Raw genomic sequence first — 724,325 nt, 5'->3', positions numbered from 1 at the left:
GTAACTCCAGTTGCCGCTCTCGTCGATGCCGAAGGTGCCATAACTGCCGGCCGTGTCAGTCTGCGGCTGGAAGCCGGCCTGGCCACTGTCGGTATCGGTGGCGGTCAGGGTGCCGGAGGTGGTCAGCGCCGTATCTTCGGTGACCGTGCCACTGTCGCTGCCGGTAACGACGGCGGCGTCATCCGTGCCGTTGATCGTGACGGTGACGGTCTCGCGGTCCCCGCCGGCGGTGATGACAGTAAAGGTCTCGGTCAGTGTGTCGCCGTCGCCCAGGGCCTGGACAGCGCCGTTGGTGTTGTCGAGCTGATAGGACCAGTTGCCGGCCTCGTCGATGGCGAAGCTGCCGTAGCTGCCCGCAGTAGCGGTCTGCGGCTGGAAGCCGGCCTGGCCACTGTCGGTATCGGCGGCGGTCAGGGTGCCACTGGTCGAGAGCACGGTGTCTTCGGTGACCGTGCCACTGTCGCTGCCGGTAACGACGGCGGCGTCATTGGTGCCGTTGATCGTGACGGTGACGGTCTCGCGGTCCCCGCCGGCGGTGATGACGGTAAAGGTCTCGGTCAGTGTGTTGCCGTCGCCCAGCGCCTGGACGTCACCGTTGGCGTTGTCGAGCGTGTAGGCCCAGTTGCCAGCGGCGTCGATGGCGAAGCTGCCGTAGCTGCCCGCGGTAGCGGTCTGCGGCTGGAAGCCGGCCTGGCCACTGTCGGTATCGGTGGCGGTCAGGGTGCCACTGGTGGTGAGCACCGTATCTTCCGTCACGCTGCCGGTCTGCACGCCGGTAATCTCGGCGGCGTCATTGGTGCCGTTGACGGTAATGGTGACGGTCTCGCGGTCCCCGCCGGCGGTAGTGACGGTGAAGGTCTCGGTCAGTGTGTTGCCGTCGCCCAGCGCCTGAACGTCGCCGTTGGTGTTGTCGAGCTGATAGGACCAGTTGCCAGCGGCGTCGATGGCAAAGCTGCCGTAGGCGCCGGTGGTGTTCGGTTGCGCCACGAACGTGGACTCACCCGCATCGGTATCGATGGCGGTCAGGGTGCCGGAGGTGGTGAGCACGGTGTCTTCCGTCACGCTGCCGGTCTGTACGCCGGTAATCTCGGCGGCGTCATCCGTGCCGTTGACGGTAATGGTGACCGTCTCGCGGTCCCCGCCCGCGGTGATGACGGTGAAGGTCTCGGTCAGTGTGTTGCCGTCGCCCAGCGCCTGGACGTCGCCGTTGGCGTTGTCGAGCGTGTAGGCCCAGTTGCCGGCCTCGTCGATCGCGAAGCTGCCGTAGGCGCCGGTGGTGTTCGGTTGCGCCACGAAGCCGGACTGGCCACTGTCGGTATCGGTGGCGGTCAGGGTGCCGGAAATGGTCAGCGCCGTATCTTCCGTCACGCTGCCGGTCTGCACGCCGGTGATCTCGGCGGCGTCATTGGTGCCGTTGACGGTAATGGTGACGGTCTCGGTATCACCACCGGCGGTAGTGACGGTGAAGGTCTCGGTCAGTGTGTTGCCGTCGCCCAGCGCCTGAACGTCGCCGTTGGCGTTGTCGAGCTGATAGGACCAGTTTCCAGAAGCGTCGATGGCAAAGCTGCCGTACGTTCCAGCCGTGCCCGGCTGGGCGACGAACGCGGACTCACCCGCATCGGTATCGGTGGCGGTCAGGCTGCCACTGGTCGAGAGCACGGTGTCTTCGGTGACCGTGCCACTGTCGCTGCCGGTAACGACGGCGGCATCATCCGTGCCGTTGATCGTGACGGTGACGGTCTCGCGATCGCCGCCGGCAGTGATGACGGTGAAAGCCTCGGTCAGTGTCTTGCCGTCGCCCAGGGCCTGAACGTCGCCGTTGGTGTTGTCGAGCTGATAGGACCAGTTGCCAGCGGCGTCGATGGCGAAGCTGCCGTAGCTGCCCGCGGTAGCGGTCTGCGGCTGGAAGCCGGCCTGGCCACTGTCGGTATCGGTGGCGGTCAGGGTGCCACTGGTCGAGAGCACGGTGTCTTCGGTGACCGTGCCACTGTCGCTGCCGGTAATGACGGCGGCATCATCCGTGCCGTTGATCGTGACGGTGACGGTCTCGCGATCGCCGCCGGCAGTGATGACGGTGAAGGTCTCGGTCAGTGTCTTGCCGTCGCCCAGGGCCTGAACGTCGCCGTTGGCGTTGTCGAGCTGATAGGACCAGCTTCCAGAGGCGTCGATGGCGAAGCTGCCGTACGTTCCAGCCGTGCCCGGCTGGGCGACGAACGCGGACTCACCCGCATCGGTATCGGTGGCGGTCAGCACACCACTGGTAGTAAGCACGGTGTCTTCGGTGACCGTGCCACTGCCGCTGCCGGTAACGACGGCGGCGTCATTGGTGCCGTTGACGGTAATGGTGACGGTCTCGCGATCGCCGCCGGCGGTGATGACGGTGAAGGTCTCGGTCAGTGTCTTGCCGTCGCCCAGGGCCTGAACGGCGCCGTTGGCGTTGTCGAGCTGATAAGACCAGTTGCCGGCCTCGTCGATGGCGAAGCTGCCGTAGGCGCCGGTGGTGTTCGGTTGCGCCACGAACGTGGACTCACCCGCATCGGTATCGGTGGCGGTCAGCACACCACTGGTGGTGAGCACGGTGTCTTCGGTGACCGTGCCACTGCCGCTGCCGGTAACGACGGCGGCATCATCCGTGCCATCGATCGTGACGGTGACGGTCTCGCTGTCCCCGCCGGCGGTGGTGACGGTAAAGGTCTCGGTCAGCTGATCGTTCTCGCCCAGCGCCTGGACGTCACTGTTGGCGTTGTCGAGCGTGTAGGCCCAGTTGCCGGCCTCGTCGATCGCGAAGTTGCCGTAGGCGCCGGTGGTGTTCGGTTGGGCGACGAACGTGGACTCACCCGCATCGGTATCGGTGGCGGTCAGGGTGCCGGAGGTGGTCAGCGCCGTATCTTCGGTGACCGTGCCACTGTCGCTGCCGGTAACGACGGCGGCGTCATTGGTGCCGTTGACGGTAATCGTCACGGTCTCGCTGTCGCCGCCGGCGGTGATGACGGTGAAGGTCTCGGTCAGTGTGTTGCCGTCGCCCAGGGCCTGGACAGCGCCGTTGGCGTTGTCGAGCTGATAGGACCAGTTGCCAGCGGCGTCGATGGCAAAGCTGCCGTAACTGCCCGCGGTAGCGGTCTGCGGCTGGAAGCCGGACTGGCCACTGTCGGTATCGGTGGCGGTCAGGGTGCCGGAGGTGGTGAGCACGGTGTCTTCGGTGACCGTGCCACTGTCGCTGCCGGTAATCTCGGCGGCGTCATCCGTGCCGTTGATCGTGACGGTGACGGTCTCGCGATCGCCGCCGGCGGTAGTGACGGTGAAGGTCTCGGTCAGTGTGTTGCCGTCGCCCAGCGCCTGGACGTCACCGTTGGCGTTGTCGAGCGTGTAGGCCCAGTTGCCAGCGGCGTCGATGGCGAAGCTGCCGTAGCTGCCCGCGGTAGCGGTCTGCGGCTGGAAGCCGGCCTGGCCACTGTCGGTATCGGTGGCGGTCAGGGTGCCACTGGTGGTGAGCACCGTATCTTCCGTCACGCTGCCGGTCTGCACGCCGGTAATCTCGGCGGCGTCATTGGTGCCGTTGACGGTAATGGTGACGGTCTCGCGGTCCCCGCCGGCGGTAGTGACGGTGAAGGTCTCGGTCAGTGTGTTGCCGTCGCCCAGCGCCTGGACGTCACCGTTGGCGTTGTCGAGCGTGTAGGCCCAGTTGCCAGCGGCGTCGATCGCGAAGCTGCCGTAGCTGCCCGAGGTAGCGGTCTGCGGCTGGAAGCCGGCCTGGCCACTGTCGGTATCGGTGGCGGTCAGGGTGCCGGAGGTGGTGAGCACCGTATCTTCGGTCACGCTGCCGGTCTGCACGCCGGTAATCTCGGCGGCGTCATCCGTGCCGTTGATCGTGACGGTGACGGTCTCGGTATCCCCGCCGGCGGTAGTGACGGTGAAGGTCTCGGTCAGTGTGTCGCCGTCGCCCAGCGCCTGAACGTCGCCGTTGGCGTTGTCGAGCGTGTAGGCCCAGTTGCCAGCGGCGTCGATGGCGAAGCTGCCGTAGCTGCCCGCGGTAGCGGTCTGCGGCTGGAAGCCGGCCTGGCCACTGTCGGTATCGGTGGCGGTCAGGGTGCCGGAGGTGGTCAGCACGGTGTCTTCGGTCACGCTGCCGGTCTGTACGCCGGTAATGACGGCGGCGTCATTGGTGCCGTTGATCGTGACAGTGACGGTCTCGGTATCCCCGCCGGCGGTGGTGACGGTAAAGGTCTCGGTCAGTGTGTTGCCGTCGCCCAGGGCCTGAACGTCGCCGTTGGTGTTGTCGAGCGTGTAGGCCCAGTTGCCAGCGGCGTCGATGGCGAAGCTGCCGTAGCTGCCCGCGGTAGCGGTCTGCGGCTGGAAGCCGGCCTGGCCACTGTCGGTATCGGTGGCGGTCAGGGTGCCGGAGGTGGTCAGCACGGTGTCTTCGGTCACCGACCCACTGTCGCTGCCGGTAACGACGGCGGCGTCATCCGTGCCGTTGACGGTGATGGTGACGGTCTCGGTGTCGCCGCCGGCGGTGGTGACGGTAAAGGTCTCGGTCAGTGTGTTGCCGTCGCCCAGGGCCTGAACGTCGCCGTTGGTGTTGTCGAGCGTGTAGGCCCAGTTGCCAGCGGCGTCGATCGCGAAGCTGCCGTACGTTCCAGCCGTGCCCGGCTGGGCGACGAACGCGGACTCACCCGCATCGGTATCGGTGGCGGTCAGGGTGCCGGAGGTGGTGAGCACGGTGTCTTCGGTCACGCTGCCGGTCTGCACGCCGGTGATCTCAGCGGCATCATTGGTGCCGTTGACAGTAATGGTGACGGTCTCGCTGTCCCCGCCGGCGGTGATGACGGTAAAGGTCTCGGTCAGCTGCTCGCCGTTGCCGAGGGCCTGAACCGCAGCACTGTCGTTATCGAGGCTGTAACTCCAGTTGCCGCTCTCGTCGATGCCGAAGGTGCCATAACTGCCGGCCGTGTCAGTCTGCGGCTGGAAGCCGGCCTGGCCACTGTCGGTATCGGTGGCGGTCAGGGTGCCGGAGGTGGTGAGCGCCGTATCTTCCGTCACGCTGCCGGTCTGCACGCCGGTAATCTCGGCGGCGTCATCCGTGCCGTTGATCGTGACGGTGACGGTCTCGCTGTCGCCGCCGGCGGTGATGACGGTGAAGGTCTCGGTCAGTGTGTTGCCGTCGCCCAGGGCCTGAACGTCACTGTTGGCGTTGTCGAGCATGTAGGCCCAGTTGCCGGCCTCGTCGATCGCGAAGTTGCCGTAGGCGCCGGTGGTGTTCGGTTGGGCGACGAACGTGGACTCACCCGCATCGGGGTCACTCACGGAAAGCGTACCGCTGGTCGTCAGCGCCGTATCTTCGGCAACATCGCCGGTCTGTACGCCGCTGATGGTAGCTGGATCATCGGTGCGAACCACCGTGATGTTGTCGTTGGCCGAACTTGTATTGGCATTGACGTCAGTAGCCGTCACCGTAATCGACAGGTTATCCAGATTCAGGTCATCATTATTGATGGCGTCAACACCCGCCTGAGTCAGCGTGATGTCTCCCGTTACCGAATCAATGGCAAGATATCCCGCCCCATTATCGGACAATGCATAAGCAACCGGGCCACCATTGGCTGCCGTTGAAGAAGCAGTACCGATGCGCTGACCAGCCACCACACTGTCTTCCACAAGAGGATCGAGAGATAAAACGGGGATGGAGGGACCGGTGTTTTCTGTATTGTCCGCACCAATCTCCACGACTGTATCGTCGGTATTTTCAGTATCGTCTGCACCAGTATCCGCGACTGCATCGTCTGCGTTTTCAACCGGAGCATTACCGGCATCGCGCTCGGTAATGGTAGCTGACGAGCCACTATCCGCTGCATAGGTATACGTTGCCGCTTCTTCGCGACCTTCCCTGGATATTCCAAATGGCTGTGAAAAACCACCCTCTTCACCACCACCGGTATCACCGCCCGCCTCGGCACCCGCTGCGGGGCCTTCCTGTACGAGCGTGGGGTCATCCCCTCGAGCAATGGCAGCCAGCAGCTCTGCTACATCACTGTCTCCTCCGGGGATGGAAGGATTGATGATGTCCTGAGCTTCCAGCACCGTGGTACCGTCCACCAGTGATAGCAGCACTTTCTGTCCTGCGGCAACATCCAGCACCGTGCCATCTGCAAGCACCATACGGGCGCCATTAGGGGCGAAAAGCAGCGATCCGGTTTCCACCGATGCGCCGGAAATAATTACCTGGCGAGGATCAACGGTGAACAGGGCGCCATCAATGCGTTCAATGGTGATGTTAGCCATAAGGAATCCTCTCGAGGCAGGGATGGAATGACATGCAAGCAATCCGGTTCAGGAAGCGATGCCTCCCAGCACCCATTTGAAACATTTTGTTACTTTTTTTCATTAAAAAAATTAACACTATTAGTCTAATGCTTCACTACTTCAAAAAACCAGATACTGACATTCTTTATGCCGTTCAATCTGTAAAAAAACAGTACTTTAACGCCACATGAAGAGAGCGTAATGCAGGCGATTACGTTTTATATCGACAAAAAAACGCCGACCTGTCGGTCGGCGTTTGAAAAAGAGCGAGCCTGGAGGACTAAAGTGTTACAACATCGAAATCGATGTCGGGGTTAACATCCGCGTCATAGTCAACATCATTGCGCTCAAATCCGAAGAGCTTCAAGAACTCGCGCTTGTAATTGGCATAATCGGTCACCTCAAACAGGTTGTCATCGGTCACCCTGGGCCACAGCGCCTTGCACTCATTCTGTACGTCGTCACGAAGCTCCCAGTCATCCAGACGGAGGCGGTTCTGATCATCCGTTTCGATGGGGCCCTCGGCGTACAACCGTTCACGGTACAAACGATTCAGTTGATCGATGGTGCCTTCATGGAGCCCTTTCTCCTTCATGGTCTGATACACCATGGAGATATAAAGTGGCATGACAGGAATAGCCGCGCTGGCCTGGGTAACGACGGACTTCAGTACGGCAACGCGTGCACTGCCGCCGATTTTTTCATCAATGGCCGCCGCGGCCCGATCGAGGTCTTCCTTCGCCTTGCCCAGCGCCCCATGCCAGTAGATCGGCCAGGTAATCTCGGTACCGATATAGCTGAACGCGACAGACTGCGCGTTATCGGCCAGAACACCCGCCTCATCCAGCGCCTTGATCCAGAGCTCCCAGTCTTCGCCACCCATCACGGTGACAGTGTCATCAATCTCTTTTTGTGTGGCAGGCTCGACAGACGCCTCAATGATACGATCCTTGTTGGTATCGATCGCAGTTGAGGTATACGTCTCACCAATCGGCTTGAGCGCAGAACGAACCACTTCACCGCTGTCAGGAAGCTTTCTGACCGGTGAGGCCAGGGAATATACCACCAGGTCTATGGGCCCCATATCCTGCTTGATCAGCTCGATGGCTTTCTCACGGGCTTCGTGGGAAAAGGCATCACCATTGATCGATTTACTATAGAGCCCTTCTTCCTTGGCAAATCGGTCAAAGGCAGCCGAGTTGTACCAGCCGGCAGTCCCGGGGCGAGTCGGCGTACCGGCCTTTTCAAAAAAGACGCCCAGCGTGTTGGCACCATATCCGAAGGCAGCGGTAATACGCGCAGCCAGGCCATATCCGCTTGATGCCCCGATAACCAGCACATTTTTGGGACCATCGTTGCGTACGCCCTGCTTTCGGGTGGCCTCGATCTGTTCCTGAACATTCTTTTCGCAGCCAACAGGGTGCGTCGTTGTGCAAATGAAACCGCGAACTTTGGGTTGGATGATCACGCTGAACCTCGTTATCTGATCATTGAACGGAAGCCCTCATTGAGGATCCCGGTTAATGGCCGGTATTTTAGCGGCAAAGGGCGTATTGTGTCCGGAACCGGCCTACGCTTCAATTTTTCATGCTGGATGGATGTTGCTCATGATCGACCGTGCCACGCTACTGGCTTCCCGACAAACACTCTGGCTATCGCTCACTCGCCTGTGGCTGGACAGTGAACCAGGTATCAGGGACTACGAACAGATGGCTGAGGAAATCCTTCGCCATGACTATACGCATAAACAGCTTGAATGGATTTATCGCATCGAAATGGCTCCTGTCATGGTGAAGTATCAGGTATCCATAACCCAGGGCTGGAAACAGTTTGAAGCACAGCGCATTCTTCCGCCGCTGGTTCGGCACACGGAACGACTTACCCCGATGAAACGCCGCTTCTGGCTCCTGTTTTCAGGGCTGACCACCTCACTGTCCCGCCACCGATGGGTAACACTGATGCAGGAAGTTCAGCACCAGCAAGCGATGGCCACCAGGGATATCGACACATGAAAAAGCCCGCTCAAGGCGGGCTTTTTCATGTCACAGCCATCACTATCTAGAATGTTTCCCAGTCATCATCACCGGCAGCCACCGGCTGAGGCGCGGATTTTGAAGATGTTTTGGCTGGAGCGGCAGCCCGCACGGGCGCTGACTTTCTGGTACCAGTAGATACAGAGGGGCGAGGCGAAGCACTTTCCGAAACAGGTACAGGAGCCACCCTTCCCTGCGGCACATCGTGCTGATGCGTTCGGAATACAGCGACCTGCCGGATCAGCTGATCGGCCTGCTCCCTGAGGCTATGACCGGCAGCAGCAGACTGCTCAACAAGTGCCGCATTCTGCTGTGTTACGCCGTCCATCTGGGAAATGGCCAGATTGACCTGTTCAATGCCTGATGCCTGCTCTCGCGTGGCATGATTGATTTCGCCAACGAGGCTATTGACCTGGTGAGCACTGGCCAGAAGCTCTTCGAGGGTTTTTTCGGACTGCCCGACAAGCACCACGCCGCTTTTGGCCTTCTCGACATTCTGCGCTACCAGACCACGGATATCCTGCGCAGCCGTGGCTGAACGAGTTGCCAGATTCCGCACTTCAGACGCTACTACGGCAAAGCCTCGACCCTGCTCACCGGCACGGGCTGCTTCAACCGAGGCATTCAATGCCAGCAGGTTGGTTTGAAAGGCAATGCTGTCGATCAGCCCGATAATATCCTCGATACGCGCGCTGGAATCATTGATTTCGTTCATTGCCTTGCGGGTACGACCGATGGCCTCACCACCTTCACGGGCCTGATTGTTCATCTGCTCGACCAGAGTTGACATGCTGTCCATGCTGTCACTGTTCTGGCGCACGGTTGACGTCATCTCCTCCATGGAGGCCGCCGTTTCCTCAAGGCTGGCAGCCTGCTCCTGAGTCCGGCTGCTCAGGTCATCGTTACCGTTGGAGATTTCGCTCACTGCACTATGCACGGATTGTGTACTTTCACGTACACCGTTGACTATCGAGACCAGTCGCGCCTGCATGCCCTTCATGACGTTGAGCAGCTGGCCGAACTCATCTTCACGCTTGATGGTAATACTGCGCGTCAAATCGCCCTGTTCAATGGCAGCGGCAATGTCCTGGGCCTGCGCAAGCGGCTTCAGAATGCTGCGTACCAGCCAGACACCCATTACAGCCGAAAGCACAAGCGCCAGCGCAATTGCGCCAAAGATCAGCCTGGACAGGAAAACATAATCTTCCTGGCCGGCCTCGTAATCCGCCTTGATGGAAATATCATCCTGGGCAGCCATGGCATCCGACGCTTCAACAAAGCCTCGATAGGCGGGTGAGACCACGTTGTTGCCAATATCGGTGGCCTGATCAAAGTCACCAGCCCTCATCAACCCGATGACCTTTCCATAGGCGCCCCAGAATTGATCAAGATTGGACTGCATGTCCTGCTTCAAGGGCACAGGCCTATCAGAAGCCTCGGCCAGTGCCAGGTAACGCTGCCAGGCGGCCCGGGTGTTCGTTTCCATCTCCTGAATCACCTGTTCAGCACGGTCAAATCTGGCTTCATCGCGATACCCATATGCCGCAAGCACTGCAATACGTGCCTGAAACAGATCAGTGGTAATGGCACCCATCGTTTGCTGCTTTTTCATTTCAAATTCGTAAAGGTCCTTCCTGCTTTCATTGCTGGCTTCAAGACATAACTCGGCCAGCACAGCCACTGCCGTAAGAAGAATGGTACTCACGGCCAGCGTTAGTACGAGCCTGATTTTCACACTTTTGTTGAGTCCCAGCATATCGTGCACCGCCGTTATCGTTTAAGTATCGTTGACCAGTTGATTCAAGGAAATGTCATCCCGCTGATGAGTTATCGGACCATCCGAAACAGTCTTTACATCGAAAATGGAAAATGTTAGCCAACTACTTTGAACGAGACGCCTCGATAAGAAAAAATGCTATAAAAACCAAAAAAATAGCCGCCCGTGGGCGGCCATGAATAGTTTCGATTACGGGTTTAAAAGGTTTCCCAGTCATCCTGACTGGCCGGTACGCTACGTTCAGGTGCCTTGCGCGGCGCATCGGGAGCGGGTCGACCTGGCGTATCATGCGTGCTTGTGGAAACAACACGTTCGGAGCTTGCCCTTTCAGGCGCCACCCTGTTCGGAGATGGCGTTAACTGCTCATCATCAATCCTGAAGAAATCGATCAATTCACGCAGGGCCTGCGCCTGCTCGGACAATACCTGGCTGGACGCCGCGGCCTCTTCCACCAGTGCCGCATTTTGCTGGGTAATACCATCCATTTCGCTGACAGCGATATTGATTTGATCGACCCCCTGAGACTGCTCCCGACCGGCAGCAGCCATTTCACTCATAAGATCATTAACGCGCTCGACATTCTGGACGATCAGCTTCAAGGAACCTGAGGTCATTTCCACCTGCTCCGCGCCCTCCTGCACACGCCCCACGCTTTCAGTGATAAGCGAGCGTATCTCCTGGGCGGCCGTGGCCGAGCGATTCGCCAGGATACGCACCTCGGAGGCAACCACGGCAAACCCACGCCCCTGCTCACCTGCTCGCGCAGCCTCTACCGAGGCATTGAGGGCCAGCAGATTGGTTTGAAACGCAATATCGTCCATGACACTGACAATCGATACGATCTGATCACTGGATTCACGGATGGAGCCCATCGCCGACATCGCACGTCCCACGACCTTGTCACTCTCGCGTGTCTGACTGGTCACGTCCTGCACCAGTCGCTCTGCCTGGCGTGTATTTTCACTGTTATGACGGATTGTTGACGTGATCTCCTCCATCGAGGCAGCTGTCTCCTCCAGGCTGGAAGCCTGCTCCTGAGTCCGGGTACTCAATTCGCTGCTGCTGGAGGCCACTTCATCGGAGATGGCGGCGACGGTGTGGCTGCTCGTTCTCGCTGAACGAATGATATCTTTCAACCTTGCCTGCATATCGACGAGCGAATGCAGTACACGGCCGAATTCATCCTGGCCCCGTGCGGCGATCCGGTAGGTCAGATCACCCTCGGCGGTTGTACGAGCGGCCTGCTCTGCGTGCATCAGAGGTCGTACAATGCTTCGAATCAACCACCCTCCCGCCGATGCACACAGCAGCAATGCCAGCAGGCAAACCACCAGAATCACATTGCGCTCGGTGCGAAAGCTCTGTTCGGCATGCTGATAGGACGCCTCTATATCCAGATTGTTGAACGCAATCATGTTTGTTGCCACTTCCTGTAACGCGATATAGAGACCGGTCTGGTCGGCGAGCCGTGCAGCATCCTGTTCGACAGCACTCTCATCACCGGCCAGAACATGCTGCGTTACCGTTGCAAAGTTATCCCAGTAACGCTCCTGAAGAGCCTGGAGCTGCTGCACATCCTTCGATTGGCGGCGCGCCGGCGAGAGCGATGCAAGGTACTTGTCCAAAAGATCACTGAAGGCTCGCTGGTCCTGTTGTCCGCGCGTCTCAAGCTGCTTGATGGCACTGTCATTATCGGCATTGATGGCGCCCAGCAGCATGATGTGTGCATCCTGCATTTTGCTCTGAAGGCTGGATACAAATTCGATGCGTTTTACATCCGTGTGATAGACATGATCCAGATCCTTCATGACATTGCTCATTCCCCACACACCGGCCCCACCCACAATGACCATGATGGCAAGCGTGACACCAATCACGGTGTAAAGACGTACCTTGACGCTGCGGTTCAAAAAATTCATGTGTTGTCTCCAGGGCCCGGGAAGGTAGTCCAGCGCCTTCATGATCCGTTGCTCATATTATCGAGACTATGGGTATCGGCAGACCGGACCTGCAGTGTATGGCTGTCGGGTACTGCTCATAAAAAAAGCCTCGACCCGGAGGTCGAGGCTTTTAGCGCCACGCTCTGACGAAGCGACTCAACGGTCGCCGGCGTCTCCAGCGTCATCATTATCTACATCCGGCATGCTGTTGCGGCCGGTAGTTGCCATGGGTTCCGTAGAGGCGCTCTCTTCATCTGAGGAGGCCTTTCTCTCGGAGGCATTTATCACCTTTTCACGCTGCAGCACGCGAATATTGGCGGGTGGCGCCTTGCCGTCATGATCCTCGCCAAAGTACATGGTGAGATGCGGGAACGGAATCTCGATACCCGCAGCGTCGAAATGCTTTTTCACCAGGCGATTGAAGGCACGGCCCAGTGCCCACTGCGTTCCGGGAGTGGTCTTGATCATGATCCGGATATTGACGGAACTGTCCGCCAGCGCAATGACACCCGGCACCGTCATGTCTTCCATGATGTTGCCGCTCTGCGTTTCGTCTTCCTTAAGCTCCTTGAAGGCGTCCTGCAGCTTCTCTATGGCAAAGTCCACATCCTCGCGATAGGCAATACCGTATTCACCAACGTGATAGGCAAAGTCACGCATGTAGTTGGATACGACATCCACCGAGGAAAACGGCACGACATGATAAGTTCCGGACAGGTCACGGATGCCGACAGACCGTATGGTCAGACGTTCGGCTGTACCGGTAATCCCGCCGGCGGAAACCACATCACCGGTATTCATCGCATTTTCAAGCTGAATGAAGACCCCGGTAATGACGTCCTGTACCAGCTTCTGCGCCCCGAAACCTACCGCAAGCCCGACCACACCGGCACCGGCAATCAAGGGCCCGATATTGATGCCGATCTGCGAGAGCACAATCATGATGGTCATGACGGCCAGCGCAATGGCAATGGCATTTCTGAACAGTGACAACAGGGTCTTTTCGCGTGCACTGGGCATGCGACCGTTATCACCAGGGTTCAGACGATGCTCGATAAAGCTGGCAAGGCCCGTCCATACCAGTGCTGCGATGAGCAGAATGATAGCCACATGAATGATCATGCCGATTGTATGCTGGCCTGCATCCGATGCCATCCAGCCTGGCAGGTCAAAGGCCTTCCACGCATCCATGACAACCAGCAGAACCGCGATCAGCAGCAGGGCACGTACAGCCTTGAGCGCATTGGGCACATAGGCGTTGAGGCGCTGCTCCAGCTGCGGCAGGCGCTGCCCCAGATTATTGGGAAGCTCAAGACGACGGCTCAATACACGCGTAATCATGCTTGAAATCAGCATGCCAAGGCCTACGGCAACCAGCGTCTGAAGTGTCGCTCTGGCCATGAAGGGCAGGGCCTGCTCCGGATAGACCTGACTTATGATCAAAAGTACCGTGAAGTACCCGATGGCAAACAGGTGCCATACCTTGCCCAGAATCCGCATAAGAATACCGAAGGCCCCCATGGAGGCGGCGCGGGCGCGGGTTTCAAGGCGTTGCTGCAGGTCTCGTCGATTGCCCAGAATGACTGTCAGAGCGTAAACGTACGCTACAACCATGATCAGCATATCAACCAGACGAGCCAGCGAGGGCGATACCATCCCTTCAACAAATGGAACGGCAACCATCATGCCGTAACCTACCAGGCCGGCAAGAATAGCCAGAAACCGGTTCCAGTAGCGCGCTACGCCCGAATCCATGTCGAACAGGCGAAGGCCATCATAGCGAGAGGCAAAGACCATGCGAATCAGGGCCTTGATCACCTCAACCATGGCAAAGGCATTGATGAACAGGGACTGATAGGTACCAATGCTGGCCTTGTCACCCGCCGCAAACAGCCCCAACGCATACCCGACCACAAAGGCCAGTGCAATAGCCACCAGATCAAGCACCAGACACAGGAGTACGGCGCCCAGCCGCTTAAGGACACTGGAGGCGCCCTGCTCGGAACATACCCAGGCATCAGCCCGTCGAAACAGCGGACTGATGGCCCGACGTAACAGGAAAAAGGCCACGATAGTGCCGCCGATGACGATTGCCAGACCAACCATCTGACCAGCCAGCCTGCCCCAGTCGGCCCCCTTTCCATCGGCACCGTCACCAATCGAGGTGATAGCGTCCCAGGACCCGGTCACATTGGCCGCGAGCGACTCGGCAAAGGCTTGCGTCGTATCAGCCACCTGGCGGGGCAGACCACCCAGCCCTCCATCCTCGCCTTCAGCGGCGGCCTTGTCCTGAGCCACCTCGCCGGACTTGTCACTGCCATCAGCGACCTGACGAAGCTGCTTGATCAGCTGCTGGCGTGTTTGATCATTTTCAAGCATGTCCGCCAGAGCAGCAGCATCCGGGCTGGCCGAATCCTGTTCTGCACCGGCGGGGGCAGCATGAGCGATGGGGACGGATAAGCACAGAACTGCCATCATCATGGCGAGCCAGCGCAGAATACGTGGGTAAAAGCCGTTCAGGACCACGCAACCACTCCTTTAATCATGTGGACGAAACCTCCTTGTCAAGCCGCCTGGCACATATGCCGCCAGAGGCCACCCAAGCAAAACAGGGTACCTTATCCTGACGAAAAATCCCCCCCTGTTAAACACCTTGATCTCTTCCGGGCATTCCTGTTGATGACTTGCTGCGCTCTTCCTATGGTTAAACCCGAATACGGGCTCAGGGAAATGGCCCGCCTCACTCTCGATACGACTCAAGGAGCGAGCATGAAAGACACATGCGATTATCTCATCATCGGCGGCGGCATGGTCGCAGCCACTACCGTCAAGGCGATCAGGGAAAGGGACACGCACGGCTCGATTGTCATGCTTACAGAAGAGCCCCAGGGGCCGATTGCCCGCCCGGCACTCTCCAAGAAACTCTGGACCGATCCGGACTTTACTCAGGAAGATATCTGGCTGCTGTCAGATGACGATAACGTCGCGCTCCATACGCGCACCGTGGCGACAGCCCTTGACCGGCAATCACGGACAGTCACTACGCAGGAGGGCGAAACCTTTGCATACCGCACGCTGCTGCTGGCGACAGGAGGCATGCCCAATACCCTACCCGGCCTGTCAGCCAGCCCGGAAGTTCTTTATTTTCGAAGCCTGAACGATTACCAAACGCTGAGAGAGCATGCTGCCGCTAAAAAAAGCATGGTGGTGGTCGGTGGCGGATACATTGGTTTCGAGCTGGCCGCCGCGCTGGTTCAGCAAGAGTGCAAGGTTACCCTGATCACGCCGGACGACACCCTGGGTGCCGCCTTGTTTCCGTCTGAATTTGCCAGTCATTTTGAAGGCACCTTCACCCGGCACGGCGTTACGGTCATGACCGGGTGTGAAGTAACCGAGGGCACACAGGATGACGGCGGCGTCACGGTCACTCTGGATAATGGCGAGACCGTCCATGCCGAAGTACTGGCCGCCGGACTCGGCATTTCGCCCAACACACAGCTTGCAGAGCAGGCCGGGCTTGAAGTGGAGGATGGCATAGTCGTCGATGAGCACCTGACCACCAGCGACCCGCATATCCTTGCTGCGGGCGACGTTGCCAGCTATCCGGACAAGCGAATGGGCCGACAGCGAGTAGAGCATGTGGATAATGCCAACATGATGGGGCCGGTAGCCGGTCATAATATGACAGGGAGCACCGAGCGCTATACCCATACGCCCTACTTCTATTCCAATGTATTTGATATCAAGTTTCAGGCGGTCGGCCTGGCAGACAGCCGCCTTGACGTAATCGAGGACTGGAAAACACCGATGCAGGAGGGCGCGCTTTACTATCTGGAGGGCGATCAGCTGAAAGGTGTCATGCTGATCAATCTAGAAGACCGTCTGGACCAGGCACGTGCGTTGCTCGAGTCGCCGACAATCACGGACAGCAAGACACTATCTGGAGCGCTGCATTAAGGGGCCACAGGCATCAGAGGCCTACCCATCAAAGAGCCTGCCTGCCCTTCAGCGGGCAGCTCTCCTGACGCAACCACAGCATCAATGCTTCACGACTATCCGGAGTGACATGTTCACGAGTGAGCACCGTTTGGATATCGAGCCATTCAACGTGCGTTACCTCTTCCGGCTGAGGGGTAATCTCCCTTTCCCAGCGCAGCCAGTACACGGCACCATGCACGTTCAAGGGCGGATAACAGAACTGTCCGACCGGGTTCAACTGCCCGGAAACTCCAAGCTCTTCACTGGCCTCCCGCGCTGCGCCCACATGGCAGGTCTCCCCTGCTGCAACAACGCCACCGGCACATAGATCCAGCATGCCGGGAAAGACGTCCTTGTCATCGGTTCGATGCTGAACACACAGTTCATCCCGTCGATTGATCACAAATACGTAGCTGGCAAAATGCCAAAGCCTCAAACGACGAAGCATCGCTCTGGACGTCGAACCGCAACATGCGCCCAACGAGGTAGCCAACTGTACACGCTCCCCTGCAGCACGCCTTGAATACACTGACACGTAATAGATATCCTTTTCTGACCTGCCTTACAGTGGCCCGACCATCATGAATGTATCCAGAAACACGCCGGCCGCCAGAGCAAGCAACACCCAGCCTGTCAGCCGTTCTATCATGGACTCCCGCTGACGCAGCCAGCCAAGCGGCCGAGGGCGCGACAGAACCAGCGCCACCATGACGTACCAGAGGCCATCAATAATCAGGGCGGTGAGGACAATCGTCGCGCGATCGCTCGTAGTTGAAGTCGGATCGACAAACTGGCTCAACAACGCCAGAAAAAACACGATCAACTTGGGGTTGGCCAGTGCAATGCATATCCCATCCTTCCAGGGGGATGGGTCAACCGTGGCTGGCACGGCCGTGGCATCAGTAGCTGATGGTTGCCGAGCGGCGCTCAATGCCTGCACCCCAACCCATGCCAGATAGCACGCGCCCAGCAGTGACACCCCCTGATACAACATGGGCCACTGCTCAAACAGCCAGCCGATGCCAGCCACGGTCAGCAGAGCATATGCTCCCACACCCAGTGCATGTGATACTGCTGCCATCATACCGCGGGATGCCCCACCCTTGAGGGTGTGTCGCAAGACCATGGCCAGGCTGGGTCCTGGCGATACCGCCCCCAGGCTACATACCACGGCCAGAGGCAGCCACTGCGTCAGTGTCATTGTTCACCGAAAGAAATTTGAAAATAAACATCGTGGGGATGGATACCCCCTGCCTTCTTCACAGGAACTACTAGACAAAAAAAAGCGGTTTGAAAGCAAGCTTTCAAAACCGCCAAAGGGCCATTCTGCCGACAGGCAGGTGATCAACACCTGCCTGTTCAGATTCGTCATATCCAGACACGAAAATGATTAACAACTACTAGTACAAAAATATTAATACATTAGAAAAATTACAGCAGTCCACCTGCATATGCACTTTTCTTTTCATGTCTTTTTGAAACAATATGTAAATACCTCTGAAGACTGGGCAAAGGCCCCTGTTCAGGACTACGCTATGAGCCAGTCATGACATCATGACCGGATTTTTTTATCCCCCATCCGTCAGGAGGACACTCAATGGGTATATTTCGCTCTAGCCGCGATCGTCGTAGAGCCATGGAACGCTGGCATGATGAACTGGCCTCAGGCACGGAACGGTCACGTCATCGCCTGGAAGAACTGGGCAGCGATGCCAGTGAGCACCTTGGCCGCGCGCGCGCAAGGCTCGGAACTGATGGCCGCCGTGCCTACGAATACGGGCAGCGCCGGGCATATGATCTTGACCGTCATGTCCATGACAACAGCTGGTCCTACATCGCTGCAGGAACTGCTGCAGGCTTGATTGCCGGTATTCTTTTGGGCCGCCGCCGCTGATTGACCGGATTTACTACGTATAAAACCCGCCCTGCGGCGGGTTTTATCCTTATGCTACTGCGTAATGTCAGAAAGGCTTTCGAGCCCTTCAATCAATGCCATACATTCTTCCCGCTGCTGATCTCCCCATGCCGGCCCACTCGCAATGAACCTGAGCCGACGGGCGCACAGTGCCAGCACCACCCTTGAAGGCTCTTCTGAATGCCAGGCTTGCCTGAGATGGGCACCAATCCAGCCATCGGCACGCATCCCCAACGCATCCTGTAGTAACCGAAGCGCATTATCAGCACCGATCGCCAGCGCGGTATCAAGATAAAATACTGCAAGCTCAACCGGCATTCCCTCCATATCCAGAGGCACCCAATACCGGGAATAATAAGCATGAAAGATATCCGGCCGGCTTAACTGCGCCAGACTCAGATGCGGATGAAAACAGGCATAAAGGCCGGATTGGCATCCCTTCAGTTCCCCCTGCCCGAGTTGAGCGCCCGTCCAGTGCATGGCATTGCGATAATCTGCACGAAACCCTTTCCTGAACCCAAACAAACGTTCCGCCGTCTCTTGAAAGGACATTGACGTCTCCTGCATCTCAGCGTGTTAAAGGTATGACAGGGCGCCATACCAAAGCTGTAACGCTAAAAGACGAAAAAATTAATTATAATTAGAGTACACCATTATTTAGTACCACAAATCGGGCAATCAACTGCACCTTCCGATATCAAGGGAAATTCACAAAATCAGTTAAAACTCATGTGCAGGAAAAATCACGGAGCCGCTGTATTCAGTCATGGCAGTGAAGTCGTGCGGTTACCGCATACTGACAGGGAACGTTAAATTCACATGAACCGACAGAACCGGATAACCCATGTTAATTAAAAGCGAGAGCGAGACAGTGTGTACTACCACATCAAAAAGGCCCGAAAACACGTCAGGATCCGATGGAAAAGAAAGCATATAAAGCAACGAAGAAATGCGAAATGAAAAAGATGGATCAACGCTGGTGCATAAATACTGAATAATAAAAAGCGCCAGTGTGAAAACACTGGCGCCGGGACATGAAACACAAAATGTCTTACAAAAGAGGAACTACATAGTTTTTGGCAACAAACCGGGAAGCTTCAACAGTCAGATGTCCATAATCAAAGGTTATAAGACTATCGCCCACCCTCGCCCGACAGCTTAAATGACCTCTGTCATTGGTAAAACACAGGTGATCCAGCATATCGACGAATACAAAATCATCATTTTTGGCATGCAGCGCTTTCAGATAGTTATTACTGTCGATCAACGATCGAGTAAATGTAAAGTCTGAAATATATTTCTCACCCATATGCCTTGTAACATACGCTTGAGGCAAGGACGGTTCCCATTGTGGGAAGGGGCCCATTATAATTACACGAGGCACACCCATATCATGCAGTCTGGAAACCGTTTCACTCCAGTCAACACTCTCATGATGAGAAGCAGCACCCAGTATGACAACTTCAGGCCTGGCTTTCATGATGGCCCTGTAGGCCATTCCATTTGAATAATCACACCCCTGATCAAACCGGTCCGATCCGTTTCTTTTCATGGTAAAGGATGGCGGACAACCGGATGAGGTCAATTGACTGAAAGGCATGCCCTTTGGCATTTCGTAACGCAATCCCGTCGACAGGGACCCCATATGTGAATCGCCCCACAGGAACACACCGCCTGTAGTTGAACTGATACAGATATCATCCACCTGCGGCTTGCCGGTATCACGCATCTGCAATGAGGCATTACATTTATTGAATAATCCGGTCGGATCCATCTTGTAATTATTATAAGAGGTTATGAACTGGTTTCCCGCATCATTGGACCTGTCCCTGATATCAAAATGGCCATTATTCATATATACAATACCCGCAGCGCCCAACGCTGCCAGCCACAATGCCAGCATCGCTTTTCCTGACGCCTTTCGCTCGACAAGCATGTTGGACAACATGCCCAATATGATTGATAAACCTATCAGCAAAAGGCTGTTAACGGCAGTGATGGCCATATAGCTATACATGTATACAACCAGCGGCCAGTGCCACAGGTAAATCGAGTAGGACCAGGCACCCAGCTTCTGAAACAGGACATTTCCCGTTATCAAACTGTCATTGCGCTGTGCCTGAAGAACAAAAAAGGCACCCAGCACAGGCAGAGCCGCCAGATAGCCCGGCCATGGGTTTTCTTCGGATACCAGAAAGCAGGAAATAATGATCAACGCCAGACCGACCCACTCCAGCGGCTTTTTCCACTTCTCTCCTGAGCTGAAGGGATAAAGGCAGGCCACCCCCCCGACCATCATTTCCCAGGCTCTGGTAGACAGCAGGAAATAAGCCGCATCAGGTGCTCTTGACGTAGCAACGGCACAAAAGACAAATCCTGCCACAGCCCCCAGCAGGATGATTATTCTTGTTGCCCCTGCCGACATCAGCTTTCGCAGGACAACAAGTACCAGGGGATAAATTATATAAAACTGCCACTCAACGGATAACGACCAGGTATGTAATAACCACTTCTCATGGGAAGAGGCATCAAAGTAACCTGACTCACGCCAGTAAATGATATTTGAAATAAATCCGAGGGAGGCAATAATGTGTTTTGATATGGTCTTGTAGACCACATCGTACTCAAAAAACCAGCCGAATAATGCAAGAGCCAAACAAAGCACGGCCAGAGCGGGTATTATCCTGTCTGCACGTGCCTTGTAAAATTTCCAGAGGGAAAAGGTCTGGCGATCGATCCCCCTGAATATTATTCCGGTCATCAGAAATCCGGAAATAACAAAAAACACATCAACACCAGCAAAGCCGCCCGGCACCCAGAACGAATTAAAATGGAATAAAACAACAGCCATTACTGCAATGGCCCTTAGACCATTTATGTCCTTCCTGAATTTCACGGTATTTTCCCTGAACCTGAAGCATAACTTATTCTAAAGAAATGACGCATTGGAGCAATACAATAAAAGACTGAGTTCAAAGTATTAGAAAATAAACACCCGATACCGCCAGGATTTTTTTTTGAAAATATGTTATGGAAAAAAGCCTTTCAAAAAAGATCGATTGACCCTTGCTGCATATTTATCTTTTTATTCAACATCTTGGGCATGAAAAAGGTATCAGCGCACTCATTAATATAAGAAAAACCCATATACACATCGATATAAGCCCGCATCCCTGTCGACTGAGGTGCTCGCCAGGATAAATGTAGAAATTGATCGCATCTGAAGAGGCATATCCAAAAATCACATAAAAGGACATTAGATAAGCAGGATTAATAGTTGCGTGCGAAGTATATGGAAAGCCCGTTGATATATCGAGGCTAATACGCACAGAGGCATGACATTATCGCACTCTCGTGCCAACGATCAGCGCATCAAATACAGTCAGTGACCCGGCGCGAGGGACGCAATAATCCTGCGACACCGAGCGGTCTGCAGGGCAGCGGATCGAGAATATTCAAACAAGGGGAGCGTTATCGCTTGAGAGACAAGGCCAACAAGCTGGCAGGGAATCTGCACTGGCAGCCTGAAACAAAAAAATCGCCTTGATGGCGATTTTTCAGATTCATATCTGGTACCGGAGGTCGGACTCGAACCGACACGGGGGTTAGCCCGGGGGATTTTGAATCCCCTGCGTCTACCAATTTCGCCACTCCGGCATATGAGGACGGAACGTATTATACGGGCATTGAGCCCCGCGTCAATGACTTGCGCGCGCGAGGCAGGTATCATGGCCCTCCTTTTTAATGCCGGATGATGCACAGGCCTTTCATGCAGCGCGCCGATTTCCAGTTTGACCTCCCTGATGAATTGATTGCCCGTTACCCCAGCGAGCAGCGAACCGATTGCCGCCTGCTTTGCCTGGACGGTGCCAGTGGCGATATTGATCATCGCCACTTTGAAGAAATCCTCGACCTGGTCGAGCCGGGCGACCTGCTGGTATTCAACGATACGCGTGTTATCCCTGCCCGCCTGTTTGGCCGAAAAGCCAGTGGTGGCAAGGTTGAAATGTTGCTGGAGCGCCCCCTGGACGCTCACACCGGGCTGGCGCACCTTCGCTCCAGCAAGTCACCTCGCCCAGGCACGCACCTTCTTTTTGAAGGGGGAATAGAGGCTGTTGTAGAGGGCCGGCGTGACGCACTTTTCGAGCTGCGCTTTCTGGGTGATCCCCCCCTGGTGGAACTGCTTAACCAGCACGGCCACATGCCACTGCCGCCCTATATCGAGCGAGAGGACGAGCTCGGCGATCGCAGCCGGTATCAGACCGTCTATGCTCGCCATGACGGAGCCGTTGCCGCACCAACTGCCGGCCTGCATTTTGATGAGGCCCTGATGGCGCGCCTGGCACATCAGGGGGTAAATACCGCCTATGTCACCCTGCACGTCGGCGCCGGCACCTTTCAGCCGGTACGGGTCGACAACATTCAGGACCACCAGATGCACAGCGAGTGGCTCAATGTCAGCCAGGCAACCTGTGACGCCGTGGCCGCCACGCGCGCCAATGGTGGCCGCGTCATTGCAGTGGGTACAACCAGTGTTCGATGCCTTGAAAGCGCCAGCAGGGAAGATGGCACCCTTGAACCATTTCAGGGAGATACCGCCATTTTCATTTATCCCGGGTATCAGTGGCACTGCGTTGATGCGCTGATCACCAATTTTCACCTCCCTGAATCCACACTGCTGATGCTGGTCAGTGCCTTTTCCGGTACGGCAGCCGTCAAACAGGCCTATCAGGCGGCGGTTGAACAGGGCTACCGTTTCTTCAGTTACGGTGATGCCATGTTCCTGACCCGAGCCCCCAAGGAGTCTCCTTCTCATGCGTGACCATTGCGACATGACGTTTGAAACATCGGCCACGGATGGCCGCGCCCGGCGCGGCCGTCTGAGTTTTTCCCGTGGCACGGTTGAAACACCGGCCTTCATGCCGGTAGGTACCTATGGCACCGTCAAGGGGATGTCCCCTGAGCGAATCAAGGCCATCGGTGCTGAAATCATACTCGGCAATACCTTTCACCTGTGGCTTCGCCCAGGTACGGAGGTCATCGAAGCACACGGTGATCTTCACGACTTTGCCCAGTGGGACAAGCCGATCCTGACCGATTCCGGTGGCTTCCAGGTATTCTCGCTGGGCGAAATGCGCAAGATCACCGAACAGGGCGTCCATTTCAGATCACCAGTTGATGGCTCAAAGGTTTTCATGGGCCCCGAAGAATCCATGGCCATCCAACGCTCACTGGGCTCGGATATCGTCATGATCTTTGACGAGTGCACGCCCTACCCGGCCACGCATGACGAGGCAGAACGCTCGATGGAGCTGTCACTTCGCTGGGCAGAGCGTTCGAAGAAAGCCCATGGCGATTCTCGTGCGGCGCTGTTCGGTATCGTACAGGGCAGCATGCACCGTGATCTGCGCGAACGCTCGCTCAAGGCCCTTGAAGCCATGGACTTCGACGGCCTGGCCATCGGAGGCCTGTCGGTAGGTGAGCCGAAGGAAGAGATGATCAAGGTGCTCGACTACCTGCCCGACATGATGCCGGCCGATAAACCGCGCTACCTGATGGGCGTCGGCAAGCCCGAGGATCTGGTTGAGGGCGTACGCCGGGGTGTGGACATGTTCGACTGTGTCATGCCGACCCGCAATGCACGTAACGGCCATCTGTTCACGGCGGATGGCACTGTCAAAATTCGCAATGCACGCCATCGCCATGACACGTCACCGCTGGAAGAAGGCTGCGACTGCTATACCTGCCAGCACTTTTCAAGAAGCTACCTTCACCACCTGGATCGTTGCGGTGAAATGCTGGGCGCGGAGCTCAATACCATCCATAACCTGCGCTACTATCAGCGGCTGATGGCCGGTTTGCGCGGGGCTATTGAAGCGGGTACATTGTCGGACTTCGTAAACGAGTTTTACACGCGACGCGACCTGCCGGTACCGGCACTGGCTTCGACCTGAAGCCGGCGCGACGTTCCAACTGCGGGCCCGACACTGGTCGGCCCCTGTTTCACCATGCTCTTGAAGAGGACTTTCCATGCTGGACTACCTGATCTCCACAGCTCAGGCGGCCGACGGCGGCGCGGGCGCCGGCGGCGCGGGCGCCATCGGCCAGATCGTTATGCTGGTCGGTTTCGTGCTGATTTTCTATTTCCTGCTGTGGCGCCCCCAGTCAAAGCGGGCCAAGCAGCACAAGAAACTCATTACCGAACTTTCCAAGGGTGATGAGATCGTAATCGGCGGAGGCATGGTAGGTCGTGTCAACAAGGTAGGCGAAGAGTTTCTGACTCTGGAAGTTTCCGAAGGCGTTGAAGTCAACGTTCAGAAGAACGCCGTCGCTGCGGTCCTGCCCAAGGGCACCCTCAAGTCTCTGTAAGCCTGAAGGGCCGGTCATCCCGGCCCTCCTCGATCCGTCAGCAACCAGGACAGAGCCCCGATGCTCAACCGTTATCCCATCTGGAAGTACCTGATTGTACTTCTTGTGCTTGCCGTAGGCTTTATCTATGCCCTGCCCAACCTGTACCCGGAAGACCCGGCCATCCAGATCAGCGGCGAACGCGGCGTCAAGGCCATCAGTCAGCAGAATATAAGTCAGGCCACCAGTGCGCTTGAGCAGGCCGGTATCGACGTCAAGGCCACCGAGATCAACCAGGGTAGCGCCCTGATTCGCCTTGAACATGCAAACCAGCAGCTTTCGGCCAGAAGCGTTGTCACCGATGCGCTTGGTGAAGGCTATGTGGTTGCCCTGAACCTGGCAGACTCCACGCCGGACTGGCTTCGCGCCATTGGTGCCAAGCCCATGAAGCTCGGACTGGACCTGCGTGGCGGTGTTCACTTTCTGCTGGAAGTCGACATGGATGCCGCTGTCACTCAGCGCATGAATGTTGATGCCAGTGCCATGCGTGAAACCCTGCGTGATGAACGCATTCGCTACCGCGACAACAGCGTTCGCGACCGGGCCATCACCTTCTCGTTCCTCAATGAAGGCGAGCTGGAAAAAGCCGAAGGCGAACTGCGCTCCCAGTACAATCAGTTCGAATTCACGACACGGCAACAGGGGCGTGAGCACCAGCTGGTCATGACGCTGACGGACAAGGCCGTGACCGATATTCAGGATTACGCGGTCAAGCAGAACCTGACCACCATCCGAAACCGTGTCAACGAGCTGGGCGTATCCGAGCCTCTGGTACAACGTCAGGGACCAAGCCGCATCGTGGTTGAGTTGCCCGGCGTTCAGGACACGGCAGCCGCCAAGCGCGTGGTGGGTGCAACAGCCAACCTGGAGTTTCGCCTTGAAGCCCCGGCGGATGCTCAGGCCAGTGAAGTGGAAACGTTCGGCTTCCGGAACGACCCCTCGCGCAAGGCCAACCTGTCCAATGATGTCATCATCACGGGTGACAGCGTGTCCAGCGCCAGCCAGGGCTTTGATCAGAATGGCCAGCCTCAGGTCAACATCAATCTGGATGGCCCGGGCGGCTCAAAGATGAATCGCGCCACTCGCTCGAACATCGGCAAGAACATGGCCGTGCTCTATATCGAGCACAAGAGCCGTACTCGCACGGTGATGGAAAACGGCAAGCAGGTCGAAAAGCGCACGCCGTATACCGAAAAGGGCATCATCAGTCTGGCAACCATCCAGAGTGCGCTGGGCAACCGCTTCCGCATTACCGGACTTGACTCTCCAACGGAAGCCTCTGAACTGTCGCTGCTGTTGCGTTCCGGCTCGCTGGCTGCACCTATCTACTTTGCGCAGGAACGTACCATCGGGCCAAGCCTTGGGCAGGAAAACATCAACCGGGGTGTTCTGTCGGTCGAGGTAGGCCTGGTACTGGTCGTCCTGTTCATGCTCCTGCGCTACAAGGCCTTTGGCCTGATTGCCAATACATCCCTGGCCATCAACCTGAGCCTGCTGATTGCTGCCATGTCCCTGCTGGGAGCAACACTGACGCTGCCGGGTATTGCCGGTATCGTGCTGACCCTCGGGATGGCGGTGGATGCCAACGTACTGATTTACGAGCGCATCAGAGAGGAACTGCGAAACGGCATGAGCCCTCAACAGGCCATTCACGCCGGCTATGAGCGCGCCTTCACTTCGATTCTTGACGCCAACATCACCACCCTGCTGGTAGCGCTGATTTTGTTCTCGATCGGCACCGGGCCCGTAAAAGGGTTTGCGGTCACGTTGTCACTGGGCATTCTGACCTCGATGTTTACCGGCATCATGGTGAGTCGTGCCATTACCAACCTCACGATCGGCGGAAAGTCGCTGAAAAAACTCTGGATTTGAGGAGACGGTAATGACAAGTTTCGATTTCATGGGCAAACGGGTGGCGGCCTTTGTCGTCTCCATCCTGCTCACGCTGGTCGCCATTGGCACTTTGGCAGTTCAGCACCTTAATCTGGGGCTGGATTTTACCGGTGGCACACTGGTGGAAGTCAGCTACGACAAGGCACCTGAACTCGATGTGGTTCGGCAGTCACTGTCTACGGCGGGCTATCAGGATTTTTCGGTGCAGACCTTCGGGGAGGCCAACGACATCCTGGTGCGCCTTCAGCAGAAGTATGACCAGAGCGTCGGAGACAGTGTAACCAGTGCCCTGAACAATGCTGACAACCCGGTCAGTCTGGTACGCGCCGAATTTGTCGGTGCGCAGGTCGGTGACCAGCTCCGCGACCAGAGCGGCCTCGGCATGCTGGTCGCCCTGGGTGTCGTCGCCCTGTATGTTGCCTTTCGGTTTCAGTACAAGTTTGCCCTTGGCGCACTGCTGTCACTGGGGCATGACGTCATCATCCTGCTCGGCGTGTTCTCTCTGTTCAAGATCGAGTTTGACCTGACAGTGCTGGCAGCCGTGCTGGCGGTCATTGGTTACTCGCTCAATGACACCATTATCGTTTACGACAGGATTCGCGAGAACATCCGCAAATCCCAGACCAGCGATATGCCAAGGATCTTCAACAACGCCATCAATCAGACCCTGGCACGTACCCTTTCGACCTCGGGCACAACCCTTCTGGTACTGCTGGCGCTGTATTTCCTTGGCGGGGACATGATCCACAACTTCTCGCTGGCGCTGATCATTGGTGTCGTACTGGGTACCTTCTCGTCAGTATATGTGGCATCTGCCCTGCTTCTGGTTTTCAAGCTGCAGCGCGAAGACCTGATTCCTGCCAAGAAGGAAGCCGTCGACGACGAGCTGCCCTGACTGAAAAGCCACTGACAGGCTCATGGTCCTGCCGACATGTCTTTCCATGTCGGCAGGGCGTACGCCGCTCTCCCCCTCCAGCGTCCTGCGAGACCAGGAAACAGACACAAAAAAAGCCCGGCCAATTGGCCGGGCTTTTTTGTGTCATATCCGCTCAGGTGCGAATCAGGTGCGGCTGAATCTGTCTAACCAGCTGCTTGTAGAGCCGCGCACCGGAAGCCATCAGGGCACCATCCACTTCAACCTGTGGAGCACCGTTCGGAGCACCAATCAGTGCACCGGACTCCTTGAGCATCAGCTGACCGATGGCCAGTTCCTGCTCGTCGATTCCCTGCACGATGGCAGCATCCACGCGACCGGAAGAGACTTCGGCAATATCAAGGATCGGACAACCAAGGGTACGAATAACCGATGCCTGCGCACCAAGGCGCTGAGTCATGACCATGTAATCCGGGAAATAGCGCTGACGCACACGCATTTCCGGCAGACCCAGCGCAATTCGCGCATTATCGGTGGAGACGGCGTTGCTTACTCGCATCCGCTTGCCGTTGTAGTGAGCACCACGACCACGACTGGTGATGTATTCGTCATCGGTAAACGGGCTGATAATGACGGCATGTTCCGGGCGCCCCTTGAACAGGCACACCATGGAAATGGCACAACCGGTCGCGTTGATCGACAGGTTTTCATACCCGTGGAAAAGATCAATCTTCCAATGGTAGTCAGCGCCTTCGCCTTCACCATCCTTCCAGGGAATATAGCGACCACTGATACCGTGCAACGGATAGCCCTTGGCAAACTGCCGGGCAATCTGTTCTTCGATGAAACGGGCCGTGTCGGCGAGGAGCGTATCCTCGGACTGGGTTTCACGAGCAATGTCCAGGCGGTCCCGGACACGATTAAGCTGTTCAGATGCGCCGCGCAGTGCGCGCAACGCGAATTGGACCATAGGGTGCATGATCAGGCCTTGAGCGGTGAAAACAGGATGTTAAAGAACCCGGCGATTCTATCAAAAAAAGCGCTCTACGGCGAGCATGTCTCGGTGCAATAGATACGCGATGCGCGATCAGGCGGCGTTGACCATGCTAGAATGCCTCCTTTTTACAGCACGCCAATGGTAGCCTGACACCATGCTTGATCGTATTCGCATAATTCTGCTGGGAACCAGCCATCCCGGCAACGCCGGTGGTGCCGCCCGCGCCATGAAGACCATGGGGCTGAGTGACCTGGTTTTCGTCAATCCCCGCTGTGAACCCGTTGAAGGTGAAGCCATCGCTCGCTCATCGGGGGCTGAAGATATCCTGCACCAGAGCCGCACGCTGGATAATCTTGATGATGCCATCGGCGACTGCACCCTGGTGGTGGGCTGCAGCGCCCGTTCGCGAACGCTCCCCTGGCCCATGATTTCCCCTCGCGAGCTGTCAACACGGCTTCCGCGTGAAATCATGCGTGACGAAGGCGAGCCACAGGGTCGAGTGGCCATCCTGTTCGGTCGCGAGGACTCCGGGCTGACCAATGACGAGCTGCAGCGCTGCCACCTGCATGTGCATATCCAGGCCAACCCGGAATACAGCTCACTCAACCTGGCCGCCGCCATTCAGGTCATAAGTTATGAATGCCGTCAGGGCATGCTGGCCGCCGAAACGTCCGCGGACAGTGACAGTGAATACTTCGGCGTCGCCTGGGACCGCCCCCCGGCCGCTCAGGAAGATGTGGAGCGACTGTTCGTGCATCTCGAACAGAGCATGATTCGTTCGGGATTTCATGACCCCGCCATGCCCCGTCAGCTGATGGCAAGAATGCGCCGCATGCTGATGCGTACTCGGCTTGATGACATGGAGGTCAACATCCTTCGCGGCATGCTGAGCTCCTTTGACAAGTTTACCCCACCTCGCTGAGGTGCCATTGCGCAGGAACATCGACATGCTGTCACAGCTCAAGGAAGACATTCAAAGCGTGTTCTCGCGCGATCCGGCAGCCCGCACCACCTTTGAGGTGCTGACCACGTATCCGGGACTTCATGCGGTCATGGCACATCGCGTTTCTCATGTAATGTGGACACGCAACTTCAAGTGGCCCGCCCGCGTTCTCTCGACGCTGGCACGCTGGATTACCGGCATAGAGATCCATCCGGGAGCGACAATCGGAAGGCGTTTTTTCATCGACCATGGCATGGGTGTCGTGATCGGCGAGACAGCCTGCGTCGGTGATGATGTCACGCTCTATCACGGCGTAACGCTCGGAGGGACAACCTGGAACAAGGGCAAGCGTCACCCGACACTGGGCAATGGCGTTATCGTCGGTGCCGGCGCCAAGATTCTGGGCCCCATCGAACTGGGTCACAACAGCCGGGTAGGCTCCAATGCGGTAGTGACCAAGGATGTACCCGAGGGCGCTACGGTGGTCGGCATCCCAGGCCGCATCGTCAAGACGCGCCAGGAAACCGATCCACCCCCAAGTGAAGATGAAGTGCGTCGCAAGGCCATACAGGACAAATTCGGCTTTGATGCCTATGGCATCGGCGAATCCATGCCGGACCCGGTAGCACGCTCCATGCATGCCATGCTCGATCATATGCATGCCATGGATCAGCGCATGGATCAGATGTGCAGTGCCCTGCGTCATATTGATGACAGCTTTCGTTCCGGCGACATGCCACACCTTGACCGTGCAGACTTCATCGCGGTGCTGGATGAACTTGATTATCCCTGCGCTCCTCGACACGACGCCCCACCGGATGGGGAAGCGCCCACGACATCACCCCCCGAAAAATAGTTGACTAATCCACTCGGGATTAACACAATAACCTGACTTTTTCAGGGTTATTACAGGGAATGCCATGCGTCTCACGACCAAAGGGCGGTACGCCGTTACGGCCATGCTGGATCTTGCGATTCGCCAGAACCAGGGCCCCTTGAGTCTCGCCGACATTTCAAAACGCCAGGAAATTTCCCTATCCTACCTGGAGCAGCTGTTCTCCAGGCTGCGCCGACAGGGACTGGTCAAAAGCGTCCGCGGCCCGGGCGGTGGCTATCTACTCAACCACGCCCCCGCCGATATTACCGTGTCAGCCATTATTGATGCCGTTAACGAATCAATCGATGCGACCCGCTGTCAGGGGCTTGGCGACTGCCATCATGGCGACACCTGTCTGACACACCACCTGTGGTGCGACTTGTCCGAGGCAATCCATGACTTTCTCGATGGCATCACGCTGGGAGAACTGCTGGATCGCCGCGAGGTGCAGCAGGTAGCACAGCGTCAGATTGATGACACGCCCCAACCACTGACCATCACGTCAGCCTGACAGGCTTATCACACAGGGTTCCTTTCATGACAGCGCCGTTGATTTATCTGGACAACGCCGCGACCACCCCGGTTGACCCCAGGGTAGCGCGCCTGATGATGGACTTTCTGACGGAGGATGGCACCTTTGCCAACCCCGCCTCCCGAAGTCATATGGCCGGCTGGCTGGCCGAGCAGGCCGTTGAAGGCGGGCGACGCCAGGTCGCGGATACCATCGGTGCCGATCCACGTGAAATTGTATGGACGTCCGGGGCGACAGAAGCCGATAACCTGGCACTGACCGGATACATGCGAGCCCACCGTGACAAGGGTCACCATCTGGTGACCTCATCCATCGAGCACAAGGCCGTGATTGATACAGCCATGGCACTCGAAGCTGAAGGATTCGAAGTGACCTGGCTTGCTCCGGATCACGAAGGGCGCATCGCTCCTGAATCGGTACAAAATGCCCTGCGCAGCGATACCACGCTGGTATCATTGATGTCAGTCAACAATGAACTGGGCACCGAAAACGACCTGATGGCCATCGGCCGGATCGTCCATGCCCACGGCGCAGTATTCCACGTGGACGCGGCTCAGGCGGTCGGCAAGACTCCCATTGATGTTCAGCATCTGCCAGTGGACATGATGTCGCTGTCAGCCCACAAGGCCTACGGACCCAAGGGCATCGGTGCCCTGTTTGTACGCAGGGGACTTCAGATCGAGCCGCTGATTCACGGCGGTGGCCATGAGCGTGGCATGCGCTCGGGCACGCTGCCTACCCATCAGATTGTCGGCATGGGTGAAGCGTTCAGACTGGCCGGTGAAGACTATGCGCGGGATCATGATCACCTGCACATTCTGAATGCCCGGTTCCGTGAGGGGCTGGCGGCACTGACCGGCACTCACGTTCATTCACCGCTGATGGGCAGTGTGCCCAACATCATCAATGTCGGTTTCAAGGGGGTCGAGGGCGAGTCACTCATCATGGCGCTCCGCAAGCTGGCCATCTCCACCGGTTCGGCCTGCAATTCAGCAAGCGTGGACCCGTCCTATGTGCTGACCGGCATCGGCGTTCCTCGCGAAGATGCACTGGCCTCGATCCGCTTCAGCTTCGGCCGCTTTACCCGAGAGCAGGATATCGATGATGCGCTTGCTGAACTGTCGCATGCACTGACTACACTACGGGCATGAACAATGCCCCACTTTCTCACTCACAGGCTCACCGGGAGGTGAAAATGGCCCGGATCGGAATTACCACTGCCGCTGCCAGGCAGATCAATACTGTCCTTGATGAACGCGGAAAAGGCCTCGGCCTACGTGTCAACGTCAAGCCCAGCGGTTGCTCAGGCTACAGCTACGTGCTCGATTTTGCCGATGACACCCAGCCCGACGAACACATGTTCGAAGAACATGGTGCCAGGGTATTCATCGGCGATGAAGCACTCACTATCCTCGACGGAACGGAAGTTGACTACGTCAACGAGGGACTGAACCGGTTTTTCAAGTTCAATAATCCCAACGTCAAGGACGAGTGTGGCTGCGGCGAAAGCTTCAGCGTATAGCACCGCTCCCCGCAGGCAGTGCAAGGCGTCGGGCAAGTCGCTATAATGCCGCGTCGCGCGCAGACACTGTCTGCTGTTATCTGACATGGTGCGCCGTCATCGAACGACGCACATGCTCGTATTGTCCCAGGACATCCATTTTATAAAACAGGAGCCTTATCATGGCTGTTGAACGTACACTTTCCATCATCAAGCCTGACGCCGTTGCCAAGAATGCCATCGGTGAAATCTACGCGCGCTTCGAAAAGAACGGCCTGCGCATTGTTGCAGCCAAAATGATGCAGCTGAGCCAGGCTCAGGCCGAAGGCTTCTACGCCGAGCACAAGGAACGTCCGTTCTTCAACGACCTCGTTGGCTTCATGACGTCCGGCCCGGTCATGGTTCAGGCGCTTGAAGGCGAAAACGCCATCGCTACAAACCGTGAACTGATGGGTGCCACCGATCCGCAGAAGGCTGACGCCGGCACCATCCGCGCCGACTTCGCCCAGTCCGTTGAAGCCAACGCCGTTCATGGTTCCGACTCTTCCGAGTCAGCTGCACGTGAAGTAGCCTTTTTCTTCGAAGACGGCGAGATCTGCTCGCGCGGTTAATCTGTCGAAGAATGCACTTCTTCCCAAGTGGCGACGCAAGTCGCCACTTTTCTTCCTGTGATGACCCGATGCCCATGACAACTTCAGCTACCGCTCCTTCACGCACCAACCTGCTGGGCCTGACCAGGCGGCAGATGGAACAATTCTTCATTGATATGGGGGAAAAGAAATTTCGCGCCACCCAGGTCATGAAGTGGATCCATGCCGAAGGCTGTGACGACTTCTCTCTCATGACGAACCTGTCCCGGGGATTGCGTGAAAAGCTTGAGGCCGTTGCTGAAATTCGTGCGCCCGGCATTGTATATGAAGGCCAGTCAAAGGACGGTACCCGCAAGTGGGTACTGGAAGTCGGGGATGGAAGCTTCGTTGAGACGGTTCTGATTCCTTCGGAGAACGGGCAGCGCCGTACGTTGTGCGTATCCTCCCAGGTTGGTTGCTCACTGGACTGCAGCTTCTGCTCAACCGGCAAGCAGGGTTTCCAGCGCAACCTGACCAGCGCAGAAATCATCGGTCAGGTCTGGGTCGCGACCAAAAGTGGTGGCGGACTCAAGGACTCGACACACCGCCCGGTCACCAATGTGGTCATGATGGGCATGGGTGAGCCACTGCTCAACTATGAACCGGTAGTCGCATCCATGCACCTGATGCTGGACGACAATGCCTATGGTCTGTCGAAGCGTCGAGTTACCCTGTCAACGTCCGGCGTCGTCCCGATGATTGACCGGCTTGGCGATGACATCGAAGTCAGCCTGGCCATTTCGCTTCATGCCCCGTTCGATGAACTGCGTAACACGCTGGTCCCCCTCAACAAAAAGTACGATATCCGCACACTGCTGGATGCCTGCAAGCGCTACCTCGACAAGTGCCCCGGCATTCACATGATCACGGTCGAGTACACCATGATCAAGGATATCAATGATCAACAGGAGCACGCCGAAGCACTGGCGACATTGCTCGACGAACTGCCCTGCAAGATCAATCTGATCCCCTTCAACCCGTTTCCCGGATCAGGCTATGAAAAGCCGTCGCGCAATCAGATCATGCGGTTCCAGAAATGGCTCTTCGAACGAGGTTATGCGGCGCCCGTCCGCATGACACGTGGCGATGACATTGATGCCGCCTGCGGCCAGCTGGTAGGACGCGTCAAGGATCGTACGCGCCGCCAGGAGCGTTATATAAAGACATTGTCCATTGATGCAGGCTAGCACCGCTTGACTTGCAGACCCGTCAGCGCTTTTATGAACATGTATTCATACCAACGACTGACTTAACCTGGTGGTATTTTAATGATTCGGCACCGACGCCTGCTTACCCGGCTGATGATTACTGCCGTCAGCGCGGTACTGTTGATCGGCTGTGCACACCAGGGGGCCCTTACGCAGGAAAGTACGTCGGAGGCCGCCGCCGGGGCCTATACGGATCTGGGGCTTGCCTATCTGAAGCGCGGAGATGTCAGCCGAGCCCGTCAGGCTCTGACTCATGCCATCGCGCTGTCACCAACCGATGCCAACGCCCTCCAGGGGATGGCCCTTCTGTCACAGCGTCAGGGCGATTCGGCCCTGGCCGAGCAGTATTACCGGCAGACGCTCGCCGAAGCGCCGTCCATGACTCAGGCGCGGAACAATTACGCCACCTTTCTGTTCAGACAGCAGCGTTATTCCGAAGCCTGTGATCAACTCGAGCGTGCCTCCGCAGATACGGAGTATGCGCGGCGCGCCCAGCTCTATGCCAACCTGGGCCAGTGCCGACTGGCCACGGGACAGCTGGACCAGGCCGCAACCAGCCTTGACCGGGCCAGAACCCTCGACCCACGCTATGCTCGTACCTACCTGCTTGAAGCACGCCTCGCGCAGCGCCTGGATAACAGGGCCGCTGCACAGCAGGCCGTGCGCCAGTATCAACGGCTCGCCGGTGTGGACCAGGAAAGTCAGTCGCTGCTTGATGAACTTCAAGGTAAACGGCTCCAGACCGTATCGCCCCAGACACCCGTACCGGCCCCCCATAAATAACAAGGACACTGCTGAATGACTGAGCGCCACGACACCCCGATCCAGGACACCCTTCACATGCCGGGCACACTGCTGAAAGCAGAGCGCGAACGTCAGGGGTTAAGCGTCGACACCGTGGCGCGAAAGCTGAACCTGAAACCGTCACTCGTGGACGATTTTGAACGTAATCAGTTCGACAAGGTTCAGATAGCAGCCTATCGCCGCGGCTACCTGCGCTCTTACGCCCGTCTGCTCCATATGGACGAAGCCATCATTGTGGATGCGCATGACCGTCAGTTTGGACGTGAGGATGCCAGCACCCCTCGCGCTGCCCCCATCCAGACCATCAAGCCGCGAAGTGGCCGGCCGGGGCGGCTGGGCCGCATTGTCTTCCGCCTGTTCACCCTGCTCGTCATTGCAGTACTGGCAGGGCTGACCCTGGTATGGTGGCAAAGCCGCGACAATACCCCGGACGTTACGGACGATGGCGTCGACACAACGGCCCTGCCTGCCTCTGAATCGATCACTCAGATACCCACGCCAATCGAGATACCGGATACGACGGCACAGGTGTCCCCTACCCCGGAACAGCAGGACACCGCGCCAACCACTGAACCGGCGACCCCGGCGATCGAGGAGACTGCTCCATCCACGCCGGAAGTGGCTGACAGCGCAACGCCTGATACCTCATCAGCCCCAGTCGCGACCGACGCTGACACGGCCGTACCGACCCTGGCCATGTCCTTTGCTCAGGATTCCTGGGTTCGCATTACAGACAGCAGTGGTAAAAACGTCATCAGTGGCCTTCAGACTGCCGGGACGACAGCACAGGCCGAAGGTACACCTCCATTCAGGTTAACCATTGGCAACGCCAGTCATGTTACTCTGCGTCTAAACGGCGAGCAGGTTAACCTTGCCCCCCATACACGCAGCAACAATGTCGCCAAATTCACTCTGAATCAGTAGAAGACCATGAATAACCAAACACCGATCATTCGCCGGGTATCGCGGAAAATTCATGTCGGTTCCGTTCCGGTCGGCGGCGACGCCCCGATTTCGGTTCAGAGCATGACCAATACCAATACCCTCGACGTGGATGCCACCGTCGATCAGATCGAACGCATCGCCGCCGCCGGCGCCGATATCGTTCGGGTCAGCGTCCCCGACATGGACTGCGCCGAAGCGTTCGGCAGGATCAAGAAGCGGGTCAGCGTACCGCTGGTGACCGATATCCACTTCGATTACCGTATTGCCCTGCGCGTCGCCGAGCTGGGTGCAGACTGCCTGCGAATCAACCCGGGCAACATCGGGCGCGAGGATCGTGTCAAGGCAGTAGTGGAAGCAGCCCGAGCCAATGGCATTTCCATCCGGATCGGCGTGAATGCAGGCTCTCTGGAAAAGGACCTGCAGAAAAAATATGGCGAACCAACTCCGGCCGCCCTGGTCGAATCCGCGATGCGCCACATCGACTACCTTGATCGCCTGGATTTTCAGGACTTCAAGGTGTCACTGAAAGCCAGCGATGTCTTCATGGCAGTAGAGGCCTATCGCCTGATCGCCGACCAGATCGAGCAGCCCCTGCACCTGGGTATCACCGAAGCCGGTGGCCTGCGTTCGGGCACCGTCAAATCCTCGGTAGGCCTTGGCATGCTGCTGATGGACGGCATCGGCGACACCCTCCGCGTTTCACTGGCGGCTGACCCGGTAGAGGAAATCAAGGTAGGCTTCGATATTCTGAAAAGCCTCAAGCTCAGAAGTCGGGGAATCAACTTTATTGCATGCCCCAGCTGCTCGCGGCAGAATTTCGATGTCATCAGCACCATGAATGCCCTTGAAGAGCGTCTGGAAGATGTCATGACCCCCATTAATGTGGCCGTGATTGGCTGCGTGGTGAATGGCCCGGGCGAAGCCAAGGAAGTAGACCTGGGCCTGACCGGTGGCAGCCCGAACAACCTGGTCTATATCGATGGCAAGCCAGCCAGTAAACTGCGCAACGACCATCTGGTCGATGACCTGGAAAAGCTGATTCGTGACAAGGCCGCTGCCAAGGAAGCCGACATGGCCCGGCTGATCACCAGCGACGGACAATAATCTTCAACCGGCCCGCCACCGGCCGGATCTGGTTCAGGAGTAGATTTTGAGCAAGGTACAAGCCATTCGTGGCATGAATGACCTTCTGCCGGAGCAGTCCCCGCTCTGGCAGTATTTTGAAGGACATATCCAGGCATTGATGAGCCGCTACGGCTATCAGGAAATACGCACCCCTGTTCTTGAACAGACGTCGCTGTTCAAACGCTCCATCGGCGAAGTGACCGACATCGTCGAAAAGGAAATGTATACCTTCGATGATCGCAGCGGAGACAGCCTGACGCTGCGCCCGGAAGGCACCGCTGCCGTAGTGCGAGCAGCCATTGAAAACGGGATGCTGCACAACCAGACCCAGCGCCTGTGGTACACCGGTCCGATGTTTCGCTATGAACGTCCCCAAAAGGGCCGGTATCGCCAGTTCCATCAGGTCGGTGTCGAAATCTTCGGTCTGGATGGTCCCGATATCGATGCTGAAGCCATTCTTCTGACAGCACGGCTATGGAAACAGCTGGGGCTGAATGAGCACGTAACGCTTGAACTGAACTCGCTGGGCTCCAACGAAGCGCGCAGTGCCTATCGTTCACTGCTGGTGGATTATTTTACCGCTCATGAAGACCAGCTCGACGAAGATTCCCGGCGGCGCCTGACCTCCAATCCACTGAGGATTCTGGACAGCAAGAACCCGGCCATGCAGGACCTGATCGAAGGCGCTCCTCAGCTGCTGGAGCACCTTGACCGTGAATCGCAGGACCATTTTGAATCACTGAAACGCCTGCTTGATGCCGCTGGTATTGCCTACGTCATCAACCCGCGCCTGGTGCGTGGGCTGGATTACTACAATCGCACCGTATTCGAGTGGACCACGACAGCGCTGGGCAGTCAGGGTACCGTCTGTGCCGGCGGGCGGTATGACGGCCTTGTCGAACAGCTTGGTGGAAAGCCCACCAGGGCCGTGGGCTTTGCCATGGGCATCGAACGTCTGGTGCTTCTGCTTGATACACTGGGACTCGTACCACCTGAGTTGCATCACAACGTGGATGTCTATTTGATGGCCATGAGCGATCACGGCCAGTCGCAGGCACTGCTGCTGGGTGAGACATTGCGTGATGCCCTGCCCGGCCTGAGGGTACAGGTGCATTGCGGAGGCGGCAGTTTCAAGAGCCGAATGAAGAAGGCCGACCGCAGCGGTGCATCGCTGGCCCTCATTCTTGGCGAAGACGAGCTGTCCGAACATACCGTAAGCGTTAAATACCTGCGCGACGACACCGATCAGACCACGCTGGATCAACCGTCACTGGTGGCATTGCTCACCGAACGGTTCCCGGCCGCTACCGAGCACTGACAGCCCGGACAAGGAGCCCCCTGTGGTTGATGAAGTACGAGATGACAGTGAACAAATCGACGCGTTCAAGCGCTGGTGGAAATCCTCCGGCAGCTCGATCGTGGTGGGCGCACTGCTGGCCGGCATTGCCGTATTCGGCTGGAAATACTGGCAGAGCCATCAGGAAAGCCAGGCTGCGGCCGCTTCAGCCCGTTATCAGCAACTGATTCAGGTGGTCGGTCAGTCCACTAACGAACAGGCGCGCGGTGAAGCCAACACGCTGATTGACCAGATCCTGCAAAAGGATGACGGATCACTCTATGCCGAGCTGGCGCGACTGATTCAGGCCCGGCTGGCCGTGGATGATGGCGAACTTGACAGTGCCCGCAGCATTCTCGCCGATGTAGTCTCAAACAGTGATGACAACTACGTCACACAGGTAGCACGGCTGAATCTGGCACGCCTGCAGTTGGCTGCACAGACACCCGACAAGGCCATGTCAACGCTTGAGAACGTCACTATAGACAGTCTGAACGCACAGGTGCTGGCACTTCGCGGCGACATCTGGAAGGCTCAAGGGGACGCCGACAAGGCGCTTTCTGCCTATCAGCAGGCCCAGAAGGCCGCCACCGACAGTGACCAGCCCATCTTCGGACTCCAACTGAAAATCGATGACCTTGCGCCCAAGGAGGCCCCATGAGCCTGACTCGCCTGATTGCGCCGGCGGCGCTGGTTGCCCTGCTCGCCGGCTGTGCCGGTAACCCGCCCGAAAACCCGCCGACACCGCTTAAGGACATCAGCACCAGCGTGTCATTGAACACGGTATGGGCAGAAGGGGTCGGTAGCCTGGGCCGCGCGCGCTACCCGATCTCACCGGCCCTGGGCGGCGGCATGATTTATGCCGGCAGCGCCGAAGGCCACCTTGAAGCCATCGACACGGCCTCTGGTGAAGTGCGGTGGGAAACGGACCTGGATTATCACATTTCCAGTGGCCTGACTCTGGATTCGGGCAGGCTGTACTTCGGTACCCGGGACGGCCATATCCTCTCGGTGGACGCCACCAATGGTGATATTGCATGGAAGAGCAACGTTGCCAGTGAAGTGCTTGCCCCTCCGCAGCTCAACAGCGGCCTTGTCGTCACACAGGGCATCGATGGCACACTGACGGCTCTGGATCGGTTTTCCGGTGAACAGAAATGGCTGTATACCGCCTCGCAGCCGGCACTGACGCTTCGCGGCACGGGTACGCCCCGTACGATCGAGCCGGTGACCTTCGCCGGGTTTTCGAATGGTCGCCTGACCGCCTTTGACAACCGCAGCGGCGCGCCACTCTGGAGCCAGCAGATTGCCGTTCCCAGGGGCCGTACCGATGTCGATCAGCTGGTGGATATCAACGGCCAGCCGCTTCTCACCAAGGATGGTCGTCTGTTTGTAACCAGCTACAACGGCAGGATCGTCGCCCTGAATGCCCGGAACGGGCAACCGATCTGGCAACGTGACGAGTCCAGCTACACGACGCCCTTGCTGGCCGGTGACTACCTCTTCACGATCAATGACAAGAGCGACATCCTCGCGCTGGACGCCAAGTCCGGGCAGGTCATCTGGCAGACGGACGATCTGCAGGGCCGCAAGCTCAGCGCACCGGCCCTGATCGATGGCAAGCTCGCAGTAGGTGATTACAAGGGATATGTTCATGTGCTGGACGCCCGCAGCGGCGAACTGATCGGCCGTGACAACATCGGCGGAGACGGTATCAGCGTCGGCCTTCTCAGTGACGGGCAGCATCTCTATGCCCTGAACAATGATGGCACCCTGGTCGCCTACACGCTCAAGGCGCGCCAGTAATCAGGCAACTTCGGCCATTCTGACATCAGGATGGCCGGAGCCTTTCCCTCTTGGCCCGGATTTGCGGTATCATGCCGCCTTATTATCCAGTTGTGCCATATCCTTCATGCTTTCAAGTCAGTCACGCCAGCGTCCCGTCGAGGCCCCATGAATCCTGTCATCGCTCTAGTTGGCCGCCCCAACGTCGGCAAATCTACCCTGTTCAACCGCCTGACCCGTTCGCGGGATGCCATTGTGGCCGATTATGCCGGGCTGACCCGCGACCGACACTATGGTAACGGCAAGCTGGGCAACAAGCCGTTTACCGTCATTGATACCGGCGGAATCAGCGGCAACGAGCAGGGTATAGATGCTGCCATGGCCGAACAGTCCCTGCTGGCCATTGATGAGGCTGATATCGTCTTTTTCATGGTGGATGCCCGGGCCGGCCTTACACCGGCAGATGAGGCCATTGCCAACCACCTGCGCATGAACCAGAAAAAAACATGGCTTGTCGTCAACAAGAGTGATGGCACGCAGGAAGAAATTGCCACGGCCGAATTCTGGACCATGGGTCTGGGCGACCCGGTAGCCATTGCCGCCGAACATGGCCGTAACGTCACTCAGCTGATCGAGCATGTGCTTGAGCCCTACCCAGAGCTTGATGACGAAAGCCTGCACCCGGAGCTCAATGTCGATCAGGGAATTCGTATCGGCATTGTCGGCCGGCCTAATGTTGGCAAGTCGACCCTGGTCAATCGGATGCTGGGCGAGGAACGGGTGGTAGTCTATGACCAGGCAGGCACAACGCGCGATGCCATCGAAATCCCCTTCGAGCGTCGCGGCAAGCCTTATGTCCTGGTGGATACGGCCGGTATCCGCAGGCGCAAGAATGTCAGCGAAGCCGCCGAAAAGTTTTCCATCATCAAAACGCTTGATGCCATCAAGCAGTGCCACGTGGCAATAGTGGTACTGGATGCGCGTACCGGGCTGGTCGAGCAGGACATGCACCTGCTGGATTATGTTCTCGAGTCAGGCCGCGCCCTTGTGCTGGCCGTCAACAAGTGGGATGGACTGGAAAGTGACGTGAAGGAAAAGATGCGCGCCGAGCTGAAGCGCCGTCTGGGCTTTACGGACTACGCCGACATGCACTTCATTTCGGCGCTCCATGGCACAGGTGTGGGCGACCTGTATACCTCGGTCAATAGTGCCTTCAAAAGCGCCACATCGCGATGGTCAACCAATCGTCTGACCACCCTGCTGCAGGATGCGATTACCGAGCATCAGCCGCCACTGGTTCGTGGTCGGCGAATCAAGCCACGCATGGCGCACCAGGGCGGTACGAACCCGCCGATCATCGTGGTACACGGCAACCAGGTTGATGCTCTGCCCGATGCCTACAAACGGTTTTTGATCAATACCTTCCGTAAGGTCCTCAAGGTTCGCGGCACACCGATCCGGTTTGAATTTCGCACGAATGACAACCCGTACGATCACCAGAAGAATGACAGTGATCGAGAAAAGGCCAAGTCACGTGAACTGGCCAAGACTCGTGAAGCACGCCGCAACCGCCGTTAATCCGTCGGTTCACTGACGCACACCTTGTTACGTCCGCCGGTCTTGGCCTGATACATGGCCTGATCGGCGATCTCAAGCAGCACACTGCCCTCTCCGCTACTGGCGGTTGTGGCAATGCCGGCACTGAACGATACGCGAAAGCTTTGCTCCCCCGAAACACAGTCAAGCTGACTGAAATTCATCCGTATCTCATTGAAGATACGCGCAGCATTTTCCGCATCACAGTTCGGCAGAATCGCCACAAACTCCTCACCGCCATAACGGCCGACCGTATCGACCTTGCGCAGCCGCCGCCGCAGCAAATTGGCCAGCAGCCGAATGACATAATCCCCGGTGGCATGCCCATAAGTGTCATTGACCGACTTGAAGTGATCGATGTCGATCATGACCACACTGGCAGGCTCACCACTGCGCTGTGCACGTGACACCTCAATATCCAGCTGTTCCTTGAGCGCCGCATGCTTCATGAGTCCGGTCAGCCCGTCACGCTCCAGCGCCTCGCTGAGCTGTCGGGAACGCTGAGAGCGCACCTTGACCGCATTGATCAGATCCAGATCGCTGATGGGCTTGGCCAGGAAGTCATCACCGGCCTGCCGCAGCGCCACCGTTCGCCGATCCTGATCGGTTTCTGCCGAAAGATAGATGATCGGTACCTTCAGCCAGTCGTCATCCAGCCTCAGCACCTGCGCCAGCTCCGGTCCACTGCAGCCTGGCATGTTGATATCGACGATGAGAATATCCGGCATATGATCATGCAGGGCAGCCACGACCATGGAGGGCGTGTTCACGACCCGACTGTCGATACCCGCGGCCTGCAGCACCAGCCGAAAATGCTCGGACAGCTCGACGTCATCATCAACAATGACCACACGATACGGGTCCTGGGTATGGCGCGTGGCCAGACGGCGCAGGCGCGCCTCCAGCCGCGGGATATCGATCGGATAGGTAAAGTACCCCTGAGCACCACAACGCACTGCATGCAAACGTCGCTCGAAGGTATCGAGCCGGTTGAGCTGAATCAGCGCCGTGGGAACATCATCGCGGCTGATATAAGCGCGGAGCGACATGGTCAGCACATTCTGATCGGCCACCAGTACATCCGGAGCAGGAGACATCGACAGAATGTCCCCCGCCTCTGCAGCAAATCGGATGGCATAGCCGAATCCCTTCAGCGCATCTGCCATGTGCTCGCCTTCATGGGTGGAGAGCCCCAGCAGTACCACGGTCACTGCGGCGTCGGTATATTCAGAGCCGGCATCAAAGTCGATACGCGGCGGCGTGTCGCCGTCGGATGCAGCCTTGTGCATATGCCCTATCAGCGCCCGAAGCCGCGCCCGGATCATCTCCAGCGCTTCCGGCGCCACATCATCAGCACGCTTCAGCCAGATCTGCGTCTGCTGCTCCATCTCTCGACAGGCCGCACCCACCTCTGTCCAGCCGAATGTTCCGGCAGAACCTGCGATACGGTGCAGCGACTGACACAGTGAGGCCATCATCTCCCGGTTGCCCTGCTCCGCCAGCATCGCTGTCGTACAGCGCTCCAGATCGACAAGATCCTCGGCCAGTCGATGCTTGTAGCTTTCCTTGAGGTTGGCAAGCTGCTGCTGAACCAGCGATGCGTCAGGTGTCGCCATGAACGTTCTCCCATACTGCCCGCAGCCGCTCTGCCAGCGTCATGGGGTCAAAGGGCTTTTCGAGCACATCCACGGCACCCAGTGACCGGTACTGCTCCACTTCTGCCGGCTGAATCCTGGCCGTCATGAAAACCACCGGGATGGATGCCAGCACCTCATCCTGCTGCAGGTGCTTCAGGGTCGTTGGACCATCCATGTTGGGCATCATGACGTCCATCAGAATCAAGTCCGGCCTGAAGGTTGCAAGAACGTTCAGCGCATGCTGACCGTCGTCACAGCCTGTCACATTGAATCCCCCTACCGTCTCAAGGGCCACACGTGCAACAGCCTGGATGGAGGGATCATCTTCGACGTGTAAAATAGTATCCAGAGGTTTCACTGTAGGCTTCCTTTTTGAATGGACCGACCATCAAGGATCTGTTGTAGCGTCTGCACAAAGGCTTTATTGGAGATACGCGACTTCGCCAGCGCCCCCTGCACTATCGAACGCTGCTCCGCGGTTATTTCATTGCCGGAAAGCACCACCACCGGCGGTGGTTTTTCCAGGGAATTGATCATCGACATCAACTCCCAGCCGGAACCATCCGGCAACCCCAGATCCAGAAGAACAAGATCATATGTAATGCTGCCAAGCCTTTGACGTGCCTCCTGCAGGGTCTGCGCCACATCCAGTACTGCGATGTCGCGGCACATGGCTGAAATGACCTGGTGCAGGTCACTGTCATCCTCGACATGCAGAATGCGGCCCATGGCCTGACCTGGCGTGATTACGCCTCGCAGCACGTCCAACAGCATGTCCTGGTCGATGGGCTTGCTTAACCAGCCCCGCGCTTCAACGCCACTGGCAAGCTTCAATTCACCGTTGGACTGATGCGCCGAAATCACGATGACCGGCATATCACACTCAGGATCCATCTCACGCAACTGGCGCATGACTTCCTTGCCACTGAAATCCGGCAGGATCATATCCAGCGTCATGGCATCAAAGCGCTGCTGGCGCAGGCGGTCCAGCGCCGACTGACCACTGTAGGCCGTTTCTGCGTGGAACCCCCACTTCTCGACCAGCTGCTTGATAAGCCAGGCGGTATCCGGGTCATCCTCCACGATCAGGACCAGTGGCCTGTCGCCTTCCCGCGCCCCGTCAGCCGATGACAGCTCCGCCAGCCCTGCAGGCATCGCATCCTGATAGATCGGCAGCTCAAAATAGAAGGTGGAACCCTGCCCCTCGATGGAATCAAATCCGACACGGCCTTTCATCCGCATGATCAATTCACGCGTGATGGCAAGTCCCAGCCCGGTGCCACCTTTCTTTTTGGTATTGGAGCTATCTGCCTGGGTGAATTTTTCAAACAGACTCGACTGAAAGGCTTCCGGTATACCCGGCCCCTTGTCACGGACTTCAACCCGGACACCCAGTGCACAGGGCACAACCCCCACCGTCACCTGACCTGACTCGGGAGAGAACTTGATGGCATTGGACAGGAAGTTGGACATGATCTGCTGGAACCGGCTCGCGTCCACGGCCACCTCACAGTCAAGGGTTTCACCGACACACAACGTGATGCCGAACTTGTCGGCATAGCCACCATTATCCTTCAGGGACTGCTCGACCAGAGGCATCAGAGGCTGCTGTACGACGTCAAAGCGCATCTTGCCAGCGACCAGCTTGTCCATGTCCAGCAGATCGTTGATCAACAGGTTCAACCGATTGGAATTGCTGTAGGCAATGTCCAGCATGCTCTTGAGCTGGACCGGCAACTCACCGAAGGCTCCGCCGGTAACAAGACCCAGCGAACCGGAAATGGAAGTCAATGGCGTACGAAGCTCATGACTGATGGTCGATACGAATTCGTTCTTCATTCGTTCGATACGCTTTTGCTCACTGATGTCCTGGGCCAGTGACAAATAACCGGTAGGGACGCCTTCCTTGTCACAAATCGGTGAGATGGAGAGGCTGACCATGATTTCATCGCCCTTTGCCGTGATGCAGGTCCACTCGGTGACATCGACATGACCGCGGCGCGGTTTTTCCAGCAGCACCGAGGACAGGGACACGCTCTCGCCCAGCTCCTCTTCCAGTGCGGCGCGATAATGCTCCAGCTCATCGGGTACATGAAACACATCCTGAGGTTGCTGCCCCAGTATTTCCTGTGAGGAGTAGCCCAGAATGCGCTCGGCACCGGTATTGAACAGGTTGATACGCCCATCCAGATCCATCGCCATGATGGCGACGCTGGTCGAGGCATCGATCAACGCCTCGAGACGCTGTCGATCCTGCTGTACCTGCTCTTCGGTCTGCTTCTGTTCAGTCACATCATGCATGAAACCATGCCAGGTGGTACCGCCATCCATGTCCCGCTGTGGTGACGAGCTGCCGCGTACCCAGTGAACATTGCCATCGGCATGAGTGACACGAAACTCGGTATTCCAGCGTGACAGATTCAGGCGGGACTCCGTAATGGACTCGATAATGGCCTCCAGATCGTCCGGGTGAACGATCTCAAAGACCTTACCGGCATCAAAGCGGACCTCCTCGGGCGTCACCTGGTAGATATCCTGAATGCCTTCACTGCTGTACGGGAAGGAAACGTGCCCATCGGGATCTTCCCGGTACTGATAAAGCGTGCCCGGCACGTGCTGGCTGATACGCGCCAGTCGCGTCATTAATTCATTACGCTCGCTTTCTTCATTCATCGCATTGATCGTGGCACCAACCCAGCGCGACAGGGCCAGCATGAACTCTTCCTCTACCTGATCAAAGGGCGTGCTGCGCGCCTCGCCACTGGAAAAATTGAGCGTGCCATAACGGAGCCCCCCTACCCACAGCGGCACCCCTATATAGGCCGTGACAAGCATTTTCCGGTGACAGGGGTGATCGGCGTACGGGGTGTTGTTTGCATCATTGAAAGCCAGCATCGTGTCCTGTTCGAGCGTCAGGCAACAGAAGGTATCGGCCGTACTGAAGCGCATGCCGTTTTCGAGGGCACCATCCCGGGATTGCTGAAAACGCACCAGGTATTCATCGCCGTTGATACGGCTGACAATGGCGTTGGGCATCTGCAGGAAATTACAGCCAATGGCCAGGGCATGTGCTACGCGCTTTTCTGTATCCAGGCGACGGTTGGCAGATATTTCATTGAGCGCTCGCAGTGCCTGTGCCTGGCGCTCCAGCTGTTGCTGGACGTGCATCATCTGACGCCGCGTCGCCTTGCCATAAGAGAAGATCAGCAGTAAAAGGCCAAATTCCGTCAGCAATAGCCCAATGATCCAGCGACCCGCTGTCTGCCACTGATGTCGCTCATGCTGTCGGGCCTCATCGGTAATATCTTCCCACAACAGCAATCGAACACCCGGCGTATCGGCAAGCTGGAGACTACCGGCCAGCAACGTGCGTTCATCAAGGTCAATCACGCGTTCATTAATGCCTGGACGTTGAGATGCACGGTCCTCGAACTGCGTCAGAATCCGCGAGCCCGTTGCAGCCGGATTCAGCAGCGTTCCCTGGGGTCCGATCAAGACAGCACCCAGCCCCAGCTCACGGGCCCTGTCCTTCAAAAGAGCAGAGACTGAATGGGTCAGTGCCACATAACCGTGGGCGGGTGTATCAGCCGAGGTGGCTGACGATGATCGAAGCCGGTCTACTGCCGTCATCAGAAGAGCCTGCTGCCCCAGCCGCATATCGATCACTGGCGCCTTGTCAGGCATGTTGGAGCGTATGTACGTCCTGGAGGTGAGCGCCATGTCCGTCGCACCGCGCTCGATAAGAAGGGTCTTGCCATCACTGCCAATCAGTGCCAGATGGCCGATGTCACCCAACGACTGGTAGTGCGTCATTACCTGAGCCAGTTGGGCCTGTATTTCCGGCAGCGTGCTGCTGGTGGAGGATAGCGGCAGGAGTCGTTCGAGCAGCGTGTCAAGGATCGGGTCAGCCGTCACCACGGCGACCTGATGTTCCAGATCAGCCTTCATGGTAATCAGCGCCTGCTCCATGGCACGGCGCTGGAACTGGCCTTCCTTGTTTAGCGCATTGAACCACTCCTCATCGCCGTGCTTCAACGAGGCCATGAGCATATAGCCAAAGAAGGCCGCCAGAATAAGTGCGCCGGCACCAGCCAGAATGCCAGGCGAACGAAGGTCCCGAATTCCTTTCATCTGCATCATCCACAGTCCAATTGGAGTAGCTATCGGCTGTGGATGACCTTAATACACCTTTCGCACATGCAAATGGACAAATAAAGGCTAATAGCAGTGCATCATTGGCCATCGCCCTGTAGACAGAATACCTTTCATTCGCTGAGCCACTGCGCCGCAAACTGCCATGCAGCCCGACCGCTGCGAACGCCACGTTGAGTGGCAAAACGCAGTGCCGCCCTTTCTGCTTCATCCCCCCATTCGCTGCCCAGCTCGGTAACCCAGTACCGGCAGGCCTCGAGAAAGGTGGCCTGATCAAAGGGATAGAAACTCAGCCAGAGGCCGAACCGATCGGACAGGGATATCTTCTCTTCAACGGCGTCACCGTGGTGAAGCTCCTGACCCACCACTTTGGTCGCCTGGTTATCCTCCATTGACTCCGGCAGCAAATGGCGACGATTGGACGTCGCGTACAGCAGCACGTTCTCCGGAGGGCCGGTCAGCGTCCCATCAAGTACGCTCTTGAGCGCCTTGTAGGCATCATCACTGCCTTCAAAGGAAAGATCGTCACAGTACACGATGAAGCGCCAGGGCTGATCACGCAGCTCATTGACCAGTGCCGGCAGACTGACCAGATCATGGCGGTCCACTTGAATCAATCGAAGCCCGTCCGCCCCCAGGTCATTGATCAGAGCACGCACCAGTGACGACTTGCCGCAACCTCGAGCGCCCCACAAGAGGGCATGATTGGACGGACGTCCGGCCATGAAGGCTCGTGTATTACGCAGGAGTGCCTCGCGCTGACGCTCGATGCCCACCAGAGACGCCATGCTCAGGCTGTCACGTGGTGAAACCGGCACCAGATAGCCCCCCAGAGGATGACGCACCCACAATGCCGCGGTATCGGATGACCAGTCGATCGGAGGGCGTTTGGGGGGCAGAAACGGCTCAACACGATCAAGCAGCTGCACTAACCGAGTAACCAGGGCGTCGTTCATGATGTATTTCCTGACAAGAAGTTTGACCCTGCGTTACAGGGCCGTAAGGTATGATACTTCTGCGATCTTATTCTGCCACTCAAGGAATCAGAGGGTATGCGTCATACTACATGGAAGCATGCAGCGCTTGGCTGCCTTGTCGTAATGGGTCTTGCAGGCTGCACTACGTCGCCACTGGGACGCTCACAGCTATCCCTTTTTTCTGCAGACAAGCTGGATCAGATGGGCCAGCAGAGCTTTGAAACCTACCAAAAGAAACTGCCCGAGGTACAGGGCCGGACGCGCCAGTACGTGGAGTGCGTTGCCGATGCCATTACCGAGCAGGTCAACAGCAAGGACGCACCGAAAAAATGGAACCTGGCGGTATTCAAAAGTGACCAGGCCAATGCGTTCGCCCTGCCCGGAGGCTATATCGGTGTCTACAGCGGCCTGCTGAATGTGGCTGAAAATCAGGATCAGCTGGCAGCGGTTCTGGGCCATGAGGTATCTCACGTGCTGGCCCATCACGCCAATGAACGGGTTTCAACCCAGTCCATTACCCAGTCAGGGCTGAGTGTGGTTCAGGCGGTGGCCGGTCAGGGCGGCGAACAGCTGGCCACACTGCTGGGTGCTGGCGCCCAGTACGGGGTACTGCTTCCCTTTTCACGAAAGCAGGAGTCCGAGGCCGATCTGCTGGGACTGGACCTGATGGCCAAGGCCGGCTTCAATCCACAGGCCAGTATTGCCCTGTGGAATAACATGAAGGCCAGCGGCGGGCAGCAACCGCCGGAGTGGATGTCGACTCACCCCGGCAATGATCACCGTATTCAGGACCTTCAGGGCCGCATGGCCAGTGCTCAAGCGCTTTACCAACAGGCGAAGAAGGCCGGGCGCACACCGAACTGCAACCGCTTCAGGCCCTAGGCGCCTCGGCATCAAGTGACGCGGTCAGGGCCTGCCGAATGGCTTCCCTGACCGGGCCGGTGTCCGGATGCACACCGCGCCAGGTCATGAAGGATTCCGCAGCCTGCTCCACCAGCATGCCCAGCCCGTCCTCACATCTGGCCCCCTCTCTGGCTGCCCAGTCCATGAATACGGTTGGGGCAGCTCCGTACATCATGTCATAGGCCAGGGTGTCAGGGGTCAGGCGGACGCCGGGCAGGGCCGGCAGTGCTCCGGCAAGGCTGGCACTGGTACCGTTGATGATGACGTCAAAATTACCGGTTACCTCATCGAAATGTCCGCCAGTGACTGCCGAGGCGTCCGACCGCCCGAAGGCCTCACTCAACAAGCGCGCCTTGTCCGGCGTACGGTTGGCTATCACCACTTCCCGTGGCATTTCATCCAGCAGTGGGCCAAGCACACCACGCACGGCACCGCCCGCCCCCAGAATCAATACCCGCCCACCGTCAAGGCGTGCGCCGAGCCGAATCAAATCACGTACCAGCCCGACACCATCGGTGTTATCCCCCAGGACAGTACCATCGGGCATCAGCTTGAGCGTGTTGGCGGCGCCGGCACGGGCGGCACGGTCCGACAACTGATCCGCCAGCCGCCATGCCGCTTCCTTGAACGGCACCGTGACATTGGCGCCCTGCCCGCCGGCCTCGACAAAGGCCTGCCAACCGGTCAGGAAGCCATCGGGGCCAGGGTCGCGGGCCTCATAATGCACCGCCTCACCGGTCTGTGCTGCAAAGGCGGCATGCAATGCCGGCGACCGGGAATGATGAATGGGATGGCCAAAAACGCAGTACAGATCACTCATGGCATAACTCTTGATGGTGGCAGCATAAAGCCGTCACATTAGCATGTCTCACGGCAGCAAGAAGGAGGGCCGGCATTGCCGCCCCCTTTTTCATTGCCACAGGTGCTTCCTGCTACCGGACTCAGCCGTCTGCTTCACCTAGCCAGTCCCGGGCATGCAGATAGTCCCGATACAGGTGATGCTCTGCGGATGCTTCATCCGGCGCCCAGTGATAGCGCCATTCCGCCATGGGGGGCATGGACATCAGGATGGATTCGGTACGTCCGCCACTTTGCAGCCCGAACAGGGTGCCCCGGTCGTATACCAGATTGAATTCCACATAACGCCCTCGCCGATATGCCTGAAACGCTCGCTCGTTCTCACCGTAGGGTTCATTGCGGCGCGCCTCGACAATGGGCAGGAACGCATCAAGAAAGCAATGGCCCACGCTTTGCTGAAAGGCAAAACAGGTCTCGAAGCCCCATTCGTTAAGGTCATCGAAAAACAGGCCGCCCACCCCGCGCGTTTCATCCCGATGCTTGAGATAAAAATACTCGTCACACCAGGCCTTGAACCGGGGATAGACCTCTTCACCGAACGGATCGCAGGCAGCCTTGCAGGTACGGTGCCAATGCAACACATCTTCATGCACCGGATAATACGGCGTCAGGTCCACGCCTCCGCCAAACCACCATACCGGGTCTTCGCCTTCCTTTTCGGCAATGAAAAAGCGGATATTGCCGTGGCATGTCGGCACATGGGGATTGTGGGGGTGCAGTACCCAGGATACTCCGGTCGCGTGAAAGCTGCGTCCGGCAAGCTCGGGCCGCGCCGCAGTGGCTGATGCAGGCAGCTGATCGCCACTGACATGAGAAAAATTGACGCCGCCCTTCTCGAACAGGGCACCGTTTTCAATAACACGAGTGCGCCCACCGCCACCGGCCTCGCGGGCCCAGGCATCTTCGCGAAACTCGGCGCCACCGTCGGCGTCAGACAGCTGCTTGCACATGCGATCCTGAAAGCCCAGCAAAAATTCCTTTACGTGATCGAGATAGGCGTGGGACATGAGGCGGTCCTTGATTCAGTGGCCGGATAACAGAGTCGGGGCGCTCGGCCCCTGTGTCGAGCCATTGTCCGTGATCCTGTAGGCAACGTCAGCCCGCTCACCTGTTTTTTAACGTGAAAGATTGCCGCACTCAGCGAAGGACCCGGCCTGTCAGCAGGTCCTGAATGCGGCTGGGCTCGTGTCGACCACCCAGCGCGCCATCAAGAATGGCCAGTGCCGGTGCATGCCCCAGCTGTGTCTGCACATCATCACGCGTCATGCAGGGGGGGCGTCCGGCCAGATTTGCCGAGGTGGATACCAGTGGCCCGCCAAAGGCATGACACAGGGCCTGTACCTGAGGATGATCCGTCACCCGCAGTGCCACCGTGGCATGATGGCCACGAACCAGGGGGTGGGCACGACCGTTGTCCGGCACCAGAAACGTGACCGGGCCCGGCCAGTGAGCCATCAGCGTATCGTGCAGCGCCGGATCCAGCCCATCAAGCCAGGGCGCACACTGCTCTACGCTGGCAGCAATCTGGATCACGCCCTTGGCAGGGTCACGCGCCTTGAGCGCCAGCAGGGCTTCAAGGGCAGCCGGGTTATCCGGATCACACCCCACGCCCCAGACGGCTTCCGTCGGGTACGCCAGCACACCACCCTGGAGTAACCACTGTACCGCCTCATCAAGATTGACCACATTGGCCATCAGTTTTCTCCTTCACTATCCCGGGATATGCCCGTCTGCGAGCGGCCTCATGATACGCCGCACTCAGAGGGTACGCACCCAGCCACCGGCGGCCTGCCCAGCACGACCTTCTATTTCAAGCATCAACAGCTCACTGGATACCTCGCCAATCGCGCGACCGGTCTGCTCGATCAGGGTATCGATGGGCACGGGCACCTCGCCCAGCAGCGCCAGCAGGCCTACAGCTTCCTCCGGCGCCGATACAGCGCGGGTTGACTCTACCGAGTCCACCAGCGTCAGCGGCAATTCATCGAATATTTCTTCCGGTGTGCAGGTCAGGCGGGCCCCCTGCTGAATCAGCCACAGGCACCCGGCCGCCTGCGGGTTCGACAGGCTGCCTGGCAGGGCAAATACATCACGGTTCTGCTCAACAGCCATCCGGGCACTGACCAATGACCCGCTTTTAAGCGCCGCCTCGACCACCAGCACGCCCATGGCCAATCCGGTAATGATTCGATTACGGCGCGGAAAGAATTGCGGGCGCGCCATCACCCCCGGCGGATGTTCGCTGATCAGTAACCCGCGCTCGGCAAGCAGGCGGTCACGCAGGACCTGGTGCTGCCGGGGGTACAGCGTGTCGATACCGCACCCGAGCACCGCAATGGTTTCACCTCCGGCGTCCAGCGCCGCCTGATGCGCCAGTCCGTCGATTCCCAGCGCCAGACCGCTGACAATACACAGCCCTCGTCCGGCCAGAGCATGACTGAAATGACGAGCATTACGGCTGCCTTCACTGGTCGGCTTGCGCGTCCCGACCACTGCCAGTGCAGGGGCTGACAGTAGCCCGACATCTCCCCACACCCACAGCAGGGGGGGCGGGTCGGCAATTTCGTCCAGCAGGGCTGGCCAGTCGGGATGACCGGGATGAATGACACCCCGGTGGGGGCCCTGATCGCACCAGGCCAGCAGTCTGGCGGCCTGAGCCCCTGCCCGACTTTGTTCACCATGTGCCAGATACTCACGCAATGCCGGTTGAGCCGCGACCGGCAGCGCTGCAAGCCAGCCCTGAGGCCAGGCAGGCTGTTGTTCTCGCAGTCGATATAGTCGCCGCGCTCCTACCTCCGGCAGCAACGTGAGCACCAGCCAGTCCAATGCAGTGGCCGGTTGCACAGGCAAGCTGTCCCGCTCCCACAGATCCAGCATCATGGCAGGGAACCTCCTGTCGGTGAGGCGACCGGGGCCCCGTCGCTGATCGGGCGATTGCTTGACACCACCAGCCCCAGCGCAACAGCCGGGAATACCTGAAACACCACCAGTCGACCGGCCAGCTCTCCCGGCAGCACTACGGGTGTATCACTGCCTGGCAGCGTAACGGCCTCGGGGCGCGAATAAAGACTCAATACCTGGCCTGGCGCCAACCCTTCCTGACTGCCGCCATCGACCAGCACAATATCGCGACTACCGGCGAGCGTACTGGCCTGCGGCAATAAAGACAGCCGGCTTCTGAAGCCCTCCGGAGCCGGCTGCAAGCGAAGTTCGGCGGCGGCATCAAGCGCCGGCAGGCGGGCTTCCTGTGCAACCAGGGTGGTACGGTCAACCGGCCGGGAAGCTTCAAGTATCTTCAACACGGCCAGCCCCTGATGCATGCGCTCGACCCGGGCGCGGCCGGTGCGCTCGATCAACTGTTCACCACGTCCAGCCAGCAGGCCGGGATAGCCGCCGGGCTGATACAGGGAAACCTCTTCGCCAACGGCCCAGTGGCCGCGAGCATAGACCCGGCTACCGGCACCGCTGATCAAATGCTCTCCTTCATCAGCCAGCACCGACGGCAACCGACGGCGCTGGGCCTCATCCATCAGACGAAAGGTACCCAGAAATGCATCGATCTGTCGGCGCGGCACCACCGTCACGACATCACGCTGAGGGATGCGGCGCATCGACGGTGACAGGGTAATTACTCGCTGACCGCGCACCAGAGTCAGGGTCGGCACACCATCCTTTTGTTCCAGCCGAAGCTGGTCACCGGGATAAAGCCTGGGAGGATCACTGAACTCGGGATTACGGGCCCACAGGGCACGCCACGCACCGGGGTCGTCAAGGTAACGTGCCGCCAGCGAATACTGGCTGGCCCCGTCCGGTACGATCAAATGGGTCGGGGCATCCGGCTTCAGGGTCACGGCATGCACCGGTGCAATCATCACACCGGCCAGCGCAAGGCCGACGCCCCAGATCCGGACGCGCTTCAAACGATGTAAACAGTTCAGGGTCATGAGAGTGCCATCACAAGGCGCGCACGCCGGTTCCGTTCGACGCACGCCCACATTACAATAGGCACAACGCCAACGCTCAAGGTCTGCCGAATCACCCCGGCAACTCCTGCCTATTTACGGCGGGGAACTTCCCGACCTTGAAGCCACTACTTTCTTGAACGGTACCTGCCCATGGCTCTGTTAGACATTCTGGAATACCCCGACCCGCGCCTTCGCACCAGGGCCGCGCCGGTGGAACAGTTTGATGATGAACTTCAAAAGCTGATCGATGACATGTTCGAAACCATGTACGACGCTCCAGGCATCGGCCTGGCCGCCACCCAGGTCGACCAGCACCGTCGCCTGGTCATCATGGATGTCAGCGAAGACAAGACCGACCCGCGCGTATTGATCAACCCGCGTTTTACCCCGATCGGCGATGACATGGAGCCGCTACAGGAAGGCTGCCTGTCCATCCCGGACTCCTATGTCGAAGTGCCGCGCTACCTGAAGGTCAACCTGGAAGCGCTGGACCGCCACGGCAACCCTTACGAACTGCAGGCCGAAGGGCTGCTGGCCCACTGCATTCAACACGAGCTGGATCATCTGGAAGGCGTATTGTTCGTGGATTATCTCTCGCCGCTCAAGCGCGAGCGCATCAAGAAGAAGATGATCAAACGTCAGAAGCAGTCAAGCTGATGCCTGATACCCTGCGAATTGCCTTTGCCGGCACACCGGACTTTGCTGCAGAGAGCCTGAAGGCCCTGCTCGCCAGCCGCCACGATGTGGTCGGCGTATGGACCCAGCCGGATCGCCCTGCCGGACGGGGACGAAAACTGATGCCTGGCCCGGTCAAGGCACTTGCCCTTGAACACGGCCTCCCGGTATACCAGCCCCTGTCACTCAAACATCCCGAGGACAGGGCAGCCCTGAGCGAACTGGCGCCGGATATACTGGTTGTCGTGGCCTATGGACTGATTCTGCCGCAGGCCGTGCTGGACCTGCCTCGCCTGGGCGCCATCAACGTTCACGCCTCCCTGCTGCCGCGCTGGCGCGGGGCTGCGCCGATTCAGCGTGCCATCGAAGCTGGCGATACCCACAGTGGCGTCACCATCATGCAGATGGATGCCGGGCTTGATACCGGAGCCATGCTGATCAAGACCACCACGGCACTTGATGAGCACACCACCGGTGGCGCATTGCATGACAGGCTGGCTGCCGACGGTGCAGGCGCCCTGCTCGAGACCCTGGAGCAACTGGTTGCCGGCACGGCACGGCCGACCCCTCAGCCCGAAGATGGCGTCACCTATGCCCACAAGCTGTCCAAGGCTGACGCACGGCTGGATTTCAGTCAGCCTGCGGCCCACCTTGCCCGCACCATCAACGCCTTCAATCCGTGGCCGGTAGCCTGGACCACATTGGGTGATGACACCCTTCGGCTCTGGCAGGCCCGCGCCGAGGCCCATGATTCCGGTCTCACGCCAGGCACCCTGCTGGAAGGCGATCGGCAGGGCCTGCGCATTGCCTGTGGTGAAGGAACCCTTGTGGTCACCCGCGCCCAGCTGCCCGGCGGTAAACCACTGCCGGTACAGGACCTACTCAACAGCAAGGGCGAGCGCTTCACGCCCGGCACTCGACTTCAAGGATGTACTTCATGAGCCAGGCACGTGTTCAGGCTGCCCGTACGCTTGCCCAGGTCCTCAGGGGCCAGGCCTCCCTGGCCGCCATGACCACGGTGGATCTGCCACCGCGTGATCACGGGTTCTACAAGGCGCTGTGCTTCGGCGTATGCCGAGAACTGCCACGGCTCGAGCATCTGGCCGGCCAGCTCCTGAAGCAACCGTTCAAGGTCAAGGATCAGGACATTCAGGCGCTATTGTTGCTGGGCCTTTATCAGCTTTACTACATGCGAGTGCCTCCCCATGCGGCAGTAGGCGAGACCGCCGGGGCCGCACGTACCCTCAAAAAGCCCTGGGCAACCCGCGTGCTCAATGGATGCCTGCGCCGGGCGGACCGGGAACGAGACGCGCTGCTCGCCGCTGCCGATCAGGACATGGAAGCCTCGCTGCGCCATCCGGCCTGGCTTGTCGACACCCTGAAGCAGGCCTGGCCTGCTCACTGGGAAACCATCGTGGCAGCCAATAACGAAGCGCCTCCGATGACGCTTCGGATCAACGCTCGCAGCGATCAGACCCGCGACGCCTACCTTGCCAGACTGTCCGAGCAGAGCATTGATGCCACGGCAACGCCTTTTTCCAGAGACGGCATCACCCTTGCCGTGCCCTGCGATGTGGACAGCCTGCCCGGCTTCGAGGACGGTGATGTCAGCGTTCAGGATGAGGCAGCCCAGCTGGCCGAATCCCTGCTGGCCCCCCACCTGAGCGAGAGCTGTCATTTTCTGGATGCCTGCTGCGCCCCGGGCGGCAAGACTGCCCACCTGCTCGAGCGACACGCCGGCCTTAACATGATCGCTCTGGACAATGATGGGGCTCGTCTGACCCGGGTCAGCGATACCCTGACCCGGCTTGGGCTCGAGGCCGAGTTGTGTGAAGGCGATGCCACCACTACCGACTGGTGGAATGGCACTGCCTTTGACGCCATCCTGTGTGACGCACCCTGCTCGGGCACCGGCGTCATTCGCCGCCACCCCGACATCAAGCACCTGCGTCAACCGGAAGATCTTACCGGACTGGCGACCCTCCAGGGCGAGATGCTCGATAGCCTCTGGAGCACCCTCGCGCCGGGTGGCGTCCTGCTGTATGCCACCTGTTCGGTGATTCCGGCCGAGAATGCAACTCAGATCGACCGGTTCCTCGCACGCACAGCCTCGGCCTCGGCCCTGCCACTACCTCTTGAATGCGGCGAACCCGCTGGTGCAGGCCGCCAGCTATTTCCACAGACCGGTGGTCACGACGGCTTTTTCTATGCGCTGCTGCACAAGGCAGCCAACTAGGCCATTGCCATACAGGAGGCCCTCATGAGCCATGAACGTGCGTTGATTCTTGTTGATGTTCAACCGGACTTCATGGCGGGAGGGCCATTGGCCTGCCATGACGGCGAGGCAGTCGTGGCAGGCATCAATGCCGCCATGAACAGCGGCCGGTATGGCCATATCGTGGCAACCCAGGACTGGCATCCGGCAGGTCATCTGTCGTTTGCCGAGCGCCACCCTGGAAAGGCGCCCTTCGACACGATGATGCTTCACGGCGAATGCCATACCCTCTGGCCGGCTCATTGCGTTCAAGGCACCCCGGGGGCCGCCATACATCCCGGCATCGATCAACGCGCCATCGATGTGATCATCCGCAAGGGAACACACCCCGAGATCGACTCCTACAGCGCCTTTCGCAACAACACGGGCCCCGATGGTCAACGCCGGAGCACCGGCCTGGCGGGATGGCTTGAAGCTCGCGGCGTTCGCGAGGTCTACCTCTGCGGGCTGGCTCGGGATGTATGCGTACTATGGAGCGCCGAAGACAGTCGCTACTTGGGTTTTCAAACACATGTGCTATGGTCATTGACACGCCCCGTGACGCCGGAAAGCGATCAGGCAACCAAAACACGGTTGCAGGCCGGCGGCATCACGGTGACGGACAGGGATTAATACTGACGCAAGGAGCGCCACATGAGTGACCACGTTTACAAATCCGTAGAATTGACCGGTTCATCCACGACCAGCATCGAAGACGCGGTTGAGCGTGCGCTTGAAAAGGCACGCCAGAGCATTGATAACATGCAGTGGTTTCAAGTGACCTCCACTCGCGGCCATATCGAAGATGGCAAGGTCGGTCACTGGCAGGTCAGCATCAAGGTCGGGTTCACTCTCGAATGATCTGAAAGGGGCGCCACACGGCGCCCTTTTTAACGCCTGATTTTTCTCATCTGCTTTCGCATTGCTCGCCTCGCAACACCCCGTTACCATGAGCGCCTTGTCACGGGATACAACGCTCCATGAAAATCATTATTCTCGGTGCCGGTCAGGTCGGCGGTACGCTGGCTGAACACCTGGCCCATGAAGACAACGACATTACGGTTGTCGATACCGATAATGACCGCCTGCGGGATCTGCATAACCGGCTGGATATCCGTACCATTCTCGGCCCCTGCTCCTACCCGATGATCCTGCGTCAGGCTGGCGGCGAAGACGCCGACATGCTGATTGCCGTTACCAGCTCCGATGAAGTCAATATGGTTGCCTGCCAGGTGGCCTACAGCCTGTTCCGCACACCCACCAAGATCGCGCGTGTGCGCTCCACAGCCTACCTGACCCGCAAGGGCCTGTTTTCAAACGACGCCATCCCGATTGACGTACTGATCAGCCCGGAACAGGTGGTCACCAACCATATTCGTCGCCTGATCGAGTATCCCGGTGCACTGCAGGTGCTGGATTTCGCCAACGGGCTGGCGCAGCTTGTTGCCGTCAAGGCCTTTTATGGCGGTCCGCTGGTGGGACAGGAGCTGCGCTTTCTGCGGCGCCACATGCCGAATGTGGATACGCGGGTCGCCGCCATTTACCGGCGCAATCGACCAATCATCCCCCGGGGCGACACCGTTATAGAAGCCGATGATGAAGTCTTCTTCATTGCGGCACGCAAGGACATCCGTGCTGTCATGGGCGAGCTTCGAAAGCTTGAACGCCAGTTTCGTCGGGTAATCATCGCCGGGGGTGGGCATATCGGCGAGCGGTTGGCCGAAACGCTTGAGCATACCTATCAGGTCAAGATCATCGAACAGAGCCTCTCCCGATGTACAGCCCTGTCGGAGGAGCTTGATCGCACCGTGGTCCTGCATGGCAGCGCCACCAGCAAGCAGCTGATGGTCGAGGAAAATATCGAGGACTGCGATATCTTCTGCGCACTGACCAACGATGATGAAGTCAACATCATGTCATCAATGCTGGCCAAGCGACTCGGCGCCAAGAAGGTGATGACACTGATCAACAATGCCGCCTATGTCGATCTGGTTCAGGGCGGTGAAATCGATATCGCCATCTCCCCGGAACAGACCACCATCGGCAGCCTGCTGACCCACGTTCGGCGCGGCGACATCGTCAATGTGCACTCCCTCCGGCGCGGCGCAGCAGAAGCCATCGAAGCCATTGCGCACGGCGATCATCGCTCATCGCGGGTAGTGGGCCGAGCTGTCGAGGACATCGAGCTGCCTGATGGCGTCACCATGGGAGCGATCGTACGAGGCAAGGAAGTGCTGGTTGCACACCACGACCTGGTGGTTGAAACCGATGATCACGTCATTCTCTTTGTGGTCGACAAGCGTCGCATGAAGGAGGTCGAGCGCCTGTTCCAGGTCGGGCTGTCCTTTTTCTGACCCGACGCCCGCCACGACGAACCCGGTCTTCACCCATGAAAAAAGGGCCCTTTCGGGGCCCTTTTTCCAGCGTTTTCTGCCGACTAGATCAATACATCCAGCACCTGGATATCTACACTCACCAGCTTGCCCTTGAGGGTACTCATCAGTGTCTTGTAATGGGGAGTCTGCTCGTGCGCCTTGAGCGCGGAGCGGTCCTTCCAGCGCTCAAGCATCACGAACAGGGAGGAATTATCCTCATCCCGGCTCAGCACGTACATCTCGCAGCCGGCGTCATCACGTGATGGCGACACCACATCGCGGAGCGCCTTTTCAACCGTTTTCTCGTGGGCTTCTTCGGCCTCAATGGTGGCAATCACCGTTATACTCATGTCCACCTCCCTGAAAACACGTTTTTGAAACATTATGTCAAAAGGGGATCGTCCCACACTTCATACCCCAGGCGCCATGCCAGCCACCACATAATCACCGCGATCATCGCATCAATTACCCGCCAGGCAGCCGGCCGCGCCAGCACCGGCGCCAGATAACGAGCGCCCTGACCCAGTGCAAGAAACCAGACCAGCGAGGCCAGCATGGCCCCGCCCGAAAACCACGGTTGAAGCCGCAGGGGCAATCCTGCCGTCATGCCCCCCAGCAATACCCAGGTATCAAGATAGACATGCGGGTTGAGTAGCGTGACGCCGGCCAGCTGCATGACCAGTGCCATTCGGGAGGATATTCCGGACCTCGAGGCTTCCAGAGCCGCAGGAAAAAATACCCGTCGCCAGGCCAGCAGACCATATAGAAACAGCACCATGGCAGCGACGAGATTCATGCCCAGCAGCCATGATGCATGACGCGACAGCCAGGGGCCCAGACTTAGGGCTCCGCTGGCAATCAGCAGGATATCCGCACCGGCACAGCATCCGATCGCCAACCCTACGTGACGCCGCAATAGTCCCTGCTTCAGCACCAGCGCGTTTTGCGGACCAATGGCCACGATCAGACCGAGTCCGGTCAGGAACCCGTGCAGTAACGTCGTCAGCATCCGTTCTCCCTGTTGTCGGCGTTTAGTGCAGCTACTCCTGCAATGCCGTCAAACGGCGCATGGCCGGCGTAGGTCGCTCGATCAATTCGTAACGTCGGCTCGCGGCGTAACTGTCGTTGAAAACATCGAAATAGTCATCCAGACGCACCGAAGCCACCGTATCACCGCTTTTTTTCAGTAATTCGATGGCCACCTCCACCGTACACAGATGAGCGCTCGAAGCGGCCTTTCTAAGCCGATAGCGTGTCAGCCGCGCCGTATTGAGTGGTAATACAGGAAGGCCGCTGAGGTAGGTACTTCGACGAAACATGCGCCGCGCCTGACGCCAGGTACCATCCAGCAGAATGAACAGGGGTGTTTTACCGCCGTCGAAGGCAGCATCAATGGCGGTATCATCAATCACGCGGTCGGCATAATCCGGCTGATCATCGGGAAAGATGATCATGGGCGCCATGGCCGGGTCTTCCAGCAGGGCCATCAGGTCCGGGTCATGCTCGGTACGCGACCAGGTGAACACCTGAGTGTCCGGCAGGCAGTCCTGAATCAGGCGTCCGGTATTGGTGGGTTTGAGATGCTCAAGCCGATGCATCAGCACCACAAAGCGCGCTCGACTGTGGGTCAGTACCCGAAACGGGCAAAGGCAGTTGAGCGACGGCAGTCGACAGCCCTCACACCGAACCACAAAGCTGCCTCTGGCCTTGAACACGCCCGCACCGGGCATATCCGGTTCAAGGGATGCAGAACCATCGACAGGCGAACCATCACTCATCGCTCGCCCCCCGGCACGGCACGGCGTTTCCAGTAGCCCGCCAGCAACGAGCCTGAAATATTGTGCCACACCGAAAACAGTGCTCCGGGCAGGGCTGCTCCCGCCGAAAAGAACTGGCTGGCCAGCGCCACGGCCAGCCCCGAATTCTGCATTCCGACCTCGATGGCAATCGTACGACACGTTCGCTCATCCTGCTTCATCAAACGCGCCGCACCATACCCGCCCAGCAGACCGGTAAGGTTGTGCAGGACCACCGCCAGCGCCACCAGCGGGCCCAGCGAAAGAAGTCGGCCGGCATTCAGCGCCACGACAATGGCGATGATGGCCACAATGGCAATCATGGCAATCGTGGCGAGCGCTGGCTCCGCACGCCTGATATGTCGCGCGGCGATATGATGCACCACCAGACCGGCCACGATCGGCAGGATGACCAGCTTGCCGATCGACAACAGCATCGATACCACTGGCACGGCAATGCTTTCCCCCATATAAGCCCAGACCAGCAGCGGCGTCATGCCGATCGACAGCAGCGTCGACACCATGGTCATGCTGACCGACAGGGCCACATTGCCTCCGGCAAGCCAGGTCATGACATTGGAAGCCGTTCCACCGGAAGTAGCACCTACCAGCACCATGCCGATGGTCAGTGCCGGTGACAGCCCCAGCACATGAGAAATGCCCCAGGCTGCCAGCGGCATCAGGGTGAACTGCAGACACAGTCCGATACCGATCGGTAGCGGTGATTTAAGCACCCTGGCAAAGTCATCCTTTGAAAGCGTTAGCCCCATCACGAACATGATCAGCGCCAGCAGTGGCTGAATCGCCGGTTTGGCGGACACGAACAGGGCAGGAAAAAAGGCAGCAATAACGGCGAGCAGAATGGCCCACACGGGGAACAGGCGGTTCAGGGCTTCAAACATGAGGTTTTCCGGCAACAGAAGCAAACAGGGAAAGGCGTCACTGATCCGACGCCACAGGACACACTACTGACCGCGGGCGGGCTGCTCGAAAACACGGTGCGCGATGAAATGCTCGACCAGCTCCGGCACGATCTCCGAGGCCTTGCCGGCCATCGGTATCGCATCCGTTCCCCGGGCAAGCGCGACGGCATCAGGGTCAATCACCATGCGTGTTACATGGGCAGGAGCCTCATCCAGAAGCGCCGCCGCCGGCATGACCGACAGCGATGTACCAATGACCAGCACCCAATCCGCATCGGCCATGATATGGCAGGCCGTATCATAAAGCAGAACCTGCTCACCGAACCAGACAACGTGCGGCCGCAGCTGATAATTGTGATCGCACATATGGCCGATTTCGATGGTCTCCTCCCCCCGCAACCGGTACAGCAGGCGAGGGTCCACTGAAGAGCGGGCCTTGCCGATGTCACCATGCAGGTGCAACACATCCCGTGAACCGGCACGCTCATGAAGGTCATCAATGTTCTGAGTCACGATACTGACGCGGCAGTTATGCTGCTCAAGACGGGCCAGCGCCTCATGCGCCGCATTGGGTTGCGCCCTGCGGACCTCGCGGCGACGTTCGTTGTAAAAGGCCAGCACCCCTTCAGGATCGCGTTCCCAGGCTTCGGGGGTAGCCACGTCTTCAAGGCGATGTGACGCCCAGAGCCCGTTATTGTCACGAAACGTACTGATGCCACTTTCGGCACTGATACCGGCACCGGTAAGCACAACAACATGGGGCATGATTGGCGGACCCTCTGGCATGGCGTAGACTCGCGCGATCTTCTCATCGGCGTAATGTAAGGTGCATAAAGAGTGCCATTAAACCCGGACAAGGTAAAATGCCGGTCAATACCTGCTGCCCGCCACTGTGCCCCTGGACCCTGTTGCCCATGATATCCCTGCCGGTCCTTTACCAGGACGATCACCTGGTCGTCATACACAAGCCTTCCGGCGCGTTTGTCCATCGCAGCGCGCTTGATCCCCACGTCACCGAGGTAGTGCTTCAGACCCTGCGAGACCAGCTGGGGTGCTGGGTCTATCCCGTTCATCGTCTTGATCGCCCCACCTCTGGCGTCATGGTATTTGCGCTGTCTTCCGGAATCGCACGCCATCTGGCAACGCAATTCGAGCAGCGCACCGTCGACAAGCGCTACCTGGCCGTGGTCCGCGGCTTCGGCCCGATGCATTCCCGCATCGAGCGCCCTCTGAAGGAGGAGGATGGCAGGCGACCCAAGGCAGACCTGCCGGCACTGGAGGCAGTCACCACAGTGCGTCGGCTGGCTGAAGTGGAATGGCCGGTCAAAATCGAGCGATTCAACACCACACGCTACAGCCTGATGCAAGCCTGCCCGCACACGGGGCGACGCCACCAGATTCGCCGCCATCTAAGCCATGCAGGCTACCCCATCATTGGCGATGCCAAGCACGGCAAGGGGGTTCATAACCGCTATTTCAAAGACCACCTCGGAGCCGGACGACTGCTGCTGGCCGCCACGCACCTGGCCTTTGACCACCCTGTCAGGCCGGTTCGGCTGAGCATTCAGGCTCCCGTGGCAGAGGACATGGCCGCGCTGATGACCCGCTTTGGCTGGTCATCCCACACCGGTCGCCATGATGTGCGAGAATGCTCGCCTTCTTTCGAACCGCTATCATTTCAGGATTGATGTCGCTTTTTCATGGATACCGATTACGATTTTCGCTTTGGCGGCATTCGCCGCCTCTACGGTCAGCGTGCCGTTGAGCAGTTCAGGCAGGCCCATGTGGTTATCATCGGCATTGGCGGGGTGGGCAGCTGGAGCGTCGAAGCACTGGCCCGCTCCGGCATCGGACGGTTGACGCTGATCGACCTTGACGATGTCTGCACCTCCAACATCAACCGACAGCTGCATGCCCTGGATGGCACGGTGGGCAAGCCCAAGGTAGAAGTAATGGCAGAACGTGCCCGGGCCATTTTTCCGGGTATCGAGGTCATCACCCAGCATGCCTTTGTCACTGCGGCCAACCTGGATGACAAACTGCCCGAAGAGGCGGACGTTATCATCGATGCCATCGATAACGTCGATGCCAAAAGCGCGCTGATCAATTTCTGCCAGAGGCGCCGCCAGCCGCTGGTGGTTACCGGAGGCGCAGGTGGCCTGATTGACCCCACGCGCATCAAGGTAGCGGATCTGACGCGCACCGAGCACGACCCCCTGCTGGCCAAGGTGCGCTATCAACTGCGACGTCAGTACGGTTTCAGCCGTAATCCCAAACGCCGTTTCGGCGTGCGCTGCGTTTACTCCGACGAACAACGGCGCTACCCCGATGGCGCTGGAGAGATCTGCGCCAGCAAGGCCGGTCTTGGAGACAGCACTCGCCTCGACTGCGCCTCGGGATTTGGCGCCGCCACCTTCGTTACCGGCAGCTTCGGTTTTACCGCCGCTGCCCAGGCACTGGAAATGCTGGTTCATGCCGCCCACAGGGAGATAACCCCATGAGTTTACCGATACGGCCGGTTCCCGGCATTTACCAGCATTACAAGGGCCCTCAATACGAAGTTATCGGTCTGTCCCGGCATAGCGAAACCGAGGAGGAACTGGTGGTCTACCGAGCACTTTATGGAGACTACGGATTGTGGGTGCGCCCGCTGTGCATGTTCACCGAGACGGTGGAGGTGCAGGGTGAGCCTCTGCCCCGCTTCCAACTCGTCAAGGCCTTCACTGATGGCTGAAGCCGTGTCAGCCCCGTCGACCGGACACAAAAAAGCCGCCCTTCAAAGGCGGCTTTTCGACCGGCAGTAGCAGCTTAGCTGCCGCCTTCTTCACGGTCGTTGGCAGGATTCATCTGCTTGGCATGATAGTTTTCGATGCCAACCTTCTTGATCAGTTCAAGTTCGGTCTCGATGATATCGATATGCTCTTCTTCATCAGCCAGAATCTGCTTGAGCAGGTCATGGCTGACCCAGTCTTCAACAGATGCACAATACTTGATTGCCGCAAGCAGGTCCTTGTGACCGGTATATTCGGCAGCCAGATCGCACTTGAGCATTTCCACGGTATCTTCACCGATGCTCAGCTTGCCCAGATCCTGAAGGTTGGGCAGGCCGTCCAGAAAGAGAATGCGTTCGATCAGCAGATCGGCATGCTTCATTTCTTCGATGGATTCTTCATATTCCCATTTTGCCAGACCCTGCAGACCCCAGTTGCGATACATGCGGGCATGCAGAAAATACTGGTTAATGGCGACAAGCTCGTTGCCAAGGATGGTATTCAGATGATCAATAACCTTGGGATCGCTTTTCATGAATCTATCTCCTCACTGTTCTGCTTTAGTTATATAACGGCTGGCCACAGGGCCGTCCATCCGTTCAATGAGGGTAGTATCAAAGATCCAGAACCAAAATTCGAGCGTTTTTTAAACTTTTTTAACCGCGGTTTAAAACTGAAAATACGAACAATTCGTAGTGCTTCATATTGACGCAGTCAACACTGCTCGCAATACACCGTCATCAGCCGGATCGTCAGGTTACACCGCATACCCCAGCCCAAGATCCGCATATTTTTGTGCAAGTGCATCATCGACAATACCCTTGGCTGTACAGGCACACTTGCCGCACTGCGTCGCGCATTCAGTCTTGAGCCGTACGGCCCGCCAGCTATCGGCCCCGTCTTCGACAGCCTGTTTCAGCTGACGGTCACTCACATTCTTGCACAGGCATACGAACATGGTCTTCCTCCAAAACCGGAAAGCCAAATGTAAATAATTCGCATAACTGATTGCAAATAGAAAAAGGACTGATTCAGTCCTATTTTCCATTGATAAAAACTATTCGGCGGATCAAATGGCTCAACTGCCTGTGTTGCTGACGGGTCGGCTGCATGCCGATACTGTCGAAAATGCCCGGTCACTGGCCGGTCACTGGCCGGTCACTGGCCGGTCCATGTCTGTGGCCCTGCCCTTTCAGATAACCACCTTCATGTGAAACAGGGCCTGTAGAGGCGAACAAGGGGAGCCGGGCTCCCCTTGAAATTCCACATGTGAAAGAACTAGTAAAGACCGGCAGGGCTACGGTCATAGGAGATCAACTGACACTTGACCTGCTGATAGTGCTCAAGCATCTGCTTATGGGTTTCACGTCCGATGCCGGATTTCTTGTAGCCGCCAAAGGCAGCATGCGCCGGGTACTGATGGTAGCAGTTGGTCCAGACACGACCGGCCTTGATCGCGCGCCCCATGCGGTAGGCTCGATTGAGATCGGTTGTCCAGACCCCGGCACCAAGCCCGAACTCGGTGTCGTTGGCGATCGCCAGCGCCTCGGCCTCATCCTTGAACGTGGTCACCGACAGGACCGGTCCGAAAATCTCTTCCTGGAAGACACGCATGTCGTTTTTGCCCTTCATCATGGTGGGCTGTACGTAAAAGCCGCCGGCCAGATCACCTTCCAGAGTGGTCTTGTCGCCGCCAATCAGGAATTCGGCCTTGTCTTCCTGGCCGACCTTCATGTAGGACATGATGCGGTCAAACTGCTCCTTCGAGACCTGAGCCCCCAGCTCCGTGTCCGTATCCAGCGGGTCTCCCTGTTTGAGGGTTCTGGCGCGTTCCAGCGCACGCTCCATCAGGGCGTCGTAGATGTCTTCCTGAATCAGGGCCCTGGAAGGACAGGTACAGACTTCCCCCTGATTGAGAAACGTCATCATCAGTCCTTCCACGCACTTGTTGATGAACTCTTCACCATGGTCCATTACGTCGGAGAAATAGACATTGGGTGACTTGCCCCCCAGCTCAAGGGTAACCGGCACGATCCGCTCGGCAGCCTTGCTCATGATGATACTGCCGACCGGCGTCGAACCGGTGAACGCCAGCTTGGCAATACCCGGGTGCGAAGCCAGTGCGTCACCAGCTTCTTCACCCAAACCATGTACCACATTCAGCACGCCGGCAGGCAGCAGGTCCTGAATCAGCTCAAGCATGACGCAGATCGAGGCCGGCGTTTGCTCCGCAGGCTTCAGCACCACACAGTTACCCGCAGCCAGCGCAGGCGCAATTTTCCACGCTCCCATCAGCAGCGGAAAATTCCAGGGAATGATCTGCCCCACCACACCAAAGGGTTCATGGTAGTGATAGGCCACCGTATGCTCGTCAATTTCGCTGATGCCGCCTTCCTGTGCACGAATACAGCCGGCAAAGTACCGGTAGTGGTCGATCATCAGCGGAATATCAGCCGCCAGACATTCACGAATTGGCTTGCCATTATCCCAGGTTTCCGCCACGGCCAGCATTTCAAGGTTCTGCTCGAGCCGGTCTGCTATGCGCAACAGGATATTGCCACGCTCAGCCGGCGCCGTTTTGCCCCAGGCCTCGGCAGCACGTTCGCCGGCCTTCACGGCGCGATCAATATCGTCACTGTTCGAGCGTGGCACTTCACAGAAGACCTTGCCCGTCACCGGCGACACGTTATCAAGATACTGGCCGGATGCCGGTGCTACCCACTCCCCACCGATAAAGTTCTCGTAGCGCTTTTTAAAGCTGATCATGGCGTCAGCGTTGCCTGGGTGTGCGTATTTCATGCTGTTCTCCAAAGGTCAGGGTAAACGGGTCGGTCTACCTGAAATATAACGTCCCCTTTTACTTTAGAAACAAGCAGCCACCTTGTGCAAAACGCGTTTGGTCGTATGGTGTATCGGCATAAAAAAGAGCACGATTCGCCGCGCGAATTCGTGCTCCTTCATCACCTGCACCCGGTACTACCCTGTTCGTCTCAGCATCAGCAGCCCAATGATGAAACACAGTGCCGTAGGCAGCAGTACCGCCCAGATGGGAGAAAAGCCAAAAATGGTGGACGCTGGCGCCAGCAAATCCTGCAGGTACTTGAAGACCAGCCCGGTAATGATGCCGTAGAACACCCGTGTTCCGGCAGCCACGGTACGCAGTGGCCCGAAGATGAACGAGGCAGCCACCAGCACCAGTCCGGCGAGCATGGCCGGCTGCAGCAGCTTCTGCCAGAAATAAAGCCATGTCGTGCTGGCCTGCAGTCCCTGGTCGTTCAAATAACGGCCGTAGCGCCACAGGTCCACCATCGACTGACTTTCCTTCTTGTTGATGATCAGCTTCAACAGAGCAGGCTTCAGCTCGGTATCCCAGTCGGCCTGTGCTTCATGGTTGACCACCGTGCCCTTGTCGGAAAAGCGGGTACGACTTACATCCTGAAGCTGCCAGCTGCCTGAGTGGTAGGTTGCTCGGTCGGCATGGGTGGCCTCGACCAGCCGGTTACCGTCGAACCGATAGCGATTGACGTTGATGAGGGTGCTGTCACCCTGGATGGAACCGAAATTGTAATAACTGTTCCCTTCACGCTGCCAGCCACCGTCTTCGGTGACCACATGGCCACGCCCCTGTTGCAACTGATCACGCCATGATGCTGCAAACTGCTCGGTATGTGGTGCCACCAGCTCACCGGTGGCCATGGTCACGAGTATCACCAGGCCCAGCGGTTTCATGACACCCCAGATAATACGCACCAACGACCAGCCGGCGGCTCGCATGATGGTCAGCTCATTGCTTGACGCCATGGCGCCAAGCCCCAGCAATGCGCCCAGCAGCACACCGACCGGTGCGTACTCGTAAAATCGGTATGGCAGACGAATCAACAGGTAAATCAATACCTGAAAGGCACCGTAATCGCCTTCCACATCACTCAGGTCATTGATGTAGGTGATAATGAAATCCAGTCCCAGAATCAGCAACTGCACCACCAGCATGGCGGACAGCACATTCCGGGCAATATAGCGATCAAGCTGCTTGAACACGACGACGCCCTCCTGGCCGGCCACGCATGAACAGCCATAATCCGATCAGAAAATAAACCAGGTGAATGGGCCACATGCCGATCCAAGCCGGCAACTGACCAGCCCCTATCGCATTCTGGGCAGCCAGCAACAGGCTCAGATAGCTCATGTGCAGGATGATGGCCGGCACCAGCTTGGCAAATCGGCCATGACGCGGATTGACTTTCGACAGCGGCAGGGCAATCAGGATCAGAACCGGAATCATCACGACCAGGCTGATACGCCACTGCAGCGCTGCCATGCTCTTGTCCGTTCGGTCAGCCATCAGCGCCGACGTGGACTGAAGCTCCACATCGTCGAGTTCGGCACGCAGGCTTGACCGTTCCTGCCGCACACCGTAGGTATCGAACGTGAGACGATCACCTGCCGGCTGACCGGGTGTCACCGCGTAACGCTCGCCCGTTGAAAGCACCAGAAAGCGTGAATCCGTCGTGTCATCGTTCACCTGAAAACCATGGTCGGCGTGAGTGACTATCTGCTCGGGTGCCATGCCGGGACGCTTTCTGGTTTCTGCAATGAAGACATTATTGAGCACCGAGCCGTGATCGGTAATCGAGGAAGTATATACGGTGCGATCTCCGATCTCCTGAAACCGGCCCGGTGACAAGGCGCTGAAATCTGCCTGTTGCTGCTGGTTCTTGAGCAGCTGCTCATTCTGGGACAGCCCGGCCGGCGTCAGCCACAGGGAACACAGGGCCACGATGACAGCGACCAGCGCACCAGGCAGCAGCGTCACAGACAACAGCTTCTTGTTGCTGACGCCGCAGGCCGTCAGCACCGTCATCTCGCTGTTGAGATACAGCTGTCCATACGCCAGCAGAACGCCCAGAAACAGCGCCAGCGGCAGTACCAGCTCGATAAAGCTCGGCAGGTGGTATGCCATCAATGTACCCAGCAGCCGGGCGGGAATATCACCATTGGCTGCGTCGGTAAAATAGCGAATAAACCGGCTACCCATGATCACCAGCAACAATACGCCGGCGACGGCAGCCATCGTTGCCAGGATCTCGCGGATCAAATAACGAAAAACGATCAAGCGCTGACTCCCTTCATGACTCTCGAGCACCACCGGTACCCGGGTTGTACGACGTCGCAGACGGCGTTACGTTCACCCATGCAAAGCCGCCGGCCTTTGCGTACACTTATATACATCCAGCCAGGCGACAAACGATCGTACGTTATAGCCTATCGTCGATCCGCATTATCGCGAATCCCTCTTTCCTTGTCTTGTGGAGACACCATGGATTTTCCTGTTCTCACCGTAAATCCGGCCAAAACCGAAACTGACTGTATCATCGTCCCGGTCTTCAAGGACGGCCCGTTACTCTCGGCCACCGACAAACTTGACGATGCCAGCGAACGTCTGATCGGTCAGTTGATCGAGCGCGGTGATTTCGAGGCAGACCCCGGTCACACCCAGTTGCTGCCGTTTGCACCGGGCCTCAATACCGACCGGCTGCTGCTGGTCGGTTGCGGTACCACCGACAGGATGACTCCGGCCGTATTTCGCAAGGCCCTCGATGCGGCACTGGCTCACGCCCTGACCCTGCGCATCGATAATGCTGCCATTGCATTTACCGATATCGAACTGGCAGACCATGACATCACCTGGAAGGCGCACGCGATTGCCGAAGCAACGCTTTACGCCCTTTACCATTTCGATGACTACAAGATCACCAAAAAGACCCGGCCCACGCTTGAGCAGATGCAGGTACTGTTGAGCGATTCCAACCAGAAGGCAAAGGCAGAAGCCGGGCTGGCCCGCGGCAAGGCCGTCGGTCAGGGCATCAATCTGGCACGCCAGCTGGGTAACCTGCCAGCCAATATCTGCACACCACGCTATCTGGCAGAGCAGGCAGAAGCGCTGGGGCGCGACAGCGCCCTGAACGTTACCATTCTGGATGAACAGGAACTGGAAAACCTCGGCGCCGGTGCCCTTCTGGCCGTAGGGCGCGGCAGCGAAGAACCCTCTCGTCTGATCATCATGGAATACCGGGGCGCCGGCAATGAGGAAGCCCCGCATGTTCTGGTCGGCAAGGGCATTACCTTTGATTCGGGTGGCATCTCGATCAAGCCGGGTGCCGACATGGATGAAATGAAATTCGACATGTGTGGCGCAGCCAGCGTCTTCGGCACCATGAAAACCCTGCTGGAAACCCGACCGGCCATCAACGTGGTCGGTATCGTGGCCGCAGCGGAAAACATGCCGGATGGCCGAGCCTTCAAGCCAGGCGACATCATCAAGACCCTGAAGGGGCTGAGCGTTGAAATCCTCAATACCGATGCAGAAGGCCGCCTGGTCCTGTGCGATGCATTGACCTATGCAGAACGCTTCAATCCGGCCAGCGTGATCGATATCGCCACACTGACCGGCGCCTGTATTGTGGCACTGGGCGACCACGCCGCCGGCTTGCTGTCCAACGATGATGACATTGCACTGGACCTGCTGGAAGCCGGCGAGCAGGCGTGGGACCGCGCCTGGCACCTGCCCTTGTGGGATGAATACCAGAGTCAGCTCGACTCCCACTACGCAGATCTTGCCAATATCGGCGGCAAGAAGGCAGGCACCATAACCGCGGCCTGCTTCCTCTCTCGCTTCACGGACAACTACCCCTGGGCGCATCTGGATATTGCCGGCGTCGCATGGAACGGCAAGAAAGGAGCCACCGGTCGGCCGGTCGGGCTTTTGAGCCAGTACCTTTTCAACCGGGCCGAGGAAATTGCCCAGTTCAACGAAGAATGATTGATCTCGCCGCGCCCCTTTCCGGGCGCGGCGTGCCTGTGTCATTCTCATTTTGTTGGCTAGCAGCCTAATCTCTTCACCACCTGTACATTCGGATATCAGGGAGAATCGTTCAGTGAGCACTCAAGGGTTTTACGTCCGTCCCACCACCTGCGCCACCGAGGCCGGTATTCGGGACAAGATTCTGGCCAACCCCGGATTCGGCAGTTATTTTACCGACCACATGGCACACGTCCGCTGGACAAAAAACGGTGGCTGGGAGCCGGGTGAAATCGTGCCCTATGGCCCGATCATGCTGGACCCGGCAGCTTCGGTCCTGCACTACGCCCAGGAAATATTTGAAGGTATCAAGGCCTACCGCCATGCCGATGGCAGTGTCTGGACCTTCCGTCCCGAAAAGAACGCCGAGCGCTTTCGTCGCTCCGCGCGCCGCCTCGCGCTGCCCGAGCTCGATGACGACACCTTCCTTGGCTCGGTCAAGGCCCTGGTCGGACAGGACAAGGCCTGGGTCCCCACGCCCAAGGACGACACCGAGGAATGCAGCCTCTACATTCGCCCATTCATGATCGCCAGCGAGAAGTTTCTCGGCGTCAAACCGGCCAAACTGGTGGACTACTACGTCATCGCCTCGCCGGCCGGCTCCTACTTCAAGGGCGACCTTGACGCCGTCTCCATCTGGCTGTCCCAGAACTACAACCGAGCGGCGCCAGGCGGCACCGGCGCGGCCAAGTGTGGCGGCAACTACGCCTCCTCGCTGGTCGCTCAGCAGGAAGCCGAAGCCAATGGCTGCGCCCAGGTCGCGTTCCTCGATGCCGTCGAAAACAAGTGGATCGAAGAGCTTGGCGGCATGAACCTGTTCTTCGTCTACAAGGACGGTCGCATTGTCACTCCGGAACTGACCGGCACCATTCTGGAAGGCGTGACCCGTGACAGCATTCTGCAGCTTGCCCGGGAAGAAGGGCTGACGCCCGAAGAACGGCGCATCAGCATCGATGAGTGGCGCGATGGCGTGAAAAGCGGAGAAATCTCTGAAGTCTTCGCCTGCGGCACCGCTGCCGTCATTACCCCGATTGCCGAACTGGTCACGCCGGAAGAGCGCATCGCCGGTGGCAGGCAGACCGACATCGCCTCCACGCTTCGCAGGAAGCTGCTCGACATTCAGTACGGTCGTGCCGAAGACCGGCACGGCTGGCTCACTCAACTGGCATAAGCGAGATCCTCATGGACAAGGTCATGCTGATTACCGGCGGAAGCCGCGGTATCGGCGCCGCCACCTCCTCCCTGGCCGCGCGCCAGGGATATCGCGTAGTGATCAATTACCGCAGTGACAGAACCAGCGCCGAGGCGCTGGTTGATACCATCACGCGCGAAGGTGGCGCTGCCATTGCCATTCAGGCCGACATGGCGCACGAAGCCGATATCGTGGCCCTGTTCGATACGGTCGACCGTGAGTTCGGACGCCTGGACGTGCTGGTCAACAATGCCGGTATTGTCGATCAAAAAAGCCGTGTCGAAGACATGAGCATCGAGCGGATCGACCGAATGATGCGAATCAACGTCACCGGGCCCTTCATATGTGCCCGTGAAGCCATCCGTCGCATGTCCACGCGTCATGGCGGCCAGGGCGGCGCCATCATCAATGTCTCATCGGCAGCGGCCCATCGTGGCAGCGCCAATGAGTATGTGGACTACGCAGCCTCCAAGGGGGCCATTGATACCTTCACTGAAGGCCTGGCGAAGGAACTGGCCGGTGATGGCATCCGGGTCAATGGGGTGCGCCCCGGCGTGATCGATACCGATATTCATGCCAGCGGCGGCAATCCGGACAAGCCCACGACATCAGCGGCCAACATCCCCATGGGGCGTGCAGGCAGGGCCGAGGAAGTGGCACACGGCATTCTCTGGCTGGCCAGCGATGAAGCCTCGTTTACCACCGGGGCCCGTATCGATATTGACGGAGGCGTTTAAGCCCCCCTCATGACGCACATCGACTTTTATATCCTGTCACAGACAACGCTCGATGGTCGGCTGGCCTTTGCCTGTCGGCTGGCCGAGACCATCTTTGCCAAGGGATACCGGCTGCATGTTCACTGCGAGGATGAAGCCATGGCCCGTGACATGGATGAGCGTCTCTGGTCATTTCGGCCCGACAGCTATGTCCCCCATGCGCTGGTGGTCGAACCGCTGACGCCCGAGGCACCGGTCACCCTGGGCTGGAACCATGAACCACCGCCAGGCGTGGATGCCCTGCTGAACCTCCACCCTGACATCCCGGACTGGTTTTCCCACGTTGAGCGGGTGGCTGAAATCATCAACCAGCATCAGGAGGTACTGGTGGCCAAACGGGCCTGCTGGCAGACCTATAAATCACGCGGCTACCCGGTCAAGGCACACCAGATCAAGGGCTGAGCATGATCAGCCCCGCTCCAGGGCGACCGGCGGCGCCAGGGGCTGTGTCAGGAAGCGATCTCGCAGCCAGCTTCCTGCCACACCCAGCCCTCGGCCGGCATGCCAGCCAAGCTCCAGCGCCACCCAGCGTTCAAGTGCCGGGGCAGTCAGGGTGACCAGCGACGGACGCGCCGGTGACGCCGCAATCACATGATCGGACATCAGCGTCCAGCCTACCCCGTGCTTGACCAGCTCAAGCATCACGAAGTGGCTTTCAACCCACCACACATCCGCGCCAATGCGCTCGGCCAGACGTGAGCCCGGCTGACCACGCGTGGCCACGATCAACTGGCGGTGCTGCTTCAGACAGTCAGGCGTCACGCTTTTCTCTTCGGCCAGCGGGTGTGTCTGACCACACACCAGCCGTAGCGGCACGCGGCCGATCGGACGGGTCTCAAGTGCCGGAAACAGAGGCTGCGGGCGGCAGATCACCCCCAGATCCGCCTGACCGGAATTCAGCATGCGCCCCACATCCTCCAGCAGTGGAAAATGCATTTCAATTTCGACGCTGGGAAACTGACGAGCAAAACCCTGCATCAACCCACCAATCAGATGTTCGGGATAAAACTCGTCAATGGCCAGGCTCAAGCGTGGCTCGATATGCGCTTCAAGGTGGCGCGCCACCCCCAGGAAACGCTCTCGCTGGGCCAGCACGCTTCGTGCCTCGGCCACCATACGTGTCCCACCAGGCGTCAGTACCGGCAGGCGAGCGCTGCGATCAAAGAGTGTCAGCCCCAGATCGAGTTCCAGGTTGGCCACGTGTGTACTGATCAACGACTGTGCCTTGCCCAGACGTCGCGCGGCCGCCGAAAACGAGCCGGTATCCGCCGTGGCGACAAGGGCACTGAGCTGTTCAAGCGTTGGGGTCATGGCGCGCTTCCGGGACAGGGAGTGGCTGACGATACATGGCATGAACCATCACTGAAACAGATGGTATCCAACTTGGTTTTGGCACTTTCATGGATGATAGTACGCCGTATCACTTACCGGAAGCTCGACACCATGCGCACTACCCTTGACCGTATTCGCCACGCATTGATGTTTGAAATCATCGGCCTGTTGATCGTCATGCCGCTGGGACACCTGCTTTTTTCATTGAGCGTCGGCCATATGGGCATGGTCGGAGTGATCAGCGTCGTGGTGGCCACCGTCTGGAACTACTTCTACAACCTGGGCGTGGATCATGCACTCAAGCGCTTGCGCGGCCATGTTCACAAGACCGTACTGATGCGGGTGGCTCATTCCATCTGCTTTGAACTGGGGCTGATCTGCGTCCTGCTGCCATTGATTGCGCTTTATCTGGGTCAGACGCTGACCGAGGCCGCACCACTGGTTACCTCGCTGGCCGTCTTCTATGTGGCCTACGCCTTGATCTTCAACTGGGTTTACGACGTAATCTTTCCCATCCCGGACAGCTCGACACACGGGGCACCAGCCACTCAGGCCTGAGGGCGTTCGATACCGGGGCCAAAACGGGCGCGTTGACGATGAGTATCCGCGCCCGTTGCCCCCCTGCCGGCCAGATGACCTCGCCACTCAGCCTGTTGTTGTCGCTGCTCGCCCCTTGCCGATGACGCCTCCCCCCTCCAGGCGCTATACTCCCCGCCATCCCTCATTTTGCCACTCACAACAGAGCAGCTCTGCACCCTGCACCCTGCTCTATGCTATCGAGTCAGTACATGGACAAGACCTACCAACCCGAATCAATCGAACGCCGCTGGTATGACCAATGGGAAGTTGATCAGCGCTTTGCTCCGTCAGGCCAGGGCGCGCCGTTTTCCGTCATGATTCCACCACCCAATGTGACCGGTAATCTGCACATGGGCCATGCGTTTCAGGACACCCTGATGGATACCCTGATTCGGTTCAAGCGGATGCAGGGCAACAATACGCTGTGGCAGGTAGGTACTGACCACGCCGGTATCGCTACCCAGATGCTGGTAGAACGCAAGCTGCAACACGAAACCGGCCAGAGCCGCCATGACCTGGGACGCGAGGCCTTCACCGACAAGATCTGGGAATGGAAGAACGAATCCGGCGGCCACATTACCCGTCAGCTTCGTCGCATGGGGGCCAGCGTCGACTGGAGCCGTGAGCGCTTCACCATGGACGATGGCTTTTACAAGGCGGTGCAGGAAGTCTTCATTCGCCTTTACAACGACGACCTGATCTACCGTGGCAAGCGGCTGGTCAACTGGGACCCGACGCTGCATACCGCCATTTCCGATCTTGAAGTGGAAAATCGCGAACAGCAGGGCCAATTCTGGCACTTCCGCTACCCCCTGGCCGATGGCGTGACGACTGATGCCGGTGACGATCATCTGATCGTGGCCACCACACGTCCGGAAACGCTACTGGGCGATACCTGTGTCGCAGTCAATCCGGCGGATGAGCGCTATGCCTCGCTGGTCGGCAAGTACATTGATCTGCCGCTTGTCGGCCGACGCATTCCGGTGGTCGCGGACGAACACGCCGAAATGGACAAGGGCTCGGGCTGTGTCAAGATCACCCCGGCGCACGACTTCAACGACTACGCCGTCGGCAAGCGCCATGACATGCCGCTGATCAACGTGTTCAGCAAGGATGCAGCGATTCTGCCGCAGGCCGACATCTTCACGATGGACGGCAAGCCGTTGTCCGACATCGATGCCACGTTGCCCGAGGCTTATCACGGCCTGAACCGTTTCGCGGCCCGCGAGAAGCTGGTGTCCGACATGGATGCGCTTGGCCTGCTGGCTCAGGTCGAGACCATTACCAACACCCTGCCCTATGGCGACCGCTCCGGTGACGTCATCGAGCCGCTGCTGACCGATCAGTGGTTCGTGGCCGTCGAAGAACTCGCCAAACCAGCCATCGCCGCTGTCGAGAATGGTGATATCCAGTTCGTGCCGAAAAGCTACGAGAACATGTATTTTGCCTGGATGCGCGACCTGCAGGACTGGTGTATTTCCCGCCAGCTATGGTGGGGCCACCGTATTCCAGCCTGGTATGACGCCGATGGGCACTTCTATGTAGGGCGCAGTGAAGCGGAGATTCGCGACCAGCATGGTCTGGGCGATGACGTGGTCCTGACCCAGGACGACGACGTCCTTGATACCTGGTTCAGCTCCGGACTCTGGACCTTCGGCACCCTCGGCTGGCCGGAGAAGACGCCGGAACTTGAAACGTTCCACCCGACCGGCACACTGGTAACCGGCTTTGACATCATTTTCTTCTGGGTCGCCCGAATGATCATGATGACCCTGAAGTTCACGGACCAGGTCCCCTTCAGGACCGTCTACGTTCACGGCCTGGTACGGGACAGCCAGGGCCAGAAGATGTCGAAGTCCAAGGGCAACGTGCTCGACCCGATCGATCTGATCGATGGCATCGAACTCGATACCCTGCTCGACAAGCGTACCGGTAACATGATGCAGCCACAGAAGGCCAGGGCGGTCGCCAAAGCCACCAAGGCCGAGTTCCCGGACGGCATCGAGCCTCACGGCACGGATGCCCTGCGTTACACCTTCCTGTCACTGGCATCGACCGGACGCGACATCAAGTTCGACATGGGCCGGCTCGATGGCTACCGCAACTTCTGCAACAAACTGTGGAATGCAGCGCGTTATGTCCTGATGAATACCGAAGATCAGGACACCGGCGCTGACGGTGGCGAGGTTGAGCTGTCACTGCCCGACCGCTGGATCATTTCCCGGTTACAGCAGGTTGAAGCCCAGTTGACGCGCGCGCTGGATGAGTACCGCTTCGATCATGCCTCCCAGGCCCTTTATGACTTTGTCTGGAACGAATACTGCGACTGGTATCTGGAACTCTCCAAGCCGGTACTGTGGGATGAGGAAGCCGAGCCGGCAGCCAAGCGCGGCACGCGCCGCACGCTGGTACGGGTGCTGGAAGCCATTCTGCGACTGGCCCATCCGATGATGCCGTTCATTACCGAAGAGATCTGGCAGCGTGTCGCCCCGCTGGCCGGTGTCGAGGGCGACTCCATCATGATCCAGCCCTGGCCGACAGCCGATACGAACCGGGTCGACGATGAAGCCACCGCCAGCGTCGAATGGCTCAAGGGCGTCATTGTGGCAGTACGAAACATTCGTGCCGAGAAGAACATCGCCCCTGGCAAGCCGCTGGACGTGTTGCTCGACAAGGGCAGCGATGCCGACCGCCAACAGCTTGACGCCAATCGGGTCTTTTTGACCAAACTGGCCAAGCTGAGTGATGTGCAGTGGCTCGACAGCGCACAGGAGCCGCCCGTATCAGCGACCCAACTGGTGGGGCATATGGAAGTGCTGGTGCCCATGGCCGATCTGATCGACAAGGATTCCGAGCTGGCTCGGCTGGACAAGGAGATCAAAAAGCAGGAGGGCCTGATCGGCGGTACCGAACGCAAGCTTGGCAATGAGGGCTTCCTTGCCAAGGCTCCAGCAGTCGTGGTCGAAAAGGAACAGGCCAAGCTGGCCGATTTCCGTGATGCCCTGGCGGCACTGGTCAGCCAGCGTGAAAAGATTGTCCGCCTTTAAAACAGCCATCCCTTGATCAGCAAACGGCCGCCTTGTGCGGCCGTTTTTTGTGACCATCCACGCAGAAACTGCATACCTAACTTAACACAATGTTAAAAAACACTGTTCTGTTTCGGTATATTGCCTTATAGTAGTCTTACCTCAGACTTAACAGATACGTGCGTCATGAACATATCCCGCATTTTCTGCCTCAACGCATCAGGGCTACTGCTCGTCACCAGCTGGTGGATACCTCAGGTCACGCTCTGGACGACGCTGGATGACAGCGTGTTCTGGTTCTTCAACCACTTTATTACGCTGGATAACCCTCACTGGGATACGGTGCTGGCGGCACTTAACAGCCGTCGCTTCGATCTGGCGATCATCGCCGGCATGCTGGCCATCATGCTATGGGCCTGTCTTCGCGATCAGCAGCGTGGATGGCAGCGCTGGGTGGGCATCGGGATGACAATGCTGATTACCGCCGGACTGATGAATGAAATCGTACGTCACCTGCCGATTCATCATCCAAGCCCTACCCGGTTCTTTCCGGAGGCGTCACTGGTGTCGGATTTCGTACATTTTGCGACCAAGGACAGCGCCGGCAACAGCTTTCCCGGTGATCACGGCATCATGGCCATGATCTTTGCCGGCTTCATGCTGAGTTTTGGCGACCGAGTAACACGATTGGCCAGCATCGGGCTGGTAACCTGCGCCATCGCTCCTCGCATCATGGTCGGAGCACACTGGCTGAGCGATGTGATGGTCGGATCCCTGTCACTGGCGCTGTTGCTGCTGCCCTGGGTACTGTGCACACCACTGGCGAGCCGAACAAGCCGTTGGATCAGCGCCGGTTTGACACGATGGATGTCGCCAGAAAAGGGAGATGTCTCATGACCCTTGCCCGAATCCTGTTGTGTAACGTGCTTGGCGCCCTGCTGGTATTCAGCTGGTATCTGCCCCAGTTGACCCTCTGGACCACCGTGGACGACAGCATCTTCTGGTTTTTCAACCAGTTCATCACCCTGCGTCACCCGGACTGGACCATGATACTGGCGCTGCTGAACACGCGTTTCTTTGATGCCGCCGCCTTTGGGGTCATGGGGATACTGTTTGTCCTGGCCATGAAGCATGACCCCTCACCGAAACGAGGGGTCAAGTGGACAGGCATCGGGGTTGTGATGCTGCTGACCGCCGGATTGCTGGCGCTGTTCACCAATGATGGCATTCAGTATGGTCACGCGAGCCCGACGCTCTTTTTCGCCGAGGCACATCACCTGACCGATATCGTATCGATTCCGGCCAAGGACAGCGCGCACAACAGCTTTCCCGGTGATCACGGACTGATGCTGATGGTGTTTGCCGGCTTCATGCTCAAGTTTGCGTCACGCCGGCTGGCTACATTGAGCGTCGCGCTGGTCGTATTGCTGAGCGCGCCACGCATCATGGTCGGCGCGCACTGGTTCAGTGACGTCTATATGGGATCACTGGCCATCGCCCTGATCGTGCTTCCCTGGTGGCTGGGTACGCCTCTGGCGTCCACCTTGACGCAGGCATTCGCCAACCGATTACAGCATATTATTCGACGCCTGCACCTGCACCGCTGAGTCAGGTGCCATCAGGTTGCTACTGGCGTCGTCGAAACAACCCGATTGCGCCCCTGATGCTTGGCAGCATACAGCCGCTGATCTGCCTGCTCGATAACCGCCGCCAGCCCCTGAGGGTGGTGTTCCGAGCAGGCAACACCAATGCTTACCGTGACATTGACCGGCTCTCCCTGAGCCAGCATACAGGGGCTGCGCTCGATCTTCTGTCTCAAGCGCTCTGCGATGAATACCGCGCCTTCAATCGACAAGTCCTGCAGTAAAATAAGAAACTCTTCCCCACCGACCCGGCCCAGGGCATCGCCATCACGCGTACTATGCTTCATGCAGCGGGCAAGATGGCGCAACACCTCATCGCCACTGGCATGGCCACGCGTATCATTGATGGATTTGAAGTAGTCAACATCGAGCAACAGCACCGCATATTGCCCTCCCATGCGATGATAGCGTTCGCCTTCTGCCAGCACTCCGCGCCGATTCAATATATCCGTCAGGGAATCACGGGTAGCACTGTGTCGATACTGTTTTTCCAGCCGATTGGCCACACGCCCCACGTGGTACATGACCAGCCCGACCAGCGCACATACGGCGATCAGATTCAGCAACTGCAGTGTCTGGCGAAGCTCGTAAGGCAGGGGCGACAACGGCAATGAAGACTGCACCGAAAAGATCGTTCCTACCGTAACCAGCAGAAATCCCGTCGAACAGACACACTTGAGCGCCAGCGGAAAATCGGCAATGAAGACCAGAACCACCGCCAGTACCGCCACGATGCTGAACCCGCTTGCAATGCCGAAATAAAGGGTAGCCGCCAGCGCCTGCCCCAGCAGGGCCGCCGGAAGAAGCACCACGGATATATCAATGAAGCCCCGACGCAGCGCGAACAGGGATATCAGAAGCAGAAGCACACTACCCAGCCCGATCCCGATCATGACCGGTTGTCCCAGCACACCATAGACCGGTACATAAAACAGCAGGCAGGCACCCAGTACGACCAGATGCAGCCGCGCAAAGATCTCGAAATAGCGGCCATTTTGCGTCGAGGCGTTATCCGGCACCTCCAACAGCCACTGGTGAAACCGGTCCAGTATGTTCATACCGATCATCCTTGATCGCTCTCGCATCGAAAGCAGTGTCCGTAATAGTGCGCAGGCATCACATGGACCCTGCAGGCATGACGCCCCGTTAAACGTAGTCAAATACGGCCGGACAGGCGCCAGCTGAAGGGAGAGCATGCCGCCCTGTGGTGGCAACCGGTGTGTGAAGTGGAGTGGCGGGGCACATCGGCGCGACGAACACGCCGCACCGATGACAGGTTTCGGGCCAGGGATCAGCCCTGGCAGCTTACCAGCTGCCGGTATTTTCCATGCTGTCCCAGGGTGCGGCCGGCGCCTTTGCATCGCCCTTTTGCAGCAGCTCGATGGAGATGCCATCCGGTGATTTGACAAAGGCCATGTTTCCGTCGCGCGGAGGCCGATTGATGGTCACGCCGTTATCCATCAAATGCTGGCAGGTGGCGTAGATATCATCCACTCGGAAGGCCAGGTGACCGAAGTTGCGTGCACCGGTGGTCAGCTCCTCCGGATCCCAGTTCCAGGTCAGCTCCAGTTCCGGTGCGCTGTCCTGCTCGGAACGGGCGACATCTTCATCAGCCGCCAGAAAAATCAGTGTAAAACGCCCTTGCTCGCTTTCCTTGCGACGCACTTCCTTCATGCCGAGCAGGTCGCAGTAAAAGTGCAGCGACTGATCGATATCGGTAATCCGGACCATGGTGTGCAAATATTGCATACAATTTCATCCTTAATGTGGTAGGCAGGGCCAGTGTATTGCACTGGCCTGCAGTATGGAACAATGGCACAGTATCTGCCGCCACCTGTGCGGCTTTTCAAGGAGCACCCCGTGTCTCTCTTCGCTTTTGCCAATGACCACACCGGCCGGTTGCTGTTGCGACTCGGGATCGGCTTCACCCTGCTGCTGCATGGCGTGGCCAAGGTGGGGGAACATGCCGTGCTGTCGGATATCGCCACCCACCTGCAGCAGATACACCTGCCCGGCTGGCTGAGCCATGGCGTGTTCGTGGGCGAAATCATTGCCCCCATCATGCTGCTGCTGGGTTTTCAGACCCGTCTGGCGGCAGCGCTGGTCATCATCAACATGCTGGCCGCACTGGGCCTTTATCATCTTCCTCACATCCTTACGCTGACGCCTCATGGCGGCTGGCGAATAGAGCTTGAAGTCATGTGGCTATTCGGCGCCTTTGCCCTGCTGCTCATGGGCAGCGGGCGCTACGCGATTCGCCCCGACTGAAACGCTGTCTATCACACGTGTAAAGTCTCGCCAGCCGGTGTAAGATTGCCCACCAAATGATATTGACTATCAATAAGATTCGCATTAGCGAACTTCTCCTTATACGGCATTCCTGCAAGGAACGAGACAACCATGTCATCATTGCCCTACATCCATGCATCGACCGGCAACTCTCTATTACTGAGCGCCCTGCTCGGCACGTTGTCGTCATCGACACTGGCCGACGAGAACATCACTGCGATAAAGGCTGATCCAGCTGCACAGACCGGCGCTCAGCGCCTGACCGTGACCTCGAGCCGGCTGTACGATGCACTCGGCCCGACCGAGGGCTACACCGCCAACACCAGCCTCAGTGCAACAAAGACCGATACACCGCTTATTGAAACTCCACGCTCGGTCTCGGTGGTGACCCGACAGCAGATCGAGGATCAGGGCGCCGAGTCGGTTCAGCAGGCGCTTCGCTACACGCCCGGCGTTTTTGCAGGCGGTAGAGGGGCTGGCGCAAGCCGATACGATTTTGTGACCCTGCGCGGCTTCGGGGGCACAAGCAGTCTCGACACGACCTACCTCGACGGCCTGAAACTGCTCGGCGATGCAGGCGCCTACAACACACCGCAAATCGATCCTTATTTTCTGGAGCGTGTTGATGTCTTCAAAGGGCCGAGTTCGGTGCTCTATGGTCAGAATCAGCCCGGTGGACTGGTCGCCCTGACCAGTAAACGACCACACTTCACGCCCTACCGCGAACTACAGGTCACTGCCGGCACCAACGGCAAACGCGCCGTTCGCTTCGATATTGGTGGTCCGGTCGATCATCAGCGAACCGTGGCCTACCGGCTGGTCGGGCAGGCAGATGCCTCGGATACCATGTATCACCACAGCGCGCGTGAGCGTTATACCCTTGCGCCGTCGGTGACATTTGAACCTGACGCCGATACTACGCTGACCCTGATGGCCTACCTTCAGCACGACCCCGCCAGCGGGTTCTATGGCTTCGTTCCGGCAGATGGCACTCTTCACGATCGCAACGGCCGCACCATCAGTCGTCACTTCTTCGATGGCGAGCCGAACACCAATCGGTTTGACCGCTATCAGCGGATGGTGGGCTATCACCTTGAACACCGCCTCAATGAAGCGCTCACGGCGCGCCAGAACTTTCGCTATCTCTCGATGGATATCGATTACGACCAGATCTATGCCCGCACCTTTATTGATGACAACAGCGATCGGCTTGAACGCGGTGCAGCCCGCTCCAATGAATCACTGAACGCCTATGCCCTCGATAACCAGTTGCAGTTCGACATCACCACCGGCCCGGTCGAGCACACCCTTCTGGCCGGGCTGGACTATCAGCACCGTCGGAATACGGGCACCTGGCAATTTGGCTCTGCCAGTACGCTTGACGCCTTTGCGCCGCGCTATGGCACGCCAAACATCGAATACGGCACCGCGACAAGATGGCGCCACAAGGTGGAGCAGACCGGTGTCTACCTGCAGGATCAGCTGGCCATTGGTGGATGGCGCCTTAGTCTGGGCGGGCGCCAGGACTGGACCCGAGCGACCAGTGACACGCGCAACACAGACACCAGCTCCCGCGATAATCAAAGCCAGTTCAGCGGCAGCGCAGGCCTGCTCTACGCTTTCGATAATGGCCTGTCGCCCTACCTGAGCTATTCGGAATCCTTTAACCCGAATACACGCTCAGACGCTAACGGCGATATTCTGGGGCCAACCGAAGGTCAGCAGTATGAAGCAGGCATCAAATATCAGCCGCCTGGCACTCAGGACCAGTACACCGCCTCGCTCTACCGACTGACGCAAACCAATGTCGCGGAGGCCGCCGACGTGCCGGCGGGAACAGCGACCTATTACGAGCCCATCGGCAAGGTGCGCACTCACGGCGTGGAGCTATCGGCAACAACTCACCTCACCAGCCAGCTCTCTCTGCTGACTGCTTATACCTACACCGACATGGAGTATGTCAAAACCAACGACAACACCGAGGGCAACACACCCTATGAAGCACCGCGACACATGGCCTCGGTCTGGGGAAGATATGATATCGAGAAAGGGCTGTTGAACGGGCTGGAGGTGGGGGCCGGCATACGCTATGTCGGCAGCAGCTGGGCAGACAACGAAAATACCACCCAGGTAAGCGCCCACACGCTGGTCGATGCCATGCTCGCCTACGACCTTGGGAGGTTGACCCCTGACCTGTCCGGAGTCCACGCCCGCATCAATGCGACCAATCTGCTGGATGAGACCTACGTTTCTTCCTGCACCAGCCTTCGTAACTGCTACTACGGTCAGGAGCGTAGCGTTATCGCCACCATCAGCTACCAGTTCTGACCACCGTCTGACATTCGCGGCGTTTTCACGAAAAACGCCGCGTTCTGCTGCGCATCATGTCTTCAAGGAGCCGGCAGCCGCTATAGCGTCATATCATCCAGGCTCAATTCCACCTGATCGAGGCGCTGTTTCAAAAGCGCCGGAAAACGGCGGTACCAGACCTGATTGAGCGGCGAGGGATGCGGCAGCGGATAAAGCGTGAAGGATCGCCGGTTGCCCTGAGCATCATCCAGCACTACCTCACAGTGGGCCTCGAATCGGTCATCCCGCTTCCAGAACGCCGCCAACCGATCCCGCACCTCTTTCGATTGATCGATACCGAACCAGAAAAACGCCTCTCGCCCCAGCGTAACAAGCGTGGTGCCCTTCCACTGCTGGAGCAGAAGTTCACGGACCAACGGGTGAAATCGACGTTTGACCGCCATCGACCAGGCCTTGTTGCCGACAGGCTTATACGGGACCGTGTTAGCCCAGAAGACATGTTTCCCCACATCTTTTGAGGCGTCAAAATCAGGCATGGCTTCATGATAAAGGTGCTCATGAAGCGCCCGGCGTATCAGCTGGCCGCCGGCCCCAATGAACGCCTCACCGTATCTCACCTCATCGCGGCCCGGGTCCCGTCCGAAAAACCCCACACGCAGATCACATCGGCCCATGCCGATAATCGGTACCAGTGGATCCTTGTCATGGCGATGATAAACCGCCTCGTCGATGCCGTTCGTCTCAGCGGCGGCGTGTCGAAAACGCACGGTGAGTCCTTCTGAAAGCGCCATGGGGGATATGCCATCAAGTCGTTGAAAATAACGAGTCTAGTCCAACATGACCCTGCTAGGCTGTCACCATTCCCCGACACGATGGTGAAGACCAGCTTATGGATTCGATCACACAGGCGGCGCTGGGCGCCACCCTAGGCGGCGCCGTGCTCGGCCGCCCGCTGGGCAGAAAGGCCCTCATCGGAGGTGCCCTGCTCGGGACGCTTCCGGATATGGATGTTCTGATAAGCCATGGCAGCGCCATTGCCGACTTCACCGGTCATCGCGGGTTCAGTCACTCTCTGCTGGTTCTGACCGTGCTGGCCGCACTGATGACCCTGGGGCTGTCACGCTGGCGACGAACGCGCCATATCCCGGCCCACCTGTGGTGGTGGTTCTGTTTTCTACCCTTGATCACCCATCCATTGCTGGATGCCCTGACCGCCTACGGCACACGCCTGTTCTGGCCATTGAATTCACCGCCCATTGCCCTTGATACGCTTTTCATTATCGATCCGCTGTATACACTACCGTTGCTGCTGGGGGTATTGATCACGCTCGTTCGTCCCTCCCTTCACCGAAGCGTGGTCATCGGTCTGGCACTGTCCACCCTGTATATGGGATGGGCCATTACTGCCAAACAGATCATCAGGGCCAGCATCTCACCCGTTTTGATCGACCACCGCTGGCAACAGGCCGACCGCTTTATTCAACCCATGCCGATGACGACATTCCTGTGGCGCGTCGTCGTGCTGGAGGGCGATCGGCGCCATGAAAGCTATGTCAGTATTTTTGATGACGCGCCGCCTCGGTTTGATACGTTCAGACGTTTTCCGGAGAACGCCGTGGCGGCCACACACTGGCCGGAAGCGCGCCGGTTGCTCTGGTTTACTCAGGGGAGACTGATGTTTCGTGCACAGGGAGACCAGCTGATAGCCACTGACCTGCGCATGGGGCTGCCGGGGCGCGAAGCGTTCCGCTTTGCCATTGCCCGCCGGGATAACACCCATTGGACACCAGTGGACTCTACGCAGGCTCAGGGGCCTGGCTACAGTGCAGACCAGTTGTCACGGGTCTGGCAACGCCTGTTTACGCCCGGTGCTCTCTGCCCGGCCACCTATGCTCCCCCCGCGCTGGTGATCGAGCGACAGTGCCAGCCGCCTGCCGACCGATGACGATCTCTGACAACACCCTGTTCATGAGTAATAATCAGCAGTGATCACTCCCGAATGAAAAAGGTTCACTAATATGCTGGAGCTTCGCCATCTACGCACTCTGGTGGCACTGAGAAATGCCGGTTCGCTGGTCGATGCAGCCGAGCGGGTACATCTGACTCAATCAGCACTGTCTCATCAGATCAAGGATCTTGAGGACCGTCTGGGCAGCCCTCTTTTTTTTCGCAAGACCCGTCCGGTCAGGTTTACACCGGCGGGGCAGCGCCTACTGACGCTGGCCGATCAGGTAATGCCGCAGTTTCGGATGGCCGAGCGCGATATAGCGCGAATGGCAGGCGGAGAAGAGCGTGGCCGGCTGCACATGGCCATTGAATGCCACAGCTGCTTTCAGTGGTTGATGCCGACCATCGATCAATTCCGGGATCACTGGCCGGATATCGAAGTCGATATCCCAAGCGGCAATGCGTTCGACCCGTTGCCAGCCCTCGCCCGTGGTCAGCTGGATCTGGTAATCACCGCCGATCCACAGCCACTGCCGGATGTGCATTACGAGCCGCTTTTTCGCTACGAGGGCCTGCTGGCTGTTGCCAAGCAGCATCCCCTGGCAAAGCATGCGTTCATTCAACCGAAGGATCTTGCCAGCCAGACGCTGATCATTTATCCGGTGGAGCACACTCGGCTGGATGTGTTCACGAAATTTCTTACCCCTGCCGACGTGCATCCCAGGGAAATACGCACCGCCGAGCTGACCATCATGATGATGCAACTGGTCGCAAGCGAACGTGGAGTCTGTGCCCTGCCCAACTGGGCCATGACCGAATATCTGGAACGGGATTACATCAAGGCACGTCCAATGGGAGAAACAGGCCTGTGGGGGACGCTGTACGCCGCCGTACGACGGGAACTGATGGAACATCCCTGGATGACTGACTTTTTAAGCACGGCCCGAGACACCTCATTTTCGGTGCTTTCGGGCATTCGCCCGACCTGACGGTCGGGCTGTTCGGCTTCAGCTCTTGCGAGGCCGCGTCGATGACATGTCAGGCAGGTCACCGGTATAGGTGGGAATTTCAATGGTAAAGCGCGCGCCGCTCAAGGTGGGCGCATCCCCTACATACACATCACCCTGGTGCCAGAATACAATCTTCGACACGATGGCAAGCCCCAGCCCATAACCGCCGGAGCGTCGCGCCCGGCTATCGTCAAGCCGCGCAAACGGCTTGAAAATGCGCTTGCGATCACGTTCGGGAACCCCCGGGCCATCATCATCGACATGAAACTGAACCCGGCCATCCTTCTGCTCAAGGGATACTTCAATGCGCTCCCGACCGTGGGCACAGGCATTACCTACCAGGTTCTGCAGGGCACGTTGCAGATAGCGCTCATCAGCCGCGACCAGCGGCGCCTCGAAGCAGTTATTGACCAGCGTCAGCTCGGCATGCAGCGGTTGAAGCGTATCGATTACTCGCTTGACCACGGCCTCGCTGTCCACGTCGGAAATGGTCAGCGGCACCCTGCCATCGCCAGCGCTGTCGAGGCGGGCATAGGTCAGGATTTCATCAATCAGATTATCCAGCGCTTCGATATCTGCATCAATTTCGGCAATCTGACGCTTGATCGACGGCGACTCACTCATGTCATCGACCATCTGGATCGCAAAGCGAATCCGAGCCACCGGCGTTCTGAACTCATGTGACACCGCCCGCATCAGATCCTGCTGCGCAGACAGGACTACCTGCACCTGAGAGGCCATGTCGTTGAAGGCATGGCCCAGCTGCCCCAGATAATCGTTGGAATTGACGTTGACTCGAGTATCCAGATGACCAGCGGCCAGACGTGACGCTGCCTTTTCAAGCCGCTTCACCCGCACCTCGACCCGGCCGACAATCAGGTAAATGGTACCTGCCAGCACCAGCAGCATACCGATCATCAAGATGGCAATGGTGGCCGTCGGAATGGGCTCAAAGGGATGAATGGGGCCGGCAGTAATCCATCGACCGTCGGAAAGCTGGGCAAACAGGCTGATAAAGGGGCGGTCCGGCGCAATGCTGATCACGACGTTACCCGCATTGAGCTGCTCGCCCTGCGCCACGCTCAACCCGACCGGGGTGCCGCTGCCCATGCCCATGGGCAGTGCACTGGCATCACGCAACTGCTTGAAGCGGTTTTCGCGCTGTTCGGTGGGCACTTCCTCAAGCCAGCTTCGCAACAGGGACATCAGCTGTTGGGGCTGCTGCTCACTCAGCCCGCTGAAGTGGGCTACCAGCACCTGGTCGGACCCCTTCATTGATCGATAAAGGCGCCAGCCCGACTCACCTTCCACACGGGAGGCCAGTACATGCTGACGACGCAGGCGCCGTCGATCCCAGTAATCCAGCATCAGGGTTTCGGAATCGGACAGCGCCAGCCCCATGCCGAGAGAGGCCTCGTATTCGCGCAACCACTGATCGCGGTCGTCCTCCGGCTGCTCGCGTACCATGAAGGCCAGAAGTGCCATCGGGGCACTGGCCAGGTTTTCACGATACTGCTGGGCACGCATATCGTTGACGAGCGACACCCCCACCAGGCCGAGGATGAAAATCACCAGCAGGGCGGCAAAGATCGCCAGGTAGACATGGAGGAATACACCTCCCCGAGAGGACTGCCTCATCAATCAGAAATCCTTGACGAACAGATAGCCCTTGCTGCGGACGGTCTTGATCCGCTGCGGATGGTGCGGGTCATCACCGATCTTGGGCCGGATGCGCGATACACGGACATCAATGGAGCGGTCCTGTCCGTCATACTTGATGCCTCGCAGGGCAGAAAAGATTTCCTCGCGGGTCAGTACGCGGCCGGCATTGGAAGCCAGCAGCCACAGCAGATCGAACTCGGCACTGGTCAGATCGATGCGCTCGCTGTTGAGCCATGCTTCGCGCGTGCCGGAATCGATCACCAGATCGCGGAACTCGATACGCGCATCGGAGCCGCTGGCTTCCGGAATGTCGGACCGGCGCAGCAATGCACGCATGCGGGCAAGCAGAACCCGCGGAGGAACCGGCTTGGGCACATAATCATCGGCCCCCATCTCCAGACCCAGCACCTGATCCATGTCGTCGGTGCGAGCCGTCAGCATCAGGATAGGGCCTGAATACTGATCGCGTACGCGGCGGCAGATGGACAGACCATCTTCGTTCGGCAACATCAAATCCAGAATGACCAGATCCGGGCGAAGCGCCAGAATGCGCTCTACCCCGTTGGCTCCATCATGCTCGACACTGACCTTGAAGCCGTTGCCTTCAAGGTATTCACAGGTCAGGGAGGCCAGACGTTCATCATCTTCGATGATCAGAATATGATCCTGGGCGGTGTTCGTGGTATCCAAGGAGCAATCCGTCCAATGGTTAACTAATAGAAAAAACCGGCGACAGCCATCTTGCCTTTCGTCAGCTGTCACCGAGCATATTCATGCCGGATAACAACATCCATGACTGCACTTATAGCGCCATCATAGCTGATTCCGTTCTTGTAACGTGAGTCCCACGTTATCAAATACACGTTCAATAAACCATTTGAGGCACTTCTGCATACACGGTGGATGCGAAAGCCCTCAAAAAGACCTGGCGTTACTCAGACCACTCCTTAAGAAAAAGTTCTTTTTTCAGTGTACTCAAGCCATCAAAAATCTGGCGTCGGCAGGCCCTCCCACAATGCGGATTATCCCCTTGCCGCAACCCCCGGCCACGCCTCGCCCCCTGCCTTTTTACACACAGGTTTACCCACAGGAAGACACCATCCAGCACCCCGAACACGCTCTTGATAGGATCACGTTAATGGCTTATACGCGCTCTTGATAGGATCACGTTAATGGCTTATCTTGTGCCCACAGATTCAAAAACCCCTACATATGGGGTTTGAACCATTTTTTGCTTTCTCCGTCAAGCCCCTGTTTCCCCGTACCTTCAAGCGTTTTGTCGCACAGACAGCGCAGGCGCGGCGTGGCGAGAAATAACCGGTACATCTTGTACATATAAAGGTGAGTCCATGAGTTCGACGCTGTCAGAACAGATCAACGATATCGGCATCGAGGATGTCCAGGCACCGAAGCATTTCCGCGTCATCAAACGCGGCGGTGATGTGGCCGAGTTTGATACGGCCAAGATTTCGGTAGCCGTCACCAAGGCCTTTCTGGCCGTTGAAGGTGACAATGCGGCAACCTCTTCCCGCCTGCGCGAACAGGTGCGCGAACTGACTCAACAGATCGTCAGCGCCTTTTCACGCCGCATGCCCGATGGTGGCACGCTGCATATCGAGGATATTCAGGATCAGGTTGAACTGGCCCTGATGCGCTCGGGGGAGCACAAGGTCGCCCGTGCCTACGTTCTGTACCGTGAAGAGCATGCCCGTCAGCGCGCCTCACGCGCCCAGGGAATTGACAAGCCGCATCCCACCATCAATGTGACTCAGCCGGACGGCAGCCGTCAGCCGCTGGATCTGGGACGTATCGAAGTACTGGTCACCGAAGCCTGCCGCGGACTCGAGAATGTCGAGATCAAGCGCGTGGTCGATGAATCCCTCAAGAACCTGTACGACGGCGTGACCGCCGAAGGTGTGGCAACGGCGCTGATGATGACCGCGCGGATGCTGGTCGAGAAGGAGCCGAACTATACCTTCGTGACCGCTCGCCTGCTGCAGGACAACCTGCGCCGTGAAGCCCTGTCCTTTCTCGAAGTGGCGGATGAAGCCACCTACGGCGAAATGGAAGCCCTCTACAAGCCGGCCTTCCAGGCGTATATCGCCCGCGGTATCGAGTTTGAACAACTTGACCCCAAACTGGCCGAGTTTGACCTCGAGCGCCTCGGCGACGCGCTGAACCATGAGCGTGACAGCCAGTTCACCTATCTGGGCCTGCAAACCCTCTATGATCGGTACTTCCTGCACCGTGAAGGCGTTCGCTATGAACTGCCGCAGGTCATGTTCATGCGTGTGGCCATGGGGCTGTCGCTGAATGAAGCGAACAGGAATGACAGCGCCATCGAGTTCTACGAGCTGCTTTCAAGCTTTGACTACATGGCCTCCACGCCGACGCTGTTCAACGCCGGCACGGTCCGCAGCCAGCTGTCGAGCTGCTACCTGACTACCGTACCCGACGCGCTTGACGGCATTTATGGCGCCATCCGTGATAACGCCATGCTCTCCAAGTGGGCCGGCGGCCTGGGTAACGACTGGACGCCGGTACGTGCACTGGGTTCCTACATCAAGGGCACCAACGGCAAGTCCCAGGGCGTCGTACCGTTTTTGAAAGTGGTCAACGATACCGCCGTCGCCGTCAACCAGGGTGGCAAGCGCAAGGGCGCCGTCTGTGCCTACCTTGAAAGCTGGCACCTGGACATCGAGGAATTCCTCGAACTGCGCAAGAACACCGGTGATGACCGTCGCCGTACCCATGACATGAATACCGCGAACTGGATTCCGGACCTGTTCATGAAGCGGGTCATTGAAGATCAGGAGTGGACCCTGTTCTCTCCGGCCGACACCCCGGACCTTCATGACCTGTATGGCGCGGCGTTTGAAAAGCGGTTTGCCGAATACGAGGAAATGACCCGGACCGGCCAGCTCAAGCTCTTCAAGCGGGTCAAGGCCAAGGATCTCTGGCGCAAGATGCTGACGATGCTGTTTGAAACAGGCCATCCGTGGATTACCTTCAAGGATCCGTGCAACCTGCGCAGCCCGCAGCGCCACACCGGAGTCGTGCACTCGTCCAACCTGTGTACCGAGATCACCCTGAATACTTCCGTGGACGAGATCGCCGTCTGTAACCTGGGGTCTGTCAACCTGGCCGTTCACATCGTTGACGGCAAGCTTGATTCCGAAAAACTGGGTCGTACGGTCAGAACCGCTGTTCGCATGCTCGATAACGTTATCGACATCAACTACTACGCCGTGCCGCAGGCCAAACGCTCCAACTTCCGTCATCGTCCGGTAGGTCTGGGCCTGATGGGCTTCCAGGACGCCCTTTACAAGCAGGGCATCGCCTACGCTTCCGAGCAGGCCGTCACCTTTGCCGACCGCTCAATGGAAGAGATCAGCTACCACGCCATCAAGGCGTCAAGCGACCTGGCCGCCGAACGCGGATGCTATGAAAGCTACGAGGGCTCTCTCTGGAGCCAGGGCGTACTGCCGATCGATTCACTCGAGATGCTGGTTGAAGAACGTGGCGAGCAGTACATCCAGGTCAACCGTGATCAGACCATGGACTGGACCAGCCTGCGCGAGACCGTCAAGACACAGGGCATGCGTAACTCCAACGTCATGGCCATCGCGCCGACGGCCACCATTTCCAACATCTGTGGCGTATCCCAGTCCATCGAGCCGACGTATCAGAACCTGTACGTCAAATCGAACCTGTCCGGCGAATTCACGGTCATCAACCAGCACATGGTCAATGACTTCAAGGAAGCGGGCCTGTGGGACGAAGTCATGGTCAATGACATGAAATACTTCGACGGCAGCGTTCAGGGCATCGACCGGGTTCCCGACGAGCTGAAGGCTCGCTACGCCACCGCGTTTGAAGTCGAGCCGAAATGGATCGTGGAAGCAGCGTCCCGTCGCCAGAAATGGATCGATCAGGCTCAGTCCCTGAACCTCTACATTGCAGGCGTATCCGGCAAGAAGCTGGATACCACCTACAAGATGGCATGGGCCCTCGGCCTCAAGACCACCTACTACCTGCGCGCCCAGGCAAGCTCACGGGTCGAGAAATCCACCCTCAAGGGCACTGATGGCAAGCTGACCGGCGTCAAGGTACCGCAGGCAGAGGCAGCGCCCAGTGCGCCGTCCCCGCAGGCAGAAGCCCCGCTGGGCTCTGCACCGCCGCTGGCCTGTTCCATTGATGATCCGGACTGTGAGGCCTGCCAGTAAGGCAGCCCTCTCCCGGCAGGTCTCCCCTGCCGGGTTTACCTCATTAAAAGCTGCCGGCCACGCCCGGCAGGGCAAGCAAGGAGCGTTTCATGCAAGCGACCACGACCGACGATCAGATCGATACCACCGGGCTTGGCAATATCGTTGCCGGCGCCCAGCGCATTGATGCCAGCGAAAAGGCCATGATCAATGGCCGCAGCGACGTCAATCAGCTGCTGCCCCTGAAGTACACCTGGGCCTGGGAAAAGTACCTTAACGCGTGCAACAACCACTGGATGCCTACCGAGGTATCCATGCAGGCCGACATCGCGACCTGGCGTGCGCCGATCAACAGCCAGCACGGGTTGACCGAAGACGAAGTACTGATGCTCAAGCGCAACCTTGGCTTTTTCGCCACGGCGGAATCGCTGGTCGCCAATAACATCGTACTGGCCATCTATCGCAACATCACCAACCCCGAGTGCCGCCAGTACCTGCTGCGCCAGGCGTTCGAGGAAGCGATTCACACGCATACGTTCCAGTACATCTGCACCTCGCTCGGCCTTGATGAAGGCGAGCTGTTCAACATGTACCGTGAAGTACCGGCCATCACTGAAAAGGATGCCTGGGCACTGCAGTACACCCAGAACCTGGAAAGCAATGAATTCCAGACCGGCACGCCGGAACGGGATCAGGCATTTCTGCGCGACCTGATCGCCTTCTACGTCATTTTTGAAGGCATGTGGTTCTACACCGGTTTTGCCCAGATCCTGTCACTGGGTCGGCGCAACAAGATGGTGGGCATCGCCGAACAGTACCAGTACATCCTGCGCGATGAATCCATCCACCTGAATTTCGGTATCGACTGCATAAACCAGATCAAGGTCGAGAACCCGCACCTGTGGGATGAGGCATTCCAGGAAGAAGTACGTGGCATGCTCAGAAAGGCCTGCGAACTGGAAGTCGCCTACGGTCGTGAAACCATGCCTCGCGGCATCCTCGGCATCAACGCCGAGCTGTGCGAGGAATACATGCACTTCATTACCAACCGTCGTGCCGAACAGATCGGCCTTGCCCCGCTGTATCCGGAAGTGGACAACCCCTTCCCATGGATGTCTGAAATCATCGACCTGCCGAAAGAGAAGAACTTCTTTGAAACACGGGTCACCGAATATCAGACCGGCGGCGCACTGAGCTGGGACTGATCGGGCATTCTTGAGCTCGTTCTTCCGTCCAATCGACAACGCCCGGTACGCCGGGCGTTGTCGTGAGACGGCAATGCCTTGTTCATCCTGTGAAAGTGCTGGCTGCCTGACATACAGCACACGGAAAAACGCCCCGCAGTGCGGGGCGTTTTTATAAGTCGAACATGTGAACCAGCATCAGCCGCAGGAAAACCGGCTGATGAGCTCGTTATCGATCGTGATATTGAGCCGATCAGGATCATACTCCTGCGTTACTACCGTATCAGGACGCAGCATTCGATAAGAAGTCGCGCCGCTGTCATCCACAATCATCTGACGTGCATCAGGCGTCAGAGGCTTGCCGACCAGCGCATCCAGCCGGTCGGTTGAACACCTGCCCTCGGGGACAGTATGACTGGTGGCCGTGTCCGTCGCTGATTCATTATCGGACACCGGTGAATTGCCGAATAATGAGCAGCCTGACAGGGCCATCCCCAGCGCGGCCACATAAAGCCCCTTTTGAAACACTCTCATGGCAGACTCATCTCCCTGATCGTCAAATGTCCGGCTTATCCGGTGTGGCGGGCACCACGTACGCCTTCAGCCAACTCGGCCGTCAGCGCATGTACAGCCCTGATCGCGTCTTCAGGCGTAGCGGCCTGCTCAATGCAATTGACCAGTGCCGAACCCACGACCACACCATCGGCTGCGCGCGCGACATCGGCCGCCTGCTCGGAGGTCTTGATGCCAAACCCTACCGCTACCGGCAAGCGGGAATGCAGTTGAAGACGTGCGACCGCACGCTCCACCGCTTCGCTCGAGGCCGAACCGGCCCCCGTCACACCAGCCACTGACACGTAATATAAAAAGCCGGATGTGTTTTCCAATACCTTCGGCAGCCGTGCATCGTTGGTGGTCGGCGTGGCCAGGCGAATGAAATTCAGCCCATATTCGGCCGCCGGCAGACACAGCTCGCTGTCGTGCTCGGGAGGCAGATCCACCACGATCAGCCCATCAACACCCACGTCCCTGGCCTCGCGCAGAAATGCATCCACGCCAAAGCGATAAATCGGGTTGTAATAGCCCATCAGCACGATCGGGGTATCCTGATCGTGTTCACGGAACCTGCGTACCATATCCAGCGTTTTATGCTGGTCCTGACCGGCCTTCAAGGCACGCTGCGCCGCCTTCTGGATGGATGGGCCATCAGCCATCGGATCCGTGAACGGCATGCCCAGCTCGATGATGTCGGCCCCGGCTGCGGGCAGTCCGTCAAGAATGGCCTGAGAAGTGGCCGTATCCGGGTCGCCCGCGGTCACAAAGGTGACCAGCGCAGCGCGATTCTGCTGTTTCAGCGCCTCGAAACGACGCGTAATGCGAGACGTTACTTCAGCGTGTGTCACGGTGGCCTGCTGGCTCATGCGTTATCTCCTTTTTCCATCGTCTCACCCAGATAATGCGCCACGCTCATCATGTCCTTGTCACCACGCCCGCTCATGTTGAGCACCATCAGGTGGTCCGACGGCAGTGACGGCGCCCGCTTGACGATCTCGGCCAGGGCGTGAGCGGTTTCAAGCGCCGGAATGATACCTTCCTTGCGGCAGCACAGCTGGAAGGCTTCAAGTGCTTCGCTGTCGGTAATCGATACGTACTCGACCCGGCCATTGTCCTTCAGGTAGGCATGCTCCGGCCCGATGCCCGGATAGTCCAGCCCGGCCGAGATGGAATGAGCGTCCTTGATCTGACCATCATCATTCTGCAGCAGGTAGGTACGGTTGCCGTGCAGCACGCCCGGCACCCCACCATTCAGACTGGCTGCATGCTCGCCGGTCTCGATACCGTGCCCGGCCGCTTCAACACCGATCATGGCAACGCTGTCGTCATTCAGAAACGGATGGAAGATCCCCATGGCATTGGAGCCACCGCCGATACAGGCCACGATCGAATCGGGCAGACGCTGTTCCTTCTCAAGCATCTGATCACGGGTTTCACGCCCGATCACCGCCTGGAAGTCACGCACCATGGCCGGATACGGATGCGGGCCTGCTACCGTCCCGATGATATAGAACGTGCTGTCAACGTTGGTCACCCAGTCGCGCAACGCTTCGTTCATCGCATCCTTCAGGGTACCGGTACCGGAGGTCACCGGAATGACCTCGGCACCCAGCAGACGCATGCGAAACACGTTCTGCTGCTGACGCTCGATATCCGTCGAGCCCATGTAGATCACACAGTCCATGCCAAACCGTGCCGCTACGGTGGCCGTTGCCACGCCGTGCATGCCGGCGCCGGTTTCGGCAATGATGCGGTTCTTGCCCATCCGCCGTGCCAGCAGGATCTGGCCGATACAGTTATTGATCTTGTGCGCGCCGGTGTGGTTGAGCTCTTCACGCTTGAAATAGATTTTTGCTCCGCCCAGATGCTCGCTCAGCCGCTCTGCGTAATACAACGGGTTGGGCCGACCAACATAGTCGCGCTGAAAGTAGGCCAGCTCTTCATGAAAGGCCGGATCCTGTTTGGCAGCGTCGTAGCAGCCCTGAAGCTCGAGAATGAGCGGCATCAGGGTTTCTGCCACAAACTGGCCGCCAAAATCGCCGAAAAAGCCGTTGTGGTCCGGCAGGGATGCCAATGCGGTCATGAAATACACTCCAGTATTCATAAATATGGGTACAGCATGGCACAGTGGCCTTGAAATAAAAGCGAAGTTTTATCACTGACAGGTTAAAAAAAATCACCTATTTTACGAAGCAATGCGTGGCCTGGAGCCACACTCTTCAAAAAAACTGACGGACATGCCATGCCTTCACTGCCTCCTCTCAATGCACTGCGCGCCTTCGAAGCCACGGTGCGGCTTGGCAGCGTCAAGGCCGCGTCCGACGCCCTGCATGTCACTCACGGGGCGGTCAGCCGCCATCTGAAAACACTGGAAGCCCATTTTGGCTGTGCCCTGCTGGTGCGTGCCGGGCGTGGCCTGCGACCGAGCGCCGAAGGTATCCGCCTTTACGAAGGAGTCCATCGCGGGCTGACACAGCTTCAGGAAAGCTGTGACCAGCTATCGCTTGAACAGACCACACGCCCGCTCGTACTGCGCTGCCCGGGCAGCTTTCTGGCCCGATGGCTGATCCCTCGCTGGGAAGCGCTGAAGGCAGACGTGCCGGATATCGATGTTCAGGTCGCACATCAGGAGGACGCCGCGTCACCGGCCCACCGCCCACAGGAAACCTCTCTGCTGTTTATTGATACCCTGCCGGAGGATGCCCGCATCAGCCCCTTGCAGGCAGAATGCATCGGGCCGGTCACCACTCCGGCGCTGGGCGAACAATGGCAGAAAGTGCCGGCCTCTGCGCTTTCCGGCACGCCCCTCCTTTATACTGCGTCACGCCCGTCGGCCTGGCCCCAGTGGGCCTCGGCCTGTGGTGTCGATCCTGACAGCCTTGTCTATGGCCAGGGGTTTGAACATCTCTACTACCTGCTGGAAGCGGCAACCTCCGGGATCGGCATGGCCATCGCCCCCAGGCTTCTGGTCGAAGATGATCTACGGGCGGGTCGGCTGGTGGCCCCCTGGGGCTTCGTTGAAACGCCAGGACAACTGGTACTGTGGTCGGGCGATCAGGTGCCTGCCGCTCGCCATGATGCCCTGACCCACTGGTTCAGGGCGGCGCTGTCGTCGCAATGACCTGTGAGCGCCAGCCGGTGGAAAGGGGAAGGTCCGGTGTCCAGCGCGGCGCAGGAATCGCCTGCTCAAGCGGTGTCGCCAGCTGAAACAGCGTCGTTTCCTGAAACGGTCGCGCCAGCAGGGATACGCCCATGGGCAGCCCGGCCGTGGTCATCCCCATGGGGAAGGTGATTTCCGGAAAACCACTGACCGTCGCCAGATAGGCCATCGGCTCATGGGCGACCGTGCGACATTCAAAGCCTTTTTTACCTGCCGGCGTACGGGGATATGCCGGACAGTCTCGCGTGGGAAAGGCCAGAGCGGTGACATCAGCAGTATCCATCAGCTGGTGCAGCTGTCTGCGAAGAGCCGGCAGTCGCCAGGAAACATCGTCCAGATAGTTGGGCGACGCCGTGGCATGTCGATTCAAAGTGGCCTCCATGCCACGAATACGCTCCGGATTGACCTGGCGATGGGGATGAACACGGTTGTTTTCCTCGCATCGCTTGATGATATTGCTCATGTCCGGCGGCCCCCCGGTCACCTCCTCACTGAGAAACCGTTCCACGCCGGGACGAAATTCAGCGTTTTGCACCGGCGCGATAACGCTGGCCCACAGATCGCCGAATGCGGCCGGCAGGCTAATCGGGACGACGGTAGCGCCCTGCCGTTCAAGCCGCGCCACAAACGTCTTCATCGCCTGGTCTACCTGCTGGTTGGCACCGCCAATGCCGCTGATGACACCAATACGCTGGCCGGCCAGTGCGGTCCCGGCCACCGGATAATAACGGGTCGACGTGTTGTCGGGAGCCAACTGGGTTACCTGATCCCCAGGATCCCGCCCGGCCATGACCTGCGTGATCATGGCACTGCCGCTCACGGTACGAGTAATCGGCCCCGGGGTATCAAAGGACGGCGACAACGGCAGAATACCGCTGCGGCTTATCAGCCCGATCGTGGGCCTGAGCCCGACCAGCCCGGTCACGCTCGCCGGGCCGCGCACCGATCCTTCGGTATCCGTGCCGATGCCGAAGGCTGCCAGATCAGCGGCCACACCGGCGGCCGGGCCACTGCTGGAGCCTGATGCGTAGCGGTCCGGGTTATAGGGGTTGCGCGTGGTACCTCCCAGCGAACTGTACCCTGGCTTGCCGAACGAGGAAGCAAATTCGGTCATGTTGCCCTTGGCCAGCACGATGGCCCCGGCCTTTTTCAGGCGCGCCACCAGCGTGGCATCCTGCCGTGGCATGGCATTACGCAGCGCCACCGAGCCCCCGGTGGTCGGCAACCCCTTGACGTTGATATTGTCCTTGACGATGAATGGCAGCCCGGCCAGTGGCCCTACCGGCCGCCCCTCACTGCGCGCCCTGTCGATCCGGCGCGCCCGGGCAATGGCATCCGGGTTGACCCGCAGCAATGCATTGATGGCCGGGCCGTTGTTTTCAAAGCGATCAATGCGCCGCATGTAAAAACGGACCAGTGCTTCGGCGCTGATCCGTTGGTCATCCAGGGCCTGTTTGAGTTCCGGCAGGCTTTTTGAGGCAGGAGAAAATGTGGACGCGGCATGCGCTGCCGGCAGGGCCACAGACAATAAAAACGCCAGTGCGCTGCTCGCAAGGGCGAACCGTTTCGTGACATGCGCAACTCCTCGGCTGCGTCCTGAAACCATGGCCATGGATGCCCCCGATAATGGATGTCTCTCGGGCGCTGTTATGGTTGAAGTTGACGCCCGCTATCGAAGCTTAACCACGCAGGCGGGCGCGTTGACCATAAACCATATGCTAATAAGACACGATTTACCGGAAGCAGGCCCGCCATGGCGGGCTGTTTTAAATTGTTTGCAAATGAAACGCCCGGTTATCAGGGGCTTTCAAGGAGGGTAAGTCGCATGCCCGGGCTGCGGCCGGATGAAGGCTCGCAAGCTATCCATCCAGCCTCTTCCAGCCGAGATGCAGACCGCCGAACCAGTGCATGCTCCAGCGCCATCCTACGGGCCAGGGTACCAGTGGCCTGGGGCGAACGTTCGGCCAGCAGTGCAAGAACCAGCCCTTCGAGCGCGTCCACGCCGTGGGCTGCCACGATGCGGCCGGCCTGATCGATCAAGTCATCCATCAGGCCAGACGCCGGCTGCGCTCAAGTCGAATCGCTACCGATTTCGAATTCGGGGTATTACTGCGCACACCGACGCTATCAAGCGGAATCAACGGGTTGGTTTCCGGGTAGTACGCCGCGGCACAGCCTGCCGGGGTGTCATAGCGCACCACCTTGAAGTGGTTGGCGCGGCGAACCTGGCCATCACTGTCATCCCCGATCAGATCCACAAATTCGCCCGCCTCGACGCCCAGTCGTGTCATATCCTGCTCATTGAGAAAGATCACCTGGCGTTGCCCTTCCACACCCCGATAACGGTCGTTATAGCCGTACACCGTGGTGTTGTACTGGTCATGACTTCTCAATGTCTGAAGGGTCAGCCAGCCGGTGCGCTCGCGCATCTTCTGATGAAGCACTTGTTTCGGCAGGGCGGCCGCACTGAATCGGGCCAGACCGGTGCCCGTCGGAAACATGCGCTCCGCACCGGGATTGCCCAGCCAGAATCCACGCGGCTCACGAACGCGCTGATTGAAGTCGTTAAATCCTGGCACCACGCCGGCAATATGCTCACGAATCACATCATAGTCTGCCCGCAGTGATGCCCAGTCGACCACCTCGTTCCCCAGCAGCCGCTCGGCAACCTGAGTCAGTATCTCGACTTCACTTCTAAGCGCCTTCGACGCCGGCTTATGGATACCGCTGGACCCGTGCACCATGCTCATCGAGTCTTCTACCGTAATGAGCTGTGCCTGGCCATCGGCCTTGCGGTCCACTTCAACCCGGCCGATACAGGGAAGAATCAACGCATCCCGGCCAGTGACCAGATGACTCCGATTGAGCTTGGTACTGATGTGAACGGTCAGGTTACAGCCGGACAGCGCCTGTTCACAGACCTCGGAATCCGAGGTAGCACGAGCAAAGTTGCCGGCCAGCCCAATAAAGACCCTTGCCTTGCCATCGCGCATGGCACGAATCGAATCCACCGTATCCACGCCGTGCTCACGCGGCATGGGGACGCCGTAATACGCCTCCAGTGCATCCAGAAAGCCCGGGGAGGGTTTTTCATAGATACCCATGGTGCGATCACCCTGCACATTGGAGTGCCCCCGCACCGGGCAGGTGCCCGCCCCAGGCTTGCCGATATTGCCTTTCAGTAGCAGAAGATTCACCAGTTCACGAATCGTGATGACCGAGTGCTCATGCTGGGTCAGCCCCATGGCCCAGCAGAAGATGGTCGCGCTGGAGCGCATGTAGACCTCGGCGGCACTGGTGATCTCATCGCGACTCAAGCCGGACTGGTCTTCAATGTCCGCCCAGGACGTGGCTTCGACCACCTGCTGCCAGTCTGCCAGCCCATCGGTATGGCGAGCGACAAAGTCATGATCGATGACATTACCCTGCTGAGCGTCCCGCTCGAACAGCACCTTGGCCATGCCGCGTGCAGCAGCCATGTCGCCGCCAAGTGCCGGGCACAAATACAGCGAACTGATCTGACCACTGCCGGCCCGCGCCATTTCCAGCATGCGCTGCGGGTCAGCGAAGCGTTCAAGCCCACGTTCCTTCAGGGTATTGAATGCCACGATCTCGCAGCCACGGTCGGCCGCCTCACGCAGCGTTCCCAGCATGCGGGGGTGGTTGGTTCCCGGGTTCTGCCCGAAGGTAAAGATAGCCTCGGCCTGTTCGAAATCCTCCAGCAGCACGCTGCCCTTGCCGGAGCCCAGCGCATCTTCAAGCGCCGCACCGCTGGCCTCATGGCACATGTTGGAGCAGTCCGGCATGTTGTTGGTGCCATAAAGCCGAGCCAGTAACTGGAAGACCCAGGCTGATTCATTGCAGGCCTTGCCGGAGGTGTAAAACAATGCCTCGTTGGGGTCATCCAGTGCCCGGAGGTGATCGGCCATCAGGTCATAGGCAGCTTCCCAGCTGATCGGCTCATAGTGATTCGTGTCAGCGTTATAGCGCATGGGCGAGGTCAAACGCCCCTGATCCTCAAGGCGGAAGTCGTCCCAGCCCTTCATCTCACTGACGCTGTAACGGGCGAAGAAACGTGGCGTCACTCGCTTCGCCGTGGTTTCCCAGGTCACGGCCTTGACGCCGTTTTCGCAGAACTCGAACGATGAGCCGTGTTCCGGGTCGCCCCAGGCGCAGCCGGGGCAGTCAAATCCATCGGGTTGATTCAGCTTCAACATTGCCCGCACATTGGTCACCGGGACTCTGCTCTGAAGCAGGAAGCGGCTGACGGATTTCAGCGCTCCCCAGCCGGCGGCCGGGTGGTGATACTCGAACGTGCGTTCCTTGCTCATGAAGGCTCCTGAAGCAGATCTCCGCATTATCTGCGGAATAGTGAAGACGGTGTACGCCCTCGACTCAGCAACTGAAGGCGCTGGCCGCGGTGGCAGCACACCAGATTGAGGCCACACAGGCGGGCGGTATCCACCGCCAGAGTCGAGGGGTGTGAAAGTGTTCCAAGTGTTGTCATGCCGGCACGCACGCTTTTCTGAATCAGTTCAAGGCTGCAGCGGCTCGACACCAGCCCGGCAGCCGGCATGACACCGGCCTGCAATCCCTTGCCGATCAGCTTGTCCAGCGCGTTGTGCCGACCAATGTCCACGCCGGTCACGATACTGCCCCCAGGGTCCAGGCCCAGCGCCACATGAAGCCCTGGGCGGCTGGCCTGATCCAGCGCCTCGAACAGGCGATGCCAATCGGCCATGGACGGCAACTCCGACGGAGGGAGCTGACGCAGCCCCTCGAACATCAGGCCTTCATCAGCCGACCCGCAGCGGCCGCAGCTGCTGGTTGAGGCGCCAACCCGACGACGCTCCATGGCCTGCTCCGCCAGATGAGGCGCCATGGTGAGCTGCACCCGAAGGCCATGACGCAGCGGCGATTGATCGACACGCTCTATCTGTGAGATGCGACTTATCAAGCCTTCACTAAAGGCAAACCCCACCGCCCAGGCCTCAAGGTCGACCGGCGTTGCCAGCACCGAGGCAAAGGCCATGTCATTCAGGGCAAGCGTAATGGCCTGCTCCTCCGGGCCCTTGAGGTCGGTAGCGGGCATATCGGTTGCCCATTCATAGTCGGTAAATTCGGTGCGGGACGTCATGACGGAACCTCACTCGGCCAAACCACCGTGCCGGCAGGCACACGTGGTAATTGAGTCACAGTGTATGGAGAGAATGATATGCAGGCTAATGGAAACCGACGATACTATGATAGACACCGTCTATCATTGAAGTCCGCCAGGGCATCGAGAACGGCCTGCAACCGCCTCGACTGCCGATGGGCACGCTTCCAGAGCAGCCCGAGCCGGGCAGGATGCGTCAGAGCGGGCAAGGGCCAGGTCACAAGCCCCTCAAGCGGCAGGGCACTCACAAGTCGCGCTGGCATGACCGCGATGGCCTGGTCCGTGCGCAGCAGGGCCGCCAGAAGCGCCAGTGACCCCGCTTCGACAACCGCTTCTACCGCCATGCCCTCCTCTTCGAGCCGGCGACGCACCAGAGAATGGTGCTGCATGTCACCGGTCAGCATGTAGAGCGGATGATGGGCCAGCGTGGTCCAGTCCGGCGGGGTCTTGAAGGACAGGCCGGCGGCAGCCATCAGCACGTAGTGCTCCTCGAACAGCGGTCGGGCCACAAAGGGCTCGGCCGCCGGCACGTCCAGATACCCGAGCGCCAGTGCTATCTCGTCATCGGCCAGCGCCTGCATGAGCGATACGGTAGTGTATTCCCGCACGCGAAAACGCAGGGCGGGAAATCGGCGACGAAGCTCCGGCAGCAGCGTGGCCATGTCTCCCAGAGCCGATGGCACCAGCCCGAGGGATAACCAGCCACTTGGCCCCTGGGCAGGGTCAAGCTCGGCATGCAGTTCGTCGAATTCCGCCAGAATGCGTCGTGCATGGAGCAGAACGCGCTGCCCTTCCGGTGTAAATCCTTCAAAACGGCGGCCGCGGCGAATCAGTGGGGTTCCCAGTTCCGTCTCAAGCTGCTTGAGACGGGCTGAAAGGGTCGGCTGGGTCACATGGGCACGCTGTGCTGCGCGCCCGAAATGCCGCTCCTGAGCAAGAGCGACCAGAAACCTGAGCTGGCGATGATCCATGGTCAGCTCACACGATTGGCCTGAATCCAGGCGATGGCCGCCTCAAGATCATCCACCACGGCCACCGCGCCATCGAAATCGTGCTCACGGGAATAGGCGTTGGGAATGGCGATGACCTCGACGCCGGCGGCAACTGCCGAGCGCACGCCGTGGGACGTATCCTCAAGGGCAATGGCCTGCTCCGGAGCAATATCCAGCAACGCCAGGGCCCGCAGGTAGCTGGCCGGATGGGGCTTGCTGTGCTCAACGTCCTGACGTGCCACCAGGCATTCAAAATGACGGTGCAGATCGTGCTGCGACAGGATCGGGGCAATTTCGTCATGGCCACTGCCGGTCACCAGTGCACACCGAAGCTGCTGCTCACCGGCCCATGCAAATGCCTGATGGACACCAGCCATCAAGGGCACCGGCTCGCGGGCAAATCGGGCCGTGGTCTCCGCGGTCTTGCGCCTGATCAGCGCCTCGGCACGCTCATCGATATGGGGATGGCACTCCAGCAGGTATTCCACGCTGGTATTCACCGGGTTACCGGAATAATGCCGACGATATTCCTCTTCGCTGATCACCACATCAAACGGCGCCAGCACCTCATTCCATACCACGCGGTGCACGCTTTCCGAATCCACCAGCGTACCGTCACAATCAAACAGAAGTGCCTTGAGCGCCATTTCCAATCCTTTCGCGGGGAAAATAAACCTGTGTCCCTACCTTAGCATGCCCCTGGCATGGATGGCGGCCGGACCGTCTGCTGGCGCCACATGGTAAACTCAATACAAATGATTTTGATAACTCTTATCATTTAGAATAAGCTGTGGTCACCCAATGCCCGGTCGAGGCGCATGTACTGAAGGGAGAAGACCGCATGAGTTCCGCACTTGTAGACGATGGCGCGACCGAAACGTGTGATGCCATTGACCCTGTCACGGCCTATCGCGCCAGGGATTTCCTGTTTTGCTCATCGCACCATACGCTGCACGCCCGAGGGTGTCTGATCAATGCCCAGAGTAATCGCCCGGCGTCACCGGACGTGCTTGATGCGCAGGCGACCACCCTGTTTGAAAAGGCGCGCCGGCGCGGTCAGTCCAACCCGATCATCGTGGGCGCCCTGCCCTTTGATGTCAGCCAGCCCGCCCATCTGTACGTGCCGGAATACTGGAGGCGGAGCGCCGCACCCGACGCGGCCGAGCGCCAGGCTCTGGTGCGCACCCCGGTCGCATTGACGGTCAGCGAGAGTGCGCTGTATCCGCGCCCTCAGGGCTACCGGGAGGGGGTGAAACGTGCACTTCAGGCCATGGCTGAAGGCCGGGTCGACAAGATTGTTCTCTCGCGCACCCTTGAAATCAATGCCAGCACCCGGGTCGATCTGCCGCCGCTGATGAAACGGTTGATTGGCGTCAATCCGCACGGCTACAGCTTTGCCCTGCCACTGACGCCGGACCAGCCCGATGGCGCACCACCCCATGCCTTTATAGGCGCCAGCCCGGAACTGCTGGTAAAAAAGGAAGGCACACGGGTTGTCGTCAACCCACTGGCAGGCTCCATCCCTCGCCACCGGGACACGGCGGAAGACCAGCAACGGGCCGAAGAGCTGGCCGTCTCGGAAAAGGATCTGCACGAACACAAGGTCGTGATCGACGCCATCCTTGAGGCGCTGACCCCCTATTGCAGCAGCATGACAGTGCCGGAGGGACCCAGCGTCATCAGCACCGACACCCTGTGGCACCTCTCGACCACCATTACCGGCGAGCTCAGGGACCCCGCCGTCAGCTCACTGGCCCTGGCGGCGGCCATGCATCCCACTCCCGCGGTATGTGGCCACCCCCGCCGCGAAGCCTATCGCGACATCAATGCCATTGAATCCTTCCATCGTGGCCACTTCGGCGGCGCAGTGGGGTGGTGCGACAGCGACGGCAATGGTGAATGGTCGGTTGCGATTCGCTGCGCCGATGTACATGACACCCATGTCCGACTGTATGCCGGCGCCGGTCTGGTGCCAGGCTCTGACCCGCAGAAGGAACTGATCGAAACCGGCACCAAGCTGCGCACCATGCTCAATGCCATGGGGCTGGAACATCTGGATACCGTATGAACACCTCATCGCCACTGATTGCCGCGGACCTGGACACGATTTACCAGAAGTCACCGGATTATCCCGAAGACGCCAAGGCCCGTTACCGCGACGCTGGCCTCTGGACCGACATGACCCTGGGCAATTTCCTGCGTGAGGGTGCAAGGAGATTTGCGACCCGCCCGGCCATTGTCGAAGGAGGCACACGCTGGAGTTACAAGGCGCTGGATCATGAAGTGGACCGGCTGAGCTTTGGCCTGCAATCCCTGGGGCTCCTGAAGGGTGATCGCGTGGTTTTGCAGCTGGCCAATCGGGCCTCGATGATCATGACCACACTGGCCTGCTTTCGACTGGGCCTGCTGCCGGTATTTGCCCTGCCCGCCCACCGAAGCCATGAACTCATTCATTTCTGCACGGCCTCCGGGGCACGGGCACTGATCACCATGGCCGACCAGGTGGCCGGCCAGCCCGATGTAGACTTCCGGGCCCTCGCCCGGCGGGTCATACGCGCATGCCCCGGGCTTGAGCATGTGCTGATTGATGGCACCCCGGAAGAATTCACGTCACTGGACAGCCTTTATCAGGATACGCCCGCCGTGGCTGACTGGCCGGCGGTCACGGCAGATGAGCTGGCCTTTTTCCAGCTGTCCGGCGGTACCACCGGGCTGTCGAAGCTCATTCCGCGTCGCCATCAGGATTATCTCTACAGCATCCGCGGCAGCATTGAACCCTGCGGTATCAACGAGCACACCGTGTATCTGGGCGCCCTGCCGCTGGCGCACAACTTCCCCATGAGTTCACCGGGATTTCTGGGCGTACTGTACGCCGGCGGCTGTGTGGTCATGGCTCCAGCTCCGACACCTGACCACTGTTTTCCGTTGATCGAGGCTGAAGGGGTCACCCATGCCAGTCTGGTACCGCCGCTGGCACTGCTGTGGCTGAACAGCCTGCCCCAGTACGCCCACCTTGACCTGTCATCCCTGCAGGTGCTTCAGGTCGGTGGCGCACGGTTCAGCGCCGAAGCAGCACGACGTGTGAGACCTGAACTGGGCTGCACCCTGCAGCAGGTCTTCGGCATGGCCGAAGGGCTGGTCAACTACACCCGGCTGGACGATGACCCGGAAACGATTGTTCGCACTCAGGGCCGCCCCATTTCCCGCCTGGATGAAGTCCGTATTGTCGACGCAGCCGGCCGGCCCGTGCCGGATGGCACCCCGGGGCTGCTTGAAACCCGTGGGCCCTACACCATTCGTGGCTACTTTGATGCCCCGGCCCATAACGAGGCAAGCTTTACCGACGAGGGGTTTTATCGTACCGGCGATGTGGTCTCGCGCACCTCCACTGGTTATCTGATCGTGGAAGGCCGCGACAAGGACCAGATCAACCGGGGCGGCGAAAAGATCTCCCCGGAAGAAGTCGAGAATCTGTTGCTGGCCCATCCCGAGGTACATGACGTCGCTGTGGTCGGCATGACCGATGCATACCTCGGTGAGCGTCCCTGCGCCTTTATTGTGCCCCGCGGTGACGCAACGCCCAAGGCAGGCGAACTGGCGCAGTACCTGAAGGACACGGGTCTGGCCACCTACAAGGTGCCGGATCGTTTTCGCATCGTTGAGGCCTTCCCCGAAACCCGCGTTGGCAAGGTCAGCAGAAAAGTGCTGCGCGAGCAGTTGAAGGACACCTACGCCACCCCTCACGCCTCGGCATGACCCGAGACCGGAACAAGGACGCATCATGACTATTCCCGCGCTGCCCTCCTACGCCATGCCGACTGCCGATGAGGTGGCCGCCAATCGCGTGGACTGGTGCATTGACCCGAACCGAGCCGTACTGCTGATTCACGACATGCAGGACTACTTCATCGACAAGTATGACCGCACCCAGGCACCGATCCCGGCACTGATTCAGGCCATCGGGGAATTGCGCCGCGCCGCGGACCTGGCCGGCATCCCGGTGGTCTATACCGCCCAGCCGACCGACCAGCCCGACAGCGACCGCGCCCTGTTGAACGACTTCTGGGGCCCCGGCCTTCCCGGCGCGCCAGAGCAGGTGAATGTTGTCGACGGCCTCACCCCGGCCGACCACGACACGGTATTGACCAAATGGCGCTATAGCGCCTTTCAGCGCTCACCGCTGCGCCAGATGATGAGCGATCAGGGACGCGATCAGCTGATCATCACCGGCGTCTATGCCCACATCGGCTGCATGGCCTCGGCCCTCGAGGCCTTCATGCAGGACGTTCAGCCCTTTTTCATCGTGGACGCACTGGCTGACTTCTCTCGGGAAGAGCATCTGATGGCCATCAACTACGTGGCCAGGCGCTGCGGTGTCAGCCTTGACCGACATACCGCCCTGGCCGCCATCGGCCAGCCTGCATCACATTCGGCCCCTGACACACTGGGCTGGTTGCGTCAGGAAGTGGCACCGCTTATCGAGCAATCTCCCGAGGACATCGACCCGGACGACAACCTGCTGTTCATGGGACTTGACTCCATGCGCATGATGACTCTGGCCGAACAGCTCACCCGCCAGGGTCGCCCGGTGTCCTTCATGGCCCTTGCAGAAAACCCGACGCTCAATGACTGGGTCGCCCTGCTGGACGCGGCCTGATCCTGTATTTCTGGAGCATTCATGACAACGATCACATCTCCGTCTCCGGCACCTGGTGTCCGAGGCCCCAGGGGAAAAAAGAAACCGCCACGCCTGCTTGATGTACTCAGCGTGACCCGGCTGACGCCCAGAATGATGCGAGTGGTGCTGGGAGGCGAAGCTTTGGCTGGATTTCCGGACGACGCACCGGGTGGCCACATCAAGGCCTTCTTTCCCCGGGACCATCAGCACGAACCCAGTCTGCCGACCCTGACCGCCGATGGCCCGGTCTGGCCGGCGGCCGAAGAACGTCCGATTACCCGAACCTACTCGGTACGCCACATGGACTGCGAGCGCCAGGAACTGGCGATCGACTTTGTACTGCATGGTGATGACGGCCCGGCCTCGCGCTGGGCGCTGTCCGCCACGCCGGGAGACCGGCTGGGGATCGCAGGGCCCGGCGGCCCTCTGCCCCTGCTGAAACCGGCCAGCCGCTATGTGCTGGCCGGCGACCTCACCGCCGTGCCGGCCATTGCTGCCCTGCTCGAAGCCCTGCCGGAAGATGCCACGGGCGATGTCTTCATCGAAGCCGTGGACCCGGCCGATACGCTCCCTCTGGCCCACCCGGAAAGCATTCAGGTGCACTGGCTGTATCGGGAAACACTGAGCGCGGGCGAGTCCCCCCTGCTGATCAACGCCGTAAAGGCGCTGGGCATCACTGATCCGGAGGGCCTCTTTGGGTGGGCCGGCGGTGAAAACAGCGCCGTGCTGGCCATCAGGGAGTATATGCGCCACCAGCTGGGCATGAGCAAAAAGCAGGTCTATGCCGTGCCTTACTGGAAGGATCAGTTCACCGAAGAGCGCTACCACGAGGAGCGCCACCGCATCATGGATGACGCCTTATGACACCGTCGCCTGACACTGGATTTGCCGAACGTACAATCGTGGTCAGTGGCGCAGCACAGGGAATCGGCCGCAGGCTGACCGAACGCCTGCTCGCTGCCGGCGCCCGGGTAGCCGCCCTGGACCACGATGACGCGGCACTGGCTCACATGGTAACCGCCCTTGAGGCCGGCGACAGGCTGAGCACCCATCACGTCGATGTCGGCCGGTCAGCGGACGTCGAGGCCGCTGTCGAAGCGGCCGCACAGCAGCATGGACAGCTGGATTATCTGGCCTGCGTGGCCGGCATACTGCAGATGGGCCGGTTGAGCGACCTGAGCGACGAGCAGTGGCTGTCGACCTTTCGTGTCAACACCGATGGCGTGTTTTACCTGTCTCGCGCCGTTGCCCGGCGCATGATAGCGCAGCAGGCCGGCGCCATTGTCGTGGTCAGTTCCAACGCGGCGTCCACTCCCCGCATGGGCATGGGCGCGTATTGCGCTTCCAAGGCAGCCACGACGCAGATGATGCGCTGCATGGGGCTTGAACTGGCCGAGCACGGCATTCGCTGCAACATCGTCTCACCGGGTTCGACCGATACCGACATGCTCAAGGGCATGTTTTCCCACCCGGAAGACCGCGAGCGGGTTATCAAAGGCTCACTGGCTACCTTCAAGGCAGGCATACCACTGAACCGGATCGCGACGTGCGATGATATCGTTGATGCCATCCTGTATCTGCTGTCGGATCAGGCCCGGCACATCACCCTGCATGACCTGCGGGTCGATGGCGGTGCCACTCTCGGCCAGATCTAGCGCGGCCAGATCCAGCCCGTGCTGTCAGAAGGGTCGGTGCAGGTGCGCAAGTACCCAGTACGTACCAGCACCCGCCACCAGCAGCACACCGATCCCGCCGGCAAGCCGGCCATGGCGGTGACAGAACGTCACCGCCGCCTCCCCACCAAAATAGATCAGCAGGGCCAGGCCAAAGAACCGTGCTCCACGCCCAAGGGCACAGGCCAGTAGAAACCAGACCAGCGGATAATGCGCAGCGCCTGCACCCAGCAATGCGATCTGAAACGGAATAGGCGTAAAGGCGACCATGGCAATCGCCCAGAAGCCATGATCACTCATTTCCTGAACGAAATGCGCGTAGCCACCGCTGGCACCGGTCATCGTCAGCAGTGAGTGCCCGAACCCGTCCATCGCCCAGGCTCCGATGCCGTAGCCTGCCAGTGCTGCCAGCAGGTTACCCGCCAGCGCTATACCGGCCAGCATAAAGCCTCGCCGGGGCCGGGCCAGCATCCACGGAATCAACAGTGCATCAATCGGCAGGGGCAGAATCAAAATCTCGAAGGCCGCTGCCATGAACAGCAGCCAGTGCGCCCTGGGCGAATCAGCGCTGTCTCGCAAGCGCTGCAAGCCGGCCTGTGCCCACGCCTTGATCGTCATCGTACAAGAGATCTCTGTTGCGTGTACGCACCGGTATGGCGCATACAAAAACGCCCCGGCAGTGGCCGGGGCGTTTGTGATACCACGCAGACTCATGGGCAGCAAGCAGGCTGCCCCGACGACCGGTTAAAAGTCGTAGCGCAGGGACGCCATCACGTTCGACGGGGCACCATACATGTTGAAGGTGCCTGTTGATCCGACACGCTCGTAATAGGACTTGTCGAGAATGTTGTTGAAGTTCAACTGCCCCTTGAACCTGGGCGTGAAATCGTAACCCACCATGGCATCAACAACAGCGTAACCCGGTGCATCAACATCCTGACTGGAACTGAAGTCACTCATGACCGTAACGCCACCGCCGATGTGAAAACCGTCAAGCGTGCCACTGGTAAAGCCATACTGGGTCCACAGATTGGCCATGTTCTTCGGCATCAGCAGGAAGGTTGCATCGGTGTCGCCACGCTCCACATCGGTGTCCATATAGGTGTAGCCGGCAATGATGTCCCAGTTGGGCAGCGGCGAGCCGGTGACCTCGAACTCGGCGCCCTGAATCCTGCGCTTGCCGATGGGGGCCGAATAGGTCTCACCCGGCACACTGGCAGCGTAGTTATCATCATAGAGACGGAAGGCGCTGATACGGGCGTTCAGATCGCCGTCAAAGTAACTGCCCTTGACGCCGACCTCGTACTGGGTACCCTCACGCGGCTTGATCAATTCACCGCTTGAGCCGGTTGCGCTCTGAGGCTTGAAAACCTCGGAATAGCTGGCGTAGAGCGAATGATGGCTGTCGACGTCATACACCAGCCCCGCGTAGGGCGTGAATCGTGCATCGTTGCTACGACGACCTACCGAGCCATCATCATTATTGGTGACCCGCTGGTCGTAGGAACTGACCCGCCCGCCTGCAATCAATGCCAGCGGTTCAAACGGTCGGAAGGTCAGCTTGGAGTACAGGCCATATTCTTCGAGTGTCGTGCGCTGATCAGTAACGCGAATGCCGGGCCGCTGTGAGCTCAGGAAGTCGATTTCGCTGATGTTTCGAATCTCATCGAACGACGTGGTGCCCCCCAGGGCAGCCCCGGAGACACGAGCACGGGCGGTATCGGTTTCATAGCGTTTATAGTCAGTCCCGACCACGAATTCACTGACATTGCCGAAGGTCATGAAGGGCTGACTATAGCTCGCGTCCATTGTCAGCGATTGCTGATCGATGTCACCTGCCGTACCACGCGGTTCAAAGGTGCCGTTCTGGTCAACGCCATTGCCACCGAAAATGTAGTTATAGTCTGCGGAGCGATCAGAATAACGTGCGGCAAACCGTCCGTACCCGCCATTGTCAAAGCGGTGAGTCAGCTCGGCAATGTAGTCATTGCTCTGCATGGTAAAGCTGTTCCAGTCCGCTCCGGCAAAAGTCGAGCGAGTGACATCAAGCAGGTTGCCGTCTGCATCCGTCGGCAATCCATTGTTGACCACGATGTCCTTGTGCTGACGTAAAAATGCCAGCCCCAGCGTGGTGGCGTCATCGAGGTCAATGTCGAGCGCGCCGTAGAATGTCTGGCGCTTGTTGTCGTTGTCGTCAACGAAGCCATCGGAACCATTATTGCTGACAACCATACGCCCGCGCACACGACCGGCCTGATCGATCGGGCCGGACAGGTCAACCTCCTCATAGTGCTGATTCCAGCTGCCATAGCGGCCGGTCACATGCCCCTGAAAGGTATCGGTGCCGCGCTTTCTGACCAGATTGACGATGCCACCCATCTCGCTGGTGCTGTTGAACAGGCCGGAAGGCCCCCGCATGATCTCGACCCGATCGAACGCCGACAGGTTCGGCACCGTACCATTGATGCTTGCCATCGGCGCAGGCAGGCCATCAATGTTGTATTCGTCATACTCATAACCACGCGCGTAGATCGACGAACGTCCTTCATCGTTGGACAGCACACGCATGCCTGGCGTCCGCTTTGCCAGCCCGTCAAGAGAGTCGAAATTCTGATCATCCATTGCCTCGCGCGTCACGACGCTGACCGACTGGGGAATGTCGCGAAGTGCCGCCGGCGTCTTGGTGCCGACCGTGGCAGCATCTGCGGTATATCCCCCGTTTTGCTCGGTGGACACCATGTCGTACAGGCGATTGCCCTGAACCGTGATCGTATCCTGACGATCAGCGGATGCCGTGGCCGTCGTCGTGGTGACTTCGGCAGCAGAGACCTGAAGCGCGATGGATGAGGCAGCAAGCCCAACGGCAACCGCCAGAGGCGTGCGGGCCGGATGAAACGGACGACGGGAAGATAGTGAACGCATGAGTAATCCTGAATAGACCCTTGACTGGCCACTGTGATCCCTTGCCGGACGTGTCCTGGCAAGTGTGGGCCATGTTTATCGTTGGTACCGGAAATGTGTCGTCGAAAGGCAACAGGCCGACAACGCGAACAACATTAAAAAGAATGATAAACATTATCAAGTGAAAATAATGAACAAATGCCTGTTTTTATTGTCGGGGCAAAAAAAGGAGGGAGCGTCAGGTATGTCCACGGATATCAAAGAGGCAGGTACAGGCAGATGAGCAAGCAAACCGACGCTGCTCAGGCAGCGCCGGGAACTGACAGGTCAGTTATTCAGAAGCGTTCTGAATGGCCTCGCCACCGTCTTCAATATCCTGACCGGCACCATTCATGGTGTTACAGCCGCTCAGTGCAACGGTAGACAGCGAGGAAACCACCAGCAGCATCAACAGTTTTTTCATCGAATACACTCCTTTGACAACGAATGGAAAACAAGGCCACATGCATCCTGTGCCTTGCATGAGCCTGGCAGATTACGCTGAAAATACCATCACATCCCTTGTCTTCCGGAGCATGCCATGGCCCTGTTCACCCTTGACCCCCGACTTGCCGCCGACACTCACCTGCTTGGGCGGATCTCCCTGACGGATGACCTCCCCTGCCAGGTGAGATTACTGGATGATGTTCGCTACTCCTGGCTGGTACTGGTGCCCGAGCAGCCGGAGTGCACCGAGGCCTTCGATCTGCCGGCAGCGGGATGGCTCTCGCTGATGGAATACACGGCCCGGTGGTCAAGAATACTCAAGCAGCATCATGGTGCCGACAAGATCAACATCGGCGCACTCGGCAATGTCGTCAGCCAACTGCACCTGCATCTGGTCGTACGGCACCGCACCGACCCTGCCTGGCCGGGCCCGGTATGGGGCCACAGCACTGCCGTGCCCTATACGCCGACACAGCTTGCCGAGCAGAAGAACATCATGTGTCGCTTGCTGATTCCTGATAACCAGACCACATGACATCGCATGGCGGCTGCAAAAGGCTAGGGCGCATCAAGCCGAGCGCCGGTGTCATCAAGCAGCCGTGCCAGCGAGGGGGCGGCAATGGGCTGATGACCATGCTGCCCCTCAAGCATCAGACGGGTGGCCCCGGCCTGCCTGGTGCAGTGCGCCGATACCTGCCAGGGCGGCCTTGCAGCAAGCTCGGCACGCAGTTCACATAGATCGACATTGGCATGCGGCACCGTAAACCCTCGCATGACAAGGGCTGTACCCAGGGCGCTCAGTACGGCATCCGGCGATGCATTGTAGCTACGTTCGGCGCTCACTGGCTGAATGCGAGTCGTGGCGCAGCCAGCCAGCAGTGACAGGCCCAGCAGAACCGACATGATTCCGAGGCAGGTTTTCATGGTGCTCCCCCGCTGGTGGTGCTGGCGGTAACAGACAAGTCGGCCTTCAGCTGATTGAAAAACGGTACACAAAACGATGGCCTCGCCAGCGCACGGGCATCAATCGGGTAGTTTTGATCCGACATGACCGTACTGCTCCGCGCCAGCAATACTTCGCCGTTGCTTTCCCAGAGCGTGACCGCCTCGATTCGCCGGGGGTCTCCCCGGAACACCTGCCATGGGTCCCCCGAAAGGCTGCCATGCAGGAATGGACCGCCCACAACGCCTGCATTGACGGCACCCAGCCCAGGCATATCGATCACCCGCGAGGCACTGACCAGCCCCAGGGCCACGTCGGTTTCACCCACATCATAGTGATGTCGCTCGAACAGCCGGACCGCGGCCTTCATCCAGTCAGTAGTCGTGCGGTCAGGAGGCAGCGCCATGCGGCATTGCGGTGCCATGCTGCCTGTCGTTGCTGCCAGCGGGTCGGTTTGAGTCACGGCGCACCCGCCTGTCAGTAATACCAGCCCCGGCATGAAAAGTGCCGCCAGCCATCTGGCCCTGTACATGAGGCATTCCCTCGTGTGATCACACCGCGGATAGACAGGTACATCCTGGCACAGGGTGCTAAGGTAAACCGTACACATTTTGTTCTCTCCTGCCCTTAACAGGTGACCTGCCAATGATCATTCTTGCCCCGGACAGCTTCAAGGACGCCCTGAGTGCGCGCGACGCCGCTCAGGCCATGGCCAGCGGTATACGCCGTGTTCAACCCGAGGCAACCCTGCTGTGCTGTCCGATGGGAGACGGTGGCGAGGGCACCCTGGATGCCATCATCGCAGCCACCGGCATCGAACGCCGCATAACCACCGTGGTCGATGCGCTGGGCCGACCGATCGATGCGGCCTGGGGCTGGAATGAGGCCGAACAGACAGCCATCGTTGAACTTGCCGAAGCCGCGGGCCTGCAACAGATCGCACCCGATGAGCGTGACGCCCGGCACACCACCACCGAGGGGGTAGGCCTGTTGATCAAGGCGGCACTGGATGCCGGAGCACGCCATCTGGTGCTGACCCTGGGAGGAAGCGCTACCAATGATGCCGGCAGCGGCATGATGCGCGCCCTGGGGCTTGAGCTTCTGGATGATGCCGGCACTCCCCTGCCCCCCGGCGGCTCAGCGCTGGCACGGCTGGCACGGGTCAATACCGACCATCTGGACCCACGCCTTGAAAAGCTCACCGTTCAGGCCGCCGTCGACGTCAACAACCCATTATGCGGCCCGCAGGGGGCCAGCGCGGTCTTCGGCCCCCAGAAAGGGGCGGATGCCGATACCGTCGCCGAACTGGACAAGGCACTGGCCCACTTTGCCGAACAGCTAGGCCCCTTCAACGGCCCTGACCACGCCAGTACTGAAGGGGCCGGCGCGGCAGGAGGCATGGGCTTTGCGGCACTGGCGTTCCTGAATGCCACCCTGGTGCCCGGCATTGAACTGGTCATGGCTCAGGTCAACTTCGATGAGGCGCTGTCGGATGCTTCACTGGTGATTACCGGGGAAGGACGAGTGGATGGCCAGAGCCTTTCCGGCAAGACCCCTATCGGCATCGCTCGCCGCGCACGTGATGCAGGCGTCCCGGTCGTGGTACTGGCGGGAAGCCTCGGCGAGGGCTGGACTGCCATCCATGACGAAGGCGTCACCGCCACCTGGGCCCTGTCAGACCGTCCCATGGCACTTGAAGAAGCTCTGGCGCGCTGTGCAGAGTTGCTTGCTGATCGAAGCGAGGCAGTCTGGCGATTGTGGCAACAGGCTGCCCGTGGCCAGAACAGGCAGTAAACGCCGGCCAGGCACGTCCGCGGTTGAAAAACGCGCGCATGACAACCATGTTGGATGTATTACCGACGCAAGGAGGACATCATGTCTGATACCAACGCCATTGGACTCCAGTCAGCCAATGCCAATCGACTGGCTGAAAAACTCAACGAGCTGCTGGCCAACTATCAGGTCTTTTACATGAACGCTCGCGGGTGTCACTGGAACGTCAAGGGTCCCCAGTTTTTCGAGCTGCATAATCAGTTCGAGCTGATGTATACCGATCTGCTGACCAAGGTTGATGAGATCGCCGAACGCATCCTGACCCTGGGCTACACTCCGCTTCATGCCTACAGCGATTACGCCCGCCTCAGTACGGTAAGGGAAGTGACTAACGTGCACGATGCCGCCCAGTGTGTTCAGACCATGCTCGATGGGCTTTCCACACTGCTGCAGATCCAGCGGGACGTCCTGGATACCGCCAATGACGCCGATGACGAAGGTACGGCGTCACAGGTCAGCGACTATATCCGCGAGCAGGAAAAAACCGTCTGGATGCTGTCGGCCTATCTGGGCAAGTAAGTGATGTACGGCGCCCTGGATGCATAAAAAAAGCCCCGCTGTTGCGGGGCTTTTTACGCTTGCCATCTGCCGTTACAGCAGTTTGGCAATCTGCTCTTCCAGCGTGTCCTGGTCTGCCGCGAACTTGCGAATGCCCTCGGCCAGCTTGTCATTGGCCATGGCATCTTCGTTATGGGCAAATCGGAATTCGCTTTCGGTAATGCGTGGCAGGGTTTCAGCGCCCTTGCCTTCGTCAGAAACCTTGCGTTCAACCTTGCCTTCCGTCGCGCTCAGCTCTTCAAGCAGTTGCGGCGAGATGGTCAGCCGGTTGCAACCGGCCAGGGCCAGAATCTGTCCGGTATTACGGAAGCTGGCGCCCATGACCACGGTCTCGTAGCCGTAGTCGCTGGCATACTGACAGACGTTACGCACGAACTTCACACCTGGGTCTTCCTCGGCGGTATAGTCCTTTCCGGTTTCCTTCTTGTACCAGTCGGTGACGCGGCCGACAAACGGCGAGATCAGGAACACACCCGCTTCAAAGCAGGCTCGTGCCTGAGCATCGGAGAACAACAGGGTCAGGTTGCAGTTGATGCCTTCCTTCTCCAGAGATTCCGCAGCACGAATGCCTTCCCACGTGGATGCCAGCTTGATCAGTACGCGATCCTTTGACACACCCCGTTCTTCGTACAGCTTGATCAGGTGATGCGCTTTTTCGATGCTTGCTTCAGTATCAAAGGAGAGTTTGGCCGACACCTCGGTCGAAACGCGCCCCGGTACAATCCCGGCAATTTCACTGCCGATGGCAACCGCAAGATGATCTACCGCAGAGGCGATCTGCGCATCACGGTCGCTCTCTTCCTTCTTGACTCGCTCAATGACGTCCTTGATCAGTGGCTGATAGCTTTCCAGATCAAACGCCTTGAGAATCAGGGAAGGATTGGTCGTGGCATCCATGGGCTGATATTTACGAATCGCATCAAGATCGCCGGTATCGGCTACCACATGGGAAAGTTCCTTCAACGCGTCCAGTTGCGTTGCCATATCAAGCCTCCAAAAGATCAATATCCGGGGGTTTTCCCGGCAAAACATTCCGACACGCGAAACCACCGTGTCAGACGACTCGTTCCAGCATAGCGTTTTTGCAGGCAAAATCGATAACTGAACACAATGGATCGGAACAAATTGTATTCGGGGCAGCTGCGTCAAACGCTCGCAGCCGCACACATCACATTAACTAGACACATCTAATTAAATACTATCTAATACTTTTGCCTGCAAGGCATTATAAATGATCAGGACAGCGAGCCAGAGAGGCCTTTGCTTCAGGAATGGAAGCCGTTGTTCAGGGAGCGGCACTGCCAGGGAAGGCACCTTTCAATGCTATCCACCCGGATAGTTTCATGTTCCGCCTTCACTCCTTCGACCTGCCTGCTCATGGATCATCCCTTGCCGGTGACCGAGGCCTGGCTTCATTTTCTCCGGCCTCATCAGACAGTGCACTTCGATTATCCAGCGATGCTCGCAAACCGGCAATTTCATGTCGCATTTCCTCCATTTGCCGATTGAGATGACGCATCATTTCGCGCTGGGCTCGCTGCTGCCGGTCAGCATCATCGTTTTCGTCCGCAACAAAAAGCGACCCGATATAGGCCGCAAAGCTGCCGAACAGCCCTACCCCGCCAATCATTACAATTACAGCCACGATACGCCCTCCCAGCGTCACCGGGTAGTAATCGCCATAGCCTACCGTGGTGATGGTCACAAAGGCCCACCACAGGGCATCTTCCGCAGTATTGATACGACTTTCAGGCACCGGCCCCTCGATCAGCAGCATCGCAATGGCACCGAAGGCCACCAGCAGCACTGTCGCCGTGGCTGCCGTGGCAAATACACCTTCGGCCCGGTTGCGAAACACCACATCAATAACGGTCTGAATGGATCGCAGCGCCCTGATCAATCTGAAAATCAGAATAACCCTGAAGACACGGGCCGCCTGGAACTGACCCATGACCGGCACACTGGCCAGGAGATCAATCCAGCCCCACTTCATGTAATGAAGCTTGCTTTCCGCACGATAGAAGCGCTGGCAAAAATCGATGAAAAAGAAAAAACACACCAGATAATCGAGATAACGCAACAGTCGCTGCATTTCCGACGAAAGGTGGAAAAATGTTTGTGCGCCCAGTGCCAGCAGCACATAGAGCGACAAAAACAGCAGGAATATCTGAAATGGGGTAATACGCTCCCGTTGATCCACGTGTACCTCGCTGTTGTCATGTTCAGACTTGATCGAGCCTGAAACCCCGAGTGGCAAAGGAACGGATCAAGCGTAGGGTAGTCAAAGTATCTGACACATCCGTATTGGAGTGGTAAATCAATGATCGATCCGCGTAATAATCATGCCTGGCAACGGGCCGAAGCGCTCAAGTCACGCATGAATCAGCATGCCGGTCAACGCAGCCATAACCCGCTCAAGGGCGTGCTTGTCTGGTTAAGCGTCGCCGCATTGATGGTGACAGGACTGTTCATGGCGTCCATTCTTCTGCTGGTCGGGCTGGTGACCCTGCCGTTCCTGCGTCACCGGATCAAAAGACAGACGAACACCTTTTCCGGCACATTTTACGAACATCACACCGGCACGTCCCGCGATTCCCACCGAATCATTGAAGGCGACTATCAGGCCCGGCCCTGACATGACCTGAATCATGAGCATCCTGCGGGATGCTTTTTTATTATCTGACCGGCTGCCGACCGCTTGCGATAAGGGCCTTTCACCCCCACATTGTAAGCAAGCTAACATTTAAAGCAGGCACACGAGGCAGTCATGACGACACTCTCCGAGGTTACACTTTCAGTACTGGACCTTGCTCCCATTCGAAAGGATGGCTCGATTCGGGAAACCCTTGATAATACGGTCACGCTTGCTCAAACCGTCGAAGCGCTTGGTTACCACCGGTTCTGGATGGCTGAGCATCATAATATTTCAGGCATTGCCAGTGCAGCGACCTCGGTACTGATCGGTCATGTGGCAGGCCAGACCAGCACCATGCGTATCGGCTCGGGGGGCATCATGCTGCCCAATCACCCTCCGCTGGTCATCGCCGAGCAGTTCGGCACGCTGGCCACACTGTATCCGGACCGCATTGACCTGGGCCTGGGTCGGGCACCCGGCAGTGATGGTGCGACCATGCAGGCGATGCGTCGCCACCCCCGTGCCGGCGTGGATGACTTTCCGGAACAACTGGCGGAGCTACAACGCTATCTTGGGGATGCCTCGCCCGGCCAGCGCGTCCAGGCCGTGCCCGGCCAGGGAACGCATGTACCGATATGGCTTCTCGGATCCAGTGGCTACAGTGCCCAGCTTGCTGCACGGCTGGGGCTGCCCTTCGCCTTTGCCGGCCAGTTTGCGCCGGGATACATGCACGAGGCACTGCGTCTTTATCGGGAACAGTTCCAGCCCTCCGAGACCCTCAAGGCCCCGTGGGCGATGCTGGGAATTCCGGTACTACTGGCCGATACCGATGAGCGCGCCCACTGGCTTGCGACTACGCAACAGCAGAAGTTTCTGAACCTGATGAGGGGCCAGTCCACGCATCTGCTGCCGCCAGTGGATAACATGGACTGGATGCCCCACGAACGCATGGCGGTGCAGCAGAACCTGGGCGCTACCATCGTGGGCTCCCCGGATACCGCACGGCAGCAGCTGGACAGGCTTCTGGAGGAGACCGGCGTCAACGAGCTGATGATTAACACCGATGCCTACTCACTGGAAGACCGTCTGACCAGCTATCGCCTGCTCGCCGAACTGCAGCAATGACGCCATGGATACAAGAGTGCAGGCCCCGCTACCGGGGCCTTTTTTCATTCTTTACAGCACACTTTCTCATTCCCTTGAGGTGCTACTTTTTTACAGCTTTTTGATTAAACTATTCTAATTAAATAGACGCCTGCCGATAACACCGTAACGGCAGCCGTCTGCTCGATATCAGCTTCGGTCACCGTGCTTCATCACGGCGCGGCCTGCCTGATGGATAAACAGGATAGAGGCTTCGTCATGACTTCTTGGCTTACTGAACTTCCCATGAGCAAGGACCCTCTCATGCGACTCGACAATGGCGCCGTTCCGGCCGTACCACATGAACATGAGGCGGCACGACTCAGCGAGCTGAAGGCTCTGTTCGTGCTTGATACGCCGCCTGAGCAGCGATTTGATCGGTTGACCCGTCTGGTAAGCCGTACCTTTGATGTCCCTATTGTTCTGATCTCCCTGATTGACGAAGACCGACAGTGGTTCAAATCCTGCGTAGGGCTTACCATCACCGAGACCCACCGTGACCTGGCGTTCTGCAGTCATGCGCTCCATGAAAAGGACGTCATGGTCATTGAGGATGCCCTGCAGGACCCTCGCTTCGTCGCCAACCCACTGGTTACCGGGCCACCCAATATCCGCTTTTATGCAGGCGCCCTGATCCGTTCCACCAGCGGCCTGCCGATGGGTACCCTGTGCCTGATTGACGATATTCCAAGACGCTTGAGTCCTCACAAGCGTGATTTGCTTATCGAGTTTGCCCACTTCGTCAGTAGTGAGCTGAACCACGATGTGACCCTGGCCAATGAGCAGACCGAGTCCAAGCTGCGCAACTCGCTGGACCCGCTGACTCATTACCTGCAACCCGGTAACTTTGAAAAGCGCATCAATGACTATTTCAGGCTGGCCGAAACCCAAAGCGCCCACTATTCGCTTGCCATGGTGCAACTACCCACACTGAAACAGGTCAGCGCTCGTTACGGCATTGCAGAATCCACATTGGCTCTGGTGGAAGTATCACGCCGATTACGGCACGCCTTCAGGGGCCACGGTTTATTGTTTGGCCGTATCAAGGACGACACGCTGTGTGTGTTTTTTGAAGCACCGACTCAAAAGCACCGGGAAAAACTCATGAATCGGGCCGCTGACGAGCTGCATGCACGCCATGAAGGCACAGCCGACGCCTTTGACTGCCCACCGCATATCAGCTGGCTGGATGACTGCCGCCTGTTCGATGATGCCAGCGCCATGATGGTTACCATTGAGCGCGCCATGAAGGAAGACGCTGCCGATACCCCCTCACTGCATCTGCTGGACACCGATGAGTATCGTCAGCCGCTGATACGCTCGGTAGCCATTGCCCGGCGCTTGCCAACGGCGCTCAGCAACAGCGAACTCTACCTGCACTATCAACCCATTCATGACCTCACCAGCGACACCGTGATCGGGCACGAAGCCCTTTTGCGCTGGTACGATACCGACCTTGGGCAAATTACCCCGATAGAAATACTTCGGGCAGCACAGGAGCGCCGACTCGAAGAGCAACTGGATCGGTGGGTGCTGAGCCAGGCTGCTACCCTGCTGCTGAAGGCTCGTCAGGCCGACCCACCCACACTGCCCATTACCGTTAATCTGGGCAGCGCCTGGTGCATCCAGCCGGATTTCAGCGATGCCGTTGTCAATCTGCTCAATCGCCACGGCGTCCCGCCGCACTTGCTGGTCTTCGATATTCCGGAAGATGTCATGGCTGGTCGTGACGCGATCCTCTATCGCAATATCCGCGCACTATCCACCATTGGCATCCGCTTCATGCTGGACAACTACGGGCGGAACTACTGTGACCTGCTGGGATTGATGGACCTGCCCATGGCCGGTATCAAACTGCATCAGGACTGGAAAACAGCCATCGGCCCCAGCACTGACGTGCAGCGGCACAAGCTGGAAGCGGCGGTTGATATCGCTCGTCGCGCAGGCTGGCGCATTTGTGCCAAGGGCATTGAAACCGTTGAGGAATACAACGACTTCAAGGCCCTTGGATGCCACGAGGGTCAGGGCTTCTGGCTGGGCCGACCGGCCGCTTACGATACCCTGCAAGACCTGTCAGGGTAGTGCGAAAGGCAGCCTAGCCAGGCTGCCTTTTACCCATCAAAAACAATCCACCCAGTACAGCAATACCCAGCATATCGGTCGGCCAGCCGGGATACATCAATGCCAGGGCGCCGATTGCGGCCAGTACCCGGCCTCCCCATCCCAGTGCGCGCCTGAAATACCCTTCCACGGCGATGGCCAGCATCAACACACCCAGCAGACCACTCAGCGCTACCCAGATCACGGAGACCACACTGGCATCTATCATCAGCATGCTGTGGGCGAACACAAACATGTATGGAACAACGAAGCCGGCTACCGCCAGTTTCATGGCCTGTACACCAGTAGCATTTGGTGACCCGCCGCTGATCCCGGCACCGGCATAGGCAGCCAGGGCTACGGGAGGCGTCAGATTGGCAAAAATACCGAAATAGAACACGAACATGTGCGCCACGAACATGGCGGTATCACTGCTGCCCGCCAGTTCACGGAACAGCGGCAGATTAAGCAGGATCGGTGCCGCCATGGTGCTGGTAATGATGTAGGTAGGAATACTGGGCAGCCCCATCCCGAGCACGATGGATGCCACCATGGTCAGCATCAACGTCACCATCAATTGAAGCATCGGCCAGGCAATATGGCTGCCCAGCTGAACCACTGCATCCGCCGCCTCAAGCGCAATCCCGGTCAGGGTAGCCACCCCTACGATAATCCCGACAGCCCCACAGGCAATCGCCACCGGGATGGCGTTTCTGACCCCCTCGGTCATGGCATCACGACATTCGTGAACATCCATCACCTCAGCCACCAGCCCGAGCCGGGCACGTACCAGGTTGATGACCACCGGCACCACGATAAAGGCAAAGAGCCACCACCGGTCTGTCGAAAACGATGGCAAGGGCTGACCCGCCAGCACCGCCTGCCACAGGGGCTCAAGGATGAGCAGAGTCAGGATGGCCGACAATCCGATCAATACACGTGGAGTCGCGCAGATCAGAATGGTCGCGGCAATGGACCAGAAGGCGGCAAAGAAAGGCGCGCGCCCCTGAAACAGCAATAGCATCAGGACGGCCATGGGCACCAGAAGATGCCCTCGGGCCACCAGCACTTCACGTACAGGCGTCAGTTCACTGCGAGGAATACCTTCCAGGCCGTTGCGAGAAGCACGTAGATGCACCTGGAACAATACGCCCGCGTAATAAAGCAGGGCCGGAATAATGCCGGCCAGTATGACCTGGGTGTAGGGTACAGAGAGAACTTCCGCCATGATGAATGCTGCCGCGCCCATGATGGGTGGCAGAATCTGCCCCCCCACGCTGGCCGATGCCTCGACGGCACCGGCAAAATTGGCCTTGTAGCCGGTTTTTTTCATCAATGGGATCGTAAAGGCCCCGGTGGTCACCACGTTGGCGATGGCCGACCCGTTGATGGACCCAAGAAAGCCGCTGGCGAGTACTGCCACCTTGGCCGGCCCACCGCGAGTATGCCCTGCCACCGCCAGAGCCAGATCATTGAACAGCTGGCCCAGGCCGGACTTGCCGAGAAAGGCCCCGAACAGAATGAACAGCATGATATAGCTGGCTGACACGGCAATGGCCGTCCCGAGCAACCCCTCGGTAATAAACACCAGATGCGATACGATTTGACGCCCCACCGCCATCACGATGTTCTCATTGAGGGCCGGATAGAACGACAGTTTGGCGTAGATACCATAGCCCAGAAAAAAGACAGCCAGCAGGGTCAGCCCCCAGCCGGTAACGCGACGCGCAGCATCGATCACCAGCAGAATGGCCACTATCCCGACAACCATATCCAGACTGGTAATGCGTCCAGCCGAGGCAATGACACGGTCAGAAACGACCAGCATGTAGACACCAACCCCCAGTGCCAGTACCGCCAGCAAGGCATCGCTCCAGGGCAGGCGGGTACGGTCACCGCGACGCGTGGCGGGATAAAGCACAAAGGCCAGCCCCAGCAGCGTATACAGGTGAATACTGCGCTGCGCTACATCCACCAGCGGGCCGGAAAAGGAGGTGTATAGGTGAAAGAGCGCCAGCAGGACGCTCAATATCATGACTATATTCGAAATCGTACGGGGCAGGTCGTGGCGAATCGCGCTCTCGCGATCAAGCTGCTCCAGGGTTTTCTTTGCCAGCTCTTCATCAACGGCTGGTGGTGAAGGAGATGTCATGCAGCGGCTCCTTGCCGAAATGAAACATCAGGAAGATTCAAGTGACCACAGCGGCCGAAGCAGTGCTGCCAGATAATGCCCGGGCGGGGCATTGACTGTTTGAATATGGATTACCGCATCACGCCCGGATACGTCGAGCGACCAGGTGTCACCTGCCTGTTGAAACAGGTAATGCTCCCGGGGGGCGGCCTGGATATACAGGGGGTCGACACGACGATGCAGGCCTCGCATCACCACCCAGCCATCTTCAAGTGTCGTGTGATCCCCCGCTTGAGCCGGAACCCCGGCGCCGAAGGTCTTGAACCGCGTCGAAATCACATACAGGCTCCGACCTTCTACCCTGAACGTTTCCTCCCAGGGTTCCTTTTCGACCGAATGAGTCCAGCGAACCTGGAAGGTCGAGCCCTCCCCGGCATGAAAGGCAAGCCAGGGCGTGCCCTGATGCGAAACGACCACCATCTGTACCGGCACCAGCATTATTGCCAGCACCAGCACGCTCATGGCCGTAGCCAGTACCCAGAAACTCAGGCGGCGCATGATGGATTACTGCGCTGCGTCGTCCTGATCGGGTGACTCCTTCAGCGTATCGTAATAGGCCTGAGCGCCTGGATGAACCGGCAGCACCAGATTCGCATCAAGCTCAGCAGGATCAACCTGTTTCAGCGCACCGACGGACACCTTGTCACTGCCCAGGTAATCATGGAAACGGTGGGCAAGCTCTCCGGCGACCTTGTCGTTCATGTCAGCCGGCACAATCAGCATGTTCCGGATGGCAACCGTATCGACCTGCTCACCCAGGTTGTAGCGCTCAGGAGCATTGGCAGGAATCGTGTACTGCTGATAGTAAGGGTACTTCTCAAGCAGGCGGTCAGCGACATCACCGGTCACCGGCACGAAAACAATATCACTGGACTGCATCAGGCCGGTAATGCTGCTGTTGGGCACGCCTGAAGTGAAAAAGGCCGCGTCCAGGTTACCGTTACTCATTTCCGTCACGCTGTCGGCATACCCGGTGTGACTGACCCTGGCAAGGTCACTTTCCTTGATGCTCGCTGCTTCAAGCACCTTCTGGGCACTCTGCTCCACACCGGACCCCACCTTGCCGACCCCGACCCGCTTGCCTGTCAGATCTGCAATGGTTTCAATACCACTGTCACGCGTGGCCACCAGCTGAACCACGTTGGGATAAAGGCCGGCCAGTGCCTTGATATCGGCAGGCTGTCCATCGAACTGTCCCGTGCCCTTCATGGCATCGTAGGCCACGTCACTCATGACGATCGCAATCTGGTTCAGCCCATCGGTAATGTTATTGATGTTTTGAACGGATGCTCCGGTCGATACCACCTGTACGTTATCAACCAGGTCGCTGGCCTCGAAAACCGTCTTGAGCGCCCCGCCGATGGGGTAATAACTTCCGGAGGTGCCACCAGTACCAAAGATCAGATTGACCGGTTTAACCTGTTGATCGGCGGAAGCAGTATCGGCCGTACCTTCGGTGCTGCTTCCACCAGCGGCACTCTTGTCGTCATCGCCGTTTCCGCAGCCGGCAAGCGCCACCGCCAATACACCTGCTACCGCCCAGCCTGTCAGGCCTGTCTTGTTCGCCATTGTGCAACCCCTGATGTTTTATTGTCGTGATGGTAAATCAGCCTACCCCGCACCCTGGGGAGAGGCCATGACTATAACAAGCTACTTTAGTCGAATATAAGAATTAACATAGCGCAACTTCACGACGGCATCCTGAAACCAATTGCCACAATTGGGCTGCCTTGTTATCCCTTCTCGGGCATAGAGGGGGCTGGTGTCGTTATCGTCCCGGCTTTAAAATGAACCTCTACTCCAGATGAGTATCCATGAAGTAATCGTCCTGACTGCTTCGTGACGATCCTCACCGGACCTATCAAGATGTCCGTCCATTTCCCGACATGACACTGGATTTTCTCCATGGCAAAGCATTTCATCCGCGTGATGCCGATTCTTGGCCTGCTTCTGATGACGGCCGGCCTTACCGGCTGCGCTTCCGGTCTGAGCGAGCAGCAGCAGCGTGAGTACGCCATTTACAAGGAACGAGGTCAGGCCCGTGTCGTCAAGGACCCGGACTCCGGCGCCATTCTGGGCATGCTGCCCGGAGGCGGTTCCTGGTATACGGGCAATTACGGGGCAGCAGCGCTCAATACCGCGCTGTGGCCGCTATCGATGCTCTGGGACCCGGCCAACGGCTATAACGCAGCCACCTCGGCCAATTATCTGGCCACAAAATCCTGGCTGCAGGAGCAACAGAGCAAGGAAACGGCCAGGCTCAAGGACCGGCGCAAAAAGGGTATGGTCAATGAAAGCCAGTACCAGCAGGAACTTCAGAAGATCAAGGCCAAGTACATTGTCAGCCCGATGAATCAGATTTCAACCGGCGTTGTGGCCACCCCTGAAAGCACATCACGCAACCTGGTCAGCAACTCAACCAGACAATGAGCCCGAGGGGTGGCCCCCTTTGGTTATTCTGCCTGCCTCAGGCTTTCCTCGATGTAAAGGGTCCGCAGCCGTGCAGCAACGGCGCCGGGCCTTCCATCGCCCAGCGCCTGTCCATCAATGGACACCACTGCCGTCACCATGGAAGTGGCCGAGGTCATGAAGGCTTCCTGCGCCATGCAGGCTTCTTCCGGCGTAAAGGCACGCTCCTCGATGACCAGCCCGACGTCTCTGGCCAGCCGGAGCACCGCAGCGCGGGTAATGCCATGCAGAATATCGCTGGATAGCTCACGGGTGACAAGCCGTCCATCCCGGGTCACGATAAAGGCGTTACTGGAAGAGCCCTCCGTGACCAGACCATTTTCGACCAGCCAGGCATCATCGGCCCCGGCAGCCCTGGCCGCCATCTTGGCCATTGATGGATACAGCAGTTGTACGGTCTTGATGTCCCGACGCCCCCAGCGCAGATCAGGCTGAGTAATGACGTGCGCGCCTCGATGAGCCAGCGGGCTGTCGATTACGGCCTTCGCCTGGGTAAACAGAACCAGGGTGGGCGGCGTTTCCGAACCGGGATAGGCAAAGTCCCGGTCAGCCACACCCCGGCTGAGCTGAAGATACACAAGCCCTTCCCTGAGTGCGTTGCGCCGGACCAGTTCCTGATGAACATGCAGCAGTTCATCATTATCCAGCGTCTCCGGCATCGACAGGGCCGTCATCGAGCGACGTAACCTGGCAAAGTGGCCTGGCGTATCCACCAGTCGCCCTTCAAGCACCGCACATACCTCATAAACGGCGTCGCCCATCAAAAACCCACGGTCAAAAATCGATACCGTGGCCTGATCCTCGGCAAGGTACTCGCCGTTGACATAAACAGTGCGTGTCATGGTTTCAAGCCTTGTAGTTCCGTCATCAATCACTAGCCCCACAGCGCACGAGCGGCGGGATGAATGCCCTGCGCATCAAAATGCATGCCATGTGCCCGGTCCTCGGCCAAAAGCAGCGGACCATCAAGGTCCACCACACGGGCCCCCTGAGCGACCAGCAACGCCGGCGCCATCGACAGCGATGACCCAACCATGCACCCGACCATGACCTCGAAGCCCGCCGCCAGAGCCGCGTCTCGCAGGCCCAGCGCTTCGGTCAGTCCACCGGTCTTGTCCAGCTTGATATTGACAATGTCATAACGCCCTGCAAGCGCAGCCAGCGAGTCGCGGTCATGACAGGATTCATCGGCGCATACCGGCAACCACCGCTCAAGCCGTTCAAGCGATTCGTCATCGCCTGCCGGTAGAGGCTGCTCGACCATCTCGACACCCAGCGCCACCATCTCCGGCGCCAGACGCTGATAATCCTCAAGCTGCCATCCCTCATTGGCATCGATGATGATGCGCGCATGAGGGGCGCCTTCCCGAACTGCTCTCAGGCGCTCAAGATCCCCTTCGCCCCCCAGCTTCAGCTTCAACAGGGGCCGGTGAGCATGGCGACGCGCCTTGTCATACATTACCTCCGGAGGCTCGAGGGACAGGGTATAGGCGGTGATTTCGGGTCCGGGTGCAGACAGCCCCGCCAGCTGCCAGACCGGCCGGTCCTGCTGTTTGGCTTCCAGATCCCAGAAGGCACAGTCCACGGCATTTCGAGCGGCTCCGGGCGGCAGACGCTGCTGAAGGCCATGGCGGTCCAGCCCGGCCCTCAAGGCATCGGCCAGCCCGTTGATGTCGTGGATGACGCTTTCGACCGTCTCGTCATACCGAGCGTAGGGAACACACTCACCGCGTCCGGTATGGGTGCCGTCACTCAAGGTCACGGTCACCACTCGCGCATGGGTGCGCGAACCACGGGAGATGGTAAATGCTTCAGCCAGCGGGAAGATCGTTTCCTCGGCCGTTACTGTCAGCATGCCAGCAGGGCCTCCGCCAATCGCGCGGCACCATGCCGGAATGGATCGACACAGGGCATCTTCATTCGCGCCTCAAGTTCCTCGAGATAGGCCGTCGCCTCTTCATCGCTGAAGGCCGCAGTATTGACGGACACACCAATCACCTGACACGCCGGATTGACGATCCGTGCCAGGGGCAGCGCCACCGCCATGAGCTGCTCAAGGGTCGGTAATTCATAGTGAGGCAATCCGCGCATATGGGTGCGGGTCGGCTCATGGCACAGCACAAGAGCATCCGGCTGGCCGCCGTGGATCAGGGCCATGGTCACGCCGGAAAAGGACGGATGATACAGGCTGCCCTGACCTTCGATGATATCCCAGTGCTCCGGCGTATTGTCCGGTGACAGCCATTCTACGGCGCCGGCCATGAAATCCGCCACGACGGCATCCAGAGGCACCCCCTGCCCGGTGACCAGAATCCCGGTCTGACCGGTAGCCCTGAAGTCAGAAGGTACATTGCGGGCCTTGAGTGCCTTGTCGATGGCAAGCGCAGTGTACATCTTGCCGACCGAGCAATCGGTACCGACCGGCAGGCAACGCTTGCCTGTCCGCTTTTTACCATCACCGATCGGATAGCTGACCTGAGGCACCCGCACATCAAAAAGCGCCACCTGATGCCTTGCAGCGGCATCGACAAGGCGGGGTTCATCGGTCAGCAGGTTGTGCAGGCCGGAAGCGATATCCATACCGGCGGCCATGGCCTGTTCCAGCACATCCAGCCACCGCTCGGAGATCACGCCACCGCGATTGGCCACCCCGATGACCAGCGTGCGCGCCCCCTGTTCGACGGCCTCCGCAATGGTCATGTCCGGCAGACGCATATCTGCCTGACATCCCTCGAGTCGAAGCTGACCGAGAGCATGCTCGGGTCGCCAGTCCTTGATCCCCTGCGCCACCTTCGCAGCCAGCGGATCAGGCGCATCACCCAGAAACAACAGGTACGGGGTCTTCAGCATATTCAGTGCTCCTGAAACAATGTCATTGTCGTTCTTGTTCGGTGAAGGGCCTTTCCCGAGCCAGACCCGAAGGGCATCTCATGAAGATAGCCCGATCGAAGCAGCACGGGAAAGGGCTGTTCCGAAAAAGCATTTCCCCTCCAAGCAGGGAACCTGCGCCCGGGGGTGCCAGTACTAGCGCCGCCGAGAAAGCCCCGCTCCCATTCGACGCACCAGGGCGGTAACGCGAGCCGGCGAGGGCATGGAAACCAGTGCCATGAAAATACCAAGTATCGAGAACACCCCCATGATGGCGAGGATGACAACCCCCATGGATTCAAAAAATGACATGACTTAACCTTCTGAATTAAATGTTATTTTATATATTGATAATACTAGGCTCATCCATAAGTTCAATACACGCCCATCTGCCCACATGTCTGCGACATGCCGCCGCTTGCCATACCGCCCATGGCCGATAAACTAGGCCCTCCGGCGAGCTGGCCGGTCATATCGATCACTGTTCTGGTCCGTCCTTTACGCGGATGACCACTGGAGACATTTCATGAGTTCACCTGTCATCGTGGCGGCGATGTATAAATTCGTCACCCTTCCGGATTTCAACGCGCTGCGCGCCCCTCTTCTGGAGGAAATGAAGTTACATGACGTCAAGGGAACGCTGCTGCTTGCCGAAGAAGGCATCAATGGCACCATTGCCGGCACGCGAAACGGCATCGATGCCGTACTGGCCTGGCTCAGAAGCGACCCGCGCCTGGCGGATCTGGAGCACAAGGAATCCACGTGCGACGAGCAGCCCTTTTATCGCACCAAGGTGAAGCTCAAGCAGGAAATCGTCACCATGGGCGTGCCACAGATTGACCCCAACCGTCGGGTGGGCACCTATGTCGATGCCCATGAATGGAATGACATCATTGCCGATCCCGAGGTACTGGTGATCGATACGCGCAATGACTACGAAGTATCCATCGGGTCATTTGAAGGTGCCGTGAACCCGCAGACCAAAACCTTTCGCGAGTTCCCCGACTACGTGAAGGCGCATTACGACCCGGAAAAGCACAAGAAGGTCGCCATGTTCTGTACCGGCGGCATTCGCTGCGAAAAGGCCTCGAGCTATATGCTGGGCGAAGGGTTTGATGAGGTTTACCACCTCAAGGGGGGCATCCTTAAATACCTCGAAGAGGTGCCCCAGGAAGAGTCACGCTGGAACGGCGACTGCTTTGTGTTTGATAACCGAGTGACGGTCAAGCATGACCTGAGTGAGGGAGAATTCGAGCAGTGCCACGCCTGCCGAATGCCGATTTCAGTAGAGGACCAGCAAAGCGAGCACTATCTTCCGGGCATCAGCTGCCCCCACTGCTGGGACAGCCTGCCGGAAAGCAGCCGTGAACGCGCCCGCGAACGCCAGAAGCAGATTGATCTTGCACGCCAGCGCAATGAGCCGCACCCGATCGGCCGCACTCAGGGCTGATACCTGCCCGCATCAGAAAAAGGGCCCCTGCCGGGGCCCTTTTCAATACAAATCATACGTCGTCCGGCTCCATCCAGCGCTGCCACAGCCGGGCGACGGCTCGACGGTGCTCATCAAAGCCTTCACTGGATGTCATTTCACCGGCCTTTGACAGCGCCTGGCGATGCGTTTCTGCCCGGTAAGCCAGATAGGCATCGCGCAATATCGCCGCTTCCTCCTGCGAAATCTGACCACAGGACTCCAGCGTTTCGATCAGCCGGATATTGTCGGTGTAGGTCAGCAGCGCTTCACTCTCATGGCTCAGGGCCAGCACGGCATACTGATTCAGGAACTCGATATCGACCAGCCCCCCCGGGTCCTGCTTGAGGTGAAAACGCCCTTCTGCCTGGTCCTTGCTGCTGCCCGCCAGATGCGTCCGCATCTTGTGACGCATTTCAACCACTGAGCGACGCAGCGCAGGAAGATCACGCGACGTCGACAGTATTTCCCGCCGCAGGCCATCAAAACGCTCAAAGAGCTCTCGATGTCCGGCCACCGGACGTGCTCGCACCAGCGCCTGGTGCTCCCAGGTCCAGGCCTGCTGACGCTGATATTCGGCAAAGGCATCGAAGGTAGATACCAGCAGCCCGGAATTGCCCGATGGCCGCAACCGCATATCCACTTCATAAAGCGCCCCGGCCGGCGTAATGGCCGTCAGCAGATGAATGATCCGCTGTCCGAGACGCGTAAAGAACACGGGGGAGTCGATGACTCGCGGCCCGGGTGTTTCCGGTCGAAGCGACGGCTCGAACAGAAACACCAGATCCAGATCCGAGCCATACCCCAGCTCGATTCCCCCCAGCTTGCCATAACCGATCACGGCAAAGCGTGGCCCACCCTCGTGGCCGGTCGGCACACCATGCTTTTGAATCAGGCTGCGCCAGGCCATCTGAATGACCGCCTCAAGCACCACTTCGGCGATATCGGTCAGGCTGTCGCTGACATTCATGATGCCGTGTACCCCGGCCACGTCTCCGGCAGCGACGTGCAATACCCGGGCATGTCGGAAATGGCGCAGCGCTTCCAGCAGCGCCTCTTCATCCTCGGCAGGGATACGCGCCAGACTCTGGCGCAACTCATGCTCCAGCGAGGTTCGGCTCGGCCGACTGGTCAATAGCGCCGGTGACAACATCTCATCAAGCAGCATCGGATGACGCGCAATCTGCTCCGCAATCCAGGGGCTCGCAGCACACAGCCGAACAAAGTGATTGAGGGCATCCGGGTTTTCACGCAGCAGCGACAGGTAAGCCGTGCGTCGAAGTACCGATTCCACCAGGGGCAGCACACGCTCCAGCGTGCTGGAAGGCGCATCGGTCGCCGCCACCTGAGCCAGCAGGGCCGGCATCATGGCATCCAGTCGCTCAAAGGCCACGCGCTGCATATTGATCACGGCACGGGAACGACGCAGGCGATTCAGACGGTGCACACCATTGGCCGGATCCTCGAAGCCACTGCGCAACAACAGTGACCGGGCCTCCTCCTCCTCCAGACTTTCTTCCCACAGCGCGCGCCACTGGTCGAGCGGAATATCACTGTCCTCGTGCTCGTGCTCCTCGTCATCAGGCGCAGCGACGACGGCATCAAAGTGATGGCGCACTCGAGTACGGACCTCATCCAGTGCCGCCAGAAAGGCGCGCCAGTCAGGACACTTCATCGCGCGGGCCAGACGCAAGCGGGCCAGATCATCCTCCGGCAGGGTCTGGGTCTGCTTGTCCTGCTGGGCCTGCAGGGCATGCTCGGCATTACGCAGAAACACATAATCCCGTGTCAGTTCGGTCATCACGGCCTCGGGCAGCAGCTCAAGCGCGGCCAGCTGGCTCAGGGCATCATGAAGAGAGGGGGTCTGCAGGCGGGTATCCCGTCCGCCACGAATCAGCTGGAAGGCCTGAACGATAAACTCGACTTCCCGAATTCCGCCACGCCCCAGCTTGATGTTATCGCCGATATTGCGCCGCCGTACCTCACGGTTGATCAATGCCTTCATTTCCCGGAGCGAGGCGATGGCGCCGAAATCGATGTACCTGCGGTATACAAAGGGTTTCAGCATCATCAAAAGACGCTCGCCGGCGGCCAGATCGCCGGCGACCGGGCGGGCCTTGAGCAGGGCATAGCGCTCCCACTCTCGCCCCTGATCCTGGTAGTAACTGGCCGTGGTGCTGAAAGGATTGACCAACGGGCCACCCTCGCCCAGCGGGCGCAGACGCATGTCCACCCGAAACACAAAGCCATCGGCGGTCACCTGGTCCAGTGCGGCGATCAGCTTTTGCCCCATGCGAGTAAAGTATTCCTGATGATCCAGCTGACGGCGACCACCTTCGGTAGTGCCGCGGTGCTCAAAGGCAAAGATCAGGTCAATGTCGGAGGAGAGGTTGAGTTCGCCGGCGCCAAACTTGCCCATGCCCAGCACCACCAGCCGAGGCCGTTCCCCCGACTCATTGGCCTGGGGTCGCCCCCAGCGAGGTACACAGAGCTGCTCAAGCCATGTCAGCGCCTGCTCGAGACAGACTTCGGCCAGCGTCGTCATGGCCTCGCCGGTAGCCCAGGCACCGGCCTCACCGGCCAGATCCCGCCAGATGATGCCGATCTGGCGCTCACGGCGAAACCGGCGCAGCACGCGATGAAGTCCGGGCTCGTCGCTTGCCTGCTCGAGCGCATCAGACAGTCGGGCAGTCATGGCATCACGGGAAAGAGGAGCTTCCCACTCACCGGTCTCCCCCAGCACGCGAAGCAGATCCGGTTCACGCCGTATATGATCGGCCACCCAGGGGGACAGGACAGCGACCTGCTTCAATGCCGTTCGCTGAGTGCGAGGCAGCCAGGCATCTATCTCGGAAGGCAAGGCATCCATGACCGCATCAACGTCCTGTTCCAGACGTGCCTGCAACTCGGCATCCGACATTCTGTCCTCCTGATATGAAATCCAAGCGCGTCCATCTATCCGGGCTGGACAGACATACCCTTTTGTATGTTCCTTTTACCACGCTACCTGATGATCCGGCATAAAAAAACGCCCCGACAAGGTGGGGCGTTTTTGAAATGCCTTGTGATGATCACGACACCAGACGCGCGTCCAGAGTGATATCGGCATTGAACAGTTTCGATACAGGGCACCCGGCCTTGGCCTTGTCAGCCGCGGCCTTGAAGTCATCTTCACTGGCGCCGGGCACGCTGGCCTCGGTGTCAAGATGCACTGCCGTGATGGTAAAGCCATCATCCTGCTGTTCGAGCGTCACCGTCGCCTTGGTCTTGATGCTTTCCGGCTCGAGCGAGGATTCACCCAGAATCATCGACAGGGCCATGGAGTAACAGCTGGCGTGGGCCGCACCGATCAGCTCTTCCGGGTTGGTACCGGGCTGGCCTTCAAAGCGGGTATTGAAGCCGTAGGGATTGTCCTTCATCGCACCGCTTTCGGTGGAGACGGTTCCCTTGCCCTTCTTGAGACTGCCCTGCCAGTGTGCAGATCCTGATTTCTTGATGCTCATGCTTCCTCCGTGAAGTATCCGGTATCAAGTAACCTGTAAAGCGTAGCCAAATGCGCCGCGTTCGCCAGTCCGACTAGCCGTTGAGAGCCGCCAGGGCATCTTCATAGCCGGGCTCGGCCTTGATCTGCGGGCATAATTCGCTATAGAGCACGGTATTTTTTTCATCGAGAACGATCACACCACGCGCACACAGCCCCGTCATCGGGCCATCGGCAATGAGCACACCATGGTGTTCAGCAAATTCGGGATGGCGAAACGTCGATAACGTCTTCACGTTCTCAAGCCCTTCGGCACCGCAAAAGCGGGCTGCCGCAAAGGGAAGATCGGCAGATACCACCAGCACGACGGTATCAGCAAGCGAGGAAGCCTTCTGATTGAAGGTCCGCGTCGAGGTAGCACACACCCCGGTATCCACGCTCGGGATAATGGAAATGACCTTGCGCTGCCCCTCGAAGTCAGCCAGCGATACTTCGGCAAGGTCCTGACCGGTCAGGGTGAAATCCGAGACCTGCTCGCCCTTTTCCGGGAAATGACCTTTTACACTGACATCTGTATCGCCCAGTTTTACCTGACTCATTTCATGCTCCCCTGAGGGCAAGGTGCCCCGTTGGTAATGGATCGACCGATAGGTCGGACATCAAGCGTGGCACAGGCAGACGGCACCTCGCCAGTACCGATCGCAACAGGTTCGCACTACAGGGCCTAGACCCAGCCCAGACGCACCAGCAGCAACCCGCCCCAGACCAGTCCTGCCAGCAGGGAAGAGGTCAGTACCGCCGCCGACCCCAGATCCTTGGCCCGGCCGGACAGTTCATGCTTTTCAAGCCCGATACGGTCCACCACGGTTTCGATGGCAGAGTTCAAAAGCTCGACGGAAATCACAAACAGGGCACTGGCCATCAGCAGCATCCACTCCGTAGGTGTGCGACCGATCCAGAAGGACAGCGGAAACAGCACCGCCAGCAGCACAAGCTCGAGACGAAGCGCCGCTTCGTGGCGCCAGCCCGCGGCCAGCCCCTGCAGGGAGTAACGCGTAGAGTGCAATAAACGGCCAAAACCGGTGTGTTGGGGTTTCATTGAAGGCATGGCATGAATCACGGCAATAGGAATGAATACAGCGCAGTCCATCCCTGTAACAACAGAAAATGGCATACGCAGCTTGAACCATCCTAGCAGAGGCCCGCCTCAATAGACTATTGTCGTGTCGTTGAGCAGTTACACAGGCTACCGATGGAGAACCCCATGTCTCGCGCCATGATGATCCACGAAGATGAACCCCGCCTTCGGCTGACCCACCCGGATACGCCCTCTCCTGCCCAGGGTGAGGTCGTGGTGGATATCGAATACTCCGGACTGAATTACAAGGATGCACTGGCCCTGACCGGCGAAGGACGCATCATTCGCCAGTACCCGCTGATTGGCGGCGTCGATGCCACGGGTATTGTCAGGGAAAGCCGGGATGAGCGCTTCGCGCCCGGTGATCGCATCATCGCGACAGGCTGGGGGATTGGCGAGCAGCACAGCGGTGGATTTACCACCTGCCAGTGCTTCAAGGGCGACTGGCTGGTGCATTGCCCCGATACACTGTCACCCGAAAATGCCATGCTGGCCGGCACTGCCGGCTTTACTGCCATGCAGGCGCTGACAGCGCTTGAGCACGCCGGAGTAACGCCGGCTGACGGCCCGATGATAGTCACCGGTGCCACCGGCGGCGTCGGGCAGTGGGCCGTTCTGTTACTGGCTCAGGCAGGTTTTGACGTACATGCCGTGACCGGCAAGGCCTCGCAGCACGAATTACTGAAGGCACTGGGCGCTACCGAGGTGATCGACCGGCACGGCTTCACCGAGAAATGCCGGCCACTGGACAAGGCCCGCTGGGCAGGCGGCGTGGATACCGTGGGCGGCGTAACCCTGTCGGCCCTGCTGTCCAGAATAAAGGACAATGGCGCGGTGGCGGCCGTGGGCCTGGCCGGCGGCATGGAACTCAACATGACTGTGGCCCCCTTCATTCTTCGCGGTGTATCCCTGCTGGGCATCAACAGCGTGTCGGTCCCCTTCGAACAGCGTCAGGGCATCTGGCAGCGTCTGGCAGGCGTTGACGCCTCACTTTATCAGCCGCTGCATGCCGGCACGCTATCGCTTGAGGAACTCGCTCCCACGGCCCGCCGCATGATCGACGGTGAAACCCTGGGCCGCTACCTGGTCAACCCGGGACAGGCGTAGCCGCGTCAGCATCTTCTACCAGGAAAGATGCAGCATGGGGGCGAGCAGCAGTGCGCCCCCGAACAGGATGCGGTACCAGCCGAAGACCGACAGCGAGCGGGACTCAACAAACCTTACCAGCAGGCGCACTACCACCAGCGCACTGATGAAGGCAGAAATCAGCCCGACCACAATGGCAGCCATGTCATTGGTGGTCAGGCCGCTGTGATACTTGATCAGATCCAGCGTAGTGGCACCAAGCATCGTCGGGATAGCCAGAAAGAACGAATATTCGGTGGCTGCCTTGCGGGACATTTTCGACAGTATCCCCCCGACAATGGTCGACCCGGAGCGAGACGTCCCCGGAATGACTGCAAAACACTGCGCGACCCCGACCGCCAGCGCCTGTCGCCAGTGCATGTCGGCCGCATCTTCCGTCGTTCTCCGCGTGGCAAAGCGTTCGGTCAGAATGATCACGACACCGCCAATCACCAGCATGGTGGCGACCACCGTCGGCCTGAACAGCACGGCCTGAATCTGGTCGATGAACAAGAACCCGATCACGGCCGAAGGCACAAAGCCGATAATGACATTGCGAATGAACCTGAGAGAGACCGGATCACGCTGGATAGCGCCGCGGCACGTGGTAATCAGCCGCTGATGATACACCCAGAGAATGGCCAGAATGGAACCCAGCTGAATCACCACATCGAAGACCTTGTTACTGCCGGCATCAAAGTTCAGCAACTGCCCGGCCAGAATCAAATGGCCAGTACTGGATACCGGCAGAAATTCGGTTACGCCCTCGACAATGCCCAGAATAAGCGCCTTGACGAGGTGCAGGGTATCCAGTGTCATGCGTTGTGCTCCGTTGGTCATATATGTTCAGGAGCAGGATATGACTACAGCCTTAAGATTTTATTCAGTTCAAAAATAAAAAAAGCGCTCACGGCACAGGACCGGAGCGCTTTTACTCATTACTACAGGTCTAACGCAGCACAAGCAGCGGAATCTTGGTCCGCTGAATCATGGTGGTTGTGGTGCTGCCCACCAGGAGGTGACGGATCCTGGAATGTCCGTAGGCCCCCATGACCGTCATGTCGATGGCATTGTCCTCGACGTAGCGGGTCAGCACCGACTCGATGTCATCGCCTTCCCGCACGGCACAGGTAGTATGGATGTCGGCGGCGCTCAACACCTGTTCAACCCAGGGCAGCCCCTTCCGCGCAGCCTCCGAATCCACACCCACGGTTACCACATGTACCCGGGCATTGCGAAACAGCGGGCTCGCGGCCAGTTTCTGAATTCCCTTGCGGGTCGATGCGCTGTTATCAAAGGCAAACATGATTTCCTTCGGGGCCTTGAACGCATCCCCCGTGGCAATCAGCACCGGGCGATGCACGGCACGCAGCACCCGCTCCAGATTGGAACCCAGATGGCCACTGGCCGATGTGGGATGGGCATCTTCACCACGCTTGCCCACCACCATCAGGCGAACGTTCTGCTCAAGCTCACTGAGCGTTTCTACCAGCTCCCCGTGACGCTGCAGCGAGCTCACCGTCTCGACACCATCGGCACGTGCCAGGTCCACGGCAGCGGCCAGCATCAGCTTGCCCTGTTCACGTGCCACCTTCGCCCGCTGCTCATCCAGCGACACCAGATGGCTCAGCAGCTGCTCACGGGCACCCAGCCCGATATTGCCGCTGTGATCGGAGCCATCAACGGCCTGACGTTCACGATCAAGTACATGCAGGAAGGTCAGCGGCGCTGACAGTTCGTTGCCGGCCCAGCAGGCGTAATGGCATACCAGTTCAGCAAAACGGGACCCGTCAATGCAGGCCATGATCTGTTCAGACATGAAAGACGCCTTCTTCAGTGTTCCATGGGTTTGTCGAGTGCATCGGGTTTATCGTGAGTGCCCAGTCGATCAACCAGGGTCTGGCTGGCCTTGTTGAGCCCAACGACCGTGACATCATTGCCTTCCCGGCGGAATTTAAGCACGACGTTATCCAGAGCATCCACGGCAGAAATATCCCAGAAATGGGCCTGACTGACATCGATATTGACCCGTGACAGCGACTCCTTGAAATCAAACTCGGCGGTAAATGCTTCGGTCGAGGCAAAAAATACCTGGCCGCGTACCTGATAATGCCGCGTCTCGCCATCGTCATCCAGCGTGGATGTCACACTGAGGTAACGTGCAATCTTGTTGGCAAAGAACATCGCAGCCAGCAGCGTCCCGACGATGACGCCGATGGCCAGGTTATGCGTGGCGACCACCACCGCTACCGTGGTGAGCATGACCACGTTGGTCGTCCATGGTTTTTTGGGAATATCCCGAATGGAGCCCCAGTCGAAGGTACCGATGGATACCATGATCATGACCGCCACCAGCGCTGCCATCGGAATCATCGACACCCAGGGGCCCAGAAACACCACCAGAATCAGCAGACCGACACCAGCCACCATCGTGGAAAGGCGGGTGCGCCCCCCGGATTTCACATTGATCACGGTCTGACCGATCATCCCGCAGCCTGCCATGCCGCCGATGAATCCGGTGGCGATATTGGCAATGCCCTGCCCGCGGCATTCACGGTTCTTGTCACTGCCGGTATCTGTCAGGTCGTCCACGATAGTAGCCGTCATCATGGATTCCAGAAGGCCTACCATCGCCATGGTCAGCGAATACGGCAGAATGATGAGCAGCGTTTCAAGATTGAACGGAACGTCAGGAATCAGGAAGGTCGGCAGGCTGTCCGGCAGCTCACCCATATCGCCCACCTGGCGAATATCCATGCCCATCACCGCCGCCAGAACCGTCAGCACCACAATGCACACCATGGGAGACGGAATGACCTTGCCGATTTTGGGCAGGTAGGGAAACAGATAGATAATCCCGAGTCCGGCCGCGGTCATCCAATATACCGTGACCGGCACATCAGTCAGCTCCGGCAGCTGCGCCATGAAAATCAGAATCGCCAGCGCATTGACAAACCCCGTCACCACCGAGCGGGACACAAACCGCATCAGCCGTCCGAGCTTAAGGTATCCGGCCAGAATCTGAATGACCCCGGTCAGAAGGGTTGCCGCAAACAGGTACTGAAGGCCATGGTCGCGCACCAGAGTGACCATCAGCAGCGCCATTGCGCCTGTCGCCGCGGAAATCATGGCGGGCCGACCGCCGGTAATGGCGATCACGACCGCCATGGAGAAGGACGCGTACAGGCCCACCTTGGGATCAACGCCTGCAATAATGGAAAATGCGATCGCTTCAGGGATCAAGGCCAGTGCGACGACAAGACCCGAAAGCACGTCATTACGCACATTGGAAAACCAATGTTGTTTTAATGAGCCAATCATTGTTTCTATCCGGATTATTTGATTTATAGCCGTGTAGTCCGACCGCTCGCACCATGAAGGAGCCAGGTCACGAGTATTGCAGCGTTGCGTTGGACGTTACTACACAAGGAGACGTCGTGCCCGCATTACAGGACGACAAAAAGCACCGGGAGGCGCTCGCTTCCCAGAGGGGGGGAAAGCGCTAGGGCGGCACGGGCCGGCCGGATGTCACTGTGACGCGAAAGGGCATAGAAGCAGATCCGTTCTGGAAGGTTGCCGAGGCCTGAAAGACAGTCGTTTCAAACCGGCGCACAGTCTATCAGCCCTGCCGGCCGAGTGCATTCCGGATTTCCTCCCCCGGGATACCGGTTGCAGGCGGTTTCTGCCTTTGGTACCTGTCAATCAGTGCCCCGCCCCTGCCATCTCACCCATGAAAAAGCCCCGGTACACCGAGGCTTTCATGACCCACCCCATGCTCAGGAAATCATCGCGGCCCCATACCCCCAAAGGACGACGGTCAGCGCCAGCAGCGCTTCCAGCACCAGTACGCCCACTGCCATGGTCGTGCTGAATACCAGCATGCTTTCCTTGCGGGTGATGTTGAAAAAGGCCGGCAGGCCGACATACAGCAGATAGGCGGAATAACAAAGCCCGACGACGACGGCCAGAGAACACAGCCATACGATCGGATACAGCGCCACGACACCGGCGACAAACATCGGGGTCGCGACATAACCGGCAAAGACAATACACCGGTTGCGGGTTGGACGGGTTGGAAAATGACGGGCGCTCCAGTGAAGCACTGTACCCATGAATGCGACGGCCAGCAGTATGGCCAGGTAAAAGGTGACGGCCAGGGCAATGGCACTGCCCATGCTTAACGCCACTGCGCCCCCCTCGCCGAAATTCCATCCGACCGTAGTCGTACCGATCAGTGAACAGACGACAGGAATCAGCGCCATGATCAGCACATGGCTGACATACAGCTGAGTGACGGAATCGCCTTCATGCTCTATCTGACGCCACTCCTGATTTGGATGGGCCAGCAAACCCCAGACATGATGAATCATGAGACACCCCCTGCAGGTTGTTACGACCGCCCCGCACGGCAAACGCCCTCTGACCGCACCGCGACCGTGCCGAAAAGTATAGAACGTCCTGACGGAAAGTCAGGCGCCCGGCCAGTCGTCTCGTGCCGCATGCTCACCCCTTTATTCCATCACCTTCCAGGGTTCTGCCGACAAATCAATCAGTAACGATTCATATAATGCGCCAGCAGGCGCCGGCATATTTCTCGGAAAAATCCGGCGACCTGTCAGTCGGACGTATCAGGTGCGATGACGATCAAACAGTGCATCACGCACTGCATGCCAGGTCGCTTCATCCGGCGCGCACAACAGCCCGCCACTCAGTTGCGTTGGCCGATACGGGGTGCCGTCCAGATGCGCGCTGTAACCTCCAGCCTCCTTGTGCAGCAGCCACCCGGCGGCATGGTCCCAGGGCATCAACTTGTTGTAGAACAGAACCTGACTGAACCCCTGAGCAGCCTGACGATAATCGTGTGCCGCGCAGCGCAGCAGTTGAATCATCCCCAGCGCCGACAACCGGCCGTTCACTTCGCTGCGCTCGGGCTCGGTCAGCGAGCCGGTCGAAATCATGCCGACCAGCGTATTCACCTCGCCGCCCTCACCCACCGACAGGGGCACGGAAGTACCCTCCTCGTCTTCAAGCCAGGCGCCTTCACCCTCGAGTGCATAGGCGATATCACCGCATACCGGGTCCATGATGACACTGCCAATCACCTGCCCCTCGGAGGTAATGGCCGCCATGACCCCAAACACCGGCAGGTTGGTGGCAAAGTTTCGCGTGCCGTCGATCGGGTCGACAATGAACGCCAGCGGCGCATCGGCTATACGCTCAAGCAGGGACGGGTCGCGCGTTGCCTCTTCCTCGCCAATCACGATACCTTCCGGAAAGGCCGCCAGCAGCTCCCGGGTGATCAATCGCTCGGCAGCCTCATCTCCTTCGGTGACCAGATCAAAGATCGAGCTTTTTTCCTGAACCTGCTGCCGGCTTAAATGTCGAAATCGCGGCATGATTTCCTCGACGGCCGCCTGGCGCAGAATGGCGCCTACCTGGTGAAGCTGGTCGCTGGTTATCTTCATCGTGTACTCCCTGTGACGGGCTTGATTGGTCAAACCCGGTATGTATCTTCACAATAGTGCCCCGTCGGCCGCGTGCCGGCACCCTCATTTACGCAGTGTCGCCGTTACCGCGCTGCCTCCCGGGAGAATGTCATGTCCACGCTTTCACGCATCGCGCTTACCGCCGCCCTTACCGTGGCTATCCTGCCTGCAGCCCAGGCCAACAGCCTGACAGAAATGGGTAACAAGGCCTCCAGCATGCTTTCCGGCCAGTCTGCCGGCGCGGAAACATCCAGCGGTCAGGGCAGTGCGGCCAGCCTGCTGAGCAGCCTTGGCAGCGGCAACTTCAACTTTGCCAGCCCACAGAATGTGGCCGGTGTGCTGGGGTATTGCCAATCCCAGGGCTATTCCAAAAGTGCCACCGATACCGTCAAGGACAAGCTGATGAACAGGTTCGGCCTTCAGTCCACGGAAAACACCGACACCAGTGAAAGCTACCAGCAGGGGCTTGCGGGATTGTTGAAAGGCGAAAACGGCCAGGCCTTCAGCCTGTCGAGCATCAAGGGCAAGCTGGGTAAAAAGGCCTGTGGCATGGTGACAGATCAGGCCGCGTCTCGTCTGCTGGGCATGTAAGCCCGATGACATGAACAACGCGCATGAAAAAGCCCGCTCAGGCGGGCTTTTTCATTATCAAACAGTGCGGGAGCGCGGGCCTCACTCTTTGGACGCGCGCTTCTTGTTTTTACGAATGAAATAAAGCGTGCCGAAAATCGCCGAGAAAAAAAGCACATAAGCAAATACCAGCCCGCCCTGTAATACCCAGCGATAGGCATCATAATTGGCTACAGCGTCGCCGTTCATTGCGCTCTCCTTACTGATCCGATAAGCATTCCCGACCGGGAACAAGAAATAGCTTCATCTTCCTTTAGCCTACCGACTATACCCGCCGACGTCACCTCTTCGAAGTGACAATTGGCCGCCCCCTGACAGGGCACGCCCATGCTTCTGATTGACCTTCCCTGAGTGAGCCAGCCGGCCGGTAATGCCTCCCGGCCCGTCATTTAGGCTACGCTGTCAGCACTCCACCCCTGACGATGTGCACATGGGCGCCAGGGCCTGACCGACATTTCGGATGCACCAATGCCTCATTCCTCCCCCTCCAGACCACTGGCCGGGCTGACCGCCGGCTTCAGCTGCTTTTTACTGTGGGGCGCCCTGCCGCTTTATTTTCACCTGATCGGCAGTGGCGTCTCCGCGTGGGAAATCCTGCTGCAGCGCATGATCTGGGCCGCCGCCCTGCTGACCCTGTTCATTGTCGTGACCGGACGGATGGGGCCGGTGCGCGAGGCCCTCGGTCAACGGCAACTGGTCCTGACACTGGCGGTCACTGCCCTGCTGATCAGCTGCAACTGGGGCACCTTCATCTGGGGCGTCACCCATCAACATATCGTGCAAACCAGCCTTGGGTATTACATCAACCCACTGCTGAACGTGATACTCGGGCTGGTGTTTTTCAAGGAACGCCTGAGGCCGATGCAGATCGTTGCCATTTTGCTGGCAGCCGTGGGGGTCATGATCATGATCATCGGCTTCGGGAAGGTGCCGTGGATTTCGCTGATGCTTGCAGCCAGCTTTGGCCTTTATGGCATGCTGCGCAAGAAACTCGACGTGGGCAGTATCACCGGGCTTTATATCGAAACCATGCTGCTTCTGCCCTTTGCCCTTATGTGGCTGGGCTACCTGTACCAGCAGGGAGATGCCGCCTTTCTGCTGCAGGACCGCCTGACCGACACCCTGCTGATCGGCTGCGGCCTGGTAACCATCATCCCGCTGGTTCTGTTTACCATGGCCGCGCATCGGCTGAAACTCAGCACTCTGGGGTTGATTCAGTACATCACGCCGACCCTTCAACTGCTTACCGGCGTACTGATTTTCGGTGAAGCCTTTACTCACGACAATGCCATCACCTTTGCCTTCATCTGGGCCGGGCTGATGCTTTATACCCTTGATATGCTCTATGCCAGCCGTCCTTCAGGACGAAAGGCCCCCGCCCAATAGGTGATGCCTCTATCACACTCACGGACTCGATAGCCCTGGGTTATCGAGTTCGCTCTGTCATTCCTTTTTATGCAATAACACGCGCCAAAAGTGCGGCTCGGCACAATGCAGACTTACAACCTCTCGTAAAGAAGTGTAATTTAAGGTGTCCTGAAGTCACTATTTAACGTGCATTATTTACACACACCGCAGCACGTTGAGGACACGCGGTATTACCCTTTCGGGAAGGCAGGCTGGATGGACAAGGTACGTGGGTTGAACGATGGAATTCATCAAAGACACGTCATTCAGGGATTGCTGGTGATCACCATTCTGATCGATGTCGTTGCCATATTTTTTCATGCAGACAGGCAGCTATGGCAGATGGTCATCATCAATCTGGTGATGCTGGGTTACTGTCTGGCCTTTCTGGCCTGTCTCAGGCAAACCGCTCACCTGCATCGGTGGGCGCTGGGCTATGTCCTGTTATTCGTGACCGTGACACTGGACGCCTTTTACCTTACCCGCTTTCAGACCGGGGGCGGTGTCTGGATCATCCTGTTTCCGCTCACGTCCTATCTCCTGCTGGGCAAGCGCACCGGCGCCCTGGTCACGGCGCTGTCCGTCACTGCCGGGCTGGGCCTTTTCCTGTGGATCGACAACAGTGATTACCACTACGGCAGCCTTGCCAACCTGACGGGCTCCGCGGCTGTGAGCTGGGCACTGAGCCATCTGTACGAAACCCGCCGTGTCAGAACCATCGATCAGCTTCAGCATGACGCCTGGCACGACCCGTTGACAGGCCTCTACAATCGTCGTCATCTGGCACAGGCCTTTGACCGCGCATGCGATATTCATGATGCCTCGGGCTCCGGGTTTGCCCTGCTGGTCATGGATATCGATCATTTCAAGCGCATCAATGACCGCCATGGCCACGACGTGGGAGACCAGGTACTGGTCACCACCGCCTCGCGCATCCAGGAACACCTGTTTGATAATGACCGGGCCTTTCGTATCGGCGGCGAAGAATTCTGCCTGCTGCTGTTTGATACGCATGCCCTGAATGCCCGACAGATCGCCGAAGCCATACGTGCGCACCAGGCATCGCCCTGCATCATGACAGGCAAGGGCCCGCTGGAATCCACCCTGAGCATTGGCATTGCCATGTGGCCCGATGACGGACGTGCCCTGGATGACATTCTGCGTACGGCGGACATGCGCATGTACGACGCCAAGCAGGCCGGCCGTAACCGGGTTGTGGATGCCAGTGGCCCCGCCCTCACCTCCACGTACCCTTCCCCGGTGGCTCGCGGCGCATCCCGAGGCGGCGCCGCCACGTAATCCGGCTTATCCCGCTACCCGTATCAGGGATTCAAACCGGCCTGACGGATTGAAGGTCAGCCGGTAGATGCCATGTACCCCCTGCGGCCCCACCACCCGATGCAGCGCCCGCGCGGGAAACTGTACCCGTCGCCCATCCATGCTGCGGGCATGCACCACCTGCGCTTCACCGGCGTAATACTCCCGGCATTGCTCCACTGACAGGGACAGCGAGATATCGATGCTGGGCATTGCGCTCCCCTTTCTGAAAAATAATCGACGACTTGAGCAGGCTGCTGCCAGGCCATGTCCGGCACATGCCCGCAGGCCAGTGTACCCGGCCTCGATTATTTCCTGATACGTGAAAAAGGACGGTGTTCAACACAATACGCGTCGTTTCCACACATCATGGGGTGCGCTTACGCACCCGGCCGCCCCCAACGCGCGGCAGGATCGTTCAAGACGCCTTCCCTCTTGCCGCCTTACCCTGCCTGCTGATGACAACTACCGGATGAGGTCGGGCATGGAGATCGTACTGTACGCATTGACGGTGATGTACACCCCCGGGCCGGTTAACCTGCTGGGTCTGAATGCAGGGCTGACCTCACGCTTCAAGGAGGTATGGGGATTTTTCGCAGGGGTGGCGCTGGCCATATTCTGCTGGTTTGCCGTCATCGGCTACGCCGGGCAGCAGCTCATCGTTCAGGGGCTGATGCCCTGGATTGCCCTGGCCGGAAGTGCATATATTCTTTACCTGGCATGGACGGTATTCAGGGCCACACCGCCCGATACCGTGAAAGAGCATCCGGCCCCACGAGCGCTCGGGTTCCGAGACGGGCTCCTCATGCAACTGTTGAACCCCAAGAACACCCTGCTGGTTGTCCCGATCACCACGGTCATGTTTCCGGGACGAGGCATTACCGATACCTCGCTGGTACTCTGGTCACTGGCCATCTCACTGGGCGGTGGGGGTGCCCCCGCCCTTTACCTTGCGGCAGGCAAGGGAATCGGCGCTCGCATCACCGAGACCAGGTACATTCGGCGCTGCAATAGCGTCATGGCCGGGCTACTGGTCGTCGTGGCCCTGTTGATGCTGTGCGATTACGTCATTCTTCCTGTGCTATAGGCCCGAGCCATGACCACAACACGATCTGACTGGTGCGTTCAATCGCCGCTGGCGCATATCGAACGAATCGAAGCCCGCTTTCAGGGCCATGCCTACAGCATGCATCGGCACGACACCTACGCCATCGGCATCACCCTGCAGGGAATTCAAAGCTTTCACTACCGCTCGACCCACCTGAGCAGCGTGCCGGGCACGGTGATTGTGGTACATCCGGATGAGCTTCACGACGGCCATGCCGGCGATGAGCAAGGATTCCAGTACCGCATGCTGTATGTGCGCCCGGCGCTGATTCAATCCATTCTGGGCGGGCGCTCCCTGCCTTACCTGGAAGGTGGGTTATCCCGCGATCCGCGGCTGGTTCGCGCCGTGCAGGCCCTGTTGAGTGACATGACGCACGCCACCTGTGCGCTGGAAGAAACGGATGGCCTGTTCGATCTGGCCATGGCGCTGGACGCCACCGGTGATACAAAAGCGCCCAGGACGCGCCAGTCGATCAACCACACCGCTGCCGAGCGGGTTCGCCAGTATCTGGATGCCCACTGGCAGGACAACGTCAGCCTTGAACTGCTGGAAACCCTGGCCGACCGGGAGCGCTGGTCATTATCAAAGGATTTTCGCGCCCTGTTTGGCACCAGCCCCTACCGCTACCTCACCCTGCGACGGCTGGACCATACCCGGCAGTTCATCGCCGAGCAGGCGTCGCTGTCCGAAGCCGCCTTTCGTGCAGGCTTTGCCGATCAAGCCACATGAGCCGCGCCTTCAAACGCGCCTTCGGCATCACCCCCGCCCGATGGCAGAAGCTGATCACGCCACGTCAGCAGGGCACCATCCACGAAAAGGCCCGCCCCTCATGACAATGGGCGGGCCGTTCAGTGCAAAACCGTGGGCGATTACGGAATCACCTTCTCCGCCCGCAGCCGGGTGAAGAGGTCGAAAAAGGCCGCCCGCGTCTCACGAAACGCATCAAAGCCGAAGTCACGGCATTTGACGATATCGTTCACGCACTCCTGCTCGCGGCCAAGGTCAGCATCGGTGTGCCACCAGGAGGCGAGCTTCGTCACGTCCGATTCGGCCAGACCGTGCTGCTCGGCAATCCTTTCCCATTCGGGCTCAAGACCGGCCATCTGCTCTTCCAGCGGCTGCGGCGTTTCGGGGCAATCTGCCACCTCGAGGCCGAAGAACTCACCGAGTTCCTGCCACATGCGACGCCAGCGGAAGGTATCCCCATTGACCGTATTGAATGCCTGATTGTGCGCGCCCGGTGTCAGCGCGGCCCACTCCATCTGACGAGCCAGCAGCAGCGCATCGGTCATGTCGGTCAGCGCGTTCCACTGCAGCTGCGAACCGGGGAAGACAAACGGCTTGCCGGTGGCCTTGCAGATCGAGGCGTACACCGCCAGGGTGGTGCCCATGTTCATCGCATTGCCGCGGGCATGGCCGATCACGGTATGCGGGCGGTGCACGTTCCAGGCAAAGCCGTATCTGCCAGCGGCTTCGATCATGATGTCTTCCAGGGTGTAGTAGAAGTTCTCCCCCGAGACCCGCGGAGCCGATTCACGAAACGGCGTTTCAACCCGGCCGCTGCCGTAGCTTTCAAAGGACCCCAGATACTGCTTGGTGCCGGTGACCAGCGCCGCATGCACGAGCCTTTCCGGGTCCAGCGCGGAGAACAGGTTATTCATCATCGCGCCATTGGCCTCGACGTTTTCCTGCTCGGTATCGCGCCGCGTCCAGGTGCAATAGAACACATGGCTGACCGGCAGCCCCTTGAGGGCCCTGGCCGTGGCATCGGCATCAAGCAGATTCGCCGATACCGGAATCACCCCCGCCTGCTGTGACGGCGTGCGCGACAGCCCGTATACCGTCCAGCCACTGGCGACCAGATACGTGGCCAGATTACCGCCGGTAATGCCGGTGGCACCTACGACCAGTGCGACTCCTGTCTGCATGTTCAAGCTCCCGTGCTCATTCATTGATGAGGGGAAGTATGGCCCTTGCATCCTGTTGCCGAAATCGCACATGCTGCAAATTATTATTGCACCAGGCGCAACATGATGGATCTCAACGCATTACGTACCTTCGAGCGGGTCGCGGCCACCGGCAGCTTTACAGCGGCAGCGCGCCATTTTCACCGTGCCGTCTCCTCCGTATCGCGCCAGATCAGCGCGCTGGAGCAAAGCCTTGGCGTTCGGCTGCTGTACCGGCATACCCGGGCAGTGACGCTGACCGAGGCCGGCCGGCAGTACTACGAGCAGATTCGCGGCACCCTCGAACAGCTCGACCAGGCCACCGAGGCGCTGAAAAGCCCAACGCTCGAACCTTCCGGCACACTGCACATCAATAGCCCGGTGGCCTTCGGCCGCCATCAGGTCGTGGGGCTGGTGCGCGGGTTTCACGCCCGCTACCCCGCCATACGCACCGAACTGCTGCTGACCGACACCATGACCGACCCGGTGCGCGAAGGCAGCGACATCACCTTTCGGGTCGGGCGGCTGGCCGACTCCTCACTGATCGCCCGGCCACTGGCACCCATGCACTATGTGGTCGCCGCTGCCCCTGCCTACCTGGCCGAGCACGGCACACCGGATACCCCTGACGCGCTGCAACACCATGACTGCCTGCTCTATCAGGGGCAGATGGGCCGGCAGCGCTGGTACTTTGAATCCCCGCAGACACACACCCCCCAGGCTCATGAGCTGACCGGCAGCCTTTACAGCAATGACGCCGACAGCCTGCTGCAGGCCGCCCTGCTCGGCCAGGGCATCGTGGCCTTTCCCACCTGGCTGATCGGCCACGCCCTGGCCACCGGGCAACTGGTGCCCCTGCTACGCGCGTGGCGCTGCGAAGTGGTGCCGGAGCGCCGCATGATTCATGTACTGACCACCGACGGACGGCTGCGCACCCCCAAGGTACAGGCCTTTTTGAACTACCTTCAGGACACCATCGGCGACACGCCGCCCTGGGATCAATGGCACGCCCCCGCCACCTGAGCCCTGCTTCACACCGGCCTCATCACACGGCCCTGGCCCGCCCTCCAGCGAAACAGACACCACCAGGGCCATGCATGCCTGGCGCCTGGCCCTCGCGTTAACAATCCCTGCCCGGAACACACCAAACCGAACAGAAGCTTATCCATTTCAGACAATACCGAAGCGCATTCCTGCAAGACTGAAAGGGCGCAACCAAAGCGCCCACGGGCAGCCATTTCCCAGGGCATGTTCTGATGACCGGCACGCAGCGGAGGCTTCATGAAATTCACATCGCTTCTTTTTTCAACACTCCTGGTGGCCTCAGCGCCACTCATCAACATGACCGTCATGAATCACGCTCAGGCCCAGGGGGCGGGCACCGAGGCCGGTACGGCCCTCCCTCACGGGGACAGCCACGGGGCACAGGGTCACGATGGCAGTGACGGCGGACATGGCGGTGCCGGTGGCCGTGGTGGAGATGGGGGCAATGGCGGTGCCGGTGGCCGTGGCGGGGATGGCGGTGACGGGGGCAATGGCGGTGCCGGTGGCCATGGAGGAGATGGCGGCGACGGCGGACATGGCGGTGCCGGTGGCCGTGGAGGAGACGGCGGCGCCGGATGGGCGGGAGCCGACGGCACGCCAGGTCAGAATGGTGCGAATGGTGCCCCGGGGCAGGATGGCCGCGATGGCACCAATGGGCATGACGGATAAGGCCCCGCACGTACCACCTGCATGGGCGGGCTACACGGCTGGAATACTGGCCCCCGGCGCACTCCATTCCTCGGCGGTGATCGCGTAGCGCTCGTGATCCCGCCACTGCCCGTCAATATAGAGGTAGCGCGGTGAATAGCCTTCCAGCCGAAACCCCAACGCGGTGACCAGCCCCACCGAGCGCGCATTGGCCGGCTGAATATTGGCCTCCAGCCGATGAAGCCGGTGCGTCTCAAAGGCGCGCGATATCACCGCCCCCAGCGCCGCCTTCATCAACCCCCGGCCCTGGTTCGGGGAAAAGGCGTAGTAACCAAGGTACGCCGACTGAAGCGCCCCGTGCACCATGTGGTTCACATTGATGCAGCCCACCAGAGAGCCATCCCCGGCCCGGGCCAGGTAACTGCAGTGCGCATCCGAGCCATAGCGGCGCAGGTACTCGACGTACTGCTCCCGCGTGCTCGGCGGGCTGACCCAGCCCGCCAGCAGGGCCTCACTGCGGCGCACTGCCGCCAGAAACGCGGAGGCATGCGCCGGCCCGGGATGAAATATTTCCACGGTCATCATCACAGCCTGTGTGTGAACATGCCGGTATACCCGGCCGATAAACGAAACAGGGCAGCCCGGTTCATTGCCCGCCCTTTCCCTGCGAGGGGCTGACGCCTCGTTCAGAAGACTGCCACTGCCGCTGCGTCAGCCGATAGACCCGCACGGTACGGTCATGAAATGGCTGAAGCTCGAAACTGCCAAACCCGACCTTCCCGACCACCTTCTGCGAGGCCACGTGATCAGGTGCAATGATAGCCACGACCGAAGCACACTGCTTACGGCCGAAGGCATGATCAAGTACCGCAGCGGCCGCCTCGGACGCCAGGCCCTGCCCCCAGTAGCGCCGGGCAAGCCGATACCCCAGGCTGATTTCCTCCACGCCGGCCACGCGCTCGGGCCCGATGCCACAAAACCCCACCAGCGCCCCATCGCGCCTGTCCTCCAGCGCCCAGGGGCCGAAGCCGTGGGCGATATAACCGGCCAGGCACTCCTCGACGAAGTGTCGGGTGGCGGCTTCATCGCACACGCCCCTGACCGAGAACGTCATCACGCCAGGGTCACTCAGGATGTTCGTCAACGCCGGCACATCCTCCAGCACCAGAGGCCGTATCACCAGCCGTGGTGTCTCGCATATCGGCATCATCTCCTCCGAGCCTGTCTGATTCCCTGCGTTGCCTCATGTAACGCGCTACCCAGTCGATAAGGAACAGGTAGTGATCGCACGATGGTACCAGCGCCGGCCCGACAGGTTTGCGCGCGTAGACGCCACGGCCAGCCGCCAGTCATGAGCATGGAAGGCACGAGCCCCTTTCGTGCGTTATACAGGGTAAACCGATGATAAAGGTGATCAGAAAATGCTGGTCTCCGGGAGTGGCAGGCAACCCGGGAAAGCTGCGCCGCCAGATAGAACTGTGCAACCAGCTGGGGCTTTTCTGCGCAACGGCCACCCTTCCGTACCAGCTTTTCTATTACTTCCATGATTACGCCATGTACCGCGGCGTGTTTCTATCCAATAGTGTATTCATCGTGTTTTATCTATCGGTGCTGCTGCTCAATCACCTGCGCTGGCATACCACCGCCAGTAACCTGCTGCTGCTGAACAGCGTGACCCAGTTGTTTGTCGTTACGTCCTTTGTGGGCACGAATACCGGCGTCAGCCTGTTTTATTTCAGTTTTGCCTCCGTTGTCATCTTTCTTTACCAGAACCTTCGCAAATGGGCCTATACCGCCATCATGGCGTCCATCGGCCTGCTGTATCTGCTGTTGCAGTTTCTCTACCCCGGCGAGGAGGCCTTGACCCCGGTTCCCCCACCCTGGCGGGAAATAATGTACGGCGGCAGTGTGACCGGCGTTCTACTGCTTTCCGGCACGATTCTCTACCTGCTTCACCGGGAAGTGAGCCGGGGCGAGGAAGAGCTGACCCTGAACAACCAGTACCTGGAAGCCCTGAGCCATACCGACGCCCTTACCGGGTTGGCCAACCGCCGCGCGCTGGACAAGGCCCTTGAGCGGGAATGGTCCCGGCTTTCACGGTATTCCGGGGTGCTGACCGCCATCATGTGCGATGTAGACCACTTCAAGCGCTTCAATGACTACCACGGCCACGACGGCGGCGACCGCTGCCTGCAGCAGATAGCCACCGTGCTCAAGGGGGTGCTTTCCAGGCCATCGGATCTGGCGGTGCGCTACGGCGGGGAAGAATTCGCGCTGGTACTGCCAGGCACGGATGAACAGGGCGCCCGCCTGCTGGGGGAAAGGCTTCGCCGCGCGGTGGAACAACTGCACATTGCCAACGAAGGCATCAGCGAACACGCCAGTGTGACCATCAGCGTGGGGGCATCCAGCATCGCGCACGTTGATGCCCGCATCGGCGCTCACGGTGCCGACCGGCTGTTCAAGCGCGCCGACCAGGCCCTTTATCAGGCCAAGGCCAACGGGCGGAATCAGGTGGTGTATCTGCCGTATTGACGCCATGGTTGATTGGGTGGGCAGGTGTTTAGGGAAGAATCGATTGGCGTGTCTCAGTGGTAATAAGAACGTGCCGTGATAGGTTTGAAGTGCCATGGCATTTAATATAAAAGCCCGAGGCAGGACTATAAAAGCAGTCTAACTTATTGTTTACAAGCGAATAAAAAATAAAGCCCCCGGCCAGTATACCTATCGATATACCATATCTTCTTTAAAGACAGATCAATTCTTGGGGGCTTTAAGGTTATGTTTAAGAAGGCGGTACACCTGCATTACTTAATGTAACCGGTGAGATCTTGCATCGTTGCCGGACAGAATCAGCTCTGAAAATATCTTGCACGAGAACATTTGCACAGATTTTATGCTTATGAAAGCTCTTATTATTTATAATAAACCTTATTAATTTTGCGCTATACCTATTTCATCTGATTCAAGCGGTAGCAAACCATGCAAATCTGTTGACATAGTTTCAATATACTCTTGGTTCAACCTGCACCATATAGATAAAAATGCTTCTTTTACTCTTGCTTCAGAAACGAACCCTATTCTTCTTCCTAGCTGTGAATAAAGCAAATGGGGATCTCTATTAGTATTCCTAACGCTTTTAACTTCTTCTTTCAATTTAGCTTCAAACTCATATGGTTTGAGCAAAGAAACTGCAAGCTCTCCTGAAATATTATCGATGCGTTCAACAATAAAATCATAGACCGCCGATTCAGGACATTGCCCGGGGAGTCTAAAAATATGCTCTAATGAATTATCGTCTTGATCAGAATCCCCATCAATTATGCATACAGACTTTTGCGCGACACTTGGATCTAAATTATGATTTTTATGAACTTTGACAGCAGTACCATCACCTTTCATAGGATGTATAGAAACAGCGTCTCGAGCTATTTTGTCTACTGAGTTAATAATTGCATCAACCCACAACTCAGCAAAATCATCCTCAACAAAGATTACTAACTTTGAGCCAATTTGACCACTTATTGCTCTAAGAGACCTAATATCTAGTTTACCCTGATAAAGCTCTCCATTAACCGAGGCCCAAATAGCTTTGCTGGGTAATGGAAGCAACGCATCATTAGAATGGGTGGTAAAAATTGCTTGAATTTTTTTGCGCTCAGCAAGTTCAATAAGATATTCAACCATCCTGATTGTGGCTATAGGATGTAAGCCATTTTCTATTTCTTCAATTATTACAAGAGAGTTATCACCAACGGCCTCTAATCCAAGAACCATTCTTATAATACTTGATTCCCCCGCACCAAAGTGGAACTCTGAAAAAAGATCGCCCTCATCGTTAGCCCCCGACAATAACGTAACATTTCCTTTTTCATCAACTTGTATATTTTTATAATCGGATACATCTTTGTCTAAAATTGAAGATACTGATCTAGCAACATTTTCTGACAAAGAGCTTATTTTATCATCTGCGACTTCAAAATTGTTTGAAATACATTTTCTTAATTCTTTCCTTTCCCCTGCGGGTACTGTCCTTGAGACTCCGAAAACGAGCACTTCTCTATCCAGAGTATTTCTTGCCCATTTTAAATTATGGTATCTTGCAGATCGCCTAAGGGTATCAGTTGGTTTAACATCCTTATCTATGGCTTCATACTCTATTTTCCAATTCAACATGCTAGTATCATACGTCCCGCTTTTTGCGAAGAATAAAGCTGGAGCAATTTCTTTATATAATATCGCTGCGGCACCAGCTATAGTAGTTTTACCCCCACCATTTGGGCCAACTATAGCTGTCACAGGAAATTCAAAATAAATTGATTTATCATTGATCGACCTAGCTTTGTCAATCATGACTCTTAAAAGATATTTTCCATATTTGCGGCTTCTAACTTTTTCCAAAAGATCGTTTATTTGACTTTCTCTTATTTCACTTTGAAACATATTCACTTTACCTATTTTATAATCGTTGGAAATATTGACTCAATAAGAAGCGATAATTTTACTGCTTTAACATTGACACCCTCGGCGCGCTGTCGACTCCCCGCCCCGCCTGCGCGCTAAATAGGTCGGTTTTATTGCACCCTTGCAGATAGCTCCAAGCCGCCCCAGCACTGGGCCGGATGAGGGGTTGAGGGGGTCATATTCGCTTGCGATTCCTTGCAAATATGGCCTGCCGTTACACGTGCCCTTGCACCCTGTCGGCCTGAGCCCGCCTGTACTAAAGGTATCACTAAATTAAAGACGTCCTCACTTATCCAAAGGAAGCCCACCTGTTCCACAACACGTACCTCCCTGCCCAACGCCGGAGGGTTTGCCAATACCGGATACTGGTGCGCCAGGTAACTGCTGTATGTTCATTGATTAGCCGGGGCGCACAGACTGGCGACGGCATCATCTCCAACAATAAAACAGCAAAGGCTATCCCCTAATGAAGAAACTGACGTGCCTTTTACTCAGTGTGTTTTCGATGGCGAGCCTGAATGCGTTCAGCGCCGAGAAGGATCCGAACAGGGATAACCGGCTGGAGACCAGGTTCGTGTACGAGTCTCGCGTGACCATTGACCCGGACCGCGCCACCGTCGGCCAGAGCAAGTACGGCGAGCGGGGCATTGTCTGGATCACCGGCGGCGACGTGAAAGGCCCGAAAATAAAGGCAAGCGTGATGCCCGGTGGAGGCGACTGGCAGTTGGGCCGCCCGGATGGCGTACTTGATCTGGAGGCGCGCTACGCGATCAAAACCGACGATGGGTACATTATTGTGGTAACCAACAAGGCCATCATTGATCACCGCCCAACGAAGGAAAACCCGGATAACGATTACGTACGCAGCGTATTGAGCTTTGAAGCGCCGATTGATAGCCCGTATGAATGGATGAATAAATCGATCTTTCTGGGCACGGTCGAGCGTGGCCCCAACTTCAAGGAAGACCCGGCCGTGATCATTCGTGTGTGGGAAGTGCTTTAGGCCTGGAGTGCTACTTGGCCTGAATCAGATTCAAACGTCTGGATGCTGGCCTCTACCGCTCTGCTTCTATATCCCCCGGATTCCTCAAGGGGCAAAGCTCCAGCGACAGGCACCCACAGCCGATGCAGTCGTTCATCTGATCTTTCAGGAGGGTCAGGTCGGCAATTTTTTCTTCCAGAACCGACTGCCACTGTCGGGACAGTGCCTCCCAGTCCTGCCGATCAGGGGCTCGATGGTGAGGTAGCACGCTCAATGCCTGGCGGATATCGTCAAGCGGTATACCGGCACTCTGGGCAATTTTTATCAGTGCGATGCGCCGCAAAACGTCACGTGAAAAGCGGCGCTGATTCCCCTGGTTACGCCAACTGGAAATCAGCCGCTGGGTATCATAGTAATGTACCGTCGACACCCTTATACCGCTGCGACGAGCCACCTCCCCAACGCTTAGCGCCCTTTTGTCAGGGTTAATACGCTTTTCCGACATGCTCTCTTGACCTCAAGTCAACGTGAGGTTTTACAGTACTTTCCGTTCAAAACGTTAAGCAAGCACTGCTGTAAAAAAGAGAGCCTTCCATTGAAAAACATGCACTTCCCAGCGTCTCATAACCTTATGAGCATTTGTCTGCTGACAATGTTGATCGGGATTAATCTTCGACCGTCGATGGCAGCCATCGGGCCTGTCGTGGAATCCATTCAAAATGATGTGCCCTTGAGCTTCATTCAAGTCTCACTGCTCACAACTCTGCCAGTCATTGCGATGGGGCTGGGATGCTTTGCCAACGGCGTCATTGTAAGACGCATGGGTATGAGCGGTGTTATTACTCTGGCTCTGATCACCATCGCGGCTTCGGATGCCCTGCACTGGGCCGGACTGGGGTTTGTCGGTTTATGGGTAGCAGCACTGGGCGCGGGCATGGGCATTGCCTTTATTCAGGCCACCCTGCCCGGCTTTATAAAACACGTGGCCGGAGACAAAACCGCGCTGGTGATGGGCGTCTATGTTGCCTCGATCATGGCAGGTGCAGCACTGGCAGCCTCTCTGACGCCTGTTATCAATCACTTTCTGAGCTGGCAAACAGGGCTTGCTGCCTGGTGCCTGGTAGCTTTAGTGGCACTGTATTTCTGGCTTCGGCGCGATCAAACGCTTTCAACGCCATCTCAAGCCGAAAACAAACAGCTCTCGTTTGATGAAATAGTAAGGATCCCTCGATTCTGGACACTGGCTATCTTTTTCGGCCTGGGAACAGCCGGTTATACCTGTCTACTTGCATGGCTCCCACCTACTTTCTCGGGTCTGGGATGGCCACCGGCCCGGGCGGGTTTCATGCTGAGCTGGCTAAGTGCCGTTGAGGTGGTGGCAGCGCTAACGTTTCCTGCTCTATCTCATCGTATGGGTGATCGACGCCCTGTTCTGATTCTCGTTTTGATGCTCTCGATTGTGGGGTTCGTCCTATTAAGTCAATGGCCTATTCAAACGGCATGGCTATCAACGACATTACTGGGGCTGGGAATCGGAGGACTGTTCCCAATGAGCCTGATTATCACCATGGATCATATTGATAACCCGGTCGCAGCAGGTCAATTGACGGCCTGGGTTCAGGGCATAGGGTACCTCATTGCATCAATATCTCCTTTTGTAGCGGGTGCCATGAAAGATGTATTGGGCGGGTTTGATCAAGCCTGGCTATTGCTGGGCGTGATTTTCACCGGACTGGTATTTATGAGCCTACAGTTCAATCGCGCCGGCATGACTAGACATATGAACGCGGTAACGGTTTGACGCACAGTCATTTCTGGCAGGTCAGGTTAAAATGGATCGCGCACGGGCTACCTTTTTCGGCCCGTGACTCGCTGAAAAGATCATCTCAGAGCTTGCCATCAGCCTTCTAAACCCCGCTCGCCATGGAAGAACGGACAGGCCCGCGTTGGAGCCCTCCCTCCTGTTCCGGTATACGTGTACGTGTCTGTGAAAAAACACCGGCAACAGTGGCAACACTGGCCACGGCCCACAACCATGCGGGTTACAGCCCGGCAACCTGTTGCCGATGCCCGAACCACTGGCAACAGGCAACGACACGAGGGCAGACATCGGGAAGAAAGCCCTATAGTAAGAAGTAGCCAGTTGTTGCCACTCATCCCTGTATTAATGGCAACGCCTCAGCCCCTCAACCATGCGGGTTACAGCACGCTGTTGCCTTGTTGCCAGTGTTGCCACTCAATTCAGGTTCCTGTAGCGATTCTCCCTCACCGTTCCAGCGCCCGATGAGTGTCATTGCCAGTGTTGGCGATCCTTTCCTCTGGCGAGCGAATGGGTTTGTGGCCGTGGCCACCTACAAAGAAAAAGATGGCCACCTCCAGTACGCCCACATGAAATTGTCAGGTCTTGAATACACAGGGAAAACAGAAAGCTTCATAAGCTTCCTTGCAGGCTCTAACAATTTCGTCTCTTCTCTGCTGTTCGGACCAGCCGTTGATACACTCGCAATACCATTCATCATCAAGAGATGAAAACTCATGAAGCGGATCCGGGTAATTCAGCGGAGCATAAAGGGCATACATCCTGGATGCACCGGATTCTGGAGAGATCTGTCCTTCAATAACCTCCAGGCTTATTACTTTTGCATAACCTTCTATTGCTGCTTCATCTCCTGGCCATAAAATACCGAGCTCGGTTAGCACTCGGTTAAAATAGTCGTCCGCTTCAAACTCATTCACTGGCTTCGACAAAGTGGCCAAAATATCAAGATTCGGCGACGCCACTCCTTGCTCAAGCAAGCTCATTGCCCACGCGATCTTATACTCACTTCCTCCTGAGCACATCGCCACCTGCCCAAGCATTTTGTAGGTTTCAATCTTCTGCGATTCAGTGAACATCCTTTTTAAACCTCTGATGTTTTGCCAATAATCACACGATACCTGGATAAATTATTGATAAGCCGTGGTCCACGCACAAAAAAGCCCCGCACATGGCGGGGCCTTCTGCTGTCCTCCGGCGGTCAGTGTTTCGTCTTGCCCGGTACGTATTCCATAGTCGCTTCCAGCTCTACCAGTCGCCGATGGCGTGCCAGTGTGGTGCCCAGCTCATTGGGGTTGGCTTCACACGCCAGAGGGGCAATGCCCTTGAGCGTTGCCGGCTGCTGGGTCTCCGTTTTCGGCAGCAGGTGCCACATCAGCTCGCCCAGCGCCGCGTACTGACGTTGACGAATATCACAACGCACCTCCCGGGCCTCCTGATCGTTGAGGCTGGTAAAGATACGTTCGCCCGGCTCGCTGGACACGTCCAGATTGTACCGGGTCATGTACCCGACGTTGTTGCACAGATCGTCGGTAATGCGTTGGAACAGCCCCTTGAGCGATGCCCGGAAAGCATCGCTTTCGAGCCCTTCAAACAGCTTTTCCGCCTCGGCCAGCAGCGTGTGATGGGTAATGACTTCCTGCGCTGCCGAAAGTCGGCGCTGAAATTCTTCCTGCGCAACTTGTGTCTGAATCTTGAACCATTCTACCTGCGGGGTCAGTAGCTCAATCATCTCGCGCTTCTGTTCGGCCTCGATGCGCCACTGGCCGGCCTGCTTTTGCTGGTAACGCACTTCCTTGCCCTGCTGGCCGGCGCCTTCCAGAAACGCCTTGCGCCAGCTTTTAGCGGCCTGCTGCTCCTGCGTCTCGGCGGCGGTGACAGTTTTCTCAAGCCGGGTCAGTTCGTCACTGGCCTGTCTCAGCCGTTCGCGCTTGTCCAGGTAGTCGATGCGGGCGGTGGCCAGACGCTCCTGCGCCTTTTCCGGCGTCATGGCCTTAATGGCCACCGTGGTAGGTTGATAGTCAAAGGTGACGTTCAGCAGACGCTGTGACGGCTGCGAGATAGATGCAGTGGCGGTCTCGGTGATCATGGTGGAATTGTCCATGGTGGTGGTTTGAGCGTTGGCAGCGGTCATGGGGTGGCTCCATGCTGTGGATGAGGGGACGGCCATCAGGCCGCCCCAGGTTGCGGGGATGAAGGTGAGCGCAGCAAAGGGCGCGACGGTTGAGCGTGTCATCGGGCACCGCCTTCTGTTTCCAGCTTTTCAGGGTCGATGACGAAGAACCGGGCACTGCCACCGCCTGGCAGGCGGTAGTTTTTCTGCTTGCGGCCTTCGTCCATTTTTACCAGGGCGTCGCGCTGGCCGAGCGCCCTGAGAATGCGCTCCCGGCTGTAGCCGGGAACGGCTTCGCCCAGTGCGGCGCGGTTAAAGAGATAGAGGCGCTTGCCCTGGTCAACTTCATAAAACCCGGCCCGATGATTGACCGTGGCGGCAAACTGCGCCGTCACGTCCGAGAACCGGCTGTCGCCGTGCAGGGCGATGAAGTCGGCCAGCGCCGTGATGATCTGACGATCTTCGGCATTGCCATCCCCCATGGTGGCCAGCCATTCATGGAACAGGTGGCGGCAGGCCTTCATGGCCGTCCCGGCAGGCCAGGGCAGGATGCCCCACTCGCTGGCCAGTTCTCCGGCCAGCGCCATGACGGCGAAGCGATCCGCGACCCGTCCGGCCTGAGAGCCTTGCACCGCGAAGTAGCGCCGCTGAGCCTTGAACCGCTCGCCCAGTGCGGCCAGCCGGTCGGGAGCCAGCAGGTACTCGACCAGGGCGGGCCCGGCATGGCCGTAATGACGGGTCACGTTCTCGGTCAGCAACCGGTGGAAGCCCTCGCCATCCAGCCCATGCACATCATCAAAGGCCCGGTACGTGCGCGTGCCTGCATTGACGTCCACCATGCGAAGCTCCGCCCCGGCGTGGGCGGTATTGCCCGCAATGGCCGCATGGTCACCCAGCGAGCGCTCGCCGCTGGAAAGCGCCAGCAGTCGCCAGTAGTTCTTGGGGCGGCCTTCCCGTTCCCGGGTCATGGTGCCGCGCCCGGTGCCATTGGCGATGGCGTAGGCATGGCTCTGGATCTGTTTGGGGCTGGCCCGGCTGAGTTCGTCAATCACCATCACGGTGTCATTGCGTGATGAAGCCTCGATCTCGACGCCGCCGCCGGACATGTCCCAGGACATCTTGAACCGATCCAGCGGCCCCCAGACGGTGGCAGCAATGTCCTGAGCCAGCGATTTACCGCTCGAGGAGTCACCGACCAGATGCACGCCGCCGCCGTTGACGCCGACCTTCTTGAGCAGCGGTCCGGCCAGTGCGCAGCAGACTGAGAGGATCAGCACCGGGTTGCCCAGGCAGTAGGCCGCCACATCACCTTGCCACTCGGCAAGCGTTCCCCGGGTATCAAAGATCCGCGCCTCCCGGCCGGAACTCTGGAACCGTACCCGATCACTGCCGATGATCCGGTGCGGCAGCACGAAGGCCCCGCTGGGGTCGTGCCAGCCCGGCCGGGTGATGGTATCGAGCACCCGGTCGGGGTGGTGGTGGCTGGCGATATAGGCCGGGACATGCTTGCGCTGGCTGTACTCGATCACCAGGCCCTGACGCATCAGGCTCTTGAGCACGTCCTCCCCCTTCCCGGCGAGCGCTTCCATCGGGATCACGCATTCACGCACCTGTCCTCGATGGGTAAACCGCAACAGGCGCCCGATGCTGCCGTCATCGGTATCGACGGTCTCGGCATCGACATGCAGCGGCGAACAGATCCAGAGATCAAACGGCAGGCCCGCGTCATCGGGGCTGGTCTGCTTGATGCCGTGATACCAGACTCCGGCGTTGAACCGCCTGCCTTCCACGGTAGTAGTGCCGGTATAGACCGCGTAGCCCGGACGCTGGAGCCGCTGGTGTTCCGGCGCAGACGGGTCGCCCACCAGAGCCAGGTTGGGTTTCTGCCCGTCGTTCTTCGGCGGCGTATGGGGCGTTTTATCCGTCATGGCGGGGCCCTCCTTGTTCGGCGGCGCGTTCTTCGGCGTCCATGCGGGCGTTGTGCCAGCGGTACAGGTCGTTGAAGTCGGTCAGGTGCTCGGGGCAGCCGTCGCGCCAGGAAGGGAACAGCACCAGCGCCCCCACGTCGATGGCAGCCTCGTTGGCCAGCCGCCGCCCCGGATTGCCCTCGGTCTGTCGGTCGTCATCTCCGGCAATCACCAGATCCAGCGAGCCATTGAGGTGGCTGCGGAAGTAACGCGCCACCGGCAGCAGGTTGCCCGCGTGCAGGGCACAGGCGACGGTATCGCCTGTCAGGTAATGAAGGGTCGCGCCGGTTGCCCAGCCCTCACACACATACAGCCGTTTGCCGGGCTCAAGCGTTCCCAGCAGGCAGTAGGCACCCTGCACCTGGCCACCCTTTAAAAAGCGCTTGGTGCCGTTGGGCTGTATCCATTGCAGGTTGACCAGCTCACCGCCTGCATAGAGGGGCACCATCAGCCAGCCCTTGTGAGACTGGCGCACACCGGTCGGTGGGATCTGCTTTTGCCGGACGTAGCGGTTGGTACGGGCATGACGCCCGGTTGCCCAGTACTTGCGCGCCCGCCTGGCTGCGGCGGCGCGGCTGGCATCGCGCTGGGCCTGGCCGGTCTCGACGCTGTCCGCCGGGGCACGGGTGTCGATCTCGGCGATCAGTGGATACAGCTCGCTGGCCCGGTAGATGCCGAGGCCCAGCCGGGCATCGATGGCACGGGCGGCGTCACCCTGACGGCAGCCGTGCAGGTAGCTGTAGAGGGAAACCAGATCACCGCCATGGGCTTCACTGTCGGCAAAGTCGTTCCACTTGCCGGTAGTCAGGGATACCCCGAACGATCCGGCGCGTCGGTCGCCGCGCAGCGCGTTGCGGGCGACCCACTCGGTACCCTGGCGCTGGCCATCGGGCAGCCACTCGGCCAACAGGGTCTCGGCATCACTCAAGGCAGCCCGACTCACCAGACGCAGGCGTTGAAGTGCATCAGCCATGGCTCACCTCCTTGTGATGCAGGGCGACGCTATACAGGTCATCGGCGTCGGCCAGCAGCAGGTAAGCGGCGTGGGTCAGGCTCTGAAGGTCGCGCCCCTCGGCAATGGTGCGGTCGAGCTCGATGCTGGACAGGGTGAACAGCATCTCGCGGGCGGCGAGCATGCGCCGTTCGGCGCACTCGATGATCTCCTTGCGCTCGGCGGTGTTGTCGATCATCAGCACCGGGGCGGTGCGGCTGGTGTTGGTCGAGAGTGGCGTGTGGGTCGGACGCTCAGCCATGAGACACCCCCGCGTCGAGCAAGATGTTCAAGTCCTCGAGCAGCTCGGTGTAGTCGGTGCGGGAGATAGCGCCGAGGGTCAGGGCCATGCGGGCCATGCCGAGCACTTCGGCGAACTGTTCGGAGCGACGATTGACGCGCAACTCGATCAGTCGGGTGCCGATCAGCGCCACGGCTTTTTGGGAATCGGGGATCGTGTTCTGAGTCGTGCGCGGTTGCGCGGGATGCAACTGGGGCGTGCGTGCAGACGCACGGGGGGCGTGCTGTGCCATGGGACAGGTTCCTTGAGTTGGTTCGGAACCGTCACCGCTGTCGCCAAACAGGTGGGTGACGGACTGTGCAGGGTTGGCGAACCGGAACTCAAGGAAACCGGCAGATCCGAAGATCTCCCCACACAGCCCGCCATAACGACATACAACGGGCACAAAAAAAGCGCCCATCCGCATGTTTATGGCGCTACTGCGCCTTGAGTGTTCCGAGTCGCCAAACCCGGTCGCAGATTTTGCTGCGACAGGCTCATCATAATCAGATCGGTGCGGAAGGAGCAAGCCCTCCTCCACGTCATTTTTTCCGGCAAGCGCTGGAAAAGACCTTCGGGGCGCGACAACTGTGCGCATAACGCGGTACTCCATCAAATTCAGGGCAAAGCTTCCCCAACCCATCCGGCGTGAGGCCGGATGGCCGGTATTACGGGTGGTTGTGGGTAATCAGCAGTCGGTCTGGAGGGAGGCCAAGTTCGATGAGAAGGTAGTACTCAACATGACCCGCACCTGGCTATGGCCTGAGGTCGATACGAAGTGGCCGGGGCGCTCAATGGCTTTGGCAAGGGCCTGTTCAATGGCCGGGATGTCGGCTTCGGTAAAACGCAGGTGCTGGCCGTCAATCTCAAGGGTGAACTGGTTCATGGGCGGGCCTCCTGTGCGGTCATTTTCAAAGTGGCGTTGCGCTGGGCGAGGCGTTCGGCAATCCAGCCATCGATCTCTTCTTCAAGCCAGGCGACGCTGTTGTCGCCAATCGGGACTGGGGCCGGGAAGGTGCCATCACTCACACCCTTATAGATCGATGAGCGGCTTTTGCCTGTCTTGAGCTCCACCTCTCGGCGGCGCAGCAGACGGTTGCCAAGCTGGATCCGCTCGACGTGCTGGTAAGCGCCGGTGTTGGAGTGTGTTGATGCCGTCATGGGCGTTTCCTGTCATGGTTGATTCAGGCAGCGCAGGTGCCGCCGGGGACAGGATCAGCTTGCCAAGGGATGGTAGGGACTTCGAGCGGCGCGCGTTGTAAAGGCGTGCTTCACAACGAAATACAACATTGAGTGTTCGACAGGCTCAAAAAAGCCGCTGCGGTCTATTGAAGGCAGTGGCTCAAGGCTGATTAAGAACGCCAAATCGACTGAAGCTTTCAACGTAGTTGGAACGGTTGAATATTCACCATTTTTGTTAAAGGGAAGACCTGATCCGGTCTAGGAAGAAAGCGCCAAAATCCTTGAATAACACCTCATTCTTGTCGAGGTTTTCTTCTTCTGAGGCACTCGGCCACCAGATAATGACAGGGCATTCCTTGTCATCTGAAACGCGTCCACAATCGAGTGAGTAATATGAGCCATCACCTCCAGCGCTCACAACAACCAGGCGAGAAGGCAAGTTGGAATCTACTCGCTCACGAAGTGTTAACCATATGGCGTCAGGGATACCAGCATTGGAAAAATCAGGTCCAATAACGCCATAAAACTCGTGCCCTGCAATATCTCCACAGCCAAATGACAGTAAAAAATCTCTGTAGCTTGGCGGAAAGACGATGCCTAAGGCCTGCTCCGCAGCTTCAATGAGGCTGGCTGGCTTTTTTCCTTCGAGATCAATCTCGAAACCATGTTTAACAGCTAAGTCGATCCCTTTAAAAACATCGATCAAGGCCATGTAGTGTCCTATAAAAAGCGCCTTGGATAGCCGGCTCTCATCGGCTTGTATAACCACAAAACGTCAGTCGGTATGAGAGTGCAGGCAAATCCGCCATCCGGACATCAGTACTGAACCGCTTATCGCAGTCAGGATGCACGCAATCAAGATAAACCGTTTTGCGGTTTCTGGAGATACGCCGGCTGGAGCGAATCCGTAGATTGCTGCCACACCCAAGGCAGGTAAAACCTAACCCCGGTGGGTTTCTGTCTGGTCTATGCCCGTAAATATTGGATAGATTCTTGCGCCAGAAAGGCCATTGATCGTAAGTGTTTCTCGATAACCTGGAGCGGGATGTCTGTTCACTCTGATAAGCACGCACAGGCTTTATGACCAGTTCAGCCTTGAGACGTGAGCTACACCCATGCCCGCCGCATCGTAATAAGACCAGGTCGTGGTTCTTTCCGAGCCTGCCTCTGTATGTAATCAACATCAGGGAGCCACAATCGCGGCATTTTTCACCTAGCCCATGCATTTTCAGGATGCCTAACCGGTTGAAAAAAGCTTGTCTGCCCAGGCCTGCATCATGGCGGGGCGTTGTTCGGGAGCCATATGCTCGGCATGGGTATAAACGCCCTGAATGCCCGGTAGCTTGTGCGAGAGCTGCATCTCGATCCACTCACCGGGATAGCCCATTTCCTTCAAACCGGTGGCCACGGTGTGACGTGTACCATGCGGTACATGGCGGCCCTCGAATCCCATACGCTTCAAAGCCATGCCAAAAGTCATATCCGAGATGATTTTTGATGCGTTGTTTCGACTTGGAAACAGATGAGGGTAATGGCCAGAGATTCGCTTGATGCGATGAAGATCTGCGATAGCCTGTCGAGGAAGGGGCACCTTGTGGGGCCGTCCCATCTTCATTCTTTCAGCAGGAATAACCCATATTCGCGTTTCGAGATTGAACTCATCCCAATGGGCCTGTCTCAGCTCACCGGGACGCACAGCCGTCATCAACAAAAGTTTGAGCCCCAGCCCTATTAGTTCATAGCCACTGTAATTCTCAATGGACCTGACAAGGTCGGGTAATTCATCCTGGCTGACGTGTGCCATATGGCGTTTCTTTCCACGCTGCAACGCCACACTCAAATCATTAAGAGGGTTGTTTGCCGCTCTGCCAGTCACGACGGCCAGCCTGTAAATATCCCGGCAGAAAAAATGCACTTTCCGCTTTTGTTCATGCTTGCCCTGGCGCTCCAGCTTGCGCAACACCTCAAGCCATTCCATTGGCGTTATATCATCCAGCCCGCGATCACCCACATAGGGCAATACGTGAAGTTCGAGAGCAGACCAGCTCATTCTGGCCCGATTGGAAGTGGCCTTCCATTGGGCTGTCTTGCCCTCATGCCACTCCTTGGCGAGTGCGTAAAAAGTGTAGCCATTGGGATAGAGCTGCTCATGCTTCTCAACTTTTCGCTGTTCCGCCGGGTCAACGCCGTCAGCAAGCAAGCGGCGTAGATCCAGTGACAACTCACGCGCTTTAGCCAGTGTAATGACCGGGTATGACCCGAGGCTGATCATATTGCGCCGTTTCGAACCATCGGGGCGGGTGTATCGAAAACGCCATCCACGCTTTCCAGAGGGAGAGATCCTCAGTTCGAGTCCCATTCCATCGGAGAGGGTTTTTACCTTATCACCTGGCTTGGTTTTCTCTATCTGGCGGGCAGTTAGGGGCATGAGTGGTATACCGAGCTTTTTCTAACAGGACAATAGGCCAGAAAGTATACCGGGAGTATGCCAGATTCGGTAGGAATTGCTCGGAACGCTCAGGACATAATCCAATGAAATTCTCTTCATTTTCATCGTCTTACTGGAACGCTTGGGATTGGTTTGGAAGGGTCAGTGGCGCCCGAGGCAGGATTCGAACCTGCAACCCACGGCTTCGAAGGCCGTTGCTCTATCCAGTTGAGCCACTCGGGCGAGGCGAACAGTGTACCGGGGATAACGCCCCGACACAAAGTGCCGGGGCGTTGAATATTACTTGATGGCCGCAAGCAGCTTTTCCGCCACGGCTTCAGAGCTTGCCGGGTTCTGGCCGGTAATCACCAGACCATCCTGCACGGCGTAGGGGCTGAAGTCGTCCACCTTGTTGTACTCGGCGCCGCGCTGTTTAAGCTCGTCCTCGAGCAGAAACGGCACCACGTCGGTCAGGCCTACCGCGGCTTCCTCGCCGTTGGTAAAGCCGGTGGCCTTTTTACCTTTCAGCACGAACTCGCCCTGCGCGTCCTTGATGTTCAGGAATGCCGCCGGGGCGTGGCATACCGCGGAAATCGGCTTGTTCTGAGCCAGAAAATCCTGCAGCAGGGCTATGGATTCGCTGTTGTCGGTCAGATCCCACAGCGGGCCATGGCCGCCGGGGTAGAAGACGGCGTCGAATTCTTCGGCCGATACGCCGCTGAGCGGTTCGGTCACCTTGATCAGCTGCTGGGTTTCCTGATCGGCATAGAAGCGGCGGGTAGCCGTGGTCTGTGCATCCTCGCTTTCGCTGTTCGGATCGATCGGCGCCACACCGCCTTTCGGCGTAGCCAGCGTGATGGCGCAGCCTGCATCCAGAAACGCGTAGTACGGAGCGGCAAATTCCTCGGCCCAGAAGCCGGTCTTGTGGCCGGTATCGCCCATCTGATCGTGTGAGGTCAGAACCATCAAAATACGTGGTGCACTCATGAAAAGTACTCCTTAAGGGGTGAACTGTTCGTAGAGATGGTAGCTCAGCGCGGCAATATCAACCCCCCGCGTCTGAAACCCGGGAGTAACACCAGGCTTGCGCTGCGGGCCAGGGGCTTCTAAACCATGATCTGACTTTCACCCGGACTCGTCATGACAGATACGACAAGGAGCGTCATATCATGCCCCCCGTTATCGCCTGGAGCTTTATTATCGCAGGCCTTGTAACCGCCGTAGCCATCGCGCTGGATATCGCCAGACGCCCCCAGCACATGAAGGTCATGAACGTGACCTGGCCGGTCACGGGCCTTTATATGCCAGTGATCGGCTGGTGGGCCTATACCGCCATGGGCCGTGCTCCCACCCGCAGTCAGCAGCAGGAAGCGCATCACGGCGACCATGCGCACCACCACCACAGCAGCAAGCCAAAGTGGCAGGGCGTGTTCGTTTCCGCCACGCACTGCGGCGGCGGCTGCACGCTGGGCGATGTCATTGCCTCCCCCATCGCTACGCTAACGGCCTTCACTCTGTTCGGCTCGGCCATGGCCGGCCATTTTCTGCTGGCGTTCCTGTTTGCCTATGCCTTCGGCGTGCTGTTTCAGTACCTGCCGATTCGGGCCATGAGCGATCAGCCTCCCGGTGCGGCATTACGCGATGCCATCAAGGCCGATACCCTGTCGCTGATCGCCTTTCAGGCGGGCATGTACCTGTGGATGCTGATTGCTACCCCCCTGTGGCTGGGCGAGATGAACGCCTTTACCCCCGAATTCTGGGCGATGATGCAGATCGCCATGCTGGTGGGTTTTTTGACGTCCTACCCGGCCAACTGGGTGCTGATCAACAAGGGCATCAAGCACGCCATGTAAGCCCGTGCGGCAGGGTTGCCCACCCTGCCGATGGCGCTGACCGCAGCACGGGTGGCCTGATGACAGGTCACCCTCCTTTTTTTCTAAACCAATAGTCTAATTGGCATGGTGGTCACGGCGACAATTCATTAGGCTGGCGTGGTTTATAAGAGAAGACCGTTCCAGCGCTTTGCTGAAACGATTCAGCACAAGGAGTAAGCATGTCTACGTCAGCCAGCGCGCGCCCTGCACGGGGACCGCGGGGAAAATTTCTGGTCATCCTGGTGTCGGTGGTGGCCGCGCTCGGGGGCCTGCTGTTCGGCTATGACACCGGCATTATCGGTGTGGCACTGCTGGGGCTGTCCAAGCAGTTTGTGATGGACGATACCACCAAGCAGCTGGTAACCGGCGCGATTATCTTTGGTGCCATTTTCGGGTGTCTGGGCACAGGCCCGCTGTCCGACAAGCTGGGGCGTCGGCGCTCCATCATGCTGCTCGGGCTCATGTTCATTGTCGGCTCCCTGCTCTCGGCGCTGGCGGAAAGCGTTGAAATGCTGATTCTGGCGCGCTTCATTCTGGGCCTGTCGGCCGGTAGCGCCACCCAGATCATTCCGGTGTATATCGCCGAGGTCACCCCGCCCAAGCACCGCGGCAAACTGGTGGTGATGTTTCAGATGATGGTGGTGTTCGGCATTCTGGTGGCCTATTTGACAGGCTTTGCCCTGGGCGATGACTGGCGCTGGATGTTCGGCCTGGGCACGGTGCCGGCCATTGTGCTGATACTGGGCATGCTGGTACTGCCGGAAAGCCCGCGCTGGCTGCTGGGCAAGGGCCGCGAAGAGGAAGCCTTCAGCGTGCTGGAACGTGTGCGTGAAAGCCACGAGGGCGCCCGGAATGAAATCAACGAGATCAAGGAAATTTCGGCCCGCCCGGAAGGTACCTGGCGTGACCTGTTCAGTGACTGGGTGCGTCCGGCACTGATCGCCGGGTTCGGGATCGCGATGTTCTCCCAGATTACCGGCAACAACGCCATCATCTATTACGCTCCGACCATTCTCAGTAACGCGGGCCTTGATGAAAACGCCTCGGTACTGGCCTCCATTGGCGGTGCAGTGCTGATCAACATTTCAACCATCTTCGGCATTCTGATGGTCGATCGCATCGGCCGTAAGCGCTTTTTGCTGTGGATGGTGCCCGGGTCCATCGTGGCGCTGATCGTGATGGGCTTCCTGTTCATGGATGGCGCCCCGACCTCGACCACATCCCAGTGGATTCTGGTGGTGTGCCTGGCCCTTTACATGGCGTTCAACTGCAGCTTCGGGGTCTGCCTGTGGCTGATCAATGCCGAAGTCTATCCGCTGTTTGTGCGCGGCAAGGGCGCAAGCGTGGGGGCGTTCAGCCACTGGGTGTTCAACCTGCTGGTAACCCTGACGACGCTGACCCTGATCAATGCGCTGGGAACGTCCGGCACGTTCTGGCTGTACGCGGCCATCTCCACACTGGCGCTGGTCTTCGTGGTGCGGTATATCCCGGAAACCAACGGCCGCTCGCTGGAGCAGATCGAAGCCGATCTCAAGGCCGGCACCTTCTTCCCGAAGGATCGCCGCCACAAGGCCTCACCGGCCACTTCGCACAGCTGACAGCGATGATGTTCCGGTACGAAAACAGCGCCTTCGGGCGCTGTTTTCGTTTCCGGCGTTCATCCCGTGCAAGTCAGGCTGCAGGGCCATGAGGGCCCTGCGCAACACGGGCCTCGGCCCGCGCCCGGGCACCATCCTGCACGGCCCAGCGCAGTACCGGGGCCACGCCACGAATACCGCCACGCACCATCGCCTGCTTCCACGGCCCGGGGGCAATTCCCAGTGTCTGCTGCGCCCACACCGGCAGCAGGTCCACGCCGGCCCACAGAAAGAGGTTGTACCCCAGCCCCACTGCGCCGAACTGTGCCCGGCTTTCAAACAGCAGCCTCACCACGTCATGGGTGCGCTCATCCACGACCAGCGCCGGGCGCATCCGTTCCAGATACGCGTCGATGGCCTCGGCCGTTTCCGGCACATCAACGGCACCAAGGCGGTAGGCGGTCAGTGCGCTTTCACGGTAGTAGCGGTCCTGCTCTTCCCGGGTCAGGTGCTTTCGGTAGTAGCGCAGGCAGGCAGTCAGAAAGCTGCGCGCCTCGGCCACGTGCACCCAGGTCAGGAGGGCCGGATCATCTGCCCGGTAGAAGCGTCCATCGGTGTAGTGGCCCTGCACCTGACGATGAATGACAATCACCCGATCTATCAGGCGATCCGCGGCCGCGGTGGGGCCAAAGGAGGTCACCGCAATGAACTGGCTGGTGCGGCGCAGCCGGCCGAGCATGTCTTCGCGAAAACTCGAGTGATCCCACACGCCGGCAAGCGCCAGCGGGTGCATCATCTGAAGGAGAAGCGCTGAAATGCCGCCGCACAGCATCGCGGTAAAGTCACCGTGCACGCGCCAGACCATGGAATCCGGCCCGAACAGGCCAGGATCGCCTGGCGGTGTGGCGTAATCCACCCCGCCCAGCGACAGCCCGGTCAGGCCGTGAATGCGCTGTTCAATCAGCCGGCGCACCATGTCAGCGGGTCTGATAGGCGCTGTAGGTGCGTGTGGCCCGCTCCAGATGCTGGTTCATGGCATTGCGGGCGCCCTGCTCGTCCCGGGCCAGAATGGCCTGCAGGATACGGCCATGTTCCTCGCCCACCTGGGCCAGATACTGCCGGGCGGCCACCGGGTCTACATCGGAATCCAGCAGTTGCGCCCGGGGAATGGCGCCGGTGTGCAGTGGCTCGTAAAACGCGAGCAGAAACGGGTTATGGGCCGCTTCAATGATGGCGTGGTGAAAGAGATAATCCTCGCTGCGGGCCAGAGAGGCCTCCCCTTCTGCGGCAATGAAGGCGCGGTGGGCTTCTTCAAGCGTCATGGCATCGGCCGACGTGTGGCGCCGGGCCGCCAGCGCCGCGGCCTGGGGCTCGATGGTCAGCCGCAGTTCCAGCACATGCAGGATGTCTTCCACCGTGGTGGCATTGATCCGGCGCGCCGGGAAGGCCTGCTCCGGCGCCTTTCTGAGCACCCGCGTGCCCACGCCACGACGGGTTTCGATCAACCCCATCGAGCGCAGGTGGGCAATGGCTTCACGCACCGCGGTGCGGCTGACGCCGAACAGGTCACACAGCTCGCTTTCCGTTGGCAGCTTGTCCCCCACCGCAATTTGGCCCTCGCAAATCAGGGCCTGTAGCTGTTGTGCAATCTGCCCCGACAGCGATTGCTGATTGGCCACCGGTTTGACCTGCCAGGCTGAAATATCGGCCATTGCTTCCTCCTGAGACATGCTCGGCGTGCCCGCTGTATGGTTGTCATACAAACTGTAAATCACCATACCCTGCCCGCCGTGAAAGCGCATCCCCCACCATAGTCCGGCGTATCTGCTGCCCTTCCGGCCGGCTCATGCTGTCGTCTGGACGATAGATACCCAACAAAAACGGCATGAACCGAAGAACGGTTCATGCCGAGATCCTTCCCGCTGGCAGCGGGGGTTACCGGGCTGACGGCATGGCCCTTACACCAGGGCACGCACCGCCAGAAACAGCACGGTCGGGGCCAGCAGAATCCCCAGCCCGGTATAGAAGGTGGCGGTCATTGCCCCGTAGGGCACCAGACGGGCATCGGTGGCGGCAAGCCCGGCCGCCACGCCACTGGTGGTGCCGATCAGGCCGCCGAAGATCATCGCCGAGCGCGGATTATCCAGCCCGATCCATTTGGCGGTCAGCGGGGTAAAGATCATGGTGAGGATGGACTTGACCAGCCCGGCCGCGATGGACAGGGCAATCACCTCGGAACTCGCGCCCAGGGTGGCGCCGGTTACCGGGCCGACGATATAGGTCACGGCACCGGCAGCAATGGTGGTGATATCCACGGCGCTGGTGTAGCCAAAGCTCACCGCCACCACGGCCCCGGCCACAAAGGAAATCAGCACCCCGGCAAACAGGGCAATGACGCCACGCACACCGGCCTGCTTGATCTCCTGAAACCGTACCCCGTAGGCGGTGGCAATGATGGCCAGATCACGCAGCATGCCGCCGCCCATCAGCCCCAGCCCGGAAAACAGGGTGACATCCGCCAGGCCGTGCTTGCCGCCGGTCATCACGCCGCCCACCCAGGCCAGCGCCAGACCGACAAGAATGGCAATGGCTGACCCGTGCAGCCGCCCTCGGGTAAACCGCTTGCTGACCCAGTGCGCCAGAAACATGGTCAGACCGATCACGGCGAAAGCCGCAATCAGGTGATACTTGTCAAACACCGTCATGATGGAATCGTTCATGGCAGGATATCCTCAGTGTGTGCGGCCGGGCGCTGGAGAGGTCGTGCTGGCGTCACCCGACGGCAGCGGCTCACGACGATGACCGGTCAATACCGGCACCAGCAACAGCCCGAGCGCCATGGCCAGCGCGCCGGCAAGCAGCGCCACCAGCCCGCCACTGAACGCTGCCGCCACGTTCTGGCTGGCCGCCATGGCGACCACGATCGGGATGTACATGGCGTTCCAGAAGGTAATGCCCTGCTCGGTACTTTCCGGCAGGTGGCCGCGCTGCTTGAGAATGCCGGTCACCAGAATCAGCAGCAGCATCGCGATCCCGACGCCACCGAGGTTGGCATCGATGCCCAGCAGGGTGCCGAGAACGTCCCCGGTTACCAGTCCGACCAGCATGCAGCCGGCCAGCAGTCCTACACCGTAAATCACCATGAGTATGTCCCCATCATCATTGTTGTTGTGCCGGGCCGGCCACGAGTGCAGCCGGCAGGGCCATTGTGGTGTGGTGAATCAGGTACTACTTGTCATGTACCGCAGTGCCGGTCTGATACAGATCGGCATGCGCCTCGCGCAGCAGGTTCTTCTGCACCTTGCCCATGACATTGCGCGGCAGTGCGTCCACAAACACCACACGCCGCGGCTGCTTGTAGCGCGCAAGATGCGGTGCCAGTGCGGAGGTGATGTCCTCCTGAGTGACCTCGGCCCCCTCGTTCAGGACCACGGCAGCGGCCACGCCCTCGCCCAGGTCCGGGTGAGGCACGCCGATGACCGCAGATTCCCTGACGCCTGGCAGCTCATCGATGAACTGCTCGATCTCCTTCGGGTACACGTTGTAGCCGCCGGAAATCACCAGATCCTTGTCCCGGCCGACAATGTGCAGGTAGCCATCGTCGTCGAGCATGCCCAGATCACCGGTAATGAAAAAGCCATCCGCACGAAACTCTTCCCGGGTCTTTTCCGGCATCCGCCAGTAGCCCTGAAAGACATTGGGGCCGCGAACTTCCACCAGCCCGTTCTGCCCGGCAGGCAGCTCGGCGCCACTGTCACGGTCAACCACACGCACTTCGCTGCCCGGTAGCGCGAACCCGACCGTGCCCGGCCGCCGCTCGCCCTCATAGGGATTGGACGTATTCATGTTGGTTTCCGTCATGCCGTAACGTTCCAGAATCATGTGACCGGTACGGGCATGAAATTCCCGGTGGGTTTCAGCCAGCAGCGGCGCCGAACCGGAAATGAACAGCCGCATGGCAGCGGTGCTGGTACGGTCAAGGCCGGGCTGGTCCAGCAGGCGGGTATAAAAGGTCGGTACGCCCATCAGCACCGTGGCCTGCGGCATCAGCGACAGCAGCGCCTGGGCATCAAAGCCCGGCAGCAGGGTCATGGAGGCCCCCGCCGTCAGAATGATATTGCAGGCCACGAACAGGCCATGGGTATGAAAGATGGGCAGCGCATGCAGCAGATGATCATCACGGGTGAACTGCCAGGTATCCACCAGAGCCTGGCTGTTGGCAGCCAGATTGCGGTGGCTCAGCATGGCGCCCTTTGAGCGGCCCGTGGTGCCGGAGGTATACAGGATCGCCGCCAGATCATCAGCGCCCATCTCCGCGATGGTTCGATCCGGTGCTTCGTCGGCAACCTGTGCCATCAAACTGCCACTGCAGTCATTGCCGAGGGTTTCCACATGGGCAACGCCGTGTGCCTCGGCCAGCGCGCGATGGCTGTCGCGCCTCGCCGGGTCACACACTACCAGGCGGGGCTCGGCATCCTGCAGAAAGTACGCCACCTCGTTATCGGTATAGGCGGTATTGAGCGGCAGATAGACCGCTCCGGCCCGCAGGCAGGCCAGATACAGCATCAGTGCCTGGGCACTTTTCTCAACCTGCACCACGACCCGATCCCCCTGGGCCACTCCCAGCCGGCGCAGCACACCGACCATTTTCATGGCCGTGTTCTGCACCTCCCCGTAGGTATGGGTATCACCTTCGAGGGTGGCCATCAGCACCTTGTCCGGTTGCTGATCAAAATGCGTCTGAAACTGTAGATAAAGATTATGATTCACAATTCATCTCCTGAGATAAGCGGTATCAGGCCTTGTCCCTGCTGCGGGTAAAGCGTTGCTGGCCCTGTTTGGCCGCACGCCGAACCTCGGAGGAGCAGGCAATGGTGCCTTCGCGACTGAACGCTTCGTGATTCTGTTCAATGCGGCCAGGTTCATAGAGGTAATTCACCATGACGCCATGGGACTGCTGGCGCCCCTTGGCAGAGGTATCCCCCGGCCAGTTGATGCGGTGAAGACGTGCCCCGTTCCCCAGATGAAATCGCGCGACCGGATCAGCCGGCGCGCCGCGGCGCCTGGCATCCAGCAGGTAATGGGCGGCCAGGGCCGTCACGTCGGAGGCCATCTTGCTGCGGGAGGCCTTGTCATCAAGCCAGTCCTCGGCTTCCAGCCGCTCCAGCACATCGCTGCTGCCGGGCAGGCCACCCTCGCTGCGGGTCTGGTCCAGCCATTTGCGAAGCCCGGGCACCGGAGACAGGGTCACGAAGTTCTCAAGCTGCGGCAGTTCACGCTGCAGTTCCTCGACCACCTGCTTGATGAGGAAGTTACCGAAGGAAATACCTTTAAGGCCCGCCTGACAGTTGCTGATGCTGTAGAACACCGCCGTGTCGGCATCCTCCGGCGCCACGTGTTCATCACTTTCCAGAATCGACTGGATGTTGTCGGGGATGCCACGACACAGGGCCACTTCGACAAAGATCAGCGGTTCATCCCCGGTGGCAGGATGGAAAAATGCGTAACAGCGCCGATCGCCCGGGTCCAGCCGCTGGCGCAGGTCGTTCCAGTCATGAATGGCGTGCACCGCCTCATACCGGATGACCTTTTCAAGCACAGCGGCCGAGGTATTCCAGTCGATGGCCTCCAGCATCAGAAACCCCCGGTTGAACCAGGAGGCAAACAGGTGGGCAAAGTCTGCATCAAGGGGGGCAAGCTCCGGGTGGTCCTTCAGCATGGCCAGCAGGTCCGAACGCATCTGGACCAGTTCATAGGTGCCCCCAGGGCACTGGTTCAACCGCCGAAACAGGGACTGCCGACGCGGCTCGCAGGCACTGCCAAGCGCCTGAAGGGCCGTGTTGTCTTCCGTCTCGCGGTAGCGTGCGTAGGCGGCATGAATCGCGGCCGGATCCGCGGCATACTGATCCGCCAGCAGGTGAAAGAAGGCGCGTTGCTGCTCGGTATCCAGGGTGCGATAGGCGGAGAGGGCCTGCCGCGCAATCAGAATACGGGAGGCTTCACCGCCATGGTGCATCAGGGTGTCACAGGCGGATTCCAGCCGGGCCAGACCGCTCTCTTCCCGTCCACTCTGTCTACTGACGAAGACCCCGTTCTGGCGCGCCTTGGCTTCAAGGCTCGACAGCAGTTCCTGCAGAAAACTCATGTTAACGTTCATGCTCTATCTCACCCCCGGTAAGCGCGATCGATACGGCACGCCAATGCCACTATTTAACCCTCAGAATCAGCCTTTTTATATTCTTCAAAATGATATGTTGTATACAACAATCAGCCTGCACCGTCGGGGTGTCAACATGGGAGAAAGTCTAATATGTCTCGGATACCTCAATCGCAGCGCCTGCGCGACCAGCTCGAAGACGCCATTGTGGAGGGGCTTTATGCGCCGGGAGACCGACTGGATCCCGAGGCGCTGGCCAGTGAATACCAGTGTTCGCGCACGCCTGTCCGTGAAGCGCTACAGCAACTGGCCACGACCGGCATGGTGGAGGTCAAGCCGAAAAGGGGGACCTTCGTCGCACGACTAAATGTCATGGAGGTGGTCGAGCGATTCGAGGTGATGGCCGAGCTGGAAGGCATGTGCGGGCGTCTGGCGGCGCGACGCATCACCTCTGATGAGCTGACGGCACTGGAAACCGCGCACGAGGCCTGTCGGCAGGCCCGCGATGCCGGTGACAGCGACGAGTATTACTACCGTAACGGGGTTTTCCACGAATGCATTTATACCGCCAGCCATAATGACTTTCTGGCTAAAGAGGCACTGCGACTGCATGCCATGCTCAAGCCGTATCGGCGGCTTCAGCTGCACGTGCGCAACCGGGTGAAGGATTCATTTGATGAGCACGAGCGCATCGTTCATGCGCTGCGCAGCGGCGATGCCGAGACGGCCCGCCGTGAACTGATGGATCATGTCCGCCTTCAGGGCGACCGCTTCAATGACATGGCAGCCTCCATACAGCGGCTGCCCCCGCCCCGGGCCTGATGCCCGGGACGAAGACCATGCCGCGTTGACTAGCGTTCGCGACGGCCGTCCACCAGGCGGTCAAGCCCCAGCGGGTTAACGTCCCTGAGCGCTTCCGGGCGCAGGGCGTCCGGCAGGTTCTGGTAGCACACCGGGCGCAGGAAACGGTCGATGGCGGCCGTGCCCACGGACGTGGTACGCGCATCGGACGTGGCCGGGAACGGGCCGCCATGCACCATGGCATCACAGACTTCGACTCCGGTCGGCCAGCCGTTGACCAGAATACGGCCGGCCTTGCGTTCAAGCACCGGCAGCAGGGCCTTGACGTCCTGGGTGTCAGCCTCGTTCATGTGCACCGTAATGGTGAGCTGCCCTTCAACCTGCTCGGCCACCTGTCGGGCTTCATCGAGGCTGTCGCATTCAACGATCAGCGAGGTGGAACCGAACACTTCCCGAGACAGCGCCTCATCGTTGATGAAGTGCTGCGCACTCGTCGCGAATAGCCCCGCCCGACAGGCGTTTTTACCCTCGCCTGCCGGGCCCTGGCCCAGTCGTTCGGCCTTATCGGAGGCGTCCAGCGCCTTGACCGCCTCGACGTAGGCATCATGTATGCCCGGCGTCAGCATCGTCTGCGCCGTGGCGCCATCAAGCGCTGCCACGGCAGCGCGCTTGAAGGTATCAAGGCCGTCACCCTTCACGGCAATGACCAGCCCCGGATTGGTACAGAACTGACCGGCATTCATGTTCAGTGAGCCGATGAACGCCTCACCAAGGGCCTGCGCCTCGCTTTCAAGCTTGTCGGCCATCAAAAACACCGGATTGATGCTGCTCATTTCCGCATAAAACGGAATCGGCTCGGCGCGCTGTTGCGCGGCCTTCCACAGCGCCAGCCCGCCGCTGCGCGAGCCGGTAAAGCCGGCCGCCTTGATACGCGGATCACTCACCAGCGCATGACCAATGTCGCGACCAGCGCCGTAAAGCAGCGAGAACACACCCTCCGGCAGGTTGCAGCTGGCCACCGCCCGCTGGATCGCACGACCAACCAGCTCGGACGTACCGGGGTGCGCGCCGTGCGCCTTGACCACCACCGGACACCCGGCCGCCAGTGCCGAAGCGGTATCACCGCCGGCCACCGAGAAGGCCAGTGGAAAGTTGCTGGCACCGAAGACCGCCACCGGGCCAAGGCCGATATGGCGCTGGCGCAGATCGACACGTGGCATTGGCTCGCGGTCGGGCCTGGCCGGGTCCACGCGCACATCGAGCCACTCGCCATCACGCACGACACGGGCAAACAGACGCAGCTGGTTGCAGGTACGGCCGCGCTCACCGTTCAACCGCGCTTCCGGCAACCCGGTTTCAAGAGTGCCACGCTCGGTCAGTTCATCACCGACGGCCTCGATCTCATCCGCGATGGCTTCCAGAAAGCGCGCCCGATCCTCGAGCGAGGTCTCCCGGTAGGCATCGAAGGCAGCCCAGGCCAGTTCACAGGCCCGGTCAACCTCATCACGGGTGCCGCCGGGATAGCCGGGCTCAAGAGCCTCGCCCGTGGCTGGATTGATCGCATGGACAACCTTCTGACTGCCCTTGACCGCCGTCTGGCCGATGAGTAGTTCCCCAGTCAATTGCATACTACCTCCGCTAGTGTGCATGGATCCTTTCCATGAAAGGTGTGCATGGACGTCTCTCCATGAAGTCTCAATCCCGAACAAGCGTCGGACGCCTGGGATCGAACTGCCAGCCATCAATCAGATATTGCATGGCCATGGCGTCATCGCGCTGGCGAACCTCCAGCGAATGATAAAGTCGGTTCGCAGCCTCAAGCTGCGCCTTGTCGATCGTGATGCCAAGCCCGGGGGTCGTGGGTACCGAGATCCTGCCGCCCTTGATCCGGAATGGCTCGGTGGTCAGACGCTGACCGTCCTGCCAGATCCAGTGAGTATCGATTGCGGTGATCTCCCCCGGGCACGCGGCGGCCACATGGGTCATCATGGCCAGTGAGATGTCGAAGTGGTTGTTGGAGTGCGAGCCCCAGGTCATGCCCCATTCGTTGCAAAGCTCGCCCACCATGACCGCGCCCTGCATGGTCCAGAAATGGCAGTCAGCCAGCGGGATGTCCACCGCATTGAGCGCGACAGCGAACTGAAGCTGCTTGAAGTCGGTCGCAATCATGTTGGTGGCGGTGGGAAGCCCCGTACGGCGCTTGAACTCCGCCATGGTTTCACGACCGGAATAGCCCCTTTCCTGACCACAGGGGTCTTCAGCATAGCTCAACATGTGTTTGATGGGATTCAGCGCCTTCACCGCCTGATCAAGCGTCCAGGCGCCGTTGGGGTCAAGCGTGAGCCGCGCGTCGGGAAAGGCCTCGTACAGCGCGCGGATGCAATCGGCCTCGGCCTCCGGGCTCAGTACGCCGCCCTTGAGCTTGAAGTCCTTGAAGCCGTACCGGGCATGCGCCGCCTTCGCCAGCCGCACCACCGCCTCCGGCGTCAGCGCTTCCTGACAACGCACCACGTCCCAGTCATCACGCGGTGATTCGGGCGGCTTTGGATAGGGCAGATCCGTCTTGTCCGGGTCGCCGAGAAGGAACAAGTACCCAAGCGCCTCGACTTCGTCGCGCTGGCGCCCGAGCCGGCCGAGCAGATCCGCCACCGGCAGCTCGACGTGCTGACCGTAGAGATCGAACAGCGCTGATTCGATGGCGGTCAATACATGCACCGCCACACGCAGATCGAACGTCTGCCGGCCACGCTCTTCCGGGCCGTTGCCCTCGAGCCGGGCCTTGCACTGCGTCAGCACCTGGCGGAAATCACGCAGGCTCTGGCCCTCGATCAGGTCTCGGCACTGCTCCAGTCCGGCCAGAATGCCCTCACTCGAGGGAATCTCCCCCACGCCGGTGTTGCCGGCGCTGTCTTCCAGCATCACGACACAGCGAATGAACCAGGGGGCGTGGCCGCCGCTCAGGTTCAAAAGAAAACTGTCGTAGCCGGCCACCGGCGTAATGGTCATGCGGGTCAGCGTGGGAAACATGAATAACTCTCCAGAACAGGTCGATCAACGTTGGCATGCAAGGCAGCTCGGCGATTTCAGACTCCATGCGCCCTGAACGTACACACGAGTGGATGGTGTCGTTTCATGATGTACGCCTGTACACATTGCAGGTTCGAGATGGAGCTTACCGGGCCACGTGGTCGATCAGCGCCTGAAGGCGTTTCGTCTCGTCCGCGGATGGCATCGTCAACGGCGAGCGCACATCACCGCCTGAATGACCGACCAGCGCGGCACCGGCCTTGACCAGGCTGACCGCATAGCCCGGGCAGGTATCGCGCAGCTGCACGAACGGAATGAAGAACTCGCGCGTCAGCCGCGCCACCGTGGCTGAATCTCCGGCACGCAGCGCCTTGTAGAACGACACCGCCATCTCCGGCACGAAATTGAACACTGCCGAGGAATAGGTGTTCACCCCGATGGAAAGATAGGCCTCTGCAAAGATTTCAGCAGTCGGCACGCCACCGACATAGACCAGGCGGTCCCCTACGGTCTTGATGATCGTGTTGAGCGCCTGAATATCGCCCCTGCCGTCCTTGACGCCGATCAGGTTCGGGCAGGCATCGGCCAGCGCCTTGACCGTCTCGGCGTTCATCAGGCCGTTGGCCCGGTTGTAATAAATGACGTTGAGGTCGGTCGAGCCACACACCGACCGGGCGTAGTCGAAAAGACCCGACTGCGGGCACTCGGTCAGATACGGCGGCATCAAGAGAATGCCGTCGGCGCCGGCCTCTTCAGCGATGCGCGCGTACTGGCGCGCCAGATGCGCGTTCATGCCGGCGCTTGCAATGACCGGCACCCTGCCGTTGGTGGCCTCGACCGCGATCGTCACGATTTCGCGGAACTCATCAAGCGACAGATTGAAGAACTCGCCGGTGCCGCCAGCCACGAACAGGGTGGAAATTTCATACTTGAGCAGCCACTCGATACGGGCGCGATAGGACGCCGCGTCGAAGTTGCCGTTTGCGTCGAAGTCGGTGACCGGGAAAGAGAGCAGTCCGTCGCCAACCGCGTCGGTAACCGCCTGTCTGGAAAACGCCATGGCTCGCCTCATTGATTATTCATGGAACATACGATGATGGTGAAGGCAATTTGTCATACATCATACATTCAAACCCATTAGACCATGGCTTATGAGACCAAGGTGACAACCTTCCCTTATTGCTCCTGCCCTTGCGTGCAACCGCCTGAAATAAAACCTGTTTAGACGCGCCTCGGCACCGATGCACCTTGAAACACGCGCACAAGAAAGGCGGCCCGAAGGCCGCCTTTTTCATACGTGGCGCGCAAGACACGCGCCGTGAGCGCTCATCGCATCATTACTTCGCGCGCGGCTCGGACATCAGCCCCTTGATCACGCCAAAGCAGCCCACCAGCAGCACGATGGCAAACGGCAGCCCGGTCGTGATGACCATGGCCTGCAGAGCCCCCAGACCACCGCCCAGCAGCAGGGCGATGGCAATGACGCCACTGATCAACGCCCAGAACACGCGCTGCGAGGTCGGTGCATCGATCTTGCCACCGGCGGTGATGGTATCGATGACCAGCGAGCCGGAGTCGGCAGAGGTAATGAAGAACACCATGATCAGCAACACTCCGACCAGAGAGGTCACCGTCTGCCACGGCAGATGACCAAGCATGGTAAAGAGCTTGAGCTCCAGCGCTGCATCAGCCACATCCGCAAGGCCTGCATCCACCTGGAAGATGGCCGTGCCGCCAAAGATCGTCATCCACAACGCGCAGACAATCGTGGGCACCAGCAGTACGGCGATCAGGAACTCGCGCACGGTACGGCCACGGCTGACACGTGCGATGAACATGCCCACGAACGGGGACCAGCTGATCCACCAGGCCCAGTAAAACGCCGACCAGGACTGGCTGTAATCAACATCCTCGCGGCCGAACGGCATCGACAGCGCCGGCAGATAGGTGGCATAGGCATAGAGGTTATTGAAAAACCCGGTAACCAGTTCCATCGTCGGCCCGGTAAACAGGATGAACAGCAACAGGGCAAATGCCAGTGCCATGTTGAGTTCCGACAGGTGCTTGAGGCCCGCGTTGACACCCGCGGCAACCGAGCACAGGGTCACTGCCGTGATCCCGACAATCAGCAGCACACGTGTGAGATCAGTATCCGGCACACCGAACAGGAAGTGCAGTCCGGCCGCGGCCTGCTGCGCCCCCAGCCCCAGCGAGGTGGCCAGGCCGAACAGGGTGGAAAAGACCGCCAGGATATCCACGATATGGCCCGGCCACCCCCAGATGCGCTCACCCAGTACCGGGTAGAAGATCGAGCGCATGGTCAGCGGCAGCCCCTTGTTGAAGGAGAACAGCGCCAGTGCCAGCGCAACCATCGCGTAGATCGCCCAGGGGTGAAGCCCCCAGTGCAGCATGGTGGAAGCCATGCCGAGCTGACGCGCTGCGGCCTCATCGCCCATGGCACCACCCAGCGGAGCGCTGTCGACGCGGACGCCATTTTCAAACGAGGTACCGCCCATGGCCGCCGTATAATGCGAGATCGGCTCGGACACGCCGTAGAACATCAGCCCGATGCCCATACCGGCAGCAAACAGCATGGCGAACCAGCTGATATAGGTGTGGTCGGGTTTGGCCTCGACACCACCCAGCCGTACCCTGCCCAGCGGGCTGAAGATCAGCCCGACGGCAAGCACCACGAAAATCGCGGTCGAGAGCATGAAAAACCAGGAAAGATTGGCCGTCAGCCAGTCCCGCATGCCGTTGAACAGCGGCTCCATCTGCGACTGCATGGTCAGTGTGAGCACTACAAATAACAGCACCAGCAGCGATGAGATGCCGAATACCTTGCCGTGCAGATCCACGTTGAACAGCACGCGGCCCTGAAAATTGTCCTGTCCGATGACATAATCGGTATCGATCATGTTGGAATCGCCCGTGGGTGCCGGTATCCCTTCGCCGGCGTCGGCCTCATCCTTTTTTTCGTTATCCGATGTACGCGTCAAAGTCCTTCTCCATCGTTGTCTTTCATCATGAGTAACGTTTTCGTTCCTGCAGCCATCTCTCATCAACGACATGAGTGGTCAAACGCGTGTAATCCGGAGTGGATCCGGCGTATTCCGGGGGGCAGGTCAGAAGGGGCGACGGGTGAAATGGCTGGTGCGGTAGCGTCCACGGCATACGACGCGATGGCATGCCTCTGCGAATACCTCGCCGCACCGATGCATTTCTCCAGTGGCCGAGCGAGTCGGCTGGCGTCCTCATCCATGACCTGACCAGCGTTGCCCGGGCGCGCCATGATAAAGGCATACACCGCGATAGCAACCGACAATGACCACCCGGTCCATCAGGCCAGACCGATGTAAACAGGCCTTCCACCAAAGAACACGTTGTAAACGCGCATCCATGCCGGTTTGCGCGCTACCCTGTAACGACACTCATCAATGCAGGAAGACCGATGAAGCGCTTTTACAATGACGCCGATGCTGTTGTCGATGAACTGCTGGCAGCAGAGGCGCACCTTCGCTCTGTTCGACTATCGACCCATGCCAGTGGCATGCGCATCATGGTGCGCGCCGACTGGTGTCGTAACGAACAGGGAGCAGACAAGGTGGCTGTGCTCTCCGGAGGGGGCGCAGGTCATGAACCCGCGCATGCCGGATTTGTCGGTGAAGGCATGCTGACAGGGGCGGTATCCGGCAGCATTTTTGCCTCGCCCAGTGTCGAGGCCGTACTGGCGGGGATTCGGGAAGTCTGTGGCACGGCCGGCTGCCTGTTGATCGTCAAGAACTACACCGGAGATCGCCTGAACTTCGGCCTGGCTGCCGAACGCGCCAGACTCGAAGGACTGAAGGTGGAAATGGTGATCGTGTCCGATGATATCGCGCTGGACGATGTGACCCAGCCCCGCGGCATTGCCGGCACCGTTGCCGTGCACAAGGTGGCGGGCTATTACGCCACCCAGGGGCACTCCCTCTCGGAGGTGGCACGCCTGGCAGAAGACGCTGCCGGCCGACTGATGTCGATGGGCATGGCGCTGGAAGGCGCCGCCCTGCCCGGTCAGACACGTGAGGAACGACGCCCCGAACTGGGGCTGGGCATTCATAACGAAACCGGCGCCCGGGAGGTCAGCCCCGACAATGCCCGCGATGCCCTCAATCTGGTGCTCTCACCGCTGCTGGAGGCGATGGATGCCCGGCACGGCAAGCGTGTTCCGCTCATCGCCCTGCTCAACAACCTGGGCTGCTGTTCCAGTCAGGAGATGAGCACGCTGACCTTTGACCTGCTCGATCAGCTGGGACCGGAGCGGCTACCCATGCTGATCGGCCCTGCGCCGATGATGACCTCGCTGGACATGCACGGCTTTTCCATCACCCTGCTGCCGTTCGAGGATGATCTGGCCACCGCGCTGAGCGCCCCTTCCACGGCTCCCGGCTGGCCCGGCATTCGTCATGTGACGGCACCGGCCTGGTTCGAGCCGGACACACGCGATGAACAGCGCGCCCTTTACGATAATGCGCCACAAAATGATGCCATGACGGCCTGCCTGAACAAGGTGCTGGTGGCCATCGGCGAGTCACGGGAGGCCCTGGATGAGCTGGATGCCAGAACGGGGGATGGCGATGCCGGCAGCAGCCTGAAGGAAGGCGTGGATGCCATTCAGAAGGCTCTCCGGCATCAGCGCCTGCCGGCTGACAACTGGCCGGCACTGCTGGCCGGCATCGGCGAACTGCTGGCGCGTGACATGGGCGGGTCCAGCGGCGTGCTGCTGTCCATCCTGTTCACGGCCAGTGCCGCCGAACTGGCCAATAACGACGACTGGGCGCATGCCCTCACCCAGGGTGCCAACCGCATGCAGACCTATGGCGGCGCACAACCGGGGGATCGCACCATGATGGATGCGCTATGGCCGGCCATCAGGGCGCTTGAACAGGGCAAGGGGCTGGAAGGCGCCGCACGTGCAGCCCGCGAGGGGGCCGAATACACCGCCACGTTGGCAAACGCCGGTGCAGGCCGGTCGTCCTATGTGCCGGCCGACCGGCTGGAAGGCGTTATCGATCCCGGCGCGGAGGCCATCGCCAGAGCGTTTGAAGCGCTGGTTTAAGCCGTGTCGTGGCGGCCCTCACGCGAGGGCCGCCCGGCCATCCCTGCGACCGCCGCCGCCAGCGCCAGTCCGAGCCCCAGCAGGGCAACGCCATTCCATTCAAGGTGCTGGTACGCCCACGCAGATGCCAGAGAGCCTGCGGCGCCCCCCAGAAAATAACAGGTCATGTAGCCGGCATTCAGGCGATTGCGGGCAGCCTGATCCAGCGAATAAATCAGATTCAGATTGGTAATGTGGACCGCCTGAACGGCCAGATCCAGCAGGATGATGGCCAGCACCAGAATGGCCAGTTCATGGGGCGCCCACCACAGCAGGCCCCAGGCCAGTACCAGCAGAACCAGCCCGCCCAGAGTGGTCTGATGCCCGCGCCCCTGGTCCACCAGATGACCGGCCTGACGTGCGGCCAGCGCACCGGCAGCGCCTGCCAGCCCGAAAAGCCCAATGGCGGCATCGCTGTAATGATAGGGTGCGCTCGACAGCAGGAAGGCTACCGAGGTCCAGAGCGCACTGAACATGGCAAAGCTTAAAAACCCCAGCAGGGCACGCTGGCGCAGCAGGCCATGTTTCACGAACAGATGGCCGATAGAGGCCAGAAGTGCCGCATAGGACATGCGGGTCTCGCTTTTATACGACGGCAGGGCGCGATACAGCACGGCAGCATTGATCAGCATCAGGATGCCCGCGACCCAGTAGACCGTTCGCCAGCTCCCCAGACTGGACAGGGTGCCGGACACGGTCCGGGCCAGCAGGATACCCAGTAACAGGCCGCTCATGACGGTACCCACTACCCTGCCCCGCCGCTCCGGTTCCGCCAGGGTAGCGGCAAAGGGCACCAGCACCTGCGCCACCACCGAAAAAATACCGGTGAGTGCCGTGCCCGCCAGCAGTACCGGCAGGCTGTCGGCATTGGCACTGATGAACAGGCCGGTCGCGGCCAGAAGCATCATGACGCCGATCATGTTCCTGCGATCCAGCAGATCGCCCAGAGGCACCAGAAGCAGCAGGCCGGCCGCATACCCCAGCTGCGCCACGGTCACGATGATACCGGCACTGGCAAAGGACAGCCCCAGCTGATCTGCAATCGTATGAAGCAGCGGCTGGGCATAGTAGTTGCTGGCGACCGCTACACCGGTGGTAATGGCCATCAGCAACACCAGCGGTGCACCGAGCCGATAGGACGGGGGCGGATTCATGAGGGGGTCTCTGTCGGTCGTAGGAGGGGGCCATGTTAGCTAAACTCCCACCAGCCGCAACCGGCTCTCATGAAAAACTGCGCAAGCCCGACACTCCCGGGCGTAGTAACATCATGCATCAAGCGCGCCGCAAGAAGCGTCCATGCGCATCATATACAGGGAATTGTAATGAACCATACAAGCGGCAACACGCAGCGAGGCGTCTCGCTGGCAGCACGAGCCGGATACACGGCCAAGGGCATCGTCTACGTATTGATCGGCGGGCTCTCCGCCATGGCTGCCTTCGGTCTGGGTGGGCAACGAGGCGGCGCCTCCGAAGCAGTGACACACATGGCCTCGAAAACACTGGGAACGACTCTGATGGTGGTTCTGTCCATAGGCCTGCTCAGCTATACCGCCTGGCGCATCATTCAGGCGGTACTGGATTCCGAAGACAAGGGCAACGGCCTGAAAGGCATTCTGGTACGCACGGGCTTTGTCATCAGCGGGCTCACCTACGCTACCGTCGCATGGCGCTGCATCAACCTGTTGATGCAAAGTGCCAGCTCCTCCTCAAGCACCTCCCAGCGCACGGCCATGGTCATGCAGCACCCCGGCGGGCTGATTGCCATCGGTGTTCTGGGCATTATCGTGGCGCTTGTCGGCCTGCGTCAGTTTCAGCGCGCCATCAAACGCAGTTACCGCAAAAGCTGGCATACCGAAAAGATGCCGGAACATCAGCTCAGGATCGCTGATGCCATTGCCCGCTGGGGGCTGTCGGCCCGCGGCGTGGTCTTTCTGATCATTGGCGGATTCCTGTGCCTTTCAGCACTTCATACGGACCCAAGCCAGGCCAAGGGGCTGGGCGGTGCGCTGACAACCGTGGCCCAACAGCCCTTCGGCCCATGGCTGCTGCTGGCCGTCGCGCTGGGGCTTATCGCCTATGGCGGGTACTGCTTTGTGAATGCCCGATACCGCACGACCAGCGCCTGACACCAGGACAGGACTCATCCGTGCTAAAGCTACCGGTATAACCTGCGATAACATTGCTATCGGGTAATTCCTTCTCCACATCGGGCCACGCCATCATGGAACGCTTCACTTACTCGCCCTTCCGTCTGGCCATTGCGGCCGGGCTTGCAGGGTCCGGAGCACTCCTGGTGGCCTTCCTCTTGTTCAGTGCCCTTCAGCAATGGCGCATTACACATCAGGCAGGCCATGAGCTTCAGCTCGCCAGGCTGACCATGGCCGGCAGTGAACTCGTGCATCAACTGCAGCGCGAGCGTGGATTATCTGCAGCCGTACTGGGTGATGACAGCGCCACACTGACCCGGCAATTGACGCGCCAGCGTACAGCGACCGACGAAGCCCTCTCCCGCTGGCAGGCAACCTACACTTCCCTGCGTGATGCACTGCCCGAATCGCTTGAACATACCAGCAACGACATGATGCACCAGCGCCTGGATGCGCTTGGCAGCACGCGTGAACTTGTCGATGCCCACCACTACGAGCTGGATGGGCTGCTTCGTTACTACACCGAGATAAACCGCCATCTGATAACTGATCTGAAGGACGCCTCCACCCATACCGATGACATCATGATCAGGCGCCAGTGGCTCAGCTGGTACAGCCTGGCCCTGCTCAAGGACGATGCCGGCCTTGAGCGCGCCCTGGGGGCCTGGGCCTATGCCAACGATGCCATGCCGACGGCACAGTTCCGCCGTTTCATGTCGCTGATCCGGCAGCAGAGCAATTACCTCTATGCCTTTCGCATTCAGGCCTCTCCCGCCATGGTGCACAGTGGCGAGGCTGTGATGGAGGCCGTCAATGAACAGGACATCGAGGCCGAACGAGACTGGATTGTGCGCCAGGCGGGCCATGGCGGATTCGATCGCGATCCCTCCCGGTGGTTCAGCCTTCAGACCACCCGCATTGATCACCTGCACACCCTGGAAGGCCGGGTATTTCATGCGCTGAAAGACACCCTTGATCGCCGCGATGCTGATGCCGAACACGCCCTGTGGTCTATGGCTGCTGCCAGTATTGCCCTGACCGCCGGCCTGATGGCTGCCGGTATCTACCTGTGGCGGCGTCGGCACCAGCTGCTGTGCCGACAGGCCCCTGACGACTGATCCATCGAGCGGTCCTGCCCGATCACCACCGCACCGCGACGCGCTGTTCATTCAGGGTCGTGACGTCCCAGCTCCCACCATGTCGGCAACAGCGCCTGCACCTCGGCCCGGTCAAAGCGGTCATCCATCAGATGAATGACGCCGGTATCCTCGGGCGTTCGAATCACTCGCCCGGCGGCCTGCACCACGCGCGTCAATCCAGGGTACAGGTACACGTAATCGTAGCCATGACCCAGGTACTGATCGAGCCGTCGGCGCATCGCTTCATTGACCGGGTTGACCTGAGCAAGTCCCAGCGTGGCGATAAACGCTCCAATCAATCGCGTGCCGGGCAAATCAATGGCCTCGCCGAAAATGCCGCCCAGCACCACAAACCCGATCCCCTGCCCGCCTTCCTCGAAACGAGCCAGAAAGGCACTGCGGGCGGACTCGTCCATACGGGCGTCCTGCGCCCACACCGGGATGGATGGAAAGGCCTGCATGAAGGCCGCCCGCGCGTCACGCAAATAGGCATAACTACTGAAAAAGGCCAGATAATTGCCGGGCTGCTGCATGAACCGATCAGCCATCACCCTGGCCATCGGTGCCAGTGAGGCTGCCCTGTCGCGGTAGCGCGTTGATACATGTCGCTCCACATGCACCTGCAGTTGTCCGGCGGTAAAGGGGGACGCTACCGAGTGGTATGTCGCCGTTTCAAGCCCCAGCAGACGTCGATAATAGACCGCCGGGCTCAGGGTGGCAGAAAACAGCACCACAGACCGGGCCGCCTGCCAGCGAGGGGCCAGCAGAGCGGCCGGCAGCACACAGCGAAGGCTCAACCGGGTATCACGATATCGGCCACGCGCCGGAGTGATAACCTCAAGGTCCGCCATGAAGTGGTCTTCGTCAACGCGCTCGGCCAGGCGAATCAGGTGCAGTACATCGAAGTAAAGGTTCAACAGGTCACTGTCCAGCGGCAATGGCGAGGTCGCCATCATCTCGGTCAGCGTCGCCGAGATTCCTTTAAGGGCCCGAATCATCCCGGTGGGCAGTGCCTTTAGCTCACCATACTCGGCAGGCGCTGCCTCCGTACGCTCATCTCCCAGTACCGTTCGGTTCAGGGCCAGCCACTGCCGCTGCAGGCGGTCCATGTCCTGACGCAGAGGGGGCGTGGTCTGACGGCGCACCGCACGAAATCGATGTTGATCCAGATGGGCGGAATACATGCCCCGCACGCGATCGACCAGGTTATGCGCCTCATCCACCAGCACGCCCACCTGCCAGCGTTGTTGCCGCGTCAATGCATGAAGCATGGCACTGAGATCAAAGTAATGATTGACGTCGCCAATGATGACATCCGACCAGCGCGCCATCTCCTGCCCCAGATAATACGGGCAGATACCGTGCGTCAGGGCCTGAGTACGCAGGGCCGGACCATCCAACAGCCCGGTCTGCGTTGCACAGGCCTGGCGCGCGGCCGGCAGGCGATCATAGAACCCTTGCGCCAGTGGACAGGAATCACCGTGACAGGCCAGATCAGGATGCTCGCAGGCCTTGTCTCGGGCGCGCAGTTCCAGCACTCGCACCGGCACCCGGTCGGCGGCCCCCAGCGCAGCAAGGCCATCCAGCGCCAGCTGCCGACCGGTCGTTCGCGCCGTCAGAAAAAAAACCCGATCCAGCCGGTCCGGCATGGCCTTCAGCATGGGAAACAGTGTGCCCAGGGTCTTGCCCAGCCCGGTCGGGGCTTCCAGCAGGGCATGACGCCCCAGATGGGCTGCCTTGTATACGTTCTCGGCCAGCGGGCGCTGGCCGGGGCGAAAATCTGCAAAGGGAAAGGCAAGTGTTGTCAGTGCCTGATCACGTACGGCGCGATGCGCCAGCTCCTGATCGGCAAAGGCCTGAAAGCGTGTCACCTGATCGATGAAGAAATCATCGAGGGCATCGGCACTCCACCACTGCTCCAGCCGGGTTTCCTGCTCGGTGGCAATATCAAAGTAAATCAGTACCACCTGCATGCCATGAAGCGCTCGCGCCCGACAGATCAGAGCGGCATAGACACATGCCTGGGCCCAGTGCAGTGCCCGCTGATTGGCCGGCATGGCATCCAGTGCCCCACGGTGGGTCTTGATTTCCTGCACTTCCGGCCCGTGCGGGCCCTGCATGTCAATGCCGTCACAACGCCCACTGACCTCTACCCGACCCGACCGCGCCGACAGGGTAACTTCGGCTTCGAACGTCTCGCCTCGTCCGGCCGCCACCCGCTGATGCCCCTCTACCCCCTCCTGCGCGGTCGGCGAGGGGGTAAAGCGCAGATCCAGATCGCCGGTACGTGCAGTAAAGTCACACAGGCTTCGCACCGCGACCCGGTAGGGTGATGCCTCGATACCAGGCTCGCTCATGGATCTCCCTTGTCGCTGTCATCCCAGCGTACATGGCACACCTCTGCCGGTAGATCGTGCCGGGCAAATACCGCCAGCCAGCGTTTCTGGTTGTCCTGCAACCGATCCCCGGGCCCCTTGACCTCGATCATTCGATAGCGCTGCTTCGCCGGCTCGAACTGAATCAGATCCGGGAAGCCGGCCCGGTTGGCCTTGATGTCGTGCAAGAGTCGCGTGAATATCAGTTTCAGATGCGCTGCCGGAATGCAGGCAAGGGCAAGGTCCAGCACCTGGTCAGATAGCCCCCATACGACAAAGGGCGACTGCAGTCCGGCCTTTTCTGACCGCATTCGGGCAATCCAGTCCATATACCGGCCATCCTCCAGACGCGCCAGCGCCTGATCAAACAGCGCCTTTCGCCGATGTACAAAATCCGGGCGGAACAGATCGGCCGGCCCATGATGAAAGGGGTGAAAGAACGCCCCCGGCATCGGCGCAAACAGGGCGTCCCAGCAAAGCAGGCCAAACAGGGTGTTGAACAGGGCATTTTCAACATACACCACCGGCGCATCCGGTGTGGTAAAGGCCTCGGCCACCGCACGTTCCACCGAGGCACTGCGAGGCAGTGTCACCGTGCAGGAAGGCGTCGCCGGTGGTGGCGCATCCGGTACCAGCACATGCCCCAGCCGTTTGGCCAGCCGGGGGCGAAGGCGCGCCAGTTGCTGTGCCTCCGCTTCACTGATGGGGGCTGCCCACGCTGTATCCGCCAGAACCCAGGCGGCCTGGGGGTCCTGTTTTTCAAGCAGGCGCAACCGGCGCATTCGCGCCTCACCGTCACCACTTTGCTCAAAGGCGGCCAGTGCGGTCTCCGTTTGCTGCTGTCGCTGCGCGGCAAGACCCAGCTGATACAGCAGCCGGTCCCGCCGCCCGGTCAACCAGGCGTTATCTGCGGCCACCTCGGGCACACTGGGCAATAATGCATTGGGGGATTCACCGGCATCCAGCGCCTCACGCTGGGTACTCAGGGCCAGATAAAGATCGATATCGGCCCGGCAGTGAAAGGCGCGCGCCGCCTCTGGAAAGGCGACTGTTTCAAAGCGGTAAACGCCCAGCTCGGCCAGCACGAATTCTGACCAGTGCTGCCGCAGGTTACCGAAGAACATCAGGCGTAGACGCAGCAGGATCTCACTGCAGGTCAGGGTGTAAAGCGGCTCGGTCGTGGCCGACGCGCACCAGTGATCAAAGGGAGCCGGGGCCATGCCGCACCGTGCGATCAATGCCTCAACCCGGTCGCCCTTGCTGCGGCCAGTCACTCCCTCCCGGTGCGCCAGCGTACTGACATCGGCACTGCTCATCAGCGGAGCAGCCTCGGGCAGTGACAGGGCAACGTTACGGACCACCAGTCCCTCCTCAATCAAGGGTGCCACCGCGGCGGCGGTCGATCCGATTTCCGGGTAGTTCAATCGATGGTGACGAAAGTGATCACCCTTGCGCATCGCCATGCGGACCAGCAGCGCCCGGGCTGGTTCCGGCAGGTCATGAAAGGCGGTAATGAACGCGGCTTCAGCGCCTTCCAGCAGCGGTGCATAGCGCGCCGTCAGCCAGTCGAGCACAAAACAGAAATTACGCAGGTAATAATGGGGGTCGTCCAGTACCGGGCGAGACATCGAGACCTCATGGCGGCGGCAAAAGCACTGAGCAGATATACAGCAGTCTACCCTGCCTTGCCGTCGCGGCCAAACGTCGCTCCCCTCACCGGGCCGGGATTTGCTACATTGGCACCCTCTGACGGTTTATCCTTTCTACTGCGCTTCAACCACCCAGGATGTTTACGTGAACGAGCCAACTTCCCCTCCTCGCCAGAAACGTGGCTGCCTGATGCTGATGCTCGGCGCCGTGATTTTCGTGGCGATTGTCTACACCATTCTGATTTATCTGATTCGCGCCAATCAGACCCCGGAACAGCAGGCCAATGAACGTCAAACCGTAACGCGCTGCTTTGATCGGCTGGAAACGGCGGATAACGACGCGCAAAGAGCCTCGATTCGTACCAGTTGCGAGGAAATGGCCGAGCAGTATCAGGACAAGTACAAGGAAGCCCCGTAATACGGGGCTTCCAGACGAGCGTGACAGACAGTTGCTGACCAGGCTCAGTTGGGCAGGCGGTCTTCGTCGTCCTCGGCATCCGAGGGCGTCACCGCGCTCATGTCGTCGTCATCATTGAAATCAAGTGACTTGATATTACCTTCGATACCCTCGGCATCGGCATCGGTAACTTCCAGCTCGTTTTCAAGCTGGCGTTCCTTCTCTTCCAGCAGCGCCTCGTCCCGATCACGACCGCCGGTAACGGCCATACTGGCCTCGTCCTCGAATTCCTGAGGAAGCTGCTCGGCATCCATGGTATCTGCCGTGCCGCTCATGGCGTCTCCCTGAACGTCGTCATCGGACGCGGTGACAGGCGGCTCATAATCGATATCGGTTTCTGAAAGCGGGGGTTGTGGCGTTGAACGTTGCTGTGCCATGAAGTCCTCCTTGTCGCGTTGGCAAATGCACCGCGTAAAGTGTAGGCCATGAAACTTGATTCTGGACGAGAATCCGGTTTCGACCCATCTTTCAGGTATTTCCTGTTCGCGGAGACCCGACATGACCGCTTCCCTCCCGTGCCTTGTCGCACTTGTCCTGGCATCATTGATCGTCGGCGTATCCCCTGCCCTGGCCGAGGTAACGCCGTCTTCCATGCAGCAAGGCGATACACGGGCCCAGGCGCAACAGCGGTTGAAGGCACGACAGATCGATAGCCAGCGCACCCGGGTTGAACGTCAGGCACGTGATCTGCACCGTGCTGAACGACAGGGACGGGAAAAGGCCACCGGGGAAAGAATGAGGCTGCGGCGGGAACAGCAGACCCTGCGCACCGAGAAAAACAAGGCCGACAACGTCGCCGGTACCCGATAGCAGGCATAAAAAAACCCGTGGCAACAACCACGGGTAACGCACATTAAAACATGACCTTCATTTTATCGACCGCTTCCGGCCGGACTTTAGAAAAGCGTTTGCTGCAGCAGGAAAACATTCAGGGCAATGATGACAGTGGCAATGGTCCAGGCCGCGAGAGTAGTCAGGCGATGATTGACCAGCGAGCCCATCAGTGCCCGATTGGAGCAGAAAAGCAGCAATGGGATCAGTGCGAAGGGAATCCCGAAGGACAGGACGACCTGGCTCATTACCAATGCCGTGGTCGGGTCTACACCGGCAGCCAGAATGCCCAGAGCCGGCACCATGGTAATCAGTCGACGCAGGTACAACGGAATACTGATCTTCAAAAAGCCCTGCATGACCACCTGCCCGCTCATGGTCCCGACCGATGAGCTTGAAAAGCCACTGGCCAGTAGACCTACTCCAAACAGAATGGCTGCCAGCGAGCCGACATGACTATCAAGCCGGGCAAAGGCTCCTTCAAGTGTCGTGATCGTGACATCACTGCCGAAGAACAGGCCGGCAGCCATGACCAGCATCGCGCCATTGATGAACCCGGCCACCCCCATCGCAATCAGGATATCGATGAATTCGAAGCGAAAGATGCGCTTGCGCTCCTCTTCCGAGCGGCCGACGACCCTACGCTGAGTCAGGGCTGAATGCAGGTAGATCACATGCGGCATCACGGTAGCCCCCAGAATACCGGCCGCCAGCATGACGCTGTCGATGCCCTCGAACCGGGGTACGGTCAGCCCGGTCAGCAGGGCGGCGCCATCTGGTTTGGCTACAAAGACTTCATAACTGAACGCGACGACCACAATGCCCAGAAGCGCTGTAATACCGGCTTCAAGCGGCCGAAACCCCCGCCGCTGCAATTCAAGCAGCGCGAAGGAAAATACCCCGGTAATGACTGCGGCGGGAAACAGGTCGATCCCGAACAGCAGATGCAGTCCCAGCGCACCACCGATGAACTCGGCCAGGTCGGTGGCAATGGCAATGATTTCAGCCTGCACCCACAGCCCCCAGGTCACCAGACGCGGAAAGCGCGCCCGACATACCTCGGGCACGTTCATGCCGGTAGCAATTCCCAGCTTGGCCGACATGGACTGAATCAGAATGGCCATCAGGTTCGACACCAGCACGACCCATAACAGCAGATAGCCGTAGGTCGAACCAGCCTGAATATTGGTCGCGAAGTTGCCTGGATCAATGTAGGCCACGGAAGCGATAAAGGCCGGGCCCAGAAAGGGCAGTAATCCCTTGATGCCGCGCTTGTTGCCATCCAGCGCCGACTGGGCAGCGCGCATGGCACTCAATTCGCCGGGGAGGTAATCGGAGGAGGAATCATTACTCATGAACATGCATGCCTTGCTGGAGAGTCTTTCGCGGGAAATACCCCGGTGCACAAATTAAACCATGGTTAAAAACTGTGGCACAAGTGAAGATTCCGGCACGCGAAGCGGGCTGCCCCGTTGCAGAAACACTTATCAGGCACTTACGCGTTAAAGCTCAAATTTTACTTAAAATAACAAGGACTTTGAAACGCTTGTGTTACGCTCGAATACGATGAGTTGTGAAGCCTCATCGTATTCTTTGCACAACCGATTGGCCGTCTCGAAACTGGGGCGGCTTTTTTTTGTCTGTTACTCGGGCTGCGTCCCCGTCTGATTGACGTAAATCAGATCCCACACGCCATGCCCCAGACGCTCCCCACGCTGTTCAAACTTGGTCAGGGGCCGAAACTCGGGTCGAGGCACATAGACGCTACCTTCCGGTGCCGTGTTGGCAAAAAGAGGAGAGGCTTCCATTACCTCGGCCATGTGCTCGGCATAGGCCTCCCAGTCGGTCGCCATGTGAAAGCGGCCCTCAGGCTTCAATACCCGCGCTACCCGCGCCAGAAACTCCGGCTGCACGATACGGCGCTTGTGGTGCTTTTTCTTCGGCCAGGGGTCAGGGAAGAAGAGCTGCAGCGTATCGATGCTGTCTGCCGGCAGTGCTTCATCCAGCACCCTCAGTGCATCCTCGCGAAAGACCCGCAGATTGGTCAGGCCGGCCTTGTCAGCTTCATCAAGCAGCTTGCCCACACCGGCCACGTGAACCTCGATGCCGATAAAGTCGGTATCAGGATGCGCCATCGCCTGATCGAGCAGGGACCCCCCCATGCCAAACCCGATCTCCACCACGCAGGGGGCTTCACGGCCGAACAGGGCCTTCAGGTCAAGCCGCCCCTGGGCCAGCTCGAGGCCCAGACGGGGAAAGACCTCTTCCACACCACGAGCCTGGGCGACCGTCATCCGGCCGCCGCGCAGAACGTAACTCTTGATTTCACGGCGCGGCGCGCCAGTGTCCGGGATATCGGTCCCGGTGCCGTTCGAATCATTCATGCCTGCTACTCAAAACGATATATTCAGGCGTTGATACGCCCTTCAGTGGGAGAAGATGCCCGGGCCAGGGTGCGGCGCGGCATACGCTCGGCAAGCCAGGCATTACGACCGGCCTCTACCGCCTGGCGCATGGCACGCGCCATGACCACCGGCTGCCGGGCGTGAGCAATGGCGGAGTTCAGCAGCACGCCGTCGCAGCCCAGCTCCATGGCCAGCGCCGCATCCGAAGCGGTCCCGATCCCGGCATCCACCAGCACCGGCACGCGCGCATGATCAATGATCAAGGACAGGCTATGCGGGTTCAACAGCCCCTGCCCGGACCCGATCAGCGAGCCTAGCGGCATGATGGCGCAGCAGCCCATGGACTCGAGTTCCCGCGCCACGATCGGGTCATCGCTGGTGTAGACCATGACGTCAAAGCCATCATCAATCAGGGTGCGTGCCGCGCTCAGGGTTTCCATGACGTTGGGGTACAGCGTGTGCTCATCACCCAGCACCTCAAGCTTGACCAGGTTATGGCCATCCAGCAGTTCACGGGCGAGCTGACAGGTACGCACGGCGTCACGGGCGTTAAAGCAGCCGGCCGTATTGGGCAGGATGGTATAACGCGTCGGCGGAATAATATCCAGAAGGTTCGGCTCATCGGGATTCTGGCCCAGATTGGAGCGACGCACCGCCACGGTCACGATTTCAGCACCACTTTCGGTAATCGCATCACGCGCCTGGTCGAAGTCGCGGTATTTGCCGGTGCCTACCAGCAATCGGGAGTTAAAGGTCCGACCTGCGATGGTCAGCGGCGCATCCAGCCGAGTTGACTCGGTCATGAGACTCTCCAGTAATAGCGTTGATGTCCGGCAATAAAGAGTGGCGTTCAGCCGCCACCGATGGCGTGTACGATTTCAACCTGGTCGCCGTCGGCAAGCGTAACGTCGGCGTGGGTAGAGCGTGGAACAATGGATTCATTGAGTTCAACGGCAACCCGTTTGCCGGCAAGTCCCAGGGTGTCAAGCAGTTCGGACACGGTTCGCGTGTCCTCGAGGTGCTGCCATTCACCGTTAATAAGCAACTGCATGATGGGTTTCCTGTTCCTGAGCCTGAAGCAGGCCGCGCCAGTATAGCGAAAAGAGAAAGGGCGAGCACATGGCCCGCCCTCTCACCGTCCGGCCATCAGGACTTACCAGACGTCCTTGTTGTAGTCACCGGCACCCCGGGACAACTGATCAAGCACCTTGCCCTCGAACTCGGGCTCACGAACACCCGACTTGCGCTGGCGCTCGTAATCCTTCAGCACAAGGAACGCCACCGGTGCCAGCAGGATGATGGCAATCAGGTTGGTGGTGGCCATCAGCCCCATCGCGAAGTCGGCAAAGGCCCAGACAAAATCAAGCTGTGCCACGGAACCGATCATCACCATGGCCAGCACGGCAATGCGCAGGGCATTGATGGCGAACGCGGGCTTGCGCTTGAACAGATACCCGATGTTGATTTCGCCGTAGGCATAGTTGCCGATAATCGAGGTAAAGGCGAACAGGAAAATCGCAACAGCAATGAACCAGGTACCAAACACGCCCAGGTGATCACCCATGGCCTGCTGGGTCAGGGTAATACCTTCGATTTTCTGGCCCGGGTTGCTGGTCATCAGCTGATCGTAGACACCGGACAGCAGAATCACGACCGCCGTGCAGCTGCAGATCACCAGCGTATCAACAAACACACCAAAGGACTGCACAAGCCCCTGTGCAGCCGGATGCTTGACGCTGGCCGTTGCTGCCACGTTGGGCGCCGAACCCATGCCGGATTCGTTGGAGAACAGGCCGCGCTTGATGCCGTTTTCCATTGCAATCTTGATGGTATATCCCACTGCGCCACCGACGGCCGGGCCGTAACCGAAGGCACTCTTCACAATCAGCGCCAGCATGTCGGGCACCTGACTGATATTAGCAAACAGAATGAACAGCGCCACCAGCAGGTAGGCAATGGCCATGACCGGTACGATCTTTTCTGCCGTACGTGCCACGGATTTGACCCCACCGAAGATGATCAGCGCCGTCATGGCAACCAGAATGACGCCGGTCAGCCAGGTCGGAATACTGAACGCCTGCTCCATGCTCTGGGCAATGGTATTGGCCTGGGCGCCATTGAAGGCCAGTCCGTAGGCAATCAGCAGGAATACGGCGAAAATAACGCTCATCCAGCGCTTGCCGAGGCCTCGTTCCATATAATAGGCCGGGCCACCGCGGAAGGAACCATCGGCATGAGGCTCCTTGTACACCTGTGCCAGCGTGGACTCGATAAAGGCCGTGGCCAGCCCCACCAGCGCCGTCATCCACATCCAGAAGATAGCGCCCGGACCACCGACCCACAGGGCAATGGCCACACCTGCCAGGTTACCGGTGCCTACGCGGGAAGCAAGCGAGGTGGCAAAGGCCTGAAAGGCACTGATGCCTTCGCCGCTGCTACGCCCGGAAAAGGTGATTCGCCCCATATGACCTAGCAGTCTGAACTGCATGAAGCGCGTGAAAACAGTAAACCACAAGCCTGCGCCCAGCAGCAGATAGATCAGGACGTAGCTCCAGATGAAGTTACTGACCGGATCCATTACCACATGGATGGCACTCTCGATCTGTTGGATGAATTCCATTATTGGCGTGCTCCAGAGTTACCCGTTTTCATTGCAAAAACGATCACTTGCAGTGACGGGTCTTATTAATGTTATGTGGCGTTTATCAATTTACGCGGGGGGAGTGTACACGATGAAGGAAAAAATCGAATGGATGGCCGCCTGTTTTAGCGGATTCATTGGTGTCATGGCAGGGGCATTCGGCGCGCATGGCCTTCAGGGCACCGTCTCAGAGGCCCTGTTTCATGCCTGGGAAACCGCAGTGCGCTATCAGATGTGGCACACCCTCGCCATCATGCTGGTACTGGTCTGGCGACAGCAGCATGCCTTTACCGCACAACGTGCCGCCGTGCGGCTGTGGATGGCGGGCACCGTGATGTTTTCAGGCTCCCTTTATGCACTGACACTCGGCGCCCCGTCCTGGCTGGGGCCGGTAACCCCCGTCGGAGGCACACTTCTGATGGCCGGCTGGCTGACACTGGCCTGGGGCATTTTTCGCCACCAGCGTTGTTAAACCGGGGCCCGGCAGGCCTGATTCGACAGGGCGCACTGACAGGCCCTCATGAAACACCTAGGCTGTGACCTCGGCACTACTGCCCTTTCCATGCGGAAAACGTATTCATGAACCCGATTGTTCACACCATTGTCATTGGCATATGCAGCTACCTGACCCTGATCGTCATACTGAGGCTTTCAGGCAAGCGCACCCTGTCCAAATGGAATGCCTTTGACTTCGTGGTCACGATCGCACTGGGCTCGACGCTGTCTACCGCGCTGACCTCAAGCCAAGTGCCCTTTACGCAGAGCGTTACCGCGTTCGTGATCATCATTTTGCTGCAGTTTATTATAACCTTCACGTCCGTTCGCTCGAAACGCGTCAAGAACCTGGTCAAGTCCAGACCGTCACTTCTGCTGTTCAACGGCAGGTACTGTGAAGACACCCTGCAGCGTGAACGAGTGGTCCGGGCCGAAATCTGCGCCGCCATTCGTGAAAAGGGCATCACTGACGTAGAGAGCGTATATGCCGTAGTGCTTGAAACCGACGGCAGCTTCAGCGTATTACCTCAGGCTGGCAGCAGTAATTCAGCGCTGGAAGGCATCGCCGGCATCCCCGGGCCCACGTAAGCCGTCAGGCAGGGCATGAAGCACGACCTGCTGACAGGGCGTTTCGGGCCGAAATACGGCCCGGTCATGGCCGAGACATCATGGCAGAGCCCCCTTGACGCCCACCATCGGCCCGGTACCGCTACACTACAGGATTCCAGCCAGGTGCTATCCCGGGTACCATTGCCCGTTATGGCCCGCTTCACGTCAGGTACCCATGACCGATCCACTGCCCGATTTCTGCACGCTGTCCCAGACAGGCCCGCTGGCGCCCGTAACCTCATTGGATGGCGTCCTGGGCGACTACATGGCTCATTACGGGCTGGACCACTGCCTGCCGCATGCCAGAACAGTGCACTGCGGCATGATTGATGCCACGGCCTGGCAGTTGTGGGCGCAGGTCTGGTGTCCTCCCGGCCCACGTGGCACCGTGTTCATCGTCCATGGCTATTTCGATCATCTGGGCCTTTATGCCCATATTCTGGAAGCCCTGCTCAAGGCGCACTGGCAGGTCGTACTGTGGGACCTCCCCGGGCATGGCCTTTCAAGCGGAGAGCGTGCCTCGATTACCGCCTTTGACGACTATGTAGAGTGCCTGCACCAGGTGCGCAGCCATGTTGATCGGCAGCGACTGGCACCGACGCCATGGGTTGGTCTCGGGCAGAGTACCGGCAGCGCAATACTCGCCACCGATGCCCTGGCGGATACGCCCACCCCCTGGCAGAGCCTGTGTCTGCTGGCACCGCTGGTACGTCCCAGAGGCTGGCAGCAGACCCGCTGGATACACTGGGCACTCAGCCCCTTTGTCAGCAGCCTCAAGCGCACGTTTCGCCCCAACAGCACCGATGCAGCCTTTGCCAGATTCCTGCGTCAGGATGATCCACTGCAGGCCACGGCCCTGTCGGTGGCCTGGGTCAGTGCCATGAAGGTCTGGATCCGGGATATCCGCCAGCGACCATCCATCTGTCTGCCTGCGCTGATCCTGCAGGGCGAGCAGGACCTTACCGTCGACTGGCGATGGAACCTGCCGCTGCTCAGGGAGAAATTTCCCGAAGCACGGGTAGTTCGCCATACCCGCGCCAGGCATCACCTGGTCAATGAATCACCCGAGATCCGGGAACCTTTGTTCAACGCCCTGCTGGACTTCATTGACGCCCCCCTCACCCCGGCTGAGAGGGACATCACCCTATGACACGCCTCGCTGCCCTGTTACTGATGACGCTGTGGCTGGGAGGCTGCTCCCTGTTTTCCTCCAGTGAAACGCCCAGAGAACGTGATCCCCTGCATGACCTCGGGCGTCAGGTCGCGCATACACTGGCAGAAAAGGCCCCATGGGCCGAGGCTTCCACGCCGGATATCCTGCTGTTGCCACCCACCACCATCGACCAGTTCTTCCCCGCGCCGGTGGGTCACTTCAGGGAAGCCCTGCTGCGTGCAATGCTGACCTCCTCCAGCACACTGCAGGTACTGGCCTGGCCGGACGCCACCCCCCCGGGAGAACTGCAGGCGGATCAGTGGCAACTGCTTACCCGCCTCGACGCCGGCAAGGCGCTGCATCTCACGGACCGCACCCTCTACCCTTATACGCTGGCACTGACCCTTTACCATGGTCATCAGCCTGCCCCGGTGTGGCAACACACCCTTCGCGGCGCGCTGGATGCCAGTGCCCTGAACGAAACCCGACGTTACTGACAGGGTTTGAATCTGCTGTACTGCCTGAAAGGATCTTCCATGCCTCGCTACGCCTCACACCTGACGCCCGATAGTCCGCGCAACCCGTTCCCGGGGCTCAAGGCCCTCGAGCGTCGGCTTGACCGCCGCCTGCCCCATCAATTGGGGTCCAATGAAGGGCTGGACATGCCACACAATGCGCTGGCCACGTTGCTGGGTGAGGAAACCGCCCGTCATGCCCGCGCCTACGGCGATGCCGACGCCTTTGGCGTGCGGACCCGGCTTGGTAAACACCTGGGGCGAGCCATGGATGAACTGATTGTCGATGCCGGCGCAGACAGCCTGATCGCACTGGCACTGCGCGCCTGTTGCGACACAGGAAGCACCGTGGTAACCAGTGCCGGTACCTACCCCACCTTCCGTTACTTTGCTGAAGGTCAGGGGCTTGTAGTGCATGAAGTGGCCTATCGGGATCGCCCCGGCGTGCTCGCGCCGGACCTGATTGCCCTGGATCAGGCGGTGAGGGAGACCGGCGCCGTGATGGTCTACCTGGCCAATCCAGACAACCCCAGCGGCGCGGTTTATACCCAGGAAGAGATCAACACCTTTGCACAGGGGTTGCCCGAGCACTGCTGGCTGCTGCTCGACGAGGCCTATTACGAATTCGGTGCCGAGGTGATCGACAGCCGCCCGCTTCCCAATGCCCTGCGGCTACGCACCTTTTCCAAGGCCCATGGGCTGGCCGGGCTGCGGATCGGCTACGCCATCGCCTCGCCCGAGGTGATTCAGGCGCTGCATACGGTGCGCATTCATTACGCGGTCTCCTCCGTCGCCCTGGCAGCAGCGGAAACCGTACTGGATCATGACACTGAAGTGCAGCAGCACGTGCAGGATGTCATCGACAGACGTACGCGCCTGGCCACACGACTGGCCGATGCCGGCGCTGATGTCATGACAAGCCACACCAACTTTGTCGCCCTGCGCCTGCCCAACAGCGACATGGCCGAAAATATCCAGCGCGACCTGCTTGATGGAGGTGTGGTGGTGCATCGCCCGCCCCATCCGGCGCTGGGACACGTATTACGCATCAGCGCCGTGGAAGATGCCCTGATGCCGGGCCGGCTTGCCCCTCTGATGGAACGCCTGGCCGCTTACGCTTGAAGCGGGCACATTGCCGGGCGATACTGTGCATACATACATGACTCGGGAGCCCGTCGGTCGAATGAACCGGCGGGATCAATCACGAATGGTGCCATCACCCTGTATAAAGCATTGCACGCTGGATGAGCACAGAGTATGCCAGGGCTGTCTGCGTCATATTGATGAAATCGTGGCCTGGGGCGGTCTGAGCGAGACCGATCAGCGCGACATCCTGGCGCGATGTGCGGCTCGTCGCGCCGAACGTGAAAGCCCTCTCACGCCTGCCGGCCTGCATGAAAAAGATTCTTCACGCTGATTGCGACTGCTTCTACGCCGCCGTCGAAATGCGCGACAACCCGGCGCTGGCTGATCGCCCGATCGCCGTAGGCGGTCGCGCCGATCACCGCGGCGTCATCGCCACCTGTAACTATCCGGCCCGCGCCTTCGGCGTACGCTCCGCCATGCCCAGTGCCCAGGCACTGAAGCTTTGCCCGGAACTTGAAATCATTCGGCCGGACTTCGAGAGGTACCGCGCCGTTTCCGCCGATATTCAGGCGCTTTTTTTCGAGCTGACGCCAAAGGTGGAGCCGCTATCACTGGATGAGGCTTATCTCGACGTCAGCGATGTCACCCGGTTTCAGGGCAGCGCCACCTGGATGGCGCGCTGGCTGAAGGAACAGGCGTTGTCGAGGACCGGCATCACGCTTTCAGTCGGGGCAGCGCCCAACAAGTTTCTGGCGAAGATTGCCAGTGACTGGGACAAGCCCGATGGCCTGCGCGTTATTACCCCTGACGAGGCAGACGCCTTTATTGATCAGCTGACCGTGAACAAGCTGCATGGGGTCGGGCCGGCCACTGCCGCCAAACTCGAACGGCTGGGCATCCGCACCTGCCCGGAACTTCGAGACGTGTCACTGGCCCGTTTGCTCGAGAACTTCGGCAAGTTCGGCCAGCGCCTTTATGAACTGTCGCGTGGCATCGATCACCGGGAAGTCAACATTACCCGCGAGCGCAAGTCCGTCAGTGTGGAAACCACCTTCGATCAGGACCTGCCCGACCTTCCGGCCTGTCAACAGGCCGTGACAGCGCTGGTCGTCAAACTCGACGAGCGGCTGGCCCGTCACGAGCATCCCCCGCTGAACAAGCTGTTCGTCAAGGTGCGTTTCAACGACTTCAGCATCACGACCCTTGAAACCAGCGGCGTCACGCCCGGCCTTGAGATCTATCAGCACCTTTTGGATGAAGCCTGGCACCGCCGGGCCAGACCGGTACGCCTGCTCGGTGTCGGCGTACGCCTGACCCCGCCCGATGACTTGAAGCAACTGGGGCTCTTCTAATCAGGCCTCAGCGCAGCCCCAGACGCTTGCCCAGGGAAGGCAGGCGGGTCGAAATGGCCGGTAGCCGCAGACTCATCAGTGCCACCGCGGCCAGCGCGTACCCGGCCCAGTCGGTCATGTCAGCGCGTACGACCCAGAAAAAATGCAGCAGCACCAGCGCCAGCACGAGATAGACCACCTTATGCAGGGGCTTCCAGCGCTTGCCCAGTCGGCGCATGGCCCAGCGATTGGAGGTCAGCGCCATGACCAGCAGCCCCACCAGCGCCAGCATGCCAACAATCACATAAGGGCGGCGCGCGATATCCTGCAACAGCACACTGAAATCCAGCCCCAGAATGAATACCAGATAGCTGCTCAGGTGCAGCAGCGCATAGAAAAATGCCCATAGTCCCAGCTGACGGCGAATGAGGGTAAAGCCCTTCCAGCGGGTCAGTTTCGATAGCGGCGTCAGGCTCAGGGTCAGCAACAGAATCACCAGGGCGCACAGGCCAAACCCCAGCAGCAGATACTTGCCAGGCTCCGGACCGGCCTGCTGAAGCGCAACCTGAGTGCTCCAGTACACCAGTGGAGACAGCGCTGCCATGAAAACAAGCACTCGCCAGAGCAGCAGTACACGCGGCGACGACAGGGTCATCAAAAGTGTTTCCTCAGGTCCATGCCGCTGTACAGCGAGGCTACTTCCTCGTACCCGTTGAACATCCGAGTATCCATGCGGTTGGGGTTGAACAGGGAGTTCGGCAACCGGCGCTCGGTGGCCTGGCTCCAGCGGGGGTGATCCACATTCGGATTGACGTTGGCGTAAAAGCCATACTCGCTGGAGGCAATCTTCTGCCACGAATTCAGTGGCTGGTCACGGACCAGCGATATCCTGACAATCGACTTGATGCTTTTGAAGCCGTACTTCCAGGGAACGACCAGCCTGAGCGGTGCCCCGTTCTGATTCGGCAGCACCCGGCCATAATTGCCTACGGCCAGAAAGGCCAGCGGATGCATGGCTTCATCGAGCCGCAGACCTTCCACATAAGGCCAGTCGATCAGGTTGAAGCGCGATTGCTGCCCGGGCATTTCCTCGGGACGCACCAGCGTCTCGAACCGCACATAACGGGCTTCGCCGGTCGGGTCGGCGCGGCGAATCACGTCCGCCAGCGGAATCCCCAGCCATGGAATCACCATCGACCACGCCTCGACACAGCGCAGACGGTAGATCCGCTCCTCGAGGCGGGAAGGCGTCATCAGCGCTTCAAGCGACAGCTTGCCCGGGTTATTGACCTCACCATCGATCATCACCGTCCAGGGCTCGGTCGTCAGCTGGCCGGCCCGATTGGCGGGATCACTCTTGTCGGTCCCGAATTCAAAGAAATTATTGTAGCTGGTCGCGTCCTTGAACGGTGTGGTCTTGTCGACCGATTGATCCTCGGGCACTACCGCGTCCCATGCCGCGTTTTCCTTCATGGCCGCAAACCAGGCCGGCGCCTCGGCCGGGGTGACATCCTTCCAGGGCGGTTTGGCCCAGGCCGTGCCCGGCAGGGCCGCCGCCAGACCAAGTCCGCCCATCGCCCCCATGAACCAGCGCCGATTGCGGTACATGGCCTCCGGCGTCACATCATTTTCTGTCGGGTCCTGCGGACGTCGTGAACGAATCAGCATGGCGGGGTCCTCCCGTTAAAATACAGCCAGTAAGGTTACTGACCGTTACAAATGCATCAAGTTCCGCACGATGCTTCCTGCGGCGCCGAAGGAAAGGCCGCAGGCCATGCCTTCAGAAAGGCGTGGCAGGCCCGCAGAAGTCTGGCGTCATCAAAACGCGCCCCGGCGAGCTGAATTCCTATCGGCAACCCGTCATCGGTAAAACCGCACGGCAATGAGGCAGCCGGCTGCTGGGTCAGGTTGAAGGGGTAGGAGTACGGCGTCCACTCCATCCAGTCCCGCATGCCGCTGCCCGGCGGTACATCATGACCAGCCTCGAAGGGCGGAATGGCTACACTGGGTGTCAGCATCAGATCATGGCTGTCAAAGAAGCGATCAAGATGGCCATTGAGTCGCGTGCGGGCAGTCTGGGCATCAAGCAGGTCCACGGCACTGAACTGCTCGCCGAAGCGGGCAATTTCCCGAAGCCCCGGATCCATCACCCCGTGATGCTGCGCCGGGATATGACTGAGCTGATTGGCAGAGGCCGACGCCCACAGCACCCGATACGTTTCAAGCGAGCTCTCTATTTCGGGCTCGATGCGCGTGACCGTCGCGCCCAGAGCCTCCAGGCGCTCGGCGGCCTCGCCCAGATGCTCCAGAATCCGGCGGTCCGGTGCGGCACATCCCAGTGTCGGACACATCGCGATACGCAGGCCATCCAGGCGGCCATCGGCCCTGCACTGCTCTCCCCAGTCCGTCGGCTGACCCGGCACGCTGAAGTAGTCATGTGGATCGAACCGCCCGATGACGTTGAGCATCAGCAGAGCATCGTCCACCGTCCGGGTCAGGGGACCAATGTGAGACAGGCTCGCCATGGTACTCGGGGGCCATTGTGGCACCCACCCGAACGTGGACTTGAATCCGAACACGCCACAGAAGGCGGCCGGAATACGAATCGAGCCGCCGGAATCACCTCCCTGGTGCAGCACCCCCATGTTGAGGGCACAGGCCGCTGCGGCCCCACCGGATGATCCACCCGGCGTCCTCGACAGATCCCAGGGATTTCGCGTAATACCGTAAACCCGGCTGTCGGTCACGCCCTTGCACCCGAATTCAGGCGTGGTGGTCTTGCCAAGCAATACCGCACCAGCCTCGCGCATGGCTCGCGCCGGTGGCGCATCCCGAGTACAGGCCGCTGTCGAGGTCGTCAGTGAGCCTTCACGTGCCGGCATGCCCCTGACCTCGGTCAAGTCCTTCATCGAGGTGGGCACTCCATCCACCGCGCTCAGGGGGGATCCGCGCTTCCAGCGTGCTGCCGAGGCACGCGCCGCCTCCCGCGCGCCCTCGTAATCCACATGACAGTATGCATTGACGGCATCGTTGAAACGCTGAATACGCTCAAGGGAGGCGTCGACAGCCTCAACCGGTGTCCAGTCACCGCGCTGAAACCCGGCCACCAGTTCGGTGGCGCTCAGATCGCCCAGTTCATGCTCTACGCTCACATCCAGATCCTGTTATCGTCCATGAATCCAGAGTGTGGTTCAGGCCGGCTTACAACACCAAACGATACATGGCAGGGAAAAGATCCGACCGCCATACTGCGACATCACCTGCTAAAAGCGAGATACCATGGCCCGAAACGTCTGCCTGTTGTTTGATTGCGATGGCACGCTGGTTGACAGCGAACCCCTGCTGGCCGAGGTGCTGACCGAGATTTTTAACGAACTGGGGCTGCCCTTCGTCCCGGCGGATTACATGACCCGATTTCGAGGCACGGCCTTTCCCACCATTCTGGCCACCCTCGAACGCGAACACGGTGACATCACCCCGGATGCCCGGGAAGCAGCCATGCCGGCCATGCGCCGTCGCCTGTATGCCAGAATGGATCAGGGCGTCCCTCGCATTGCAGGAATCGAATCCGCTCTCGAACGTCTGCCCCACCCCAAGGCCGTCGCCTCCAATGGCCCCATCGAGAAGATTCGACGAGCCATGGCCGCTTCGGCGCTGGCGCATCATTTTGGTGATCACCTTTATTCGGCGTATGAAGTGGGTAGCCATAAGCCTGACCCCGGGCTTTATCTGCATGCCACCCGAGCGCTGGCCTTTGCACCGGAAAACGCCATCGTGATCGATGATGCGGCCGTAGGCGTCGAGGCAGGTCTGGCTGCCGGCATGCAGGTCATTCACATCAATCATTTCCCGGATCAGGAAGCGACCCCGGCAGGCGCCCACGCCCTTTACCACATGGAAGAGCTGCCGGCACTGGTCGATCATCTGACCCGGTAGGTAATGAACCTCTTCCGGCAAATGCATTCAAAGCCTGAAAGCCCCTTTTACGTGAGGACACATTAATGAGTAATGATGCCAACCGTTTTATCGATGGCCTGTTCGACCGGCTGAAAACAGCCGAAGAGAAAAGCGGCGAGCGCGATACCGATGCCGAGCAACGTATCCAGCAACATGTCGAGGCACAGCCTGCGGCGCCCTACTACATGGCGCAGACCATCATCATGCAGGAAGCAGCCCTCAAGCGACTACAGCAAAAGGTGGAAGCACTGGAGAAGAAACAGGCTGAACAACCCGCCGGTGGCGGCGGTTTTCTGGCCGGCCTGTTTGGCGGCGGCAGTAACGCCGATGCCGCGCCGGCCTCTCGCAGTGGCAGCGGCCGCGACCGGGTCCCGGGCACCGGTGGCGGCAACGCCGGCATGGCCCCTGGGTTTGGTGCTCGAAACTCCCAGCCAAGTGGTTACGGCGGTTCTCCCATGGGAGGCAGCCGGGGGGGCGGTTTCATGAGCGGGGCATTACAGACCGCCGCCGGTGTCGCCGGCGGGCTGATGCTCGGCAATCTGATGATGGACATGTTCCACGATGACAAGCCCGAGGATGTCGCCAATACGCTCGATGACAATGATACCGGCAGCGACATGAGTGACCCCGGCGCCGAGGACATGGGCGGTGACATGAACAATGACATGGGCCAGCCTGATTTCGCCGATAACGGGGGCATGGATGACCCCTCCCGGTATGACGATGGCGGCTTTGACGATGGTGGCGGCTTTGATGATTTCGGTGGCGGATTCGACGACGTCTGAATACCCGATAAACAAAAGGGGCGGCCAGAAGGCCGCCGCTTTTTTAACCATGAGCCTGCGCGCGACCTACTTGCGCACCGCTTCCTTCTCTGGCCAGACAGTGCCGTCCACCTGTTCGGGGTGCTTCAGCACCCTGCGAGGATCAAAGCGAGGCTCGCGCACGCCATCGCGGCGCTGCTGCTCATAATCCCTGAGCACCTTGAGGGCCACCGGTGCCAGCAGCACGATAGCCACCAGATTCACGGTTGCCATCATCCCCATGGCCAGATCCGCGAAATGCCAGATGAAATCCAGCGACGCAACGGCCCCCACCATGACCATCAGCAAAACGACGATACGCAGCACCTGATCCGCCTGTTTCGCGTGGCGCGGAAACAGATACTCGATATTGACCGATGAATAGGCGTAGTCCGCCAGAATCGAGGTAAAGGCAAACATGAAAATGGCCACGGCAATAAACCAGGTGCCGAATACACCAAGATGGTCGGTCATGGCATCCTGGGTCAGTTGAATGCCCTGAACATCGGCGCCGGGTGAGCCGGCCATCAGCGTTTGATACACACCTGACAGCAGGATCACCACCGCCGTGCAACTGCAGATGATCAGCGTGTCACACACGACCCCGAAGGACTGAACCAGCCCCTGGGCCGCCGGATGACGCACCGTGGCGGTGGCTGCAGCATTGGGTGCCGACCCCATACCGGCCTCATTGGAAAAAAGGCCCCGCTTGACGCCGTTTTCCATCGCTGCCTTGATGGCAAACCCGGCCGCCCCGCCGACGGCAGGACCGAACCCGAAGGCACTTTTGACAATCAGCGCCAGCATCGCCGGCACCTCACTGGCATTGGCGAACAGGATATAAAGCGCCACCAGCAGATAGGCAATCGCCATGAACGGCACGATCTTCTCGGCGGCCTGCGCCACGGACTTGATGCCGCCATAAATGATCATCGCCGTCATGATCACCAGAACAACGCCTGTCAGCCAGGACGGTACCTCAAACGCCGCATCCAGCGCCCGGGAAATGGTATTGGCCTGTGCCCCGCAAAAGGCCAGACCGAAGGCGATAATCAAAAAGACGGCAAACACGCATCCAAGCCAACGCTGTCCCAGGCCGCGCTCGATGTAATAGGCCGGACCACCGCGAAATACGCCGTCTTCATGACGAACCTTGTATACCTGCCCGAGCGTCGACTCGATGAAAGCCGTCGCCAGCCCGACCAGGGCTGTAATCCACATCCAGAAGATGGCCCCCGGCCCGCCGACCCACAGCGCCAGCGCCACGCCTGCCAGGTTCCCCGTACCGACTCGCCCGGCAAGCGATGTAGCAAAGGCCTGAAAGGCACTGACACCATCACCACTGCCGCGACTGGTGAAGGTAACCCGAGCCATGTGACCGATCAGCCGAAACTGCATGAATCGGGTGATAACGGTAAACAAGACACCGACCCCCAGCAGCAGATACACCAGAATATAGGTCCAGATAAAATTGCTGACAGGATCCGTCACCGCATTGACGGCCTGCTCGATACTCGTCAGCCACTCCATGGGCCAGCTCCTTGCAACGTTGTTGTGATTGTTCTGGATACAACAGGACAGCAGCATGCATGACGCACTGCCACTGCCTTAAGCGTTCAAGTATAGATAAGCCCATCTGCAGCGCCACGCCCCGGATCAGGGCACATCAGCCTGTTCTTCAGCGGTCGCGGCAGTTACCGCCACCAGACAGCTGTTGGCGGCGCACCCGCGGGCAAGTTCGGAGGTCGGCCGGTCGGCCGTCAGCACATTCGGATTACCGGCGCGTTCAAGCGGGGTACCGTTGGGAGCCAGCAGGGTATCAGACGGGCTGAACCAGGCACCGGTCGGCAACACAATGACACCCGGCATCAGGGTATCCGACAACGCAAGCCCGGCCAGACACGCTCCGCGGTCATTGAACAGCTTGATACACTGCCCATCGATCAGCCCCAGGGCGATTCCGTCGGCGCGGGCCATGACAGCGACTTCCCGCCCGTGCTGCTTGTGACGGGCACTGGCACCTACCTTGTCGAGCTGACTGTGCAGGCGATGCAGGGGCTGAGGTGACAGGAGATGGAAAGGATAGCGCGCGGCCAGAGGGCTTCCAAGCCACTCCTCGGGAGGCTGCCATGCAGGATGCCCGCCACACTCTTCAAGCCCCATGGCCGCGATAGTGGCGCTGTAAAGCTCGATTCGTCCGGAAGGTGTAGACAACGGGCAGGCAACAGGATCGTCCACGAACGCCGCCAGAGGCGTCTGCACAACCGGCGCCGACGCTGCTTCATCCAGCGTTACCGCGCCCTTTGCAGTAAAGCCCTCAAAGGAAGGCAGCTCCGGAAAACGGGCCTGGTACCCGGCATAGAGATACGCGAGCCAGTCACCCTCGCTGCGCCCGTCTCGAAAGACCTCTTCCTGCCCGATGGCAGCCGTGATACGGGCACAGATGGCATGATCGGTAAGCGCCTGCCCCTGAGGTTCCCGCCCGGCCGGGCTATAGACCAGAGTACGATCATTGGACGAGCCACTGATATCACTGCGCTCCTGAGGCAGGGTAACCGGCAGTACGATGTCGGCCTGCTGCGCCGTCGCGCTCCAGACCGGCTCATGCACGATGACCGTGTCAGGGCGTTTCCAGAGATCGCGCAGGCGGTTCAAGTCCTGATGGTGATGAAACGGGTTACCGCCGGCCCAATAGATCAACCGCACCCTGGGCCAGCGGCGCAGATCGCCATTGACGCGATAGGGCTGCCCGGCGCTCGCCAGCATATCGCCCAGTCCGGCCACGGGAATACATGATGAGACAGGGTTAATCCCCTGGGAAACGCCCGGTGCCTTGAGTGGACGCACCGGCTGACCGACCGAGTTGACCGATCCCAGCCCGAAGGCCACCCCTCCACCCGGGGCCCCTATATGACCAAGCCAGGCTGCCAGCGATACCGCTGCCCAGCAGGGCTGCTCGCCGAACCGTGCACGCTGCAGGGACCAGCTCATGGCAATCAGGGGCCGTCGAGCTTCCGCCAGCTGGCGTGCCAATGCCTCGATACGGGCTGGTGACATACCGGTAATTTCCGCGGCCCATGCCGCATTGCGTACCGTTCCGTCGTCTTCACCCAGCACATGCCGAGCCAGTGCCTCATGGCCGGTACAGTAGCGGGACAAAAAGTCATGCTGCCCCTGCCCAAGGGCTTCCAGCTCTCCGATCAGACCAAGCATCAGCGCCGTGTCAGTGGTTGGACGAAGGGGGATATGCGTTACGTTCGGCCAGGCCGGTGCATCAGCGGCATCCGGCGACACCACAATCAGCGTCATCCCCCGCCGACACGCCTTCTCAAGCCAGGATCGCGCCGTATGGGCAAAGACACCGCCTGCATCACATCGGGTATTACCCGGCCGGAACCCCCCAAGCGCCAGCATCACATCCGTATGGGCAGCAACCTGATCCCAGCCAGGGGCACAGGCATTGGTATCTCCGAATGGGGCGCCCAGCACGTGAGGCAGCATGACGGCACCGGCACCATAGCTATAGGAATGTTCCGAGCAGGAGAAGCCGCCAAACAGGTTAAGCATCCGCTTGATCTGGCTCTGGGCATGATGAAATCGTCCGGCACTTCCCCAGCCGTAGCTGCCGGCGTAGATGGCGTCATTGCCATGTTCACCAGCCACACGCTGAAGTTCATCAGCAACAAGACGGGTCGCTTCCGCCCAGCTGATCGGCTCGAAGCTGTCCGCTCCCCGCCCGGCCCCGTTATCTCCCGATCGCCAGCCACGCCGCACCATGGGGGCCTGTACACGGACCGAATGAGAGGCCAGTTCGAGAAATTCCTCGCCGGACAGGCCCGGCGCCGGATCATGAGGATTGATTGAGGTGCCTTGCGGGCCGAGCGGCCAGGTTCCCAGGTGAGTCGAAAACCAGGACGCCTCCGATGAGTGAGCCATTCAGCCAGTACCCCGTGCGCACAAAAGAGCCGTCAGACTGCCAGTCCCTGCCCGGTGGTTCAACACAGGCCACCCGGGAAGGAACCGGCATGGACTCTGCTGCTCAGCGCGCAGGCTGAGCCATTGCATGAAGCCACTGGGCAGCATCATCGAGCATATAGCGCCCCTGATCGATGGCTCCGGCCATGACAGCGCAGCTGTGAACGGTGCCCAGATAACGACGCCAGGTCACGGCAATTCCCTGCTGTGCCAGACGCATGGCAAACACTTCGGCTTCATCGCACAACGGATCATGCTCGATGGAGGCCACAAAGGCGGGCGGAAGCCCCCACAGCTCGCCCAGATAAAACGGTGAGGCCGTCGGCGCGTCCCAGTCAAGGCGCGGGTCGTAAAGCAGTGCGAACTGGTTCAGGTCGCTCAGCTCCACCCCATACCCCTGCCCCCAGTGACGTTTGGAAGGCGAATCCGGCGCCGGCGAGAGTCTAAGCCAGGGATACAGCAACATCTGCCCGGCCAGCATGATGTCATCACGCCCGATGCAGGCATGAGCCAGCACAACTGCAATATTCCCGCCCGCGCTGTCACCGCCCACCACGACACGGGACAGGTCTATTTCGTATTCCTCGGGCGCCATGGCAATGGCATCCAGCACGGCCAGTGCATCTTCATGCGCCGCCGGGAACGTGGCCTCGGGTGCCCGTCGATAATCCACGGCCAGTACCTGTACGCCGCTTTCTGAACACAGGTAACGGCACAGGGCATCATGCGTCTCGAGGTCCCCGATAACAAAACCGCCGCCATGAAAATAAAGCAGGGTCGGCCACCCATTCTGTGGCACTGGTCGGTCCGGCTGGTAGGCACGTACAGGAATATCCTGTGCCGGACCGGCCACGGCATAGTCGGTCACCTTGTCGAGCGGTGTTCGTGCCAGCCCGTAGCGGTCACTGCGGGCCTGAGCCTGCAGCCGCATCTGCGATGGGGCCAGCGGGAGCTCCAGCGTCGCCAGTTGCTGCTCGATTTCTGCCATTACCTGACGTGTCTGCTTATCCAATCCCATGCCATTCCCCTTGTACTGTTATCATGAGCCAGCAGCCTGCTCGCCCCTTCCCTGGTATGACACCACACTAGCCTGTTTTAATTAAAATTAGCTAGCTTTAAAGTACTAGATACAAGTATTAGGCCTGCTTACACACAGCCTGTCATGTCAGCCGGGACAAGGCAAAATCGGCAATGGCAGTATCCTGCCCCCCGGTACCAGTCAGATCACACACCGTAATGGCCTGATCACTCCTGCGCCCTGGCGCGCCCTCGGCCAGCAGTACGCCCAGCTCGGTCACCTCAACAGGCACGGGCTCACCCGACCAGGCCTTTAATTCACCGTTATGCTCGCTCTGGGTCCGCGTATCGACAACCATGTGATCGGCACGACTCATCACCGAGCGGTCCAGTTCCTGCTTGTCCGGGCTGTCCGACCCCATTGCCGTCACATGCACACCTGATGGCAGCATATCGCCAAACAGCAGCGGCATGCGAGAGGAAGTAGTGGTCACTATAATATCCGCCTGGCGGCATGCCGCGCCCAGACACCCACCTGACGAATATCACGCACCAGAGTAAGCACCTCGACCTGAAGCCTGGCCTGCATGCCAGCACCGATCACCGTCACACGCTGGCTGTCAGTGCGAGACAGCGCATTGGCGGCCACCGCACCGGCCAGAGCTTCCGACAATACGCCGACGGGCGGCGTAGACATTCTTGAGCAGGACAGACGTTGAATCCATGAACCGACCCGTTGAAAGGCAGCAGGCCCGGTCTCCCGGGCCTGCGTCATTGATGGCATGGCATCGTCAGCTGCCCGATACGCTCGGCATGTTACCCAGGCAGAAGTACTTGGTGTCCAGATATTCTTCGATCCCGGCGTGACCACCTTCCCGGCCCAGCCCCGACTGCTTGATGCCACCAAAGGGCACGGGGGCGCCGGTCATCTTGATGGTATTGACACTGACCATGCCATAATCAAGCCCGCGCATGAACCTGTAGATTCGGCGCACATCATGGGTATACACGTAGGCCGCCAGGCCATATTCCGTATCGTTGGCCGCAGCAATGACAGCCTCTTCATCCTCCCAGGCACACACTGCCGCCACTGGAGTAAAGGTTTCCTCCCGGAAGACCCGCATCTCCGGCGTAATGTCAGCCACCAGCGTCGGCATGAAGAAGTTGGCACCCGGCGCCATGGACTGTTCACCGGCGATCAACCGGGCGCCCCTGTGAACGGCATCGTCGACCAGGGCGCAGGCCATGTCCACGGCACGTGAGTGAATGAGCGGCCCAATGTCGACATCCATCAGACCATTGCCAACACGAAGCTGCTTCATGTGCACCGCAAACCGCTCAATGAACTGCTCATAAATGCTGGCGTGTACAAAAATGCGGTTGGCGGCAAGACAGTCCTGCCCCGCCGTCTGAAACCGAGCGGCCAGTGCCTCCCTGGCAGCCTCGTCCGGGTCCATGTCCGGTCCGACGATAAAGGGTGCATTGCCCCCCAGTTCCAGTGCCATGCGCTTGACGCTTGATGCACTCTGCTTCATCAACAACTTGCCGACCCGCGTAGAGCCCGTAAAGGATACCGACCGAACGCGCGTATCGTTGCACAGCACCTCCGAGACCATTTCGGCATCACCGGTGACCACATTGAAAACGCCAGCCGGAATGCCGGCCCGCTCCGCCAGCTCCGCCAGCGCCAATGCCGAATACGGCGTTTCCCCCGCCGGTTTGACAATGACCGGGCAACCAGCTGCCAGCGCAGCCGCCGCCTTGCGCGTAATCATGGCCAATGGAAAATTCCACGGCGTAAACATGACCGAAATTCCCACCGGCTCACGAAGGGTGCCCAGCATGGCATTGGGCAGGTGGCTGGGAATGGTCTCACCTCCGGCTCGCTTGCCTTCTTCGGCAAACCACTGAATGAAGCTGGCGCCGTAATCCACCTCGCCCCGTGCATCAGCCAAAGGCTTACCCTGCTCCCGGGTCATGATGACCGCCAGGTCCTCCCTGTGCGCCTGCAACAGGTCATGCCAGGCATGCAGCCTGGCGGCACGTTCATTGACACTCAGCGAGCGCCAGTGGGCAAAGGCCTGTTCAGCGGCCGTCACCGAGGCAGTGATCTGATCGCGTTCAAGCAATGCCACATGGCCCAATACTTCATTGGTGGCCGGGTCATCGACGGCCAGATCACGACCCTGGTCACCGGCAGTCCACATACCGTTGACATAGGCCAGCTGGCGAAACAGGCGGGGATCATTGAGTTGCATGAGGTCTCTCCTTCATCAGCGATCCCTCAAGCGTGCGGCAAAACAGCACACAAAACTTTTTGTTACCGGCTTCTACACCTGGGATTTTTTTTATAAACCCTCATGCAGGGTGCGGTTTTTTTGCCACACCTCAGTACATGCAACACGCGCTGGTACGCCGGGCACCTGGTGGTGACATAGAAACGGCATGAAGGGGAAGGGCCGGGTTCGAGAACATGCGAACCCGGCAGAACGTCAGTGTGGCCGCTGACGCCAGCGCAGCAGAGCGTGCAATATAATGCCGCCAAAGGTCGCAGTACCGATGCCATCCAGAGTGAACTGGCCGAAGTGCAGTGAAAAGTTGCCGGCGCCCAGCACCAGAATGACGGCAATACTGATCAAATTGGCGTTATTGGACAGATCTACCTGGTTCTGTACCCAGATACGGGCACCCGCCACGGCAATCAGACCGAAGACCACAATGGATGCTCCGCCCATGACCGGGCCCGGGATGGTCTGAATCACGGCCCCGAACCGGGGCGAGAAGCCCATGACCATGGCCATGACCGCCGCGGCAACGAAAATCAGGGTGGAGTAGACCCGCGTAACCGCCATCACGCCGATGTTTTCGGCGTAGGTAGTGACGCCCGTACCACCCGCCGCACCGGACAGCATGGTAGCCAGCCCATCCCCCAGAAAGGCGCGCCCGGTCCAGGGAGTCAGGTTGCGTTCCGTCATCGCGCCCACGGCCTTGATATGCCCCAGGTTTTCGGCCACCAGAATAACAGCCACCGGGGCAATCAGCCCCATGGCATGCAGGTTGAACGTGGGTGCCGTAAAGGTCGGCATCCCCCACCAGGGCGCCTGGGCAACAGCGGAAAAATCGATGGGGGTTCCCAGCCCGAAGCCATTGGTGAGCAAGGCATACACCCCATACGCGGCAAGCAGCCCCACCAGAATCAACAGTCGCTGAAGCACCCCGCGTGTCAGCACCGCCGCCCCGCCAATGCAAATGACGGTCGCCAGAGCCATCCAGCTTGAAAACGGTGACCCGGAGACACTCTCGACCGCCACGGGGGCCAGATTGAGCCCGATCATCATGACGATCGCCCCGGTAACGGCAGGCGGCATCAAGGCCTCGATCCAGCCGGTGCCGGTGCTCATCACTACCAGGCCGATCAGGGCATATACAGCACCGCAGGCAATAATGCCTCCCAGTGCCATGGCCAGATTGGGATTGGCTCCCTGGCCGGCATACCCCGTGGCGGCCATGACCACACCGATAAAGGCAAAACTCGACCCCAGATAGCTCGGCACCCGACCGCCCACCAGCAAAAAGAACAGTAGAGTGCCAACCCCGGACATGAAGATGGCCACGTTGGGATCAAATCCCATCAGCAGCGGCGCCAGCACCGTCGAGCCAAACATGGCAACCGTATGCTGAATGCCCATTACCAGTGTCTGCGCGCTCGACAATCGCTCATCGGGGGCCACCAGCGCCTGCTCCGAAATACCTACCTTCTTCCAGTGGGGAAACCACGACCCGGCCATAACCCGCTACTCCGCCAATACGTTGTGATAAAAGAGATGCCACCCTGCGCAACGACAGCATCATACCTCAACTCGGCCGAGGTCGGTTTACCGCGGTGCGACCGACAGATGCGGGTAGTGTGCAGCCAGCGTTGTCAGGTAACGCTCGTAATGTCCCTGATAGGCCTGTGACCTGGCCGGATCAGGCCGAGTCCGTGTTGATTCATCCACCTGTACTGCCTGATCACACAGCGTCTGCAGACTCGTGGTGTCTCCCCGGCCTGTCAGATCACACCACCAGGCTTGCAAGGCTGCGCCCAGCGCTGCCGCCTCCCCCGCCACACACACCAGCGGCACATTCATGACGTCAGCGACCATCTGACGCCAGACCGCACTGTTGGCCCCACCACCGACCAGTCGAATGTCGCGGGGTGTGATGCCCTGTGCACGCAGCAGATCCAGCCCGTATCGCAGTCCGAAGGTGGTGCCTTCCATGACGGCACGACACAGGTTGGCAGGCGTGGTGTTATGCGCCGAGAGGCCGATGAAACTGGCCGTGGCCTCGGGCAGCATCGGCACCCGCTCGCCATCGAAAAACGGCAGCACCTGAACACCCTCCGCGCCTGGCGGCGCGGCAGCCACGGCTGACGTAAAGCCGGGCAGGTCCAGGCTCAGCAATGTCTGTACCTGCCGGGTAGCCGAGGTAACGTTCATGGTGCAGATCAGCGGTAACCATCCCCCATGACTGGCACAGAAGTTGGCAATAAGCCCTGGCTCGGCTACCACCGGCGCATCAGCACAGCCATACACCGTACCGGAGGTACCCAGACTCATGGTGATGGCACCAGGCGACAGATTCCCCGTGCCAATGGCCCCCATCATGTTATCGCCCCCGCCGGAAGACACCGGAATTCCCGCAGCAAGGCCCAGTCGAGCAGCCATCTGTGGCGTCAGCATGCCGGCAGGTTCATCCGATGCGATCAGTCGAGGCAGGACCCGTTCAGGGTCAAGCTCCGGCGCCACATGGTGAAAGGCCTTTGTATCCCAGCACCGCGTACGGGTATCAAAGTAGGCCGTGCCTGACGCGTCACCACATTCTGCAACCCGCTCACCGGTCAGGTAGAAGTTAAGGTAGTCATGCGGTAACAGCACGGTGGCAATCCGATCATAGGCAGCACGATGGTGCGCGCGTAGCCACGCCAGCTTGGGCGCGGTATAGCCTGGCTGTGGAACCACTCCCAACCGTGCCAGACAGCCGGCCTCTCCGCCCATGGCCTCGATCAGGGCCGCACACTCGCGAAAGGCCTGAGTATCATTCCAGAGCTTGGCGGGATACACCGGACAGCCGTCAGCATCCAGAGCCACCAGACCATGCTGCTGGCCGGAAATGCCTATGCCACGTACCTGCCGGCCATCAATGCCGGCACGTCGAAGTGCGGTAGCCAGTGCCTGCTCCAGCGCATCGATCCAGACCTGCGGGTCCTGCTCTCGCTGCCCATCAGCACCACTGATCAGCTCATGCGGGGCCTGCCCCTCGCCGACCAGTATCTGTCGGTCAGGGTCGAGCACCACCACCTTGGTGCTCTGAGTGCCACAATCCACACCGATATACATGCCGTCTCCCTGAGTTGTCCTCAGCGCAGCGCCTCGAGCGTGGCCCGGGCTCCCGTTGTATGTAGAAGTGAAAGCGCCGACAGGTATGCCTCGACAAACCGTGGCTCACTGGCCAGGTCACCGAACAGATCCTGATTTTCGATAAAGGCTGTCGGATGTCGTCGGTTATCTGCTGCCATCGCCATCAGGTCATCCTTCAGACGATCCACTATCTCGATGGGCTCGCCCTGCTCATCCTGCCCCTCGGCGTAACGGGCCCAGCTGGCGACCACCGCAGCAGAGCGCTTGATATCACCGCCGCGTGCCAGCTGCTCCCGAATCACCGGCAACAGCCACTTCGGAATACGGTCCGAGCTTTCGGCACACAGCCGAGCCAGGGTGTCGCGAATTTCCGGGTTGGCAAAACGCTCGATCAGCGTATGACGATAGGCCTCGAGATCAACGCCTGGCACCGGACTGAGCGTAGGTGTGGCCTCAAGCGTCATGTAATCCAGCAGAAAATCATTGAATAGCTGATCACTGCAGACTTCGTGGGCATACCGATAACCGGCAAGGTAACCGAAATAGGTCAGCGCCTGGTGACTGGCATTCAGTAAACGCAGCTTCATCAGCTCGTAGGGCATGACGTCATCCACGACCTGAACACCAACGTCTTCGAAGGCAGGTCGCCCCTGGGAAAAATGATCTTCCAGTACCCACTGGGTGAAGGGCTCGCACACGACCGGCCAGCCATCTTCGATGCCAAAGCGCGACGCCACATCGGCGCGATCCTGGTCCGTGGTGACCGGGGTGATGCGGTCGACCATCGAATTCGGGAACGGTACCGACGCCTTCATCCAGGCAGCGACGTCCGGTGCCTTGTGCTCGGCGTAAGCCGTAAACATGGCGCGCGCAACATCACCGTTCCCCTGAATATTGTCGCAGGACATGACCGTAAAGGGCGGCAAACCACGGGACAGGCGGCGGGACAGGGCCTCGACCACCAGCCCGAATACCGTTACAGGCACGGCTCCCTCGGCAAGATCATGCATTACATCCGGATGAGCCAGATTGAATTCGCCGGTCACATGATGAAAGTTGTAGCCTCCTTCGGTAACGGTCAGCGACACGATGCGGGTGCTCTCGGCTGCCATGGTTTCGATGACCATCTCCGGGTCATCCGGAGCGTACAGATAACGTACCATCGAGCCGATTACCCGCGCTTCGTACTGCCCATCGGCATGCTTTTGCACCAGCGTATACAGCCCATCCTGGGCGGCCAGCACATCCCGCATTCGAGTATCGGAAGGCATTACACCGACGCCGCATATGCCCCAGTCCAGCGCCTTGCCTTCATTCATCAGCCTATCGAGATACATGGCCTGATGCGCGCGATGAAAGCCGCCCACACCAAAATGCACGATGCCGACGGATACCTGGCTGCGATCAAAACGAGGAACATCAACTCCTTCAAGGGCATTCAGGGTCGTTGCTGAAAGTGCCTGCATGGGTATCTCCCTGGTGGCTTTTAATCAAGTGGTCAGACTGTCGTGGTCGACATTGCGTGAGTACGGGGCAGAGCCAGTTCGGTCTCGGTGTCAAACAGGTGCAGCTGGTCGCTGTCACAGGTCAGCGTCAGCGTATCGCCAATGCTGACGCGAGTATCACCATCAAGCTGGGCGGTAATGCGATGACCATCAACCGTCATCTGGACCATGGTGACCGCCCCCAGAGGTTCGACCACATCCACCTCACCGGTCAGCAGAGCGGCACAGTCATCGGCATCGGTGGGCCGCAGATGTTCCGGTCGAATACCGGCCCACAGGGTCTGGCCCCGGTGACTCGACAGATCCTGACGCTCGGGGCTGGCCAACAGTCGAGCCGTCGGCCCGGTGAGCATCATGCCGTGCTGACCAAGCGTCATCTTCAGAAAGTTCATGGAAGGGGTGCCGATGAACCCGGCCACGAACAGGTTGGCAGGACAGTGATACAGCGTATTGGGCGTATCAATCTGCTGGATTCGACCATCTTTCATGACCACGATCCGCTCGCCCATGGTCATCGCTTCGGTCTGATCATGAGTTACATAGAAGGTCGTGACCTTGAGCTTGCGGTGCAGTTTGATGATCTCGGCCCGCATGTCCACTCGCAGCATGGCGTCCAGATTGGACAGTGGCTCATCCATCAGGAAAACCTGCGGACTACGGACTATGGCACGCCCCAGGGCGACCCGCTGCCGCTGCCCACCGGACAGGGCCCGTGGCTTGCGGTCCAGCAGCGCGGTAATACCAAGAACCTCTGCGGCCTCTTTAACGCGCTTCTGGATATCTTCCCCTGGGTACTTCTTGAGCTTGAGCGCAAACGCCATGTTGTCAAAGACCGTCATGTGCGGATAAAGCGCATAGCTTTGAAACACCATGGCGATATCACGATCCCGGGCAGCGACCTGACTGACATCCCGGCCATTGATGCGTATCTCACCGCCGGTATTGGCCTCAAGGCCTGCAATCATTCGCATGGTGGTGGACTTGCCACAGCCCGAGGGCCCCACCAGCACGATGAACTCCCCATCGCGGGTTGTCAGATTGAAGTCATCAACGGCATTGGCGGCAGCACCCTTGCTGCCACTGCCGGGATAGCGCTTGGCAACGTTATTGAGTTCGACAACGGCCATGTCCTGCTCCTGTGCGTAATCCGGCGAGCTCCAGGCTCGCCTCATGTAAAGAGAAGAGCCCGGGTTACTTCACCGCGCCGAACGTGAGCCCGCGCACCATCTGTCGCTGGGCAAACCAGCCGAGGACGATAATCGGGGTAACGGTTAATACTGACGCGGCCGACATCTTGGCCCAGAAAAGCCCCTCGGCACTTTTGAACGAAGCGATGAACGGTGCCAGCGTCGCAGCGTTGTGATCCACCATGGTCAGACTCCAGAAGGCTTCGTTCCAGGCAAGAATCAGTGCCAGCAGCCCCGTGGAGGCAAGCCCCGGCAGCGCCAGCGGCAGGATGACCTGCACCATGGTCTGAAGGGTACCAGCGCCATCAATGTCTGCAGCCTCGACGATATCCCTGGGGATATCCTTGAAGTAGGAGTACACCATCCAGACCATGATCGGCAGGTTCATGGCAGCAAACAGCATGATCAGCCCTGCATCCGTGTCCAATAGCCCAAGTGACTTGTAGACCAGAAAGATCGGAATCAGGACCCCGACCGCCGGGATGAACTTGGTGGATACCATCCAGACCAGCGTGAAATCCGTGCGTTTGGAGGGAAAGAATGCCATGGCATAGGCGGCCGGAATGGCCAGCGCCAGCCCGATCAATGTCGATATCACCGAGGTGATCGCTGAGTTCAGAGCGTAGTGCCAGTACCCTGCCCCCTGGTCCAGCGCCGTTCTGAAGCTGTCGAGAGTAGGGCTGAAGATGAACTGCGGTGTCATCGAGAACGCCGTCTGCTCGGTCTTGAACGCGGTCAGTATCATCCAGAGGATGGGAAAGAACATGATCAGAGCCACCAGCCAGCCTACGACTGCCAGCCCGATTGAACGTTTTGGTTCCATCAGCGCTGCCCTCCCGCATTGAGGTTGCCGGCCACAAACCGGATCAGGAAAAAGGCAAAGATATTGGCCAGAACCACCGCCCCGATCGCGGCAGCAGAAGACAGACCGATGTCATACTGGAAAAAGGCCGACAGATAGATGTAGTACGGCAGATTGGTTGTCGCCGTTCCCGGACCACCACTGGTTGTTGCGTAGATTTCGGCAAAGGAGGTCAGGAAGAAGATACTTTCAAGCATGACCACCACATAAAGCACCTGCCCCAGATGGGGAATCACGATATGGCGAAACTCCTGCCAGCGATTGGCCCCATCCAGCCGTACCGCCTCGATCTGGTCTTCCGGCAACGACTGCAGACCGGTCAGCAGAATCAACAATGCAAACGGGGTCCATTCCCAGGAAATCATCATGATGATGGAAAGCATCGGGTAATGGGCCAGCCAGTCTATCGGCTCAAGGCCCAGCGTACGCATGGCCCATGAAAAGATGCCGTAGACCGGATGAAACAGCATGTTCTTGAAAATCAGCCCGGTCACCACAGGCATGACAAAAAACGGCGAGATGGCAAGCGTGCGCGCAATGCCGCGCCCGATGAAGGTACGGTTGAACAACAGTGCCAGTACAAGGCCGAGCCCGACGGTCACGATCAGGCAGGCTCCCACCAGTACCAGGGTATTGACCAGAGCCGACCAGAAGGTCGGATCGTTCAGCAGAATCGAGAAGTTTTCCCACCCGGCAAAGCCTCGCATGGTGGGCATCATCAGGTTGTAATTCTGGAAGGCGTAATAAATTGTCATGGCCAGCGGGACGATCATCCACACCAGCAGGAAGATGACCGCCGGCGCCATCAGACGCTTAACCGGTGGGCCGTGCCGTCGGTGCAGTTTTCTGCCGCGATCAGGGCTATCGGACAGGGCTGTTGCCTCTGTATTCATGGGATTATCCTGGTATTCAAGGCCAAGGATCGCCCCGGCACGCGATGATATGACCGCATGCCGGGGCAGACGGCTACTTCTTGCCGTAACCGGCGCGATCGATCAGACGCTGGGTAAACTGCTGACCCTGCTCAAGCCCCTGCTCGATCGTACTCTGGCCGGACACGATGCCCGCCATCAGCTGGCCAACCCGGGTTCCGATGGCCTGGAACTGAGGAATACTGATGAACTGAATGCCGGTATAAGGCACCGGCTCGGCGGTGGGGTGGTTCGGATCAGCGGATGTAATGGCCTTGAACACCAATGAAGCAAAGGGGGCCACCTTCCTGTAGCCATCGCTTTCATAGGTTGATGTGCGAGTTCCTGGCGGCACACCCAGCCAGCCCTTGTCGGCTGCTACCGAGGAGATGTACTGGCTGGAGGTAGCCCAGTCCACAAAGGTCTGTGCGGCCTCGGCGTGCGGAGCAGACTTCGGCACGGCCAGTGCCCAGACATACAGCCAGTTGGCACCATTTTGTGTGGTCTGATAGGGCGATTGAGCAAAACCGACCTGATCTGCAACTTTTGACGTGGCCGGATCAGAGAGGTACCCGGCAGCGACCGTGGAATCGACCCACATGCCACACTGACCATTGGCGAACAGTGTCTCGGATTCGGTAAAGCCATTGGAGGTGGCACCGGGAGGCCCGTATTCGGTCAACAGGCTTTTATACATGGCAGCGGCCTTTTTCCAGGGCTCACTGGTCAGCTGCGCCTGCCAGTCCATGTCAAACCAGCGCCCGCCGTAACCGTTGACCATGGTGCCGAACAACGCCATGTTCTGCCCCCAACCCGGCAATCCGCGAAGGCAGATGCCGTATACACCGTTCGCCGGGTCATTGAGCGTCCTTGCAAACGTCTGCACCTGATCCCAGGTAGGTCGTTCCGGCATGGTGAGCCCGGCCTTGCTGAACAAGTCCTTCCGGTAATAGGTCATGGAGGACTCAGCATAAAATGGCAGCGCATACAGCGTACCGTCAGCAGACAACCCCTGGCGTACCGAATCGATCAAATCATTGGAGGCATAGCTTTCCGGTAGATTATCCATCGGCTTCAGCCAGCCGTTTTTTGCCCAGATCGGCGTTTCATAGTTGCTGACCGTAATAACGTCGTACTGTCCCCCGCCACTGGCAATATCGGTCGTGATCTTCTGCCGCAATTCATTCTCCGGCAGGGTGACATAGTTCACGTTAATGTCCGGATGCGCCTTCTTGAACGCCGCCGTCATTTTTTGCATGGTCACCATATCCGGGTTATTGACCGTTGCTACCGTAATGGTGGTGTCCGCATGGGCTGGCATGACACAGCCAACAACCCCTGCGATGCCGATACCCTTGACAAGTACTCGCCATGTGCTCATTTGCCGATCCCCTTTATTGTGATGTGCCTGGCCAGTCAACTGCCAGGGGGTGGAAGACAATGATGCACCAATGATACGCAAGCCCTCTCCTATCATTTAGTATCAGTTAATACCAAAAGGCACATGACGTCAGGCACGCCGGAATGTTTTAACCCTTATTCCGATGAAATCGAGGTTAGTGTCACTGCTTTCAATGATACAAAATGATACTATCAATCGACCGTCAAACAGCCGCCCCACCTACTATCTGGATATTGATGATGCCTTCATCCCAGCGTACCCGACTTGAAGATGTAGCCAGAGAAGCGGGCGTCAGCAGAATTACTGTATCGCGTGCCTTTTCGAACCCGGACAGCGTGCACCCCGAGACACTTGTCAGGGTTCATGAGGTCGCTGAACGAATCGGATACCGACCGCATCGACGGACGCGCACCCAGGCATCGCCACAGGTACCGGCGCGCCATCAGCGCATCGGCGTGGTCATGCCCAACCTGAACAACCCCTTTTTTGGTCATATCGGGCAGTCACTGAGCAAGGCGGGGCTCGATCATGATGTGGATATTCTGGTACTGGATTCCTATGAATCCGAAACGCAGGAACAGGTAGCTGTAAAGCGCCTTCTGGCACTGGGGATTGATGCACTGATCATCGCAGTGATTTCTTCAGATGCAGATTATCATCCTGGATGGGCGTCACGGCTGGAGCAAAGTGGTATTCCGGTAATTCTTCTGGATCGCGAAATTGATATCGCGCATGCCGGCGGGGTGTATATCGATAATACTGACTGCGGATACCAGGCAGGCGCATGGATGGTGAGACAGAAGGCAGGCAATGTACTGGTCATCTCAGGCCCTGGTGATTCACGCGTCTCCATTGGGAGAACCTCCGGCATCCGCGAAGCCCTGGGCGATACGCCCATCAGAGTGCATTACGCAGACTTCACCATGGACCCCGCCTATCACTTCATGAAGGAGGTGCTGAGTCAGGGTGATGTCCCCGAAGGAGTGATTGCCGTCAATAACCAGATCGCCCTGGGCATCATCAAGGCCTGCCTTGAAGCAGGACTCGTTCCAGGCAAGGATCTCCTACTGTTCAGCATTGATGCCGTGCCTTACGCGGAAGTATTCGGTTATCGCATTTCGTGCATGAAAATGAATACAGAAGAAGTAGCAACTCGCGCCCTGGCACTGGCACTTCAGGCCATCAACAAAAGTTCACCTGATGGGGGAAAGGTTATAGTCAGGGCAATACTGAATGAACGAATAGCATGATGGATACACTTTCATGCGGGTGCTCCATGAAAGGAATCTCTCCATGATTTTTTTTTTGAAAAGGATTTCACGATCGAACTGACCTCGCCACGAATATCATTCCTTATGGATTCAAACATGGAAAGGTAATCCGGGGGAAAGGAAGCGACCAGGCTTGAGCATTTCACATAATATGGTGCCCTTTTTCCATATAAATCCTGAAAATCACCAACACGTTTGAAAAAAACATTAGAGCCTTTTATCAGCCTTACAAATCTTGGCTCTACCAGGGCAAAAGCATGATCACGGCCTGCAGCACTGACCACAGATGCAATTGATGTAGCCAGAGCATGCCGTGATAGCCCCAGGAGTAATAACTCCTCATCATCAAGAAAGTTGAAATTCTCTTTCTCGTAAGATACCCGGGTTAACAGCGAGAATCTTGATAGTTCACATATACCATCACGATTCATGGCATCAGGATTAATATCGCTAAAAAAACAGTCCTGGTAGTAGGACTCTATCGGTAACAAGGTAGATTCTATCGAACATACCACTCTGAAATAACCAACCATCGTGTCAGAGTCTTTATGTTTTAAAGCAAGGTGCACGGAGCGATCATCAAACTCATCCCACTCATCAATCAAGTCATCGCCAGACAGATACCCAAACTTGTTATAATAAACACCCCGACGAAACTCACAGCACGCAACATAGTCCTCGAAAGAATTTATTACCGAAAAACCAAAAGCGTCGCAATAACGCTCAAACTCACTTACGTTCATCATCACACCTTATAATTTTATTTATATGCTCAGGTTTCCCAACAAGATATCCCTGAGCGTAATCAACACCTATTTCACTCAATATATCAAGCACCTCGTCACTATCAACAAATTCAGCTATAACCTGCTTACCAAAGGATCTCGACACTTCAAATATAGAGTTAACAATAACTCGGTTACTGGGGGACCTTTCAAGCCCGGAAATAAATTCACCATCGATTTTTACAAAATCAGAAGGCAGACGGTCAAGGTATCTAAAGCTACTAAACCCTGATCCAAAATCATCCAGTGCAACCTTACAGCCAAGCTCCTTTATATCCAAAAGAGTTTTGCTGGCCAATCCAAAATCAGTAACTGCTTCAGTTTCCGTGATTTCGACTATCAACCTTTCTGCCTGAGCGCCAGACTCTTCAAGCTTCTTGCTCAAGAATTCGGCAAGAGACTCGTCTCTTAATGATTTACCTGAAATATTGATCGAAAAGCTGACACCATTCATGCAAGAGAGATAATGAACACCCTTCGCAATCACATATCTATCAATATCTATAATCAACCCACTACGCTCAGCCACAGGTATAAATTGACCTGGGGAGAAAAATCCACCTACTGAATCCGGAAGCCTTATAAGTAGCTCATAGTGCTTTATCGTATTATCACTTACATTCATGATTGGCTGGGCAAAGAATTCAAAACTATCATCTTGCAGAGACTGTTTCAAAACTTCATCCCAGTAAATACGGTGTTGAATATTTTCCTTACTCAAATCCTTTTCAGTAATTAGATGCCAGTCGACCATAGGGTTATCCTTGGCCAAATACATTGCTATGTCGGCATTTGCCATTATTGATTCAGTATTATCACCGTGCATGGGATAAGATGCGATACCGATGCTGGCAACAGCACGATGACGCTGTTTATCTACTATGAAATTTATTTCATCCAAGGCATCATTTATTTTAGATGCAATGTCAATGGCTAGACTATCTGCATAAAATGGCAGCAAGACAGAAAATTCATCACCGCCCAATCTGGCTATAAAACATTCGTCTGGTAGAAAATCCTTCAGCTTATCTGCCACCATGCAAAGCAGTTTATCACCGGAGCCATGCCCACTTAACTCGTTGACTTCCTTGAATCTGTCAAGGTCAAGGTAAAATACGGCACCATATTCTTGATTAGAAAGTGATTCCTCAAGCCTTTCCTTGAAAAACCTTCGATTATAAAGCCCTGTTAGAGAATCCTGATTTGCCAACCAGACCAATCTGCTCTCGGCCTTTTTCTTCTCAGTAACATCGACTCCTACAGAGACCCAATAAGCATCCTCGCTCGATAGGCTCGAAAGGGGAGAATGATACCATTCGATGATAATTTCATTATTGCCAGCCAGAGTATGCTCTTGCTGAAATTCCGACCTGAAATAATTGAATCTATCATTGTCATTCAGGAAGGTGTTCTGAAACCCTTTTCCAATAATATTATCCAGGCGCAACCCTGTTTTTTTAAGAGCAAGTTGATTGGCAATAACCACGCCTGACTTTTCGCCATGGGTTATTATTAGCGCACTGGCAGTAGATAAAAGACTATTCGTAAAGTCCCTTTCCTTCGCAAGATCTTCTACTCGATATTGCAACTGTGAATTCATGTCATGCAACTCGATCTGAAGTTGCTGAAGCTTTCCTGATACTGCAAGAGCTGTTCTTTGCAGCACACCGATCTCGTCGTGAGAGTAGCGCCCTGGAATCTTCATTACTTTAGCAAAATCATCAAACTTTCCTTCAGCCAGCATCGGAAGATATTCTATAATCTTCTTCAAACTGGACATTGGCTTCCACAAAAGTCCAAAAATAGCTGCCTCTGCAAAAAGCCACCCCAAAAGAATAATCAAAAAGGCTCTTTCCGACTCTTTATTTACACTTTCATATTCATCAGTAATATTGGAAAAAACAACAACATGTCCGCCATCCTCAATGGCATGACCATTATCTCCGACAGGAAACATCATTACATAATAGTACTCATCGTTCAGCTTGATCCTGACTGGAGAATCGACTATTTCTTTCTTTGAAAATCCCTGAGACAGATAATCTATTTTCTTTATCGTCTCTTCCTTATTAGTAGCAGCGACCACATCGCCACCCCAGGACTTCAAGTAGGAACTTCGTTGTCTTTCCTTGATATCAGCAAGAATTGCTATATCACTTTTTCCATCTATATTTATATATCGTGCCACATCAGCTATGGACAAAGATGCCACAACCACACCAATGCTTTCTCCGTTGCTAAGTATAGGTGAAAAAGCATACTGCCTACATTCCTTGCTGCATATTAATCTCGAAACCGGCCTTTCGAGATCAAGAGACTCTTTAGCCCATCTTCTGTAAAAAACGTTATCTATATTTTCATTTTTATTTCTTGAAAAAATATAGGCACCCTTCTCCAGAACAACCTTCCCCTCCTTATCCAGAATCTTTAACTCATCTATCCCTATATCAAGTTGAAGGGATGGCCATATCTCGTTTATTTTCGCTGAAACTTTTTTATTATCATTAATACCAAACAGGGAGTCCGTCGCCGCGACAGCAGAAATCATGCTTGTATAACCCTGCAGGGTATTTCGCGACATTTTTATAGCATTTATTATATCCAGCTTCTGTTTCTTGTAATTTATAAATTGTCGCTGTTCCAGCTGACTCTCAAGCTCTGACTGACTTACAAAAAAGAAGGTAAATGCGAGAAAGACAAGAACAAGCGTAGTAACAAGAAAAACCTTGAGCCTCAGACTTATAAAAAATATTGAGCTGGTAGAAAAGCAACTCATGACGAGCCTCCCTTGGCTTTAAAAGCGATACGAGGCCTGAAAGAGGAAAAGATCCCAATATTTCTTGTTGTCATTTTCGTTTGGCTTGTACAACCATCCCGTCCCTTCAATATTATGATACTCAGCCGCTAACATGAACTTTGGTGTAACCAACCACTTCAACCCCAAAGTATTATCAAATGCATATCTTGAATAATCATCGCCATTACCTTGGGATGCAAACTCTTTGCCGTGCATGTCGCTCAGGTCAGAAATCAAGGCATCATATCTTAAAAAACCCTGCCACTTATTATTGAATCGATAAGCATACTGTAAATACCAGCTGCCAGATGTTGAAGAATCATTGAACCTTGAATCCGGGATTCCGCTGAACTCGCGCTTCCTAACTGCAATTTCTGAAGTAAGGCTCCATAGCATGGAATTATATTGAGCCGAAAGAATAACGGGCTCATAGGAAAACTCACCATTTCCTGGACCATTTGATGAAGAATCGTACTCAGCGGTAATCTTCCCATAGGTGATTGCGGTAATAAATCGTCCACCGCCATACTCATAGGAAAGCTGACTTATCAAGGAATTTTTAGCCTTGATAGAGCCTGGCAAGGCATCAGGGAGAATTGTATTTTTTACGTTATCATCAACCTGTGGCAACCCCCAGCCAACCTGAAATCGAATACTGCTATCTGTAAATCTTTTTTCAAAATATTCAGCGACACCATCGCCTGATATTGATTGGGTCCGGGTTCTATCAAAATAGATAGACTGTGGAAGCAATATGCCAGTACGGGTAAAGGGCACATCTCGCGTTTCATTATAGAATCCGAACGGATTCTTGACACGGCCAATCTTTATTCCAAGGGTCGTTGAGTTTCCCGAGTAGACTTGGTAATCAATTACGCCATAATCCAGTTCAGGTTTTGCACTATCATCGCCCGCCCGCCGGCTGAGCACCTGAGCAGAAATCAGCAGGTTATCGCTTGGGCGTAACGAGGCATTGAGCCCCAGCTCATAAAACTGCAGGCTACCCCCCTTGCTGCTGCTGGGACCAAAGAAATCGTTGTGATCCGAAATCACCAGCGCCTGACTCATGAAGCCATGAAATTGCAGTGTATCCAGAGTATCGGCAACAGACTGAGCAAATACGGGAGAACTGCCCACAAAAGCCATCATCCCGAGAGGCCATTTAATCCAGCGGCAAAATACGCACGCGCTCATCCGCTTGTCCTTTTTGTACATAACCAATACTGCCGGGCAGTGCAGCGACCTTTTCCATCATTTCTTCTACAGACTCCACTACGTTTGGCGCCTGTCCCGTGCCGGAAAATACCGCGCGGTCCCATGCCAGCCGAAGCTGATGGGGGTAAACACCCAGCACCTGCTTGCAAAAGTCATCATGCAGGGGATTATCATCCGGCAATACAAATACATGCGCAGCGCTTCCATCCGGAAGGCTGCGCAATCTCATGGCAAAAACGGCTCGGGCGGTTTCAGTTGTGATGCTGTCTAGCGCTGTATCTTTATTGGTGATCAGCACGATCGAGGAGTCAGCGCGGGCAAGGCTGCTCTCTGCTCCGGCCAGCCAGAGCGTTATTACCACCAGTATGCCAGTGGCGTACTTTACGAGACCTGGGGCTGACACGTTGAATTTATACCCCATTAGCATGAGTGGCGCTCTGACCATGCAGCAGCAGACGTCTCACTGATTTGGCTTAAAGGAGTACACAACACTCTCCACGTACCTGTCACTCACTGAGAGCGAAAAGGTTACCTATATTCTCCATGCTACGACTATCGGCAATGCGCTAATAAGGTTGATATTTTGAGGCCAGCCATTCCTTTTTACCAGGCTGATCCGAGCATAAAAAAGCCGCCCCGATGAGAAGGGCGGCTTTTTCGACCATTACTTCCTCATACGTTCAGGTAATCAAGGATGCCCTGAGCCGCCTGGCGCCCCTCATAAACGGCCGTCACCACCAGATCTGAACCACGCACCATGTCTCCTCCGGCAAATACCTTTTTATTGGAGGTCTGGAAAAAGAACTCTCCATGCTCAGGAGCCGTCACGCGGCCGCGCTCATCCACGGAGATACTGGAAGGATCAAACCAGTCAGCCGGACTGGCCTGAAATCCGAAGGCAATGACAACTGCATCGCAGGCGATTACCTCTTCAGACCCCGGTACCACCTCAGCACGCCGTCGCCCATGCTCATCAGGCTCCCCCATGCGAGTGCGTACGAGCTTGACCCCCTCAACCCGGTCATCGCCAACGATGGCTATCGGCTGACGGTTGAACAAAAATTCAACGCCCTCTTCCCGCGCATTGGCTACTTCTCGGCGGGAACCAGGCATATTGGCTTCATCTCGCCGATAGGCACAGGTAACGTTTTTGGCATGCTGACGAATCGATGTACGATTGCAGTCCATGGCTGTATCACCGCCACCAAGCACAACGACACGCTGCCCTTCCATGGAGACATAATCTGCCGGGTCAGCTTCAAATCCCAGAGTATGATTGACGTTGGCAATCAGAAAATCGAGAGCCTTGTGCACCCCGGGTAGCTGCTCCCCCGGGAACCCGCCTTCCATGTACTTGTACGTCCCCATTCCCATGAAAACGGCATCGTACTCTTCGAGCAGGTCATCAAACTGGATATCACGGCCGATTTCCGTATTCAGCCTGAACTCGACCCCCATCTCCTCAAGCACGCTACGACGCCGTTTCATGACATGCTTTTCAAGCTTGAACTCGGGAATGCCGAAGGTAAGCAGCCCACCGATTTCAGGGTAACGGTCATAGACAACCGGGCTGACGCCGTTGCGCACGAGGATATCGGCACACCCGATACCTGACGGTCCGGCACCGATGATCGCCACCCGCTTGCCGGTTGGCTCTACGCCGCTCATGTCAGGGCGCCACCCCATCGCAAAGGCTGTATCAGTGATGTACTTTTCCACTGAGCCTATCGTGACGGCACCAAACCCGTCATTGAGGGTACAATCCCCCTCGCACAGGCGATCCTGAGGACAAACACGCCCACAGACTTCCGGCAGGGAGTTGGTACGGTGCGACAACTCTGCCGCTTCCAGGATATTGCCTTCCGATACCAGCTGAAGCCAGTTGGGAATGTAGTTGTGAACCGGACACTTCCACTCGCAGTATGGGTTACCACAGTGCAGGCATCGGTGAGCCTGGCTGGCAGCTTCCTGCGGGCGGAAGGGCTCATAGATCTCGGCAAATTCCTGAACACGCCGCTGAGCATTCTTCTTGGCAGGGTCCTGCCGGCCGACGTCGATGAACTGGAAATCATTTGAAAGCTGTTGTGTCATGTCAATACCTCCTTATTCCGGACGACGCCGTGATTCAGCCAGCAGGTTATTAAGGCTGGCGGCCTTGGGTTTCACCAGCCAGAAATGGCGAATGAAGTCCGAAAAGTCATCCAGAATCTCAGCGCCCCATGCCGACTTCGTTTCACTGACATAGTCAGTAATCACTTCGCGCAAGTGCCGGCGGTAGGCTTCCATGGCTTCTGTATTGATGCGATGAATCTCGACCAGCTCGTGGTTATAGCGATCCACGAAGTTACGCCCCATATCAAGAACATAGGCAAAGCCACCGGTCATTCCGGCGCCGAAGTTGAGTCCGGTCTCGCCCAATACACAGACCAGACCGCCGGTCATGTATTCACAGCAGTGATCCCCTGCACCCTCGATGACGGCATGAGCTCCCGAGTTACGCACACCGAAACGCTCACCTGCAGTCCCCGCAGCATACAGGGTGCCCCCGGTGGCGCCATAAAGGCACGTATTGCCAATGATGGCCGTGTCCTGGCTCTTGAATCGGCTACCCGCTGGCGGCGTCACCACGAGCTTGCCACCGTTCATGCCCTTTCCGACGTAATCGTTGGAATCGCCTTCCAGGTACATATTGAGGCCACGCGCATTCCAGACCCCGAAACTCTGCCCGCACACACCAGACAGCTTCAACGTGATCGGTGCCTCTTCAAGGCCTGATTCACCGTATTTCTTGGCAATGTATCCGGAAACGAGCGCCCCGACGGACCGATCACAGTTGGTCACGCGGAAGCTGAACTCACCACCGGACCTGGCATCAATGGATGCCTGCAAGGCATTTAAAAGCTCCTTGTTCTTGGCCCCCGGGTCATTCGGCTCGTTACGCTCATGCGTACAGTACTGTGGCGCATCCTTCGGCACCCAGTCATTCTCAAGCAGGGAGGACAGCTCCAGTCGCGCGTGAGACTGCGTAGTGCCTTCAATCTTTTCGAGAAGATCGGTACGACCAATCAGGTCCGTCAACTGCCTGACGCCCAGCATGGCCATGATTTCACGCACTTCTTCAGCAATGAAACGGAAGTAATGCTTGACCATATCCACGGTACCGCGGAAGTGCTCGTCACGCAGTGTCTTGTGCTGAGTGGCCACACCGGTCGCACAGTTGTTCAGGTGACAGATACGCAGGTACTTGCAGCCCAGGGCTACCATGGGAGCCGTGCCGAAGCCGAAACTTTCCGCGCCGAGGATCGCTGCCTTGACCACATCCAGCCCTGTCTTGAGACCGCCGTCTGTCTGTAGACGAATCTTGTCGCGCAATCCGTTGATACGCAGCGCCTGATGAACTTCGGGCAGGCCAAGCTCCCAGGGAGATCCTGCATGCTTGATCGAGGTCAATGGGCTGGCTGCTGTACCACCGTCATAACCGGAGACGGTAATCAGGTCTGCGTAGGCCTTGGCCACCCCGGTCGCGATAGTGCCGATACCAGGCTCCGAGACCAGCTTGACCGAAACCTGCGCCTGAGGATTGACCTGCTTGAGGTCAAAGATGAGCTGTGCCAGATCCTCGATGGAATAAATATCATGATGCGGCGGCGGTGAAATCAGGGTGACACCCGGCACGGCGTAACGCAGCCTGGCGATCAACTCGTTAACCTTCCCGCCCGGCAGCTGACCGCCCTCACCCGGCTTGGCCCCCTGCGCCACCTTGATCTGCAGAACCTCGGCATTGACCAGGTAAGCCGGAGTAACCCCAAAACGTCCTGATGCAATCTGTTTGATCTTGGAGCTTTTGATGGTGCCATAGCGGGCCGGATCTTCACCGCCTTCGCCCGAGTTGGAGCGGCCACCCGCTTCATTCATGGCTTGTGCCAGAGCCTCATGTGCCTCGGGAGACAAGGCGCCGAGCGACATGCCGGCGCTGTCAAAGCGCGGCAGCAGGGACTCGATTGATTCAACCTCGTCCAGCTCGACAGCCGTCTGTCCCGGCTTCAGCGCCAGCAGATCACGAATGGTAGCGATCGGCCGCTCATTGACCAGTTTCGCAAACGCCTTCCACTTTTGATAATCCCCCTGCTGTACGGCCTGCTGAAGGGTCATGACAATGTCCGGGTTATAGGCGTGATACTCATGGCCATGGACATATTTCAACAAACCGCCGTGACGAGGTGGCTTACGCTTGAGCCAGGCATCACGCCCCAGCAGTTCCTGCTGAAGCTGTAGTTCGGCAAATCCGGTCCCCTCGATGCGCGATGCCATGCCAGGGAAGCACATCGCCATGATGTCGGAGTCCAGCCCCACGGCCTCGAACAACATTGACCCACGGTAAGAGGCAATATGGGAAATACCCATCTTCGACAGAATCTTGAAGATGCCCTTTTGCATCGCGCGGCGATAGTTCTCGCGGCCGTCAGCCGGATCACCCTGGATATCACCGGTACGATGCATATCTGCCATGACCTGATAGGCCAGGTAGGGATAAACCGCCGTTGCGCCTACGCCGAACAGGACCGCCATCTGGTGAGCGTCCCGCGAGAAACCGGTCTCGACAATCAGGTTGACGCGCGGACGCAGCGCTTTTTTGGCCAGGTAGTGATGCACGGCTCCTACCGCCAGGGCCGGATGAATGGGCAATAGCCCCTTCTCAAGTCCAGCGTCACTCAGAACCAGCAGCACCTTGCCATTGCGTGCCGCATGCTCCGCCTTTTCACACAACGCCACCAGCGCCTGCTTCAACCCGTACTGTTGCGGGTCATAAAGTGTAGAGAAGGATACACACGCGAAAGTCGGGTCAGTCTGGGTTGTCACGGCGTTGAACTTGCGCGGCGACAGGATAGGCGTAGTCAGGATCAGGCGGTGAGCGTGTTCGGGGGACGCCTCGAACACATTCATCTCCGCACCAAGACACGTTTCCATCGACATGACGATGGCTTCGCGCAAGGGGTCGATGGGCGGGTTGGTAACCTGAGCAAAACGCTGCCTGAAGTAGTCGCTCAGCAACCGCGGCTGGCCCGACAGTACAGCCATGGGCGTATCATCCCCCATGGATCCCACGGCTTCCTGTCCGGACTCGGCCAGGGGGCGAAGAATCTGGTCCCGCTCCTCGAAGCTGACCTGGAACATCTTTTCGTGAACCCGCAGCTCTTCCTCGCCCATGGGCTGAAAGCGAGCCAGCTCGGTCAGGGCAGACTCAAGGTACTGCGCCTGCTCCTTGAGCCAGGTCTTGTAGGGGAAGGTTACCTTGAGGCGCTCGTCGATATCACGCGTATGCAGCACTTCGCCGGTATGGGTATCCACCGATAGAATCTGCCCCGGACCGACGCGCCCCTTGGCCACCACGCTTTCAGCCGGGTAATTCCACACCCCGATCTCGGAAGACAGTGTGATATAGCCATTATCGGTAATTACCCAGCGCGCCGGGCGCAATCCATTACGGTCGAGCATGCATACCGCATGGCGACCATCGGTCAGCACGATGCCTGCCGGGCCATCCCATGCCTCCATGTGCATGGAGTTGTATTCATAGAATGCCCGCAACTGGCCATCCATGGTTTCAACATTCTGCCAGGCCGGCGGCACCATCATGCGCACGGCCTTGTAAAGCTCCATCCCCCCGGTCAGGAGCACTTCCAGCATGTTGTCCATGCTGGACGAGTCGGATCCGGTGGTGTTGACGATTTCATCAAGCTCTTCGATATCGGTCAGGATATCGTTGACAAAGTTTTCCTTCCGCGCATTCGCCCAGCTGCGGTTGGCTTCGATGGTGTTGATTTCGCCATTATGAGCCAAAAACCGGAACGGCTGTGCCAGCGGCCAGCGAGGCGCTGTATTGGTAGAAAACCGCTGGTGGAAGACACAGATGGAGGTCTCGAGGCGCTCGTCGCTCAAGTCGCTGTAGAAGGTGGGCAGGTCCACCGGCATCATCAGGCCCTTGTAGGAAATGACCTTGGATGACAGCGAGCAGACATAGAACTCATCGTCATGGCTCAATGCCTGCTCGGCCAGGCGGCGAGCCATGAACAGATCCACATTGAAGGACATGTCATCTGTCCGCCCTTCCTTCGGCGCAACGAATACCTGACGTATACGCGGCAGGCAGGACAGCGCAATCGGGCCGCATACCGAAGTATCGACCGGCACGTCGCGCCAGCCATGAAGCGTCAGACCACGTGCCGTGATGGCGTCCTCAAGCACACCACGAGCATGCGCTTCGCGCTCATCATCGTTGGCAAAAAACACACACCCTACGGCGTACTGGTCACCCAGGGCTTCACCCAGCGCCTCTTCTGCCTTGGCACGCATGAACGTATCAGGCATCCGAATCAACAGACCACAGCCGTCACCGGTTTTGCCATCCGAGTTGATGCCACCACGGTGTGTCATGCACGTCAGGGATTCGATTGCTGTTTGCAGCAAGTGATGACTGACCTGACCTTCCATGTGGGCAATCAGGCCAAAGCCACAGTTGTCACGGAATTCGTCGGGCCGATGGAGACCTCTCATCATGGGCGTGCCTCATTCGGGATTTATTGTATGCTTGTCAATATGGTGATATAATTTAAGGTTTTTTATTATTTTTAAAAGGCGATAACCCGCTATAACACGGCAGACAAAGGAAACCGAGCTTACCCGCACAAGCGCCAGCCACGCAAACCCCTGCCTCACGTCTATACCAAAAATCCCCTTCAAATCGGCAGGTTACCGAAAAAGATCGGCAAAAAACCTTCCTATTCAACATGTTATGTTCAAACTGAAAAAGATCACGCTCATTTAGACTTTAGTCGCAAATGACGTCTCGACCCCATGCCGATAATGCATGACGCATACCAATATTCGCAACAACCCCCATTACCATTAAAAAAGCCGCCCCTGAAGGCGGCTTTAATATCGGACATCATGGCTCAGCAGGCAGTAAAATCATCGATGGTGCGGGTCAACAAGGACTCGGGCACTTCTTCTGTAACGCAGGCCTGACCAGGACGGGACAGCAGGACCAGCCGCATGCGTGCGTTGACATTTTTCTTGTCCAGCCGCATCAATTCAAGAAACCGTGCCGTGGACACACCGGAAGGAGGCCTCAGAGGCAAACCTGCCGCCTGAAGAATGCGGCCTGTCCGCTCAACATCGGCATCCGTCAACCAGTCCAGATTTCTGGATAGCGTTACCGCCATGTTCATTCCTGCACTAACGGCCTCACCATGCAGCCACGTGCCATACCCCATCGCATTTTCTATGGCATGCCCAAACGTGTGCCCCAGATTGAGAATCGCACGTATGCCCTGTTCGGTTTCATCCTGATTGACAATGTCAGCCTTGATCTCGCAACTTCTGACAATGGCATGCGTCAGGGCCACTGACTCCCTTGCCAACAACGCGGGCATGCTGCCTTCAAGAAAATCAAGAAAATCGCTGTCATGAATAAGGCCGTACTTGATGACTTCCGCCATGCCCGCTGAAAACTCACGATCAGACAACGTTGCCAGTACCGAAGTGTCCGCAAGCACAACACGCGGCTGCCAGAAGGCACCGATCATGTTCTTGCCCCGCGGGTGATTGATACCGGTCTTTCCACCCACGGAGGAGTCCACCTGAGAAAGCAGCGTGGTGGGAATCTGAATGAAGTCAACGCCCCGCTGATAGCTGGCCGCCGCAAATCCTGTCATGTCGCCAATGACACCGCCACCGAGGGCAATCAGCGTGCAGCGCCTATTGAAACCAGCCGTCAGCAGCGCATCCCAGATGGTTTCGAGACATTCAAGCGTCTTGAATTGCTCACCATCCGGCAACACCACCTCTGCCACGTCCAGGTCCGGCAGCATGGACCTGACAACATCAAGGTACAGGTCGGCCACCGTATCGTTGGTCACGATCATGACCTGACTACCGGTGATATAGGGCGCCAGAAGCTCCTTGCGTCCCAGAAGGCCCGGGCCCACATGGATAGGGTAACTGCGCTCGGCAAGATCGACTGTCAGCGTCTGCATCAACATTATCCTGGTTGAGAAATCATTCACGCCGGTTACGGCTCGTGATTAAGCGGGTCCATCAACTGACGCACATCTCGCTTGATGGTGTTGATTACACTGCGAGGGCTGCGGCGCTCGGTAGATACGATCAGATCAGCCGTCTCCAGATACAGCGATTCACGCTGCGCCATCAACTCACGCAGACGGGCGGCAGGATCCTCACATTGCAGGAGGGGGCGATTACGATCACGGGAAGTCCGCTTGACCAGCTGCTCGAGCGAGGCATGCAGATAAATGACCGTCCCACGCTCCTGCAGCATGCGCCGGTTGGCCTCTCGAATGATCGCCCCGCCGCCGGTTGCCATGACGACGCCGCGATGTCGAGTCAAACGATCGATGGTCCGGGTTTCACGATCGCGAAATCCGGACTCGCCTTCCACATCAAAGATCCAGGGAATATTACAGCCACATCGTCGCTCGATTTCATGATCACTGTCATAGAAAACGCGACGCAACTCGGCCGCCAGAAGGCGGCCGATCGTGCTCTTCCCGGTCCCCATGGGGCCGATCAAAAAGATATTCGGTAGCTCTTGCATCAGCGAATCAGGCTGTCATCTATAATTTTGGGTGTAATGAATACCAGCAATTCTACCTTGGAATTCGATTCCTCGGTATAGCGAAATAGATGACCCAGCAAAGGAATGTCGCCAAGCAGGGGGGTCTTGTACAGATTGCGCAACTGTTCAGTCGATAGAATACCGCCCAGCACAACCGTTTCACCGTCGTTGACCAGCACCTGGGTCTGGATCTCATTGGTGTCGATGGCCGGCGCGCCCTCGTACTGAGTGCTTGATACATCATCATTCTTGATCAACAGATCCATGATGATGCGATTATCCGGCGTGACCTGGGGAGTGACTTCCAGTGACAGCACTGCCTCCTTGAAGGCGACATTGGTCGCACCACTGGAGGTCGATTCCTGATAAGGGATTTCCTGCCCCTGCTTAATGACCGCCTTGCGCTGATTGGCCGTGATGACCCTTGGCTGGGAAATCGTCTGACTCTTGCCTTCGGTTTCGAGCGCGTTGAGCTCAAGATCAAGCAGCACATCACCTGACAGATAGCCGAAACTGAAGGAGGTCGTCGGATTATTGTCACTTCCCAGATCCACCGCCAGCCCCCCGTTACCGGCGATCCCGCTGGAAGCGCCGGATACATTGATACCACTGCCAGGCACTCGGCTTTTTGAAGCCCCCCAGCGCACGCCCAGCTCATTGGTAACACTCTCGCGAGCAATGACAATACGCGCTTCGATCTGTACCTGACGTACCGGAATATCAAGCCGGGAAATCGACTGACGCATTTGTGCCAGCTGCTCTCGCGTATCACGAACAAGCAATGTGTTTGTGCGGGGGTCCACCATGACGCGCCCTCTTGGCGACAGGAGCCCCATGCCCTCCTCCCCCTTCAATAAAAGCGCCAGATCCTCCGCCCGCGCATACCGCACCTGAATATAATCCATTGCCAGCTCTGCCAACTGCATCGCATTCTGATCCGCCGCCATTCGACGCTGAGACAGGGATACCAGCTCGTCCGCTGGCGCCACCATCAGCACACTGCCTTCCTGGCGACTGGCCAGCCCCTTGCTTTTCAGCACGATATCCAGCGCCTGATCCCATGGCACATTCTGCAGATCGAGGGTCACACTGCCCTGCACACTGTCGCTGACCACCAGGTTCAACCCTCCCTCCTCGGCCAGCAGGGACAGCACCGCACGAATATCGATGGCCTGAAAATCAAGCGTAATCAACTGCCCGGCATAATCGCGCTGGGCCGCCGGCGCAGAGCTTGCGGTGCGCGACGGGCGAGGAGGAATATCGACGGTCAAAAGGCGCCCCTGCTGCGCCACCAGTGGGGTTCCGCCGTCATGTGCGATGATAAAGCGGGTATCACCCTGTTCAACAGCCGGCGTAACACGTGATACCGGCGTGCCGAAATCGGTCACGTCCAGCACCTGATCCCAGGCTCGTGGCAATCGTGTCTCGGGCAAAACAAGTATCGCGCCCCGAGGCGTGGATTCCAGCCGGGCATCGACACCCGGGCGCGCGAGTTCGATCAATAGCCGTCCACGGCCGTCATCCCCACGCTTGAAGTCAATCGAAGTTACCTGCTGAATGGCCGACGCAGGCGATGAAGCCACTGGCGCAGGCGAACCAACGCCGCTTCCGGTAGAAGATGACGCATTCCCCGCCGCATCTTCCGGCATCAGGGTGATCCGCAGCACATTACCTGTTGCCGTATTGCTGACCTGATAAGGCCGACTGGCATTGATCACCAGTCGGAGCTTGCTGCGATTGCCCGACACCACTACATCATCCACCCCGTAACGCTTGACCGGCACCCGCGCCGAGGCCAGCCCATTGTCCACCCCGGCCAGATCCAGGACATAGCGCCAGGGGGAGGCGAGACTGTAACTTTGCGGCGCTGGCGGCATCTGATCAAAATGCAGATCAAGAAATACACGCTCGCGGGAATCTGCCGACACATTGATGGCATCAAGCGTTGCGCCCCACGCCGAGCCGGCCAGCAGGCACCATACTCCTGCCAGCATCACCCACTGCAGCACGGCCCGCATTGTTGTCATGAAAAAGCGCATCACCTTCTCTCTTTTTCAGGGCTGACCGGCCTCATTACCGCCCAGCGTCAAGACTGTCATTACGGCTTTCCAGCCACCCGAGGGTGACGACACAAGCTCTCGAATCACTACCTGCCGTGGTGATATCGCCACCACCTGCCCACTGTTCTCGCCCAGATACCCGCCCCTTTTAAGGCGTGACAACTTGCCATCCGGCCGCATGATCAATGCCACGGCCTCGGAGCGGGTAACCAGCGAGCCCGCCAGACGCAAGGAGGAGAGCGCAAAAAACTCCAGCGGCTCCTTTACACGGTCCGGCTGAGGCCGCAACCCTGCCACCGCCATGTCATTATCATCGCCGCCATCACCGGGCTGATACTTCATGAACGGGTCGCGCTGGCCACTGCCGGTATATGCCGGGACATCAAAGACCGGCACGACCGGCAGTGGCGCCACATTACCGCGCGGCTTGTCCCTCAGAACGTCAAGCTCGCTTCCCAGCCGGTCAAGCTCCGGCCTGTCACACCCCACCAGCACCGTGGTCAGAAGAACAATGACCGCGCCATATCGCCTCATGTCCCCTCCTTCGTACCGGCCAAAGCCTTGTCATGCCGATAGGTTCGGGCCTGAACATTAAGGATCAGCAAGGGGTCGATCGTTGAGGCAACACCCTGCTGCGCATCCGCCGTAACAGACACGGGGCTCAGAGTGAAATCATGCAGTGTCACGATCCGGGACAAGCTTGAAACACCTGCCACAAAGGCCGCCAAATGATGGTATTGACCCTGAACCTGGATCATGAAGGGCTGTTCGATATAAAAATCATGCTGTTGAGGGTCCTGAAGCCGAATGAAATCGATCGTCAGGGCATGCTCATGCGCCAGATCACTGACATCATCAATCAGTGCCGGGAGTTCGGCGCCGGAGGGCAGCATGCTGACCAGAGAGGCCATCTGCTGGTCAAGCTGCCTCATCTGCAGCGACAGCAGGGGCAGATTGGCAGCCTGAAAGGCCCGCAGCTCATAGGAGGACATCAACTGCTCTTCACGTGCACGATTGCTCTGAATCAGCCGGTCCACGTCATGAACCAGATACTGGTGCGCCGCCCACCAGGACAGCAGGGCAATCACCATACAGACCAGCGCCTTCAGCAGCCGTGGCCAGCTGCCGGCATTTGAGAGATCAAGATCGGATGCCTCCATGGCACGAATGGCACGCCACTGCTCATGCCAGAACTGACGCCTCATGGCTTGCCCTCCATGGCACCCTGTTTGCTGGAAGCCACCACCGCCATGTCGTGCGCTGTCACATCCATGGTGAAGCGCCGGGCACTCTGTCCTGCCGTGCCTGCCTGCACCTCTTCCAGACGTGGCTGTTCAAACACTGGCGAGCGCGACATGGCACGCAGCTGATCTGATACCTGACGGTTATTCTCGGCCATCCCCTGAAGCACAAGCCGGTCCCCCGTACGACTAATACGCTCGAAGTAGACTCCCGTGGCCAGCGTGGCGGTCAATTGATCAAATATCATGGGCGTCAGTGGCCGACGATGCTGTAACTCATTGATCAGCAGCATCTGCTGCTTCATGACTTCACGACGCTCCTCGAGGCTCTTTACCGCCTCGATGTTCTTTTCAAGCGCCTGTGTCCGCGCCTCGATGAATTCCAGACGAGCGCTGATCACCCCTTCAACATGTTTGGCATAAAGAAGCTCGCCCCCCGCCACCAGCCCCCCCAGGCAGACGGCCATGACCAGCACACGCTGGAACCGACGGGTATGACGCTCCCGCAGCCGCTCACGCCAGGGCATCAGGTTGATATCCACTCGCCGCCCCAGCGTATTCATGACGCAATCTCCTTCAAAGCCAGCCCACAGGCCGTCATCATGGCCGGCGCATCTCGGGACAGCGCGGTCACATCAATGCGCTTGCTGAGCGTCATGTCGGCAAAGGGGTCTGCCAGCACCACATCCAGCCCGCTTTCTCTGGCCAGTTGCTGAACAAAGCCGTCAAGCATGCTGGTGCCACCACACAGAATCAGGCGACGAATTTCACGTGCACCGGCAGCCGAGTAATAAAGCTGAAGCGAGCGCAACGCCTGCTGCACCAGTGATGTGCGAAACGGGGCCAGCAACCGCTCCTCGTAACGCTCCCGATCGCCCCGTTTTTTGGCAATGCCCGCCTCCTCCAGTGTCAATCGGTAGGTCTGACGAATTTCATCAGTCAGCTGGCGCCCTCCCATGACGCTATCCCGGGTATGCACGATGCGGCCGCCAGTGACTGCATGAAAACTGGTCATCGAGGCGCCGCAGTCCAGCAGGGCATCCGTGGTCTTTTCGAGCTGTTCAAGCGTGAGCGAAGCCGGCAGGAGTGCGCGGTAGGCCCGCTCCATCGCGAAGCCTTCAACATCCACTGCCACAGGTGTAAGGCCGGCCTCCGTGACCGCCGTAGTCAGCAGTTCAACATCCTGAAGGCGACAGGCAACCAGCATGATATCCTGCTGGTCCGGATAGCGATGATGTGGACCAAGACGCTGAAAATCGAGTGCGACTTCACTGAACGGATAAGGAATATGCTTGTCTGAGTCGAGCGCGATGCGTGCTTCGATATCATCATCGGAAAAGGACATCGGCAGCTGGATGACCTTGGTAATCGCCGCGGACGTCGGCAATGCCACAACGGCTCGGGTTGTTCTGGGTGACGCGTGATCAATGGCACGCTTGAGCGTCATGACGACCTCATCCATGTCACGGATGCGTCGTTCGACCACGGCGCCTTCAGGCACCGGACGCACGGCATAGCTTTCCACGCCAAAGCGTGAACCCTGACGGTTCAACTCGATCAACTTGACAGTCGCCGAGGTAATGTCGATGCCCAGCAACCCCTGGCCCTTAGCCTTGAAACCGAACACGGACGGTTCTCCCCATGAATGCAAGACACCCCGGTCTTGATGTTTTCAACGTCACGCCGATAGTGCTTCATGAACGGGACTGATTCCGGCAGGATGTGGCCGCAGTGCGCATACCCGCTTCAGGCGCTGGTGACACTGCGCCACACTCCTTATAATGCGGAGGCTGTGGATCGTCTCACCCATCCAGGCATGACCGCCTCCCCAATCGACGGACTGCGTTTTTCATGAAGTTTTTCAGACGTTTCGTTTCCCGGATCCTGTTCTTTCTGGTGTCTTTAACGGCAGGCATAGCCCTGTCTGTAACCGGCGCGGCACTGTACTTTGCACCCAGCCTGCCGGACGTTCATCAGCTCCAGAACTATCAGTTGCAGATGCCGCTTCGCATCTATACCGAAGACGGCAAGCTGCTTGACGAATTCGGATCCCAGAAGCGCCAGCTGGTAACCTACGATGAAATTCCACCGCAGTTTGTCCATGCACTGATGGCTGCCGAGGATTCAGGCTTTTTCCATCATCCGGGCATTGACCCCAAGGGGCTTCTGCGAGCCTTCGTACAGCTCGGGGCCAGCGGAGACATTCAGTCCGGTGGCAGCACCATTACCATGCAGGTTGCACGCAACTACCTGCTGACGCTGGATCAGACCTTCACCCGCAAGATCCGCGAGATCCTGCTGTCATTGCAGATGGAACAGATCCTGAGCAAGCAGCAGATCATGGAACTCTACGTCAACAAGATTTACCTCGGGCAAGGCTCCTACGGCATTGGTGCTGCGGCCGAAGCCTATTTCGACAAGCCGCTCGGTGAGCTGTCCCTTCCGGAAATGGCGACCATTGCCGGGCTGCCCAAGGCGCCTTCAAGCCTGAATCCGATTGCCAACCCGGAACGCTCGTTGATTCGCCGCAACTGGATCCTGTTGCGCATGCGCAACCTGAATTACATAGATGAAGCGACTTACAAGCAGGCTGTTCAGTCCCCCATCGAGGTCTCGCGTCACCGCACGGAGCCGGAAGTCCAGGCGCCCTATATCGCTGAAATGGCGCGGCGCTACGCCCTTGAACATTATGGCGACAAGGCCTATACGGGCGATTACCGCATCACTACCACGATCAACAGCACCTATCAGGAAGATGCTCGCAAGGCACTGGTCAAGGGGCTGATCGACTATGACACTCGCCATGGCTGGCGCGGCGTCGAGAAAAAGGGCATTCCCAAGCGCCTGGCTGATGCACAGGACAGTGCAGATCGCCGGGGGCTGGAAGAAGAACTGGCAGAATCACCGGAAGTGGAACAGACCGCACGCCAAGCCGCGGAACGCAGCCGCACACAGGTCGACGGGATCGAGGGCGATGCCAGTAACTGGGTCAATGTGCTGGACAATACGCCGGCCTATGGACCACTTCAGCCTGGTATCGTGGTCAGCACCGATGGCCGCCAGATGAAGGTACTGTCCCGCTATGACGGCGTCATCACCATCGACTGGGATGGCCTTGAGTGGGCGCGCGAATTCAAAAGCGCCAAGTGGCGTGGCGGTGTACCCGCATCAGCCGAGGCCATCGCCCACCGTGGCGATCTGATCCGCATCATGAAGGACGGCGATCACTGGCGCCTGTCACAGATGCCCGATGCTGAAGCCGCCATGGTGGTTCTTGACCCCCGGACCGGCGCAGTGCGCGCCCTGCAGGGCGGGTTCGATTTCCACTACAGTGAGTTCAACCGCGCCACGCAGGCACGTCGCCAGGCAGGCTCCAACTTCAAGCCGTTCATTTATCTGAGCGCGCTGGAAAATGCCGGCATGTCACCGGCGACCATCATCAACGATGCACCGGTCGTCCAGGGCGGTCCAAAGGATGGCTGGCGCCCGGAAAATGCCGAGCTCAACTTCATGGGCCCCACCCGGCTCCGGGTCGGCCTTTATCGCTCGCGCAACCTGGTATCCATACGTACCCTGCAGGCTACCGGCCTTGATACCACCATCGCCTTCCTTGAAAAGATGGGCTTCAATAAGAAGGAGCTGCCCCACGGCCTGTCGCTGGCCCTTGGCAGCGCCTCGATCAGCCCTCTTGAAATGGCCCGCGGCTACGCTGAAATTGCCAACGGGGGCTACAAGGTAACGCCCTGGTTCATCAAGCGCGTACAGCAGGGTGATGAAGGCCCGAACCTGCTGGATACCACGCCGCCGCCGATCGCCTGCCCTCAGTGCGATCCGACCCAGAGCACAGTCAGGATGGATGGGCGCATCTACCCGGTAGCCGAACGCATTGCATCGCCTGAAGCGGTCTACATGCTGCGCAGCATGATGGAAGACGTCATCCAGAAAGGCACCGGCCATGCAGCGAAAGCCCTTGGCCGTGATGACCTGGCCGGCAAGACAGGGACCAGCAACGATCAGCGCGATGCATGGTTCTCCGGCTTCAACAGCAAGCTGGTCGCCTCGGTATGGGTCGGCAAGGACTCCAACAAGACCACTGGCGAGTACGGCGCGCAGGCCGCCCTGCCGATCTGGATGGATTTCATGGGCAAGGCACTGAAGGGAACGCCTTCTGCTCGCATGGAACGCCCGGCAGATATCATTACCGCACGAATAGACCCGGAGACCGGAAAGCGGCTGCAGGATAACGAGCCGGGTGGCATCACGGAAATCTTTACGAAAGACCGCCTGCCCCCCTACCAGGAGCGCTCCGTTCGCCCCGAACTGGAAGATCAGAGCGGCTCACAGGGCACCGGCAGTTACGACGCCATTTTCTAGGCACACAAGGCCACCGACTGGTATCGGTGGCCTTTTATATCACCCGACTATGCCGACACCATGACAACTTCAGCTTCACCCCGACCGCTGTCCGGATGGCCCCTGATGACAGGCATCCTGTGGCTTGTTGCCTCGACTTCTGCCATGGCGGCCGACGATAACCTGTTTTATGCGCCTCCGGCAGCCTCTGACAAGGAAACGGGCATCAGTGGCAACGCCGAGCTGGGCTATACCAGCCTGTCCGGCAACAGTAACAGCGAGACCCTGCTCGCCAAGGGGTCGATGACCTGGTACACAGGGCCCTGGACACGCACCCTGCGGGCCGAAACCAAGCGCGTGGAAGACAATGACCGGGTCAGTGCCGAAGAATACCTGCTGGGAGCCAGGCAGCGATTGAGCCTTGAAGGCCCGCACTACCTGTTCAACCTGGCACGGTATGACAAGGAACGGTTTTCAGGCTACGACTATCAGGCTACGGTCATTGCCGGCTATGGTCGCCATATTCTGAGTGAGTCACCACACCACCTGTCGCTGGAAACCGGCCCGGGATTTCGTCGCGACGCCCTTGAAAGCGGGGGTGACCGAAATTTGCTCGTCGGTTACGGCGCGCTTGACTACGTATATGACTTTTCAGCCAGTGCCACCTTTGAACAGGAGCTTTCTGTCGAAGCCACCATAGACAACATTATCTCACGCTCCTACAGCGCCATCTCCGTGCCGCTGAATGACCATCTCGCACTGAAGTTTTCCCACGAAATCAAAAACAACAGCAACACACCTGACGAAGCGGATGTAGATACGGATACCACCACAGCCGCTTCGATTCTTTACAATTTCTGAACACTGTTTTATTTCACTGACGCTAGAGTAGATGGCCTGGTATCGCCCCATTAGACGGGTTGAGCCTACACGGTAATGTCAGTCTTTCCATCACGTATTTCCCTCGCTCGAGAACATGATCCCATGGCCATTTCCTATACCGGCTGCCTCACCCTTGGTGGCTGTCTTGCGATTGCGACCGCCCTTTCTCTGCCTGCCCATGCAGACGACGATATCGACTTCGATGACACATTCAATGCACTTGACCATCGCACCGAGAAGGGCTTTGAGGGCAGCGCCGAATTCGGCTATACCCGCCTGACAGGCAACAGTGACAGTGAAACCCTGCTGAGCAAGGGAACCGGTACCTGGTACGACGACGCCTGGAGTTACAGCCTGCACGGGGAAGCTACCAGTGCCAGCGAAGACGGCGAGCAATCTGCCGAGGAATATATTGCAGCGGGCCGCACGCGCTATAACCTGGATGACCGGAACTACCTGTTTGGGGTCGTACGCTGGGACAAGGACCGCTTCAGCGGTTATGACTCTCAAACCACGCTGGCGGGTGGTTACGGGCGCCAGCTGCTCGAAGGCCCCGTCCATACCCTATCACTTGAAGGCGGCCCGGGGCTTCGCCATGACGTCTACGACGACGGTGACGTCAAGAACCTGGCGCTGGCCTACGGCGCGGTGAACTACAAGTGGCAGGTCTCCGACACGGCAGCCTTCACGGAAGGTGTGGTCGGCGAAGCTACCGATGAAAACGTGATTGGTCGTTCGGAAACCGCACTGCAGGTGGCGATCAATCAAACACTGTCACTAAAGGTAGCCTACCAGGTCGAGCACAATACCAATCCACCATCAGACGCCGAATCCAAAACGGATACTCGGACAGCCGTTTCGCTGGTGTACGGCCTGTAAGACAGTAACCCTGTCCTGTAGACGTAAAAAAAGCCCGCGCAAGCGGGCTTTTTTACACCACTGCACGCCAAATCAGCGCGCGTAAACGTCTTCAACACGCTTCAGCGGATAATGTGCCGGGAAGCCTTTCTCTGCCACGCCGGAATCGATCGCAGCCTGCGCTACCGCAGAGGAAACACGATCCAGCAAACGGGAATCCATCGGAGTCGGCAGAATGTACCCACGACCAAAGGACAGGGCGTCAACTTCATAGGCATCCAGAACTTCCTGGGTTACCGGCTCCCGTGCAAGATCCTTCAGTGCATGCACTGCCGCCACTTTCATGGCCTCGTTGATTTCAGTGGCCCGCACATCAAGCGCACCACGGAAAATGAACGGGAAGCCCAGTACATTATTGACCTGATTGGGGTAATCGGAACGCCCGGTCGCCATGATGACATCATCACGGGCTTCATTGGCCACGTCCGGATGAATTTCAGGATCAGGGTTCGAACAGGCAAAAACGACGGGTGAGTCCGCCATCTTCTTCAATTGCTCAGCCGAGAAAAGGTTCGGGCCGGACAGCCCCAGAAACACGTCGGCTCCTTCGATGACATCATCCAGCGTCCGATGATCAGTCTCGTTGGCAAACATTGCCTTGTACTGATTGAGGTCTTCACGCTCGGCGTGGATAACACCATTCCGGTCGAGCATGGCCATGTTCTCAACCTTCGCCCCGCAGGAAATCAGCAGTTTCATGCAGGCAATGGCGGCCGACCCCGCGCCCAGACAAACGATACGCGCCTCTTCAAGCCGCTTGCCGGCAATCGACAGGGCATTCAGAAGGCCGGCCGCTGTGACAATGGCTGTCCCGTGCTGATCATCATGAAACACGGGGACGTTGCAGCGCTCCTTGAGGGCCTGTTCGATTTCAAAGCACTCCGGCGCCTTGATGTCTTCCAGATTGATGCCGCCCCAGGTATCGGCAATGCGGGCAACCGTATCGATAAATGCCTGCGGGCTTTCCGCGTCTACCTCGATATCGATGGCGTTGACCCCGGCGAAGCACTTGAACAATACCCCCTTGCCCTCCATCACCGGCTTGCTGGCCAGCGGGCCCAGGTTACCCAGCCCCAGAATGGCCGAACCATTGGAGATTACCGCCACAAGGTTGCCCTTGCCGGTATAGAGATAGGCGGTTTCAGGATCCTTCGCTATTTCACGAACAGGCTCCGCCACGCCGGGACTGTAAGCCAGCGCCAGATGCTTCGCGGTTGTCGTCGGCTTGGTGACCTCAATCGACAATTTGCCAGGAATCGGTTTGGCGTGGTAATCCAGCGCCGCCTGTCGTTTGGAATCGCTCATGGTCTCTTTTCCTGTATCGTCATGGTGTCACTCAGGACCAGAGTATATAAAAAGCCCACGCTCAACAACTTTACTAACCCCCCGCCACCATTGAACTTTTATCCATCACAAGGGGGTTATGGGTAGCCTTTTCGACATAATGAAACCCTTATCCGAGTGCCACATGCAGACACAAAAAAGCCCGCCGAAAAGGCGGGCTCCTTGCTGGCCGGGAGAACATCCCGACCACACCACTCAGCGCTTGATGGAAGCACCGAAACGCTTGTTGAAGCGCTCGACACGGCCACCGGTAGTCGCCTGCTTCTGCTTGCCGGTATAGAAAGGGTGGCACTGTGAGCAGACGTCGACAGTAAAGTCGTCGCTGGACGTGGTGCCAATTGCAAACTCTGCGCCGCAGGAGCAGGTAACGTTGACGTGGTTGTAATTCGGATGGATCGACTGTTTCATCGGGATGACCTCTTGAGGCATGCCGCCACCTGATCTACTGCCAGGCACCGCATACGGATGTGGAAAAGTGAAGTCCCTGGCACACGCCGGGATGCCATTACTCCGGGAGTATGTTCTACTGGCGTGCCCAGAAGGCCGCGAATTCTAGCAGTTTTTATTGACAGAGGCCACCCGTTTTGCCCGACCCGTTTTCGGCCACACCACGTATCATTGAAGTGGCCATACCGACTCCCTTGCGCCGCTGCTTTGACTACCTGCCGGGCCCTGACACGCCTGTGCAGGGCTGGCAGCCAGGCCTGCGTGTAAAACTGAGCTTCGGCCACCGGGACATGGTCGGTATCGTGGTAGGCACCAAACAGGACAGCGATGTCCCCACGTCACGCCTCAAGCCCATCAAGGCCTTGATCGATCAGACCCCGCTGCCGGCAGACTGGCTGGCCCTGTGCCGCTTTACGGCACGTTATTACCAGCATAGCCTGGGCGATACCCTGTTTCAGGCCCTGCCGGTACTGCTTCGTCAGGGAAGACCGCTGGAAGCCCGAACCCTGGACCGCTGGCGATTGACGTCGCGAGGCCAGAACACCAGCGCCGAGCAGCTGGGCCGGGCTCATAAACAGGCCGAGCTGCTCGATATGCTGCGTCAGCATCGACGCGGCATGCCGCATACTGCCATTACGGCACAGGGCTTTACACGCCAGCAGCTGGAAGCCCTCGCCGGCAAGGGCCTGGTAGAGGTACATACGGAACAGGCCATTGCCCCTCCACGGGACAACCATGAAACTCTGGCCGAGCCGTCCCTGACACTCAGCAGGGAGCAAAGCGAAGTGCTCGCGGCCCTGCATGCCCAGTTGGGCCGGTTTTCTCCCAGTCTGCTTCACGGCGTGACAGGCAGCGGCAAGACCGAAGTGTATCTTCAGCTGATCGAAGCCGTCCTGCACCGTCGGCAGCAGGCGCTGGTCCTGATACCGGAAATCGGTCTGACACCCCAGACCCTCGACCGGTTTCGGCGTCGCTTCAATGTGCCGATCGTGGCCCTTCACTCGGGCATGAGCGACAACGAGCGGCTTGACGCCTGGGAAGCCGCTGGCGCGGGGCGCGCCCGGATCATCATCGGGACCCGCTCCGCAGTCTTCACCCCCATGGCAGCCCTGGGCATCATCATCATCGATGAAGAGCATGACGATTCCTTCAAGCAGCAGGATGGCCTTCGCTATCACGCACGCGACCTGGCACTGGTGCGCGCCCAAAGTGAGCATATTCCCGTGGTACTCGGCACGGCCACCCCTTCACTGGTCACGCTCAGGCATGCGAGGGATGGCCGCTATCACCACCTCCACCTGACCAGGCGCGCCGGTCACAGCCGCAAGGCGCACATCGAACTGCTGGATATTCGTGGTCGTCCTCAGGATGGTGGACTCACGCCTCCGGCACTGGAGGCCATCCGCGAGCAGCTTGCGCTCAAACGACAGGTGCTGATCTTCATCAACCGTCGAGGCTACGCGCCCACGCTGGCATGTCATCAGTGCGGCTGGCTGGCTGAATGCCCCCGGTGCGATGCCAGACTGACCCTGCATCGGCATCCTCCGGAACTGATCTGCCACCATTGCGATCATCATGTCGCCCTCCCGGATGCCTGTCCGTCCTGTCACAGCGGCGACCTTCGTCCGCAGGGCAGCGGTACCGAGCGCACCGAGGATGCCCTGGCTACCGCCTTTCCGGACACGCAGGTACTTCGCGTCGACAGGGACAGCACCCGCCGCAAGGATGCCCTTCAGCACACCCTGGACATCATTCACCGGGGCGATCCCTGCCTGCTCGTCGGTACCCAGATGCTGGCCAAGGGCCACCACTTTCCCCACATTACGCTGGTGGTAGTGGTCAATGCCGATGGCGGCCTTTACAGCGCCGATTATCGCGCCCTTGAAACCAGCGCCCAGTTACTGATCCAGGTGGCAGGCCGCGCCGGGCGCGCCGAGCACCCCGGCCGCGTATTGATCCAGACCCACCACCCGGATGACCCCGGCCTGCTTCTGCTCGCCGAGCAGGGTTACGATGCGCTGGCAGAGCGGCTGCTGGTAGAGCGCAGGCAGGCAGGGCTGCCCCCCTACCGCCACCTTATGCTGCTGCGCGGTGAAAGCCCTCATCAGCAGAACCTGCTTGAGCTGTTCGGTCGTGTCGGTGAGGCGCTGAGGGGCCATGTCGCTGCCCACGACATCAGGGTGGACTGCCTGGGCCCCGTACCGGCACCGATGGAACGGCGCCAGGGTCGCTATCATGTTCAGCTCATGCTGGCCGCCGATGGCCGGGCGCCCCTGCACGATGCCGGCGCCTGGCTAGTACACTACATGGAGCAGTTACCGGAGGCTCGACGACTCCGCTGGTCCCTCGATGTAGACCCGGTGGCACTCGACTAGTACTGCAGAAGTTTTGACACGGCGGCTGCTTGCACGATAATGGCCGGTTCGGACACCATCGCGAACCTCTTCGCGGCCGGCGCCCTGACGCACACCCTTTCGGCGCGCCTCGCTACGCCGCCCGTATTTTTGCCATCAACGGTGAGCGGCCCTCACCAGGACTTTCGAACCGACTAATCATGAAAGAGACCATCCTCGAACTGCTCACCGCCGCGCTTGACACCCTGAAACACCAGGGCGTTCTGCCTGCTGACGTCGCACCGTCCATCAAGATTGACGCCACGAAAGACAAGGCACACGGCGACTACGCCACCAATCTGGCGCTGATGCTGGCCAAACCGGCCGGCAAGCCGCCCCGCGCTCTGGCCGAAGCACTGATCGATGCCCTGCCCGAGAGCAGCGCCCTGAGCCGGGTCGACATCGCCGGCCCCGGATTCATCAATTTCTTTGCCAATACCGAAGCAGCTGCCCAGGTCATCACCACGATTTTCGAGCAGGGCGATGCATTCGGTCGCAACCAGAATGGCAACAATGAGCAGGTTCAGGTCGAGTTCGTATCCGCCAACCCGACCGGCCCGCTTCACGTCGGTCATGGCCGTGGCGCGGCCATCGGCGACAGCCTCAGTCGGCTGCTGGAAGCCAGTGGCTACGCCGTGACTCGCGAGTTCTACTACAACGATGCCGGTGCACAGATCGATAACCTGATGCTGTCGGTGGCCGCCCGCGTCAAGGGGCTGGAACCCAGCGATCCGGCCTGGCCCAAGGATGGCTACCGGGGCGAGTACATCAAGGACGTCGCCCGCGCCTATATGAGCGGCGAGACAGTGACCGCCGGCGACCGCGCCACTACGGCCAAGGGTGACCCGACGGATGAAAGTGCCATTCGTGACTTTGCCGTGGCATATCTGCGCCGCGAGCAGGATCTCGACCTGCGCGCCTTCGGCGTTGAATTTGATGTCTATTTTCTGGAATCGGCACTGTACCGTGACCACAAGGTCGATGAGACGGTCAAGGCGCTGGTCAGTGGAGGACATACCTACGAGTCCGATGGTGCCCTGTGGCTCAAGACCACGGATTTCGGGGATGACAAGGACCGGGTCATGCGCAAGCGTGAAGGCGGCTATACCTACTTCCTGCCTGACGTTGCCTATCACCTGGACAAGTGGAACCGCGGCTTTACCACCGTGATCAACGAACAGGGCGCAGATCATCACTCCACCATCACCCGCGTGCGCGCCGGCCTGCAGGCACTGAACGCCGGTATCCCGCAGAACTGGCCGGACTACGTGCTTCACCAGATGGTACTGGTCACTCGCTCCGGTCAGGAGGTCAAGATTTCCAAGCGGGCCGGCAGCTACGTTACCCTGCGCGATCTTATCGATGAAGTCGGCCGTGATGCCACACGCTACTTCCTGGTTGCACGCGCCGCCACGTCCCAGATGACCTTTGATATTGATCTGGCTCGCTCACAGACCAATGACAACCCGGTCTATTACATTCAGTATGCCCATGCACGCGTCTGCAGCGTGCTGCGCAAGGCCGAGCGTGATGACAGGGCATTCGATTCATCCGAAGGACTGGCCAACCTCGCCCTGCTTGAAGATGATCGTGAAAAGAACCTGATGAACCGTCTTGCGGCCTGGCCGGAGCTGGTTGCCCGTGCAGCCGCCGCTCGTGAACCCTATCAGGTCGCACAGTACCTGCAGGAACTCGCCGGAGAATTCCACTCCTGCTACAACGCGGTCAAGGTCATGGTTGACGACAGCGCCACACGCAACGCGCGCCTTTGCCTGGGTGTCGCCGTACGACAGGTACTGCGCAACGGTCTGGCCATTCTGGGCGTCAGCGCGCCCGAGGAGATGTAAATGGCTCGCACGCCTGCCAAAAAGCCGGCACCCAAACGCAAGGGCGCCACCACACAGCGCGGCGGTGCCAGGAAAAAGCCGCTGACCGGCCCGCTGATTCCGGGGTGGCTGTGGGCCGCCTTCGGTATCGTCGGCGGGTTTGCCTTTGCCTATTACCTGCTGCACGACGAGCCGGCACCGGCAACGCCGTCTCAACCGGCCGCAGTGATTGCCAAGCCTGCGAACAAGCAGGACTCGGCCACGGCCCGCACGAAGGATGGCACGCCGGCATCGAAGGACGAGAATGCCGATGGCGAAAAGATGCCGACCTTCGAGTTCTATACCCTGCTGCCTGAAACCGAGGTCATTGCCCCGGATGTGGATGCTTATCGGTCGACGCCACGCACACCGGATCCCATTGCCACCATTGCAAGCAAGGCAGAAACGCGCCAGAAAACCGCCACCGCTGACAACAGCGCCGCCGCTCCTCAGCTTGAGAAGGGCAAGCGCTATCTCCTGCAGGCCGCCTCGTTTCAATCCAGGGACGATGCACAAAAGCTGGCCGACAAGCTCAAAAACCTTGGTATCACGACTCAACTGACCAGTGTCACCACCGCGGACAACACCACCTGGTACCGTGTTCAGGGTGGGCCTTACAGCGACACACGTGAACTGGCACGCGCTCGTGGCCTGATGCAGACCCAGGGCATCGACCCGCTGGTAATGAAACAGAAATAAGCCCTTTCCGGCCCCCTCGGGGGCCGCCTGCCTTGAGTTCTCGCTCGACCGACCTCATTTCCCCTTCATGATCTCCCATGGCGCCGTCACGCGGTGTCAAAGTCACCTGGGGTTTTCCCCTTTTTATGTATACCGGAGCACACACATGACCACGATCGTATCCGTTCGCCGCGGCGAGCAGGTCGCCCTGGCTGGCGATGGTCAGGTTTCTCTTGGCAACACCGTCATGAAAGGCAATGCCAGCAAGGTTCGCCGACTGTATCGCGGCCAGATCCTGGCCGGCTTTGCCGGGGGAACGGCGGATGCCTTTACCCTGTTCGAGCACTTTGAAGCGCAGCTTGAAAAATATCAGGGCAACCTGACCAAGGCCGCCGTCGAGCTGGCCAAGGAATGGCGGACCGATCGCGCGTTGCGTCGTCTTGAAGCCATGCTGGCAGTCGCCGACAAGAATGCCTCGCTCATTATCACCGGAACCGGCGATGTGCTGGAACCCGAACACGGCATCATCACCATCGGCTCAGGCGGACACTACGCCAATGCCGCTGCGCGCGCCCTGCTGGATAACACAGACCTGTCCGCCCGTGACATTACCGAAAAAAGCCTGACCATTGCGGGCGATATCTGTGTGTTCACCAATCACAACATCACGCTTGAAGCCCTGGATTAATCTCATGAATGAACAGATGACACCTAGAGAAATCGTCCATGCACTGGACCAATACATTGTCGGCCAGGGTGATGCCAAGCGCGCCGTGGCCATCGCGCTTCGTAACCGCTGGCGCCGCATGCAGCTCGGCGACGACCTCAGAGGTGAAGTGGTTCCGAAGAACATTCTGATGATCGGCCCGACCGGCGTGGGCAAGACCGAGATTGCCCGCCGTCTGGCGAAGCTGGCCAATGCACCGTTCATCAAGATCGAGGCGACCAAGTTCACCGAAGTGGGCTACGTCGGGCGTGACGTGGAATCCATCGTGCGCGACCTGGTTGAAACGGCAATGAAACTCGTCCGCGAGCAGGCCAAGAAAAAGGTCGAAAGCAAGGCCGAAGACGCCGCTGAAGAGCGCATTCTTGATGCCCTTCTGCCTCCGGCCCGTGGCAACGAATACGATAGCGGCGCCCGTCAGGACAGCGCTACGCGCCAGACCTTCCGCAAGAAGCTGCGTGAAGGTCAACTCGATGACAAGGAAATCGATATCGAAGTGACCCCTCAGGGTCAGGGCATCGATATCATGACGCCGCCGGGCATGGAAGAAATGACCAGCCAGCTGCAGAACATGTTTTCCAGCATGGGCAAGCAGAAAAGCGAAACCAAGCGGATGGCCGTGAAGGATGCCATCAAGCTGGTTCGTGACGAGGAAGCCTCGAAACTGGTCAACGATGAAGACCTGAAAGCCCAGGCGATCGATGCCGTCGAGCAGCACGGCATCGTGTTCCTCGATGAAATCGACAAGGTCGTCAAGCGCGGCGAGTCCGGCGGCGACGTATCCCGTGAAGGGGTACAACGTGACCTTCTGCCGCTGATTGAAGGCTCGACCGTATCCACCAAGCATGGCATGGTGCGCACTGACCACATTCTGTTCATCGCATCGGGCGCCTTCCACCTTGCCAAGCCTTCGGACCTCATCCCGGAGCTGCAGGGTCGCCTGCCGATCCGCGTTGAGCTCGCGGCACTGACCCCTGATGACTTCAAGCGCATCCTGACCGAGCCCTCCGCCGCACTGACCCGTCAGTACGAGGCGCTGCTCCAGACGGAAGGCCTTGAAATCCAGTTTACGGATGACGGCATCGAGCGGATTGCCCGCATTGCCTATGACGTCAATGAAGGCACGGAAAACATCGGAGCACGCCGCCTGCACACCGTCATGGAGCGCCTGCTTGAAGAGGCCCTCTACGCCGGTGGCGACATGCAGGGGCCGTTGGTCATTGACAATGCCTACGTGGAAGAACGTCTGGGTGATCTGGCGCAGGACGACGACCTGTCCCGCTACATCCTCTAGACTGATTCGCTCCGGCCCTGCGCTGCAGGGCCGGTTGTCCCCTCTTCATGTTCGGCAAGGAGACCTCATGTCCACCCCGGAACTGACCCACGTGCATTATCGCCGCGACGCACGCGAACTGGTGCTGACCTTCGGCAACCAGCCACCCTTCACATTGAGTGCGGAATACCTGCGGGTCCATTCCCCCTCTGCCGAAGTGAGAGGGCATGGCAAGGGCCAGGAAGTCCTGCAGACCGGCAAGCAGGACGTTGGCCTGCTGAATATTACCCAGACCGGCCACTACGCTCTGAAACTGCATTTTGACGATGGTCACGACAGTGGTTTATATACCTATGACTATCTTCATGAGCTGGCAACGCACCAGGCAGACTACTGGCAGCAGTACCTGACCCGCCTCGAACAGGCCGGCGAATCCCGTCAGGCACCATCGATCATGATCAAGCAGCTCTAGCCCACCGCACCGAAAGACAAATGCACGGCTGACCGCTACAATGTCAGCGTTATCGGAATGCGATACACCACGCAACCGATGCCCGCCGATCATTTTTCAGGCCCAACACCGTTGAGGAAAGCATGGACAAGCGAACCACAGACTTTGGCTATCAAAAGGTCGCGTTTGAAGAAAAAGCCGGACGTGTCGCCGATGTGTTTCACTCTGTCGCTTCCCGCTACGACACCATGAACGATCTGATGTCGATGGGCATCCATCGAGTCTGGAAACGTGTCACCCTGGAGCGCTCCGGCGTTCGTCGTGGTCACCGGGTCCTCGATATTGCCGGTGGCACCGGTGATCTGGCGGCCAAGTTCTCGAAACGCGTAGGCGATACCGGCCGCGTGGTACTGGCTGATATCAACAGCTCCATGCTCAATGTGGGTCGCGACAAGCTGACCGACCTGGGCATCTGCGGCAACATCGAATACGTTCAGGCCAACGCCGAAAACCTGCCATTCGATGATAATACCTTCGACTGCATTACCATTGCCTTCGGTCTGCGAAACGTGACCGAAAAGAGCAAGGCACTGCGCTCCATGGCGCGTGTTCTGAAACCCGGCGGCCGTCTTCTGGTGCTGGAGTTCTCGAAACCGATCAATCCGGTATTTTCCCGGGTCTACGACGAATATTCCTTCCGGGTGCTTCCACAGCTCGGCCGCCTGATCGCCAATGATGCCGAATCCTACCGGTATCTGGCAGAATCCATTCGCATGCATCCTGACCAGGAAACGCTCAAGAGCATGATGGAACAGGCAGGCCTCGAGCGTGTCGATTACACCAACATGACAGGTGGCGTGGTCGCCCTGCACCGTGGTATCAAGCTGTAAGGCCCGGGGCGCCCGCTCGCAGATTTTCCCTGACGCAGCTTCGGCTGCGTTTCCGGCAAGAGTATAACCATGACGCTACTGACATCCATGCTGCTTAACGGCATGGAGAAAACGGTCAATCAGCTGCTGGATCGCGATCCTGCAGCCGCCGAACGACTCAATGCGCTCGCCGGCCTTCGCATGCTGGTCTGCCTGGAGCGTCCGGCAGTGAATGTGCGCCTGAGTTTTGATCCCCGCGGCATTCATCTGGCCTCGCTCAGAAATATTCAGGAAAAGGATGCCGACATCATTGTCGAGCTGACGCTCGAGACACTGGCAAGCCTTCTGGGCGGCGCGGATGTTCGTCAACTGATGTTTTCAGGCCGACTGGCTGCGCGCGGCCAGATAGCGCGCCTTGAAACCGTCCGTGAACTGTTCATGGACCTGGACATCGACTGGGAAGGCGCACTGGTCGAGTGGTTCGGTGAAGTGCCGGCACACAGCCTCGCTACCGGCCTGCGGCGAGTAGGTCATTTCGGCCTGCATTCACGTGACGCCCTGACCAGGGATCTACAGGAATACATGCAGGAAGAAGCACAGATCATTGCCGGGCAGTCCCAGACACGTGTCGCACGGGAACACCTGACCAACCTTCAGGTCGCCGTGGATCGTCTGGAAGCCCGCATGAATCTGATGCAACACCGGCTTCTTGATGAGGACGCTTCGTGAAACTGGTTCGCCTCGTTCGCATCGGCTGGATCATTGCCCGTTACCGCCTTGATACGCTGGTGCCTGTCGAGCGATTACCCGCGATCGTCCGCATGGTCATGGTCATTTCACCGCTGAAGTTGATCCCGAAGGGAGACAAGTCCCGCGGCGAGCGGCTTCGGTTGGCCCTTGAATCCCTGGGCCCCATTTTCATCAAGTTCGGCCAGATGCTTTCCACGCGTCGCGATCTGCTGCCTCCCGACATTGCCGTCGAGCTGAAGCGACTGCAGGACCAGGTTCCGCCCTTTCCCAACGACGTGGCACGTACCACGGTCGAACAGGAGCTCGGAGCCAGTATTGACGAGTGCTTTGCCGAATTCAGCGCCGATCCGCTGGCCTCGGCCTCGATCGCTCAGGTTCACCCCGCCAGGCTGCATACCGGCGAGCAGGTAGTCGTCAAGGTCATTCGGCCTGGCATCGATCAGATCATGCGCAGCGACATTCAGCTGCTGTATACCTTTGCCCGGTTACTGCTGTTGCTGTGGCCGGATGGCAAGCGCCTGCGACCCGTCGAAGTGGTACGTGATTACGAATCCACGCTGTTCGACGAACTCGATCTGATGAAGGAGGCGGCCAACACCTCCCAGCTCAAGCGCAACTTCCAGCACTCACCCCTGCTGTACGTACCGACAATCTACTGGTCGATGTCTCGCAAGCGCGTCATGGTGCAGGAACGGATCGAGGGTATTCCCGTTGCCGAGACAGAAGCACTGGTAGCGGCCGGCATTGATCTCAAGAAGCTTGCCGAGCGCGGCGTCGAAATATTCTTCACCCAGGTCTTTCGCGATAACTTCTTTCATGCCGACATGCACCCAGGCAACATCTTCGTTTCGACCGAGCATCCGCATGACCCGCAATACATAGCCATTGACTGCGGGATAGTCGGCAGCCTGACGCGTGAAGACCAGGATTACCTGGCCCGCAATATCCTGGCCTTCTTTCACCAGGACTATTACGAAGTGGCCATGCTGCACATCGAGTCCGGCTGGGTCGGTGAAGGTACCCGCGCCAACGAATTTGCGGCCGCCATTCGCGCCGTGTGCGAGCCTATTCTTGAAAAGCCCCTGAAGGATATCTCCTTCGGCCAGGTATTGATGGGCCTGTTCCAGACTGCTCAGCGCTTTCATATGGAAGTGCAGCCCCAGCTCGTACTGCTGCAAAAGACCCTGCTCAATATCGAGGGTCTGGGACGTCAGCTTCACCCCGAGCTTGATCTGTGGCATACCGCCAAGCCGTTCCTGGAAGAATGGATGAAGGAACGTGCCGGGCCCAAGGGATTCTGGAAAGAACTGAAAAAGCAGGCGCCCGACCTCGCACAGCGCCTTCCAGGGTTGCCCGTTCTCGCCCATCAGGCGCTCTCCCGGATAGAGAGCGAACGCAAGCAACGCCTGCAGCAGGCTACCGCGCTGGATAATATTCAGCGTGAGCTGAAACATACCCGCCAGGGAACCCGTCAGCTCCGCCTGGGTCTGATACTGGTTGCGATAGCCCTGGGCTGGCAGCCATTGCTGTCCTGGGCAGATCATCAGCCCTGGGGCGTACTTGCAGCCGCCGCGCTGGGCGTGGTGCTTCTGGCATGGCGCTGATCGAGCCCTCATGTTTCAATTGCAGCCAACCGGGGCTTATCAGGCCCGCATAGACAGGTAGTTCATGAAACAGACACATTCTGATGACACGCTGGCACAGCTGGCGGATATCCTTGCCAGCCGTCGACATGGTGACCCGGACACATCCTATGTGGCTCAATTGCACCATCGAGGGCTTAACAAGGTACTCGAAAAAGTCGGCGAGGAAGCAACCGAAACACTGCTGGCTGCCAAGGACGCACATCTGGGCGATAGTCAGCGTCAGGCAGTGATCAGTGAAACAGCGGATTTATGGTTTCACTGCATGGTCATGCTTTCCCATCTCGATATCAGCCATGACGATGTCCTCGCCGAACTGGCGGGGCGCTTTGGCATGTCGGGGCTTGAAGAAAAGGCCGCTCGATCATCCTGATCGTGCGTACCCGCGATATTATCTGAACCGGAACATCAATGCGGCAGGTGCCGCCAGGAGTAGACAGCATGTTAGGTGGCATCAGCATTTGGCAGTTGCTTATCGTCCTCGGGATTATCATCCTCATCTTTGGTACCAAGAAGCTGCGCAACATGGGCGGTGACCTGGGTTCGGCAGTAAAAGGCTTCAAGGAAGCCGTTAATGACGACAAGGACACCACTGGCGATGCACAGCACAAGGTAGGCCAGGAAGATGATGCTGGCAGTCGCACCTATACACAGGACGCGACCAGTGAAAAACAGCCCGATAACCGGAAGTAACCATCATGTTTGATGTCGGCTTTTTCGAGCTGATGGTCATTGGGGTTATTGCCCTGCTGGTCCTGGGCCCGGAGCGCCTGCCAACAGCCGCGCGTACTGCCGGGCTCTGGATTGGTCGCATCAAGCGAACCATTTCGAGCGTACAGCAGGATATTTCATCACAGCTGGAAGCCGAAGAACTGCGCCGCAAGATGAAGGCGCATGAAGACTCGCTGAACGAAGGCTTTGACAAGGTGCGCAAGGGCGCCGAGTCGCTGGGGCACTACGAAGGGCCTTCTTCTCGCCCCACTGATACTGCCTCCAGGCACCCGTCTGCCGTCGCAGAGACAAGCACTGCACTGTCTGATCACAAGGACGACAGCACATCATGAGTACCCCGCCGGACGTGGATCAACAGATGCCGCTGATCGAACACCTGGTCGAATTGCGCTCGCGACTCCTGAAAGCCGTCGTGGTGATCGTGGTGATCTTTCTAGGGCTTTACAGCTTTTCAAACGATATCTACACCTTCATTGCCCAGCCGCTGATGTCGCTGCTACCCCCGGGCTCGCAGATGATTGCAACCGAAGTGGCATCCCCGTTTCTTGCTCCATTCAAGCTGACACTGGTGGTGGCACTGTTTATTGCAGTGCCCTTTCTGCTTTATCAGGCATGGGCCTTTATTGCGCCAGGGCTTTATACCCACGAAAAAAAGCTGGCCTTTCCCCTGCTGGCATCCAGCATTGTGCTGTTTTATTCCGGCGCCGTATTTGCCTACTTTGTCGTGTTCCCACTGTTGTTCAAGTTCTTCACGACTGCAGCACCCGCCGGCGTACAGGTGATGACAGACATCAATGCCTACCTGACATTCGTGCTGAAGCTGTTTTTTGCCTTTGGTCTGGCCTTTGAAATCCCCATTGCCACATTCCTGCTGATCCTGACCGGTGCTGCCACCGTTAAAACGCTCTCATCCAAGCGCCCCTATATCGTCATCGGCTGCTTTGTGGTGGGCATGCTGCTTACGCCCCCGGATGTGGTCTCCCAGAGCCTGCTGGCCGTCCCAATGTGGTTGCTGTTTGAAGTGGGTATCATCTTTGGCCGATTCGTGAAGCATCAGCGCGGAGGACGCGCCGAGGAAACCCCCGACGCGTAAGACAGATCAGCGCAGCATATCGCCGATTTTCTCTACCAGCTTGAAGATACCACGAGCGGCGTCGTCAAGGTTTTCCGCCAGCAGATAGGCGGGAGTGGTAACGACCTTATGCTCATGGTCAATCACGATATTGTCTACGCTGCAGCTTCTGTGTAACCCACCCATGGCGCTGATGGCCCCGGCAATGCTGGCATCATCACCAATCGTGACCGGAATGCTGCCGTTGAGCATTTTTGGCACCATGACCGGCGCGATGCACATCATGCCGATTGGCTTGTTGGCTTCGTAAAAGGGGCGGACCTTCTCTACCAACAGGGGCAGAATCGTGATGCTGTCGCCGGTGATGGCGAAGTCACACAGGTTCTTGGCTGCGCCAAACCCGCCCGGAATGATGATAGCGTCAAAGGCATCAGGGTCCAGTTCGTCCAGCGGCTGGATTTTGCCACGCGCCAGACGTGCCGATTCCCTCAGCACATTGCGCGTTTCTCCTTCCACCGGCTCACCGGTGACATGGTCCATGACGTCATGCTGATCAATATCAGGCGCAAAGCACTGATACGGCATCTTGAGCTGGTCAAGACGCAATAGCGTCAGCGTCGTTTCATAGATCTCGGATCCGTCAAGATAGCCACATCCAGCCAGTACAACTGCAATTTTCCTGTCCATACCGTACTCTCTTGATAGTGCATGAAGGGCGGCTCTCATGGTTTTCAACACAAGAGGCCGATAAACAAGGTGAGGCAGGTAGTGGGTAACCTGGCAGTGCATCAACTCTAGCCAATCAAAGTGGCTTACGGCAAGGAGAGTCCACGTTCCGTTACCGTCACCTCACTGTCATGAGGCGGACTTATGCTACGGCGCCAACACTACAACAACTCGAGGGCCTTGATATGGGTACGCCGGAAACACCAGACATGAAACAGGCAGCCATACCAGAGGCGCAGCAGATGGACGCGCCGGATGCCCTCCCGATCGATCCCGCCGCCTCATTGCGACTGAACCGCACACGCACCGGCATTCGCACCCGCCCGGCCCCTGAGCGTAATACGGAACTGACGCATCCGCAGCTTTATTTCAATCGTGAAATCTCTACCCTGCAGTTTCATATTCGTGTATTGGAACAGGCGCTCGATGAGGCCCATCCGCTGCTGAACCGATTGATGTTTTTGCTGATCTTCTCATCCAACATGGATGAGTTCTTTGAAATACGGGTGGCCGGGCTGAAGCAGGCCATTGGCATCGATGAAAGCGCCAAGAGCCGCGATGGCCAGACCTATCAGCAAACGCTGGCCGATATTTCGCAGATAACCCATGAGCACGTCGCTCGGCAGTACATGATCCTGAACAAGGTACTGATTCCGTCATTGGAACAGGAAGGCATCCGCTTTTTACGACGCGCCAACTGGACGAAAGCCCAGCAGCACTGGATAGCATCCTACTTCGAAAATGAAATTCAGCCGGTCGTGAGTCCGATCGGGCTGGACCCGTCCCACCCCTTTCCGCGTCTGGTCAATAAAAGTCTCAATTTCATTGTTGAGCTGGATGGACAGGATGCCTTTGGCCGCACGGGCGGGCTCGCCATCATCCCTGCGCCACGCTCGCTCCCACGACTTATTCAGTTGCCTGCTGAAGTCAGCTCTGGTGAAGGCACTGATTATGTTTTTCTGTCGTCGATGATTCACGCCCATGCCAACGAGTTGTTTCCCGGCATGATTATCAAGGGATGTTACCAGTTCAGACTGACACGCAACGCAGACCTCGCGGTTAACCCCGAGGATGTCTCTGACCTGGCCTCTGCACTGAAAGGCGAGCTGCTGGCAAGGCGTTATGGCAGTGGCGTACGACTCGAAATCGCCAATAACTGCCCGGCGCATCTGACAACCTTCCTGCTGCAGCGCTTCGAACTCAGCGAGCAGGATCTCTACCTGGTGGATGGCCCGGTCAACCTGGGCCGGCTGATGGCAGTGATCGAAGGCGCCGGCCGCCCTGATCTGCTGTACCCTCCTTTCACACCTGGATTGCCTCGCGCCCTGAGACGCCAGACCGGCAGTTATTTCGATACCGTCGCCGAGGCCGACATCCTGCTGCATCACCCTTATCAGTCCTTTGCACCGGTTGAGCAATGGCTCAAGGAAGCCGCCGTAGACCCCGACGTGCTGGCGATCAAGCAAACCCTGTACCGTACCGGCCCTGGTTCACGCATCGTTACAGCGCTGACCGAGGCGGCCCGCAATGGCAAGGAAGTGACAGTGGTCATCGAACTGCGAGCCCGTTTCGATGAAGCTGACAATATCGAGCTGGCATCGAGGCTGCAGGAATCCGGTGCCAATGTGATTTACGGGCTCATGGATTACAAGATCCATGCCAAGCTCATGCATATGGTACGACGGGAAAATGGTCGCCTGCGCCACTACGCCCACCTGGGAACCGGTAATTATCATGCCACCACCGCCAGGCTTTATACCGATTACAGCCTGATGACGGCACACCCGGAAATCTGTCAGGACGTACATCTCATATTTCAGCAGATTGCCGGCATGGGCCAGCCACGTACCACCCGGCATGTCCTGTATGCACCGTTCACCCTCAACAGTACCCTGATCGACATGATCGACCGTGAAGCTGCGCATGCCCGGCGCGGCTGCAAGGGGTATTTGATGATCAAGTGCAATGCCCTGACCGAGCCTGGCCTGATACAGGCTCTGTATCGGGCTTCACAGGCCGGAGTGAAGTGCGATCTGATTATTCGAAGTACCTGCTGCCTACGCCCCGGGATTGAAGGCGTGTCATGCAATATCCATGTCCGCTCGATCGTCGGGCGTTTTCTGGAGCATACCCGCGTCTTCTACTTTCGCAACGCCAACAAGCCGGAACTGTGGTGCGGCAGCGCCGATGCCATGGAGCGCAACATGTTCCACCGGGTCGAAACCTGCTTCCCGGTGCTGGATAAAAAACTGGCGCGCCAGATCAAAAAGGACATGGATACGTACCTTTTGGACAACTGTCAAAGCTGGCAGCTGGAAGCTGATGGCCATTATGTCGCCACGCCACTGCCCGGCCAGCAAGAGGCCATCAGCGCTCAGGAAACCCTACTCTACGCTTACGCTCTGAAGCGATGAGCAGCTCATCGGGGCTCGCAGTGCCTGTGCTGCACGCAAAAGCTCCTGTTCGGTGCGCTCCCAGCTCAGGCACCCATCGGTAACGGACTGCCCATAGGTCAGCTCCGTTCCGGTGAACGCCTGACGCCCTGCAGCAATGAAGCTCTCAAGCATGACACCACGCAGCGCCTCGGCTCCGCCACGGCGCTGGGCAATGACACTCGACAGCACCTCGGGCTGACGTTCGGGGTTCTTGAAGCTGTTGGCATGAGAGCAGTCCACCATGATGGCTGGGGCTACACCCGCAGCGGCCAGCAGTGTTGATGCACTGGCGACACTTTCAGGACTGAAGTTGGGACCGGACGCCCCACCACGCAAGACAAGGTGTGTATCCCGATTGCCGGGGGTCACGCATGCCGCCGGCTGGCCGGAATCATCGACGCTGAAGCAGTAATGCCCGTGAGCAGCGCTGTTGATGGCATCCACCGCGACCTGAATCCCGCCATGTGTATCATTTTTGAACCCTACCGGCAGCGATAGCCCACTGACCATTTCACGATGCAGCTGAGACTCCGTGGTTCGTGCACCAATCGCCCCCCAGGCCAGCAAATCATCCACATACCGTGCCACGACCGGGTTAAGAAGCTCGGTGGCGACCGGCAATCCCATGGACACGATGTCACGCATGACCTCGCGAGACTGTCTGAGCCCTTCTGCCATGTCATGACTACCATCAAGCTGGGGATCATAAGCCAGCCCTTTCCAGCCGGTTATCGTACGCGGCTTCTCGATATAGACCCGCATGACCAGAAGCAATTGATCAGAGACCGCCTCGCTGAGCTGCAACAGGCGCTGCGCATAATCCAGCGCCGCTACCGGGTCATGAATGGAGCACGGGCCGGTAACGACCAGCAGCCGTGAATCCTCTCCGGACAGCACGCGGCAAATATCGCGGCGTTGCATTTTGATACGCTCATCAAGGTCAGGATGAGAGGGAATTGCCTGGCGCAGCATGGCCGGAGAAGGCAGCGACTGGTGGCAGGCGGGGGAAGGTGTGCAGGTCTCAACGTTCATGAAAGCTCCAGGCCGAGCGCGCTCGGTTCAACAGTGTAATGGTTCAGGTCTTGAATGCGGGGTATGACGGGTCATCCCCTGAGAAGTCAACGACACGTAATACCAGGCACCGATTTCAAAATAAAAATATGTCATGGCTCGTTCCTCACAGTTGTGTATCTATTATTACAGCCATAAAAAAACCCCGGTCGGGGGGCCGACCGGGGTGCTGTGCTGGATGGTCGGCCGGTATATCGGGCGACCTGACAAAAATCAGGCGTGCCCGCTACTAAACCAGTACCAATAACCAAAACCTGCACACGACACGATGCACGCCTGGCCGGCGGCATCGAAACGACATGCAGATGTGGTTGAAGGTACTGTGTTCATGACGGCTACTGATCCATTCCTAGTGTTACAGCGGTTTATCATGGCCGGCACCTTCAAGGTGCATGGCCGATTCATCTTTGTTCAGGAATCTTCCCAAGCTTAAGGAGCCTTCCTGCATCTTTCAAGAAAACAGCTTAAGCCAAAGAAGCACCGTAGGTACTGCAGTAAGAATACCCAGCACTGCCACACCGGTAATCAATCCAACCAGTGCCACATGCTCACTGCGTGTACGTGACTTTACTGCTGCCATGCCCGACACCTCCTGGCACGTTATTGTTGATGACATACAGGGCCTATCAGTTCAGCACCTGTATATTTACGCCACGTGATGGCTGCCGTCAACCGGCAGGGTTATACCTGTAACGAAAGGCGTATCCAGCAAATAACGAAGACCTTCCCAGATCACAAGAGGGCCAGGCGGTACCGGGCCCAAGACGGCGCGCTGTGAAACAGGCGCCTGCTCGAAATCTGATTCATGTTGCATCACCAGCCCGGGCGCAATGGCATTGACCTGAATATGCGGGGAAAAACGTTTGGCGAAGGAGCGCGTCAGGTTGTCAAGGCCAGCCTTGGCCGCTGCATATTCCGGCCTGTGCGCACAGCCCGAAGTCGTTCTGGCATCGGTAAGGTGGATAATATCGCGCTGCGACTCGCCACTGGCCATCAGCAGGTCGTATGCCGCAAGATTGACCAGATACGGTGCCATCATGTTGATATGGAACTGTCGATCAAACTGTTCGGCGCCCCCCTCGCACTCCTCGACCGCCGCCCCGGCATTATGAATGACTGCACGCAGTGACGGCGCCTGAAGGATCAGAGCTTCGATAAACGCCTCGATGCCTTCTCGCGTACTGAAATCCGCATGCATGGTCCGGGCACCAAGGCGCTCCAGCGCATCAACCGCGGGGCCCCGCGTACGCCATGTAATGATGACCGGATGACCATCTTCCATCAGACGCTCGGCACAGTAGCGACCAAGGCGACGAGTGCCTCCGGTAATCAGTACCGGTGAAACACTCATGACGGGGATGACGCCGAGGGCCTGGGCGCGTAGCTGAATACGTCGGAGAAGACTCGCTCGGTCAGCGGCTCGATCGCCTCCAGCGTATCGACCACGGCATACACCATGCCCGGGGACCCGGAAATGAAAATGCTGGCCTCGCGGGTACTGGTGACGCATTCATGAAGCGCCCGATCGATGCGCGCCACCACACCGTCAAAGTCATGCTCATCCGGCGCCTCTATCACAGGCGTGAAACTGACATTCCGGTGATCGGATACCCACTGTCTCGCAAGTGATTCAAGATAAAGGTCAGCACGTGTCTTGCCAGCCCACCACAGGTGAATAACACGGTCGGGATGATGCGCCAGCGCGGCCTCGACAATGGCCTTCATCTGGGCAAAGCCGGTACCTGCGGCGATCAGCATCAATGGACGGTCATCATCGACATCCAGCACACTTTCACCACTGGGCAAGCGTACCGTCAGCTCGCCATGTGCCACCAGCCGATCAAACAGCGCCAGGGAGCGGCTGCTTTCAGGCGCTTGTTGAACATGGAGCTCAAGCTCACCGCTCCCCTGATGGAAATTAGCAATCGAAAACGGCAGCCACTGGCCGTCAATATCGATCTCGAGATACTGCCCCGGGGCATGAGCAATGATGGCAGCATCCCCCTTTAAAAATACGCGATATACCGATTCGCTCAGGGTCTCGATCGCTTCAATCCGGCAGGATACAACCGTCGGACTCATGAAAATACCTCAATGTGTTTCATCGGCAGGTGGTTTGACTATAGCGAATTCATCCCAGCGCGCCGTGACGCGCGCCTTGATTTCTTCATTCATGACAATGGGCTGGCCCCATTCCCGGTTTGTCTCACCGGGCAGCTTATCGGTTGCATCCATGCCCATCTTGGACCCCAGGCCACTGACCGGCGAGGCGAAATCCAGATAATCGATCGGCGTGTTTTCAACCAGTACCGTATCACGGGCCGGGTCCATTCGTGTCGTAATGGCCCAGATGACATCCTTCCAGTCCCTCACATTGATATCATCATCCACCACGATCACGAACTTGGTATACATGAATTGCCGCAGGAAGCTCCAGACACCCATCATCACGCGCTTGGCATGCCCCGGATACTGCTTTTTCATCGACACTACCGCCATGCGGTACGAGCACCCTTCCGGCGGCAGGTAGAAATCAACGATTTCGGCAAACTGACGCTTGAGAATCGGCACAAATACCTCATTCAGTGCCACACCGAGCACGGCTGGCTCATCCGGTGGACGGCCGGTATAGGTTGAATGATAAATCGGCTCAAGACGGTGTGTAATACGCTCCACGGTAAAGACAGGGAATGTATCTACCTCATTGTAGTAACCCGTATGGTCACCGAACGGACCTTCCTCGGCCATGTCATCCGGATAGATAAACCCTTCCAGCACAATCTCGCTCGACGCAGGCACATCCAGATCCGCATGGCCGCACTTGACCAGCTCCGTCCGTGATCCACGCAGCAATCCAGCGAACGCGTACTCAGACAATGAATCCGGTACCGGAGTCACTGCGCCCAGAATGGTCGCAGGATCCGCGCCCAGCGCGACCGCAACAGGAAAGGGTTCGCCGGGATGCGTCTGCTGCCATTCCTTGAAATCCAACGCCCCGCCGCGATGCGATAACCAGCGCATGATCAGACGGTTTCTGCCGATTTTCTGTTGCCGGTAGATACCAAGGTTCTGACGCGTCTTGTGAGGCCCCCTGGTCACTACCAGAGGCCAGGTCACCAGCGGCGCGGCGTCACCGGGCCAGCAGTGCTGAATGGGAATCACGTCAAGGTCTACCGCATCGCCTTCCAGTACGACTTCCTGACAGGGTGCCTTGCGAACCCGCTTCGGCCCCATGCTCATGACCTGCTTGAAAATCGGCAGCTTGTCCCAGGCATCCCGAAAGCCCCTGGGTGGCTCGGGCTCCTTCAAAAAGGCCAGTAATTCACCCACTTCACGTAGAGCTTCGACGCTGTCCTGCCCCATACCCAGCGCAACCCGTTTTGGCGTTCCGAACAGATTGGCCAGAATCGGCATACGGCTTCCCCGGACATTTTCAAACAGCAGCGCCGGTCCGCCGTCCCGCAGCACGCGATCACAAATCTCGGTCACCTCAAGGTGAGGATCAACTTCAGCCTGAACGCGAACCAGCTCGCCTCGCGCCTCAAGGCCCTCGATAAATTCCCGTAAATCCCGGTACTGCATAGGGCTACCGTGCTCCGTGCCGTTTTTTGCCTGTCATAAAAAAGGGCAGGAATAACCCTGCCCTTTTTACATCCTGTCTGCCGATCAACGACGCTTCATGGCTTCGAAGAATTCCAGGTTGGTCTTGGTATCCTTCAAGCGGTCGATCATGAACTCGGTCGCTGCGACATCTTCCATGGGATTAAGCAGCTTGCGCAGAATCCACATACGCTGCATCTCTTCTTCGCTGCACAGCAGATCCTCGCGGCGCGTACCGGAGCGGCGAATATTGATGGCCGGGAAAACGCGCTTTTCCGCCAGCTTGCGGTCCAGGTGCGCTTCCATGTTGCCGGTACCCTTGAACTCCTCGAAGATTACCTCATCCATCTTGGAGCCGGTGTCGACCAGTGCGGTTGCCAGAATGGTCAGGCTGCCGCCTTCCTCGATATTACGAGCGGCCCCGAAAAACCGTTTGGGTTTTTCCAGAGCATGTGCGTCGACACCACCGGTCAGCACCTTGCCGGACGACGGCACTACCGTATTGTAGGCCCGCGCCAGACGAGTGATGGAATCGAGCAGGATAACCACATCCTTTTTATGCTCCACCAGCCGCTTGGCCTTCTCGATCACCATTTCAGCCACCTGAACGTGACGCGCCGGCGGCTCGTCAAAGGTGGAGGCCACAACCTCGCCCCGCACGGTGCGTGACATTTCGGTCACTTCCTCGGGACGCTCATCGATCAGCAGCACAATCATGTGACATTCAGGATTGTTGCGGGTGATGGAGTTGGCAATATTCTGCAGCATCAGTGTCTTGCCGGCCTTGGGCGGCGACACGATCAGGCCACGCTGGCCCTTGCCGATCGGAGCGGCGAGATCAATGATGCGGGAAGTCAGATCCTCGGTAGACCCGTTACCGATTTCCATCGGCAAACGTGACTGAGGGAACAACGGCGTGAGGTTTTCAAACAGGATCTTGTGCTTGGCGTTCTCAGGCTTGTCGAAGTTGATCATGCTGACCTTCAACAGCGCAAAATAGCGCTCGCCTTCCTTCGGCGGCCGAATCTTTCCGGCAATCGAGTCGCCCTTGCGCAGGTTGAAGCGGCGGATCTGGGAGGGCGAGACATAAATATCGTCAGGACCTGCCAGATACGAGCTGTCGGCGCTGCGCAAAAAGCCGAAACCATCCTGAAGTATTTCCAGCACGCCATCTCCGAAGATGTCTTCGCCACTCTTGGCGTGCTTTTTCAAAATGGCAAAGATGATGTCCTGCTTCCGCGAACGCGCCAGGTTGTCGATGCCCATCTGACGGGCAAGTTCAAGGAGTTCGGGAACGGATTGTTGCTTGAGTTCGGTAAGATTCATCGGTTTATTCGAAAATCGCTCGTGTCAGCATGGCAATGGAGGTGCGATGTGATGCAGGACAGGAGGCGGTCAAAACAGAGTCAAAGCCGCCCGGTGCGTTCAGAAGCCTCTCGGGTGTCATTTTGTGTCCCGACAGCGCGGCATAGCGCGGCGACACTTCTGGTCGAGACATGCAGGAAATGATCGATAACAACGTTCGCCTGTAGCTTGAAACACGTGCCGCAATACTGGCATTGAACCGTGCTCAAGAAAACCGGCGATCTGGGAAAACCGCAAATGGTGCGGCCGGAAAGCATTCAAAACAGGTGAACGGCTCGATGGTAGTCAACCTGGGGAAGCAACGCAAGCCTTCCATGAAAATCCTATTTAAGCTCTTCCTCCACAAATGCAACAATCTGGTCTCGTGGCAGGGCACCAACTCGAGTAGCCTCGACATTCCCGTCAACGAACAGGATAAGCGTGGGAATACCGCGCACGCCAAACCGGGCAGCAAGTTCCGGGTGCTGATCCACATCCACCTTGCCGATCCGGACCCGGCCATCGTAGTGCACGGCCATTTCCTCAAGCACGGGCGCAAGCTGCTTGCATGGCCCGCACCATGGCGCCCAGAAATCCACCAGTACAGGGCCAGAGTGCGCCGATACTTCACGATCAAAGGAAACGTCATCAAACAACGCGACGCTATCGCTCATGGTCAAGCCTTTTAAATAAAACCAGGTTAATGTGGCCGATAAAGCCACGCAGAAACTGCGTTATGCTGAATCAGCATGCTTACCAACTATAAAGCGGGGCAGCGAACTTGTCACAGGCAAGTGACGACGACTCGTGATTGTGCATATACCAGGATACCCCTATGACCCAGGCCCGTGACGGCAGTGCGCCACGTCAACTGGCAGCCATCGATCTTGGCTCCAACAGTTTTCACCTGCTCATCGTCGAGTACAGCGAAGGCTATTTCAAGACGCTTGAAAAGCGTGGTGAAAAGGTGCAACTGGCCGATGGCATGGACCACCACGGACAGCTGAGCGAAGAAGCCATGGAACGCGCCATGGCCTGCCTGGCCATGTTTGCACGTTTCATCGATGGCATTGCACCGGAAGATATTCGCATTGTAGGCACCAATGCGCTCCGTATTGCATCGAACAGCGGCGAATTCCTGTCTCGCGCCCAGCAATTTCTGCAACATGACATCGAGATCATTTCAGGCCGCGAGGAGGCTCGACTGATTTATCTGGGAGCTGCCCATGCCCTGGCGGATGTCCATGGACGACGACTGGTCGCCGACATCGGCGGCGGGTCCACCGAGATGATCATTGGCGAACGTTTTACCCCCCTGGCACTTGAAAGCCTCGAGATGGGATGCGTGGTATATACCGATCGATTTTTTGCCGACGGCCGAGTGACCGAGAAGAATTTCCGTCAGGCTGAGCGAGAAGCGCGCTCCGAGCTTGCCAGTATCGCAAGAAACTACCGTCGCCTTGGCTGGCAGGATCCGATCGGCACCTCCGGTACCATCCGGGCCACGGCAGAAATACTGGAAGCCCACCAGCAGTGCAGTGAAGGCATCATTACACGCAAGGGACTTGAATGGCTGAAAAAACGCCTGATCAAGGCAGGTCAGCTGGAAGGATTGGCTCTGGACGGGCTTAAACCGACACGAGCACGGGTCTACCCCGCTGGACTGGCTATTCTGCGCGCCATATTTGACCTTCTTGAGCTGGAAAGCATGCGCTATGCCGGGGGCGCTCTGCGTGAAGGCGTCATGTATGACCTGATCGGCAGGAATACCCCGGAAGACCCTCGCCACGAAAGCGTCAAGGCGCTGGTCAAGCGCTTTGATATTGACGAGCGCCAGCAACTCAATGTCTGTCAGACAGCAGACATTCTGTTTTCATCCGCTCGCAGCGAATGGGGGCTCACCGAACTGCACCGCTGCTACCTGCAGTGGGCGGCATCGCTTCATGAGATGGGCCTGAGCATTTCACACGCACGCTTTCATCGTCACGGCAGCTACATTCTCGAAAATGCAGATTTATCCGGATTCTCTCGCCCTGAACAGGGACTGCTGGCATTTCTTGTACGCGCGCACCGACGCCGCTACCCGACCAGAGAAGCCAGGCAGCTGCCGGAACGCCAGGCACTGCATTTTCAACGCATTGCCGTGCTGCTGCGTTTGGCCGTCATGCTCAACCACTCCCGCGATGACGAGCCCTTTCAGGACCTTTCGCTGACCATCAAGGGTGAAACCCTCATCCTGACACTGCCCGAGCAGGATACGCTGCGGCTGAATGATGCCGAGCGTGAAGCACATTACCTGCAGGAAGCCGGTATCACGCTTGAGGTGGCAATCCGTCAGACCAACCCGCCTGCATAAGCTGCCAGTGATCAGCGACCAAGGGTGCTCGATCACTGTGGGGCGGAAAGATAAGGGCGACAGGGCGGGATGCAACGCTTAGCACCACACATTGTGTTCGCTGCCATGGCGGCACCCCGGCCTCCTGAAGCAGGGTCTTGAGACGACGGTGATGGCCACGAAGGTACAGCTGCTCGCCCCCCCGGCGAGCAGAGGCCTGGCCCTGAGGCACCGGCCCAGCCAGCAACGGCAGCAACTCGCCATGCCACCGGCCCAGCGGCGTATCAAGCGCCACACCGCTGGTCCACTCGACACACCAGTCCGGTGGCAGCGAGATTGCGGGCGCTTCAAGATACAACCGCCCCCGCCAGCACCGCGCCTCGGCTCCCGGCCAGACCACACAAGGCAAGGCATTACCAGTCGCCTCCAGCTGTTCAAGAAGGCTTTCCAGACGCGCCCGTGGCGGCATGGGCAGCTTCACTCGAGCCAGCGCGCTACGAATCAGCACGCGACGGGCGGCAGGCTCCTGCGCCTTCAGACCGGCTATATCCAATACCCCGGGCACTGGCATGATGGTCTCAAGAAACGTTCCACTCCAGTCAGCCATCAGCGCAGATGCCTCGCGGGCCTGATGCGCCGATGAAGCCATGGCACCGGCAGCTTGCGGCCAGCGCGCCATAAGCAGTGGCATCACCTGATGGCGCAGATAGTTGCGATCAAGCGACATATCCTCATTGGTGGGATCGTCATGAAAATGAAGCCGATGATGACAGGCATACGCTTCAAGCTGCGTGCGGGATACCGACAGTAATGGTCGCTCGACCCGAAAGCCTCCGGCGGCGTCGCGCTTCTCGGCCATTGCTCCCAACCCGTCTACACCACTGCCTCGCAATAACCGAAGCAATACGGTTTCCGCCTGATCGTCCAGGTGGTGGGCCAACCACAGAACATCACCGGTACCCATTACCTCATTGAAGGCTTGATAGCGCGCCTCACGCGCGGCGGCCTCGATGCCTCGGCCGCTGCTGCGGTCAACCTCCACAGTCATAACGTCCAGCGGTACAGAAAGCGCATCACAAAGAATCTGACAGGCCTGCTGAAGGGTACCTGCGTCTTCATGGAGTTGATGATTGACATGCACAGCCCTGACAGTCACCTCAGGGGGACAGGACCGTGCAGCCAGATGCAGGAGGCAGGCACTATCGAGCCCGCCAGACACGCCAACAAACACCTGGCGAGATGCCAGGGCCTTCAGTGCCTGACGAATCATGCCCTGAAGCTCAGGGGATGCATACCAACTCATTACCGCCTCCTGTCATTGCCGCCTTTCGCAGAACCAAAAAAAGGCGTGCCAATGCACGCCTTTCATGGATCACCGCAGGATTATTGCGGTGCCCCGTAGCTCATCAGACGAGAGTAACGCCGCTCGAGCAGCGCCTCGGTGTCCATGGCTGTCAGCCGGTCAAGCGAGTCATTAAGGGCCGTGCGAATACGCTGAGCCGTCGCCTCACGCTGGCGGTGCGCACCGCCGAGCGGCTCTTCGATCAATGTATCGACAAACCCGAGCTCCTTCAGGCGAACCGCCGTAATCCCCATGGCCTGGGCGGCATCAGATGCCTTGTCTGCGCTCTTCCACAGGATCGAAGCGCACCCTTCCGGAGAAATGACCGAATAGGTGGAATACTGCAGCATCTGGAGTTCATCACACACGCCAATGGCCAGTGCACCACCGGAGCCACCTTCGCCAATCACCGTCGAGATGATGGGTGTCTTGAGTCTGGACATCACCGCCAGGTTACGCGCAATCGCCTCACTCTGGCCACGCTCCTCGGCATCAATGCCCGGGTAGGCACCAGGGGTATCGATGAATGTCAGGATCGGCATCCTGAAGCGCTCGGCCATTTCCATCAGCCGCTGCGCCTTGCGATAGCCTTCCGGCCGGGGCATACCGAAATTGCGCCGTACCTTGTCCTTCACGGTACGTCCCTTTTGATGGCCGATGACCATGACAGGACGCTCATCAAGTCGGGCTACGCCGCCCACCAGAGCTGCATCATCGGCAAAAAGACGATCACCGTGCAGCTCTTCGAAATCAGTGAAGATCTCTTCAAGATAATCCAGCGTATACGGGCGCTGCGGATGACGCGACAGCTGCGTCACCTGCCAGGGCGTCAGGTCCCGGAAGATCTGCTCGGTCAGCTTTCGGCTTTTTTCCTCAAGCTTGCCCACTTCGTCGCTGATATTGATCTTGGAGTCATTGCCCACCAGACGCAGCTCTTCAATCTTGGCCTGCATCTCGGCAATAGGCTGTTCAAAGTCCAGATAGTTCGGATTCATAGGGGCTTTATCACACTCTCGGGCAGCTCGTCATACAGGAAACCGGTACGGAACTGTCGGGTTTGCTCGCCGCTACTGTCATGCTGCCGACGAGCGTAAATGGCGTATTATCCCATGGTGCTGCGTGACTGCAAGCACCGGGGCCGTTGCCGTGAATGCATCAGCGATACCTGAGGCTGACGCGCTCCTGGCCTTCTACCTCATTCAGGGCGATGAACAGCTCATCGCTGGGGGTCACCCGCCAGGCCTCGCCCAGCTCTACCTGGCCCTGTGCTACCGCGTTGCGGTAGGTCAACCGGACGGGAAGTCCCTCAGCCGCCTTATAGGGCGTGAGCTGTGCCTGCAGCGTTCGGATCAGCCCGCCGTTGGCGCGCGCACCATCGATATGCAGCTCCACCGCCTCACCGAAGCGTGTCCGCGCCGAAACTATCGGCGTAATTTCCTTGCCACGCAGCCGCAAGCCGCCGGAATAATCGTCCTGGCTGACCTCGCCTTCGATAATAAGCACCTGATCTTCCGCCAGCTGGCCACGCACCTGATCATAAAGCTCTCCGAACAGGGACGCCTCGATACGCCCGGTGCGATCATCCAGAGTAGCAAAGGCCAGCGTATCGCCGCGTTTTGACTTCATGGTGCGCATCGCCACTACCAGCCCGGCTACCCGCTGTGACTCACGGGAAGGCTTGAGATCAACGATACGGGTGCTGACAAAGCGCTTCAGTTCGCGCTCATATTCATCGATCGGATGGCCGGTCAAATAAAGGCCGAGGGTATCCTTCTCCCCCGCCAGCCGCTCACGATCCGTCCAGTCACGGACACGGCGATACTCGAGGTAGACATCTTCATCAGCGGTACTGTCACCGAAGGCCTCACCAAACATGTCCATCATGCCGATGCTGGCATTGGTATGGCTCTGGGACGCCGCCTTGATGGCATCATCAAGCCCGGCGGCCATGACAGCACGCGATGGCCCGACCGAGTCAAGGGCACCGGAGCGGATCAGCGCCTCCAGCGTACGCTTGTTCATGCGCTTACCGTCGATACGCCGGCAGAAATCGAAGATGTCCGAGAAATCTCCCCCTTCGGCACGCGCTTCTACGATGGCCTCGATCGGCCCCTCACCAACGCCACGAATGGCGCCGAGCCCGTAAACCACTTCATTTTGTTCATTGACGGTGAACTTGTAGCCGCCCACATTCACGTCCGGTGGCGTCACGGTCAGCCCCATCCGTCTGCATTCCTCGATCAGCGGCACCACCTTGTCAATGTTGTGCATCTCGGTGGAAATAACAGCGGCCATGAACGGTGCCGGATAATGTGCCTTGAGCCAGGCCGTCTGATAGGACACCAGACCGTAGGCCGCCGAGTGCGACTTGTTGAACCCGTACCCGGCAAACTTTTCCACCAGGTCAAAAATGTTGCCGGCCAGGCCCTTTTCAACCCCATTGGCAGCGCACCCTTCCATGAAGCCAACACGCTGCTTGGCCATTTCCTCGGGCTTTTTCTTACCCATGGCACGACGCAGCAGATCCGCCTGCCCCAGACTGTAGCCGGCCAGCACCTGTGCAATCTGCATGACCTGCTCCTGGTACAGGATGATCCCGTAGGTCGGCTCCAGTACCGGCTTCAACGATTCATGCTGATAATCCGGATGAGGGTAGGACACCTCGGCCCGGCCATGCTTTCGGTTGATGAAGTCATCCACCATGCCTGACTGAAGTGGGCCGGGACGAAACAGGGCCACCAGGGCGATCATGTCTTCCAGCGAATCCGGCTGAAGCCGTTTGATCAGCTCTTTCATGCCACGGGACTCAAGCTGAAATACCGCGGTGGTCTCGGCCTTCTTGAGCATGTCAAAGGTAGGCGCGTCGTCCAGCGGGATCGTAGCGATATCCAGCGGCTCCTGTCCTTCGCGTGCACGCACCGCGTCGACCATCTCAAGTGCCCAGTCGATGATCGTAAGCGTCCGGAGCCCCAGAAAGTCAAACTTGACCAGACCGGCTTCCTCGACATCGTTCTTGTCGAACTGAACGACTAGTCCGGAACCGTCCTCGTCACACAGCAGCGGCGAGAAGTCGGTCAGTTTGGTGGGTGCAATCACGACCCCACCGGCGTGCTTGCCGGTACCGCGCGTAATGCCCTCGAGCTTCTGCGCCATTTCCCATATTTCATGGGCTTCTTCGTCATTATTGACGTAATCCCGCAGCCCCTCCTCCTGATCCCAGGCCTTGCCCAGGGTCATTCCGACTTCAAACGGAATCAACTTCGAGAGCTTGTCGCCCAGCGAATATGGCTTGCCCTGGGCACGCGCCACATCCCTGACCACCGCCTTGGCGGCCATGGTGCCGAAGGTCACGATCTGGGATACGGCCTCACGCCCATACCGATCCGCCACATAGTCGATAACCCGGTCCCGCTTCTCCATGCAGAAGTCGACGTCAAAGTCGGGCATCGAGACACGCTCGGGATTCAGGAACCGCTCGAACAGCAGATCGTATTCCAGTGGATCCAGATCAGTGATCTCAAGCGCATAGGCCACCAGCGAGCCGGCACCGGAGCCTCGCCCGGGCCCGACCGGTACGTCGTTCTGCTTGGCCCAGCGAATGAAGTCCATCACGATCAGGAAGTAACCGGGGAACCCCATCTGGTTAATGACGTTCAACTCGAAATCCAGTCGTTCACGATAAGCCGGCTCACAGGCAGCGCGATCACGATCACGATAGATGGCATGGTCGGCGTCGAACAGCTTGTGCAGACGCTGGGTCAGACCGTCATGGGACAACTTGCAGAAGAACTCTTCCATTGTCATGCCATCAGGCACGGGGTACTCGGGCAGAAAGTATTCACCCAGCCGAACATCCACGTTGCATCGCGCGGCAATCATGACCGTATTATCGATGGCTTCGGGTAGGTCAGAGAAAAGCTCGGCCATCTCGTCGGCCGACTTGAAGTATTGCTCTTCGCTATAGCGCGTTTCACGACGTGGATCATCCAGCGCGCGCCCTTCACCTACAGAGACGCGGGTTTCGTGCGCCCAGTAATCCTCCCGATGCATGAAGCGGACATCATTGGTGGCTACCACCGGCGTGCCGGTCTCGAGGGCCAGCTCGACACTCAGGTTCACACAGGCTTCCTCGTACTGGCGCTTCGTGCGCTGCAGCTCAAGGTAGAATCTGTCAGGGAAAAACCGCTGCCATTCGGTCAGCAGGTCACGGGCAGTCTGATAGTGTTCGGACAGCAGAAAACGGCCGATTTCACCCTCTCGCCCACCGGACAGAACAATCAGCCCGTCACTCTGCTCGAAGATCCATTCCTTCTTGAGCTGTGCACGGCCCTGACGCTGGCCATGCTGCCAGCTACGGGCAATCAGCTCAGTCAGGTTGCGATAGCCCTGATTATTCATTGCAATCAGGGTCAGCCGGTAGGGATGATCCTCATCGAACGGGTTATCCATCCAGACATCCGCACCGATGATCGGTTTGATACCTGCCGCTTGACTGGCCTTGTAGAACTTGACCAGCCCGAACAGGTTGGAGTCATCGGTCAATGCCAGCGCAGGCAATCCCTGCTCCCCTGCCTGCTTGACCAACGGCTTGAGCCGAATCAGACCGTCAACCAGCGAATACTCACTATGAACGCGGAGATGAACGAAGGACATCGCTGAAACCACTCATTGCTGTCTGTCGAAAGAGGGCATGGGTGCTGAAGGCACACCCACTCAAAAAAGATTGTGCTGGTGCTTGAGCGGCGCAAAGGACCGGCGATGCTCCGGCAAGGGCCCCAGTCGCGTCAGCGCGTCCAGGTGCTCCCGTGTCGGGTACCCCTTGTGCCGGGCAAAACCATACGCCGGATGCGCTGCGTCAAGTGCAACCATCTGCCGGTCACGGGCGACCTTGGCGATGATCGATGCTGCGGCAATGGCGTCATGTCGGGCATCGCCCTTGACCACGGCCTGGCCGGGAAGAACATGGCCCGGCAGCTTGTTGCCATCCACCAGCAGATATTCTGCCGCCGGCGTGAGCGCGTCAATGGCACGACGCATGGCCAGGTGGGTGGCATGATGGATATTGAGCGTATCAATCTCATCCGGGGTGGCGTGGGCGATGGCAAAGCAGAGCGCCTGCTCGCGGATCAACTGATCCAGTGCCTCTCGCCGCTTGCTGCTGAGCTTCTTGGAATCCGCCAGCCCGGTAATCGGTCGCGCCGGATCAAGTATCACCGCTGCGGCGACCACATCACCTATCAGCGGCCCGCGTCCTACCTCATCCACACCCGCCAGGCGCTCGCCCTGATAATCAATCACCAGCGGTGGCCACTGCATTGCCTCAGCCATGTTCAACCACCTCAAGCACTGCTCTGGCGGCTCGCTCGCTGGCACCACACTGCAACTGCCTGTGCAGGGCTCTGAAACGTTCGCCTATCTGCTGCCGCTCGGCCTGATGCTCAAGCATGGGCCACAGGGTCTCGGCCAGCGCCTCGGGTGTCGCTGCATCCTGAATCAGCTCCGGCACGATTTCTTCCTGCGCAATGAGATTGGGCAGTGAAATCCAGGGAGTCTTGACCAGCCGCTGCGCCATCCAGTGCGTTACCTGGCCATGACGATAGGCCACGACCATCGGCCGATGGCAAAGCATGGCTTCAAGCGCGGCAGTGCCGGACGTCAACAGGACGGCATCTGCAGCAGTCATGGCCATCCAGGCCAGACCATCAAGTACCGTGAAGCCACTGGCCTGATCCATGCCCAGTGCTGCCAGCTCATCCCGTCGCTGGGTATTGGCCGCCGGAATCACGACCTGCAACTCTGGATCACGCTGTCTCAGCAGCGCGACTGCATCACGAAACGTCGGGGCATTGAACGCAATTTCCTGACGTCGGGAACCGGGCAGAACAGCAAGCACTCGAGCTGTTTCAGACAGACCCAGCTTGTCCCGGGCGGCCTCCCGATCATCTTCCAGTGGCAGTTCTTCTGCCAGCGGATGACCGACAAAGGTAACCGGTACCTGATGGGCACGATAGAAGGAGGCTTCAAAGGGCAAAAACGTCAACATTCGATCAACGGATGCTCGAATACCCTTGACCCGCCCCTGACGCCAGGCCCAGACCGACGGACTGACGTAATGAACGGTTTTCATGCCGGTAGCGCGCAACTGACGAGCCAGCCGTAGATTGAAATCAGGGTAATCAATACCGACCATGATATCGGCCTGCCAGGCCAGTGCATCTTCACGCAGCCGGGCACGAAACCCGAACAGGGCAGGCAGGTGGCGAACCACTTCCACCAGCCCCATGATAGCCAGCCGCTCGAGCGGAATCTGACTATCCAGCCCTTCGGCCTGCATGCGTGGCCCGCCGACACCTCGAAAGGCAATATCGGGGTGCAGCGCCTTCAGCGCCCGCATCAATCCGGCACCAAGAAGGTCCCCGGACAACTCACCCGCCACCAGGTAGACCCTGATCATCAGCGAGTAATGCCACGCTCGGAGGCCTTGAGCGACGCGATAAAGACGTCTATTTCAGGTCCTGTCAACGCATCATCCTGCTCAATGCTGTCGATGGCCTGCTCAAGGGTCAGCCCCTGCCGCCATGTTCGCTTGTAGGCTGTCTGCAGGGACAAAAGAGCCTGGCGGGAGAACCCACGACGTTTTAGCCCTACCAGATTAAGCCCGTGCACATGCGCCGGGTGACCGTTGGCCATGGTGTACGCCGGAACGTCCTTGGTCACGATCGATCCACCACCACACATGGCATGATCCCCGATATGGCAGAACTGATGCACTGCCGAAAGACCGCCCAGAATAACGTGATCGCCAATATGCACATGGCCGCCCAGTGTTGCCTGGTTGGCCATGATGACATGATCACCAATATCACAGTCATGGGCAACATGTGCGTACGCCATGAACAGACCATGGCTGCCAATCCGGGTCAGCTCCTTGTCCTGGGTAGTTCCCCGGTGCACCGTCACACCTTCCCGGAAGGTATTGTAATCTCCGATTTCAAGGCGCGTCGGTTCACCGGCATACTTCTTGTCCTGGCACTCTTCGCCGATCGACGTGAACTGAAAGATGCGGTTATTGATGCCGATGCGCGTCGGCCCACTGATGACACTGTGAGGACCGATAACGCAGCCGGAGCCTATTTCGACATCAGCCCCCACGACACAGAACGGCCCGATGTCAACGTCATCGGCAATCACAGCCGATGGATCGATGATAGCGGTTGAATGAATCAAGCGACCTTCCTCTCGGCACAAATGATATCAGCTTCGCACACCAGTTCGTCGTCCACGTGCGCACGGCAGGCAAACTTCCAGATACCCCGACGGGCCTTGATCATCCTTGCCTCGAGGCGCAGCCGATCCCCCGGCAGCACGGGGCGCTTGAAGCGAACATTGTCGCTTCCGACGAGGTAGTAGATATACCCGTCTCGTGGCAATTTGTTAACGGTCTTGAAACCAAGAATACCTGCTGCCTGCGCCAGCGCTTCAATGATAAGTACGCCCGGCATGATGGGATGCTCGGGGAAGTGGCCATTGAAGAAAGGCTCATTGATGCTGACGTTCTTGAAGCCGACGATGGATTCACCGGTGGTGAGTTCCGTCACCCGATCAATCAAAAGAAACGGATAGCGATGGGGGAGATACTCACGAATCTCGTTGATGTCCATTACCATTGGCATGCAACCTCTAGAATAACGAAATGCCTGCCATTACTGGCAGGCATGTAGCGGGGCAATATCCCCGATGACTGGTCGGCCATTATACGCGACCTGAAGGTGACCACCAGTCACGGTCGGAGAGTATCAGTTTTGACTGCGCTCCAGCGCCCTGACGCGTCGGGACAGCTCATCAAGCTGCTTGAACCGAACGGCATTGCGGCGCCACTGGGCATTGGGCATGGAGCCGGTACCGGAAGAATATACCCCGGCGTCCGTAATCGAATTGGTCACCAGGCTCATGCCGGTCACCTGTACCCTGTCGGCAATGTCGATGTGACCGGCAAGACCTACCCCACCGCCCAGCAGACAGTGCTGCCCGACACGGGTAGAACCTGCCACCCCGACGCATCCTGCCAGGGCACTGTGATCACCGATGTGCACGTTGTGCGCAATCTGTACCTGACTATCGATCTTGACGTCATGGCCAATGACCGTATCACCCAGCGCACCACGATCAATACTGGTGCAGCTGCCGACTTCCACGTCATTGCCCAGCACCACACCACCAAGCTGTGCGATCTTGTGCCAGCCCTGGCCGTCATGAGCAAATCCGAAACCATCCCCGCCGATTACGGCACCACTATGCAGGATGGCACGCTCGCCGATCACGACACCGTGGTAAATCACCACACCGGCGTGCAGGTAACTTTTATCACCAAGCGCACTGTCAGCACCGACAAAGCAGTTTGCCCCGATATGCACGCCGTTACCCAGCTGCACGCCGGCCTCGATAACCGCATGAGGGCCAATGAAAACACGCTCACCAAGCACCGCTGACTCATGCACCACGGCACTCGCATGAATCATCGTTACAGCATCATCACGGCGCAATGGATCAAAGCAGTGGGATAGACGGGCATAGCCGAGATAAGGATTATCCAGCACCAGAGCCGATACCGGACACTCATCGACGTAATCAGGGTGCAGCAATACAGCCGCCGCCTGTGTGGTTGCCAAATATTTGGCATAGGCCTTGTTGGCCAGAAAGGCAATGTCGTTCGGACCGGCCTCGGTCAGCGTGGACAGGCCGGACACACGACACTCGCCGTCACCGGCAAGCGTCGCATTGAGCAGGCTGGCCAGTTCGGCCAGCGAGTATGAGGAAGATGCTTTTTTGGTCATCGTTTCCGGCTAACGCCGCACTCAGTTTTGTGAGTTGAAAGCGTTGGTGACTTCCTGGGTAAGATCCAGGGAGTCCTGGGCATAAATCACGCTGTTGCGATCGACCAGCACCTTGACATTGTGTTTACTGACCACCTGCTGAATGGCCTTGTCCAGCTTGGGCTTGGCCTGCTTGAGAAAGGCCTGCTCCTTTTGACTCCGGGTCTTTTCAAGGGAAGCGCGCTGCTCCTGGAACTGACCGCCCTTCTGACGCAGTTGCTGGATCAGGTTCTGGCGCTCGGAGTCAGACATGACATCGCCGTTTTTCTGCAGTTTTTCCTGCAGGCTCTGCACCTGTTCGCCCAGTGCCTTAACTTGCTGCTGCTGGCTACCCAGCTGATTCTTGAGCTGGTTCATGGAGCGCTGCGCAGAACTGGTATTGAGCAACGCCTGCTGCCAGTCAAGCACAGCCACATCGTCTGCCTGCGCCTGCGCTGCTACACCTACGCTTCCGAGAAGCCCTGTAAGGCACAATGCCACGGTCAATTTACGCATACCACTCTCCTTGAACAATGCTGCCAATCTATCAGAAAGTCTGACCCAGCGAGAACTGGAAAACCTGTGTATCGTCACCATCCTTCTTGTTCAGCGGCTTTGCAACGCTGAAGGTCAAGGGACCTACCGGAGTAATCCAGGACAGGCCGACACCGAAGGAATAGCGGAGATCGCCTACATCAACACCGGAGTCGCACTCGGAGGTCTGTCCGGCAGGCACACTCATGCAGTCCGTCTGATACGTATTGCCCGCATCAATGAACAGGGAGCTTTGCAACTGACGGCGATCTTCTATGAACGGGAACGGGAAGATCATTTCAACCGACCCTTCCACCAGAGCATTGCCCCCCAGGGTGTCATCGTCGCCATCGTTGCGCTCGGTAGTCTTGGCACCAAGCGTATTGCTCTTGTAGCCGCGCACGGATCCCAGACCACCGGAGTAGAAGTTCTCGTAGAACGGATAAACGTCCGTATTGCCGTAGCCATCGGCATATCCGACTTCGGTGCGCAGCTTCAACGCCCACTCTTCACTGGTGGTCAGCGGGAAGAGTTTCTGGCCACGATAGCGGAGCTTGTAGTACTGGGCATCGCTGCCCGGTGTTGAAGCCTCCAGAGACACTCGCTGATAGCTGCCAGCCGTCGGCAGAACGCCTCGGTTAAGGCTGTTGCGCGTCCAGCTGCTGGTCAGCTTGAAGTTGTTGAACGTATCGCCTTCATCATCCAGATACTGGATGATTTCGTAGGGCGAATCATCGTAGGAATCGATGGAGATACGCTCGACACCCAGCCCGAAGTTCAGGCGCGACAGATCACTGATCGGATAGCCGAAATTGATCCCGCCGCCGATGGCATCGGTGGAGTACGTGGAAATATCGGAATCTTCGTAATCGGTCTTGCGGTAATACACGTTATAGCCACGCGAGATCCCGTCCAGCGTCCAGTAGGGATCCGTAAAGCTGAAATTCAGATTGGTATAGTAATCGCTTTTCTGGGCACCAATATCGACCCGGTTACCCGTTCCCAGAAAGTTGCTTTGAGACAGGGACGCGCCATAGATCACACCGGCCGATTGAGAAAAGCCGACACTGGCGGAAATACTGCCTGACGGCTGCTCCTGAACATTATACGTGACGTCCAGCTGATCCGGATGATTGGGAACCGGTCGGGTCTCGACATCGACCTGCTTGAAAAAGCCCAGACGCTGCAGGCGCTCCTGGGAGTCCTTGATATTATCTGTTGAGGCTGGTGCACCCTCAAGCTGTACCAGTTCACGACGCAGCACTTCATCTGCCGTAGTCGTATTTCCCTTGAAGTTGATACGACGTACATAGGCACGACGGCCGGAATTGACAGCGAAAGTCACATCTACCGTATCGCCATCCTCATTGACCTGAGGAACACTATTGACCTTGGCAAAGGCAAACCCCATGGCACCCAGCCGCTGCCGCAGCGCTTCGCTGGACGATGTAAGGCTGGATTGAGAGAACACATCACCCTCGCTGGCAGTCACCAGCTTGCGAGCATCGGCTTCCGGCATGTGAATATCCCCGGCAAACTTGATATCGCCAATGCGATAGCGCTTGCCCTCATCCACATTCACCGTGACAAAGATATTCTCCTTGTCGGGGCTGATCGATACCTGCGTCGAGGTAATATTGAAGTTGACGTACCCACGATCAAGATAGTAGTTGCGCAGGTTATCAAGGTCGGCACTCAGCTTTTCCCGGGAATACTTGTCATCCGAGAACCAGCCCAGAAACCAGCCTGGATGATCTTCCAGCTGAAAAAGGCCGGTCAGCGTCTCGTCATCAAATGCATGGTTACCGACGATATTGATCTGCTTGATCGTCGCGACGGCCCCTTCATTGATGTTGATGTTCACTTCTGCGCGATTATTGGCCTGCTTTTTGACAGAGGTCTTGATCCGTGCACTGTAACGCCCCTGAGCCTGATAGACCCGCTCAAGTTCGCGCTGCATCTCCTCGAGGGTTGAACGCTGCAGTACCTGGCCTTCGGAAATACCGGAATCGGTCAGCCCCTTGCGAAGGTCGTCGGAGGATATGCGTGAATTACCCTCGATATTGATCTTGGCAATGGTGGGGCGCTCAGCCACATTGACAACAAGCACGTTGCCATCACGCGAAAAGCTCACATCATCAAACAGCCCCGTCTTGAACAGATCATGGCCCGCCTGTGAAAGCTCTTTGTCATCCACAACCTCATGGGCAGAAACAGGAAGCGCGTTGAAAACCGTGCCTGCCGACACGCGCTGCAAGCCTTCAACTCGTATATCGGACACTTCAAAACTATCGGCAAAAGCCGCCTGCGCGCTGCCGAGCAGACACGCCATTAACCCCAGGGTTTTTATCTTCATGCCGTCATTTCGCTTCTACTGAATTCCGCCCGCCACCACATGTCGGGTCGATGAGTGCCACCTGAACCGTCACACGGAACAGATGAATCGTATGACCCCTCACTGACAGAGGCTGCCTTGTGAACAGGCACCTTATACACAACACCCCCCTACTGACAAGCACAGGGGGTGGCGGGTAGCGCCGTGAACTAGAGTCGCATTAAATCAAAATAAAAGGCTGTCACCATCAGCAGCCCGATCAACATGAAGCCTATTTTAAGCCCCATGACCTGGATACGTTCAGGAAGCGGCTTGCCGCGAATGGCTTCGGCGATATAAAACAGCAAATGCCCTCCATCAAGGACAGGCACCGGCAGCAGGTTCAACACGCCAAGGCTGATCGACAGGTATGCCAGAAACGAGACAAAGGTTTCAAATCCGGAACGCGCCGAGTCACCCGCCACACGAGCAATCGTAATGGGGCCGGAAAGATTTGACGGTGAAATGAGCCCGGTCAGCATCTTGCCAATGGACCCCACGGTCAGCCCGGTCATCTCTCCCGTACGTGTCATGGCCTGCCCCATGGCATCGATCGGACCATAGCTGACGTTTCGCACGTGAGAAGGCGGCCATGAAAAACTTGCCGCAGAGGCTCCAATGTACCCTGTCTCCTGACCATTTTTCAGCTGTTTGGTTTCAGGCGTCAGCGACAATTTCTTCAATTGTCCGTCACGACGTACGGTCAACGCCAGCGGCTCACCGGCGGAGGCGCGAATTCGCGCAACCAGCGCCGGCCAGTCGGCAATGCTGTCGCCATCGACCCCCACGACTTCATCACCGGCACTGAGTCCGGAACGCGCTGCCGGGGAATCGTTCAGAACATCACCAATCCGTGCCGGCACCGAGGGGCGCCAGGGCCGGATCCCCAGAGAAGCCAGGGGAGAGGGCGTTTCCTGACCGACCAGATAACCATCGACCGGAAGTCGGTACTCGCGTGAGACCCCATCGTTACCAAAGGCCCTGGCTTCCACAACAATATCACCGTCATGACCGATGTCGGACATCAGTTGCAGGCTTACAGCCTGCCATGACGGGGTGGGATGACCATTGATGCGAGTAATTTCAAGATTGGGCGTCATGCCCGCCTCGGCCGCAGACGTTCCGGGGACAACCTGCCCCACCACCGGCACGATGGCTGTCGTGCCGTACATGAAAATGACCCAGTACGCGATTGCGGCCAGCAGAAAATTGGCCAGTGGCCCGGCTGCCACGATGAACATTCTTTTGTAGACCGACTGGGTATTGAATGCCTCGGCACGCTCATGGGGCGCTACATCTCCCTCACGCTCATCCAGCATGCGCACATAGCCACCCAATGGAATGGCTGCCAGAGCGAATTCCGTACCATGCCGGTCACGACGCATCAGCAGGGGCTTGCCGAACCCTACCGAAAAGCGCAGCACCCGAACGCCACACCGGCGGGCCGCCCAGAAATGACCATATTCATGAATGGTAATCAAAAGCCCCAGCACGACAACTACAGCCAGAATGTTTTCCAGCACGCCCATGACGCTACCTCACCTCAACTGTAGTGTTGCTGCAGAAGCGTTTCTGCCAGCGCTCGTGCCCGGCGATCTTCTTCAACAATGACGTCAAGTGCATCGGCAGGCTGAAAACCGCCTGTCGCCAGCACACGAGCCACCAGATCACTGATACCCAGAAAGGACAGACGCCCGTTCAGGAAGGCATCGACAGCCACCTCATTGGCGGCATTCAGCACTGCCGGCGCCGTCCCGCCCTCACGCATGGCCGATGCCGCCAGAGCCAGGCAAGGAAAGCGTTCCGTATCCGGGCGCTCGAAATCAAGCCGGCCTATCTCGAACAGGTCGAGCGGGCCAACGCCGGCATCCACTCGTTCCGGCCATGCCAGACCATAAGCGATCGGCGTACGCATGTCCGGATTGCCGAGCTGGGCCAGCACAGACCCATCGGTGTAGGCCACCATGGAATGAATGACACTCTGGGGATGAACAACCACCTGCACCTGATCCACCGACGCATTGAACAACCAGCAGGCTTCGATCAGCTCCAGCCCCTTGTTCATGAGCGTCGCACTGTCCACGGATATCTTCCGCCCCATGGACCAGTTGGGATGAGCACAAGCCTGCTCCGGTGTCACCTGAGCCAGATCTTCCCGCACCAACCCTCGGAAAGGCCCGCCTGAGGCCGTAAGAAGCAACTGACGAACACCGAGAGGAGCCAGTCCCTCCCGATGATGGGCTGGCAGGCATTGATAAATTGCATTGTGCTCGGAATCGATTGGTAGAAGCGTGGCACCGTAACGACGCACTTCTGCCATGAAAAGCGCCCCGGACATGACGAGCGCCTCCTTGTTGGCCAGCAGAATACGCTTTCCGGCTCGCACGGCAGCCAGTGTTGGCACCAGCCCTGCCGCACCGACAATAGCAGCCATCACGGCATCTACTTCGGGTGCGCGGGCGATATCACATAACGCTTCCACCCCGGAACGCGCCTCGGTATCGAGCCCCTCCTCACGCAGGCGCTCGGATAACCAGGCCGCATCCTCCTCGCGGGCAAGCACTGCCACTCTGGGTGTAAACTGGCGGCACAAGGCCAACAATGCATCGCGGCGGCTCCCGGCAGACAGGGCAAAAACCTCATAGCGATCCGGATGACGAGCAATCACATCCATGGTGCTACTGCCAATCGACCCCGTAGCCCCCAGCACTGTAATCTGCTGCTTCATGGCGTCAGCTCACCCAGGGCGCAAGAAGCGCAAACAGGGGAATAGCCGCTGTCAGGCTATCGATGCGGTCCAGAAGACCACCGTGGCCCGGCAGCAGGTTGCCCGAATCCTTCACACCGCGATGACGCTTCAACATGCTTTCCAGCAGATCGCCCACCACGGAAGAAAGGGCCACTATCAGGGAGATCGTAACAAGCCAAAGTGCTCCCCCTAACCCGATCTGCTGAAAGCCGGCCATGATCAGCGCCAGCACTACCGTCATGGCCAGACCACCGTATACACCAGCCCAGGACTTGCCCGGACTGACCCGTGGTGCCAGCTTGCGGTTACCAAAGGCACGGCCCGCAAAATAGGCACCAACATCTGCGCCCCAGACTACAAAAAGCACATAAAACAGCCACCAGGGAGTTTCACGCAACTGCATGAACCCTACCCAGCAGGGAAGCAGAATGAAAAAGCCCAGAATGTAACGTCGAGTCTGGCCCTGCCACTGCTCCCGTGCCTGCGGATAACGCGCGACCCAGTAAAGTGCCAGCATCCAGCAGACCAGCGACAGCAGCAACGGCCAGGTGGCCTGAGCCGAAGCAGTCACCCACAGGAGCACCAGCCCCGCCAGCAAAAGCCCGACATAACCGGCCTTTTCCTTCGACGACTCGGCGCCGGCGAGGTTGGCCCACTCCCATCCGGAAGCCAGAACGATCAGCCCCACAAAACAGGCATAGGCCCCGCCATCAAGCCCGAACAACAGGACCAGCGCCAGGGGTGCGATTACCAGGGCAGTCAGTACACGTTGCTTAAGCACGCTCTACCTCGATCTGGTCATCTGTCATTCCAAAACGGCGATGACGGTGGGCATAGGACTCAATGGCCTCATCGAAGGCATCACCATCGAAGTCGGGCCAGAACAGTGGCGAAAAATAAAACTCGGCATAAGCCAGCTGCCACAGCAGGAAATTACTGATGCGCTGCTCGCCGCTGGTACGGATGCATAAATCCACTTCAGGCACATCGTGAAGACACATTTCCCGCTCAAGGCGGTTTTCATCAATGTCATCGGCCAGCAGCTCACCGTCTGCAACCTGCTGGGCCAGCCGGCGCGCTGCCTGAGTAATGTCCCATCGGCCACCGTAATTGGCAGCAATGATCAGGTGAAGCCCGGTGTTGTTGCACGTCCGGCGCTCACCGCGCTCAATGGCCTTTTGCAGCGACTTCGGCAACCGTTCCCGCTCACCGATAATACTCAGCCGTACATTGTGGCGATGCAGCTTGCCGATTTCACGACGTAGAGCCAGTACGAACAACTCCATCAGTCCGGAAATTTCGTCGGCTGGCCGCCGCCAGTTTTCACTTGAAAAGGCAAACAGGGTAACTGCCTTGACGCCCCGCTCGCTGGCACGACGAACCACGTGGCGTACGGATTCGACGCCAGCGTAGTGCCCACGGAGGCCTGACAGACCGTGAGCCTTGGCCCAGCGGTTGTTTCCATCCATGATTACAGCGACGTGGCGCGGCAAGGTGTGGTGCGTTAGCGATGACGTCATGAGAACTCACATTGCAGCACCGGCGGGAGATCTTCCCGCCGATTCAATTCATACTTGCATCAGATCGTGTTCTTTCTGTTCCAGCAGCTTATCGATTTCAGCGATAAATCCGTCTGTCAGCTTCTGGATCTCATCTTCGGTCTGACGCTCTTCGTCTTCCGAAATTTCCTTTTGCTTGAGCAGTGCCTTCACATCACTGTTGGCATCACGGCGCACATTACGCACCGCTACGCGGGCCTGCTCCGCTTCAGCCCGAGCCTGACGCGTGTAATTCTTGCGGGTTTCTTCCGTCAACGCCGGCATCGGCACACGAATGACGGTGCCGTTGGTCGCCGGATTAAGCCCCAGATCCGAAGTCATGATGGCCTTCTCGACCTTCTGCACCATGCTTTTTTCCCACGGCACTACTGCCAGCGTACGCGCATCTTCCACGTTCACATTGGCCACCTGGGAAATCGGCATTTCAGAACCGTAATAATCCACCCGGACAGCATCAAGAATGCTGGGATGGGCGCGACCGGTACGGATTTTGGAGAATGCGCTCTGAAGCGACTCCGTACTCTTTTGCATGCGTGACTTTGCGTCTTTCTTGATCTCGTTAATCACTGACTCATCCTTTATCTATCAGCGTGCCTTCATCAGAACCCACTACCAGGTTCAGCAGGGCTCCGGGCTTGTTCGTATCAAATACTCGGACCGGCATTTCATGATCACGTACCAGGCAGATGGCCGTCAGGTCCATTACACCCAGCTTTTGATCAAGTACCTGATCATAGCTCAGACGCTCGTAACGGACGGCATCCGGATGCTTGACCGGGTCCTTGTCGTAGACACCGTCAACCTTTGTAGCCTTCACTACTACATCGGCATCAATCTCGATACCTCGAAGGCAGGCTGCAGAATCCGTGGTGAAAAACGGATTACCTGTGCCGGCGGAGAAGATAACGACATCACCACCGGTAAGGTAGCGGATAGCCGTACGACGATCGTAATGCTCTACCACACCACTCATTGGAATGGCCGACATGACACGCGAGCGAATATTGGAACGCTCAAGCGAGTCACGCATGGCAAGTGCGTTCATGACGGTGGCCAGCATCCCCATGTGATCTCCGGTGACCCGCTCCATGCCGGCAGCATGAAGGGCCGCACCGCGAAACAGGTTGCCGCCGCCGATCACCAGCCCCACCTGAACACCGATACCAACCAGCTGGCCGATTTCGAGGGCCATACGGTCGAGCACCTTGGGATCAATACCGAAATCCTGATCACCGCTCAGGGCTTCACCGGACAGCTTGAGCAATACGCGCTTGTACTTGGCTCTACGTTCATTGGGGGGCATGCAACACTCCTGGGAGGTAAAATACGTGCAAATTGGCTACCACACTGACAAGGCCCTGAACCGCCGCAGGCAATCCCGCCGGCAGGGCCGGACAGTCTGCCGAGGCACACGCTCGGGCATCAGCCTACATCCTGAAGCCACTATCGGCCAGTCAGATGGCGGTCATTTTGATATGCGAAAGCCGCGCATGGCCAGGCCACGTCGCGGCTTTCAAAACAGTCTGTCGCCTTAGCTGCGACGAGCCTGTTCCATGACTTCCTTGGCGAAGTCAACTTCTTCCTTCTCGATACCTTCACCGACTTCATAACGCACGAAGCTCAATACTTCGCCACCGTTGGAAGCCTTGGCAAATTCAGCCACGGTCTGGTTCGGATCCTTGACGAACGGCTGATTGATCAGGCTGTTCTCGGCCAGGTACTTCTTCAGACGGCCCTGAACCATTTTCTCGGCAATTTCAGACGGCTTACCGGCCATGTCCGGCTGCGCCAGAATGACGGCCTTCTCCTGGTCCAGCTGCTCCTGAGGCATATTCTCGGGGCGGGCTACCGCAGGATTGATCGCCGCAACGTGCATAGCGATGTCATGAGCTGCATTCTGCGTACCGCCCTGCAGAGTAACCACCGCACCGATACGGCCGCCGTGTACGTAGGCACCCAGAATACCACCTTCCGGCGCTTCGACGATTTCAACACGACGAACAGAGATGTTCTCGCCGATCTTCTGGACCAGCTGATTGCGCGCTTCTTCCAGCTCGCCTTCCATCAGGGCAGCCACGTCAGTATGACGTGTAGCAAAGGCCTTGTCGGCAACCTTGCTGGTGAAACCCTGGAAGTTTTCGTCACGTGCAACGAAGTCGGTTTCGGAGTTGACTTCGATCATGACGGCCAGGCTGGCGTCGTCGGCAACGCGAGTAATGATCGCGCCTTCAGCGGCAACACGACCCGCTTTCTTGGCAGACTTGAGACCTGCATTCTTGCGCAGGTTGTCAATCGCCAGCTCAATATCACCATCGGCCTCGGTCAGAGCCTTCTTGCATTCCATCATGCCAAGACCGGTGCGCTCACGCAGTTCCTTGACCAGAGATGCGCTGATAGCTGCCATATCCAGATCCTCTCGTTGATCGCAATGATCATGATTATCGGCCAGGGCGCACACACGGGCGCCCGGACCTGAAATTAATGTTTTTTCGCATCACACACTGCCCGCGCCGACTCACGGCCACAGGCAGTGCCTGACAGGACTTACTCTGCGGAAGCTTCCGGAGCGTCTTCAACGACTTCAACAAACTCGTCATCACCAGCCTGATCCTGCTTGGATTTACCACAGGCATCGGCAATGGCGCGCACATAGATCTGCAGCGCGCGGATGGAGTCATCGTTACCCGGGATCACGTAATCAACGCCATCCGGGTTGGAGTTGGTGTCGACTACACCGATGACCGGGATACCCAGCTTGTTTGCTTCATTGATCGCGATGCGCTCGTGATCAACGTCGATAACAAACATGGCGTCCGGCAAACCACCCATCTCCTTGATACCGCCGATGGAACGCTCAAGCTTTTCCTGCTCGCGCGTAGCCATCAGGACTTCCTTCTTGGTCAGCTTCTCGAAGGTACCATCTTCATGCATGGTTTCGAGTTCGCGCAGACGCTTGATGGACTGACGGATGGTCTTGTAGTTGGTCAGCATGCCGCCGAGCCAACGATGGTTCACGAACGGCTGACTGACGCGGTTCGCTTCTTCCTTGATGATCTTGCTGGCAGCACGCTTGGTACCCACGAACAGGATCTTGTTGTTGCTGGACACCAGCTTCTCGACCACGGCAGTCGCTTCATTCAGCGCCGGCAGGGTGTGCTCGAGGTTGATGATGTGGATCTTGTTACGAGCGCCGAAGATATACTTGCCCATCTTCGGGTTCCAGTATTTGGTCTGGTGACCAAAGTGAGCACCGGCTTTCAGCAGATCACGCATTGAAACTGACATAGGATTCTCCAGAATCGGGTTATGCCTCCACGCCCCCCATCGACCCGACCGCAGGGCGGCACCCTGGGCGATGTGCCGGAGCGTGTGTGTCGTTTTGGATAGTTGATTGACTCGCCTGCCTATCGTCTGACCCGTGGCCATCAATTTGCAGGAAAGCGCGCGGGTTTATACCATATAATGCATTCAAGTTGAAGAAATGCCTTGCCACAGGCAGGTATAATTCCATCGATTCGCTGCCCGGCCATGAAACCCACCGGGCCCTGTTGCCCTTACCACCGAGTCCCCATGTCCATCCCGATCAATACCCCTGACGATATCGAAAAACTGAAAATTGCCGGACGCTGCGCCGCCAAGGTGCTCGAGATGATCGAGCAGCACGTACGTCCGGGCATATCCACCGGTGAGCTCGACAAGCTGTGTCAGGATTATATCGAGCAGGACCTTGAGTGCATCTCGGCCACCATCGGTTACCATGGTTACCAGCACTCCACCTGCATCTCGCTCAACCATGTCGTGTGTCACGGCATCCCCGACTTCAACAAGAAACTGAAGAAAGGTGACATCTTCAATATCGATGTGACCGTCATCAAGGATGGTTATTACGGTGATACCAGCCGCATGTTTCATGTCGGCGACAACATCAAGGGCGAGCGCCTATCCCGTGTCACACAGGAATGCCTTTACAAGGCACTCGAGGTCGTCCGCCCAGGCACGAAGCTTTCCGATATCGGCCGCGTGATTCAACAGCATGCCGAAAGCAACGGATACAGTGTTGTGCGCGATTTCTGCGGGCATGGCATCGGCAAGAACTTTCACGAAGAGCCTCAGGTATTGCATTATGATGGCTATGACCGACATAACGATGCCGTGCTTGAAGAAGGCATGTGCCTGACCATCGAGCCGATGATCAATGCAGGCGCATGGCCTACCAAGGTACTCAAGGATGGCTGGACAGCCGTCACGCGCGACAAGAGCCTTTCCGCACAGTTCGAGCACACGCTGGTGGTCAGCAGAAACGGCGTCATCGTTACTACCGTTCGCGAGGATGAAGACCTGTCCTTTTTGGCAGAATAAATACCGGCGGCATCACATGATGCCGCATCGGATCAAGACCTATCGTGCGTCACGCCGAGAGCCGAACCATGCTATTGCATCATTACCGCTTTGTTCCCGACCCGACACTGTTTGATATCGGGGAGTTCGAACAGGCACTGAACGACGCACGCCATCCGGTCCCCCTGTTCAAGCAGGCACTGCGTGACATCACGGCCCGACTGGACGAGCGGTTCATGGCCGGCGCAGACATACGGGACCTGATCCACGGTCGAGCATGGTGCCTGGACCAGTTACTGCGCATTGCCTGGCAGCGCCAGCACTGGCCGAGCAAGGCTGTAGCCCTGCTGGCTGTTGGCGGTTACGGACGCGGAGAACTGCACCCCCACTCCGACATCGACCTGTTGATGCTGCTTGAAGAGGATGACGACACCCTCTTTCGTGAATCCCTGTCAGAATTCATTACCTTTCTTTGGGATATCGGGCTCGACATCGGCCACAGCGTCCGGTCACTGAACGACTGCGAACGCGAAGCCCGTGATGACGTTACCGTCATTACCAACCTGCTCGAGACGCGCACCATTGCCGGCAATGACGGCTTGCGTGGCATGATGAAGGAACGCATCGGCCCGGACATCATCTGGCCCAGCCCGGCCTTTTTTGAAGCCAAGTGGCAGGAACAGATCAGCCGCCACTACAAATTCAACAATTCCGAATACCACCTTGAACCCAATATCAAAAGTTCGCCAGGCGGGCTTCGCGACATTCAAATGGTCGGCTGGGTCGCCAAGCGGCATTTCGGCGCCCGGCTGTACGAGGAAATTGTCGAACGGGGCTTCATGGTGGACACCGACCTGCGCATCCTGAGCCAGGGTCAGGCCTTTTTATGGCAGGTGCGTTACGCATTGCACATGCTGGCCGGCCGAGCAGAGGACCGGCTGCTGTTTGATCATCAGCGCGCCATCGCCGAATTCTTCGGCTACCAGGATACCGAGGAACACCTTGCGGTCGAGCAGTTCATGCGCCGTTATTACCGCATTGTCACCACCCTGGTAGAGCTCAATGACATGCTGCTGCAGCATTTCGAAGAGCGCATTCTTCGCGCTGGTGAGGCCCCGAGCATCACCCCCATCAATAACCGGTTTGAAATCCGCGATGGCTATATTCAGGCCCGTGACGCGCATGTCTTTACGCGCCGCCCTTCGGCGCTGCTCGAACTGTTTCTGTTGATGGCCCAGCACCCTGACATTGAAGGTGTACGTGCTGAAACGATTCGACTGATACGCGACCACCGCCACCTGATCGATGATGCCTTCCGCAACGATGTTCGCCATCAAAGCCTTTTCATGGAGCTCTTGCGCGCTCGGGGCAATGTGCCACTTCAGCTGACCCGCATGGCGCGTTACGGCATTCTGGGCAAATACCTGCCGGAATTCGGGCATGCCGTCGGCCTGATGCAGCATGACCTGTTCCACATCTATACCGTGGATGCCCACACCCTGCGCCTGCTGGAAGGCATACAGCGCTTTCGAGAATCCCGCAGGGATGAGCAATTTCCGCTGGCCGCCGCCCTGATGCATCAACTGCCTCGCCACGACATCCTGTGGATTGCCGGCCTGTTTCATGATGTGGCCAAGGGGCGTGGAGGCGATCATTCCCTGCTTGGCGCCGAAGATGCCCGCAACTTCTGTGCACGCCACGGTATCAGCGCTCGGGATACCCAACTGATCAGCTGGCTGGTGACTCACCATCTACTGATGTCCAAGACCGCCCAGAAGCGCGACATCACCGACCCGGAAGTGATCCGCGAATTCGCCGGGCAAATGCATAACGAGCTTCAGCTGGATTATCTCTATGTGCTGACGGTCGCAGATATCAGCGCCACCAACACCTCGCTGTGGAATGGCTGGCGCGCATCACTGATGCGTCAACTTCATACCGAAACGAAACGGGCCCTGCGCCGAGGCCTTCAGAACCCACTGGACCGGCAGGAATGGGTCAATGAAACCCGCGAGGAAGCTCATGCCCTACTGGCCGGCATGAATGCACCGCTCGACCAGGTGGACAGGTTATGGCACACCCTGGGCGATGAATACTTCCTGCAGTACAGCCCCAGCGAAGTGGCCTGGCACACACTGGGCATACTCGAATCCAACTATCAGGTCATGCCGCTGATTCTGATCAGCGCGCCGACCGAGGACATGGCGGACGGTGGCACCAAGGTGTTCATCCACACGCGCTCGGTCAACAACCTGTTTGCGGCAACCGCAGCAGCCATCGAGCAGCTGGGCCTGTCTATTCACGATGCCCGCATCGCCACCTCCAGCAACCAATGGACACTCAACACCTTCATCCTGCTGGATGAGCAGGGCGAACCCATACGAGACCCCGGCCGCTTGAGAGGCATTCACGAGCACCTGGTCGAGGAACTGGATGACCCGGACGATTATCCGCGCATCGTGGCGCGCCATACACCGCGCCAGCTCAAGCACTTCCGGGTGCCCACCCGGGTACATATCGAACAGGACGATGCCAACGACCGCACCGTGCTGGAATTGATTACCGCAGACCGCCCGGGCCTGCTGGCGCGCATTGGCCGTATTTTCATGGAGCAGGGCATTGCCCTGTCCGGCGCCAAGATTGCCACGCTGGGCGAGCGTGTCGAAGATATCTTCTTCATTATTGATCAGCAGGGCCAGGCCATCACCGATCGCACCAGGCTTGATGAGCTCAGCACTCATCTATGCGATGTACTCAATACCGAAGCCGGTCTTTGAGCCGGCGACCCATCCGCATTTGAGCAAGTTGCCCGGCCCGCTTATAATCGGGCGCCTTGTACCTCGGGACGTCTGCCGTAACCGGCCTCCCCCCAATGGGATCACTCATGTTCACCTTTCTGGGACTGAGCACCTGCGATACCTGTCGCAAGGCGCGTCGCTGGCTCGACAATGCCGGCATTGACTATCAGGTTATCGATGTCCGCAAGGATACTGTTTCCGCGGAACGTCGCCGAAGCCTGCTGGAACAGGTGGGCCCGGCCACACTGATCAATCGCCGCAGCACGACCTGGCGAAACCTCAGCGAAAGCGAACGTCAGTCACTGGAGAACGACCAGGGGCTCGACGCCGCCGACCACCTCCTGGAATCCAGCCCGTCACTCATGAAGCGCCCGATACTGATGGCATCGGACAAGGTGGTCATGGTCGGGTTCGACGCCACGCGCTACCAACAGCTTATCAATGATTCAGGCGACGCCCCCACGGCGTAACCCTCGACTTTCAAAAAGGACTACTCGACATGCTCAGCTTCGCACTAGGCATCGGCACTCAAAATACACAGGGCGACTGGCTGGAGGTCTACTATCCGGCGCCGCTGCATCATCCTGATGCAGCCCTGACTGATGCCGCCCGACGCATCCTGAACGCGGAAGGCGGCACACAGGCCATCAGCCTGTTGCCGGAACATGCCGGACAACTGGCAGATGCCTTCAGCGAAGCCGGTTTCACCGAACAGGCAGAGCTCGCCAAGGCCATGACAGCAAGCCAGCGCCCGCTGGTCGCCACCTTCATCGATGAAGACGCCTCACCTGCCAGTGTCCCGGAAGTTTATTTGAAGCTGCACCTGCTGTCGCACCGCCTGGTCAAGCCTCATGACGTCAACCTGACCGGCATGTTTGGCCTGCTCAAAAACATTGCCTGGAGCAGTGAAGGCGCCATCGATATTGCCGAACTTCAGGCCCGCCAGCTCAAGGCGCGCCTGGAAGGCCGTACGCTGTCCGTGGACTGCGTCGACAAGTTTCCGAAAATGACTGACTACGTGGTGCCCGGCGGCGTACGCATTGCCGATACCGCCCGGGTGAGACTCGGCGCCTATCTTGGTGAAGGCACCACGGTCATGCACGAAGGGTTCTGCAACTTCAATGCCGGCACCGAAGGCCCGGGCATGGTGGAAGGCCGTATCTCGGCAGGCGTCATGCTCGGCAAGGGCTCTGACCTTGGTGGCGGCGCCTCCACCATGGGTACCCTTTCAGGCGGTGGCAACATCGTAATCGGTACGGGTGAAAACTGCCTGATCGGCGCCAATGCCGGTATTGGCATCCCGCTGGGCGATCGCTGCACCGTCGAAGCCGGACTTTACATTACCGCCGGAGCCAAGGTGGCCGTTCTGGACGACCAGGGGCAGGACGTTGAGACGGTAGCTGCCCGCCAACTGGCAGGCCAGAACGACCTGCTGTTTCTGCGCAACTCGGTAAGCGGGCGGCTCGAGTGCCGCACCAATAAAAGCGCAATTGCCCTTAATGACGCGCTGCACGCCCACAACTAAGACTGCGCGCCGGCGTACTGCCGGCGCCTTTCCCGTTTGACGGATACCTCATGCCTGACACGCTTTCCGATACACTGCAACTTGCCTGTGACCTGCTGGCCCGCCCCTCCGTGACACCAGACGATGCCGGCTGCCAGGCCCTCATTGCCGAGCGTCTGGAAGCACTGGGCTTTCACATCGAGGCCATGAACACTCACGGCGTTACCAACCTATGGGCTACCCGAGGCACCGGCCCGACGCTCGTGCTGGCAGGGCATACCGATGTGGTACCTACCGGCCCGGAACAGTCATGGCAGCAGCCGCCCTTCACACCCCTCATTGATGAACAGGGTTATTTGCGGGCACGCGGTGCATCGGATATGAAAGGCAGCCTGGCCGCCATGGTAACTGCCGTCGAACGCTTTATTGCCGAGCAGCCTGACCACCCGGGACGACTGGCCTTTTTGATCACCAGTGACGAGGAAGGACCAGCCATCCATGGTACACGGGCCGTGGTTGAAACCCTGGCCGAACGTGGCGAGCGCCCGGAGTACTGCATCGTGGGCGAACCCTCATCCACGTCTCGACTGGGCGATGTGGTCAAGAACGGGCGACGCGGCTCACTGGGCGCCACGCTTCGTGTATTTGGCCAACAAGGGCATGTGGCCTACCCGCATATGGTCGACAACCCGATTCATCTGGCCGCTCCGGCGCTGGATGCCCTGGCACGCGAGCAATGGGATGAAGGCAACACCTTTTTTCCCGCGACCAGCTTTCAGATTTCCAACATTCATGCAGGCACAGGTGCCACCAACATGGTGCCCGGCACGCTGGATGTCGTCTTCAATTTCAGGTTTTCCACCGAAGTCACCGCCGAGCAATTGAAGGAGCGCACCTGCGCCCTGCTCGACCGCTTCGGATTTGAATACAGCCTGGACTGGACGCTGTTCGGCGAACCCTTCCTGACCCCGGCTGGCGCCCTGCTCGACAGTGTTGTCGATGGCGTTCGTGCCGTCACCGGCGAGGCCCCACAGCTACTGACCAGCGGCGGCACCTCGGACGGGCGCTTCATCGCCACACTGGGAACCCAGGTCATCGAACTGGGCCCCTGCAACGATACCATTCACCAGATTGATGAACGTGTTCGGGCTACCGATCTGGACACGCTCAGCGATTGCTACCAGGCCATTTTCCAACGCCTGCTGGGACACTGACTGATGACGGAACACTACCCGGATATCGAGATTTATCTGGCCCCGGTGTCACTGGACGCTGTACAGCGCTGGTTGAGTGACCGGCTTGAACAGGCGGTAACGCTCAAGGCCAGCAGCAAGGGACAATGGCGAGCACGGGTCGAAACTCCCGGCGGCACGGTTCCTGTACTGCTGATTGAAAAGGCAGCAGACCGCTTCATGAGCCTGTGGCTTGATAGTGATGCCACGCCCTGGGCCCGGGACGTGGACTGCGCACGTGATGCCCGTGAGTCACTCGGCATTGAAGTACGCTGCTCTCTTGGAGGTTGGCAACCAGGCGATGAACCCGACCGGTTCTTCCGTGTACTGGCTTCCGGTGAAGAAGAAGTCTTTCACTGGCCGGACCCAGGGGCCTGACCGATACAAGAACGCCCCGGCATGCCGGGGCGTCATGATAACTCAGCGCAGACGTCAGGTAATGACGGTCACATCTTCGGCCTGCAGCCCACGGTCGTTGCGCATGGCGTAATAACGTACCCGCTGCCCTTCGGCCAGAGTACGATGCCCCTTGCCACGCAGGGCGCGGAAATGGACGAATACGTCTTCTTCACCGCCAACATCGCGGGTGATGAAGCCATACCCCTTGTTGACGTTGAACCACTTGACCACGCCCTGTTCGCGATCGTCATCCTCTACATCAGGGGTAGCGGCAGGTGCATGTGTCGAGGCCGGTGCAGATGAAGCCTGTGCCTGCTGCCGGCGTGGCCGCGCCAGCAGGGTAGCCACTTCCAGCACAATAAAACCGGCTACCGCAGTCAACAGGTAGGCAAGAAGGGGGTCCATGGCCGATGTCAGAGGCGAGCTGCCGGCCGCCATCCAAAGGCCCTGTATCAAAAGAGGTAACAGCAGCGCCAGAACGGCACTGATAACAGTACAATGCAGCAATGATTTACGACTCATATACCTGGATATCTCTACAATTATTGGAATTGAATGTAATGTCCCACCCACGCACCCGCGCCGGAGTCAGCCTGCATGAGTAGTTCCTCAGACTCGTCAAAGTGTAACACGGCGATTGACATTGCGCTCGCCGAAGTGGTAAGCCGATTGACTGACATGGAAAGCCGCACGACCTACCAGGAAGACTGGCTGGAGCAGCTTGATGCCACCATCATCTCGCAACAACGTCACATTGACCGGCTGGAACGCCAACTGCAACTTGCACAACAAAAGCTGCAGCGCCTAGATAACGATGATGGCCCGCACCAGGATAACTGGCAACCCAGCGACGACCTGCCCCCACATTACTGATACCTGATACAGCAGACCACCTGTTTTGTATCGGCGGTCGTTGAAAAGACATTAAAAAGGGAGCCAGAGGCTCCCCTTGAACAGCGCGACTCTGCACATCACACCGAATTACCAGGCGGAATGTGGTACCGACGGGTCAAGCCCGTCCAGATAACGCTCGGCATCTAGCGCTGCCATGCAACCACTGCCGGCGGAGGTAATGGCCTGACGGTAGACATGATCAGCCACATCACCGGCGGCGAACACGCCAGGCAGACTGGTCGCCGTAGCATTGCCTTCCAGACCCGACTTGACCACTATGTAACCGTCCTTCATGTCAAGCTGACCGGTAAACAGGTCAGTATTGGGCTTGTGGCCAATGGCCACGAACAGACCTGTCGCTGCCAGTTCCTTCGTATCCTCACCCTCGAAGGATTTCAGACGCACGCCGGTCACACCGCTGCCATCGCCCAGCACCTCATCGACCACATGGTTCCATTCGAGCCGGATATTGCCGTTCTCGACCTTGTCGAACAGCTTGTCCTGCAGGATTTTTTCAGCCCGCAGGAAATCACGGCGGTGCACCAGCGTGACGGTTTTGGCGATGTTGGAAAGATAAAGGGCTTCTTCGACAGCCGTGTTGCCGCCACCGACCACAACCACGTCCTGATTGCGGTAGAAAAAGCCATCACAGGTCGCACAGGCAGATACACCCTGCCCCTTGAAGCGATTCTCGGATTCCATTCCCAGATACAGTGCACTGGCACCGGTCGCAATGATCAACGCATCACAGGTATAGGTGTCGCTCCCTCCCTTGAGGGTAAAGGGGCGCTCATCAAGCGTCACACTTTCAATGTGATCCAGGACAATCTCGGTCTCGAAACGCTCGGCGTGGCGCCGCATACGCTCCATCAGCTCAGGTCCCTGCACGCCACTGTCATCACCTGGCCAGTTATCGACATCGGTAGTGGTAGTCAGCTGGCCACCCATTTCCATCCCGGTAATCAGCATGGGCTTCAAATTGGCGCGGGCAGCATAGACAGCGGCGGAGTATCCGGCCGGGCCGGAGCCCAGAATGATCACGGATCGATGGCGAACATCACTCATGAAGACCTCATCATCAGGCGAAGCAGTACAGCACTTCGGTACGTCAATGCATATAAAAACGGCCTGAGGACACCCGCAAGGGCATCATCAGGCCATAACCTGTTACTGCGTATATGGATGCGATCAGGGGCACCTTCAAGGTACCCCTGGCACCATTTACAGGCTGGAGGAGTTGGAAGAAAGGTATTTGGCGACCCCTTCTGCCGTATCCTTCATGCCTTCCTTGCCTTCTTCCCAGCCTGCCGGGCAGACTTCGCCGTTTTTCTCGTGGAACTGGAGTGCCTGAACCATGCGCACCATCTCATCCACATTACGGCCCAGAGGCAGGTTGTTGACGGTTTGATGCTGAACGATACCGTCCTTGTCGATCAGGAAGGAAGCGCGCAGTGCAACGCCGGCTTCGGGATGCTCGATGCCGTAGGCCTGAGCAATCTCGTGTTTTACGTCAGCTACCATCGGGAAGCGAACCTCACCGATGCCGCCGGCATCCGGAGAGGTCTTGCGCCAGGCGTGGTGCGTGAACTGGGAGTCAATGGATACGCCAATGACTTCCACGCCGAGTTCCTTGAACTTTTCCAGACGGTTGTCGTGGGCAATGATCTCGGACGGGCACACAAAGGTGAAATCGAGCGGCCAGAAAAAGACAATGCGGTATTTGCCATTGCTTTCGGAAAGCGTGTAGCTGTCAACGATAGAACCGTCGCCCAGAACAGCAGAGGCATTGAAATCAGGGGCCTGACGGCCTACGAGTACGCTCATGAATATCTCCTTCGTACAAATTGAATTCAGGTATCGGGCTAAGAAAACAAACCAATCGTATAAGTCAGGGCAGAAATTGCCAATTTAAATAAGGCAATGGTAAAAATAGTGTCGCCCTATAGCATCAATAGTACGACATAGGTCGATGTCTCGTCGCCCTACTGATCACTATTGTCGTCTCGATGCACGGTCAGTGACGTAAGCGTTCCCATTCCCTCATCCACCTCGATGTCAATCTGCATCGGCGCACAGCAGCGCTCACAATCTTCGATGGTACTGATGGACCCCTGACTGATATCGACCAACAGGGTGCATTCACTCCCGCAATACGGACACTGAACCTGGCGTGGTTCAAGCAGTTCTTCATTCATGACACCACCTCATTGAAGCTGACGGACGCCATCCGGGGATGTGCATCATCAAGGGCCTGAAGTGTAGTTCAGCTCTGTCTGTGCATAATGGCCGGTTCATTGTCTACACTGGAATAACCACTGCAAATCGAGCAGAAACCGCGTGACACATCTATCTTCTAGTCAGCACGGCGCCTTCAGGGTGTCGACGTCTGCGAAGTATACGTTACCGTGACCCTACAACGATGCTGTTCACGACCCGCAATGAAGCAGCACTCTGCCAAAAGATGAGTGAGGAGGAGGATGATGAGCACCAAGGATCCCAACGAAATGATTTCCGAGCTGAAAGTCGGTGACAAGACCTACCACTATTACAGCCTGGCCAGTGCAGAAAAGGCCTACGGTGATATTTCAAAGCTGCCCTTCACCCTGAAAGTACTGCTTGAAAACCAGCTACGCTATCAGGATGGCGAAACTGCCACGGAAGATGACATTCAGGCTCTGGTTGATTGGCAGAAGGACTGCCGTTCCACCCGTGAGATCGGCTACCGCCCGGCACGTGTATTGATGCAGGACTTCACCGGCGTTCCCGGCGTGGTCGACCTGGCCGCCATGCGTGACGCCGTCAAGGCACTTGGCGAGTCACCGGACAAGATCAACCCCCTCTCTCCCGTTGACCTGGTCATCGACCACTCGGTCATGGTTGATCATTTCGGCGATGACGACGCATTTGAAGATAACGTCAAGATCGAGATGGAACGTAACCTGGAGCGTTATCAGTTCCTTCGCTGGGGGCAGCAGGCCTTCGACAACTTCAGCGTAGTACCGCCAGGCACCGGCATCTGCCACCAGGTCAACCTGGAGTATCTGGGTAAATCGGTCTGGACGAAGGAAGAAGATGGCAAGACCTTTGCCTTTCCCGATACCCTGGTAGGTACCGACTCCCATACCACCATGATCAATGGCCTGGGCGTACTGGGCTGGGGCGTTGGCGGCATTGAAGCGGAGGCCGCCATGCTGGGGCAGCCGGTATCGATGCTGATCCCGGAAGTCATTGGCTTCAAGCTCGAAGGCAAGCTCAATGAAGGCATCACCGCTACCGATCTGGTGCTGACGGTTACCCAGATGCTCCGCAAGAAAGGAGTAGTCGGCAAGTTCGTCGAGTTCTATGGCGATGGCCTGAAGGACCTGCCGCTGGCAGACCGGGCCACCATTGCCAACATGGCTCCGGAATATGGCGCCACCTGTGGCTTCTTCCCGCTGGACGATGAAACCCTGACCTACATGAAGCTGACCGGCCGCAGCCAGGAGCAGATTGAACTGGTCAAGGCCTATGCCCAGGCTCAGGGCATGTGGCGCGAGCCCGGCCAGGAACCCATCTTTACCGATACGCTCGGGCTGGACATGAGCACGGTCGAAGCCAGCCTTGCCGGGCCAAAGCGTCCGCAGGATCGTGTTTCACTGAAAGACATGAAATCCACCTTCCTGAAGCTGCTTGACGAGCAGGGTACCCGACAGGGGGAAACGGAAGATGGCAAGTGGATGAGCGAAGGTGGCCAGACGGCTCCTTACGTTGGCAACAGCTATCGGGACAACCCCAATGTCAGCTGGAAGGACAGCGACTTCCGGCTTGACCATGGCGCTGTCGTGATTGCGGCCATTACCTCCTGCACCAACACCTCCAACCCGAGTGTCCTGATGGCTGCCGGCCTGCTGGCCAAAAAGGCAGTCGAAAAGGGCATGCAGACCAAACCCTGGGTCAAGACCTCCCTGGCACCCGGTTCCAAGGTCGTCACCGACTATCTGGCAGCGGCCGGCTTCCAGGAATCCCTTGATACACTGGGATTCAACCTGGTCGGTTATGGCTGCACCACCTGTATCGGCAACTCGGGCCCCTTGCCGCCCCCGATCGAAAAGGCCATGCAGGACGAAAAGCTGACCGTGGCCTCGGTACTGTCAGGTAACCGCAACTTTGAAGGGCGTATCCACCCGCTCATCCAGACCAACTGGCTGGCGTCCCCCCCCCTTGTCGTAGCCTATGCACTGGCCGGCAACATGCGTATCGACATCACCAGCGATGCACTGGGCCAGGACAGTGATGGCAACGACGTGTTCCTGAAGGATCTCTGGCCCAGCCAGAAGGAAATCGCCGAAGCCGTTGAGCGCGTCAAGACCGACATGTACCGCAAGGAATATGACGAGGTTTTTGACGGTGATGAAACCTGGAAATCGATCAAGGTTGAGCCCAGCGAGGTCTATAACTGGTCTTCAGACTCCACCTACATCAGCAACCCGCCCTTCTTTGAAGGCATGGGCCGTGAGCCCGACAGCATCAAGGACATCAAGGATGCCCGTGTGCTGGCCAAGCTTGGGGACTCGGTCACCACAGACCACATTTCACCGGCAGGCTCCATCAAGCCGGACAGCCCCGCAGGTCGTTACCTGAAGGAAAACGGCGTCGAAGTGAAGGACTTCAACTCCTACGGCTCACGCCGTGGCAATCATGAAGTCATGATGCGCGGTACCTTTGCCAACGTGCGCATCAAAAACGAAATGCTCGACAACGTGGAAGGTGGTTACACCCGGCATGTGGTGTCCGGCGACGAGATGTCGATCTACGACGCTGCCATGAAGTACATGGAAGATGACACGCCGCTGGTTGTCATTGCCGGCAAGGAATACGGGACAGGCTCCTCGCGTGACTGGGCCGCCAAGGGCACGCGACTGCTGGGCGTTCGGGCAGTCATTGCCGAATCCTACGAGCGTATCCACCGTTCCAACCTGATCGGCATGGGCGTGCTGCCACTGCAGTTCCCGGAAGGAGAAGACCGCAACTCCCTGAACATGACCGGCGATGAGAAGATCTCCATCAAGGGTCTGGGCGAGTTGTCACCGGGCAGTGATGTCGATGTCAGCATTACCTTTGACGATGGCAGCGAGAAAACCATTTCCGCCAGGTGCCGAATCGATACGGCCAACGAGATGGAATACTACCGCCATGGCGGTATCCTGCACTACGTGCTGCGCAGCATGCTCGACTGAGCAGAGACAATGCAGCAATAACTACGGCGGCCTTCGGGCCGCCGTTTTTTTATCAGGAAACAGGCTGTAATAAAAAGCACCGCCAGCCTCTGGTGCCAGCGGTGCAGTACGTTATTGCAGAAATCCGGGACTATCCGGCACCTTAGAAAGCGCCGCGGCGGTACTCACGATAGCGTGGATGCCAGAAGTGACGATCGATCTCTTCGCGAAGATGCTCTTCACTGGACTCCAGCGCCACCTTCTCCTTCTGCGCCTGTTTGGCCACGGCCAGGGCAATCGACCGACTCAGGGGTTGAACGTCCTTGAGTGATGGCAACAACGCACCCTCACCGTGTTGAACGATGGGGGAACTGTCGGCCAGTGCGCGCGAAGCGGCCATCAGCATTTCATCAGTAACTCGAGACGCCCTTGCAGCTACAACACCCAGCCCGATTCCCGGGAAGATGTAGGAGTTGTTGCACTGGGCAATCGGAATGTCCTGTCCTTCGAAGCTGACCGGCTCGAACGGGCTTCCGGTACAAACCAGTGCCTTTCCGTTGGTCCAGCGAATAATATCTTCCGGTAGAGCCTCGACACGGGACGTCGGGTTGGAAAGCGGCATGATCAGCGGCACATCACAGTGCGCATGCACGGTCTTGATGACCTCTTCCGAAAACAGCCCCTTCTGCCCGGACACACCGATCAGAATGGACACGCCCGCATTACTTACCACATCCATCAGCGACACCAGCGCCCCATCACTGCTCCAGCTGGCCATATCGTCGCGCGCATGGGCCAACCGCTGCTGGAAGGGATAAAGACCGGTCATGTCGTCAGTCACAAGGCCATTGCGGTCAATCATGTAGACACGCTTGCGCGCCTCGGCTTCGGAAATGCCCTCATCGGTCATGGCCACGACAATGTGTTCGGCAATACCACACCCGGCCGAACCGGCGCCAACAAAGGCAACGACCTGATCACTCAGGCGTTCGTTCTTGGCAGAACAGGCCGCCATGATGGTCCCCAGTGCCACGGAGGCCGTGCCCTGAATGTCATCGTTGAAGCAGCAGATATCGTCACGGTACTTTTCAAGAAGGGGGTTTGCATACTTCTGTGCAAAGTCCTCGAACTGCAGCAGCACGTTCGGCCAGCGACGCTTTACGGCATCAACGAACAGTTCAACAAACTGATAGTACTCATCTTCCTCGATACGCGGATGCCGCCAGCCCATGTACATCGGATCATCCAGCAGATCCTGGTTGTCGGTCCCGACATCCAGCACGATCGGCAGGGTATACGCCGGGCTGATGCCACCACACGCGGTATAAAGCGACAGCTTGCCGATCGGAATGCCCATTCCACCGATCCCCTGATCGCCCAGCCCGAGAATACGTCCGCCGTCGGTCACCACGATGACCTTGACGTTATCCTTGGTAGCGCTGCGCAGGATGTCGTCCATGCGATGACGATCCGGATAGGAAATGAACAATCCGCGGTGATTGCGATAAATCTCGGAAAACTTCTCGCACGCCTGGCCGACCGTGGGGGTGTAAATGATCGGCAGCATTTCGTAGAGGTGCTCTTCCAGCAGGCGGAAGAACAATGTTTCGTTGTCGTCCTGGATGCCACGCAGATAGATATGACGATCAAGGTCGTTGCTGCATTGCGTATATTGAAGATAGGCGCGCTCGACCTGCTCCTCGATGGACTCGACCCGATTGGGCAGCAGACCGATCAGATTGAAATCGACTCGCTCTTCAAGGGTAAAGGCGCACCCCTTGTTCAACAGGGGAATCTCGAGCAGGCTCGGGCCGGCATAGGGAATGTACAACGGGCGTTTGGATGATTCGCTCATGATCTCACTCATGCTGTAATGACATGGAAGGCCGGCTGCAGGCCGCCAGACAAAAGTGTCCATATGGGCAGCCTCCATCACGACAACAGCGTTGCCGGAACGTCGGCGAGTGGAATGTGGCTACAAGTGTAGTAGCCGGAAACGATATAGTGACAGGCGACAGGATAGCCGCCTGTGAAGTAACCATTCTAACATTGTCGACACTCTGTCCCGGTGGTTTTTTTAATTTGAAAAAAGCCACCGGGAAACCACCATGCCCTAGATAAAGCGCCCCAGGCCAACGGCACTGCGTAACCGATCCAGGGTTTTCGCCGCTTCCTCGCGTGCCTTCTCCGCCCCCTGCTGCAGAATCTGCTCGATGTGGCCGGGATCATCCAGCAACGAGTAGTAACGCTCACGCGGCGCGGTCAATTGCTCGTTGACGAGCTCAAACAGCTGATTCTTGGCGTCTCCCCAGCCGATGCCCTCGGCATATCGCTGACGCATGGCCTCAGTCTCGGCAGTGTCGGCAAAGGCCTGATAAATCTGAAACAGGGTATCCCCTTCTGTCTCCTTGGGCTCCCCCGGCTCCAGGGAATTGGTCTTGATCTTGCGAATCAGCTTCAGCAGCTTTTTCTCGCTGACAAACAGCGGAATGGTGTTGTCGTAGCTTTTGGACATCTTGCGCCCATCAAGCCCGTTGAGGAGCTGCACTCGCTCGTCGATGACCGCCTCGGGCAGCGTAAAGTACTGCCCCTTGTAGAGGTGATTGAATCGGCCGGCAATATCGCGCGCCATCTCGATATGCTGAACCTGATCACGGCCGACTGGCACCCGGTTGGCATTGAACATCAGGATATCGGCAGCCATGAGCACCGGATAGCCATAAAGGCCCATGGTAATACCACGGTCCGGGTCGGCACTGCCGCCCTCCTCATTATCCGCCACGGCCGCCTTGTAGGCATGGGCGCGATTCATCAGCCCCTTGGCGCAGACACAGGAAAGCAGCCAGGCCAGCTCGGGGATCTCTGGAATATCGGATTGCCGATAAAAAGTAGACCGATTGGTATCCAGCCCTAGCGCCAGCCAGGTAGCAGCGATTTCCAGCCGGGACTGCTCCACCACCCGAGGGTCACGTGCCTTGATCAGGGCATGAAAATCGGCCAGAAAATAAAAGGTTTCCATCGCGCTGTCCTGGCTGGCCTCAATGGCCGGCCGGATGGCGCCAACGTAGTTGCCCAGGTGCGGAGTGCCCGTGGTGGTGATGCCGGTGAGAATGCGGGTATGAGTCATCGAAGTCCGTCGCAAGTGTCTACAATGGCAAGGTGAAATGGCGCCGGTAACTTCCACGGCAGCCCTGATGGAACCGTATATTACCCAGGCGATTGCAGCGACGCGAACCGAACCGGCTTGATATCCGCCTCTCTCACCGCCATTGAGTAATGAAGAGGCAACATGCCCGTTTGAACAAGGAGGTTTCATGCGCTGGATGACAACGTATTCCACCCCGTATCTGCAGTCCGCAGCCCCCGACGCCGGCACCTCCGGCGGCAGCTCGCTGATCTCACGTGAAAAGCTGTTCGGCAACCCGACTCGTATTGGTGCCAAAACCAGCCCTGACGGGCACTGGCTTTCCTGGATCGCGCCGGTTGATGGCGTACTGAACCTGTGGGTCGCCCCCAGGCAACACCCCGATGAAGCAAAGCCACTGACGCATGAGCAAACGCGGCCGATACGCAGCTACTTCTGGTCACCCGACAGCCGGCAACTGCTTTACGTCAACGACCAGGGAGGCGATGAAAACTTTCGCCTCTTTGCCGTCGATACCACCGGCAGCGGGCCGCGACTCCTGACACCTCAGGATGATATTCGTGTCATGGTCATCGGCATCAGCCCGGATGTCACCGACCACCTGCTGATCGGCCTGAATGACCGTGACCCTCGCTGGCATGACGTCTATCGACTCTATCTGGCTGACGGCCGGCTTGAGAAGGTACTGGAAAACGAAGGCTACGGCGGCTTTCTGGCAGATGATGACCTGAACCTCAGACTGGCCATGCGCCCGGCGCCGGACGGCGGGGAACAATTCTTCCGCGTCAGCGGGACGGATATCGATCCCGAGCCCTTTGCCACCGTCGGGTTTGAAGACAGCAGCAACACCGGTCCGGCCGGCTTTACCCGTGACGGGAAAACCCTGTACTGGATCGACAGCCGTGGGCGTGATACCGCGGCCCTGACCGCCCAGGACTGGGAAAGCGGTGACCTGACCGTCATTGCTCACGACCAGCGGGCCGACATTACTGATGTCATGCTGAGTCCCGACCGTCGCGAGGTGCAGGCCTGGTCCGTCGACTACCTGCGCGAACAGTGGTACTTCAAGGATGGCGACATCGAGGAGAGCCTTCAGTGGCTTGAAAGTGAACTCAAGGGAGATGTTCACGTGACGTCCCGTACGCGGGATGACCGTTTCTGGATTGTCGTTAATGATCCGGTAACGGCACCGGCTCACACTTGGCTGTTCGACAGAAAAGCCCGTGCGCTTACCTCCCTGTTTGTCAGCCGTCCCGAGCTCGAAGGTGCACCGCTCAACGGCATGACGCCGCTGGAGATCACCGCACGCGACGGCCTGACCCTGACCGCCTACCTGACCCTGCCCAGGGGCGCCAGTGACGGTGACGGCTTCACCACACCGGCAACGCCGCTCCCCATGGTGCTGCTGGTTCATGGCGGCCCCTGGGCACGCGATGGCTATGGCAGCAACAGTTACCATCAGTGGCTGTCCGACCGTGGCTATGCGGTACTATCGGTCAACTTCCGAGGCTCTACCGGGTTTGGCAAACGCTTTACCAGTGCCGGGGATGGCGAGTGGGGCACCGCCATGCACACCGACCTTCTGGACGCCGTGGACTGGGCTGTCAGTGCAGGCGTGGCCGACAAGGCTCGCGTTGCGATCATGGGCGGCTCCTACGGGGGCTATGCAACGCTTGCCGGGCTGACCATGACGCCGGACGTTTTTGCCTGCGGGGTCGATATCGTGGGACCGTCCAACCTCGAGACACTGCTGGACAGCATTCCCGCCTATTGGGAGGCCGGTCGTCAGCAGATGTATCGCCGCATGGCATCTCCGGAAACCGAAGAAGGCCGAGCCTGGCTCAGGGACCGCTCGCCACTGACGCATGCCGGGCGCATCCAGCGTCCGCTGCTGATCGGTCAGGGCGCCAACGACCCACGAGTCAAGCAGGCTGAAAGTGATCAGATTGTGGAAGCCATGCGCACCAATGATATCCCGGTGACGTATGTGCTTTTCCCCGATGAGGGCCATGGATTTGCACGCCCCGTCAACAACATCGCCTTCAATGCCGTGACGGAAGCCTTTCTGGCCGATGTGCTGGGTGGGCAGTTCGAGCCTGTCGGCGATGCACTTGAAGGTGCCTCTCTGACAGTGGCCCACGGTGCCGAGTACGCGCCGGGGCTCAAGGCCGCCCTCTCGTCCTGACCCCATCGCAGGACAATCTCTTCAAAAGGCGCCTTGCGGCGCCTTTTTTCGTTCGCCCCGCATCAGCATGGGTGCAATATTTCCTCATCAACGACCAAAGCCTGACACCACCTCGCCGATAAGCATCACTACGCCGCGTTCATCAAGATCGTTTCATGTACAGACATGCGCGGCATGCATCCTGGACCATCAGATGCATGGCCATGGTGCTTGCCCTGCTGATCAGGCCCTCCGGCCCATCAGCCGCCCCTGTGTACCGACACAGCGTTTCTGCGCAGGAACATGTGATGTCGAGACCAACCCGGAGCGGCTGATACAGGACACCGGCATCGGTTACCGATCCCGGGAAGACGCCCACTCACACTGTCTTCTGTCCGAGGCCACGACGATACGAGTACACACGGCATGGAACTTGACATCACCACCTTTCATTTCTCGAGCATCCTGAGCCGGGTCGGCTTTTTCATTGTGTTCTCGGTCATGATCGCCAGAAGCCCACAGGCCCGATACCTCTGGTACTGGGGTGGTGCGCTTGCGACTTCGACAGCAGGATCGATCATCGCACTGTCGATCCCCCAGGAAGCCATGCCTGCCCCGATGCTCGGGGCACTCATGTTCAGCGCCTACACGGCCAGCATGGCGCTATCATGGAACGGGCTTCGCCTCTTTTACGACAAGCCCGGGAAATGGCGTCATGTTCTGACACTTACCGGGCTGGCGGGGGCGAGCTACATTGTCCTGCCCGCACTGTCCGTCCCGATGACAACCGAAATGTCGGCACTCTATCTGATGGCAGGGCTGGGCGCAGGGCTGGTGGTCATCGAAATATACCGGGCTCGCCACGAACGGCTCTGGTCACAATACGTGGTCGCAGCGGCCTTTCTGGGGTACCTGATGAGCTTCGCCATCGGGATAGCATTACTGTTTACCAGCGAAGAGGCCGTCACGATGACCAGTGCCGGGCAGGGCCCAATGATCTTCGATCAGGTCACAAGCATCATGGTATACCTCGGCTTTATCGCAATGAGCAGTGAATGGGCCAATCAGCGCCTGATCGAGCAGGCCGAAACGGATCACCTCACCGGACTCACCAATCGCCGCGGAGTGGCACGCCTGCTTGGCGCAATGCACTTTTCAAGCACCACCAGCGCCGTGCTGATGCTGGACATCGATCACTTCAAGGAGATCAACGACCGATACGGCCACGAAGAAGGCGATGCAGTGCTGATCGAATTTGCCGAGCGCATCCGTCAGACGCTCAAGGATCATGCTCTGGTCGCCCGCTGGGGTGGTGAAGAATTTCTGGTCGTGCTGACAGACAGCACCCCACAGACAGCATGGCAGCGCGCCGAAGACATACGCCGCGCGGTAGCAGGCGCACCGTTTCACACCGCCGGCGGCCTGCTTGATGTCACCGTCAGTATCGGTGTGGCCATCACGCCGACCCTCGTCAGACAGTTCGATACCACCGCCAGCGCGGCCGACGCCGCGCTCTATCAGGCGAAACACAACGGCCGCAATCGGGTGTGCCTTTCAGGCCCCTCATCGGCCGACCATGTGCCTTTACGCTCGGGACAGTTCAACAACCCTTGACGGCAGGCCGATATGGCGCACGGAAGAAAAACGGCCGCAGGCGGACGCCCAGCATGTTGCCGGCAAAGGCAAACACCATCCACACCCACCCGTGAAGGCTACCCGAGGCAATGCCGCTGAAATAGGCACCGATATTGCAGCCGAAGGCAATACGCGCACCATACCCAAGCAACAGGCCGCCAATGACCGCTGCCGCCACCGAGCGCAGCGGAATTCGAAAATTCGGCGCAAACCGACCGGCCAGCGATGCCGCTACCATGGCTCCCAGCACGATACCGATATTCATGACCGAGGTTACATCGTGATCGATTCCTTCCTTGAGTGACGCGGCCCGACCGGCATCCTGCCAATAGGCCCAGCTGCCCGGATCAAAACCGATCATCGCCGCACCTTTCGCGCCCCACAGGGCAAAGGCAGAAGTGATCCCCCAGGGCCGCCCGGCCAGTGCCAGGGTTGCAAAGTTCAGAAGTGCCAGAGCCAGTGCACCCAGCAACAGGGGCCACGGGCCTCGCAGCCAGCGAGAACGGTCCGACGGCAATACGCCACCACTGGCCTCCACACTGCCGTGCCTACGTTTTTCAAGCCATAGCGTGGCCAGCGCAATCACGCCGAACAGGGCAAGACTCAGGAAAATACCGTTGGCAGACCCCATTGTTTCAGGCAGCGACACGGGGGCCAGCGCCGGCAGGCTCATCCACCAGTCAAAGTGAATGGTCGCCAGCACAGAGCCGATGATGAAAAACACAAGCGTTATCACCATACGGGCATTGCCACCCCCGGCGGTAAACAGCGTACCCGACGCACACCCTCCGCCCAGCTGCATGCCCAGACCGAACATGAAGGCCCCGGCCACGACCGATACACCGATCGGCGAAACAAAGCCCTGTACCGGATGGCCAAACAGCGTGCCACTGGCCAGGGGCGGGAAAAACAGCACCACAGCCACGGCCAGCAACAGCATCTGGGCGCGCAGCCCTCGACCTCGCCGCTCGACAATCATGCGACGCCATCCGGAGGTAAAGCCGAAGGCCGCATGATAAAGCACGACGCCCAGGCCGCTGCCGACCAGCAGCAGCGCTGCCTGCACCAGGCTGACCATGCCCGCCAGCCAGCCAAGCCCTGCCAGAAGAAGCGCCAGAGCGGCAAGCCCCGGCAGGCCAAGGGGCCGTGATGGTGGCGTGGCAGGCGCCTTACTGCCCTGTACTGCTTTCAAATGTGCCATGGTGTCCTCCTGAAACAGACCGGGCCGATGACATGGCAGTCATCGGCCCGCTTTCACATTACTGTCCACGGCCAGAGACTTGCCCCGGCCGCTCATGCTCAGTCACGAAATACCCGAACACCCAGCGCCTTGAGGTATGCGGTTTCGGGAATCGACGGATGAATCGGATGATCCGGGCCCTGGTGTCCCTGGAAGATGAGCTGGCCATGACGATCCTGATGGCGGGCTGCGCCACGCACCAGGTCGATGTGACGCTCGCTGGCCAGGTGCATGGAGCAGGACGCGGAAACCAGCAGACCATCACGACCCATCAGGCGCATCGCTTCACGATTGAGGCGGCCATAGGCACGCTCGCCGTTATTGATGTCCTTGCGCTTCTTGATGAACGCGGGGGGATCGAGAATGACCACGTCAAACTGTTCACCGGCCGCCTTGAGGGATGACAGCACCTCAAAGGCATCACCTTCCTGCACGGAGACCCGGTCTTCAACGCCATTGAGGCGTGCATTACGGCCGACATGCTCCAGTGCAGTCCCCGAGGCATCAACGCACATGACCTGACTGGCACCATGGTTGGCGGCCTGTACCCCCCAGCCACCAACATAGCTGAAGACATCCAGCACCCGCTTGCCTTCAACCAGACGATTAAGCCACGCCCGGTTGACCCGGTGATCATAGAACCAGCCGGTTTTCTGGCCATCGATCACGCGCGCTTCAAAGCGGGTATTGTTCTCTTCCATCATCACCGCCTCGGGAAGTTCACCCTGCACCACTTCGATGCTGGGCTCGAGCGACTCCATGCGACGCCCGCTGGTATCTCCCTTGAATACGATGACCCGGGGTGAAACCACCTTGTTCAGGGCGTCAATAATGCTGTCACGCATGCGTTCCATGCCCAGCGTATTGAGCTGCACGACCAGGATATCATCGAAACGATCAATCACAAGGCCCGGCAACAGGTCACCCTCACCGTGCACCAGACGATAAAAGGGCTTGTCGAACAGGCGCTGACGCAGGGCCAGTGCCTGCTTGAATCGATGGACCAGCAGCGAGCGATCGAGCCGCACGTTGGGGTCCCGGGAGACCACTCGGCCGCAGATCAGCGAGTTGGGATTGACGTAGGCGACACCCAGTTCCTTGCCACCGGCAGCTTCAACAATCGCCTGCGCGCCGGCTTCAAAATCCTTCAGCGGCGTCTTGGTGATGTCTATTTCGTTGGAATAAAGCCAAAGATGCCCGGCCTTGAGCCGTTTATCGGCATTTTTCTTGAGGCTCAGGCGCCGGGTAATGGATACATCAGACATGGGAAAACTCATCCTGGGGCCCGCAGGCCATCAATATGTCGCGGGCAGCCCTGAAGGGCTGCCAACAAGCGTATGGGGGAATGATACACGCCTGCGCCGACGGCGTAAGCCACCAACAGACGATGGCACATCAGATACGGCCCGACCGGGTGTGGATAACCTGAATCCTGCCGCGTCCGGGATCAGTGCTGACAGGTCGGACAAAAGACCGTCGCACGCTGACCGATCACCACACCTTCCAGCAGCGTGCCGCATTCCCTGCAGGTTTCACCACGACGTCCATAAACATAAAGCCGCTGGGCGAAATAGCCCGGCTCACCGGTGCCGCTGACAAAGTCACGCAGGGTCGTGCCGCCCTGCTCAATGGAAGCAGCCAGTACCTGGCGAATCGCCGCGCACAGCACCTGGCACTCGGCCAGCTCCAGCTCACCGGCCGGCCGGCGCGGGTCCACCCGGGACATGAACAGCGCTTCGTTGGCGTAAATATTGCCTACGCCTACCACTACGGCGTTATCCATGATGAAATTCTTGACTGCCACTCGCTTTCCCCGAGAGCGATCAAACAGCACCTGCGCGGTGAACCCATCATCAAGCGGCTCCGGCCCGAGCCGGGCCAGCCGGGGGTCACGGTCCCAGTCATCCACCAGATCAATCAGCCCGAACCGGCGAGGGTCGTGATAGCGCAGGACCCAGCCGGAGGACATGACCCAATCGATATGATCGTGCTTTCGGGGCAGTGTTCCCGGTGCCACCAGCCTCAGGCTGCCGGACATGCCCAGATGCCACAGCACCCTGACCGACTCCACCTCGATACACAGGTACTTGGCCCGTCGCGTTATCGCAGTAACGGTCCGACCAACCAGTCGGTTTTCCAGACCGTCGGGCACCGGAATACGCAATGTCGGAAAGCGTACCCGTACTTCATTGATCTCGAACCCTTCCACGTAGGGCAAAATGCCTCGACGGGTGGTTTCCACTTCGGGTAACTCGGGCATGCTGTCTCCTGATGTCCTGCCGCACCCTGTGCGTCCCGCAAAAAAATGACGCCGGCAACGCCGGCGTCATCTCATCAGTATATCAATCCAGCGCTTACCGCGTCAGCGGGCAGCCTGAGTGACATAACGAAGTTCCAGATAGCTCTCGATGGCTTCACTGCCACCTTCAGTGCCATAACCGGAATCCTTGATACCGCCAAACGGAGCTTCAGGCAGACCCAGCCCGTTATGGTTGATGGTCAGCATGCCACATTCAACGTCACGCCCCAGCGCTGCCACAAGGCGATGATCACGTGCATACGCATAGGCCGCCAGGCCGAACGGCAGACGATTTGCCTCGGCAACCGCCTCATCGTACTCGCTGAAGGACTGGAAGAGCGCAACCGGGCCAAACGGTTCTTCGCTCCAGGCACGCGCAGAAGCAGGAACATCCTTGAGCACGGTAGGCTCGAAGAAGAATCCCTTGCCTTCGCCGCGCTTGCCGCCGGTGACCACCTGCGCCCCCTTCTCGACAGCGTCATTGACGAACGCCTCGATATTGTCACGGCCACGCCCATGGATCATGGGCCCGATCGTAGTGCCCTCATCCAAGCCATCGCCCTGCCTGAGCGCCCTCACTTCGGCGGCAAACTTGTCAATGAAGGTGTCATAAACCGCGTCCTGAATCAGAAAGCGGGTAGGCGCGATGCAGACCTGACCCGCGTTGCGAAATTTTGCCAGCGCCATTTCGCGGGCTGCCACATCCAGATCGGCATCCTCGAATACCAGCACCGGGGCATGACCGCCCAGCTCCATCGTGGCCCGCTTCATGTGCTGACCAGCCAGTGCTGCCAGATGCTTGCCGACCGGCGTCGAACCGGTAAAGGAAATCTTGGCCACCTTCGGGTGCGGAATCAGGTACTCGGAAATGTCAGCCGGCACACCGTACACAAGGTTGATGACGCCGGCAGGCACACCGGCATCAGCAAAGGCGCGCACCAGTTCGGCGGGAGATCCCGGCGTTTCCTCCGGCCCCTTGACGATAATGGTACAGCCGGCAGCCAGGGCTGCAGACAGCTTGCGCACGACCTGATTGATCGGGAAGTTCCACGGCGTGAAGGCAGCCACCACGCCCACCGGACGCTTGCTTACCTGCTGCTGTACATCCGGCTGACGTGCCGGCACCAACTGACCGTATGTACGCTGGGCTTCTCCGGCAAACCAGTCGATCGTATCCGCAGCGCCCAGGGTTTCAGCCCTGGCCTGAGCCAGCGGCTTGCCCTGCTCGCGAGTCATGATGCCGGCAATATGATCAGCCCGCTCACGCAGCAGTTCGGCAGCGCGACGCATGGTCTTGCCTCGCTCGAGCGGAGAAGTGATACGCCAGGTAGCGAAAGCCGTCGAGGCCGCGTCAAGCGCCTTGTCAAGGTCGGCCTGACCGGCTCGGGCAACCTGTCCGATGACCTCTTCCGTGGCCGGATTGACTACATCCAGACTGCCTCCATCGGCCGCCGGCTGCCATTGACCGTTCACGAACAACATTACGTCAGGATACATACGCTGGTTTTCTCCTTTGAACAGGAAAGGTAGTATGACCCACCCCATTTGTTAGCATGCTAGTTAAATGGGGATGGCTCTTTCGATTTCAACCCTGTCAGCATAATGAATATGCAGCGCCGGGATATCCTGATCGAATAAAACAAAAAGGCATATAGATTTATTCTTTTATGACGTTATTGAATTATTGACCTACCATGTTGCCAATAACGATGACGTGAACAAGGACTCCATCGATGAACATCAAAACACTGCTGTCTGTTGTGGCCCTGGGAACATTGACCCTGGCTACCCTGCCCGCTCAGGCCGATATCAGGGTCGGCATGTCCGGCAACTATTTCCCGTTCACCTTCGCCCGGCAGGGCAAGCTTCAGGGCTTTGAAGTCGATGTTCTGAACGCCATCGGCAAGCAGATCGGTGAAAACGTGTCCTTTGTCACGGCCAACTTCTCCGGGCTGGCCGGTATGCTGGACGCCGGGCGCATCGATACGATCGCCAACCAGATCACCATCACCGACGCGCGCAAGGCCAAGTACGCCTTCAGCACACCCTATGTGTATGACGGTGCACAGGTCGTGGTGAAACGGGGCAATGACAGCATTCAAGGCCCCGCGGATCTGTCCGGCAAGACCGTCGCCGTCAATCTGGGTACCAACTTCGAGCAATTGCTGCGTGAACTGCCCAATGCCGACGACATCAACATCAAGACCTATGAGTCCAATGTCGAGCAGGATGTCGCCCTTGGTCGTTCCGATGCCTTTGTCATGGACCGCGTCAGTGCCGCTCAGGTCATCAAGAAAACACCGCTGCCGCTGCAACTGGCCGGCCAGCCATTTTCACGCATCGAAAACGCCCTGCCGTTTCGCGATGACAGCGAAGGCGTAGCCCTGCGTGACAAGGTCAATCAGGCACTGGCAACCCTTCGAGATGATGGTACCCTCGCGCAGATTTCCGAGAAGTGGTTTGGCACTGACATTACCTCGCCATAAGCGAGTCGCACCAGGAGGCAGCGTGTGAGCGTGCTTGATTTTTCCTACATGGCCCAGCTGGCGCCGTATCTGCTCACCAAGCTGCCGATTACCCTCGGCATGGCCAGTGCCGGCATGCTGTGCGCGCTGGTACTGGCCTCGCTGCTGGCGGTGATACGTGTCACCCGCCCGCCGGTACTGAACCAGCTCACGCTGCTGTTCATTTCCTTTTTCCGCGGCACCCCGCTACTGGTTCAGCTGTTTCTGTTTTATTACGGTCTGCCGCAGATCTTCACGTCGCTGGTCAAGGTAGATGGCATCACGGCCACCATCCTCGGCCTGACCCTGCATTTCAGTGCCTATATGGCTGAATCGATCCGGGCAGCCATTGCCGGTGTCGACCGCAGCCAGACCGAGGCGGCGCTGTCGATCGGCATGACCCAGGGGCAGCTGATGCGGCGTATCGTGTTGCCTCAGGCCACACGCATTGCCGTGCCAACGCTGATGAACTACTTCATCGACATGATCAAGTCGACGTCTCTGGCCTTTACCCTGGGCGTGACCGAACTGATGGGCGCGACCCAGAAGGACGCTTCCAGCAGCTTCATGTATTTCGAGGCCTTTCTGACCGTGGCGATTATCTACTGGGTAGTCGTGGAACTGCTGTCCCGGCTGCAGAAGATGCTGGAACATCGTTTGAACAGGGCCTACGCGCGATGATTACTCTCTCCCGTCTCGTCAAGACCTTTGGCAACAGCACCGTACTCGACGGCATTGACCTCACCATTGAAAAGGGCGAGATCATTGTAGTGATCGGCCCCAGCGGTACCGGCAAGTCCACCCTGCTGCGCTGCATCAACATGCTGGAAACGCCGGACAGCGGCGAAATAAGCCTGAACAAGCTTCGAATCGACTTTGCCAAAGCCTCCCGGGCAGAGCAGCTAGCGCTGCGGCGCAATACAGCGTTTGTCTTCCAGAACTACGCCCTGTTTGCCAACCGGACCGCGCGCGACAATGTCGCCGAACGCCTGATCGTGGTGGACGGCTGGCCCCGGGCCCGCGCCCACGCCCGCGCCATGGAACTGCTGGAGCGTGTAGGACTTGGCGACCGGGGCAACGCCTATCCGTCGGCCCTGTCGGGAGGTCAGCAGCAGCGGGTCGGAATTGCCCGGGCCATGGCGGCCGATGCCGAAGTCATCCTGTTTGATGAACCTACCTCGGCACTCGACCCTGAATGGGTCGAAGAAGTTCTGGGCGTCATGAAACAGCTGGCCAGCCAGCGCCAGACCATGATGGTAGTGACTCATGAAATGCAGTTTGCCCGCGATGTGGCAGACCGGGTGATCTTCATGGAAGGCGGACGCATTGTAGAGCAGGGGCCACCGGACCAGCTGTTCAGTGACCCGAAGGACCCCCGCACTCGCAGCTTTCTCAGAAAGGTACTGGGCACTTCGGCATAAAACCCTGTCCGGGGCCCTGAACGGGCCCCGGGTATCACGCAGGCTCAGGCCAGGATGGTGTCGATGTCGTCGTCCTGATGCATCAGCTCGACGATATCCTCGTAAAGCGTCAACAGGTCCAGTGACAGCGGCTTGCGCACATCCACCGGGAACTGCCCAAGCGCCTCTTCCTCGGACTTGCCGTTGACGATGCACCGATACAGGTATGCAGACAGGTGAACCGCCGCGGCGTACGCCGAAAACGGGCTGGTATCCAGCGGATGGTTCTGAAATTCCAGCGCCGTGCGAATGGTTTCCGGAAAGCGCCAGCGGCGCGCCAGCTCGGCGCCGACCTGGGTGTAATCATAGCCGAACTGGTTCAACTCCAGCTCGCTTCGAAGGGCTCCCTGCTCCACCAGCTTGTCGATCCGCAGCATTTTATCGGGATGCCCGATATGCATGAGGGTCAGGCCGATGTTATGCAGGATGCCACAGGTGAAGGCCGTTTCCGCTGACACGTCCTTTATCTTGCTGTTGCGAACGATGGTCCGGGCGATATTGGCCACCATGAAGGACTCGCGCCAGAACTCGCGCCGATCAAGCCCGGGAATTTCCTTGAAGGCACAGGTCACCCCGGAGGCAATCACCAGGGTCTTGACGCAATCAAACCCCAGCAGCATGACCGCATCATCGATTGACCCGATATTGCGTCCGGCACCATAGCGCGCCGAGTTGGCCATGCGCAGCACCTTGAGGGCCAGGTTCGGGTCCTTCTTGATACTGCTGGCCACTTCATCAACGCTGATATTGCGGTTGTTGAAGTTCTCGATCAGCTCCATCACTACTTCAGGAACATTCGGGAGTTGGTGAATTTTTTCGAACAGTTGATCCATGAGAAGCCCAGCCTCTTGTCGCAGTCACGCACGGCGCAGCCGGCGAAGTTGCTGCTTAAAACGGCATACCGGCTCGAATCTTGATAGGCTTCACTCACATTCCAGACCCGGAAGTTTCCATGCCTGCTCCCTGCCCCTGCCAGTCCGGCCATCCTTACGCCACCTGCTGCGCGCCCCTGCATCGCGGTGAGGCCGTTGCGGCCACCTGCGAGGCACTGATGCGCTCCCGCTATAGTGCCTTCGCCCTTGGCGGGCTGGGAGACTACCTGCTGGCGACATGGGCCCCGGGTCGTCCCGAGCGCCGGGAGCTATCGGCGGCGGCCCTGTCGCGACGTGAGGCCGAATGGACGGGACTCGAGATCATTTCAAGCCAGGAGCGGGGCCGGCGGGGCGAGGTGGAATTCAAGGCGGCCTTTTTGGCGGAGGGAGTATCGCACGTCATGCACGAGCGCTCGCGTTTCATCCGCGAGGGGGACCACTGGTATTACCTGGACGGGATTCAGAACCCACCAGCGGAAAAGGTTTCCCGCAATGGCCCCTGCCCCTGCGGCAGCGGTAAAAAGGCAAAGCGCTGCTGCATGGGCTGACAGCAGCACTTACTGATAGCGTCGGCCGTCATACTCCAGAAAGCCATCCGGATGGCGTCCCCGCGGGTCATGATGGGTCCAGTGGAGCACGCCCCCTCGCGCGTTCCAGACATATTCACCACGAAAACGAACGTGGGCGCCGCGTTCAAGGCCATCCAGCCGTGGGGCAAGGTCGATATTATGCGCCACCAGCAGCGTCTGCCCATCGGCCAGTCGCAGAATGAAACGCTGGTGCCGGTCTCCGCGCGTATCATCGCTCAATATCCGAAACACCACCCCCTCACCGGTGATCAGCACATCACTCTGATGTGCCTCGAACGCCTGAGCGGCCGTGGCCTCGGGCGGCGACGAGCCTGCCGCCAGGCTGACTGCCGGCCCGGCTAGACACAGCATGCACAACAGCACACACCAGCGAATCAGTACGGTCATCATGGCTCCCCTGCCAGCAATGGATCACGATCGGGCATGGGCCCGACCTGTTTCAAACGTTGAAGAAGCCTTCCAGCCACTGGCGCAGCGACCGTCGCCAACCGGACTCGTTCGGAGGTATATCACTACCGATATAGACCGTGGCCGTCAATCCGGCAGATAACTGAACATCGTCCGGGATGTCATCGATGGTAATGCGTACCGGTAACCGCTGTGACAGCCGCACCCAGTCAAAGGTCGGATCAACGCTGGTCAGCCCGGAAGACTGGCTGGACAGGCTGTTGTCGGTAATGCCGCGTGCAATGCTGTTCACATGTCCCTTGAGCGGCTCACTCCACGCCATCAGCTTGATACGCGCGGGGTCGCCCGGGTGAATATGCGACAGCTTGGTTTCCTCGAAATACCCCTGCACATAGAAGCTGTTCGCATCGACCAGCGTCAGGGTTTCTGCGCCGGCATTCACATACTGCCCGGGCCGCAGCAACAGGTTGGTGATATACCCATCGACCGGCGACTTGACGACGGCTCGCTCAAGGTCCAGCTGTGCCTGGCTGACGGCCACCTCGGCCTGAGACACGGCCGCCTGTGCCGCACGGTAGCTGAATTCGGCGTCGTTGCGCTCTTCATCGGAGACGTACTGTTTCAGGTCCCGACGACGCTGGTAGCGCTGACGCGTGTTGTCGGCATCGACCTTCAGCTTCGTCAGATTCGCGCGAGCGTTGGACAGCGCCAGCTCGTAGCGCGCCTTGTCGATGGTAAACAGCACCTGCCCCTGGCTGACGCGCTCGTTGTCGTGCACGTTCAGCTGGTCGACCAGCCCGGACACATCTACCCCGACATGGACGATATCAGCCCTGACACGGCCATCCCGCGTCCAGGGGTCATGCATGTAGTGCTGCCATATCTGATAAAGCGCCACGCCGGCCAGCACCAGCAGTGCCAGAGTCAGCACAAGCCGCAGGGGTTTTCGATTGATTGACACCATAATCACTCCGATGCGTTACACGGGGGCAGGCCACAACGCCATGACTACCCATAACCACAAGGCAAAAAATGCCATATCCACAAGGCTCGGATGCCAGAACCAGCGATACAGCCCGATCCGCGACCACAGACGTCGCGACAGGAAATGAAGCACGCCCGCCAGCAGCAGTGGTACCAGCAGCGGCGGCAGCAAAAAGCCGAACAGCGACCACTCATTCAGCATGATCATCCTCCACAGACAGGGTGTTGTCCGAACCGGCAAGCGCCATCAACCGATGGGACAGCATCTCGAGCTCGGCGGCCATGCTGATCCAGGGCGGTCTGGCATGATAAAACGTCCGCGCCCAGTCGATGGCCTCGTGCGCTGCCTGTCGGCTTGCCTTCCGATCAACACCACTGTGCGCCTCCTGCTCCTGATACAGCGTGTGCCCCAGCCGCGACAGCCAGTGATCGAACTCGTCCAGGGCCACCCCCTCGGTCGAGGACGCCATGCGCCGCCGCAGATGGCGCAGCCGCCAGACCCCAAGACCAAGTCCGTGCAGCGTAGTGGCCATGTGAAGCTGATCTGCCGTACTGCCAAGCGCCATCATTCGCCCCAGACGATCATGCAGTCGGACCTCGAGCCGCCCGCGATGAGGCAGCGCACTGTCTCCGGCCAGCCGGGCAAACTCATCCCAGAAGCCCCCAAAGAGGTTCTGCAGCCGCTGATGACTTGGACGCTGGCGAAACAGCATAAAGACCACCACTGCCGCCGCGGTACCCACCAGCGACGCCAGTGAGGAATTAAGCAGCGCCAGGGGGGCAAAGTGAAACTGCTGCTGCAGGTTCAGGGTCATCGACAGGTTGATGATTGCCGGCAGCGATGCCGCCAGCGCGGGATAGGGCAACATCAGCGCCGTCAGCCCGACGGGCACTGCCAGACTGATGGCCATCAGCCAGAACCCACTGATGGCAGGAAAGATGATAAAGGAATACAGCATGGCCACCGGCACCGAAATCGCCGTGCCGATGAAAAAGTGAAATACGATGCGGTGAGGGTTCGGCGCCTTGGCAAACAGTACACAGAACACCGCCATCATCATCATGGCGAAATAGCCGGACAGCCAGCCGCTGTGAAGCCAGAACAGCCCCAGAGCCGTAAAGCCGGCAAAGACACGAAAGGCGTTGAAGGCAGCAACACGATGCTCAAGGTGCAACCAGGTTCCCCTCGCTCGCCGGGGCAGCTCGCGAGGCGCCCGCCCCGTGTGCAGCGTTGACAGCAGGCGCTGGCCATGCAGCATCAGGGCGGAAATATCCTGCAGTCGCGAGATGACCAGTGCCATGCAGGCCTGTGTCGGCGGCGGAACCGAGGTATCCCGCTCAAGGACGGGAAAGGACAGGGCGTCATCACTGACGCGCCCGGTATCATCAAGCCGTTGCCAGGCCATGAACCACGCCTGCATCCGGGCGCTGATGTCACTGGCCAGCGCCTCCCCGCCCGGCTTGAGACGCAGCCGCGCCAGAGCCACCTCCAGATCGGCCAGAGCCGACAGCAGTGCCAGACTGTCGCTGGCAAAGCGGGCCAGCGGCTGACGGTGCAATCGATAGCGCCAGTGTTCAAATCGGGCCATGCCCTGGGTCTGATCCATCTGACGCTGCTGTTGCAGCAGCGCCTGATAACGAGCCAGACGATTGCTGTCTGCCGACTGCTCAAGCAACGCGGTCGACTCCCGCGCCACCTCCCTTAAAAACGTGGTGATGGCCTGAGGCAGCCGGTCGCTGCCAAACCGGGGCATGACGGCAATGTTGATTATCAGCCCCACGATAATGCCCAGCCCAGTTTCTTCCGTCCGCCCGATGGCATAATCAATGACATGAACCGGATCATGGCCGATGGCGGTCAGCGACACCATGGTAGCGGTATAGCCGCACAACATCATGGTGTAACTCAGCGGCTCATCCTGAAGCAGCATCACGCCATAGGTGCACACGGCAAGCCAGGCGCCGGCGGCAAGCACATACAACAGGGGTTGCTGACCGAAGAACCCGATCAATACCACGCCGGCCACGGCGCCTATGACCGTGCCAAGCAGACGCGCAATACCGCGGCGTACCATCACGCCCACCGGCGGCGTCGCGCCGGTAAACATCATCGGCTGCACCGTCACCAGCAGTACACCCAGAATGGCCCAGGCCGGTTGAACCAGTCCGAAACGAATCGCGATATAAAGGGTAATGACGACGGCAATGGCGGTTTTAAGTGCCATCAGTACACGATCAGCCCAGATCGCATTCATTGAGCCACCTCGGATAAAAACGGGCCTGTTTTGGCGGAACAGAAAGGAAGGTTACTGATTACTAAAAAGCGCGCCGGATCGCCCGGCGCGTAATACGAGCAAAGCCGCTCATTAGTAAGGATGCTCAGTATTTCACGAGGTTACGTCTGCCGTCTACCCCTCATGACAATTCTGCGTCACCACACAACGCTGCCGGCACAGGGGCCGGCAGCAATGAACAGCGAAAAAACCAGAGGGTCAGGCCAGATCCGTCACCATGGCCTTGAGCAGGGCATAAAACTCCTCGACCGCTGCAAGCTCTACTCGCTCGGTCGGAGAGTGCGCCCCCAGGATGGTCGGCCCGAAGGAAATCATGTCCAGCCCCGGGTAATGGGCACCGATGATGCCGCACTCAAGCCCGGCATGAATGACCTTGACCTCCGCCTCACGGCCCAACTCGCGCTCGTGAAGGGCCAGAAAGCGGGCCAGCAGTGGAGAGTCTGCCTGAGGCGCCCAGCCGGGATAGCCCTCACCGGCAATGGCTTCCACGTCAATCAGGGAAAACAGCGCCCGGAACCGCTCATTGATCGCCTCGGCGCTTTCAAGCCGCAATGCCCGTACCATGGCGCCCAGATGCAGATGGCCGTTTTCAAGCCGCAGCACGCCGATGTTGTTGGAGCTTTCGGCAATGCCGGGCACCGTCTGGCTCATGCGGTCGATGCCATAAGGCATGGCCGTCAGCACCGCCAGCAGTTTGCGGCTGTCTTCCATGGTCATGGCCTGAGCGGCTTCGCCGTCTTCCACGCTCAGCACCAGTCCGTCATCGACCCCCTCGTACAGCAGGGCTTCCCGCGTCTGGAAGGCCGCCACGGTTTCAGTCACCAGGCGGCGCGCCGCCTCGGGTACCAGAAAGACCGCACGCGCATCACGGGTAATGGCATTGCGCATGGTGCCGCCGTCCAGGGATATCAGCTGCAGCCCGGTGTCGCGCAGCGACCACAGGCAGGCACAAAGCAGTACGTTGGCATTGGCCCGCCCCTTGTCGATGTCCATGCCGGAGTGGCCGCCGACCAGCCCACTGACCGACAGTGACAACGCGGTCTGACCTTCGCCGGGTGCTACCAGGGTGAAATCATGGTCAACCTTGACGTCGTTGCCCCCGGCACAGCCGATATAGACCTCCCCCCGGGACTCCGAATCAAGATTCAGCAGATAGTGACCGCTCAGCCAGTCCTTCTGCAGGTAACGTGCGCCCACCAGTGAAGCCTCTTCCTCCACGGTAAACAGCGCTTCCAGCGGGCCGTGAGTCAGCGATGACTCGCCCAGAATGGCCAGCGCCGCTGCCGCGCCCACGCCATTGTCTGCGCCAAGGGTAGTCCCCCGGGCATGCAGCCAGCCGTCCTCGACAAAGGTATCGAGGGCATCGCGAGTGAAGTCATGATCATGGCCGCTGGCCGCCTGCGCCACCATATCCACGTGTGACTGCAAAATGACGCCGGGGGCGTTTTCATGCCCGGGCGTGGCCGGCTTTCTGACCAGCAGATTACCGGTGTCATCACGCTCGCAGGTCAGGCCACGCTGCTCGGCCCAGTCAACGATTTTTCCGATGATGGCCTCTTCCTGACCGGACGGCCGCGGGGTATCACAAAAGGTACGAAAATGGCGCCACAGGGCGGTCGGTTCGAGCGTGTCGAGCTGTTCGTTCATGGGGATCTCCTTGATGCGTTGCCCTAGGATAGCTGCTCGCTTCCCCATTGCGATAGCCACCGGGCCAGCCAGCGCCGCCGACCGGTAACGCCGTTGGCCTCGGCTGGCAACAGCCGGGCCAGCAACGGCTGCGGGGCCTCCATGCTCTGAAATGCCAGCCCAACCGCCACACCACTGCCCTCCACCAGGCCGTGGCGTGCCAGCACCTGCCAGACTGCTTTCTGCACCACCGGGCGGCTCAGCGCCCAGGGGGCATTCGCGCTGATGAAACGATCAAGCCGCTGGGCGTCGCCCTCCTCCGCGGACGGTGTGGGCAAACCGGCCAGTATACCCGCCGCCTGAGCAGGGTCCAGTGCCACCAGCTCCCGGGCCAGCCAGTCGGGCAGCAGGGTGGAAAACCGAGCGACCAGCCGGGCACGCAGGGTGTTTCCATCGGCCGTGAGCGGGCGCGCCATCATCAAGGCATGCTCACCGCTGGCAGTTTCCCGGGTCAGGCCGACGCGCACCGGCGTGAACCCCAGCGTCTGCCAGAAGGCCGGCAGGGTGTCATCCAGCCCGAAACTGACCCCCAGCAACGCCGCCCTGCCAGCGTCCGCCGCCAGCGCCTCGACCAGTTGACGCCCTACCCCCCGGCGGCGGCGTGCCGGATGGACAGCAACCCGCATGATACGCCGCCACCGCACCTGCGCTGCAGCGGCCTCCCCCAGATGCAGGGTCAGCGACTGGGCAACAAGGTGTCCCTGCGGGCGTCGCTCCCCGCGAGCAATCTGTTCCGCCAGCGAGGCATCAAAGCCGCCCTCGCTCAGACTTACCAGCACGCCGATCACCTGCTCGCCTTCCAGCGCCACGCGCACCTCGATACCCGGGCCGTCCAGCAGCTGTCGCAGGTCGGCCGGCGAGGTACGGTAATGGGCCTGAACCAGCAACCCGAACACCTCGGCCAGACGGTCTTCATCCTGGGACAGCGCCTTCCGATCCAGCACAACCACCCGTACCGGCTCGCCCGATGTACCAGGCGCAGTCGGCTCGGCGTCCAGCAGCAACAGTCGATGAGTCAGCTGCTCAAGGGGATCTCCCTCGGCCCAGCGCACCGGTGACGTCATGGTCATGGCGCGCCATTGAGGCGCCCGCCGATCAAGCAGGGAGCGAAAGCGCAACTCAAAGCCACGACCGGAGCCCTCATAGCCGTGCACCGTGGTGGCGAAGGCAATCCGGGGAAAGGCCTCCAGCGCCTGGGTTAATACCTGCACCGGCAGGGCCGCCGCTTCATCGACAAACAGCGTGGTGCCAGGCCCGCCGCTTGCCGCCAGTTGATCCGGTGCCAGAAACTGCAGCCGCTGTTCGCCGATCAGAAAGGCAGTGCCGTCGCGGTGCCCATCGGGCAGCTGCTCCGCCAGACGATCAAACACCGGCTCGATGGCAGCCATGGCAGGTGCCGTAATGAACAGTGTGGTCTGCCCGCCTGCCAGCAGCCGAGCCGCCGCCAGCCCCAGAGATGCGCTCTTGCCACGGCCCCGGTCTGCCGTGATCACCAACGGCCGCCGCCGCTTGAGCGCTATCAGTGCATTGACCACGGCGGTCTGATCGTCAGTCAGACTGCCATCAGACCGGACGCCGCTCTCGGTGTGGCGCTGGTGCTCGGTGACCCCCTGGTGGATGTCACGTTCCGGGATGGCAAACGAGGCGGCTGACGATTCAAGCAGCCGGGCACAACGGGCCAGAAAACGGGACGACAGGCTCGCCGGCTCCCAGGGCCAGTCGGCGAGACGGACATAGCCATCATCCGGTGTCTGGCCGAATGTCTCGGACAGCAACAGAAGCAGCACTCCGCCAGCCCTGACCGTCCCGGACAGCGCGCCCAGGGCTTCCGGGTCGAACACCTCGGTGGCATCCATCACGATGATATCCCGCTCGCGCCCCAGCCAGGCGCGGGCACGCCCGGGCCGACAGTGAGGCACGTCGATGGCCTCCGGCGGTGTCGGAGACACCCACAGCACATCCCCCTGATCAGCCAGATACTGCCGGGCGCGCGCGACCAGCTCGACAGGTGTTCCCTGCCAGCACATCAGCGCGCGATGGCGACGGGCAGCCAGGACGCGACGCTGACAGGTCAGCGCTGCAAAAGGGGCGGATAAATCACTGGTCACGAGGCAGTCTCCGGTAATCGACACAGGCAGACTGCCGCGACAATCCTGGCGTGGCAATTGTCTGCACTGACTTTTATTGATCTTCAGGCATGGATTCACTGGTTGTGCGTCGGTGATAAACGTTATATTTACCATTGCGAACCGATTCTCATTCATGCGCCATCCCTGAAGCATGCGCGTCTCGGGAACCGGACGGCAGATAATCCGTCAGAGTCACCAATCACCAAAGGAAATGTCATGAGTGCATCACGTATGTTGTGGGCCCTGCCCGCCCTGGCGCTGTTTTCCACTTCCGCCATGGCTCTTGAATACCCGATCGGCAAGCCCAAACATGAAGCAGGCATGGAAATCGCGGCGGTCTATCTGCAACCGGTCACCATGGAACCGGCCGGCAAGCTGGCTGCCAACAAGGCGGATGTTCACCTGGAAGCCGATATCCACTCGCTGGAAGACAACCCCAACGGCTTTGCGCCCGGCGACTGGATTCCCTACCTGAGCGTTCATTATGCGCTCAGCAAAAAGGGCAGCGATAACACCATCGAAGGGGATTTCATGCCGATGGTGGCCAGCGATGGCCCTCACTACGGTGCCAACGTAAAGCTTGATGGCCCGGGCAAGTATCACCTGACCTACACCATCACGCATCCGGACATGCAGCGCCATGTCGACAAGGAAACCGGTGTCGGTGCATGGTACGACCCCATCACCGTGGAGTATGACTTCACCTATGCAGGTGTAGGCAAGAAAGGCGGTTACTGAGTCTTCGCCGCGCCCGACTGCCGGGCGCGATCCCTTTTCAGGAGTGCACCAATGAAAGCCCTGTTGTTTCTGACACTTCCGGTACTGCTGGCCGTACCAGCGCTGGCCCAGGCCGCCCTGCCTTCATACACCCTGACGCTTCACAACGGGGAGCTGACGCCGCAGACCCTGCACGTCAAGGCCGGTGAGCGGTTCAAGATCGAGCTGCACAATACCGGCAACACGCCGGTCGAGTTCGAAAGCACATCGCTGCGCAAGGAAAAGGTGATGGGGCCTGGCGTCAGCTCCTTTGTCGTGGTTCATCCGCTCAAGCCGGGCGAATACGACTTTTTCGATGAGTTCCATCTCCCTGACGCACGCGGCACCCTGGTGGCGGAGTAAGCGCCGACCGGCGTGAAGAAGACGTGCGCATGATTTCCATTGACCGTGCCGGAAGGAGAATCCCTTACCATGTGGGAGCAGGTTCTATTCATTGTCTGGCGTGAAAGCGTCGAGGCCATCCTGATCGTCGGTATCGTGTACGCCTGGCTCAGGCAGGCCGACTCGCGCATCGGCCTGCGCTATCTGTGGCTGGGGGTGCTGGCCGGGCTGGGGCTGGCCGGTATTGTCGGTGCAGCGCTGATGCAGGCCGACAGCTGGCTGCAGGGCGACTCGCAGGACATCTTTCAGGCAACGATGGTACTGATTGCCTGCGCCCTGATCGTACAAATGGTGCTCTGGATGCGGGTACACGCCCGGCACCTGAAGCGCGAGCTGCACGAGGGACTTGAAAACGCCGTCCAGCAGACCCGCTTCTGGGGCATTGCCGTGCTGGTGGCCATCGCGGTGGCCCGCGAAGGCAGCGAAACGGTGGTCTTTCTGTATGGCATGGGCATGGCCCAGCTTCAGATGGGCGGGCTGTGGAGCTTTGTCAGCGCCGCTGCCAGCGGGTTCGGCCTAGCCCTGGTGACCTTTTTCCTCATGCAGTTGGGTTCACGGGTGTTTTCGTGGAAATGGTTTTTCCGCATTACCGAAACCCTGCTGTTACTGCTGGCCTGCTCGCTGCTGATCAGTGGCGTTGAAAAGCTGATGGGCCTCGGCGCCCTGCCCACCGGCATGGACCCGCTGTGGGATACCAGCGCCTGGCTGGACGACAGCGCAGGCGTCGGTGGGTTGCTGGCCACCTTCGCGGGCTATCGCGCCTGGCCGGCTGAAACCATGGTCATTGCCTTCGGCCTTTACTGGGTTACGGTACTCGGGTTGCTCTCCTGGCAGAAGCGCCGCCAGCAGCGGCTGCAGGTGGCTGCGCAGGGGGGCGTCTGATGGGGGGATGTGCCGGCGCAGCCCCACCGAAGGTCAACCGACTGGCCGCCCTGGGGCTCTGGATGCGCCGTCACCGGCGGCCCATCCAGCTGATCCAGTGGGTGGTGGTGGGTCTGTATGCCTTTCTGCTGATCGTGCCCGCCCTGCTGCCGCTGCCTGACTATCAGGACCACATCCTGACCAACCTGACCGTGTTTGCCGCCTTTGTATTCTGGGGGCTCTGGTGGCCGTTTGTATTGATCAGCATGGTGCTGCTGGGCCGGGTATGGTGTGGTATTTTCTGCCCCGAAGGCACGCTGACCGAGGCGGCCAGCCGCGTCGGCCTTGGCCGCGCCATCCCTAAATGGCTGCGCTGGCAGGGCTGGCCGTTTGTCGGCTTTCTGGGCACCACCCTGTACGGTCAGATGGCCAGCGTTTACCAGTACCCTACCGGGGCGCTGGCCGTGCTGGGCGGCTCGACCGTAGCAGCCATCATTGTCGGGCTGATCTACGGGCGTGGCACCCGCGTCTGGTGCCGTCATCTGTGCCCGGTCAACGGCGTGTTCATGCTGCTGTCCAAGCTTGCCCCGGTGCATTTTCGTACCGACCAGCGCGCCTGGACGGCGTTCAACAGGGAGCATGCCGGCCAGCCCATTCGTCATGAAAGCGTGCACTGCCCGCCGCTGGTGCCACTCAAGCAGCTGCAGACTGCCAGCGCCTGTCACATGTGCGGCAAGTGCAGCGGCCACAAGAATGCCATTTCGCTGAAGACTCGTTCCTCGTCCGAGGATATCGTGCAGGAAAGCGCGACACGGGCGACTCGTGAAGAGTTCATCCTGCTGCTGTTCGGGCTGTTCGGCGTGGCCATTGGCGCCTTCCACTGGTCGGCCAGCCCCTGGTTTGTGAGCCTCAAGCAGGCCTGCGCGGTCTGGCTGGTCAATCACGACATCATGTGGCCGCTGACCACCACCGCCCCCTGGTGGATATTGACCAACTACCCCGAGCAGAATGACGTGTTCAATCTGCTCGATGGCGCCATGCTGATCACCTATATCCTGGCCACGGCGCTGGTGATGGGCAGCGTGCTGAGCCTGACGCTTTGTCTGGCCAATCGCCTGCTGGGCGGCTGGTCTACCCAGCGGCTGTGGCATCTGGCTCATGCACTGATCCCGCTGGGCGGGCTGGGCGTATTTCTAGGGCTCTCCGCCACTACCGTCACCCTGTTGCGCGGCGACGGTCTGACGCTTTACTGGATCAACGACCTCAGAGCGGCGCTGCTCGCCGGCGGCAGCCTGTGGAGCCTGTACCTGGGATATCGCATCACGGGACGCTATCGTCAGGCCCTGCTGCCCCGGCTGGCCGCCCTGGCCGGTCTGGGCGTAACGATCAGCGTAATTCTGTATGCCTGGTGGCTGATGTTCTGGGGCTGGTAACCTGCGTTAATAAACACGTAAGCCAGACGGGATACCCTTGATGTCCACGTTCACAAGGGTATTCCGGTCATGGTTGTCCGCCCGGCCTTCAGAGCTCATATCCCCCGCGTCACACCCCTCCACTGGTGGTGCCTTGGTCTGATCAGCCTGCTGGTGCTTGGCGCCGGACTGGGGCTGCGCCATCCCTGGTCACCGGATGAACCCCGTTACGTTCTGATCGCTCGGGAAATGCTATCGACCGGCCAGTGGCTGATACCGCACCGCGCCGGAGAACTGTACCCGGACAAACCCCCGCTGTACTTCTGGCTGGTCGCGCTGGCACAGCTTGTTACCGGCAACCCGAAGGCCTTTCTACTGCCCTCACTGCTCGCCGGGCTGGGTACCCAGGCCCTGGTGGCAGACCTTGCCCGTCGCCTTTATGGCGCGCGCATCGGCCTTCTGGCCGGTATGGCCCTGTTGATCACGACGCAGTTTACCCTGCAGGCCAAAAGTGCCCAGATCGACATGACCGTGACCTTCTTCATCACCCTTGGCGTTTACGGGCTGCTGCGTCATGCCCTGCTGGGACCGGCTCGTCGCTGGTGGTATACGGGCTTTATCGCCATGGGACTTGGCATCATGACCAAGGGGGTCGGATTCCTCCCGCTGTTGATGCTGCCCGCCTGGGCCTTGCTGCACTGGCGAAGGCCCGCCGGGCCATGGCGGCCTCACCCATTGAAGGCAAAAGAGCTGGCCGGCGGCCTCGGCCTTCTGGTTCTGACGCTTTCACTGTGGGTCGTGCCGATGGTGATCTACACCACCTGGCTGCATCCGGACCCGGCCCTCGCTGCCTACCGCGACAATATCCTGTTCAAGCAGACCGGCCAGCGCTACGCCGACTCCTGGGCTCATGTGCAACCTGCCTGGTACTTTATTGTTGACGTGCTGCCCTGGGCCTGGCTGCCCTGGACCCTGACCCTGCCCTGGGTGGCACCCTCCCTGTGGCGCCGCGTCCGACGCGCTGATGCACGAGTGTGGCTGCCGATGTCGATGCTCGGCCTGATGCTGCTGTTTTTCTCAATGAGCCCTGGCAAGCGCGGCGTCTACATGACGCCGACAGCGCCGCTGCTGATTCTGATACTGGCTCCCCTGCTCCCCGGTCTGTTACGAGCCGCATGGCCCAACCGGCTGTGCTGGTGGCTGGCCATGACAGGAGGAGCGGTGCTGGGGCTTGTGGGCCTGCTCGGCGCCGCCGGCCTGCCTTCACTTACCCGACTGGCCGCCGAGGAAGGATTGTCTCCCTGGGCCTGGTGGGGCGTGACCGGTGCCCTGACACTGGGTCTGGCGCTGTTCATTCGCCCCAGGCAGGGGCTGATGCTGTACACCCCGTGGATACTTCTGTGCTGGCTGGGCTGGTCACTGGTGGGGTATGCCCAGATGGATACGACCCGCTCGGCAGCGTCACTGATGCGTGAGGTGGTCGCCGTGACCGGCGCTCGGAGTACGCTGGCCCTGTCCACCAACAATGAATCCGCCATGCTCGAAGCACGTCAGCCGGTGGTCACTGCCGGCATCCACGCCGGCAGTGATGAAGAGTTCGAACGCTTCAGTGGCTGGATACGCCAGGCCCCTGCCTCACGCTTCATGCTGGTGGACTATCATGAACTTGATGATCATCCGTGCGTCGACCCCACACGATCACATCGCCTGACCCACGGGGGAGATGACTGGGCACTGATACCCGCCGCCGCGCTGGAGACGTGCCCCGCCTCATCCTACGGGGTGAGTGTCATTCCGGCACCACCGCTTGCGATGACGCCCCCGTAACGCCCTGCGCCGGGCAACAAACGTGGCCCGGCGGACAAGGCTGTACCCGAGGCGCGTTCGGCCGATATCAAGGGGATACCTTCAAGGAGTGAGTTCATGCGCCATTTTCCCTGCCGCCTGCTGGTCGCGGCCCTGACATTCGGCCCGGCCCTGCCGAGCATGGCCGAGACGGTCATTATCGAACGGCAGCACAGCATCTCGAACCAGGGACAGTCAGCGCATCATGATCGCGACAGGCGCCCACACATCGAGGCCAATGTACTCATCGCCCCCGACACGGAACACTGGCGATCCAACTACGTGCCGGACAACTACCACCTCGAGGATTACGACGGAATACCCAACAGGAGCACCATCTGCAAAGGGTCCGGCGGACGCACCCTATCAACCACCGATCGCCCCTGCCCCGAAGGTCAGAGTGCCTCCGGCGGCACTCGCTACTCCACCGACTGATGACCCGGGGCAGGCGATAATCCTGCCCGCGTAACAGGCACATACAACGTCTCTATAGACTAACGTTGTGTGTGCAGGCCTGCTTAAGCCGCTACTCTATCGAGGCGCCCCAATCAGCCAGGAGATAGCTTCATGTCAGCGCCCATACGCATCGGCCTCGTCGGGATCGGCAAGATTGCCCGTGACCAGCATATTCCCGCCCTCGCCCATTGCGACGAATTTACCCTGGTCGCCGGTGCCAGCCGCAACGCCACGCTTGACGGCATCACCACCTTCAATGATCTGGACGAGATGCTCGCCGGCAATGACGAACTGCAGGCCATCTCCCTGTGCACACCGCCCCAGGTGCGCTATGGCCAGGCGCGGCGCGCCATAGAGGCCGGTCGCCATGTCTTTTTGGAAAAACCGCCCGGCGTCACACTGAGCGAAGTCGAAGACCTGTATCGTCGCGCTCATCAGGCAGGCGTCACCCTGTATGCCAGCTGGCATGCCCGCGAAGCCGCCGGTGTCGCTCAGGCACGCGAATGGCTTGTCGGCCGCAGCATCACCCGTGTCGATATTCAATGGCGTGAAGATGTTCGGACCTGGCACCCCGGCCAGGAATGGATCTGGCAGCCCGGTGGGCTGGGCGTGTTTGACCCGGGCATCAATGCCCTGTCGATCGTGACCCACATCCTGCCGATGGATTTCTTCCTGACCAGGGCGCGACTTGAAGTCCCTGAAAACCATCAGGCCCCGATTGGCGCCACCCTCGATTTCACCGACGCCAACGACACACCGATCCATGCCGACCTTGACTGGCGCCAGACCGGCCCTCAGACATGGCGCATCACGGTGGAGACTCGCGATGGCACACTGGTGCTGGATGAAGGGGGCAGCAAGCTGTTCATCGATGACGAGCTGGTACTTGATGGTGACGACGTTGAATATGTCGGGCTGTATCGTCACTTCGCCGAGCTGATCCGTGCCGGCATGTGCGATGTGGACATTCGCCCGTTCCGCCATGTGGCCGATGCCTTCATGATGGGCGAGCGCGTGATCGTTGATGCCTTTCACGACTAGATCACTCGCCGAACAAGGGAGTTCACCATGTTGACGCTGCACTGTCGATTAACCATGACGCTGGGCGAAGGCGTGTTCTGGGACGATGCCACGGCTCGACTTTACTGGGTGGATATTCGGGAAGGTCGGCTGTACTGGCTTGACCCGGGCGAGTCGGCGCCCGACTACACCACCATTGACGAACCCCTGGCCTGCGTTGCCCTGCACGACGATGGCGGCTTTGTGGCTGCCACCCGCTCAGGGCTCTGGCGGCTGGATGCCGAGGGCCGGAAACAGCACTGCCTCGTTGATGGTCCGCAGGACTCGAACGTGAGCTGGTGCAATGACGGGCGTTGTGATGCGCGCGGACGTTTCTGGGTCGGTACCAAGCACGATGGTGAGTCCGACCCCGTTGGCGCCCTGTTCAGCTACCAGCAGAGCATTGAACAGCACCTTGAGGGCATCACCATTGCCAACGGCCTTGCATTCAGCCCGGACCAGCGCTGGCTGTACCATGCAGACTCCCCTCATCGACGCATTGACCGCCACGCCTTTGACCTTGATACCGGCAGGATTGGCCCGGCAACGCCCTGGGTGGACCTCGATACCCTGGGCATTGAAGGCTACCCGGATGGCGCCGCGGTCGACCGGAACGGCCACTACTGGTGTGCCCTGTATGCCGGCAGTGCCGTGATCGAACTGTCGCCGGAAGGCGCGCTGCTGTCCCACCATCCCTTGCCGGTACCGCAACCCACCAAAGTGGCGTTCGGCGGCAAAGACCGCCGCACGCTGTTTGTGACCACCGCACGGCAGCACATGAGTGACGAGGCCCTGCAGCAGGCGCCGCTGTCCGGCTCGCTCTTTTCCATGCCGGTCGACACCGCCGGGCTTGAGGATTACCGCTTCAGGGCCGACTGACCGGTGCGGCCCTCCGGTTCGCTGCCGCGTCGAGACTCGGCAGCGCAGCATTTTCCTGACATCAATCATTACCGGAATCACCCGGGTATCAACAGGCGTGCTCATCCTGACCGATGCACGTATGCTCTGGTTCATCCGGTGGTTCAGCCCGCTGAACTGAAAAGGGAACGCGGTGAAAGACCGTGGCTGCCCCCGCAACTGTAAGTGACGAGCCCTTTCATGTACCCACTGGCGCACAGGCCGGGAAGGATGAAACGGGCCAGGACGCACAAGCCAGGAAACCTGCCGGATAACCACCTGACCACACGACTGCACGGTGGGTGCAGACAAGGAGATGATATGCATATCGAACCCGGTGTAGTGACCGGCGCCAAACTGATGCTCAGTTATGCGACAGCCGCCGGTGCGCTGGGCATCGCCGCACGCATGGCCTGGCAGACCATCAGCCGTGATGGAGGGCTGATCGGCATGGTGCCTCGTAGCCTGTTGGCTACCCTGCTGGTCTTCGGCTTCTTTCAGGTACTGCCTCACCATCCGGTGGGAGTATCGGAAGTCCACCTGATTCTAGGCTCTACGCTTTTCCTGCTGTTTGGTGCAGGCCCGACGGCCATTGGGCTGGCAGCGGGGCTTTTGCTGCAGGGGCTGCTTTTCGCTCCGTTTGATCTGCCTCAGTACGGCATGAACGTCACCACGCTATTGATACCGCTCTGGGGTATCCATGTGCTGGCCGGACGTATCATTGCAAGGGGAACGCGCTACACCGAGCTCACTTACACCCAGGCGCTGAAGCTTTCAACGGCCTATCAGGGGGGCATCGTGGCCTGGGTAGCCTTCTGGGCCGTATACGGCCAGGGGCTCGAGCACGTGGCCAGTATTGCGAGCTTCGGCGTGGCCTACATGTCAGTCATCCTGGTGGAGCCGTTGATTGATCTCGGGGTACTGGCAACGGCCAAACGCCTGCACCGGCTGTCTGCCACCCCGCTGTTTACACGACGGCTGCTCAATCCGGCCTGAGGGCATAAACGCCCGTGCCTGCCTCTCACACAACGCCCGCCACTGCGGGCGTTTTTTTGGTGCCTCGGATGAAAACAACGCCGGAACCCTTTATCATTCATGAGAATCATTATAATTTAACAATGACTATCATACGCGTTTAAATTCATCATCACAGGGAGTCACCATGCCCATCTCCACCCCACGCGCGCTGGTTCTAGGGGCTTTTGTTGCCCTGCCGCTCTGGACGCTACCCGCAGCCGCAGCCGATCAGACCACGTCACCAGATACCGCCGAAAGCCGCACCATGCCCACGGCCGGCTGGCAGGTGCGCACCGACCGGGCGCTGGGCCATGCACTGTATGAGCTGGCCTATAGCCCCTCGATGAATGCGGTGTTCGTGGCCAGCGCCGGCGGGTTCGACGAGGGTGCCAGGGGCATGGTCTACCAGCTCGATCCGACGACGCTCGACATTCAAAAACGCTGGGCGCTGCCGGGCAAGGCCTTCGGACTGGTACTCGATGATGCCAGCAGGACCCTGTATCTGGGCGATACACTCGATCAGAGCCTTATTCGTCTGAACCTCGACACAGGCGACACGGATACCCTGCAACTGGCCAGGCCCGCCCCTGAACCGGCCGAGGGGGAAGAGAAGCCGTTCGGCCCCAACCCGCGCCAGCTGGTGCTTTCCCCTGATGGCCAGACGCTTTATATCTCGGGCGTCGGCACTGACAGCGTGCTGTGGGTCGTCGATACCCAACGCTTCTCGCTCGAAAAGACTGTCACCGGGTTCGGCGAGTGGGCCACCGGGCTCGCGCTCGATGCCGAAAACGACCGCCTGTTCGTGTCGACCTACAAGGACAACGCGGTGCGCGTGGTGGACACGGCCCACAACACGATCGTCGATCAATGGCCTACCGGCGGCAGGAGCCCGCTCAACCTGGCGTTCGACAAGGCCGCACACCACCTGTTCGTGACCCACGCCAAAAGTGATGCCGTGACCGTACTGGATACCACCACCGGTAAACAGATCGCCTCGATCGACCTGGGCGGCGACAGTCTGGCCGCGGCCCTTGATGGTCCGGCGCATCGCCTGCTGGTAAGCCAGCGTGACGCGAAGACACTCTCGATCATCGATACCGATGACCTGACGCTCACGGGGCAACTCCCGCTGGAGGCCGCCATGCCCAACAGCCTGGCACTCTCGCCGAATGGCCAGCACGCCTGGCTCACACTCAAGCAGCCGATCAAGAAGGTCGGAGAGACCTACAAGGCCGAAAAACCGGATCACGTGATGACCCTGACGCCGTCGAATGGCTAGCGCCCGCCTACAGCCGCGCTGGCGAGCATTCACTCGCATGTGCATGGGCAGCGTCATCGAGATGACACACCCATGATGAACACTGCATGACACTGCCCGAGCATGTCGAAAAACCCGGTGCAGACCTTCGGACCAGGCAAGCCGCAAAGAGACAGCCATACTGAACATGCCGGCCGGATATCCCGACCGGTATTCATGAAAACATTCAGGGAACCTGTATGCCTTCACGTCACCCGATCGCCCGTACCTCACTGCTGGCCATGGCCATCACTGCAGCGCTTTCTGCCACACCCACCCTGGCCGACGAGACCAGGGACGCCTCATCCTCCGCGCAGACCAGCGCCGCCCTCGGCATACCCGACCCGGCGGTCATTGCCCATCGTGGCGACTCCTTCAACGCCCCGGAATCCACGCGGCCGGCCTACCTGCTCGCGCGTGACCTGGGTGCCGACTATCTGGAACTTGATTTACAGCGCACAAGGGATGGCCACCTGGTTGCCCTTCACGACAACACCCTGCAGCGCACCACCAATGTGGCCGAGGTGTTTCCGGACCGCGCCGATGCCCCGGTCAGCCAGTTCACCCTGGCCGAACTCAAGCAGCTGGATGCCGGCAGCTGGTTCAACACGGCCTACCCGGACCGGGCCCGACCAGGCTTCAAGGGCCTGAAGATCATGACGCTGGATGAGATTCGTGATATTGCCGAGGGGGGCAGCAACCACCCCGGGCTTTATATCGAGACCAAGGTGCCTACCCTGTTTCCGGGCATCGAGAAGGATTTGAAGCAGTACCTGCAGGCCCACGACTGGATTGGGCCACAGGCCGGAACACAACCGGCCGGTGAGTCCAATGGGGCAGTCAATGTTGCCTATACGCCAAGCCGCGTCATCCTGCAGACATTTGAAAAGCCAAGCCTTGAGGCCTTGCAGCAGCAGATGCCGAACGTGCCGAAGATCCTGCTATTGTGGGGCGGGGAAGGCTCGATACCGCTTGAACAGTCAGCCCCGCAGGGCACAGATGAAACAGACGCCGATTACTACGCACGCCAGAAGGTTGCCTCGAAGGCGGACTACGGTGAATGGCTGAGCTACGCGAAGGATCACGGCGCCATCGGGGTAGGACCATCAACAATTCAAAGCGAGCATGACGGAGACTTTTCACGCCAGTTCAGCTATAGCGAACTGGCTGCCCCATGGATGATCGACATGGCGCACGAACACCATCTGCTTGTGCATGCCTACACCGTGGACCAGCCGGCAGACCTTGAGACCTATCGCCAGCATGGTGTGGACGGCTTTTTCACCAATCGCCCGACCGTTGCCCTCAAGACCTTTGACCGTGCGCCTGATCAGTCGGTCAATGACATCCTGACCGCCTACGATTACTGACCGCCGGCATCAGCGGCGGCGTTCATGCCGTCGCTGACCGGATGTGGGCACCAGAGACATCGCTCTGCAAGCGCGCGGCCTGCTCGCGCACGGTGGACAGCAGCTGTGAAATCAGCAACAGCTCCATCTGCACCAGCCGGTAGGGGCTGTCCATGCCCTGCAGCGATGCCTTGAGCGCCGCTTCGATACGCGCACCCTCCTCTCCCTGCCCCGGCACTGCCCGCCGTGCCGTCAGATCATCGGCTACTTCTTCCAGCGACTGCGCCAGATAGGCACTGCTTTCATCCAGCAGGGCCAGATGCGGATGGGCCGGCAGTGCATCCCGATGCGCGCCGAGGGCCGACAGATAGTTCAGCAGCGTATGTGTGGTCACCATCAGCGGCAGACAGGCTTCAGCATCCTTTCGAAAATGCCCGGGCTCCAGAGCCATGTTGGACAACGCCGAGGACAGGGCCATGTCAGCATTGTGGGCATTACGCCGGGCCAGCCGGTAATCAAGGTCATCCTGCTTGCCGGAGCTGTACTGCACGATCAACTGGCGCAGATAGGCGCCATTGCTTTTGAGTGCCGTGGCCGCGAGCTGATGAATCCGACGACCCTGCCAGTCAGGCAGTACCAGAAAGACCGCCAGGCCCGACAGCAGACTGCCAATGACCGTATCCACCAGGCGGGGCCAGATGACGCTGTACCCGTCCAGTACCTGGTTGAAACAACACACCACCATCAGCGTGATGGCCCCGGTCGCCAGCATGTAGCGGCTGGACCGGTTCACGAAAAAGGCAACGCCTGCCGCCACGGCAATCGTGCTTTGTATCCAGGGCGAGGGAAACAGCGTCAGCGAGGCCCAGCCGGCCACCAGCCCGACGATCGTGCCGGCAATACGCTGGGTCAGGCGAAGCCGTGTCGAGCCGAAGTTGGGCTGGCAGACAAACAGCGTGGTGAGCAGAATCCAGAACCCGAGTTCAAGATCGCTGACCTGCATGACACCAACCCCGGCGACCAGCGCCAGCGTCAGACGCAGGGCATGCCGAAAGATCGGCGAGGACGGCTTCATGTGCTGCCGGAAACGGGCCCAGGCATCGCGCAGGGACTTGGGTGAGCGGTCATAGAGGGTATTGTGCGGGGCCAGTACCGTTTCTTCCGGCGCGTGTGCCCGGGCCAGTTCCTGGTCCAGCACGCTCAGGTTATGCGCCAGTGCGTCCAGCGCCCCCAGCAGCATCGGGTCAAACCGCCCTTCCTGCTGATGCAGCCAGGCAAGCGAGGTGTGCAGATCCTCCATGGCGCCGGGGTGACGGGTATCGTTCAGGGGCTCGCGCCGCCGAATGGCCCGACCCAGACTGCGGCAGGCCTTGCCCTGGCTCTTGAGCAGGCGCTGGCAGCGAAACAGGATGTCGCTGTGAAAGAAGGTTTCGGCCAGGGTGTGATAGGGATAATGCGTGGAACTGGCCCGCTCATGCAGGCTCTGGGCAATGAAATAGATCGTCAGGTAACGCTGCAGCTCGGGCTGTTCGCGCCGACTGTCCAGCCGGTTGATGATCAGCTCCTTGACCTGATTCATCGCCATCACCACCCGGGTATTCTGCTGCGCCAGCGCCAGACGGGTCTGGTCAATATCGCGGGTATCGCTGGGCTCGAACAGCGAGGATTTCAGAATCAGGTACTCGCTGAGCTGACGATACAGTTCCGCCATGCCCTGCTGTACCGGCTGGCGTGAAAACAGCACGCACCAGAGAATCGACAGCGCCCCGTACCAGGCCGCCCCCAGTGTCAGCATGGTGGACTCAAACCACCAGACGTGGTGGTTACCCTGGCTCTGCTCCAGACCGATCATGGTGTAGACCGCCAGAATCAGGGTGGCACGGGCAATGGTGCCATAACGCTCGCCGAGCGCCCCGCCCATGGTCAGCAGAAATGCCCCCACCGTTAACGCCGCCACGAATCCAATGGGATGAGGCAGCAGCATCTGTACGCCCAGCGCCACACTCCAGAAGGCTGCCAGCGTCAGCGCCACGGCCCGTGTCCGTCCCCAGACGTTATCATCGGTTTCCGCCAGTGCGCAGGCGATGATGCCCAGAAACCAGGGAATGACCCAGGAAACATGCCCGAGATACCAGCCCAGTCCCATCGCGCCACTCAGGGCAATGAAGACCTTGAGTCCGGACGAAAAGCGTTTCAGGGACCAGAGGCGTTGAAGCGAAAGCAAAAGTGAGCTCAAAGTGCAGTATCCCGAAGCAGGGGCAGCAGGCATGCCGAATAATAATATTTGACTAAAGTCTAACGTGTTTTATCGGCCGTCCAAAACAGCCTGACAGGGTAACGGACATAAAAAAGCCCGATCGGCGGCTATCCGATCAGGCTGCTGGCAGTAACGCGCTCCGCTCAGGAAAAAATGACGCCCTTTTTCAAAAGAAAGCAGCCATATCCTCGCGCCTCGCCGGTGACTACCACCGCAAAGGCCTGACGGGTAGCCTCGTAAAAGGCAAACCGCTCCAGCGACCCCATCGCCGCCCTGTCACTATCGACCGAGTGCAGCAGAGCTGAAAACTCCTGCTGTACTTCCGGCAGGGTCGCGGGGTCTTCACCGACCACTTCCATGCGCCGCACCGGGTGATCCACGAAGCTGTCGAGCGGCAGTACCGACAGAATGGCTTCTGCCGCCTCGCTGACGCTGTTGCCGTCCAGCCGGATGACCGGCCGCCCGTTGGCCAGCGAGGTCGCGGGGAAGTTGCGATCGACCAGGGCAATGTCATCACCATGCCCCATGGTGCGCAATACGTTCAGCAACTCGCCACTGAGTAGCGGGTGTATGTTCTTCAGCATGTCCTGCTCCAGATCCTGCCGGCACCGCCGAACGCGGCGGTGGCTCGGCGCGCTATTTTTGTTTGACGATGGCAGCCTTGTGCTGCAGCCGGCTTTGTTTCTGATCGATGATGACCGCCACAATGATGACCAGCCCCTTGACCACCATCTGCCAGAATTCGCTGACCCCCATCATGACCAGGCCATCGGCCAGAATCCCGATCACGAAGGCGCCGATCAGTGTGCCCATGATCGAACCACGACCGCCGGCCAGTGAGGTGCCGCCCAGCACCACGGCCGCAATGGCATTCATCTCGAAGGCGATGCCGGTGGCCGGGTGGCTTGCCACCAGCTGGGATGACACCACAATGCCCGCCAGTGCCGCGCAAAGCCCCGAGATGGTATAGACCCACACCTTCACCCGAGCGACCTTGACCCCGGAGAGCTCCGCAGAGTGCTCATTGTCGCCAATGGCAAATACGTGACGCCCGAACTGGGTCCTTTTGGCGATATAGGCAATGACGGCGGCCAGAATGAACATCATCCAGATCGCATAGGGCAGTCCCAGCAGCCTGGCCGAGCCGATCAGCTCAAAACCGGTATTGCCCAGTTGCGGATTGCCGGACAGGCCGGTAAAGGTCTCGCCGCCGGACAGCAGCATGGCGGCGCCACGCACGATGTACATGGTGCCAAGGGTGCAGATGAACGGCGCGACGTTGTAGCGGGTGATCAACAGACCATTGAGTGCTCCGATCAATCCACCGATGACCAGTACCATGGGCACGACCAGCCAGATGCTTGGAAAGATGGCAATGCCCAGCATCGGCAACACGATACCCTTGGTGATCAGCCAGCCCGCCACCATGCCGCAGAAGCCCAGAATGGCCCCGATCGACAGGTCAATGCCGGCGGTGATGATGACAAAGGTAATGCCCAGGGCCAGAAAGGCATTGATGGCAATGTGCTTGACCATGATGACCAGGCTGCTGGGCTCCAGAAAGCCCGGCACCATCACGGTAAAAAAGGCCAGTATCAAGAACAGGGCGATGAACGTCCGCATCTTCAATACGAGCAACAAAAGGTTGTCCTTCGACATGATGGACGCCGAGGAAGAAGTGCTGTTGTGTGGTGTATTCATGCTAGAGCCCTTGCGCACTTGCCGAGACAAGCGCGGATTCTGTTGCGTCGTGACGCGATACGTTGGCGGTCAGCCTGCCGCCTGACATCACCAGGATACGGTCCGAGACGGCCATGATTTCCTTGAGGTCCGAGGTCGAAAACAGCACCCCGATCCCCCGCTCGGAGAGCGATACCATCATGTCGAACACGTCGCCCTTGGCGCCGATGTCGATACCGCGGGTAGGTTCATCCAGCAGCAGCATCTTTGGGTCGGTCAACAGGGTGCGACCGATCACGACCTTCTGCTGGTTGCCCCCGCTCAGGGCACGAATCTCGATATCCGGCGAGGAGACCTTGATCGACAGGGTGTTGATGGCCGAATTCACTGCGGCATCTTCTGCCGGTTCATCGATGGTGAAGCGGTGCTTCAGCCGTCGCCACAGGCTGGAAATCGTCATGTTGTTACTGACCGAGGACACCGGGAAGATGCCGTTTTTCTTGCGATCTTCCGGCACCAGACACATGCCCCGGCGAATGCGCTCACTGGTACTGGTGCCCTCGTGCACGCTCTGGCCATCAAGGGTAATCTCGCCCTGATAGCGCTGAAGGCCGAGCAGACATTCCATCAGCTCCGTGCGACCGGCGCCCATCAGGCCGTAGACACCGACGATCTCCCCTGCCCTTACCTCAAGCGACACTTCATCGACCAGCGTCAGCCCGGTAGTGCTGACCAGGCTCAGGTTGCGCACATCCAGTACCGGCTCGCCAAACTCACGGCCCGGCTTCAAAAAGTCGGTCACCGGATCACTGCCCAGCATTTCACGCACGATCCATGGCACATCGATGGCTTCGATCAGCGCCTCCGATTGCAGATTGCCGTCGCGCAGGATGGTGATGTGATCACCGATCGCCATCAGCTCCTCGAGCCGGTGAGAAATGTAGATGATCGATACGCCCTGGGCCGTCAGATCACGGATGACCTCGAACAACAATTCGATTTCGGTCTTTGAAAGCGCCGAGGTCGGCTCGTCCAGGATAAGTACATCCGCCTGATCTGCCAGAGCCTTGGCGATCTCGACCAGCTGCTGCTGGCCGACCTTGAGGTTGGAAAGCAGCTCCGAGGGAGCGATATCCTGATTCAGTCGCGCCATCAGCTCGGCGGTAATCCGGTGCTGTTCGGCGGTGTCGATCGGCATCAGCCCGCGCTGACGTTCACGACCAAGGAAGATGTTCTCCGCCACGCTCAGGTTGCCGAACAGGTTCAGCTCCTGATGCACCATGCCGACACCTCTGGAGGCTGCGTCCCGGGTGCTGCTGAACGTCACCTGCTCTTCGTTCAGAAAAATCCGGCCGGATGTCGGTTGCTGCACCCCGGCCAGAATCTTCATGAGTGTCGACTTGCCTGCACCGTTCTCCCCGATGATCACGTTCACCTTGCCGCGGTATACGCGATAATCCACCTCGTTGAGAGCGATCGTGCCCGGGTAGACCATGGAGATCGCCTCGGCACGCATCACCACATCCGCCGTATCGCTGCTGTGCATTACTCGCCGCTCCGTTCGATCTGAATCGGCACTGCGTCACGCAGCGTTCCATGGTCGAACGTGATTGCAGCAATCACGGACACGGGCTGCCCTTGCCAGCTTTCATCCAGCGCGCCGGCTCCCTCGATGGCACGAGAGTTCAACTCACGAGAGATCTGGGCAAAGCGAATCTGGTTCTTGAAGTCATCGAACACGACGTATCGAGATGCATCACGAATGGCGTTGCCTCGCACGATCCGGCCGGTCTGCAATACGACGTCCTGATCATCGACCTTCACGGTCACCGATCCACGTATCCTGCTGGTGTCGACACGCTCGACCACGCCATCAAAATGAACGAAAACACTGGTTGCGGTGCCATCACCCGGCGCGGCAAGGCGGGCCATCAGAGTGGGCCAGTCGATGGCCTCGTCACGAGCTTCAGGCAAGATCCTGGGGGCCCACAACGTGTCCGCCACTTCCGACAGGCTCAGGTGCTCGTAACTTGCCGGCGCGTTCGGGTCGGCGGGAATAATGGGGTTACCGTCATCATCAAGATCGGTAACGGTACAGGCGCTCAGCAGATGAAGGCAGAAAACCAGGCCCAGCAGCCGGAACAAGGAGTTATAACGCATGATAAACCCTGCAGCGGAGCAGCCAGGCATGGCCGCTCCGCTCTGGTGGTTATTGTTTGAGGGAGAAGTTGTCGAGCCTTGCCGCATTGGAGCTGTCGATCAGTACACAGTCCATCAGCTGTTTTTCAGGCATGCCGGTGGAACCGGTACGGATGTACTTGTCGGCCTGTTCGACCACACGCTGCGCCTGGGCATAAGCCGGCTGCATGACGGTCGCCTTGATGTTGCCCCCCTTCAGGATCGAATCGCGGGCATAATCAAGGCCGTCGAAGCCGACGATGAAGACATCATCGCGGCCTGCGGCCTGCAGTGCCGCTTCCGCACCCAGCGCCATGGAGTCATTGCCGGTAATGATGCCCTTGATATCGGGATTGGCCTGCAGGATGGACTCGACACGGCTGAAGGCTTCGGTCTGGCTCCAGTTGGCGCTCTGCTGCGCGGCCATTTCGAACTCGGGGAAGTTATCCAGAATGTCGTGGAACCCGGCGCTGCGTACCTGCGCATTGGTATCCGATTCCGGCCCCATCAGCTCGACGTACTTGCCCCCATCCCCCATCAGCTCGGCAAACTTCTCACCGGCCAGCTGCGCGCCCTGGAAGTTGTTCGACACGATCTGGGTCACGACCACGCCGGTCTTGTTGACTTCACGGTCATACAGAAAGGCCGGAATGCCTGCCGCCTTCAAGCGCTCCAGGGAGCCGACACTGGCTTCGGAGTCGGCATTATCAAGCACCACGGCTTTCGCCTGACGGGCAATGGCGGTTTCGATCAACTGATTCTGCTTGTTGACGTCACCATCATGAGAGGCTGACAGGGTGTCATAACCCAGCTCTTCCGCCTTTTCCCTGGCACCTTCGGCCCCCGCCTTGAAAAACGGATTATCGTGGGAGGGAGTAATAATGGCGATCAGGCCATTGCTTGCCAGCACACTGCCGCTGGCAAGTGTCAATAGCGTTGCCGCCATCATGCTTTTCAGGAAGGTTTTCTTTTTCATTGTTGTCTCCGACAGGCCCTGTCATGGAAATAGCAAACGATTGCGTAAAACGTCTGCCATTTCTAAGCCAGAGCCCTGGACGATGTCAACGAGCACATCGAAAAAGAATAAATTGTTGTTTTTAAACCATTAAAAAGAAGGAATGCGCGTCTTTATCTGTAATTCAGCTACATGTTGCAAGCATCTGAATTTGAAGAAACTAACGGGGCATCAATAATGAATTCCGGTCTGAAACCCCGGGTTTCATCGTGGTCTGTAATCAATAAATTTATTTTCCCCAATAGTCATCTACGAAAGTATATAAATCCGTCAAAAGGGCTGTTGCTTCTCAACAGCGAGCCATGGTTTTGACGGAGGAGCGTATCACCAGATCAGGCTCGAGCATGATCAGGCGCCCGTTCTGGCGCGGATTATCGATCCGCTCGATCATGGAGGCGACGGCCTGCTCTGCAAGCCGACGCTTGGGCTGATCGATGGTGGTCAGCGGAGGCGTCAGATAGGCCGAATAAAAGCAGTTGTCGTAGCCGACGACGGAGAGCGTCTCCGGGATACTCACCCCTGACAACTGCGCTTCACTCATTGCCCCCATCGCCATGGCATCGTTCCCGATGAACACAGCGCTTGGCAAGGCAGGGCTCGTCAGCAGACGACGCATGCCGAGCTTGCCACCTTCAAACTCGAAGTTGGACTCGATGATCCACTCAGGCACCACCGGCAGACCGGCCTCGTGCATGGCCTCCAGAAAACCATCGTAGCGCTGCCGCGCCGGCAGCTTTTCAAGTGGGCCGCCAATGTAGGCGATGGCCTCATGTCCCTGCTCGACAAGGTGCTGAACGGCCAGATGGGCCCCTTTTACCGAATTGTCCTGAATGCGGTCGACGTAATCCCCGGAAGGCCCCCAGTCCATGACGACCATGGGCAGGTCACGCTTGCCGATCACGGCACTGAACAGGGAATCATCGTACTCGGAGCACATCACCAGAATGCCATCGACCCGCTTTTGCGCCAGCATCATCAGATAGGCGTTGGTCTTTTCAAGCTCGCCATCGGTATTACACAGCACCAGGGTATACCCCTGTTGATAACACTGCCGTTCTACTTCCTTGACCACTTCGGCAAAAAAGGGATTCAGGGTGGTCGTCACCAGCATGCCCAGACTTTTTGTGGTCTTGACCTTCAGACTGCGCGCTACCGCGCTCGGCGCGTAATGCAGCTCATTGGCCGCCTTGAGCACCCGTTCCCGGGTGGCCGGCGCCACGAAGCGCGTCTTGTTCAGCACATGCGATACCGTGGTGGTCGATACCCCTGCCAGTAACGCCACATCCTTGATTGTTGCAGACAAACGATTGCCCTCTCCTCGGCACCCGGTACATCCATGAGTCATTGACCACAACCGCGGTCCGGCTCGTCAAAAGCGGCAACCGGACGACGTGTCGTGACCAACAGGGGACGCGCCGAATGCCCTGCCCCGGGCGGGACAGGGAATGCGACGCTTCTCGAGTATATCGGAAAGCAACCCATCATGAGGGACCGCCGTACCGAGGCACAGCCCATGAAAAAGCCGCCCGAAGGCGGCTGTTGATGGTCTGCCCTGCTCAGGCGCCAGCCATCAGCCTTTCCTTTGTAATCGGCAGATCCCGCACCCGAATACCCGTGGCATGGTAGACCGCGTTGGCTACTGCAGCAGCCAGCCCCGTAATCCCGATCTCGCCGATACCACGTGCCCCGAACTCGTTGAATGTGGTATCCGGATAGTCCAGAAGAATCACATCAATCTCGGGCTGGTCGGCATGCACCGGCACCAGATATTCGGCGTAATTGTTGTTGACCACCCGGGCGGTTCTCGGGTCGTACTCGGTATGCTCGAACATCGCCATGCCAAGCCCCATGACAATCGCCCCCTCGACCTGGTTGCGGGCGGTCTTCTCATTCATCACCCGCCCCACGTCGATGGCACTGACCACCCGCGCCACGCGCAGATTGGCCAGCAGCGGGTCCCAGCGCACTTCAACGAAGTGGGTGCCGAAGGAGCGATAGGAGTACTTCGAGGTATCCGCGCCCTCGGTATGAGCGTCGCCTTCGGCGTTGGCGAGCTTCATCGAGGACAACACCTCGGCAAACGACATCTGTTTACCGTTGTGGGAGAGTACGCCGTTTTCGAAGTTGAGCGACGCGACATCGACGCCGTCGAACGGTCCCCCCGAGCGTACGGCGCGGGTCTTGAGCTCCATGATGGCATGACGAGTGGCCTCGGCAATCGCCGGCAGCGTGGTTGCCGTGGTCCAGGAACCGCCGGAAATCGGCCCTTTCGGGTAGGACGTATCCCCAAGCTCCACCTCGATGCGCTCGAAGGGAACCCCGGTCAGCTCGACCAGCGTCTGCGCCACGATGGTATAGGTGCCGGTACCAATATCCTGGGTGGCACAGGAGGCATACACCGTACCGTCGGCGCGCAGCGCGACATGGGCATCACAGGGACGCTTGAGGGCCTCCCAGTTGCAGGCCGCCATGCCGTAGCCGATGATCTCCCGCCCTTCGCGCATGCTTTTGATCTTCGGATTGCGCTGATGCCAGCCAAAGCGTTCTGCGGCGCGCTCGGCCGTCTCCCTGATATGGTTGCTAGAAAACGGCAGGTCCTGACTTTCATCGCGGTCGGCAAACTGATCGAGCCGAAAGGTCAGGGGATCGATACCGGCGGCCAGCGCCATTTCATCCACTGCCGATTCCAGCGCGAACAGCCCAGGCGCCGCACCCGGAGCACGCATGGAGGTCGGCGTACCACGGTTGACCTGGGTCGTGCGGTGATCGACCGAGACGTTGTCACAGCTATAGAGGCTTTTGGTCACGCTGCCACAGGTTTCAACGTACTGATCGGTGCAGGACGTGGTCGAAATCGAGTGATGGCTCAGCGCGACCAGGCGGCCCTGTTCATCGGTGGCAAGCTTCAGTGTCTGTTTCGTTTCCGGCCGGTGACCGGTAGTCGTGAACATCTGCGATCGCGGCACCACCAGTTCGACAGGCCGCCCGATTTCCCGTGACGCCGCCGCTGCGGCGACTGCATGTGGCCACATCCACAGCTTGCTGCCAAACCCTGATCCGATGAAGGTCGAGATAACCTCCACCTTGTGCGGCGCCAGATTGAAGATCTTGGCCATCGCCCCCTTTTGCTGCACCACCCCCTGGGAGGACTCAAAGACCTGTAGCCGACCGTTCGGCCAGTGGGCCAGGGTGGCATGCATCTCCATCGGGTTATGCGTTTCAACCGGTGTGGTGTAGGTCGCCTCCATGCGATGCGTTCCGCTCTCGAAGGCCTGCTTCGCATTGCCCCGCGAATGATTGCCCTTGCCCTCGCGAGTGCCATGGGCGGTCAGGCCCTGCTCAAGATTCGCCCGCGGAGTCTCTTCTTCATAGCGCACCGTAACCGCCTGCGCTGCCGCGCGGGCCTGATCAAACCGTTCGGCCACGACCAGCGCGACGAACTGGCCATCGTAGTAGATGCGCTCATCCTCGAACGGCAGCCGGGTTTCCTCGACCTTGTTGCCCCCGGCCATCGAGGAGGGGGTATGGTGCAGGGCCGGAAAATTACCGTGATGGAAGATCTCGATCACGCCAGGCATGTTGCGTGCAACCTCGAGTGCCAGCCCCGTGATGCGCCCACGGCTGATGGTCGAGAAGACACCGTAGGCGTGGGCCTTGTTGTCGAGCTGATGATCGGCGGTATAGGTCGCCTGGCCGGTCACCTTGAGCCGGCCATCAATGCGTTTGGGCCCCGCGCCCAGCGTCTGATCGCTCATGAAACCTCCTGCATCGTCTCGAGTCCGGTCAACGCGCCGAGTTCGGCGATGATGGCATGCCGGCCCAGCGGAATCTTGAAGGCGTTGTGTTCATACGCGGTCGCGCCGTTGAACGCGGCACTGGCGGCCTGTTCGAACAGCGCCCTGGAGGGCACCTTGCCATCCAGCATTCGCTCGGCGTCGGTGGCTCGCCAGGGTTTGGTGGCCACGCCCCCGAGCGCAATGCGCGGTGCGCGGATCACGCCACCTTCCACCGACAGTTGCGCCGCACAGGAGGCCAGCGCGAACTGATAGGACGCGCGATCCCTGAGCTTCAGATACCCGGAGCGAGCACCGCCGGGAGGGGCGTCCAGTGTCACGTGGGTAATCAGCTCATCAGGCTCGAGCGCATGCTCCCGCGCAGGCGATGTACCTGGAAGCAGATGAAATGCGTCAAAGGGAATATCGCGCGGGCCGTTGGGGCCCATTACGCTGACCGTGGCACCGATGGCAGCCATCGCCACACACATGTCGGAGGGATGAGCCGCAATGCACTGATCGCTGGTCCCCAGCACTGCAAACGTTTCGCGATTGACGCCGCCAATGGCCGCACAGCCACTGCCGGGATCACGCTTGTTGCAGGGCGAGGTACCATCACGAAAATAGGGACACCGCACGCGCTGCATGACGTTACCCGCCGTAGTGGCCTTGTTGCGAAGCTGGGTGCTGGCACCGGACAGCAATGCCTGTGAGAGCACCGGGTAGTGCGTCTCGATCAGCTCATGCCGGGCAAGCGCCGTATTGGTGACCAGCGCGCCGACCTGCACCCGTCCATCCTTCAGGCGCTCGATGTGGTCAAGCCCCAGGCCGTTGATATCCACCACCTGGTCGGGCTGCATGATATTGATTTTCGCCAGATCCAGAAGCGTCGTGCCGCCGGCCAGATAGGCAGAGTTCGCCCGGGCATGGGTCGCAATGGCGGCGTCCACCGCCCCGGGGCGGGTATAATCAAATGCGCGCATCAGGCACCTCCCTTCATGACCTGTCGGGCATCCTGGACGGCCGCGAGAATATTCCTGTACGCCCCGCACCGGCAGATATTGCCGCTCATGGCCTCCCGAACGGCAGCATCGCTTTCACCCATCTGCTTATCGTTGAGCAGGGCCACGGCACTCATGATCTGACCGGAAGTGCAGTAGCCACACTGAAAGGCATCGTGCTCCCAGAAGGCTGCCTGCACCGGATGCAGTTCACCGTTATGCTCAAGCCCCTCGATGGTGGTGATCTCATCGGTCTGATGACTGATGGCCAGCGACAGACACGAATTGATCGCCTGACCGTTGACCAGCACCGTGCAGGCGCCACACTGGCCGTGATCGCAGCCCTTCTTGGTGCCGGTCAGACCAGATTCGTTACGCAGCACATCCAGAAGCACCATCTGCGGTGCGATATCCACGGTATGCAGGTGCCCATTGATGTTGAGCCTGATGCGGCTCAGGCCCTGACGGGGGGCATCCGAGCGAGGGGGCGGGTCATCAGCAGCCCTGGCCTGGGCAGCCGGGCCCCAGAGTGGCACTGACGCCGCCGCCACCCCTGATGCCCCCACGGTTTTCAGAAAATGTCGACGCGACGTCGATGCCGTCTCGTCCTGTTGAGTGCCTGGATCGAAATGCTCGGTCATGATCAACTCCGGTGCACCGGCGGCGGACAGCGCCGCCGCCGGCGATCTTCAGTCGGCCAGCAGCCGCTCGGGGGTGATCGGCAGGTCGCGAATGCGCTTGCCGGTAGCGTGGTATACCGCGTTGGAGATGGCCGCCGCGATACCGGTCAGGCCGATTTCGCCCACACCGCGTGCCCCAAACACGTTGAGGTGATAATCGGGGTGATCCAGCAGCTCGACCTCGATCGGCGGAATGTCGGCATGCACCGGCACGATGTAATCGGCCAGGTTACTGTTATAGAGGTAACCGTTATGGTCGAATTCGGTCTGCTCGAACATGGCCATGCCCAGCCCCATGACCAGACCGCCTTCCACCTGGTTACGTGCCGTCATCGGGTTGATGGCGCGCCCGATATCGATGGTGGAAACAATACGAGCCACTCGCAGCCGCGAGATGCCGGGATCCCAGCGCACCTCGACAAACACCGCGCCGAAGGAGCGGAAACTGAACCGGTCCTGCTCGTCACCAGGCGCGGTCGATGCCACGTCACTGATCTGCCCCAGTTCAAGCTCATCCAGCAGTGCAGTGACAGCCACCTTGCGGTCGCCCTGTACGAGTGACCTGTCCTTCAGGGTGATGTCGTCGGCAGACGCGCCCTCGAAGGCCTGACCATCACCATTGACCCGCTCGGCCAGTTTCCTGACCGCCGCCTCGATGGCCGCCTTGACGGCCGGCAGTACCGTGGCGGTGGCAAAGGAACCGCCGGACAGCGGGCCGGAAGGCAGGGCGGCATCACCAAGCCGCACATCGATGTCATCAATGGGAATACCGGTCAGTTCGCTGGCAGTCTGTGCCACGATGGTATAGGTGCCGGTGCCGATATCCTGAGTACCGCAGGCAATCTGCATGCCGCCATCGGCCAGAAAGGTGGCCCGCGCCGAGCAGTGCTGGCGCATCGCTTCCCAGCTCTGGGTCGCCATGCCGTACCCGATGACTTCATCCCCTTCACGCATCGAGCCGATTTCAGCAGTGCGATTTTCCCAGCCAAACCGCTCGGCCGCATTATCCCAGCATTCCTTGAGGTAATTGCTCGACCAGGGCAGATCACTGGCCGGGTCCTTGTCAGTGAAGTTGCGCCGACGCAGTTCCAGCGGGTCAATATCCAGTTGCCAGGCCAGTTCATCCATGGCCGTTTCCAGCGCGAACAGCCCCGGGGCTTCTCCCGGTGCGCGCATCGGGCACGGCATGCCGTGATTGACCTCGGCCACCCGATTGGTGACGGCGACGTTATCGCAGGCATACATGCTGGGGGTGGCCGTAATGACCGTATCGTCATGCATTCCGACGAAGGCAGTCTCATTGCTGGCATCATGGCGGATGGAGGTCAGGGTGCCATCCTTGCGCGCCCCGATTCGGATTCGCTGCAGTGAGGCAGGGCGGCTGCCGGCAGAGGTAAAGACCAGCTGACGCGGCACGACCGTCTTGACGGGTTTGCCAAGCCGCCTTGCAGCGACCGCGGTCATGACCGCGTGTGGCCACATGAAGAGCTTGCCGCCAAAGCCTGATCCGATGAAGTGAGAGATCACATTGACCTTCTCGGAAGGCATCGAGAAGATCTCGGCCAGTGCGTTTTTCTGAAATACGACGCCCTGAGTGGATTCATACACCGTCAGCCGATCACCGGCCCAGACTGCAGTGCTGGCATGCAGCTCCATGGCCGAGTGGGTTTCGGTAGCAATACTGTAGAAGGCGTCGTGGGTAACCTCGGCGTCATCAAAGGCCGCAGCAGCATCACCGCGGCTGTTGCTGTCGCCCTCCTGCAGCACTCCCGGCAAACCGGTATCGTCCGTTGGCAGGGCGGAAAGGCTGTCAATGACCGCCGGGCGGTCATTGCTGTACCAGGGAATCACCTCGCCGGCGGCCGCGCGGGCATGCTCCAGCGTATCGGCCACTACCAGGGCAATGTACTGACCGTGATAATGAATGGTCGAGTCTTCAAACGGCAGGCGCGGTTCGCTGACGGTATTTTCCTCGGCAAAGCTGTTGGGCGAATGCCTGAGGCTCGAATCAAAGTTTCCAGCGTGATAGATATCCACCACACCCGGCATCGCCAGTGCAGTTTCAAGTTCCAGCCCGGTCAGTTCGCCACGGGCGATGGTGCTGCCCACCGGATAGCCGTACAGCTGACCTTCCAGCGAGATATCAGCGGTGTAATCCGCCTGCCCTGTCAACTTGAGCGCGCCGTCGATCCGGGGTTTCGGGGTGCCTGTGGCAGTACTCATGAGCGATCTCCCTGTGCCTTGAGTGCGCGGGCTGCATCACGCAGCGACCGTACGATAGCCTGCTGCCCAAGGGTGACCTTGAAGGCATTGCCGGACTGCGGAACAGCGCCTTGAAACGCCAGTACCGCCGCGTGTTCAAAGCTGTCGGTGGTGGCTTCCATGCCAACCAGCGCCGCTTCAGCATCCAGGGCGCGCCAGGGTTTGGTGGCTACCCCGCCAAGCGCCAGACGTACGCTGCTGACGGTATCGCCATCCAGCGTCAGAATGGCCGCGCAGGAGGCCAGTGCAAATTCATAGGAGGCCCTGTCGCGCAGCTTCAGATAGTTCGATGCTGCACCGGCCTGAGGGGCATCCAGAATCACATGCGTGATCATCTCGTCATCGTGAAGGTCGTGCTCCTTCTCCGGGTGACGCTCGGGCAGAAGGTGAAAGTCGGCAAACGGCACTTCACGCTGCCCCTTGCGCCCTTCCAGCACCACCGTGCCACCAATGGCGGCCATGGCCACGCACATGTCGGAGGGGTGAACGGCGATACAGGCTTCGCTGCCACCGAGTACCGCGTGATTTCGATTGATGCCGGTCAGGGCGCTGCAGCCACTGCCGGGCGAGCGCTTGTTGCAGGGCATGGCCGTATCACGGAAGTACGGGCAGCGAGTACGCTGCATGACGTTACCTGCCGTGGTAGCCATGTTGCGAAGGCTGGTGGACGCTCCGGACAGCAGTGCCTGCGACAGTACCGGGTAATCCCGCATGATGCGGTCATCCCTGGCAAGGTCGGCATTGCTGACCCGCGCGCCAATTCTGACTCGGCCGTCGTCCAGCGTCTCGATGTCATCAAGGCCAAGGCCATTGATGTCCACGACCTGTTCGGGCCGCATGACACCGAGCTTGACCAGGTCAATCAGGTTGGTACCGCCGCCGATGAAGGCATCGCGCGCACCATGGTGCTCCAGCGCGTCGCCGATGGCTGTCGGCCGCGTCAGTTCAAAGGTTCTCATGGGTTACTCTCCGCCGTTCAGACGCGCATCCGCGGTCTTGATCGCATCATGAATATTCTTGTAGGCACCGCAGCGGCAGATATTGCCGCTCATGGCATCCTTGATGGAGGCATCGGTACGCTCAATGGAGGGATCATTCAAAATGGCGGTGGCGCTCATCATCTGGCCGGCCGTGCAGTAACCACACTGATAAGCGTCATGCTCCAGAAAGGCCTGCTGTACCGGGTGAAGCGTGCCATCCGGCTTCGCCAGACCTTCAACGGTGGTGATATCGCAGCCTTCGGCCATCGAGGCCAGCATCAGGCAGCTGTTCATTGATCTGCCATCCACCAGCACGGTGCAGGCACCGCACTGACCATGGTCACAGCCTTTCTTGGCGCCGGTCAGCCCCAGGCGTTCACGCAGGGCATCCAGCAGGACCACGTTGGGTTCAATGGACAAGTGGTGGGTCTGACCGTTGATGGTCAGCTCGACATCATGCAATCGGGGCGTCGCTGCAGGATCAGCATGCTGAACCGCAGTCGCGGGGGTGGTGTCTACCATGACATTCCTCATCAATGAGTCCGGCCCGATTCTTGTTATTTGGACCTGGATAATCTGAGGCAGCCTGCCTTGGCTGCCCGGGGTTTTGTCTGCGCCCGCCTACGGTCAAGGCAGGGACAGACCCTGGAAAAGCGTAGTCAATCAGGACAGAGGATGCGAGGCCCGGCTGGGCCGGGACGGTATCAGGTCGGTTTCCTGAGCAGAAAGACGATCGGGAACGCCACGATGTAGATCAGTCCCAGCCACAGGAAGATATCGTTGAAGGCCAGCACTTCTGCCTGGCCGGCCACCCGCGAGGCAATCATCTTGATGGCCGCCGCCTGGGGGTCACTCACTACGCCGGTGAACTGCTGCTGGTATCGGGCCAGCTCCGTCACCACTACCTCGCGGCCCTGATTGATGGAAGGAATCAACTGCATCCAGTGATAGTCACGCTGGTGATCACGCACGGTATCCAGCAGGGCCAGTCCCACGGCACCGCCCAGATTACGCATGACCGAAAACATGCCACTGCCATCACCGACCTGCTGGGGCGACAGGCTGCCCAGTGCGATACGGGCACAGGGCACCATGCACATGATCATGCCGACGCCACGCACCAGCTGTGGCAGGAAGAACTCCCAGTAGCCGGAATCCTCCGTCAGGTTCGCGTTCATCACCGAGCCGATACCGGTCAGCAACAGTCCCAGCCCGATCAGGATGCGCAGATCCACCAGGTCACTGAACTTGCCAACCAGCGGGGCCGTGACAAACATCGCGATGCCGGTCACGAACATGACCTCACCGATCTGAAGGCTGTTGAAATGACGCACCGTACCGAAATACAGCGGCATCAGATAGACCAGCCCGTACAGCGCAATCCCGATGACAAAGACAAGCCCGACCCCGGTGGCAAAATTACGCTCACGGAACAGCCGCAGATTGATGATCGGGTATCTGGCGGTGAAGGCCCGCCAGAAAAACAGCACACAGGACACGGCGCATACCACACTGAAGCCCAGAATCAGCCGGTTGCTGAACCAGTCATCATCAGGCCCCTCCTCAAGCACAAACTCAAGCGTGCCCAGAAACAGCGCCATCAATGCCAGACCAATGACATCAAGTCGCTTGATGGCCTTCCTGTCAGCGGTATCGATATCCAGCAGGCACCAGACGCCAATGGTCACCAGAATGCCGGGGATGACATTGACCAGAAAGAGCCAGTGCCAGCTCATGTGCTGCGTGATGTAGCCCCCCAGCGTCGGCCCGATGGATGGCGCGATGGTTGCTACCAGGCCAATGACGGCCTGTACCGAGCCCATCTTGTGACGTGGGAAGATCGTGAAGCTGACGGCCTGGGTAATCGGGATCATCGCCCCACCCATGAATCCCTGGATGGCGCGCAGCACGATCAGTTCGTTGATGGTGCTGGCCATGGCGCAGCCAAGACTTGCCAGCGTAAATCCGACACTTGAGATCACAAAGGCCGTGCGGGTCGAGAAAATGCGCGCCATGACGCCGGACAGCGGAATCATGATGATCTCGGCAATCAGGTACGCAGTCTGAATCCAGGAGATTTCATCCTGGCTGGCAGAGACACCGGCCTGAATCTCGTTCAGGGAACTGGCAACGATCTGGATATCCAGAATGGCCATGAACATCCCGAACACTGCCGCGACAAAACCAATCCGCACGCGCCAGGAAGGCATTTCCTGCACCGGCGTATTCATCAATCGGCGCCCGGAACCCGAGGCGTGATATCACGAACCACCGGCCCGGACAGCGGGGCGGCAACATAAAGCCCCTGCCCTTCGTCACGCGTATCCACAGATGGCACCACCGAAAGACCCGAATGCAGATACGGCAACATTTTTTCCGGCCCGGTCAGGCGAATGCGCACCGGTATCCGTTGTACGATCTTGTTGAAATTGCCGGTGGCATTATCCTGCGGCAACAGGCTGAACTGGGCACCGGTTGCAGGAGCCAGACTTTCGACAACCCCGGTAAATTCGGTATCCGGATAGGCATCCACTTCGATGTGCACCGACTGCCCTACGCGCATGCGGGCCACCTGGGTTTCCTTGTAGTTTGCCACTACATACAGCGAGTCCACCGGCACCAGCGTCATCAGTGTCAGTGACGGCTGGGCATAGGTACCGGGCTCCACGGTGACATTGCCCACAACGCCACCAAACGGTGCCGTAATATGGGTCTTGTCCAGCTGATGCTGCGCAGCCTGAAGGGCAGCCTGGGCGTTATCCCGACTGGCCTCGGCATCCTCCAGGCTGGCGCCATCCACCGACAGCTGGCGCCTTGCCGACGTCAGTGCTGCCTTGCTGGCGCTGACGCGTGCCTGGGCCACATCAAAACCGGCCTGATCACTGTCAAGCTGCTGCCGCGACGAGTAGCTCTTGCTCACCAGGGTTTTAGTGCGCGACAGGGTCTGGCGCGCCTCCTTCAACTGCGCGGCAGCAGACGCGATATCAGCGTTTCGCTGCTCGATCACCGCCTTTTGCAGTTCAATGCTGCGCTCCGCCCGGGTGACGGCAGCACGTGCCTGGGCCAGCTGCGCTCGTGCCTGGGCCAGATCATCCTGGTAGTCCGTCGGATCAAGGGTCACCAGCGTATCACCGACATGGACCCGCTGATTATGATCAACGTTGACACCGATGACCCGCGTATTCAGCTCGCTGCGTATCGCCACGCTGTCGGCATGAAGGTAGGCATTATCGGTTTCCTCGATGAAGCGTCCGGCCTGCCACCAGTGCCACCCCTTCCAGAGACCGGCCAGCAGCAGCACAACAATCACCAGCGCGATAATAAGCCGTTTGATCCAGGTTCTTGCAATGGACGCCATGAGAAAGGTTCCGATAACGCGGGAAAAAACGTAGCATACGCTACACTTTTTGCAGGCACCAGCACAGGAAGTCGCTATTCATGGGTGATGACATTACCCGGCTCACCCCCAAGGGCCAGCAGCGGGCCGAGCGATTCTTGAGTGTCGCGCTGGAGGTGTTCATCGAGCAGGGGTACGAAAAGGCCAGCGTCAACGAAGTGGTTCGTCGCGCAGGAGGCTCCCTTTCGACCCTCTACAAGATGTTCGGTAACAAGGAAGGGCTGTTCATCGCCATCATCGAACAGCGCGCCCTCTCGATCTTTGCACCGCTCGAACAGGCACTGGCCGACAACAGCTCACCGATTGACGGGCTGACACGCTTTGGTCATCGGCTGCTCGATTTCCTGCTCGAACCCGAGGCCCTGGCCATGTACCGACTGGTTTTGAACGACCTTCACCGCCACCCGGTGATGGCGCGTCACTTTCTCGATCATGGCCCGTTCCAGACCCTGGACAGGCTTACCCGCTACCTGGCGCATCATGTCAGTCAGGGCCATTTGATCATCGATGACCCCCGACTGGCCGCCGGCGAATTCTCCGGCATGCTGATCAGCGACCTGCATATTCAGGTCATGGTCGGCCAGGTACCGAACCTTCCGACGGAAGAACGCCAGCGCCGCGTCGCCTCGGCCGTTCGTCGTTTCATGGCATCGGTCTAGCGCGGCAGTAGCGTTACTGATTCACGAGTAAAATCGATACGCAGGGTGGCACCAATAGGCACCGTGAGCATGGGGTGCGTATGACCAACATCCATGCCATCCACAATGGGAAGGGGCCGACCGTCCAACACCTCTCGCACGACGTCGATCGTCGTTTTACCGCTGCCCTGGTCATCCAGCCGTTCATGTTTTCCAATAATCAGTGCTGCAATACGCTCAAGGACCCCACAGAGCGCCAGATGGGCGATATGGCGCTCAACGGCGGCGATCGTTTTTTGACTGTCCTCGATGAGAAGAATATCTCCCTCTTGAATCTCGGGCATATAGATGCTGCCCCAGATCCCGGCCATCGTATGCAGATTGCCGCCGATCACCCGGCCTTCAATGACGCCTGAACCATCAAAGTGCCAGCGGTTAGCCTGCGTGGGCTTGGCATGATGCTGGGTTTCCCAGGGTACATACGCATCAGTCCAGTCAGGTGGCATGTTATAGCGAAGGGACGTTTCCCCTGAGCTGACCGTCATATTCTGAAACGATGCAAAGGTTTGATCGACCAATGGCGGCTGCTCGCCGAACGAGGCGACCAGAGTTGGCCCATAGAAGGTAACCAGGCCCAATCGAGCATAGATTCCCAGCAACAGTGCTGTAGCATCCGAATAACCGACGATGATTTTGGGGTCAGCAGCGAGTGTTTCCCAATCGAGATAGGGCAGTAAGGCATTGCTGTTGTGACCGCCGATCGTTGCCATGAGAACGCGAACCTCAGGGTCACGAACCAGCGTATTGATTTCGTCTGCTCGCGCCTTGATAGACCCGGCCCGATATCCATCACTATTCCCCGTCAAATGTCCCGCTTTTACTCGGTACCCCTGCTGCGTGAGGTACTGGATAGCCCGGCGAGTACGATCAGGGGCAAAGGCGGTCGCCGGCGACGAGGGCGAAAAGAAGCCGATCAGCGCACCAGGCTCAAGCACAGGCGGATATATCATGCTCGCCTGGCGTCCCGTTTGACACGAAACCGCCAGGGCGCGTCGCGGTGCTCAGGCTCGGCGTAATCGATGCCGATACGCGGCCCGGTGAGTACATCCGCTTCCGGTACGGGGGAACCGGCCTCGATCCAGAGCCCCTGACCGGTGCAGATGTCGTGGCGATTGAAGGCTGATCTTGTAATCTCCAGCGCTCGGGTCAGCTTTCCCGGGCCATTGGCCAGTTCGCGTCCGCGCTTTCCGCCTCGACGGGCAATCATGGCGCTTTCCCCTTCCAGCGGCTCAATGGCCCGGATCAGCACCGCACAGGGATCATCCAGCGGCCCGACCACCACATTGAGCATGTCGTAAATACCGTAGATCAGATAAACGTAGGCATGGCCCGGCGGCCCGAACATGACCTCGGTACGGGGCGTACGGCCATGAGAGGAGTGGCAGGCCGTATCGGCAAAGCCCAGATAGCCTTCGGTTTCGGTGATACGGCCGACAAGACGACCATCCTCGTGGTCCACGATCAGATGGCAGCCGAGCAATTCCCGGGCGATATCAAGGGTCGGGCGATCATAAAAGGCACGCGGCAGGGGCGCGGCGACGGGGCGAGACGACATGAAGACTCCTGTTGGCAAGTGTCTTCCAGGATAGTCCGCTGCACCCTGCACCGCCACGTGATCGGCACTTCAGCGCCGGATCGGCCTGAAGCGGGTATCACGAGCATCAGCGCCCAGCTGAACTATTTCGGAAGGCTCACCCTGCTCGTTCAACCGTACCCGCCCGATACCAGCGTTGTTCCACAACCGCTCCCCGTGACGTGCGCCTTCGGGCCGCCAGGGAATGACTGCAATCCTGCGCCGCTTGGTCAGCCAGTTCAGGGGGGACCAGGGGGCATACAGCCACCGGTTGAGGCGATCAAACCAGGTCAGCAGCGTCTCCGGAAAGGTATTCTTGAGCCCGCTGCTGGTAATCTGCCACATGCGCGGGCTGTCCTGATGGCCCCGGCGCAGGCTCAGCGCGTAGACAAAGGAATAGTGAACGTCGCCTGAGAGAATGACGTAGCGCTGAGGCGTACGTCGGTGTCGCAGGATATTGAGCATGGTATGGGCGGCACCGCGGTGCGCCATCCAGTTCTCGGCGTCCACCATCAGTGGCTTGCCCGCCAGGGTGAACAGACGCTGGATGCCTTCGATCAGCTTGACACCGAAGATCGGGGCAGCGGATACGATGACTACGGAAGGCTGCTCCAGTACGTCCTGCTGAAACTCGCACAGCGCCTCCCAGTCCATCAGCCCGGAAGGCCGATGCAGACGCCGCTCACTCCGCCACCGGCGGGTACGGGTATCCAGCACCACCAGCTTCGGCGTGGTGTCGAGCGTATAGCCCCAGCCGGTGAAGCGCAGCAGATGATCAATCAGCCCATCGTGGGCGGCCGCATCCAGCATGCCTGTTTCGCTGGCCGTCGCCAGCCAGTGGCCCGCCTCATGAAGCGGTGCGTTCATTTTATCGGGGTCGTTGCCCCATCCCTGACACAGCAGATACGCCACCAGCGCATTGCCGACAATACGCCGTGAGAACGGGTGCGAATATACAGCCACTTCCCAGGCTGCTGTCAGGTTCCAGTCGTCGGTCACGTCATGGTCGTCAAAGATCATCAAGGACGGCAAGTGCGCCAGCACGCGCGCCACACGCGGCAGACCAGCGACAAACGCATCCACGACCCGGGCTTCATCGGTATATCGGTCCTGAAGCTCGGCCTCCAGTGACGGCGTGGCCACCTCGATGAGGGTCCAGGGCACCGGCGACCAGACCAGCAGATACATGGCCAGCATTTCCGCCACCGTCATCAGGTGATTTTCGGCATTGGCGGTGGTGAAGACCGGCTTGCGCTTGCCGCCGAAGAACTTGTCGCGCAGCGCCTCGTTCGAAGGCTGATCCGGCAGCAGATGGGCACGCCGGTAAAGCAGATCATCACGGCCGGCAAGCTCGCGCCCATGGCTTACAGCGGCCTCTTCCAGCGGCTCGTCATGAAGTCCGAGACGCACGACCAGGGCATGAATGGCCGAAAGCATTGGCCCGGCCACGTCATCGGCGTAAATCTGATCCCCGGTCATCAACAGGGCAGCCGGGCGCTCCAGCGCCTCGGCCTGGCCGGCCTCGACCCACTCATCGGCCCGCACCAGCCCATCGCCACAAGCCTGGTGCGGCTTTCGACAGGACCCGTGCAACACATCATCAAGCCGGGAGCGAAGCACCAGTGTGGGCAACGCCTCCCCCGGATAGCACAGGGTCGGCGTCATGCTGAACGGGCTTTGCCAGACGGCGTCAGGATCACGGTACTGAAGGTCGTAGCGCAACCGCACGTCCTGGGGCAACGGTGTCTCGAAGGGCACATCGATCAAATGAATGAACGCGTGGCGGCCTATCGGCAGGCACACCAGATGAGGCATAAGGTCATGGCAGGACATGGCCGGTTCGGCACCATCCAGCAGCAGTTGCAGGGTCAGCGGCCGGGATGCCACCAGCCACCACACCACGCGGTGAGGCTCGGCACGCCGCAGCAGCGGGCCGGCGAGAATATCGGGCAGGAAATCAGTCATGGGGGTGAAAGGCGGTCCTGGAATCAAGATAGGCCGGGCACGGCCCTGGTGGCCGCCAGCATACGTGAGCATCCGGCGCGCTGTCATGCCAGGTGCTCACGCATCGAGCCCCCCAGAGCCAGGGTGTCAGCGGGCCATGCGCAGGATGGGTTTCAGCGTCAGCCCCCGTTCACTGTCTTCGGCGGCCTGGTTGATATCCTCGAAATCATAGAACTTCACCAGCCGATCAAACGGGAACCGCCCCTGACGATGCAGCTCCACCAGTTGCGGAATAAAGTCCCGCGCCACACTGTCGCCTTCAACAATGCCACGAATGCTCTTGCCGCCAAGCAGAAGGTCGTTGACGTCAAAGGCTGCTTCATGGCCCAGCGGCGGAGCCCCCACCACGCCGAGCGTGCCGCGGCCGGCCAGCACATCAACGCCCTGCCTGAGCACCTCGGTTCGCCCGGTCGATTCCAGTGCATAATCAACCCCACCACCGCCAAGCTCGCGCACGCGCTCAACCACGTCTTCGTGGCTGGCATTGATGACATGAGTGGCGCCCAGCTCCATCGCCAGTGCCAGGCGCTCAGGCACCACGTCGATGGCAATGATCATGGCCGCCCCGGCCACGCGGGCCGCCATTACTGCCGACAGGCCAACGGCGCCGGCGCCCAGCGCGGCAAACCGGCTGCCCGGGCGTACCCCAAGGGTGTTGATTACCGCACCGGCACCGGTCTGGATACCGCAGCCCAGAGGCCCAAGCAGCTCAAGCGGGGCCTCTTTGGGTACTTTCACGGCACTGTCTTCCGTGCTGATGGCATAGGTCGCAAAGGAGGACTGGGCGAAGAAGTGATCATGAACTGCCTCGCCCTGGCGATCCGTAATGGCGCACTTTCCATCCGCATCACTGCCGCCGAAGTTACGACCGAAGAACTCCTTGCAGTACGACATGTGGCCGTGATCGCAGGGCGAACAGCCGCCACAGAAGCCATAACTCATGACCACATGATCTCCTACCGCCAGCCGGGTCACGTTCGGCCCGATGGCCTCGACCACCCCGGCGCCTTCATGCCCCAGCACCAGTGGCAGCGGCACCGGATACAGCTGGTCACGCACGATCAGGTCGGTATGACACATGCCGGTGGCGACCACGCGCACCAGCACCTCAGCGCCCTCAGGCTCACGGATGTTGACCTCTTCCAGCGTAAAGGGGGCACCCTTGCCGCGAACAACAGCGGCCGTGATGGCCCGGGATATCGTGGTATTCATGAAGGACACCTCTCGTGGTCTCATGCCATTTGACTATGCGATATAGCAAGTATCACCGGATCACATCAAAATGACATTACGACCTTGTGCCGAGAGGCACAGCAGCATCATCGGCGGGGAATATCGCACTTGCCGGACGTGCAACTGTCGCAGCGACGGCGTCCCGTCAGTACGCCGGAAATCGTATAGCGGTGACGCGCAAACCACAGGTACACCCGATCCGCCACCGGCCGCACGACCGGCCAGCGCAAGGGAGCCGTCAGCCATCCCCTGCCGACCAGTGACCAGGCACGGTGGGTAACATCCAGCCCCTTGATAACCTGCCCATGGTAATACCCCAGAAGAATACTGCTGGCTTCCTGCGGGTCGACCTGCGGCCAGCGCATCTCGAAATCATCCTTCTGGATATCCTCGCACTGGATCCGCCCCTGTTCATCGAGGCGGGTCAAATGGCCAATCTCGCGGACGCATAGAGGGCAGGCGCCGTCATAAAACAGAATCAGTTCGGCCATGATGTTCTCTCCATTATCGTTGCCGGCAGGCAATCTCCAAGGATAGATGATTCACACCGAATGCACCGCGACACGTCATCACATCCGGCGGCGGATTTCCTCCATGACGGAGGCCACCGCGGGTGACAGGCGCTGCCGACGCAGACTGACCAGCCCATAAGGCTGCACGCTCAACTTGTTGCGGGCATTGAGAATTCTGAAGCGCGCCGTGTCACACAGCAGGGCCGCCACCTTGTGGGTCGCTACGGTAATGAACTCGGAGCGATCCACCAGCGCAAGGGACGCCGGCAGATCCGACGTATCAACCACCCAGCGCGGGAAGTCCACGCCCCGATGACGAAACAGATCCTCTATGCGCTGACGCATCAGGGTACCCGGCGGCTGCAGCGTCCAGGGATAGTCTGCCAGGTCGGTCAGTTCCGGCGGATTGCGCTCCCCCATGGGGTGGCTGTCACTGCAGATAAAGCACAGGTCTTCTTCGCCAATTTCCTCGAAAACAAAGGCATCTCCCGGAAAACCAGCCGGAATACGAGCGATAATGAAATCGAAATGGCCATCCATCAAACCATTGACCAGCGCACGGCTGTCGGCCACATGGACGGTAATCTTGAGCCCCGGACGGTCCTTGTGTACCTGCTCGATGGTCTGCGGGACCAGCGTGACGGCCGGCTCCATGACCGCACCGATATTGACCACCCCCAGCAATCCGGCCGAAATGGCGTTGAATTCCTCTCCCGCATCACCGAGTTCATCCAGCACGGCCCGCGCACGACGAATCATCAGCTGGCCAAAGGGATTGGGCGTCAGTCCACGCCCATGGCGTTCGAACAGGGACTGGCCGAGACGCGTCTCGATTTCAGCCAGCAGCCGCGACGCCGCCGGCTGACTGATCCCCATCAATTCAGCGCTCTTGTGCAGATTGCCCTGCTCCCCGATGACCACGAACAGATACAGGTGGCGCAACTTTAGTCGCGCCCGAAAAAACCAGTCTGCCGTTAAAGCGCCCATGCCCTCGTCACCTTTATATGATTGATATCATTTTTGTTATCGGATTAAGCCGCATTCCGCATTATTCTGATATACCCCTTTGGGTTTACTGTCCCTCCAGACCCGGCCTTCCCGTCGGTAGTCACTGTTGACTGGTTTGGAGTGTGTCATGAATCCACAGGATGCCGCTCAGACGGCACTATCTACCCCACTACTGCTGTCGGTATGCGCCGTTGCCATCGCGGTCCTGCTGCTGCTGATCATCAGGATCAAATTGCATCCCTTCTTTGCGCTGGTTGTTGTCAGCATTGGCACCGCCCTGGCGACCGGGATCGAAATGACGAGCCTGATGAATACGCTGGTAGGCGGGTTCGGCAAGACCCTCGGCAATGTCGCCCTGCTGATCGGCTTCGGGGCCGTGCTGGGGCGCATCGTATCGATTTCCGGAGGGGCTCATGTGCTGTCCAGCACCCTGATCCGACTCTGTGGCCGTGAGCGCGCCCCGCTGGGCCTGTCCATTGCGGCACTGCTGTTCTGCTTCCCGATCTTTCTTGATGCCGCCTACGTGGTCATGTTGCCGATCATTTATGCGGTCGCGCGTGAACTGAAGGGATCGGTCCTGCTGTTCGGGCTACCGGTAGCCGGGGCAGGTCTGGTCATGCACGCCCTGATGCCGCCTCATCCCGGCCCGGTGGCAGCCGCTGTCTTTCTGAACGCCGATATTGGGCAGGTGCTGTTTGTCGGCCTGCTGGTCGGACTGCCCACCTGGTACATCATGGGCTATCGCCTGTCCGTGTTCCTTGCCCATCGCACCCCGTTTCAACCGGTACCCGACATGATGGGCAACACCGATGGTGACGATGCACCGCCCCCGGCCTTCGGCACGATTTTACTGGTCCTCATTCTGCCGCTGGTGCTGATCTTCATGAATACCGGCCTGGCGACCCTGGTGTCTTCCGGCACCCTGCCCGAAGGCAACCCGCTGCTCAATGCACTGATGCTGATCGGTCAGACCCCCATGGCCTTGTTGATCAGCACCTGCATCGCCATGTGGCTGCTGATTCTGCGCCGCCGTCCGAGGGAAGGCATGGATGCCATCAATGACATCGTGGAGCACGCTCTTGCCCCGGTGTGCTCGATCATTCTGATCACCGGCGCCGGTGGCATGTTCGGCGCCGTGCTGACCGCCAGCGGCATCGGCTCGGCGCTGGCCGGCAGCCTGGAAGACATGGGCATGTCGCTGATCGTGGCCGGGTATGTGATCGCATCGGTCATTCGCATTGCCCAGGGCTCGGCAACCGTTGCCGGCACCACCGCCGCCGGCATCATGGCCCCGGCCGTTCTGGCCTCACCGGAACTGGCAGGCATGCCGGCAGCCTGTATTACCACTGCCATCGTCGCCGGTGCCATTGGCTACTCCCACGTCAACGACTCCGGATTCTGGCTGGTCGGCCGGTTTCTGGGGGCTTCTACCCGCACCATGCTCACCACATGGAGCGTGATGTCGGTCGGCATTTCCCTGATGGCCTTCGGCCTTGCATGGCTGCTGTTCACCTTCGTCACCTGAATGATGCAGGGCGGCCATACGCAGCCGCCCCGTTCACTGATTGCGTTACATCTTATTTGACCGGGCCCGCCCGAGGAGAAACCAATGAGCCAGGATAACAAACCCCGCCTGCGCAGTGCCGAATGGTTCGGTACCGCTGACAAGAACGGCTTCATGTACCGCAGCTGGATGAAAAACCAGGGCCTGCCTGACCATGAGTTTCACGGCAAGCCGGTCATCGGTATCTGCAACACCTATTCCGAGCTGACCCCGTGCAACGCACACTTCCGCGAGCTGGCCGAGCACGTCAAGCGTGGCATCTGGGAAGCCGGCGGCCTGCCTGTCGAGTTTCCAGTCTTTTCCAATGGAGAATCCAATCTCCGCCCGACCGCCATGCTGACCCGCAACCTAGCCAGCATGGATGTCGAGGAAGCCATTCGCGGCAATCCGATTGATGGCGTGGTGCTGATGGCCGGATGTGACAAGACCACCCCTGCTCTACTGATGGGCGCTGCCAGCTGTGACGTTCCGGCGTTGGTGGTCTCCGGTGGCCCCATGCTCAACGGCAAGCACAAGGGCAAGGACATCGGCTCGGGCACTATCGTCTGGCAGCTGTCGGAGGAGGTGAAATCAGGGCGCATAAGCATGGATGAGTTCATGGCGGCAGAAGCCGGCATGTCCCGCTCCGCCGGGACCTGCAATACCATGGGGACCGCCTCCACCATGGCCTGCATGGCAGAATCCCTCGGTGTATCCCTGCCCCACAACGCCGCGATTCCGGCCGTGGATGCCCGTCGCCAGGTCATGGCGCACCTGTCCGGCAACCGTATTGTCGACATGGTCAATGAAGGGCTGTGCCTGTCGAAGGTACTGACCCGCGGTGCCTTTGAAAATGCCATTCGTACCAATGCCGCCATTGGCGGGTCCACCAATGCCGTGATCCACCTGAAGGCCATTGCCGGACGAATCGGGGTGCCGCTGGAGATGGATGACTGGACCCGTATCGGCCGGGACACACCCACTATCGTGGACCTGCAGCCGTCCGGTCGTTTTCTGATGGAAGAGTTCTACTATGCCGGCGGCCTGCCGGCCGTGCTGCGACGCCTGGGGGAGGCCAGCCTCCTGCCGCACCCGGATGCACTGACCGTCAATGGGCGAACCCTCTGGGAAAACGTCTGTGATGCGCCGCTTTATAACGAGGACGTCATTCGGCCGCTGGATAATCCGCTGGTGGCCGATGGCGGCATCTGCATTGTCCGCGGCAACCTCGCCCCCAACGGCGCAGTACTGAAACCCTCCGCCGCCACGGCAGAACTCATGACACACCGGGGACGTGCAGTGGTCTTTGAAAACCTTGAAGACTACAAGGCACGCATCAACGACCCGGATCTGGATGTCACCGCCGAGGATGTGCTGGTCCTGAAGCACTGTGGCCCACGCGGTTATCCGGGCATGGCCGAGGTAGGCAACATGGGCCTGCCCGCCAAGCTGCTGGCTGAAGGCGTGAAGGACATGGTGCGCATCTCGGATGCCCGCATGAGCGGCACCGCCTACGGCACCGTGGTGCTCCACGTCTCGCCCGAAGCCGGTGCCGGTGGGCCGCTGGCCGCCGTACGGAATGGCGACTGGATCGAACTGGACTGCAAGGCCGGCCGCTTGCATCTCGAGGTCAACGATGACGACATTGCCAGCCGTCTGGCCGACACCCAGCCCAGGGAAGCCTCACGTCTGCTGGCCAGCACGGGCGGCTATCGCGGCCTTTATATCAACCATGTTCTGCAGGCCGATGAAGGCTGCGACTTCGACTTCCTGCGCGGATGTCGCGGGTCCGACGTCCCCCGCCATTCTCACTGATCGGCACGCCATTTTCTGCCCTGCACGGCGCGCCCGGGCGCGCCCCTGTCGGAGACACCCCTTATGCGATTGATTCAGTTCTCAAGTGCCAACGGCCCCCGCGCTGCGATAGTCGAAGGTCATGCCACGGTCCGCCCGATTGAATTCGAGGGCGGCACGCTGGCCCTTGTTCAGATGGCGATCGACAGCGGTCAGCCCATCGATGCCGTCATCAGCGGGCTGGCAGGTGATCACACCCTGGACTACGACACTCTGATTGAAGGGGGCCAGCTTCTGAGCCCCATTACCCACCCTGATCCGGCCCACTGCTACGTCACCGGTACCGGACTGACGCATCTGGGCAGCGCCGATACCCGGGCCTCCATGCATGGCGCACTGGAAGAAAGCGAGCTGACCGATTCAATGAAAATGTTCAAGCTCGGGGTCGATCACGGTAAACCCGAGACAGGACAGGTCGGCGCACAGCCGGAATGGTTCTACAAGGGGGATGGCAGCATCGTGGTATCGCCGGAACAGGCCATCCCGACACCGACCTTCGGGCTCGACAGCGGTGAAGAGCCGGAGCTGGTCGGCATTTACGTCAACGACGAAAAGGGCCAGCCCTGGCGAATCGGCTACGCCATCGGCAACGAATTCTCGGATCACGTTACCGAGCGGCAGAACTACCTGTGGCTGGCCCACTCCAAGCTGCGTCACTGCAGTCTTGGCCCGGAGCTGTTCATTGGTGAGCTGCCGACACATCTGGAAGGCACCAGCCGTATCATTCGCGATGGCAGAACACTGTGGGAAAAGCCGTTTCTGACCGGCGAAGCCAACATGTCCCACAGCCTCGCCAACCTGGAATATCACCATTTCAAGTATGCCCTGTTCCGCCGCCCGGGTGACCTCCACCTACATTTCTTCGGTACCGCCACCCTGAGCTTTGCCGATCAGATCACGCCGTCTGCCGGCGACCGGTTTGAAATACACCTGCCGGCGCTGGGGCGGCCACTTCGCAACCCACTGACGCTGATGGATGACACCCCGCCTCAGCGTATCAAGGCGCTCGTCAGCACGACTTCCTCACTCGACACACTCGCAACAGGAGATACCTCCATGCATGTAGATGGCGTTCAGTTGATCGGCAAGGACCAGCAGCGCGGCAGCCAGTCCGCGATACAGGCCGTCAACCCGGCGACAGGCGACACACTGGAGCCCGAATGGGCCGGCAGTAGCCAGGACGATGTCAAGCGCGCCTGCCAGCTGGCCGACGAGGCCCTGGATACCTACCGGGAAACCTCGCTGGAAGCCCGAGCCTCGTTTCTGGAAACGATTGCAGAGGAAATCGAACGCCTGGGCGACGCATTGATCGAACGTGCCATGGCAGAATCCGGCCTTCCGGAAGCGCGCCTTACCGGTGAGCGAGGCCGTACCTGTAATCAGCTCCGGCTGTTTGCCCGTGTCGTCCGCGATGGCGAATGGCTGGATGTTCGCATTGACCCGGCGCAACCCGAGCGCACGCCCATGCCCCGTGTCGATCTGCGTCAACGCAGCATCGCACTGGGCCCGGTTGCCATCTTCGGCGCCAGCAACTTCCCACTGGCCTTCTCCGTCGCCGGAGGAGACACCGCTTCGGCTCTGGCGGCGGGCTGCCCGGTCATCGTCAAGGCGCACAATGCCCACCCGGGGACCTCCGAGCTGGTCGGCAAGGCCATTCAAAAGGCCGTGGCACGGTGCAATCTGCCGGAAGGTGTATTCTCGCTGCTTTATGATGCCGATACGGCCATCGGCAAGGCACTGGTCACTCACCCATCCATCAAGGCAGCAGGGTTTACCGGCTCTCGCAACGGTGGCATGACCCTGTGGCAGCTGGCACAGAACCGCCCGGAACCCATTCCCTTCTACGCCGAGATGAGCAGCATCAACCCGGTCTTCCTGCTGGGTAACGCCCTTGAGCAGCGCACGCAGGCCCTGGCAGAAGGGTTCGTCAATTCACTCAACATGGGGGCCGGTCAATTCTGTACCAGCCCAGGGCTGGTCATTGCACGGGAAGGCGAGGCGCTGAACCGCTTCATCGACGCCGCTGCCAGCGCGCTGAAGGCACTGCCCTCCCATACCATGCTGACCCCCGGCATTCATGATGCGTATGAACAGGGGGTGGCTCGCCTGGCGGCTCACTCGCAGGTACGTAGCGTAGCCCGGGCCGACAGCAATGATCAGCCCAATGCCTGCCGACCACAGCTGTTCTCGACCGATGCGCAGGCCGTGATCGCGGATAATACCCTGCAGGAAGAAGTCTTCGGAGCCTGCTCCCTGATTGTTGCCTGCAGCAGTGATGAAGAAGTGCGGGACGTGGCGCGCGCGCTGGAAGGCCAGCTGACCGTGACCCTGCACATGGATGAAGGTGACCAGCAGGCGGCCGGCCAGCTGTTGCCGATCCTGGAGCGTCGTGCCGGCCGATTGCTGGCCAATGGCTGGCCTACCGGCGTGGAAGTCAGTGATGCCATGGTCCACGGAGGGCCCTTCCCCTCTACCTCGGACAGCCGTACCACCTCGGTTGGCACCGGGGCCATTGAACGTTTTCTGCGCCCCGTATGCTACCAGGACATACCGGAGCCGCTTCAGCCTGAAGCGCTCAAGGCAGGTAATCCCCTGTCACTGAAGCGTCTGGTGGATGGGCAAAGAGAAGCCTGATCACCTCGCAGATCCAGCCAGGCCCTCCCCATCGGGAGGGCCTTTTTCTGCAACAGACGCGATACTTCAACTTACATTAAGCTCATCAAAAAACACACTTTGACGGCGTAGGAAGGTAGGAAAAAACAAAAAAATCACCCTGATGGCGGGGCAGACGCAGACTGAAAAACCCTATTAATGCGATTAATTTTTATTTAATGTTTTTTGTTATCTCAGGTTAAGTTTTCGGCAAAATATCCTGAAACAATGCTTTTATCTGGCACTTTATTATCAACCTAAAGAAAGCTAATCCTTTAGTACCAGCCCCTAGAGCCATCACCATCCATCTAAAATCACCCTCTTAAACCAAGCCACTCATCACTAACGCTTGTTTACATTTAAACGGCTGATATGTAAGCAATTCGGCACACTACCCTAACCAATCCCCCTATATCGTTTCCTTAAGTAACTAAAAGGTATTTATACATTTCTCGCTTTTGATGCCCAAAAGCGCGAAGTGCTTTACAGGGAACGACTATTATGCGCCGGCTTCTTCTCTCCTGTCTGACCGAGAAAATGCGTTATCGGGTGCTCTACCTGCTGAATCATAAACGGCGGTTGAGCTTTTCAACGCCCCGCAGCTTTACAGAAAAACTGTATTGCCGCATGTATCAGCCGCTGCCCGAGTTCTCACGGTTGGCGGACAAGTTTGCCGTTCGCAGTTATGTGCAGGAGAAACTGGGCGAGAGTGCTCTTATTCCCCTGTATAAAAGCACGCGTCATGTCACGCTCGATACCTTTGCCGATCTGCCGGAGTCCTTCGTAATGAAGTCCACTCATGGCGCCGGCCAGGTACGTATTATCCATGACAAGTCGAAGGAAGACCTGGCGAAGCTGGCTGAAGAGGCCAACGGCTGGATGGAAAAGGCCTATTCGCGCTATGAAAAGCATTATCAGCGCATTACGCCCCGCATCATCTTTGAAAAGCTGCTGCTGCGCAGCAACGGGCAGCCACCGGCCGATTACAAGATTCACATCTTCAATAATGGCAAGCGGCAGTTCGAGTTTATCCAGCTGATTGATGGCCGCTTTGCCAAAACGACCCAGGACCTGTTTCTGGCCGACTGGAGCCGCCCGCACTTCAGCCGCAATAACCGGATGCCCGGTAGTGATTTGCCGGAAATCGTCGACCGTCCGGCCGAACTCGATCGCATGATGGAGCAGGCCCGTGAGCTGGCCGCGCCCTTTGGCTACTGCCGCGTCGATTTCTACCTGTTTGAAGGGCGCGTTTATTTCGGCGAGCTGACCTTCACCCCGGGGGGCGGCAACCTGCGCTTTATCGACCCTTACTGGGACATGGTGCTGGGCAGCTACTTTGCATGGCCGGACGAGCCGGAAGATGGCACACCGCTGACGACCCGTTATCGTGTGGGGAAGCGCCTGAGGCAGTTGACCGGCACGTTTCAACAGCACACCAACTAAGGCGTCATCGTTGAAAGCAGCCCTGGCTGCCTGGTCCAGGCGGAAGTGCCGAAAAAAGACCCGCCAAAAAAAAGCCACCCAAAGGGTGGCTGATAAAGACCGTGACTAGCTTGATGAGGAGATGAGCCACAAAACGCCCTGATGCGTCGTGTGTCTCAGCGGTGACGTTGCCGTCATCGCCATCAAAAGATAACCATTCTCATTGAATGACGCAAGCAAAAGAGGACCAGATTAGTCCTCTTTATTGCAACCAAGTGTAATGCCCACCCATATTCCGCATCACTTTCCGCTTCTCGGCCCTCTCTCCTGTATTGAACCTACACCGGCTACCTCTGGATAACCTGCTCAATGCCGAGAAGGCGTAGCGGACACGGACCGCTGATGGCCAAAAAAAAGCCACCCGAAGGTGGCTGATAAAGACCGTGACTAGCTTGATGAGGAGATGAGCCACAAAACGCCCTGATGCGTCATGTGCCTCGGCAGTGACGTTGCCGCCACCGCTATCAAAAGATAACCATTCTCATTAACTGACGCAAGTAAAACAGGACCAGATCAGTCCTGTTTATTGAAATGAAATGTTACCGCATCAGAGGTATCCGACCGACCGCCGACGTAGAGATGGTATTCACCGTCATCAAGCCGCTGGTTACCCATCGCATCCTCATACCGCAACGAGGCCGCCTCGATTACGAAGCAGACTGTTTCTGCGCCGCCAGGCACAAGCGTTATACGCTTGAAATCGATCAGTTCACGTACCGGCCGGACCATGTCACCGGCGGGACCTCGCAGATAAAGCTGCACCACTTCCGTGGCCTCATGGGCACCAGTATTGGCGACCGTCACACTCACCACCAATGACTCTGAGGCCCGGATGCAGCGGGACGACAGGGCTCGATGCTGATAGATAATCTGTCCGTAGGTCAGACCATGTCCAAAGGGATAAAGCGGCGTATTGGGCATATCCAGGTATTTCGAGGTGTATTTTTCCTCCGGATCCAGGGGGCGGCCAGTGGAAAAGGCGTTGTAATGGATCGGAATCTGACCTTCATCACGCGGAAAGGTCATGGGCAGGCGTCCACTGGGGCCTGTATCCCCCATCAGGAGTCTCGCCAGCGCATGGCCTGCCTCGATGCCCGGCCACCAGGCATGAAGAATCGCACAGGGCAACTCATCCAGATCGCTCAGCACCAGCGGACGGCCACTGAACGTGATAACGGCACAGGGCGTGCCGGTGGCGATCACCGCACGGGCCAGCGCCATCTGGCGGCCCGGCAGGCCAATACGAGCACGACTGGCCGCCTCGCCGCTCATGCTGTTGTCTTCCCCCAGAGCCAAAACAACCACATCGCTGGTACGAGCCAGTGCCGCGGCTGCTTCGATGTCATCGGCGGAGGAGCCATCGCTCTCAAGTGGCACGCCGCAACAGTAGTCCAGAGTCACCTCCTCCCCCAACCGCTGTGCCAGACCATCATGCAACGAGACCGCGTCCTCTGCCTGGCCATTGCCATGCCACGGCCCGAGCATGGCCGCGGCATCCTGCGCCAGCGGGCCGATCACGGCCATCCGGCGTATATCGTTGGAAAAGGGCAGCACGCAAGGCTCGTTCCTGAGAAGAACGCAGGCCTTTTCAGCCAGCTCTCGGGCAGCCAGACGGTGGGCCGGGGCCAATAGCAGGGCCTGCTCCCGAGCAGGGTCGCTGTAACGGTAGGGATCATCCAGCAGGCCGAGAGCCGCCTTGACGCGCAGGATCCTGCGCACGGCCGTGTCTATCCGCTCAATAGAAACGGTGCCTGCCTCAACCAGCCCCGCAAGGTGCTCCAGAAAGATGCCATCCTGCATCGCCATGTCTACCCCGGCCAGCACGGCCTTTTGCCCTGCCTGACGCGTATCGGCGGCAACACCATGATGCACCAGCTCCATGATGGCGGTGTAATCGGTCACGACCAGCCCTTCGAACCCCCACTCCTGACGCAGAACCTGCTCAAGCAGCCAGCCGTTACAGGAGGCCGGTACGCCGTTGAGGCTGTTGAAGGCGGTCATGAGCGATGCACAGCCTTCATCGATGGCGGCCTGAAACGGTGGAAGGTACACCGAACGCAGCCGCCATTCGGACACGTCCACGGTGTTGTAATCCCGGCCGGCCTCCGCAGCGCCATACCCGGCAAAGTGCTTTACGCAGGCCGCGACGGTATCCACCTCGTCGGGTGCGCTCCCCTGCAGCCCGCGGACCTGCGCCCGCGCCACGCGACAGCCCAGCAGGGTATCCTCGCCGGCACCTTCCATCACCCGGCCCCAGCGCGGATCCCGAGTGATGTCGACCATCGGTGTAAAGGCCCAGTGCAGCCCGGCAGCACTGGCTTCCGCGGCGGCAATGCGGCTGGCGGCTTCGATCGCATCCATGTCAAAACTGGCCGCCTGCGCCAGCGGGATCGGGAAGATGGTGCGAAACCCGTGAATGACGTCATAACCAAACAACAACGGAATACCAAGGCGTGTATGTTCGACGGCCTGCTGTTGAAGCCTGCGAGTGAAGTCGGCATCGAAGGCATTGAATACCGACCCGACCCGGCCGGCCTTGATCTCCTCTTCGATATCCTCCTTGAGCGAAGGGCCGGTGGTATCTCTATCACTGGAAAACTGGGTCATCTGACCCACTTTTTCCTCGAGCGTCATGCAAGACAGCCACTGTTCGACCTCGCGGTCGATATGCTCGCGGTGCGCGGCGGACAAGTTCATGAAGGTGGATGCCATGACATGCTCCCTGGCCAGAACGGATGAAACAAGGGGCCAACCAGGACGCATCATCATCTCGCCCCTGCCTGTTGACCGGCATGATTCACCCTGGCTCACCAGCGCCGTTCAGGCCAGCGGCCTGACGAAGCAGGATGGGGCGGTCTACACTGCCACGATACCTTCGATACAGGACACCCCCGTTCCATGCGTCTTACCTCTGCATCCCTTTGTCTGGCCTCTGCCCTGCTGACCCTGCCCCTGGCGGCATGGGCCGCTGAACCGGCCACCTCCAACGTGGCGACAGATCGACCCGCAGGGCAGTTGATTCCGGTTTTCGCCTTTCATGACCAAATGCCCACGGGGATCACCGTAACTCGTGATGGTCGCCGCTTTGCAAGCTACCCCCGCTGGGGCGACGGCAACGCCTTTACAGTGGCTGAACTGAAGGATGGCCGGGAAATCCCCTGGCCGAGCAAGGCCATCAATCGCCCGGACATCCAGCATCCGAACGATGCACTGATCAGTGTTCAAAGCGTCGTGGCACCGGGAGATGGCAATATCTGGCTGCTGGATACCGGCACATTGCCCGACAAGGGCTATGCCGCCAGCGGTCAGGTCAAGGATGGGCCGAAACTGGTGGCCGTGCGACTGGCGGACAATACGGTCGTGCGAACGCTGCCGGTACCACCCGAGGCAGCCACCGCGACGACCTACCTGAACGATGTGCGTTTTGATTTCAGCAAGGGCAAGGCCGGCGTGGCGTACATGACCGACTCCTCGTTTACCGGCCCTGGCGCCATCATCGTGATGGATCTGGCCAGCGGAGACGCCTGGCGCGTTCTGGACGGTCACCCATCGACCCAGGCGGACCCGGCCATGGTGCCCATCGTCGAAGGCCGGCGCATGACCGCCACAGGCAAGGACGGGCAGCAGGTCGTACGCCGAGTGCCTGCCGATGGCATCGCCCTGTCGCCGGACGGCAGCACCCTCTATTACTCGGCACTGACCGGTCGACACCTTTACAGCGTTCCGACAGCTACCCTGCTGGATCGCCATATCACCGAGGAAGAGGCGGCGCGCACTGTGACTGATCTTGGGGAAAAGGGTGCCTCGGACGGGATGATCATGGATAACAGCGGGCATCTGTACGCCACGGATTACGAGCATAATGCCATCCACCGGCTGGACACTCGCACCGGCGACTGGAGCACCATCGCCCATGATCCTCGCCTGCTATGGCCTGACACGCTGTCCATTGGCCCGGATGGGGTATACGTAACCGCCAACCAGCTTCACCGTCAGGCCGCCTTCAATCAGGGCAGGGACCTGCGCCAGCCGCCTTACATGCTCTACCGCCTTGATATGGACGCCGAGCCGGTCGCGCCTGAAAACCGCTGATGCCCCGCTCCTGCCCCCTGCACCGGAACCTCCCGGCGCAGGGGGCAGGACAGCGACACTTACCGGTCAGATAGCTTCCGAGCGAACCAGATAATGCACGCTGAACAACCGATTTTGATCGTGCCACAACGCCCTTGATTCAAATCCGGCCTGCTCGGCCATGCTCAGAAAGCCTTCATCGGAATACTTCCACGAATTTTCCGTATGGATGCTCTCGCCTTCACGGAAGGGAATCCGGCGCCCACCAATCATCACCACCTGATTAAGCTGGCTGACCAGATGCATTTCGATGCGCGAATGTGCCTGGTTCAGAAAGGCGTGATGCGTAAAGCGCTCCGGGTCGATATCGCTGCCCAGCTCATTGGCATAGCGCGTCAGCAGGTTTCGATTGAACGCGGCAGTCACACCGGCGGCATCGTTGTAGGCCGCCTCCAGAATATCCGGGGACTTCATTCGGTCGATTCCGATCAACAGCCCGCCACCCTCAGTGAGCATGGAGCGTAGATTGATCAAAAACTGCAACGCCTCGGCGGGCTCGAAGTTACCGATACTGGAACCGGGGAAAAAGGCCACCGGATGGCCGGCCCCCTTCAGCGCCTCGGGCAATCGCAGCGGTGTGCTGTAATCCGCGCAGGAGGCATGCACATCAAGCCAGGGGTAGTCAGCTGCCAGCCGGCGGGTGCTTTCCAGCAGAAAGGCACGGGAGATATCCACCCCGAGGTAATGGTCCGGGCGGGTCGCCTCCAGCAGCGTGCGCACCTTGCGGCTCGCCCCGCTGCCCAGTTCGACCAGTGTCGCGCCCGGCCCGATGATGCGGGCAATGTCCTCGGCGTGATCCGTCAGAATCTCTTCTTCCGCACGTGTCAGATAGTACTCGGGCTGGCGACATATCCGGTCAAACAGCTCCGAGCCGTGATGATCATAAAAGTACTTGGGGGAGGCCCACTTGGGCGAGTCGGTCAGCCCGGCAATGGCGTCTTCCAGAAAGGTATTGCATGGATCAATCGTGTCCTGCTGATCGTGAAAGCACACTGCGGTTTCCATGGTACAACTCCTGCAAGAGGTCAAGGCACGCCGGAGGCGGGCCGGCAATTACGTCAGATCCCGCGCCAGCCTGAGACCTGAAAAGGCCCAGCGGGCATCGGGGGGAAAGAAGTTGCGGTAGCTGTCACGAACATGATGCTCAGGTGTCGCGCAGCAGCCACCGCGCAGAACCATCTGGCCGGACATGAACTTGCCGTTGTATTCACCAAGTGTTCCCGGCAGAGGGGCAAACCCCGGGTAGGGACGAAAGGCACTGGCTGTCCATTCCCAGACATCGCCGTACATCTGTACCAGGGCCTCATCACTTGCGGCAGCGGCTACCGGTTGATACTGCCCCTGTCCCTGAAAATGCCCGGCGACCGGATACTCCTGCGCGGCGATTTCCCATTCGGCTTCGACAGGCAGTCGGGCACCGGCCCAGCGGGCAAAGGCATCTGCTTCAAAGAAGCTGACATGGCATACCGGAGCGTCCGGGTCGACGGGCTTCAGCCCACCCAGCGTCATGTGGTGCCATACGCCGTCGTGACGCGACCAGTAAAGCGGTGCCGTCCAGCCATGGCTGCGACGAGCCGCCCAGCCATCGGATAGCCAGAGTTCAGTGCGCTCATAACCGCCATCGGCCATGAAGGCCATGTACTCGGCGTTGGTTACCGGACGGCGCGCCAGGGAAAAGGCCGCTTGATATACCCGGTGCCGTGGTGTTTCACAGTCGAAGGTAAAGCCGGTTTCCGGGTCACGCCCGATCTGGCGTACGCCTTCGGGAAAATCCACCCAGCCCTGAGGCCCGGCCGCATCAGCCGAGGGTCTGGCGGCGTCGCTACGGTAGACCGGATGCAGGGGATTCATACCCAGAATGTGCTTGATATCCATCACGAGCAGCTCCTGATGCTGCTGTTCATGATGCAGTCCCAGTTCGACCCGGTGCATGATCTCTTCCCGAGCGTCTGCCGGCGGTTCACTCAGAAGAGCGGTCATCGCCTGGTCGACGTGCGCACGAAAGGCATGCACCTCCGCCACGGTGGGACGTGACATGGTTCCCCTCAGTGCGCGGGGAAAGGGCGCACCGTGCGTTTCATAATAGGAATTGAACAGGTAATCGAAGGCCGGATCGATCGGGGTATACCCGGGCAGGAAAGGCTTGAGCAGGAAGGCTTCAAAAAACCAGCTGACATGGGCCAGATGCCATTTGGGCGGACTAACATCCGGCATGCTCTGAATCACATAATCTTCGCACGCCAGCGGTCGGCATATCGCCTCGGACGCCTCGCGCACCTGCCGATAGCGCGTCAGCCATGTGTCCACGCAGGGCGTTTCATCGGGAACAGACGTCCGTGAACCTGATTGCGACATCACTTCCTCCAGACCAGCATTTCATTTGCGCACCGTGACGCTGCACGACGCCATCCCTTCAGCGTAGCCAGGCCCGGAATTTTGGATGTAGTGTTTCGTAACCATCCCGGTGTCCTTCCACCAAAGAACAATCCCATGACGGCTCCGGGCGCCTCGCGGCAAGGAACCACATGCTAGAATGCGCCGGTCCCTTCGTTCATCGAGCTGTCATGTCTGCGTCAACATCACGGTCCATGCCCTCCTCACTGTGGCTGGTTGCCTTCGTACTGATTGCCCTTAATCTGCGGGCGCCGATTGTGGTCATCGGCCCCATCCTGGAACCCATCATGTCGACGTTGTCGATCGGTACCAGCACCGCCAGCCTGCTCACGACCCTGATGATTCTGTGCTTCGGCCTGCTTTCTCCGTTGGCACCGATGGTGGCCGGTCGACTGGGGCTCGACCGCGCGCTGGCCCTGGCGATGATCGCCGTGGCAGTAGGGGGGCTGTTTCGAAGCGTGCCCAGCATCAGCCTCATGATGGCGGGAACGATACTGGCGGGCTTTGGCATTGCCTGCGGCAACGTATTCATGCCAGGGCTGGTAAAGCGCGATAGACCGGAACGCATCGGACCAACCATGGGGATTTATACCGTCGTGCTGGGCATCGGCGCTACGCTGGGTTCCGGCACCGCGGTCATGTTGACCCATGCCTTCGGCACCTGGACGGCCCCGATCCGGCTGTGGGCCCTGCTCGCCCTGCCGGCCTTTGCCATCTGGGCGTGGTTTGGAAGCGCCAGACAAGGGCGTGACAACGCGGAAACACCGGTCCCGATTACCGCCCTGCTCAAAAGTCGAGTGGCCTGGACACTGACCTGCTTCATGGGACTGCAATCGCTGGGGTTTTATACGATGCAGACCTGGCTTGCCAAGGTCGTGATCGATGCCGGCGTCAGTGCTGACAGGGCCGCGCTGATGGTCTCCACCATCAATCTGGTCAGCATGCCGGTGAGCTACATCGTGGCCCGCACGGCCGCGCGCAGAGCGCGCCACAGCCTGTTCATTCTGATACTGACCGCCCTGATCGGCACAGCGCTGGCAGGCCTGCTGCTGGCCCCCACGGCACAGCCCCTGCTGTGGGCGGTACTGCTGGGCACCGGTCAGGGGGGCTGTTTTGCCATTGCCCTGACGCTGATCGTACTGCGGGTTCGTCATGCCGAGCATGCCGCAGCGCTGTCCGGCATGGCACAAAGTGTGGGCTATCTCATGGCGGCCTGCGGGCCGCTGCTGTTCGGCATGCTGCACAGCCTGACCGGCCGGTGGCAGGCATCGCTGGTCATGATGATCGTGTTCCTGATCGGGCAAAGCGTGGCGGGCGTTCTGATCGGTCGCCCTCACCTGGTGGAGGTCAAGGCATCAAGCCCAGCCGGTCGAGGCCGTAAATAGCCTCGTGGCCTGACCGACAGCGGACGCTCCCTGTTGCCCCGGCCCGCGTTCACCCGGGAGACACCACCATGAACACTATCACTCATGCCGCCTTCACCGGCGCGATGGTGCTGCTGATGGGATACCTGACCAGCAGCGTCATCCTCGATAATTTCTTCTTTTATGACTGGCCTCTGGCCCTGCGATGGCAGGTTGCCGGCCTGGGTCTGTGTGCCTGGTTCAGTACTACTGCCGTACTGGGCATCACCGCGCTTCGCCGCAGCAGATCAGGCCAGCGTCACTGAGATTCAGGCACTGGGAATGATCAGCGTATCGCCTGGCTGAATGGCCCGGCCACCGGCAAGGTGGTTGGCCTGCTTCAGCGTGCGAGTGCTGACGTCATGGCGTGCGGCAATCACTGACAGGGAATCCCCCGGGCGCACGGTATAGCGATTCCTTCCTCCGCCAGGCACCGGTTCGCCAGGATGCTCCTTCTGCCAGGCCAGCAGGGAGCCCATAGGTGGCAGGTGCGTGAAGTGATCCTCGATGCCATCGGCAATTGCACGCCCCATATTGTGCTGAAAACTGCTCGAAGCCAGCAGGCGCTCCCCCGCCGCATTCGACAGAAAATCGGTTTCCACCAGCAGGGACGGAATATCCGGTGAGCGCAGTACGGCGAAGTTGGCCTGCTCCACACTGGACTTGAAGATGCGGTTGACCTTGCCGATCTGTTTGAGCAGATCCCGACCGGCTGACAGCGAATCACTGATCTTGCTTTCAAGACTCAGATCCACCAGCGTCTGACGAATCTCCTTGCTGCGCCCCTTCAATGACAACGGCGTGCCGTTGCCTCCGACCATGCTCGAATGGTTTTCCCGTGCAGCCATCCAGCTGGCCATGGTAGACGATGCGCCGTGCGGCGACAGGGCAAAGACCATCGTACCCCGCGGCCTGGAAGAGCTGACCGTGTTGGCATGTATTGATACAAAAAAGTCGGCCTTGTGACGCCGGGCGATATCAACACGCTTTTCAAGCGGGATGAAGTAATCCCCGGTACGGGTCAGAAAGGCATCAAATCCCGGTGTGCGGTTCAGCGTCGCCACCACCTGGCGGGCAATTCCGAGCACTACCGTCTTTTCCTGCACACCATGGTCGCCATGGGCTCCCGGATCATGACCGCCGTGACCGGGGTCGATGGCCACCACGATATCGCGCACTCCCCCCGCAGCGGGTGTAGCCGGATGGGCTGGCGTGCTCGCCGACTGCTGATCGGCCAGGGTCCTGATCGGGTCGCTGGAGGTCAGGCTGACCCGGATATGCTCGCCACGCCCGGTGGATTCCGTATCAATTTCCGGTCGGCCGGGGGCGGCGTTCAGGTCAAAGACCATGCGAAGGTCACGTCCGTGGCGCGTACCGGAACGCACACCGTCTATCACCGTCCCATCGAAGGCACTGCTGGATGGCTCGGCCGTGCCCAGTGTCGTTCCTGGCAGGTCCAGTACCAGACGCTGGGGATTCTCAAGCGTAAACAGGGAGGGGTCAGTGGATGACGAAACCTGAAGATCCACCACCGTGGTGCCGTCACCGTGACGGACCTGAATCGACGACACCTCGCCTGCCAGAGCAGGCCCACAGACCAGCACCATCAGCCCCAGACACACAGTTAAACCACGACAAAGCAATGACATACCGAAATAATCTTGTTGAGCAACAAAGGGAGCAGAAAATACCATCGCCGTGTCCACCCGCCTAGGGGTGTCCTGTCAGCAAGGCGCACAACGCTGTGAGTAATTGTTGCGCGACCACGAAAAAGGGCTGCCCGAAGGCAGCCCTGAGTACAATAAAACGGGGTTAGAACTCGGTCCAGTCGTCGTCGTTGTCGACCGTTGCCACTGATCGTCTGGCGGGCTGGGCGGGCGTTTTGGCTACCGGGGCGCTGCTCGCCGGAGCCAGTGCGCGCGTTGCGGTCGGCTTTTTGGCAACAGGCCTGGACGGTGCTGCCGGCTGATGCGACCTGGAGGGGGCATCGGCCTTGACCGCCGGACGCTTCGGAGTCATGGGGCGGGTATTGTCCACCTTGAAGAAAGCCATCTGCTGAAGCAGTTCGCGGGCCTGATCTTCCAGTGACTGGCTGGCAGCAGTAGACTGCTCGACCAGGCTGGCATTTTGCTGTGTCACGCCATCCATCTGGGAGATGGCCGTATTGATCTGGTCGATCCCCTGCGCCTGCTCCTTGCTGGCAGTCGCGATTTCACTGACCAGGGTACGTACCTGACTGACGCCGCTGGAGATTTCATCCAGGCTTTGTCCAGCCGTCACCACCAGCGCCGAACCGGCTTCTACCCGCACCACACTCTGCTCGACCAACTGCTTGATTTCACGCGCGGCATCGGCACTGCGGCTGGCCAGTGTTCGTACTTCAGAGGCCACAACGGCAAACCCACGCCCCTGTTCACCGGCACGCGCGGCTTCAACGGCAGCATTCAGTGCCAGCAGGTTGGTCTGGAAGGCAATGGTATCGATCATGCCTACGATACCGGCGATCTGCTGGCTGGAGGCACTGATCTCGGACATCGCACCGACAGCTTCCTGCGCAACGCGACCGCCGTTCTCGGCCTTCTGACTCACTCCGTTGACCAGTTCATCAGCCCGCGTGGCATTATCGGCATTCTGGCGTACCGTGGTGGTGATCTCCTCCATAGAGGCCGCCGTTTCTTCAAGGCTTGCTGCCTGCTCCTGGGTACGACGGTTCAGGTCATTGTTGCCCTGACTGATTTCCGCCGACGACATGCTGACGGAATCAGCATTGAGCCGTACCGCGTTGACCACCTCGGCCAGCTTGAGCTTCATGCCCTGCAGGGCGCCCAGCATATCGCCGAATTCATCCTTGCAGGTCACATCGATATCCGCATCCAGCCGCCCTTCAGCGAGAGATTCGGCAAATTCACGCGCCTTGCTCAGCGGCATCATGATGCCGCGGATCAGCCAGAACGCCAGAGCGATCGCAAGACCAATGGCCAGCGCCATGGTGCCCATCAGCAGAGTGCTCATGAAGGCATAGTCGGACTGACCGGTTTCGAAATTTTCTGCTGCCGCGTCCACGTTGGAGTCGATGACCTGCTCCAGATCGGCAAGCACCAGACCGTAGTCGGCACGTACTTCATCACTGAGTACGCGCTCGGCCTCTGCAAACTGACCGGCAGCGGCCAGGTCCAGGGCGTGGTTAAAGTTGTTACGCAGGGTGGCAACATGCTGTTCATAGCTGTTTCGTGCGCCCTGCTCACGAGCATCAGGCACACTCGCCTTCTTGTATTTGGCCCAGTCGCCATCCACTTTCTGAACCTGGGCATCCACCTTGGCCCTTATGGCCGGGATCAGGGCGGGATCTTCGTTGATCAGGGCTGCATTAAGCTGAATACGGTTCATCAGGATGCCGTTGTTTACCACGCCAAGCATCTGAATGGGGATAAGGTTATTGGTATAGGTGTCACGCAGATCTTCCTGCCCCTGCCGGGAAGAGTAGATACCCAGGGCTCCCACCCCCACCAGCAGGGCGACACACAAGCCCAGACTGGCAGCCAGGCGTAACTTGACGCTTCGATTCAGAAACATGAGACGGTCTCTCCGAATTCAGGCACTCGAGGGATTTTCAAGCGCTCGGGCACGCTGCAGTGATAATGGGTGATGTAGCCACCGCACGATCCAGTGCCTGGCTTACTCTCTGGGAGTTACGGCTCAGCGCGCAAAAACTGGAGCAGTAATTGCTAAAGAACCTGTCAGGATGTCAGTGCCCATCTGCCAGTGCCTGTCGTCATGGCCCGGAGCCCCCGTGGCAAGCGGCTCGTGACTGTTGTCGATAGCGTATTCAAGTGAAAAATGCCCTCGGTGATAGCAAGGATTATCTCGCTGCCACCGGAGTTCAGGCACATACTTCAGCGCATCGAAGGGATTGCCTGAAAAGAAACCTGACAGGATGTCGGGTGACATGGATGTTTTACACAGGACGTGTGTCTTATCTTACGGCCCGGTTGGCAGGTTCGCTCTCAGTGCACCTGCCAACCGGGCCGTTTTTATGTCGGTGAAAGGAACTCCCTGGACACATCATGCGAATTCTTGTCGTTATGTAACCCCTTGCTGCAGGTTAAGGGGATCAGGCCATGGCGACGGGTATGGTGTCATTTCGCATGGATGCGCGGTGCCGGGAGAGCAACCGGATATTGCTTTATTTCGGCACCACTTCCTGCTTCCCCCGCCCGCATCACACTACCGTGCGGTACCTTCAAACAGTGGATTGCGCTGCGCGCCATATGTCCATAAACTTGGACACATGGACTCAAATGATGCCGTACCTCTGTTTGCCGCGCTGGCCCAGCCCACACGACTGGCTGCGTTTCGATTGCTGGTCACTCACCTGCCGGCAGGCTTGCCCGCAGGGGATATCGCCCGCCGACTGGATGTTCCACATAACACCATGTCCTCTCACCTGGCGGTGCTTGAGCGGGCAGGACTGGTCTCCAGCCAGCGCCAGAGCCGCCTGATGATCTATCAGGCCCGGCTGGAGCGCGTGAATGACATGATCGACTTTCTGGCCCGCGACTGCTGTGGCGGCCATCCGGACCTGTGCCAGCCCGCAGGCAGCCTATCTTCTACCCACACGGGAGACACCCATGATCAGCCGGATCTATCACAACCCTGACTGCGGGACGTCCCGCAATACACTGGCCATCATGCACGCCTCGCAGCAGGCACCGCAGGTCATAGAATACATGACGACCCCGCCCGACCGTCCCACGCTGGTTCGGTTACTGGCCGACATGAACATGGCGCCTCGCGAGCTGTTGCGCCAAAAGGAATCGGTTTATACCACTCTGGGGCTGGATGATCCGATGCTCTCCGATGAACATCTGATTGATGCCATGCTGGCGAATCCCGTGCTGATCAACCGCCCCATCGTGGTGACCCCCCGCGGCACCCGATTGTGTCGCCCCTCCGAGGCCGTCATGCCCCTGCTGGATACCCCGGTGACCTCCTTTACCAAGGAAGATGGCGACACGATTGTCTTTCCTTCAGCGCCCTGACAGGCATTGATCACGCACCACATCGGGAAGAATGCGGCATGACAGCTTTCATTATTTTCATCATCACATTGACGCTGGTGATCTGGCAGCCCAGGGGGCTGGGTATTGGCTGGAGCGCCGCCGGAGGCGCGCTGGCAGCACTGGCCATGGGCGTGGTGACCCCCGGAGATGTTGAAACGGTCTGGCATATCGTGTGGGACGCCACCTTCACGTTTGTGGCGCTGATCATCCTGTCACTGATTCTGGATGAAGCAGGATTCTTCGCCTGGGCGGCCCTGCATGTCACGCGCTGGGGCCGCGGTAACGGCCACGCCCTGTTTCTCCTGATCATTGTACTGGGAGCGGTCATTGCAGCGTTTTTTGCCAATGATGGCGCGGCGCTGCTGCTGACACCGATTGTGCTGGCCATCCTGACCCGGTTGAACGTATCACCGGCCGCCTCGTTCGCGTTCATCATTGCCACCGGGTTCGTGGCCGACACCACCAGCCTGCCGCTGGTCATCTCCAACCTGGTCAATATTGTCAGCGCCAACTTCTTTGACGTGTCCTTCACTCGATACGCTCTGGTGATGGTACCGGTTAATCTGGTCTCGCTTGCCGCTACCCTGCTGGTGCTCTGGTGCTTTTTCAGGCGTGCCCTGCCAGGCCGCTACTCGCTGGAAACCCTTGAGCGTCCGGCCTCTGCCCTGCGGGACCGGGCCGTATTCTTCGCCGCGTTTCCACTTCTGGGACTGCTGATCGCGGCCCTGTTTCTGACAGCACACCAGCAGTGGCCGGTCAGTGTCCTGATGGTGCCGGCGGCTCTGATACTGCTGGCCATCGCCGGCCGGGTGGGGGTTCGCGCAGCACCGGTCATTTCGGTTCGCCAGGTGCTGATTTCGGCTCCCTGGCAGATCGTGCTTTTTTCGATGGGAATGTATCTCGTGGTGTACGGCCTGGGGCAGGCATGGCTGACGGAATATGCCGCCATGGCCCTGACCTGGCTTGGCAGCCATGGTCCGGCAGTCGCCACTCTGGGTACCGGTATCGCCGCGGCGCTTCAGGCGTCGATTGTCAATAACATGCCATCGACCCTGATCGGGGCGCTGGCCATAGATCAGGCCCAGGTATCGTCACTGACGCGTGAACTGATGGTCTATGCCAATGTAATCGGCAACGACCTGGGGCCCAAACTGACACCGATCGGCAGTCTGGCCACTCTGCTGTGGCTGCATGTGCTCAGCGGCAAGGGGCACCACATCGGCTGGGGACAGTACATGAAGACAGGGCTGATTCTGACACCGCTGGTGCTATTGTCTTCCCTTCTGGCGCTGCTGGGCTGGGTATGGCTGCTTCATCATTGACGAAGGCCCGGCACGGCTGTCGGCGTGAATGACGCCGCGTTCATCGACAGGACGGCTGCATCGACATGGGATCGACCGGACGGCCAAAGTAGAATCCCTGTAGATGGGAGCATCCTTCACGCTCCAGTACGCCGGCCTGTTCAAGGTCCTCGACACCTTCAGCAGTGATCTTGATGCCCAGGCTGGCCCCCAGACTGGCAATGGCCTTGATGATGGCCCGGGCCTGCTGGCTGCTGCATATTTCGTTGACGAAGCTACGATCAATCTTGATCCGATCGAAGGCAAAGGAACGCAGGTAATGAAGCGATGAGTAACCGGTACCGAAATCATCCAGCGCAATACTGACGCCGAGATCCTTCAGGGCTCTCAATGTATGAATATTGCGCTGACTGGTATCCAGCAAAATGGACTCGGTAATTTCAAGCTCAAGTCGTGAAGGCTCAAGTCCGGACAGGGCAAGTGCCTTGCGCACCTGCTCCACGAGAGTAGAGCGCTCGAACTGCACCGGGGACAGGTTGACGGCCACCGTTAGATGACCAGGCCATGTGGCCGCTTCCCGACAGGCCTCCTGCAGAACCCACTCCCCGATGTCATGAATCGCCCCGATACGCTCGGCCACAGGAATGAATTCCATCGGTGAGACCATGCCACGCTCTGGATGTCGCCAGCGAAGCAGGGCTTCCTGACCCGATGCCGCATGGTTGCCGGCCTGCATCACCGGCTGGTAGTACAGCACCAGCTCCTCTCGCATCAATGCCTGGCGAAGCTCGGTTTCCATGCCCAGTCGCTCGCAGGCAGCGTCGTGAAGCTCCGGCGTAAAGCAGGCCCAGCGCCCACGGCCACCGCGCTTGGCCTCGTACATGGCCATGTCGGCTGCCTTCATCAGTTCTTCTGACGTATCGATCAGCTCGGAGGTAATGGCCACGCCGATACTCAGGCCGATCTGAAGGGAATGATGATCGATTTCAATGCCTCGCTGGCACTCGGCCAACAGGGTTTCGGCCCGCTTTACCAGATCACCCATGCACCGACAGTTCGGCACGATCAGGGCAAATTCATCACCACCAAGCCGCGCCAGTATTTCATGAGGCGTCAGGGCACTACTCAGACTTGAGGCCAGCTCGGCCAGCACGGCATCGCCGATGTGATGCCCCAGTACATCATTGATGTCCTTGAAGTTATCCAGATCCACCATCAGCACGCCCGTCGGCATCTGTCGCAGGCTTCCGGGTTTCAGTGCCTCATCAAGGTAGTGAAGAAATCGGGCCCGGTTGGGCAGGCCGGTCAGCACATCATGGTGTGCCATGAAATTGATATTGGCCTGGTGCTCGTGAATTTCGGTGACGTTCTCGATCAGGTACAACAGATAGTCGCTGTCATCGGCCTCCTGATGGATCGACAGCACCTTGCACTTGAGGTGCTGTACCCCGTGGGCTCCGTGATGTAAAAGCAGGGTTTCCTCGGAGGCACCGATGTCTGCGACACGTCTGGCCTGCGGAGCAAGCCGCATGATCAGCTCGCCCACGGAAGGAAGGGTGTCATCTTCAACCCGGTGCCCTTGCATACTGTCGAGTACGATATCGCCGGTGGCCAGGCTCTGCACCAGCACATGCATCGGAATATTGGTAATCACGGCCTGAAGAAAGGTCGATAGTTCGGCAAGCTCAAGGTTGCGGCGTGCGGTATCTTCATGTGCCAGGGCCAGCGCCCTTTCACGATGTCGACGCTCGGTGATATCACGGGTTATCTTGGCAAATCCGATCAGAAGGCCGTTATCGTCATACACCGCATCAATGACGACGCTGGCACAGAACGGCTCTCCATCGTGGCGCAGCCGCCATCCTTCTTCCTCGAAACGGCCATGACGCCGTGCATGCACCAGATTTTCATGGGGCTGGTTTCTTTTACGATCCTGCTCGGAATAGAAGATACTGAAATGGCGGCCAATGATGTCTTCCGGCGTATACCCCTTGATGCGACAGGCGCCGGTATTCCAGTTCATCACATGCCCTTCCGGGTCGAGAAGGTAAATGGCGTAGTCAACAATGTTGTTGACCAACTGCTTGTAGATACCGTCGTCACTGTTATTCATGGCGTACCATCTGTTTTCGTCTCGGGGCGATACATTACTTTTCTGCCTGCTCTTTCGAGTATCGACCACTGCTTGAATGTATTAAGTGTCAAGTAGCCCGCAAATCACGATATGAAGATATATCGCAGCGCGCCGATAAGGCTTTCATGGCTGGCTCAGGTGACCTCACACATGCGTACATTCAAACTTTCCACTCCGTTTCGCGGGCTTCCCTGGGCTGCTGCAGCCGTGATCATGGTGGCCACTCTCATGCTGGAGCACTGGTACGAACAGCAGCGTGATCAATACGCCCAGCAGGCCTTTACGGCCATTGCTCAAGACACGACCAACAACATCAAAAGACGCATGCATGATCACGAGCTGATTCTCAGGGGCGGCGCGGGGCTGTGGGATGCCAGCAACGAGGTCAGCCGAAAGGAATGGCGTCAGTATTTTGATCGCCTGTCGCTCGATGAGCATTACCCGGGGATACTCGGGTTCGGCTATAGCCGGATTCTGACGCCAGAGCAGGTTCCTGACTTTGAACGCCAGGTACAGGAAGAAGGATTCAGCAGCTTCAAGGTGCACCCGCCCGGCAATCGGACGCTTTACAGCTCCATTCTCTACCTGGAACCATTTTCGGGCCGTAACCTCTCCGCGTTCGGCTACGACATGTATTCTCAAAAGACCCGCCGGGCAGCGATGGAGCGGGCTGTTGATCTCAATGAAACCGCCATGTCGGCCCGGGTAACGCTCGTGCAGGAAACCGATGACGAGGAAATACAGGCCGGCATGCTGATCTATGTCCCGGTCTACAAGGAAGGATTACCCGTTGCTACCCGGGAAGAGCGCTGGGAAGCGCTGAAAGGCTTTGTTTACAGCCCATACCGGATGGGTGATCTGATGAAAGGTGTAGGCTATGGCGATGTCGGCTTCAAGGTATTTGACGGTAACAAGCCGGACCGTAACAAGCTGATGTATGCCTCATTCGGAAGCGAAGATTTTGATGGCAAAACCGCTCGCTTTCATAGCGTTGTGACGATGTCCTTTTTCGGCCGCGACTGGACCCTGTGCTATTTCAGCCGGCCTCGTTTCGAAAACAAGTATGCCTCTCAGGCTGAGGAATTGATTCTGCCCGCCGGTATGGCACTGGCCCTGCTGGCCTTTATTCTGGTTCATGTCCTGATCAATCGGCAGCAAAAGGCAGAACAGCTGGCCAGGCGCATGACCCGAACCATTCGTCACAACGAACGAGAGCTGCAGGAGGTCAAGGACCGTCAGGCCCGAGTACTGGCCGGCAGCAGCGATGGCTGGTGGGAGCATAACCTGGAAGAGGACAGCGTCTATTTTTCCGAGCGCTGGTGGTCGCTTCTTGGCTACGAAAACGACATGCCGGAGGATTCGACCATGACGCTTGAAGCCCTGATGCATCCGAATGATCGTGCCAGGACCATGGCTTTTTTCAAGGCGCTGCTGTCCTCTGACGAGATTGACTTCAGCACCGAATTTAGACTTCAGCACAAGGATGGTCATTACACGCCGTTCCTCTCCCGGGGGATGGTCCAGCGCGACCATAACGGCAAGGCCATTCGCATCAGTGGGGCCAATACCGATCTGACCGAACGAAACCGGGTTGACGAGATGAAGCGCGGGTTTGTCTCCACCGTGAGCCATGAACTTCGCACGCCATTGACCTCGATTGCCGGGTCGCTGACGCTGATCGACAGTGGCGCCCTGGGCGAAATACCTGACCCGATGAAACCCATGTTCGAGGTGGCCCGCCTCAACAGTGAACGGCTGACCCTATTGATCAATGATCTGCTGGACATGGACAAGCTGCTGGCGGGCAAGATGACACTGGAACTGGCCGAATATGCTCTGGACAGCCTGGTGGACGAAAGCCTCAAGGCCAATCTGGGCTATGCTGAAAAATTCAGTATTCAGCTGGCCGCAGACCGGATTGATCCGGTACGGATCAATGTGGATGCCCTGCGATTTCAGCAGATCATCTCCAACTTCATCTCCAATGCCATCAAGTTTTCCCCTGCCGGAGAGCAGGTGCGGGTGCACTCGCACGTCGACAGTAATCAGGTCACGGTGTCCATTACCGACCGCGGCCCGGGCATTCCTGAAGAGTTTCAGGAACGGATTTTCCAGAAGTTCTCTCAGGCCGACACCTCGGATACCCGTACCAAGGGCGGCACCGGGCTGGGGCTGGCCATCGCCCGCGAGCTGGCAGAGCACATGAATGCCACTGTCGGGTTCGATACAGTCCAGGGCGAAGGCTCGACCTTCTGGATCAAGCTGCCCTGCACACCGGCACCGGCGCAGGCATAAGGCGCGCCACGCCGCTTACCTGGTTTGCAACACGGCAGTCGTCTACTACCTTTGTCGAACAGGGCGTCAGGAAGATGCCCTTTTACCGACATCAGGGAGCAGAACATGACCCGACTTGCACACCGTATTACCGTGATTACCGGTGCCGCGACCGGTATCGGACAGGCCACCGCCCACCTTTTTGCCGAACATGGCGCTACCGTCATATGCGCCGACAGGAACATCGATACGCTGAAGGCCACTGTTGAAGCCATCCAGGATGCCGGCGGCCAGGCACAGGCCCATGAGCTGGACGTATCCAGTGAGGACGCAGTAAAGGCCTTTGCCGACGCCGTTCGACGCGAGCATGGCCACATCGATGTGCTGTTCAACAATGCCGGCATTGATCAGGAAGGCGGTAAATTGCATGAATACCCTACCGAGCTGTTTGACCAGATCATCAGCGTGGATCTTCGTGGCACCTTTCTGGTCAGCAAATACCTGATCCCTCTGATGCTGGACAACGGCGGCTCGATCATCAATGTTTCGTCCATGTCCGGACTGGCTGCCGATCTGGACCGTTCCGGCTACAACGCAGCCAAGGGAGGCATTACCAACCTGACCAAAGCCATGGCGATCGATTACGGCCGCCACCGCATTCGCGTCAATGGTATTGCTCCCGGCACGATCGAAACGCCGCTGGTCGATAGCCTGGCCGGCGAGCCGGATGATGACGATGGCAAGAAGTTTCGCGATGCCCAGACCTGGGTCACCCCGCTGGGCCGGCTCGGCAAGCCCCGCGAAATGGCCTCTGTCGCACTGTTTCTTGCCAGTGACGATTCAAGCTTTGTGACCGGTGAGACCATCCTCGCCGATGGCGGCGTGATGGCATATACCTGGCCTGGCAAGATGCTGTTTGAAGCGGGCTGGAAGGAATCCGCTGAATAAGTCTGCTGCCTGAATTATTGCGACAGACCAGAAACGGGCGGTACCGGTCTCGGGCCCGTACTGCCCGTCTGCATGTGCCAGCGCCCTGTATCCACGAATGGATGCCAAGCAGGCATCGCGCCAGTGACGGCAGACTGGCTGGCGAACGAATGCGACTATCGTCTAAAATCGACACCTTGTATATTCCGACGGCGCCATCGACATGCCCTGCCGGCTTGCGTCGCCGAACTACCCCCGCCCTGCTCACCCTTGCCTGATACGCGGTCACTGACTGCACTGCGGGTAGAGCCTGTCACATACGCCTGAGGTTTCATGACCCGTCACACACACCCTCTGCTCGTTTTGCTGGCGCTTGCCACCGGCGGCTTCGCCATCGGCACGACCGAGTTCGCCACCATGAGCCTGCTGCCCTTCATTCAAAGCGACATGGCCATTTCACCCTCCACGGCCAGCCACGTCATCAGCGTTTATGCACTCGGCGTGGTCATCGGCGCGCCGGTCATTACAGTGCTGGCTGCCAGGATCGATCGCAAATGGCTGCTTCTGGCGCTGATGGGGCTGTTTGCGATCGGTAATGGCCTGAGCGCCGTCGCGTCGGACTATGGCTCACTGATTCTGTTTCGCTTCATCAGCGGCCTGCCTCACGGCGCCTATTTTGGCCTGGCCGCGCTGATGGCGGCATCGGTCGTTTCAAGCGGCAAGCGCACCCGGGCAGTCGGCATGATGATGATGGGACTGACGGTCGCCACCATTGTCGGGGTGCCACTCGCCACCTGGCTTGGCAACGTGTTCGGCTGGCGTTTCGGCTTCTGGCTGGTCACCGCACTGGCCCTGCTGACGGTAGTGATGATCGCCCTGTTTGCCCCGAAAACCGGGGTAGCCACGGCGCAAAGTGCCAAAAGCGAACTGCGCGCCCTCAGCAACAGTGCGGTGCTGTTGACGCTCGCCATTGGTGCCATCGGCTTTGGCGGCATGTTCGCGGTATACACCTATCTGACCGCCACACTTGACCACGTCACCCATATGTCAGCGCATGCCATGCCGCTGATTCTCGCCATATTCGGGCTTGGCATGACGGTGGGCAACGTGATCCTGCCCCGCTTCGCCGACCGCTCCCTGATGCCGACGGCAGGCGGGCTACTGCTCTGGAGCGCGGCAGCACTGGCAGCGTTCCCGCTGGTTGCGGATAACCCGGTGCTGATTGCAATCGATGTGTTCTGCATCGGCATGAGCGGTGCGCTCGGCACCATTTTGCAGACGCGCCTGATGGATGTGGCGGGCGAGGCACAAAATCTGGCTGCCGCGCTCAATCACGTCGCCTTCAACATGGCCAACGCCCTCGGGCCGTGGCTTGCAGGCCTTGCCCTGGCCTTCGGCTTCGGCTACCGCTCGACTGGCGTGGTCGGCTGTTGCCTGGCCTTGGGCGGCCTCGCGATCTGGGCAGTGGCTCGCCGGCAGGAAAAACGCCAGCGCCACGCCGCCGCGTGATCGTTCAAGCGCGCCTCAGGCCAAAAAAACCGGGGCCGCCTGAAAAGGCGGCCCCGGTGTTAGATTGAAGCCTCAAAAAATGCGATTAGCATGCGTCATCGCTCGGAAGCAGCAAGACGAGCGCCAAGAGCGACCAAAACGCCCCCCATGGTGCGATCAAGCCATAAACCCACAGCAGGATGTCGACGAAAATAAACCGACAATCTGGCTCCGAGATAAACCAGGGGCAGTTCGACCAGCCCCGCTACCGCGATGATCAGCACGCCGTGAAGAAAAAGCTGGGCCGCAATCGGACCCGCGCCGTGCACCACAAACTGGGGAAGAAACGCCAGAAAGAACACCGCCACCTTGGGGTTCATCACGGATACCAATAGCCCTTGGCGCCAGATTTTTCCTTGAGAAAGGGCGCAATGCGCTGCTTCGGCTGTAAAGGGGGACGATTTGGAGCACAGTGACTGAAGCCCTAACCAAATCAGATATGCCGCCCCCGCCCATTTTACGACAGCGAATGCGGTCGCAGAACTTGCCAGCACGGCCGAGAGACCCAATGCCGCCATCAGCGCATGAACGAATGCCCCGCTCCAAATACCAAACATCGCCGCCAATCCCGCTGACTTTCCGCCTTTCGCAGTTTGGCCGAGGATAAAGGCCATATCAGGACCCGGAGAAATGTTGAGCAATAGGGCTGCCGAAAAAAACGTCGTCCAGTGCATCAATGAGTAGTCGAACATCACATCCTCTCGCCTTGGTTTTGTTGTTATAAGAAGGCTGCATTTGGCCCGCCTTTTCTCTGTTTCAGTGCGCTTCTTCCCAGTTTGCGCCACTCTCGGCATCCACCACCAGGGGCACGCTCAGCTCACCGGCACACGCCATCCGCTCACTGATGTCGGTCTTGAAGGCCTCGACCTGTTCGGTTTTCACTTCAAACACCAGTTCATCGTGCACCTGCATCACCATCCAGGCATCGAAGGCGCCTCCCGCCAGCCATGCATCAACGTCAATCATGGCACGCTTGATGATATCGGCCGCGGTTCCCTGCATCGGGGCATTGATGGCAGTACGCTCTGCCGCCTGGCGACGACCATGATTACGCGAGGCAATATCGGGGACATACAGGCGCCGGCCAAAGACGGTTTCGACATAACCGTTTTCAGCAGCATCGGCCCGCGTGCGCTCCATGAAGGAGGCAACGCCCGGGTAGCGGTCAAAATAGCGCTCGATGTAGGTCTGGGCCTGATTGCGTTCGATGTTGAGCTGGCGTCCCAGCCCCCAGGCGCTCATGCCGTAAATCAGCCCGAAGTTGATGGCCTTGGCACTGCGACGCTGATCCACGCTCACCTTGTCCACCGCCACATTGAACACTTCGGCGGCCGTGGCGCTGTGGATATCCAGGTTGTTGGCAAATGCCTCGAGCAGCCCCTTGTCGCCCGACAGGTGCGCCATGATGCGAAGCTCGATCTGCGAATAGTCTGCCGCAACGATCGAATAGCCCTCGCGGGCGATAAACGCGGTACGAATCCTGCGACCTTCCTCGGTACGCACCGGAATGTTCTGCAGGTTCGGGTCGCTCGAGGACAGCCGGCCGGTGGCGGTCACGGCCTGATGGTAGCTCGTGTGAATGCGGCCGCTTTCGGCGTTGACCAGCTGCGGCAGCTTGTCGGTATAGGTCGAACGCAGCTTCGAAAGGCCGCGATGCTCCATGATCACTTTCGGCAACGGGTAATCCAGCGCCAGCTCTTCCAGTACCGCCTCGGCGGTTGACGGCGCGCCCTTGGGGGTCTTCTTGATGACCGGAATCTTCTGCTCATTGAACAGGATTTCACCGAGTTGCTTGGGCGAACCGAGGTTGAACTCCCGACCGGCCATCTCGAAGGCGTCCTTCTCCAGTGCCGTGATCCGCTCTCCCAGCGTGCGGCTCTGCTCGCCGAGTTTTTGGGTGTCGATCAGAACACCGGTGCGCTCCATTCGGGTCAGTACCGGAATCAGCGGACGCTCCAGCGCGTCCAGCACATCAGCCAGCCGACCGGCCTGTTCTACCCGGGGCCTCAGAATGTCATGCAGCCGCAGCGTGACATCCACATCCTCGCAGGCGTAGGGCATTGCCTGCTCAAGGGCAATCTGATTGAACGTCAACTGTTTCACGCCCTTGCCGGCAATCGCCTCGAAACTGATCGTTTCATGGCCCAGATACTGGCGGGCCAGGTCGTCCATATTGTGGCGAATGACCGTGGAATTGAGCACATAGGACTCGAGCATGGTGTCGACCAAAGGGCCCCTGACGGCAATGTCATAACGCGCCAGCACTTCAATATCGTACTTCAGGTTCTGCCCGATCTTGGTGATGGCCTCGCTGGTCAAAAACGGGGTCAGGTCATTCAATACCCGGGTACGATCGAGCTGGGCCGGTGCATCCAGATAATCATGCGCGACCGGTACGTAGACTGCCTCGCCCGGCGCCAGCGCCATGCCAATACCAACGATCTCGGCCTCCATGTAGTTGAGGCTGGTGGTTTCCAGATCAAAACAGAAGGCATCCGCGGCCTGCAGTCGCTCAAGCCAGACCTGCCAGTCGGCCTCGTCAAGGAGGGCGCGATAGTCCTGCTCGGCCAGGTCGAACCCGGTCTGACGCTCGGGTTCAGGATCGGCAGCCGGTGCGGGCTCCGACGCAGCAGGCGCATGCTCCGTGCCATCGTCCGCCAGCTCATTGAGCCAGCCCTTGAATTCAAGCCGTGTATACAGCGTTCGCAGAGCGGCGTTGTCCGGCGCAGGCGGCGTCAGGTCCGTCAGGCCCACCGGCAGATCGCAATCGACCTTGATGGTGGCGAGCTGATAGGACAGGAAGGCCTGATCACGGTGCTCGGTCAGCTTTTTCGGCAGGGTCTTCGCCCCTCGGAACCCAAGGGTAGTCACCTTGTCCAGGTCACCATAAATGGTGTCCAGCCCGCCATTCATGCCGGTCAGCAGTGACAGGGCCGTTTTCTGCCCGACCCCCGGTACGCCCGGGATGTTGTCGACGCTATCGCCCATCAATGCCAGATAATCAATGATCAGCCGTGGCGGAATACCGAACTTTTCCTCGACACCAGCCTCGTCCAGAAGCTCGTTTTTCATGGTATTGACCAGCGTGACGTGGGGGCTGACCAGTTGAGCCATGTCCTTGTCACCGGTGGAAATCACCACATCATGGCCATCACGGGTGGCCTCGAAGGCCAGCGTGCCGATCACGTCATCGGCCTCCACCCCCTCAATGCACAACAGCGGCAGGCCAAGGGCGCGCACGCACTCGTGCAGGGGCTCGACCTGTGGGCGCAGATCATCCGGCATCGGCGGGCGATGCGCCTTGTACTCGGGATAGATCTCATCGCGGAAGGTCTTGCCCTTGGCGTCGAACACCACCGCCATCGGGCTTTCCGGGTACTGGCGGATCAGGCTTTTGAGCATCGATACCACCCCGCGGACCGCCCCGGTCGGGGTGCCGTCAGCAGCCGTCAGCGGCGGCAGGGCATGAAAGGCGCGGTACAGGTAGGAGGAACCGTCGACGAGGACGATCGGAATAGCGGCCATGGGAGCTCCCGTCGGCGAACAATCGGAAAACCCCCATGATACGGAACCGCCGGGACCCTGTCAGGCTGCAGGCGTCAATTGCGCCAACAGGGCATCCCAGAAGGCAATACGGCTGTCGACGGCATCAATGGCTGCCTGCATGGCCTGCTGCTGCATGTCGACATCATCGCCGACCAGCTCGGCCAGCATTTTTTCTGCCGCGGGCCCGTGGTTGTCGGCATCAAGCTCGATATGGCGCTTGAGGTAGTACACAAAGGTCGGCACGTCCTCGTTGTCTACCTGCCAGGCCGACAGTAACCGGGAGAACATCTCGGGAATGATGTCTTCCCGACCATGCAGGAAGTACGCTGCGACGACATGAACCGGCGCATTCATCGCCACATCAAGCGTATTGCCGACAAAGTCGATGACTGCTGGCGGCGTGTCCATCGCCCGCATTACCCCGATCGGATCCTGCCCTTCGCGCACCTCGCTGATGAACCGCTCGATCGGAGCCACGTCAGCGTGCACTTCCTCCATGGCCTTGACGTACAACTCGAAATGACTGCTGTGGCCGCCGGTGCGATTCCGATCGGTTTCCTCACCGGTCACGATCTCGTTGATGAGATGCGCAGCATCCGGATAGCGGGGCGGCACCCACGGCAGACGGGTGCAGGTCAGTTCATTCTGCAGTCGCTTGGCCAGCGTCATGAAGTCCCATACTGCGAATACATGCCACTGCATCAGCTCCCTGAGCTGATCCTGGTGCGTCAGGGCGTTGAAGACCGGATGGTGGAACAGAACCTGCTTGCGCGCGTCGAGGTGTTGTACTGTCGTCACGTGTGCGACTCCTTCAATAGTATAAAATGCGACCTTTCAATGGCCCGAATATCTACGCTGACGTGTAACATATGACAACGGGTCGATAACAAAACCTTATCACGGCCGAAAAATACACCTAATAAAGAATTATTTTATACTTGCTCTTGCGGCCCCTTCAGGACCAACGTCATGAACTACTCCAGCATACTCCTTGTTGCACTGCTTTTTCTGACCGGTACAACCACGGCACTGGCAAAGGATCCTTCTGCACCGCAGGAATATCGTGATAACGGCGCGCTTTACGCGGTTGCCGTCACGACGGAAGACGGCACGCGCCAGATACTTGTGGATACCACCGGCGACGGCAACTTTACCCCCTACACCGGCAGCGAGCCCGTCCCGCCACCGGAGTGGACAAGCACCAGATAGCCGCTCATCGCACATCGGAAAGCATATTCTCACCGTGGCAAGCCGCTTGATCCACGGGGTAGAATAGCCCGGCGTTCACGCTCCTCCGTACTGTATGGGAGGTGCCATTTCACAATCGGCGAGACATCATGGCGGTTTTTACACCCTTGCAGTACGACCAGGTCAGCGATTTTCTGACGCGTTACAGCGTTGGTGAACTGACCCGACTGGACGAAGTGGCCAGCGGTACCGAAAACTCCACTTTTTTTGTCACCACCGACCGTCAGGCGATGGTACTGACCCTGTTTGAACAGGGCGATCAACAGGAACTGCCTTTTTTTGTCGAACTGCTGGACTTTCTGGCCGTTCGGGAGCTGCCGATACCGGGGCCGATCCATGATCGGGAAGGCATCGCCCTGCAGCGCCTGGCAGACCGGCCAGCCCTGCTCTTTCCCCGGCTGCCGGGCCGCCATCCGGATACCGCAACCCTTGCCCAGTGCCGCGCCATTGGCGACACCCTGGGCAGAATGCACGACGCCTCACGCCATTTTAAGGGCAAGCGCCCCAACCCCAGGGACCTTCGATGGATCAGCGCCACCTACCCACGGGTGATGGGGTATCTGAATGCTGAAGATCAGGCCCTGATGCGCGATGAAATCGATGCCTACCGCTCCACTCTGAGCCTTGATGCCGGTCTTCCACAGGGTGCCCTGCATGGCGATCTGTTTCGTGACAACACCCTGTTCGAAGGTGACCGGCTGGGCGGGCTGATCGATTTCTATAACGGCTGCACCGGTGACCTGATCTTCGATCTCGCCATCGTGATCAACGACTGGTGTTCCAATGATGATGGCAGTCTGGACGAACAGCGCTATGACGCCATCATGAAGGCCTACCAGGAGGCACGCCCCTTTGAGGCCGCCGAACACACTCACTGGCCGATGATGCTGCGCATGACGGCACTGAGGTACTGGCTGTCCCGGCTGCTGGTCGTCTATGTCGATGCACCTGCCCATGCCCTGACACCCAAGGACCCCGCGCAGTACCGGGCAATCCTGAAATCACGCAGCCGCATGACACCGCCTCCGCTGGTCTGACCGGCCTGGCGTTATACTGCCGAGAGGCAGGGTGATAAGGAAGTGTTAAGCTGCCAACAGTAACGTCAGTACAGTGCCATGTCGTGACAGTCATGCCATGGCGCCTCCATCTGCCCTGCTTATTGGATATTCGCATGACTACCACCCCGCCCGATGTCTCTGTCCTGATCCCGGCCAAAAACGAATCCGGTAACCTTGCTGCCCTGCTGGACGCTGTTGAACAGGCGCTGGCAGGCCATGCGTTCGAAGTCATCGTGGTCGACGATGGCTCGACCGACGATACCTGGCCCATGCTGATGCGCTATCAGGCCGACCACGCCTGGCTGCGCCCGCTACATCACGCCCGGAGTGCCGGTCAAAGCACCTCGGTATGGCAGGCGGCCTGGGCCGCCAAAGGCACCTGGCTTGCCACCCTGGACGGAGACGGCCAGAACGACCCGGCCGACCTGCCGGCCATGCTGGATATCATCAAGGCACGCTCCCTGGCGCTACTGGCCGGTCACCGGACCCATCGTCAGGATGACCAGATCAAGTTGCTGTCCTCGCGCATTGCCAATGCCGTACGCAGCTGGCTGCTCAAGGATGAAACGCCCGATACCGGCTGTGGCATCAAGGTAATGCAGCGCGACGCCTTCCTGCGCCTGCCCTACTTCAACCACATGCACCGTTTTCTGCCGGCGCTGATGCGCGCTCAGGGGCATGACATCGACTCTCACCCGGTACGCCATCACCCCCGCGGCGCTGGTGCCTCCAACTATGGCACGCTGGACAGACTGCGCGCCGGCCTGCTGGATCTGCTGGGCGTGGCCTGGCTTGTTCATCGCAGCCGCCTGCCGGCCCCGCTGGAACAGCATGTTCATCAACGCACCGAAAGCACCGCGGAATCAGGCCATCAGCCACCCCCGCCGCACACCCGGGTGCCCTCATGAGCTGGCTGGGTACGGAAACCTTCTGGATTATCGTCGGGTTTGCCGGTCAGGCCCTGTTTTCTGCCCGCTTTCTGATTCAGTGGCTGGCCAGTGAAAAGGCCCGCAAAAGTGTCATGCCCAATCTGTTCTGGTACTTCAGCATCGGTGGCGGCGTGGTGCTGCTGGCCTACGCCATTTACCGTCAGGACCCCGTCTTCATTGCCGGTCAGGGAGCGGGACTGCTGATCTATTTCCGCAATATGGCCCTGATTCGTCAGGAACGCCGGCGAAACGCCACCTCATAGCATCTGTGCCGGCGACGTTCCTTCGATCCCTGCCGTCGCCGTGATACAAGGAGAGTTTCATGCAGGCTCGCCCGACCTCCTGGCTGACCCGCCATCCCCTGCCTTGGCTTACCCTGTTGGCGCTGGTCGTACTGGGCCTGGGTCTGGGTTTCAGACACCCCTGGCCCGCCGACGAACCCCGTTTTGCCCTGATCGCTCAGGAAATGCTGACCACGCACCACTGGCTGTTGCCTCATCGAGCCGGCGAACTCTACCCGGACAAGCCGCCCGTTTTCATGTGGTCGATCGCGCTGGGACTTTGGGTATTGAAGGCCTTTTCGGTGCCCGGTGCGGAAAGGATTGCCTTCTTACTGCCCTCCCTGCTGGGTGGTGTGGGCACACTTGCCCTGATGACCGACCTGGCCAGGCGATTTTACGGGCCCCGTATTGCATGGCTGGCCGGGCTGACCCTTCTAAGCACTGTCCTGTTTACCCTGCAGGCCAAGACAGCCCAGATAGACATGTGGGTCACCTTCTTTGTTACCGTGGGCCTGTACGGCCTGATACGTCATATTCTGCTAGGCCCGGATTCGCGCTGGTGGCACCTGGGCTTTTTTGCGATGGGCGTGGGCATTCTTACCAAGGGAGTGGGCTTTTTGCCGCTATTGATGCTGCCGGTATGGATGATCTTTTTAAAGACCGGCAGTGGCCACCGCACGCTGACACCCCTGTCGCTCAAACTGCTGGGCACCGGGTTGCTGGCACTACTGGCGCCGCTTTTGATGTGGGGCATCCCGATGATTCTTTATACCTCGCTTGGCCACGCCGAGCCGGGGCTGGCAGCCTATCGGGACAACATCCTCTTCAAGCAGACCGGACAGCGCTACGCCGATAGCTGGCACCATCTTGAACCCTGGTATTACTACCTGGTCAGTGTCCTCCCCTGGGCCTGGTTGCCATTGACGCTGGCCCTGCCCTGGACGGTACCCAACGCATGGCGCCGCCTCAAGCGACGCGATCCTCGACAGTGGCTGCCGCTGGGATTCGTGATCCTGATGGTGATCTTCTTTTCCCTGAGTCCTGGCAAGCGTGGCGTCTACATGACACCTGCCACGGCCATGTTCGTGCTGGCCTTTGCCCCTGCCCTGCCTGCGCTGCTGCGTCGCCCCCGGCTCAACCAGCTGGTCTGGGGTCTTGTGCTGGTTCCCGGCCTGCTGATCGGCCTGATCGGTATTGCCGGGTTATCCGGCCTGCCGGTCATGGCAAGACTTGAGGCCGAGCACGGGTTCGCGCCCTGGGGATGGTGGACCGCGCTTGGACTGTTGTCCGTACTGATTGCTCATCTGATACCGTCCCGGCGCGGGCTGGTGGCCTTTGGCCTGTGGAGCGTCATGTTCTGGGGATTGTGGTCAACCTGGGGCTATAAGGTCATGGACCCGGCACGTTCGACCCAGGCGCTGATGAAGCAGGTGGTCTCCATGACATCGCCTGATACCACGCTGGCCCTGCCGGACTTCGATGAGTCGATGGTACTGCAGGCGCGCCAGCCCGTGGTTCAGTTTGGCTACGATACGCCGGAGCCGGATCAGCTGCTGGCCCTGGTCGCCTGGCTTGATCAGGCGCCCGAGACCCGGGCAGCGCTCATGAACGAAAAGGCCCTTGATCATCTCGAGTGTCCCGCGCCGGTCACGGCAACCCGGGTGCCGATTGCTGATCGCCATCAGTGGTGGCTGGTACGTGCCGTTGATGTCGCGGGCTGCAGGGCCGATGCCACGGCCGCCCCGGTGCTGACCGCGCCGACGACGCTGCCCCCGACCGGTGACAAGGCAACTCCCCCCGGCCCGCCAGCAACGGACGAAGCCGACACGACGCCAAACTGAAGCCTGGCTGAACGGGAGTGAATGCACGCACAGTGCTGCTGTCCCACTCCCGTGCAGGCTATTTTTCCCGTGGTTCATGAAACCTTAATCAACCACGGGCATGCTTGGCATATTTCCTGTCGAAAAAAGGCATTCCTGATGGCTACCGCACTTTCACTGACCCGCTTTCTGCCCTCTCGAACCTTCGTCAACAACAACCGTGACGGCCTGGCCCTGATGGTACTGTGGGCCGTTGGCGTCTCGTTGTGGCAACCCCTTCAGGCACTGTCCGGGGCGCTCGGCCTGACTTCGCTGGAGTCCACCGCGCTGTGGGAAGGTATTGATCATACCCACAGGCTGATCAACGTCGGCACGCCGCTGGTGCTCGTACTGGGTGCAGCAATGGTGTACCGCTGTGCACGTCGTCTGCGCTATACCGGCAATGTGGCCCAGCGGGTCGCCCGGATCTGGACGCTGCTGCTGGCACTGACGATGGTGGGCAATGTAAGCGTTGCCAACGCGCTGACCATCGGGCTGGTGCTGGGCGCACTGGCACCACTCATCAAGGGTCGGATTACCCGACGCAAGGCCGCCACAAGTGCCGCATGGCTGTTTGCCGCAATGACATTCTTCGGCGTGGGCGCCCTGGCCATGTGGGCGATTCCGCTGGTCGGCAGCATGTTGTGGCGGGCTTCCCAGTTCAAGACCAACGATTATCGAGCCATGCTGACAGGGTCGGGCATGGCCCTGGGCAGCTTTGTCCTGGTCAGCCAGTTGCTTTAGGCTGAAGGTTTTCGTGCATAAGGCCGCCCTCGAGGCGGCCTTGTTGTATGATGCCGACCCGCATGTGATAGACCCGTTCAGGAGCCCCCATGACGTCATCCTCATCCATCCCTTCCGAGCCCCAGGCTCGGCGTACCTACAACATTGATCAGTGGGGCAGTGGCTACTTTGACGTCGATGCACGCGGGCACGCGCTGGTGCGTCCGTTCGGGGACAACGGTACCCCCGCCCTGTCACTGCGGGAACTGACGGATCAGCTGACCGATGCCGGCCTGCGCCTGCCTGTTCTGGTACGGTTTACCGATATCCTGCATGACCGGGTCGAGAAGCTCTGTGAAGCCTTTGATCAGGCTATCAGCGAACAGAATTTCGGCGGTCATTACACCGCGGTCTATCCCATCAAGGTCAACCAGCAGCGGCGGGTCGTTGAAGAGCTGCTGGCCACTCCGGAACGGGGCCGGGGCAGGGTCGGCCTCGAGGCCGGCAGCAAGCCGGAACTGCTTGAAGTGCTGGCGCTGTCGTCCGAAACCGCCAGCACCATCGTCTGCAACGGCTACAAGGATCGCGAATACATCCGGCTGGCCCTGATGGGAGAAAAGCTGGGGCACCGGGTGTATCTGGTTGTGGAAAAGTACGCCGAAGTGCAGCTGATTCTGGAGGAAGCCCGTACCCTCGGCGTCAGCCCGCGTATCGGCGTACGGGCGCGCCTGATGTCGATCGGCAAGGGTAAATGGCAGAATACCGGCGGCGAAAAGTCCAAGTTCGGCCTGACCGCGGCGCAAATGCTCGACATCGTCGGCCAGCTCAAGGCCGAAGGTCAGCTCGATGCCCTGCAGCTGGTACATTTTCACCTGGGATCACAGATCGCCAATATTCGTGATATCCAGCGCGGCCTGCGCGAATGTGCCCGGTTCTATCAGAGCCTGTATCAGGCCGGCGCGCCGGTCTCGGTGGTGGACGTTGGTGGTGGACTAGGCGTTGATTATGAAGGCACCCGCTCACGCAGCTTCTGCTCGATGAACTACTCGATGCGTGAATATGCCAATAACGTGGTCGCGGCCTTTCGCCAGCTGTGCGATGCCGAAGGGCTGCCCCATCCGGATATCGTATCGGAGTCCGGTCGGGCACTGACGGCTCACCACGCGGTACTGATTACCAATGTGATCGAGGAGGAGCGCCAGCGTGCGCCGACCCTGCCGACGCGCACCGACGGTGATCCGCAGCTGGATACCCTCTGGCAGGCACTGGAAGGGCTCCGCCAGCAACCGGAGGCACGCCAGCTGCTGGAATACTTTCACGACCTGTCCCAGGCCATGAGCGAGCTTCAGGACCGCTTCGTCCACGGCAGTGCCACCCTTGCTCACCGTGCCGAGGCCGAGTCCGTCTACATGGCGGCCAGCCAGACCCTTCGCCATCAGCTGGATGCCCGCAATCGTGCCCACCGGGATACCCTGGATGAACTGGACGAAAAGCTGGCCGACAAGCTGTTTGTCAATTTTTCACTGTTCCAGTCCGTGCCGGATGTCTGGGGCATTGATCAGATCTTTCCCATCCTGCCACTGACGAGCCTCGATAAACCGGCCACCCGCCGGGGCGTTATCCAGGACATTACCTGTGATTCCGATGGGCGAATCGATCAGTATGTGGATGGCCAGGGCATTGAAACCACCCTGCCACTGCCGGAATGGGAAGAGGGCGAGCCACGACTGCTGGGGATGTTTCTGGTCGGCGCCTATCAGGAAATTCTGGGGGATCTGCATAATCTGTTCGGCGATACCGATTCCATCGACGTTCAGCTGGGCAGCGATGGCCAGTGGCAACTGGGTACCCGCATCCAGGGCGATCGGGTCGCGGATGTGCTGCGCTACGTCAACTTCGATGTCGACAGGCTACGGGAGCGGTTCCGCCATCAATTGCTGCGCAGCGATCTCTCCGGCAGCGATAGGGCCCTGTTTCTGGAAGAGCTGGAAGCAGGCCTTGAAGGCTATACCTACCTTGAGCATTAAGCCATCGGGCAGACTTCAGCGCTGCCCGACCACCTCGATACTCACCGGCGCCACGCCGGCCTGGATCAATCCGATACGCCTTGCCGCAGCCGGTGTCAGATCAATGATGCGACCGCGGCCATAGGGGCCGCGGTCATTGATGCGAACCGTGACCTGGCGACCGGTGTCCTGCCGGGTAACCCGTACCCGAGTGCCAAACGGCAGGGTACGATGCGCCGCCGTCATTGCCGATAAATCAAGACGCTCTCCGCTGGCCGTCAATCGGCCACCATAGCGTTGTGCGTAATAGGTCGCGTTCCCCCGCTCGGTGGCTCCCGTGCCCGAACCGGTCATGTTCGAACCGGCGCAGCCCGCCAGAAGCGAGACCAGCAGCAGGGGAAGAAAACAGCGCTTCATGTGCTCTCCAGCAGGTTGTCGTTTTACGCCGTCGGGCATGTGTGTCAGTGCTATACCGTGGCCGTATCGAGAAACAGCCAGTCATCAATGGCCATGGTCAATCGCGCCTGCTGCGGCAGCACGCCAACGCCCTCGGGAGTGCCGGTCAGAACAACATCGCCAGGCTCCAGCGTAAAACAGTGGCTTATTTCGGATACCAGTTCGGCAACCGGAAACAGCATTCGTTCGGTATACCCACGCTGACGCAGCTCACCATTGATATCCATGGAAAACCCGAGCTGCTGCCAGTCGACGAAACGCCCCTTGACCGACACAAACGGGCTCAACGGACAGGCGCCATTGAATCCCTTGGCACGCTCCCAGGGTTGTCCTCTGGCCTTGAGTTCATCCTGCATGTCACGCAGGGTCAAATCCAGTGCGAGCCCCATGCCGACAATCGCCTCGCGGGCCGCGTCAGGCGAAGCCTCGTGAAGACGTCGCCCGATCAGCAGGGAAAGTTCGGTTTCAAAATGGACCGTCCCCAGATGGCGTGGCGGCGCGATCGGTTTGGCAAGGTCGACCACGCTTGAGGCCGGCTTGATGAATAAAAGCGGCTGGTCCGGTACGTCATTTCCCAGCTCCCGAGCATGAGCAGCATAATTGCGCCCGACACAGACGACCTTGCCGATATCCTGGCCGAACACCTTGCCATCAATGAAACGAGGGGCAAACGCCATGAGAAGTCTCCTTGTTGATCGCTACCCGCCATACTAGCGCGCCCGACGGTCATGTGAAGGCGCATGAATGACTATCGCGCTCATTGAGTACGTCTTGTCAGCGTGATCAGTCCATGAAAAAGCCGGCCCGGGAGCCGGCATTGATGCATGCTGTTCGGTCAAAGCCCCAGCGCGCGCTCCAGCTCGGCGTCACGCCCATTGACGTGGCCCATCGGGTCCACGGTCAGGGTTTCGTTGTCACGCTGAAACACCACATCGGACTGCTCGGTGCCGCTTACCTCCCAGCCGGCTGTCTGCGCACGGTCGATGATCGTGATCGGCACGGCCCACACCTGGCCGGTAAACAGCCGCCAGCGCTCACCACCGGGCTGACGAATGCAGACCACCGCTGTCTGCTCGCTGGTGCCGGACGGCCCGGTGGTACTGGCGCTGGTTCGCGCGACCACCTCCATGTCGTTCGGGTCACCACACAGGGCAAGGGCCTGCTCTTCGGTGGCATGCTCCGACAACCGGATAACATCCTGATCGGGAAAAATAATGGCATAGCGCATGGTGCGACCTCATGAACGTCGACAGGGAGTGTCGTGACTATAGCCTCATCATGCCACGCCCAAGGGCCGGGACACGGAAAAAACACGACGATCGCCCTGTTGACGGGCGTCTGACCCGATGGACCATGAGCACCAGGCGTTAAATTCATCGTCGAGCACGTTTTGAAACGATTTTTTCGATTCCAGCCCTGGTTTTAATTCACTTCCTGTCATCGCTGCAGAGCCTTACTCTGCTTGAAAAGCCTACAGAGACGTTATTGCCATGCCCGCACCCGTTGCAAGGCCCACCCGGTGGCCACTGACCAGTCGCATGCTTCACGCCATCAGCGCGCTGGCGGTATTCGGCATGTTCGCCAGTGGCTGGTGGATGACCTCGCTGGGTTACTACGACAGCTGGTATCACCGAGCTCCCTGGTGGCATAAATCCTTCGGCCTGACCCTGCTGGCGCTCACGCTGTGGCGAGTCATCACACGACTTCTCACTACTGCGCCGCCGGCGCACGGGTCGGCACTTGAACAGCGCGCGGCCCACGGCGGGCACCTGCTGCTTTACATACTGCTGTTTTCCGTCCTGTTGACCGGCTATCTGATTTCCACCGCGGAGGGATCAGGCGTCAGCGTATTCGGCTGGTTCACCGTACCGGCACTCATTACCCCCTTTCGGGATCAGGCAACGATCGCCGGCAGTATTCACTGGTACTGCGCCTGGGCGCTGGTCATCCTGGCGACGGGACATGGCCTGTTTGCACTCAAGCACCACTTCATTGACCGGCACGACACCCTGACTCGAATGTTTTCCGGGCGCTCGCGCCACTGACGTTTTTCTTCCACTGTTGTACAAGGAGCATGCATGATGACCCCACTTCGCACCGGCCTTGCCGCCTTTGCCCTCTCTGCCGTCGCCGCCACACCGGCTCTGGCCGCAGACTACAAGATCGACACCGAAGGCGCCCACGCCTTCATCCAGTTCAAGGTCAGCCACCTGGGCTACTCCTATGAACTGGGGCAGTTCCGCGATTTTGACGGTTCCTTTACCTATGACCCGGATGACGTCAAGGCATCGAAGGTCAACGTCACCGTTCAGACAGACAGCCTGGACACCAACCATGCCGAGCGGGACAAGCACCTTAAAAGCGCCGAGTTCCTCGACGTCAGCAAATACCCGACGGCCACCTTCGAGTCCACGCAGTTTGTTCCCGGCGATGACAAGAATGAGGGCGAACTGAAAGGCAACCTGACCCTGCATGGCGTGACCAAACCGGTCACGTTTGAAGTCGATCGCATCGGTGGCGGAGACGATCCGTGGGGCGGTTACCGCCAGGGGTTTGAAGGGGAAACCACCATCCAGCCGGCCGATTTCGGTATCGATATGGTCAAGAAGCTGGGGCCGGCCTCTGAAAATGTCGAGCTGTACATTACCTTTGAAGGCATTCGTCAGTAACGACTGTCGACTCCCCCTGAACGCCGCCCCCCGGGGCGGCGTTTTTCATGGTGCCTGCCGGTGGAAGTGCCGGAAGCACCGCCGCTTCAAGTGCACGCGCCTCCGGATGGGTAAACGCCTCGCCGGCCTGCACGTCATCAATCAGCCGCCCTCCCTGCATCACCAGCACCCGTGAACACAGACGCCGGGCCAGTCGCAGGTCATGAGTAATGAAGAACAGCCCCATGCCGCTGTCACGGCACTGCGTCGCCAGCCAGCGGGTCAACTCCACCTGCAGTACGGTATCGAGTCCGGACGTAGCCTCATCACAGATCAGCAGGGAAGGATTGATGGCCAGCGCTCGCGCCAGGCACACACGCTGCAACTGCCCCCCGGAAAGCTGATGCGGCCGGCGCCGTGCGTACTCGGCCGGTAGATGCACGGCGTCCAGCAGCGAGGTCACACGTGCCCACCGGGCAGCATGGGACAACCGACTCAGGTGGCGCAGGGGCTCATCGATGATACGGGCCACGGTATGACGAGGGTTGACGGCCCCGGGGGCATCCTGAAAGACCCCTTGAACCTGCTGTCGGAATGCCTGGCGGCCGGCCCGATGCCTGAGCGATACCGGCACCCCGTCATGAAACATCCGCCCTTCTGTCGGGGTTTCAAGCCCCAGCATGATGCGTGACAGGGTGCTCTTGCCCTCGCCACTGCCCCCCACCAGTGCCACACGCTCGCCAGGTGCCAGCGTCAGAGACACATTATCCAGTACGCAACGTGTGCCATAGCGGTGACTGATGGCGCTTAGGGTCAGGCTCACAGGGGTTCCTCGTCGTACAGGGCATGGTGGGCAGCAAGCAACCGCCGGGCCGCATCACTGCTCGGCGCGCAGCACAGCGTTTCCGGCGTGGTGGATTCAACCAGGCGCCCCTCACTGATGACATGCACCTCATCAGCACAGGCATTGACCACGCCCAGGTCATGGGTAATGAGCAGTACGCCCATGCCGTGCTCCCGCACCACGGTCTCGATCAGCGACAGACTACGCTGGCAGGAACGAGGGTCCAGATCCGAGGTGGGCTCATCTGCGATCAGAAACGACGCCTGCTGCATCAACCCCAGCGCCAGCATCATTCGCTGCAGCATTCCGCCCGACAGTTCAAAGGCGTAGGCGTTTCGTACCTCCGGGGCAAGGCCCGCATCCTCCAGTGCAGCGGCGATGCGCTGCCTGGCGGCCTGGCCCCGCACGCCGACGGTTGCCAGTGTTTCCAGAGCATGCGCCTCCATGGTCATCAACGGATTAAAGGCGCTGCGCGGATTCTGCAACAGGCTGGCCACCTGCGGCACGCGGCCATCCCGGGTGCTCAGCACACCTCCTTCACGTGTCAGCGTCGGTGGCAGGGCACCTGCGAGCGCGGCAGCAGTCAGGGACTTGCCTGCCCCGCTTTGCCCCACCAGCGCCACCGTGCGCCCTGGAGTCAGGCACAGACTGATCCGATCAAGCAATCGGAGTGAGCCGTGATACACGCTCAGGGGGGACAGCGTAGCCGGGCCGCTCATGGGTGAGCCTCCGCCAGTACAGGATCGAGACGGTCGCGAAGGCCATCACTCAACAGATTGAACGCCATCACACTGATGAAAATGGCTGCGCCGGGCCAGAAGATCAGCGCCGGGCTCGACCAGATGACCTCACGGGCATCGCTGATCATCACGCCCCACTCAGGCGTCGGCGGGGCAACACCCAGTCCCAGAAACGACAGCGCCGCCACATGCAGCATCATGTGACCCAGATCCAGCGTTAAAAGAATCAGGACCTGCACCAGCACCGTTGGCAGCATGTGCTCGCGAAAGATGGCTGCACCGCCCGCGCCGGATAATCGCGCGGCCTGCACGAACTCCCGTTCCCGCAGGGACATCACCAGCACCCGCACCACGCGTGCGTACCAGGCCCAGTGTGTCAGCGACACCGCAATGATGACACTGCTCATGCCCGGGCCCAGCACACCGATCAGACACATGGCCATCACGAAGGTCGGCAGGGTCAGAAACAGGTCGGCGGCCCGCATCAGTACCTGATCGATACGCCCACCGGCCAGCCCGGCCACGCTACCAACGACCAGTCCGATCGCCAGTACCAGCCCGAGGATGGCCGCCACGGTGCCCAGTGACAGCCTGGCACCATACAGCAGGCGCGAGGCCACATCCCGACCCAAGGCATCAGTACCCAGCCAGTGCTCGCGGCTGGCCGGTGCCAGTCGGTGAAGAATATCAACGGCATCAGGATCCATCGGCGCCAGCCAGGGCGCAGCCATCGCCATGAAGACCAGCACGACCACCAGCACCCCGCCAATGCGCACGCCCCAGGTCGAGGACCTGAACAGGCGCGACCAGCCGCGTCCGGACGCAAGTGACACGGGGCGCCGATACAACAGGGCTTCCTTCATGTCATGTCTCCGGAAGGGGCGACACGGTGACGACGGATGCGCGGATCAAGCCAGGCATGAACGACGTCCACTCCCAGATTGGCCAGCACGTAGACCAGTGTCATCAACAGCGTAAAACACTGCAGAACCGGGAAGTCCCGATTGTGAATCGCCTCCACGGCCAGACGACCCACGCCGGGCCAGGCAAAGATGTTCTCGATGACAAAGGCGCCGCCAATCAGCTCACCAATAGCCATCCCGGATGCTGTCAGCAACGGCAAGAGGGCATGGGGCAGCACATGGGCCCGAAGCTGCCGCCCCGACGACAGCCCACGCAGCCGAGCGTAGTGAACATGGCGCTGAGCCCGGGCTTCAAGCAGCGAGGTACGAAGCATCCTGGCATTGATTGAAATGGTCATCAGTGAAATCGCCATGGCCGGCATGACAAAGTGCAGCGGGCCGCCATATCCCATCGGCGGCAGCCACTCAAGCCAGACGGAAAACAACAGCACCATCAGAAAGCCGAGCCAGAAATTCGGCATCGAGACACCGAGAAAGGCAATGAAGCGCACCAGATGATCCGGCCAGCGATCAGGATAACTGCCGGCCAGCAGGCCCAGCGCTACGCTGAAGATCGCCGTGACCACCAGCGCCACAGCGACCAGCGACAAGGTGGCGGGCAGGTAATCAAGCAGCATCGCCAGCACCGGCTCGCCACTGATGAAGGACGTGCCAAAATCCAGGTGCAACGCGCCCCACAGCCAGCGGCCATACTGCTGCACCAGGGGCAGATCAAGGCCCAGTCGATGCCGGGCCTCCATCAGGGCCTGGTCGGTCGGCGTAATACCGGACAGCCGCAGATAATCCATGGCGGGGTCGCCACGCCCGACATGCAGCAACACGAAGATGATGACCGACACCAGCAGCAACAGGATGGGCAGCAGCGCCAGCCGGCGCAGGGCCAGCTGCCAGAGCGGCTCGAACCGCCGGACAGGCTCAGTCATGGGCGGTCGCCCTTTCGGCGGGGGTCATGTCAGCGAAGGGAATATCTTCCATGGTGTCGCCAAAGTGCACATTGCTGACCCGGTCATTGCTGACAGAGCGTGAGGTGATGAAGGAAATCGGCAGGTAAATGGCCTGGTCATGCAGGGTGGTCAGAATATCCCGATACAGTGACTGGCGCTGTTCCGGGTTCTGGGTAGTCAGCACCCTGCCGATATCCCGATCCAGCGCGCCCTTCATGGGCAGCCCCTGCTGCGCCTGATAATCAGCATGCGCCGGCACGCGCATGGAGCTCAGATAGGCATGAGGCTCGTAGGGTGCGCCCCAGGTATCGCTGTAGATCATATTGAAATGGCCGTTTTTCTGCCGTTTCATCAGCGCGCCCTCTTCCTCGCCCTGCAGTCGAACCTCTATGCCAATGGCTCGCAGGTTGGCCTGAACCACCTGCGACATCGACTTCTGCAACGGGTCTTCGCCATCAAAGTACAGTGACAGCGTAAGCCGCTGACCGTCCTTCACCCGAATACCGTCATCGCCGGACGTCCAGCCCGCCTTCTCAAGCAGGGAGCGCGCGCGTGCCGGATCAAACTTACGGGTCGGCAGGTCGATATCGGCATAGGGAACGCGGGATGAAAACAACCGGTAGGCAACCGGCTCGGCCCCGTAGAGCAGCGCCTTGACGATCGCGGGCCGATCCACCGCGTACTCGATGGCCTGACGAACCGGCAGCGCATTCGTCGGGAAACGCTTGCTGTTCATGACGAACGTACGTGTCGCCAGCGGCTCGGAACGGCTGGCGGTAAAGCGCGGGTCATGGCTCAACCGCTGAAAGCTGTCCACCGAAATCATCCCGCGAGTGCCCTGCACCATATCGATCTGCCCGGTTTCGAGCGCCATGGCCCGAGTATTGGGATCATTGATGACATGGATATCGACACCTGAAAAGGCGGGCATCGTGCCCCAGTAGTGCGCATTGCGGCGAAAATGATCCACTCGTCCGGGTTCGCGGCCACTGAACACCCAGGGGCCGGTTCCCACCGGCGCAGACAGCCGGCACTGCGTGCCACTGCCCGCCGCGCCCAGCACGTTCGGCGAGGCAATGCGTAGTGGCCGAATCAATGACAGTTCCATCAGGGTGGGATAGTACGGATGCTTGAGTACCAGCTGGACGGTATGCGCGTCCACGACCGTGACGTGATCAAGCTGATTGACCAGTGCCAGCCAGTCATGACGTGCCCGGCAACCAAGCACCGCGTCGACGTTGGCCTTGACGGCAGAGGCATCAAACGGTGTGCCATCGGAAAAGGTCACATTCTGACGCAGGGTAAAGGTATAGGTGCGACCGTCTTCCGACAGTGCCCAGTCGGTCGCCAGCCAGGGCTCGATTTCTCCCTTGTGATAACGCACCAACGGCTCATACACCATGGCCTGAGCCACCATCTGATTGGCACCATACCCCTGGCTGTTCAGCGGCCCCACATCGTAGGGCCATGCCGTACGAAGTACCGGGGCCTGGTCCCCGCTGTCGGCTTCAGCCGCCATCACTGTCGAGGTACCGGCCATCAGACACCAGACCATTACTGAAAGAGTGCGCACCCACCGCGCCGTCTGCTGCTTCATGAGCGTCGTGTATCCGTACCGGCAAGAGAAAGGGAGAAGTGGGTGTGGAGCCTAGCGAAGCCCTGATATGATGTCTATCCAAATTCCTCATACTCGCGAGCCTGAATCAACGCGGCTCGTGCCGAGTCACAAGGAGCCGACATGCAGCGGGTGACGATTACTCTGGATGATGAACTGCTGGAAGCCATCGATGAGCGGGTGCGATCCCACAACTATCAGGGGCGTTCCGAGGCGATGCGGGACCTGCTGCGAACGGGACTTCTGGATTCCAGGCAGCAACAGCCGGGGACGTCACGTCACTGCATGGCCACGCTCAGCTGGGTCTTCGATCACGGTACCCGAGATCTGGCGCAGCGGCTGTCGCATCTGTTTCATGTCCACCATGCTCTGATCCACACCACCCTGGAGGTGCCACTGGATCATGATCACTCACTGTCGGTGGCCGTATTGAAAGGGGAAAGTCAGCGCGTTCATGCGCTGACAGAGCGGGTCATCAGCGAGCGGGGAGTACGACATGGTCGCGCCTTCATGGTGCCGATCGACCCGGATATCGAGGAACATCTGCACGGGGATCAGATAGAGCCCCACACTCACTGGCGAGTGCGGGACAGCTAGGGGGCATGCGGGTCAGTCATGCAGGTGGTCGTGCACGTCGTCGCCTATCTGGCCATTGTCATCCAGAGCATGCAACGCGCCAACGATCGACGTCACGTCTTCGTCGATCAGTTCCTTTTGCCGCATGAAGAACTGGTAGCTCAGTGACAGGGAACGGCGCTTTTCAGCACGGTCCAGAAACTGCTCTTCGAGCTGATGCGCATGGTGCTCGATACGATCGGCCAGCAGACTGGACTGGCCGTTCTGGCACACCACGTCCATCAGGGCGCGCACTTCGACCGATAACAGATACAGCTGGTGAACATTACGAGCCTGAATCTGATGGGAAGTCGAAATATTGTCGTCCAGCAGATCAATCTGGCCCAGATTACAGTGAGTCGTTGCATCGGACATGAGTCATCTCCTCAAGACAGGCCCCGTCAGCATAAATCAGCGAGGGGGCCCTCTGTACCCTGTATCCATTCCCTGCGACGGAATGCCGCCGCCCTGCCTTCAGCCGGCCCAGCGGCCTGACCGTTCATACCCTTGATAGCTCAGTGAACCCTTACTGTCGATCTTGCAGTCAAGGTTCATCATGGCGTTACCCTTGCCGTACAGGGTGACTTCCAGATCAAACGGTTCGCCCTTCTCATAGCTGTCCATGTTGTCGGAGCCATAGGGAAGGTCCTGCAGTTTCGGCTCTTTTGCCGTCGCCTGATCAATGCACTGCTGCGCGAGCTCACTGGTCGGCTTTTCAGGCGGCGCAGCCTGAACGGAAGCACTTAAAAAGCCCAACATCAGGGCACCTGTCACTGTCAGCATCGGCTTGTGCATAAACACTCCTTGTAATCCTGTCATCGCCTGCACCTTCATGGTGCCTTTTCAGCGTAGACCACCCGGCGCGTAACACACATCACTCATGACCGATTGGTTCATTCCACCGGCTGACCACCCAGCTTGTAGCCCTGATACGTCACGGTGCCCTGCGCATCGATATGGCACTGCAGGTTGTAATAGCCATTACCCTCTCCCAGCAGACTCACCTCAAGGTGATAGGGGTGACCGGTGGCATAACGCACAACGTTGCTGTGTGCATAGGAAAGCCCCTGCAGCGTCTCGTCCTGCGCCTGTGCTGCACTGACGCAGTGCTGAACGGTATCGGGCTGTGACGACAACGGCTCATCGGCACTCGCGGACTGGCTGAGAGGTACAAGGGCAACGGCAGCGGCGAAAACAAGGGCAACACGGGTCATGGCAGTCTCCAGAGGGAATTGAACATCCAGGCACCTGCAAAGGCAGGCGCCTGAACATTGGAGGCGTGTTTCTCGCCATGGTTCAGTTTCAATAAAGAAAAGTTGTCGCCACTGCCACCTCTGACGATCACATGGTCACGCGCAAACACTGCCCCACATGATAAAGCGTGAATCCGCTCTCATAGGCCAGACTCCAGAGCGGCCGGGAGGCAATGGCCTTGTGGGTCTTGATCGGCAATGGCATGAGACTGTCATCTCCGGTCGTGATGAACTGTGCAAAGCCCTGCCCCACGACGGTGCCCGTCGTCACACCACGCCCGTTATAGCCGCAGGCGGCCAGGATGCCCGGCAACGGTTCAAACAGTCGCAGGGTGTGATCCGGCGTAAATGCCACATTGCCTGTCCAGGTGTATTCCCACTCGACCGCGCCCAGTGCCGGAAAATAAAAGGACGCCACCCGATCGGCCCAGCACTTGAGATAGGCATGCGGGCGGCGCTCTCCACTGCCCAGTGATCCCAGTACCAGCCGCCCCTCACTGTCGCGCCGAATACTGGACAGCACGGTTCGTGTATCCCATGCCCCCTGCCGGTCCGGCAGGATGCTGTCGGCCACCTCACCACTGAGCGGCTTCGAAGCCACCTGCATGTAATGCCCGGTAAAGAACTGGTGTTTCACCCAGTTCCAGTCATCCTGGGTATAGGCGTTGGTTGCCATGACAACACGATCGGCCAGCACGCTACCGGCAGCCGTCCGGACGCGCCACCGGTCGCCGTCACGCTCGATACCGGTCACGCTGCTGTCGGTAAACAGTGCCGCCCCCTGAGCGCAGGCGGCCTGAGCCAGCCCCCGGGTATACTCGGTGGGATTGATGGTGCCGGCCCGTTTGTCCAGCAGGGCGGAAGCAATTTTTGGTGTGCCGGTCAGGCGCTCACAGTCCGTTCCCGTGACCAGCTCGACCGGCGCACCTCGCGCCGTCAGCTGATCGCGACGGCGAGCCAGCTCGTTGCACCCCTTCGGGTTGTGCCCCAGGTGCAACGTGCCGGTGCGGGTCGCATGGCAGTTGATCCCGTACCGCTCGATCAGCTCGAAGACTCGCGCGGGTGCTTCGCCCAGCACCCGGTTGGCTCGCTCACCGTCTTCCGCCCCCAGCGCCGCCACGATATCGTCAGGCGGCACCCATAAGCCGGCATTGACGAGCCCGACGTTACGACCGGATCCGCCGGTCGGAATCCGGCCTGCTTCCAGCACCGATACGGAGATCCCGCGCTCCGCCAGATGAAGCGCCGTCGACAGCCCGGTAATGCCGCCGCCCACCACACAGACCTGGGTGCTGATATCACTGTCCAGTGGCGCTGTTACGGGAGCCTGCTCCCGTGCACTCGCTTCCCAAAGACACTTCTCCTGCATGATACGCCACTCCTTCAACAGGCCGGTTCATCGTCCCCGGCCGAAACCATCATGATGCTTCATCACTGCTTATGCCGGAGACGGCTGACTGGCCGATGGCGGCGCCGTTGACGGGGCGATCGAGGGCTCCGCCTCCGGTATGAACCTGCCGATCAGCGCCCAGAACAGCCCGATCAACGGAGACAGCCAGCAGGCAAAGGCAAAGGGGGCGTACAGAAGTGTCGGTACGCCGATGGTCGAAGCCACAAAGGCACCGCCCATGTTCCAGGGAATCAACGGGGAGAGCAGCGTGCCGTTGTCTTCAATCGAGCGGGAAAGCGTCGTCGTGCTGTAGCCCATCTTCTGATACTGGCCACGAAGCAGGCGGCCCGGCAGCACCAGCGTCGTATAGACATCACCGACGACAACGCCCACCGAGGCTGTCGTGGCTGAACTGGTCAGCACAAGACTGAATCGACCACGGGTCAGTTTCGACATGTATTTCATGATGGCATCGATCGTGCCGTAGGCTTCCAGCATGCCGGTAAAGCTCAGGGCAAAAAGGGTAAGCGTGACCACCCAGGCCATGGACATGACGCCCCCGTTGCTCAGCAGCTGATCCATCGCCGCATTACCGGTCTTACTCTCATAGCCGTTCTGCATCACACTGACCACGGTATGCAGATCGCTGCCCTGAAGCGTCAGTGCGATGATGCCGCCGGCCGCCGCACCGGCAAAGATGCTGGGAAAGGGCGGCAGCCTGGCCACGGCCATGCCAATGACCATGACCGGCGGAATCAACGTGATCCAGCTCAGGGTAAAACTGGACGCCAGCGTACTGCGCAACACCGCGATGCTGTTGGTATCGGTGACCGAGTCGGCGTAGCTCATGCCCAGCCAGGCATACAGGGCCAGCGCAATGGTCATGGCGGGAATGGTGGTCGCCATCATGCCCCGAATGTGGCTCCACAGATCGGTCTCGCATACCGCCGGAGTCAGGTTGGTGGTGTCTGACAGCGGGGACATCTTGTCACCGAAAAAGGCACCGGAGACCAGGGCCCCTGCGGTCAGGTGCACGGGGATCCCCAGCCCCTGACCGATGCCCATCAGCGCCAGGCCCAGCGTGCCGATGGTGCCCCAGGAGGTGCCGATGGCCAGCGATACCAGCGCGCTGATCAGACTGGTGGCTACCAGAAACAGGCCCGGGGACACGAGTTCAATGCCGTAGTAGATCAGAGTGGGCACGGTGCCGGAGAGTATCCATGAACCGATGACCATCCCGACGGCCAGCAGGATCAGGATCGCCGGGACACCGAGCTTGATGACCTCAAGCATCGATGCCTCCATCTGCTGCCAGCTGACGCCCTTGATGCGCGCAAAGAGCGCACAGATGATGATCCCGCAGGCCAGCGGGATATGCGGAGTAAAATCGTTGAACACGAAGAACTGCACCATCAGCAAAGAGACGGTCAGCAGCAGCGGAGCCAGTGCCATTGCAAGCCCTGGCGTCTTCCCGATACGAATATTGCCTGTCATGGCGCGCCTGCCTTTTATCATTGTTGTGACGTAGGCGGCCCCGGCATCCTGTGGACTAACGGAGCCGCCTGGGTGCCTGAACTACAGCGTTACCGGATCAGTCGAACCGGATACCCTGGGCCAGGGGCAGCTCGCGGGAATAGTTCACGGTATTGGTCTGGCGACGCATGTAGCTTTTCCAGATATCCGAACCGGACTCACGGCCGCCGCCGGTTTCCTTCTCGCCCCCAAAGGCACCGCCGATTTCGGCACCGCTCGGCCCAATGTTGACGTTGGCAATACCGCAATCACTGCCCAGCGCAGAGACGAAGGTTTCAGCCTCGCGAACATCCGTGGTGAACACGCATGAAGACAGGCCCTGAGGCACGTCATTGTTCATGGCCAGCGCCTCGTCGAACTCGCTGTAGCTCATCACATAAAGGATCGGAGCAAAGGTCTCGCTACGAACCAGATCAGTCTGCTCCTGCATTTCAACGATCGCCGGCCGCACGTAGAACCCCTCTGGATACTGATCCTCCAGAAGACGCTCGCCTCCGGTGACTGTCGCACCCTGCTCACGCGCCTTGCCAAGCGCAGACTGCATCTGATCAAAGGACTGGCCATCAATCAGCGGGCCGACCAGACTACCGTCCATCGGGTCACCAATGGTGACGTTGGCATAGGCCTTCTTGACCCGGGCCAGCACATCATCGCGAATGGATTCATGCACAATCAGACGACGCAGGGTGGTGCAGCGCTGACCGGCCGTTCCCACGGCAGAAAACAGAATGGCGCGAACAGCCATGTCCAGATCGGCACTCGGCGCCAGGATCATGGCATTGTTGCCCCCCAGCTCCAGAATGCTGCGACCGAAGCGCGAGGCAACGCGTGGTGCGATTTCACGCCCCATGCGCGTGCTGCCGGTAGCGCTGATCAGCGGAATACGCCTGTCATCGGTCAGTACTTCACCGGACTCGCGTCCACCGATCACGACCTGGCTCAGATCCGCTGGCGCATCGTCACCGAATTCCTTCACAGCCGCATCAAGCAGGGCCTGGCAGGCCAGCGCACACAGCGGCGTCTTCTCGGAAGGCTTCCAGATCAGGCTATTACCGCATACCAGGGCCAGCGCCGCGTTCCACGCCCAGGGGGCTACCGGGAAGTTGAAGGCCGTAATCAGACCGATCGGGCCCAGCGGGTGCCAGCTTTCACGCATGTGATGGCCCGGGCGCTCGGAGGCAATGGTCAGACCGAAAAGCTGCCGTGACTGCCCTACGGCAAGGTCACAGATATCGATCATTTCCTGCACTTCACCCAGCCCTTCCTGATAGATCTTGCCGCACTCAAGCGTCACCAGACGGCCCAGATCATCCTTGTGCCGGCGAAGCTGGTCGGCAAACAGGCGAACCAGCTCGCCCCGGCGAGGGGCAGGCACCTGACGCCAGGCCTCGAAGGCCCGCTGGGCACGGTCGATACGGCCCTGGGTAACGTCGGCGGATTCGAAGGCCACACGGCCAAGCTCACTGCCATCGGTCGGAGAGGTCACTGCGTAATCGCCGCCCTGATACTGCTGGCTTGATACGCCAAGGCGCTGCATGAGGTCATTGATCATCTGATAGGCTTCCTGTGCTGCTGATTCCAGGCGGATAAACGCTACTGCCGCCTCGTGAGATTTATCTCAGTATCACCATGACACTTGACCCCGCTCAAACGACGTTTTATACGAATTTCATTCCTTTTTTTCGCAACCAGAGGTGCTCATGTCACGCCCCCGCCTGCCCACCCTGATCGCCATGCAGTGTTTTGAAGCCTCGGCCCGTCATCTCAGCTTTACCCGGGCTGCCGATGAGCTGAATCTGACCCAGAGCGCCGTCAGCAAGCAGGTCGCTCAACTGGAGTCACTGCTGGAACACCCGCTGTTTCTCCGCGTTCGCAAGCGGCTGCAGGTCACGCCGGAGGGGTCGCTGTACCTGACGGAGGTACGCAAGACGCTGGCTCAGGTAGAGATGTCAACGCGCTACATGCAGTCCTATGGCGGCCAGAGCGATGTACTGAGCGTCAGCACCCTGCCGACCTTCGGCGCTCGCTGGCTGGTACCGCGACTGAACGGATACCGGCTGCGCCATCCCACCACCTACCTGGACATCAGTATTCGTTCCGACCCGTTCGACCTTGAAGACGAACGGGTCGATGCAGCTTTCTTTTACGGGCGCGGCGTCTGGCCAAAGGCCGAATGTGTCCGCGTACTGGATGAAGAGCTGGTGCCGGTCTGCGCCCCCGGCCTGCTGCCAGCCCAGGGCTTTTCCTCCCCCCTGGAGCTGACGCAACTGGTGCTGCTGCAAAGCGCATCCCGGCCGGAGGCGTGGCACACATGGTTTGCCGAGCAGGACTGCTATACCGAACACAGCTATCATGGCCCGCGCTTTGATACCTTCGAGATGCTGCTGAGAGCGGCCCGCGTAGGATGCGGCGTGACCCTGGTACCCCGCTTTCTGGCAGATGAGGAAATTGCCCGGGGCGAGCTGACGGTCGCCTGGCACCATGCCATCAAAAGTCAGGATGCCTATTACCTGGCCTACCCGGAACACAAGGGAGAGGTTGCCAAGGTCAAGGGGTTCGTGACCTGGATCCTGGAACACCTGGAACGCCCGACCCTTTTTCCGGCCATTTCCTGACGGCCGGGCAAAAGCCGACTTTTTGGAATGACCCACCCGTTTTTTTTCGCTTGAAGGTGCTGATGCCTGCCTGATCTGATAACAGCCACTTACTCGCTGCGTTCAAGGACAGCCGCTCATGGACATGCCATATATCAGCCAGGCTCTTGGAGTCGTACATCCGGTGTGCATTGCACGTGGGAACAATGCCGAAGTCTGGGATGAACAGGGCAAACGTTACATTGATTTCATCGGCGGCATTGGCGTGCTGAACCTTGGCCACGGCCACCCGGCAGTGCGCGAGGCAGCTCATGCCCAGATCGACACTCTGATGCATGCGGCATTCAATGCCACGCCCCACCGGGGTTACCTTGATGTGGCCGCCCGGCTCGCCACCTTTGTTCCGGTGTCCTATCCGCTGGCGACCATGCTGACCAACAGTGGGGCCGAAGCCTGTGAAAATGCGCTCAAGGTGGCCCGGGCGGCGACCGGCCGGCAGGCCGTCGTCGCCTTTGACGGCGGCTTTCATGGCCGCACCCTGGCGGCACTGAATCTCAATGGCAAGGTGGCGCCCTACAAGAAGGCCATGGGCACCCTCCCCGGCCCGGTTTATCACCTGCCCTACCCCAGTCCGGACAATGACATCAGCGCACACGAGGCCACCCGCGCCTTCGAGCGCCTGGTCAGCGTCGAGCTGCCCGTTGAAGATATCGCCTGCATCATCGTGGAACCCGTGCAGGGTGAAGGCGGCTTCCTGCCACTGTGCCCGGTGTTCGCCAACACCCTGCGTGCCCTGTGCGACCAGCACGGCATCGTGCTGATTCTTGATGAAATCCAGTCGGGCTTTGGCCGCACCGGCCAACGGTTTGCGTTCTCGCGGCTCGGCATCGAGCCGGATCTTCTGCTGATCGGCAAGAGCATTGCCGCCGGGCTGCCACTGGCGGCAGTGGTCGGGCGCGAAGCCCTGATGAATGCCGTGCCCAAAGGGGGCCTGGGGGGCACCTTTTCCGGAAATGCCGTCGCCTGTGCAGCAGCCCTGGCCGTCATGGACGCCATGACGGAAGATCAGCTTTCCCGCTGGGAAGCCCGGCAGTCACAGGCCATCCGTCAGGCCTGGCAACGCTGGCACGACAGCGGCCGCTACCCCATGCTGGGAGCACTGACCGGCGTGGGGGCCATGCGTGGCATTGTCTTCAATGACACGGAATCAGCCACTGGCAGCGAGCACCTGATGGCATTGCTTCAGGCAGCACGCCAGCGGGGGCTTTTGCTGATGCCCAGTGGGCGCAGGCGTCATGTGCTGCGCCTGCTGGCACCGCTGACCATCGAACCCGAACTCATGGACGAGGGATTGTCTATTATCGAACAAGCCCTCGAGTCACTGATTACCCGCGAATGCCATCTAACCTGACAGGAGATTGTCATGCGGCCTTACCTTGATCCTGACGAAATTCGTGATCGCTTCTCAAAGGCGATGTCTGACATGTATCAGCTGGAAGTGCCCCAGTACGGTACCTTGCTGAAGCTGGTTGACGCGGTAAATCGCGAAACCCTGGACCGCGACCCGGACCTGCATGCTCGCCTGTGTTACCAGCAGGAACTGGCTCGCCTGCGTGTGGAACGCCATGGCGCCATCCGGGTCGGCACGGCCAAGGAGCTGGCCACCCTGCGCCGCCTTTTCGCCGTCATGGGCATGTTTCCGGTCGGCTACTACGACCTGTCAGAAGCCGGCGTGCCGGTACATGCCACGGCCTTCAGGCCGATGGATGACGCCGCCCTCAAGCGCAACCCGTTCCGCCTGTTCACCTCGCTACTGCGTCTGGAACTGATCGAGGATCAGGCCCTGCGCGCCCGGGCCAGCGACATTCTGGAAAAGCGTCAGATATTTACCGAACGCGCACTTGAGCTGATCACGATCTTTGAACAACAGGGCGGTTTGACCGACACGGAAGCAGACCAGTTTGTCTCGGAAGCACTCGAGACATTCCGCTGGCACCAGCAGGCCACAGTGGACCATGCCACCTATCAGGCACTGGCACAGGAGCACCGGCTGATCGCGGATGTGGTCTGCTTCAAGGGTCCTCACATCAATCATCTCACGCCACGCACACTGGACATCGATGAAGTGCAGCGCCGCATGCCGGACGTCGGCATCACGCCCAAGGATGTCATTGAAGGCCCACCCCGTCGCCAGTGGCCGATCCTGCTGCGCCAGACCAGTTTCAAGGCACTCGAGGAATCGATCGACTTTGCAGATCATCACGATGGCACCCATACGGCCCGCTTCGGTGAAATCGAGCAGCGTGGCGTGGCGCTGACGCCCAAGGGCAGAGCCTTGTATGACCGGCTGCTGCGCACAGCCAGAACCCGCACCGAGGGCCTGGCCAACGAGGCACATCAGCAGGTACTGGCCGAGGTATTCGAAGCATTTCCGGATGATGTCGACACACTGCACCGGGAAGGGCTGGCCTATTTCGATTATCACCTCAGGGATCGGGCCGGCCTTTCCGGGCCTGTCAATTCCGACACCCTGAAGGCCCTGATCGAGCAGAATATCGTCCGTGCCGAGCCGATTACCTATGAGGACTTCCTGCCGGTCTCTGCGGCCGGCATCTTTCAATCCAACCTGGGCGGACGCAGCGATCACAGCTACGAAGGCAATGCCAACCAGGCCGCCTTTGAAGCCGCACTCGGAGCCGAGGTTACCAGTGAACTGGACCTTTATGCCCGGCGTGAACAGGCATCGATCGACAGGTTACGCACCGAGCTGACGGGATAAGGCATCACGCCGGAGCGTGTCCCTTCACGACCACCTGCCAGAAGGCCAGCCGGATGATTCCCGGCTCCTGGCAGGTGTCGGCACGCATCCGGCCTATCATCATCTGATGGTTCTGAACCGGATCGCGGCTTCGGAAACGGGCCACGGTCTCGCCCTGCCATATACCGGGCGACACTTCGCAGGAAGTGCCTTCATTGGTGATTTCAAGCACTACGCCATCCTCCCGCTCGACCAGATAATGGGCACTGATTTCAATCCGGGTACGGCTTACCTGAAAGGCCCAGTCTGCCCCGCCAGGCAGGATGGTTCCGGACAGGCCGGGACCACTGAACCGGCCGCCTTCAATGGCAAACATCAGGCGCTCTCCCTGGCCGGTGTGACCCAGTTCATGTGGTGGCGCCACATGGACTTCGGCTTCGGTTAGAAAGCTCAATGACGGCAGGCTGTTCCAGGTGGCCATGATATTCCCCGCTGAGTGAAGGCATGTACAGGACAGAGCCTACCGGAGCAAATAGCAATGAAACATAGGTAATTGGTCACGAATACCATCCGCCGTCACCATGTCGGGAGCACGTGCAAAACCGGCAGATAGTGCCATTCTGGAAGATACATTTATCCTGCACAGGCCGTACTCATGTCCGCTTCCCCCGTTCGCCTTGCCGACCTGACGCCCATCGATCCCACACCTGACCCGACGTCACCCTCGGCGGAGGCTTCATTTGCTCCGGCCATGACGCCCGGCTCGGCACTCGAAGGGCGCACCGGCTATAACGCAGACTTCCTGGAAGGCTTTACCGTGCCGATGCCCGTGGTCACCGACAGGGCACCGGGAGACGTTACCCCCGTCGACGGCCGTGATGATGGGCGGCTGGATTACACCCACTTCTCGATCGTGATGAACCGCCCGCGGCGGCTGGCCTTTTTTACTGCCTTCAACCTGGATGGAAGCCAGCTTCGAAGCATTCGTCGCGGCAACGACCGCTGGGTGCTGGATAGCCGAATACCGGCAGATGCTCAGTGTGGCGAAGCGCTGTATGCCCGCAATCCGCTGGACCGAGGCCATCTGGTCCGGCGGTCGGCCGCCTGCTGGGGCCCGCTGGCCGAACAGGCCAATCAGGATACCTTTCACTTCACCAACTGCACGCCGCAGATGGCCGCCTTCAATCAGCAGACCTGGCTGGGGCTCGAGGATTATCTGAAGGATAACGCCGCCAGGGGCTCGGGCCGACTCAGCATCTTTACCGGACCGGTATTCAAGGACAGCGACCGAACATACCGGGGCGTACGCATCCCTGAAGCCTTCTGGAAAGTGGTCGCCTTCATCAGGGACGATGGCCGCCAGAGTGCTACGGCCTACCTGATTACCCAGGACAGGGAGCTGAATGATGGCCTGGGGCTGTTTTTCGGCCAGTACCAGACCTTTCAGAAAAGTATCCTGCACATCGAGACACTGACCGGGCTGAATTTCGGCCCCCTGAGCCACCTGGATGGTTTCAGCAATGAAGAACGAGCGACGGGCACCCGCGTGGAGGCCGTGATTCACCAACTGGGGAATATTCGCGTTTAAGGTCAGCCACGCTACTGATCATGCAATGCATCAGCTGCTCCTTGAACAGGAATATATGGCATGATCGGTACACTGACAGCAATCAACCCTGCCAGGTGCAGGCAGGAGGCGTGATGAACTGGAACGACAGCTGGGTCTGGGCGCTGATCGCCCTGCTGCTGGCCGGCATGGAACTGATGCTGGGCGCCGGCTCGTTTGTATTTCTCGCTCTGGCGGCAGCAGCACTGGGTGGCGCCGTGCTGGCCGCCTTCGGTGGTTCGATCGTGTTGCAACTGATCGGTGTGGGGCTATTGGCCGGTGCGCTGGTGCCGCTGACCATCAAACGCCTGGGACGGCATACGACTCCTGCGGCGACCGGCTATGGCACTACCGGTACCGGTGTCGAACACGGCCGGTATTACCTGACCCATCTGCGCGATTTTGATCACGCTACCGTGATTACCCTCAAGGGAGACAGTTTCCGGGTGCGTGACCTGCACGCACCCCACCGGATCATTGCCCCCGGCACCGAGGTACGACTGGATCACTTTGAGGGCACTACCGCGATCGTCACGCTTGAGGCGGCCGCCGTCATCCCCGACATGAGCACCAATGACACCCCCAGGGAACCACTCTAATGAACCTGCTGCAAAGTCCTGCCTTTCTCATCGCCCTGATCGTACTGGTCATCGGCATCATCATCGTTGCCAAGGGGCTGGTTATCGTCCGTCAGTCGGAGGTGATGGTAATCGAGCGTCTTGGCTCCTTCAACCGCCTGCTTGAAAGCGGCATCAACTTCATCATTCCGTTTATCGATCAGCCTCGCGCCATTGCCATGATTCGCTACAAGCGCAGCGGCGATGACTATATTCCGATTGCCAGTTTTGAAAACCGGATCGACCGGCGAGAAACCGTCATGGACTTTCCCGGTCAGCCGGTCGTAACCACGGATAACGTCACCGTCCGCATCAACGGGGCGCTGTATTTCCAGATCATCGATCCGCGCGCTGCCGTCTACGAAATCGAAAATGTCAGTCAGGCCATCGAAGTACTGGCCAAGACCACGCTGCGTTCGGTGGTCGGCAAGATGGAACTCGATCGTATCTTCGAATCCCGCAGTGAGGTCAACGACAAGATTCAGGCAGCCATGGATGATCCCTCCAATAAATGGGGCGTGCGAATCACCCGGGTGGAAGTGCAGGACATCCACATGCCGGAAGAAGTGGAAGACGCCATGCGCCTTCAGATGGCGGCCGAGCGAAAGCGCCGCGCCACCGTGACCGAAGCGGAAGGAGAAAAATCCGCGGCCATTGCCCGGGCTCAGGGGGAACGTGAATCATCCATTCTGAATGCCGAAGGCGACAAGCAGGCCACCATTCTGCGAGCCGAAGGCGAGAAGCAGTCGATCCGGCTGGTGCTGGAGGCACTGGGCAGCGACCCCGAGGACAAGCGCACCGTAGTGAGTTATCTGCTGGGACAGAATTACATCAAGACCCTGCCGGACATGGCAAAACACGGTGAACGCATTTTCGTACCGTATGAATCATCGGCACTGCTCGGCTCGATGGGCATGTTCCGGGAGCTGACCGGCACGCCGGATGCCCCGAACACGCCCCCGGATTCAGGCCTGGCCCGCGCCGCCATGGGCGGGGCCGGGTTCGGCGGCTAGCCAGAGATCAGGACGACGGCACCGTCCCGATCCAGTGGGTGGCTATTTTTCCATACTCGCCCGTGGCGGTGCTCAGATGCAGCCACTGATCCACGTACTGCTTCCAGTCCATGTCACCCCGGGGCAGCAGATAGGCCTTCTCGCCGTACTGAAGCGGCTCCCCGGGATTGACGGCACACAGTTCCGGCATGTGCTGTTGCTGATACAGCGCCTCGGAGGCATCGGTGATCATGACGTCAGCGTGTTTATCCACCAGCTGCTGAAAGATGGTGACGTTATCGTCATACAGCGCCAGTGAGGCATCCGGCAGATAATGCCGCACAAAGGCTTCATTGGTCCCCCCCGGTGGTTCGATCACACGCACGTCCTGATGATTCAGTTGCTCAACGGTGCGATACCGCACCACATCATCACAGCGCACCAGGGGAATCTTGCCATCGGTGCCGAGTGACTCCGCATACCAGGCCTTGCGCTGACGCTCAAGCGTGACGGAAATCCCGCCCACCCCGATATCGCAGCCCTTCGCCACAAAATCAGGCATCAGCGCCTTCCAGGTAGTTGGCACCCACTGCACACGTGCCCCGATACTGTCGGCCAGTGATCGGGCCATATCGATATCGATCCCCTCATACTCACCATCCGGGCGGAGGTAGCTGTAAGGGCGGTAATCACCGGTAGTGCATACCCTGAGCACCCCACGTTCGGCGATCTGCTCAAGCCGGTCATTCGATGAATCCGGCGCAGCCTGGGCCTGGGTACTCAGCAGTAGCATACCCAGCGTCGATAGTACTGTTTTATTCATTATTGTCGGTCTCTTGCACAAAAGGTCCGGGGCATTGTCTCAATCCCTGAAGATAGTTCTACCTTGTGCTGAAAGACCAGTACCACCATTCAATCTCATACACTGACTTCAAAAGGCCTGTCCCATGAGTTCCTCCGACACCGTCACGCTTTATATCGTCTACACCGGCCATCAGACGGACCGATTCGACCGCGACTATTACGTCAACACCCACCTGCCGATGGTACGCGCGGCCTGGCAGGAGCACGGCCTGCTGCAGGCCTCGGCCCTGTTCCCGGCAGAACCGCCCCATGACAGCATCGTTGCCGTTGCCGTCTGCGTATTCAAAAGCGAAAGCGCTCTTCAGGCCTGCCTGGATGCCCCGGCCACCGGCCCGGTCACGGCCGATGTCAGCAATTTCACCGATCTGATGCCAGGCATGCATCGCACGGTACCGCTGTTCACGGAATAGAATCTGCAGGCTCGGCCGGGTCAGGCAGGCATCACGCTCAGCCCGGCACGGGCCAGCGGATCGGTCAGGGCGGCACTGGCCTGACGCTCGACAACCAGAGTAGCCGCCATGCTCAAGGCGCCAATACGATAGCGTGAGGCGGCATTGAGCTTGTCGGATGAGGCCAGTACAACGGTTTCGGCGGCCTGCGCTGCCAGCGCTCGCTTCATGTACGCCTCTTCAAGGTCACCCGTGCTGAAACCGGCAGTTTCGTGCACACCTGTAACCCCCATGAAAAACACATCGGCGCGAATATGTGACAGCGCCTCGATCGCAGCAGCCCCTACCGTCACGATGGAATGCTTGAACAGGGTGCCGCCGATCATGACTACCTCAATGCCCGGGTGATTCACCAGCTCGACAGCGATACTCGGGCTGTGCGTCACCACGGTAGCGACCAGCTCGGGGCGCAGCTGACGCATCATTTCAACGGTGGTCGTCCCGCCATCCACCAGCACCACCTGTCCATCCTCGATCATTGCCGCCGCGGCCGCCGCAATCGCCCGTTTGGGGCCGGATTCGATCGTCTGTCGCTGTGCAAAATCCGCCACCGCCGATGACGCCGGCAAGGCTCCGCCATGCACTCGCTGCAACCGGCCTTCCCGCGCCAGCTCACGCAGATCCCGTCGTATCGTGTCTTCCGACACCCCGAATCGCTCACTCAAGGTACGCGCCACTACCTGCCCCTCCTGCTTGAGCAGGGTCAGAATCTCGCTTTGACGCTGACGAGTCAGCATGGTCACTCTCCTGTCGTCAGTCTAATGCACGATAATGCACGAAATTACTTGTTTGTTAACACAAGTGCGCTAACATTCCTGTCATCCCGTGTATCCTGGAGAAACGGCGTCATGAATACCACTGATCAGCGCGTTCGCATCATCGAAAGTCGCATACTGGCCGATGACTGGTTTGTCTTGAAAAAGACCACTTTCGATTATCTGCGGCGCGACAACACCTGGCAGCGACAAAGCCGGGAAACCTACGACCGTGGCAATGGTGCCACCCTGCTCCTGTTCAATACAGCCAGGCAGACCGTGGTACTGACGCGCCAGTTTCGCTTCCCTGCCTTCGTGAATGGCCACGATGGCATGCTGATTGAAGCAGCGGCCGGACTTCTGGACGACGCTTCACCGGAAACGCGCATTCGTGCCGAGGTCGAGGAAGAAACCGGCTACCGTGTCACCCACATTGAGAAGGTGTTTGACGCCTTCATGAGTCCCGGCTCGGTAACCGAGCGACTTTATTTCTTCATTGCCGAATACGATGAAGGGGACCGAGCCGGCCAGGGCGGCGGTGTGGCCTCGGAAGGCGAGGATATCGACGTACTGGAGCTGCCGCTTGAAGAGGCGCTGGCCATGATCACGCGAGGCGAGATCATGGACGGCAAGACCATTATGCTGCTTCAGCATGTGGCCCTGCGACAGAGGTGAAAGACCATGCCCTGCGGCGGTTACCGGACCGCCGACAGGAACTGCTGCAACTCGGGTGTCCTGGGCTGAGACAGCACTTCTCTTGAGTCCCCCTGCTCATGAATTCGCCCCTGGTGCATGAACACCACCCGGCTGCCCACATCACGGGCAAAGCTCATTTCGTGGGTCACCAGAATCAGGGTCATCCCGTCCCTGGCCAGCTGTTCCAGCACCTTCAGCACATCGCCTACGAGCTCCGGGTCAAGCGCCGAAGTAATCTCGTCACACAGCAGCACCTTGGGCGACATCGCCAGCGCACGGGCAATGGCAACCCGCTGCTGCTGGCCGCCGGACAACTGCTCCGGCCAGGCATCAAACCTGTCCGCCAGCCCGACACGCTCAAGCATGCGGCGCGCCAGCCGCGAGGCCTCCCGCTCGCGCTCACCCCGCACAATCATCGGTGCCAGCATCACGTTTTCGCCCACGGTCTTGTGCGGAAACAGATTGAAGTTCTGAAACACCATGCCCACGTTTTCACTGAGCAGCGCCGGCGCCATGCTATTGGCATCCAGCACCTGGCCATTGATTTCAATCCGGCCGCTGTCGTGCTGCTCCAGCTGATTAAGGCAGCGCAGGAAGGTACTTTTACCCGACCCGCTGCGCCCGATGATCGATACAACCTCGCCGGCAGATACCTTGAGATCGATGCCTTTCAGCACTTCAAGGTGGCCAAAGGACTTGTGAAGGGCATCAACGCGAACCAGTGACATTGAGCTTTTTCTCCAGATGACGGGCATAAAGGGACAGGGGATAACACAACAGGAAATACCCCAGTGCGACCAGGGCAAAGATCAGAAAGGGTTTGAAGGTCGCGTTATTGAGCATGGTGCCGGTGCGGGTCAGCTCGACAAAACCGATGATCGACGCAAGTGCCGTTCCCTTCACGACCTGTACCGAAAACCCGACCGTCGGAGCAATCGCCAGCCGCAGCGCCTGCGGCAGTATCACATGGCGCAGGGTCTGCAGCCTGCCAAGGCCCAGCACTCTGGCTCCCTGCCACTGGCCGGGCGGAATCGCCCGAATGCAGCCCTGCCAGATGTCAGTCAGAAAGGCGCTGGTAAACAGCACCAGGGCAAGTGTCGCGGCCGTCCAGGCCGAGACCTGAATGCCCAGCGCGCCCAGGCCGAAAAAGGCCAGAAACAACTGCATCAACAGGGGCGTGCCCTGGAAAAGCTCCACATAGGCCATTACCGGCCACTGCACCCAGCGAGAGGGAGACAGGCGAATCACCGTCAGCAGCAGCGCCACTACCCCGCCTCCGATAAAGGCGATCAGGGACAGCACGACGGTCCAGCGCATCGAGAGCAACAGGTTGCGCACGATATCCCACAGGGTGAAATCCATCATGAGGAAGGCCTCCCCTGACGCCCGCCCAGAAAGTGCCAGCCGGCAAGCCTGAACAGCTGCCGCATACCGATCGACAACGCCAGGTAGATCAGTGTGGCCAGGATATACGCCTCGAAATTACGGAAGTTGCGCGAGGCAATGAAGTTGGCCGCCCAGGTAAGTTCCTCGACCGAAATCTGCGAGATGACGGCAGACCCCAGCATCACGATGATGCATTGATTGGTCAGCGCCGGATAAATCTTTCGAAGGGCCGGCACCAGCACTACATGGCGGTAGGTCTGACGGCGGGAAAGCCCCAGCACCCGCGCAGCTTCAAGCTGCCCCTTGCCGATGGACTCGATGCCCGCCCGCACGATTTCCGTGGCATAGGCGGTCAGGTTCATGGTCATGGCGATCAGTGCTGCCACCCAGGCCTCAAGTGAGACGCCCAGCGCCGGCAGGCCGAAGAAAATGAAGAAAAGCTGCACGATAAAGGGCGTATTGCGCACCAGCTCGACGTAGGCCTGAATGCCCCAGCGCATACCGGCCGACCCATTGAGCTTCAGCCATGCCAGCACGCTGGCCGCCGTGATACCCACCAGCGTAGCGACGGCCGTAAGTGATATGGTGGTCGCCACGCCAGCGGCAACCTCACCTCCGTACGGAGCGAGCGCGCTGAAATCGAGTGCCATTGCCATGACTCAGTGTCCGCCAGCCGCGTCAAAATCAGCCGGCAGTGGTGCCTTGAACCATTTCTCGGACAAGGCGTTGAACGTACCGTCGCTCATGCCGTCCTGAATCAGCTGATCAACACGGGCCAACAACTCGGGGTTATTCTTCGCCACCCCGATGTAGCACGGCGAATCCTTCAGCGTGAAGGCCAGCTCCGGCACATGCCGACCCCCTCGCGCGGCAATCGACGCCGCGACCTGGTTGCCGGTGGCAATCAGGCCGACCTGGCCGGAAAGAAAGGCCGAGATGGTCGTTGCATTGTCCTCAAAGCGCTTGATGACGGTATTCTCGGGCGCCACCTTCGAGAGCTCGATATCCTCCAGTGCCCCTCGGGTCACACCGATGGTTTTCCCCGCGAGATCTGCCGGGGCCTCAATGCCATCATCGCTGTCGGTTGCACCATCACCGAACACACCGAAGAAAAAGGGAGCGTACTTGTCGGAAAAATCGATGGCCCTTGCCCGGTCAGGGTTCCGCCCCAGACTGGAAATGACCAGATCCACCTTGCCGGTCGTGAGATAAGGAATCCGGTTCGCGCTCGTCACCGGCACCAGTGACAGATCCAGCTTCATCTGCTCGGCCAGATAGCGCGCTGTATCGATATCGTAGCCCTGTGGCTGCATATCGGCGCCGATGGAGCCGAAGGGCGGAAAGTCCTGAGGCACCGCGACCCGCAGGGTGCCGCGTGACTGGATATCATCAAGGCTGGACGCCTGGGCCGGGCCACTCAGCGTGGCCGTCAGTGACAGGGTTGCAAGCGTTGCACCCACCAGGTGGGCAGCAAGGGTCAGAAAACGACGGCGATCGGTCATGGGGCACTCCCGGTGATAAGCGCTTTATCCAGCCTTCTGGATGAAACGATGATTTTTCTGGGTTATTCCATGAAACGAACGTTGCAATCACTGTGCCATGTTTCGCCTTTTGCCACGGCCAACATCAGCTTGCGTCCTGCCGGCCAGCCGAAGAGGGCTCCATTCATCACGGCAGCCGCCTGCATGATCGCCCATGGTGCAGCGCCCTTTCCCCCGATGCACCAGAAACGCTCATGCGACGCTTCCTGAAAGTCGGCCTCCCTGCAAAGCGTTATTGACGGCACTGTTTTCATGCCTCAATACAAAGAAACCCGGCGACAATGCGCCGGGTTCTTCATGGGGACTGCTGTTGAGTGCCTAGTAGAGGATGTCACTGCGAATGATGTACTTCGCGCCCGAGGTGATGAGCTCGCCGGAATGAATGCAGTGCAGGGGATGCTGACCATGAGGAAAGCACAGTACTCCACCCTTGGGGGTCGAGACCGACACGGTAGTAACGTCATCCCGTGACTGCGCCGGACGACCAGGGTTGCTCTTGCTGACCAGAAACTCGGTCCGGCCGCCTTCATAACCATCACTCAGGAAAATGAGGTAGGTGTACTGGCTCATGAGCCCGGGATAGGCGTCCTGAACAATTCTGTTATCGATGACGCGGCTGCCCGGCCAAGCACCGTCACTATGGGGTTTGAAAAAGTCCCCTGTTTCATAACGATAAAACCTGAAACGAGCGTTCAACCCCTTGGCGCTCTCGCCATCCACCTTGTCAGTCACCAGGTGTCTGGAACGTGCCCACAAGGTGCTGTCCACGGCCTCGCTGACAATCCAGTTGACATTATGGTTGTGGCGAACGTTATGGGGCAGCGAAACGGGAGAATCCTGATCGAACCCCATTTGCTCGGCCATGCGTACGAAATTGTCTGCCTCGCTTGAACTCAGCACGTTGAGTAACTGAAAGGCACCGGGCACTTCAGGGATATCGCGACGCGAGACCTGCTCCGGATCATGGGCTTCAAACAGCAGATCGGGATCGCCCGCATCACTCCAGATCGGCAGGGGATCAGCATTGAACCCGCGTTCATGGCCGACGATATAAATGGCTTCACTCATGACAACTCCTTGATATATGAATCCAGCGTTCAGCAGGCAACTCGTCAGTCGGGATAGCGCACCAGTGCCCGACTCTCGATGCTCTGCCTGGGCCGTGCGTTGGGAGACGGTCTGGAAAGCGTGGCCGAGGTATGGGGCACCGGCACCCGCTTGCCACTGTCGAACGCATTGAAAATAACGGCTTCCTCCGGCGACATCCGCGACTGGTACCACCAGTGGTGATCCGGACTGTGTGTCAGCCCCTGAATCTGCCCCTGGCGGTCGGGATAAATGATGTCGATATTGACCCAGTCCTGCGCTGCCACCGTGGCAGTATCCACAAAGACCAGGGGGTCAAGTTCGGCGGGATAAGCGACCGGGCGCCACAGATTGACGATGCCGAAATGCCCGTTGGCCCAGTCCGCGGCACGTGACGCCTCAAGGACATCAAACAGCCGCTGCCGTCCGGCATCGCGGGCGTAGTCGGTATGGACGTGCTGTGCCGGCCGGCGATGGCCATCCACGCCTCTGAGCGTATGATCGAACACCACGACCTCGCTGGCCCCCAGGGACTGCGACAGAAAATCGGCAACCGCCCTGCTGTAGTGCTGCTCACGCACGGCTTGCTGCGTCACATCCATGGCCAGTTCCTGCGCCTCGACAAACGCCACCCCCTGCTGGTCGAAGGTAGGCGCCCTGTCGGCGCGAACATCGTGGAGCGTGACTTCAACACGGTCGTGCTCGGGCTCGATACGCTTGCCGGTTTCTCCCTCGGGGTCCACCAGAATCTGCAGTGGCGCCGCCTGCCTTACCTGATAATTGATCCAGGCCCGCTCGCTGCGGGAAGCCCTGTCCCTGTCCGTCATGTCACCCAGCCTCCTGGCGAATGAATCACCTTGCCGGCAGCATCGGCTGCCTCACAAGAACTGCATCTGCAACAAGGCTAGGCCATGGCCGGTGATGACAGAACGGCTAGAATGGGAATTCATTATTCCTGTAGCTGCAATAATCGAGTGCCATGAACGATCTGACCCTGAGACTGAAAACCTTTCAGAAGGTAGCCGAGCACCACAGTTTCTCTGCCGCGGCAAGGGAACTGGGTATCGCCGCCTCGACCGCAACGCGCTATATCGGACAGCTTGAACGCCAGCTGGGTGAGCCATTACTCATTCGCTCTACCCGGCAGGTCCGGCTGACGGCAGCCGGTGAATGCGCTCTCAAACGCATCGGCACCATCCTCGAGCAGTTCGATCTGATCGATCAGGACTTGAAGGCCACGGGTCAAACCACCTCGGGCACACTGCGGGTCTCCGTACCCTGGCGCTACACCCGCCTTTATATTGCACCGCTGGTGCGGGAATTCATGGTGACCTATCCCGAGATCACCCTGCACATCATCAGCAGTGATCACTGGGTGGACCTGATCGATGCAGAGTTCGATGTCGCAGTACGCATCGGCCACCTGGAAGACTCGTCACTGATTGCGCGAAAGATTGCCGATCAGCAGTTCGTGCTGGCGGCAGCGCCGGCCTATCTGAACCGCCACGCCGCCATCACTCGCCCGAAGGATCTGGCCACGCACACCCTGCTGACCTTCGACTACACCACGGCCAGCCATCACTGGCAGTTGAAATACAAGGGGCACACCTGCCGCATTCCCATTCGTGACGGCATGCTGCGCTCCAACAATGCCGATGTACTGACAAAGGCCGCCCTCGACGGTGCGGGCATCGTGTTACAGCCATGCTGGGCCATCAGGGACGAGCTGGAAAGCGGTCAACTGACCCCGGTGCTGGGCCAGCATGAAGTGACCTCGACACGCTTTGAAAGCGGTGTCCATGTCGTATTTACCCAGGAAAATCGCGCCAATCCCTGCGTCAGGGCGTGGGTCGACTTCCTCATGACCCATGCCGACCGCATGGTGCTCAATCAATAGCGCGGCGTGCCTGCTGACCAACTACCCTAGAGGTCATCGTTTACTGTCCTGGACCTTCGCATGCAGACACCTCCCCTTGCCCATCACGGGCGCTTCGATTACCGCGCCATCACCGACCGGGACACCCACCGCTGGCCGAAGGACGCCACACTGGCCGTGTATATCGGGCTCAACCTGGAACATTACGCCTTCGGCGAAGGCCGGGGAGTGGGCATCGCGCCGCCTGCCCCGGAGGGTGAGCCGGATGTGCTCAACCATGCCTGGCGGGAGTACGGTAACCGGGTCGGTGCGTGGCGCTGCCTGGCGCTGTTCGAGGCCCTGTCATTGCCCGTGGGCGTGATCGCCAATACTTCCCTGCTGGATCACTGCCCATCGCTGCTGGACGCCTTTCATGCACGAGGGGATGAACTGATCGCTCACGGCCATACCAATGCCGAGCGCCAGGGGCAGATGCCCGTCGCGCAGGAACGGGCCCTGATCGAACAGTGCCGTGCCCGGCTGGCCGAACGGTACGGCTCACCGCCCACCGGCTGGCTGTCACCGTGGATTTCGGAAAGCAGGCACACACCGGACCTGCTCGCCGAGGCCGGGTTCGGCTACACCCTCAACTGGGCGCATGATGATCGCCCGACGCCGCTGACTACCCGGCATGGCACACTGTGGTCAGTGCCCTACCCCCAGGAGATCAACGACATTCCGACCATCTCGACACACCGGGTCAGCATGACGGAATTCTGTACCATGGCCCGAGACCAGTTTCACGAGCTGCTCGAACAGTCCCGCCACCAGCCACTGGTCATGGGCATCGCCCTGCACCCGTTCATTGTCGGCCAGCCCTTTCGACTCAGGCAGCTGCGCACCCTGCTGACGGAGCTTTCCCGGTACGGCACTGAAGAAGGCGTGTGGTGGACCACCCCGGGGCAGATTGCCGCACAATGTACCGACACCCTCCCCGTAACGGCGCATCAGTGACCCGCTCATGCCCCGTGAGTACGCCCTGACGCCATTTACAGAGAGACCTTCATGCCACGCAAGCTGATTCCCCTGCAGGCCTTTGCCCTGCTGTTCATGGTGGCCGGGGCAACCGATGCGCTGATCTACCGACACAGCCGCGACCTGCTGGCCGTCTACATGACCGGCAATACCTCCCATGTGGGCCAGCATCTGGCGCTGGGCGACGGGGCGGGCACCCTGCCCCTGCTGGGCGTCATCGCTACCTTCTTTTTCGCAACCACCGCAGGCGCCTGGCTTGGTGACCGGGCCGGACTCTGGCGAGCCACACTCATCATGCTGCTGACCGCCACGCTGGTGACCGCGGCATGGGCGCTGGCCGAGACCCGGGGCTATTCATATCGAACCGTGCTATGTATCGCTGCCGGAATGGGCATGCTGAACCAGGTCAGCGCCAGGGAATCCGGTGTGACCTTTCTGACCGGGATGCTGGTACGGACCGGGCGCGCCGTGGCGTCAGGTCACTTTCGGGAGGTATTTACCGGCCTGATGCGCTGGATGGCCATGATTGCAGGTGCCGCCATCGCCACCGTGCTGGACGAGCGCTACGGTGAACACAGCCTGCTGTTCATTATCGGCGCACTGATCGCCGGCGCCATGATGACCACCGGCTACGTCATGGCCATACGGGCAGACACCGCAAAGGCCGAGGCGGGGCGCTGAACACACCCCGCCCACGGAGTCAGGGCGCCATCATGGCCCCCGAGGCTGCCTTGATCTGGCGGGTGAAGGCGTTTACTGCCTGCTCTTTCTCAGTGGGAGCAGACGGTGTGGCCTCTGCCCCGTAGGTCGCCAGAAAATCCATCATGACGCCATTGGTCCAGCCGAAGCCATCCACCACCTCATACTCGCCACCGCCGCCAATGCCGGCCTGCTCCACATCGTACTTTTCGACCAGCTTGCCGGTCTCGGCGTAAACATCCTCGACCGTTTTCATGAAGCGCGTCGCGATGGTGCGGGCCAGCACCGGCTGGTCATAGCGGGCCAGGCCACGTACTGCCAGCCACTGCAGCGGTGCCCAGCCATTGGGCGCGTCCCACTGCTCGCCGCTATGGCGCGTGGTCGTTACCAGTCCACCCGGGCGCAATAGCCGGGCACGCACCACATCAGCGGTGGATTGTGCCTGAGCCGGGGTGGCCACCCCAAAGGCCAGCGGATAGACCATCGCCGCTGATACTGCATCGCTCAGCATCCCCTCCTGCCAGTTGTAATCGGTATAAAACCCTCCGGCGGCGTCCCAGAACACGGTATTGATCGCATGGCGACGCACCACGGCACGCTCGGCAAAGGCTTCGGCCTTGCCGGCATCACCCTGCACGGCCCAGGCCTGGGCCAGCGTTTGCTCGAGATTGAACATCAGGGCATTCAAGTCCACCGGCACGATGGCCCGGGTATTGACCGTCGTCTGATGCTCGCCATCGGCCATCCAGCGCGTACTGAAATCCCAGCCGCTTTCGGCCGCAGCCCGCTGGTCACGGTAGACCTCACTGCTCGGGCGGGTCGTCTGAGCGGCCAGTTGCGTCTCAACCCGCCACGCCTCGGCCCGCGGCCGGGCCTGACCGCCGGTATAGCGATTAAGCATCATACCGTTCGGTAGTTTCACCACATGCAACGCCGCCTGGCCCGGCGCCAGCGTATCCGCTCCACGCATCCACCAGGAGTATTCGGCCATCAGCTGGGGCAGGTAATGGCGATAGACCTGATTGCCATCCTTCGCCGCCAGCAGCTGCACCATCGCTGCAAAGAACGGTGGCTGACTGCGGGTAAGAAAGTAGGTGCGGGTGCCGTTGGGAATGAACCCGTACTGATCGATCAGCCAGGCGAAGTTCTCGACCATGTCCCGGGCCAGGTCCATCCGGTCACTGCGGACCAGCCCCAGCAGCGTGAAGTAGCTGTCCCAGTAGAACATTTCGTTGAACCGCCCACCCGGCACCACGAACGGATGCGGCAGACCGACCAGGCTGCTCCAGGGGTTGTCCGCCACCTCACCCGATTCCCGGGTAAGCACCGGCCAGAGGTTGATGATGTGCTGTTTGATTGGCGTCCCGGCGGGCTCTTCCAGATGGCTGTCATTCTCTGGCGGCCTCTGGAAGTTGTCGGCTACAAAGGCCTTCAGCGCATCCCTGGACATGGGGGCGGAGGCCGTTTGCCGACGATAGTCAGCCACAATCTCGGCGGGGGCACGCAAGGGGATCAGATCCACTACGGTCTTGCCATCCGGGTAAAGCTCCGCACTGGCAATGGCCGTCATGACAGGCCCCCAGCGGGTTTCCGGCGAATCCGCCGCCGTCTTGGGTACTGGCGGACTGGAAAGGGCAGCGCAGCCTGAAAGCGCAACGGCAAGCCCCAGCACCGACAGCCATCTGGTCGATGCGCGCAGGAAATGATGGTTGGACATGAGAACTTCCCCGATGAAGAGCATTTTTGTGTAGTGAGTGATTACATTAGAGACACCTTACAGGATGGTCTACCTGCGGCAATCCCTCCTCTGCACCTTTGGTCGGAGTTGGGTAGTACGCTCGCTGCCATCCCGCTCACGCTGATCCATCACCCATCACCAAAAACGGCCCCGCAGGGCCGTCTTGATTCGCTGTCAACAATAGACCTTATGCCTTTTCCATCAGCGGTCCTGGTGCCTTCAGGTAGCGCTCGCGGATGTGTTTCGCCGACCAGTAGGTGAGCGCCGCCACGGTGCCGGTGGGGTTGTGCTGCATGTTCTGCGGGAAGGCACTGGCCCCCATGACGAACAGGTTATGTGCGTCCCAGTGCTGCAGGTAGCGGTTAAGCACCGAGGTCTTCGGATCGGTGCCCATGATGGCGCCACCGGTCAGGTGCGTTGACTGATAGTGCGACGGGTCAAAGTGATCCCCCACCTGCTTGAAGCTCTCGGTGTGATAGTCCGGCTTGAGCTCGGCGACAATCTCACGCATGCGTTCGGCCATGAACTGGGTCATGCGCATGTCGTTGTCCTTCCAGTCGTAGGTCATGCGCAGCAGCGGGTCGCCATGCGGGTCGGTGTAGGTCGGGTCGAGATCCAGATAGACGTCCCGGTAGGACATGTTCGTCCCGGTCGTTCCGAGCATCATGTGATGGCCATAGTGCTCACTGGCATTTTTCTTCCACTCGCTGCCCCAGCTCGCCGAGCCCGGCGGCGTCCGAATGGCGCCGATCGCCCCACCCGGCCCCTGGGTGGTGTAGATATAGGAGCCACCAATGAACCCGTGACTGGCTGTATCAAAGGTATCCGGGCTGAAATCATCGATGACCTGACCACTGCCCCCCGCGGAAATGAACGGGTTGAACTGGTGATCCTTGAAGTACATGTCGATCGAGCCGGTGATCTGGTAGGAAAAGTTGCGACCTACCACGCCGGTATTGGCGACGGGATCGTACGGCTTGCCGATCTCCGACAACAACAGGATCCGAACGTTGGACAGCGGGAAGGAGGCCAGTATCACCATGCCTGCCGGCTGGAAGGTTTCCTGCCCCTCGCCGTCCCGATACACCACGCCCTTCACGGTCTCGCCGTCATCACTCTTGACGATCCGCGTCACCTCGCAGTGGGTGCGATAGCTGAACGTCTCGCGTTGCTTGAGCGCATCCAGTACGCAGGTCTGCGGTGAGGCCTTGGAGTAGTTGAGGCAGCCGTAGTTACTGCAGAACCCGCAGAAGTTGCATGGCCCCAGCTGCATTCCGTAGGGATTGGTCCAGGCCCCGGACACGTTGGCCGACGGGTACGGGTACGGGTGCCAGCCCAGTTTTTTCGTGGCCTCGGTGAACAGCGTATCCGTCAGGGTGCGCGGCAGGGGCGGCAGCGGAAACGGGTTCTGGCGCGGCCCCTCGAACGGGTTGCCACCGTCAATGATTTCACCCTGCACATTTCCGGCCTGACCGGACAGCCCGGCGACCTTCTCGAAAAAGTCGTAATGCGGCTCCAGCTCCTCGTAGGTGACGCCATAATCCTGGATCGTCATGTCCTCGGGCAGAAAACCGGGCTCGAAGGTGCGATCGGCAAAGCTCTTGAGGGACAGCTCGGTGGGCGTTGCCCGATACAGCACGCCGGTCCAGTGAGAACCGGCGCCCCCGACACCATCTCCCGGATGGAATGTGGTCCAGTGCCGCTGGGGCAGCGCCTCTTCGTCGGCGTTGCGCCGAATCGTGACCGTGCTTTGCTTCGGACGCTGCATCATTTCCAGACGCACACCGTACTTCAACTCGTCAGCGGGCTTCGGATAGAGGAAATCCTCCTTGGTGCGGTCGCCACCGCGTTCGAGTGCCACGACGTTCAGCCCGGCATCGGTCAGCTCCATGCCCATGATGGATCCGGTCCAGCCGAGGCCGATGATCACGGCGTCGACGCTGGGCAATGTTTTCATCGCCGAATTATCCTTGTCGTTCATGATGAGTGCGCACTCCCTGTGTCAGCGGCGTGCTGTGATTCACTGTCTGGTGCCCCGCTGAAGCCGCTGCGTTCATCCATTGATGCACGTACCTGTTGAACCTGTTCGGCCGTGACAGCTCCGCCGGTATTTCCCCAGCCGGCACGAACAAACGTGGCCAGATCAGCCACTTCCTGATTCGATAGCCGCCAGCCAAAGCCTGGCATCATCAATGCTTCCGGCTTTTGCGGTGTAGAGGGCAGCTGGGCGCCATTCAAAATGGTATGAATCAACGCCGTCGGATTGTCTGCATTGGCCTGGCTGTTGCCTACCAGAGAAGGAAATACCTCGGAAGCGCCCTGCCCGTTGGCAAAATGGCAGGCATTGCAGTTATCCAGGTAAAGCGCTTCACCGCTGGACAGCGACGTGCCGGTACTCAGGTGCTGCTCCGTGGCCTTGATGTCGGCGTCGGCAGGTGCCTTGCCATGATCCCGGGGCACGGGCAGGCTCTTCAGATAGGCGGCGATCGCGCCCAGATCCTCGCTCGAAAGATGGGATGTGCTGTTGACGATGACCGAGGTCATTTCACCACTGACGGCGCTGTGCGCATTACGTCCGGTGGCCAGGTAATCCACGATATCCTGGCGGGTCCAGCCGGCAACGCCCTGGCCGGTACCCTTGCCCCTGAGGCTGGGCGCCCACCAGTCATTCAGGTCCGCTCCGGCGAGATAATTGTCCCCCTCATCATCACCCAGAGCCTTCTCCTGCTGGAACAGCCCTCGGGGCGTGTGGCAACTGCCACAATGCCCCAGCCCTTCCACCAGGTAACGCCCGCGATTGATCTCGGCGGAATCGCCCTGGGTCGGCGTAAAGGGAGCCTTGTCGGCAAACAGCCAGTTCCAGACGCTCATGCCCCACCGTTGATTGAACGGGAAGCTGAGCGCCGTCTGCGGAGGCTGATGGTTCACCGGCGTCACGCCCTGCATGAAGTAAACGTAAAGCGCGTGCACGTCCTGATCGGTCAGGCGGGCATAGGACGGGTACGGCATGGCCGGATAAAGATGGCTGCCATCAGCGCGCTTGCCGTCACGCAGCGCCGCCGCAAACTCGGCCTCGGTGTAATTGCCGATACCGGTTTCAGGGTCCGGAGTGATGTTGGTTGAATAGATACTGCCCAGCGGGCTCTTGATCTCCAGCCCTCCGGCGAAGGCCTTGCCTTCCGGGGCGGAATGGCATGCCACACAGTCACCGGCACGGGCCAGATAAGCGCCCCTGGCCAGCGCCTGGCTATCGGGCCGGGCATCGCCCTGTGCATACGTCATCCCCGGCGCCATGGCCCCGGCCAGCAGGGTGCCGGTCAGCAGCGCGAGGGCACCGCGGCCGCGTTTCGAGGCAATGGTATCGTTCCCACAATAAAGTTTCATGAATCAGCCTCGCTCGCCGTTCAAACTTACCGGACCCAGAGGATAAGGCTGGTCGTACTGATCCACCCACTCGCGGAAACTGGCACGCGCGCCTGTGAAGCCCAGCATCTTCCAGCCCACCATATGGCGATTGCCGCCATGGATCGGATCAGACAGGAACCCTTCCCGGGTGTTTTGCAGCAAAAAGGCAAAGAACGTGCTGCTGGGAAGGTTCGCGATGCCCAGCGCATTGAAATCCGGTGTTCCCTTCTCAAGGGCTGAAAGCACCTCGGTGCGCGTTGCCTTGTCGAGGGCTGCAAAGGGCTTGCTGAAATGACGACGGCAATGGGCGTCGGTAGCACGAATGCCGAGGCGATACACCGCTGCGGGCGTATGAGGCAGCTGATAGCCCATTTCGGCGGGCGCATCGGTGCGGAACGGCCCCTGCATGTACCAGTGTTCAGCCTGACCGTACCCGCCGGCCAGCTCCCTGTCGATGAATACGGGAACATGGGCATCCAGCGCCCCGGGGCCCGTATCGTCTGCCGGAATCAGCAGGTCCGTGGCCGACAGAATGAACTGCCACTCTTCAGAGGTAAAAAAGGTCGGATAATAATCATGAAGCGGCGGAGCCTCAGGCGCTGCCGCACTGGCCCTGAAGGCCAGGCTGGAGCCAACGCTGACTGCGGGAATACTCAGCAGTGAGTTACGCATGAACGCGCGGCGCTGACGATTGCGAGGTGCATCGGTCATGGGGGGTCTCGGTCAATGGTTCGTGTGCCCCTTTCTGGAAGGGCTGGCATGCATGGCTGTTACAGCCTGCTGCAGACGTTCTACTATACGCCTTATTGAACCATAGCTTAACGACCTTCAACCGATCATATCGAGAAATTGCTCATATGAAAGGCCCCGCCCCGCCCGCCCTTACCCGGCGAGCGTGTCATCACAGCCGGCGACCAGCGCGAAGGCTTCGGCTTCCGGCATGGGACGAAAGAGGTGATAGCCCTGCGCGGCGTCACAGTGCATGGCGCGCAACAGTGCCAGCGTCGGCTCGTTTTCGATGCCCTCGGCCACGACCTTCAACGCGAGGAAATGCGCCATCTCGACGATCTTCTCGACAATGAACCGGCTGGCGGGGTCGGTAGCGATATCACTGATCAGATACCGGTCAATCTTGATGACATCCGTGGGCAGGCGGCGTAGATAGTTGATGTTGCTGTGGCCCGCACCAAAGTCATCGATGGACAGCCGAAACCCCAGTGTCTTGAGTTCGATAAGCGTGGCCACCGCCCGGGTGTTGTCGAGCAACCCTTCGGTTTCAAGGCATTCAAGCTCCAGCCATTCGGCACGGGCCTGCTCCTTCTCCAGAATGCGACTGAACATATCCACCATGCCGTCATCCAGCAGATTGGAGGTGGAAATATTGATGGCAATCCGCGCAGTGCCACCCGCGAGGTAACAGGTACGGGCCATGGCGGCGGCCATTTCAAACACACGGTACGTCAGCGGATTGATCAGGTTGGTCTTGTCGACCAGGGAAATGAACTCTCCCGGCGGAATCATTCCGCGGCGTGGATGGTTCCAGCGAAGCAACGCCTCAAGCCCCACGATCCGGTTGGTCTTCAGATCCACCTTCGGCTGGTAGACCATGAACAGATCCTGTCGGGCCTCGATGGAAGTTGCCAGCTCGATCATCAACTGAAGATGCTCACGCTGCTCATCATCGTATCCCGCACGGTAGCCCAGTACCTTCATATCCATGGACAGGGCCGCATGCAGGGCATTCAGCGCCTTGCGATAGACCTCATGGCCATCCATCGCGAGGGTATCGAAGTCATGAACGCCTGCATGCACATCGAGTCGAATCGGAATGGAGCCCTGGTGATAGTCCTCCATGCGATCAGAGAACAGGTCGATACACTCAAGCGCTGCGGCCCGTTGTGCAAAGGGCACAACAAAGGCAAACCGGGACGGCGAGACGGCGTACAGAGGCCACTCGCTCGGCATCAAAAGCTGTAGAAGGGCCGCAACATCGCAGATCAGGGTGTCGGTGGCCACGCCTCCAAAGCTGCTGGTGATGTCGTTCATGTAATTGATATCGATGGTCGATATCATGAACAGGCTGTACCGCTCGGCCTGGGCTGCCGGCTGCATCATGTCACCCAGATCCTTGCGCAGCTGATGGCAGTTCGGGAACAGCGTAATGGACTCCACCATTCCAAGACGATGGCGGGCCTCCAGTATGTCCGTGGCAATATCTCCCAGCATCCGCAACTGCCGTGCCTGCGTACCCGTCAGTCTCCGGGGTTCATAGTCGATCGCACAGACGCTGCCAATGGCATGCCCTTCGCTGGTAATCAGCGGCACACCGGCATAAAAACGAATATTGGGGGCCCGAATGACCAGCGGGTTTTCTTTCACTCGCTCATCCTGGGTGGCATCCTCGATCACGGTCAGCGCTCGGCGGGCCACGGTATACTTGCAGAACGCATTTTCCCGGGAGGTCGAGGCACAATCAAACCGGGTGCGGGCCACTATCCACTGGAGTTCATCCCCCACCAGTGTCACAAGCCCGGTAGGCACACCAATCAGCTCACAGATCAGCTCACTGACGCGGTTCAGTGAGGCACTGGCACCCAGCCTCGCCTGCCGCTCGGCTTCAATCGCGGCAAGCCGTGTCGATTCAACCAGGGTCAGATCACTCAACATGTGCACATCCTCACCGTCGTCATGCCACGGATAGTGTCAAGCAGGTTATAGATCATCACCCTCGTCCCATCATTCGATCAAGCTGTCGATAGCCGATGGCCTCCATCAGCTGCGGCTGACTTACGCGCGCCTCACCGGCCAGATCGGCAATGGTCAATGCCACACGCAGGACCCGATGGTAGGCACGGGCCGACAGGTTCAGCCGCGTCAGTACCTCGGTAAGCCACAGGCGCTCCGGTGCCCCCAGACCACAGGCTGCTTCGAGCGGCGTGGGGGGTAGATGGGCATTCAATACACCACGTTCCTGCTGCCGGGCACGGGCGGCCACGACCCGCTGACGCACCACGGTCGAGCTTTCACCACTGCGTACGCTGGTCAATTGCTCCGGCGGCAGGGCCGGCACCTCGATCTGAAGGTCAATACGGTCCAGAAGCGGCCCGGACAACCGTGCCTGATAACGCTGCACCTGCTGCGGTGTGCACTTGCAGGCCTGTCGGGGGTCTCCCCGGTGGCCACACGGACACGGGTTCATGGCAGCGACCAGTTGAAATCGGGCTGGATAATGGCGGTGATGGCTGGCTCGGGCGATATGAATCGCGCCGGACTCGATCGGCTCACGCATGACTTCCAGCACCTTGCGATCAAACTCCGGCAGCTCATCCAGAAACAGAACGCCCTGATGGGCCAGAGAGATCTCGCCGGGCCGGGGCTTCGAGCCACCGCCGACCAGTGCGACAGCACTGGCCGTATGATGAGGTGCGCGAAAGGGCCGCTGCCCCCAGCGCTCGAGAATATCAAGCCCGCACACGGAGCGGATCGCCGCCACCTCCAGACATTCACGCTCCGACAATGGCGGCAGAATACTCGGTAACCGACTGGCCAGCATGGTCTTGCCGGTTCCTGGCGGCCCGGCGAACAGCAGGTTATGCCCCCCGGCAGCCGCTATTTCCAGGGCGCGCCTGGCCTGATGCTGCCCGCGCACCTCGGCCAGATCTGCCTGGGGAAGCTGCGCGCCAGGCGCCTCCGTTCGCTGGTACGGGGGGATGCGGGTCTGACCCACCAGATGCGCCACCACCTCAAGCAGGTCGCCGGCAGGATGAACGGCTAGATCACCGGCCAGAGAGGCCTCATCGGCATTGCGGCTCGGCAGGATCATGGAATGCCCTGCATCACAGGCCGCCAGCGCCGCCGGCAGCACACCGGTCACACCGCGCAGCTTGCCATCCAGCGCCAGCTCACCCAGACATTCGACCGTCGCGACCGCCTCTCCCGGTACCTGGCCTGAAGCCACCAGAATGCCAAGGGCAATCGGCAGATCGAATCGCCCGCCCTCCTTGGGCAAATCCGCCGGAGCCAGGTTGAGTGTGATCCGTCGAGCAGGGAATTCGAACCCTGAATTGATCAACGCACTACGCACCCGCTCCCGACTTTCCTTCACGGCGGCTTCCGGCAGGCCGACAATGGCAAGCCCCGGCAGCCCGTTGGAAAGATGTACCTCGACCAGCACCTGAGGTGCGTCAAGCCCGACACTGGCACGGGTACGGATGATGGCAAGTGACATAGGCTGGTTCCTGCACAGACGATACACGGTTAAAAAATATGCTTTCGCCTTATATCGTCAGGAAGCCGTTTCTCTGTATGCCCGATAGGAAATCGCTGATGCCGGGTATCCATGCGTGCCGGGCAGGCGGATACCACGAGGCGGGGCGACTAAACGATACCTGCCCATGGCCCCGAAGTGCGGGGCCATGGGCAGGCAGATCAGCCCTTCATTGAAGGACAGCAGGCCCTGTCAGGCGTATTCGGGGGTCAGCGCCTGCTGGTAAAGCCGGGTGCCGGCGCTGTCTTTCAGGGTGACGGTCAGCACGTTGCTCTCGCCCTCCAGATCCACCTGGCCGAAGAACTGATATCCCCGGGACGGGGGCAGGTTCTTCTGGCCCTCGGGCGGGGCCTTTTGAAACATCACCTGCGGGCCGAAGGTATTGTCCAGGCTGCCCGGGCCAAAGGTGCCGGCATGCAGCGGCCCGCTGACAAACTCCCAGAACGGGGCAAACTCCTTGAAGGCGGCCCGCTCGGGCGAGTAATGATGAGCGGCGGTGTAATGCACATCGGCGGTCAGCCAGACGACGTTTCGAATGTGGTTATCCCGAATGAAGGTCAGCAGCCGGGCCATTTCCAGCTCACGACCCAAAGGCCGGCCGGGATCGCCGTTGGCAATGGCCTCGAAATCGCCACTGTCACCATCAGGCACCAGCAGGCCGATGGGCATGTCCGCAGCGATGATTTTCCAGGTCGCGGTGGACGCGGTCAGGGCACGCTTCAGCCAGTCGAACTGAGTTTCGCCGAGAAAGGCCGTCGCCGGCGAGGCGTCGGGCTGTAGATTGGTGCTGTTGGGCCCCCGATACGTGCGCATGTCGAGCATGAAGACCTCCATCCCCGGCCCGTAGGGAAACTTCCGGTAGATGCGCTGCGGCGCGTCGGGCGCCATGCGGGTGGGGGTAAATTCGAGGAAGGCGCGGCGGGCACGCTGGGAGAGTAATGCCACGTTTTTCTCGCTGTAACGGTCATCGGCGAGCACCTCCTGGGGGTACCAGTTATTGAGTGTTTCGTGATCATCCCATTGCGCCAGCATCGGTACGGCGGCATTGAAGGCTCGAACGTTGCGGTCCTTCAGGTTGTAGGCGTGCTGACCGCGATATTCATCGAGGGTTTCTGCCACCTTGCGCTTGGCCGGCGTCATCAGATTATTCCATACGCTGCCATCGTCGAGCATGACCCGCTCCTCGAGCGGGCCATCGGCGTATACGGTATCGCCTGAATGAATGAAGAAATCGGGGTTGACCTTCAGCATGGCGTCATAAATGGTCATGCCACCTCGAGCTTCATCGATCCCCCAGCCCTGCCCGACCACATCACCGGACCATACCAAGCGGATATCCCGGGCACGCGTCGGTGCCAGTGGCAGTGTGCCGGTTACCGGCTCACTCAGGGCGCGGTGATCTCCCGGCGATTCGAACCATACCCGGTAGTAGAGGTGATCCCAGCCGCGCAGTCCTGTGGCATCGAGCTTGCCGGCCAGGCCGGTTTCCGGCAGAAGGCCGAGTCGCGGCAGCCGTCGTGCCTGCTTGAAGGCCGGGTTGTCGGCAATCTCGACATGCATGAAGGCTGCCCGATCCGCTTGGCTCCAGAGCACGGCCCGGTCACTCAGCACATCGCCGCTCATGACCCCGGACACCGCCTGCGGCCGGCGATGTTCAGCCAGCACGATCGCCGGGGCGCCGAGAATGCCCGTTCCCAACAGCCCTGCGCCGGCACCGGCCTTGAGCCCCCATGACAGAATGTTCCTGCGTTTCACCATGATCTACCTCCCGGGTTGGTGGCCGAAAGTGTGGTCAGCAGGCATGACAGTCTGAGGTCAGGCCGGTGACGAGCCCATGACGCAGGTATAAAAAAACCCCGCACGGTGGCGGGGTTACAGCATGGTTCACCGAATCAGGCAGCGCCTGGCGAGCCACTTTCCGGGGCAGCCGAGGTGTCTTCACCCAGATCGCTTTTGGCTTCGGCATTGGCGGTCGTGGTGGTCTTGCCACGCAGGCTGTCCAGCTGGGATTCCATACTGGCGACCTGCTGCTCCAGTGCCTCGACACGAGACCGTGTGCGCTGCAGCACATCCATCATGATGTCGAAATCTTCTCTGGATACCAGATCAAAGCGATCAAAGGTGCTTTTCATTGCACTTTGTACACTGCGCTGAATATCTTCAGGCGCATGCGATACGTCCTGCAGACGATCGCCCAGTTGCTGGGCAAAGCGACTGAATACATCCCTATTGGCCATGGTCGTTCCCTCATTGTTCAACTATGTGCTCTACAGGATACGCATGACGACCGCAAAACGCCTAATGATCCACATCACTCGCCTCATGCACCCCCACAGTGCAAGTACGCCCCACTCGCCCCAAAAGAGCCTCCATTTGGTGCGTCGCGCCAGCGCCCTGTGCACCACAACGATACACAGCCGCACCACTCTGAATCCAAGTGGTTGATTAAAAAGGAACAGGGTATGCATTGGCATGGTGCCTGCCATGTTTTACCAGGAGACACCTCAAGGAGAACAAGGCATGAAGCTTGTCACTGCCATTATCAAGCCATTCAAACTCGACGATGTGCGTGAGGCGCTGGCCGATAACGGCGTTCAGGGCATCACTGTCACCGAGGTCAAGGGGTTTGGCCGACAGAAAGGGCATACCGAACTCTACCGCGGCGCAGAATACGTGGTGGATTTTCTTCCCAAGGTAAAAATAGAAGTCGCTGTGGATGACAGCCGGGTGGAGGGCGTTCTGGACGCCATCTGTCAGGCCGCCAACAGCGGCAAGATTGGCGACGGCAAACTCTTCGTTACCCCTCTGGACAACGTGATTCGTATCCGTACCGGTGAGCACGGCCCCGATGCGGTGTGATCTCCCGGAGAACGCCATTCAAGGAACAGGACCATGAACGATCTGATCGAAGTCAAATACGCACTTGATACCTTCTATTTTCTGATGACCGGCGCGCTGGTGCTATGGATGGCTGCCGGCTTTTCCATGCTCGAGGCAGGACTGGTACGTGCCAAGAACACGACCGAAATCCTGACCAAGAATATCGCACTGTTCGCGATTGCCTGCACCATGTACCTGCTGGTGGGCTACCACATCATGTACTCAAGCGATGCCGGCGGCTTTATGCCCAGCCTGGGCTTCCTGATCGGTGCCGAACATACGCCTGAAGAGGTACTGGCCAGCGGAGGTGATGTTTATTACTCCGCACGTTCGGACTTCTTCTTCCAGGTGGTGTTTGTGGCCACGGCCATGTCGATCGTCTCCGGCGCGGTGGCAGAGCGCATGAAGCTCTGGGCATTCCTGCTGTTCTCCGTGATCCTGACCGGCTTCATCTACCCGATTCAGGGGTACTGGAAATGGGGCGGCGGCTTCCTTGATACCGCCGGCTTCCAGGACTTTGCAGGCTCAGGTGTCGTGCACCTTTGTGGTGCCACGGCAGCCCTGGCCGGGGTTATCCTTCTGGGCGCTCGCAAGGGCAAGTTCGGCAAGAACGGTCAGATCAACGCCATTCCGGGGGCCAACATGCCGCTGGCAACACTGGGTACGTTCATCCTGTGGCTCGGCTGGCTGGGTTTCAATGGCGGCTCCGAGCTCAAGATTTCCGATATCGGTGAAGCCAACGCGGTAGCGCAGGTCTTCGTCAACACCAATGCCGCTGCTGCCGGGGGCGTGCTGTCTGCCCTGATTCTGGCACGCCTGTGGTTCCGCAAGGCGGACCTTACCATGGCGCTCAACGGCGCTCTCGCCGGCCTGGTGGCCATCACGGCGGAGCCGCTGGCTCCTTCTGCCCTGGGCGCCACTCTGGTTGGTGCGGTAGGCGGGCTGATCGTGGTTATCGCCATCGTCTCGCTCGACAAGCTTAGAATCGATGATCCGGTCGGTGCGATCTCGGTACATGGCGCGGTAGGTATCTGGGGGCTGCTGGCAGTGCCACTGTCCAACGTTGATGCCACCTTCAGTGCTCAGCTGCTTGGCATCGCCACCATCTTTGCATGGACCTTCGTGGCCAGTCTGGTGGTCTGGGCCATCATCAAGGCCGTCATCGGCCTGAGGGTCAGCGAAGAAGAGGAATACGAAGGCGTCGATATCACCGAGTGCGGCATGGAAGCGTATCCGGAATTCATCGGCAGCAAAAAATAAAACGATTGTTGAGCTGGCGTGCTCTCCTGGCCCCCTTGCGGGGCCTTTTTTCATGATCAGGACAACGCATTTTTGTGGGAGTGCAAAAGCCGTTGTATGCTTATGCACAAGCAAGGGATACACCCTTATCGATACCGCAGGGAGAGAAGCAATGAAACTGGTCTCCGCCATAATAAAACCGTTCAAGCTTGATGACGTTCGTGAATCCCTTTCAGAAGTAGGTGTACAGGGCATCACCGTCACCGAGGTCAAGGGATTCGGCCGCCAGAAGGGGCACACCGAGCTGTATCGTGGCGCCGAGTACGTGGTCGACTTTCTGCCCAAGGTAAAACTTGAAGTGGCCGTCGATGACAGCATGATCGATCAGGTGATCGAAGCCATTACCAGTGTGGCCAACACCGGCAAGATCGGTGACGGCAAGATTTTCGTATCTCCGCTGGAACAGGTTATCCGTATCCGTACCGGCGAAACCGGCAAGGATGCGGTCTGACATGCGGTTCTGATGATCTGCAACGCGCCTTCGGGCGCGTTTTTTCATGTCGGTAACACAACGCCACTTGAGAAACGGGCCAATCACCACAATGCTTGTCTCATGGACGTTCCTGTCAGCCTCTACGCTTTCGGCGCATGCGCAGAACGCCTTCCTGTTCATTGATGCAGAACCCTGAAGGAGGTTTTCATGGCACTTCGATTGGGCGATACCGCACCGGACTTTACCCAGGACAGCACCGACGGCCCCATCCGGTTTCACGACTGGGCAGGCGACAACTGGGTGATCCTGTTTTCGCATCCGGCCGATTTCACACCGGTATGCACCACGGAACTGGGTGAGGTCGCCCGCCTGAAACCGCAGTTCGAGCAGCGCAACGTCAAGGCGATAGGCCTCTCGGTCGATTCTCTGGAAGAGCACGGCCAGTGGGGCAACGACATTGAGCGTACCCAGGGCTGCGGCCTCAACTTTCCGCTGCTGGCCGACAGCGACCGCAGCGTCAGCACGCTGTATGACATGATTCACCCCAATGCCGACAGCACCAACACCGTGCGTTCGGTATTCATCATCGACCCGCAGAAAAAGGTCCGTTTGACGCTGACCTATCCAGCCAGCACCGGGCGCAACTTTACCGAGATCCTGCGGGTGATCGACAGCCTGCAGCTGACCGATGGGTACAAGGTGGCTACGCCGGTCAACTGGACTGACGGCGACGACGTGATCATCGTGCCTTCGGTGGATAATGACACCGCCAAAACCCTCTTCCCGAAAGGCTGGGACGAGAAAACACCTTACCTGCGCGTCACGCCGCAGCCCGACAAGTAAGTAACAGACTGACGTGCCTCGCTCCGGCCTGCTCCCCTCACGGGACAGGCCGGGCAACGTTGACCATTCAACGCTTTATTGTCCGCCAAAGCGCGGTACACTCGCCGTCTCAGAGAGCCACTGGCGGTGAGTACCCCCTTCATGCAGTCCCTCCTTAAAACGATTCTTGATGATGTACGCCCCCTGCTGGGTCAGGGGCAGGTAGCACGTTATATCCCGGCACTGGGTGAAGTAGATCCCAACCAGCTGGGGATCGCGGCCATGGGCGTTGACGGCCAGCTTTTTACTGCCGGTGCGGCGGATACCCCGTTTTCGATTCAGAGTATTTCCAAGGTGTTCAGCCTCGTGCAGGCGATTCAGCACTCGGGCGAGGACATCTGGTCACGGCTGGGGCATGAGCCTTCCGGCCAGGCCTTCAATTCACTGGTACAGCTTGAGTTCGAGCAGGGCCGGCCCCGTAACCCGTTCATCAATGCAGGCGCACTGGTCATTGCCGATATCAACCAGTCACGCTTTGCTGCACCCATCCTGTCGATGCGGGATTTCGTACGTCGCCTGGCCGATAATCCGACCATCATTTCCGACGATGTCGTCGCGCAGTCCGAGTACCAGTACCGCTCACGCAATGCCGCGATGGCGTATCTGATGCAGTCCTTCGGCAATTTCAACAACGAAGTTGAAGATGTGCTGAGAAGCTACTTCCACCACTGTGCGCTGGCCGCCAGCTGTGTGGATCTGGCACGTGCCTTCTCCTTTCTGGCCAATCAGGGGCGCTGCATTCACAGCGACGCCCAGATCGTCAGCCCGCGCCAGACCCAGCAGATCAATGCCATCATGGCCACCAGCGGCCTGTACGATGAAGCCGGCAATTTTGCCTACCGCGTGGGACTGCCGGGCAAGAGCGGCGTGGGCGGCGGCATTGTGGCCATCGTTCCCGGCCGGTTCAGCCTGTGCGTGTGGTCCCCCGAGCTGAATGCCAGTGGCAACTCCCTGGCAGGCATGGCGGCCCTCGAACGGCTGAGCGAGCAGATCGGCTGGTCGGTGTTTGCGCCGGTATCAGGTCGCTAGATCAGGGCCGGCGTGACCAGCCGACGGCAGGCACGCACCACGGACAGCGCAGCCAGCGTAGAGGTTTTTGGATTGGCCTCCAGGGGATAACCGCTCAGCTCGATGGCAAACTCGCCAAACCGTCCCGTTGCCACAATACGGTGGGTATTGCGGGTGGTATGCGGGTCTACCACCAGCCTGACCGTCGTCGCTTCCATACCGACACCGGCCAGAGCGACCGTGGCAGCGACATTGGCATTGGCCGGAAACAGCAGCGCTGCCTCGCCGGCGCTGCCTTCAAAGAACACGGCAGGCTCCGTGACCCTGTCCAGCGCGATCAGAGTATCAGCATGGCTTCCCTGCCAGCTTCGCGGCGCCTTGCGCGCTTCATAGGTGACCGTATCCAGCCCGCCTTCTCTGGCAGCCGCCAGACCGTCCATCCCGGCGACCGCGCCGGCCAGTACTTCAAAGCGGCTGCTTCCCTGCTCTGCCGCCCTGCAAAGCTCCGCATACAGGGCCGGATCAGCCAGCGCACCCACCGAAATCACCGCCAGCGACCAGCCCTGCCTCAATACATCCGCGCCGTGGGCACGAAGGCCGGGCTGACCGGCACATTCAAGCACCAGTGCCGGCACCACGCGGCACGCTGCCACGGACGACACTACGGCAATGTCATCGCCCAGTTCGCGCTGCAGCGCCTCACAGGCCGCGGGATGCTCGATGATGCAGCCAAGTACCACGCCTTCAGGGAGCAGACGATGAACCTCGCGCCCCATGGCCCCATAGCCGATCATCATGATGGTGTGTGTCATTGGTTGCCTGCGCCTCCTGATGCGTCGCGATATTGATTCAAGATACCTGTCCTGCATCAACATACTGTCTCCGCGTCTGTGCGACTACCGCCTGAGCGCCATGCCAGACATAAAAAAGACGCCCGAAGGCGCCTTTTTGTCATGCAGAGCCCAAAAGCACTCAAGGCGTATCGGGGCCCTTGTCACTGCGGGTCAGCGATGCGCCATTTTCATCGTTGACTTCTTCCCAGCTGCCTTCCTCGGTCCAGGGGTCGGCTTCGGGAAATTCCTGGATATTGATCTGCGGATCGTCGTAGTGCGGCTGATAACGAAGGTCAAAGCGCGCCGCACGCACGGTTGAAATCATCAACAGCACAGCCACAACCAGCAAGGGCACGCCACTGACGACAGCCGCAGTCTGCAGCGTGCTCAAGCCCCCCAGAAACAGCAGCGTCATCGGCAGAATCGACATGGCAAAGGCCCAGAACAAGCGATTCCACCGCATGGGCTCACCGGTTTCATCCATCTTGTACTCGACCACCGATGCCAGAATGTAGGAGATGGAATCAAAGGTGGTGGCAGTAAAGATCACCAGCAGGATGGTGAATACGGCAATCACCAGCCAGGACAGCGGCAACGAATTCAACACCGCGAGGATGGCGGCTTCCGGCGACTGATTATTCAGAATCGACACCACATCCAGCGCATCGGTCAGCTGCAGGTAGATGGCGTAGTTACCAAGGATACTGAAAAAGAGCGCACAGCCGAGGGTGCCGAAAAAGAGCGAGCCCGCCACCATGGTACGAATGGTCCGACCTCTTGAAATACGCGCGATAAACAGCCCCACGGTCGGTGCAAACACCAGCCACCAGGCCCAGTAGAAGATCGTCCAGTTTTCAGGAAAGCTTGATTTCGGAAAGCCCTGCAGATTACCGAACGGCTCTGTCCAGGTGGCCATGTGGATCAGGTTCTGCGCCATGGTGCCAATGGCATTCAGACCGGTCTTCAGCAGGAACTGGGTCGGCCCGACCACCAGCACGAATGCCAGAAGCCCCAGCGCCAGCCACAGGTTGATATCCGACAGCAGCTTGATGCCCTTGCTGAGCCCGACATAGGCACTGCTGGCGAAGATGATCGTACACACCATAAGAACCAGAAGCTGAGTGACCAGATTGGTGGGAACACCAAACAGCACGCCGAGGGACTCATTGATCAGGGGCGCCAGCAGGCCAAGCGAGGTCGCGCCACCCCCGAGCATCCCGAAGATGAACAGGATATCGACCAGCTTGCCCAGCCACCCATGGGCCAGGGTTTCACCCAGCACCGGCAGCAGGGCTTCACTGATGCGAAGCACGGGACGCTTTCTGACGTACACGAAATAGGCAATTGGCAGGGCCGGTACCAGATACATCGACCAGGCCAGCGGCCCCCAGTGGAAGATTCCATAGGTTGTGGCCCAGGTCACGGCCTCTTCCGAGAATGGCTCGGCATTGAACGGAGGGGCCTGCATGTAATACACCCACTCGATCATGGACCAGTACAGAATGGCCCCACCGATGCCGGCGCAAAAAAGCATCGCAGCCCAGGACAGGATATGGAACTCGGGCTTTTCCTCAGGCTCGCCCAGCTTGATCTGGCCGATGTCGCTGAAAATGATATAGATCATGAAGCCAAATGAACTGATCCCCAGGGCCAGATACGCCACCCCGAAGTTATCTGTTACATAGTTCTTCGCCTGTGCGACCCAGCTTGCTCCAAGTGTTGGAAAGGCCACCAGCGGCACTGTTGCCGAGAAAAGAATAAGAAGAACACCAAAAAACAACACCTTGTCGATACGAGAAAACGCACTGCCCATACAGGGGATTCCTTTTTTGTAAGAGAAGCGCGCGACAGGCATACAGACGAACCGGCAGGGCCTTTGGATCAAAAGGCCCTGCCAGTTAACCCGGTACGTCCATCACGCACACCTACTCAGGAGAGTATTTTAATGTGCCTTGTATAACAACCCGTTATCCATTTTCGCTTTCATTAGATCATGGCGTTATGGATACGTATCATTCAGTCCCCTTTCAATCGTCCTCCCATCTCCTGCGCCAGATCCACGGCATAGTGATCCGTCATGCCGCCAATGAAGTCCAGCATCCGCCGGTAGCTTGCATACAGCGACCAGGACGGCAGTGGCGTGTTTTCACCTATCAATGCCAGCACGCGCTCATGCTTGAAACTCGACTTGCCAGTGGTGTGCAGTTCATGCGCTGCGCCGATGAAGGCCTCCAGCAAAATGCCCAGAGTGGTATAGGCCCCGATTTCCAGCTTTGCCTTGCGCGGATTGCGAAAGATACGCTCCCGGGCGATCTGCTTGGCCTGACTGACGCCCCAGTGCAGGTCCGGGTGACACAGCTCCAGCAAATCACTTTCAAGGGCGCCGCCAAGCAACGAGGCTTCGTGATCAATGAACGCACGAGCCACTTCGTTAACGGCACGCTCCATGGCTGCACCGCGCAATACGGCGATCTGCCGCCGACGTGAAGCCCCCTCCTCCTTCATGCGCAGATAGTCCTCAGGGATGGTGCCGGCAATGCTGATCAGCACATCAGCCACCTCGTCAAAGGACAGAATCTCCATCTCGAGACCATCTTCCAGGTCGAGCAATGCATAACAGATGTCATCGGCGGCTTCGACCAGATAGGCCAGGGGGTGGCGGCACCAGACATCGTCATCCCGCTTCAGCAGACCCAGCTGCTCCGCAACGCTTTCCAGCAGTGTCCGCTCGGACTGATAGGCACTGAACTTGCCGCTGCGTCCGGCCTGCGTCACGGTCCACGGATACTTCATCATTGCTCCGAGGGTGGGCAGGGTCAGGCGCATTCCGCCACGAAACTGGTTGTACTCCACCTGAGTCACCACCCGGAACCCCTGGGCGTTGCCTTCGTAGGTCAAAAGATCCTGCACCTCCTGCTCAGACAATCCGTCAAACAGGGCCGGCTGACTGGCCAGGGTGCGACTGAACCAGTCACGAATGGCATATTCCCCCGCATGGCCAAATGGCGGGTTGCCGATATCGTGCGCCAGACACGCCGCCTGGACGATGACACCGATATCGGCAGGCGTCACATGAGCCGGCAGCCGAGAGGCCAGCCCCTCGGCCACCATCATGCCCAGACTGCGTCCCACGCACCCGACTTCCAGCGAGTGCGTCAACCGGGTGTGGATATGATCGTTCTCGGTCAGCGGATGGACCTGGGTCTTGCGCCCAAGACGGCGAAAGGAACCGGAAAAGACAATCCGGTCAAAGTCCTTGTGAAACGGTGACCGCCCGACTTCCCGCTCGGAACCGGCGGGCTTGTCATTGAGTCGGGCCGGGGCCAGAAGGCTGGCCCAGCGCATGGAAGACATGAGTTATTCCGCTGGCAAATGAATGAAGCGCTATTCTGGCACCGCTCTACCGGCCCTGCCAGCCAGGGGCACCTACTCGACCAAAGCGCAATGGTCGAGCGGTTTCACCTGACGCACCCTTGCAGAACATTCACGGAGATATCGCACATGGGCCAACAGCGTGTGGAATCAGTGGAGCGTGCGTTGACGTTGCTCAATACATTTTCTTCACGAAAACATATATTTACCCTGACCGAACTATCGCAGCATACCGGCTTTTATAAAAGCACGATCCTGAGGCTGGCGAGTTCGCTGGAGCGTTTTGGCTATCTCACCCGGGACACGGCCGGGGTTTATCATCTGGGCCCGGCCCTGGCTCGACTCGGTACTCTGGCCAGCGACCAGCATCCGGACATGGAAACCCTGATTCGCCCCCATCTTGTTCAGCTGAGAAACCGTACCCGTGAGACCGCGTCCTTCAGCACCCGTGACGGAGATACCCGCATCTGCCGCTTCCGCGAAACGGGTACCCATGAACTGTGCCACCTTGTCGAAGAAGGCAGCCGGTACGCGCTGGACAACGGCGCCACTGCACGCATGTTCGATGCCCCCCGTGATCAGCTCGTGCACGTCTCCCGTGGAGAGCGCACGTCCTCACTGGCCGCCGTGGCCGTGGCCCTGCGGGACCAGCAGGGGCGCCATCATGGTGTACTGGCACTGACCGGGCTCGACGAACGCTTCGACGAGGCCACCGTCGCGCTCTACAGCGATCTGCTTTTACAGGCCGCTGACCAGCTCGGGGCACAGCTGAGCCACTTTCAGGTACCGCCGCGATAGGTCAGTCCCCGTCGGCCAGAGCCGGCAGCAATGTCTTGAGCTTGCGCGTCAGGGTATTGCGCCCCCAGCCCAGCAGCTCGGCGGCCTCCCCCTTGCGTCCGCCGGTATGCTTGAGTGCCGTTTCGATCAGAATCCGTTCAAAGTCCGGAACGGCCTGTTCGAGCAGGTGGGTATGGCCTGCAGCAAGTGCCTGGTCGGCCCAGCCTCGGAATGCCCCCCGCCAGTCATCGGCATACCCTGCGTCCTGGCTGATATCACGCAGCTCAGGCGGTAGATCATCAATCAGGATTTCCCGCCCGGAGGCCATGACTGTCAGCCAGCGGCAGGTGTTTTCAAGCTGGCGTACATTGCCCGGCCAGGGAAGCGAGGCCAGGTGCATTTCGGCATCACGGGTCAGCACCTTGGACTCGGTGGACAGTTCCCTGGAGGCCTCGGCCAGAAAGTGGTGAGCCAGCCGGGGAATGTCTTCCCGGCGCTCCGACAGCCGCGGCAGATGCACGCGAATAACGTTGAGGCGGTGAAACAGATCCTCTCGGAAGCGGCCATCCTCGACCAGCGACTCCAGATGCTGATGAGTCGCGGCGATAATGCGTACATCGACCTTGACCGGGGTATGCCCGCCGACGCGATAAAACTCGCCATCAGCCAGCACACGCAACAGTCGTGTCTGGGTTTCTGCCGGCATATCCCCGATCTCGTCAAGAAACAGGGTGCCGCCATCGGCCTGCTCGAAACGCCCGCGTCGCTGAGAGGTTGCCCCGGTAAAGGCGCCCTTTTCATGGCCGAACAGCTCCGATTCCATCAGATCCTTCGGGATGGCCGCCATGTTGAGGGCAATGAAAGGAGCCCGTGATCGCGGACTGTGCTGGTGCAGTGCCTGGGCCACGCGTTCCTTGCCGGTCCCGGATTCGCCATTGATCATGACCGTGATGTGCGACTGGGACAGCCGGCCGATGGCACGAAAGACTTCCTGCATCGCCGGCGCCTCGCCGATGATTTCGGTGGTCAGACTTTCGGGAATATCCAGGGGCGCCTTGCGCTCGCGGGCATGCGCTACGGCGCGCCGCACCAGAGCCAGCGCATCATCGACATCAAACGGCTTGGGCAGGTACTCGAATGCGCCGCCCTGATAGGACGCCACGGCACTGTCCAGGTCTGAATGTGCGGTCATGACAATCACTGGCAGTTCCGGATAACGCTCCCGGGTTCGCGCCATCAGATCGAGCCCGTCCACACCGGGCATGCGAATATCGGTAACCAGTACATCCGGCGGCTGGCGCGCGATGGCTTCAAAGGCGGTCTCGGCACGTTCGAAACTTTCCACCTCCAGATCCGGGCAGGCCAGTGTGCGTTCCAGTACCCACCGGATGGCCCGGTCATCGTCAACAATATAAATGCGTGCGCTATCGGTCATGGGCAGTACGCTCCTTCTCTGATGGGGTCGGTTCCAGGGGGATCAGCAGACGAAACAGGGTTCTGCCCGGCTCGGAATCGCACTCGATCAAGCCGTGGTGCTGATGCAGGATGGACTGGGCAATGGAAAGCCCCAGCCCGCTGCCCTCGGCACGGCCGGAAATCATGGGATAAAACAGGGATTCGCGCAGCTGCTCCGGGATGCCGGGGCCGTTGTCGATAATGGATACTTCACATACCAGGCGGTGCCGTTCGGCGCCCAGCGTGAACTGCCGACGGGCGCGAGTCTTGAGTATCAGCCTGGGCGACTCGGTGCCACTCTCCTCCAGAGCCTGTACGCCATTGCGAGCCACATTCAGTACGGCCTGAATCAACTGGCGCTCATCGCCTACAAGCTCGGGCAGACTGGGGTCGTAATCGCCCACGAAGCAGACACGATTCGTTTCCGCGCGAAGCAGCGTACGCACCCGCTCCAGCACGGAGTGAATGTTCAAGGGCAGATGCTCGACCATGACGTTGGGGCCAAGCATGCGATCCACCAGATCCCGCAGCCGGTCGGCCTCCTCGACAATGATCCGGGTAAATTCCACCAGACTGTCATCTGGCAGGTCCCGCTCCAGAAGCTGTGCTGCGCCCCGAATGCCACCAAGCGGATTCTTGACCTCGTGAGCCAGTCCCCGCGTCAGCACCTTGACCATTTCCTGGCGCGCTACCAGCGCCTCTTCCCGGGAAATGCGCATCAGGCGATCCCGGGCTTCGAACTCCAGCAGCAGTTCATCCCGGGACAGGGGCGAAGCGGTGTAATCCACCGTAATGCTGCCGCCGTTACTCAGCGTCAGAGGCACCTCGCGCTGCGTATACGGGTGCAGCGTCGCCAGCGCCTGCCGCAATCGAACACCGATATCGGAATGTGCATCTTCGAGACACTCAAGGCCTGACTGCCGGACACGAAGCAGGCTGATGCCCAGCATGGCCTCGGCCGCCGGGTTCATCCACCGAACACGTAACGCCCCATCGAGCAGTACTACTGCGGTGGTGAGATTTTCTAGCAGCCGTTGGTACATCCTGTTCCCCGTCAGCGTGATTCACTGTGGTAGTGCAAGAAACGCGCCACTATTGGCACAACCGGCATAACATGCGCGCCGAGAGCGCAAAGGATAAAGGACCGGGCGCCAATGATGCACCATCAAGGTGCAAGGAGGATTTTCCTTTATTTCCGAATGCCCGTTCAGGGGGTATTAACACCTGAAACGCCGCCAACCGGACCCTGTCCGGCCCGGCGATTGACTCGGGCACGGTGCACAAACACCGTCACCGGTGGGGTACGACGCAACACGTTGCCCTGGCGGTCGAGCATTTCGGCCTGCAGGGTATGCTCGCCCCGCTCGACTCCGGAAACCATGAAGACCGTGGCATGCAGCGCCGACTGGCTGACGCGCCCATCCAGCATCAGCCGAACCCGATGCACTTTCTCAAGTGCAGGCACCACCGTTACGGAGACCTGGATATCACCGGCATAGCCAGGCGGAATCGTCGACTCGTTCGCCGGTGAATCAATCACAAAGCGCCGATACGCTGATGCAGCGTCCTGCTGAACCGAGGCAGACGGCGTTGCCATCCCCCTGGGTACGGCAGGTACCACGCCGGGCGTGGGTACCGATACAGGGTTGCCTCCCGGCAGGGGATGGTCGGAAAAGTGCACCTGTCCCTGTTCATCCACGGTGCGATATACCGTGGCAGCCTGGGCACCCCATGCCCCTGCCAGCAGCAAAAGCGCTGCGATGCCTGCCCCTTTTTTCCTCATGACACTCCTCGCCTGCCTGCCGCCCGATCAGAGCGTGTACTGCGTATTTCAGCACAAAAAAAGCCCCGCCGAAGCGGGGCCTTTCGATAACACAGCGATCAGAGGCTGTAGTACATGTCGAATTCGATCGGGCTCGGCGCCATGCGCAGGGCCGTTACGTCTTCTTCCTTGAGCTCAAGGTAGGCCTTGATCATGTCATCAGTGAACACACCACCTTCGGTCAGGAAGGCGTGGTCATCCCTGAGCGCCTGCAGGGCTTCTTCAAGGCTTGAAGCCACTGTAGGTACGGCTTCGGCTTCTTCTGCCGGAAGGTCGTACAGGTTCTTGTCCATCGCGTCGCCAGGATGGATCTTGTTCTTGATCCCGTCGATGCCGGCCATCAGCATGGCAGAGAATGCCAGGTACGGGTTGGCCGTCGGGTCAGGGAAGCGCAGCTCGACACGCTTGCCTTTCGGGCTGGAGGTATAGGGAATACGCAGTGATGCAGAGCGGTTACGCGCGCTGTAGGCGAGCATGACCGGCGCTTCAAACCCAGGTACCAGACGCTTGTAGGAGTTGGTGGACGCGTTGGTAAACGCGTTCAGGGCACGTGCATGCTTGATGATGCCGCCGATGTAGTAAAGCGCAGTTTCAGACAGACCCGCGTACTCATCACCTGCAAACATGTTTTCGCCGTCTTTCCAGAAAGACTGGTGAACATGCATGCCGCTGCCGTTGTCGCCAGCCATCGGCTTGGGCATGAAGGTGGCCGTCTTGCCGTACGCGTGCGCCACGTTGTGGATCACGTACTTCATGGTCTGAACTTCGTCAGCCTTCTTGACCAGCGTGTTGAACTTCACGCCGATTTCGTTCTGACCGGCGTTGGCCACTTCGTGGTGGTGTACTTCAACGCTCTGACCCACGGCTTCGAGGGTATTACACATTGCACCGCGAATGTCGTGGAAGCTGTCGACCGGCGGTACCGGGAAATAGCCACCCTTCACACGCGGGCGGTGGCCCATGTTACCGCCTTCACCGGTGGTGGAGTCGGTTGACCAGGCGCCTTCTTCGGAAGAGATCCGGTAGAACGAGCCCTGCATGTCGGTCTTGAAATGCACTTCATCAAAAATGAAGAACTCAGGCTCCGGGCCGAAGAAGGCGGTATCGCCCAGGCCGGTGCTGTTCAGGTAGGCTTCGGCGCGCTTGGCGATGGAGCGCGGATCACGCTCGTAGCCCTGCATGGTGGCCGGCTCGATGATGTCGCAGCGCAGCACCAGCGTGGGGTCTTCGGTGAACGGATCAAGATAGGCAGTGCCATCCTGCGGCAGCAGGATCATGTCGGACTCGTTGATGCCCTTCCAGCCTTCGATGGAGGAACCGTCGAACATCTGACCAACTTCGAAGAACTCGTCATCAACGGAGCGGGACGGGATAGTGACGTGATGTTCCTTGCCCTTGGTATCGGTAAACCGCAGGTCGACCCACTTGACGTCGTGCTCTTCAATCAGGGCAAGCGTTTTATCTGCCATGGTATTCCTCCAATATGAGCCTGGCTCGAGATGGCGTATGTAATGCTGCAACGAACTAACGGATATAAAGTGTAGTCGGCGCCTTGTTTGAGTGCAGACTGCCTTTTGACTGTGCAATTGCAATGCATTGAGCGTGCCAAAATGGGGCGAGGCATCACATGCAATATGCAAGCATCTGTTTTAAAGCATAAATCAAAATACAAAAATGCCTTTCTTCACCGAAACACCGTCCTGCCATCGCTCGGATCTCTCTGGCACGGCCATGACATGCACCAATATGACACATAATGAATACCGAACGCTCCCTCCTGGTGCAACACACCCTGACAGAGAGGCTGACGGCCTGTTTCAGCAGGCCAATACGCTACAACCAGGTCGATTGCGTAAAATTAAGTGCTTCTTGGCTTGAAGCCAGGACCGGAACCCACGACAATAGCGACCACTTCGATGCCCGGCATCGATGTCTTTAAAAGCAGGTGTGGCTGTTTCGTGGTTTGCAGGCCTGCCGCAAGGAGACACGCAGTACCCCCGCAGCAGATGCCGCATCTCATGACAAGCACCCGTGGCGCACTCCTACTTATCTGGCGCCCCTTCCTGACAGGACCCCGTTGTGATCGAAAAGCTTCGTAATATTGCCATCATCGCGCACGTCGACCATGGCAAAACTACCCTGGTCGACAAACTGCTCAGCCAGTCCGGTACGCTGGACCGCAAGGCAGAAGGCCAGGAACGCATCATGGATTCCAATGACCAGGAAAAGGAACGTGGTATTACCATCCTGGCCAAGAATACCGCGATCCGTTGGCAGGCCCCCAATAACGAGGATGTCTACCACATCAACATCGTGGACACCCCTGGACACGCTGACTTCGGTGGCGAAGTCGAGCGCGTCATGTCCATGGTCGATTCCGTACTGCTGCTGGTCGATGCCGTTGACGGCCCGATGCCGCAAACGCGCTTCGTGACCCAGAAAGCCTTCGACCAGGGCCTGAAGCCGATCGTTGTGGTCAACAAGATCGATCGTCCGGGCGCACGTCCTGACTGGGTTGTCGATCAGATCTTCGATCTGTTCGATAACCTGGGTGCCAGCGATGATCAGCTCGACTTCCCGATCATCTACTGCTCTGCCCTGAACGGCATTGCCGGCATGGACCCTGAAGATCTGGCTGACAACATGGATCCCATGTTCCAGGCCATCGTCGACATCGTCGAGCCGCCCAAGGTCGAACTTGAAGCACCGTTCCAGATGCAGATCTCTGCCCTGGACTACAACAGCTATGTCGGCGTTATCGGCCTGGGCCGCATCAAGCGCGGCAGCGTCAAGCCGAACCAGCAGATCACGGTTGTCACCAAGGAAGGCGCTACCCGCAAGGGCAAGGTCGGCCAGGTCATGACTCATATGGGTCTGGACCGTGTACAGACCGATGAAGCCACCGCTGGTGACATCATCTGCATCACCGGTATCGAAAATCTGGCGATTTCCGACACCCTGTGCGACAACAGCGCCGTGGAAGCCCTGCCGCCGCTTACCGTTGACGAACCTACCGTGTCGATGACCTTCCAGGTCAATGATTCGCCGTTCGCGGGCAAGGAAGGCAAGTACGTGACCAGCCGTAATATCAAGGACCGTCTTGATCAGGAGCTGATTCACAACGTGGCACTGCGTGTTGAACAGGGCGAAACGCCCGAGAAGTTCAAGGTCTCCGGCCGTGGTGAGCTTCACCTGTCCGTACTGATTGAAAGCATGCGTCGCGAAGGCTTCGAGCTGGCCGTGGGCCGTCCCGAAGTCATCATCAGGGAAGTCGACGGCGTCAAGCAGGAACCTTACGAAGAAGTCATCATCGACTGTGAAGAGCAGCATCAGGGCTCGATCATGGAAGAACTGGGCTATCGCAAGGGTGAAATGACCAACATGAACCCGGATGGCAAGGGCCGTGTTCGTCTGGACTTCATCATTCCTGCACGTGGTCTGATCGGTTTCCGTGGTCAGTTCCTGACCCTGACTTCCGGCACCGGTATTCTGACCAGCCGCTTCGATCACTACGGCCCGCTGAAGCCCGATGCCTCCATCGAGCGTCGCAACGGTGTACTGGTCTCCATGGTCGGCGGCAAGGCACTGGCATACGCGCTGTATGCCCTGCAGGATCGCGGCAAGCTGATCATCGACCATGCCACGGAAGTCTACGAAGGCATGCTGATCGGTATCAACAACCGTGCCAACGACATGGTGGTCAACCCGACCAAGGGCAAGAAGCTCGATAACATGCGCTCAACGGGTAATGACGAGAACATCGTTCTGACACCGCCGATCAAGTTCACACTGGAACAGGCCATCGAGTTCCTGGATTCAGATGAACTGGTGGAAGTTACTCCGCTGCACATCCGTCTGCGCAAGAAGCACCTGACGGAAAACGAGCGCAAGCGTTTCAAGAAAAACTGAACACGTTCAGCGTTTGACATGAAAGGGGCGCCCCACCGGGGCGCCCCTTTTTTTATGCATTATTCCTGTTTTGTAACCTGATCCCTGTCAACCGCCGGACTCTTGCGCCGATAACAGGTTATTGCCCAATGAACACGCCTCAGGTGCCCAATGATTCACGACCCGGATGCCCTCCGCCCGCGCGAAGCAGTGTTGCAACACCTGCTTGACGGTATTACAGAATTCATTGTTCTGAAGGATGGCAAGGGGCGCTGGCTTGTTGCCAATCAGGCCGTAGTAAATACCTATGGCCTGCAGGACCTCGACTTTCTCGGCAAGACCGACCTGGAATTACTGGCCCTGCGGCCGGAGCATGAATCCGCCTACCGCTATAACATCAAGACAGACGAACAGGCCTGGGCACATGGCAGTGCGTTGACGGTGTACAAGCAGTTCGAGATCAACGGGCGCATGAATACCTGGGAAGTGGTCAAGCTTCCCCGTTTCACGCCGGATGGTGCACGCGATCAACTGCTTATTGTCAGCCGAAACATTACAGACCGGGTAGAAGCAGAGGCGGCCCTGCGCGACAACGAGCAGAAGTACCGCCTGATCGCCGAGAACATGACTGATATCATCGGCACACGCAATGCAAGGGGCATCCTGACCTATCTCTCGCCCTCTCTCGAGTATCAGTTAGGCCACCGCCCGGAAGATTACGTGGGCCGTCAGCCCGGCCGGCTGATTCATCCCGACGACATGCTCATTCTGCAGCAGACAAGCCCCACCGACATAGGTTGCCTTGATGTCCATACCCGGCCGGTACGTTGCCGGCTTAAAAACAGCGCTGGTGAATATCGCTGGTTTGAAATTACCCGTGCCCTGACCCGGGAGCAGAACACCTCCAGCTACCAGGTGGTATTTGCCTGCCGGGATATTCATGAGCGAGTACATTACGAACAGCAACTGCAGGACATGGCCTACAGGGACCCGCTGACCGGCGTAGCCAATCGACGCCAGTTACTGGACAGCCTGCAGGACCTTATCAATACCACGCCCGCCAGACTGGCCGTACTGTATCTGGATGTTGATCATTTCAAGGGCATCAATGATCACTTCGGCCATGACATCGGCGATGAGCTCCTGATATCACTGGCACACCGGCTTGGCCAACAGACCGGCGGCAACGACCTGGTGGCACGCATCGGTGGCGACGAGTTCGTGGTGGTGTTGAGCAATACGGATCATGAAAAGGCCCGCCGAGTGGCCGATCAACTCTGCACCACACTTGCCAGGCCCTGGCATATCAAGGGCAGCGAATACCGCACGACCTCCTCCATTGGCATGGCGTTTTATCCCGACGATGGGCAGCATGTGCATACCCTGCTGAACCGGGCAGACCAGGCTCTTTTCCGCGCCAAGAATGCCGGGCGTGCCTGCGTCATGGTATATGACCCCACCATGCGCTGACTCTCACCGCCCGACTTTTGTATTACCCCCACGCATCGTTCCTCGAAACAGGTAGTCTGACGCACCTGAAGCCGCCGGTATTTCACTGACGGCCCTGAAAGAGGAAGGCCCACGTGCCACGGAACAAGGCGTCATCTCATTTTTATCAACGCATCCCCTTGTGGGTAAGGATTCTTGCAGGCCTCGCCCTCGGCGCACTGACAGGCGCCCTGTTCGGCGAACAGGCCAGTGTTCTGAAACCTCTTGGAGATATATTTATCAGCGCCATCAAGATGTTGATCGTGCCGCTGGTATTTTCAACACTGGTGGTCGGTATTACCGCCATGCGCGATCCGAAGAAAATGGGCCGTATCGGCAGCAAGACCATTGCCCTTTATCTGTTGACCACGGCGTTTGCCATTGCCATCGGCCTGCTGGCAGCCTGGCTGTTTCAACCCGGCACGGGACTGTCGCTGTCCTTTGACACGCCGGTGGATGCGAAGGAAGCGCCTTCGCTGGTCGATATCCTGGTAGGCCTTGTGCCCCAGAACCCGATTGATGCGCTGGCATCCGGCAATATTCTGCAGATCATTGTCTTTGCCATCGGCCTCGGGATATCGCTGACGCTGATTGGTGAAAAGGGCGAACCGGTTGTACGCGTATTCGAGAGCTTTGCCGAAGCCATGTACAAGCTCACCGAGCTCGTCATGGCGTTCGCCCCCTTTGGCGTATTCGGCCTCATGGCCTACGTGGCCGGCAATTATGGTCTGGATGTGCTGCTTCCCCTGGCCAAGGTCATTGGCGTCGCCTATGCCGCCAGTATTGTCCATGTTCTGGTCGTATATTCAGGCCTGCTGAAACTGCTCGGTGGACTCAACCCGGTGCGCTATCTGCGTGGCAGCCTGGATGCTCTGGTCGTGGCGTACTCGTCAGCATCGTCTTCCGGCACGCTGCCGGTGTCCATTCGCTGCGCGCAGCGCAATCTGGGGGTTTCGGAAGGGGTTTCCGGATTCGTCCTGCCGGTGGGCGCGACCATCAACATGGACGGCACAGCCATCTATCAGGGCGTTGTAGCCGTCTTCGTTGCACAATTGACCGGAACCGACCTGTCGATGGCCGATTACGGCATGATCATCATGACCGGCACACTGGCTTCGATCGGTACAGCGGGTGTGCCCGGTGCAGGCCTGATCATGCTCTCGATTGTGATGTCTCAGATCGGCCTGCCGCTGGAGGCCATTGCAGTCGTCGCCGGTATTGACCGGATTCTGGATATGGCGCGTACCAGCGTCAACGTGGCCGGTGATCTGATGGTCACTACGCTGATCGGCAAGAGTGAAGGTGAACTGGATCTCGATATCTACAACCGCAAGGATACGGTCTAACCTGACAGCGATTGCGTGACGCCCTGATGATCCAGCCGCTGCCTCCGATTTCACGACGGAGGCAGCGGCGCTCAGCAGGCCTCGCGTCGTCGGGCACGTTCAAAGGCCGGCCGGGCAATCATCTCGCTGGTATAGGCATCGAGCGTTTCGGGCAGCTCGTGTTTTACCATGCCACGGGCCCACGCAAGAGTCTGCGCAAGGAACAGGTCCGCCAGTGACAACGCGCCGGTCACATGGCCCTGGCCGTCAAAGCGTCTCATCAATGCCTGCATCGCCTTGTCGAACTCCCACCTTGCCACGGGGATGATATCGTCGCGGCGCTGTGCTTCGGGCAGCAGGAATGAGTGCTTGGCCTGTGTCCAGAGCGGCTGCTCGAGTTCGGTCGTAATAAATGACAGCCATTGATCCACTACCGCCTGGCCGGCCGGATCGGCAGGCATCAATCGATGCTCCCCATCGCGAACGGCCAGATAGCGGCAAATGGCCGCGGACTCGAACAGGGTCAGATCCCCGTCACACAGGACAGGTACCTTGCCATCCGGATGGCGCGCGAGGTGCTCTGGCTGCTGACCTGCCCCCGACTTCAGGTCCACCATCCGATACTCGTATTCAAGCGAAAGCTCCTCAAGAACCCAGGCCACGCGCGCAGAGCGCGAATGGGGATAGCCATACAATACGATCATGATCGACTCCTTTGATGCCTTGAATGGTGCTACTGCCATCCTGCCTGATTCAGGGTAAGCCACAGACCATATTCGTGCCGTCCAAAAAAAACACCGCGACAGGCGCGGCGTTTCATGGTCAAGGGCGCTGATGGGCGCCGAGGCAGGACTGATGGCTCAAAAGCTCAAAGCCACTGATCAATGGCATCGCGTGCCTGCGACTGCGCACTTTCGGCAGACTCCGGCCCCATGGCCAGCCCCTCCGCGTAGATAATCTCGACATCGCTGATACCGATAAAGCCCAAAAACGTCCGCAGATACGGGGCTACGAAGTCTTCCGGTGAATCCTTGTGAATCCCGCCGCGCGTCGTCAACACCAGCGCACGCTTGCCATCAATCATCCCTTCAGGGCCGTTTTCCGTATAACGGAACGTCACACCGGCGCGGGCAACAAGATCAATGTAGGCCTTGAGCTGGATGGGCACCGAGAAGTTATACATTGGCGCCGCCATGACGATAACGTCGTGTGCCTTGAGTTCGTTGATCAACGCATCCGACAGGTCCAGTGCATCCTGCTGGCGCGGTGTCAGGGTGGCATCGCTCGGCCGCATGGCACCGACCAGCTCACCATCCAGCATCGGAAGCGGATTTTCAGCCAGATCACGCACGGTGACACTGCCCTGGCCATGGGTTTCTTCCCACTGGGCAATGGTGTGGTCAGCAAGCTGGGCAGACTGGGAAAACGTGGAAAGAATGCTGGATTTCAGGACCAGAAGACGTGACATGATGGCTTCTCCGGGTGCGTCGGCACCGTAAGGCAGGTAGTTGAAGCCATCTTACTGTTCATTAAATCGAATGAAAAACGGATAAAATCCGCGGATACATTCGATTTAATCATACAAAAGGCGCCCGAAGGCGCCTTCTCATACCAGGGGATCCGGCCGCGGTCTACTTCTCGACAAAGGCACGTTCGATCACGTAATCGCCCGGCTCGCCCATCCGCGGAGATACCTTGAATCCCAGCTCATCCAGTACCTGGCTGCTTTCATCCAGCATGGCCGGGCTACCACAGATCATCGCCCGATCCTGCTTCGGATCCATCGGCGGCAGCCCCGTATCTTCAAACAGCTTGCCGGTACGAATATGGTCGGTCAGACGTCCCATGGTCGGGTAGTCTTCACGAGTCACGGTCGGGTAGTAGACCAGCTTTTCGCGGATGTCATCACCCAGATACTCGTGCTCGGGCAGTTCTTTGGTAATGAACTCCTGATACGCCAGCTCGTTGACATAGCGCACGCCATGAATCAGCACGATCTTGTCGAAGCGCTCATAGGCTTCCGGGTCCTGAATCAGGCTCATGAAAGGCGCAAGCCCGGTACCGGTTGAAAGCATGTACAGGTTACGGCCCGGCAGCAGATCATCAAGGACAAGGGTACCGGTCGGCTTGCGGCTGACGAGCAGGGAATCCCCGACCTTGAGGTGCTGAAGGCGTGAGGTAAGCGGGCCGTCCTGTACCTTGATCGAGAAGAACTCCAGGTGATCCTCGTAGTTAGGGCTGGCTACCGAATAGGCACGGGCCAACGGCTTGCCATCCACTTCGAGACCGATCATCACGAACTGGCCGTTCTTGAAACGCAGTGTACGCTCACGCGTCGTGGTAAAGCTGAAAAGCGTGTCGTTCCAGTGATGAACGCTCAGAATTTCTTCTGTTGAAAACTTGCTGCTCATGCCGCGGTATCCTTTGAAGTACAGGCACCCGTATGAATGTGCCGTAAGAGTCTGGCGCCAGTGTAGAGAAAGAATCATTATCCGTTAAATGAATTGTTTAAATATTAAATATCCATTCTGCAGATAAGGGGCCGCCATGCGATTTACGCTACGCCAGCTCGAAGTATTCATTGCCGTAGGCCAGGTTGAAAATGTGTCCAGGGCTGCCGGCACACTGGCCCTTTCCCAGTCGGCCACCAGCACCGCACTGGCCGAACTGGAGCGGCAATTCGACTGTCAGCTGTTCGACCGAATCGGCAAGCGCCTCAAATTGAATGCCATGGGATTTCAGCTACTGCCCAAGGCCGTGTCGCTGCTCGACCGGGCCGAGGAAATTGAAGAGCTGCTGCGAGGACAGACCGGCGTCGGCTCACTGGATATCGGTGCGACCCTGACCATAGGAAACTACCTGGCCACCCTGCTGATCCGTGATTTCAAGATTCGTCACCCGGACAGCCGGGTTCACCTTCACGTCCGCAATACGTCCACCATCATCGAGCGCATCGTCCATCATGAGCTGGACCTTGGGCTGATCGAGGGCGACCTTCAGCATCAGGACGTCATCATGCAGCCCTGGGTGGCAGATCACCTGAGTGTTTTTTGTGCACCCGGTCATCCCCTGGCGCATCAAAGCGTATCCATGGAGCGATTGCTCCGGGAGGAATGGATCATGCGGGAGGAAGGCTCCGGCACGCGACGCACACTTGAGCAGGCCATGCGCCATCGCCATCAACGCTTTGAGATACAGCTGGAGCTGGAGCATACCGAGGGGATCAAGCGGGCAGTAGAGGCCGGGCTGGGGATTGGCTGCATCTCTCGCCTTGCCCTGAAGGATGCCTTTCGTCGTGGCAGCCTTGCCCCCATTCATACACCCGACATGGACCTGAGCAGACAATTCTATTTCATATGGCACCGGCAGAAGTACCTGACCGCCGGTGTACGTGAGTTTCTGAAATTGTGCCGAGACATGACGGCCAACGCACACAGCAGTGACGATATCGTGTTACCGCACGCACCGTAAGCCCATAAAAAAAGCGCCGACAATGTCGGCGCCCAAAGAGAAGATCCTGCGCATGGCGCTGGGCTTCTCGGCGACATGGTGCGATGTCACCCAACGCCGCACCATTCATTACAGCGCCATGCGCTGTGATATCCCGCTACATGCCTTTCTCGTGCTCCTCAAGGTGCCGATCATGCATGGTCATAATGCTGTTCATGATCACGAACAGGGGAACGATGTACTGCCGATGATCCGCCTGATGACGACGCCCCGCTGAACGCTGCGTCGCTGACCTTGAATGTTCCTACTATTTCGGCCAAACGCGCCGCTTCTTGACTAAGTGCGTCCGATGCCGCAGCAGATTCTTCAACCAGAGCCGCATTTTCCTGCGTCATCTGGTCAAGCTGGGATACAGCCTGGTTGACCTGCGAGATCCCGGTATTCTGCTCGTTGGCCGCAGTCGTGATCTCACCGATCAGATCATTGACCCGCTTGACCTGCTCAACGATATCGCCCATCTGCTGACCGGCATGCTGTACCAGCGTTTCACCGGTGGAGGTCCTTTCAACCGAGGCATCGATGAGGGTCTTGATTTCCTTGGCCGCCTTGGTGCTGCGGTTGGCCAGGCTACGCACTTCCTCGGCCACCACGGCAAAGCCACGGCCCTGCTCACCGGCACGCGCTGCCTCGACAGAAGCATTAAGGGCCAGCAGGTTGGTCTGGAAGGCAATGGCGTCAATCACACCAATGATACTGACGATTTCCTTCGAAGAAGCGCTGATCTCCTTCATGGTGCCGACCACCTCGGCCATCATCGAACCGCCCTGTTCGGCAGAGCGTGCGGCATTCGAGGCAAGTGTCGATGCCTGACCGGAGGCGCCGGCAGAAGAGGCGACCGTGCTGGTCAGCTCTTCCATTGCCGCCGCCGACTGCTCAAGGCTTGCCGCCGTGTTTTCGGTACGCCGGGACAGATCCAGACTGCCGGTGGAAATCTCGGCCGAGGACAGCCTCACGTTTTCGCTGCTGTGGCGCACATCAATCATGACTCGCTCGATCTTGTCGACAAAGGCGTTGAACTGGGTGGCTACTTCTCCCAGCTCATTGCGACCGCCATTGGGCAGGCGCTGCGTCAGATCACCATCACCCGAGGCAATATTGCGAAGCCGTTGAGCCAGCTCACCCAGAGGCCTAGCAATACTACGACCAACACTCCAGATCATGGCAAGACCAATAGCAGCCACCAGAGCGCTGACCATGAGCATCCAGAACAAGTCACTTTTGGCCTTGGAAACCAGCTGAGCCTGCATGGCGTTCAGATCCGCCAGAGCGGCCGACATCGGCAGCTCCATCATCAGGATCCAGCGTGTATTGGTACCAGCAACGTTAAAGGGCTGATAGAGCCGAATCATGCCACTGCTGTCATCGAGGGAATAAACGGACTGTCCTGAAGTACGGACCTGCTGCAGCAACTGACGTGAATCATCGGATACGATGCTTGATGCCTTTTTACCCAGAGAGGAAGCGTCAGCACTGTTGGCAATGACATTGTCGAGCGAGGTGATCAATGCAATATTGCCGGCGCCGTTATAGATCCCCTGATTGGTATCGACCAGAAGCTGCTGGATGAAATCAACCGCAATATCCCCCCCGATGACGCCTTTGAACGTGCCATCGACCATGATGGGTGCATTGAAGGAGACAAGCATGACCTGCTTGCCGTTCACGTCGAAGATTGCCGGATCAGTGATGCAGGCTTCACCGGTTTTTTTCGGACAAAGGTAATAGGCCCCTTTTTCCTCGCCGGCAGGCGTTATCTCCGTACTGTCGATTTCATCTCCCTGAACGATATTGCCGACCGTGCCATCATCGTTGAGAAAGAATACCGGCATGAAGCGTCCGGATGCATCAGCGTAGGGCGCTCCTTGCGCGCCGGCGTAATTGGCATCAGCGCCGAACGCATCAGGTTCCCAGCCCACATAGATATCACGCAGAAAGTCGTTTTTTCGAAGCACCTGCGTCAAAGTATCGACCATCTTGCGGCGGGCTCCGTCCTCGTCACTATCGAGCGTTTCATTGGTAGCAGCGACCGTACTGACGATACTGAGCGCCTGGCCAAAGTTGGTATTGATGCGCGTGGCCTGCTTGGATGCCTCGGTTTCCAGTCGCGCCTTCAGCGACGACATCAGCATGTCCTTTGAACTTTCCTGCACGAAGGACTGGGTTTGCGACGCCGAGTAGGCGCTGTACATCAACATCGCCGCCACTACCGCCAGGATAGATGCCCCTGCCGAAATCGCCACGAAGTGCTTGACCGACTTAAAGCGTTTTATCATCTGAGTTCACCCTGCAAAGGTTAGCCGGCTTACAAGGCACGGAGCCGTCGTACGCCAACGCGGTTCACGGCCATGCTGGCTTGCAGTAGAGGTGTCGCATCGGAACCGATACGAGGCCATGAAGGAGTATTGAAACTATCGGCCTGAGTGAAACGAACCTTGAAGATTTTCGCCTGTATATCTTCCTGACTGAAACGGCGCCCGAAGGCGCCGTTTCAATGATTTTATAAGCAATATTTGATATTTAATGGTCAAACATGCGCAGCCTCATCGTGGGTTCGACGAGAGGAGTTCACGGGCCTGCCGCTGTCCGAGTGCGTCGACGGACCGCTACTATCCGGGCCACTGAACTCACTGACCCGGAACGTCCCGACAATTTCAGCCAGACGCGCCGCTTCCTGGCTAAGTGCGTCCGATGCCGCAGCAGATTCTTCAACCAGAGCCGCATTTTCCTGCGTCATCTGGTCAAGCTGGGATACGGCCTGGTTGACCTGCGAGATCCCGGTATTCTGCTCGTTGGCCGCAGTCGTGATCTCACCGATCAGATCATTGACCCGCTTGACCTGCTCAACGATGTCACCCATCTGCTGACCGGCATGCTGTACCAGCGTTTCACCGGTGGAGGTCCTTTCAACCGAGGCATCGATGAGGGTCTTGATTTCCTTGGCCGCCTTGGTGCTGCGGTTGGCCAGGCTACGCACTTCCTCGGCCACCACGGCAAAGCCACGGCCCTGCTCACCGGCACGCGCTGCCTCGACAGAGGCATTAAGGGCCAGCAGGTTGGTCTGGAAGGCAATGGCGTCAATCACACCAATGATGCTGACGATTTCCTTCGACGAAGCGCTGATCTCCTTCATGGTGCCGACCACCTCGGCCATCATCGAACCGCCCTGTTCGGCAGAGCGTGCGGCATTCGAGGCAAGTGTCGATGCCTGACCGGAGGCGCCTGCAGAAGAGGCAACCGTGCTGGTCAGCTCTTCCATCGCCGCCGCCGACTGCTCAAGGCTTGCCGCCGTGTTTTCGGTACGCCGGGACAGGTCCAGACTGCCGGTGGAAATCTCGGCCGAGGACAGCCTCACGTTTTCGCTGCTGTGGCGCACATCGGTCATGACTCGCTCGATACGCTCCACAAAGGCGTTGAACTGCATCGCAACCCGCCCGAGTTCATGACGACCTACCACCGGCAGACGCTGAGTGAGGTCTCCTTCACCCGAGGCAATATCGCGCATGCTCTCGGCCACATCCGCCAGCGGCGAAGCAATACCGCGGCCGACCCACCAGATAAAGGCCAGACCGATACCCGCCACCACGGCACTGACCAGCAGCATCCCGAAAATATCGTTCTGCCGCTGATCGGCGAGCTGCGCCTGCATGGCATTAAGATCTGCCAGCACGGCGGCTTCAGGCAAACGAAGCACCAGTGTCCAGGTAACGCCTGTATTGCCGATCTCGAATGGCCGATACAGCTCGATCATGCCACTGTCGGCATCGGTGAAGTTCAGGGTCTTGCCGCTTTGACGCGCCTCGGAGATATGCCTCGCTGCGCTCGCGCCCAGCACGGCATCAGCCGACTTGCCCAGCTTGTCCTTGTCACCGGTAAAGGCCACGAGACGCCCCAGAGGAGCCACCAGCGCCATGCTGCCGGCACCGTTATAAAGCGCCTGGTTGGCATCACTCAGAAGCGTCTGAATGAAGTTGACTGACAGGTCGGTGCCGACCACGCCGCGGAAGGTGCCATCAACCATGATGGGCACATTGAAGGAGGTCACCATGACCTGCTTGCCGTCATAGTCATAAATGGCAGGGTCGATGACACAGATCTGCCCCTTTTCCTTCGGACACAGATAGTACTCTCCTTCACGTACGCCGGAGTCCATACGCTTCTGGCTGTCCATGGTCCCGCCCAGCGGCAGCACTTCCACGTCACCGGTCGATGTGCGATACCACCAGGGCATGAAGCGCCCGCTTCCGTCATAGCCGTTGGTTTCCTGGCCGGCAAACTCGGCGTCGCTGCCAAAGGCATTGGGCTCCCACCCGATGAACGCGTCCAGCAGGGCCGGATTCCTGACCACGGCCTGACGCACCATGGCCGACAGCTCATTACGAGTAATGTCCAGTACCGGGCCATTGGCACCGGCCGCCATCAGTTCATTGGCATGGGCCAGTTCCTTCGCAACGCTCAGCGCACCTTCCAGTTTCAGGTTGATCTGGCCGGCCTGATCAGAAGCCACCGAGGCCAGCCGGGCATCGGTGGTTTTCTTCAGCAGGGTTTCGGTACTGTCTGCCACCGTGGCTTCGGTACGTGTGGTCGAAACGTAGTTGTAACCCAGCAGGGCCAGCACCACGGCCAGAAGACAGGCCCCCGCTGCGAGCACGACAAAGTGCTTAATCGAGGTAAAGTGCTTCATCAGAATGATGTCCTGTAGTTGAACGAGAAGGTTTGGAGATGTGATGTGGTGCCGTGCGAGGTGCCCTGGCCGGTGTGGTGTCGTCGCTCAGGGTAAAAACGGCGATGATTTCGGCAAGACGCAGGGCTTCCTGACTGAGGGCATCGGAGGCTGCCGCAGACTCTTCCACGAGGGCGGCATTTTCCTGGGTCATCTGATCCAGCTGCGAGACCGCCTGATTCACTTGAGAAATACCGGTATTCTGTTCATTGGCGGCCGTATTGATTTCACTGATCAGGCCGTTGACGCGCTGTACCTGCTCAACAATGCCCTTCATCTTCTCGCCCGCCTGCTGGACCAGTACCTCACCATTTGCTGTTTTTGCCACCGAGGCATCGATCAGCGTCTTGATTTCCTTTGCAGCCTTGGTGCTTCGGTTGGCCAGACTTCGTACCTCTTCGGCCACGACAGCAAAGCCGCGGCCCTGTTCACCGGCGCGCGCCGCTTCAACCGACGCATTGAGGGCCAGCAGGTTGGTCTGGAAGGCGATGGAATCGATGACACCGATGATATTGACGATTTCCCTGGAGGATTCGCTGATATCACGCATTGTGCCGACCACTTCACTCATGACTTCTCCGCCTTCTTCAGCCGCTCGAGTGGCTTCAGAGGTCAACTCGGTGGCATGACGAGAGGATTCAGCCGAATTTGCGACCGTACTGGTCAGCTCTTCCATTGCCGCTGCGGATTCTTCAAGGCTTGCAGCGGTATTTTCCGTCCGGCGTGACAGATCAAGGCTGCCGGTGGAGATTTCAGCGGATGCCAGCTTGACGTTTTCGCTACTGCCACGCACATCCAGCATGACCCGGTTGATCTTCTCGACGAAGGTATTGAACGATTGCGCGATCTGGTTGACCTCATCATCGCGCCTGGACAGCGGCAGCCGGTGTGTCAGATCACCGTCGCCGGTACTGACCTCATTCATGGCATCACGCACTTCGTGCATCCGACGGAAAATCGGAGTCAGGATGGCCCAGAGCAGCAGGGAGGCCACCAGACCTACCACGATCAGCGCGGCGATGGTGGTCTTGACGATACTGGTCAGGCCGGCCATGGCCTCGGTACGATCAAGGGCAATGACCAGCGTCCAGCTGGATCCCTCTACCGGATTGGCAAACAGCAGTACCCCCTGGTTACCAATGGATGTCTCCAGAATAGAGTGAGAGCGTCCCGCTTCCTGAAGCGATGCCATGCTCAGTCTGCTGTCCACATCCGACAACGATTTCAGCACCAGGGAGCGATCCGGGTGTGCAATCACGGTGCCGGAATCATCGACCAGAAAGGCGTAGCTGTGTTCGGTGGGCCTGATGGAGTTTACATTTCTGGTCACGCTGTCCAGCCCGACATCCCCGGCCAGCACGCCGATGACCTGGCCATCACGGGCGATGGGCTGTGCATAGGCCAGCGCCAGGCTGTTGGTCGAGGCATCCATGTAGGGTTTGGTGACAATCATGCTGCCTTTGGCCACGGCATCCTTGTACCAGGTGCGTTGTGTCGGCTTGAAATCCGCCGGGGGCACCCAGTCGCTGTTGGATACAAAGCGGTTGTCACCGTAGCCCATGTAAACCATGGAGAATCCGCCGCTTCGAGCCGCCTGCTTGAAACTTGCAACGGCATTATCCGACACTGCACCCGGGGCGGCTGCGGCCAGAATGGCCCGCTTGTTGGCATCCCAGTCATGAATGGACTGACTGTATCCTTCACTGATGGATGACAGGTTGTTTTTAATGGAGGCATCGTTGTAGGCACTGGTCACCATATAGGTAGCCAGACCTGTCAGTGCAAGGGCCATAATGATAGTGGCGACACAGAACACCAGTATCCGGGCACGAATCGACGTCAGCATGGGCTTTTTCTCTCGTAGTAGCGCGGTACCACGCCAAATAAGGTGAAGTACCTCAGATAACGGCCCACACCCTGGGTCCTTGAGACAGGAGCCGATCACAACGTTGAAAATGCGTGATATACGATTAACTCCCGCGGCTGGCCGACAGCATTCAACCGGGTAAAAGGGCCTGTGCATCGGGAAAGATGCAGGCAAGGCGGGTGTCAGGCGGGCTGATAAGCATCACGCCCACATGACGTGGGCGTGATATCTGAAGGGGCGGATCGGGAGACCGATCCGACTGGAGGCATCATCGCATCAGGATGACTGGATGAGCTCCTCTCGGGCTTCGTGATGCCTGACAGATGACGCTGAATGAGCGGCACGCCCCTGAGACGAGTGGGTAATAACGCTGGCATGCTCGCCGCGCTCGCCCAGATGAAATACGCCAATGATCTCGGCAAGACGACTTGCTTCCTGACTCAGTGCATCCGAGGCAGCCGCGGATTCCTCCACCAGCGCCGCATTTTCCTGTGTCATCTGATCCAGCTGCGAGACCGCCTGGTTTACCTGGAAGATACCGGCATTCTGCTCACTGGCGGCCGTATTGATTTCTCCGATCAGCGCGTTGACACGCTGTACCTGTTCGACGATTCCCTTCATCTTATCGCCGGCCTGTTGAACCAGCACCTCGCCATTGGCCGTCTTTTCAACCGAGGCATCGATCAGTGACTTGATCTCACGAGCAGCCTTGGTACTACGGTTGGCCAGGCTGCGCACTTCCTCGGCAACCACCGCGAAGCCGCGTCCCTGCTCACCGGCCCGGGCCGCTTCCACAGACGCATTGAGGGCCAGCAGGTTGGTCTGGAAGGCGATGGAATCGATCACACCGATGATGTTGACGATTTCACGCGAAGACTCGCTGATATCTCGCATGGTCCCCACGACATCGCTCATCACTTCACCACCCTGCTCTGCTGCACGGGTCGCCTCGGCAGTCAGCTCGGAGGCGTGACGTGAGGATTCGGCCGAGTTTGCGACGGTGCTGGTCAGCTCCTCCATCGCGGCAGCGGACTCTTCAAGACTGGCGGCGGTATTTTCCGTTCGGCGCGACAGGTCAAGGCTACCAGTGGAGATTTCTCCGGACGCCAGCTTGACGTTTTCACTGCTGTCCCGCACGTCCAGCATGACGCGGTTGATCTTGTCGACAAAGGCATTGAACTGGGTCGCCACGGCGGCCAGCTCATTGCGGCCCGACACCGGCAGCCGCTGCGTGAGATCACCATCACCACTGGCAATATCCTGCATTCGCGCTGCGAGATTGCCCAGGGGTCGGGAAATACCGCTGCCCACCCACCAGATAAAGGCAAGTCCGAGCGCGGTTACCAGTGAGCTGATAATGAGCATGCCAACCAGATCCGTCGTACGCTGCTCATGAAGTTCCTTCTGCAACACCGCCAGATCAGCCATGACGGCCTCGATAGGCAGCTGCATGACCAGTGTCCAGGTAGCACTGGTGTCACCGATTCTGATCGGCTGATAGAACTCGATGATGCCAGTGTCATTATCGGTCATGCTGACCGCCTGACCACTTGTGCGCGCCTGATCCAGACGGCCAAGGCCGGAAGCGCTCAGCACGTTACTCGCGGGCTTGCCGAGCTGCGACGCGTCCCCGGTGAAGGCCACCAGCCTGCCAACAGGGGCCACCAGTGCCATGCGGCCGGCGCCATCGTAGAGAGCCTTGTTGGCCTGAACCAGCTCCGACTGAATGAAATCGACCGACAAGTCAGTACCCGCAAGGCCACGAAAGGTGCCATCTACCATGACAGGCACGGTGAAGGTTGCCACCATGATCTGCTTGCCGCCAAAGTCGTAGAACGCCGGATCAACCACACAGGACTTGCCACTTTCCTTGGAGCACAGGTAGTACTCGCCACGCCGAATGCCAGAATCCATCATGGTAAGGTTTTCCATCCCGCCCTCCTCCAGCGACAGGACTTCCACCTCTCCCTTGTCATTGCGATAGGACCAGGGCCTGAAACGCCCGGTGCCATCGTAGCTGTCCGTGGTGCCGGCCGGCGCAACATAAGTGCTGTCGTTGCCCACGGCATTGGGCTCCATGCCAATGAAGGCATCCAGCACGAAGCTGTTATTGTGGACGGCCTGCTTTACCAGTGCAGACAGTTCGGGACGCCCGAAACCGTAGGTAGTATCCGAGCCATCAGCTTCGACGGCCAGCTCAGTGGCACTGGCCAGATCACCGGCAATGACCAGCGCCTTTTCAAGCTGTCGGTTTATCTGACCGGCACTGGAATCCGCCAGTATGGAGAGACGTTCATTGATACCGTCCTTCAATAGCCCGGTGGTCCGTTCGGAAACGGCCTCTTCGGTGCGCTGAGTGGCGATATAGTTGTAGACAAGAAGTGTAGCGACGACCGCCAGGATACAGGCACCCGAGGCAAGTACGACGAAGTGTTTTATGGACTTGAATTTTTTCATGTTTTATGGCCCACGCTGGTCTTGGGGAAGCTTGCTTCCTGGCTTGGGCTTCAGATGATTTCCGGATCTGAATCCAAAGCGTTTCCATTGGATAACGACGCCACCAGACATAAACTTGACAACCGCGGTACACTACTTTTGTTAACAGGGAGCAGCATCGAAGAGTCATGAGCACACGACCGACAGGCCCGTGATGCCGGCCGGCGACGTGCTGCTGCGCAGCCCGCACCTGCACACATACATACCGCAACGGTTCGATACATCAATCCAGGGACAGCATTGAGCGGATTCGCTAGGATGTGCGTCCACATCACCGTGATGTGACCTTCTATCGACGACACAAAGAGCCATGAGAAACTTCTTCTTTCCCTACCGCCCCCTGTCCCGCCGCGTGATAAGCACCCTCCATGGGCTTGTTCAACTTGCCATTCTCGGCAGCGGTGGCTACTGGCTGTGGCTGGGAGGCCTTCATCAGGAACTGATTCGCTGGGGCACGGGGGTCGGCACCATGGTGGCTGCCATGGCGGTCATGCGGCTATTGGCCGAGCTGTGGATGCTGCCTCATTATCTGAAGGCGCAGGTCATTGCCATGTCTGCCCGGGCACCGATCATTACCCGCGCCAATGACGCGCGTACCGGACGTCCGCCGGACGTCCGAGACATTCATGAAGAGGAAGGTGTGAGTGAAGCCCGCAAGGCCAGCCGTAAAAAGGCCTCGAAGTAATTCAGCCCCCGGCACCGGCAGGCGGTCAGTGGCCGAGAATCTGGCCGAGGAAGGCCCTGGTGCGCGGCGACCGGGGATGGTTAAAGAAGGTTTCGGGGTCGTTTTCCTCGATGATCTGGCCTTCATCCATGAAAATCACCCGGTCAGCCACGGTTCTGGCAAATCCCATTTCGTGAGTGACACACAGCATGGTCATTCCCTCCTCGGCCAGCTCGATCATCACATCCAGCACTTCCTTGATCATTTCCGGGTCCAGGGCCGAGGTCGGTTCATCAAACAGCATCACGTCAGGATGCATGCACAGGGAGCGGGCAATCGCTACTCGCTGCTGCTGTCCTCCTGACAGCTGCCCAGGATACTTGTGTGCCTGGTCGGCGATTTTCACGCGCTCCAGATACATCATTGCAGTATCAACGGCCTTTTTACGCGGTGTCTTCTTGACCCAGACCGGCGACAGGCAGCAGTTGTCCAGCACACTCAGGTGCGGAAACAGATTGAAGTGCTGAAACACCATGCCCACGTGCCGACGAATCTGTTCAACCCGCTTCACGTCCCGCGTCATGGTTATACCATTGACGATGACATCGCCCGCCTGGTGTTCCTCCAGATGATTGATGCAGCGGATCATGGTGGACTTGCCCGAGCCTGACGGCCCGCAGATCACGATCCGCTCCCCCTTGCGTACCGTCAGGTCGATATCCCTGAGAACGTGAAACTCCCCATACCACTTGTTGAGCCGTTGAAGCTCGATCATGGGTATATCCGATGAAGTAGTCTGCACACTGCCCATAACGCCCTCCTTTTCATTATTCTCGTGGGACACACCGGTCAATGGCCTCGATAAAGCCGGCGCTCGATGAACTGACTGTACCGGGACATTCCGAAGCAGAAGATCCAGTACACCAGCGCGGCAAACACGAAGCCTTCGATGGCAAACCCGAGCCAGCTTGAATCACTGGTACCGGCCTTGATAAGCGCCAGAAAGTCGAACAGACCGATGATCAGTACCAGCGTCGTATCCTTGAACAGCGCAATGAATGTGTTGACGATCCCGGGAATGACCAGCTTGAGCGCCTGAGGCAACACGACCAGCCCCATGCGCTGCCAGTACCCCAATCCCAGTGCCGCCCCGGCTTCACCCTGCCCGGATGGTATGGCCTGCAGCCCGCTGCGAACCACTTCAGCCATGTAGGCACTCCAGAACAGCATGATCCCCACCAGTGCCCGCAGCAACTTGTCGATGTTGAAGTCCTCCGGCACGAACAGGGGAAACATGACAGAGGCCATGAACAGCACCGTGATCAGCGGTACACCACGCCAGAACTCGATGAATACGACACATACGCCCCTGACCAGCGGCATGCTGGAGCGCCGCCCCAGCGCCAGCACAATACCCAGCGGCAACGACCCGACAATGCCGACCGAAGCAATGACCAGTGTCAGCATCAACCCGCCCCAGCACCGCGTGGGAACATGCTCCAGCCCGAACCCGCCGGACAGCAGAAAAAAGGCCACCACCGGGAAAACCAGCAGCCCCACCAGCGCCGCTACTTTCTTGCCGGGTACGGCAGGCACCATCAGCCAGATACCCAGCACCACAAACAGCACGAACACGATATCGACACGCCAGCGTTGCGCCTCGGGATAAAACCCGTAGATCAACGAGCCAAGCCGCGTCTCGATATAGACCCAGCAGGCCCCATCACCACTACAATCGGCGCGGCTGTCCCCCACCCACTGGGCCTTGATCAACGCCCACTCGATGACAGGCACCAGGGCGTAGATGGCCAGGGCCCCGACCAGAAGCGTCACCAGGCTGTTGACGGGACCCGAAAACAGATTTTCATGCAGCCAGCCCCGCAGGCCCTGGCGGGAGACCGGCGGCTTGCGAGGAGAGATCAGTGATTCGCGAAAAAAGGATGTCGCCATGATCAGCGCTCCCTGAGCGCCGTGCGCGCGTTGTATATGTTCATCAGCAACGACACCAGAAGGCTCAGTACCAGATACACCGCCATCGTCATGGCCATGATTTCAACCGACTGCCCCACCTGATTGAGCGTGGTGCCGGCAAAGACGGCGACCAGATCCGGATAACCGATCGCTGTCGCCAGAGAGGAGTTCTTGATCAGGTTCAGGTACTGACTGGTCATCTGAGGAATGATGACACGCATGGCCTGCGGGATGATCACCTGGTTCATGGTCAGTCTCGGCGGCAGGCTGAGGGCCCTGGCAGCCTCGGTTTGCCCCTTCGGGACCGACTGAATGCCGGAACGCACGATTTCGGCAATAAAGGCGGCGGTATAGATCGACAGCGCAATCCACAGCGCCAGCAATTCCGGCAGTACCGTCAGGCCACCACTGAAATTGAATCCCTTGAGTGCCGGAACATCCCACTGCAGCGGGCTACCCGACACGAGGAAGACCATCACAGGCAGTCCGAGCACCAAAGCCGGAATGATCCATCCCATCGGCAGCCGTCGGCCGGTGCGCGACTGTCGCTGCCGGTTATAGCGCGCCATCAGCATGGCCGCCACGCTACCTGCCAGCAGTGCTGCCACGCTGAACCAGAATCCGGTCTGGGGCTCTGGCGCGGGGACGAACAGGCCTCGACCATTCAGAAACACCATATCCCCCAGAGACAGGCTCTGACGGGGTGATGGCATGCTTCGAATAACGGCGATATACCAGAACAGAATCTGCAGCAGCAACGGAATATTGCGAAACAGCTCGACATAGACCGTGGCAAGCTTCGCCAGCAGATAATTGGGAGAAAGGCGGGCAATGCCCACGGTGAACCCGATGATGGTCGCCGCGACAATACCGAGTGCCGAGACCAGAAGGGTATTGAGCAACCCAATGACAAACGTACGCCCATAGGTGCTGTTGCCATCATAGGAAATCAGGGTCTGGGAAATGGAAAACCCGGCACGGTTATCCAGAAAATCAAACCCAGTATTGATGCCTCGGGCATCAAGATTCTGCAACGTGTTGTGAACCAGCAACCCGATGACCGAGGCCAGCCCGATCAGCAAAAGCACCTGAAATACCAGCGCGCGGGCCGCCGGATCACGCCACAGGGGCCCTCGCCCGCGCCGGGGGAGAGAATCGAAAGGACGCAGCATGCAGGCTCTCCGGTGAGAGGTCGTTAATCGGAAAAGGCATGAACGCGCCGCCCTTTACGGGCGGCGCCCCAGCAGGGGATTAACGAATCGGCGGCGCGTACTGAATGCCACCATTGTTCCAGAGGGCGTTGATACCGCGCGGAATATCGAGCGGAGAGTCCTTGCCGACCGTCCGGTCATAGACCTCGCCGTAATTGCCGACCTGCTTGATGATGTTGTAGGCCCACGCGTTGGAGAGCCCCATCTGCTCACCGTAGTTACCGTCCTTGCCCAGAAGACGTGCCACATTGGGATTGGGCGGGTTGTCACGCATGTCATCGACATTACTGCTGGTAACACCCAGCTCTTCAGCATCAAGCATGGCGAACAGGGTCCATTTGACCACGTCGAACCATTGATCATCCCCCTGGGCAACCACCGGGCCCAGCGGTTCCTTCGAAATACGCTCGGGCAGGATTACCGCACTGTCCGGTTCCTTTAGCTGCAGACGCAAGGCGGCCAGCTGCGACGAATCGGACGTCAGGGCATCACAGCGGCCACTGTCGAACCCCTGCGCGGTCTGGGACATTTCATCAAAGGCCACGGCCTTGTACTGCATGTCCTGTGCGCGGAAATAGTCGGCCAGATTCAGCTCGGTCGTGGTACCGGAGTTGACGCAGATGGATGCACCATCCAGCTCCCTGGCGCTGCTGACCCCCAGGGACTTCTTGACCAGAAACCCCTGGCCATCGTAGAAGTTCACGCCGGCAAAGTTGAGCCCCATGCTATTGTCGCGCGACGCCGTCCAGGTCGTATTGCGTGACAGCACATCCACCTCGCCCGACTGCAGGGCCGTGAAACGCTCCTTGGCTGTCAGGGGAGCAAACGCCACCTTGTTCTGGTCATCCAGAACCGCCGCCGCGACTGCCTTGCAGACCTCGACATCAATCCCCTGCCATTTGCCCTTTGAATCCGGCGACGAGAATCCGGCCAGACCATCGCTGACGCCACAACGCACCTGGCCACGATCCTTGACCTCATCAAGCGTGGCGGCCTGAACCATGGCAGAAGCCCCCAGCAGGGCAATACCTGTCAATGCAGCAAAAGAAAGGACCTGATTGTTCTTGTTGATCATGAATAAATCCCTTGTGCTGAAAAATGGAACATCAGTTGCACCATCTCCCATGATCATTGCAAGGGGCGTTCCACTTTCAGCCACCTGTTCGCAAAATCATGAAGATTCGACAAAAAAGGGCCCAATCAGCCGGGTATGGCAGACGCATCAGGACAAACAGTGAATTCAAAAAGGTTCCGGAAAGGGGGAAGTGCACCAGCGCAAACGCGCTGGTGCACCACTATCGTTCATGAAGCCAGCGCGTCGAGTCCATCGAAGAAGGCCAGTGATTCCGGGTTGGCCAGGGCCTCCCGATTCTTGACCGGCCGGCCATGTACTACATGGCTGACCGCCAGCTCAACCAGCTTGCCGGAACGGGTACGAGGAAGTTCAGGTGCCTCGATGATAATGGCGGGCACATGCCGAGGGGTGGCATGGGTACGAATGGTCTGGCGAATCTCCTCGGCAATCTCATCGTTCAGCGCATGACCGGATTTCATGGTCACAAACAGCACCACACGAATGTCGCCCTCCCATTGCTGGCCGATACACAGCGCTTCCTGAACACTGTCGACCCGGTCGACCTGACGATAGATTTCTGCCGTACCGATACGCACGCCGCCGGGTTTGAGCAGGGCATCCGAGCGCCCATGAATCACCAGACCGTCATTGTCTGTCAGCTCGGCAAAGTCACCATGAGCCCAGATATTGTCGAATTCAGAGAAGTACGCCTCGTGATAACGCTCTCCATCGGGGTCATTCCAGAAACCGACCGGCATGCAGGGAAACGGCTTTCTGCATACCAGTTCGCCCTTCTCGCCGCTCACCGGCTGGCCGTCATCATTGAAAACGGCCACATCCATGCCAAGCCCCAGACACTGCAGTTCACCACGATAAACGGGGCGGATCGGGCATCCCAGGGCAAAACAGGACACGATATCCGTACCGCCGGAAATGGAAGACAGCATCAGATCCTGCCTGATTTCGCGATACACATAGTCGAAGGATTCATGCGACAGGGCCGAGCCCGTCGACAGGATGGCTCGCAGATGCACCAGGTCATGACTCTTGTCCGGTGCCAGCCCTTCCTTTTCACAGGCTGCGATATAACGGGCACTGGTGCCGAACACGCTGACCTGGTCGATTTCAATGATATCCCAGAGTACTTCCGGCCCCGGGCTAAGCGGCATGCCGTCAAACAGCACCAGTGTGGCTCCCGTGGCCAGCCCACTGACCAGCCAGTTCCACATCATCCAGCCGCAGGTGGTGTAGAAAAACAGCACATCATCCTGATCCAGATCGGTATGCAGCCGGTGCTCCTTCAGGTGCTGCAGGAGTGAACCACCGGCGCCATGCACGATGCACTTGGGAGCCCCGGTAGTTCCGGAGGAATAAAGGATATAGAGAGGATGATCAAAGGGCAGTGATCGGAAATCAATCTCGGCGGCTTCCCCATCCAGAAAATGATCCCAGCTTACTGCCTTGGGAATGGCTGAAATGTCCGGGGTATCCTCATAAAATCCGAACACCACCGTGGTCGTCACACTGTCCAGCGCCTCACTGACCTTCCCCACCCGCTCACGGATATCAATGTGCCTGCCATTCCAGCTATACCCGTCACAGGCCAGAATGATGCGTGGCTCAATCTGACCAAAGCGGTCCAGGATGCCGGCCTCGCCAAAATCAGGCGAACAGGATGACCATATGGCCCCCAGACTTGCCGAAGCCAGCAGACCAATGACGGCATGCTCACTGTTGGGCACTACCCCGCCAATGCGGTCCCCGGCGGTCACACCCGCCTTGTCGAGAGCACTGGCCAGGCGGGCGACCTGATCATAGAGCGCGTAATAGCTCAGCGCGCGATGGCGGCCGCGCTCATCGCGGCAGATCAGGGCCGTATGTTCATCACGGCGCCACAGACAGTTGGCAGCATAGTTGAGGCGGCTTCCCTCGAACCAGCGGGCCCGTTCCATTCGCCCTTCCTCGCCATCGGCCCAGGTCAGGATATGGTCCGGGGCCGTGTCAGCGATCACATTGAAATCACCCCACAGCTCGGACCAGAACGTTTCGAGATGCTCGACACTGAAGGCATGAAGCGCAGCATAGTCAGGCAGCGCCACACCATGATCCCGCTCGATGCGGCGCATCAGCGCACTCATCTGCGTCGCCTTGACCCGCCCGGGCTCGGGGTACCACAAGGCTTCTTCCATCGAGGTGGATGAATCATATTCGGACATCACACATGACTCCCTGGTAAGGCGGTTACCGCCGGTGACAAGGGGGTGCCGCAGCACTCCTGAGCCATTCAATGGAACCGGCTCTTGAAATCACTGTAGTGCAAAACCTCCCGTGGGACGCAATGCTCTTTCAGGGTGGGCGCGTGACAGGGAACATGTCAAAGTAGTCCCTGTCCTTCGCCCGCATGACCGGGCGTTTTCCTGAACTCCCATACTGGAACTACCATGCACGTCCTTCCCGGTCTGCAGCGCCTTTCTATCCTGTTGATATTCCTGCTGTGCCTTGTGGTCATGCTGCCCGCCAAGGCGGCGATCCCCGGTGCAGGCACACTGCCCGGCCAGACGGCCTCGACGGATGCGCCGTCCGCCGGCGCACTGAACGACTCGCTGAGTCAGGTGATCTCGACGCTTGAAAACGATCAGCAGCGCCAGGCCCTGCTGGAAAGCCTCAAGCAACTACAGCAGGCCAACGAGCAAAGAAAGGACGCCGACACCGGTTCCTCGGGTCTGCTGGGTGCGCTGGCCAGTTCAATCAGCACCTTCGACGGTCAGGACCGCACCGGCTTTCTCGCGCGCTGGAAGCTCAAGGCCATCAAGGCCGGCCAGGATCTGACCTCGCGGATGACACTGAGCGTGGGAGCCGGACGCCTGCTCAGCCATTTCCTGATGACCATTAGTATCTGGTTCGGCATCGGCTGGGGGCTCAAATGGCTGGTTCGGGTACTGGCGCGCTACTACTCATGGGATATTTCCCTGCCGGAAGAGCCGGCCTTCATTGCCGTACTGCGCTATTTCCTGCGCCGTGCACTGCCCTGGAGCATTGCCTTCGGCGCCACCCTGGGCATTGCCTCGCTGCTTCCTGCCTCGGCCGGCATTACGCTGGGCATGGTCATGGCCTACGTCTCCCTGGCCGGGCTGCTGTTCCGGCTGATATGCGAGATCATCTTTTCGCTGTTCGGCTATGGTCACCGTCGAATTGCACAGCGCCTGCTGCGCCAGCGCGCTCTGGGGCGGCTGTTTGTCATCGGAGCGCTGGCCGCGCTGGGTGATGCGGCCAATGCCGACGAAGTACGGCAGCTGGTCGGTAACAATCTGGGATCCTTTTTATCGGAAATGGCCAATCTGGCTGCCGTGGTCATTACCGGCATCTTCATCATTCGCTTCAAGCGCCCCATTCGCCACCTGATTCAAAACAGTCCGTATCCGCAGCGAAAGCAGCGAAGCAATGCCATGGTGCTGATGTATGCCCTGGGGCGCATCTGGCATATTCCGGCCACTCTGTTCGTGGCAGCGCTGTTCCTGTCAGTGATCACGCTCAGCGGCGATGCCCGTTCGGCCTTTGCCAAGGCCGTCTTTACCGCCGGGCTGCTGGTGGTGGTGCTGATCATCAACGGGGTTATCCGTCGTCATCGTGAGCAGGAGCGTCCGCGAGGCAAGCGCCGCCGCTATTCACTTTACTGGCGGCGGTTGAGCCGCTTCGGCTATACCGTTCTGCAGCTGATCAGCTGGGTGATCTTTCTCGAGATTGCACTGCAGCTATGGGGGTACAGCCTGACCCAGGCCCGTGACCCCCAGACCCTCTGGCAGTACGTCGCGCATAGCCTTTTAAGTCTTGGCACCACGCTATTGCTGGCATGGCTGGTATGGATCGTGCTGGATACCGCCATCCAGCAGGCGCTGAAGTCCACCATGAAGACCCACCGGGGACGCCATCAAAGTACCCGGGCCCAGACCATTGCCCCTCTCATTCGCAATGTGGTGTTTGTCACCATTTCGGTCATCACCCTGATCGTGGTGCTGGCCAATCTGGGCGTCAACGTTACGCCGCTGCTGGCCGGTGCCGGTGTCATCGGTCTGGCCGTAGGTTTCGGGGCACAGACCCTGGTACAGGACCTGATTACCGGTGTGTTCATTCTGATCGAGGATACGCTGGCCATCGATGATTTCGTTGATGTCGGCGGTCATATGGGGACGGTCGAAAAGCTCAGTATTCGAACCGTCAGGCTGCGTGACCTGGACGGTATCGTGCATTCGATTCCGTTCAGTCAGATCAAGTCGATTCAGAACTACTCCCGCGAATTCGGCATTGCCCTGTTCCGCATTCGCATCCCCCATGAGCTGAAGATCGATGACGCCATGAAGATGGTGCAGGAAGTGGCCGATGAGCTTCGGCAGGCAACCTTTGGTCGCTTTTATATCTGGTCGCCCCTGGAGTTTCAGGGCATCGACAGCTTTGATAACGGCGCCGCCATTCTCAGGGCACAGTTCAGAACATCACCGGTAAAACAATGGGAAGTCGCTCGCGAATTCAATCTGCGCCTCAAGCGCCGTATGGAAAATGACGGCATCAACATGGCCATGTCGCGCATGAGCATTCAGATGGAAAGTGGCGATCCCGTGCAGGGCGCCGCCCCACTGCATCACTCCGGGGCCACCTCGAACGGCCCGTTCCCCGGCGACGGCCCGGTGCGAGGCCCCTCACACGGGGAGGATCCGACCTGACAGCAAAGAGGCCGGATAAAAAAGGGCGGCTCATTGAGCCGCCCCTTGCTACCTATTTATTTTGCCACATTCACTCTACCAGCTGGCGCCGCATGAACGGCGGCAATACCAGAGCCCCCTGATGAAGAGCGCTACTGTAATACTCAAGTGCCAGATCCGCGCTGTCGGCATCGTTACTGCGAAACGTTGCCGTATCGCAGCCCTTGCCGGCCAGCGTGCAGCTCCACCAGCCGGACGGATAAGTCGGCTGCGGGAAAGGCAGAGTGGCCACACTGTCGAAACCGGCAGCGCGCATGTCACGACGCAGCTCCCGGATAATGGTGCCGGTGTGGTAGAGCGGTGATTCACTCTGCTGCACCATCACGCCACCCGGAGCCAGGATGCGATGGCACCGCGCCAGAAAATCGGTCTTGAACAGGCCTTCGGCAGGGCCGACCGGGTCTGTCGAGTCGATGATCATGACATCGATGCTTTCATCAGGGCAGTTGTCGACCCATTTGACGCCATCCTCGAAAAGAAGCTCTGCCCGTGGATCGTCATTGCGCTCGACCAGCGTCGGAAAAAAGCGTTCGGCAGCCCGGGTCACTTCCTCATCAATATCGATCTGCGTCACCTTCTCGACACCGGGGTGCTTGAGCACCTCACGAAGCGTACCGCAGTCCCCGCCGCCGATAATCACGACCCGCTTTGGCGCGGCGTGAGTAAACAGCACCGGATGCGACATCATTTCGTGGTACAGGAAGTTGTCACGATCCGTCAGCATGACGCAGCCATCCAGCACCATCAGCCGGCCGTGCGTCTCGGTCTCGAAGACTTCCAGATGCTGATAGGGCGAGGTCACATCCAGCAGTTTTTCAGTCACTCGGAGCGCAATGGCGCTGCCCTGCTGATCGAATACCTCGGTAAACCACCCATCCATCGGCTGCTCACTCATCTACCCTGACTCCTGCATACCGCCCCTGGCGGCTCGTTCGTTCCGGTCACCCCGGGAGGTGACGCCTTGTGTCCCGGCGCACCTTAGCCGCCGGTACAGGAAAAGAAAAGCGTGTTTATCGGCGCTGCCGGTACAGCCGGATAATCGTGGCCAGCACCAGGCCGGCCAGTGCGCCCAGGGTATTGGCCAGAATATCCTCCCAGTCTCCCCCCATGCGGCCGGGCACCAGGCACTGGCCATACTCGATGGCGACGCCGAACACAAAGGCGCTCATCAATGCCTGCAGCCGGGTCAGCCCGGCCGCATATAACAGCGCGGCCAGCACGCCGTAGCCCAACCCATGCTGAAGCTTGTCCCATGGCAGATGCGACGGCAGGTCATCGCCAGGCATCAGACTGCCGATGGCAATGGCCATCGCCCAGCCCCCGGCAGCCATCTTCCAGAGCGTATGGCTAGCCATGATACGCCGGGCTCATTTCGTGCAGACCGTCAATGAAGGCGGTGACGTGCTCAGGTGGCGTAAACTGGGAAATGCCATGCCCCAGATTGAAGATATGCCCTTCTCCCGGCCCGAAGCTGTCCAGGATGCGCTTGACCTCGGCCCGGATGGCCGCCGGTTTGGCAAACAGGACGTTCGGATCAAGGTTGCCCTGCAGGGCAACACGATCCCCGACCCGTGCCCGAGCACCGGAAAGCTCGGTGCTCCAGTCAAGGCCGAGCGCGTCAGCGCCACTGTCTGCAATCTGCTCCAGCCACTGGCCACCGTTTTTGGTGAACAGGATTACCGGTACACGGCGCCCGTCATGCTCGCGAATCAAGCCATTGACGATCCGTGTCATGTAATCCAGCGAGAAGGCCTGATAGGCCGGCGTGGACAGCGCGCCGCCCCAGGTATCAAAGATCTGCACGACCTGCGCGCCGGCACGGATCTGGGCATTGAGGTAATCGGTTACCGCATCCGCCAGGGTGCTCAGCAACAGGTGCAGCGTTTCGGGTTCGCCATAAAGCATTGACTTGATATGACGAAAATCCTTGCTGGAACCGCCTTCCACCATGTAGGTCGCCAGCGTCCAGGGACTGCCGGAAAAGCCGATCAGTGGCACACGACCATTCAGTTCATGTCGAATGGTGCGCACGGCATTCATGACGTAATCAAGATCACGCTCGGCGTCCGGGGCCGTCAGTTTCTCGACCGCCTCGCGCGTGCGCACCGGATGGGAGAACTTGGGGCCCTCACCGGTCTCGAAATAAAGTCCCAGCCCCATCGCATCAGGGATGGTCAGGATGTCCGAAAACAGAATGGCAGCGTCGAGGTCATACCGCTCCAGCGGCTGCAGGGTTACTTCACAGGCCCTGTCGCGGTCGCGGCACAGGTCCATGAAACTGCCCGCCTGGCCACGCACTTCGCGGTATTCCGGCAGGTAGCGTCCGGCCTGACGCATCATCCACACAGGGGTGCGATCCACTGGCTGGCGAGCCAGGGCGCGAAGAAAACGATCATTCTTAAGCGTCATGCAATAAGCTCTCAGGCATAAATGTCGTCCCAGTGTAACGGAGACGCCCGCGTTTGGCCTGAATCAGGCCCAACAATTGCCCTATCGATGCCATCCTCACGATCTATTTCAACTAAATAGCGCATTTATACAGTATCTATATTAATTTCCGGGGGACCTGCAGAATGGTTTGCCCTCTTAAGCCGATGAGGGGGCCGTCTGTTCTTGTTACACTATTGCTTTGTCCCCGCCTCCGGGATGACATGCTCAATACCACTGAGGTGAACGTGACCATTCACTATATAGCGGCCTCGCGCCTGCCTACCCCCTGGGCCACCTTTACCATGCACGGGTTCGAGGATACCGAAACCGGCAAGGACCACGTTGTCTTGACGCTGGGTGATGTGGATGACGGCCACCCGGTGCTTGCACGGGTGCACTCCGAATGCCTCACCGGTGATGCGCTGTTTTCAATGCGCTGTGACTGCGGATACCAACTGCAGGCAGCGCTCAAGCGGATCGCCGAAGAGGGGCGTGGCGCCCTGCTCTATCTGCGCCAGGAAGGCCGGGGGATCGGGCTGCTGAACAAGATCAGGGCCTATCACCTTCAGGATGAAGGCGCTGATACCGTAGAAGCCAATGAGGCCCTGGGCTTTGCTGCCGACCTTCGCCGCTACGATATCTGTACACCCATGCTCGATCATCTGGGCATAAAGGGGCTGCGTCTGATGACCAACAACCCCCGCAAGGTCGACGGATTGAAACAACAGGGTGTCAATGTGGTCGAACGGGTATCCATCACGGCCGGGCGGAATCCTCACAACGAGCATTACCTGACCACCAAGGCCGGTAAAATGGGTCATATGATGGGGCTGGAGGAGTTTACACTGGCAGCATCGGTCGATACGGATCGACGCCAGTAACCCCTGATTCTGCCCCCGGGGACTGGCAAGGGGGAGCAGCACCATGGACAAGCAGGGAACTCATCCGATAGAGCGCTTCGAGGAAGAATACACCCGGCTGGAGGAGTGGCTCAGCTCCTCCTCGCACGCTGTCGGGGCGCTTCTCAGTATTGCCGGACTCACGGTACTGATTGTCATGGCCAGCGTGGCGGCTCGGGTTGATCCATGGAAGATTGTCAGTATTTCCCTGTATGGCGCCAGCCTCATTGCCCTGTATGTTGTCTCGACGGTATATCACTTTACGCGCCGCCCTCGCCTGAAACGGCTGTTTCAGCACCTGGACCATTGTGCGATCTATCTGCTGATTGCCGGCACTTATACACCGTTCGTGCTGGTCAACATGCGCGGCCCCACAGGCTGGGGACTCTTTGCCGCTGTCTGGGGGCTGGCCATTTTCGGCATCGTGGTCAAGGCCTGCTGGCCCTATCGCCTTGAAGCCCTTCGCGTCACCATTTATCTGGTCATGGGCTGGCTGATGGTGTTCTTTACAGACCAGATGGTTGCCTCGCTGTCTCCCGAAGGCGTTCGCCTGCTGATTGCCGGTGGCATCATCTATACCGTGGGCGTCGTGTTTTACGCCATCAGCGCCATCCCCTATGGGCACGCCATCTGGCACCTGTTCGTGCTGGGCGGCAGCGTGTGTCATTTTCTTGCGATATACCATGGCGTCTTAAGCTACCCCTATCCTTCCAGCTGACAGACAGCCTCACATTTGCTGACAGGACATGCGACACTTGCCCTGCAGCTCCCCGCTGCGCTCGCTACTCTCTATAACAACATGAGCCCTGTACTCACTATGGATACCCCTCGTCACCAAACGACCATGACGGTGCTGATGACACCTGACATGGCCAATTTCTCGGGCAAGGTTCACGGCGGCGCCCTGCTCAAACTGCTGGACCAGGTCGCTTATGCCTGTGCCAGTCGCTGGGCCGGCACCTATGTGGTTACCCTGTCCGTTGACCAGGTCATGTTTCGCCAGCCCGTACATGTCGGCGAGCTGGTGACCTTTCTGGGCGCCATCAATTACACCGGCCGGTCTTCCATGGAAGTGGGTATCAAGGTAATTGCCGAAGATATACACCAGGGGGTGGTACGCCACACCAACAGCTGCTACTTCACCATGGTCGCCGTCGACGACAATGGCCGCTCGCTGCAGGTACCGGCGATCGAGCCTGAGGATGATGTAGCCCGCCAGCGTTATGACTCTGCAATAAAACGGCGCGAACTGCGCAAGGAAATGGACGAGCGGCTACAGGCACTGCGTGATGGCAGTTAAAGCCACCGCACTCCAATAGAAAAAGGCCCGCAGATACGGGCCTTTTTTGATGCCATTGAACGATGTCATCAGGACATCAGGGACTGACGGTGGCGAATGGCCGCTTCGATGCCGTCCACATCCAGCCCGCACTCCTTCAGCAACTCCGCCGGCTTGCCATGATCGATGAAGCGATCCGGAATACCCAGATGAAGCAGCGGTACCTGTACGTTTTCCTCGGCCAGCAATTCGCCCACACCTGCCCCGGCACCACCGGCCACCACATTCTCTTCAAGCGTCACCAGCAACGAGTGAGACGCTGCCGCTGCCAGAATGGCCTCACGATCCAGCGGTTTGACGAATCGCATATCAATCAGAGTGGCGTTCAGCCGCTCGGCCACAATGGCAGCAGGCACGGTGAGACTGCCGAAGGCCAGCAGGGCGATCTCACTGCCTTCACGCACCGTCAGGGCTCGGCCGATTTCAATGGTATCGAGTGCTTCGCTCAACGGCGTACCCGGCCCGGTGCCACGCGGATAGCGCACGGCAGCCGGCCCATTGTATTCATAGGCAGTTGTCAGCATCTGCCGGCACTGGGCCTCGTCCGAGGGAACCAGAATGACCAGGTCCGGGATACAGCGTAGAAACGACAGATCCAGCGTACCGTGGTGGGTCGCACCATCCTCACCAACCAGGCCCGCCCGGTCGATGGCAAAGGTCACGTCGAGGCCCTGAACCACCACATCATGAATCAGCTGATCGTAGCCACGCTGCAGGAAGGTGGAATATATGGCGACGACCGGCTTGGCACCTTCACAGGCCATGCCTGCTGCCAGCGTTACCGCATGCTGCTCGGCAATGGCCACATCGAAATAGCGTTTCGGGTAGTCCTTCGAGAACTGCACCAGATCAGATCCCTCACGCATGGCCGGCGTAATGCCCATCAACCGCTTATCAGCCGCGGCCATGTCGCACAGCCATTCGCCAAAGACATTGCAGTATTTTCTGGGCCGCGCAGCGGCAGGTGCAGCCGCCTGAGTCGCTGCCGGAGATACCGGCTCCTTCTCCAGCTTGGTAATGGCGTGATAACCGATCGGATCCTCTTCACCTGGCAGAAACCCGCGCCCCTTGCGGGTCACGATATGCAGAAACTGGGGCCCTTTCCGGTCCTTGAGCATGGCCAGTGTCTTGACCAGCCGTGGGAGGTCATGCCCGTCGATCGGCCCGGTGTAGTTGAAGCCCATTTCCTCGAACAGCGTGGCCGGGCTGACCATGCCCTTGACGTGCTCTTCGGTACGCCGGGCAATATCGAGCGCTCCCGGTAGATGTGACAGCACGCGCTTGCCTCCTTCGCGCACCGACAGGTACGGCGCACTGGAAAGGATGCTCGACAAATAGGTCGCAATGCCGCCGACGTTCTCGGAAATCGACATTTCATTGTCATTCAGCACCACCAGCATGTCGGCATTGACGTGACCTGCGTGAGCCAGCGCTTCAAATGCCATCCCCGCAGTCAGCGCGCCGTCACCGATCACCGCACACACACGACGTGGCGGCGTCTGGCCGCGGGCCGCCAGGGCCATGCCCAGCGCGGCAGAAATCGACGTACTGGAATGTCCCACCCCAAAGGTGTCGAATTCCGACTCATCACGTTTGGGAAACGCAGCCAGCCCGCCCAGCTGACGTATGGTCGCCATGGCATCACGGCGACCGGTCAGGATCTTGTGCGGGTAGGCCTGATGGCCCACATCCCAGACCAGCCGGTCATGCGGTGTATTGAACACGTAATGCAGGGCCGTCGTCAGCTCGACCACGCCGAGCCCGGCGCCGAAGTGTCCGCCGGTCAGTCCGACGGTATAGAGCAGGAACAGACGCAGTTCGTCCGCCAGCTGTCGAAGCTGTGACTCGGAAAACTGACGCAACGCCTCGGGGGTGTCGATGCGATCGAGCAAGGGCGTCGTCGGACGCTCTGTGGGTATGGTGTCAAACTGCTTCATGGGCATGGGTATCAGTGATCGCGTTCAATCATGTAGCGTGCAAGTGCTGCCAGCGGGTGCGCGGCGTCACCCAGCACAGCGAGAGCGTCAAGGGCTTCATCGAGCAGGGCCTGCGCCTTGTGTCGTGCCTCATCAAGGCCAAGCAGCGCGGGATAGGTCGGCTTGTCGCGCAGGGCATCGGCGCCCTGAATCTTGCCGATAATGGCGGTATCGCCGGTCACATCCAGAATATCGTCCTGCACCTGGAATGCCAGACCAATGGCACGCCCGTAACGGCGCAAGGCTTCCAGACGCTCATCGTCTTCCTCAAGTGCCGTCAGTCCGCCCATGACCAGCGCCGCCTCAATCAGGGCACCGGTCTTGTGACGGTGTATATCGGTCAGCGCATCCAGCGTGATTTCACGGCCGACGGCGCCAAGGTCCAGCGCCTGACCACCGGCCATGCCGCGTCGACCCGAGGCCCGGGCCAGCGTCCGAAACATTGCCATGGCCCGCGGGTGACCCGATTCGGCAAGGGTCTCGAAGGCCAGAGTCTGAAGGGCGTCACCGGCCAGTATAGCCGTCGCCTCGTCAAATGCCCTGTGACAGGTAGGCTGGCCGCGACGAAGGTCATCATCATCCATCGCCGGCAAGTCATCGTGTACCAGTGAGTAGGCATGAATCAGCTCTACCGCGGCAGCCGGCGCATCCATATCCGACATGTCGCCGCCAACGGCCTGGCCGGCGGCGTACACCAGTACCGGACGCAGTCGCTTGCCGCCCCCCAGTACGCTGTAGCGCATGGCCTCTTCAAGCCGCCCCTCGGGGCAGGGGGAAGCACGCAGGGTGTCGAGCAGCACACGCTCGACACGCACGCGCCCGTCATTGATCAACGCTTCTACCCGCATTAACGGCCTCCTTGCCGGTCGTCATCCGTCGTGGCCGAGGCATCCCGGGACAGAGGCGTCTCCTGAACCCGGCCATCGCCCTGTTCCATCAGCGCCTGTACCCGCAGCTCGGCGGTGGTCAGACGTTCACGGGCCGTCCGCGTCAGGCGAACACCCTGCTCAAAGGCGGTCAGTGAATCCTCGAGCGATAACTCCCCGGACTCAAGCCGGGTAACCACGGTTTCAAGCTCCGCCAGAGTGGCGGCAAAATCGGGCGCCTCGGGCGGCGTCACATCCTGTTCAGCCATGTCATCTCTCACTGCATCACGGAAAGTGATCCATCGCGGATGGATGCGTTTATGATGCAGCCATTATACACACCACATCGCCGGTGTCGGCGCTGCCCGCCCCCATGTCATGCCATCAGCCTGACTGAACAGCGACGTCGGTTATCCCGATACCCGGCGACATGCCGCCGGCTCCCGAATGATAGCGCCTCATGTGGCGCGTGAGCCATGTTCATAGCAGCATCTCGAGGCTATGGTAGAATACCTCTCCGCTGCGGCCTCGCCAGCGTATGAAGCGTGTCTGTTACTGCATTGCACGCCTTCGCGTTTCCGAGCGGCAGCGTTTCTCCATTTCCCTGTCAGACAATCGTCGGGCCCACCGATATCAAAGGTAGAAGCGATAATGGCTAAAACGTCCCTGGACAAGAGCAAGATCAAAATCCTGCTGCTTGAGGGCATCCACCAGTCCGCTGTGGACAACTTCCTCAATGCCGGTTACACCAACATCGAGCATCTGGCGACGTCCCTGTCCGAAGAGGAGCTGATCGAGAAAATCCGCGATGTGCATTTTATCGGTCTTCGCTCTCGTACTCAGCTCAACGAGCGGGTGATCAACGCAGCGGAAAAACTGACGGCCATTGGCTGCTTCTGCATCGGAACCAATCAGGTGGATCTGCCGGCAGCCCTGAAGCGCGGTATCCCGGTCTTTAACGCACCCTACTCCAATACCCGCTCCGTGGCCGAACTGGTCATCGCCCAGTCCATCATGCTGATGCGCCGCATTCCGGAAAAGAATGCCAAGGCCCATCGCGGCGGCTGGGACAAGTCAGCCAATCACTCGCACGAAGTGCGCGGCAAGACACTGGGTATCGTCGGCTATGGCAGCATTGGCGCCCAGTTGTCCGTCATTGCCGAATCCCTGGGCCTGAGGGTGATCTACTATGACGCCGTAACCAAGCTGGGCATGGGCAACGCCACGCAGGTAGCCAGCCTTGACGAGCTGCTTGAAACTGCCGACATCGTGTCGCTTCACGTACCGGAAATCCAGTCCACCAAGTGGATGATCGGCAAGCAGCAGCTGGCGAAGATGAAGCCCAACAGCGTGCTTATCAATGCCTCCCGCGGCACGGTCGTCGTGATCGAGGATCTGGCCGATGCCCTCCGCTCCGGACGGCTGATTGGCGCAGCCATCGATGTATTCCCGGTCGAGCCGAAAAGCAATACCGAGGAATTTGTCTCGCCACTGCGCGAGTTCGATAACGTTATCCTGACGCCACACATCGGCGGCTCCACCATGGAAGCGCAGGAAAACATCGGTATCGAAGTGGCCGAAAAACTGATCACCTACTCCGATAACGGTACCACCATCACCTCCGTCAATTTCCCGGAAGTGGCCCTGCCGTCTCACCCGCACAAGCATCGCCTGCTGCACATTCACCAGAATATCCCTGGCGTGCTGACCTGCATCAACCGGGTACTGTCGGAAAACGACATCAACATCTCCGGTCAGTACCTGCAGACCAACGCCGATGTGGGCTATGTCGTCATTGATGTCGACAAGGCCTACAGCCAGCAGGCTCTGGAAGCGCTGCGCGAAGTCAATGGTACCCTGCGTACCCGCGTGCTCTATTCCGAAGCCGACATGATCTGATCAACCGGCTGGATGTCTTGAAAGGCCCGCCGTCAACGGCGGGCCTTTTTCATGCGGGTCAGCATGAAAAGGGCCGAATCGGTGGGAAACAGGTCATTGTAGCCAGCAGCCCGGCGCCACACGCTGGCACTACGCCAGCAGGCTGTTCAAGGAGGGCATGGGGACGTCACAGGGGCATCTCGTGACGCTATCGAGACTGGAGCGCGCGCGCCAGCAGATACTGAGCGATTATCACTCGATGGCACAGGTGACCGCATACTGCCGGCCAAGCAGTGCCGAGCAGCTTCGCCGCCCGTTTCAATGCCACCCGGGCCTCTCACCCTCGCTTTATCACGCGCGTTCAGGCTCATTGGAGGCCTCATGACCCACACCCCCTCACCCAGGGCGCTTCCGTATACCGTCTGGTGGCTGACGCTGTGTCAGGCACTGCTGGTCAGCGGCAATATAGTATTGATCACCATTACCCCCCTGATCGGCCAGCAGATTGCTCCCAGTGACGGCTTGGCCACCCTGCCGGTGGCGATCCAGATGCTGGGGCTGACGGCAGCGGCTCTGCCGGCCGGCTGGCTGACAGCGCGGTTCGGACGGCGACGAACCTTTGTGATTGGCAACCTTACAGGCATGGCGGGCATCGGGCTGTGTGCGCTGTCTGTAACCGCACATCACTTCGTTGGCTTTAACGCCGGTACCTTTCTGATCGGTACCAGTATAGGAACAGGCATGCTCTACCGGTTTGCCGCCGTTGACGCAGCACCGCTGCCCCAGCGTGATCGGGCGCTCTCGATGGTCATGGCCGGTGGTGTGCTTGCCGCCTTTTTCGGTCCCTGGCTTGCAGTGCATACCCAGGGCGTGTCGGAGACACCCTTTCTGGGCAGTCTGGCCGGGCTGGCCGGCCTGTATCTGGTGGCCCTGCTGATCATAGCCCGAGTGCCACTCATCAACCCGGTCAAGCCCGGGAGTCTGCGTCAGGGCCGTAGCTGGCGAGTGCTGCTGGGCCAGCCGGTGCTTGCCTCGGCCATTGTGGCAGGGCTTCTGGGGTATTCACTGATGACACTGATCATGACCGCCACACCGCTGGCGATGACACATGCCAGCATGAACATCGAGCACGTGGCGAATGTCATTCGCTGGCACGTTCTGGCCATGTTTGCGCCGTCCTTCATCACCGGGCGCCTGATTCAGCAGTGCGGCCATACCACCATGATTCTGCTCGGCAGCCTGCTGCTGGCACTGGCGCTGCTGTGCGCATGGTGGGCACCGGCGAGCTGGGCGTTTTATACCGGCCTTATCCTGCTGGGGCTGGGCTGGAACTTTACCTTCGTGACGGCCAGTGCCTGGTTGACCACCACTTACCGGCCCGAGGAAGCCCCGCGCGTTCAGGCACTCAATGACTGCCTGGTCTTCGGGGGCAGTACGCTGGCGTCCCTGCTGGCCGGGCCACTGAGTGCCGAACTCGGCTGGCAGTGGCTGAACATGGGTGTGCTACCGGTATGCGTCATATTGATACTGGTTGTGGCACGGACAGCGTGGCAGCAACGTACGCGATCGGACCAGGCCCCCCTTGATACGGGCCCCCACTGACCAAAGATCCATAGCTGAAAAGGCCAGATATCAGGTCACCGACCGCAAGGAGGACATGGCATGAAGATTGATTTAACCGGCCAGCGCGCCATCATTACAGGCTCCACCGCCGGCATAGGCTACGCCATTGCGAAGGGGCTGTTGACGGCCGGCGCCGAGGTGACGATCACCGGCCGTACGCAGGACCGGGTCGATAGTGCCGTGGAAGCCCTGCAGCGGGACGCGGGTGGCACCGTCTCGGGCATCGCGGCCGATCTGGGTACTCGGGCAGGCTGTGACGCCTTGATCACGGCACGTCCGGATGCCGATATTCTGATCAATAATGTGGGTATTTTCGGGCCCCAGGACTTCTTCGAGACCGATGACGAAACCTGGCAGCAATTCTTTGACGTCAATGTCATGAGCGCCGTGCGGCTCTCGCGCCACTACGCACAGGGCATGAAATCCCGCAACCAGGGCCGTATCCAGTTTCTGTCCAGCGAATCTGCCCTCAACATTCCGGCGGAAATGGTGCATTACGGCATGACCAAGTCAGCGGTACAGTCCATCTCACGGGGGCTTGCCAAGGTTCTGGCGGGTACCGGTGTGACGGTCAATGCCATCCTGCCCGGCCCCACCAGATCGGAAGGCGTCGTTGCCATGCTCGAGGCCATGGCAAAAGAGCAGGGTAAGTCCCTGGAAGAGGTGGAAGCCGACTTTGTGGCTGACAATCGTCCCTCGTCCATCATCGGGCGGCTGGCCACACCGGAAGAGGTCGCCAACATGGCGGTTTATGCCGCGTCCCCCCAGGCAAGTGCCACGACTGGCGCAGCCCTCCGGGTAGAAGGTGGCATCGTCGATACCATGGCATAATCGCAGGCAGACGGCCCGGCAAGCGGGCCGTTCCTTCTCTCCGCCATCGTGCGTTCCTTCCCGCCCATACATTATTTTTTATTATTGAACCATCTCCACGGCATCACCTCAGATTTTAAAAAATCGCCCGCCGTAATGAAGCAATGCCCCCTGACTGCTATCATGTCACTGATTTTAACCTGAATCAGCCGATACCCGGCGGCAGAAAGGCTCTCAACGCTCCATGCTTGTTTACCTGCCATGGCCAGCCTGACCAGCGTGGCTGGCTTTCTGCCGACTGCGATTTGTATCGGTCTGACACGGGAATCCACGACGCGACCAGATAATAATGGAGAAAATTCTTGGCTGATAAACACTCCGACAACGACGACGCCCGGCAGGAAGAGCCTGAAGCGCCGGCAGAAGGTGTGCCAGCGCCCAGCGGTGACGTAAACCTCATCGACACCGACTACAAGATCGGTCAGGACAACATCCAGACCAAATTCCTGTTTGATGTGGATATGCACGGCAAGGTCTTCGGTATCTCTGCCCTGCTGGTCACCGTCTTCGTTATTCTGACCCTGGCCCTTCAGGACCAGGCGGGCCCGATCTTCAATACGGTGCGCAACTGGCTCACCGCCCACCTTTCCTGGCTTTTCATGATCGCCAGCAATATTTTCGTGCTTTTGTGCGTGGGAATCATTTTTACCCCCCTGGGCAAGGTGCGTCTGGGCGGCTCGGATGCCAAGCCGGATCACAGCTACCTGGGCTGGTTTGCCATGCTGTTTGCTGCCGGCATGGGCATCGGCTTGATGTTCTATGGCGTCTCGGAGCCGATGACGCACTACTCGGACTCGATGGCTGGAGGCGCCTCGGCGCCGCTTGCCATCCAGGCGGCCGACCCCGGCCAGGCCACCGACCTCGGCATGGCGGCCACCATTTTCCACTGGGGCCTTCACCCGTGGGCCATCTATGCCGTGGTCGCGCTGGCGCTGGCGCTGTTTTCCTTCAACAAGGGTCTGCCACTGACCATGCGCTCCATTCTCTACCCTGTACTGGGTGAGCGCGTATGGGGCTGGCCGGGCCACCTGGTAGATATTCTGGCCGTGTTCTCGACACTGTTCGGGCTGGCGACCTCCCTGGGTCTGGGGGCAGAACAGGCCGCTGCAGGACTCAACTTCCTGTTCGGCATGCCGAATACCGAAGTGTCCAAGGTGCTGCTGATCTGCGCCATCACAGGCGTGGCGCTGGTATCTGTTGCCGCCGGAGTCGACAAGGGCGTCAAGCGACTGTCCGAACTCAACATGGTGCTGGCGGTATTGCTGCTGCTGTTTGTACTGTTTACCGGCCCGACCATGTCACTGCTTGGTGGCTTTTTCAGCAACCTGGTGGCGTATGGCAAGGAACTTCCCGGACTGGCCAATCCGTTCGGGCGTGATGATACGGCCTTCGTACAGGACTGGACGGCCTTCTACTGGGCCTGGTGGATCAGCTGGTCCCCGTTCGTGGGTACGTTTATCGCCCGCGTCAGCCGCGGCCGTACCGTGCGTGAGTTTTTGATGGCGGTTCTGATCGTGCCTACGCTGATCACCGTTTTGTGGATGACGGTCTTCGGTGGCACCGCCATCGATCAGGTCGCCGGCGGCATGAAGGCCGTGGCCGACGCGACGCTCGAACTCAAGCTGTTTGTCATGCTGGAGCACCTGCCGCTGACCAGTATTACGTCCTTTATCGGTATCGTGCTGGTCATCGTATTCTTCGTGACCTCGTCGGATTCCGGCTCACTGGTCATCGACTCGATCACTGCCGGCGGCAAGCTGGATGCGCCGACATCCCAGCGTGTTTTCTGGGCCCTGATCGAAGGGGCCGTGGCCATTACCCTGCTGCTTGGGGGTGGACTTGGCGCGATGCAAGCCGCGGTGGTCTCTACCGGGCTACCGTTTACCATCATCCTGCTGCTGGCCTGTGTGGCCATCATCCAGGGGCTGCGGAGCGAACCAAAGCCGGGCTGACTGCGAAGCGCGATATAAAAAAGGCGACCCTCGGGTCGCCTTTTTTCATGGACTGCTGACGATCATCAGCTCCAGAGCCGTCGAATGGGCGTATCCGGGCTGTGATGAAAGGCGACCTGAGCCTGTAACAGCTCCGCTGTTGCCAGCGCATCCCCCAGTGCATGGTGGCCCTGGTAAATCGGCAGATTGTAGCGTTGCCGGCTTTCAAACAATCGGATGGACGCCGGTGGACGCCCTGCCATCCGGCGCAGCCACACCCAGCGACGACGCCGATGCAGACGCGCCTCGAGCCCCATGGTATCGATCACCGGAAACACGGCGCCCTCGCCCAGACGCTCACGCAGGGCAAGATCAAGAAAGGGGCGCTCGATATGACGGTAGTGAACCACCACCAGACGCCCCTTGAGCATCCCCATCACGTCGTCAAGCACGTCGCTTAAATCCGGGGCCTGTGCCACTTCACTGTGGGTAATGTGGTGGAAGGTGACGGACTTGTTGCTGAGTTTGCGACGTGGAGACACGACCCAGTAACGGCTTTCCCGCATGGGGATACGCTCCAGCCGAAACGGCACCAGCCCGATGCTGACAATATCGTGGCGTGTGGCATCCAGCCCTGTGGTTTCAAGGTCCAGTGCCACCATGGGCACCTCACCCACCGGGGTTTCCGGGTCCAGCGGGGCAGCCGAGAAGAAATCGCGCAACAGCGGGTGCTTGACCCGGCGCGCCCGCTCGGACATGTATTCCGGCCAGTCCGGTCGCTTGCGAGACTTCCAGGTACTCCACCTCACGAGCGCCTCCGTGAACCATTGTCCTTGCCACTGCGGGAAGGCATCGGATAGCGGAAAGCCATGAACTTCTGGGCGTGACTGATGATTTCGAAGGCATCCTTCAGGTGGTGACGATCACGGCTCGGAATACTGTCCGGCTCGACGTTGTTATCAGGTTCACGCTCCTGCTGCAGATCCAGCGCCTGGTGGCGAATACGAACCATCGACAGCAGCTCGAAACTGTAGCGCAGCCGATCATTGACCCCCTCTGCCAGCAATGTGGTATTGGCAATGTCATCAAGCCGCAGAAAGCTGTTTTGCGCCTTGGAACCACAGGCCAGCGCATGAACACGAATCAGGTCCGCCAGCGGCGCAGTGCCCCGCCGCTTGATATTGATCGAATTGCGATGCTCGCCGTCCTTTTCGACCACGAAGGTGCGGAAGAAGCCCAGTGGCGGCGTTCGCCCCAGGGCATTGCGCGCCATGGCAGCCAGAAACAGGGGACGCTTCGGCGCCAGATCGGCAATCAATTCCTGCAGCGGCTCTACCAGCCGGTCCTCACCAAAGACGCAGGTCAGGTCAAAGAAAATCGAGCTGTGCAGCAGGCGTTCCGGGCTGGGTTCATCGATCCATGACGTGAAGTACTCGCGCCAGACCGAAAACGGCTGACGCCAGCGCGAATTGCTGGCCATGATATCGCCCTTGCACCGGGCGTAGCCGCAGGCCGCCATGCCCTCTCGAACAAAGACAGCCAGCTTCTCGAAGTAGACATCATGTTCCTCGGGAACAAAGGCATCATCAATGACCAGAGCATGGTCCTGATCCGCCGTAATGGTCGGCTCATCCCGAGCCATCGACCCCAGTACCATGAAGGCATAGGGCACCGGTGGCGGGCCATAGGATTCCTCGGCCAGCTCCAGCAGACGACGAATCACACTGCGTCCGATGGTCGCCAGTGCTCGGCCGATCATGCCCGAGTTGGCACCATCATCCACCAGACGAACAAAGGCCTTGCGGACCTCGGCGCTCAACCGCCCCAGCCCTTCCACACTGGTCTGGTGGAAGATATTACTGACCAGATAAAGGCTGCTGTGGGTTTCGTGACGTACGATATCCGAAAGCTGCAACACCCCCATCGGGCGGCGACGATACAGCACCGGCAGGTGCTGAATATTGTTGCGCAGCATCGTCAGCATGGCCTCGTACACCGACTCGTCGGCCTGAATGCGTACCAGGTTTTTTGACATGACCTCGCTGACCGGCGTTTGCGGGTCAATCCCGTCGGCCACCACGCGGGTACAGCAGTCACGGTCGGTCAGCATGCCCACCAGATGCCACTGGTGCTGATCGTCGCCGACAAAGGTCGTGGCATCCACTTCCTCGGTACTTTCAATTACCAGCAGCGAGGAAGTGCTTTGCTCACGCATCAGCTGTGCAGCGCGTTGCAGGGGAGTGTTCTGTGCCACCATCAATGGCCGGCGCACGATCAACCGGCGAACCCGCGTCGTCAGCATGTTGCTTTCGTGGGAGTGGTGTTCGGCACTGGCCTTCAGTCGCTGGCCGCCGGATACGAGAAATTCCGCAAAGCCCTCGTCATCATCGTTGAGCGCTTCGATGATGGCCGCCGGCAGGAAGTAGATCAGGGTATCTTCCAGGGCATCCGCCTGGTAACGGGAAGGCCGGTGGCGCAGCAGGTCGCTGTATCCGAAGATGGCCCCTTCGCTCAACCGGTCAAACAGCTGCCCACTGCGACGCTTGATTTCGACCGCGCCGCTGCGAACATAGAACAGCTCGGTAATATCATTTCCCAGCGTCAGCAATTGAGCGCCCGCCGGAAAATACTGAATCTCCACTTCCGCGGCAAGCCGGTCCAGCCACTCATCGGGAAGGTTATCGAAGGGCGCAAACTGCGCCATGTGGTCACGGATATCCAGCTGTTCGATGGTCATGGAGTCGCCTGCACAAGGGAACGGTTCTGAATTGTCAAAGGGGGTATATCGCACGTCAAGCAAATACCGCACCGGACAATATCACGGGGCCCAAACGTAAACAGGGGCTCAAAAAGAGCCCCTGCAGGATGCTGCTGCGCTCAAGCTTATCGCTTGTTTTGCTCGGAGTCGGACTTGAGCGCGCTGTCGATGGTGTCTTTTACGTCACCCTTGGTTTCCTTGGCGTGGCCCTTGGTGTTCTGCGCCTTGCCTTCGGCTTCGGTGTCCTTGTCGTCGGTTACCTTGCCAACGGCTTCCTTCACCTTGCCGGCTGCCTTGTCGACCATGCCTTCAGCCTTGTCGGTCTTGGAATCCTTCATTATCCACCTCCATTGTGTAGCACCTGTCAGCACCCCGACCATGCCGTGAAGGGCATGCCCCTCGGAGCACCAACTGCGATTCGTTCGCAGTCATTAGAGTGTAGAAGGCGTGTGCAATAATGCCACTATGCCAAGGGCTGACATGACATCCCTGTCCGGCAGCACGATATCAGGCTCCGTCAGCCCTGTGTCGGAAACGGAAACTGACGATAGGCATCACCCTGGTCACTGATCCAGCGCTCCCGCGTCCAGGCATTCAGTCCCCAGTGGCCATTGTGCTGCCCCATGCCCGAGGCCCCAAGCCCGGTAAACAGGGTCTGAGGTTCATCATTGACGCCCTGATCGTTGAAATGGATCATCCCGGCCTGCAGCATCTGCTCAATGGGCCCGCGCTCACGCCGCGTGAACACGCTGGCCGACAGCGCACCGCCTTCCACATTGGCCGCGGCCAGTACCGCGTCATCATCCTCGAACGGCAGCACCGTGACACAGGGGCCGAACATCTCCTCCTTCGCGGCCGGCATCTCGGGCTTCACATCGACCAGCAAGGCTGGCGTGATGAGGTTGCCGTCCTGCTCACCGCCACAAATCAGCCGGGCTCCCTGCGAGACACTGCTGTCAATGCGCTGCTTCGCGGCGTCAGCCTGACGCCGATCAATCAACGGGCCCAGGATAACGCCATCTTCCAGCGGATTGCCGGCCTTGATGCTGCGAACACGCTGCTCCAGTGCCGTGACAACATCCTCATACAGGGACCTGCTGACCAGCACCCGGTTGGTCGACATGCAGATCTGTCCCTGGTGCAGCAGCGAGCCAAAGACCGCCGCATCCGCAGCCGCCTCGACATCGGCATCACTCAACACCAGCATTGGATTATTGCCGGCAAGCTCCAGCGACGACTTCTTGAAATGGCGAGCACACTCGATTCCGATGTACTGCCCCACCCCGGTGGAACCGGTAAAGGAGACGCCGGCAAACACCGGATGAGATGTCATGGCCGCCCCGATCATCTTCGCATCACCGACCACCACGTTCAGGGCATCTGCCGGCAGGCCCACCGCCTGGAACATTTCCGCCAGCAGCAACCCACCGGTCAGATAGGTGCGCTGATCGGGCTTGAGCAGCACACTGTTGCCGGTGGCGAGCATCGCCGCCACGGAGCGCATGGAAAGGTTCAGCGGGAAGTTGAAGGGGCTGATTACCGCCAGCGCGCCCATCGGTTCACGCACCACTCGGCTCTGCTTGCCGGGAACGCTGGACGGCACCAGTGTACCGTGCATCCGGCCCGGGAAGCTGGCCGCTTCACGCAGCTCGGAAATGGCAGCCCCCAGCTCGAACGTAGCCTTCAGCCGCGAACTGCCTGCTTCCATGGCCGATAGCGTCAGAAAGGCTTCCTGACGTGCTTCCAGCCAGTCAGCGGCGTCCCGCAGCAGGCGGGACCGCTCGCTCGGGGGCATGCTGCGCATCACATCACGACCCCGAGCAGTACTTTCGATCGCATGATCCAGCTGCTCTCGTGACAGCGGCGCCAGGCGCGCCACCTCACTCTGGTCGAACGGATTGACATCAACCAGCGGATCACCGCCCTCACCGGTCTGCCATTGGCCGGCGATGAACTGCGCCGGCTCCTGCACGCATAGAAAGGTCACATCACTCATGAAGCACTCCTGGGCATTCGAGGTACAGACATCATGGTATGCCTGATACCCCATGACGCCTATTAGCCATCCTGATTAGTTATTCGACATAGCTTTTATACCACAGTATTCCGCCGACACCGCTCCGAGCAGTACCGCACCTGTGGCCAGTCTCTGGCCCATTTCTTCCGCCAGCTGAACGGCCGGCCACAGACCGGACAGGTTTTGGTCGGCAAATGCGGCTTTTGATGAGCCATGCCGATTCACCGCTTCAGGAAATTCGAATTGACCAGATCCAGCACATCGTCCATTCGTCCATTGAGGATGGCCTTGGTGGAATAGAGGGCCGTGGAAGCAACCTGCCCCGGCTCCACCTTCGGAGGCATCACAAGTTCCATCCGGTTGACCTTCACATCCAGGATACCCGGGCCATCATGGTCCAGCAGTTCGCGCATGGCGCCATCCAGATCATGCTTGTGCTCGACCTTCCTGCCCCAGAGCCCTACCGCGCGGGCGACTTCGCCGAAGTCCGGGTTTTCCAGATCCGTAAAGGCGTCCAGCAGACCTTCAACCTTCTGTTCAATCTCGACAAAGCCCAGCGCACTGTTGTTGAACACCACCAGCTTGACCGGCAGCTTCAACTGCTTGAGGGTCAGTAGATCCCCCATCAGCATGCTCATGCCGCCATCACCGCACATTGCAATGACCTGCCTCCCCGGATAGGCCGCCTGAACGCCAAGGGCCTGAGGGTAGGCATTGGCCATGGTGCCGTGCACCAGACTCGATAGCGTACGGCGCCTGCCATTGACGTCGATATGACGCAGCAGCCACACCATCGGACTGCCACCATCGGCAGTGAATACGGCATCATCGCTGGCATGACGGTTGATCGCCAGCGCCAGCTCCTGAGGGTGGATCAGCTCATCATCGCGTGAGGTATGCGTCGCATGGGCTCTGGATTTCTCATAGGTCCTGCGGCATCCATCCAGCCATTTGGTATCCGTCCGCGGCTCGACCATGGTGGCCAGTGCCGCGCAGGTATCCCGCACGCTGCCCAGCAGGCCGACATGAACAGGGTGCCGCTTGCCGATCTGCTCGGCGTGAATGTCCACCTGAATGATGGTGGCCTTCTCGGGATAAAACTGCGTCCAGGCAAAGTTGCAGCCCAGCAGCAGCAGCACGTCACAATCGGCGACCGCGTGATAGCCGCCCTCCAGCCCGAATACCCCGGTCATGCCGACCTCGAAGGGGTTGTCGTACTCGATGAAATCCTTGGCGCGCGAGGTCCACGCCACCGGCGCATTGAGCCGCGCCGCCAGCGCCAGCACTTCACTGCGGGCATTTTCACAGCCAAACCCCGCATAGATCGAGATTCGTTTGCCGGCCTGAATGGCTTCGAGCGCCGGCACGAACTCTTCGGCACTGGGCCGGATGATGGGATCAAACCGATGGGCGCGATACGGCAGGTCATTATCCGGCGTTTGCGTAAACAGATCCCCGGGGACGATAAGCACGGCCACACCACGCTTGTTGATCGCCGACTGGGCAGCAATCGCCGCCATTCGGCGTGCCTGGTTCGGATTGGTCAGGGTTTCACAGAACACGCTGTACTGCTCGTAGATCGGCTTTTGATCAACATCCTGCGGGAAGCCAACGCCGGACTCACTGGTGGGCACCTGGGAGGCAATAAAGACGACCGGGGCGTTACTGCGATGGGCATCAAACAGGCCGTTGACAAAATGCAGGCTCCCCGGACCGCAGGTGCCGGCACACAGGGCCAGCTCACCGGTTATCATGGCCTCGCCACCGGCTGCAAACCCGCCCACTTCTTCATGACGCACGTGAACCCAGTCCAGCTCGGACCGGCGCATCGCATCGGTCAGATGGTTGATGGTATCGCCGACAACGCCATAACAGCGCTGTGCTCCGGCATCCAACAGGGTATCAACGATGATTTCAGCCACATTCCGGCTCATGGTACGACTCCTTTCGCGTTCGAGGCTTCCTTGCTGGGATCAAGGACTGCGAATAAAGATAGTTGGCCTGACACGGAAGCCCAAGATAAAGCACTGGCGATAGCGATATACTGCTGCCGATACAACCCGCGACATTTTCAGGGGGCTTTCGTACATGAGGCGGATAACGCGGAAAACATGGCTGATTCTCGGGCTAGCCGCACTGCTGGCCACCGGTCTGACGCTGACAGCCACAAAGACCCCATTCGCCGACCAGCTCATCAGAGTGTCTGTCGATAACGCCCTCTCCCCGGCCATCGCCACCGAACTGCACACGGAAAGCATTGCCCTTAACAGGATATTTCTGGCCTACAGCAGCGATGAAGCACTGACGCTGGCCGCACGGCGGGCCATGCTCAAGCACCCTGACGCCGCTCGCAGGGTATTGATAGAGCACGGCCTCGACCCCGGATTTCAAACCGCGCTCGACCGATTCGGCGCCGATGCGGTGGTGCCGGTGCATTACTTCGAAACCAGCGAGCTGCCGCTGGTAAACGCCCGGCTCTGGGCCGCCGATAAGGCCAGCGCCTGGTCGAAGACCTTCACGAACTGGTGGAAGGATGAATCCGGTGATGCCGAACCGGGCCCTGTCGAGCAAGACCACGCAGCGAACCAGACCGAGCCGGTTTCACCCGAGGCACGCGCCGCTCTGGCGATCGCACTGCTGAATCGCCAGGGTTATCGGTTTCTGGACCAGTTCGTGATTGACCAAAACGGCACGACGCACTGGCTGCAGGGCGAGCGTACCCTGAGCGCGCTGTCTGATTTTTTCACCGGTGGGTTGCGTGGGCTGGAGCGCAAGGCCCAGGGTGATCAGGCCATCGGCGGCTGGGATATCGCCTCGGCAGGGCTCGATGTACTGGTGGTCGCCAGTACCGTCAAGGCACTGCGTGCGGGCGCAGCGCTTCGCACCGAGCGCGCCGCACAGGCCACACGGGTCGGCACCACCACCGAACGCCGTGCACTGCTCTCCGGCGCCGCCCGAGCGGTGGCCGGCTCGCGCACGGTGCGCTGGGCAGTCTATGGCAGTACCGTCTGGCTGGTGGTAACGCACCCCTCCCTCATCAACGCCATCGGCGTCAACGTGGCCAGGCTACTGGGCTGGCCGGCCTGGCTGGGCCAGGGCGTACTGTGGTTCATCGTGCTGCTGCCGGCCCTGTGGCTATCGAGCATTCTCGCCCGCCTGGCTCGCTGCATCCTTTGGCCGGTTCGGCGCCTGACACAGGCCAGGCACTGACAGCCAACACCGTTGTTCGGGACACTGTTCAACCCTATGGCCGGCTTCCGGCAACGCCGGTGCGTCAGTCTGCGGCGAGAACCTGCTCGTATACCGTCTGGAACGCCCGGGCGTCCTGGTCACTGAAAAAGCACAGCGTCACGTGAAGCTCGGGATAGTTCGGCAGCACCTCGGCCATCAGGCCACACACCACCCGGGCAGCATCGTCGAACGGGTAGCCATAGACCCCGGTGGAAATGGCGGGAAAGGCAATGCTTGTGCAGCCGTGTTCGGCGGCCAGCGCCAGGCTGTTGCGGTAGCAGTTTGCCAGCAGATGGGACTTGTCTTTCGTTCTGGCGTATACCGGCCCAACGGTATGAATCACGTAGCGCGCAGGCAGCTTGAACCCCTCGGTCAGCGCCACGTCACCATCGGGCAGGCCGTCAGGCCAGTCCTGCCGGCGGAGGTTTCTGCAGGCATCGAGCAACTCAGGCCCCGCTGCACGATGGATGGCCCCATCGACGCCGCCACCTCCCATCAGCGAATGATTGGCGGCGTTGACGATCGCATCAACGTTCAGGTGTGTAATATCACCGGTGATCACGCGCAGCCGCGCGCGCCATGACTGACTCATCCCATGTGCTCCTTCTCTCGTGCAGACTCGCGCTTCGTGGCCGGTCAGAGCGCCACGAAACTGCCGCCGATCTCACCCGGCTTCCACGCTGGCCCGCCCCTTGATGAGTGAGCGCAGCAACATCAGCACACCAACTGCCGCACAGGCGGCCATGGCCAGGATCAGGGCTTCCAGGGTATGCGGTAAAAGCGCCGACAGCGCCGACACGGTGCCGGCAATACCGAACTGGGCCGCCCCCAACAGCGCCGCGGCCGTCCCGCCACTGAGAGGGAAAAACTCCAGAAAGCAGGCCTGAATGTTAGGGCTGATGGCCCCCATCGAACCAATGGTCAGCATCATTGCAGCCAGAAAGCCGTAGAGCCCCCAGTCGTTGAAGGTCGCCAGTACCAACAGCACCATGCCCAGCGCCTGACAACAGGTTGCCAGCTGAAGAATGCGCAGTGACGGCAAACGAGACAGCAGGATGCGATTGGCAATATTGAAGCACAGCATGGTGATGATATTGGCGGCAAACAGAAACGAGAAGGCCGAAGGCGTCTGCTCGAAATGCCCCTGATAAATGAAGGAGGCGTAGGTAACGAACAGCATCATGGTCGAGAAGGCGGCCGACTGCCAGACGATAAACGGCAGGGCCTGACGCGTGGACAGCACAGCCCTGTAGCGCTGAAGAATGCTCAGGTTCGATTTCTGACGCGATACACGTCTGTTTTTATGAAACACCACCTGTAACAGCATCGGCACCAGCAGCAGGGCATATACCGCCAGCGCCACGAAAATCACGTGCCAGGACCCGAATTGCAACAGCAGGCTGCCAACACTGGGCGCAACACCAGGGGCCAGTACCATGATAAAGCCCATCATTGAAAACAGCTTGGCCGCATCACGCCCCCCGACCCGGTCACGCACCAGCGCCGGTACTGACACCAGCACCCAGCCGGCGCCAAAGGCCTGAAAGATTCTCCCGACCAGCAGCGTACCCAGCGTCTCGGCCTGGGCAATGACCAGGCTTGAAAGCGCAAAGACCACCAGACCCGCCATCAGGATACGCTGTCGGCCGAACCGGTCCGATAACGCGCCCCCCACCAGCTGTCCGAACGCCAGCCCGAAGATATACACCGAGACGCTCAATGATACCGCCTGCTGCCCCACACCCAGCGACTCACCGATGACCGGAAAGGCCGGCAGATAGGTATCCATGGAGAAAGGCCCCAGCATCATGGTCAGGGCCAAGGCAAGCACCAGTGAAAAGGGGACAGTTGATTGGGGCATAAATACTCGCAGGCAGAATACTAATTGATAAAGTCAACGATATGATACCGACAAAACCGGCAACGCTCCAGCGAGCGAGCCGCTTGTCAGTGCTTCCTGTCTCTACTACACCTCTTGTTACTTTCATCGTAGTCGATCATTTTTCAGATACACCGCGGTGCAGACCTCACGAGATCAAAAGGAGCAGTCACCATGGTCAGGAAGACCACGATCCACGCGCAGCAACAAACCCTGCCAGGCAGTGAAGCGTTGATGTCACCCCGGGCGGAGTTCATCCGCGACAGCTATCGTGGCAGCGGCAAGCTCGATGGCAAGGTCGCGCTGATCACCGGCGGAGACAGCGGCATAGGCCGCTCGACAGCGATCCACTTTGCGCGCGAAGGGGCCAGTGTTGCCATTACCCACCTGGCAGAAGAGCAGGAGGATGCCCTGGAAGCCAAACGTCTGGTGGAGGCCGAAGGGGCAAGGTGTCTGCTGATTGAAGCCGACCTCCGCCAGCGTGACGTCTGTGACGACGTGATTCGTCAGGTCATCGATACCTTCGGCGCGCTGAACACACTGGTCAACAATGCCGGCACCCAGCAGGTCAGCAAGGACATGACCGAGCTCAGCGATGAACAGTGGAAGAATACCTTCGCCACCAACATCGACAGCCTTTTCTACCTGACCCGGGCCGCCCTTCCCCATCTGGGTGAGGACGACACCATCATCAACAATGCCTCGATCAACGCCTACATCGGACCGGAATTTCTGATTGATTACAGCGCGACCAAGGGTGCGATCATCAGCTTTACCCGCTCACTGTCCAACCAGGTGGTCGGGCGCGGCATCCGCGTAAATGCCGTCGCGCCTGGCCCGGTCTGGACCCCCCTCCAGCCGGCGACCCTTGGCGCCCACGATCCGGACATGCTCGAGGATTTCGGTAGTGGCACCCCCATGGGCCGCGCCGGACAGCCCTCCGAACTCGGCCCGTGCTTTGTCTTTCTCGCCTCGCTGGATTCCTCCTTCATCAGCGGTCAGACCCTGCATCCGAATGGCGGCACGGTCGTGAACGGCTGAGCCTGTTCAGGGGCATGTCAAAAAGGCAGCGCATGGGCGCTGCCTTTTTTGTGCCATGCATCACGCATCAGGCAGTATGGGGAAGTCCCCCGACACATTCCTGGTATCGCCATGAGCTCTCTTCACATTCGCGCCCTCGAACCCGAGGACATCCCCGCGGTTCACGTCCTCTATTCCCAGCCCACCCTTCAGCGCAACACGCTGGGGCTGCCGTATATGCCGGTATCGGCATGGGCGGAAAAGGTGGCGGCAGGACCGGGCAAGCATCTATTGGTCGCGACGCTCGATGGCCGTCTGGTCGGCCAGATCAGTCTGTTGCTGGAGGAGCACCGCCCGCGCAGGCGGCATGTCGGCAGCCTCGGCATGGGTGTGGATGAAACCGTTCACGGCCAGGGCATCGGCACGCGGTTGCTCGGGGCGGCACTGGAACTTGCCGATGACTGGCTGGGCCTGACCCGGCTCGAGCTGAGCGTGTACGCTGACAACGCCGCCGCCATCGCGCTTTACACCCGCGCAGGCTTCGAACAGGAAGGCCGCCATCGGAACTTTGCCCGCCGCGAGGGCGTGCTGGTCGATGCGCTGTCGATGGCACGGATACGCGAGGGCTAAGCCTCTCGAGAGGCCACGAGGCTACCGCGTTTGACCCCCCTTGTGGCCATGCACTCATTACGCTCAAGGGCTCTGTTCCTGATCCCCGGGCGTTCGCGGTGACGCGGCATCGAACCACTGTGGCCAGGAACTCTGGTGGCGCGCGTCAGCATCGATGCACGGAATCAGGCGGTCGGTCAGTATCCGTGTCTGCCCGGTCGCCCTGGCCGTTCTGTATTTAACGCTGTGTATGCACTCGCGATCACCAAACTCGCAGCGATCAAGCCGAGTTCCGCCACAGGGGCCGTTCGCAAGTCCCTTGGGGCAGGTTTCGGGGCAGATGTACAAGGTGTCCTCAAGGCGGCACGTCCCGCAGGTATCACATCCGACCAGGGGGCGTTTCACCCCCCGCTCCAGTCGATGCAGCCAGTGCCTGCCGCGGGGCGTGCGCCAGACCCGACGTGTGAGCAGCCAGCCAGCGCCTCGACTCAGCGGGTTGGTGCGACTGAACAACAGCGAATGGAACATCGATAGCGTGTGGTAGCGCATACGTTCCTTTCGGGTCGCACGTGATCGGGACTCGCCCGGTTGCCAGCCAGACTCCGAGGGATGAAACGTCACGAGAGGCACGTCCGGCATGTGCCAGTGCGCCTCCCAGGCGGCACGCCATTGCTCGAGGGTCCTGATCTCCAGTCTCAGGGTATCGATCGTTTTTTCCAGCGCGTGCAGCTGTTCCAGGGTGTGAATCCCCGACAGATGGATACCGGCATACCCCATCAATTCAAGCCCGATGATCTGCACCCCCAGACGCGCAAGACTGCGTTCACGGGCGTAGGCCGTGGAAACCGCCGCTTCAGCGGCAAGCAGCGCATGCATCGAGCGGGTAATCGTTACGCCAGGAACGTGCTCCAGGAGCGTGGCACTTCTGGCGGTCAACGCCATGACACAGGCCAACAGGGGCACGGGGGCGGTGCGCTGCTGCATCCATGTCTGGGCCTCCTGATGCTTCCGGGCATCGAAGCCCAGCTGGAGGGTCAGGAAATCGGTACCGGCCAGAAGTTTCTTTTCAGCCTTGAGGTACTGCGCCCCGCTCTCGTCCTCCTGGTACTTGAACGGATTCAAGGCGGCACCGAGCAGCCAGCTCGGCCTGGCCTGCCTGACGATGTCCAGTGCAGGAACGGACTCCAGATAACGCACGGGCTGACCGGGCTCATGCCCCACCACCCGATCGCCCGTCAGCACCAGCAGTTGATCCAGACCGGCGGCGTCCATGCGATCCATCTGATCAAGTAGCGCCTGTCGGTCGCGATCCTTGCCGGAAAAGTGAAGCAGGGCCGGAAAGGAGCATGCCGCTCTTGAAAACGTCTCTGGTGGCGACAGGTCTTCGTTGCTGCTCACCCGGTCGGCAATGGCCCCGACCAGCGGCCAGCCGCACAGGCTTGAGCGCTGCATGAGTTGTTCAAAGCCTGCCAGGCGCTCGGCAGAACGTCTTGGCACAAACTCGACAACACAGACGAACCGGTGTTCGCAAAGTGCCTTTCTCAACATGATCACTGCCCTTCCGCTGCCGGATCGAACGCCCTGTCAAACCGGACCCCATGACGATTGAGCGCCGCATGTGCCACCTCGATGAGATGGGAGACATCGCCCAATCATGAATTTTATTCTATTTAATCTTGAAAATATTCAGTTTGTTTCATGATGAGGCGTCACCGACAATACCTTCCAAACGCCGATCGTCGCTCACCCGTTACCTCGGGTGATGCATGGATACGGCCATCGCGTGCAGATCAGGCATGCCAACGGATTGACGCGGCAACAGGCCAGCGCGCTTGAGCCGCACCCGGGACCGACCAGAACGGAAAGAAAAGAAACGGGGCCCGGCAACCCATGAATTTCAGGTATCAGGAGTGCAGGTCGCCATGAGCGAAGAGGTTACCTTTACCATCAAACGCATCGGATTCGATGAGCATTATCGTCCATCGGACAGCACGCGCACCACCACCAACTTTGCCAATCTGGCCCGGGGAGAACAGCGCCAGGAGAACCTGCGCAGAACGCTTGAAATGATCGACAACCGGTTCAATGCACTGGCCCACTGGGACAACCCGGAAGGCAACCGCTATACCGTCGAACTTGATATCGTATCCGTCGACATGACAATCCATGCCGCGCGCGCAAGCGATGCCCTGCCGTTGATCGAAATCCTGAAGACCACCATCCTCGATCGCCAGACCGGTGAACGCATCGAGGGCGTCGCGGGCAACAATTTCTCCTCGTATGTCCGGGACTATGATTTCAGCGTCGTACTGCCGGAACACAACAAGAACCGCACCACCTTCAGCATCCCGGACAACTTCGGCACGCTGCACGGCAATCTGTTCACCTCCTTTATCAATTCCGGTGCCTACAAGGACTGCTTCACCAAACCGCCCGTGATCTGCATCAGCGTGTCCAACAGCAGGACCTACCACCGCACGGACAACCGACACCCGGTGCTTGGCGTCGAATACCGGCAGGATGACTACTCACTGACCGATGCGTATTTCAGGAAGATGGGATTGACCGTGCGCTACTTCATGCCGGAAGGCAGCGTCGCACCGCTGGCGTTCTACTTCTTCGGCGACCTGCTCAACGATTACACCAATCTGGAACTCATCAGCACCATCAGCACCATGGACACGTTCCAGAAGATCTACCGCCCCGAAATCTATAACGCGAATTCCGTGGCGGGCCGTGCCTATAAACCAAGCCTTGACCACTCGGACTACTCACTGACCCCGATCGTCTACGACCGCGAAGAGCGCAACCGGCTGGGCATAGAGCAGGGCAGGTTTGCCGAAGAGCACTTCATCAAGCCCTACAAGCCGTATCTCGATCAGTGGTCTTCACGCCCCGCATCCTGATTCTTCCGCCACTGATTCTCTATCGACAAGGTTTTACATCATGAATGAATGGTTACCCACATCCACCGCCGGCAGCCTGCCGAAACCTGCCTGGCTTGCCGAGCCCGAGACGCTCTGGTCTGCATGGAAACTGCAGGACAGGGAACTGATCGAAGGCAAGCAGGATGCACTGCGGGTATCGCTGCACGATCAGCAGCAGGCCGGCATTGATATCGTCAGTGATGGCGAACAGACACGTCAGCACTTTGTCACCACCTTCATCGAGCATTTGAGCGGCGTCGATTTTGAGCAACGCAAGACCGTCAGGATTCGCGATCGCTATGACGCCAGTGTGCCGTCAGTGGTTGGCCCCGTGGCGCGCGAAAAACCGGTCTTCGTCGACGATGCCAGATTCCTGCGCCAGCAGACCGACCAACCCATCAAGTGGGCGCTTCCGGGCCCCATGACCATGGTCGACACACTGTATGATGGCCACTACAAGAGCCGTGAAAAGCTCGCCTGGGAGTTCGCGAAGATCCTCAACCAGGAAGCTCGGGAGCTGGCCGCCGCCGGCGTCGACATCATCCAGTTCGATGAGCCGGCCTTTAACGTCTTCTTCGATGAGGTGAACGACTGGGGCATCGCGGCGCTCGAGAAGGCAATCGAAGGGGTCGAGTGCGAAACGGCAGTACATATCTGCTACGGCTACGGCATCAAGGCCAACACGGACTGGAAGAAGACACTGGGGTCGGAATGGCGCCAGTACGAGGAGATCTTTCCCAGACTGCAGGCGTCGAACATCGATATCATCTCGCTTGAATGCCAGAACTCCCATGTCCCGATGGAGCTGATCGAACTCATTCGGGGCAAGAAAGTGATGGTCGGCGCGATCGATGTGGCCACCCACACCATCGAAACACCCGAGGAGGTCGCCAATGTCCTGCGAAAGGCGCTTCAATTCGTGGATGCCGACAAGCTGTATCCCTGCACCAACTGCGGCATGACGCCCCTGCCACGCGCCGTGGCACAAGGAAAGTTGAACGCCTTGAGCGCGGGCGCCGCCATCGTTCGAGCAGAGCTTGCCCTCTGACCTCAGATGGCCTGAAACGTCTGGTTTTTTTGGCGGTGTTCAGATCGAGACAGGTCTCGGCGGCCTTGCCCACATGGCTGTCGCCCCAGATCATGCCCACTGCCATAAAACTGCCCGGAACAAAGGCACTGCGTGTTTGCAGGGTATTTCCTCCTGACTCGGGCATCGCCCCGGGTAATTTTGAACCACCGCCGGCGCCTGCGAAAAACGCAGCGCCTTTATTATTGCCGTTTTTCAGCGGTCTGTATGGCAGCATAAAAAACCCGACGCCATCGGCGCCGGGTATCGTTTCGTCTGACTTGCGATTATTGAGTGTGAATTCCAGCCCTTCTGATTCCACCTTTTTCCATTCGAAATCGGGCGAGGTCAGGTTGAGCTGCGTGTACGGCAGTGAATCGCAGGGAAACCAGTAGTTTTTATCTGTATCCACCATGCAGGCCGCCCGAAGGCGGCGCAGTGTCACGTTCCAATCACATATGGAATCACTCGGTCGAGAAGGTATACACCGTACGGGACTGATAGGTATCGCCCGGTTTCAGGATGGTAGAAGGAAAGTCGGCCTGATTGGGCGAATCCGGGTAATGCTGGGTTTCCAGCGCAAGGCCGCTGCGATGGCCATAGGCATTGCCTCCCTTGCCGGTCAGGGTGCCATCCAGAAAGTTGCCGGAATAAAACTGAATGCCCGGCTCGGTGGTAGCTACTTCCATGACACGGCCGCTTTCAGGGTCACTGACCCGCGCCGCCAATACCAGTGTGTCGTCCGTTGCTGACGCGCGATCAATCACGAAGTTGTGGTCATATCCCCTGGCGCGAACAAGCTGCTGGTTATCGTCATTGATTCGCTCCCCTATAGCCGTCGCCTTGGTAAAATCAAACGGCGTGCCCTTCACCGACTTGATTTCACCGGTCGGAATCAGCGTCTCATTGATGGGCGTGAACTCGTCGGCATTGATCATGACCTGATGATCCAGAATATCGCCACTGCCTTCACCGCCCAGGTTGAAATAGCTGTGCTGGGTCAGATTGACAGGTGTCGCCCTGGTCGTCGTGGCCTTGTAATCAATGGCCAGTTCGTTGTTATCCGTCAGTGTGTAGGTCACCTCGACGTCCAGCTTGCCGGGATACCCCTCCTCGCCATCAGCACTGGTATAGGTCAGCATCAGCCCTGAACCGCTGTCATTTTCAAACGGCGTGGCGTTCCACAGCACGCGGTTGAATCCCTTGTCGCCCCCATGCAGGTGGTTGGGACCATCATTTTTGGCCAGATCGTACGTTTTACCGTTCAGCTCGAACGTTCCGCCGGCGATCCGGTTGCCATAGCGCCCTATCAACGCTCCGAAATACGGGTTGGATTGACGATAGGCGTCCGATAGATAGCCATCCAGTGAGCCAAAGCCCAGCACGATGTCATCGAGCCGGCCCTGAGCATCCGGCGTCTTGAGTGACGTGATGATGCCACCGTAATTGGTCACTTCCATTTCCACGCCGTTGCCATTGACGATGCGATAAAGATCGACCCTGCGCCCGTCAGGCAAGGTGCCAAATGCCGAACGTTCGACGGAGTCAGGGGTGTTCATCGCCCCACTGTCGTCGGCGAGGGCCGGATTGGCGGCAAGAAATCCAAGGCTGGCGCCCAGCGCCAGACAGGAAAAGGACATTCCCCATTTCATGGTACGTGCTCCTGCGGTGCGACTGTGTCAGCAGTCTGCTTTTTATTCGAAATAATCATTCGCTGGTTGAGCGGTGCCAATAACGTGCTCGCCACCACAGTAGGCCAGGGGATTGGCAAGCCACTAATACCGTTTTCCCGATACTTCGATATACATTCGGTTATGAGGACAACCAGGCGATCCTGCAGAGGGTGAGCCAGGCCAGGGCACACCGACATATTCCCCGGTATGGGCGCACCGGCCTGTCGACGCATCATGTTCGACCTTTTCAGGTGGTCAACCTGTCACGTTCCGAAAAGGTGTGTTGTATCCTGGCATCCGGCTTGTCAGAATCGATCCGCCGCAGCGGCACAGGCATTTCGGAGCGAAACGGCATGACACGCATTATCAAACGGACTGTGGTTACGCTTGCGTTCGCTCTACTCGCCACACTGGTCTGGGGTGTAGTGATCGAGCCCTATACACTTGATCAGCGTAATACCAGCGCGACAGTGCCCAACCTGCCCAGGGCGTGGGAAGGGCGCAGGATTGCCCTGCTCGCCGATTTTCAGTCCGGCATGTGGCTCGATAACACCTCGCTGATCGATACCATTACCGAGACCCTCCTCAGGCAGCGCCCGGCTGCCGTGATCATTGCCGGCGACTTTGTCTATCACCCCACCAATACATCCGATGCCGCTGCCGCGAAGCGGGCACTGAACACGGCCAATGAGCAAAAAACCCTCATGTCACTGGATACCACCCTGGCGCGATTGAAGCCTCTGATGGAGGCCGGTATTCCTGTTCATGCGGTGCTGGGCAACCATGATTACGCCATGGCCTCTCCCCATGATGCCCGCCTGGGATTCATTGCCGATGCCGTGAAAAAACGCATCCAACAGGCCGGCATTACCGTGCTCCAGAACCGGGCAGTACCGCTGTCACTTCCAGACAGCAATACCACGGACCAGCCCCTTTATCTGGTGGGTATCGGCTCGCACTACGCCGGCAATGATCACGTGGAACAGGCCCTTGAAACCCTGCCGGCCGACGCTGCCCGCCTTGTCGTCATGCACAACCCGGCGTCATTTCCCGATTTTCCTGCCCATACGGCGCCGCTGGCCATGGCCGGCCACACGCATGGCGGGCAGATGCGCCTGCCGGGGCTGCCACAGTGGAGCTGGATGAGCCTGTTTCAATCCGGCCCGGCACATACCGATGGCTGGATCGAGGAGGACTATGGCGCGCCGGGCAACAGGCTGTACGTCAATCGCGGGATCGGCTTCAGCATGGTGCCGATTCGTATCGATGCCCCACCGGAACTGACGATGTTTACCCTTCAGGGCAACGGTACAGCACAATAGGCTCCTTCCTCATTCCGGGACGACGGCTCACTGAAAACGCTCAGGTCTGGCTGTGCCGCAGGCGCAGCAATCCCGCCAGCGCAACTGCGGCCAGTACCATGACAAGGCCGGTAAACAACAGGCCAGCGGCTTTCAGCCCCATGAGCGTCACTGCCAGACCCAGCCCGACCACCGGCAGCGACAGTGCCACGTAGGCCACCACGAACAACAGTGCCGTCACCTCCCCGCGCTGCGCTTTTGGGCTTTGCCCCGCCACTGTCGAGATGCTGGCGCCAAAGGAACCTCCCTGCCCGGTACCGGCCATCACGGCGCTGGTAATGAGCCACCCGAACTGCCCGGTCATTATCGCCACCAGCAGACACCCGAGCCCGACCAGCAACGTGAACGTGGACAGGGGCAGACGAAGGTGCGCCGGCAACCTGCGCTGAATCATCTGCCCCAGGGTCGAGCCCATGAACAGCAGAAAGATGGAGGCCCCGACCACCAGGTGATTATCAATGTGCAGTAATTGGCCCATCAGGTTGGGCACCAGTGAGGTGAACAGCCCCATGACGCAAAAGCCCGCGAAGCAGGCAATCGAGGCAGGAATGAATACGGCCCGAACCTCTCGGGGCACGCTGAATGACTGGCGATGCAGCCTAAGCCTGTCCGGGCGGGTGACGGTTTCAGGGCACTGCCACAACAGCCCGCCCGCCACGACGATCAGCAGGGTATGCACAGCGTAGGGAAGGACCAGGGGCGACGGCAGATACTGCGCCAGCGCTCCGGCAGTCAGAGGCCCCAGCCCCAGCCCACCCATGTTGGCGGCCGTGGCGATAATGGCCGCCCGATTTTTGAGGCGCTCCGGAGCCAGCTCGATCACGGCCACGGTGGCCGTCGCGGTAAAAAGCCCGGCCGACAGACCGGACAGAAAACGCCCTGCCAGCAGCCACCAGAGCGTCCCGTCGCTCATGAAAAACAGGTTGCTTGCCAAGGCGCATACCAGCCCCACAGCCAGCATGGGGCGCCGCCCCAGCTGATCCGACCAGGGCCCGCTGACCACCAGCGCCAGCAATACACCCACGGCGTAAGTGGCAAAGATCACCGTGATGATCAGGGCCGAATAACCGAACTGCTGCTCATAGATCGGATACAGCGGTGCGGGCAGTGTGGTGCCCAGCATCGTCACGGTGAATACGAACGCGATGGCGGCCAGGCCGCGTGCACCGCTCAATGAATGGGCAAGTCGATGGGGCATATCGGTCTCGTGAGCATCCTGTGGGGTGGCATATACCAGGACACAGCATAGACGCCCTGCCGCCTGGCCGGCACATGCAGTCGAAAGCACACGAGGCGTGATACCACGCTCCGGGGCAGGCAAACCGCCGCGCACGTCACTGGCCACGACAGGGGCACATCAGAGGCTCGCTCAGGCGCACCGAACGTGAAACGATGACGTTGAAATGATCAGCACGGACGCACGCGGAAAGACGTGCGACAATAGTCGTATAATTACCCACCATTAGCGCACCCCCCATGACGTCACACAATACTGCTACTGCCTCACCTGCCAGAATCGCCTGGATCGATGCCGCCAAGGGCGCCTGTATATTCATGGTCATTCTCTGGCACGTCGCCACCGGCGCGTTCAATGAGGCCACCTATACCCACATGCCGCTGGATGTCTACTGGACCGGCCTGCTGACACTGTTTCAGCCGCTGAGGATGCCGCTGTTTTTTGTAATCTCCGGCTTTCTGGCCCACTCGGCCATCACCAGACGGCCCTGGAGCCACAGTCTGGCATCGCGCATTCTGATGCTGGGCTGGCTTTACATCCTCTGGGCCTCGATTCTGCTGCTGTTCAAGACCTGGCTCGCTAGCGCGTTCGCCCCCGATGTGCTGGAAGCAACCATTGCCGGACCGGTCGACTATCTGGCCCACCTGCTTCTGGCCGATAACACCATCTGGTACCTCTATGCACTCGTGATCTACTTCACGCTCTGCAAGGCCCTCAAAGGCCAGCCGCTCATTCTGCTCGGCGCCCTGTTTGCGCTCTACCTCGGGGCCGACCGGCTCACCGATATCACCAATTTCTCGAAGCTCATCGGCTATGGGTTCTTCTACGCCGCAGGCTGCTTCGGCAAGCCCTGGATCGAGCGCTATTACGCGGATGTAAAACTGCCTCGGCTGCTGGGAACGCTGATCGTCCTGCCGATCGTGATGCTTGCCGGGCGTCAGCTCGACCTGTTCTATCACCCGGTCACCCAGCTCATCATGTCGTGCCTGATGGTATCGATCAGCATCGACATGCTGAGCCTGATACTCAAGCGGTGGTCACTCGGCTGGTTCCAGGCCCTGGGCCAGCGCACGCTGCCGGTATACGTGCTGCACATGCTGTTGATTTATCCGATGGCGCTCGCGTTCAGTGCACTGTCCGTCGACACCCTGCAGGGGTCGCTGCTGTTTGCCGGTCTGCCGCTGCTGCTTGGATTTGTCGTCCTGGGGCTCTCCCTGCTGGCATACAGTCTGATCAACCGCGGACCGCTCAAGGCCCTGTTCGACCTGCCACGGCTGTCGATGCAGCGTTCCGTTCAGGAATAATCGCACGCACCGGGGGCTCTGGTATGATGAGCCGCGTTCATTTCCCTGCCCAGGAGCCCCCATGACCACCGCCCCCCAGACCCTCACCATTCGTCGCCCCGATGACTGGCACCTGCACCTGCGCGATGGCGACACGCTGAACACCGTACTGCCCCATACCAGCCAGCTGTTTGCCCGGGCCATCGTCATGCCCAATCTGGCACCGCCCATTACCACCCTCGAGATGGCCCGCAGCTACCGGGAGCGCATTCTGGCCGCCCTGCCCGAAGGCCACGATTTCACTCCCCTGATGACCTGCTACCTCAATGAACACGTGACCCGTGACACCCTGGTACACGGCCATGAGCAGGGCATTCTGACCGCCGCCAAGCTCTATCCTGCCAATGCCACGACCAACTCAAGCCATGGTGTCAGGGATGTGGCCGATATCTACCCGCTGCTGGACACCATGCAACGCATCGGCATGCCACTGCTGGTTCATGGTGAAGTCACCCGTGGCGACATCGATATCTTCGACCGGGAAAAGTACTTCATTGATGACGTAATGAGCGGCATTCGGCAGCGTTTCCCCGAATTGAAGGTCGTGTTCGAGCACATCACGACCAAAGAGGCCGCCCAGTTCGTGCAGGACGGTGATCAATTTCTGGCCGCCACACTGACGCCGCAGCATCTGGCGCAAAACCGCAATGACATGCTGGTGGGCGGCATTCGTCCGCACCTTTACTGCCTGCCGATTCTGAAACGAGCCGAGCACCAGGCCGCGCTTCGTCAGGCCGTCGCCAGTGGCCATCCCCGCTTTTTCCTGGGTACCGATTCCGCGCCACATGTTGTCGCTGCCAAGGAAACAAGCTGTGGATGCGCCGGCGTATTCAATACGTCTGCCGCCCTGTCGGTATATGCAGATGTCTTCGAACAGGAAAACGCACTGCAGCACTTTGAAGCCTTCTGCTCCGACAACGGGCCGGCCTTCTACGGCCTGCCCCGCAATGAGGGGACCATTACCCTGACCCGCACGCCGACCCTCATGGCGGACCACATCGGTCAGGGCGAGCAGATGTTTGTGCCCTACAAGGCCGGTGAGCATCTCAGCTGGTCCGTGAAACGGGACGACTGACCTCCAGGCCGCGCCCGAATCGGGCGCGGCCCGGGAGTTAGTGAAGCCCCTCCACCAGATCCAGGGCCGTCTGCCACGGGTCAGGCGACGCCGACGGTGCCGCCCGCTCGGGAAAGATCATCAGGGGAGCCGTATTGGTGTCATAACGCGGCCACTCGGGCACCACGGCACCATTGGGATCTCCCTGCCGGGCAAAGTTGACAAGGTAAGTGTGAAAGGCCCGGGCAGCGGCGGCATCTTCCTCGCTGACCTGTTCGGCCCCGAAGCGGGTAGCCAGCGTATCAAAGGCGTAGGGGATATCCGTGGCATGGGGGGCACCGTTCCACCGGCCGCGCATGGGCGTGGCCACATGGCCGAAGCGGTACAGCCAGGTCGCCTGCCCTCCGGCAATGGCCTGCCTGGCGATGAAGCGAGCGGGCTCGGTCATTTTTACATCACGCCCGATGCGACGGGACAGATCATGCAGTTCAGCCGTACCACTGGGGTCATACAGGGCCCGGGCCTGATCGGCAGCGCCCTTGAAGCGCGAAAACAACGCCTCCCTTGAATCAGCGCCCATGGCGCCCAGATCGTTATCCGTCGTGCCGATCAACAGCGGCACCTGAAACTGCGCCGTGTTCATGAACCGATGCTGAACACTGTCAACGATGACATCGCCATCCACGAAGGGCCCGCCCACGTAGGTTTTCTTCTCGATACGCTCGGAGGCCAGGGTCGGCATGTTGAGCTCACCGGCCACCTGCTGCGCCGGCAGGTCACGCAGTGCCTTCAGCGCCGCCTCATCCGTCCCTTCGATACCATGCTGCCGAGCGAAATTAAGGCCGAAATCCTCGGCGGAACGCGGTGCGTCGCTGTCCTGGGCCGACGGTGTGTCATCATGCTCCAGTGGATATATCGGCCCCATCAGATCGCGCCCACCGCCGGACATCACCACCGCCTTGCTGAACAGCCCCCGTGCCTTTGGCTGACTGGCCAGATACAGCACCGAATTACCACCGGCGGATTCACCAAACACCGTCACATTGTCAGGGTCCCCGCCAAATTTTCGAATATTACGCTGCACCCAGGCCAGGGCTGCCATCTGATCCATGATCGCGTAATTACCCTTCGGACCGGACTCACTGGCGGTCAGGGCCGGATGTGCAAAAAACCCGAAGCGCCCCAGCCGATAATTGATACTGACCAGCACAACACCATCACGGGCAAAGGCACTGCCGTCATACACGGGAGCAGCACTCCCGCCGTTGACGTATCCGCCCCCGTGAATCCAGACCATCACCGGATGATTCTCTGCGTCATCCTTAGGCTGCCAGACATTGAGGTACAGACAGTCCTCGGAAAGATTGCCCGCCAGGGGGGCCTCATCGCCGGCCATGGGCGTCTGCAGGCAGCTGGGCGAAAAGGCCGTGGCATCCCGCACCCCTTCCCAGGGGGTTACCGGATGTGGCGGCTGCCAGCGTCGTGCTCCGACCGGTGGCGCCGCAAAGGGAATGCCCCTGAATACGCGCGCCTGGTCGGTCACCTCGCCCTTCACTATCCCGTCATCAAGTCGTGTCATGGCTCGCTCCGTGGCATTCGCCGCTGTTACGCCCAAAAGAAGTGCAGCCGCAACGACTACTCCTGTGACTGCCCGCATTCCCTGCTCTCCAGATCATCCATTCAAGGGTTACGACTATAGTCGCCCTGTCCGAGTTCGCCTGCGCCGATGCGAAATGACCGGATTCAGTCGGTTTCAAAACGGCACGAGAGTCATCGCATAGGTCCCGGGGGCACATTGCCTCGACAGGAACACTGAAGCCCGCCTGGAGGATCAGGCAAGAGTTGAGCAGGAATGAGTTTGGCAAATCGCGCGCGATCTACCATGCTGGGGTCATTGGAAATCTTGATTCACACCACAGGGAGCGTGCTGTGCCTAATACAGTAACTACTATCAATCCGGCGACCGGCAAGGCCATTCGCGAATTTGACACCATCACCGATGAAGCACTTCAACAGAAGATCGAGCAAAGCCACCAGGCATTTCTCGAGTGGAAATCCAGATCCATCAGCGAACGTGGCGCGCTGATCAAAAAGGTCGGTGAGCGCCTGAACGCCCACAAGGATCGCCTTGTAAAACTGATGACGGAAGAGATGGGCAAGCCCATCAGTCAGGGTCCCGGCGAGATCGATCTCTGCAAGGCCATCTGCGATTACAGCGCCGACAATGCCGAAAAGGTGCTTGCCGATGAAGAGCGCGATCTGGACGGTGGACGGGCGCTGGTCAGCTACCAGCCGATCGGCATTATCTTCGGCATCCAGCCGTGGAACTTCCCGTTCTATCAGGTCGTGCGCTACGCCATCGCCAACCTGATGGCCGGCAACGCGGTGCTTCTCAAGCACGCACCGAATGTCTGGGGCTGTGCCGAGGCACTTGAAGAGATCTTCAAGGAAGCCGGCATGCCGGAAAACATCTTTTCCGTGCTCTACATCCAGGACCAGCAGGCAAGCCAGGTGACCGAGCACAGGCTGGTGCGTGGCGTGACCTTTACCGGCAGCGCCGCGACCGGTCGCAAGATTGCCGCCGCCGCCGGCGAGCAGCTCAAGAAGACCGTTCTTGAGCTGGGCAGCAACGACGCCTTTCTGGTGCTTGAAGATGCCGATATCGACAAGGCCGTCAACGCCTGCGTCATGGGACGTATCTACAACAACGGCCAGACCTGTGTCGCCGCCAAGCGTTTCGTGGTGGTGGACGCCGTTTATGACAAGTTCCGCGATGCCTTCGTCGAGAAGATGAAAAACGTGGCGTTCGGTGATCCGACCGACGAGAACACCCAGCTGGGTCCGGTCGCCCGCAAGGACCTGCGCGACGCACTGCACCAGCAGGTGCAGGAATCGATTGAAAACGGCGCAACCTGTGTTGTCGGGGGTGAGCTGCCGGACGTGGAAGGCTTCTTCTACCCGGCCACGGTACTTGAAGACGTCAAGCCCGGCATGCCGGCCTATGACGGCGAGCTGTTCGGCCCGGTCGCCTCACTGATCCGTGCCACCGATGAAGACGATGCCCTGCGCATCGCCAATGATTCGGTCTATGGCCTGGGCGGTGGCATCTTCTCCGAAGATGAAGAGCGTGCAGTCAAACTGGCCCGCGATCATTTCGATACCGGCATGATCAGCATCAACGGCTACTACATTGCTCAGCCCAACCTGCCTTTCGGCGGCGTGAAGGACAGCGGCTATGGCCGGGAGCACGGTGGCTTCGGCATGCGCGAATTCGTCAACATCAAGTCCATGATGATCGCGCAGTAATACGCAGCATCCCCGGCGCCTGCCGGGGCAGATGGTAAAAAACCGCCCTCCTGCGAGGGCGGTTTTTTCATGTCAGGCTGCCGGCGCGCTCAAACGTCAGAAGCCGAGCCGTCGACGCCCGCCACCCTCCTGCCGGACAGGCAGGTACGACAAACGTCTGGCATCGGGGGGAACGGCGAGCTAGGGTAGCCAGTGCTGGAAACCTATATCGATTACAACAACAAGGAGAACGTCGATGCTGTCATCACTCGACAATAACGCGCTGTCGCAACTGTTTTTCGAGGCTCATACTCACAACGCCTGGCAGCCGGAAAAGATCAGCGAGGAAACCCTGCGCACGCTTTATGACCTGGTGAAAATGGGCCCTACATCCGCCAACTGCTGCCCGGCACGTTTCATCTTTGTTCGTACGGAAGCCGGCAGGGAAAAACTGCTGCCGTGCGTGTCGTCGGGCAATACCGACAAGACAGCGACCGCCCCCTGCACGGTGATCGTCGCCTACGACAAGCGCTTTTACGATCGGTTGCCGACCCTGTTCCCGCACACCGATGCCCGCAGCTGGTTCACCGGCAGCGAGGCCTTCGCCGAGCAGACCGCCCTGCGCAACAGCTCGCTGCAGGCGGGCTATCTGATTCTGGCCGCGCGGGCCCTGGGGCTGGATACCGGCCCGATGTCAGGCTTTGATCCGAAGGCCATCGACGAGGCCTTCCTTGCCGGCACGGACTGGACCGTCAACATGCTGATCAACCTGGGATACGGCGATGCCAGTGGCGTGAAGCCGCGCCTGCCGCGCCTTGATTTCGATGAGGCCTGCCAGCTCGTCTGATGCGCCCTTGACAGCATGGCCCGCGGCCGCGCTCGACTGCGTACATCACTTACGGGGTCGAGCGTGGCAACAGCCCACCCAGCACCATGTCCTGAATCGTTTGCACGGTGGCCTCGAAAAAGGCCGGGTCATCCAGCCCCTGACCGGACACCGCCCTGATCTGCACCGCAAAGTCAGCGTAATGCTGCGTCGCGCCCCACAAGAGATAAAGCAGATGATGCGGCTCGACCGGGTTGATCCGGCCACTGGCCACCCAGTCGTTGATGACCGCCGACTTCTCCTCCACCAGCGCCTTGAGGTCCTGCTCCAGCAGCTCCTTGATCAGCGGTGCCCCCTGGATCATTTCAAGGCAGAAAAGTCTGGAAGCGTCGGCACGGTCCCGGGCCAGCTCGACCTTGATACGAATATAATCGGCAATCGCATCCGCCGGCGCCTGATCGGCATTGATCGCCCGCATCGGGGCAAGCCAGGTATCCAGAATCTGCTGCATCACCGAGATGTAGAGCATCTCCTTGGATGAAAAGTAATAAAGCAGATTGGTCTTGGAAACACCGGCCTGCTCGGCAATGGCGTCCAGACTGGTACCTCGTACACCAAACCGCGAGAACAGCGTAAGTGCGGCATGGCGTATACGTTGCATGCGCACTTCACGGTCTGCCGAACGCTTGCCGCCGGCGGCGGAACCCCTGTCGCTCATGTCTCTCCCTGCCCCTCAAAGGCCACTTCCGGTGCCTGAATATTACGGTGTACTGACGCCCTGTTCAGGCCCGCACGCCACCATCATGAAGCCGCACGCCTGCAAATGCGCTAAAAAAGCGCGAAATGAGGGCAATGCGCGCCGTTTTTGCTCATTGACTCACAATAACCTGGACCATTTGGTCCGATGTATTTCCTGCCCCGCCTGACAAGCCGTTGAAAACAGACAGGGAAACGATACCTGGCACGCCTGTTGGCATGTATTTCATGCAGTGCCGGTGCACACCCCCTGTCGTGGCCCACCGGCACATGTCATCCCGCAATGACCTGGAGGTAACCCATGCAACTTGGTGTCTTCATTCCCATCGGTAACAACGGCTGGCTGATTTCCGAAAATTCACCGCAATACATGCCGACCTTTGAACTCAACAAGGCCATCACCCAGAAGGCAGAGTACTACGGGTTCGATTTCGCACTGTCGATGATCAAGCTGCGCGGCTTCGGCGGAAAGACCGAATTCTGGGAGCATGCCCTCGAATCATTCACTCTGATGGCCGGACTGGCCGCGGTTACCTCCAGAATCAACCTGTACGCCACCGCCGCCACCCTGGTCATGCCGCCGGCCATTACGGCACGCATGGCAGCCACCATCGACTCCATTGCCCCGGGACGCTTTGGCATCAATCTGGTCACGGGCTGGCAGAAGCCCGAATACAGCCAGATGGGACTGTGGCCCGGCGATGAGTATTTCGGCAAGCGCTACGCCTATCTGGACGAATACACCACCGTCATGCGCGAGCTGCTTGAAAGCGGCCGGAGTGACTTCAAGGGTGACTTCTTCCAGATGGACGACTGCCGACTGAGCCCGCGCCCCGAGCAGGGCGTCAAGATCGTCTGCGCCGGTCAGTCCAACGCCGGCATGGCCTTTACCGCCAAACATGCCGACTACAGCTTCTGCTTCGGCAAGGGGCTCAACACGCCCACGGCGTTTGCCGAAACGGCCGAACGCCTCAATGAAGCCACCCGGGACAGTGAACGCGATATCGCCTGTTATGTGCTGTTCATGGTCATCGCCGACAGGACCGATGAAGCCGCCATGGCCCGCTGGGAACACTACAAGGCAGGTGCCGATCAGGAAGCGCTGGACTGGATGGCGGATCAGGGCGGCCAGGACAAGACCTCCGGCAAGGACACGAATGTCCGTCACATGACCAATCCGACCTCGGCGGTCAATCTCAACATGGGCACGCTGGTCGGGTCGTACGAGAACGTGGCTCGCATGCTCGATGAAATCGACACGGTCGAAGGCATGGGCGGGGTCATGCTGACCTTTGACGACTTCCTGGAAGGTCTCGATACCTTCGGTGAAAAAATACAGCCGCTGATGAAGACCCGCGTTGATGTGACCGGTGCAACCATGGCGCCGAGGGAGATCGCCTCATGAGCTCGCTGCACACCACACCGGTCGTGCGGTGCGACGGCGCCGCATCGGACGATGAGATCGTGCTGCCGGGGCGGCCGGAAGCCATTGCCCTGCCCCGGGCGCAGACGGCCCTGATCGTCGTTGACATGCAAAATGCCTATGCCTCGGCCGGCGGGTATCTGGACCTCGCCGGTTTCGATGTCAGCGCCACCGGGCCCGTGATCGAGGCCACTGCTCGAGCCATCAGCGCCGCCCGCGCCGCCGGTTTCCAGGTCATCTTTTTCCAGAACGGCTGGGATACGGAGTACGTCGAGGCCGGTGGCCCCGGCTCACCCAACTGGCACAAGTCCAATGCCCTGAAGACGATGCGCCGTCAGCCCGAACTCGATGGCCGGTTTCTGGCCAGGGGCACCTGGGACTACGCCCTGGTCGATGCCCTGACACCACAGGCCGGGGATATTGTCCTGCCCAAACCCCGCTACAGCGGCTTTTTCAATACAGCGCTGGACAGCATGCTTCGCGCCCGCGGTATTCGCCATCTGCTGTTTACCGGCATTGCCACCAACGTCTGCGTCGAGTCGACACTGCGCGACGGCTTTTTCCTCGAGTACTTCGGTACGGTGCTCGAGGACGCCACCTACCAGGCCGGGCCGCCCGCAGCCCAGGCGGCGGCCCTGTTCAATATTGAAACCTTCTTTGGCTGGGTCTCAAGCGTCGAAGCGCTCGAAACCGCCTGTCAATCCATCGGCGTCGAGGCCACCGAAACCGCCTGACCCCATCTTCTGCCCGAGGACGTCATCATGCCTAAAACAAGCGTCATTCCCGAAGGTACCGGCACACCGCTGGCCCCGTTCGTACCCGGCACTCAGGCCGACAATATTGTCTATGTGTCCGGTACCCTGCCCTTCGACAAGGACAACAACGTGGTGCACGTCGGTGACGCCGCCGCGCAGACACGCCATGTGCTCGAGCTGATTCAGCGTGTGGTCGAAACCGCCGGGGGCACCATGGACGACATCACCTTCAATTCGATCTTCCTGCGTGACTGGGACGACTACGCCGCCATCAATGCGGTATACGCCGAGTTCTTCCCGGGTGACAAGCCGGCGCGGTACTGCATTCAGTGCGGTCTGGTCAAACCCGACGCCCTGATCGAGATTGCCTCGGTCGCTCACGTGCCGCACTAGCGCGACGCGTTCATCCCACTGGCCGAGGACGATCCATGCACTACGAACTACAAGGGTGTCAGTCACCTGATGCACCGACGATTCTGCTGTCGTCAGGCCTTGGCGGTGCCGGCAGTTTCTGGGCCCCCCAGCTGGATGCGCTCGCACGAACCCATCGCGTGCTGATCTACGACCACCTCGGTACCGGCCAGAGCCCGGCGGCCCTGCCGGCCGGTTACCGCATCGAGGACATGGCCCGGGAGGCGCTGGCCCTGCTTGACCGGCTGGAGATCGATCAGGTGGATGTCATGGGGCATGCACTGGGCGGACTGGTCGGTCTGCAGATGGCCCTGATGGCGCCGGCGCGCCTGAACCGCCTGATTGTCATCAACGCATGGAGCTGCCTGGACGTGCAGAGCGCGCGCTGCTTTCAGGTTCGGCGAGCACTGCTGAGAGACAGCGGGGTCGAGGCCTACCTGCATGCCCAGCCCCTGTTTCTCTATCCCGCCGACTGGCTGTCGAACCACCACACGCAGCTGCTGGCAGAAGAATCACACGCCCTTGCCCACTTCCCCGGCAAGGACAATGTGATGGCCCGCATCGAGGCGCTGTCAGCCTTTGATATCGATGCCCGTCTGGGCGACATCGCCACGCCCACGCTGGTCATTGCCTCCCGTGACGATCTGCTGGTGCCGTACATGCGATCACAGCGTCTTGCCGAAGGACTGCCCAATGCCCGACAGGTGATGTTCGATTACGGGGGGCACGGCCTGACAGTGACCGTCCCGGATGCATTCAACACACTGATAACGCAGTACCTGGCCGACGACACGGCCCTGATCCCGCTAACAGGAGTTGCCTCATGAATGCCCTTCAACAACAGGAACAGCACACCGCCCCTCGGGAAATCTCCTCACGGGCATTTCGCGAAGCGATGTCTCATCTGGCGGCCGCCGTCAATGTAGTGACGACCGATGGCCCCGGCGGCCGGGCGGGATTTACCGCCTCGGCCGTATGCAGCGTGACCGATGAACCTCCGACACTGCTGGTCTGCATCAACCGCAGCGCCTCGGCCTACCCGGCCTTTGCCGACAATGAAACGCTATGTGTCAATGTGCTTAGCGCCGCCCATCAGGAGGTTTCCAATACCTTCGGGGGCAAGACCCCGATGGCCATGCGCTTCGACCACGCCGAGTGGATCACGCAGGATACCGGCGCCCCGGTGCTGGCAGATGCTCTGGCCCATTTCGAGTGCCGGGTCAGCCAGCGCATGCCGGTAGGCACACACGAGATAATGCTGTGCGAAATCGTCTCGATGTCGACCCATGACGCGCACGAGTGCCTGCTTTATTTCAACCGGCAGTATCACCAGCTCCCACGGTCCGTCGCCAGCGTCGGATAACCCTGTAACGATATGGGCAAGGCGCGCCCCGGGCCTGTCTGGTGTGCCTTGCCGGCGGTTTTTCATCCCCTTGCGATCAGGATTCCAACAATGACAACTTCCGTGTCTCGCATGGTCGAACGTGACGGCAAGGTCGAACTCACGCTCGGCGACGACGTTCGTAACAGCGCCCTTTTCAATGATGACATCGCCCCCACCCAGGCCCGCGAGCGAACCTGGACGACATGGAACGTCGCCGCGCTCTGGGTCGGCCTGTCGATCTGTGTACCGACCTATACGCTGGGCGGCGTACTCACTGCCTATTTTGGACTGAGTGTGGGCGAAGCGCTGCTGACGATCCTGCTGGCCAACGTGATCCTGCTGATTCCGCTGACGCTGAATGCCTTCCCCGGCACTCGCTACGGCATTCCGTTTCCGGTCGTGCTGCGCTCCTCATTCGGCCTGCGAGGCTCCAACGTACCGTGCCTGATCCGAGCGCTGGTCGGCTGTGGCTGGTTCGGTATCCAGACCATGTTTGGCGGTCTGGCCTTTCATCTGCTGCTGTCAGCCATTTTTCCGCCCTGGCAGGCCCTGGGCGGGATCGGTCAGGTGATCGGTTTTTTCATCTTCGGCGCCCTCAATCTGTGGGTCGTGATCCGTGGTGCGGACTCCATCAAGTGGCTGGAAACCCTGTCGGCACCGCTGTTGCTGCTGGTCGCCGTGGGGCTGCTGGTCTGGGCACTGCCGCATATCTCGCTGAGAGAGCTGCTGGACACGCCGCCTGCCCGACCCGAAGGCGCCTCGGTCACGCCATACTTCCTGTCCGGCCTCACGGCGATGGTCGGCTTCTGGGCAACCCTGTCGCTCAACATCCCCGATTTCAGCCGCTTCGCCTGCCGCCAGAAGGATCAGATCATCGGTCAGGTCATCGGACTGCCGCTGACGATGTTCCTGTTTGCCGCACTGGGAGTGGTACTGACCGCCGCCTCGGCATCACTGGTGGGTGAAACGGTCGCTGACCCGGTCACGCTGATCGGCCACATCGACAGCCCGATATGGGTCTCCATCGCCATGATCCTGATCGTGATTGCGACCCTCTCCACCAACACCGCCGGCAATATCGTCTCGCCGACCAATGACTTCCAGAACATCGCCCCCAGGGTGATCAACCGCACCCGAGGTGTCCTGATGACCGGCGGAATCGGTACGCTGCTGATGGGATACGACCTGCTGCAAAAGGCCGGTGTGATTGTCTCGAGCGTGACCCTTGAAAGCCTCTATTCCAACTGGCTGCTGGGCTATTCAAGCCTGCTGGGGCCGATCGCCGGCATCATGGTGGTGGATTATTTTCTGATCAAGCGCCAGCAGCTGGATGTCATCAGCCTTTACCGTGAGGGCGGCCGCTACCCGAACGTCAACATGGCCGGGTTCATTGCCTTTGGCCTGCCCGTGGCCCTGATGCTGCTGTCACTTGCGACCGGCGTCTGGAGCTGGCTCCATGACTACGGGTGGTTTACCGGATCGGCGATGGGAGCCGCCGTATATTATGTCGCAGGCAGGGCCCTGGAGCACCGAAGGGAGGCCTTCGATACCCGGCCGGCCACCTCCGCCTGAACCGCATATTCAATGAAACCGCCGTCATGTGACGGCGGTTGTTCAAGGCCTGATACCGATGATATACCTCAGCTCATCACGGCATTGGCCGTCAGCAGCATGACCAGCGATACCGCCCAGCCGATCGTGGTGGGCACCGACAGCACCAGCAGCTGGTGGCGAGTACTTTTCACGCCCAACAGACGGTTGACCACCCAGAAGTAACTGTCGTTGAAGTAGCTGAAGAAAATCCCGCCGATACAGGCCGCCTGTGCAGCCAGCACCATGTTGACCTCCGGCATGTTGGCCAGAATCGGGGCCGAAATCGAGGCACCGGTAATCATGGAGACCGTGCCACTGCCCTGAATGAAGCGCACCAGTGTGGCAATGATGAACGGGATCAGCAGGGGCTGTATGCCCATCGACGCCACATACTCGCCGATATAGTCTCCGGCACCACTGGCCCGCAGCACTGCACCCAGTGCCCCCCCGGCACCGGTCACCAGCAGGATGATACCAGCGGTTTCCACCCCTTTTTCCAGATGCTGAAACACTTCATCCTTTGGTGTTTTCGGCATCAGGCCATACACCGCGATCAGGACACCGATGCCCACCGCGATGACCGGGTTACCGAAAAAGCCCACCAGCTGCACCAGCAGGTTCGTGGATTCCTTGCCGGCCAGCGCAGCCGTCAGGGTATTGAGGAAAATCAGAAGGATCGGCAGACCGATGGGCAGGCAGGACAGCCACAGCGCAGGCAGCTCGGATTCTTCCTTCATGGTCAGGGCGTCCTGATGCCCCTCCGGATCAAACCCGCCGGGCTGACGCGCCAGCATGGCCTCGATCTTCGGCCCCATGATGTGGGCATAAATCACCATCGCCAGTAACGCCGGCGCCGTGATCACGACACCCCAGGCAATCATCAGACCGATATCAACGCCGAAGATACCTGCCACACCCAGCGGGCCGGGGGTAGGAGGCACGGCACTGTGGGTCACGGAAAGCCCGGAGGCCAGCGCAATCCCCAGCCCGATGACGGATTTGCCACTGTTGCGCGCCAGCGCCCGTACCAGCGGATGCAGGATGACAAAGGCCGAGTCGCAGAAGATTGGAATCGAGACAATATAGCCGGTCAGTGCCATGGCCCCTTCTTCCTTGTTCTTTCCCAGCAGCCTTAAAATCGCATAGGCCATTCGCTGGCCGGCACCGGAGACTTCCAGTATCCGCCCCATCATGACCCCGAAGCCGATGACCAGCCCGATGGTCGAAAGCGTCTTGCCAAAGCCGGTCGTAATGGTCGACACCACCTCATTGGGAGGCATGCCCCCGATGATACCGGCCAGCGAAGCGGCAATGATCAATGCCAGCAACGCATGCACCCGGGTCTTCAATACCAGAAAAATCATTACAAAAATCGCAATCCCCAGACCGATGATGACCTGAGGTCCTGCGGCGGTAGACTCAATCATGATGACACTCCCCTGTCAGGGCTGTAGTTAGGGATACACTCAGGCAGACGCCACGGTGGCGTCGTCGGTCAGAAAGGCCTGCACGATGGCGGTCAGGTCGGTATCACCGGCAAACCCCAGCGCACGTGCGCGGTCGGTAGAAAACCGGGCCGGCCAGCTGCCGACAATGGCCTCGATGCGGGGGTCCGGTTCATGACGCACCAGAGCGCTCGCCTCGGGCCCGCCCAGCGCCTCCAGCGTGTCAAGCATCTGCGCCACACTGATGGTGATGCCAGGCAGCATGAACCCGCGGGAATGAGAAAGCGCTGAGGCCGGCACGTCCGCACCATGCAGCAACGCCGCCACGACACAGCCCGGCGACATGACAAACATCTCAAGCGACTCGGGCACCGGGCATACCGCCACCTCGCCCTTGAACGGCTCCCGCAGCAGCGAAGAGGCAAAACTGGATGCGGCAGCATTCGGCCGGCCAGGACGCACGATAATGGTGGGCAACCGCAGTACCAGCCCGTCGATCAATCCCCTGCGGCTGTAGTCATTGATCAGCAGTTCAGCCATCGCCTTCTGGGTACCGTAGGAATTCTGCGGTACCAGTGCCGTCATGTCGGTCACCGTATCCGGCAGGGCGCCCCCATAGGCCGCGACCGATCCGGCCATGATCAGTCGCGTGTCCGACAGGGACAACGCCGCACAGCCTTCCAGCAACTGGCGCGTCGCATCGAAATTGACCTGCATTCCCAGTGCCAGGTCCGCCTCGGCAGCCGAACTCACTACGGCCGCCAGGTGATAGATCACCGCCGGGCGACCGGCAAGGCAGGCCTGAATGACGGCCGGGTCGGCCAGGTCGCCGGTATGAATATCTACCGGCACGTCAGTGTCCGGGAGCGCTGTTTTTACGTGATCAAGCAGGGTCAGGCGGGTAAGGGCCTGCCCCTTCAGCGCGCCGCGCTCGATCAATTGATGAACAAGGCGCTGCCCCAGAAATCCTGCCGCGCCGGTGATCATGACATGCATGGCCAACTCCTTGATAAAGCAAAGGTTGTCGAATGTTGTTGTAGTGCGTGGATGCCATGACGGGAAAAAAAAGCAGTGGCTCAGCCGGTGGTCAGCCCGTACGGGCGGCCCCAGCCAAGTCCGGCGCGGGTATTACCGCGCGGTTTATATTCACAGCCCACCCAGCCCGTGTAGCCAAGCGTCTCAAGCCGCTCCAGCAGGGCCGGATAGTGCAGCTCCCCTCGATCCGGCTCGTGCCGGTCGGGAACACCTGCGATCTGCACATGTCCGACGGCGTCGAACTGCGCTTCCAGTCGTCGAGTCACATCCCCCTCAACGATCTGGCAGTGGTACATGTCGAACTGCACCTTGAGGTTGCTCGCCCCTACCCGCTGCACGATGTCGCGGGCCTGAGCCTGACGGTTCAGGTAAAAGCCCGGCATGTCCCGCAGGTTGATGGGTTCGATCAACAGGGTCTTGCCTGCCCGGGCCAGCTCGCCGGCGGCAAAGCGCAGGTTGGCGATGTAGGTCTCGGTATGTTCCTGCCAGGTGGCTTCGTCCGCACCTTCCGGTACCAGCCCGGCCATCGCATGCACCCGCGGGCAATCAAGCACCTCGGCGTAGCGTATGGCCTCGGCCACGCTGGCACGAAAGTCCTCCTCGCGACCGGGCAGGGAAGCAAGCCCTCGCTCTCCGGCGTCCCAGTCCCCCGGCGGCAGGTTGAACAGCACCTGCTCAAGCCGGTTCTCACTCAGCCAGCCCTTGATCTCTTCCGGGGCATACGCGTAGGGAAACAGGTACTCGACGCCGCGAAATCCGGCCTCCGCCGCCGCGGCAAATCGGGCCGGGAAGGCGTGTTCGACAAACATCATGCTGAGATTGGCGGCCAGCTTCGTGGTCATGGGCATATCCTGTGCTTCAAGTCCGGTAACGCGAGGCATGGAGGCCCCGCAGGTATCATCAGTCACGCGGGTAACGCGCATTGAGCTCATCCACCTGCTCAGGGGTCAGCCCGCGAGGGTTGGTGCCTCTGAGCAGCAAAAACAGTTTGGCGGTCTCTTCCAGTTCCTCGGTGGCATACACCGCCGCATCAAGGTTCTTGCCGGCCACCACCGGGCCGTGGTTGGCCAGCAGCACGGCACTGTGCTGACCGGCCAGCCCCCGTACGGCGTCCCCCAGCCGCTCGTCGCCCGGCACGTGGTAAGGCACCAGCGGCAGGGTGCCGACCCGCATCACGTAATAGGCTGTCAGCGGCGGAATGCAGTCACAGGGGTTGATGTCCGGCAGACAGGACACCGCCACCGAATGGGTTGAATGAAGATGCACGATCGCGCCGGCACTCGGCCGCTCTTCCAGCATGGCCCGATGCAGGAAGTGCTCCTTGGTCGGTGCATCGCCGTCCAGTACCCTGCCGTGGGCGTCCAGCCGGGTAATCCGCGCCGGATCGAGCCGGCCCAGGCAGGCATTGGTGGGCGTCATCAGGCACCCGCCGTCCTCCAGGCGCTGACTGATATTGCCGCTGGACCCCATGGTCAGCCCGCGGTCAAAAAGCGACTTGCCGTGCAGGGCAATCTGCTCGCGCAGACGATTGATCTCGTGAGGTGACTGGCTCATGGCAATACCTCGAATGCACGGGTAAGGAAATCAGTGCCGCCGAAATTGCCGGACTTGAGGGCAAGGGACAGCACGGTCTCGCGGCCAGGCAGGCTCGCCTGGGTCCAGGGTACGCCCGGATCAATCTGTGGCCCGATCCGCAGCGTGGTGATCGACAGGGCTGATACCACGGCCCCGGAGGTTTCGCCCCCGGCCACGATCAGACGGCCGATACCCTCGTCCACCAGGGTGCGAGCCAGCCAGGCCAGCGTCTCCTCGACCAGGGCGCCGGCCCGTTCGGTGCCGAGCCTGTCCTGCACGGCACGCACGGCCTCACTGTCAGCGGAGGCATGGATCAGGAAAGGCGCCTGTGGGTCACGGGCCATGCACTGCCGGGCAAACTGCAGTGCCTCGTCCCGATGGGCATCTCCCTCGCTCAACCTGAGCGGGTCCAGCGCCAGACCGGGATGGCGGGCCTTGAACGCCTCAATCTGTGCAAGCGTCATGCGCGAACAACTGCCGGACAGCACCGCACATCCTCCGGATGAGGGTGCCAGCGCTGCAGCATCACCGTGTGGTGCCAGCCAGCCCCGGGCGCGGTAGGCCTCAGGCAGTGCCTGAGCCAGACCGGAACCGCCGGTCACCAGTGGCAGATCCGCCGTGACCTCGGCCAGCACGGCCAGGTCCTGCTCGTCCACGCTGTCGCATATCACGTGGGCCGTGCCGGCCTCCCGCAATGAGGCCAGCCGCTCGATGGCCCTGTCTGCGCCACCGGCCAGGGTGGCATGAGCGAGAAGGCCGACAGGCCTGTCCGTCTGCGCGCCCAGTACCCGCACCAGATCGGCATCCGTCATCGGCGTCAGTGGATGCTGCTCCATGCCGCTGTCGTTGAGCAGTCGGTCTCCGACAAACAGATGCCCCTGATATACGCTGCGCCCGTTGACCGGGAAGGCCGGGACCATGACGGTCTGGGGCGTATCAAGAGCCGCCATCAGCGCCTCGGCAACAGGGCCGATGTTGCCCCGCGGCGTGGAATCAAATGTCGAGCAGTACTTGAAGAAAATCTGACGGGCGCCACGTGCCTGCAACCAGGCCAGCGCCGCCAGACTGTCAAGAACGGCCTCCTCTACCGGAGTGCTGCGCGACTTGAGCGCAATGATCACGGCATCGGCGTCCTCCAGCACCTGATCATCCTCCGGCACCCCGATGACCTGCACCGTGCGCATGCCGCCGCGCACCAGGTTGTTGGCCAGATCCGTGGCGCCGGTGAAATCGTCGGCAATTCCCCCGAGCACCAGACTCATGACGGACGCTCCTCGGCATCATTGGCCGCCGGCAAATCGAAATGACGCAACCGCTGATAGACCTTCACCACCGCCGAATCGTCTTCACGTCCAAGGCCTGCGCCGCTGGCAGCGGTGAACTGCTGCAGTGCGCTGCCGGCCACCGGCATGGGCAGTTTCAGCTCCCGACCGGTAGCGTGCACGATGTTCAGGTCCTTGACGAAGATGTCCACGGCCGATAACGGGGTGTAATCGCCCTTCAGAATGTGTGGCACCCGGTTTTCAAACATCCAGGAATTGCCCGCCGAATGGGTAATGACGTCGTACAGCACCTCAAGGTCGAGGCCCATGCTCGCCCCCAGGGCCATGGCTTCTGCCGCCGCGGCAATATGCACACCAGCCAGATGCTGATTGACCAGTTTGACGCTGGACCCCGCGCCGGGCTGCTCGCCCAGCCGATAGACCTTCGCCGCCATGGCCGACAGCACGGCGTCCGTTTTTTCATAGGCCTCGGCAGTCCCGGAAGACATGACCGACAGCTCGCCGGTGCGGGCCTTCGCGGCCCCGCCGCTGATCGGTGCATCCAGCATGACAAGCCCCAGGGCCGCCAGGCGCTCACCGAGGGCCACGGCGTAGCTTGGCGCAACCGTGGCACACTGCATTACCACACTGCCGGGCGACATCGCTGCGGCCAGGCCACCCTGCCCCTCGGCCCCGAACAGCACCTGCTCGACCTGATCGGCATTCACGACCACCAGCAGCACGACGCTGCAGCCTGCCAGCGCGGCCGGGGTCTCGGCACTTCGGCCGCCGGCGTCCTCAAAGGCGGCACGGGCAGTCGGTGAGATATCGCAGCCGATGACCGACAGGCCCTGACGCAGCAGGGAACAGGCCGTGCCCATTCCCATGGCACCCAGACCAACTACACCGATGTCAGGGGATACAGCATTCGAGGGGGTAGACACAGTGATTCTCCCGTGGGCAATAACCGGTCTTGCCGGCTAATGATTGTGTAAATGGTAGCGCTACCAAAAAGGGTGCTTTAGTCTCGAGCCCTGCGCAAGTGCGAACAAGGAAAACGCGACCAATGTCCAGGGATGACGCCCACGAGAAACGCTCCCGCAAGGGAGCCATGCAGCCCACACTGACCGATGTGGCCCGGGAAGCCGGCGTCGCACCGATCACGGTGTCGCGTTACTTCAACGACCCGGAGGCACTACGTGACGCTACCCGCCTAAAGGTTGAAGCCGCGGTCAACCAGGTCGGCTATGTCCGCAACATGATTGCCGGCAGCCTGGCCTCGGCCACGACTCGGGTGATCCCGGTCATCGTGCCGTCGCTGGCGAACGTGGTGTTCATCGAGGTGATTCGAGGGCTGCAGCAGCGCCTGGAAGCCGCCGGCTATCAACTGCTGCTGGGCAAGACCGATTACGACCTGGACCGGGAAGCGCAACTGGTACGCACCTTTCTGGGCTGGTCTGCCTCGGGGCTGATCATCGCCGGGCTGCGTCACAGTGACGAGACCCGCCAGCTGCTGGAGAACTGGAACCAGCCGGTGGTCGAAATCATGGAATACGGCGACGGTCTGGACATGAACGTCGGCCTTGATCACCGCGCCGCCGGCCACGCCATGGCCACCCACCTGCTGAACCGGGGCTATCGGCATATCCACTACGCGGGGGCAGAGCTCGAGCGGGACTATCGCGCCGGAGAGCGCTTTGAAGGACACCGCCAGGCGCTTGAGGCCGCCGGGCTGCCGGCACCGCTGCTTGACCTGCCGAGCCGACAGCAGATGGACAGCGGGGCCGAGGCACTCATGCACATTCGGACGCATTCACCGACATGCGATGCCATTCATTTTGCCAACGATGACATGGCCTGCGGTGCCCTTCTCGCGGCCATGCGCGATGGCATCCGCATTCCGGAGGATATCGCCATAGCAGGCTTCAACGGCCTGCCGATCGGCCGGCACATGACGCCACGCCTGACCACGATTGTCTCTCCCCGGGAGTTGATCGGGCAACGGGCTGCCGAACAGCTGCTGCGACGCATCAGGGGGGAGCCGCTGGGCGAACTGAGCATCAATGTCGGCTTCACCCTGCACGAAGGCGAAAGCGCCTAGAACACCCCGTTCAGGACCATGAACGCGCCGGCAGCCAGCACGGCGGCAGCAGGCAGGGTAATGACCCACGCCAGCGCAATCGGGCGCATCAGGGACCAGTTGGTCTGGCGATTGACCATGCCGATGCCAAGCACGGCGCCAATCAGGATATGGGTGCTTGATACCGGCAGGCCGAAGGTGGTGGCCAGCATCACGACGGCAGAGGCAGCCAGTTCGGCGGAGAACCCGGAGGCCGGGTGCATTCTGGTCAGATGGTGCCCGACGGTCTGAATGACTTCCCGGCCAATGAACCATAGCCCGGCAATCAACGCCACGCCGAAGGTCAGCATCGCCAGCGGCGGAATACTGGCCTCCTCGCCGATGACCCCGGTGCGCAGCACATCCAGAACCGCGGCAAAGGGGCCAATCGCATTGGCAATGTCATTGGAGCCGTGACTGAAGGCAAACCCGGCCGCCGTAAAGACCTGCATCCAGCTGAACATCAGAAATGTAGAGCGCCCCAGGGTCTCGCTCTTGAGGGTTTTGGCAAAGATGAACGTCGCCATCCAGACCAGAGCGCCCACCATGCCCATGATCAGATAACTGCCCAGGGTATCGACCCCCAGAGCCAGGTGGCTGAAGCCCTTGAACAGCAGCATGGCCGTCAGAATGATCGCCCCCAGGGCTGCGATGACCGGTACCCAGTGTTCCAGTGCCCGGTGGGCATGCACATCCTCGCGCTTTCGATTGATGGCGTAGAGCTTGCGGTAGTACTCCGATTCCAGATCGTCGATGCTGAAATCCCTGTCACTGATGGCCTGCATGTCCCGCGCCATGGCCTGGGTGTAGGCCATCTGCTGCACTTCCGACAGCCGCTCGACAGCCTCCCTGTGACGCCGCTTGTGGGCACGCTTTTCCTCGCGAATGGTTTCCAGCCGGGATTGCGCCCTGTCGTTGTAGGCAAGGATATGGCGCTTGATCAGCGAGTACAGCACGTAAGCGACAATGCCCCCCAGTGCCGGCGAGAGCACCCAGGAAATGGCGATCATGCCCACTTCGCGCCACTGCACCAGATCAAGGGCGGCAAGTCCGCCGTGCTTCAACACTCCCAGCGTGACAGACCCGCCGATGATGGCCCCGACAATCGAGTGGGTAGTGGACACCGGGTACCCTCTGTGGGAGGCAAACAGCAGCCACAGTGCCGCGGCAATCAGTGATGACATCATGATGAACACGAACTCCAGCGGCCGGATCGCCATGCCATCAAGATCAACGATGCCGCCGCGAATGGTCGAGGTCACCTCTCCTCCGGCGATCACGGCCCCACTGACTTCAAAAATGGCCGCGACCAGCAGCGCCTGATGCACCGTCAGTGTGCCGGCGCCAACGCTGGTACCAAACGAGTTGGCCACGTCATTGCCGCCAATGTTGAACGCCATGAACACGCCAAAGAGCGTGGTCAAGAAAAACAGCAGCGTATGCTGACTCTGGATGTAGCCACTGCCCCAGGCCACGAAGTAGCCGGTAAAGGCCAGCAGCAGCCCGATAAAGAAAAGACTCAGCCGAGGCGAGTGCCTGAAGGTATCCAGCGTGGCGTGTCCGCCGGTTTCTGAAGCGTCGCTGCTCATGGTGCTCTCCGGCAGTGCCCGTGACAGGTATCAGACCAGGGCATGTAAGGCCATTCCACCCAGGTCACCGCAAGTCTAGAAAGCCGTCATGACAGGGGGATGACCCGCTGACAATGACATGAAACCAGGCCGTGACGAACCTTGCGCCACCTCGCTGCCGGGCCGCTCGCCACGCCGATCAGCCGCTGAACGCATGTCTGTTTTTTCATGCCTGAACGGCACCAATTTGCCGATTTTCCCGCAAAAAACCTCTAATCAACTACACTGACCCCACGATCTCGCACTCACATGACATATAAAAAACAGGAGACAGGATCATGGAAAAGGATCCCAACAAGGGCTATATCGCACTGCTGGGCTGGAGTCTCGGTGCCGTGGAAGCTGCCGAAAAATTTGACCGGCGCTACGTGGTAGTGGCTCCCACCTGGGCTGAAGAGTATTGCACCGAACACAACATTCCTTACGTGCCCTGGAACTTCGAGCGCCTGAACGACCGCTCCATCGAGATTGCCGAGACCCTCAGGGACATGGGCATCGATGCTGCCATTCCGTTATTTGAAGAAACCGTTGAATGGGCCGGTGCCATCAACTCCGTACTGATGGGCAATCCGCGCCTGCATGGTCAGGCCGTGCTGTTCCGGGACAAGGCCCTGATGAAACGCCGAGCCCAGCTGGGCGGCATTCGGGTCGGTATTTTTGAAGAAGCCCACGAGCAAAGTGACGTGCTGCGCTTTTTCAAGCGCGTCAACCAGACCCTGCTCAAGCTTGATGGCGACCCGGAAGACCCGATTCACCTCAAGGCCTTCGACAAGGCCGGCTGCCTGGGGCATCGGGTCATTCGCTCCTCGGAGGAAATCGACACCATCCCCGACAGCGAATACCCGCTTTTGATGGAAAGCCATCTGGACGGCTGGGAATTTGCCGTCGAAGCCTGGGTGTGGAACGGCAAGATCCAGTTCTTGAACATCTCCGAATATGTGACCCTCGGATATTCCGTCTTTGTGCCCGCCACGCCGGAGCTTGAGAAATACCGTGCCCAGATCACGCAGCAGATCGAACTGCTGATCAAGACCTTCGACATTCAGTTCGGCCAGATTCACCCCGAATACTTTGTCACCAGTGACGGCACCATGTACTTCGGTGAGGTTGCCTACCGTCCGCCGGGCTTCAAGGCGTTCGAACTGATCGAACGCGCCTATGGCTTCAGTGCCTATCAGGCCACCATGCTGGTCTTCGACCCGCACACCACGGAAGAAGAGATCAACGCCTTCTTCCCGACGGAAGTGGTCGATGCGAAGGGCCATGCCGGCTGCTTCGGGGTCTATCCGCGGCGTCGCGTCGTCAGCCAGCTTGATATTCCGGAAGAGACCGAAAACCACGCGTATTTCGACTTCCACGAGCTGACGGCACCGCTGGAAGCCACCGTGACCAAGCGCACGGCCTTCGGCACCCACTGGGGGCTGATTTTCTTCTTCGGTGAGGATCCGCATACCCTCAGGGATCTGCTCAAGCATCAGGAAGACCTCGACTTCTATGTGTAAGACATGCGATAGCGCGGGCAATGCATCAGGCATTGCGCCGTGCCGCCTCAGGGAGGCCCTGTGACGATCAAGGACAGTGGCGAATCACACGCAACGGGCGAGCCTTCACGGCTCGCCCGTCTTGAACTTCAGCTCGACGATGCCGTTGCCCGGCTGGCCGACGCGCCTTCCGTTTCCCGCGTGGGGCGGGCAGGACGCGTATTCGATATTGCACGCCGTGTGCTGATGGAGCCCGGTGGCTGCGGGACGCTGGAAGCCCGTGCCAGAGCGATGGAAGAAGCCGGCATTTTCGAAGGCTCGGACTGGGCACGCCCCGGCATTCTGCTGCCGACACTGACCCGCCACTCACTGACCAGCCCCGAGCCGATGACCGTGGTCATCGAGGCTCTCAGCGAGCTGCGCCTGCTGGCCGTCGCGCGGGAGGACTATGCCCACCCCCAGGTGTCATCCGAACAGGCCCGCTCCTACCTGACCCAGGTACTGGCGCTGAACCTGTCGATGCTGTTTGGCCCGCCCAGCGAAGCCGAACGGGAAACCCAGGGCAAACTGGCACTGGTATCCCGTCAGCTGCTGGCTCACCTGTCCGAGCGCATCGGGTTTGAAAACGTCATCGATTCCATGATCGATGAAATCTGGCGGCTGCTGAAACAGCGCCCGATTCAGACCGAAACCATCCGCGAGATGATTACCCGCATCGCCCTGTGCCAGGCGGACCCGGAGATCGATCTGGGCACCAGCGGGCAGGGAGCAACACGGCTGGTCAGCAGCCTGTTCGGCCCGACCCAGGCCTGCAGCGAAGATCCGGGCATTGATATCTACGAAGAACGGCTGGCCATGATGGATGGCGCCGCCCTTCAGCTGGAGGCCACCGGCATGGCCCGCGCCATGCACGATACCGGGCTGGTCTCGGCCTATCACGCCGTACTGGTGCGTTATCTGCTGAAGGATCACGATCACCTGATCAGCGAGGCGCTCGGGCTGTCCGCCACCGGCCGCGATTGTCTGCTGCGCTTTCACCCGCTGATCCGTGCCCTGCTGGCACGCGTGGCCCAGCCGGAAACCGATCAGGCCCTGTACGGCCTGGCCCGGCTGCTGGAACGCGGCATTCTGTACCAGCCGCCCATTCCGCCGGCGTTGTGGCGTCAGCTTGGACTGCCCCTGAGCGACTGGTCGCGTGCCCGTATCAAGGCCGCCTATGGTGACATGGTGGACCCGGAAGCACGGCTGCTGGAAGGCGTACTGTGCATGCTGGGCCAGCCTCTGGGCGTGGGCCAGGGCAATAATCCCACCTGTCAGTCCGCCAGGGCGCTTTCCATGTGGGGCTGGAGCGACCCGGACTATCTGCTGCAGATGGTGACCTGGGCGGCACGGGATGACGGCATTACCATGCACTTTGAAGGACAGCCGATTTCATCCTGCGACAGCGGTGAAGGCCTCTCTCCCACGCTACCGCTGGACCTCGATCCGGTGTCCCTGCTGGTGGTGCCGCATCTGGACCGCATCTACATGGAGATGGGCCGGCGCTGCATCGGTCGGGAAGGCGACCCGCATCGCTGGATCAATCCGGAATTTCACGGCTGGTGGACCGGACGCGCCTTTCACATCAATGTGGATGTGGCCACCGGCATGCTGATCGAGCCGGAAACCTTCCTGCGCCACTTCTACGCCGCCTACCATCCGCACTATAACGGCGACCAGCCCCTGATCCACCCGCAACCCGCCGGCATTGCCGTGACCGACAGTGCCGCCCGCTTCATCGGCTGGCACGCCATCAGCATTCTGCGCGCCGCTCCGGGGCCGGATGATCACATGCGAATCTACTTCTTCAATCCCAACAATGACAGCGGTCAGAACTGGGGCGATGGCGTGGATGTCAGCACCGATGGCTGCGGCGAGCGCTTCGGCGAAGCCTCCCTGCCCTTCGCCCAGTTTGCCTCACGACTCTATATCTTCCATCAGGATCCGCAGGAAGAGGGCCGGCTGGCCGATATTCCCGCTGCCGAACTGGACGATGTCATGGGCTATATCCGCCGAAGCTGGGGCGCGGAAAGACTGCCGCCCGCCTGATGGCCTGCTGCCGACCTCCTCGCCGGGGGCGGCAGCCCTGCTCATCAGTGAACATCACCGCCTAGAGAAAGGTCAGTCCCGCCCCGATCACCACGCCGGTAATGACCAGATGAATCATGCAAAAGCCCATGATATCCCGCGCGCCCAGCCCGGCAATGGCCAGCACCGGCAGTGCCCAGAAGGGCTGCAGTAGATTGGTCCACGCATCCCCCCACGCAACGCCCATGGCCACCCGGCCCACGTCAGCCCCGAGTGCCTGCGCGGCCGGCAGCATGACCGGGGCCTGAACGGCCCACTGCCCCCCGCCGGATGGCACGAAAAGGTTCACCAGCCCGGCACTGAGAAAGGACCAGAACGGCAGCGTATCGGCATCGGCGATCGACACGAACAGTTCCGAAAGTGACTGCGCCAGCCCCGACTCCACCATGATGGCCATGATGCCGGCATAGAACGGAAACTGGATGACGATCCCGGCGCCGCCCTTGATGGCCTCGGTCAGGCTGTTGAGCAGGTTGCGGGGCGTGCGGTGAAGCACCATCGCCAGAAAAAGAAACAGGAAGTTGACGCTGTTGAGGTTCAGCCCGCCGCCATCGACAATGAAATACACCACCAGATACAGCACACCGGGAATGCCTACCAGCCAGGACAGCCACGGGCTGTTTTCAAGGCGCTCGGCAGGCAGCGAAGCGTCTTTTCCGGCCACGGGCTCCGGTTCGGCCAGCTGCTCGGGCGTGACCAGCACGATGTCCCTTTCGTCCGGCATCATTGCCCGGTTGACCAGCGGCATGATCACGAAAAGTGCCGCCAGAATGGCCAGGTTATAAAATGAAAAGAGAGTCTCACTGGTTGGAATCACACCGATCCGGTCAGCCGTGAAATGACCGGGCGTGGCGATGGTGAGTGGAATGGAACCGGCCAGTCCGCCGTGCCATACCACAAAGCCGGAATAGGCACTGGCAATCAGCAGGCGGTAATCCACCCGAATTTCCCGGGCCAGCGCGCGGGCGAACAATGCCCCGATGACCAGCCCGAACCCCCAGTTGATCCAGCTGGCCATCAGTGACACCAGCGTCACCATCAGAATGGCCCGCCCGGGCGTGCCGGCCAGCCGCGCAAGCGCCGTCAGACCACGCCGGACCGGGGGCGAACTGGCCAGCAGATAACCGCTGACCAGTACCATCAGCATCTGCATCGAAAAGCTCAACAGCCCCCAGAATCCGCCGCCCCAGACCCTCAGCACCGCCATGGGCGACTGCCCTTCGACCAGCATGGCGGCGCCGGCCGCTATCAGTGTCAGCAACAGCACAAAGATATAGGCATCGGGTAGATAGCGCTCTACAAGCCGCACCACGGGACGAGCGACAACCTTGAGCATCTTGAGCCACCTCGGGTGAATAACGGTTTTTTGACCCTGGCACACTCCTGCGGCAAACCCTTCCTCAACCTTGGTCGAGCGCGACGGCCCCACCTCGAATGGCCTGAAGGGTCTATAAAGAGGGGGACACTTTCATTCATTGCGTCAGGAGAGCTCATGAACGCACAGAAGATCCTATCCCAGCTGATGAAGCAGGCTGCCCGTTCGTCGAGCAAAAAACACACCGCCGGCGATTCCGGATTCAACGTGTCCTCGCTTCTGGGCAGCGGCGCGCTGGGCATGCTGCTGGGAGGCCGGCGCGGGCGAAGCTCCATCAAGTACGCAGCCCTGGCAGGCCTGGGCAAAATGGCCTGGCAGGCCTGGCAGAAACACCGCAGTGAGAGCAGCTCGACCGCCGGTGAAGGTGAGCCGCTGGAACAGCTTGATGCCCAGGCCCGGGAGCAGCGCAGCCGGGTCATTCTCAAGGCGATGATTGCCGCGGCACGAGCCGACGGGCATATCGATGAGCGGGAACAGGACATGCTGGCCGGTCAGATGCGCGAGCTGGGTGCCGATGACGAGCTGCAGGCATGGGTCGAGCAGCAGATGGCGAGCCGGCTCGATGCCAGTGCCATCGCACGGGATGTGGATACCCCCCAGGCGGCCCGGGAAGTCTACCTGGCAAGCGTTGCCATCATTGATGAGCAAAATGACATGGAACGGGCATGGCTCGATCAGCTGGGCAGGGCGCTGGGGCTCGAGGCCGGCGTATGTACCGCGCTGGAGCGCGAGGCACAGGCGCAGTAGCCGCCTTCCTCCTCAACCGCACCGCCCACCCGGCCGGTGCGTTTTCACGACACTGCCCCCTGCCACGCTTCATGCCGATCCGGGCTCGGCAACAAAGCGATAACAGAGCGCCGCCAAATAGCGGTTTACAAGTGACAAACACTTCCAAATAATAAGCTCTATCATAAAAAGGCAGGACGTATCGGGCATGACATCAAGAATCATCACCGCATTAGTGCTGTGGGCGCTGTCCACGGCCGCATTCGCGCAGGAACGCATTACCGTTCACGATATCGCCGGCCGCGACGTGTCCGTTGAAGTCCCGGTAAAACGGATGATTCTGGGTGAGGGTCGAATGATCTATGCCCTGGCCATGCTGGACCGGGAAGCACCGTTCAAGCGGGTCGTGGGCTGGCGCGATGACCTCGCCAAGGCCGACCCGGGTTCCTGGGAGGCTTACAAAAAGCGCTACCCGGAGATCACGAAGATTCCGACCTTCGGTGGTTTCAAGGAAGGCACCTTCGATGTCGAACAGGCCATCACGCTTGACCCGCAGGTCGTGGTGATGAATATCGAGGCACGTGAAGCTACGGAAAGCTCCGGGCTTGACCGGAAGCTGGCCGCCGTGGGCATCCCGGTGGTGTACATCGATTTCCGTGAAAAGCCCATGCAGCACACCGACCCCAGCCTGCGCCTGCTGGGCCGCCTGACGGATCATTCGAAACGCGCCGACGAATTCATTGAATTCAGCAACGCCCATATCAAGGCCGTGACCGACCGACTGGCCAAGTCCAGCCCGACCACACCGGAAGTATTCATCGAGCGCGCCGCCGGCTACAGCGAGGAATGCTGCATGTCGTTCGGTAACGCCAACTTTGGCGAGATGGTGACCCTGGCCGGTGGACACAACATCGCAGGCGACATCATCCCGGGGACGTTCGGCACGGTGAACCCGGAGCAGGTCATCGCCTCCGACCCGTCGGTCTATATTGCCACCGGCGGCGAATGGAGCGGCTATGTCCCGGACGGCAAATGGATTCCTGCCGGTCCGAACAGCGACCAGGCCGAAGCCCGCAAGCGGCTTGAATACCTGCTGACCCGCCCGGCCCTAGCCCACACCGAAGCAGTGAAACAGGGTAACGTGCACGCCATCTGGCACCAGTTCTACAACAGCCCCTATCAGTTTGTGGCCATCGAACAGCTGGCCAAGTGGATTCACCCTGACCTCTTCAGGGACGTGGATCCTGACGCCACCCTGCGCGAGCTTTACTCCCGCTTTTTGCCCCTCGAGTATGCGCCCGGGTATTTCACGTCCCTGAACAAAGATGAGGATGCATGAGCGATACGCTTGCACCAACGGTTCACCGGGGCAGTCATTCCTACCGTGCCAGCATCGGCCGCCGCCTGCTTATTCTGCTCGGGCTGGCCGCTGCCCTGGTCGTATCCTTTGCCGTCGACCTGGCGACCGGACCCTATGACTACCCGCTGTCCGACGTAGTCACCACTCTGCTGTTCCCGGATGACGCTGACACCAAGATGCGCGTGATCCTGTGGGAGATTCGCATGCCGGTCGCGCTGATGGCGCTGACCGTCGGGGCTTCGCTGTCGGTGGCCGGTGCCCAGATGCAGACGATTCTGGCCAATCCCCTGGCCAGCCCGTTTACCCTGGGCATTTCTGCCGCGGCCGGGTTTGGCGCGGCCCTGGCACTGGTATTCGGCATTGCGCTGGTGCCGGTGCTGACGGCCTTCATCATTCCGCTCAATGCCTTTGTCATGGCCATGCTGGCTGCACTGGTGATTCACTTTTTCAGCCAGTTGCGGGGCGTGACCGTCGAGACGATCGTGCTGCTGGGCATTGCCATGGTCTTTACCTTCAATGCCCTGCAGGCCCTGCTTCAGTACCTTGCCAGCGAACAGGCACTGTCTGCCGTGGTGTTCTGGACCATGGGCAGCCTGGTCAAGGCGACCTGGACCAAGGTGGCGGTAACGGCCATGGCGCTGGTGCTGACCGTGCCCCTGTTCATTCGCCAGTCCTGGGCCCTGACGGCCCTGCGACTGGGAGATGCCCGCGCGGAAAGCCTGGGCGTCAACGTCAAGCGCCTGCGCCTGACCACTCTGATGCTCGTCAGCCTGCTGGCCGCCATTTCGGTATCGTTCGTCGGCAGCATCGGGTTTATCGGCCTGGTAGGCCCGCACATCGCCAGAATGCTGGTAGGGGAAGATCAACGCTTCTTCATGCCCGCCTCGATCCTGTGCGGCGCACTCATCCTCTCGGCCACCTCGGTGCTGAGCAAGATGCTGGTACCGGGCGCCATTTTGCCGATCGGCGTGGCAACAGCGCTGGTAGGTATCCCGTTCTTCTTCTCGTTGATCTTTGCAAGCAGGAAGCGTAACGCATGGTAAGCCTCGCCATTGAAGGCCTCGGCGTACGCTATGGCCGTACTCAGATACTGACCGACATCACGACGCCCGTGATTCACGACGGATCGATCATTGCCGTCATCGGCCCCAATGCCGCCGGCAAGTCGAGCCTGTTTCGCCGCATTGCCGGGCTGGCAGCCGGAGAAGGCCAGGTACATATCGAAGGCGTTCCCGACGGAGAACAGGCACTGGTGTACCTGCCTCAGGATACCAGCGCCAGCGCCGCCCTGACCGTGTTTGAATCCGTGGTCCTGGCTGCCAAGCAGGGACGCTCACTGAAGGTGACCGCCGAAGAGCTTGAGCGGATCGACGAACTGCTCGACTCGCTGCGCATTACCTCCCTCGCCTCCCGGTATCTGGCCGAACTCAGCGGGGGCCAGCGGCAGCTGGTCGGTATTGCACAAAGCCTCATCCGGCGCCCGCACATTCTGCTGATGGATGAGCCGACCGCCGCCCTCGACCTGCACCGCCAGATGGAAGTGCTGAGCCTGGTACGCCGACTGGCCGACGAGCGCCGGATGATCGTGATGATTGCCCTGCATGACCTGAACCATGCCCTGGGGTACTGTGACCAGGCCCTGGCCATCAGCCAGGGGCGCATGCATCGCTTCGGTCCCTGTGCCACCATCATTGACGAGCACCTGCTGGAACAGGTCTATCGTGTGGACGGCCACGTCGAGCGCAACTCCCTTGGCCAGCCTCAGGTCGTGCTCAAGGGCCCGCTGCTGTAACCGCTTCGACGCCACGCATGTACAGGGGGGGGGGTGAATGACCGGCATGCCACCTGCGCCCCCCTGCTCCGGATGGACGGAATGGGGCAAATGGCTCGCCCTGATCACCATGACGCTGGATCATGTTGCCCGCTACCTGCTGGTCCCGGCGGGCCACGGCCAGGCCCTGTGGATCATGGAAACGGCAGGGCGTATCGCCTTTCCGCTGTTTGCGGCCATGGTGGCCTGGCATGCCCTGTATGACACCTCCCGCCACTGGCGCTATACAAGGCGCCTGCTGATCATAGGCCTGGTGGCCCAGTTACCCTTCATGCTGCTGACCGGTGGGCTGGCGCTGAACGTGTGCTTTACGCTCGCGCTCGGTTTGATGCTGGCCTGCACCACGCGTGCCCTGATGCGGGAAGCGGCATGGAACCCGGCGACGGTGCTTCGGCATGTGCTGCTGGCCGCAGTCGGCCTGTTTCTCTGGTACGCCGTGGGGCCACGGCTTGAATACGGCCGGGACGGCGTGCTGATCATTCCGGCCTTCATGCTGGCGCAGTATCTGCTGGTCAATTACCCTCGCCTGACCGCTGCGCTGGGATGCCTGCCGGTATGCTGGCTTGCCACCCAACTCAATGACAGCACGCCCGCCCTGTTTTTTACCTGTGCCACCACGTTGTTCGTGCTGGTCATTGCTGCCCGCGGCGGCCATGACGTGCCGCGTCTGCCACCACGCGCGACGCTGCCGCGCTGGCTGTGGCGCAGCTGGTATCCAGGGCATCTGGGGATTATCGTTGCGCTGGTGGTAGTGCAGTGACCCGGCCTGAAGGGCCTACTCCACCATCCGCGATACGGCGTTGTTGACCGCATTGAGCGCAGGACTCAACCCCGGCACATGAAGGTCACGCTGCATCATCGCCTCTTCCAGACCATAGCTTGCTGACACGGCCTGAGCAGACATCCACCGCAGCGGTTCCGGCTCCCAGCGTTTCAGCACCTCTGCGGGACGGGCATTGGCATGCACCCAAGGCATCCGGGTACGCTCGGTCTGCTGCCCGGTGATCAGTTCCGCCAGCGTCTGCCCCATCAGGTGGGCCATGGCAGCCCCCTCTCCGGCGTAGCCACCGGCAGTGGCCATGCCGGTCTCCGCATCCAGAATGGCATGGGGCCGAAAGTGGCGTGACAGACCCAGCGTCCCGCCCCAGCCATGGGTAATACTGACCTTGCCAAGGCCGGGAAACAGGGCGTTCAGCAACCCCTCCCGCATGCGTTGATGCCGCGCGGAAATCCCGAACTCCGCCCGGGCAGGGCCGCCGAAATGGTAGTAGCCCTGTGCCCCGAAAATAAGCCGGTCATCCTGGCTGCGCTGGCCATAGGTCACCAGCCGACTGGCATCCCCGAAGGCCTGACGGCCGGCCAGGCCGATCTCGTCCCACTGCATGGAAGACAGCGGTTCGGTGGCAATCAGCATGCTCTCGATCGGCAGGATATGGCGCTTCAGCCCCAGATGACGGGTATAGCCCTCCGTAGACGTCACTACATGACGTGCCCTGACCCGGCCATGACGCGTGCGGGCAAGCCCCGGCGCCGTCTCCTCCACGGGACTGTGCTCGTAAAGGCGCACACCGCGCGCCACCAGCCGGACGGCCAGACCGTGCAGGAGCTTCACCGGATGAAAGGTCGCGACCTGACGCTGCAGGATACCGCCACGCTGATCACGAAACCGACCGATACGATCCATGGCATCAGGGTCCAGCCAGCGGCAGTCCTCGTCACGAAAGCCGATATGGTGCAGGTGCGCCAGGTATTCCCGCTGCACCTGCTCCTGTGCCGGATAACGGGCCGCCACATAGACCGCTCCTCCCTTGTGGTAGTCGGCCTCTATCCCTTCCCTTTCCAGCACGGCGCCAATGTCATCCACGTTGCGACACAGCAGATCACATACGGTCTGGCGCTTTGCCAGCGGCCAGTCGTCAATGTAGCGATCAAGCCCGGCCATGCTGCCGACCAGCCATCCACCGTTGCGCCCCGAGGCCCCATACCCCACATGCTCGGCTTCCAGTACCACAATCCTCAGCGAAGGGTCGGCATTACCGAGGTAATACGCGCTCCAGAGGCCGGTAAACCCGGCACCGATAATGACCACATCGGCGTCGATATCACCGTCAAGCCGTGAATAGGCCACCGGCGGGGTCGCAAGGCTATCGTGCCAGTAACAGGGGTGAGCCATGGGAACAGCATCTCCAGCAGAAACAGAAGGCCTACCATAGCGCAGCACGCTGCCCCGGGGGATAGCCCTGCACACAAAAAAGCCCGGGCACAGGGCCCGGGCGTCAGCAGAATGCGACTGTCAGTGCGTCAGTGCAGGATCAGGCACGGTCTGCGAGCATTTTTTCACGCGCCTTGCGGGTCTGCTCTTCCTGATAGGTGGGGAAGTCAACGTACCCGCGGGCATCGCCACCATAAAAGGTATCCGGGTCAAAGGGCGTCAGCGGCCAGTCGTTTTCCATCCGCTCCACCAGGTCCGGATTGGAGGTAAAGGGGCGGCCGAACACGGGCAGATCGATGGTGCCTTCATCCACCAGGCGCTGCGCTTCTTCCCTGTCGAGGTTGCCGGCAAACAGCAGCGTACCGGTATAGGCCTCACGGAACCTGCGCAGGAAGTCACGCGGCAGCGGGTTCTGACCCTGAGCGCCCTGGTCCATCAGGTGCACATAGGCCAGCCCACGCTTGCCGAGTTCTTCTGCCAGGTAGAGATAGGTGCCTTCAATATCGTCATACAGCGGCATGTCAAACAGCGTCGCATATGGCGTCAGCCGCACACCGACCCGATGGGCACCGATGAGGGCCACGGAGGCGTCGATGGATTCCAGCAGCAGCCGGCAGCGGTTTTCCCGCGAGCCACCATAGGCATCATCCCGGTCATTCAGCGCACCGTTGATGAACTGCTCAAGCAGATAGCCATTGGCCCCGTGCAGCTCCACACCATCAAAGCCGGCCTGCCGGGCATTGACGGCGGCCTGGGCAAAGTCACGCACCAGCCGGCCACATTCCTCGGTCGTAGCCGCACGCGGCTTGCTGGCCGCGAGCATATCCGGCATGCCGTCCTCGTTGTAGCCGAAGGCCATGCCGCCCTGGGTGGTCGTGCTGCTGATCGGAGCCGCACCGTTTTGCTGAATCGAGGTATGCGAGACCCGCCCTACGTGCCAGGTCTGGCAGAAGATTTTGCCACCGCGCTCATGCACGGCATCGGTGGCCTTTTTCCAGCCGGCAATCTGATCCGGGCTGAAGATCCCCGGGTTGAACAGATACCCCTGCCCCTCGCGTGAAATCGGGCTGCCTTCGGAAATGATCAGCCCGGCGCTGGCCCGCTGACGGTAGTACAGCGCGCCCAGCTCGTTGGGCACATCGTGTTCGCTGGCGCGGGAGCGTGTCATCGGGGCCATCACGACCCGGTTGTTCAGTCGGATGTCCTGAAGATCATACGGTGCAAAAATAGAAGTCAAACTGCCTCTCCCTGAGCAAATAGTGATCAGGGCATCATCGGCCCTGTTCATGGATGCCCAGAGCCTAGACGATAGTTAGCAGGTTAACAATAAAGTTTGTTTATCGCACCGGTAGTCAGCACTCAACCTGATGGTAGAGCACCATCCCACGGGCCTGATAATTGGCAAGCGCCGACGGATGATCAAGCGTACAGGTATGCACCCAGACCCGCCGTGTACCGGGCCAGCCCCAGGCCTTGCGCAGCGCCTCGCCAAGCAGCGGGCCGCCCAGCTTCTGATCCGTCCAGCCCGGGCACAGCCCCAGATAGCGAATTTCGGTAGTGACATGATCCGGCCGGTGAAGCTCGAAGTAGCCCACGAGGGTATCGCCCACCGTGGCAGTCCAGGTCCTGAGTGTCGGGTCTGCAATACGCTTCTGCCACTCCTCGTCGGTGGCTTCGTCCAGATCTTCCCACTGCCAGCCATCACCCACCAGATGATAGAGCCGTCGATTCAGCCGCCAGTCAGGGGGCGTCACCTCATCAACCACCATCCGGGGTGGAAGCGCGGGGGCGAGATCTTCTCGCGGAGCAGGCAGCTCCAGATAGAAGGTGGTACAGGAGGCAGGAATCATCACGGTTACCCGGCACAGGACATGTCGCATCACTATAGCTCAGCCCGGCATGATCGTCCGACCCACCAGGGATACGGATACTCCTGCTGAATGCTGCGCCGTGATGGATGCCCCTGGACGTTCGTCGTACCTGACCGGGGGCATGTGGTATACCCTTGAGGGACAGCCAGACCACACAACAATAACGCTATCGACGACCTCCTCCGAGCGGGGCCAGAGGATAAGACCGTGACGACTGCACCCATCGAGCGGCTGTTGAAAGCCGCCCACGACGCCGAGCTGGAACGACTGGCTCACTTGAGTGATACCTGCCTGCTGGTCGGTGATACCTGCCGACTGGTGCACGCCCTTCAACGCGAGCGAGGGGCTTCGAGTATTTATCTGGGCTCCCACGGCCAGCGCTTTGTGCACCAGCGCCGCCAGCGTATCGAGGAATCCGTTCAGGCCGGAGAGCTGCTGAATGAACGCCTGAGTCAGTGGGCCCTGCCGGAACATGCTCCCTCCAGCGCCTTCAGGCATGCCGGACCGGGGCTTATGAGACGGACTGCCGCAGTCTGGCAGGGAATGAATGCCCTGCCCGGGCTGCGCACCCGGATCGACACACTGGACGTCACCGTTGATGACACCCTGCGCCTTTACAACCGGTTGATCAGTACACTTCTGTCCGTGGTATTTGAAGCTGCCGACACGGCGGATAACCCGGTAATCGCCCGTGCGCTGGTCAGCCTGTTTCATTTCATTCAGGGCAAGGAGCTGGCCGGTCAGGAACGTGCCTGCACCGCCTTCGGGTTTACCCAGGGCACCTTTGACGCTGATTTGCAGCATACCCTCACGCAACTGATCGACGCACAGCAGCGCTGCCTGGAGACCTTTACCGAATTTGCAACCCCGGCACAGCAGGCACTCTGGCAACAGGCCGGCTCACCGCCGATGAACGAAGCGCTTGAATGGCTTCGCCAGCTGGCGCACCACGGTACGCCTCTGCCGGCCGGGCTCCAAGATCCTGGAGAGCAGTGGTACGCCCTGGCCACACAACGCATTGACGGCATGAAGCGCGTGGAAGACCAGCTGGTGGCCGATCTGCATCAATGCTGTCATGAGCAGTTGCAATCGTGCCGAGACACCCCGTTCGACGCCTCGGCCCACCTCAATGACCTTCCGGAGGAGCCCGGCTCACCGCTGCCGTCAATGGACAGCGATGCAGCCACTGCCTCTCTGGCGACCAGCACCATGGGATTTCACCTGGGATGCGGGCTGGTGGGGCTGGTGCAGGCCCAGAACAGCCGCCTGGCAAAACTCAGTGACGAGCTTGAGCACACCCGCCGCCACCTGCGGGAGCGCAAGCTGATCGAGCGGGCCAAGGGCCTGTTGATGGCCCATGAGGCGCTCTCGGAAGAGGCCGCCTATCGGTTGCTGCGCAAGACAGCCATGGATCAGGGCAAGCCACTGGTTGCGGTGGCGCGGGCCGTCATGGACCTGATGGTTGATCGCCCCGCCCCCTGAAGCCCCCGCCACGCGCTGGTGCGCCCTTCCCCGCGGGTGCACCACGCCTGCCCACAACAACGGCCCGCCACCACCCTCGCACCACGCAACCCCCTGAAAAATAACGGCTTACCTTGAGATGGCACTTCGTATGCTTTGAAAGGATGACTCGGGCCAACGGCGGTCCGATCGGTTGTCTAACGGCAACCCTGTCATCTTTCATTGCAGGCCGGCCCCACCCGGACCCGCAGAGGACAACGGCGTCCATCCTGTTTCGTGCCCCCGCGAAACGAGATGGACGCCGTTTTCGTTTTGGCGCGACGCCATTCAGGTGCCGTCGTTACCCACGGAGCACGAGTCATGAACATCCGACACAAAGCCAACAGGATCCGCCTGTTCACGCTATCAACGCCGCAGATGCGCGCATTTCACATGTCCTGGTTCGCCTTTCACGTCTGCTTTTTCGGCTGGTTCGGCATTGCGCCGCTGATGGCGGTCGTGCGAGACGACCTGGGCCTGACCAAGACCCAGATCGGCAACACCATTATTGCCTCGGTCGCCATCACTATTGTGGTTCGGCTGGTCATCGGGCTGCTGTGCGACCGCATCGGACCGCGCAAGGCCTATACCTGGCTTTTGTGCCTTGGCTCCCTGCCGGTCATGCTGATCGGGCTGGCCGACAGCTTTGAAACCTTTCTGATGGCACGGCTGGCGATCGGCGCCATTGGCGCCTCGTTCGTGATTACCCAGTACCATTCCACCATGATGTTTGCCCCCAACGTGGTGGGTACCGCCAACGCCACCACTGCCGGATGGGGCAACCTGGGTGGCGGGACAACCCAGATACTGATGCCACTGGTGTTTTCGGGCATCCTGATGCTTGGCGTCAATGAAGCCCTGGGCTGGCGGCTGGCCATGGTTGTGCCCGGCATCGTGCTGTTTCTGACCGGCGTTGCCTATTACCGCTTCACGCAGGACGCCCCGGATGGCAACTTCAGTGACCTGCGTTCCCGTGGCGAGCTGCCACCGGCCACGAAGGAACACGGCGCCCTGCAAAGCTTCCTGTCAGCGGCGAAGGACATTCGGGTCTGGGCCCTGTTTATCGTCTACGCGGCCTGCTTTGGCGTCGAGCTGACCATCAACAACATCGCCGCCATCTACTTTTTCGACACGTTTTCGCTGAGTCTGGCCACCGCCGGGCTGATTGCCGGTCTGTTCGGCATGATGAACCTGTTTGCCCGTACCCTGGGCGGCGTATTTTCCGACCTGTTTGCTCGCCGGGGCGGGCTCAAGGGACGGGTTCGCTGGCTGTTCGTGGCCATGCTGTGTGAAGGCATCGCCCTGATCGGCTTTGCCCAGATGCAGACGCTGGCCGTGGCTATCGGCATCATGCTGGTCTTCAGTCTCTTTGTGCAGATGGCGGAAGGGGCCACGTTCGGCGTGGTGCCCTTTATCAATAAAAAGGCCCTGGGCGCCGTGGCCGGCATCGTGGGCGCGGGAGGCAATGCAGGCGCCGTTGCAGCAGGCTTTCTGTTTCGCAGCGAATCGCTGAGTTACCAGCAGGGGCTGTTTTACCTCGGTGTGGCCGTGATACTGGCATCGCTGTGCACCCTTGCCGTCCGCTTCACTCCCGCCACCGAAGCCGAAGAAGGCCTGGCCTATGAGCAGGCCAGTGGTGAGCGGGGGAATTCCGCCCAACCTGCGGCAGCGCGCTGACGCCACTGCTTCTGTCATCCCGGCGCTGCCGGGGTACTGACACGAAAACGCCGTCATGGTCATGACGGCGTTTTTTAATGACGCGTATTACACCTGCTCCACGATCAGCCAGACAAGGTGGTCTGTAGCGATTTTTCGGTGGTCATGGATATGGCCTGCTGCATCGAGACCACACTGCCCACGACAATCAGACAGGGCGACGGCAGCGGCGCGTGCGCCAGCACATCCGGCATGTCGCGCAGCGTACTGACGCGCACCTGCTGGCTCGGCAGGGAGGCATGGGCAATCAGCATCATCGGCCAGTCGGCAGGCAACCCTGCCTGCATCAGGCCCTGGCTGATTTCGCCCACCCGGCCCAGCCCCATGTAAAACACCAGCGTTTCATCGCGCCGTGCAAGGCCCTGCCAGTCAGGCCCGTGCCCGGCGCGGTACTGCTGCGCGGTGATAAAGCGAAGGCCCTGAGCATGGGCGCGGTCCGTCAGTGGCATGCCAAGCGCAGCGGCGGCGCCGGAGGCGGCGGTAATGCCAGGCACGATCTCGGCGTCGATCCCGACCTCGGCCAGCGCAGAAAGCTCCTCTCCCATTCGGCCAAATACCCCCGGATCACCCCCCTTGAGCCGCACAACGCGCTTGCCCTCACCGGCCAGCCGCACCAGCAGCGCGCCGATCTCCGCCTGAGGTACGCTGTGATGGCCACAGGCCTTGCCCACGTAATAGCGCTCACATCCCGGCGGGATGCGCGCCAGAATATCCGGGCCGACAAGCCGGTCATAGACCACCGCCTCGGCGGCGCTGATCCGATCAAGTGCCCGAATCGTCAGCAGATCCAGCGCCCCGGGGCCTGCCCCGACCAGCGCGACCTGTCCCGACAGGGCGGCAGGCAACGCGGTGCGCGCCGGTGGCATCGCTGTGCGCCCGGCCAGACGCCCCTGAGCCATCTGGCTCAGCCGCGCCATCCAGCGGATGGGGTTTAATCGCGGAGCACGCAATGGGTTACAGGCGGACATGGTCACGCTCCTCTTCCAGAAGGGCTTTAAGTTCAGGTTGGCAGGAGCCGCACTGTGTGCCGCAGGCCAGCCGGGCCCCCAGGGCCTCGATACTGTGATCGCCATCGCGGATGGCGGCCTGAATGGCATATTGCCCGACCTGATGACAACTGCAGATAATTGGTCCGTCATCACGGGCATCACTGTCACGACCAGCCAGAATGCGCCGGCGTACCGCCATGGAGATGCCTTCGGAGGATGCCTCGCCGAACAGCGCATCCAGCCACAGTGGTGACGGCAGCGTGTCAGGCGGGCCAACCATCAGCCACCAGTTCAGGCGGCCATCCTGCAGGCTGCTTGCCCGCAGACGCCCACGGGCGTCGTCCACGCTCCACTGTGACAGGGGCCCGGGCAGGGTATCTTCAATCCAGGCCAGCCAGTCCCGTTCGGCCATGTCACTGTCTTCGGCCAGCTGCCAGCGCACGGCGTGGCACATCGGGATCCGAGCCCAGTACGCACAGTCGCGAACAGGCTGAAGGTCTTCGGCCAGTTCGGTTGTCACCATCAGCGTGGCTTCACGGCCATGGGTCAGCGGGCGCACATTAACCGCGCCATGCTTGGATTCCGGCTGGCCGGATATCGGGTCCACGTACGGGGCCAGCAGGGCATTGGCCCTGGCACGGCCGCTGAATGCTTCGTTCCAGTGCATTGGCACAAATACCTCGCCGCGGCGCTGGGCACGAGCGATCCGTGCCCGGCCACGAAATCGTCCACAGATCCCGGTCAGCTCAACAAGCTGACGATCCTTGATGCCGTGTGCCTCGGCGTCCTCCGGGTGCAGGTCGACAAAGGGCTCGGCACGATGATTCATCAACCGGGCGGAACGCGCCGTGCGAGTCATGGTGTGCCACTGATCACGCACCCGTCCGGTATTGAGCCGCAGGGCATACGTAGCATTCAGAGCCTGCTGCGGGCCACACGGCCTCACCGGCATCAATCGGGCCCGCCCGCTCGGCGTGGGAAAGTGTCCGTCGGTAAACAGGCGCGCCGTGCCGGCCGGTGCCCGGGCATTGACCGGCCACTGTATCGGCGCCAGCGCGTCATACTCATCCCGCGTCAACGAGGCCAGACCGGAAATATCGAATACGCGCCAGCCCGCCGCGCCCGGGTCGTTATCCAGGCCTGAAAGCCGGGCATGCTCGGCAAAGATGGTGGCCGGATGGTCGTAGTCAAAGGCCTGGGCAAAGCCGAGCCGACGCGCCACCTCGGTCATGATCCACCAGTCGTGCCGGGCCTCGCCGGGCGGTTCGGTCAGCCCGCGCTGGCGTGAAATACAGCGCTCGGAGTTGGTGACGGTACCGTCCTTTTCCGACCAGCCGGTGGCCGGCAGGATGATGTCGGCCACATCCAGTACCTCGGCATTGGCCATGCAGTCCGACACGATGACCAGCGGACAGGCCGCCAGAATGCGCTTGACCCGGTCAGCGTCCGGGAGGCTGACCACCGGGTTGGTCGCCATGATCCATACCGCCTGTACCTCCCCCCGTTCGATGGCCTCGAAAAGCGCCACCGCCTTGAGGCCAGGCCCGTCCGGCAGCGTCGGCACCAGTGTGCCGGTCTGCCAGAAGCGCGTGACGCGCTCCAGGGCCTGCGGGGTGTGGTAATCCATGTGGGCCGCCAGCTGATTGGCCAGCCCGCCCACTTCACGGCCACCCATCGCATTGGGCTGTCCGGTGATCGAAAACGGCCCGGCACCGGGCAGGCCGATACGCCCCCCGGCCAGATGGCAATTGATGATTGCCTGGCATTTATCGGTGCCGCTGCTGGACTGATTGATGCCCTGAGAGTACAGGGTCACGACATGCAGCTGGCTGGTAAACCAGTAATAGAAGGTTTCCAGCCGCTCAGGGTCGATATCGCAGTCGGCAGCGATGGCGTCAAGGGTGACATCCGCCTCGCAGGCAGCCGCCAGAGCCTCCTCAAGGCCTTCTGCATGACGGTCCAGATAGACCTGATCCATGCGCCCGGTGCGGTGCATGAAGGCCAGCAGACCGTTGAACAGCCGTGCGTCGCTGCCGGGGGCAATGCCCAGGTACAAATCGGCAATGTCGCAGCTGTCGGTCACCCGCGGATCAATCACCACAATGCGCATCAGCGGATTACGCGACCGGGCCGTCTTGAGCCGCTGATACAGCACCGGATGGTTCCAGGCCAGATTGGAGCCGACCAGCACGACCAGTTCTGCCTCCTCAAGATCGTCATAGCAGCAGGGTACGGCATCTGCCCCGAAGGCACGCTTGTAGGCGGCGACCGCCGAGGCCATGCACAGCCGTGAATTGGTATCCACATGCGGTGTACCAAGAAACCCCTTGAACAGCTTGTTGGCCACATAGTAATCCTCGGTCAACAGCTGACCGGACAGGTACGCCGCCACGGCGTGATTGCCATGCGTGCTGCGGGTCGCGCTCAACCGGGCAGCGACCTGATCCAGCGCGTCATCCCAGCTGGTTATCGCACCATCTACACGCGGATGCAGCAGCCGACCTGAATGCCCCAGTGTTTCATGCAGCGCACTGCCCTTGACGCACAGCCTTCCCTGATTGGCGGGATGGGTCGTATCGCCGGCGACGGCCGTGATTCGGCCCTGTTCAAGCGTGGCGCTTACGCCACACCCCACCCCACAGTAGGGGCAGGTGGTCGCGGCCTGGCAGGGAGCGGCGTTGTGTACACTCGGCGGGTGTACGGCACGGGCATCGGACATGAAGCCTCCTTGAAAACGACAGAGGCCTGACGTCACGTTGCCGTGAGGTCAGGCCTCTTTGCCTGATGCCGGCAGATGCCGGCACAGTGATGTGCTGTCGGATGAAGCGGGAATACTGTCGGGCTGGAACCCCATTGTTCCGCACCGCGTACCAAATGAAGGCAATTATCACTCCTTGATGATCGTTTTCATTCAAAAACAGGCAGTTGCGCATGAATATCGAAAGACAAGGCGCCGCTTGACCCGCATCGGCATGGGATCATGGCTGGAAATGGTGCATATCGCGCAGCGAGTGCACCGAGCATGATCATTTCAGTAGCCCACCCGCCAACCCGACGATAGCCCTGACCATCCAACTGCTTGAATTGAAAAATATTCCCCGCACATGGCACACCTTTCGCCTTGTCAGACTCATGACCGGCCAACGACGGCCGCAGCACATGACATCGTTATTCCTTCAGGCAAAGGCGCCTGATGCCACGAAGCTTCGGCCTGGTGGCATCAGGCGCCTTTTTCGTGGTGGTAGTGCGCAACGCGCCACCACCCAAGGAGATCAGCATGACAGATACGACAGGCTACTCCCCGCCCCATGAACACCTGGTAGTGGTCGGCAATGGCATGGCCGGGCACCGACTTGTCACCGCCCTGATGGCCCGGCCCGACCGACCGCCCCGCATTACCGTGATCGGTGAAGAAGCCACTACCGCCTACAACCGCATTCTGCTGTCGCCCTGGCTGGCCGGCGAGATTGACCGTGACAGCCTCGACTTGCCCGCTCCGGCGACGCATGGCCTGCACTGGCATCTGGGTGAGCAGGTAACCGGCATTGATCGCACTGCCCGCACCCTGTGGACCGATCAGGGTACGCGCCTTGAATATGATCGCCTCGTGCTGGCCACCGGCGCCCGCCCCACCCTGCCGGACATGCCAGGCATTGGCCTTGGCAATATTGGCGGGTTCCGCACGCTGGAAGACAGTCACTGGCTGATGCAGCGCACCGCGGGGCAACGCGCCGTGGTGGTCGGTGGCGGGTTACTGGGGCTCGAGGCCGCCGAAGGGCTTCGAAAACGCGGGGTGGAAGTCACCCTGCTGCAGCGCAGCGACCGATTGATGAATCGCCAGCTCGACGTTGTGGCCGCCAGCTGGCTGAAGGACACCCTGACCCAACGCGGGCTTACGGTGGAAACCGGCGCGCAGCTGGCCCGGTGCGAAGGTAACGCCGATGGCCAGGTATGCGCCGTGGTGCTGGCCGATGGGCGTCGTCTGGCCACCGACTGCGTCATCATCGCCGCCGGCATTACCCCCAACACCGAGCTGGGCCGACTTGCCGGGCTGGACGTGAACAAGGGCATCTGCGTCGATGGCCACCTCACCACCCGGGACCCGGCCATCCACGCTCTGGGCGAATGCGCCGAAGTGGCAGGCACCACCGTCGGACTGGTGGAGCCGATCTGGGAGCAGGTCGAGACCCTGGCCGACGTGCTCTGCGGGCACGCGACCCCGGCCCATGTCCCGATGCCCAGCGCCACGCGGCTCAAGGTGGCCGGCATTGATCTGTACAGCTTCGGCGCGGCCGACCCGGCCCCCGGTGTGGAATCGATGACCTACGCCGACCCGGGCAACGGCGATTACCGCCGCCTGCTGATTGCCGACGACCGCCTGGTGGGCGCCGTGCTGTACGGCGACACCACCGATGGCCCCGCCCTGTTTCGGCTGGCCCAGGCCGGCACCGCCCTGGGGGCGGCTCGAGAGACACTGATTTTCGGCGCAGCCGATGCCACCCACCCTCTGCAGGAGGTCGCATGACCACGTCCCATTCCCCTCGGCTGATCGTGATAGGCAACGGCATGGTCGGCCATTATTTTCTGGAACAGCTGGTTGAACGCGGCGCTCATGAGCGCTTTGCGATCACGGTGTTCGGCGAGGAGCGCCACCGGGCCTACGACCGTGTGCACCTCTCCGAGTACTTCAGTGGCCGGGACGCCGAGGGGCTGGCGCTCGGCGAAGCCGATTTCTGCGCGCGCCACGGCATCGAGCTGCGCCTGGGCGAGCACGTCAGTACCATTGATCGCAGCGCCAGGACCGTGACCACCGAACGCGGCGACCTCCCCTATGACCAGCTGGTGCTCGCCACCGGCTCCTACCCGTTCGTACCGCAGATTCCGACCGTGGACGACGGCACCGGCCACGCCGGGCTGGTCTACCGCACCCTTGACGACCTTGACCGCATCCGCGACGCCGCCGCGGGCGTGGCCGATAACGCCCACCGGCGCGGCGTGGTAATCGGCGGCGGGCTTCTGGGTCTCGAGGCCGCCAACGCGCTGACCTCGCTCGGGCTTGAGGCGCATGTGGTCGAGTTCGCGCCCCGATTGATGCCCGTGCAGCTGGACGACGAAGGTGGCCGAGCGCTGAAACGCCAGATCGAGGCACTCGGCGTGCACGTGCACGTCGACCACGCCACCACCGAGATCACCCCGGGCGAGACCCACCGCTACCGGATGCATTTCAAGGACCATGAGCCGCTCGAGACCGATTTGATCGTATTTTCCGCCGGTATTCGCCCGCAGGACCGGCTGGCGCGTGAGTGCGGACTGACCCTCGGCGAGCGCGGCGGCGTGATGATCAACGATGCCTGTGTGACCTCCGATCCGTCGATCTACGCCATTGGCGAGTGCGCCCTGTGGAGCGGTCGTGTCTTCGGCCTGGTCGCGCCGGGCTACACCATGGCCCGCACCGCTGCCGACCAGTTGGTAGGGCTTGAAGGTGAACCGTTTGCAGGCGCCGACATGTCGACCAAACTCAAGTTGCTGGGCGTGGATGTGGGCTCGATCGGCGACGCTCATGGCCATACCGAGGGCGCCATCAGCTACCGCTTCATTGATGAAGCCACTCATGGCTACCGGCGGCTGGTGGTCTCGGCTGACGGCAAGACCGCGCTCGGCGCCGTACTGGTCGGCGACAACAGCTACTACGACACCCTGCTGCAGTACGTGCAAAACGGCATTGCCCTGCCCGATGACCCCGCCAGCCTGATACTGCCCCACAGTGACGGCGCACCGACCCTCGGGGCCGATGCCCTGCCGGACACCGCCATGATCTGCTCCTGCCATAACGTCTCGAAGGGGGCAGTGTGCCAGGCCGTGGAGGCCGGCTGCAGCGACATGGCCACCCTCAAGGCCGATACAAAAGCCAGTACCGGATGTGGCGGCTGCACGGCGCTTTTGAAGCAGGTGTTCGAACATGAGCTGGAAAGCCGCGGCATCAGCGTCGACAAGAGTCTCTGTGAACACTTTGCCTATACCCGCCAGGAGCTTTACAGCCTGGTACGCGTCGAGGAGCTGACCAGCTTCGAGGCGTTGCATGCACGGCACGGCACCGGGCAGCTGGGGTGTGACATCTGCAAGCCCGCCGTGGCCTCGATTCTGGCATCCTGCTGGAATGCCCCGATCATGGATGCCTCCCTGGTGCCACTGCAGGACACCAACGATACCTTCATGGCCAACATGCAGAAAAACGGCACCTACTCGGTGGTGCCGCGCATTCCCGGCGGTGAAATCACCCCCGACAAGTTGATCGCCATGGGGGCAGTAGCGAAGAAATATGACCTCTATACCAAGATCACCGGCGGCCAGCGCATCGACCTGTTCGGGGCCGAACTGCAGGATTTGCCCGAGATCTGGCGTGAGCTGATTGATGCCGGCTTCGAGACCGGCCACGCCTACGGCAAATCCACTCGTACGGTAAAATCCTGTGTCGGTAATACCTGGTGCCGCTACGGCGTGCAGGACAGCGTTGCCATGGCCCTGACGATTGAAAACCGCTACAAGGGACTACGCTCGCCGCACAAGCTCAAGTTTGCGGTATCCGGCTGTACCCGCGAGTGCGCCGAAGCCCAGAGCAAGGATGTCGGCGTGATCGCCACCGAGCACGGCTGGAACCTGTACGTCTGCGGGAATGGCGGCATGCGCCCTCGCCACGCCGAGCTGTTCGCCACCGACCTGGACGACGCCACCCTGCTCAAGCTGATTGACCGCCTGCTGATGTTCTATATCCGCACGGCTGACCGCCTTCAGCGCACCTCGGTATGGCGGGAAAGCCTGGAGGGCGGGCTGGACTACCTGAAGGACGTCATCATCCATGACAGCCTCGGGCTGGGAGACACCCTGGAAGCCCAGATGCAGCACGTGGTCGACCAGTACGAATGCGAGTGGGCCAATGCCCTCAAGGACCCGGAAAAGCTCAAGCGTTTCCGCACCTTCGTCAACGATTCGCGCCGCGACCCCGACATCATCGCCGTTTCCGAACGTAACCAGCCGCGCCCGGCGCGACCTGACGAGATCAAGGCCCTGGCAGTGGAGATATCCTCATGAGTACATCCTGCGCTGCACCTCACACCACCGACGCAGTATACCTGTGCCACCGTCGGGATCTGGTGGCCGGTTCCGGCGTGGTGGCCTGGTACAATGGCCATCAGATCGCGCTGTTCCATCTGCCGGCTCGCCCCGGCGAGGCCGACGTGACTGACCCTCACGAGAACGCCACTGACCGGGGCGAGGCGCTCTACGCGCTGGATAACCACGACCCGTTTTCCGGCGCCAACGTGATCGGCCGCGGCATCATCGGCCATGTGAACGGCGAGGCAGTGGTGGCCTCTCCCATTTACAAGCAGCACTTCCGGCTCCGCGATGGCGTCTGCCTGGAAGACCCCGAGAAGCGCCTGACCACCTGGCCTGTTTGCCTGCGCGGTGACGATGTGCTGCTGGAATAACCCGCACCGAGCCTCTGCCCGCTTACTACGCCCGGCCTGCCGGGCGTTTTGCCGTTCGGTCACGGCGCCTGCTCGACAGACTCGCTACTGCCCGATTCCGCCGCTGGCATATGAAGAGCCTCGCTCTCGCCCTTGAATTGTTATGTTATAACATATAAGTTACTGCCGATCACGGCGCCGTCAGGCGTCACTCTTACTGTGGCCCCACGCCAACGGGTCCCGGAATCACCAGGAGCCATATCCGATGTCCGAGTTCACTCCCCTGCCGGTTACCGTGCTGTCGGGCTTTCTAGGCGCCGGTAAAACCACGCTGCTAAATCATATTCTGGCCAACCGGGAGGGCCGCCGCGTTGCAGTGATCGTCAATGACATGAGCGAGATCAACATCGATGCGGCGCTGGTGCGCGGCCACGATACCGGCACCGAGGTAGCCCGCGCCGAGGAGCGGCTGGTCGAGATGAGCAACGGCTGCATCTGCTGCACCCTGCGCGAAGATCTGTTGATCGAAGTGAACCGGCTGGCCCGGGAAGGCCGCTTCGATCACCTGGTCATCGAATCCACCGGCATCTCCGAGCCTCTGCCGGTGGCGGAGACCTTCACCTTCGAGGATGACCAGGGCCGACGCCTGTCGGACGTGGCCCGGCTTGATACGCTGGTGACGGTAGTGGATGGCGTGAACTTCATGCGTCAGTACCTGGAGGCCCAGGCCTTGGCGGAAACCGGCGAAACCGCCGGTGAGGACGATGATCGCAACGTGGCCGACCTGCTGGTCGATCAGATCGAGTTCTGCGACGTGCTGTTGCTCAGCAAGACCGACTTGATCAGTGATGCCCAGCGAGCCGAACTGGAAGCAGTACTTGCCCGACTGAACCCGGCGGCTGACCTGCTGACGATGCGGGACGGCGTAGTCCCTCTGGACAAGGTGCTGAATACCGGCCGCTTCGATTTCGAGCGCGCCAGCGCCGCCCCAGGCTGGCTGAAGGAGATGCGCGGCGAGCACGTGCCGGAAACCGAGGAATACGGCATTTCAAGCTTCAGCTACCTCGCCCGCCGCCCCTTTGACCCGACAAGACTGCATGAGCTGCTGCACGCCGACTGGTTCGGTGAGGGGCTGCTGCGCTCGAAGGGCTTTTTCTGGCTGGCCAGCCGCCCTCGCTACGCCGCGCAGTGGAGCCAGGCCGGGGGCATCGCCCGGTACGGCTTTGCCGGGCTGTTCTGGAAGGCCGTGCCCGAAAGCGACTGGCCCGCCGACCCCGAGTGGCGAGACGCCATTCTGGACAAGTGGGAGGAGCCCTTCGGCGACATGCGTCAGGAACTGGTATTCATCGGCCAGAACATGAACGAAGCGCGCATGCGTCAGGCACTTGATGCCTGCCTGCTCGATGACGATGCACTGCTTCAGGGATTTGAATACTGGAAAACCCTCCCCGACCCCTTCGAGGCCTGGCATGACTGATCTCGCTTCCCCGAACGCCTCAGCCCTCGACGCCCGCGATGGACTGTCTGATGTGACACGCGGGCCTTCCCGACTGACCGGCGCACTGAGCCGTGTCGGCATGGCCGGCATCGAGCTGCCCCTGCTGCTTGATGACACCGCCTTCGATGTGCGCGTTGATGCAGGTGTCAGCCTGGATGACGAACATGCCCGCGGCATTCACATGTCCAGGCTCTACCTGGGGCTCGACGCCCTCACCCGGCGGCCGCTGACGCTGGCCCGACTTGACGAGACGCTTGCCGGATTTCTTGAAAGCCATGACGGGCTGTCGGACACCGCCTACCTTGACCTCACCGGCACCCCGCTACTGAGGCGGCCGGCCCTGATCAGCGATCACAGCGGCTGGAAGGGCTACCCGCTCACGCTCAGGACGAGGCGCTCACCCAGGGGCTTCGAAGCCCAGCTCGAGCTCGACATCGGGTATTCATCGACCTGCCCCTGCTCGGCGGCGCTGGCGCGCCAGCTCATCCAGCGTCACTTCGACGAAAGGTTCGGCGACGCGTCCGGCCTGACACCTGAGGCAGTGCGGAACTGGCTCGGCAGTGAAGACGGCATCATTGCCACGCCGCACAGCCAGCGAAGCCGCGCCCATCTGCGGCTTCGCCTTGATCCAGGGCACGCCCGCCTGCCCTGGCAGGATGTCATCGAGCGCAGCGAAGTCGCCCTTGGCACGGCGCTTCAAACGGCCGTCAAGCGTGTGGATGAGCAGGCCTTCGCCCTGGCCAACGGCCAGAACCTGATGTTTTGCGAAGACGCCGCCCGACGGCTGCACGATACCCTGACAACCCAGCCCGGCGTTACCGGCTTCAGGCTGGACATCACCCACATGGAAAGCCTGCATGCCCACGACGCCGTGGCCACCGCCCAGTGGCACTGGCCCGGCTCGCTCTAGCGCCCGGCCCGGAGCGTAAAAGCGTGCTATCTTGCGGCGACCGGCAACTGTCGGTCGCCGCTTTTTATCGAGGCTCGCCCCATGTCATCACCGTCCCCGTACTTGCGCCGCATTGCCGCCCTCTACGCCCTGTTTCTATTGCCGGGCACGCTTGCCGCGACCTGGATCACCCGCACGCCGGACATCCGCGACCGCCTCGATGCCGCCACCGACGAAATGGGGCTGGTGCTGTTCGGCCTTGCCGTCGGCGCGATGATGGGCGTATTGAGTGCCGGCCTCTGGGTGCGCCGGTTCGGCACCCGCAGCGTGCTCGCGGTCAACGTCGTTTTGATGGCGGCCGGCATGGGCGTGGTGAGTGTCGGCGTCAGCAGCGGACAGTCGCTGGTCGCCGCCGCCGGGCTGGCGCTCTTTGGTGCGGGAATGGGGCTTGCCGAGGTTGCGATCAACATCGAAGGCGCGGCGGTGGAACGGCTGAGCGGGCGGGCGCTGATGCAGACGCTGCACGGCTGCTTCAGCCTTGGCACCGTGCTCGGGGCGCTGGTCGGCATCGCGTTCACCGCCTGGCGGGTACCGACCGAATATCACCTGATGGGGCTGACGCTTGTAACCCTGCCGGCGTTCTGGTGGGCCATTCGCGGCCTGCCCCTTGATACCGGCAAACGAGCGCAACCAACTGCCGTCAGGGCCGATACGCCTGACACCGATACCGCACCGCCGGTCTCGGTCTGGAAGACCCCGCGGGTGTTGATGCTTGGCACCATCGTGCTGGCGGTAGCACTCTCGGAGGGGGCGGCCAACGACTGGCTGCCGCTGCTGCTGGTGGATGTGCACGGCGTTTCTCCCGCGCTCGGCTCGCTCGGGTTCATGCTGTTTGCACTGACCATGACGCTTGGGCGATTTTCCGGCAACGCCCTCATGCGCTGGCTGCCCCGACACACGCTCTTTCGGCTCTGTATCATTCTGGCGCTTGTCGGTGTGGCGCTCATCACCCTGACCGAGCACAGCGGCGTCGCCATCGCCGCCGTGGTGCTGTGGGGCATCGGCACCTCGGTCGGCTTTCCGCTCAGCATGTCCGCCGCCGGTGAAGGCGACAACGGCGACGCCCAGGTCGCCGCCACCGCCATCATGGGTTATATCGCCTTTCTTGCCGGGCCGCCGATGCTCGGGTTCATCGGCGAGCACGCCGGGCTCGACCGTGCCCTGATGGTAGTGCTTGCCGTACTGGCGCTCGGGCTGGCGGTCTCGAGCGCGGTGCGCCGCCCCGAGAAAACTCCCATGACCGCCGCATCCCACAATGGGTAATGGGCCCGCCCCGGCGGCGCCGGTATAGTGACTCATTGCCCAGGCGCAGGAGACTACCCATGGCGTCTCACCCGGTTACCGTGGCCCGATTCAGTTACCCCTATGAAGCGTACCTGTTCAAGGGGCTGCTCGAATCACGTCACCTGACGGCGTTCATCGCCGATGAACACCTGATCACGATGCAGTGGATGTGGGAAACGGCGCTGGGCGGCATCAAGGTGCAGGTCGCAGCGGAGGATCTGGAGCTTGCCCGCGCGGTGCTCGCCGATTATGAGGCCGACCGGCTGGTGGCAGAAGTGGATACCGCCCCAGCGGACGTACCGACAGATGAGCAGAACAGTAGCGAGGCCCGCCCTGGCCGAGGCTGGCGAGCGCTGGCGGTGGCGTGCTGGGCCAGCACCGGGGTGGTATTCCCCTTGCCCGGCACGCACCGCCACCGTGAGTCCGATGACTGATTCGTACCCCTGAAGCATTCAGACTGGATCGATGGTCAGTACCAGCCGCATCTCGCCCGGTGACACTCCCGGGCTTCGGTGCACCAGCGCCCGGTCTTCGCTCCCCACCCAGCCGGTGCCCTTCATCAATGCCACATCTCCCGCGCTCAGGGTATCGAGCGCCTCCGGCACCCGCAGGATGTCGGGTTTGCTGGCCGATGGTGCCCCCAGGCCAGCTCGATTGACTGCGTCATCCGGCAGCCACTCGCTGCCCGGGCCAAGATAGGTACTTACCAGCCGCACCGGCAGCCGATCGCAGTGAAAGCGCGGGCACATCGCCTCATCAAGGCGCCGAAGACGCACCCCGACCTCCTCGGTCTCGAACAGATACGCCATCGCCTGCGCCAGCGTCACCACATCCTCGATCAGCGCCGCACTGGTCTCCGGCGCGTGCAGTGCCTTGCGTAAATCATCCCCAAGCGCCTCACCCTCCGGGTTACCCCGCCACGAAAACGACAGCGGAAAGCGCGCCTCACGCTGGGCGCGAGCTCCCCCGACCACCTCGGGCGAGAGCGTGCGCTGCATCACGGCCAGCGTGATTTCGGGATCGAAAATGCGCGGCAGCACCGAGACCTCCCGGTCGATGGCCCAGTGAACGTGTTCGGCAAGCGGTGTGGCGAGTGCGGCGGTCATGATCGGCTCCCTCAATGGCTTTATTGTTATGATATAACATATTTTTAGACAGAAAAAATACTTCCTCTTGAGCGGGGTAGTTGGTAGTTCCTGGGAGAGAAAAAGGATGAATGACCACGCGGTAGTAAAGCGCAGCCCGATGTTCGCGGAATGTTTATACCAATCGATGACGGGCATACGGCGAGGCAGTAGTTGGGTTGCCGGCTGGGGGAGGCGTCAGATCAGCAGGTTATTTGCATGCAACACTTTACCTATGGAACGCTTAGCTCATTCCGCCTAACGGTGCTCATTACAGTAGACAAGACTCGAGTCATTCATTGTATTTTTGAGTGAAAGGAATGCCGTTGAAAGTGTGAGTACAGCATTTGCAAAGAGGCCCCAGTGTATTTTCATCAATATCAGGGTTAACTATCCGTAGAATTCTTTTCTCGTCTACGTAAAGGCCACTGAAGTATGAGCTTTCACCAACGCGAATTACCTCTTCGGCTGATTCGTAATCCATGGCAACCAGCCAATTAATAGGGTCTTTTTTATCCAACCGAGAGACCGCTTCACTATGAACCTCACTCCATGGACAACCAACTTTGGCCAACAAAAACTTGAAAAGCGGCGTGTAATCAAGCCCACGCTGGATGCCTTTGCGCATTCCAAGGGCAGATTTCCTACGTCGTGTGTTTCTGAAATCATCTCCATGGAGATGATGAACGCCATGCGTCCTAGTGTTCACCTTTCGGTACAGAGGCTTTTTATTGTTGGCTCTCACATTCAATCCTCATTAATTAATGACTCTGAATTTGCAAGGCAATTTTTAAGCCACAAAGCGGTATATAAACTATCTAAAAACAACGAATGTTATGAATGCCTTTCACGGTAACGCAAAATCTTTTGCCGCTTTTTTATTATCAGTCCAGCAGCTGCTAATATTTTTCTGTTGACATCTTTCAAAGGCCTTTTCACCTAGAAGTCTTCTTGTTTTTTCGAGATTCAACACACCCACTTGCTCTCCACGCTTGGTATTGTCTCGCCAACCGAGAAAGTAAATCTTGTCGGCCTCTTCAGCAACCGAGCGATAACTGGCGACTTCGTGTGGCGCTGCCTTCTGTAATTTAAACGCTTGATCTGGAATATTCTTGTTGAATTCTTTAAAGAAGCTCCAAGGGCTGAAAGGTCTATCTGGGTCGTACTCTAGCCCGAGTATTCGACAGAGCTCTTTGTAGGTGTCCCGATCAAACCTCGGATCAATCTCAAACCCCTTCTCCACCACTATCTCAAAGCTGAAATTTTCGGATTTTACTCCAAAAAGAAGCACAAATGGGCTTTCATCAATAAAAAAGAAGACATCAAAAATTGCTTTGCCCGACATGTAGGAGAAGCGGTATCGGTCGATCTCCTGAGACTTCATGCTTCGGTATAAATCGAATAGTCCTTCTAATTTCATTAACTGACTCCATTCATACTCGCAATGCTTTAGCTCGGCTTTAGCAGTACAGCCGGCATTAATTGCAGCAATTTTTCATGCATTCTTTTTTATTGCTCGAGAGAAACGAGGCTGCAGCAACTGCCGATATTGTTTCCTCACTCCGTCCAAGTCGATATTGAACTGCTTCAACTCTTCAGGGCTCCATCCTTCTGGATTAATCCAATATTCGGATTTGTGCTCACATATTTGTGATAACTCATAATCAATATGTCTTATAGGAATAGCGGCTGCGGCCCAATACCTAGAGAGTTGATTCTCGGTTTCGAAGTTTCTTTTCCGGTCTGAATCGAGCTTTCGATAATAGATACAAGTTTCATTTAGCGCGTGTGAAATACTACGAAGAGCGTTATCTCGCAGCTCCCGGTGGTCACGCGACATCGCCTGCAACGGGCCTATAAGGTTTACCAAATTACCCAATATCATTTCAATCATGATTTTTCCTAAAAACATAACGCTTGCGTTCGGCAGTCACTATGGCAGCTATGCGATAAGAGCGGCTTGGAAGGACGCGAGCAAAGTCCGGACACGCTTTGCCGTTTCCACATCGTGTACCAAGAGGTTACGAACAGAAAGGACTTTATGCCATCATTCCTTGCAGCCAGATCGTGATGACAAAAAACGACGGCACCCACTCAACGGTGGGCACCATGTGCAAAATGAAGACGTTCTAATCAACCTTCGCCGCCCGCCACGCATGCAGCTTTTGATAGCTGGTAATTAACCGCTGGTGCCGGTCGATGCCCTCCAGGTTCATACTGGTCTCGGTGAGGCCATAAAACCGAACGTCGGCGTTGATGTAGCCGACGGTGGCGTTGATCTTCTCTTCGCCGAACATACGCACGAGGTTTCGGTAGCAGGCATCGACGATGTGCATTCAATGTCCCACAGAGTGCCTGGGGGGAGTGGAAAGACGATCGGCAGACGCGTGCGGGCGAATGCGCAGCAGCAGCGCGTAGCTCAGAGCAGCCACCAGCACGCCGACCAGCGGCGGCAGCAACGGTGAAAAAAAGGCGGCGGCGGCGCCCATGGCGTAGGCACCAAGGCCTCGGCGGTCGAAGTCGGGAAGTGCGGCATCGGCCAGAGCCGGGTAACGGCCCTTATGCTTGAGCCAGAAATCCGCCATGATCACCCCGCCCATCGGCGGAATGAAGGTGCCGAGCAGGACCAGAAACGGAATCAGATAGTTGTACATGCCTCCCACCGCCAGCACGGTGCCGATGGCAGCCCCCGCCACGGTAACGGTGCGACGCCGGTCGGTACGGATCAAATTGCATCCGGCCACGGCAAAGTTGTAGATGGTGTTGTCCTGGGTAGTCCAGATGTTCAGGAAAAGCATCAGGACCGCAATGGAGACAAACCCCTGGGCGATCAACACATCAACGATGTCCGCCTGCTGATAGATCATGGCCCCCAGCGCGCCGGTCAATACCATCAGGCCGTTGCCTACCAGAAAGGCCAACAGCGTGGCAATTACCGCAATGCGCGGGCGTTTGGCAAAACGGCTCCAATTGGTAGCCTGGGTACCGCCACTGATGAAGGTACCGATGATTACCGTAACGGCGGCGGCCACATTCATGCTCTCGCTCGGCGTTTGCCGGACAAGGCCCTCAAGGCCCCCCACATCAACCAGCCCCATGGCCAGGCTCAGAACAATGAAGAGCATCATCACCGGCACTGCCAGGCGCGAAAGCCAATCCATGCCCCGGTAACCAATCATCGCGGTGATGCAGAAGCCGAACCCGAAAAGCACCATCAGGGGGATTTCCATCCACGCCTGCATCCCCGTGGTGCGTACCAGCACTACGGCAATGGTCGCGGTCCCCCAGGCGTACCAGCCAATCTGGGTAAACCCCAGAATGAAATCCGAGAGCTTGCTGCCCTTTTCACCGAAGCAGAAACGGCCCATGAGCACCGCGTTCAGCCCGCTTTTACAGGCGATATAGCCAAGCGCCGCGGCGTAGATGCCCAGCAGCAGGTTTCCCAGCAACACGACCCACAGAAGCTGGTCGATCGGAAACGCCTGGCCCAGCGAACCACCGGCCCACATGGTCGCGGTAAAAAAGGTGAAACCCAACAGCACTACAGACGTGGACAACAGCCCCTTCCGCGCGCTGGCTGGTACCTCACTGAGGGGATAGTCGGAATGTTGCATGCTCGAAGCCTCGTTAGCCGTTATTTAGCTATCAACACATCAAGCAATAAGCAGGCCAATTGCGCAGTTCTGATAGGCGCTGCTACCTGAGCGCAAGCAGAACCGCAGGCGTAAAAGCCTGCAGGGGCATGGCCGGCCAGATGTATTTCCGGCCGGCCACGAGGTGGCCCGGGGCTCACCTGTTCTCAAAAACCTCACGCCGGGACATACGGCGTCAATGACTCATCCCATTGATACGCCCCTGCCGCCTCAGGCCCTCGCCGCCCGCCAGGCATGCAGCTTCTTGTAGCTGGTAATCAGCCGCTGGTGCCGGTCGATGCCTTCAAGATTCATGCTGGTTTCGGTGAGGCCATGGAAGCGCACGTCGCCGTTGATGGAGCCGACGGCGGCGTTGATCTTCTCTTCGCCGAACATCCGCACGAGGTTTCGGTGGTAGTCTTCGAACTCCAGCTCGTCATCCAGCAGGATCTCGAGCACGGCGGTGAGCGCCTGATAGAACAGCCCCCGGTCGCGGGTGTTGTCGTTGAACTGCAGGAACATCTGCGTGCGGTCGAGCGCATCCTCGTACTGGCCGAGGTCGAGGCTGATGAGGAGCTTCAGCTCGGCAATGGTCAGCTCGGACCAGACGCTGTTGTCGTCGAACTCGATGCCAATCAGCGTGACGATCTTCATCTGCTCGTCGAGTTCGCTTTCCTCCAGCCGCTGGAGCAGGTCCGCGAGCTGGTCTTCCTCGAGTGTGTGCAGGTTCAGAATGTCTTCGCGGTAGGTCAGCGCCATGTTGGTGTTGTCCCACACCAGATCGTCCACCGGGTACACCTCGGAATAGCCCGGCACCAGAATGCGGCATACCGGCGCGCCGAGGTCCTCATGATGCGTGACGTACGCTTCATGGCCGTCTTCCGCAAGGATTCCGAACAGCCGCTCGGCCTCGTCACGGGTCGCACCGGAGAAATCCCAGTCGCAGAACTCGACATCGGCGCGGGCGCTGAAGAAGCGCCAGGAGACCACACCGGAGGAGTCGATGAAGTGCTCGACGAAGTTGTTCGGTTCCGCCACCGCCTGGGAGTTGAAGGTCGGCGCAGGCAGGTCATCCATGCCTTCAAAGCTGCGGCCCTGCAGAAGCTCCGTCAGGCTGCGCTCGATCGCGACCTGTAGGCTCGGGTGCGCGCCGAAGGAGGCAAACACACCGCCGGTGCGCGGGTTCATCAGCGTCACGCAGGCGACCGGATAGCGCCCGCCGAGGGAGGCATCCTTCACCAGTACCGGGAAACCCTGAGCTTCCAGCGCGTCAATGCCTGCCTTGATCCCGGGATAGCGCGCGATGACGTCTTTCGGCACGTCCGGCAGGGCGATTTCCTGCTCGATGATCTGGCGTTTCACCGCCCGCTCGAAGATTTCTGACAGGCACTGCACCTGGGCTTCGGCCAGGGTATTACCCGCGCTCATGCCGTTGCTCAGGTACAGGTTCTCGATCAGATTCGACGGAAACCACACGGTCTCCCCGTCCGAATGACGCGTAAACGGCAGCGCAACGATGCCGCGGTCCGCCCGGCCCGAGTTGGTATCGATCAGGTGAGAGCCGCGCAGCTCGCCGTCCGGGTTGAAGATATCGAGGCAGTGCGCATCCAGCACCTCAGCGGGCAGTGCATCGTCCGGCCCTGGCTGAAACCAGCGCTCGTTCGGGTAGTGGACGAAATCACTACCCGCGATCTCGGGGCCGAAGAACTGATCGTTATAGAAGAAGTTACAGGACAGCCGCTCGATGAACTCGCCCAGCGCGGAGCACAACGCGGCTTCCCTGGTGGATCCCTTGCCGTTGGTAAAGCACATGGGGGACGCCGCATCGCGGATGTGCAGCGACCAGACGTTGGGCACGATGTTGCGCCACGAGGCAATCTCGATCTTCATGCCGAGGCGCTCGAGAATGCCGGTCATGTTGGCGATGGTCTGCTCCAGCGGCAGATCCTTGCCTTCGATCCAGGTACTGGCCTCTGCCCCATCCTTATCGGCAGCGCTGCCCATCAGCAGTGCCTGAGCATCCTCGTCGATGTTCTCGACCACCTCGATCTGGAACTCGGGATTGTTCTGGATCACCCGCTTGACCGAGCAGCGCTCGATGGAGCGCAGGATGCCGGTGCGGTCCTTCTCGGAGAGATCATCCGGCAGCTCGACCTGAATGCGGAAGATCTGGTTGTAGCGGTTTTCCGGATCAACGATGTTGTTCTGGGAAAGCCGGATATTCTCGGTCGGGATATCCCGGGCATTGCAGTACACGCGCACGAAATACGCCGCACACAGGGCGGACGAGGCCAGAAAGTAATCGAACGGGCCGGGGGCGGAGCCATCGCCCTTGTAACGAATCGGCTGGTCGGTGATGACGGTGAAGTCGTCGAACTTCGCCTCCTGTCGGAGGTTGTCGAGGTAGTTGACCTTGATTTCCATGATGCAGAACCGGGTTGGTGACGGGTGTCGCTCGGGGCGAATTGCCCGCCATTATCCGGATTTGAGGGGGGATTGTCTTGGGAGAAGAGAAATCTACAAGCTCTAATTTAAAGCCAAAACTTATTAATACAACAAGCCTTTATTCCTTTTCAAATTTAATTGCCACTTGCCTCATGAAATTAATGCCTTTATCAGTTAATCCGTTATCAAAATACCCTCGACCTTCAAGATCTGAAATATATTGTAGCGAGCACATAGAAAGGATCTCATCCACCTCACTTTTAAATTTAGAATCATCTAAAAAAATAACTTTTGAAAAATCGATTTTGCTAACAACTTTATTGTATGTATAATTCTCTAGCGCAGACTGCAAACCTGAATTTGAACTCATCCTATTAATTCGTCTAACTAAGAACTTACTTTTCATCTTGTTTAAATCTCGCTGAGATTTAATCAACTCATCCTCTTTTTCCTTTAGACTACTTATCAATTTATCCTTTTCACTTTTTTCCAGCTGAGCTTTTTCAATGAATTTTTCTAATATATCATTCCTTTCCTTAATCACCTTCTCGATTTCTTTTTCCTCACTCTTAATTTTCCCCTTAAACTCTTTATTGCTTTCATAGCCTTTATCGTTATGAAGCTGGCTTCTCATTGCAGAATATCCTTCGTCAAGATTTTTAAGCCTTTCTCCAAATCCACTTTCTATTTTTACCAATAGATCAGAGATATCTTTAGTGAATTTATAATTATTATCGTAAAACCTATTACTTGTCTCAGTAGCCTTAAAATAAAAAAGAGCTGAAAGAAAAACTGAAGAAATAGCCAGCACCAAAGAAAGAAAGGCCGAAAAATCAACCTCAAAATTAAGTGGTGTGTCATATACTTTATAACAGAAAACCGCCACCAGCATTATTATCGAAATGGATTTAACCCAATCAAAAAGGCTGTTAAATCTTGACTCATGATTTTCCTTAAACAAAACCCACCCCTTTATTAATTTAATACCATAGATTGAATTAAACCGCCCCGCTTCATCAAATACCAACCGATATACCCATGCACCCCCTTCGGCCCGACGATCCGATACAGCGCCCGTGCGGGGAAGCTTAAGCGGCGTCCAATGACATAACCATCCAGTACCTATCGGCACACGTATACGCCAATTTAGGCTTTACGCATTAACCAGCCATTTGCCCATGCGTAGAGAGAGTGACACCTGAACAAGGGCATCACCCTGGTGACAGAGCGCACCCGGCCCCGGGGCTTTTTGCTATAGTGCGCCGCGGGCTGCGCTTGCGGCCATCGCCCTGATTCCCTGTCCTGTTCTGGAGCTTGATGTGACATCCCCCTCGGTCCCTTCCGGCACGCCATCGCGCTCACCCACGGTCAATCCACGGCTTTTACTGGTGAGCCAGCTGATCTTCAACGCCGGTTTCTACATGGTGCTGCCGTTTCTGGCGGTGCATCTGCGCGATAACCTGGCCATGGCCGGGGCGATGGTGGGCATGGTGCTGGGCATTCGGACCTTCTCCCAGCAGGGGCTGTTCGTGTTCGGTGGCGCCTTATCTGATGCCCTGGGGCCACGGCGCATCATCCTGCTGGGCTGTTTGATACGTACCGCCGGCTTTTTGATGCTGGGCTTTTCCAATTCCCTCCCGATGATTTTACTGGGTGCGTGCCTGACCGGCGCCGGCAGTGCGCTGTTTTCACCGGCGGTGTCGGCGCTTCTGGCGCTGGCCGGCAGTGAAAGCGAGGCCCGCGGTGGGCAGTCGCGCTCGGCCCTGTTTGCACGGCTGGCGATCTGGGGCGAATGCGGGGCGGTCATGGGGCCGGTGCTCGGGGCACTGCTTCTGGATGTCAGCTTCCAACTGGTATCGCTGGCGGGGGCGGGCGTCTTCGTGCTGATGTTCTTCGTGCTGGGCCGGGCGCTTCCGGCAGGGGCGACCACTACCCAGACCGATGAACCGCAGGCCTCGTGGTGGCATGTGTTTCATAACCCGCAGTTTCTGGCGTTCATCGTGATCTACAGCACGGCGCTTCTGAGCTACAACCAGCTCTATCTGGCGATGCCGGTGGAGCTTGAGCGCGTGGGGGCAGACGAAGGGGCGCTGGCGATCATGTTCATGCTGGTATCGGTACTGGTCATCGTCCTTCAACTGCCGATCAACCGGCTGGCGCGTCATGTCGGGCCGGGCATCAGCCTGCCGCTGGGGTTTCTGATCTACGCCGCGGGCTTTGCCGCGGTGGCCTGGGCCGCGCCGCACGCCCCGGCAGAGGGCTGGCTCAAGCTGTGGCCCGCGGCGGTAATGGTGAGTGCCATCGCCATTGCCCAGATGATCGTGCGGCCGGTCGCGATGGATCTGATTCCGGGCTTTGCCGGTAACAAGCCGCTGGGGGTGTACTACGGAGCGCTGGCTTCTGCCGGTGGTGTCGCGGTACTGCTTGGCAACGCCGTGGCGGGTGATCTGCTCGATGGGGCGCTGACGCCCGCCCCCGGCGCCGGGCTGCCCTGGTGGGTGCTGGCCGGCTTTCCGCTGGTCAGCGCCGTGGCACTGGTGGTGCTCTTTCGCCTGCCGGCGCTGGCTCACCTTCGCACTCGGCCTGCCCCCAAGGGCTGATGACTTGTTACGTCACCTGAATCGGGCATAAAAAACGCCGCGCATCTGCGCGGCGTTTTTGTACGGGCCCACTGTACGAATGAGCGTTTATAGCCCTTCTTCCAGAAGCTGCGGCGCGAAGTAGGTCATGATGAGGTCAGCCCCGGCGCGACGCATGGAGCCCAGCGTTTCGCGCACAACGGCGTATTCATCGATCACGCCCTGCTGGGCCGCGAACTTGATCATCGCGTACTCGCCACTGACCTGATAGGCCACCAGCGGCAGCAGGCTGTTACGGCGAATGTCGGCCATGATGTCGAGATAGGCCAGCGCCGGTTTGACCATCAGAAAGTCTGCGCCTTCGGCTTCATCAGCCATGGATTCCCTGAGCGCCTCGCGACGGTTCATCGGGTCCATCTGGTAGGTCTTGCGATCGCCTTTAAGCTCGGTGCCGGCGGCTTCACGAAACGGGCCGTAGAGCGCAGAGGCCAGCTTGGTGGAGTAGGCCATGATGGGAATGTCGTTGAAGCCCGCTTCATCCAGGGCGCTTCGAATCGCGGCAACCTGACCGTCCTGCGCCGAGGACGGCGCGATGATATCGGCCCCGGCCTTCGCGGCCTGTACCGCCTGAATACCGAGGTTTTTGATGGTGCGGTCGTTGTCGACGGTGTTGCCCTTCAGGATGCCGCAGTGGCCATGGCTGGTGTATTCGCAGAAGCAGATATCGGGAATCACCACCAGCTCCGGCGCGGCTTCCTTGATGGTGCGTACCATGCGCGCCACCATGCCATCTTCCTTGAGCGCGTCGCTGCCGGTCTCGTCCTTGTTGTGGGAAATACCGAACGGCATGATGCTTTTAAGCCCCAGCGCGCTCAGGCGGCGGGCTTCCTCGCCGAGTTTGCTCTCGGGCACGCGGTACTGCCCCGGCATGCCTTCAATGGGCGTGTAGTCATCGGTCTCTTCCTCGACGAAGATCGGGTAGACCAGATGCTCTGCACGCAGTGAGGTTTCCCGCACGATGGTGCGAAGGGCGTCGCTCTTGCGCAAACGACGAAGACGGGCCTGCGGAAACTGGGCCGGCATGAGACCTCCTGGCAGTCATGAAAAATGAATCGGGCATGAGTATAGCGCTGCTCGAGGGTGAGGTCAGGGAAACAACGGCATGGCGTAATGCCATCGGGTTCACCAGGCGGGTGCCGTGACGCCCGTGGCCCGGGAAGAAACACGGCCGCATTCACTCAGGTTATATCGCTGCCCGCAGCCGCTGCCTACAATGACGCCCCCGCATCAGACTACCTGGTACAGGCGCCGTTCACCCCGACATTACTGCCCCCTGCGCGGTGTTTTTTGTCGATGCACTGCCCCGATGCCGCCAGCGGGCTATGCTTGACCGTTACCCTGACAATAACCAGCACAGACCCGACACACCCAATGACTTCCGATTCATCCTCTTCTCACGCCGAACCGACCGGCTGGACCCTGGGGCTGCTGCCCGCCCCGGAACTGCCCGCACGCATCGTCGAAAGGGTTCGAGAGCGCCTGGCGGAGCGGCTGTCGAGTCAGGTCGCCAGCGACGAACACTGGTGCATCGAGATCATCACCAACCCGATGGTCGGCACCGATGAAGACGCCAACGACATCATGGATGAAGCCGAGCGCTTCAAACGCGATCACGGCTGGACCTACGTGGTGTGCATTACTGACCTGCCGCTGTTTCAGGACGGCAAGCCGCTGGCCGCCAGTGCCAGCCACTCGCGTGGCATCGGTATTCTGTCCCAGCCGGCGCTGGGTGCCTCGCCGATGGAAAAGCGCGTGGAGGAAGCGATCACTCAGCTGGTCAGCGAACTTCACTTCGGCAGCACAAGAAAGGGCCGGGAGGCGTTCTGCGATTACCACGGCAAGAAACGCCGCGGCCAGCGCCAGGAAGCCAGGCGGCTGGTAAGGCGCAGACTGTCGGAGTGGTTCGCGCCCTTTGTCCGGCGGGATCTGTCCGAAAACGATACCGATCTCGACGTGCGCTTTGTCGCCCGCTTCCGCACCACCGGCTACATCAAGCTGATCGGTGGCATGGTGCGGGCCAACCGCCCGTGGACGATCTTTCCCGCCTTTCGCCGCGTCGGCGCCGCTGCCTTCGCGACCGGTGCCTACGGAATGATCTTTCCTTCGATGTGGCGGCTGGCCGACAGCTACGAACCCTGGCGCTTTCTGACGCTGATGCTGCTGTCGATGATCGCGATGGTGCTCTGGATCATCGTCGACCATGGCCTGTGGGAGCCGGTACGCCACCGCGATGCGTTTTCCAATGCCAGACTCTACAACATCGCCACCTTCAGCACGCTGGGCATCGGGGTGTTGTTCTATTACCTTTTCCTGATGCTGCTGTTTTTCATTACGGCGTACCTGTTTGTGCCATCGGCGGTCATGGGGAAAACCCTCGGCCACGAGATTGGGTTGCTCGAGTTCGGGGCGCTCGGGTGGCTTGCGACCTCGCTGGCCACCGTCGGGGGTGCGCTGGGGTCGGGGCTTGAGAGCGATGAAACGGTGCGCAGCGCCACCTACGGCTATCGCCAGCAGCTCCGCCAGAAGCGGCTTCAGGAGCAGCGCGATGACGACAACGATGATCCTGACAGCAATGGCGACAGCAGAAACCGCAGCGACGAAGGCAACGACAACCACGACAGCGGCGACTACACCGATCCGGAAGACCCCGAGCAGGACAGCAACACCCGCTCTTCAACGTAGCCTTCCTCGGCGGCGCGTTTGCACACGCGCTGTCACGCAAGCCACCGCATCCCAAAAAAGGGAACCCGCACATGGCGGGCTCCCTTGACTGGCTTGACGACAGGGCATGGCCTCAGGGTGCGAGCGGCACTCTCGCGCGACGCTGGCGCCAGCCCCGGTATATGGGCAGCACGACCATCAGCGCCACCAGCGCCCAGCCGCCCCAGGTAATCGGGCTGGACCACAGGATGGACAGGTCACCGTTGGAGATCGACAGCGCACGGCGCAGGTTCTGCTCCATGATGCCCCCGAGAATGAACCCGAGCAGAATGGCCGACAGCGGGAAGTCGAACTTGCGCAGAATGTAGCCAATCACCCCGATAACGATCATCAAGAACAGATCGAAGGTGGTGGCATGCACGCCATAGACCCCGATGGCGGTCACGATGGCAATACCCGGCACCAGTGCCCAGTAGGGTACGGCCAGAATCCTGGTGAAGACCCGGATCAGCGGAATGTTCATCACGACCAGCATGATATTGGCAATGAACAGCGATGCGATCAGCCCCCACACGATATCGGGCTGGTTCTGGAACAGCATCGGGCCCGGCGTGATGTTATAAAGCGTCAGCGCCCCAAGCATGACCGCCGTGGTGCCGGACCCCGGCACCCCGAGGGTCAGCATCGGCACCATCGAGCCACAGGCGGCAGCACTGTTGGCCGTTTCCGGTGCAGCCAGACCGCGCAGATCGCCGTCGCCGAAGCGGTTGTCCCGCGTGGCGATACGCTTTTCACTCATGTAGGCCACGGCACTGGCCATGGTCGCCCCGGCACCGGGCAGAATACCCATGAAAAAGCCCACCACACCACTGCGAAGCGTGGCCCATTTGATAAACATGAACTCCTTCATGTTGAACATCATGCGGCCGCTGGTCTTGAGTGCGGTTTGCCCGTAATAGGTGCGCTCCAGCAGCACCAGAATCTCACTGATACTGAACAGCCCAAGCACCAGCACCACGAACTGGATACCATCGGACAGGCCCAGACTTCCGAACGTGAAGCGATAGACACCGCTGTTGGAATCGATGCCGATGCACGACAGCAGCAGGCCGATCAGCGCAGCCACGCCGGTCTTGACCGGCTTGTTCCCGGCCATGCCCGCCAGGCAGGCAATGGCAAATACCATCATCACGAAGTATTCCGCCGGCCCGAAGGCTACCGCCCAGGTGGCCAGCAACGGGGCGAAGATGGTTACGCCAATGGTCGCGATCAGACCGCCGAAAAAGGAACCGGCCGCCGAAATCGACAGCGCGATGCCGGCCTTGCCCTGACGGGCCAGCGGGTGGCCGTCCAGCGCGGTCATGACCGCAGAGGCCTCGCCTGGAATGTTCAACAGAATCGAGGAAATACGGCCGCCATACTCACAGCCCAGATAAACCGCTGCCAGCAGGATCAGCGAGGTTTCCGGCGGCAGCCCCAGCGCAAAGGCGATCGGGATCAACAGCGCCACGCCGTTGATTGGCCCAAGCCCCGGCAACAGACCCACCACGGTACCGATCAGCGTACCGCTGAGCGCCGTGATCAGATTCAACGGGGTCGTCGCCACACCGAACCCCTGGCCCAGATAGCCTAATGTATCCATGATTCAGCTCCCCAGCCCGGACAGCACGCCCAGAGGGAGCGGGACATCCAGCACACGATCAAACAGAACATAAAAGGCCAGTGACATCACGAGACCGGTAATCACGCTGGTGATCCAGCCGCCGTTGTAGAGACGACACATGGCAATGGCAAACAGAAACGACGAGACAATGAAGCCGAGCCGCTCGAAGAAGAATGCGAACAGGGACAGCGCCAGCACGCACAGGACCAGCTTGCCCAGCACCTGCGGGGTCAGCGGGGTCTCGGCGTTTTCCTCGGCCAGGTGGCCGGGGCGAAAGAGCAGATAGACCGTACCCGCCGCCAGCAGCGCCAGCAGCAGCAGCGGGAAGGCGCGCGGGCCGACCGGCTCGTAGGAGAAGGCGGCTTCATAGCCCATCGTGGCGACGGCCAGCACCGCATACACGACCAGCAGGGCCACCAGAAATAAACGTTGATACAACATGGGCGGTCGCTCCAGTCAACGAGATAACCAGAAGTGAACAAGGCCCTCGTTGAGAGGGCCCTGGGGACGGGTCAGCAGGCCTTATCGAATCAGACCGTACTCGTCAGCCAGCTCCCGGTAATGCGCCACACGCTTTTTCACGTAGGCGTTGAGCTCGTCACCGGTCATGTCGAAGGGGTAGAGTTCGCGACTTTCACGTAATTTGGCGAAGTCTTCGGACGCAAGCAGCTTGTCGAAGGCGTTCTTCCACCAGTTGTAGGCATCGTCGCTGACTTCCGGCCCCACGTAGAATCCGCGGATGACCGGCCATTCAACGTCATAGCCCTGTTCGATCGCGGTCGGGATATCGGCGGTGACCTTGCCCGGCAGACGCTCGTCGGAGAACACCGCAAGAATGCGCATGTCGCCGCTTTCAACGTGCGGCACGGAGTCGGAAATATCGGTACTCGCCACCTGAATGTGGCCGCCCAGCAGTGCTGTTGCCAGCTCGCCACCGCCTTCCATCGCCACGTAACGCATGTCCTTCGGCTCAATGCCGGCGGCCTTGGCAAGCATCGCCGTCTGCATCCAGTCCTGACCACCAACCGACCCACCGGCGCCGATCACGACCTTGCCGGGATCCTTCTTCAGCGCCTTAACCAGATCCTCGAGGGTCTTGTAGGGTGAATCGGCACGCACCGCGACAGCGCCGTAGCTGGTGCCTACACCGGCCAGCCAGCGCACGGCGTTTTCGTCATAGCGACCGAACTTGCCCTGCGCCAGGTTCAACAGTGAACCGCTTGACCAGGCAATGATCGCGTTGGGGTCGTCCGGGCGCTGCGCGACAACGGTGTTGTAGGCGACCGCGCCGACACCGCCGGGCATGTAGGTAACGCGCATCGGGGTAGAGAGAATCTTTTCCTGCACCAGCGCGCTCTGTGCGAGCTTGCAGGTCAGATCGAACCCGCCGCCGGGGGCGGCAGGCGCGATGCACTCGGAACGTTTCGGGCCATCGAAGGCCTGTGCCGGCAGGGTCATGCCCAGCGCGAGGGTGCTCATCAATGCCGCAGCCACCATGCGACGCTTGCCTACTACTCGGGTTTTAATGCTCATGTCATCATCTCCGGTCATGTCTGCTCGAAAGAGACACCGATTCTTGTTGTCTGGCACAGGATCGAAAGGCGGGCATGCGTAATGCAAAAGAGCGCTCGATACGTCAGCCCCTCCGAGACAGCCACCGATGCACTTGATCAGTCCCTCTCTTCAGAGGCCACTCCCAAACCTGCTGGAAATCGTTAGACTGTCGCCCGCAAACGGCCCCTGGCCCTGCCTGACAGACACGGTATCCACGAAGACTTTCATCAACCTTTCACGGACAGCGCCATGCGTACCCTATTAGTCGAAGATCATCCGTCTCTGGCCGAAAGTATCAGACAGGCGCTGGTCAGCGCCGGCTGGAGTGTTGATCTGATGCACGATGGTCTTTCGGCGCGCACGGCCCTTGAAACGGAGAGCTATGCCCTGCTGCTGCTGGACATCGGCCTGCCTGAAATGGATGGGTTCAGTCTGTTGAGCTGGCTCAGAAAGCACGATACGCGCCTGCCGGTGATGATCATTACCGCCCGTGGCAGCATCACCGAACGCGTGCGCGGGCTGAACCTCGGGGCAGATGATTACCTGATCAAGCCGTTTTCGCTGTCGGAAATGGAGGCGCGCATCAATGCGCTGATCCGTCGTACCCGGCACGATGGCCAGGAAGTTCATCGCCTCGGGTCACTCGCCTTCGAGGTCGGCGCACGAAGCTTCACCCTCAGGGACCGCCCGCTGACCCTGCCACCGCGCGAACTCGCCCTGCTTGAGGCTCTGATGGCCCGGCTGGGACGCACGGTCAGCAAGGAACAGCTCGCCGCGCAGATGTTTTCAATGGACGAGGATGGCTCCTTCGAAGCCATTGAAGTCTACGTGCATCGGCTGCGACGCAAGCTCGAGGGCAGCGATGTACGCATCGTGACCTTCCGGGGTCTGGGCTATCAGCTTGAGCGGGCACCCGACACATCGCCTGTTGCATCGTCATGAAGGCAAGCCTGTCACGGGGCAGCCTTCGCGGCCGCCTGACCCGACGCATCGGCGCCGCGCTGTTGCTGCTGACCGGCATCGCCGTGGCCGGTGCGGTCTACGATGCCTCCCGCATCGCCAGCCAGGCCTATGACAGGCCGCTTCTGATCGCCGCCCGAATGCTCGGGGAATCGGTCCATGTCGAGGACGGCCGCCTCGGCGTTCATATTTCACGCGCCATCCTTGACCCGTTCTCGCTCGACAGCGGCGGCAGCGCCTTTTATCAGGTCATCGATGCCGAAGGCCGCACCGTCGCCGGGTTTGACGACCTGCCCGCCCCACCGGGCGGCATGCCAATGACGCGACGCTACCCGTCACTGGCGCGCTTCTACGATGGGTCCTATGGCCATCGGGAGGTGCGCCTCGTGTCACTGCTGGTGCCGGTCAGTCAGCCGGATTACCAGGCCATGATCGAGGTGCGGGTAGCCGAACACCGCGACATTCATGCTCAGCTGTTGCACGAGCTGCTCGGCAATACCCTGCTGCGCCTGTTGCTGTTCGCCGTGGCGGCCTTCGGGCTGTTCGTGTTCGCCATCGACGCCGCCCTCAAACCCCTCAAGCGCATTGCCGACATGGTCGCCAGCCGCTCGCCGCATCACCTTGAACCGCTCCCGACCGACAACGTGCAGCGTGAAGTGCTTGGCCTGATCGTTGCGATCAATCACCTCAATCAGCGACTGGACGAGACCCTGAAGACCCAGCGCGCCTTCATTGCCGACGCCGCTCACGAGCTTCGAACGCCCCTGTTTGCGTTACGTGCCCGGCTGGAACTGGGCATGCGGGATACCTCGCAGGCCGGGCTTCAGGCCACGTTGACCGATGTTCATCAGGACCTTGAAGGACTGACGCTGCTGGCCAATCGATTGCTGTCACTGGCGCGGGTGGAGAACGATATTCAGCGATGTACCGACACCACGCTGGATCTGACCGAAGCCACCCGCGAGTTCTGCATGAGCATGGTCTCGCTGGCCTGGCAGCGCGAGCTGACCCTGGCCTTCGAGGCACCGGAAACGGTTCAGGTGCGGGGAGATATGTCACTGATCAACGAGCTGCTGGCCATCCTGATCGGCAATGCCCAGGCCTATACGCCGGCGGGCGGCAATATTGTCGTGCGGGTCCTGCCCGGCGCCGTGATCGAGGTCGAGGACGATGGGCCGGGCATTCAGGAGGATGAGCGCGAGAAGGTGTTCGAACGGTTCTATCGCGGGCGCCATACCAGTGACCAGCGCGATGATGCCCGCGCCATCAGCGGCACCGGGCTGGGGCTCGCGATCGCCCGCCAGATCTGCATCGCCCTGGATGCCACGATCTCACTGCACCCTGCCCCCGGCGGCGGTACCCTGGCCCGGGTCACGTTCCGTAATGATGTCGAGCGATAGCTGCCCTCGCCGTGCAGAAGGAACGAGACACCGTCCGGTCAGCCGGTCGCAGCGGGCCGAGGAAGATATCAGCGCAGGCTGTCTTCCCGCTCCTTCAAGGCACTGACTAGCGCCGCCTGATCGATCTCGGCAATCGAGCGCTTGCTGGTCAGCGTCATCGCCACCCGCATCTCCTTTTCAAACAGGTCCAGCAGGTTGGCCACCCCTGCCTCGCCCGCCGCGGCCAGCGCGAAGACCCATGCCCGTCCCAGCATCACGGCATCGGCGCCAAGGGCGATCATGCGCACCACGTCCAGCCCGTTACGCACGCCAGAGTCGGCCAGAATCCTGAGTTCCCCGCTGACCGCCTCGGCAATCGGCGGGAGGGCGCGAGCACTGGAGAGCACGCCGTCAAGCTGACGCCCGCCGTGGTTGGACACCACGATCCCATCGGCACCAAAGCGCACCGCGTCGCGGGCATCCTCAGGATCAAGAATGCCCTTGATCACCATGCTGCCCTTCCAGAACTCACGAATCCATTCCAGATCCTTCCATGAGATCGCCGGGTCGAAATTGTTGCCCAGCCAGCCAATGTAGTCTTCAAGCCCGGTCACCTGCCCGCGATATTCAGAGATGTTGCCCAGATCGTGCGGTCTGCCATGGATACCGACATCCCAGCTCCACTGCGGATGCATCGCGGCCTGAAGCATGCGCCGCTGTGCGGCAAACGGTCCGCTCATGCCGGAGTGGGCGTCGCGATAGCGGGCCCCGGGGGTAGGCATATCCACCGTAAAGATGAGTGTACGCACCCCGGCCGCCCACGCCTTTTCCAGCACATGCTGCATGAACCCGCGGTCCTTCAGCACATAGAGCTGAAACCAGATGGGCTGAGCAGACGCTGCGGCCACCTCATCGACCGGGCAGACCGACACGGTGGAAAGCGTGAAGGGAATCCCCTTTGACGCTGCCGCCCGCGCCGCCTGCACTTCTCCGCGTCGGGCATACATCCCAGCAAGGCCCACCGGCCCCAGTGCCACCGGCATGGAAAGCTGCCGGCCAAAGAGTTCGGTGGAAAGCGAAAGCTCGGACATGTCAGTGAGCACCCGCTGGCGCAGGGCAATGTCAGCCAGGTCGCTGACGTTACGCTCAAGCGTATGCTCGGCGTAGGAGCCGCCGTCGGCGTAGTGAAACAGAAAGGGGGGCAGACGACGTCTGGCGGCACGGCGGTAGTCGGTCGAAGCGGAAATAATCATGGCGTTGTCATCCAGAATCTCGCACTAACGAAGTAGTGGCAGGGTTATCCAGGCAACACAAGCGGTTACCAGAGCGTTTCTACCGCCCTTCTTCCCAACACGGCGGAGCAGGACAGGTCATGACCAGATCCGCCATCGGCCAGTGCGGTCCATCTGATCCTCCTGCGCGGTAGATGGGCCTGAGTATAGCGCCGAGAGCGAGAGCCAGAACAACGCAGTCATGGCGCGAGCGACGTGAGCCATTGGCGGGCTGCACGCGCTGCCTCCTCGTCCCTTACGATGCCCAGATGAGATACGCCCTCAACGATACGTAACGTCATGTGTGGCGACAGCGGCCTGACAACGGCCTCGAACCGGTCGGCAAAGAGGGCTTCATCGTCCGACCCTGCGAGAAGCAACAGAGGCGCCTTCATCGCCTTGAGGCCCGCCTTGAAATCGGTAGGGCTGAGTCCGGCCATCATGCGGAAGGAATAAGAAAGCGTCTCCGAGCCGTCACGGTATGTCGCCGGCATGGCGAAATCGAGCACCCGGGCGCTGTTAAAGGCCGTGACCCCGAGTCGATTGATCAATGCCAATGGCAGGATTTTAAAGAGGTTCGGCCTGGCCCAGCCTCCCGAGTTCCTGCGCGTGGTCGGCGCATCGTGGCCAAGATAGGGCGAAAGCAATAGAACCCCGTCCACCGGGGGCATGTCCTGCCTTTCTGCAAGGCGCACCACCAGCCCGGCCCCGGATGAATGGCCGCCCAGTACCACACGCTCGATACTGTCCCTGCGTGCTCGAATATGGGCCACAAGATCCACAAGATCATCGCCGGGCTGTTCGATGTAATCGACATCACCGCGACGATGAGGCGCCGGGCCATGCCCTCGAAGGTCCGGCGTATAAACGGTTGCCACATCGGAGGAGGCGATAGACCGCGCAAGCGGGGCCAGATACCGGCTTTCGGTACCTGAGCCATGCACCAGAACGAGCGCAATACTCGAATTACTCGGATAGTGCCGATACCCCAGCGCACGACCGTCACGCGCGGTATAACGCTCGAGGGCAGGCAGCTCGACTGCCCTGGTATCATCGAGCGAAAGCGCCTCGAAGTTCAAACCGGTTTCATCTGCCATCAGATTCATGGGCCAAGGCACTCGAACAGCCATTACGCTGATCAGGAAAAATACAACCAATGGACGCATCCAGTCGGCCTGCGATTTCGCAGCTTGAAAGAGCGAGCCGCGTCAGAAGTCAGGATAGCCGAGGAAAGCGCCAGACCAGCGACCCATCATGATCGATCACGGCGCTTCTGCTCGGCTGCAAGCAACACTGTTCAAGAAAGTGAGTGTTTACACAACCCATACCTTCCGATATGTCCCGGCAGTGGCAGCGCCTGGCACGGATCCCCCTTATCGTTGAAGCCATGCGCAAGAGTCCGGGCAGGCGGTGCTGCCCGGAAAGGAACCGAGCCGTTTTCAGCCGAAAAAGTTACGTATGACAGATACTTGACGATAGATCGTCCGGCCGACTTCCCGTAGTCTGCGCCCAGTCTTTCTGCAGCACTGTTTCACTCGGGAGCATTTCATGACATCTACTACCGCCGACTGTACGGCTTCGCCTGACTCGGCCTCTGCGGCCTGGGGGGCTGTATGGGCCATGGCACTCGGTGTTTTCTCACTGGTCACCGCCGAATTTCTACCTGCCAGTCTGTTGACCCCGATGGGGCAAGGTCTGGGAGTATCCGAAGGGCAGGCCGGGCAGGCCGTGACAGTGACCGCGCTGATGGCGCTGGTCGGCGGCCTGACGATTGTCCCGCTGGCCCGCACGCTTGATCGCCGTCATGTACTGCTGGGTCTTTGTTGCCTGCTGATCGCTTCCAACCTGCTGGTAGCAGTTGCTCCGTCATTGCCGCTCATGCTGCTGGCGCGCATTTTTCTCGGGCTGGCCCTGGGCGGCTTCTGGGCGATTGCAGCCGCCACCACGATGCGACTGGTGCCAACGGCCGAGATACCAAAGGCCCTGTCGATCATTTTCAGTGGCGTGCCCCTGGCGACCATTACCGCCGCGGCGCTGGGCAGTTATCTGGGTGACCTGTTCGGCTGGCGGATGGTCTTTTTCATGGCGGCAGGGCTCGGCGGTCTGACGCTGATCGCCCAGCTGATCACACTACCCCGCATGGCACCGAACCACGCCGCGGGCGCGGGTACCATGCTGAAGGTGCTCAAGCGGCCTGGGGTGGGTATTGGCATGCTGGCCGTGGCCATGGTGTTTACAGCCCATTTTGCAGGATTTACCTATTTGCGGGCCTTTCTGGAAAACAATGCCGGATTTCATATCACGGGAATTTCCACCCTGCTGCTGGCCTTCGGCGTCGCAAACCTGATCGCCACACTCGTGGGCGGTCGTCTGCTGGAACATCACATGCCCCGCATGCTGTGCGGCACGGCGCTGTTCATGGGGCTTGCCCTTGCCTGCCTGGCCCTGCTGGGCACCCAAAGCAGCTGGATGGCCTCGGCCATGGTCATTGTCTGGGGCCTGGGGTTCGGGGCCACGCCTGTCAGCTGGTCTACCTGGATTACCCGCATCGTGCCGGATGAGGCCGAAAGTGCCGGGGCACTGTTCGGGGCCGCCATTCAGACGGCCATTGCACTTGGGGCTGCCGCCGGTGGCGTACTGGTGGATGCCACCGGCGCACCGGGCATGATGCTGACCAGTGGCATTGTTCTGCTGATTACGCTGGCCCTGATCGGCAGTCGTGTAAAGCTGACGGCCTGACTCAGGAAAGCGCCGCGACCTCGGCGTGTCGAAAACAGGCATGGGTGTGATCATTGATCATGCCCGTGGCCTGCATCCAGGCATACACAATCACCGGGCCTGCAAAGGTGAAGCCTCTTTTCCTGAGCGCTTTCGAAAGCGCCACTGAGGTCTCGGTCTGTGTGGGGATCGGCACCTCACCTGCCTGCACCGGGGTATGCTTCACACTCGCCCAGACAAACTCGTCAAAGGGTTCACCGGCCTGATGCATGGCCAGCCAGGCGCGCGCATTTCTTATCACGCCTTCAATCTTCCTGCGTGAGCGTACAATGCCTGCATTGCCCATCAGCCGTTCCACATCGGCCTCGGTAAAGTCCGCAACCCGCGCGGGCTCGAAGCCCGCGAAGGCCTCCCTGAACGCCTCCCGCTTGTGCAGGATGGTTCGCCAGGACAGCCCCGCCTGAAAGCCATCGAGCATCAGTTTTTCCCACAGGGCGCGGCTGTCGTATTCCGGCACCCCCCACTCGGTGTCGTGATAGGCAATCATCTGTGGATCATTGCCGGGCCAGTTGCATCGAACGCAGCTGCCTTCCATGGTTTTCTCCTCTAGCAGTGTGCCGAAGTGTGCATCCACGCCATGTCCTTGACGCTATATTCTTGCGTGCAATGACCCCTTCCCCATCAAAACAAAGACTTACTTATAAACTACGTGAAAAACATGCCGTGACCGGAAATTTCACAATGGCAACTCCGGCACAGAACGCGGCCTGGGCCAGGCGCATCATTCGCGTGCTGAGTGATGTCGGCCAAAACTATAAAGCTTGATGAGGTTGGGGAAGCAATGAAAATTACCGCAGCAGTTGTAATGACACTTGTCATGTCCGCCAGTAGCGCCGCTTATGCCGGTCAGGGCGACAGGACCAGTGATGAAGGTGGATTCTGGGGCTGGTTGTTTGGTGGTCATCACCAAAGTCATTCGTCCGGTGGTTCGGACATGTGCTGATCGATTCAACCGACAGCCGCCCAAACGCTGTTACGCCTGCGCCATGCAGGCGTTTTTTTATGTATCCCCTGTAGCCGGGCTACGTGTTCCTGGCTATTGGTCCCGTCTCACGGCCTGTGCACTTATTGGCACAGACTATCCCTGACCAGTTCGCGCATGATTTAATCGTCAAAGTTCGCTTTGGCGACCCTATAACTATTATTCAAGTCCAAGGATAGATCATCATGCGACGTATTATGGCAGTGACTACCGTGATTCTTCTGACCGCCAGCGCCGCCGCATATGCCTATGCGGGCAGCACGGATCAGAAGGGTCAGGGCGGGTTTGCTCATCCGTTCGACCACCAGCCCAGCGACAAGCGTCACAACATGTGCTGAGTGGCGAATCAATATACACCTGCTTCTGCAGGTGTTTTTGATTGAGGCCTGCTTACCTTTTTTTCAGTTCTACCTTCTCGTTTCACATCAAATTACTTTTTTGAAACTTAATCCTGATCAAGCCACGTTTGGCAGTACCCGTTCCGGGGATTACCGTGAACAGGACACTACAATACCAACCTGCCCTTGAACGCCGTGATCATGCACCTTCCGACACGCACTATAACAAGCAAGGGCAATGATCGAGGGATTCTCATGTTTGCAAAACATCATGCCTTCAAGACGCTGTTCTCGGCCGCTGCACTGGCGCTGAGCACGGTGGCACTGACGACTGCACCGGCTCAGGCAGCCGACAAGTTCATGACCATCGGCACCGGTGGACAAACCGGCGTGTATTACGTGGTAGGCCAGTCAATCTGCCGTTTCGTGAACCAGGGCGACAGTGGCTACAAATGTAATGCGCCGTCGACCGGTGCCTCGGTAGCCAACGTCAACGGCATTGAAAATGGCGATCTGGACATGGGCGTTGCCCAGTCGGACGTGCAGTACAACGCCTATCATGGCGAGGCCCAGTTCAAGGGTGAACCACATGAGGATCTGCGTAGCGTGTTTGCCCTGCACGGTGAACCGGCCACTATCGTCGCGCGCAGCGGCAGCGGCATCACGTCCCTGGATGATTTGAAGGGCAAGCGTGTCAATATCGGTAACCCGGGCTCCGGTAACCGCGCGACCATGGAAATGATCATGGAAGCCAAGGGCTGGACCAGGGACGACTTTGCCCTCGCCTCCGAGCTGGATAGCGCCGAGCAGGCTTCTGCCCTGGCCGACAACAACATCGATGCCTTCATCTTTGTTGCCGGACACCCCAATGGCTCTATCCAGGAAGCCGCGACCACCACGGACGTCACCCTGATCCCGCTGGATGATCCGGCGATCAAGGAGCTGGTTGATGAAAAACCCTATTACAGCTTCTACACCATCCCCGGTGGCATGTATAAGGGCAATGACAAGGACGTAACCGTCTTCGGTGTCGGTGCCACGCTGGTCAGCTCCACCAAGGTCGACGACGATACGGTCTACGCAGCCACCAAGGCTGTATTCGACAATTTCGATCGTTTCAAGAAGCTGCACCCGGCCTTTGCCAAGCTCGACCCGAAAACCATGATCAGCGATGGTCTGTCTGCCCCGCTGCATGACGGTGCCAAGCGTTATTATCAGGAAAAAGGCTGGCTCACCGACAAGTAATACGGTGATACATTGAAAGCAGATGCTTTCCGACCACCATGCCCCCGGTCCGCCGGGGGTATTGCGTTACTGGACTGATTAAATAACAACGTCCCTGGTCATCGAAGGAACACCTCATGACAGACTCTCCTGCTTCATCATCCCATGATGCCGCCGAACGCGCGCGGGAAATGGCCGCCAGCGCCGACACCGGCGGCCGCCAGCTTACGGGCTATCCGAAGCGGCTGATTCTGCTGCTGGCCTTTGCCTGGTCAGCCTTTCAGCTCTGGATTGCCTCTCCCCTGCCCTACATGTTGGGGGTTGGCGTCTTCGGCGCCACGGAAGCACGCTCAATTCACCTTGCCTTTGCACTGGTACTGGCGTTTTTATCCTATCCGGCCTTCAAGCGGTCGCCAAAGGAGCGCGTTCCACTACCGGACTGGGCCATGGCCCTGGTCGCTGCCTTTGCGGCCATGTATTTGTATATGTTCTATGATCAGCTCGCAAACCGACCGGGCAACCCGATCACTCAGGACGTGGTGGTCGGTATTCTAGGGCTGGTTTTGTTGCTGGAAGGCACGCGCCGCGCGCTTGGGCCACCGCTGATGATCGTGGCCATGGTCTTTCTGGGCTATTCCCTGGCGGGGCCTTACATGCCGGGCATGCTGGCTCACCGGGGCGTCAGTTTCGAAGCCCTGATCAACCATCAGTGGCTGACCAGCCAGGGTGTCTTCGGGATTGCGCTGGGTGTATCCACCAGCTTTGTCTTTCTGTTTGTCCTGTTCGGTGCCCTGCTTGAGAAGGCCGGTGCCGGCAATTATTTCATCAAGGTGGCCTTCTCGATGCTGGGCCACTATCGCGGTGGGCCGGCCAAGGCAGCGGTGGTCGCTTCCGGACTGACCGGGCTGATCTCCGGGTCATCCATTGCCAATACCGTCACCACGGGCACGTTCACGATCCCGATGATGAAAAAGGTCGGCTTCAGCAGCACCAAGGCCGGAGCCATCGAAGTTGGCGCATCCGTCAATGGCCAGATCATGCCACCGGTCATGGGGGCTGCGGCCTTTCTGATGGTCGAATATGTTGGCATTCCCTATGTGGACGTCATCAAGCACGCCTTCCTGCCCGCCGTCATTTCCTACATCGCACTGCTCTATATTGTTCACCTTGAAGCCATGAAGTCCGGCATGAGCGGGCTGAAAAGCACCAATCCGCCCAAACCCTGGCTACAGAAGGTGCTTGGTTTCCTGACCGGGCTGATCGGCATCATGGCGCTGGCAACCGGGGTGTATTACGGACTCGGCTGGCTGAAACCGCTGCTGGGCGATGCCACCCCCTGGATCGTGGGTCTGCTGCTGGCCGTGGTGTATATCCTATTGCTCAAACTGGGGTCCAACTACCCTCCGCTGGAGCATGATCACCCGGATAGCGACATTACCGAATTGCCTCAGACCCGTCCTACCGTGATGGTCGGCCTGCACTTCCTGCTGCCGGTCATCGTGCTGGTGTGGTGTCTGATGGTCGAGCGGCTTTCTCCGGGATTATCCGCCTTCTGGGCCACGGTCATGATGGTCATCATCATGCTTACCCAGCGCCCGATCGATGCCTTTTTCCGTCAGGAAGGCCAGTTCGGCCAGGCCGCCAGGGCCGGTGTTCACGATGTATGGATGGGGATGGTAGACGGGGCACGCAACATGGTTGGCATCGGGATTGCCACCGCGACCGCCGGTATTATCGTAGGGGCCGTGTCCCAGACCGGCGTCGGGCTGGTGCTGGCCGATCTGGTCGAGCAGCTGTCGATGGGCAGCCTGATGCTGATGCTGCTGTTGACGGCGGTACTGAGCCTGATTCTGGGCATGGGGCTGCCAACGACGGCCAACTATATTGTGGTTTCGGCCCTGCTGGCTCCCGTCATCGTGCAACTGGGTCAGCAACAGGGCCTGCTGGTACCGTTGATCGCCGTACATCTGTTTGTCTTCTACTTCGGCATCATGGCGGATGTCACACCGCCGGTCGGGCTGGCATCCTTTGCAGCCGCGGCCATCTCGGGGGCAGACCCCATCAGAACCGGCTTTCAGGCCTTCTGGTACAGCCTGCGCACAGCCGCCCTGCCCTTTCTGTTCATCTTCAATACGGATCTGCTGCTGATCAACGTGGATCTATGGCACGGCATATTGATCTTTATCGTGGCCACCCTGGCCATGCTGATCTTTGCTGCTGCCACTCAGGGCTGGTTTATTACCCGGAGCCGCTGGTACGAGACGGTACTGCTGCTGGTAATTGCCTTTACCCTGTTCCGTCCGGGCTACTGGCAGGACAAGATTGTTCCCCCCTGGCAGGACCTGCCTCCTGCACAGATGGCGCAGGCGCTGGAACAGGCCGGGCCGGGTGACAATGTGCGAGTGGCCATAGATGGCATCGATGACTACGGCCAGCCCACCCACTTTGTGGTGGAAATCCCGCCGATAGAAGGTGCCAACGGCCAGGAGAAGCTGGATAACCTGGGCCTGATGCTGCGAGAGGACGGCAACAAGACGCTGGTGGACATGGTGACCTGGGGCAGTGAAGCCAAGGAGCTCGGGTTCGACCTTGATCAGACCATCACCGCAGTCCGCCTGCCCGCTGACCGCTTCGCCAAGGAGTGGTTATGGCTTCCTGCGCTGGGCGTGCTGGGGCTGATTATTGCCCTGCAGAACCGGCGCCGGCGCAAGCATGCCGCGTCACGGGAGGCAGCCACCGCATGACCATGTGACCTGTCGATGAAAAAACGCGCTTTCGGGCGCGTTTTTTCATGGCGCCTGCTTGACCTGACGTTCCATATAAAGAACACTTCAGATAAACGTTCTTTATATGGAACACCTCGTATGACTACCGACGAACTAATACGTCTGGGCCAGCGCATTACGACGCTGCGCGATGCCAGAGCACTGTCACTGTCAGGCCTTGCAGAAACCGCCGGGCTGGCCAAATCCAGTCTCTCCCGCCTGGAGCGGGGTCAGGCCAATCCCACCCTGGATACCCTGTGGCGGCTGGCAGAAGCACTTCAGTTGCCCTTCGGCAGCCTGATCGCTCCGGTAAACGGTCACGCAGGCAATGAAGACGTGTCGGTTCAGCTTGTGGCACAGAACACGACCACTGCCCCGATGGACATGTACCTGATGCAGATGGCGGCTCACCAGCAGCGGTACGCCAGGGCCCATCCAGCGGGTACCCGGGAGCATGTTACGGTGATCAATGGTGTCCTGACCGCCGGGAATGATCAGCACGGCAGGCGGCTTGTCGCCGGCGAGCGTCTGACCTTTGATGCAGATGTCGATCACCACTACCTGACCCATGATCAGGGCTGCGAAGCTCTGGTGGAAGTCCACTACCGGCAGGCCTGTACACCATGAAGAGTCACCGGCCGCTTTACTCGGGCATGATCCAGGCCCTGCCGATTGTGAGTGGCTATGTGCCGGTTGCCGTGGCATTTGGCGTGATCGGCCTGCAGGCCGGTATCACACCGATCGGCATTCTGGCACTTTCTCTGCTGGTCTATTCCGGCGCCGCTCAGTTCCTGTTTGTAGGGCTGGTCGCCGGTGGTGCATCGCCACTGCTGGCCGCCGGCATCGCCCTGGGCATCAATCTGAGGCATGTAGCCTATGGGCCGGCCATTGCCGCCTCGCTGCCACGCCATCCGGTCCTGCCGTTTCTGAGCCATTTGCTGACTGATGAGTCCTTTGCCCTGGCCAGCAGCCGACTTGAACAGCACCATGAAGGTGAGCGCTTGCGCTGGTTCAGTGGCGTAGCCCTCGCAGCATGGGCCAGCTGGGTAGGGGGAACACTGACAGGAGTGCTCGCCGGCCACTGGCTGATGATGCAGTGGCCCCTGCTGGACAGGGTACTGCCCTTTGCACTGCCTGCATTGTTCATCACACTGCTGTTGCCCCGCATGAATACGCGCCACTGGGCGCTGGCCATCAGTATCAGTGTGTTCAGTGGTGTCATCATGGCCATGGCAGGCTGGCCCAATGTGGGCATCCTGCTGGCGGCGGGGTGTGGCGCGCTTTACTTCTGGCTGAACCACCACCGGAGCATGTCACGATGACCATCGCATTCTGGGCGGCGCTGATCATGATGGCCCTGGGCACCTGGCTGATGCGGGCCCTGCCACTTTGGTGGGTACAGCGACGACGCGCGCGGCCTGATACGTCAATGGCGACCACGCCTTATGGATTGATCGTCGCAGGGCCGCTGCTGATTGCCGGGCTGCTGGGGGTCTCACTGGTGCCTTCGGAGCCAGAGCCCATCACCTGGCTGGCGACCCTGGTGGGAGCCCTGGCCACGATCCTTTGCTGGCGCCTGACTCATCGTACCGGCCTGCCGATTCTGGCCGGTGTGGCGATGTTCGGGGTGATCACATGGCTGGCCGAGCTTCACTGACGCTCGTGATATCGCCAGGTATTGCGGCCGGCCCGCTTGGCCGAGTACATGGCCGCATCCGCCAGCCGCAGTGCTTCGCGGCCGTCACCGGTATCATGCCCGATCACGGCAATACCGATACTGACGCCCATGTGAACATCATGACCGTCGATAACCAGCACCGGCTCTGCCAGCTGCGCTGACAGCCCGGCCAGTAACTCGTTGATGGCTGGGCGGCCCGAGCGGCTGCTTACCAGCATCACGAACTCGTCGCCTCCCAGCCGGGCCAGATAGTCATCCTCGATCATGGCGGCATTCAAAAGCCGGCCCACGCTGATCAGGGCCTGGTCACCGGCATGATGCCCGTAGGTATCATTGACCTGCTTGAAGTGGTCAAAATCCACCAGCAACAGCGTGACCGGTGGCTGTACATCGCTGGCCGAGAGGAACTGGTACTGATCAAGCCTGCGCTCGAACCCCAGCCGGTTGCCCAGCCCGGTCAGGGGGTCCGTCATGGCCAGCAGGGTGGCCTGGTGTGCAGCCACCTTTTGCTCCGTGATGTTGTGCGCCACTCCCTGCGAGCGTCCGGGTGACAGAGGGGTAATCTGCAGGCTGAGCCACTGGGGCTGTTCCAGCGTATCAATGCGAACCTCCCATTGGCAGGCTTCGTTCCGGCCGGCGCCGCACCTGAGGAATGCCTCGGTGGACGGCATATCAACCCCCGGTAACTCGTGAAGAAACAGCGGAACGCGCTCAAGCTCAAGTGTCGGCGCCAGGCCGAAAAAGTACCGGAAGGCCATGTTGGCAGACAACACCCGGCCTTCATGATCGAGCTCGAAAATACCGGCATCGACATTATCGAAAAGCGTTCGGTACCGACGTTCTTCCACCGTCTGGATCTGGCGAAGCCGCCGTTCCTCGCCAAGGCTTTTCATCAGGCGATCAATCATCGCGTTGACACTACCGACCAGCTTGCCGATTTCATCGTGATGATTATTCCAGGGAATTTCGAGCTTTTGACCGGTCTCGGCTTCAAGCTCGCTCAGGCGATGCGAAATACCGGCAATGGGCCGCGTAACATGGCGCAGCACAATGAATACGACACACAGCCCCACTCCCAGCAGCTGAATCATCAGCGCTATTGTCAAAAATCGGGAGGCCTCCACCACCTGCCGGTCGATACCGGCTTCGTCCGGCATCACGAAAATCCGGCATACCTGCTTTCGGGCATCAAACGGAGAATGAATCACGCGTTCAATGCCACCTTCCGCCTGGCCAGGTACGTAATACCCGGCATGGGTCAACGCGGTGCCATCGGCCTGAACGATGTAAACATCACTGATGATGGAATTGCCGATCAAGCCTTCGGAAAGCTCATGGGCCAGCTGCGTGTCCCCCAGAAAGCAGGCCGCCTGTGCCGTACGCTCGACCGTTGAAAGCAGCTCTTCAATCCTGGAGTACTGGTTACGGCGCTCATCACTGGCGTGCATCTCGACCGCGACAGAGACAAATATGACACCAAGCAACCCCACGACGCCCATGACCATTGCTGTCGTACGCAGCGCCAGCCGGGTTTGAAACAGCACTTTCAATCGCTTGATCATTCAGGCGCCTCTCTGAGTAGAAAGATCACCCGCGTGGCAGGCCTTAGATCGGCGGCATCGATATACCCCAGCGCATTGGGGTTGTGATCCACCAGTTCGAAGACGGTAGCTTCCTCGCTGACCTGATGTGGCGGCGAGCCGCGGCCGGAAAATACCAGCCGAGCCCACCAGCCGTTGATTTCCGCCAGCTCACGCTGAACAAGCGCCCGGTAAAATCGGGCGCGCAGCGGAGCGAGATCGATCGGCAGGGCCAGCTCACCACGTGGAAGCCGGTTATAGCGCCCCATGTAAATATTGACGATGTCATCGCGTTCAAGCGTCAGGATGTCGCTATCGGGATTGGCGATCACGGCAATATCCGCCCGGGCATGTGAGCAGAGCAGAAACAGGGACACCAATAACGCACAGCAGGCATGACGCATGTTCTCCTCCTAGAAGATGAAATCCAGCCCAAGACCGAATGTCACCATCTCAAGGTGCCCATAATCATCGTGCTGACGCAGCAGGGGAGACGCCCCATAGGCACTTACATGATCAATCTGCCCCTTGATCGCCACCCTGGGGGTTACGTCATACCGAAGCCCGGCACTCAGCGTTCGCTGCCTGAAATGACCCCCATTGAGATCCTGATTCGGATGGGAGGCCATCCACGCGGCCGACAGATAAGGGGTGTACTTGCCGTGTACATATCCGGCCGACAGTAGCGCACTGTGAACATGACCGCCCTTGCCGGACAGCGAGATCTCGTTGGCCATGGCCAGCAGCTGAAAAGGGCCAGGCTCCCAACTCACCGACAGCGACGTGAAATTCATGTCGGCAAAGCCGTACAGGTCGTTGAGGTCGGCATTCTGCGCCACCAGGGCGGCTACCACCCCGGCATCGATAGCGCCATAGTCGTAGTCGGGGCTGGTTTTCAGCGAGGTATACCCGGCACGGACAAACCAGCTTCCCTGCCTGTAATCAAGGTGACCGCCCCAGACATGCGGGTCCTTCAGGTTGGCCGAGACATTATCCGTCAGGTACAGCCGCTTGCGATTTCCATTACCACCAAAGAAGGTGGTACTGATGACACCGGAGCCGACTCCTTGAGTCAGCGTCACGTCGCCTCCGTCGATGGCATTGAGCTGCATGAGTCCGAAAAGCTCTACCGGGGGTCTGAGCCAGGGGTAGGCATAACCGACGTACCGGGATTCCGAGAGCATATAGACGTCCCAGCCGATACGGCCCAGGCGCATATGAACATGAGAGGAAGGGGAATACCGCAGGAAGGCCAGCGACAGTACCGGCTCGAAGCTGCCCGTATCGTCATAGCGGCTGAGCCCCTGAACCACGGCGCCCCACTCGCGATCAACATCGTAGCGAAGCTGAAGTCCGAGCAGACTGTTCTGGCGAAACCCGATGCCCTTGCCGGCACCGTCGGGCTGGTCCAGCTCACGCACGGGAGCAGCCTTGTCCTGGGGGTTGTACACCATGCCCAGCGTACCGAACCCATTGATGCTCAGGTGATCAAGCGGTTGATCGTCCGCCGCTGACAGCAACGGCACCAGCAGACCCAGCAGAACGCAAAGATATTTTGCCATGACATAGGGCTCTGATCGCAGTTCAGGTGCAAGCACATACTTACACCATGGTCAGAACCTTATCGGTCACAGACAGTGTTACTTGACTGACGACAGGCCTTGAAAAGGCCGGTTGCTGAAGGGGAATTCGTGCATTCAAAGCAGGCAACCGGCAACCGCTGGTCATGTCATCGCGCACCTTACTCACGTCTCACGCCCGGGCCATGAAGCAATGGCCTGATGACCTCCTTTGACCATGAAAATCGTTCATATAACTATTGGCTAGTTGTTGCGCCCTATTCGATGACTTTAACTGTCGAGTCCGGATTTACCTGAAGACGCAATCAATATCGGCACAGGCAGAGGCGCCCTGAACAGGCACTTTTTCATGATGCTTGTACGTCGTTCGCGACGCTCACAAATAAAGATAAAAGAGAATCAATGAATAACACTACCGCCTCTCGGCGCCCTGCCGGCTTTTTCGACCGCGAGACAACCATCGCCCAGGCGGGGTTCAATCGCTGGTTGACGCCTACCTCGGCACTTGCGATACATCTTTGCATCGGCATGGCATACGGGTTTTCGGTCTTCTGGATTCCCATGACCACCCTGCTGCCTTCCTCGGACACTGCGGCCAGCTGTAGCGACACAGGACTTTTACAAGCGCTTACGACCACCTCCTGCAACTGGGCGGTAGGTCATGTGACGTACACCTTCGGCATCTTTATCGCCATGCTGGGCATCTCCGCTGCGCTCTGGGGAGCCTGGCTCGAGCATGCCGGGCCACGCAAGGCCGGCGCCATCGCGGCGCTTTGCTGGGGTGGCGGCCTGATTCTTGGAGGCGTGGGTGTGATGACGCACCAGCTTTGGCTACTCTACCTGGGGTGCGGTGTTCTGGGCGGCATTGGCCAGGGGCTTGGCTACATCACGCCCGTCTCGACGCTGATCAAGTGGTTCCCTGACCGACGCGGCATGGCAACCGGCTTTGCCATCATGGGCTATGGCGGTGGTGCGATGGTAGGCGCTCCTCTGGCCGTCTGGCTCATGGGGATGTACTCAGATAACGGCGGCAATGGCGTCGCCCTCACCTTGATTACCATGGGCATCATTTACTTCATCGTCATGAGCATTGGCGCCCTGAGCTTTCGCGTCCCGCCCAATGGCTGGAAGCCTCAGGGATGGCAGCCGTCGGACAAGCAGCACACCAATACCATGATCACTCAGGGCCATGTTCATCTCAAAACATCCTGGAAAACCCGGCAGTTCTGGCTGATCTGGGCGGTGCTGTTCCTGAACGTCACCGCGGGCATTGCAGTGATTTCGATGGCAAGCCCCATGCTGCAGGATGTATTCGGCTCTGCCTTGCTGGGCGTGGAGAAGACCGGCGAGGCACTGACCAGCGCGCAAGCCACGGCAATTGCCGCAGCCGCAGCGGGTCTGGTTGGCCTGATCAGTCTATTCAACAGTGTAGGACGGCTGTTCTGGGCTTCCCTTTCAGACAAGCTGGGGCGCAAGAACACCTACTACGTGTTCTTTGTACTCGGTATCATCGCCTATTGCTCGCTGCCCACCTGGGGTCACCTGGGCATGGCCGGGCTGTTCGTCATTTCCATTTGCGTAATTCTGAGTATGTACGGCGGTGGTTTTGCCACCGTTCCTGCCTATCTGGCCGATATATTCGGCACACAAATGGTTGGTGCCATTCATGGCCGCCTGCTGACCGCCTGGACCGCTGCGGGCCTGATCGGCCCTGTCGTGATTACCCTCATCAGAGAAGCCCAGCTGGATGCCGGCGTAGCACCAGCGCTGGTATACGACCGCACGCTCTATCTCATGGCGGGCCTGCTGGCGATAGGCTTTATCTGCAATAGCCTTATCCGACCGGTCGACCACTCATTGCACATGTCAGAAGAGGAGCTCGCCCATGAGCGCGCTCTGCAAAACGAAGCCAGTGTCTCAAGCGACGCCCAGCTGGCCGCGCGTGGCCGGTTCGGCATTCGCGGCGTAATTGCCTGGCTCGCGGTCGGCGTGCCTTTTTTGATCGGCCTCTACATTGCCCTTGCCAAGGCCGCCGCGCTGTTTTGACACTTCGTTATTACGGCAGGATCCACCGAACAGGATCCTGCCCCCACCCCTTGTCGAGCATGTCTCCGCGCACCACCACCTGATAGAAAAATCCTTTGGTGACATGCATTTAAAGGCAGGCAGGCACGGCCTGATCAGTGTATCAGGCATCGTTCAGGTAGAAGCGCGGCCGACGGGCATTCAGGGCCTGGCTGACGAAGGCCCGGTGCCCACGCCGCGGCTCTGGGAAGGCACCGTCGACGCGTTGCAAATCAGGTATGACGAATTCGCGCCTCGCTATCAGGATCAAACGCCACCATACGAGAGACATCAAACGCAAAGCGGGTCGGCGTTCCGGCCGAAATATCAGTACCTGGCCGCATGCGTGCATTAATCTCCCGCCCCCCCAGGTGCGTCACCACGTACATGTCGGCCCCGGTGGGCTCGACAAGTTCTACCTCCAGCTCTGCTTCAAAGATGCGGCCGTCATGATGGGCGCTGGCCGGGTCGGTAATCGCCTCCGGCCGGATACCAAGGATCACCTCACGGCCTTCCCAGCCGGCCAGAGCCTCGGCATCCCGTTCGATGGGCAGCATCAGAGCGTCTTCATCACGTTTCCTGACCCGGGCATGCAGGACACCCTCGTGCCGGACGATATCAGCCCGAAGCAGGTTCATCGAAGGCGATCCCATGAAGCCGGCCACGAACAGATTACTGGGGTCATCGTAGACTTCCTGCGGTGTTCCCAGCTGCTGAAGCTCTCCTGCCCGCATCACCGCGATACGAGTGGCCAGTGTCATGGCCTCGATCTGGTCATGGGTCACATACACGATGGTCGTATTCAACCGCTGGTGCAGCTGCTTGATCTCGGTACGCATGTCGACCCGTAACTTGGCATCCAGGTTGGACAGGGGCTCATCGAAAAGAAACAGCTGTGGATCACGTACCAGCGCTCGCCCCATGGCCACACGCTGGCGCTGCCCGCCGGAAAGCTGCCCCGGCTTTCGATCAAGCAGCGATTCGATCTGAAGCATGCGGGCGACCTTCTGGATGGCCTCCCGGCGCTGCGCCTTTGGTACCTTGCGCATTTCGAGCCCGAAGCCGATGTTGCCGGCCACCGTCATGCTGGGGTACAGCGCGTAACTTTGAAACACCATGGCAATATCTCGTCGGGCCGGATGCAGCTCGTTGATGCGTTCGCCGTTGAGCAGAAGCTCCCCTTCCGAAATGGAATCCAGTCCGGCAATCATGTTCAACAGCGTTGACTTGCCACAGCCGGAAGGTCCGACCAGCACCAGAAAGTCGCCCTTTTCGATCGCGATATCGATGCCCTTGAGCACGGTGGTGTCGCCAAAGCGTTTTTTAATATTGTTGATGTGTAGAAAACTCATTGCTCAACCCTTCACCGAACCGGACATGAGACCGCGCAGGAAATATTTCCCTGCGAGGACATAAACAATCAACGTGGGCACTGCCGCAATCATCGCGGCGGCCATATTGACGTTATAGGCCTTTACCCCGGTCGAGCTGTTGACCAGGTTATTGAGCGCCACCGTGATTGGTGCACTGTCTCCCGAGGAGAACGACACACCAAACAGAAAGTCATTCCAGACATTGGTGAACTGCCAGATTACGGTCACGACAATGATGGGAATGGACGACGGCAGCAGAATGCGGAAAAAGAGGGTAAAGAATCCGGCACCATCGAGCTGCGCGGCCCGCACCAGCTCATTGGGAAAGCTTTCGTAGAAGTTGCGGAAGAAAAGGGTCGTAAAGCCGATGCCATAGACCACATGTACCAGCACCAGCCCCGTGGTGCTGTTGGCTACCTGCAGAATACCCAGTACACGTGCCATGGGCAGCAGGACAATCTGAAAGGGAATAAAGCAGCTGAACAGAATCAGGCCAAAGACAATCTTGTGGCCGCGAAAGCGCCATTTTGTCAGCACATAGCCATTAAAGGCCCCCAGCAGTCCTGAAATCAGAACAGCAGGCACCACAATACTGATGCTGTTGAAGAAGTAGCCGTGCACCCCATTGCATTCAAGCCCGATACAGGCACCACTCCAGGCGTCCAGCCAGGGCGTGACCGTCCATTGTTCCGGCAGCGCCAGCATGTTGCCCTGGTGAATTTCTTCCAGCGACTTGAACGAGGTGGTCAGCATCACATAAAGGGGCGTCAGATAAATGACGGCAAATACACACAATACGGCATACAGCATCACTCGCGCGCCACTGAGCGAACGCCGACCCGGCATGGCAGAACTCATGAGCGGGCCCCCCTCAGTTCGGAGTACAGATACGGCACGATCAATGCTGCAATCACTGCCAGCATGAACACCGCACTGGCTGCCGCGATCCCCATTTCATTGCGGGAGAAGGCATAGGAATACATGAAGGTTGCCGGTACCGCCGTCGAGTTGCCGGGTCCGCCTCCGGTCATCGCAACAACCAGATCGAAGCTCTTGATGGCCAGATGCGCCAGCACCACAATCGCGCTTAAAAAGACCGGGCGCAGTTGAGGAATGATTATTCGCGCATAAATCTTCCAGGTCGGCGCGCCATCGATCTGGGCAGCCTTGATCATTTCACCATCAATGCCCCGCAGCCCGGCCAGGAACATGGCCATGATGAACCCGGTGGCCTGCCAGACCGCCGCAATGACAATGGTATAAATTGCCATGTCCGCATTGATGAGCCAATTGAAGGTGAAGCTTTCCCATCCCAGTTCGCGCATGGTTTTTTCAAGTCCAAGCCCCGGATTGAGAAACCATTGCCAGGCGGTCCCGGTCACGATGAACGACAGCGCCATCGGGTAGAGGTAAATGGTACGCAGAACCCCTTCGGCGCGAATGCGCTGATCAAGTAAAATGGCCAGCAGCAGCCCCAGCACCGTGCAACTCACGATATACAGCAGGCCGAACACCCAGATATTGTGAAGCGCGATCCCCCAGGTCCATGAGCGCCACAGCTTTGACCACTGCTCCAGCCCGACCCAGGTATAATCCGGCAGCATGCCGGAGTCGGTAAACGAGATATAACTTGTCCAGACAATAAAGCCGTAGACGAAGAACAGCAGCAGGGCGAAGGACGGGGCGAGCACCAGCTTGGGAAGCCATTGCTGCAGCCGGCCCCGCCCCTCGCCATGACGAGGGGGGGAAGAAGGCATGAGTCATGCTCCGAGACGGGAAGGAAAGACTTATTTAGCGTCCTGAATGGCCATGGCCATCTGCTCGGCAGCCACATCGCCTGGCATACTGCTGTTGACGAAGGCAGACACGATGTCGAATACGGCATTTTTCACCGCCGCCTGAGCCGCATATCCATGCGCCATGCTGCCCATCAACGTATTGTTCTTCGCTGCGGCCTGTACCTGCTCATATCCCTTCTGTGCACATGCATCCAGCTCATCAGCAGGCAGGTCCATGCGCGCGGGTACGGATCCCTTGTTATTGCTGAACGCTATCTGGAAGCCTGGTGAGGCAATGGCACGCGCCATGGTGTCCTGAAGCGCCTGCTGCTGCGTGTCATCGGTTTTGAACATGATCATCAGGTCACTGTTGAACGTCACCGCCTGCTGGGTACCTGGCGTGCGGAAGCACAGATAATCCTTGTACGGCGCGAGGTTTGCGTTGATGAACTCCCCTTTTGCCCAGTCCCCCATGATCTGGTAGAGCGCCTTGTCATTGATGACCATGGCGGTGGCCAGATTCCAGTCACGCCCGGAGGAGTTGGGATCACGATAGGCCAGCAGCTCGCGGAAGTTGTTGAAGGCCTTGATCATGGTGTCGGAACGCAGGGTAGCATCGTCAAGGTCGATGAAGGCCTTGCGATAGAAATCAGGGCCGCCGGTCGCCAGCATGACATTTTCAAATACCGTGGCGTCCTGCCAGGGCTGCCCACCATAGGCAAGCCCCGTATAGCCCGCATCCCTGGCCTTTTTCATCGACGCCAGAAAGTCCGTCCAGGTAGTGGGTTGCTCGATACCCAGCTTGTCCATCAGTGCCTTGTTGGCCCACACCCAGTTGGTAGAGTGAATCTCGAAGGGGGCTCCGATCCAGTGGCCCTTGTATTTCGCAAAATCCTGCAGCGGCTGGGGAAATATGTCGCCCCATTTCATGTCCTGGGCCACCTTGTCCAAGTAACTTAATCCGCCACGCTCTGCCCAGTCACGGGCATCAAATCCGAGCACCTGAGCCGCCGTTGGCGGGTTGCCGGACGTGACACGCGAGCGAAGCACTGCCATGGCATTGGTACCTGCGCCGCCCGCGACCGGCATGTTCTTCCAGCCGATGCCCTGATCGGCAAGATCACTCTTGAGTACACCCAGAGCACGAGCCTCACCGCCCGATGTCCACCAGTTGAGCACCTCCACTTCTCCCTTGTCCGGTGTCTCTGCCGCCTGGACGGGCAAACCCAGTGTCAGGGGTAACAGTGATGCAAGCAGTGGTACGGCCAGCCGAGTGGTGATCATGGTATCAATCCCTGTGTCATCGTCCTGCATGAACGACATTATTGTTGGCAGCCCATGGCATATGAGCGCTTTCGACTATCCCGCAGTGTCACCCCCCACCACAATACAACCAAGGATGAAGCTGTCGGGGCCAGGGGATGCCCGGGACCATGCCGCCCTGAAGCCGTCACTGGAAGATCGTCTATGATCAATGGACTCGATACACAAGGAGCAGACAGTGGCCCCAGAAACGGTCTACCGGCACCCGCATGGACGCGGATTTACCTACAGGACAGCGCAGGGCCGTACCTTCAGCCACAGGAAGTGGCGTCAGTGGATCAAGGACCTGGCCATCCCTCCGGCCTGGACGGAAGTGGAAATCACCCTGGACGAGGATGCCCGCGTTCTGGCCAGCGGCCGGGACGATGCAGGGCGAAAGCAGTACATCTACAGCGACAGCTGGCGAGAGGCACAGGACCGGCGCAAGTTCGATCGCATCACCCGCTTCGCCGAGACACTCGAGACCATGCGTCGCGTCACCGGCCAGCACCTGATTCTGGAGGGAATGCCGAGGGACAAGGTAATGGCCTGCATGGTGCGCCTGATCGATGCCGCCTACTTCCGCCCCGGAAGTGAGCGATACAGCCAGGAAAATGACAGCTATGGATTAACCACGATGCGCTCAAGACACCTGACCATCGAAGGTGACGAGCTGATCTTTGACTATCAGGGCAAAAGTGGTCAGCAACAGCATCGGGTGGTGGAGGATGAGCGCCTGGCAGAAGTGGTGGCTCAGCTTGACGAAATTCCAGGCTATGAAATCTTCAAGTATTACGATGATGACGGCCGCAAGGTACGTGTCGATAGCCAGGACCTCAACGACTACATTCATGACATCATGGGTGAAGACTTCAGTGCCAAGGACTTTCGAACCTGGGCCGGTACCTCTCTGGCGGCGCTGGCTCTGGATGAGCTTGGTCCCGGGGAGAATGAAAGGGCCAGTCAGAAAAATGTTGTCGAGGTCGTCAAACGCGTTGCGCAGCGCCTGGGCAATACACCGAGCATTGCAAGGGCCAGCTATATTGATCCGCGTGTGGTAGAGAGCTACCTGGACGGCAGAACGCTCAGCCACTTCCGCGCACTGGTCACGCAGGAGCTCAAGACCAATACCCTGATCGGCCCGGACGAACAGGCGGTGCTCGTCCTGCTCAAGAGCCGTCTGGAACAGTAACGACCCTGTCTGAAACGCGCCATTGCGGTAGCCATTAGTGCGGCAGGAAGGCACCATCTCTCCTGTCGTTCCCCGATTTCAAGGAGATACCATGCGCAAGATCCTGGCCCTGCCGCTGTTCGCCGTCATGTTGAGCGGCTGCCAAATGATGTCAGAAAGCGGCATCCTGCCCGACAGCACCACATCAACGCCCAGTCAAAACCCCAATCTGGTCAAGCGCACCGTGCCATTTTCAGCCGACGAATATGCACGCCTTGAAAAGACCGGTACCGGCACGATCAAGGGTCAGCTCTATTATTCCCGGAACGGTCAGAAGATAACCAATGAGGGTGAAACCGTCTCGGTGGCACCGGCCACTGCCTATGCCGCGGAAGCTGCCGATGCCGCGCTCGCCGGCAAGCAGATTGAACCGGCAGACCCCCGTGCCCGTGAATATACCCATACCGCACGCACCGACAGCACCGGCCACTTCACCGTAACCGGCATCCCCGCCGGGGTATTTTATGTCGGCAGTGCCGTCCACCTGCCGGATGGCACTCTCAGTCCGTTTATTCTCAAGCAGGTAAGGCTGAGCGAAGGACAGACCAAAACCATCGACCTGAGTCGGTGACCCCTGCGGCATACCATCGCATAACGGCCCATTTGCCTGCCTGGTGCCTACACTGAAGAGGTGAGGAAGTTACCTCTTCAGTGTTTTGCACAAGGAGAAACGCCATGTATCGCTCTCTGCTGGTGCCGCTTGATGGCTCTGATCATGCCGCTCACGCCCTGGCTGTTGCAGTCCAGATGCTGGACGATCATGCCAGCCTGTACGTTATCAATGTACCGGAGCCGCCGATGGCCACGGACCGACTCGGCGCAAGTGTCGGGGCCGCTCCCCTTGACTACACCCCGGAAATGGCGCGGGAACAGGCAGAACAGGTCATTCAGGAAAGTCTGGACAAGGCAGGACTGAACAGGAACAAGGTACATGTCATTGTGCGCGGCAGACCCGCGGTAGAAGCGATCCTCGAAGAAGCCAGGGCCCTCGACATTGATGCCATCGTCATGGGCAGCCGCGGGCTTTCCGACCTGCACGGCCTGTTTGTCGGCAGTGTTTCCCACAAGGTCAGCCATCTGGCGAGCTGCCCGGTCATTACCGTCCATCTGCCGAACAAGACCTGATTCGAGCATGCACGAACGTCAGGAGCACCAGCCTCATGCCCGGAGTGCTCCTGTATTGTCACAAGCAGCCTGGACAGGTCTGAATACTTCCAGGCTCACATCCCCTCTCTGCCAGTCCCCGATATACTGTGGTTGAACCACACCACCATGGATGACACGCCGTTGAAAGCGGTGCATTCCGAATTATGGTTTGCCTTTGTGTTGTAAAAAACCGGTATAAGCTTCAAAATGTTACACTATATAACAACATCAGCGGCTGGACTGGTCCCCGTACAGAGCGTCAACTCATCGAGCACAACACGGCATCAACGCGTATCATTGCGAACGGCATGCCATACAGTCGTCGCGCTCCTTGTACAGGGTCTCTTTCCACGGCACGGTCTGTGCCTTGCCTGCATTCTTTCCGGCACCGTGTATCGGGCCGCTATTTTACTGCCATGGAGGACATGACAGGTGGTCGATTCATACCTATCCCGGGCACGACGCGCCGCGTTCGCTGTTGGCCTGGTATTCATGACCGCGCTGGGTGCTGCACCCGCGCAGGCTCTGAACATCCCCTCTGCCCCGGAAAGGCCGCACCTGGAAGCCCTTTACGAAGCGGTAATTCATATCGGCCCTACCCGTTCGCTGGGCCATGGCCCGAATGGGGAGAGGAGAGTCATGCCGATTACGGGCGGCACCTTCAAGGGCGAGCGACTTGAAGGAGAGATCAAGGCCGGAGGTGGAGACCGCCAGCTGATTCGCCCCAATGGTACCCGCGAACAGGAAACCAGCTACGAGATGAAAACCGTTGATGGCGTGACCATCAAGGTTCGCAACGAAACCGTGGTCCATGATGATCTGACGGGGTCGGCACCCTACGCCATGTCCTATATTCATCTCTCGGTACCTGCCGGACGCTACGCATGGCTCAACAACTATGTGGTCGTCGGCACCCTGACGCCAATCCCCGATGAACCCCGGTCCATGCTGCTGAATGCCTATCGGGTCATGCCCTGACGAAAGATGTGCCTGGCCGATACGCACCTCGATGCAGGATGCCCCGGCCAGGTCTGACGTGGCACACATGCAGCCTGCCTGCGAATCGGCCCACCCCACCACTTACTCCTCGCGCTTTACTACCAGCAGGGGATCAATACGGGTTGAAAACCAGCTCATGCCCCAGTGCAGATGGGGGCCGGTGGCTCGCCCGGTGGCACCAACGCGCCCGATCACCTGTCCCTGCGTCACCGTATCGCCCACCGACACATCAAGCGCCGAAAGGTGCAGGAAATTGGAGCTGATGCCAAAGCCGTGATCCAGCAGCACCGTACCGCCGGTCAGGTACAGGTCCGGGTCAGCAAAGGTGATCACTCCACTGGCCGGTGCCCTTACCGGCGTTCCCGTGGGCGCGGCAATGTCCATACCGGAATGGGCCGAGCCTGGCGTGCCGTTATAGATACGCTGACGGCCGAAACGACCACTGATGCGCCCCTCCACCGGCCAGATGAAATGCTGGGCAAACCCGGTTCTATTGTCATTGCGCGTACGCGCCGCGCTGACCTGTGCCTGCTCTCGGCCAATACGGGCGGCGATGTCCGGCGGGGGCGATACGGTACTGGAAGGCACCCCGTTGACCCGTTCGATCGGCCAGTCACGCGGAGTAACCGTGACACTGGCCTGTTGCCGAACGCCGGAGGGCAGCGTTACCTCGATGGTTCGGGGCCGTGTTTCGTCCCGCCCGATACCGAACACGATCGTGCCGTAATCACTGACGTTCAGCACATGCCCGTCATAACGCACCTGGCTGCCCACGGGCACCCGCCCGATGACCATGGCCCCCTGCTGCACGTGTGCCGGCAGAATGATGTCATTTTCTGCAGCCTGTAGCGACGGAGCGGCCAGCCCAAAAGCCATCGCCAACAACGCTGCCCACCAGCTGAAAAACCGTGAAAAGGCACCGACGGCGCCATAGTGTGCTGTGCTCATCATGCTACCTGCCCGGGTCGGTCTCATAAAAACTGCTGCCAATAGCGTATGGGACGTTATAATCGGTCACCAACGCCTGGAATGAGCTGTCACTATCGCACAGCACTTTAACGCCAGCACACTTGTTTCCCGGCGCGGCATGATCACTCGCCGCACCGGTTGTTACGGACAGCAGCATGGATACCCCGACGCATTACATCATGACGGTCGCCTGCCCGGCGGCCTCCGGCATCATTGCCGCCGTGACCTCGTTTCTGAGCCGTCACCAGTGTTACATCAGCGAACTGGCCCAGTTCGATGACGAGGAAATCAGCCGATTTTTCCTGCGTGCCAGGTTTCGTTTCAATGAAGGTGCGACAGCTGACTTTGAACAGCTCAACGCCGAATTCGAAGCCATTGCCCAGGACTTTTCGATGGACTGGCAGATTCATGACACCTCGCGCCTGCCCAAGGTCATGATCATGGTCAGCAAGTTCGATCATTGTCTGACAGATCTGCTGTACCGCCACCGCAAGGGAGAGCTGGGCATGGAGATCACCGCCATTGTCTCCAACCACCTTGACCTGCGTTCGATGGCTGAACGCGAAGGCATTCGCTTCGTATACAAGCCCATCACGCCGGAGAACAAGGCACAGCGTGAACAGGAGCTGTTTGAGCTGGTCGAGGAAACCGCGACCGACCTGGTCGTACTGGCCCGCTACATGCAGATTCTAAGTGATGATCTATGCCGCAAACTGGAAGGGCGCGCCATCAACATTCACCACTCCTTCCTGCCAGGCTTCAAGGGCGCACGCCCCTATCACCAGGCCTTTGAGCGCGGCGTCAAGCTGATCGGTGCTACCGCGCACTTCGTGACCGGCGATCTGGATGAAGGCCCGATCATCGAGCAGGAAGTCCAGCGCGTTGATCATACCTACCGACCTCAGGATCTGGCCTCGGTTGGCCGCGCCACGGAAACCGTGGCCCTGTCACGTGCCGTACGCTACTTCATCGAGCACCGGATCTTTCTGGCCGACAGCAAAACTGTCGTTTTTCACTAGTCAGCTCCTGTGTACGACAGATTAAAAAGCCGCCTCTCAGGCGGCTTTTTTGCATCATCAATTACCGATCAGACATCGCTGATAATAGTAGTCTGATACCCCACCTGAATCAGCGTATTATCGTGATCCAGAAAGGTTTTTTCATCGGGAAATACCTTATCGCGATAAGTATCAGAAGTGAGTACGGCTTTCATGCCGGCCTCGTCATCAAACCAGATCTCCGCGGTACCGTCGTAGTCATCCACGCTGACAGGAGCGTCATCACTTAGCGGAGATGGATGCGTCTGGATATATCGCATCACATGCCGGTCAGCCTCCGGAATGGAGCGAAACAGCGGCCCATGCTGATCGATATGATGACTAACGAACTCGTCATGAGATAAATCAGGGTGGCGCTTCAGAAACATGGTCATCTTGAGCATGGTCAATCTCCCTCTGTTTATCAGGCTGGCTTCCATCGAGTGGCGGGCGAGGTATCTGGATAGGTAATGCCATCCGGATAGGTCAGCAGCTCGATTAACATGCCCCAGGGCGTATATGCATACAGTCCGGCGTTACGCTCACCGCCTTCGTTGCGTGCCAGGCCATGCGGAGGAGATAACAGTTTCCCTCCTGCCATCTTGAGCCGCTCGGCAGCCTGATCGATATCGTCCACATATATTCCCGGGTGGGTAAGACCGATATCCTGCAACGAGGCAGCCGGTCGCTGAACCGCCCCCTTCATTTCAAACAGCTCAAAACAAGGGCCTTCGCCCAGCCGTAGCAATCGCATATGCGTAATGCTGCTGCCGGGCGATAATCCCAGCTGTGACTCCACCTCTGGGCCAGCCATGGGCTCGGCATCGGCAGGCTGCACGTCATAGAGCGTAACCGCCCCGAATGCCGTATTGAAAAATCGTGTTGCCTGCTCGAGGTCCGGAACCGTCATTCCCAAGTGGTCCACACCACGCACGCTGGCGCTGGCGCTGGCAGGCTCCTTTGCGACCTCATCGAGCACGACAGTATGAGCAACTCCTGCCTCTGTCAGAGTCTCAAGATCCTCATTGAACTGCTGGGTGTGTATCATCTTCAGATGCCTTTTGAAGGCATCCTCGCTTTCGTACACCTCCATCATGGTAAAGCGTGACGGGTCGCCCTGCTCACGGTAGGCCAGAAAGGACACGTTTCCCGGTTCCCGGCGTACCTGCCCGGCAAGACGGTCGATACAGGCTTCAAGTTCAGCGGCATGTCCCTGTTTAGCTGTTACGGTGGCTAACATTGACTTCATTCCTACCTCCTCGGTGACTGTTAGGCATAACAATGCACTCTTATCAAAAGGTAGTATAAGCGCTCATAAATTCAACAATAATGCATTAAATGTTGTTTTATCCTTAAAATTTTCCATATTATGGGAAAAATGTCCAAACAAAACATGACAGGGATCAATCCTTGTCACCTGCAACCCCAGGAGATTTCGGTGATCCAGTCGATTGAACGTGCTATTGCCATCCTGGAAGCCATGGCCGATGCCGGCGGCTCGGCCAGGCTTCAGCAGCTGGCTCAGCGTCTTGGGCTCAAAACAAGTACAGCCCACAACATATTGAAAACATTGGATAAAATGGGATATGTGCAAAGAAGAGAAGGAAGTACTCTATATTATCTTGGCGAACGAATTCTGACCCTTACACGGGTCATTGGCGATGATGATGCCTTGCGCAGCCGGTTGCGGCCCTGTCTCAACGCGATAGCGGAAAAGACCCGAGAAACCGTTTTTGTTGCTGTACCTTGTGGGAAAGAGGTTTACTTCCTGGATGCCATCGAATCAGATCGGCCACTCAAGGCAGCCAGCCCGCTTGGGCAACGTTCTCCAATGGTCGGCTCTGCCATCGGAATGATTTTTCTGGCTTTCATTCCCCGCCTGCGTGAAGCACTGACATCACTGCATGCCGAGCAACGCCCGGCGCCAATGGAGGATGAAATTCGGCAGATTTATCAGCAAGGATATGCGTTGGATTTGGAGGTCTTCTCGGCAGATCTCAATTGCGTGGCCATTCCCTGGCTGGATAACGGTGAAGTACGTGCCGGTATTGGCATCAGTGGCCCGGCCTCGAGACTACCGGAGGCTCGTTTGCGGGAGCTGGCATCAATCATGGCCGAGGTGCTTCATCAGTAATCACTACAAAGGCGTGATGCCATCATAAAAAGCCAGCCTCCCGTACCAGCGCATCAACCAACGTAGCAGCCTGCATTGCCCTGCTAAGCGGCGCACCCTCACCCGCCCAGTGCGCGGCATAATCAGTATTCCCGTAACGGGCTGCAGCAGCATTGAGCGCCTTGTTCAGGTCATAGGTCAGCGGATAATCAGGCAGCGTTACCTCAGGCCCCACAAGTTCGCCATGTGCCTGATTGATGATGCCCCGTGCCGGTCGGCCAGAGATACCGCGGGTAATGCCAGTATGGTACGCGGCCTTGCTGGCCAGCGCGGCCCTGTAGGCGTCACTTGCAGCCGATTCCGGACAGGCTGCAAAGGCCGTTCCCAACTGTGCACCGGCCGCACCTTCTTCCTGCATTGCTCGGATATCCTGCCCCGTCATCAATCCACCGGCGGCGACTACAGGCAGATCCGTGACGGCCAGCACATGACGGAGTAGCTCACGCACACCACTTCCCGCATCACTGGTGGCATCAAAGTTACCGCGATGCCCGCCCGCCTCAAGGCCCTGAACCACCACCATGTCCAGCCCGGCGGCTTCAATCTGCCTGGCCTCCTGAACCGTCGTGGCACAGCCAGCCAGCATGATCCCCCGGGCCTTCATGGCAGTCACTGCGCCAGGCGAGGGCACGCCAAAGTGAAAGCTGGCCACGGCCGGGCGCGTTTCAAGCACGACCTCCAGCAGCTCCGGGTCGTCATTGAACCCAGTATAGATTTCACGAAGCACCTCGGGCGGCTCGGCATCGAAACGGGCAAATGCCGGCCGCATGGCCTCGATGAAGTGCTGAGCGACCGCATCATCATGGGCAGGCCGCGCATGGCAGAAAAAATTGGCATTGAACGGACGTGCCGTAAGCAGGCGTGTCGCCTGAATCATCTCGAAGGCCTTGCCTGGACTACTCGCCCCCAGTCCCAGTGAACCAAGCGCCCCGGCATTGGATACTGCCGCCGCCAGCGCCGGGGTTGATACTCCTGCCATGGGAGCCTGAATAATCGGCCAGTCGATAGCCAGCAGGTGTTCCAGTCGTACGGTCATCGCGCTGTCCTCCGGGATGACGAAAAGAAGGATATCCATGCCGAGCGCCAGGCCCAGGCACTTCCCAGCCCCATGACCACCAGCACCAGCACCAGCATCGCCAGCGCCAGCCGCAGACTGGCTACGCCAGCCAGCCCACCGATCAATGCAGGCCCCAGTAACAGGCCACCGTATCCCATGGTCGCGACCATGGCGATGCCCATGTTGGGGTCATGATGTCTGGAGGCTGCACGACTGAAAACCTGAGGAACCACGTTGGCCAATCCCGCCCCCATCATGCCAAAGCCGAGAATGGCAGTGATCAGGGAGGGCCACAGCAGCACCATGGCCAGCCCGATAGCGGCCATCAACGCGCCCAGAGGAAGAAGACGCTCAATGCCCCAGCACGTCACCAGACGGTCACCGGCCACGCGACCGGCCAGCATGGCCAGCGCAAAGGCGCCATAGCCGACGGCGATGCCTCCGCCACTGTCCGGCAGGACCGCCTGCAGATACAGGCTGCTCCAGTTGGCCACGATGCCTTCGGCCAGCAGGGACAAAAAGGCTAACACTCCCAGCCCACTCACTGCTCGGCTGGGCCAGGCCAGCACCGCTACCGGTGCCGAGACCTGGCCTGCCGGAGTCCTGTCGCCATATAACGCGACCGTCACCATGGCCAGTGCAGGAATCAGTGCCGGGCCCCCGGTCAGAAGGGCCGGTGGTGCCGACAGCATGATCAGGCCCCCTGCCGTTCCGGCTCCGGCCAGCCCACCGATGCTCCAGCCGGCATGAAATGACGACATCATGGTCTTGTCTTTATCACGCTCCAGCGCACTGGCTCGGGTATTCATCACCACATCCAGCGAGCCATGGCCGGCACCCAGCAGGATCAGCAACAGGGAGAGCGTCACCAGTGAGGGCATCCATGCAGTCAGTGCCAGCGCCGCAGCCGCCGTCAGCCCGCTCACGATACTGAGATGACAGGCGCCCCAGCGACCGACAAGCCGGCCGGCCAGTACCATGAACACAATGGCCCCGCCGGCAAAGGCCAGCAAGGCCCAACCCATGGCCGCATCACTCACTCCCAGTCCGTGCTGAATACGCGCTACCGCGACTGACCAGGCACCGATGGCGAACCCGTCGGCGGCAAAGGTCAGAAACGTCATCCGGCGAGCCTGGCACCACTGAATCATACGATGCTCCTTGCAACATGGTTCCATGGAGGGTAGACCAGAGGCTTTCCCCTTGATGCCGATCAGGACATATTCATGGCCACTTCATCTCCTCACGCTACTCCGTCTGTCCCTGTCGATGATGCCCTGCTCGACGCTGCACGCAGGTTGATTCACCGCCAGCCACGCTCCCTGCTGGGCATTGTCGGGGCTCCCGGGTGTGGCAAGTCCACGCTGGCCGCAGCGCTGACGGAGGCGCTTGGCCCGCTGGCAGTGCAGGTACCGATGGATGGCTTTCATCTCTCCAACCAGGAACTGGCCCGCCTTGAACGCGCCGGCCGCAAGGGCGCGCCGGATACCTTCGATGCCTCCGGCTACCGAGACCTGCTGTACCGCCTTCGCACACCACATGTGGATAATGAAGTCATCTATGCCCCCGACTTTTATCGCGAGATAGAAGAACCGATCGCCGCCAGTATCCCCGTACTGCCGGAGGCTCGACTCGTGATCACGGAAGGAAATTATCTGCTGCTGCAGGATGCGCCCTGGCCGCAGGTGGCAGAACTGCTTGATGAGGTCTGGTATCTGGATGTGGATAACGAACAGCGAGAGACGTGGCTGATAGAGCGGCACATGCGCTTTGGAAGAACGGAAGCCGAGGCGAAGGCTTGGGTTGCCTCGACTGATCGCCCCAACGCTGAACGTATTGCCCTGACACGCCACCGCGCCGACCGTATCGTTCGCTGGGATGACACCGGCCTTCGCGAGGGCACCCTGTAATGCTGACATGCTGTTGGCGCAACCTTGAAACAAACGGCCTGGAAGAAGCGAGTCTCAGGGAAAGCGCCACCGGAGTGCACATCGACAGCCACGTGATCGACTCCCCCGTGTCAGGCGTGATACTTCAGTATCAACTGTCCCTTGATCCACACTGGCGCCTGCGTGAGGCCACCGTGCAGGTAAGGGCGGGCGAGCGTCTGGTACTGAAAACCGATGGTGCCGGGTACTGGCAGGTCAATGACAGGGCCTGCCCGGCGCTGGAGGGGTGCACGGATGTGGATATTGCAGCCACGCCACTGACCAATACACTGCCCATCAGACGCCTGGGGCTTGCCCATGGCGACAGCGCCACGATTGATGTAGTCATGGTCGCGGTTCCGAGCCTGCAGGTAACGTGCGTGCGGCAGCATTACCTGCGCCACGATGCATCCCATTACCGGTACAGCGGGCTGGACACGGGCACCTCATCAGAGTTGCGCGTTGATGAGCACGGGCTGGTGCAATGCTATCCGGGGGTATTCACACGTCAGGCCTGAGCGTCCTGATCGGCATCTTCACGCTTGACAACCTTGTGGTCGTCCTCTGCCATGCCGTGCTTCCAGTAGCTGGAGATATAACATTGCCGACGCTCAAGCCCACGGACCTGCCTTGTGTAATACCTGAGGGCCCGCATGCCTGAGAACTCACAGGCTCCCCAGACAAAGCCACGTCCGCTGTCAGGCCATGGCCAGGCCCTGACGGCGTCGATCAGCGGTCCGCCGCCATCGGCCGTACCCGGCCGGGGATTGATTACCCAGTGCAGCACCATGCCCTCGGGGTGCGCGAGCGACTGGATATCATCTTCGCTGGTGACTTCGATGAACACGGCCCCCCTGTGGGTCGATGCCATGGTTTCCAGATGGACGGCAAGCGCCGGTAACGCGGTCATATCCGCCACCATGAGACACCAGTCGGCCTGCTCATCCACCGGCTTTGACGGGCCCGGGCCCCCTACCATCAGTCGCGACCCGGGTACGGCTGCCATGGCCCAGCGGGATGCCGGACCATGATCGTCATGCAGCACCACATCCACATCGATGTCACCCGGACGATGGGCACGTATCGTGTAGGTTCTGATCAGTGGTGAGGCACCGTCTTCCTGGGAGATCATCAGCTTGACGTAGCCACCGGACAGGTCCGGCTCAGGAAAACGATCCATGCCGGGACCTCCGAGGGTCAGGCGCAGCATGTGCGGTGTCAGCCGCTGTGAGTGCAGCACCTCAAGTTCTCGAGGGGCCGGTTTTCTGCGATCACTCATCGGCAGACTCCGGCACGGGATAAAGGTTGTCGGTCATGGTGACAGCCAGGCGGGTGAACAACGCAATATCAGACGCCGGCAGGCCGGCACTCATGCGCGCTGCCGCCACGGTTTCGGCCTGTTGCACCGCGGCGATCATCGCCCTGCCACTGTCGGTCGGGTGCACCTGCTGACTGCGGCGATCCTCAGGGTGGGGAGATTTCTCGATCAGCCCCTCGGCAATCAGCCCGTGAAGTAACCGGGTGATCTGGGCCTTGTCCCGGCGAGAGCGTTCGGCCAGGGCATTTATCGTACTGCCGGGCTGGTGATGAATACCCTTGAGCAGCCGGATATGGGAAACGGTCAGGGTCAGGCCTGCATCGTTATATGCCTGGCGAAGGGCCCGCTTGTAGGCATGAAGAAGGCGGTGCAGCGCATCGCCGAGGGTATCTGAGGTCATGGCAGGACCATTTAGTTGACTATATCAACAATATTGCCGCGCGTGCCAGCCACCTGTCAATCCGAACCTTCAAGGGCCGTCAAAAGTGCTCGAAGCCCCTGGTCCAGGGCCGCCCGGTCCGTCTCGGACAACGATGACACAACCCTTGCCTGGTTGGCGACATGCGGCTCAAGGGCCGCGCTGATGCATGCCTGCCCGGCCGGGGTCAGCCGGACAAGGCTGCTTCGGCCATCATCTGTATTGGCAACCCGCTCGATCAGTCCTCGCGCCTCCAGCCGTTTCAACCGGTTCGTCATCGTACCGGAGGTAATCATCAGCGACGAAAACAGGGCCGTGGGAGCCAGACACCAGGGGGCCCCGGACCGACGCAGGGTAGCCAGCACATCAAATTCCCAGCTGGCCAGGCCATGAGCATCAAAGACCCGATCCAGCTCATGCTGTACCAGTACGCTGGTACGCTTGAGCCGACCCAGCGTAGCCATTGCCCTCGTATCAAGCTCGGGCACCTCTCGCGCCCACTGATCAATGATTACATCTACCGCATCCTGCGGATCCTGCGAAGCCATACCTGTACTCCTGAATACCGGTGTGCGCCCAGCCCCAGAGCCGAACGCGAAGAATGTACCTTCATGCAAGAATACAAGCGTCTCACTTTCGACGTGGCCTGCTCCAGATAAATTGCCGTATCAATGACCATCTGTCGTCGGCTCGTCCAGAGCAGGCCGGTGCTGGCTACCGGGATAGCATGCGGCATGTTTGTCGGTAATGGCGCAGCTATCGTATAGTTGAATCAAAGTTTTGCCGCTCAGGACTATTCATGCCGCCATCCCGCATTCAGGTACGCCCCCGATTACGCAGCCCGCTGGTCTTTCATCCGCTCGGGGGCTGTGGCGAGATCGGCATGAACCTGTCGCTGTATGGCTACAAGGATCACTGGATTGCCGTCGACTGCGGCATGATGATTCGTCAGGATCTGCCGAACACCCCCTTGCAGAGCGCAGATGTCAGCCATCTGGCAGCTCGTCAATGGGTTCCCAGGGCGCTGTTCATCACCCATGGTCATGAGGATCACATCGGCGCCATTGCCTGGGTCTGGCCGAAGTGGGGGTGCCCGATCTACGCCACGCCGCTGGCCTGCGCACTGATGCGGGCACGCATGAGCGAACAGGGGCTGCGTACCGATGCCCTGCATGAAATATCACCTGGCGACACCATCGAAAGTGGTCCCTTTTCGGTACGCTACCTGCCGGTCACACACTCCATTCCCGAGAGCTGCTCACTGCTGCTGACCACGCCGGCCGGGCGGGTACTGCATACGGGCGACTGGAAGCTGGACCCTACGCCAGTCATCGGCAAACCGGTCAACCCATCGACCTTCAAGGCGCTGGCGCCGGTGGATATGGTGATCGGTGATTCCACCTGTGCCGATGTCCAGGGGCATTCCCGTAGCGAGCAGGATGCTGCAGAAGCGCTGGAGGCGTTGGTCCGCACCTGCACTGGTCGTGTAGTGGTCAGCTGCTTTTCAAGCAACATGGCTCGCCTGAAGGCGCTGGGAGATGTCGCCCGTCATACCGGCAGGCGCATCGGCCTGCTTGGCCGATCGATGGATCGCATGGTGCGTATCGGGCTGCAGCTTGGCTACCTGGATGACTTCCCGTCGCGCATCCCCACCTCCGATCTGGGTTACCTTCCGCCTGAAGAGGTGCTGATTATTGCGACCGGCAGCCAGGGCGAGCCCCGCTCTGCCCTGGCCCGCATGGCACAGGGCAGCCACCGGGAGCTGGACCTGACCGCCGGTGACAGCGTCATTTTTTCCGCGCGCGCCATTCCCGGTAATGAGGAGCCCATTCAACGCCTGAAAGAGGGGCTGAAACGCCAGGGCGCCATTATCTTCGATGAAAACAACGCGCCGGATCTGCACGCTTCCGGCCACCCCTCCCAGGAAGAGCTGGAAACCTTCTACAGCTGGGTGGCTCCCAGAGCGCTGCTGCCGGTCCATGGTGAGCCGGCTCACCAGCAGGCGCACCAGAACGTGGCGCGCCAGTACAATATCAAGACTCCGCTGGCACCGCTCAACGGCAACGTCATTCATATTCGTGGCCCTCACGCGTCCCTGGAAGAGCATCTGGAACTGACCCCGGAGCTTCACTTTCAGGACAAGGGCCGCCGCTCACGGCAGCGCCGCCCGGGCCTTGCTCTGGCGCTGGTGGTCTGCCAGGGCCACGACGGCGACTGGTATCGACAGGGGCGGGTAATGTGGGACATTGATGCCCCACTACCACTGGACGAGCAGGAGCTTACCGACTGGCTCGATGAGCTTGTGCCAGGGCTCGGGCCTCACTCACTGAAGTCGCTGCGCCGTGAGTTGTTTGCGCACTTGCAGGCCTACATTCATCTGCATACCGGCCAGCAACCCGCCCTTGATGTGCAGTTGTTGAGCGATCAACATCAGGCGCGCCACCAGTAAACCGGCCAGCGCCGGGCCCGCCCAGGGTTATTGATGACCCAGGCCACCACGACCAGAACCACTGCCCCGCTGGCCACCGGAGTCAATAGAAAATCAACGCCCGGAACCTGTGGTGCCATCATGATGACCAGTGGATTGGCACCCGCCGGAGGATGCACTACCCCCATCAACTGCATGGCCATGATGGCCAGCCCGACACCCAGAGCCATGGCCGTGACCCCATCGCCAAGCCAGTGATATACCAGCAGACCGACGGCCGCTGACACCAGGTGTCCGATGACAACGTTGCGCGGCTGTGCCAGCGGCGCGTCGGGCGCGGCAAACAACAGCACACAGGTGGCGCCAAAGGGCGCCATCAGTAGCGGTAAATGACTGGCATGAGCCAGCCACCCCACCAAACCGATGCCTGTTACTCCGCCCACCAGCCCACGAAGGCTGTCCAGAAAACACGTACGATAATTCATTGAATATAGCCCGCTCGCTTGATGTGTACATACAAGTCTGTACACTTTTGGCGATATCAGCAAGCACAACAGGAAAAAAGCCATGGCCAAACGCGAAGATATCCTTGAAACAGCCCGGCAACTTTTCAATGCCCATGGGTTTCAGGCCGTGGGCGTTGACTGCATTCGTGACAAGACGCCGGCATCCAAGATGACCCTGTACAAGCATTTTTCTACCAAGGAAGGATTGATTGCGGCGGTACTTGCAGACCGGCATGACAGATTCAGCCACTCTCTTGAGCAGGCACTGACCCCAGCCGTGTCGCTGACGGACATGCTGGCGCGCCTGTTCGGATGGCATAGCGCCTGGTTTTGCTCCTCGAGCTTCAATGGTTGCATGTTCATTCGAGCCCGGGATGAATACTGCTCCACCTCCGCCGTGATCGAGCAGCAGGCTGCTCGGCACAAGGCCTGGCTGCATGCGACCGTGCATGATCACATGGCCCGCTTTGATGCCGGGATGGCCAAACGACATGGGCAGGCGATCAGCATGCTGCTGGACGGCATGATCGTTCAGACGTCACCGGGTCATGACAGGGTGGCTGATACGGCGTGGATTTCCGTGATCGACTGGCTGGGGCTTGATGATGCGCCGTCGACCCTGCCGGCCATGGTGGTATCACTCTAGATCGATGCATCGCACTGCACGTCAGGCCTTCCTGTAGCTATACTACGGATCCCTCGCCCCGTGCCGCCAGGCATGGGCCTTGTGTCCTTCATCCGGAGTGGCCTGTGCCCTTTCGTCATCTTCTCCTTGCCCTGGGTGTCATCATCGTCTGGGCCTACAACAATATCGTCATCAAGGTAGGCGTCACGGAAATCCCGCCGCTGGCCCTGACTGCACTGCGTTTCATCATCGTTGCGGCACTGGTTGTGCCCTTTACCCGGCTGAATCGGGAACAGTTGAAGTGGGTTGCACTGCTTGCCCTTACCTTTGGCCTGATGCATTTCGGCCTGTTGTTTATCGGGCTATCCAGGGCCGAGGCCGGTACCGGCGCCATTCTGGTCCAGCTGGGAACCCCTTTTGCCACCATTCTGGCCGCCGTTTTCCTGAAAGAGCGATTAAGCCCCAAGCGTATTCTTGGCCTGGTGATTTCACTGGCCGGGGTAGTCGTGCTGGCCGGCGGGCCCTCCATGCCGCCGGCGCTGCCGCTGACCCTGCTGATCATCAGTGCCCTGGGCTGGGCCATTTCGAACCTGATCGTCAAGGCCGGGCCGACCATTCCCCCGGTGGCCATGGCCGGCTGGATGGCCCTGCTTGCCATCCCCCTGCTCGTCACGGCATCGCTGATATTCGAGGATCATCAGCTCCAGGCCATTGGCAACGCCGGATGGCGAGGATGGGGAGCCGCCTTTTACAGCGCGGTCATGTCATCGATTCTGGCCTACAGCGCATGGTACTGGCTTCTGCGGCAATATGAGGTTCGACGGGTTATCCCACTGTCACTGCTGACACCGGTGTTTGCGGTCATGCTGGGGATCTGGCTGATGGACGAACACATGGATATTTTCAAGGTCATCGGTGGCGGCATGATCGTGCTCGGCATTGCCATTATCAATATTCGCTTCCGACGGCTGGCACCTGGCGCCCGTACCCGCTGACGCAGTACGCAAAACGGCGCCCGAAGGCGCCGTATCTGACAGGACAGCATGTGCAGGACGATCACTATCCGCTGATTGTCGCCACGCTTACTGCTTCTTCAGGTGGCTCGACCGGCGTCAGGCGGCGTATCTGTTCAGAAGTGATACGTGCGCGATACTCAAGCGGTTCGATCTCCTGACGCTGACCGGTATCCAGCGCCTGCTTGATGGCTTCCAGAATACGCATGTCGCGCCGTCCTTCCTCACCATCCGCTTCCGGCTGCACGTCGTTCAGAATGCAGGTCGAGAAATATTCGGTCTGACCACCGAACTGCTCGGTGGGGCCGGGGTCCTGCTCCGTGGTCTCGCCCTTGATCGTCCAGGTGCTTTTGATCGAGACATCCGGACCGAAGATATAGCTTGGCTGGCAGTCGATGGTGCCTTTTTCAGCCACCAGCGTGAATCGATCAATACCTGCGGCCGAGCAACTGACCACGAAGGTTGCCATGCGCCCTTCATCAAACTCCAGAGTGATGGACACGGTGTCATCGAAATCATAATTCTTTGTGGGGTGCTTGCGACCCGTCGCGCTCACGGCGATCGGCTCGGCACCAAACAGATGGCGCACGGCATTGATCTGGTAGGTGCCCTGGTCCGGCACGACCCCGGCCCAGTATCCATTGGTGGCGCGGTGATTCTTCTCGTTCAAATCCTGAGTGAAATGCGATGTAAACGAATGCGTACGCCCCAGTTCGCCTGACTGCAGCCGAAGGATCATGTCGACCGTGGCCGGCTCATGATGCAGACGATATGCGACCATCAGTTTGGCATTGCCCTGTTTACCTGCCGAAATCATGGCATCGCAATCGGCCACACTGGTAGCCATCGGCTTTTCAAGCAGCACATGGATGCCTGCCTTGAGCGCAGGCTCGGCATGCTCGCGATGACGAAAATTGGGGGTTGCAACGTACACCGCATCGATTTCGCCCGACGCCAGCAGTTCATCATACTGCTCATAGGTGTAGGTGCTGATGCCGTACCGCTTGCCGAGAGCTTCGGCCTTTTGAGGATCCCCGGTGACCAGCGCTGTCAGTTCGGAATTTTCGGCCGCACTTATTCCTGGCATGAACGCCATCTGAGCAATTTCGCCGCCGCCAACGACGGCATAACGAACCTTACTCCGAGAAGTGGTTGCAGACATGAAAAGCATCCTCCGTGATGCATGAATAGATACTACTCACCGTAGAACACCCCTCAGGCCTTGTCAGATAATGAGCCCGATCCCTGCTCTTTTTTTGTTGTCAGACTACATACTGCTGAACCATTTTCCCGGCAGGCGTATAATGCTCCCATTTCAAACATGACCAATCAGTACGGAGCAGACAGGATGGCTACCCCTTCCCAACATGATTTACGCAATGAATTCAGAGCATTACTGGAAAGGGATGACTGTTTTTATACCGCTTCCACCTTCGATCCCATGTCAGCACGCATTGCTGCTGATCTGGGCTTTGAAGTCGGGATTCTGGGCGGTTCGGTAGCATCACTACAGGTTCTGGCGGCACCGGACTTTGCCCTGATCACTCTCAGCGAATTCACCGAACAGGCCACGCGGATCGGCAGGGTAGCAACGTTGCCGATTATTGCCGATGCCGATCATGGCTACGGTAACGCGCTGAATGTCATGCGTACCATCAATGAGCTGGAGCGTGCAGGTGTTGCCGCCCTGACCATTGAAGACACACTGTTACCGGCCAAGTACGGCCGCAAGTCCACCGACCTGATTCCACAGGAAGAAGCCGTCGGCAAGATCAAGGCGGCCATCGAGGCGCGCATTGATCCCGCCATGGCCATTTTTGCCCGTACTCACGCCGGCCAGTTAAGTGTTGAAGCCACCATCGAGCGGGTGAAGGCTTATGAGGCAGCCGACGCTGATGGCATCTGCATGGTGGGAATTCGTGATTTTGATCATCTCGAGACCATCAGCCAGCATCTGTCCATTCCGCTGATGCTGGTGACCTATGACAATCCGGCCCTCAACGACAGGGCCCGACTGGCAGCCTGCGGAGTACGGGTCGTGGTCAATGGCCACGCGGCCTACTTTGCCGCCATCAAGGCAACCTACGACTGCCTGCGTGAGCAGCGCGGTATTGCCGAAGGCACTCTGAACGCCTCGGAGCTGTCGACCCGCTATTCAACGCTTGATGAAAACCGCGAGTGGGCACGCCGTTACATGGATGTCAGCGAATGACACGGGCTATCCCGTCAAACAGGAACGCCCTGCAGATGCAGGGCGTTCCTGTATTCAAAGCGCGTTGATCAGAACGTATATTCAACACCAAGAACGGCAACCGGATAGACGTGATACTTGTCCAGTTCATCCTTCGCTTCATCTTCCTGCTCATCGACATAAGAGCTCAATGCTGCCTGTGCGGCCGGGTTATTGACCGCTGATCCTCGTGCGTGAAGGTTCACGGAGGGGTCAATCAGGAAGGCACCGGCTTCAGCATAAAACCCAAGGCCGGCCCGATTGCTGGTGCGCCAGCCAAGGCCCAGATACGGTTTTACACCGTCGGCCATTTCCGCATCACCTTCCAGACGTGCCTGGTCACCGGTGATTCCGAGGTCAGACAACTGGTTGGGCGTCCCCGTCACGTTCAGTTGAATGTCGGGGCGCACCAGACCGCCGGAAACAAAGAAGCCGCCGGCCCAGGGGAAATAATCCAGCTTGATGCTGTAGATATCGCTGTCGATGTCGCCCTTGTAGTCAACATCGTCTACCGTCCGGTCCAGATCATCATAGGTGTAACCACTGTAGCCGGCGGTCAGGGCAAAATAGTCACTGAAGCGCCAGCTGACATTTGCGCCAAGCCCTGTCGTGCCGGCCTGCGCCCCGACAGACCAGTGATCGTCGGCAGCAAGCGCCGCGGAAGAGGATGCAGCCAGCACACCCGCCAGCACAAGAGAAGAGACCAGACGCATGGTAAAGCTCCTTGAATCATTTAATTAGTTTTTTGGTTCTGGAGACTAATTCTAAAGAACCAGACCGCAAGCGCAATTATTGTTACTGGTACTCTACGGCATCCCTGCCCTGTCATTTAGATCTGGAGGAGCGTTAAAGCCCGCTTTTTCTTTCTTTCAGGGCTGCGTTATGCTCCCAGCGTCACCCACAAGGAGGCCGCCCATGGCGTCATTCAAGGATCAACTGAGCAGCCTGGTATACTCGACGGACGGCGGCGATCAGCGCGGCCGACAGCAGGATGATAATGAGGATGAGGCGCGACTCTCTGCTCTGGATGGCATCGTGCGCCTTCGCCGCGAGACGTCCGGCCGCAAGGGCAAGGGGGTTACCACCATTTCCGGGGTGCCGCTTCCCATGGCCGAACTGCGCACGCTGACCCAGGCGCTCAAGAAGCGCTGCGGCAGTGGCGGCACCCTGACCCGACAGGGCATGATCGAGATTCAGGGTGATCACAGGGAGGCCTTGAAGGCCGAACTTGAAAAACGGGGCTTTACCGTCAAGCTGGCAGGCGGCTAACCACAAGGATATATGTCATGAAGATTCGTGCATCATACCTGATGCGACTGTGCGGCAGCGTGGCCCTGCTGGCCAGCCTGAGCGGGTGCAGCCTGATAGGCCTGGGAGGGCCGGACTTTGCCACGCTTTCCGGCCAGGCCACTTACCGGGAGCGCATGATGCTGCCGGAAGGCAGCACCCTGAACGTGTCGCTGCGCGATGCCAGTGCCGAAAACAACTCGCTTGTGGCAGAAACCAGCGTTAATCATGTGCGCACTACCCCCATGCCCTTTACCCTGCAGTTTGATCGCGGCAGTCTGGATGAGGCACACCGCTATACACTGGATGCGCGCATCACTGAAAACGGCAAACTGCTGTTCAGAACGAAGACCCCTGTGGAGGTGCTGACCCAGGGCGCCCCGACTCAGAACGTCGACCTGGTACTGCAGAAAACGCCCTGATCCGGCGCTGGCCCGGTGGACTCCCTGGTCATCAAAGTCGGTGTGAAGCCGCTCTCGAACCCGGGGGGTTCGCCCCCCTTGAGGCGGGCTTCCATCAGGGTTACTGCGGCCCTCGCCATCTCCTCGACCGGGGCATGAACGGTGGTCAGGGTCGGGGCGAGATGGCAGGCGTAGTGTTCATCATCATACCCCACCACTGATAGCGCGTCGGGCAATCTGATACCGGGATACAGCACCTTCAGCCGGCTCATCGCGCCCATCGCCATCTCATCATTGCCGGCCACCAGCGCGGTGATCGGGCTCTTTCGCGTTCGCAACAGATCGATGGCGTATCGGCCACTTCCATCCTGAGAATCACCTTCGATGATGGCTGCCTCATCCAGAGGCAGGCCGGCGTCCTGCATGGCCTGACGGTACCCTTCCAGCCGCCATCTGGCGTCCTGCTTTGACAGTGGCCCGGTCAGGCAGGCGATGTGACGATGCCCCAGCTCGATCACATGACGCGTTGCCAGATAGCCTCCCCGGCGGTTGTCGATATAGACGCACTGCCCTGCCAGCCCCTGGACCTGACGATTGATGACTACCATGTTCATTTGTCCGGCCAGCATCCTCAGCGCGTCATCCTCCAGACCATCGGCATGCACCAGCACACCGTCACAGCGCTTGCTGCTCAAGAAGCGCAGCGCCTCACGCTCTCGGGTAGCGTCACTGTGGCCCGCAGCCACCATCAGGGAGTAATCCGAGCGCCGAAGCGCTTCTTCCACCGTCGCCATGAACCGGCTCATGAAAGGGCCCCCAAGATGGGAAATCAGCAAGCCGACTCCCTGAGAGCGGTTCGAGGCCAGTGAGCGCGCAAAGGCATTCGGCGCATAGTCCAGCATCTCGATGGCAGCCTGCACCCGTGCCCGGGTTTCGTCATTGACGGGCACATCGCCTTTCATGACCCGTGAGACCGTCGCCACGGATACGCCAGCCTGTGCGGCGACGTCGCGAATGGTAGTCATTGGTGCCTTTCCCGTGTAGTTGCTCTCGACCGGTGCCCTCTGCCGGCAGGCAGTAATGATATTTTACTACGCCTGTATCGACAAAAGGCGAGTGGTGAATGCAGAACGTACCAACCATCATGTAACCGGTTACATGACATGAACAACAGGCCCCGCGACGGAGCACTTGTCTATGCTGAGCAGAAGGGAGAAGTTGAGCTTTGGGGCCGGCGATTTCGCGTTCGCCTTCACGTGGGCGTCGCTGTCGCTCTATCTGATGTATTTCTATACCGATGTCTTCGGTATCAGCCCCGCCGTGGTGGGAACTCTTTTCCTGGTGACTCGCCTGTGGGACGCCATCACCGATCCCATCGTGGGCGTATTGAGCGATCGCACCCGCTCTCGCTTTGGCCGCCTGCGTCCCTGGCTCCTGTTCTCGGCCCTGCCGCTGGGCATCATACTGGCCCTGACCTTCACCACCCCGGCACTGAGCGAGTCCGGCAAGGTGACTTACGCCTTCGTGACGTACATCGCGTTGATGGGCGTCTACACCATGGCCAACATTCCCTACTCCGCCCTGCCGGTCATCATGACCACAGACAACACCGAACGGCGGGACTTGAGCAACATTCGCGTCATCTGCTCCTATGTAGCGTTTGTCCTGATCAGCTACAGCACACTGCCGCTGGTCAGGTGGTTCGGCGGTGGTGATGAGGCACTGGGGTTCTCGCTGGTCTTTTCCCTCTACGGCGTCATGACATTTGCCGTACTGCTGGTCACCTTCAGGGGGGTCAATGAACGCCATACCGAAGGCGAAAGTGCCAGCAGCCCGCTGACCAGCTTCAGGGATGTAGCGCGCGCCAAACCGTTCTGGCTCATGTTCCTGGTCTGCGTGCTTATTTTCACACTGATGCTGATGCCGGACTCGGTAACCATCTATTTCTTCAAGTACTACCTGCACGATGAAGAAGGCGTCTCCCTGTTCCTCGCCTGCGGGTATGCCGCCGTGATCGCAGGGGTACTCATCAACCAGTATGTACTTCAGCGATTCTGCAAGCGCACCGTCATGATCTGGGCCAATCTCGGCTACGCACTTGCCCTTGCAGCCTTTTTCAAGGCCGTCGAAATCAACACCCCCACCTTCGTCGCCGTCTTCATGCTGGCCAAGGTATTCAACGGCATCATCGGCGCCACCATGTGGGCCATGGTGGCCGATATTGCCGACTACGTTGAGTACCGCTCGGGGCGGCGGGCTACCGGCGCGTCGACCAGCGCGGTCACGTTCAGCCACAAGTTCGGCATGAGTATTGGCGGGCTGCTGGTCGGGCTGCTGTTCAGCACCTTTGGCTATGTTCCCAACGCCGATCAGACACCGGAAGTCCTCACCCTGATCAAGTCCATGATGAGCCTGATCCCCGCGGCGGGCGCGCTGTGCGTCGCCCTGATCATGCTCAGGTATCCCCTCAGTGATCAGGTGATGGAAACCGTGCGTGCTCAAAAACCCACGGCGGCCTGATACGCCCGAGATGCCTTACCGTTCCCCATGTACAAGGATGACTGCAATGCGTGACCTTGATGAGCTGCTGACTCAACTGACCCTTGAGGAAAAAGCCGGCCTCTGCTCCGGTCAGGACTTCTGGCATACCCGTGCCATTGAGCGGCTCGGCATCCCGGCCATCATGATGGCCGATGGCCCCCATGGGCTTCGAAAGCAGCCTGATGGCCCGGGGGCAGATCATGTCGGCCTGCTCGACAGCACCCCCGCCACCTGCTTCCCGACCGCAGCAGGCCTGGCCAGCAGCTGGGATACGGAGCTATTAACCCGGGTCGGTCAGGCCCTGGGCAGGGAGGCCCAGGCCGAGGCACTGTCCGTGGTGCTCGGGCCCGGCGCCAACATCAAGCGCTCCCCCCTGTGCGGACGCAACTTTGAATACTTTTCCGAGGACCCGCTGCTGTCATCAAGACTTGCCAGCGCGCACATTCAGGGCGTGCAGTCTCAGGGCGTCGGCAGCTCACTGAAACACTTCGCGGCCAATAACCAGGAGCACCGCCGCATGTCGGTCGATGCACGCATTGACGAGCGCCCCCTGCGCGAAATCTATCTGGCAAGCTTTGAAGAAGCCGTACGTGAGGGCAAGCCATGGACCGTCATGTGCGCCTATAACCGCCTTAATGGCCCCCTGTGCAGCGAACATCACCGTCTGCTGACCGATATCCTGCGCGATGAATGGGGCTTCGAGGGCGTCGTGGTCTCTGACTGGGCCGCCGTCAATGATCGCATTGACGGCCTGAAGGCCGGGCTGGAGCTTGAAATGCCCTCCAGTGGTGATACCCGAACGCGCCTGATCGTCGATGCCGTCAAAGAAGGTCATCTGGAAGAGGCGGTGCTCGACCGCGCCGTACGGCGGCTGCTGACGCTGATTTTCAAGGGCGTCGACCAGCATCGTCCAAATGCCACGGCAGATCTGCAGGCACACCATCAACTGGCCCGCGAGGCCGGACGACAGAGTATGGTGCTGCTTAAAAACGAGCAGATATTGCCGCTGGGGTCTCAACAGAAGGTGGCAGTGATCGGTGAGTTTGCGCAGCGGCCACGCTTTCAGGGTGGAGGCAGCTCCCACGTCAATCCAACACGGGTGGATACGCCGCTTGATGCCATGACGTCGCGCGCCGAGGCCCCGTTGACCTACGCGCAGGGGTTCGAGATCGACAGCGATCAGACCAACGATCGCCTGACCGAAGAAGCGGTAGCAGCAGCGCAGAGTGCCGAGGTTGCCGTCCTGTTTGTCGGGCTACCGGAGCGCTACGAGTCAGAAGGCTATGACCGCACCCACCTGAACCTGCCTGCCAATCAACTGGCGCTGATTGATGCCATCACCCAGGCACAACCCGCCACGGTGATCGTTCTTGCCAATGGCTCGCCGATCATCATGCCCTGGGTTGATCGCGTGCCAGCCATTCTTGAAGGCTATCTGGGTGGTCAGGCGGCAGGGGCTGCCATCAGCGATCTTCTGTTCGGCGATGCCTCTCCCGCCGGACGGCTGGCAGAAACCTTTCCTCACCGGCTGGAAGATACGCCCTGCTATCTATCCTTTCCGGGGGAAGGCGATGTGGTGAACTACAGCGAGGGCATTTTTGTCGGCTATCGTCACTACGATACCGTCGGAACCGCACCACTCTTCCCGTTTGGCCACGGGCTGAGCTACACCACCTTCGAATACAGCGATCTGACGTTGTCAGGCGATGCCATTCGTGCAGAACAGGGCCTGAGTGTCACCCTGCGCGTGACCAATACCGGACGGCGTGCCGGCCACGAGGTCATACAACTGTATGTCAGCGATCGCACCTGCACGGTGCCTGTGGCTGAAAAGGCATTGAAGGGCTTTCACAAGGTGTACCTGGCGCCGGGCGAATCCATATCGGTAACCCTTGATCTGACCCACCGGGATCTTGCCTGGTACGACGTGGACCATCAATGCTTCCGCGCACCGAGCGGCACCTTCGAAGTGCACGTCGGTGCCTCCTCTCGAGATATTCGCGCCGTGGCCTCGTTCACCGTTGAGGGCGATGCACCTGCCTGGCCGGCCCTTCACCGCAATACGCTGTTCGGTGACCTTGAAGCCCTGCCGACTGCTCAGCGTATCCTGAGGGATACCCTGGCACCGATGGCCGAAGCCTCTCCACTGCTGGCCGGCATGCTGGGTGACACCAGCGATGGCGAAAGCGATGACATGATGGTGGCCATGATGCGCTATCTTCCTCTGCGCGCCCTGCCGTCCTTTACGGCCGGTGCATTCAGCGAAGACGATATCACCACGCTGCTGGAACGCCTGCGTCAGGCCGCTGTGGCCTGAATGTCCCGCTAGACACTGGCCGCCGCCAACGCAGCCAGTGTCTCGCCAATCGGCGCATCCACCTTGAGCGTGAACAGGTCATCGGCGCGTGTGCGCCCCTGGTTCAAGCAGAGTAGCGGCTTATCGGCCCGGTGAGCATGTCGCGCAAACCGGAACCCGGAAAACACCATCAGCGATGACCCGATCACCCACAGGGCACCCGCCTCGTCCAGCCGGTTCATGGCGCTCTGTAGCCGAGGCCTGGGCACGTTGTCCCCGAAATACACCACGTCCGGTTTCATGATGTCATGCCCGCATCTGGGGCAGGATGGGATCTGAACGCCTGAAAAATCTGCTTCCAGATCCGCATCGCCATCTGGTGCCACGGTCGCTGACATATCGCGCCAGCCCGGGTTCAGCTCGGCCAGCCAGTCATGATAGGCCCGTCGTTTCAACAGCCCGCTGCAGGCCATGCAGCGCACCAGATCCGCTCGACCATGCAGATCGATGACCTGTCGGCTGCCGGCCTTCTGGTGCAGGCGATCCACATTCTGGGTAATGATGGATGATACGACGCCTGACGCCTCAAGGGCTGCCAGCGCCCGATGAGCCGGCCCCGGCTGGGCCTCGCCCAGCACCTGGAACCCGATCAGGCTGCGGGCCCAGTATCGTTGCCGGGCAGCATGGCTTTGCATGAAGGCCTGGTGTGTCATCGGTGGCGGCCGCTTCCATTCCCCCTGCCGGTCACGATAATCCGGGATGCCGCTTTCGGTGCTGACACCAGCCCCCGTCAATACGCACACAGGCCCATGCTGGTGCAACAGCGTCTCAAGACACTCCATCAGGTCACGGTCAGGCATAACAACTCATCCAGTCAGACAAGGGTTTCGGTATACAAACAAGTGTAGTTATAACAGTCGCGCGCCACGCACTATTCGCGACAGGAATATGCTGGCGCCAGCGTCACTCACTTGCTCCTGCCCAGCAGCGAATGACCAAGACAACACACCACTGCACGTGCCTGTCGGGCATTCACTGTGTGACTATCTGACGCTGATGCTGGAAAGCATCTGGGGTTAAAATAACAATGGTTTGATGGAGAGAGTGCGCTTATGGCTAACGTAATTGCCTATCTATTTTATCGCGTGGCATACGCTATTTTGAACCTCAACCAAATACGCACTGCCAAGTGATACCCATGCGTAAGCATGATTAAAACCGGCAAAACGCGCAGGCACGCGAATTTTTGATATGCCGCCAAATTTAGATTTTCTCACAACAGAAACAATGGGGTAGAGTCAATTACTATGGCTACATAACCTCAAATAATGAGCGGGCACGCTTATTGATCTTATGCTGCCTTCCATATAATCATTGTTACAAATCCAACAAACTGAGCTCTATTATATGAAGAAGGAATTTTACAGGTTCAGAAGTATTAATAGTTTGATTGGTGAGTTCGAAGAGTTAGAAAAACAAAGCATCTATTTTGCAGCTCCCGAATCATTAAACGATCCTATGGAAGGCTTTCGAGATATGTACTGGAAAGGTGACTTCATAGTATGGAGAAACTTGTTTCGACATTATCTATTATGCCTCGAGAGGCTTTGTTCTTTTTTAATAATTTCAGGTGAAGAGTACCCCATAACTACAGCCTATATGCCTGTTTTTTCTGGCGAGGAAGATTTTCCTACACCAATGCATAAAAATTTATTCGTAAAAATTACAAAAAAATTCTTTGATAGTGAAAGCCTAATAAATATTATCGAACAAATTTCTAATCGAACAACACCTGTAAGAAGAGATGAATTATTTTTCTATCTTCGAATTATCCATAGCTTTGCACTCGAAGTTATTTATTCAGAATACGAAAGAATTGGACTTATTCCTGAACGAGAAAACAAAAACTCTGAAGCAGATAAACCAATTCGCGACCTGTTAAGCCAAGACTTCATACGTACTCTTGAGAAAAGCTTACTTGAGAGTGGAGGTAATGAAAAAATAGTAAGTTCTATATTTTCAGCACATCATCGTAGCAACCAGCAGATGGATCTAATATATCGATTTAATGGAAACATAGATAATGAAAAAAAGAATAGAAACCTAGTAATCATCGAATTCCCTAGGGAATATATCTCTCAAATTGAAAAGCTGGTTTTCCCTAATTGGTATACCGCATGTTTTATGTCTGAGTGTAAGAATTCTTCTGTATGGGGGCATTATGGTGATAATCATTCTGGTGCTTGCTTGATCTTTAATGCTGACGTAATTAATGAAAAATACTTTCTAAACCTGAAAGGAAGAAATGGTTACAGTTCAACATCCGGTCCTACTTATGGATTTAGCAAAAGAATGTTTTATCCGATAGATTACATTCAAGGTTATGGTCAAATAGATTTCTTTCGTATGCTTGGTCGCCTCCCTGTTCCTAAGCTGAATTCCATGTGGTACACGTTAGATGGTTCCTTGAGTGAATGTGCAGATGACATGATTAAATCTGAAGATGATTGGCGTGTGAATTATTGGGAGAATTTTTATAGAGATGTAACAGTTAAATCAAAATATTGGTCATATGAAAACGAACACCGCTTGATTCTTGCTAGCTCACTAGATAGTTTTTCAGCTCCAGAAGACAGGTCATTAAACTACGAATTCTCATCTCTTAAAGGTATTATTTTTGGTATTAAAACGACAATAGAAGATAAATTGAAAATAATAAAAATAATCGAGAAAAAATGTAAAGAAACAGATAGAGATGACTTTAAGTTTTACCAAGCGCATTACTCGCCAGAAGAGAAGTGCATAACACATTCTGAAATGTCTCTACTCAGCTTCACAAAAGAGGTGTAACAATTTGCTGCACTCGGAAAAAATTACTCGCTACGCTCCCAATTTTCCGGTGAGAAAGGCGTTAGCTATAAACAGATAGGATTGACGATGACCCGTTATCAACGTTCAAGTCAGATTTGGTCACTACTCATTTGTGCGGCGAGAGAACGAAAGTCATTCACTTATGGTGAAGTCGCCGACATATTAGGATTTGGCGGCGCTGGTACCATGGCGCAGCTCCTAGGGCCAATTATGTGGTTCTGCGAGGATAACGATTACCCGCCGTTGACAGTGTTGGCAGTCAACGCCGGTACCGAAATGCCGGGTTCGGGTCTGTCGACGCTCGAAGAAGTCAACGTTGACCGCGAAGACGTTTTCGCTTTCGATTGGTTTGAGCTTGAACCACCTCAATGTGAGACGTTTCGCAACTCAGATAGAGGCTAACTCCTAAGATCAGCGACTGATTCGCCACCCCGCCGGCTATGACGCCCGCTGCCGCCGCAAGGGTCGCATTTGGCATCGGGCTGGCGAGGTCGCCGGCGGCGAAAACGCCCGGGACCGTCGTTGTCTGCATCTCGTTGACGTCGAGATACGAGCCGGTCGGCCCGTCCTTTGTCGCGCAGCCCAGTTGTTCGGCGACATCGCTGGCAAGGGTGGTTCAGGGGACAGAAATAATCCCGCAAGCGGGATTTCACGCCCGTCGGCAAGCGTCGAACGTGGGCGCGAATCCGAGCAGGCCTGCAAAGCAGCCCCCAATGATGATGGCCTCATAATCCATGATATAACCTGCCTTTTGCTTCACGAAACATAATGTGCGTTTGGGGAAACAATGAAAACGTGGCTACTTATAGTGCTCGCTTCGCTGTCGCTGTCAGCCGTGGCTGACGACGAGGCGCTTGATTGCAATAACGTAATGAACACGCTCGATATCAATCGATGCGCGGCTATCGAGCTGGAGGACGCCGAGAAGGTACTCACCCACTATCTGGAAACGAGCGTTGAACGTAACGCGGCTGACCCTGAGTTGGTCGATGCCATCAAGGTGGCTCAAAAGCAGTGGCAGGCGTATGCCGCTGCCCATTGCGACGCTGTATATACGCAGTGGCGCGAGGGGACCATTCGAGGCGTCATGGGTATTACGTGCCGTACCCGGTTAACAAGACAGCGAACGCATGAGATCTGGCAGGACTTTCTTACCTACATGGACAGTACGCCGCCGGTGTTACCGGAACCCCCTGTCGAGTAACGCGTTACTTCCCTGCATGGCAGTACTGCCGTTACGTCCTGCAGGCACGTACCATGGCTGTCTTGAGTTTGAGCGAATGAGGGTTACCCAATGCAGACGTTGAGAATTGATCTGGTATCCGATGTTGCCTGCCCGTGGTGTGCCATCGGCTACCGGCGCCTGGCACACGCGCTGGAGACCCTGAAGGGCGAGATCGAAATCGAGCTTTTCTGGCAGCCCTTCGAGCTTAACCGGGATATGCCGCCCGAGGGCGAGCCAATACTCGAGCACCTGTGCCGGAAGTACGGCAAGGACGCGGCAAGCATGGAACAGTCCCAGCGTGAAATCATGAAGGTGGCCGAAGAACTGGGATTGAATTTCCGTGGCGCTCTCGAGCGCCGGGCAAACAATACCTTCGCGGCCCATCGGGTGCTGGCGTGGGCGACCACGCAGAACCGGGAAACGCCCCTGCAACTGGCCCTGTTTGATGCCTACTTCGGTGAGGCGAAAAATCCCGCCGACCCACAGGTGCTACGCGAGAAGGCCATTGAGGTGGGGCTTGACGGCGCCACCGCCGAGGCCATCGCCCGATCGGATCAGTACGCGGATGAGGTGAGAGCGGCCGAACAGAAATTCATGGATGCCGGAGTCACTGCCGTACCGGGCTTCATCCTCGACGGCCGCTACCTGATTTCCGGTGCCCAGCCAGCGGAAGTGCTTGTCGATGCACTTCGTCAGGTGGCCGAGGAAAACGCTAGCCGCTGATATGCTCACTCACTGTTCCCTTCCTCAACAGGAAGGCACGGGTGATGGTGTCAAAGACGATCCTTCCGTGACGCCATATCGTGAATCTCATCCTGCCGGTCACGATGATCAGGGGACCGGCTTTCGGTGCTGACGCCTGCGCCCCGTCAACATACCGACGAGCGCAGGCTGATTCAATGACGTCTCAAGGGCCCCCATCAAGCCACGGCCAGGCATAACGGCTCACCCGGTCGAACAGGGTTTTCGTTATACAAGCAAGTGTAGTTATAGTAGTGTCTAGCGCCTTTCCCTACGGCCCTGGCGGCCATGTTCTGCTCTGGAGAGCTGCCATGTACGGGTTGGAATATCTGCTTCCCCTGGTGTTCGTCACGCCCCTGATTGCCACGATCATCGTGGTCTATGGCATGCGCCATCTGTTTTACCATCGCTTTATTTCCCCCATCGACGGTGCGTTTCTCAACGAACCCGGGCAGAGCCTGCGTAACCGGCTCGATAGCGCCCTGATCCGCCTGTATCTTCTGGCCTCGGCCGGCCCCTTGCTCGCACTGATCCCTATTGTCTACGGCATGGGCAGGATGCTGATAACCACTGAGCAGAACTGGCTGGAATGGGCACTTTATGGCGCGGGCAGTACAGTCGTGGTATTTGCTCTGGCCGGGCTGATGGTGGCGACCTGGCAGCGCGTCAGGCGCCTGAAGCTGGGGCTTTCGTGCGAACTGGCCGTCATCGACACCCTCCGCTCACTGGATGGCCGTGACGCCGGAGGATACGCCGTATACACCAGTATCGACTGCCCGCTGGAGCCGATGACCGCCATCGTGCTGACGCCTCAGGGGGTGTATACCGTCACCGCCAAGGCGCGGTTACGCCCGATCCATGTCGGTATTCACGAACCGGTTGTCGTCCAGCGCGAGCAACTGCAGTTCCCCCACATGCGTGAGCATCAGCCAGTGCGTGAAGCACGCAGTGCCTGTCGCTGGCTGTCACACCAGCTGGAAGCCCATATGAAAACCCCGGTTTTCGTGACCGGGGTAGTAGCCCTGCCGGCCTGGCAGGTGCAGGGCCAGGCATCGGGGGAAGATGTACTGGTGCTGGGAGGGCATCAGCTCATGCAGGGCCTGCTGACCCACATCCCTCCCACGATACTGACGCCCGAACAGCATGACACCCTGGCTCACCTTCTGACTCAGTGGGCCGCCGGCAACGTGCATTTCCAGGATAAGTGATCAGGCCCCATGTTCTGGCCGGAATGGCCCCTTGAACGTGCATGGCCGAGGTGCCCTGGCCGAGCCCATGCCGATCGGATTGTAATAACGCCCTCCTCAAGCGGCCGCCCCGGCCGCTTTTTTCGTTTTGGTATCTTCCCGCAAGAGCGCCACACCGACCTGGTAACAATACAGTGGTTGAATTTGTGCAATTGTATGCTGTATACAATTTAGAGCGGCACGACGAGATAACAAGTCCAAGAACACTCGAGGTGTGAAATGACTCCACGAATCGCCCAACGACCGGGGCCCGGCGCCCTGTGTCTCATACTTGCCAGTTTCGCCGTCATCATGTCGACGGTGCTGGTTCTCAAGATTCCGGTAGCGCTGGCGCTCTTTGCCGCCTGGTTTGCCATGTTCGCGATCGGAAAGGGCCTGGGCCACGCCTACGACTCGCTCCAGCAGGGTGCCCTTGACGGTATTCGCAGCGGGCTCGAGGGGGTGCTGATCATCGTAACGGTTGGCGCACTGATCGGCGGCTGGATCGCCGGTGGCATCGTACCCAGCGTCATCTACTACGGCGTATCACTGATTGACCCCGCCTGGTTTCTACCTGCGGCGTTTCTGATATGCGGGCTCACCGGGCTGGTCACCGGCACCTCGTTCGGCGCAGTCGGCACGATCGGGATCGCCATGATGGGCATCGGCCACGGGTTCGAGCTGCCGCTACCGGTGGTAGCGGGCGCTGTCATCTCCGGTGCCTATGTAGGCGACAAGCTCTCGCCCCTGTCCGATACCACCGTACTAACGGCCTCCATCTGCGAAGTGCCGCTGATCGAGCATGTGCGCTCCATGCTCTACACCGGCGTTCCCTGCGTAACGCTGGCGACGGTCGGTTTTGCCATCGCCGGCAATCACTTCTCAAGCACCGAGTACGATATGCAGCAGGCCGATGCAGTCATGGCCCAGCTCGACGCGCACTTCTCGATCTCGGTCTGGCTGCTGCTGCCCATCCTCGCCACGCTGCTGCTGCTGGCCCTGCGCAAGCCGGCGCTGCCGGTCATCGCCATCGGTGCGGTACTCGGCGTCGCCTGCGCCTGGCTGGTTCAGGACAGCACGCCGCTGGAAGCGGTCACTGCCCTCTATGCCGGCAACCAGGGCGACTACGGTGACGGCTATCTGGCCAGCATCCTCAATCGCGGCGGTATGGCCTCAATGCTGCCGGTGATCGCGATCGTCATCTTCGCGCTAGGGCTCGGCGGGCTGATGGAGCGCCTGGGCGTTCTGGAAACGATCGCCGATGCGCTCACGCGAATGGTTCACCGCAGCACCGGCCGTCTTACTCTCGCTACCATCGCCTGCGGTTTCTTCGGCACCATCTTTGGCGGCGCCGCCTACGTGGCCATTTTCACGGCAGCGTCGATGACCCGAAACATCTACGACCGCCTGGGGCTGCAGCGCACGGTACTGTCACGCAACGTGGAGGCCGGCGGCACGCTTTCCACGCCGATGATTCCCTGGACGAGCGGCGCGGTATTCATGGCGACCACTACGGGCGTCGCGACCATCGATTACCTCCCCTTCCTCTGGTATCACTGGCTCGTGATGGTGTTCTCGCTCCTTTATGGCTTCACCGGGTTCGCGATGTGGAAACGCCCGCAGACCGATACCGACGCCGAACCCGCTCGTTAACTCAACCGACCTTCTGGAGAACAACCTCATGACCAACACTACCGGCAGCTCCCAATCCTACGTCGCCGACTCACGCAACGAAGACGTCATCGTCCATGTCGATGGCGAGTTCAAACCCAAGAGCCAGGCGACGGTATCGATCTTCGATAGCGGCTTCGTACTGGGTGACGGCGTGTGGGAAGGCATTCGACTGGTCAACGGCAGGCTGATTGCTCTCGACGAGCACATGAAGCGGCTCTATCAGGGCGCGGCGTCGATCTCGCTGGATATCGGCGTCACTCGCGATGAGCTGGTTGACCTGATTCACCAGACGCTGGAGAAGAACGACATGACCGACGGCGTGCATATTCGCCTGATGGTCAGCCGCGGACTCAAGAGCACGCCCAACCAGGACCCGCGATTTCTGCGCGGCAAGGCAACGATCGTGATCGTCGCCGAGCACAAGGTGATCGACAAGGCAGCCAAGGCGAAGGGCCTGACGCTGTTCACGTCGACATTCCGCTGCAGCTCGCCCGACGTGTTTGACCTGCGGCTCAACTCACACAGCCGGCTCAACTTCATTCAGGCGCTGATCCAGGCGATCAACGCCGGCGCCAACGAGGCGCTGATGCTGGATCCCCACGGGTTTGTCGCCAGCTGCAACTCCACCAACTTCTTCATTGTCCGCGATGGCGAACTCTGGACCTCCACCGGGCGTTACAACTTCAAGGGCATCACCCACAAGACGGTCATGCGGCTGGCGCGTGAGAATGGCATCATCGTTCATGAAACGGACTTCACGCTGGCAGAGACCTACACCGCCGACGAAGCCTTCGTCACTGGTACACTGGGCGGCCTGACACCGGTCTATCAGATCGATGGGCATGCTATCGTAAACACCCGAAGCGAGCGCCTGACCGATCGTCTTGCCGAACTCTACAGCGCTTATCTGCAACACGGCTGAAGACCATCATTGCCACAATGGGAAGCGAATGTTCACTACCGAGATCGAACAGATCCCCGAGCGCCGCACACTCTGGGAACAAACCGCCCAGCGCCTGCAGACGTTGATTGCCAACGGCACACTGGCGCCAGGCACTCGCCTGACCGAAAACGCCCTTGCCGAGCAGATGGGGGTCAGCCGCGCCCCCTTGCGTGAAGCGATTCGGCATCTGATCAACGTCGGTTTGCTCGTCAGTGAACCCTACAAGGGGGTGCGGGTGCTCGAGCTCACCCGAGAGGGGCTTCATCAGCTCTATGAATACCGCACCGGCATCGAGCAGATGGCGTTTCGGAGCCTCTGGCCCAAACGCGGCGCCAGAAGTTTCGCCGATCTCGACCATCGCCAGGCCCGGCTACTGGAGGCGATCGACGACGGCGACAGTGCACTTGCCATCGATCGTGAACTGGAGCTGCATCAGTGGTGCTATGAACTCAGCGGCAATACGCTGCTGCTCGATGCGTGGACACGGATCAAGCCACACCTGCGCTGCTATTTCGTACTGCACCAGCGGGCGCACAATCGAGCCGGCCCGGCGCGGCAATCCCACGACAGCTACATCGAACACGCCAAAGGAGAGTCTCTACCGGCAGCGCTTGACTTCATCGAGGCGCACATGAAGCAGGGATTCGACCAGGTCATTGCTCACCTGCGCTGAACTGTCAGTCATGCCGTGCTGCCGGTTTACTCCTCGCAGCGGACTACGATAAACGCCTCGGGAGCGTCAGCGCTCCCGAGGCGCAGTACCTACCTTCCGGTATCAGACCGACATCCCCTGATCAGGCCCCGTGTTCTGGTCGAAATGACCCAATGCCCCTGACATGAACGATGCCCTTTGGCCGAGCCCGTACCTGTCAGAGCGACTGCAGCCAGAACAACAGCCCCAGCCATAGAAAGAAATAGACCACCAGCGCAATGAGCCAGCCGCGTATCGATGGAGCAGCGGTCGCATCACCGGCATTACGCCGAGCCCAGGTCAGACCATCCAGCTGGGCATGCGAAGGGCGCCCTCCGGTCGATGCACTGATGACATGTCCGGTGACCACCACCACTACCACGCCGACCAGATTGTAATAAAGCCAGGACATGTCGATGACTGCCGTCAGCCCCCAGACCACCAGCACGCCGACAATCAGGCCGAAGAAGGCCCCTGTTCCATTGACGCGGCGGCTCAGAATGGCCAGCCAGAACACGCCCAGCAAGACGCCGTTGAAATAGGAGCCGATGCGATTGACCGCCTCGATCACCGGCCCCAGGTTGCCGGCAAAAAAGGCAAAGATGGTGGCAAAGATCCCCCACAGCACGGTCATCCAGCGCGAGGCCGTCAGATAATGTGCCTCCGACCGGTCCCGGGCGACAAAACGCTGGTACACGTCTCTGACCGAGACGGCTGACAGTGAATTAAGCGCAGAATCCAGGCTCGACATGGCAGCAGCAAATACCCCCGCCACCACCAGGCCCGATACACCAGGCGGCAGCTCGGTGACCACAAATCGAGGGAAAAGCTCGTTGGGGTTGTCCACGTTCGGCACGCCTGTATGGCTGTAGAAGGCGTGGAGCATGATGCCGATAAACAGAAACAACATCATCTGAGGCACCAGCAGGAACCCGCCCAGCATCAGTGAGCGCTTGCTTTCATGTTCGGATTTGCTGGTCAGTACGCGCTGAATCTGGCTTTGATCCGCGCCGAAATACGCCACATGCAGGAAGAACCCACCCAGCACACCAGCCCAGAGGCTATAGGTCACTGAGGGGTTCGGGTCGAGGTTGATCGGGTGCAGCAGGCCGGCATCACGCGCATGGCTGAACACCTCCCCCCAGCCACCGGGCAGGCCGTTCACGATCACGACAATACTGAGCCCCGCCCCCAGCCACAGCACCACCATCTGCATGACATCGGTCCAGATCACGGCACTGATACCGCCCAGTACGGTATAACTGACGGCAATCACGGCCATCAGCAGAATGGTCCAGTCCGTGGGCCATCCGGTGACCACCGACAATACCAGCGCCGGCGCATACAGCACGATGCCCGTAGCAAGCCCCCGAGCCAGCAGAAACAGCAGTGACGCCAGCAACCGAGCCCGAACGTCAAACCGTCGCTCAAGGAATTCATATACCGTGTAGACACCACTGCGATAAAACACAGGCACCATGAAGGCGATCAGAAACCCGATGGCCAGCGGAGCATTGACGAAGGTAACCAGGCGTTCGAGGCCGCCCTCATAGCCCCAGCCCGGTGCACCGATGAACGTGATGGCACTGGCTTGGGTGGCCATGACCGAGAGCCCTACTGCCCACCAGGGAATCCTGCGTCCGCCAAGGAAATAATCCTCGGTCGATCCCTGCTTGCGGCCCATCCAGGCCCCGACGGCTGCCGTCAGTGCGATGTAAAACACCAGCACCAACGTATCCCATATCGTGAACTGACTCATCCTGCCCTCCGGATATTGTTATTGTTTCAGGCAACCTGCCAGGCCCTGGGCTCAACAGGCTTGATTTCAAATGTAGCTAATAAAGTGCTGTCTATACGAAGCATTCGACGTCAGCAGGAAAAAACGATCGGGCACAGCCAGCCAGGACATTGCACGTGGAAGCCCGCTCTCACACCTGGTACGCTCAATGGACCTTCATCACATCACGAGCACATCATGTCCGACACACCGACTATTGCCGTACTGGGCCTGGGCGCCATGGGCCACGCCTTTGCCGCGAATCTGCTGGCCAGCAACATGACCGTTCGACTCTGGAACCGTACCCGCGCCCGTGGCGAGGATCTGGAAGCGAAGGGGGCCGCCCTGTGCGATACGCCGTCCGAAGCGGTCAAGGGAGCGCAGGTAGTACTGACCATGCTGCCGGACATGGAGACCACACGCGACGTACTGCTGGACAGCGGCCGGGCCCTTGAAGCCATGCCGGAGGGTGCGACGCTGCTGCAGATGGGCACCCTCGGCGTTGAGCCGACCGAAACGCTGATGAACGCCGTTCAGCAGCAACGGCCGGATATTGTCTTCATTGATGCCCCGGTATCCGGCACCAAGGCCCCGGCCGAAAAGGCGCAGGTACTGGTACTGGCCAGTGGTGAACGCGACAGGTCACCCCACATCGACGCCGTATTTGGCGCCATCTCCAAGGGGGCCCGCTGGCTGGGTGAGGCCGGTGCCGGCTCGCGCATGAAACTGGTGGTCAATGCCTGGCTGATTGAAATGATGCAGGGCATTGCCGAGAGCGCTCGACTGGCCGAAAGACTGGGATTTTCCACCGATGACTTCTGGTCCGTACTCGACGGCGGCCCACTGGCAGCCCCCTACGTCAAGGCCAAGCTCGACATGATCAAAAGCGGTAACTTTGACGCTCAGATGGCGCTGGAATGGGGGCTGAAGGATGCCCGCCTGGCACTTCAGGCCGCCGGCGATCAACCGATGCCGGGGCTTGAGCGCATTGAATCCCTGTGGACAGAAGCCGACGAGAATGGCCTGTCCAAGGAAGATATTGCCGGCATTTATCGCTGGCTGGAAAAATAACCTGCTCCCGTGGCGTGATGCATCACGCGACGTAACGGGCCACGCCGCGGGTCAGTGTGGCCACACACTGCCCCTTGAGAGCTACGCCGGCCAGCGGCGTATTGAAGCCGGCCGAGTGCCAGTCGGACTCGGCCGGCGTCCATGTCCGCTCAAGATCAAACAGTGCCAGATCGGCCGGGCTCCCCGGGCTCAGATGGCCCAGCGGTTCGCCGAGCACCATGGCAGGCCCTCGAGTCAGCGCCTCGACCAGACGCGGTAAACCCAGCACGCCCTTGTCCACCAGCGCCATGCCCATGCTGAAACAGGTTTCAAGACTTGCCATGCCCGGCTGTGAAGCAGCAAAGGGAGCCAGCTTGGCGGCTGCCTCATGGGGCAGGTGATCGCTCACGATCGCATCAATGATCCCTTCACTGAGCCCTTCTCGCAGAAGCGTGCGATCACTTTTGTCCCGCAGCGGTGGCTGGAAGTGAAAGCGGCTGTCAAACCCTTCGAGCAATCGGTCTGTCCAGTGCAGGTGGGCAATGCCGACATCGGCCGTCACATCCAGACCCCGGGCCTTGGCCTGTGCGATCAGATCAACGCTTCGCCCGGCCGACAGCAGGGAGAAGTGGGCCCGCACCCCGGTCTGCTCGATCAGCATCAGCCATTGAGACAACGCCATGATCTCGGCCGTATCCGAAATTCCGGAAAGCCCCAGACGTGCGGAAATAACCCCTTCATGGGCACACCCTCCGGCCGCCAGAGCGGCATCCTCCGGCTGAATATGAACCGGTATATCAAAGGTGGCCGCATATTCAAGGCACCGCAGCATGACGCGGGTATCCGCGATGGGCTGGCGCAGGTTGGTCAGCGCCACGCAGCCTGCCTGCTTGAGGCCGGCCATATTGGTCAACAGCTGTCCGGAAAGCCCCTGCGTCAGCGCACCCAGCGGCAGCACCCGCACCGACCCCAGCGCCTCGGCCTTGCTCAGCAGGGTCTGAATATGGGACGGGTTGTCCAGTACCGGTGACGTATCCGGCCGAGGGCACAGGGTGGTATAGCCACCGGCCAGCGCCGCCTGCACTTCACTGGTCAACTGTCCCTTGTACCTCGGCCCCGGATCTCGCAGATGAGGAGCAATGTCGATGAGTCCCGGCGTCACCAGCAAGCCAGCCACGTCAAAGTCCTGCACACCTTCAAACCCTTCCGGCGGCGTATCGATGGCCGCAATCCGGCCATCGTCGATATAGAGCGTGGCCACCTCATTGATTCCCTGGGTCAGATCCAGCACATGGCCACCGCTCAAACTGTAGCGGCGTGGCAAGTTATCTGGTGCAAGGGCAATACGCGGCATGGGCGGCCTCTCATGTGGTGGATCGACGTCGCGCCAGAGTATAGCGCCCTTTGCCAGGCGGAAAAACGAACAGCCCCTGTCGCCTCACTTCCCTGGTCGATGCAATGGCATCGTTTCATGCGGCAGAGCACCTGTCCGCCAGTGTGACAGAAGATTATACGGCAACTTTACGTATTAAATTACGTAATTAGATAAAGACGTAAAAACTGATAGGCTGCTAACTTGTAACAGGGAGAAAATAGCCTTGATAGCCCAGGCAGTAATGATGAGCCATGCATGATATTGACCGGCGAATGCTCATATTTCTGAAAATCGTCGCGACGCCGTAAAGACATTGAATTCGTCATTTCATGCATGCAGTCGTCAGTGCTTGCCCCTCCCACCATGACCAATAAAAAGAGCACATGGCCTCCTATGCTGCTCAAACGATGTCCGCACCCGCTTCACCAGAAAAAGGACAACACAAAAAGCGCCGATCCTGCGCCATTTAACGCCCAAAAAACGCCAAGTGCGCCAAACGCGTAGAAATACAGTGGCATACTCACTCGGGTATTCAAACGAAAAAACGCGCTCGATGGCGCGCTTTTTTTGCCCGACAGGGCATCCCGAGCTGACCAGCGAACTGAAGTATCAGGGGTGCTCGGAGACAGGGATTTTCCGGCATGCCGGCAGTGCGCGTTCAAACCATGGGGTAGTCGATCAGAAGGCTCATGCCATTACGCCTGGTCTCAGCGATTTACGATGGGAAGTTCGAGGGCACCCGTACCGACATGTTTCCGGCTACCGGCTTCGCGACTTTTCAGACAACGAAAACAACAACGCCGCCCGAAGGCGGCGCAGCAACGCAGGTGATCCCGAGACGCTTCAGGCAGCGCCTTTCTGCGTCTGACCACTGACCGCCATCGACAGTACGGCCATGCGAACGGCTATGCCGTTGGTGACCTGATCCATGATCAGGGACTGCGGGCCGTCCGCCACGGCAGATTCGATCTCGACACCACGGTTCATCGGGCCGGGATGCATGACCACGGCATCAGGCCGTGCGTAGGCCAGCGTTTCACGTGTCAGGCCATAGTAGCGATAAAATTCGCCTTCAGACGGCAACAGCGCGCCGTCCATACGCTCCTTCTGCAGGCGCAGCATGATCACGACATCCACATCCTTCAGGCCCTGACGCAGGTTGGTAAACACCCGGCATCCCATGGCATCCACCTGAGAGGGCAACAGTGTCAGCGGTGCCACCAGCCGAACCTCACCAGCCCCCAGCGTTTTCAATGCATGAACCTGAGAGCGCGCTACCCGGGAGTGCAGAATGTCGCCGACAATGGCCACCTTGAGGTTCGAGAACTCGCCCTTGTGGCGGCGAATCGTCAGCATGTCGAGCATGGCCTGCGTCGGGTGGGCATGGCGCCCGTCACCGGCATTGATGATCGCCACGTGCGGCGTTACCTGGCTTGCTATGAAGTGAGCCGCGCCGGAGTCGCTATGACGCACGACAAAGGCATCGGCCTGCATGGCTTCCAGATTGAACAGGGTATCTCTCAGGGTTTCACCCTTTGAGGAAGAAGACGTACCAATATCCAGATTGAGCACATCCGCCGACAGGCGCTTGGCGGCCAGTTCGAAGGTGGCACGGGTGCGAGTGGAGTTTTCGAAAAACAGATTGACGACAGTACGCCCACGCAGCAGAGGCACCTTCTTGACCTGCGCATCACCGATACCACGAAAGCTGTCTGCGGTATCCAGAATATCAGTCAGCAGTGCCCGAGGCAGTCCCTGAATATCCAGAAAGTGACGCAGGCGACCCTGCTCATCAAGCTGAACATCACCAGGCAGGGCAGGGGGACATATCTGCATCTCAGGTCTCCTTGAGCGTCAACATAAGCGGGTCCGGCCCGGTCAGCTTGATGCGCTGTCCGGCAGGCAGTGACAGATCCAGCCCGACAACGTCGGGTTGAATCGGTAATTCTCGTCCGGGCAGGGCAATCAGACTGACCAGCGTAATGCGTTCAGGACGGCCGAAATCAAACAGCTCATTCATGGCTGCGCGAATGGTTCGCCCTGACATGATGACATCATCGACCAGCAGGATATGCGCACCTTCGATATCAAAGGGCAGCGAGGTGGAACGACGATTGGGGGCCAGGCCCTGATGGTAGAAGTCATCACGCCAGAAGCCGATATCCAGCGTGCCGACCGGACGGGGCAATTCAAGCTCCCTGGCGATTGCCTCGGCCACCCAGACGCCACCGGTATGCAGGCCAACCAGCTGCACGTTCTGCAGCGCCTCCGGCATGGTCGAAAAGTGCGCCCGGGTCTTCGAGACCAGCACATCCAGCAGGGAAGAAACATCGGGAAGGGTCATTGGTTTATCTCCGAAAGCAGCATGCCGACGACATCGTCACGCCCGAAAAATCCCGCCAGAATAAGCTGGGCAGCGATGCCGTCCACCCCGTGCTGACGGTAGTTACCCTTGTGCCCGCGGGCATGGGCGATGGCCTTGGCTTCCCGGGTCGAGCCACGCTCGTCCACCATCTCGAATGGAAGGCCGTAACGGCCGTGCAGGCGATTGGCAAACTTGCGGGCACGCCGGCTCATCTCGGATTCGGTATCATCCATGTTCAGCGGCAGCCCTACTACCAACAGGTCCGGCTCCCACTCCTGAAGCAGTCGACTGATGATCGTCCAGTCCGGAATGCCATCACGCGCCGCCAGCGGCTCGAGGGGCGTAGTCGATCCCAGCATTTCCTGCCCGACCGCCACCCCGATGCGACGCGAGCCGAAATCAAAGGCCATGACCAGCCGTTGCCCATTGCTCATGAAGCCTCCGCCGTATCAGCCATGACCTGCCTCGCGCGACAGGAGGCTCAAATCCACGCCCAGAGAGCGCGCGGCAAGCTCCAGCCGCTCGGCCGGCGGGGTATGAAACAGGATGTCCGGCGTTGCTTCGACGGTAAGCCAGGTATTGTCCTTGAGCTCCTGCGCCAGTTGATCGGATTCCCAGCCAGCACAGCCCAGACAGACCAGCACCTCATCCGGCCCCCGATCCTCGGCCAGGGCGTGCAGGATATCCATCGAGGTAGTCAACGCGATATCCGGCGTCACCTGCAGGCTGGAATCCCAGTCGGCAGCCTGTCCGCGGTGAAGGATGAACCCGCGATCCTTGTGTACCGGCCCGCCGTAAAAGACGGTCAGATCGGCGTGACGGGAGCCTTCGCCTCCCAGCTCGAGCTGATCAAACAGCCCCTTGAGTGTCAGGGCCAATGGCTGGTTGATAATCAGTCCCAGCGTCCCCTTGTCATCGTGGTCGCACAGGTAGCTGACCGTTCCGGCAAACTGCTCGTCATCGAGGTGAGGCATTGCCAGCAAAAAATGATCCTGCAAACCCTGCATGAGCCTCCCTTGGTGCCCGGGGCACACATCAGTGAAAGGCATGGCAACGCCATGCCCGGTATAAAAATCGCAGCCTGCTAGTGTAACACCGCTTTATGAACTGTTGCGGGCTGCAAGGCGACGTTCGATGGCATCCATCAACAGACCCGGGATATCGGTGCCCTTCTGGGCATCGATTTCACGCACACAGGTCGGGCTTGTCACGTTGATTTCCGTGATGTAATCCCCTATCACGTCCAGACCGACAAACATCAGCCCCTGCGCCTTGATGGACGCCTTGACCTGGTCCACCAGCCAGTAGTCGCGGTCGGTCAGCTCACGGGCAACCCCGCGGCCACCTGCGGCAAGATTGCCGCGGACTTCACCGGCACTGGGGATACGTGCCAGGCCGTAGGGCACCGGTTCACCGTCGATCAACAGGATACGGGTATCTCCGTCAAGAATTTCCGGAATGTAGCGCTGGGCCATGATCTGGCGCTCGCCACGCAGGGTCAGCTGCTCGATGACCGCCCCCATGTTTCGACCGTCCGGCCCGATATGGAAGATACCGGTGCCACCCATGCCGTCGAGCGGCTTGAAGATGGTATCGCCCTGTTCAGCCTGGAACGCCCGCAGCACCTTGTCATCACAGGACACCACCGTCGGCACCAGGCACTGGGTAAACTGCTGGGCATAGAGCTTTTCATTGCAGGTAAGAAGCGCCTGAGTGGGATTCACCACCAGCACGCCTTCACGTTCGGCAAATCCCAGCAGGTGAGTGGCGTTGATGAACTCGTGATCGACCGGCGGATCCTTGCGCATCAGGATCACATCCAGCTCGGCAAGGGCACGGGCCTCGAACTCGCCCAGATCGTACCAGTGCGCAGGGTCTTCATGCACTTCAAGTGGTGCCATGCGCGCCATGGCTCGCCCGTTGGCCAGGTACAGGTGGCGCTGTTCCATGTAGAACAGGTTCCAGCCCCGTTTTCGGGCGGCCCACAGCAGCGCCAGCGAGGTATCCTTCTTGAAGCTGATATCGGCAATGGGATCCATCACGATCCCGACATTCAGAGTGCTTGTTGCCATGGGTGTCTCTTCTCTCCAGGGGGGTGTTTCAAATTCGGTGCCTGTCTCGTGACAACGGGCCGCATGCGGCCCGCTGAATGAAGAACAGTATGCGTCAGCCCATCAGCCCGTACCATGGCTGACTAGCGCAACAGGTTGGTTTTCGCCAGCTCGATGACTTCATCGCCACGACCACTCATAACGGCACGCAGCATGTAAAGGCTGAACCCGCGGGCCTGCGCGGCCTCGATCTTCGGCGGCATCGACAGCTCCTGCTTCGCTGTATGTACATCGATGATGACCGGGCCGTCATGTTCGAACGCTTCGGTCAGTGCATCATCCAGCGCGCGGGATGATGTCACTCTCACGCCCTTGATACCGAGGGATTCGGCCAGCGCCTTGAAATCCGGCTGGCTCAGATTGGTGGTGTGATCCACGAACCCTGCCGCCTTCATTTCCATGGCGACAAACCCCAGGCTGCCGTTGTTGTAGATCACCACCTTTACCGGCAGTTGCTGCTCTGCCAGCGTGATCAGGTCCCCCATCAGCATGGTAATGCCGCCGTCCCCCGATAACGAGATGACCGGCCGGTCCGGATGCGCCACTTGCAGTCCCATTGCCTGCGGCATGGCGGTAGCCATCGAGCCGTGCATGAAGGAGCCGGTCAGCCGACGCTGGCCATTCATTTTCAGATAACGTGCCGCCCAGACGGTGGGCGTGCCCACATCGGCGGTAAACAGGGCATCAGCAGCAGCCAGCGCGCTGATGCGGGCAGTCAGGTACTGCGGATGCAGGGGCATGTCGTCGTCACGTGGCGAGGCCAGATCATCCAGCCCCTGACGCGCCTTGCGGTAGTGCTTGCGAGCTGCATCCAGAAACGCCGTATCATCCTGTGATTCAAGGCGCGGAAGCAGGGCAGCAAGGGTTGGCCGGATATCCCCGACCAGCCCTTTCAGCAGCGGACAGCGACGCCCGAGATGCCCACCCCGGTTATCGATCTGAACAATGTTGCCGTGTTCGGGGAAAAAGTCGCGGTAGGGAAAGTTGGTGCCCAGCATGACCAGGAAATCACATTCCATCATGGCGTGATAGCCGGAGCTGAACCCGATCAATCCCGTCATGCCAACATCATAGGGATTATCGTATTCAAGGGACTGCTTGCCGCGCAGGGCATGTACCACCGGGGCCTTGAGCCGCTCGGCCAGTGCGACCACTTCATCGTGGGCATTATCACAGCCATAGCCACACAGCAGTGTTACCTTCTTTTGCCCGTTGAGCAGCTCGGCCAGCGCATCCAGCTCATTGTCCGGCGGTACCACGACCGGCAGTACCGGGTCAGACCAGCTCACCCTGCTGTCACTGGCAGGCTGAAGCGCTACATCCCCCGGCAGCACGATCACCGAGACACTGCGGTTCACGATGGCGGAGCGCATCGCCGTTTCCAGCACCCGCGATAACTGCTCGGGGCTGGATACCAGTGCACAGTAATCGCTGCACTCCTGAAAAAGGCGTTCCGGATGGGTTTCCTGGAAATATCCAAGGCCGGCTTCGCTGGAGGGAATCTGGGCCGCAATGGCCAGCATGGGCACATGGGCCCGCTGCGCCTCATAAAGCCCGTTGATCAGGTGGAGGTTGCCCGGCCCGCAGGAGCCGGCACAGACCGACAGGCGGCCGGTGGCATCCGCTTCGGCACTGGCCGATAACGCCGCGGTTTCCTCGTGGCGCACTCCTCGCCAGAAAATGTCTTCCCGAGTACGCAGGCTTTCTGTCAGCCCGTTCAGGGAATCACCTGGTAACCCCCAGATGCTGCGCACTCCTGCCTGATGCAATGTTTCGATCAACACATCAGCTACGGTTGCCGTCGCCATATCATCTCCTGGTATTGTTCATCCAAGGCCTCTGCCCACAGGCAGGGCGTATAGACAAAAGTCTAGCCGGGATACAGAAGACGCGCCTGCAGGACCTGCCGAGACACGGCAGGTAGCTGCATCAGGGAAGCAGATCGCCGTAGCGCGATTGCAACAGGGTCAGCGCAACCACCGGAGCCGTCTCTGTTCGCAGGATGCGCGGACCAAGCCCCAGGGGAAGGAAATCATGATGCAAGGAAGCACTCACTTCGTCAGCAGAAAGGCCGCCTTCCGGACCGATCAACAGCGCCACGCGCGCTGGCGAAGCCTGCTGCTCCTGCCAGCCGGGTTGCCCGGGATGCAATACCAGTCTCAGGGGATCATCCCGCTCGGCCAGCCACTGAGGCAGGGCCATCGGCGGATGAATCGCAGGCACCGTTGCGCGGCCGCACTGCTCGCAGGCACTGATCGCCACGTTTTGCCAGTGCGTCAGTTTTTTGTCGGCCCGATCGCCCTTGAGCCGCACATCGCCACGCTCGGTGTACAGCGGGGTAACTGATGCCACGCCCAGCTCGACCGCCTTCTGGATTGCATAATCCATGCGGTCACCCTTTGAGATCGCCTGCCCCAGATGCACTACCAACGGCGACTCTGGCGTAGGCGAATACTCACTTACAATTCCGACATCCACCTGTCGGCGTCCGACCTCCAGCACCTGTGCCAGCACCTCATGACCCCGGCCATCAAACAGACTGACCTGATCGCCGGGTCTGGCACGCAATACAGCAGCCAGATGCCTTGCCGGGCCTTCCGGCAAGGAAAAACGCCGCCCGAGGGGCAGCGTTTCGTCAACGTAAAGGCGAATGCTCATGGCCTAGTTGGCGGCCTGCTGATTGCCCTGCTGCTTCTGGGCATACATGGCGTCGAAGTTGACCGGAGCCAGCATCAACGCAGGGAAGCTGCCACGGCCGACCATGTTATCAATGCACTCACGCGCATAGGGAAACAGCACGTTCGGACAGAAGGCATTCAGGGTGTGATCGAGCTGTGCATCAGGAAGTCCCATGATGGTAAACAGGCCAGCCTGCTCGACTTCGACCAGAAACGCCGTGGTCTGCTGCTCGCCATTGAAGACCTGTGCCGTTACCTTGACGGTGACTTCGTAAACACCTTCGTCCACCTGCGTATAGCTGTTATCAACATCCAGCTTTACCCGAGGCTGAAACTGCTGCTGGAAAACGGACGGTGAGTTCGGTGCTTCGAAGGACACATCCTTGACGTAAATACGCTGAAGTGCGAACTGGATGTCTTCCTGCCCCTGGGCAGTGGCATTTTCTTCCGACATGCGTGTTATTTCCCCTGAAAATGATGAATGAAGAGCGCAGGCCCGGCGTCAGCGACGCACTACCGGCAACTCATCGGCCTGCCACTGGGACATGCCACCCTTGAGTTTGGCGGCACGGCTGAAACCGGCAGCCTTGAGCTGGGTCATTGACTGCCCCGCCGTCTGGCCTGACTTGCAGACCACAATGACCGGCTTGTCCTTGTGTTTATCAAGTTCATACATACGGCTATCGAGCTTGCCCGCTGGAATATTCACGGCACCGGCAATATGCCCGGTCTTGAATTCCTTCGGCTCGCGGATATCAACCACTGCGGCGTCCTCGCGGTTGATCAGCCGGGTCGCCTCGCCGGAGGTAACCCCACCTTCCCCATTGCGTTTGGCCTCGAATGCCAGCCAGGCCAGCAGTATCAGGGCAAATACACTCACGAGCACCAGATGATTCTGGGCAAACTCCAAAAACTGATCGATCATTGGGCCTACACTCTTGGAGGATAACGAATTCTGAATACGCCGAAGACACGGCCTTTGGCGTAGCCTGGAAAAAACGCGCCCAGTATACACAAGCCGAGGCCGTGCGTCCGGCTGACGTCCAAACAGGCGTGGGGTATGATGCCTGAAAGGGCACCTTTCGCGAACCAGCTAATCGAGGCGATTTCATGACGAAGGAAGCGACAACCGGTCCACGTCCCGTGGCACTCATCATTCTTGACGGCTATGGCCAGAATGATGCCTCGGAAAACAATGCGGTAGACAATGCCGACACACCGGTCATGGATGACCTGAAATCCCGTTACCCTCATACGTTGATTCATACGGACGGCGGGTATGTCGGGCTGCCGGATGGCCAGATGGGTAATTCCGAAGTCGGCCACATGAACCTTGGTGCCGGCCGAGTGGTCTACCAGGAACTGACACGCATTACCAAGGCAGTCAATGATGGCGAACTGGACAGCAATGAGGTTCTGACGAAGGCCATCGACCAGGCCGTTGACGCCGACAAGGCCGTTCATGTCCTGGGGCTGTTGTCCTCGGGCGGAGTACACAGCCACGAAGATCACGTCCTGGCATTGATCAGACTGGCCAGCGGTCGCGGTGCAAAACGCATTTACCTGCACGCCTTTACCGACGGCCGTGACACGGCACCAAAATGCGCAGGCGAGTCCTTGAGTCGCGCCGATGCCCTGTTCGAAGAGCTGGGGAACGGTCGGATCGCCTCGATCGTGGGCCGCTTTTATGCCATGGATCGCGATAACCGCTGGGAGCGGGTCGAGGATGCCTATCGCGTCGTCACCGAAGGCAAGGGGCGTCACACGGCAGAAAGTGCCACACAGGCGCTGGACGCTGCCTACGAGCGTGATGAAACCGACGAATTCGTTGAAGCCACCAGCATTCAGCCGGACGGTAGCCCTGTTACCATCGAAGACGGTGACAGTGTCATCTTTGCCAATTTCCGCTCGGATCGGGCCCGTGAGCTGAGCCGTGCCTTTCTGTCGGACGACTTTGATGGCTTCACGCGCACCCCGCCGAAGGTCAATTTCGTGACGATGACCCAGTATGCCGAGGACATCAAGGCTCCGGTGGCGTTTGCTCCCGCGGAGCTTGGCAATACCCTGGGTGAAGTGGCCTCCAAACGAGGCCTGCGTCAGCTGCGGATCGCCGAAACCGAGAAGTATCCTCACGTCACCTTCTTCTTCTCCGGCGGGGAAGAAAAGGAGTTCGAAGGTGAAGAGCGCATTCTTGTTCCCTCGCCACGAGACGTGAAGACCTACGACGAAAAGCCGGAAATGAGTGCTCACGGCATTACGGAAAAACTCGTCGACGCCATTCGTGCCAGGCGGTTTGACCTGATCATCTGCAACTACGCCAACTGCGACATGGTCGGTCACACCGGGGATCTGAACGCCGCCATCAAGGCGGTCGAAACCGTGGATACCTGCCTGGGCCAGGTACTCGACGCCCTGCGGGAAGTCGGCGGTGAATGCCTGGTCACTGCAGATCATGGCAACTGTGAAATGATGGTCGATCCCGAGTCGGGCAATCCGCATACCTCACATACCACGTTCATGGTGCCGCTGGTCTATGTAGGCGAACGCGCTGATCATCTGGCCGAAGATGGCAGCCTGTGCGATCTCTCCCCTACCCTGCTGACCATGCTGGGTGAGTCACAGCCCGAGGAAATGACCGGCCGCTCACTTCTTGAGATCTCGTGAAGCGACATTGCGCATGATCGTTACCTGTCTGCGCCGCAGGGGAAGCCTGCTTGTGCTCGCCCTGCTGATAATGACGCCCGGACTTGCTCCGGGCGTTCTTGCGGCCGATATATCAAAAGCACAGCTCGAACGCATCGGCGCGACTGTCGAGGCGGCCGAAAACCGTCTGGACGCTACCTCGTCAAAGCGCCGCAAGGCGCGTCAGGCGCTGGAGAAGGCCGAGCGGCAGCTCGCAGCCACCCACAAGCGTCTTGATGATCTGGCCGACCGGCAACGCGAGATAGAATCCTCGCTACGCACCCTGAATACGCAGCGCGCCAGCCTCGAGCAGGAGCGCAGTGATCAGCGAGAAGGGCTTGCCCGACAGCTGGCAGGCCTTTATCGCCTTGGTCGTGATCCGCGAATGAAACTGCTGCTCAATCAACAGGACCCGGCACAGGCCGCGCGCTTTCAGCATTATCTCAACGCGCTGAACAAGGCTCGCCAGGCACGACTGGATGCCCTGGCATCGCTGAATCTCGACCTGGCCCGCAATGAACACCAGCTGAACGAACAACAGGCATCACTGGATACCACCAGAGCTACCCTGACCCGCCAGCAGGCCACACTGGATGGCCAGCGAAGGGAGCGCGAACAGGCCGTGGCCACACTGAATGCCGAATACGGCTCCCGCCAGTCACGTCTGGCCGCCCTCAAGCGCGAGCAGACACAGGCCGAAAAGACCTTCAATGCCATGCAGGAACAGCTGGCCAGGGCCCGTAAAACAACCGGCACCGGCGAATTGACCGCCGAGGAAGCCAGCGCCGAGGCACCCGCGCAGCCCTCTCGCGTCGTGCGGGCCGGCAAGGCGACCACGGGCAAGTGGCCCATAGCGGGAGCACGCATGCTGTCTGCCTATGGCAAGGGCGAAGGCGTCCACAGAAATGGTGTCCTGCTGGGCGCACGCGCAGGCACCACCGTTCGGGCCATGGTGGCGGGCCAGGTGGTATTCGCCAACTGGATGCGTGGCTTCGGGTACCTGGTGATTGTCGCTGATCGAAATAACGTGCTTACCTTGTATGCACATAATCAGCGGATCAACGTCACTACCGGTGATCAGGTTGAGAAGGGGGCTGCCCTGGCTACGGTGGGTGATTCAGGCGGGCTCAGCCAGCCTGCACTGTATTTTGAAGTGAGAAGCAAGGGTAATCCGGTCGATCCGGGGCGCTGGCTGTCCCGGCATTAAGGACTCATCACATCAGGAAGGCGCCCTGGCGTCGCCGGACAAGGATTCGTTATGCACGCGCGCCCATGGGCCACGCTGACAGGCCTGCTGTTACTGGTCTTCCAGATACCACTTTACGCAGAGGATACCGCCCCCGAAGATGGCGCGCTTCCCATCGAGGATATCCGCACCTTTTCCCGGGTCTTCGAGCAGATCAGACAAACCTATGTCGATCCCGTGGATGACAAAACGCTTTTCGATAATGCCCTGCGTGGCATGGTGTCCAATCTGGATCCGCACTCGGCGTATCTGGACGAGGACGGCTTTCGCGATCTGCAGGAGGCCACTCAAGGCGAATTTGCCGGTGTAGGCATTCAGGTCAGCGAAAAAAACGGCCACATTGTCATCATCGCCCCGATGGATGGCACGCCCGCCGCGCGTGCCGGACTGCAGCCCAATGACCGCATTCTGAGCATTGATGGCACATCAACCAATGACATGAGCCTGAGCGACGCCGTCGAACGAATGCGGGGCAAGGAAGGCAGCACCATGACCCTCGGTGTTCTATCGGAAGCAAGCAACACGCCACGCACAGTCACCCTTGAGCGGGCCATCATTCGCCAGGACAGCGTGACGAGCCGAATACTGTCACCAGGGTATGTCTACGCCCGCATCAGCCAGTTCCAGGCACGCACCGCCGATGATCTGGCATCAGCATTGTCCGATCTCGAAGGCAGGCAGGCACTGAAGGGGCTGGTACTGGACTTGCGCAATAACCCCGGTGGCCTGCTGGAAAGCGCCGTGGAAACAACCAACCTGTTTCTGGATACCGGATTGATCGTGTATACCCATGGACGGATCGAAAACAGTGAAGTACGTTTCAACGCCTCCCGGGACACGACACGTCTTCGGAAGGTACCCGTGGTAGTGCTGGTCAATGCCGGCACCGCCTCGGCAGCGGAAATCGTGGCAGGCGCCCTGAAGGACAACCATCGAGCCATCGTGATGGGCGAACCCACCTTTGGAAAGGGCTCGGTACAAACGGTCATGCCGCTGGACAATGGCGGTGCCCTGAAACTGACCACCGCCCGCTATTTCACACCCAGCGGGCGCTCGATTCAGGCCGAAGGCATTGTGCCGGATGTCCGACTGCAACGCGGTGAGCTGATGCTGAACGATGCTCAGGCACCTGAGGTACGTGAGCGCTCACTCGAGAACCATCTCGACAGTACCGAAACCAGCGCAGCACTCCCTGCACCGGCTTCGGCCCTTGCCGAACAGGATTACCCGCTTGGCGAAGCACTCAATCTGCTGAAGGGGCTTGCCGCCTGGCAACAGGCAGGTACTCGATAATACCGGCAGGGCATGCATGTCAGGGCTTCATGACCCGGGGAAGGTCGCCCCGGCGCCCCAGCGCCTGACGTGCAAAAAACTGCTTGATGGGCGCCATGCGGTTTACGCCCTGCAGCCCCAGGTTCCGCAGCAACCGGACTGGCGTCAGGCGGCTTCCGAACCCTCGACGAAAGGCATCCATCATCCACAGCATTTGCTGGTTGTCACCACGACGGCGCCTTGAATAGCGGGCCAGGATTCTGGCATCCCCCATGGCGATGCCCCGCTTGCGTGCCTGAAGCACCTCTTCGGCCAATACGGCCGCATCCAGAAATCCCAGATTGACGCCCTGACCTGCCAGCGGATGAATGTTGTGTGCCGCATCGCCGACCAGGGCCAGCCCGGCCTGGGTGTAGCGCATCGCATGGCGCTGCACCAGTGGAAAGCAGGCACGCGACTGCACGGTGTGAAAGGAGCCCAGTCGGTGTTCAAACGCTACGGACAACTCCCGCAGGAAGTCGTCATCATTCCGCTCATTCTGAACATGGCCAAATGCCTCGTCGCAGGACCAGACGATAGAGCTGCTATGGGTATTGCCTGATACGGACAGGGGCAAGAAGGCCAGTGGTCCGGTCGGTAAAAAGACCTGACGCGCCGTAGCGTCATGTGATCTTTCATGAGTAACGGTGGCTACCAGCGCTACCTGTCCGGTGGCATATTCCCGTGTCTCGATACCGGCCAGCGCACGCAGTCGGGAACGTGCACCATCGGCCCCCACGATCAGACCTGCCGTCAGCTGCCGACCATCGTCAAGATGCAGGATACCGGCAGCCGCGTCATCACAGACCAGCGCCTCGGCGCGACAACCGAAAAGGAGCGTCGCCTCGTCACAGTCGCGCAACGCGTCATGCAGTGCATCGGTAATCGCGCTGTTTTCAACAATATGCCCCAGGGTATCCACGCTGATATCGTCGGCATGAAATCCGAGTTCGCCGGTTCCTTCACCATCCCAGACCGTCATGTGCTCATAGCCACTGATACGGCGTGAGGCAATGGCATCCCACACGCCCAGACGCTTCAGCCAGAGTCTCGAGGCCTCGGTAATGGCACTGACGCGATTATCCACCGTGTCAGAGGACCAGGCCGCCTCCCCTGACCCGGCATCCACCAGTGCCACGCGCAGACCACCACGCGCCAGCTCCAGCCCAAGAGCGCTTCCCACCATACCGGCGCCGACAATGACTACATCAAACATGTTGATTCCCCATCAAAGCCCCATGGCCCGGCGCGTCAGCAGGCGCCGGGCAGGTGAAAACAGATTCATGCCGATCAGCCCAAGCCCACGGGCATGGGCCAGCAACGGGTGCTCGACACCAAACAGTCGCACCAGCCCGTCACTGAAGCGAATGATCTGATCCCGATCCTGCTGGCGACGTGCATCGAAGCGCCCCATTACCGAGGCACTGCCTATGGCCTCGTCCTGCTCAAGGGCCTGTTGAATTTCGCGGGTCAGGTCCTGCACGCCACGCAGTGCCAGATTGAACCCCTGGCCGGCAACAGGGTGCAGCGTGTGAGCTGCATTTCCCAGCATGGCCAGATAAGGCCGCGTCTGCTCCCGCGCCTGTCGAAGCGCCAGCGGGTAATCCATGCGCTGGCCCACCTCGACAAACCGGCCGACACGGTCACCAAAGCAGCGCTGAAGCTGTTCCAGAAATCCGGCATCCGACAACGCCCTGGTGCGCGTGAGCCCTTCGAGCGATTGTGTCCAGACCAGCGCCATCCTGCGGCCCTGCAATGGCAATAGCGCGATGGGTCCCTCAGACGTGAAACGCTCATAGGCCACCCCCTGGTGAGGTGTGCTGAGGGTCACGTTGGCGATCAGGGCATACTGTTCATAGGGTGTCACATCATCCCTGATTCCAAGCTGCCCCTTGAGCCCCGAGCGACCGCCGTCCGCCATGACGGTAAGCGCGGCGTTCAGGGTACTGCCATCGTCCAGCGTCAGGCAGTGCCCTTCCTTCTCCGGCACAATCCGCTGCACCGATGCCGGACAACGCCACGAGATCGGCAGCTCGGCCAGGCGCTGATGCAGCACATGTCCCATCCAGCGGTTGCCGATGACATAACCCAGCGCTTCCGTGTGAGTATCGCGACAGGACAGACGCGTCACACCCAGATACCCCCGTTGGCTGACATGAATGGAGGTAATCGGGCAGGCCTTTTCCTGCATGCCCTTCCACACACCCAGTGATTCGAAGCAGCGCCGCGACCCGTAGGCGATGGCACTTGAGCGGTCGTCAAAGCTTGATTGCGGCTGGCCGTGTTGCACCGGAGAAGGTTCGATCACGGTCACATCAAGGCCGTAACGCGAGATCAACGGCGCGAGCGCGCAGGCCATGCTGGCACCGACCAGCCCTCCGCCGATGATGGCTATATCCGTGTGCGTCATGGCATTCCCCGCGTATGTATCGCCTAGTGGTGAGTGTCCGACATCGCATCGCTGTCGGGAAGCGTCTGATCATCGACCTTTTCAACGTCAGGCGTCCCGGGGTGCTGCTCGGTATACAGCAGCATCGCTGCCATTCGTGCGTGTTCGGTCAAGGCAAACAGATCGTTCTCGTTTTCAGCGCTGTCATCAATATCCGTTTCGATCGCACACATCTGCCTGACGTCCTCGAGCGCTTCGCGAAGCGCGGCCGGCCACTGTGACTGCATCTTTTCATCACATTCATCCAGGGGTTCGCAAAAGCCGAGGCACCAGTCGCGCAGCCCCTGAGCCCGCTCCCCAAGGGAATACATGTCATCCGGCAACAGCGGCTCGTATTCCAGCTCACTGGCAGAAAGGCGGGCCTGAGTACGGCGACGCCATTCGAGAAGCTGCGCGGCGTCTTCCCGGTCACGGGGTTCTTCCACTCCCAGGGTGGCACAGACTTCTTCCAGCCAGCCGTCCGGAGTGATGTCCTTCAGTGCCAGCTGGGCGCATAGCCGGCCATCCAGAAAGGCCGGGGACTGCAGTGTGCCGTGGGCGAGAAAAATATCGCCAATCAGCGAAAAATCGAGGGGATTATCTTGAATCGACATGGGCGTCCTGTAGTGCGTCGCCGGATCATGAGAGGGTAGCCATACGGGCCGTGCGTTGACCGCCCGATAGTGGCTCTCTATAGTGCGTAACATCGTTGACCCACCATCTTAGCGCACTGGCCGTCAAAGGCCCATGCCGGAGCTGATCCCCATGAGCGAGGCGTCCCGCCATACCGTTGAAGTGACCCTTCTGGGTCGAACCTACCTTGTTAACTGCTCTGACGAGGAAGAAAGTGCTCTTGTGGACGCAGCGCGCTACCTCGACACGGCACTTGAAGGCATTCATGGTCAGCGCAAGGTCACTGATATCACCAAGGTAGCGCTGATGGCAGGGCTCAACATCACACACGAGTTGATGGAGGAGCGGCAGAAGCGTCGCGAGGCTGAAGACGTTGCCGAGCGAGCCGGTGATGCGCTGGAGCGCGCCGTGCGACGTGCCAGGGGCACACCTCGCTCCTAGGCTGTCACCCGAACAGCGTACCTTTGAGGCGCTTAACCTTTGGGCGCAGCCCCGGGAATCTGTTAAACTTGTTCCTGTTCTCTGGAATGTGCGCCAGCTGTTGTAGTCCCTTGAGCCTATGCGTAATACCCAGGGGGTCACATTTGCAGACCTGTGTGCATGTCCGCGCGTCGGAAAGCCTGATGGTCTGCATGAGACCACCCACCTTGAACCAGTAGGTTCAGGGCAGAAACAGCAGCGGCATTCTGGAGAACCCTTTTCCTTCTATATCCCCCGCCTGGATATCCCATGATTGACTCTACCGGACTGACCCGACGTCAATTGCGCCAGATACTCAGGCAACATCGCCGCAGCCTGTCCTCATCAGACCAGCGAGACGCCAGCCTTGCATTGTGCCGTCACCTTCGGAACCTGCCTGCCGTACAGCGCGCCCGACGTGTCGCACTCTATCTGCCCAATGATGGTGAAATTGATCCACGTCCGCTGCTGAACTGGTTTTCCAGGCGAGGAACCCGCGTATACCTGCCCGTCCTGCGCCCGCTGTCGGATAACCGGCTATGGTTCGTGCGGTATGATGACGCAACGCCAATGAGCGTGAACCGTTTCAATATCAGCGAGCCGCATACGCGCCTGAATGCGCACCGCGCACGGCGTTTACCACCCTGGGGGCTGGATGTCGTTCTGATGCCACTGGTGGGATTTGATCGAAAGGGAAACAGGCTGGGAATGGGTGGCGGGTTCTACGATCGCACCTTTGCCTTCACGCGCAGGCAACGACCCGCTCCACACCTGATCGGGCTGGCGCATGCCGGGCAGGAGGTAGATCAACTGCCGAACCAGCCCTGGGATGTACCGCTGAATGCTATCGTGACTGATCGGTCAGTACTGGATACCGGACAATGAATGTCGGTCATGCACCCATGAGTGTCTGCGCATAACCGGTCGCTACAACACCAATACCGAACAGAAACACGAGAGTCACTACAAGATCAGGCTTACGCTTCATGGTGGCGGAGTTCACTGTAACAGGGATGAAAAAAACGATCGCACTATAGGAGTAGAAAGCCGCGCCCCGCAAGTAGTCAACCGTACTTTTTATTCAGACCTTCAGCTTCATGAACGACCACGCCCACATCGCCTTTAGCCCTTTATAACCAGATTATCCCATCCCTCGCCGTACGTATTCACAAAACAGCCGCATTTTATGCGGCTGTTTTGAATCATTGAGAGGTGAAAAGACGATAGGCCGGATTATCCGTTTCCTTCCAGTAGCGATACCCGATGCTGTCCAGCTGGTGTTCCAGCTGTGGAAGATCGTCCGGGGGCAACTGAAGCCCTACGAATACGCGGCCATACGCCGCACCATGGTTGCGGTAATGAAACATCGAGATGTTCCAGCCTTCCGGTAGAAAGGACAGAAAGCGCATCAAGGCTCCCGGACGTTCGGGAAACTCGAACCGATAGGCTTCCTCGGGCAGCGCCGACGGAGCCCGCCCTCCCCCCAGGTGACGAATGTGCAGCTTGGCCAGTTCGTTGCTGGTCAGATCTTCCACCGGGTAGTCGGCACTTCGCAGCTGATCGATCAGTGCCTGACGGTCCTGGCCACCAGGCTGAGTGCGCACCCCGACAAAGATATGTGCCTTGTCGCCCTGGGCATACCGGTAATTGAATTCCGTTACCATGCGATCGCCGATCACGTTGCAGAACTGCTTGAAGCTGCCGGGACGTTCGGGAATGGTCACGGCAAGGATGGCTTCACGCTGCTCACCGAGTTCCGTACGTTCGGCGATATGCTGCAAACGGTCAAAATTGGTGTTGGCCCCCGAGTTGATGCATACCAGTGACTGGCCTTGCGCACCGGTCTGCTGAACGTATTTCTTGAGCCCCGCCAACGCCACCGCTCCGGAAGTTTCCGATACTGCCCGGGTATCTTCAAAGATGTCCTTCACCGCCGCACACATTTCATCCGCGGTCACGGTAATGACACCATCAATGTAATCCTTGAGGATTTCGAAAGGCTTTTCACCGATCTGCGCAACGGCCACCCCTTCCGCAAAGATGCCAACCTGCTCAAGCACCACACGTTCACCAGCATCGAGAGCCGCCTTGAGGCAGGCCGCATCGGCCGGCTCAACGGCAATCACCTTGATCTCCGGGCGCAGGTACTTCACGTAGGCTGCAATGCCCGCAGCCAGTCCGCCACCGCCTACCGGTACGAAGATGGCATCGATGTCATCCGGATGCTGGCGCAGGATTTCCATCCCGACCGTGCCCTGACCGGCGATCACATCCGGGTCATCATAGGGCGGAATGTAGGTATAGCCATGCTTCTCGATCAGGGTACGGGCATGCGCCAGTGCTTCACTGAAGGCATCACCGGCCAGAATGACTTCCGCCCCCAGTGCGCGAACGGCCTGAACCTTGATATCGGGGGTAATGCATGGCATGACGATAATGGCCCGTACCCCCATCTTTTTGGCCGACAGGGCCAGCCCCTGAGCATGGTTGCCCGCCGAGGCCGCAATGACCCCCTGAGCCTTCTGCTCATCGGTCAGCGTGGCCATCTTGTTATAGGCACCGCGCACCTTGAAGGAAAAAACCGGCTGCAGGTCCTCCCGCTTGATCCATATCTGATTATCGAAGCGTTTGGACAGCATAGGCGCCGCAGACAGGGGCGTTTCGATGGCGGCTTCATAGACGCGCGCCTGGAGGATCTTCTTCACATACGCTTCAAGCATTCTCGTGTCCTGGTGGTGCATTACTGAAAGGGGCGGAGCGGGACGCTTTCATTCAAAACGCCATGACAACAGCCTACGAGTCCGGGCAGACTGCGTCTACACGTGCAGGTGAGCTTACGTATAATACGCCTCTCGCCGCAGGGGCGACACGCTCTGGTCATTCACCCCCCAATGCAGGAAACACCATGGCCTTGTCTTCTCAGGATCAGCTCAAACACGCTGTCGCCCGCGCTGCGGTCGATGAAATTCTTCCCATGCTTGATCGCCAGACCGTCGTCGGGATTGGTACGGGCTCCACTGCCAACTGCTTCATTGATGCCCTGGCAGAATACCGCCATGACTTTGACGGTGCCGTTGCCAGTTCTCAGGCCACTGCCGATCGCCTTAAAAAGCACAATATCCCGGTCTATGACCTTAACGGCGTAGGGACGCTGCCGGTGTATGTCGATGGCGCGGATGAAATCAATCATCAGCTTCACATGATCAAGGGAGGAGGTGCGGCCCTGACACGAGAAAAAATCGTGGCAGCCTGTGCGCAGACCTTCATCTGCATCGCGGATGGCTCCAAGCATGTGGACCGGCTGGGCGGGTTTCCATTGCCGATCGAAGTCATTCCCATGGCTCGCTCATATGTTGCCCGCGAGATCGTCAAGCTTGGTGGCGACCCTGTATATCGGGAAGGCGTGGTAACCGATAACGGCAACCAGATCATCGACATCTTCAACTTCATGATCGATGACCCGCTGGACATGGAGGTTCGCATCAACAGCCTGGTGGGCGTTGTCACGCATGGCATCTTTGCCGTGCGAGGTGCCGATATATTGCTGCTGGGACGCGAGGATGGCGTCGCCCGCTACACCGCCTCCTGAGGCAACAGCGGTGTCAGCCCATCGAGGGTGGCTGCCAGCGCCCCTCGATGGGCTACCACAACATCCTGACCCCGCGCGCCCTGGGCATGTGCCGTAGCCGGATCGGCACGCACAGCCAGCAGCGCCTGACCGAGGTGTTCCGATGAGCTGACATGGGTCAACGCATCGGCGTCATCAAGCAGGGCGGCAATCTCGGTAAAGTTATCCAGATAGGGGCCACTGATGACAGGCACGCCAAGCGAAGCCGGCTCCAGCAGGTTATGCCCCCCAACAGGCACCAGGCTGCCTCCTACAAATGCGGCACTGGCTGTCCCGTAGAAGGTCATGACCTCACCCATGGTATCTCCCAGATACACTCGGATGTCCGGCGTGACGCCTTCTCCGCGGGAACGACGTGCCATCGCCAGGCCATGGTGGCTTACAAGCTGTGCTACGTCATCAAAACGCTGCGGGTGGCGAGGCACCAGCACCAGTAGAGCCGAAGGCACCACTGCAAGAAGCTGTCGGTGAGCCGCCAGCACCTGCTCATCCTCGCCGTCATGCGTGGACGCAGCCACCCATACGAAGCGGCCTCCCCACTGATCAAGCAAGTACTCACTCGCCTTCTGAGCCTCGTCACTTTGGGCCAGGTCAAATTTCAGACCACCGGTAATAACCATTTTTTCCGTCGGGGCCCCGAGTGCCGTGAATCGCTCTGCATCCACGGCATCCTTGATGCCTAGCCAGTCAAAATGGTTCAGCGTCTGCGCCATCAGGCGAGCTACCTTCGCGTATTGACGCGTAGCGCCTGCAGATAATCGCCCGTTGACCAGCGCCAGAGGAATCTGGCGCCGCGCGCAGGCATGGACCAGATTCGGCCATAGCTCAGTCTCTACGATAATACCGATCCGTGGCGACAGGCGCTCGACAAACCGGGCTGTGGCGCAAGGAAAGTCCAGCGGCAGAAAGTAATGACTCACTTCGCCCTTGAACAGGGTTTTCACCTGTTCTGCGCCAGTTGCCGTCATGGTAGTAACCACCACGGGACTGTCGGGATAGCGATCAATAAGCGCCTTGATCAGGGGTCTGGCCGTCATGACCTCACCGACTGATGCGGCATGAATCCAGAGCGGACGATGAGGGGCGCGCGAGATCCAGCCCAATCGCTGCCGACGCTTGTAAGTGGGCAGCCACTCACGCCAGATGCGCCACCATATGAACGGTGACAACAAATACAGCAGTGCACTGTAAAGCCCGCGCCCCATCAATCAGACTCCCCGGCCCAGAATGGTGGAAATCATTGCGGTGGTCGATACACCATCCTCGAACCCGAGCACACGCACTTCACCGCCATGACGTCGCACGGCATCACCACCGGCGATATCCTCGGGCCGATAATCACCGCCCTTGACCAGGATATCCGGCAGAAGCTCCTCGATAAGCTCCGCCGGTGTGTCCTCGCTGAAAGGAACGACCCAGTCCACGGCAGACAGACCGGCCAGCACCTGCATGCGTCGCGCCAGTGCGTTGATGGGCCGCTTCTCGCCCTTGAGGCGCCTCACGGAAGCATCATCATTGACAGCCACTACAAGGCGATCCCCCAGGCGACGCGCCTGCTCAAGATAAGCCACATGGCCGGCATGGAGGATGTCAAAACACCCATTGGTCATGACCACCTTCTCGCCCCGTCCCTGAGCAGCCCTGAGGGATACCTTGAGAGTCGCAGCATCGGAAACGCCATATTCTGCCAGGCGGTCGCCGTGAAGCGCAGTATAGAGTTCGGCAATCGACAGGGTGGCCGTCCCAGGCTTGGCCACCACCAGCCCGGCAGCCAGATTGGCCAGCATCATGGCTTCCGGCAGTTCATGGCCGGCGGCCAACGCCAGACCAAGCACCCCGATGACCGTATCCCCGGCACCGGTAACATCAAAGACTTCCTGGGCATGAGTAGGTAAATGAAGCGGCGCCATTTGCTCGCGGATCAGTGTCATCCCTCGCTCACTGCGCGTGACCAGCAGCGCTTCCAGATTCAGCGAGGCGCGAAGTGCTTCTCCCTTTTCCGCCACTGCGTCGTCTGTCGGGCAAGGGCCTGCCACGGCTTCAAACTCGCTCAGGTTGGGAGTAATGATGCTGGCACCACGGTAGCGCTCGAAATCCACGCCCTTGGGGTCCACAAGCACCCGCTTGCCTGCCGCCCGGCCAGCCTGAATCAGATCCTGCACCTGAGCCAGAGTGCCCTTGCCATAGTCCGACAGGATCAGCAAATCCGCCTGGGCCATCCCCTCGGTAACCTTGCCGGTCAGGGGCGTGGTATCGATGTCTGCAAAGGACTGCTCGAAATCCAGACGAATCAGCTGCTGACTGCGACTCATGACCCGCAGCTTGGTGATCGTCGGGGCCAGCTCACTGTGCTGAAAGTCCGTCACGATATCAGCAGCACTCAATGCCTGCTCCAGCAGGGCAGCATTGTCATCCTGCCCGACCAGCCCGGAAAGCGTGACATGTGCACCCAACGAGGCAATGTTCAACGCCACGTTGGCAGCGCCACCTGGCCGGTCCTCACTGCCATCCACGCGGACAATCGGCACCGGGGCTTCCGGAGAGATTCGGGATGTCGGTCCAAACCAGTACCGATCCAGCATGACATCGCCCACGACCAGTACGCGAGCCTGTTCCAGGGCCTTGAAATCCAGTTTCATCATTCCGGTACTCTTTGAGTGGCGGTGTCCAGTAACAAACGGTCCAGCTGCTTCGTCACATCTTCAGGAAGAATCAGTGACATGGCCTTTGGGTGACGCACACGTGCTTCCCAGCGAGTGGCATCCTTCTTTTTCTGATAGGTAGCGACGGCCTGAGGATAGCGATTCACCACGTACTGTTGCCAGCAATAAGGAGCAGCCCGCTCGGGATTGGTTGTGGCATACAACCCGACAACCGGCGTCCCCAGGGCATTGGCCATGTGTACAGGCCCCGAGTCGGGTGCAACTACTGCCCTGGCTTGCTGGATCAGCGCCAGCATCCCCTTGAGTGACGTTTTGCCCAGCAGATTGACCGGCTCGGCCTGTTCGCAGCAACTGCGAATGACAGATACCATTTCCTGCTCCTGATCACTCCCGCCCCCGGTCAGGAAGGTCGTCAGCCCGTGCTCGCGCCAGGCATGATCGATGACGGCGGCGTAACCCTCGGGCGACCAGTTGCGAAAGTTGCGCAGCCGCGGATTGGCACAGGGGCTGATGACCAGACCGGGCCTGGCGCTCAAAATGCGCTCGGCCTCCGCGTGGGCCTCGGGCGGAATCGGAATATCCCAGGCAAGGGAGGTGTCCTCGACACCCAGAGCACGAGCGAAATCCATGAAGGATTCCAGCACATGCGCCCGCGGGTGGGGCGCCAGCCGCCGATTGGTAAACCAGGTCTGCCTGTCCTTGGCACGGTCTGCATCATAGCCAAGGCGAATATCGGCCTTGAGACCCAGTGACAGGACACTGGCACGAATGGATTGCTGCATGTGCAGCAGCGCATCGAACCGGATATTTTCCAGTCGGCGCCAGATATCACGCATGCCTGCAAGGCCCGACGCCTTGTCAAACACGATGAACTCGACCCCCGAGAGGCCGGTAAGTAAACTGTGCTCACCTTTACCAATGATCCAGGTGATTCGCGTGTCCGGCCACTGACGCTGCAGCGCACGTACGGTAGGGACCAGATTACAGACATCGCCAAGGGCGGAAAGCCGCAGTACACAAAGATGTGTCGGGCGAACAGGCAAAGGATGCTTCATGCGGTTACAGATATCCCGGAAAGCAAATACAGCCATTCTATATGATGCTGAAAGAGCCCCACAAATAGAGCCTGACTGGTTTATGCCCGAGTGGTGGGAAAATCAGCAGGCCATCACTGGCCGGGCCCCGGGTCGAGGCGAAAGTCTTTTTCTCTCCCGAGAGGATCAACAGTGGGTATTAAGACCCTACAGACGGGGCGGCTTGATCGGTCGCGTCGTCAGGGAGCACTACGTCTGGACGAGACTCGAGGCTACCCGAGCCTTCAGGGAATGCCGCCTGACGGCCCGCCTTCAGCAGGCAGGGTTGCCGGTTCCCGCGCCTGTCGGTGCCTGTGTATGGCGCCATGGTCTCACGTATCGGGCCGCCCTTCTGACCGTCCGTATTTCAGGGGCACACGCCCTGGCAACCTGCCTGGAAGAAGGCCGAGCGGATCATGCGCTTCTTCATGACGTCGGCCGAATGATCCGACGCTTTCATGATCACGGTCTGGATCATGTAGACCTCAACGCACGCAATATATTGATCGACGAAGCCCATACGCCCTGGCTCATTGATCTTGATCGCTGTCAGCTTCGCGCCGGTGAGCGCTTCAAGGCCCGCAACCTGGAGCGGCTTTCTCGCTCGTTCGAAAAGTTTGCAGGTACCCACTCACAACGCCTGTACACCGCCCTACTTCACGGATACAACGCCTGAGCACTACTTATGGAAAAGTTCATCCCCAACCGACGTTTTTACCTGCGTGGCAGCGCCTTTTTTGCGCTGATCAATCTATTCGTGGTGTGGGCCATCGCGACCCGATACCTCCCCTGGCTCGAGACGCCTGATGACCCATGGGGCATTGCCTATCTGGTGACCACCTGGATTGGCCACTTCGGTCTACTGGTGATGCTGGCCTGGTTACCGATGGGGTTGTTGGCCCTGATACTGCCAAAACGTCCGCTTATCATCGCCCTGACACTGCTTGCCGGTATCGGGCTATGGGTACTGGCCCTGGATACCGTCGTCTTCGGGCAATATCGCTTCCATATCAATCATTTCATGCTGTCCCTGTTCCTGCACAACGAGGACGGCGATATCGTCAGCTTTTCTGCCACCACCTGGGCCACCGGCATCGGTGTAATGGCAGGACTGCTGCTGTTTGAAGCATGGCTTGCCTGGCGCATCATCGGCAGGGCACAGAGTATTCGCTTTCCCGTCTGGAAAGGTTTTCTGACCCTGCTGGTGATGGCGCTGGCCAGCCATGCCATTCATATCGTGGCCGATGCCCGCTACAAGCGCAGCGTGACAGCGCAGGCCAGTATCTACCCCCTGCTGTTCCCGGCCACCGCCAAGGGATTCATGGAAGACCATGGCTGGCTTGATCCCCGGGCCGCCCGCTCTCGCGGCCTGGATGTCAGCAAAACCCCGAATGCCGCGACACTCGACTGGCCGGCTCACTCGCTTCAGTGCACTCCCGGAAAAAACCCACCCAATATCATCATCATTGCGCTTGATTCATGGCGGTTCGATGAATACAGCCAGAAGACCACGCCGCATCTTTACAGTGCATTCGAGCAGGATGCCCTTCGTTTCAACCATCACGTCAGTAGCGGAAACGCCACGCGTAATGGCATTTTCGGCCTGTTTTATGGCCTGACCGGTAATTACTGGGGCGTCATGAACGATAATGAAATAGGCAGCCTCTTCATTCGCACCCTTCAAAAACATGATTATCCACTGGGCCTGTTTGGCTCGGCCAGTTTCGATGGCGTAGGTTTTGACCGTACCGTCTTTTCGTCGGTCCCTGACCTGAGGCTTCGTACCTATCAGGGAGCAACGCCCGCCGAACGGGACCGGAACATGACATCGGAGTGGCTGAAATGGCAGGCCACTCGTCGTCAGACAAAAAATGGCACACCGTATTTCGGCTTTTTATTCTACGACGCCCCACATGGCTACAGTGTACCTGAAGGCGCCGAGGCCCCATGGCAGCCCTCGCGCGAAGGCATGGAATATGCCGAACTGGGGCAGGATACAGACCCTACCCCGGTGCGTAACCTTCATCGCAATGCCGCCCATTACGACGATGCATTGATCGCGCAGGTCATTGCCGACCTTAAACGTCATGGAGAGTGGGACAATACCTGGATCGTCGTGACGTCTGATCACGGTCAGTCATTTAATGATACCGGTCACAATTTCTGGGGCCATAACAGCAATTTCAGCCGTTACCAGACGCAGGTGCCCATGATCATTCACGGGCCCGGCGTGGAAAAGGGAGTACATGAAGGCACTACCAGCCACCTCGATGTCGTGCCAACCTTGATGCGTCACGCCCTGAACTGCAGCAACCCACCGACCGATTACAGCATGGGTAGCGACATGCTCGACCCCACACTGGATCATCCGTGGGTCATTGCGCACAGCTATCTGGGGTATGGCATTATCGAATCGGACCGAATTACCGAAGTGAAGGATAATGGTGCGTGGGAAATCTACGATCCTGACATGAACCCTGCTCCCACTCAGGCGTTCTCCCCGGCCGTCTTTGAAGCCGTGCGACAAATGTCACGTTTTTACACCGGAGCAGGAACATGAGCACACACCGGGCCAATCCCCTGCCCCTGACAGGCGTGGTCATCACGCTTAATGAAGCCGAGCGCATCGAGGCCTGTCTTGCCTCGCTCGGCAGGGTCTGCAGCGAACTGATTGTGGTGGATTCAGGCTCGACCGATGACACCTGCCACCTCGCGGAAAAGGCAGGTGCCAGGGTTATTCATCAACCGTATCTGGGTGATGGCTATCAAAAGAATGTGGGCCCTGCTGCGGCTTCTCACACCTGGGTACTATCGCTGGATGCCGACGAGCGTCTGACGGATGAGGCCGTAGCCGTCCTGCAGTCACTTGATCTGGACTCGACATCTCATGACGGATTCGCCCTGCGTCGCCGTAACTTCATTGGCTCACGCTGGATCAAACGATGCGGCTGGTACCCGGACTATTGCATCCGCCTGTACGACCGTACTCGAACCGGTTTCAGCGAAACCCGCCAGCATGCCTCTGTAAAGGCTGCCTCGCCCTGCCGGCTGGATGCAGATATCGAGCACTACTCGTTCAAGAACCTGGGCGAGCTTTTCACCAAGGCCAGCGGCCGTTTTTCCAACCGGTCGGCCAAGGTCATGTACCTGAAGGGCAAACGTGCCACCAGTTGGTCTCCGTTACTCCACGGTGCGAATGCCTTTCTACGCAAGTACATTGCCCAGGGCGGATGTCTTGCAGGCGTAGATGGACTTTCCGTGTCACTGTCTGCCGCCACCAATGCCTACCTGAAGTACGCCAAACTGCTTGAGTTTCAGCGTGATGCGCGTGTCCGTGATGCTGAAAACTTTGATAAGGTCTGGTGATGACATTACCCCTGCATATTCGACACGTTAATCTTGCCCGCGGCTTCCGCGGTGGCGAGCGACAGACCGTTCTGCTGATTGAGCAGCTGGCCATACGCTACAAGGGCCAACTGACTCAAAGTCTGGTGTGTCGTTCCGACTCCGAATTGCCGGAAAGACTTGCCGACGTGGACGTGCACGTCATTGCTGCCGGCCACCAGCTACAGGGGCATTATCAGGGCGTCCCCGCAGATATCGTGCACGCCCATGAAGCCAAGGGAGTGCACTGGGCCTGGGTACATCACAGACTGCGGCGCCCCCCTTACCTGCTGACCCGTCGCGTCCCCCAGCCGGTCAGGGACAAGCCCTTCAACAGGCTTACCTACAGCAATGCCAGCGTCGCAGTTGCCATTTCCTCCGTGATCCAGCGTCATCTTGAATCACGTCGCTGGGGCCGTACGGCCCTGATTCCCAGCGCCTACTCCCATGTACCGTCTAACCCCAAGCGGGTCAGCGAACTCAGGACACGATTTGCCGGCAAGACAGTCATCGGCCATGTCGGTGCACTGGTAGATCGTCACAAGGGGCAGCGCGTGCTGTTGGAAGCAGCCCGGCGTCTTGGGCCTTCCCATCCTGACGTGGTATTTCTGCTGTTGGGTGAGGGAGAAGATGCCCAGGAATTACGACGCGAAAGCGTCGATCTTGAAAACGTGATCTGGGAAGGCTTCCAGCCGGATGTCGAAAACTATTTCGACATCATGGATATCTTTGCCTTCCCATCTCGCAACGAAGGGCTGGGTTCCACCCTTCTGGACGCCATCGACCACCACGTCCCCATCATTGCCAGCGACGTGGATGGTATTCCCGATATCATCACTCACGAAAAAAGCGGCCTGCTATTTTCACCCGGTGATGCCTCGGCGCTGACCCAGGGGCTCGATCGAATGCTGACGGACCCTGCCCTTTGTCATGCCCTGGTACAGGGTGCCGATCAACGCCTGGTCGAATTTTCGCCGGAAGCCATGGCAGATAGTTATCACGCCCTGTATCACCGAATACTGGCACGCACATAGCCTTGTCTCTTCCAGGGGCTCTACTGAAAAATCGGTAACGCACCGTATTCGATAGCAGCCCCATTCCCCGCCCCTTGATGCATGCCCTGCAAGCGCCGACCAGAAAGCACGAATATAACCGGGACCATTAATGTCCATCCTGCGCTGAATCCTTATGAAACCTCCCGTTCATTCCTGCATTGCATCAAAAGACTACCTGCGTGTTTTTCACAGTGGACGAAGACTTCTATGATGTTCAGGTAACGCATCAATACGATGACGTTCGCCAAAGTAACTTCGTCACACGCCAACCCAGGAGCTACCCGCATGCCACTCGTCACCATTTCCATTACCGAAGGGCTGGCCGAACACCGGAAGGATATCGCTGACCTCGTTAATGCATCTGTCATTCGCACCATGGATTTTCCGGATGATGACCGCTACCACCTTATCAATACCATGACCCCTGATGCCCTTGAGCTTCAGACACGGCAGGGAGAACGGGTCGCGCTCCAGTTGACCATGCGCAGCGGGCGTACGGATGCCCAGAAGAAAGCCTTTTATCAGGATGTAGTTGCCGCCCTGTCGGAAAAAATCGGTGTGTCTTCCGAAAATGTAATGATCGTCATTACGGAAAATCAGGATATTGACTGGTCCTTTTCCGATGGCATCGCGCAGTTCGTGACTGACTGAATCATTCCATCATGTTTCACGTGAAACATGACAGGCAGCGGTACTGACATGACAAAAAGCCCGAATGTTTCATGTGAAACATTCGGGCTTTTTCAGACGCCACCTCGTATTTCCGGTAATCCGGTAAAGAGGGGGATTTACATCGACGCTGCAATCCGCTCAACCGACAGCTTGTTGAGACAATCAGTATGCCCCAGCGGGCATTTCCGCTCGAAACAGGGAGAACAGGAGAGTGCCAGCGTGTGAATCGTCGCGTCAGTGGTCAGCGGAGGAGTATAGGCGGGTGAGGATGAACCATAGATGGCATGAATCCTGACTCCTGTGGCGGCCGCCACGTGCATCAGTCCGGAATCATTCGTGACGACCTGCTCACAGCTTCCCAGCAGGTCCACCGCATCGGCAAGCCGGGTTTTACCGCACAGATTGAAGACACCCTGCTGCCCTTCGGCAATAACCTCCCCGGCCTCAACATCCTTTGGGCCACCCAGCACGATGACGTCATAGCCCTTTGCTACCAGCCGAGCTGCAAGCGCGTGGTAATGGGTCAATGGCCACTGTTTGGCTGGACCATACTCAGCACCTGGCATCATCCCGATTCTGGGCGCCGATGACAGCCCCAGCGTAGTGACCAGCGACGCCAGATTGTCCGGATCACGCTCAAGGGATGGTACAGGGATCTCCGACGGCGGCATCCCCTCTTCTACCGGCAGTCCCAGGGACACAAACCGCTTTACGGTCTGATCCAGTACCTTTCTGTCGAGCGTGCGTCGCTCGGTCAGAACAACATAGCGCTGCTCACCCAGAAAGCCGTTACGTCGGGGAATGCCGGCCAGGAAAGGTACCAGTGCCGACTTCCATGACCTTGGCAACACAATCGCACGATCGTATTTACCACGCAGTTGCCGGGCTAGCTGCCAGCGCGCCTTGAGCCCGAACTGACCATGGCTGGTATCAAGCGTCAGTGCATGACGCACCTCCGGCATGCGCGCCAGAATCGGGAGCGACCAGCGAGGGCCCATCACATCAATGACTGCCGCACCGTTGTGGCGCTTCAGTGTCTTGAACAGGCTTTGCGCCATGACCATGTCGCCGACCCAGGAAGGCCCAACTACAAGAATACGTTCCGGCACCTCTGACATATCAGGTGCCACCCTCGCCGTTGAGCCATCCAAGATATTCACTTACGCCTTCGGCCACGGTCTTGAACGGTGCCTGATACCCGGCCTCGCGCAGCGCCGTAATATCGGCACGGGTGTAGCTTTGATAACGCCCTTTCAGATGATCGGGGAAGTCGATGAAGTCAATTGCGCCCTTGCCGTAGTAACCGATGACCGTGTCGGCGATGGCCTTGAACGGCTCGGCACGCCCGGTGCCCAGATTGAAAATCCCGGAAATATTCGGATGATCCAGAAACCATAGATTAACGCTGACTACATCACCGACATAGACAAAGTCACGGCTCTGCATGCCTGCGTCATACCCGTCCCATGCTCCAAAAAGCTTCGGGTTCTCGCCAGCCAGCACCTGAGTGTGATGATGAAAGGCAACGCTGGCCATGCTGCCCTTGTGCTGCTCGCGCGGGCCATACACGTTGAAATAGCGAAAACCCACGACCTGCGTTGTCAGACGCTCCCAGTGATGACGAACGTACTGGTCAAACAACAGCTTCGAGTAGCCGTACACATTCAGCGGCTTTTCGTAATCAGGTGACTCAACAAAGACGTCGCTGTCACCGTAGGTGGCTGCCGACGAGGCGTACAAAAAAGGAATACCACGGTCGTTGCAGTAGTGCAGCAACACCTTGGAGTATTCAAAGTTGTTCTCGAGCATGAACCTGCCATTCCACTCGGTCGTGGAGGAGCAGGCGCCTTCATGAAAGATGGCATCGACAGGCGGCAGACTGGCAGCCTTCACCCTCGCCAGAAAATCATCCTTGTCGAGGTAGTCCTCGATCTGACAATCCACCAGATTGACAAACTTGGTGCCGTCAGTGAGGTCATCCACCACCACGATATCTGTCCGTCCACGCGCGTTGAGCGCCTTGACGATATTGGCCCCGATGAAGCCGGCCCCGCCTGTCACCACAATCATGACATTGCTCCGTTGAATGCTGTTGGTACTGGATGTCTGCAAATGGCCGCGTTAAACGCGGCTCTATAACCCGATAGCCGCTAATTGTATACTTGCCGGCAGATTAATTCATGAACATGGGACAGGGGTGTTTTCCCGATGACACAGGCGATACCGGACGTTAGTACTTTTCAGGGCCTGATTCTTGCCCTGCAGCAATACTGGGCCAACAAGGGCTGCGTAATCATGCAGCCGCTGGACATGGAGGTGGGCGCCGGCACTTTCCATCCGGCGACCTTCCTGCGCTCAATCGGCCCGGAGTCCTGGAATGCGGCCTACGTACAACCCTCACGCCGCCCTACCGACGGGCGCTATGGTGAGAACCCCAACCGGCTTCAGCACTATTATCAGTTTCAGGTCGTAATGAAGCCCTCCCCTGCCGACTTCCAGGCCCTGTACCTGGGTTCTCTGGAAGCGCTGGGACTTGACCCGCTCACACACGATATTCGCTTCGTGGAAGACAACTGGGAATCCCCGACACTGGGCGCCTGGGGGCTGGGATGGGAAATATGGCTCAATGGCATGGAAGTGACGCAGTTCACCTACTTCCAGCAATCCGGCGGCCTGGAGTGCTACCCGGTAACCGGCGAACTGACCTACGGCCTTGAGCGCCTCGCAATGTACCTGCAGGACGTCGATAGCGTCTACGACCTGGTATGGACGCGGGCACCAGACGGTTCCATCGTCACCTACGGGGATGTGTACCTTCAAAACGAGCGAGAGCAGTCAACCTACAATTTTGAACATGCCGATGTACCAACGCTGTTCGACAACTTTGACTACTACGAGCGCGAATGCAACAAACTGCTGGCACTGGATACTCCGCTGCCCCTGCCCGCTTATGAAATGGTCCTGAAGGCGTCACATACCTTCAACCTGCTGGATGCACGCCACGCCATTTCCGTCACCGAACGACAGCGCTTTATCCTGCGGGTGCGTACCCTGGCTCGTGATGTTGCCAGCGCCTATTACGCCTCCCGCAAGGCAGCAGGTTTCCCCATGGCACCGGCGCATATACGTGAGGCCCTCATGCAGGACGATACACAACAGCAAGGAGACGCGTAAGCCATGGCGAACGAACGCACTTTTTTGATCGAACTGGGCTGCGAAGAGCTACCTCCCGGCGCCATTGCCCCGCTGGCTGAAGCACTGGCTGCCGGCCTGTGCCGCAAGATGGACGATGCTGAACTTCCCCATGGTGAGGTGCATGCCTGGGGCACGCCTCGCCGTCTGACCGTGGCCATCGAACGTCTGGCCGATATCCAGCCCGACCGCCATATCGAAAAGCTTGGCCCGGCCCTCAAGGCGGCCTACAAGGACGGTGAGCCTACCAAGGCAGCACTGGGTTTTGCCCGCTCCTGTGGCGTTGATATCAGCGAGCTTGAGGAAATCGATACAGACAAGGGGCTGCGTCTGGGGCACCGCCATGTCGAGACAGGCCAGTCGACCTGCGAACTCATGCCAGCCATCGCCGAGAGTGCCGTCAACGAACTGCCGGTACCCAAGAACATGCGGTGGGGCGATTCACGCGTAGAGTTTTCACGCCCGGTTCACTGGCTGGTCATGCTGCACGGTGAAGATGTCATCCCCGCCACCATTCTGGGCCTGACCTCTGACAGGATCACCTACGGCCACCGTTTTCACGCGCCAGAGGCCATCGAGCTTGTCAATGCCGACACCTATCTGGAGGTTCTCGAAACCCGCGGCAAGGTACTGGCTGACATGAACCGCCGTCGCCAGGAAGTCCTGAGGCAGGTTCAGGATCAGGCAAAGGCACTCAAGGCCACGGCCGTCATCGATGACGACCTGCTGACCGAGGTAACCGGACTGGTGGAATGGCCCGTTGCGCTGGCTGGCCGTTTTGACGAGCGCTTCCTGGAAGTGCCGCCGGAATGTCTCGTGTCGTCCATGAAGGCCAATCAGAAATACTTTCACCTGCTTGATGAGCAGGACAACCTGATTCCGGCGTTCATCACTATTTCCAATATTGAAAGCCGTGACCCACGCCAGGTGATTGAAGGGAACGAGCGCGTTATTCGCCCCCGTCTGGCCGATGCCGCCTTCTTCTTTGAAACCGATAGAAAGCGCACCCTGGCAAGCCGCTGCGATGAGTTGAGCAAGGTGGTATTCCAGCAGAAACTGGGCACCCTGGCAGACAAGAGCCGCCGGACCCGCGTGGTGGCTGCTGCCATAGCGTCGTCCATCGGCAGCCCGATCGAACATGCCGAGCGCGCCGCCGAACTGGCCAAATGTGACCTGGTCACTGAAATGGTCCTCGAATTCCCCGAGCTTCAGGGCATCATGGGCGCCTACTATGCCCGCTTTGATGAAGAAGCCGAGCCCGTCGCTCGGGCGCTATATCAGCAGTACCTGCCCCGGTTTGCCGGTGATGAAACACCAGACGAACCCACCGGTGTAGCACTGGCACTGGCAGACCGACTGGACACCCTCACCGGTATCTTCGGGATCGGCCAGCGGCCCAGCGGAACACGTGACCCATTTGCACTGCGTCGCGCCTCCATCAGTATACTGAGCATTCTGGTTCGCGGAGAATACAACCTCGACCTGCGTGAACTGCTCGGTCTGGCGGCCAAACAGCACAGCAACCTGCCGAACGCCGACACTGTAGTCAATGATGTGCTGGAGTATATGCTTGATCGCTTCCGCACATGGGCACAGGATGCCGGCATGCCGGTGGAAGTGTACCAGGCTGTTCGAGCTCGGCCGGTCACCCGCCCCTACGACTTTGAACGCCGACTGAAGGCCGTACATCACTTCAGCCAGCGGGATGAAGCACGCGCACTGGCAGCCGCCAACAAGCGTGTCGCCAATATCCTGTCCAAGCAGGACGGTGAAGTCGCTCATGAGGTTGATGTGGCCCTGCTGACCGAGCACGCCGAAAAGGCGCTTCATGATGCGATCGTCAGCGCCAGTGACCGCGCTCTTCCGCTCATAGGCGAAGGTGACTATGCCCAGGCCCTGGACGCTCTGGCGGAACTGAAAGGCCCGGTTGACGCCTTTTTTGATCAGGTCATGGTCATGGCCGAAGATGATCAGATCCGCCGCAATCGGCTGGCGATTCTGGCCTCACTTCAGCAACTGTTTCTGGAAATAGCGGATATCTCCCTGCTGCCCCAGGGCTGATAACAGTACTACTTGGAAGCCCCCTTACGGGGGCTTTTTCATGTCTGGATTTCATGGCCGGTCAGATCATGTGTTTCACGTGAAACATGGATCTGCCCGATTTTTCCCATGGAACATGCACGCTCTTCAGCCAGGGGTATCCACCCGTTCCGCCAGCCGACTCAGGCTTTGATTCAGATGCGCGAATCGCCACTTTTCCTCAGCCATCGAGCGCCCTGCTTCTGAGCTGCACAACGCCGTGACGACAGGAGAAATCCTGAAAAAAGGGGCATCGCGTTTTCACGCCTTGCCCCTTCAGATCAAGATCAAGATCATGCGTGTATATGTTTCACATGAAACATGTACACGGCGTCAGAACGATTATCAGAAATCGATGACAACATCGCCGATCGGGCGACTGCAGCAGGAAAGAATATACCCTTCTTCGATATCTTCTTCCGTAATCCCGCCATTATGCTCCATTTCCACTTCGCCGGATTTAAGGGCAACTCGACAGGTACCGCAGATCCCCATACCGCAGGCCTTGGGAATGTGAAGCCCCAGCTTGGCCGCCGCCGTGTGGACGGTCTCGGCACGCTGTACACGAACACTTTTGCCGGAGGCCGCGAACTGAACACTCAGCAGATCGCGATCATCAATCTCTTCTGCCTCGGCTTCTGCCTGTTCAGCCCACTCTTCAGCTTCCTCACGAACGTCAACCGGCGTCGCACCGAACGATTCCTCATGGTAATGATCCATGTTGAAATCATTGGCCACGAGAATGTTCTTGATGGCATTCATGTACGGCGTCGGGCCACAGCAGAAGATTTCACGCTCAAGGAAATCGGGCACCATCATCCGGAGCATGGGCTCGGTCAAAAAGCCGCGATAGCCGGACCATGTCTCACCCAGATCATCCTTGCGCTCACTGACCAGATGCAGCTTGAAGTCGGGAATACGGGAGAACATATGCAGCAGTTCACGATGATAAATTACATCACCGGGTGAGCGCGCACTATGAACAAAGTCGAGATCGACGGCCGCATTTGTATCAAAGAACCAGCGCGTCATGGACATCAGCGGTGTAATGCCGACCCCGCCGGACAGCAACAGTACCTTGTCCGCTGGATAGTCGATTGCATTGAAGTTGCCCACGGGCCCATGCACGGCCAGACGGTCGTTGACGTTCAGGTGATCATGCAGCCAGTTCGACACTTCACCGCCAGGTACCCGTTTGACGGTAATGGAAAAGCTATATGGGATAGAAGGTGAGCTTGAGATGGTGTAGGAACGCATCACCGTCTGGCCGTTGATCTCAAGTTCCAGCGTCACGAACTGACCGGGCTTGAAGAAGAACATGACCGGCTGATCGGCCATGAAGCAGAAAGTACGCACATCACGCGTCTCCTGGATCATCTTGACGCAGCGTACTGCATGCCGGCCATTGGTCCAGGTTTGGGTCGTTACCGGGTTCAGGAAACTGCTGCTCATAATGGTCACTCTCTGCCGGTCAGGCTTTCTCGAATTCGATGTCCATCATGGAGATCGGCTCACGTTTCAGGCATTCTGGCGATGCATTGTTTTTGCAACTTGCCTTTGAGCGACATCAACATACCCCTCACAGCCACTCAGACAAAAGAATCCGAGGCACCATGCCGTTCTGGTGTCAGCAGAAGTCGTCGGCAGATAAATCACCCCATAAGGGTTGCCGCAAACTCCATTTCATCAGTGCCAGTAGTAAGCCCGACCAGCCCCTGAAAAACAATGCGGCAGCTCCTGATCATATAACAATCATTATCGTCATGGCCCCTACCCCGAACCATGCAGGTCGGGAGGCTTAGTTTATGAGGACGTACACACTATGCATCTGATCGACCACGAACGGCTTGAAGACTCCCTCAATGACATCGGAACAGCCTGCGCTCAGATGCTGAGTGAGCGTGAACCGTCCTTCTCATTGCCCCAGCCCTTTTACAACGATGAGCGTTTCTTTGCTCTGGACATGAAGGAAATCTACGGCAAGGAATGGCTGTTTGCCGGCATGACGTGTGAAGTTCCCAAAAAGGGGAACTACATGACGATGAACATTGGCGACAATCCCATCGTGATCGTGCGTGGCGACCAGGATACCGTGCATGGTTTTCACAACGTGTGCCGCCACCGCGGTTCCAAGCTGTGCCTTGAAGAAAAGGGCAAGGTCGCACGCCTGGTGTGCCCCTACCACCAGTGGACCTATGAACTGAACGGCAAGCTTCTATATGCCGGTACCGATATGGGCTCGGATTTCGACATGACGGCCTACGGCCTGAAGCCGATCCATGTTCGCACCTCAGGTGGCTTTATCTTCGTCTGCATTTCCAGCGATGAGCCACCGGCCTTCGATGAATTTCTCGAGACGCTTGACCACTACCTTGAGCCATATGACATGGAAAACACCAAGGTCGCCGTGGAGTCCAACATCGTTGAAGATGCCAACTGGAAGCTGGTACTGGAAAACAACCGTGAGTGCTATCACTGCAACGGCGCCCATCCGGAACTGTTGAACTCACTGATCGAGTTCGATGATACCGATGACCCGCGTGCCACGGACGACTACAAGGCGCTTGTAGCCAGAAAGCAGGCGGACTGGAGCGCCCAGAGCGTGCCTTTCGAACTCAAGCGTATCGACCGTCGTAACCGGTTGACGCGTACCCCGCTGCTGAACGGTGTGGTATCGATGACCATGGATGGCAAGCCGGCCTCCAAAAAGCTGATGGGACGCCTTCAAAGCGCGGACATGGGGTCACTGCGAATTCTTCACCTTCCGAACTCGTGGAACCATTTCATGGGTGATCATTCGATCGTGTTCCGTGTTCTGCCCATCAGTGCCCAGAAAACCCTGGTTACCACGAAATGGCTGGTGCACAAGGATGCGGTTGAAGGTGTGGATTACGATCCGGCTGAAATGCGCCGTGTATGGGACGCCACCAACGATCAGGACCGCAAGCTCGCTGAAAACAACCAGCGCGGCATCAACTCAAAGGCCTACCAGCCCGGCCCCTACTCAAAGACCTATGAGTTTGGTGTTATTGAATTCGTGACGTGGTACAGCGAGCAGATGCAGAAAAACCTGTCCAATGATGCGCCTGATCTGAAACTGGCGAAGGGCTGATCACCAGCGCAATGCAATATACGAAAAGGCCCGTCCATGGACGGGCCTTTTTTATACCTGAGCAGCCTTATTGCCTGAGGACAGGGCCCCACCAGCGCTCAATGGCACTCAGCACATCAGGATGAATGGCATCGGCACAGGCCAGCCACTGTTCAAACAGTGGCTTGAGCCCTTCTGCCTGACCGGCCTCCCAGGCTTCAAAGGCTTCCCGGGCGAGGACATCCACCGATGCCTTCGGATCCTGAACAGGCACCTTGTGCACCTGCAGTGCCACCCTGAAATCCACTTCATCTATCAGATCAACCAGCATCATTGCAGGATCCTCCTATATACTCAGTACGTTTTCGTCCTGAAGAAGCTTGAATATCGCTTCAGCACCTTCCTGAGCACTCACTTCCGAAAGTACCTGTCCCGCGCCACCTTCCGACTTTGCCGCCGCAGCCTTGAACCGATCGCGAGCCGATTTGGACTTTACGATCTTGAGCCGTTTAGGACGAACACGCGCTGCCTTGATACTGAGCCCTGCCAGCGCTTCGTCAGTGCTGCTGTCATGGCTGATGGTATCTATTCGCCCCCGCTGCGCCGGGCCAAACGCACTTTGTCGTGCTCTCGCCGCACTCTCATCAACCGTGGCAATCGCCGGGAGGCGCACCTTCAGGCGCCGTCGCTGACCGCGCGGCAGGGCCTGCAGGATTGTCGCCTGGTTACCCTCGATCGATTCGATACTGACAAGCCCTGCGATCAGTGACCATCCCAGAGATTCCGCCAGCATATAGGGCAATAACCCGGAACCTTCGCCCTGCTCCGCCTGAGTGCCGGTCAGTACCAGCCCAGGCTTGCTCTCCCGCAGTATTTCTTCCAGCGCAGCACTGACATCAGCATCTGCCGACTGCTCGATGAGCGAGATACTATCGATGCCCATCCCCAGATAGCCACGCAGCGCCTCACGGCACTCCTCGCCTGGCTCACCGGCATGGAAAAGGCGGATATGGCTGTTCTCTACGTTAAGGGCCAGTTCGACGGCACGTGCATCCTGATCGGCACGCCCCGGGCGTCCGGTAAGGGAATGACGCCCGGTTGATACCAGTACCGCCACCGACAGCCCGGAAGAGCCACTGGCCATTGATTCATGCCGCTTCATGACGCGCCTCCTCGGTACGTTTCTGATCAATCAACGCCACCAGGGCTTCCAGTATTTCCTCGGCATCACCAATGACAGCCAGATCAGCCCGTTTGACCATATCGCACCCCATATCACGGTTGATGGCCACTACCTTGTTACAGCGTTCGATACCCTGAAGGTGCTGGATCGCGCCGGAAATGCCCACGGCAATATACACACGGGCACTCACCCATGTTCCGGTAGCCCCTACCTGCCGCTCACGAGGCATGAATCCGTTGTCCACGGCCACACGAGAGGCACCTTCGGCCGCGCGCAGCTGAACCGCAGCATGATGGAAGCGATCCCAGTTTTTGATGCCGTTCCCTCCTGACAGGATAAACTCGGCTTCGCCCAGGGCCACGCTGGCCGGGTCAACAGCAACCTGGCCCAGGTTATCAATGCGAATCATGGCTTCCGGCACGCTGCCTTCCAGTTCCACCGCCCTCACTTCATGACGGGTTTCCGATACCGGTTCGGCACACTCTTCCAGTGCCAGAATGCAGCGCGGGAGTGTTCTGACAATGTCCGAGCGCTCACGGGCACCACGACATTCACAGGCCCACTCGTTGTCCCGTGACAGCAGCTGCCAGACCTGCGTTGCCGGACGTTCCCTGAGCCGTACCGACAGGCGACGGCCAAGCTCAGCCCCACCCAGCTGGGAATCCGGGAACACCCAGCGCTCCGGTAAATACTCGCGTTCAAGTGCTTCAAGCTGTCCCAGTCGTCGTTCCGGGCTGTACCCTTCCAGACGTTCATCGCCGAGATGCAATAGACGGTCTACACCGGCATGCTCGAACCGGGTCTCACGGTGGCTGCCAAATACTACCGCCAGAACCGCGCCCTGGCGGGCAGGATCAGCATCTGCCAGCTGACGGGCCATGCCCAGTACATCCCGGTCATGACTGGTCAGTTCACCTCCGGCCATATCAGGCACAACAGCGATGATAAATGCCGGCTCATCGATAGTGACCAGCGGTTTCTGCGGCTCGCTTTTCGCCTGACGGCCGGGAGAGGCAGCGGCCTGGCTTGAAAGCAGCCCACTGCGGTCAATACGCTTGATACCGTTGGGCCCGATGCTGCCAATCCGGTGCGGATCACGACGCACAAGTCCGGCAGGCCCCATCCACTGTGAAGGGGAGGCTGAAGCACCCTGTTCAGCCATGACCTGGGCATGATCCGGGTGCAGACGATTACGAGCAATCCATTCAAGCCGCGGGTTCTTACGTGGCAGGCTCATGCGATCACCTCCAGCGGTTCCTGTTGATCTGCCTTGTGGCGAGGGTCAGGCCTGTCGGTCAAGGCATCAGCGACCAGTTCAGCAATGTCCTTGATCTGAGGGCGTGGCTCGACCACCCCTTCAAGCATTGCCGTACACTGCGGACAGCCTACTGCAACAATTTCGGCGCCGGTCTCGCGAATATCGTCCATCCTCATGTCCGGAATACGCTGTTTTCCAGGCACATCAACAACCGGAGCTCCCCCACCGCCGCCACAGCAGCGTGACCGGTATCCGGACCGCACCATCTCGTTGACATTCAGGCCCAGTGCCTTCAATACCGCCCGTGGTGCTTCGTATTCACCGTTGTAGCGACCCAGATAGCAGGGATCGTGATACGTCACGGTACCCGGCATGGCCGGCGCAAAGGACAGACGATCCGCACCGATCAGGCGATCAAGATAACCACTGTGGTGATAGACCGTGTAATGGCCGCCAAAGTCACCGTACTCGTTTTTGAGAACATGGAAGCTGTGCGGGTCACAGGTCACGATACAATCGAACTGATGCTTCGCCAGCGTGGCGATATTGCGTTTGGCCAGCGACTGGAACGTTGCCTCATCCCCCAGGCGCCGAGCCAGGTCCCCACTGTCGCGCTCGTCATTGCCCAGCACGGCAAAATCAACCCTTGCGGCTCTCAGCACCTTGATCAGGGCGCGTAGCGTGCGCTGGTTGCGCATGTCAAAGACGCCATCACCCAGCCACAAGAGTACTTCGGTACGCTCACGATCCTTGATCAACGGCAGTTCAAGGTCGGCTGCCCAGTTCATGCGTGAAGTGGGCGAGAAACCACCAGGGTTGTCGGTTGCTATCAGATTATCCAGTACATCCGCGCCCTTGCCCGGCGTATCGCCATACTCAAGTGTCAGGTGACGACGCATGTCCACCACGGCGTCAACGTGCTCGATCATCATTGGGCATTCTTCAACACAGGCGCGGCAGGTCGTGCAGGACCACAGGGTATCCGGATCAACCAGTGCCTCGCCCTTGCGAGCCACCAGCACGCCGCCGGAGCCTATCTGATGCTCACCGGACTGGCCCGGATAATGCGAACCGGCGTATTTGGCATCAGTGCCGGTCGTCATGCCGGCAACCATATCCTGAATCAGCTTCTTGGGATTGAGCGGCTGCCCCGCAGCAAAGGCCGGACATACAGCCTCGCACCGTCCGCACTGAACGCAGGCATCAAACCCGAGCCGCTGGTTCCAGGTAAATTCTTCCGGCTTGATCACACCCAATGGCGCTGTCCTGTCATCCAGATCAAGCGGCTTGAGACCCGTCGAGCGGCCACCGCCGAAACGTTCCTGGCGGCGGTGGAACCCGAGGTGCAGGGCGCCGGCGAAGGCGTGCTTCATGGGCCCGCCCCAGGTCATGCCGAAGACCAGTTCCGACAGGCCCCACGCCACCAGTACCACCAGCACCAGCGCAAATACCCAGCTTCCAGCATTTTCCGGCATCAGGCCAACAGCCGGCAGCGTCGTCAGGAACATGCCGAGTGAAAATGCAATCAGGCTTTTCGGCAGGCGCTGAAACGCCCCCTTCGACAGGCGCGCAGGCGGATTGATGCGGCGGCGATAAACCAGCACGCTGCCGACGAACATGATGGCCGTGAAGGCGAGCAGCAGCCAGCCCAGGATACCACTGGCCAGATCGAAACCATGCACGATGATGGCAAGGACCATGGAGGCCACGAAACCACCGGCCGTAGCCACGTGAGTATGTGCAATGTACTTGTCACGTTCGACGACATGGTGGAGATCAACAAGATAGCGCCGTGGAATCGAAGCCAGCCCTTTCATGATGTTGACAGGGGATGGTCGACCACGGCGCCACATGGCGATGCGACGAAACGCACCAACAGCACCCAAAACGAGCGACACCGCCAGTAACAGCGGTATTAGAATATTCAGCATCGGAAAGCCTCCCGGACAGCCCGCGCGGCATTACCGCGCGGGCAGGTCTCAGAAATCCTTGCAGAGGCGCAAGGCGTCGTAGATGGCAGCGTGCGTATTGCGCGGTGCAGTGCAGTCGCCGATCCGGAACAGCAGGAAGCCTTCTCCCGGCTCACTCAGGCAGGGCTGGGGTTCAATGGCATACAGCGCTTCGAGGTCCATCTGGCCGCGGTTACGCGATTGTGGCTTCAGGGTGTAGTACAGCGTCTCGCTGGGCTTGACCCCGTTTTCAACCACGACCTGATCCACGACCCGCTCTTCCATTTGGCCGGTGTACTCGTTTTCGAGTACCGCCACCAGCGCCGGGCCCTCGCGATAGACCTTGTGAAGGGCCAGGTCGGAGGTCATGATGACTTCTTTCTCATACAGCGTGCGGTAGTACGTCGGGAACGTAGTGCCTCCTACTGCAGCACCCGGCTTGATGTCGTCGGTGACGATCTCGACCCGGGAGCCCTTGTCGGCCATGTAGTCCGCTACGGACACCCCGGAAAATTCACAGATCGTATCGAATACCAGCACGTTTTTGGCCGGCTCAACCTTGCCATCAAGAATATCCCAGCTGCTGACAATCAGGCTTTTCTCGGGATCTTCATCAAATCCCCAGTCTGCCACCTGTGTCATGTGCGGCGTACCACCTGTAGCCAGCAGAACGATATCCGGGCGCAGGTCCTTGATGGTCGCTTCATCAGCGGGCGTGTTGAGGCGAATATCCACCCCCAGGCGATCCAGCTCGAGCTGATACCAGCGCGTGATACCCGCCATCTGATCGCGGCCCGGCGCACGTGACGCCGTGGTGATCTGACCACCGATCTGATCCTTGGCTTCAAACAGCGTTACATCATGGCCACGTTCGGCACTGACGCGCGCTGCCTCCATCCCGCCGGGGCCACCGCCGACCACAACCACCTTGCGAAGCGGTCCCCTGGTCTTTTCGATGATGTGAGGCAGCCCCATGTATTCGCGAGACGTTGCTCCGTTCTGGATACACAGTACATCCAGCCCCTGATACTGGCGGTCGATGCAGTAGTTGGCACCCACACACTGACGAATCTGATCCGTCTGCCCCATCTTGATCTTGGCAATCAGATGCGGGTCAGCAATGTGCGCACGAGTCATCCCGACCAGGTCAACGTGGCCCGCTTCCAGGATACGAGTGGCCTGGTTTGGATCCTTGATGTTCTGGGCGTGAATGACCGGAACCGAGACGACCGTCTTGATACCGGCGGCCAGATGCAGGAAGGGCTCCGGCGGATAGCTCATGTTCGGAATAACGTTGGCGAGCGTATTGTGAGTATCACAACCCGACCCTACAACGCCGAAGAAATCGACCTTGCCGGTCGCGTCGTAATAAGCCGCGATCCGTTTCATTTCCTCGTGATCCAGACCGTCCGGATGGAACTCATCGCCGGTGATACGCATGCCGACCACGAATTCATCGCCGACTTCTTCCCGAACCGCCTTCAGCACTTCCATGCCAAAGCGCATCCGGTTTTCAAAGCTGCCACCCCATTGGTCGGTACGCTTGTTGACGCGAGGACTCCAGAACTGGTCGACCAGGTGCTGATGCACTGCCGACAGCTCAACCCCGTCCAGACCGCCTTCCTTGGCCCGGCGTGCTGCCTGGGCAAAGTCGCCGATGATGCGCCAGATCTCTTCTTCTTCGATCGTCTTGCAGGTCGAGCGGTGAACCGGTTCGCGGACACCTGAAGGAGACAGCAGTGTTGACCAGTCGTATCCGTCCCAGCGAGAGCGGCGCCCCATGTGGGTAATCTGAATCATGATCTTGCCGCCATGCTTGTGCACGGCATCTGCCAGATTCTGAAAGTGCGGAATGATCCGATCCGTCGACAGGTTGACCGAACTCCACCAGCCCTGAGGACTATCGATCGATACGACCGATGAGCCACCACAGATGCACAGTCCGCACCCACCCTTGGCTTTTTCTTCGTAGTATTTGACGTAACGTTCGGATGTCATCCCGCCGTCGGTGGCATACACCTCGGCATGCGCGGTGCTCACTACCCGGTTACGGATTGTCTGGCTGCCGATCTTGATCGGCTCAAACATTGCTTCAAAGGCCATATTCTCTCTCCTCAGCTAGTCGGCGCAACCTTGAACCGGCCAACATCACACCCGGATTCGGCGCCGCTCTGGACCTGCTCGGCCTGGGTACGCAGACTGCTTCCACCAGCTGCAAGAATCTGATCCATGGCACCGGCAAACCAGCCAGTGAACATGTATTCGATCTTCCGATCGACCTTGCCCATCTGATAAACGAAGGCACTGTGCTCAAGGCGTACGCTCGCGGTACCATTCTCGAGATCAATCTCTTCGGTGATGAACAATCCCCAGCCGCGCTGGGACAAACGCTTCATATAGTGCTCGAAGACGTCCACGCCCTGAAGGCCGTGAATTTCAGCCTCCTTTTCACACCAGTGCCAGGCACTCTTGTAACCGGCGTGATAGAGAATTTCGGCATACTTCTCGGCACCCAGCGCTTCTTCCACGGCCACATGGTTATTGATGAAGAAATGGCGCGGTACATACAGCATCGGCAGTGCATCGGTGGTCCAGATGCCGGTTTCGCTGTCGACTTCGATCGGCAGTTGGGGAGCAGTAGTCGTCACGGTGTCTAACCTCATGTTCTTGTCGTTGTTTCAGATGAATCCAGTACTCTGGTGGCGTATCAGGCGCCCCAGACGTCACGCAGTACGCGCACCCAGTTTTCGCCCATGATCTTGCGGACCTGTCGCTCGCTCATGCCGCGACGGAGAAGCGCTTCAGTCAGGTTCGGGAACTCGCCAACGGTACGGATACCCTTGGGATTGATGATTTCCCCAAAGCTGGTCAGGCGACGTGCATAACCCTTGTCATGCGTAAGCCACTCGAAGAACTGCTGATCGTGGCCCTGTGTGAAATCGGTGCCGATACCGATCGCGTCTTCGCCCACGATATTCATGATGTACTCGATGGCTTCAACGTAATCGTCCACGGTGGCGTTAACGCCGGCACGCAGGAAAGGAGTGAACATGGTGACGCCAACAAAGCCGCCGTTATCGGCGATGAATTTCAGTTCCTCGTCGGACTTGTTGCGCGGGTGTTCCTTCAGGCCGGATGGCAGACAGTGTGAGTAGCAGACCGGTTGTTTGGACTCGAGAATGACTTCCCTGCTGGTGTTGGCACCGACGTGAGACAGATCACACATCATGCCGACCCGGTTCATTTCCGCCACGATTTCGCGACCGAACCCTGACAGACCGCCATCACGCTCGTAACAGCCGGTACCGACCATATTCTGGGTGTTGTAGCACATCTGAACGATGCCCACGCCAAGCTTCTTGAAGATCTCGACATAACCGATCTGGTCTTCAAACGCCTGTGCGTTCTGGAAGCCGAAGATGATGCCTGTCTTGCCTTCTTCCTTGGCTTTGGTAATGTCCGCCGTGGTATGCACCGGACGAACAAGGTCACTGCACTCATCCATCAACGCCTGAGTGCGGACAATATTATCGACGGTGGCCTTGAACCCCTCCCACACTGACACAGTGCAGTTTGCCGCAGTAAGACCGCCTTTACGCATGTCTTCCAGCAGCGCGCGCTCCCATTTAGCGATAATCAGGCCATCGATGATGATAGCGTCGTCGTGCAGTTCGGACGGGGTCATGGTGTTCTCCACTAATCAGGTTATGCGGCCAGCATATCCCCGCCCCCCTGCCCCACGACGCCTGTATGCGACGAAGATCATTCCAAAAGCGTCAACATTGTCGCGCTCAGGCATAATGGACCCGCTGACAAAAAAGGCCCGGTGATCACCGGGCCTTTTTTGTCAGCAGGGAATAATACTTCCTGCTAATGAGGTACACGAATACTGGCGTAGGTCGGTTCGCCAAGGGCATTTGAAAGCGCCAGCTGGGCACTTGAAAACCGCGTTTCCGTCAGGGAAAGCACCGGTGGCGCCTGGCTAATGGCCAATGTCTGTTCCTGCTGCTTGCGAGACAGTACGCCCAGGCGTTCATCCCGGGGGGGGACACCAAAGAACTCCCGGTAGCACTTGGAAAAATGGGGCGTGGAAACAAATCCACAGGCCGAGGCGACATCAATGATCGACAGGGATGTCTGCTTGAGCAGCTGTCTGGCACGCGTCAGGCGAAGCTTCAGATAATATCGGGAAGGCGAGCATTGAAGGTATTTCTGAAACAGGCGTTCAAGCTGACGACGTGATACATCAACATAGCGCGCCAGCTCACATAGGCTGATCGGCTCTTCAAGATTGGATTCCATCAATGCCACGGTATCAAGCAACTTGGGCTGGGTCGTTCCAAGGACGTGCTTGAGGGGAACACGCTGGTGATCCTGCTCGTTACGCATTCGCTCATAAATGAACATTTCCGATATGCCGGCCGCCAGTTCACGCCCATGATCGTGAGCAATGACGTTGAGCATCATGTCCATCGGCGCCGTGCCACCTGATGCGGTGAACCGATTCCGGTCAATACAGAATAACCGTGTCGTCAGCGCAATACCGGGAAAGGCTTCCTGCATGGAGGCCATGCACTCCCAGTGCGTGCTGCTTTCATATCCATCAAGCAGACCGGCTCGAGCCAGCGCCCAGCTGCCGGTACAAACAGCCCCCATGCGAGAAAGACGTCGCGCCTGCTGCTGAAGCCATACCACATGGCTTCGCGTAACGTAGCGACCCGGAGCAACGCCACCGCAAACCACTACATCATCCAGCGACGGCACCGTACTGAAGGATTCATCGGGCGTGACCATCAAGCCGTCACTGGCACGGAGGGGCTGACCATCGGCGCTGATGGTATACCAGCGATACAATTCCTCGCCTGCCAGTTGATTGGCCATACGCAAGGGCTCAATCGCAGAAGCCAGTGAAATCAGGGTGAAATTTTCAAGAAGCAGGAATCCCATACATCGTGGGTGGGGAGACGGGTCTGCGCCCTGATACAACGTACTGTTTGTCATGAAATATCTCCTCAACCATTTTTCTATTTATTGCTTGTTATCGGATATTCTGGCCCGGAAGTGCGTGTCCGGTGGAGTGTGCAAGGCAGGTGTGCGTTACAACATCAGGTCAGGGTAAATAATCACACCTTTAAGTCGCTCTGTTATATCAATTATCTCCATCGTTGATACGATGGCGGATAGCCCCTTCTTATAACCACTGCATCCAAAGCTATGTGTCATGGCTTTTTTTGGATCTGACCCGCACCAGGAAGCCTGTCCGCCATGCATTCGTTGATTATTCTGGACCGTGATGGCGTCATTAATGAAGACTCCCCACATTACATCAAATCGGTAGATGAGTGGATACCGATACCTGGTGCTATCGAGGCTATCGCAGCACTCTATAATGCAGGGTATACAATTGCTGTCGCGACCAACCAGTCAGGTATCGCTCGACAGCTTTTTGATGAAGCAACCCTGGCGGCGATGCACAGCAAAATGTGCTCACTGGTAGAGAAGGCAGGCGGTCATATTGCGCATATTGCCTGGTGCCCCCACGGCCCGAAAGACAACTGCCACTGCAGAAAGCCGTCCCCTGGCCTGCTGGAAAGCATACGCGACACACTTGGCTATCAGGACCTGAAAAGCAGCTGGATGGTTGGTGACAGCCTGCGCGATCTTCAGGCAGGCGACAGGGTTGGGTGTCGTCTGGCGCTGGTCAGGACCGGGAAGGGTGAAAAAACAAGTCATGAGCTTGCCGCCCTGTCACATCCCGATAGCGTAATCGTGAGCGAATCACTGGCAGAATTTGCTGCTCGTCTTCTTGACTTTCATGCAGACACACCGTAAAAAAAGATGCCCTGAGGGGCATCTTTTTTCCATGTTTCATGTGAAACATTATTTAATTGGCTGATCACTTAACGCTCGATATCAAGACCTCGTGATTCGTCGATTCCCAGTCGGATATTCATGCACTGGACCGCCGCTCCAGCCGCGCCCTTGCCCAGGTTATCCAGGCGGGCCATCAGGGTCATGCGCTGGCTGTTACCAAATACGAACAGGTCGACCCGATTGGTATCATTGCATCCCTGAACATCAAAAAATCCCTGATCAAGATTGGAAGCATCGTCATCTGCATTCATCACTCGAACGAACTGTTCTCCGTCGTAGTGAGCCTTGTAGGCATTGACGATATCCAGCGTAGTGGTGCCGTCTTTCAGCTGCGCCGCATGCAACGGGATACTGACCGTCAGCCCCTTCAGAAAAGAGCCCACGACTGGCACGAAGACTGGAGCATGGCCCAGCCGCGCATGAAGTGACATTTCCGGAAGATGCTTGTGCTCAAGCCCAAGCGCATAGCTCCGCGGGCTATCAAGGCGAGAATTATCTGCGGCCTCGTACTGGGCAATCATCTGCTTGCCACCACCACTGTACCCGGTCAGTGACGTCGCACTTAACAGACTGTCTTCAGGGAGAAGGCCGGCATCAACCAAAGGGCGTGTCAGAAGAATGAACGCCGTTGCATGACATCCCGGGTTGGCAATGCGATGACTGGCACGAATCGCTTCGCGTTGCCCGCTGGCAAGTTCGGGCAGTCCATAAGCCCATGATGGATCAGTACGAAATGCCGTACTGGCATCGATGACCGTGGTATCAGGATTTTCAAGCATTGCCACGGCTTCGCGTGATGCATCGTCGGGCAGGCAGAGAAATGTAATATCGGAGGCGTTGATCAGTCGCGCCCGCTCACTGGCGTCCCTGCGCCTTTCTTCATCGATGCGCAGCAGCTCGATGTCATCGCGTACAGCAAGATAATCCATCAAACGAAGTCCGGCTGTACCTGACTGGCCATCTACATATACCTTCGGTGCCATGCAATTCTCCCTATCTGATTATCTCGATGACTTTGATCATCATAACGTAGATTCAGGCAGGCCTCCGAGTCCAAATATGCATAAAAAAAGCCGGCGCAATGCGCCGGCCAGAATGTTTCACGTGAAACATTGATTCATCAGAACCTATACGTCCAGATTGGCGATCAGAGCGTTGCTTTCAATGAAGTCACGACGCGGCTCGACCTCATCACCCATCAGGGTATTGAACATCAAGTCTGCCGCAACAGCATCTTCAATGGTAACGCGCAGCATGCGACGCGACTGCGGATCCATCGTGGTTTCCCACAGCTGCTCGGGGTTCATTTCGCCCAGCCCCTTGTAACGCTGCACACTGAACCCGCGGAGCGCTTCCTTCATCAGCCAGTCAAGTACGTCGCTAAACGTGGTAACCGACTGCTTCCGCTCTCCACGGGCAATGAAGGCGCCCTCTTCAAGCAGACTGTCCAGTTCCTCGCCCAGCTTTGTCATGGTGGCATAGTCAGCAGACCGGAAGAAGCCGGCACCCAGCGGGTAGTCCGTGGACACGCCATGAGCCGACAGGGCAACACTTGGAAGGTAGACTGACTGCTCTTCATCATAGCGCAGTTCAAAATGGTAGCTGGGCCCACCTTCATAGGCGACGACCGTATCCATTTTGGTCTGAATCAGCGTCAGCCAGTGCTGCATTGCAGCCTGATCAGACAGCATATCTCCGGAAACTGCCGGCACTTCGATCAGCTTGCGCAGTACTTCGATGGGGTAGACGCGGCTCAGCCGGTCAATGCGAGCCATGGCCGCACGATACTGGTTAACCAGGGTTTCAAGCCCCTGCCCGCCAAAACCGGGGGCATCAGCGTTGACATGCAACAACGCACCATCCAGTGCTGTCGTGGTCAGGTAATCCTGAAGCGCCTGCTCGTCCTTCAAATACATTTCCTGCTTGCCACGCTTGATCTTGTACAGCGGCGGCTGAGCAATGAAGATGTGCCCCCGCTCGATCAGTTCGGGCATCTGGCGGAAGAAGAAGGTCAAAAGCAGCGTACGAATGTGCGACCCGTCAACATCGGCGTCGGTCATGATAATGACCGAGTGATAACGCAGCTTGTCCGGGTTGAACTCTTCTCTACCGATCCCGCAGCCCAGCGCGGTGATCAGGGTACCGACTTCCGCTGAAGACAGCATCTTGTCGAAGCGAGCCTTTTCAACGTTCAGTATCTTGCCCTTGAGCGGCAGGATGGCCTGAGTACGGCGGTCCCTGCCCTGCTTGGCACTTCCCCCGGCACTATCACCCTCCACCAGATAAAGCTCCGATCGGGTGGGATCCTTTTCCTGGCAGTCCGCCAGCTTTCCAGGCAGACCGGCGATATCGAGCGCACCCTTTCGCCGCGTCATGTCTCGCGCCTTGCGCGCAGCCTCACGCGCCCGAGCAGCATCGAGCATCTTGCTGACGATGGCCTTTGCTTCGCTGGGCCGCTCGATCAGGTATTCGCTGAACTGACGGCTCATCTCCTGCTCTACAGCCGTCTTGACCTCGGAGGAGACAAGCTTGTCCTTGGTCTGAGAGGAGAACTTGGGATCCGGCACCTTGACGGAAATAATCGCTGTCAGGCCTTCTCGTGCATCGTCACCGGAGGTAGCCACCTTGGACTTCTTCTGAATATCCTCGGATTCGATATAACTGTTCAGGGTTCGTGTCAGCGCTCCCCTGAAACCAGCCAGGTGGGTACCGCCATCACGCTGTGGAATATTATTGGTGTAGCAGAAAATGTTTTCGCTGAAACCTTCATTCCACTGCATCGCCACTTCAACCGCTATGCCATCTTCCCGCTCCATATTGAAATGAAATACGGGGTTGAGCGCTGTACGGTTCTGGTTGAGGTGATTGACGAAGGCATGCAATCCGCCCTCGTAATGGAACAGCTCCTCACGACCATCCCGTTCGTCCTGCAGGCGAATGGCTACACCGGAGTTCAGGAAGGACAGTTCACGCAGGCGCTTGGCCAGAATGTCGTATTGAAACTGAATATTGGCAAACGTTTCCGAAGATGGGCGGAAAGTCACCATGGTACCGGACCGGTCGGTCTTGCCAACCACCTTGAGTGGCGTCTGGGGCACACCATGCACATATTCCTGCTCGTGCACCTCATTGTTGCGCCAGATGGTCATGGTCAGTTTTTCTGACAACGCATTGACGACGGACACGCCGACCCCGTGCAGACCGCCCGACACCTTATAGGAGTTGTCATCAAACTTGCCCCCTGCGTGGAGCACCGTCATGATGACTTCGGCAGCAGATACACCTTCTTCCTTGTGTATATCCGTCGGTATACCACGGCCATCATCTGAAACAGACACCGATTCATCCGGGTGAATCGTCACCAGAATTTCGCTGCAGTGCCCGGCCAGTGCCTCATCGATCGAGTTATCCACGATCTCGAAGACCATGTGATGTAACCCGGTGCCATCGTCGGTATCACCGATATACATCCCGGGACGTTTACGAACAGCATCAAGTCCCTTTAGAACCTTGATACTGGTTGAATCGTAAGCATGTTCGCTCATTGCCCGCTCCATATGGAATCACGCCGCCGTTAATCGTCCGTCCGAGACGTGAAAGTGGGCCACATCAGCGGGCACACTCCACACGTCATCCAGCAGATGTCGATCAATGCCGGTAAGAAAAGTCTGACATTTCATGTGTTCAAGAAGACCGCAGAATGCCTGTCGGTGCTCCTCGTCAAGTTCAGCTGCCAGGTCATCAATCAAATAGATGCATTGACGCCCCGTCGCCTGTTCGAGCCACCACCCCTGGGCCAGCTTCATGGCACTGACTACAAGCTTCTGCTGCCCGCGCGACAGAACCTGTGCCGCCGGGCGTGTACCCACCCTGAGCCGTAGATCAGCACGCTGGGGGCCCTGCTGGGTGAAGCCCATTTGCCGATCTGTTGTGGCGCTTTGCTCAAGCACCTCAATCAGCGAACGTGCCTTGTCCCATCCACGGTAGTAACGCAGCTGCAGATCCGGCAGGCTGATCAATCTGCTCAGCAACTGCTCGAACACCGGCAGAAAGGACTGAATATAGTCACGTCGCAGCACATCAAGCTGCTCTGCATACCGCGCCAGCTCTACGTTCCAGGCGTCAAGTGTCTGACCGTCCATTCTATCATGTCTGAGCAGCGCATTCCGATGTTTCAGTGCCCGGCGGGCAGCACGCCACAGATCGAAGAATTCATGTTTCACGTGAAACACGCCCCAATCGAGGAATTCACGACGGGCTGCCGGAGCACCATCAATCAGTCTGAAGGCGTCCGGATTGATCAGTTGCAAGGGAAGTTTTTCAGCCAGTACCGCAACACGGTCTACCCGCTGACGATCCATTTTGAGCTCGACGCCCTCCCCCTGCCGCAGTCGGCGAACTCCCAGAGGTACAGGTACTTCACCTGCGAGGCGGCCAAATACCGTCAGGGCAGCTTCGTCATGCATGATCGCCTGTTTGAGTTGATGCGTTCGAAAGGAACGAGCCAGGCCCAGAATATGAATACCTTCAAGCAGACTGGTCTTCCCGCTGCCATTGGCTCCGGTAATCAGATTGATATGGGCCGAGGGTGTCATGTCTACCGAGGCGAGGTTACGAAGCCCGGTACAGCGAAATTGATCAAGTGGCATAGGCAGGCATCAACCAGAAACGGGGCCCTTGGGCCCCGTTACCAAGGAATGGCAGATTAAAGGCGCATCGGCATGACAACATACAGCGCGTCACTGCCACCCGGAGCTTCCAGCAGAGCACTGCTGTTGGGGTCGGACAAGGTCATCTGGACCTGCTCACACCCGAGAACATTAAGAACATCCACCAGGTAACCAACGTTGAAGCCGATTTCCAGTGCGCTGCCCTGATACTCTACCGACACATTTTCCTCGGCCTCTTCCTGATCAGGATTATTGGCGGTGACCCGCAGGTTACCTTCATCCAGATTCAGGCGAACACCACGATACTTCTCGTTGGAAAGAATCGCGGTGCGCGAAAGGACCTGACGAAGCTCTGCTCGATCGGCGCAGAACTGCTTGTCTCCTCCCTTGGGGACAACACGCTCGTAGTCCGGAAACTTGCCGTCAACCAGTTTGGACGTAAACGTGTAATTACCGGTGTGCGCTCGCAGGTGATTATTCCCCAGCGTCAGCGTCAGCGGCTCGTCGCTGTCATCCAGCAGGCGTGCCAGTTCCAGTACACCCTTGCGCGGCAGAATCATCTTGAACGGCTTGTCGAGCGTGAACTCGGCATCACGGGCACATACGGCCAGGCGATGTCCATCGGTGGCCACTGCACGTACCAACTGATCACGCAGATCAATGAGCATACCGTTGAGGTAATAGCGAACATCCTGCTGCGCCATGGCAAAGGATGTTGCATCAATCAAATGCTTGAGTGTCCCGCGGGTCAGCGTAATTTCGGCTTCGCCCTGGCCTTCATCAATGTTGGGAAATTCCGCGACTGGAAGTGTCGACAATGTGAAGCGTGAACGACCGGCACGCAGTATGGCCCGACCTTCTTCAACAGCGATGGTGATATCAGACCCCTCTGCAAGGGATTTACAAATATCCATCAGCTTGCGCGCCGGCACTGTTGCCGAACCGGCAACATCTACCGTAGCCGGCACGGTACGTCCTACCAGTTCAACTTCAAGATCAGTACCGGTCAGGGACACGGAATCATCTTTTACATCGATCAATACGTTCGACAGCACCGGCAGGGTCTGACGACGCTCGACGACACCTGCCACAAGCGTCAGTGGACGCAAAAGGGCTTCACGGGAGATGGAAAATTTCATGACACGTCACTCTCGCATCGAATAATGGGGTAAAACAGGGAGTGTGGCGACCACGTCGCCTCGTCGCCCATCAGCTGGTCAACAACCGCAGAAGATTCTTGTAGTCTTCGCGAATGTCGGCGTTTTCTTCCTTCAGTTCGGCCACCTTCCGGCAGGCATGCAACACCGTGGTGTGGTCGCGACCGCCAAAGGCGTCGCCAATCTCCGGCAGACTGTGATTGGTCAGTTCCTTGGCAAGCGCCATGGCCACCTGGCGAGGGCGGGCTACCGAACGGGTGCGGCGCTTGGAATGCAGGTCAGCCACCTTGATCTTGTAATACTCGGCTACCGTACGCTGAATATTATCCACACCCACCTGCTTGTCCTGCAGTGCCAGCAGATCCTTCAATGACTCTCGGATGAAGTCCTGATCGATTGGCCGGCCCATGAAGTGGGAATCAGCGATGACCTTTTTGAGGGCGCCTTCAAGCTCACGCACGTTGGAACGAATCTTCTGGGCAATGAAAAAGGCAGCATCATGAGGAAGATCGACCTTGGCCTGATCGGCCTTCTTCATCAGAATAGCCACACGGGTTTCCAGCTCCGGAGGCTCGATGGCAACCGTCAACCCCCAGCCAAAGCGCGATTTCAGACGTTCTTCAACACCGATGATCTCTTTAGGATAACGATCCGAGGTCAGAATCATCTGCTGCCCACCTTCAAGAAGCGCATTGAAGGTATAAAAGAACTCTTCCTGTGAGCGCTCCTTTCCGGCAAAAAACTGAATGTCATCAATCAGAAGCGCATCGACACTGCGATAAAAGCGCTTGAAGTCATTGATGGCATTAAGCTGCAGCGCCTTGACCATGTCTGCTACAAAGCGTTCGGAATGTAGATAGACAACACGTGCATTATCCCGAAGACCGGCAAGGTGATTGCCAACCGCATGCATGAGGTGGGTTTTACCCAGCCCCACTCCCCCGTAAAGGAACAGCGGGTTGTAGGCGCCACCCGGATTTTCGGCAACCTGACGAGAGGCGGCTCGGGCAAGCTGATTCGACTTGCCCTCAACAAACGTCTCGAAGGTAAAATTGGGATTCAGACCACTGTGGTGATTCAGGCTGCCTTCAACCTGAACATGACGCTCGCTGCCAAAGGCACGGGGAACGGCCGGTGCAGACTGGGAGCCGCGTGCGTGCGGCTCGGCAAAGGAGCGTTCCTGTCGGCTGGGCATGCTCATCCGCCCGGCAGAAGGCATTTTGGGCGGTGGCGCTGCCTCGGGCTGCTCCGGCACCGCCGGCTCGGCAGCCACCGGGTCAGCCACAGGATTTGATACACTGCGACGGCTACCAATACCCAGCGTCACCTTTGGCGGCCTGCCCGGCGATAGCTCACGCATTATTTCGTTGATGCGTTTCAGGTATTTGTCCCTGACCCAGTCCCGGACAAAGCGGTTGGGCGCCAGAAGGGACACTTCATTGGAAGCGTCGACGGCATCGGCCTGCAGGGGGCGTATCCAGGTATTGAATTGCTGGGAGCTCAATTCATCCTGCAGATAGTCAAGGCATTTCTGCCATAGCGCGATAGACACATGACCTCACGGGGATTGACCTGAGCAAAGCCGGCATTGTAGCGATTACCGCAAGGGTTATCCACATCATATCAGTCGACAAAACCGCATGTGGATAAGTTGTGGAGCCCCAACCAACTGATATAAACACAGAATTTGGCCCATAACTTCAGTGGCGAGAGAAGTTATCATTGAAGTACCCACAAAATTATCCACACCCTGTTTTGCGCTTTCGTACAGGTCAAAACCCCGTACTGGCGCGCCCTGTTGCGTGCCAATGCAAGTCGTGTGCTCAATAAAAATTGCACCCAGGGCCCGAATTCACTAGAATCCCCGCTCTTGACCGGAGCGTGTCCGCAAGGAACCTCCACGATTTTCCGAACTGTTTTTCACCCCAACTACCTCCTGGGAATCAGCTATGAAACGCACATTCCAGCCCAGCGTGCTCAAGCGCAAGCGTAATCACGGTTTCCGCGCTCGTATGGCAACCAAAAACGGCCGTCAGGTCATCTCTCGTCGTCGTGCGAAAGGTCGCAAGCGTCTGAGCGCGTAATCGTTTCCTGATGGCAACGTATGGCTATACACGCTCCTTGCGACTCTTGAGTAGCCGGGAGTTTCAGCATGTCTTTGACAACGCGTGTTTCAAGGTGCATGGCAAGGGGCTACTGGCTCTGGCCTGTGCCAACGACCTGGACCATGTCCGGGCGGGCATGGTGTTTGGCAAGAAATCCATGCGACGCGCCGTCGATCGGAATCGATTAAAACGTCTGACACGCGAATCCATTCGCCTTCGTCAGCATTGGCTACCCGCCGTGGATATCGTAGTGATTTCCAAACGTGGTGTGGCAGACCTGGACAGCGAGACCCTGCAGCGCCAGCTTGACGGCATGTGGCGGCGGCTTGAACAGGACGTCAAACGGAAAAACCGCAAGGTCTCTCCCGCTTGATCATGCGAGTACGAAGGTCATGGCCTACAGACGTCAGATGCTCCGCCCGACCAGCATGTCACAGTGACTGGCTCGGGCGCTTCTTCGTCTGGACCCGACATACACCCTAACCGGGCTTAACACGCATGGACCTGAAACGACTCCTTTTCGTGATACCTCTTGCCGTGGTGACCTATCTGATGGTCATTCAGTGGAATCAGGACTATCACCAGCCGCAAGATAACGCCCCGAATACTCCGGCACTGGCAAGCCAGGGCAGCGATGCGAATCAGGCACAGGGCCTGGATGCTCCCGAGCACACCAGCGAACTGTCCGGCAGTGGCAACAATGCCTTGTCAGCCGATGGCAAGCCTTCAAGCGCCAATGGCGAAAGCCGGCTCATCAGAGTCGATACGGACGTATTGAATCTTCGTATCGATCCGCGAGGAGGCGATATTGTCTTTGCTTCCCTGCCGAAACATACCCAGCGTCTGGGCTCTGATCGTCCCTTTATCCTTCTGGCCGATGGCAAGACACTCGACTATGTCGCCAAGTCCGGTCTTGAGCTGAACAATCACAAGGGTCGCCTGACCTATACGCCGGAAAAGACCGACTACCGGATGAGCGATGATCAGAAGACACTTACCGTCGATCTGAAAACGTCGCTTAAAGGTCTGGATATTACCAAGCGCTTTACCCTCGATCGTGACAGCTATGCCATCAAGGTCGAATATCTGGTCAATAACAATGGCCAGCAGCCGGTATCGGCACGCTTCATAGGTCAGTTGGCACGCGATAACAGCGATGACCCCACCAGCGGTGCAGGCGTGGGTGTTCATTCCTATCTGGGCGCTGCATTCTCGACGTCTGAAGAGCCTTACCAGAAGGTCAGCTTTGAAGACATTCAGGATGGCGCGTTCAAGAATGTTGAAAGCCGCGCCGGCTGGCTGGCGATGATTCAGCACTATTTCGTGGCGGCCTGGGTACCTGACGCCAACGAGCAAAACCTGTATTACGCCACCGTTGACGGCCAGAAACGCAACGTGGCTGCCTTTGCAAGCCCGTCTCAAAGTGTCGCACCCGGCCAGCAGGCAACACTGGATGCCACGCTTTACGTCGGGCCCAAGATTCATGAACGTCTGGAAGCGCTGGCGCCCAAGCTTGACCGCACCATCGATTTCGGCTGGCTGTGGTTTATCGCTACTCCGCTGTTTCTGATCCTGAAGTTCATTCACGGCATCATCGGCAACTGGGGCTGGTCCATCATTCTGCTGACCTGTTTCGTCAAGGCCGTTCTCTTCCCGCTGTCTGCCAAGGCTTACAAGTCCATGGCAAAAATGCGCAAGATGCAGCCCGAGATGCAACGCATCAAGGAACTGCACGGCGATGATCGCCAGAAGATGTCGCAGGAAATGATGAAGTTCTATCAGAAGGAGAAGATCAACCCGCTGGGTGGCTGTCTCCCGATGGTCATTCAGATGCCGGTCTTCATCGCCCTGTACTGGATGCTGATGGAATCCATCGAGCTGCGCCATGCGCCGTTCATGCTCTGGATTCATGACCTGTCCGCACAGGATCCATACTTCATCCTGCCGATTCTGATGGGCCTGTCGATGTTCCTGCAGCAGCAGCTGAACCCGACACCGCCGGACCCGACTCAGGCGAAGATCATGAAGATGCTGCCGATCATATTCACCTTCTTCTTCCTGTGGTTCCCGGCAGGCCTGGTCCTTTACTGGATCACCAACAACTGCCTGTCAATCGCGCAGCAGTACTTTGTCACCAGGCAGGTTGAACGTGGCGACAAGGATGACAGCGACAAGGGAAGTAAACCCGTCAAGAGCTAATGCCTTCCCTGCCTCGAACGCCTCCGCATCTGCGGGGGCGTTTTTCATGGTACCGGGGTCAGACGCGTCATTGAGGCTACCAGGCATAATATCCTGCCCGCCCTCCTGCTAGACTGCAGGTCAGTATTGGCAACGTTAACAACGTCTTCATCAAAGGAACGAGAAATGAGCATCAACCCTCATGCCGGACACTCCCCAGAGGCGCAGGATCTCGCCCACCTGCCGCGTCTGGTGTCGCGCTATTACAGCGAACAGCCCGATCCCTCCGACCCTGCACAACAGGTGGCCTTTGGCACCTCAGGCCACAGAGGTTCGTCTCTGAAGACCAGCTTCAACGAGTGGCATATCCTGGCAACCACACAGGCCATCTGTGAATATCGCCACAGGGAAGGTATCAGCGGGCCGTTGTTCATTGGCATGGATACTCACGCCCTTTCCGAGCCAGCGTTTGTTTCAGCACTTGAAGTCCTGGCCGCCAACGGTGTTGAAGTACGCATTGATGCAGGGTGTGAGGAAACAGGCGGTGAGCCCGGGTATACCCCTACGCCCGCCCTGTCGCATGCCATTATCGAATACAACCAGGGCCGCGAAAGTGGCCTGGCGGATGGCATCGTCATCACCCCCTCACATAATCCGCCGGTAGATGGTGGCTTCAAATACAACCCACCCAACGGTGGCCCGGCGGATACCGACATTACCAAATGGGTCCAGGAACGCGCCAATGCGCTGCTGACAGCCCGGCTAGAGGGCGTCAAACGGGTCAGCTACACCGACGCACTGGCTGCAGAGACCACTCAGCGCTTTGACTTCATGGACAGCTACATCAGCGGGCTGGACCAGATCATCGACATGGATGCCATCCGCGAGTCCGGCCTGAGTTTCGGTGTCGACCCCCTGGGGGGCGCCGGAGTACATTACTGGCCACGCATTGCCAAACATTACAGCCTGCCGCTTGAAGTCATCTCGACCACGGTCGACCCGACCTTCCGCTTCATGCGGCTGGACTGGGATGGCAGAATTCGCATGGATTGCTCCTCGCCCTATGCCATGGCCGGTCTTATCGAGAACAAGGACCGGTTTGACGTGTCCTTTGCCTGTGACACCGACCATGACCGTCACGGCATCGTGTCTCGTTCTACCGGCCTGCTGAACCCCAATCACTACCTGGCCGTTGCCATCGAGTACCTGTTTACTCATCGCCCTCAGTGGGGCGACAACATGGCCATCGGCAAGACACTGGTATCGTCATCAATGATCGACCGGGTTGCCAAGGGGCTGGGCCGTCAGGTGGTGGAAGTTCCGGTAGGTTTCAAATGGTTCGTCAATGGCCTGACTGACGGCAGTCTGGGATTTGGCGGCGAAGAATCCGCCGGGGCGTCATTTTTGACGAAGGATGGCAGCGTCTGGTCCACGGACAAGGATGGCATTATCCTGGGTCTGCTGGCCGCTGAAATCACGGCGGTGACCGGCAAGGACCCCGGCCAGCGCTATCAGGCACTGACCGAACAGCATGGCGCACCAGTCTACGCGCGCGTGGATGCCCCCGCAGACAGGGATCAAAAGGCGCGCCTGGGCAAGCTGTCTCCCGACCAGGTGACTGCTGACAGCCTTGCAGGTCATCCGATCACACGAATCCTGACGGAAGCCCCGGGGAATGGCGCCTCCATCGGGGGATTGAAAGTGGAAACGGATGCGGGCTGGTTTGCCGCACGCCCCTCCGGCACGGAAGATGTTTACAAGATCTATGCAGAGAGCTTTGAAGGCGAAGGCCACCTGAAGCAGATTCAGGAAGAAGCCAAGGCGCTGGTTGACCAGGTATTGGCCGGCTGAGCCCTCTTCCCTCGACGGAAGGCCAGCGCATGCGCTGGCCTTTTTCATGTTACTGGATCAACGCTTCCCCGGGGCCGCTCCGGGCCGACACATGTCAAAACGTTGCTGTTCACTGACCGTGAAGTAACTTGCCGGGCCACCAGCACGCATGATGGGCTCCGCGGCGGCCGTTTGGTAAACCCCGTCATCCAGCAGGTTCTGCTGAATATGAACACCGACAACCTCACCCATTACCAGCCATGTATCCAGCGCCGTCCCGTCAGCCGATTCCAGACGGATCAACTGCGATAGCCGACATTCAAAGGAAACGGGCGTTTCCCTGACCCGCGGCACGCTGACAACGCGAGAGGGCTCGGGCGTAAGCCCCGCCAGCACAAACTCATCTACCGAGGCATCGACGCTGTCACAACTGGTGTTCATGGGCTCGGCCAGGGTACGTGTGGCCAGATTCCAGCAGAACTCCCCGGTCGCCTCGATATTACGCACACTGTCCTTCCAGCCGATGCTTGAAAACCCGATCAACGGCGGCGTGTAATTGAAGGCATTGAAAAAACTGTATGGCGCCAGGTTGAGCCTCCCCTCGGCGTCATGAGATGAAATCCACCCGATGGGGCGGGGTGCCACGATGGCATTGAAGGGGTCATGCGGCAACTCATGCCCATGACGTGGTTCATAAAAATGGAAGGAACGGGACATACGGTCTCCTGACGTATCGTTGACTCTCTGCCGGCCGCTGCAGCAACCGGCAAACCATGCAGGCACTATAGCAGCGGCCCGATGACCCGGCCTTGCGAGACACCTGGAGAGCATCGACAATACATCCACTGCGGCCATACCCGCTCGCCTTTCATGACTCAGGACATTTCATGCTCGATCAGGACACCATCTGTGCACTGGCCACCCCTCCGGGGCGGGGCGGTGTAGGTATCATACGTCTCTCCGGCCCCAGGGTTCCCTCGCTTGCCAATGCACTGCTCGGGTTCGCACCTGCCCCCCGGCATGCTCATTACGGCCCATTCATGGGCGCAACAGGGCAGGTACTGGACGAGGGGCTGGCGCTTTACTTTCCGGGGCCCAACTCCTTCACCGGCGAAGATGTCCTGGAGCTTCAGGGCCACGGCGGCCCAGTCATCATGGACTGGCTGCTGGAGCGCGCCATCGAACTGGGCGCCCGACTCGCCAGACCCGGCGAGTTCTCTGAACGCGCCTTCCTGAATGACAAGCTCGACCTTGCCCAGGCCGAAGCCATTGCCGACCTGATTGATGCCAGCTCGCGCCAGGCCGCTGAAAATGCACTGCGTTCGCTTCAGGGTGATTTTTCCAGGCGTGTTTCGGCACTGGTACAGCAGCTGATCGAACTACGTGTCTATGTTGAAGCCGCCATGGATTTTCCGGAAGAGGAAATCGATTTTTTGAGCGACGGCCATGTCGCCAACAGGCTTTCCGAAGTAAAGCAAGTACTCACTTCGGTAAGAAAGGCCGCAGGACAGGGCACACTGATGCGCGAAGGCATGACCGTCGTCATTGCTGGGCGACCCAACGCGGGCAAGTCCAGCCTGCTGAACCGGCTCACCGAACAGGACACTGCCATCGTGACCGACATCGCCGGCACGACGCGAGACGTCTTGCGTGAGTACATTCACCTCGACGGTATGCCGCTGCATGTTGTGGATACGGCCGGGCTTAGAGACACTCCGGATGCTGTCGAACGTATCGGCGTACAGCGGGCCTGGGAGGAGATCGAAAAGGCAGATCGAGTGTTGCTGATGGTAGATGCCGCTGCGACCGAGGCACTGGACCCAATGGTCATCTGGCCGGAATTTGTTTCTCGATTGCCGGATCCGGCGCGGCTGACACTGGTGCGCAACAAGGTAGACACAACCGGTGAAGAAGTAAGCGCTGACTTGCACTCTACGCCTCCTGTAGTGCGGATCTCCGCCCAGAATGGCGATGGCGTGGAGCATCTGAAGGCTCACCTGAAGGATGTCATGGGCTTTTCATCAACTACCGAAGGCCGGTTTTCGGCCCGTCGGCGCCACCTGGATGCGCTGGATCGAGCGGGACGAGCGCTGGACAGTGGCATTGATCAACTGCATGGCGCCTCTGCCGGTGAACTTCTGGCCGAAGACCTGCGGGCAGCTCAGGAAGCCCTGGGTGAGATTACCGGTGAATTTACTGCCGATGACCTTCTCGGTGAAATATTCGGCAACTTTTGTATCGGCAAATAAATCCTGTGCACAAAACGCGCGATGCTGTCAGCAGCATGGCACTGACAAGGGAAGGACAGAAAATATAAAAGTGAGTGCCCACTATGAGTGGGCTTCATGAATTATCGAGATCTGGATACCCATGACACAGAGTCGGTAACGCTGTTCGACGGCCTGTCGATCCTCGACGGACTTGCCACCGTGGTCCCCTTCTCCTACTTCAGGATTTTTTCAGCGCTCCCGGCTTCTTGCAGGATGCAAAGCCGCCCGGGTAACGCCATACTAATGGCTCAGGCCATCAACCGGATCATTTATGTCGGGTTCCTTGACGATCACTTCTCCTCAGCTTCCTCTGCGAGCATGCACAGAATGTGACCTGATCAGCGAGATCCCTCGGCTATCACCGGGAGAAGCCGCTCATTGCCCGCGCTGCAATCATGTCATGGCCCAACGCCATAACAAGCCGGCGACTCACGTGGTGGCGTATGCTTTAGCGGCTCTAGTGGCACTGGGTATCTCACTGCCCTTTACGTTCATCTCCTTCGAAGCCAATGGCGTACTGCGTCAGATGGGGTTGACCGAAGCCGCCACTACCCTGCTGGCAGAACATTATGAGCTGCTGTCGCTTCTGATCTGGTCGACCATCATTGTATTGCCCGGCCTTTATCTGCTCATCAGCATTTATCTGCACCTCGGTCCTCTATGGGGCTATACCCCACTGGCAAGGCGCTGGCTGGGGCGGCTTTTGAAGCGAATGCAACCGTGGATGATGGCCGACGTGTTTCTGATTGGCGTACTGGTGAGCATGGTCAAGGTACTGGCACTGGCAAGCATCGGCTTTGGCACGTCATTCTGGGCCTACGTCGCCTTTGTGGTATTAATGCTCAAGACCTCCAACGTCATGGATCATGACTGGCTTTGGACCTTTATCGCCGGACCTGATCGCCCGATACGTCATGCCATTGCCGGTCGAACCGGAGCATCCCAGGGCATGACCGGCTGCACGGTATGCCACGCCATCAATGACCTTGGTACCGGGAAAAAGCCCCGTTGTCGTCGCTGTGATGAGCGCCTGCACATGCGGAGGCCTCACAGTATTCAGGCCACCATGGCCTTGCTGCTGACCGCCGTACTGCTTTATATACCAGCCATGTTGTTGCCCATCATGACTGTTTCAACGCTGGGAGATCGCTCCCCACAGACCGTGATTGCCGGTGTGCTTCATTTGATCGGCAGTGGTGACTGGCCTATCGCCCTGATCATTTTTGTCGCCAGTGTCGTGATTCCCATCGCCAAGATCATGGCGCTGACCTGGTTATGCTGGAAGGTATATCGCCCAAGACCCTGGCGCCCACATGTACGTCACCGGTTGTACTTCATGACCGAGGTCATCGGCCGATGGTCCATGATCGATGTATTTGTCGTTGCTCTTCTGGTCGCACTGGTGCAGCTCGGTGCGATCATGGAAGTGTATCCCGGAGCAGGCGTTATCGCGTTTGCCAGTGTTGTCGTGATTACCATGATGGCAGCCATGCGTTTCGATCCCCGCCTGCTGTGGGACGAATTGAGTTATCAACAGGACCCATCCCATGAGCAAGTCTCCTCCTCAGGCGAAGCGTAAACGCCAAAAGTCCCTGTCACCGGTGTGGCTGGTGCCGCTGCTTGCCGTACTGATCGGTGGCTGGATGATTTACCACACCTTTTCATCCAGGGGGCCCGAAATCACGTTGATCATGGATAATGCAGAAGGCATTGAAGCTGACAAGACCCTGATCAAGGCCCGCAATGTCGAGGTAGGACGCGTCAATTCGGTGGCGCTTTCCGACGATACGACGCATGCCGTAGTAAAAGCCCGAATGCACAACAATACCGATGAGCTGCTGAACAAGGGAACACGCTTCTGGGTCGTCAAGCCCCGGGTAGGCCGTGAAGGCATCAGCGGTCTGAACACCGTGCTGTCAGGACCATATATTCAGCTACAGCCCGGCAGCTCTGAAGAGGAAAAAAGATCGTTCGAGATGCTCGACAAGCCTCCGGTCGCACCTCCGGATGCAGCAGGTCTACGCATCAACCTGACCAGCAATAATGCCAACGCCCTGAGCGTGGGCGACCCGGTCGTATTTCAGGGGTATACCGTCGGCCGGGTCGAAGCGTCCAATTTCGATGCTTCCGACCGCCTGATGCACTATCGCCTGTTCATCTTTGATTCCTATCAGACACTGGTGACCACCAATACGCGATTCTGGTCGGCCTCGGGCGTGCGGTTCGATCTGAGTACCGAGGGATTCAGCCTGAACCTTGCTTCCATCGAGTCACTTGTCAGTGGTGGAGTGACCTTTGGTGTTCCCGAGGATATTGCACCCGGTCAGGCCGTTGGCCCCTCCGAGAGCACCTTCGAGCTTTACAGTGATGAGGAAGCAGCGCTGCAGGGAAGCTTTAGCCATTACCTTAAATATGTGGTGCTGATAGATGATACGGTGCGTGGCCTGCACAAGGGCGCGCCTGTCGAATACCGCGGTGTTCGGGTCGGTACGGTGGATACCGTGCCCTATCGAATATCCCAGGTAGAAAAACAGTCGCTGACCAACTTCAAGATTCCGGTACTTGTACGTATCGAGCCTCAGCGACTTCAAAGCCAGATAGATGAAGAAAGCATCGAGCAATGGCATGCGCGAATCAACCGTCTGATCCATCGCGGCCTGAGAGCCTCACTCAAGGCCGGTAACCTGTTCACGGGTGCGCTGTTCGTTGATCTGAATTTCACCGACGAAGCCGGCCCCAAGGGCCCATTGCCCAAATTTGCAGGCGTGGACGTTATTCCAAGCCAGCCGGGCAGCTTTGCACAGATCGAACAGAAGGTATCGGCACTGCTCGACAAGCTGAACGGTCTCAATATCGAGCCGGCCCTGAACCATCTGGACAAGACGCTGGTCAGTTCGGACAAGCTGCTTACCTCGCTGAATGCCACGACACAGGAACTGAATACCCTGCTGAAGGACCCGGCGACTAAGGCTCTGCCTGACGGCATGCAGAAAACACTGGATTCCATCCAGGGAACACTGGACAGCTACAGTGAAGATACGCCGGCCTATGGCGAGCTGACCGATACGCTGAAATCGCTGCAGGAACTACTGAACAACCTTCAGCCAGTGGCCCGTACGCTCAGCGAAAAACCCAATGCCCTGCTGTTTAACCGCGAGGCAATCATGGACCCACAACCCAAGGCGGCCCCCTGACATGGTTTCAGTATTTCGCAGCATTGTCGGTACCAGCACACTGGCGGCCAGCCTGTTACTGGCAGGTTGTGCCGGCAGCAGCAGTACACAGTTTCATCGCTACACCCTTCCTGATGAAAGCCTCTCAGCCAATGTGAGCACTTCCTCACAGGAGCAGCTGCAGCCGGTTGCGGTACCGCTGGTGAGACTTGCCGATTATCTGTCGGGAGATGGCATCGTCATGCAGACCAGCGATATCGAAGTGCAGCAGGCTCAGGGGCACCTGTGGGCAGGCAATCTGGCACGCCAGTTGACTCGCCAGCTGCGCCGACAGCTTGCGTCGGGTCTGGGATCAGCAAAGGTGCTGGATCGCCCTTCAGGCGGCAGCGATACCCTGTCTGTACAGCTGGATCAGTTTCAGGGGCGCCATGATGGCCAGGCAGTTGTCGGCGGCAGCTATGAATTGCGTGATGGCGGCGACAACATCATTCTCAAGCAGGATTTTCATGTTACCGAGCCGCTGCAAAATGATGGTTACCCCGCCCTGGTACGTGCACTGGCTGCCGGATGGCAGCAGGTCGCAGGCCAAATGACGCAAGCCATTGTCGCGCATTCACGCCCCATGGCCTCCCCTGCTCCGTAAGACTCATCCATCATCCCATCATTCAGGGCACCACCAGCTGCTGGTGTGCCCTGCCTGTTCTCCCCAGCAGCCAGCGACTTCTGCCAGAGCATCATCGAGCTGTTCAGGCACCTGCCAAGGCGGATTAACGATCAATAGCCCGGAGCCATACATGCCGCGCTGAGCTCCAGGATCACGACGCACCAGCTCACTGCGCCACACCTTCCTGACTCCCAGAGCACTTATATGATCAAGCAGTTCCTGGTGACGCGCCGCAGGCAACAGCGGATACCAGATCAGCACGATGGCATGGCGCGCCATCTGCTGAATACGGCTGACCGTCTCGGCAACGTCACTGTATTCCTGCTTGAGTTCGAAGGACGGATCAATGATCACCATGGTGCGAGGCGTTGATGACGGCAACCTGGCCACCACCCCAGCCAGACCATCTGTTTGACGACACTGAGCACGAGCAAGAAAAGTCTGATGCTCAAGATGGGTAAACTCACCGGGATGAAGCTCGAATAACTCCAGCCTGTCCTGAGCTCGCAACCTGTCTGCCAGCCACCAGGGAGAGCCGGGATAGAACATCAGCTTTTGAGGATTGTCCTGTTGTTGCCCCAGCCGCAACAACCATTCAGACAGCAACGGATGATGCGGCGTCATGCGCATCAGCGGCGCCACGCCGTCTTCGTATTCAAGACCTCGCGCCATCTCGGGAGCTGTCACGGAGTACGCGCCTCGACCGGCATGCGTATCTATATACGTAACACCTGAATCCTTACGTAATAAGTGGTCAATGACCCCATAAAGGGCCAGATGTTTATGCACATCGGCAATGTTGCCGGCGTGATAGGCATGCTGATAGGAAAGCACCGGGGTCTCCTGGACAGAAAAAAGGCGCCTCGGCGGGCGCCCTGGAA

Annotated in this window: 643 protein-coding genes, 2 tRNA genes, 1 other RNA gene, 2 pseudogenes and 1 riboswitch; of the genes and pseudogenes, 284 read left to right on the top strand and 364 right to left on the bottom strand. The window is 59.2% G+C overall.

From position 1 onward, the window contains the following. The coding region (locus OQ287_RS10045; RefSeq protein WP_265896335.1) for a VCBS domain-containing protein at window positions 1-6,279 on the bottom strand (6,279 nt) is incomplete at its 3' end. Between the two features lie 301 nt (window positions 6,280-6,580). After that, window positions 6,581-7,768, bottom strand: coding sequence for an enoyl-ACP reductase FabV (gene fabV / locus OQ287_RS10040; RefSeq protein WP_250935730.1), 1,188 nt, complete (start codon window positions 7,766-7,768; stop codon window positions 6,581-6,583). 139 nt (window positions 7,769-7,907) lie between these two features. Between fabV and OQ287_RS10035 the strand changes: the two genes are divergently transcribed. Continuing rightward, a complete protein-coding gene (locus tag OQ287_RS10035) occupies window positions 7,908-8,312 on the top strand; it encodes a DUF7079 family protein (protein ID WP_250935728.1) in 405 nt (134 codons plus the stop codon). Between the two features lie 46 nt (window positions 8,313-8,358). Here OQ287_RS10035 and OQ287_RS10030 read toward each other — a convergent pair whose 3' ends face one another. The 3 genes from OQ287_RS10030 to ybiO all read right to left on the bottom strand — a co-directional run bounded on the left by OQ287_RS10030 (window position 8,359) and on the right by ybiO (window position 14,576). After that, the gene (locus OQ287_RS10030) at window positions 8,359-10,089 is read right to left on the bottom strand and encodes a methyl-accepting chemotaxis protein (protein ID WP_265896334.1); all 1,731 of its coding nucleotides are present in this window, start codon (window positions 10,087-10,089) and stop codon (window positions 8,359-8,361) included. A 218-nt stretch (window positions 10,090-10,307) separates the two neighbouring features. Next, window positions 10,308-12,029 carry a methyl-accepting chemotaxis protein gene (locus OQ287_RS10025; RefSeq protein ID WP_265896332.1) on the bottom strand — a complete coding sequence of 574 codons (1,722 nt, stop codon included), beginning with the start codon at window positions 12,027-12,029 and terminating at the stop codon, window positions 10,308-10,310. A 177-nt stretch (window positions 12,030-12,206) separates the two neighbouring features. After that, on the bottom strand, window positions 12,207-14,576 hold the full coding sequence (gene ybiO / locus OQ287_RS10020; protein WP_265896331.1) for a mechanosensitive channel protein: 2,370 nt from the start codon (window positions 14,574-14,576) through the stop codon (window positions 12,207-12,209). A gap of 243 nt (window positions 14,577-14,819) precedes the next feature. Between ybiO and OQ287_RS10015 the strand changes: the two genes are divergently transcribed. Continuing rightward, complete coding sequence (locus OQ287_RS10015) at window positions 14,820-16,007, top strand: NAD(P)/FAD-dependent oxidoreductase (RefSeq protein ID WP_265896330.1); 1,188 nt, start codon at window positions 14,820-14,822, stop codon at window positions 16,005-16,007. Between the two features lie 28 nt (window positions 16,008-16,035). Here the strand turns inward: OQ287_RS10015 and OQ287_RS10010 are convergent, their stop codons facing one another. Continuing rightward, the gene (locus OQ287_RS10010; RefSeq protein WP_250935716.1) at window positions 16,036-16,521 is read right to left on the bottom strand and encodes an NUDIX hydrolase; all 486 of its coding nucleotides are present in this window, start codon (window positions 16,519-16,521) and stop codon (window positions 16,036-16,038) included. A 69-nt stretch (window positions 16,522-16,590) separates the two neighbouring features. Further along, a complete protein-coding gene (locus OQ287_RS10005; RefSeq protein WP_265896329.1) occupies window positions 16,591-17,229 on the bottom strand; it encodes a LysE family translocator in 639 nt (212 codons plus the stop codon). A gap of 396 nt (window positions 17,230-17,625) precedes the next feature. On the opposite strand from OQ287_RS10005, the gene OQ287_RS10000 reads away from it, so the two are divergent. Beyond that, window positions 17,626-17,922 (top strand): DUF883 family protein, encoded by a 297-nt coding sequence (locus OQ287_RS10000; RefSeq protein WP_250935711.1) that lies wholly within the window; start codon window positions 17,626-17,628, stop codon window positions 17,920-17,922. A 54-nt stretch (window positions 17,923-17,976) separates the two neighbouring features. On the opposite strand, the gene OQ287_RS09995 is transcribed toward OQ287_RS10000, so the two are convergent. The 3 genes from OQ287_RS09995 to OQ287_RS09985 form a co-directional block, all read right to left on the bottom strand. Further along, entirely contained in the window at window positions 17,977-18,495 is a 519-nt protein-coding gene (locus tag OQ287_RS09995) for a lysozyme family protein (protein WP_250935709.1), read from the bottom strand. A 499-nt stretch (window positions 18,496-18,994) separates the two neighbouring features. Then, a complete protein-coding gene (locus OQ287_RS09990; RefSeq protein ID WP_265896328.1) occupies window positions 18,995-20,839 on the bottom strand; it encodes an acyltransferase family protein in 1,845 nt (614 codons plus the stop codon). 674 nt (window positions 20,840-21,513) lie between these two features. Further along, window positions 21,514-21,600: transfer RNA gene (locus tag OQ287_RS09985), tRNA-Leu, on the bottom strand. Between the two features lie 112 nt (window positions 21,601-21,712). Here OQ287_RS09985 and queA point away from each other — a divergent pair. From queA to secF, 5 genes are all read left to right on the top strand, one after another. After that, window positions 21,713-22,765, top strand: coding sequence for a tRNA preQ1(34) S-adenosylmethionine ribosyltransferase-isomerase QueA (gene queA, locus OQ287_RS09980; RefSeq protein ID WP_265896327.1), 1,053 nt, complete (start codon window positions 21,713-21,715; stop codon window positions 22,763-22,765). 10 nt (window positions 22,766-22,775) lie between these two features. Further along, window positions 22,776-23,897, top strand: a complete 1,122-nt coding sequence (tgt, locus tag OQ287_RS09975) for a tRNA guanosine(34) transglycosylase Tgt (protein WP_456152072.1) — start codon at window positions 22,776-22,778, stop codon at window positions 23,895-23,897. A 76-nt stretch (window positions 23,898-23,973) separates the two neighbouring features. After that, window positions 23,974-24,312 (top strand): preprotein translocase subunit YajC, encoded by a 339-nt coding sequence (yajC, locus tag OQ287_RS09970; RefSeq protein ID WP_250935701.1) that lies wholly within the window; start codon window positions 23,974-23,976, stop codon window positions 24,310-24,312. Between the two features lie 60 nt (window positions 24,313-24,372). After that, window positions 24,373-26,223 carry a protein translocase subunit SecD gene (gene secD / locus OQ287_RS09965; RefSeq protein WP_250935698.1) on the top strand — a complete coding sequence of 617 codons (1,851 nt, stop codon included), beginning with the start codon at window positions 24,373-24,375 and terminating at the stop codon, window positions 26,221-26,223. A 10-nt stretch (window positions 26,224-26,233) separates the two neighbouring features. Beyond that, a complete protein-coding gene (gene secF, locus OQ287_RS09960) occupies window positions 26,234-27,139 on the top strand; it encodes a protein translocase subunit SecF (protein WP_250935696.1) in 906 nt (301 codons plus the stop codon). Between the two features lie 154 nt (window positions 27,140-27,293). On the opposite strand, the gene OQ287_RS09955 is transcribed toward secF, so the two are convergent. Continuing rightward, window positions 27,294-28,097, bottom strand: a complete 804-nt coding sequence (locus OQ287_RS09955) for an inositol monophosphatase family protein (protein ID WP_250935695.1) — start codon at window positions 28,095-28,097, stop codon at window positions 27,294-27,296. Between the two features lie 172 nt (window positions 28,098-28,269). Here OQ287_RS09955 and OQ287_RS09950 point away from each other — a divergent pair, with 172 nt between their 5' ends. The 14 genes from OQ287_RS09950 to der all read left to right on the top strand — a co-directional run bounded on the left by OQ287_RS09950 (window position 28,270) and on the right by der (window position 41,378). Then, window positions 28,270-29,037, top strand: coding sequence for an RNA methyltransferase (locus tag OQ287_RS09950; RefSeq protein WP_265896324.1), 768 nt, complete (start codon window positions 28,270-28,272; stop codon window positions 29,035-29,037). 25 nt (window positions 29,038-29,062) lie between these two features. Next, window positions 29,063-29,914: a serine O-acetyltransferase gene (gene cysE / locus OQ287_RS09945; protein ID WP_265896323.1), complete on the top strand. Its 852-nt coding sequence runs from the start codon at window positions 29,063-29,065 to the stop codon at window positions 29,912-29,914. Window positions 29,915-29,978: 64 nt separating this feature from the next. Next, a complete protein-coding gene (gene iscR, locus OQ287_RS09940) occupies window positions 29,979-30,446 on the top strand; it encodes a Fe-S cluster assembly transcriptional regulator IscR (protein WP_250935692.1) in 468 nt (155 codons plus the stop codon). Between the two features lie 26 nt (window positions 30,447-30,472). Continuing rightward, complete coding sequence (locus tag OQ287_RS09935; protein WP_265896322.1) at window positions 30,473-31,618, top strand: aminotransferase class V-fold PLP-dependent enzyme; 1,146 nt, start codon at window positions 30,473-30,475, stop codon at window positions 31,616-31,618. A gap of 44 nt (window positions 31,619-31,662) precedes the next feature. Further along, window positions 31,663-31,989 carry a HesB/IscA family protein gene (locus tag OQ287_RS09930; RefSeq protein WP_250935690.1) on the top strand — a complete coding sequence of 109 codons (327 nt, stop codon included), beginning with the start codon at window positions 31,663-31,665 and terminating at the stop codon, window positions 31,987-31,989. A gap of 161 nt (window positions 31,990-32,150) precedes the next feature. Then, window positions 32,151-32,579, top strand: coding sequence for a nucleoside-diphosphate kinase (gene ndk / locus OQ287_RS09925; RefSeq protein WP_250935689.1), 429 nt, complete (start codon window positions 32,151-32,153; stop codon window positions 32,577-32,579). Between the two features lie 68 nt (window positions 32,580-32,647). Beyond that, window positions 32,648-33,784 (top strand): 23S rRNA (adenine(2503)-C(2))-methyltransferase RlmN, encoded by a 1,137-nt coding sequence (rlmN, locus tag OQ287_RS09920; protein WP_250935688.1) that lies wholly within the window; start codon window positions 32,648-32,650, stop codon window positions 33,782-33,784. Between the two features lie 81 nt (window positions 33,785-33,865). Continuing rightward, complete coding sequence (locus OQ287_RS09915) at window positions 33,866-34,588, top strand: tetratricopeptide repeat protein (RefSeq protein ID WP_265896321.1); 723 nt, start codon at window positions 33,866-33,868, stop codon at window positions 34,586-34,588. 15 nt (window positions 34,589-34,603) lie between these two features. Then, window positions 34,604-35,533, top strand: a complete 930-nt coding sequence (locus tag OQ287_RS09910) for a RodZ domain-containing protein (protein ID WP_265896320.1) — start codon at window positions 34,604-34,606, stop codon at window positions 35,531-35,533. 6 nt (window positions 35,534-35,539) lie between these two features. Then, window positions 35,540-36,658, top strand: coding sequence for a flavodoxin-dependent (E)-4-hydroxy-3-methylbut-2-enyl-diphosphate synthase (gene ispG / locus OQ287_RS09905; protein WP_250935680.1), 1,119 nt, complete (start codon window positions 35,540-35,542; stop codon window positions 36,656-36,658). A 43-nt stretch (window positions 36,659-36,701) separates the two neighbouring features. Next, window positions 36,702-37,997, top strand: a complete 1,296-nt coding sequence (gene hisS, locus OQ287_RS09900; protein WP_250937966.1) for a histidine--tRNA ligase — start codon at window positions 36,702-36,704, stop codon at window positions 37,995-37,997. Window positions 37,998-38,019: 22 nt separating this feature from the next. After that, window positions 38,020-38,676, top strand: coding sequence for a YfgM family protein (locus OQ287_RS09895; protein ID WP_250935677.1), 657 nt, complete (start codon window positions 38,020-38,022; stop codon window positions 38,674-38,676). Continuing rightward, window positions 38,673-39,821, top strand: a complete 1,149-nt coding sequence (gene bamB / locus OQ287_RS09890; protein WP_250935675.1) for an outer membrane protein assembly factor BamB — start codon at window positions 38,673-38,675, stop codon at window positions 39,819-39,821. The genes OQ287_RS09895 and bamB overlap by 4 nt, the downstream gene beginning before the upstream one ends. Window positions 39,822-39,968: 147 nt before the next feature. Further along, complete coding sequence (der, locus tag OQ287_RS09885; RefSeq protein ID WP_250935673.1) at window positions 39,969-41,378, top strand: ribosome biogenesis GTPase Der; 1,410 nt, start codon at window positions 39,969-39,971, stop codon at window positions 41,376-41,378. Here the strand turns inward: der and OQ287_RS09880 are convergent. The 4 genes from OQ287_RS09880 to OQ287_RS09865 all read right to left on the bottom strand — a co-directional run bounded on the left by OQ287_RS09880 (window position 41,375) and on the right by OQ287_RS09865 (window position 48,141). Continuing rightward, window positions 41,375-43,012: a diguanylate cyclase gene (locus tag OQ287_RS09880; RefSeq protein WP_250935671.1), complete on the bottom strand. Its 1,638-nt coding sequence runs from the start codon at window positions 43,010-43,012 to the stop codon at window positions 41,375-41,377. The two genes, der and OQ287_RS09880, sit on opposite strands and share 4 nt — an antisense overlap. Next, window positions 42,999-43,391: a response regulator gene (locus OQ287_RS09875; RefSeq protein ID WP_265896318.1), complete on the bottom strand. Its 393-nt coding sequence runs from the start codon at window positions 43,389-43,391 to the stop codon at window positions 42,999-43,001. Before OQ287_RS09875 ends, OQ287_RS09880 begins: the two co-directional genes overlap by 14 nt. Next, the gene (locus OQ287_RS09870; RefSeq protein WP_265896317.1) at window positions 43,388-47,164 is read right to left on the bottom strand and encodes a response regulator; all 3,777 of its coding nucleotides are present in this window, start codon (window positions 47,162-47,164) and stop codon (window positions 43,388-43,390) included. Before OQ287_RS09870 ends, OQ287_RS09875 begins: the two co-directional genes overlap by 4 nt. 134 nt (window positions 47,165-47,298) lie before the next feature. Next, a complete protein-coding gene (locus tag OQ287_RS09865; protein WP_265896316.1) occupies window positions 47,299-48,141 on the bottom strand; it encodes an ATP-binding protein in 843 nt (280 codons plus the stop codon). Between the two features lie 96 nt (window positions 48,142-48,237). Here OQ287_RS09865 and OQ287_RS09860 point away from each other — a divergent pair, with 96 nt between their 5' ends. Beyond that, a complete protein-coding gene (locus OQ287_RS09860) occupies window positions 48,238-49,044 on the top strand; it encodes a M48 family metallopeptidase (protein ID WP_250935662.1) in 807 nt (268 codons plus the stop codon). On the opposite strand, the gene aroE is transcribed toward OQ287_RS09860, so the two are convergent. From aroE to OQ287_RS09835, 5 genes are all read right to left on the bottom strand, one after another. Next, on the bottom strand, window positions 49,034-49,885 hold the full coding sequence (gene aroE / locus OQ287_RS09855) for a shikimate dehydrogenase (RefSeq protein ID WP_250935660.1): 852 nt from the start codon (window positions 49,883-49,885) through the stop codon (window positions 49,034-49,036). The two genes, OQ287_RS09860 and aroE, sit on opposite strands and share 11 nt — an antisense overlap. A gap of 121 nt (window positions 49,886-50,006) precedes the next feature. Further along, a complete protein-coding gene (gene hemF / locus OQ287_RS09850; RefSeq protein ID WP_250935658.1) occupies window positions 50,007-50,930 on the bottom strand; it encodes an oxygen-dependent coproporphyrinogen oxidase in 924 nt (307 codons plus the stop codon). 130 nt (window positions 50,931-51,060) lie between these two features. Continuing rightward, window positions 51,061-51,618 carry a Sua5/YciO/YrdC/YwlC family protein gene (locus OQ287_RS09845; protein WP_265896315.1) on the bottom strand — a complete coding sequence of 186 codons (558 nt, stop codon included), beginning with the start codon at window positions 51,616-51,618 and terminating at the stop codon, window positions 51,061-51,063. Window positions 51,619-51,681: 63 nt separating this feature from the next. Further along, entirely contained in the window at window positions 51,682-52,803 is a 1,122-nt protein-coding gene (gene dprA, locus OQ287_RS09840; RefSeq protein WP_265896314.1) for a DNA-processing protein DprA, read from the bottom strand. After that, window positions 52,800-53,867 (bottom strand): hypothetical protein, encoded by a 1,068-nt coding sequence (locus OQ287_RS09835; RefSeq protein ID WP_265896313.1) that lies wholly within the window; start codon window positions 53,865-53,867, stop codon window positions 52,800-52,802. The genes dprA and OQ287_RS09835 overlap by 4 nt, the downstream gene beginning before the upstream one ends. 171 nt (window positions 53,868-54,038) lie before the next feature. On the opposite strand from OQ287_RS09835, the gene def reads away from it, so the two are divergent. From def to trkA, 6 genes are all read left to right on the top strand, one after another. Then, complete coding sequence (gene def / locus OQ287_RS09830) at window positions 54,039-54,545, top strand: peptide deformylase (protein WP_250935650.1); 507 nt, start codon at window positions 54,039-54,041, stop codon at window positions 54,543-54,545. Next, the gene (gene fmt, locus OQ287_RS09825; protein WP_265896312.1) at window positions 54,545-55,504 is read left to right on the top strand and encodes a methionyl-tRNA formyltransferase; all 960 of its coding nucleotides are present in this window, start codon (window positions 54,545-54,547) and stop codon (window positions 55,502-55,504) included. Before def ends, fmt begins: the two co-directional genes overlap by 1 nt. Next, window positions 55,501-56,799, top strand: a complete 1,299-nt coding sequence (gene rsmB, locus OQ287_RS09820) for a 16S rRNA (cytosine(967)-C(5))-methyltransferase RsmB (RefSeq protein ID WP_265896311.1) — start codon at window positions 55,501-55,503, stop codon at window positions 56,797-56,799. Before fmt ends, rsmB begins: the two co-directional genes overlap by 4 nt. Before the next feature lie 24 nt (window positions 56,800-56,823). Next, complete coding sequence (gene pncA / locus OQ287_RS09815; protein ID WP_265896310.1) at window positions 56,824-57,450, top strand: bifunctional nicotinamidase/pyrazinamidase; 627 nt, start codon at window positions 56,824-56,826, stop codon at window positions 57,448-57,450. A 21-nt stretch (window positions 57,451-57,471) separates the two neighbouring features. Then, window positions 57,472-57,678, top strand: a complete 207-nt coding sequence (locus tag OQ287_RS09810) for a dodecin (protein WP_250935641.1) — start codon at window positions 57,472-57,474, stop codon at window positions 57,676-57,678. A 119-nt stretch (window positions 57,679-57,797) separates the two neighbouring features. Next, window positions 57,798-59,171 (top strand): Trk system potassium transporter TrkA, encoded by a 1,374-nt coding sequence (gene trkA / locus OQ287_RS09805; RefSeq protein WP_250935639.1) that lies wholly within the window; start codon window positions 57,798-57,800, stop codon window positions 59,169-59,171. An 83-nt stretch (window positions 59,172-59,254) separates the two neighbouring features. Here the strand turns inward: trkA and OQ287_RS09800 are convergent, their stop codons facing one another. From OQ287_RS09800 to OQ287_RS09780, 5 genes are all read right to left on the bottom strand, one after another. Further along, window positions 59,255-59,542, bottom strand: coding sequence for a putative quinol monooxygenase (locus OQ287_RS09800; protein ID WP_250935637.1), 288 nt, complete (start codon window positions 59,540-59,542; stop codon window positions 59,255-59,257). Between the two features lie 32 nt (window positions 59,543-59,574). Beyond that, window positions 59,575-60,201, bottom strand: a complete 627-nt coding sequence (locus tag OQ287_RS09795) for a LysE/ArgO family amino acid transporter (protein WP_265896309.1) — start codon at window positions 60,199-60,201, stop codon at window positions 59,575-59,577. Between the two features lie 31 nt (window positions 60,202-60,232). After that, entirely contained in the window at window positions 60,233-60,970 is a 738-nt protein-coding gene (locus OQ287_RS09790) for a tRNA-uridine aminocarboxypropyltransferase (RefSeq protein ID WP_407658246.1), read from the bottom strand. After that, window positions 60,967-61,890, bottom strand: a complete 924-nt coding sequence (locus OQ287_RS09785; RefSeq protein WP_250935633.1) for a bile acid:sodium symporter family protein — start codon at window positions 61,888-61,890, stop codon at window positions 60,967-60,969. Before OQ287_RS09785 ends, OQ287_RS09790 begins: the two co-directional genes overlap by 4 nt. 63 nt (window positions 61,891-61,953) lie before the next feature. Further along, window positions 61,954-62,676, bottom strand: a complete 723-nt coding sequence (locus tag OQ287_RS09780) for an SIR2 family NAD-dependent protein deacylase (protein WP_265896308.1) — start codon at window positions 62,674-62,676, stop codon at window positions 61,954-61,956. Window positions 62,677-62,825: 149 nt separating this feature from the next. Here OQ287_RS09780 and OQ287_RS09775 point away from each other — a divergent pair, with 149 nt between their 5' ends. Genes OQ287_RS09775 through OQ287_RS09765 form a run of 3 tightly spaced genes read left to right on the top strand, consistent with a single transcriptional unit; the run spans window position 62,826 to window position 64,645 of the window. Further along, a complete protein-coding gene (locus tag OQ287_RS09775) occupies window positions 62,826-63,599 on the top strand; it encodes a pseudouridine synthase (protein ID WP_265896347.1) in 774 nt (257 codons plus the stop codon). 12 nt (window positions 63,600-63,611) lie between these two features. Beyond that, a complete protein-coding gene (gene tcdA, locus OQ287_RS09770) occupies window positions 63,612-64,412 on the top strand; it encodes a tRNA cyclic N6-threonylcarbamoyladenosine(37) synthase TcdA (protein WP_250935629.1) in 801 nt (266 codons plus the stop codon). Continuing rightward, window positions 64,409-64,645 (top strand): DUF1653 domain-containing protein, encoded by a 237-nt coding sequence (locus OQ287_RS09765; protein ID WP_265896307.1) that lies wholly within the window; start codon window positions 64,409-64,411, stop codon window positions 64,643-64,645. The genes tcdA and OQ287_RS09765 overlap by 4 nt, the downstream gene beginning before the upstream one ends. 74 nt (window positions 64,646-64,719) lie before the next feature. On the opposite strand, the gene bfr is transcribed toward OQ287_RS09765, so the two are convergent. Together bfr and OQ287_RS09755 are read right to left on the bottom strand one after the other, a co-directional pair. Continuing rightward, complete coding sequence (bfr, locus tag OQ287_RS09760; protein ID WP_250935624.1) at window positions 64,720-65,217, bottom strand: bacterioferritin; 498 nt, start codon at window positions 65,215-65,217, stop codon at window positions 64,720-64,722. 222 nt (window positions 65,218-65,439) lie between these two features. Beyond that, on the bottom strand, window positions 65,440-65,640 hold the full coding sequence (locus OQ287_RS09755; RefSeq protein ID WP_250935622.1) for a (2Fe-2S)-binding protein: 201 nt from the start codon (window positions 65,638-65,640) through the stop codon (window positions 65,440-65,442). A gap of 115 nt (window positions 65,641-65,755) precedes the next feature. On the opposite strand from OQ287_RS09755, the gene OQ287_RS09750 reads away from it, so the two are divergent. Next, complete coding sequence (locus OQ287_RS09750; protein WP_265896306.1) at window positions 65,756-65,896, top strand: hypothetical protein; 141 nt, start codon at window positions 65,756-65,758, stop codon at window positions 65,894-65,896. Window positions 65,897-65,960: 64 nt separating this feature from the next. On the opposite strand, the gene exaC is transcribed toward OQ287_RS09750, so the two are convergent. The 3 genes from exaC to lptF all read right to left on the bottom strand — a co-directional run bounded on the left by exaC (window position 65,961) and on the right by lptF (window position 69,795). Then, complete coding sequence (exaC, locus tag OQ287_RS09745; protein WP_250935620.1) at window positions 65,961-67,481, bottom strand: acetaldehyde dehydrogenase ExaC; 1,521 nt, start codon at window positions 67,479-67,481, stop codon at window positions 65,961-65,963. Window positions 67,482-67,658: 177 nt separating this feature from the next. Further along, entirely contained in the window at window positions 67,659-68,720 is a 1,062-nt protein-coding gene (gene lptG / locus OQ287_RS09740) for an LPS export ABC transporter permease LptG (protein ID WP_250935617.1), read from the bottom strand. Next, window positions 68,704-69,795 (bottom strand): LPS export ABC transporter permease LptF, encoded by a 1,092-nt coding sequence (gene lptF / locus OQ287_RS09735; RefSeq protein WP_265896305.1) that lies wholly within the window; start codon window positions 69,793-69,795, stop codon window positions 68,704-68,706. Before lptF ends, lptG begins: the two co-directional genes overlap by 17 nt. Before the next feature lie 204 nt (window positions 69,796-69,999). Here lptF and OQ287_RS09730 point away from each other — a divergent pair, with 204 nt between their 5' ends. The 4 genes from OQ287_RS09730 (at window position 70,000) to OQ287_RS09715 (ending at window position 73,911) form a co-directional block, all read left to right on the top strand. Further along, complete coding sequence (locus tag OQ287_RS09730; RefSeq protein WP_250935612.1) at window positions 70,000-71,502, top strand: leucyl aminopeptidase; 1,503 nt, start codon at window positions 70,000-70,002, stop codon at window positions 71,500-71,502. Between the two features lie 115 nt (window positions 71,503-71,617). After that, window positions 71,618-72,712 carry a branched-chain amino acid aminotransferase gene (locus tag OQ287_RS09725; RefSeq protein WP_250935610.1) on the top strand — a complete coding sequence of 365 codons (1,095 nt, stop codon included), beginning with the start codon at window positions 71,618-71,620 and terminating at the stop codon, window positions 72,710-72,712. Window positions 72,713-72,723: 11 nt separating this feature from the next. After that, window positions 72,724-73,470 (top strand): glucose 1-dehydrogenase, encoded by a 747-nt coding sequence (locus OQ287_RS09720; RefSeq protein WP_265896304.1) that lies wholly within the window; start codon window positions 72,724-72,726, stop codon window positions 73,468-73,470. A 9-nt stretch (window positions 73,471-73,479) separates the two neighbouring features. Then, window positions 73,480-73,911 carry a DNA polymerase III subunit chi gene (locus OQ287_RS09715; RefSeq protein ID WP_250935606.1) on the top strand — a complete coding sequence of 144 codons (432 nt, stop codon included), beginning with the start codon at window positions 73,480-73,482 and terminating at the stop codon, window positions 73,909-73,911. Window positions 73,912-73,917: 6 nt separating this feature from the next. Here the strand turns inward: OQ287_RS09715 and OQ287_RS09710 are convergent, their stop codons facing one another. Then, window positions 73,918-74,820: a LysR family transcriptional regulator gene (locus OQ287_RS09710; protein ID WP_265896303.1), complete on the bottom strand. Its 903-nt coding sequence runs from the start codon at window positions 74,818-74,820 to the stop codon at window positions 73,918-73,920. A 132-nt stretch (window positions 74,821-74,952) separates the two neighbouring features. Between OQ287_RS09710 and OQ287_RS09705 the strand changes: the two genes are divergently transcribed. The 4 genes from OQ287_RS09705 (at window position 74,953) to OQ287_RS09690 (ending at window position 80,053) form a co-directional block, all read left to right on the top strand. Next, window positions 74,953-75,399, top strand: coding sequence for a PACE efflux transporter (locus tag OQ287_RS09705; RefSeq protein WP_250935602.1), 447 nt, complete (start codon window positions 74,953-74,955; stop codon window positions 75,397-75,399). A gap of 230 nt (window positions 75,400-75,629) precedes the next feature. Then, on the top strand, window positions 75,630-78,467 hold the full coding sequence (locus OQ287_RS09700) for a valine--tRNA ligase (protein ID WP_265896302.1): 2,838 nt from the start codon (window positions 75,630-75,632) through the stop codon (window positions 78,465-78,467). Between the two features lie 165 nt (window positions 78,468-78,632). Further along, window positions 78,633-79,343: a phosphatase PAP2 family protein gene (locus OQ287_RS09695; protein ID WP_265896301.1), complete on the top strand. Its 711-nt coding sequence runs from the start codon at window positions 78,633-78,635 to the stop codon at window positions 79,341-79,343. Next, window positions 79,340-80,053, top strand: a complete 714-nt coding sequence (locus OQ287_RS09690; protein WP_250935598.1) for a phosphatase PAP2 family protein — start codon at window positions 79,340-79,342, stop codon at window positions 80,051-80,053. Before OQ287_RS09695 ends, OQ287_RS09690 begins: the two co-directional genes overlap by 4 nt. A gap of 11 nt (window positions 80,054-80,064) precedes the next feature. Here OQ287_RS09690 and OQ287_RS09685 read toward each other — a convergent pair whose 3' ends face one another. Beyond that, the gene (locus OQ287_RS09685) at window positions 80,065-81,147 is read right to left on the bottom strand and encodes a GGDEF domain-containing protein (protein ID WP_265896300.1); all 1,083 of its coding nucleotides are present in this window, start codon (window positions 81,145-81,147) and stop codon (window positions 80,065-80,067) included. Window positions 81,148-81,394: 247 nt separating this feature from the next. Continuing rightward, window positions 81,395-81,838: a lactoylglutathione lyase gene (gloA, locus tag OQ287_RS09680; protein WP_250935596.1), complete on the bottom strand. Its 444-nt coding sequence runs from the start codon at window positions 81,836-81,838 to the stop codon at window positions 81,395-81,397. Window positions 81,839-81,949: 111 nt separating this feature from the next. On the opposite strand from gloA, the gene OQ287_RS09675 reads away from it, so the two are divergent. Together OQ287_RS09675 and OQ287_RS09670 are read left to right on the top strand one after the other, a co-directional pair. Then, a complete protein-coding gene (locus tag OQ287_RS09675) occupies window positions 81,950-82,357 on the top strand; it encodes a DoxX family protein (RefSeq protein ID WP_265896299.1) in 408 nt (135 codons plus the stop codon). A 132-nt stretch (window positions 82,358-82,489) separates the two neighbouring features. Further along, window positions 82,490-84,706 carry a TonB-dependent siderophore receptor gene (locus tag OQ287_RS09670; RefSeq protein ID WP_265896297.1) on the top strand — a complete coding sequence of 739 codons (2,217 nt, stop codon included), beginning with the start codon at window positions 82,490-82,492 and terminating at the stop codon, window positions 84,704-84,706. An 80-nt stretch (window positions 84,707-84,786) separates the two neighbouring features. Here the strand turns inward: OQ287_RS09670 and OQ287_RS09665 are convergent, their stop codons facing one another. Then, window positions 84,787-85,455, bottom strand: a complete 669-nt coding sequence (locus OQ287_RS09665) for a uracil-DNA glycosylase family protein (RefSeq protein WP_250935593.1) — start codon at window positions 85,453-85,455, stop codon at window positions 84,787-84,789. Between the two features lie 122 nt (window positions 85,456-85,577). Here OQ287_RS09665 and OQ287_RS09660 point away from each other — a divergent pair, with 122 nt between their 5' ends. Both OQ287_RS09660 and OQ287_RS09655 read left to right on the top strand, forming a co-directional pair. Next, window positions 85,578-86,633, top strand: coding sequence for a metal-dependent hydrolase (locus OQ287_RS09660; protein ID WP_250935592.1), 1,056 nt, complete (start codon window positions 85,578-85,580; stop codon window positions 86,631-86,633). Window positions 86,634-86,706: 73 nt separating this feature from the next. After that, window positions 86,707-87,624 (top strand): LysR family transcriptional regulator, encoded by a 918-nt coding sequence (locus tag OQ287_RS09655; RefSeq protein ID WP_250935590.1) that lies wholly within the window; start codon window positions 86,707-86,709, stop codon window positions 87,622-87,624. An 18-nt stretch (window positions 87,625-87,642) separates the two neighbouring features. Here OQ287_RS09655 and OQ287_RS09650 read toward each other — a convergent pair whose 3' ends face one another. Continuing rightward, the gene (locus OQ287_RS09650; protein ID WP_250935588.1) at window positions 87,643-89,283 is read right to left on the bottom strand and encodes an ATP-binding protein; all 1,641 of its coding nucleotides are present in this window, start codon (window positions 89,281-89,283) and stop codon (window positions 87,643-87,645) included. Between the two features lie 3 nt (window positions 89,284-89,286). Further along, window positions 89,287-89,997 (bottom strand): response regulator transcription factor, encoded by a 711-nt coding sequence (locus OQ287_RS09645; RefSeq protein WP_250935586.1) that lies wholly within the window; start codon window positions 89,995-89,997, stop codon window positions 89,287-89,289. 659 nt (window positions 89,998-90,656) lie between these two features. On the opposite strand from OQ287_RS09645, the gene OQ287_RS09640 reads away from it, so the two are divergent. After that, window positions 90,657-93,533: a ribonucleoside-diphosphate reductase subunit alpha gene (locus OQ287_RS09640; RefSeq protein WP_250935584.1), complete on the top strand. Its 2,877-nt coding sequence runs from the start codon at window positions 90,657-90,659 to the stop codon at window positions 93,531-93,533. An 89-nt stretch (window positions 93,534-93,622) separates the two neighbouring features. Then, a complete protein-coding gene (locus OQ287_RS09635) occupies window positions 93,623-94,717 on the top strand; it encodes a ribonucleotide-diphosphate reductase subunit beta (RefSeq protein ID WP_265896296.1) in 1,095 nt (364 codons plus the stop codon). 177 nt (window positions 94,718-94,894) lie between these two features. Here OQ287_RS09635 and OQ287_RS09630 read toward each other — a convergent pair whose 3' ends face one another. From OQ287_RS09630 to trpB, 3 genes are read right to left on the bottom strand one after another with little or no spacing between them, the layout of a single operon-like run. Continuing rightward, window positions 94,895-95,230, bottom strand: coding sequence for an I78 family peptidase inhibitor (locus OQ287_RS09630; RefSeq protein WP_265896295.1), 336 nt, complete (start codon window positions 95,228-95,230; stop codon window positions 94,895-94,897). Window positions 95,231-95,265: 35 nt separating this feature from the next. After that, window positions 95,266-96,117 (bottom strand): tryptophan synthase subunit alpha, encoded by an 852-nt coding sequence (gene trpA / locus OQ287_RS09625; protein ID WP_265896294.1) that lies wholly within the window; start codon window positions 96,115-96,117, stop codon window positions 95,266-95,268. Then, window positions 96,114-97,334 carry a tryptophan synthase subunit beta gene (gene trpB, locus OQ287_RS09620; RefSeq protein ID WP_250935579.1) on the bottom strand — a complete coding sequence of 407 codons (1,221 nt, stop codon included), beginning with the start codon at window positions 97,332-97,334 and terminating at the stop codon, window positions 96,114-96,116. The genes trpA and trpB overlap by 4 nt, the downstream gene beginning before the upstream one ends. Window positions 97,335-97,493: 159 nt before the next feature. On the opposite strand from trpB, the gene OQ287_RS09615 reads away from it, so the two are divergent. Continuing rightward, window positions 97,494-98,372 carry a LysR family transcriptional regulator gene (locus OQ287_RS09615; protein WP_250935578.1) on the top strand — a complete coding sequence of 293 codons (879 nt, stop codon included), beginning with the start codon at window positions 97,494-97,496 and terminating at the stop codon, window positions 98,370-98,372. Here OQ287_RS09615 and OQ287_RS09610 read toward each other — a convergent pair. From OQ287_RS09610 to OQ287_RS09585, 6 genes are all read right to left on the bottom strand, one after another. Continuing rightward, window positions 98,347-100,023, bottom strand: coding sequence for an amidase (locus OQ287_RS09610; RefSeq protein ID WP_250935577.1), 1,677 nt, complete (start codon window positions 100,021-100,023; stop codon window positions 98,347-98,349). The two genes, OQ287_RS09615 and OQ287_RS09610, sit on opposite strands and share 26 nt — an antisense overlap. A gap of 185 nt (window positions 100,024-100,208) precedes the next feature. Continuing rightward, complete coding sequence (locus tag OQ287_RS09605; RefSeq protein WP_250935576.1) at window positions 100,209-100,460, bottom strand: helix-turn-helix domain-containing protein; 252 nt, start codon at window positions 100,458-100,460, stop codon at window positions 100,209-100,211. Beyond that, window positions 100,460-102,742 (bottom strand): FdhF/YdeP family oxidoreductase, encoded by a 2,283-nt coding sequence (locus OQ287_RS09600; RefSeq protein ID WP_265896293.1) that lies wholly within the window; start codon window positions 102,740-102,742, stop codon window positions 100,460-100,462. The genes OQ287_RS09605 and OQ287_RS09600 overlap by 1 nt, the downstream gene beginning before the upstream one ends. Window positions 102,743-102,768: 26 nt before the next feature. After that, a complete protein-coding gene (locus tag OQ287_RS09595; protein WP_250935572.1) occupies window positions 102,769-103,548 on the bottom strand; it encodes a formate dehydrogenase accessory sulfurtransferase FdhD in 780 nt (259 codons plus the stop codon). 104 nt (window positions 103,549-103,652) lie between these two features. After that, window positions 103,653-104,540, bottom strand: a complete 888-nt coding sequence (locus OQ287_RS09590; protein ID WP_250935570.1) for a LysR family transcriptional regulator — start codon at window positions 104,538-104,540, stop codon at window positions 103,653-103,655. A 2-nt stretch (window positions 104,541-104,542) separates the two neighbouring features. Beyond that, a complete protein-coding gene (locus OQ287_RS09585) occupies window positions 104,543-105,208 on the bottom strand; it encodes an HAD family hydrolase (RefSeq protein ID WP_250935567.1) in 666 nt (221 codons plus the stop codon). Window positions 105,209-105,402: 194 nt separating this feature from the next. Here OQ287_RS09585 and OQ287_RS09580 point away from each other — a divergent pair, with 194 nt between their 5' ends. The 5 genes from OQ287_RS09580 to OQ287_RS09560 are packed head-to-tail and all read left to right on the top strand — an operon-like array spanning window position 105,403 to window position 110,894. Beyond that, window positions 105,403-106,629 carry an isochorismate synthase gene (locus OQ287_RS09580; protein WP_250935565.1) on the top strand — a complete coding sequence of 409 codons (1,227 nt, stop codon included), beginning with the start codon at window positions 105,403-105,405 and terminating at the stop codon, window positions 106,627-106,629. Then, window positions 106,626-108,317, top strand: coding sequence for a (2,3-dihydroxybenzoyl)adenylate synthase (locus OQ287_RS09575; protein ID WP_265896292.1), 1,692 nt, complete (start codon window positions 106,626-106,628; stop codon window positions 108,315-108,317). The genes OQ287_RS09580 and OQ287_RS09575 overlap by 4 nt, the downstream gene beginning before the upstream one ends. 25 nt (window positions 108,318-108,342) lie before the next feature. Further along, the gene (locus tag OQ287_RS09570; RefSeq protein ID WP_250935561.1) at window positions 108,343-109,218 is read left to right on the top strand and encodes an isochorismatase family protein; all 876 of its coding nucleotides are present in this window, start codon (window positions 108,343-108,345) and stop codon (window positions 109,216-109,218) included. 21 nt (window positions 109,219-109,239) lie between these two features. Then, window positions 109,240-110,103, top strand: coding sequence for a siderophore-interacting protein (locus tag OQ287_RS09565; RefSeq protein WP_265896291.1), 864 nt, complete (start codon window positions 109,240-109,242; stop codon window positions 110,101-110,103). Further along, window positions 110,100-110,894 carry a 2,3-dihydro-2,3-dihydroxybenzoate dehydrogenase gene (locus tag OQ287_RS09560; protein WP_265896290.1) on the top strand — a complete coding sequence of 265 codons (795 nt, stop codon included), beginning with the start codon at window positions 110,100-110,102 and terminating at the stop codon, window positions 110,892-110,894. Before OQ287_RS09565 ends, OQ287_RS09560 begins: the two co-directional genes overlap by 4 nt. 24 nt (window positions 110,895-110,918) lie before the next feature. Here OQ287_RS09560 and OQ287_RS09555 read toward each other — a convergent pair whose 3' ends face one another. The 3 genes from OQ287_RS09555 to OQ287_RS09545 all read right to left on the bottom strand — a co-directional run bounded on the left by OQ287_RS09555 (window position 110,919) and on the right by OQ287_RS09545 (window position 114,276). Next, window positions 110,919-111,530: a YqaA family protein gene (locus OQ287_RS09555; RefSeq protein ID WP_265896289.1), complete on the bottom strand. Its 612-nt coding sequence runs from the start codon at window positions 111,528-111,530 to the stop codon at window positions 110,919-110,921. 126 nt (window positions 111,531-111,656) lie between these two features. Further along, window positions 111,657-113,834 (bottom strand): TonB-dependent siderophore receptor, encoded by a 2,178-nt coding sequence (locus OQ287_RS09550; RefSeq protein WP_265896288.1) that lies wholly within the window; start codon window positions 113,832-113,834, stop codon window positions 111,657-111,659. 310 nt (window positions 113,835-114,144) lie between these two features. Further along, the gene (locus tag OQ287_RS09545; RefSeq protein ID WP_250935554.1) at window positions 114,145-114,276 is read right to left on the bottom strand and encodes an entericidin A/B family lipoprotein; all 132 of its coding nucleotides are present in this window, start codon (window positions 114,274-114,276) and stop codon (window positions 114,145-114,147) included. Window positions 114,277-114,393: 117 nt separating this feature from the next. Here OQ287_RS09545 and OQ287_RS09540 point away from each other — a divergent pair, with 117 nt between their 5' ends. Further along, a complete protein-coding gene (locus OQ287_RS09540; RefSeq protein WP_250935553.1) occupies window positions 114,394-114,834 on the top strand; it encodes an HIT family protein in 441 nt (146 codons plus the stop codon). Window positions 114,835-114,857: 23 nt separating this feature from the next. Here OQ287_RS09540 and OQ287_RS09535 read toward each other — a convergent pair whose 3' ends face one another. Both OQ287_RS09535 and OQ287_RS09530 read right to left on the bottom strand, forming a co-directional pair. Continuing rightward, the gene (locus OQ287_RS09535; protein WP_265896286.1) at window positions 114,858-115,223 is read right to left on the bottom strand and encodes a hypothetical protein; all 366 of its coding nucleotides are present in this window, start codon (window positions 115,221-115,223) and stop codon (window positions 114,858-114,860) included. Beyond that, the gene (locus OQ287_RS09530) at window positions 115,220-115,774 is read right to left on the bottom strand and encodes a hypothetical protein (protein ID WP_265896285.1); all 555 of its coding nucleotides are present in this window, start codon (window positions 115,772-115,774) and stop codon (window positions 115,220-115,222) included. The genes OQ287_RS09535 and OQ287_RS09530 overlap by 4 nt, the downstream gene beginning before the upstream one ends. Window positions 115,775-115,887: 113 nt before the next feature. Between OQ287_RS09530 and OQ287_RS09525 the strand changes: the two genes are divergently transcribed. Further along, window positions 115,888-117,036, top strand: a complete 1,149-nt coding sequence (locus OQ287_RS09525; RefSeq protein ID WP_265896284.1) for a glycerate kinase — start codon at window positions 115,888-115,890, stop codon at window positions 117,034-117,036. A gap of 81 nt (window positions 117,037-117,117) precedes the next feature. Next, complete coding sequence (locus OQ287_RS09520) at window positions 117,118-117,594, top strand: Dps family protein (RefSeq protein ID WP_265896283.1); 477 nt, start codon at window positions 117,118-117,120, stop codon at window positions 117,592-117,594. Window positions 117,595-117,666: 72 nt separating this feature from the next. Here the strand turns inward: OQ287_RS09520 and tal are convergent, their stop codons facing one another. Together tal and OQ287_RS09510 are read right to left on the bottom strand one after the other, a co-directional pair. Beyond that, entirely contained in the window at window positions 117,667-118,617 is a 951-nt protein-coding gene (gene tal, locus OQ287_RS09515) for a transaldolase (protein WP_250935545.1), read from the bottom strand. A 391-nt stretch (window positions 118,618-119,008) separates the two neighbouring features. After that, window positions 119,009-119,833: an ion transporter gene (locus OQ287_RS09510; RefSeq protein ID WP_265896282.1), complete on the bottom strand. Its 825-nt coding sequence runs from the start codon at window positions 119,831-119,833 to the stop codon at window positions 119,009-119,011. A gap of 120 nt (window positions 119,834-119,953) precedes the next feature. Here OQ287_RS09510 and OQ287_RS09505 point away from each other — a divergent pair, with 120 nt between their 5' ends. From OQ287_RS09505 to OQ287_RS09495, 3 genes are all read left to right on the top strand, one after another. After that, on the top strand, window positions 119,954-120,268 hold the full coding sequence (locus tag OQ287_RS09505) for an FxsA family protein (protein WP_250935540.1): 315 nt from the start codon (window positions 119,954-119,956) through the stop codon (window positions 120,266-120,268). Between the two features lie 132 nt (window positions 120,269-120,400). Continuing rightward, window positions 120,401-121,393, top strand: coding sequence for an LLM class flavin-dependent oxidoreductase (locus OQ287_RS09500; RefSeq protein WP_265896281.1), 993 nt, complete (start codon window positions 120,401-120,403; stop codon window positions 121,391-121,393). Window positions 121,394-121,630: 237 nt separating this feature from the next. Then, window positions 121,631-123,493 carry an EAL domain-containing protein gene (locus tag OQ287_RS09495; protein ID WP_250935536.1) on the top strand — a complete coding sequence of 621 codons (1,863 nt, stop codon included), beginning with the start codon at window positions 121,631-121,633 and terminating at the stop codon, window positions 123,491-123,493. 13 nt (window positions 123,494-123,506) lie between these two features. On the opposite strand, the gene OQ287_RS09490 is transcribed toward OQ287_RS09495, so the two are convergent. The 3 genes from OQ287_RS09490 to OQ287_RS09480 are packed head-to-tail and all read right to left on the bottom strand — an operon-like array spanning window position 123,507 to window position 127,271. Then, on the bottom strand, window positions 123,507-125,663 hold the full coding sequence (locus tag OQ287_RS09490) for a TRAP transporter permease (RefSeq protein ID WP_250935535.1): 2,157 nt from the start codon (window positions 125,661-125,663) through the stop codon (window positions 123,507-123,509). 27 nt (window positions 125,664-125,690) lie between these two features. Beyond that, window positions 125,691-126,200 (bottom strand): DUF1850 domain-containing protein, encoded by a 510-nt coding sequence (locus tag OQ287_RS09485; protein WP_250935534.1) that lies wholly within the window; start codon window positions 126,198-126,200, stop codon window positions 125,691-125,693. Window positions 126,201-126,206: 6 nt separating this feature from the next. Continuing rightward, window positions 126,207-127,271 (bottom strand): TAXI family TRAP transporter solute-binding subunit, encoded by a 1,065-nt coding sequence (locus tag OQ287_RS09480; protein ID WP_265896280.1) that lies wholly within the window; start codon window positions 127,269-127,271, stop codon window positions 126,207-126,209. 336 nt (window positions 127,272-127,607) lie between these two features. Here OQ287_RS09480 and OQ287_RS09475 point away from each other — a divergent pair, with 336 nt between their 5' ends. Then, on the top strand, window positions 127,608-128,132 hold the full coding sequence (locus tag OQ287_RS09475) for a hypothetical protein (RefSeq protein WP_250935532.1): 525 nt from the start codon (window positions 127,608-127,610) through the stop codon (window positions 128,130-128,132). Window positions 128,133-128,155: 23 nt separating this feature from the next. Here the strand turns inward: OQ287_RS09475 and OQ287_RS09470 are convergent, their stop codons facing one another. The 4 genes from OQ287_RS09470 to OQ287_RS09455 form a co-directional block, all read right to left on the bottom strand. Then, window positions 128,156-129,013 carry a D-amino-acid transaminase gene (locus OQ287_RS09470; RefSeq protein ID WP_265896279.1) on the bottom strand — a complete coding sequence of 286 codons (858 nt, stop codon included), beginning with the start codon at window positions 129,011-129,013 and terminating at the stop codon, window positions 128,156-128,158. Window positions 129,014-129,045: 32 nt separating this feature from the next. Then, window positions 129,046-130,026 (bottom strand): N-acetyl-D-Glu racemase DgcA, encoded by a 981-nt coding sequence (gene dgcA, locus OQ287_RS09465; protein ID WP_265896278.1) that lies wholly within the window; start codon window positions 130,024-130,026, stop codon window positions 129,046-129,048. Beyond that, a complete protein-coding gene (gene dgcN / locus OQ287_RS09460) occupies window positions 130,020-131,021 on the bottom strand; it encodes an N-acetyltransferase DgcN (RefSeq protein ID WP_265896277.1) in 1,002 nt (333 codons plus the stop codon). Before dgcN ends, dgcA (OQ287_RS09465) begins: the two co-directional genes overlap by 7 nt. 174 nt (window positions 131,022-131,195) lie before the next feature. Next, complete coding sequence (locus tag OQ287_RS09455) at window positions 131,196-131,351, bottom strand: hypothetical protein (protein WP_250935528.1); 156 nt, start codon at window positions 131,349-131,351, stop codon at window positions 131,196-131,198. Window positions 131,352-131,565: 214 nt separating this feature from the next. Here OQ287_RS09455 and trhO point away from each other — a divergent pair, with 214 nt between their 5' ends. Next, window positions 131,566-132,489, top strand: coding sequence for an oxygen-dependent tRNA uridine(34) hydroxylase TrhO (gene trhO, locus OQ287_RS09450; protein WP_250935527.1), 924 nt, complete (start codon window positions 131,566-131,568; stop codon window positions 132,487-132,489). A gap of 52 nt (window positions 132,490-132,541) precedes the next feature. Here trhO and glnE read toward each other — a convergent pair whose 3' ends face one another. The 4 genes from glnE to OQ287_RS09430 form a co-directional block, all read right to left on the bottom strand. Beyond that, complete coding sequence (glnE, locus tag OQ287_RS09445) at window positions 132,542-135,427, bottom strand: bifunctional [glutamate--ammonia ligase]-adenylyl-L-tyrosine phosphorylase/[glutamate--ammonia-ligase] adenylyltransferase (protein ID WP_322974115.1); 2,886 nt, start codon at window positions 135,425-135,427, stop codon at window positions 132,542-132,544. Between the two features lie 151 nt (window positions 135,428-135,578). Further along, window positions 135,579-136,010: an OsmC family protein gene (locus tag OQ287_RS09440; RefSeq protein ID WP_250935525.1), complete on the bottom strand. Its 432-nt coding sequence runs from the start codon at window positions 136,008-136,010 to the stop codon at window positions 135,579-135,581. Window positions 136,011-136,083: 73 nt separating this feature from the next. Next, window positions 136,084-136,587 (bottom strand): thiol peroxidase, encoded by a 504-nt coding sequence (gene tpx, locus OQ287_RS09435; protein WP_250935524.1) that lies wholly within the window; start codon window positions 136,585-136,587, stop codon window positions 136,084-136,086. A gap of 125 nt (window positions 136,588-136,712) precedes the next feature. Then, window positions 136,713-137,087, bottom strand: a complete 375-nt coding sequence (locus OQ287_RS09430; RefSeq protein ID WP_250937963.1) for a diacylglycerol kinase — start codon at window positions 137,085-137,087, stop codon at window positions 136,713-136,715. A 165-nt stretch (window positions 137,088-137,252) separates the two neighbouring features. On the opposite strand from OQ287_RS09430, the gene OQ287_RS09425 reads away from it, so the two are divergent. Then, window positions 137,253-138,233, top strand: coding sequence for an acrylyl-CoA reductase family protein (locus tag OQ287_RS09425; protein WP_250935523.1), 981 nt, complete (start codon window positions 137,253-137,255; stop codon window positions 138,231-138,233). A gap of 15 nt (window positions 138,234-138,248) precedes the next feature. On the opposite strand, the gene OQ287_RS09420 is transcribed toward OQ287_RS09425, so the two are convergent. The 5 genes from OQ287_RS09420 to OQ287_RS09400 all read right to left on the bottom strand — a co-directional run bounded on the left by OQ287_RS09420 (window position 138,249) and on the right by OQ287_RS09400 (window position 143,716). Continuing rightward, window positions 138,249-139,070, bottom strand: a complete 822-nt coding sequence (locus tag OQ287_RS09420) for an undecaprenyl-diphosphate phosphatase (protein WP_250935522.1) — start codon at window positions 139,068-139,070, stop codon at window positions 138,249-138,251. A 130-nt stretch (window positions 139,071-139,200) separates the two neighbouring features. After that, complete coding sequence (locus OQ287_RS09415) at window positions 139,201-140,070, bottom strand: universal stress protein (RefSeq protein WP_265896275.1); 870 nt, start codon at window positions 140,068-140,070, stop codon at window positions 139,201-139,203. 14 nt (window positions 140,071-140,084) lie between these two features. Further along, on the bottom strand, window positions 140,085-141,572 hold the full coding sequence (locus tag OQ287_RS09410; protein WP_265896274.1) for a SulP family inorganic anion transporter: 1,488 nt from the start codon (window positions 141,570-141,572) through the stop codon (window positions 140,085-140,087). A gap of 455 nt (window positions 141,573-142,027) precedes the next feature. Then, on the bottom strand, window positions 142,028-142,621 hold the full coding sequence (locus OQ287_RS09405) for a Yip1 family protein (RefSeq protein ID WP_250935519.1): 594 nt from the start codon (window positions 142,619-142,621) through the stop codon (window positions 142,028-142,030). A 258-nt stretch (window positions 142,622-142,879) separates the two neighbouring features. After that, window positions 142,880-143,716: an inositol monophosphatase family protein gene (locus tag OQ287_RS09400; protein ID WP_250935517.1), complete on the bottom strand. Its 837-nt coding sequence runs from the start codon at window positions 143,714-143,716 to the stop codon at window positions 142,880-142,882. A 132-nt stretch (window positions 143,717-143,848) separates the two neighbouring features. Here OQ287_RS09400 and OQ287_RS09395 point away from each other — a divergent pair, with 132 nt between their 5' ends. Beyond that, a complete protein-coding gene (locus OQ287_RS09395) occupies window positions 143,849-144,328 on the top strand; it encodes a DUF2501 domain-containing protein (RefSeq protein WP_265896273.1) in 480 nt (159 codons plus the stop codon). Between the two features lie 81 nt (window positions 144,329-144,409). Here the strand turns inward: OQ287_RS09395 and OQ287_RS09390 are convergent, their stop codons facing one another. Continuing rightward, window positions 144,410-144,556, bottom strand: coding sequence for a hypothetical protein (locus OQ287_RS09390; RefSeq protein WP_250935512.1), 147 nt, complete (start codon window positions 144,554-144,556; stop codon window positions 144,410-144,412). Between the two features lie 279 nt (window positions 144,557-144,835). On the opposite strand from OQ287_RS09390, the gene rarD reads away from it, so the two are divergent. Together rarD and OQ287_RS09380 are read left to right on the top strand one after the other, a co-directional pair. Then, complete coding sequence (rarD, locus tag OQ287_RS09385; RefSeq protein WP_250935502.1) at window positions 144,836-145,753, top strand: EamA family transporter RarD; 918 nt, start codon at window positions 144,836-144,838, stop codon at window positions 145,751-145,753. 237 nt (window positions 145,754-145,990) lie between these two features. Beyond that, window positions 145,991-147,073, top strand: coding sequence for a GGDEF domain-containing protein (locus tag OQ287_RS09380; protein ID WP_250935500.1), 1,083 nt, complete (start codon window positions 145,991-145,993; stop codon window positions 147,071-147,073). 6 nt (window positions 147,074-147,079) lie between these two features. Here OQ287_RS09380 and OQ287_RS09375 read toward each other — a convergent pair whose 3' ends face one another. Next, on the bottom strand, window positions 147,080-147,304 hold the full coding sequence (locus OQ287_RS09375; protein ID WP_250935498.1) for a DUF2835 family protein: 225 nt from the start codon (window positions 147,302-147,304) through the stop codon (window positions 147,080-147,082). Between the two features lie 271 nt (window positions 147,305-147,575). Between OQ287_RS09375 and OQ287_RS09370 the strand changes: the two genes are divergently transcribed. Continuing rightward, window positions 147,576-148,178, top strand: a complete 603-nt coding sequence (locus OQ287_RS09370; protein ID WP_250935496.1) for a LysE family translocator — start codon at window positions 147,576-147,578, stop codon at window positions 148,176-148,178. Window positions 148,179-148,187: 9 nt separating this feature from the next. Further along, the gene (locus OQ287_RS09365) at window positions 148,188-148,928 is read left to right on the top strand and encodes an AraC family transcriptional regulator (protein WP_250935495.1); all 741 of its coding nucleotides are present in this window, start codon (window positions 148,188-148,190) and stop codon (window positions 148,926-148,928) included. A 140-nt stretch (window positions 148,929-149,068) separates the two neighbouring features. On the opposite strand, the gene OQ287_RS09360 is transcribed toward OQ287_RS09365, so the two are convergent. Then, complete coding sequence (locus OQ287_RS09360) at window positions 149,069-150,127, bottom strand: SDR family oxidoreductase (RefSeq protein WP_250935494.1); 1,059 nt, start codon at window positions 150,125-150,127, stop codon at window positions 149,069-149,071. Between the two features lie 102 nt (window positions 150,128-150,229). Between OQ287_RS09360 and OQ287_RS09355 the strand changes: the two genes are divergently transcribed. Further along, complete coding sequence (locus OQ287_RS09355) at window positions 150,230-151,168, top strand: LysR family transcriptional regulator (RefSeq protein ID WP_322974114.1); 939 nt, start codon at window positions 150,230-150,232, stop codon at window positions 151,166-151,168. Between the two features lie 300 nt (window positions 151,169-151,468). On the opposite strand, the gene OQ287_RS09350 is transcribed toward OQ287_RS09355, so the two are convergent. The 3 genes from OQ287_RS09350 to OQ287_RS09340 form a co-directional block, all read right to left on the bottom strand. After that, entirely contained in the window at window positions 151,469-151,849 is a 381-nt protein-coding gene (locus OQ287_RS09350) for a hypothetical protein (RefSeq protein ID WP_265896272.1), read from the bottom strand. 39 nt (window positions 151,850-151,888) lie between these two features. Further along, a complete protein-coding gene (locus OQ287_RS09345; RefSeq protein WP_265896271.1) occupies window positions 151,889-152,419 on the bottom strand; it encodes a GNAT family N-acetyltransferase in 531 nt (176 codons plus the stop codon). Between the two features lie 64 nt (window positions 152,420-152,483). Next, window positions 152,484-153,047 carry a GNAT family N-acetyltransferase gene (locus OQ287_RS09340; protein WP_265896270.1) on the bottom strand — a complete coding sequence of 188 codons (564 nt, stop codon included), beginning with the start codon at window positions 153,045-153,047 and terminating at the stop codon, window positions 152,484-152,486. Window positions 153,048-153,238: 191 nt separating this feature from the next. Here OQ287_RS09340 and OQ287_RS09335 point away from each other — a divergent pair, with 191 nt between their 5' ends. Continuing rightward, window positions 153,239-154,372, top strand: a complete 1,134-nt coding sequence (locus tag OQ287_RS09335) for a GGDEF domain-containing protein (RefSeq protein WP_265896269.1) — start codon at window positions 153,239-153,241, stop codon at window positions 154,370-154,372. A gap of 399 nt (window positions 154,373-154,771) precedes the next feature. Here the strand turns inward: OQ287_RS09335 and OQ287_RS09330 are convergent, their stop codons facing one another. Further along, the gene (locus tag OQ287_RS09330; RefSeq protein ID WP_265896268.1) at window positions 154,772-156,280 is read right to left on the bottom strand and encodes an ATP-dependent nuclease; all 1,509 of its coding nucleotides are present in this window, start codon (window positions 156,278-156,280) and stop codon (window positions 154,772-154,774) included. A gap of 487 nt (window positions 156,281-156,767) precedes the next feature. Between OQ287_RS09330 and OQ287_RS09325 the strand changes: the two genes are divergently transcribed. Further along, window positions 156,768-157,304 carry a DUF3237 domain-containing protein gene (locus OQ287_RS09325; RefSeq protein WP_265896267.1) on the top strand — a complete coding sequence of 179 codons (537 nt, stop codon included), beginning with the start codon at window positions 156,768-156,770 and terminating at the stop codon, window positions 157,302-157,304. 52 nt (window positions 157,305-157,356) lie between these two features. Here the strand turns inward: OQ287_RS09325 and soxR are convergent, their stop codons facing one another. Further along, complete coding sequence (gene soxR / locus OQ287_RS09320; protein ID WP_265896265.1) at window positions 157,357-157,788, bottom strand: redox-sensitive transcriptional activator SoxR; 432 nt, start codon at window positions 157,786-157,788, stop codon at window positions 157,357-157,359. 99 nt (window positions 157,789-157,887) lie between these two features. Here soxR and OQ287_RS09315 point away from each other — a divergent pair, with 99 nt between their 5' ends. After that, window positions 157,888-159,084: an MFS transporter gene (locus OQ287_RS09315; RefSeq protein ID WP_322974113.1), complete on the top strand. Its 1,197-nt coding sequence runs from the start codon at window positions 157,888-157,890 to the stop codon at window positions 159,082-159,084. A gap of 596 nt (window positions 159,085-159,680) precedes the next feature. Here OQ287_RS09315 and OQ287_RS09310 read toward each other — a convergent pair. From OQ287_RS09310 to OQ287_RS09255, 12 genes are all read right to left on the bottom strand, one after another. After that, a complete protein-coding gene (locus tag OQ287_RS09310) occupies window positions 159,681-160,178 on the bottom strand; it encodes a hypothetical protein (RefSeq protein WP_265896264.1) in 498 nt (165 codons plus the stop codon). Between the two features lie 122 nt (window positions 160,179-160,300). Beyond that, the gene (locus OQ287_RS09305; protein WP_265896263.1) at window positions 160,301-161,335 is read right to left on the bottom strand and encodes a hypothetical protein; all 1,035 of its coding nucleotides are present in this window, start codon (window positions 161,333-161,335) and stop codon (window positions 160,301-160,303) included. Continuing rightward, complete coding sequence (locus OQ287_RS09300) at window positions 161,332-163,140, bottom strand: DUF927 domain-containing protein (protein ID WP_265896262.1); 1,809 nt, start codon at window positions 163,138-163,140, stop codon at window positions 161,332-161,334. Before OQ287_RS09300 ends, OQ287_RS09305 begins: the two co-directional genes overlap by 4 nt. Beyond that, on the bottom strand, window positions 163,130-164,152 hold the full coding sequence (locus OQ287_RS09295; protein ID WP_265896261.1) for a toprim domain-containing protein: 1,023 nt from the start codon (window positions 164,150-164,152) through the stop codon (window positions 163,130-163,132). The genes OQ287_RS09300 and OQ287_RS09295 overlap by 11 nt, the downstream gene beginning before the upstream one ends. Further along, window positions 164,145-164,432: a hypothetical protein gene (locus OQ287_RS09290; protein WP_265896260.1), complete on the bottom strand. Its 288-nt coding sequence runs from the start codon at window positions 164,430-164,432 to the stop codon at window positions 164,145-164,147. The genes OQ287_RS09295 and OQ287_RS09290 overlap by 8 nt, the downstream gene beginning before the upstream one ends. Then, complete coding sequence (locus OQ287_RS09285) at window positions 164,425-164,703, bottom strand: hypothetical protein (RefSeq protein WP_265896259.1); 279 nt, start codon at window positions 164,701-164,703, stop codon at window positions 164,425-164,427. Before OQ287_RS09285 ends, OQ287_RS09290 begins: the two co-directional genes overlap by 8 nt. A gap of 435 nt (window positions 164,704-165,138) precedes the next feature. Beyond that, on the bottom strand, window positions 165,139-165,336 hold the full coding sequence (locus OQ287_RS09280) for a hypothetical protein (RefSeq protein WP_265896258.1): 198 nt from the start codon (window positions 165,334-165,336) through the stop codon (window positions 165,139-165,141). Next, window positions 165,333-165,611 (bottom strand): helix-turn-helix transcriptional regulator, encoded by a 279-nt coding sequence (locus OQ287_RS09275; RefSeq protein ID WP_265896257.1) that lies wholly within the window; start codon window positions 165,609-165,611, stop codon window positions 165,333-165,335. Before OQ287_RS09275 ends, OQ287_RS09280 begins: the two co-directional genes overlap by 4 nt. A gap of 256 nt (window positions 165,612-165,867) precedes the next feature. After that, window positions 165,868-166,344, bottom strand: coding sequence for an SMI1/KNR4 family protein (locus OQ287_RS09270; RefSeq protein WP_265896256.1), 477 nt, complete (start codon window positions 166,342-166,344; stop codon window positions 165,868-165,870). A gap of 525 nt (window positions 166,345-166,869) precedes the next feature. Continuing rightward, window positions 166,870-168,060 carry a tyrosine-type recombinase/integrase gene (locus OQ287_RS09265; protein WP_265896255.1) on the bottom strand — a complete coding sequence of 397 codons (1,191 nt, stop codon included), beginning with the start codon at window positions 168,058-168,060 and terminating at the stop codon, window positions 166,870-166,872. A 166-nt stretch (window positions 168,061-168,226) separates the two neighbouring features. Continuing rightward, window positions 168,227-168,303 (bottom strand) — tRNA-Arg (locus tag OQ287_RS09260). Window positions 168,304-168,360: 57 nt separating this feature from the next. Continuing rightward, window positions 168,361-169,047, bottom strand: coding sequence for a type 1 glutamine amidotransferase domain-containing protein (locus OQ287_RS09255; protein WP_265896254.1), 687 nt, complete (start codon window positions 169,045-169,047; stop codon window positions 168,361-168,363). 182 nt (window positions 169,048-169,229) lie between these two features. On the opposite strand from OQ287_RS09255, the gene OQ287_RS09250 reads away from it, so the two are divergent. Beyond that, window positions 169,230-169,913 carry a DUF4396 domain-containing protein gene (locus tag OQ287_RS09250; RefSeq protein ID WP_265896253.1) on the top strand — a complete coding sequence of 228 codons (684 nt, stop codon included), beginning with the start codon at window positions 169,230-169,232 and terminating at the stop codon, window positions 169,911-169,913. A 200-nt stretch (window positions 169,914-170,113) separates the two neighbouring features. Beyond that, a complete protein-coding gene (locus tag OQ287_RS09245; RefSeq protein WP_250935466.1) occupies window positions 170,114-171,532 on the top strand; it encodes a sugar porter family MFS transporter in 1,419 nt (472 codons plus the stop codon). Between the two features lie 73 nt (window positions 171,533-171,605). Here the strand turns inward: OQ287_RS09245 and OQ287_RS09240 are convergent, their stop codons facing one another. The 6 genes from OQ287_RS09240 to OQ287_RS09215 form a co-directional block, all read right to left on the bottom strand. Further along, window positions 171,606-172,487, bottom strand: a complete 882-nt coding sequence (locus tag OQ287_RS09240; protein WP_265896252.1) for an oxygenase MpaB family protein — start codon at window positions 172,485-172,487, stop codon at window positions 171,606-171,608. A 1-nt stretch (window position 172,488) separates the two neighbouring features. Beyond that, window positions 172,489-173,223, bottom strand: coding sequence for a FadR/GntR family transcriptional regulator (locus tag OQ287_RS09235; RefSeq protein WP_265896251.1), 735 nt, complete (start codon window positions 173,221-173,223; stop codon window positions 172,489-172,491). Between the two features lie 246 nt (window positions 173,224-173,469). Then, window positions 173,470-174,231 carry a malonate transporter subunit MadM gene (gene madM / locus OQ287_RS09230; RefSeq protein ID WP_265896250.1) on the bottom strand — a complete coding sequence of 254 codons (762 nt, stop codon included), beginning with the start codon at window positions 174,229-174,231 and terminating at the stop codon, window positions 173,470-173,472. 12 nt (window positions 174,232-174,243) lie between these two features. Continuing rightward, window positions 174,244-174,654, bottom strand: a complete 411-nt coding sequence (gene madL / locus OQ287_RS09225; protein WP_250935458.1) for a malonate transporter subunit MadL — start codon at window positions 174,652-174,654, stop codon at window positions 174,244-174,246. An 85-nt stretch (window positions 174,655-174,739) separates the two neighbouring features. After that, window positions 174,740-176,281, bottom strand: a complete 1,542-nt coding sequence (locus tag OQ287_RS09220; RefSeq protein ID WP_265896249.1) for a malonate--CoA ligase — start codon at window positions 176,279-176,281, stop codon at window positions 174,740-174,742. A gap of 25 nt (window positions 176,282-176,306) precedes the next feature. Continuing rightward, window positions 176,307-177,656: a malonyl-CoA decarboxylase gene (locus OQ287_RS09215; protein WP_265896248.1), complete on the bottom strand. Its 1,350-nt coding sequence runs from the start codon at window positions 177,654-177,656 to the stop codon at window positions 176,307-176,309. 165 nt (window positions 177,657-177,821) lie between these two features. Here OQ287_RS09215 and OQ287_RS09210 point away from each other — a divergent pair, with 165 nt between their 5' ends. Then, entirely contained in the window at window positions 177,822-178,490 is a 669-nt protein-coding gene (locus OQ287_RS09210) for a GntR family transcriptional regulator (RefSeq protein ID WP_265896247.1), read from the top strand. A 29-nt stretch (window positions 178,491-178,519) separates the two neighbouring features. On the opposite strand, the gene OQ287_RS09205 is transcribed toward OQ287_RS09210, so the two are convergent. The 4 genes from OQ287_RS09205 to OQ287_RS09190 form a co-directional block, all read right to left on the bottom strand. Beyond that, window positions 178,520-180,097 (bottom strand): aldehyde dehydrogenase (NADP(+)), encoded by a 1,578-nt coding sequence (locus OQ287_RS09205; protein ID WP_265896246.1) that lies wholly within the window; start codon window positions 180,095-180,097, stop codon window positions 178,520-178,522. A gap of 67 nt (window positions 180,098-180,164) precedes the next feature. Continuing rightward, on the bottom strand, window positions 180,165-181,496 hold the full coding sequence (locus tag OQ287_RS09200) for an enolase C-terminal domain-like protein (protein ID WP_265896245.1): 1,332 nt from the start codon (window positions 181,494-181,496) through the stop codon (window positions 180,165-180,167). Window positions 181,497-181,641: 145 nt separating this feature from the next. After that, entirely contained in the window at window positions 181,642-182,556 is a 915-nt protein-coding gene (gene kdgD / locus OQ287_RS09195; protein WP_265896244.1) for a 5-dehydro-4-deoxyglucarate dehydratase, read from the bottom strand. A 277-nt stretch (window positions 182,557-182,833) separates the two neighbouring features. Next, entirely contained in the window at window positions 182,834-184,495 is a 1,662-nt protein-coding gene (locus OQ287_RS09190) for a BCCT family transporter (protein WP_265896243.1), read from the bottom strand. A 452-nt stretch (window positions 184,496-184,947) separates the two neighbouring features. On the opposite strand from OQ287_RS09190, the gene OQ287_RS09185 reads away from it, so the two are divergent. Next, window positions 184,948-186,594 (top strand): dihydroxyacetone kinase subunit DhaK, encoded by a 1,647-nt coding sequence (locus OQ287_RS09185; RefSeq protein WP_265896242.1) that lies wholly within the window; start codon window positions 184,948-184,950, stop codon window positions 186,592-186,594. Here the strand turns inward: OQ287_RS09185 and OQ287_RS09180 are convergent. Next, a complete protein-coding gene (locus OQ287_RS09180; protein WP_265896241.1) occupies window positions 186,591-187,787 on the bottom strand; it encodes an MFS transporter in 1,197 nt (398 codons plus the stop codon). The two genes, OQ287_RS09185 and OQ287_RS09180, sit on opposite strands and share 4 nt — an antisense overlap. A gap of 168 nt (window positions 187,788-187,955) precedes the next feature. On the opposite strand from OQ287_RS09180, the gene OQ287_RS09175 reads away from it, so the two are divergent. Together OQ287_RS09175 and OQ287_RS09170 are read left to right on the top strand one after the other, a co-directional pair. Next, the gene (locus OQ287_RS09175; RefSeq protein WP_250935444.1) at window positions 187,956-188,759 is read left to right on the top strand and encodes a DUF1206 domain-containing protein; all 804 of its coding nucleotides are present in this window, start codon (window positions 187,956-187,958) and stop codon (window positions 188,757-188,759) included. Window positions 188,760-188,854: 95 nt separating this feature from the next. Then, window positions 188,855-189,898, top strand: coding sequence for a nitrate- and nitrite sensing domain-containing protein (locus tag OQ287_RS09170; RefSeq protein ID WP_265896240.1), 1,044 nt, complete (start codon window positions 188,855-188,857; stop codon window positions 189,896-189,898). Window positions 189,899-189,945: 47 nt separating this feature from the next. Here the strand turns inward: OQ287_RS09170 and OQ287_RS09165 are convergent, their stop codons facing one another. Both OQ287_RS09165 and OQ287_RS09160 read right to left on the bottom strand, forming a co-directional pair. After that, a complete protein-coding gene (locus OQ287_RS09165; RefSeq protein WP_265896239.1) occupies window positions 189,946-192,276 on the bottom strand; it encodes an ATP-dependent DNA helicase in 2,331 nt (776 codons plus the stop codon). Beyond that, window positions 192,273-193,922 (bottom strand): VRR-NUC domain-containing protein, encoded by a 1,650-nt coding sequence (locus OQ287_RS09160; protein WP_265896238.1) that lies wholly within the window; start codon window positions 193,920-193,922, stop codon window positions 192,273-192,275. Before OQ287_RS09160 ends, OQ287_RS09165 begins: the two co-directional genes overlap by 4 nt. A gap of 166 nt (window positions 193,923-194,088) precedes the next feature. Here OQ287_RS09160 and OQ287_RS09155 point away from each other — a divergent pair, with 166 nt between their 5' ends. Further along, window positions 194,089-194,361 (top strand): hypothetical protein, encoded by a 273-nt coding sequence (locus OQ287_RS09155; RefSeq protein ID WP_250935437.1) that lies wholly within the window; start codon window positions 194,089-194,091, stop codon window positions 194,359-194,361. Window positions 194,362-194,405: 44 nt separating this feature from the next. On the opposite strand, the gene OQ287_RS09150 is transcribed toward OQ287_RS09155, so the two are convergent. Next, complete coding sequence (locus OQ287_RS09150; RefSeq protein ID WP_265896237.1) at window positions 194,406-194,777, bottom strand: hypothetical protein; 372 nt, start codon at window positions 194,775-194,777, stop codon at window positions 194,406-194,408. Between the two features lie 121 nt (window positions 194,778-194,898). On the opposite strand from OQ287_RS09150, the gene OQ287_RS09145 reads away from it, so the two are divergent. Beyond that, complete coding sequence (locus OQ287_RS09145) at window positions 194,899-195,210, top strand: hypothetical protein (protein WP_250935435.1); 312 nt, start codon at window positions 194,899-194,901, stop codon at window positions 195,208-195,210. A gap of 86 nt (window positions 195,211-195,296) precedes the next feature. Here the strand turns inward: OQ287_RS09145 and OQ287_RS09140 are convergent, their stop codons facing one another. The 5 genes from OQ287_RS09140 to OQ287_RS09120 form a co-directional block, all read right to left on the bottom strand. Continuing rightward, on the bottom strand, window positions 195,297-196,586 hold the full coding sequence (locus OQ287_RS09140) for an Nramp family divalent metal transporter (RefSeq protein ID WP_250935434.1): 1,290 nt from the start codon (window positions 196,584-196,586) through the stop codon (window positions 195,297-195,299). A 288-nt stretch (window positions 196,587-196,874) separates the two neighbouring features. Continuing rightward, on the bottom strand, window positions 196,875-197,615 hold the full coding sequence (trmB, locus tag OQ287_RS09135) for a tRNA (guanosine(46)-N7)-methyltransferase TrmB (RefSeq protein ID WP_265896236.1): 741 nt from the start codon (window positions 197,613-197,615) through the stop codon (window positions 196,875-196,877). Between the two features lie 23 nt (window positions 197,616-197,638). Beyond that, complete coding sequence (locus OQ287_RS09130; protein WP_250935432.1) at window positions 197,639-198,439, bottom strand: thiazole synthase; 801 nt, start codon at window positions 198,437-198,439, stop codon at window positions 197,639-197,641. Between the two features lie 47 nt (window positions 198,440-198,486). After that, on the bottom strand, window positions 198,487-198,687 hold the full coding sequence (gene thiS / locus OQ287_RS09125; RefSeq protein ID WP_250935431.1) for a sulfur carrier protein ThiS: 201 nt from the start codon (window positions 198,685-198,687) through the stop codon (window positions 198,487-198,489). A 102-nt stretch (window positions 198,688-198,789) separates the two neighbouring features. After that, on the bottom strand, window positions 198,790-200,256 hold the full coding sequence (locus OQ287_RS09120; RefSeq protein WP_250935428.1) for an alanine/glycine:cation symporter family protein: 1,467 nt from the start codon (window positions 200,254-200,256) through the stop codon (window positions 198,790-198,792). Between the two features lie 112 nt (window positions 200,257-200,368). Between OQ287_RS09120 and OQ287_RS09115 the strand changes: the two genes are divergently transcribed. From OQ287_RS09115 to dinB, 7 genes are all read left to right on the top strand, one after another. Continuing rightward, complete coding sequence (locus tag OQ287_RS09115; RefSeq protein ID WP_265896235.1) at window positions 200,369-200,749, top strand: DUF423 domain-containing protein; 381 nt, start codon at window positions 200,369-200,371, stop codon at window positions 200,747-200,749. 107 nt (window positions 200,750-200,856) lie between these two features. Continuing rightward, window positions 200,857-201,360, top strand: coding sequence for a DUF421 domain-containing protein (locus OQ287_RS09110; RefSeq protein ID WP_265896234.1), 504 nt, complete (start codon window positions 200,857-200,859; stop codon window positions 201,358-201,360). Window positions 201,361-201,556: 196 nt separating this feature from the next. Continuing rightward, entirely contained in the window at window positions 201,557-202,531 is a 975-nt protein-coding gene (locus OQ287_RS09105) for an alpha/beta hydrolase (protein ID WP_265896233.1), read from the top strand. Beyond that, window positions 202,528-203,031, top strand: a complete 504-nt coding sequence (locus tag OQ287_RS09100; protein ID WP_265896232.1) for a hypothetical protein — start codon at window positions 202,528-202,530, stop codon at window positions 203,029-203,031. Before OQ287_RS09105 ends, OQ287_RS09100 begins: the two co-directional genes overlap by 4 nt. A 39-nt stretch (window positions 203,032-203,070) precedes the next feature. Then, window positions 203,071-204,171, top strand: a complete 1,101-nt coding sequence (locus OQ287_RS09095; RefSeq protein WP_265896231.1) for an aminotransferase class I/II-fold pyridoxal phosphate-dependent enzyme — start codon at window positions 203,071-203,073, stop codon at window positions 204,169-204,171. Between the two features lie 37 nt (window positions 204,172-204,208). Beyond that, on the top strand, window positions 204,209-204,466 hold the full coding sequence (locus OQ287_RS15340; protein ID WP_350355148.1) for a DUF1289 domain-containing protein: 258 nt from the start codon (window positions 204,209-204,211) through the stop codon (window positions 204,464-204,466). Next, a complete protein-coding gene (dinB, locus tag OQ287_RS09090; RefSeq protein ID WP_265896230.1) occupies window positions 204,444-205,487 on the top strand; it encodes a DNA polymerase IV in 1,044 nt (347 codons plus the stop codon). Before OQ287_RS15340 ends, dinB begins: the two co-directional genes overlap by 23 nt. Window positions 205,488-205,494: 7 nt before the next feature. Here dinB and msrQ read toward each other — a convergent pair whose 3' ends face one another. The 3 genes from msrQ to OQ287_RS09075 are packed head-to-tail and all read right to left on the bottom strand — an operon-like array spanning window position 205,495 to window position 208,618. Beyond that, window positions 205,495-206,121 carry a protein-methionine-sulfoxide reductase heme-binding subunit MsrQ gene (gene msrQ, locus OQ287_RS09085; RefSeq protein ID WP_322974112.1) on the bottom strand — a complete coding sequence of 209 codons (627 nt, stop codon included), beginning with the start codon at window positions 206,119-206,121 and terminating at the stop codon, window positions 205,495-205,497. After that, a complete protein-coding gene (gene msrP, locus OQ287_RS09080; RefSeq protein WP_265896229.1) occupies window positions 206,121-207,134 on the bottom strand; it encodes a protein-methionine-sulfoxide reductase catalytic subunit MsrP in 1,014 nt (337 codons plus the stop codon). Before msrP ends, msrQ begins: the two co-directional genes overlap by 1 nt. A gap of 56 nt (window positions 207,135-207,190) precedes the next feature. Next, on the bottom strand, window positions 207,191-208,618 hold the full coding sequence (locus OQ287_RS09075; protein ID WP_265896228.1) for an amidase: 1,428 nt from the start codon (window positions 208,616-208,618) through the stop codon (window positions 207,191-207,193). 127 nt (window positions 208,619-208,745) lie between these two features. Between OQ287_RS09075 and OQ287_RS09070 the strand changes: the two genes are divergently transcribed. Further along, window positions 208,746-209,402, top strand: coding sequence for an HAD family hydrolase (locus tag OQ287_RS09070; RefSeq protein ID WP_265896227.1), 657 nt, complete (start codon window positions 208,746-208,748; stop codon window positions 209,400-209,402). Between the two features lie 65 nt (window positions 209,403-209,467). Continuing rightward, window positions 209,468-210,208, top strand: coding sequence for a DUF2076 domain-containing protein (locus tag OQ287_RS09065; protein ID WP_265896226.1), 741 nt, complete (start codon window positions 209,468-209,470; stop codon window positions 210,206-210,208). A gap of 66 nt (window positions 210,209-210,274) precedes the next feature. Here OQ287_RS09065 and OQ287_RS09060 read toward each other — a convergent pair whose 3' ends face one another. The 12 genes and pseudogenes from OQ287_RS09060 to OQ287_RS09005 all read right to left on the bottom strand — a co-directional run bounded on the left by OQ287_RS09060 (window position 210,275) and on the right by OQ287_RS09005 (window position 226,466). Then, window positions 210,275-211,756 (bottom strand): alanine/glycine:cation symporter family protein, encoded by a 1,482-nt coding sequence (locus OQ287_RS09060; protein ID WP_265896225.1) that lies wholly within the window; start codon window positions 211,754-211,756, stop codon window positions 210,275-210,277. 126 nt (window positions 211,757-211,882) lie between these two features. Next, window positions 211,883-214,162 (bottom strand): molybdopterin-dependent oxidoreductase, encoded by a 2,280-nt coding sequence (locus OQ287_RS09055; RefSeq protein WP_265896224.1) that lies wholly within the window; start codon window positions 214,160-214,162, stop codon window positions 211,883-211,885. Window positions 214,163-214,265: 103 nt separating this feature from the next. Beyond that, window positions 214,266-215,219 (bottom strand): alpha/beta hydrolase, encoded by a 954-nt coding sequence (locus tag OQ287_RS09050; RefSeq protein WP_265896223.1) that lies wholly within the window; start codon window positions 215,217-215,219, stop codon window positions 214,266-214,268. A 142-nt stretch (window positions 215,220-215,361) separates the two neighbouring features. Next, window positions 215,362-215,915: pseudogene (locus OQ287_RS09045) on the bottom strand (hypothetical protein). 94 nt (window positions 215,916-216,009) lie between these two features. Continuing rightward, on the bottom strand, window positions 216,010-217,476 hold the full coding sequence (locus OQ287_RS09040) for an NAD-dependent succinate-semialdehyde dehydrogenase (protein WP_250935401.1): 1,467 nt from the start codon (window positions 217,474-217,476) through the stop codon (window positions 216,010-216,012). 234 nt (window positions 217,477-217,710) lie between these two features. Beyond that, window positions 217,711-219,006 (bottom strand): solute carrier family 23 protein, encoded by a 1,296-nt coding sequence (locus OQ287_RS09035; RefSeq protein ID WP_265896222.1) that lies wholly within the window; start codon window positions 219,004-219,006, stop codon window positions 217,711-217,713. 87 nt (window positions 219,007-219,093) lie between these two features. After that, a complete protein-coding gene (gene xylB / locus OQ287_RS09030; protein ID WP_250935399.1) occupies window positions 219,094-220,599 on the bottom strand; it encodes a xylulokinase in 1,506 nt (501 codons plus the stop codon). A 20-nt stretch (window positions 220,600-220,619) separates the two neighbouring features. After that, window positions 220,620-222,086, bottom strand: a complete 1,467-nt coding sequence (locus OQ287_RS09025) for a mannitol dehydrogenase family protein (RefSeq protein ID WP_250935398.1) — start codon at window positions 222,084-222,086, stop codon at window positions 220,620-220,622. 32 nt (window positions 222,087-222,118) lie between these two features. Next, window positions 222,119-223,252: an ABC transporter ATP-binding protein gene (locus OQ287_RS09020; RefSeq protein ID WP_265896221.1), complete on the bottom strand. Its 1,134-nt coding sequence runs from the start codon at window positions 223,250-223,252 to the stop codon at window positions 222,119-222,121. A 64-nt stretch (window positions 223,253-223,316) separates the two neighbouring features. Next, window positions 223,317-224,135 carry a carbohydrate ABC transporter permease gene (locus tag OQ287_RS09015; RefSeq protein ID WP_265896220.1) on the bottom strand — a complete coding sequence of 273 codons (819 nt, stop codon included), beginning with the start codon at window positions 224,133-224,135 and terminating at the stop codon, window positions 223,317-223,319. Beyond that, window positions 224,135-224,980: a carbohydrate ABC transporter permease gene (locus OQ287_RS09010; protein ID WP_250937957.1), complete on the bottom strand. Its 846-nt coding sequence runs from the start codon at window positions 224,978-224,980 to the stop codon at window positions 224,135-224,137. The genes OQ287_RS09015 and OQ287_RS09010 overlap by 1 nt, the downstream gene beginning before the upstream one ends. A gap of 160 nt (window positions 224,981-225,140) precedes the next feature. Next, on the bottom strand, window positions 225,141-226,466 hold the full coding sequence (locus OQ287_RS09005; protein ID WP_265896219.1) for an ABC transporter substrate-binding protein: 1,326 nt from the start codon (window positions 226,464-226,466) through the stop codon (window positions 225,141-225,143). A 257-nt stretch (window positions 226,467-226,723) separates the two neighbouring features. On the opposite strand from OQ287_RS09005, the gene OQ287_RS09000 reads away from it, so the two are divergent. After that, window positions 226,724-227,737: a LacI family DNA-binding transcriptional regulator gene (locus OQ287_RS09000; protein ID WP_265896218.1), complete on the top strand. Its 1,014-nt coding sequence runs from the start codon at window positions 226,724-226,726 to the stop codon at window positions 227,735-227,737. Window positions 227,738-227,748: 11 nt separating this feature from the next. Here the strand turns inward: OQ287_RS09000 and OQ287_RS08995 are convergent, their stop codons facing one another. The 13 genes from OQ287_RS08995 to pilM all read right to left on the bottom strand — a co-directional run bounded on the left by OQ287_RS08995 (window position 227,749) and on the right by pilM (window position 246,118). After that, the gene (locus tag OQ287_RS08995) at window positions 227,749-228,501 is read right to left on the bottom strand and encodes a GNAT family N-acyltransferase (RefSeq protein ID WP_265896217.1); all 753 of its coding nucleotides are present in this window, start codon (window positions 228,499-228,501) and stop codon (window positions 227,749-227,751) included. Then, on the bottom strand, window positions 228,488-231,319 hold the full coding sequence (locus OQ287_RS08990) for a bifunctional diguanylate cyclase/phosphodiesterase (protein WP_265896216.1): 2,832 nt from the start codon (window positions 231,317-231,319) through the stop codon (window positions 228,488-228,490). Before OQ287_RS08990 ends, OQ287_RS08995 begins: the two co-directional genes overlap by 14 nt. An 18-nt stretch (window positions 231,320-231,337) precedes the next feature. Continuing rightward, window positions 231,338-232,534: a hypothetical protein gene (locus OQ287_RS08985; RefSeq protein WP_250935384.1), complete on the bottom strand. Its 1,197-nt coding sequence runs from the start codon at window positions 232,532-232,534 to the stop codon at window positions 231,338-231,340. Beyond that, window positions 232,503-232,982 carry a type 2 periplasmic-binding domain-containing protein gene (locus OQ287_RS08980; RefSeq protein ID WP_250935382.1) on the bottom strand — a complete coding sequence of 160 codons (480 nt, stop codon included), beginning with the start codon at window positions 232,980-232,982 and terminating at the stop codon, window positions 232,503-232,505. The genes OQ287_RS08985 and OQ287_RS08980 overlap by 32 nt, the downstream gene beginning before the upstream one ends. Before the next feature lie 245 nt (window positions 232,983-233,227). Continuing rightward, window positions 233,228-234,646: an FAD-dependent oxidoreductase gene (locus OQ287_RS08975; RefSeq protein ID WP_265896215.1), complete on the bottom strand. Its 1,419-nt coding sequence runs from the start codon at window positions 234,644-234,646 to the stop codon at window positions 233,228-233,230. A 12-nt stretch (window positions 234,647-234,658) separates the two neighbouring features. Beyond that, complete coding sequence (gene gltB / locus OQ287_RS08970; RefSeq protein ID WP_265896214.1) at window positions 234,659-239,113, bottom strand: glutamate synthase large subunit; 4,455 nt, start codon at window positions 239,111-239,113, stop codon at window positions 234,659-234,661. Window positions 239,114-239,508: 395 nt separating this feature from the next. Next, window positions 239,509-240,591: a 3-dehydroquinate synthase gene (gene aroB, locus OQ287_RS08965; RefSeq protein ID WP_265896213.1), complete on the bottom strand. Its 1,083-nt coding sequence runs from the start codon at window positions 240,589-240,591 to the stop codon at window positions 239,509-239,511. 35 nt (window positions 240,592-240,626) lie between these two features. After that, complete coding sequence (aroK, locus tag OQ287_RS08960) at window positions 240,627-241,169, bottom strand: shikimate kinase AroK (RefSeq protein WP_250935374.1); 543 nt, start codon at window positions 241,167-241,169, stop codon at window positions 240,627-240,629. Further along, window positions 241,169-243,217, bottom strand: coding sequence for a type IV pilus secretin PilQ (pilQ, locus tag OQ287_RS08955; protein WP_265896212.1), 2,049 nt, complete (start codon window positions 243,215-243,217; stop codon window positions 241,169-241,171). Before pilQ ends, aroK begins: the two co-directional genes overlap by 1 nt. A 27-nt stretch (window positions 243,218-243,244) precedes the next feature. Further along, window positions 243,245-243,784 (bottom strand): pilus assembly protein PilP, encoded by a 540-nt coding sequence (locus tag OQ287_RS08950; protein ID WP_265896211.1) that lies wholly within the window; start codon window positions 243,782-243,784, stop codon window positions 243,245-243,247. Next, complete coding sequence (locus OQ287_RS08945) at window positions 243,781-244,455, bottom strand: type IV pilus inner membrane component PilO (protein ID WP_265896210.1); 675 nt, start codon at window positions 244,453-244,455, stop codon at window positions 243,781-243,783. Before OQ287_RS08945 ends, OQ287_RS08950 begins: the two co-directional genes overlap by 4 nt. Next, window positions 244,452-245,054, bottom strand: coding sequence for a PilN domain-containing protein (locus OQ287_RS08940; protein WP_250935364.1), 603 nt, complete (start codon window positions 245,052-245,054; stop codon window positions 244,452-244,454). Before OQ287_RS08940 ends, OQ287_RS08945 begins: the two co-directional genes overlap by 4 nt. Continuing rightward, window positions 245,051-246,118, bottom strand: a complete 1,068-nt coding sequence (gene pilM, locus OQ287_RS08935; RefSeq protein WP_265896209.1) for a type IV pilus assembly protein PilM — start codon at window positions 246,116-246,118, stop codon at window positions 245,051-245,053. The genes OQ287_RS08940 and pilM overlap by 4 nt, the downstream gene beginning before the upstream one ends. A gap of 224 nt (window positions 246,119-246,342) precedes the next feature. Here pilM and OQ287_RS08930 point away from each other — a divergent pair, with 224 nt between their 5' ends. The 3 genes from OQ287_RS08930 to OQ287_RS08920 all read left to right on the top strand — a co-directional run bounded on the left by OQ287_RS08930 (window position 246,343) and on the right by OQ287_RS08920 (window position 250,605). Next, window positions 246,343-248,865, top strand: coding sequence for a penicillin-binding protein 1A (locus tag OQ287_RS08930; protein ID WP_250935360.1), 2,523 nt, complete (start codon window positions 246,343-246,345; stop codon window positions 248,863-248,865). 105 nt (window positions 248,866-248,970) lie between these two features. Further along, on the top strand, window positions 248,971-249,705 hold the full coding sequence (locus tag OQ287_RS08925; RefSeq protein WP_250935359.1) for a DUF481 domain-containing protein: 735 nt from the start codon (window positions 248,971-248,973) through the stop codon (window positions 249,703-249,705). Window positions 249,706-249,828: 123 nt separating this feature from the next. Then, window positions 249,829-250,605: a DUF481 domain-containing protein gene (locus tag OQ287_RS08920; protein ID WP_250935358.1), complete on the top strand. Its 777-nt coding sequence runs from the start codon at window positions 249,829-249,831 to the stop codon at window positions 250,603-250,605. Window positions 250,606-250,677: 72 nt separating this feature from the next. Here OQ287_RS08920 and OQ287_RS08915 read toward each other — a convergent pair whose 3' ends face one another. Both OQ287_RS08915 and rpmE read right to left on the bottom strand, forming a co-directional pair. After that, window positions 250,678-251,949, bottom strand: coding sequence for a malic enzyme-like NAD(P)-binding protein (locus OQ287_RS08915; protein WP_250935357.1), 1,272 nt, complete (start codon window positions 251,947-251,949; stop codon window positions 250,678-250,680). Window positions 251,950-252,183: 234 nt separating this feature from the next. Beyond that, a complete protein-coding gene (rpmE, locus tag OQ287_RS08910) occupies window positions 252,184-252,396 on the bottom strand; it encodes a 50S ribosomal protein L31 (protein ID WP_250937955.1) in 213 nt (70 codons plus the stop codon). A 176-nt stretch (window positions 252,397-252,572) separates the two neighbouring features. Here rpmE and OQ287_RS08905 point away from each other — a divergent pair, with 176 nt between their 5' ends. The 13 genes from OQ287_RS08905 to tatC all read left to right on the top strand — a co-directional run bounded on the left by OQ287_RS08905 (window position 252,573) and on the right by tatC (window position 264,906). Next, a complete protein-coding gene (locus OQ287_RS08905) occupies window positions 252,573-254,810 on the top strand; it encodes a primosomal protein N' (protein WP_265896208.1) in 2,238 nt (745 codons plus the stop codon). A gap of 179 nt (window positions 254,811-254,989) precedes the next feature. Then, a complete protein-coding gene (gene argS, locus OQ287_RS08900) occupies window positions 254,990-256,675 on the top strand; it encodes an arginine--tRNA ligase (RefSeq protein WP_250935355.1) in 1,686 nt (561 codons plus the stop codon). Next, on the top strand, window positions 256,676-257,392 hold the full coding sequence (locus OQ287_RS08895; protein ID WP_265896207.1) for an SPOR domain-containing protein: 717 nt from the start codon (window positions 256,676-256,678) through the stop codon (window positions 257,390-257,392). It abuts the gene before it with no gap. Between the two features lie 145 nt (window positions 257,393-257,537). Continuing rightward, the gene (gene hslV / locus OQ287_RS08890) at window positions 257,538-258,059 is read left to right on the top strand and encodes an ATP-dependent protease subunit HslV (protein ID WP_250935353.1); all 522 of its coding nucleotides are present in this window, start codon (window positions 257,538-257,540) and stop codon (window positions 258,057-258,059) included. 4 nt (window positions 258,060-258,063) lie between these two features. Next, window positions 258,064-259,389 carry an ATP-dependent protease ATPase subunit HslU gene (gene hslU, locus OQ287_RS08885; RefSeq protein ID WP_250935352.1) on the top strand — a complete coding sequence of 442 codons (1,326 nt, stop codon included), beginning with the start codon at window positions 258,064-258,066 and terminating at the stop codon, window positions 259,387-259,389. Between the two features lie 67 nt (window positions 259,390-259,456). Continuing rightward, window positions 259,457-259,840, top strand: coding sequence for a gamma-butyrobetaine hydroxylase-like domain-containing protein (locus OQ287_RS08880; protein ID WP_250935351.1), 384 nt, complete (start codon window positions 259,457-259,459; stop codon window positions 259,838-259,840). A gap of 122 nt (window positions 259,841-259,962) precedes the next feature. Further along, window positions 259,963-260,709: a bifunctional demethylmenaquinone methyltransferase/2-methoxy-6-polyprenyl-1,4-benzoquinol methylase UbiE gene (ubiE, locus tag OQ287_RS08875; protein ID WP_250935350.1), complete on the top strand. Its 747-nt coding sequence runs from the start codon at window positions 259,963-259,965 to the stop codon at window positions 260,707-260,709. Between the two features lie 69 nt (window positions 260,710-260,778). Next, window positions 260,779-261,417 (top strand): ubiquinone biosynthesis accessory factor UbiJ, encoded by a 639-nt coding sequence (locus tag OQ287_RS08870; RefSeq protein WP_250935349.1) that lies wholly within the window; start codon window positions 260,779-260,781, stop codon window positions 261,415-261,417. Next, window positions 261,414-263,042 carry a ubiquinone biosynthesis regulatory protein kinase UbiB gene (gene ubiB / locus OQ287_RS08865; RefSeq protein WP_265896205.1) on the top strand — a complete coding sequence of 543 codons (1,629 nt, stop codon included), beginning with the start codon at window positions 261,414-261,416 and terminating at the stop codon, window positions 263,040-263,042. The genes OQ287_RS08870 and ubiB overlap by 4 nt, the downstream gene beginning before the upstream one ends. Before the next feature lie 64 nt (window positions 263,043-263,106). Further along, complete coding sequence (locus tag OQ287_RS08860; RefSeq protein WP_250935347.1) at window positions 263,107-263,454, top strand: phosphoribosyl-ATP diphosphatase; 348 nt, start codon at window positions 263,107-263,109, stop codon at window positions 263,452-263,454. A gap of 68 nt (window positions 263,455-263,522) precedes the next feature. Beyond that, window positions 263,523-263,774: a Sec-independent protein translocase subunit TatA gene (gene tatA / locus OQ287_RS08855; RefSeq protein ID WP_250935346.1), complete on the top strand. Its 252-nt coding sequence runs from the start codon at window positions 263,523-263,525 to the stop codon at window positions 263,772-263,774. 5 nt (window positions 263,775-263,779) lie between these two features. Then, window positions 263,780-264,145 carry a Sec-independent protein translocase protein TatB gene (gene tatB / locus OQ287_RS08850; protein ID WP_250935345.1) on the top strand — a complete coding sequence of 122 codons (366 nt, stop codon included), beginning with the start codon at window positions 263,780-263,782 and terminating at the stop codon, window positions 264,143-264,145. Continuing rightward, window positions 264,142-264,906 (top strand): twin-arginine translocase subunit TatC, encoded by a 765-nt coding sequence (gene tatC / locus OQ287_RS08845; protein ID WP_250935344.1) that lies wholly within the window; start codon window positions 264,142-264,144, stop codon window positions 264,904-264,906. The genes tatB and tatC overlap by 4 nt, the downstream gene beginning before the upstream one ends. Window positions 264,907-264,912: 6 nt before the next feature. On the opposite strand, the gene elbB is transcribed toward tatC, so the two are convergent. Continuing rightward, window positions 264,913-265,572: an isoprenoid biosynthesis glyoxalase ElbB gene (gene elbB, locus OQ287_RS08840; protein ID WP_250935343.1), complete on the bottom strand. Its 660-nt coding sequence runs from the start codon at window positions 265,570-265,572 to the stop codon at window positions 264,913-264,915. 281 nt (window positions 265,573-265,853) lie between these two features. Here elbB and ppk1 point away from each other — a divergent pair, with 281 nt between their 5' ends. Further along, window positions 265,854-268,025 carry a polyphosphate kinase 1 gene (gene ppk1 / locus OQ287_RS08835; protein WP_265896343.1) on the top strand — a complete coding sequence of 724 codons (2,172 nt, stop codon included), beginning with the start codon at window positions 265,854-265,856 and terminating at the stop codon, window positions 268,023-268,025. Here the strand turns inward: ppk1 and OQ287_RS08830 are convergent. The 7 genes from OQ287_RS08830 to trxA form a co-directional block, all read right to left on the bottom strand. After that, window positions 267,996-269,078 carry a 3-deoxy-7-phosphoheptulonate synthase gene (locus OQ287_RS08830; RefSeq protein ID WP_265896204.1) on the bottom strand — a complete coding sequence of 361 codons (1,083 nt, stop codon included), beginning with the start codon at window positions 269,076-269,078 and terminating at the stop codon, window positions 267,996-267,998. The two genes, ppk1 and OQ287_RS08830, sit on opposite strands and share 30 nt — an antisense overlap. Before the next feature lie 490 nt (window positions 269,079-269,568). Then, the gene (locus tag OQ287_RS08825; RefSeq protein WP_265896203.1) at window positions 269,569-269,697 is read right to left on the bottom strand and encodes a hypothetical protein; all 129 of its coding nucleotides are present in this window, start codon (window positions 269,695-269,697) and stop codon (window positions 269,569-269,571) included. 66 nt (window positions 269,698-269,763) lie between these two features. Continuing rightward, a complete protein-coding gene (locus OQ287_RS08820; RefSeq protein ID WP_265896202.1) occupies window positions 269,764-270,468 on the bottom strand; it encodes an SDR family NAD(P)-dependent oxidoreductase in 705 nt (234 codons plus the stop codon). After that, window positions 270,465-271,199: a ferredoxin reductase domain-containing protein gene (locus OQ287_RS08815; RefSeq protein WP_250935340.1), complete on the bottom strand. Its 735-nt coding sequence runs from the start codon at window positions 271,197-271,199 to the stop codon at window positions 270,465-270,467. The genes OQ287_RS08820 and OQ287_RS08815 overlap by 4 nt, the downstream gene beginning before the upstream one ends. A gap of 9 nt (window positions 271,200-271,208) precedes the next feature. Then, the gene (gene ubiD, locus OQ287_RS08810; RefSeq protein WP_265896201.1) at window positions 271,209-272,699 is read right to left on the bottom strand and encodes a 4-hydroxy-3-polyprenylbenzoate decarboxylase; all 1,491 of its coding nucleotides are present in this window, start codon (window positions 272,697-272,699) and stop codon (window positions 271,209-271,211) included. An 84-nt stretch (window positions 272,700-272,783) separates the two neighbouring features. Then, complete coding sequence (gene rho, locus OQ287_RS08805; RefSeq protein WP_250935338.1) at window positions 272,784-274,043, bottom strand: transcription termination factor Rho; 1,260 nt, start codon at window positions 274,041-274,043, stop codon at window positions 272,784-272,786. 362 nt (window positions 274,044-274,405) lie between these two features. Next, the gene (gene trxA / locus OQ287_RS08800; protein ID WP_250935337.1) at window positions 274,406-274,735 is read right to left on the bottom strand and encodes a thioredoxin; all 330 of its coding nucleotides are present in this window, start codon (window positions 274,733-274,735) and stop codon (window positions 274,406-274,408) included. Window positions 274,736-274,896: 161 nt separating this feature from the next. Here trxA and ppx point away from each other — a divergent pair, with 161 nt between their 5' ends. Then, window positions 274,897-276,417 carry an exopolyphosphatase gene (gene ppx / locus OQ287_RS08795; RefSeq protein WP_265896200.1) on the top strand — a complete coding sequence of 507 codons (1,521 nt, stop codon included), beginning with the start codon at window positions 274,897-274,899 and terminating at the stop codon, window positions 276,415-276,417. On the opposite strand, the gene tilS is transcribed toward ppx, so the two are convergent. The 18 genes from tilS to rpsB form a co-directional block, all read right to left on the bottom strand. Next, window positions 276,374-277,699, bottom strand: coding sequence for a tRNA lysidine(34) synthetase TilS (tilS, locus tag OQ287_RS08790; protein WP_265896199.1), 1,326 nt, complete (start codon window positions 277,697-277,699; stop codon window positions 276,374-276,376). The two genes, ppx and tilS, sit on opposite strands and share 44 nt — an antisense overlap. Window positions 277,700-277,779: 80 nt before the next feature. Then, complete coding sequence (gene accA, locus OQ287_RS08785) at window positions 277,780-278,733, bottom strand: acetyl-CoA carboxylase carboxyl transferase subunit alpha (RefSeq protein ID WP_250935334.1); 954 nt, start codon at window positions 278,731-278,733, stop codon at window positions 277,780-277,782. Window positions 278,734-278,893: 160 nt separating this feature from the next. Next, window positions 278,894-282,391: a DNA polymerase III subunit alpha gene (gene dnaE / locus OQ287_RS08780; RefSeq protein WP_265896198.1), complete on the bottom strand. Its 3,498-nt coding sequence runs from the start codon at window positions 282,389-282,391 to the stop codon at window positions 278,894-278,896. Window positions 282,392-282,451: 60 nt separating this feature from the next. After that, window positions 282,452-283,066 carry a ribonuclease HII gene (rnhB, locus tag OQ287_RS08775; protein WP_265896197.1) on the bottom strand — a complete coding sequence of 205 codons (615 nt, stop codon included), beginning with the start codon at window positions 283,064-283,066 and terminating at the stop codon, window positions 282,452-282,454. Beyond that, window positions 283,059-284,192, bottom strand: coding sequence for a lipid-A-disaccharide synthase (gene lpxB, locus OQ287_RS08770; protein ID WP_265896196.1), 1,134 nt, complete (start codon window positions 284,190-284,192; stop codon window positions 283,059-283,061). Before lpxB ends, rnhB begins: the two co-directional genes overlap by 8 nt. Next, window positions 284,192-284,965: an acyl-ACP--UDP-N-acetylglucosamine O-acyltransferase gene (lpxA, locus tag OQ287_RS08765; protein ID WP_250935328.1), complete on the bottom strand. Its 774-nt coding sequence runs from the start codon at window positions 284,963-284,965 to the stop codon at window positions 284,192-284,194. Before lpxA ends, lpxB begins: the two co-directional genes overlap by 1 nt. After that, window positions 284,962-285,405 (bottom strand): 3-hydroxyacyl-ACP dehydratase FabZ, encoded by a 444-nt coding sequence (gene fabZ, locus OQ287_RS08760; protein ID WP_250937951.1) that lies wholly within the window; start codon window positions 285,403-285,405, stop codon window positions 284,962-284,964. The genes lpxA and fabZ overlap by 4 nt, the downstream gene beginning before the upstream one ends. A 129-nt stretch (window positions 285,406-285,534) precedes the next feature. Further along, window positions 285,535-286,572 carry a UDP-3-O-(3-hydroxymyristoyl)glucosamine N-acyltransferase gene (gene lpxD / locus OQ287_RS08755; protein WP_265896194.1) on the bottom strand — a complete coding sequence of 346 codons (1,038 nt, stop codon included), beginning with the start codon at window positions 286,570-286,572 and terminating at the stop codon, window positions 285,535-285,537. Between the two features lie 21 nt (window positions 286,573-286,593). Beyond that, window positions 286,594-287,106: an OmpH family outer membrane protein gene (locus OQ287_RS08750; RefSeq protein ID WP_250935324.1), complete on the bottom strand. Its 513-nt coding sequence runs from the start codon at window positions 287,104-287,106 to the stop codon at window positions 286,594-286,596. A gap of 31 nt (window positions 287,107-287,137) precedes the next feature. Beyond that, a complete protein-coding gene (gene bamA / locus OQ287_RS08745) occupies window positions 287,138-289,480 on the bottom strand; it encodes an outer membrane protein assembly factor BamA (protein WP_265896192.1) in 2,343 nt (780 codons plus the stop codon). 188 nt (window positions 289,481-289,668) lie between these two features. After that, the gene (gene rseP, locus OQ287_RS08740; RefSeq protein ID WP_265896189.1) at window positions 289,669-291,027 is read right to left on the bottom strand and encodes an RIP metalloprotease RseP; all 1,359 of its coding nucleotides are present in this window, start codon (window positions 291,025-291,027) and stop codon (window positions 289,669-289,671) included. 14 nt (window positions 291,028-291,041) lie between these two features. Further along, window positions 291,042-292,226 (bottom strand): 1-deoxy-D-xylulose-5-phosphate reductoisomerase, encoded by a 1,185-nt coding sequence (ispC, locus tag OQ287_RS08735; protein WP_265896188.1) that lies wholly within the window; start codon window positions 292,224-292,226, stop codon window positions 291,042-291,044. A 4-nt stretch (window positions 292,227-292,230) separates the two neighbouring features. Then, window positions 292,231-293,028 (bottom strand): phosphatidate cytidylyltransferase, encoded by a 798-nt coding sequence (locus OQ287_RS08730; protein ID WP_250935316.1) that lies wholly within the window; start codon window positions 293,026-293,028, stop codon window positions 292,231-292,233. Next, window positions 293,021-293,767, bottom strand: coding sequence for a polyprenyl diphosphate synthase (gene uppS / locus OQ287_RS08725; RefSeq protein WP_250935315.1), 747 nt, complete (start codon window positions 293,765-293,767; stop codon window positions 293,021-293,023). The genes OQ287_RS08730 and uppS overlap by 8 nt, the downstream gene beginning before the upstream one ends. A 48-nt stretch (window positions 293,768-293,815) precedes the next feature. Beyond that, window positions 293,816-294,373 carry a ribosome recycling factor gene (gene frr, locus OQ287_RS08720; RefSeq protein WP_250935314.1) on the bottom strand — a complete coding sequence of 186 codons (558 nt, stop codon included), beginning with the start codon at window positions 294,371-294,373 and terminating at the stop codon, window positions 293,816-293,818. Between the two features lie 4 nt (window positions 294,374-294,377). After that, window positions 294,378-295,109 carry a UMP kinase gene (gene pyrH, locus OQ287_RS08715; protein WP_250935313.1) on the bottom strand — a complete coding sequence of 244 codons (732 nt, stop codon included), beginning with the start codon at window positions 295,107-295,109 and terminating at the stop codon, window positions 294,378-294,380. A gap of 228 nt (window positions 295,110-295,337) precedes the next feature. Further along, window positions 295,338-296,210 carry a translation elongation factor Ts gene (tsf, locus tag OQ287_RS08710; protein WP_250935312.1) on the bottom strand — a complete coding sequence of 291 codons (873 nt, stop codon included), beginning with the start codon at window positions 296,208-296,210 and terminating at the stop codon, window positions 295,338-295,340. A gap of 140 nt (window positions 296,211-296,350) precedes the next feature. Next, window positions 296,351-297,091 carry a 30S ribosomal protein S2 gene (gene rpsB / locus OQ287_RS08705; RefSeq protein WP_265896187.1) on the bottom strand — a complete coding sequence of 247 codons (741 nt, stop codon included), beginning with the start codon at window positions 297,089-297,091 and terminating at the stop codon, window positions 296,351-296,353. A gap of 285 nt (window positions 297,092-297,376) precedes the next feature. Between rpsB and map the strand changes: the two genes are divergently transcribed. The 6 genes from map to OQ287_RS08675 all read left to right on the top strand — a co-directional run bounded on the left by map (window position 297,377) and on the right by OQ287_RS08675 (window position 304,056). Further along, window positions 297,377-298,165 (top strand): type I methionyl aminopeptidase, encoded by a 789-nt coding sequence (gene map, locus OQ287_RS08700; protein WP_250935310.1) that lies wholly within the window; start codon window positions 297,377-297,379, stop codon window positions 298,163-298,165. 68 nt (window positions 298,166-298,233) lie between these two features. After that, a complete protein-coding gene (locus OQ287_RS08695; RefSeq protein ID WP_265896186.1) occupies window positions 298,234-300,921 on the top strand; it encodes a [protein-PII] uridylyltransferase in 2,688 nt (895 codons plus the stop codon). 107 nt (window positions 300,922-301,028) lie between these two features. Continuing rightward, window positions 301,029-301,412, top strand: a complete 384-nt coding sequence (locus OQ287_RS08690) for an arsenate reductase family protein (RefSeq protein ID WP_265896185.1) — start codon at window positions 301,029-301,031, stop codon at window positions 301,410-301,412. Window positions 301,413-301,441: 29 nt separating this feature from the next. Then, window positions 301,442-302,467 carry a 2,3,4,5-tetrahydropyridine-2,6-dicarboxylate N-succinyltransferase gene (gene dapD, locus OQ287_RS08685; RefSeq protein WP_265896184.1) on the top strand — a complete coding sequence of 342 codons (1,026 nt, stop codon included), beginning with the start codon at window positions 301,442-301,444 and terminating at the stop codon, window positions 302,465-302,467. Between the two features lie 50 nt (window positions 302,468-302,517). Next, entirely contained in the window at window positions 302,518-303,660 is a 1,143-nt protein-coding gene (gene dapE, locus OQ287_RS08680) for a succinyl-diaminopimelate desuccinylase (protein WP_250935303.1), read from the top strand. Window positions 303,661-303,663: 3 nt separating this feature from the next. Next, entirely contained in the window at window positions 303,664-304,056 is a 393-nt protein-coding gene (locus OQ287_RS08675) for a hypothetical protein (protein WP_250935301.1), read from the top strand. 54 nt (window positions 304,057-304,110) lie between these two features. Here the strand turns inward: OQ287_RS08675 and OQ287_RS15285 are convergent, their stop codons facing one another. After that, the gene (locus tag OQ287_RS15285; protein WP_322974110.1) at window positions 304,111-304,599 is read right to left on the bottom strand and encodes a cold-shock protein; all 489 of its coding nucleotides are present in this window, start codon (window positions 304,597-304,599) and stop codon (window positions 304,111-304,113) included. A 75-nt stretch (window positions 304,600-304,674) separates the two neighbouring features. Between OQ287_RS15285 and OQ287_RS08665 the strand changes: the two genes are divergently transcribed. Continuing rightward, entirely contained in the window at window positions 304,675-304,950 is a 276-nt protein-coding gene (locus OQ287_RS08665) for a SlyX family protein (RefSeq protein ID WP_265896183.1), read from the top strand. Between the two features lie 108 nt (window positions 304,951-305,058). On the opposite strand, the gene trxB is transcribed toward OQ287_RS08665, so the two are convergent. The 3 genes from trxB to OQ287_RS08650 all read right to left on the bottom strand — a co-directional run bounded on the left by trxB (window position 305,059) and on the right by OQ287_RS08650 (window position 307,166). Then, a complete protein-coding gene (gene trxB / locus OQ287_RS08660) occupies window positions 305,059-306,036 on the bottom strand; it encodes a thioredoxin-disulfide reductase (protein ID WP_250935296.1) in 978 nt (325 codons plus the stop codon). A 156-nt stretch (window positions 306,037-306,192) separates the two neighbouring features. Continuing rightward, window positions 306,193-306,795: a peroxiredoxin gene (locus OQ287_RS08655; RefSeq protein ID WP_250935294.1), complete on the bottom strand. Its 603-nt coding sequence runs from the start codon at window positions 306,793-306,795 to the stop codon at window positions 306,193-306,195. Between the two features lie 158 nt (window positions 306,796-306,953). Then, window positions 306,954-307,166: a CPXCG motif-containing cysteine-rich protein gene (locus OQ287_RS08650; protein ID WP_265896182.1), complete on the bottom strand. Its 213-nt coding sequence runs from the start codon at window positions 307,164-307,166 to the stop codon at window positions 306,954-306,956. Between the two features lie 285 nt (window positions 307,167-307,451). Here OQ287_RS08650 and acnA point away from each other — a divergent pair, with 285 nt between their 5' ends. Continuing rightward, the gene (acnA, locus tag OQ287_RS08645; RefSeq protein ID WP_250935289.1) at window positions 307,452-310,187 is read left to right on the top strand and encodes an aconitate hydratase AcnA; all 2,736 of its coding nucleotides are present in this window, start codon (window positions 307,452-307,454) and stop codon (window positions 310,185-310,187) included. Between the two features lie 142 nt (window positions 310,188-310,329). On the opposite strand, the gene OQ287_RS08640 is transcribed toward acnA, so the two are convergent. Next, window positions 310,330-312,021: an NAD-dependent malic enzyme gene (locus tag OQ287_RS08640; protein WP_265896181.1), complete on the bottom strand. Its 1,692-nt coding sequence runs from the start codon at window positions 312,019-312,021 to the stop codon at window positions 310,330-310,332. A gap of 258 nt (window positions 312,022-312,279) precedes the next feature. Beyond that, window positions 312,280-313,293 carry a tryptophan--tRNA ligase gene (locus tag OQ287_RS08635; protein WP_250935285.1) on the bottom strand — a complete coding sequence of 338 codons (1,014 nt, stop codon included), beginning with the start codon at window positions 313,291-313,293 and terminating at the stop codon, window positions 312,280-312,282. Window positions 313,294-313,480: 187 nt separating this feature from the next. Here OQ287_RS08635 and OQ287_RS08630 point away from each other — a divergent pair, with 187 nt between their 5' ends. Together OQ287_RS08630 and OQ287_RS08625 are read left to right on the top strand one after the other, a co-directional pair. Further along, window positions 313,481-315,496: a S9 family peptidase gene (locus OQ287_RS08630; protein WP_265896180.1), complete on the top strand. Its 2,016-nt coding sequence runs from the start codon at window positions 313,481-313,483 to the stop codon at window positions 315,494-315,496. Window positions 315,497-315,901: 405 nt separating this feature from the next. Further along, window positions 315,902-317,089, top strand: coding sequence for a GGDEF domain-containing protein (locus OQ287_RS08625; RefSeq protein ID WP_250935280.1), 1,188 nt, complete (start codon window positions 315,902-315,904; stop codon window positions 317,087-317,089). Here the strand turns inward: OQ287_RS08625 and OQ287_RS08620 are convergent. The 4 genes from OQ287_RS08620 to OQ287_RS08605 all read right to left on the bottom strand — a co-directional run bounded on the left by OQ287_RS08620 (window position 317,076) and on the right by OQ287_RS08605 (window position 322,146). After that, window positions 317,076-318,311 carry a YeeE/YedE family protein gene (locus OQ287_RS08620; protein ID WP_265896179.1) on the bottom strand — a complete coding sequence of 412 codons (1,236 nt, stop codon included), beginning with the start codon at window positions 318,309-318,311 and terminating at the stop codon, window positions 317,076-317,078. The two genes, OQ287_RS08625 and OQ287_RS08620, sit on opposite strands and share 14 nt — an antisense overlap. Before the next feature lie 98 nt (window positions 318,312-318,409). Continuing rightward, window positions 318,410-319,600: a class I SAM-dependent rRNA methyltransferase gene (locus OQ287_RS08615; protein WP_250937949.1), complete on the bottom strand. Its 1,191-nt coding sequence runs from the start codon at window positions 319,598-319,600 to the stop codon at window positions 318,410-318,412. A gap of 197 nt (window positions 319,601-319,797) precedes the next feature. Further along, entirely contained in the window at window positions 319,798-320,610 is an 813-nt protein-coding gene (gene mutM, locus OQ287_RS08610; protein ID WP_250935276.1) for a bifunctional DNA-formamidopyrimidine glycosylase/DNA-(apurinic or apyrimidinic site) lyase, read from the bottom strand. A 102-nt stretch (window positions 320,611-320,712) separates the two neighbouring features. Beyond that, window positions 320,713-322,146, bottom strand: coding sequence for an NAD-dependent succinate-semialdehyde dehydrogenase (locus OQ287_RS08605; protein WP_250935273.1), 1,434 nt, complete (start codon window positions 322,144-322,146; stop codon window positions 320,713-320,715). A gap of 236 nt (window positions 322,147-322,382) precedes the next feature. Here OQ287_RS08605 and OQ287_RS08600 point away from each other — a divergent pair, with 236 nt between their 5' ends. The 3 genes from OQ287_RS08600 to OQ287_RS08590 are packed head-to-tail and all read left to right on the top strand — an operon-like array spanning window position 322,383 to window position 324,574. Then, a complete protein-coding gene (locus OQ287_RS08600) occupies window positions 322,383-323,135 on the top strand; it encodes an amino acid ABC transporter substrate-binding protein (protein ID WP_250935271.1) in 753 nt (250 codons plus the stop codon). 48 nt (window positions 323,136-323,183) lie between these two features. After that, a complete protein-coding gene (locus OQ287_RS08595; RefSeq protein ID WP_284732695.1) occupies window positions 323,184-323,834 on the top strand; it encodes an amino acid ABC transporter permease in 651 nt (216 codons plus the stop codon). After that, window positions 323,831-324,574: an amino acid ABC transporter ATP-binding protein gene (locus OQ287_RS08590; RefSeq protein ID WP_250935267.1), complete on the top strand. Its 744-nt coding sequence runs from the start codon at window positions 323,831-323,833 to the stop codon at window positions 324,572-324,574. Before OQ287_RS08595 ends, OQ287_RS08590 begins: the two co-directional genes overlap by 4 nt. 44 nt (window positions 324,575-324,618) lie before the next feature. On the opposite strand, the gene OQ287_RS08585 is transcribed toward OQ287_RS08590, so the two are convergent. Continuing rightward, window positions 324,619-325,446, bottom strand: a complete 828-nt coding sequence (locus OQ287_RS08585) for an HDOD domain-containing protein (protein WP_250935265.1) — start codon at window positions 325,444-325,446, stop codon at window positions 324,619-324,621. A 119-nt stretch (window positions 325,447-325,565) separates the two neighbouring features. Between OQ287_RS08585 and OQ287_RS08580 the strand changes: the two genes are divergently transcribed. After that, window positions 325,566-326,033 carry a YchJ family protein gene (locus OQ287_RS08580; protein WP_265896177.1) on the top strand — a complete coding sequence of 156 codons (468 nt, stop codon included), beginning with the start codon at window positions 325,566-325,568 and terminating at the stop codon, window positions 326,031-326,033. Between the two features lie 9 nt (window positions 326,034-326,042). On the opposite strand, the gene OQ287_RS08575 is transcribed toward OQ287_RS08580, so the two are convergent. The 6 genes from OQ287_RS08575 to OQ287_RS08550 form a co-directional block, all read right to left on the bottom strand. Next, window positions 326,043-326,465, bottom strand: a complete 423-nt coding sequence (locus OQ287_RS08575; protein WP_250935262.1) for a DUF3465 domain-containing protein — start codon at window positions 326,463-326,465, stop codon at window positions 326,043-326,045. Between the two features lie 49 nt (window positions 326,466-326,514). After that, window positions 326,515-327,447: an efflux RND transporter periplasmic adaptor subunit gene (locus OQ287_RS08570; protein WP_265896176.1), complete on the bottom strand. Its 933-nt coding sequence runs from the start codon at window positions 327,445-327,447 to the stop codon at window positions 326,515-326,517. A 15-nt stretch (window positions 327,448-327,462) separates the two neighbouring features. After that, window positions 327,463-327,669, bottom strand: a complete 207-nt coding sequence (locus tag OQ287_RS08565; protein WP_250935260.1) for a DUF1656 domain-containing protein — start codon at window positions 327,667-327,669, stop codon at window positions 327,463-327,465. Beyond that, window positions 327,659-329,722: an FUSC family protein gene (locus OQ287_RS08560; protein WP_265896175.1), complete on the bottom strand. Its 2,064-nt coding sequence runs from the start codon at window positions 329,720-329,722 to the stop codon at window positions 327,659-327,661. The genes OQ287_RS08565 and OQ287_RS08560 overlap by 11 nt, the downstream gene beginning before the upstream one ends. 237 nt (window positions 329,723-329,959) lie before the next feature. Further along, window positions 329,960-331,408, bottom strand: coding sequence for a beta-Ala-His dipeptidase (gene pepD / locus OQ287_RS08555; RefSeq protein ID WP_265896174.1), 1,449 nt, complete (start codon window positions 331,406-331,408; stop codon window positions 329,960-329,962). A gap of 23 nt (window positions 331,409-331,431) precedes the next feature. Continuing rightward, window positions 331,432-333,555 carry a tRNA(Met) cytidine acetyltransferase TmcA gene (locus OQ287_RS08550; RefSeq protein ID WP_265896173.1) on the bottom strand — a complete coding sequence of 708 codons (2,124 nt, stop codon included), beginning with the start codon at window positions 333,553-333,555 and terminating at the stop codon, window positions 331,432-331,434. Window positions 333,556-333,792: 237 nt separating this feature from the next. Here OQ287_RS08550 and OQ287_RS08545 point away from each other — a divergent pair, with 237 nt between their 5' ends. From OQ287_RS08545 to OQ287_RS08495, 11 genes are all read left to right on the top strand, one after another. Beyond that, window positions 333,793-334,314: an iron transporter gene (locus tag OQ287_RS08545; RefSeq protein WP_250935256.1), complete on the top strand. Its 522-nt coding sequence runs from the start codon at window positions 333,793-333,795 to the stop codon at window positions 334,312-334,314. Window positions 334,315-334,365: 51 nt separating this feature from the next. Beyond that, window positions 334,366-334,695, top strand: a complete 330-nt coding sequence (locus OQ287_RS08540; protein ID WP_265896172.1) for a cupredoxin domain-containing protein — start codon at window positions 334,366-334,368, stop codon at window positions 334,693-334,695. 69 nt (window positions 334,696-334,764) lie between these two features. Then, complete coding sequence (locus OQ287_RS08535) at window positions 334,765-335,616, top strand: FTR1 family iron permease (protein ID WP_250935252.1); 852 nt, start codon at window positions 334,765-334,767, stop codon at window positions 335,614-335,616. After that, window positions 335,616-337,028 (top strand): 4Fe-4S binding protein, encoded by a 1,413-nt coding sequence (locus tag OQ287_RS08530; RefSeq protein WP_265896171.1) that lies wholly within the window; start codon window positions 335,616-335,618, stop codon window positions 337,026-337,028. Before OQ287_RS08535 ends, OQ287_RS08530 begins: the two co-directional genes overlap by 1 nt. Before the next feature lie 69 nt (window positions 337,029-337,097). Further along, window positions 337,098-338,834 (top strand): ArnT family glycosyltransferase, encoded by a 1,737-nt coding sequence (locus tag OQ287_RS08525; RefSeq protein ID WP_265896170.1) that lies wholly within the window; start codon window positions 337,098-337,100, stop codon window positions 338,832-338,834. Window positions 338,835-338,930: 96 nt separating this feature from the next. Further along, window positions 338,931-339,287, top strand: coding sequence for a hypothetical protein (locus OQ287_RS08520; RefSeq protein WP_265896169.1), 357 nt, complete (start codon window positions 338,931-338,933; stop codon window positions 339,285-339,287). A 132-nt stretch (window positions 339,288-339,419) separates the two neighbouring features. Continuing rightward, entirely contained in the window at window positions 339,420-340,349 is a 930-nt protein-coding gene (locus tag OQ287_RS08515; RefSeq protein ID WP_250935244.1) for a Gfo/Idh/MocA family protein, read from the top strand. A gap of 27 nt (window positions 340,350-340,376) precedes the next feature. Continuing rightward, window positions 340,377-341,246, top strand: coding sequence for an SMP-30/gluconolactonase/LRE family protein (locus OQ287_RS08510; protein ID WP_265896168.1), 870 nt, complete (start codon window positions 340,377-340,379; stop codon window positions 341,244-341,246). A gap of 119 nt (window positions 341,247-341,365) precedes the next feature. Continuing rightward, a riboswitch (cobalamin riboswitch) is annotated at window positions 341,366-341,550 on the top strand. Window positions 341,551-341,585: 35 nt separating this feature from the next. Next, entirely contained in the window at window positions 341,586-342,260 is a 675-nt protein-coding gene (locus OQ287_RS08505; protein WP_250935242.1) for an energy-coupling factor ABC transporter permease, read from the top strand. A gap of 166 nt (window positions 342,261-342,426) precedes the next feature. Continuing rightward, window positions 342,427-343,560 carry a YncE family protein gene (locus tag OQ287_RS08500; RefSeq protein ID WP_265896167.1) on the top strand — a complete coding sequence of 378 codons (1,134 nt, stop codon included), beginning with the start codon at window positions 342,427-342,429 and terminating at the stop codon, window positions 343,558-343,560. A gap of 218 nt (window positions 343,561-343,778) precedes the next feature. After that, entirely contained in the window at window positions 343,779-344,948 is a 1,170-nt protein-coding gene (locus OQ287_RS08495; protein WP_265896166.1) for a glycerophosphodiester phosphodiesterase, read from the top strand. 22 nt (window positions 344,949-344,970) lie between these two features. Here the strand turns inward: OQ287_RS08495 and yccS are convergent, their stop codons facing one another. The 15 genes from yccS to OQ287_RS08420 form a co-directional block, all read right to left on the bottom strand. Next, the gene (gene yccS, locus OQ287_RS08490) at window positions 344,971-347,163 is read right to left on the bottom strand and encodes a YccS family putative transporter (protein ID WP_250935239.1); all 2,193 of its coding nucleotides are present in this window, start codon (window positions 347,161-347,163) and stop codon (window positions 344,971-344,973) included. A gap of 164 nt (window positions 347,164-347,327) precedes the next feature. Further along, entirely contained in the window at window positions 347,328-347,768 is a 441-nt protein-coding gene (locus tag OQ287_RS08485; RefSeq protein WP_250935238.1) for an RbsD/FucU family protein, read from the bottom strand. A gap of 52 nt (window positions 347,769-347,820) precedes the next feature. Further along, on the bottom strand, window positions 347,821-348,885 hold the full coding sequence (locus OQ287_RS08480; protein WP_265896165.1) for an ABC transporter permease: 1,065 nt from the start codon (window positions 348,883-348,885) through the stop codon (window positions 347,821-347,823). 1 nt (window position 348,886) lies between these two features. Further along, window positions 348,887-350,410: a sugar ABC transporter ATP-binding protein gene (locus OQ287_RS08475; RefSeq protein ID WP_265896164.1), complete on the bottom strand. Its 1,524-nt coding sequence runs from the start codon at window positions 350,408-350,410 to the stop codon at window positions 348,887-348,889. Next, the gene (locus tag OQ287_RS08470) at window positions 350,410-351,024 is read right to left on the bottom strand and encodes a DUF2291 family protein (protein WP_265896163.1); all 615 of its coding nucleotides are present in this window, start codon (window positions 351,022-351,024) and stop codon (window positions 350,410-350,412) included. The genes OQ287_RS08475 and OQ287_RS08470 overlap by 1 nt, the downstream gene beginning before the upstream one ends. A 49-nt stretch (window positions 351,025-351,073) precedes the next feature. Continuing rightward, window positions 351,074-352,018 carry a D-ribose ABC transporter substrate-binding protein gene (locus OQ287_RS08465; RefSeq protein ID WP_250935230.1) on the bottom strand — a complete coding sequence of 315 codons (945 nt, stop codon included), beginning with the start codon at window positions 352,016-352,018 and terminating at the stop codon, window positions 351,074-351,076. Between the two features lie 328 nt (window positions 352,019-352,346). After that, window positions 352,347-353,360 carry a substrate-binding domain-containing protein gene (locus OQ287_RS08460; RefSeq protein WP_265896162.1) on the bottom strand — a complete coding sequence of 338 codons (1,014 nt, stop codon included), beginning with the start codon at window positions 353,358-353,360 and terminating at the stop codon, window positions 352,347-352,349. 253 nt (window positions 353,361-353,613) lie between these two features. Next, window positions 353,614-355,812 carry a xanthine dehydrogenase family protein molybdopterin-binding subunit gene (locus tag OQ287_RS08455; protein ID WP_265896161.1) on the bottom strand — a complete coding sequence of 733 codons (2,199 nt, stop codon included), beginning with the start codon at window positions 355,810-355,812 and terminating at the stop codon, window positions 353,614-353,616. Next, window positions 355,809-356,813: an FAD binding domain-containing protein gene (locus tag OQ287_RS08450; protein WP_265896160.1), complete on the bottom strand. Its 1,005-nt coding sequence runs from the start codon at window positions 356,811-356,813 to the stop codon at window positions 355,809-355,811. The genes OQ287_RS08455 and OQ287_RS08450 overlap by 4 nt, the downstream gene beginning before the upstream one ends. Continuing rightward, window positions 356,813-357,472 (bottom strand): (2Fe-2S)-binding protein, encoded by a 660-nt coding sequence (locus OQ287_RS08445; RefSeq protein ID WP_250935225.1) that lies wholly within the window; start codon window positions 357,470-357,472, stop codon window positions 356,813-356,815. Before OQ287_RS08445 ends, OQ287_RS08450 begins: the two co-directional genes overlap by 1 nt. Window positions 357,473-357,520: 48 nt before the next feature. Continuing rightward, window positions 357,521-359,734 carry a xanthine dehydrogenase family protein molybdopterin-binding subunit gene (locus tag OQ287_RS08440; RefSeq protein ID WP_265896159.1) on the bottom strand — a complete coding sequence of 738 codons (2,214 nt, stop codon included), beginning with the start codon at window positions 359,732-359,734 and terminating at the stop codon, window positions 357,521-357,523. Continuing rightward, on the bottom strand, window positions 359,731-360,732 hold the full coding sequence (locus OQ287_RS08435) for an FAD binding domain-containing protein (RefSeq protein WP_265896158.1): 1,002 nt from the start codon (window positions 360,730-360,732) through the stop codon (window positions 359,731-359,733). The genes OQ287_RS08440 and OQ287_RS08435 overlap by 4 nt, the downstream gene beginning before the upstream one ends. 3 nt (window positions 360,733-360,735) lie before the next feature. Beyond that, window positions 360,736-361,275: a (2Fe-2S)-binding protein gene (locus OQ287_RS08430; protein WP_265896157.1), complete on the bottom strand. Its 540-nt coding sequence runs from the start codon at window positions 361,273-361,275 to the stop codon at window positions 360,736-360,738. A 182-nt stretch (window positions 361,276-361,457) separates the two neighbouring features. Next, window positions 361,458-362,984, bottom strand: a complete 1,527-nt coding sequence (locus OQ287_RS08425; RefSeq protein WP_250935221.1) for a DHA2 family efflux MFS transporter permease subunit — start codon at window positions 362,982-362,984, stop codon at window positions 361,458-361,460. Beyond that, window positions 362,984-364,111: an HlyD family secretion protein gene (locus tag OQ287_RS08420; RefSeq protein ID WP_265896156.1), complete on the bottom strand. Its 1,128-nt coding sequence runs from the start codon at window positions 364,109-364,111 to the stop codon at window positions 362,984-362,986. The genes OQ287_RS08425 and OQ287_RS08420 overlap by 1 nt, the downstream gene beginning before the upstream one ends. Window positions 364,112-364,191: 80 nt before the next feature. Here OQ287_RS08420 and OQ287_RS08415 point away from each other — a divergent pair, with 80 nt between their 5' ends. Further along, the gene (locus tag OQ287_RS08415; RefSeq protein WP_265896155.1) at window positions 364,192-364,809 is read left to right on the top strand and encodes a TetR/AcrR family transcriptional regulator; all 618 of its coding nucleotides are present in this window, start codon (window positions 364,192-364,194) and stop codon (window positions 364,807-364,809) included. On the opposite strand, the gene OQ287_RS08410 is transcribed toward OQ287_RS08415, so the two are convergent. The 6 genes from OQ287_RS08410 to OQ287_RS08385 form a co-directional block, all read right to left on the bottom strand. Then, window positions 364,806-365,783, bottom strand: a complete 978-nt coding sequence (locus tag OQ287_RS08410) for a S66 family peptidase (protein WP_265896154.1) — start codon at window positions 365,781-365,783, stop codon at window positions 364,806-364,808. The genes OQ287_RS08415 and OQ287_RS08410 overlap by 4 nt on opposite strands. Window positions 365,784-365,794: 11 nt before the next feature. Beyond that, a complete protein-coding gene (locus OQ287_RS08405) occupies window positions 365,795-366,403 on the bottom strand; it encodes a DNA-3-methyladenine glycosylase (RefSeq protein WP_265896153.1) in 609 nt (202 codons plus the stop codon). A 69-nt stretch (window positions 366,404-366,472) separates the two neighbouring features. Beyond that, entirely contained in the window at window positions 366,473-368,386 is a 1,914-nt protein-coding gene (locus OQ287_RS08400; RefSeq protein ID WP_265896152.1) for a metallophosphoesterase family protein, read from the bottom strand. Between the two features lie 126 nt (window positions 368,387-368,512). Then, window positions 368,513-369,637: an NAD(P)-dependent alcohol dehydrogenase gene (locus tag OQ287_RS08395; protein WP_265896150.1), complete on the bottom strand. Its 1,125-nt coding sequence runs from the start codon at window positions 369,635-369,637 to the stop codon at window positions 368,513-368,515. 107 nt (window positions 369,638-369,744) lie between these two features. Beyond that, window positions 369,745-370,149 (bottom strand): thiol-disulfide oxidoreductase DCC family protein, encoded by a 405-nt coding sequence (locus OQ287_RS08390; RefSeq protein WP_265896149.1) that lies wholly within the window; start codon window positions 370,147-370,149, stop codon window positions 369,745-369,747. A 78-nt stretch (window positions 370,150-370,227) separates the two neighbouring features. Continuing rightward, window positions 370,228-371,157: a LysR family transcriptional regulator gene (locus OQ287_RS08385; protein ID WP_250935206.1), complete on the bottom strand. Its 930-nt coding sequence runs from the start codon at window positions 371,155-371,157 to the stop codon at window positions 370,228-370,230. A gap of 148 nt (window positions 371,158-371,305) precedes the next feature. On the opposite strand from OQ287_RS08385, the gene OQ287_RS08380 reads away from it, so the two are divergent. The 5 genes and pseudogenes from OQ287_RS08380 (at window position 371,306) to OQ287_RS08360 (ending at window position 378,670) form a co-directional block, all read left to right on the top strand. After that, complete coding sequence (locus tag OQ287_RS08380) at window positions 371,306-372,703, top strand: GntP family permease (protein WP_265896148.1); 1,398 nt, start codon at window positions 371,306-371,308, stop codon at window positions 372,701-372,703. 84 nt (window positions 372,704-372,787) lie between these two features. Then, window positions 372,788-374,536 (top strand): IlvD/Edd family dehydratase, encoded by a 1,749-nt coding sequence (locus tag OQ287_RS08375; RefSeq protein WP_265896147.1) that lies wholly within the window; start codon window positions 372,788-372,790, stop codon window positions 374,534-374,536. A 63-nt stretch (window positions 374,537-374,599) separates the two neighbouring features. Continuing rightward, window positions 374,600-375,565: pseudogene (gene araD1, locus OQ287_RS08370) on the top strand (AraD1 family protein); the annotation flags it as partial. Between the two features lie 66 nt (window positions 375,566-375,631). Then, window positions 375,632-377,209: an aldehyde dehydrogenase (NADP(+)) gene (locus OQ287_RS08365; RefSeq protein ID WP_265896342.1), complete on the top strand. Its 1,578-nt coding sequence runs from the start codon at window positions 375,632-375,634 to the stop codon at window positions 377,207-377,209. A 519-nt stretch (window positions 377,210-377,728) separates the two neighbouring features. Then, on the top strand, window positions 377,729-378,670 hold the full coding sequence (locus OQ287_RS08360) for an ATP-grasp fold amidoligase family protein (protein WP_250935202.1): 942 nt from the start codon (window positions 377,729-377,731) through the stop codon (window positions 378,668-378,670). A 552-nt stretch (window positions 378,671-379,222) separates the two neighbouring features. Here OQ287_RS08360 and bglX read toward each other — a convergent pair. Then, complete coding sequence (bglX, locus tag OQ287_RS08355) at window positions 379,223-381,472, bottom strand: beta-glucosidase BglX (RefSeq protein ID WP_265896341.1); 2,250 nt, start codon at window positions 381,470-381,472, stop codon at window positions 379,223-379,225. A 135-nt stretch (window positions 381,473-381,607) separates the two neighbouring features. Here bglX and OQ287_RS08350 point away from each other — a divergent pair, with 135 nt between their 5' ends. Continuing rightward, entirely contained in the window at window positions 381,608-382,801 is a 1,194-nt protein-coding gene (locus OQ287_RS08350; protein WP_265896146.1) for an L-dopachrome tautomerase-related protein, read from the top strand. Between the two features lie 66 nt (window positions 382,802-382,867). Here OQ287_RS08350 and egtD read toward each other — a convergent pair whose 3' ends face one another. Together egtD and egtB are read right to left on the bottom strand one after the other, a co-directional pair. Further along, the gene (egtD, locus tag OQ287_RS08345) at window positions 382,868-383,845 is read right to left on the bottom strand and encodes an L-histidine N(alpha)-methyltransferase (RefSeq protein WP_250935199.1); all 978 of its coding nucleotides are present in this window, start codon (window positions 383,843-383,845) and stop codon (window positions 382,868-382,870) included. A gap of 48 nt (window positions 383,846-383,893) precedes the next feature. Continuing rightward, a complete protein-coding gene (gene egtB, locus OQ287_RS08340) occupies window positions 383,894-385,195 on the bottom strand; it encodes an ergothioneine biosynthesis protein EgtB (protein ID WP_265896145.1) in 1,302 nt (433 codons plus the stop codon). A gap of 209 nt (window positions 385,196-385,404) precedes the next feature. On the opposite strand from egtB, the gene OQ287_RS08335 reads away from it, so the two are divergent. Together OQ287_RS08335 and OQ287_RS08330 are read left to right on the top strand one after the other, a co-directional pair. After that, window positions 385,405-386,619 carry a CynX/NimT family MFS transporter gene (locus tag OQ287_RS08335; RefSeq protein WP_265896144.1) on the top strand — a complete coding sequence of 405 codons (1,215 nt, stop codon included), beginning with the start codon at window positions 385,405-385,407 and terminating at the stop codon, window positions 386,617-386,619. A 68-nt stretch (window positions 386,620-386,687) separates the two neighbouring features. Continuing rightward, window positions 386,688-386,903 (top strand): hypothetical protein, encoded by a 216-nt coding sequence (locus tag OQ287_RS08330; RefSeq protein ID WP_250935195.1) that lies wholly within the window; start codon window positions 386,688-386,690, stop codon window positions 386,901-386,903. Between the two features lie 3 nt (window positions 386,904-386,906). Here OQ287_RS08330 and OQ287_RS08325 read toward each other — a convergent pair whose 3' ends face one another. Further along, window positions 386,907-388,286, bottom strand: coding sequence for an N-acetylmuramoyl-L-alanine amidase (locus OQ287_RS08325; RefSeq protein ID WP_265896143.1), 1,380 nt, complete (start codon window positions 388,284-388,286; stop codon window positions 386,907-386,909). 163 nt (window positions 388,287-388,449) lie between these two features. Continuing rightward, window positions 388,450-390,210, bottom strand: a complete 1,761-nt coding sequence (locus OQ287_RS08320) for a methyl-accepting chemotaxis protein (RefSeq protein WP_265896142.1) — start codon at window positions 390,208-390,210, stop codon at window positions 388,450-388,452. 715 nt (window positions 390,211-390,925) lie between these two features. Between OQ287_RS08320 and OQ287_RS08315 the strand changes: the two genes are divergently transcribed. The 3 genes from OQ287_RS08315 to OQ287_RS08305 are packed head-to-tail and all read left to right on the top strand — an operon-like array spanning window position 390,926 to window position 393,019. After that, window positions 390,926-391,294 carry an ArsR/SmtB family transcription factor gene (locus OQ287_RS08315; RefSeq protein ID WP_265896141.1) on the top strand — a complete coding sequence of 123 codons (369 nt, stop codon included), beginning with the start codon at window positions 390,926-390,928 and terminating at the stop codon, window positions 391,292-391,294. Beyond that, window positions 391,266-391,676, top strand: coding sequence for an arsenate reductase (glutaredoxin) (gene arsC / locus OQ287_RS08310; protein WP_265896140.1), 411 nt, complete (start codon window positions 391,266-391,268; stop codon window positions 391,674-391,676). Before OQ287_RS08315 ends, arsC begins: the two co-directional genes overlap by 29 nt. A gap of 38 nt (window positions 391,677-391,714) precedes the next feature. Next, on the top strand, window positions 391,715-393,019 hold the full coding sequence (locus tag OQ287_RS08305; protein ID WP_250935182.1) for an arsenic transporter: 1,305 nt from the start codon (window positions 391,715-391,717) through the stop codon (window positions 393,017-393,019). Window positions 393,020-393,059: 40 nt separating this feature from the next. Here the strand turns inward: OQ287_RS08305 and OQ287_RS08300 are convergent, their stop codons facing one another. Beyond that, window positions 393,060-395,111, bottom strand: a complete 2,052-nt coding sequence (locus OQ287_RS08300; RefSeq protein ID WP_265896139.1) for a sensor domain-containing protein — start codon at window positions 395,109-395,111, stop codon at window positions 393,060-393,062. A gap of 171 nt (window positions 395,112-395,282) precedes the next feature. Between OQ287_RS08300 and OQ287_RS08295 the strand changes: the two genes are divergently transcribed. The 3 genes from OQ287_RS08295 to OQ287_RS08285 all read left to right on the top strand — a co-directional run bounded on the left by OQ287_RS08295 (window position 395,283) and on the right by OQ287_RS08285 (window position 399,842). Then, window positions 395,283-397,427: a CHASE domain-containing sensor histidine kinase gene (locus OQ287_RS08295; RefSeq protein WP_265896138.1), complete on the top strand. Its 2,145-nt coding sequence runs from the start codon at window positions 395,283-395,285 to the stop codon at window positions 397,425-397,427. Window positions 397,428-397,532: 105 nt separating this feature from the next. Beyond that, complete coding sequence (locus OQ287_RS08290) at window positions 397,533-398,354, top strand: SDR family oxidoreductase (protein ID WP_265896137.1); 822 nt, start codon at window positions 397,533-397,535, stop codon at window positions 398,352-398,354. A 312-nt stretch (window positions 398,355-398,666) separates the two neighbouring features. Continuing rightward, window positions 398,667-399,842, top strand: coding sequence for an MFS transporter (locus OQ287_RS08285; RefSeq protein ID WP_250935174.1), 1,176 nt, complete (start codon window positions 398,667-398,669; stop codon window positions 399,840-399,842). Window positions 399,843-399,937: 95 nt separating this feature from the next. Here the strand turns inward: OQ287_RS08285 and OQ287_RS08280 are convergent, their stop codons facing one another. From OQ287_RS08280 to OQ287_RS08270, 3 genes are all read right to left on the bottom strand, one after another. After that, the gene (locus tag OQ287_RS08280; protein ID WP_265896136.1) at window positions 399,938-400,573 is read right to left on the bottom strand and encodes a LysE family translocator; all 636 of its coding nucleotides are present in this window, start codon (window positions 400,571-400,573) and stop codon (window positions 399,938-399,940) included. 64 nt (window positions 400,574-400,637) lie between these two features. Further along, a complete protein-coding gene (gene polA, locus OQ287_RS08275; protein WP_265896135.1) occupies window positions 400,638-403,406 on the bottom strand; it encodes a DNA polymerase I in 2,769 nt (922 codons plus the stop codon). A gap of 60 nt (window positions 403,407-403,466) precedes the next feature. Then, the gene (locus OQ287_RS08270) at window positions 403,467-404,225 is read right to left on the bottom strand and encodes a DUF3050 domain-containing protein (RefSeq protein WP_250935171.1); all 759 of its coding nucleotides are present in this window, start codon (window positions 404,223-404,225) and stop codon (window positions 403,467-403,469) included. Window positions 404,226-404,396: 171 nt separating this feature from the next. On the opposite strand from OQ287_RS08270, the gene OQ287_RS08265 reads away from it, so the two are divergent. From OQ287_RS08265 to speA, 7 genes are all read left to right on the top strand, one after another. Then, window positions 404,397-404,636 carry a DUF2782 domain-containing protein gene (locus tag OQ287_RS08265; protein ID WP_250935170.1) on the top strand — a complete coding sequence of 80 codons (240 nt, stop codon included), beginning with the start codon at window positions 404,397-404,399 and terminating at the stop codon, window positions 404,634-404,636. Between the two features lie 128 nt (window positions 404,637-404,764). Continuing rightward, window positions 404,765-405,712, top strand: coding sequence for a homoserine kinase (locus tag OQ287_RS08260; RefSeq protein ID WP_250935169.1), 948 nt, complete (start codon window positions 404,765-404,767; stop codon window positions 405,710-405,712). A 134-nt stretch (window positions 405,713-405,846) separates the two neighbouring features. Next, window positions 405,847-406,641, top strand: a complete 795-nt coding sequence (locus tag OQ287_RS08255) for a glycosyltransferase family 2 protein (protein ID WP_250935168.1) — start codon at window positions 405,847-405,849, stop codon at window positions 406,639-406,641. Continuing rightward, window positions 406,638-406,925: a lipid-A-disaccharide synthase N-terminal domain-containing protein gene (locus tag OQ287_RS08250; protein ID WP_250935167.1), complete on the top strand. Its 288-nt coding sequence runs from the start codon at window positions 406,638-406,640 to the stop codon at window positions 406,923-406,925. Before OQ287_RS08255 ends, OQ287_RS08250 begins: the two co-directional genes overlap by 4 nt. 59 nt (window positions 406,926-406,984) lie before the next feature. Beyond that, window positions 406,985-408,784: an ArnT family glycosyltransferase gene (locus OQ287_RS08245; protein ID WP_265896134.1), complete on the top strand. Its 1,800-nt coding sequence runs from the start codon at window positions 406,985-406,987 to the stop codon at window positions 408,782-408,784. Between the two features lie 138 nt (window positions 408,785-408,922). Then, window positions 408,923-409,546: a hypothetical protein gene (locus OQ287_RS08240; protein ID WP_250935165.1), complete on the top strand. Its 624-nt coding sequence runs from the start codon at window positions 408,923-408,925 to the stop codon at window positions 409,544-409,546. 89 nt (window positions 409,547-409,635) lie between these two features. Then, window positions 409,636-411,552, top strand: coding sequence for a biosynthetic arginine decarboxylase (gene speA, locus OQ287_RS08235; protein WP_250935164.1), 1,917 nt, complete (start codon window positions 409,636-409,638; stop codon window positions 411,550-411,552). Window positions 411,553-411,567: 15 nt separating this feature from the next. On the opposite strand, the gene OQ287_RS08230 is transcribed toward speA, so the two are convergent. The 3 genes from OQ287_RS08230 to OQ287_RS08220 form a co-directional block, all read right to left on the bottom strand. Further along, on the bottom strand, window positions 411,568-411,948 hold the full coding sequence (locus OQ287_RS08230; protein ID WP_265896133.1) for a septal ring lytic transglycosylase RlpA family protein: 381 nt from the start codon (window positions 411,946-411,948) through the stop codon (window positions 411,568-411,570). A 50-nt stretch (window positions 411,949-411,998) separates the two neighbouring features. Then, window positions 411,999-412,664, bottom strand: a complete 666-nt coding sequence (locus tag OQ287_RS08225) for a fumarylacetoacetate hydrolase family protein (RefSeq protein ID WP_250935159.1) — start codon at window positions 412,662-412,664, stop codon at window positions 411,999-412,001. Between the two features lie 158 nt (window positions 412,665-412,822). Next, the gene (locus OQ287_RS08220; protein WP_250935157.1) at window positions 412,823-413,215 is read right to left on the bottom strand and encodes a hypothetical protein; all 393 of its coding nucleotides are present in this window, start codon (window positions 413,213-413,215) and stop codon (window positions 412,823-412,825) included. 262 nt (window positions 413,216-413,477) lie between these two features. On the opposite strand from OQ287_RS08220, the gene OQ287_RS08215 reads away from it, so the two are divergent. Next, complete coding sequence (locus tag OQ287_RS08215; RefSeq protein ID WP_250935155.1) at window positions 413,478-414,032, top strand: cytochrome b; 555 nt, start codon at window positions 413,478-413,480, stop codon at window positions 414,030-414,032. 33 nt (window positions 414,033-414,065) lie between these two features. Further along, complete coding sequence (locus OQ287_RS08210; protein WP_407658245.1) at window positions 414,066-414,656, top strand: YceI family protein; 591 nt, start codon at window positions 414,066-414,068, stop codon at window positions 414,654-414,656. Here the strand turns inward: OQ287_RS08210 and OQ287_RS08205 are convergent. The 5 genes from OQ287_RS08205 to nikA are packed head-to-tail and all read right to left on the bottom strand — an operon-like array spanning window position 414,631 to window position 419,683. Next, complete coding sequence (locus OQ287_RS08205) at window positions 414,631-415,458, bottom strand: ATP-binding cassette domain-containing protein (RefSeq protein WP_265896132.1); 828 nt, start codon at window positions 415,456-415,458, stop codon at window positions 414,631-414,633. The genes OQ287_RS08210 and OQ287_RS08205 overlap by 26 nt on opposite strands. Next, a complete protein-coding gene (locus OQ287_RS08200; protein WP_265896131.1) occupies window positions 415,455-416,198 on the bottom strand; it encodes an ATP-binding cassette domain-containing protein in 744 nt (247 codons plus the stop codon). Before OQ287_RS08200 ends, OQ287_RS08205 begins: the two co-directional genes overlap by 4 nt. Further along, window positions 416,195-417,082, bottom strand: a complete 888-nt coding sequence (gene nikC / locus OQ287_RS08195; RefSeq protein ID WP_265896130.1) for a nickel ABC transporter permease subunit NikC — start codon at window positions 417,080-417,082, stop codon at window positions 416,195-416,197. Before nikC ends, OQ287_RS08200 begins: the two co-directional genes overlap by 4 nt. Continuing rightward, entirely contained in the window at window positions 417,079-418,065 is a 987-nt protein-coding gene (nikB, locus tag OQ287_RS08190) for a nickel ABC transporter permease subunit NikB (RefSeq protein WP_265896129.1), read from the bottom strand. Before nikB ends, nikC begins: the two co-directional genes overlap by 4 nt. Then, window positions 418,058-419,683, bottom strand: a complete 1,626-nt coding sequence (gene nikA / locus OQ287_RS08185) for a nickel ABC transporter substrate-binding protein (protein WP_265896128.1) — start codon at window positions 419,681-419,683, stop codon at window positions 418,058-418,060. The genes nikB and nikA overlap by 8 nt, the downstream gene beginning before the upstream one ends. A 141-nt stretch (window positions 419,684-419,824) precedes the next feature. Here nikA and nikR point away from each other — a divergent pair, with 141 nt between their 5' ends. Beyond that, entirely contained in the window at window positions 419,825-420,298 is a 474-nt protein-coding gene (gene nikR / locus OQ287_RS08180; protein WP_250935148.1) for a nickel-responsive transcriptional regulator NikR, read from the top strand. 12 nt (window positions 420,299-420,310) lie between these two features. Here nikR and OQ287_RS08175 read toward each other — a convergent pair whose 3' ends face one another. From OQ287_RS08175 to amaB, 6 genes are all read right to left on the bottom strand, one after another. Next, the gene (locus OQ287_RS08175; protein ID WP_250935147.1) at window positions 420,311-420,691 is read right to left on the bottom strand and encodes a hypothetical protein; all 381 of its coding nucleotides are present in this window, start codon (window positions 420,689-420,691) and stop codon (window positions 420,311-420,313) included. Window positions 420,692-420,790: 99 nt separating this feature from the next. Further along, complete coding sequence (locus OQ287_RS08170) at window positions 420,791-421,150, bottom strand: hypothetical protein (protein ID WP_250935145.1); 360 nt, start codon at window positions 421,148-421,150, stop codon at window positions 420,791-420,793. Window positions 421,151-421,209: 59 nt separating this feature from the next. Beyond that, window positions 421,210-421,530 (bottom strand): hypothetical protein, encoded by a 321-nt coding sequence (locus OQ287_RS08165; RefSeq protein WP_250935143.1) that lies wholly within the window; start codon window positions 421,528-421,530, stop codon window positions 421,210-421,212. A gap of 127 nt (window positions 421,531-421,657) precedes the next feature. Continuing rightward, window positions 421,658-422,938: an L-pipecolate oxidase gene (amaA, locus tag OQ287_RS08160; protein WP_265896127.1), complete on the bottom strand. Its 1,281-nt coding sequence runs from the start codon at window positions 422,936-422,938 to the stop codon at window positions 421,658-421,660. Window positions 422,939-423,007: 69 nt separating this feature from the next. Further along, a complete protein-coding gene (gene nhaC / locus OQ287_RS08155; RefSeq protein ID WP_265896126.1) occupies window positions 423,008-424,453 on the bottom strand; it encodes a Na+/H+ antiporter NhaC in 1,446 nt (481 codons plus the stop codon). A gap of 97 nt (window positions 424,454-424,550) precedes the next feature. Next, a complete protein-coding gene (gene amaB / locus OQ287_RS08150) occupies window positions 424,551-426,044 on the bottom strand; it encodes an L-piperidine-6-carboxylate dehydrogenase (protein WP_250935137.1) in 1,494 nt (497 codons plus the stop codon). A 148-nt stretch (window positions 426,045-426,192) separates the two neighbouring features. Here amaB and OQ287_RS08145 point away from each other — a divergent pair, with 148 nt between their 5' ends. From OQ287_RS08145 to hglS, 3 genes are all read left to right on the top strand, one after another. Then, a complete protein-coding gene (locus OQ287_RS08145; protein WP_250935134.1) occupies window positions 426,193-427,107 on the top strand; it encodes a LysR family transcriptional regulator in 915 nt (304 codons plus the stop codon). Window positions 427,108-427,225: 118 nt separating this feature from the next. Further along, a complete protein-coding gene (locus tag OQ287_RS08140; protein ID WP_265896125.1) occupies window positions 427,226-428,497 on the top strand; it encodes a 2-aminoadipate transaminase in 1,272 nt (423 codons plus the stop codon). A 12-nt stretch (window positions 428,498-428,509) separates the two neighbouring features. Then, window positions 428,510-429,865 carry a 2-oxoadipate dioxygenase/decarboxylase HglS gene (hglS, locus tag OQ287_RS08135; RefSeq protein WP_265896124.1) on the top strand — a complete coding sequence of 452 codons (1,356 nt, stop codon included), beginning with the start codon at window positions 428,510-428,512 and terminating at the stop codon, window positions 429,863-429,865. 4 nt (window positions 429,866-429,869) lie between these two features. Here hglS and OQ287_RS08130 read toward each other — a convergent pair whose 3' ends face one another. Next, window positions 429,870-430,325, bottom strand: coding sequence for a DUF3237 domain-containing protein (locus OQ287_RS08130; protein WP_265896123.1), 456 nt, complete (start codon window positions 430,323-430,325; stop codon window positions 429,870-429,872). A 174-nt stretch (window positions 430,326-430,499) separates the two neighbouring features. On the opposite strand from OQ287_RS08130, the gene OQ287_RS08125 reads away from it, so the two are divergent. The 3 genes from OQ287_RS08125 to OQ287_RS08115 all read left to right on the top strand — a co-directional run bounded on the left by OQ287_RS08125 (window position 430,500) and on the right by OQ287_RS08115 (window position 433,080). Continuing rightward, window positions 430,500-431,432: a DNA/RNA non-specific endonuclease gene (locus OQ287_RS08125; RefSeq protein ID WP_265896122.1), complete on the top strand. Its 933-nt coding sequence runs from the start codon at window positions 430,500-430,502 to the stop codon at window positions 431,430-431,432. Window positions 431,433-431,545: 113 nt separating this feature from the next. Continuing rightward, window positions 431,546-432,049, top strand: a complete 504-nt coding sequence (locus OQ287_RS08120; protein ID WP_250935121.1) for a nodulation efficiency, NfeD-like protein — start codon at window positions 431,546-431,548, stop codon at window positions 432,047-432,049. Continuing rightward, window positions 432,049-433,080 carry an SPFH domain-containing protein gene (locus OQ287_RS08115; protein WP_250935119.1) on the top strand — a complete coding sequence of 344 codons (1,032 nt, stop codon included), beginning with the start codon at window positions 432,049-432,051 and terminating at the stop codon, window positions 433,078-433,080. The genes OQ287_RS08120 and OQ287_RS08115 overlap by 1 nt, the downstream gene beginning before the upstream one ends. 7 nt (window positions 433,081-433,087) lie before the next feature. Here the strand turns inward: OQ287_RS08115 and OQ287_RS08110 are convergent, their stop codons facing one another. Continuing rightward, window positions 433,088-433,882 carry a transporter substrate-binding domain-containing protein gene (locus OQ287_RS08110; protein WP_265896121.1) on the bottom strand — a complete coding sequence of 265 codons (795 nt, stop codon included), beginning with the start codon at window positions 433,880-433,882 and terminating at the stop codon, window positions 433,088-433,090. Window positions 433,883-434,006: 124 nt separating this feature from the next. On the opposite strand from OQ287_RS08110, the gene OQ287_RS08105 reads away from it, so the two are divergent. After that, window positions 434,007-434,333 carry an EthD family reductase gene (locus OQ287_RS08105; RefSeq protein ID WP_250935114.1) on the top strand — a complete coding sequence of 109 codons (327 nt, stop codon included), beginning with the start codon at window positions 434,007-434,009 and terminating at the stop codon, window positions 434,331-434,333. A gap of 20 nt (window positions 434,334-434,353) precedes the next feature. On the opposite strand, the gene OQ287_RS08100 is transcribed toward OQ287_RS08105, so the two are convergent. Continuing rightward, window positions 434,354-435,109 (bottom strand): DeoR/GlpR family DNA-binding transcription regulator, encoded by a 756-nt coding sequence (locus OQ287_RS08100; RefSeq protein WP_265896120.1) that lies wholly within the window; start codon window positions 435,107-435,109, stop codon window positions 434,354-434,356. 111 nt (window positions 435,110-435,220) lie between these two features. Between OQ287_RS08100 and OQ287_RS08095 the strand changes: the two genes are divergently transcribed. Further along, window positions 435,221-435,802: an NUDIX domain-containing protein gene (locus OQ287_RS08095; protein WP_265896119.1), complete on the top strand. Its 582-nt coding sequence runs from the start codon at window positions 435,221-435,223 to the stop codon at window positions 435,800-435,802. 20 nt (window positions 435,803-435,822) lie between these two features. Here the strand turns inward: OQ287_RS08095 and OQ287_RS08090 are convergent, their stop codons facing one another. The 6 genes from OQ287_RS08090 to OQ287_RS08065 all read right to left on the bottom strand — a co-directional run bounded on the left by OQ287_RS08090 (window position 435,823) and on the right by OQ287_RS08065 (window position 440,663). Beyond that, window positions 435,823-436,551: an amino acid ABC transporter ATP-binding protein gene (locus tag OQ287_RS08090; RefSeq protein WP_250935113.1), complete on the bottom strand. Its 729-nt coding sequence runs from the start codon at window positions 436,549-436,551 to the stop codon at window positions 435,823-435,825. Then, window positions 436,532-437,188: an amino acid ABC transporter permease gene (locus OQ287_RS08085; RefSeq protein WP_265896118.1), complete on the bottom strand. Its 657-nt coding sequence runs from the start codon at window positions 437,186-437,188 to the stop codon at window positions 436,532-436,534. The genes OQ287_RS08090 and OQ287_RS08085 overlap by 20 nt, the downstream gene beginning before the upstream one ends. After that, the gene (locus OQ287_RS08080) at window positions 437,185-437,865 is read right to left on the bottom strand and encodes an amino acid ABC transporter permease (RefSeq protein ID WP_265896117.1); all 681 of its coding nucleotides are present in this window, start codon (window positions 437,863-437,865) and stop codon (window positions 437,185-437,187) included. The genes OQ287_RS08085 and OQ287_RS08080 overlap by 4 nt, the downstream gene beginning before the upstream one ends. Window positions 437,866-437,868: 3 nt before the next feature. Continuing rightward, window positions 437,869-438,711, bottom strand: coding sequence for a transporter substrate-binding domain-containing protein (locus OQ287_RS08075; protein ID WP_265896116.1), 843 nt, complete (start codon window positions 438,709-438,711; stop codon window positions 437,869-437,871). A 357-nt stretch (window positions 438,712-439,068) separates the two neighbouring features. Further along, window positions 439,069-439,818 carry a 2OG-Fe(II) oxygenase family protein gene (locus tag OQ287_RS08070; RefSeq protein ID WP_250935109.1) on the bottom strand — a complete coding sequence of 250 codons (750 nt, stop codon included), beginning with the start codon at window positions 439,816-439,818 and terminating at the stop codon, window positions 439,069-439,071. A 44-nt stretch (window positions 439,819-439,862) separates the two neighbouring features. After that, entirely contained in the window at window positions 439,863-440,663 is an 801-nt protein-coding gene (locus OQ287_RS08065) for a CmcJ/NvfI family oxidoreductase (protein WP_265896115.1), read from the bottom strand. A gap of 152 nt (window positions 440,664-440,815) precedes the next feature. Between OQ287_RS08065 and OQ287_RS08060 the strand changes: the two genes are divergently transcribed. Genes OQ287_RS08060 through OQ287_RS08050 form a run of 3 tightly spaced genes read left to right on the top strand, consistent with a single transcriptional unit; the run spans window position 440,816 to window position 443,407 of the window. After that, complete coding sequence (locus tag OQ287_RS08060) at window positions 440,816-441,733, top strand: LysR family transcriptional regulator (RefSeq protein ID WP_265896113.1); 918 nt, start codon at window positions 440,816-440,818, stop codon at window positions 441,731-441,733. Window positions 441,734-441,793: 60 nt separating this feature from the next. Next, the gene (locus OQ287_RS08055) at window positions 441,794-442,705 is read left to right on the top strand and encodes a polysaccharide deacetylase family protein (protein WP_265896112.1); all 912 of its coding nucleotides are present in this window, start codon (window positions 441,794-441,796) and stop codon (window positions 442,703-442,705) included. A 51-nt stretch (window positions 442,706-442,756) separates the two neighbouring features. Further along, window positions 442,757-443,407, top strand: a complete 651-nt coding sequence (locus OQ287_RS08050; protein ID WP_250935103.1) for a DUF1275 family protein — start codon at window positions 442,757-442,759, stop codon at window positions 443,405-443,407. Window positions 443,408-443,426: 19 nt separating this feature from the next. On the opposite strand, the gene treA is transcribed toward OQ287_RS08050, so the two are convergent. The 8 genes from treA to OQ287_RS08010 all read right to left on the bottom strand — a co-directional run bounded on the left by treA (window position 443,427) and on the right by OQ287_RS08010 (window position 455,072). After that, window positions 443,427-445,142, bottom strand: a complete 1,716-nt coding sequence (gene treA / locus OQ287_RS08045) for an alpha,alpha-trehalase TreA (protein WP_265896111.1) — start codon at window positions 445,140-445,142, stop codon at window positions 443,427-443,429. A gap of 208 nt (window positions 445,143-445,350) precedes the next feature. Further along, a complete protein-coding gene (locus OQ287_RS08040) occupies window positions 445,351-447,144 on the bottom strand; it encodes a GMC family oxidoreductase (protein WP_250935099.1) in 1,794 nt (597 codons plus the stop codon). Continuing rightward, complete coding sequence (locus OQ287_RS08035; RefSeq protein WP_265896110.1) at window positions 447,141-448,547, bottom strand: c-type cytochrome; 1,407 nt, start codon at window positions 448,545-448,547, stop codon at window positions 447,141-447,143. Before OQ287_RS08035 ends, OQ287_RS08040 begins: the two co-directional genes overlap by 4 nt. Before the next feature lie 3 nt (window positions 448,548-448,550). Next, on the bottom strand, window positions 448,551-449,279 hold the full coding sequence (locus OQ287_RS08030; RefSeq protein ID WP_250935093.1) for a gluconate 2-dehydrogenase subunit 3 family protein: 729 nt from the start codon (window positions 449,277-449,279) through the stop codon (window positions 448,551-448,553). Window positions 449,280-449,450: 171 nt separating this feature from the next. Further along, window positions 449,451-451,235 (bottom strand): EAL domain-containing protein, encoded by a 1,785-nt coding sequence (locus tag OQ287_RS08025; protein WP_265896109.1) that lies wholly within the window; start codon window positions 451,233-451,235, stop codon window positions 449,451-449,453. Between the two features lie 55 nt (window positions 451,236-451,290). Next, window positions 451,291-452,796 carry a YifB family Mg chelatase-like AAA ATPase gene (locus OQ287_RS08020; protein ID WP_250935091.1) on the bottom strand — a complete coding sequence of 502 codons (1,506 nt, stop codon included), beginning with the start codon at window positions 452,794-452,796 and terminating at the stop codon, window positions 451,291-451,293. 231 nt (window positions 452,797-453,027) lie between these two features. Beyond that, entirely contained in the window at window positions 453,028-454,593 is a 1,566-nt protein-coding gene (locus OQ287_RS08015) for an alkaline phosphatase D family protein (protein WP_250935090.1), read from the bottom strand. 134 nt (window positions 454,594-454,727) lie between these two features. Continuing rightward, window positions 454,728-455,072, bottom strand: a complete 345-nt coding sequence (locus tag OQ287_RS08010; protein ID WP_250935089.1) for an accessory factor UbiK family protein — start codon at window positions 455,070-455,072, stop codon at window positions 454,728-454,730. A gap of 283 nt (window positions 455,073-455,355) precedes the next feature. On the opposite strand from OQ287_RS08010, the gene OQ287_RS08005 reads away from it, so the two are divergent. The 5 genes from OQ287_RS08005 to glsB all read left to right on the top strand — a co-directional run bounded on the left by OQ287_RS08005 (window position 455,356) and on the right by glsB (window position 459,358). After that, window positions 455,356-455,694: a P-II family nitrogen regulator gene (locus tag OQ287_RS08005; protein WP_250935088.1), complete on the top strand. Its 339-nt coding sequence runs from the start codon at window positions 455,356-455,358 to the stop codon at window positions 455,692-455,694. 33 nt (window positions 455,695-455,727) lie between these two features. Next, window positions 455,728-456,975 carry an ammonium transporter gene (locus tag OQ287_RS08000; protein WP_250935087.1) on the top strand — a complete coding sequence of 416 codons (1,248 nt, stop codon included), beginning with the start codon at window positions 455,728-455,730 and terminating at the stop codon, window positions 456,973-456,975. 151 nt (window positions 456,976-457,126) lie between these two features. Continuing rightward, window positions 457,127-457,465 carry a P-II family nitrogen regulator gene (locus OQ287_RS07995; RefSeq protein ID WP_250935086.1) on the top strand — a complete coding sequence of 113 codons (339 nt, stop codon included), beginning with the start codon at window positions 457,127-457,129 and terminating at the stop codon, window positions 457,463-457,465. Window positions 457,466-457,654: 189 nt separating this feature from the next. Continuing rightward, window positions 457,655-458,290, top strand: a complete 636-nt coding sequence (locus OQ287_RS07990) for a peroxiredoxin (RefSeq protein WP_265896108.1) — start codon at window positions 457,655-457,657, stop codon at window positions 458,288-458,290. A 141-nt stretch (window positions 458,291-458,431) separates the two neighbouring features. Further along, window positions 458,432-459,358: a glutaminase B gene (glsB, locus tag OQ287_RS07985; RefSeq protein ID WP_250937946.1), complete on the top strand. Its 927-nt coding sequence runs from the start codon at window positions 458,432-458,434 to the stop codon at window positions 459,356-459,358. On the opposite strand, the gene OQ287_RS07980 is transcribed toward glsB, so the two are convergent. The 3 genes from OQ287_RS07980 to OQ287_RS07970 form a co-directional block, all read right to left on the bottom strand. Then, the gene (locus OQ287_RS07980; RefSeq protein ID WP_265896106.1) at window positions 459,355-460,149 is read right to left on the bottom strand and encodes an aspartate dehydrogenase; all 795 of its coding nucleotides are present in this window, start codon (window positions 460,147-460,149) and stop codon (window positions 459,355-459,357) included. The two genes, glsB and OQ287_RS07980, sit on opposite strands and share 4 nt — an antisense overlap. A gap of 160 nt (window positions 460,150-460,309) precedes the next feature. Then, on the bottom strand, window positions 460,310-461,983 hold the full coding sequence (locus OQ287_RS07975) for a BCCT family transporter (protein WP_250935081.1): 1,674 nt from the start codon (window positions 461,981-461,983) through the stop codon (window positions 460,310-460,312). A gap of 203 nt (window positions 461,984-462,186) precedes the next feature. Beyond that, complete coding sequence (locus OQ287_RS07970; RefSeq protein WP_265896105.1) at window positions 462,187-463,524, bottom strand: deoxyguanosinetriphosphate triphosphohydrolase; 1,338 nt, start codon at window positions 463,522-463,524, stop codon at window positions 462,187-462,189. 147 nt (window positions 463,525-463,671) lie between these two features. On the opposite strand from OQ287_RS07970, the gene OQ287_RS07965 reads away from it, so the two are divergent. Continuing rightward, window positions 463,672-464,340: an IclR family transcriptional regulator gene (locus OQ287_RS07965; RefSeq protein ID WP_250935076.1), complete on the top strand. Its 669-nt coding sequence runs from the start codon at window positions 463,672-463,674 to the stop codon at window positions 464,338-464,340. 1 nt (window position 464,341) lies between these two features. Here the strand turns inward: OQ287_RS07965 and ntrC are convergent, their stop codons facing one another. The 4 genes from ntrC to glnA form a co-directional block, all read right to left on the bottom strand. After that, entirely contained in the window at window positions 464,342-465,754 is a 1,413-nt protein-coding gene (ntrC, locus tag OQ287_RS07960) for a nitrogen regulation protein NR(I) (protein ID WP_250935074.1), read from the bottom strand. Further along, window positions 465,744-466,817, bottom strand: a complete 1,074-nt coding sequence (gene glnL / locus OQ287_RS07955; protein ID WP_322974109.1) for a nitrogen regulation protein NR(II) — start codon at window positions 466,815-466,817, stop codon at window positions 465,744-465,746. The genes ntrC and glnL overlap by 11 nt, the downstream gene beginning before the upstream one ends. Window positions 466,818-466,981: 164 nt before the next feature. Next, on the bottom strand, window positions 466,982-467,557 hold the full coding sequence (locus tag OQ287_RS07950; protein ID WP_265896104.1) for a DUF4124 domain-containing protein: 576 nt from the start codon (window positions 467,555-467,557) through the stop codon (window positions 466,982-466,984). A 98-nt stretch (window positions 467,558-467,655) separates the two neighbouring features. After that, window positions 467,656-469,065: a glutamate--ammonia ligase gene (gene glnA, locus OQ287_RS07945; RefSeq protein WP_250935072.1), complete on the bottom strand. Its 1,410-nt coding sequence runs from the start codon at window positions 469,063-469,065 to the stop codon at window positions 467,656-467,658. A gap of 610 nt (window positions 469,066-469,675) precedes the next feature. Between glnA and typA the strand changes: the two genes are divergently transcribed. From typA to OQ287_RS07930, 3 genes are all read left to right on the top strand, one after another. After that, window positions 469,676-471,505 carry a translational GTPase TypA gene (gene typA / locus OQ287_RS07940; RefSeq protein ID WP_250935071.1) on the top strand — a complete coding sequence of 610 codons (1,830 nt, stop codon included), beginning with the start codon at window positions 469,676-469,678 and terminating at the stop codon, window positions 471,503-471,505. A 150-nt stretch (window positions 471,506-471,655) separates the two neighbouring features. Continuing rightward, window positions 471,656-472,954: a diguanylate cyclase domain-containing protein gene (locus OQ287_RS07935; protein WP_265896103.1), complete on the top strand. Its 1,299-nt coding sequence runs from the start codon at window positions 471,656-471,658 to the stop codon at window positions 472,952-472,954. A 113-nt stretch (window positions 472,955-473,067) separates the two neighbouring features. Further along, window positions 473,068-474,318, top strand: a complete 1,251-nt coding sequence (locus OQ287_RS07930) for a dicarboxylate/amino acid:cation symporter (RefSeq protein ID WP_250935069.1) — start codon at window positions 473,068-473,070, stop codon at window positions 474,316-474,318. A gap of 71 nt (window positions 474,319-474,389) precedes the next feature. Here OQ287_RS07930 and OQ287_RS07925 read toward each other — a convergent pair whose 3' ends face one another. The 3 genes from OQ287_RS07925 to OQ287_RS07915 all read right to left on the bottom strand — a co-directional run bounded on the left by OQ287_RS07925 (window position 474,390) and on the right by OQ287_RS07915 (window position 476,708). Continuing rightward, a complete protein-coding gene (locus OQ287_RS07925; protein ID WP_250935068.1) occupies window positions 474,390-475,001 on the bottom strand; it encodes a glutathione S-transferase family protein in 612 nt (203 codons plus the stop codon). 164 nt (window positions 475,002-475,165) lie between these two features. Then, on the bottom strand, window positions 475,166-475,765 hold the full coding sequence (locus tag OQ287_RS07920; RefSeq protein ID WP_250935067.1) for an FMN-dependent NADH-azoreductase: 600 nt from the start codon (window positions 475,763-475,765) through the stop codon (window positions 475,166-475,168). Window positions 475,766-475,928: 163 nt separating this feature from the next. Further along, the gene (locus tag OQ287_RS07915; protein WP_250935066.1) at window positions 475,929-476,708 is read right to left on the bottom strand and encodes a ferredoxin--NADP reductase; all 780 of its coding nucleotides are present in this window, start codon (window positions 476,706-476,708) and stop codon (window positions 475,929-475,931) included. Window positions 476,709-476,844: 136 nt separating this feature from the next. On the opposite strand from OQ287_RS07915, the gene OQ287_RS07910 reads away from it, so the two are divergent. Further along, the gene (locus tag OQ287_RS07910) at window positions 476,845-477,768 is read left to right on the top strand and encodes a LysR family transcriptional regulator (protein WP_250935065.1); all 924 of its coding nucleotides are present in this window, start codon (window positions 476,845-476,847) and stop codon (window positions 477,766-477,768) included. Window positions 477,769-477,938: 170 nt separating this feature from the next. Here the strand turns inward: OQ287_RS07910 and OQ287_RS07905 are convergent, their stop codons facing one another. The 4 genes from OQ287_RS07905 to OQ287_RS07890 all read right to left on the bottom strand — a co-directional run bounded on the left by OQ287_RS07905 (window position 477,939) and on the right by OQ287_RS07890 (window position 486,851). Next, complete coding sequence (locus OQ287_RS07905) at window positions 477,939-480,080, bottom strand: methyl-accepting chemotaxis protein (protein ID WP_265896102.1); 2,142 nt, start codon at window positions 480,078-480,080, stop codon at window positions 477,939-477,941. 251 nt (window positions 480,081-480,331) lie between these two features. Beyond that, window positions 480,332-482,488 carry a methyl-accepting chemotaxis protein gene (locus OQ287_RS07900; RefSeq protein WP_265896101.1) on the bottom strand — a complete coding sequence of 719 codons (2,157 nt, stop codon included), beginning with the start codon at window positions 482,486-482,488 and terminating at the stop codon, window positions 480,332-480,334. Then, on the bottom strand, window positions 482,466-484,373 hold the full coding sequence (locus OQ287_RS07895; RefSeq protein WP_265896100.1) for a methyl-accepting chemotaxis protein: 1,908 nt from the start codon (window positions 484,371-484,373) through the stop codon (window positions 482,466-482,468). Before OQ287_RS07895 ends, OQ287_RS07900 begins: the two co-directional genes overlap by 23 nt. A 297-nt stretch (window positions 484,374-484,670) precedes the next feature. Continuing rightward, window positions 484,671-486,851, bottom strand: coding sequence for a methyl-accepting chemotaxis protein (locus OQ287_RS07890; protein WP_265896099.1), 2,181 nt, complete (start codon window positions 486,849-486,851; stop codon window positions 484,671-484,673). A gap of 349 nt (window positions 486,852-487,200) precedes the next feature. On the opposite strand from OQ287_RS07890, the gene OQ287_RS07885 reads away from it, so the two are divergent. Further along, complete coding sequence (locus tag OQ287_RS07885) at window positions 487,201-487,575, top strand: hypothetical protein (protein ID WP_250935060.1); 375 nt, start codon at window positions 487,201-487,203, stop codon at window positions 487,573-487,575. 25 nt (window positions 487,576-487,600) lie between these two features. Here OQ287_RS07885 and OQ287_RS07880 read toward each other — a convergent pair whose 3' ends face one another. From OQ287_RS07880 to OQ287_RS07860, 5 genes are all read right to left on the bottom strand, one after another. Beyond that, window positions 487,601-488,365 carry an amino acid ABC transporter ATP-binding protein gene (locus OQ287_RS07880; protein WP_407658244.1) on the bottom strand — a complete coding sequence of 255 codons (765 nt, stop codon included), beginning with the start codon at window positions 488,363-488,365 and terminating at the stop codon, window positions 487,601-487,603. 38 nt (window positions 488,366-488,403) lie between these two features. Beyond that, window positions 488,404-489,504: an amino acid ABC transporter permease gene (locus tag OQ287_RS07875; RefSeq protein WP_265896098.1), complete on the bottom strand. Its 1,101-nt coding sequence runs from the start codon at window positions 489,502-489,504 to the stop codon at window positions 488,404-488,406. 2 nt (window positions 489,505-489,506) lie between these two features. Continuing rightward, window positions 489,507-490,697 carry an amino acid ABC transporter permease gene (locus OQ287_RS07870; RefSeq protein WP_265896097.1) on the bottom strand — a complete coding sequence of 397 codons (1,191 nt, stop codon included), beginning with the start codon at window positions 490,695-490,697 and terminating at the stop codon, window positions 489,507-489,509. A 79-nt stretch (window positions 490,698-490,776) separates the two neighbouring features. Next, complete coding sequence (locus OQ287_RS07865) at window positions 490,777-491,811, bottom strand: amino acid ABC transporter substrate-binding protein (protein ID WP_265896096.1); 1,035 nt, start codon at window positions 491,809-491,811, stop codon at window positions 490,777-490,779. A gap of 227 nt (window positions 491,812-492,038) precedes the next feature. Beyond that, window positions 492,039-494,027: an acetoacetate--CoA ligase gene (locus tag OQ287_RS07860; protein WP_322974108.1), complete on the bottom strand. Its 1,989-nt coding sequence runs from the start codon at window positions 494,025-494,027 to the stop codon at window positions 492,039-492,041. 225 nt (window positions 494,028-494,252) lie between these two features. Between OQ287_RS07860 and OQ287_RS07855 the strand changes: the two genes are divergently transcribed. Then, window positions 494,253-496,529, top strand: a complete 2,277-nt coding sequence (locus tag OQ287_RS07855) for a mechanosensitive ion channel domain-containing protein (protein WP_265896095.1) — start codon at window positions 494,253-494,255, stop codon at window positions 496,527-496,529. Window positions 496,530-496,599: 70 nt separating this feature from the next. Here OQ287_RS07855 and speE read toward each other — a convergent pair whose 3' ends face one another. The 3 genes from speE to hemE all read right to left on the bottom strand — a co-directional run bounded on the left by speE (window position 496,600) and on the right by hemE (window position 498,977). Next, window positions 496,600-497,463: a polyamine aminopropyltransferase gene (gene speE, locus OQ287_RS07850; RefSeq protein WP_265896094.1), complete on the bottom strand. Its 864-nt coding sequence runs from the start codon at window positions 497,461-497,463 to the stop codon at window positions 496,600-496,602. A gap of 115 nt (window positions 497,464-497,578) precedes the next feature. Continuing rightward, on the bottom strand, window positions 497,579-497,923 hold the full coding sequence (locus tag OQ287_RS07845; protein WP_265896093.1) for a VanZ family protein: 345 nt from the start codon (window positions 497,921-497,923) through the stop codon (window positions 497,579-497,581). Beyond that, a complete protein-coding gene (gene hemE / locus OQ287_RS07840) occupies window positions 497,916-498,977 on the bottom strand; it encodes a uroporphyrinogen decarboxylase (protein WP_265896092.1) in 1,062 nt (353 codons plus the stop codon). The genes OQ287_RS07845 and hemE overlap by 8 nt, the downstream gene beginning before the upstream one ends. 266 nt (window positions 498,978-499,243) lie before the next feature. Between hemE and ribA the strand changes: the two genes are divergently transcribed. The 3 genes from ribA to OQ287_RS07825 all read left to right on the top strand — a co-directional run bounded on the left by ribA (window position 499,244) and on the right by OQ287_RS07825 (window position 501,197). Continuing rightward, window positions 499,244-499,879: a GTP cyclohydrolase II gene (gene ribA, locus OQ287_RS07835; RefSeq protein ID WP_250937942.1), complete on the top strand. Its 636-nt coding sequence runs from the start codon at window positions 499,244-499,246 to the stop codon at window positions 499,877-499,879. A 43-nt stretch (window positions 499,880-499,922) separates the two neighbouring features. Further along, the gene (gene trhA, locus OQ287_RS07830) at window positions 499,923-500,615 is read left to right on the top strand and encodes a PAQR family membrane homeostasis protein TrhA (RefSeq protein ID WP_250935051.1); all 693 of its coding nucleotides are present in this window, start codon (window positions 499,923-499,925) and stop codon (window positions 500,613-500,615) included. Between the two features lie 99 nt (window positions 500,616-500,714). Further along, entirely contained in the window at window positions 500,715-501,197 is a 483-nt protein-coding gene (locus tag OQ287_RS07825) for an acyl-CoA thioesterase (protein WP_250935050.1), read from the top strand. Window positions 501,198-501,265: 68 nt separating this feature from the next. On the opposite strand, the gene dxs is transcribed toward OQ287_RS07825, so the two are convergent. Genes dxs through xseB form a run of 3 tightly spaced genes read right to left on the bottom strand, consistent with a single transcriptional unit; the run spans window position 501,266 to window position 504,347 of the window. Beyond that, a complete protein-coding gene (dxs, locus tag OQ287_RS07820) occupies window positions 501,266-503,173 on the bottom strand; it encodes a 1-deoxy-D-xylulose-5-phosphate synthase (RefSeq protein WP_265896091.1) in 1,908 nt (635 codons plus the stop codon). Window positions 503,174-503,184: 11 nt separating this feature from the next. After that, on the bottom strand, window positions 503,185-504,060 hold the full coding sequence (gene ispA / locus OQ287_RS07815) for a (2E,6E)-farnesyl diphosphate synthase (RefSeq protein WP_250935048.1): 876 nt from the start codon (window positions 504,058-504,060) through the stop codon (window positions 503,185-503,187). Further along, the gene (xseB, locus tag OQ287_RS07810) at window positions 504,060-504,347 is read right to left on the bottom strand and encodes an exodeoxyribonuclease VII small subunit (protein ID WP_250935047.1); all 288 of its coding nucleotides are present in this window, start codon (window positions 504,345-504,347) and stop codon (window positions 504,060-504,062) included. The genes ispA and xseB overlap by 1 nt, the downstream gene beginning before the upstream one ends. A 382-nt stretch (window positions 504,348-504,729) precedes the next feature. Here xseB and serA point away from each other — a divergent pair, with 382 nt between their 5' ends. From serA to OQ287_RS07790, 4 genes are all read left to right on the top strand, one after another. After that, a complete protein-coding gene (gene serA, locus OQ287_RS07805) occupies window positions 504,730-505,977 on the top strand; it encodes a phosphoglycerate dehydrogenase (protein ID WP_250935046.1) in 1,248 nt (415 codons plus the stop codon). A 157-nt stretch (window positions 505,978-506,134) separates the two neighbouring features. Further along, complete coding sequence (locus OQ287_RS07800; protein WP_265896090.1) at window positions 506,135-506,341, top strand: hypothetical protein; 207 nt, start codon at window positions 506,135-506,137, stop codon at window positions 506,339-506,341. Continuing rightward, window positions 506,338-507,558: an MFS transporter gene (locus OQ287_RS07795; protein WP_265896089.1), complete on the top strand. Its 1,221-nt coding sequence runs from the start codon at window positions 506,338-506,340 to the stop codon at window positions 507,556-507,558. Before OQ287_RS07800 ends, OQ287_RS07795 begins: the two co-directional genes overlap by 4 nt. A 60-nt stretch (window positions 507,559-507,618) precedes the next feature. Further along, complete coding sequence (locus tag OQ287_RS07790) at window positions 507,619-508,410, top strand: SDR family NAD(P)-dependent oxidoreductase (RefSeq protein ID WP_265896088.1); 792 nt, start codon at window positions 507,619-507,621, stop codon at window positions 508,408-508,410. A 71-nt stretch (window positions 508,411-508,481) separates the two neighbouring features. Here the strand turns inward: OQ287_RS07790 and OQ287_RS07785 are convergent, their stop codons facing one another. Beyond that, the gene (locus OQ287_RS07785) at window positions 508,482-508,721 is read right to left on the bottom strand and encodes a hypothetical protein (RefSeq protein WP_250935043.1); all 240 of its coding nucleotides are present in this window, start codon (window positions 508,719-508,721) and stop codon (window positions 508,482-508,484) included. A gap of 30 nt (window positions 508,722-508,751) precedes the next feature. On the opposite strand from OQ287_RS07785, the gene OQ287_RS07780 reads away from it, so the two are divergent. Next, window positions 508,752-510,401, top strand: coding sequence for a BCCT family transporter (locus tag OQ287_RS07780; protein ID WP_250935042.1), 1,650 nt, complete (start codon window positions 508,752-508,754; stop codon window positions 510,399-510,401). Between the two features lie 65 nt (window positions 510,402-510,466). Here the strand turns inward: OQ287_RS07780 and OQ287_RS07775 are convergent, their stop codons facing one another. The 6 genes from OQ287_RS07775 to OQ287_RS07750 form a co-directional block, all read right to left on the bottom strand. After that, window positions 510,467-511,189, bottom strand: a complete 723-nt coding sequence (locus OQ287_RS07775) for a 3'-5' exonuclease (RefSeq protein WP_265896087.1) — start codon at window positions 511,187-511,189, stop codon at window positions 510,467-510,469. Further along, window positions 511,186-513,117, bottom strand: a complete 1,932-nt coding sequence (locus tag OQ287_RS07770; RefSeq protein ID WP_250935041.1) for a DUF294 nucleotidyltransferase-like domain-containing protein — start codon at window positions 513,115-513,117, stop codon at window positions 511,186-511,188. The genes OQ287_RS07775 and OQ287_RS07770 overlap by 4 nt, the downstream gene beginning before the upstream one ends. A 146-nt stretch (window positions 513,118-513,263) precedes the next feature. Next, on the bottom strand, window positions 513,264-513,476 hold the full coding sequence (locus OQ287_RS07765; protein WP_250935040.1) for a CsbD family protein: 213 nt from the start codon (window positions 513,474-513,476) through the stop codon (window positions 513,264-513,266). Window positions 513,477-513,655: 179 nt separating this feature from the next. Beyond that, complete coding sequence (locus OQ287_RS07760; RefSeq protein WP_265896086.1) at window positions 513,656-515,134, bottom strand: aldehyde dehydrogenase family protein; 1,479 nt, start codon at window positions 515,132-515,134, stop codon at window positions 513,656-513,658. 95 nt (window positions 515,135-515,229) lie between these two features. Then, window positions 515,230-515,370 (bottom strand): DUF2256 domain-containing protein, encoded by a 141-nt coding sequence (locus OQ287_RS07755; protein WP_250935037.1) that lies wholly within the window; start codon window positions 515,368-515,370, stop codon window positions 515,230-515,232. Between the two features lie 6 nt (window positions 515,371-515,376). Beyond that, window positions 515,377-517,089 (bottom strand): thiamine pyrophosphate-dependent enzyme, encoded by a 1,713-nt coding sequence (locus tag OQ287_RS07750; protein WP_265896085.1) that lies wholly within the window; start codon window positions 517,087-517,089, stop codon window positions 515,377-515,379. Between the two features lie 154 nt (window positions 517,090-517,243). Between OQ287_RS07750 and OQ287_RS07745 the strand changes: the two genes are divergently transcribed. After that, window positions 517,244-518,365 (top strand): hypothetical protein, encoded by a 1,122-nt coding sequence (locus OQ287_RS07745; RefSeq protein ID WP_265896084.1) that lies wholly within the window; start codon window positions 517,244-517,246, stop codon window positions 518,363-518,365. Between the two features lie 64 nt (window positions 518,366-518,429). Here the strand turns inward: OQ287_RS07745 and OQ287_RS07740 are convergent, their stop codons facing one another. Beyond that, on the bottom strand, window positions 518,430-518,978 hold the full coding sequence (locus OQ287_RS07740; protein ID WP_265896083.1) for an O-acetyl-ADP-ribose deacetylase: 549 nt from the start codon (window positions 518,976-518,978) through the stop codon (window positions 518,430-518,432). A gap of 72 nt (window positions 518,979-519,050) precedes the next feature. Beyond that, window positions 519,051-520,247: a multidrug effflux MFS transporter gene (locus tag OQ287_RS07735; RefSeq protein ID WP_250935029.1), complete on the bottom strand. Its 1,197-nt coding sequence runs from the start codon at window positions 520,245-520,247 to the stop codon at window positions 519,051-519,053. Window positions 520,248-520,439: 192 nt separating this feature from the next. On the opposite strand from OQ287_RS07735, the gene OQ287_RS07730 reads away from it, so the two are divergent. Next, window positions 520,440-521,306, top strand: coding sequence for an SDR family oxidoreductase (locus tag OQ287_RS07730; RefSeq protein WP_265896082.1), 867 nt, complete (start codon window positions 520,440-520,442; stop codon window positions 521,304-521,306). Between the two features lie 111 nt (window positions 521,307-521,417). Next, window positions 521,418-521,915, top strand: a complete 498-nt coding sequence (locus tag OQ287_RS07725) for a GNAT family N-acetyltransferase (RefSeq protein ID WP_265896081.1) — start codon at window positions 521,418-521,420, stop codon at window positions 521,913-521,915. 63 nt (window positions 521,916-521,978) lie between these two features. Here OQ287_RS07725 and OQ287_RS07720 read toward each other — a convergent pair whose 3' ends face one another. Further along, window positions 521,979-523,442 carry a methylenetetrahydrofolate reductase C-terminal domain-containing protein gene (locus tag OQ287_RS07720; RefSeq protein WP_265896079.1) on the bottom strand — a complete coding sequence of 488 codons (1,464 nt, stop codon included), beginning with the start codon at window positions 523,440-523,442 and terminating at the stop codon, window positions 521,979-521,981. Between the two features lie 374 nt (window positions 523,443-523,816). Here OQ287_RS07720 and OQ287_RS07715 point away from each other — a divergent pair, with 374 nt between their 5' ends. Together OQ287_RS07715 and OQ287_RS07710 are read left to right on the top strand one after the other, a co-directional pair. Next, a complete protein-coding gene (locus OQ287_RS07715; RefSeq protein ID WP_250935020.1) occupies window positions 523,817-524,800 on the top strand; it encodes a DUF1852 domain-containing protein in 984 nt (327 codons plus the stop codon). Window positions 524,801-524,840: 40 nt separating this feature from the next. Beyond that, a complete protein-coding gene (locus OQ287_RS07710; RefSeq protein WP_265896078.1) occupies window positions 524,841-525,869 on the top strand; it encodes a methionine synthase in 1,029 nt (342 codons plus the stop codon). 482 nt (window positions 525,870-526,351) lie between these two features. Here the strand turns inward: OQ287_RS07710 and OQ287_RS07705 are convergent, their stop codons facing one another. After that, window positions 526,352-527,539 (bottom strand): aldose epimerase family protein, encoded by a 1,188-nt coding sequence (locus tag OQ287_RS07705; RefSeq protein WP_322974107.1) that lies wholly within the window; start codon window positions 527,537-527,539, stop codon window positions 526,352-526,354. 374 nt (window positions 527,540-527,913) lie between these two features. On the opposite strand from OQ287_RS07705, the gene OQ287_RS07700 reads away from it, so the two are divergent. After that, window positions 527,914-528,882: a metallophosphoesterase gene (locus OQ287_RS07700; RefSeq protein ID WP_265896077.1), complete on the top strand. Its 969-nt coding sequence runs from the start codon at window positions 527,914-527,916 to the stop codon at window positions 528,880-528,882. A gap of 40 nt (window positions 528,883-528,922) precedes the next feature. On the opposite strand, the gene OQ287_RS07695 is transcribed toward OQ287_RS07700, so the two are convergent. Continuing rightward, complete coding sequence (locus OQ287_RS07695) at window positions 528,923-530,119, bottom strand: MFS transporter (protein WP_265896076.1); 1,197 nt, start codon at window positions 530,117-530,119, stop codon at window positions 528,923-528,925. A gap of 278 nt (window positions 530,120-530,397) precedes the next feature. Between OQ287_RS07695 and OQ287_RS07690 the strand changes: the two genes are divergently transcribed. Beyond that, entirely contained in the window at window positions 530,398-531,462 is a 1,065-nt protein-coding gene (locus OQ287_RS07690; protein WP_265896075.1) for an acyltransferase family protein, read from the top strand. 61 nt (window positions 531,463-531,523) lie between these two features. Next, entirely contained in the window at window positions 531,524-532,576 is a 1,053-nt protein-coding gene (gene pyrC, locus OQ287_RS07685; RefSeq protein WP_265896073.1) for a dihydroorotase, read from the top strand. A 37-nt stretch (window positions 532,577-532,613) separates the two neighbouring features. On the opposite strand, the gene OQ287_RS07680 is transcribed toward pyrC, so the two are convergent. Further along, on the bottom strand, window positions 532,614-534,134 hold the full coding sequence (locus OQ287_RS07680; RefSeq protein WP_265896072.1) for a carboxylesterase/lipase family protein: 1,521 nt from the start codon (window positions 534,132-534,134) through the stop codon (window positions 532,614-532,616). 350 nt (window positions 534,135-534,484) lie between these two features. Here OQ287_RS07680 and OQ287_RS07675 point away from each other — a divergent pair, with 350 nt between their 5' ends. Together OQ287_RS07675 and OQ287_RS07670 are read left to right on the top strand one after the other, a co-directional pair. After that, a complete protein-coding gene (locus OQ287_RS07675) occupies window positions 534,485-535,861 on the top strand; it encodes an NAD-dependent succinate-semialdehyde dehydrogenase (RefSeq protein WP_250935002.1) in 1,377 nt (458 codons plus the stop codon). A 235-nt stretch (window positions 535,862-536,096) separates the two neighbouring features. Further along, a complete protein-coding gene (locus tag OQ287_RS07670) occupies window positions 536,097-536,687 on the top strand; it encodes a malonic semialdehyde reductase (protein WP_250935001.1) in 591 nt (196 codons plus the stop codon). 49 nt (window positions 536,688-536,736) lie between these two features. On the opposite strand, the gene rutR is transcribed toward OQ287_RS07670, so the two are convergent. After that, on the bottom strand, window positions 536,737-537,384 hold the full coding sequence (gene rutR, locus OQ287_RS07665) for an HTH-type transcriptional regulator RutR (RefSeq protein WP_250935000.1): 648 nt from the start codon (window positions 537,382-537,384) through the stop codon (window positions 536,737-536,739). Window positions 537,385-537,723: 339 nt separating this feature from the next. On the opposite strand from rutR, the gene rutA reads away from it, so the two are divergent. The 6 genes from rutA to OQ287_RS07635 all read left to right on the top strand — a co-directional run bounded on the left by rutA (window position 537,724) and on the right by OQ287_RS07635 (window position 542,967). After that, window positions 537,724-538,827: a pyrimidine utilization protein A gene (rutA, locus tag OQ287_RS07660; RefSeq protein WP_250934999.1), complete on the top strand. Its 1,104-nt coding sequence runs from the start codon at window positions 537,724-537,726 to the stop codon at window positions 538,825-538,827. Next, window positions 538,824-539,579, top strand: coding sequence for a pyrimidine utilization protein B (gene rutB / locus OQ287_RS07655; protein ID WP_265896071.1), 756 nt, complete (start codon window positions 538,824-538,826; stop codon window positions 539,577-539,579). The genes rutA and rutB overlap by 4 nt, the downstream gene beginning before the upstream one ends. A gap of 27 nt (window positions 539,580-539,606) precedes the next feature. Beyond that, complete coding sequence (rutC, locus tag OQ287_RS07650) at window positions 539,607-539,993, top strand: pyrimidine utilization protein C (protein WP_250934997.1); 387 nt, start codon at window positions 539,607-539,609, stop codon at window positions 539,991-539,993. A gap of 35 nt (window positions 539,994-540,028) precedes the next feature. Next, window positions 540,029-540,838 (top strand): pyrimidine utilization protein D, encoded by an 810-nt coding sequence (gene rutD / locus OQ287_RS07645; protein ID WP_265896070.1) that lies wholly within the window; start codon window positions 540,029-540,031, stop codon window positions 540,836-540,838. Continuing rightward, window positions 540,835-541,374: a flavin reductase gene (locus OQ287_RS07640; protein WP_250934995.1), complete on the top strand. Its 540-nt coding sequence runs from the start codon at window positions 540,835-540,837 to the stop codon at window positions 541,372-541,374. Before rutD ends, OQ287_RS07640 begins: the two co-directional genes overlap by 4 nt. A 90-nt stretch (window positions 541,375-541,464) precedes the next feature. Beyond that, window positions 541,465-542,967: an NCS1 family nucleobase:cation symporter-1 gene (locus OQ287_RS07635; RefSeq protein WP_250934993.1), complete on the top strand. Its 1,503-nt coding sequence runs from the start codon at window positions 541,465-541,467 to the stop codon at window positions 542,965-542,967. Between the two features lie 68 nt (window positions 542,968-543,035). Here OQ287_RS07635 and OQ287_RS07630 read toward each other — a convergent pair whose 3' ends face one another. The 6 genes from OQ287_RS07630 to ltnD form a co-directional block, all read right to left on the bottom strand. After that, window positions 543,036-544,415 carry a GntP family permease gene (locus OQ287_RS07630; protein WP_250934992.1) on the bottom strand — a complete coding sequence of 460 codons (1,380 nt, stop codon included), beginning with the start codon at window positions 544,413-544,415 and terminating at the stop codon, window positions 543,036-543,038. Window positions 544,416-544,454: 39 nt separating this feature from the next. After that, window positions 544,455-545,429: a D-erythronate dehydrogenase gene (gene denD / locus OQ287_RS07625; RefSeq protein ID WP_265896069.1), complete on the bottom strand. Its 975-nt coding sequence runs from the start codon at window positions 545,427-545,429 to the stop codon at window positions 544,455-544,457. Window positions 545,430-545,509: 80 nt separating this feature from the next. Beyond that, window positions 545,510-546,310, bottom strand: a complete 801-nt coding sequence (gene otnI, locus OQ287_RS07620; protein ID WP_407658243.1) for a 2-oxo-tetronate isomerase — start codon at window positions 546,308-546,310, stop codon at window positions 545,510-545,512. A 58-nt stretch (window positions 546,311-546,368) separates the two neighbouring features. Then, entirely contained in the window at window positions 546,369-547,022 is a 654-nt protein-coding gene (gene otnC, locus OQ287_RS07615; RefSeq protein WP_265896068.1) for a 3-oxo-tetronate 4-phosphate decarboxylase, read from the bottom strand. Further along, window positions 547,019-548,305 (bottom strand): 3-oxo-tetronate kinase, encoded by a 1,287-nt coding sequence (gene otnK / locus OQ287_RS07610; protein WP_265896067.1) that lies wholly within the window; start codon window positions 548,303-548,305, stop codon window positions 547,019-547,021. The genes otnC and otnK overlap by 4 nt, the downstream gene beginning before the upstream one ends. After that, window positions 548,302-549,249, bottom strand: a complete 948-nt coding sequence (ltnD, locus tag OQ287_RS07605) for an L-threonate dehydrogenase (protein WP_265896066.1) — start codon at window positions 549,247-549,249, stop codon at window positions 548,302-548,304. Before ltnD ends, otnK begins: the two co-directional genes overlap by 4 nt. A 122-nt stretch (window positions 549,250-549,371) precedes the next feature. Here ltnD and OQ287_RS07600 point away from each other — a divergent pair, with 122 nt between their 5' ends. Then, window positions 549,372-550,406, top strand: coding sequence for a LacI family DNA-binding transcriptional regulator (locus tag OQ287_RS07600; protein WP_250934988.1), 1,035 nt, complete (start codon window positions 549,372-549,374; stop codon window positions 550,404-550,406). Here the strand turns inward: OQ287_RS07600 and OQ287_RS07595 are convergent. Further along, window positions 550,403-552,013, bottom strand: coding sequence for an inorganic phosphate transporter (locus tag OQ287_RS07595; RefSeq protein WP_265896065.1), 1,611 nt, complete (start codon window positions 552,011-552,013; stop codon window positions 550,403-550,405). The genes OQ287_RS07600 and OQ287_RS07595 overlap by 4 nt on opposite strands. A gap of 317 nt (window positions 552,014-552,330) precedes the next feature. Between OQ287_RS07595 and OQ287_RS07590 the strand changes: the two genes are divergently transcribed. Next, a complete protein-coding gene (locus OQ287_RS07590) occupies window positions 552,331-553,554 on the top strand; it encodes an ATP-grasp domain-containing protein (protein ID WP_265896064.1) in 1,224 nt (407 codons plus the stop codon). Window positions 553,555-553,614: 60 nt separating this feature from the next. Then, window positions 553,615-555,621 carry a hypothetical protein gene (locus OQ287_RS07585; RefSeq protein ID WP_265896063.1) on the top strand — a complete coding sequence of 669 codons (2,007 nt, stop codon included), beginning with the start codon at window positions 553,615-553,617 and terminating at the stop codon, window positions 555,619-555,621. A 61-nt stretch (window positions 555,622-555,682) separates the two neighbouring features. On the opposite strand, the gene OQ287_RS07580 is transcribed toward OQ287_RS07585, so the two are convergent. Then, a complete protein-coding gene (locus OQ287_RS07580; RefSeq protein ID WP_250934984.1) occupies window positions 555,683-556,996 on the bottom strand; it encodes a short-chain fatty acid transporter in 1,314 nt (437 codons plus the stop codon). A gap of 156 nt (window positions 556,997-557,152) precedes the next feature. On the opposite strand from OQ287_RS07580, the gene OQ287_RS07575 reads away from it, so the two are divergent. The 5 genes from OQ287_RS07575 to OQ287_RS07555 all read left to right on the top strand — a co-directional run bounded on the left by OQ287_RS07575 (window position 557,153) and on the right by OQ287_RS07555 (window position 561,712). Further along, window positions 557,153-557,782, top strand: a complete 630-nt coding sequence (locus tag OQ287_RS07575) for a tellurite resistance TerB family protein (protein ID WP_250934983.1) — start codon at window positions 557,153-557,155, stop codon at window positions 557,780-557,782. A 187-nt stretch (window positions 557,783-557,969) separates the two neighbouring features. Further along, entirely contained in the window at window positions 557,970-559,100 is a 1,131-nt protein-coding gene (locus tag OQ287_RS07570; protein WP_250934982.1) for an ABC transporter substrate-binding protein, read from the top strand. Then, window positions 559,097-560,164, top strand: a complete 1,068-nt coding sequence (locus tag OQ287_RS07565) for a FecCD family ABC transporter permease (protein WP_250934981.1) — start codon at window positions 559,097-559,099, stop codon at window positions 560,162-560,164. Before OQ287_RS07570 ends, OQ287_RS07565 begins: the two co-directional genes overlap by 4 nt. Further along, complete coding sequence (locus OQ287_RS07560; RefSeq protein ID WP_250934980.1) at window positions 560,158-560,913, top strand: ABC transporter ATP-binding protein; 756 nt, start codon at window positions 560,158-560,160, stop codon at window positions 560,911-560,913. The genes OQ287_RS07565 and OQ287_RS07560 overlap by 7 nt, the downstream gene beginning before the upstream one ends. Window positions 560,914-560,959: 46 nt before the next feature. After that, window positions 560,960-561,712: a TraX family protein gene (locus tag OQ287_RS07555; protein ID WP_265896062.1), complete on the top strand. Its 753-nt coding sequence runs from the start codon at window positions 560,960-560,962 to the stop codon at window positions 561,710-561,712. Window positions 561,713-561,727: 15 nt separating this feature from the next. Here OQ287_RS07555 and OQ287_RS07550 read toward each other — a convergent pair whose 3' ends face one another. The 3 genes from OQ287_RS07550 to OQ287_RS07540 all read right to left on the bottom strand — a co-directional run bounded on the left by OQ287_RS07550 (window position 561,728) and on the right by OQ287_RS07540 (window position 565,044). Then, window positions 561,728-563,125, bottom strand: a complete 1,398-nt coding sequence (locus OQ287_RS07550) for an NAD(P)/FAD-dependent oxidoreductase (protein ID WP_265896061.1) — start codon at window positions 563,123-563,125, stop codon at window positions 561,728-561,730. A gap of 139 nt (window positions 563,126-563,264) precedes the next feature. Beyond that, complete coding sequence (locus OQ287_RS07545; protein ID WP_265896059.1) at window positions 563,265-564,401, bottom strand: alkene reductase; 1,137 nt, start codon at window positions 564,399-564,401, stop codon at window positions 563,265-563,267. A 115-nt stretch (window positions 564,402-564,516) separates the two neighbouring features. Continuing rightward, on the bottom strand, window positions 564,517-565,044 hold the full coding sequence (locus tag OQ287_RS07540; RefSeq protein WP_265896338.1) for a GNAT family N-acetyltransferase: 528 nt from the start codon (window positions 565,042-565,044) through the stop codon (window positions 564,517-564,519). A gap of 198 nt (window positions 565,045-565,242) precedes the next feature. Between OQ287_RS07540 and OQ287_RS07535 the strand changes: the two genes are divergently transcribed. Together OQ287_RS07535 and OQ287_RS07530 are read left to right on the top strand one after the other, a co-directional pair. After that, entirely contained in the window at window positions 565,243-566,517 is a 1,275-nt protein-coding gene (locus tag OQ287_RS07535) for a nitrate regulatory protein (RefSeq protein ID WP_265896057.1), read from the top strand. A 339-nt stretch (window positions 566,518-566,856) separates the two neighbouring features. Beyond that, window positions 566,857-568,212 carry an MFS transporter gene (locus tag OQ287_RS07530; protein ID WP_265896055.1) on the top strand — a complete coding sequence of 452 codons (1,356 nt, stop codon included), beginning with the start codon at window positions 566,857-566,859 and terminating at the stop codon, window positions 568,210-568,212. Between the two features lie 104 nt (window positions 568,213-568,316). Here OQ287_RS07530 and cobA read toward each other — a convergent pair whose 3' ends face one another. Next, the gene (gene cobA, locus OQ287_RS07525; protein ID WP_265896337.1) at window positions 568,317-569,117 is read right to left on the bottom strand and encodes a uroporphyrinogen-III C-methyltransferase; all 801 of its coding nucleotides are present in this window, start codon (window positions 569,115-569,117) and stop codon (window positions 568,317-568,319) included. Window positions 569,118-569,205: 88 nt separating this feature from the next. Next, entirely contained in the window at window positions 569,206-571,959 is a 2,754-nt protein-coding gene (locus OQ287_RS07520; protein WP_265896053.1) for a nitrate reductase, read from the bottom strand. Window positions 571,960-572,517: 558 nt separating this feature from the next. On the opposite strand from OQ287_RS07520, the gene OQ287_RS07515 reads away from it, so the two are divergent. The 7 genes from OQ287_RS07515 to OQ287_RS07485 all read left to right on the top strand — a co-directional run bounded on the left by OQ287_RS07515 (window position 572,518) and on the right by OQ287_RS07485 (window position 580,871). Then, complete coding sequence (locus OQ287_RS07515) at window positions 572,518-573,765, top strand: NAD(P)/FAD-dependent oxidoreductase (RefSeq protein WP_265896052.1); 1,248 nt, start codon at window positions 572,518-572,520, stop codon at window positions 573,763-573,765. Continuing rightward, window positions 573,762-576,329, top strand: a complete 2,568-nt coding sequence (nirB, locus tag OQ287_RS07510) for a nitrite reductase large subunit NirB (protein WP_265896051.1) — start codon at window positions 573,762-573,764, stop codon at window positions 576,327-576,329. The genes OQ287_RS07515 and nirB overlap by 4 nt, the downstream gene beginning before the upstream one ends. Beyond that, a complete protein-coding gene (locus OQ287_RS07505; RefSeq protein ID WP_250934964.1) occupies window positions 576,326-576,727 on the top strand; it encodes a nitrite reductase (NAD(P)H) small subunit family protein in 402 nt (133 codons plus the stop codon). Before nirB ends, OQ287_RS07505 begins: the two co-directional genes overlap by 4 nt. A gap of 244 nt (window positions 576,728-576,971) precedes the next feature. Next, complete coding sequence (gene zigA, locus OQ287_RS07500; RefSeq protein WP_265896050.1) at window positions 576,972-578,183, top strand: zinc metallochaperone GTPase ZigA; 1,212 nt, start codon at window positions 576,972-576,974, stop codon at window positions 578,181-578,183. Then, entirely contained in the window at window positions 578,176-579,114 is a 939-nt protein-coding gene (gene folE2, locus OQ287_RS07495; protein ID WP_265896049.1) for a GTP cyclohydrolase FolE2, read from the top strand. The genes zigA and folE2 overlap by 8 nt, the downstream gene beginning before the upstream one ends. A gap of 81 nt (window positions 579,115-579,195) precedes the next feature. Next, entirely contained in the window at window positions 579,196-580,416 is a 1,221-nt protein-coding gene (locus OQ287_RS07490) for an MFS transporter (RefSeq protein ID WP_265896048.1), read from the top strand. A 59-nt stretch (window positions 580,417-580,475) separates the two neighbouring features. Then, on the top strand, window positions 580,476-580,871 hold the full coding sequence (locus tag OQ287_RS07485; RefSeq protein WP_265896046.1) for a putative signal transducing protein: 396 nt from the start codon (window positions 580,476-580,478) through the stop codon (window positions 580,869-580,871). 18 nt (window positions 580,872-580,889) lie between these two features. Here OQ287_RS07485 and OQ287_RS07480 read toward each other — a convergent pair whose 3' ends face one another. The 8 genes from OQ287_RS07480 to OQ287_RS07445 all read right to left on the bottom strand — a co-directional run bounded on the left by OQ287_RS07480 (window position 580,890) and on the right by OQ287_RS07445 (window position 588,770). Continuing rightward, window positions 580,890-581,543 carry a DUF1826 domain-containing protein gene (locus OQ287_RS07480; RefSeq protein WP_265896045.1) on the bottom strand — a complete coding sequence of 218 codons (654 nt, stop codon included), beginning with the start codon at window positions 581,541-581,543 and terminating at the stop codon, window positions 580,890-580,892. 310 nt (window positions 581,544-581,853) lie between these two features. Continuing rightward, on the bottom strand, window positions 581,854-582,306 hold the full coding sequence (locus tag OQ287_RS07475; RefSeq protein WP_265896044.1) for a hypothetical protein: 453 nt from the start codon (window positions 582,304-582,306) through the stop codon (window positions 581,854-581,856). Between the two features lie 102 nt (window positions 582,307-582,408). Next, the gene (locus tag OQ287_RS07470) at window positions 582,409-582,981 is read right to left on the bottom strand and encodes a DUF6037 family protein (protein WP_265896043.1); all 573 of its coding nucleotides are present in this window, start codon (window positions 582,979-582,981) and stop codon (window positions 582,409-582,411) included. A gap of 75 nt (window positions 582,982-583,056) precedes the next feature. Further along, on the bottom strand, window positions 583,057-583,455 hold the full coding sequence (locus OQ287_RS07465; protein ID WP_265896041.1) for a hypothetical protein: 399 nt from the start codon (window positions 583,453-583,455) through the stop codon (window positions 583,057-583,059). 235 nt (window positions 583,456-583,690) lie between these two features. After that, window positions 583,691-583,897 (bottom strand): hypothetical protein, encoded by a 207-nt coding sequence (locus OQ287_RS07460; protein WP_265896039.1) that lies wholly within the window; start codon window positions 583,895-583,897, stop codon window positions 583,691-583,693. Next, window positions 583,898-585,175: a cytosine permease gene (gene codB / locus OQ287_RS07455; RefSeq protein WP_265896038.1), complete on the bottom strand. Its 1,278-nt coding sequence runs from the start codon at window positions 585,173-585,175 to the stop codon at window positions 583,898-583,900. 249 nt (window positions 585,176-585,424) lie between these two features. Further along, window positions 585,425-587,617: an OsmC domain/YcaO domain-containing protein gene (locus tag OQ287_RS07450; protein ID WP_265896037.1), complete on the bottom strand. Its 2,193-nt coding sequence runs from the start codon at window positions 587,615-587,617 to the stop codon at window positions 585,425-585,427. Between the two features lie 139 nt (window positions 587,618-587,756). Continuing rightward, window positions 587,757-588,770 carry a hypothetical protein gene (locus OQ287_RS07445; protein WP_265896035.1) on the bottom strand — a complete coding sequence of 338 codons (1,014 nt, stop codon included), beginning with the start codon at window positions 588,768-588,770 and terminating at the stop codon, window positions 587,757-587,759. Between the two features lie 187 nt (window positions 588,771-588,957). On the opposite strand from OQ287_RS07445, the gene OQ287_RS07440 reads away from it, so the two are divergent. After that, on the top strand, window positions 588,958-590,238 hold the full coding sequence (locus tag OQ287_RS07440; protein ID WP_265896034.1) for an MFS transporter: 1,281 nt from the start codon (window positions 588,958-588,960) through the stop codon (window positions 590,236-590,238). 87 nt (window positions 590,239-590,325) lie between these two features. Here OQ287_RS07440 and hemB read toward each other — a convergent pair whose 3' ends face one another. Continuing rightward, entirely contained in the window at window positions 590,326-591,300 is a 975-nt protein-coding gene (gene hemB, locus OQ287_RS07435; RefSeq protein ID WP_250934946.1) for a porphobilinogen synthase, read from the bottom strand. Between the two features lie 348 nt (window positions 591,301-591,648). On the opposite strand from hemB, the gene OQ287_RS07430 reads away from it, so the two are divergent. Continuing rightward, entirely contained in the window at window positions 591,649-592,959 is a 1,311-nt protein-coding gene (locus OQ287_RS07430) for a hypothetical protein (RefSeq protein WP_265896033.1), read from the top strand. A gap of 112 nt (window positions 592,960-593,071) precedes the next feature. On the opposite strand, the gene OQ287_RS07425 is transcribed toward OQ287_RS07430, so the two are convergent. From OQ287_RS07425 to OQ287_RS07415, 3 genes are all read right to left on the bottom strand, one after another. Beyond that, window positions 593,072-594,580 (bottom strand): tripartite tricarboxylate transporter permease, encoded by a 1,509-nt coding sequence (locus tag OQ287_RS07425; RefSeq protein ID WP_265896032.1) that lies wholly within the window; start codon window positions 594,578-594,580, stop codon window positions 593,072-593,074. 3 nt (window positions 594,581-594,583) lie between these two features. Further along, complete coding sequence (locus OQ287_RS07420) at window positions 594,584-595,042, bottom strand: tripartite tricarboxylate transporter TctB family protein (RefSeq protein WP_265896030.1); 459 nt, start codon at window positions 595,040-595,042, stop codon at window positions 594,584-594,586. An 81-nt stretch (window positions 595,043-595,123) separates the two neighbouring features. Then, window positions 595,124-596,134: a Bug family tripartite tricarboxylate transporter substrate binding protein gene (locus tag OQ287_RS07415; RefSeq protein WP_265896029.1), complete on the bottom strand. Its 1,011-nt coding sequence runs from the start codon at window positions 596,132-596,134 to the stop codon at window positions 595,124-595,126. Between the two features lie 270 nt (window positions 596,135-596,404). Between OQ287_RS07415 and OQ287_RS07410 the strand changes: the two genes are divergently transcribed. Both OQ287_RS07410 and OQ287_RS07405 read left to right on the top strand, forming a co-directional pair. Continuing rightward, window positions 596,405-597,097 (top strand): response regulator, encoded by a 693-nt coding sequence (locus OQ287_RS07410; protein WP_265896028.1) that lies wholly within the window; start codon window positions 596,405-596,407, stop codon window positions 597,095-597,097. Continuing rightward, entirely contained in the window at window positions 597,094-598,515 is a 1,422-nt protein-coding gene (locus OQ287_RS07405; protein ID WP_265896026.1) for a sensor histidine kinase, read from the top strand. The genes OQ287_RS07410 and OQ287_RS07405 overlap by 4 nt, the downstream gene beginning before the upstream one ends. Before the next feature lie 68 nt (window positions 598,516-598,583). On the opposite strand, the gene lldD is transcribed toward OQ287_RS07405, so the two are convergent. Both lldD and OQ287_RS07395 read right to left on the bottom strand, forming a co-directional pair. Beyond that, on the bottom strand, window positions 598,584-599,747 hold the full coding sequence (gene lldD / locus OQ287_RS07400; protein ID WP_250934918.1) for an FMN-dependent L-lactate dehydrogenase LldD: 1,164 nt from the start codon (window positions 599,745-599,747) through the stop codon (window positions 598,584-598,586). Window positions 599,748-599,965: 218 nt separating this feature from the next. Next, window positions 599,966-600,871 carry an alpha/beta hydrolase gene (locus OQ287_RS07395; protein WP_265896025.1) on the bottom strand — a complete coding sequence of 302 codons (906 nt, stop codon included), beginning with the start codon at window positions 600,869-600,871 and terminating at the stop codon, window positions 599,966-599,968. A 442-nt stretch (window positions 600,872-601,313) separates the two neighbouring features. Here OQ287_RS07395 and OQ287_RS07390 point away from each other — a divergent pair, with 442 nt between their 5' ends. Then, entirely contained in the window at window positions 601,314-602,504 is a 1,191-nt protein-coding gene (locus OQ287_RS07390; protein ID WP_265896023.1) for an MFS transporter, read from the top strand. Between the two features lies 1 nt (window position 602,505). On the opposite strand, the gene OQ287_RS07385 is transcribed toward OQ287_RS07390, so the two are convergent. Next, the gene (locus tag OQ287_RS07385; RefSeq protein ID WP_322974106.1) at window positions 602,506-603,117 is read right to left on the bottom strand and encodes a DNA-3-methyladenine glycosylase I; all 612 of its coding nucleotides are present in this window, start codon (window positions 603,115-603,117) and stop codon (window positions 602,506-602,508) included. A gap of 243 nt (window positions 603,118-603,360) precedes the next feature. Between OQ287_RS07385 and OQ287_RS07380 the strand changes: the two genes are divergently transcribed. From OQ287_RS07380 to OQ287_RS07350, 7 genes are all read left to right on the top strand, one after another. Then, a complete protein-coding gene (locus OQ287_RS07380; RefSeq protein ID WP_265896022.1) occupies window positions 603,361-603,486 on the top strand; it encodes a hypothetical protein in 126 nt (41 codons plus the stop codon). Window positions 603,487-603,710: 224 nt separating this feature from the next. Further along, window positions 603,711-603,863, top strand: coding sequence for a hypothetical protein (locus OQ287_RS07375; protein ID WP_250934910.1), 153 nt, complete (start codon window positions 603,711-603,713; stop codon window positions 603,861-603,863). Window positions 603,864-604,118: 255 nt separating this feature from the next. Beyond that, window positions 604,119-605,108 (top strand): TAXI family TRAP transporter solute-binding subunit, encoded by a 990-nt coding sequence (locus OQ287_RS07370; RefSeq protein ID WP_250934908.1) that lies wholly within the window; start codon window positions 604,119-604,121, stop codon window positions 605,106-605,108. A 116-nt stretch (window positions 605,109-605,224) separates the two neighbouring features. Then, window positions 605,225-607,831: a TRAP transporter permease gene (locus tag OQ287_RS07365; protein WP_265896021.1), complete on the top strand. Its 2,607-nt coding sequence runs from the start codon at window positions 605,225-605,227 to the stop codon at window positions 607,829-607,831. 120 nt (window positions 607,832-607,951) lie between these two features. Continuing rightward, entirely contained in the window at window positions 607,952-608,479 is a 528-nt protein-coding gene (locus tag OQ287_RS07360; protein ID WP_250934904.1) for a helix-turn-helix domain-containing protein, read from the top strand. Then, complete coding sequence (locus OQ287_RS07355) at window positions 608,476-609,174, top strand: AzlC family ABC transporter permease (RefSeq protein WP_250934901.1); 699 nt, start codon at window positions 608,476-608,478, stop codon at window positions 609,172-609,174. Before OQ287_RS07360 ends, OQ287_RS07355 begins: the two co-directional genes overlap by 4 nt. Further along, entirely contained in the window at window positions 609,171-609,509 is a 339-nt protein-coding gene (locus OQ287_RS07350) for an AzlD domain-containing protein (RefSeq protein WP_265896020.1), read from the top strand. The genes OQ287_RS07355 and OQ287_RS07350 overlap by 4 nt, the downstream gene beginning before the upstream one ends. Here the strand turns inward: OQ287_RS07350 and OQ287_RS07345 are convergent. From OQ287_RS07345 to OQ287_RS07335, 3 genes are read right to left on the bottom strand one after another with little or no spacing between them, the layout of a single operon-like run. Next, window positions 609,503-611,092: a diguanylate cyclase domain-containing protein gene (locus OQ287_RS07345; protein ID WP_265896019.1), complete on the bottom strand. Its 1,590-nt coding sequence runs from the start codon at window positions 611,090-611,092 to the stop codon at window positions 609,503-609,505. The two genes, OQ287_RS07350 and OQ287_RS07345, sit on opposite strands and share 7 nt — an antisense overlap. Next, window positions 611,089-611,514 (bottom strand): hypothetical protein, encoded by a 426-nt coding sequence (locus tag OQ287_RS07340; RefSeq protein ID WP_265896017.1) that lies wholly within the window; start codon window positions 611,512-611,514, stop codon window positions 611,089-611,091. The genes OQ287_RS07345 and OQ287_RS07340 overlap by 4 nt, the downstream gene beginning before the upstream one ends. 9 nt (window positions 611,515-611,523) lie before the next feature. Beyond that, complete coding sequence (locus tag OQ287_RS07335; protein WP_265896016.1) at window positions 611,524-612,672, bottom strand: hypothetical protein; 1,149 nt, start codon at window positions 612,670-612,672, stop codon at window positions 611,524-611,526. A 420-nt stretch (window positions 612,673-613,092) separates the two neighbouring features. Between OQ287_RS07335 and OQ287_RS07330 the strand changes: the two genes are divergently transcribed. Beyond that, window positions 613,093-614,736, top strand: coding sequence for an OFA family MFS transporter (locus OQ287_RS07330; RefSeq protein ID WP_265896015.1), 1,644 nt, complete (start codon window positions 613,093-613,095; stop codon window positions 614,734-614,736). A 251-nt stretch (window positions 614,737-614,987) separates the two neighbouring features. On the opposite strand, the gene OQ287_RS07325 is transcribed toward OQ287_RS07330, so the two are convergent. From OQ287_RS07325 to OQ287_RS07310, 4 genes are read right to left on the bottom strand one after another with little or no spacing between them, the layout of a single operon-like run. Further along, window positions 614,988-616,106 (bottom strand): ABC transporter ATP-binding protein, encoded by a 1,119-nt coding sequence (locus OQ287_RS07325; protein WP_265896014.1) that lies wholly within the window; start codon window positions 616,104-616,106, stop codon window positions 614,988-614,990. A 3-nt stretch (window positions 616,107-616,109) separates the two neighbouring features. Continuing rightward, on the bottom strand, window positions 616,110-616,985 hold the full coding sequence (locus tag OQ287_RS07320; RefSeq protein ID WP_250934890.1) for a carbohydrate ABC transporter permease: 876 nt from the start codon (window positions 616,983-616,985) through the stop codon (window positions 616,110-616,112). After that, the gene (locus OQ287_RS07315) at window positions 616,982-617,884 is read right to left on the bottom strand and encodes a carbohydrate ABC transporter permease (RefSeq protein WP_265896013.1); all 903 of its coding nucleotides are present in this window, start codon (window positions 617,882-617,884) and stop codon (window positions 616,982-616,984) included. The genes OQ287_RS07320 and OQ287_RS07315 overlap by 4 nt, the downstream gene beginning before the upstream one ends. 30 nt (window positions 617,885-617,914) lie before the next feature. Continuing rightward, window positions 617,915-619,189, bottom strand: a complete 1,275-nt coding sequence (locus OQ287_RS07310; RefSeq protein WP_265896012.1) for an ABC transporter substrate-binding protein — start codon at window positions 619,187-619,189, stop codon at window positions 617,915-617,917. 217 nt (window positions 619,190-619,406) lie between these two features. Between OQ287_RS07310 and OQ287_RS07305 the strand changes: the two genes are divergently transcribed. The 4 genes from OQ287_RS07305 (at window position 619,407) to OQ287_RS07290 (ending at window position 622,562) form a co-directional block, all read left to right on the top strand. After that, a complete protein-coding gene (locus OQ287_RS07305; protein WP_250934887.1) occupies window positions 619,407-620,399 on the top strand; it encodes a DNA topoisomerase IB in 993 nt (330 codons plus the stop codon). Between the two features lie 91 nt (window positions 620,400-620,490). After that, window positions 620,491-621,009: a carboxypeptidase-like regulatory domain-containing protein gene (locus OQ287_RS07300; RefSeq protein ID WP_250934885.1), complete on the top strand. Its 519-nt coding sequence runs from the start codon at window positions 620,491-620,493 to the stop codon at window positions 621,007-621,009. A gap of 104 nt (window positions 621,010-621,113) precedes the next feature. Then, window positions 621,114-621,563 (top strand): universal stress protein, encoded by a 450-nt coding sequence (locus OQ287_RS07295; RefSeq protein WP_250934883.1) that lies wholly within the window; start codon window positions 621,114-621,116, stop codon window positions 621,561-621,563. Between the two features lie 453 nt (window positions 621,564-622,016). Continuing rightward, the gene (locus OQ287_RS07290) at window positions 622,017-622,562 is read left to right on the top strand and encodes a DUF3237 domain-containing protein (protein ID WP_265896010.1); all 546 of its coding nucleotides are present in this window, start codon (window positions 622,017-622,019) and stop codon (window positions 622,560-622,562) included. Window positions 622,563-622,664: 102 nt separating this feature from the next. On the opposite strand, the gene OQ287_RS07285 is transcribed toward OQ287_RS07290, so the two are convergent. Next, window positions 622,665-623,534 carry a M23 family metallopeptidase gene (locus OQ287_RS07285; protein ID WP_265896009.1) on the bottom strand — a complete coding sequence of 290 codons (870 nt, stop codon included), beginning with the start codon at window positions 623,532-623,534 and terminating at the stop codon, window positions 622,665-622,667. A 173-nt stretch (window positions 623,535-623,707) separates the two neighbouring features. Between OQ287_RS07285 and purU the strand changes: the two genes are divergently transcribed. Then, entirely contained in the window at window positions 623,708-624,571 is an 864-nt protein-coding gene (purU, locus tag OQ287_RS07280; protein WP_250934877.1) for a formyltetrahydrofolate deformylase, read from the top strand. 68 nt (window positions 624,572-624,639) lie between these two features. Here purU and OQ287_RS07275 read toward each other — a convergent pair whose 3' ends face one another. Next, window positions 624,640-624,993 (bottom strand): EthD domain-containing protein, encoded by a 354-nt coding sequence (locus OQ287_RS07275; protein ID WP_265896008.1) that lies wholly within the window; start codon window positions 624,991-624,993, stop codon window positions 624,640-624,642. 20 nt (window positions 624,994-625,013) lie between these two features. Beyond that, on the bottom strand, window positions 625,014-625,838 hold the full coding sequence (locus tag OQ287_RS07270; RefSeq protein WP_265896007.1) for an antibiotic biosynthesis monooxygenase: 825 nt from the start codon (window positions 625,836-625,838) through the stop codon (window positions 625,014-625,016). Between the two features lie 189 nt (window positions 625,839-626,027). Here OQ287_RS07270 and OQ287_RS07265 point away from each other — a divergent pair, with 189 nt between their 5' ends. Next, on the top strand, window positions 626,028-626,723 hold the full coding sequence (locus OQ287_RS07265; protein ID WP_265896006.1) for an IclR family transcriptional regulator: 696 nt from the start codon (window positions 626,028-626,030) through the stop codon (window positions 626,721-626,723). 22 nt (window positions 626,724-626,745) lie between these two features. Here the strand turns inward: OQ287_RS07265 and OQ287_RS07260 are convergent, their stop codons facing one another. Both OQ287_RS07260 and OQ287_RS07255 read right to left on the bottom strand, forming a co-directional pair. Next, on the bottom strand, window positions 626,746-627,837 hold the full coding sequence (locus tag OQ287_RS07260; RefSeq protein ID WP_265896004.1) for an NAD(P)H-dependent flavin oxidoreductase: 1,092 nt from the start codon (window positions 627,835-627,837) through the stop codon (window positions 626,746-626,748). After that, entirely contained in the window at window positions 627,795-628,970 is a 1,176-nt protein-coding gene (locus OQ287_RS07255) for an MFS transporter (RefSeq protein WP_265896003.1), read from the bottom strand. Before OQ287_RS07255 ends, OQ287_RS07260 begins: the two co-directional genes overlap by 43 nt. 75 nt (window positions 628,971-629,045) lie before the next feature. Here OQ287_RS07255 and OQ287_RS07250 point away from each other — a divergent pair, with 75 nt between their 5' ends. Further along, entirely contained in the window at window positions 629,046-629,729 is a 684-nt protein-coding gene (locus tag OQ287_RS07250; RefSeq protein ID WP_250934863.1) for a nucleoside/nucleotide kinase family protein, read from the top strand. Beyond that, window positions 629,729-630,265 carry a putative glycolipid-binding domain-containing protein gene (locus OQ287_RS07245; protein WP_265896001.1) on the top strand — a complete coding sequence of 179 codons (537 nt, stop codon included), beginning with the start codon at window positions 629,729-629,731 and terminating at the stop codon, window positions 630,263-630,265. The genes OQ287_RS07250 and OQ287_RS07245 overlap by 1 nt, the downstream gene beginning before the upstream one ends. On the opposite strand, the gene OQ287_RS07240 is transcribed toward OQ287_RS07245, so the two are convergent. From OQ287_RS07240 to OQ287_RS07230, 3 genes are read right to left on the bottom strand one after another with little or no spacing between them, the layout of a single operon-like run. Beyond that, on the bottom strand, window positions 630,256-631,026 hold the full coding sequence (locus tag OQ287_RS07240; protein ID WP_265896000.1) for a siderophore-interacting protein: 771 nt from the start codon (window positions 631,024-631,026) through the stop codon (window positions 630,256-630,258). The two genes, OQ287_RS07245 and OQ287_RS07240, sit on opposite strands and share 10 nt — an antisense overlap. After that, window positions 631,019-631,465, bottom strand: a complete 447-nt coding sequence (locus tag OQ287_RS07235; protein WP_265895999.1) for a MarR family winged helix-turn-helix transcriptional regulator — start codon at window positions 631,463-631,465, stop codon at window positions 631,019-631,021. The genes OQ287_RS07240 and OQ287_RS07235 overlap by 8 nt, the downstream gene beginning before the upstream one ends. 56 nt (window positions 631,466-631,521) lie before the next feature. Continuing rightward, the gene (locus tag OQ287_RS07230; RefSeq protein WP_250934856.1) at window positions 631,522-632,031 is read right to left on the bottom strand and encodes a MarR family winged helix-turn-helix transcriptional regulator; all 510 of its coding nucleotides are present in this window, start codon (window positions 632,029-632,031) and stop codon (window positions 631,522-631,524) included. 251 nt (window positions 632,032-632,282) lie between these two features. Between OQ287_RS07230 and OQ287_RS07225 the strand changes: the two genes are divergently transcribed. Next, window positions 632,283-633,932: a ribonuclease J gene (locus OQ287_RS07225; RefSeq protein ID WP_250934855.1), complete on the top strand. Its 1,650-nt coding sequence runs from the start codon at window positions 632,283-632,285 to the stop codon at window positions 633,930-633,932. On the opposite strand, the gene OQ287_RS07220 is transcribed toward OQ287_RS07225, so the two are convergent. Beyond that, entirely contained in the window at window positions 633,914-634,396 is a 483-nt protein-coding gene (locus tag OQ287_RS07220) for an HPP family protein (RefSeq protein WP_265895997.1), read from the bottom strand. The genes OQ287_RS07225 and OQ287_RS07220 overlap by 19 nt on opposite strands. Before the next feature lie 82 nt (window positions 634,397-634,478). Between OQ287_RS07220 and OQ287_RS07215 the strand changes: the two genes are divergently transcribed. Together OQ287_RS07215 and OQ287_RS07210 are read left to right on the top strand one after the other, a co-directional pair. Beyond that, window positions 634,479-635,063 (top strand): TetR/AcrR family transcriptional regulator, encoded by a 585-nt coding sequence (locus OQ287_RS07215; RefSeq protein ID WP_265895996.1) that lies wholly within the window; start codon window positions 634,479-634,481, stop codon window positions 635,061-635,063. A 104-nt stretch (window positions 635,064-635,167) separates the two neighbouring features. After that, window positions 635,168-636,037 carry a DMT family transporter gene (locus tag OQ287_RS07210; RefSeq protein WP_250934852.1) on the top strand — a complete coding sequence of 290 codons (870 nt, stop codon included), beginning with the start codon at window positions 635,168-635,170 and terminating at the stop codon, window positions 636,035-636,037. Window positions 636,038-636,101: 64 nt separating this feature from the next. On the opposite strand, the gene OQ287_RS07205 is transcribed toward OQ287_RS07210, so the two are convergent. Then, a complete protein-coding gene (locus tag OQ287_RS07205; RefSeq protein WP_265895995.1) occupies window positions 636,102-637,217 on the bottom strand; it encodes a Gfo/Idh/MocA family protein in 1,116 nt (371 codons plus the stop codon). A gap of 186 nt (window positions 637,218-637,403) precedes the next feature. Between OQ287_RS07205 and OQ287_RS07200 the strand changes: the two genes are divergently transcribed. After that, a complete protein-coding gene (locus OQ287_RS07200; protein ID WP_265895994.1) occupies window positions 637,404-638,267 on the top strand; it encodes an isocitrate lyase/PEP mutase family protein in 864 nt (287 codons plus the stop codon). Between the two features lie 68 nt (window positions 638,268-638,335). Here OQ287_RS07200 and OQ287_RS07195 read toward each other — a convergent pair whose 3' ends face one another. Next, on the bottom strand, window positions 638,336-638,998 hold the full coding sequence (locus tag OQ287_RS07195) for a hypothetical protein (RefSeq protein WP_250934847.1): 663 nt from the start codon (window positions 638,996-638,998) through the stop codon (window positions 638,336-638,338). Window positions 638,999-639,200: 202 nt separating this feature from the next. On the opposite strand from OQ287_RS07195, the gene OQ287_RS07190 reads away from it, so the two are divergent. Further along, entirely contained in the window at window positions 639,201-639,554 is a 354-nt protein-coding gene (locus tag OQ287_RS07190) for a translation initiation factor (protein ID WP_250934844.1), read from the top strand. Window positions 639,555-639,571: 17 nt separating this feature from the next. Continuing rightward, window positions 639,572-639,994 (top strand): YbaY family lipoprotein, encoded by a 423-nt coding sequence (locus OQ287_RS07185; protein ID WP_250934842.1) that lies wholly within the window; start codon window positions 639,572-639,574, stop codon window positions 639,992-639,994. On the opposite strand, the gene OQ287_RS07180 is transcribed toward OQ287_RS07185, so the two are convergent. Beyond that, on the bottom strand, window positions 639,958-640,998 hold the full coding sequence (locus tag OQ287_RS07180; protein WP_250934839.1) for a LacI family DNA-binding transcriptional regulator: 1,041 nt from the start codon (window positions 640,996-640,998) through the stop codon (window positions 639,958-639,960). The genes OQ287_RS07185 and OQ287_RS07180 overlap by 37 nt on opposite strands. 172 nt (window positions 640,999-641,170) lie before the next feature. On the opposite strand from OQ287_RS07180, the gene OQ287_RS07175 reads away from it, so the two are divergent. Then, the gene (locus tag OQ287_RS07175) at window positions 641,171-642,493 is read left to right on the top strand and encodes an MFS transporter (protein WP_265895993.1); all 1,323 of its coding nucleotides are present in this window, start codon (window positions 641,171-641,173) and stop codon (window positions 642,491-642,493) included. A 46-nt stretch (window positions 642,494-642,539) separates the two neighbouring features. Next, window positions 642,540-644,831 (top strand): glycoside hydrolase family 3 C-terminal domain-containing protein, encoded by a 2,292-nt coding sequence (locus OQ287_RS07170; protein WP_265895992.1) that lies wholly within the window; start codon window positions 642,540-642,542, stop codon window positions 644,829-644,831. A gap of 8 nt (window positions 644,832-644,839) precedes the next feature. On the opposite strand, the gene OQ287_RS07165 is transcribed toward OQ287_RS07170, so the two are convergent. Further along, entirely contained in the window at window positions 644,840-645,670 is an 831-nt protein-coding gene (locus tag OQ287_RS07165; protein WP_250934833.1) for an NAD-dependent protein deacetylase, read from the bottom strand. A gap of 547 nt (window positions 645,671-646,217) precedes the next feature. On the opposite strand from OQ287_RS07165, the gene OQ287_RS07160 reads away from it, so the two are divergent. From OQ287_RS07160 to OQ287_RS07125, 8 genes are all read left to right on the top strand, one after another. After that, the gene (locus OQ287_RS07160; protein WP_265895990.1) at window positions 646,218-647,660 is read left to right on the top strand and encodes a DUF2971 domain-containing protein; all 1,443 of its coding nucleotides are present in this window, start codon (window positions 646,218-646,220) and stop codon (window positions 647,658-647,660) included. Between the two features lie 87 nt (window positions 647,661-647,747). Next, window positions 647,748-648,083 carry a hypothetical protein gene (locus OQ287_RS07155; RefSeq protein ID WP_265895989.1) on the top strand — a complete coding sequence of 112 codons (336 nt, stop codon included), beginning with the start codon at window positions 647,748-647,750 and terminating at the stop codon, window positions 648,081-648,083. 385 nt (window positions 648,084-648,468) lie between these two features. Next, complete coding sequence (locus OQ287_RS07150; protein WP_250934832.1) at window positions 648,469-648,885, top strand: lysozyme inhibitor LprI family protein; 417 nt, start codon at window positions 648,469-648,471, stop codon at window positions 648,883-648,885. Between the two features lie 90 nt (window positions 648,886-648,975). Continuing rightward, window positions 648,976-649,629 (top strand): DsbA family oxidoreductase, encoded by a 654-nt coding sequence (locus tag OQ287_RS07145; protein WP_265895988.1) that lies wholly within the window; start codon window positions 648,976-648,978, stop codon window positions 649,627-649,629. Window positions 649,630-649,958: 329 nt separating this feature from the next. After that, on the top strand, window positions 649,959-650,855 hold the full coding sequence (locus OQ287_RS07140; protein WP_250934830.1) for a nuclease-related domain-containing protein: 897 nt from the start codon (window positions 649,959-649,961) through the stop codon (window positions 650,853-650,855). Between the two features lie 258 nt (window positions 650,856-651,113). After that, window positions 651,114-652,526, top strand: a complete 1,413-nt coding sequence (gene nhaC / locus OQ287_RS07135; protein ID WP_250934829.1) for a Na+/H+ antiporter NhaC — start codon at window positions 651,114-651,116, stop codon at window positions 652,524-652,526. Window positions 652,527-652,554: 28 nt separating this feature from the next. Beyond that, window positions 652,555-653,469 (top strand): aminotransferase class IV, encoded by a 915-nt coding sequence (locus tag OQ287_RS07130; protein ID WP_250934828.1) that lies wholly within the window; start codon window positions 652,555-652,557, stop codon window positions 653,467-653,469. A gap of 28 nt (window positions 653,470-653,497) precedes the next feature. Continuing rightward, entirely contained in the window at window positions 653,498-654,163 is a 666-nt protein-coding gene (locus tag OQ287_RS07125) for a GntR family transcriptional regulator (RefSeq protein ID WP_250934827.1), read from the top strand. A gap of 196 nt (window positions 654,164-654,359) precedes the next feature. Here OQ287_RS07125 and OQ287_RS07120 read toward each other — a convergent pair whose 3' ends face one another. Further along, on the bottom strand, window positions 654,360-655,940 hold the full coding sequence (locus tag OQ287_RS07120) for a sodium:solute symporter (RefSeq protein ID WP_265895987.1): 1,581 nt from the start codon (window positions 655,938-655,940) through the stop codon (window positions 654,360-654,362). Window positions 655,941-656,156: 216 nt separating this feature from the next. On the opposite strand from OQ287_RS07120, the gene OQ287_RS07115 reads away from it, so the two are divergent. Continuing rightward, window positions 656,157-657,029: an NAD(P)-dependent oxidoreductase gene (locus OQ287_RS07115; RefSeq protein ID WP_265895986.1), complete on the top strand. Its 873-nt coding sequence runs from the start codon at window positions 656,157-656,159 to the stop codon at window positions 657,027-657,029. A 22-nt stretch (window positions 657,030-657,051) separates the two neighbouring features. Here OQ287_RS07115 and OQ287_RS07110 read toward each other — a convergent pair whose 3' ends face one another. From OQ287_RS07110 to OQ287_RS07065, 10 genes are all read right to left on the bottom strand, one after another. Continuing rightward, window positions 657,052-658,362, bottom strand: a complete 1,311-nt coding sequence (locus tag OQ287_RS07110; protein ID WP_265895985.1) for a dihydroorotase — start codon at window positions 658,360-658,362, stop codon at window positions 657,052-657,054. Between the two features lie 864 nt (window positions 658,363-659,226). Further along, window positions 659,227-660,219, bottom strand: a complete 993-nt coding sequence (locus OQ287_RS07105) for an aspartate carbamoyltransferase catalytic subunit (RefSeq protein WP_250934820.1) — start codon at window positions 660,217-660,219, stop codon at window positions 659,227-659,229. 1 nt (window position 660,220) lies between these two features. Further along, window positions 660,221-660,727, bottom strand: a complete 507-nt coding sequence (gene pyrR, locus OQ287_RS07100; RefSeq protein ID WP_265895984.1) for a bifunctional pyr operon transcriptional regulator/uracil phosphoribosyltransferase PyrR — start codon at window positions 660,725-660,727, stop codon at window positions 660,221-660,223. After that, window positions 660,724-661,182, bottom strand: coding sequence for a Holliday junction resolvase RuvX (gene ruvX, locus OQ287_RS07095; protein ID WP_250934816.1), 459 nt, complete (start codon window positions 661,180-661,182; stop codon window positions 660,724-660,726). The genes pyrR and ruvX overlap by 4 nt, the downstream gene beginning before the upstream one ends. A gap of 15 nt (window positions 661,183-661,197) precedes the next feature. Next, on the bottom strand, window positions 661,198-661,755 hold the full coding sequence (locus OQ287_RS07090; protein ID WP_265895983.1) for a YqgE/AlgH family protein: 558 nt from the start codon (window positions 661,753-661,755) through the stop codon (window positions 661,198-661,200). A gap of 93 nt (window positions 661,756-661,848) precedes the next feature. Then, window positions 661,849-662,820 carry a glutathione synthase gene (gene gshB, locus OQ287_RS07085; protein WP_265895982.1) on the bottom strand — a complete coding sequence of 324 codons (972 nt, stop codon included), beginning with the start codon at window positions 662,818-662,820 and terminating at the stop codon, window positions 661,849-661,851. A 122-nt stretch (window positions 662,821-662,942) separates the two neighbouring features. Then, window positions 662,943-664,667: a ubiquinone-dependent pyruvate dehydrogenase gene (poxB, locus tag OQ287_RS07080; protein WP_265895981.1), complete on the bottom strand. Its 1,725-nt coding sequence runs from the start codon at window positions 664,665-664,667 to the stop codon at window positions 662,943-662,945. Window positions 664,668-664,788: 121 nt separating this feature from the next. Then, on the bottom strand, window positions 664,789-665,517 hold the full coding sequence (locus OQ287_RS07075; RefSeq protein ID WP_265895980.1) for a 16S rRNA (uracil(1498)-N(3))-methyltransferase: 729 nt from the start codon (window positions 665,515-665,517) through the stop codon (window positions 664,789-664,791). A 3-nt stretch (window positions 665,518-665,520) separates the two neighbouring features. Beyond that, a complete protein-coding gene (gene secB, locus OQ287_RS07070) occupies window positions 665,521-665,991 on the bottom strand; it encodes a protein-export chaperone SecB (RefSeq protein ID WP_250934804.1) in 471 nt (156 codons plus the stop codon). Between the two features lie 48 nt (window positions 665,992-666,039). Next, window positions 666,040-666,462 carry a rhodanese-like domain-containing protein gene (locus OQ287_RS07065; RefSeq protein ID WP_265895979.1) on the bottom strand — a complete coding sequence of 141 codons (423 nt, stop codon included), beginning with the start codon at window positions 666,460-666,462 and terminating at the stop codon, window positions 666,040-666,042. 185 nt (window positions 666,463-666,647) lie between these two features. Between OQ287_RS07065 and gpmI the strand changes: the two genes are divergently transcribed. The 3 genes from gpmI to OQ287_RS07050 are packed head-to-tail and all read left to right on the top strand — an operon-like array spanning window position 666,648 to window position 670,758. Then, window positions 666,648-668,201, top strand: coding sequence for a 2,3-bisphosphoglycerate-independent phosphoglycerate mutase (gene gpmI, locus OQ287_RS07060; RefSeq protein ID WP_265895978.1), 1,554 nt, complete (start codon window positions 666,648-666,650; stop codon window positions 668,199-668,201). A gap of 13 nt (window positions 668,202-668,214) precedes the next feature. Continuing rightward, window positions 668,215-669,426 (top strand): murein hydrolase activator EnvC family protein, encoded by a 1,212-nt coding sequence (locus OQ287_RS07055; protein ID WP_265895977.1) that lies wholly within the window; start codon window positions 668,215-668,217, stop codon window positions 669,424-669,426. A 51-nt stretch (window positions 669,427-669,477) separates the two neighbouring features. Continuing rightward, on the top strand, window positions 669,478-670,758 hold the full coding sequence (locus tag OQ287_RS07050) for a S41 family peptidase (protein ID WP_265895976.1): 1,281 nt from the start codon (window positions 669,478-669,480) through the stop codon (window positions 670,756-670,758). 19 nt (window positions 670,759-670,777) lie between these two features. On the opposite strand, the gene OQ287_RS07045 is transcribed toward OQ287_RS07050, so the two are convergent. The 3 genes from OQ287_RS07045 to OQ287_RS07035 are packed head-to-tail and all read right to left on the bottom strand — an operon-like array spanning window position 670,778 to window position 673,818. Beyond that, on the bottom strand, window positions 670,778-671,992 hold the full coding sequence (locus OQ287_RS07045; protein ID WP_265895975.1) for a UbiH/UbiF/VisC/COQ6 family ubiquinone biosynthesis hydroxylase: 1,215 nt from the start codon (window positions 671,990-671,992) through the stop codon (window positions 670,778-670,780). Window positions 671,993-672,004: 12 nt separating this feature from the next. Further along, complete coding sequence (gene ubiH / locus OQ287_RS07040) at window positions 672,005-673,186, bottom strand: 2-octaprenyl-6-methoxyphenyl hydroxylase (protein ID WP_250934791.1); 1,182 nt, start codon at window positions 673,184-673,186, stop codon at window positions 672,005-672,007. 23 nt (window positions 673,187-673,209) lie between these two features. Continuing rightward, window positions 673,210-673,818 carry a UPF0149 family protein gene (locus OQ287_RS07035; protein ID WP_265895974.1) on the bottom strand — a complete coding sequence of 203 codons (609 nt, stop codon included), beginning with the start codon at window positions 673,816-673,818 and terminating at the stop codon, window positions 673,210-673,212. A gap of 151 nt (window positions 673,819-673,969) precedes the next feature. On the opposite strand from OQ287_RS07035, the gene OQ287_RS07030 reads away from it, so the two are divergent. The 3 genes from OQ287_RS07030 to OQ287_RS07020 all read left to right on the top strand — a co-directional run bounded on the left by OQ287_RS07030 (window position 673,970) and on the right by OQ287_RS07020 (window position 675,181). Further along, window positions 673,970-674,278 (top strand): cell division protein ZapA, encoded by a 309-nt coding sequence (locus OQ287_RS07030; RefSeq protein ID WP_250934787.1) that lies wholly within the window; start codon window positions 673,970-673,972, stop codon window positions 674,276-674,278. Between the two features lie 75 nt (window positions 674,279-674,353). Further along, window positions 674,354-674,534, top strand: a non-coding RNA gene (gene ssrS / locus OQ287_RS07025) — 6S RNA. A 32-nt stretch (window positions 674,535-674,566) separates the two neighbouring features. Next, entirely contained in the window at window positions 674,567-675,181 is a 615-nt protein-coding gene (locus OQ287_RS07020; RefSeq protein ID WP_265895973.1) for a 5-formyltetrahydrofolate cyclo-ligase, read from the top strand. 317 nt (window positions 675,182-675,498) lie between these two features. Here OQ287_RS07020 and ilvA read toward each other — a convergent pair whose 3' ends face one another. After that, window positions 675,499-677,037, bottom strand: coding sequence for a threonine ammonia-lyase, biosynthetic (gene ilvA / locus OQ287_RS07015; RefSeq protein ID WP_265895972.1), 1,539 nt, complete (start codon window positions 677,035-677,037; stop codon window positions 675,499-675,501). 164 nt (window positions 677,038-677,201) lie between these two features. On the opposite strand from ilvA, the gene rpiA reads away from it, so the two are divergent. Then, window positions 677,202-677,885: a ribose-5-phosphate isomerase RpiA gene (gene rpiA, locus OQ287_RS07010; RefSeq protein ID WP_250934781.1), complete on the top strand. Its 684-nt coding sequence runs from the start codon at window positions 677,202-677,204 to the stop codon at window positions 677,883-677,885. Here the strand turns inward: rpiA and waaA are convergent. From waaA to OQ287_RS06995, 3 genes are read right to left on the bottom strand one after another with little or no spacing between them, the layout of a single operon-like run. Continuing rightward, window positions 677,870-679,129: a lipid IV(A) 3-deoxy-D-manno-octulosonic acid transferase gene (gene waaA / locus OQ287_RS07005; protein ID WP_265895971.1), complete on the bottom strand. Its 1,260-nt coding sequence runs from the start codon at window positions 679,127-679,129 to the stop codon at window positions 677,870-677,872. The two genes, rpiA and waaA, sit on opposite strands and share 16 nt — an antisense overlap. 3 nt (window positions 679,130-679,132) lie before the next feature. After that, window positions 679,133-680,563: a bifunctional D-glycero-beta-D-manno-heptose-7-phosphate kinase/D-glycero-beta-D-manno-heptose 1-phosphate adenylyltransferase HldE gene (gene hldE, locus OQ287_RS07000; RefSeq protein ID WP_250937931.1), complete on the bottom strand. Its 1,431-nt coding sequence runs from the start codon at window positions 680,561-680,563 to the stop codon at window positions 679,133-679,135. Continuing rightward, the gene (locus OQ287_RS06995) at window positions 680,563-681,642 is read right to left on the bottom strand and encodes a glycosyltransferase family 9 protein (RefSeq protein ID WP_265895969.1); all 1,080 of its coding nucleotides are present in this window, start codon (window positions 681,640-681,642) and stop codon (window positions 680,563-680,565) included. The genes hldE and OQ287_RS06995 overlap by 1 nt, the downstream gene beginning before the upstream one ends. On the opposite strand from OQ287_RS06995, the gene OQ287_RS06990 reads away from it, so the two are divergent. From OQ287_RS06990 to OQ287_RS06970, 5 genes are all read left to right on the top strand, one after another. Continuing rightward, complete coding sequence (locus tag OQ287_RS06990) at window positions 681,641-682,336, top strand: 3-deoxy-D-manno-octulosonic acid kinase (protein ID WP_250934778.1); 696 nt, start codon at window positions 681,641-681,643, stop codon at window positions 682,334-682,336. The genes OQ287_RS06995 and OQ287_RS06990 overlap by 2 nt on opposite strands. 9 nt (window positions 682,337-682,345) lie before the next feature. Next, window positions 682,346-684,220 carry a DUF3413 domain-containing protein gene (locus tag OQ287_RS06985; protein WP_265895968.1) on the top strand — a complete coding sequence of 625 codons (1,875 nt, stop codon included), beginning with the start codon at window positions 682,346-682,348 and terminating at the stop codon, window positions 684,218-684,220. Next, entirely contained in the window at window positions 684,217-685,026 is an 810-nt protein-coding gene (locus tag OQ287_RS06980) for a glycosyltransferase family 2 protein (RefSeq protein ID WP_250934776.1), read from the top strand. Before OQ287_RS06985 ends, OQ287_RS06980 begins: the two co-directional genes overlap by 4 nt. Next, complete coding sequence (locus OQ287_RS06975) at window positions 685,026-686,078, top strand: glycosyltransferase family 4 protein (protein WP_265895967.1); 1,053 nt, start codon at window positions 685,026-685,028, stop codon at window positions 686,076-686,078. The genes OQ287_RS06980 and OQ287_RS06975 overlap by 1 nt, the downstream gene beginning before the upstream one ends. Window positions 686,079-686,384: 306 nt before the next feature. Continuing rightward, complete coding sequence (locus OQ287_RS06970) at window positions 686,385-686,750, top strand: tautomerase family protein (RefSeq protein ID WP_265895966.1); 366 nt, start codon at window positions 686,385-686,387, stop codon at window positions 686,748-686,750. A 137-nt stretch (window positions 686,751-686,887) separates the two neighbouring features. Here OQ287_RS06970 and waaF read toward each other — a convergent pair whose 3' ends face one another. Together waaF and rfaD are read right to left on the bottom strand one after the other, a co-directional pair. Beyond that, on the bottom strand, window positions 686,888-687,889 hold the full coding sequence (waaF, locus tag OQ287_RS06965; RefSeq protein ID WP_265895965.1) for a lipopolysaccharide heptosyltransferase II: 1,002 nt from the start codon (window positions 687,887-687,889) through the stop codon (window positions 686,888-686,890). Between the two features lies 1 nt (window position 687,890). Next, window positions 687,891-688,841, bottom strand: a complete 951-nt coding sequence (gene rfaD, locus OQ287_RS06960) for an ADP-glyceromanno-heptose 6-epimerase (RefSeq protein WP_265895964.1) — start codon at window positions 688,839-688,841, stop codon at window positions 687,891-687,893. A 138-nt stretch (window positions 688,842-688,979) separates the two neighbouring features. Here rfaD and glyQ point away from each other — a divergent pair, with 138 nt between their 5' ends. After that, window positions 688,980-689,945 (top strand): glycine--tRNA ligase subunit alpha, encoded by a 966-nt coding sequence (gene glyQ, locus OQ287_RS06955; protein WP_250934769.1) that lies wholly within the window; start codon window positions 688,980-688,982, stop codon window positions 689,943-689,945. Between the two features lie 3 nt (window positions 689,946-689,948). After that, entirely contained in the window at window positions 689,949-692,024 is a 2,076-nt protein-coding gene (gene glyS, locus OQ287_RS06950) for a glycine--tRNA ligase subunit beta (protein ID WP_265895963.1), read from the top strand. 363 nt (window positions 692,025-692,387) lie between these two features. Here glyS and OQ287_RS06945 read toward each other — a convergent pair whose 3' ends face one another. After that, window positions 692,388-693,494: a hybrid-cluster NAD(P)-dependent oxidoreductase gene (locus OQ287_RS06945; RefSeq protein ID WP_250934764.1), complete on the bottom strand. Its 1,107-nt coding sequence runs from the start codon at window positions 693,492-693,494 to the stop codon at window positions 692,388-692,390. A gap of 370 nt (window positions 693,495-693,864) precedes the next feature. Here OQ287_RS06945 and OQ287_RS06940 point away from each other — a divergent pair, with 370 nt between their 5' ends. Continuing rightward, window positions 693,865-695,154, top strand: coding sequence for an aromatic ring-hydroxylating oxygenase subunit alpha (locus OQ287_RS06940; protein ID WP_250934762.1), 1,290 nt, complete (start codon window positions 693,865-693,867; stop codon window positions 695,152-695,154). 67 nt (window positions 695,155-695,221) lie between these two features. Here OQ287_RS06940 and OQ287_RS06935 read toward each other — a convergent pair whose 3' ends face one another. The 8 genes from OQ287_RS06935 to gbdR all read right to left on the bottom strand — a co-directional run bounded on the left by OQ287_RS06935 (window position 695,222) and on the right by gbdR (window position 704,524). After that, window positions 695,222-695,467: a hypothetical protein gene (locus OQ287_RS06935; protein ID WP_250934761.1), complete on the bottom strand. Its 246-nt coding sequence runs from the start codon at window positions 695,465-695,467 to the stop codon at window positions 695,222-695,224. A gap of 12 nt (window positions 695,468-695,479) precedes the next feature. After that, window positions 695,480-696,295, bottom strand: a complete 816-nt coding sequence (gene etfB / locus OQ287_RS06930) for an electron transfer flavoprotein subunit beta (protein ID WP_250934760.1) — start codon at window positions 696,293-696,295, stop codon at window positions 695,480-695,482. After that, window positions 696,282-697,553, bottom strand: coding sequence for an electron transfer flavoprotein subunit alpha (gene etfA, locus OQ287_RS06925; RefSeq protein ID WP_265895962.1), 1,272 nt, complete (start codon window positions 697,551-697,553; stop codon window positions 696,282-696,284). The genes etfB and etfA overlap by 14 nt, the downstream gene beginning before the upstream one ends. Beyond that, complete coding sequence (locus tag OQ287_RS06920; protein ID WP_250934758.1) at window positions 697,550-699,505, bottom strand: (Fe-S)-binding protein; 1,956 nt, start codon at window positions 699,503-699,505, stop codon at window positions 697,550-697,552. The genes etfA and OQ287_RS06920 overlap by 4 nt, the downstream gene beginning before the upstream one ends. A 48-nt stretch (window positions 699,506-699,553) precedes the next feature. Next, the gene (gene dgcA, locus OQ287_RS06915; protein ID WP_265895961.1) at window positions 699,554-701,626 is read right to left on the bottom strand and encodes a dimethylglycine demethylation protein DgcA; all 2,073 of its coding nucleotides are present in this window, start codon (window positions 701,624-701,626) and stop codon (window positions 699,554-699,556) included. 11 nt (window positions 701,627-701,637) lie between these two features. Next, complete coding sequence (locus tag OQ287_RS06910; RefSeq protein WP_284732635.1) at window positions 701,638-702,186, bottom strand: DUF5943 domain-containing protein; 549 nt, start codon at window positions 702,184-702,186, stop codon at window positions 701,638-701,640. Between the two features lie 44 nt (window positions 702,187-702,230). After that, a complete protein-coding gene (locus OQ287_RS06905) occupies window positions 702,231-703,208 on the bottom strand; it encodes a dipeptidase (RefSeq protein ID WP_250934756.1) in 978 nt (325 codons plus the stop codon). 185 nt (window positions 703,209-703,393) lie between these two features. Beyond that, window positions 703,394-704,524, bottom strand: a complete 1,131-nt coding sequence (gbdR, locus tag OQ287_RS06900) for a choline metabolism transcriptional regulator GbdR (RefSeq protein WP_250934755.1) — start codon at window positions 704,522-704,524, stop codon at window positions 703,394-703,396. 264 nt (window positions 704,525-704,788) lie between these two features. Here gbdR and gmhB point away from each other — a divergent pair, with 264 nt between their 5' ends. After that, window positions 704,789-705,355 (top strand): D-glycero-beta-D-manno-heptose 1,7-bisphosphate 7-phosphatase, encoded by a 567-nt coding sequence (gmhB, locus tag OQ287_RS06895; protein ID WP_265895960.1) that lies wholly within the window; start codon window positions 704,789-704,791, stop codon window positions 705,353-705,355. A 68-nt stretch (window positions 705,356-705,423) separates the two neighbouring features. Here gmhB and argC read toward each other — a convergent pair whose 3' ends face one another. From argC to dnaA, 5 genes are all read right to left on the bottom strand, one after another. Continuing rightward, a complete protein-coding gene (gene argC, locus OQ287_RS06890; protein WP_265895959.1) occupies window positions 705,424-706,380 on the bottom strand; it encodes an N-acetyl-gamma-glutamyl-phosphate reductase in 957 nt (318 codons plus the stop codon). A gap of 144 nt (window positions 706,381-706,524) precedes the next feature. After that, entirely contained in the window at window positions 706,525-708,942 is a 2,418-nt protein-coding gene (gene gyrB, locus OQ287_RS06885) for a DNA topoisomerase (ATP-hydrolyzing) subunit B (RefSeq protein ID WP_265895957.1), read from the bottom strand. Window positions 708,943-708,960: 18 nt separating this feature from the next. Continuing rightward, window positions 708,961-710,046: a DNA replication/repair protein RecF gene (recF, locus tag OQ287_RS06880; RefSeq protein ID WP_250934748.1), complete on the bottom strand. Its 1,086-nt coding sequence runs from the start codon at window positions 710,044-710,046 to the stop codon at window positions 708,961-708,963. A gap of 56 nt (window positions 710,047-710,102) precedes the next feature. Continuing rightward, complete coding sequence (dnaN, locus tag OQ287_RS06875) at window positions 710,103-711,206, bottom strand: DNA polymerase III subunit beta (RefSeq protein ID WP_265895956.1); 1,104 nt, start codon at window positions 711,204-711,206, stop codon at window positions 710,103-710,105. Window positions 711,207-711,276: 70 nt separating this feature from the next. Further along, complete coding sequence (dnaA, locus tag OQ287_RS06870) at window positions 711,277-712,776, bottom strand: chromosomal replication initiator protein DnaA (RefSeq protein WP_250934744.1); 1,500 nt, start codon at window positions 712,774-712,776, stop codon at window positions 711,277-711,279. A 397-nt stretch (window positions 712,777-713,173) separates the two neighbouring features. On the opposite strand from dnaA, the gene rpmH reads away from it, so the two are divergent. The 4 genes from rpmH to pgm all read left to right on the top strand — a co-directional run bounded on the left by rpmH (window position 713,174) and on the right by pgm (window position 717,358). Beyond that, a complete protein-coding gene (gene rpmH / locus OQ287_RS06865; RefSeq protein WP_086623304.1) occupies window positions 713,174-713,308 on the top strand; it encodes a 50S ribosomal protein L34 in 135 nt (44 codons plus the stop codon). 37 nt (window positions 713,309-713,345) lie between these two features. Then, window positions 713,346-713,702 (top strand): ribonuclease P protein component, encoded by a 357-nt coding sequence (gene rnpA / locus OQ287_RS06860; protein WP_322974105.1) that lies wholly within the window; start codon window positions 713,346-713,348, stop codon window positions 713,700-713,702. A 125-nt stretch (window positions 713,703-713,827) separates the two neighbouring features. After that, complete coding sequence (gene yidC, locus OQ287_RS06855; RefSeq protein ID WP_265895954.1) at window positions 713,828-715,528, top strand: membrane protein insertase YidC; 1,701 nt, start codon at window positions 713,828-713,830, stop codon at window positions 715,526-715,528. A gap of 165 nt (window positions 715,529-715,693) precedes the next feature. Then, window positions 715,694-717,358: a phosphoglucomutase (alpha-D-glucose-1,6-bisphosphate-dependent) gene (gene pgm / locus OQ287_RS06850; protein ID WP_265895952.1), complete on the top strand. Its 1,665-nt coding sequence runs from the start codon at window positions 715,694-715,696 to the stop codon at window positions 717,356-717,358. Between the two features lie 57 nt (window positions 717,359-717,415). Here pgm and OQ287_RS06845 read toward each other — a convergent pair whose 3' ends face one another. After that, window positions 717,416-718,054: a flavin reductase family protein gene (locus tag OQ287_RS06845; RefSeq protein ID WP_265895950.1), complete on the bottom strand. Its 639-nt coding sequence runs from the start codon at window positions 718,052-718,054 to the stop codon at window positions 717,416-717,418. A 170-nt stretch (window positions 718,055-718,224) separates the two neighbouring features. On the opposite strand from OQ287_RS06845, the gene mnmE reads away from it, so the two are divergent. From mnmE to OQ287_RS06820, 5 genes are all read left to right on the top strand, one after another. Next, window positions 718,225-719,586 (top strand): tRNA uridine-5-carboxymethylaminomethyl(34) synthesis GTPase MnmE, encoded by a 1,362-nt coding sequence (mnmE, locus tag OQ287_RS06840; RefSeq protein ID WP_265895948.1) that lies wholly within the window; start codon window positions 718,225-718,227, stop codon window positions 719,584-719,586. A 96-nt stretch (window positions 719,587-719,682) separates the two neighbouring features. Continuing rightward, complete coding sequence (locus OQ287_RS06835) at window positions 719,683-719,940, top strand: hypothetical protein (protein ID WP_265896349.1); 258 nt, start codon at window positions 719,683-719,685, stop codon at window positions 719,938-719,940. Beyond that, the gene (locus tag OQ287_RS06830) at window positions 719,879-721,186 is read left to right on the top strand and encodes a paraquat-inducible protein A (protein ID WP_265895947.1); all 1,308 of its coding nucleotides are present in this window, start codon (window positions 719,879-719,881) and stop codon (window positions 721,184-721,186) included. The genes OQ287_RS06835 and OQ287_RS06830 overlap by 62 nt, the downstream gene beginning before the upstream one ends. Beyond that, window positions 721,155-722,801 (top strand): intermembrane transport protein PqiB, encoded by a 1,647-nt coding sequence (gene pqiB, locus OQ287_RS06825; protein ID WP_250934730.1) that lies wholly within the window; start codon window positions 721,155-721,157, stop codon window positions 722,799-722,801. The genes OQ287_RS06830 and pqiB overlap by 32 nt, the downstream gene beginning before the upstream one ends. Before the next feature lies 1 nt (window position 722,802). Beyond that, entirely contained in the window at window positions 722,803-723,423 is a 621-nt protein-coding gene (locus OQ287_RS06820; protein ID WP_265895946.1) for a PqiC family protein, read from the top strand. An 18-nt stretch (window positions 723,424-723,441) separates the two neighbouring features. Here OQ287_RS06820 and rlmJ read toward each other — a convergent pair whose 3' ends face one another. After that, entirely contained in the window at window positions 723,442-724,233 is a 792-nt protein-coding gene (gene rlmJ / locus OQ287_RS06815) for a 23S rRNA (adenine(2030)-N(6))-methyltransferase RlmJ (protein ID WP_322974119.1), read from the bottom strand. Between the last annotated feature and the right edge of the window lie 92 nt (window positions 724,234-724,325).

The organism is Larsenimonas rhizosphaerae (genome assembly GCF_026240105.1).
GTDB lineage: Bacteria > Pseudomonadota > Gammaproteobacteria > Pseudomonadales > Halomonadaceae > Larsenimonas > Larsenimonas rhizosphaerae.
The sequence above is the reverse complement of the archived record's forward strand: the minus strand, read 5'-3'. Positions and strand labels throughout refer to the sequence as shown.

Coding starts and splice junctions, on each gene's coding strand:
- OQ287_RS07920 (WP_250935067.1), bottom strand. CDS start 475,765: ATGTCACGTCTTCTGGTCCTGAAATCCAGCATTCTTTCCACGTTTTCC.
- OQ287_RS09280 (WP_265896258.1), bottom strand. CDS start 165,336: ATGAACCAGTTCACCCTTGAGATTGACGGCCAGCACCTGCGTTTTACC.
- OQ287_RS07870 (WP_265896097.1), bottom strand. CDS start 490,697: ATGCTGCGTCCTTTCGATTCTCTCCCCCGGCGCGGGCGAGGGCCCCTG.
- OQ287_RS08975 (WP_265896215.1), bottom strand. CDS start 234,646: ATGACACAACAGCTTTCAAATGATTTCCAGTTCATCGACGTCGGCCGG.
- OQ287_RS08165 (WP_250935143.1), bottom strand. CDS start 421,530: ATGACCCGTGTTGCCCTTGTTTTCGCCGCTGCCGTTGCCCTTGTACCT.
- OQ287_RS07035 (WP_265895974.1), bottom strand. CDS start 673,818: ATGTCGATTCAAGATAATCCCCTCGATTTTTCGCTGATTGGCGATATT.
- ispC (WP_265896188.1), bottom strand. CDS start 292,226: ATGAAGCAGCAGATTACAGTGCTGGGGGCTACGGGGTCGATTGGCAGT.
- OQ287_RS08925 (WP_250935359.1), top strand. CDS start 248,971: ATGACAGGCATCCTGTGGCTTGTTGCCTCGACTTCTGCCATGGCGGCC.
- OQ287_RS07090 (WP_265895983.1), bottom strand. CDS start 661,755: ATGCAGGGTTTGCAGGATCATTTTTTGCTGGCAATGCCTCACCTCGAT.
- OQ287_RS07745 (WP_265896084.1), top strand. CDS start 517,244: ATGAGGCGGATAACGCGGAAAACATGGCTGATTCTCGGGCTAGCCGCA.
- OQ287_RS08940 (WP_250935364.1), bottom strand. CDS start 245,054: ATGAATACGCTGGGGCGGCGAGTGGATATCAACCTGATGCCCTGGCGT.
- OQ287_RS07550 (WP_265896061.1), bottom strand. CDS start 563,125: ATGGCTCACCCCTGTTACTGGCACGATAGCCTTGCGACCCCGCCGGTG.
- OQ287_RS09790 (WP_407658246.1), bottom strand. CDS start 60,970: ATGAGTGATGGTTCGCCTGTCGATGGTTCTGCATCCCTTGAACCGGAT.
- glyS (WP_265895963.1), top strand. CDS start 689,949: ATGGCGAACGAACGCACTTTTTTGATCGAACTGGGCTGCGAAGAGCTA.
- OQ287_RS09160 (WP_265896238.1), bottom strand. CDS start 193,922: ATGTCTCGCCCGGTACTGGACGACCCCCATTATTACCTGCGTAATTTC.
- amaB (WP_250935137.1), bottom strand. CDS start 426,044: ATGATCAATGACCTCATGCAGCGCCTTGGCGTATCAAGCCAGCAGTAT.
- OQ287_RS08930 (WP_250935360.1), top strand. CDS start 246,343: ATGAAGTTTTTCAGACGTTTCGTTTCCCGGATCCTGTTCTTTCTGGTG.
- OQ287_RS08945 (WP_265896210.1), bottom strand. CDS start 244,455: ATGAGGCGTCAGTTCTGGCATGAGCAGTGGCGTGCCATTCGTGCCATG.
- OQ287_RS07030 (WP_250934787.1), top strand. CDS start 673,970: ATGAGCGAGGCGTCCCGCCATACCGTTGAAGTGACCCTTCTGGGTCGA.
- OQ287_RS08590 (WP_250935267.1), top strand. CDS start 323,831: ATGATTACTCTCTCCCGTCTCGTCAAGACCTTTGGCAACAGCACCGTA.
- OQ287_RS07345 (WP_265896019.1), bottom strand. CDS start 611,092: ATGATCAAGCGATTGAAAGTGCTGTTTCAAACCCGGCTGGCGCTGCGT.
- speA (WP_250935164.1), top strand. CDS start 409,636: ATGACGTCATCCTCATCCATCCCTTCCGAGCCCCAGGCTCGGCGTACC.
- OQ287_RS08215 (WP_250935155.1), top strand. CDS start 413,478: ATGCCCGCACCCGTTGCAAGGCCCACCCGGTGGCCACTGACCAGTCGC.
- OQ287_RS09755 (WP_250935622.1), bottom strand. CDS start 65,640: ATGTTCGTATGCCTGTGCAAGAATGTGAGTGACCGTCAGCTGAAACAG.
- OQ287_RS08315 (WP_265896141.1), top strand. CDS start 390,926: ATGGACTCAAATGATGCCGTACCTCTGTTTGCCGCGCTGGCCCAGCCC.
- OQ287_RS09535 (WP_265896286.1), bottom strand. CDS start 115,223: ATGAAAACCTGCCTCGGAATCATGTCGGTTCTGCTGGGCCTGTCACTG.
- recF (WP_250934748.1), bottom strand. CDS start 710,046: ATGCCACTTGATCAATTTCGCTGTACCGGGCTTCGTAACCTCGCCTCG.
- egtD (WP_250935199.1), bottom strand. CDS start 383,845: ATGGAAACCGCAGTGTGCTTTCACGATCAGCAGGACACGATTGATCCA.
- OQ287_RS07480 (WP_265896045.1), bottom strand. CDS start 581,543: ATGACCGCCGCACTCGCCACACCGCTTGCCGAACACGTTCACTGGGCC.
- mutM (WP_250935276.1), bottom strand. CDS start 320,610: ATGCCCGAGTTACCCGAAGTGGAAACCACCCGTCGAGGCATTTTGCCC.
- OQ287_RS07395 (WP_265896025.1), bottom strand. CDS start 600,871: ATGAATCTGATGGCAGATGAAACCGGTTTGAACTTCGAGGCGCTTTCG.
- pepD (WP_265896174.1), bottom strand. CDS start 331,408: ATGAACGAACAGCTCGACACGCTCGAACCGACCGCCCTGTGGCGCCAT.
- OQ287_RS07515 (WP_265896052.1), top strand. CDS start 572,518: ATGACAGATACGACAGGCTACTCCCCGCCCCATGAACACCTGGTAGTG.
- OQ287_RS09795 (WP_265896309.1), bottom strand. CDS start 60,201: ATGCTGACGACGTTACTGCACGGGTTCCTGACCGGACTCGGTCTGATC.
- OQ287_RS08010 (WP_250935089.1), bottom strand. CDS start 455,072: ATGGCCAATAGGGATGTATTCAGTCGCTTTGCCCAGCAACTGGGCGAT.
- trmB (WP_265896236.1), bottom strand. CDS start 197,615: ATGAATGATTCGAACGGCACCGGGACCGATATCCCGGACACTGGCGCG.
- OQ287_RS08035 (WP_265896110.1), bottom strand. CDS start 448,547: ATGAAACTTTATTGTGGGAACGATACCATTGCCTCGAAACGCGGCCGC.
- OQ287_RS09235 (WP_265896251.1), bottom strand. CDS start 173,223: ATGGCCGATATTTCAGCCTGGCAGGTCAAACCGGTGGCCAATCAGCAA.
- OQ287_RS07790 (WP_265896088.1), top strand. CDS start 507,619: ATGAAGATTGATTTAACCGGCCAGCGCGCCATCATTACAGGCTCCACC.
- OQ287_RS09485 (WP_250935534.1), bottom strand. CDS start 126,200: ATGCGCCGCCTGAGTTTCTGGGTACTGGCTACGGCCATGAGCGTGCTG.
- OQ287_RS09110 (WP_265896234.1), top strand. CDS start 200,857: ATGAACCCGATTGTTCACACCATTGTCATTGGCATATGCAGCTACCTG.
- OQ287_RS08605 (WP_250935273.1), bottom strand. CDS start 322,146: ATGTATCCTGACGTAATGTTGTTCGTGAACGGTCAATGGCAGCCGGCG.
- OQ287_RS09590 (WP_250935570.1), bottom strand. CDS start 104,540: ATGGATCATCGCCAGCTCAGGTTTCTGGTCGCTCTTGCTCAGGAGCGG.
- OQ287_RS09635 (WP_265896296.1), top strand. CDS start 93,623: ATGCAAGCGACCACGACCGACGATCAGATCGATACCACCGGGCTTGGC.
- OQ287_RS07295 (WP_250934883.1), top strand. CDS start 621,114: ATGTATCGCTCTCTGCTGGTGCCGCTTGATGGCTCTGATCATGCCGCT.
- waaF (WP_265895965.1), bottom strand. CDS start 687,889: ATGTCAGAGGTGCCGGAACGTATTCTTGTAGTTGGGCCTTCCTGGGTC.
- OQ287_RS07485 (WP_265896046.1), top strand. CDS start 580,476: ATGGCGTCTCACCCGGTTACCGTGGCCCGATTCAGTTACCCCTATGAA.
- OQ287_RS08445 (WP_250935225.1), bottom strand. CDS start 357,472: ATGACCGAGCATTTCGATCCAGGCACTCAACAGGACGAGACGGCATCG.
- OQ287_RS09140 (WP_250935434.1), bottom strand. CDS start 196,586: ATGAGTAATGATTCCTCCTCCGATTACCTCCCCGGCGAATTGAGTGCC.
- OQ287_RS08380 (WP_265896148.1), top strand. CDS start 371,306: ATGAATCCACAGGATGCCGCTCAGACGGCACTATCTACCCCACTACTG.
- OQ287_RS06975 (WP_265895967.1), top strand. CDS start 685,026: ATGACATTACCCCTGCATATTCGACACGTTAATCTTGCCCGCGGCTTC.
- OQ287_RS07895 (WP_265896100.1), bottom strand. CDS start 484,373: ATGCTGACGTCGATTCGTGCCCGGATACTGGTGTTCTGTGTCGCCACT.
- rfaD (WP_265895964.1), bottom strand. CDS start 688,841: ATGATTGTGGTGACAGGCGGGGCCGGCTTCATCGGGGCCAATATCGTC.
- OQ287_RS09655 (WP_250935590.1), top strand. CDS start 86,707: ATGCTGGAGCTTCGCCATCTACGCACTCTGGTGGCACTGAGAAATGCC.
- OQ287_RS07765 (WP_250935040.1), bottom strand. CDS start 513,476: ATGAAGGATTCCAAGACCGACAAGGCTGAAGGCATGGTCGACAAGGCA.
- OQ287_RS08500 (WP_265896167.1), top strand. CDS start 342,427: ATGCCCATCTCCACCCCACGCGCGCTGGTTCTAGGGGCTTTTGTTGCC.
- accA (WP_250935334.1), bottom strand. CDS start 278,733: ATGAATCCGAACTATCTGGACTTTGAACAGCCTATTGCCGAGATGCAG.
- OQ287_RS09705 (WP_250935602.1), top strand. CDS start 74,953: ATGCGCACTACCCTTGACCGTATTCGCCACGCATTGATGTTTGAAATC.
- ilvA (WP_265895972.1), bottom strand. CDS start 677,037: ATGCACCACCAGGACACGAGAATGCTTGAAGCGTATGTGAAGAAGATC.
- OQ287_RS06970 (WP_265895966.1), top strand. CDS start 686,385: ATGCCACTCGTCACCATTTCCATTACCGAAGGGCTGGCCGAACACCGG.
- OQ287_RS08360 (WP_250935202.1), top strand. CDS start 377,729: ATGCGCCGGCTTCTTCTCTCCTGTCTGACCGAGAAAATGCGTTATCGG.
- exaC (WP_250935620.1), bottom strand. CDS start 67,481: ATGAAATACGCACACCCAGGCAACGCTGACGCCATGATCAGCTTTAAA.
- OQ287_RS09375 (WP_250935498.1), bottom strand. CDS start 147,304: ATGCCCAGCATCGATATCTCGCTGTCCCTGTCAGTGGAGCAATGCCGG.
- OQ287_RS09995 (WP_250935709.1), bottom strand. CDS start 18,495: ATGTCCTTTCAAGAGACGGCGGAACGTTTGTTTGGGTTCAGGAAAGGG.
- OQ287_RS09865 (WP_265896316.1), bottom strand. CDS start 48,141: ATGAACGACGCCCTGGTTACTCGGTTAGTGCAGCTGCTTGATCGTGTT.
- OQ287_RS07315 (WP_265896013.1), bottom strand. CDS start 617,884: ATGCCTTCTTCCCCCCCTCGTCATGGCGAGGGGCGGGGCCGGCTGCAG.
- fmt (WP_265896312.1), top strand. CDS start 54,545: ATGCCTGATACCCTGCGAATTGCCTTTGCCGGCACACCGGACTTTGCT.
- dnaN (WP_265895956.1), bottom strand. CDS start 711,206: ATGAAATTTTCCATCTCCCGTGAAGCCCTTTTGCGTCCACTGACGCTT.
- OQ287_RS07115 (WP_265895986.1), top strand. CDS start 656,157: ATGTCCGACACACCGACTATTGCCGTACTGGGCCTGGGCGCCATGGGC.
- OQ287_RS09295 (WP_265896261.1), bottom strand. CDS start 164,152: ATGGCTGATGCACTTCAACGCCTGCGTCTGGTGAGTCGGGCTGCCTTG.
- OQ287_RS08565 (WP_250935260.1), bottom strand. CDS start 327,669: ATGCTGAATGAGTGGTCGCTGTTCGGCTTTTTGCTGCCGCCGCTGCTG.
- OQ287_RS08375 (WP_265896147.1), top strand. CDS start 372,788: ATGAGCCAGGATAACAAACCCCGCCTGCGCAGTGCCGAATGGTTCGGT.
- thiS (WP_250935431.1), bottom strand. CDS start 198,687: ATGCAGTTGCTTATTAACGGTGAATGGCAGCACCTCGAGGACACGCGA.
- OQ287_RS09530 (WP_265896285.1), bottom strand. CDS start 115,774: ATGTACAGGGCCAGATGGCTGGCGGCACTTTTCATGCCGGGGCTGGTA.
- OQ287_RS07580 (WP_250934984.1), bottom strand. CDS start 556,996: ATGCTCAAGGTTGTCGCTCGTCCCGTGGTGCGGCTTGTAGAGCGCTAT.
- trhO (WP_250935527.1), top strand. CDS start 131,566: ATGAGTTCACCTGTCATCGTGGCGGCGATGTATAAATTCGTCACCCTT.
- OQ287_RS08570 (WP_265896176.1), bottom strand. CDS start 327,447: ATGGTGTCAATCAATCGAAAACCCCTGCGGCTTGTGCTGACTCTGGCA.
- OQ287_RS09300 (WP_265896262.1), bottom strand. CDS start 163,140: ATGACGGATAAAACGCCCCATACGCCGCCGAAGAACGACGGGCAGAAA.
- OQ287_RS07335 (WP_265896016.1), bottom strand. CDS start 612,672: ATGGCAAAATATCTTTGCGTTCTGCTGGGTCTGCTGGTGCCGTTGCTG.
- OQ287_RS07195 (WP_250934847.1), bottom strand. CDS start 638,998: ATGCGTCTGGTCTCTTCTCTTGTGCTGGCGGGTGTGCTGGCTGCATCC.
- yidC (WP_265895954.1), top strand. CDS start 713,828: ATGGACCTGAAACGACTCCTTTTCGTGATACCTCTTGCCGTGGTGACC.
- OQ287_RS08575 (WP_250935262.1), bottom strand. CDS start 326,465: ATGATGACCGTACTGATTCGCTGGTGTGTGCTGTTGTGCATGCTGTGT.
- OQ287_RS08505 (WP_250935242.1), top strand. CDS start 341,586: ATGCATATCGAACCCGGTGTAGTGACCGGCGCCAAACTGATGCTCAGT.
- OQ287_RS08950 (WP_265896211.1), bottom strand. CDS start 243,784: ATGAGGCGATATGGCGCGGTCATTGTTCTTCTGACCACGGTGCTGGTG.
- OQ287_RS09420 (WP_250935522.1), bottom strand. CDS start 139,070: ATGACACTGGATACCCTGCACCTCGTCAAGGCGCTTATTCTGGGCATT.
- pyrH (WP_250935313.1), bottom strand. CDS start 295,109: ATGCCCCCCAATGAACGTAGAGCCAAGTACAAGCGCGTATTGCTCAAG.
- OQ287_RS07800 (WP_265896090.1), top strand. CDS start 506,135: ATGGGGACGTCACAGGGGCATCTCGTGACGCTATCGAGACTGGAGCGC.
- folE2 (WP_265896049.1), top strand. CDS start 578,176: ATGACTGATCTCGCTTCCCCGAACGCCTCAGCCCTCGACGCCCGCGAT.
- OQ287_RS09475 (WP_250935532.1), top strand. CDS start 127,608: ATGGCAAAGCATTTCATCCGCGTGATGCCGATTCTTGGCCTGCTTCTG.
- OQ287_RS09210 (WP_265896247.1), top strand. CDS start 177,822: ATGTCTCGGATACCTCAATCGCAGCGCCTGCGCGACCAGCTCGAAGAC.
- OQ287_RS06980 (WP_250934776.1), top strand. CDS start 684,217: ATGAGCACACACCGGGCCAATCCCCTGCCCCTGACAGGCGTGGTCATC.
- iscR (WP_250935692.1), top strand. CDS start 29,979: ATGCGTCTCACGACCAAAGGGCGGTACGCCGTTACGGCCATGCTGGAT.
- OQ287_RS09395 (WP_265896273.1), top strand. CDS start 143,849: ATGTCCACGCTTTCACGCATCGCGCTTACCGCCGCCCTTACCGTGGCT.
- OQ287_RS09800 (WP_250935637.1), bottom strand. CDS start 59,542: ATGAGTATAACGGTGATTGCCACCATTGAGGCCGAAGAAGCCCACGAG.
- OQ287_RS08320 (WP_265896142.1), bottom strand. CDS start 390,210: ATGTTTCTGAATCGAAGCGTCAAGTTACGCCTGGCTGCCAGTCTGGGC.
- OQ287_RS07540 (WP_265896338.1), bottom strand. CDS start 565,044: ATGCGACATGTCCTGTGCCGGGTAACCGTGATGATTCCTGCCTCCTGT.
- OQ287_RS07375 (WP_250934910.1), top strand. CDS start 603,711: ATGCGACGTATTATGGCAGTGACTACCGTGATTCTTCTGACCGCCAGC.
- OQ287_RS10005 (WP_265896329.1), bottom strand. CDS start 17,229: ATGACACTGACGCAGTGGCTGCCTCTGGCCGTGGTATGTAGCCTGGGG.
- OQ287_RS09775 (WP_265896347.1), top strand. CDS start 62,826: ATGATATCCCTGCCGGTCCTTTACCAGGACGATCACCTGGTCGTCATA.
- elbB (WP_250935343.1), bottom strand. CDS start 265,572: ATGGACAGGAAAATTGCAGTTGTACTGGCTGGATGTGGCTATCTTGAC.
- OQ287_RS09765 (WP_265896307.1), top strand. CDS start 64,409: ATGAGTTTACCGATACGGCCGGTTCCCGGCATTTACCAGCATTACAAG.
- fabZ (WP_250937951.1), bottom strand. CDS start 285,405: ATGGTAATGGACATCAACGAGATTCGTGAGTATCTCCCCCATCGCTAT.
- OQ287_RS09050 (WP_265896223.1), bottom strand. CDS start 215,219: ATGGGATTGGATAAGCAGACACGTCAGGTAATGGCAGAAATCGAGCAG.
- speE (WP_265896094.1), bottom strand. CDS start 497,463: ATGAGTGAGCAGCCGATGGATGGGTGGTTTACCGAGGTATTCGATCAG.
- ubiH (WP_250934791.1), bottom strand. CDS start 673,186: ATGACGCACACGGATATAGCCATCATCGGCGGAGGGCTGGTCGGTGCC.
- OQ287_RS09580 (WP_250935565.1), top strand. CDS start 105,403: ATGAGTTCCGCACTTGTAGACGATGGCGCGACCGAAACGTGTGATGCC.
- msrQ (WP_322974112.1), bottom strand. CDS start 206,121: ATGACCCTGTCGTCGCCGCGTGTACTGCTGCTCTGGCGAGTGCTTGTT.
- OQ287_RS10015 (WP_265896330.1), top strand. CDS start 14,820: ATGAAAGACACATGCGATTATCTCATCATCGGCGGCGGCATGGTCGCA.
- OQ287_RS08985 (WP_250935384.1), bottom strand. CDS start 232,534: ATGAGCGCGTGCGTATTTTGCCGCTGGATTAAATGGCCTCTCGGGATG.
- tpx (WP_250935524.1), bottom strand. CDS start 136,587: ATGAGTCAGGTAAAACTGGGCGATACAGATGTCAGTGTAAAAGGTCAT.
- OQ287_RS08630 (WP_265896180.1), top strand. CDS start 313,481: ATGCGCTGGATGACAACGTATTCCACCCCGTATCTGCAGTCCGCAGCC.
- OQ287_RS09495 (WP_250935536.1), top strand. CDS start 121,631: ATGACTTCTTGGCTTACTGAACTTCCCATGAGCAAGGACCCTCTCATG.
- OQ287_RS07825 (WP_250935050.1), top strand. CDS start 500,715: ATGGATACCCCTCGTCACCAAACGACCATGACGGTGCTGATGACACCT.
- tatA (WP_250935346.1), top strand. CDS start 263,523: ATGTTAGGTGGCATCAGCATTTGGCAGTTGCTTATCGTCCTCGGGATT.
- OQ287_RS08415 (WP_265896155.1), top strand. CDS start 364,192: ATGGGTGATGACATTACCCGGCTCACCCCCAAGGGCCAGCAGCGGGCC.
- madL (WP_250935458.1), bottom strand. CDS start 174,654: ATGGTGATTTACGGTGTAGGACTGCTGGCCGGCTGCATGCTGGTCGGA.
- OQ287_RS09525 (WP_265896284.1), top strand. CDS start 115,888: ATGATCATTCTTGCCCCGGACAGCTTCAAGGACGCCCTGAGTGCGCGC.
- hslU (WP_250935352.1), top strand. CDS start 258,064: ATGAATGAACAGATGACACCTAGAGAAATCGTCCATGCACTGGACCAA.
- nhaC (WP_250934829.1), top strand. CDS start 651,114: ATGACTCCACGAATCGCCCAACGACCGGGGCCCGGCGCCCTGTGTCTC.
- OQ287_RS07975 (WP_250935081.1), bottom strand. CDS start 461,983: ATGGGCAGTGCGTTTTCTCGTATCGACAAGGTGTTGTTTTTTGGTGTT.
- OQ287_RS08450 (WP_265896160.1), bottom strand. CDS start 356,813: ATGCGCGCATTTGATTATACCCGCCCCGGGGCGGTGGACGCCGCCATT.
- cobA (WP_265896337.1), bottom strand. CDS start 569,117: ATGCCACCGGCGCGCACCGCGTTGCCTGCCGCCCTGTCGGGACAGGTC.
- OQ287_RS07970 (WP_265896105.1), bottom strand. CDS start 463,524: ATGTCTTCCATGCGCTGGGCCAGCCTTCTGGCCCCGGCCCGACTCAAT.
- OQ287_RS09305 (WP_265896263.1), bottom strand. CDS start 161,335: ATGACACGCTCAACCGTCGCGCCCTTTGCTGCGCTCACCTTCATCCCC.
- hldE (WP_250937931.1), bottom strand. CDS start 680,563: ATGAAACTGGATTTCAAGGCCCTGGAACAGGCTCGCGTACTGGTCGTG.
- ubiD (WP_265896201.1), bottom strand. CDS start 272,699: ATGCAGTACCGGGATTTACGGGAATTTATCGAGGGCCTTGAGGCGCGA.
- OQ287_RS08455 (WP_265896161.1), bottom strand. CDS start 355,812: ATGAGCGATCAGACGCTGGGCGCGGGGCCCAAACGCATTGATGGCCGG.
- OQ287_RS08300 (WP_265896139.1), bottom strand. CDS start 395,111: ATGAATAACAGTGACGACGGTATCTACAAGCAGTTGGTCAACAACATT.
- OQ287_RS08860 (WP_250935347.1), top strand. CDS start 263,107: ATGAAACAGACACATTCTGATGACACGCTGGCACAGCTGGCGGATATC.
- OQ287_RS09070 (WP_265896227.1), top strand. CDS start 208,746: ATGGCCCGAAACGTCTGCCTGTTGTTTGATTGCGATGGCACGCTGGTT.
- rpmE (WP_250937955.1), bottom strand. CDS start 252,396: ATGAAACAGTCGATCCATCCGAATTACAACCACGTCAACGTTACCTGC.
- OQ287_RS07215 (WP_265895996.1), top strand. CDS start 634,479: ATGGCCAAACGCGAAGATATCCTTGAAACAGCCCGGCAACTTTTCAAT.
- OQ287_RS09605 (WP_250935576.1), bottom strand. CDS start 100,460: ATGGATGACTTGATCGATCAGGCCGGCCGCATCGTGGCAGCCCACGGC.
- OQ287_RS08050 (WP_250935103.1), top strand. CDS start 442,757: ATGCCACGCAAGCTGATTCCCCTGCAGGCCTTTGCCCTGCTGTTCATG.
- OQ287_RS08030 (WP_250935093.1), bottom strand. CDS start 449,279: ATGACCGATGCACCTCGCAATCGTCAGCGCCGCGCGTTCATGCGTAAC.
- rseP (WP_265896189.1), bottom strand. CDS start 291,027: ATGGGCGTGCTGGAAAACATTCTGGCTGTAGTTGTCGTGCTGGGGCTT.
- tatB (WP_250935345.1), top strand. CDS start 263,780: ATGTTTGATGTCGGCTTTTTCGAGCTGATGGTCATTGGGGTTATTGCC.
- OQ287_RS09750 (WP_265896306.1), top strand. CDS start 65,756: ATGGCTCAACTGCCTGTGTTGCTGACGGGTCGGCTGCATGCCGATACT.
- OQ287_RS08245 (WP_265896134.1), top strand. CDS start 406,985: ATGCAGGCTCGCCCGACCTCCTGGCTGACCCGCCATCCCCTGCCTTGG.
- OQ287_RS09480 (WP_265896280.1), bottom strand. CDS start 127,271: ATGGCGAACAAGACAGGCCTGACAGGCTGGGCGGTAGCAGGTGTATTG.
- OQ287_RS09250 (WP_265896253.1), top strand. CDS start 169,230: ATGCCCCCCGTTATCGCCTGGAGCTTTATTATCGCAGGCCTTGTAACC.
- hemE (WP_265896092.1), bottom strand. CDS start 498,977: ATGACGCTTAAGAATGATCGTTTTCTTCGCGCCCTGGCTCGCCAGCCA.
- OQ287_RS07320 (WP_250934890.1), bottom strand. CDS start 616,985: ATGAGTTCTGCCATGCCGGGTCGGCGTTCGCTCAGTGGCGCGCGAGTG.
- rpmH (WP_086623304.1), top strand. CDS start 713,174: ATGAAACGCACATTCCAGCCCAGCGTGCTCAAGCGCAAGCGTAATCAC.
- OQ287_RS08230 (WP_265896133.1), bottom strand. CDS start 411,948: ATGAAGCGCTGTTTTCTTCCCCTGCTGCTGGTCTCGCTTCTGGCGGGC.
- OQ287_RS07255 (WP_265896003.1), bottom strand. CDS start 628,970: ATGATTCAGTGGTGCCAGGCTCGCCGGATGACGTTTCTGACCTTTGCC.
- OQ287_RS08585 (WP_250935265.1), bottom strand. CDS start 325,446: ATGGATCAACTGTTCGAAAAAATTCACCAACTCCCGAATGTTCCTGAA.
- otnK (WP_265896067.1), bottom strand. CDS start 548,305: ATGAGTCTGGTGCTCGGGGGAATTGCCGACGATTTCACCGGCGCCACG.
- OQ287_RS07900 (WP_265896101.1), bottom strand. CDS start 482,488: ATGAAGCACTTTACCTCGATTAAGCACTTTGTCGTGCTCGCAGCGGGG.
- OQ287_RS09935 (WP_265896322.1), top strand. CDS start 30,473: ATGACAGCGCCGTTGATTTATCTGGACAACGCCGCGACCACCCCGGTT.
- OQ287_RS07185 (WP_250934842.1), top strand. CDS start 639,572: ATGAAGATTCGTGCATCATACCTGATGCGACTGTGCGGCAGCGTGGCC.
- otnI (WP_407658243.1), bottom strand. CDS start 546,310: ATGACCACGAAGCTGGCCGCCAATCTCAGCATGATGTTTGTCGAACAC.
- OQ287_RS09690 (WP_250935598.1), top strand. CDS start 79,340: ATGACCCTTGCCCGAATCCTGTTGTGTAACGTGCTTGGCGCCCTGCTG.
- secF (WP_250935696.1), top strand. CDS start 26,234: ATGACAAGTTTCGATTTCATGGGCAAACGGGTGGCGGCCTTTGTCGTC.
- OQ287_RS07065 (WP_265895979.1), bottom strand. CDS start 666,462: ATGATCGATCAGTTTTTGGAGTTTGCCCAGAATCATCTGGTGCTCGTG.
- bfr (WP_250935624.1), bottom strand. CDS start 65,217: ATGAAAAGCGATCCCAAGGTTATTGATCATCTGAATACCATCCTTGGC.
- OQ287_RS06830 (WP_265895947.1), top strand. CDS start 719,879: ATGTCGGGTTCCTTGACGATCACTTCTCCTCAGCTTCCTCTGCGAGCA.
- OQ287_RS07450 (WP_265896037.1), bottom strand. CDS start 587,617: ATGGAAATCAAGGTCAACTACCTCGACAACCTCCGACAGGAGGCGAAG.
- OQ287_RS09915 (WP_265896321.1), top strand. CDS start 33,866: ATGATTCGGCACCGACGCCTGCTTACCCGGCTGATGATTACTGCCGTC.
- OQ287_RS07530 (WP_265896055.1), top strand. CDS start 566,857: ATGAACATCCGACACAAAGCCAACAGGATCCGCCTGTTCACGCTATCA.
- OQ287_RS09285 (WP_265896259.1), bottom strand. CDS start 164,703: ATGGCACAGCACGCCCCCCGTGCGTCTGCACGCACGCCCCAGTTGCAT.
- OQ287_RS07740 (WP_265896083.1), bottom strand. CDS start 518,978: ATGAGTCAGTCATGGCGCGCGCGGCTGCGCGTGATCACCGGTGATATT.
- trpA (WP_265896294.1), bottom strand. CDS start 96,117: ATGAGCCAGCAGGCCACCGTGACACACGCTGAAGTAACGTCTCGCATT.
- OQ287_RS08510 (WP_265896168.1), top strand. CDS start 340,377: ATGTTGACGCTGCACTGTCGATTAACCATGACGCTGGGCGAAGGCGTG.
- OQ287_RS09565 (WP_265896291.1), top strand. CDS start 109,240: ATGACAACGATCACATCTCCGTCTCCGGCACCTGGTGTCCGAGGCCCC.
- otnC (WP_265896068.1), bottom strand. CDS start 547,022: ATGAGCCAGTCACCTCACGAGATCAATCGTCTGCGCGAGCAGATTGCC.
- OQ287_RS08915 (WP_250935357.1), bottom strand. CDS start 251,949: ATGAGCGATTCCAAACGACAGGCGGCGCTGGATTACCACGCCAAACCG.
- OQ287_RS07720 (WP_265896079.1), bottom strand. CDS start 523,442: ATGTTGAGAAAGGCACTTTGCGAACACCGGTTCGTCTGTGTTGTCGAG.
- OQ287_RS09265 (WP_265896255.1), bottom strand. CDS start 168,060: ATGCCCCTAACTGCCCGCCAGATAGAGAAAACCAAGCCAGGTGATAAG.
- OQ287_RS08015 (WP_250935090.1), bottom strand. CDS start 454,593: ATGGTGAAACGCAGGAACATTCTGTCATGGGGGCTCAAGGCCGGTGCC.
- OQ287_RS09785 (WP_250935633.1), bottom strand. CDS start 61,890: ATGTTTGAAGCCCTGAACCGCCTGTTCCCCGTGTGGGCCATTCTGCTC.
- pqiB (WP_250934730.1), top strand. CDS start 721,155: ATGAGCAAGTCTCCTCCTCAGGCGAAGCGTAAACGCCAAAAGTCCCTG.
- OQ287_RS06940 (WP_250934762.1), top strand. CDS start 693,865: ATGCATCTGATCGACCACGAACGGCTTGAAGACTCCCTCAATGACATC.
- OQ287_RS09005 (WP_265896219.1), bottom strand. CDS start 226,466: ATGAGCACATGGCGAGTACTTGTCAAGGGTATCGGCATCGCAGGGGTT.
- dprA (WP_265896314.1), bottom strand. CDS start 52,803: ATGATGCTGGATCTGTGGGAGCGGGACAGCTTGCCTGTGCAACCGGCC.
- OQ287_RS15285 (WP_322974110.1), bottom strand. CDS start 304,599: ATGAGTCGTAAATCATTGCTGCATTGTACTGTTATCAGTGCCGTTCTG.
- rnhB (WP_265896197.1), bottom strand. CDS start 283,066: ATGGCTGAGGCAATGCAGTGGCCACCGCTGGTGATTGATTATCAGGGC.
- zigA (WP_265896050.1), top strand. CDS start 576,972: ATGTCCGAGTTCACTCCCCTGCCGGTTACCGTGCTGTCGGGCTTTCTA.
- OQ287_RS06945 (WP_250934764.1), bottom strand. CDS start 693,494: ATGAGCAGCAGTTTCCTGAACCCGGTAACGACCCAAACCTGGACCAAT.
- OQ287_RS09360 (WP_250935494.1), bottom strand. CDS start 150,127: ATGCAGACAGGAGTCGCACTGGTCGTAGGTGCCACCGGCATTACCGGC.
- pilQ (WP_265896212.1), bottom strand. CDS start 243,217: ATGACAACAATGCGGGCCGTGCTGCAGTGGGTGATGCTGGCAGGAGTA.
- OQ287_RS07730 (WP_265896082.1), top strand. CDS start 520,440: ATGGTCAGGAAGACCACGATCCACGCGCAGCAACAAACCCTGCCAGGC.
- OQ287_RS08435 (WP_265896158.1), bottom strand. CDS start 360,732: ATGAGAACCTTTGAACTGACGCGGCCGACAGCCATCGGCGACGCGCTG.
- OQ287_RS08405 (WP_265896153.1), bottom strand. CDS start 366,403: ATGTCGTCTCGCCCCGTCGCCGCGCCCCTGCCGCGTGCCTTTTATGAT.
- gbdR (WP_250934755.1), bottom strand. CDS start 704,524: ATGACAAACAGTACGTTGTATCAGGGCGCAGACCCGTCTCCCCACCCA.
- OQ287_RS08580 (WP_265896177.1), top strand. CDS start 325,566: ATGCCTGCTCCCTGCCCCTGCCAGTCCGGCCATCCTTACGCCACCTGC.
- OQ287_RS09710 (WP_265896303.1), bottom strand. CDS start 74,820: ATGACCCCAACGCTTGAACAGCTCAGTGCCCTTGTCGCCACGGCGGAT.
- OQ287_RS06905 (WP_250934756.1), bottom strand. CDS start 703,208: ATGACCCCGTCCGAACTGCACGACGACGCTATCATCATCGATGGCCTG.
- OQ287_RS07155 (WP_265895989.1), top strand. CDS start 647,748: ATGACCCGTTATCAACGTTCAAGTCAGATTTGGTCACTACTCATTTGT.
- OQ287_RS09000 (WP_265896218.1), top strand. CDS start 226,724: ATGATGCCTTCATCCCAGCGTACCCGACTTGAAGATGTAGCCAGAGAA.
- OQ287_RS08995 (WP_265896217.1), bottom strand. CDS start 228,501: ATGAACGTAAGTGAGTTTGAGCGTTATTGCGACGCTTTTGGTTTTTCG.
- def (WP_250935650.1), top strand. CDS start 54,039: ATGGCTCTGTTAGACATTCTGGAATACCCCGACCCGCGCCTTCGCACC.
- OQ287_RS09180 (WP_265896241.1), bottom strand. CDS start 187,787: ATGAATCCGCCCCCGTCCTATCGGCTCGGTGCACCGCTGGTGTTGCTG.
- OQ287_RS09215 (WP_265896248.1), bottom strand. CDS start 177,656: ATGAGTTTTCTGCAGGAACTGCTGTCGAGCCTTGAAGCCAAGGCGCGC.
- OQ287_RS07995 (WP_250935086.1), top strand. CDS start 457,127: ATGAAACTGGTCTCCGCCATAATAAAACCGTTCAAGCTTGATGACGTT.
- OQ287_RS07560 (WP_250934980.1), top strand. CDS start 560,158: ATGGTAAGCCTCGCCATTGAAGGCCTCGGCGTACGCTATGGCCGTACT.
- etfA (WP_265895962.1), bottom strand. CDS start 697,553: ATGAGCCTGCCACGTAAGAACCCGCGGCTTGAATGGATTGCTCGTAAT.
- OQ287_RS08125 (WP_265896122.1), top strand. CDS start 430,500: ATGTCCGCTTCCCCCGTTCGCCTTGCCGACCTGACGCCCATCGATCCC.
- OQ287_RS09950 (WP_265896324.1), top strand. CDS start 28,270: ATGCTTGATCGTATTCGCATAATTCTGCTGGGAACCAGCCATCCCGGC.
- OQ287_RS08075 (WP_265896116.1), bottom strand. CDS start 438,711: ATGACCGATCGCCGTCGTTTTCTGACCCTTGCTGCCCACCTGGTGGGT.
- OQ287_RS07110 (WP_265895985.1), bottom strand. CDS start 658,362: ATGCCGCGTATTGCCCTTGCACCAGATAACTTGCCACGCCGCTACAGT.
- rutB (WP_265896071.1), top strand. CDS start 538,824: ATGAGCTCGCTGCACACCACACCGGTCGTGCGGTGCGACGGCGCCGCA.
- OQ287_RS07565 (WP_250934981.1), top strand. CDS start 559,097: ATGAGCGATACGCTTGCACCAACGGTTCACCGGGGCAGTCATTCCTAC.
- dxs (WP_265896091.1), bottom strand. CDS start 503,173: ATGAAGCAGTTTGACACCATACCCACAGAGCGTCCGACGACGCCCTTG.
- OQ287_RS09165 (WP_265896239.1), bottom strand. CDS start 192,276: ATGAGCGAGCCTGGTATCGAGGCATCACCCTACCGGGTCGCGGTGCGA.
- OQ287_RS07140 (WP_250934830.1), top strand. CDS start 649,959: ATGTACGGGTTGGAATATCTGCTTCCCCTGGTGTTCGTCACGCCCCTG.
- OQ287_RS09145 (WP_250935435.1), top strand. CDS start 194,899: ATGACCGCTTCCCTCCCGTGCCTTGTCGCACTTGTCCTGGCATCATTG.
- OQ287_RS08540 (WP_265896172.1), top strand. CDS start 334,366: ATGAAAGCCCTGTTGTTTCTGACACTTCCGGTACTGCTGGCCGTACCA.
- rutD (WP_265896070.1), top strand. CDS start 540,029: ATGCACTACGAACTACAAGGGTGTCAGTCACCTGATGCACCGACGATT.
- OQ287_RS08750 (WP_250935324.1), bottom strand. CDS start 287,106: ATGCGTAAATTGACCGTGGCATTGTGCCTTACAGGGCTTCTCGGAAGC.
- OQ287_RS08695 (WP_265896186.1), top strand. CDS start 298,234: ATGCTATTGCATCATTACCGCTTTGTTCCCGACCCGACACTGTTTGAT.
- OQ287_RS09595 (WP_250935572.1), bottom strand. CDS start 103,548: ATGACGTCCCGCACCGAATTTACCGACTATGAATGGGCAACCGATATG.
- OQ287_RS09380 (WP_250935500.1), top strand. CDS start 145,991: ATGGACAAGGTACGTGGGTTGAACGATGGAATTCATCAAAGACACGTC.
- dgcA (WP_265896278.1), bottom strand. CDS start 130,026: ATGCTGACAGTAACGGCCGAGGAAACGATCTTCCCGCTGGCTGAAGCA.
- waaA (WP_265895971.1), bottom strand. CDS start 679,129: ATGGGGCGCGGGCTTTACAGTGCACTGCTGTATTTGTTGTCACCGTTC.
- OQ287_RS09200 (WP_265896245.1), bottom strand. CDS start 181,496: ATGTTTCCCACGCTGACCCGCATGACCATTACGCCGGTGGCCGGCTAC.
- OQ287_RS07245 (WP_265896001.1), top strand. CDS start 629,729: ATGCTGACATGCTGTTGGCGCAACCTTGAAACAAACGGCCTGGAAGAA.
- OQ287_RS09715 (WP_250935606.1), top strand. CDS start 73,480: ATGACGCACATCGACTTTTATATCCTGTCACAGACAACGCTCGATGGT.
- secB (WP_250934804.1), bottom strand. CDS start 665,991: ATGTCGGAAGAAAATGCCACTGCCCAGGGGCAGGAAGACATCCAGTTC.
- OQ287_RS09010 (WP_250937957.1), bottom strand. CDS start 224,980: ATGGCGCCGGCGGTCATCTTCCTGCTGGTGTGGATGATCGTCCCGCTG.
- OQ287_RS09325 (WP_265896267.1), top strand. CDS start 156,768: ATGAAGAAACTGACGTGCCTTTTACTCAGTGTGTTTTCGATGGCGAGC.
- OQ287_RS07670 (WP_250935001.1), top strand. CDS start 536,097: ATGCTGTCATCACTCGACAATAACGCGCTGTCGCAACTGTTTTTCGAG.
- nikA (WP_265896128.1), bottom strand. CDS start 419,683: ATGAAGCAGCAGACGGCGCGGTGGGTGCGCACTCTTTCAGTAATGGTC.
- nikR (WP_250935148.1), top strand. CDS start 419,825: ATGCAGCGGGTGACGATTACTCTGGATGATGAACTGCTGGAAGCCATC.
- argC (WP_265895959.1), bottom strand. CDS start 706,380: ATGGCACCGAAGGTATATGTAGATGGCCAGTCAGGTACAGCCGGACTT.
- OQ287_RS07145 (WP_265895988.1), top strand. CDS start 648,976: ATGCAGACGTTGAGAATTGATCTGGTATCCGATGTTGCCTGCCCGTGG.
- OQ287_RS09470 (WP_265896279.1), bottom strand. CDS start 129,013: ATGACACGCACTGTTTATGTCAACGGCGAGTACCTTGCCGAGGATCAG.
- OQ287_RS07390 (WP_265896023.1), top strand. CDS start 601,314: ATGACATCTACTACCGCCGACTGTACGGCTTCGCCTGACTCGGCCTCT.
- OQ287_RS07300 (WP_250934885.1), top strand. CDS start 620,491: ATGCGCAAGATCCTGGCCCTGCCGCTGTTCGCCGTCATGTTGAGCGGC.
- OQ287_RS08065 (WP_265896115.1), bottom strand. CDS start 440,663: ATGACGGACAGGGACAGGGCTTCCCGCAGCGAGCGGGCCTGGATCAAT.
- OQ287_RS07915 (WP_250935066.1), bottom strand. CDS start 476,708: ATGAGCAGCAAGTTTTCAACAGAAGAAATTCTGAGCGTTCATCACTGG.
- dnaE (WP_265896198.1), bottom strand. CDS start 282,391: ATGTCCTTCGTTCATCTCCGCGTTCATAGTGAGTATTCGCTGGTTGAC.
- gyrB (WP_265895957.1), bottom strand. CDS start 708,942: ATGAGCGAACATGCTTACGATTCAACCAGTATCAAGGTTCTAAAGGGA.
- kdgD (WP_265896244.1), bottom strand. CDS start 182,556: ATGGCGTTTTCCAGACAGGCGGTTACCGACGCGGTTGGCGACGGACTG.
- OQ287_RS07570 (WP_250934982.1), top strand. CDS start 557,970: ATGACATCAAGAATCATCACCGCATTAGTGCTGTGGGCGCTGTCCACG.
- OQ287_RS08325 (WP_265896143.1), bottom strand. CDS start 388,286: ATGTCATTGCTTTGTCGTGGTTTAACTGTGTGTCTGGGGCTGATGGTG.
- OQ287_RS08120 (WP_250935121.1), top strand. CDS start 431,546: ATGAACTGGAACGACAGCTGGGTCTGGGCGCTGATCGCCCTGCTGCTG.
- OQ287_RS09105 (WP_265896233.1), top strand. CDS start 201,557: ATGACCGATCCACTGCCCGATTTCTGCACGCTGTCCCAGACAGGCCCG.
- ispA (WP_250935048.1), bottom strand. CDS start 504,060: ATGCGGGTAGAAGCGTTGATCAATGACGGGCGCGTGCGTGTCGAGCGT.
- OQ287_RS07755 (WP_250935037.1), bottom strand. CDS start 515,370: ATGGCTCATCAAAAGCCGCATTTGCCGACCAAAACCTGTCCGGTCTGT.
- OQ287_RS08665 (WP_265896183.1), top strand. CDS start 304,675: ATGAGTAGTTCCTCAGACTCGTCAAAGTGTAACACGGCGATTGACATT.
- OQ287_RS09870 (WP_265896317.1), bottom strand. CDS start 47,164: ATGAAAGGAATTCGGGACCTTCGTTCGCCTGGCATTCTGGCTGGTGCC.
- OQ287_RS08470 (WP_265896163.1), bottom strand. CDS start 351,024: ATGCGTTATAACTCCTTGTTCCGGCTGCTGGGCCTGGTTTTCTGCCTT.
- OQ287_RS07325 (WP_265896014.1), bottom strand. CDS start 616,106: ATGAGTTTTCTACACATCAACAATATTAAAAAACGCTTTGGCGACACC.
- OQ287_RS09860 (WP_250935662.1), top strand. CDS start 48,238: ATGCGTCATACTACATGGAAGCATGCAGCGCTTGGCTGCCTTGTCGTA.
- OQ287_RS07175 (WP_265895993.1), top strand. CDS start 641,171: ATGCTGAGCAGAAGGGAGAAGTTGAGCTTTGGGGCCGGCGATTTCGCG.
- OQ287_RS08690 (WP_265896185.1), top strand. CDS start 301,029: ATGTTCACCTTTCTGGGACTGAGCACCTGCGATACCTGTCGCAAGGCG.
- OQ287_RS07680 (WP_265896072.1), bottom strand. CDS start 534,134: ATGACACGACTTGATGACGGGATAGTGAAGGGCGAGGTGACCGACCAG.
- OQ287_RS08330 (WP_250935195.1), top strand. CDS start 386,688: ATGAACACTATCACTCATGCCGCCTTCACCGGCGCGATGGTGCTGCTG.
- OQ287_RS09695 (WP_265896301.1), top strand. CDS start 78,633: ATGAACATATCCCGCATTTTCTGCCTCAACGCATCAGGGCTACTGCTC.
- rutC (WP_250934997.1), top strand. CDS start 539,607: ATGCCTAAAACAAGCGTCATTCCCGAAGGTACCGGCACACCGCTGGCC.
- OQ287_RS07880 (WP_407658244.1), bottom strand. CDS start 488,365: ATGGGCAGTGTGCAGACTACTTCATCGGATATACCCATGATCGAGCTT.
- OQ287_RS07190 (WP_250934844.1), top strand. CDS start 639,201: ATGGCGTCATTCAAGGATCAACTGAGCAGCCTGGTATACTCGACGGAC.
- OQ287_RS09370 (WP_250935496.1), top strand. CDS start 147,576: ATGGAGATCGTACTGTACGCATTGACGGTGATGTACACCCCCGGGCCG.
- OQ287_RS06910 (WP_284732635.1), bottom strand. CDS start 702,186: ATGAGGTTAGACACCGTGACGACTACTGCTCCCCAACTGCCGATCGAA.
- OQ287_RS07105 (WP_250934820.1), bottom strand. CDS start 660,219: ATGCAGATATGTCCCCCTGCCCTGCCTGGTGATGTTCAGCTTGATGAG.
- bglX (WP_265896341.1), bottom strand. CDS start 381,472: ATGCGTCCTGGTTGGCCCCTTGTTTCATCCGTTCTGGCCAGGGAGCAT.
- OQ287_RS08280 (WP_265896136.1), bottom strand. CDS start 400,573: ATGTTCGACTACTCATTGATGCACTGGACGACGTTTTTTTCGGCAGCC.
- OQ287_RS07460 (WP_265896039.1), bottom strand. CDS start 583,897: ATGCACATCGTCGATGCCTGCTACCGAAACCTCGTGCGTATGTTCGGC.
- msrP (WP_265896229.1), bottom strand. CDS start 207,134: ATGCTGATTCGTTCACGACGTCCGCAGGACCCGACAGAAAATGATGTG.
- OQ287_RS07990 (WP_265896108.1), top strand. CDS start 457,655: ATGGCACTTCGATTGGGCGATACCGCACCGGACTTTACCCAGGACAGC.
- OQ287_RS08480 (WP_265896165.1), bottom strand. CDS start 348,885: ATGAATACACCACACAACAGCACTTCTTCCTCGGCGTCCATCATGTCG.
- tgt (WP_456152072.1), top strand. CDS start 22,776: ATGACGTTTGAAACATCGGCCACGGATGGCCGCGCCCGGCGCGGCCGT.
- OQ287_RS09660 (WP_250935592.1), top strand. CDS start 85,578: ATGGATTCGATCACACAGGCGGCGCTGGGCGCCACCCTAGGCGGCGCC.
- glnL (WP_322974109.1), bottom strand. CDS start 466,817: ATGTACCAACGGCTGCTAGAAAATCTCACCACCGCAGTAGTACTGCTC.
- OQ287_RS09540 (WP_250935553.1), top strand. CDS start 114,394: ATGGCCCTGTTCACCCTTGACCCCCGACTTGCCGCCGACACTCACCTG.
- OQ287_RS07695 (WP_265896076.1), bottom strand. CDS start 530,119: ATGCCCCATCGACTTGCCCATTCATTGAGCGGTGCACGCGGCCTGGCC.
- OQ287_RS07700 (WP_265896077.1), top strand. CDS start 527,914: ATGACACGCATTATCAAACGGACTGTGGTTACGCTTGCGTTCGCTCTA.
- OQ287_RS09035 (WP_265896222.1), bottom strand. CDS start 219,006: ATGGCCGGGTCGTGGTTTCCCCACTGGAAGAAGGTAGGTATTTCGGAG.
- OQ287_RS09245 (WP_250935466.1), top strand. CDS start 170,114: ATGTCTACGTCAGCCAGCGCGCGCCCTGCACGGGGACCGCGGGGAAAA.
- pyrC (WP_265896073.1), top strand. CDS start 531,524: ATGACCACCGCCCCCCAGACCCTCACCATTCGTCGCCCCGATGACTGG.
- OQ287_RS08880 (WP_250935351.1), top strand. CDS start 259,457: ATGTCCACCCCGGAACTGACCCACGTGCATTATCGCCGCGACGCACGC.
- treA (WP_265896111.1), bottom strand. CDS start 445,142: ATGTCCAACCATCATTTCCTGCGCGCATCGACCAGATGGCTGTCGGTG.
- OQ287_RS15340 (WP_350355148.1), top strand. CDS start 204,209: ATGACTCGGGAGCCCGTCGGTCGAATGAACCGGCGGGATCAATCACGA.
- OQ287_RS07470 (WP_265896043.1), bottom strand. CDS start 582,981: ATGAAATTAGAAGGACTATTCGATTTATACCGAAGCATGAAGTCTCAG.
- OQ287_RS08175 (WP_250935147.1), bottom strand. CDS start 420,691: ATGTCCGATGCAACGACTCACTGTAATCTGGGCCAGATTGATCTGCTG.
- OQ287_RS09315 (WP_322974113.1), top strand. CDS start 157,888: ATGCACTTCCCAGCGTCTCATAACCTTATGAGCATTTGTCTGCTGACA.
- OQ287_RS08305 (WP_250935182.1), top strand. CDS start 391,715: ATGACAGCTTTCATTATTTTCATCATCACATTGACGCTGGTGATCTGG.
- OQ287_RS07430 (WP_265896033.1), top strand. CDS start 591,649: ATGACTTCCGATTCATCCTCTTCTCACGCCGAACCGACCGGCTGGACC.
- OQ287_RS07235 (WP_265895999.1), bottom strand. CDS start 631,465: ATGACCTCAGATACCCTCGGCGATGCGCTGCACCGCCTTCTTCATGCC.
- hemF (WP_250935658.1), bottom strand. CDS start 50,930: ATGTCCCACGCCTATCTCGATCACGTAAAGGAATTTTTGCTGGGCTTT.
- OQ287_RS08485 (WP_250935238.1), bottom strand. CDS start 347,768: ATGCTGAAGAACATACACCCGCTACTCAGTGGCGAGTTGCTGAACGTA.
- OQ287_RS07250 (WP_250934863.1), top strand. CDS start 629,046: ATGGCCACTTCATCTCCTCACGCTACTCCGTCTGTCCCTGTCGATGAT.
- poxB (WP_265895981.1), bottom strand. CDS start 664,667: ATGGCGACGGCAACCGTAGCTGATGTGTTGATCGAAACATTGCATCAG.
- denD (WP_265896069.1), bottom strand. CDS start 545,429: ATGCATGTCATGATCACCGGCGCGGCAGGATTTCTGGGGCAGCGCCTT.
- OQ287_RS09640 (WP_250935584.1), top strand. CDS start 90,657: ATGAGTTCGACGCTGTCAGAACAGATCAACGATATCGGCATCGAGGAT.
- OQ287_RS09500 (WP_265896281.1), top strand. CDS start 120,401: ATGACGACACTCTCCGAGGTTACACTTTCAGTACTGGACCTTGCTCCC.
- OQ287_RS09810 (WP_250935641.1), top strand. CDS start 57,472: ATGAGTGACCACGTTTACAAATCCGTAGAATTGACCGGTTCATCCACG.
- aroB (WP_265896213.1), bottom strand. CDS start 240,591: ATGCAGACGCTGACAGTCGATCTTGCCGAGCGCAGTTACCCTATCCAT.
- gshB (WP_265895982.1), bottom strand. CDS start 662,820: ATGGCAACAAGCACTCTGAATGTCGGGATCGTGATGGATCCCATTGCC.
- OQ287_RS08140 (WP_265896125.1), top strand. CDS start 427,226: ATGGACATGCCATATATCAGCCAGGCTCTTGGAGTCGTACATCCGGTG.
- OQ287_RS08295 (WP_265896138.1), top strand. CDS start 395,283: ATGCGTACATTCAAACTTTCCACTCCGTTTCGCGGGCTTCCCTGGGCT.
- OQ287_RS08515 (WP_250935244.1), top strand. CDS start 339,420: ATGTCAGCGCCCATACGCATCGGCCTCGTCGGGATCGGCAAGATTGCC.
- OQ287_RS07360 (WP_250934904.1), top strand. CDS start 607,952: ATGACTACCGACGAACTAATACGTCTGGGCCAGCGCATTACGACGCTG.
- OQ287_RS06995 (WP_265895969.1), bottom strand. CDS start 681,642: ATGAAGCATCCTTTGCCTGTTCGCCCGACACATCTTTGTGTACTGCGG.
- uppS (WP_250935315.1), bottom strand. CDS start 293,767: ATGACGTCATCGCTAACGCACCACACCTTGCCGCGCCACGTCGCTGTA.
- OQ287_RS07845 (WP_265896093.1), bottom strand. CDS start 497,923: ATGGCTAGCCATACGCTCTGGAAGATGGCTGCCGGGGGCTGGGCGATG.
- OQ287_RS08000 (WP_250935087.1), top strand. CDS start 455,728: ATGAACGATCTGATCGAAGTCAAATACGCACTTGATACCTTCTATTTT.
- glsB (WP_250937946.1), top strand. CDS start 458,432: ATGCAGTCCCTCCTTAAAACGATTCTTGATGATGTACGCCCCCTGCTG.
- OQ287_RS07260 (WP_265896004.1), bottom strand. CDS start 627,837: ATGGATATCCTTCTTTTCGTCATCCCGGAGGACAGCGCGATGACCGTA.
- OQ287_RS08285 (WP_250935174.1), top strand. CDS start 398,667: ATGACCCGTCACACACACCCTCTGCTCGTTTTGCTGGCGCTTGCCACC.
- soxR (WP_265896265.1), bottom strand. CDS start 157,788: ATGTCGGAAAAGCGTATTAACCCTGACAAAAGGGCGCTAAGCGTTGGG.
- OQ287_RS09335 (WP_265896269.1), top strand. CDS start 153,239: ATGATAAAGGTGATCAGAAAATGCTGGTCTCCGGGAGTGGCAGGCAAC.
- OQ287_RS08830 (WP_265896204.1), bottom strand. CDS start 269,078: ATGAACGTTGAGACCTGCACACCTTCCCCCGCCTGCCACCAGTCGCTG.
- OQ287_RS07200 (WP_265895994.1), top strand. CDS start 637,404: ATGGCTACCCCTTCCCAACATGATTTACGCAATGAATTCAGAGCATTA.
- dapD (WP_265896184.1), top strand. CDS start 301,442: ATGCTCAGCTTCGCACTAGGCATCGGCACTCAAAATACACAGGGCGAC.
- OQ287_RS08130 (WP_265896123.1), bottom strand. CDS start 430,325: ATGGCCACCTGGAACAGCCTGCCGTCATTGAGCTTTCTAACCGAAGCC.
- OQ287_RS08980 (WP_250935382.1), bottom strand. CDS start 232,982: ATGCTAATGGGGTATAAATTCAACGTGTCAGCCCCAGGTCTCGTAAAG.
- OQ287_RS08440 (WP_265896159.1), bottom strand. CDS start 359,734: ATGAGTACTGCCACAGGCACCCCGAAACCCCGGATCGACGGCGCGCTC.
- OQ287_RS10000 (WP_250935711.1), top strand. CDS start 17,626: ATGGGTATATTTCGCTCTAGCCGCGATCGTCGTAGAGCCATGGAACGC.
- OQ287_RS08560 (WP_265896175.1), bottom strand. CDS start 329,722: ATGAATGCGATCTGGGCTGATCGTGTACTGATGGCACTTAAAACCGCC.
- dgcA (WP_265895961.1), bottom strand. CDS start 701,626: ATGGCCTTTGAAGCAATGTTTGAGCCGATCAAGATCGGCAGCCAGACA.
- OQ287_RS08465 (WP_250935230.1), bottom strand. CDS start 352,018: ATGAAAAAGAAAACCTTCCTGAAAAGCATGATGGCGGCAACGCTATTG.
- OQ287_RS08105 (WP_250935114.1), top strand. CDS start 434,007: ATGAGTTCCTCCGACACCGTCACGCTTTATATCGTCTACACCGGCCAT.
- OQ287_RS08625 (WP_250935280.1), top strand. CDS start 315,902: ATGGAACTTGACATCACCACCTTTCATTTCTCGAGCATCCTGAGCCGG.
- OQ287_RS09400 (WP_250935517.1), bottom strand. CDS start 143,716: ATGAAGATAACCAGCGACCAGCTTCACCAGGTAGGCGCCATTCTGCGC.
- OQ287_RS07285 (WP_265896009.1), bottom strand. CDS start 623,534: ATGATGAGCACAGCACACTATGGCGCCGTCGGTGCCTTTTCACGGTTT.
- tsf (WP_250935312.1), bottom strand. CDS start 296,210: ATGGCAGCTATCAGCGCATCTCTGGTCAAGGAACTGCGTGAGCGCACC.
- OQ287_RS09430 (WP_250937963.1), bottom strand. CDS start 137,087: ATGAAACCCCAACACACCGGTTTTGGCCGTTTATTGCACTCTACGCGT.
- OQ287_RS07240 (WP_265896000.1), bottom strand. CDS start 631,026: ATGAGTGATCGCAGAAAACCGGCCCCTCGAGAACTTGAGGTGCTGCAC.
- OQ287_RS09100 (WP_265896232.1), top strand. CDS start 202,528: ATGACACGCCTCGCTGCCCTGTTACTGATGACGCTGTGGCTGGGAGGC.
- OQ287_RS09610 (WP_250935577.1), bottom strand. CDS start 100,023: ATGGCCATGGTTTCAGGACGCAGCCGAGGAGTTGCGCATGTCACGAAA.
- OQ287_RS08545 (WP_250935256.1), top strand. CDS start 333,793: ATGAGTGCATCACGTATGTTGTGGGCCCTGCCCGCCCTGGCGCTGTTT.
- OQ287_RS09520 (WP_265896283.1), top strand. CDS start 117,118: ATGTCTGATACCAACGCCATTGGACTCCAGTCAGCCAATGCCAATCGA.
- OQ287_RS08920 (WP_250935358.1), top strand. CDS start 249,829: ATGGCCATTTCCTATACCGGCTGCCTCACCCTTGGTGGCTGTCTTGCG.
- OQ287_RS06845 (WP_265895950.1), bottom strand. CDS start 718,054: ATGTCCCGTTCCTTCCATTTTTATGAACCACGTCATGGGCATGAGTTG.
- OQ287_RS08090 (WP_250935113.1), bottom strand. CDS start 436,551: ATGTCACTGGTTCGCGTTGATGCCCTTCACAAGTCCTTTGGCCACCTT.
- rho (WP_250935338.1), bottom strand. CDS start 274,043: ATGAATCTTACCGAACTCAAGCAACAATCCGTTCCCGAACTCCTTGAA.
- OQ287_RS07705 (WP_322974107.1), bottom strand. CDS start 527,539: ATGAAATGGGGAATGTCCTTTTCCTGTCTGGCGCTGGGCGCCAGCCTT.
- arsC (WP_265896140.1), top strand. CDS start 391,266: ATGATCAGCCGGATCTATCACAACCCTGACTGCGGGACGTCCCGCAAT.
- OQ287_RS08650 (WP_265896182.1), bottom strand. CDS start 307,166: ATGAATGAAGAACTGCTTGAACCACGCCAGGTTCAGTGTCCGTATTGC.
- yajC (WP_250935701.1), top strand. CDS start 23,974: ATGCTGGACTACCTGATCTCCACAGCTCAGGCGGCCGACGGCGGCGCG.
- OQ287_RS08825 (WP_265896203.1), bottom strand. CDS start 269,697: ATGGCAGCAGTAAAGTCACGTACACGCAGTGAGCATGTGGCACTGGTT.
- OQ287_RS07725 (WP_265896081.1), top strand. CDS start 521,418: ATGAGCTCTCTTCACATTCGCGCCCTCGAACCCGAGGACATCCCCGCG.
- lldD (WP_250934918.1), bottom strand. CDS start 599,747: ATGATTATTTCCGCTTCGACCGACTACCGCCGTGCCGCCAGACGTCGT.
- trhA (WP_250935051.1), top strand. CDS start 499,923: ATGGACAAGCAGGGAACTCATCCGATAGAGCGCTTCGAGGAAGAATAC.
- OQ287_RS09600 (WP_265896293.1), bottom strand. CDS start 102,742: ATGAGCAAGGAACGCACGTTCGAGTATCACCACCCGGCCGCCGGCTGG.
- cysE (WP_265896323.1), top strand. CDS start 29,063: ATGCTGTCACAGCTCAAGGAAGACATTCAAAGCGTGTTCTCGCGCGAT.
- OQ287_RS08520 (WP_265896169.1), top strand. CDS start 338,931: ATGCGCCATTTTCCCTGCCGCCTGCTGGTCGCGGCCCTGACATTCGGC.
- OQ287_RS07965 (WP_250935076.1), top strand. CDS start 463,672: ATGGGCCAACAGCGTGTGGAATCAGTGGAGCGTGCGTTGACGTTGCTC.
- OQ287_RS07860 (WP_322974108.1), bottom strand. CDS start 494,027: ATGTCCGAATATGATTCATCCACCTCGATGGAAGAAGCCTTGTGGTAC.
- OQ287_RS08225 (WP_250935159.1), bottom strand. CDS start 412,664: ATGGCGTTTGCCCCTCGTTTCATTGATGGCAAGGTGTTCGGCCAGGAT.
- OQ287_RS07505 (WP_250934964.1), top strand. CDS start 576,326: ATGAGTACATCCTGCGCTGCACCTCACACCACCGACGCAGTATACCTG.
- OQ287_RS08990 (WP_265896216.1), bottom strand. CDS start 231,319: ATGAGTTGCTTTTCTACCAGCTCAATATTTTTTATAAGTCTGAGGCTC.
- OQ287_RS08025 (WP_265896109.1), bottom strand. CDS start 451,235: ATGTTGAGTGATCTGACCCTGGTTGAATCGACACGGCTTGCCGCGATT.
- OQ287_RS09490 (WP_250935535.1), bottom strand. CDS start 125,663: ATGACATCTCCTTCACCACCAGCCGTTGATGAAGAGCTGGCAAAGAAA.
- OQ287_RS06985 (WP_265895968.1), top strand. CDS start 682,346: ATGGAAAAGTTCATCCCCAACCGACGTTTTTACCTGCGTGGCAGCGCC.
- OQ287_RS07310 (WP_265896012.1), bottom strand. CDS start 619,189: ATGATCACCACTCGGCTGGCCGTACCACTGCTTGCATCACTGTTACCC.
- ppx (WP_265896200.1), top strand. CDS start 274,897: ATGACCCAGGCCCGTGACGGCAGTGCGCCACGTCAACTGGCAGCCATC.
- OQ287_RS09670 (WP_265896297.1), top strand. CDS start 82,490: ATGTCATCATTGCCCTACATCCATGCATCGACCGGCAACTCTCTATTA.
- pncA (WP_265896310.1), top strand. CDS start 56,824: ATGAGCCATGAACGTGCGTTGATTCTTGTTGATGTTCAACCGGACTTC.
- tatC (WP_250935344.1), top strand. CDS start 264,142: ATGAGTACCCCGCCGGACGTGGATCAACAGATGCCGCTGATCGAACAC.
- OQ287_RS07905 (WP_265896102.1), bottom strand. CDS start 480,080: ATGATAAAACGCTTTAAGTCGGTCAAGCACTTCGTGGCGATTTCGGCA.
- OQ287_RS08535 (WP_250935252.1), top strand. CDS start 334,765: ATGTGGGAGCAGGTTCTATTCATTGTCTGGCGTGAAAGCGTCGAGGCC.
- pgm (WP_265895952.1), top strand. CDS start 715,694: ATGAGCATCAACCCTCATGCCGGACACTCCCCAGAGGCGCAGGATCTC.
- OQ287_RS08600 (WP_250935271.1), top strand. CDS start 322,383: ATGAACATCAAAACACTGCTGTCTGTTGTGGCCCTGGGAACATTGACC.
- madM (WP_265896250.1), bottom strand. CDS start 174,231: ATGAACGATTCCATCATGACGGTGTTTGACAAGTATCACCTGATTGCG.
- OQ287_RS09615 (WP_250935578.1), top strand. CDS start 97,494: ATGCCTTCACTGCCTCCTCTCAATGCACTGCGCGCCTTCGAAGCCACG.
- OQ287_RS08895 (WP_265896207.1), top strand. CDS start 256,676: ATGGCTCGCACGCCTGCCAAAAAGCCGGCACCCAAACGCAAGGGCGCC.
- OQ287_RS07490 (WP_265896048.1), top strand. CDS start 579,196: ATGTCATCACCGTCCCCGTACTTGCGCCGCATTGCCGCCCTCTACGCC.
- OQ287_RS09175 (WP_250935444.1), top strand. CDS start 187,956: ATGAACCATACAAGCGGCAACACGCAGCGAGGCGTCTCGCTGGCAGCA.
- OQ287_RS08255 (WP_250935168.1), top strand. CDS start 405,847: ATGACTACCACCCCGCCCGATGTCTCTGTCCTGATCCCGGCCAAAAAC.
- OQ287_RS07410 (WP_265896028.1), top strand. CDS start 596,405: ATGCGTACCCTATTAGTCGAAGATCATCCGTCTCTGGCCGAAAGTATC.
- OQ287_RS07750 (WP_265896085.1), bottom strand. CDS start 517,089: ATGAGCCGGAATGTGGCTGAAATCATCGTTGATACCCTGTTGGATGCC.
- map (WP_250935310.1), top strand. CDS start 297,377: ATGTCCATCCCGATCAATACCCCTGACGATATCGAAAAACTGAAAATT.
- OQ287_RS09415 (WP_265896275.1), bottom strand. CDS start 140,070: ATGTCTGAACAGATCATGGCCTGCATTGACGGGTCCCGTTTTGCTGAA.
- OQ287_RS07925 (WP_250935068.1), bottom strand. CDS start 475,001: ATGATCGTATTGTATGGCTATCCCCATTCGCGCTCTGCGCGCGTGGCC.
- OQ287_RS09560 (WP_265896290.1), top strand. CDS start 110,100: ATGACACCGTCGCCTGACACTGGATTTGCCGAACGTACAATCGTGGTC.
- OQ287_RS08040 (WP_250935099.1), bottom strand. CDS start 447,144: ATGAACGACAAGGATAATTCGGCGATGAAAACATTGCCCAGCGTCGAC.
- OQ287_RS09350 (WP_265896272.1), bottom strand. CDS start 151,849: ATGCCCATTGGTGCCATCGCGGCCATCCTGCCCCGGGGCACCATTCGC.
- OQ287_RS08870 (WP_250935349.1), top strand. CDS start 260,779: ATGACGCTACTGACATCCATGCTGCTTAACGGCATGGAGAAAACGGTC.
- OQ287_RS09120 (WP_250935428.1), bottom strand. CDS start 200,256: ATGGAATTCATCCAACAGATCGAGAGTGCCATCCATGTGGTAATGGAT.
- ubiE (WP_250935350.1), top strand. CDS start 259,963: ATGGACAAGCGAACCACAGACTTTGGCTATCAAAAGGTCGCGTTTGAA.
- OQ287_RS07420 (WP_265896030.1), bottom strand. CDS start 595,042: ATGTTGTATCAACGTTTATTTCTGGTGGCCCTGCTGGTCGTGTATGCG.
- OQ287_RS07150 (WP_250934832.1), top strand. CDS start 648,469: ATGAAAACGTGGCTACTTATAGTGCTCGCTTCGCTGTCGCTGTCAGCC.
- OQ287_RS08060 (WP_265896113.1), top strand. CDS start 440,816: ATGAACGATCTGACCCTGAGACTGAAAACCTTTCAGAAGGTAGCCGAG.
- OQ287_RS08265 (WP_250935170.1), top strand. CDS start 404,397: ATGAACTACTCCAGCATACTCCTTGTTGCACTGCTTTTTCTGACCGGT.
- OQ287_RS07795 (WP_265896089.1), top strand. CDS start 506,338: ATGACCCACACCCCCTCACCCAGGGCGCTTCCGTATACCGTCTGGTGG.
- OQ287_RS08080 (WP_265896117.1), bottom strand. CDS start 437,865: ATGGCAATGGCACTCGATTTCAGCGCGCTCGCTCCGTACGGAGGTGAG.
- OQ287_RS09425 (WP_250935523.1), top strand. CDS start 137,253: ATGTCTCGCGCCATGATGATCCACGAAGATGAACCCCGCCTTCGGCTG.
- OQ287_RS07355 (WP_250934901.1), top strand. CDS start 608,476: ATGAAGAGTCACCGGCCGCTTTACTCGGGCATGATCCAGGCCCTGCCG.
- OQ287_RS07950 (WP_265896104.1), bottom strand. CDS start 467,557: ATGAGGAAAAAAGGGGCAGGCATCGCAGCGCTTTTGCTGCTGGCAGGG.
- acnA (WP_250935289.1), top strand. CDS start 307,452: ATGAGCACCAAGGATCCCAACGAAATGATTTCCGAGCTGAAAGTCGGT.
- OQ287_RS10030 (WP_265896334.1), bottom strand. CDS start 10,089: ATGCTGGGACTCAACAAAAGTGTGAAAATCAGGCTCGTACTAACGCTG.
- glnA (WP_250935072.1), bottom strand. CDS start 469,065: ATGGCAGATAAAACGCTTGCCCTGATTGAAGAGCACGACGTCAAGTGG.
- OQ287_RS09060 (WP_265896225.1), bottom strand. CDS start 211,756: ATGGAGTGGCTGACGAGTATCGAGCAGGCCGTCAATGCGGTGACGGAT.
- OQ287_RS09055 (WP_265896224.1), bottom strand. CDS start 214,162: ATGGCTCACTCATCGGAGGCGTCCTGGTTTTCGACTCACCTGGGAACC.
- OQ287_RS07370 (WP_250934908.1), top strand. CDS start 604,119: ATGTTTGCAAAACATCATGCCTTCAAGACGCTGTTCTCGGCCGCTGCA.
- ndk (WP_250935689.1), top strand. CDS start 32,151: ATGGCTGTTGAACGTACACTTTCCATCATCAAGCCTGACGCCGTTGCC.
- OQ287_RS08055 (WP_265896112.1), top strand. CDS start 441,794: ATGCAGACACCTCCCCTTGCCCATCACGGGCGCTTCGATTACCGCGCC.
- OQ287_RS07220 (WP_265895997.1), bottom strand. CDS start 634,396: ATGAATTATCGTACGTGTTTTCTGGACAGCCTTCGTGGGCTGGTGGGC.
- OQ287_RS07050 (WP_265895976.1), top strand. CDS start 669,478: ATGCACGCGCGCCCATGGGCCACGCTGACAGGCCTGCTGTTACTGGTC.
- OQ287_RS09020 (WP_265896221.1), bottom strand. CDS start 223,252: ATGGCCGTTGTCGAACTCAATAACGTTGCCAAGCGCTATCCCGGCAGT.
- OQ287_RS09405 (WP_250935519.1), bottom strand. CDS start 142,621: ATGATTCATCATGTCTGGGGTTTGCTGGCCCATCCAAATCAGGAGTGG.
- OQ287_RS07045 (WP_265895975.1), bottom strand. CDS start 671,992: ATGTTTGATGTAGTCATTGTCGGCGCCGGTATGGTGGGAAGCGCTCTT.
- OQ287_RS07595 (WP_265896065.1), bottom strand. CDS start 552,013: ATGAGCAGCGACGCTTCAGAAACCGGCGGACACGCCACGCTGGATACC.
- amaA (WP_265896127.1), bottom strand. CDS start 422,938: ATGCAGGAGAAGTGTCTTTGGGAAGCGAGTGCACGGGAGCAGGCTCCC.
- trkA (WP_250935639.1), top strand. CDS start 57,798: ATGAAAATCATTATTCTCGGTGCCGGTCAGGTCGGCGGTACGCTGGCT.
- OQ287_RS07735 (WP_250935029.1), bottom strand. CDS start 520,247: ATGCCCCAATCAACTGTCCCCTTTTCACTGGTGCTTGCCTTGGCCCTG.
- rutA (WP_250934999.1), top strand. CDS start 537,724: ATGCAACTTGGTGTCTTCATTCCCATCGGTAACAACGGCTGGCTGATT.
- OQ287_RS08365 (WP_265896342.1), top strand. CDS start 375,632: ATGCATGTAGATGGCGTTCAGTTGATCGGCAAGGACCAGCAGCGCGGC.
- OQ287_RS08085 (WP_265896118.1), bottom strand. CDS start 437,188: ATGATGGATTTCACCCTGTGGGATATCGTGCGCAACCTGTTGCTCTCG.
- OQ287_RS09880 (WP_250935671.1), bottom strand. CDS start 43,012: ATGGCGACACCTGACGCATCGCTGGTTCAGCAGCAGCTTGCCAACCTC.
- OQ287_RS08385 (WP_250935206.1), bottom strand. CDS start 371,157: ATGGGCGCTTTAACGGCAGACTGGTTTTTTCGGGCGCGACTAAAGTTG.
- rsmB (WP_265896311.1), top strand. CDS start 55,501: ATGAGCCAGGCACGTGTTCAGGCTGCCCGTACGCTTGCCCAGGTCCTC.
- OQ287_RS08620 (WP_265896179.1), bottom strand. CDS start 318,311: ATGGCACATTTGAAAGCAGTACAGGGCAGTAAGGCGCCTGCCACGCCA.
- OQ287_RS07875 (WP_265896098.1), bottom strand. CDS start 489,504: ATGGCGACATCCTTTTTTCGCGAATCACTGATCTCTCCTCGCAAGCCG.
- OQ287_RS08335 (WP_265896144.1), top strand. CDS start 385,405: ATGTCTGCGTCAACATCACGGTCCATGCCCTCCTCACTGTGGCTGGTT.
- OQ287_RS09065 (WP_265896226.1), top strand. CDS start 209,468: ATGAGTAATGATGCCAACCGTTTTATCGATGGCCTGTTCGACCGGCTG.
- codB (WP_265896038.1), bottom strand. CDS start 585,175: ATGCAACATTCCGACTATCCCCTCAGTGAGGTACCAGCCAGCGCGCGG.
- OQ287_RS07225 (WP_250934855.1), top strand. CDS start 632,283: ATGCCGCCATCCCGCATTCAGGTACGCCCCCGATTACGCAGCCCGCTG.
- OQ287_RS06835 (WP_265896349.1), top strand. CDS start 719,683: ATGAATTATCGAGATCTGGATACCCATGACACAGAGTCGGTAACGCTG.
- OQ287_RS09455 (WP_250935528.1), bottom strand. CDS start 131,351: ATGTCATTTTTTGAATCCATGGGGGTTGTCATCCTCGCCATCATGGGG.
- OQ287_RS08145 (WP_250935134.1), top strand. CDS start 426,193: ATGTCACGCCCCCGCCTGCCCACCCTGATCGCCATGCAGTGTTTTGAA.
- ppk1 (WP_265896343.1), top strand. CDS start 265,854: ATGGACGCGCCGGATGCCCTCCCGATCGATCCCGCCGCCTCATTGCGA.
- bamA (WP_265896192.1), bottom strand. CDS start 289,480: ATGAAGATAAAAACCCTGGGGTTAATGGCGTGTCTGCTCGGCAGCGCG.
- OQ287_RS07855 (WP_265896095.1), top strand. CDS start 494,253: ATGCACGTCCTTCCCGGTCTGCAGCGCCTTTCTATCCTGTTGATATTC.
- OQ287_RS07710 (WP_265896078.1), top strand. CDS start 524,841: ATGAATGAATGGTTACCCACATCCACCGCCGGCAGCCTGCCGAAACCT.
- OQ287_RS07170 (WP_265895992.1), top strand. CDS start 642,540: ATGCGTGACCTTGATGAGCTGCTGACTCAACTGACCCTTGAGGAAAAA.
- OQ287_RS08420 (WP_265896156.1), bottom strand. CDS start 364,111: ATGGCGTCCATTGCAAGAACCTGGATCAAACGGCTTATTATCGCGCTG.
- OQ287_RS07715 (WP_250935020.1), top strand. CDS start 523,817: ATGAGCGAAGAGGTTACCTTTACCATCAAACGCATCGGATTCGATGAG.
- OQ287_RS07600 (WP_250934988.1), top strand. CDS start 549,372: ATGTCCAGGGATGACGCCCACGAGAAACGCTCCCGCAAGGGAGCCATG.
- egtB (WP_265896145.1), bottom strand. CDS start 385,195: ATGTCGCAATCAGGTTCACGGACGTCTGTTCCCGATGAAACGCCCTGC.
- OQ287_RS09310 (WP_265896264.1), bottom strand. CDS start 160,178: ATGTTCACTGAATCGCAGAAGATTGAAACCTACAAAATGCTTGGGCAG.
- hslV (WP_250935353.1), top strand. CDS start 257,538: ATGACCACGATCGTATCCGTTCGCCGCGGCGAGCAGGTCGCCCTGGCT.
- nikB (WP_265896129.1), bottom strand. CDS start 418,065: ATGACTGAGCCTGTCCGGCGGTTCGAGCCGCTCTGGCAGCTGGCCCTG.
- OQ287_RS07910 (WP_250935065.1), top strand. CDS start 476,845: ATGCGATTTACGCTACGCCAGCTCGAAGTATTCATTGCCGTAGGCCAG.
- nirB (WP_265896051.1), top strand. CDS start 573,762: ATGACCACGTCCCATTCCCCTCGGCTGATCGTGATAGGCAACGGCATG.
- tal (WP_250935545.1), bottom strand. CDS start 118,617: ATGGCAACGCAACTGGACGCGTTGAAGGAACTTTCCCATGTGGTAGCC.
- nikC (WP_265896130.1), bottom strand. CDS start 417,082: ATGAAGGAAGCCCTGTTGTATCGGCGCCCCGTGTCACTTGCGTCCGGA.
- OQ287_RS09650 (WP_250935588.1), bottom strand. CDS start 89,283: ATGAGGCAGTCCTCTCGGGGAGGTGTATTCCTCCATGTCTACCTGGCG.
- OQ287_RS07935 (WP_265896103.1), top strand. CDS start 471,656: ATGATTCACGACCCGGATGCCCTCCGCCCGCGCGAAGCAGTGTTGCAA.
- OQ287_RS08290 (WP_265896137.1), top strand. CDS start 397,533: ATGACCCGACTTGCACACCGTATTACCGTGATTACCGGTGCCGCGACC.
- OQ287_RS09115 (WP_265896235.1), top strand. CDS start 200,369: ATGAAGGAAAAAATCGAATGGATGGCCGCCTGTTTTAGCGGATTCATT.
- OQ287_RS09345 (WP_265896271.1), bottom strand. CDS start 152,419: ATGACCGTGGAAATATTTCATCCCGGGCCGGCGCATGCCTCCGCGTTT.
- OQ287_RS09255 (WP_265896254.1), bottom strand. CDS start 169,047: ATGAGTGCACCACGTATTTTGATGGTTCTGACCTCACACGATCAGATG.
- OQ287_RS08070 (WP_250935109.1), bottom strand. CDS start 439,818: ATGAGTGAAGCCATTTATATCGTCGGCCATGAACGCGGGTTCAATGCT.
- OQ287_RS08210 (WP_407658245.1), top strand. CDS start 414,066: ATGATGACCCCACTTCGCACCGGCCTTGCCGCCTTTGCCCTCTCTGCC.
- trxA (WP_250935337.1), bottom strand. CDS start 274,735: ATGAGCGATAGCGTCGCGTTGTTTGATGACGTTTCCTTTGATCGTGAA.
- OQ287_RS07340 (WP_265896017.1), bottom strand. CDS start 611,514: ATGCGTCATGCCTGCTGTGCGTTATTGGTGTCCCTGTTTCTGCTCTGC.
- OQ287_RS07405 (WP_265896026.1), top strand. CDS start 597,094: ATGAAGGCAAGCCTGTCACGGGGCAGCCTTCGCGGCCGCCTGACCCGA.
- dinB (WP_265896230.1), top strand. CDS start 204,444: ATGAAAAAGATTCTTCACGCTGATTGCGACTGCTTCTACGCCGCCGTC.
- OQ287_RS07380 (WP_265896022.1), top strand. CDS start 603,361: ATGTCCGCCAGTAGCGCCGCTTATGCCGGTCAGGGCGACAGGACCAGT.
- OQ287_RS08640 (WP_265896181.1), bottom strand. CDS start 312,021: ATGAGCGAATCATCCAAACGCCCGTTGTACATTCCCTATGCCGGCCCG.
- OQ287_RS07205 (WP_265895995.1), bottom strand. CDS start 637,217: ATGTCTGCAACCACTTCTCGGAGTAAGGTTCGTTATGCCGTCGTTGGC.
- OQ287_RS08350 (WP_265896146.1), top strand. CDS start 381,608: ATGCGTCTTACCTCTGCATCCCTTTGTCTGGCCTCTGCCCTGCTGACC.
- OQ287_RS09910 (WP_265896320.1), top strand. CDS start 34,604: ATGACTGAGCGCCACGACACCCCGATCCAGGACACCCTTCACATGCCG.
- OQ287_RS08220 (WP_250935157.1), bottom strand. CDS start 413,215: ATGCGCTATGCCATTATTTTTCCCGATCAGGATGTTATCCGGTTGTCG.
- OQ287_RS08390 (WP_265896149.1), bottom strand. CDS start 370,149: ATGGCCGAACTGATTCTGTTTTATGACGGCGCCTGCCCTCTATGCGTC.
- OQ287_RS07690 (WP_265896075.1), top strand. CDS start 530,398: ATGACGTCACACAATACTGCTACTGCCTCACCTGCCAGAATCGCCTGG.
- OQ287_RS08250 (WP_250935167.1), top strand. CDS start 406,638: ATGAGCTGGCTGGGTACGGAAACCTTCTGGATTATCGTCGGGTTTGCC.
- OQ287_RS07130 (WP_250934828.1), top strand. CDS start 652,555: ATGACCAACACTACCGGCAGCTCCCAATCCTACGTCGCCGACTCACGC.
- tcdA (WP_250935629.1), top strand. CDS start 63,612: ATGGATACCGATTACGATTTTCGCTTTGGCGGCATTCGCCGCCTCTAC.
- dapE (WP_250935303.1), top strand. CDS start 302,518: ATGCCTGACACGCTTTCCGATACACTGCAACTTGCCTGTGACCTGCTG.
- OQ287_RS09440 (WP_250935525.1), bottom strand. CDS start 136,010: ATGAGCATCAAGAAATCAGGATCTGCACACTGGCAGGGCAGTCTCAAG.
- OQ287_RS08240 (WP_250935165.1), top strand. CDS start 408,923: ATGGCTACCGCACTTTCACTGACCCGCTTTCTGCCCTCTCGAACCTTC.
- dgcN (WP_265896277.1), bottom strand. CDS start 131,021: ATGCTGAAGACCCCGTACCTGTTGTTTCTGGGTGATGCGCCTGATCCG.
- OQ287_RS09570 (WP_250935561.1), top strand. CDS start 108,343: ATGACTATTCCCGCGCTGCCCTCCTACGCCATGCCGACTGCCGATGAG.
- aroK (WP_250935374.1), bottom strand. CDS start 241,169: ATGCAAGAGCTACCGAATATCTTTTTGATCGGCCCCATGGGGACCGGG.
- OQ287_RS09170 (WP_265896240.1), top strand. CDS start 188,855: ATGGAACGCTTCACTTACTCGCCCTTCCGTCTGGCCATTGCGGCCGGG.
- secD (WP_250935698.1), top strand. CDS start 24,373: ATGCTCAACCGTTATCCCATCTGGAAGTACCTGATTGTACTTCTTGTG.
- OQ287_RS09015 (WP_265896220.1), bottom strand. CDS start 224,135: ATGGAACCAAAACGTTCAATCGGGCTGGCAGTCGTAGGCTGGCTGGTG.
- OQ287_RS09150 (WP_265896237.1), bottom strand. CDS start 194,777: ATGGCACAGCAACGTTCAACGCCACAACCCCCGCTTTCAGAAACCGAT.
- lpxD (WP_265896194.1), bottom strand. CDS start 286,572: ATGACCAAAAAAGCATCTTCCTCATACTCGCTGGCCGAACTGGCCAGC.
- ispG (WP_250935680.1), top strand. CDS start 35,540: ATGAATAACCAAACACCGATCATTCGCCGGGTATCGCGGAAAATTCAT.
- trxB (WP_250935296.1), bottom strand. CDS start 306,036: ATGAGTGATGTTCGCCATCGATCCGTGATCATTCTGGGCTCCGGCCCG.
- OQ287_RS07520 (WP_265896053.1), bottom strand. CDS start 571,959: ATGTCCGATGCCCGTGCCGTACACCCGCCGAGTGTACACAACGCCGCT.
- OQ287_RS07640 (WP_250934995.1), top strand. CDS start 540,835: ATGAATGCCCTTCAACAACAGGAACAGCACACCGCCCCTCGGGAAATC.
- aroE (WP_250935660.1), bottom strand. CDS start 49,885: ATGAGTGATCTGTACTGCGTTTTTGGCCATCCCATTCATCATTCCCGG.
- lpxB (WP_265896196.1), bottom strand. CDS start 284,192: ATGATCAGGGTCTACCTGGTGGCGGGTGAGTTGTCCGGGGACCTTCTT.
- OQ287_RS07330 (WP_265896015.1), top strand. CDS start 613,093: ATGAATAACACTACCGCCTCTCGGCGCCCTGCCGGCTTTTTCGACCGC.
- bamB (WP_250935675.1), top strand. CDS start 38,673: ATGAGCCTGACTCGCCTGATTGCGCCGGCGGCGCTGGTTGCCCTGCTC.
- pyrR (WP_265895984.1), bottom strand. CDS start 660,727: ATGACCCTTCCCGATGTTTCTTCCCTGCTGGATGTGCTGGTCTCGAAG.
- OQ287_RS07055 (WP_265895977.1), top strand. CDS start 668,215: ATGATCGTTACCTGTCTGCGCCGCAGGGGAAGCCTGCTTGTGCTCGCC.
- OQ287_RS07980 (WP_265896106.1), bottom strand. CDS start 460,149: ATGACACACACCATCATGATGATCGGCTATGGGGCCATGGGGCGCGAG.
- OQ287_RS06935 (WP_250934761.1), bottom strand. CDS start 695,467: ATGATGCTGGTTGATCTGATAGATGAAGTGGATTTCAGGGTGGCACTG.
- OQ287_RS09845 (WP_265896315.1), bottom strand. CDS start 51,618: ATGGCCAATGTGGTCAATCTTGATGAGGCGGTACAGTGGTTACTCCAG.
- OQ287_RS07125 (WP_250934827.1), top strand. CDS start 653,498: ATGTTCACTACCGAGATCGAACAGATCCCCGAGCGCCGCACACTCTGG.
- OQ287_RS07555 (WP_265896062.1), top strand. CDS start 560,960: ATGCCACCTGCGCCCCCCTGCTCCGGATGGACGGAATGGGGCAAATGG.
- gloA (WP_250935596.1), bottom strand. CDS start 81,838: ATGCAATATTTGCACACCATGGTCCGGATTACCGATATCGATCAGTCG.
- OQ287_RS09700 (WP_265896302.1), top strand. CDS start 75,630: ATGGACAAGACCTACCAACCCGAATCAATCGAACGCCGCTGGTATGAC.
- OQ287_RS09355 (WP_322974114.1), top strand. CDS start 150,230: ATGATGGATCTCAACGCATTACGTACCTTCGAGCGGGTCGCGGCCACC.
- etfB (WP_250934760.1), bottom strand. CDS start 696,295: ATGAAGCGGCATGAATCAATGGCCAGTGGCTCTTCCGGGCTGTCGGTG.
- OQ287_RS08495 (WP_265896166.1), top strand. CDS start 343,779: ATGCCTTCACGTCACCCGATCGCCCGTACCTCACTGCTGGCCATGGCC.
- OQ287_RS07760 (WP_265896086.1), bottom strand. CDS start 515,134: ATGAGTGATGTGACCTTTCTATGCGTGCAGGAGCCGGCGCAGTTCATC.
- OQ287_RS09730 (WP_250935612.1), top strand. CDS start 70,000: ATGGATTTTCCTGTTCTCACCGTAAATCCGGCCAAAACCGAAACTGAC.
- OQ287_RS08260 (WP_250935169.1), top strand. CDS start 404,765: ATGGCGGTTTTTACACCCTTGCAGTACGACCAGGTCAGCGATTTTCTG.
- der (WP_250935673.1), top strand. CDS start 39,969: ATGAATCCTGTCATCGCTCTAGTTGGCCGCCCCAACGTCGGCAAATCT.
- OQ287_RS09720 (WP_265896304.1), top strand. CDS start 72,724: ATGGACAAGGTCATGCTGATTACCGGCGGAAGCCGCGGTATCGGCGCC.
- OQ287_RS06990 (WP_250934778.1), top strand. CDS start 681,641: ATGCGGTTACAGATATCCCGGAAAGCAAATACAGCCATTCTATATGAT.
- nhaC (WP_265896126.1), bottom strand. CDS start 424,453: ATGACAGGCAATATTCGTATCGGGAAGACGCCAGGGCTTGCAATGGCA.
- OQ287_RS10035 (WP_250935728.1), top strand. CDS start 7,908: ATGATCGACCGTGCCACGCTACTGGCTTCCCGACAAACACTCTGGCTA.
- OQ287_RS09585 (WP_250935567.1), bottom strand. CDS start 105,208: ATGGCGCTCAAGGCACTTCTGTTTGATTGTGACGGTACGCTGGTGGAT.
- OQ287_RS07020 (WP_265895973.1), top strand. CDS start 674,567: ATGATTGACTCTACCGGACTGACCCGACGTCAATTGCGCCAGATACTC.
- OQ287_RS09130 (WP_250935432.1), bottom strand. CDS start 198,439: ATGACCGAGTCAACTCGGCTGGATGCGCCGCTGACCATCGCAGGTCGG.
- OQ287_RS08200 (WP_265896131.1), bottom strand. CDS start 416,198: ATGAGCGGCCCGGCTACGCTGTCCCCCCTGAGCGTGTATCACGGCTCA.
- rlmN (WP_250935688.1), top strand. CDS start 32,648: ATGCCCATGACAACTTCAGCTACCGCTCCTTCACGCACCAACCTGCTG.
- OQ287_RS07160 (WP_265895990.1), top strand. CDS start 646,218: ATGAAGAAGGAATTTTACAGGTTCAGAAGTATTAATAGTTTGATTGGT.
- xseB (WP_250935047.1), bottom strand. CDS start 504,347: ATGGCTGAACAGGATGTGACGCCGCCCGAGGCGCCCGATTTTGCCGCC.
- rutR (WP_250935000.1), bottom strand. CDS start 537,384: ATGAGCGACAGGGGTTCCGCCGCCGGCGGCAAGCGTTCGGCAGACCGT.
- OQ287_RS08425 (WP_250935221.1), bottom strand. CDS start 362,984: ATGAATACGCCGGTGCAGGAAATGCCTTCCTGGCGCGTGCGGATTGGT.
- rpsB (WP_265896187.1), bottom strand. CDS start 297,091: ATGTCAGTTTCAATGCGTGATCTGCTGAAAGCCGGTGCTCACTTTGGT.
- OQ287_RS07575 (WP_250934983.1), top strand. CDS start 557,153: ATGAACGCACAGAAGATCCTATCCCAGCTGATGAAGCAGGCTGCCCGT.
- OQ287_RS07230 (WP_250934856.1), bottom strand. CDS start 632,031: ATGGCTTCGCAGGATCCGCAGGATGCGGTAGATGTAATCATTGATCAG.
- OQ287_RS08475 (WP_265896164.1), bottom strand. CDS start 350,410: ATGCACAGCAGCGATACGGCGGATGTGGTGATGCGTGCCGAGGCGATC.
- OQ287_RS08525 (WP_265896170.1), top strand. CDS start 337,098: ATGGTTGTCCGCCCGGCCTTCAGAGCTCATATCCCCCGCGTCACACCC.
- OQ287_RS09205 (WP_265896246.1), bottom strand. CDS start 180,097: ATGCAATTGACTGGGGAACTACTCATCGGCCAGACGGCGGTCAAGGGC.
- gpmI (WP_265895978.1), top strand. CDS start 666,648: ATGACGAAGGAAGCGACAACCGGTCCACGTCCCGTGGCACTCATCATT.
- OQ287_RS08400 (WP_265896152.1), bottom strand. CDS start 368,386: ATGACTGATTTCCTGCCCGATATTCTCGCCGGCCCGCTGCTGCGGCGT.
- gmhB (WP_265895960.1), top strand. CDS start 704,789: ATGCATTCGTTGATTATTCTGGACCGTGATGGCGTCATTAATGAAGAC.
- OQ287_RS07270 (WP_265896007.1), bottom strand. CDS start 625,838: ATGAAGTCAATGTTAGCCACCGTAACAGCTAAACAGGGACATGCCGCT.
- OQ287_RS09410 (WP_265896274.1), bottom strand. CDS start 141,572: ATGATTGGCTCATTAAAACAACATTGGTTTTCCAATGTGCGTAATGAC.
- OQ287_RS08115 (WP_250935119.1), top strand. CDS start 432,049: ATGAACCTGCTGCAAAGTCCTGCCTTTCTCATCGCCCTGATCGTACTG.
- OQ287_RS09270 (WP_265896256.1), bottom strand. CDS start 166,344: ATGGCCTTGATCGATGTTTTTAAAGGGATCGACTTAGCTGTTAAACAT.
- OQ287_RS08430 (WP_265896157.1), bottom strand. CDS start 361,275: ATGGTAGACACCACCCCCGCGACTGCGGTTCAGCATGCTGATCCTGCA.
- OQ287_RS09835 (WP_265896313.1), bottom strand. CDS start 53,867: ATGACCCTGAACTGTTTACATCGTTTGAAGCGCGTCCGGATCTGGGGC.
- OQ287_RS08110 (WP_265896121.1), bottom strand. CDS start 433,882: ATGAATAAAACAGTACTATCGACGCTGGGTATGCTACTGCTGAGTACC.
- polA (WP_265896135.1), bottom strand. CDS start 403,406: ATGGCCGCTATTCCGATCGTCCTCGTCGACGGTTCCTCCTACCTGTAC.
- OQ287_RS07590 (WP_265896064.1), top strand. CDS start 552,331: ATGGAAAAGGATCCCAACAAGGGCTATATCGCACTGCTGGGCTGGAGT.
- OQ287_RS09275 (WP_265896257.1), bottom strand. CDS start 165,611: ATGACGGCATCAACACACTCCAACACCGGCGCTTACCAGCACGTCGAG.
- glyQ (WP_250934769.1), top strand. CDS start 688,980: ATGACACAGGCGATACCGGACGTTAGTACTTTTCAGGGCCTGATTCTT.
- OQ287_RS07635 (WP_250934993.1), top strand. CDS start 541,465: ATGACAACTTCCGTGTCTCGCATGGTCGAACGTGACGGCAAGGTCGAA.
- rarD (WP_250935502.1), top strand. CDS start 144,836: ATGCCTCATTCCTCCCCCTCCAGACCACTGGCCGGGCTGACCGCCGGC.
- tilS (WP_265896199.1), bottom strand. CDS start 277,699: ATGAGTTGGTATGCATCCCCTGAGCTTCAGGGCATGATTCGTCAGGCA.
- OQ287_RS08595 (WP_284732695.1), top strand. CDS start 323,184: ATGGCCCAGCTGGCGCCGTATCTGCTCACCAAGCTGCCGATTACCCTC.
- OQ287_RS09040 (WP_250935401.1), bottom strand. CDS start 217,476: ATGCAACTCAATGATCCCCGCCTGTTTCGCCAGCTGGCCTATGTCAAC.
- OQ287_RS09955 (WP_250935695.1), bottom strand. CDS start 28,097: ATGCACCCTATGGTCCAATTCGCGTTGCGCGCACTGCGCGGCGCATCT.
- OQ287_RS08820 (WP_265896202.1), bottom strand. CDS start 270,468: ATGAGTGTTTCACCGGTACTGATTACCGGAGGCACTCGTCGCCTTGGT.
- OQ287_RS08395 (WP_265896150.1), bottom strand. CDS start 369,637: ATGAATACCACGATATCCCGGGCCATCACGGCCGCTGTTGTTCGCGGC.
- OQ287_RS07075 (WP_265895980.1), bottom strand. CDS start 665,517: ATGAGCATTCGCCTTTACGTTGACGAAACGCTGCCCCTCGGGCGGCGT.
- OQ287_RS07890 (WP_265896099.1), bottom strand. CDS start 486,851: ATGAAAAAATTCAAGTCCATAAAACACTTCGTCGTACTTGCCTCGGGT.
- ruvX (WP_250934816.1), bottom strand. CDS start 661,182: ATGAGCAATGGGCAACGGCTGGTCATGGCCTTTGATTTCGGCTCGCGT.
- OQ287_RS07165 (WP_250934833.1), bottom strand. CDS start 645,670: ATGCCTGACCGTGACCTGATGGAGTGTCTTGAGACGCTGTTGCACCAG.
- hemB (WP_250934946.1), bottom strand. CDS start 591,300: ATGCCGGCCCAGTTTCCGCAGGCCCGTCTTCGTCGTTTGCGCAAGAGC.
- OQ287_RS07425 (WP_265896032.1), bottom strand. CDS start 594,580: ATGGATACATTAGGCTATCTGGGCCAGGGGTTCGGTGTGGCGACGACC.
- OQ287_RS07465 (WP_265896041.1), bottom strand. CDS start 583,455: ATGATTGAAATGATATTGGGTAATTTGGTAAACCTTATAGGCCCGTTG.
- OQ287_RS08635 (WP_250935285.1), bottom strand. CDS start 313,293: ATGACTCATACCCGCATTCTCACCGGCATCACCACCACGGGCACTCCG.
- OQ287_RS08655 (WP_250935294.1), bottom strand. CDS start 306,795: ATGAGCGTACTCGTAGGCCGTCAGGCCCCTGATTTCAATGCCTCTGCT.
- OQ287_RS09365 (WP_250935495.1), top strand. CDS start 148,188: ATGACCACAACACGATCTGACTGGTGCGTTCAATCGCCGCTGGCGCAT.
- trpB (WP_250935579.1), bottom strand. CDS start 97,334: ATGACCGCATTGGCATCCCTGCCGGACCACAACGGCTTTTTCGGCGAT.
- OQ287_RS09025 (WP_250935398.1), bottom strand. CDS start 222,086: ATGCAGGCACTTTCAGCAACGACCCTGAATGCCCTTGAAGGAGTTGAT.
- OQ287_RS06820 (WP_265895946.1), top strand. CDS start 722,803: ATGGTTTCAGTATTTCGCAGCATTGTCGGTACCAGCACACTGGCGGCC.
- OQ287_RS09630 (WP_265896295.1), bottom strand. CDS start 95,230: ATGAGAGTGTTTCAAAAGGGGCTTTATGTGGCCGCGCTGGGGATGGCC.
- purU (WP_250934877.1), top strand. CDS start 623,708: ATGGATACCCCGACGCATTACATCATGACGGTCGCCTGCCCGGCGGCC.
- OQ287_RS08100 (WP_265896120.1), bottom strand. CDS start 435,109: ATGCTGACTCGTCAGCGTCAAAGCGAGATTCTGACCCTGCTCAAGCAG.
- OQ287_RS09575 (WP_265896292.1), top strand. CDS start 106,626: ATGAACACCTCATCGCCACTGATTGCCGCGGACCTGGACACGATTTAC.
- OQ287_RS08815 (WP_250935340.1), bottom strand. CDS start 271,199: ATGAGTCCGACGGTTGTATCCTGCCGGATTGAAGCGATCGAGACCCTG.
- OQ287_RS09545 (WP_250935554.1), bottom strand. CDS start 114,276: ATGAAAAAACTGTTGATGCTGCTGGTGGTTTCCTCGCTGTCTACCGTT.
- OQ287_RS07885 (WP_250935060.1), top strand. CDS start 487,201: ATGAGAAACTTCTTCTTTCCCTACCGCCCCCTGTCCCGCCGCGTGATA.
- OQ287_RS09780 (WP_265896308.1), bottom strand. CDS start 62,676: ATGCCCCATGTTGTTGTGCTTACCGGTGCCGGTATCAGTGCCGAAAGT.
- mnmE (WP_265895948.1), top strand. CDS start 718,225: ATGCTCGATCAGGACACCATCTGTGCACTGGCCACCCCTCCGGGGCGG.
- OQ287_RS07770 (WP_250935041.1), bottom strand. CDS start 513,117: ATGACCATCGAACAGCTGGATATCCGTGACCACATGGCGCAGTTTGCG.
- OQ287_RS08020 (WP_250935091.1), bottom strand. CDS start 452,796: ATGTCACTTGCCATCATCCGTACCCGTGCCAGTGTCGGGCTTGACGCA.
- OQ287_RS06920 (WP_250934758.1), bottom strand. CDS start 699,505: ATGCTGAATATTCTAATACCGCTGTTACTGGCGGTGTCGCTCGTTTTG.
- OQ287_RS09930 (WP_250935690.1), top strand. CDS start 31,663: ATGGCCCGGATCGGAATTACCACTGCCGCTGCCAGGCAGATCAATACT.
- glnE (WP_322974115.1), bottom strand. CDS start 135,427: ATGTCGGATGCCGAGTTGCAGGCACGTCTGGAACAGGACGTTGATGCG.
- OQ287_RS09185 (WP_265896242.1), top strand. CDS start 184,948: ATGAAGCGCTTTTACAATGACGCCGATGCTGTTGTCGATGAACTGCTG.
- ntrC (WP_250935074.1), bottom strand. CDS start 465,754: ATGACCGATAGCGCACGCATTTATATTGTTGACGATGACCGGGCCATC.
- OQ287_RS07180 (WP_250934839.1), bottom strand. CDS start 640,998: ATGACTACCATTCGCGACGTCGCCGCACAGGCTGGCGTATCCGTGGCG.
- OQ287_RS09290 (WP_265896260.1), bottom strand. CDS start 164,432: ATGGCTGAGCGTCCGACCCACACGCCACTCTCGACCAACACCAGCCGC.
- OQ287_RS07415 (WP_265896029.1), bottom strand. CDS start 596,134: ATGAGCATTAAAACCCGAGTAGTAGGCAAGCGTCGCATGGTGGCTGCG.
- OQ287_RS09555 (WP_265896289.1), bottom strand. CDS start 111,530: ATGACGATCAAGGCGTGGGCACAGGCCGGCTTGCAGCGCTTGCGAGAC.
- xylB (WP_250935399.1), bottom strand. CDS start 220,599: ATGTATATCGGTGTGGATTGTGGCACTCAGAGCACCAAGGTGGTGGTG.
- OQ287_RS08170 (WP_250935145.1), bottom strand. CDS start 421,150: ATGAAGGTGCAGGCGATGACAGGATTACAAGGAGTGTTTATGCACAAG.
- OQ287_RS07365 (WP_265896021.1), top strand. CDS start 605,225: ATGACAGACTCTCCTGCTTCATCATCCCATGATGCCGCCGAACGCGCG.
- hglS (WP_265896124.1), top strand. CDS start 428,510: ATGCGGCCTTACCTTGATCCTGACGAAATTCGTGATCGCTTCTCAAAG.
- OQ287_RS08005 (WP_250935088.1), top strand. CDS start 455,356: ATGAAGCTTGTCACTGCCATTATCAAGCCATTCAAACTCGACGATGTG.
- argS (WP_250935355.1), top strand. CDS start 254,990: ATGAAAGAGACCATCCTCGAACTGCTCACCGCCGCGCTTGACACCCTG.
- OQ287_RS09340 (WP_265896270.1), bottom strand. CDS start 153,047: ATGATGCCGATATGCGAGACACCACGGCTGGTGATACGGCCTCTGGTG.
- OQ287_RS07350 (WP_265896020.1), top strand. CDS start 609,171: ATGACCATCGCATTCTGGGCGGCGCTGATCATGATGGCCCTGGGCACC.
- OQ287_RS08095 (WP_265896119.1), top strand. CDS start 435,221: ATGAATACCACTGATCAGCGCGTTCGCATCATCGAAAGTCGCATACTG.
- OQ287_RS09330 (WP_265896268.1), bottom strand. CDS start 156,280: ATGTTTCAAAGTGAAATAAGAGAAAGTCAAATAAACGATCTTTTGGAA.
- queA (WP_265896327.1), top strand. CDS start 21,713: ATGCAGCGCGCCGATTTCCAGTTTGACCTCCCTGATGAATTGATTGCC.
- OQ287_RS09685 (WP_265896300.1), bottom strand. CDS start 81,147: ATGAACATACTGGACCGGTTTCACCAGTGGCTGTTGGAGGTGCCGGAT.
- OQ287_RS09550 (WP_265896288.1), bottom strand. CDS start 113,834: ATGCGTTCACTATCTTCCCGTCGTCCGTTTCATCCGGCCCGCACGCCT.
- OQ287_RS08530 (WP_265896171.1), top strand. CDS start 335,616: ATGGGGGGATGTGCCGGCGCAGCCCCACCGAAGGTCAACCGACTGGCC.
- OQ287_RS10025 (WP_265896332.1), bottom strand. CDS start 12,029: ATGAATTTTTTGAACCGCAGCGTCAAGGTACGTCTTTACACCGTGATT.
- rpiA (WP_250934781.1), top strand. CDS start 677,202: ATGGCCTTGTCTTCTCAGGATCAGCTCAAACACGCTGTCGCCCGCGCT.
- OQ287_RS07275 (WP_265896008.1), bottom strand. CDS start 624,993: ATGCTCAAGATGACCATGTTTCTGAAGCGCCACCCTGATTTATCTCAT.
- OQ287_RS09505 (WP_250935540.1), top strand. CDS start 119,954: ATGATCGATCCGCGTAATAATCATGCCTGGCAACGGGCCGAAGCGCTC.
- OQ287_RS09390 (WP_250935512.1), bottom strand. CDS start 144,556: ATGAACGGCGACGCTGTAGCCAATTATGATGCCTATCGCTGGGTATTA.
- serA (WP_250935046.1), top strand. CDS start 504,730: ATGGCTAAAACGTCCCTGGACAAGAGCAAGATCAAAATCCTGCTGCTT.
- OQ287_RS09095 (WP_265896231.1), top strand. CDS start 203,071: ATGCCTCGCTACGCCTCACACCTGACGCCCGATAGTCCGCGCAACCCG.
- OQ287_RS08675 (WP_250935301.1), top strand. CDS start 303,664: ATGACGGAACACTACCCGGATATCGAGATTTATCTGGCCCCGGTGTCA.
- OQ287_RS09240 (WP_265896252.1), bottom strand. CDS start 172,487: ATGGTGCGCCGGCTGATTGAACAGCGCATTCACGGCCTGACCGGGCTG.
- OQ287_RS07865 (WP_265896096.1), bottom strand. CDS start 491,811: ATGATCAACAAGAACAATCAGGTCCTTTCTTTTGCTGCATTGACAGGT.
- OQ287_RS07630 (WP_250934992.1), bottom strand. CDS start 544,415: ATGATTGAGTCTACCGCCGCAGGACCTCAGGTCATCATCGGTCTGGGG.
- gltB (WP_265896214.1), bottom strand. CDS start 239,113: ATGATGAGAGGTCTCCATCGGCCCGACGAATTCCGTGACAACTGTGGC.
- OQ287_RS07120 (WP_265895987.1), bottom strand. CDS start 655,940: ATGAGTCAGTTCACGATATGGGATACGTTGGTGCTGGTGTTTTACATC.